We start from the raw sequence: 709,307 nt of genomic DNA on the forward strand, positions 1-709,307 counted from the left end.
CTCACCATCGTTGCGCGCTTCTCCGGCTCGAGGTTCCGCCCGGCAGAGAGCAACGCGGTCAGCGTCTCGCGAACCTGCGCCGAGGACTGCTGCCCGTCCACCGTCCGCAGGTGACCGCGCTCGGCGAAATGCTCCCGTACGGGTGCGCTCACCTCGCGATACTCCGCCAAGCGTTGTTCGAATCTCCTCGTGTCGTCATCGCCCCGCCGCCCTGCGGGCCCGCCACAGTCCAGGCACGCTCCGGTCACTGCCAGGTCCAGCGGCAGGCCACAGGCCAGGCAGAGCCGGCGGACGGCAACGCGTGCCCGCGCCACGGAGTCCGGCACCTCGATGAAGACGAAGGCCGCCATCCGCGCACCCGCACTCTGGACCGCCTGGGCGAAATCATGGCACTGCGCGAGATCCCGCGGATATCCCTCGACTGCCACCGCGAGGACGCTGGACGGAACGCGCTGCAGGAAATGGACGAACTCCCGGAGCACGAGCTCGTTGGACAGCAGTTCCTGCTTCAGTAACGTGTCCCGCAACTCGAGGCCCAGTGGGTCACCAATCGAACTCAGATAGAGCCCGTAGTCGCGTACCCCGAACCTGGCCAGCCAGGGATGCTGCTGGTCCAGGGACAACAGAGCTGTCGTCTTGCCCGCGCCTGGCGGGCCAGTCACCGGGGTGATCAGCAGCTGGCGTGGTTCCGCCACCTCAGGACCGCCCCGAGAGATCGACGCCCTGCTGGGCAAGCATGGCCCAGCCACGTTCCATCAGGTCCTGCTCCACAGAGATACGCCCCTCCGCGGCATGCGTCTCCAGCACCCTCAAGGTCGCGTAGAGGCGACGATCCGGCTTGGCCAGCAGCAACTCGGTGAGGTGATAGAGCTGATTGGTGTCCGCAGCAAGGCGTGCTGACTCCGGGAAAGCCTCTGCCAGCAGGCTCGCCAGCTCCTGCGGCCCGTTGTCGACCAGGTAGACGGTGAGCGGGTCGGCGTAGAGGAACTGGATGGCCTCCTGCCAGTCGTCCGTCTTGCGCACGTCCGCGCAGCGGTTGGGATCGTTGCCCTCCAGGATCCGCACCTTGCCGTCGTCATCGATCAGACAGGCCAGGCCGTCCAGGTGTTTGACCTGGGGTCCGTTGTACGTCCGGGCGGGCACCTGCTTGCCGACCTCGTTCACGAACCGCTTACCGAAGACGTCTGCCCTGGACTGGGTAGGCAGGCTGATCGGCAGGCGGGACAGCTTCCGCTGGTTCATCCGGCCGTCGACGATCAGGTTCTTGAAGTACACAAGGATCGTGCGGCCGTCGGGCAGGAGGATCTCCTGCTGGTAGTCACTCATCTCGGAAAGCGTCGCGCCGAGGGACTCCGCGAGCTTCACGATCGTGAGGTCGTCCTCCAGCAGTACCGACCGGATGTAGCAGCCGACGTCCCGCAGGTCGTCCTCGCCCAGCATCCGGATCACTCTGGCCGCCGGCTCCACCCCGATCCGCTGGGCGTGGAACCAGTCCAGGCTGATCCGGATGGTGAAGTTCGCCTGGGCCAGGCCGGCTGCGCGGGTCCGCCACGCGGTGACCAGTGCGCGTACCCGACGGCGCATCTCTTTCTCGTCCTCTGCGAAGTGCGCAGCGGTGATGAGCTCGATCTCCTCCAGGTTCGGGGAGTCGATCTCGTTGACGAACTGCTCGCAGAACTCCGGCTCGACCATCGGCTCGCCCCCGCCGGACAGCACGGCCTTCCACAGTCCCATGCCGTTCATCAGCCGCATGACCGGGGCGGGATCCCGGGCCACGCTGTACCGGGTTAGCCGGGTCAGCGACATCGGCGAGGCGTAGTTGCAGTGCCCGCAGCCGACCGGGCACTCAGAGGAGGGCCACACGTAACAGGTCGACGCGAAGGTCGGGCCATGCTCGGTGTAGCGCGGGAGAGCATCGATGATCTCTCCGCGAAATTCGTCGAGCGGTTGCAGGTCATCAGGCGTGCCTGAGTCTGACCCCTGCCTGAACAATGAAACTGGCATGAAACCGCACCTCGCCCCGTACGAATAGGTTTTCTCGATGCCAACAAGAATGGAATGAAGCCACACCAAATAGCGCCGTGACCAAAAGTCAAAACGGCGTGAGAGTGAGGCGAAAGAAAGCAGGAACCGAGCCTTGCCTGACCCGGATCAGGGTGCGATCAGGTGACCCTCGGCAGGCTGCGGAGATCCCGCAGGGCTCCAGCACCGGAACTGTCTACACTCGCTGATGATCTTCACAGTATCCCCGTTTCACAGTGGTTTGCCGAGGTCAAAGCCTCGGACGAGAGGGCCTCGCCCGCCAGCGGCAGGGTCCAGAGCCCGACATCACACACCATGTGCGCCCCGATGGTATGCACACCGATCCCTGAACGACAACCCGCTTCGTCCAAGATGGATCCGCCCCCCGGCTCCCCATAGGACCATCACCTCCATCGTCGTCTGCCATAACAGGAAGTTGGCACTCGTCGGGATTCAGGCATTGACAGCCATCCGGTCGTGCCGTTAGATGGACGATCTATGCGGGGCAAGCATTCTGATGCCCTTGCACTGACGCATCCAACGGGGAGAGACAATGCTGCGTCACAATTTCTGTCGCGCCATGCCCAGATCCAGCCAGGTCAGTTTCGCGACCCAATCAAGGCCCGACGTTCGCCGCTGAGACGCCGAGGACTATCGCTGCCCCCAGGGCGCGCCGCCAGTGCGGCCACCCTGCTCACAGCCATCCCCGAGCGCACCTGACGACCGAACGGAGCGGCACCATGCCCGGACTGCAATCCACGACATTGACCTCCACCTATGCGCATGTGCAGGCGCTCCTGCCTTCGATCGCGGAGAGGGCTGCGAAGACAGACCAGCTGGCCAGCTTTCCGGTAGCAACGCTCCAGGAGTTCAGGGCCAGTGGCCTCATGGGCCTCCTCGTCCCGCCTGAGTACGGCGGTCCGGGCGGCGACCTCGGCGATATGATCGCCATCGCTGGCATGCTCGCCGCGAACTGCGCGTCAACGGCGATGATCTGGGCCATGCACATCCAGCAGGTGGATTGCATCGTACGTTTCGGTTCGGCCAAGCTACGCGAGGAGCTGCTACCCCGCATCGCGGCGGGCGACGTCTACCTGGCGTCTGTCACGACCGAGCCTGGCAAGTCGGCTCATCTGCTCAGCGCCCAGGCTGCCATCACTGCGAACACCGGCGACCTGCGTGTAGAGCGCGAGACCCCGATCCTGACCGGGGGCATGCATGCCGACGGGTTTCTGATCACTATGCGCGAATCACTAGACGCCGCCGATCATCGCGTCACACTCTGCTACGCCGACCGTGAGCAGCTGAGCCTGGAGCCTTTTGGCACATGGGACACCCTCGGCATGCGCGGCACGGACAGCGGTGGCATGAGGCTGTCTGGATCCGTTGCGCCCCACCAGGTGATCGGCGCGCCCGGCGAGTTCAAGACGATCGCGGTGGAATCCATGATCCCGGCCGGGCATCTCGCTTGGGCCGCAGTATGGCTCGGTTCGGCGCGCAGCGCGCTCTCCGGTGTCTTGACCATGCTGCGGGCCCGGGGGGCGGACCGCCCTTCGGACTTGGCGGCCGAGCGGATAGCGCGCGCCAGGATCGACATCGAGCTCGTCGCCTCATACCTGGGGTCGGTCAGGGACGAGGTGCTCGCCCACCGCCGGGCAGGCACGTCACTGGCCGGCACAGCTACTCAGATCCACCTCAACAACCTCAAGGTCATCGCGTCCGAGCTGACGTTCAGCGCGGCCGACAAGCTGGTCCAGATCGCGGGGCTGTTCGGAGGGTACAAGCGGAACTCCGGGCTTCCCCTGGAGAGGGTGTTCCGGGATCTGCGCTCCGCGAGCCTGAACTTCAGCAACGACCGCCTCCTGACGATGAACGGGACCCTGACACTGCTCGACCGGGATGTGACGCTCACGCCGGTCGACCTCATGTGATTCCCCAGCACCGTCAGTCAGCCATCACCGTACGACACGCCGGCCTGCCCGGTGGGATGAGAGGGAACCGGTGCCCGCACTGCAATCGTCGGCCGAATTCAACGAGATCCTCGAGCGCAATCTCCCGCTCAGCGAGGGCCCGATCGAGTCCACCGCGTCCCTCGTGGACCTGGGCCTCGACTCCCTCGGCACGGTAAGCCTGGTGATGGAGCTGGAGGAAGGACTGGGGATCGCGTTCCCCGACCAGCTACTCACCGCGGAAACCTTCGCCTCCGCTGAGGCTCTGTGGACGGTTGTCGAGAAGCTCGTGGCGGAGTGCTCCGGATGACCGGGTCCTGGGTACCGATGACCTATGGCCAGCTCTCCCTCCTGCGATCCGAGCAGACCCTCCGCCCAGAGGCACGAGGGATGGTGCAGATACTCCACCTCTGGCAGTTACCGAGCACGACGATCGATCATGTCAACCTGGCCCTGACCACTCTCGCCCGGCGCCACGAGGCTCTGCGCACCATCTTTGACCTGGACAACGCCCTTCCGCAGCAGCTCGTGAGGGAATCGGAACCCGTGCGAGCAGGGATCATCGAAACGAATGCGCGCTCGTGGCCAGAAGCCACTGAAGCCGCCCGCCACCTTGCGGCCGAGCCTTTCGATCTCCAGTCTCACCCAGGCTGGTCATGTGCTGTGCTGCGAGACCAGTCCGGCAGCCTCAACTACCTGGCGGTCGCCCTGCATCACATGGTGGCCGATCAGTGGTCCCAGGAGTTACTCAAGGAACAGTTCCTCGAGCTGCTGACTTCAGGACCGCCCGAGGCAGCCCCTGACACACTCCAGCCCCGGGAACTCGCACTCCTCCAGCGTTCCAGCGCCTGGCACGGGCGCCGGTCCGGTGCTGTCACCTACTGGGAACAGGTGATGGACACCTTGCCGCCCCCAGAAGGTCCTACGCGGCCAGCCCTCGGTGTGGTCGCGGATCGCATTTCGGCCACCCTGAGCTATCCGGAGCTGAGGGCGAACATCAACGAAGTCGCACGGCTGACCGCTAGCAGCCCGCAGAGTGTCGTCGTTGCGCTCCTCCTGGTTGTCATGAGCCGCGTCCCCATCCCGCAGTCCGAGCCGCTGATGCTGATGACAGCCAATCGCTTCGACAAACGCTGGCGCGGGATCGTCACGACGATGAACCAGGTCGTCCCGATGCCGAGGTTCGACCATCCGGCGGATGAGACCTTCTCCGGATATGTCCAGCGTGTTCACTGGGCTGGGCAAAGAGCACTACGACACGGCAGCTACGACGTGGACGCCATCGCGGATCTGACCCGAAAGCGCCGGGGGCACGAATTCGCGTCCAGCAACATCATCAACTACGTCGCTCCCGATGCGGATACCGAGTTCCGCCCAGGAGCCACGTCGCCCATCGTGCCAGAGGACGTCGGGGTCCAGCCTGCCGCCTGGCAGGTAGGGCTCACGATGGACGTCCGGGTACACGGTCGCAACCAGCTGGCGATCGACTTCCGGGTGATGACCGACCACATTGGCCCCGCATCGCTGCGAGCGATCGTGGCCTGGCTCGATCGGCAACTGCACACCCTCGCGGACAGCGGTGCCGAACGCCCCATGAGCAGCCTCCTTGAGGAGGCGAACTGGTAGGCCAGCGGCGAGGCGCACCATTCTGCCGCCGTCCTGCCCCGTAGCAGCACTCAGAGCCGAGTGCCTGGCGACACGACGAAAGGAGGTGACCACCATGTCGGTTTGCCCGCGTAAGAGCGTCTGCCCGCGTAAGAGCGTCTGCCCGTAGTTCCACCGGCAGGCATGACGTGTGACGCGGGGGCTTGCCCCCGCGTCACACCCCAGGATCCTCAGCTGCGACAAGGTGATCGATATGGACCTCATCGAAACGGCCAGTTCAGAGGTGTTCCTGTCCTCGATCTGCTACCAGCTAGGACACAAGACGGCGATTGCCGATGCCGGCGACGCGTCCGTCCAGGAGCAGCGGGAGGTACTGGTCGCCCAGGGCTTGGCGTACTGCCGGGTGACCCGCTCGTCCGCGATTGAACTGGGCGCGGCCAGCGCACGCAAGACCATGTCCGGACTCGGGGACAAAACTGTCGACGCTGTTGTGTACTGCACCGACACCGCCCCCGACAAATCCGTGACAGCGGACGCCTGGGATCTGCTGCTGGCGCTGGACCTGCCCACCACTCCGGTGACGGTCGTAGGAGGTTCGGGCTGCGGCAACCTAGGGCCAGGACTTCGCCTGGCACGTTCGCTGCTGTCGGAAGGCGAGGCGGAGACGGTTCTGCTGGTCACCGCGGACAGGGTCAAGGCGGGAACACGTTACCTCGGCAACGGCCAGACCGTGCTGAGCGATGGAGCCGCGAGCTGCCTGGTCAGCTCCTGGAAGCCTGCGTCCGGCTTCCATCTCCTGGGGCTGGCGTCGAGCTCCAGGCTGGACATCGGCACAGCGAAGTTGCGGCCGATACTCGTGGCGAAGTCGACTGCGGAGGCGGTCAGAAGTGCCATCGAGCGATCGATCCGGCCGATGTCGCTGTCGCGCGACGATTTCCAGCACCTGCTTCCCGGCTACTACGGCCGCTCGCCTCAAGCATTTCTCGCGATGTCCGCCGGGTTCCCCCTCGACAAGATCTACTGCCCGATGCTGCCTGACGTGGGCCACTGCTTCTCCGCCGACGTACTGCTCAGCCTGGCATCGCTGACCGAAGCCGGTGGTCTCAGGAGCGGCGACCTCCTGATGCTGCTCGCCATAAGCCCGCGGTCGTGGTCCGTCGCCCCGGTCAGTTACGTGAAGCTCGAGGAAGAACCGCGATGAAAGCAGAACGAGTCAGCCGGATAGCGACAACGGAGTTCGTCACCCGGTACCTAGAGGCCGGCCGTCCAGTCATTGTCACCGACGCGATGGAAGACTGGCCGGCGTTCGGCCAATGGACCCCGGACTATTTCGCGCGGGAGTACGGAGACTGGAAGGTGCCTGTGTACGGGCATTACTTCGACCTCCTCAAGCTCATGAAGCTGGGCGACTACATCCGCACCTATATGGGCTCCGAACCACCGCCGGACATTCGCTACGTGCGCTGGTTCACCCTGCACCAACCGGTCCCGAACGCGGAGAGGTTCCCGTGGGCGGACGAGGTGTTCAAGCTGCTGCAACCCCAGTGGAGTCATCCGTACTTCCTGCCAACGGATTCCTACCTCTTCCCCTTCTGCCCACCGGGCAGGACGCTCGACGTTCCGAGCGAGACCACAGTGCCGTCCAAGGCACTCTATCTGTCATGCAAGGGCGCAACGACCAACCTGCACCTCGACTACTGGGGGGCGGACGCTGTCCTCTGCCAGCTGCACGGCCAGAAGCAACTCGTCCTCTACTCGCCGGACCAGACGCCGCTGCTGATGGATCCTGCCACCGACGCCGTGCGAGGAGCGAGCGGCGGCCGCCGCGTCGTGGACATCAGGAATCCCGATCGAGCCGCGTTCCCTGACTTCGACAAGGCTCAGCCTACGGTGCTGGACGTCCTGAATCCCGGAGAGATCGCATACATTCCCGCCGGCTGGCTGCACCACGTGGACACCCTCTCCGACAGCATCACCCTGACATGGAACTTCGTCCATCTGGCCAGCTGGAGGAACTGGTTCAGGTTCCTGACGAACGAGCCGCCAGCCAGCGAGCTGGCCGACATCGGCCATATCCTCCTGGACGATCCCAGGCGGCTCCACTGACATGGCAGGCGCACATGACGCTGACCAGGTAACGCTCAGCTCCTTCACCGAGGCGATGAGCCGATTCGTCACTGGGCTGGCAGTCGTGACCGCACGGCAGCCCAGCGGGCAGCCGTGCGGACTGCTCGTCTCATCGCTCAGTTCCTACAGCGTGAGTCCGCCATCGGTCCTGTTCTCGATTGGCGACCAGCGCGCCTCCTACGACACATTCGTGCAGTGCACGAGGTTTGCGGTACACCTTCTCGGCGCCGAACACGAGGCGATCGCCCGCACGTTCGCGGATCCACACACTGACCGGTTCACCGATCTGGCCTGGCGCTGGGAAGGCGGCTTGCCCCGGCTAGCCGCTCCGCCGGTGTTTTTCGCCTGCGCCAGGGCGGGTACTTTTCCGCACGGTGACCATGCCGTGGTCATCGGAGAGATCCTCCGGATGAGTGCTCACGCAGGCGATCCCCTGGTCTACTACCGGCGCCAGTTCGACTGGCGGCTCGCCCGGGCCCACGTGCAGATCTGAGCATGCCCCTGGGCAGTTACCCGGTGCCCTCAGGCGGTCAGCAGGCCGATGCCGAGGGCCAGTACTCCGGCTGCCAGGCTCAGTGCGCCCAGCCAGACCAGGATGATGAGCTTGCCAGCCGTGGTGACTTCCCTGCCCATCGAGGAGGCGAAGAACCCGGCCGGCATCAGGATCGCCGCTACCGGCACGCCGAGCCTCGCGATCCATTCCACCGCGCCGGACAGGCCCGCCTGGTCGGCGTAGAGCTGGCAGATCAGGCCGAGGGAGACGAGCACTCCGGCGTGGGCGTGCCCGGCCCTGGCGAAGTTCTTCTGGAACTCGGTCATCCGTTCCAGGCCCCGGGCGACCCTGGTCAGGTAGAAGCCGCCGAACTCGATGGTGACGATGGAGATGAGCATGATCCCGGCGAGGATCCGGGTAGCGTCGGTCATTTCATGATCATAAGCAGGGAACACCAGCTCACGGTCCACATTGGCCGATCTGTGTTCGCTGGTCTCTGCCGGGGCCGGGACCGCCCCGGCAGAGACCGCGCTGTCACACCGCCAGGCGGTACACGCTGCCGAACGTGGTGCCGGCGAACAGCCAGGAGTTGTCGGCCGAGACGACGAGCGAGTTCACCGAGGGTTCCGGCAGGTTGCCGGTGATCGAGCCCCACGTCCGGCCGCCGTCGGTGCTGCGGAGGACGCCGGAGGCCGCCGTGTGGTAGTAGTGCGAGCCCGCGTAGATGGTCTTGCCGTCGGGGCTGAACGCGATGCTGCTCAGGTAGCCGCTGAGATCCCCGGCGACCTTCGTGATGTGCTTGCCGTCGTCCCAGGTGACGTAGAGGGCGTCGATGCCGGCGATGACCGCGTGACCCGGGGTGCGCGGGTCGACGGCGATCGCGCTGACCCAGCCGTCGAGGACCTTCTGGAGGGTCACGCCGCCGTCGGTGGAACGGAACAGGCCGTCGGGGCCGCCCAGCCACGCGCTGTCCCGGTTGCCGGGGGTGAGGGCGACGCTGGTGAAGCCTTCGAGGTGGTCCTGCCCGTTCTGCTGGAGCGTGACACCGCCGTCGTCACTCGTGTAGACGGCCGAGGGCGCGTGCGTGGCGACGTACAGCCGCTGGGGATCGGCGGGGCTGACGGCGATGCCGAGGGCCTTGCCCGGCACTGCCCGCTGCATGATCGTCCACTTCACGCCGGCGTCCGCAGACTTCTCCAGGTAGAAGCAGGGCTGTTCGAAGGTGCAGGTGTTGCGGACGCGGTAGACCGTTGCGGGATTGCGCGGGTCGGTGGCCAAGCTGTCGATCCGGTTACCGATGGTGTGGGGCGCCGTGCCGCTGAAACCCCATTCCTGGTACCCGCGGGGCAGCCGCTCCTTCATCGGCGCCGTCGACTGGAACGAGCCGGTCCACGTGCCCGCGACCAGGGCCGGGCCGGACTTGCCCCGGGTGACGGCGAGGGAGAACACGTCGGAGCCGGGTACGCCGATCCGCTCGAACTTCTGGTGGTCGGAGGTGGTGTAGATCCCGGCGGCCGCCGAGATGACGTCCGTGCCGGGCCGGCCGGGGAACGTGCCGGTGGCCTCGTACAGGTCGACCCGGTCGAGACCGGCCTCGGCCTTCCACGTCCGGCCACCGTCCCGGCTGCCCCACTGCTGCATCTCGCCGGTCTCCTGGTTGACCTGGATGTGCAGCCGGCCAGATCCGTCCACGATGGACGAAAGGATGACGACGTTCTTACCCCACGGGCCGGTCATGGCCCGCCAGTGCCTGCCCCGGTCGGTGGAGACGTGCGCGACCTGGAGCTCCGAGCGGGCGACGAAAGTGTCGCCGCTGATGGTGAGCTGCCCGATCGCGTCGCCGGACAGGCTCGGCTGGGCGAGCCTGGCCAGCGGGCGCGGCGTGCCGGCCCCCGCCTGCCGGATCACCCACAGTTCGGGCCCGGCGGCGAAGAAGAGGTCCGCGCCCTCGAACTTCGGGTACCTGGCGCTCGCAGGCGAGCCGGGCAGCAGGTTCCACCGGCCGCCGAGGTCGGTGCTCACGTACACGCCCTGCTCGGTGGTGGCGTAGACGCGGCTGCCGGACGGGTCGACGACCACGCCCGTGACGGCGGCCGGCAGGTCCAGTACCGGCGTGAAGTTCTTGCCCGCGTCGGTGCTGCGCAGGACGAATCCGTGGAACTCGTTGCGCTCCTGGCCGCCGGCGAAGACGACGTCGGGCCGGGAGGGGTGGGCCGAGATGCCGCCGGAGTTCATCGCCTCGACCGGGAACTGGTTGCTCTGCGTCCACGTCGTGCCCCGGTCGTCGGAGCGGAACACCACGTTGCCGATCTGGGTCGCCACGTAGATCCGGTCGGGCCGGGCCTTGGTGAAGGCGAGCTCGCCGCCGGTACCGTTCGGGCCGACCAGCCGCCAGCGGTGCTTCTGGGTGGCGAGCGTGCCGGGCGCGCCGGCCTCGGGCTCAGCTGCCTGGGCCGGGCTGACAGTGAACAGTGTCAGTGTCATGGTGACGGCTGCGGCCGCAGCCAGGGCCCGGCGTGGCCGGAGGGTTCGTGTCATGGACGGGGTCCTTCCGTCGGGAGGTTCCGCACAGGGTCACAGAGCGTGGTGGACGGCGGCTGGACGCGGACTGGACGGCGGCTGGACACCGGCTAGGCTCGGTCGGGTGTCGACGGCCGAGCAGCAGGTTGCGGGGATGATCCGGTACTCCGTGCTCGGCAGGCTGCGCGCGGAGCTCGACGGGCGGGAGCTGACGCTCGGTACGCCACAGCAGCGCGCAGTACTGGCCCTGCTCGTGCTGCGCCGTGGCCACCTGGTCACGCCGGAGGACGTGGTGGCCGCCGTGTGGGGCGAGGCGGCACCGGCCAGCGCGGACAATCTCGTCCAGACGTACGTGGCCCGGTTACGCCGGCTGCTGGAACCGGGCCGGCCCCGGCGAGCCCCGGCGCGGGTACTCGTGTCGGCGGGCCGGGGTTACGTGCTCACCGTCGCGCCCGGCTGCTGTGACCTCGACGTGTTCGAGGACAGGCTGCGGCAGGCCGGGGCCGCGCGGGCGGCCGGTGACCCGGAGGGCGCGGCCGGGCACCTGCGGGCAGCCATTGGCGTGAGCGCGCAGGGGCAGTTCGACCTCGGCGGCTGGGACGCGCTGGCCGACGTGCCGGGGCCGTACGCCGCCGCGCAGCGCGCCCGCCTCACCGAGCAGTACCTGGTGGCCGCCGAGGACCTGTGCTCGGCCGAGCTGGAGCTGGGCCGGGCCGCTGCTCTCGTGCCTGCGCTGTCCGGCCTCGTCGCGGCTCACCCGCTCCGCGAACGGCCGCGTGCCCTGCTCATGCAGGCGCTGTACCGGTCGGGCAGGCAGGCGGAAGCCCTCGCCGCGTACTCCGACGCCCGAGCCCACCTGTCCCGCGAGCTCGGCCTCGAACCCGGCCCGGAGCTGCGGGACGTCCAGCGGCAGATCCTCGCCGGCCAGCCCCTCCGGGCCGAACCGCCCGCCCCCGCACCAGCCCGGGTGCCGGTGCCCGCCCAGCTCCCGTACGGCGGCGGGGACCTCGTCGGACGATCGTCCGAAGTGGAGCATCTGGACCGGCTGCTCGGCGACTCCGGGCTGATCGTGACGATCACGGGGCCGGCCGGCGTCGGGAAGACCGCGCTGGCCGTGCAGTGGGCGCACCGGCACGCCGCGCGGTACCCGGACGGGCAGCTCCACCTCGACCTGCGCGCCTTCACGCCCGGTGCCGAGCCCCTGTCCACGGAGGACGCCCTCGCTCACCTGCTGCGCGGGCTGGGCGTGGCCGCCGCCGACATACCGGCCGGGCTCGACGACCGGGCCGCCCTGTACCGGACGCTGGCAGCCGGGCGGCGGCTGGTGCTCGTGCTGGACAACGCTCCGGACGCGCGGGTGGTGCGGCCGCTGCTTCCGGGTACACGATCAGCTCTGGTGGTCATCACGAGCCGCAACCGCCTCGACGGCCTGGTGGCACGGGAGGGCGCGCGGCCTGTGCTCCTGGACGTGCTCACTCCGGAAGCGGCGGTCGACGTGCTGCGATCCGTCGCCGGCGACCAGCGGATCGACGCGGAGCCGGACGCTGCGGCACGCCTCGCCGACCTGGCCGGGCGGCTGCCACTGGCCCTGCGGATCGCCGGGGCACGCCTCGCCGCCCACCCCGGCCGGCCCGTCGCCGAACTCGCGGCGGAGCTGGACGACGAGCACCGCCGCCTCGCCGCGCTGGCCACCGAGGACGGTGACCTGACCGTCAGGGCCGCCCTCGACGTGTCACGCAGCCATCTCGACGCCGCCGCCCGGGACCTGCTGGCGCTGCTGGGGCTGGTACCGGGGCCGGCGTTCTCCGGGCATCTCGCGGCGGCCCTGGCCGGCCGCACCCTCGCGGAGATCCGGCCCGCGCTCGGCGCGCTCGTCACAGCGCACCTGGTCATCGAGGCCGGCCCTGGCCGCTACGGACTGCACGATCTCGTCCGCCTCTACGCCCGCGCCCTCCCCGTACCCGGCCGGGAAGCCACCGCGCACCGGATGCTCGACTTCTACGTCGACCAGGCGGTGCGGGGCTGCGCGCTGCTGAGCCCGGCCACGAGCTTCCACCCGCTGACCCTGACGTACCCGCCGGCCGACCCGGTGCCGCTGGACAGCTACGACGACGCGATCGCGTGCCTCGACGCCGAGCGGGAGAACATGCTCGCCGCGATGCGCTGGGCCGCCGGTCACGGCTGGGACCAGCACACCTGGCAGCTGCCGTACGCGTCGTTCTCGTACTTCAAGTTCCGCGACTTCGAGGGCGAGTCCGTCGCCACCCACGAGCGCGCGCTCGACGCGGCCCGGCGGCTCGCCGACCGGGAGGCCGAGCGGCGTACCCTCGGCAACCTCAGCCTCACCCTCACCCTGCGCGGCGAGCACGCCCAGGCAGCCGCGCTGGCGGGCGAGCTGCTGGACATCGCGCGCGCCGACGGCGACCGCGACCTGGAGTACCGGACCCGCTGCAACCTCGGGTACATGCTCCGGCACGTCGGCAGGCTCGGCGAGGCCGTCGAGCACCTGAACGCGGCGCTGGACATGTCCGATGTGGACAATCCCGCCGGGCAGGCCCACGTCCTGGCGAACCTCGGCGACTGCCACCAGGCCCTCGGTGCCCCGGAGACCGCGCTGGCCCTGATGGCGCGGGCGCTCCGGCTCAACGAGACGATCGGCGAGCACCGTGAACAGGCAGCGGTCCTCAACAGCATCGCCGGGTTGCACGCAGGCCTCGGCCAGCTCCCCGAAGCCCTCGCGGCCTACGAGGACGCCGCCCGGGTCAGCGCGGAGCTGATCACGACCGGTCAGCACGTCGACGCGCTGACCGGCATCGGCGACACCCTCGCCAGCCTCGGCGACCCGGAAGGCGCCCGGTCACACTGGCGACGGGCACTGAGCGTGCTGGGCGACACGAACCGGGCACCGGCGGAAGCGCTGCGCGCGCGGCTCGCGTGACTCCGCCGGGCGGCGGCACCGGGTTCAGTCCTCGCCGAGCAGGCCGGCGCCGAGCGGGGTCAGGGCGTGCAGGACCGCCCCGCCCAGCCGGGTCGTGCTGATCAGGCCGGCGTCGCGGAGCACGGTGGTGTGCTGGCTGACCGAGGCCAGCGACGTGCCGACCCGCTGCGCGACCTGCGTCGTCGAACCGGCCGTGCGCAGCGCCGACAGGACCGTGGCGCGGGTCCGGCCGAGCAGCGACACCAGGCGGCCGTCCGGCGCGATCGAGACCGGGCCGTGCGGGATCGGGTAGCCGAGGATGGCCGGGCCGGCCGGTGGTTCGAGGTAGGTGGAGACGCCGCCGAAGTACAGCGGGACCAGGAGCAGGCCGCGTCCGCCGAGGTGGAAGTCCCACGGCTGCTGCGTACCCTGCGGGCAGCGGATGCTCAGCATCGGTGAGTCCCAGGTGATGTCGGGGTGCAGCGTCCCCAGCAGCCGGTCCAGGCCGCCGTCGAGCAGGAGCTGCCCGCGCACTGCCCGGTCAGCGGTCACACCGGCCGTCACGGTGTCCCACTCGGGAGCAAGACCGATTTCGTAGTACCGGGTGAGCGCGGCCCTCAGCTTCCGCCGTGCCCCCGCGTCCCCGGCGGCGAGATCCAGCGCCCACGAGCTGAGCGGCCGGCGGGTGCTCGCCGCGAACTCCCCCAGCTCGGCCCGGACCTGCTCGCCCGGAGCCGACACGATCTCGTCGACAGCGGCGTGCACGTCCCTGGCGCCCGGCGCGCAGAGGAAGTCCGGGGTGTAGCCGATCACCGGCATGAGGTCGAGGACGGGCCGGAAGTCCGGCGACAGCCTCGGCAGCACCGAGCGCCGCCACCGCCCGGCCCAGCCGCCGCCCCACGCCGGGTCGAGCATCAGCACGCTGTGCTGCACCTCCTGCATCACGTCCGGGCCGGTCGCGAGGGTGACTCTGCCCAGGTCCGCAGGGGTGAGGTGAATCCGCAGCACCCGTCGAGCATGCCCGCCGGAGGTCACCGTCATGCCCGTCGCAGATCACTGTTCCGTCACGGCCTTCAGGCACCGCTGAAAGGCCTCGCGGGCCCGCCGGCCCGGCCGGAATCCTCGGGGCATGGACAGAAGAACACTGCTCAAGACCAGTGCAGCCGCGATCGCCGCCGGGGCCGGGGCCGTGGCGCTCGGTTCACGGGCCAGCGCCGCCGGGACCTCCGGCTGGGGCTCTCCTGCCGAGTACGTCGTCCACCGCGAGGCCGGTGCGGCGATCGAGGGCATCGAGGTCACCTGCCACGGCGAGATCTACGTGACCAGCGTGGCGACCGGTGCCGTGTACCGTGGCCGCACCACCGACCGCGAGCTGCGGCCCTTCCTGCCTGCCGGGTCGGACGGCCGGACGGCTGCCACCGGGATCCACTTCGACCAGTACGGCCGGCTGTTCGTGGCCGGGGCCGGCACGAACGCGCTCTACGTCTACGACCGGGCGGGCCGGCTGCTGGCCCGCCGCACGGCCGACGCCGAGAAGACGTTCCTCAACGACTTCTCCTTCACCCGCGACGCCGTCTACGTCACCGACTCGGCGAACCAGACGATCTGGCGAGCCCCGATCACCTCCGAGCGCGTCGGGCAGCTCGTGCCGTGGCTGACGATCGACGCCTTCACGCCCGTCCCGCAGTTCCTGAACGGGATCGTCACGACGCCCGACGGCCGGTACCTGCTGGTCGGCGAGCAGGGTGCCGACGTCACGTACCGGATCGACCTGCGCACCAAGGCCGTCAGCGTCGTGCGGATCGCCGACGGCCAGGTGTTCTCCGGCGACGGTTTCCTCCTGGAGGGCCGCCGCCTGTACGGGGTGTGGAATCGGCTCAGCACCACCGGCGAGTGGGAGTTCCTGACCAGGCTGGTCGAGTTGAGCCCCGACTACGCGACCGCCCGCGTGGTGGCCGACTCCCGCCCGGTCAGCACGGCGGTCTCCCCGACCACGATCGCCCGCTCGGGACGGCGGCTGCTCTGGGTGAACAGCCAGCTCAGCTCCCCGGCCGCGACCCCGCCGTACCTGGTGACCGAGGTACCGGGCCTGCGCTGACCAGCACACCCGCACCGACCCGGGCGAGCCTCCCGCCGGCCGCCCGGGTCTCCCGGATCCGCACGGGACAGCGCGGAACCCCGGCTGGGCCTACCGTTGGTATCCATGATCCCTGGCGAGGCAGCAAGTCCCGCACTGAGCCGGGTTCGTCCTGCCGACCTGGCGTTCCTGATCCTGCCGGCCGCGGTCACCGTGGCGATCCGCGCCGCCGAACCACCACCCGGGCAACAGTCCGAGCGGGAGTTCTGGGTGTTCTCCGCGCTCGGACTGGTGCTGATGGCCATACCGTGGGGGCTGCTCTACTTCCACGCCGTCCGGCACAAGGGAAAGCCCAGGCCGGCGGCCTTCACGGTGCGCGGCGGGACGTTCACCGCCCCGTACCAGCTCAGCAACCACCTGGGGATAGTCGGCGCGATGCTCGCGCTGATCGCCGCCACGTTCCGCTGGGACTCTCCCAGTATCAGCATCGGGGTCCTGCCCTTCGTGGGCTTAGTCCTCGCCGTGCGGTTCGCGCTCGCGGCTGCCGGGCCCGCCGTCGTCCTGCGGCCGGACCACATCGAGTTCCGGGCGTTCCTCCGGCACCGGGTCGCCTGGGACGACATCGCGGGCGTGTTCGTGCACGAGTCGGTCCGGATCCGCACAGTCACGGGCAAGACCCGTCGCACTTTGCAGCATCTCGCGATCGTCCCCGAGTTCCTCGCTGACGCGATCGGCTACTACGCCGCCCACGCCGAGCACCGCCCCGAGATCGGCACCGAGGCCGGACACCAGCGCCTCCGCTGGTACCTGACGACATACCGGGCCACGCTGGCCGGCCATCAGGGCCCAGGCTGGCCCGGCCCCGGAGCCACCGGACCGGCAGGCGATGGCGGCGGGGGCATGGAGCTGGGCGGCGGGGGCATCGGGCGGGGCGGGCCGGGTGGCGGCGGGTAGCGGTAGCCGGGTGGCGGGACGGGCGGCCGGGCCGGGGGCGGCGGGTACATCGGCCGGGTCATCGGCGGAGGCATCATCCGGGGCGGTGGCGGGAGGCGTCGCATGCTCGCGGCACGGAACGCGCGGAGGGCGCGGACCGCCCGGTAGTAGCCGTGTGAGGCCGGCAGCGCGAACAGGACGACAGCGATCCCGGTCAGCAGCAGCGTGCCGCCGGCCAGGCCCTTGACCGTGTTCGCGTACCACGGCACCGGGTCGTACACCCCTGCGATCAGCAGCACCACGTTCACGGCGGCGATCAGTCCGCTGAGGACCCAGATGAGTACCCGGGCGGCCTGCGCGCCCCGGCCGCCGAGGATCGCGAGCAGCAGGCAGACGGCTCCGAAGACGATGGCGAGGAAGCCGAACACCAGGAGCCCGAAGGAGGTGGCCGTCCCGGCTGCCCCGTCGCCGGCCCGCTCGCTGTAGTGGTGGCTCAGCTCGGGTACCGCGAAAAACGAGGCAACGGCCGTGACCAGCGCGAAAGCGGCGACCCCCGCGAAGAGATAGCTGGCCGCGAACACACTCCCTGGCTGGCGCACCACCTGCACAGGCCCCGGCGCTGTCATGGGCTCACCGTCCTCATACGACGGCGGAGCAGGTACCCGCCGGCGGCCAGCCACGTGATCAGCGGCAGGGCCACGAGAGCGTAGAACCACGGGCTGGACGTGGCCGGTGAGGGCCGGGCGAAGGCTTCGCGCAGCGGTTTCGCCGTGGTCTGCCCGCCCATCCACACCGTTTTGCCCTGCGCCGTCCTGCCGAGCATCGCGCCCGTCGCGGCGTTCGCCATGCCCGGATGGTCGCGGGCGAAGGCCTGGGCTCCGACCCCGGTCCGGTCGATGCGGGAGAAGTCGACGCCGCCGTAGACGAACGTCCGGGTGTAGATGTAGTCGCCCTCGGTGCTCTGCCGGGTGATGTTGAACTCGCCCTTCGTGTACGACTCGACGTACCGGTCGAACACCTGGCGGGGTGTCCACTGCTCGCGGGAGGCCCACCGGCTGATGTCGCCCTTGTCGATCAGGCCGGTGAAGGCGGTCGGCTTGGTCCGGCTGCGCTGCCGGAACCACTCGGCCGCGACGCGGCTGGCGTATACGCGGCGCAGGTCGGCGTACTCGGGTGCCTTGTTGACGGCCTCCTGGACCTTGGGGAGGATCCGGGTCCGGTACACCTCCTCGTTGTGCTTGGTGACCGACGCGTCCTGCTTGCCGTCACAGCCGTTCGCCGCGCCGGAAGCCTTGAAGTACGTGCTCTCCATCTTCACTTCGAGCGGCGCGTCGAGGATGTAGAGCTCGTCGTCGTTGTCGTGCACGGTCGCCGTGGCCGGCACGATCCACTGCCGCATCGACAGGCACTTCGACTCGCCTTGGAGCGCCGACCAGTACCCGTCGGCACCTGGCGCGTCCGGGTGGATGAACTTCGCGACCGACTTCTTCATCGTCAGGTCGGCTTCGAGCAGGACACGGCCGGCGTCGGTCCTGCCGAACTTGTCGTCGATGATGCGGTTCGGCTCGTCCGGGTTGAGGTTGACGGTGAACGAGTACGGCGGCAGGGCCAGCCACACGAAGAACGAGTCCGAGGCGAGCTGCGCGGCCCGGCGCCCGCCGAAGGATCGCTGGTCGGCTGGCATGCCATCCGCCCGGAAGGCGTACTGCACACCGGAGCCGTTGTGGTAGGTGTCGGACACGTACCGCAGCTCCAGAGTGGAGAAGTCGACGCCGCCGAGGTCGGGCAGCGTGGCGACGGACACGTCACCGCCGGCCGAGGCGATCTGCGCGCCGATCCGCTGCCGGGCCAGGCCCTGCGTGATGGCCTCGCCGGCCGAGCCGGGCGCGTTGGCAGCGGCGTCGAGCACCGGGCTGTCGGCGGCGTGCTGGCCAGGCGCGGTGAGCGGGGTCGCCGCCCCGCCGGCCGGCCCGCCCTTCGGTCCTGACGGGCCGGGCGAGGTGACCGTGCCGCCAGACGTGCCCTGGGTCGGTGGCGGGGTACCTCCCCAGCTGTCCGGCATGACGGGGGAGCCCATCGCCGGCCAGTACACGATGTCGATGGCGATGCCGTGCTCGATCGACATCCTGCGGATCAGCGCGATCGACGCGGCGTCCGGCATCTCCGCGAAGACGTAGTAGAGCCGGCAGCCGGTCTCCTTCGCGATGGTGATCAGGTCTTCGAGCTGCTTGCGCCCGTCTGTCGAGTTGATCGAGTTACCGGACTTCAGCTCCAGGATCATCTTCAGCTTCGTGAGATCGACAGCGTCGAGCGGCCGGTCGACGATGTGGAGCTTGGAGCCGAGCTTCGCCTTGAGGTGCTTCGGCATGTGCTTGCCGTACTTCCAGTCTCCCTTGGACAGCACCGGGTCCTTCTCGATCGCCTCGGCCCGGTACAGCGGCTCGAAGCCGTACTTCCTGTTGCTGCCGCCGCCCTTGCTGTTGCTGTTCCGCAGCGTCACGTACTGCCGCCGCCACACCTCGTAGTCGGCCGCAGGCATGGCCTCAACGGCCGCCTGGTACTCCTTCCACCGGGCGAGCATGAAGAACGTCGACCCGTACTGGTACTGCTCCGACGGCTTGACCTCGGCCATCAGGGCCGCGGACGGCTGCGGCACGTTGCCGAGCTTGGCCGGGTCGTCGTGCACGACCCTCCCGTACATCGCCCGCCACTCCTCCCATCCGGGAGGGGCGGCGATGTACTCCTTCCACGCGGCGTACATGTGCTGCCACGTGCCGCTCTCGTAGTCCTTTGACGTGCCGATCTTCGCGAGGTCGGCGGCGGAGGGCTGGGGCATGCCGAGCAGCGCGTCGTGCGACTCGTACTCGTAGATGCCCTGGAGCCCGATCTTGTGCTCACCACCGGAGCCGACGACGGCTCCGGGCGGGACGCGTGGCGGGGCCGCCGCCACCGGGGCCGGGGCGAACAGGCCAGCGAGGACAAGGGCGATGATCACCGCGAGCGCGTGTATCTGGCGCCGGTGGCTCAGCCGGAGAGAAAACACTCTGCCATTTTCAGGACATGCCGGCAATGGGGTCAAGTGTCCGATCAGGACAACCTTGTCACACCAGCCACGCGGCGAGGAGGTGGCCCAGATGGTGCGGGTCCGCCAGGTCCAGCATCCGGGCCAGGTTCAGGAGCGGCGTGTACGAGGCGGAGGTGTCCTCCCGCTCCACCCAGCAGTGGCCACGGAACGGGCTGTGCCCGTCGCGCTCCCCCGCCGTGTACCGCCACCGGGCCACGGGAGCAGCGGTACGCCGGAGCACCTCGCCCCAGTACCAGGCGGCGCACTCCGCGAACTCCGCCCGCCCGGGCGCCAGCAGGTCAGCGCCGCTGGCCGCGTTCGTGAAGACCGACGCGGCGAGCGGGCCGGTGGACGCGGCCGAGAAGTCCCACTCGGCGCCCGCCCCGTACCGTGCGGCCCAGCCGGGGAAGGCACGCTCCTGGGTGGACAGCCACGAGGCCAGGTACGGCGAGTCGGGCGCTGCCGGGATCGCCGCCTGCCCGCCCGGGTCGGTCACGGCCCGCTGCCACTCGTCGAGCCGGCGCACCGCTTCGTCCCGATCAGCGCTCATCCGCCCACCCTAGACCCCGGCCGGCAGTCCTACTGCTCGCCGGGAGGCCGGCTTCGTTCGGCATGCCGCTCGTACCGGCCGCGTGCCATGCCGTGGGCGGTGGCCAGGAGTGCCGCGACCGTGTCCGAGGTGGCCGGGCCGGGGTTGGCCACGGCGAGCCAGCCCATGCTGCCGTACACGGGATGGGCCATGACCACGTCGTCGCCCGTGATGGCCGGCCCGGCGGGGTCCTTCGGATCGTGGCCGGTCTGCCTGCGGAACTCGGTGGCGCCGGCCGCGACGTTGATCCGGAACGCACCTGGCCGGCCCAGGCGTGACGTGTCGTCGCCCGGGTAGTCCTTGGTCACGATGGTCGCGAAGGGCTGGGCTTTGGGAATGACCCCGTCGGGCGCGTAGTAGAAGAACACGTCGCCCCAGGCCAGCTCCGGCGTACCGTCGCCCGGCCCGGGCCGCTGGACGAGCACGCCGCCCATAGCCTCGGTGAGCCTGATGATGTCTTCGATCAGCATGAGTTCCAGCCTGGCATTAAAGTGCTGGTGGAGACTTGGCTTATGGGAAGCCGCCAGCACGCGCTCCGGACGGCTGACGTGGCCCGCGAGTCGGGCTACTCGGTGCAGCAGATCCGGAACCTCGAACACGACGGGGTCCTCCCGCCCGTGCCGCGTACGGCTTCCGGGTACCGCACCTACACGCAGGTTCACGTTGTCGCCGCGCTCGCCTACCGTTCCTTCGCGGCCGCGACCGGCCCTGTCGAGGCGAGGCGCCTGATGATCGCCGCTCACCACGATCCCGATGGGGAACTGCTCGCCCTGCTGGACGCCGCGCACGCCCGCCTCCACGCCGAACGGGAGGGGTTACGGCTCGCACAGCAGGCCGCTGCGGCGATCTCCGGGGAACCAGTGGACGACGCCCAGCCCCGCGACTCCATGACCATCTCCGAGCTGGCCGCAGCACTGGACCTCCGGCCTTCCACGCTCCGCTTCTGGGAGGACGAGGGTCTCCTGGCACCAGGCCGCGCTCCCGGTACTCCCGGCAGGCAGCCCCGGTCCTACTCCCCCGCCGACGTGCGCGACGCCCGGATCGTGCAGCAGCTGCGCCAGGCCGGGTACCGCATCCCGCAGCTGAGGGCTGTGATGCCCCGGCTCATCGAGGCTGGCGGCCGGGAGGAGGTCGCCGGGGCGCTCGCGGCCCGCCAGGCGAGCCTCAGCCTCCGGTCGCGCCAGCTCGTCACCGGTGCGGCCGTGCTGGAGTCCCTGCTCTCCGGTACCGCAGAAAAATCAGGCGCGGCTGGCGGCCTGGACGGATAACATCCCCGGCGACCACTGGCAGGCCCTGCCCGGACAAGGAGAGTGACATGCGCCGCAGCTTCAGCGTCACCAGCGGAAAGGGCCGAAACATCACACCAGTGGGGACCAGTGCGCACGCTGAACATCGGAATTCTCGCCCATGTCGACGCAGGTAAGACCAGCCTGACCGAGCGGCTGCTCTTCGAGACCGGCGTCATCCGCCGGATCGGCAGCGTCGACTCCGGCAGCACCCAGACCGACACGCTCGACCTCGAACGCCGCCGCGGCATCACCATCCAGGCGGCCGTGGTGTCCTTCATGGTCGGTGACGTGCGGGTCAACCTGATCGACACACCCGGGCATCCGGACTTCATCGCGGAGGTGGAGCGGGCGCTGGCCGTCCTCGACGGGGTCGTGCTCGTCGTGTCCGCCGTGGAGGGTGTGCAGCCACAGACCCGGGTCCTGATGCGGACCCTGGCCAGGCTCGGGCTGCCCGTCATCCTCTTCGCCAACAAGATCGACCGGATGGGGGCCCGGTACGAGAGCCTGCTCGCCGACATCCGGCACCGGCTCACGCCAGCCGTCCTCCCGCTGAGCACCGTCGCTGCTATCGGCACCAGGGAGGCCGTCACCGCGCCGTGTGAGCCGGACGCCGCGATGCTCGCCGAGCACAGCGACGAGCTGCTCGCGGCCTATGTGGACGATGCGGTGCCTGCGGACCTCGTCCGGCGTGAGCTGGCCCGCCAGACCGCCAGTGCCATCGTGTACCCGGTGTTCTTCGGCTCGGCCATCACCGGCGAGGGCGTGCCGGAGCTCCTCGCCGGAGTGCGGGAACTGCTGCCGTCCGCCGGGCCCGGGCCAGACGGGGAACTCCGCGCGACCGTGTTCAAGATCGAACGTGGCCGGGCCGGGGAGAAGATCGCGTACGTCCGCGTGTTCTCCGGCGAGCTGTCCGCCCGCCGGGGCCTGCCCTGGCGCCGGCCGGGGACGGCGATCCGTGGCGAGGTCCGGCCCACGGCTGTCCGGATCTTCGACGGCGGGTCCTCCACTGTGGATGGCGTGGCTGGTGCTGGCTCGATCGCACGCGTGCACGGGCTGCGCGAGCTGCGGATCGGCGACCAGCTCGGCGTGCCTTCGGATACGCGGACGGGCTTGTTCGCCCCGCCCTCGCTGGAGACGGCAGTCCGCTCCGACCGGCCGGTCGAGCTCTACGCGGCGTTGCGGCGCCTCGCGGAGTCCGACCCGCTGATCAGCATCCGGGCCGAGGACGGGGCGGAGCTGACGATCCGGCTGTACGGCGAGGTGCAGAAGGAGGTCATCGCGTCGAGACTGGCCGAGGAGCACGGGCTGGCCGTCGAGTTCGCGGAGACGCGGCCGATCTGCGTGGAGCGGCCGGTCGGCACGGGCTCCTTCACGGAGATGATCAGCGGGCGGCCGGACGGGTTCCTCGCGACGGTCGGGCTGCGGGTGGAGCCGGGGCCCGGGTACCGGTACGGGCTGGCCGTCGAGGCCGGTTCGCTGCTGCCGCCGTTCCACCACGCGCTGGAGGAGGCGATCCCGGCGGCGCTCCGGCAGGGGCTCCACGGCTGGCAGGTCATCGGCTGCCACGTCACCCTGACCCACAGCGGGTACTGGGCCCCGGTCAGCTCCGCAGCCGACTTCCGCAGGTGCGCCCCGCTCGTCGTGCTGCACGCGCTGCGCGAGGCGGGGACCGAGGTGCTGGAGCCGGTACACCGCTTCGAACTCGAAGTTCCGGCGGACCGGATCAGTGTGGCGCTGTCGCGGCTCGCCGACGCGCATGCCGAGCTGTCGTCGTCGGTGGTGCGGGGCGAGACGGCTGTGCTGGGCGGGACGATCGCGGCCGGCCGGGTACACGGCTTCGAGCAGCAGCTCCCGGGCCTCACCCAGGGCGACTACGCCTTCTGGACGGAGTTCGGCGGCTACCGGCCCGTGCACGGCGAGCCGCCGCGCCGGGCGAGGACGGATCTCAACCCGCTGCACCGGGAGGAATACGTGGCCCGGCTGGCGGGCCGGATGTAAAAACAACCGGACACAGCAGAAGCCCGGCTCTTCGCACGGTGTGCTCTAAGTCGGGCTTCGTCTATAGCCTAACACGGCTTCAACTTTCCGTCAATACTCGGCTACTTACAGTGGGTCAGCCGGACATCAGGGCGGAATCAGCGCACACTGCCATGCTGGTACCAGAAAGAAAACAGCACGGCAGCCAGGAGAGGTCCCCGTAGTGGCCGATCGGGATCCGGGATCCGTCCCGGAGGGGTCGCAAGACCTCCGCAGGTTCGAATCCTGCCCTCTCCGCTCAGGGCGCGCCCGGCACGGTCTCAAGACCGTGCCGGGCCGTTGTATGTCGCTGGGCCGCTACTTCGCAGCTCCGGGGGTCGCCTGGCCGGCTGGTTCCGCAGCCAGGGTCTTCGACTTGCTCCGGATGCCGATGATGATCGCGACCAGCGCGATGACCGCGAACAGCGCGGCCAGCCGGAAGGACGAGGAGATGCTGTGCGCGAGGACCTCGCTCGCGTACTGCGGCGGCAGCTGCTGGGTCTGCTGGAACGCCGCAGCCTGCTCCGGCGTGGCGGTGGCGAGGAACTTGGCGGCCTGTTCCTGCCCCTCATTCCGGCTGGCCGTGCCGAACACGGTCACCAGGACGGCGAGGCCGAGGGAACCGCCGACCATCTGGGTCGCGTTGAGCAGACCGGAAGCCGCACCCGAGTCCCGGTTCTCCACGCCGGACAGTGCCACGATCGTCACGGGGACGAAGATGAGGCCCATGCCGAGCCCGAAGAGCGTCATCGGCACCATCAGGCCGGTCACGTACGAGCTGTCCGCCTTGATCTGAGTGAGGAGAACCAGGCCGCCGGCCGCGAGTACCCCGCCGATGATCATGAGCAGTTTCGGGCCGGTTCTCGGGATCATCCGGGAGGCGATCTGCGCGGTGATGCCGATCGCGAACGGTACCGGCAGGAAGGCGAAACCGGCCTCCAGCGGCGAGTAGCCGAGCACGTTCTGCACGAACAGCGTGAGGAAGAAGAACATGCCGAACATGGCGGCTGCGAACAGGAGCATCACCACGTACGAGCTGGATCTGTCGCGGTTGGCGAACATCCGCAGCGGGGTGATCGGCTGCTGGCTGCGGCGCTCGATCAGCACGAACGCAGCCAGCAGCACGACCGCGGCCGCGAAGGACGCCAGGGTGAGCTGGTCACCCCAGCCCTCGTCTGCCGCCCTGATGAACCCGTAGACCAGTGCCACCATGCCCGCCGTCGAGGTCAGCGCGCCCGCCAGGTCGAACCTGCCGGGGTGCGGCTCGGACTCGCGCAGGTAGCGCGGGGTGGCGAGGACCAGGAGGATGCCGATCGGCACGTTGACGAACAGCGTCCACCGCCAGGAAAGCCAGGAGGTGAGCATGCCGCCGGCCAGCAGGCCGATCGCAGCACCCGCACCGGAAGCCGCCGCGAACACGCCGAACGCCCGGTTCCGCTCCTCGCCTTCCTTGAAGTTGGTGGTGATGAGGGACAGCGCGGTCGGTGAGGCGATCGCCCCGCCGACGCCCTGGAGCGCGCGGGCGGCCAGCAGCCAGCCCGCGGACTGGGCCAGGCCGCCGAGCAGCGAGGCCAGGGCGAAGATGACGATGCCGGCGATGAAGACCTTGCGCCGCCCGAGGATGTCGCCGGCCCTGCCGCCGAGCAGCAGCAAGCCACCGAAGGTGATCGTGTACGCGTTCAGCACCCAGGACAGGCCGGTCGGGGTGAAGTCCAGGGCTCGCTGGATCTGCGGCAGCGCGACGTTCACGATCGTCGCGTCGAGCACGATCATGAGCTGCGCCGAGGTGATCACGGTGAGGGCGAGGGCTGGATGCCTGCCGGGCTGCGCGCCGGAACGGGTGTGCACGGGCTGAACAGACTGGCCCGACGGATCGGCCATCAGCCTGCCTCCTGACCAGGAAGCGACATATGCCGCTCATGACAAATATCGCCCCCAGTCTAGGCCTGCCCACCCCAGCAGCCCGCACCTTTGCACTTCTCTGACACGAGGAAATACGCGACTGCCCAGCACTCTCGGAATTCGCCCGCGAGACGAACAGCACCCGGCGATCCCGCCAACGGCAGTTCACATTTTGCGGCCCGCGATATTGCGATCGGATCACTGAGGCTTCCTCAGCGATTGACCATTCTGGACATTCGATTCGGCGTGACCTTGCGTTTCAGCTCACGGCCGCACGTTTTTCTTTCCGGTACCGCATGGAAGCGGTGAGAGCTATCACATTCCCGGTACCGGGAAAGCATGCCTACGCTCGCCGGGACCAGGCCGTCCGTCCACTATGGATTATTGAATTCGGCGGCTGGTTCCTTGCACTTTTCTCGGGGAGCGAAGAATGAGCGAAGACACCGCCGCCGGTACCAGCCGGCGGACCATATTGCAGGCCGGCCTGCTGGCCACCACCGGGCTCGCCGTCGCGGCGGCCGGGGCGTACCAGGTGTTCACGGGCGAGGACAAGGCCGAGGCCGCCGTACCGGCACCGGGCACCTTCGACGAGACGTACCGGGGCCGGCGCATCACCGGCCAGCAGGCCCCCGCCGTGCACAGCCTGAGCGGCGGCCACCACGGGTACGGCCCCGTCATCCATATCGACGGCCACGAGCTGCACGTGATGGCCAACGGCGACGGCACCTTCACCACTTCCGTCAACCACTACGAGTCGTTCCGCACCCCGCGCGAGGCGGCCCGCCGCGCCGTGGACACCCTCGGCGACCTCAGCCCGCAGCAGATCGGAAACTGACATGGGCGTGCGGAAGAACCAGCGGAACCTGACCGCGACCGAGCGAGCCGCATTCGTCGCGGCACTCATCGAACTCAAGCGGCGCGGCACCTACGACAATTTCGTCCGGCAGCACATCGACCGGGCCAACGGCGACAGTGACAACGGCGTCCGGATCGGGCACCGGTCGCCGTCGTTCCTGCCGTGGCACCGGCAGTACCTTCTCGAGTTCGAGAGGGCGCTTCAGGCCATCAACCCGGCCGTCAACCTGCCCTACTGGGACTGGACGACGGACGGCGCGAGTTCGACGATGTGGAACACCGACTTTCTCGGCCCGAACGGCGTCGCGGCCCAGAACTACCGGGTGACGTCCGGCCCGTTCGCGGAGGCGGGTGGCAACTGGCCGCTGACCGTCCGCAGCGACACCGCCACGTACCTGCGGCGCAACTTCACCGGCACTACCGGGGTCACGACGCTGCCCACCGCCGGAGATGTGTCCACTGTGCTCGCCCAGGGTACCTACGACGTGTCGCCGTGGAACAGCACGTCGGCCAGCGGGTTCCGCAACTACCTCGAAGGGTTCCGCGGGCCGAACGTGCACAACCGGGTCCACAACTGGGTCAGCGGCACGATGGCGGGCTTCGGCTCGCCGAACGACCCCGTGTTCTGGCTGCACCACTGCCACGTGGACAAGCTGTGGTCGGACTGGCAGCGGCGGTACCCGGCTGCGACTTACCTGCCCTCGGCCGGCACGGCCAACGTCGTGGACATCGACGAGGCCATGCAGCCGTGGGGCGGTACGGTCACGCCGCGCAGCATGCTGAACCACACGGCCTGGTACACGTACGCGTAGCGGGGAGCGGCGGGGCGTCACACGCCCAGGTGCGCCCCGCCGTTCACGTGGATCACCTGGCCGGTGACGTGCCCGGCCTCCGGGGACGCGAGGAAGCACACGGCCGCGGCGATGTCAGCTGGACGGCCGGCCCGGCCGGTACGGGTCTGGCCGATCATGGTCCGCTCACGCTCGGACGTGAGGTGGCCCTGGAAGAACTCGGTGTCGAGGGTCAGGCCGGGCGCGACGACGTTGGTGGTGATGCCCCGGGGGCCGAGCTCGGCGGACAGGCTCGCGTTCCAGGCCTCGACGGCGGCCTTGGCCGCGCCGTACGAGCCTGCGCCACGGCGGGCCGCGATCGAGCCGATCGTGACGACCCGGGCGTCCGGGGCAAGGCGGGGCTCGACCGCCGCCGTCGTGAGGACGGCTGACAGCAAGTTGGTGTCCAGGTTGGACCGCCAGGCGTCGGCGAGCGCCGTGAGGTCGTCCGGCTCGGCGTCGGGCGCGGTGAAGTCGGTATTGGCACCGGCATTGTTGACCAGGACGTCCACTGTGGCTGGCAGGCTGGGCAGCGCCGCGGTGATCGAGGCGGGGTCGGCTGCGTCGAAGGCGACCGGTACCGCGCCGAGTTCCTTGGCCGCCAGGGCCAGGGTGTCCGGGTTCCGGCCAGTGATGGTGACCTGGTGACCTGAGGCGACCAGGGCTGCGGCGATCGCGTACCCGATCCCCCGGCTGCCGCCCGTGACGAGAGCCTGGCGGGGTGAGGCTGCGGGTGTGTTCATGACAGAACTCCTTTAGGTCTAAACTAAGAAACGTGACCGACGATAGCACCACGCCACCGCCCGACGGGGTCGACCGGATCCAGCAGGCCTGGCAGCGCGAGCGGCCCGGTACACCAGCCGGATCGATCGGGGTGATCACCCGGATCTGGCGGATCGGCAAGCTGCTGTCGGACGAGCGCCGCCGCACCCTGCACCGGCTCGGCATCGACGCGGCGACCCTCGACCTGCTCAGTACCCTGCGCCGGGCCGGTGAGCCCTACCGGCTCACGCCCGGCGAGCTGGCCAGGCTGACCCTGGTGAGCGCTGGCGCGATCTCCCAGCGCGTGGCCCGCGCCGAGGCCGCCGGGCTGGTGAGCAGAGTGAGAGGCGACGGGGACGGCCGCTCGGTCGGCGTCGGGCTGACCCCGGCGGGCCACGCGCTGGTCGAGCGGGCTGTAGACGACCTCCTCCGGTACGAGGAAAGCTTGTTGTCTTCCCTGGACACTGACCAGCGTGAGCAGCTCACGGCGCTGCTGAGGCCCCTGCTGGCCGATCTTTCCGAGCGGGCCGGCGCCACAGACCGGCCCTGAGCACTGTGGACGGTCAGTCGCCGCGCAGCGCACGGACCCGCAGCGCCACCCGCTGGAACCCGCCGCTGCGGCGGACGAAGTCGATGTAGCTGCCAGCCTCGCTGGAGAGGCTGGCCCGCGTGGGACAGAGGAAGGAGAACAGCCAGACGTGGGCGGAGGCCTCGTCTTCGGTGAGGGTCGCCCACTCGGCGCTGGCGGCAGCCAGCTCGTTGAGGCAGTACGCGATGGCGAGATGCTCGCTGCCAGCCCACTCCCCCGCGATCCACTGGCGGAAGTTCACGCCGGCGTCTTCCGCGTCGCCTCTGGTCGCCTTGCCCTGGAGAATCCGGTTCACAAGAATCGCCTGCGGTTCACGTCGAGGCACCATCCTTGCATGATTCCGGTCAATACCGCCCAAGGCAACCCGTGCCGGGTGGCGAACTGCCCGCCTCACGTGATCTGATAAGCGACATGATGATCTTGGGAGACCTGGTCCGCCGCTGGCAGGAAGGCTGGGGCGTCGCCCGCGACCTGCCAGCCGGAGTACACGGCCCGGACAGCGTTTCCGTGCGCTGTGACCAGAACGGGCGGGTCGTGGAGGTGTTCAGCACCCGGGCCGACGAGGACCCGGAATCAGTACCGCGGCTGGCAGCCCAGGTCCTCTCGGCCACAGAGGTCACCTGGCTCACCGTCACCACCAACGAACCCGCCAGGGCCGCCGCTGCCATCGAGGCCAGCGGCCTGGAAATCTTCGACCGTCCAGAGTGGCTGATGGGCATCGACCTCGCCGCGCACCCCGCACCGGAACTGGCCGCCGGCTACAAGGCGGAGACCGAGGTCAACGGCGGCGTCGCCACCGTCCGGATCGTCGACTCCGCCACCGGCGAACTGGCCGCGAGCGGCAACATCGGTGTCAACGGCACCGACGCCATCGCCGACAAGATCGCAACGGAACCGGCCCACCGCCGGCGCGGCCTCGGCAGCGTCGTGATGAGCGAACTGGCCATCGCCGCCCGCGAACTCGGCGCCACCACCGGCCTGCTCATCGCGAGCGCCGACGGCCAGCGCCTCTACACAACCCTGGGCTGGACCAAGCACGCGGACGTCCTCATCTCCGGCGTACCAGCTACGGCCTCCTCCTGAACCAAGGAGTCCTAACTAGACGACACCAGTGCGTCGTGGCCGGTGTGCGGGCCACTGGCCTGTCCCCACAACCATCCCGTCCGGCTCGTGCGCAGCCGGCTTGACGAGCATGGTGCGCTTGCCATCGGCGACCTGGTCACCGCCGAGCACAAAAGCCGGGTCTGGGTCGGTGGTCTGCTCACCCGGTGCAGGTTCCGGATATACACGAGCATGTGTTGAAGATCTTGAGCAGTACATGAGCAGTCGACGGGGCAGGATGATCAGCGCGGGGCGCCCGGCTCGCCCTGACCAGAGGCCACCCCGCCAGCCCACCTCGCGGATCCTGAACACCAGCCCCACGTTGGTGGTCCGGGGCAGGCTGGATCGGGCCGATGGTGCGGTCAGCCTGGTCGCCGAGGTCATCTGTCCGTTGCGGGTACCGTTCTCGTCGAAGTCCCGCGATTTCCGGTAGGCATGGTCAGCCGGTCATCGAACTTGCAGGACCTCAGCTAAAGGTGGTACGTCATCAATGGGAGCGTCCGGCCGGGGATCGACTCCGAGGGCACTTCGCCGGCACGGCGGGCACCCATCCGCAGGTAGAAGCCCACCGCGCCAGGGTCGGCGACCAGTTCCAGGGTGCCGAACCCGGCCGCCCGGGCCTCGGCGAGTGCGTGCCGCCAGAGCGCGCCGCCCACCCCGGAACCAATGTGTTCTGGGTCGACGAACAGCATGCCGATCTCGCCGAGCGGCGGCTCGCCGAGCACGGAGACCAGACCGGCGGGCCGGCCGTCGATCTCGGCCACTGCGGTCCGCTCAGCGGCCAGCCGCCCGGGGTCTAGCGTCAGCTCGGCGCGGCAGGCTGCAAGGAACTCCGCGTCGTAGCCCCAGTAGGCCTTGGAGCGCAACGCGAGGTCGCTGAGCACCGCGGCCTCCTCCGGGCGGGCAGGTCGGATGATCATGCCTTGAAGATAGCGCGCCTACCGGAATCTCCGGCCGCTCGGCCAGGCCCGACTGCCAGAGCTTGCCCATCGCGTGCACGAACCTCCCGGCGGCCACTTGTTCGAGGAACTCCCGTTGAGCCGGCGGCGGGATCCGTGGCCAGAGCTCGATCGCGGTGCACCGCGGACACGGCCTCGACCGGAGCTCGGGCAGCAGCTGGCTCGACTGACCGCAGCCCGGACAAGTGTGAGGGACGAGATCGGCCGGCATCAGAGCATTCTAGAACCCGCCGTCACCGACCTGCCGCCATATCAGTGCCCAGCTACCAGCGGCACCGGCTAACTCACGCACGCTCAACAACGCTCCCAGCGCAGGGCAAGTGCTCACACAAGCCGGCGGCCTACACCCGGCTTCCACCTCACAGCAAGAAAACCATCCTCCGGCAAGCTTCAGGTGAGCTGCCACGGCGACCTCGGGCCGGAGGACTCCCGCGTTGGGGTCGTGGACCGCAAGAAGGTCCTTGCCAGGCGTCAGCGTCGGGAACCGGCGGTTCGTCTCCGCCACTTCAAGAATTTGATGCTCCAGCCCCCATTCCTCGGCAGAACGCACGCTGCCGAGGAATGTGCCGCTCTGGGATGTGCCCAATGTCAGGCCACCATTAATGGTGAGGAGCTCCACGCCGGCTTTGCGTTCGGCCTGCCGCCAAAGTTCGTAGGAACGTTGAAGCAGGGGAATGTACGCGACATCAAATGATCTCAGGAACCGTCCTAAATGTGCCGGAATCGGCAAAGTCGGCGCGGAGATCCAGGACCAGCGACACCCTGGTCAGAGCTATTTCCCGGTCAGACCCGATCGCGATCGCGATCGTGACCGGCCGTCGTGCAACCAACTGCGGCAGCTCACGCCGGGTGCCACAGGGCAACTCCACCCAGTACTCGCAGGCATTGCCTCAAGCCGCCAGAGTGGGAGTTCTTGCGGACGGGCTCGCCCCGCGGCAAAGGCTGGCCGCGTGATCCGCCGCTCTGGCGGGCTCATCATCCTCGTCGACGGGTACGCCAACGGCTAGCTGGTCGAGGGCAGCGGTGACGCGGTCGTCATAGTCGGCACTCGCCCGCCTCATACGGTTTTTGGGGCAGGCGCTCAGGCGGGCCGCCAGGTCACGTCGCCTCTGACACCCGCCTCAGCCAGTGTCCTCAGTGGCCAGACGCCGCACCACCACGCCGAGTACCGCTGCCACGGGCACGAGCCCGAACCGGCGCGAGTCGAGGCTGTGCGGATTGTCGCCCAGGACGGCCAGGTACCCCTCCGGTACCACGGGGACCCGCACCGCCCCCGCCATCTCCGGCGGCACCCGGTCTCCGGAGACGGCGGCGGCCCGCTTGACGAGCCAGGGCGGGTCGCTGGGCCGGGACGGACCCGGCGGGGCGAAGACCAGTGCCGTCCCCCGGCGCACGGTCCGGGTGCGGCGGACGAGGAGCCGGTCCCCGTCGTGGAAGGCCGGCGTCATGCTCGCCCCGGAGACCGTGATCACGCGGTACCGCAGCCGGGCGGCCACCACGCCAGCCCCGGCGAGGACGAGGAGCGCCGCGAGCCAGGTCACGTCGCCTCCGCGTAACCCGCGGCCTGGAGGGCGAAGAGCTCGGCGTACCTGCCGCCCGCGTCGACGAGTTCGGTGTGGGTGCCCTCTTCCAGGACCTGGCCGCCTTCCAGGACGACGATGCGGTCGGCGTCGCGCAGGGTGCTCAGCCGGTGCGAGACGAGCAGGCTGGTACGGCCGGACCGGTGCCCGCGGAGGATCTCGTGGATCTGGTGTTCGCTGACCGCGTCGAGCCCGGAGTTCGGCTCGTCGAGGATCAGCAGGTCGGCGTCGTCGCGCATCAGGGAGCGGGCGAGCGCGATCCGCTGCCGCTGGCCACCGGACAGCGCCACGCCCCGGCCGTCGCCCGTCTCGCCGAAGAAGATCCGGCTGAGCAGGGTCCGGTACCCGTGCCGCAGCCCGGCGATGACCGCCGAGGCTCCGGCGAGGCCCGCCGCGTGTTCGATCGCACGCTGGTCGTCGAGCCGGGCCACGTCACCGACGCCGATGTTCTCCGCGACGGTGAGGTCGTAGGCCATGAAGTCCTGGAACGTCGCCCCGATCCGGCGCCGGAGGCCGTCGATCGCGTACTCCCGGATGTCCACGCCGTCCCACCGGATCTCACCACGCTCGGGGTCGTACAGCCGGCACAGCAGGCTGATCAGGGTGCTCTTGCCCGCGCCGTTGACCCCGGCCAGCCCGAGGGCCTGGCCGGCGGTGATCGTCAGGTTCAGGCCGCGCAGCACCCAGGGCCCGCTGGGGTCGTAGCGGAACCACACGTCACGGAACTCCACACCCCGCACCAGCGGCCCGGGAGTCCCCTGGCCGTCGGCAAGGTCCGCGGGTGCGTCCACGACGTCCACATAGTGCCGGAACAGCCGCACCGCCTGGGCGGCTTCGGTCAGCTGCGAACCAACCCCATGGATCGCCGCCTGCAATCCCGCCACGGCGCTCAGGAAGAGCACCACGTCCCCGGCAGTCAGCTCGCCGCGCGCCGCGCGCACGACCACGACCGCTGACCCGCCAGCGAGGGTGACAGCGCCCAGCAACGCCAGCCCACCCTGGGTGAGAGCCATTTTCCGTTGTACCCGCAGGTCAGCGCCACTGACCTCCAGCGCGGCCCTGGTCATCCGGGCATGGAACAGCTCACCGAGCCCGTACAGCCGGTGCTCGGCCGCCCCGGACAGCTCGGTCTGCAGCCCCTGGTACATGAACCGGGAGCGCCGCGCGGTCATCGTCTCCTCCGCCGTGCGGGCGAACTGCCGGGCCAGGCCCAGCTGGGCGAGCAGCTGCGGGACGGCGGCCAGCGCGAGCAGAACGGCCATCGGCGGCCACACCGCCAGCACCAGGACCAGGAAACCCGCGGAGCCCAGCACAGCCTTGATCGCGGTGAGCAGGAAGGACACACACGCGCCGGGTGCGTGCTGCGCGGTCTGCTCGGCGAGGCGGAACCGGTCCTGGAACGCCGGGTCCTCCAGCGCCCGCAGGCCACGCAGCCTGCTCGCCGCCCGGTACAGCCGGTCCTCGACGTGCAGGCCGACCCTGGTCCGCAGCCAGACGGCCAGATAGCTGGTCAGGTGCCCCGAGCCGGCCGCGGCACCGCCGAGCAGCGCGGCTCCCACGGCCAGCCAGGCGAGGCCGGCGGCATCGCGGCCCGGCACGGTCAGGCCGTCGACCAGCAGCTTGCCCGCCCAGGCGGCCAGCACCGGCACTCCGCTGCCCGCTGCGCCCACCGCCAGGACAGCCACCCCGCGCATCCCGGCCGCCGCCCAGCCGGTGAGCAGGGCTGAGCGCACCGCGCGCCCGCTCACACTCCGGCCCCGGCCAGCGCGCCGTTGCCCGCTTCCGTGATCACCCCGTCGACCACCCGCACGGTGGTCGGGAACAGCGTCACCCCGAAGGCCCGGCCGACGGGCCCGTCCATCGGCGTGACGGCGGTACGGGCGAAGGCCGGTGCCTTGGCCAGCACTTCCCCGGTTCCCTGCTCGCCTGGTTCTCCCATCACGAACACGTAGGTCGGCTCGGTCCCGGGCAGCGTGGCCAGTGTTGTCGTGCACGGCTTGCAGCCCGGCAGCGCGAACACGATCGTGGCTGCCCCGGAGTGCAGATCACGGTCTGTGAGAGTCGTGCCGTCGGTCATGGCGACGGTGAAGGAAGGTACCGTGCCGCCGGCCGCCGGGCCTGATGCGGCGGGCGTGGCGGCTGTGTCACGCAGGCGGCGGATCACCGCGAAGGTCAGCGCCAGGTTGAGCGCCACCGTCGCGGACAGGACCACGATCGCGGCCCACAGCAGAGATTGCATCATCGTCCCTTTCGGAAGGTCTCGGGAAGGTGGCGCCACCCCGTTCGGCGGCGCCACCCGGCTGCGGTTCCTAGCAGGGAGCCCCGTCGGCTGTGCAGTAGCCGCCGCAGTTCTGGTACGCCTTGCGGCACACCCAGTAGCCAACCTTGATGGGGTAGCAGTAGCAGCCGCAGTAGTCCCCGTGGGACGGAACGCAGGCACCGGCGGTGCTGCTGGGCAGCAGGCGGCCCAGCAGGCGGTCGCCCAGCCTCGTCATCAACCTGGTCATGACACTCCTCTCCCGACTGTCGGACCTGGACACCCAGATCCGGCCCGGCCCACCACGAAACGGTGTGCCCAGGCGGCCACGAGATTGACGTGTGCCGCTATCACCGCGCTGTCATGACGACGTCCAGCAGGCCCGCCAGCCTGGGACCACAGTTCACGCAGGACGGAGGGCAGCTGTGGCACAGGCCCTTTGAACAGCACAAATTCCAGGACACCGATCGGGCGTACCCTGTGATCTGGAAGATCCTGGCGTGACATCGGAGCAGACATGGACATCGGCCTCCTCGGCCCGCTGGACGTCCGCCACGGCGACCGCAGCATCCCGGTCACCTCGGCCAAGCAGCGCACCGTGCTCGCCGTCCTCGCGCTGCGGGTCAACGAGGTGGTCAGCGCCGAGCAGCTGATCGACCTGGTCTGGGACGGCCAGCCGCCTGCCACCGCGCGGTCCGTTCTCCAGGCGCTCGTCATGCGGCTGCGCCGGCTGCTCGGCCCCGGTGTCGTGGTCACCCGCGCACCCGGATACCTGCTGGCCGTGCCGCCGGAGTCCGTCGACGTGCACCGGCTCCACGCGCTGCGGACCGCTGCCGACCGGGCGGCCGCGATCGGCGACGCCGGGCAGGAGGCCGAGTTCCTGCGGCAGCTGACGGCCCTGCGGCGCGGCCAGACGTTCGCGGACATCGCCTCGGAGACCCTGCACCGGGAGCACGCGCAGGTCCTCGACGAGCAGCTCACCGAAGCGACCGAGCGCCGGCTGGCCGCGGAGCTGGCACTGAGCCGGCATCATCTCGTCCTCGACGACCTGCGCGCGTTCGTGCTCGCGCACCCCGTGCGCGAACACAGCAGGGCCCTGCTGGTCACCGCGCTGCACCGGGCCGGGCGGCGCGCCGAGGCACTCACCGCCTACGAGGACGCCCGGCGGACCCTGGCAGCCGAACTGGGCGTCGCGCCCGGCCCGGAACTGCGCCGCGCCCACGCCGCAGCCCTCGGCGAACCCGACGCTGCGCCACCCCCGGCCACCCACCCGCCGGCCCAGCTCCCAGCCGACATCGGCGACTTCACCGGACGGGCCGACGTGATCGAGCAGCTGACCGTCCAGTTCACGGCGGCCGGCGCCGCACCGTGCGTGGCGGTGCTGTCGGGCATGGGCGGGATCGGCAAGACCACATTGGCGGTACACGCTGCCCACCGGCTGCGGGCCCGGTATCCCGACGGCCAGTTGTACGCGGCCCTCACCGAGCCCGGAGGCCGCCCTGTGCCGCCGGTGGACGTCCTCGGCCGGTTCCTGCGGGACCTGGGCGCGCCGGAACGTCACCTGCCGGCCGGGCTGGACGCGCGTGCCGCCCGCTATCGCAGCCTGCTCGCCGACCGGCGGGTACTCATCGTGCTCGACGACGCGGCCGACGCCGCCCAGGTCCGCCCGCTGCTGCCAGGTACCGCAACGGGCGCGGTGCTGGTCACCAGCCGCAACCGGCTGTCCGGCCTGGCCGGAAGCACGCTGATCGAGCTGGGCGTGTTCGGTGAGGCCGAAGCCCGGGCGCTGTTCGCCACGGTCTCCGGGTCCGGCCAGGCCCACCTCGACCCGGTGGCCACGGCGGAGATCCTCGCCGTCTGCGCCGGGCTGCCGCTGGCCGTGCGGATCGCCGCCGCCCGCCTGGCGGCCCGCCCGGGCTGGAGCCCGCGCACCCTCGCCGACCGGCTCGCCGAAGCCCGGGGGCTTCTCGACCAGCTGTCAGCCGGCGACCTCGCCGTACGGGCCAGCTTCGAGGTCAGCCACCGGGCGCTCGCCGCCGGCAGCCAGCTGGAACGCGAGGCGGCCCGCGCGTTCGGGTACCTCGGCTGGTGGCAGGGCCCCGGCCTGTCCCTGGGCGCTGCGGCGGCGCTGCTGGGGCTGGCCGGGCCCGATGCCGAGGACAGGCTGGAGACCCTGGTGGACGCACACCTCGTCCAGTCAGCCGAGCCCGGCCGGTACACCCTGCACGACCTCCTCCGGGTGTACGCCGCCGAGCGGGCCGGCGACGCCAGCAGCGAACGGTCCCCGGCGCTGGCCCGGCTGGCCTCGTACTACCTCACGGCAGCGCGGGACGCCGTACGCGACGCCAGCCTTGAGCCCGGCCCGGCGCACGGCCACGCCCCCGCCACGGCGGCGAAAGCCATTGCCTGGCTCGACGCGGAGCGAGCCAACCTGATCACCGCCGCAGCCCTGCAACACCAGCTCTCCCCCGTGCTGGCCAGCTACCTGATCACCCATTCCCACTACGCCGACGCGGTCCGGCTGCACACCCTCGCGGTGGCAGCCACCGCGGACGACCCGGCCGGGCACGCCCGCGCGCTGCACGACCTCGGGCACGCCCAGCTCCAGCTCGGCGAGTACGACACCGCGCTGGAAAACCTGAGCCGGGCCGCCGCCGGCCACGCACGCCTCGGCGACAACGCCCGGGAGGCCCTGGCCCTGGAAGTGATCGGCGAGCTCCACGGGCAACGCGGCGAACTCGGCGAGGCCCTGACGCAGCTGCTACGCGCCGTGGAGCTGCGCCGTGACGGAGGCGACCTGTACCGCCAGGCCGGTGGCCTGGTCAACCTCGGCACCGCACACGGCAGGCTCGGCGACCTCGACCGGGCCATCGCCGCCTGGCGTGAGGCCCTGGTCCTCGCCCGGCAGAGCGGCAACCGGCACGCCGAAGGCGGATCACTCGCCGGGCTCGGCATCATCTACGAGCGAAGCGGCCAGTTCGACCTGGCTCTGGAACACCTCCACCAGGCCCGGGACCTGCAACGGTTCCTCCGAGCCCGGCACGACGAGGGCAGAACCCTCAACAACCTGGGCGTCGTGTACGGCAGACTCGGCCGCTATGCCGAGGCCAGAAGCCACTTCCACCAGGCCCGGCAGCTGCACGCCGAGATCAGCCACCGGGCCTCCGAAGGCCAGTCGCTCAGCGGGCTGGGCACCGTCTGCGAACGGCTCGGCGACTACGAGGAGGCCATCGCCCACCACGAGGCGGCCCTCGCCATCGGCCAGCGGATCGGCGAACGTAACCTCCAGGCCCAGTCACTCAACGGCCTCGGCTGCGTCCACCACCGCCGGGGCGAGCAGGAGTCCGCGCTCGCCCGGCACACCGCAGCCCTGGAGATCGCTCAGGCGACCGGCAGCCTCTACCAGCAGGCCCAGGCCCACGAGGGCATCGGGCACGCCCAGCACGCCCTCGGCCAGACAGCGCTCGCCCGGCCGCACTGGGAACGGGCGCTACGGACCTACACCGGTATGGGCGCCGTCGAGGCAGAGGAGCTACAGGCCCGGCTGACCACCATGGAGCCTGGACACTCGGCATAGCGCCAGGGTTCGGGTTGTCGTAGCTGGATTTCCTACCGCCTCCTGGCTGGACTTCCTCGTAGGGCTCTACCAGGGTCCCCGGCGGCTGCTGCGCGGCCGGTGGTCGTCGCGCACTGCCGGTAGGCTTGCCGCCCATGACTGTCATGGAGGGGCCGCCCGTCGCCGGGGACGAGACCGCGACCCTGCTGGGTGCCCTGGAGCGCCAGCGCGCGATCTTCGTGTGGAAGTGCGGCGGCCTGACCAGCGACGGGCTGCGGGCCAGGGTCGGCAGCTCCGCAGTCACGCTCGGCGGCCTTCTCAAGCACATGGCATACGTCGAGAACGACTACTTCGCTGTACACCTGCACGGCCTCGAACTCGGACCGCCGTGGGACGCCGTCGACTGGAACGCGGACCGGGATTGGGACTGGCATTCCGCAGCTGCTGATACCCCCGGGCAGCTCTACGGGCTCTGGCGCGACACCGTCGCCCGCTCCCAGCTTCTCGTAGCCGACGCGCTTGCCGAAGGCGGCCTGGACCAGCTCGCCCGCCGGACCTGGTCCAACGGCCAGGCACCCAGCCTGCGGCGCATACTGGTCGATCTGATCGAAGAGTACGCGCGCCACAACGGCCACGCCGATCTCATCCGGGAGTCCGTCGATGGACTTGTCGGAGTGATCCGCCGAACCCCCGAGTGAACGCAAAGGGCGTCCTGCCGTAACCGGCCATCGTCAACGGCGCGGCGGCCGGGACCGCGAGAGCTGCGCCATGTAGTGAGCGGTCATCCCCAGCATCACGACCACGGCGAGGACCAGAAGGAGCGGAACGATCGCCACGGGACCGGACAGCGGATCCGGGACGACTGCCAGCCAGAAGGCCAGGGTGCCAGCCCAGACCCCCGCGACAATGCCGCAGAACCACGCATTGGCGCGCAGCCGGGCCGGTTTCACACTCATGCGTTTTCCTTCCTACCGGGCACCAGGCTAGCGAGCTGGGTCAACCTCGTGACTCTGCCTTGTGGACTCAGCGGTGTTCGGATTCGTTCGGGGGCGCCACACGTGCGGGGCTGGCGGCCGAGGCTATAGACATCGACCTTCATCTAAGGAGTGGTTTCTTATGATCCGTCTGTCTCGTACCCTGGGCGCGACCGGGCTGGCCTTCGCCGCCCTGGCCGGAGCACTGGCCGCCTCGGCCCCGGCACAGGCTGCCGGGCCGCTGGTCGTGGACGTCTTCTGCGAGTCGATCGGCAACTACCAGGTCGCGTGTGAGGCCACGATCACCGGCGGCGTGGGGCCCAACACCATCAAGTGGTACCACCGGGGTGTCTACTACTCGGCTTACGACAACCGCACCATCGTCGTCTTCGGTTGCGTCAAGGGCGCTCCGATCTCCGGTTCCAAGGCTGTCGTGACCGACTCCGCCGGAGCCACCGCCGAGGACGCCGGTGCGGGCCTCTGCCGGGCCGAGGCACCCTGATCGCGTAGCCGTGAGGGGCCCACCGGAAACCCGGGGCCCCTCACCTCACACCTTCTTCAGTTTGTACGCGCCCCGGTTTCAGACGCCCAGCCGTGCTGCCCGCAACGCCGCGACCTCGGCCTCGGGCCCGTCCAGTTCCACCCTGGCCACCGCCTGCCGCCCGAAGCAGAACAGGGCCAGTTCGCCCGGCGCCCCAGTGACCGTTACCACCGGCTCGCCGAACGAGCGCGCCCCGAACCCCGGGGCCACCAGCCGCGCCGGGTGCCCCCGAAGCAGCAGCCGGGACGCCGCCAGCCGTTTCCACAGCACGGCCTCCATCCCGGCGGGCAGCTCACGCGGCTCAGACGGGACAGCCCGGCGGACATCCTCGTGGTGCACGAAGTACTCCACCAGGTTGAGCAGCTCGTCCAGCGGCCCCAGCCACCACGGCCGCCGGGCGAACCGGTCGACGAGTGCCAGAAAATCAGAGGTCTCGCACAGCCTGCCGTGTACCCGGCCGGCGTAGGGGGCGAACCGGGGAATGAGGATCCCAGGCCACGTGTCTGGCCGCCGCTCCCGCATAACCAGGTGAACGGCCAGCCCCATCGTCCGCCACCCTCCGCACAAGGTCGGCTGGTCCGGGCCTGCCGCACGCAGCAGGTCCGCCAGCGCAAGGCGCTCGGTCAATGCGTAGGAGGTCATGCACGCATTGTAAGAAAGGTGATCTAGTTCGCCTGGTTCCGAGAACGTGACGTGAGTCAGGCAGCGGGATTGCAGTGAGAATGCAGCGCGAGCTTCTAGCCTCGCCGCGCTGGTCACGTTCCGTGTCCGGCATCCCTCGTGATGCCTGGAGGCGTCCTTCATGCCCTTCGCACAACCCCATCGCCCGCCACCGCCTGGTGGCAGGAGGTGGTTCAGAGGACTCACGTTCGTGCTGGGGGCCGCGCTCGCCGCGTCGCTGCTCAGCCAGCCGCCGGCCCTGGCGGCTCCGTTCACGGGCGGTGAGGTCCAGAAAGAGAAGCCGGTACCGGGCCACAAGGTCAAGCCCGGCCAGCCACCCAAGCCCGTCACCGGTACCCAGTTCCAGGCCGCCGCCCCAGTATGGCCAGCCGCCGGGACCGCCGAGCTCGACCTGGCGGCCGGGGAGCGGACCGCCGGAGCGATGTCCGGGGCGAAGCGCGCCGGTACGTCGCCGCTGTGGGTGCGGCCCGCCAGCGGCCACGCCCCGGCCGCGATGCGTGTCCACACCTACGACCGGGCTGCCAGTGCCAAGGCGGGCTCGGACGGCGTGGTGTTCCGTGTCTCCAAGGCCTCAGCGGTGGCCGGTGTGGCCCCGGGTGGCTCCTCGGGGGCGCAGGTCGCGCTGTCGGTTGACTACTCGGCTTTCCAGTGGGCCTACGGCGCGGACTGGTCGCGCCGGCTCCGGCTCACCGAGCTGCCCGAGTGCGCTCTGACCACGCCGTCCCTGCCCGAGTGCCAGGGCCGGCCGGTCGAGACCGCGCGTAATCAGACGGCCGCGAAGCAGGTCAGCGCGATCGTTCCGCTGAGTCAGGACGGGGGCGGAACGGTCTACTCGCTGTCGAGTGGCCCATCGGGCGATTCGGGTAGCTACGCGGCCACGTCGCTGTCGTCGTCTGGTACCTGGGAAGCCGGCAGCAACTCCGGTGACTTCTCGTGGAGTTACCCGATGCGCAGCCCGCCAGGGCTCGGCGGGCCGCAGCCGTCCGTAGCCCTGTCGTACAGTTCGTCCAGTGTGGACGGCCGGATGGCAGCCTCCAACAACCAGCCGAGCTGGGCCGGCGAGGGCTGGGACCTGGGCTCGGGGTTCATCGAGCGCCAGTACCGGCCCTGCTCGGAGGACATGACCGGCGGGAACAACGCCACGAAGACCGGTGACCTGTGCTGGGCGACGGACAACGCGACCATGTCGCTGGCCGGGCACGCGGGCGAGCTGCTCGTGGACGGTTCCGGTATCTGGCACCTGCGGTCGGACGACGGTACGCGGGTCAAGCGCGAGTACAACGCCTCCAACGGCGCGCGCAACGGCGAGCACTGGGTGGTGACCACCCCGGACGGCACGCAGTACTTCTTCGGTAACTCCTCGGGCGGCACCCTGACCGTCCCGGTGGCCGGTAACCACAACGGGGAGCCGTGCAAGGCCTCGGCGTTCGCGGACTCGTTCTGCACGCAGGCGTGGCGCTGGTATCTGGAGAAGGTCGTCGACACCCGCGGTAACTCCATGACGTACACGTACGCCAAGGAGACCAACAAGTACGCGAAGAACCTGAAGTCCACCGACCCGGTGGGCTACGACCGGGCCGCGTACCTGAAGCAGATCGACTACGGCACCCGCACCGACCGCACGGAAACCGCCCCGATGCAGGTGGTGTTCGAGGTGGCCGACCGCTGCAAGCCGGGTACCAACTGCGCGGTCCACGACGCCAACAGCTGGCCGGACACGCCATGGGACTCAGAGTGCACCGGCACCACCTGTATGACGGCCTCGCCGACCTTCTGGACCACGAAGCGGCTGGCCTCGGTCACCACCAAGGCCGGCGGCCGTCCCGTCGAGTCGTGGACGCTCACACACGGCTTCCCGAGCACCGGTGACACCACCCGGGCCGGCCTGTGGCTGGAGATGATCTCCCACAAGGGCCTGGCCGGCACCGAGACCCCGATGCCCGACGTCACCTTCGCCGGCGAGCAGCTCGCGAACCGGGTGGACAGCACGACCGACGGCTACGCCGCGATGAACTGGTGGCGGGTCACCCTCATCAACACCGACACCGGCTCGCGGATCGGGATCAAGTACAAGGACAAGGACTGCGTCGCCGGCTCACGGATGCCGGACAGGAACAATCTTCAGAACAACAAGCTGCGCTGTTACCCGGTGAGGTGGACTCCGGAGGGCAAGGCCCCGATCGTCGACTTCTTCCACAAGTACGTGGTCGACAACATCACCGAGAGCGACCTGACCGGCTCCGGGGCACCCCGGAAAATCACGCAGTACCAGTACACGGGCGACCCGGCCTGGAAGTACACCGACGACGACGGCCTCGTGGCGCCCGAGAACAAGACCTGGTCCGTGTGGCGCGGCTACGGCGGGGTCATCGAGACCAAGGGCGACCCGGGCGAGCAGACCATCGCCGAGAACCGGTACTACCGCGGCATGGGCGGCACGCTGCCCGCGGCCGGCAAGGCACCGGCCATCACCGACGAGGACGCGTTCGCCGGAGCGGTACGTGAGAAAATCACCTACAACGGTCCTGGACAGGAAGTCTCTGCCGAGTCGTTCGCGATGTGGCAGTCGAAGGAGTCCGCGACCAGGACCATCAACAGCACCACGGTGTACTCCCGCTACACCGGTGTGTCCGGCACGTACACCCGGACCGCGCTGGACGGCGGACGCCAGCCACGCACCACCACAGAGACCACCAAGTTCGACGAGTTCGGCGCACCCACCACAGTGGACGACGCCGGCGACGACGCGGTGACCGGCGACGAAAGTTGCCAGCTCATCGACTACAACCGCAACACGGGCGCCGCCTGGCTGCTCACCACGACCAAGCGGGTCCGTGCCTTCGCGGCCAATTGCGCCAGGGCCGGCAACGGCATGGGCCTCACGGACGCCGAAGTGATCAGCGACGACCGTACCTACTACGACAACCAGGGCCTCGACACCGCGCCGGCCAAGGGCCAGGCGACCAAGGGCGAGTCCCTCAGGGCCTACAACGGCGGCAACGTCACCTACCTGAGCACCACCAGCAAGTACGACAGTTACGGCCGGGTGGTCGAATCCACCGACGCCCGGGGCAACCTCACGACATCGGCCTACACCCCGGCGGCGGGCGGCCCGGTCACCGCGATCGAGACGACCAGCCCGCTGGGCTGGAAGAGCCGCAAGACGCTGGAACCGGCCTGGGGCGTGACCCTGACCGAGACCGACCAGAACCAGAAGAAGACGGAGTACGCCTTCGACGGGCTCGGCCGGGTCACCAGCATCTGGAAGCCGGGCCGCGACCGCGCGGCCCACCCGTCGGCCCCGAGCCTCAGCTACTCGTACCTCATCCGCAATTCCGGCCCGAACGTCGTCACCGGCCGGGTACTCAACGCGGCCGGCGGGTACATCGTCAGCCACAAGCTCTTCGACGGGCTGCTCCGCGAACGGCAGAACCAGAGCCCGGACAAGGCGGGCAGCGGCAAAGCCATCGTGGTCGACACCCGCTACGACACCGCTGGCCGGGCGAAGAAGGTCACCGACCCGTACACGTCGGAGTCGACGCCCGGAACCGACTACATCGCGTCGCAGAAGGTGATCCCGGTACTGACCGTGTCGGAATACGACGGCGCGGCCCGCGTCACCGCCTCGGTCACCATGGTCGGCACGCCGGCCGGTGGCAGCGACGGTGGCTCGGAGAAGTGGCGGACGAGCACGTACTACGCGGGCGACCGGATCGACTCCACCCCGCCAGCCGGCGACACGGTGACCTCGAAGGTGCTTGACGCTCAGGGCCGCACCGCCGAACTCCGGCAGTACCACGCGGGAGCGGCAGCGGGCTCGCAGAGCTACGACGTGACCAGGTACCAGTACACCCGCAAGGGCCAGCTGGAGAAGGTCACCGACCCGGGCGGCAGCTCGTGGACCTTCGGCTACGACCTGCTGGGCAACACCATCTCGACGACCGATCCTGACAAGGGGCCGGCGAGCTCGACGTACAACGAGTTCGGCGACGAGCTGACCAGCACTGACGCCCGGAACCTGACCCTGGCGCACACCTACGACACGATCGGCCGGAAGAAGACCCTGCGGGACGGCTCGCAGACCGGTGCGATCCGCGCCGAGTGGACCTACGACACCCTGGCGCTCGGCCAGCTCACCAAGTCCACCCGGTACGCCGGGGCGGTCACCTACACCCAGGAGGCCACCGGATTCACCGACTACTACGCGCCCACTGGGACGAAGCACACGGTGTCCGGGTCGCCTGCCGCAGGCGTCTACCAGTACGACTACAGCTACAACGTCGACGGTTCACGGCTGACGACGCGGCTGCCCGCGCTGGGCAGCCTGAAGAAGGAACTGCTCACCTACGGGTACGACGCCTTCGGCCAGCCGACGACGGTCAAGTCGACGCTCGGCCTGAGCACCACGAACACTGACCTGGTGACCGGCACCGAGTACACCTCGTTCGGGGAACTCGGCAAGTACCAGCTCAAGAACAACAACGGCCCCAGTGCGTCGGTGACCCGCACGTACGAGAGCGACACCCGCAGGCTGTCCCAGATCTGGACTGCCACGGCAACCGGCACCACCGCCGACGTCCGCTACTCGTGGGACCCGGCGGGCAACCTGGTCAAGCAGGCCGACGTGGCGGCCGGGGACACCCAGTGTTTCAAGACCGACCACCTGCGCCGGATGACCGAGGCGTGGACCCCGGGCAACGGGGACTGTGCCGCCAGCCCGGCGGTCGCGAACCTCGGCGGCCCGGCCAAGTACTGGCACTCCTACGGCTTCAACAAGGTCGGAGACCGCACCTCGCTGGTGGAGCACGGCACGCCGAACGGCGACCGGACCACCACCTACGAGCTGTACCCGGGCAAGCACGGCGTCAAGAGCACCACGACGACCGACAGCACCGGCTCCAAGGTCTCCAACTGGACCTACGACGAGACGGGCAACACCCGCACCCGGCCGCAGGGTAGCGCCACCCAGACGCTGACCTGGGATCCGGAAGGGCACCTGGCCAGCAACGACAGCACTTCCTACGTGTACGACCCCACGGGCGCCCGGATTCTGCGGACCGATCCGCTGGGTACGACGCTGTACCTGCCGAATCAGGAACTGCGCTACACGAACTCGACTGGCGTGATCAGCGGGACGCGGTACTACTCCCACGCCGGGATTCAGATCGCGACCCGGGCTGGCAGTACCCTGACCTGGCTGTCCGGTGACCGCCACGGCACGGCCCAGATCACGATCGACGCCGTCACCCAGGCGGTGTCGACCCGGCGGGAGACGCCGTTCGGCGGGATCCGTGCCACGACGGGTACCTGGCCGTCCAGTATGGACAAGGGATTCGTCGGTGGCACCAACGACAACACGGGGCTGACCCATCTCGGTGCCCGCGAGTACGACCCGGCGCTCGGCCGGTTCATCTCGGTCGACCCGGAGTTCGAGTCGAAGGACCCGCAGCAGCTCAACCCTTACACCTACAGCAACAACAACCCGGTCACGCTCTCGGACCCGTCCGGCACCAAGTGGAGCTGGGGCAAGGCTCTGAAGATCGCCGCCGTAGTCGTCGCCGTGGTGGCCGTGGTGGCTGTTATCGCCGCAGCCCCGGTAGCCGCTCCTCTGATCTACGCAGGCCTCAATGCCGGAGCCGGCGCACTGATGACGGGCAGCACTCTGGGCATGGCTGCCGCGACAGCTGGCGTGGCGGTGGCAGGTGAGGCCGCGGTGGCAGGCGCGGTCGCTATTGGATCGGGAGTCGTCGCCAGCAGTCTCTACGTCGGCGGCAAGATTGCCAGCACCGTCGCGCAGAGCGACGGCCCGCTCGATCCCGACGGGATGCCAGCCTCCCCGCGCAGGTCGCCCGGAAACAGCGCGAAGGCGGCCTCGCCCGCGGCCAAGCCAGCGGACCGGGTCCCAGAAGGCTTTGGGCCCGCCCCTGCTGGTCCGCTGAACTCCTGGCGGGGCCCCCAGTGGAAGGGTCGCCCCGACGGGCAGACGGTACTCAGCGGGCACGGCAGCTGGGAGGTGACTGACGGCTGGACCCGGGTCCCGGAGGGCACCACAGTGCATTTCTACTCGTATCACGGCTGGACGATCCTCGATGAGGTCGGCGGGATGATCGAGCGGGGTGTGCCGATGAAGCCTCTGCAGACGTACAAGGGCGGGGACATGATCCCCAACTACGTGCTGCACCCGCCGTTCGACCCATCGCTGAACATCAGGGGCAACCCCTACGTTCCGCGTCAATCCACAAAGCTGAAAGAGATCCTCAAGCCCGGCATGGGCGACGTCCACTGGGCGGCCTGCGCGGGCAGTGGCCCTGCGATGCTGCCGCCGGCCGCACCCGGCTGGAATCGCGGTAACTCCCGGAACATGCGAGATGACTGACCCCATCTCTTGACAATCCAGGCGGGGTGCGCCGTCAACAGCGCCGGCGCACCCCCATTTCCCTCATCACAACCCCGGAAGAAGAACAATGTTCAAACCCCTGCTCCGGCATGGGGCGGTACTCGCCGTGCTCGCTGGCGGGCTCAGCCCGCTCGCGCTGGCACCAGGTGCCGCCCATGCCGCCCCGCCGTCCTGCCCGGACGGCCAGCCCGACAACAAGTCAGCCGCCGCCAAGGCCGCCGAGTGTGGTGGCCGGGTGGAGATCCTGCCGCTGCGTACCGAGAACAGCCAGACCTTCGCCAAGCCCGGTGGCGGCTTCGCCACCGAGGAGTACCTGGAGCCGCGCTGGTCGCGTAAGCCGGACGGCTCCTGGGCTCCGATCGACACCACGCTGACCGCGTCGGCTGCCGGTGTCGTGCCGAAGGCCAGCGCGCTGCCCGTCGTCTTCTCACCCGGTGGTACCGGCCCGCTGGCCGTGCTGCGCAACGGCGACAAGGAGATCTCGGTGTCCTGGCCGGGCGGGGCGCTGCCGAAACCTGCGCTCGCCGGTGACAGCGCCACGTACCCGGAGGTACTGCCGGGCGTCGACCTGAAGGTGACCGCCAGCGCCCGGGGCTTCTCCGAGGTACTGGTCGTCAGGACCCGGGAAGCGGCCAAGCACCCGGCGCTGGCCGAGGTGAAGTTCGGCCTCTCTGCCAAGGGCGTGTCCACAGTGGCGGAAGCCGGTGGGCTGGTCGCCAGGGACGACGCGGGCAGGACCGTGTTCACTTCACCGGCCCCGGAAATGTGGGACTCCGCCGACCGGCGGGCCGTGACTCCGAGGGCCAAGGGCCTGTCTGCGGGTGCCCCGGCCGACACCGCCAGCGAGCCGAAGAAGGCCGTCATGCCGGTGAAGGCCGGCGGTGGCGTGCTCTCGGTGACGCCGGACAAGAAGATGGTCGACGCCCCGGACACCGTCTACCCGATCTACATCGACCCGTCGTGGTCCGGCGGGCTGCGGAACAACAACTGGCGCGTCGTGGCCAGCAAGGTACCCGCCTCCGACTCGTTCACCCTGCTCCAACCCGAGAAGGGCAACGCCGGAGCCGGGCGGGTCTGTGACGACTACAGCGGCGGAACCTGCTACAGCACGCAGTACAAGGTCCGGACGCTGTTCCAGCTTGACACGAGCGGGGCGCGCGGGCACAAGGTCACCAAGGGCACGTTCTCGATCACGCAGAAGCACGCGTGGACATGCAACCCGGCCAGCGGATCCGCCCTGTGGCTGACCAGGAACAACCAGAACACCGAGAACTTCAGCGGCACGTCGTGGAACGTCACCGAGAACGGCGGCCAGTTCGAGTGGCGCGACCGGCGGTACGAGAAGGACAACTACCGCTGCCAGGGCGACACGCGGATCGAGTTCGACGTGACCGCGTGGGTCAACCCCAACGACTGGTACATGGGCCTGGCCTTCCGGGCCGACGACGAGGGCACGGTCAACCAGTGGAAGCGTTACGACGCCGGGACTGCCGCGCTCTCTGTGGAGTACAACGACCCGCCGACCGCGCCGGACTGGCTCCAGGCTGACGGCCGCAACTGCGGTGACGACAACAACCGGCCGATCCTCACCACGGCCACGCCAACCCTGTCCGGCCGCGTCTGGGGGCCTGACTACGACAAGCAGACCCTGTGGCTCGCCGCGGTCAAGAGGAACAACGGGTACTGGGACGAGAACCAGGTCACTGCCGGATCCCAGGCGAACGTGGACTGGGGCACACGCGGCTCGTGGCAGATCCCGTGGGACCGGCGGCTCGCCGACGGCGGGGTCTACGCCCTGCGCGCCCAGGCCAACGACCCGGGCGGTGTCGGCCCGGTGACGGCCACCGGCCCGTGCCAGTTCGAGATCGACCTGACCAAGCCGGCCGCCCCGACGGTGGTCTCACCGGAGTACCCGGCGAGCTGCGCGATGACCGCGTGCGGCGGGATCGGCGTGTCCGGCAGGTTCACCTTCGACAGCGACAGCGACGTGACGAAATTCGTCTGGGGCTTCACCGACCCGCCCAGCAAAGAGGTCGCCGCCGCGCGTAAGGGCGACGCGGTGACGGTGTCGTGGACCCCGCAGGACGGGGCGAACAATCTCCAGCAGACCCTGTACGTCCAGGCCGTCGACCACGCTGGCTGGGTCAGCGAGACGAAGAAGTACCAGTTCCTCGTGCGTGAGTCCGCCCCGCCGGTCGTGCACTGGAAGCTGAACGAGACCGAGGGCACGACCCTGGCCAACTCGCAGGCCGGCAGCAGCCTCGCCGCGACCCTGAAAGGCGGCCTGCTCGGCCAGCCCAGCCGGGTGGTCGGCGCGGAGGAGAACACCGTTCTCGTGCTGAACGGCACCGACGCGCAGCACGCCACCGCTCAGCCCATTGTGGACACGCGGAACAGCTTCTCTGTCGCGGCGTGGGTCCGGGCTGACGAGACCGGCACCTTCCGGACCTTCGTCTCGCAGTGCGGCACGGAACACTGCGCCTACTACCTCCAGTACAACCACCTTCAGGATCGCTGGGTGTTCATCCTGCCCAGCGAGGACAAGGCAAGCCCCTCCGCGTACTACTACGCGAAGTCGGCTCTCGCGCCGAAGCCCGGTGTGTGGACGCACCTGGCTGGTGTGTACGACGCGGGTGCCGGGCAGGTCCGGCTGTACGTGAACGGCCAGCTCGAAGGCCAGGAGGCGGCCGGAGCGACGTGGAACGCCACCGGGCAGACCTTCCTGGGCCAGGCCAAGGGCACCAACTTCGCCAAGGGCGCGCTCAGCGACGTCCAGATCTGGGACCGGGCCATCACGGCCCGCGAGGCGGGCGAGGCCGCCACGGCGTCACGGGCTGGCCTGTGGCACCTCGACGAGACAATCCAGGGCCGCGACGACAGCGTCTTCGATCGCGAGCTGTCCCTCACGGCGACCGGCGGTGCCTCGTTCCGCGACGGCAGCCTGCACGTGACCGGCACCGGGTACGCCACCACGGCACGCGACGGCCAGGAACGCCCGGTTCTGAACACCGACCAGTCCTACACGCTCTCGGCTCGGGTCCGGCTCACCCACCCGAGCCTGCCGCACTGGAACCTGACCGTCCTCGGCCAGGACGGTGCCCAGATCAGCCCGTTCTATCTCGGGTACCTCGGCTACGGGACGACTGAGCCGCGCTGGTCGCTCGCCTGCACCGCCGAGGACAGGACGGGTGCGGCCTTCAAGCGGGTCAACAGCCTCGCGAAGCTGACCACTGCCGACCTGAACAAGTGGGTGCACCTGGTAGGGGTGTACGACGCGACGGCCGGGCAGATCCGGCTGTACGTCGACGACGTGCTCCAGGGTTCGGCCGACTGCAAGGGCTGGAACGCGGCCGGTTCGTTCACCGTCGGCCGGGCCAAGTACGACGCGAAGCCGGCGGACTTCTGGGTCGGTGACATCGACGAGGTGCACGCCTACCAGGGCGTCGTTCCCTCGGCGCAGATCGTCGGCATCGAAGGCCCGCGTACCGGCCCGATCCGCTGGGCTGGCGGCCCGCAGTGCGTCGCGCTGCCCGCCGGGTCGCTCACCGACCCCCGGGGCGTCTTCCTGTGGGACTGCCTCGACCCGGCCACGCACGACGAGCAGCGCTGGACGTACGACGCCGCGGACCGCTCCCTGCGCAGCAAGAACCACTGCGCGACGGTCGACGGCAAGGCGATCCGGATGGCCGTCTGCGACAAGCAGCCCGGTCAGCTGTGGGCGTACGACCCTGCCACGCAGGCGTTCAGCACGGCCGGCGGATGCCTGGACGTGCCGAACGGCGTGTACGACAGGCAGCTCGGGCTCCAGCTCTGGCCGTGCAACGGCAGCCAGGCCCAGAAGTTCCGCCTGAGCTGAGCCTGGCTGAGTGACCCTGCGCGGGGGTGGGAACGGGAGACCGTAACCCGCCCCCGCACAGGGCTTTTCCATCATCCAGTTGGCCGGCTGGGTAGCATGCGCCACACTGCCACCTATGATTGCTCGATGTCGCTCGCAGTGCGCTGGACCCGGCTGCTGATGGTGGTATCGGCCGCCAGCTTCACAGGCGCGGCCTACGCGATCCGCGCCACGATGGACGGGCCCATCGGACAGTACTCAGGCGCTGCCTTGTCCGCGGCCATCGTCTACACGATAGTGATCTTCATACGGCCACAGATCTCCCCGCTGCCCGCAGCCAGCGCCGCGATCGCCTACTGCTGGTTCATCGAGTTCGCACAGCTCACCCCGATACCCGCAGCACTCTCCCAGCGCAACTGGCTCGCACGCCAGCTGCTAGGCGCCCAGTTCGACCTCATAGATGTTGCCTGGTACCCCATCGGCGTCATCCCATTGGCCGCCGCGCACTGGTTCCTCCGTGCCCGCACACGTTCCCAAACAGACCCGGCACCCAGCTGAGTCTCCCGAACTAGAGGCGCATGGTTCTGTCCTTAAAGGTCCCAACTCTGCGGCACGGGAAAACACCCCGGCTCGGTGCGCTAGGCGGACACCCTCACAGATGACCTGGCGGCACCTCACCGCGCCGTTGTGCGTCGTCCGGCAGCGGCATCCACTGGCAGGGCCAGGAGTACTGGAGGCTGGAGAACGATCAGCAGCCGGTCTGGTCCTGCTCATTCAGGCTAGGCCCGCCGGTAGGGTGCCGTGAGCGTGTATCACTCCAGGGCCACGCCGTCCGGGATCTGCCGCTCGGTTACCAGCTCCGCAGGCAGACCATCGCAGCCGCCACGGCAGCGCCTGCGTACCGGCGCTTGATCCACTGCCCGTCGGCGTCCTGGAAACCACGACGGCCCCGTGCTCGCCCGCTGCGTGCCGACCTCCCAGTTCCCAAAACTGTGCTGACCTGCACAAGCACACCACAGGCTGAGCGCCGTGGTGTCTCGTGTGCTTGCTCTCAGCCCGATTGCGGCACACTCAGGTTCTTGCGGTCACCGCACAAGCCGGAGGACAGTGCAATGCATGACTTTGCAGCGCATAGCCCGCGATGTTGACGCAATCCTCGACCGGGAACGCGAACCACAGCCGGAATCCGGCAAGAGCGAGCCGCTGCTGACCGCCCTGGCCGCCGCGCACGCCCGCCGCGAGCTCGCCGACGCGCAGATGCGCGAACTGCTCGCCTACGCCCGGCACTTCGCCGCGCCCCACCCCTACACCCTGTCGGAACTGGCCGAGGTGTGCGGCATGTCCGTGTCCGGAGTACGCAGCGCCTTCGACGCCGACGACATCGCCGCCGTCGCTTCCGCCACCGGCCTGAATCCCGTGAGCACCGAGAGGATCCAGCCGTGACCACTCTCGCGCCGACCGTCACCGCCACCACCATCGGCCCCGACGCCCACGTCTGGGTCACGGGCCACATCGACCTCGCCGTCCACGACACCCTCTACCGCGTCATCCACCAGACCCTCGAGCCAGGCGTCAAAACCGTCACCGTCGACCTCACCAGCTGCCAGATGCTCGACTCCGGCGGCATCGGCGTCCTCATCGCCGCACGCAACACCGCCTTCGAACGCCGCACCATCCTCACCGTCACCGGCGCCTCCGGCATCGTCGCCCGCGTCCTCCAGAACACCGGCGTATGGACCATCCTCACTGGGCTCCCCGAACCCGATACCACCACCTGAACCACACCACGTTGGCTGAGCCCGGCACGCCCATCACCGCCGACGGCCCTCGCGCAGTCTTCCCGGTCGCCGGTCCATCTCACAGGCGGCAGTCACCTACCGCCCCGGACGTACCGCTAGCCGTGGCCGACCATGAGGCCCATACTCACGCCTCGCAGGCAGGGCACGCAGAAGCAACGAACTCGTCTTCGCCCGCGAAGGTTGACGCGGCTGGCTGCTCGGACCTGGCGCACGTCGAGATGCAGGCCGGCCATGGGTTCCGCTGATCATCCCGCCAACCTTCGGCAGGTCACAATTCCTGGCCAACGCACTGATCCGGAGCATGCGGAGCTCGGCGGCCGAGCGGCCGCAGGACGTGAAGCGGCTGTACCTCGTGGACTACTCCTGGCCGCCGGGGGACTACATGGTCCGCCACATGCTACTGAACACCTGTTCGTCTGCAGCTGGCTGGAAAATTGAAGCCGTCGTGGTGAATCCGGACGGCAAGGTCGCCGAAAGGGCTGGCCGGTTACGCAGGTAGCCCCACTGCGAGGTGATCCCTGGGCCGGGCTGTCGTCGGGGATCTGGAGTACCCGGACAGTTCCGTCAGCGCAATCCCCTGGTGGCGCTGACAGCGTCCAGCCGGGGCGAGGCGTCGCTTACCAGAATCACCGGCTGGGCGTTTCCATCGATCAGCCTCGAATCCTTGCCTCCGCTCGACCCGAGGCACAGGTAACCTTAGGGGCCATATCGGACCCGCGTGGGGATGATCCTTGACAAGCCGCATTCCGGCCGGATGACCGGCTCGGCCAGGTAGATCAGTAAGCGACCCGGCAGATCAACCAGCGCGCGCAGACGTGAGAGACCTCCGGTCGAGGGCCCGCCAGGCCAGCTCTTCGAGCGCGGCCGGCGCAGCCAGCCCGGCACCGGCACTGGCAGGCACTGCGAAATGGAGGTTCAGTGAGCGGAGAGGGTCCTTGGAGCAAGGCGGGCGTGATCGCGACCATTGTGAGGTGTCGATACCATCTTCACCGGATGGCGCTCAGCCCCGCGTGACGCCGTCGCCAGCAGAGCCAGACCCCGATTCCTACAGCTCCGGCAAGGTGTCACTGAGCGCGGGCATTGGCATCACTCTGAACATCGAGTCCCAGCGTTCCTGGTTCACGACCGGCGTGGAGTCGCTCTCGGAGATCCTCGTCACGAGGAACGGAGTGTCCGGCGGCAACGGCAGCGTCATCGCGCTCGTCGCCCCAGAGGAGACACCGAACTACAAGACCTGCCGGAACAAGACCACCTACGTCGGCGTCCCTCTCACCTGGGATCAGAAGTCATCCGGGATGACAGTGTGCGTGAGGACCTCAAAGAATCGCGTAGGGGTCGCGACCATCATCGTGACGCGGGACCGTGACGGGGAGATGGACCGTTTCGAGGTGGCTGGAACCCTATGGAAGCCGACCGCGTGACCTTGCCGAGGAATGCGGCCGAGCAGTGCACAGGACACTAGCCCTGGTGAAACAACGACGAGAATCCAGCGCCGGCGTCACGACTACCGTCATGGGCGCCACGGCAGGATGCACCTTTCACCGTGGTCGCAGCAGACGCGGCGTTCCTGCTCACGAGCGGGCACGCCCAGGAATCAATGGGTAGCAGACTCGCCCGCCAGGGAAGCGTCCCAAGCCGGCTGGCCGGTTAGTCAGCGGTCCGCGTCGCAGTGTTTGAACATCCGGTCTATCGCGTCTTTCGTCTTGGGGTCGTCCTTCGCCGCGACGCCGGCGATCGAGTCCTTGGCAGCCTGCTTGCACTTGCGCAGTTCTTCCAGTTCGGTCGCCTGGGCCTGCTTGTCCTTCTCCAGCTGGGTTACTTTGCCCTTCTGTTCCTCAAGGGACTTGCTGGTGTCGGACAGGCTCTTCTCCTTGGCCGCCACCTGGGCGCGGGTCTTCTCGTGGGCTGAGCGTTCGGACAGGAACAGTGGCACGAAGATCAGGGCCAGGACGAGGAACACGGCCGCCGCGATCGCGAAGCCCATCCCACCGCGCCTGCGCTGGGACTGCTGCGGCACGGCCTGCTGTGGCATGGTCGCCCAGTACTGCGGCTCCTGCTGCCAGCTGGGTTCCGGCTGCTGGTCTCCCGGGTAGTAGCTGCTCATCTGGTACCCCGATCCGGCCACGAGGACTGGCGCATAGATGGAGGAAAATTTACCGTACGCGGCAAGCCCGCTACAACTCCACTGTGGAGGGCCGGGCGTCGCGGAGCTGGGGCCGGCGGGCCAGGACTCCGAGGGCGACACCGAGCGCGCCGAGCAGTACGGCGAGGGCCTGGTCGCTGCGCAGTACCACGTGGAGCCCCTGGTCGAGCGGCGGCAGCGTACCAGCGGTCACGACCAGCAGCAGCCCCGTGAGCAGGCACGCGAAGCCGGCGTACCCGAGCACCCCGGCCCTCGGCCTCGGCAGCCGCACCTCCCGCTGCTCCGCCCAGCGGAAGGCCCACACGAAGATCGCGAGCACGAGCCCGAGCCCGGCCAGCCACAGCGGGCGGGTGAGCCACCAGCCGGCCGTCCCCGGTTCCGGCAGGCGCGCGCCGAAGCCGAGCAGGAGTACCCCGAAGACCAGGAACGCCGCTGTGAGGTGCCAGAGGTACACGGTCATGCTGTGCCGTTGCAGCCACGCGACCGGGCGCTCCGGCAGCCGGCTCAGCACGGGCCTGAGCAGGAGCGCGATGGCGATCTGGTAGGTGGTCAGCGCGACGAGGCACACCGTCGGCGGGTTCATGTTGGACATCGCGTCGCCCGGCATGCCGATCATGCTCGCGGGATACGGGCCGGCCACGACGAGTACCGCGAGCGCGGTCACGCCTCCGGCCGCGATCAGCGCGAGGCGGCGGGCCGGCCAGCGGGCGAACGTGCCGTCGGCGTAGAAGTACCCGAGCTGGTGCGGGATCAGCCAGACGAACAGCGCGTTGAGGTACCCGAGTTCGGTGATGCCAGTACTGAAACGGGCGATGTCGACCACGATCGCCCCGGCGGCGAGCAGGGCAGGAACCCGCCACCGGTACCTGTCGTGCAGGCGGCCGAGAACCGGGGCGCAGGCGAGGACCAGCAGGTACACGGCCACGAACCAGAGCAGCTGCGGTGCCGTGCCAGCGGCGCGCCGGACAGCTTGCCACGGCACCCCGGCCGCGACCAGCAGCGGGCCGGCCACAGCCCACGCGACGAGGAAGACTCCGACCGGCCACAGCAGCCGCGACAGGCGGCGGCGCAGGAACGACCAGCCGTCGGTGGCGCGGCGGAGGGACCCGTACGTCGCGCAGCCGGCCGCGAAGAACATCAGCGGCATGATCTGCACGACCCATGTGATGAGCCAGCCGCCGTCGAAGGTGAGGGCGTTGCCGACACCGAGCCGGTTCCCGTCCCAGGTCACGACCGGCATGAGCCAGTGCAGGAGCACCACGGCGACGGTGCCGATGGCCCGCGTCGCGTCGACGAACCGGTCCCTTGAGGTAGCTGTGCCCATGCGTCTGAGACTTCCGGACCGGGCCGCCGGTCTCGATCCCGCAGCCACGACTGTTCGCGGTACCGCTAGCGGTACCACCAGCCTCCGGGCAGCCCGACCGGCGCGCGGTGAAGATCACTGTCTGACGGGTACCGCGCGGCCTATGGTCTGATCATGACAGTTCGGCAGATGCGCCTGGTAGTGACCGCAGAGGACTACGAGCAGGCGCTGCACTTTTACCGTGACGTGCTGGGCCTCGCGGAGGAGGAGGCCTACTCCTCCGCCGACGGCCGGGTGACCATCCTGGACGCCGGCCGGGCCACCCTGGAGATCACCGACCCGAAGCACGCCGTCTACATCGACCGGGTGGAGGTCGGCCAGCGGGTCGCCGGGCACATCCGGGTCGCGTTCGAGGTCGACGACTCGGCGGCCAGCACCGTCCGGCTCGCCGAGGCCGGCGCGACCGTGATCGCCGAACCCGTCCAGACCCCGTGGAACTCGCTGAACTCCCGGCTGGAGGGCCCGGCGGGCCTCCAGCTCACCCTGTTCACCGAACTCGGCGAACCCAGCCCCGACCTGTCCTGACGGCAGGCGGCGCACACCGGCGCGGAGTGAACATCGCGGTCCTCGAGTTCCTCCGCGCCGGGGAGGGTACCTGGGCGGTACGGATCAGATGACGCTCATGGCCAGGCCCAGCAGGGCGAGCGCCTCGACCATCGTGAAGCCCATGAACAGGAACATCTTGGTGTTCTTGGCCGACTCGGGCTGCCGGGCGGTCGACTGGATGTAGGCGGAGAAGATCATGCCGAGGCCGATGCCGGGACCGATGGCGGCCAGGCCGTACCCGACCGGGCCGAGGTCGATCGCGGAGCTGGCGGCGCTGGCGAGAAGGTTGATGGTCATGGCAGGTTCCTCCTGTTCGTCATGTACGGCGAGTGAGGGATCCCGCGCAGAGTGTGGCATCGATCAGTCCGCAAAGGACAGTGGTTTTCCCGGCTGGCGGGCACTGGCCATAATCCGATCATGTCCCGGTTCAGCACACAGTTCGAGCAGCTGGCAGTCCGCCACGTCGCCTACGCCGCCCACCAGTCCCTCGCCTTCGACGCCGAGATCGGGCACGGGGCCTGGCGGCACAGCTTCGAGGACCGGACCTTCACCATCGGCGAGCGCACCCTCCCGATGATGCCGATCGGCACGACCCTGCCCGAGCACGGAGTCCTGGCCTGGTGCTGGGCGGACAGCTCACTGGAACCGTGGCCGTGGACGAAGGAGGCCTCCTGGCGGCTGCGCCTGTACGGGATCGACCACGACATCCCCGAGTTCGCCACCAGCGGCGTGCGGCTCGGCGACTGGGACGACCTGAACGACGCGGCCACCCGCCTCCTGGTCGTCGCACTCGGCGTACTCGGCGCCCGGGGCAGCTACGGCTTCAAGATGCGGCACGGCGGCGGCTTCTTCGTGCTCACCGACGACCCCGCGCTGCCCGCACCCCAGGAACCGGCCCCGGAACTCGCCCAGCAGGTCCTCAGCCTCGCAGCCGCTTACTTCCCCGACCTCGACCAGATGGAGATCGCCGCACACTACGCCGAGGCGCTCGGCGGCCGCTGGACCCAGATCCCCGGCGGGCTCAGCATCAGGTTCGCCACGGGCGGGATGTCCCTGCACTACGCCAGCAACCGCCTCCAGTGGATCGGCCCGAGCATGGCCTGACGCTCCTAGATGACGCCGAGCCTGGTGAGATGCCGCGCGAAGCCGTCGTCGTCGACGCTGGCCGTGACAGCGGTGGCCGCCGCGAGCAGCTCCGGATGCGCGTTGCCGACCGCGACCGCCTGGCCACCCAGCCGGAACAGCGGCACGTCATTGGGCATGTCACCGAAAGCGATGGTGCTGGCGGGTTCGATGCCAAGCAGGCCGAGGGCTCGGCTGGCACCAGTGAACTTGTCGGTGCGCGGCGGGGCGATGTCCACGATGCGCGGGTTGGCGTAGCTGAGGGTCGCGTGCTCGGCGGTGACGCCTGCCGACACCAGCAACCCGGCCACGTCCTGGGCGTGGCGGCCGGGGTCGCAGACCGCCAGCGCACACGCGGGGCGTTCAGCGATCTCGGCGGCGGGCACCACCTCGTACGGGCCGTTGGGCGCCTTGCCCCGCGCCGCGACATAGCCGCCGGTGAGCGCCCAGCTGCGGCCGTCGTAGCCGCTCGCGCCCGCCTCCGGCAGGTGTTCACGCACCAGGCCGATGATGGTCCTGACCGCCGCGCCCGCCAGGTTGTCCTGCCACAGCACTTCGCCGGTACCGGGAGACCAGCCCATCGCGCCCGTGCAGCACACCGCCAGCGTCAGGTGCGGCTGGAGCTGGCCGAGGGCGCGCACGCCTGCCGGGGTGCGGGCCGTCACCGCGACCAGCGGGACTCCGCGCTCCCGGAGCTCAGCGGCAGCGGCCAGGGTCGCGGGGCTGACCGACCCGTCCCGCCGGACGATCGTGCCGTCGAGGTCGGTGACGACAGCCTGCGGTACCGAGGGGCGTTCCATGCCGGAATCCTGACAGAGGACAAGCGGTTCGCGCCTGCCAGTACACAGTGATCTGTCAGACCGAAACGGCCTCGGACTCCACGACGTGCTGAATCAGGGCGATCAGCACTTCCTTGCTGGACTCCTTCCGGCGCGCGTCGCAGAGCATCACCGGCACGCTCGCGTCGATGTCGAGGGCCGCGCGCACCTCGTCGGGATCGTGGCGGGCGGCGCCGTCGAAACAGTTCACCGCGACGATGAACGGGGTGTTGCGGCGCTCGAAGTAGTCGATCGACGGGAAGCAGTCCGGCAGGCGGCGGGTGTCGGCCAGCACGACGGCGCCGATCGCGCCGAGCGCCAGCTCGTCCCACACGAACCAGAACCGGTCCTGGCCGGGGGTGCCGAACAGGTACAGCACCAGCTCGGAGTTGATCGTGATCCGGCCGAAGTCCATCGCGACCGTGGTCGTCGACTTGCGCTCCACACCGGACAGGTCGTCGATCCCCGTGCTCTCCTCGGTGATCGTCTCCTCCGTGCGCAGCGGCCGGATCTCGCTGACCGCGCCGACCAGCGTCGTCTTGCCTGCGCCGAACCCGCCGGCCACCAGGATCTTGACCGCTGTGGGCAGCGGGCCCTGCCCCGCCTCAGAGTGCCCGGAGACCATCGATCACCGCCAGGAGTACACGCTTGCTGGGCTGTTCCATCGCGGGCTGCGGGGCCCGGGTGAGTACCAGGCCGGAGGTCTGAAGATCGCCCAGCAGCACCCGGACGATGCCCACCGGCAGGTCCAGGTGCGCCGAGATCTCCGCGACCGACAGCGGCCTGCGGCACAGGTCGAGGATCGCGACGTGCTCCGGTTCGAGCCCGGCCCCTGCCCCGGCCTCGGACGCCGAGCCAGTGGCCATCACGATCGCGATCAGGTCGAAGTCACCGCCGACCGGGCGGGTCCGGCCACGGGTCATCGCGTACGGCCGGACGACAGGGCCTGCCTCCTCGTCCAGCCACTCGGTCATCGGGCCGCCTCGGAGGGCACCGGCGTGCGGGAGGTCGTGGCCAGGTACTGGCCGACCCGGGCCACCAGCATGGCCATCTCGTAGGCGATGAGGCCGATGTCCGCGTCCTCGGTACCGAGCACGGCCAGGCACGCGCCGTGGCCGGCGGCGGTGACGAAGAGGAACGCCGAGTCCATCTCGATGATGGTCTGCCGGACCGACCCGCCGCCGAAGTGCCGGCCGGCTCCCCTGGCCAGGCTCTGGAACCCGGCCGCCACCGCCGACAGGTGGTCGGCGTCCTCGCGTTCCAGGCCGCTGGACGCGGCGATCAGCAGGCCGTCGGCGGACAGCACGACAGCCTGCCTGGCGTGCGCGACCCGGTCAACGAGATCGTCGAGCAGCCAGGTGAGGTCGCGGACCGCACTGGTCTTCTGTGGTGCCATGAGCTGTCTCCCTATGCCTGCTGAGGCTCGTCGGAGCCCGCAGCGGCCGCCTGGTCTGCCGATGTCTCCCCAGCCGCCGAGTCGGCGGCCTCCGCGTCCCTGCGGCCCTTGCGGGTGGCTCGCTGGTACGAGCCGATCATGGCGCGGATGTCTTCTGGCCTGCGGGTGCTCGGCTCTGGTACCGGGCCGGGCTCGGAGGCCTGCTGGTCCCGCAGGGGCGCGGCCAGGCTGGCCTGGCGTACCCGGCGCGGGAGGCCGGAAGGTGTGAGTGCCACGTCAGCCCCCTCTGCTGGACCGGACGGCCGCTCGGGTGCGGCCGTGGTCGCTGTGGCGGTACTCGTCGCGGTCAGCGCGTGCCGGGCCGCCACGGGCTCCGGCACCTGGGGTACCGGGATCGCCTGCAGCGGCACGGCCTGCACGGGAGCCTCGGCACGCGGCCGGGGCAGGGTGTCCATCGTGCGCAGTGCCGCGCGCCCGGGACGGGGTACCTTCTCCTCGGCCGGCGGGGCCTGCTCGGGTGCCGGGGCGCCGGTGAGGTTGTCGACGACCAGCGCGCCGGGGATGAGCACGATGGCCGTCGTGCCCCCGTACGGCGAGTCGCGGAGCTGCACCTGGATGTCGTGGCGGGTGGCCAGGCGGCCGACCACGTACAGGCCGAGGTGCGCGCTGCCGGTGAGCTTGAACTCCGGCGGGTTCTTCAGCCGCTCGTTGGCCGCGGCCAGGTCCTCGGGCTTCATGCCGAGGCCACGGTCCTCGACCTCGACGACGAAGCCGTTGGCGACGCGCTGGCCGGTGATGTGCACTGCGGTGTCCGGCGGCGAGTATGCCGTCGCGTTCTCGATCAGCTCGGCGAGCAGGTGGATGACGTCACCCACGGCCCGCCCGGCCAGAGCGGCGTTGCCCGCCGGCATGACGCGGACCCGTTCGTAGTCCTCGACCTCGCCCAGCGCGCCACGGATGACGTCGACGAGCGGGATCGGGTTGCGCCAGCCACGGCCTGCCGTCGCTCCGGAGAGGACGATCAGGTTCTCGGCGTTACGGCGCATGCGGGTGGCGAGGTGGTCGACGCGGAAGAGGTCGGCCAGTTCCTCCGGGTTGTTGTTCTCGCGGCGCTCCATGACGTCGAGCAGCCGGAGCTGGCGGTGCACGAGCGCCTGCGTGCGGCGGGCGAGGCTGAGGAACACGTCGCGGACGCCCTGGCGGAGCTGGGCCTGCTCGACGGCGGTCTCGATCGCGGTCTGCTGCACGGCGTTGAACGCCCGGCCGAGCTGGCCGATCTCGTCGTCGGAGCCGATGGGCAGCGGCGGGGCCTCCCTGCCGACGTCCACCTCCTCGCCGCGCCGGAGCCGCTCGACCACGCCGGGCAGCCGGGTGGTCGCCAGCTCCCACGCCGCCTCGCGCAGCCGCTGGAGCTGGGCGGCGAGGGTACGGGCGGTGGTCACGGAGATGACGATGGACGCGATGACGGCGATCAGGCCGAGACCACCGGCCAGTGCCAGCCGGATGAGCACGCCGATCGCGGCGGGCTTGGCGTCCTCGACGAGGCTGTCGGCTGTGGCCAGCTCGAAGCCGCGCAGGTCGGTGAAGGCCTGCTCGGTGGCTGCCTTCCACGCGGCGGCGTCGACGGCCGGGGTCGCGCCGACCTTGGCCCGCTCGACGATCCGGTCCTCCATCGCGCGCAGCCCGGCCATCACCTGGCCGTTGATCAGCTGGTCGTAGCGGGCACGCGACTCGGCCGGCAGCTCGGCCGCAGCCTCGGCGTACAGGAACCGCTGCGTGCCGACCAGGACGACGAACTGCTCCGGCTCGCCGGAAGCGAACTTCTGGCTGGCTGCCGCGCCGGCCAGGAGTGCGTCCTCCTGCGCGTACACCTCACGGGCGCGGGACAGCGCGATCAGTGTCCGGGACTGCTTGGCGATGTCCTCGTCGTCCAGAGTGGACAGTGAGCCGTAGATGCGGAACGCCGAGGCGATCACGTCCGTGTAGGACGCGGCGGCCCTGGTCCGGTCGGTCGTGCCGGCGTCGACGGTCTGCCGGGTGCCGGCCAGGCCGTCGAGGCGCTTGACGGTCTCGTCGATCCGGGCGGCCAGGGCTTCGGAGGCGTCGCTCTGGACGGCGTCGCCCTTGGCCTGCCGGACGAACGTGGCCCGGGCCTCGTCGGTCTTCGCGCGCTGGGTGGCCAGCGCCGACCGCTGGTCGGACGTGCCGCCGCCGAGGGCCACAAGGGACAGCCGGCGCTCCTGCTGGAGCGCGGCGACCAGGTTCTCGGCTGGCTTGCCAAGGTTGTCAGCGAGGGCGCTGACCGTCAGCAGGTTGAGGCCTTCCCGGAGGGTCACGGTGGCCGCGAAGGCCCACAGCGCGAACAGGGAGAGCAGCAAGGCGACGACCTTGGTCCGCACACGGGTGCTGCGGAACTTCATCACACCGTCCAGGAGATAGTTCGCATTCAGGGATAAGCCGCGATATTCCTATCCGCCGCCTGGACATTAGCAGCGGGACAAGTGGACGGCCAAATGGGAGTGCCAATTCACAATCAGCCATGCAGCCAGGTTTGGGAAGCGATTCAGACAGCTTTCTTAAACCTCCAGCTAGGACGGTAAGCCCAGAAGTCCGATGCCGAGTCAAGGGCGCGAGCCTGAGGGATGCGTCACTGCACTGGGGCGATCAACTTGGGTACAAGTTTGGCCGGGTGGAGCGACTACTCTGTCCATAGGCGACGGTGACTGCTGGTGACCGTGACCGGAGAGGCGGGCATCATGGACGATGCGTCGACGCTGTTAGCCCAGGTCGCGGCGGGTCCCGGCCCGGTATCCCCCGCCGTCTACGACACCGCGAGGCTCGCTTCCCTCGTACCCGGGCTGCCCGGCCACGAACGCCGGATCAGCTACCTGATGCGGAGCCAGTCCGCCGACGGGAGCTGGGGTGAGGCCGACGGGTACGCCGTGGTGCCGACACTCAGCGCGACCGAGGCACTGCTCGCGCGGCTCAGGTCCGGCGAGGACCGGGTGGCCGGCGCCGCCGCGGCAGGGGTGCGCTGGCTGGCGGCCCGGCCGGCCGGCGCACCGGTACCGGACACCATCGCCGTGGAGCTGATTGTCCCGGCGCTCGTGCGCGACATCAACGACCATCTGGCGGCGCTGCCGGCCTACGAGGGCACCCGGGTGGGGCTGCCGCGCGGGTTCGACGGGGCGGCGCTGGAGGTGCTCCGGCAGCCCGGCCGTTCCCTGCCCTCGAAGTTGTGGGCATCTCTGGAGATCCTCGGCCCGGCGGCCCGGCGCGCGCACGGGATCACGCCTGCCGACGGCGCGGTGGCTGGTTCCCCAGCCGCGACGGCGGCATGGCTGGGCGACGAGGCTTCGGCTGAGGAACCCGCCGCCCAGTACCTGCTCCGCATCCAGGACTCCGACGGCGCGGTACCAGGCGTCACCCCGATCACCTTCTTCGAACGGGCCTGGGTGCTCGCGAGCCTCGCCGGGCAGGCGACCGCCCCGTCGGCCATCCTGGACAGCCTGGAACGCGCACTCGGCGAGCACGGCGCCCCCGCCGCACCCGGCATCCCGCCGGACGCCGACGACACCGCAGCCGTCCTCCACGCGCTCGCGCTGCACGGCAGGCCACGCAGCCCCGGCTGCCTCCTGTCCTACCAGGCCGATAGCTACTTCAAGTGCTTCCCCGGCGAGCGCAACCCGTCGATCAGCACCAACGCACACGTCCTGGAGGCGCTCGGCGGGCACCCCGGATTCACCTCCGAGGCGGCGATGGTCGCGCGGTGGCTGCTCGGCCAGCAGGACGCCGACGGGAGCTGGCTCGACAAGTGGCACGCCTCGCCGTACTACGCGACAGCGTGCTGCGTCCTGGCCCTCGCGGCCCGGGGTGGCCCGGCTGCCCGCCCGGCACTGAAGTCCGCAGCAGCCTGGGTACTGGCGACGCAGCGGCGCGACGGCTCGTGGGGCCGGTGGCGCGGGACGATCGAGGAGACCGCCTACGCCGTGCAGGTGCTCCGGACGGCCGGCGGTCAGCACAGTGCGGAAGCCGTTGCCCGGGGCCAGGAGTACCTGCGCGAACACGACGATCCGGCGAAGTACCCCCCGCTGTGGCACGCCAAGGACCTGTACGCGCCAGTGACCGTGATCCGGGCCGCCCGGCTGGCGGCGCTCGCATGACCACAGCTGTACCGCTCCTCCCCGCGATGCCCCAGCTGTGGAGCGACCCGGCGGCCGGGCTGGCCCGGCTGGGCAGGCAGGCTGGCCCCGTGGTCGCCAGGCTCGGGCCACGGCTCGCGAAGACCTTCCTGGTGACCGATCCGGACCACGTCCAGTACGTGCTGCGCGGCAACCCCGGCAACTACGCCAGGGAAGGCCTGATGTGGGACCAGCTCCAGCGGCTGGAGGGCAACGGGCTGGCCGGCGAGGGGCCGGAGTGGGACCGCAGCCGGCGGCTCGTGCAGAAGATGTTCACCGGCCCGTACCTCGGGTCGGTGATGGGCCTGCTGACCGACGCGATCGGGCAGGCCGTCGACGAGCTGCCCGATGACCGGGAGGTGGACCTGACCGAGGCCATGACCCGGATCATCCACCGTGCGCTGCTGGTCGCGTTCTTCGGCAACCGGATCACGCTCCCCGAGGCCGAGCAGCTCGGCCGGTCGATCTCCGGCGCGTTGTCGGCGCTCGGGTCGCGGCTGGTGCTGTCGTTCATGCCGCAGTGGTTCCCGCTGCCGGGCGACCTCCAGTTCCGCGCGGCGCTGCGCACGATCGACGCGATCATCTACCCGCTGGTCGAGGCCGCCCGCCGGGAGCCGGGCGACGACTTCGTGTCACGGCTGTGCCGGGCTCGCGACGAGTACGGCGGCGGGCTCACCGACCAGCAGATCCGCGACGACGTCGTGTCGATGTTCGTGGCGGGCAGCGAGACGATCGGGCACACGCTGTCCTGGTTCTGGATCCTGCTCGACCATCATCCGGCCGTCGCCGAGCGGGTGGCCGCCGAGGCGATCACGGCGGCAGACCCGCGCTCCATGCAGTACACCTGGATGGTCCTGCAGGAAACGCTGAGGATCTATCCCGGGAGCTGGATGATCCCCCGCAAGGCGCGGGAGGCCGACACCATCGCGGGAGTGGCCATCCCCGCCGGGGCCAACATCGTGCTCACGCCCTTCCTCACGCACCGGTTACCGCACCTGTGGCCAGACCCGGAGGTCTTCGACCCGGAGCGCTTCGCGCCGGACAAGCAGCGCCACCAGTTCGCCTGGTACCCCTTCGGCGAAGGCGTCCACAAGTGCCTCGGGCAGCGGCTGTCCATCATGGAGGCCCAGATGGTGGTGAGCGCGATGCTCCGCCGCTTCCGGGTGTCGGTACCGGGATCCGAGTCGATCCGGGCCGACCGGGCGCTGTCGCTGCGGCCCAAGGGTTTCGTGCCGCTCGTGCTGGAACGGCGGGCCTGAATCACTTCGGGAACCTGTGTGGCGTCAGATGCGGCCGGTCTCGTGGGCCCACATGGCGACCTCGACGCGGTTCCGGGCGCCGAGCTTCCGCATGAGGCTGGCGAGGTGCGCTTTGACGGTGCTCTGGGTGATGTAGAGCTCCCTGGCGATCTCGTTGTTGGTGCGGCCCTGGGCCACCGGCACGAGGACTTCCTCCTCACGGGCGGTGAGCGGTTCTATCGGCTGCTTCGGCCGTGAGGTCTGCTCGCTGGCGAACGCTGCGAGCAGCCGGACAGTCACGCTGGGCGCGATCAGCGCGTTCCCGTCGGCGGCGGCGTGGATGGCCTGCGTCAGCAGGGCAGGCCCGGCGTCCTTGAGCAGGAACCCGCGGGCGCCGGCCTTGAGCGCCCCGTGGACATTCTCGTCGAGGTCGAAGGTCGTGATGACCACGATCGGCAACGGGTTGGCGACGTCGGGGCCCGCCAGGCGCCGGGTGGCTTCGATGCCGTCCATCAGCGGCATCCGGATGTCGAACAGGCCGACGTCGGGGCGCAGCTCGAGCGCCAGGCGGACCGCCTCGCGCCCGTCGGCGGCCGCGCCGACCACCTCGATGCCGGGCTGGGCGTCGAGCAGCATCGTCAGCCCGCTGCGCACGATGGGCTGGTCGTCGGCGATGAGGACCCTGATGCTCATCGCGGCGTCCCCGTCCGGGGCAGGACCGCCTCCACCCGCCAGCCCCGCTCGGCGGCGGGGCCAGCGTGGAAGGTACCGCCGAGCAGTGAGGCGCGTTCCCGCATGCCCACCAGGCCGTAGCCCGCTGGGGCGGCGCGGCCGCCAGCGAAGGAGCCGTCGTCGTCGATGGTCAGCCGTATCTGGTCCGCGTCACCTGTGACGGCGACGGTGACCTGGGTCGCGTGGCGGGCGTGCCGCCGGGCGTTGGTGATCGACTCCTGGGCCAGGCGGTAGATCGCGGCCCCGACCGCCGGGCTGAGGTCGTCGAAATCGCCGGCCAGCGTCACCTCGACGCAGGGAAGCGCCCGGCCGTCGGTGGCGAGCTGCCCGACCTCGGCCACGCCGGGCTGGGGCGCGAACCCGGTGTCCTGTGTGCGGAGCACGCCCACGATGGCGCGCAGCTCGGTGAGGGTTCGGGTCGCGGCGTCCTCGATGACGGCCAGGGCCTCGGCGGCACGCTCGGGGTGGGAGGCCACGATGGCACGTCCCGCCTGGGCCTGGATGGCGATGCCCGAGACGTGGTGGGCCACGGTGTCGTGGAGCTCGCGAGCGAGCAGTTCGCGTTCGCGGGCCTTGGCCTGGTCGATGTCGCGGACGCGGATCTTCGCGCGATAGCGGATCGCGGCACCGAGCGCGCCGGCGAACAGGAAGAACGCGTATCCAGCGACCGCCTCCGCCGGGGTGACATCGTCGGCGCCGCGGGTGGTCATGATGGCCAGCCAGAGCAGGATGACGCCGAGGCCGCATGCGGCTTCGCGGCCGGAACCCCACCGGAACAGGGCGTAGGCCAGGATCAGCACCGCGAGGGTGCTGTTCACCATGGCGCCCTGCGAACCGGTGAGAATTCTGACGAACTCGACGATCGTCAGCGTGCCGCAGGAGATCACAACCGCGGCGAGCGGGTGCGTGCGCCGCCACAGCAGGGGTCCGAGGAACGCGAGCACCGCGAGCAGCTGCAGCGGGCCTGGCGCCAGGTCCTGGCGGAACACCGCTTCCACCGCCGACCAGCAGATCAGTACCGCGACCAGGGCCCAGTCCCGCGGCCCCAGGTCCGGGGCGTTCGCGGGCCGAGGTTCGGCCCACAGCGAGCGGAGTGCGTTGGTGGCCATCCGATCAGCCTAGGCGGCCCGCGTGCCCGGCGTGTCCGCCAAAAGTACAAGAGCCCGGGTGTGCCAGCGAACAGGCCGGATCAGGCTCCGGGGCTAATGTGCGCGCCGCCGCCATCCGTGAAGGTAAAAGCACCCCCCTGATCGAGCCAAGGAGCATTGTGATGAGAACACCTCAGTCCCAGGGCACGCTGGAAGAACTGCGCCTGCCCGTGCAGGTCAAGCTCGCGGCGGCATGGACCAGCTTCATGTTCCTCTACATCTACGTCGACTACTTCGCCCTGTACAAGCCCGGCTTCCTCGACAAACTGCTGGACGGCGTCGTCCACAAGTTCACCATCGGCCCGGCCTTTGTCGGTATCGGGCTCACGCTCGTCTCGATCCCGGCCCTCATGGTCCTGCTCTCCGCGACACTGCCCGCCCGGGTCAACCGCATCGTCAACCTCGTCGTCGCCACGCTCTACATCCCCGTCTCGGTGTTCAACGCGGCGTCGGAGACGTGGACCTACGCCTACTTCTACGCCCTCTCCATCGGTCTCGAGGTGCTGATCCTGGCCTTCGTCCTGCGCTCGGCCTGGACCTGGCCACGCCGCACGCCGCAGCAGGCGTAACTGCCCGCGCGGCGCGTCCGGCGGCCAGTTTCACCGATAGGTCCGATGATCCGGTGTTTTGCCGGGGCGGACAGGACCGGGTGGCTGCTCCTAGGCTCACCCGATGACCGATTCCGTCGCGGAGCGCTACATCCGGCTTGGGCTCCGGCTCGACAGGTACGTGCCGGGGACCATCGACTCCTACACCGGGCCGCAGGAGTTCGCGGCGGAAGTCGAAGCCACGGAGCTGCCATCCGCCCGGGAACTCGCCGACGAGGCGGACGCGCTGCTCGCCGAGCTGCCGGACGGGTGGCTGCGCGACCAGGTGGCTGGCCTGCGTACCAGCGCGGGTGTGGCGGCGGGCGAGTCCCTCTCCTACGCCGAGGAGGTCGAGGGGTACTACGAGGTCCGTCCTGCCTGGACAGACGAGTCGGTCTTCGCGGAGGCACACGAACTCCTGGACTCCCTGCTGCCGGGGACCGGCACGCTCCCGGAGCGTCAGGCACGGGCCCGCGAGTCGCAGCTCGTACCGCAGGACAAGGTCGAGGGCATCGTGGCCGCCGTGATCACCGAGGCTCGCCGGTGGGCAGGGGAACTGATCGAGCTGCCGGAGGACGAGGGCGTCGACCTGGAGTTCGTGCGCGACGAGCCGTGGAACGGGTACAACACCTATCTCGGTGGCCTGCGCGGGAAGGTCGAGATCAATACCGGGGTGCCGATGACGGCGTATCACCTGCTGCACCTGGTGCTGCACGAGACGTACCCCGGTCACCAGGCCGAGTTCGCCTGCAAGGAGGTCGCCCTGGTGCGCGGCCGGGGCCTGCTGGAGGAGACGATCGCGCTGGCGCAGGCCCCCCGGTCGCTGGTGTCGGAGGGCATCGGGGAGATCGCTCCCGAGATGCTGCTCCACGGCGAGGCCGGTGCGGCGCTGGCCGGCATCGTCACCAGCGCGGGTGTCCCGTTCGATCTCGGCTGGTCGCTCGCGGGGACCGACGCCTCCGACGCGCTCGGCTGGGTGAGCGTCAACGCCGCCCTGATGCTGCACGAGCGGGACGCCAGCGAGGCCGAGGTCGCCGCCTACCTCCAGCGCTGGGGGATGGCGACCCCCGAGTCCGCCGCGCGGGCGATCCGCTTCATGACCGATCCGGAATCCCGGACCTACGGCTTCAACTATCCGATGGGCAAGCGGCTCTGCCGCGCGTACGTCAGGAGCGTCCCCGGCGGGTTCCGGCGGCTGCTGACCGAGCAGATCCGGGTGCGTGACCTGCTCGCCGCCAGCTAAGGAGCCGTCTTGAGGCCGCGCACGATCGCGGCCAGCCCGTATTCGAACCTTTCCTCGTACCCGGTGAAGAGCAGCCCCCCAGCCGCCCGGGCCAGCGGCAGCGCGTCCTCGTCGAGCCGCTGGTTGCGGACCTGCGGGTCGTAGCGCTCGTCGCCCGCCGTCGCCTGCTCCTCGATGACGAAGCCGATGACGTAGCTGTACACGGCCATCGGCCCCCAGACCGCGTCGCGCAGCGGGGCCCCAGCCTCGGTCAGGGCTCGCAGCACGCCTTCCATCGAGGCGTAGAGCGTGTCGTCGTTGAGGTGCGTGCCGCTGAACATGCGCGCGCCGTCGCGGTACCGCAGCAGCATGCGCCGCAGTCCCCTGCCGTACGTCGCGAGCCAGCCGGGCCAGGTCACCGGGCCGGTGGGCGCGAGCTCGGCGACGGCGTCGGCCAGCACAGTGGTGGCCATCTCGTCGAGCAGTGCCTGCTTGCTGGCGAAGTGCCAGTACAGGGCCGGGGCCTTGACGTCGAGCTCGGTGGCGATCCGGCGCAGGGTGAGGCCGTCGAGGCCGGTCTCGTCGAGCAGCTTGAGTGCCGTGCGTACCACGGTGGGGCGATCCATAACCACGGTGACAGCTTAGTTGACAGCTTAACGGCGTTCAGTTCATCCTTAACAGCGTTAGATTCTAATGGCGTTAAGGAGCTGCCCCGTGTCCGTTGTGATCGCTGGTGCCGGGCCGACCGGCCTCACTCTCGCCATCGACCTCGCCCGCCGGGACGTGCCCGTCCGCGTGGTCGAGAAGCAGAGTTCGTACTTTCCCGGCTCGCGGGGCAAGGGCATCCAGCCCCGGACCCTGGAGGTCTTCGAGGACCTGGGAGTCGTCGACGCCATCCTGGCGGCCAGCGGGCCGTACCCGAGGATGCGGGCCTACTCCGGGGCCACGCTGCTGCGCGAGTGGGACCAGTTCGAGCGGTACGAGACGACGCCGGCCGTGCCCTACGCGAACATCCGCATGATCCCGCAGGCCCGGACCGAGAGCATCCTCCGCGACCGGCTGGCCAGCTACGGGGTCCGCGTCGAACTGGGCACCGAGCTGACCGGATTCAGCCAGGACGCGGCCGGGGTCACGGTCACGCTGACCACGCCGTCCGGAGTGGAGGAGACCCGGGCCGCGTACCTGGTGGGCGCCGACGGCGGCAGGTCCTTCGTCCGCAAGACGCTCGGGATCGCCTTCGACGGGTACACCAAGGACGACGAGCTGATGCTGGCCGGCGACGTGACCGTGCCGGGGATCGACCACGAGTTCTGGCACGTGTGGCCGCAGGCCGAGGGCGGGACGGTGCTGTTGTGCCCGATGCCGGGGACGGAATCGTTCCAGTTCATCGCGATGAACCCGGAGCCGGGCGCGACCGTCGCAGGTGTACTGACCAGCCGGCTCGGGCTGACCGCCGGGAATGTCACGTGGGAGTCGGTGCACCGGACGAATGTGCGGCTGGCGGCCAGGTACCAGGAAGGAAGGGTTCTCCTGGCAGGCGACGCCGCGCATGTGCACCCGCCGGCCGGAGGGCAGGGTCTGAACACTGGCGTGCAGGACGCCTACAACCTGGGCTGGAAGCTCGCGGCCGTGCTCGGCGGCGCGGACCCGGCGCTGCTGGAGACCTACGAGGCGGAACGCCGGCCGATCGCCGAAGGCGTCCTCGGCCTGTCGGAGCGGCTGCGCGGCGACGCGGAAGCCAGGCGTGACTCCGAGACGCACCAGCTGCACCTCGGCTACCGTGGCGGCCCGCTGGCCCCGCCGGGCACCGGGCCGCTCCAGCCCGGCGACCGGGCTCCGGACGCTCCGGTCGGCGGCGGGCGGCTGTTCGAGCTGTTCCGGGGGCCGCGCTGGACACTGCTGGCCTTCGGCGACGCGCCGCTCGCCGACCTCGGGCCCGCCGTGCGGACGTTCGCCGTGGACGACGTGGACGGGCACGCCCGCGAGGCCTACGGCCTGACGGGCAGCTGCCTGGTGCTGGTCAGGCCGGACGGCCACGTCGGACTGATCACTGCGGACATCGACCCGGCAGAGAAGTACCTCGCGGGCCTGTCCCTGTGAACGGCTGCGGGGCCCGGCTCACCAGCCCGGCCCCGCCCACTTCTCCAGGTGTTAGAGCAGCTCGTTCACCCGGGCGAAGAGCCGCTCGGCGCGGGTGAGCGTGACACCGTCCACCGCGTTCGGCATGGCTGCGGCGTCACGGAGCAACAGCGCCGCGCACGGGTACGGGTTGAACTCCAGCCCCAGCTCACGGAAGTGGACCCGCAGCCGCTCGACGATCCGCGGGTCGGTACTCGTCAGCTCGTCAGCGCGGATGGGCGCCGCGAGCTGCTCCGAGTACGCGTGGTTGACCAGCGCGAGGTAGAACTCCGTCTCGTACAGGTCCTCAAGGTCGGCAGCCGTGCCCCCGGTGAACTCCCCGATCTCCACCAGCCCCCGCGTACCCGGGTGGGCGGCGCCGTCGGTCAGCATCACGGCCGACGACGGCCCGTTGAGGGCGGTGATGACAGCGAGGTTCACCGCACCGCCGACCGGGGCGGGCGACCAGCGGGAGTCCAGGCCGGACCGGCCGCGCGCCTCCAGCAGCCCGGACAGCACGTCGAGGTGTATGAGGTCGCTGGGCCGGTTGACGAGCAGCGTCCGCTCCCCCACCAGCAGGGACTTGCTCAGCTCGGCGGCCAGCGCGGTGACCAGCGGGGCGGTCGTGTCGGCGTCGGCGGTCGTGAAGTCCGCGCCGACGGTCGTGCCGTTCTTGTCGTGGTCGGTGACGGTACGGATCTCCGACAGGCTGCCCGGGGAGATCATGAACGGCGAGTGCGTCGTGAAGATGACCTGGTGGCGGGGCGCGAGCCGCTCGGTGATCAGGCGGAGCAGGTCCTGCTGGGCGCGGCCGTGCAGGTACAGGCCCGGCTCGTCGAGCAGGAGGACGAGGTCCTGTTCCTGCCGCTCCAGCTCGGTCACGTGCGCGAGGAACGAGAAGAACCACACGAACCCGCGCGAGCGCTCGTCGAAGGGCACGGACGCGCGGTGCCTGCGGTCACGCAGCCGGATCTGGAGGACCGGGCCGTCGTCGCCTGCCAGCATCGCGAGCGTGACGTCGAGCTGGGTGTTCTGCGACCAGTACGACAGGACCTCGTCGGAGAGCGCGTTGGCCGCGTCCTCCAGCTCGCGGATCAGCTGCTCCTGCTGGTTGACCTCCAGCAGTTCCTCCGGGCGGACCCCGGCGAGGGTGAGCAGGCTCAGCAGCGACTGCTCGCCACGGCTCAGCTCCCCGCTGTCGCGGCCGTCGATCAGGCGGTGGACGCTGACCTGGCCGGGCATGGTGTCGCACTCGGCGAAGTACGCGAACTTCGGCAGCCGGGGGCGGATGTGCTCCTCGATGATCCGCAGGTCGAGCCTGCGGTCCGGCCAGTCCTCGATCAGGGCAGCCAGCTTCATGGCCGAGCCGGGCATCTCCTCGAGTGCGGACAGTGCCGAGTACAGCTCCTCGACCGTGACGGCCGAGGCCACCTCCGGGCCGCAGGGCTCGTCCAGCGTGGAGCGGAGGTGGTTGACGGCAGCGGCCTCGTCCAGCCACAGCTCGAAGGACCGTGACGGCGTCCGGTAACCGCTCGTGACGTGGAACTCCACCTCAGCCAGCGTCCCCGGCCCGAGCTCGTCCTCGATCCCCCGGATCTCCTGCGGGCCGAGGCGCAGCGTCAGCCGGGTCACCGGGATCCGCTCCCCGGCCGGATACGCCCGGCGCTGGCGGGCCAGCGGCGTCGGGAAGTCCACGATCTCGTCGAGCCCCGGCCCGGCCTGCACCGGGTTGCTCTTGTGCAGGGCCTGGAGGATCGCGGTCTTGCCGCTCTCGTTCTTACCGACCAGCCGGGTGATCCCGGGCTCGATCGCGAACTCAGCGGAATCCATAGCGGAGCGATAGTTGGTCACACGGGCACCGGTCAGCAGCACTGATTTCCCCCTTTTACAACCAGAACCACTATTTTGTACTCCAGCGGAGAGTTAACCGGCTGCCCCGCCCCTCCGCGCCGGCGTGTTGCCGCCCGGATCCGACCGGGAACCGTCGTGGCGGCCACCGGCACCCTTCATGATCATGGGCACCTGCCCACGCCGCACCGGCCTCAGCCCGCCGGTGCACGTCGGCGCGCATGTGCTGGCGGACGGTGACGAAGACGCGTCCTTCGAGATCCGGGCCCTGATCGGAATGATCAGGAAGAGGCCGCCCCGGCCAGCGGGGGCCAGTGCCGGTCCACCGCGTCGCCGACGCCATGGATGTCAGGACCACTAGCGCCCGGCGATACAGATCAGGACCGCAGGCTCTGGGCGATCTCCCAGATGTTGCCGTCAGGGTCGGCGAAAGCAGCTGTCCGCACACCCCACGGCCGGTCGACGGGGCCGTTGAGGAGGGTGACGCCGCGCTCGGCGAGCAGCGCGCACGCCGCGCCGGCGTCATCCACCCACACCGTGTACTGACAACGCGGCCCGCCACCGGCCGCGCCCACCGCCACCGGGGCGACCAGCTCGCCGGCCGCCGTCGACACGAGCAGGTTGACGATCGTGTTGTCGAACGTGAAGGCGGCCGACTCGCCGTCCTCATGGATGACCGGGGCACCGAACACCACGCGATAGAACTCCTTCGCGCGCCCCAGATCCTCGACGAACAGGGTGATGGCCCCGACGGACGCGAGCGACAGGCTCATGTGGACACTCCTCACAACGTGCTACGACGTCTTCCGGGGCTGATGACATCACACGGGTACGACAGTTCCCGCCCGGTCCGCGGCATCTCCTATGCTGACCAGCATGAGTGAAGATCGACTCCGGTACAGGGTGCTGACAGGGCCCGACGACGCGGCCTTCTGCGAGCGGGTCTCCGCGGCGCTGGCTGACGGGTACGAGCTGCACGGTTCGCCAGCGCTCACCTTCGACGGCTCACGGGTGATCGTCGCCCAGGCGATCGTGCTGCCGCCGGATACGGCGAAGCGGGCCTGACAGCGCCCGGTGATCCTGCCGGCCAGCTTCACCTACGGCAGCTATCCGGCCTTCTGGCGGCGGCCGGAGATTTCCTCGACCCGCGTACCTGGCAGGCCTCGTCAGCGCCGGCCCGGATCAGCCCGGCGGGCTGACCGGAGGCCCGCGCGAGGCGGCCGGGCCCGGCTGACGCTGACCGGTTCACCGGCGCGGGGCCAGGTCTCCGTGGCCGCCCGCTCCCAGGCAGTTTCGGCCGAGCCCGAATGTGGTCGACTCGGCGCCCCGTTTGGCCGATGGTTCTGTCGGCGTGTGACCTCAATGGACGCACGCTGCCAGAACGAACGCAAACGGGAGCGTGCATGTCCAGATCGGACAGCAAGATCATACGGCGCGGGCCGGGGAAGCTGGCTCTGACCGGCTTCCTCGCCGTAGCCACGGCAGCGACAGTCGTGTCGTGCCCGGCGGTGAGCCTGGCGGCTGACGGCCGGCCGGCAGAGGCGGCGACCTTCGCCCAGGCCAGTGCCGCCGCCCGGCAGGGCCGCAAGCCGGTCGAGGTACTGGAGGCCAGGACGGAGACCGCGCAGGTCTTCGCCGCGCCGGACGGAAGTTTCACCTACACCGAGCACATGGTCCCCCAGCGCGCCCGCCGCGCGAACGGTACCTGGGCAGACATCGACACCAAGCTCCGCAGGAACCCCAACGGGACGGTCTCGCCGGGTGCGACCACCATGGACGTCGCGTTCTCCGGCGGCGGCGACAAGACGCCCATGGCCACGATGAACCGCAACGGTAAGGCGATGAAGCTGTGGTGGCCAGGCAGCCTCCCGGCTCCGGTCCTCAAGGACAACGTCGCCACCTACCCCGAGGTACTCGCCGGGGTGGACCTCCAGATCACCGCGAACGCCGACTCGTTCGTGCACGTGATCGTGGTGAAGAACTCTGCCGCCGCCGCGAACCCGGCGCTGGCCAGCCTGCGGTTGCGTACCGGCCTGGAGGGCGTGAGCATCCGGCACGGCGACGGTGACCGGCTGGAGGCCGTGGACAGCGGCGGTGAGCCCGTCTTCCGTGGCGCCTCCGCCGTGATGTGGGACTCCAGTGGCAAGCCGGGCGACGGGCGTGTCGAGCCCCGGCAGGCGAAAGTCGGCGTGCAGGTGGCCGCCGACGCGCTGACGCTGGTACCTGACGCGGCGATGCTGCGGGATCCCAACGCGGTCTTCCCGCTGCACATCGACCCCGTCTGGCAGGAGGCCACGGGTACCCGCAGCCACCACACGGTGCTGCGCAAGAGCTTCCCCGACCAGAAGAACTACGACAAAACCTCGGGGCTGGGCAGCAACGACGACACGAAGGGTGTGCTGCGCGCCGGGTACAACTTCGACTCCAGCGGCACCTACACCGACCGCTCGCTGTTCCAGATGAACATCGGCGCGGTGAAGTACGCGCGCATCAACAGCGCGAAGTTCCGGCTGACCCATTCGTGGTCGGGCGCCGGCTGTGGCAGCAACGGGCAGAAGCTGTGGACGAACCTCCACTCCGTCCAGCCCTTCGACGCCAACACGTCCTGGAACACCGCATGGAACAAGGGCGGCACCGGCTGGGGCGCGATCCTGGCCCAGAGCGACGCGGTACGCCGCTACGGCGACACCTGCGGATACGGCACAGTGGAGTTCAACGTCACCGCGAAGACGGCCGAGCGCGCCGCCGCCGGTGACGCGAACCTGTGGCTGGGCCTGAAGTCGGCGAGCGAGTCCGACACCCGGTACTGGCGGCGATACCGCCCCGACGCGGTGATCCAGATCCAGTACAACAACGCCCCGAACGCCCCGGTACCTCCTGCCGCGAGCGCCACGGACGGCAAGCCGTGCGTGACGGGCGACGCCCGGCCCTGGGTGACCGTGGACAACCCGGCTCTGGCGGTCTCGCACTCCGACCCGAACTCCGCGCAGGCCACTCTCACCACCGACTTCTACTGGTGGGAGAGCACGGGCAGCCGGAGCGAGACGAACAAGGTCTCCAAGACCTGGGCCAGGGGCACCTCAGAGTCCCAGGCGATTCCCGCAGGCCGCCTCGCCGACGGCAAGACGTACTTCTGGCAGGCTCGGACCTACGACGGCATCGACTACGGGCAGTTCTCCGCCGTATGCGAGTTCAGCGTCGACCTGACGAAGCCGGACACCCCGGCCACGCCGCAGGCTGCGAAGTACAACGGCAGCACGCCGACCGGCGGGCCGGGCATCCCCGACACGTTCACGCTGCTCCCGCCGGCGGCCAAGCCCGCAGAGGTGGTCGGCTACGCCTACTCCTTCGACCCGGGTGCCACGGCGGCGTCGGCGATCCAGGTGAACACGGTCGACGCCCAGTACCGGGCTGTCCTCATCATCGCCCCGCCGGACCACGGCTCGCAGACCCTGCGGGTCTGGGCGAAGGACCGGGCCGGCCGGACCTCGGCGGCGCCGGCGACGTTCACCTTCCTCGTCTCCCCCGGTGGCCTCGCGGCCAGCTGGGCCTTCGAGGGCACCGCGCCCGGCACGGACACCGCGGCCAAGGACCCGGCGAGCGGTAACCCGCTGAACCTGAACCCGATCCAGGTCAGCGGCGTGACCATGACCGACGGCCGTTCGCACACCACGGCCGCGCCGAACAAGGCGCTGCCGCTCAGCGGCTCGTACGCCGCCGAGGCCACCGGCCCGCTCAAGGTCAAGTCCGGTGGCGTCCAGACCTCGATCTCCACAGCGAACAGCTTCACGGTCGCCGCGTGGGTCAAGCTCAGCTCGGCCGGCAGCACGCCACAGGCCGCCCTCGCGCTCAACGGCACCAACACGGCCGGCGTGATGCTCGGCTACGCGGGTACCGGCCAGAAGTGGGTCTTCCAGATGGCAGACACCGACACCGCGGCACCTGCGGCGAGCGCGCTGCACGCCGCGACCTCGGACGCCGTGGCCGTCGCAGGCCGCTGGACGCACCTCGCGGGCACCTACGACCCCGTGACCAAACGCCTGACGCTGTATGTCAACGGCATCGCCCAGGCCACCACCTCCGTGCTCACCACCGGCTTCAACGCCACGGGGAAGGTCTCGGCCGGCGCGCAGCTCTGGGACGGCGCGACCTACCGCAGGCACCTGACCGGCGCGGTCGACGGCGTCCAGGTCTACAACACGCGGCTCGACGCGGCGAAGATCCAGCTGCTCGCCCGGCCGGTTGCCCCGACGGTCACGGTGCTCACCGCCGCGCCGTACACGCCGGGTCAGGCCGTGCAGGTGAAGCTCGACGCGAACGGCGACCCGAACGTGACGGCGTTCGCCTACAGCGCCGGGTCGGCGATCCTGGACAAGGCCGCCAGCCCGGTGAACGCCACGGCAACGGTGACCATCACGCCGCAAGCCCCTGGCCTGCTGAACATCTTCGGCATCAGCAAGACGGGCACTGTGGACAGTGAGGTGGCGAGCACCACGATCACAGTGGGCTCCAAGCCCTCGCTGCAGGGCCGCGTGATCGGAACATCCGGTACCGGTATCGGCCAGGCCACCGTCTCCCTCGAACCGGGCGGTCACCAGGCCACCTCCGACGCCAGCGGCTTCTTCAGCTTCACCGGCCTGTCGACCGGCGGCTACGTGCTGTCGGCGACCGCAGGGAGCGTGTGCGGGCTGAGCGGCTCGACCGAACTCCAGATCACCCGCGACCTCGTCCACAACCTCGAACTACAGCCGACGGTCACGGACTCCTTCGGTTACGCCTGCTCGGCGGTCGCCGGCTCCACGTACGTCACCGCCGACAACCAGATCACCCTCAGCGGCGACAACGCCGTCGCCCGGATCGACCTGCCCTTCACCGTCCAGTACTACGGCGAGGCGGTCAGCGCGCTGTGGGCAGACACCAACGGCGTGGCCTACACCCGTGACCCGGGTACGTCCTCCGCGCAGCCGGTGGCGATCCCTGGCCGGAGCGCCCCGAACGGGCTGATCGCGCCGTACTGGGCCGACCTGGTCCTCAACCCCGAATACGCCGGGGTGTTCACCAAGACCGTCGGCTCGGCTCCGAACCGGCAGTTCGTGGTCGAGTGGCGGTACGCCGCGCTGGCCAGCTCGCCGGAGAACTGGTTCGGCTTCGAGGCGATCGTCGGCGAGAACGGCGACATCACCTTCCGGTACAACGACGTCGACACCGAAGCCGAGACCGGCGGGTCCGCTGTGGTGGGCATCGAGAACCGGTACGGCTCGACCGGCATCGGTTACTCGGCCTTCACCCCGGTGATCAACCCGGCGACCGCCGTCACGTTCACGTACCCGGAGGTACCGGACCAGCCGGCCACGTACAGCATCTCGGGTACCGTCACCGCCGCGGGTATCACCGCCGTGGGGGCAACCGTCACGCTCGACCCGCTGGGCCTGTCCGCCGTGACCGACGCGCAGGGCAAGTACCGGTTCGACGGGCTGCCCGCCGGGGACTACCACGTGATCGGCCAGCTCTGCCGGTCCTCGCAGGCCGCCGACATCACCCTGGCAGCCGACACCGTGCAGAACTTCGCCCTCACCCAGGCGGCCGACTCGTTCGGCTACACGTGCACGATCGAGCAGGCGGCGTTCGTGCCCGCCGACCAGACCGTGCTCGGCCTGAGTGGTGACGACGTCAGCACCCAGGTGCAGCTGCCGTTCCCGTTCCCGTTCTACGGGCAGAACGTCACCTCGGCGTCGGTCGCCACCAACGGGTACCTGACCCTCCTGCCCTGGGACACCGACTACGGCAACAACGAGTCCGGGCCGATCCCGTCAACGGAGGGCCCGGAGGCGCTGATCGCGCCGTTCTGGGACGACCTGGTGGTCGACGCGCAGGCCAGTGTCCGGACCACGGTGACCGGCACGGCACCGGACCGGCAGTTCGTGATCGAGTGGCGCAACGTCACGCACTTCAACGACAACACCGTCCGGCTGTCCTTCGAGGTGGTGCTCGGCGAGAACGGCTCCATCATGTTCAGCTACGACGGCATCGACCCGGCTGGCCCGGACAAGGAACGCGGCGCCTCGGCGACCGTGGGCCTGGAGAACTTCGCCGGCAACTCCGGCCGGGTGGTCTCCTTCGGCGAACCGGTACTGGTGACCGGCGAGTCGGTGAAGTTCAGCTACCCCAGCACCGTCGCGCAGGCCAACGCCTCGATCAGCGGCACGGCCACCGTCGGCGGCTCGGTGCCGGCACCGGGAATCCTGGTCAAGCTCGGCCCGGAGGTGCGGTTCGCCCTCACTGACGCGCAGGGCAACTACTCCTTCACCGGCCTCTACCCGGGCGGCTACACAGTCACAGCGCACTACTGCGGCCAGGCCGGCACGGCGAACGTCACGGCTGCGGCGGGCACGATCGCTCCGGCGATCAGCGTGCCGGCGGTGTCCGGTGCCTACGGCTGCTCAGAGTCGGTGCAGTCGTTCGTCACCGGTGACACCGTGCTCGACCTGACCGGCGACGACGCGATCAAGGAAATCACGACGCCGTTCCCGATCACGCTGTACGGGCAGCAGACCAGCACCCTCCACGTCAGCACCAACGGCGTGATCTCCACGATCGCCGGCAGCCAGCTGAACATCCAGCAGACCCATCAGCTGCCCGGCGACGTCGCGCCGAACGGCCTCATCGCGCCGTTCTGGGAGGACCTGGTCATCGACGAGCAGTCCCAGGTCCTGACGAAGACGACCGGCAGCGGGCCCAACCGGCAGTTCGTCGTCGAGTGGCGCGACGCCGAGTTCTTCGGCATTGAGGACCGGATCAGTTTCTCCGTGGTCTTCTCCGAGAACGGCCAGATCACCTTCCACTACGAGGGTCAGGCCTCCACCCGGGAACGCGGCGCCAACGCCACCGTGGGCCTGGAGAACTCCACCGGCACCGCCGGATTCACGTTCAGCCACAAGCAGCCCATCCTCACCAGCGGCCGGGCCATCGTGCTCACGCCGCAGGCATGACGGGAGCCAGACACACCATGAGACAGCGAAAAACAGCCCGCATAGCGGTGCTGGCAATGGTCCCAGTGCTGGGCCTGGGCATCTTCCAGGCCCCAGCACTGGCAGCGAAGGACAAACCCTTCCGTCCCGGCCAGCCAGCCAAGGTCCCGGCCGTCAAAACCCGTGATCTCGTACCAGGAAAGAGCGAGCTCCCCGGCCAGGCCGCCCGGCTCGAAGCCGAGAAGCGCCGCCCGGCCGCCCCGGTCTGGCCCGCGGCGACCACCACGGAGGTCGACCTCGCCACCCCGCAGGCCGCCGGAGCCGCAGCGGCACCCCGGGCACAGGCACCCGGCACCCCGGTGTCGATCGGTACCCGGGGCAGCGCCGGCAAGATGAAGGTCACCGTCTTCGGCCGCGACACCGCCAAGGCGTCCGGCGTGGACGGTGTCCTGGCCCGGGTCGACCGCGCCGACGGCAAGCGCGGCCCGGCCGCGGCGGAGGTGACGGTCGACTACTCGGCCTTCGCCTCCGCGTACGGCGCGGACTGGTCCTCCCGGCTGCGCCTGGTCACCCTGCCCGAGTGCGCGCTGACCACCCCGTCGGCGGCCGGCTGCTCCAGCACGCCGCTGACGTCGAAGAACAACGCCTCGGCGCGCTCGGTCACGGCGACGGTCCCGGCGGGCTCCCTCGTCGCCACCGAGGCCGCACCGGCCGGTGGCAGCGGCGACTACACCGCGACGAAGCTCCAGGCCTCGTCGACCTGGTCGGCAGGCGGGAACGCCGGCGGCTTCTCCTGGTCGTACCCGATGCGCGTTCCGCCAGCCACCGGCGGCCCCGCCCCGAACCTGTCGCTGAGCTACTCCTCCCAGTCGGTCGACGGCCAGACGGCGGCGGAGAACAACCAGCCAGGCTGGGCGGGCACCGGTTTCGAGTTCGCGCCGGGCGGCTACATCGAGCGCAGGTACAAGACCTGCCTCGACGACATGTCCGGCGGGAACAACAGCGAGAAGACGTCTGACTTCTGCTGGGCGACCGACAACGCCACGTTGTCCCTGGACGGGCACTCGGGCGAGCTGATCTACAACGCCACCGACGGGTTCTGGCACCTGCGCAACGACGACGGTTCCCGTGTCGAGCGCCGGACCGGTGCGTCCAACGGCGACAACGACGGCGAGTGGTGGGTGGTGACCACCACGAACGGCACGCAGTACTGGTTCGGCCGGAACCGGCTGCCCGGCTGGGCTTCCGGCAACGCCGAGACCAAGTCGGCGTTCACGGAACCCGTGTTCGGCAACCACAGCGGCGAGCCCTGCAAGGCCGCCACGTTCGCGGCCTCGGCGTGCGACCAGGCGTGGCGGTGGAACCTCGACTACGTGATCGACGTGCACGGCAACACCATGTCGTTCTGGTATGAGAAGGCGACGAACAAGTACGCCAAGAACATGAAGAACGACAGCCCCGTCCCGTACGTACGGGATGGCTGGCTGACCCGGATCGACTACGGCACCCGGTCCAGCAAGGACCTGATCGCCGACCCGTCGCAGGCGACCGCCGTCGACTCCGTGCTGTCCACGCCGGCTCCGATGAGCGTGGACTTCACAGTGGACGACCGCTGCCTGAGCGGCTGCGGCACCCACGACGCCGCCCACTGGACCGACACGCCTTGGGACCAGGAGTGCCTCGGTTCGACGTGCGACGACGTGTCGCCGACGTTCTGGACCACGAAGCGGCTGAAGCAGGTCACGACGAAGGTCAGGGACGGCAGTGGGTACCGGCCGGTCGAGACCTGGACCCTCACGCACACCTACCCCGACCCGGGTGACACCACGCGGGCCCCGTTGTGGCTGGCGAAACTCTCGCACGCTGGCGGGACCACGACCGTCCCCGACATCGAGTTCGGCTGGGTGCAGAAGGCCAACCGGGTCGACGCGGTGGCAGTGGACGGCCTGGCCCCGATGAACTGGTTCCGGCTGAACGAGATCAAGTCGGAGACGGGCTCCGTCACCACAGTCACGTACTCCGCCGAGGACTGCGTCAAGGGCTCGAAGATGCCGAGCACCAGTGCCCTGCACCTCAACAAGTACCGGTGCTACCCGGTGCGGTGGATGCCGGAGGGCGCGCCGGAGGCAAAGCTGGAGTTCTTCCACAAGTACGTCGTCACCGAGGTCCGGGAGAAGGACAACACCGGCGGCACCGCGCCGTTCGGCAGCCCGACTGTGCTGACCACGTACGCCTACCCGGCCGACGAGGGCGCCTGGCACTACACCGACGAGGATGGCCTGACGAAGGACGAGAACAAGACCTGGTCGGTCTGGCGCGGCTACGGCCAGGTGACCACGAGCAAGGGCGACGTCTCCGCTGGTGACCAGCCGACCAGGACGGTCACCACCTACTTCCGGGGAATGCACGGCGACAAGCTGCCCTCGGGAACCCGTAGCGTCACGATGCCTGCGGTCGACATGAACGGCAACCAGAACACCGCCGACGCTGGCATCGACGCCGAAGCTGTCACCGACGAGAACGACTTCGCCGGTACCACCCGCTCCACTACCGTCTACAACGGGCAGACGGGAGCGGAGATCTCCAGCAACGTCACCAAGCCCTGGCGGTCCGGCGCGGCAACGGCTTCGCGTGCTCTCAATGGCGTGACGGTCGAAGCGCGCCGGACGGGGACGGAGCACACGCACGCCCGGGTCGCTCTCGACCACGCCCCGTGGTGGCGGACGACCTCGACGCACACCGCCTTCGATGCGCAGGGCATGCCGGAGCGGGCCGACGACTTCGGCGACGACGCGACCCCTGCCGATGACCAGTGCACGGTCACGACCTATCTCCGCAACACCTCCGGGTGGGTGATGACCACGGCCAAGGAGGTCACCAAGTACGCACTGAAGTGCACCTCTGCGACCACGCCGGCCACACTCACCGAGGACGACGTCCTTTCCAACGTGCGGACCTCGTTCGACAGCAAGCCCTACGGGGCCATGCCCTCGAAGGGCCTGCCGACCCAGATGGCCACGGCCACGGCCTGGACGGCTGGTAACCCGACGGACCAGGCGGTCGTGAAAACCAAATACGACAGCCATGGCCGGGTGGTCGAGACCACCGACGCCCTCAACCGCACGACGAAGACGGCGTTCACGCCGGCCACCGGAGGCCCGGTCACGCAGAACGTGGTCACCAAGCCGGCCCCGGCCAGCTTCACCACCACCACGGTGCAGGACCCAGCGTTCGGCAATCCGGTCACCATTACTGACACCAACGGCAAGAGAGTCGAGCTCCAGCACGACGGGCTCGGCAGGCTCACCGGCGTCTGGCTGCCTGGCAGGATCAAGGGCACCGACACGGCGAACCAGACCTACACCTACCTGGTCCGGCAGGACGGGCCTGTCGTGGTCACCACCGCCCAGCTCAACGCCGCTGGTGGCTACAACACCAGTTACGCGCTTATGGACGGCCTGCTCCGCGGCCGCCAGACCCAGAAGTCCTCACCCTCGGGCGGCCGGGTCGTCACCGACACCTTCTACGACAGCGCTGGCCGCGAGAAGCTGGTCTACGGCTCCTACCACGACAGCCGTGGCGGGCCGGGCACCACACTCGTGACCCCAGCCGACCGGCACGACGTTCCTGACCAGAGCTTCACGCTCTACGACGGCGCCGGCCGGGTGAACGCTGTGGTGTTCGACCCGTACAACAATGGCGAGCGGTGGCGCACCAGCACCGTGACCTGGGGTGACCGTGCCGACGTGACACCGCCGGCCGGTGGGGTCCGCGCCTCGAAGTTCACCGATGCCCGGGGCAACACGACGGCGATCCGCCAGTACGGAGAGCCCGACGCGGCCAGCCAGGTCACGACGAGCTACACGTTCAACCGCAAGAACCAGCTCCAGCGGATCACGGACAACGCCGGAAACCACTGGGACTACACCTACTACCTGTCGGGCCTGGTCAGGACGACCCAGGACCCTGACTCGGGCACGACGACACTGAATTACGACAAAGCCGGCCAGATCGTCAGCGCTACCGATGCCCGCAACATCACGCTGGTCACGCAGTACGACGAGCTGGGCCGCAAGCTCGCCCAGTACAAGGGGGACGTGGCTCCGGCGAACCTCCAGGCGAGCTGGGCCTATGACACCGCGGTCTTCGACGGCACATCGACGCCGGCCAAGGGCTACCTGGCTTCGTCGACCCGGTGGCTGAACAACGGCACGGAACCCTACAAGAGTTCCGTGCTTGGTTACACAGCGAACTACCTGCCGACCGGGGCGACAGTCAGCATCCCCGGCGGAGAGACCGGCCTGGATGGCACCTACACCTCCCAGACCACGTACAAGCCGGACGGCAGCCCGTACCGGGCGAGCTTCCCTGGTGCCGGCGACCTGGCCGGGGAAACCACGACCGTGCTGTACGACCCTGTCCTGGGCCTGCCGTACGGCCTGGACTCCGTCCTCGGCACCACACAGTCGAGCCTGGTGGAGAACACCAGCTACGACGCCGTGGGCGAGGTCAGCCAATTCACCCTCTACACCGGCCGGTACTCGCAGACCGGTTCCCGGGCGTGGATCACCCTCAACCGTGACGTCGTCACGGGACGCACGATAGGCATCAGGACGAGCCGCGAGGCAGCGGCCCCGAACGTGGTGTCCGACGTGAGTTACGCCTACGACAACGCCGGAAACATCACCCGGGCCGGTGACCAGGCGTCCGGAGACACGCAGTGCTTCCGGTACGACGCCCTGCGCAGGCTGCGCGAGGCGTGGACCCCGTCGGGCGGCGTCTGCGGGCAGCCGTCGGTGACGCTCGGCGGCCCGGCCCCCTACCGGACCAGCTGGGAGGTCGACAGCGCCGGAAACCGCACCCAGCAGACCGAGCATCCGATCACCACGGGTGGAACGGCCAGGACGATCGGGTACACCTACCCGGCGGCCGGCTCACCCCGGGCACACGGCGTGACCGGCACGACCGGCGGCCTGGTGAGCACCTACCGGTACGACGAGGCGGGCAACGTGCTGTGCAGGCCACTGGCCCCGCAGAACACGTGTCCCGCCTCAGGTCCGGCGACCGGCAGCCAGACGTTCACCTGGGACGCGTCGGGCCGGGCGGAAACGAGCACTGACGCCACCGGCACGTCGAGCTACGTGCACGACGCCGACGGCAACCGGCTGATCCGGCGCGACCCGGCGGGCAAGACGCTCTACCTGCCCAGCCAGGAGATCCGGTACACCACCGCTACCGGTGCGAAGACCACCACCCGGTACTTCGGCCTGGCTGGCCGCCAGCTCGCCAGCCGCAACGGCGCGGGTCTCACCTGGTTGACAAGCGATCACCAGGGCACAGCCGGCGTGGCGCTGAACGCGGCCAGCCAGTCCGCCGCGATCCGCAGGCAGACCCCGTTCGGCGCCACGCGCGGCGGGATAGCTGGCTGGGCCAACACGCAGGGATTCGTCGGTGGCACGAACGACGCCAACGGCCTGGTGCACCTGGGCGCACGGGAGTACGACCCGGCCACGGGCAAGTTTCTTAGCGTCGACCCGATGATCAGCAAGGACGATCCACAGTCGCTGACCGGCTACGGCTACGCCAACCACAACCCGGTCACGACGTCCGACCCGGCCGGCACCTGCGTGCTGATCGACGAGACGAACTGCGCGCCCGGCACCCAGGGCAAGTGGACACCGCCACCGGCGCCCGACCCGAAGAACCCGCCGCCGAGGAGGAAGTGCGACGCGGCGTGCAAAGCGGAGAACCAGCGGCTCATCGCGTTGTTCGAAGCGCAGCGGCGGGCCTACATGGACGGCCAGAAGTGCGTGAACGAAGGCCGCGACCTGTGCTGGATGTCCGCAGAGCCTGAGTGGCGGGTCGTCAGCCAGTCGACCTACCGCGGCATCCCGGACAAGTCTCTGCGAATCGGCGAGCCGGGCTTCAACTTCGAGGACCCGTCCGGCCAGAACAGGTACTTCGAGGCCGCCAAGACGGTGACCAAGGGCACAGCGCTGGAGTTCAGCTGGGGTGAGGGTTTCTCCACCACCGACTCAGCCTCTATCGGCGCGGAACTCGGCATCGGCGGGACCTACACCGCGGAAGAAACGACGGAGACGAACAAGAGCAGAGCGGAGAGCCATTCCCGCGAGGAGAGCACATCCAGCAACGTCGGCGCGACCAACATCCCCTACAACCATGCGGCATACGGCTACCCCGTCTACAACGAGGTGGATTTCGTCGCGATGATCTACATCGGGAACAAGCACATCGGCACGGTGTATGGCACAGCCAGATACCGGGTCGGCCAGGGCATCAACGTCGTTCCGGCGAACGAGGTGCCTGACACCGACATCACTGCGGACGGCTACATAGGTCTCAAGTAGTAACAATGCAGGCTGGCCTGGGATCACCGCACTCCGGTGTCCCAGGCCAGCCCCATCTACAGCACTGCAGGCTCAGCGGGCCGGCTGGTACCGGATCTCATGACCGGCCGCTTCCGGAGCTGCGAACCGGAGCAGCGACGCGCCCTCCGTCTCTACCTCGTCGCGTTCCCTGCCGGTCAGCTTGCGGAGGGGTTCAATGCCGAGGGTCGCCGAGCCCCTGCGGCCCTTCTCACGGCGTACCGTCCACAGTGCTGCGACAGACCCGTCGACCAGGATCGTTCCCGGTTCGATGTTGGTCTTCATGAGCTCATCGCGGCGGGCCGCGTACTCCGGGGACACCACGCGGCTGCGGTCGTGGTGGGACCGCAGGACGTTGTCGAAGTCGTACAGGTAGCGGACCGGGGCCGGCGTGTCCGGGGCGGGCCGGGGCGCGTCCAGCAGGTCGTAGTAGCCGCCGCCGAGATCGGCCAGCCTCATCCCGGCCACGACCTCGGCCAGTTTCGTCAGGCCGGACCAGACCTGCATGTCGCGGACGGTGGCGGGGCCGAACGCCGCCAGGTACCGGATGATCAGCTTTTCCATCGATGGCAGGGTCGTGACCGGCTCGCCGAGCCAGGCCTCCACTGTGGTGTGTCTCGCCAGGCCGGAAGCGCCCCACACACCCCGGGGCGGGGTCTGGACCAGGGCCAGCCCGGCCCGCGCGAGCTGGGCGAGCGCCGCGGGGTCACGCCCCGGCCACTGTTCGGCGAGGCGCCGCCCGGCTTCGGCGAAGGTCAGAGGTTCCGTGTCGAAGATCGTGCGGGCGGAGGCGACCACGGCCGCCTCGTCCAGCCCGGCCCATTCCTTGCCGAACGCCCCGCGCGTGCTGCGGTCGATCACCGGCTGGACCAGTGGCCGCCAGTCCAGCGCGTCCTGGGCGGTGACGAGGTGGATGGTGCTGCGCATCAGCGCGATCCGCACGACTTCCCTGCCGGTGAGCAGCCCGGAGACCTCGCGCGGGTCGAAGTCTGCCAGCCGCGACCACAGCCCGGTGTACCAGGTGTGCGGTGTCTGCGCCTGCAACCCCGCCAGCCGGCCGACCGCGTCGAGCGGGCTCACCCCGGCGCGTTCGAGGAGGAGCTGCCGGGCCAGCGTGGCCCGGTTCAGCGCACGCTGGCCCGGGGCGCTCACGCTCGTTCCAGGATCACGACCGGGATCGGCCGGCCGGCGACAGCCTGGTACCGGTCGTAGGTCGGGAAGATCTTCGTCATGATCGGCCACAGCTCCTGCTTGGCGGCCTCGCTCGCCGTGCTGGCCACCGCCGTGAACTTCTCCGGCCCGACCTGGAGGTGTACCTCGGGCTGCTCGGTCAGGTTGTGGTACCAGCCGGGGTGCTTCGGGTCTCCCCCGTTGGAGGCGACGATCAGGTACCGCCCCTGGTGCTCCCCGTAGATCAGCGGTGTCCGGCGGAGTTTCCCGCTCCGGCGGCCCCTGGTGGTGAGGAGCAGGGTGGGCATCCCCTGGTACAGGTGCCCGTCGGCCCCGTCGCTGTCGACGTACCGCTGGATGTGCCTGGCGATCCAGCCTTCGGTGTTGTCCACCACGTCTTCCGTCATGCACGTCACGATACCGACCGGGTGGCGGGGATTGCGGCAGCAAAGTTTAGGGTAGCCTAAGCAACATGAGCGACGGCAAGAAGAAGGTAACCGTGCACCGCGCCACTGTGCTGCACACCGAGCGGCTTACCCCGCACATGATCCGGGTGACGCTCGGCGGGGGTACGCTCGGCGACTTCTCGGCCGGCGAGTACACCGACCACTACGTCAAGCTGGTCTTCCCGCTGCCCGGCGTGGACTATCCGCAGCCGTTCGACATCGCGGAGGTCCGCGCGACGATGGGCCGGGAGCTCTGGCCCCGGATCCGGACCTACACCGTGCGGTCCTGGGACCAGGTCACCCGCGAGCTCGTGATCGACTTCGTGCACCACGGCGACGAGGGCATCGCCGGCCCGTGGGCCGCTGCCGCCCGGCCCGGCGACGAGCTGATGTTCATGGGCCCCGGCGGCGGCTACGCCCCGAGCCCGGACGCCGCATGGCACCTGCTCGCCGGCGACGAGAGCGCGCTCCCGGCGATCGGCGCCGCACTGGAGGGCATGCCCGCAGGGGCACGCGCCCTGGTCTTCGCCGAGGTGGCCGGCCCGGAGGACGAGCAGAAGCTACTGTCCGGCGGCGGGATCGAGATCTTCTGGCTGCACCGTGGCGAGCGCCCGATCGGTGAGGCGCTGCTGGAGGCGGTCCGCGCGCTCGACTTCCCCGAGGGCCAGGTGCAGGCGTTCGTGCACGGCGAGGCCAACTTCGTCCGGGACCTGCGCCGCTTCCTGCGCTTCGACAAGGGCGTCGACCGGGCGAACCTGTCGATCTCCGGTTACTGGCGGCGCGGGGCCGACGAGGACGCCTGGCAGGCCACGAAGCAGGACTACAACCGCGACCCCGACGAGGCCGCCAAGCAGGCTGCCTGACCACCGCTCCGCCGTCACGGGCACCGGACATCCCCGGTGCCCGCGCCCGCGTCGCCACCCGGTCACCGTGCCCGCGGCACCGCGCGCAGCCCGGAGTGCATGTGACTGGCCGGACCACCGTCCGGCATGACGAAAGTGGCCGTGGAGTACTTGCCGTCCACCGCCTCAGCCTGGACAAACGTGTTACCCGCCAGGTGGACGTACCGGGCTGACGTCCCGGTCATGCCGAACGCCTGGGCCGTCTCGCCCGGCACGGTCGTGACCAGCAGCCCGCCACCCTCCGGGGTGACGTGGTGCGTGACCAGCGTGTCGACATACTCGCCCGCGTACGGCTCGGGGCTCACCGGCCGCGGATCGGCGGGCGGGGCCACCCCTGCGGGTATCTCGATGCCGGTGAGCTCGCTGATCAGCGGGAGCAGCAGCCCGTCGAACACCCGGAACGCGTTGCCGCCGTTGACCACGGCCGCGATGGCGAACCCGGCCTCCGGGACGACCCGGAAGAACGCCGTCTGCCCTGGCGTGTTGCCGTCGTGCCCGGCTGCCATCGTCCCGCCCCAGTCGAACAGCATCCAGCCGAGCCCCCAGTGCTGGACTCCGCGGCCTGCCACGCCCGGTACCGGCACCTGCCGCTCCCAGCCGCGCCCGGCCGCCGCCGGGGACAGGATTCCGGGCCGGCCGCCCTCCAGGAACAGCCGGGCGAACTCCAGCAGCACGCGGGGCGTGGTGCACAGCGAGGACCCGGCGGGCGCGAGGGAGCGCGGCAGCTGCCAGACCGGCGTCACTTCCTGGCCGCCCTCCCTGATGAGGTGGCCCGCTGCCGTCCGGCGCAGGATGGCCTCCTCCGCGAACAGCGCCACCGGCCCGAGTCCCAGCGGCTCGATCAGGTGTTTCCGGAGGGCCGCTTCCCACGGCATGCCCCGCAGTGTCGCGATCAGGTGGCCCAGGACGACGTATCCGGAGTTGCAGTAGGAGAACAGCTCGCCGCGTCCGGCGATCGAGGTGGCGCCGGCGAGTGCCGCCACCAGGCGCCCGACTGCGTCGTCGCCCCGCCCGAGGTCGTCGAACACGTCTCCGGCGAAGCCGGTCGTGTGCCGCAGCAGGTCACGCGGGGTGAGCGCCGCGGCGGCGTCCTCGTCGGCCAGCCGGAGGTCAGGGAGGTAGGCCCGGACCGGGGTGTCGAGGTCCAGCAGCCCCTCGTCCACGAGCTGGTGGGCCAGGGTGGCTGTCCACAGCTTGGTGACCGAGCCGATCTGGAACAGGCTGTCCGTGGTCACCGCGAGACCGGTGTCCCGGTTCAGCACGCCGGCCGCGGCCTCCGTGATCTCACCGCCGGCCAGGTAGGCGATCGCCGCTCCGGGAATGTCGCCGTCCCGGACCGCGTCGGCGATCCGTGCCTCCAGGTCACTCATGGCGCCCCTCCCTCAGCGCTCGCGCGCCTCCGGAGGATCCTTTCAGGACATGGGTGCGGGCGTCTGCCCCGGTGACACCCTTCTTTTCCTGGTACTGGCCTGCGCCAGCACCAGCACGAACCCCGCCAGCAGGTACCCGGCGAGCACGTCCGACAGCCAGTGCACGCCCAGGTAGAGGCGGGAGAAGCCGATCAGCCCGGCGAGTGCGGCGGCGCCCAGCCAGATCGGCAGGCGCCTGGCCGGCCAGCGGCGTACGGCGAGCCAGGCGATGAGCCCGTAGACGACAGCAGCCTGCGTGGCGTGCCCGGACGGGAAGGCGTACCCGACGGCTGTCGTCAGCGCGTCGGCCACGTCTGGCCGTGGCCGGGCGAGCAGCGCTTTGAGGATCTGCACCACGAGCGCCGTACCGCCGGCCACCGCACCGAGCACGACGGCGTCCCGCCAGCGCCCGGCCCGGGCCGCCCGGGGTCCGAGCCACGCGGCGCAGCCCAGGAGCAGCGGAAACGCGACCCAGCCGCTGCCGAGTACGGTGACGGCCTGCATCGCGGCGGTCAGCCAGTCCGACCGGTTGCCGGCCAGCCAGGACGACACCCGGGCGTCCCACGTGGCGGTACCGGGCAGGAGCAGGGCCGTGGCCAGGGTCAGCATGATCCGCGTCATCGCCTAACAGGCTAGCCCCGGCAGCACCCTAACGGGACAGAAGGTACGGACTCCGGCCCTATTCGACCGCCAGGCGCGGGTACACCGGGCGGAGCGGCGGGAGGGTGCCGCCGGCCGGGGTGCACTGGTGGCTGATCTTCGCCGCGAGGTCCGGCACGAAGGGTTCGAGTTCGCGGCCGAGGACGCGGCAGGTGGCCAGCAGCCGGCCCAGGATTCCGGCCGCGCCGGTGTCCCCGTCGCGCAGCAGCTCCCACGGCCGGGTCTGCTCCAGGTACCGGTTGGCCTCTTCCACGATCGTCCACACCCCGGCCGCCGCGCGGCGGAAGTCGAACCCGGCCAGCGCGCTGTCCACTGCCGACGGCACGCCGGCGCACACGGGCAGCGGCTCGCCGCCGGGCACGGCTCCGCCCAGCTTCCCGAGGAGCGTCACGACCCGGCTGACCAGGTTGCCCGCGCCGCCTGCCAGGTCCTCGTTCGCCCTCGCGACCAGCCGTTCGACGGTGAAGTCGGCGTCGCCGGTTTGTGGTACCTCGCGCAGCAGCCACCAGCGGAGCGCGTCGGTGCCGTACCGGGCGGCCAGGTCAGCCGGTTCGGCCCCGTTCCCCGCCGACTTACTGATCTTGCGGCCGTCCACCGTGAGGTAGTCGTGGACCAGGATCTCGGTCGGCAGCGGGAGCCCGGCCGACAGGAGGAGCGCTGGCCAGTACACGGCGTGGAAGCGGAGGACGCCCTTGCCGGCCAGGTGGACCCGGCGCCCGTCACCGCTGCCCCACCACTTCTCGTAGGCCGCGCCCCCGGTGCCGTAGCCCAGGCTGGTCACGTAGTTGCCGAGGGCGTCCCACCAGACGTAGACGACCTGACCCGGGTCGCCGGGTACCTCGATGCCCCAGCCCCGCGCGCGTTCCCGCGACCGGGAGATCGAGAAGTCACGCAACCCGCCGTCGATCAGCGCGAGTACCTCGTTGCGCCTGGCGGGCGGCTCGATCACCAGCCTGCCGGAAGTGATCGCCTCCCGCAGCGGCTCCGCGTACCGGGAGAGGCGGAAGAACCAGTTCTCCTCGGCGACCCGCTGCGGCGGGGCCTCGTGGTCGGGGCAGGTGGTGGTGTCGGTCAGGTAGTGCTCGCAGCCGACGCAGTACAGGCCCTCGTAGGTCGACCGGTAGATGTCAGCGGCGCAGTCCCGCCACAGCCGCTCGACACCGGCCCGGTGGCGCGGGTCGGTGCTGGTCCGGATGAAGTCGTCGAACGTCAGGCTCAGCGGCTCCCGCAGCGCCTCGAACGCCGCGGCGTTGCGGTCCACGAACTCCTGCACCGGCAGGCCGGCCGCCTCGGCGGCCAGCAGGTTCTTCAGGGAGTTGTCGTCGGTACCGGTCAGCAGCCGCACCTCGCGGCCTCTGCGGCGATGGTGCCTGGCCAGTACGTCGGCCTGGACGGCCTCCAGCGCGAAGCCGACGTGCGGGGCGGCGTTGACGTACGGGAGGGTTGTGGTCAGGAAGATCGTGCCGGTCATCGGAACCTCCGGGAGAAGACGCCCAGGGCTCCGGATCGAGGCCCTGGATACAGGGCCTCGCACGCGCACGCGTCAGCAGCAGCCCCAGCGGGGCATCATCACTGCGCAGGCGGTACGGAACATGCCGCGACAGTAACACACGGCCCCTGAACATCCCCAGATCCAGAAATTCCGGAAACGATGGCTAACAGCCGCATTGAATACGTATTCAGGAATGACTGCTCGTGCACCCATCAGAGCAGCATTTTCTGCCCGGCCAACGTTTGACCTGGTCACCCGGTGCTGGTCATGATGCGCCGATGAAGGCTCGACGGTTACCGGCAGTGCTCGCCCTCACAATCGGCCTGGCCGCCACCACGGCCGGCGCGTCCGCCTGCTCGTCCGGTGGCGACGCCGGCTCGACGGACTTCGCCGGCGAGATCGTGATCGGCGCGAACCTGGAGCTGTCGGGCCCGGCGGCCGGGCTCGCGGTCAACCACTCCAACGCGTTGAAGATCGCCGCGGAGCAGGCCAACGAGAACGGGATCGTGGTCGCCGGCAAGCTGTACAAGATCAAGCTGGTCATGAAGGACAACGGTGGCGACCCGGCGAAGGCCGCCGCCCTGGCCAGGGAACTGGCCGCGGAGAACGCGGCCGGCATGATCGGCGCGAGCACCACGCCCGTGTCGATGGGCCTGCTGGGCCCCGCGGAGGAACTGGGCCTGCCCACGGTGACCCTCGCGGCCAGCGACGCCCTGGTCAAGCCGGTCGAGCAGCGCAAGCACTTCTTCAAGGTCTCGCCGAACGGCTCGGACATCGCGCTGTCGATCGCCGACCGGGCGCAGCGGATGGGCGGGAAGAAGATCGGCATCCTCGCGACGAAGGGCGCGTACGGCGACCTGATCCTCCAGTTCATGAAGCCGGCGATCGAGGCGAAGGCCGGCGACGGGCTCGAGGTCGTCCAGGTGGAGCGGCTCGCGGAGGACGGCTCGGACGCGCAGGCCAGGGTGCAGGCGCTCCTGGCTGCCAAGCCCGACACGATCGTCCTCGGCGCGCTGATGCCCGCCATCGGGCACGCGGTTGGCGTGATCGCCGCGTCCGGCTACCAGGGCAAGGTCTTCCTCGACCCGTCCGCTGGCGCCGACCAGCTGCTCGCCGGGTCCGTGCGGCAGGCAGCCGAGGGGATGTACATGGTGCACCCGTCGGTGCTCGACTCGAACACTCTGGTGAACACGCCGTCGCGGCTGGCTCAGGAGGCCTTCCGCAAGCGGTACGTGCTGGAGCACAACACTTTCTCCGGCCTGGCCCCGAGCGCCTACGACGCCTTCCAGCTCATCGTGAACGCCGTCGTGAAGGCCGGCAAGACGAGCAGGCCAGCCGTCCGTGACGCCCTCGAAACGTCCACACACGACGGTATCGCCGGCAACTACGCCTTCACGCCCGCCTACCACGGCGGTATGCAGGCCGACAGCCTCTCGCTGTTCGCCGTCCGCAATGGCGGGTGGTCCCTGGCGACCTGACCGCGCCCGTCGGTACTGTGTGCCGGGTGTGCGGACGGTTCGTGAACAGCAAGGCTCCCGAGGAACTGGCCGAGATCTTCGCCGCCGAGCGGCTGGTGCTCGCCACCCGGCTCGGCCCCGACTACAACATCGCGCCCACCAAGCAGGTGTACGCCGTCCTCGAACGGCCGGGTGACCCCGCCGAGCGGCAGCTCCGCGTCCTCAACTGGGGCCTGGTCCCGTCCTGGGCGAAGGACGTGTCCAACGCGGCGAAGCTGACCAACGCCCGGATCGAGACGGCGGCGGAGAAGCCGTCCTTCTCCCGGGCCTTCGCCGCGCGCCGGGCCATCGTCCCCGCCGACGGGTACTTCGAGTGGCGCAGGCAGGACGGCGGCGTCAAGCAGCCGTACTACCTGCACCGGCCGGACGACCAGCCCCTCGCTCTCGCCGCGCTGTACGAGCTGTGGCGCAACCCGGCCCACGAGAACGGCCACCCGCAGGCCTGGTGGTGGAGCGCGACGATCCTGACCACCGAGTCGACCGGCGCGCTCCGCGACATCCACGACCGCACGCCGATGCTCGTCCGCCCGGACGCCTGGGACGCGTGGCTGTCCCCGGGCCAGGAGAAGCCGGCCGGCGCCCTGCGCGAAATGCTGATCCCGTCGACGGAGGAGCTTGTCGCCCGCCCCGTCTCGACGGCCGTCAACAGCGTCCGCAACAACGGCCCGCACCTCCTGGAACCGATGGTCGAGGCCGCTCCGCCGCTGTTCTAGGACCAGCCCCACCCTCGGCATCGCATCCAGGCCGGCCCGTTCACGACGATCCAGTCCAGGCCGTTCACGACGATCCAGTCCGGGCCGTTCACCACGATGCTGTCCGTGTCGTTCACGACGATCCGGTCCCCGTGCCCGTTCACCACGGACCGGTCCGTGCCGGTTCACCGGGAGGCGCGGACGTCCTCCACTGCCTCGCGGACGTCGGGATGCGCGTCTGTGGCGAGACCGTCCAGCAGTTCACCGACCCCGGGTGTCGACCACCGGGCGACCGCCCACACCAGATCGGCCCGCACGCCGGGGTCCGGGTGGCAGGCGAGGCTGGCCAGCTCCGCGAGCGGACCCCGCCTGCGCATTCCGAACCAGTGCAGCGCCTCCCTCAACGCGGCCGGTTCACCCGGATCGCCGGCGGCAGCGATCCTGGCGAGGAGAGTCCGGGCGGGCGGTGGCGGGCCATCCAGCGCGTGCGGATGCCGCTCCCGCAGGCGGCGTGAGCCGTACTCTCCCCGCACCCGGCAGCCGGTGCACGTACAGGGCCGGGTGCCGTGCGCGCCTGGCCAGTACCGCCAGCCGGCCACCTGTGGCACGGGGCGGATCCGGTGGATCTCGCCTGGCCGGATCGCCCGGGGTACGAAGACCTCCCAGCCGCGCGGGTCGCCCAGTGCGCGGACGCGCCGTACGGCCTCGGCTGCCGTGATGGTGGCCTGGGCCTGCCGGGCACGGTCGGCGTACCTCCCGGCGAGCACGGGCTGGTCGTCGCCGAGTCGCATGTGGACGGCCACGAACCCTCCCCTGCTGCCGAAGCGGGCCAGTTCACGCAGCCATTGGTGGGTGAGCGTGTACGAGGGCAGCACCGGGAAGCAGTACACCCCGCGCTCGCCGGCCTGGCCGTGGCCGGCGGCACGGATCCCGGATCGCCGGATGCGCGGCGCGTTGGCCGCCGAAGTCAGGTGCACGAACATCGCCACACCCGGATCGTAGCCACGGCCGGGTCACGCCAGGCGCCTCTCCCGTGGCCGGCCTCACCTGCACGCGACAGGCGAGGCCGGGGTGTGGCTGGCCTAGAAGTGCTCCACCAGCCACGGGGTTCGCTGCGGGAGCAGTGCGCGCAGTGCGGCTGCCGCTGACGGGCTCATCGCCTCGGCGTAACCCTTGAGCGGGAGTTCCGCCGGGTCCTGCGAGCCGTAGACGAGGGCTGAGACGCCGTGGCAGGTGAGGACGGCTTCGGGTTGCCCGGCTGCCTTCTCGACGGCGAGGCGGCCGTTGTCCGCTGACAGCCGCCAGGTACCGCCGACCAGGTCGTCACCGGTCACCTCCACCGTGACCGCCCCTGCGCCGGCCTCGATGCCGGTCAGGCCGGTCATGTTCAGTACCCGGGCCATCGGCGCGAACACGTCGGTCACAGTGGACTTCGCGGCCGTGGTGACCACGAGGTCGGTGAGCCACAGCTCCGGCCGGTCGGCGGGTGCGACCTCGACGTGGATCTCCTGGACCTGGTCGGCGTGCCGGGCGAGGTACGCGAGCAGCAGCGCCCGGGCCTGCGGATCGCGGTAGACCAGCGGCCCGCCGCGCAGCTCGCCGTGGTACCCGCTGATCGTGTACAGCAGCGCGCCCACCACCTCGCCACCGGCCCGCGCCAGCGCCACCCACGAGCCGCTGTGGTCGCGCGTGTGCCCGGCGCTGACCGGCCGACGCATCGCGTGCCCATGTGTGGCCTGCTGCCGCCCGGCGTGGAACGCCCGGTACTCCTCGAAAGCCTCGGCGATCGGGTGCCACGTCACCTCGCCGCCGAGGTCGGCCTTCAGCAGCGGGGCCAGTGATCGCGGGTCGATCGTGGCGGTAGCGTGGACGGGCAGGCTCGCGTACCCGAAGCGCTCGTAGAAGGACGCGCGGAACGGATACAGCGCGCTCACCGGGAATTCAGCGGCGGAGGCCTCGTGCAGCCCGTTGACGAGGGCGCGGACACGGCCGCCGTACCGGGCGTCCGGGGCCGAGGCGACGCCCGCGATCCCGGCCAGCGGCAGGACGGCATCGCGCACGTTCTGCGTCATGGGGATGCGGGTCGCGCAGGCCAGCGCCCGGTCACCGTCGAAGGCGCCGAGGGTCAGGTTCTCTGCGGAGTACTGCGGCAGGAACTCCGGTGCTGGCGAGTCGGCTCCCCAGAAGGCGTACTTCTGGATCGGGAACGACAGCGTGGCCCGCTCGTCAGCGGTGATCTCTCGGATCGTCATTGCTTGAGCTTCGCCGAAGCCATCGCCAGCACGCCAGCGACATTGAGCGTGTGCACCTGCCCGGCGAAGACCTCGGCCATCAGGTCGCCCAGCGGATGGAGTTCCACTGTGGTCTCCTCCAGGTCACCCGAGTCGGGCTGGGTGACCTGGCGGGCGTTACGGGCCAGGTAGATGTGCGCCTGGCCCAGGCCGCGCACCGCGCCGACGGTGAAGCTGCCGATCGGCTCCCAGCCGTCGGCCTCGTAGCCGGTCTCCTCCAGCAGTTCGCGCTGGATGCCGGCCAGCGGGTCCTCGCCGTCCTCCAGCATCCCGCCGGGCAGCGAGTAGGTGACGCAGCGCGGGCCGTGCCGGTATCCGCGCAGGATCACGACCCGCTCGTCGGGGGTGAGGGCGACGACGGTCGTCCACGACGGGGCTTCCGCCGTCAGGTAACCCTCGATCACCCGGCCGTCGGGCAGCCGGACGTCCTCGGCGTACACCTTCAGCCAGTGCTTGTAGGCGAACAGCTCGCGCTTGCTGATGACTTCCCAGTTCATCCGCCGATCTTCACACGGATGGCCGGCTCACATGTGCAGGCCCGGCGGGAGGCTGCCGGGGTCGGCGGCGGGCCAGGACACCGGGGCACCGAGTTTCGCCAGCTCGGTGACCTGCATCCGGAACCACGGGGAGGCGTCCGCGCCGGTCGAGGCGTAGTCGAGGCAGCGGCTCCACGTCCACCACGCCGTACCGTCCACTTCGGACGGGTCGGGGGCCAGCTCGCCGGTGATCCGGCCGCGCAGCACCGGGCACAGCTCGTTCTCGACGGTGCCGTCCGCCGCGACGGCGCGGTAGCGGAACTGCGGGAGGACCAGGGTCAGGCTGGTCAGCTCGGCACCGAGTTCCTGCCGGACGCGCCGGGCGACGGCCGCCGCCAGGCCCTCGCCGGGACCAGGGTGCCCGCAGCAGCTGTTGGTCCACACGGCCGGGAACGTCCGCTTGGACGGGGCACGCCTGGTGATCAGGACCTGGCCGGCCTCGTCCACCAGGTAACAGGAGAAGGCCAGGTGCAGCGGGGTGCTGCCATGGTGGGCGGTCAGTTTGTCCTCGGTGCCGATGGCGTGGCCGGTCTCGTCGACCAGCACGACCTGTTCGCCGCTCACTGTGCCTCCCTGGGGGTGAAAAACACATATAGTGTACGGATGACCACACCTCGCCGGCCAATCCGGCTGCTCGTGTTCGGGGCCGCCCTGCGTACGGGCTCACTCAACGCGCGGCTGGCCGGGCTGGCGGCCGACGCGATCCACGCCGAGGGAGCCGAGGCCGACCTCGCGCACATCCGCGACTTCGAGGTCCCGCTGTACGACGGCGACACGGAGAAGGCCCACGGCGTACCGGCCGGAGCGCTGGCCTTCCGCGACCGGCTGCTGACCGCCAACGGGTTCGTCATCTCCTCGCCGGAGTACAACGCGGCGATGCCCGGCGTGCTGAAGAACCTGATCGACTGGGTGTCCCGGCTCAAGCCGCAGCCCTTCGCCAAGGTACCGGCGCTGCTGATGTCAGCGTCACCGTCGATGGTCGGCGGCAACCGCGGGCTGTGGTCGCTGCGGGTACCGCTGGAGCACCTGGGTGCCCGGGTGTATCCGGAGATGTTCAGCCTCGCGCAGGCGCACCACGCGTTCACTGAGGACGGTGGCTTCGCTGAGGAGGAGCTGGGCCGCAGGTTCTCGGACACGATCGCAGGGTTCCTCGACCTGGTCGAGGCCGAGGTGCACTACCCGTGCGCCAAGCACGCCTGGGTCGAGTTCCTGGGCGAGCACGTGGACCCGGCCATCGACCGGGTCCAGGCGAGCTAGCTGATTCAGGGGGCCTGGAAACCGGCCCCGGTCAGCGCAGCCATGCCCTTGTCCGAGCGGACGTGGGCGAGGAAGGCCTCGGCACCCTTCTTGTTCGGGGCCTTCTTCAGCACCACGACCAGGTACTCGCTGACCGCGCTCGCCGACTCGGGGAACTCGATGGCCTGCACCTCGGCCGAGGCGGCTTTCGCGTCGGTCCGGTACACGAGAGCCGCGTCGGCCTCGTCCAGTTTGACCTTAGTCAGGGCCGCCTTCACGTCCTGTTCGAGCGTCGCGGGCGCGACCTTGACCTTCGCCCCGTCGAGCGCCTTCTTCGCGGCGGCCCCGCACGGCACCTGCTCCGCGCACAGCGCGATCTTCAGGCCCGGCCTGGCCAGGTCCGCGAGGCTCGTGATGCCCTTCGGGTTGCCCTTGCGGACGGCGATGACCAGCTGGTTCTTCGCGAACGTGACCGGTGTGTCCTCGGCGTTGCCGGTGTCGGTGACCGTCTTCATGTTCGCGGGGGCCGCCGAGGCGAACAGGTCGGCGGGCGCGCCCTGGTTGATCTGGGTGGCCAGGGCCGAGCTGCCGGCGAAGTTGAAGGTGACTTTCGTGCCGGGGTTCGCCGCCTCGAAGTCCTTGCCGATCTTCGTGAAGGACTCGGTGAGCGAGGCGGCCGCGAACACTGTCACCGCGCCCTCCTCTTTGCCGCTACCGCACGCGGAGCCAGACAGCAGCACCAGGCCTGCCAGTGCCGCCGAGACGAGCCGGCCGAGCTTCACGTACATCAGTCCTTCCTCGGTCTTTCCACCACGACGGCCGTCGACTTGATGACGGCCTCGGCCACGGAACCGACCGACAGGCCCATCTCGTCCACGGCTTCCCTGCTCATCAGCGAGACGATCCGGTACGGCCCGGCCTGGATGTCGACCTGGGCCATCACCGTGTCGAGCACGATCGCGGTGACGATGCCCCTGATCCGGTTACGCGCGGAGGACACCCGCCCGTGCTCCCCTGGCTCGCTGGCCAGGGAGGTGGCGAAGGCCGCCAGGTCCGGCCCGGCGATGGCCCGGTGCCCGTGCTCGTCACGGGTCGCGGCCAGCCGCCCCGCGTCGATCCACCGGCGGACGGTGTCCGCGTGCACGCCAAGCAGCTCCGCTGCCTCACCGATCCTGAACGCCGTCACGCAAGGCAGCCTAGCCTTTCGCTGATACGAACTGAAACCCCTCTGAGCCATCGCATCTACAGGACTTCTCTGCTCACATCCCTCGTACTTTCCGATACGCCACCGACCTGTTATTGCCTGTCCCACCAGGACAGCCGTGGGCTACGTTGCCGGAATGGATTACCAGGACCTGCCGCTGGCCGAGTTCGCGTTCCCCGGCCCGATCCGTGACCAGCTGACCGCCGCGATCCTCTCCGGAGCCAAGACGTCCACGAGCGGGCTCCTCGCCGAGTACGAGAAGGACGGCGAGCCGCTGCCCGAGCCGGGCCAGCGGTCGGCGGTGGCCGACTCCGGCGGCAACCGGATCGCGGTCATCGAGGTCACCGAGGTGCGCGTGATCCGGGTCGGCGACTGCGACCTCCAGCACGCGCTCGACGAGGGCGAGGGCTTCGAGACCGTGGCGGACTGGCGGCGGGTACACGAGAAGTTCTGGCACAGCCAGGAGATGCGCGACTACCTGGAGGACCCGGGCTTCACGATCGGCGACGACACGATGATGGTCGCCGAACGCTTCAAGCTCGTCACGATTCTCTAGTGGATCGCCGGGCTCCGGCCAGGTGGTGAGCTTCGCCCGGTGGCCTGATGGGGTAACGTCCGGCGGATGAGTGAACTGGATCTTGCGACGGTGGCGGCGGCCAACGATGCCTGGGTGTGGGCTCCGGACGACGCCGAGGTGGTGGAGACCGCCGAGTACCGGCTGGTCCGCCTTCCCGAACGGTTCCCTGACCCGTTGCAGGTGCAGTGGGTGCGGTCCGCACGGCCCGCCGGGGACGTGCTGGAGGAGATCGTCACGCGGGCCGCCGGGTTCGGGCTGCCGGGGGCGTTCTTCTACGCGAAGCTCAGCGCGCCCAGCGGGTTCGACGAAGCGCTGCTGGCGCGCGGTGCCGAGCTGGCCGACACGTGTGACGTGCTCGCGATGGCGTTGCCTGCCGCCGTGCAGGCTGCCGGCGTTCCCGGCCTTGAAGTCCGGTGGCGGACCACGCCAGAGGTCGCTCGCGACGCCAACACGGTGGGTACGGCGACCTTCGGCGGGAACAGGGCCTCCGACGAGGAGGTCGCCCGGCAGGCGGAGGCCGACCGCGAGTCCTTCGCTTCCGGAGCCGGAGGGGCTGTCGTCGCCTACGTCGGCGGCGAACCGGCCGGCGTCGGGGGCCTCACGGTGGTCGATGGCGTGGCGCGAGTCTGGGGTGGCGGCGTGCTGGAGGCGTACCGCGGCCAGGGCGTCTACCGCGCTATGGTCGCCGCCCGCCTGGCCTACGCTGCCGAGCACGGTGCGACGATGGCGCTCACCCAGGGCCGGGTCACGACGAGTTCGCCGATCCTGCAGCGCCTCGGGTTCACGTCGTTCGGCCAGGAGCGCTGCTACCGGCTTCCGCTGAGCTGATCTGAGCGCGGCGGCTGCGGCGGCAGTAGCTGACCGTCACTGCCGCCAGCAGCGGGGCCCAGCCGATCAGCGGCAGGTAGAGGAACCCGACGGCCACGTGGCCGGCCGGCGTCATGTCCGGGTGCGGGATGGCCCACCAGAACACGAACGGGGTCCACAGTGCGGCGAGGATGACCACTCCGGTCCAGGCCGCGCTGGCCACCAGCTTCGGGTTGAGCCGCCTCCCGCCGATCCACGGCATCCACTGTGGAGCGATCTGCCCCCATCGCGACACGAGCCCGAGGGTCAGCAGCGCCGCGCCTTCCTGCGCCACCGTCAGCGTGACCATGTAGATGGGGCCGGTCAGGCCCGGCCCTACGAGGTTCTCCAGTCCCTCCGGCGTGTGCCCGAGGGGGAATCCGCACACCAGGCCCAGCCGCCACAGGCACGAGGGCAGCGCCAGCAGCGAGACGGCGTGTGCTGCCACTCGCGCCCACCGGGGCGCACATTCTTCCTTTGTACCTGCGGCGGAGCCCACGATCATCGTCATGCCCACGATCATCGCGGCGGCACCAGCACTCCCGCCTCCCAGCAGCGAGCGACCCGGCTCCCTCCTCCGGGTGATCGCGTTACCCGCCCGCGCCCTCGTTCCGCAGCTGTTCGAGGCGGGCCAGGGCTTCGCTGACCGGGGGAAGTTCGCTGATCTCCCGCTGGACGCGCCGGGCCGCCTGCCGGTAGGCGGGATCGGCGAGGACCGTGGCTGCCGCTTCCCGGATCGTGCCCGGTGTCGCGGTCATCGGGTCGAGGACCAGGCTCACGCTGAGGGCGGCGCACCGCTCGGCGTTGTGGGGCTGGTCGGCTCCCATCGGCAGCAGCACGGACGGGAGGCCGCAGGCGAGCGTTCCGGCCAGGCTTCCCGAGCCGGCGTGCGTGACGGTGAGGTCGGTGTGCGGGAGTACCTCGTCCTGCGGGATGAACTGCTCGATCCGGATGTGCGCGGGCTGCGGGCCGAACGCGAGCGGGTCGAGGTGCTTGCCCACGGTCATGACCACGTCGACCGGAAGGTCACGCAGCCCGGCGAGGATCCGCGAGTGGAGTTCCGGGTTGGTGTAGACGGTGCCGAGCGTGGCGTACACGGCTGGCCGTTCGCGGGCCGTCGCCGCACGGGTGACGTCGTGAGGCCGGTACGAGAAGGCTGTGGGCGGCAGCGGGTGGGCCGGGCTGCGGAAGTTCGTCGGGAATGGCGACAGGACCAGGCCCCGGTCGAGCATGCCGAGTTCCGGGTCGGGCGGCAGGCCGTGGCTGGCGCGCAGGTCGTTCAGCGGCTCGGCGACGAGTTCCTTGCGGAGGAACGTCCCTGCGGCCAGGACGAGCACCGTCGCACACGGGATGCCGAGCAGCTCTGCCACCACGGCCGTGCCGAAGTCGACCTCGTCGCGGACGAGCATGTCGGGCTGCCAGGCGGCGATGATGTCCGGGAGCACGCGCGCGTGCCTGCGGGCTCCCGTACCGGCGAAGCCCTCCCGGAGCTGCCGGTCCTCCCCCGCCGGGTCGGCCGGTTCGAGGGCTGGCGGAGGCTCGCTGGCCGGGCGCGGGCGCGGTTCACTCGTGGCGAACGCGGTGAACCCGGCGGCCTCGATGACCGGTACGAGGTTGCCGCTACCCGCCACCGCGACAGCGTGCCCGGCCGCCTGGGCCGCGCGGGCCACAGGTACCAGAGGCTGGAAGTGGCCACTGCCACCGATGAAAGTGAAGAGGATCCGCACCGGCGGAACAGTACCCGGAGCCGGCCGGTCAGGGGTTGGTCGACAGGAACACGAAGGCTCCGAACAGGACCAGGTGCACCATGCCCTGGAGCCGGGTCGCGCGGCCCGGTACGACGGTGAGGACGCTGAGCACGACGGTCAGCGACAGCAGGACGGTCTGCGTCGCGCCGAGGCCGAGGAGCAGCGGCCCGTCCAGCCAGATCATCGCGAGGGCGATCGCAGGGATGGTCAGGCCGATGCTGGCCATCGCCGAGCCGAGCGCCAGGTTGAGGCTGATCTGGAGCCGGTCGCGCCGCGCGGCCCGCAACGCGGCGAGCGTCTCCGGCGCGAGGACCAGCAGGGCGATGACCACGCCGACGAACGACAGCGGGAACCCGGCAGCCCGCACCCCCGACTCGATGGCCGGCGACTCCACTTTGGCCAGCCCGACCACCGCGACGAGCGCCGCGAGCAGCAGGCCGAGGCTGAGCAGCGCGGCGCGGCGGGTGGGCGGGTCGGCGTGGTCGCGGCCGTCGTCGGGTTCGCCGTCGGCGGTGACGGGGAGGAAGAAGTCGCGGTGCCGGACGGTCTGCGCTGTCACGAAACTCGCGTACAGCACGAGGGACGCGGCTGCGGCGAAAGCGAGCTGGCCGGGCGAGAACATCGGGCCTGGCGTGGTCGTGGTGAAGGTGGGCAGTACGAGGCTCAGGCCGGCCAGTGCCGTGACGGTCGCCAGGGCCGCCCCGCTGCCCTCGGCGTTGAACCGCGTCTCGCCGTACCGGAGCGAGCCGGTCAGCACGGCCAGGCCCACGATGCCGTTGAGCGTGATCATGACGGCGGCGAAGACGGTGTCCCTGGCCAGCGAGTCCGCGCCCTCGCCGCCCGCCACCATCAGCGTGATGATCAGGGCCACCTCGATCACGGTCACGGCGATGGCCAGCACGAGCGAGCCGAAGGGTTCGCCGACCCGGTGAGCGACCACCTCGGCGTGGTGCACGGCGGCGAGCACGGTGCCGATGAGCGTCAGGGCGACGATCGTGACGAGTACCGGCCCGGGGTCGCGCCCCCAGCTCAGCGCGAGCACCGCCAGGCCGAGGGGCGGCAGGGCCACCGCGCCGAGATCGAGTACCCGCTGGGAAGTCGCCATACGTAGGGTCTACCGCCCCGGCGTTCCCCTCGCGTCCACAATCGCCAGAATCGTCCAGTTGCTACTGCTCGCAGCCCCCGGCTGGGAACCCTTCGACGAGCCGGGCCAGCAGGTCGACGAGCTGCTCCCGCTCCCTGGCGTCGAAAGGGGCCATGAGCCGGTCCTGGAGCGCGGTGACCAGCGTGTCCAGCTCCGTGAGCCTGCCGCGCCCGGGTTCGGTGATCGTGATGACGTTGCGGCGGCGGTCGGCCGGGTCCGGGGCACGCAGGACGTAGCCGCCGGCTTCGAGTTCGTTGAGGACGGCGACGAGGTCGCTGCGCCAGATGCCGGTCCGGCGGCTCAGGCCGGCCTGGCTGGCAGGCCCGTCGTCGCCGAGCGAGGCAAGAACCGTGTAGTGCCACCGGTGAGCCTTGGCCCCGGCCAGCCCGGCGGTGATCAGCCGGTCGGCCTGGGCGGCGGCCAGGCCGAGAAGACGGCTCGGTACGCGGCGGATCCGCTCGGGGGGATCGGTCGCCGGGGGCATCGGGTCGGAGGCCGTGGTCATGACGCCGATCATAGCCTCTTGCGTTAGTCCGACTAACGATCTAGCTTTGTTCATGCGACGAACGTTTACGTGACTAACGAAAGAGGCTCCCATGCCCGTCATCGACGTGCTCGGCTCGACCATCCACTACATCGACGTACCGGGCAGCGACCCCGCCGCACCGCCCGTGGTCTTCCTCCACGGCAACCCCTCGTCCTCGCACACCTGGCGGAACGTGCTCCCGGCCGTGACCGGCGGCGCCCGGCTGCTCGCGCCGGACCTGATCGGCATGGGCGGCTCCGGCAAGCCGGAGATCGAGTACTCCTTCGCCGACCACGCGGCATACCTCGACGCCTGGTTCGACGCGCTCGGGCTGACCGAGGTGGTCCTGGTCGGCCACGACTGGGGCGGTGCGCTCGCCTTCGACTTCGCCGCCCGGCACCCCGGCCGGGTGAAGGGCATCGCGTTCTTCGAGGCCGTCCTGCGGTCCACGCTGCTGTCGGAACTCGCCGAGGGCCCCCGCGCCCGCACGGAACTGCTCCGGTCGGAGAAGGGCGCGGAACTGGCACTCGGCTCGAACTTCCTGATCGAGACCGCGTACACGAAGGGCGTCCTGAACGCGCTGGACCCGGAGACGCTGGCTCCGTACCTGGCCCCGTACGCGACCCCCGAGAGCCGCCGCCCGCTGCTGCGCTGGGCCCGTTCCATCCCGGTCGACGGCGACCCGGCCGACGTGCAGGAGCGGCTGACCGCGTTCCAGAAGTGGGCGGCGGGCAGCCCGGAGGTACCGAAGCTGCTGCTGACCTTCGACGGCTCCCCGATCCTCATGATCACGGAACAGGCTGCCGCCTGGTGCGCGGAGAACCTGGCCGGCCTGGAGACCGAGTACGCCGGGCGGGCCTCACACCACGCCACCGAGGACCAGCCGGCGGCGATCGGCGCGGCGATCAGCCGGTGGCTCGACCGGACCGGCCTACTGAACTGACCGGCGCCGGCTGGCGGCCGTCGTCGCGATCGCACCGGCCGCGATCCCTACGGACAGCCACGCGAACCAGTCCCCCAGCCTCGTGTGCACCGTGGCGCCCGGTGCGGCCGGCATCGGGGCGACCACGGTGGCCATGCCGGGCCGGTTCGTGTCTGTGCGCGTCTCGCCGAGTACCTGACCCCAGCCGTCAGCGATCATGAGACTCCCGCTCCGGCCGGCCCACAGCACGCCGAGCCCGTTCTCCACACCCCGCAGCAGGCCCGTGCGGGAGTGCTGCCAGCCGTTGGCTGTCTCGTCGGCAGCCGGTACGGCGAGGATGCTGGACCCGGCCGCCGCGTACGAGCGGGCCGGATCGGCGAAGTTGAGGTCCATGCAGATCGCGATGCCGGTCCGGCTGCCGGGGATCGTGACGCGCCCGGTACCGAGGATGTCCGCCCCGAGGTCGTGCTGCTTGGTGTAGGTGAGCGGGGCCGTACCGCCGGCGGGTACGACGATGGCGACGTTGGCCTTGCCCTGGTCGCTTCGCAGGACGGCCCCGGCCACGATGTCGAGGCCGCGTTCCCTGGCGAGGCGGGCCAGCGGGCCGGTGAGCTGGGCCGCGTTCGCCGGTGTGATCCCGAAGTCGGCTTCGGCCAGGACGGCGAGCCGGACACTACCCGGCAGCGCGCCGATCGCGTCCACATAGGACTGGAGGAGCGCCTGGCCGTCGGCGCTCGTGATGTCGGCCGCCCAGCGGCCCTTGTTGGGCGCGATCAGCGCGACGTGCCGGTCAGCCGGGGACTGCCCGGCACCGGCGAGCCGCACAGCCCCGGCAGCCAGGGCGACGGTCACCACCACGGCACCGATCACGCCGGCCCGCAGCCGGGCCACCCGCGTGACCCCGGGCGCGAGGAGCGCTGCGATCACGGCAGGTACCAGGAAGACCAGGAACTCCACACCCCACATCCCGGCGTACGCGGCAGGCTGCAACACGAGCGCCCAGTCCCCGAAACTGTTCGCCGGGGTACCCACCACGCCGGCCGGGCTGGCCAGGGAGACGCCGTAGAGTGCCGCCGTCCACGCGGCCGGGGCAGCGATGGCCGCCACGACCGCCCGGCCGCTCCGGACCAGCGAGCCGAACAACAGCGCGACCAGAGCGAGCACCGTACCGTTGGCGGCGCTGATCCCGAGTGCCATCGGCAGTGGCACGTCGACCGAGTCCATGGCGTGCGCCCAGTTGTTGGCCGCCCCGAAGAACCCGCCCAGGAACGCGGCGATGCCCGTCCACAGTGCACTCGTGCGCGAAGCCAGGAACAGCAGCGGCAGCGGGGCGAGCAGGACCAGCGGCGGAACGGGGCTGAAACCGGTTCCGAAGAAGAACAGCAGTGCCGAAGCTGTGGCCGCGATGGCGGTGTTACGCGCCGAGCCCATGGATGATCCTCTCGATCGTCCGGGCGCACAGCGCGCGGAACTCAGCTTCCGGCAGGCCGATCCGGCCCCCGAGGTACTGCTGGACGAGGCCCTGCACCGACGTGGTCAGCGCGAGCGTGACCTCCAGCGGATCGTCCTCGCGCAGCGAGCCTTCGCGCATGCCGGCCTCGACCAGCTCCAGCGCGACGGTGAACGTCGGCGACGAGCCGTCCCGGAAGCCATCGGGAAACCGCCGGGCGCCGGGCCGCTGGTCGGTCAGCAGGAAGGTGTAGAGGTGGGGCGCGCCGAGCGCGAAGTCCAGGAACCTCTCCAGCAGGTCGCCGATCTTCGCCCGCGCGTCACTGCCGGACACCACGCCAAAACCTGCCAGCTCGGCGAAGGCCCGGCCGGCGACGGCGCGCAGCAGCGCGTCCCTGTTCGGGAAGTGGGTGTAGATGGCCATCGGTGTGATCCCGGCGGCCTGCGCGACGCGGCGCATCGATACCGCCGCAGCCCCTTCGGCCAGCAGCAGCTCGCGCGCCGCGGCCGCGATCCGCTCCGCAGTGTCCCCAGTAGACATAATCTACAGCGTATAGAGCCGTACGTCGATCTGTCGACTGTGGAAGCCGCGCCAGGGCAGAGTCACCGGCCGTGGCCAGGGAGTACGACACCATCGAGACCCGCGAGGCACTGGCACGCTTCCCGCACTGGGCACCCGGCGTGTGCGGCCCACGGGACCCGGCTGCCTGACCCCGCTACTTCTCCTCACGACGCAGAACTCGTTGCCTTCGACATCCGTCATCACGGTGAGGTCGTCCCGCTCGGCCTGGATCTTCGCGCCCAGGGCGCACAGCCGCCGGATCTCCGCGGCTGGGCCGGCGGCTGTCAGGTCGAGGTGCACGCGGTTCTTCACGACCTTCGATTCTGGTACCAGCTGGAAGAAGAAGCGCGGGCCGCTGCCGGAGGAGGGCTCGACGAGGACGGTCGGGTCGTCCTCGGGGTCGTTGACGCCGTTGGCGCGGAGCCGGGCGAGTTCCTCCTCGTCGTACGGGGCGACCTGGTACCCGTCGAGCGCGGCGGCCCAGAAGCGGGCCACTGCCGCAGGGTGGTGACAGTCGAACACGATGTCCTTGAGGTGAGCCATGCACGTCATCATGGCCCGGGCCTCACCGGTACGCGCGTCAGTTTCCGAGGGCGTAGACCGTCCAGCGGCCGGTGTGGCCGGCCCGGATCTCGTACGTGACGCCGGGCCGCAGGACCAGGTGGCCGTGCGGGGACAGCGGGAGGGCCTGGGCTGTGGTGACGGCCTTGCTCAGCCGGTACACCTGACCGGGGTTGAACCACTCCGCGCCGGTGACGGACCAGTCGGTGCCGTCGTGGCAGAGACGGTAGGTCTCGCCCTCGGTCATCCAGTAGACGAAGGAACCGCCACCGTCGAGCCGCAGGCAGCTCACCCGGTGCCTGCCTCCAGCGCTCAGGGTGGCGAGCGTACCGGCAGCGGTGGCGGTGAGTAGGTCAGTGGGCATCGGGGGGCCTCCGGCTCACATGTAATGACAAGGTTAGGGTGCCAGATCGGCCGGTGTTTGGGCTATCTCAGCCAGGTATAACGTTGATCTTATGGAGCTGGATCTACGGCATCTGCGGGTGCTGTGCCAGATCGCCGAGTCGGGCAGCGTGTCCAGGGCAGCAGTGGTCCTGGGCGTCTCCCAGCCCGCCCTGACCGCGCAGCTCGGCCGGATCGAGACCACGCTCGGCGGCAGGCTGTTCGAGCGCGGCCCGCAGGGCGCGGAACCGACCTCCCTCGGCCAGTTCGTGCTGAAACGGGCACGCGGCATCCTGTCGGAGATGAACGAGCTGGTAGCGGGCGGCGGCCTCAGCAGAGGTGCCGTCGAGCTGCGGCTCGGCGCGCTGCGCAGCAGCTTCAACGGCGCGCTCCTGACCAGGCTCCAGCAGCGGCTACCGGGACGCGAGGTGACCACGAGGGTCGACTCCTCCGGCATCGTCGTCGCCCAGCTGCTCGCGAGCGGGCTCGCCGACGTCGTGGTGATCGGCGCGCACAAGGGCTGCCTGCCGCCGCTCCCGCCCGGCGCGATGGAACGGATCGTCATCGACCCCGAGCCGCTGTACGTCGCACTCGCCGCGGACCACCGGCTGGCCTGCCTCGACACCGTCGACCTCGCCGACCTCGCCCGGGACTGGTGGCTCGGCCCGCCCGGCGCCGACGACGGCTCGCTGGCGATGTTCCGTGAGGCGTGCGAGGCCGCCGGGTTCTCGCCACGGCTGCGGTTCACGAACCTGGAGGCCATCGACGCCGAGCAGTTCGTCGCGACGGGGCAGGGTGCCATGATCTGCGCTCCGACGTACCCGGGCCAGCGTGACGTCGTCGTCCGCCCCCTCGCCGGGCAGCCACTGGCCGGGCACAGGCTGATCCGCTGGCGGCCGGAACTCGTCAGCGACGCCGAGATCGACCTCGTGCACCAGGCGACCCTCGACGCGTACCAGGAGGCGCTGACGCGGGCCACCGGGACGCTGCCGTGGTGGGACCGGCACCCCGAGGCGCATCCGGTACTCCTGCCGCTGCCACAGTAGTGGCTATGCACCGGACACTCGCCGTGCCGGACGGCTACCAGTTCTCCGCCACCGTCGGCCAGCTCCCGATGGGCGGGCACGACCCGTGCGCGCGGTTCGCCGAGGGCGCGTTCTGGCTGGCTGCCCGGACTCCGGACGGCCCGGGAAGCGTGTCGCTGCGGCAGGCGGGCCTGTCGATCGAGGTGGAAGCGTACGGCGCCGGGGCTTCCTGGCTGCTGGACCGGGCCGGCCAGCTCGCCGGGCTGAGCGACGACCTGGGTGACTTCGCCGAACTGGCCCAGGCCCACCCGCTGGTCGCCGAACTGGCCCGCCTGCACCGGGGGCACCGGCTCCCCGCCACGGGACAGGTGTTCCCGCGTGTCCTGCGGGCGGTGTTCGAGCAGAAGGTGACCGGGAAGGAGGCCTACCACGCGTACTCGGGGACGGTCCGGAAGTTCAGCGAGCGGGCTCCGGGGCCCCACGAGGCGCTCTGGCTGCCACCAGACCCGGCCGTCATCGCCGCCGCGCCGTACTGGGAGTTCCACCCGCTCGGCGTCGAGCAGCGCCGCGCGGACACTCTGCGCCGGGCAGCAGCCGAAGCCAGCCGCCTCGAACGGTGCTCCGACACGGCCACGGCCACGAAACGCCTGCTCAGCATTGCCGGCATCGGCCCGTGGACGGCAGCGGAGGTCGTACGGGCCTCCTACGGCGACGCGGACGCCGTGAGTGTCGGCGACTACCACCTGCCGAACACGGTGGCGTGGGCGCTGGCCGGCGAGGCACGCGCCGACGACCGGCGGATGCTGGAACTGCTGGCACCGTTCGCCGGGCACCGGGCACGGGTGTGCGCGCTGCTCGGCCTGGCTGGGATCGGCGCGCCCCGGCGGGGGCCGCGGATGCCGCTGCGGTCGTTCGCCAGGTACTGAGTAATCGCGAGTCACGGGAAACTGTCAGGGGGTGCTGGAAGGATGGCGCCGTGGCAGCAGTACTAGAGCATTTCGGGCAGGCGACGCGGGAGTGGTTCACCGGGGCCTTCGCGGCACCCACCTCGGCGCAGACCGGGGCGTGGACGGCGGTGACCGCCGGGCGTAACGCGCTGGTGGTCGCGCCGACCGGTTCCGGGAAGACGCTGGCTGCCTTCCTGTGGGCGCTCGACCGGCTGGCCGTCGAAGGCCCGCCGGAGGACAAGCTGCACCGCTGCCGGGTGCTGTATGTCAGCCCGCTCAAGGCGCTCGCTGTCGACGTCGAGCGCAACCTGCGTACCCCGCTGGCCGGCATCCGGCAGGCCGCCGCCCGGCTCGGCCAGGAGCCGCCGGACATCACGGTCGGCATGCGGACCGGCGACACCCCGGCGAGCGAGCGGCGCGAGTTCGCCCGCACCCCGCCCGACATCCTGATCACGACTCCCGAGTCGCTGTTCCTGCTGCTCACCTCGGCGGCACGCGAGTCGCTGCGCGGGGTCCGCACGGTCATCATCGACGAGGTGCACGCCGTCGCAGCCACCAAGCGGGGCGCGCACCTGGCCCTGTCGCTGGAGCGGCTGGACGCGCTGCTGCCCGCCCCCGCCCAGCGGATCGGCCTGTCGGCCACGGTGCGGCCGGTGACGGAGGTGGCCAGGTTCCTCGGCGGGGAGCGGCCGGCGGAGGTCGTGCAGCCGAAGACCGACAAGACGATCGAGATCACCGTCGAGGTGCCGGTCGAGGACATGACCGCGCTGGACGAGTCCGAGGACCAGGGTTCGCGGCGGCCGTCGATCTGGCCGGCCGTCGAGGAGCGGGTCTACGACCTGATCCGGCAGCACCGGTCGACGATCGTCTTCACGAACTCGCGGCGGGCCGCCGAGCGGTTCTGCGCCCGGCTGAACGAGATCGCCACCGAGTCCAGTGTGGACAATCTGACCGGGCGATCGCCTGCCGAGGTGATGGCGCAGGCCGGCACGGCGGCCGGGGCCGAGACCGTCATCGCCCGCGCCCACCACGGCAGCGTGTCCCGTGAGGAGCGCCTGCACATCGAGGAACAGCTCAAGTCGGGCGAGCTGCCAGCCGTGGTCGCCACCTCCAGCCTGGAGCTGGGCATCGACATGGGTGCCGTCGAGCTGGTCGTGCAGGTCGAGGCCCCGCCGAGCGTCGCGGCCGGGCTCCAGCGGATCGGCCGGGCCGGCCACCAGGTCGGCGCGATCTCCCGGGGCGTCGTGTTCCCCAAGCACCGGGGCGACCTGCTGTCGTGCGCGGTGGTGGCCGAGCGGATGACGGCTGGGGCGATCGAGGAGATCCGGTACCCAAGGAACTCCCTCGATGTCCTCGCCCAGCAGATCGTCGCGATGACCGCGATGGAGCCGTGGCGGGTGGACGAGCTGTCGGCGCTGGTCCACCGGGCCGCGCCGTTCGCCGAGCTGCCGGCTTCGGCGCTGGAGGCCACTCTGGACATGCTCTCCGGGCGGTATCCGTCGACGGCCTTCGCCGAGCTGCGGCCCCGGCTGGTCTGGGACCGCGACGCCGGTACGGTCACCGGCCGGCCGGGTGTGCAGCGGCTCGCGGTGACGAGCGGCGGCACGATTCCCGACCGTGGCCTGTTCGGTGTGTTCCTCGCGGGAGCAGAGAAGCCGGTCCGCGTTGGGGAGCTCGACGAGGAGATGGTGTACGAGTCGCGGGTCGGCGACATCTTCCTGCTCGGCTCGTCGTCCTGGCGGATCGAGGACATCACCCCCGACCGGGTGCTCGTCTCCCCCGCGCCGGGCGCCGCGGCCCGGATGCCGTTCTGGAAGGGCGACGCGCTGGGCCGGCCGGTGGAGCTGGGCCGGGCGATCGGCGCGCGGCTGCGTACGCTGGCCCGGCAGAAGGAGCCTGCCGCCACGGCCGCGCTGCTCGCCGGGGGGCTCGACGACTGGGCGGCCGGCAATCTCCTGGCGTACCTGCGGGAGCAGAAGGACGCGACCCGGGTGCTGCCCGACGACAAGACAGTCGTGGTGGAGCGGTTCCGCGACGAGCTGGGCGACTGGCGGCTGGCCGTCCACTGTGTACTCGGCGCGCGGGTCAACGGGCCGTGGGCGCTGGCGGTGGGGCGGAGGCTGGCCGAGCGGTACGGGGTCGACGCTCAGGTGCTGCCGTCCGACGACGGGATCGTGGTGCGGCTGCCCGACGTGACGGGTGAGCCACCGGGTGCGGAGCTGGTGGTGTTCGACCCCGAGGAGATCGGGCAGCTCGTCGAGGAGTCGGTTGGCACGTCGGCGCTGTTCGCGGCCCGGTTCCGGGAGTGCGCGGCGCGGGCACTGCTGCTGCCCCGGCGGGATCCGCGCCGGCGGCAGCCGTTGTGGCAGCAGCGGCAGCGCGCGGCCCAGCTGCTCGACGTGGCCAAGGACTTCCCCGACTTCCCGATCACGCTGGAGGCCGCCCGCGAATGCCTGCAGGACGTGTTCGACCTGCCGGGCCTGACCGGGGTCATGCGCGAGCTGGCCAGCGGGGGCATCCGGCTGGCTGAGGTGGAGACGCCGAAGCCCTCGCCCTTCGCCCGCTCTCTGCTGTTCGGGTATGTCGGGGCGTTCCTGTACGAGGGCGACGCGCCGCTGGCCGAGCGCCGGGCTGCCGCGTTGTCGCTGGACTCCGGCCTGCTCGGTGAGCTGCTCGGCCGGGTGGACCTGCGGGAGCTGCTCGACCCCGACGTGGTGGCCGAGACCGTGCGGCAGGTGGGCTGGCTGACCGAGGGCCGCCAGGCTGCCGGGCCGGAGGATGTCGCGGAGATCCTCCGGGTGCTCGGTGACCTGTCGGAGGCCGAGCTGGTGCTGCGCGGCGCGGAGCTGGGCTGGCTGGAGGACCTGGCCCAGGCCCGGCGCGCCATCCGGGTCCGGATCGCGAGCGAGGACCGCTGGCTGGCCGCCGAGGACGCGGCCCGGGTGCGCGACGCGCTCGGGGTCGCGCTGCCGGTGGGCCTGCCCCAGGCGTATCTGGAGCCGGTGGCCGATCCGCTGGGTGACCTGCTGAGCCGCTATGCCCGGACACACGGGCCGTTCACGAGCGCGGAGTGCGCCGACCGGTTCGGGCTCGGCGTGTCGATCGCAGACCACGAGCTGCGCAGGCTGGCGGCGGCCGGGCGGGTGCTGCGCGGCGAGTTCAGCCCGGCGGGTACCGGTCCCGAGTGGTGCGATCCGGGGGTGCTGCGGCTGCTGCGCCGCCGTTCGCTGGCCGCCCTCCGCAAGGAGATCGAGCCGGTCCCGCCCCGGACGCTGGGGGTCTTCCTGCCGCACTGGCAGCAGGTTCACACTCCCGGCCGGGGGCTCGACGCGGTCGCGGCCGCCATCGAGCAGCTTCAGGGTGCTGCCGTCCCGGCGTCAGCGCTCGAATCTCTCGTACTGCCGGGGAGAGTCGCCGACTACTCCCCCGCGTACCTGGACGAGCTGTGCGCGAGCGGTGAGGTGGTCTGGGCCGGGACGAGGTCGATCCCGGGCAGCGACGGCTGGGTGATGCTCGCGTACGCCGACCAGGCCCCCCTCCTGCTCCCGCCGCCCGACGAGGCCCTGACCATGATCCCGGAGCACGAGGCGGTCCTCGCGGCCCTCGACGGCGGCCGGGCGCTGTTCTTCCGGCAGCTGTCCGACGAGGTCGGCGCCGGAGACGACCAGGAGCTCGCCGGCACCATCTGGGATCTCGTGTGGGCCGGCTGGCTCACGAATGACACGCTGGGCGCGCTGCGGGTGGTGCTCGGCGGTGCCGGTACGCACCGGGGCAGGCCGGCGGCCCCACGAGCCAGGTTCCGCAGGCCGGGGCGGCCCGTGATGCCCAGCCGGTCGGGTCCGCCCACTGTGGCCGGGCGCTGGTCACGGCTCCCCGAGCGGGACACCGACCCGACCCGGCGGGCCGCAGCGCAGGCCGACGTCCTGCTGGAGCGGCACGGGGTGCTGACCAGGGGCGCGGTCATGGCCGAGGGCACGGCCGGCGGCTTCGCCGGGGTGTATCCGGTGCTGGCCGCGCTGGAGGAGCGCGGGGCGGCCCGGCGCGGGTACTTCGTGGAGGGCCTGGGCGCGGCGCAGTTCGCGGTGCCGGGCGCTGTCGACCGGCTCCGTGCGCTGACGGACGACAAGCCGGGCGCTCTCGTACTGGCGGCGACCGACCCCGCCAGCCCGTACGGCGGCGCGCTGCCCTGGCCCAGCCCGGCCGAGGGCGAGCACCGTCCGGGCCGCAAGGCCGGTGCCCTGGTCGTCCTGGTCAACGGCGACCTCGCACTGTACGTCGAGCGCGGCGGCCGCACGCTGCTGTCGTTCACCCACGAGGAGCCCGCGCTGGCCAAGGCCGCCGCGGCACTCGCCGGAGCTGTGAAGTCCGGCGCGCTCGGCGCCCTGTCGGTGGAGCGGGCCGACGGGCAGGAGGTCCAGGCCTCGCCGCTGGGCGACGCGCTGGCTGCGGCTGGCTTCCGGGTCACGCCGCGCGGCATGCGGCTGCGGAGCTAGGTGGAGCCGTGCCCGAGGGTGACAGTGTCCTGCGGACGGCCCGGCGGCTCGGCGAGCTGCTGACCGGGCAGGCGCTGACCAGCTCGGACTTCCGGGTACCCCAGCTGGCCACAGCGGACCTCTCCGGCTGGGTCGTGCGGGAGTCCGCAGCGCGCGGGAAGCATCTGCTGCTGCGGTTCGACCGCGAGTACACCCTGCACTCGCACCTGCGGATGGACGGCTCGTGGCGGGCGTACCGGGCCGGCGAGCGCTGGACGGGCGGGCCCGGCCACCTGATCCGGGTGGTGCTGGGGGTGGCCGGGTGGGCGATCGTCGGGTACCACCTGCATGAGCTGGCCATCGTGCCCACCGCACGGGAGAACGACCTCGTGGGGCACCTCGGCCCCGACCTCCTCGGCTCGGACTGGGACGCGAGTGAGGCAGCCCGCCGGATCGCGGCGCGCCCGGAGGTGCCGATCGGCGAAGCCCTCATGGACCAGCGCAACCTGGCCGGGATCGGCAACATCTTCAAGGCCGAGACGTTGTTCCGGGCCAGGGTCTCGCCCTACGCCCCGGCGGGTACGGTGCCGGACCTGGCCGGCCTCGTGACGATCGCGCAGGAGCTGCTGAGCGGTTCGCGGCAGCCGCTCGTCTACGGCAAGCGGATCTGCCCGCGCTGCCGGGGCCTGATCAGCAGGGACACGCTCGCCGGCCGGGTCACCTACTGGTGCCCGTCCTGCCAGCGGTCGTGAGCCGGATCGGATCGTATCCGTCAGATCTTGGACATTACAAAGCCCGATCCGGCCATTGTGGATCGAAGGCGCGTCACGTTGGTAGATCTCCATCATGAGTACCTTCGAGGGCCTTTCCGTGGCCGCCGCCTTCTCCGCGATCGTCGTCAACGCCGTCGTCGCCGGGGCGTTCCTCTGGTTGTTCCGCAAGCTGGGCCATCAGGTACGGGAGTCGGTGCGGGCCGGGCGGGCCGGCCACGACCGGCAGCGCCTGCAGGCGACGATCGAGTTCTACGCCTCCACCCTGTCGATCCGCGCGCAGCTGCGGGCCGTGCTGCCCGGCGGGCGGGACGCGGAGGCGGCGGCGCTCCTGGTGAAGGAGGAGGGCGACGCGGAACTGACCCGGCTGGTCTCGGAGTACCTCGGGCAGGTCGAGCTGCTGGCGGCCGGCGTCCGCACGGACGTGTTCGACCTGACGCTGATCGAGCGCGCGGCCGGCACCCGGCTGCGGTCCATCGCCGACGGTTACCGGCCGTGGATCGAGCACTGCCGGGAGCAGTCGGAGAACCCCCGGCTGTACGAGGAGCTGCTGTGGCTGGCCGGCGAGCTGGAACGGCGGCGGGCCGGCCGGATCGCCCAGTCCCGGCTGAGCCTCACCACCGCGTAAAGCCGGGGATCGCGGGAGGCGGATGGCCTGTGCGAGAGTCTCCGGATGAAGATCCGGGGGAAGCGGCGGGCAAAGTGGCTGATCGCGGGCGTTACGGTGCTCGTGCTTCTCGGCGTGGCCGCGACGGTCGCGCTGTGGCCGATCTCCGATCCCGCGACGCCGGCCGCGGGCAAGGTCGTGGAGCTGGCCGAGCGGGAGCTGGCCAACACGGACCGCGATCACGAGGTCGACGGCTGCAACTACTACTCGGGCCAGGCGCGCGGCGGGGCGGCCGGCTGCCCGGCCGGCTGGAACCGAGGCCCGTGGTGCGCCGAGTTCGCGAGGTACCTGTGGACGAACGCTGGGGTGCCGGGCGCGAAGGGGATCGACGCGTGGGCCCGGTCCGGCCGGCAGTACGGGGAGAAGCACGGGACGTGGCACCCGGCTGACTCCGGCTACACGCCGAGGCCGGGCGACCTGGTGGTCTACCGGGACGGCGCCTTCGAGGTACCCGATGGGAACTCCGACCACATCGGTGTGGTGACCGCCGTGCACCTCGGCTGGTTCAGCACGATCGAGGGCAACACGACGGGTGCGGTCACCGCGCGCCGGCACGTGCCCCGGTCCTGGGACACGATCGAGGGTTTCGCCTCGCCGGCAGCGGCCTGACGAACCAGCAGCCAGCTGGCAAAACCGCGTCATGCCTTACCGCCCCCTATGTCCCATTAAGGACAGGTCAGTTCCATTTTGGGGGATGGCATGAAGCAGACAGCTGCGGACACCGGCCAGGGCGTGCTGCTCGCGGAGGTGGTGCGCTCGGGGTTCGTGGAGGGACGGCACTACGGGGCTCTGGTCATCGTGGACCCGGGCGGTGAGGTGGCCGCGGCCTACGGCGACGCGCGGCAGCCGGTACTGCCCCGGTCCTGCGCCAAACTCGCCCAGGCCACGGCGGTCGCCGAGGCGGGCATCGAGCTGCCGGGCCACCTCACGGCGCTGACCGCCGCCTCGCACTCGGCGGAGGGCTTCCACCTGGCTGGCGTGCGGGAGATCCTGGCCTCCGCGAACCTGCGGGCCGACGCGCTGCGCACACCAGCCGCTCTGCCCAGGGGCAGGGAGGCCGAGCACGTCGCGGCCGGAGTCCGGCCGGCCCCCATCCTGATGAACTGCTCGGGCAAGCACGCGGCGATGCTCGCAGCCTGCTGCCGCAACGGCTGGCCCATCGGCTCGTACCTCGAACCGGACCACCCCATCCAGGCACTCATCCGCGACACCCTGACTGAGGGGGCGGGTGAGGACGTGGCGTGGACGGCGACCGACGGGTGCGGCGCCCCGGTACACGCGATCAGCCTCCTCGGCCTCGCCCGGCTGTACCGCAGCGCCGTCCTCGCCTCCCCCGGCACGCCCGCGCGCCGGGTCGCCGACGCGATGCGCGCGCACCCGGAGTACGTGGCCGGGCCGTCCAGGCTCGACACCCTGCTGATGCGCGCGGTACCGGGGCTGCTCACCAAGGCCGGTGCCGAAGGGGTGCAGGCCGGGGCGCTGCCGGGCGGCTGGGCCTACGCGTTCAAGGTCAGCGACGGGTCCCGCCGGGCGGTGCCCCCGGTCTGTGCCGCGCTGCTGGGCATGCTCGGCGCGGCCGGTACCGGGGAGCTGTGCCGGGTCGAGGTGCTCGGCGGCGGCCGGGCAGTAGGTACCGTCCGGGCCGCGGCCTGGCTGGCCGGCACGGCCCCGCTCGTGACCGCCTGAGACGCGGCAGGGAGGGCACACCTCGTGCCCTCCCGAAGAGCTTCCCTAGGTCAGGGCCAGGCCGGCGCCGAGGCCTGCCGGCAGGGAGAAGAGCAGGGGCAGCGGCTCGAACCACACCGCGCCCGTCTCCCGCCGCTCGCCGAAACCGCCCAGGAACGGCCACGCCCACCGGTCGGGATGGCCGAAGGGCAACGTCACGCTGACCTGGTAGAAGAAGTCGGTTCTGGCCAGGCCGGTCATCGGGTCGGTGCCGTCGTGCGCCTCGGCCGGCTCGCCCTCGCCAGCCCGGCACTCCCCGCCGAGGAGCAGCCGCTCGGCGATCGACACCGCCTGGCGCCGGTCCGCCTCCGGGTCGGCCACGAAGCTGGCGTCCTCGTGGGTCTGCCAGGCCGGCACCTTGGCCTCGTTCGCCGGCCCGCCGCCGCGCCGGCACAGCAGGAGCACGTCCGTGCCCTCGGCCTGGATGTAGACGACGCGCCGTACCATCAGCTGCTCTGCCATGACCGCCCCCGCTCGCCGCAGCTCCGCATCCATCATCGCGCCGGAACGGCGTGCGCGTCGGCCGTTAGCCGGAACTGGCGTACCGCCAGGCGGAACGCCCCGCAGGCCTAGCGGCGGGCCGGCCAGCGCGGCAGCTGACACAGATCAGGTCACGATCATGGCAAGCCAGGTCAGGTTCTCCCACAGCCAGGACACTATGGATGCCTGCTGGCCGGCCTGGCCGGCGGCGTCGGCAATCGCACACTTCGTCATGCAATGGGGTTCCACTATGGACTCCTTCACCCGAAGTTCGGCTGACAGGGGCCAGTCAATCCCGGAAACCGTGCAGTTCCTGTCCAGTTGAACAATCAGCTCACGGGGCAGTGCTGGCAGGCGGCACGCCCTAAGCTGTGCAGCCGTGTCGCACTCCGTGAACGAGCCAACCCTCTGGGTCCCGGGCAGGGAACTCCCGTCCGGGGCCGTGCACGGCAAGGAGAGCCTCGGCAGGTACCTGGCGAGGCTCCGCGAGCTGGCCGGCCAGCCGACCTGGGACGCGATGGCCCGCGCGGCGTTCCCCCAGGCGAAGGTCCCCGGCCGCCGGCCACGCGGCGTGAACTCGATCCGCAACTGGTGCGCCGGCCGTCACGCCCCCGCCGATCCGGATGCCCTCGCCCGCCTGGTCAGGTACCTGGCGAAGCGTGCGGGGCTCGCTGATCCGCAGGCGCTGGCCGCCCAGTTCCGCCAGGCTCTCGCCGCCCTCGACCGGACACCGCCGGCCCAGCCGCAGCTCACGCCGATCCGGCTCGGGACCCGGCTGCCGGGGCTGACCGGCCGGGAGGACCTGATCGGGCAGATCGCGCACCGGCTGGCCGCCGCACCGCTCGCCCCGGCGATCGTGGCGCTGACCGGGATCGCCGGGGTCGGCAAGACCAGCGCCGCCGTGGAGTACGCCCACCGGTACCGGCACGGCTACCAGCTCGTCTGGCAGATCCCGGCCGACGGGCCAGGCGCGCTGTGGTCCGGTTTCGCGCAGCTCGCCAACATCCTCGGCGTGCGGGACCGGGCCGGGCGGGACAGCACCGATCCGGTACTCCAGGTGCACACGGCACTGGCCACCCGCCCGGGCCGGTGGCTGGTCATCATCGACGGCGTACCGGAGGCCGCCGCGATCCGGCACGTCATCCCGCCGGTCGGCGACGGTCACGTCATCGTCACCAGCCAGCATCCACTGTGGCCGGACGAGCAGGCGCTGCCGGTACCGGTGCTCGACGCGGCGACGGCCGCCCGGTACCTGACGGCTGCCACCAAGGACCCCGACGCCGGGGCGGCCCGGGCGCTGGCCGAGGAGCTGGGCGGGCTGCCGCTGGCCCTGGAGCAGGCCGCGGCGTACATCAGGGCCGCCGGGGAGTCGATCGGCGGGTACCTGGCCCTCTTTCGCGACCAGGACGCCCGGGCAGCGCTGCTCGCCGAGTCAGGGGGAACCGCGTACGGGAAAGGGGTCGCGGCCGTCTGGCTCGTAGCGTTCGAGCACCTCGCCCGGCACGAGCCCTCGGCTGTCACGCTGCTGCGGCTGCTGTCGTGCTACGCGCCGGACGCCATCCCGTACCGCGACCTGCTCGCCGAGCCCGCCGGCCCCGGGGCCCAGAGCCGGGCGCTGGCCGGGAACCCGTTCGAGCTGAACAACGCGATCATCGCCCTGCGCAGGTACTCGCTGCTCCAGCAGCCGGCCGACGGGCTGACCTCCGTCCACCGGCTCGTCCAGGCCGTGACGCTCGGCCAGCTGACCGACGGCGAGCGTGCACAGTGGAAGGCCGAGGCCGCCGAGCTGATGGAACGCCGGAACGCCGCCTGTGTGTCCGTGATCTGAGTTACCAGTACGCAGTTCCACGGTTACGCTGAGCGCATGGGCGGCTCCGTGAGCAAGGTCCGGATGTTCTGGTTCGCCGTGGCGGCCCTGGTGCTGAGTACCACGGTGACGTTCCTGGTGGACGTGCTCAAGCAGTACAAGGTGCCCCCGGCCGTCACAGTCGGTGTCACGCTGCTCGGCGGGCTCGGCGCCATCGCGCTCGACCTGCTCAAGTCGCCGGGCGAGCGGCCGCGTGCGGTCGGCCGAGCGCCGGTGCCGGTGCCCGGCGTCCCGCCCGCGCCTCCCCCGCACCGGCCTGGCCGTTTGCGGGGGCTGGGCTGGGCGCTGGTGGTGCTGCTGGTGCTCGCGGCTACCGGGTACGCTGCTGTCCTCGGTGTCCAGTGGGCTGCCGGATGGCTCACGGGGAACGAGAAGATCCGCGCCGAGCGGCTCGTGGCGACGGCGGCCGGCACGGCGGGGCCCTTGCGGGTCGAGGTCACCGGGGTCGGCGTGACCAGGCACTACACGAAGATCAGGGTCCGCGCCGTCAACACCGGTGACGTACCGGTGACGATCCACCTGTTCGGAGGCTGCCAGTTCGTGCTGGCCGGCGGGAGCACGCTCAAGCCCGCCTCCATGCCCGCCGCAGGCGACCTGGAGATCAACGTGCCAGCTGGATCGATCCCCGTCACCGCGACGATCACGCTGTCCGGGAACCCGCCACCGGAGGCGACCACGGCCACGCTCAGCCTGACCGGGCTGTTCGCCCCCACGGTGGGGATGCCGCAGGCCCTGCAGGTCAAGGGCGTGCGGCTCAGAGCTGAGTGATGCCCTAGTAGGGCCGGGTGAACTCGACCGGCTGGTTCTGTACCTCGCCGAAGAAGGAGTCGCCGGCGCTGTTGGTGATGCTGGCCGTGACGTTGCCGGCGCCTGGCACGGTCCAGTTGACGCCGGGTGCGGCGGTCTTGACGGCGACGTTGAACGTCCGCCCGACCCCGTCGCACGGCATCGTGTTGCTCTCGTAGCGCGTACCGAAGGTCATCGTCTGGCCGGTGCCCCCGTGGAGCGCGATGTAGTTGATCACCCCGGTACCACCGCCGTAACAGGCGGCGTTGATCCGCACCATTGCGGTGGCGGGAGCCGACGGGTTCACCTGGACGAAGCTGTTCACATTGAACCAGGGATCCTTGGCGGCGGCGAAAGCCGGAGACGCGACGAGCGGTGTAGCGGCGACAGCGAGGACAGCGGTACCCAGCAGCGCGACAGCGGCGTTCCGAGACGTGCGAGACATGATTCTTCCCCTCGACCGGCGGGCGATCTGACCCGGCAAACGCTACGTCGCCACAGGTCAGAGGGGGTCTACCCCCGGATGGAACCTGCCATACACCCCTGGTTGGAGACGAGCCTGGCGCAGTGGAGCTGCCGCACGCCCCGGGAGTCCGGGGCATGCGGCAGCGAGCTGTCAGTAGATGCTGGCCCGTGCGGGTTTGCGCGGTTTCGGCTTGGTTCCCTTCGGTTTCCGGGCAGGCTTGCCCTTCGTGACCTTGTTGATGACCTTCTCGCATCTGGAGCAGGCCGCGCGATGGGTCTTGTGCTTGGCCGGATTGTTGCTTCCGTTGGTGGTCCTGAATTTGCCGCCGGGTTTCAGTGCCGCTTTGCCTTCCGCTCTGACGGCCTTGTTCAGCGCCTGCATCTCCGCGCATCCGCCCTTGTGCTGACAGGCTTTCAGGATCTGCTTCACCGAGCGGGGTGCCACCAGGCCTTCGCCGTTCCTTCCGAAGTACCGATTGCCCGACGGGGAGGTGTACTCAGAGATGACCTTGACACCCAGGCCCTTCTTGACGACGGCATCGGCGTGGTCATCGAAACTCTCACTCGCCGACCGTTCCTTCTTCGCGGCCTTCTTCGCCTTGCGCAGGCCACCGCCGCAGTTGTGGACGACGACGTCCTGTCCATCGGCCATGACCACATAGGTGGGCACGACATCGACGGTGAGGTTGTGGACGGTCTGTCCCGGCACCTCGCCCAGGTACGTGACACGGGCGACCGTCCGGCTGCTGCCGTCCGGCGCCAGCAGCTGGTCACCTTCGCGGAGTGCGGACGCGTCCACCCAGCCCCTGCCGTTGACCCAGAACGGGTGCCCTGCCGTGGCGGTGATCCCCTCGGCGTCGTCCTGGTCGAGGTCGACGCGGACGAGCTCCTTGACGCCCTGCCCGGTGATCACGTCGAGGACAGGCTGGCCGCTGACCGCGCCGTCCAGCGGGTTCACCGTCAGGACCTCGTCACCGGCCTGGATCTCACCGATGGGCTGGTAGGTGCCGTCTGCCATGCGGACCGGGGTGGCGGGCGTGAACGAGTTGGAGATCGGGCAGCTGCCGCCCTTGCTCGTGCCGCCCTTCCCCGCGCCCTTGGCGCCCTTCGACGCTCCGGTGGTCGCCGACGCGGCCTTCTTGCCGCTGGTGGCCGCCTTGCCGCCGGCGGTCAGGCCCTTGGCGCCCTTCACGCCCTTGGCCAGCGCCATAGCGCCCTTGGCGAGAAGCTTTCCGCCTGGTACCAGGTTCGCGGCCGCGCCCAGGGCCATCTCGGCGGCCTTGCCCTTGTTGCCGAGGGCCAGGTGGGCGCCTGCCGAGGCCAGGCCGGCCGCGGTGCCGATCGGGCCCGGCACGTAGGACAGGACCTCGCCGACCTTGGCGACCGTCTTCAGGAAGGACTTCCAGAACAGGCCGTCGGGGTCGCTGTAGGTGAGCGGGTTGTTGTTGCTGTAGAGGTACCCGTGGAGCTGCTGCGGGTCCTCCTCGTCGATGATCGGGTCGACGGAGATGAAGCGTCCCGTCGCCGGGTCGTACTCGCGGGCCCCGAGGTGCGTGAGCCCCGTGTCCTTGTCGATCGTGCCGCCGACGAAGCCCTTCTGGCCGGGCCAGTTCAGCGCTGGCGAACCGCGTTCGTCGCCGTACGGGAGGTGACGGCGGTGGGTGACCTGGGTCAGGTCGGCCGCGTTGACACTGGTCTCCCCGGTCTCGTGATGGTCACTCACGAGCCAGTTGAGGGTCGCCGGCCCGGTGCGGACGGCCACCACGTCGTCGTTGTGCTCGTAGTACCGGGTTCCCGTGACCAGCCCCGTGGTGTCGAGGTGTACTTCGGTGTTACCCAGGTACAGCGTGGTGCCGGTGGAGTCGCGGCGGATGAGGCGATCGCCCTCCGCGTCGTACACGAAGGAAGTGGTCTTGCCACCCTCCACTATGGATGCGACGGACCCTTCCGAGTCCCAGGTGATCTGCTGGTTCCTGCCGTTGACGTTCCGGCTGGTCGTGTTGCCGTCGGTGTCGTAGCCGAAGGTGTCGGTGCGCGTGCCGGCCGGTCCGCTCGTGGTGACGGAGCTGAGCGCGTGCGGCTGAGGGCCGCCCTGTGCCGGTGACGTGTACGCACGGGTGGTGTCGCCGGCCGCCGCGTGCTGCGTCTCGGTGACCCGGTTGCCGGTCTTGTCGAAGGTGTACGAGTGCCAGTACGGCGCCGGGCCGCCCAGGTTGATCAGGGCCGGGGCCGCGGCACAGTCGTCCGTCGCCGTCCACGCCTCGGTCAGCCGCCGGAGGTAGTCGGTCTTGAAGCACTGGTTGTCGGCTGCCTGGTCCTTGCCTGTCGAACGGAGCTTCGTGAGGTTGCCGGCCGGGTCGTAGGTGTACTCGCGCTGCACGATCGGCGTGGTCAGGCTGCTCAGCGCGGCGAGCCCGGCCTTCACCAGCCGCCGCGTGCCCGGCTCGTAGTCGAACTTCTGCCGGACCTGCTTCGCGCCGACGCCCAGCACGTACGAGTCGGTCTCGCCGAACTTGGTGTATGTCGTCTGCGCGACGTACTGGGTGAGGTTGCTGTTGAGCCCGTTCGCGCGGCCCTCCGTGTCGTACGTCGCGTTGAGCGTCTCGGCGGGCAGCGAGTTGCCGATCTTCGGCAGCGTCACGCTGGAGATCTGCCCGACCGCGTTGTAGCGCAGCGTCGAGTCGTACGTCTGGGCCGCCAGCGCACCTTCCGATGCCGGCAGCGTGAACTTCGTGCCGGTCGGCCGGTCCTGGTCGTCGTAGCCGGTGACCTCCTCCTTGTAGGCGTTGCCGCCCACGTAACGGATGGAGGCGCTGGGCTGCCCCTTGAGGATGGAGTCGTACGTCCACTCCGTCAGCCTGGTGCCGCCATCGTGGATCGCCGTCTTCCGCCCGAGCGGGTCGTAGCCGTAGGTGAGGCTCCGGCCGCGCGAGTCGGTGGCCGAGACGAGCTGGCCGGTGTCGTCGTACCCGGCGTAGCTCGTCCCCTTGTCCGGGTCGTCCATCCGGATCTGGCGCCCGCGCAGGTCGTAGTGGAACCGCCACACGTTCCCGGCCGGGTCGGTGACGGCCGACTGCTGCCCGGCCTTGGTGTAGGTGTAGCGGGTCACGTCGTAGCCGGAGCCGTTGTGCTGCCGGAGTTCTGTGGTCTGCCCGTCAGCGTCGAAGATCCGCGTCGCGGGGATGCCCCCGGCCGGCGGGGTCTCCGTGACCCGGTCACCGCCGTACACAGTGGACGTACGCCACTTCTCCGTACCGGTCGTGTACAGGATCTCGGCTGTCTCCCGGCCGGCCCCGTCGTACTCGTACACGGTCTGCGCCGGTACCTGCGCGTCGTCGACCTGGAGCAGGTCAGTGCCGGGCGCCGAGGTGTTGAAGTGCGGCGCGTTGGCCCGGCTGACCCGGCCGTGCGAGTCGTACCGGGTGTCGGTCAGCACGCGGCCGCCGCCGGGCGCTGGTTCCTGCATCTGGCGCTGGCGAAGCTCGCCGTCGAAGTAGGAGTACGTCTTCGAGTAGGTGCCGTTGGCCAGGAGCCGGTGGCTGACCACCGCCGGGGGCGCGTCGGCCTGGATGAGGTACTCGAACTTCACGTTCGGCCCGAGCGTCCGGGCCCGGCCCGGCTGCCACACGCCGGTCAGGCGGCCGAACGGGTCGTAGGACTGCTCGGTCGTGCGGCCGTTCTCGTCGGTCAGTCTCACCGGCTCGCCGATCACCGGGTCGTACTCGGTGGTCTCGACGTGGCCGAGCGGGTTGGTCACCGAGACCGCCGTCAGCGGGCCACCGAGGGCCGGCGTGAAGGCCGTGCTGTCCGTCTGGCCCAGCGCGTCGGTCGTGCTGGTCTCGCGGCCGTGCTGGTCGTAGGTGCTGGTCTCGACGGTCGTGTAGACCGGGGCGCCGTTCGCCCAGCCCGAGACCTCTTCGCTACGGGTCACATCACCGCGTACCGGTGCGGCGTCCAGTGTGGACGCTCCGTCGTAGTAGGTGCGGACGTCGGAGATGATGTCGGCCGGGTACGAGGCCGGGGTGCCCCGCGCCACGCCCACGGTCGTCGTCCGGTACTCGGTGTCGAGAATCCAGTCGGCGTAGTTCCGGGTGTAGAAGATCTCGGTGAACCTGTCGTCGTCCGCAGTCGCCAGGTCGCCGAGGTCGTTGGTCCAGATGTGCTGGCCGTAGTTGTCGTAGCCGTGCTCGGACTCGGTCACCCGGAAACCGCCGCCGGCCAGCGCCGTCCGGGTCCGGGTCTTCTTCACGTCGGTGAGGTACGCCTCCAGCGCGCCACCGGCCCGGTTACGTGTCGCGGTCGGGCCGACCCAGGACGGCTCGTGCAGCTCGGCGCTGAGGAGCGGGCCATCGGTCCCGTCGTACACCAGCGTCTCGCGGGCGAAACCGCGCAGCACCGGCCGGTCGAGCGTCCGGCCGCCCTCGGAGTCGGTGACCTCGACAGCCGGCCGGCTCCCGTCAGACCGCACGTCCCCGGTCATGCCCCGGAGGAACAGGTGGTCGGTGCGGGTCTGCTTGCCCTTCGCCGGGTCGCCCGTCCGGACGGTCACCTTCTGGAAGCCGCGCCACTGCCCCCAGCTCTTGTACCGCTCGGGCGTCAGCTCGGCGTCGTCGTGGTGCCAGGCCCCGCCGAGCGCCGGGTAGTCGTAGAAGGTGTACTGCGTGTCGTTGCCGCCGACCCGGTCGATCTCCTGCACCTGCGTGACGACCTGCTTGTGGAACCAGCCCAGTTTCGGCTCGCTCTGCAACGGCGGGGTCCAGAAGACCGGGAAGCACCGGCGGGCGTTGTCGCCGGCCAGCTGGAGGTTCGCGCTGGCGCACTCGGTCGGCGAGTACGTGACGTCGATCCGGCCGCCGGTCTCGCTGTCGATCCGGCTGAGCCGCCACTTCTGCATGACCGGCTCGCCGTCCTCGACGCCGTCGACGCGGTTGTGCAGCCGGACGCCGTCGAGAGTCACCGCGGGCATCGCCGCCGAACCCCGGGCGAGCCCGGTGTGGACGATCTGCTTGAGCCACAACGAGGAGCTGGTGCCGTCGGTGACCTCGGGGAAGGTGTGGCTGAGAGTCCAGGAGTCCACATCGGAGTACCCGGAGCCCTCGCGCACCTGCGCCGTGACCTTCGCCAGCCGCTTCGTCCCCCAGAAGCTCGGCGAGGACAGCGCGCACGAACCAGCGTCGCAGCTCTGGTCGAACGGGGTGTCCGGCCAGTCAGCGGGCTGCGTGCGCACGCAGGATGAGCCGGGCAGGCAGCGGTCAGCCGCGTCGAAGCGCACGCGGGCGTTCGGCAGCGCGCTGTGGACCGTGTCGGCGCGCTGGCCGTAGTCGATGCGCTTGAGGTACCCGGCGCGGACGTACGGGGTGACGGTGCCGGTCGTGCCACGCGCGTAGTGGTTGGTCTCGGTGTCGTACCAGTACGTGAACACGTCGCCGTGGCGGTCCACGACGTAGTCGAGGCTCCAGCGGTACGCCTGCTGGCACCAGCTCTGCGCCCGGCACGGCTCGCCCGGCTGGTTGCCGTACACCGGGACTGTCCAGGTGGACCTGGTCTCCTCGCCGCCGGGCTGCCAGCCGGGCAGCCGGTTGCGGCCGAAGAAGTACTGCGTGCCGTCGGCGGAGGTCAGGCGCCAGTACTCGCCCTTGTCCCCCGCGTCGCCGTCGTCGCCGTTGTCGGCGCCGGTCAGCAGCTCGACGCGCCAGCCGTCGTCCTCCTCGGCGCGCCACGTACCCGACTGGTCGTCGCGGACCAGCTCGCCGCCGACGCCGGGCAGCACGACGTGCGCGTTCCACGTCGCCCAGCACTGGTCGCCGGTCCGCACCGTGATGTCGCTGCCGGCCATGTCCTCCGCGCAGCCGGTGTACGACCGCTCGATGTAACCGGGCTGGAAGTCGAAGCCCTCACCGGCCCACGACGGCTGGTTGTTCGTGGACGCGACCCGGCCGTCGACCCCGCCGGAGTTGTAGCCCAGGGCGATCTCCGGCTCGCCGCCGGGCATGGCAGGCAGGTCCATCGGGTACGTCCAGCCGAAGTCGCCGGACTGGAGGCCGACCGACCAGGTCGCCGACGGGCTCAGCGACGTGGGCTTGAAGCTGCCGGTGCTGCCGGACGGGCCGGCGGTGACCGCGTACAGGGTGCTCGACCGGCGGGGTGCTCCGGCTGTCACCTCGGCGCGGACCTTGCCGGCCTTCGGGTCGTTGCTGCCGGGCAGCGGCCTGCCGGGGGCGCATCCGGCCGGGCGGGGCCTAGCCAGGGCGCATTCCGGTACCTCGACGACAGCAAGGCGGTTGCCGAAGTCGCCGCCGTACGCGTGCCGGAAGCGCGAGTAGTCGAACTCCACGGTGGCCGGTGCCGCCGCGAGCGCTCCGTCGGTGCGCTGCACGCGGAAGAGCACCCCGGCGATCCCGGCCTGGGCCGAGGACTGCTGGTCGAGGACGGTGACGCGGGCTTTCCCGGTACCAGATGAAGAGACCTTGACGGGCAGGTCGCCGGCGGCGGCAGGTGCCAGGCCCGCGCCGAGACTGACCTCGGCGCTGCCGGCCTTCGGCCAGGTGACGGCCGGTGCTGCCCTGACGGCGGCCTCGGCCGTGACGTCCTTTCCTCGCGGGACCACCGGCTGCTTGCGGCCGGAGATGGACTTCTCGGCGGGTGCGCCTGGTGCCGCGTATGCCTTCTCGGGCTCGGGCAGGGGCATGACGACGCCGAGCGACACGGCCATCATGGCCGCGAAAGCGCCGGCCAGCCAGGGTCGGCGCCGGCTGGTGGTTCTGACGCGATGGTCACGCCAGCTCATGGGCTGTTCCTCCTCAGTGGATGGTGGATTACTGCTGGGCGGGTCAGCCCGCGTCATAGGTGATGACGAGGGCTGCGGCTGGCCCGCCCTGGGCCGTGTCCGGGTGGAAGGTGCGCGACCAGTCGGAGCCGGTCTCCTCGGCCGCGCGGAGCATGACGCCGTGGTTGGCCGTCCCCGCGGACCAGGCGCGGGTCATCGTCGTCACGTCCCAGGTCCACTGGGCGTTCTCCTGGCAGGCCGAGGGGTCGCGGGAGACCCGCTCGCCGCTGGTCGTCGCGCCGGGCTGGACGCCCCAGTAGACCTGCCGCTGGTCCCACTCGCCGGTGATCCGCTGCGCGATGATCCCCTGGCTGGCCTGGCAGCCGTGCACGCCGCTGCGCGAGGTCAGCCTCAGGCTCGCGCTGACGATCGGCCGGCCGGCCGCCGCGCCCAGCTCGAACTTCATGAGGGTCCGGTACGGCTTGCCGTAGACGTACGCGACCATCGCCGTGTCGCTGCCGAGGTAGCTGCCGTACACGATGGTGCGCAGGCCCGACACCGGGACCGTGATGGTCTTCGGGTTCTTCGGCGCGCCGGACGGCGGCGCTGGCGGGGCGGCCTCAACCGCGAAGACCTGTTCCATCGCGCCGGGCGTGCACTCGTCATGGGTGACCTGGTTGCCGTACGGGTACGTCCGGCCGCTGCCTGCGGCCGTCAGGCAGCCGTAGGTGTGCACCGGGCGGATGCGGAACCCTCTCGCCGGGGCGCTCACCGGTTCGAACAGGAACATCTGGTGGTCGCCGGGCGTGCAGTAGCGGGTGTTCTCGACCCGGGCACCCGGCTCCTCCGACGCCCCGGCGACACCCATGCAGCCCTTCCCCTGCGCAGGATGCTCGGCCCTGATGACGTACGCCCCGCTGTGGAAGACCTTCTCCAGGCTCAGCTTCGGGTAGGCACCGTCGCACAGCCCCGGATAGATCGTCCCGCTGTACTGGTCGGACGGGTTCTCCGTCAGGCACTCGCCGGTGAGCAGGTTGCGGATGCGGACCGGCTCAGCAGCCGAGGGCGCCTCCGGAGGGTCCGGCCCCTTGTCCACCTCGATGCCGAACACCTGGCCCCTGGCCGCAGGGTCGCATGCCTGCTGCGTGAGCTGCGTCCACTCCGCCGTCGCGTTGCCCGCGAAGCCGAGACACAGTCCACTGTGCTCAGCCCGGATCCTGAACCCGCGCAGCGGGCTCGTCACCGCCTCCAGAGTCATCCTGTTCCCGGTGCTCTCCCCGCAGAAGCTGTCCTCCACGGGCGCTCCGGCCGACGCCGAGCCACCCTGCACCCCCAGGCAGCCGGGCCCGTGGACGGGATGCATCGGCTTGAACTGGTAGACCTTCGGGAAGTCCTGGACCAGGTCCAGGTCGTACACGGGCATGGCTCCGGTGCACGAGGCCTGATAGACCAGGCCGTCATCGACCCCAGGCCTCTCCGCCAGGCACAGGCCGGTGTGGGCAGCGGTGATCTTGCTCCGGCCGGTACCGGGCAGCGGCAGCGGAGCGCCCTCCGGATCCGTCACTGTGGTCGAGGACGGCCTGAAGATGAACGTGCCGGCCCCGGAGCAGTAGCCGAGCACTATGTGCGAGCCCAGCTCGGGGCCAGCGCCGACGGTCAGGCACCACGAGCCGCTGGCCTGCCGGATCTGGAACGCCTGCGTGCCACCCGTCATCGGGATCAGCCGGACGGCGTGCGGCGCGGAATCGCGGGAACAGGTCTCCTCCCGTACCGTCTCGCCGAGCGTGGTGCTGGCGACCGCCAGGCAGGACACGTCCAGCTTGCCGGGCCGGGTGACCAGGATCCGGTACGAGCTGCCGCCGGGCAGCTGGTCGAGCGCGAACTGGGCGTCGAGGTCACTGCACAGCGAGGTCGACGGCACGATCCCCTTGCCGGCCGGGCCGTCGATGTCCATGCAGTAGCCGGACTGGGCCGACACGAACCGGTACGGGCCGGGAGCCGGCCGCTCCGGCAGGCCGGTCAGGTTCCGGATGTCCGTCGCGGTGGCCGGGCGGCCGAGGACCTTCACCGTGTCGATGGCACCAGCGAAGAACTGCGCCGCCCGTCCGTCGACAACGGACCGGCCGACCTGGAACGCTCCCAGTACCGGCTGGGTCACCTCGTGGCTGGCCTGCCCGGCGAGTGACCCGTTCACGTACAGCCGGGCCTGCTTGGCCACGTGGTCGTACACGCCGATGACGTGGGCCCACTTGCCGGTCTCTGCCACCTCCCTGGACACCGCGACCGCGTACACGGTGCCGTCCGCGTCCTTGCTGGTGACGCGGAACCGCCACCGCTGAGCCGTGCCGTCGTACTCCAGCACGAAGCCGCTGTTGCGCTTGCCGTCCTGGCTGAGGACCGTCCGGAGCCCGCTCGTCCCCGGGTTCACCCTCACCCACGCGGCGGCCGTGAAGCCCTGCGGGACGGCCGCGACCGGGCCGGCCGTGTAGGCGTGCCCGTCCTGGCCGTTGAAGACCAGCCCGCTGCCGCCCGGCTCGTACTCGACACCGCCGGCGAACGCCATGCTGTGCCCGTTACCGGTGCCGTCCTGGGAGGCCTGCGAACCGTTGCCGGGGCTGGTCTTCGGGCACGGCGCGAGCGAGTCGCCCGGGCAACCGCCCGGCCGGACACCCGTGAACTCCCAGCTCCCCTCTGGCCCGAGCAGCGCGCCGGTCTGCTTCTGCCAGTCCCAGATCTCGGCGGCCGGCACGACCCGGTCAGTGGCGAGCACGTCGTCGATCGCGCCCGGCCAGAAGTCCACGATCCAGCCGTTGTTCTTGCCCCGGCCGAGCTGGAAGGCCCCGGTGGCCGTGCCGGTGGTCCGGCCGGGGGCCGCAGCGGCGAGCTTGCCGTTGACGTAGAGCCGGGCCTCGCCCTGCTCGTGGTCGTACACGCCGGTCAGGAGGGTCCACAGGCCCGGCTGGGCAGCGTGCCAGGCGGCCGGCGTCACCGTGGCCGCGCTTCCGGCCCCGGACGTCTCGAACATCCAGCTGCGTGTCTGGCTGGAGTAGCCGAGCGAGAAACCCGAGTGGGTGGCACCATCCTGGCTGAGTGCCTTGGCCGTGCCGGTCGTCTTGTCCAGCCGGACCCGGGCCGAGACCGTGAAGCTCCTGCTGGTGTCGAGCACGGACCCGGTCGTGGCCGCGAAGCCCTTGTCAGTGCCGTCGAACAGCAGAGCCTTGCCGCGTCCGGGTGGGCCGTCCGTGCGGGACACCCCGGCCCGGGTGGTGATGGTGTGCTCGTGACCGGTGCCGTCCGCCGCCGGGCCAGCGTCCTCGTCGAGATTCCACTGGCCGCCGGACGTGAAGGCCAGGCTGCCGAGGGTCTCCTTGATGACGCCGCCGATCTCGCGTTCCGGTACGGGCCGGGAGAAGACCCGCACGTCGTCGAGCAGGCCGAGCCACCGGGTCGGCTGGTAGCCGTAGTAGTTGCGGTAGCCGAAGGCGAAGGGCCCGTCCGCGTACCAGCGCGCCGTGTGCTGGGCCGTGCCCGCGAGCTTGCCGTTCACGTAGAGCCGCATCTGGCTGGTCTCCGCGTCGAAGACGCCGGCCAGGTGGGTCCACACTCCCTTGGCCACGGCAGTGTTCGGGCTGATGATCGTGTCGGACGCCGCGTTGTCCTCGTCGCTCTGCCGCATCTGGAAGGACCAGCCACGCGGGTACGAGCTGTACTGGAGCTCGAAGCCCAGATGCTTCTGCCCGCCCTGGCTGACCGCCGTCCGCCACTCGGAGTCGTCGTCGAGCCGGACCCACGCCATCACCGTGAAGCTCTCGTCGGAGCGGGTGGCCGGTGCCTCCGTCCGGGCACCGCCGGGCGTGCCGTCGAAGCGGACGGACGTGCTGGGCCGGCCCTCCGCCTCCCAGGCCGTCCCCGCGTACAGGGTCGCCGGGTTCTGGTAGGTGGCGTCCATGAGCCACTCGCCGTAGCCCTCGTCCAGCTGCCAGTGGGCCCTGAGGGTGCTGGGGTCGGGCGGGAGCGGCGTGAACTCGTAGATGCGCAGCGGACCACGGTTGCCGGCCCGGTCGACCGCCCGGACGTTGAGTGCCTGCGTCGCGCTCGCGTCCGGCGTGATCTCGGCCGTCGCCGTGCCGGTGGGCCCGGCAGGCACGAGGATCGACGGGTCACTGTTCAGGCCGTAGACGTACCCGGCGACACCTGCCTCGCCGCTGGAGAACGTGAACTGGCCCGGCTGGTACGGCGCGCCGCCCGTCTCGCCTTCGGGATACTCGGCCGAGGCGATGCTGGGCACGAGCAGGGGAGCCTTGGTGTCCACTGTGGCCGGACACCACTCGGACCACGCGCCCGGGTCGATGCCGTCGTCGCCACGGACCCGCCACTGGTACGCGCCGTCGGGCAGCGCCGGGCCGGTCCAGCGGAACGTGCTCCCGCCGGACATGGGGACCGTCCGGCCCTCGCTGACCCTGGTACCAGCACCGGCCGTCCACCACTCGAAGACAGCGCTGACCTGTCCCAGGTCGTCGTCCTGCTGGTCGTCGATCGTGGCGCGGAGCTCTGGCGCGGCCAGCCCGCCGTGCTCGCCGCACGCCTTCGATCCGGTACTCAGCCCGGCCGGCGCACCCGGCGGCACGTTGTACTTCACGTCGAGCGTCACGACGTTGTCGAACTCCATCGCGCCCGCGTTGTACCGGTCGGTCTCCGGGGTACGCAGCGACAGGGTGAGGTCCGGGTTCTTGCCGGCAGCGTTGGTGGCCACGACGCCCGTGATGTCGAACTCGACGTTGCCCCGCTGGCAGGCGGTACTCCAGCCGAGCGCGAGGTCCCTGCCCGTGACCCGGTTGCCGTCGATGCCCTTGTTCGCCCAGGTCGTCGCCGCGTCGAACCGGGGCACGTGCCACACCTCGACCGGCCGCTGGACGCAGCTCACCGACCACTGGGCTCCCGCGCGCAGCTCGGCCTTCATGATCCGGGCGCCGGCCAGGGCTGTCGTGTTCAGCTCGAAGCTCGACCGGTAGTACTTCGGCGCGTTGATGCCGTCGCTGGCCGCCCCGACCTTCGCCAGCCAGCTCGTGTCCCAGCGGGGCGTGCCGGGGTCCTGCTCGGACAGGAGGGTCCAGTGGTTCAGGTGGGTTCCGGGGGCGTAGGCGAGTCCGATGTGGAGCGGGAAGGTGCCGGTGAGCCCGGCCGGGCTGAGCGTGATCGAGCCCGGCTCGTACGCGGCCTTCAGGTCGGAGACGTGGTCGCCGGGCTTCGGGGAGGCGATGCGGTCGGCTGGGCCGGCCGCGGAGTCCCACACCCAGGCGCGTGGCGCCGGCTCACGGGTACCGGTGACGCCGAATCTGAGGTCTGGCAGGGCTTTCAGGGCCTCGGGAGTCTTCACGGTCAGCACGGTGCTGACGTCGGAACGGGTCGCGCGCAGGGTGAGGTCGACACCGGCCCGGACCTCCGGGTACGTGGCCCGGTCGCCGTCCAGGACCGGGGCCGGGAGCGTCCCTGGCCAGGTCACCGCGAGGTCACCGGCCGGGGTGCGCAAGCGGGTCAGCGGGCCGGTGCCGCCAGGCGACAGCACCACCTCACCCGCCGCGACGGGGCTGATCCCCTCGCCCGTCCGCCGGAGGGTGGTGTCGATCGGCACCCAGCGGCCGTCGCGCCGGACGAAGGCCGGTCCGCTGGAGATCTGGGCGTTGAGCCTGCCGCCGGGCTCGGCCAGGTACCGGGTGGTCGCCGTGCCCCACGACGGGATCTCGGCGGGCCTGCCCGTGCGGCGCGCCTCGGCGAAGGCCGCGGCGACCTCGGAGGACGGCCCGGCGGGCCGGGTGACGGAGGGAAGGGCCGGCCCGGTCAGCAGGCCAGCGCTGAGCAGGGTGACGAGGGCAGCGGGCAGCCAGCGTGGTCTCACGGGTGCTCCAGGTGAGTGGCGAGGGGAGGTGGCTGGCCCGGGTCACGGGTCCCGGGCCAGCCGGTCAGTGCAGGGCTCTAGCAGCAGATCGGGATGTCCTGCGTGCCGAGCCGGGTACCGGGGAGGACAGCTTCCTTACCCGGGTTCGCGGCGGTGGCGGGCCGGTCGGGCACCGGCACCGGCACCGGGAAGGGCTGCGTGATCGGCCCTGGTACCGGCGGCCGTTCCGGCGTCGGCGGTACCGGCAGGCACTGGGACCAGCCACCGCACGGCTTCGGCGGCTTGGGGGCCGGGGCCGGGGGCGCCGGTTCCGGCTCGGGTTCCGGTGCCTGCGACGGGAAGTACAGGCTGCCGTCGCTGCCGTCGTCGACGTCGTACGCGATGGAGTAGTTGACGTAGTCACCGTCGATGACCATGCCGCCGTCCCCGCCGCCGCCCGACTTGCCCAGGGCCTTGTTCGTGACGTGGTCGCGGTATTCCATCAGGCTGAGAACCGCATCCGTGCTGATCTTCAGCGGCTTGCCCGGCTTGTGGTTCTTCAGCGCCTTGGACATCTCCTTGAACGCTTTCTGGACGTCCTTCGGCAGCTTCTTGATGTCGACGATCTTCACGGTCTTCGGTTTCGGCTTCGGCGAGCCGGACGAGGACTTCTTCCCGCTGGCGGAGGACGAGGCGGGCTTCACCTTCTTCTTCGCCTTGAGGCCGTCCGGGTCGGAGTAGCTGAACGGGTTGTTGTTGGCGTAGGAGTACCCGTTCACCTGCTGCGGATCCTCGTGGTCGATCACCGGGTCGGCCGAGGCGAACCGGCCGGTGACCGGGTCGTACTCGCGGGCTCCGATGTGGACGAGCCCGGTGCCGTCGGTGATCCCGCCGACGAAGCCCCGCTCCCCCGGCCAGGCCGGCGGAGTCGCGTCGCGGCTCTCACCGAACGGCAGGCTGAACCGCCGGGTCACCGCCAGCGTCACCGAGTCCAGCCCGGCGCTCGCCGTGCCGTGGTGGTCGGCGACGAGCCAGGTCAGCTTGCCTGCCGTCCGGACAGCGACGGTGCGGTCGAGGTGCGTGTAGTAGCGGGTGCCGGTGACCCCGGTGCCGCCGGGCGACAGTTTCAGCTCGGTGTCGCCCAGGTACAACGTGGTACCTGTGGCGTCCTTGCGGAGCAGCCGGTTGCCATCGGCGTCGTAGATGGCGGAGCTGGAGGCTCCACTCTGGACCAGGTTCGCGAGCCGGCCCTCCGCGTCCCACGTGAGCTGCTGCGTGACGCCGCCGCTGACCCGTTCCGTCTGGTTGCCGGAGGCGTCGTGGGTGAAGCTAGAACCGCCAGAGACGGTGCGGAGCGTGTGCCCGCCCGCGTAGCCGTAGGTCCGGGTGGTGTCCCCGGCCGAAGCGTGCCGCACCTCCGACGTCCGGTTGCCCGCCACGTCGTAGGTGTAGCTGTGCCAGTAGGGAGCCGGACCGCCGAGTCCGGTCGTGGCCGGGGTCTTCGCGCAGTCGCCGTCGCCCGGGGTCCACGCCTCGGTCATGCGGCGCAGGTAGTCGGTCTTCGCGCACTGCGTGTCGCCGGCCGTCACGTCGGCGGCCTTCGTGATGTTGCCGGCCGCGTCGTAGGTGTAGTTCACATCGGACACCGCCGTCGGGGCGGTGGTCCGGGTGACCTGCGTCCTGTTCACCCTGCCGGTGGCGGGGTCAGTGGTGAAGGTGCGGGTCACGGCCTTCGCCGCCGGTCCCGACACGTGCCTGTAGAGGTCGCCAGTGTTCGTGTAGGTGGCAGAGCCGTACAGCGTCAGCGTGCTGCCGAGCGTCGTCGGCAGGCCCAGCGGGCTGTACGCGTGTACCTGGGTCTCCTGCGGCAGCCCGCCAGCGGCCGGCGGCGTGGTGTTCACCGGCTGCCCGGCCAGGTTGTAGCTGACCTTCGTCTCGTACCGCCCGGCGAGCAGCCCCTCCACGCCCGGCACGACAACGGCCTGCCCGGTCGCCCGGCCGCCCGCGTCGTACCCGAGCACCTCGGTCCGGTACTCCGCCGTCCCCTGGTAGCGCGTCGAGGACCACGGCAGCCCCTTGCCGCCCGGCCCGTCGAAGGCCCAGCCCGCCAGGAGCGTGGTGCCCTCGGAGAGCGAGGTCTTGCGGCCGAGGACGTCGTAGCCGTAGGTCAGGGTGCGGCCCCGGGCGTCGGTACGGGTGAGCCGGTGCCCGGCCGCGTCGTACGTCGCGGTGCTGACCCCCTGGTCGGGGTCCTCGGAACGAACCAGGTTCCCCTCGATGTCGTACTCGTACCGCCACGTGTTCCCGGCCTGGTCGACCACAGTGGACAGTTCACCGTCCCGGGTGTACGTGTACTTCGTCGCGTCGAAGGACCCGGCCGGTGCCCCGCCGTGGTACTGGCGCAGCTCGGTCAGCCGGCCCCGCGCGTCCGTGACGCGCGTGGTGGCCGTGCCGCCCTGCGGTGGCGTGCCGTGTACCCGGTCGCCGCCGTAGCCGGTCGTCGTCCGCCACTTCTCGGCACCCGAGGCCAGCTGGATCTCGGCGGTCTTCCGCCCGGCCCCGTCGTACTCGGTGACCGTCTGGCCTGGGAGTTCGTTGTCGGGCGTGTCCAGCAGGACCTTCGCCACGGCACCAGTGTTGTGGTACGGCTGGCTGGTCTTCCACGACCGGCCGAAGGTGTCGTACAGCGTCGTGGTCACGATGCGCCCGCCGGCCGGTGAGGGCTGCTGGATCTGGCGCGACCGGAGGAAGCTGTCGAACAGCTCGACGCTCGTCGCGTACGAGCCGGTGGCCTGCAACGCCTTCGTCGTCACCGACGGGGCACCGCTGACCGGCAGGTCGTACTCGAACTGGGCGCTCGCCGAGTCGGTGCGCGCCCGCCCGGGCAGCCACACCGCCGTCCGCCGTCCGAGCCCGTCGTACACGGTCTGCGTCTGGCGGCCGTTGGCGTCGGTCTCCACCGCCGGCAGGCCACGGTACTTGTCGAACATGGTGGTCGCGGCGTGCCCGAGCGGGTTCGTCGTCACGGCCTGGGCGACGGGGCCGCCGATGGCCGGGGTGTAGGCGATGGTCGTCTTGTTGTTCAGCGCGTCGTACTGCTCGATCGCCCGGCCGTGGGCGTCGTGCACGGCCGCTGACGACTGCCGGTACCCGGCTGCCGACAGCACCTCGGTCCTCGTCACGTTCCCCTTGACCGGCGCGGCACCGTAGGCCTGGCCGTCGTAGGAGTACCGCTGGCCGGACAGGGTCTCGCCGGTTGTGCCGCAGGCCGCGCCGACGGTCTCGGTCCGCGCCGGGCGGTTGACGATCCACTGTGCCTGGTTCCCGGCGTACGTGGTGGTCGTGCACAGGTCGTCGGCCGTGGTGGCCAGGTCGCCGAGGTCGCTGGTCTCCGTGTGCCGGCCGAGGCCGTCGAAGGTGCGCTTCTCCTCGGTCACCCGGTTGGGCGCTCCGGCGATGGCCGTGTGGGTCTGCGTGCGGCGGACCTCGGCACGGTACGCGTTGAGCGCGCCACCCGGCCGGTCACGTGTCGCGGTCGGCCCGACCTGGAGCGGCCAGGACACGGTCGCGGACACCAGCGGGCCGCCGTCACCGTTGTAGGTCGCGACCTCGCGGGCGATGCCGCGCAGGCCGGCCTCGTCGGGCAGTGGCGTCGTGTCCAGCACGCCGCTGACCTGCGCCGGGCGGGCGGAGCCGTCGGCGAGCCGGTCGCCCTTCATGCCCCGGTAGAGGCTGTGGACGGTGAGGGTACGGGGGCCTGCCGGGTTACCGGTACGGACCTCCACCCGGCCGTAGCCACGGAACTGGCCCCAGGACTTGTGGTCGGCCGTGGTCAGCTCCGACTCGTCGTAGCGCCAGCCGGCCCCGCCGAGGTAGGCGTAGTCGGTGTGCTGCACGGGGCTGCCACCGAACCGGTCGGTCTCGACGACCCTGGTGACCCGGTACTTGTTGAACCAGTCGCGCAGCGGCTCGCCCAGGCCCGGGTCCCACATCGCCGGGTAGCAGGTGAGGGTGTTCTGGTCGGGGGCTGGCAGGCTGCCCGGCGCGCAGCCGGGAATGCCGTAGGTGACGTCGATCTGCCCGCCGGTCTCGGTGTTGATCTGGCGGACGCGGAACTTCTGGAGCTCGGCCAGCCCGGAACCCTGCGGGTCGACCCGGTTGGCCAGGCCCACGGCGTCGAAGGTCACCCGGGGCAGGGTCACGGCCGGGCCGGGGTGGCCCGTGCGGGTGATCGCGTTCAGCCACAGGCTCGGGGCCGTGCCGTCGGACGGGGCCGGGAAGAGGTGCTCGAAGGTCCACGAGTCCACATCGGAATACCCGGAGCCCTCGCGCACCTGCGTGGTGATCTTCGCGAGCCGCTGGGCGGTCCAGAACGTCGGGCTGTACACGCCACACGAGCCGGAGTCGCAGTGCTGGTCGAGCGGGGTGTCCGGCCAGTCCTGCGGCTGGCTCCGCACGCACGGCGAGCCCGGGACACACCGGTCGGCCGGGGTGAAGACGACCTGGGCAGGCGGCGGGGCGTAGGCGGCACCGTCACGCAGTCCGTACTCGATCCGCGCGAGCTGCCCGCCCCGGACGTAGGGGGTCGCGGCGCTGGCGTCACCGTTGCGGCCGTAGTGGTTGAGTTCCTGGCCGTAGTAGTAGGCCATCGCGTTGCCGTTGGGGTCGACGACGTAGTCCAGGTTGAACCGGTAACCCTGCCGGCACCAGGCGTCGCCGTGAGCGATCTGGTAGCAGGGCTCGCCGGCCTGGTTGCCGTAGACGGGCACAGTCCAGGCCGACTTGGTCTCGGCGCTGCCCGCCGTCCAGCCCGGGAGCCGGTTGAGACCCAGGAAATACTGTGTACCGTCCGGCGCGGTGAACTTCCAGTGCTCGCCCTTGTCGCCAGGCTCGCCGTCGTCACCGTTGACGGCCCCGGTCAGCCGGTCGACCCGCCAGCCGGCGTCCTGGGCGACCCGCCACGTGCCGGTGGTGTCGTCACGGACCAGCTCGCCGGACAGGCCCGGCAGGCTGACGTGTGCGCTCGCCGAGCCCCAGCACAGATCGCCGGAACCGGGAGTGCCGTCCTTGCCGCACGGCACGAACTGCCGCTCGACGAAACCGGGCTCGAAGGTGAAGCCCTCACCGAGCCAGCCGGGCTGGTTGTTCGTCGACGCCGTCCGGCCGTCCACTGTGCCCGAGGAGTAGTCGAGTTCGAGGTCGGGCGACAGGCCGGGAGCCGGGGGCACGCTGATCGGGTACTGCCACGAGAAGTCGCCGGACTGCACGCCGACCGACCAGGTGGCCGAGGGCGCGAGTTTCGTCGGGCGCAGGCTGCCCGCGCTGCCGCTGGCCTGGGCCGTGACGGCGTACACCTGGCCGGCCCCGTCGGCGCTGAGGTCGGCGGTGAGGCGATGCCGCAAGCTGTCGTTCCGGGTCGCGATCGGCGTACCGGCGCGGCACTTGGCGGCCTCCGGTGTGGTGAGCGCGCAGCCCGGCAGCTTCACCAGGGCGAGCCGGGAACCGTAGTCGGCGCCGTACGCGGTACGGAAGCCCGAGTAGTCGAACTCGGTGCTGACCGGGCCGGCAGCCGCCTGGCCGTCGGCACGGCGGAGGGTGAACAGCAGGCCTGGGACGCCGGCCTTGACCGCTGCGGAACGGCCGAGCAGCTCGGCGCGGACCTTCGCGGGGTCCGGCCCGGCGGCCGGGGACTGCCCGATCCAGAGGGGAAGGTTGCCGGCCCTGGCACGCGGGGCGGCCGCCGAGGCGCTGAGCCCGGCACCGGGTGAGGGAAGGGTGAGGTCTGCCGTACCCGGCTCGGGCCAGGTGGCCTGCGCGGGCTTGACGGCGCGGGCCGCCACGCCGGAGGGCTGGGCGGCCAGCGCGGGTACCGCTGTACCCCGGACACTGCGTTCACCGGGGTCGGCGGCGGCCGGCGGGGCGAGGACGGGCACGCTCATGGCCGGCACGAGCACCGCCGCCATCGTCCCCCTCGCCAGCCAGCGCCGCCTGCGGCCTGGTTGCGGGTTCATCGTTGTTCTGCTCCCAGATGCACAGGGCCGGGCAGGAGCTCCGGCCGTCCGTACACTGTGGATCTCAGATCTTGTAAGAACCTTGCACGGCGGCGACCCTGGTGCTCACAGGGGCTGCTGGCTGGGGAAACGCGGCACCGGGCCGCGGAGAGGCAAGCGCCCGCCGCCCCTAGGGACCGTGGGCGGCGGGCCGGGTGACCCTATCCCAAACCGCGGCGGCGTGCAGCCCCACTGTGGAGGGTCGGCCCGGCGTGTGACCCGGCACACGGGACAAGATCACAAAGTGGGGGGAGCCGCCCGGGATTCCGGCCGCCGGGGGCGGTCCGGTAGAGTTGCCGGTTCGCGTGCAACAAAAAAGAACGGCGCAAAGGCCGTTCGTAGAGGGAACGATACCGGACGGGGAGCTCGCTTGTCAAGTAACGCCGGCGACATGCGCCAGGAGCAGGACTACCTCACCATGCTGTACGCCCGCCTGGACGAACTGCGCCGCCAGGCCGGGGAGCGGCTGGCCGTGGTACTCGACGCCCCGGCCGGTGGCACCCTCCAGAACCGCTCGGAGCGCGACTCGGCCAGCACCATGTACACCGACCGGGTCGCGGAGTTCGGCGCGCTGGAGCACGGCCTGTGCTTCGGCCGCCTCGACCTCGACTCCGGCCAGAGGACCTACATCGGCCGGGTCGGCCTGTACGCGGCCGGCGACGGCCACGAGCAGCTCCTGATGGACTGGCGAGCCCCGGCCGCCCGCTCGTTCTACCTGGCGACGGCCGCCGACCCGCTGGGCGTGCGCCGGCGGCGGCACATCCGGACCCGGCAGCGCGAGGTGATCGGCCTCGACGACGAGGTACTGGACCTGGAAGCGGCGCGCGGCGGGGACACGGGCGGCATCACGGGCGAGGCGGCACTGCTCGCGGCGCTGGACGCCCGGCGTACCGGGACGATGCGCGACATCGTGGAGACCATCCAGGCCGAGCAGGACGAGATCATCCGCTCCGGGCTGGGCGGCGTGATGGTCGTGCAGGGCGGCCCGGGTACCGGCAAGACGGCCGTGGCGCTGCACCGTGCCGCGTACCTGCTCTACACGCACCGCGAGCAGCTGTCCCGGCACGGCGTGCTGATCGTGGGGCCGAACCCGACGTTCCTGCACTACATCTCGCAGGTACTCCCGACGCTGGCCGAGACCGGCGTGCTGCTGCGGACCCCTGGCGACCTGTTTCCCGGCGTGTCGGCCTCGGGTGCGGAGTCTCCGGCCACGGCCGAGCTGAAGGGCCGGGCGGTGATGGCCGAGGTGATCGCCGCAGCCATCGCCGACCGGGAGGAAGTACCACACGAGCCGGTGGAGCTGCGTTACGACCGCGAGCCGCTGTGGCTGGAACCATCGGCCGTCGAAGAGGCCCGTGACCTGGCCCGCGGCTCGGGCAAGCTGCACAACCTGGCCCGCGAGATCTTCGCCGGCGCGATCCTCGGCCACCTGGCGCACGTGGCGGCCGAGCGGATCGGCGCGGACCCGCTGGGCGGCGACAACCTGCTGACCGCCGACGACATCGCCGAGATCACCTCGGAACTCGCCGCCGACGCGGAAGTGGAGGCTGCCCTCGACTGGCTGTGGCCGGACCTGACCCCGGAGCGGCTGCTGGCGGACCTGTTCACCGACGAGTACCGGATCGAGGCCGCGACGCCCGGCTTCACGCCAGCCGAGCGGGCGCTGCTGTCCCGTAAGGACGGCGAGGCGTGGACGGTCGCGGACGTGGCGCTGCTGGACGAGGCCGCCGAGCAGCTCGGTTCCGAGGAGCCGGAGCCGGAGCGCCCGCAGCTCGCCTACGACCAGGAGTACGCGGAGGGCGTGATCGACATCGCGCTCGGCTCGCAGTCCTTCGAGTTCGAGGACCAGGAGCTGGAGTTCCTGCTCGTCACCGACGTCATCGACGCCGGGCGGCTCGCGGAGCGGCAGGAGGACACCGAGCGGCTGACCGCGGCCGAGCGCGCGGCCGCCGACCGGACGTGGGCCTTCGGCCACATCATCGTCGACGAGGCACAGGAGCTGTCGCCGATGATGTGGCGGCTGCTGATGCGCCGTTCGCCCAACAAGTCCATGACCCTGGCAGGGGACGTGGCGCAGACCGGTGACCTGGCCGGCGCCTCGTCCTGGCAGGACGCGCTCGGCCCGTTCATCGAGGACCGGTGGCGGCTGTCCGAGCTGACCGTCAGCTACCGCACCCCGGCCGAGATCATGCGGCTCGCCGACGCCGTCCTCAAACGGATCGACCCGGGCATGAGCGCTCCGGAGCCGGTACGCAGCACGGGAATCGAGCCGTGGACCGCCGCTGTGGAGCCGGCTGACCTCGCCGCCGTGGTGGCGGAACGGGCGGCGGCGGAGGCCGGGGAGGGCCTGGTCGGGGTGCTGTGCCCGGAAAGCCTGGTCGGCACGCTGCGCGCGGCCGTCGCCGAGCCCGCGATGGTGCTCAGCGTCCGGGACGCCAAGGGCCTGGAGTTCGACTCGGTGCTGCTCGCCGACCCGGCCGGCATCATCGCCGAGTCGCCCCGTGGCTACAACGACCTGTACGTGGCGCTGACCCGCTCGACGCGCCGCCTCGGCATCGTCCACCCTGGACCACTACCGGAGGTACTGGCCGCGTAGCTCACGTCATGACGGGGTGCCAGGGTCAGGACTTGCCCTGGTACCCCCGGACGAAACTGACCAGCAGGATCACTGCCATCGCGGCCACGATGACCCCGCCCGCGACCGGCCGCAGTCCCGCGTCCATCCACCCGAACTTCGGAATCAGCAGCAGGAGCACCAGAAACGCGAAACCGAAGCCCATCAGGCCGCGATACGAACGGGCCTTACGCGGCGCCACCTCATCCATGATCAGCATGGTATCCGCCGGGCAGCCCGTCGTGCTCACCCCCGTCACTAGTCTCCGGTCTCGCCGTGCGGGGCTGTCACCTTCTTCGACTGGGGTGAGCCCCGCTGGCGGAGGTAGACGCTGGCCACGACCAGCACGCCGACAGCGAGGAACTCGCTCTGCCAGTTCTGCATGGACTGGAACCAGAACTCCGGCCCGGCCAGGAAGCCCAGCACTGTCACGGGCGGCTGGCCGAGCAGGGCCTGTTCCTCGTTGTACTCGGCTGTCCCGCCGACCAGGTGCAGGACGAAGGAGATGGCGAACAGGCCGAGCAGGCACAGTGCGAGGCTGTGCTCGTAGAGCGTGCGCCACCAGCCGCCCCGCCGGACCGGCCACGGCGATTCCGGCCGGACCTCGCCCTCGTCGCGCACGCCGGGTGGCTTGGACTCCGCCGAGCCACGCTGGACGAGGTAGGCGGTCAGGAGCACGTACGAGCCCATCTGGAGGAACTCGGACTCCCAGTTCTCGAAGGTCGCCTCGGTGAACCCTCCGCTGGTGAGATATCCGGCCAGCGAGCGTGGCTCCTGCCCGTGCGCCAGCAGTTCGGCGTTTCCCGCCCGCCATCCCGTCAGAGCCTGGAGCACCAGGAACACCGCGAACGCCCCGAACATCACGAGCGAGAGGGCGTTGCGGCGGAGAAACCTGCCCATGACCTGCGAATACCCAGCTGGGCTCTCCGCGAAGCGTACAAAAATCGCTCGTCCCGCCACCGGGGAACCGGCGGCGGGACGAGCGGAGTCTGGCGTTCAGACCGGGCTACTCAGGCTTGACGGCGTCCTTCACCTTCTCGACGGCCTCACCAGCGTGGCCCTTGGCCTTCTGAGCCATGCCCTTGGCCTGCAGGCTGCGGTTGTCGGTCGCTTCGCCGATCTTTTCCTTCGCCGCGCCGGCCAGCTTGTCCTTGGCATTGCGGATCTTGTCCTCGGCACCCATGATGCCAACCCCCTCGCGATCGTTGTCCTGCTCCCGGTTTACCCGGTACGCGGAATGGTCAAACGGCGTGCGCGCCTCAGGACTTCGCCGACTGGAGGGCGAGCGGGTCCGACGGCGCCTTCGGCTTGGCCGCGGTCATCTCCTCGCCGAGCTCGACGAGCCGGTTGCGGCCGAGGGCCTTGCGGACCTTCGGGAACCACTCCTTCTCCTCCTCCTCGACGTGGTGCCGGACGTTCTCGATCAGCACCGTCGTCTTGGCGTCGAAGGTCTCGTCGCTGGGGTCGAGGTTGCGCACCTCCGACAGCAGCCAGGCCACGACGTGGTGTTCCTCGACGGACTCCAGCACGTGCTCCTCGGTCTCTGGGACCTGTTCGCGCGCCGCCGGGTAGAAGATGGTCTCCTCGATGTACGCGTGGGTCACCAGCTCGGTGCAGATGGAGTCGACCAGCTTCTTCTTCGCCGCGGGTGTCGCGGTGTCCTTGGTCTTCTCGAACTCCTTGAACAGCCGCTCGACCAGCTTGTGGTCGTCCTTGAGCAGCACGATCCCGTCCATGTCGTTCCTCCTGGCGTATCGCTGAATGTGCGCATGGCGGCCGGTTCTGTCCCATTCGGGAGTACCCGCAGGCCAGGAAGCCAAAACCTTCCCCGGTACTGTTTGACCGGGATGCCAGGAGGGTAGGCATATGCCGGGAGAGCCGTCAGGATGGCGCGGCGTAGTGCCGCACCGGGACGGCCTCACACGGGGGACCAGAACAAAGGAGAACCGTGATGGCACGCCAGACGGATCCGCAGCGCGACCAGCCCGGCCAGCAGCCGGCCCAGCCCGGCCGCCAGGAGGACCCGGCCCGCCGGGAAGACCCGATGCAGCAGCCCGGCCGTAAGGAATCCGGCCAGCCGTCGAAGCAGGAACCCGGCAAGTCCGGCAAGCCCGGCGCGACCGGCCACGACAAGATGTGATCGTCAGCAGACCTCAGGAACACGCAGGGCCGCCGCCTACCAGCGGCGGCCCTGGCATTGCCAGAGGGCGGAGACCGCTCAGATGGCGGAGATCGTGAGTGTCACGGTCATGAAGGTGCTGGGGATGTTCGTACTGCCAGCGATGCACTTCTGGATCTCGCCCGCTGGCATGGTGTGCCGCTCGTAGACCGTGCTGCCGGCGAAGGTACCGCTGGCCACGTAGCCGTAGTGCTGGACGGTCAGGACGCCGCCGGAGATGGACGCTGTCCGGGTGACCTGCACGCTGCTCGTACCCGCGTACATCCAGTCGATGTCGTAGGCGAGCGATTCGGTGCTGAGCAGGGCCGGGCACGAGTACTGCCGGTCGCGCGTGTGGACCGCGATACCCGAGCGGGCGCCCGGGTCGGAGGATGAGCAGCCCCGGTACATCGTCCGGTACGTGATGCCGGTCTGCTGCGAGGCCGCCGTGAGGCTCGGCGAGTAGCTGATCGTGTTGCCACTGCTGGTACCGCCGCAGGTGACCTCGTTCGTCGCGGCGTGGGCTGGCGTGGCGGTCAGGACGGCGGCGCCGAGCAGTGCCAGGCCGGCCAGCGTGCGCAGTCGGGTCATCAGGTACTCCCATCGTCTGGGGTCTGTGGAGTGCCGACGATAGGGATACGGGGAGATCAATGGAAGCCGTCCACAGTGGACGGCGGTGGTGTGGTTCAGGCCTGGTCGCGGGGCGGCAGCGCCGGCTGGGCCAGCCGCGGCCGGTCGGCGGGGTTGGGTGTGTGGGGCGGCGTGGTGGCGAGCAGGCCCAGTGCCAGCTCGACGGCCCGGTCGAGCTGCGTGTCGATGCCGCTGGCGTAGTCCTGCGGGGTGATGTCGACATCGACGTCCGGGTCCGTGCCATAGTTCTCCACCCGCCAGCCGACGTCGTCGAAGGCGAAGGAGAACTCCGGCTGCGTGGTGATCGTGCCGTCCGCCAGCTCGTGCGAGGGCGCGATGCCGATCACGCCGCCCCAGGTCCGTTTCCCGACCAGCGGGCCGAGCCTGTACGCCTTGAAGGCGTGGCTGAAGATGTCGCCGTCCGAGCCGGCGTGCTCGTTCGTGATCGCGACCATCGGGCCACGGGGTGACTCGGGCGGGTAGGGCTCCGGAGCGCCCCAGCGCGGGAAGTCGTAGCCGATCCGCCGCCGGGTCAGCTTCTCGGCCAGCAGCGCCGACACGTGCCCGCCGCCGTTGAACCGCACGTCGACGACCAGCCCCTCCCGGTCGTACTCCGCGAGGAAACCCCGGTGGAACTCCGCGTACCCGGCCGGCCCCATGTCGGGGATGTGCAGGTACCCGAGCCGCCCGCCCGAGCGCTCGTGCACGAGGGCCCGGTTGGCCTCCACCCAGTCGCGGTACCGGACCGGCTGCTCGTCGCTGAGCACCCGGACGGTGACCTCGCGCGGCTCCCCGCCCGAGCGGATCGTCAGCTGGACCTCGCCGTCGGCGTGGTTGACCAGCAGCTCGGCCGGGGTCACCGTCCCGCCGGCCGGCTGGCCGTTCACCGCGAGCAGCGTGTCGCCCTCCGCGATGCCGAGGCCCGGTTCGAGGAGCGGGGAGGTGGCCTGCGGATCGCCGGGGTCGCCGGCCAGGATCCGGCCGAACACGTACTCGCCGTCGCGCTCGGCCCAGTCGGCACCCAGGAAGCCCTGCGTGTAGTGGGGGCGGTAGCGGTACTCGCCGCCCAGCTCGTACGCGTGGGACGTGCCCAGCTCGCCCTGCATCTCCCACAGCAGGTCCGACAGCTCCGACCGGGTGGTGACCCGCTCCACCAGCGGCTGGTACCTGTCGTAGATGCCCGGCCAGTCGATGCCGGCCATGTCCTCGGCCCAGAAGTGCTCGCGCTGCAGCCGCCACGCCTCCCGGAACATCTGGCACCACTCGGCTCCCGGGCGGACGGAGACCTTCACCCGGTCGAGGTCGATCCACCCGCCCTCCCGGTCGGCGGTCTGCGCGTCGGGTGCCTTCTCCCCCGCCTTCACGACGCGGAGGCGGCTGCCCGACCGGTACACGAGAGCCTTGGCGTCCGGGGCCATCCGCAGCTCGCTCACGTCGGCCGTGACCTGCTCGACCTTGCCGGTGTCGAGGTCGTAGTACTCCAGGAGCCCGTCAGGCGGCTGGTACCGGCGCCGCAGCGCGCCCCGCACCGGGAACGACAGCGCCAGCACCTTGCCCCGCACCGCCCAGATCCCGGTGTACCGGGCGGCAGGGAACGGCAGGCACACGAGCCGGTCGGCGAGCCCGTCGACGTCGATCTCCACCGGATCGTCCACTGTGTCCTCGTCCGGTTGCGCGCCCAGCGGCCGGGGCCGGGACGCCAGCGGAGAGGGCACATCCGCGCGCAGCGGGACGGCGTAGACCTTGCCGGCCTGCGGGAAGCTCAGGTCGAACTGGAGCTTGTCGTAGACGGGGTCGAAGTCGCGTTCCCCGGCGAAGTACAGGTATCTGCCCGCCGGGTCGAAGGCTGGGGCGAAGTCGCGCAGCACCGGCCGGGTCACGTCGGTGGCCTCACCGGTCTCCGCGCGGTACAGCCTGATCAGCGCGCCCTGCCGGGTGTGCGGGAACGTGCAGGCCAGCCATGTCCCGCACCTCGACCAGGCGAGGTCACGGATCCGGCCGTAGCGGCTGTGCCCGATCCGGCGCGGCTTCCCGGCATCGGGAGCGGTGTCCGCGAGCCACAGTTCGTTGCGGTGGTTGGTGACGGCGAGCGTCGTGCCCTGCGGCGCGGGCGACAGCTCGATGATGCGGCCGAGGTGACCGGCCAGCTCCCGGATCTCGCCCTCGCCCGTCGTGTCGACGACGACCAGCCGCTCGTGTTCCCCGGTGTCGCTGGCAGCACCGGCCAGGTAACGGTTGCCGGGCAGCCAGGTCATCATCCTGTACCGGACGCCGTCCGGCTCGCCGTGCTGCCGGACCGGCCCTTCCCACGCGCCGAACGAGTAGGCCTTGCCCCGCGTGGTGATCACCAGCTGGGAGCCGTCCGCGTCGAGCCGCGCGCTGTGCAGGTGACTCGCCGCGTCGCTGAACCGGCGGGCCCGCTGCGCACGCGAGCTGCCCGTGACGACGTCCAGCCGCCGCGCGGGCTCGCCTGGTTCCAGGAGATAGAGGTCGGCGCCGCAGTGGTACACGAGCCGCTGCCCGTCGCCGTCGAGGTTGCGGGCGTAGAAGTCCTCGTGGTCGGTGTGCCGGCGCAGGCCGCCGCCGTCGGGCAGGCACGAGTACACGTTGCCGACGCCCTGGTGGTCGGACAGGAAGTAGATCCGGTCCCCGATCCAGCACGGGCCGGCCAGGTTGCCGGCGATCTGCACCAGCCTGCGGAACTGTCCCCCGCCGTCCGGGTCGATCCACAGGTCACCGACCGTCCCGCCCCGGTACCGCTTCCACCGGGCCGGGTCAGCCGTGTTGCGGCCGAGGACGACGGCTCCGCCGGGGCCGTAGGCGATGGTGCTGGCCAGCCCGTGCGGCAGGAGCGCTGGCAGGCCGCCGCCGGCCGGCACGCCGAACAGCCGCTGCCTGCGGTGCGGGTGCCCGGCCGTGGAGCTGTAGACGATCCGGCCGTCGGGCATCCAGCCGTTCACGGCGCAGCGCGCGCCCTGGAAGGTCAGGCGGCGGGCCTCACCGCCAGCGGCCGGCATCACGTACACCTCGGCCGGGCCCTCGTCGCTGCCGGTGAACGCGATCAGCGAGCCGTCGGCGGACAACCGGGGATAGTTCGCTTCCGAGACGCCGACGGTGAGCCGCCACGCCCGGCCGCCGTCCGCCGGGACCGTCCACAGGTCGTCCTCACACGCGAACACGACGGTGTCCCCGTGCACGGTCGGAAAACGGAAGTACCCCGCCATACCTTGAATCTAGTGATGCCTCACGACGCCGTCCGGCATTCGGGCGAGCTCGCGCGCGGCTCAGGCTTCCGTGGCTTCTGGATCCTGGCTGTCCGGCTGGCCGGGAGAAGGGTCGCCGGCTGTCCTGCGATCGGCGCCCTGCCGGTGGGCGTACCCGGCAGAGCTGTCACCGTGCGGAGCCCCTGAGCCGGGCTGGTCCTGCACGATCCGCTCGGCGCGCTGCTCCTGGTGGTCCCGGCCGCGCTCGTCGCCGGTCGTGTGCTTCACGCCATCGCCTCCTCGGCCAGCTTCGTGACGTCACCGGCCCGTACGGCCCCCTCGCCCGTACGGCCCGGCCAGCCCTCAGCGGGCACGTGAGTGCCGTACCCACCAGCCGGGTCGTGTCAAACCTCTGGCTGGCCGGCCGTGCGGGCTACGCGGCGGTCGTGGCCTCGGCCGGCTCGGGGAGGGTGGCGCGGCGGATGGGCGACAGGGCGGCCACGATGGCGGCGAGTACGACACCGGCGATGCCGGCCCAGAGGGCCGGGCGGTACCCGAGCCGCTCGGCGAGCAGCCCGCCGATCGGCGCCCCGATCGTGATCATGCCCCAGTTGAGGGACCGGATCGTGGCGTTCACCCGGCCCTGGAGGTGGTCGGGGGTGATGGCCTGCCGCCAGCCCATCTCCACCGGGCCGGACGCGCCCAGGAAGAACCACACCAGGAACTGGCCGGCCCCGGCCACGACCCAGCCGGCCGTACCGGCGACGGCGAACGGGATGACGACCCAGGAGCAGGCCTCACCCACGCGCTGCAGGACCATCGCGCGGCCCGCGCCCAGCCGGGTGACCCGGGCGGAGACCGCGTTGCCGGCCACGGCACCCACACCGCCGAGCGCGAGGACGAGGCCGAGCCCCAGCGCCGCCGCGTCCTCGGACATGCCCGGGTTGAGGCCGCGCATCACGAACAGCGTGAACACGGTGCTCGTCACGCTCACGAAGAGGAAACGCGCGTGCAGGGTCAGCGCGACGGGTGCGAGCAGCGGGTGGCGGTACACAAAGGACAGTCCCTGGGCCAGTTCGGCCCGCAGGTTGCGGTTCTCCCGCCGCGGGGCAGGCTCCTCGGCCTTGACGGTCATCAGCAGCAGGGCCGCGCCGAGGTAGCTGACCGCGTCGGCCAGGATCGCGAAGGGCGCGCCGATCGCCGCCACGAGCGAGCCGCCGAGGAACGGGCCGGTCGTCTGGGCGAGCGACCCGCTGAGCTGGAGCCGGGCGTTGGCCGGGGTGAGCTGGGCAGCCGGGACGAGGCGCGGCAGGAATGCCTGGTGCGCGGCGTCGTTGAGCAGCGCGGCCATCCCGATCACCACGATGAACCCCATCAGCACGTACATGTTCAGCAGCCCGGCGAGCGCGAGGCCTGCCACCGCGCCCCACAGGACGAAAGAGGCGAGGTTGCTGCCGATCAGGATGGGCCGCCGGCGGTAGCGGTCGGCGAACACACCGGCCAGCAGCCCGAACAGCAGGTACGGCACCCAGCGGGCCCCGTTGAGCAGCCCGGCCTGCGCGTCGGTCGCGTGCAGGGTCAGGATCGCCAGCGACGGCAGCGCGACCGTCGTGATGTACGAGCCGAACATGGAGATCGTCTCGGCGGTCCAGAACCGGGCATAACCGGAGTTGGCGAAGAGGGGTGCCATGCCCGGCAGGCTACGTCATGATCCTTCCCGCCGCTGGACAGCCTCCCGCATCGCGGTCAGGAACCGGGCGGCCGTGTCCAGCTCCGCCGGGGAGAAACCGGCCATCGCCCCGGTCAGGCTGCCGATCAGCGGGCCGAAGAACGACCAGCCCAGCTCGACGGCCGCCGGCTCGACGCCGAGCAGGACCCGGCGCCGGTCAGCGGGGTCGCGCTCGCGGCGGATGTGGCCGAGCCTCTCCAGGCGGTCGGCGAGGGCCGTCACCGACGCCGAGTTGAGGCCGAGCTGCTCGCCCAGCCAGCCGGGCGTGGCGGTGATCCCGGCCCGGTCGGCGTCGAGCAGGCAGATCAGCGCCCGGACGTCGGTGGCGTGCAGGCCGTTGGCTGCGGCGAACTCCGCGGCGCGCTGGGTCAGCTCGACGGACACGCCACGGAGCAGGTGGACGAGGCGCATCCCGGCCGGGTCTTGGTTCTCCACGGGCCCTCCTGGTTATTATCTCGATTGTCGAGATACTTTATCATCGAGACAAGCGCCCATCCATCCGCGTACCCCTGCGAGGTCCGGCCATGACGACGACCGCTTTCACGACCGCCTACGACGCCGTGCTCCGCCAGTGGCCGGCCGCACCGGAGGAGCTGGACGTGCCCACCCGGTACGGGAGCACCCGCGTGCTCGCCACCGGCCCGGCCGGCGGGCCGCCCGTGGTGCTGCTGCACGGCGGGGGCTCGACAGCCACCGTCTGGTACTCCACAGTGGCCAGCCTCGGCGGCTGCCGGGTGTACGCGCCCGACATCATCGGCTCGGGCCGCAGCACACTGTCCGGCCAGCCGCTCAGGACCCGGGCAGACCTGATGGCCTGGCTGGACGAGCTGCTCGACGCGCTCGGCGTGCCGGCGGCCGGCCTGGCCGGGCACTCGTACGGCGGGTGGGTCGCCCTCAGCTACGCGCAGCACGCCCCGGCCAGGGTCAGCCGCCTCGCCCTGATCGACCCGAGCACGTGCTTCACCGGCTTCCGGCCCGGGTACCTGCTGCACGCCCTGCCGATGATGCTCCGGCCGTCCCCGGAACGCGTGCGCGGTTTCCTGACGTGGGAGACGGGCGGGCGGGAGCTGGGGGCGGCGTGGGCCGAGGTGTACGCGCTCGGCCACCAGGTACCGGATCAGAAGATCGTGATGCCCAAGCAGCCGAAGCCGGCGGATCTGGCGGCTGTGACCATGCCCGTGCTGATCTTCCTGGCCGGGCAGACCCGCTCGCACGACATCACCAAGCTCGCGGCGGCAGCACGCCGGGCCCTCCCCCAGGCCAGCATCGAGACCCTGCCGGACGCAACCCACCACACGCTCCCGCAGGACGGGCCAGCCGGGTTCCATGCGGCTCTCGGCTCGTTCCTCTGCGGGCCGCCCGCCTGAGAGCATGCGGTAAACAACTTTCTCCGGCGCCGGCCCGGATGGCACCCTCACCCGATGACGGACTTCCGCACCAAGCCGACCCTGACCGGCGACCGGGTCATCCTCCGCCCGGTCACGGCCGCCGACGCGCCAGCGCTCGTCGAGATGCTGAACGACAAGGAAGGCGCCCGGCTCACCGCCAGCCGGATCACCGACTCCAGCCTGGAACTCGCTGAGAAGTGGTACGGCTCCCGGGCCGGAACCGCCGACCGGCTCGACCTGGCCATCGTGGAGGCCGCTACCGGCGCCTTCGTGGGTGAGGTGGTGCTCAACGAGTACTCACCGGAGAACAACTCGGTCAGCTTCCGGATCGGCATGCTGCCAGCTGGCCAGAACCGGGGCCTGGGCACCGAGGCCACCCGGCTGATCGTCGGCTACGCCTTCGAGGTACTCGGCCTGCACCGCGTCTCCCTCGGGGTGTACTCGTTCAACCCCCGCGCCCAGCGGGCCTACGAGAAGGCCGGCTTCGTCCGCGAGGGCGTGCTGCGTGACGCGCTGTGCTGGGAGGGCGAGTACGCCGACGAGATCGTGATGGCGATCCTCGCCACGGACTGGCACGCGGCCGCCTCCCCGGCCTGACCCCGCCCGGTCAGGTGCCGGCGGCGACCTCCAGCACGAAGCGCCGGACCTCGTCGAGTACGAGATCCGGCGCGTCGGCGAACAGGTCGTGCGCGGCGCCGGGGATGGTGACCAGCCGTCCGGTACCGGCTGGGCACGCGCTGGCGGTCGCCGCGGCGAGTTCCGGGGTGAGCAGCGGGTCGAGAGCCCCGGTGACGACCAGGGCCGGGCAGGCGACCGTACCCAGGTCGGGCGTGAGGTCGAGTTCCTGGAACTTCGGGGTGAAGTGCTCGTTGACCGCCGGGTTGTAGCTCTGGGCGGCCCGGACAGCGGCAAGAGCCGCGCTGGGCGCACGCCGCGCCATCAACGGCAGGCAGTGCTCGCGTACAGCGGCAGCCGACTCCGCATCGGGCTGGCTGTGGTCACGAAGCCAGGCTTCACGGGCAGCGGGGCCGGCCAGGCTGCCCATCCGGGCGGCTACCTGCTCCACTGTGGGCAGCCGGGCCGTCATCGCGGCGACGATCAGGCCCGCCGGCTGACCGGGGTGGCGGGCAGCGTGCCGGATGGCCACCCAGCCGCCGAACGACACGCCCAGCACGACCGGCCGGCGCAGCCCCAGGTCGTCGATGACGGCGGCGAGGTCGTCGGCCCAGTCGTCGAGATTCCACCGGTCCGGTGTGCTCAGGTCGCTGGCACCGTGGCCGCGCTGGTCGGGCACCACGACATCCGCGGCATCCGCCAGCGGGGCCAGTGTCAGGCGCAGGCCGGAGCCGTCGATGCCCGGGCCACCGTGCAGGGCGACCAGGGCCGGCCCGGGCGTTCGATGACGGCCACGGCTCACCGTGACATGGAGGCTCGCGCCATCCACGACTACCCGGCGGACTTCCACAGTGGAATCGGCTGCTGCCATCCGGCCATCATGCCTGAGGTACGCGGCTCGCCGTCAGGACGCCTCGGCGACCATCGCGGCGAGGCGGTCCAGGCCTTCCGTGACCGTCTCGTGAGAAGGGCCGTAGGAGAAGCGCATCCACTGCCCATACCACCTGGGGCCCTGGCGGCGGCGTCCCGGGTCGATGTCGAACAGTTCGCCGGGGACCGTGATGACCTTGTGCTGGAGGGCGGCCCGGAAGAACCCTTCGCCGGTGTCGAGCGGGGCCGGCAGGTCGGCCAGGCTGCCCCAGACGTAGAAGGTGCCCTGGGGTTCGGTGTCGATCCGGACGCCCATCCGGCGGAGGGCACTGATCGTCAGGTCGCGCTTGCGGGCGAACTCCGCCCGGGTGGCGGCGGTCTCCTGGTCGGCGTAGCCGGGTTCGAGTGCGCGGAGCGCCGCCCGCTGGGCGAGCAGCGACGGCCCGCCGTCGAGGAAGGCCCCGACCCGGTCGAGGGTCGCGATGGCAACGGCTGGGCCGAGGACCCAGGCGACGCGCCAGCCCGGGTACCGGAAGTTCTTGGTGAGGCCGTCGAAGATCAGGACCTGGTCGGCGTTGACGTCCGTCACGTGCTGGGCGGCGCTGACCGGGCCGGACAGCGGCGGGTAGACGAAGTGGCTGTAGAACTCGTCGAGGAGGAGCGCGCAGCCGGCCTCGCGGGCGCGGGCGACCAGCTCGGCCATCGCCGGTCCGGTCAGGACGGCACCGGTCGGGTTCTGCGGGTTCGACATCAGCAGGGCACCGAGGCCGGCGTCGGTCATCACGCGGCCCAGCTCGGCCGGGTCTGGCCGGAATCCGTCCTTGGGGTTGGTGCGGATCGGGATCGGGGTGACCCGGCTGAGCTGCCCGCCGAAGAGGTCCTCGTAGGCGGAGTAGTCGGGCAGCAGGTACCCGGTGTTGATGGTGCCGAGCGCGGCGAAAACCCTGCTCAGCGCGAGCCGGCCGCCCTGCACGATGGCGACGTTCTCGGCCTGGTACGGCGTGCCGTACAGCCGCCGGTAGTGGGCTGCGACGGCTTCGCGCAGCTCGGGCGTGCCGCTCATCGGCCCGTAGGCGTGGTCGGCGGCTTCCAGGCTGACGGCGGAGATCCGCTCGGGGCTGCCGGGCAGCGCGCCGCTCTCCGGCTGCCCGTTGCCCAGGTTGATCCACGAGGGATCGCCGGGTCCGAACCCGAGCTTCTTCGCCTCGGCCAGCACGAGGGCCAGGCCCATGAACGGAACCTCACGCAGATAGTCAGCAGCCACGAACTCATGGTGACGGGTGCCGCCGGAAGCCGGAAGGGCACCCTCCCTTGCCTATCTCAAAGTTCTGATTATCGTTCGGGGCATGCTTGATACCCGCCAGCTCGCCATGTTCGCCACGGTCGTGCGGGCCGGGTCGTTCTCGGCGGCAGCCCGTGAGCTGCATCTCAGCCAGCCGGCGATCAGCCAGCAGATGCGGGCGCTCGAACGCAGCATCGGCGGGCCGCTGTTCCTCCGGGCCGGGCGCGGGCTCAAGCTCACCGAGGCCGGCCGGATCCTGGCCGAGCGCGGCATGGCGATCCTCGACGAGCTGGCCCAGACCCGCCAGCGCGTCCAAGCCGTCGCCGCTCTCGACTTCAGCACGGTGCGGGTCTGCGCGTTCCCCAGCGCCAATGCCTCTCTCGTACCGGCGGCCGCAGCGGCCCTGGCCGCCAGGCGGCCCCGGATCCGCCTCGAACTCATCGAGATGGAGCCGCCGGACTCCTTCGACGTCCTCCGCCGGGCCGACTGTGACCTCGCGATCGGGTTCACGTACGACGGGGAGGCCGAGGACGCATCGATCGGCGACATGCTCCGCGTGCACCTGCTCGACGAACCGCTCGCGCTGCTCCTGCCCGCCACGCACGCGCTGGCCGGCCGCGGGTCCGTCCGCCTCGCCGAGCTGGCAGCCGAGCGCTGGATCACCGGCTGCCCGAAGTGCAGCGTCACCGTCGTCCACGCCTGTACCGAGGCCGGATTCACCCCCGACATCGCCTGCGCGACGGACGACAACATGGCGATCCAGAGCCTGGTCGCCGCAGGGCTGGGCGTGGCGCTGGTCCCCCGGCTGGCCTTCTCGTTCCTGCTGCACCCGGCGGTCGTGTCCGTGTCCGTCGACTCGGCCCCGCAGCGGCACGTGGCCCTGTTCACCTGGCCGGACATGATCCGGGTCCCGGCGATCCGGGCCACGATCGACGCCCTGGTCAGCGCGGCCAAGCAGGCGTGACCACCGGCCTCACGTACCGAGCAGGTCCCACTTGTTGCCCGCGATGTCCCTGAAGACCACGACGCGGCCGTAGGGCTCGCTGCGCGGCTCCCCCAGGAACTCCACCCCGGCCTCGGTCATCCGGCTGTAGTGCGCGTCGAAGTCGTCGACCCGGAGGAAGAACCCGACCCGGCCGCCGTGCTGGTCACCGACGGCTGCGGCCTGTCGCTCACCGTCGGCCTGGGCGAGCAGGATGCCGGTCTCGGCACCGGGCGGGCGGACGACGACCCAGCGCTTCGGCCTGCCGCCTTCGGTGGTCGTCGACGGGGAGTCCTCGGCAAGCTCGAACCCGAGCGTCCCGACGAAGAACTCGATCGCCGGGTCGTACTCCGCTACCAGGAGGCTGATCAGCTGCATGTGCATGATGCGCAGCCTAAACGGCACGGCCCTCTATGCTGCACGGGTGATCGATCCCGAGGTCGCCCGGCTCGCCGCCGAACTGGATCTGTCCCCGCTGCCCGTCGAGGGCGGCCTGTACCGCCGCACCTGGGCCGGCCCGCCCGGCGAGGACGGCCGCCCGGCCGGGTCAGCGATCCTGCTGCTGCTCGCGGCCGGCGACTTCTCCGCGCTGCACCGGCTGCCCATCGACGAGGTGTGGCACTTCTATCGTGGCGACCCGGTACAGCTGCTCCTGCTCGGGCCGGACGGCGGCCGCGTCGTCGTCCTCGGCGGGCGGACAGTGCAGGTGGTCGTGCCTGCCGGTACGTGGATGGGCGCGCGGGTGACGCCGGGCAGCCGGTGGGCGCTGTGCGGGACGACGATGGCACCCGGTTTCGTACCCGCGGACTTCGAGGGCGGCAGCCGGGAACTGCTGACGGCCGCCTACCCGGATCACGCCGAGCTGATCCGGGCGCTCACCCGGCCCGGTACACCGCATGACATGCCCGCTGATGTGAGCTGAGGCTGCCTCAGCCGGTACACCCGGAAAGGGCGCTGCCGACAGCGGCGCGGGACGTGATGCTCAGCTTCGCGAAGACCCGGGTCAGGTGGGTTTCGACGGTCTTCGGGCTGAGGAACAGCGCCTCGGCGATCGCCCGGTTGCTGTGCCCTGCGGCGACGAGCTCAGCGATGCGCTGCTCGCGTTCCGACAGTGCCGTGGTGCTCCGGCGGCCCCTGGGACCGGTCCGCCGTTGTTCCTGCCGGATCGACCGCAGCAGTGCCGTCGGGCCGGAGGGTGCGGCGAGGGCGCTGGCGGAGGCCAGTGCGGTGAGCGCCGCCTCGTGGCGGCCGAGCGCGGTGAGGACCCGGGCGGCTTCGAGCTGGGCCCGGGCGGCGAAGTGGGCCATCCCGGCCGTGGTGAAGCTGGCCGCTGCTTCCTCCAGAGTGGACAGTGCTTCGGCGTGCTCGCCGGCCACCTGGTGGACCCGGCCCTGGCTGAGCAGCGCGAACCCCTGCTGCCCTGGCAGGCCGATGGCCGCTGCCCGCTTGGCGGCGTGCTCGGCGAAGTATGTGGCCTCGGCTGGGCGGCCCAGGGCCAGGGAGGCCTCGACGGCGATCCACAACCAGGCCGGGCCCGCTCCACCGGGCAGGCCGGCCAGGTCCGGGCCGCCGGCGTCGACGAGCATGGCCAGGCCGGTCGCGGGTTCGCCGGCGAAGACGCGGGCGGAGGCGGCGACCCCACGGGCGAGCCGGTCGACGCTGCGGCCGCCGGAGGTGAGCGCCTCGATCCGCGCGGCCAGGTCCCGGAGCGGGGCCGGCTCGCCCCGGGCGAAGGCCACCTCGCACAGCACGACGAGCGCGTGCAGCCGCAGTTCGTCGCTGTCGAGAAGTTCTGCCAGCTCGGCGGCGTCGTCAGCGTGCGCGCCGGCCTCACCGAGCTGGCCGCGCCAGTACGAGACGCTGGCCTGGAAGGTCAGCAGGTCGGCCAGGTAGTGGATCTGGCCGCTGGACCTGGACAGCCGCAGCCCCCGGCCGAGGTGCCGCTGGGCGTCGTGCGGTCGTTCGAGGACCTGCTCGGCCCACGCCAGCCAGACCAGGCCCTCCAGCCGGTCGCTGACCTGCTGGTCGGTGAGCTGGTCGAGAGCTGCTGCGGCCCGGTCCAGGACGGCGCGCGCGGTGGGCAGGTCGCCAGCGTACGAGGCTCCGATCACCATGAGCGCGTCGGTGGCCAGGCCGAGCGCGACGTCACCCGTGGACTGGGCGGTCGCGCGGACCAGGCCCGACCAGTGGTACACGCCGGGGATGTCGGCCAGCTGGAAGCAGCACCGGGCGAGTTCCAGCCACAGCCCGGCCGGGCTCGGGCCGGCCTCGGCATCGTGGCGCTGGGCTTCGGCGGCGAGGACGGCGTGGGCCGCTTCGTGCCGGCCGAGGAGGCGCTGGACGAGCGAGTACAGCGTCGCGGCTTCGAGCCGCACGGCACCGGGGACGTCGCCGCCGCCGAGCAGGCGGAGGACGAGGTCGTGTGCCTGGTGGAGCTGGCCGCTGAAAGCCAGGGCCCGGGCGCGGAGAAGGATCAGGCGGGCAGCGGACGGGTCACCGGCGGGGAGCAGGCCGAGGGCGGCGTCCAGCCAGTGTGCAGCCGTGGCCGGAACAGTGTCCATAATGGCCAGTGCGGCCTGGAGCAGCACGTCCGCCGCTCCGGTATCGCCGGGCACGGCGGAACGGGTCACGTGCGGCGCACGCAACGCGGCCGGTGCGCCCTGCTCGGCGAGAAGGCGGGCCAGTGCGGCGTGCTGCTCCATAGTGGACGTGGCGGGGGCGGTGTCGTAGATGACCTGGCGGACGAGCGGATGGCGGAACACGAGGGCCGGGCCCTCGGTGCGGAGCAGGTCGGCGTCGAGGAGTTCCTGGAGGGCGGAGGCCGCTCCGGCAGCTGGGAGCCCGGTCAGCGTGGTCAGCAGTGCCGGGCGGATCTGGTCACCGATCACGGCCGCGCACCGGGCCATGCCGAGGGCCTGCGGCGACAGCAGCTGAGCTTCGGCCAGCAGCGCGCCACGTACGGCGGCCGGCATGTCACCGGCACCCGGCGCCGGTTCGTACCGCGCCATCGCCGCCAGGGTCGTCAGGTAGAACGGGTTGCCGCCGCTGGCTTCGTACAGGGCGTCGCGGCGGAGGCGGGTCAGCTGGCCGGGGACCAGCGCTCCGGCCTCCAACGGTGAGAGCGGGGCGAGTTCGATGTGCTCGGTACCCAGGTCCGTGGTCACGCGGGCCAGCGCGGCGAGGAGCCGGGCCGGGGCCTGCCGGGGCCGGTACGCGAGTGCGATCAGCAGCGGTGCCGGGAGCGGATGGCTCAGCAGGTACGCGACCAGCTCGACGGTGCCCTCGTCCGCCCAGTGCACGTCGTCGAGCACCAGCACCGCCCCGCCGGCCGGGGTCACCTCGGCCAGCAGCCCCCGCACGGCCCGGTAGATCCGGTACCGGTCGAGCGCCCCGACTCCGGCCGGCGCTGCGGCCAGCCCGGGGAAGACGCCAGCCAGCAGTCCGGCGGTCGCCTCGCCGAAGCGCCCCGCGCAGGCTTCGGCCAGGTCACCGAGCGCCATCACGACCGGGCCGAACGCCAGGTCACGGCCGAGTTCCGATGCGCGTCCGCTGAGGACGGTGACGCCAGCGGCTGCGGCCTCGGCGCGGAGCACGCCCAGCAGCCGGGTCTTGCCGATCCCCGGGTCGCCGGTGACGGTGACCAGCCCGGGCTGGCCCGTCGCGAGGCGGGCGATCGCGGCCCGGAGCGCGGTGGTCTCGCGTTCCCTCCCAGCTAGCTGAGCTGGCTCACGCATGGGTACCTCCGGGCCGGCGCTGGCTGTGGACGCACCAAAGTAGCGGGGTTTCCCTGATGTTGGGACACCGGGGTCGCGGGGCATTCTCACCTCTTCTGCTTGACGACACGTCCTGAGGAGAACCTGTGCGAAGACGTCTGATTCTGGCTGCCGCCGCCCTGCTGGCCGCCCCGCTGGCCGCGCTGCCGGGCGGGCCGGCCCAGGCACTGGAGTTCCGGAGCGGGATGCACACCGGAGCGCCGTTCTCGGTGGTGATGTGCAAGGCCGCCGACAGCCCGCGCTACGAGCCGCGCAGCCAGGCCGCGATGGCGGACATGCTGATCAACCGGGGTACCAGCGGAGTGGCCGACTACCTCTACGACCAGTCCGGTGGCAGGCTCGACATCTCGGCGAGTTCCGGCTCCGCGGTGCGGGGCTGGTTCCAGTCCACGAAGACGAAGGCCCAGCTGGCGGCGATCCCCGACCGGTGGCAGAAGATCATGCACTGCATGGAGACCGCCAGGCTCGGCGGATACGCCATTCCCGGGCACCACAAGGTCGTCGCGGTGTACAACGTGGACGTCGGCGACGTGGGCTGGCACAACGGCGTGCTGATGGGCCCGGGGTACTACAACCAGGCCTTCGCCGCGCACGAGATGCTGCACTCGCTCGGGCTCGACCACGCGTGGTCGAACGACACGAGTGTCCGGGTGGCCGACTGGGCCGGCTGGGGCGAGTACGACAACGCGTGGGACCCGATGGGCGACAACAAGTACGGCCGCCGGGACGTGCGCTGGCTGCCGGCTCCGGTCGGCATGAGCGCCTTCCACCGCGACAAGCTCGGCTGGCTGCCCCGTCACCGGGTGCACACCTTCGGCGCGAACGGCCCGGCCTCCGGCACCGTCACGCTCAGCCGCCTCGGCGACCCCAACCAGTGGGGCACGAACCCGGTCATGGTCAGGGTGCCGATCAGCGCCGCCGACCCCGGGCACTACTACACGATCGAGTACCGGAAGAAGACCGGCTGGGATCAGGGCATCCCCGCCGACCAGGTGCTGATCCACGAGATCAAGGGCACTTCGCCGTACCTGCTGAAATGGATCGGCGTGCCCGGCAAGCCGCCGGTCAACGAGGTGAACAACGCGCAGGTCAGGATCCGGGTGCTCGGCACGTCCGGTGACACGGCCTCGGTGTCCATCACGACCACCTCGGCGGCCGTGAGCGTCTCCGGGCCGAACGGCTGCCAGGCCGGATACGTGTGGCGTGAGGCCGACTCGTACGACTACGTCTGCGTCACGTGGGCCACCCGCGACCAGACCGCGGCCGACAACCGGGCGGCTCCCAGCCGGCACGTGCCGGGCTCGGCGTGGTGTGAGCCCGGCTATGTGTGGCGTGAGGCCTTCGCCGGCGACAACGTCTGCGTCGCGCCTGCCGTCCGCAGCCAGGCATGGGACGACAACCTGCGCCGCGCCGAGCGTGTCGCGTGAGACCCCGCATGTTCAGACGCTTGCTCACAGCGGCCGTGGTGGTCCTGGCAGTCTTTTCCGGTACCCCCGCCGGGGCCGTTCCGTTCCAGACCGCGTCCTTCATGGACCAGCCCTTCTCCGTGGCCCTGTGCAAGGCATCCGACGACGCGTCCGAGCCACGGGCGAAGGAGTACCTGTCGGCGCTGCTGGGGAACAGCGGCTACGGCCTCGGCGAGTACCTCGGGACGATGTCCGGCGGGGCGTACGGCTACGGGGCCGCTTCGGTCCTGGGCGGCTGGTACACGGTGCCCATGACCCGGGCGGAGATCACGGCGCTGCCCACCCGTACCGCGAAAATCAATGCCTGCCGGGACGCGGCGGAGGCCGCGGGCTTCTACCGGACCGGTGCCCATCACGTGATGTCGGTCTACAACGTCGAGGTCGGCGACTACGGCACCGACAACGACCCCTACCTGCGCGGTGTGCTGGTCACCCCCAGCGTCCTGAACCTGGGATTCCTCGCCAGGGAATCGCTGAGGGCCCTGGGCCTCGACAGCGCGTGGTCCAACCACTCGACCTGGTGGAACAACTGGGGCGAGGGCGACAACCCCTGGGACACCCTGGGCACCAGCCCTTACCTGGTGGGCGGCCACTACCTCAGCCCGGCACCGGCGGGGCTGAACGCCTTCCACCGCGACAAGTTCGGCTGGATCGCGCGTGACCGGATCCTCAGCTTCGGCGCGGGCGGCCCGGCGACGGGCACCGTGACGCTCAGCTGGCTGGGCAGCCCCGCAGGCAACCCGCCCGTCCTGGTCCGCGTCCCGATCAGCGCCTCGGACCCGGCACACTACTACACAGTGGAATTCCGGAGCAAAGCACGGAACTACTACGACTCGGGTATCCCGAACGACGTCGTGCTCATCCACGAGATCCAGAACAACACGTCCACGCTCATCCGGCAGAACGGTGTTTCGGGACGCCCGCCGGCCACCCTGGTCGACAACACGTACGTCCGGATCAACGTGGACGGGATCGACGGGCCGTCGGCGAGGGTGTCCATCACGACGAAGTCCCAGGCCGTGACGCTGTACGGGCCGAACACCTGCAAGAGTGGTTACGTGTGGCGCGAGGCCAGCCTCACCGACTACGTGTGCGTCACACCCGGCCGCCGCGCCGAGGTCAGCCAGCAGAACGCGACAGCGGCCAGCCGCTGGCTCCCCGGCAGCAGGTACTGCACCGAGGGCTACTTCTGGCGCGAGGCCTACTACGGCGACGTGGTCTGCGTACCCCGCACGTCGGTCAGCCAGGTCTACGGCGAGAACCTGTTCCGAGCGAACAAGGTCGAACAGAGCTAACCCCCAGCCCGCTGGCCACACCGCTTCCCCGGGCGTGGCCAGCGGGGCAAGCCTCGCCACCTTACGTAGTCATCTCAGCAGCCTCTATTCCCGCTCTGGCTAGCGCCTGACTCGCGGAGATGATCTGGGCCTTTCCGATGAACCGGCCCAGTACGAGCAGACCTGCGTTGTGCGCCTCTTCGCCGGCGTGACTGGCCACCGCGTCGCTGACAACCCACGGCGTGAGGTCGGCCTCGAACGCGTCCACGGCTGTCTTCAGCACACAGCTCTCCGTCGCTATGCCGCAGACGAAAACCTGGTTCCAGCCGTGCGCCGCGAACAGTGCCCGTCCTTCCGGGGTAAAGGTGCTGTAGATCGGCTTGTCCAGCACAGCCACTGCTTTCGCAACGTACTGGGCCAGACCATCCACGATGTCGGTCTCTGGCGGGTGCTGGAGCCTCGTCCAGCCGATGATCCGTTCGAAAGGGCTGCCGGGATGGTTGAGATACCGGGTGAAGACCACGTCACCCCCGCCGTCGAGCCACGCTCCGGCAAGCGCAGCCACCCGTGGAACCACATGGTGGGACTGGGTTCGCACGAAGCCGTTTTGCATGTCGACAACAACGAGGACTGATCGTTGCTCGGCTGGCTGAGCCATCAGGCACCCACATCGCGAAGAGTCGTTATTGCGTGGTCAAGACACCCTGGAAGATCGCTGGTCGTCACGATCGCGTTCCTCATGAGCCTGTGCTGGCCGCTTTCCTGGGGCCTGGGGTTCGTCAGGCGTGACCGTACGCCACGCAGGAAACGCCAGCCGTATGCTCCCGGGACCGCTGGGTCATCGCCAGCCTCGGCCTGCTGATTGATGTGCCGGCAATATGCCCAGACAGCTTGGACGGCCAGTTCGCAGGTGACCAGGTCCTGCTCCAGCAGCGCCCGCTGGCCGGCATGTGGCTGGTAGACGACGCCTGACCACGAGGCGTACGCGGATGAGACGCCCGCGACGCCGAACGGTGTCACGTCAGCGGGCGAGTACCCCGCGGCCAGCAACCTGCGCTCAACCAGCTCAGCGTGCGCAACGGCATCGTCTGTTGCTGCGCCCTCCCTGCCGAGAAGAACCTTGGGTGTGCACAGGATCCGCATCGAGTCCTCAGCCGACTCCGCGGGCCAGCCGGGCTGCACAACCCAGAAGGCTCCCAGGACGTAGGCAGCGGTGACGTCCTGCGTGCGCAGCCGCATTCGCAGATCGCCAGCCGCCCAGGCGAGGTCGGAGCGATAGGAGGCCCTCCGCCAGATCGCGAGTGCCGCCAGGTTCGGGGCTGACCGGCTTTCCACCAGGTGGTACATGACAACGCCGAAGGGCCAGGCATAGAGCCGGCACGGCCCTTCCGGGTGGTCCGCCAAGGCCGACTTGCAGTCCAGCCACTGATGTGGCGCGGCTTCACATTCGTGCCGTGCTTCCAGCGCTGCTACAGCTTCGGGGCCGACGAAGGCCGGGATGAACTTGTGGCTGCGAACGACGAGGTTGCCGTCAGCCGGTGGCTCGCTCCCGAGAACTCCGAAAAGGACATGCTCGGTCGTCTCGTAGGCCATGCAGTACAGCTCGCGATAGATCGGGTCCGCCACAGCAGCGCGGCCGGTCTCGTGACGATAGAGCGCCTTCTCGATGGCTTCCAGGGTGGGCATACCGCGCAGGCCCCGCGCTACCCCCAGCCGGCGCAGTTCACGGGCGGCCTGCCTTCTTGAGGTCCAGCCCTTTCGATGGCGATGGCTCACGAGAACGAGGTTGGGCTGAAACTGCTCTCGGGCTCTTTCGGACACTATCCGTGTCCCTTCGTGTCCATACCTGTCATCTATCACAAACCGGCCCAGCAGGCGAGGCTCGGACGTGGGCGTCCCGTTCATCGCCAGCCCCGGTTTCCGGTACCTGCGGCCGTGGGGTGTTCAGGTTCCTTGGGCGGGGCGCCTCGCTGCTGGACGGAAGGGGTGTGCGGTGCGGAGGGTGTGCGGGATGTGCGCGGCCGGGTTCCTGACGTACACGTCGGCGGAGGCTGCGGTGGCCGTGGTTCCGGGGCTGGGCCGGCGGTCGGGGTGGGTGGCGGAGGGTTGCGGGGTGCATCCGGGGCTGGTTCATGTACGGCGGCGGGTGCGGAGCCGGCGCGGCGGGTGGTGGCCTGGGTGGTGAGGGGCTGGGCGTGGGGTTGCGCGGCAGATGACGCATTGATGGGTGTCGGTGCGTGCAAGAGTCGGGGCATGGGCATGGATGGCGGGGGCCTGGCGGGATTCACTCAGGCGGGACGGCGGGCGCCCGAGCTGGGCGAGCATCCACTTCTTTCACTATTTGCGAAGCGCGCACCGCGGAGTGACGCCTAGCCGATGACACGTATAGACCCTCGCCAATACCGTTGTGTCAGGCAAGGGGAACGGCCTGTGACGGGAGGAGGGGCGATCTCGTGTCCTCGGCTCACAAGACCCGCAGCCCGCTCGGTGCCGTGCTCGCCGGGGCGGCTGGTGTCGTGCTGCTGGGTGTGTCGTACACGGCGGTGGCCGACGCTCCCGGCTGGCCGGCCGCGGACGCCGTCCTGCCGGTGGCGTACCGGGTGCTGGCCGGCGTGTCCGCGCTCTGTGCCGTGTGGATGTCCGGCAGCTGGCTGCGGTGGCGGTACACGCCGGTCGGGAAGCTGGCGCGGTTGCGGGCGCAGGCGGCCCGCAACGGCGGGTTCGCGACGCGGCTGCAGGTGTACCGGCACGCCGGCTGGTGGTGGATCCACCGGCACAAGGCCCGGGCGCTGCGGCCGTCGTTCGGGTTCTGGCGGCGGTGGACGGCTCCGATGCGGGAGTACGCCGTCCGGCTGGTGAAGGCCGGCTGGCTGCTGTCGGTGTACGCGAGCCTGGAACAGGTCACCATCCGGATCTCGCCGCCACGGGGCGGGAAGACGGGCGAGCTGTGCTGTCACGTCGTGGACGCGCCTGGCGCTGTGGTCGTGACGAGTACCAAGGTGGACGTGGTCGTGAAGACCATCGACTCGCGGCGGCTGGCCGGCCCCGTCGCCATCTTCAATCCGGAGGGCATGGGCGGCAGCCGGTACACGGGAACGTTCTGCTGGAATCCCCTGACCGGGTGTGACGATCCCATGATCGCGCACCGCAGGGCCGTGTCCATGATGGGCGGGGCGCCAGCGAGCGAGAGCATCGGTGAGACCGGGTTCTGGACGTCGCAGGGTGTGCGGGCGCTGAGCCAGTTCCTGCACGCCGCCGCGCTCGACCACCGCTCGATGCTGGACGTGCTGGCCTGGGTGTCCGATCCCGCGCGGCACGTGGAGACCGTGCGCGGGCTCCTGGCCCGGTCGCGGGGCGGTGAGGCGTGGATGCACGACTTCGGGCACTTCGCGGAGCGGACGAGCGGCCGGACCCAGTCGTCGATCACGACCACGGTGATGCCAGCGCTGGAATGGCTCAAGGATCCGGCGCTCCAGGCGGTCGTGCTGCCCTCACCCGGCGGCGACTTCAACGTCGAGGCCTTTCTCGAACTACGCGGAACCTTGTACCTGCTCAGCGACGGCGACGGCGTCTCGGTCGCCCCGCTGTTCGCCGCGCTCGTCGACTTCCTCTGGTACGAGGCGAAGAAGATCGCCTCGCGGACCGGCGAGGAGGGCCGGCTCGATCCGCCCTGCACCTTCGTGCTGGACGAGTGCGCGAACATCTGCCCGGTACCGCTCCAGCGGTGGACCTCCGACGGCGGCGGGCGCGGCATGCCGCTGCACCTGGCGTTCCAGTCGCGCTCGCAGCTGTACGTGAAGTGGGGTCAGGACGGCGGCCGGACGATCTGGGGCAACGCCGGAGCCGTCCTGATCTACGGCAACATCCTCGACGAGAACGACCTCGAAGCCTTCTCCCGGCTGTGCGGGGAGCGCGACGAGCCCGTCGAGTCCACTTCGGATGACGGGCGGGTCACGACGAGCGTGCGGTCCGTGCGCATCATGCCGCCCGAGGACATCCGGCTGTTACCCGAGTTCTCGGCGCTGGTGCTCCGGGGCAGTCTTCCGGCGGTTGTCGGGCAGGTGCCGATGATCTGGGGCCGGAAGGACGCCCGCCGGGACCGGAAACGCGCGGAACTCGCCGCCCGGCGCGCCCAGGCAGCCGCAGCTCCCCGGGAACGCTCGATCTCCCGGCGGATCGGCTCGGACGCGGCATGAGCGAGCACAGCGCCGGGTACGCGCAGCACCGTACCGAGGCCGAGCGGCTCACGGAGGCCGAACGGCAGCTCGGGATGCTCTCCAGCACTGTCGCCGAGATGGTCGCCCTGATGACGGGGCCGGCCTCCGCTCCCCCGGTGTCCTGGTTCGACGCCACCCCCGAGGAGGCGGGCCGGATGCTGGCGGGGCTGGCCGGGTGGGGCGCGCGGGTGCTCGGACGGTACTGCACGCTGCCGCCCTGCTGGTACCGGCATCCGGACACAGTGGAGGAACTGCTCGCGCTGCACGCGGCGTGGCGGGCGGCGTACCGGAACCCTTCGGCCCGGCCCGGCGCCGGTGCCGAGTGGCACGACCGGCTCGACCGGGTACTGGGGCGGCTGCTCGGGGCCGAGTCGCGGCTACGGCGGTGCCTCCAGCAGGGCGAGCACCGGCCTCGGCCGGTCTCCGTCGCGCCGCCCGGGGCGGACACGATCGCCGGGTACGCCCGGCTGTGGTCCGAGCAGCGCGACGTGCTCGACGCGGCCGAGCAGTCAGCCCCGCCAGCCCCGCAGACGACGCCACAGCCGCCAGATCCGGGCGGGCGATCGCCGTGGATGTCCGACGCGCAATACCACCAGCGGTAGTGATTCCGATGGGATTCCCGGGCGCGGCGGCCGCGTCTTCCCAGCTCAGGGGCCTTCTGTCTCGGTCCGTCCACATGGCCCGCCCGCGATGGCACAACTTTTTGCGGGTTCGGCCGGAGGTTTTCGCGCATCGTCTGGCGCGGCGGGAGCCCCGGCTGCCAGCGCCGGCGTCCGGCGTCCAGCTCTGGCGATCAGTTCATGCTTTTGCCGATAATTGTCTGATTTAGATAGTTTGGAGGCGGTACCGATGACGGAACGCACAGGGGACCCCGGCGCCCAGCCGCGGCGGCCGATCGTCGTCCCGGCGGCAGGTGACAGCCCGGCGATGCTGGACCTGGCCAGGTATCAGGCGCTGGCGGTGCTCGCCGAGGAGCAGTTCGGCCAGTTCACCGCGTCGCAGGCGGAGGGCGCCGGTGCCGGGGCAGCCGACATCGAGGCGCTGCTGGACGCCCAGCTCGCGGAACGGGTGATCGGCTTCGCCGAGGTGTACCGGATCCGGGCCGGCGCCCGGCACCAGCATCCCTGGCTGCTCGCCGCCTGGCTCAGCCTCGACCCGGCCCGGCCGCTCCGGGACCGGAGCCTGCCCGGCGGGGTGGCCTGCCGCGCCTCGGCCGCCGAGCTCTACCAGGACGGTGGCCGGGGCGTGCGCGCCGAGTTCATCGTGCCGGGCGGGCTGAGCCACCCGGTACAGGATGTGGTGATCTACGACGAGCCGATCGGCCGGGACGACTGGACCCGGATCGAGGGCCTGCCGGTGACGGGGATCGGCCGGACGCTGTGCGACGAGGCGATCGGCTGGGATCCCGGCAACGTGGAGAGCCTCGCCCTGTCGATGATCCGCCGGACGAGCCGCGACCGGGTGCTGCGCGATCTCCACCGGTACCTCAGCGGGCTCCCCGAGCCGACGCGCTGGCAGCAGAAGCTGCCGGCGTTCGTGGCCGGCCTGGCCGAGTGAGCCGGGACCAGGCCAGTGTCCGGCCCCAGCACACCCCTCGGTGAGGCGATCCGCCAGGAATCCCGCACCGTTCACGAACTCACGGAGAAGATCTGGTCGCTCGACCTCCCGGCGGCGTACGGGGAGTTCAGGTTCCTCGACCACCTCGTCCAGACCGACCTCGCGATGCGGGTGGAGTCCCTCCTGGACTGCCCGTGGCTGCACCGGGGTTCCTTCGTCCTGCCGTGCAGGGCCGGCCCGGAACACCCGGGCGGGGTGATCCCCATCGACACCAGGAAGGTCGACGCGCGGTACGTGCTGGCCCGCAAGGCGCAGGACGTCGACATGGTCGCCACCGATCTGCCCGGGAACCGGGACGACCACCTCGACACCCTGATGGACGTGGCACACCGGCTCGACGGCGCGCCCGGGCTGGCCGGCCTCGTCCAGCTGGAACTCGACGGGAAGGTCCAGCGGCTCGAACGGGATCGGCGGGTCAGCGCCGGCTACCGGATGGTCCCGGTCCAGCGGGGCGCGGCCTCGGTGCCCGACACGCGGGTCCTGCGGTCCCGGCGGGTACGGCTCGACCTGGGCGCACCCGAGGTGCTCACCCTGCGCGGGGAGCCCGATCGCGCGTACCGGCCTCCGGTGCCGGCCGGCCTGCTCGGGGTCGACTGCGAGTACCTGCCGATGATGACGCCGCTCGCGGATCAGTACGCCGAGAAGCTGGCGCTGTGCGCGAGCGCCGGACAGCACAGGTTCAAGGATCCGTTCGATCTCTACTACCTGGGATCGTTCTGCACGTGGCAGGCGCGGGACTTCCATCGCGCGCTGGAGCACTGCCCGAACATCGCCAAGCTCGGCCTCGGCGGTCCACTCCGGACGTTCAGCCCGCACGGCGGAACGGAGTACTGGCTGGAGGGCTGGGCGGAGCTGATCGGCAAGACCCGGGCCGAGCAGCCGGAACTGAACGCCTATCCCGGTTTCCCTGCCGTCGAGCGGGCCATCGCCGGGGACGTGCAGGAGATCCGGGAAGCTGGCGGCGGAGCCGTCGCCCCGCGCGGGTGGTACCGGACCGACCGTGACCTGAGTTCGGCGGCGCACCGGCTCCGCCTCGCCCGGGAGGAAGGGCTCACGCTGCCCGAGCCTTTCCAGCCCGGCCAGGAGCGTGGCCTGCGGCGGGAGGGGCGAGAGGAAAGGGATCGGGGATGGTAGGAGGGCCGGCGCCTGGTTGTGTGCCCGCTGACACAGACCCAGCTGGTACCCGGGGGCGGAGCCGCAGCTCAGGCCGCGAACTCCCCGCCGGGCCGGCGGCCGGCCTACGGTGGTGTCCCGCCGAGCAGCAGCACCGAGCGGAGGTGTCCTGGATGGACGATCGTGTTCCTGCCCCCGCCGGGGGCACGCCGTGACCGCCATGCCGCCCGAGATGGAGAGCATGGCCGGTGCCGGGCTGCCGAGCCCGGCCGCCGGGGCGCACTGGCTGCCCGGGTCCCTGATGGCGCTGCTCGGGCCCGCCGGGGAGCAGGTGCTACGGCGGGCCGGGCAGGTCCGGCCGGTCATCGCCGGTGAGGTCATCGGATGGGAGGGCGAGGGGCTGGTCGCCGATCAGGTGGCCGTGCTGCTCGACGGGTACGCACGGGTGGTCGCGGGCAACTGCACGGTGCTCGACGTGCACGGCCCGGGCGACATGATCGGCCACCACAGTGCGCTCGGCGTGCCGCCCGCCCGGCCGGTGCGGGCTGTGGCGCTGGAGGCGAGCAGCGTGCTGTACGTCGCCGGCCGGGACCTGCGCGAGCTGATCGCGGCCAGCGCGGCCCTCGCCTCCGCCCTGCTGAAAGCCACCGTCCGGCACACGCAGCGCGTCGGGGCCAGGCAGGAGGGGTACGGGCAGGCCCGGGTGCTGGGCGCGCTGGCCGGGCTCGCGGAACGCTCGGCGGCCACCCAGCCGCCGGACGGCATCCCGATCGCGCTGACGCAGAGCGAGCTGGGCAGCCTGACCGGGGTGTCGCGGGAGAGCGTGTCGCGGGCGTTCAGGAAGCTCCGGCAGCAGCACATCATCGCGACGTACCGCAACGTGATCCGCGTGCTCGACCTGCCGGCCCTGCTGGACGAGGCCGCCAGCTCCTCGGCGGAGGTCAGCCCGCAGCTGAGCCCGGCGGAACTGGCCGCATGGCGCAGCCGCACGCTCGGGCCGGAGCATCCGGACACCCTGGAGGCCCGTTTCGCGCTCTCCAAGGACGGGGAGTCGGCGGATCCGCGCGGGGCCGCCGCTGAGTTCCGTGATCTGGTGCGGGCGCGCGTGCGGGTACTCGGCGCGCGGCATCCGGACACGCTTGCGACCCGGGCGGCGCTGGGGCTGAGCCTGGGGGCCGCCGGGTACCCGGCGGAGGCAGCCGAGGTACTCACCGCCCTGGCAGCCGATCGCTCCAGGCTGAACGGGCCGGAGGACCCGGCGACACTGTCCACTATGGAGGGCATGGCGTACTGGACCGGTCACGCCGGCGACCCGCGCGCTGCCCGCGAGCTGTGCGCGCAGCTCGCCGAGACCCGGGCCAAGACAGCCGGCCCCGAGGACCCGAAGACCCTGGCGGCCCGGGACAGCCACGCCTACTGGACGGGCCAGGCCGGCGACCCGGACGGCGCGGTGTCGGCGTACGCGCTGGTGACCGCCGACCACGTCCGGCACCTCGGCTCCGAGCACGTGCAGACGCTGCACTGCCTGTCGCGTCAGGCGTACTGGCTCGGCGAGGCCGGCGACCCGGCGTCGGCGCGCGACCAGTTCCTCGCGGTGGCCCGCATCCGGCAGCGGGTACTCGGCCCCGACCATGCGAACACGCTCCAGTCCTGGGGCAGCTACGCGTGCCGGCTGGCCGAGACGGGCGGGATCTGGGAGGCCGTGGCCGAGTACGAGCGGATCCTCGCGGCGAAGATCCGGACGATCGGGCCGGCCCATCCGTCCACTCTGGCCACTCGCGGGGACCTGGCGCTGTGGCACGGCCGGTCCGGGAAACACGAGCGGGCGATCACCCTGCTCGGCGAGCTGGTCACCGACCGGACCCGCGTCCTCGGGCCCGGGCACCCGCGCACGCTGCACTCCCGGGCGTCCCGCGCGCACTGGCTGGCTGCGGCCGGGCGCGGCTGGGCGGCGATCACCGAGTACGAGGACGTCCACAACGACTACCGGGACCTGCACGGATTCCGCTTCCCCGGCACGATCGCCGTCCGGGCAGCCCTCGCCAGGCTTCGCGCGGAACTCGCTGGGTGAGGGCCACAGCCTTGTCTGGGCTGCTGGCATGGCCGCCGCTGACCTTCGACTTCATCGGCCAGTTCCTCGGCAGGGTGCTGTGGCTCGGGCCGGTCCCCACCGCCGAACTGCTCGGCCACCACGCCGCCGTGCACGACCGGCTCACCGCCGCCGGCATCACTACTTCGGAGATGTACTGGCCCGGCCGGTGGGTGCCGCACTGCACGCTCTCGATGCGCGTACCGAACGCGAAGCTCCCCGACGCGCTGCACCTCTGCCTCGACGTGCTGCCGATTCAGGCGACCCTCACGGGGGCTGCCGTCGCCGACCACGCGCGCGGCCTCTACACGCCGCTGGCGTGAGGAGCTAGCTCTGCACGTACGACGAGACCTGCGCCCCGGGGTGCTCGTGACCGTCGGCGTACCCCTGCGCCTCGTCCCGGTTCTGGCACGCCGGGCTGTACCAGATGCCGACGGCGTCCACCCCGGGCATGCCGATGTCGTGGGCCCAGTCGGCGCACACCGCGAAGAACAGCTCGGTCGCGGCCGGTTCGGGTGTCTCCCTGCGCTGCGGTGCCCGGCCCTCACCGCCCGGGCGTACCCAGATCCGGGCGTCGCCGGGGTCGCCGATGTGGAAATCCCACTCATGGTCGCGGTTCTGGCTGACGTAGCCGATCCTCATGGTGCCGTAGTAGATCGTCGCTGTGGTGTGGCCGTGGAGAAGGTTCCCGCCGGGGCCGAGGATGCTCGCGGGGATGTCGGTGACGTGCAGCCCCACGTCCTCAAGCGCCTTGATGACCGGATGATCTCCGAACCGGTGATGTGCCATCTCGTCAGTATGGCGGCATCATCCCGGCCGGAGGGCATTGGCGCTGATTGGTCATGAATCAGGGGCCCTAGCTGCCCTGGTACAGGCAGAACGGATGGCCGGCCGGGTCGAGCAGGACCCGGACGTCGTCCTGCGGCTGGAAACCGGCGAGCTCGGCACCGAGTTCGAGCGCGTGATCGACCGCTGCCGTCAGGTCCGAGACCTCGAAGTCGAGGTGCAGCATCATCTGCTGCTGGCCGGGGCTGTTCGGCCAGGCGGGGCGGACGTAGTCCTGGGCGAACTGCGTCGCCAGGTACGCCACGCCGCTGGCCGGCCCGAGCGTGCAGTGGTTCTCGGACTCCTTGCTGATCTCCCAGCCGAGCAGCGCCGAGTAGAAGCGGGCGAGGGCCGGGGCGTCCGGCGCATCCAGGACGACGCCCCACCAGTCGGCCCTGGACCAGCGGTCGACACCGTCAGCACCGGCTCCGTGCTCGTTACGACCACGCATCAGGGCAGCATGCCACAAGCTCGGGCGGTCGGCGGGTACCGTGTCCAAATGGGAGTTTTGGAGGGTAAGTCCTGTGTGGTGACCGGGGCGGCGAGTGGCATCGGCCGGGCCACCGCGCTGCGTTTCCTGGCCGAGGGCGCGCACGTGGTCGCCACCGACATCGACCCGGCCGGGCTGGCCACACTCGACGGGGTCACGGCTGTCGTGGGCGACGTGTCGGACCCCGAGGACGCACAGCGCATGATCAAGGCGGCGGTACGGGGCCACGGGCGCATCGACGTGCTGGTCGCCAACGCCGGCGTCATCCCGCTGCTCGACGTCACCGAGGCCACCGCTGAGGACTTCGATCACGTGATGGCGATCGATGGGCGCGGCATGTTCCTGACCTGCAAGTACGCGATCGAGGAGATGCTGGCGACCGGCGGCGGGTCCATCGTGTGCACGTCGTCGATCTCCGGCGAGGCCGGCCAGAAACGGCAGGCCGTCTACGGGCCGGCCAAGTTCGTCGCCTCCGGGCTGGCCAAGCACCTGGCCGTGGAGTGGGCCGCGCACGGCATCCGCGTCAACGCCGTCGCACCCGGCACCATCACGACCGAGCGCGTCACGCGGCTCCGCGACGAGCCGGGCGGCCCCGAGTACCTGGCCGCGATCGAACAGCGGCACCCGATGGGACGGCCCGGCAGGCCGGACGAGGTCGCCGCCGCTATCACGTTCCTGGCCTCCGAAGAGGCCTCGTTCATCACCGGCGTCGTGCTGCCGGTGGACGGCGGCTACCTCGCCCAGTAACCGGGTTACCGGGCGAGGCAGCCGTACGTCATGGTCAGCCTGGGCATCCTCCGGTGATGGAGATCAGGCAGCGGAGCGTGCTGCGGAAGGAACTCTTGAAGCTCGGAGTGGGTGCGGGCACGAGGCTGCTCGCCAGCAGCACCGGGCCGGTACCCCAGTGGTCCTGGGCGTTCTGCATCTCGCCGCCGATGAGGGTGGTGGCGGCAGTTCCCCAGGCCGGATCACCGGCCAGTCCCTCGGCGTAGCCACTGAAGCCTTCCGCGAAGGGAGACTTGGTTGACCAGCCAGCCTTGGCTCTGGCACCACCAGCCATGAACTTGGCGATCTTGAATCCGCCCCAGGCAAACATCGCGTCCCTGGCCAGCAGGCCGAGGTCGACGTCGCCGGTCTCCAGCACCTGCACCACAGTGCCGAACGCCATCGTGCTCGCCGTCCAGATCAGGCAGCCGATCGGCGAGGTGACCAGGCACGCCACGGCGCCCAGTGTGGACACGAGCGCCGATATGCCCCCTGAGACGTTCTCCCCGGCCCAGTTGTACACGTTTTCGGCGACCTCACAGCCCCAGCTCTCGCAGCCGAAGGACTTGTCCTCCCACTTGGGTTTCGGCTCCCCGCCCGGGGGCGGGCCCATCGTCGGGACCTTGTCCACGACCCTGGCGTAGGCGAACCAGTACTCCTTGCGGACCTCGCCCCGCCCGTTGCGGAGCACGTACTCGTAGAAGACGAGCTGCACGTAGTACTCGTTGATCCGCACCGTCCTCGTGACCGTGTTCATCGAGACCGGGTAGAAGACGTCCTGAGGAAGCCAGGCCCCGATGCACCCGTTGTTCACGCCCTTGATGGGGGTGCAGCCCTTGCTGGACGACGCGGCGCTTTCCTTCTGCGTGAACATGCCGGTCGGGTCGCTGAACGTGGCCGGGTTGGCGTCGGCGTACGTGTAGCCGTTCACCTGTTGCGGGTCCGCGTGGTTGGTGACGGGGTCGCGGGAGATGAACCGGCCGAGTGACGGGTCGTACGACCGCGCTCCGATGTGGACGAAGCCGGTCGGGTCGTCGACTCCTCCGACGAAGCCCTTCTGGCCGGCGTTCCACGCCACTGCCGCACCGCGCGGGTTGCCGTACGGGTCCTGGCGCCGCGTCGTCACGGACATCGTGCCCGCCGTGATCGTCCACTGCCCCGTGCCGTGGTGGTCCCCCGCTAGCCAGATCAGGCCCTCCGCGGACGACCTGACCGCGATCGCCTCGCCGAGGTGGCTGTACGAGCGCACTGCGGTGACCGCGCCGGTCGACGCCGTGTACGTGATCTCGGACTGTGCCGCGAACACCGTCGCGTCGCCGTTGGCGTCGATGCGGGCCACCCGGTTCCCGTCGGCGTTGTAGACCATCCTGGTCGACCTGCCGTCGGGGCGGGTCACCGTCGCGAGCTTGCCGAGCGCGTCCCAGGTGAGCTTGCCGGTCTGCCCGGCGACCGTGCGTTCCGTCAGGTTCCCTGCGATGTGCTTGTACTGGTTCGCCGCGCCGTCCACCGTCACCGACGACAGCAGGTGCCCGGTGCCGGAGTAGGCGTAGGTGTGTGTCCGAGCCGTCCCGCCCGGCGAGCGCTTGGTTTCCGAGGTGCGGTTGCCGAGCACGTCGTGGGTGTACGTGGACCAGTACGGTGCCGGTCCGCCCACGAGGTCCGTGGCTGGCTGGGCCGCGCAGTCCCCGGTACCCGGCTGGGTCCACGCCTCGTTCAGCCGGCGGAGCCCGTCGTAGCGCAGGCACTGGCGTTCGCCGGCCCCGGGTGAGCCGTTGCCGCCGTCCCCGATCGACGTCACGTTCCCGGCGTCGTCGTAGGTGTAGGACAGGTCGGCGATGCGGCCGGTGGCCGTGGACAGCAGGGCTGTGGCGCGGCGGCGGGTACCGTCCTCGTAGGTGAGGGTCTGGTACACCATCCCGCCGCCGGTGCCGCCGAGCGCGCGCTGGGCGAGCTCGCCGTGCGTGGTGAAGCTGGCCGAGTCGACGTAGACCTGCTGTGCTCCCGTGTTCTTGTCGGTGCCGACCATCCTGACCGGCTGGCCGACGCTGTTGTAGCCGTAGGCGATGCCCTCGGGGGCCAGGCCGCCGTAGCCGAGCGTGCCGGTCTGCGTGACCTGCCCGTTCGCCGCGTACACGCTCGTGGACAGGTAGCTGCCCGCGAGCTTTTCGAGGCCTGGGACGGCCGCGATGTCGGTGTAGTGCTGGGTGGGCCGGCCGGCGGCGTCGTACTTGGCGATCCGCTCGGTCACCGCGAGCTGACCGTCCACATAGGAGCTGGACTTGGCCGGCATGCCGAGGCCGCCGGCAACGGTGTCGTACTCGTACTTCGCCAGCGGCGTTCCCGTCTCCGGCGCGCCCTCCCAGCGGGAAGCCACCCGGCCGAGTACGTCGTGGACGACGGAGATCCGGCGGCCACGGCTGTCCGTGGAGGCCGTCCGCTGCCGTGCCGCGTCGTACTCCGCCGTGGACGTCCCCGTGTCCGGGTCGCTGATCCGGATCTGGTTGCCCCGCAGGTCGTACTCGTACTCCCACCGGTTGCCCGCCGGGTCGGTCACGGCCGCGATCTCACCGCGCGGCGTGTAGGCGTACCGGGTGGCGGTGAACGCCGAGCCCTGGTACTGCCGTCGTTCGATCTCCTTCCCTCGCGCGCTGGTCAGCACGGCGGTCGGGACAGCACCCAGCGGCGGCGTCGTCAGGGTCATGAGCCCGTCGGGTGAGCCGCCGTACGCGTAGGTCGTGCCCCAGCGGTGGACGTTCTTCGACCAGAAGGCCTCCGATGTGGTCCGGCCGAGCCCGTCGTAGGACACGATCGTCCGCGAGTGGTCGGCGCCGGGCGTGACCCGGACGAAGGTCCCGCTGGGCCGCGAGCCGTCGTCGAAGTTCGGCCCGGAGGTGTAGGCGACCTGGCCACGGTGGTCGTAGCCGATCTCGGTGACCAGCCGGCCGCCGATCGGCGTGTCCGCCTGGCTCTGGATCTTCCGGAGCCGCGAGTCGTAGAGCGTGACGCTCGTGGCGTAACCACCAGCCGGCGTGAGCTTCTGGGTGGTCACGGCCGTGGGAGCGGTGCTCGACGTCTGGTAGCCGAATTTCTGGAGGGCCGGCGCACCGGCCACTTTGGACTGCCCGGGTCCCCACTCCGCCGTGAGACGCCCCAGGGCGTCGTAGGTCAGGTCGGCCCGCCGCCCGTTCTGGTCGACGGTGCTGGTGGGCAGGCCCCAGCCTGGTTCGATGGCGGTGGTGCTGGTGTGGCCGAGCTTGTTGGTCACCACCGTCTTCGTCACGGGCCCGGCGCCGGCCGGGGTGTAGCCGGTGGTGATCTCGCCGTTCGCCCCGTCCTTGATCCAGAGTGGGCGGCCGAGCGGGTCGTAGCCGGTCTTCTTCTCGGTCACCATGACCGGACCGCCGTTCCACGACCCGGCCGTGTCGACCTGGGTCGGCAGGCCACGGTTACCGGCCTGGCCAGGCACCTGGAGGCCGTCGTAGTAGATCCGGACGTCGCCGACCAGGTCACGGGGCCGCTGCGGCGTGACGTCGCACGCCACAGACACCGTCTCGGTCCTGGCCACCGGGGCCACGATCCAGGCGATGATGTTGTGCGCGTACTCCGTGCGCGTGCACTGGTCGTCCGCCGGGTCGGCCACGTCGCCGAGGTCGCTCACCATGACCTCGCGGGCCTGGTTGTCGTACGTGGTCAGTGCGCGCGTGCGCTGCCAGGCCGTCGCGGTGAGCCTGCGGCGGGTGGTCAGCTCGGACACGCCACTCTGCCAGGCTTCGAGCTTCCCGCCGTCGTGGTCGCGCTCGGCGGTGCGGCGGGTCCAGTAGTGCTGGACGCTCGCGGAGTCGACCGTCTCGCCGTTCGCGCTGTCGAGCTGCGCGGTCTCCAGTACCTTGCCCGCGAGGGCACGGTGGTCGGCTGCGGTGCGGCCTTCGGAGTCGGTGACTGCGACGGAACGCTTGGCGCCGCCGGGCAGCCGCTCGCCGTCGAGGCCACGGTAGTACCGGATGCGCGTGGTCAGCGGCTGGCCCTGTGCCGGATCACCGACCTGTGTGGTGACCTGGCTGTAGCCGCGCCACTGGGAGTACGTCCGGTGCTTCTTCACGGTGTACTCGCCGTCGTCCCAGCCCCACAGTGCCGTGGTGCCGCCGCCCGCCGTCGAGTACGTGTACCGGGTCGTCGTGGCGGCCGTGGCCGCGGTGGTGTCCTGCTCCACGACGGACGTGACGACGTAGTTGTGGAACCAGTCCTTCTTGGCTTCCCAGTACTCCTCCGGCGTCCACCACACCGGATAGCAGCGCCGGGTGTTGATGGTCTCGCTGGACGGCAGGTTACCGGCCGCGCAGTCGGGTGCGGAGTAGGAGACGGCCGTGACCCCGCCCGTCTCCGACGTGATCGCGGTGATCCGCCAGCGCCACACGGCCGGGATGCCGGTGCCGGTCTCCACCCGGTTCGGCATCGCCTGACCGGCGAACACGGTCGGCGGCAGGGCGATGTTCCCGTCGAGGAGCCCGGTGTGCTGGATGGACTTCAGCCACAGGACGGCCTGCGAGTCGTCGCCGTAGTTCTTGAACTCGTGGGTCAGCGTCCACGAGTCCACGTCCCGGAAGCCGGTACCGCTGGCCACCTTCGTGGTGACCTTCGCGAGCCGCTTGGTGGAGAAGAACGCCGGCGAGGTCTGGTCGCTGCACGGCGCTTGCCTGCACTCCAGGTCCCAGGGCGTGTCCGGCCAGTTCGCCGTCCTGGGCGCTGATGCGGTACCGCAGTCCGACAGGCACCGGTCGGCGGCGGTGAACTCCACCCGCCCGGTCGGTGTCACCGTGGCGTCGCCGGACCGCAGCCCGTAGTCGATCCGCGTGAGCCAGCCGCCGCGCTCGTAGGAGACCCGCTTGTCAGGGTCGCCGCCTGCTCCATAGTGGCCGGTCTCTGTGGCGTACGTGAAGGTCATCTGGTTGCCGTGCACGTCGGCGACCTTCTCGACCAGCCAGCGGTACGCCTGCGTGCACCGCGAGTCGCGGAACGCTGTGGCGTGGCAGGGCTCGCCGCTGTTGTTGCCGAAGACCGGCACGGTCCAGCGGGACTCGGCGGTGGCGCCGAACGTGTACTGCGTACCGTCCGTCGTCGTGATCATCCACCGCTCGCTCGTCGCCGCCGACACGCTGGCCGGGGAACCGAGCAGCCGCACGCGCCAGCTGGCGTCCTGCGCTGTGCGCCACTCCCCGGTCGTGTCGTCGCGGACGAGGTTGGTGTTGGTGCCGTTCAGCGACATCGTGATCGAGGGCGAGGCGCCGTCCCAGCACCGGTCGCCGGTCTTCACGGCGTTGTTGCCGCCGTCCTGGTCCTCGGCGCACGCCGCGTACCGGCGCTCGATGTAACCAGGTTCGTACGACCAGCCGTCGCCGATCATGGATGCCTGGTTGTTGCTGCCCGAGGTGCGGCCGTCGTGGGACTGGGAGGAGTAGGCGAAGGACAGCGCGGGTGCCGGGCCGGCTGCCGGGGGTGTCCGCAGCCCGTAGGAGTAGCCGAAGTTGCCAGCGTTGTTGCCTGCCGACCAGGCTCCGGCCGGGGCGAGGCTCGTGGCCTTGTAGTCGCCGGCACCCGAGGACGATCCGGCACTCAGCGCGTAGAGCCCGGAGGCCGCGACGGTCGCGGAGACCTTACGCGAGCCGGAGTCGTTGCGGTGCGGCACGGGCGTCCGGGTCCGGCACACGGCCGGCGACGCGCAGTCCGACAGCGCGGCCAGCTGGAGCCGGGAGGCCCAGCCGCCTCCGTACGACTGGGCGAACGCGCCGTAGTCGACCGTGAGGCCGACGTCACCGCCGCCTTCGAGCCGCACCAGGACACCGTCGTACCCGGCCGCCCGCGAGGCCTGCTGGTCGAGGACCTCGACCGTCACCTCGCGGGGCGTACCCGAGGCTTTCAGGCTCACGGGCAGCCCGCCCGCCCGGGTCTCCGTGGTCCCGGGTGTGAGCCGGACCTTGCCTGCGGCTGGCCACTGCGCGGGGCCGGAGCGCCAGCCCCGGCCGTCGTCACCGTGCCCGGCGAGCAGCGTGGCCGTACCAGGTGGTTTCACCGCGTGGACGTCGACGGGTGCGCCGAGACTGACGCCTGGCGCGCCGGGCGTGCGGGGCAGGATCACGCCGGAGGTCAGGAGGGTACCGGAGGCGGCGAGGACCGCCACGGCCGTCGTCCATCTGGTGAGGTTCCTGGCTCGCGGCCGGTTGAGGAGTGGAGTCATGCTGATTCCAGACTGCCGATGGGACAGGGAACTATCGATGACGGCCGACCGGCGCCCCCGTGACGCCGGCCGGCCGTGTCGTGGGCCGGGCTCTAGCAGCTGGTCGAGCCGCCGCAGGCGAGCCGGGCGATGCGCCGGTCGTCGAGGACTCCCGAGTAGGCGCGGACCTCGTCGACCGCGCCGACCAGCAGGCCGGACGGGCCGGGGGCCGCGCCGACCAGCACCGAGCCGTCCGCGTGCCAGGGCGTGGCCGGCGACGGCGCGGTGCCCTGGAGGGTGCCGTTGACGTAGAGGCGCAGTTCGTGCCGTGCGGGGTCGTGCACGGCGGTCAGCTGGTACCAGGCCCCGGCTTCGGGTGCCCAGGTGGACGTGACGCCGGTCCAGGCCGGGGCCGTGGTGCCGTCCGAGGCCATCGCGAACTCCCACCGGGACAGGCCGGAGCGGTACCGCAGGGTGAAGGACGGCCCGTTCGCCGCCGCCTGGGACAGCACCGTCCGGTCAGCCGTCAGGTCGGACAGCTTCACCCAGGCCGCCACGGTGAACGCCTTGTCGGTGCGGACAGCCGACCGGGCCGACGTCGCGTACCCGCCGCCGCCGAGCGCGAGCCCGTACGCGAGGCCCGGCAGCTCGTCGTGGTCGTCGACCCAGTCGTGCGTGCCGTGGAACGTGAGGTCGTTGCCGCCGACCGCCTCGGTCCCGGTCGTGTTCAGCGACCAGAAGGCCGCCGGGGCTGCAGCGATCGCGCCGGCCTGCTCCGGCGTCACAGCGCCGTCGAAGACCCGCACGTCGTGCACGGCACCCGTGAACGGGCTCGCCGTACCCCGGCAGCCGATCACGAGCGGGTTCACGGCCTGCCAGTGCGTGGCGGGGACGGCAGCGGTGCCCTGGAGGACGCCGTCGGCGTACAGGCTCAGGGTTCCGGCCAGGAGGTCCTGGACGGCTGTCAGGTGCTGCCAGGTACCTGCCGGGACAGTGGACGCTGTCGTGGCGACGGACTCCGCCGACGTGGCGTTGTCGGCGGCGTGGAGACCGAAGGCCCACTTGTTCGCGCTGGTCCGCCGCAGGTCGAAGGCCGCCCGCGCGCCGCCGGACTGGGACAGCACCGTCATCGTCGCCGTACCGGGATCACCCGCCGGAACCTTCACCCACGCCGAGACGGTGAACGATCGCGCCGTGTCGGCCGCAGGCCGGGCTGCCGTCACGCAGGTACCACCGTCGAATTGCAGCGCTGACCCGGCAGTGCCGAAAGTGTCGGCAACCCACACCGGGGACGCAGGCGTCGTGGCGGGGTTGGTGCCTGCGGTGTCCTCGCCGGAGCCGGCCAGCGGCCACCACCCGGTCTCGGCGGGCAGCCGCGTCCGGAACGGGAAGTCCGACCGCGCCGACTCGTTGCCCGCCGCGTCGCCAGCCCAGATCTGGAGCACGTGGTCGGTGCTGGTGGCCGGTGGTGTGATCACGAGAGTCGCCGTGCCGTTCGCCGCCGTGATCGTCGCGGGCGTTCCGCCGTTGAGGGCGTAGCGGAACAGTGTCGTGTCCGAGGCACCGGTCAGCGTGAAGCTCACCGCCTGGCCGAGCACGGGATCCGTGGTGAGCAGCGCGGCACCCGGCGTCGAGGGTGCATGGGTGTCGACCTGGAAGTAGCAGCGGGCGGCGAAGGCGCTCGACGTGCGCTCGTCCTGGGTCTTGGCCCGCCACGAGTACGAGCCGGTGGCCGGGATCGAGCCCGGCGGCGCTGTCGTGGTGATCGGCTTACCGGAAGCACCGGGCACCGCCCACTCCCTCAGGACGGTGCTGTCCGCGCCGAGGATCTGGAACACCGTGCTGACTGTCCCGCCGTCACTGTCCTGAGGGGACGCTGTGAACGACGGGGCGACCGTGGTCAGCCACGGCCCCGGTGCGGTCGTCGTGCAGGCCACGCCGTTGGTGGCCAGGCCGGTCGGCGGCTTGGGCAGCGTGTTGAAGACGATCTCCAGCGTCGCCGTCGAGGAGTCGTACCGCCGCCACTCGGCCAGCGCCGGGGACGGCGACTCGTTGACAGCCTTCATGCCGATCGTCATCGAGGCCCACTTGCCGTCCTTCGCGGTCTTGGCCATGTCGGTCACCGGGAACTCGACGTACCCGGGGCCGCCGCAGCTCGCGCCGTTGTCAGCGTTCTGGGTGGAGTTCGCCCACTGGTCACGCCAGGTCGGCTGGCTGTTCCACGAGTTCGACGACGTGATGATGTTGGTGTGCCACACCCGGGCCTTGCCGGCGCTGCACGAGGCCGCGTGCCGTTGCAGGATCTTGAACTTGGCCGACACGACCTCCCGGGCGTCGTTACGCGTGACGTCCTCGGTGTTCATCCGGAAGAACGACCGGATCCTGTACGGGCTCGTCGTGCAGTTCAGCCCCGACCAGCCGTCGCAGGTCTGCCCCGCGCCAGCGTCCCCGTACGTCGAGCCGTTGCCGAGGGCCGGGGAGCCGCCCTTCCACGCGATCTGGGTCGGGTACTTCGACCAGACGCTCCCCCACTCCCCCGACCGCTTCCCGCCCGTCCACACGGGATCGATCACCACGGGGTAGCTGGTCGCGGGTCCGGTGAGCAGAGCCGGGTCGGGTACGAGAGTGATCGCGCCGGCGCTGGTCTCGACGCCGACGCCGCTCGTCCGCGCTGTCACCGGCTCGGCCACGTCGGCGAAGGCCGCAGCCTGACGCCGGGACGCCTGGCTCGCCCGGGGGCTGTCCCACATCACGGGCGGCAGGGACGTGGCGATCTCCTCGCCGGAGGCGTCGACGACGCGCATCGCCCCGTCGTCACCGGCCAGCACCGACAGCCCGTCGCCCCGGACACCGAGCCGGATCCTGGCGAGCCTCGGATCGGCGGCGGCGCGGGCCGAGCGGACCACGACATCGTGCCGGTACCCCTCGGGAAGCGCCCGGACCACCAGGTCGACCTCGGGCAGGACGTCTCGGTAGGTGGCGGTCTCGCCGGACAGTACCGGCTCGGGAAGCCTGCCGGGCCAGGTCAGCCCGAAGCTGCGGCCGGACATCGTGACGGCGGCGAACGGCGCGTCACCTCCCGGCGACACGGCGACCGGCACGACCGTGTTCACCGGGCCGATCGAGCCGTCGGCCCGGCGGACCAGCGTCGTGTCGACCGGAGCCCATGCGCCGGAGGCTGTCCGGGCCCGGTAGGGACTCACGCCGGAACGGAACACCATCTCACCTGCCGGGGTGGCGAAAACCCCGCCCTTGTCGGTGGCCGCCGAGGCGACCTCGACCTCTCGCTTGCACCGCGTGGCCAGCGCGAGCGCCTCCGGCTCACTGGTTGCCATCGTGGCCATCGTGGCCGGTCCGCAGCCCGTGCTCGCGGCCTCCTCGGCCGAAGCGGCGGCGGGCACAGCGGCCACAGCCAGTGGCGGCAGCGCCAGGGCGAGAAGAAGAGCCAGTCGCGGGCGCGCCGCTAGAAGTGTCACAGTGGAGCCTCCTTGAATCGTGCGAGCCGTCGGGCGACCGTAGAAGCCGCGTGCACTCATCTCGCACCCATTCCGCATCCACTGCCGCTGACCAGGCATAATTCCGGGCCATGATGGACAAGCCCCAGGGCATCAGCGACTCCGACGTCCGCCAGGCACTCACCGCTGGATGGGGCATCACCAACCCATCGATGGTGTACCTGCCGGTGGGCGCCGGCGGCTATCACTGGTCAGCGACGGGCGACGACGGCCGCGCATGGTTCGTCACCGTCAGCGACCTGAGCCGCAGCAGCCTCGGGCAGCTCCGGGCGGCGTTCGGCACGGCACACGCGCTGCGCCACGACGCGGGCCTCGGGTTCGTGGTCGCACCCGTGCTGGCCGCCGACGGCACGACAGCCGTACCGCTGGGCGATCGCTACGCGCTCTCGGTGTTCCCGCTGGTGCCCGGTACCGCCGGGCGATTCGGCCGTCACGCGCCGGCCGACCGTGAGCCGGTGCTGCGCCTCCTAGCCGAGTTGCACGAAGCCACGCCGCACGCCCCGGCCGGCGTACCCCGGGCCGACCTGGTTCTTCCCGGCCGGGCCGGCCTCGAAGACGCCCTGGCCTCGGCAGGCACCCCGTGGACCGGCGGCGTGTACTCCGAGGACGCGCGGGCACTGCTCGCCGGGTCGGCGGAGAAGGTCCGGGACTGGCTCGGGACCTTTGACCGGCTCGTGGCGGAGGTCAGGGCCGGGTCGGCCGGCTGGGTCGTCACGCACGGCGAACCGCACCCGGGCAACCTGATCCGGGGCACGGACGGCTTCCACCTCATCGACTGGGACACGGTCCAGCTCGCCCCGCGCGAACGTGACCTGTGGATGGTCGACGGCGACCACGCCGCGTACACCGCGATCACCGGCCACGAGCCCGGCCCGTCAGCCCTCGCCCTCTACCGCCAGTGGTGGGACCTCGCCGACATCGCCATCTACGCCACCGAGCTGCGCGCCCCGCACACGGACACCGAGGACACCAGGGCAACCCTGACATACCTGACCCGGTACCTCAGCTAGCCCAGCCTCGGGCGGCTTCCTCCAGCTTCCGCCAGTGGGACTCGCGGGCGGCGGCTTCGATCGGCTTCTCGTACTCGGCCGTCGTCCCCGTCCGCCCGTCGAGCTGCTCGCGCAGGATGTCGGCGTGCCCCGCGTGCCGGGTCGTGTCGCCGAGGCTGTGGACCAGGATGGTGAAGAGCTGGACCTCTGGCCGGGGCCACCACGGCACATGCCCTGGGGCGTCGGCGGGCAGCCCGGTGATCGTCGCGTCCGCGTGCTCACAGACCAGCCGGTGCAGCTCCAGGATGTCCGCACGGGACTCGTCCTCGGCCGCCCAGTGCTCGCCCTCCCAGGCGCCCGGCGCGTCCCACCGGGGAACCGGCCCGCCGAAAGGCCGCCCGAAGACCTCACCGAAGTACCGCGCGTCCGAATACGCCCGGTGCTTGACCAGCCCGAGCAGATTCGTGCCGGTGGCCGTCAGCGGCCGGCGGATGTCGTACTCCGGCAGCCCGTCGAGCTTCCACACCAGCACCGCGCGCACCTTGCGCAGTTCGCGGTGCAGGTACTCCTTGGCTGGGTCGTCGATCATGCGGCGTAGTCTGCCGCGGCGCCGCGCTGGCCGCCGTCCCCCGGACTCCTACGCCGACACCGCCTCCAGCAGGCTCATGCCGGTGGTGGGCAGCGGCACGACCCGGGCCAGCCGCAGGTCAGCGGCCGCGAGCAGGGCCTCGAACTCCGGCAGTGTCCGCTCCCGCCCGCCGGTCGTCACGAGCATCATGTACACGTCGAACAGCGCGGCGACCCGGTTGTGCTCGGCGTCGGCCTCCGGCAGGTCGAGGACGTGCTCGACGACCAGCAGCCGCCCGCCCGGCCGCATCGCCGCGCGGCAGGACCGGAGGATCGCCAGCGCGTCGTGCTCGTCCCAGTCGTGCAGGACGTAGCGCAGCAGGTGCAGATCGCCCTCGGGTACGGAGACGAAGAAGTCGCCGCCGATCGTCGCGCAGCGCTCGCCCAGCCCGGCGAGCCGGTCGGCGGCTTCGAGAGTGACCTCCGGCAGGTCGTACAGGATGCCGCTCAGCCCGGTCCGGGCGGTGAGGAACGCTTCGAGCAGGCTCCCGTGGCCGCCACCGACGTCCACGATGGTCTGTCCGGGCTCGGTCTCGACCACGTCGAGCAGGTCTGCGGCGGCCAGGGCGATGCCGGAACTCTGGGAGGCGTGCAGGGCCCCGGCCGCCTCGGAGTTCTTGGCGAGATAGTCGAACAGCGGCAGGCCGTGCAGCTCGTCGAACGCGGCCCTGCCGTGCCGGACGGTGCTCGTGAGCGCGTTGAAGGAGTCACCGAACTCGGCACCGAGGATCATCGCGGTCGGCCGGGCCGAGCCGGGTGCGTCCTCCGCGAGCGCGGCACCGAGCGCGGTCCGCCCGTAGCCTTCCGGGCACCGGCTGAACAGCCCGTACTGCTCGAGGAGCCGGAGCACGCGGCCGAGCGGCTCCGGGGCCGCGCCGCAGCGCCTGGCCAGTTCCCCGACGCTGAGCGGCCCGCCGGCGAGCAGCTCCGGCAGCCGCAGTTCAGCCGCTGTGCACACGGCGCGGGAGACGAGGTGTCCATAGAGGAGCCGGCGCAGGGCGACAGCATGGCCAAGTTGCTCATTCATCCGGATTCTCGCATCCTCCATTGACCCCATCCGATCACGCGACTACCTTGCCACATCGACACGTATCCGCGTCGCGGCGGATTCCACTGTGGAGAAAAGGAACCCCGTCGTGCACAACGAAACCCCGCTGACCTCTGACGACCTCACCCTGCTGCTGTTCGGTGCCGCCGCCTTCCAGCAGCTGCGGGCCGGGTGCGAGCTCGGTCTCTTCGACCTGCTGCACGCCGAGCCCGGCCTGACCGCCGACGCGATCGGGCACCGGCTCGGGCTGGCCGAGCGGGCGTGCGACACGCTGCTGCTCGGTACGACGAGCCTGCGGCTGACCACTGTGGACGGCGGAGGGTACCGCAACGCCGGTGTCCTGGAAGACCTGTTCGCGGCCGGGGACTGGGAGCGCTTCGGTCACGTGGTCGGCTTCGAGCAGTACGTCGTCTACGCCGGCCAGGCCGACTACACCGAGTCCCTGCGCGCGAACACGAACGTGGGCCTGCGCCGAGTACCGGGGCAGGGCGAAGGGCTCTACCGGCGGCTCGCCGAGGACCCGTTCCTGAGCGGGGTGTTCTACCGGTACATGCGCTCGTGGTCGGAGCTGGCGAACCGTTCGCTGGTCGAGCGGGTGGACTTCAGCGGCGTCCGCCGGGTACTCGACGTCGGCGGCGGCGACGCGGTCAACGCGCTCGCGCTCGTCGAGGCGTACCCGCATCTGGAAGTGACCGTCCTGGACCTGCCGGAGAACCTGGACGTGCCGCGCAGGCAGATCGCCGAGGCCGGCCTCACCGGGAAGGTCCACGTCCACGCCGCCGACATGCACACAGATCCCTTCCCCGGCGGGCACGACCTGGTGCTGTTCAGCCACCAGCTGGTCATCTGGACGCCGGAGGAGAACGTCGCGCTGCTGCGCAAGGCCCACGCCGCGCTCCCGCCGGCCGGCCAGGTGGTCATCTTCAGCTCCATGTCGGCCGACGACGGTACCGGGCCGGTGATGGCCGCGCTCGACAGCGTCTACTTCGCGGCGATCCCGGCGGAGGGCGGCATGATCTACCCCTCGGGCCGGTACCTGGGCTGGGCGAAGGAAGCCGGCTTCGACCAGGCCGAGTTCATCGACTGCTCCGCGTGGACCCCGCACGGCATCGTGACGGCGACCCGCGCCTGAGCTGCCGCCAGCTGCTGGCCGCCCGTGGAGACGGGCGTCACAGCAGGGGCATGTCACGGGCTGGCGGGGCTGTCTCGTCTCGGGTGTGTAGCCAACACCGCAACGGGACGGAGCACATCATGGAAGCCCGGCTCAACCTCTTCGCCAGCCCGGCCACCGGCAAGGTCTTCAAGCACCTCCTGGCTGCGGGCAAGGCCCTCACGGACTCGGGCCTGCCACTCGCCACCCAGGAACTCGTGAAGATCCGCGCCAGCCAGATCAACGGCTGCGCCGTCTGCCTCGACATGCATTCCAAGGAGGCGGCTGCGGCCGGTGAGACCGCGCTGCGGCTGAACCTGGTCGCGGCGTGGCGGGAGGCCACGGTCTTCACCGACGCCGAGCGCGCGGCCCTTGAGCTGACCGAACAGGGTACCCGCGTCGCCGACGGCGCCGGCGGGGTCTCCGGCGAGGTCTGGGCGAACGCGGCGAAGCACTACGAGGATGACCAGCTCACTGCGCTGGTCATCCTGATCTCACTCATGAACGCCGTCAACCGGCTGAACATCATCACCCAGCAGCCAGCCGGCGGCTACGAGGTCGGCATGCTCCACTGAGCCGCCAGTACTGGTGGCCCGTTCAGCGGGCCACCAGCGCCCAGGCCAAGGCGGGCAGCATGGTCAGCGGGGCGCCCAGCCTGACGAGCTGCCACAGCCACACCCGGCTGGGACGGGCCTTCGTCACGCCCGTGTGCGCGATCAGCCAGACAAGCAGGGTCAGGAACGCGCCCCAGCCGCCACGGACCGTGCCACTGCGGAACGCGCCGCCGCCGGGGATGCTGGCCAGCAGGTCAGCCATCCAGGGCTCGTGCGTGCCGCCCCGGTGGCGGATGTCCATGAACATCAGGGCGAACAGGCACGCCACCACCGCCGGGGCCGCGAACCACCAGGGGCGCAGGGTCGCGGCCGTCGCCAGGACCAGCGCCGTGGCCCACACCGCCCAGCCGGCGACGGCCATCGCCAGCGGTCGGCCGCTGGCCAGTTCACTGGCCTGACGGGCGTACCAGGGCACCAGCACCTCCCTGGCCTCGAAGAAGGCGGCGCAGAGTACGAGCAGCAGCACCCCGCCGCCACAGCACGCGGCCAGCATGACCGAGCCGGCGGCCCACCCCTTCGGACTACTCACGCTCCCAGTACCTCACGGCCGAGCCCGCCGTGGGAGGCTGCCGTCCCGGGAGGAGTGGTCCGTCACCGGCGGCCGGGTGCTGGTCGCGGCCATGGGGCAGCGGGGCGGGGCGGCGAACCGGATCCGGCGTGAGCTGCGGGGCGTGGAGAGGAGTCCATCGTGAAGCTCCGGGCGGCACTGGGAAATCTAGAGCGTGCCTGACGGCATCCGTCAGGCACGCCGCTGGTCACACCACTAGTACTGGACGGCGATGGTGCGGGCCTGGCCGTCGATCCGGACCAGCCCGCCGAACGGGATGATCACCTGAGGGTCGGTGTGCCCGAGGTCCAGGTCGAAGACGATCGTCGCGTCCGGGTTGTACGCCGCCATCGCCTCCAGGACCGCGCCGCGCTGCTCGGCGGCGAAGCTCTCCCGCTCGGCGAGGGTCGTCTGGTTCCGGATGTGCCAGGCCTTCGGGCGGCCCATCAGGAGCGCGGAGAACCGGCCGAGCAGGCCGCGCTCCCCGAGGTTACGGAGCGTGCGGAACACCTCGCCGGCGCCCGGCATCTCCTCACTGGTCTCCAGGAACAGGACGTGCCCGTCCACGTCGCCCGGCGCGGGCATCGCCACGTCCGCCATCGCCAGCCAGGCGACGATCTCCAGGCAGCCGCCCCACGCCGGGGCCTCGATCACCCGGTCCGCCGGCTGGTGCCAGCTCCAGCCCGCCGAGGGGCGCGCAACCGGTTCGGTACCAAGGGCTGCGACGTCAGCCCAGCTCCCCGGCTGGTCGGAGAACGCGGCGGGCTCGGGCAGCTCGTACCAGCCCGGCTCGAACAGCGCCGCGCGCAGCGAGGCCATGCTGACCGGGTGCGTCGCCCCGCCCCGGCCCAGGTGCACCATGATCGAGCCACCGTGGAACCCGACGACGCCGGCCTGCCACAGGAACGCGAGCAGGTTCGTGTTGTCGGAGTACCCGAAGAAGGGTTTCGGATTCGCGCGCAGCAGGCCGGCGTCGAGGTGCTTGAGGACGGTGATCTGGTCGTCGCCGCCGATCACCGACAGGATCGCCGTGATCTCCGGGTCGGCGAACGCGGCGTGCAGGTCCCGCGCCCGGTCGGCGGGTGAGGCGTGCGGATCCCGCGTCGTCGGGTACTCCACCGGCACCAGCCCCAGCTCGTCCCGCAGCCGGGCGATACCCAGCTCGTGGACGTGCGGGAAGGTGTGCGGCAGCCGGCCGGTCGATGGCGACACGATCGCCACCCGGTCGCCGGGCTTCGGCTTGGGCGGGTAGACGCGCGCGCTGGGCGATTCGGTAACCATGCCCGCACACAGTAGTGACCGCCTCCGGCATCCAGGCGAGCGCCGTAGCCGGGCTTTATACCTGGTCACGCCGTCGGATAGACGACAATCGACGGCCAGCTATGGCGTGGTTACCCTGGGGCTCGGGGGAGCCGGGTTGCGGGGGTTGCCACAGAGGAGAACCGTTGATTCGCACCGTGCTCGGACATGAACAGACGCTCTGGCGCGGCGCTCTCGGTACTGTGGTCGGCGGCGAGGAGGACCTGGTGGTCGTCGCCGAGGCCGGCCTGACCGACGAGGTCCTGGCGGTGGCTCTCGCCCAGCGGCCCGGTGTGGTGGTGCTCGATGTCGCGCTGCCGGGCTCTGTCGACGTCGACGGCCTGTGCGAGACGCTGTGCGTGGCGCTGCCCGAGTCCGGGATCCTCGTCCTGGTGGACCGGCGGACCGGCCCGGGTGTCGCCGGCAACCTGACGCGGATGGCCCCGCGGGTGGGCCTGCTGGCCACGGACGCCTCGCCCCGGCAGCTCGTGGACAGCATCCGGGAACTCGCGGCCGGCCGGCCGGTACTCGACATCGAGTTCGCGGTGGCCGCGCTGTCGGCGGACAGCAATCCCCTCACCGACCGTGAGCGCCAGGTACTCCGTAAGGCGATCGACGGGTCACCGGCGCGGGAGATCGCGGCCGAGTTGTTCCTCAGCACCGGTACGGTCCGCAACTACCTGTCCAGCGCCGTGGCGAAGATCGGCGGGCGCAACCGGATCGAGGCTATCCGGATCGCTCAGGACGCCGGCTGGGTCTGATCGGCGCCCGCGTGCCAGTGGCCGAGGAGTTCGCGGTACAGGGGCGAGGTGGCCACGAGCGTGTCGTGTGTGCCTGCCACGGCCGTCGAGCCGTCGAGGACGAGCACTCTGCGGGCTCGCAGTGCCGAGCTCATCCGGTGCGCGATCACGACGAGGGTCCCGCCCCGGGCCGCGAAGGCCGCCTCGGCGTGCCGTTCGGCTACGGGGTCGAGGTGGCAGGTGGCTTCGTCGAGGACGACGAGGGGCGCGCCGGCGAGGTAGGCGCGGGTGAGGGCGAGCAGCTGGCGTTCTCCCGCTGACAGCTCCGCCGGGGTGACGTGCCCGGTGAGGCCGCCGAGGCGGGCCACGAGGTCTGCGGCTCCGACGGCGCGCGCCGCGGTCAGGAGTTCGGCGTCGATCGCGTCCGGGCGCAGGTAACAGAGATTTGCTCTGACGGTGTCGCTGAAGACGTACGCCTCCTGGGGGATCAGCACGCGCATGCCTGCTGGCAGGCGGGTTACCGTGCCGTGTTGTGGCTCCAGCATGCCGCAGAGCAGACCGGCCAGTGTGGACTTCCCGGCTCCGCTGGCGCCCACCACCGCCAGGTACTCACCTTCGGGCAGGTCGAGGGTGAGGTCGCGGAGGACAGGCTCGGAGTGCGGGCCGTAGCGGAACGTGAGACCTCGAAGCGATACGGCGTAGCCATCACTCTCAGGCGTGCTGCGTGGTGGCGTGGGTGCGGCGGCTGAGGTGTCGAGGATCCGCGCCAGGGTGACGACGAAGCGCAGGCCACCGCCGCCGAGGCCGTGCACGAGCGCGCCGAGGGCGGGCTGGAGTCCAGTGAGGACATACGTGAGCCCGCCGAGGATCGCACCCGTCGTGAGGCCCTGACCGGCCAGCCACGGACCGCCGAGCAGCAGGGCGAGCAGCGGACCCCAGCCGCCCACGGCGAAGCAGAGCGTGCGGAGCGCGGCCACCTTCGCCAGCGCCCGTTCGGCGGCTGCCTGCCGGGCGATCGGCCCGGCGGTGAGCGCGCGGGCGTGGTCCTGGCCGCCGCAGCCGGCGATGTCGCGGGCACCGGCGATGACGCGGCCCGCCACGACAGAGAGCCGCTCATCGGATTCCACATAGGCCCGCTGCCGGGCGGCAGCCAGGTTCAGCGTCACCGCGAACAGGCCCAGGCCGAGCAGGAACGGCGGAACGACCAGCAGCAGGATGCCAGGGGCGAGGGACGCGAGTCCGGCCAGCGCTCCGAGTACGGTGACCACGAAGCCACGGAGCACGACGATGATCCCCGCGTAGGTGTCCCGGACGATCTCGACCTGGTGCGTGAGCCTGGCTACCGCGCCGTCCTCCGGGTGCCCTGCCGATCCTCGTCGTAGTGCTCCGCCGACGACGTGCCGGACGAGCTGGTCGCGGAAGGGCTCGACGAGTTCGCCGAGGCGCCGGTACACCTGGCGGGCGCCGAGCGCGCCGATCCCGCAGGCCGCCAGCAGCGCACCGAGCCAGGCGAGCCCGGTCAGCGGTTCGCCTGCGAGGAAGCCGTCGTCGACGGCGCGGGCGATCGCCAGCCCCGAGAGGGCGGCAGGCAGTGCCTCCGGGATCGACCAGCCCAGGAACGCCGCGGCCGGGCGGCGGCGTAGTGACCGGGCGGCGCAGGCCAGTTCGCGTCTCATCCGTACACCGCGCGGTACTCGGGATCTGCCCACAGCACCACGTGCGGGCCGGCTTTCCTGACGCGGCCGCCGTCCAGCCAGACGACCAGGTCGGCGCGGGCGGCTGTCGAGACCCGGTGCGTGACGATGAGCCTGGTCCGGTGGCCGTGGTCCTCGGTGAGGGTGCGGCTGATGCGCATCTCGGTCACGGTGTCCAGGCTGGACGTCGCGTCGTCGAGGACGAGGAGCCGGTCGGCGTGCCAGGCCCGGGCCAGGCCGAGCCGCTGCGCCTCACCGCCGGACATGGGCGCGTCCGCGAGCGCCGTGCCGTAGCCCTCCGGGAGCCGCGTGATGAAGTCGTGCGCACGGGTGGCTTCCGCTGCGGCGCGGAACGACGGGCGGCCCATGCCGATCGCGTCCGCGATGGTGTCCCCGACGAGCACCGGGCGTTCGAAGGCGCAGCCGATCCGTGACCGCAGCTCGGCCCGGCTCAGTTCGGCAAGCGGCACGCCGTCCAGCAGGATCTCGCCGGAGTGGGGGTCGCGCAGCCGCGCGGCGAGTGCCGCCAGGGCCGATTTCCCGGCGCCGGATCTGCCGACGACGGCCACGGCCAGGCCGCCGGGCAGTTCCAGGTCGATGCGCAGTCCCGGCACGCTCACCCCACGGAAAACCAATCTTCCTGTACCCGCTGGCAGCACCCGGTCCCCGTACCGGACGGGCGGGAGGGCTGTGATCTCACCGGCCCTGGCCGCGCCGGCCCTGGCCCTGGCGAACGCGCCGAGCAGCCCCGTGAGCCCGCCCAGCCCGGCACCCTGGGCCGCGTACTGGCCGGCCGCGAAGAGTTCCCCTGGCGTGATCCGGCCGTCCACCAGGGACAGTCCGCCGGTCGCGAGGACGGCGACGAGGACGAGCGGGCCGGCGATGGTGCCCTGCGCTCCGGTACGGGCCAGGACGCGCCACACTCGGGTGCCGTGCTCGTGCAGCTCGGGCAGTGGCCGCAGGATCCGCCGTTCTTCCAGCTCGGCGGTACCGGAGGCGGCGATCGTGCGGATGCCGGCCAGCGCCTCGGCGAGCCGTCCGGCGATGTGGCCCTGCACCGTCAGGTACCGGCTGGCCGCTTCCGCTGTCCGCTGGCTGAACGTCCGCAGCACGAGTGCCACCAGGCCCAGCCCGGCGAGGAACGCGACGGCCAGCCACGGATCGAGGACAGCGAGCAGGCCCAGGCTGCCGACCGGCGGCAGGACGGCCGCGCCCAGCACCATCAGGCTAGGCCCGGCCTGCGCGGCGGTGGCCGCGTTGCCCGACACCCGCGTGACCAGGTCCCCGGCCGCGAACGCCCGGCAGCGTTCCGGTTCGACGTCGAGCAGGTGCGACAGGAGCCGGCCCCGCAGCCAGGCGGTCGTGCTCGCGACACAGGCGGTGGAGGAGTACGTACCGGCGAGGTCGCAGGCGACGCTGACGGCGACGAGCGCGGCTGCCCAGGCCAGCCAGACCCGGGTACCGGTGCCGCTGGCCATGGCGTCGACGGCCCGGCCGAGCACGGCGGGCAACGCCAGGCCCGCCGCCGACCCGCCCAGCGAGGTGAGGGCGATCAGGGGCAGCCAGCCGCCGCCGCGACGCGCGATCTCGCCGATGCCGGTCACATAGACTCCTCTGTTACGGCAGCGGCCCCGGACGAGCGTGAATCGTCCGGGGCCGCTGTCAGCACACCGCAGGTACTAGTGGCAGATCAGCACGCTGAGGCCGCTGGAGCCACCGCACAGGGTGACGCTCAGGTTGCTCGGGCAGCTGTGGCCGCTGGTGCTGCTGCCGCCACCGCGGGTCTGCGGCGGGGTCTGCATGCCCTGCAGGTCAAGAAGTGCCATCTCGTACTCCCTAGTTGTGTGGTGAGCCCGCACCGGACGGCGCGGGAGCCTGTGGGGCCGGTACCGGCCCGAGGAACGGAGCCGCCACCGGCTCGTCGTGCAGTACCGTGCCCAGCGCGAGCAGCACGCCAGCCGTACCGGTGGCCAGATCCATCGACAACCGCAGCAGCCCGGTACCGGGGAAGGCCATGCCCCCGCCGTAGGGCAGCGCGTGCCAGGCCAGCCCGCGTACCTGCCGCCGGACGAGCGGGTCGGCGAGCCGGTCGCCCGGCCGCGCCGCGAGGTAGTGCAGGACGCCGGCCCGGCCGGAGAACAGCCCCGGCAGGATGTACATCGGCGAGCTGGCCGCCAGCTCGATACCCCGGCTGGCCTCCGCGAACTGCTCGTCGGGCCGGCGCGCCAGGTACTCGCCGAGCACCAAGCCGATCCCGATGCTGCCGACGTCGAGGTACGGCATGGTCCGCCAGCCCTCGTCGACCTCCAGCACGCCGTTGTCCCGCACGCGGCACCGGCGCAGGTCAGCCCGGAGCGCCACGGCGGCCTGGTCGAGGTACCCGGAGTCGCCCGTGTCGTCGTAAGTGCGCAGGAGCAGCAGTGCCCGGCCGGCGCCACCGCGCATCAGCCCGGCGTACGGCTCCCGGCCGCCGCTCGTCGTGCCGCCCGTGTCGCGGTCGTTGTGCGCGGCGACCAGCTCGGCCGCACGGTGCGCGGCAGCCCGTAGCCTGGGGTCGCCGGTCTGGCCAGCCAGGTACAGCAGGTTCAGGCCCGCGCCGGCCAGGCCACCGGACAGGTCGGGGCCGAGCGCCTCCCAGTTCTCGCGGAGGAACACGTCGACGGCGTCGAGGGCCTCCTGCCGGTACCCGAGCTCGCAGAGCGTGAACGCCGCGCCGTGCAGGCCGTCGTACAGGCCTAGGCGGGTGCCGGCGCGCGGGTTCGCGACCCGTTTCAGCAGCCATTCCTCGAACTGCGGGTACCGGCCGGCCCCGGTGGCCGCCAGCGCGTACAGGACACCGGACGCGCCGTGCGCCAGGCCCAGCCCGCCGACCTCGAACTGCTCCGGGTCGCCGGGGAACAGCCGGTCGTCACGGCCGGGCGTGGCACTGGCGACGATCGCGCGGGCCAGGTCGTCACGGAGCTGCGGCCAGCCCGCCGGGTCCGGTTCGATGCGCGGACTCGGGCCGGCCGTGACCTCCGGCGGGGCGATCAGGTCGACGGCAGGAGTGAGGAAGGCAGCAGGTACAGGAAAATGCTCTTGAATGATCTCGGCGTAGTGCCGGGCCTTGAGCCGGTGCAGCCACAGCAGGTTGGTCATCGGCAGGAACAACGCCAGGCGCAGGCAGGCGAGAGAATACAGGTCCACATCGAAGCCGGTCATGGCGCGCGGAGCCGAGAAGCCCTGGTTGCCGAGGCCCGCCCGCTTGGCCTCCTCGACCGGCGAGGCGACCTCGAAATCCAGCAGAGTCACCCCGCCGTCGTCGCCGACCATGACGTTGAACAGGTGCAGGTCGCCATAGACCACGCCGCGCTCGTGCACGGCGGCGATCACGCTGGCCACCTGACGGTGGATGTCCATCGCCCAGGTGGTGTAGGCGTCGAAATCGTCCGGGCCTGCCAGCGGATCGGCCAGCGGATAGCGGCTGACGAGCGCCGCGCTGAGCACCTGCCCGCCCACGTGGTCCATCACCAGGAAACAGTGCTCGCCGACGGTCAGGAGGTCATGAGCGCGCGGAATGCCGGGAATGCCCTCCAGCCGGCGCAGCATCGCGAACTCGGCCTCCACCCGCCGCACCGCGTCCTGTCCCCACGCGTCCAGCCCGGCGTGCGGCCGGCCCTCCTTGAGGACCACCCGCTCCCCCGTCCTGGTGTCCTCGCCGGTGTAGATCCCGCCGCCGTTGGAGAAATGCAGAACACCATCGATCGTGTACGGCAGATCGGCGACTGTCACCGCCGCGCGGGCAGCCAGGTGCGGGGCGAGAAACTCGGGCAGTGTCACCCACGGCGGCGTCTGGAACACCGGGTCACGCCGATCGGGCACGAGATTGCCGTCGGGATCAGCGATCGCGCCGACGACCTCGCCGGTAGCTTCGTCCACAGTGTACCGATTGACGAAGGCCCCGTAGCGCACGTGCAACGGCCCGCTCCCCCACCGCAGATCCGTGAGGATGTACGGGTTGGGCACGCCATCGAGAATCCTGCCAAGCTCGGTCAGGATCGTCTCGCACCCGGCGTCATCGGCCGGGTAGATGGTGACGAGTTTCCCGCTGAACCCGCGCGGCGCGTACTTCGACAGCCGGGCCGTCAGCGCGCCCGCCGACCGCAGGAACTTGAAGCCGATCCCGCGCGGCACGCAGTAGTCCCACACCGCGTCGAGTACCTGATCGGCGCTGCCCAGCGCGGCCGAGGCGTGGATCTTCCAGCCCTGCTCCGGCAGCCGCCGGCCCCGCTGGGGGCGGAACACCAGCCAGTCGTCCTGCTCGTGCCGGTACCAGCCGTCCGGCAGCGCGCGATCGGCGACGGGGAACGAGGATCCGGCAGTGGCCTCCGAGTGCATGGCGTCGTAGAACGACGGATCCGCCATGCTGAATGCCTCATACCGGTCGTCCATGCCCAGCCCTCGTTTCCCGCCGACACTGCTGCCGCAATCCACTATCCGGGTACGGCTGGAGGGGAGATAGTGCGTGACGTCATGCTTCGGCCGTGAAGTCCTCATTGGATTTTCATGGGCTTTTCATGGCCGGAAAGAGGTTTGGCGCAGGTGGCCGGCTGGGTAGAAACCGCCGCCTTCGGACCCCACTCCCTTACTTCACCGACCCCAGCTCCCGCAAGAACCGTCCGGGTGATGTGACGCCCATTACCTACTCGCTAGTATCGTCAAGATTATCTATCTAAACACGACAGCTAGGGGCAGTAGTGGGAAAGAGCAGCAAAGTCGTCATCCCGCTCGCGGCACTGGGCGCGCTGCTGGTGGCCTCGGCGGCCGTCCTGAACTGGGTGGTGGTGCCCGGAAGCAAGCAGCTGCCCGAGGACACCAACACGACCCGGCAGTTCAGCGGCACCGCCAAGTACCTGCTGAATCCTCAGGCTGTGGCGGCCGGCGACCTCGCCAACGCGCTGCTGAGCAACGTGCCGGTCACCGCTGAGCGTACGGTCAAGGTGCAGGCCACCGACGGCGACGCCGCGAAGGTCTCCGACCTGCGGAGCCTGAAGGGCCCCACCGGCCAGGAACTCGGCAAGAGCGACACCACCTACGCTGTCGACCGCAAGACCCTGGAGAAGGCCGGCAAGAAGCCCGCCGGCTGGACGGTCACCGACCACCAGGGCCTCACCGTCAGCTGGTCGATCGGCGCGGAGAAGAAGGAATACACCGCCTGGCTGAACGAGACCAAGACGACCACCGCGGTGAAGTTCGTCCGCGAGGAGACCAAGGGCGGCGTCTCGTCCTACGTCTACGAGGCCACCTCCGCTGCGGCCCCGATCAAGGACGAGCAGGTGCTCGCGGCCCTGCCCAAGGCCCTGCCGGCCAAGGCGCTGGCCGCGCTGGCCCCGAAGCTGCCCATCCCGGACTCCGCGAAGGGACAGCTCAGCCAGGCGCTCCCGGCCCTCGGTGACCCGGTGCCGCTCAGCTACACCTACGAGGTCAAGTCGTCCTACTGGGTCGAGCCCGCCACCGGGCTGGTCGTCGACACCGAGCGGACCGAGATCCGCAAGGTGGTCATCGGCGGCTCGCTCGCCGTGCCGATCTACGAGGTGAGCACCAAGTTCACCGACGCGAGCGTCACCGCCGCAGCCAAGGACGCCACGGACAAGCGCGACAGCCTCAACACCTACGGCAAGACCCTGCCGCTGGGCCTGCTGGTCGCCGGGCTGGTCGCACTCGCCGCCGCGGCTGCCGCCGGCATCATGGGACGCCGTCGCACGGAGTAACAACAGCAGATTGCCTTGGTATCCGGTGCCGCCGGGCCAGATCGTGGGAGGCGAACAGGCCGAGGGAACGGGAGCCCGGACATGGACACCACCGCCACACTGGACGACGAACTCAGTAAGAGGCTGCTACACGAACGGATCATCGTGCTCGGATCCGATGTCGAGGACCCGGTCGCCAACCGGATCTGCGCACAGCTCCTGGCACTGTCCGCGGAGGACCCGCGCCGCGACGTCGCGCTGTTCCTCAACTCGCGAGGCGGATCGGTACTCGCGGGGCTGGCGATCTACGACATGATGCAGCTCATCCCCAACGACGTGACCACCGTGGCGATGGGACTGGCCGGGAGCATGGCGCAGTTCCTGCTGTGCGCGGGGACGCCGGGCAAGCGGTACGCCCTGCCCAACGCGCAGATCCTCATGCACCAGGGATCCGCAGGCCTGGGCGGTACCGCCGCCGACGTGGAGATCTACGCCAGCCAGCTGGAGCGGATCAGCACCGTGATGAGCACGCTGACCGCCGGGCACACCGGGCAGCCGGTCGCGACGATCAAGCAGGACGGGCTGCGGGACCGCTGGTTCAACGCCCAGGAGGCGCTCGAATACGGGATGGTCGACCACCTCGTCGAGAGCATCGACGACATCCGCCCCGGCACGGTCAAGCACCGGATGGGGGTGTAGGGCGTCATGGGCCAGTACACCATTCCCACCGTCGTCGAGCGGACCTCGCGCGGCGAGCGCGCCTACGACATCTACTCGCGGCTGCTGTCGGAACGGATCATCTTCCTCGGCACGGAGATCACCGACGACGTCGCCAACGTGATCATCGCGCAACTGCTGCACCTGCAGTCCGAGAGCGCCGACCTGGAGATCGCGTTCTACATCAACTCGCGGGGCGGCTCCTACAGCGCGCTGACCGCGATCTACGACGCCATGCAGTACGTCCGGCCGGACGTCGCCACGTTGTGCGTCGGTCAGGCGTCCTCGGCTGCGGCCGTGCTGCTGGCTGCGGGCACACCCGGCAAGCGTGCGGTACTCAGGCACGCCAAGGTGGTGCTGCACCAGCCGTCCACCGAGGAGGGTTCCTTCGACGTCGCCCAGGGAACGCTGCCGGACCTGGCGATCCGGGCACAGGAGGTGTCCCGGGTGCGGGCCGAGATGGACGACATCCTCAGCCGGCACACGGGCCACCCGGTGCAGAAGATCCACCACGACATCGACCGGCACAAGACGTTCAGCGCCGCGGAAGCCGTCGAGTACGGCCTGGCCGATGCCGTCATCACCTCGGTGAAGGCAGTACCGGGAGGCTAGGCGGCCAGGGCGTAGGCGTCGCCGGGGCGGGGGGCCGGCGGCGCCGCCGTCTCGAAGCGCCCCGAGGTCAGCCGGCGCACCGGAGCAGCCGTGACCACACTGTTCGCCGCCGAGAGCTGGAAGGCGACGGCGACGAGCAGGTCCGGCAGCTCGACGCCGAGCGCCGCGCACAGGGCAGCGAGGACCTCTGACGAGACCTCCTTCAAACCGCGCTCCACCTCGGACAGGTACGGCATGGAGACCCGCGCCTGCCGCGCGACCTCGGCCAGGGTGCGGCCCTGTTCGAGCCGGGTGCGCCGCAGCTCGTCGCCCAGCGCCGAGCGCAGCAGCACACGGCGCGGTGTGACCTGAGGACGAGCACGCTCCGCCGGATTCAGCATGAGACCTTTATACCGACGAGGCCAGGCCCAGACAGCCGACTTCGCTACGGGCAGACAAGGGCGCTGTCCAGGGGCTGGAGCGCTCCATGTAAGAAAATCGCAAATCGCTTCCGGTGTACCCGATACTCACTTGCCCGGTTCGTCCGGCCAGGCCGGGATGGGAACCCCTCGTAACGGCGCACGGAACCCGGAAACGGCGGATCACTGGCGGCCTGCGGCACGGGATGAAACAGCCACCTGCTGGGTATGCCACTGGTGAGGCCAGCCAGGTCCCGCGTTCCTCCAGTCACGGAGTGCGCGCCATGTTGGGTCACGAGGATCAGCGGCGGCTCGACGCGATCGAACGCCAGCTCGAAGACGACGATCCCGCCTTCGCAGCCCGGATGCGCCGCAGGCGCCGGCGGGTTTCACCATCCCTGGTCGCCGTGTGCCTGCTGTTGTGGATGGCGACGCCGTCGCTGGGACTGGCCTTCGGCTGGCAGGCGGCACTGGGATCCGGGGCGCTCCTGTGCGTGCTGTTCGCCGTCACGATGCGGACCTTCCGGCACCGGCCCGGCCGGCCGCCGAGCGGAGCCTGAGGGACCTCGGCGCTGGCAGCCAGCCTCCATAGTGGACCCATCGGCGGTGAGTGCCTGGGGACTCAGACTCAGCCTGGCCGGCGCGCCCGTCAGGGGCGCACCGGCCAGGTTCAGTTGTGCTGCATGGTGCGTTTTCCGTGGTGCGTCTTCCGTGGTGTTCAGCCGGTGGCCAGCAGCGCCTCCAGGGCTTCGGCCGTGGCCGGGTAGCGGCTGGCCAGCTCAGCGCCGCCGGAGCCAGTGCCGGAGCCCGGCTCCGCCCAGCCACCCTCGCAGCCGAGCAGGGCCGCAAGCGCGTCGCAGGTGTCTGGATGGGCAGCCAGAAGCGCGAGCCCGTTCGGGGTACCCGGGCGGGCGACCGGGAACGCCACCGGCTGTTCCGGTGCGCGCCACGGCGGGGTCCACGTGTCGAGCGCGCCGAGCCTGCCGGGGAAGACCCGGCCAGCCTCGCGGATCAGCAGCGGGGCGAACTCCGAGCCGCTCGACCGGAGCGTGCTGATCAGCGTGGGCAGCCACGGGAGCAGGACGGGGTCCGGCAGCCGGGCGAAGGCGTTGGACACCGCCTCCACCACGAAGTCCGTCAGCCCCGGGACCGGCTCCAGTGCCTGCACGAACCCGCTCAGGTACTTCGGGTACGCCGGGAGCACCAGCGGGTTGCCGAGCAGCTCGTCGCACCTGGCGCGCAGCTCGGCCCGGGTGATCGTGCCGAGCTGCACCTGTGCCGCCCACAACAGGGCCACCCTGGCTGGTTCCTCCGGGTGTGACTGGGCGACGGCCAGCTCGAGCTGGGTCCGGTCGCAGCCCAGTGACAGGGCCAGGCTCTCCATGCTGAACAGGAAGCCGAGCATGGCCGCCACCTGCCGCACGGTCGCGTCCTCGTTCGTGAACGCGGTCGGCAGCAGGGTGCAGTAGTGCGCGTACCCGGCCTTGACGAACGACTCGATCCACGCGGGCAGCACGGGCTCGGCTGTCCGGTAGTACCCGAGCAGGCGGCGGATGCGGCGGAGCACCTCTGGTGCCCCGTCCACACTCCGCTCGGCAGCCAGCACCTCGAGCGCCCTGGTACCCAGCTCGTCGGCGAGGCGGCGGCTGCGCAGGTACAACGTGGCGTCCTCGACGGCCTGGAGGACGGTGGCCGTGTCGGCGTCCGGCTTGTACGCCGTCCGCCGCAGCCGCTGTTCGAGGACCTGCTCGATGCTGACGCCCTCGTAGCCCAGCTCGATGAGTGCGCGCTGGTGGGTGCCGAGTGCCAGGTCCCACGACTCCTGGATCGGGCGTTCGCCGAGCGAGCGCTCCCCCATGATCGGGCGGGCGGCGCCGGCCGGCATCAGGTACCGCAGCATCCACAGCACGTCCGAGCAGCGTTCCAGCTCGGGCTGGGACGCGATGTCGAGCAGTGCCCGCCGTACCCCGCGCTGGTCCAGCTTGAGGCCGAGCGGGGCGAGCCGGTCGTGGACGTCGCGGGCCAGTGGCGGCAGGGCGTCGTAGCCGACCTGGCCGATCCGGTCCCCGCCCATCATGATCTCGACGAGGCGGCGCACGTCCCGGCGGCCCGGCACCGACTCCTTCTCGATGCAGGTGACGGCGGCGTCGGCGAAGTCGTACGGCGTGGGCCGCGCCCGGTCCCGCATGCCCGCGAGCAGGATCGACGTCTCGAACACCGCGATCGCGTCCGCCGTCGACGCCAGGTACCCGTTGCGCCGGGCAGCCCGCACGATCTCCACCGACCAGCCCAGCAGCTCCGCCTCGTCCAGCCCGTCGATGACCGGCGGCCGTTGCAGGAACCCGGACAGCTGGTCGCCGGCCGGCGCGTCCGGCGTGGCCGCCGGAACAGCACGGGCAGCCGCCTTCTTTGCCGGTTTCTTCTTCGCCCCGGACTGTCCAGTGAGGACGAAGGGCTGCACCCCGGTGCGGCTGAGGTTCTTCGCCCATGTGGTGGCGGCGATCGACACGGAGCCGGCCGCCAGCCCGAACTGCGCCTCGATCGACGCGTGACTGGACGGGATCAGCCCGTACTGCCACTCCGTCGCCGTCCGCTGGCTGATCTCGAACGTGCCGCTGCCCGCGACCCCGAACTCCTCGACCCGGCTGGAGGCGTGGAACGCGCCGCACACGTACAGGCATTCGGCCGGGTCAGCCCCGGTCGCGGCCAGGTGCTCGCGCATCCGCGTCCACATGTAACGCTCGCGGTCCTCGTCGACGGTCACCCGGCGGGCGTCGCCGGGGGCCAGCCGCCGGAACAGGCTGCCGATCAGCAGCATGACCTGCCGGTACGTGTCGTGGTCCGCGTCGCCGAGCGGCAGCTCCACATACTGGTGCCACCACTCCGACCAGTGCCGCACCCGGCCGTGCCGGAGCAGGTGCTCCTCCAGCTCGGCGAACCGGGGCCGCAGGTCACCGATCTCCACGCCGACCGCATCGCCGTGCAGGGCAGCCTCCTCCTCGGCCGCCGGGGCGTCCGGGTCGGCGGGCGGCGGCTCGGAGCGCGGCTCCCACTGGTACACGTGGTCGGAGGACCGGTCGACGAGCACCAGCTCGACACCGGGCGTGTCGAGCGCGTACGCGATGGCCTGGTACTCGGCCGAGGCCTCCGTGATCGGTGCGACGACCGACAGCGGGGACCACTCGGCGGGGAAACCGTCCACTTCGGTCGCGAAGGACTGCACGGCCACCGGCAGGCGGCAGTTGCGCAGCTCCGGCAGCAGCGGGGCCAGATCCTCGCACAGCTCCAGATACACGACCTTCGGCTGCTTCTCGCGGAGGCGGCGGGCCATCGCGATCGCCGAGGCCGGCGAGTGGTGGCAGACCGGGAAGATCTCCAGCGGCTCGCGGACGGCGCGGTCGACGTCGTCCACGATGCCGAGCAGGATGTCCTCAAGGGCGTCAGCGCCGCCGGCGAAGGCTGCGGCCGCCTCGCTCAGCTGGCCGCGCAGCGCGCCGAACGCGCCGCCGTTCACGTCGGGAGCCGCGCTCACGAGAGGGTCGCAATCGCGTCGCGGCCACCCTCCAGGAACTCCGGCCAGGCACCGCCCTCGTCCTTGCTGCGCGGCTCGACGACGCCGTGCAGGTACTTGTTGAGGATCGCCAGGTCCTCCGGGGCGCGCCGGGCCAGCGAGCCGACCAGGGAGGAGGCGAGCGTGCCGGCGTTCAGTGCGCGCTCACCGAAGAAGTTGCTGTGCAGGATCGCGTCCTCCAGGACACCGATCTGCTCCGCTGTGGACAGCGCCGACTCCAGCTTCTCGTCGTCGCTGCCGGCCGCGGCAGCGGAGGCTCGCAGGTCGGCGAAGCTCTGGAGCAGCACGTCGAGCAGGGTCGGCGGCACGTCCAGCTCGATCTGGTGGCGGCGCAGCAGTTCTTCTGTGCGGAAGCGGACGATCTCCGCCTCGCTCTTCTTGTTCGTCACGACCGGGATGCGCACGAAGTTGAACCGGCGCTTGAGGGCCGAAGAAAGGTCGTTGACGCCCCGGTCCCGGCTGTTGGCGGTCGCGATGATCGAGAAACCGGGCTTGGCGAAGACGATGTTGTCGCTCTCCAGCTCCGGCACGGAGATGTACTTCTCCGACAGGATCGAGATCAGCGCGTCCTGCACGTCGCTGGTCGACCGGGTCAGCTCCTCGAACCGGCCGATCGCGCCGCCCTCCATCGCCGTCATGATCGGCGACGGGATCATCGACTCGCGGGACTGGCCCTTGGCGATGACCATCGACACGTTCCACGAGTACTTGATGTGGTCCTCGGTGGTGCCGGCCGTGCCCTGCACCACGAGCGTCGAGTTGCGGCTGATCGCCGCGGCCAGCAGCTCGGCCAGCCAGCTCTTCCCCGTACCGGGGTCGCCGATCAGCAGCAGGCCCCGGTCGGAGGCCAGCGTGACGATCGACCGCTCGACGAAACTGCGGTCACCGAACCACTTCTGCGAGATCTCCCGGTCGAGGCCGTCGGCCCGCTCGGAACCGAGGACGAACAGCCGGACCATCTTCGGCGACAGCCGCCACGAGAACGGCTTCGGCCCGTCGTCGACGGACTCCAGCCAGTCGAGCTCCTCTGCGTACTTGAGCTCGGCGGGGGCGCGCAACAGGTCGGACATAGCAGTGCCCTTCTAGGCAGGAAGAGGAAAAGAGAGAAGTCAGATGGTGAGGAACGACTTGAGCTCGTGCACGAGCTTGCGGATGTGGCCGGAGAGCACCGGCGTGCCCATGTCCTTGAACCGCTCGCGGAACCACGGATTCACGCTGCCCCGCCCGGAACTGGTCACCGAGCCGACCGGGATGAACTTCGCGCCGGAGCGGTGCACGGCCGTCATGCTGGCGAACAGCTCCTCGCCCCGCCACTCGTAGAAGTCGGAGATCCAGACCACGACGGTGTTACGCGGCTCGGCGATCTTCGGCTGGGCCAGGGCCATCGCGACCCGCCCGTCCGTGCCGCCGCCCAGATTCGTGCGCAGCAGCGTCTCGAACGGGTCACTGACCCACGGCGTGAGGTCGACGGCCTGCGTGTCGTACGCGACGAGGTGGACGTCCACCTTGGGCAGCCCGGCGAAGATCGAAGCGAGGATCGTGCAGTTGACCATCGAGTCCACCATCGAGCCCGACTGGTCGACCACGACGATCAGCCGCGAGGGCGTCGTCTTGCGGGCGGTCTGCCGGTAGAAGAGCCGGTCGACGTACAGGCGCTCGTCCTCCGGGCTCCAGTTCGTCAGGTTCTTCCAGATCGTGCGCTCAAGGTCGAGGTTGCGGAACACGCGCTTCGGCGGGACCGACCGGTCGATCACCCCGGCCGAGGCCTTCTCCACCTGCGTGCGCAGCACCTCGGCGATCTCGTCCACGAACCGGCGGATCAGTGACTTCGCGTTGGCCAGCGCCACACCCGACAGGTTGTTCTTGTCCCGCAGGAGCTGCTCGATCAGCGACATGCTGGGCGTGAGCCGCGCCGCGAGCGCCGGGTCGGCGAGGACCTCCCGCAGCCGCATCCGCTTGACCAGGTCGGCCTCGATCGCACCCAGCTCCGGGCCGATCTCCGGGATCAGGCGGCCGAGATCCGGGGTCCGGCCGGAGCCGCCCGTCCCGGACGGGCTCGCCCCCTGGCCACCTGGACGGGAACCTCCGCCGCCACGCAGCCCGCCGGGCGGGCAGCCGAACGCCCGCTCCAGCCAGCCGGCGTCGGCCTGCCACTGGGCGAGCTGCCCGGCCGACACGTTGCCGGAGCCGGTGCAGAACACGTTCAGCAGGAGCTTGGACACCAGCGCCGCGCGGCGGACCTCGGCGGCACGGTCCCGCTCCCCGCCAGCATCCCCGTCTGCGCTGGCGCCGGAGTCCTCCGGGACCATCAGGCCCTCGAACTCCGCGGCCAGCTCCGGATTGCGCTGGACGATGGCGTCCACTGAGGACTGAGGATCGAGCAAGGCTGGCGGCAGGCCGATGTCCTCGACGATCGCCAGGCTGCCCGACTCCAGCGCCGCCTGCTCCTCGGTGTCGAAGAGCCGGGCGACGAGCCGCCAGTAGAGCACCTGACGGCGGTTCTCGTCGGGGTCGGGAAGGGTGTCGGTGATCGGCTCCGTCATTTCCGCAGCAGCCTTCCGGCACGCTCGCGGAGCACCGCGACAGCCTCGGTGGCGGCCTTCTCCGCCTTGACGCCCTGCTTGTCGGCCGTGCCACCGGCCCAGGCGCCCGCGTGGATCGCGGTGACCTTCTTCTTCACCATCGTCTCCACCGCCAGCGGCTGCACCGTGAACTCGCCGTCGTCCCACCGCACGAGCCCGATGCAGGCACTCGACGCGGCGACGGCCTCGGGAGTCAGCGGCCCGGCCTCCGGGACACGGCTGGTGTCGACCCGTATCGGGAACCCGGCGATGGTGAACGTGAGGGCTTCGCCCGTGCTGATCGTGTACCCCTCCAGGAACACCGGCTCGGCGATCCGCACCGGATGCCGGTCGAGCGGGGCGGTGGCGGCGGCCGACGCGACAGGCAGCGCCACGCGGGCGGTCGCGAACGGCTCGGCCGGCTCACCCAGCCGGGCATGCCCGTCGTTCCAGACCAGGTCGCCCTCGGCCGTGATCGGCATGCCGGTCAGCTCCATCGCCCGGCCCTCGCTCACGGCACCCAGCAGCGACAGGTGCGGGCGGAGCAGCTGCCACACCCCGGCTCCGACCACAGTGTCCGGCTTCGGCACAGCGGCACCGGCCCGGACGAGACGCGCGCCGCTGCCGTCAGCGGGCTCGAACACCGCGTGCACCTGGGCGTGGACGGCGGTCGCATGCTCGTTCAGCTCGACGCCGAGCGGCAGCAGCCGGCCCGTCGCCGTGCCGGATGCGGGAAACCCAGCGGCACCCGGCTGGGTCAGCAGCATCGCCCGCGACCACAGATCCGCCCAGCGGCGCAGCGGAATCCGCTCCAGCGCCGCACCCGGGCAGGACGCGCCCAGCTCTGCCGCGAACCCGTCCAGCAGCACCGCCAGCCGCCGCAGCCCCAGATCCGGCAGCATCGCCGAGACGACCTGGGCCGCACCGGACACGAGATCGTGATCGATGCCCTGCCAGCCGGCCCGCGCCAGGTCCGACAGCCAGGCCCTGGCGGCGGCGAGCAGGTTGGCCGCGTGCGGCTCGGCGGGAGCCAGTACGGGAGCGTCAGCCCGGACCCGGCCGGTCGCCTCGTCGAGACGAACCGTCAGAGCATCGTGGACGGAGCCGAGCAGCGCGATCCGCGCCGCGGCCAGAGCGAGGAAATGCTCCTCGCCAGCAGCTCCGGCAGCGGACTTGGCTGCGGCCTCAGCGACCCTGGCGGCCAGCGGGGACCCGGCGACCGCATCGGCGAGCGCACTGAGGCCCGCTACGTGAGCGGCCTGCGGCCGGAGCAGGCCACCGGCCAGCACCCCGTCGAACGCGGCGACGGCGGCCAGTGCCTCATCCAGCCCGTCAACCGGGTCAGCGAGCAGATCGGCGCGCATCAGGCCACCGCCCTGACCGGCGGGAACCACTGCATCTCCGGCAGCGGAGCCGTACCAGCCGACAGCTCCAGATAGGCCAGATGCCGGAGGAACCTGCTGAACACCGAGGCGGCGGCTGCCCGGTCGGACGCGGGCGTGCGGACCTTGTACAGCTCCTGCATGACGCTGCTCCCGCTGGGCACCTCCAGCCGCAGGTAACGCGCGACACGCTCCTGCCCATACTGGAGGACGGCCTCCTGGATCATGCCGGAGATGTGCTTGCAGTGCCCGCCACCGCCACACGGCCGGTTGTTGTTGGTGCTGCACGAGACCGCGAAGCTTCCCGCCGCGACCGAGGACACGTACACCCTGGCGATGTCCGAACCGCTGGACACCACGCCCTGCACGCGCCCGTCGGCCAGCTCCACGAACGGGACCTTGGCGAGCTTGCGCGGCCGGGCAGGCTCCAGCACCCGCGCCGCACTTGTTGTCTCCCACGCCGGCAACGCACACACTCCTAGCGCACAAAGGGGTCACCTGCACCGACTGGCGAGGTGTGCATGAACTTACCGGCACCCCCCGACAAAACTGGAAACCCCTAGATCCGCTTGGCCTCGATACGCGTACCCAGCTGCGAGAACACCAGTTCCGTCGCCTGCCCGGCATCGTCCACAGTGAACTCGACCTCTGCGCCGACCAGGTCCGAGACCGCCCGGGTGTAGCTGCGCGGGGTGAGCGGCAGCCGGGCGTGGCCGGGTACTTCGAGCCACCAGTTCCAGCCGAGGACCCCGATGGTGAAGACCCGCCCGCCGGCGTCGGAGTACCGGCCCTCGTAGCGGGCGGCCAGCTCGTCCAGCGTCCGGGGCTCCGGCGGGCCGGCGGCGGGACTGGGCGCTGGCGCCGGTTCCGGTTCGGCCGGGTCCGCCCAGCCGCCGAGCACCTGGAGTCCACGCAGGACAGGGTCGATGACGGACCGGCCCTCGCTGCTGGCCGTCATCACGGCAACGGCCCGGCCGCCGGCCAGCGGTGCCGCGACCTTGCACGTGTACCCCTCGTTCGATCCGGCGTGGCTGAACCGCGCGCCGTCCCCCTCCCCGCGCAGCGCCCACCCGAGCCCTGACCCCGGCAGCCGCTCGGACAGCATCTCGGCAGCCAGATCCGCCGGCAGCAGCCCGCCAGCCGTACCAGCGACGGAAGCCTGGACAGCGACCGCGAACCGTACGAGGTCGACCGGAGTGCACCACAGGCCAGCAGCGGCCCGCTCCGGGTAGACATGCCAGCCGCCAGGCACGGGACGGCCCATCGACCGGGCGGGCGCGGCCTGGCCAGGCTCCGGCTGCCCGTACTGGGCCGTGGTCATCCCGGCAGGCCCCAGCACCAGCTCGGCGGCCAGCTCCGGCAGCTCGGCCCCGGTCACGTCCCGCAGCAGCAGCTCAAGGAGGGTGTATCCCCCGCCGGAGTAGGAGTAGGCCAGGCCAGGGATTCCGCGCAGCCTCACGGCTGGCGTGTTCGCGGGCGGCGTGCCGTCGAGGATCTCCACGAGCGAAGGAAGCGCTTGCCCCGCCGGGTAACCAGGAAATCCTGGGGTGGTCAGCGCAGCCCCGTGGCAGAGGATGTCGCGGACGGTGACCACGGCCGGCCGGCCATCCGGCATCGGCAGCTGCCAGGACGTGAGCAGCGTGTTGACGTCGGCTTCGATGTCGAGGTCGCCACGCGCGGCGAGCGCGAGCGCGGTGACAGCGGCGACCGGTTTGCTGATCGAGGCGGCCTGGAACAGCGTCCCGGGCTCGCAACCCCAGGTCAGCGCATGGATCTGCCCGTCGTGCACCACCGCGGCCGATCCTGCGGGCACCTCGGGATGCGCGTGCTCCGCGATCAGCTCTCCGAGTTGTTCGTCCACTGAGGAGGTTCCGGGAGGAGTCATGGCGCGATCCTTCCCGCCGGCTGGGTGCCCCGCCACCCCACTTCGCACCGTGTACCGGCCAGCAGGCTCCCCCTGACCTCGGCGTGCACGGTCTCCGTCCGGTACCAGCTGATATTGAGCTGTGACCTGGAGCCGCACGGCGTGGTGGGCGTCGCAGCGCCTTGAGCATCCTAGGCGGCTGGGCAGAAGCCGGCTGGCGGTCCCGATCATGGTCCGTTACCCTGCAACGGCCATTGAGCTGGGCAAACAGATCGCACTAAAGGGGCAGCGGGGCGTGAACGGGGACACGATCGAGGGCATCAGCGCACCACCACGCCGCACGAGGCGCTGGCTCGTCCCGGCGATCGGAGTCGGAGCCGCGCTCGTCCTGACCGCAGGCATGGTGACCTGGCTGACCCTCAGCGACAGCAAAGGCCGGGAGCCCGCAAAAACTGCCAAGGTCAGCAAGCAGGTCAGCACACCGCTGCCAGCCGGCACGGCGCAGCGCGGGACTGGCTCGCGCCTGATCGCTGGCGACAGCACGCACCTCTATTCCCCGGGTGCGACGTGCAAGCCCGAAGGCCCGCAGGACACGTGCGAGATCACCCTCGGCGTGAGTTCGGACCAGGGCGCGACCTGGACCTGGTTCCCGATCCCCGGCACCTACTCCGGCGGCCCCAAGGACTTCGTGCCCGACAGCACCCACCTGACCATCACCGCGCGAGGTACGCGTGTGGCCATGGCCTACTCCGGCCTTGGCAAGTCGTGGGCGACCGACGACGCAGGCCGGACCTGGACCATCAGGGAGACCGCGCCCGAGCAGTTCCCGGCCGTGGCGAGGATTCCGGACGGGGCCACGCTGGAGCACGCCGGCGGGATCGTGCTCAGCGTCGACGGCCAGCTGTCCAAGCTGCAGAATCCGCCACCGCAGGTCACCGGGACGTCGGACGGGATCTTCAGCCGGTCCGCTGACGGCACCTTCTGGTACGGCGGCAGCTACGACAACGGTGCCGTGGCCCTCTACACCCGCGACCAGGGCCGCAGCTGGCAGTACCTGACGGGGCCGGACGGCGCCCGGAAGCCGCAGATCAGCGTCCGGGACGGCAGGCACATCTACGTCAGCGCGTTCAAGGACCGCCGGGTCTGGCGCACGGCTGACGACGGCAAGACGTGGCAGGAACTGGCCCTCCCACCAGGGAAGGACTGGATCTCGCCGCTGGCCACCGCGGACGGCGGGCTCGCCGTCATCACGACCTCCGGCGAGGCTCTGACCGTCACCAAGGACGGCACGGCTCTCACCACCGCGGCCTCCGGCCTGCCGGTGAACTTCGCCAGGGCCTGGGGAGACGAACCGATGAGCGGGGCCGGCAAGACAGGGGCCCGCTACAGGTCCGCCGATGGAGTGCAATGGACACCGTTCACTGGATAAGTGCCTGAGCTGGGGATATAAGCACCGCTTATCACCCTGAAGGCAAGCTGTGTCTACTGCTGGTGACGGTGTGGTTCCAGGCTGGGATCATGACGATCGACAGCCTCGCTCCCCCGCTCCGGGCCGCGCAGCGGCTCGTACCCGGCCTCGCCGTGGCCGCCTGCGGAGTCGCGCTCGCTGTCGTCGTCAGTTCGTTCGTGCCCGCGATCGGCACGCTGACCGGCGCCGTGCTCCTCGGTGCCATCGCCGCCAACGCCGGGCTGATCCGGCCGAGTCACGCCGAGGGGCTGCGCGTGGCGGGCCGGCGGCTGCTGCGGATCGGCGTCGCCCTGCTCGGGCTCAAACTCGCCGCCGGTGAGGTACTGGCGCTCGGGCCAGCCGTCCTCGGGCTGATCGTCGTCATCGTCGCCGTCACGTTCCTCGGCACGCGGTGGCTCGGCAAGGTGCTCGGCGTCGGCGAGGGCATGACTCTGCTGATCGCCGCCGGCTTCTCGATCTGCGGGGCCTCGGCGCTCGTCGCGATGAACGGGGTCCGAGAGCAGTCCGAGGAGGACGTCGCCAAGGGGCTCGGCCTGGTGACGCTGTGCGGGACGGTGCTGATGCTCGCGTTGCCGGCGCTCTTCCCCTACTCGGGGCTGAGCACCGCCGGATACGGGATCTGGGCCGGCGGGAGCGTGCACGAGGTCGCCCAGGTCGTCGCGGCCGCCGCGCCCGTGAGCGGGGCGATGGCCATCGCGGTCGCGGTGAAGCTCAGCCGGGTCGTGCTGCTCGCCCCGCTGCTGGCGCTGGTCAGCATGGCCGAGCGCCGGAAGGCCACCGTGGCCGGCGGGACCAAGCCGCCGGTCGTGCCGCTGTTCGTGGCCGGGTTCCTGGCTTTCGCCGCTGTCCGGAGTACCGGCGTGCTGCCGCGCGGGGTGCTCGACGGGGCGCTGTTCGTCGACGGGCTGCTGCTCGCGGCCGCCATGTTCGCTCTCGGTACCGCGGTGCGGTTCCGCGCCCTGCTGCGCTCCGGGCTGCCGGTCGCCGTGCTCGGGCTGCTGTCCACCCTGCTCATCGCCGGCCTGGCGTACGCCGGGGCCAGCCTGCTGACCTGAGAAGAGAAGGGAGCCGTGTCATGCTCACCCAGCTCATCACCCCCCGGGCGACCCAGCTGATCACGGAGGTCCGCGCCGCGCTGTCCGGTACCCGGCATCCCGGCCCGGCCGTCGCGCGGGCGCTCGCCGGGCACCTCTGGCACGACGACCTGCTGACGGCGGAGCAGTGCGAGCCGGCCGAGGCCGGGTACCGCCAGCACGTCGTGCACGTCGAGCCAAACGGCACGTTCTCGATCGTCGCGGTGGTGTGGCTGCCGGGGCAGCGGACCCCGGTACACGATCATGTGTCGTGGTGTGTCGTGGGAACCTATCGCGGCGTGGAGGAGGAGACCACGTACCACGTGGAGGAGGGTTTCCTCGTGCCGACGGCCGTGACCGTCGCACCGCGCGGGACCACGACCTTCCTCAGCCCGCCCGGCGACATCCACGCCGTGCGGAACCCGCTCGAGGAGCTGGCCATCTCCGTGCACATCTACGGCGCCGACATCGGCGCGCTCGGCAGCAGCATCCGCCGCCTCTACGACCACCTGCCGATCGCCACGCCATAAATGGGTACGCGAAAGGCCGGGCCACGCGCCGGTGGTTATTGCCGGCGCGTGACTCCGGTTCGTCGATTAATACGATCGACTAACGTCTTGCGAATACGGCGTTACGAGCGGGATTACTTTAGAAACCGGGGCCGTAAGCCGGCGCGACGGCCACGATCGCCGAAGTCGGGTTGATCGATGTGCGGTAGGTGCCGTCGACCGTGAAACCCCAGTTCGGGGTGGCCGGGGCGTAGCGCAGGGTCACGGAGACCGTGCGGCCGTAGGAGACGGTCTCGGAGACGTCGACCAGGTTGCCGGTCTTCGACGCGTCCCAGGCCCGGACGTTCACGGTGAGGCCGTGGTGCGCGTTCCGGCAGGTCACGGTGCCGACGTAGGCGACGTACTCCGGGTTGATGCCACCGTTGGTGGGTGTGAAGGACGAGACGCACTCCGGGGTGGCGGCCTGGGCCGCGCCACCCGTGAAGGCGGACAGGCCGGTGGCGGCGGCGAGAACGGCCACGGCGGAAACACGCTTGATGCTCAGCAAGAGATACTCCTGGAAAGATTTCGGGAATGAGCGCACGACATGGCGACAGCGACCCAGCCAGACTGGCGGGCAGCGGGCCATCAGCGGCGCGGTTCGAAGCCTAAAGCAATCCTTAAGAGACTGTCCACTCAGGACCTCTGCCGCCGATGTGCAATACGCCATAGCTAAACTCGCCTAATTGTTTACCCGCTTGTTTACTCAACAATTCAACGAGCCAGGCGGCGGAAGAGTGTCCGCTACGAGGGTTTGGTCCAGTGATGTGCGGACATGACCCGGGGCGCGGCGGCCACACGTGACAGTCGCCGCATTGACCTGCGCCCGCTAGGCCGGACCTGGGCTGGCCAGTAGATTCCTCATGTCCGATCGGGGGGCGGGACACGTCGCAGGAAGGAAGCCGCAGTGCTCATCGCGGTACTCGGGCCGGTGCGCGCCGGGCAGCCCGGCACGTCTCTGGCGCTCGGCCCGGCGATGCAGCGCACAGTGCTCGCACAGCTCGCCCTGGAACCCGGCCAGCCCATCCCGCCGTCCCGGCTCATCGAGGGGCTGTGGGACACCGAGCCGCCGCCCCGCGCCCCGCAGATCCTCCAGTCCTACGTGTCGCGGCTCCGGACCGTGCTCCGGCCGGCCGGAGCAGGGATCGGCTTTCACGATGCCGGTTACGTCCTGGATGTCCCGGCCGAGCAGGTGGACGTGTGCCTGTTCCGCGCGGCTGTGGCCCGCGGGCTGGCTGGCGATGATCCGGCCCCGTTCCGGGAGGGGCTGGCGCTGTGGCGCGGCGAGCCGCTGGCCGGCGTCAAGCCTTCGCCGCTGATCGAGCGGATCCAGGCTGGGCTGGCCGCCGAACGGCTCGCGGCCCTTGAGGAATGCCTCGAACGGGAGCTCGCCGCTGGCCGCCACCGCGAGGTGCTGCCGGAACTGACGGCGCTGTGCGCTGACCACCCCTGGCGCGAACGTTTCCTCGCCCAGCTCATGCTCGCCCTCTACCGGTCCGGGCGGATGGCCGAGGCCCTGCAGCGGTACGAGGACGCCCGCAGGCAGCTGGCTGGCGAGCTCGGCGTCGACCCGGCGCGCTCGCTGGCGGACCTGCACACCGCGATCCTGCGCGGTGACCCGGCGCTTGACCTCCCGGTGAGCGCCCCGGTACCAGCCCCGGCCGTTCAGGTTCAGGGGCCGAGGTTGCTGCCGTTCGCGGTACCGGACTTCACGGGGCGGGCGGCCGAGATCCGGCAGCTGCTCGGGCTGGCGGGCGGAACGGCTACGGCCGTGGTCATCTCCGCGATCGACGGCATGGCTGGGGCTGGCAAGACGGCCACCGCGCTGCACGTCGCGCACGAGCTGTCGGCGCAGTTCCCGGACGGCCAGTACTTCGTCGACCTGCACGGCTTCACCCCGGGGCGGGCCCAGCTGGACCCGGGCGCAGCGCTCGGCACGCTGCTGCGCGCCGCCGGGCTGCCGGCCGAGCGCATCCCGTTCGACACCGACGAGCGCTCGGGGCTGTGGCGGGACACGATCGCGGGGCGCCGTGCCGTGATCGTGCTGGACAACGCGGCGAGCGCGCAGCAGGTGCGGCCGCTGCTGCCCGGTACACCTGGGGCTCTGGTCCTGATCACGAGCAGGCGCCGGCTGCCCACTGTGGACGGTGCGGCGCATCTGACCTTGGGGGTCCTGCCGCCGGGCGACGCGTACGACCTGTTCGTGAAGGCGGCCGGGCCGCATGTGCTGAGCGAGCCGGACGCGGTGGCCGAGGTGGTCAGGCTGTGCGGATACCTGCCGCTGGCGATCCGGATCGCGGCCGCGCTGGCCGGTGACGGGCGGGGATCTGTGGCCCGCCTCGCCCGGCAGCTCGGCGCCGAGCGGAAGCGCCTGCGGGTGCTGTCGCTCGACGACCGCGATGTCAGCGCGGCCTTCGCCCTCAGCCTCGCCCAGCTGCCGCCGGGGCATGGCCGGATGTTCCGCCTGCTCGGCCAGCATCCGGGTACGGACTTCGAGACCACGTCGGCCGCCGCGCTGGCCGGCGTCGACCAGGACGAGGCTGAGACGCTGCTGGAGGGCCTCACCGCCGCCCACCTGCTCCAGCGCGCCAGGCTGGGCCGTTACACCTTCCACGACCTGCTGCGTGAGTACGCCCGCACGACGCTCGCCGCCGGGGAACCCGAGCCGGAGCGCGCGGCAGCCCTCACCCGGCTCCTCGATCACTATCGGGACACCGCCGCTGCCGCTATCGGCCTGGTCGTCCCGGGTGGCCCCGGGCCAGCCACGGCTGACGGACCGGCGGGCTTCGCTGATGCTGAGGAGGCCGGGGACTGGCTCAGCGCCGAGCTCGCCAGCCTCGTCGCCGCAGGCAGCCACGCCGCCCGCAACGGCTGGCCAGCCCACGCGATCCGCCTCGCCACCACGCTGCGCCAGTACCTCGACCGGCACGGTCATCACGCCGAGGCCGCCCTCCTGCACGGCGAGGCGCTGCACGCCGCGCGCGTCGCCGGCGACCAGGCCGGCGAGGCTCTCGCGCTGGTCGAACTCGGCTGGGCCGTCTACCGGCAGGGCCAGTACGAGCAGGCAGCCGGGTACTACCGCCAGGCCATCGGCCAGTTCGAAGTGCTCGGCGACGGCCCGGGACAGGCCAGGGCGCATGGCGGCCTCGGCAACGTCTTCCGCCGTCAGCGCGACAACGCCGCAGCCCTCGAACACCACGAGCATGCCCTGAAGCTGGCGCGCGCGGCTGGCTACCATCCCGGCGAGGCCGCCAGCCTCGGCAGCCTCGCCGTCATCCACACCGAACAGCGCGACTTCGCCCTGGCCGTGGACTACACCGAGCAGGCCCTGGCCCTGTTCCGGGTCATGGGTAACCGGCACAGCGAGATGGCCGCGCTCCAGAACCTCGGACTGGCTCACTGCAAATGGGGCAACACCCACCAGGCCATCGAGTACCACAACCAGGCCCTCAGCCTCAGCCGTGAACTCGGCAACCGCCGCGGCGAGGCCGACGCGCTCGTCGGCCTCGGCGAGGTCGCGACCAGCACGGGCGACCACGCGGCGGCCCGTGCCGCCTACGCCGGGGGCCTCGCGATCGCCGAGGAGGCCGGCTACCGGCCCGAGCAGGCGCTCGCGCACGAGCACCTCGCGCAGACCAGCGCCAGCCTGGGCGACCACGACGGGGCCCGTCACCACGCCCACCTCGCCCTCGGCCTCTACACCAGTCTCGGCCTGCCGCAACCCGCCGCCGGCATGCAGCGGCTCCTGAGCGAGCTCAGCCCGGGCAGGCCCTAGGGGCCCAGGCAACCGGTTAGCTGGTTAGCCAGCTCGGGTGGCGACGAGGTGGAGCAGGGCTGCGACGTGCCGGTACGGATCAGTGCGGCCGGCGCGTTCCTCACAGTCCACAATGGCCTCCAGCGTCGCCTGGTCCGGGAGCGGCGCGTCGTTTCCGGCGGCGTCGGTGAAGACCCGCACGCCGTACCACTGCGCCAGTGACAGCTGCCTGCGGGCCAGCTCCGCCGTCAGGCCGGCCAGCCGGTCGGCGCCGGCGTCGACGCCGATCCGGTTCCGGTACGTGACGCCGTCGAACGCCTCGCGGGCAGCACCCCAGTCGCCGAGCAGGCCGGGCCGCATCGCCAGGGCGTCACCGTTGCGGACGAGCAGCGACACGATCCCGGCCGGGGCCACGACCCGCGCGAGGGTATCGAGCAGCCGGCCGGGGTCCGGGAGGTACATCAGGACGCCGTGACACAGCACCACGTCGAAGCTCCCCGGCCCGGACAGCTCGGCGGCTGCTTCCGCCTCGCCCCGTATCAGCCGTACCCGCCCGGCGACCTCCTGCGGCTCCCGTTCCACTGCGGCTCTGAAGTCACCGAGCAGCTGGGCCGAGGTGTCCAGGCCGGTGACGAGATGCCCGCGGCGGGCCAGCGCGAGAGCCTGCGTACCCTGCCCGCACCCGGCGTCCAGAACCCGTCGCGGCGGGAGGTCCGGTACGTGGAAAGCGACCTGACGCGCCACGACCTCCTGCCTCACCACCTGCCGCAGGGTCCCGAGACGCGCCCGCCACCGCTCCTCGCCGCCCGCGAATCCGGCTGTCATCTGCTTGACTCCGGCCTGCGCCAGGGCAGGAACGCGGCGCTGGCGGCACACAGCACCCCGGCGGCCACCAGTGAACCCCGGACGGTCAGCGCGGTGGCGAGCAGCCCGCCGGCCGTGATGAACAGCGGCTGGACGAGCCTGGCCGTGACAGACCACGACGCGCTGACCCGGGCCACGAGATGGTCCGGCGTGAGGCTCATCCGCCGGGCGGAGAACACGGGGTTGAAGATGCCCGCCGTCATCAGCAGGCAGAACTGGGCACCGGAGATCACCGCCACGCCCGTCCAGCCGCTTCCGGCGAACGGCAGGACCAGCAGCCAGGGCGTCCGGGCCAGCCCGGAGACCAGCAGGGCGTTGCGGTCACCGAGCCGGGCGGTGACCTTCGGGGAGAGCCAGGCGCCGATGAGGCCGCCCAGACCCGCCACACCCAGAGCTATCCCGTACTGCAACGCTGACGCACCGGACTGACCCAGCAGGAGGATCGCGATCAGCGGCATGCTCCACGTGATGGCACCGCCGAACACCATCGCGTTCACGTACAGCGCACGCAGCGCGGGCTCCCGCAGCAGCAGCTCCCATCCGGCGAACAGCTCACGCCACGACCAGCGGGCCTCTCGTGACGTGCCGGATGGCGGCGGCACGGGCCGGACACCGCGCAGGATGAGTGCCGAGACGAGATAACTGACGGCATCGGCGATCAGGGTGGCCGCTGTGCCGAGCACGCCGACGAGCGCGCCACCAGCAGGCGGGCCGAGCGTCTGCGTGGTCCACATGACCGTGTCGGTCCTGGAGGTGGCCAGGGTACGCGACGCGGGTTCGACGGTCTGCTTCACGAAGGCGAAAGCCGCGGAGCTGGCCGCGATGGCGCACGTGGTCTGCACGACCGCCACCAGGCACAGGTGAAGAAACGTCAGTACCCCGAAGGCCGCGGCCAGCGGAATACTGGCGACGACGGCGAACTGCACGAGGTCGGTACGGATCAGCACACTGCGCTTGTCAGCCCGGTCGATGTACACGCCCAGCGGAAGCGCGAGGATCGCCGCCGTGACCGATCCGACGGCGGCCAGCAACGACACCTGCAGCACACTCGCGTCCAGCGCGAAGATCGCGATCATGGGCAGCACGCCAGCGGCGAGCGCCGAGCCCGCCGTGCTCACCGCGTAGGCCTGCCAGTACCGCTGGAAGTCCCGGCCGAGTCCTGTCCGCTCGGAGTGGACGACGGCGGTGGGCGTGTTCGTCACGAATTCGGCCTGCGCTTCCTACCCGGCGGCAACGGAAGCCACCATGCTTGCCGAACGCAGCTACCCGCGCAAGAAGGCCAGCTCAGGACTCGCTGTCGCCCATGGGTACCGGCTCGGGGTAGTTGCGGGCACAGTCGACCACGACGTGCAGGTCGTCAACCGGGGCAAGGCCTTTCGACGGTCCGTCCACTGGCGCCATACCCCAGAACCGCATCGCTCCAGGGTCGCCCTCCGGCCCGTGCCACACTCCGCGAACCGTCCGGCCGGGAACGTCGCCATAGCCGTCGAGGAAGACGGTGAACCAGCCGCCGTCCCTGGCGTGGGTCAGCCGTTCCCGCCATCCGATCTCCGCGAGCACGGCTCGCATCTCGGCAAAGCTCGCCGGAAGTGCTGCCGGATCGACCTCTCGTGCCGTCATGCCAACCCCCGGGCTCGTCTGTCAGCTGCCTGACAGTAGCGCCTGGAACGCAGCCGGACGGCCTCATCGGGAAACTCGGCACCAACGATCTGACCAGCGCAAACACCGCAGGCCGGCCGCCTGTCGGCCGCAGATCGAAGCGGGTCGTGTTGCGGGTTCCCGCTCGCCGGCCGAGGATTCCGGGGTGGATCAGCAACAGCCGGCAGCCGCCGCTCTCGTCCCTTCCCCGGTCGCGTCCCTCGTCGCCTCGATCGTGCCCTCGGACGGCACCGAAGCAGCCCACCGCCGGCAGGCCCTGGAGTGGATCGCCTCGGGCGCGGAACTGTACCGGACGGCGAAACCAGCGACCCCGCCCATCCACCTGGTCTCCTACTTCCAGGTCATCGATCCGGCGACCGGCCTCATGCTGCTCGGTGAACACCGCAGCGCGGGCCTCCTGCTGCCCAACGGCGGACACGTCGAACCCGGCGAGACCCCCTGGGAAACAGTGACCCGCGAATGCCACGAAGAACTCCGCACGTCCGCCGTGCCCTCCGCAGAGCACGGCACAGCGCCCGTATTCGTCTCGGTCACCGCGACCCGGGGCATCGGCACGCACACGGACGTGTCGCTGTGGCACATCGTCCACGCCAGCCGCGCCGCCGTCACGTACTACGACCCTGACGAGTTCACCGCCATGCGATGGCTGTCCCCCGGCCAGATCCTGGATACGCCGATCACGCGTCTCGACCCCTGCATGCACCGCTTCGTCCGCAAGATGACAGGCACGAACACGCGCTAGGTCCACTTAGAGGTCCTAACTCAATGACTGGCGGCGCTCTGGCGGCCCCAGAAGACGACCGGACTGCGCAGATCTCAGAGCCGGATACAACACCGGTATCCGGCTCTGAGATCTGCTTGCCGCTCGCCTCCTGGAACTCGCCATAGCACCACCGCCATTGAGTTAGGACCTCTTACTTCTTGGCGGCGGCTTTCATCTCTTTCTTGAACGCCCGCACCTTGGCCAGGCTGGCGGCGTCGACGATGTCGGCGACCGAACGGCTCGACCCGTCCTCGCCGTAGGCTCCGGCGGCCTCCCGCCAGCCGCGCGGGCGCACCGAGAACTGCTTGCCGAGCAGCGCCACGAAGATCTGTGCCTTCTGCTTACCGAAGCCTGGCAGCGCTTCCACACGCTTGAGGAGGTCCTTGGCGTCCGCCGCCTCGGTCCACACCCGGGCGGCGTCTCCGTCGTAGTCGTCAACGATCGCCCGCGCCAGCTTCTGCGTGCGCTCGGCCATCGAACCCGGGAACCGGTGGATCGCTGGTACGGCCGAGAACAGCGCTGCGAACGCCTCCGGATCATGCTCGGCGACCGCAGCCGCGTCGAGCCGCTCGACTCCGAGCCGCTCCGCCAGGACGTGCGGCCCCTTGAACGCCTTCTCCAGAGGGATCTGCTGATCGAGGAGCATGCCTGTCAGCAGAGCCAGGGCGTCTCGGTCCAAGAGTTCGTCCGCTGCTTCGTCCTGAGCCAGCCACAGTCTCGCCACCTGCTCAGCATGCCACGTGGCCGGGGGCCTCTTGGCCGGTACGAGCCAGTTCGACTGGCTGTTTGAACAACAGCGTGAAGTACTCCGTCACGACCGTCGCATCCGCGATCGAGGCCAGCCCCCACTCCGCGAGATGCGGCTCATAGGCCGCTTGATGCACTCGCCGCCAATGGTCCAGCGACAGGTCTCCTTCGCCTTCGGCCAGGGCGACTTCCGGCGGTACGTCATAGAACTTGTGTACCGCTGTCTTCTCGGTCCTCAGGAGGCATCCCGGCTCGCCTTGGCTGTTCAGCAGAATCCAGAAGTTCCCGGCCTGTGGCAACGGGTCACCTGCGGCGTCGAAGTCTTCCTTGATGCTGCTGCCTGCGGTCTTCCGGCCTGTCAGGTACAGGTCGAGCAGCTCGTCAGCCGACTCCCGCGAGCCAGCGAAGGATGCTTCAACGACAGGGTCGGCCGGCTGGCTTTCCGGCGGGAGAGTCTCCAGGTAGGCCTGCCAGAATGACAGCTGGGCCTCGTTCAGACGATTCACCGGTACCTCCAATCCCGCGTGAGCTTAGAGCTCTCACGGGCGGAGCAGGGTGTGGGGTGGTTCGGTGATGAGGTAGAAGTGGTCGCCGGGGACGGTGAGCTCGGTGAAGGTTCCGGCTGTCAGTGTGCGCCACGGGCGCAGGTCGGCCTCCTTGTCAGCGTCGCCGACGATGGTCGTGATCGGGCATCGCAGCACCGGTTCTGGTGCGGCGGTGTAGGCGCGGAGCATGCGGCAGTCACTGTGGACGTACGGCAGGACCAGTTGCAGGAAGAACGGGTCGGAGGCCAGGCCGGGTTCCGTGCCGCCGAGCCGGATCAGCGCGGCGGCCGCAGCCTCGGAGTCCGCTTCCACGTACTCGCCCAGGTCGGGTGGCGGGCCGGGGCAGTCGCGGCTGCCGGAGGCGTACAGGTGGGCCGCGCCGGAGCCGCCGGCTTCCAGTGACCGGGCTGTCTCCAGCGCGACCAGGGCGCCCATGCTGTGCCCGAACAGCACCAGCGGGCAGTCGCGGGGCAGGGTATGCAGCGCTTCGGCGATCTGCGTGGCGAGCCATCTCAGGTCGGCGGGCAGTGGTTCGGCGATCCGCTCGGCGCGGCCCGGGTACCGCACGGCCCGGACGTCGGCCTCCGGCATCAGGCTGGCCCAGTCCTGGAAGAACGAGGCTGAGCCGCCGGCGTGCGGGAAGCAGATCAGCCGGTGACGTGGCCGTGCCGGTGGGGTACCGAATGCCCGGAGCCACACGTCGGCCGTCATGCCGGGTTCCCCTGGTCGCTCTGGCCTGCCCGGGCCCTGCGGGCGGCGATCCGGCGGTTGCGGCGGCTCAGGTCGGACTCCTGGGTAACGTCGCTGAGCATCGCCGCCTGCGCCGCGACCGTGGTGTGCTGGAAGAGCGCGACGACCGGCGGCCGGATGCCGGTGTGCTTCTCCAGCGCGTCCTGGAGCTGGAACATGGTGAGCGAGTGTCCACCGAGGTCGAAGAAGTTGACCTCGGCCGGGATGTCGGTCGTCTTGAGTACTTCCGCCCAGGCGGCGGTGACCTTGGCGGTCAGGTCCGTGCCGGTGACCTGCCCGGCAGCAGGCTCCCCCGCTGGCGTTTCCGCGAGTGCCGCGAGCTGGAGCCGGTCGGCCTTGCCGTTGGTGGTGAGCGGGAAAGCGCCGAGGATCCGCACCTGACGGGGTACCGAGACCTCCGGCAGCATCCGGGCAGCCGCGTCCCGGACGTCGGCGGCCGTCAGCTCCGGCCTGCCGACGACGAACGCGGTGAGCTGGGTCAGGCCGGGGTTGGCCAGGACCACCGCGTCCTCGACCCCGGGCACTGTGCGCAGTGCCGCCTCGACGGCGCCCAGCTCGATCCGGTGCCCCCGGATCTTCACCTGCTGGTCGCGGCGGCCGAGGAACTCCAGGGTGCCCTCGGGGGTGCAGCGCACCAGGTCGCCGCTGCGGTACATCCGGTGTGCCGGTCCGGGGGCGAAAGGATCGGAGAGGAACGCTCGGCTGGTGGCCTCTGGGTCCCCGGCGTACCCGCAGGACACCCCGGCCCCGCCGATGAACAGCTCTCCGGCCGTCCCGCGCGGTACCGGCTGGAGGTCCTCGCCAAGTACATACAGGTTCACGCCGGGCACCGGCGCGCCGACGGTGACCGGGGCCGCGTGCTCGAACCGCTGGTAGCTGGCCCAGACGGTCGCCTCGGTCGGCCCGTACTCGTTGACCAGGACGGTACCGGGCCGCAGCGCGAAGTGCCGGTCGGCCAGGGCCTGCGGCAACGGTTCTCCGGCGACGATCACGGTGTCCAGCGAGCCGAGTACTCCGAGGCCGGCGCGCTCGGCCGCGTCCAGCAGGACACTGTAGAGCGAGGGGATGCACAGCAGCCGGGTCACCTGCTGGGCGGCGATGAGATCCGCGAGCCGGGCCGGGTCACGTACCTCGTCCGCGCTGGCCACGACCAGCCGCCCGCCGGTCGTGAGCGTGCCCCACAGGCCTGCGACGGAGGAGTCGAAGGCCAGCGGCGAGACGAGCAGGAAGACGGCCTGTCCCGGGTACACGAGCTGGCGGGCCTGGGTGGAGGCGGTGAGCTGCCCGTGCCCGACCAGGACAGCCTTCGGCTCTCCGGTGCTGCCGGAGGTGTGGATGAGGTACGCGGCGTCCGACGGGCTCACTTGCACGCTACTGGTGGGCCGGCCAGGGAACGGATCCTCGGCGCGCAGCACGGGCACGCTGAGGCCGGCGGGGGCCTCGGCGGGCCCGGCGGTCAGTACCGCGCTCAGCCCCGCGCCGCCGAGCAGCCGGGCGATCCGCTCGGCGGGCTGGGCCGGGTCCACAGGTACGTAGGCCGCGCCGGCCTGGAGGACGCCGAGCACCGCCGGGACCATGCCGGCACATGGCCCCGCCAGCACGCCGACCCGGCTGCCCGGGCCCGCTCCGGCAGCGGCGAGCCGGGCAGCGATCCGGCTGGCCTGGTCGTGCAGCCCGGCGTAGGTGACGCCGGTCCCGTCAGCGTGCAGGGCGATCTGGTCCGGTGCCGCCTGGGCGATAGCTGCCACCTGCTCGTGCACCGGCCGCTGGCCGGTACTGGGCAACGGCTGGCCGAACAGGAGCGTGCCCGTCGTGTCCGTGATCTCCGGCGGCATGCGTCGACTCCGTAAAAAATTGATGTTCTTCAACGTCCACAGAGGACACTAGCTCGCGGATGATCGACCGGCAACCAGACCGGCGACGATCTCCGCCTGGCCGCCGAGGGTCCGCGCGACGAGCATGTCCCGGATCGGCACCATGACCCCGAGCCGCTGGTGCAGCCTGCGGGCCAGCCTGGTGACCAGCAGCGAGTCGCCGCCCAGCTCGAAGAAGTCCGAGTGGGGACCGAGGCTGGTGTGGCCGAGCAGTTCCGCCCAGGCCTCGGCGAGCAGCCCGTCCACGTCGGCCACGCCTCCGGCCTCCGGTTCGGCGGCCGGCTCGGCGGACAACACAGCGGCAGGCAGGGCGGTTTCGGGGGCGATGAACTCCTGGCGGGTGAAGGAGTAACCCGGCAGGTGGATCCGCCGGCCAGCCGGGCACAGGGCGAGCGGGCTGACCGGCTGGCCGAATGTCCACAGTGTCCCCAGCGCGGAGAGGAGTTCACTGTCCCGGTCGGCTGCGCGGCCCGGTGACAGCGGTACCGCGTGCATTCCCGCCTGTTCCGCGAGAGCCGACAGCACGGTGCCCGGGCCCACCTCCACGGCCAGCGCCGCGGGATAGAGCCTGGCGAGGGCCGCGACGGCCGGCCCGAATCTGACCGCGCTCCGGGCCTGCCCGGCGAACATCTCGGCCGGAATCTGCGTACCGGCCGTGATCACCTCCCCGGTGAGGTTGGCGGCCAGCGGCACGGCAGCCGGGTACAGGGTGAGGCCGGCCAGTGCGGCGCGGATCGGGCCGAGGGCCGGTTCGATCAGCTGGGTGTGGAAGGCGTGGCTGGTGCGGAGCCTGCGGGCGGGTACCTTGCCGTCCAGCCACCGGGCGAAGGCTTCCACGTCCCTGGTCCGGCCCGCCAGCACGCACGCGGCGGGGCCGTTGATGGCGGCGAGTTCCAGCGCGTGGCTGGACTCGGTCACGAGCCCGGTAGCTGTGGCCTCGTCGCAGGCCAGCGCCAGCATCGCACCGGGCTGGCAGGCCTGCATCGCCGCGCCACGGGCCACGACCAGCTGGATGGCCTCGTCCGGGTCGAGGATGCCCGCCACGCAGGCGGCGGTGATCTCGCCGAGGCTGTGCCCGGCCACCGCCACGGGTTCCAGGCCCAGCTCGGCGAGCGCCATCGCCGCCGAGTAGCCCAGGGTGAACAGGGCAGGCTGGGTCAGCGCCGTCGCGTCGAGGCTCGCGGCCGGGAAGGTCTCGTCCAGCAGCGCGGCACGCAGCTCTGCGGCGAGGGCCGGCGGCACGGCGGACAGGCAGTCCTCCACGGCCTCCGCGAATCCCGGCAGCCGGAGGAAGGGCAGGCCCATCCCTGGGAACTGCGTGCCCTGCCCTGGAAACAGGAACACGGCAGGCGCCGGGCCTGCGGCTGCCTGGCTCCCGGTGACCGGGCCGGCCAGCAGGAGCCGTGCGGCCTCACTGGTGTTCCGGGCGGCGACGGCCAGGCGTTCGGGAAGCGCCGCACGGCCAGCCGCCAGGGTGTGTGCCACGTCGGCGAGGCCCGCCGGGCTGTCCTCCAGATGCCGTGCGAGCCCTTCAGCGGTTCGCGACAGAGCGCCTGGATCTGCGGCGGACACGACGATGAGATGGCTGCCGCCGGCAGATTCATCCGGTTCCGCTGATTCACTGTGTACCGGGGCAGGCGGCTGCTCGATGATCACATGCGCGTTCGTGCCGCCGATACCGAAGGCGCTCACGCCAGCCCGCCTCGGTTCGGGGCCTGTCCAGGTACTGAGGGCAGCCGGGATCCTGAGCGGGGAGTCCTTGTCCAGCAGCGGATTCGGCGCGGTGAACCCGGCGACGGGCGGGATGACGCCCTCGCGTACCACGAGCAGCGCCTTGATCAGCGCGGCGAGCCCGGCGGCGGCGTCGAGGTGGCCCATGTTCGCCTTGAGCGCGCCGATCGGGATCTGCCCGGTGGCCGCTCCCCCGGCCCGGAGCGCCGCCGTGGCCGCCTGCCACTCGATCGGGTCGCCGATCCGGGTGCCGGTGCCGTGCGTTTCGAGGTACCCGACCGAGCCGGCTTCGGCCCGTGCGGCCCGCAGCGCCGACCGGATCACCGCTTCCTGGCCGGCCAGGGAAGGCGCGTGGTACCCGGCTTTCGCGGTGCCATCGTTGTTGATCGCCGTGCCGAGGATGACGCCGTACGGCTGGAATCCCGCCTCCAGCGCGCTGTCCAGCGGCCGCAGCACCACGGCGGCGGCCCCCGAACCGGCGATGATGCCGTCGGCCAGCGCGTCGAACGGCCGGCAGCTGCCGGAGGCGGAGAAGATGCCACCGGGTGACGGCAGGTGCCCGGTCTGCGGGAAGCGGTGCCCGGCGGCCACGACGATGGCCTGCTCACAGTCTCCGGCTCGCAGCGACTGGATGGCGAGGTGTACGGCGACCAGCGAGGACGAGCACGCGGTCTGTACCGCCATCGCCGGACCGGTCAGGCCGAGTTTGTACGCGATCCGGCTGGCGATGAAGTCCGGCTCGTTGCCGTGCAGCGCGGCCAGCAGCACGTCCGGGTCGAGGTCACCGCCGGTCACCATCCGGCGCAGGTACCCGCTGCTGGTGGCGGACGCGAACACCGCCGTGACCCGGTCCTCGCCGAGCGGGCTGATCCCGGCGTCCTCCAGCGCTGCCCAGGCGGTCTCCAGCATCAGCCGGTGCTGGGGGTCCATGATGGCCGCCTCGCGGGGGCTGACCCGGAACAGCGTGCTGTCGAAACACTCCGCGCCGTCGAGGTGCCCGCGCACCGGCACGTACGCGGGGTCCCCGGCCAGCCCGGCGGGGACGGCGGCAGCGGCGAGTTCCTGGTCCGAGTACCGTCTGGTCAGGACCTTCCCGGATCTCAGCGCGGCCCACCAGTCGGCGATCCCGGCCGTACCGGGGAATCTGCCCGCCACTCCGAGCACGGCGATCGGGGGCAGCTGCTCGTCAGCCATTCTCATCCTTCGATAGGTCCGGCAGATCAACATCGATGATCATAGGTTGCCTTCTACAGGCGAATGTGTCAGCCTCCCAGAGGTCAACATCGACGGGGGTGAGATCGTTATGACGGGAACCGCTGTGCTGCCCCGCGGGGAGGGGCTGCACGAGACCATGTCCCGGCTGGCACGCCAGCATCCGGAGGCCATCGTCCTGGCGGCCGGTGACCGCAGGGTCAGCTACGCGGAACTCGACCGGCTCTCCGACGGCTGGGCCGCGCTGCTCGCCTCGGCGGGCGCGGGCCGGGGCGATCTGGTGCCGATCCTCCTCCCTCGTGGCGTCGACCTGGTCGTCGCCCTGCTCGCGGTACTCAAGGCCGGCGGCGCCTACGCGCTGCTCGACCCCGCCTGGCCGCCCACCCGGATCAGCGGCGTGACCAGCCAGCTCGGCGCGCCACTCATGATCGCGCCTGCCGGCACGACGGGCGTTGACCTCCCGGTCTGGTCGCCGCCGGCCGGGCCGGTCGAGGTGCCCGATGACTTCGAGGCCGCCTCCGTGACCGGCGACGACCCCTGCTGCGTGTTCTTCACGTCCGGCACCACCGGGCAGCCCAAGGGCGCGCTGATCCCGCACCGCGCACCGGCCCGGATGTACCGGCCCGGTACCTTCGCCGAGTTCGGGCCGGGCAACGTGATGGCCCTCTACTCGGCGGTCCCCTGGGACGGTTTCTCCTTCGAGCTGTGGTCGGCGCTGCTCACCGGCGGGACAGCGGTGCTGCTGGACGAGCCGTACCTGTCGCCGGACGCGCTGCGGGCCTGCACCGCGCGGCAGGGCGTGACGATGGCCTGGCTGACCAGCAGCCTGTTCAACCTCGTCGTCGAGGAGGACATCGGGGCGTTCACAGGGCTGCGGCAGGTGATGACGGGCGGCGAACGAGTCTCGCCCGGGCACATGGAGCGGTTCCTCCAGGCTCACCCGGGCATCGCGCTGATCAACGGGTACGGGCCGGTGGAGAACACCATGCTCACCACCGCGCACCGGGTCACCCCCGCTGACACCGGGCGCCCCGGTGGCATCCCAATCGGGCGGCTGATCCCCGGTACGCGGGTGTACATCCTGGACGGTGACCAGGAGTGCTCCGCCGGGGAGACGGGCGAGATCTGCGTGGCCGGGGAGGGCCTGGCGCTCGGGTACGTGGGCGATCCGGAGCTGACCGCACGGAAGTTCCCGGTCGTGGAGCTGGGCGGCGAACCTGTCAGGGTGTACCGGACCGGCGACCTGGGTACCTGGGCCGCCGACGGCCTGCTGGAGTTCTGCGGCCGCGCGGACCGGCAGCTCAAGCTGCGCGGGCACCGGATCGAACCAGCCGAGGTGGAGCGCCAGATCGAGCAGCTCGAACCGCGGGTGAAATCCTGCCGGGTGATCGCGCGCCGGGACGCGGCCGGCGTACCCGAGGCGCTGCTCGCGTTCTGCGTACCCGCTTCGGAGGGCGACGAGCTGGCGGATGTCCTGCCCGCGCTGGCCTCGGCCCTGGTCCCCTATCACCGTCCGGCCGCCCTGGTCGGCGTGCCGGCTTTCCCGCTCACCGCGTACGGCAAGCTCGACGAGAGGGCGCTGCTGGCCAGCGTGGACCGCCCGCCGGTGGCAGCGGATGTGGAGCTGCCGGCCGACAGTACGGCCCGCGCTGTGGCTGAGGTGTTCGGTGACGTACTCGGGCTGCCCGGCGTGCCACTCGACGCCACCTTCACCGAGCTTGGTGGCACGTCGCTGGGCGCGGCCCGGGTCTGCGCCCGGCTGGCCGACCGGCTCGGCAGACCGGTACCGCTGTCGCGGATGTACCAGCACTCCACGGTCGACGCTCTGAGCGGCTGGCTGCGTGCCACAGCGGGTACCGAGGCGGAAGCCCGGGCCGCCGCCGGGGCGGACGGGACAGCGCTCACCCCGATGCAGCTGGTGTACCTGACCAGGAGCCTCACGGACCCGAAGGACCTGACCAGCCACTGCTTCATGTGCTGGGAGGTCGAGGGCGAGCTGGACACCGTGGCACTGGAGTCCGCCGTCGCCTGGGTCCATCACCGGCAGGAGGCACTACGGGCCGCCTACGTCAGCGATCCGCGCCCGGCTGCGCTCCCGTCCGGCCTGGGGCCGCCGCCGCTGGAACACCTCCCGGGCGAGGAGTCCGTGCGGGCCGCAGCCGGCGCGCTGCTGGCCGAGCTGGCCGACCCGCTCGACCTGGCCGGCGGGGAGGTCTGGCGGGTGGCGCTGGCAGCCGTCGAGGGTACCCAGGTGTCGGTGCTGGGGATCGTGGTCCACCACATCGCGTTCGACGGCTGGTCAGGGCATGTGCTCGCCGAGGAACTGTCAGCCGGTTACCGGGCTGCCGTACGGGGAGAGCCCGGTACTACCCGGCTACCGGCCTCGCTGGCCGAGGTAGCCGCCGATCGTGCCGCGTACCTCGCGCACAGCGACCCTGCCGTCCAGCACGAGGCAGTGCGCGCCCGGCTCCGGGACGTGCCTGTGCTCCGATGGCCACAAGGGACGGTCGCGCCCGGGGCCCCAGTACACCTTGAACATGTTCTTGGTCCTGAAGTTCTGTCCGCAGTGGATGATCGCGCGGCGCGAGCTGGCGTGACCCGGTTCACGGTGCTGTTGTCGGCGTGGGCAGCGAGCCTGTGCGAGGTCACCGGGAACGCCGAGATCTCCGCAGGGATCCCGGTGTCGCAGCGGGCCAGCTCACGTCTCGAAGAGGTGGTCGGCTGCCACATCACGATGGTGTGCGCGCGGCTCACCGGCGCGTCGATCGCGGAGACCAGCCGGGCCGCAGAGGAAGCCTTCGCCGCTCAGGACGTGCCGTTCAGCACGGTCCTGGACCTGCTGGACCTGCCGCGCACCGGCAGGCCCCCGCTGTTCCAGACCCTCTTCGCGCTACAGGACACGCCGCAGCCCCGGCTCGTGCTCGACGGGGCACGCAGCACGTTGCTCCGCCAGCCCTATCCGGACCTGCCGCTGGAACTGCACACGGAACTCTGGCCGGAACCCGACGGCACCACACAGGTCATGATCGCCTATCGCCCCGGCGTGGTACCCGAGGCAGTCGCCAGGGCCTTCGCCTCCAGCTACCTGAAACGGCTGACCGGAATGGTGGCCCAGTGAACCCCGAACTGCTCCTCGACACCAGCCTGCACGCCGACGGTGACCCGCACGCGCTGTGGCAATGGATGCGATCCCACGCACCGCTGCATCACCACCCGCCCGGCGAGTATCCTCCACTGTGGTCGGTGACGAGGTACGAGGACTGCCGGTCCGTCCTCCAGGACGCCGAGCACTTCACGAACTTCTACGGCGTGCTGATCCGGCAGGCTGGCCACGGCGACGATCCTGGGGGCGGGCTCACGCTCGCCGCCACCGACCCGCCTCTGCACCGGGAACTCCGGTCACAGATCGCGGACCGGTTCACGTTGCGGTGCGCGCGCGACCAGGAAGAAGCCATGCGCACGGCCACCAGGGCACTGCTGGACGAGGCCGTCGAGCGGGGCACGTGCGACTTCGTGCACGACATCGCCGCGCCACTGTCGACGGCGATCATCTGCCGGCTGATGGGCGTGCCGGCGTCCGACCTCCCGATGGTGCAGGACTGGACCAGGGAGGCCTTCGAGACCGGCAAGCCGCTCACCGCGCACGGCTCCCTGATGCGGTACTTCATCGGCCTGATGGAGGACCGGATGGACAACCCGGCCGCCGACCTCGTCAGCGACCTCGCGTACGGCACGCTCGGCGGCGAGCTGCTGTCGGAGAAGGCCATCCTGATCAACTGCGAGAACCTGATGGGCGCCACAGAGAACGCCGGGCTCGCGATGGCCAGCGGCATGCTCGCCTTCCTCCAGCACCCCGGGGAATGGCGGCGGCTGCGCGAGGACCGGGAGCTGATGCCGGGAGCCATCGAGGAGATCCTGCGGTACACGTCCAGCGGCACGCACATCCTGCGCACGGTCGCCCAGCCGACGATTCTGCGCGGCCAGGCGCTGGAGCCCGGTGAGCGCGTCGTGCTGTGGCTGCCGTCGGCCAACCGCGACGAGGAGGTCTTCGCCGAGCCCGGCCGGTTCGACATCGGCCGGCGCCCGAACCGGCACCTGGCACTCGGCGCCGGCGAGCACGTCTGCGTGGGCGCGACGATGGCCAGGGTGCAGGCCCGGATCCTGCTGACCGAACTGCTCGACCAGCGCATCGGGGTCGAGCTCGCCGGGCCACCCGGACGGCTGCGTTCCCTCGCGGTCAGCGGCCTGGCCCACCTGCCGGTGCGGATGTCACGCACGCCCGGACCATGACAGCCGTCCAGCAGCGTCCAGGCCGGACCAGAACCACGGCCATGCTGGTCCTGGCAGTCGTGCTGATCGCCTTCAACCTGCGCGCGGCGATCAGCAGTGCCTCGGTCCTGCTGGAATCACTCCAGGAAAACCTCGGATTCGGTACCACAGCCGCAGCGCTCCTCCCCACCCTCCCCCCGCTGACCTTCGCGGCTGCCGGTGCGGCCAGCGCGGCCCTGGCCCGCAGGACGGGAGCGGAGCGCGCGGTCACCACGGCCCTGGTACTGCTGGCCGCCGGGCTGGCGGTGCGGGCGGTACCGGCCACCTGGGCGCTGCTGGCCGGAACACTGCTCAGCTCCGCCGGGCTGGCCGTGTGCAACGTGCTGCTCCCGGCCGTGGTGCGCAGCAGGTTCCCTGACCGGATCGCTGTGATGACCGGCGTGTACACCACGGTCATGTCGGTCGGCGCCGCGCTGGCCGCCGCCGCAGCCATTCCGATGGCGGCCTCGCTCGGCAGCCCCTCGCTGGGCCTCGCGTTCTGGACGGTGCCGGTGGTGGTGACCGTGGCCGTGTGGTTGCTGCGTGGTACAGCGCTGCCCGAGCCAGCCGGGGAACAGGGCGGGGCTTACTCGCTCCGAGCCGCCGCCCGGTCCAGCCTCGGCAGGCTGATCACCGCGATGTTCGCCCTGCAAGCCCTGCACAGTTACGTGGTGAGCGGCTGGCTGCCGTCCATTCTCACCAGCCAGGGAGTGAGCGAGCGGCACGCCGGTACCGTACTGGGCGTCCTGGTCCTGGCCGGCATCCCCGCTACGTTCGGGCTGATGGCGCTGACCCGTGGGGCCACCCGGCTGCGGGGCGGGTTCGTGGTGGCGGGTACGAGCCTGGCAGCCGGGTACACAGGGCTGCTCGTGGCACCCGGATTCCTCCCGGAGCTGTGGGCCGTGCTGCTGGGGCTCGGGCTGAGCGGCTTCCCCCTGGTACTGGCCGTGATCAGCGCCAGCGGCCGCAGCCCGGCGGAGACCACGGCGCTGTCGGCCTTCGCCCAGAGCGCCGGCTACCTGATCGCCTCGGCCGGCCCGTTCACGATCGGCATGCTTCACGGCTTCCTGGGGAGCTGGCAGGTACCGCTGCTGCTCCTGGCCACGCTCACCGTGGCGCAGATCGCGTGCGGCTGGCGGCTCGCCCGGCACTGACCACCAGGGAAAACCTTCTTGTAACGCCCAGCGGTTTGTCCTGCCAGCGCATGCCAACAGCACCGGCCCGGCACAACGGCTCGCCGGCGCCGACCGGCGCTTCGTGCGGGTGTGACAGCCCGCAGCCGGTGTCTCCGTGTTGATCAGTTGTTGATCACCCGCTGTCAGCCTCTGCCCCGACGAAACACTTCCTGAGGGGTACACAAGGCATGTCTGATCCACGATTCGCCGAGCTGCGCGGCAGATTCCGGCGATTCACCTTCCCGATGACCGTGCTGTTCCTGGCCTGGTTCGCGGCGTACGTGCTGCTGTCGGCCTACGCGCGCGACTTCATGGCCGTGCGGGTCTTCGGGCACATCAACGTCGCGCTGCTGCTCGGGCTCGGGCAGTTCGCGTCGACGTTCCTGATCGCCGGGCTCTACGCCCGGTTCGCCCGCCGCAGCCTCGACCCGCTGGCCGCCGAGCTGCGCGGGGAGGGTTCCCGGTGACGATCGCGCTGTTCCTTCTCTTCGTGGCCGGCACGCTCGGCATCACCATCTGGGCCAGCCGTTCCAACCGGACGGCTGCGGACTTCTACACGGGCGGCCGCGCGTTCTCCCCGGTGCAGAACGGGCTCGCGATCGGCGGGGACTACATGTCCGCCGCGTCGTTCCTGGGCATCGCTGGCATCATCGCGTTCACCGGATACGACGGGTTCCTGTACTCCATCGGGTTCCTGGTCGCCTGGCTGGTGGCCCTGCTGCTGGTGGCCGAGCCGCTGCGGAACTCCGGCCGGTTCACGATGGGTGACGTGCTCGCGGCCCGGATGCGGCAGCGGCCGGTCCGCACGGCGGCCGGCGTCTCCACGATCGTCGTCTCGATCTTCTACCTGGTCGCGCAGATGGTCGGCGCGGCCTCGGTGGTCTCGCTGCTGCTCGGCGTCACCGGGGACGCGGCCAAGATCTGGGTCATCGCCGGCGTGGGCCTTCTGATGATCTTCTACGTCACGGTCGGCGGCATGAAGGGCACCACCTGGGTCCAGATCGTCAAGGCCTGCCTGCTGATGGGTGGCGCGGCCCTGATGACGGTACTGGTGCTCGCGAAGTTCGACTTCAACCTGTCGGACCTGCTGGGCGCGGCCGCGGCGAAGTCGGGGAAGGGCGAGGCGTTCCTCCAGCCCGGGCTCAAGTACGGCGCCACCGACGCGTGGAGCAAGCTCGACCTGATCAGCCTCGGTTTCGCGCTCGTGCTCGGTACCGCAGGCCTGCCGCACATCCTCGTCCGGTTCTACACCGTCCCGACCGCCCGGGCCGCCCGCCGTTCCGTCGTCTGGGCGATCGGGCTGATCGGCGCGTTCTACCTGATGACCCTGGTACTCGGCTTCGGGGCCGCAGCGCTGGTCGGCGGGGCCGCGATCAAGAAGGCCGATCCGAGCGGCAACACGGCGGCGACCCGGCTGGCCGAGGTACTCGGCGGCGGAGCCGGCACCACGGGCGGCTCGATCATGCTGGCGTTCATCGCGGCCGTCGCGTTCGCCACGATCCTCGCCGTCGTCGCCGGGCTGACCCTGGCCAGCTCGTCGTCCTTCGCGCACGACCTGTACGCCAACGTGTTCCGGCGCGGCGGAGCGCCGGCCAGGGACGCGGCGCAGAAGGAAGCCGACGACAAGGGCGAGGTGAAGGTCGCCCGGCTGTCCGCCGTCGTGATCGGCGCGGTCTCGATCGTGCTGTCGATCTTCGCCCGGGACCTGAACGTCGCCTTCCTGGTCGCGCTGGCCTTCGCGATCGCCGCGTCCGCGAACCTGCCAGCGATCGGCTTCTCGCTGTTCTGGCGGAAGTTCAACACCCGGGGCGCGACGACTGGCATCTACGCCGGCCTGGTCGCCGCCATCGGCGTCGTCGCCCTGTCCCCCATCTGCTGGGGCGGCGCGTCGAGCACCAAGCCGGCCGTGAAGCTCACCGCCACCCAGGCCGCCGAGTGCGGAGTACCGGCGAACTCCGCGAAGGTCGGCAACCCCACAGCCCTGTTCAGCTGCACGGCCGTCGCGCCGATCCCCCTGGACAACCCGGGCCTGGTATCCATCCCGGTCGGCTTCCTGGCTGCGGCCGCTGGCACGCTGCTCACCCGGCGACGGTCCGACGAGGACACGTACGATGCTTTCGAGGTGCGGTCGCTCGTCGGCAGCGACGCCAGGTAACGCGGACAGTACGGTGCCCGGGGGCGGGTCCTCGGGCACCGTGGGGCTGGCGCGGCGTGGTTACAGTGTGGTCCGCGAACACAGTGGACGGTCACCCTGGGAGGACATGTGGATCACGCCTCGATCGCTGCCGCTGCGGTCAGCTCCATGACCAGCAGCCTGCACACGGCGAACGCGGCCGGGGATCCGCTCTATGGCCTGGTCGCCAGCCGGTTGCGTGAAGCCGGGCCGGATGCCCTGGCGGCGCTGGAGGACAGCCCGTCCGACCCGGGCAGCCAGGAACAGGCCGCTACGGTGCTGGCTGCCGTGCTGGACGGTGACCCGGACTTCGCCGCCACACTCAGGGGCCTGCTGGCTGCGGCTTCCGTTCCCATTCCGAGCACGGCATCCGCTGCTCCGGAGGTGGAGGAGGCGCCGCCGCTGTGGCCGGCGCCGCCCGCACCAGTGGCCGAGCCGGCTCCTGAGCCGCCGCTGGTGCCAGCCCCGGCGGTCGAGGCCACACCGCCACCGCCGGCCTTCACCGGTGCCCAGCCCGTGCTGGATGGCCCTGTCCCGCAGGTGGCTCACGCGCCGCAGCCGGGCAGGTTCCAGAGGTTCTATGCGAGCGTGGGTGCCGGCGGCCTGGCCGCGATCCTCGCCGGATCGGTCTTCTACCTGCTCGTGGGAGCCGGTGCCGGGCTGCTCCTCGCCGGGTCCGGCTCTCCGTCCGACGTGGCCGAGGACTTCATGGCAGCGGCGGTGGACGGTGACTTCGACGAGGTCCTCAGCCTGTCCTGCGCCAGTGACACCGACACGGAGAAGGAACGGGAGCAGCTCCGCAGCAGTGTGGATGCCGGCTTCGTCGCCGCCAGCATCCGCTGGGATCTGATGGACCGGAGCAAGAACCCCGAAGAGGACTACCCGCGCGTGCGCGCCGAGTTGAAGAAACTCACGTTCACCGCCGTCCGGGCCTCCGAGCACGGCGACTTCGCCACGGTGTGGCTGAAGGTCGAACATCCCTCCCCGAAGTTCACGGCCACGGAGATCACCGTCCCGGCGGTACGTGAGGACGGAGACTGGAAGGTCTGCTACCGGCTGAAGCGCTGAACCGATGACGGGCGCCGGCGGCGGTGCTCAGGTATCGTTGCCGAAGATCCGCAACCAGGCCCGTACCGGGCCCGGCGCAAGATCTCCGTTTCTACACTGGAGGTTCGCGCTGTGGGTTCGCTGTACCTGATCACTGCCGTGCACGCCCGCAAGGACGCCGGCAACAGTCCCACCGGCCTGGTCGGCAGGAGTCTCGCCCGCCAGCTGCTCGGCGCGGGTGCCCGGGTGCGGGTGCTCGCGGAGCCCGGGCAGGCCGCTGGGTGGCCGCACGGGGCCGAGGTGGTGGAAGGTTCCGTCACCCGGCCGCACGGACAGCCCCGGATCTTCGACGGCGCCGAAGGGGTCTTCCTCGCCGGCGCCGTACCTGGCACGGTCGCTGACGCGCTCGGCATGGCCAGGGGCGCCGGCGTGGAACGGGTCGTGGTGCTGTCCTCGCACGGCCCGGAGTACGAGGAGAACTTCCCGCCGGAGACCTGGTTCTGGCTGGCCATCGAGCGGGCAGCCGAGCACTGCGGCCTGGCCTGGGCACACATCCGCCCCTCGGCCGTGATGGGCGCGGTGGCCGAGGGCACGTACCCGGCCACCGGCTCGGACTGGCCGGAGACGATCAGGTCCGAGCTGGCCGTCCGGGAGGCGTTCCTGGAGCACGGGCACTATCCGTTCATCCACGAGGACGACCTCGCCGCCGTCGCGGCGGCCGCGCTCCGTACCGGACGCTACGACGGCACGGTCCTGGAGGCTGTCGGGCTGCCGATCAGTACTCGTTCCCGGGTGGAAGCCATCGCGCGCGCCCTCGGAACGGAGATCGCGGCCACCGAGGTCGACCCCGGCGAGAGCCGTACGACGTGGCGGGCGCTCGGCTGGCCGGACAGCGGGATCGACGTGACCCTGTACGCCCTGGAGGAGTACGGCTCGCGCCTCGCGGAACTCACCGAGTGGACGCTCAGCCAGCGGCCAAGCGTGCAGGACATCATCGGCAGGCCACTCCGGAGCTTCCCGGAGTGGGCAGCCGAGAACGCGGAACTGTTCCGCCCGTAGCGAGCACGCCTCGTGCTCCGCCCGCCGAGGCAGGTGCCGGCTCAGGCTGCCACGGCGGGCGGGCCGGCCTGCTACTTCCCCGGGACCGGTTTGCCGAACATGGTGCACGCGACGGCGGTCTTCAGCGCCTCGTCGGCGCGCAGCAGCTCCGGAGCCGCCTCGAATTCCAGCAGGAAGAGCGCAGGCACGAGTACCGAAGCTGTCCGCTCGCCGGTGCTGTCGGTGATCGTGAGGCTGGAGTACCCGGTGATGCCCCCGGAGTGGGCCCACACCCGCCCGCACGGCACGTCTCCCGTTTCGATGCCCAGCCCGTAGCCGGGGCCGTTCACCGGGTTCGCCGGGTCCATCGGCACCGTGCGGCGGAACTCCGCGAGCTGAGCCGGCGGCAGGAGCTGGCCGGACATCAGCGCACTGTGGAACCGTGCCCAGTCGCGGGCGGTGGACACCACGGCCCCGGCGGCCCCGCCCCAGCCCGGATCGTGGCCGGACACGTCGGCGTGCCCGGCGCGGCGCGGGCCTGCCACGTCCCGGAACTCCTCGGGCACGCCGGGCGGCATGTGCCCGGGATCGGGTTCGTAGCCGGTGGCGTGACGGCCCTGCCAGGTGCCGTCCACCGCGAAGTACGTGTGCCGCAGCCCCAGCGGCCGGGCGATGCGGTCACGGATCAGGCCGGCCAGGCTCTCACCGGTCACCTTCTCCAGAACTGCCCCCACCGCCGCGTAGTTGGTGTTGCTGTACGACCACCTGGTACCCGGCGGGAAAAGCGGTTCCCGTGCCGCTCCCACAGCGAGCAGGTCCAGTGACGTCCACCGCCGGGTCTCCTTGCCGAGGATCGACGGCACCAGGGCTGGGTCCTCCGTGTAGTCCGCGAGCCCGCTGGTGTGGTTGAGGAGCATCCGCAGCGTGATCGCACCGCCGCCGGGTACCTTGCCGGGCAGCCATGTGTCCGCTGGATCGTCCAGCCCGAGCCTGCCCTCGGCGGCCAGCAGGAGTACCACCGCCGCCATCATCGTCTTGGTGTTGGAACCCATCCGGAACTCGTCCCCCGGGTCGAGCCGCTGGTCGTGCCGGGCCCAGCCCGCCTGGGCCGTGAACTCGACCGGCCGGCCCCGGCCGTCGTCGACCCGGACGATCACGCCGGGGGCGCCGGCGGCCACGAGGTCCTGTGCGAGCGCGAGCAGCCGGGCGCGGGCGGCAGGTGGTGTGAGGCCGGTCGAAGCGGGATCTGCCGATGCCGGTACGGCCACGGCGGACGTGGCCAGCCCGAGGGCGACGCCGCAGGCCGTCACCTTCAACCGGCGCGACCAAAAATACGAACGCGGAGACAAGAGTCAGTCCTTAGCTCAGGCTACGGGAACGGGCTCAAGTCTTTCCCTGGCAACGTTTTCCCGCGTCCGACCCAGGCCGCATCCTCCTCCCGGGAGCCGTACGACCGGGGAAGGACTCCCCGCCACAGGACATCCCTCCTGAGTGGAGTGTTTTATCTTGTGGCCATGAGATGGAAACCTTTCGCTCTGGCGACGGCCGTGTGTGCCGTCCTCGCAACCGGCGCCGCTCCAGCGACAGCGGCCACCCTGCCGACCCTGCCCAACCCGAGTTCACACGGCATCACGTACCTGGGTATGTCCGCTGTGGACCCCGCTGCCGAAGTCATCGACGTCCGGATGCGCACCCAGGCGGTCTACCGGACCGGCGGGACCCCTGAGATCAAAGTACGGATCCTCCTGCCGACCGGCTACAACCCGGCGGCCGCCACTCCCTACGAGGTGCTGTTCCTCCTGCACGGAGGCAGCGGGAAGTGGGACGACTGGGGTAACAACGGCGTGAAGGACCTGGTCCGCAACTCGCCGTTCAAGGGCATCGTCGTGATGCCCGAGGGTGGCAGCACCGGCTACTACACCAACTGGGCCGGGCAGGCCGACGGCGGCTACCGTCCCGACTGGGAGACGTTCCACATCGGGCAGCTGCTGCCGTGGGTCGACGCGAACTTCCGCACCTCGGGCACGCGCTCCGGGCGGTACCTTGCCGGGTTGTCGATGGGTGGCTTCGGGGCGCTGAAGTACGGCGCGCAGCACCACACCAAGTTCGCCGGGGTGGCCAGCTTCTCCGGCGGTACGAACATGCGGCCGGTCGAGGTGCAGGACACCATCAGCTCACACATGTGGATGTCGGGTGCCGCGATCCGGACGGTCAACTTCCTCGACGGCGGTACCCGGGTCAACCTCTACGAGAACGGCCTGCTCGTCCTCGACCAGGCCCGCCAGCGCAAGTACCGGATCGAGACGCTGTTCGGCCCCGAGTCCAACTGGCCGAACGTGAACCCGTGGGACATGTCGGCGAACTTCGGAACCTACGAGGGGAAGTTCGCGCTGTACAGCGGCGGCGCCGACGGTAACGGAGAGAAGGACATCTACAAGTCCAACCTGGACCTGCGCACCAAGCTCGGTAACATCCCGCATCGCTGGTGCGCTGGCAACGGCGACCACAGCTGGCCCTACTGGCAGCGGGACCTCACCGACTTCCTGCACTACCTCAACAACACGCCCATCGCCTGCCACTACACGGCCGGAGGCTGAGCGCTCCCCGGCAGGTCCACGGTGATGTCCAGGCCGCCGCCAGGGCGGGGGGTGACAGAGACCCCGCCCTGGTGGGCCTGTGCCACGGCGCGCACGATCGTCAGGCCCAGGCCCAATCCGCCGGTACGCAGCCGGTGACCCGCGCCGCGCACGAACGGCTCCAGCAGGGCCTCCGCCTCGGCTGGCCCGAGATCCCTGCCGGTGTTGGAGACGCGCAGCACAGCCCGGCCCGACGCCGTGTCCGTGGACACGGTGAGCTGGCCGCCCGGCCGGTTGTGCCGGACCGCGTTGTCGACCAGGTTGCCGGTCATCCGTTCCAGCAGGACCGGCTCGCCGCTCACCGGCGCCGGCCTCAGGTCGCAGTGCACGGTCAGGTCCCGGATGGCGGCGGCGTCGATCGCACCGGCCACGACGACGGCCAGGTCCACCTGTTCCCGGGTACCGAGTCCGGCCTGGCTGCGGGCCAGCGACAGCATCCCGTCGAGGATGCGCTGGAGGTGCTCGACGGCACCGCGCACGTCACCGGCCATCGTGAGCAGTTCGGCGCGGCTGGGCTCGCCGTCGAGGGTCACGTCGATCGCGGTACGGACAGTGGTCAGCGGAGTTCGCAGCTCGTGGGCGGCGTTGGCGGTGAACAGCCGCTGACTGTCCACACCGCGCTGTACACGGTCGAGCATCTCGTTGACCGTGCCGGCCAGCGCGGACAGCTCGTCGGCTGGCGTGGTGACCGGAACCCGTTCGGTGAGGTTCTCCGCCGACAGCCGCCGGGCCGTGGCCGAGATCGCGCGGATCGGCCGCAGCAGCCGCCCAGCGACCCGCCAGGCGATGACGGCGGCCAGTACCGTCACCACGACCAGTGCCACCCCCGCCTGGGTGAGCAGCGCCGACAGCGTGTCCGACGCCATCCGGTCGGCGAGTTCGCGCAGCGCGGCTTCCGACGGAGCGCCCGGTGGCGGCTCGCTGGTGTCCAGATGCGTGAAGACCGTGCGCTGCTTCAGGTTCCGGCGCATCAGCAGGTACGTCAGCGCGGTGAGCCCGGTGCCCGAGGCCAGCACCAAGCCGGTCAGCAGCAGGGTGATCCTGGCCCGGGCGGTCAGCCGCACGCCGCGATCCGGTAGCCGGCACCGGTGACAGTCTCGATCGGCTGCGGGTCGCCGAGCTTGCGGCGCAGCGTGCCGACGGTGATCCGCACCGCGTTGGTGAACGGGTCGGCGTGCTCGTCCCACACCTTGTCCAGCAGGGTCTCGGCGCTCACGACGTCGCCGCCGGCGGACAGCAGCTGTTCCAGTACGCCGAACTCCTTGGGAGTCAGGTGCAGCAGCAGCCCGTTACGTTCGACGGTGCGCCGGGCCGGTACCAGGGTCACGCCGGCCGCGCGCAGTACCGGCGGGCGGGCCGGGGCGTTCCGGCGGTGCAGCGCGTGTACCCGGGCGAGAAGCTCGGAGAACGCGAACGGCTTGCCCAGGTAGTCGTCGGCCCCGAGCGTCAGGCCGCCGACCCGGTCCTCGATGGTGTCCGACGCGGTCAGCATCAGTACCCGTGACGTGCCGTGCGCGGCGAGTTCGCGGCAGACCGCGTCGCCGTGCACGACCGGCAGGTCCCGGTCCAGCACCACCACGTCGTACGGCGTGACAGCGCACTTGTCCAGCGCGGTCCGGCCGTCCAGGGCGACGTCCACCGCGAACCCGTGCTTGCGCAGCCCGGCCGCGATGTACCCAGCGAGTGGTTGTTCGTCTTCGACCAGGAGCACGCGCATCCCCGCAGTATCGCAACGCCGGCCTATGGAACACGTATGGGCTGGCGATCGGCCGCCGATCGGCCCCGCGGCGTAGATCTATCCACTCAGGACACGGAGACGGAGAGGATCTCGGCGATGAGGCTTGCGAGAACAGCAGGGGCGGCCGGCTTGGCGTGCGCGGTGCTGGCGATGGGTATCCCTGCGCCCGCGATGGCCGCCGACCGGGTGACGCTGGGTGATGTCCAGCGGGCGATAGCGAACCTGGCGAAGATCGAGGGCGTGGTCGGGGCCATCGGGGAGGTGTACGTCGACGGCAAGCGGGCGGGCCACGGCTCGGCGGGGTCACGGCTGCTCGGCGGGCAGGGCGGGCGTATCCCGTCAGGCTCCCGGTACCGGATCGCGTCGCAGACCAAGATCATGGAGGCCACGGTCATCCTCCAGCTGGTCAGCGAGGGCAGGCTCGGGCTCGACGACCGGCTCAGCGACCTCCTGCCAGAAGTGGCCAAGCACGACTGGGTGGACCGATCATCGGAGATCACCGTGCGGATGCTGCTCCGGCACAGCTCGGGCATCCCGCAGTACACCGACAGCGGGCTGTTCGACACGTTCGACTTCACCACGTCCTACGCGCCGGTCGACCTGGTGAAAGCCTCCCGGACCGTGCCCCGCGAGGGCGAACCGGGCCAGGGGTACCGCTACTCCACCACCAACTACGTGCTGCTCGGCATGATCATCGAACGGGTGACCGGCAACGACCGGGCCGAGGAGTTCGAGCGGCGGATCTTCGCCCCGCTCGGCATGGACCGCAGCTACCTGGTCACCAGGGTCTCCGACCTCATCAGGGGCCCGCACGGTCACGGCTACTTCCCCGACCCGGCCAGCGGGGGCCGGCCCCGCGACGTCGACCGGCTCAACGGCACCGTCAGCACCGAGGCGGCCATCTCCACCGCGCGCGACGTCAGCGCGTTCTTCCGGGCGTTCACCCAGGGCAAGCTGCTCTCGCCGGAACTCCAGCGGCAGGTACCGAAGCCGTTCCCGACCCTGTGCGGCGGGACGGTGGCCGGCGTCGGCGGCAGCGCGCCCGGGATCAACTCCGTCACCTTCACCTCTGCCGACGGCCGGGTCCAGTTCGCGGTGGCCACCACCCTGAGCATCGACAACATGCAGACCAGGCCGCTGTCCGAGGCCACGGAGAAAGCCGCCGAGTCCGTGCTCTGCCCAGGAAAGAGCAAGTAACAGGGTGTACTGGCGAGTCCCTGATGGACAGCCGGGACTCGCCAGTGCCGCCCCGCTATCCGACGGACAGGAACGTCACCGCGTCCTCGTTCCCGTACGTGATGACGCCCAGCCACCGCTTGCTGGTGTCGAGCCCGGTCCAGCTGGCCGTGAGGGTGACCGGTACTCCGCTGGTCACCGGCACGCCCGAGGTGACGGACGCGTTCGGCAGGTCATCGGGGCCGACCACGAAGTTCGCCAGGTTGTACGCTGCCGGGCCGCCGGGCGTGACGAACCCGTTGACGTACACGTCGTACGTGCCCTCCGCCGGGTCGAGCAGGCTCACCTGCTCGTCGGCCGCGCCCGAGGCGGACTCGCTGACCAGCTCGCCGTTGAGGTACACGTACAGGTCGAGGTCGGCGGTCGCGCTGGTGGCGTCGAGGGAGAAGCGCACAGCCCTCGCGCCGGCGGGCACGACGACCTGGTGGCGCTTCGTGTCAGCGTCCACGACCGGGTTGCCCGGGTCGAACGGGCCAGCGGTGACGCTGCCTGGCACCGGCGTCGCGCCGGTCAGCCCCTGCAGCGTTGTGCTCAGCGTGCCGGTGAAGCCCGGCGTGACCTGGAAGTCCCTGGAGCCGCTGGCGCTCGCCGCCGCGTGGACCTCGGCCGGGGCTGCGACCGCGACCGGCTGCAACGCGATCGGGCTGCGGACGGTGTGCGTCCCGTCCGTCCACGTGAGGGAGCCGGTGGACCAGGTGCCCAACGGGGCGTCTGTCCGCGTGAACATCACCGTGAACTCCTGCTCGGCCCCCGGCGCGAGCGTGAACTGGGACGGCGTGACGGTGATGTCGAAACCAGGAATGGAGGTCGAGGCCGTGTACGTCGCCGGCGCCGGGCCGACGTTCTTCACGCGCCGGGTCACGCTCTCCACGCCCGCCAGCTTGCCGATCGCGATCGACGCCTGGTTCAGGTTGGACGCGGTGATCGGCGGCAGGGTGTTGTACGGCGGGCTGAACGTGGCACCGAGCCCGACCAGGTAACCGCGGTACTCGCTGGCGGTCGCCGGGTACACGAGGCCGGGGTCGGCCGCGCTGTTCGGGACGACGAACCCGGCGCCCTGCGCGAACGGGTCGCTCGCGCTCGACACGGTGTCCCGCGCGCTCGTCATCATCGCCGACTTGATCTCCGACGGCAGCCAGCCGGGGTGCCGGGCCTTCAGCAGCGCGCCGATGCCCGCGATGTGCGGGGACGACATCGACGTACCCGACATGAAGTCCCAGCCGCGACTGTGGTTGGACGGCGGGGCGACCGCGGCCACGACGTCGACGCCGGGTGCCGCGATGTCGGGCTTGAGGATGTCGCCGCCGGTCGTGGTCGACGGGCCGCGAGAGGAGAACGCCGCGATCTCGGGTACCTGGGGCGCGGCTGCGAGCTCTGCCGGGGTCAGCGGCACGAGCTTCGCGGTCGCGCTCGCGCCGGCGGTGGTGGCGTAGTCGAGGATCGGCTGCCGGGCGTTGTGGCTGACGTGCACCGAGGGGATCGGGTGGTAGTCGCCGTTGAGCGAGTTCTCCGAGGTGTTCGTCAGGATCATGCCGACGCCGCCGGCCCGCCTGACCTCGAAGCTCTTGGCGATCCGGTCGACCGCGCCCCGGTCACACTGGACGATCTTCCCTGCCGTCTTGGCCGGGTCGAGCGAGTCGGGGAAGCACAGCGCGGCGTTGGTGTTGGCCACGTCGGGAAGCTTCACGCTCAGCGACGTGACGAGCGAGGTCGCGGTGGGCAACGGCGGAGTCGTCGAGACGCCGACGTACCGTGTCCCGTTGCCCAGTTCGACAGCCTGGAACGACCGGCGGAACGTGGCGGCGGCCACTGTGGTCACCCACGGCGCCGGATGGTCGAGCGTACTGCCCCCCGGACCGCTGTTGCCGGCCGAGTTCGCGACGTAGACGTTCGCGTTCGACGCGGCGCGGAACGCCTGGGCGACGGGGTCGAACACGTCCGACTCGGAGCCGCCGCCGATCGAGTAGTTGATCACGTCGACGCCGTCGAGCACCGCGTCGTTGACGGCCGCGACGCTGTCGGAGTTGAAGCAGCCGGGATCGACGCCCGGCTTGCCTTCCCAGCAGACCTTGTACGCCGCCACCTTCGCGCCCGGGGCCATGCCGGAGGCGGTACCGATAAGGGTGCCGTCGATGGTCGCGCTCGTGCCGTGGTTCCCGGCGGCCGTGGACGCGGTGTGCGAGCCGTGGCCGGAGCCGTCCCGGGCGGACAGGTAGTCGGCGTTCGCGACGTTGCGGCGGCCGAAGCCCTGGAGGTAGTACCGGGCACCGATCAGCTTGTCGTTGCACGTCCTGGCCGGGAACTGCTCGCCAGCCACGCAGGCGCCGTGCCAGCCCGCCGGTACGGAAATGCCGGTACCCCCGGCGAACGCCGTGCTCTCCGGCCAGATGCCACTGTCGATGACACCGACGACGACTCCGGCGCCCGCGCCGGCCGCCCCGCCGAGCTGCGACCAGATGCCACCGGCCTCGCCCAGCCCGAGGAACGCGGGCGAGAGGGTCGTCTCCGGCTTGACGAGCCGGTCTGCGGACAGGCGCACGCCGGGCTGCTGGGCGACGGCGCGGGCCTGCTTGCGGGTCAGGTACGCGACGACACTGTTGTTCGTGATCGTGAAGTCGTAGAGCTTCTCCGCGCCCACGCCGGACAACAGCGCGTCGTGCTTGCCGGTGAGGTGCTGCCGCCAGCGCTCTGGACCGCCTGGGAGTCAGGATCGATCTTCTTACCTGGCTGCGGCCGGGTCGCCGCGAACCCCTGCGCGTACCCGTCGTAGCTCGCGACCGGCTCGTCGGCGAAGCTGATGATGTACCTGCCGTCCCCGAGCTTGGCCGCCTCGGCCGGATCGGCGCTCGCCGCGCCACCCGCCGCGACCAGGCCAGCCCCCAGCAGCGCGATCACGGCGGCGGCGGACAACGCGCGCCCGCCGGGGAGATGTTTGCTTGCCGGCATCCTCAGCCCTCGCAATCTCGCATGTGTGCCCGAAGTAGCCGGACATGACAGCCCATGCGCATTATGCACACCCTGCCGGGAACTTTGTCCCAGAACGCGGGGCTTGGCCAGGCCGGTGCCGGACATGACGGCCGCTCACCGTCCACACAGGACCATGGGTCGCTGGCTGGCCGGCGGAGACGCCGCAGTACGCCGGTGTCATTCACACGCAGATGACCAGAGTGTGAACATCCCGGTCCGCCGTTTCCAGACATTGTCTGGTTCTCCCCTGCCTTCGGATCGATCGCCGGCCCTACGCTGCCGCGACCAGGAACCGCCCGGACCCGCCGTGAGGCACCGTCCCGGCCGGCCACCTGCACCCCTCGAACCGAAGGAACCGCGACATGGGAAGAAGACCACGCAGCCGGCGTCTGCTCGCGATCGGCGCGAGTTCGATCGCCCTGGCGGCTGCCCTCGCCAGCGCGGCGACAGCACCAGCCACCGCAGCCCCGCCCACCGCGTCGATCGAGATCGCGACCGACACGGACGGCGACTCGCTGCCGGACGCCTGGGAGACCAGCGGATACGACGCCAACGGTGACGGCGTTATCGACGTCGACCTGCCCGGCATGGGGGCGAGCCCCACCAAGAAGGACATCTTCGTCGAGATGGACTACATGAGCGGGCGCCTCGCGTCCGCCACGGCGCTCGACCGGATCGTGGCGGTGTTCGCCGCGGCCCCGGTCAGCAACCCGGACGGCACGACGGGCATCAGGCTGCACCTCGACGCGGGCTCGGCGCGCGGCGCCACGTACAACCTGGGTGGGGGCAACGAGGTCCCCTACGACAGCAACCTGCAGCCCGCCGAGTCGCAGACCCTCAGCATCAAGTCCGCCCACTTCGACGCCGACCGCGCGGCGGTCTTCTACTACATGCTGTGGGCCGACGACTACGACGGCAGTTGCAGCAGCGGCAACGCCTTCGCGATCCCGAACGACACGTTCATCGTGACGATGGGCCCGCGGTGCGACTGGACCGTCACGGAGGACATGAACGTCGGCACGTTCATCCACGAACTCGGGCACAACCTCGGGCTGCGGCACGGCGGTGTGGACCACACCAACTACAAGCCCAACTACCTCAGCGTCATGAACTACTTCTTCCAGTTCAACGGTGTACCCAAGGCGGCAGGCGGCGCGTACTTCGGCTACTCGGACTTCGCCCCGCCGGCCCTGAACGAGGGCAGCCTGCGCGAGGGACTCGGCCTCAACAGTACCGAGGCCGCCGCGTGGAAGACCAAGTGGAAGTGCCCGAACGGCACGACCCGCACGACCACCGGAACCGCGAACGGCGCCATCGACTGGAACTGCGACGGCGACACGACCGACACCGCGCGGACCGACGTCAACGACGACAACCGGATCAGGACCCTGACGGCGCAGGACAACTGGGCGTCGATCGTGTTCGGCGGCGGAAGTGTCGGCGGAGGCGGAGCGTCCAAGGGCGTGCGGACCGACGAGGGCCTGAGCGAGATGACCAAGCAGGACTGGCTGAACGCACACCGTCACGGGCACTAGTCCCTGACCCTTCGGAAAGCCTGCCGCGGTTGCCTCATGGGCGGCCGCGGCAGGCTCGTGCGCTGGTCACGTGGTTGACCGGGGCTCATCCGGGGCCTAGGGTCTCGATACCGGTTGCTCTGGTCTGGTTCCTGGGCACCGGCGGCGCCGCGGGGGGCGAGTTCATCATCGTGCCCCAAGGAGACCGATGGCCTACCTGCTGGAAGCACTCGGCATCAGCGCCGTCGAGGACGCCGTCTACCGCGAACTGCTGCGGCAACGGCAGGCCAACGCCGCCACCCTCGCCACGGCACTGTCACTGCCGGCCGAGGACATGGCGGCGGCACTCGAAGCCCTGCTCGAGTACGGGCTCGCCAAGCGCGCGGCGTACGGCTGCCCTGACTACGCACCCGTCGACCCGGATCTCGCCGTCAACCAGCTCATCCAGCAACGCCGCCGCGAGCTGCACGACCTCCAGCTCAAACTCGACGACCTCACCGCGGACCTCCGGCGCGCCGAGCCGCCCGGCGCCGGGAGCCCCGTCGAGGTCCTGCGCGGCCCGGACGCGATCTCCCGGACCCTCACCCTGCTGCCCAGCATCGCCCGGCACGAGATCCTCATGATCGACTCTGCGCCGTACCTGGGGCTCCGCCCGCTCCCCAACGACCCCGAGCTGAAGGCACTCCAGCGCGGGGTCGCTGTCCGGTGCGTCTACCACCCGTCGGCTATCGCGGAGCACGACGCGCGCGAGTTCATGCAGGAGTGCACCAGCGCCGGCGAGCAGGCACGCCTCCATCCCCACGCCGGCCCGAAGATGACGATCGCCGACCGGGAACTCGCGATCGTGCTCGCCTCCTCGGTGAATCCCGACCCGGAGGTACGGCTGCTGGTCCGGCCTTCTCCCCTGCTCGACGCGCTGGTCAGCACGTTCGAGAGCCTCTGGGAACGCTCAGCGCCGATCGAGTCGCCCGGCCAGATCGCCGACCTGCCCGAACGCGACCGGCAACTGCTGTCCATGCTGGCCGCCGGCATGAAGGACCGGACCATCGCCCGCACCCTCGGCGTCACCGAGCGCACCGTCGGCCGCCGCGTCACGGAACTCATGCAGCGACTCGACGCCGGGACACGGTTCCGGGCCGGAGTACGAGCGGTCCAGCAGGGCTGGATCCCCGCCGAGTGAGCTGACCGTCACTGCTGCCCCAGCCGCAGGTTTGGCCCCGCGGGGTGTGGGTAGGGCCGTAGATGACGTTCGCACCCCTGACCAGCCATGCCCGCCGCGCCTTCCGGAACCTGTGGCGGCCTCTCGCACTCGTCTCGGCAGCACTCGCTGTCGCCGTGCTCGTGCCGGCCTGGGGCGACAGCCGGTCCGGCCGGATCGCCGACAAGCTCCTGGCCGTCGGCGGAGCCCTCGTGTTCCTGATGACGGCCATGACCGCGACCTTCGCGATCGCCAGCCGGGTCCGCAGGCTGGCCGAGGTCGCCCTGGGTGGCGCGCACGCCGGCGTACTGCGCCTGATCGTCGTCCTCACCGGCGGCCTGGTCACGCTGCTGACCACCCTCGGCCTGCTGTCCGTACCCATCGGGCAGCTCCTCCTCGGCGGCGCCCTCACCGGGGTCATCGTCGGCATCGCCGGCCAGCAGACCCTGGCGAACCTGTTCGCCGGCATCGTGCTGCTCGTCGCGCGCCCCTTCCGCGTCGGCCAGGTGGTACGCCTGTCCTCGGGTGCCCTGGGTGGCGACTTCGACGGCACAGTCACCGAGATCGGCCTCGCGTACGTCCGCCTCGAAGCCGAGCAGGGCACACTCGCCGTCCCCAACAGCCAGGTACTCAACGCCGTCGTCAGCCCGCAACCCGGGCCCAGCACCGCGCCCGGAGGAGCACTGTGGAGCCGGATCCGGCACTACCGCAGGAGCCCTCCACCAGCCGGCACGAGCCGCTAGGTCCACGTGCCGACCTGAGCCGCAGCGGTAGACATCGATAGCAAACCTTACTAACAATTACCCTCATGCAGAACCCTCCATCCCCCGTCCACCCCGAGGACACGCCATGAGGCTCGCAGTGAGACCACCACGGTGGGCTGTCGCGCTCTTCGCCAGCCTCGCGATGACCCTGCTGACCGCCGTCGTCACCGCCCCCACCGGACAAGCCGGGGTACCGGCGGGCATCGCCGTGCCGTGTACCGCACCGCCCTGGGCAGAAGGCGTGCCATACACCGCCGGATCCAAGGTCACGTACCAGAAGCGGCTGTACGAGGCCCGGGTCGCGCACACCCCGCCACCCGGCGCCGGATGGAACCCGGTCGCCGCCGCGTCACTGTGGAAGGACCTGGGAGCGTGTGACGGCACGAGCAGCCCGTCACCCTCACCCTCCCAGTCGCAGTCGCCGTCCCCGTCGCCGAGCCCGTCCCCCTCGCAGTCACCATCCCCGTCCCCGTCCCCCACGGTCAGCCCGACCAGCTCGCCCGGTACTGACGTGTGCCCGGTGAAGCCCAGGCCTGCCGGGAAGGTGCTCCAGGGGTACTGGGAGAACTGGGACGGCGCGTCCAACGGCGTGCACCCGCCGTTCGGCTGGACACCGATCACGGATCCGCGGATCAGGCAGCACGGGTACAACGTCATCAACATGGCGTTCCCCGTGATCCGTTCCGACGGCACCGTCCTGTGGGAGGACGGCATGGACGCGACAGTGAAGGTCGCGACACCGGCCGAGATGTGCCAGGCGAAAGCCGCCGGGCTCACCATCCTCATGTCGATCGGCGGGGCCACGGCCGGCATCGATCTCAGCTCCAGCACGGTCGCTGACCGGTTCGTCGCCACGGTGGTGCCGATTCTCAAGCGGTACAACTTCGACGGGATCGACATCGACATCGAGACCGGCCTCACCGGCAGCGGCAACATCAGCAGCCTGTCGCCCTCCCAGGCCAACCTGATCAGGATCATCGACGGGGTGCTCGCCCAGATGCCGTCCAGTTTCGGCCTGACGATGGCTCCAGAGACGGCGTACGTGACCGGTGGCAGCGTCACCTACGGCTCGATCTGGGGCTCGTATCTGCCGATCATCAAGAAGTACGCCGACAACGGGCGGCTGTGGTGGCTGAACATGCAGTACTACAACGGCAGCATGTACGGCTGCGCCGGCGACTCCTACCAGGCCGGGACGGTGCAGGGCTTCACCAGGCAGACCGACTGCCTCAACCAGGGGCTCGTGATCCAGGGCGTCACGATCAAGGTGCCCTACGACAAGCAGGTTCCGGGGCTGCCCGCTCAGCCCGGGGCCGGCGGCGGCCACATGTCCACATCGCTCGTGTCGCAGGCGTGGAACACCTACAGCGGCGGGCTCAAGGGCCTGATGACCTGGTCGCTCAACTGGGACGGTTCCAAGAGCTGGTCCTTCGGCGACAACGTGAAGGCGCTCCAGGGCCGGTAGTCGTGGCGGGTACCCGCAGCCTCCCAGCGGGTACCCGCCACCTGGTTCGTGCCGGAGCAGGTCAGTGGTGCTAGGTTCCGGGATGAGCGGTACGAACGGGGTGACCGGCGGAGCGGAATGAGCGGCATGAGCGGCGCGAACAGCCTGAGCGACAACAGCGAGAACCCCAGGAATGGCAGCCCGTCCAGCGCCCTCTGCCCGTGCGGGCTCGGGGAGGCGTACGAGAACTGCTGCGGCCGGTTCCACACCGGACAGGCAGCGCCGACCGCCGAACTGCTCATGCGATCCCGGTACAGTGCCTTCGCCGTGCGGGACGAGGCTTACCTGCTGCGGTCGTGGCACTCGAGCACGCGGCCACGGCGCGTCGAGTTCGATCCGGGTACCGAGTGGATCCGGCTCATCGTCCTCGGCACCACGGGCGGAGCGCTGTTCGACGCTGAGGGCACCGTGGAGTTCCAGGCGCGGTACGTCGAGGACGGTCAGCGCAGCGTGCTCCGCGAGAACAGCCAGTTCGTGCGCGAGAACGGCCAGTGGGTGTACCTGGGCCCGGTCACGCGGGGAGCACCGGCAGCCTGATCCCGTGCTCGGCTTCCCAGTCCGCGAACGGTCCCGGCCGCGCACTCAGGCCAGCGAAGAGTTCCTCGGCCGTCCTCTCGCTCACCCCGTCACCACCGCCGGCGGGCTCGCCGGCTTCGGCACCCAGCGACGCCTCCACCAGGGTGTGACCGGCTCGGAGGGCTTCGGTCAGCACGCGTTCCCCGGACAGGACGAAGAAGTGGGGGCGGGCGTAGCCGAGGAGCAGCGGCCCTTCCCGCGGCGTTCCCGCCCCGCCGGGGAAGATCCGCGCCGGGTCGATGAACAGCGCCGTCCTGGACCCGCCGCCAGGGTACTGTTCCGCGATCCGGTTCACGATCTCCTCCGGCCGGGCCCGGGTACTGTCGCACACCAGGTCGTAGTTGCGCAGCCGGGTCTTGTCGGCTCCGTACCGGCTGAGGAACCGGAACCGCTCGCTCTCGCTCCGGCTGGCCAGCCGCTCGGCGGCCGAGCGGTAACTCTCCACAGTGTCCGCTGGCCGGCCGAGCACGCGGACGGCCGCCACGCCCGGCTCGGTGATCAGGTGCACTTTCAGCGCGTCCTTGAAGAAGAACCAGGCGAGCCGGCTGTCGACGATCAGATCCTCGTCCGAGGCGGCCAGGTCACTCTGGAGCTGGTCCACATAGGAGTCGACCTTGTCGTCGAGCTCCGCGTGGAGATTGAGCTGGAGGGCGGTCATGCCGCGTTCCTCAGCCATCTGCCGGTAGAGGTCGCCGACGCTGACCCGGCGGAGGCCGAGGCGCTCACCGAGGCGCACCGACACGGTGCTCTTGCCACTGCCCAGGTCACCATTGATCACTACAGATCGATGCCGGGTGTCACCGCTCCGGCCGGAGATCGCCATGACCCAGCCTAACCGGGGCCCTGGCCGCCCGCCGTCGGTTCAGCGTCGCCTGTCACTGGCCGAAAGGGTGAAAAGGATGAACCGGCCGGAGGCCCAAACCGGATCGCGGGACGAAATCGCGTTGCCCGCCCGTTCCGGCCCGCCGTAGCGTGTGCCGGGAACCAGCCAGCCCCGCACGCCAGGCACCGGCGAAGGAGGAGACATGCGAGCGCACGCCATCACGATGCCCGTCACGCACACGATGCCCGCGCCGGGCATGCCCTGCCGCGAAGCCGGGCCGGGCCCGGACCGCCAGCGCTGACTCGCTGACTGAGCGGCCACCGCCTCCCCGGTACCGGATAGGGCGGTTCTTCTGTGTTTCGTTCGTGATCTTTGCGCTGGGTGCGCACGCCCCGCCCGTGACGCCTGGGGACATCGGCGGGGGTTCGCTACCGTGCGCGCCCCGGCGGCCGGCCGGCCCAGCCTGCTGGCCGGCCGCCCCTCTCGCACTCCAGCGGGAGCATCAGCCGCCCGGATCGTCACCGGGGCCTGCGACCATCCTGTTACTTCTGCCGGGCGCGGTGGCGGCCCTTGTCCCGGTGGGAGAGCTGCAGCGTGAAGGAGAACCGGCTGCCGCCGCCCTCGTTCTCCGCCGCCATGATCATGCCGCCGTGCCGCTGGACGATCCGGCGGCAGATCGCCAGCCCCAGGCCCGTGCCGCCGTACGGCCCCTCGGTGTGCGCCCGGTGGAACTCGTCGAAGATGGCCTCGTACTGCCCGTCCGGGATGCCCAGCCCCCGGTCGGCCACCTCGATCCATGTCCAGCCGGGCCGGTCCGGGCGGACCGTCAGCGTCACGTGGGCCGCCTCGCCGGGGGCGGTGTACTTGACGGCGTTGCCGAGCAGGTTTCCCAGGAGCTGGCGCAGCATGCCGAAGTCGCCACGGACGACCGGCAGCTCGCCGATGTGGATCTCCGGCTCTGGCTGCCCGGGCGCCACGCTCACCCCGCCGGCCACCTCGGCCGCCAGCGCGCGCAGGTCCACGTTCGTGATGTTGAGGGCTGCGTCCTGTGTGGTCACGTACTCGAAGAGGTCGTGGATCAGGCGGGTCATCCGCTGCGCCCCGGCCGTGATGTTCGTCAGCGGCTCGCGCAGGGCCTGGGGGTCGGTGATCCCGGCGTCGACGGTCTCCGAGAGCAGCTCTGCGTACCCGGCGACGACGGTGAGCGGGGTGCGGATCTCGTGTGCCACGAGCCCGGCGAACGCCGTCAGGTCGGCCTCCTGGGCCTTCTGCGCCGTCACGTCACGGAACACCGCCACCGCGCCCGGCTGCTCGGCTTCGGAGCCGAGTGGCCGGCCGCTGACCGAGATGCGCACGCCGTTGGGCTGGCCGGCGTTGCGAATCAGCATCTCCACGCCGTCCGTCGGCTCGCCTTCCAGCGCGCGGATCAGCGGCTGCTTCTCCACCGGGAACGGTGCGCTGCCGTCCGGCAGGTAGATGCCGTAGTGGGCCTGCCAGGCGTCGGGCCGGTTGACGTTGAGGTCCACGCCGAGGATGCGCTTGGCCGCCGGGTTGTGCAGGATGTACTCCCCGTTGGCATCGACCACGGCCACCCCGTCGCTGATGCTGTTGAGCACCGCCTCGGTCAGGGTCGCCTGGCTGCGTGCCTCCGCTTCGGCCTCGCGGAGCTGGCCGGTGGCCTGCTCGACCCGGTGCTGGGCGCGGGAGCGGCCGGTCGCCAGGACGTACACGAGGCCGGCCAGCAGGAGGCTCGCGATCGTCCCGCCGCCGGCCACCGTGGCGGGCAGCGCGCTGGTCGCACCGGGGATCTCGCTGCTGGGGGCGCTGACCTCCAGCCCCCACGTGTTCTGGGCGACGGAGAACTCGACGTGCCGGTGCATGTCGCGCTCGCCGGGGACGAGGGCCGCCAGGCCCGCCACGCTGACCGGTTTGCCGGCCGCGTCGTGGTCGTGGAGCATCACGTCGACCGACAGGTTCTCGGAGACGCGCTTGATCGTGCTGCCGACGAAGTCCTTGCCGCGCAGGCCCATCAGCACCCAGCCGCGGAAGTCGCCGGCCGAGCCGAACACCGGTGCCGTGATGATGAAGGACAGCTGCCGCTGGCCCTCGGGGAGGTTGCGGTCGCGGAGCAGCAGGTACGTGTTGGAGATCGCCACCGCCTTCGAGTCCCGGGCCCGGGTGAAGGCCTGCAGTGGTTCCGCGAGCTGGCTGACGTCGGTGCCGACGACGGCTGGCGGGCCACCGTCGAGCGGCTCGGAGTAGATCGTGAAGATGTGGTCCTCGCCGGTACCGACCGGCTTCAGTTCCAGGGTGGGCGCGCCGCGCGTGCGCCACAGCTCCTGTACCTGCGGGATCTGGCCTGTCGTGGCCGGCACCGCGAGGGCCAGTGAGGTGGCCCCGGAGATCCGCATGGTCCGCAGCGGCCCGGTGAGCTGGGCGAACTTGGCGGCGTCCAGCGTCTCGACCGCGCCCGCCCCGGCGGCGACCGTCTGGAGTGTGTCGACGTACCGGCGGGTCTCGGTCGTGACGGCCTCGGTGACCAGCTCCGCGCGCCGGGTCATCTGGCTGTCGGCCGCCTGCCGCTGGTCGGAGTCGAGCACGGCGGCCACCCCGAGCGCTCCGGCCGATCCGATCAGCGCGACAAGGGCGCTCATCACCAGCGCCGACCGGATGTACCTCGCTGGCCGCAACCCTGCCTCCTCGTCACACAGCACTCTCGCGGCAGTACTATATGCGGCTTTCTATCGCATTCCACTCTTCCGGGCGAGTGCCACTGCCTCCAGGACAGAATGGCAGCCCAGTTTGGACAGTATGTTCTGGGTGTGGGTACGAGCCGTGTTCGAACTGATGTGCAGCCGGGCCGCGATCTCCGCCCGGCCCAGCCCGTCCACCATGCACTGGAGGACCTCGCGCTCGCGCACGGTCAGCACGGCGAGCGGGTCGCCGTCCGGGCCCTGCCTGCCGGTCAGCCGGTCCAGCACGTCCGCGAGCAGCCGGGGCGGGACGGACGCCTCGCCGCGCGCCACGCTGCGGATCGCCTCGACCAGCTCTGCCGCGTGCGCTGACTTGGGCAGCCAGCCGTCGGCCCCGGCCCGGAAGGCCGCGACGGTCAGCGCCGGGTCCTCGGCGGCGGTGAGCATGATGACCTTGGTCCGGGGGTACCGGGCGCGGATGGTGGCGAGCAGGCCCAGGCCGTTGCGCTCGCTGTGCTCACCAGAGGCCGTGTAGGACTCGCCGAGGTACAGGTCGAGCAGGACGACGTCGGGGTCGCCCAGGCTGATCTCGGCCAGCGCCCTGCCACTGCCGGACGCTACCGGCAGGACCTCGATGTCCGGCTCGATGGCCAGCCGGGCCGCGAGTGCCTCCGCGAACACGGGGTGGTCATCGACGAGCAGGACGCGCATGCTGCCCACGCCCTCCAGTATTCGTGTTGCCGGCCGCCGATGCCGCAGGTACTCCTGGTTCAGCGAATGGCTCGGCGAACAGGAGCCTGCCTTCCGCCGCGGCGGGTCCCGACACCCGCCATCCCCCGCGTGACAGCGCCACGCCCGACTGGGCCCGCCGCCGCCACCACGCGCTGACCTGTGCGGGCGTGGCCCACCACGCCTCGGTGTCTCCGGCGGCGGAGTCGAGCAGCTGGCGGTAGCCGCCGGCCACGCGCGGGTCGCCAGCGTAGTCCGGGTGGGTCAGGACGAGCATCATGCCGCCGCGTTTGCGGATCTCCGTCGCCTTGGTCAGCCACACCTGCGCGTCGCTGTGCCCGAGGATCGTGAAGAGGGTGTGGTCCTGCGGCTGCGTGATCGGCAGCTCGACCATCGTCCCGTTGAAGAAGGGCAGGTAGCTGCACGTGCCGCCCGGCGTCGGCTCGTAGGGGGCCGTGTCGTGGTACGACATGTCGTGCTCGAAGCCGAGCATCGGCATCCACGACCAGTTCCGCTGGGTGGCCGGCGCCCGGAATCCGGTCGCCTTCCACCGCTGGGCGTAGGCGCGCATGGCGGGCAGCCGCTTCCTGAGCTGCCGCAGCGACCCGAGGTCACGGCCGTCGTGCCTCAGGCCGTGCACGCCGATCTCGCAGCCTTCCGCCCTGAGCCGATCGAGAAGATCATTTTCCACTGTGTACCGGAGCGGCACGAAGTTCCAGCCCGAAGGCCGCCCCGCCGCCCGTTCCGGCGCGCGCAGCAGTTCGATGTCGCGGCACCCTCCGGCGGTCTCGACGTCGTGGGTGAGGACGATCGCCCAGGAGTACCCGGCCGGCCAGGGCGCGAGCCACGGCACGGGCCGCCCGGCGAAGTCGGCGACGAGCCGGAAGAGCCAGTCGTAGAAGTCGTGCAGCGCGGTCTCCACCGGCCACGCCGGGAACTCGGGCCGCTGCTGGAACCGCGCGAACATCCGGCGCGCCGCGATCTGCGCCGCTCTCGGCAGCAGCGGGCGGATTCCGTAGTACCCGCGTACCAGGGCCGGCCGCAGCGCCCGCCGCAGCGCCGGCTGCCCGATCCCTTTGTAGCCCTCGCTCCAGTACTGGTGCATCACCTCAGCCGGGTCGAACGGCAGGAACACGTTCCCCGCGCCGTCCCGCCACACGGCAGCCACCTCCCGGCCGCCGGCGCCGGTGACCAGCTCGGCCTTCCGCCAGCCGCCCTCACCCCAGCCTGCCAGGAACCTGCGGGCCACCCGGTCGCCCGTCACGTGCCCGAAGACCGGGAAACGTTCCATCGCGTACCGGCCGGGTAACGCCTCCCGCACCGCCGGCCCGCGTACCGGGTCCACGACCGGCCACACCAGACTCGGCCCGCCCTGGTCCCCCGCCAGCCACAGCCGCCCGAACGCCGACCCCGGGCGGGCGGAGGTGAGCCGGTAGGGCACCCGGAAGTAGTCGAAGAACCCGAACGAATGGCTGCTGGCGAACATCTCGGCGCCCCTCACAGTCCACGCTTGACGGCCAGGTACGGCAGGAGTGCGATCTCGTAGAGCGCGGGCAGCGGGTCGGCCCACGCGAACACGGCCTCGGTGTCGATCGTCCGGAGCGTCGCCAGGTACGAGCGGGTACGCAGCCGGCCGGCCTTCCAGTCGGCTGCGGCGTTCGGCAGGTCGGTCACGAGCCGGGCCCAGCGCACGCCGGCCCTGGCCCGCACGGGGCGGACCGGCAGGCCGATCTGGTCCCGGTACACGAGCCAGGGGAAGTCGGCGCCCGCCGCGCGGCCCAGCGTGTGGTAACCCCAGGTCCGTGCGTTCACGTCGAGCAGTTTGAACTCGCCGTCCCGCGGATCGAGCTTGTACTCCAGTTCGACGAGGCCGTAGTAGCCCATGGCCCGCAGGAAGGTCACCGACGGCTCCTCCAGCAGCGCCGGGTCCACGCTCTCCACGAACGTGCTGGCCCGGCCGAAGTCCGAGGGATGCTGGCGCAGCCGCCTCGCCGCCATGCTCGCGACCGGCTCACCGTCCCTGAAGAACGCGCAGTAGGCGTACTGCTGCTCTCCCCCGCCCGGGATCATCTCCTGCACGATCACCTCGCCCGGGGCGATGGCCGCGGCCTTCCGGTAGATCTCCCGCAGTTCTTCCGGGCCCTCAGCGCGCCAGGCCTTCACGCCGGTCTCGTAGAAGAAGTGCTCCTTGATCGCAGGCTTGACCGCATACGGGCCAGCCGAACCGTCCACGTGCGACAGTGCGGCCTCGTCCTCCGGGTACCACGACTGCGGGATCGGGATGCCGAGCTTGGCGGCCAGCCGGTACGTCTCGCGCTTGTCCCACGCGATCCGCACGCTGTCCCAGTCCGGTGCCGGGATCCGGAAGTGCCCGCCGAGCTCCGCGCGGTTACGGGCCAGCGCGGCCACGATCTCCTCACGGGTCGGGTAGAGCACCCAGCCGCGCAGCCCGTACCGCGCCCTCAGCCCGGCCAGCGCCGCCAGCACGCCCCGGTCGTCGCGCAGGCTCGGCACCCGCACGGCGTGCCGGGCGTAGCGGGAGGCCACCGAGATCGAGTGCTCGTCGTCGGCCACGATCACCGGCACGCCGTGCCGGCCGAGGCTGCGCACGATCCCCAGCCCCTGGTAGTCGCCGCCGAGCACGACAGCACCCACGGTCCCCGCCGTCACCTCCGCCTCCCCGTGACGGCGGCCGTCAGGGCGTGGCTGGCGTACCAGGTACCGGAGACGAAGCGGTTGATCGGCCCGTAGCTCCACGCGGCCGGCGCGCCGAGGAAGTGCAGGCCCGGCACCGAGGACTCCATGCCGGCCCGCAGGACCGGGTAGCCGCGTTCCTGCCGGATCCCGCCCAGCAGCTCCTCGGACAGGAACGTGTACCTGGCGAGGTCCACCTGGTACCCGGTCCCGTAGATCACGTGGTCCACCACGCGCGTCGTGCCGTCGTCCAGCTCGATGATCACTCGGTCCCCGGCCGGCACCGCCCCGCGCAGCCGTCGCCCGAGCCGGATCGGCACACCCTCCAGCCGGCTTCGCAGCCACAGGGCGCCGGCTGGCCGGATCGCCCGGTACGCCAGCTTGTCCTGGAGGTCCCTCGGCAGTCTCCGGAACAGCCACGGCGCCGACACGACGCGCGACAGTCCCATCGGCCCGACATCGGTCGGCGCGTACACCAGCGGCGAGAGCCGGCCAAGCTTCTTCTGGTACCGGCCGCCGTGCAGCCAGTTGATGTGATCGGCGCGCACCAGTACCTCCGGGCTGGCCCCGCCCTCCTTGAGCAGCGCGGCCGCCTCCAGCGCGCTCTGCCCGCCGCCGATCACGAGCACGTCCTGCCCGGCGAACTTGCCGAGGTCCTGGTGCTCGCCGCTGTGCGAGGCGCACCAGGCCGGCAGGGTGGCCGGGAGGTCAGGACGACGGGCGAACGGGCCGATGCCGGCCGCCACCACCACACGGCGCGCGGTGACCCGCTCGCCGTCGTCCACGGTGACCCTGAACCCGTCCTCCGACCGGGCGACCCGCACCACGGGCCTGCGGTCGACGTCGGGGGCCACCTGCTCCGCGATCCAGTCGCCGTAGTCGATGAAGTCCTCCAGCGGCACCGGGCGGGTCACCCGGCGGCCGGTGGCTGTCACGTACGAGTCGAGCGACAGCGGCCCGTCGTGCTCCACGATGGACGTCGCCGTCCAGTTCGACCGGAGCAGCATTCCCTTCGGCATGCCGCGCCACATGGACATCGGCTCCCCGAACACGCGGACGTCGGCCCCGGCCCGCCGTAACTGTGCTGTCGCGGCCAGCCCGTACGGGCCGGCTCCCAGCACCACCACATCCGTCATGACAGCCTCCCTGGGCCTATGGTGTGCGGCCTGTGGGACTGAGGGCACTGAACACCCTCAGGTAGGCCTCCGCCTGGTGTTCCCAGGCCAGACGAGTCTCGATCCGCTGCCGCCCGATCCGGCCCATCCGCTCCAGGCGCTCCGGGTCGGAGAGCAGCTCGTCGACCAGCCGCGCCAGGCCTGCCACGTCACCGGGGGCCGCGTAGGCGGCGGAGTTCGCGGCGACCGCCCGAGTCTCGCGCAGGTCGAAGGCGGCGAACGGCAGGCCGAACGCCATGAACTCCAGCCCCTTCACCGGAGAGACGATGTCGTCGAGGTTGGGCTCGATGCCCAGGTCAGCCGTTGCCACGTAGTCGAAGGCCTCGTCCTGGCTGAGCCAGCCGGGGAAGGTCACCCACCCGGTGATCCCGAGGCTCGCCGCGAGTTTCTCGGTCTCCTCGCGGGCGTCGCCGTCCCCGACGAAGGCGAACTGGCAGTCGGTACGGCCGAGCACGGTCACCAGGTGGTGCACCACGCGCATCGCGAGCCCGAGCTGGTCCTGCGGGCCCATCATGCCGACCCAGCAGCACAGGTGTGCCCGGCCCTGGCGCAGCGCCGGTACCGGTGGCCGCATCCGCATGTCCGTGAGCGCCGGCCCGTTGCCGATGACGGTGATCGTGCCGGGGCGCAGGTTCCCGGTCGCCGCCGCGTACTCCTTCGCCATCTCGTTGACGGTGAGCACGTGGTCGGCGGCCCGGTAGCTGGACCTTTCGAGCCACAGCAGCAGCCGGTGCACCCCGCCGCGGTGGCCGTACCGGCGCTCGTACAGGAGCGGCGACTGGTCGCGCTGGTCGAGGATCAGCGGCACACCGAGCATGCGCAGCGGCGCGCCGATCGTGAAGTAGATGTCGGGGGTGCTGGCGATCTGGAGCACGTCGAACCGGTCGGTCAGGTACAGCCGCCCGGCGCGCCACGCGGCCATCAGCCACGAGTACCCGTACTCCACCGCGTATCCCAGCGCTCCGCCCCGGCTGCCGACCTGCGGGTACTCCAGCAGCCGCACGCCTGGCACCAGGCCGGCGTTGCCAGGGTCGCGCGGGCAGATGACCGTGACCCGGTACCCGGCGGCGAGCAGTGCCCGGGCCTGCCTGCGCAGGCGGGTGTCCCTGCTGAGCGGAACGCTCTCCACCATCATCAGCACGTGCGGGGCGGCCATGTCAGTGCGCCCTGATCGTGACGCCGTCGATCACGGTGACCGGGGGCATCTCGTCGGCGGGTGCCTTCCAGAACGACTCGCTGATCCACGGCAGCCTGCGGTGCCAGCCACCAGCGTCCAGCACGCACCCGGTCACCGGAGCCGCCTCGTCCAGCCGGGCGACGGCCTGCGTCACGTCGCCCCGGCGTGACCGGCGTTCCTCCCCCAGGAACAGCACCAGGTCGGCATGCGAGGCGAGCACCTCGGCATACGCGCCGTCCAGTATGGATGGTCCGGCGATGACCACGTACGGGGCCTCGTGCCGCAGCATGGCCAGCAGCCGGCCGAGTTCCGGGTCGTTGACGGTGCGGAAGTCGTCGGGCGCGCCCGGCGGGATCGCCCGCAGGCCGAGCACCCGGGTCGCCGTGACGGTCTCCGCCAGCCCGGCCCGCCCGGCCAGCACGTCGGTCAGCCCGGCGGCCTCGCTTACCGCGCCCAGGCCAGCGTCGAGGGGCTGCGCAGGGTCCGCGCCGACCAGCAGCACCTGGTGCCCGCTGTGGGCGATGGCAGCCGCGAGGTTCGCCGCGAGCACGTTGCGGTGTTCCCTGCCCGCGCTGGTCACCAGGATCATCCGGGCCGCGCCGTTCCCCAGGTTGCCGAACCGGAGTTCCAGGTCGCCGGTCCTGCCGCGCGCCGCCGGGGTGGCCGGCCAGTAGTCCTGGTTCTCCGCGACCCGTAACAGCCGGGCCAGCAGGTCGTGGTACGCGCGCTCCGGCGGCGACCCGGGGCTGTGCACGACCGGCACGTGCCCGGCGACGGCCGGCTGCCGGTACCGGAAGGGAGGGATCACGCCGAGCAGCGGCGCACCGGTCAGCTCGGCGAGCTGCCGCGGGCTGCGTACCCGGTCGTCGAGGCGGCGGCGGGCCAGCGCCGTCACGGCACCGATCCCGACTCCCACCACGAGCGCGGCTGACAGGTCGACCGCGTGGTTCGGGCTGACCGGAGTCTGCGGCAGCGGGGCCTGCGTGATCACCTCGGCGGCGGACGTCGCCGTCGCGCCGGCCTGGGCCTGCTTCTGTCCATTGCGGACGGCCACGTACGCGGTCGCGACGGCCTGCGCCCTGCGCTGCGCGTCGCCGGGGTCCTCGCGGGTGGCCGCGATCCGCAGGACGGTCGTGTCGACCGGTACGGTCACGGACAGCCCGCCGCCCATGTCCTCCGGCGTGACGCCGAGCCGGCTGGCCGCCTGGGTCAGCACGGCCTGCGAGGTGGCGATGGTGCGCTCGGTACCCATGTCCGGCGCCAGGTTCGGCGAGGCCGAGATCGTGACGAGGACGTCGGCTGCCGAGCGGTAGAGCGGAGTCCGGCTCCACGAGTACGCAGCCGCGCCGATCAGCACGGCCGCTGTGATCAGGCCGATCCAGCCCGCGCTCGCGAGCAGCCGCCGGGCGGAGCCGGAGTTCACATGCGCTGCCTGTGCCATCTCAGGCACCCCCTCGTGCGGTGGTGGTGGTGTGGCCGGTCCGGGCGAACCCCAGGCCGGCGAGGGCGAGCATGCCGAAGAACGCGTCGGCTGAGCCCCGGTACGTGAGGTGCGGGTCGAAGGCCATCAGCACCGTCAGGGACAGCATCGCGGCGAACACGGCCGTGGCCGCGGCCCCGCGCGGGCCTGCGAGGGTGGCGCGGGCACTCCGCCAGGCCGCGCCGAACACGGCTGCGGAGAAGTACAGGAAGGCGGCCAGCAGCGGGATCCCGCCGCCCCACAGGAGCCAGGTGTGCCCGCTCTCGATCCACGCGTAGCCGGTGATCTCGCCCCGCACCGGCACCCGGGCGCTGGGCCGGACGCCGAGCACGAAGTTCCAGTTCGAGAACAGCTCCGGCCAGAAGTGGGTCCGCAGGTTGTTCAGGCGGCCGACCCAGCTCTCCGGGATGCCCGACGCCGACTGGAACCCGCTCAGCCTGCGCTCGATCACCGGGCGGAGCAGCGGGTACGCGGCCAGGCCTCCCAGCACCGCCGCGCCGATCAGCTTCGGCCGGGAGGTGACGACGGCCAGTCCCGCGATGCCGATCAGCAGGCCGAGGGTGCTGGAGAACTCGCCGGACGACGCGGCTCCGACCGCGAAGAGCAGCCCGAGGGCGGCCAGGATCATCCGGTACCGGCCGTCACCGGCCCGCACCAGCAGGCCCCACGCCACGCCGAGGTTCAGCACCATGAGGTCGGCGACCGCTCCGGGCAGGCCGAGCGTGGAGGCGCCCTGGCCGGTCCGGTGCTGCGCGGCCTCACTGTTGCCCAGCGCGAGACTGATCCGGTCCATTTTCTCCGGTACCCCGAAGAGGCCGACAGCCTGCGGGATGGCGATCAGGGCGACCAGCGCCGCCGTGCCCATCGACACCCACAGCGCCCGGCGGACCTGCTCGCCCGTCTTCACGGCCACGCGGACGATCACGTAGAGCCCGAGGAACTTCCACAGCACCAGCGCGTGCAGCACGTCGTCGGTGTCGATCGGCCTGCTCTGGACGGCCATCCAGGTCAGCGGGAGCACCGAGCTGGCGATCGCCATGAGCACGACGCCCAGCTCCACTCTGGACAGACGCGGCCAGCGCAGCGTGCCGTCCCACCGGAGGAACCCCCTGGCCGCGAGCGTCGCGCCCGCGAGCAGCAGGATCGCCTCGCTCGGCCGGAGGACCGGGATGATCGCGTCGCGCTCGATCCCGCCCAGGATCGGTGTCAGCCCGATCAGGCCGTACGCCGCGACGGCTGGCCGGACCCAGATCACAGCCGCGCACAGCCCCGCGACGCACGCTCCCAGTAGCAGGAGAGGCTGCCAGGCGACCAGCACGCCGAGCAGCACGGCACCGGGCACGCCTGCCACGGTGAGCAGCCGGCGCGCGGGATACGGCCGGTACCTGAGGTACTCGACGGTGCTCACGACCGCCCCCGCAGGCTCTTGAACCCGCCGGCCACCAGCGCCAGCTCGGGGGCGCGCAGCAGTACCTGCACGGCCAGGAACAGCCCGGCCGCGACACACACGGCGGCCAGGAGCCCGGCTCCGGTACCGAGCGGCGCGCCGACCAGGTCCGGCACCGTCACCGACGTCAGCCAGGCCGGCCCGGCCAGCACCACGGCACCGGCCGCGGTCCGCCCGGCCGAGGTCAGCAGCTTGCGGCGGGCGGGCGCGCGGTCACGCCAGATCCGGGTACTGAGGACGATCGCGGCGGCCACCGCCCCGGCCGAGTACGCGAGGCCGAGGATCGCCAGCACGGCCGTCCCCTCGGCCGGCAGCGCCAGGCTCGCGACCGTCAGGCACGTACCGGCCCCGACGACCGTCGACCACAGCGGCGACCGGGTGTCCTCCCGCGCGTAGCTCGCGTACGTGCTGATCGAGAAGATGGTCTCCCCGATGACAGCCGCAGCGAGACCGGCCAGCGCGGCGGCGATCAGCGCCGTGCCGCCCGGCCCCATCCGGCCTGCCGAGACGAGCCCGGCGAGCGGGCCGGCCATGACGAAGTAGATGACAGCGACGGGGACCGTCACGAACAGTCCGAGGCTGAGCCCACCCGCGAGGGTGCCGGCGAACCCGGCTCGGTCGCCGTCCCGGTGCATCCGGGCCAGCCGGGGTAGCGCCGCGAGCGCGAACGGTACCGCGCCGAGCGCGTTGATGACGTAGCAGAAGCTCAGCGCGAGCTGGAACGCCACGACCCCGCCCGGCACCCGGTTCGCGATGGCGAGCAGCACCACGAGCTGCCCGGCGGCCAGCGCGGCCTGGATCACGGACGGCACGGCCCGGCGGATCAGCGTCCTGGCTTCCGGGTCACGCCAGCCGGCCCTGGGGACGAGCGTCACACCGGCCCGCCGGGCACCGGCCCACTGCACGGCCGCGTGGAGGACGACGGCCAGCGTGGTACCGATGCCCAGCGGGACTATCCGGCTGGGGTCTCCGATCGCCAGGAGCACGGCGATGATGCCCAGGTTCTCGATGGCCGGAGCCCCGGCCGCGAGCGCGAACCGGCGGTGGGCGTTCATCACCGCCACGGACGTGGCGACGACGGCGTAGCAGAACAGCTGCGGGACGAACAGCGCCAGCAGCACCCGGGCCTGGCCCTGCTGCCCAGCGCCCAGCGCCAGCGGCCCGGCGAGGACGGTGACCGGGACGAGCACGGCCAGGCCCAGCCAGGCGACGCCGAGGAAGCCGCCAGCGAGCCGAACGGATCCGGCCCGGTCTCCGAGGTCGATGGACTTCACCAGGGCCGGGACGAGCAGCGAGGAGAACAGCGCCCCGCCGAGCAGCCCGTAGAACACGAGGTTCGGCAGGGAGTTCGTGAACTGGTACGTGTTGCCGAAGAAGGTCGGGCCGAGGACCGCGCCGATCACCGCGAACCGGAGCACGCCGGTCGCCCGGCTGAGCGCGGTCCAGCCCGCGACGGCGATCGAGTCGCCCGTCACCGCGGCTGCGGTGTCGGCCCGGCTGCTCATCGCGGTGCCGGTCGCCGGGTTCGCGGCGCAGACGGGCACCGGGACGGCCGCACGCAGCCACTGGCGCCCCGCCGCAGGTACAAGATGATGGGTTTCACTGCGCACCCACCCGCAGGATCACGACCCGGACGGTCCTGGCCAGGATCAGCAGGTCGAGGGCGAAGCTGCGGCGGTCGACGTATTCGAGGTCGAGGTCGAGGCGCTCGGTCAGCGTCTTCTGGTTGCGCCCGCTGACCTGCCACAGCCCCGTGATGCCCGGCAGGACGGCGAGCCGGCGGCGGTAGGCACCCGGCATCATGTCCAGTTCCCAGTCGAGCATCGGGCGCGGGCCGATCAGCGACATCTGTCCTCTGAGGACGTTGAACAGCTGCGGCAGTTCGTCGATGCTGGAGGCCCGCAGCCACCGGCCGGCGGCCGTGACCCTCGGGTCACGCAGGACCGGCGGCTTGTCCTGCTGGAGTTCCTGGGCGACGAAGTCACGGAGGATCTTGTCGTCGCAGCCGGCGGTCATCGTCCGGAACTTGTACATCTCGAAGGGCCTGCCGCCCAGGCCCAGCCGGTACTGCCGGAAGACAGCCGCACCCGGCGAGGTCCCCCGGACGACCAGCCACGCCGCCAGCAGCACCGGCGACAGCACGACCACGAGCAGCGCCGCGAACGTCAGGTCGAAGGCCCGCTTGCCCACCGCTCCCGGCCGCACGTCCATCCACCCCGGGGCGGCGTGCCGCCCGACGTGGTTACCGGGGATGCGGTAGGTGGTCATGACCGGACCACACCGTTGAGTAACCGGTAGCGGCTGGCGGACTCGGGTTCCGGCGCGACGCGGTGCTCGATCGCGGTCAGCCCGGCGACCTCGCCGTGCACGACGGCCGGGTTGCCGTAGGCGACCATCCCGGCGGCGATGTTGCGGGACACGACAGAGCCGGCCCCGATCAGGGCGCCTGCCCCGATCCGCACGTACGGCAGGATCGTCACGTTGACGCCGATCTGGGCGCCGGGGCCGATCGCCGGACCCGCCATCAGCTCGGCGGAGGACGGCTGACCGGGATAGAGATCGTTCGCGAGGGTCACGCCCGGCGCGAGGAAGGCGTCCTCCCCGATCTCCGTGTACTGGGCGATGTAGCAGTTCGCGTGGATCTTCACCCGCGCGCCGATCCGGCAGCCGTAGTCGACCACGGTGCCGGTCCACACCGACACGTCGTCGCCGAGCACGCAGTCCTCCCGGATCACCACGTGGTGCCCGGTCTCCAGGCCCGCTCCGATCCGCGTGCCCAGGTAGAGGACGGTGCCGCTGCGCAGCCGGGCACCCGGCCCGAGCGACAGCCCGCGCGACTCGCCCCTGGCCGGCGCGTAGCCCAGGATGACCCCGGGGTCGGCGTGGAGCCCGGTACCGATCTGGATCTCAGTCATGGGACTCGTCCCCTTCCGCGCCCAGTACCTCGCGCAGCTGCTTGCAGACCCGCGCCACCGTGTCGGCGGCCAGGTGCGGGAACATCGGCAGCGACAGGACCTCGCGGGCGGCGTGCTCCGCGACGGGCAGCGGGCCGGTGGCGTACCGCTGGAATGGTTCCTGGAGGTGGCACGGCACCGGGTAGTGGACGCCGGTCTGCACGCCGGCCTCGGCCAGTTTCCGCTGCACCCGGTCGCGGTGCGGCACCCGCACGACCGCCAGGTGGTACGCGCCGGCGCCGCCAGCCGTCTCCTCGACCATCCGGACGGGCGTGTACTCGAAGGCGTCCCGGTACCAGCCGGCGATCTCCCGCCGTGAGGCAGCCCAGGCGTCGAGCAGCGGCAGTTTCGCGCTCAGCACCTCGGCCTGGATGGCGTCGAGCCGGCTGTTCATGCCGAGCAGCCCGTGCACGTAGTGCGAGCCGGCCACCCGGCCGTGCTCACGGAGCGAGCGGATCCGCGCGGCCAGCTCCGGATCGGAGGTCACCACGGCACCCGCGTCGCCGAAGGCACCGAGGTTCTTGCCCGGGTAGAAGCTGAAGCAGCCGGCCTGCCCGATCGACCCGGCCCGCGCGCCGTGCCAGGACGCGCCGTGCGCCTGGGCCGCGTCCTCGATGACGGCCAGCCCGTGGTCGTGCGCGACGCGGCTCAGCGCGGTCATGTCTGGCATCTGCCCGTAGAGGTGGACCACGATCACGGCCTGCGTCCGCGGCGTGATCGCCGCGCGCAGCGTCTCCGGCGTGAGCAGCAGCGTCTTCGGGCTCACGTCCGCGAAGCGCGGGGTCGCGCCGGCCAGGACGACAGCCTCGGCCGTCGCGATGAACGTGCTCGCCGGGACGACCACCTCAGCCCCGCGCCCGATCCCCAGCCCGATGAGCGTGAGCAGCAGCGCGTCCGTCCCGTTGCCGACGCCCACGGCCTCGGTCGTGCCGCAGTAGGACGCCCAGGCCTGCTCGAAGTGCTCGACGGACGGGCCGCCCACGAACTGGCCGCTCTCCAGCAGCCGGTCCCAGCCGTAGCGGACCGCTGGGCGGACCTCGGCCGTCATCGGATACAGATCCAGGAACGGCACCAGCTCGGACATGACGCTCACCTCTCACGCCTTCGTGAGTTCCCCTGCGACTTCCTCGATGAGGACCGGGCGGCCCACCCGGAGCGAGGCCTGCGCCGCCGCCAGCACCTCGACGACGGCCAGGCCGGACTTCCCGTTGGTCAGGGGCGTCGCCCCGGTACGGACGCACTCGGCGAAGTGCTGGTCCTGCACCATCAGCGGCTCGTCGGGGGCGACGAAGGGCGCGACGATGTCGCCGTAGCGGTACGACATCGGCGGCTGGGTCAGGCTCGCGGCCTCGACCGGCACCGAGATGCCCTTGTCGAGCACCCGGATCCGTTCCTCGGCGATGTCGTCGTAGATCGCCATCTTCTTGCTGCCCACCGCGATCACCCGGCGGACCTTCGACGGGTCCAGCCAGCTCACGTGGATGTTGGCCGACAGGGTCTCGTCGGCGTAGAACAGCCGCAGGTACGCCACGTCCTCGAACGCGGGGTGCGCGTGGTGCGAGGCCCAGGCCTGCACGGCCAGCGGGTGCTCGCCGAGCACGTAGTTGATGATCGACACGTCGTGCGGGGCGAGGTCGAAGATGACGTTGACGTCGCGCTGGTAGAGGCCGAGGTTGAGCCGGGCGCTGTCCAGGTAGTACAGCTGGCCCAGCTCGCGGCTGCGGACCAGGTCACGCAGTTTCCACACCGCCGGGTTGTACTCGAAGGTGTGCCCGGCCATCAGGATCACGCCAGCGGCCTTCGAAGCCTCGATCAGGCGGTGCGCGCCGGAAACCGTTGTGGCGAGCGGCTTCTCGACCAGGACGTTCTTGCCGGCGTCGATCGCCTGGAGGGCGATGTCCACATGGGACGTCGGCGGGGTCGCGATGACCAGGCCGTCCACATGGGGCAGTGCCTCGGCGACGGACGGGAAGCACAGGTCGGCCGGGTAGCTGCGGGCGAGGGCACGCAGCCGGTCACCCATCTCGTCGATCATGACGACGGAGTCCACCGACGGCACCGAGTGCAGTACGCGGACGTGCTTGGAACCCCAGTAGCCGCAGCCCACCACGCCGATCCGGGTACCAGGTTCGTTGTTCATGGCCAGGCTCCTCGCTGTGGTTTACCTGTGCCAACGTAGGCCCGGCCTCCTACGCCGGGCCTCCCCCAGCTGACGTAGGGGCCGTGCTCAGATCTGGGGAGGGGCGGCTGCGCCGAATGCGAAGATTACGGAGCAGGTTCGAAGTGAGCCAGTGTTCACGCAGTGCCGGCGCCTTCTCCTGGCCCCGGCGTTACGGTCGGCAGGTGAGCACCCCTGTCCAGGTCCCCAGCCGGGCCGCAGAACACGAGCCGAGCCGGCCGCATCCGGCCCCGGCGGCCGCCAGGCAGCGGGAGCTCGAGCACGACATCCGGCACGAGCTGGCGACGATCGTCCTGCTCGCCAGCCTGCTCGCCGACTCCGGCGACATCGGCCCGGCCAGCCGCAGCCGGATCAGGCAGCTGCACAGCGAGACGGTGTGGCTGGACGAGCTGGTCACCGCGTACCAGCGGGAGTTCGTCCAGCAGGCGGACAAGGGGGCCGTGGCCCCGATCCGGGTGGACCTGACGGCCGCCGAGGCGATCACCGCCGTGCGGATGACGAACCGGGCCACCTTCCACTTCGAGGCCGAGGAGGCCTGGGCGTCAGCCAACCAGCTCCGGCTGTGGCGGGCGCTGCGCAACGTGATGGACAACGCCGCGCACGCCGCTGGCCCCTCCGGGACCGTCCGGGTGCGGGTCAGCGTGGAGGACGGCTGGACGGTGACCCAGGTCGACGACGACGGGCCCGGCTTCAGCCTCGACGCGGCGGGCAAGGCGACACTCGGCCTGCGGATCGTCCGCGCCTTCGCCGCGGAGGCAGGCGGCTGCCTGGAGACCGGCCCGAGCCGGCGCCTCGGCGGCGGCTGCGCCCGCATCCTGCTGCCGAGTTCCGGCCTGCGTCTTTCCAGGGGATGACCAGCATGACCGCTCCAGCCGTCCTGATCTGTGACGACCACGCCCTGTTCGCCGAGTCGCTGGCGCTCGTGCTGGCCGGCGCGGGTTACGAGATCACCGCCGTCACCCACAGCCCCGACGAGGCACTGGCCGTGCTGGCGTCCACCACAGTGGACATCTGCGTCTTCGACGTCGGTTTCGGCACCACCAGCGTCGTGGGCCGGCTCCGCGACCTGCGTGCCGCGGCAGGACAAGCTCATCTCGTACTCCTGTCCGGCAACCTCGACGAGGCGACCATCCGGGCGGGCCTGGCTGCCGGCGTGCGGGGCTTCGCCTGCAAGAACGGGCACATCGCCGAGATCACGGGAGCACTGGGCCGGGTGGCCGGCGGCGAGCTCGTCACCGGTACCGCCGTGGCGCCGGCCCGCGTCGCCACACCTGTCGCGCTCACCCCGAGGGAGCGCGAGGTCCTCGGGTACCTGGCCCAGGCGGAGGACACCAAGGCGCTGGCTCGGATGCTCGGAGTCGGCTGGGCCACGGCGCGCAGCCACGTCCGCAGCGTGCTGACTAAGCTCGGCGCGCACACCCGGCTCGAAGCCGTCACCGTCGCCGTCCGGTCGGGCCTGATCGACCCGGACATCGGCGAGTACCGGCCGGCCCGGGCCACCGCCCGCGAGCGGACGCACGTCTGAGACGTGCTGCTGACCGGCTGCCAGGGGGTGGGACAGCCGGTCAGCAGCCACCTTCCGCCACTGCGACACGCCGGGCATACGCGAACGATCCGGGGCACAGCCGGCCAGACTGGGCAGAGTGAGCACCGAGCGCCGGGAAACGTGGTCATGGACCTGGCGGATCGCGCTGAGCGCGCTCGTCGCCACCGCGATCCTGGTGATGACCGAGGTGGACTCGCTGCTCAGCTCGCTGGAAGCCGCCAGTTCACGGAGTTACGGCTTCGCCCAGCTCACCGGCCCCGCGAAGGACTCGGCCCCGGTGGCCTCGGCGCTGGAACACTGGGCCCGCACGGCCGGGGACACGCACCCGTTCCGCTGGATCATGTGGCACGCGATGGCCGACATGGTGTTCGCCGCCGGGTACGCCCTCGCGCTCGCCTGGGCGCTGCGCCGGCTCGGCGTTGGCATCCGGATGCGCTGGCTGTGGCTGGGCATCGTGGCCCCCGACGTGCTGGAGAACGTGCTCACCTTCCTCGTCGCCGCCCAGTCCGACGGCGCGCCGAGGCCGTACGAGGTGCCGGGCCTGGCCCGGGTCCTGTTCGCCGTCAGCGATCTCAAGTGGGCCGTCGTGGCGGCGGCGGCCGGCGTGATCGCCTGGCGCTGGCTCGCCAGGACCCTGCACTCCGTCCAGGAGACGATGTCGGACGTGGCCCGGGGCGGGGACCTGCCGCAGCCGTGGGTGGCGTGGACGTTCCGGGTACAGGCCGGGGTGCTGGCCCTGCTGGCCTTCGCCATCGCCGTGCCGGGCCGCGACCGGCTCGGCGCCCTCCAGCAGCTCCCCGACGTGCTCCGCTCGTACGCCGACAAGGACGTGGACTGGCGCTGGTTCGCCCTGTCCGGCCTGGCGCTGGCCGCGCTGGCCGCCGTCGTGTTCGTCACCGCGCACTGGCTGCCCTTCGGCCCGGTGGACTCGGGCAGGCCGGGCTCCGGGCGGCTCTACACGGCCTGCGCTGTGCTCGGCGGGCTGGCCCTGGTCGTAGCCCTGCTGGAACTCACCGCCCCTGGCCTGCTGCGCGACGCCAGGCTGGTCAGCGCCGGCGAGTGGGTTTCCGGGCTCGACCTCGCGGCGCCGGTGCTCGTGATCGCCGCGTTGTTCCTGGGCACGTGGTTCGTGCACTGGCGTTTCGCCCGCGACGCCCCGCCTGCCCGCCGGCCACAGTGGACGAACCAGCATGCCCGGTTCGTGTACCTGCTCACGGCTGCCGTCCTCATCTCGGGCGGGCTGGGCCTGGTGCGGGCCTTCGCTGGTCCGGTACTGCTCGAACCGAAGCTCCGCCCGATCGTCTTCTTCGTGATGGGTGTAGCGGCGGCCACTCTCGGCGGCGCGTTCGTCTTCGCGGTTCTCGCGTGGGTCTTCCGGTGCCGGAAGGTCCACGTGCCGGCCTGGCTGACCGTGCTCACCGCCGTTCTCACGCTGGCTCTCGCTGTGGTGATGATGGTGGCGCCGGATCGGGCGGCCCCGCCGTTCGGTACCAACGGCGTGCTGGCCCTCGCGCTCGCGGTCGGCTGCGTGGCGGCGGGCGGGCTGGTCGCGGCGAGCCAGCGCTCGGCTGCGTTCATCGCGCCCCGGGGCAACGGCCGGGCTCTCCCGGCCCTGGTCCTGACGCTCGCGCTCCTGGTCGGAGCGGGCATGGCCGACCCGGCCGGCACGTACCACGATGGCCGCGTCCTCGGCGCGGACGGGAACGGCTCCGGTACCGGCCTCACCGAGTCCGTGTCCGACGCCTTCACTCGCTGGCAGCAGGCGGCCAAGGGCTGCACGCCCGAAGCCACCACGGGACACCCTGTCCAGCCGATGCTGTTCGTGGCGGCGGCCGGCGGCGGCATCCGGGCGGCGTACTGGACCGAGAAGGCCCTCGCAGCCCTCACCGACGCCGATCCGGCCACCCGGGACTGCCGCCGGAAGTCCGTCTTCGTGGTCAGTTCCGTGTCGGGCGCGAGCCTGGGTGCGGCGGCCTGGGGCATGGGGCCGTCGGACGAGCCACGGACCACCGCACTGTCCAGTCAGGACGGCCTGTCGGTGATCGGGGCGACGTGGCTGTTCAGGGATCTGCCGCGCGCGGGTACCGGATTGAATGTCCAGGCATCGGACCGGGCAGCGCTGATGGAACGGACCTGGGAACGCACCACCGGCGGCCTGGACGCCAGCTACTTCCGCACCGGCCCGGACTGGCAGCCGGCCCTGGTCTTCAACGCGACCGACATGCTGACCGGCTGCCGGGTGGTCATCTCCCGGCTGCGCGCCGGGCAGCCTGGTCACCGCCTCCCGCCCTACCACTGTGAGGATCCGGGCGTCACCGGCTCCGACATCCCCGGCAGCTACTACGCCGCAGACTTCCTGAACCCGGGCAGCTGCGCCCGGTCCGGAGACCTGCGCAGGAGCACCGCCGCGCTGCTGTCGGCCCGGTTCCCCTACGTCACCCCGACCGGCCTGCTGTACCACTGCCGCGGCAACGGGACCACGACACCCCGGCGGGTCCAGCTCGGCGACGGCGGCTACCTCGAGAACACCGGCATGCTCACGGCCCTCGATCTGTGGCGGACGATCGAGCCTCAGGTCGCGGCGGCCAACCGTGAGGCGATGACGCGGCCGGGCGCGCCGCTCATCGCCCCGGTCTTCGCCGAGATCGGCAACGGATACCGCTCGGTCGCCGACTCGGCGGAGCCCGGCCGGAAGCGTGAACTGGCCGCCCCGCTGTCCGGGCTGGTCATCCCCAAGTCCGGGCTGTCCGGGCCGCGCCTGGAGGCCGAGGCGCGGGCCACGTTCTTCGCCGACATCCCCGGTACGCCGGTCCAGGTGCCCGGCCCGATGGCCCGGCGGCACCTGACGCTCGCTCCGGGCAGCAGGCCGGAGGTGAGCGCGCCGCTCGGCTGGGCGCTGTCGGAGCTGTCCCGGGCCAGCCTCGACGGCCAGATCAGCCGCCTGACGGCGGTCGGCGACGCGCGGGACCTCCTCGACGGCAGGCTCAGCATCACCGCCTGACCCGCACAGAACCTTCACGCCGCGCGACTACCGTCTCCAGGCATGCCCGCCCGACTCGTGACGCAGCTCGCCGCCTTCGCCTGGCACGAGGCGGCCAGCTGCCTGTTCGCGGCTGGCATCTTCGCCTGCCTCGGCCTGTCGAAGCTGGTCACCACGCCGCTGCCCCGCTACGACCTGATGCTGCTGTGCTGCCTGCTGTTCACCGCCGTGCTGTGGGCGAGCGGCATGGAGAGCACCCGCGAAGTACTGATCATCGGTACCTTCCACCTGGCGGGCCTCGCCCTGGAGCTGTACAAGGTCCGCGCGGGCTCGTGGTCGTACCCCGAGCCCGCCTACACGAAGATCGCGGGCGTCCCGCTCTACGGCGGCTTCATGTACGCGGCGGTCGGCAGCTACATCGTGCACGCCTGGCGGCGCTTCGACCTCCGGCTGCACGGCCACCGCCAGGCACCGCTGGCCGTGCTGTCCATCGCGATCTACGCCAACTTCTACACCCACCACTTCGTACCCGACGCGCGCTGGGTGCTGGCCGTCCTCGTCGTGTGGGTGTGCCGCCGGTCCTGGGTGACGTTCCGGGTCCGCGACGCCCGGTACCGCATGCCGCTGGCCGTGTCGTTCGTCCTGATCGGGTTCTTCCTGTGGCTCGCGGAGAACATCGCCACCTACCTGGGCGCGTGGCGGTACCCGTACCAGGAAGGCGGCTGGGAGCCGGTGCACGTGGCCAAGCTCGGCGCCTGGTCGCTGCTCGTCACGCTCAGCTTCAGCCTGGTCGCGATGCTGCGCGCTACACCCGGCAGAGGATCTCGCCGTGCGGGATCAGGAACCAGCCGTCAGGGCTCGCCGCCCAGCGCTGCCAGCCTTCCGAGATCCGTTCCAGGTCCGAGCGGCTGGCGTGCCCGGCGCTGACGGCCTGCTCGGCGAGCCGGGAGTTCAGGATGCGGTCGGCCCACATGCCACCCCACCAGGCCCGGTCGGCAGGGCTGGCGTAACACCAGACGGAGGCCGTGGCGCGGACGCCGGTCAGCCCGGCGGCGTTCGCCCAGGCCAGCAGCCGCCGGCCGGCGTCGGGCTCGTGGCCGTTGCCCCGGGCGACCGTGCGGTACAGGGCCAGCCACTCGTCCAGCTCGGGCAGCAGCGGGTACCAGGTCATGCCGGCGTAGTCCGCGTCACGGGCCGCGACGACCCCGCCCGGCGCGCACACCCGGCGCATCTCGGCCAGCGCGCCGGCCGGGTCGGGCAGGTGCTGGAGGACCTGGTGGGCGTGCACCACGTCGAAGGCCCCGTCCTCGTACTCCAGCGCGTGCACGTCCCCCGTGGTGAACGTGGCGTCCGGCAGCGCTGCTGCCGCCTCGGCCAGTACCTCGGGGGCGGCGTCGAGCCCGGTCACGTGGCCGGGTGCGACGAGGCGGGCCAGGTCGGCGGTGATGGTGCCGGGGCCGCAGCCGACGTCGAGGAGCCGCTGGCCGGGGCGCAGCTCCGGCAGCAGGTACGCAGCGGAGTTCTCAGCGGTCCGCCAGCGGTGCGAGCGCAGCACTGTCTCGTGATGCCCGTGGGTGTACATGACGGCCACCCTAACCTTCCTCCCATACTTCGGGAGTCATTTCCTACAATGTGGATTCTCTGATCAGGCGGTGTCCGTCGCGCCCAGGCGTGCGGCCAGCTCGGCGAGTTCGACGCGGTTGCTCGTGCCTGTCTTGGCGATGAGCTGCCCGACGTGTTTCTCCACTGTGCGCGGTGACAGGTGCAGCCGGGCCGCGATCTCCTTGTTGCTCAGCCGCTGGCCCAGCAGGGCCCACGTCTCGGCCTCCCGGCCGGTGAGCTGGTATGCGGCCAGCCCGCCGGGCACGGCCGCAGGTCCCGGCCGGCGTTGCCGCGCGGGCTGCCCCGCGAGCCGGAGGATGCGCCGGCAGGCCCCGGCGACCGGCTGGATTCCGGCCTGGTGGAAGTAGTCCTCGGCCTGCCGCAGCCACGCCACCGGCTCACCCCAGCCACGGGCCAGTGCCTCCTCCGACACCAGGCGCAGCCCCAGATGCCGCGCCATCGGGAACGGCTCCGCGGCTTCCAGCGCCTCCTCGGCGGACAACGCGGCCTGCCGTGACTGCCCCGCCCGCCCGGCCAGCACGGCATCGGCCAGCAGCACGAACTGCCGGTTCCAGCGCAGGCCGGACTGCGGCCCGCGTTCCTGTGCCGGCGCTGTGCGGTGCAGCGCCGACAGCAGGATGTGCGGACCCTGCCCGCCGGTCAGGGGAAAGACGGTCGGGTGATCCGCTTCGGCCGCCATCCCGGCGGCGAGATCCCGGACCGCACGCGGCTGGTCCTCCTCCAGCAGCGCGCAGAACACCAGGGCCATGCTGGCGATCTTCGGCAGGTGCTGGCTCGTCTCCCCGCCCCGGGCGCGGAACTCGGCGAGCGCCTGGTTCATCTCGCGCCGCCGGCCACGGTGCGCCGCCTGGATCGCGATGTTCAGCACGGCATAGTGCACGAGGTCGTGCAGGTTGAGCTTGCCGGCTTCGGCCGCGACCCTGGTGCAGGTCTCCACCACCATCTCGTACCCGCCACGCAGCGCGCCCTGGAACGCGAGGCTGGCCTCGGCCTGGTACCCGGCCGTCACCGCCCCGATCCGCAGCGCCTCGTCCCTGGCCTGCCGGAGCCGGAGCAGCCCGCCGTCACGGACCGCGTCGTCGTTGCCGAGCCGGACCAGGGCGTGGAGCTGCCAGATCGGCAGGTCGTGCCGCTGGGCGATGACGAGCGAACGTTCCAGGCACGCGGTGGCCTCGCCGAGGTCCCGCTGCCGGACCAGCGCGCCGAGCAGCTGCCACGCCTGGCAGGCCAGGGCCGGCGCGCCCGCTGGTTCCGCCACCTCCGCCGCGCTCCTGGCCAGCCTTTCGGCTCCGGCGAGCCGGCCGGCGCCCGGGGCGAAGATGGCCAGGTACGCCTCCGCCACGTCGACGAGCGCCCGGTCTTCGGCGGCTGGGACCGGCCCCAGCAGGTCGCGCGCCGTGGCCACCTGGGCGAGGCCCTCGGCTGTCCGGCCAGCGAGCATCGCCGCCCAGGCCAGCCTGCCGTGAATCCTGGCGAGCCTGCGCCGGTCCAGCCGGCCACTGCGGCCGAGCGCGCCGGTGAAGTCGAGGGCCTCGTCGATCTCCCCGGCCTCGGTCAGCGCGGACACCAGCGACTCCGTCGCTTCGGCCTGCTCAGCGCTGCCGTCGGGCAGCAGGGCGCACGCCTCGGTGAACAGCCGCTTCGCCGATCCGGCGGCACCCTGGTCCAGGGCGCGCTGACCGGACCGCGCGTACAGCTCACCGGCCGCCGCGCGATCTCCGGCCCGTACGTGCAGCGCGGCCGCGAGCTGGCACCAGTCGCCGGGCAGGCCGGGGTAGGCCGCGACGACGGCTTCCGCCGCGCGGGCCGCCAGCTCGGCCTGACCGGCCGCATCGGTCAGGGCCATGACAGCCTCGCGGGTCAGCGCGTGCTGGAAGCGGTACCAGCCGGGACGCGTGTCCGGGCACACCAGCGCGGCGGCCGGCCCCGTGAGGAACACAGCGTCCTGCCCCGTCGTGGCCCGTACCAGGGTCAGCGGGAAAGTCACGCCCAGCACCGCGGCCAGCGTCAGCCCCTCGCGCCCGGCCGGGTCAGCGGTACCGAGCACGTGGCCCGCTGTCCGGGCCAGCGACGAGGGCACAGGGCTGGGCTGCGGCCCCGCGAGGTACCAGGTTCCGCCGCGTTCCCGCAGCTGCCCCTCGCGACGCAGGCCCGACACCAGCTCGATCGCGAACAGCGGATTGCCCTCGCTGCCCGCGTGCACGTACCCGGTCACGTCCTCCCCGGCCGGCCCGCCGAGCGCCGTGGCGGCGAGCAGGCCGACAGCCTCGCGGCTGAGCCGGGTCAGCGGCAGGACGGTACCGGGAGCACGGCGCTCCACCGCGACAGCCAGCTCCCTCGCCGGGCCGGGCTCGTCACGGGCCAGAGCGAGCAGCAGGGCCGGCGTACCCCGGAGATTGGCCGCAAGGTACTCCGCCACCGCCAGCGACTCGTGGTCGGAATCCTGGAGATCATCGAGGATGAGCAGGAACCCGGCTGTCTTCCCGGCCAGCCCGAGCAGCCGGAGCACGCCCTCGGCGATCACCACCGGCGTCACGGGCACGCCCGGCCCGGTCATGCCGAGCCCGGGTGCCAGCTGGCCGAGAACGGGGGCGTAGCCACCCAGCCCCGCCAGGTCCAGGCCGGGGTGTGCCCGCAGCGTCGCCTGCACGACCTCCACGAAGGGCCGGTAGGGCACCATCGGCCCGATGCTGCTGCCCTGCCCCTGGGCGACTGTGAGCCCGATCGAAGCGGCATGGCCGGCTGCCACGGCCGCGAGGCTGCTCTTGCCGATCCCGGCCTCGCCAGTGAGAAAGAGGCAACCGCCATCGCCGGCTCTGGTCTCGGCCAGGCGCTGGGTGAGCAGCCCGGTCTCGGTGTGCCTGCCGTGGAGGACGAGTGATCGGGCCATGACCCGACGCTAACCCGGCCACTGTCGAGATAGGAAGGACACCTGGCCAGGGTGGACAGTACCCAGATTCCGGCCGGCTCCCCGCGCCCTCCCCTCGCCCGGGCCATGCTCCCGAGCCATCACCCCTGCTCAGAACGGCCGGCGGAGCCCCGAAGAACAGGCGTAGTGATTGCCACTGTGCGCCCGGGCCGGGCTGGGGATGCTGACCGGGCAGGGCTGCCCCGGCGGCCCAGCTCCCCCTTCAGAACAGCAACAGCAGGAGGCACCCGTGCACCAGGGCACCACGCGGCGTTCTACGACCGCCCGGATTCTCGCAGTACTGACCACGCTTCTGGCGGTCTTCGGCAGCGTCGCGCTGACGGCGGCCCCGGCCCAGGCCGCGGTCCCCGGGAGCCTCGGCTGCAAGATCAGCCCGGCTGTCAGCACGAGCTACTCCAGCAACTGCCGGACCTTCAAGGTGGCGGCGCAGTACAGCGTCCAGTTCCGGGTGGCTGGCGCGCCGGCCGGCACCACGTACCAGTGGTTCCTGAGCGGCCCGTACACCGGCCCGGTCTACGGCTGCACGAGCACCACCTACTACTGCAACGTCTCCGCCAACGCGATGGGCGGCGACCAGACCATCACCGCGACCGTGGTCCTGGCCTACGGCGGGGAGCTGACGCAGCTCACCTCGTCCGCCTGGATCCCGGCCGTGTGCGGCGGCCAGCTCTGTTAGTCCTCCGCGGCGCGAACCGGGGCGGTCATACGTGGCCGCCCCGGTTCGCCGTGCGCGGGTAACCGGCGCGCGGCAGGACTTGCCCGGGGTCCGTACACTGCATCCGCCTGAGTCAGTGAATGGATGGGAGGCCCGTCTCGTGGGCATGCCAGACCCGGGTATGGCGACCGAGGACTTCGACCGGTTCATCAGCCAGATGACGGAGCGGACGGCCGGCCTGGAACGGGCCATCGCCGGAGCGCAGTCAGAGGAGTACGAGCTGAGCCACGCCGACGGCGAGATCACGATCACCGCCGACGGCCGGCCACGGCTCGTCTCGGTGTACGTGAGCGCGCGGGCCCTGCGGGCCAGTGCCGGCGAGCTGGAAGCGACGCTGGTGGAAGCCGTCAACAACGCGCTGCGCAACGCACAGGAGCGGTCGGCGGAGCGGCTGCTGGCCGCGCTCGACCCGGGGGCGCGGGACGCGGTCGAGCAGGCCAGGGCCGAGGCTGACCGGGCCGGGTCCCCCGCTGCCCGCCCTGACGAGTGGAGGTGACGGGGCGATGACCTCGCCGAGAGACGACCGCGGGATGCGGCAGCTGGAGGACATGCTCGCGTCGTTCCCCGAGCGGGTGGCCGAGCTGACCGAGCGGGTGCGGGAGCTGACCGAGGCCGAGGCCACCGGTACGTCCCGGGAGGGCACGGTGACTGTCACCGTGACGGGCGCAGGCCTGGTGACCGGGATCCGGGTCGGCACGACGGCGCTCCGCGAGCTGGACAACTACACGCTCGGCGAGCACATCACCGAGGCGGTGAACGCGGCTCTCGACGAGGCGGACCAGCTGCGCAGCGGGCTGTCCGGGCCGGACGGCGGCGGAGCCGGGCTCGCGTCGGCGATGGCCGAGGCCGAGGAGATGTTCGACTACCGGATGAACGGGCTCATCGCCCAGATGGACGACGTGCTCCGGGCACTGGAGGACTGAACACCCGGAACAGCTGCAAGATCTTGGTGTGGGGCAGGCCGCCGGGGCATGGGCACCGGCGGCCTGTGCTGCACCTGCCCGGGTCTACTCCGCGACGGAGGCGTCCTGTGCCCGGTCGATGTTGTCCTTGATGTCCTTCCCGTCGCCGCCGGCGTTGATCGCCGAGCCACCCAGGCCTGGAATGTTGACGTTGCCGCCCGTGACGCCCCGGATGCCCTGGGCCGCGACGTAGTGCGCCCCGGCGTTGATGCCGGTGAAGGCGAGGCCCTGGACGCTGGTGAAGCCCTTCAGGCTGCGCAGCGCGGCCAGGATCTCCTTGACCACCTTCAGCACCTCGGCGACGGTCTTCAGGATCTTGGCGATCTTCTCGAAGACCTGCGCGAGCTTCAGCAGGATCTGGGAGAACTTCTGCACGACCCGGCTGACCTGGGCCAGGGCCCGCAGGCCGCTGGCGATCCACGAGGCGACGCCGGCCACGAGGCTGGTGCCGAAGGAGATCACCGACAGCGCGAGGGCGATCGCGGCCTCGGCCAGCAGCCAGGTCAGCAGCATCATGATGATGTCGATGATCAGGTTCGCGGCCTCGACGCAGGCCTCGGCGAGCGCGTCGAGCACCTCCTTGGTCTTGCCGGTGGCCTCGGCGAGCTTGGCCAGCCTGCTCTCGACGTCGGTCATCCTGGTCGTGAAGGCGGTGTAGCTCTCGCCGTCCCAGGCGCCGGCGAGCTTGGCCCGGTCGGTGTTCTGCTGGGTGGCGAGCTTGTTGACCTGCTCGGCGATCGCCGTGTACTTGCCGGCCACCTTCATGATCTCGTCCGGGTCACCCGCCACCCACTGCAGGCCCTCGGTGAGCTTGTCGAAGATCGGGCGCAGCGGCTGCTGGAGGAAGCCGGGGAACGTGTCGAACCACTCCTGGAGCCGGTTCTTGTGGTCGTTCTTGTCCGCGCTCACTGACCCATCCCCTTGATCTTCGTGTTGCCCATCGCGTCTTCCATCGCCTGGAGGTCGGTCTTCATCGCGGCGTCGCCGGCCTCGTGGTTGGCGACGACGGCGCGGACGCCGTTGGCGATGCCGGTCATCACGGTGGCGGCCGACTCGATGCCGTCCAGGCAGACCTTCACGTGATCGTTGTAGATCGAGTACAGGTGGTGGGAGAAGAACGGGATCCGGCCGAAGGCGTCCTCCGGCAGCTGGGTCTCCTTCATCTTCGTCGCCTGCGTGTTGAAGTCCTTCTGCCTCTGGTCGGAGGACTTCGCGAAGGTCTCCATCTTGTCCGGATCAATGTGCAGGTTCACTCTGCTTGCCTTTCCGGTGGGGGTCTCCGGTGCGATGGGGAGGTTGTCTCCGTTTACCGGCCCGCGAGCGCGGCGGCCAGCGCCTCTGCCCGGCTGGTGGTGAACATCGCCGTGTTGACGGCGATCCGTGAGAAGTCGATGAACTCGATCAGCACCCGGCCCCGCTGGAGGAACGTCCCTTCCCTCGCGGCCCGGGCCACGGCGGCCCTCGGCAGGGCGAGGACCAGGCTGAACTGGTTGCCGCTGTCCTGGTGCAGGATGAGCAGCCGGTGGGTGGTGACCAGGTAGTACTGCGACTGGCCGGGTTTGCCCAGCTCCGCGAAGGACGCGGCGATCGAGCCGACATGCCCGGAGATCGCCACGCCGCCGATCTCGCCGGGCGGGCCGGCGCTGAGCGAGTCCAGCCAGGCCAGGGGCTTGAGCGCCGGGGTGATGATCCTGTCGAGAGCCGACTGCTCCGGCGGGCGGCCGGCCAGCAGCCGCTCGTACTCGCGCCGGACCGGCCCGGGCATCCTGTCCAGGAGGGCCTGGATCTGCTCCGGGGTGCGCTCGACCCTGTTCTCGCCGTACGCGAGCAGGAACGAGCCCATCGCCCTCGGCTGCTCGCCGGCGGGCAGCAGCGCGCGGACGGCGTCTGAGTAGATCCGCAGATAGTCGAGCATCGGCACCGATCCTTCCCGGTCGGGCCTGATGCTATAAAACGGCCGCTACCCCTGCTCGTCCTCCACGCCAGCGATGGCTGCCGGGCCGATCGGCACGTGGGTCAGTGCCCGGCCGCATGCCGCCCTGATCGCGGCTGCCACGGCGGCCGTCGAGGACACCGTGGGCGGCTCGCCGACGCCGCGCAGGCCGTACGGGGAATCCGGGTCGCCGAGTTCGAGAATGTCGGTGCGGATGACCGGCGCGTCGGCGATGGTCGGGATCAAGTAGTCGGTGAACGACGGGTTCTGGATCCGGCCGCCGGAGATCCGCATCTCCTCCATGACGGCGAGCCCGACGCCCTGCATGACGCCGCCGTGGATCTGGCCCTCGACGGCCTGCGGGTTGATGGCCCGGCCGACGTCCTGGGCTGTGGCGATCTCGGCGACGTGCACGATGCCCAGCTCGGTGTCGACGTCGACGGTGGCCCGGTGCGCGGCGAAAGCGTACTGGACGTGCGCGTCACCCTGCCCGGTCTCCGGATCGAGGGGGCTCGTCGGCCGGTGCCGCCACTGCACCGTCTCGTCGGCCGGCTCGCTGAGCGGCTCGGCCCAGCCCTCGGCCTCCCGCCGCCGGAGCGTGTCGCGGATCGCCAGGCAGGCCGCCCGGACCGCCCCGCCCGTCATGTACGTCTGCCGTGAAGCCGAGGACGATCCGGCGCTGCCGACGCCGGTGTCTGCCGGGGCGAGGACGACGCGCTCGATGCCGAGTTCGGTGCGGACGATCTGGGACTCCACTGTGACCAGTCCCTGCCCGACTTCGGCGGCAGCCGTGTACACCGTCGCCACCGGCTCCCCGCCGACCAGTTCGAGCCGGACGCGGGCCGTCGCGTAGTCGTCGAAGCCCTCCGAGAACCCGACGTTCTTGATCCCGATCGCGTACCCGACGCCCCGCCGCACCCCTTCGCCGTGCGTCGTGTTCCCGCTCCCGCCGGGCAGCGCGGACGGGGCCGGGGCGGCCGGCATGTCCCGTACCCGGCGGAGCAGTTCGGCGACCGGTGCCTGCCCCGTGACCACCTGCCCGGTCGGCATCACGGAACCCGTCGACATGGCGTTGCGGACGCGCAGCTCCACCGGGTCCATGTCCAGCGCGGCGGCGAGCTTGTCCATCTGCGACTCGTACGCGAAGCACGCCTGCACCGCGCCGAAGCCGCGCATCGCCCCGCACGGCGGGTTGTTGGTGTAGACGGCCCGGGCGTCCATCGCCACGTTCGGCACGTCGTAGGGGCCGAAGCCGAGCGTGGCGGCGTTCCCGCAGACGGCCGACGAGGTGGAGGCGTACGCCCCGCCGTCGAGGACGATCCCGGCCCGGACGAAGACCAGGCGGCCGTCGCGCGCCGCGCCGTGCGTGTAGCGGAGGCGGGCGGGGTGGCGGTGGACGTGGCCGTGGAAGGACTCCTCGCGGGAGTACACCATCTTGATGGGTTTCCCCGTGCGCAGGGCCAGCATGCAGGCGTGGATCTGCATCGACACGTCCTCCCTGGCCCCGAAGGCCCCGCCGACGCCGGACAGGATCAGGCGCACCTTCTCCGGTGGCATGCCGAGCGCTGCCGCGACCTGCCGCTGGTCGGCGTGCAGCCACTGCGTCGCGATGAACAGGTCGACACCGCCGTCCTCGGCAGGAACGGCCAGCCCCGACTCGGGCCCGAGGAATGCCTGGTCCTGCATGCCGACCGTGTACTCACCGGACACGACCACCTCGGCCACCGCGTCCGGATCACCCCGCCGGATCCGCACGTGCCGCACCAGGTTCCCGCCCGGATGTACCAGGTCAGACCCGTCACGCAGCGCGTCCTCCGGGTCGGTCACCGGCTCCTGTTCCTCGTAGGCGACCACGATCGCGGCGAGCGCCCGGCGTGCCGTCTCCGGGTGGCCGGCGGCCACGATCGCGACCGGCTCGCCCTGGTAGCGCACCTGGTCCACGGCCAGCACCGGCTGGTCGGCGTGTTCGAGCCCGTACTGGTTCTCCCCCGGCACGTCCTCATGGGTCAGCACCGCGAACACGCCGGGCAGGGCCAGCGCAGGGCCGATGTCGAGGCCCCGGATCAGGGCTCGCGGGTACGGGCTGCGGAGCGTCGCGCCCCAGAGCATGTCGTCGGCCCACAGGTCCGAGGCGAAGGCGAACTCCCCGGACACCTTGAGCACACCGTCCGGCCGGGTCGCACTGTCCCCGACCCGTCCGCTCACGATGGTAGTGGTCATGACTCCGCCGCCATCCGCACCGCTTCCATGATCTTCTGGTATCCCGTGCACCGGCACAGGTTCCCCGCCAGGGCCTCCCGGATCTGCTCGTCGTCAGGTTCCGGTATCCGCCGGAGCAGGTCGTCGACGGCCACGATCAGCCCCGGTGTGCAGAATCCGCACTGCACAGCCCCGGCGGCCAGGAAAGCCCGCCCGGCCCGCCCGTCGCCAAGGCCCTCGATCGTCACCACGTCCCGGCCCTCGGCCTGCCCGGCCGGCACGAGGCAGGAGCACACGGGCCTGCCGTCGAGGTACACCGTGCACGATCCGCATTCGCCCTGCTCGCAGGCGTTCTTGGAGCCGGGGAGGCCGAGGCGCTCGCGCAGCACGTAGAGCAGGCTCTCGCCGGGCCACACGTCGTCGGCTTCGGCGACACGGCCGTTGACTTCCAAACGGACCCGCATGGTCACCGCCGTCCTTCCCAGGCCCAGCGCAGGGCACGTGCGCCGAGGACGGCCAGGGCGTGCCGCCGGTACGCGGCCGAGCCCCGCACGTCGTCGATCGGGTCGGACGCGGCGGCCACCAGTTCCCCGAACCGCCGCGCCGTCGCGTCGGCCAGCACCCCGCCGTCCCACGGCAGCGCCTCCGCCGCGAACCGTTCAGCCTCCACGGCCCGCCTCGGAGTCGGTGCGGCCGAGCCGATCCCGGTGCCCACGGTCCGGCTCTCCTCATCGAGCGCGACAGCGAGCGAGCAGACGGCAATCACCATCGAGTTACGCGTGCCCACCTTCGCGAACTGCTGCGGTCCCTTCGCCGGCTCCACGAGAAACGCCGCGATCAGTTCGCCAGCCTCCATGACTGTCCTCTTCGGACCGAGGAAGAACTGGTCAACAGGAACGACCCGGGTCCCGCGTGCCGAGGCCAGTTCCACGCTCGCCCCGGTCGCGAGCAGCGGCGGATGCGCGTCCCCGGCCGGGGACCCGGTCGCGAGATTGCCGCCGACAGTGCCCCGGTTGCGGATCTGCGGCGAGCCGACGGTCCGCGAGGCCATCGCCAGCCCGGGCAGGAGGTCACCCAGGCCACTGATGATCTGCTCGTACGTGACTCCTGCGCCGATCCGCAGCACCGGCCCGTCGGCCGCCCAGCCGGCCAGTTCCGGGACGCGGGTCAGGTCGAGCAGGGCCGGCGGGCGCTTCCGGGCGAAGTTCAGGTCGACCATCACATCGGTGCCGCCGGCGACCGGGAGGGCATCGGGATGGGCCGCCAGCGCCGCCAGCGCGTCCTCCCACGTCAAGGGCCTGAAGAACTCCACGGCTCCCCCTAGGCTTCCAGGCTCCCACCCCGCTGCCGCCCGGGCCCGGATATCAGCCAACAGGCCCTCACCCCAAACACCCCTTTCCCGTACCCGGAGGCGATTACGCTCCGTTTCGTGAGCCCAGGTCGCGTCGCCGGCCTGCTCCTGGCCGCCGGAGGTGGCAGCAGGTACGGCGGCCCGAAGGCCCTGATCGTGCTCGGCGGGCAGCTGCTCGCCGACCGGGGCGTCACCGTGCTCCGCGAGGGCGGCTGCGTACCCGTCGCCGTCGTCCTCGGCGCCGGGGCTCCGGGCGTCATCCGCCAGGCCGAGTCCCTGACCAGCACTCTCATCGTCATGAACCCGGACTGGCGTACCGGGATCGGCTCCTCCCTGCGCGCGGGCCTCACCGCCCTGGCCGCCACCGAGGCGGCCGCCGTGGCTGTCGTGCTCGCCGACATGCCCTGGGTGACTCCGGCAGCGGTATGCAGGGTGATCGGCGGGGCGGATGCCGCGTCCCTGGCCGCCGCCACGTACGACGGCCAGCGCGACCATCCCGTCCTGCTCGGCCGGGACCACTGGCCGGGCGTCGCGGCCCTCGCGCTGGGCGACACCGGAGCCCGCCCGTACCTGGAAGCCCACGCTGACCAGGTCCGTCTCGTCCCGTGCGAGGACATCGCGAGCCCCCGGGACCTCGACACTCCCGCACAGGACTGAAGTTGCGTACCGCGAAATTATTCGTGCCACGCAATTTTTGGGTGTACGGTCGCGGCATGGCAACCGACGAGCCCGCGAGGCCCACCGGCCTGCGGGAGAGCAAGAAGGCCGCCACGCGGCGGGCGATCATCGCCGCGGCGCTCCGGCTGGCCAAGGAGCACGGCCTGGGGAACGTCCGGGTCGAGGCGATCGCCGCGGCGGCTGGCGTGTCGCCGCGGACGTACAACAACTACTTCTCCAGCCGCGAGGAAGCGATCTGTGCCCTCAGCATCGAGCGCGCCGTGCAGCTGGGCGCCCGGCTCACCGCCCGGCCGCCCGGGGAGCCCCTGGCCCTGGCGATCCGCCGGGCGATGACCGGGCTGTACGCCGGCAACGAGCCCGACCGGGAGGTGATCCTCCTGATCATGAGCACGCCGGCCCTCGCCCGCGAGTTCATGAAGGCGAGCGCGGCCGGGGAGCAGCACTTCGCCGACGCGGTCGCCGACCGGATCGGCGCGCAGCGCGGGCGGCTCGACGTCGCGGTGCTGGCCGCCGCCGTTTACGCGGCGAGCCGGGTCGCCACCCAGCACTGGCTCGGCCCCGGCCGGGCGGGCCCGTTCGTCGACAGCCTCGACGCGGCGCTGTCTCCGCTGACCCCGGTGGCCGAAGCCCTCGAAGCGGCCGGCCCCGGCGAACCCCTCTCGCTGGCCGAGCTGGCCCCGGCGATCGACCCAAGGGAGCACCGGTGCTGATCACACTCCTCCGGGAGCACGCAGGCCCGTACCGCCGGCAGCTCACGCTGGTGGTGCTGTTCCAGTTCGTCCAGACCCTGGCGAGCCTGTACCTGCCGACGCTCAACGCCGACATCATCGACAACGGCGTGGTCAAGGGCGACATCGGCTACATCGTGCGGACCGGCGGCGTGATGCTCGCGATCAGCGTCGCCCAGATCCTGTGCACCGCCGGGGCCGTCTACTTCGGAGCGTGGACGGCCATGGCCATCGGCCGCGACATCCGGGCAGCCGTCTTCGGCCGGGTGCAGTCGTTCTCGGCGCGGGAGGTCGGCCAGTTCGGCACCCCGTCCCTGATCACGCGGACCACCAACGATGTCCAGCAGGTGCAGATGCTGGCGCTGATGACGTTCACGATGATGGTTTCCGCGCCCATCATGGGCGTCGGCGGTGTCGTCATGGCACTCAACCAGGACGTGCCGCTGTCCGGGGTCCTGCTGCTGATGGTGCCGGTGCTGGGCGTGGCCCTCGCACTGATCATCCGGAAGATGCGCCCGCAGTTCCGCCTGATGCAGGACCGGATCGACGACATCAACCGGGTACTGCGCGAGCAGATCACCGGCATCCGCGTGATCCGCGCCTTCGTCCGCGACACCCGGGAACGCGAGCGTTTCACCGCCTCCAACACCGGCCTGTTCGACGTGTCGCTCGGCGTCGGCCGGCTGATGGCGTACATGTTCCCGGCCGTGATGCTGATCGGCAACGTCACCAGCGTCGCGGTGCTCTGGTACGGCGGCCACCGGATCGACGTGGGAGACATGCAGGTCGGGGCGCTGACGGCGTTCCTGTCGTACCTGATGCAGATCCTGATGTCGGTCATGATGGCGACCTTCATGTTCATGATGGTGCCCAGGGCCGAGGTGTCGGCGGAACGGATCCGCGAGGTGCTCGACACCGCCTCCAGCGTGGTACCCCCGGCCGAGCCGGTCACCGAGACCGTCCTCAAGGGACACCTCGAACTGCGCGACGTCGAGTTCAGGTACCCGGGCGCGGAGGAACCGGTGATCAGCGGCATCGACCTGCTCGCACGGCCGGGTCAGGTCACAGCCGTCATCGGCAGCACGGGCGCGGGCAAGACCACACTCCTCAATCTCGTACCCCGCCTCATGGACGTCACCGCCGGCGAGGTCCTGGTCGGCGGCGTCGACGTCCGCAGCCTCGACCCGGCCCTCCTGTCGCGCACGGTCGGCTTCGTCCCGCAGAAGCCGTACCTGTTCTCCGGCACCGTCGCCTCGAACCTCCGCTACGGCCGCCCCGACGCCACCGACGAGGAACTGTGGCGGGCGCTGGAGATCGCGCAGGCGAAGTCCTTCGTGGCGGACATGCCGGACGGGCTCGGCGCGCCGATCGCCCAGGGCGGTACCGACGTGTCCGGCGGCCAGCGGCAACGGCTCGCGATCGCGCGGGCCCTGGTCGCCCGGCCCGAGATCTACCTCTTCGACGACTCGTTCTCCGCGCTCGACTACGCCACCGACGCCGCGCTCCGTGCGGCCCTCGCCTCCGAGACCGCGGACGCGACGGTCGTGATCGTCGCCCAGCGGGTGGCCACGATCCGCACCGCCGACCGGATCATCGTGCTCGACGAGGGCCGGGTGGCGGGCTCCGGTACCCACAGTGAACTGATGGCCAGCAACGACACCTACCGGGAGATCGTCCTCTCCCAGCTCACCGAGGCGGAGGCGGCATGACCAGCCTGAAGGGGGAACGCGACACCCCGAGACGGGAGCAGCGCCCGGCGGGCGGCCCGATGATGGGGCGCGGACCGGCGGCGTTCATGGCCGGGCCGTCCACGGAGAAGTCGCTGGACTTCAAGGGTTCCAGCAAGCGGCTGCTCCGGATGCTCAGGCCACGCCGGCTGCTGGTCAGCATGATCCTGTTGTTCGGGACGGTCAGCGTGGCGCTGGCCGTGGCCGGGCCGAAGATCCTCGGGCGGGGCACCGACCTCGTCTTCACCGGGGTGGTCAGCGCTGGCCTGCCGGCCGGCGAGTCCAAGGCCGGCGCGATCGCCCGGCTCCGGGCCGAGGGCAACAACACGCTCGCCGACATGCTCGGCGCGATGGACATCGTGCCCGGCCAGGGCATCGACTTCACGAGGGTCGGCCAGGTACTCCTGCTCGCCCTGGCCCTGTACGCGGCCTCGGCGTGCTTCGCGCTGTTCCAGGGCCGGATCACCACCTCGGTGGTCCAGCGGACCATCTTCGACCTGCGGCAGGAGGTCGAGGCCAAGTTCGCCCGGCTGCCGCTGAGCTACTTCGACCGGCAGCCCCGGGGTGAGGTGCTCAGCCGGGTCACCAACGACATCGACAACCTGGCCCAGTCGCTCCAGCAGACCCTCAGCCAGATCGTCACCTCGCTGCTGACAGTGATCGGCGTGCTGGCCATGATGGTCTGGATCTCGCCGCTGCTCGCGGTGATCGCACTCGTCACCATCCCGGTGTCCATTGTGGTCACAGCGCGGATCGGCAAGAAGGCCCAGCCGCAGTTCATCCAGCAGTGGGCGGCGACCGGCAGGCTCAACGGGCACATCGAGGAGATGTACACCGGGCACTCGCTGGTGAAGGTGTTCGGGCGGCAGAAGGAGTCAGCGGAGACGTTCGGCGAGCACAACCAGGCGCTGTACACGTCGAGCTTCCGGGCCCAGTTCATCTCCGGGCTGATCCAGCCGGCCATGATGTTCATCGGCAACCTCAACTACGTGCTGGTCGCCGTCGTCGGTGGCCTGCGGGTCGCCTCCGGAACGATGTCGCTGGGCGACGTCCAGGCCTTCATCCAGTACTCCCGGCAGTTCTCCCAGCCGCTCATGCAGGTGGCGAGCATGGCGAACCTGCTCCAGTCGGGGGTCGCCTCAGCCGAGCGGGTGTTCGCGCTGCTCGACGCGGAGGAGCAGAAACCAGACCCGGAAAACCCCGAGGTTGTACGGGAGGCCAGAGGCCGGGTCGCCTTCGAGCACGTGTCCTTCCGGTACACGGAGGACCGGCCGCTGATCGAGGACCTGTCGCTGGAGGTCGAGCCCGGCCAGACGGTGGCGATCGTCGGGCCGACCGGGGCCGGCAAGACGACCCTGGTCAACCTGCTGATGCGGTTCTACGAGCTCGACGGCGGGCGGATCACGCTCGACGGCGTCGACATCGCGCGGATGACCCGTGAGGACCTGCGCGCCAAGACCGGCATGGTGCTCCAGGACGCCTGGCTGTTCGGCGGGACGATCGCCGACAACATCGCCTACGGCGCGCCGGGCCCGGTCACCAGCGAGCAGATCCACGAGGCGGCACGGGCCACGCATGTCGACCGGTTCGCCCGGACCCTGCCCGACGGCTACGACACCGTGCTCGACGAGGACGGCGCCGGGGTCAGCACGGGCGAGAAGCAGCTGGTCACGATCGCGCGGGCGTTCCTGGCCGAGCCGGCCATCCTGATCCTGGACGAGGCGACCAGCTCGGTCGACACCCGCACGGAGGTCCTCATCCAGCGGGCCATGAACGAGCTCCGCAAGGGCCGGACCAGCTTCGTCATCGCCCACCGGCTGTCCACGATCCGCGACGCCGACCTGATCCTCGTCATGGAGCACGGCTCGATCGTCGAGCAGGGCACGCACGAGGCGCTGCTCGCCGCTGGTGGCGCGTACGCCCGGCTGTACGCCGCCCAGTTCGCCGAGGCTGTGGCCGAAGTGGAGTGACCGGGACCGCGCGTCCACGTACCGATAAAGGGCTTTTGTCTTATATGGGCTAATATCCGATGGCTCTTGTCGGACACCGCCGCGTCGCGCGGCACATCGGGGGTTGGGTCATGAACGAGAACTGGCACCGTGCGCAAGCCCGGTTCCGGATGATGGACGTCAACGGGAACGGTCACCTGGACCGCCGGGACTTCGAACTCCTGGCGCTCCAGGTGATCGAGGCCCTGGGCGAGCCGGCCCAGTCGGTGAAGTCGGCGGCCCTGATCGCCGGCTACCGCGACTACTGGCACACCGTGATCGCCCCGATGGACTCCGACGGGGACGGCCAGGTGTCGGCCGAGGAGTACGCCCAGGGTGCCGTGAGCGTCGCGGCACTGCCCGGCGGCCGCCCGCAGTACGCGGCCCCGATCGCGGCCCTCGCCGACCGGGACGGCGACGGCATGATCGAGCTGGACGACTTCGTGGCCTGCATGACGGCGGTCGGCTTCTCGCCCGGCTACAGCGGCACCCTCTACGCCGAGCTGGCCGACCCCACCGGGGGCCGGCTGGCCACGGGAGCCTGGGTGGCGGAGATCAGCCGGTACTACACGGCCGACGCGATCCGCACCTCAGACGACCTGCTCGCCGGGGAGTACGCGGGCGCCGGGCGGGGCGTCACGCGGCCCGGTGCTCGCGCGGGCTCACTCCACGGTTCCGCTTGAAGGCCGTGCTGAGCGCGAACCCGCTGCCGTAACCCACCTTCCTCGCCACCGTCCCGAGCGTGCTCCCGGGCTCGCGCAGCAGGTCGGCCGCCAGCGCGAGCCGCCAGCCGGTCAGGAACGCGATCGGCGGCTCCCCCACCAGCTCCGCGAACCGCCGCGCGAGCAGCGCCCTGGACACCCCGAGCCTGGCCGCCAGCCCCGCGACCGTCCACGCGTGGGCCGGGTCGTTCTGGAGCAGGCGCAGCGCCCGGCCGACGAGCGGGTCGGACTGCGCCCGGTACCACGCCGGAGCCCCAGCGTCCTGCCGGGTGAACCACGCCCGCAGCGCCGTGATCAGCAGCAGGTCCAGCAGCCGGTCGAGCAGGACGGCCTGCGCGGGGGAATCCTTCGCCACCTCGGCCCTCAGCAGCGGGAGGACGGTCTCGCTCTCCCAGTCGGCCTCGCGGAGCACGAGCAGCCCCGGCAGCGAGTTCAGCAGCGGCTGGCTCAGCTCGCCCGGGGTCTGGTACGTCCCCGTCAGCATCACCGTTTCGCCGTCGGAGTCGTTGCCCCAGGTCCGGACGCCCAGCCCCATCGTCTCGGCGACCGACTCACCGTCCACTGAGGTGCACTGCTGGTCCGGCCGGATCACGACCTCGGCAGGCCGCCCCGGCACGTCGGCCAGGTGGTACGGCTCGGGCCCGCGCACGATCGCCACGTCGCCCGGCCCGAGCAGCACGGGCTCGCCCCCGGCCGGCGTGATCCAGGCCGAGCCGCGTACCAGGGCGATCAGCGTCAGGGGCGCCTCGTCCTCGACGCGCAGCGACCAGGGCGGGCTGAGGATGGCGCGCAGCACGAAGGCACCACGGGCCCGGGGTCCACTGAGGAGGTCTGCGATCGGATCCATCCGGCAACAGTAGTCCGCTGTAGACGATCGAACACGTTTTCGCGCTTCTGAACTATGGATGCTCTCGCCATGATCACGTGTACTAGATGCATGACAACGAACGCGAACACCGCGAACACCGCAAACCTCATCCTCGTCACGGGCGCCACCGGCAAGACCGGCCGCCGCGTACTCGACCGGCTCACCGAGCGCGGCGTGGCCGTCCGGGCCGGTTCCCGCACCGCCAGCCCGGCCTTCGACTGGGCCGACCGGGGCACGTGGGCCGCGGCGCTCGACGGAGTGACAGCCGCGTACGTCTCCTACTTCCCCGACCTCGCCGTCCCGGGCGCCGACCAGGACATCGCCGCCTTCACCACACTGGCGGCCGAGAAGGGCGTCAAGCGGCTGGTCCTGCTGTCCGGCCGTGGCGAGCACGAGGCCGAGGCCTGCGAGAAGCTCGTCCAGGAAAGCGGTCTGGAGTGGACGGTCGTGCGGGCCTCGTGGTTCAACCAGAACTTCAGCGAGAGCTTCCTCCTCGAAGCCGTCCAGTCCGGCGAGATGGCCCTGCCGGTCGGAGCCGTCACCGAGCCCTTCGCCGACGTCGACGACATCGCCGACGTGGCGGTGGCCGCGCTGACCGAGGACCGGCACAACGGCGAGGTGTACGAGGTCACCGGCCCGCGCCTCCTCTCCTTCGCCCAGATCGCGCACGAGCTGACCCAGGCGACCGGCCGCACCGTCACGTACATCCCGGTCACCATCGAGGACTATGTCGCCGTGCTCAAGCAGGCCGAGGTGCCAGCGGACTTCATCGGCCTGTTCGAGTACCTGTTCACCCAGGTCCTCGACGGCCGCAACTCCTCGCTGACCGACGGCGTCCAGCGCGCCCTCGGCCGCGAGCCCCGCGACTTCACCGACTACGCGAAGGCAACCGCCGCAACCGGCATCTGGGGCTGACGTCACGATCGTGGGACCCCTCATGTCGCTATAGCGACATGAGGGGTCCCACACCCAGAACTCACCACCCTGAGGGCAACTGTTCTAGAACTGTTGTGGCATGATGGTCGGCATGACGGAGCTTTCCCTCAGCACTCCCCCGGCGGTGCCCGTGCGGGCCCCCGCCGGCCGGGAGGGTGCGCTGAGCAGTGCGATGGCCGCGCCGGACGCCCGGGGCCGGTTCGGCGAGCACGGCGGGCGGTATGTGCCAGAGTCCCTGATCCCGGCCTGCCAGGAGGTCGAGGCGGCGTTCCGGGCGGCGTGGGCCGATCCAGAGTTCCGCCGCGATCTCGACCGGCTGCTGGCCGTGCACGCCGGGCGGCCGACTCCGGTCACGCCGGCCTGGCGGCTGTCGGCGGAGCTGGGCGTGACCCTCCTGCTCAAGCGGGAGGACCTCGCCCACACCGGTTCACACAAGATCAATAACGTGCTGGGGCAGGCGCTGCTCGCGCACCGGATGGGCAAGACCCGGCTGATCGCCGAGACCGGGGCCGGCCAGCACGGCGTGGCCACCGCGACGGCCGCCGCACTGCTCGGCCTGCGGGCCACGGTGTTCATGGGCAGCCGGGACATCGAGCGCCAGGCGCTGAACGTGTTCCGGATGAAGATGCTGGGTGCCGAGGTCGTCCCGGTCGACTCGGGCAGCCGCACGCTGAAGGACGCCTGCACCGAGGCCCTGCGGCACTGGGTCGGCACGGTTTCCGACTCGTACTACTGCGTGGGTTCCGTGATGGGCCCGCACCCCTATCCGTGGATGGTCCGCGAGTTCCAGCGCGTGATCGGTGACGAGGCGCGGGCCCAGGTCGCGGCGGAGCTGACCACCGGCACCCCGGAGTACGTCGTCGCCTGCATCGGCGGCGGCTCGAACGCGGCCGGCACCTTCGCAGGCTTCGTGGACACACCGGCCAAGCTGATCGGCGTGGAGGCCGAGGGTGGGGCGGCTATCACGTCCGGGCTGCCCGGCGTGCTCCACGGCTTCCGGTCCTACGTCCTCCAGGACGCCGACGGCCAGATCGGCGAGGCGCACTCGATCGCCGCAGGGCTCGACTACCCGGGCATCGGGCCGGAGCACGCTCACCTGCACGACCTCCGCCGCGCCACGTACGTCACCGTCAACGACGAGGAGGTCGTGGCGGCGGTGCACCGGCTGGCCAGGACCGAGGGCATCTTCGCGGCGCTGGAGTCCTCGCACGCCCTCGCGTGGATCATCCGCGCCGCCGGTACCGGTGAGCTGCCGCCCGGCGCGACCGTCCTGATGACCCTGTCCGGCCGTGGCGACAAGGACATCTCAGCCCTGATGGAGATCCTGTGACCACTGTGGACACTCTGACGACGCCCGGCAGGCTGGAGACGGCGCTCCGCACGGCGGGCCGGAAGCTGCTCGTCCCGTACGTGACGGGCGGCCTCACGGACAACTGGACCGACTTCATCGCGGCGTACGAGCAGGCCGGTGCCGACGCGGTCGAGATCGGCCTCCCGTTCTCCGACCCGATGATCGACGGCAGCGTCATCCAGCAGGCCTCGGACGTGGCGCTGGCCCGGGGTACCACCGTCGCGAGCATCCTCGCCGACGTGGCGAAGCTCCGGCCCGGCATCCCGCTGGTCGCGATGACCTACTACAACCTCGTCCAGCGCCGGGGTCTCGCAGTGTTCTGCGCGGCCCTCGCCGAGGCGGGGATCAGCGGCCTCATCGTGCCGGACGCGCCACTGGAAGAGGCCGGCGATCTGGCGGCGGCGGCCGGCCAGCATGGCGTCGAGCTCGTCCGGCTGGCCGCGCCGTCCACTCCCCCGGCCCGCCTCACCGAGATCGCGGAGCGCAGCCGTGGCTTCATCTACGCGATCAGCCTGATGGGCACGACCGGCGTGCGCGCGGAGCTGGCGGCCACCGCCGGTCAGCTCGCCGCCGACCTCAAGGCCCGCACGGACATGCCGGTGATCCTCGGGCTCGGCATCTCCACGCCGGAGCACGCCGCCGAGGCCAGCCGGTACGCCGACGGGGTGGTCATCGCCTCCCGCATCATGCGCGAGGTCCTCGACGGCGCCACGCCCGCAGAGGTCGGCGCCTGGCTGGCCACCGTCCGCACAGCACTGGACGCATAAGAGAGGGCGGAGGGCCCCCTGGGAACTGGGGGCCCTCCGCCTGATCAGTACTGTCCCACCTGACCCGTCAGGCGCTGGCGTAGCACCGCCGGAGCCACCTGCTGCGGTCCGGGTCCGCCGGCGTGAACGCCGTGCGGCGGTGCAGGCTCCGGTAGTTGTCGAACACGAGCACCTGCCCCGGATCCAGCACTGGCTGCCACATCTGGGCAGCACCCAGCGCCTCACGCCAGTTGTCCAGCGCGGCCACCGCTTCTGGCGTCACCCCTCTGGTCGTACCGAGGTCGAAGCGCACCCAGTACCCCGGGTTCCGCCGCTCCAGCACCGGCACGCCCGACAGCACCAGCGGCTTGGACGGATCCGTCGACGCCGGAGCGCCCACCTCGAAGATGGGCTGGGTCAGCAGCTCCAGATCGGCCTCGCTGAGCGCGTCCAGCGCGTCCTCGACGGCCATCAGCTCGGTCGCGACCTGCTCCTCGTTGCGCACGGCGTAGAACGTCAGGTACCTCGGCACGCTGACCCGCGGGTCACGCCCCGGCTCACCGAACCGCAGGTGCGGGTTGTCGGTGTGCCAGAAGAACTCGGTGTCAGCGCCCCACGAGCTCGTCGTACCGGCGGCCGCCGGGTTCGGCGCGACGTTACGCATGAGCAGGCCGTCGTTCTCGTACTCCACCGCGTACGGCATGAGGCCCAGCAGGTGCAGCACGCCGAGGTGCACCGCGTTGACCAGCGCCAGCCCCGGCTCGTCGGCGAACCCGTCGACCGGGGTCGCCGGGAACTCCTGCTGCGGCAGGTTGTCGATCAGGAGCGCGTGGTGACCGGTGTGCGGGAACACCGACAGGGCGCCGAGCAGCTCGCCCGGCAGGTGCTGGCGGAGCGCGTGCGCGCCGATCCCGGCCAGGATCGCGGTGTTGGCGTCCGGGTCGAGGTGCGCGTCGTTGATCCGGTCCGCGATGGACTTCTCCAGGACGTCACGCACCCCGTCCTCGATCCGGTAGCCGATCAGGCTCAGTTTCCGCATGTGTATTCCACTCCCCGAAAATTCCCCGAAGTTCCCCGAAATTTCCCCCGTGCGGGCGTATCGCCCGCTAGAACACGTCGTTGGCGGATGGCCCGCTAGAACACGTACTTGAACAGCAGCGAGCCGAAGAGGATCACCAGCGAGCCGACCAGGGCTCCCCTGACGACCTTCGCCCCGCCGCGCAGGGCGACCTTGCTGCCGACGTAGTTGCCGGCGATGTTCGCCAGCAGCATCGGGATGCCGACCAGGTACAGGATGTTGCCTGTCCAGACGAAGGCGATCAGCGCGCCGACGTTGGAAGCCAGGTTGAACACCTTGGACGTCGCGGACGCCTCGACCAGGCCGAGCCGCAGGAGCAGGTGGAAGCCGAGGACCAGCATGCTGCCCGTACCCGGCCCGAAGAACCCGTCGTAGAAGCCGATCACGAAACACAGGGCCGGCGCGCCGAACAGGATCTTCTTGCTCTTCAGGTCGATCTGGTCCGAGTCGCGCTTCTGCTTCTTCGGCAGCAGCGTGACGGCCAGCCCCAGCGGTACCAGGAAAGTAATGATCTTTCCGATGGTGTTGGTGTCGAACAGCAGGATGACCTGGGCCCCGATGAAGGCGCCCACGACGGCGAAGACGACGCCCACGCCCACGAGCGACCAGACGACCCGCTTGTCCTTGGCGAAGTTGTACAGCGCGGCGAGCGTGCCGACCGTGCTGACGTACTTCTCGGTACCCAGCGCGAGCTGCGGCGAGTAGCCGGCGAACAGCAGGGCCGGCACGAGGATCAGTGCCCCGCCGCCGGCGATGCTGTCGATAAATCCAGCGATAAATCCGGCTAGCGTGAGCAGCGAGATTTCCAGTAGTTCCACGGTGATGTCCCCGTTCGCGGTGTCAGGAGCGGAACAGCTGACCGCGGTGCACCTTGTGCTGCGCGGCCTGGGCGAGCGGGCGGACGACGAGCTGGTCGATGTTCACGTGCTGCGGCAGCGACACTGCGAGCGCGACGCACTCGGCGACGTCCTCGGCGGTCAGCGGCCGGTCCACTCCGGAGTAGACGGCGGCGGCCCGGTCTGCGTCACCGTGGAAGCGGTTCAGCGCGAACTCCTCCGTGTGCACCATGCCCGGAGCGATCTCGATGACCCGGACGGGCTCGCCGCACAGCTCCAGCCGCAGGGTCTCGGTCAGCGCGCGCTCGGCGTGCTTCGCCGCGCTGTACCCGCCGCCGCCCTCGTAGTTCACGAAGGCCGCCGTCGAGGTGATGTTGACGATCGTGCCGCCGTCACCGGCACGCAGGAGCGGGAGGACCGCCTGGGTGACGCGGAGCGTGCCGAGCACGTTCACCTGGAACATGTGCTCCCACTCCGCCGGGTCGGCGTGGGCGGTCTGCTCGGCGCCGAGCGCGCCGCCGGCGTTGTTGACGAGCAGGTCACAGCTGGTGAGAGCCGCGGCCAGCTCGCTGACCGACGCCGGGTCGGTCACGTCGAGCCGGATCGCCCGGGCGCCGGTCTCGCCGGCCAGCGCGGCCAGCCGGTCGGTGCGCCGGGCCGCGACGACGACCTCGAAGCCGTCCTTGGCGAGCCGGCGCGCGGTCGCCGCCCCGATCCCGCTGCTCGCCCCAGTCACGAGGGCCTTGCGTGCCACCTGGGAAACTCCATTCTGGACGAGGGGTGCTAGCGTTCTAGAACTGTAGGGGCACGGTCCAACGTGGACAAGAAGAGGTACTTAGAGATACGTCACAGGGCCTGCGCCCGTGGCCCCAATTTGGGAGTTTGAGAGCCGGGCCCGCCGGGTACGCAACGGGCGGGTGCGTTGTGCCCAGCCCCAGCTCAGGGCCGGGTTCGCGGGCACAGCGCCCCCCGCATCACCACCGGGAGCACCCGGCGGGGGCGTATAGGAGGTGTATAGATGTCCGACCCACACACCCCAGGCACACCGCACGGGATGGACCAGGCGGACGTGGAGGGCCGTAGCGTTCTCGGCCAGCACGTCCGGCACACCCTGCTGCCAGCCGACGCGCTGACGATCAGGGCGGCTGCGGCAGAGGCCGGGGCACCGGAGGAACTCCAGGCCGAGCTGGCCCGGCTGCCAGACGACGGCACCTACGAGACCATCAGCGACATCTGGGCGGCCCTCGGCCACGGCGTCGAGGACGGCACCGACCGCTGAGCCCGCACGGAGGGGAGCGACGGCATGCCCCAGGAAGCGTGGAGCAAGAAACGGGAGCGCCAGTACGGCCACATCAAGAAGGGCCTGCTGGAGCGCGGCGAGACCGAGGACGTGGCCAAGGAGATCGCGGCCAGGACGGTCAACAAGGAGCGCGCCAGGGCCGGAGAGGCCGAGGAGGCCAGCGACCTGTCGCTCACGGACATCTCGTCCGGGCGGCGCGGCGGCCTGCGCTCGCACAAGGGGCCGGGCGGGCGGACCCGCGACCAGCTCTACCAGGAGGCGAAGGAGAAGAACATCAGGGGCCGCTCGAAGATGAACAAGGCCCAGCTCGAAAAGGCAGTGGGGCGCTAGGCTCCCACTGCCCCTCTCAGGTTGCCGCTACTCGATGACGAACAGCAGGTCACCCTCCTGCACCACGTCACCCATGGACTTGACGTCGCTCTCGTCACCGCCCTTGACGGCGACCTTCACGACCGTGCCCTCGTCCTCGGACACGACCGGGATCTCCATCTTCATGGACTCAAGGATCGCCAGCGTGTCGCCCTCCTCGACCACGTCGCCCTCCTTGACGAGGACCCGCCACACATTGGCGACCATCTCGGCCCGGACTTCAGCCATTCTCCTGAACCTCCACGTGGTGCGACGCAGGCGTACGGTGAATCACCGCATCGCACCGGATCATACCGGCGCGCCCCGGCGGGGCAGGCCTGCCGCACGACCACCGATGCCCGCCCCGCTCCAGAATGGCGTGTTATCGCAGCTCTGCACCCCTGCGCCCCAGAAACTACCAACCGGTAACCCCGGCCGGCGGCTCCGAAACCGCTCGCCGCCCACCGGTCCTGCGGGCCATCATCAGCCGATGAACACCATCTCGTACCCGCAAGCCGCGGCCCGCCGTTCCCTGCACGCCCTCGCGCTCGGTGACGCCTTCGGGGAGACCTGGTTCCGCCGGCCGAAGGACGTGGACGGACGACACCGCGATGGCCATCGTCCTGGTGCGCCATCTCGAGCTGCACGGGCGGGTCGAGCCCGGCGAGCTGGCCCTCGCCTTCGGGTACGCGTTCGTGGCCGATCCGGGGCGGCGCTACGGCCCTTCGATGCGCCGGGTTCTGAGGGCGATCGCCGAGGGCGCTTCGTGGGCCGAGGTGACGGCCGGGCAGTTCGGCGGGCAGGGCTCGTGGGGCAACGGTGCCGCGATGCGGGTCGCCCCGCTCGGCGCCTGGTTCGCCGGTGACCTGGAGCTGGCCGCCGAGCAGGCGGCGGCTCAGGCTGTCGTCACGCACGCGCACCCGGAGGCTGCGGCGGGGGCCGTCGCGGTCGCCGTTGCCGCTGCGCTCTGTGCTTCCGAGGCTGACCCGGCGGAGCTGCTCTCGGCCGTCGCCGAGTACACGCCGGACAGTGAGGTCCGGTCGCGTATCCGGCAGGCGGCCAAGCTCGGGGTCCACGCCGACCCCCGGCAGGCCGCCGCCATGCTCGGCAGCGGCAGGCAGCTGTCCGCACCCGACACCGTGCCCTTCGCGCTCTGGTCGGCGGCCCGGAGCCCGGGTGACCTGACCGAGGCGCTGTGGGGCACGGCGCTCGGTGGCGGAGACGTCGACACCACCTGTGCGATCACAGGTGGTGTCGTGGGTGCCCGGCCCGGGCTGCCCGAGCCTCCGGCCGCGTGGCTGGCGGCCTGCGAGCCGGTGGCCTGACCTACGGACGCAGGATGACCTTGCCGGTCGTGGTGCGGGATTCGAGGTCGGCGTGGGCGGTGGCGGCCTCGGCGAGCGGGTACGCCTGCCCGATGTGCGGGACGAGCTCACCGGCGGCGGCCAGCTTGAGAACGTCCTCGCCGAGGACCTTGAGGCCGCCGGGGCGGGACAGTGCCCGGAGGCCGAGGGCGGCCGTGGCACTGATGCCGAGCCGGTACAGGTCGTCGGTGGTGACGCTCAGCGGCTCGCCGGAGGACCAGCCGAAGACGACGAGCCGGCCGCGCGGGGCCAGCAGGTTCATGGCGGACGTGCCTGCTGCCCCGCCGACGCCGTCGAGCACGACAGTGACCTTGCCGGCCGTCTCCTCCCAGCCGGGCACGGTGTAGTCGATGGCCTGGTCGGCGCCGAGCGCTGTGACCTGGCCGAGCTTCGCCGTGCTGGCCAGGCCGATCACTGTCGCGCCCGCCTGCTTGGCCGCCCGGACGAGCAGGCTGCCGATCCCGCCGGCCGCAGCCGTGACCAGCACGGTGTCGGCTGCGGTGATCTCGGCGGCTTCGAGGATGCCGAGGGCCGTGCTGCCGGTACCGATCACGGCCACGGCGGTGTCGAAGTCCAGCTCGTCCGGGATGACGTGCAGGGCGCCGGCGTCGGCGACGGCCAGCTCGGCGTACCCGCCGTTGGCGTTGCCCAGGCGGGTCACGACGCGCTTCCCGAGCCAGGAGGCGTCAGTGCCGGTACCGACGGCGTCGACGGTGCCCGCGACCTCGCGGCCGAGGACAGCCGGCAGCTCGGGCAGCACGAACGGGCCGCCAGCCTCGCCGGATCGCAGGGTGGCGTCGACCAGGTGGACTCCGGCCGCCGCGACGGCGATGCGGACCTGGCCCTCCCCCGGTACAGGATCAGGGGTCTGCTCGTAGCGGAGCTGCGTGGCCGGGCCGAAAGCGTGCAGAACTGCGGCGTGCATGGTGTCCTCCTCGTTGGGTGCGGAGTCCACGGTGCACAGTGAACCTAACTTGAAGTCAAGCCTCGTCGTCCGGCAGGACCTGGCGCTGCACGGGATGCTCGACAAGCGCGAGGATCCGGCTGGCCATGAACCGCGCTGTCCGCACCGTCGTCCCGCCACGGGTGATCTCGGAGACCTCGACGATCCCCCGCCCCACGGTGACCTCCACGCGCCGCCCGGCCCGGGTCGCAGCGACCTCGTAGCTCAGCGGCATGCCACCACCATCGACGACTATCTCTACCCGGTCGCCCTTCATACTTCTCAGTATGTCGCTGATCGACCCTGGTACGTACACCTCCGGCGTCCCCTATCCGGAACTCGACCGGCAGCGCGAGGCCGCCGCCGTGAGCTGGATGGCGGAGGAGGGTGGGCCGGGATTCTGGGCGGTGTGGCGGCACGCCGAGGTGAAGGCGGTGCTGCGCGATCCCGCGACGTTCAGCTCGGCGCTGGGCGCGACGCAGATCCGTGACCCGGCGACGCCGGCCGACCTGGCGTACGTCCGCCGCATGATGCTCAACATGGACCCGCCGGAGCACAGCCGGCTGCGGGGCCTGCTGACCAGGTCGTTCACGCCGCGAGCCGTGACGGCTCTGCGCGGGCGGATCGACGCGGACGCCGCGGCCATCGCGGAGAGCGTGCGGCCGGGCGAGGTCACCGACTTCGTGGCGCTGACGGCCGACCTGCCGCTGCTGACCCTCGCGGGCGTCCTGGGTGTACCGGACAGCGACCGCCGCCTGCTCTACGACTGGGCCAACCGGGTCATCGGCTTCCAGGATCCCGACTACGCGGCCAGCGACACGGTGACCGGGCTGCCAGGCCTGTCCCCGATGGCCGTCGCGGCGCTCAGGCTCCGGCCCTCGCCGGGGCCGGACGGCCGGATGCCCGATCCGCGTACCCGCTCAGGCATCCCGGATCTCTACGCCTACGCCCACGCCCTCGCTGAGCACAAGCGGCGCGAGCCGGGTACCGATGTGATGTCGGTGCTCCTCGCGCAGACCGGCCCCGAGGGCAGCGTGACGACGGAGGAGTTCGAGAACCTGTTCTGGCTGTTCGCGGTCGCGGGCAACGAGACTGTCCGCAATGGGCTGCCGGGCGGGATGACGGCACTGCTCGCCGACCCCGCGCTCTGGTACCGGCTGCGCACCGGCCGCGCGCTGCTGCCGGCCGCCGTGGACGAGATGCTGCGGTGGTGGTGTCCCGTGATGCACTTCCGCCGGACGGCCGCCCGCGACACGGTACTGGGCGGGGTGCCGATCAACGCCGGAGACAAGGTCGTGGTGTGGTTCTCCGCCGCGAACCGCGATCCGCGCGTGTTCGCCGAGCCGCACGAGTTCACTGTGGACAGAGGTGCGAGCGATCATCTGGCTTTCGGGCACGGGCCGCACTTCTGCCTCGGTGCCGCGCTGGCCAGGTATCAGATGACGGCGATGTTCGCCGCGCTGCTGGACCGGTTCGCCACGGTGGAGGGCGCTGGCGAACCGGTCCGGCTCCGTTCCAACTTCCAGAACGGGCTCAAGAGACTGCCCGTCGTGTTCACGTGAGAAGCCCGCGCAGGCCACGCGACGGGTGCCGCAGCTTGGACAGGCCCTTGGCCTCGATCTGCCGGATGCGCTCCCGGCTGAGCCCGAAGACCCTGCCGATCTGGTCCAGCGTCATCGGCTCCTCGCCGCCGAGGCCGTAGCGCATGGCGATGACCTCCGCCTCGCGTTCGGCGAGGTCACCGAGGACGGCGCGCACGCCCTCCCGCATCGCCTCGGCCGCCGCCTGCTCCGCAGGGCCGGGGCTGAACTTGTCCTCGATCAGCTGGCCCAGCTCGCCACCGCCGTCCTCGTTGATCGGCGTGTGCAGTGAGACGGGCTCGGTGTCGTAGCCGAGCAGGTCGCCGACCTTCGCCGGGTCGACGCCCGCCGCCTCGGCGATCTCCTCGGTGGACGGCAGCCTGCCGAGGTCACGGGTCAGCTCGCGCCGCGCCCTGGTCACCTTGGCGATCTGCTCGGCGACGTGGGACGGCACGCGGATCGTCCGCGACTTGTCCTGGATCGCCCGGCTGATCGACTGCTTGATCCACCACGTGGCGTAGGTGGAGAACTTGAACCCGAGCTTGTGGTCGAACTTCTCGACCGTGCGGATCAGGCCCAGGTTTCCCTCCTGGATCAGGTCGAGAAAGGGCAGACCCCTTCCGACGTACCGCTTCGCGATGTGCACGACCAGCCGCAGGTTCGCTTCGAGCATCCGCTGGCGCGCCCTGCGACCGGCAGCGGCGGCCCGGCGGAGATCCTGGCCGGACTCCCCGGCCGCCATCCGCTCGTCGGCGGCGAGCCCGGCCTCGATCTGCTCGGCCAGCCACACCTCCTGCTCCGCGGTGAGCAGCGGGACCTTGCTGATCTGGCGCAGGTAGTCCTGGACCGGGTCGCTGGCGGTGATGGTGGCCGTGGCGGTGGCTGACATACGCGGCTCCAGGGTGTCGGCTTTCGAAGCTGGCTGGCGATAGGTAGTCAAGCTGTGCTCTTTCGTCGGTATTCCCGGCTGGCCCAGCGGCCAAACTTAGGTTCGACATAAAGTTAGCCGCACCTCCGGCGTGTGTCAACACTAATTTTTGACTCGACCTAAAATTTTCGGCAGACTGGTCGCATGACACGGCAGAGCACCCCACCTGAGCTGGGCCTGCGCGCCCAGAAGAAGGCCGAGACCCGGCAGGCGATCTCGGACGCGGCCACCACCCTCTTCCTCGAACGCGGCTTCGAGCAGACGACCATCGCCGACATCGCCGCCGCCGCGCGGGTCGCCAAGATGACCGTCACGAACTACTTCCCCAGGAAGGAGGACATGGCCCTCGACCGGCACGAGGAGTTCGCGGCGAGCCTCGCGGCGACCGTCGCCGGGCGGCGGCCGGGGCAGTCGGCACTGGACGCGCTGCGTGAGTCGTTCCTGGCGGACCTGCGGGAGTGCAATCCGGTCACCGGGTTCTCCGGACCGGCCTTCGCGCGCATGATCGCCGACAGCCCGACCCTGTCCGCCCGGCTGCGCGACCTGCACGACCTGCGGGAGGAGGCGCTGGCCGGGCAGCTGGCCGCCGATACCGGGACGCCGGGGATGGACATGGGGCCCCGGTCGGTGGCTGCGCTGCTGGGGGCTGCGCACCGGGTACTCTTCGGCGAGATCCAGCGCCGGACCCTGGCCGGTGAGTCCAACGAGGACATCGCCGCCGCCGTGCTGGGTGACGCCGAGCGGGCGTTCGCGCTGCTCGGGCCCTCGCTCGGGGACTACGCCGTCCGGGCCTGAGATAGTGGACCGCATGCGCGACTACGAGATCCGGCCCGCCCGGCCGGACGACGCCGGGGCGATCACTCACGTGCAGCGGACGACCTGGGAGGCGACCTACACCGCGTGGATACCGGACGTGGTCGCGGCGTTCGACCCGGACGTCACCAGCGCGAACTGGGCCACGACGATCAGCGATCCGGCGGAGCTCGTCGCCGTCGCCACGCGGGGCGGCACCGTGATCGGGTACGCGTGGAGCACGCCAGCCGGTGCGGGTGCGGAACTAGCCGCGCTGTACGTCCTGCCCGAGGAACAGGGCGGTGGTGCCGGGCGGCTCCTGGTCGCCGACGCTCTCGCGTGGGCGCGTGCTGCCGGTGCCGGTCGGTGCGAGGTGTGGGCGCTGTCGGCCTACGCTCCGGCGCTCGCCTTCTACGAGCGGCAGGGCTTCGCCCGCGACCTGGACACGCCAGCACGGCTGTGGCGGGGGCTGCCGGAGCACCGGTACGTCATCGGGGTCTAGATCGCGGTCCGCCGCGCGGCCTGGGGCGGACCAGCACCCGGAGTACCAGGAAGAAGCCCAGTGCCACGATCGCGGCGATGAGGATCAGCAGCCCCCGCTGCCACCAGCTCAGGCCCTGGGCGACGGCACTGGCCACGCTGCCGCCGAGCAGGGCGATCAGCGCCGTGAACAGGCCGAGGATCTCCACGACCCGGAACAGGCCGTCGGCCGCCGTGCGGCGCACCTCCTCGATCTGCTGGGCCATCAGCGCTTCCAGCTGGGCTGTCGCCTGCCGGAGCTGGGCCTGCGCCGCCTCGGTCGCCGCCGCCGACTGCCGGGCGATGGCCTGCTCGGCGAGGATCAGGTCCCGTTCCTGGATGATGCGGATCCGGTCACGGACCTGGAGCGGGGAGATGCGCTGGAGGCATTCGTCCACTGTGCGCAGCGCTTCCTCGTGCCGGCCCAGCTTGCGGAGTGCGTACGCCCGGCGGTAGAGCGGGTCGGGGCTCGCGGAGTCGCGCAGCGCCGGGCGGTCGAGCAGCTTGAGCATCAGCTCGCCCTGGCCAGGGATCGAACGGGACAACCGCAGGCCCTCGACCAGGCTGAGGTGGACCCGGTAGTCCTCGCCGCCGTCGGCGAGCAGCGCGTCCATCTCGGGCAGCGCCTCGGGGCGGCCCTGCACGAGCAGCGCGAAGACGTGGTAGGCGCGGGAGTACGGGTCGAGGTCCGCGAGCGGCGTGCCCAGGTCGGCGAGGCACTGGGCCATGTTCTCCCACTGGTACGCGAGACGCAGCGCGACCAGGTGGAGGTGGAGGAGCGCCCGGCCCGCCGTCGTGGTGGGATCGGCCTCGCGGATCATCGCCGTGGTGACCGGGTCCGGCCGGTCGAGCAGGTAGGCCTGGAAGCCGGTGTCCGCGCACAGGTTCGCCGACTCCTGCCAGGTGGCCTCGCCCTTGATCAGCCAGGTGACGACGCGGTCGGGCCAGCCGTCGTCCTGGGCCGCGATGGCCGCGGCGGCGTCGTGGCAGGCCAGCCGCCAGTACGTGTCCCGGGCCTTGCTGCCGGGCTGGAGCACCCGGATCTTCCGGAGGACCTGCTCGCGGGCGCCGGGCTGCCGGAGCAGGTCCTCGGCTGCGGCACGGCGGTGGTCCTCGTCAGCCAGCAGGTACGCTTCCAGCTCCGCCCACATGATTGAAGGTTAGCGATCCCCCGTACTGTCCACAAAGGTCACAGCGTGGGCCTCGGTGACGTCGGGCGTCTCAGCCTTGGCCGCGAGCCTGTCGATCACAGCCTGCGGTACCGGATGGGGGCGGGCGGCGTTGCGCGCGGCCACGACCTGCGGCGGAGCCTCGACGGCGACCAGCTCGACCCGGCCGCCGTACGCCGCGACCAGCCCGATGCACTGGTCGCGGAGCTGGCGGGTGACGTTGGTGGCGTTCCAGACGAAGGAACGCTTCGCGCGCAGGTGCTCACGGGCCGCCTGCTGGGCCGCGGCGACGACCGGCCCCTGGTCCCCGCCCGGCTTGACCCTGAGCTGCGCGCGGAAGGCGTCGAGGCTCACGACCGGCAGGCCGTCGCGGTGCTTCGCGATCCAGGTGTCCTTGCCCGAGCCGGGCAGCCCCGACATCACCGTCACCGTGAACGCCGTGTCGTCGTACGCCGCGTACTCGGGATCGCGGCCGGGCGTCCTGAAGTACTGGAAGCGGGCGTGGTCGGAGGCGAACCGGCGCGGGACGTCCAGGCAGGACCGCTCGGCGCAGTACTGCTGGAAGAGGTCGATGTTCGACAGCACGTCGTCGAGGTCCGCGCAGATCCGGCCGAGGATGTCGGCCCTGGCGAGCAGCACGAGATCGTCGTTGCGGGCCAGGAGGCTGACCCGGAACGCGATCGGGTCGAGATCCGGGCGCTCCAGGGCCCAGAACGGGACCTGGTGATGGCGGACCAGGGCAGCCACGTGCTCCCGCCAGGGCCGGGGCACGCCCAGCTCCCAGAGGATGCGGCGGGTCAGCAGCTCACCGCGCCGCGAGTGGCCGTGCGCGGTGACCCGGCCATCGGCGTCGATCGCGGTGCAGTCGGGCTTGGCCACGTCGTGGAAGAGGACGGTGGCGAAGAGCCGGGTGCGCTCCTCGGCCGGGCGGGCCCGCCACTCGGGCAGCGCGGCCAGAGCCTCGCAGGCCATCCGGGTGTGGATGGCGACGTCGCCCTCCGCGTGGTGCACCGGGTCCTGGATCACGCCGGAGAGGCGGCGGATCCAGGAGAAGGCCTCCTCGATCTCGTTCCACGGGACCGTCCAGTACGGCGCGGCCGGGCAGAACCGGTCAAACAGCTCCATACAACACCTCCGGGTCAGCCAGGCCATTGGGCAGGATCGGCCGGTCGTGCCAGTGGCTGCCCGAGTCGAGGACGGCGGTCAGGAAGGTCGCGCGGACCCACTTGTACCGGCCGGCCGTCCGCCCGTCCTCCTCGACCTTGAGGTACAGGCCCTCCATGTCGTCGTCGCTGTCGGTCTCGGCCGCCACCCGGGCCGGGTCGAGGCCGTTCGCCACGGCTGCCGCGGCGAGGCTGTCCCGCCAGGCGGGAGTACGGCAGATGGACGGGCCAACGAGCGAGGTCAGCTCCTTCAGCGTGTCCGGGCGGCCCTCCCACAGGACGGGAACCGAGCACACCGGGGCACCGTCCAGCAGCGCGCGCCGGGCGGCCGTCGACAGGAACACGTCCTCGTGCCGGTCATAGACGTCGAACTCGCAGAAGTAGTGCGGGAGCGCGTCGTAGTAGACGGTGTGCTTGGCGTACATCCACTCGCCGTACATGACGTAGCGGTCGGCCAGCCTCGGCCACAGCTCGTGCCGGACGGTCGCCGCCCAGGCCTTCAGCGGGCCGAACTGGCGCTCGCGCGGGCCACCGGTCAGGTAGTGGCCCCGGCTCTGGATCAGCAGCCCGCCGTCCGCGCCGAAGCTGATCGCCGCGTTGGCGCCGTCCAGCTTCTCCTCCGCGACGACGTACCGGCCCCGGATCGCGGCGAACGGCTCGGCGGCGAGATCCTCGTCACCGGGCTGGAGGCGGGAGCCCTGGAGGTGCGGCGTGCGCGGGTACTTACGGAGCATGGGGTTAAGTTCTAGGCCATCCGTACCGGGCGGGCTACCGGATTAGGCCGGTCCGGGGTGCCCGAATGTGCTTCGGTTCGGTCCGGTTGGCGGTAGATGTTCGCCGGGGGCGTGGGTAGCCTCGGGCAGATGCAGGCCCACCCTTCCCACCCCGCCCCCGATACCTCCGCGACCGCCGCCGAGCTGCTCGGCGGCCTGTGGCGGGATCTCGGCGAGCAGGCGAGCACCGCCGCCGGGGTCATCCCGGGCGTCGGCGCCGCGGTCGACCAGCACGCCGCAGCGATCCGTGACGCGCTCAGCGCCGGTGCCGGCGTGATCGGCCCGGTCGCCCTGGCCAGCTACGCGAGCGGGCTCCGTGAGGTGGCCACCGAGCAGGGCTGGGAACTGCCGGCCGCCGTGACCTGGCCGGAGGCCGGCTGGCAGGAGATCCGCCTGGCGGCGGTGTGCCTGCTGGCCCGCCAGCTCGGCCACGTCTGAGCCGCCCGGGACCACCGTCACGGCTTGAGGGTGCGCAGGTCCAGCATGTGCCAGACGATCGCCTCGCCGTCGCCGGTCGACCACATCAGCCAGTCGTCCCGGACGCCGTAGGCGCCAGCCGCCGCGTCGATCCGCACGACCCGCCGGCCAGGGATGTCGTACACGAAAAGTGGCCTGGCCTGGCCCATCACCGTGGAGTGCGCCCCGCCGGCGAAGACCTCGACGTTACTCACCGCGCCGATCGGCTGGGCGCCTGTCCGTGAACGCTGGTCCCCGAACCTGCGCATGTCACTGCCGTCGGCACGGCGCAGTTCGAGGATTCCGTCGTCGCTCGACCGGCACCACTGGGGTCCGCAGTTCAGCCGCCGGCCCTTCACACCGGGTACGCGGAGCACGGCCTTGGTCTCGCCGTTGAGCAGTTCGACGGGTGACCCGGTCGAGCTGACCACCGGGGCCAGCCACGGCCACGCCGCCACGGTGTAGCGGCCCATGACCCGGGTCGTGGTCACAGTGCCGCCGGTGACCGGGATCGAGCGCAGCTCAGTGTCGCCGCCGCGTACCTCCGCGGCCCAGTGGGCGAAGCCGCCAGCGATCTGGAGGTCCAGCGTCCCGACGCGGCCGATCGCTACGCCGGTGTCGCTGGTGAGTACCCGCGCCGGGCCGGCCGCGACATCGGCGGTCCACAGTGTCTGCTGCTGGGTGCCGCCGGGGCCCGCGACGCTGACGAACCAGAAGATCTGCCCGCCAGCCGCCGTGTAGCCGCCGAGCGAGTGGGAGTTGCCGTTGAGGTCCGGCATGAGTTCCCGGGTCCCGGACGGCGTGCGCAGAGCGAACGTCTTCCCGTTGAGCATCCCGGCCACCGTGCCCGGCTCCAGGACCAGCAGCGGGATGAAGGTACTGCCGTCGGCCTGGCTGCTCGGCATGCTGCTCACCTGCGCCGCTGGCCACGCCGTCGCCAGATCGGCCGGTGGTCCCGTGACGGTCATCGCCTCGGCGGGGCCCGCCGGGGCTGGAGCTGGCGCTGGCAGCACGAACAGCACACCGACGGCAGCCAGGGCCGCACCGGTCACAGCGCGAAGTCGGAGGTCCATCAGGATTCGTAAGCCTTCTTCGGGGCCGCGATGGGCGTCACGGCCGTCGCGGCGATGTAGGGCACCTTCTCCGTGCTGACCTCGTCCACGTCGGTGCGCTCGTCGTACTGGCCGACCACCTCGATCCAGCTGTTCGGGACCATCCGGTCGGGCAGCGAGCCGGTGAGCCGTACCTTCACCGGCCGCGCGTCGGCCGCGCAGCAGTTGATCCGGAGCCGGGCCAGGTACGCCTCGCCGCCCGGGCCGGTGATGACGAAGCCGGAGAGCCGCACCGTCCGGCCGGTCAGGGTCCGGCCCTGGTCGAAGATCGCGCGGCTCGCGTAGTCCACAACGGACAGCCGGACCGGGTCGCCCGCGGGCAGTGGAGCGAACTCGTTGCCGGCCGGCGCGGTACCCAGGGCCGAACCGCTGCGGCTCACCGAGAAGCTGCCCAGCGCTGGCGGGGCCAGGAGCAGCATGGCGAGCATCGGTACCATCAGCAGCCACGCGGCGTCGAACCTGCCGCCGTGGTCGTGCTCAGCCTCCGGGTTCTTCCGGAACAGCCCGGCCACCCCAACCAGCGCGACGACGGCCATCGCGCCGCCCGCGACGTAGAGCAGCGGCCACATGCCTTCCTTGACGTAGCGCACATAGGTACCGCTGATGGTGGTCTTCAGGATCGCGCCGCCCACCAGCAGCAGGATCACCGACCGGGTCGCCTGTCTCACCACAGCAACGCTCCTGTCCCTACCGCCACCAGCACCGCGACCACGAGGGTGGCCGGGGCGAACCGGAGCGCGAAGCCCCGGCCGAACGCGCCCACCTGCATCGCGAACAACTTCAGGTCGACCATCGGCCCGACCACGAGGAACACCAGCCGCGACGTGAGCGAGAACTGGGTCAGCGACGCGGCGACGAACGCGTCAGCCTCCGAGCAGATCGACAGCACCACGGCCAGAGCAGCAAGAGCCAGCACAGACAGCACCGGGTTACCGGAGACGGCGCGCAGCCACTCGGCCGGGACCGTCACGTTCAGCGTGGCCGCGGCGAACGCGCCGATCGCGAGGTACCCACCGGCCTGCGTCATGTCGTGCCGGGCCGCGGCGGCGAAGGCCAGCCACTTGTTCTGCCCGGCGTGGTCGTGGTGCCGTGGCTGGCGCAGCCAGTCCGACCGGCCCAGCCGCACCCACAGCCAGCCCATGATGACGGCGACCAGCAGGCTGGCGCCGAAGCGCGCGGCGACCATCGACGGCTGGTTCGGGAAGGCCACGTAGGTCGACACCATCACGACCGGGTTGATCGCGGGCGCTGACAGCAGGAACGCGAGCGCCGCGCCCGGCGTGACCCCCCGGCGGACCAGCGCGCCGGCCACCGGTACCGACGCGCACTCGCAGCCGGGCAGGATGCCGCCGGCGAGCCCTGCTGCCGGTACGGCCAGCGCCGGGTGCTTCGGCAGCGCCCTGGAGAAGAAGGCCGGCGGGACGAACACGGCGATCGCCGCCGACAGCAGCGTACCGAGCGCCACGAACGGCATCGCCTGGATGACGATCGAGATGAACACCGTGGTCCAGCTCTGGAGCAGCGGCGTGCTCATCGCGTCCGACAGCAGCCCCCGGCCGAGCATCGCGAGCACGAGGAGGGCGAGGAGCACCTCCACCGAGCGCACTGTCCGGCGTCTCGGTGGCGTGGGCTGACTCTGGGCCGGTCGCCGGGTGGTCTGGGTTTGCACGTGCAGAAGGTACCGGCTGGGTTTCAGGAACTGAAGGGGTGAAAACCCTATAACGGACTCGTTATCTCGCCCAAGTGTGACCGAACCAGGACAAGATCATCAACCACTGTGGTCTGTGGCCCAGGTCATGGGGAACCTTCTGGCGTGCGGCCCCCTCCTGGGGTGGTGAAGGGCTAACGCCACTCTCGGGAGGGAACATGGACAGAATCCGGTTGGGCACTGCGGCCGGCGGGGTGCTCGCCGTTGACGCGGTGCTGCATCTGGTCTGGGCGACCGGGATCACCTGGCCAGCCAGTGACACGCGTGCGTTGTCGCACGCGCTGCTCGGCACGTCTGGTGCGCCGTTCACACCACGCGTCCTGCTGACGCTCGCCGCGATTCTCCTCACCGGGGCGGCGTGCGTGGTTGCCGCTTCGCGGGACAGGGGCGGCCTGATCGCCCGGCTGGGCGCGCTCGCCGTCGCCTGTGGCCTGCTGACCAGAGGACTGATCGGCGCCGGGTGGGCCGCAGGGCTGGGTTTCGGTCCCGGCAGTGCCTTCTACTGGCTCAACCTTTTCGTGTACGTGCCGCTGTGCCTCGCGGCCGGGATCGCCACTCTGCTGGTGACGAGGATGCCGCGCTGGCTGGCGGCGTTCCCGGCCGTCCTGGTGGTGGCCCTGCTCTGGGGCGCGTATGGCTGGAGTCCCGCCGAGCAGCGCGACCACCGGCCGCCGGCCGACGGGCAGTTCGCGGAGACGGCGCTGGCCCGGTTCCACTACGTGCGGGCGGGCAGCGGGACGCCGGTCGTGCTGCTCTCACCGGGAGCCGCCTCGACCTTCGCCTGGCGGCCACAGCTCGACGCGCTGCGCGCACGGCACACGGTGTACATAGTGGACCTTCCTGGGCAGGGCTTCACCGAGCTGCGCGCCAGGGACTTCACGTGGGACCTGGACGGGATGACCCGGGCAGTGGGGGCGTTCCTCGACGCGATGGGCATCGAGAAGGCCGCGCTCGGCGGCAACTCGTGGAGCGGAGGCTGGGCGCTCGCCTACGCCCAGCGGTACCCGGCGCGGGTCACAGCCCTCGCCCTGCTCGCACCGTCCGGGCTGGACGAGAAGGATCCGCCGGCCTGGGAGCTGATGAAGTACCCGATCGCCGGCGAGCTGATGGCCAGCGCCGGCGCGGCCAGCCGGTCGAGCACGGCCTCGGCGGTCCGGGGGCTGTTCGGGCATCCCGAGCTGGTGACGGAGGCGATGGTGGACGAGATGTGGGCCCCCGGCACGTTCACGGCGAACCGCAAGTCCGCCTACCTGCTCGAACGGGGGCTGGACTGGCGGGAGACCCAGGCCGCGCTGGGCAGGACGAGCACCCCGGCGCTGATCCTGTGGGGCTCCGGGGACACCGTGCTGCCGGTCTGGCAGGCCGCCAGGTACCGGGAGCTGATGCCCTCGGCCACAGTGACCGTTCTCGACGGCTGCGGGCACGCGCTGACCCTCGACTGTGCACAGCCGGTGGCCAGCCTGATGGCAGACTTCCTCCATGCTCACTGAGCGAGGGCCCGCGCTCGTCCGGGCCGCCCAGCACGGCGACACCCTCGCCATGCACGACCTCCTCGACGAGCTCACGCCGTACGTGGCCCGGATCTGCGCCGGCATCGCCCTGCACGAGGCCGCCGACGCGACGCAGGAGACCCTGATCGCGGTGTTCCGCACCCTGCGGAAGCTCCGCGACCCGGAAGCACTGCGCGGCTGGGTCCGGATCATCGCGGTCCGGGAGGCCGTCCGGGTCGCCAAGCGCACCGGCGGCCCGGGCGGAACGGTCGACCCCGAGCTGGCTCCGGCACGCGGCGAGCCGGAGCTGGCGGCGGACGTGCGGGCCGTGCTCTCCGGCCTCAGCCCGGAACACCGCGCGATCCTCACCCTCCGCGACCTGGAGGGCATGGACGAGCGGGCGACGGCCGAGCTGCTCGCCGTGTCCACCGGCACCGTCAAGTCGCGCCTGCACCGGGCGCGGGCCAGTTTCCGGAAGGCATGGACATCATGAACATCGATGACAGGGACAATGCCGGCCGGCGCACAACCGGCGGCGGAGACGTGGACGGCGTGGGCTCGGACGGCATGGAGGCGGGAGCCACGGGCATGGGTGGCAGGGAAGCTGGCGGCACTGGCGCAGGTCGTACGGACGCAAACGCGGAGCCCGGGGTGGACGCCTACGCCTACGACATGGCTGGCGTCATCGACCCGGTGGCCCGGCTGCGCGTCCTGGCCGCCGGGATTCCCGGTGCCCGGGTGCTGGAGCACCGGATCGAGGTGTCGTTCCCGCAGGTGTGGCGGGTGATGTCCGATCTGGAGGGCGACTTCGGGCGGTTCCAGCCGGACATGACCGGCGTGACGGTCCTCGGGCGGGACGGCGACCGGGTGACGGCGCTGGCGCGCAGCCGGTGGGGGTTCCGGGCGCGGCTGGAGGGCGTGGTCCGGCCGGGCTGGTGCTGGTTGCAGAGCCGGTTCCTGATCATCGGGATGGCCGCGGTGCCGGCGGGCGACGGCGCGACCCGGGTGGCGCTGACCGGCGGGGTCCGGGTGCCGGGGCGGGCGATGATCGTGCCGGTGGGAGCGCGGCGGGAGCTGCGGAGGGCGCTGACCAAGCTGGATCAGCTGGTGTGAGGTGCGGCGGCCCGCTCCACCCGGATGCCGTAGGCGGCGACGGCGACCACGCAGACGGAGATGACACCCTCGGCCCACAGGAAGGCGGTGTAGTCGAGGATCGAGCCGATCGGCGGTGAGCCGGGGGCGGCGTTCCGGAAGCCGACCAGGGCGAACAGGGTCGCCGCCATCCAGCCCAGCGCCGGCCAGACCAGGCCGCGCTTCTGGTCGACGATCACCCAGCTCGCGCCGAGGACAGCCAGGCTCGTCGCCCACATCGCCGCCATCATGAACCACGCGAAGATCAGTGTGGAACGTGACCGGCTGAACCGGATCTCCAGCGTCGCCGAGCTGTCCTCGTTCCCCCGGCGCTCGATCCTCGGCGTGAAGAACGGGTCGACGTCGGTGAGTTCCATGGACACCGGCACCTGCCGGCCCCCAGCCTCCGCCCAGAATCCGATCAGTGTCCTGTACCGGTCGAAGGGATAGTCCGAGATCCCGCCGGTGCTCTCCAGCCCGACCTTGATGTCCTGTATGGACACCCGATCCCCGGCCGGCAGCTTGATCTGGCCCTGGGCCAGCGAGGAGGTCTCCACGACGATGTCCGAGGACGAGATCAGCTCGTTGCCGTTCTCGCGGAGGTTGCCGAGCGGCAGGACCAGCACCCGCAGGTGCAGCTCACGGGCCGCCGGGTTGACCTGCTGCACGCTCGCCTCGATGTGGACGCCGTCGGTGATCCGGCCGGTGCCCGCGAAGTGGGTCTGCTGACGGGTGTCGCGCTCGGCGGAGTACAGGAGGAGACCGAGCAGCGCCACCAGGACGCACGCGGCGGCCACGGCCACGTGCCGGACAGCCCTCCCCCGCGGTTTCCTCCCTGCCACGGGAACCATCTTCGCAGCTCAGGAGCAGGAAGGCGGCGATTGCCACGCTTCGCGCCCACACCACGTCACAGGATGCCGGGCTGGACCGGCCCAGCCAGCTCCCCGCAGGCCGGGCCGGGACGTTGGCTAGGATCGGCCACCGTGGACACTGCTGCGCCTGACCTGGCTGGCCTGAAGGCTGCCGTCGCCGAGTTCGCCGCGTACTCGCGGCCCGACCAGACCTGGGCCACGCTGCTCGCCGCGACCGCGCCGTCGATCGACCCCGGCCAGGCCGGGCACCGGACGGCGCTGCACGCCTGGCTCAACGCCTGGGGCTGCCGGATCAGGTACCCGCGCGAGGGCGAGCCGGACGTGTTCAGTGACGGCCTGGCCGCGTGGTGGGATGACTGGTCGGGCCGGCTGCCGTCCCCCGAGCTGGCCCTGGCTGACCTCGACGACGCCGCGATCAGCGGGATCGGCGAGTGTTTCGCCGCGCTGAGCGCGATGCCGGCCGCCCTCGCGAAACGTCCGCGCCCGCTCGGCCCGACGGCCGCCGCGAAGCTGTTCTTCGCGCTGCGCCCGCTGGCCGTCATGCCGTGGGACGAGGCGATCGCGCTGCGGCTGCACGGCGCGCGCGACGGGGCGGCGTTCGCCGCGCACCAGGCTCTCGGCCGTGACTGGGCGCAGAAGGTCGCCGCCGAGGCCCAGGTGAGCACCGCCGGGCTGCCGGAGCTTCTCGGCCGCCCCGAGCGCCCGCTGACGAAGATCCTCGATGACTACTGCTACCTCGTCTTCACCCGGGACGCGGCCGGCCAAGAAGTGAGTCAGGATCTCTGACAGCTGATCACGAGCGCGCTCTCGACGTCACACTCCACGCTCGCGGTGTCGTTGCCCGGTTCCGGGTCGGCCGGGCTGCTCGCGGCTCGGGCCGCCGTCACCGTCACCGGTAGCCCGACCGTCGCGAGGCCGTAGGTCACCACGATCTGCCTGCGATGAGACTGCCCTTCGCCAAGAGCCGGCACCGGGCAGGCAACGGCATTCAAGCCCGGCATGTCCGCACAGGAAGGTGCCGAGATCTGCGCGCTGACCGGCACGTGCAGGGTCACCGTCCCGCTCGCCACTCCCGCTGGCCCGTGGTTCACCACCTCGATGGTGTACCGCACGGCGGGGTTCAGCAGCTCGGCCTCAGCGCTCAGCCCCACCCCCAGGTCGGCCTCCTCCGGCGGGGCCGAGGCGAGCGTCCACGTCTCCCCCGCCGCGAACACCGGGTACCCGGTCAGGAACCGGCCGCACGGCGCCGTCCCGCCAGCCGCGCACACGGGCGTCGGCACGTACCGGCTTCCGGCGCCGGTACCGTCGCCGAGCTGGCCGGTGTGGTTCGACCCCCACGCGTGGAGTACGCCGCCGGACAGGGCGAGGCTGTGCCCGCCGTTGCTGTCGATCTTCGTCGCGTGCAGGTACGTGGCGCACGGCGCCGTCGCCCCGGCCGCGCACACCCGCCCGGGGAAGGCCAGCTCATGCGTGTCGCCGTACCCGAGCTGGCCGACGGCGTTGTTGCCCCAGCTGTGCACGACGCCGCCCGCGATGGCCAGGACGTGGGTACCGCTGGACGACACCGCTGTCACGTCGGACAGGAACCGCGTGCACGGTGAGGCCGAGTCCGGGGCGCAGACCCTGACCGGGGTCAGGGCGGTCGGCAGGTGCATGTTGCCGAGCTGGCCGAGCGTGTTGCTGCCCCACGCGAGCAGTTCCCTGCCGCTCGTGATCGCGTAGCTGTTGTTGACACCGCCCGCCGACACAGCAGTGATGCCGCTGAGGAACGACGTGCAGGGCGCCGCCGTACCAGGCGCGCACACCTTGACCGGGGTCGCCCTGGGCGTTTCCGTGCCGTCTCCCAGCTGCCCGTAGCCGTTGTTGCCCCAGGCGTAGACCACGCCACCGGCCACTGCCAGCATGTGCTGGCGATCTGTGTCCACTGTGGCCACTCCGGCTAGGAACGTCGTGCACGGCACGGCAGCACCGGCCGCGCAGACCCTGCCCGGCAGCGCCCGCATGGTGTTCGTGCCGTCCCCGAGCTGACCAGCCCCGTTGTCACCCCACGTCACCACCGACCCGTCCGCCAGCACGGCCGCGCTTTCCGCCGCTCCTGCCGACACGGCCCGCACTCCGCTGAGGAAGGATGTGCAGGGCACGACGGCCCCGGCCGCGCAGACCCGCACCGGAGTGCGCCGGTCCACCGTCGTACCGTCGCCGAGCTGCCCCCGGTCGTTGCGGCCCCACGCGAGGACTGTCCCGTCCGGCATCAGCGCGAGGCTGTGGGCCGCTCCGCCCGACAGGGCCGTAGCCGCGCCGAGCCCGGCCGGGCATCCGGAGGCGGCGCACACCGCGCCTGGCACGTCCCGGCCGGCCGTCCCGCCGTCGCCCAAGGTCCCGTGGATATTGCTTCCCCAGCTCAACGTGCTCCCGGCCTCGGCCCCAGCCCCGGCCGGAGCCACTCCCGGCACAGCGGTGACCACCACGCACACTGCAGCGACGAAGAATCTGCGGATCATGAGCAACATGGCGAAATCGTACAAATTCCATCTTGTACTGACCCCGCGACACTGCGCTAGAGTGACGGTATGTTCGTGTCGCAGTGGTGGTGGCCCGCCGGGTAGGCGGTCCCCCTGTGACGTGATTCCTCGTCCGTCCGGCCGCCTCAGGTGAGGCGGCCGTCGCGCGTTCAGCGGGACGGGGACACGGGCCTCACCAGGCAACTGAGTTCCTGGAGTAGCCGATGACCAGCCCACGTATCCTGACCGCCATCCTGTCCGGCCAGTCCCTGACCTTCGAGCAGGCGGCCGAGGCGATGGACGAGATCTGCCGTGGCGACACGGGTCCAGCGGCCCTGGCCGCGTTCCTCACCGCGCTGCGAGCCAAGGGCGTCACGGCCGCCGAGCTGGGCGGCTTCGCCCAGGCCATCGCCGCGCACGCGATCCCCGTGGACGTACCCGGCCCGATCGTCGACCTGGCCGGCACCGGCGGCGACACGGCCAGGACCGTCAACATCTCCACGATGGCGGCCATCGTGGTGGCCGGAGCCGGGGCGCGGGTCGTCAAGCACGGCAGCCGGGCCGCTTCGGCGGCGGCCGGGAGCGCCGACGTGCTCGAAGCGCTCGGCGGGCGCCTCGACCTGAGCCCGGAACAGGTCGCGGTGGTGGCTCAGGAAGCCGGGCTCACGTTCTGTTTCGCCGCCCGGTTCCATCCGGCGATGCGGCACGCGGCACCCGTGAGGCGGGAGCTCGGGATCCCGACCGTGTTCAACCTGCTCGGCCCGCTGTCCAATCCGGCGCGCCCCGGCTATCAGGCCCTCGGCACGTCGGACCTCGCGATGGCTCCCGTGCTCGCCGCGACCCTGGCGGCCCGGGGCACCTCGGCACTGGTCGTGCGCGGCGACGACGGGCTCGACGAGCTGACCGTCACCACCACGTCACGAGTCTGGGAGGTACGGGACGGGCTGGTCACCGAGCACCGGCTCGACCCCGGCGACCTCGGCATCGCCCGGTGCGCGCCGTCGGCGTTGCGGGGCGGGGATGCCGCCTTCAACGCTGACGTCGCGCGGCGGGTGCTCGGGGGCGAGGCTGGCCCGGTACGAGATGCGGTTGTCCTGAACGCGGCAGCGGCACTCGCCGCACTGGACAGCGGTGCCGGCCCGCTGATCGGCCGGCTGCGGTCAGCGGCGGACCGGTGCGCGCAGGCCATCGACTCGGGCGCGGCCCAGGCGGCACTGGACCGGTGGGTGAAGGTCAGCGCGGCGCAGTAGCTCGGGCGGGGCCGGGGCTAGAGACCGCCTGGGCCGCCGCCGTTCAGGTTGGAGGCGTTGTACGCCGAGGCCTGCTCGAAGGCAGCACCGGCCTCGCTGGCCCCGGCCGGCACGACCGGCTGGCCGGCCTGGCGGAAGTCCTCGTACATCGGGGCCGGCCGGTTCCGCTCGCGGTAGAACAGCCAGGTGAGCGGGACACCGAAGAGCAGGACAGCGGCGATAGCCCAGGCGGAGAGTGCCCCCATGACGACCCTTCCCGAACGCTGCAGATCGAAACCTCGTGGCCCACTTTTGTAGCACCTGGCGACGCGGAAATCTGCCCCGTCAGGTCACAGGCTGGCCACCGCCCGGGCAGCACGAAGCCCCGGTGACCTCGCGGGTCACCGGGGCTGATGCGTGTGCCGCCAGCGGCTAGCGGGCCATCGGCGGCGTCTCGTGCCGGACGGTCGCGGCGGCCTCGGCGGCAGCGGTGGCGTCGCGGCGGCCGGCCTGGTGGGCCTGCAGCTGCTCGCTCATCATCTGCGACTCCGTCTCGGCGCGGCCCAGCCACCGCTCCCAGCGGCCCTGCATCGGGCGGATCATGCCGCCGCCCATGCCGACCACCAGGATGCCGCCGACCGTGGCGAGCACGGCGATCAGGACCGGGGTGGTGACCGTGGTGGCGATGCCGACCTGGTTCAGGGCGGCGATCACGCCGACGGCGAGGATGAAGACGCTGGCCAGGTTGCCCAGCAGCTTGCCGTAGGACATGCCGGACAGCGCGTTCGTCACCATGTCCTTGACGGCGGAGGCGATGGCTGCGGCGACCACGACGATCACGATGGCCACGGCGGCACGCGGCAGCCAGGCGACGATCCCCTCGATCAGGCCGGACACCGGGTTCGGGCCCCAGACGCCGAAGGCGAGCTGGAGGGTGAACAGCAGCACGGCGTAGTAGACCAGCATGGACAGCATGTCGGACGCGGTGTACTTGCTGCGTGACAGCGCCTGGCGGAGCGCGCCGCGCTCGGCCACCCGGTCGAAGCCGACCCGCTGGAGCAGCTTGCTCACCACGTTGCGCAGCACCCGGGCCACGATCCAGCCGATCAGCAGGATCACCAGGAATCCTACGAGCTTCGGCACGAACAGCAGCACCGATCGCCACATGTCCGTCAACGCGGCATTGATATCCATCACGCCTCCTCATGGGCGGGGTTATCTGCTCGATACCCGGCCATGCTGCATGTCATCCTTTTGCTTTCGGCCCCATTAGACCACCTATGTGGCTTTTTCAAGGCGAGTTGGGAAACGTGTTGGTGTTTTTTGGCGGTACCAGCGGCGCGGCCGGCCCGGCATACGCGCTCAGGGCGGCCCGGTCCCTGAGCCCGAGCTTGCGGATCAGGCTGGCGACGTGCTTCTCCACCGTCCGGGAGGAAATGAACAGCCGCCGGCCGATCTCCGGGTTGGACAGCCGTTCGGCCGCCAGGGCGAGCACCTCCGCCTCGCGTACCGAGACTCCGCGTTCGCGCAGCCCCGCCGGTATGTGCTCCCAGCCGCGCCGGTACTGCGGGACGGCCGTCCCCGCCCGGCGGAGTCCGGTGCGGCAGGCACCCGCCACGGTGGCCAGGCCGGCGCCCCGGAAGTACGCCTCAGCCTGGCGGAGCCAGGAGACCGGGTCGCCCCAGCCGTCCGCTGTGGCCGGACCGGCAGCCAGCCTCAGCACCAGGTGGCGGGCGACCGGAAAGGCGGCTCCGGCCGCCGTCGCCTCCGCGAACGCGTCCGAGGCCGCCACGATCTCGCCGTCGCGGCCGAGCAGCACAGCGCGGGCCGCCGAACGGAACTGCCGGTTCCACGCCAGCTCGCTCTGCGGGTGCACTGCCACCTCCTCGTACCCGGGCCAGCCTTCCTCCTCGTCGAGCACGGCGAGCAGCAGCCGCAGCCCGTACCGGCCGGACAGGCTGTGCGGGCTGTGCCCGGCCGACTCGGCGGCCCAGCTGCGATCCAGCTCCGCCCGCGCCCGGGGCCGGTCCTCCTCCAGCAGCGCGCAGAAGGCCCGGCCGAGCCCCCAGCCGATCGGCTGCAGGTGGGTGCCGGCCCCGCCCAGCTCCGTCAGGTGCTCACAGTGCCGGTCGAGTTCCCGGCGCTGGCCGCGCTGGCCCGCCGCGATCAGCCGGGCGAGGACCAGGTACCTGTGCAGGTGCGCGCTGCCGATCCGGCCGGAGAGCTCGGCGCACGGCCCGGCCAGCCGGTCGGCCTCGGCGTAGTCGGCACGCAGTACGGCGGCCATGACCCGGAGGCTGTCCGTCGCGCACAGCAGCGGCAGTGCCCCGAGCCGGCTGGCTTCCGTACTCGCCGCCGCCAGGCCCCCGGCGCTCCCGTCGCGGAGGAAGTCGTTGACGCCCAGGTAGCAGAGGGCGTCCGCCCGCCACAGCGGAAGGTCGTGGCTGGTGGCGATGCCGAGCAGCTGGCGGAAGGCCCGGTCGGAGCTGTCCAGCCCGGTCCTGCGGCCCAGCATGCCGAGCACGGCGAGAGCCTGGCAGGCCGTCTCCGGCTCCGGGGCAGCGGTCAGCGCCCGTTGTGCGAGTGCTCCGGCCGAGGCGGCTTCCTGGCCGGGAAGGTCCTGCCGGAGCAGCGCTTCCGCCGCGTCGAGAAGAGCAGCGTTCTCCGTGCCGTCGCCGGGCAGCGCCCGGGCCGCCGCGATGTGCACGAGCCCGTCACGCCACCGCCCCGACGCGGCAGCGGCCTCGGCCAGCCGGGCGAAGAGCCCAGCCGCCGTACCCGGCGGGCAGTCCCGGGCGGCCTCGGCGACCGCCGGAGCCAGGACCAGGGCGCGACCGGGCTGACCGGCGTCGATGAGAGCGCGCAGCAGCGGTACGAGAATCGCGCTGTTCTTCCCCAGCAGCTCCATCGCCTGTTCGAGATACGAGACGGCGGAGGCGGGCGCGCCCTTGGCCAGCGCTCGGGTACCGGCCTCGGCGAAGAGCCGTCCGGCCGCCGGGCGGTCCCCGGCCGTGAGGTGCAGGCCCGCCACCCGGTAGCACCAGCTGTCCGGGAGTCCAGGGTGGACGGACAGGATCTCGGCGGCGGCGCGGGCAGCGAGCACTGATCGTTCGTGCGGGAGCATCGGGGCCAGGAGCGCCTCGGCCGCGAGGGCGTGCCGGAAGCGGAACCAGCCCGGGCCTTCGTCGCCGGGCAGCAGCAGCCGGGTCTCCAGCGCCTCGCCGAGCAGCGCGTTCACCCGGTCGCCGCCGAGCCCCGCGACCGCGCCGGCCAGCCAGGCCGGGAATGACGATCCGCAGGTCGCCCCGGCCCGCAGCAGGCTCAGGCCGTCCTGCTCGCTGCCGTCCGCAGCTCCGAGGCCGAGCTGTGCCGCGCGTTCCCGCATGCTCCGGGCCAGACTGACTGTCGGCGCGGCCGGCAGCTCCCCGCCGGCGGCGGCCCAGCCGCCGGGCACCGGGCTGAGATGACCGGAGCTGACCAGGCCGGCGAGCAGTTCCTCCACGACGAACGGGACGCCGCCACTCGACCGGGTCAGCAGCGCGGCCAGGGCTTCCGGCAGCAGGTGCGGCCCGGTGCCCAGGCAGCCGGCCGCCAGCTCCATGACGGACTCGTCCGGCAGCGGCTCCAGCTCGATCAGCTCGGCGGAACGCCTGCCGCTGGCCGACAGCGCCAGCCCGGCTCCGGGAGACCGGCCGGGCCGGACCGTGCCGAGCAGCCACACCGGTCCGGTGATCGCGTCCGTGACGTAGTCGAGCACCGCCAGGGTCTCCCGGTCGGCCTCGTGCAGGTCCTCGGCGATCAGGAGGCAGCCGGCCGGTACGGCGGCGGCCAGCAGGCGCAGCATCGACTCCCCCATCACCAACGGGGAACCCGGCCGTTCCACGGGCACCGCAGTGCTCCACTGTGGTACGAGGCGGCCGAGAACAGGCAGGTACGGCGCGAGGGCCGGATCGGTCACCGGCCCGCTGACCCGGAGCAGCCCGAGCAGCATCTCGACCACCGGCCGCCACGGCTCGCCCTGCACGGCGCGGCCCCGCAGCACGGTCAGCCCGGCCTGGGTGGCGAGCGCCCCGGCCTCCGCCGCGAGGCGGGACTTGCCGATGCCGGCCTCCCCCAGGAGGTACGCGGCGCGGGGCCCCTCCGCCGGGCCGGGCAGGCCGAGCCACCTGGTGAGCCGGGCCAGTTCCGCCGCCCGGCCGGTCAGCCCGGCCTGTCCCAGGCCCATCAGCGAGCTGGCCCGTCCTCGCCCAGCCCCGCCATGAGTGTCGTACAGCCGTAGGTGGGGTTGGTGCTGGTGTGCGGCCCGGCGATGCTCAGCTCGGCCAGGCTGATCTCCCCGGCCGGGTGCCAGCCGGTCCGCAGCTCGGGGTCCTTCCACCCGCGCAGCAGTTCCTCAGTGGTCATGGTTTCCCGCCTTCCGTACTCACCCAGGGGTACCCGGGAGTCCACCCGAGCCAGCCCAGAGTGCTGCGTGCCGGGCTCACGCACATGGGGATCAGGCCCCCAGTATTTTCGGGTCGCCGGTCATGTCAGCCGATATCCGTCTGCTGTGGACGGTTGCCTGCTCCGGGGCCTGACGCTCCCCCACAGCCGCTTCCTGCGCCCCCCATTCCGGCCCGGAACCGTTGTCCCGTCCCAGGACGGGCGCTTGACTGCTGCCACCCGGAAGAACGTTCAGTGAGAAGGAGAAGGACCATGAGGAAACCACTTGCCGTCCTGGCGGCCACAGCGGCCATCGGAGCCGCGATGCTGGCTCCGGCTGCCCCCGCCGCGGCCGGCACCGGCGCGTGTGGCGGCACAGTTCACTACATGATCGGCAAGGGCGCGAACTTCGTCTGGGCCGACGCCTACGTCATGTGTGACGGCGAGGTCGAACGGCCGGCGAAGAACTACCTCTACCGCAGGAACGCCAACGGGACGCTGACCCAGGTCGCCACCGGTACGGGTGCGATCTACCACTACTGCACCACGTACGCGGTCAACACGTACGCGGTCCCCGACGGCCAGGAGCTCACGACGTGGTGCGGCTGATGGCGAGCACGAAGAGGTACCTCGCCCTGGCAGCCGCCGCCGGCGCGACCAGTGCCGCGCTGCTGGCCCCGGCGGCTCCGGCGGCTGCGGCCCCGAGCTGCTTCAGCTACTACGAGCTGACCAGCAGCACGGAAGCCGTTGACGCCGAGGGCTGGGCCGTCTGCTACGACGGCACCGAGAAGCCGATCACAGTGAACCTGTTCCGCAGGTCCCCGTCCGGTGTCTGGCAGCAGATCGCCACCGGCTACGGGTACGCGCGGCACGCGTGTGAGGGCACAGCCCTGACCTCGTACCGCGTGGGTCTGAAGACGATCCAGGCCAACTGCGGCTGAGAAGTGCGGGCCGCCCGGAGAGGGGACCGGGCGGCCCGTCCTCAGCGGACGATCCGGGCGACCTTCCGGCCAGCCTTCACGTACAGGCCCTCGGGATCGCCGGCGACCTCGGCCAGCGTCCGGTACACCGCTTCCTCCGGCAGGATCTCGCTCTCCTGCCCAGCCGCCGTCTCGCGGACCAGCCGGAGCCCGTTGCCCTTCGCGGTACGCCGGAGTGCGTTCATGCTCTCCGCGAAGCCCAGGTCCCGGGTGAGCAGCGTGCCGAGTGTCTCGGTACCGCTGGCCGCCAGGCTGAGTTCCGGCAGGTTGCGCGTGCCGGCGAACGAGCGCCGCGAGAACCGCGCGCCGAACTCCGCCCGGGCTGCGGCCGCCGCTTCGAGGCCGTGCAGCGCGGCGACGATGTCCCCGGCCAGCAGGCGCTTGACGGCCATCGGGTGCTGGCCTCCGAGCGCGGCGATCTCCGGGTCCGTCCACTCGGTCAGCGAGCGCAGGTACGGCACGGTCAGCCGGTCGGGGATGGACATGATCCCGCCGTACACGTCGTCCGGGCTGGCCGTGAGCGCGAGGTAGTTGCCCTTGCTCTTGCTCATCTTCGCCCCGGTGCCGTCGGTGCCCTCGATCAGCGGGGTCGTGACCACCAGCTCCGGTACCTGGCCGGACACCTCCATGACCTTGCGGCACATCTGGAGGTTGAGGAGCTGGTCGACGCCGCCGAGCTCGATGTCGGCGGTGATGGCGACGGAGTCGAGGGCCATGACGATCGAGTACAGGAACTCGGCCGTCGACAGGCCGGTGCCGGCCGCGAGCCGGTTGCGGAAGTCGTCGCGTTGCAGGGACATCGACACCGGTACCCGGGCTGCGATCTCCAGCAGCCGGGGCAGCGTGATCTCCCCGAGCCACGAGCCGTTGAACCGCAGCTCGGCCCGCCCGACGTCGATGAACGGGCTGACCTGCCGCTGGTACGTGCTCAGGTTCGCTGCGATCTCCGCGTCCGTGAGCGGCGGGCGGTCGCCGGCCTGCCCGGACGGATCGCCGATCTTCGCGGTGACGTCACCGATGATGAAGACGACCCGGTGCCCCATCCGCTGGAACCGGCTGGCCAGCACGATCGGCACCGCGTGCCCGAGATGGACGTCCGGTGAGGTCGGATCGATGCCGTACTTGACGACCAGCGGGCGGCCCCCGGCGATCAGCGCCGTCAGCGCCTCCTCGCCCGGGATCAGGTTCAGCGCGCGGCTGGTGATCAGCTCCGCCTGCCCTGCGGGGCCGAGCCCCGACAGGTCCATCGAGCGCCGCGCATATGTCTCGGCGAGGAGGTCCGCGACCAGGCCGTCATAGGAAAGATCGGCCCGATCGAGCGTGCCAGCCACCCGGATCACCGACTCTCGCATGCCGTTCATCTCCTGGTCACAACCTTTCTTCGCGTACCTGACGTGGCCAGTCACGTTAGCCCCCGGCCCACGGCACGGCACCGCGTTTTCCCCCGGCTATCCCAGGCCGTGGTCGCGGGCGTAGATCGCGGCCTGCGTCCGGTCGCGCACGCCGAGCCGGGCGATGATCCGCGACACGTGGTTCTTCACGGTCCCCTCGCTGACGTACAGGGCAGCGGCGATCTCCCGGTTGCTGGCCCCGGCGGCGAGCTGCCGGAGCACGTCCAGCTCCCGCCCGGTCAGGTCAGGTACCGGGCCGGTGGCCGCCGCCGGGCCCAGCCGGCCCAGTGCCTCGGCCAGGCGGGCCGTCGCGGCGGGGCCGAACGAGCCGGTGCCGGCGTGGGCGAGCCGGACGGCGCGGGCCAGCTCGGCGGCAGGCAGGTCCTTCAGCAGGTACCCGGCTGCCCCGGTCCGCACGGCGTGCACCACGTGCTCCTCGTCGTCGAAGGTGGACAGCATCAGCACCTGGCAGCCGGGCACCCTGGCCCGGAGCTGGGCCGTGGCCGACACCCCGTCGAGTACCGGCATCCGCACGTCCATCAGCACCACGTCTGGCCGGAGTTCGAGTGCGCGCTCGACGGCTTCCTGACCGTCGGCGGCCAGCCCGGCCACGACGACGCCGTCTTCCAGGCCGAGTAGCGCGGCCAGCGATTCGCGGATGAGCCGCTGATCGTCGGCGATGAGTACCCTGACCGGCTCGGTCACGCCCCACCGCCAGCCGGGATCGTCACCGCGAGCTGTGAGCCGGTGATCCGCAGTTCCCCGCCGGCCAGCGCGACGCGCTCCCGGATGCCGCGCAGCCCGCCGCCTTCCGGGCCGCCGATCCCTGGGCCGTCGTCGGTGACGGTCAGCTCGGCGGCGCGGCCGGCGAACGACACCTCAACGTCCACTGTGGTGGCTCCGGCGTGCCGGCGGGCGTTGGTGACGCCTTCCTGCGCGATCCGGTACACGGTGAGCAACGTGGCCGGATCCCAGCCGCCGTGGTCACCCGAGATGACGCAGCGGACAGCGGGCGGCCCCGGGAGCGCTTCCAGCCCGCGCAGCGCTGACGGCAGTTCGATGCCCTCCCGCAACGCCGTCAGCGAGTGCCGGACGTCCGCGAGCGCTTCCCGCGCCGAGTGTCTCGCGTCGGCCAGCGCCCGGCGGCTCACCTCCGGATCACGCTCGCTGAACGCGACGGCCTGGTCGAGCAGCAGCGTCACGGTCGTCAGGTGCTGCCCGAGATCGTCGTGGATCTCCCGGGACAGCCGGTTGCGCTCGGCCTGCGCTGACAGCTCCCCGATCCGCGCCGCGTACCTGGCCAGCCGCTCGCGGGCCGCCCGCTCGGCAGCCGCCGACTCGGCGAGCGCCATGACCAGCGCGAGCCCGAGCCCCAGCATGACGAGATCGGCCATGCCGTCCCGGCTCCCGTACCGCGCGGCTGCGGCCAGCCCCAGGCAGCCCGCAGCGAGCCCCGCACCGGCCCACCGCCCGAAGGCCAGGTACCCGGCGAACGGCACGAGCGCGAACAGCACCTCCGACAGCCCCGACCCGTCACCGGCCACCACGGCACCGGTCAGGATCACGCGGGCCACGAGCAGGCCGGCCGCGCGCCACGTACGCGGCTCGGCTGGCAGCAGTTCGAGCCCGGCCAGGGCCGCCAGCGCGGCGCCGAACAGCACGGGTGAACGCGGGCCGGCGTCACCGGCCGGCAGGAGACCGGCGAGCAGCACCGCACCGTACACAAGGAAAAGCGCCCATCGCGGGAACATGATCCGCAGGTTATCCGCAGAGCTGGACCACGTCGACATGCCGGAAGTCATGTGCCGTCCGGCGGTGAAGTCTCGCCTTTGTGCACTTCAGCAGGCCGGCGGGCTTTCCTAGGTTTCCGGCATGGATTTTCTTCTTCGTTTCGGCAGGGTCAGCGGCATCGCGGCCGGAGCACTGATCGCCGTGCCCGGCACCATCGAGGCCTTCACCGGCGAAACCACCCTGACCAGCGTGCTCATCGCCGTCTCGCCCACCTTCGCTTTCCCGCTTCTCACCGCGCTGTACCTCACCCAGCGTCACCGCGCCGGGAAACTCGGCCCCGCCGGATACGCGGCGAACGTGATCGGCCTCGGCTTGTTCGGCGGGGCGGCTTTCGCGCTCAATCTCGTGGTGTTCTTCACCGGCGGCACGCCGCCGACGCAGACCCGGATCGCATTGCTGTGCTCGGTCGCCGTCTTCTGCGCCGGGGTGCTGTTGTTCGGCGCCAGTCTCGTGAAAGCGCGCGTTCTCCCGCTCGTGCCGTCCATCGCTTATGGACCAGCGTTTTTCGCGCTCGCTTTCGCCTCCCGGCTGCCCGACTCCCCGCTGACGAGCGGGCTGCACCTGCTGGCCGGCGGCGCGGTGTGCTGGCTGGCCGTCGCGCTGGGCAACCGGGCCGGATCGGCCGCTCCCGCGAGCTGACCCCGGCTGATATCCCCTGCGGCAGGGCGATCCGTGTCATCATCGACGATCCGCCATCCACGATGATCCACACTGGAGGGACGATGCCGAGGCTCAACCACCCCGACACCCTGCTGTCCGAGATCCGCGATCTCCGCCGGCGGCTCCAGCTGCTGGAAGCCGGCCGGCCGCCCCGCCAGAGCATGGTGGCTCCCACATCCCCGGCATCGTCGTTCCTCCCGGTCAGGCCGGAGGACTGGCCCGGTACCGGCTCCGGTTACTGGGAGGCGCTGCTGTCCGCGGAGTTCCCCGCCGCAACGGCCATCGAGGTGACGGTCGCCCCCGGCCCGGGAACAGAGGGCGAGGCTCGCGTGCTCCTCGACGGCACCGTGACCGGCGCCCCGGTACCCGCCGGGAAGCATCGCTTGCTGCTCCCGGCGGGCGGCCGGGTCACTGTGGAGGCCCGCCGGATCCGGGGCGAGGGCCTGGTCCGGGTCATGGCGGCCCGGGAGGATTGAGCACCGGCTCCCGCTGGGTAACCCCTCAGGGAGACCTGCGGAGGTGTGTCATGAGAAGCAGCGCACGGGCACTCGGGCACGCGATCCACCCGATGCTGATCGTCTTCCCGCTGGGCCTGCTCAGCACTGCGGTGGTTTTCGACATCCTGCACCTGTTCACCAACCGTGCCGGGTTCCAGGTCGCCGCGGCGTACATGATCGGTGCCGGGGTGCTCGGCGGGCTGGTGGCCGGGGTCTTCGGTTTCGCTGACTGGCTGGGCATCCCGCCGGGTACCCGGGCCAGGCGTGTAGGTGCTGTGCACGGTCTGGGCAACGTGGTCGTGCTGGTGCTGTTCGCCGTGAGCTGGCTGCTCCGCGCGGACTCCGCCGACTGGGCGGCGACCGGCGTCGCCCTGGGGCTGAGCTTCGCCGGGGCCGTCCTGTCCGTGCTCACGGGCTGGCTCGGCGGCGAGCTGGTCCAGCGCCACGGCGTCAGCGTCGACGACGACGCCAGCCTGGACGCCACCAGCACCCTGGCGTCCCGCCCGGGTGGCGGACGGCCCCGGCAGGTCTGAGCGATCAGGGCAGCTCGCCGCCGGTGTTCCGGATCATCTGCCGGAGGACCTTCAGCGCGGTCACGTAGTCCGCGTCGTCGATGCCGTCGTGGATACGCCCCCGGATCTCCGGGGTGTGCCGCTTGAGGCTGAGCCGGGCAGCCTCGCCGGCCTCGGTGATCCACAGCCGCCCGTCAGCGTCGCGGGTCACCCAGCCGCGTTCGAGCAGGGTCACGGACTCGGCGTCCAGGTCGTCCTCCGCCCGGAGGTAGGTGCGCATCGCCTGGCGGAGTTCCGGGATGGTCATGCCGTGGCCGTCGGCGGAGATGTCGTGCGGCGACAGGTTCCTGAGGATCCAGAATCCCGGCTGGGTGAAGCCGAGTTCCGCCTGGCGGGCGCGGGTGAAGCCGATGAGCGCCTCGTAGGCCAGGCCGGTCCAGTAGGCGGCGGGCTGTGCGGCGAGCTCTGCGTCGGAGATGCGTTCGGTGGTCATGGCTCTTCCGTCCCTTCCGGACAATGATCAAGCTCCGCCCACGGTAGAACCTCAACCGCACTTCAGATCAAGAACGATCTTGTACCGGCTGCGCACGGGATCCGGGCTCACCAGCGGCAGCCCAGCCGCCGCAGATCCCGCCGGACCTGTTCGATGTCCCGGAAGAGAACCGTCCTCATCCCGAGCCGCGCGGCTGGCACAAGCGCCGGCTCCTTGTCGTCCACGAACAGGACCTCCCTGGCATCGGCCCGCGCCGTCGCGAGCAGCAGCTCGTAGATCCCAGGGTCGGGCTTGCGGATGCCTGCCTCGTGCGAGAACACGCCGCCCTTGAACAGGTGCAGGAACGGACTGCGGCGTTCGACCGCCTCGATCCGTTCCGCGACGTTGTCGGAGAGGTAGTACACGTCATAGTGCGGCGCGAGGTCACGGATCAGATCGCGGGTTCCCTCGTTGACCCGGTACCCGTCGAACCATCTCGCTTCGAGGTCGTCAGCGGGCACTGGCAGCCCGAGCCCCCGCCGGAATCCGGCCCAGAACTCGTCACGGGTCAGCTTGCCCTCCCGGTACGCGCTGCCCAGAGCACCGTTGAGCAGCTCCATCGCATGCGCCCGGTCCGTGCCGAACGTCTCGCACAGGTAGTCGGCGAATTCCGTGGTGCCGTCGCTGAACAGGACGCCACCCAGATCGAACGCCAGCACAGTGACCACCGCGCGATCCTAGAGCCAGCCGCGTTCCTCGGCGATCCGGGCCGCCTCGGGTGACGTGCGGGCGCCGGTCTTGCCGATCGCCGAGGACAGGTGATTGCGGACAGTCCCCTCCGACAGGTGTACCTGCCTGGCCACGTCAGCGACCGTCCCGCCCGGAGCCGCAGCGATCAGCACCTCGCGCTCGCGGGGCGTCAGCGGGCTCGGGCCGGTGGCCAGCGACTCGGCGGCCAGGGCCGGATCGACGACGCGGAGTCCGGCGTGGACCCGGCGGACGGCGTCGGCGAGCTGCTCCGGCGGCGAGTCCTTCACCACGAACCCGGCAGCGCCGGCCGCCATCGCCCTGGTCAGGTACCCGGGCCGGCCGAACGTCGTGCAGATGACGATCCGGACGGCCGGCATGGCCCGGTGCAGGGCGGCCGCAGCCGTCAGCCCGTCCATCACCGGCATCTGCACGTCGAGCAGCGCCACGTCCGGCTGGTGTTCCCTGGCCGCGGCCAGTACCTCGTCACCGGAGCCGACCTGGGCCACGACCTCGATGTCCGGTTCGAGGCCGAGCATCGTGGCCAGCGCGCCCCGGACGAGAGCCTGGTCGTCGGCGAGGAGTACCCGGATCATGTGTCAGTCTCCGTTCACTGTGGCTTGCCCGCGCAGCCGGTACCCGCCGCCGGGCATCGCCCCGGCCTCCAGGGCCGCACCGGCCTGGGCGAGGCGCTCGCGGAGCCCGGTGAGCCCGTTGCCCGGCAGGCCTGGCGAGCCGGGCGGCGCTGCGCCGTTGTCGGTGATCTCCAGCCAGTCCGCGCCCAGCCGGATCTGGCAGCGGCTCGCGCCCGAGTGGCGCAGGACGTTGGTCACGCCCTCTCGTACCAGGTAAGCGAATGGCTCGTGAAGTTCCTCGCGGACGTCGTCGACCGCGTGCGGCAGGTCAGCGAGGATCTGCCCGGCTGCCAGAGCTGCCCGTGCTCCGGCGATCTCGGCGGCGAGCGACGCGCGGCGGTAGCCCGACACCGTGGCGCGGACCTCGGTGAGCGCGAGCCGGGAGAGCCGTTCGAGGTCGGAGATCTCGCCGATCGCCTGGTCGACGGCCGCGCTACCGGCCTGACCGCTCGTCTCCAGGAGCCGGCGGGCCAGGCCTGCCTTCACAGTGATCGTGGTGAGGCTGTGGCCGAGCACGTCGTGCAGGTCGCGGGCGACCCGTTCGCGCTCCGTGACGACGGCGAGATTGGCCAGTTCGTGACGGGTGCGGACGAGCTCACGGCCGTTGCGGAGCAGCATGCCCATCATGCCGGTGGTCGCGGCGATCGCCAGCAGCGCCAGCCACGAGCCGAAATGCGACCTGGTCTCGCCCCAGACCAGCACGACCAGCAGCAGCGTGCCGAGCAGCCCGCCGTTGAACAGCAGCATCAACCGCGTCGGCAGGGTCAGCGCCGCGACCGCGACGACGTAGATGTAGAGGGTCAGGCCGCCGAGCCCCTCGGTGGCGACCAGCACCGACGCGAGCACGGTCAGCCAGGCCAGCGCGGCGAGCCTGTACCTGAGCGGCGAGTGCCACACGCCGACCGACAGCACGACATAACTGACCGCGTAGACGAGCAGGCCGGCGATGGACAGCACCTTCAGCCAGGCCGGCAGGTCACGCCTGGTGACCTCCAGCGCGTCCGGTACCAGGAACAACGCGAAGAAGATCGCCACGACGACGCCCCAGCGGCGGGAACCGAGCATGACCCGCGGCTCCTGCTCGGCGGCGTCGGCGGCCACCACCGGCGAGACATGACGATCTTGGGAACCCATGACTGCCGAGCATAGAGGTCCTAACTCGATGGCGGTGGTGCTGGCGGCACCAGTCATCGAGTTAGGACCTCTTGGCCCCGGCCAGGTGGCCGGGGCTCCCGCCTGGTTTCCTCGTCACACCCTGACCGCGTCCGTCACGTACCGCCGGGCGGCCAGCAGGCCGGTGAGCAGCGCGTACCCGCCCAGTACCGCGAGGGCCACGCCCAGGGTCGCCTTCGGGGCGAAGGCGGAGCGGCCGACCTCCTGGAGCCAGTACGTCGGCGTGACCTTCATGATGTTCCGCATCCACTCCGGAGCCACCGCCGCCGGGATCCACATCCCGCCCAGCAGGCCCAGCGCCATCATCGAACCGCTGATGATCGGCTGGAGGCTGTCGGGGGAGGCGAACATCCCGATCATGATGCCGAGCACCGCGAACGGGGTTACGGCCAGCCACAGCCCGCCCGTCGCGGTCAGCCACTGCCCGGCGTCCAGCTCGACGCCCCGGATGACGCCGAGGATCGACACGATGACGATGCACGGCAGGGCCATCAGCATCGCCAGGGCACCCTTGGCCAGCATGTACCCGATCCCGGACAGCGGAGTCAGCCGCAGCTGCCGCTGCCAGCCGATCCCGCGCTCGAAGGCGATCTGCGCGCCGGTCGACATCGCCGCGCCCATCGCGCCGTACCCGGCCATGCTCACCATCAGCGAGGCGGTGACCGGCGTGCCGTCCGGGTACGCCGCGCCCTTGCCGGCCCACAGCCCGCAGTAGATCAGGAAGAGGACGGCTGGCATCACGATCGTGAAGACGCTGAACCGGATGTTGCGCAGCGTGATCCGGGCTTCCAGCAGCAGGTAACGGATGTTCACAGGTTCTCCTCCGAAGTGAGCGCCAGGAACGCGTCTTCCAGGTTCACGGCGGCGATCTCGATGTCGTGGGCTGCGGGGAAGGCCGCGAGCAGCGCGCGCAGGGTCCGGTCGGAGTCGGCGCAGCTCAGCACCGCCCGCCCGTCCCGCAGTTCCAGGCCGGTCACCGAGGGCAGCCCGGCGAGCTGATCGGCCGAGGCCCCGGGTACCACAGCGCGCAGCGTGCGCCCGGACACCGCGGACCGGACCTGCGCGACGGTGCCGTCAGCGATCACCCGGCCCGCCCGGAGCATGACGACCCGGTCAGCGAACTCCTCGGCCTCCGCGAGGTAGTGCGTCGCGAACAGCACCGTCCGGCCCCGCGACGTGTACTCCCGCATCGACTGCCAGAACTGCCGCCGGATCTCGACGTCCATCGCGACGGTCGGCTCGTCGAGGACGAGGAAGTCCGGCTCGGACACCAGCGCGATCGCGAACCGCACCCGCTGCTTCTGCCCGCCCGACAGCTTGCCGCACTTCTGCCCGGCGATGCCGTCGATCCCGGCCTGCCGCATCGTCTCGGCCGCCCGCTCGGGCCTGCCGTGCAGTGCGGCGACGATGGCCAGTGTCTCGCCGACCGTCACGTCGGCCCGCAGGTTGTCCTTCTGGAGCATGGCCCCGACCGACCCGCTGAGGACGGCCTCCCGGGGCGCCTTCCCGAAGATGGCGACCTCACCGGAGTCCGGCCGGCTCAGGCCCAGCATGATGTCCACAGTGGTGGACTTCCCGGCCCCGTTCGGGCCGAGCAGCGCGACCACCTCGCCGGGCGCGATCGTGAGGTCGACGCCGTCCACGGCGCGAATTTCGCCGTAGCGCTTGTGCAGCCCGCTCAGGCTCAGCGCGGCCCCGGCCACGGCCTGCGCTGCGATCGTCTTCGTCATGCCCAGAACTCTGCCGGTCAGCCACCCCGGCCACCCGGGCCAGCCGTCACGACCTCACCATGACAGTTGTCATGCCCAAGCATGTTCAGGCCCGGACGACCTCCCGCAGCCGGGTACTGAAGTCCTGGGTGGACTGCTCCCCCGGGTACCTGGCGTGGAGAACGGACTCCAGCTCGCTCGCGACCATCACCAGGCTCGGCAGCGATCGGCGTTCACCCTCCAGCGCGGCCACCCCGTGGTGTACCGCGCGTTCCAGGTCCCCGGCCCGCGCGGCCACCACGCCGAGCGTGAGCCGGGCCTCGGCGGCCCGCATCGGCGATCGTTCGACGCCGCCCGGCCCGGCCGACGTGCGCAGCACCTCGGTGGCATGCCGGGACGCCCGGGTGTCGTCACCGGCCAGCCGGTAGGCATCCATCGCGTAGAAGTCCCACTTGCCCGGGTCGACGTGGAAGTGATGTTCGGGGCGGGCCGGTGGAGGCAGCGCGCCCAGCCGTTGCGCGCCTTCCTCCAGCGTGGACCGGACGGCCGTGGTATCCCCCATCCTGGCCAGGGCCTTGGCCCGTTGCGCGAGGAGCTGCACGGCGACCGAGCTGTTCAGCCCCGCGAGGACCCCAGCCTCGGCTTCGGCCAGCACATCGGCGTACCGGCCCTGCGTCAGCGCGAACCAGGCTCCCATCTCGTGCGCCCACGCCAGCAGCTCGCCGTTACCCGACTCGTGCGCGAGCTGCCGGGCCGCCGTGCGGGTCGCCTCGGCCGCCACCCGCAGCCCCAGGTCGTACTCAAGGCAGCTCGCCAGCAGCGCGAGCTGGCCAGCATGGGTGAGCAGGACCTGACGCTGGCGCAGGCCGAGCGGACGGCGCAGCGCTTCCGCCAGGCGACCCAGCCACCGGTGTGCCTCCCGCCGCAGCTCGGCGGCTTCCGCATGCGGATACTCGCAGCACAGTTCGAAGACGGCTGTCTCCACCTGTTCCAGGGTCCGGACGGAGATCTCTGACGCGTGTACCTGCTCGATCAGGTCCGCTGTCTGCCACGGCCGCGCCTCGCGGGCAGCAGCTGTGTCCAGGTGCATCGCGGCGATGATCTCCCCGTCGGCGCCGAGTGCCGCGTCGCACGCCCGTGCCACAGCCTCAGTGGGCACCTTCCGGCCGTTGATCACCTTCGACAGATAGCCCTTGTCGAACCGGGCGAGCCCGGCCAGCCGGTTCTGTGAAACACCGCGCTCCAGCATGATCCGCCGGACCGTCTCACCGAACGAGGACACCGCCCACCGTCCCCACCGTTGCCCGTCGCAGGGGGCAACACAGGCAACCTGACGAATGTCCACTGTACTCCGGCAGGCTCACTGTCAGTGCTTTTGCCCTACACGGCAGAGAGGGACATCCGATGCTCAGCGCTGAGACCCAGGCATCCTGGGAGAGCTTCATCCGCGCCACGCTGACCGCGCAGGACGTACTGGTTCTGCATCACAGGATCCCCGGGCGTCGCGGCTGGTGCTTCGGCTGCCTGGAATGGGGCCGTCAGACCCCGTGGCCGTGCAAGTCAAGGCTCCTCGCGGCCAGGACCAGGGCGCAGGAGTACGCCGCAGCAGGGGATCTCGCCGCACGCAACAGGCTGCTCGCCGAACTAGGCGGCGACTGACCGGGCCTGGCTCTCCAGGGTGGACAGGAGGGTGCGGGCTCGTCCGCGGCCGGGGAGCCAGCCGATGGCGTCGCAGATCGCCAGGCCCTCGCGGGCTGTGGCCAGGGCCTGGCGGTGGCGGCCTCGCCTGCTCAGCGCCTCACTCATCGTGATCAGGCACTCGGCCTCGCCTTCGCGGTCGCCGAACTCGCGGTGCACCGGCAGGCTTCTCTCCACGGCGGACAGTGCAGCCGTCACGTCGCCGTCCGCGAGGTGCACGATGGCCGAGTTGCTGAGCGAGACCGCAGAGCCGAGCCGGTGGCCGGCCAGGTCGTTGTGCTCGATCGAGCGGAGGTAGCAGCCGAAGGCCTCGCGCACGCGGCCCTGCTTGCGGTACGACTCGCCGAGGTTGCACCACGCGATGCCCTGCCCGCGATGGTCGCCGAGCGCCGCGTACACCGCGATGGCCTCCCGTACCCCGGCCTCGGCCTCCTCGTGGCGGCCGAGCAGGTCGTGGATGAGGGCGAGGTTGGCGCAGGTCCGGGCGAGCTGGGCCCGGTCGCCGACCTCGCGCCAGATCGCCGCTGCCCGCTCCAGGTACCTGGCGGCTTCGGCGTTGCGGCTCAGCGACCAGTACCCGCCGGCCAGCGAGCCGAGCACCGCTGCCTCCCCGCGCCGGGAGCCGAGCTGGCGGGCCGTCACCAGGCCGACGTCGCCGGCTGCCAGCAGGTCGTTCAGGTACCGCCGGTAGTGGAGCGCCCACATCAGCTCCTCGACGAACATGGGCAGTTCCGGCCCCGGGCTCACGGCGGAGGCGTGCAGGAGGGCGAGCAGGTTCGTGCGCTCCTGGTCGAGCCAGGCGAGCGCGGCCGGTGGCCCGGCGAAGGCCACGCCTGACGGCAGTTCCCGCTGGGCGTCCCGGGGCCTGGGCGGCGAGAGGACCAGCCGCGCCGCGCTGAGCGCCGACGTGTACCAGCCCAGCAGCCGCGCCCGCACCTGCTCCGGCCGCCCCGGCGGCTCGTGCAGCCCGGCCAGCTCCCGCGCGTAGAGCCGGAGCAGGTCGTGCGCCCGGTACCGGCCGCGCGGGCAGTCAGCCAGCTGCGCGTCGGCCAGCTCGCTGAGCAGCCCCGTGGCCGTCACGTCGTCCGTACCGAGCAGCGCCCCGGCAGCCCCGGCCGGCAGGTCAGGCCCCGGCACGAGCCCCAGCACCCGGAACGCCTCAGCCGCCCGGCCGCTGAGCTGGGCGTACCCGACCTCGAAGCTGCACCGGACCTCCAGGTCACCGGCCCGCAGCTCGTCCAGCCGGTGCCGCTCGTCGGCCAGCAGGCCCGCCAGCCCGGCCACCGGCCAGTACGGGCGGGCGGCCAGCCGCGCACCCGCGATCCGCAGCGCCAGCGGCAGCCCGCCGCAGGCCTCGATGACCTCGGCGGCCGGCACCTGTTCCGCCGCGAGCCGGGCCTCGCCGGCCAGCCTGGCCAGCAGCTTCCACGCCTGCCTGCTGTCCAGCACGCCGAGGCGCAGGTGCCGCGCATCGTCCAGAGTGGACACCCGTCCCCGGCTGGTGACCAGTACGCCACAGCCGGGCTCGGCGGGCAGGATGTGCCGGATCTGCGCGGGGCTGGCCACGTCGTCGAGGACCATCAGGAGCCGGCGTCCGGCCACCCGGCTTCGGAACTGCGCTCCGGCCTCCTCAGGGTCACCCGGCACCTCGCTCGGGTGCACGCCCAGGGCCCGCAGCGCCTGCCCGGCCACCTCGCCGCTGGCCATCGGGGTCAGGCCGGGCATCGCGCCGCGCAGCCGGAGGAAGATCTGCCCGTCCGGGTACCGCCCGGCCAGCCGGTGGGCAGCCCGCACAGCCAGCGCCGACTTTCCCACTCCGGCAGGCCCGTCCAGTACGGCGATCGGCACGGCGCCCCGGTACTCGGCGAAGTGCGTCAGCAACTCGGCAAGCTCGACGTCCCGGCCGGTGAAGGTGGCCGGATCCAGCGGGAGCTGCCGGGGCACGTGCACGAGCCTGCCCGCCTCGGCCGCCGCTCCCCCGTCCAGCTCCGGCGCTCCGGCGAGGATGCGCTGGTGGAGGTCTGTCAGGCTCGCGCCGGGCTCGATGCCCAGCTCGGTCACCAGAAGGTCGCGGATCTTCCGGTAGGCGGCGAGGGCTTCTGCCCGCCTGCCCGACCGGTGCAGCGCCAGCATCAGCGCCGACCACAGCCGCTCGCGGAGCGGGTGAGCCTCGGCGACAGCGCCCAGCTCTGCGGACAGCCGGCGGTGCTCGCCCAGCTCCAGCTCGGCCTCCGCCAGGTCTTCCATCGCGCCCAGCCGGAGCTCCTCCAACCGGCGCGTCTCGTGCTCCACACAGGGCACGTCGCCGATCCCCGCGAACGGCGTCCCCCGCCACAACGCCAGCGCCTCGCGCAGATGCCCGGCAGCAACTCCCGCATCCTCAGCGTGCTTGGCCCGCTGGAGCAACAACTCAAAGGCGGCCGCATCGGAGTCCAGCCCGGACAGTTCGTACCCGGCGGGCCTGGTCACCAGCGTGTGATCAGCGCCGACCTTCCGGAGCAGCCCCCGCAACCGGGAAGCCCTGACCTGCACGGCGTTCGCAGGCTGGGCCGGCTGCCGCCCCGGCCACAGCGCCTCGGCCAGATGACTCGCCGGCACGGGCCGTCCACTGTGCGCGAACAGCTCGGCCAGCAGCACCCTGTCCTTGTCGGAGCTCGGCTCCAACGCGACATCTTCAGTACTGAGAGTGACGGGACCCAGGACCAATAGCCGCATCATGCCCCCTCACCGCCGGCGGAACGTCAACGGTCAACCTACAACGCGACCCAGACATTCCCGCCCCGCCAGTACACCCAGAGGCTCTTAGCTTTTGACTTTCAGCCCTTGATCTTGATCTAACGCGAAGTGGCCCGGTGAGAGCGAATCTGGCAAGCGTCGCGGCTTCCCTCGTACCGGTGTTGTACGCGGGAAGCCGCGACGCGCAGTCCAGATTCGCTCTCACCGGGTCCAAACGGTCTAGAAGACGCGGCCGTAGGAGGTGGCGAACTGGCAGGCGTTGCCCACCTCACCCTGGTACGCGATCCGGCCAACGCCGGCGTAGGTGCCCACCACGGCGACCTTCACCGGCTCGTAGACCATCGGGCACATGGTGCCCGGGTTGTCGTTGATCAGCTTGAGCTGCTCCCAGTCGCCGTTCACCGAGAGCAGGTCGTGACAGGCGCCCTGCGGGTCGGCGTGGGTGCCGCCGCTCGGCGAGCAGGTCAGCGTGGTCTCGGTGGCGGTCTCGCCCTCACCGACGATGAGGACCAGGTCGTAGAGCGGGGCGGGCTTGGCCGCGCTGGCGGTGGCCGGGACAGCGACGGCACCGGCGAACGCGGCCAGGGTGGCGGCAGCAAGGCCGAGCTTCATGGACAGCTTTGCCATTCTCGTTCTCCTCTGTTGTGCGGACGGGCGGGTTTCGCGCGCCCACTGTGGAATACGCTGCCGCGCGGCCCTCAGTTACGCATTCTGACCGAAAGTATGAGGTGCCGCTGCGTATCTCGCTACTATTAACTGTCCTACATAGACAGTCGCCATGACGTTACTCGCCTGCGAATGCGGAGCATGGTCCGGCGTACGCCGTGGTGGCTCAGCCCGGCCAGGTGCGCGGCGTCGGCTGGCGTGCAGCCGCGCGCCGCGAGGTGCACCAGGGTCCGCTCGGCTGGCGGGAGCTGGCCGAGCCGGCCGACCAGCCAGGCGGCCTCCCCGGCCTCACATACCCGTTCGGCTGGGTCGGCGCTGGTCAGCGGCTGGAGTACGGGATGGCTGGCGGCCCGGGCCGCCACGGCGCGGCGGCGCGCCCTGTCGATGCTGAGCCGCCGGATCACCGCGTGCAGGAAGGGTCTCAGCCGGTGCAGGTCGATCCGTTCGTACTCGGCGGCGCGGATCAGCGCGTCGTGCACGACGTCCTCGGCGTCGGACGGCGCGACATACCGGCGGGCCACTCCGACGAGTGGGTCACGGAGGACGGCGCATTGACGCCAGAATTCGCGCCGCTGGCTTTGACGGTGATTCTGCTGGTGGCTATTCGGCATGGACTATGCGTACCGAAACCATAGCGTGACTGTCCTGTGTGGATAGTCACTGTAACGGCGATTCTCCCGCTCACTCGTTCACCGGTGAGCGAATGCCTTCTGAACGCTCAGGAAACGCCGCGCGGACGGAACTGGACGCTGACCCGCGGCCCGCACGGCCGGGCGGTCTTCGGGATGGCGTGCTCCCACGTCCGCTGGCAGGAGCCGCCCATGACGACCAGGTCGCCGGGGCCGGAGGGGAAGCGGATGGCCTGGCCGCCGCCAGTAGGCCGGAGCACGAGCGGCCGGACGTCGCCGAAGGAGACGATCGCGACCATCGTGTCCTGGGTGGAGCCCCGGCCGTGCCGGTCGCCGTGCCAGGCGACGCTGTCCCGGCCGTCCCGGTACAGGCAGAGGCCGGCGGTGAGGAAGGGCTCGCCCAGCTCCTCGGCGTAGAACGCGGACAGCTCCTCACGGGCGGCGGTGAGGATCGGGTGCGGGAGGCCGGCTCCTGCGCCATACCACCGCAGGAGGCGCGGCACGTCGACCTCGCTGTCATACATCTTCCGGCGCTCGGCGCGCCAGCCGATGTCACCCAGCAGCACCTCCAGGACCTCGCCGGAGCCACGCACCCAGCCGGGCAGCACGTCCACCCACGCGCCGCCGGCCAGCTCGTGCCGGACCCGGCCGGCCAGCGGCCCGAGAGCCGGGCCCGGCTCGGCCAGATCCAGGAGGGAAGGCTGGTAGGCGTAGCTGCTCACCCGGCCAGCCTACCGTACACATGTTCGATCGATGGCTAGAACAGCAGCGCGTAGTTCGGGTTGGTCACCCCCGGGCAGTTCGCCTGGAGCACCGGCGAGCCATTGGGCCCGGACTGCGCGTTCATGCACCGGCCGGTGGAGACGTTGCGGATCGAGAAGTGGTTGCCGGAGCCCGAGAGGTACCAGAGCTGGGCACTGCCAGCGCCGCACGCGACCTGGACGATCGGCGAGCCGAGCGCCCCGCCCTGCGCGGCCAGGCAGAGGCCACTGCCGGTGTTCCTGACGGTGTACTTGCCGGAGCTGACCAGCAGCACGTCCCAGAGCTGGTAGTTGGCGTCAGCGCAGGGCGTGACCTTCACCGGCTGGCTGCCGGGCACGGCGTCCTGCACGGCGACACAGTGCCCGCTGAGCAGGCTCTCGATCCAGACGTACGACCAGACGGGCGCGGCCTGGGCCGCCGGGGCTGCGAGGAACGGAGCCAAGGAGAACGCCGCGAGGGCGGCGAGGAAGAAGCGTCTCATGGCCGATATCTACCACACTCGATGTGCCGGCGTATCGAGCAACTTCTGCCGGACAGCCAGGGGCGCGGCTGAGTACACAATGGACTGCCGTGCCAGCCCGGCCAGCTCGGCGTCCGACAGGCCCAGGTGACTGCGGGCGATCTCGTACTGCCCCGCGAGGCCCACCCCGAACAGCAGCGGGTCGTCGGAGCCGAGCGCGACCGGTACGCCGGCGGCCATCAGCTCGCGGAGCCGGATGGCGGCCAGGCCGGGGACGACGCCGAGCGGCGGGTACGAGGAAGGGCACAGCTCGACCGCCACCGACCGGTCGCCGAGCAGCTGGAGCGTTTCCGGGCTGCCCGCGGCCGTGACCGCGTGGCCGACCCGGTGCGCGCCCAGCAGCTCGACGCAGTCGCGGACGTGGGACGCGGGCTCGTAGAAGCCGGCGTGCGGGACGATCCGCAGGCCGGCCTCGGCGGCGATCCGGCAGGCCCTGGCGAAGTCCGCCGGCCGGCCGAGCCGCTCGTCGTTGGAGAGCCCGAAGCCGACGACACCCGCCGCCGACCCGGCCAGTCGCGCCAGCCTCTCGGCGTGGTCAGCGCCGGAGGCCCAGCTCGCGGCCACGATCACGCCGACGGGGATCGGAGCTTCGGCCGCCCCGGCGAGCACGGCGTCCAGCACGGCTTCGAGGGAGCCGAGGCGGGGCGCGCAGGAGGTCGGGTCGACCTGGATCTCCAGCCAGCCCGCGCCGTCGGCAGCGTCGTCCTCAGCGGCCTCGCGCACCACGCGGGCGATGTCCTCCGCTGTCCGCAGCACGGCCCGCGCCGCGTCGTACCGGCCCTGGAAGTCAGCCCACGTGTGCCCGGCCCCGGCCAGTGGCGGCGGCACCGGCACGCCGTACCGGGCGGCCAGCTCCGCGAGCGTCGGCGGCCGCATCGAGCCGGTCAGGTGGAGGTGCAGGTGCGCCTTGGGCAAAGTACGCAGATCCAGCATGGACACACGATAACGCCCCTCGGCCGGCCGCCGGGGCCGGCTTGATTTGTTAGGGTAGCCTTGCTTTACTTCTGGGGCGGCGAACCGGCCGCGCCCGAGTACCGATGCACGGCTGCGATTAGCGATGCAATGCGCGCCTGACCACGGAAAAAGCCCGGGCCCCGGGCCCTGCCGCTCGCGGCCGGAGACCTGTAACCTCCCCGGGGGCCGGTCTCCCGGCCCGCCAATCCGCCCGACCAATGGAGTTCGCGCATGCCCTCCCCCAGTGCCCGCCGGTACCTGATGTGCCGCCCCACGCACTTCGACGTCGTGTACTCGATCAACCCCTGGATGGACCCCTGGGCCGACCCGGACAAGCCGGTCGACACGGCGCTCGCCGTCGCGCAGTGGGAACAGCTCAAGGAGACGTACCTGGGCCTCGGGCACACCGTCGAGCTGGTCGAGCCCGTCGAGGGCCTGCCGGACATGGTCTTCGCGGCCAACGGCGGGACGGTGATCGACGGCAGGGCGATCGTCGCGAAGTTCCGCAACACCGAGCGGACCGGCGAGGAGCCGGCCTACCGGGCCTGGCTCGCCGGGGCAGGCTTCGAGGTGCGCGACGCCGAGTACGTCAACGAGGGCGAGGGAGACTACCTGCTCGCCGGGCGCTGGCTGCTGGCTGGCACCGGCTTCCGTACCGACATCCGCTCGCACGCCGAGACGCAGGAGGTCTTCGGCCGGCCGGTGGTCAGCCTGACCCTGGTCGACCCGCGCTGGTACCACCTCGACACCGCCCTCACCGTCCTCGACGGAGAGACGATCGCCTACTACCCGGCTGCCTTCTCCGCCGGGAGCCAGGCCGTGCTGCGGCGCCTGTTCCCCGACGCGATCATCGCGACCGACCACGACGCGCAGGTGTTCGGGCTGAACGCGGCCTCCGACGGGTACAACGTGATCCTGCCGGAGGCGGCCACCGACTTCGCGGCAGCGCTGCGGGCCCGGGGCTTCAACCCGATCGGCCTGGACCTGACCGAGTTGCTGAAGGCCGGTGGCAGCGTGAAGTGCTGCACCCTCGAGCTGCGGGGCTGACGAGACCCGCCGAACCGCGCGGCACACGGCCGTCCAGGCGTGTGACGGCCGTGTGCTGCGCCACATCGCCCAGTCCCAAATGTTCGTTTAGGCCTGATCCACGGCGCTGGTGGCCTTCCGGGCCCCGGCGCTGTCCGCATTGGGCAGTTGTGTGAGGGGCGCGCGGAGAGTAGCTTTCCCCGGCGCGGGCGGCTGCTGGCCGCCCGGCTCAGGGCAGCGCACACGCGGGGTAGGGACACACTGATGGGGAAGAGCTCCGGCTCGGCGGTTCCGGCATACGTCGACACACCGGCGGCGAGCGCCCTGCCAGCCGGGCGGCTCGCACAGTGGCTGCTCCAGCACCGGGTGCAGCCGGCCGGCCCCGAGGCCGGCGAGGACCACGCCAAGCCCCAGGCCTGGTGGAAGGTCATGTGCCTGACCGGTGTCGACTACTTCTCCACTCTGTCGTACCTCCCGGCCATCGCCGCGCTGGCCGCCGGGGCGCTGTCCCCGCTCGCCACGCTGCTGATCGTCGCGCTGACCCTGCTGGGCATGCTGCCGATGTACCGGCGGGTCGCGAAGGAGTCCCCCCACGGCCAGGGTTCCGTGGCGATGCTGGAGCACCTGCTGCCGTTCTGGCGGGGCAAGCTCTTCGTCCTCGCGCTGCTCGGCTTCGTCGCGACCTCGTGGATCGTGACCATCACCCTGTCGGCGGCCGACGCCTCCGTCCACATGGCCGAGAACCCGAACCTGCCCGGCTTCCTGCACGGTCACCAGCTGGCGATCACGATCGTCCTGCTCCTGATCCTCGGCGGCGTGTTCCTGCTCGGCTTCTCCGAGGCCGTCGGCGTGGCCATCCCGCTCGTCGGCGTGTTCCTCGCGCTCAACGCCGTGATCGTGGTGGCCGGCGTGGTCGAGGTGATCAACCGGCCGGAGGCCCTGTCGGCGTGGACCAAGGCGCTGACCTCGGGCCGCGACGGCATCGGCGACGTGGCCGGGCCGGCGATCCTGGCCTTCCCGATGCTCGTACTCGGGCTGTCGGGCTTCGAGACCGGCGTGAGCATGATGCCGCTGGTCAAGGCTTCCGGGAAGAGCCCGGCGCGGCGGCTCGGCTCCCGGATCCGCAACACCAGGAAGCTGCTGACCACCGCGGCACTGATCATGTCCGTGTACCTGGTCGCGACCAGCTTCGTCACCACCGTCCTGATCCCGGAGGACAAGTTCCAGCCGGGCGGGAAGGCCAACGGGCGGGCGCTGGCGTACCTGGCGCACGAGTACCTGGGCGAGGCATTCGGGACCGTCTACGACATCTCCAGCGTCCTGATCCTCTGGTTCGCCGGGGCCTCGGCGATGGCGGGCCTGATCAACATCGTGCCCAGGTACCTGCCCTCGTACGGCATGGCCCCGGAGTGGACCCGCGCCGTCCGCCCGACCGTGATCGTCTACACCGTGATCAGCGTGGTCATCACGATCGCTTTCAACGCCGACGTGAACGCCCAGGCCGGCGCGTACGCCACGGGCATCCTGGCCATGATGGTCTCCGGCGCGGCGGCCGTGCTGATCTCAGCCCTCCGCCGCAAGCAGCGGCTCGCGACGGCCGGTTTCGCCGTGCTGACCGCCGTCCTGCTGTACGCGCTCGTCGAGAACATCATCAAGAAGCCGGACGGCATCGCGATCTCGGCGCTGTTCATCGCGGGCATCGTCGTGGTGTCGCTGATCTCGCGCGTGTCGCGGACCACGGAGCTGCGCGCGGAGCGGATCGAGTTCGACAACACCGCCCGGAAGTTCGTCGCGGACTCGATCGCCCACGACGGAGCGCTGACGATCATCGCGAACCGGCGGCAGGACGGAGACGCCGAGGAGTACCAGGACAAGGAAGCCACCCAGCGGGGCATGAACCCGGTACCGGGCAAGGCCGACGTCCTGTTCCTGGAGATCGACGTCGTGGACCCCTCGGCGTTCAGCGGCGTGCTCAAGGTACGCGGCGTCCACGTCGCCGGGCACCGGATCCTGCGGGCCGGCAGCCCGGCGGCCCCGAACGCGATCGCCGCGATCCTGCTCGGGCTGCGCGACGCCACCGGGGTCAAGCCGCACGCCCACTTCGAGTGGTCGGAGGGGAGCCCGATCGGGCACCTCATGCGGTACCTGCTGCTCGGCCGGGGTGACACGCCGCCCGTCGTGCGGGAGATCATCCGTAAGGCAGAGCCGGACCCGGCCCGGCGGCCCGGTATCCACGTCGGCGGCTAGGGCTCGCGTCACAAACCGGAATCAGTGCCGGTCCCGGCTGGTTGGCCACACGTGGACAGCCAGCTGTGAGGAGTACGTGATGAAGGTCGAGATCTGGGCCGACGTGATCTGCCCGTGGTGCGGGCTCGGCGCGAGCCGGCTGCGTGAGGCGCTCGGCCGCTTCCCGCACCGCGACCAGGTGGAGGTCGTGCACCGGTCGTTCCAGCTCGACCCGTCGGCACCGGCCGGGCGCACCAGGCCGGTCCGCGAGATGCTGAACGCCAAGGGCATGCCCGACCGCCAGATCGACCAGGTCACCGCGCACATCGAGGCGATGGCCGACGCCGAGGGACTCCAGCCGTACCACGTGCTCGACAACATCGTCGGCAACACCTCACTGGCCCACGAGCTGATGGCCTACGCCAGCGAGCAGGGCATGCACGAGCGCGCCTGGCAGGGCATGTTCGAGGCCTACTTCGGCCAGGCCCGGCCCGTCTTCGACCTGGAGCCGCTGGTCGCGCTGGGCGTGGAGTGGGGGCTGGACGAGGCCGGGGTGCGCGAGGCGCTGACCTCCCGCCGGTACGCGGCCCAGGTCGAGGCGGACTCCCGCGAGGCGCATGAGCTCGGCGCGACCGGCGTCCCGTTCGTCGTGATCGACCGGCGGCTCGGCATCGCCGGGGCGCAGCCGGTCGAGACCATCCTGGCAGCACTCGTTCAGGCGTGGGAGCAGTCCCGCCCCGCGCTCATCACGGTCAGCGGCGAGCCGGACGGGGTGTGCGCGCCGGGCGGCGCCTGCTGACCCTGGTCACACAGGTCCCATCCCGCTGTCCTGTCACTCCAGTCCCCTACCGGCCGGTTTCGCACGCAGGGCGGCCGGCCGGGGCCTACATTCAACCCATGCCCCCGGTGGCGAGCGCCAGATTCCTTGTCACCGGAGGGCAATACGCTGTTTCGGCAGCCTGAGCAGGGCATTGCCGTGTTTTCGGCTGGCTGGGCCCGGCATCGCGCTGTTTCCGCATGGCCGATCGGCTGGCTCGCGGGTCAGCCGGCGGAATGGCCGTTCGGCGTGCAGCCCGGCGCTTTTCGGTTGCAGATAGCGGACCGACCCTGCCCGACCGGGTCATACTCATTGCGAAAGGCAAGCAAGGGTCTGGTGCGAGTCCACTGTGGTGGCTACGTTTCCCGGCTATGCCAATCAAGAAGATCGTTGTGCTCGGGGCGGCCACCGCCCTGGTCATGGCGGGGGCCGGTCCCGCACTGGCTGCACCACACAGGACGTACGAGTTCGAAGCGCACCCGACGGGCGTCGATGTCCGGCTGCGCAGCGTCTCGGCCGTCAACCACCACATCGCCTGGGCTTCCGGGATGCAGGGCACCGTCCTGCGTACCGTGGACAACGGGCACACGTGGCGCAATGTCAGCCCGCCGGGGGCCGAGGGCCTCCAGTTCCGCGACATCGAGGCGTTCGACGCGAAGTCGGCCGTCGTGATGTCGATCGGCGGGCAGGGTGACGGCGGCGGCCGGATCTACCGGACGGACGACGCCGGTGCCACGTGGACGGAGACGTTCCGCAGCGCCGACGCCCGCGAGTACTACAACTGCTTCGCCTTCAGCGACCGGTGGAACGGCGTCGGCATGTCCGACCCGGTCGACGGCCGGTTCCGGATCATCACCACCACCGACGGCGGACGGAGCTGGCAGATCGCCAACCCGGCCGGCATGCCCGAGGCGATGTTCCAGGAGTCGGGCCTGGCCGCCAGTGGCGGCTGCGTCACGGCCCTGAACGGCGAGTACTGGTTCGGCACGGCCGGCGCGGACAAGGCCAGGGTGTACCACTCCACCGACCACGGTCGCACGTGGACGGTGGCGGACACCCCGGTCCGCAGCTCGGTCACGGCCGGGCTGTCGGCGGTGGCGTTCCGGGCTGGCGGCGAGGGCATCGCGATCGGCGGCGACTTCCGTACCCTCGACAAGCCGGGCGAGCTGCTCGGCCTGTCGGCGGACGGCGGGGCGACGTGGGCTCCGGAACACGCCAGCGCGCCGGCCTCGTTCCGGTCGAGCGTCGCCTGGATCCAGGCCTACGGCCGCACGGCTGTGGCGGTGGGCCCGCTGGGCGCCGACGTCACCACCGACGGCGGGGCGACGTGGCGGCAGATCAGCACCGAGGGCTTCGACGCGGTGTCCTGCGCCGGCGGGCAGCAATGCTGGGTCGCCGGTACCGGTGGCCGGGTCGCCCGGCTGATCATCCGGCACTAGCCGCTCACATCGCACGACCGAGGGCGTGGCTCGTCATGGACGGGCCACGCCCTCGCTTTGCGTGGTACGCGAAAAATGCCCGAGGTGATCGGCGGGATCCGTGGGGCAGATCACAGCGAGAGCTGAGCAACCGGCCGGAGTCCGCTCTGAGCTGCGGTGACACGGGTGTGAACACGGAGAGAGAGTGCATAACAACTCTCCGCCCAATGACTACTCACAGTGATGAGTTGTGCGTGATTCCGGGCTGGCCGCTGGCCTGCGGATATCGGTACGGTTCGCAGTCTTACCCCTCGCTAGCTGCACTCATCCCCAGGAAAACACGAAAAAGGAACTGCGATGCGCCCCTCCTTACGCATCGGCGCCCGCCTCGTGCTGGGACTGACAGTGATGGCTCTCGCGGCCGTCACCGCCGGTCCGGCCGTGGCCGCCGCCGCCCCCGCCGACTGCACCCCCGACCGGCTGCTGGTCAACCCGTGCCGCCCCTGGCTGGGCGCGCGGGCCACCGGCTACCCGGACGTGGCGGGCAACGAGCGAGCCCAGATCGAGTACCACGAGCAGCGGATCGGCCGGAAGATCGACCTGCCGCACACCTACTCCCCCGGCGGCAGCCTGCCGCTGACCGACGCGAACGTGCGCTACCTCGCCCAGCGGCCGGACACGTACCTGTTCCAGAACTGGAAGGCCGCCGACAGGTGGCGCGACGCCGGCGGCGGGAACGCGACGGTCAACGCCCGGATCGACCAGGCGGCCGAGAACATCAAGAAGCTCGGTACCAAGAAGATCTTCCTCACGCTGCACCACGAGCCGGAGAACGACGTCACGTACCAGGCCGGGTGCAAGACGAAGGCCGGGGCGAGCGGCGGGACGCCAGCGGAGTACCGGCAGATGTGGGCCAACGTCCGCAAGCGGTTCGACGCCAAGGGTGTGTCCAATGTGGTCTGGGTCATGGACTACATGAACTACCCCACCTGGGACTGCCTGGTGCCGCACCTCTACCCGGGCGACCAGTACGTCGACTGGATCATGTTCAACGCGTACGGCGCGAGCTGGAACCCGAGCTTCGAGGCCAACGTGGACAGGTTCCAGAAGATCCTGGAGAAGCACACGACGCCGGCCCGCAAGCTCACCTCGAAGCCGTGGGGCATCGTCGAGTGGGGCATCACGCACTCCACCGCCGCCGAGGCGCGCTCGTACTACCAGCAGGCGTACACGGCGATGGAGAACAACCGGTTCCCGAAGCTCAAGGCCTACATGATCTTCGACTCGCCCGGCTTCGAGCCCTTCCCCGGCCTGCGGATCCGCTACACGGACTCCGGCCAGGCCGACCTGCGCGAGCAGGACCTCTACAAGCGGTTCGCCAGCCATCCCCGGTTGCAGTAGCCGCTTCACGCGCGGAGGGCCGGACGATGGGAACCGTCCGGCCCTCTCCCGTCAGGGCGTCAGGCCACCCAGTAGGCCGTTGACCTGATCGCCTTGCGGTCGACATGGAACTGCTCACGCAGCAGCCTGGCCACCGCCCGGGTGGTGCGCATGTCGCAGGCCACCCAGGCGTAGTACCCCGTGGCGTCGAAAGCCGACTGGGCGAGCTGGCTGACGAGCGCGCGGCCGGCGTCCTCCCGCCGGATCCAGGTCACCTCGGTACCGGGCGTCGCGTGCACAGGTAGCCGCGGGTCGGTGTCGTGCTGCCATTCCAGCCACACCCTCGCCGGGACGTCACCGATCGCCGCCAGCAGGCTGTTGACCGCCGGCAGGGACGCGGTGTCCCCGACGATCAGGTATCCGGCCGGCGCCGGGTCGGGCACCGCGAACTTCGAGCCCATCACCGTCGCCGTGATGGTGTCGCCGGGCTGGGCTGCGCGTGCCCAGTTCGCTGCAGCCCCGTCGTGCATGGCGAACTCCAGGTCGAAGGTTCCGGCTTCCGGGTCGGGTGCGACCACGGTGTAGGCCCGCTGGTGCATCCGCTTCCCGTTGAAGAACCACAGCCTGATCCACATCGTCGGGTGCTGGCCGTGCTCGGCGAGCAGCGGCCAGCCCCGCATCCGCAGCCGCAGGTAGTGCGGGTTCACCTCGGTGCGGGCCGTGACGGTGAGCTGGTAGTCCGGCGCGCCCATGATCCGCAGTACGGTGCCGTCCCAGCCCCGGGACTCCCTGCCCATCTCAGGCCGGGTGGACCGGGTGGCTGGTGAGGTAGCCGCCCATCCGGGTGAAGTACTCGCTGGCGGCCAGTTCCCGGCCGGCGGACGTGCGGACCCGGCGGATCAGCAGGGCGTGGTTACGGCCCCGGCGGGCGCCGGCTCCGGCAACGATGGCCACCCCGTCGCCCTCGCGGTAGAAGATCCGCCCGGGCGTGCCGCCGTACCGCTCGGCCGACACGGCAGCTGCGAGGATCTCCAGCCGCTCGGAGCCGTGGTAGCAGAACGCCTGCGGGTACGGCTCGGACTGGGCGCGGACCAGCCGTTCCAGCTCCTCGGCCTGCCAGGTCCAGTCGATCCGGATGTCCTCTTCGGAGCGCTTGTGGAAGAAGCTGGCCTGGCTGCGGTCCTGCGGGGTCAGCTCGGCCTTGCCGGCCTCGATCAGGTCGAGGCCCTCCACTGTGATCGGGCCGAACAGTGCCAGGGTCTTGTGGAAGAGGTCCGTGGTGGTGTCGGTGTCCTCCACCGTGACCCGGTGCTGGAGCACGATCGGGCCGGCGTCGAGGGTGTCGTCCATCATGTGCGCGGTCACCCCCACCTCCTTCTCGCCGTTGATCAAAGCCCAGAGCAGCGGCGCGAACCCGGCGTACGCGGGCAGCAGCGAGTCGTGGACGTTCAGCGTGCCCTTGCGGGGGGCGTTGAACACTCGCGGCGGAATCCAGGTTCGCCAGTTCGTCGCGACGATCACGTCGGCGTCCGCTGCCGTGAGCGCCTCGTACAGCTCCTCGTCGTCCGGCCGGTTGCGCAGCAGCACCGGGACGCCGTGCTCCCTCGCCAGTTCCTCGACGGAGTCGCTCCAGATCCGCTCGTAGGCACCCTTGCCCGGAGGGTGGGTCACGACCAGCACGACCTCGTGACTGGAGTCCAGTAAGGACTTCAACGTGCGGTGTCCCCACGTCTGGTACCCAAAGAAGACAACCCGCATGTGTTTCCTCCCGTTGCCCTCAGCCTGGCGGTCGCCAGCACTCTAGGGCAAAGAGTAAGGCAAGGCTAGCCTAAATAAATCACCCGGGCAGGCCTTGAGCGGGCTGTTCAACTTAGGTTAGGTTAACCAAAATAACGGGCTGGTTGCGATATCTCACGAGGAGAATTCTCATGCTTGCACCCCGCGCAGGGTTCGCGGCCACGCAGTCACACCGGGGTGAGATGATGTTCGATCTGGTCGGTGCTGGTTTCGGACCGTCCAATCTGGCACTGGCCGTCGCCCTGACGGAGCACAACGCCCACGCCGAGCCGGATGAGACGGTCATTGGCCACTTCCTCGAGCGCCAGGCGCAGTTCGGCTGGCATCGGGGGATGCTGATCGACGACGCCACGATGCAGGTCTCTTTCCTCAAGGACCTGGTCACGCTGCGAAACCCGTCCAGTGAGTTCAGCTTCCTCTGCTACCTCCAGAGCAAGGGCCGCCTGGTCGACTTCATCAACCACAAGAGCCTCTTCCCGTTACGCGTCGAGTTCCACGACTACTTCGCCTGGGCCGCCGAGCAGGTCTCCGCCCAGGTCAGCTACGGCACCGACGTGACCTGCGTCCGCCCGGTCCGCTCGGCCGGCGGCCGGATCACCGCCCTCGACGTCCACGCCAGCGACGCGGCCGGGGAGCGCGTTCTGCGTACCCGCAACGTCGTGCTGGGTACCGGCCTGCGGGCCCGGCTGCCCGAGGGTGTCACCGAGGGTGAGCGGATCTGGCACACCAGTTCCCTGCTGCACCGGGTACGGGCGCTGGGCGAGGGTGCGCAGCCCCAGCGGTTCGTGGTCGTGGGCGCCGGGCAGAGCGCCGCCGAGTCGGCCGCCTACCTGCACCGGACCTTCCCGCAGGCCGAGGTGCACGCGGTCTTCTCCCGGTACGGGTACAGCCCGGCCGACGACAGCGCCTTCGCGAACCGGATCTTCGACCCGGCGGCCGTCGACGACTTCTACGCCGCTCCCGAGCAGGTCAAGCGCAAGCTGATGGACTACCACGGCAGCACCAACTACTCCGTCGTGGACCTCGACCTGATCGACGACCTCTACCACCGCGAGTACCAGGAGAAGGTCCTCGGGCACCGCAGGCTGTTCCTGAACAACGCCTCCCGGCTGGTCGCCGCCGAGCCCTTCGCCGACCGGGCCGGCGTGGTCATCGAGTCGCTGATCACCGGCGACCGCACGGCCCTCGACGCCGATGTCGTCGTGTACGCCACCGGCTACCACGAGGCCGACGGGCTCGCGCTGCTCGGGGACCTGGCCGGGCTGTGCCTGCGCGACGAGCAGGGCCGGCCGCAGGTGGACCGGGACTACCGGGTCCGCACCACCCCCGAGCTGGAGTGCGGCATCTACCTCCAGGGCGGCACCGAGCACAGCCACGGCATCACCTCCTCCCTGCTGTCGGCCACCGCCGTGCGGGTCGGCGAGATGCTCGACTCCATCCGCGCCCGCCGCGAGGCCGGAACGGAGGCCGGGGCCGCGCACGCCGGGCTGGCCGTGCCGACCGCCGTCGGTTCCTGAGAATCCCCTGACCACCCGGCTGGCTGACCCCGGCCGGGCCGCTGGCGCGTACCTCGCGCCCGCTGTCACGCAGCCCGGTCCCGGGCACATGTGAAAGGAAAGAACCCACGATGTCTCACCCCTCCCGCCCCGCCGCTCCCGGGCTCGCCCGGCGGCTGGCAGGCGTCCTCGCGGCGCTGGGCCTGGCCGCCACCGTGGCCGCCTGCGGCGGCGACGCCAAGTCCCCGGCCGATGGCTCGCCCTCGCCGGCGGGTGCTGGCTCGTTCCCGGTGACCGTGGACCACAAGTACGGCTCGACCACCGTCAAGGCCGAGCCGAAGAAGGTCGTCACCCTCGGCCTGTCCGACCAGGACGCCGTGCTGGCCCTCGGGGTCAGGCCGGTCGGCTCTGTGGACTGGTTCAAGGAGAAGCCCTACGGCAAGTGGCCGTGGACCAAGGCGCTCTGGGGCTCCAGCCTGCCGCAGGTCGTCGGCGAGCGCGACGACTACACCACCGAGAAGATCGCCGCCCTCAAGCCCGACCTGATCATCGCGCAGTACTCGGGCATGAAGAAGGAGCAGTACGAGACCCTCTCGAAGATCGCTCCCGTGGTGGCCCAGCCCAAGGGCCACGAGGACTACCTGGCCCCGTGGCCGGTGATGACCGAGCAGACCGGCAAGGCGCTCGGCAGGCAGGCCAAGGCCACCGAGCTGGTCGCCGGCATCAAGGCCAAGTTCGAGGCCGTCCGCAAGAAGCACCCGGAGTGGGCGAACCTGACCATCGCCGTGGCCGACAGCTTCGAGCCGGGCAAGTTCTCGGCGTTCACGAAGGACGACCCGAAGGCGGCCTTCTTCGCGGACCTGGGCTTCAGGCTCTCCCCGAACATCGACAAGCTCGCGCAGCCGGGCTGGAACGTCGCCGAGTTCTCCGCAGAGAAGGTGGACCTGCTCGACGTGGACCGCCTGGTCTGGGTGACCTCCGGCAAGGAGCACGACGACCGGATCAAGGCCGAGCCGCTGTACCAGAAGCTCAAGGTCGTCCAGGGCAAGAAGGACATCTTCGTCCCCTACCAGGACCCCGACGTCGGCGCGGCCTTCTCCTTCAACACCGTCCTGTCCATCCCGTACGCCATCGAGCAGATGGAACCGCTGCTCGCCGGCATCAAGTAACTCGCGACCACAGGAAGGGCAGAGGAAGTCATGTCGGCAACGCAGACGGGCGGCTCCAGCGGCGGGTCCGCGCTCACCAGCGCACAGGCTGGTATCTGGCGGGCTCAGCAGATCGAGCCGGACAACCCCGTCTACAACATCGCATGGTTCCTCGCCCTCCGTGGCGACGCCGACCTCAGCCGCCTGGCCGCAGCGGTGCGCCAGACGGCTGAGGAGGCGGCCTGCCTGCACGTCCGGTACGTGACGGGCGGTGACGGCGAGCCTGCCGAGGTCCCCGCGCGGACGCCGGTCGTCGTGTCCGAAGTGGACTTCCGGCCCGAGGCCGACCCGCGCGCGGTGGCCGGGGCGTGGATGGACGCCGACCGGGCCCGTCCTGCCGACCTGGCCGCCGGGCCGCTTTTCCGGTACGCGCTGCTCCGGGTCGCCGACGACGAGGTGTGGTGGTACCAGCGGTACCACCACCTCGTGATGGACGGTTTCGGCGTCATGCTGGTCACCCAGCGCGCCGCCCAGCTCTACAGCGGTACCGGCGACCCGGCCCCGGACTGGGACCCCGCCGTCCTGCGCGCGGCCGACAGCGCGAACCTGGCCTCCCCGGCCTGGGCTGCCGCCCGGGAGCACTGGCTGGCCCGGATGGCCGACCGGCCGGAGCCCGCACGGCTCGTACCGCGCGGCCAGGGCCAGGTCACCCGGCTGGTGGAGCGGACGATCCGGCTCACGAGCGAGCAGGTGGCCACGCTCCGCACCAGCGCGACGGACCACGGCGTGCGGCCGTCCCGGGTACTGATCGCCGCCCTCGCCGCGTACCTGCACCGGGCCACGGGTGCCCGCGACGTGACCCTCGCCCTGCCCGTCACCGGGCGCGTCACCCCGGCGGCCCGCGCCGTACCGGGCATGGTGTCCAACGTGCTGCCGCTGCGGCTGGCAGCCGGTCCGCGCAGCACTGGGGCCGGGCTGATCGCCGAGGCGACGGGGGCGGTCACCAGTACGCTGAAGAACTCTGGTTTCCGGGGTGAGGACCTCGCTCGCGAGCTGGGCTGCGTCGACGGCCTGGCCGAGCTGACCGGGCCGACCCTGAACATCCTCCCGGCCAATCCGGCGGTCTTCGCCGGGCTGGACGGTTCCTTCCAGGCCCTGTGGCTGGGCCCGGCCAGTGACCTGTCCGTCAACATCGCCGAGGGCCCCGGCCCTGGCGACGTGACCATCAACCTCACCGCCGACGCCGAGGTCTGCGACCAGGCTGCGCTCGCCGCCCACGAGGAGCGTTTCCTCGCGGTGCTGGACGCGCTCACCGCAGCGCCGGACGCGCCGATCGGCTCGATCGACCTGGTCACCCCGGCCGAGCGGGAACGCCTGCTCACGACGCTGGGCACCTCGCCGTTCCCCGCCGAGGACGTGACCTGGCCCGCCGCCTTCGAGCGCCAGGTCCAGCTGAACCCGGGCAGGGTCGCGCTGGTCTGCGAGGACGTCGAGCTGACCTACGCCGGGCTGGACGAGGCCGCCGGCCGGCTGGCCCGCCTGCTGGCCGGCCGTGGCGTGGGCGCCGAGGACGTGGTGGCTGTCGCGCTGCCCCGCTCCGCCGACCTCGTCGTCGCGCTGCTCGCCGTGATGAAGGCCGGTGCCGCGTACCTGCCGATCGACTCCGACCATCCCGCCGACCGGATCGCCTACATGCTCGGCGACGCGGGCGCGCGCGTCGTCATCACCACGGCGGAACTCGCCGGGGACCTGCCCGAGACGGGCTCACGGATCCTGCTGGGCGACCCGGCCGTGGACGCGGAACTGTCCGCTGTGGACGCTCCGGTGTCAGGTACGCCGATCGCGCTGAACCAGGCCGCGTACGTCATCTACACCTCCGGGTCCACCGGGCAGCCCAAGGGCGTGATCGTCAGCCACGACGGCATCGGCAGCCTGGTCGCCACGGCCACCGAGCGGATCGGGATCACCCCGGACTCGCGGGTCGCGCAGTTCGCCTCGGCCGGCTTCGACGTGACCGTGTGGGACCTGGTGATGTCGCTGTGCGTCGGCGGTACCGCCATCGTGGTGCCCGCGCACCGCCGGGTCGCGGGCGAGGAGCTGACCAGCTACATCGCCCAGCACCGGGCCACGCACATGATCCTGCCGCCGTCGCTGGTCGCCGCGCTGCCTTCCGGCTGCGAGCTGCCGGAGGGCGCTGTCCTGATCGTCGGTACCGAGGCCGTGCCGGCCGAGCTGGTCAGCCGCTGGTCCGGCCGGCTGCGCGTGGTGGCCGCCTACGGCCTGACCGAGGCGACCGTCAACTCCACGCTGTGGCCGGCCGAGCCCGGCTGGCAGGGCGCGATCCCGATCGGCCGGCCCGACCCGAACACCGCCTGCTACGTCCTGGACACCGCGCTGCGCCCCGTGCCCTCCGGTACCGAGGGCGAGCTGTACGTGTCCGGCCGTGGCCTGGCCCGCGGCTACCTGGGCAAGGCCGGGCTGACCGCCGAGCGGTTCATCGCCGACCCGTACGGCGAGCCCGGCACGGTCATGTACCGCACCGGCGACCGGGTCCGCTGGATCGAGCCCGCTGACGGCCTGCCGTTCCTGGAGTTCCTCGGCCGTGCGGACAGCCAGATCAAGATCCGGGGGTACCGGATCGAGCCCGGCGAGGTCGAGAGCACCCTGATGGGCTGTCCGGCCGTCGCCCAGGCCGCCGTGCGGGTCCGTACCGACCACCGGGGCGTGAAGCGGCTCGTCGCGTACCTGACCGGCGACGGCGGGCCGGTCGACGTGGCAGCCGTGAAGGAGCAGGCCGCCGCCGCGCTCCCCGGCTACATGGTCCCCTCGGCCGTGGTGGTCATGGAAGGCCCGCTGCCGCTGACCCCGAACGGCAAGCTCGACGCCAGGGCGCTGCCCGAGCCGAACTGGCTGGAGACCTCCGGGCAGGACGAGCCGCGTACCCCGGCGGAGCAGGCCCTCGCCGCGCTGTTCGCCGAGGTACTGGGGCTGCCCAGCGTCGGAGCGCACGACAGCTTCTTCGAGCTGGGCGGCGACAGCATCGTCGCCATCAGCCTGGTGAACCGGGCCCGCGCCGCCGGCCTGGCCATCACGCCCCGCGAAGTGTTCCGCCTTCGCACCGTGGCAGCGCTCGCCGCCGCCGCTGGTGAGGTACGGGCGGTCCGCGTACCCGACGAGGGCACCGGCACCATCGCGGCCACACCGATCATCAGCAGGCTCGCCGCGCAGTGCGGCGGGGACGTGCCGATCGGCGGCTTCTACCAGTCCGCCACGCTCGTCACGCCGTCCGGCCTGGACCGTGCGGGGCTGAACACGCTGGTGCAGGCCCTCGTCGACCGGCACGACATGCTGCGCGCGTCGCTGCGCCGTGGTCCCGAGTGGACGCTGGACGTACCTCCAGCCGGTGGTGTCGTCGCGGCTGACCTGATCGAGGAAACCTCCGACCTCGACGCCGGCCGGCTGGCCGGGCTGCTCGACCCGGAGAACGGCGTCATGCTGCGCGCGGCGTGGAACGGTTCCGCGCTGCTGCTCGTGATCCATCACCTTGTGGTCGACGGCGTGTCCTGGCGCATCCTGAGCGACGACCTGGCTACTGGCTGGTCCCAGCTCCGTTCCGGCGAGCCGGTGGTACTGCCACCGGTATCCTCGTCCTTCCGCCGGTGGTCCCAGCAGCTCGCCGAGGTGCGGCCAGAGCAGGAAACGGCCGCCTGGCAGGCGATTCTCGGCAGCCCTTCGCAGCCGGTGGCCAGCAGGCCACTGGACGCCAGCGACACCGCTTCGACCAGCCGGTCGCTGACCGTGTACCTGCCTGCCGCGCACACCGCGCCGCTGCTCGGCCAGGTGCCGGCCGCCTACCACGGCACGGTCAACGATGTGCTGCTCACCGGCCTGGCACTCGCCTTCGAGCAGTGGCGGCCCGGTGCTGGGCTGCTGGTCGACCTCGAAAGCCACGGGCGTGACGAGGAACTGATCGGCGACACCGACCTGAGCCGCACGGTGGGCTGGTTCACCAGCATGTACCCGGTCGCGATCGGCCCGGTCTCCACTTCGGACCTCGACTCCGCCGTCAAGCAGGTCAAGGAACAGCTGCGGGCGTGCCCGGGCAGCGGGATCGGCTACGGGCTGCTGCGCTACGGCACGGCGGCGCTTGCTGGCACCAGTACACCTGAAGTGCTTTTCAACTACCTGGGCCGATTCACTGGCGGCACCGGAGACTGGTCTGCGGACCCGGCCGCCGGGCCGCTCGGCTACGGCCGCGACCCGGGCATGCCGCTCAGTCACGCGCTGGAGATCAACGCGATCGTGCACGAGGAGGCCGGCGGGCCCCGGCTCGCGGTGGAGTTCTCCTGGCCCGCCGGAGTGACGTCCGATGTGGACACTCTGGCCGGCCTGTTCGTCGGCGCGCTGAGCGCCCTGGCGACTGGCGCGGGCGGCGGGCACACGCCCTCGGACTTCCCGCTGGTCCAGCTCAGCCAGGCCGAGACCGACGAGCTGACCGCGAGCGGCCCGGCGGCACTCCTGCCGCTTACCGAACTCCAGAAGGGCCTGTACTTCCACGCCTTCGCCGACGAGCAGTCCCCCGACGCCTACGTCGTGCAGCAGATCATCGAACTGCGCGGGCCGGTGGACTCCGCCGCGCTGCGCGAGGCCGTGCAGGCCATCACCCGCCGCCACGAGGCGCTGCGGGCCAGCTTCCGCCAGCTCAGTCCCGGCCGCCTCGTGCAGGTGATCGCGGCATCGGTCACCGTGCCGTGGCGCGAGAGCGCCGAGCCGGTCGCCGTGGTGGCCGAGCGCGAGCGGGCCACCCGGTTCGACCTGGCCGGCGCCCCGCTGATCCGGGCGGCCCTGGTCCGGGGCGAGGACACCTGCCACCTCGTGCTGACCCTGCACCACATCATCGCCGACGGCTGGTCGGTACCGGTGATGCTGACCGACCTGCTCGCCAGCTACGGCACTCCGGCGGCCCTGCCCGCCGCGACGCCGTACGGCGACTACTTCGGCTGGCTGGCCGGGCGTGACCACGCCGCCGCGAAGGAAGCCTGGGCGCAGGCGCTCGACGGGGTCACCGAGCCGACGCTGCTGCTCGGGCCGGCCGGCTCTGGCGTGCAGCTGGCCACCGAGGCTGTCCACACTGGACTCTCTCCTGAGGCGACAGCGGCACTGGCCGCCCGAGCACGGGAACGCGGCCTGACCCTGGGCGCGGTACTGAACACCGCGTGGGGCGTGCTGCTGAGCCGCCTCACCGGCAGCGACGACGTGGTGTTCGGTACCACCGTGTCGGGACGCGGGGCCGACCTGCCCGGCCTGGACTCGATGGTGGGCCTGTTCATCAACTCGCTGCCGGTACGGGTGCGGGTCCGGCCTGGTCAGACGCTGGCCGGGATCTGCGAGGAAGTACAGGCCTCCCAGGCTGTGCTGCTGGACCACCAGCACGTCGGGCTGGGCGAGCTCCAGCGGCTGACCGGCGCCGGTGAGCTGTTCGACACGCTGCTGGTGATGGAGAACTATCCCGTACCGGAGGCGCTGCGCGACCCGTCCGGCACGGTGGAGATCGCGGACATCGAGTTCGTGGAGACCGGGCACTACCCGCTCGCCGTCGTCGCGCTGCCCGGGGACAGCCTCCGGCTGGAGGTCCGCTACGACCCCACCCGGGTCACCACGAGCCTTGCCACGCGGATCAGCGAGTGGCTGCCCCAGCTCCTGGCGCGCTTCACCGCCGAGCCCGAGGAACTGGCAGGTCGGCTGGACCTGGTCACCCCGGAACAGGCCGATGCCGCAGCGGCCGGGCTGATCGGCGCGGACGCCACAACGCCGGATCTGACCATCCCCCAGGCGGTCGCCGCCCAAGCGGCGCTCACGCCCCAGGCTGTGGCGATCGTGGACGGCGCGGAGCAGCTCAGCTATGCCGAGCTCAGCCGGCAGGCCGACCGGATCGCGGCGTACCTGGTGGCTCAGGGAGCCGGCCCCGAGGATGTCGTGGCTGTGGCGATCCCCAGGTCGGCGCGGCTGATCGCCGGGCTGCTCGGCGTGCTGGGCTCGGGTGCGGCGTACCTGCCGGTCGACCCGGAGTACCCGGCCGAGCGGATCAGTTACATGCTGGCCGACTCGGGTGCCCGGTTCCTGCTGACTACTGAGGGCAACAGGCTGCCGGTCGCGGGTGACTGCGCTGTTGTCGCGTTCGAGGAGGCTGTCTCCTCGCAGTGCGGCGGGCGTTCACTGCCGAGCCCGGTGGCCGGCAGTCTCGCGTACCTGATGTACACCTCCGGATCGACGGGCCGGCCGAAGGGCGTGCTGGTCACGCACAGTGCCCTGATCGGGCAGCTGGCCTGGGTCGCTGACCGGTTCGGCTTCGGGCCGGGCGAGCGGGTGCTGCACCAGTACTCGGCGAGCTTCGACCCGGCAGCCCAGGAGATCTTCGCCCCGCTGATCAGCGGCGGGACGGTCGTGGTGGCCAGGCCGGGCGGGCAGGCCGATCCGGCGTACCTCGCCGCGCTCATCGAGCGGGAACAGGTCACCACCATCGACCTGGTGCCCTCCCTGTACCGGGCGCTGCTCGACGAGGCCAACACCGGCGGGGACGCGTGGTGGCTGAGCCTGCGCCGGGCGTTCAGCGGCGGCGAGGCGCTGACCGCCCAGATCGCTGACCGGTGGCTGGCGAAGACCGGCGTGCCGCTGTTCAACGTGTACGGCCCGACCGAGGCCACCATCCAGGTCACGTCCTGGCAGGCGCAGGCCGGTACGGGCGGCACGGTGCCGATCGGCCGGGCGGTGGACGGTACCCGGCTCTACGTGCTCGACTCCGGCCTGCGGCCCGTGCCAGCCGGGGTGCCCGGTGAGCTGTATGTCGCGGGCGGGCAGCTGGCGCGCGGGTACCACGGCCGGGCCGGCGCGACAGCCGAGCGGTTCACGGCCGACCCGTTCGGTGCGCCCGGCGAGCGGATGTACCGCACGGGTGACCTGGTCAGCCACACCGCCGACGGGGTGCTGACCTACCTGGGCCGCACCGACCACCAGGCCAAGGTCCGGGGCAACCGGATCGAGCTGGGCGAGATCGAGGCGGTACTCGGCGCGGAGCCGGGCGTCGCCGAGGTCGTGGTCGCCGTGGTGGCGGGGCAGCTCGCCGCTTACGTGGTACCGCTGAATGGTGTTGTTCTGGAAAGCGGTGAGCTGCGAGCCGCCGCCACGCGGAAGCTTCCCGCCGCCGTGGTCCCGCAGTACTTCGTCGTGCTGGAGGCCCTGCCGCTGAACCCGGCAGGCAAGCTCGACCGCGCGGCCCTGCCGGTCCCCGAGCGGACGTCCGGCGCGGGCCGGGCGGCCAGCGGCGCGGACGAGGAAACCCTGTGCGCGATCTTCGCCGAGGTACTCGGCGTGGAAGCCGGCCCGGAGGAGGACTTCTTCGTCCTGGGCGGCGACAGCATCCTGTCCATCGCGGTGTCCAGCCGGGCACGCAAAGCCGGGCTGGCGCTCAGCCCGCGAGACGTGTTCGTGCACCGGACCCCGGCGGCGCTGGCCCTCGCGGCCGGCGAGGGGCCTGCCGCCACCGGGCACGTGGCCGCCGAGGCGTTCACGCTCACCGAGGCGGAGACCGCCCAGGTCGAGCGGGCCGCCGGGCAGCCCGTCGACCAGATCTGGCCGCTGTCCCCGCTCCAGGAAGGCCTGTACTTCCACGCCAGCTACGACAGCGGCGACCTGGACGTCTACACAGCACAGTCCACTTTCGACTTCGACCACCGGCTGGACCTGGACCGGCTGGCCCTGGCCAGCGCGAGCCTGCTGGAGCGCAATCCGAGCCTGCGGGCCGGTTTCACCAGCGAGGGTGCCGGGCAGCCGGTGCAGTTCGTCTGCCGCGCCCCGAGGATGCCGATCGAGGAACTGGACCTGACCGGGGTGGACGCCGCCAGGCAGGAGACCCAGCTGGCGGCCTTCCTCGCCGCCGACCGGACCCGGCGGTTCGACCTGGCCGCGCCGCCGCTGTGCCGCCTCACGGTGGTGCGCCTCGGCGACGGGCACGACCGGCTCGTGGTGAGCAGCCACCTGATCGCCTGGGACGGCTGGTCGGCCTGGCTGTTCCTGGAGCAGCTGTTCGAGCTGTACGCGCGCTCCGGCGACGCCACCGGCCTGGACCAGCCGGGCAGCTACGGCGACTACCTCGCCTGGCTCGGCAGGCAGGACCGGCAGGCGGCACTGGACGCCTGGCGTACCGCCCTGAGCGGACTCGCCGAGCCTTCGCTGGTGGCCGGCCCCGCGCGTGGCGGCCAGGGTGCCGTGCCGGTCAACATCGGCGTGGAACTCCCGCTGCGCCTCAGCGACCGGCTGCGTGAGCTGGTACGCCGGCAGGGGCTCACCCTCAACCCGCTGCTGAACGCCGCGTGGGCGATGGTGCTGTCCACCCTGCTGGGCCGCGAGGACGTGGTCTTCGGCTCGGCGGTGGCCGGGCGGCCGGAGGAGGTCGCCGACGTGGAGTCCACGATCGGCATGTTCCTCAACACCGTGCCGACGCGGGTGGCGCTGCGCGCGGCGGAGAGCGTGGCAACGCTGGCTCGCCGGCTCCAGGACGAGCGCACGGCTCTGATGGCGCACGAGTACCTGGGCCTGGCTGACGTGCAGTCGCAGACCTCGCACCGGACGCTGTTCGACACGCTGTTCGTGCTCCGGCCGGGCGGCGGCGAGGACCGGATGACCGCGATGTGCGAGCAGCACGGCATCACCGCTGTCACCAACATCGACTCCACGCACTACCCGCTCACCATGATCGTGACGCCGCAGTCCGAGCTGGCCGTCACCCTGTCCTACCGGGCCGACCTGATCGGCGCGGAGCAGGCCGAGGTGATCCTGCGCCGGTACACGACGCTGCTGGAGCGGCTGGCCGGCCACTGGGACGCCCCGGCGGGCAGTGTGGACCTGCTGCTGGACGAGGAGCGGGCGGCGCTGGGCGCTGGCTGGGACTCCGGCGCGCATCCGGTACCGGACGTGACCGTCGCGGAGATGCTCACCGAGCAGGCCGCGCGCACGCCGGAGGACGTGGCGCTGGTCTTCGGTGAGCGGCGGCTCAGCTACGCCGAGCTGGACTCGGAGATCAGCCGCCTGGCACGGTTCCTGCTGGCCCGGGGTGCCGGGCCGGAGGGGGTCGTCGCGCTGGCTCTGCCTCGCTCGGTGGAGATGGTCGTGGCCCTGTTCGCCGTGCTCCGGACCGGCGCGGCGTACCTCCCGCTGGACCTCGACCACCCGGCCGACCGGCTGCGCGACATGATCGCCGACACCGGGCCGCTGTGCGTGCTCTCGGCGGGCGGCGTCCGGCTGACCCCGGACGCGATCTGCCTGGACGCGCCGGAGGTACTGGCCGAGCTGGCCGCGCTGCCAGCTACCCGGGTCGAGGCCGGAGAGCTGCGTGGCTTCGCGCCGGGCACGCCGGAGCGGCTGGAGCACCCGGCGTACGTCATCTACACCTCGGGCTCCACCGGGCGGCCCAAGGGCGTGGTGACCCCGTACCGGGGCCTGACGAACATGCAGCTCAACCACCAGGTGAACATCTTCGCGCCCGCGATCGGGTCGGCGGGCGGGCGGCGGCTAAGAATCGCGCACACGGTCTCCTTCGCCTTCGACATGTCCTGGGAGGAGCTGCTGTGGCTCGTCGAGGGCCACGAGGTGCACGTCTGTGACGAGCAGCTGCGGCGGGACGCTGAGGCTCTGGTTGCCTACTGCGACACGCACCTGATCGACGTCGTGAACGTGACGCCGACGTACGCGCAGCTCCTGATCGAGGAGGGCCTGCTGGCCGGGCACGTCCCGCCGCTGGTACTCCTCGGCGGCGAGGCCGTGCCGGACACAGTGTGGAATCCGTTGCGGGACACCGAGGGCACGTACGGCTACAACCTGTACGGGCCGACCGAGTACACGATCAACACGCTCGGTGCGTCCACGATGGACAGTGCCACGCCGACCGTGGGACGCCCGATCTGGAACACCCGCGCCTACGTGCTGGACGCCACGCTGCGCCCGGTGCCGCCGGGCTGCCCGGGTGAGCTGTACGTCGCGGGCATCGGCCTGGCACGTGGCTACCACGACCGGGCGGGGCTGACGGCTGAGCGCTTCGTGGCCGACCCGTTCGGCAAGCCGGGCGACCGCATGTACCGCACGGGTGACCTCGTGGTGCAGCGGGCACAGACCGGGATCATCGACTTCCTGGGCCGGACCGACGACCAGGTGAAGATCCGCGGGTACCGGGTGGAGCTAGGAGAGATCGCCTCGGCGATCAGCGAGCACCCCGGCGTGACCCACGCGGCCGTGATCGCGACGGGCACGGGCGGGAACAGGAGGCTCGCCGCCTACGTGGTGTGCGCCGAGGGTGTGCTGGCCGAGTTGCGGGACTTCCTCAAGGTCACGCTGCCCGGGTACATGGTTCCCTCGGTCTTCATGCCCGTGGACACCCTGCCGCTGACCGTCAACGGCAAGCTGGACGTGGCGGCCCTGCCCGCGCCGGAGCAGTCCGGCCCGGCCACCCGCCGTGCGCCGGAGACCGAGGCCGAGGCGGCGCTGTGCGCGCTGTTCGACCAGGCGCTGGGCCTGGCGGAGGGTACGGCCGGTGCCGACGGCAACTTCTTCGACCTGGGCGGGCACTCGCTGCTGGCCACCCGGCTGATCAGCCGGATCAGGGCGGAACTCGGCGTGGAGCTGTCCATCCGGGACCTGTTCGAGGCGCCGACCCCGGCCGGGCTGGCCGCGCGGGCCGGACAGTCCAGCGGGCCGGTGCGGCCGGTACTGGCCGCCTGGGAGCGCCCGGAGCGGATCCCGTTGTCGCACGCGCAGCAGCGGCTGTGGGTGATCCAGAACATGGAGCACACGTCGGCGGCGTACAACTTCCCGCTGGTGATGCGGCTGGACGGTGACGTGGACGCATCGGCGCTCGGGCTGGCGCTGGCCGACGTGGCCGGGCGGCACGAGGCACTGCGGACTCTGTTCACTGTGGACGGTGGCGAGCCGGCCCAGCGCGTTGTGCCGGTGGCTGAGCTGCCGGAGCTGCTCGAAGTCAGGGACGACGAGCCGGGGCTGGTCGAGGCGCTGATCGCCCGGCCGTTCGACCTGCTCACGGAGCTGCCGTTGCGGGCGACGCTGGTGCGTTCCGGCGGCGCGTACATCCTGGTTCTGCTTCTGCACCACATCACGACGGACGAGTGGTCGGACCGGCCGTTCCTGCGGGATCTGGCGGAGGCCTGCGAGGCCCGGCTGGCCGGTGTGGCCCCAGCGTGGAAGCCGCTGCCGGTGCAGTACGCCGACTACACCCTCTGGCAGCGGGAACTGCTCGGTGACCCGGCTGACCGCAGCAGCGTCGCGGCGCAGCAGCTGGCGTTCTGGGAGCAGACTCTCGCAGGCGCTCCGGAGGAAGTCACTCTTCCCTCGGACTGGCCGCGCCCGGCCCGGCCGGCCTTCACCGGGGCCGACATCGGCACCCGGGTCAGCCCGGAGACGCACGCCGCGCTGCGGAACCTGAGCCAGGCGACGGGCGCGAGCATGTTCATGCTCGTCCACGCGGCCGTCGCGGCCCTGCTGCACCGGATGGGCGCGGGCACGGACATCCCGATCGGCGCGCCGATCGCCGGCCGTACGGATGCCGCGCTCGACGACCTGGTGGGCTTCTTCGTCAACACGCTCGTGCTGCGCACGGATGTGTCCGGCGACCCGACGTTCACCGAGCTGGCCGGACGGGTCCGCGCTGCCGGGCTCGCGGCGTTCTCCAACGCCGAGGTTCCGTTCGAGGCGGTCGTGGAGCGGCTGAACCCGGCGCGCTCGCTGGCCCGCAACCCGCTGTTCCAGGTGATGACCGGGTACCACAACCGGGTCGAGGAGTCGCTGGCGCTGGGCGGGGTCCCGGCGGAGTTCCTGCCCTACGAGAGCGGCACGGCGAAGTTCGACCTGGTGTTCCGGTTCACCGAGGGCCCCGAGGGGCTGGACCTGCACCTGAGCTACGCCACCGAGCTGTTCGAGGCCGGCACCGCCGAGCAGATCAGCCGCCGCCTGATGACGCTGATGGACGCGGTGGCCGCGCGGCCGGACCAGCCGGTCAGCAGCGTGGACGTGTGCACCGTGGACGAGTTCGGCCTGGTGACGGAGGGCTTCAACCACGGTCCCCGTGCCGTGGACGAGGCCACGTTCACCGAGCTGTTCGCGGCTCGCCTGGCGGAGCGGCCCGAGGCTGTCGCCGTCGTGGACCACGGCCGCGAGCACACCTACGCGGAACTGGAGGCCCGGTCGAACCGGATCGCCCGCCTGCTCGCCCAGCGGGGCGTGACGGCCGGGTCGGTGGCCGGCGTGGCGGTACCGAGGTCGTTCGACATGGTGGCCGCGATCCTGGCCAGCCTGAAGCTCGGCGCGGCTTTCCTCCCGCTGGACCTCGCGCACCCGGCCGACCGGCTGGCGTACATGATCAGTGACGCGGCTGCCGCTGTGGTGGTGGCGACCGGGGCCGTCGCGGAGAAGGTCCCGGACGCGGCCCCGCTGGTGCTGCTCGACGAGGCGGCCGACCTGCTGTCCACTCTGGACGATGGCACCCTGGGCACCGGACCTGCTGGCCTGGACCAGCCCGCCTACGTCATCTACACCTCCGGCTCCACAGGCAGGCCGAAGGGCGTGGTCGTGCCGCACGAGGGCATCTCCAGCCTGGTGGCCACGGCCGTGGACCGGATGGGCCTGCACCGCGACGCACGGGTGCTCCAGTTCGCCTCGATCGGCTTCGACGTGGTGGTCTTCGAGCTGTGCATGGCCCTGTGCCACGGCGGCAGCCTCGTGCTGGTCACCGACGAGGCCAGGGTGGCCGGTCCCCAGCTGACCGATTTCCTGGAGGCGCACCAGATCAGCCACATGATCCTGCCGCCGTCGCTGGTCGCGGCGCTGCCGGAGGAGTGCGAGCTGCCTGCCGGGTCGACGATCCTGGTCGGTACCGAGACCGTGCCGCCGGAGCTGTTCCGCCGGCACGGGGCCCGGGTGAACCTGATCGCGGCGTACGGCCTGACCGAGGCCACGGTCAACTCGACACTGTGGCACGCCGAACCGGGCTGGCGGGGTGCCGTGCCGATCGGCAAGCCGGACCCGAACACCCGGTGCTACGTGCTGGACGAGTACCTGCGTCCCGTACCGCCCGGCGTGGTCGGCGAGCTGTACGTCTCCGGCCGTGGCCTGGCCCTGGGGTACCTGGGCCGGACCGGCCTGACCTCGGAGCGGTTCATCGCCGACCCGTTCGGCCACGACGGCGCGCGCATGTACCGCACGGGTGACCGGGCTCGCTGGCGCCGGGACGGCAACCTGGACTTCTTCGGCCGGGTGGACAACCAGGTCAAGATCCGGGGCTTCCGGATCGAGCTCGGCGAGATCGAGGCCGCGCTGACCAGCCATCCCGCTGTCAGCCAGGCAGCGGTGATCGCCGAGACGAGCGCCGGAGTGACGAGGCTGGCCGGGTACGTGGTCGTCCCGTCAGGCACGGGCCTGACGGAGGTGCGCGACCATGTGGCGGCGCAGGTGCCGGAGTACATGGTGCCCGCGCTGCTCGTCCCGCTGGACGGCCCGCTGCCGCTCACCCCGAACGGCAAGCTGGACCGCCGGGCACTGCCCGCGCCGGACTGGTCGGCGATGACTGGCGACGCCACGCCGCGCACCACTGCCGAGCGGGTGCTGGCCGAGCTGTTCGCGGACATCCTCGGCCTGCCCGAGGTCGGCATCCACGACAACTTCTTCCTGCTCGGCGGGCACTCCATGTCCGCGATGCTCCTGACGGGCCGCCTGCGCTCCCAGCTGGGCGTGCAGCTGGCGATCCGGGACGTGTTCGACGCCCCGACGGTCGCGGGCCTGGCCACGCGGCTGGGCGGCACTGTCCTGGACCGCCCGGCCCTGACCGCCGCCGGCCGGTTCGCTGTGGCGCTCGCGCCGGTCCAGCGCGACCGGTGGTCGTCGTATCAGGACCGTCCCGGCTTCGACCACGCCCTGGTGCTGCGGTCGGAAGGCGGGCTCAGGGAAGGGGTGCTGACCCGGGCGCTGGCCGACGTCGTGGCGCGCCACGAGCCGCTGCGCACAGCGTTCACGGACTCGTCGAGGGCTCTGGTCACCGGCCCTGTGCTGGAGACCGAGCAGTGCGAAAACCTTGAAGAGCGTTTGACTGTACTGGCGGCAGAGTCCCCCGCCCTGGCAACCGAGGCACCACTGCGCGTCACGCTCCTGTCGGACGGTACCGGCACGCAAGCCCTCCTGCTCCGCATGCACTACCTGGCCGTGGACGAGTGGTCAGTCGTCCCGCTGCTGCGGGAACTGTCCGAGGCATACGCGCTCCGGGCCACGGGCGACGCTCCAGAGTGGACACCGCTGCCGGTGACGTACTCCGACTACACCCGCTGGGCCTGGGACGTACTGGGCGACCCGATGAACCCGGGCAGCGAGTACAGCCGGCAGCTCGGCCACTGGCAGAAGGCACTCGCCGGCATGCCGCGTGCCGTCACGCTTCCCGGCTCGGGAGAGCCCGGCAAGAGCGGGGCGTACGAGGGCTTCGTGCTCAGCCCCGCACTGCACGAGGCGATCACCGAGCTGGCCAGCCGCACCGGCACGAGCATGTACATGGTGCTGCACGCCGCGTTCAGCGTGCTCCTGCACCAGCACGGAGCCGGGGAGGACCTGCCGGTCGGCACGCTCGTGGCCGGGCGGAACGACGACCGGCTGGCCGGCCTGATCGGCGGCTTCGCCAACACCCTCGTCCTGCGGACCCGCCTCGACGGCGACCCGGCCTTCGAGGACCTGCTGGCCAGGGTCCGCGAGGTCACGCTGGGCGCGCTGGACGCCCAGGAACTCCCGTACGGGGACGTGGCTGCGGCCACCGGGCTGCCGGAGAGCGGGCCGCAGCTCATGGTCGTGCACCACGAGCAGCCGGAGATCTCCACGCTGGAGGGCGGGCTCGGGACGCTCGGCTCGGTACCCACCGGGGCCGTGCACGCCGACCTGGCACTCAGCTTCTACCAGCCGCGCGGTACCGGCCCGGTGGAGTGCTACCTCGGCTACGCCACAGGCCTGCTCGGCCCGGCAGCCGCCAGGAACCTGGCGGACAGCCTCCACCAGCTCATCGAGCGCGCGGTTTCCGCGCCAGCTCAGGCCATCAGCAAGCTCACCAACGAGGAGAAGGAATCCGCATGAGCACCAACCCGTTCGACGACGCCGAAGGCCAGTTCCTCGTCCTGGTGAACGACGAGGGCCAGCACTCGCTGTGGCCGGTCTTCGCCGCGGTGCCCGGTGGCTGGGCCCAGGTGTCCGGGCCGGACAGCAAGGAGGCCTGCGTGGCCTACGTCGAGGCGAACTGGACCGACCTGCGCCCGCGCAGCCTGGCCGAGGCCATGAACTGACCTGAGGCAGGCAGACGCGACAGCCCCGGCGGGGTCTCCCGCTGGGGCTGGCTTCTCAGGCGTCCTCGTGGTCGAGCAGGGCGCGCACCCGGCCGGCGAGTTCTATCGACGCCTCGATCTCCACCTTCCGGATCGACACGCTCTCCACGTTGAACCCGAACGGCATCCCCAGGCGCCGGCAGAACGCGCTCAGCTCCCCAGCCGCCGTGACGCAGTAGTCGTAGGACTCGGCGAGCGGATCAGGCGCGTGCCGGAGCGCGTTCTTCAGCCAGCTCGGAATCCTGACTCCGAGCCACTCCAGAAACGCCAGCGTCTTCAGCGACCCGCAGACCGACAGGGTGAACAGGATCGGACGCGGCGCCACCCCGCGCTCCAGGCAGGCGTAGTAATAGTCCGAGACCAGGCTCTTCGTCGCGTCGACGTCGTAGATCACCTGCGAGATGAAGAAGGCGCACCCCTGCGCCTGCTTGCCCGCGATGCGCAGATGCTCGTCCCCGCCGCGCACGTGCCGCTCGGTGATCGCCACTCCGCCGAGAAGCAGGTCCGGCCGGATCTCCTGCCGCAGCTCCTGAGCGCGCCGGAGGCCCGTGTGCACCGTCTTCTGGCTCGAAGACGCGCCCACGAAGACACTCAGAACCCGTTCCGTGTCCGCGCCTCGCAGCCAGGACCGCAGGTCGCCCTCGGGATACTTGCTCACGCACCGGTAGACCACGACCGGCCCGTCCCAGCCGGTCAGGTACTCGGAGTGGAACACTGCCGGGTCCAGGGTCGGCAGATAGGGAAACGGTCTCTCGTCAGGGTTGCGGTCCTGCTCGTCGTCGATGTCGTAGAGCACCAGTCCATCGACGTGGAGCGGAGCCAGCCGGGCGATCGTCCTGGCTGCGATCTCCCTGACCTCGTCCGGCGAGGCGCTCCGGCGCGGCGGCGTGATGCCGAACAACAGGACACGGCTGTCCGCGCCGGTCAGCTGAGCCGCCAGCGGCAGCCGCCCGGCCGTGGCGCCGGCCGCAGGCGAAGTCCTGCCCTCCTCCAGCATGAGGCGACTATAGCGAAGGGGTCGTCGCGTCAGCCGCGCTGGCGGGACCAGGTCTCCCACAGCCTGGCGTACCGGCCACCGGAGGCCACCAGGTCCTCGTGCCGGCCTTCCTCCGCGATCCGGCCGGCTTCGAGCAGCACCACGCGGTCGGCGGTCGCGGCCTGGCTGAGCCGGTGGGCGACGACCAGCGCCGTGCGGCCACGGAGCGCCTCGGCGGCGGCCTGTTCGAGTTCGCGTGCCCCGGCGCTGCCGGCGTCGGCCGTGGCCTCGTCCAGGATCACGACCGGCGGGTCGGCCAGGATCAGCCGGGCCAGCGCGACCTGCTGTGACTGCGCGGCGGTCAGCCGGTGCCCGCCGTCGCCCACCACGGTGTCCAGTCCGTCGGGCAGGGCTCGGGCCCACGCGCCCGCGCCGGCCCGGTCGAGCGCCGCGGTGAGGTCCTCGGCGGTAGCGTCCGGCCGGGCCAGGCGAAGGTCCTCGTGCAGGGGGCCAGCGAAGACGTGCACCTCCTGGCTGATCAGGACCACGTGCCGGCGGAGCGTGGACGCGTCCATAGTGGACACGTCTGTGCCGCCGAGTTCGACCAGGCCCGAGGCCGGGGGGTGCACTCCGCAGATCAGCGCGGCCAGTGTGGTCTTGCCCGCCCCGCTGGTGCCGACCAGTGCCACCCGCTCGCCGGGCTCGATGCGCAGGCTCACGTCGTGCAGTACGGTGTGGCCCTCGCGGTAGCCGAAGCTCACGCCCTTGACCGTGACGGCGGCGTCCGCTGGCTCGCTGGTACTGGCGGCCTGCTGTTCCTCGGCGAGGACGGCGATGCCCGCCAGCCGGCGCAGGGCAGCGCGGGCCACCTGGACGAAGTCGGCGAGGCCCAGTGCCGCGTTCACCGGGTTGAACAGGTTGTGCAGGTACAGCGCGGCTGCGGTGGCTGTGCCTGCGGTGGCGGAGTTGCTGGGAATGAGCAGGCAGGCCAAGGCCAGCACGCCGCTCAGCGCGACGAACTCCGCGATGTTGAGCCGGTTGAAGAACCTGCTCAGCAGGCCGATGCCGCGCAGCGCCACCGTCGTGGCCTCCGCCGAGCGGTTCCGGACCAGGTCGAGGTGGCCGGCTTCGAGGCTGAACGAGCGCACGGTGGGCGCGCCGGCGTAGGTGTCGAGGAGCTGCTGCTGCTGGGCACCGGTGGCGATCCGGCCCTCGGCGTAGACCGGCCCGGCCGTCCGGGTGTACCACCGGACGGTGTGGAACTGGATCGGCGTGGCCAGCAGCGCCGCGAGCAGGAACCGCCAGTCCAGTACTGCCAGGGCGACCAGGGTCAGCACGATGGTGAGGGCGGAGCGGATCAGGGTCGGCAGCGCGTACCGGATCGCGTCGGCGACGGCTGACACGTCCCGGGACGCGCGGGCCGTGAGGTCGCCGGCGCCAGCCGCCTCGATCCGGGCCAGCGGCAGGCCCAGCGCCCGGCGGAGGAACAGCTCACGCAGCCCGGCCAGCGCGTACTCGCCCAGCCGGGCCACCATCGCCGTGCCGGCCGCCGTACCGGCACCGTGCGCCACGGCCACGACGGCCAGCAGCAGGGCCGGACCGGCGAAGGCGCTCGCCGGGTCCGTGGCGGTCCGCCCGCCGATCACGCGGTCGACGATCTCACCGAGCACGGGGGCGGCGAGCAGCCCGGCCCCGGTACCGGCCAGCAGGACGACGCCCGTGGCGACGGCGTACCAGCGGTGCGGGCGCAGCAGCCGCCGGGCCAGCGACCAGGTCTGCGCGTCGGTGGCGACGGGAAGGAGCTGTCTGGTGGCCATGTGTGTCCTCGGTGGGGGTACGGCTACGCGAGCACGGCGGCACGGTAGCCGTCGTCGGCGCCCAGCAGGTGTTCGTGGCTGCCGAGGCCCGCGACCTGGCCGTCGCGTAGGTACACGACCTGGGCGGCGGTCTCTAGCAGGGCCGGGCTGGTGGTGACCAGGACAGTGGCCCGGCCGGCGCGCGCGGCTGGCAGTGCGGAGGCGATCGCCGCCTCGGTCAGCGAGTCGACGGCGGTGACCGGCTCGTGCAGGACGAGTACGGGTGCCTCGGTCGCCAGTGCCCTGGCGAGCGCGATCCGCTGCCGCTGCCCGCCGGACAGCGACATCCCGCGTTCGGTGATCTCGGTGTCGAAGCCCTCCGGCAGGGCCGCCGCGACGCTGTCCGCCTGGGCCGCGCTGATCGCGGTGCGCACGGCGTCCTCACTGGCCGCCGCAGCGCGGATGTTGCTGGCGATCGTGCCGGTGAACAGGTCGGCCTCGTGAGCGCTGACCCGGACGTGTACCCGGACGGCTCCGGGGTCCAGTGTGGCCAGGCTCGTCCCGCCGAGGGTGATCGTGCCGCCGTCCGGTACGGCCTCGCTGGCCAGGCAGTCCAGCAGGGCCGAGGCGTCGGCCGGGTCGGGGGCGACGATCGCTGTGATCTGCCCGGCCGGGACGGTGAGGCTGACCCCGCGCAGGGTGCCGTGCTCGACGCCGGTCAGGACGAGGTGCCCTGTCCCGGGGCCAGCGGCTGCGGGTGTGGCCACCTCGTCGCTGGTACCAGAAGAAAAGACAACGGCCTGGACGCGGGCGGCGGACGCCCGGGCGGCAGCGACCTGGCCCCCGGCCCAGGCCAGTGAGGACAGCGGCCAGACGAGGAACTGGGCCAGGCCGACGGCCGCGACGAGGTCACCGATGCTGATCTGGCCGGTGGCCGCGAGCCGCCCGCCCACCACGGCGATCACCGCGAGCAGCAGGCCGGTGGCGGTGAGCATCGCGCCCTCCAGCCAGGCCTGGGCACGGGCCGCGCGGACAGCGGCGTCCCGCGAGGCCCGGCTGGTGTCCGCGAACCGCTCGGCGGCGTGCTCCTCGGCGCCGATGCCCTTGAGCACCCGCACCCCGGTGATCAGGTCCACCGCGACGCCTGAGGCCCTGGCAGCCTGTTCCTGCTGGTGGTGACTGCGGCGCTCCAGTGGCTTGCCCAGCAGGTGCACCAGGCCGAGCAGCACCGGGGTCGCGACCAGGATGACCACTCCGAGCAGGACGGAGATCCGCAGCAGGGCCACCGCGCCGGCCGCCAGTGCGACGAGCGACGAGAACGCACGCGGGATCACGATGTTGAGGTCGGCGGCGCGCTGGGTGTCGTCGGCCGCGACACTGACCAGTTCACCGGTCCGCCGGGCCGGGGAGCCGTACCGGCCGAGGACCCGCCGGGTCATCCGCAGCCGCAGGTCGTGCGCGGCGAGGAACGCGGCCTTCTCACTGGACTGGAGCCCGAAACGGAAGCTCAGCGACAGGACGAGGAACACCACGGCCAGCAGCGCAAGGCCCTGGGCCAGCCCGGTGAGAGCCGGGCCGCGCACCGCCCGGTCGATCGTCCATCCGATCAGGACCGGGACCGCCGCCTCGCCGGCCTGGTGCGCCGCCGCCAGGACCGCGCCAGCGATCACCCTGCGCCGCTGGCCGCCGAAGACCTCGGCGAGAACACCCTGTGCCACCGGCACATGCACCTCCGGTAGTCGGCGGCTGGCCGGACGGCCGCTAGCCAGGAAAGCTAGGCAAGGCTATCCTAATTCGCGCACCCGGGGGAAGGCCGAGCCTCGCGTCAGCGGCAACGAGGAGGTACGTGTGGGCAGGACTCCCTGGTCCCGGGCCGGCGGGCTCGCGGTGATCGCCGTGGCGCTGCTGGTGGTCTGCGTGCTGAGCGTCTGGCTCGGCGCCCGCCAGATCAGCCCCCTCGAAACCCTCCAGGCCCTCTGGCAGCCGGACGGCTCGATCGAGGCCACCGTCATCAGGCAGTACCGCGTACCGCGCACCCTCGTCGGCCTGCTGGCCGGCACCGGGCTCGGCATGGCCGGCGTGCTGATGCAGTCCCTGACCCGCAACCCGCTCGCCGATCCCGGCCTGCTCGGCGTGACCCTGGGCGCCTCGGCGGCCGTCGTCGCGGCGATCGCCTTCGCCGGGGTGGCCGCGCTCAGCGGATACGTGTGGTTCGCCCTGGCCGGGGCCGCCGGGGCCGCCAGCCTGACGTACCTGCTCGGCCGGGGCGGGCGCGGTGCCGTGGCCTCCGACCGGATCGTGCTGGCCGGAGCGGCGATCAGCGCCATGCTGGCCGCCTTCGTCTCAGCGGTGCTGCTCCAGCGCACCGATGCCTTCCAGACCTTCCGGTACTGGGACGTCGGCTCGATCGCCGGCCGCGACATGACGATCGTCCAGCAGGTCGCCCCGTTCATCGGCGCCGGCGTGCTGATCGCGCTGCTCGTCGCCCGGCCGCTGAACGTGCTGGCCCTCGGCGACGAGACCGGCAGGGCCCTCGGCGCGGCCCCCGGCCGTACCCGGCTCTGGGCCGCCGTGGCGATCACCCTGCTGTGCGGGGCCGCGACGGCCGCGGCTGGCCCGATCGGGTTCGTCGGCCTGATCATCGCCCACGTCACCCGGCTGCTGGCGGGGCCCGACCTGCGCTGGGCGCTGCCGTACGCCGCGCTGCTCGCCCCGGTGCTGCTCCTGGGCTCCGATGTGGCCGGCCGTCTGGTTGCCGCGCCGTCCGAGCTGGCGGTGGGCCTGGTCACCGCGCTGGCCGGGGCCCCGGTCTTCATCGCGCTCTGCCGCCGCCGCAGGCTCGCGCTGTGACCGCCGTCCTCACCAAGCGCCGCAACGCGAACCGGCGTGCGGTCACCGGCTGGCCGGTACGGCTGGGCCCGGTGGCACTGCTGCTGAAGCCACGCACTGTGCTGGCCGGGTTCGTCCTGCTGGCCGGGATCGCGGCGGTCACCGTCACGGCCCTCGGAACGGGCGAAGTGGACCTCACACTCGACGAGATCGTCGCCGTGCTCACCGGCGACGGCGAGCCGGGCCCGCAGTTCATCATCGAGACCCTGCGCCTGCCGAGAGCACTCACCGCCCTCACCGTCGGGGCCGCCCTCGGCGCCAGCGGTGCCCTGCTCCAGGGCATGGCCCGCAACCCGCTGGTCAGCCCGGACATCATCGGCTTCACCAGCGGCTCGGCCACCGGGGCCATCGTGTCCTTCATCCTCGGCGCGGACAGCCTCATGCAGGTCGGAGCCGGGGCGCTGGCCGGCGGGACGGCCGCCTCGCTGCTCGTGTACCTGCTCGCCTACCGGCGCGGCGGCACCGGCCCCCGCCTGGTCCTGGTCGGCGTCGGCGCCACGGCCGCGCTGACAGCGTTCAACTCGTACCTGATCAGCAAGGCCCCCATCCACGACGCGATGGCCGCGCAGTCGTGGCTGGTCGGCGGGCTGAACAACCGGGGCTGGGACCACGTGACCGTGATGGCGGCCGCCCTGGCTGTGCTGATGCCGCTCGTCGCGGTGGCCGCCTTCCGGCTGCGAGCCCTGGAACTCGGCGACACCACCGCCCAGGTCCTCGGGGCACGGGCCGAAGCCAGCCGCCTGCTGCTGCTCTGCACGTCGGTGGGCCTGGCGGCGATGGCCACCGCGATCGCCGGCCCGGTCGCCTTCGTCGCCTTCGCCGCCCCGCACCTGACCCGGCCCCTGACCGGCGGCAGGCCGGGGCCGTTCGCCGCCGCGGGGATGGGCGCGCTGCTGCTGGCCGGCTGCGACGTCGCCACCCAGCGGCTGTTCAGCCCCGTGCCGCTCCCCGTGGGCATCCTCACCGCCGGACTCGGCGGCTGTTACCTCGCCTGGATGCTCGCCACCAGCCGCCGGAGCCACCGATGACCACGATGGAGGAGAAGCCGGTGCAGACAGCCAGCCGCCTGCGGGCCGAATCCGTGACGCTCGGCTACCCGGGGAACATCGTCGCGCGCTCCCTCACGGTGTCCCTCCCGGACGACGCCTTCACCGCGATCGTCGGCCCGAACGCCTGCGGCAAGTCCACACTGCTCAAGGCGCTGGCCCGGGTGACGGGCACACAGCAGGGCAGCGTGTACCTGGACGGCCGGGCGATCAGCTCGTACGGCGCGAAGGAGGTCGCCCGGCGGCTGGGTCTGCTGGCACAGAGCGCGACGGCACCGGAAGGCATCACTGTCGGCGACCTGGTCGCCCGGGGCCGGTACCCGCACCAGACCATGCTGCGCCAGTGGTCGGACGCCGACGAGCGGGCCGTGAACGCCGCGCTGGCCCAGACCGGCGTCACCGACCTGGCTGCCCGGTTCGTCGACGAGCTGTCCGGCGGGCAGCGCCAGCGGGTCTGGCTGGCCATGGCCCTCGCCCAGGAGACCTCGATCCTGCTGCTGGACGAGCCGACGACGTTCCTCGACCTGGGCCACCAGTACGAGATCCTCGACCTGTGCGCCCGGCTGCACGCCGGCGGGCGGACCATCGCTGCCGTCCTGCACGACCTCAACCAGGCCGCCCGGTACGCCACGCACGTGATCGCGCTGGCTGCGGACGGGACGATCGCCGCCGAGGGACCGCCGGAGGAGGTCATCACGGCCGAACTGGTCGACGGGCTGTTCGGGCTGCCGTGCCGGATCATCCCGGACCCGGAGACCGGCACGCCGATGGTCGTGCCACGCAGCCGGAACACTGTGCCAGCGGCGCACTACAGCTAGAGGATCCGGCTCGGTCGTCACGTGACTCCGCTCACGGCAGGCCCATCGGTAACCTGCCGGGATGCGTATCGAGCCGTACGAGGCTGGCCAGCACGAGCCCGCCGTCGCCGCTATCCTCGCCGAGCTGGGCTGGGAGCCGCGTTTCGTCGACGGCCAGCTCGGCGCCGTCGCCCGGCTGGCGGCCAGCGAGGACGGCCGGGTACTCGTCGCCAGCACCGAAGCCGGCCCCGTCGGATACGTGTCGGCTGTCCTCGCCCGGTGGAACATGTTCGGCCAGATCCACGGCCTCGCTGTGCACCCGGCAGCCCGCCGCCAGGGCATCGCCGACGCGCTCGTCGGGGCGGTCGGTACCTGGCTGCGTGAGGCCGGAGCCCGCGCGGTCCAGGTGGACACCCCGGTCGACAACGACGGCGGGCGGCGGTTCTACGAGGCGGCGGGCTTCACCGCCGACTACGTGATGACCCGTTACTACGCCGACGATCTGGACGGCGTGACCTACGTCCGGTTCCTCTGACCGATCAGCTCGCGGGCCCTGGCGACCAGCGCGCTGTTGTCGTCGGCGTAGAACCGCAGCTCGGTGATGACGGCCGGCCCCTTCGGGAGCCGCACTTCGACGGGCTCGCGCAGGGTGACGTCCACATTGGTCTGGCTGGAGATCACGAGATCGAGGCGTTCGCCGTCGAGCTGGACGCTGCGGCTCTTCTCGACCGAGCGCATCCGCGTCCCGATCTTCTCCACCGCCGTCCACGGGATCGTGATGTCCACCGACCCGCCGTACCGCAGCCGCATGCCCTCGCCGTCCACGATGTGCGGATGCGTCTTCAGGCTGGCGAGCAGCCCGATCATCCAGGTCAGGCCGTAGACCCCGATGATCAGCATGGCGACCCGGACTCCCTGCCAGGGCAGCAGCAGGTGTACGGCGGGGATCTCGGCGGCGCTGACACCGATGAAGGCCCACATGATCGGGGTGAGGGCCGTGGCGTAGCTGAACGGCTCGCCGCCGTGTTCCGTCCCGTACGGGCGGCGGACGATCCACCACCGGTACAGGCTGCGCCACATCAGGAGCTCGAACCGGATCGCCCTGCGCGCCAGCCTCATGATCATCGGGACCTCGCCTCCTCTGTCTTGCCCGCCGCGCCGGCCTCCGCCAGCCGCTCCATGACGTGGTCGAGCCCGGCGGCGAAGGCCTCGTACACCGGGCGCGGCATGCCTGCGAACAGGAACTCCGCCAGCTGCGCGTGGCCGCTGACCATCGACTCCGCCATCGCGGAACCCTTGGCGGTGAAGGTGACCAGGGTCGCGCGCCGGTCGCCGGGGTGCGGCTCCCTCGTGACGAACCCGGTCTGCGCCAGCCCGTCGACCAGGCCGGTGATCGTGCGGGCGCTGACGTTCATCGCGTCGGCCAGCACCCGCTGCGTCACCGGGCCACGCGCCGCCAGCTCCCAGAGCAGGTGAGCCCGCGACACGGTCAGCCCGTCGCGGGCCAGCGCGCCGCTCATGTCCTCGCCGAGCGCCCAGACCAGCTCCAGCAGCTGGCTGAGCGTGCCCGTCCTCTCCCGCACCGACTTCCCCCGCCCTCAAGATAGTGAGCCTCACTCACTATGAGGATACCTCACCATCGTGCCATCACCCTTCGCGGATATTGATCCCGGTCTGGGCGGGGCGATAGATTCCCCTCACTTTTTAGTTAGTAAGGTTTTCTATTAGTGAGTGAGGGGTCCCATGTACCTGCGCCTCCGCCTTCTGGCGGCCATCGGCGCTGCGGTGACGGCAGCGGGCATCGCCCTGGCCGTCTCCAGCCCCGCCAGCGCCGCCAACCTGGTCAGCAATCCCGGCTTCGAGACCGGCACCCTCTCCGGCTGGTCGTGCAGCAACGGCTCTGTCGTGTCCAGTCCCGTGCACGGCGGCTCGAAGGCCCTGGCCGGTGCCGTGTCCGGCTCGGACATCGCCAAGTGCACGCAGACCGTCGCCGTGCAGCCCAGCACCGCCTACAGCCTCTCGGCGTGGGTCAAGGGCTCCTATGTGTACCTGGGGGTGACCGGCGGCGCGTCAACGTGGACCCCGTCGGCCGCTAACTACGCCAAGCTGAGCCTGTCGTTCACGACCACGGCCGGCCAGACCAGCGTCCAGATCTACCTGCACGGCTGGTACGCGCAGGGCACCTACAACGCCGACGACGTGAGCCTCGACGGCCCCGGTACCCCGCCCACGACCCAGCCGCCCACAACGCAGCCCCCGACGACGGTCCCCCCGACCACCACCCCGCCGACCACCACTCCCCCGACGACGCAGCCGCCCGGTACCTTCAGGCAGGCCGCCCCGTACCTCTACTTCGGCTGGGGTGACCCGCCCTCGCCGGCGACCATCATGAACGCGACCGGCGTCAAGTGGTTCACGATGGCCTTCATCCTCTCCACCGGAGGGTGTAACCCTGGCTGGGACGGGCAGCGCCCGCTGCTCGGCGGCGTCGACCAGACCCGGATCAACGAGATCCGCGCGGCCGGGGGCGACATCGTGCCGTCCTTCGGCGGGTGGAGCGGCAACAAGCTCGGCCCGAACTGCTCGAGCCCGCAGGCGCTGGCAGCCGCGTACCAGCAGGTGATCGACGCCTACAAGCTCAAGGCGATCGACATCGACATCGAGAACACCGACGAGTTCGAGAACTACACCGTGCAGGACCGGATCCTCGGCGCCCTGAAGATCGTGAAGCAGAACAATCCCGGCATCAAGACGATCGTCACCTTCGGCACCGCGACCTCCGGCCCGACCTCGCACGGCGTCCGGCTGATCAACCAGGCCGCCGCGCTCCAGGCCAACATCGACGTGTTCACGATCATGCCGTTCGACTTCGGTTCCTCGAACATCCAGGCCGACACGATCAACGCGGCCGAGGCCCTGAAGAACCGGCTGAAGACGGCATTCGGCTGGAGCGACGCCGTGGCGTACTCCCGGATCGGCATCTCCGGCATGAACGGCCTCAGCGACCAGCAGGAGATGACCAGCATCGCGGCCTGGACGGCCATCAGGGACTGGGGCAACTCCAAGCACATCGCCCGGCTGGCCTTCTGGTCCGTGAACCGCGACCGGCCCTGCCCTGGCGGCGGAGTCCAGGAGAACTGCTCCGGCATCGCCCAGGACCCGTGGCAGTTCACCCGGATCACCGCCGGCTTCACCGGGTAACCGGCACCGGGCCTGAGGAGTGGTAAGGCAGTGGTAAGCCAGGCGGTGGAAGCTCTCCGCACGAGATGCTGTCCACATGGGAGGTAATCGATGAAACGCCTGGGACACCTGGCCACTGTGATCGCCCTGACGGCAGGTGGCGTGGTCGCCGCCGCGGCCCCGGCGGAGGCGGCCTACTACGGCTGTTTCGACGAGCGCGTCTTGACCAGCTACTACAAGGTCACCTGCGATCTGTCCTGGCCGACCTCGATCCAGGCCCGCGTCTACTGCTCGCACGTCGTCACCGGGGCGACGACGATGAGCTCCGGGCCAGAGGTCGGACCAGGCTGGGGTCAGCGAAAGTACTACACCGCGTACGCGTACTGCCCGTCCGGCTACGAGGCCGACTACGGCGGCTGGACCGTCTACTGACAACAAGCCCGGGATGTCCCGCACAGCAGGACATCCCGGGCCCGTCCTGCGGCATCCGTCAGTCGATCACGCCGCACTTGATCTGGGTGACGCTGGTGTACCGGCTGGTCGTGCCGAAGTCGGCCCGGCTCCGGTCACAGAAAATGGTGTAGCCGCCGACGATCTGCGTGCGCGCGGAGTCGGCGTAGTAGTAGAGGTTGTACTGGTAACCATTCAGGTGAACGGGCAGCGCGGCAGCCGGAGCGGCGGTCGCCACGAGCAGGCCGGCGGCCACGGCCACCGCGAGCAGGCCACGTCGGATCATGCGAGTCTCCCTTGTAGACTGAACGAAGGTTCAGCGTTCCAAAGAACAGCGATCCAAGTCAATGCCACAGCGGGGCAGTCCCAGGCCGGCCCGGCCGGGCTGTCCGTAGGGCTGCCGCAGCCAGGCCGTTCCGGGGGATGCTGGCGCGACAGGGTGCCTCTTATGCTCCGGTGACGCCCTGCCGCAGCCCGCGCGGGGACTTTCCGCTGGACAGGGCCATGACCGACCACCTTGACGACGACGATCCCCGTTCCAGGCTGTCCCGCTGGGAGAGCCGGACCGGCTGGCCAGCCACCGCGCTCGCCGTGGTCTTCCTGGCCGCGTACGCGACGCCGATCCTGTGGCCGGGCCTGCCGGATGGGTGGCACCGGGCCTGCGACGGCGCCGACCTCGCGATCTGGGCACTGCTGGGCGCCGACTACCTGATCCGGCTGGGCCTGGCACGGCAGCGGCTGCGCTTCGTGCGCCGGCACCTGCTGGACCTGCTCGTCCTCGTACTGCCCGCGCTGCGCTCGCTGCGGATCCTGCGGCTGCTGATGGTGGTCAGCCTGGCGCACCGGCGGGTACAGGCTGTCACGCGGCTCCGGATGGGCGTGTACGCCGGGGCCGCGACCGGGCTGCTCGTGGTCGTGGCGAGCCTGGCGACCCTGGACGCGGAACGGGCGAACCCGGACGCGAACATCACCACGTTCGGTGACGCGCTGTGGTGGTCGTTCACGACGATCACCACTGTCGGCTACGGCGACCAGTACCCGACGACGGGGCAGGGCCGGTTCGCCGCGGTGATGCTGATTTTCTGCGGGATCTCCCTGCTGGGCTTCATCACCGCGTCGCTGGCCTCGTGGTTCGTCCAGCGGTTCAGTTCCGCGGAGCACGCGGCGGAGGAGACGCGCGGTGACCTCGCCGAGCTGCTGGCCGAGGTACGCCAGCTGCGCGCCGAGGTCACCGCGCTCCGCAGTGCGGCGGAACCTAGAAATTGATCATGTGACCCGCGAGGCCGTGGATGGCCTCCTTGACCGCCTCGCCCAGGGTCGGGTGGGCGTGCACGTTGCGGGCGATCTCGGTGACCGTGAGGTCCCACTGCTGGGCCAGGGTCAGCTCGGGCAGCAGCTCCGTCACGTCCGGGCCGATCAGGTGCGCGCCGAGCAGCTCGCCGTACTTCGCGTCCGCGATGATCTTCACGAAGCCGGTCGGGTCGCCGATACCGTGCGCCTTGCCGTTGGCCATGAACGGGAACTTGGCGACCTTGACGTCGAAGCCCTTCTCCCGTGCCTGCGCCTCGGTCCAGCCGAAGCTGGCGATCTGCGGCTGGCAGTAGGTGGCGCGCGGGATCATCACGTAGTCGAGTTCCATCGTCTCGTGATCACCGATGGTCTCGGCCGCGATGACGCCCATCGACTCGGCGGCGTGGGCCAGCATCAGCTTGGCCGTCACGTCACCGATCGCGAAGATGTGCGGGACGCTGGTCCGGCAGCGGCCGTCGATGTCGATCGCGCCGCGCTCGGTCAGCCGCACGCCCGTGTTCTCCAGGCCGTAGCCGGTGACCTGCGGGGCGAAGCCGATCGCCTGGAGCACCTTGCCGGCCTCCAGGACCTGCTGGGCCCCGTCCTTGGTGACCGTGACCCGCACGCCGGAACCGGTGTCCTCGATGGAGTCCACCCGGGTCGAGGTCATGATGGTGATGCCGAGCTTGCGGTACCGGCGGGCCAGCTCGGCCGAGACCTCCGCGTCCTCCAGCGGCACGACCCGGTCGAGGAACTCGACGATGGTCACGTTCACGCCGTAGCTGTTGAGCACGTACGCGAACTCGACGCCGATCGCGCCGGCCCCGGCGATGATGATGCTCTCGGGCAGCTTGTCCTCGAGGATCTGCTCCTCGTACGTGACGACCCGCTCGCTGAGCGACGTGCCCGGGATGAGCCGGGTGCTCGCACCGGTGGCAATGATGCAGTTCCTGAACCGGACGGTCTCGTCACCGACCTGGATCGTGTTGGCGTCGAGGAACGTGCCCCGGCCCATGAACTGCTTGATGCCGTTCTTCTTCATCAGGAAGTGGACGCCCTTGACCCGGCCGTCGGCGACCTGCCGGCTGCGCAGGAACGCCGCGCCGTAGTCGACGGTCAGCGTGCCGTCGATCTGGATCCCGTAGTTCTTGGCCTCGTGGTTCAGCAGGTGCGCCAGTTCGGCGTTGCGCAGCAGCGCCTTCGACGGGATGCAGCCGACGTTCAGGCAGACACCGCCCCAGTACTTCTCCTCGACGATCGCCGTGCGCAGGCCGAGCTGCGCGGCACGGATCGCCGCGACATACCCGCCAGGGCCGGCCCCCAGGACCACGACATCAAATTCTTCGCTCACGGGCACCGATCGTAGCCCGATGCCTCAGACCGGCAGGCCGGTATGCTCCTTCAGCCGCTTCATGGTGATCTGGGAATTGATCTTCGTGACGCCCGGCAGCGAGGTCAGCCGCTCGATGCACAGGCTCTCGTACGCCCCGATGTCGGCCACGACCACCCGCAGCAGGTAGTCCGGCACGCCGAACAGGCGGTGCGCCTCGACGACGTCCGGGATCTCCTCCAGCGCCGCCTCGAACGACGTGATCGTGTCGCGGTCCTTCGACTGGAGCTCGATCGTCGCCCAGACCTCGAAGGAGCGCCCGACGGCCGCCGGGGACACCACAGCCCGGTACCCGGTGATGATCCCGGACTCCTCCATGATCCGGACCCGGCGCAGGCACGGTGAGGCGCTCAGGCCGACCCGCTGGGCCAGCTCGGCGTTGGTGAGCCGGCCATTGGCCTGGAGCGCTCGCAAGATTCTGCGGTCGATGTTGTCCATGACGCTATTTTGTACCAAGACCGGGGCCGAACCTTCGCGAGAACGATCACACCTTGCGCGGGATTGCCGGTAGCCTGTCCGTGGCCCTGGGGTTCGTGGAGCGCACCCCGGGGCCAAGCACGGCACAGAGTGACCCACTCGACTCCGGGCCCCGGCCTGCCGGTTGCCACAAGCACCCCAGGCCGCGCCCCGTCCGGTATGTGAGACGCCGGCGTGTGAGACGCTGAGCCAGGCCGCGAGCCTGCGGCGCGAGAGAGTGGGGTTCACTGTGGAAGCTCAGGTGCTGGACGACGTCGCCCGGCGGGTGCTGTGGCTGGCCGTGCGGATGGTCGACGCGGCCAACCGGGAGCGCGAGACCGGCGACGGCGTGAAGGTCGGCGGCCACCAGGCCTCCTCGGCCTCCCTGACGAGCGTGATGACCGCGCTCTACTTCCACCACCTCACCGCCGCCGACAAGGTCAGCGTGAAGCCGCACGCCTCGCCGGTCTTCCACGCCATCCAGTACCTGCTGGGCAACCTCGACCGGTCGTACCTGACGACGCTCCGCCAGCGCGGCGGCCTCCAGTCGTACCCGTCGCGGACCAAGGACCCCGACGAGGTCGACTTCTCCACCGGCTCGGTCGGCCTCGGCGCCGCCGCCCCGCTGTTCGCCGCCGTCACCCGCCGGTACGTCGACGCGCACTTCGGTGAGCGGCCCGGTTCCCGGTTCGTCGCGCTGATCGGCGACGCGGAACTGGACGAGGGCAACATCTGGGAAGCCATCGTCGACCCGGCCACCACGGGGCTCGGCAATGTCATGTGGGTCGTCGACTTCAACCGGCAGTCCCTCGACCGGGTCGTCCCCGGTATCCAGATCGACAAGTGGCGCGGCCAGTTCGAGGCGGCCGGCTGGCACGTCGCCGAGGTCAAGTACGGGCGGAAGCTCCAGGCCGCCTTCGCGCAGCCCGGCGGCGAGGTGCTGCGGACGTGGCTGGACGCCATGCCCAACGAGCAGTACCAGTCGCTGTTCGCGCTGGCCGGTGACGAGCTGCGCGAGCGGTTCCTGGACGGCGCCCCGGCCGGGGTCGCGGAGTTCATCGCGGGCGTCGAAGACCTCTACGGCCTGGTCACCGACCTCGGCGGCCACGACATCGCCTCACTGGTCGACGCCTTCGAGGCCGCCGACGCGGAGAAGGACCGGCCGAGCGTCGTCTTCGCGTACACGGTGAAGGGCTGGGGTCTGCCCCTGGCTGGCAACCCGCGCAACCATTCCGGCCTGCTGACCGGCGACCAGATCACCGCGCTGCGGGGCGAGCTGGGTCTTGGCGAGCACGACGAGTGGGACCGGTTCGACCCGGCCAGCGCCGCCGGCATCCTGTGCAACACCCGGCGTGAGGTCCTGGCCAGGGCCCCGCGCGAGGCCAGGCTGACCGGCGTGACCGTGCCGGCCTCGACCGGCCTGCGCTCGGCGAAGCCGATGTCCACCCAGGAGGGCTTCGGCCGCATCCTGGTCGACCTGTCGCGGGACCCGGCCGTCGCGCCGTACCTGGTCACCACCGCCCCGGACGTCGCGACCTCCACCAACCTGGCCGGCTTCATCAACCGGACCGGCGTGTTCTCTCCGGAGCAGCGCCGCGCCTGGTCGGCCGACCCGCTCGTGAAGTGGGCGGAGGGCCCGACCGGCCAGCACATCGAGCTGGGCATCTCCGAGATGAACCTGTTCCTGCTGCTCGGCCAGCTCGGCCTGTCGTGGGACCTGTCCGGCCAGCCGCTGCTGCCGGTCGGCACGGTCTACGACCCGTTCGTGTGCCGTGGCCTGGACGCCTTCATCTACTCGGTGTACTCCGGCTCGCGTTTCGTCATCGCCGGCACCCCGTCCGGCGTGACCCTGGCCCCCGAGGGCGGCGCGCACCAGTCGACGATCACCCCGTCGATCGGCCTCGAACTGCCGAACACGACGCTCATCGAGCCCGCGTACGCCGGGGCGCTCGACTGGCTGCTGTGCGACTCGTTCGCGAAGATCGCGGCGGCTGAGGACGGGGCGTACTACTTCCGGCTCAGTACCCGGCCGATCGACCAGGCCCCGTTCGCCGCGGCGAAGGAACGGGCCGGCGAGGCCGTGCTGCGGCGGCAGGTACTGGCCGGGGCGTACCAGCTGTGGTCGGCCGACGTGGCTGGCCCCGCCGTGTACCTGGCCGCGTCCGGCGCGGTCCTCCCCGAGACCCTCGCCGCCGCGCGGGAACTCGCCGAGGAAGGCATCCAGGCGCACGTCGTCGACGTGACCTCACTCGACCGGCTCTACTCCGCGTGGCAGCGGACCCTGCGGCAGGGCGTGCGGACGGCGACGACGCCCTCGGTACCAGGAGCGCTCCGGGCCGCCTTCCCGGTCAAGGCACCGATCGTCACCGTCCACGATGGAGCCTCGCACGCGATGGCCTGGCTGGGCTCCGCGCTCGGCGTGCCGTGCGTACCGCTCGGCGTCGACGTGTTCGGCCAGTCCGGCAACGTCCAGGACCTGTACGAACTGCACGACCTGATGCCCGGCTCGATCGTCAACGCAGCCCTGGCAGCGTTGTCGCTGTAAGCCAGGCCGCCTCGCGGGCCTGGCGCGCTCGACGATGCCGGGCCGGAGCGCTTCGGGGAGGCGCGGCCCGGCGGAAGCTGGCATGCTCTGCCCGTGGCCGAATCCACCCCTTATGACGAGGCGCGCAGCCGCTACTCACGGCAGGCGCTGGCCCGGCTGGTGCTGTCCGACCGGGCCGCAGGCCTGTCCGAGACCGCTGGCAGCCTGGCGGTGACCAGGTACGACGAGTTCTGCGGGCCCGGCGGGCGGGTGAGCGAGGCGGAGGTCCTGCTCCGGATCGCTGAGCGGCTTCTGGTGGTCACCGTCATCTATGAGCGCGAACGCGGTACGTCCTGGTCGGACATCGCCGGGCACCTGGGCCTGACGGCCGACGCCGCCGAGCAGCGCTACTCCCCCGAGGTGGACCGCTGGCACGCGGCCTTCGACACGCCGTACCGGCTCGACGAGACCGGGCGCAAGCGTGTCCCGCAGTTGCCCAACGCCGCCTACGACCCGGAACGGGCCTGCCGGCAGCTCGACCTCTGGGCGAACGTCAAGCTGAGCTTCGAGGACAAGAACGCGGTGAGCGCCGGGCTGGACGGGCCAGCCGACGCCTGCCGGCCCGAGTTCAGCGGCCGGATCTGGCGGCGCCATCTCGAAGCCTTCTTCAACGCGCTCTTCGAGTATGTCCACGCGGCCCCGGACCTGCCGGCCGTGGAGCGCGGCCTCGCAACGACCGACGAGGACGAGCCTGACAGCTGGTACACCTGCACCCTGGCCGGCGTGGCCGAGACGCTTGAGGTCCAGCTGGCGAACGCGGCCGGCGGCCAGGCCGTGTACGTCGTGGTCACCGGTGCCGAATCAGCCGTGTTGCGCCTGCGGATCGACACTTTGCTGACCGCGTTCGCACATCGGCTGTAGCTGCTCCGTTCTGGACGCCCGGCCAGTTCCCGATCCCGAGGCGAGGCCACTGTGGCTGGTCCTGCCGCTGCTACGGTGGCACCCGGCCGGGACACAGGGGGAGAGACATGGACGTACTCCGTGAGCAGGAGGCGACGCAGCGGGCAGCGGACGCCGTCGTGGCTGATCTGGGGCTAGCGGAACTGCTGCGCGCGGCCGGGGACCCGGTGCGCGTCGGCAGTTCAGCGCTGGGACTGATGGTGGCCAGGGACATCGACATCACCGTGGTCTGCCCCCGGCTGGACGAAGGCGTGGCCAGGACCGTCGTGAATATCGGCGCGGACCTCGGCCTGCACCCGCGCGTACGGGAGGTCCGCTTCCGCGACGACACCGGAGTGTGGAACACCGACCCGGACTACCCCGACGGCCTGTATCTCGGCCCGGCGTACCGCGCTCCTGGCGGCGCGGACTGGACACTCGACATCTGGTTCGTCGACGAGCCGCACCGCCAGCCAGACCTGCGGCACGTCCGCGACCTGCCACCCCGGCTCACCGACGAGACCAGGCGCGCGATCCTGGAGATCAAGCGCGCATGGCCGGGCATGAGTTCCGATGTCTACCTTGCGGTCCTGGACGACGGCGTACGCACAGCCGGACAATTCGAAGCCTGGCGCCGAACCCGGTAGAGCGCGCTTGACCAAGCCCAGTCATGCCGTCCAGGGGTATGGGCCCCGCGATCCGTGCGGCATCACGCGGTCCATATCCGGCCACAGTGGCCAGACGGGCCTGGCCCTAGCCCCGGCGATCAGCTCACCCTCCCCCGCGCCTTCAGGTGCACAGTAGGCATCAGTGGTGCCGGCAGGGCCGGGCCGTTGTAGCCCTTCACCTCGCCGAAGCGTTCGTCTCCCGACATCCAGCCGTCCCGGGCCTCGACGATCTCCTCGTGTGACCGGGCGACGAAGTTCCACCACATGACCAGTGGTTCGTCGAAGGGCTCCCCGCCGACCAGGAACAGCCGGGTGTCTTCGGCTGCCACGACGTCCAGTGTGGAGCGGCCGTCGCCGAGGTACAGGAGCGGGCCGGCTTCGACGCGCTCGCCGGCGACCCCGGCGGCACCGGACAGGGCCACGACCGCGTACTCCCACCCGGGGTCGAGGGGAAGACTGGCCCGGCTTCCGGCCGGGGCCACGATCTCCACGCCGGCCAGCGGGCTGAACGTCCGGGCCGGGGACGTGACGCCCGCGAACGTGCCCATGACGACGGTGGCCTCGACGTCGCCCTCCCGGTACACGGGAAGTTCTGGGTGGTGGTCGAAGCTGGGCTCGGTTTCGCGCGCCGAGTCCGGGAGCGCGACCCAGAGCTGGATGCCGTGCATGAGCGGCGGGTGGGCGGCCGGGGACTCCTCCGAGTGCGAGATGCCGCGCCCGGCCGTCATCAGGTTCAGCTGCCCGGGCTGGATGTACTGAAGGCTGCCCAAGCTGTCGCGGTGCAGCACCTCGCCGGCCGCCAGCCAGGTCACGGTCTGGAGGCCGGTGTGCGGGTGCGGGCCGACCTGCATGCCCGGCCGGTTCTCGACGTCGTCCGGGCCGAAGGTGTCCATGAAGCACCATGCGCCGACCATCCGGCGCCCCCGCTGGGGCAGCAGCCGCCGCACCATCGTGTACCGGCCGAGCGCGACCTCGTGACCTGCGAGTATCTGGGTTTCCACGCCCCAACACTACTCAGCGCAGGTAACCCAGCATCTCCTTGATCTGCGCGGAGCGCGACGTGTCGATCCGCCGGGCCAGCTCCCTCGTCTGGGTGTTCGCCCCGCCGGAGGTCTCCATCCGCGCGAGCTGCACGGCGTCGTCCTGGTGGGCGATGAGCATGTTCAGCAGCCGCCGTTCGAACTCGCCCTCTGGGGCCTTCCGCAGGATCTCGATCTCCTCGGCGCTCGTCCCGGGCATCCCGCCGTGCGCGGCGTGTGAGCCCGGGTCCGCCGTCGGCGGCTGGCCCCAGATCCGCAGCCAGCCGGCCATCGTGCCCGCCTCGGCGTCCTGGGTGCTCTCGATCGCCGCCGCCAGCACCCGGACGTCGCTGCGGACAGTGCGTTCCTTCGCGAGCCTGGCGATCTCGATGCCCTGCTTGTGGTGCGGGACCATCATTTGCAGGAACATCACGTCGGTACCGTTGAAGCCCGAGTTCGCCGGGAACGTGGCCGGCCCGTGCTGGGCGTGCACCGGAGACCCCGCCACGGGCGGCGGGCTGCCCGCCGGGGTGGAACAGGCCCCGGCGAACAGCACGCTCACCACCGCGAGGAGTACCCGCCGCATCGCTACACGCGCAGCCACAGCGCCGGGACGTTCGGCGGCTCCCAGCCCGGGTACGCCGTGTGCGCCTGCCGGCACTCGTAGATCAGCCCGTTGTAGGTGACCCGGTCGCCGGTCTTGTACGCCTTGCCCGCCTGCCACGTGCCCGAAGGCGACGCGGTGGGGCTGTTCGTCGGCCGGACGGTCGGGGACGGGCTCGGGCTGGCCGTCGGGCTCGGCGACGCGGTCGGACTCGGTGAGGCGGTCGGCGTCGGCGTCGGGTTCGAGCCGCCGAAGTCCACATCGGAGCAGGTGTAGAACGCTTCCTCGCTGTACTGCACGCGCTGCCAGATCGAGTAGATGAGGTGGCGGCCGCTCCGGGGCGGGATGGTCAGCGTCCAGCTCGTGAACTGCGTCGGGTTCACGTTGGTGAACTTCTGGATGAGCACGAGGTCCGACCAGCGCAGCGGCATGGTCGGGTTCCAGCCCTCGCGGGTGATGTAGTACTCGAAGTTGCTGCCGGAGTGCGGGGCGGTCGCGTGGTAGGTGACCGTCAGCGGGCCGGAGCTGATCTGCTTGGCCGGCCAGTCGGCGCGGGCCAGGTCAAGGCCCCGGTACTTCTCCCGGCCGGCGCTGCACAGCTTGCCGTCCGGGATGATCTCGCGGTGCCTGCCGCCGGCGTCGAGCAGCGAGACCTCGTTCCAGTCGTAGAAGGCCTGGGTACCGCCGGCGGCGACAGCTGCCTTGCACGCCGCAGACTTGGGCACCTCCGGGTCTTCCTTCATACAGACGTAGACCCGGCTGGGCGGGTCCGACAGTGTGCCGTGGGCGCTCGCGGGACTCGAGCCCGCCTGCACCAGGAGCGGGGCTGCGATGGCGACGGCGGCCGCCAGCACCCATCTGGTTCTGCGTTGCACGGTGGCCTCCTGCACGAGGACATCTAAGTAGCCGGGAAACGGTAAGGAACTTTAACCGTAAAGACTCTTAAACATCCAGGGCGCTGGATGAGAGTGGCACGATGCCGCCCTGAACAGGGAAAATCCACTATGGATCGATGTGCGGCATACTCGACGCGGCCAGGTTCGGCGCCGGGGCGTCACGGCTCCCAGCCGGCCCCGTAATCCCAGCGCGTCGCGATCCATCCGCAGCCACCCTCCGACACGCACATCACGCGAGGCATGTCCATTTCGCCAAATAACTGCACATTCGACGGTTTTGATCTATGCTGTCCCTTCTAGGCTTGACTGGTCGATCTCAGGAGAAGGGGCCGGGTGTACTTATGACTGCCGTCCGCGAAGACAGTGACCTGCTGGGACAGGAATGGTTGTTTGCGAAGGAGTGGGGGATCGGAGCCAAACCTGAAGCCGGAGACTTTGGCGCGTACGCGAAGGCGATGATGATTTGCGCGAAGGGCGACGGAGTACTTGCGCGGGAGGAGCGCGACTACGTCCGGGGGAACTGTGCCGCTTTTGGCGGTTCACCGGAGCTGGTCGCGGAGCTTGCCACGTATACGGCAGACGATGACGTGGTTGAGACAATCGCGCAGGCACGGATCGCCGACGCATCTCGTGCGGCCGTAGTTCTTGACGCGTTTCGTACCTGCGACGCCGACGGGGATATCGCACCTGGCGAGGTTTCGGCGATTCGGAAGATGGCTAACAGGCTCGGGGTGGACAACGTGGACGACATCCACCAGTACTTCCTGGAGGAGAAGGCACTCCGGGCGGCCCGAATCCGCCTGGTCTACCCCGATGGCCCGCCAGCTTAGCAAGCCTTGTGCAGGAGTTCGGGTTGTGGGAATGGGAATGGGATTGCAAGAGAAATACAAGACTGGCCAGCGCCTCGTCGAGCTGCATGCCCGGGCGGTGGCCGCTCCCGCCGAGTTCGACCTAATGCATCTGAGCTGGGATCTGCTGCCTGGAGTATTCTCTCCATCACATACCGCTTCCACGGCGTTGTTTGGCGAATGGCTCCCGTATCCGCTTGCCGGCCACTTCCTGGAGGTCGGCAGCGGTGCCGGGGTAATTTCAGTGAACGCAGCCTTGCGCGGATGCGCGCAGGTAACCGCAGTGGATGTTTCTGAGGTCGCAGTCCGCAATACGCGCATGAACGCCGCTCGCCACGGCGTCACCAAGCGGGTTCGCACGCTTAAGAGCGACCTCTTCGACGCTCTCGAACCCGACGTGCGGTTCGACGCGATCTTCTGGAACTCCAGTGTCATCGAGCCTCCGGCCGGGTTTGTATACAGTAACGAACTTGAACGGGCAATCTTCGACAGCGGATACCGTGCCCACGAGCGCTTCCTGCTCGACGGGCCTGAACGCCTGGCCAGAGGAGGCAGGCTGTACCTCGGTTTCAACAGCCTGGGGAACTTTGCGGCCCTCCAGGAAATTTCCGACCGGGCCGGGCTGAAGATGGATCTGGTTGCTCATGCGACGCGCACATCCGGAAGTTACGAAGTTGAATTTCAGCTTCTAGCGCTGACTAGAGTCTCATGAGTTCCGGAACGGCATCCCCTCTCGGGGCTGGAGAGTCATGTGCGGAATAGCGGGATGGGTCTCCTTCAACCGGGATCTGACAGCCGAGCTGGGCACGCTTGAGGCGATGACTGCCACCATGGCGCTACGCGGACCCGACGCTAGCGGCCTCCTTGTGGAACGCCACGCGGCGCTCGGCCACCGCCGGCTCGCTGTGATCGACATCGCGGGCGGAACACAGCCTATGACAGTAGAGGAGAACGGCCGGCTGCTGTCCGCGCTGACATTCAGCGGGGAGATCTACAACTTCCGCGCGTTGAAGACCGAACTGGAAGGTCACGGGCATCGATTTCGAACTCGAAGCGATACGGAGGTGGTGCTGCGCGCCTATCTGCAGTGGGGACAGGACGTTGCGGCCCACCTCGACGGAATGTTCGCGTTCGCCATCTGGGATGCCAGGACGGAAGAGCTCTTCCTGATACGGGACAGAATGGGTGTCAAACCACTCTTCTATTCCCGGACGGGCGACGGCGTGATATTCGGCTCCGAGCCCAAAGCCCTGTTCGCTCACCCTGCGGTACGGCCGATCGTCGACATGGACGGCCTGCGAGAAATGCTAGCGCATGCCAAGACGCCCGGACTCACCGTCTATCGAGACGTTGCGGAAGTGGAGCCTGGTCACGTCGTGCGCGTGGACACCAATGGCCTCACGATTCGGCGATACTGGGCACTGGAAGCGCGTGAGCACGACGACGATCTCCCCACCACCATCGCAACTGTACGGTCGCTACTAGAGGACATCATCCGCAAATATCTCGTTTCTGACGTGCCGCTGTGTGCGCTTCTGTCGGGCGGGCTCGACTCCAGCGTTCTCGTCGCACTGGCCGCCGAGGCGGAACGCTCGGCGGGGCGCAAGCCGCCACGGACGTTCTCGGTGGACTTCGCGGGGCAAGCCTTCAGGACCGAAACACTGCGGGCGACTCCGGATCGCCCGTACGCGATGCTCATGGCCCAGCATGCCGGAGCTAAGCACCGCATCGTCGAGCTCGACAGCACTTCGCTCCTGGACCAGGAGGTCACGCGCGCCGTGCTCGCGGCGAGAGACCTACCCGTCGGCTTCGGCAACATGGACACGTCACTGCTGTTGCTCTTCCGCGCGGTTCGGGAGCACGCCACAGTCGCCTTGTCCGGCGAGGCAGCCGACGAGCTGTTCGGCGGGTACCGCTGGTTCCACGATCCGGTGGCCACAGCGAGCGGCACGTTCCCCTGGGTCAGCTCCATGTCCGCCATCGCAGGCGCCGGCTCGATACCGCTGGAAGGCCTGCTCAGCCGAGAACTGCGGGAAGGACTGGACCTGCCCGGCTACCGAGCTGAGCGATACGCGCAAGCACTGGCGGAGGTCCCCCACGGGGAACGGACTCCAGACCCCGTCGAGCGGCGGATGCGCGAGATCTGCTATCTCAACCTGACGCGCTTCCAGCGAATCCTGCTCGATCGCAAGGACCGCATCAGCATGGCTGCCGCACTCGAGGTCCGGGTGCCGTTCTGCGATCACCATCTGGTCCAGTACGTCTTCAACACACCCTGGGCGATGAAGTCCTTCGACGGGCGAGAGAAGAGCCTGCTACGCGCGGCCACTCAGCACCTTCTCCCCAGCGAGGTGGCCGAACGGGTCAAAGCGCCCTATCCCCGCACCCAGGACCCTGGCTACGCCCGAGCCCTGCAAACTGGGCTCAGCTCTCTCGCCGCCGACATCCACGCCCCCGCGCGGGACTACCTGGACACGGCCGCCGTTGCGCAGGCCCTCGCCCCGGACGCGGATCCAGAGGCTGCCAGTACGGCGACCGAGATCGCTCTGGATCTCGACACCTGGCTGCGGGACTACTCGATCGACCTACGACTATGACGTCTGCCCAATGCGACCCGCCAGCCGCCGTCGACCAGCTCCTGCCGGTCCCAGCACAGCCGAACAGGAACAACCCGGCCGCGCGAGCGTACGCCTCGGTGGCTGGCTCTGCCCGGTCCCGCCCCGAGCCTCAGCTCCCGAAGATGCCGGCTGGCGACCGGCACCGGCAGGTGCGACGTCAGGGGGAAAGTGTCGGGGTGGGCCTGGGTACGCGCCGGCCGCTCGGCGGGTACCCGGGCCCACCACCCATCCCCTCGCCTGCTCATCGCGGCGGAACGGCAAACTGTTTCACGTTGCACGGGTAATTTTTCGGCCACTGCCCCGGCCACACCCACGGCTCGTGTTCAGGAGGGGCGGAGTCTGGGGGCTGTGTGGAAGAGGAACGATCCCCCCATCCTCCCCACAGCTCCCGTCACCCGCAGGACGCGCCGCGAGGCGGTCAGGACCAGGGGCCCCGGCCGAGGCGGCGAGCCGGTGCCGGGCCTGGCGCTGCCTTCGCCCGGCGGGCGCGCTGGCGGTGCCGGTCGGCATCGGCCCAGGCGCGCTCGATGGTGGAGAGCAGGGCCTGGGTGGCCGGGTGCTCCTCCACGAACAGCTCGTCTTCCTCCATGCGGCAAACGTTACAGCCGCCCTGTGACATTTCTGCCCGAGTTAAGGCTGGGTAAAGGTAACTGAGACGGGGTGGTGACTGTCCATGATGGGAGGCTTAGGCGGCCTGTGCGGAGCGGCGCTCCCGCTTGACCTGGTACAACGCCTGGTCGGCTGTTTCGAGGGCCAGGGCCAGATCGCCATCGAATGTCGACCATCCGATACTCACAGCTACCGGCGTACCGGGCACGAGGGCCTGCCAGTCCTCCGCGGCCACCGCTGCCTGGATGCGCCGCCCGACGTCGTGCGCCTCGGACAGCCCGGTCTCCGGGAGGATCACGACGAACTCGTCCCCGCCGTGCCGGGCGAGCAGGTCACCGGGCCGGATGGCGCGGGCGAAGATCCCCGCGATCCGCTGGAGCACGAGGTCACCCGACGAGTGGCCGTGCGTGTCGTTGACCGCCTTGAACCCGTCGAGGTCCAGCACCCCGAAGGCCCCCCGCCGGACCCGGGCGGCGAAGGCCGCGATCCGCCGCCGGTTCGGCAGGCCGGTCAGCGGGTCCGTCGAGGCCTGCCCGGCGTACTGCGCCGCGACCCTCCGCAGCTTGTCCTGGTCGAGCCGGGCGCTGATGCTGTCGGTGAACAGCTCCCTGAGCTGGGCGTCCTCTGCGCTGACGATCCGGATCGCCGTCCGCTCCGCCACCAGGGCTCCGGCGTGGTCGCCGAGCTGGCCGAGGGCGAGCGAGCGCAGCCGGAGGGGTTCGGCCGGGCCGAGCAGGTGTGAGGCCTCGCCGCCCCCGTCGAGCAGGCGCAGCGCTTCGGCCGGGCGGCCGGACGACAGCGCCAGGCACGCCTCGCCGAGGACCACGAGGTTCTCGACGGTCGGGTCGACGGGTTCGGTGACCGGGGTGACGGGTTCGCCGTGCTGGCCGAGGGCCGCGAGCCGGGCCGCGGCGTAGTACAGGAAGACCCGGTCGACGACGACCATGCTGGGGCCGATCCGGCGGCCGGCCGCGATGACGGTACGCAGGTCGCGGATGCATCCGGGGGTGTCGCCGCGCTGGTCGAGGTTCACCGCTGCCCTGACCGGCGTCTCGGTGCAGGTGGCCAGGTACGGCGGGAGGCCGGCCGCCGCGGCGATCCGGCTCATCTGGCGCATCGCGTCGATGGCTTTCGGATGGAAGCCCATCACCGAGTACCCGACGGACAGGTCGTGCCAGGTGTCGGCGGCCGCGAGGCTGACCTCGGTCATCCGGCTGAGGGTCCGCTCACCGTGCACGAAGTGCTGCATCGCGGTACCGAGTGAGCCCTGCTCCCAGGCCACGTGCCCGGCGAGGACGTGGAACTCGCCGACCAGCCGCGGGTCCGGCACCCGGCGGATGACGGTGTACGCCCGGTCGAGCAGCGGCCGCAGCCGTGAGCGGTCACCGATGTTGATCACGGCGGCGAGCTGCACCAGCAGCGCCTGGGCCGTCCGGCGCGCGCTGCTGGACTCCGCGATGATCCGCTCGGCGGCGGTGATCGCCTCGGCCGAGCGGCTGGCTGCGGTGAGCTCACGGAGGGTTTCCCACTCCGCGCTGACCGGGTCGGCAGCTACCATCTCCCCCACTCTATGCGGACGCTACGTAGTCCCCTTGCAACTGTAGGTGAACTCCCCGGTAGCTGCCTGCGCGTCGGGGCCGGTGACCTTGAGCGTGGCGGTGGCCTTGTAGCTGCCCTGCCCGCTGAACTTCCAGTGCAGGTGCACGTCCACCGACTTCTGGCCGTCGGCGACCCGCTGCCGCAGCTCCTCGGTCTCCTTGCCGTCACTGCGCAGCCAGCGGTACGTGATGGTGCCCGGCCGGCCGTTGGTCGTGATCGTCCCGACAACGTCCACTGTGATCTCACACGCCTCACCCGGCGGGGTGGCCGGAGCGACCCGCGCGCCCGACACGTGCAGGGGGTGCGAGTTGAACCAGAGGAAGTACGCGACGACGCCGCCGATCAGCGCGCCGGTGATCGCCCCGCTGATGATCTTGCCGAGACGGCGTTTCTTCTTCGGCGGCTGGGGCGGGCCGCCCTTCCACGCCTGCTCGACGGCCGCCGGTACGCCGGTGCCGAAGCGCAGCCGCACGTCGTCGCCCGTACCGCCCGCCGCAGTGTTCATGGCACCCGGCCGGGTCTGCTCCCCCTGGGACGAGCCCAGCTGGGCCGTCGGCTCGTACCCGCCGAGGAGCACAGTGGACTCCGCCACCTTCGGCTGCTGCTGAGGAACAGGCTGAGGCACAACCGGCTGGACCACGGGAACAACAGGCTGTGCCGGTACCTGCGGCGGCAGGGCCACGGTCGCCGTCCCCGCCAGGGCGTCGAGCGCTGCCGCCAGCCCGGAGACCTTGGCGATCGTGGCGGCCCTGGTCAGGCCGGGGTCGCCCCAGCGCTCGGCCAGCACGAGCAGCAGCGCCGCCCAGGCCCGGACGTCGGACTCGACGTCACCGGAGGCCAGGCCGACCTCGATCAGCGCGGCGGCCCCGCTGCCGGTCAGCACGATGTTGTGCGGGCCGAAGTCGCCGTGCACCAGCCCGCCGGTGTGCAGGCCGTGCAGCGTCTGCCCCGTCCACAGCGCGACGGCGATGGCGTCGTCACCGTCGCGGTTCGGCTTGGAGAGCAGCTCGGCGACCGTGGGACTCGCGGGTTCGCTGGTGATCAGCCAGACCCGGCCGCCCTCGGTCACCAGGTCGGCGACGGGCAGGACACCGGTCACCGCCAGGCCACGGACCGCGACGACCTGCGCCACGACGCGGTCGAGGGCCGCGCCCCGGGACAGCGCGGGGTCCAGCAGCAGTGCGCCGCGCAGGCCGGCCGGGCCGCGCGCCACCCACCAGGTACCGAACCGGCTCTTGCGGCCGACTCCGGTCAGCTGCAGTCCGGAGACCACTGTCGGTTCGTTGTTCACCGGGTCACTCCTGCCAGTCCTCGGCTCAGTTTCCGACGCCGCCAGCCCAGCCGTAGCCAGACCGGGAACAGGGCGACCATGATGACACAGAACACGAGCGGAGGCGTCATCGCGGCGGTCAGGAGTGCGGTGGCCAGGGCGAGCAGGGCATACAGTGCCAGGCCGATCCTGGGTGCCCGCCGCTGGCGGAGGTCCGACCACAGCCCGCCCTCCCGGCGGAAGAGGTAGCCGAAGGACTCCTCACGGAGGGCCGGCCTGCGCACCAGGTCGGACAGGGCCTGGTAGCCGTCCGTGGGTAACAGCGGGTTCAGGTTGTACACAGTGCTCAGATACAGCATCACCGCAAGCTGGAAGCTGGCAGCCGATCCGGCGGCGGCCCCGATCGACGCGAGGCCGGCCAGCGCGGCGGTCGTGAGCGGCCCGGCCAGGGTCACGGCCATCCTGGCCCGGCGCGAGGCCAGCCACATGTCGCTGGTGTCCACAAAGGCGAACGGCAGGCCGAGGATCAGCGCGACCCCGGCTCTGTTCACCCTCCGGCCATATGACTTCACGGTGAGTGCGTGCGCGGCCTCGTGCAGGAGGGTGGCGAGCAGGTAGCCGGCTCCGGCCGCCACGATCCCCAGCGGCCCGCCGAAGTCGAGCAGCCGGTGCTGCCCCGTGGCGGCCCACAGCGCGAGGAGGCCGGCCACGATCAGACCCCACAAACCCCCTTTCCCGGTACCAGTGAAGAAAACCCACCCGAATGACCGGTATGCCCTGCCCAGCAGCCCGTCGAGCCCGCCGATCGACCACTCCACGTGGTACCAGCGCCTGGCTGGCCGCGCCTGCGTCCCGTGCAGCAGCCCCTCGTCGGCGAACACGCGCAGCGCCCGCTCGATCTTCGCGAGGGCCAGCTCCCCGTACTCGTCGGCGTACTCGACGACCAGGTCCAGCACGCTCCGCCGCCCGTCGAGCAGCCGCCACACGTAGAGATCCCGCTCGTCCAGCTCGATGTACCGGCCGGTGCTCGTGTTCCGCAGGACGTAGCTCCCGTCGGGGAGCTGCTTGACGGCGACCGCGCCGTGCCGCTGTGGCCGTCCACCGTGGACGATCGTGTCCTCCGACCCGTCCCACAGGTGGGTCCGGTCGGCCCTCGGCTGCTCGAAGACCACCGGCACGTCCCCGAACAGCAGCTCCATCCCGTCGGCGAGCCGGCAGCTCGACGAGCGGAGCGCCCGGGCCCCGGCCCGCGTCCCGTTGAAGGACCCGAGATCCTCGACGACGTACCCGGCGGCGGTCCGCTCGATCCGGGCATGGCTGCGCGACACACTCGGGTGGTCGATCACCACGTCGTTGCCCGGCCCGCGCCCGACGGTCGTGACGTGCTCGCTCAGGGCGTGCTCGGCCCCGCCGTCCACGGTGAGCCGTGGCGGCCCGGAGGCGTCGGCCGGTACGCCGGGCCGGAGGATCCCGCAGTGCAGGCAGTAGGGGAAGTCCCGCCTCACGTGCACCCGGCAGGCATGGCAGAGCATGGCCGGAGCCTAGATCGACATGCGCTGGCGCGGGCGTCGGGTTCCTGACAGTAACGAGCTGTACCGGTGCGGTGCGGCTGGTGAATGGGACCCCTCATGTCGCTATAGCGACATGAGGGGTCCCATGATCATGGTTTCAGGCGATGTCCTCGGTGACGATCCGGGCGAGGTTGCGCTCGGCGAGGGCGGTGATCGTGACGAACGGGTTCACGCCGACCGAGCCGGGCAGCAGCGCGCCGTCGGTCACGTACAGCCGGTCGTAGCCCTTGACCCGGCCGTAGCCGTCGGTGGCCCGGCCGAGGACGGCGCCGCCGAGCGGGTGGTAGCAGAAGTCGTCGGCGAAGGTACGGGTGTCGCCGAACAGGTCGGAACGGTAGACGGTGACGTTGACCCGGTTCATGTGGTCGAAGAGGTCCTTGGCCGCAGCCACGGACGGCTGGTTCTGGGCCCGGGTCCAGGTGAGGCCCAGCTTGCCGGTGGTGCTGTCGTAGTAGAGCGTGCCGCGTTCGGGGTTCTTGGTGATGGCCAGGTACAGGCTGATCCAGGTTTCCATGCCGGCGGGCATCGGCGCGATCTCGGCGAACACCGGCCGCGTGGGGTGGTTCCAGTCGTTGATGCCGAGGGTCGGGATGGTGGACTGCTTGATGCCGGTCGGGTCCCAGATGTGGTTGGCGCGGGCCAGCATCACGTTGCCGTTGTGGCCCCAGCCCCGGCCCAGCTCGCCGCCGAGCCGCGGGAGGTCGCCGGTGTCGCGGGCCTTGAGCAGCAGCTCGGTGGAGCCGAGGCTGCCGGCGCCGAGGAAGAGGTAGCGGCAGCTGATCTCGGAGGTGCTGACCGTCGCGCCTTCGGGGGTGCTCACCGTGAGAGTCAGCGTGTACGTGCCGTCGGCCTGCTGCCGGATCCGGGTCACCCGGCTCATCGTCTGGATGGTGACCTTGCCGGTACCGAGGGCCGCGGCGAGGTACGTCTTGTCGAGGCTGAGCTTGCCGTGGTTGTTGCCGTAGATGACCTCGCCGTTCAGCGCCGACCGTGGCACCTCGCCGCGTTCCTCGCGCTCCATGTAGGAGAAGTCGTAGACGTTGGGCACGAAGGCCGTCTGGAACCCTGCCCGGTGGGCGTGCGCGCGTGCGACCCTGGCGAACTGGTAGTACGGGCTCGACTCGAAGTAGCCGGGCCGGATCGTGTTCACGCCGAGCATCTGGTTGGCGAGCGGGAAGTACCGGCCGTACATCTCGGCGGAGTCCACGCCCGGCAGGATCTCCTCGAAGTACCCGCGCGGCGGCGTCACGGCCATGCCGCCGTTGACGAGCGAGCCGCCACCGACACCACGTCCGACGTAGACACCCATGTCGGCGAACTGCACCCGGTCGAGCACCCCGGCGTACGGCGTGATGTTCTTGTTGATCACGTCGAGCCAGAGGAACGAGCCGAGCGGGGCCTCCGTGCGGTCCCTGAACCACATCGAGCGGTGGTCGGGCTTCGTGACCTGCGTGAACACCTTGCCGTCGAGGCCGGGCCGGTCCCACAGCTGGCCCATCTCCAGCATCAGGGTCGCCACGCCGGCCTCACCGAGCCGGAGGGCGGACACGGCGGCGCCGTAGCCGGTACCGATGACGATCGCGGGCACGAAGTCCGCACCCGCCGCGGCTGCCGCACGGCGGGACGTGCTGATGACGGGCAGGCCCGCCGCCGCTGCCGTGGTGAGGGCCGCGAGGCCGAGAATGCGACGGCGGGACATCAACGTGTAAGACATTTCACGTACGGTGCCAGTCAATGATCCACTATGGATGAACGGCTGGCCGAAATGCGTGCTACGTCACTGTGAACGTCCGGGATGTTCCGGTCAGCGGGCTCACCTTGCCCGCCCACCCGCTCTTCCAGTCACCGTGGTGCACGATCCGGTACGTGCCAGCCGGCGTACCGGCCGGGATGCTCCACTCCACCGTCGCCGTCGAGTAGGCGATGCCGGAGTGCGCCCACCGGTACACGGTCGACCAGTCCTTGTCGCCGGCGACCCGGGTCCACGTTCCGCCGGTCAGCCGCTGGACCTCCAGGAACGTGCCGCCCCGGCGCAGGTTGTTCTTCGGGTGCCCGGTCCAGAAGACGGCCCTGGCTGTCTGCCCTGCCGCGTACTGCGCCCGCGGCTGCGTCTCCACGTCCCCGAACCACCTGCCGAGCGGCACGTCGTCGAACACGACACCCGTCTGGAAGCTCAGCTGGTTGTTCCGCAGGTCGCGCGGCGCCGGCCCGGCCGGTACCGCCTGGCCGGCGCGCATCGCCGAGCCGAGCCGGGCGAACTCCTGCTGGTACGCCGGCAGCGTCCACTTGCTGAACAGCGTCGACGCGCCCTCGTACTGCTGCGCCTCGTACTCCTCCGGCGTCGCCAGGTACTGCGAGTACGCGTTGGCGAAGCCCGCGATGATGACGTTGCCGGCCGGCACCCCGAGGCTGGCGGCGATGGTCCGGCGCAGCCGGTACCCGGACACGATCGTCACCTCGGCCGGCACCCCGGCGATGTAGAGGTCACCGATCCAGAGCAGCTGCAATGGGAGCACCTCCGGCGTCCACGGCACCGGCTGCATCAGCCCGACCGGCACGGCCACGGGCTTCGGGGCCTGGCAGGCGGCGAGCGAGCCGGGTACGGGGAGGCCGAGGCCGCCGAGGGCGTCGACGAACGGGTTGCGCACGCCTTCGGGGAGGAGCGGGATGCCCGGTCCGTCCTCGGTACTGCCCGCGAGCATGCTCACGCCGATCGCGGCCGGGCAGGTGGTGTGCGGCTGGCCGTCGCCCGTGTACGCGGGGCTGACCGTCACGGCGGACATGTCGGCGAACGTGTGCCGGTAGCCGACGCCGCCGGTCAGGGTGGACGTCGATCCACTGTGGATGTTCACGGCCGCTTCGGCCTGGCGCTGGCCGATGATCCGGGTGTTCTCGACCGGGTTCTCGGTCGGGCCGGAGCCGGGGCGCAGGTTCAGGTTCGGGGAGATGTCGGCGGAGCTGGCCTGCATGAAGGCCGCGACGAAGCCCGGTGCGGGAGCGGAGTGCTCCCACAGGTACGCCGCATAGCCCTTGTTGTCCCCGCTGATCAGGCGGTTGCCGTTGGTCAGCGACGTGCCGTGCGTGCCGAACCAGCTCATCGCGCCGAAGGTGGCGGCGTTGAACCCGTACGAGGAAAGGTTGTACGCGGCATAGTGCGAGTAGCCAGCCGGGCCGGCATGCGTGTGCGTGGAACTCAGCAGCACGTTCTGCTCGGTGCAGAGCGTGCCGTAACGCGCACGCAGCCGAGTGGCTCTGGTCAGGCCAGGTGACGAGCCGCGACGTCGTCCTGTGTGGACGATGGCGTGATGCCCGGTTTGACCTGACGCTCTAAGCTTCAGGTTCATCGAACTTGGTGAACCGGGCTGTGGGGAGGTCAGGGTGAAGCCGCTGGCGGATGGCGACCCGCGCGAGACCGGCCCCTACCGGCTCCTCGCCGAGCTGGGCCGGGGCGGCATGGGCCGGGTGCTGCTCGGCCACGGTCCCGACGGCCGGCTGGTCGCGGTGAAGCTGATCCGGCCGCAGTACGCGGAGGACGCCGAGTTCCTGGCCCGGTTCCGGAACGAGGTCGCCGCGTCCCGCCGGGTGTCCGGGGCCTACACGGCGGCGGTGATCGACGCGGACACCAGCGGCGAGGCACCCTGGCTGGCTTCGGTATTTGTTCCGGGCCCGTCGCTGCTGGAGGCCGTCCGCGATGGCGGGGTGCTCCCCGTACCGGCGGTGCTGCGGCTGGCGGCCGGCCTCGCCACGGCGCTCAGCGAGATCCATCGTTCTGGCATCGTCCACCGCGACGTGAAACCGTCCAATGTGCTGCTCTCCCCGGACGGGCCGCGCCTGATCGACTTCGGCATCGCCCGCGCGCTGGACGCCGAGGGCGGCTCGGAGCTGACGCACACGGGGTGGCTGATCGGCGCGCCCGGCTTCATGTCCCCGGAGCAGGCGAGCAGCGGAAAGATCACACCGGCCAGCGACGTCTTCTCGCTGGGCGTGGTGCTGGTCATGGCGTGTACCGGCCGGAGCCCGTTCGCGGGAGCCGGCACGCCGCAGACGCTGTACAACGTGGTGCACGCCGAGCCGGACCTGTCCGGGGTCCCGGCCGGGCTGCTGCCGATCATCCGGCCCTGCCTGGCGAAGGATCCGGCGAAGCGGCCCAGCCTGCACCTGCTGCTCGCGCGGATCGGCCCGCTGCCCGTCACGACGCGGCTGTGGCCGGGCCCGGTCATACAGATGACTGCCGACCAGGATGCCGAGCTGGTCCGGCTGCTCAACCCGGACGGCGACCACACCACGATCATCGACCGGGGCCCGACCCTGCGGATCCGGCCGGCCGGGACGAAGAAGGAACGCACCCCGTTCCCGCCGTCCTCCCCGCCTGCCGATCCACCCCGAGCGCACGAGCCGCCTCGTTCCGCCGAGGCTCCGTTTGTTCCGGGTCCGCCGGCGGCCCCGCCCCCGCGTCCGGCCAAGTCCAGGTCCGGGGGCCTTGCCGCCGCCGTCATTCTCGTTCTCGTCCTGGTGGCCGGCGGGGGTGTGCCTGCCGTGGCCGGGCTGCTCGGCAAGGTCTGGGACCAGATCACAGCGGAACCGACCCCGGCACCGGAGCCGCGTGAGACGAAGCAATCGCCGCGTGTCACTACTGTCCCCCGCGCCCCGGAGGTCAAGTCCACGCCGCGCAGGGAGGAACCAACGCCGGCTCCGACGCCGGCCCGTACGACGACCACGAAGCCCTACGACGGGGCGTACACGGCGGCTGCCGGGGACTGTTTCGAGGACAAGTACTCCACTGGGGACACGTCGGAGCTGCACCGCGGCACGTGCACGCCCGGCAGCTTCAAGGTGCTCAAGCGGGTCGACGGGAGTTCCGACGCCTCGGGGCAGTGCAGGAACGTCACGGGCACGAACTGGCGGCTGGGCTGGGAGGCGAGCGGTTCACGGCAGGCGATGGTGCTGTGCCTCCAGTACCTGTACCGGGACAACCTCTTCAACGCGCAGGCCGGGCACTGCGCAATGGGCAACGCCGACGGGTCGAGCTGGCGGATCGTCCAGTGTGCCGACCACACGTTCCAGGTACTCCAGTTGATCCAGGGCACGAGCGACTCGAATCGCTGCCAGGAGGACGTGCGGGTCCGGTACCGGCTGGCGCACACCGAGGCCCGGCCGGACCTGTCTGTCGTGGTGTGCATGACGTACCGGTACGGCGACGACGCCGCCTACGGCCGGCCGCGCAACTGCATGCTCCGGGTGGGATCCGGGGACGCCATGCGGCTGACGTTCGCGGACTGCTCGCGGGCGAACGTGTACGTTTCCGGCTACAACGCGGGGGCGTACCAGCAGGGGTTCTGCGGTAACGACGGCTATCGCGGCTACAACACGACCGGCCAGTGGGCGCGGTACCTGAACTTCATCACCTGTTTCCGCGCTACTCAGAACTGACCGGCGTCCAGCGCAGGGTCATGTCCGGCAGGTTCTCCATGTTGCGGTCGCCGTCGCTGGTGTCGAGAACGGTGAAACCGTGGCGCTCGTAGAACGCGCGGGCGCCGGTGTTCTGCTGGAAGACGTGCAGGGACACCCCAGCCGGGCTGTGCCGCCTGACCTCGTCGAGGAGTAGCGTGCCGATGCCCTGCCGGCGGACGCCGGGGCGCAGGTAGAGGTGTTCCAGCATGTCGCCGTCAAGGGCGGCGTAGCCGGTGATCTCGCCGTCACGTACCGCGACCCAGGTACGGCACTGACCGAGCAGGACGTCCACGACCCATCGGGTCACCTGCTCGTGGTTGCGCTTCTGCGGTGGCAGGTACGGCATGGTCGCCGACCGGGAGGCCATGTGGATGCTGGCGATCACGCCCGCGTCCTGCTCCGCCGCCAGCCGGACCTGAGTTTTGCCCTCGTCGCTCACATCAGCGAAACTACAAGATCATCAGAGAACCCGCTCGCTGCGACCTGGGTCACACTGCGTCACGTTCTCCGGGGCTGTCTCGTCCTGTCGCCGACAGGCAACCAGCCTGCCCTGCACGCCACCCGAGGAGTACCCATGTTCGCCGCCTATCTCACGGTCACCATTCTCACCGCGTTCATGGCCGCCAGCGCCGCCGTCACGTACTTCATCCGGCACCCGTACCCGACCGCGCAGATGGACATGAAGCGGCTGCCGCACTCGTGGATGCCGATGCTGGGGACGTTCCTCGCCGCGGGCTCGGCTGGCCTGGTGACCGGCATCTGGGTACCCCTGATCGGCATCCTCGCCGCCGCGGGCCTGGTGCTGTACTTCATCCTCGCGCTCGCCGCCCACCTGCGCGTCGGCTCCCGCAACCTCGTCGGGTGGGCGGCGTTCACGAGCTTCTCCATCGCTTCGCTGGTGCTGGGCCTGCTCAGGTAAGGGACTGGGTGATCCGCTGGACCGCGCCGTCAGCGGTGACCTCGGCCAGCGCTCCGTTGACCAGCGCGAGGTGCGGGGCGATGTGCCCGCAGTCGACGTCCATGACGACCGGGACGCCCAGGTCACCGAGGGCGCTGCGGACCGCGTCGTCCTGGGTGAAGGCTCCGGTACCGGGGGCACGGGTCCGGCCGGTCAGGATTGCGTTCGCGTGGTCGAACCAGCCGGCCAGGCGCATGCTCCACAGCAGGCGGGCGATGTCACCGGCCTCGCTCCCGCCGACCTCCACGTAGACGATCAGGCCCTCGGGGGCGTGCTTCTCCGCGAAACCGCGGACGTCCCCGTACGGCGTGCCGGCCAGCGGGCCCGCCGTCTCGACGCAGCCGCCGATCAGCCGGCCGGCCGCGCGGACCGGGCCTGCTGCCGGGTCGAGGAGCCGCCAGCCGCCGGGTTCGGTGAGGGTCCATTCGGTGAAGTCCGGCTTCGCCGTCCAGTCGTCGAACCCTGCCGACTTGGTGGCGGCCGCAGCGCCCTGCTCGAACCGCGCGCCGGCCGGACTGGACGCCACGTCGAGCCAGGGCAGGAGCGGCTCGGGTACGCGATAAGGGGTGTCCATCAGGTTCTGGCCGTGCAGCGTCGCGATGCCAGTCAGAGTGGTGAGCGCCAGCAGCACGGTCGACATGTCGGAGAAGCCGACGAGCCACGTCGGATCGGCGTCGGCGATCGCGCCGAAGTCCAGGTGCGGCATCAGGTCGATGGCGAGGTCGCCGCCCCACGGCGGGACGACGGCCTTGATGGCCGGGTCGGTGAGCATGGCGGTCAGCTCGGCGGCGCGGGCGGCCGGCGGGGCGCTGACCAGGCCGGTGCCGTCCATGCACTCGCCGACCACCACGTCGTAGCCCTTGGCCCGGAGGAACTCCACGCAGAACTCCAGCCGGGCCTGGTGCCGGGGGCCGATCCCTGCGGACGGGGACGTGACCCCGATCCGGTCGCCGGGCTGGAGCGGGGCTGGGTAACGGATAGACATGCTCAAGATCCTCCCACGGCGGCCCGGACCGCACGGACCGGTTTCGTCAGGCCGGGGCCAGCTCGGCGCGCTGGTCGTAGTCCGCTCGGGCCGCCGCGATCTCGTCCTGGTGTGTCTCCGTCCACATGACCAGGGACTGGATGGTCGCGTGCAGCGTCTCGCCGAGCGGGGTGAGCGCGTAGTCCACCCGGGGCGGGACGACCGGGTGGACCGTCCGGCTGATCAGGCCGTCGCGTTCGAGCTGGCGGAGGGTGACGGTGAGCATCCGCTGGCTGATCCCGTCGATCTCCCGCTTCAGCTCGGTGAAGCGCAGGCCGCGCCGGTCGAGCAGCGCGATCACCAGGAGCGACCACTTGTCGGCCACCCGGTCCAGGATCTGGCGGACCTCGCAGCCCTCCCTGCCGTCCCACTGCCGGGCCGAATAGTCCTCGGTTCCCCCGCAGTAACCGAGTGCGGTCAAAGTGCCTTCTTCCATAGCTCCCGATCGTGACGCACGATCGAGGTGGTTACAAGAGGGAACCGACCCTCCATCCGGTAACCGCCTCCACGCCAGGGCAGGGGTGCGCCGCGCCGTGCCCTCTTCCTGGGTCCATAAAGGAGCTTCGATGTCAGTGTCATCGGCAACGTCACACCCCGCACAGCCCTCCCGCAGCCCGGACAGGATGAGCCCCCGGGCATGGGCCGTGCTCCTGGTGCTGTGCGGCGCCATCTTCCTCGAGGGCATCGACGTCGCGATGTTCAACGTCGCCCTGCCTGCCATCCGCGCCGACCTCGGCCTGCCCGCCAGCTCGCTCCAGTGGGTGATCAGCGCGTACGTGCTGGGCTACGGCGGATTCATGCTGATCGGCGGCCGGGCGGCCGACCTGCTCGGCCGGCGGCGGATGTTCCTGTTCTGGCTGGCGGTGTTCCTGCTGTTCTCCGGGCTGGGCGGATTCGCGACGGAGAGCTGGATGCTGATCGCCGTCCGGTTCGTGACCGGCGTGGCCTCGGCCTTCATGGCCCCGGCCGGGCTGTCCATCATCACCACGTCCATCCCGGAGGGCGCACAGCGCAACCGGGCGCTGCTGATCTACTCCGGCACCGCGGCCGGCGGCTTCTCTCTCGGCCTCGTGATCGGCGGGCTGCTCACCGGTTTCGGCTGGCGCTGGGTGTTCTTCGCTCCCGTTGTGCTCGCCGCCGTCCTGCTGGCCGCCGCACTCATCATCCTTCCCCGTACGCCGTCACCCGCCGCCACGGAGGGCGCGGGTGGCCGGAGGCTCGACCTGCCGGGCGCGCTGGCCATCACAGCCGCGCTCGTGCTCCTGGTCACGGCGATCGAGCGGGCGAGCCATGTCCATCCGGTGTGGACGGTCGCGACGCTGACCGCAGCCGGGGTGGCCTTCGCGTTGTTCGCCGTGATCGAGCGGCGCTCGGCCGCCCCGCTGGTCCGGTTCGGCGTGTTCCGGAACGCGGCGCTGGTCCGGGCCAACGCGACCGGCCTGCTGTTCATCGCCGGGTTCGCGGCCTTCCAGTACGTCGTGGTGCTCTACCTGCAGGACCTGCGGGGCTGGAGCCCGCTCAGCACGAGCCTGGCGCTGCTGGTGATCGGCATCGACGCGGTACTCGCGCCGACGCTGACGCCCCGGCTGGTCGAACGGTTCGGCACGTGGCGGGTGATCACCGGCGGGCTGGTGCTGGCCGCGATCGGCTACGCGACCTTCGCCCCGCTCGGCCCCGACTGGACCTACGCTGCCATGTTCCCGGCGATGCTGCTGCTCGGGCTGGCCTTCGCCCTGGTGTACGGGCCGCTGACCATCGCGGGCACCGACGGCGTGGCCGAGGCCGAGCACGGGCTGGCCGGCGGGCTGCTCTACACGTCGCTCCAGTTCGGCACGGCGCTGGGCATGTCGGCGGCCACGGCCGTGATGGTCGCGGCCACGGACGACGGGGCGGCCGGGCTGCTGTCCGGGTACCGGGCGGCGCTGCTCGTGCCGCTGGTGGCTGCCGTGATCGCGGTGGTGGTGGCGGGGTCGGGGCTGCGCGCCCGGCGGTCGAGCACCAGCGCGGAGCCGGTGTCCGAGATGGTGGCCGGCTGATGGCGGAGAAGGTGGAGAGGTTCGCGGACATCGAGGCGGAGTTCGCCCGGTACGTGACCGACATCAAGTACGCGACCATGACCACAGTGGACAAGCTCGGCAGGCCGAGGTCCCGGGTGCTCTTCCCGATCTGGGAACTCACCGGCGGCAAGCCGGTCGGCTGGCTCGCGAGCTACCGGACGAAGGTCAAGGCAGCGCACCTGGCGGGCAACCCGCACACCACGTACTCGTACTGGAGCCCCCGCCAGAACGCCGTCCACGTCGACAGCCGTTCCGCCTGGGAGGACGATCCGGCCGTCAAGGCCCGGGTGTGGGAGCTGTACCGGGCCGGGAGCCCGGCCGGGCTCGGCTACGACCCCGCGCGGTACTGGGAGAGCCCGGCGGATCCCGGGTTCCACGTGATCCGGATCGAGCCGTGGCGGGTGCAGGTCGTCAGGGGTACCGATCTGCGGAGCCTGATCTGGCAGCCCTGACGGCAGTGAGGCTGGAGCGGCCCGGGCCGAGGTCCCCGGGCCGCTCCGTCACGCCGTCACACCAGCGCCTGGCTGATCCGCTGCTCGGCGCCGTCCACGACGACCTCGGCCAGAGCACCGTTGACGAGGGACAGGTGCGGGGCGATGTGCCCGCAGTCGACGTCCATGACGACCGGGACGCCCAGGTCACCGAACGCGCTGCGGACCGCGTCGTCCTGCGTGAAGGCTCCGGTCGCCTTGCCGCTGGTCCTGGCGAACAGGATCGCACTGGCGTGCTCGAACCAGCCTGCCAGCCGCATCGCCCACAGTGACCTGGCGGTGTCGCTGGCCTCGTTCCCGCAGACCTCAACGTAGACGATCAGGCCCTCGGGTGCGTGCTTCTCCGCGAAGCCCCTGACGTCGCCGTACGGCGTACCGGCCAGCCAGCCGACCGTCTCGACGCAGCCGCCGATCAGCCGCCCGGACGCCCGCACCGGCCCGGCGCCCGGGTCGAGCAGCCGCCACCCGCCGGGCCGGTCGAACGTCCACTCCGTCAGGTCCGGGTGATCGGTGAAGTTGTCGAAGCCCGGCTTCCTGGTCGCGACGGCCGCGCTCTGCTCGATCCGGCCGCCAGCCGGTGCCGAAGCCACGTCCAGCCACGGCCTGGTCTCCTCCGGCCTGCGGAACGGCGTGTCCATCAGGTTCTGCCCGTGCAGGGTGGCGATCCCGGTCATGGTGGTGATCGGCAGGAGCACGGTCGACATGTCGGAGAAGCCGACGAGCCAGGTCGGATCGGCTGCCGCGATCGCGTCGAAGTCCAGGTACGGCATCAGGTCGGTGGAGATCTCCCCGCCCCACGGCGGGACGACGGCCCGGATCGACGGGTCGGTGAGCATCGCGGTCAGCTCGGCTGCGCGCTCACGCGGCGGGGCGCTGACGATGCCGCTGCCGTCCATGCACTCGCCGGCCACCACCTCGAAACCCTTACCCCGCAGGTACTCCAGGCAGAACTCGAGCCGGGGCCGGTGATGGGCAGGCACCCCGCTCGACGGGGAGGTGACGCCGATCCGGTCACCGGGCTGGAGCGGGGCGGGGTAACGGATTGTCATGGCCGGGATCCTGCCACGGTCCGCCCCGCCCCGCCGACCCGTTTCCGGCTAGCCCGCCCAGGCCACCGCCTCGCACCAGAACCGGGCCACGAACGCTCCCGGGTCCTCCGCCCAGCCTCGCAACGCCGCCAGCCCGCTCAGCGCCACGACTTCGCGCGGTCAGCCCTGGGCCGGCGCTGGCTGCCGGGCCGGGCTGCCCGTTCGCCGCCGCCTGGCCGGCTCGCGGCGGATCAGCCACTCCGCGACAGCCAGGTTGATCGTCCAGCCCGCGCCCATGAACAGCGCTCGGGCGGTCACGCCGTGCTGGCCGGTGAGGAGCGGGCCGGCCCCTGCGGTGATGACCTGGGTCCCCGCGCCGATCCCGATCGCGTACGCCCGCGTCATCCACGCCCGGTGCGTGCCGTAGTCCTTCCGCAGCACGGCTGCGAGCCCGAGGACCAGCGAGGCGAGCATGCCCGTGCCGAACACGAGCCGGAGCAGGTAGAGCAGGGTCCCGTCCGACGGCGGCCACGGGTAGAACAGGGTCATCCACAGCCCGCTACCGGCCACGGTCAGTCCACAAGGGAGCAGCAGCCGGCCGGCTCGCCGGTGCCAGGACCGCCGCCGGAGGGCCGGGACGAACTGGAGCGCGCCGAACAGTGCGTAGGCGGTCGCGCCGACGATGTGCAGCAGGACCGGTACCGGGGCGGCCACGAACCGGGCGTTGGCTTCGGTCACCTCCGGCCCCGAGGCCAGCTCGGCGACGCGCACGCCGCCGGCCAGTGCCGGTACGAGACCGAGCAGGATCAGCCCGGCCGGCGCGGCCCAGGCCCGGAGGGTGGTGGTGCGGCTGTTCACGATCGGGTCCCCTCTGTGGTGGCAGGGTTCGATCGTGGCGGCCGGGGCCGGTCCGGATCATCGGCATTCAGGCTCCGGCCGGACCAGTCCCCGGTACGGCTCCCCGGTCGTACTTCCGGCCGGTCTGGTGGGCCCACATCGCGATCTCGACCCGGTTGCGCGCGCCGAGTTTCGTCATGAGGCTCGCGACGTGGGTCTTCACGGTGCTCAGGGTGATGTACAGCTCGGTGGCGATCTCGCTGTTGGTCCGCCCGCCGGCGACGGCGGCCAGCACCTGCTCCTCCCGGCCGGTCAGCGGGTCGATCGGCTGGGCCGGCGCATCACGCGGCCCGGACTCGGCGAAGGCCTTGAGCAGCCGGCCGGTGACGTGTGGCGAGATGAGCGCGTCGCCTTCCGCCGCGGCGTGGACGGCCTGGGCGAGCATCGCGGCACCGGCGTCCTTGAGCAGGAAGCCCTTCGCCCCGGCCCGCAGCGCCGCGTACACGTACTCGTCGAGGTCGAAGGTCGTGATGACGACGACGGCCATCGGTGCGGCGACGTCGGGACCGGCCAGGGCACGCGTCGCGGCGATCCCGTCCATGCCGGGCATGCGGATGTCGAAGAGGCACACGTCCGGGCGGAGCCGCCGGGCGAGTTCCACGGCGGACAGCCCGTCCCCGGCCTCCCCCACGACCTCGATCCCGGGCTGGGCATCGAGGATCATCACCAGCCCGGTCCGGGTGATCTCCTGGTCGTCTGCGACGATGACCCGGATCGTCATGCCAGCACCCCGTTCCTCGACGGCGCATGGGGAATCTTGGGCAGCACGGCGCTGACCAGCCAGCCACCTGCCGGTGCCGGGCCGGCCTCGCAGGTGCCGCCCAGCAGCTCGGCTCGTTCGATCATGCCGGTCAGGCCGAAGCCCCGCACGCCGCCAGCGCTCCCCGTTCCGTCGTCGGACACGCTCAGCCGGACGTCACGGTCACCGGCCTCGACCAGGATGCTGACCCGGGTGGCGTGCCGGGCGTGCCGCCGGGCGTTGGTGACCGACTCCTGCGCGAGCCTGTAGAGGGCGGAGCCGACGGCTGGGGCGAGGTCGTCGAGCCTGCCTGCCAGCCGCACGCCGACCGGCGGTCCGGGCTGGTCAGCGAGCAGGGCGATGTCGGCGACACCCGGGACGGGGGCCAGCTCGGCTGGTTCGTCCCGGCGGAGCACGCCGACCATCGCCCGCATCTCGGCCAGCGCCCGCGCGGCCTCGGTCTCGATCAGCCGCAGCGCCTCGGCTGGCGCTTCCGGCCGGGCGGGCGCGACGGCCAGCCCGGCCTGCGCCCGGATCGCGATCGCCGAGAAGTGATGGGCGACCGTGTCGTGCAGATCCCGGGCCAGGCTCTCCCGCTCCAGGAGTTTCGCCCGCTCCAGCTCTCTCGCCCGCACTTTTTCCCGGTACCTGACGGCAGCGCCCAGGCCGGCGGCGGCACCCAGCACGCCCAGCGAGCCGGCCGCCCCGGCGATGTCCGTCCTGGACAGTGCCAGGGAGCCGAGCACGTGAGCCGCCAGCACCCCGAACCCGGCCACCGCCTCCCGCCCCGAACCCCAGCGGAACAGGGCATAGGGGAAGAGGACGAAGTACACCGTGGCGTACATGTCCGGCTGGCCGGGCGCGGCGAACAAGGCGACGGCACCGGAGCCCAGGTACGTGACGGCGGTCGTCAGCAGCGGATACGCCCGCCGCCACAGCAACGCCGGCGCGAGCCCCACGGCCACGGCCAGCGGCCAGCCCGGCTCGGCCAGCCCCGGCCGGTACCGGGCTTCGAGCGGGGCGAGCAGCCAGACGGCGGCCAGCAGCGCCCAGTCGCGCCAGGTACGGCGGGGCGGGTCGGCGGGCCGGGGCTCGGCCCAGACCGAACGCAGGAGAGCGGGCACCGCCCGATGGTACGAGGGCTGGCCCGGCGGCGTATCCGCCCAAAGTACGAGGCGAGCAGGCGGTGTCAGCGGCCGGAGCTGACCAGCGGCACCCGGCCGAGGAAGGCGACCAGCCGGTCGGCAGGCCCCGCCGCCGGCGGCACGAGTACCGGCGGGGCGAACTGGCCGGGCCGCTCGGCGGCCGTCACGAACAGCGCGGACAGTTCGAGCAGCTCGTCGGCGAGCAGAGCCGGGATCGGGTGGTCCGCTGCCCCGCACGCCTGCGCGATGTCCCAGCCGTGTACCGCGAGTTCCAGCGCGCCGGTCGCCGCGACCAGGGTGGCGGTGACCGGCCGGCCACCGGCCACGTATACGAGGTCCGCGCTGCCGGGTGCCTGCACCCAGGCGCCGAGCAGGCTGGTCGCCTGGGTGCGGACCAGCTGGGTGATGGTGGCCGGCGGCTCGTGCCGGGTACGAGAGGAAAAAGACCTGTCGCCGATCGCCTCCTGCAACGTCAGCAGCGAGTCGCTGACGTGCACCAGCAGCGCGCACAGATCCCAGCGCCCGCAGGGCGTGGGCCTGGACATGTCGTCCGGGCCGATCCGGTGCAGGCTGCCGAGCAGGTACGTGATCGCCCGCTCCAGCAGTGACACTCCCCCGGTCAGCGCGGCGTCGGGCTCGGTGCTGGTCATTTTCCCTCTCTCCCCAGTGGATTCCGGCTAGAGGACAGCCGGAAGGCCGAAGGTCTCGAACAGCTTCGGCTCGAAGAACGCAGCGACGTGCGAGACGCTGCCGTCGGTGATGGTGAGCACCTGAATGTGGAACGGCCTGTGCACGCCGTCCTCACCGAGCATGTACAGGCCGAAGGCCGGCTGCCCGTTCGCCTCGGTCGCGACCAGGCGCATGTCGCCGGGCCCGCGCGCCGGGCACTGGTTGTCGATGAGGTAGCTGATGTCGGCCGGACCCTGGTACCAGCCGGTGAACGGCGGCATCTCCCACACGGCGTCCGCGGTGAACATGCTGGCGATCGCCGCGATGTCCTTCTTCTCGAACGCCTCGACGTAGCGTTCCAGCAGCTCCCGGTTGTGCGTGTTGTCGGGCTCGGCGATCTCCTCCTCCGACACCGAGACGCTGCCGAGCTGGGCCCGCGCCCGCTGGAGGCTGCTGTTCACCGCCGCGGTACTGATCCCGAGCAGCTCACCGACCTCAGCGGCCTTCCACTGGAGCACCTCACGGAGCAGCAGCACCGCGCGCTGCTGCGGCGGCAGGTGCTGGAGAGCCGCGATCAGCGCGAGCCGGATGCTGGTGCGCGAGGACACCACGGCGGCCGGGTCGGCGTGGTCGTTACCGGACACCATCGCGTCGGGGATCGGCTCCAGCCACGGCACCTCGCCGCCCTGCACCAGGTCGTCGGCCGGGTTGGAGCTCGGCGCGCCCAGGCCGGTCGGCAGCGGGCGGCGGGTCCGGGTCTCCAGGGCCGTGAGGCAGGTCCGGGTGGCGATCCGGTGCAGCCAGGTCCGCAGGGACGAGTTGCCCTCGAACTTGTGGTACGCCCGCCACGCCCGCAGATACGTCTCCTGGACCAGGTCCTCGGCGTCGTGGACGGAGCCGACCATGCGGTAGCAGTGCGCGAGCAGCTCCCGCCGGAACGGGTCGGCCTGCCGGAGGAAGTCCTCGTCGTTGGCGGGGGTTTCAGCCATGACCTCGGCCCTTCGTGTCTCTCGTTCCCCGTCCGGACGGGGAAGCTCTCCCAGGGGTAGACCGGCGGCGCGCGGGGAACTCATCGCCGCCAGCAGAGAAATTTTCGCACCCGTCCGGCGGCACGTGTCCCACGCCACTGTGGATATACCCCCCAGGGGTATGTTACGTTCGGCTCGCAGATACCCCCAGGGGGTACCACCCCCGGCTGGAGAGGACACCGTCATGCGTACTGGAAACCGGCGCTGGCAGGCACTGGGCCTGATCGCGGCAGCCCAGTTCATGGTCATCATGGACACGTCGATCATCGGGGTGGCGCTGCCACGGATCCAGGAGGACGTGGGCTTCACACCGCACAACCTGTCCTGGGTGTTCAACGCGTACGTCGTCGCGTTCGGCGGGCTCCTGCTGCTCGGCGGCCGGCTGTCCGACCTGTTCGGAGCGCGGCGGCTGTTCACGGCAGGCTGGGCGATCCTGCTCGCGGGGTCGGCGGTGGCCGGGGCAGCCGGTTCGGTACCGGCCGAGCTGACCGGGCGGGCCGTCCAGGGCCTGGGCGCTGCACTGATCGCACCAGCGGCCCTGACACTCCTGATGACACTCTTCGGGAGTACGCCACGTGACCTGACCAAGGCCCTCGCGGTCTACGGCGCGGCGGCACCGGCAGGCGGCACGGTCGGCGTCTTCCTCGGCGGCGTCATCACGGAGTACCTGACCTGGGAGTGGGTCTTCTACATCAACATCCCGGTCGCGGCGGCCGCCGTCGCACTGACCCCGGTACTGATGCCCGCCGGTGCGCGCAGCCGGGGCGGGGTCGACCTGATCGGCGCGGCCACGGTCACCGCTGGGCTGGCGGCTCTGGTGTACGGGATCGTGGCGGCTCCCGAGCGCGGCTGGACCGACGCGGGCACGATCGGCGCGCTGACGGCCGCGGTACTGCTGCTCGGCGGGTTCGTCGTGATCCAGGCCTGGCGCCGCAACCCCCTGATGCGCCTCGGTATCTGGCGCAGCCCCGGACTGGCGGCGGCCAACCTCGCCCAGGCTCTGCTCGGCGCGGCGTGGATCCCGATGTGGTTCTTCCTGAACCTGTACCTCCAGCAGGTCCTCGGCTACTCGGCCTTCCCCAGCGGCGCGGCCCTGCTGCCGATGACGGCACTCATCATGATCGGCATGATCGTCCTCGCCCCGCGTGGCATCGCGCGCTTCGGCACGAAGACGCTGACCGTCGCCGGGATGGCCGTCCTCGCGGCGGGCATGGGCTGGCTGGCGTTCGTACCGGCCTCCGGCTCCTTCTGGATCGACGTGCTGCCGCCCTCGCTGCTGGCCGCGCTGGGCATGTCGCTGGCGTTCATACCCTCCCTGGGTACCGCGCTGTCGGCGGCCCGCCCTGAGGAGGGTGGCCTGGCGGCCGGCATCGTCAACACGAGCTACCAGGTCGGCTCGGCCCTCGGGCTGGCAGGCATGACGGCGGTGGCCGCCGCGTACGGCGCCACACAGCTCGGGGACAAGGTGGCGCTGACCGGCGGGTACTCGGCGGCCTTCACCGGAGCCGCGCTCATCGCCCTGGCCGGCGCGGCCCTCGCAGCCATCACCCTGCCCCGCCCGGCGAGCCCGGCACCGGCCGAGTCCACGGTGGAGGTCCCAGCGGGCTAGCCATCACACGACTTCGGCGGGCAGATCCCTGAGGATCTGCCCGCCGTCTCGTTTGCCGTCAGCCGTTACAGGCGGCTTCGAGGGTGGCGACGTCGAGTTTCCGCATCGGGTACACAGCCCGGGTCGTGCGGGTGACGGCAGCTCTGTCCGATGTGGAGATGATGGCCGGGCCGCCGTTCTCCTCTAGTGCTGGTGCTTCTTCAGGTACATGGCGCGGTCGGCGGCCTCGATGCCGGTCGTGATCTCGCGGGCGTCCAGCGGGGACCAGCCGATGCTCACTGTCACTTTCGCCTCCGGCGCGATGGCGGCCCAGTCCTCGCCCTCGATCCCGGCGCCGATCCGCTCGCCGATCTCGCTGGCCTGGGACGGGGAGGCTCCGGGCAGGACGAGGACGAACTCGTCGCCGCCGTACCGGGCCACGAAGTCCCCGCGCCGCACCGCGCTCGCCATGATCGCCGCGACCCGTTCCAGTACCAGGTCACCGACGGCGTGCCCGTGCGTGTCGTTGATCGCCTTGAAGCCGTCGAGGTCGCACATCGCGAGCATGGCCTGCGCGCCGTGCAGGGCGAGGTCGGCGAGGTACCGGTGCAGGTAGCGGCGGTTGGGCAGCCCGGTCAGCGGATCCGTGCGGGCGTCGCCGGCGTACCTGGCGGCGGCGTGCCGCAGGTGCTCGTGGTCGATCCGGGCTGACACGCCCTCGACGTACAGGCTGGCGTAGCTGCTCAGGTGCTCGCAGACCCGGCGGTGCATGGCCTGCTGGGCTTCCATCGCGGCTGGCAGGTCGCGCCGGGCGAGGTGCGCGAGCACCCGGAGCCTGGCCGGCTCGGCCGCGCCGAAGGTGAGGTCGGCGACCCGGATCGTGTCGAGCATGGCCAGGGCCTCGTCCCCGTCGCCGGCCGCGAGGGCGTCGCACACGCCGGCCATCGCCACGATGTCGCGTTCCTCTGGCCCGTCGCCGAGCCCGGTCTCGTAGCCGGCGATGTCCAGTGTGGACCTCTCTCCGCCCATCGCGGCGAGCCGCTTGACGGCATAGGCGACGTACGCCCAGTCCAGGGCCGGGAACACGGGAATCCCGCGCGCCCGCCGCGTTGACGCCGCCGCGATGATCTCGGTGAGGGTCCGCCTGCACCCGGCCGGGTCGCCCCGGTGGTCGCGGGCGAGGGCGTACCGGACGGGGACCTCCGGGGCGACGATGTCGTAGTGGTTCCCGGCGAGCAGCTCGCCGCGCTGGACCTGGTCGAGTGCCGCGAGGGCCGGCTCGTGCAGGCCGAGGTACGAGAAGGTCAGGCCGATGTCGTGCCAGCCGACGAGTACCCCGATCGCGCTGATGTCGGCTTCGCTGAACGTGCGGCGGGCGTGGATGAGGTGCCGGACGGCCAGGTCGACGGCGCCGCGCTGCTGGGCGATCCAGGCAGCGAGGACGTGGAGCTCGCCGGCCAGTGCCGGGTCCCAGTGGGCGTCGACGGCCGTGAAGGCCCGGCTGAGGATGCGGACGCAGTCGTCGAGCCTGCGGGTGTTGGCCGCCGCGATCGCCTGGTACGTCATGGCCTGGAGGGCGGCGTGCGGGTCTTTCGACTCCTCCGCGATCCGTTCCGCCTCGGCGTAGGCCCGGTCGTAGCTGCCGCCGACCACCAGGGCCTGGAGGTAGCGGTACACGGCGGCCCGATCGTGCGGGCTCGGAGGCGCCTCGGACATCGTTTCCGATGTTATCCCTGTTCAGCATGCTTGTACGCCCAACCGTACGGCTGCGAGTCAGTGTCCGGTCAGCGGGTATGAGGCAGAGTCGACACCGTCCAAGAGCCTTCGGGGGTGACATGTTCGGCCCGACCCTGCACGAGACCCTGGACCACGCCGCGGCCAAGAGCCCGTCAGCGGCAGCGGTGTTCCCGACGGCCTCGGCCGCCGACACCCTGCCAGAGCTGGCAGCGGCCTCGGTCCGGATGGCCACAGCCCTGCTCGCCGCCGGGGTGGCTCCTGGCGACAGGGCCGGCATCCTCTGCCCGAACGAACCGGCCTTCCTGCGGGCCGTGTTCGCGCTGAGCCGGATCGGGGCCGCCGCCTGCCCGCTGCCACTCCCCGTCGCACTGCGCGACCTGGAGCTGTACGTGGCCAGGCTGGCCCGCGTGATCGAGGTGGCTGGCATCCGGCACGTCGTGGTCACAGACGGCTTCACCGACCTCATCGACGCGCTCGGCGAGCTGCTGCCCGGCGTGACGCTGCTGCGGGCCGGCCAGCTCGACGGCCCGGAGGACCGGCGCAAGCTCCCGATCGTCGACCCGTCATCGATCGCCGTCGTCCAGTTCACGTCCGGCAGCACCGCCAGCCCCAAGGGTGTGCTGCTGAGCCAGGACAACGTGCTCGGCGGGCTCGACGCCATCGCGTCCGGCGTCGACATGGGCCGGCCCGGCGACGCCGGGGCCGTGTGGCTGCCGCTCTACCACGACATGGGCCTGTTCGGCTCGCTCAGCGCGCTGCTCAGCGGCCTGCCGATGTACATATGGTCGCCGGTCTCGTTCGTCAAGAACCCGCAGAACTGGCTGCGTGAGCTGATGGCGACCGGGCACGACATGATCTGCCCGCTGCCCAACTTCGGCTACGACTACCTGCTCCAGGCCTTCGCCAAGTCCACATTGGACGGGCTCGACATGAGCCGCTGGCGCGTCGCCTTCAACGGCTCCGAGGCCATCGACAGCGCGTCGGTCGGTGCCTTCTGCGACCGTTTCGCGCCTGCGGGCTTCCGGGCCTCCTCGATGTTTCCGGTGTACGGGCTGGCGGAGGCCACCCTCGCCGCCACGTTCCCCCCGCTGGGCCGGGAGCCGTCCTTCGACTGGGTGGACGCGGCGCGGCTGGCGACGGACGGGGTGGCCGAGCCCGCCGCCGGTACGCGGGCTCGGGCGATCGCGAACGTCGGGCCGCCCGTGAAGGGACTCGAACTGCGGATCGACGGGACCACTGCGGACGGTGTCGTCGGCGAGGTACAGCTGCGCGGGCGGCCGGTGACCCAGGGGTATCTGGCGGCCGAGCAGCCGTTCACCGCCGACGGCTGGCTGCGGACGGGCGATCTCGGGTACACGAGAAATGGTGACCTGCATGTCACCGGCCGCATCAAGGAAATGATCATCGTGCGGGGGGAGAACTTCTACCCCGAGGACGTCGAGGGCGCGGTGCGCGACCTGCCCGGCATCCACAAGCGCCGGGTGGTGGCCCTCGCCGACGGGGAGACGATGGTGCTCGCCGCCGAGACCAGGCTGAGCGGGCCGGACCGGGTGAGGCTGCACACCGAGATCACCGAGCTGGCCGGCCGGGTGCTCGGGCTGGCGGGCTCCGGCAGCCTGGCCGTGCACCTGCTGCCGCCCCGGTCCATCGAGCGCACCACGAGCGGGAAGCTGCAACGCCTCGCCATGCTGCAAAAGATCAACTCAGGGAGCGATCGTGCGACTGCACAGTCTTGACATCTTCAAGCAGTACGAGAAGCACCAGTGGCAGCTCCGGGACCTCGACTTCACCGCGATCCGGCACGACCTGATCAAGCCGGAGTACATCACCCTGGTGCGCAGCGCCGTGATCGGTGAGTCCAATGTGGTCGCCGCGACGCACGGCCTGCTGAACGAGTTCATGGAGGGTGAGTACGACGTGCCCACCTTCGCGATCATCTGGGGCTGGCAGGAGGTGCAGCACCACTTCGCTTTCAAGAGCTGGCTGCACGCCGTCGACCCGGACTTCGACGTGGACGAGAAGGTCATCCGGGCGATGCGCGAGCCGTACCCGGACGGCTCGACGCGTGCGGCGACCCTCGCCACGAACGTCGCCTCCGAGCTCATGGTGAACCGGGTCTACCGCGGCATCTCCCGCTGGGTCGAGGAACCGGTGCTCAAGGACATCTTCCTGCGGGCCAGCCGCGACGAGTCCGGCCACGCCCGCGAGTTCCTGTACTTCCTCCGCAAGCGCCTGGAGACCCACCCCGAGGAGATGGCCTCGGTACTGGAGACGCTCTACGTCTACGTCTCCCCCGGCGACATCCAGCACCCGGTGAGCGTCTTCAAGAGCGGGCTCGACGCCCTCTCCGACTCCGAGACCATCGACACCGGCTTCGACATGTTCATGGCCCAGGTGGCAGGCGACGGCGAGATCAAGGAGATCCACAACAACATCCGCCGGGTGTTCAGCGAGGTCACCGGCTTCGACCTGTCGACGAACGCGAAGATCCGGCGGGCGCTCGCCGAGTGCACGGGATGACGGCCGTAGAGACGCCCTGGGCCGCGTCCCTCAGCGACTACCGCTGCTTCGGGTGCAGCCCGCACAACCCGCACGGCCTCCAGCTCGTCTTCCACGAGGCCGGCGACGCGCTGGAGTGCACGTTCCAGCTGGGGCGGACCTTCGAGTCGTACCCGGGCATGGTGCACGGCGGCGTCATCGGCACCATCTGCGACGAGGTGATGGGCAACCTCATCGTGCTGCGCGAGGGCCGCTCGGCGTTCACGGTCGGCATCCGCCTGCGGTACCTGGCCCCGCTGTCGGTCGGCGAGGAGTACCGGTGCGTGGCCCGGGTCCGCCCCGCCGGGCAGCTGTACCAGGGCTCGGCCGAGGTCCTTGACCGGGACGGCACCCTGCTCGTCACCGCGACCGGCACCTTCCAGCCCGTCGACATGGACCGGGCCCGCGAGCACATGCACCTGACTGACACCGAGACCGAGCAGCTGTCGATGCGAATGGAGCGCCCATGACCACCCTGGAGACCCTCACCGAGATCACCGCCGAGGCGTTCGGCGTACCCGCCGCCGAGCTGAGCCCCGACCGCGACCTGCGCGGGATCGACGGCGTGGACTCGGTCAAGGTGCTGCGCGCGATCGCCAGGATCGAACAGCGCTACGACGTGGAGCTGGAGGACTCCGACGTGTTCGCGGTGAAGACCCTCGGCGACCTGGTGACCCTGATCGAGAAGGCCCAGTGATGCGGACGGCCGACACCAGCCAGCACTACGAGCTGGACCCGGAGGTCTTCGGGCTGTTCCTCGACCCGATGCGCAAGTACTCCTGCGGGATCTACGAGTCGCCGTCGGACACCCTTGCCGAGGCCCAGGTCCGCAAGCTGCACTTCGTGGCTGGCCGGCTCGGGCTGCGCGGCGGGGAACGGCTGCTGGACATCGGCTGCGGCTGGGGTTCGCTGCCGTTGTTCATGGCGCAGGAGTACAAGTGCGAGGTCACGGGGCTGAGCCCGGCCGGCCGGCAGCACGCCTACATCCGGGGCCTGGCCGCCGAGCGCGGGCTGAGCAGCAGGGTGAACATCCGCTCCGGGTACTTCGAGACGGCGGAGTTCGGCGTCGAGCGCTACGACGGCATCACCATGCTCGGCTCGATCGTGCACATGCCCGACCTGGCCGGCGTGTACAGCAAGGCCCGGTCGCTTCTCCGCAAGGGCGGCATGCTGTACGTGTCGGAGAGCTGTTTCCGCAACGCCGGCATGCACGCGCGCTTCGACGCGGAGGGTGGCACGCGGTTCGTCCGGGAGAGCATCTACGGCTCCGGCGAGATGCGCCCGCTGTCCGACCTGGTCCGCGCGGCCGAGGACGCCGGGCTGTCCGTGGTGGCCGTCGACGACCTGACCGACAACTACCGGCGGACCATCGCCGACTGGATGACCAACGCGAAGGCCCGCGCCGACGAGCTCAACGCGCACCAGCCGGGCCTCGCGGAGAACATGATCCGCTACTTCGAGATCTGCAACGCCGCCTGGGGCTACACGACCAAGCACTATGCCCTGACGTGCAGCCGGTCGCGATAGGGACATGCTCTGTCACGTGTGGTGGGCCAGGCCTGGCCTGGTCCACCTCGGCCTGCTCAGCCGGGCCGAGCGCAGCAGGCTCCCCGGGCACCACAACCCCGCGCAGTACGTGATGGGTGTGGCACTCCTCCGGCTCCTGGCCGGCGCACTGCTGGACGTGCCGCCGGCCGGGGTCCGGATCGAACGGTCCTGCCCGGACTGCGACCGGCCGCACGGCAAGCCGGTGATCCCCGGCGGGCCGCACGTCTCCGTGTCGCACGCCGGCGAGTGGGTGGTCGCGGTCGCCGCGCCGGCCCCGGTCGGCGTCGATGTCGAGGTGACGGCCGATGACGGCTGGTCACCGGGCATGGACCGGCACGTCTTCTCCCCTGACGAGCAGGGTTCCCCGTCGGCACACCGTTTCTTCCGGTACTGGACCCGCAAGGAGGCCGTGATCAAAGCGACCGGCCGGCCCGTCCCGATGACCACGCTGAGCCTGTCCGGGCTGGACGGCTGGGTGGTGGCCGACCTGCTGGCGGAGGCCGGGTACGCGGCGGCCGTGGCTGTGCGCACTCCAGAGTCTGTCCAATTTGCGGTTTCCCAAGTGGCCTGACCGCAGACCTGCATAAAGTCCCCTTACATACCGAAAGGGGGCGCTCTATGCGCAGAGCCAGAAGCCTGCTGCTCGTCGCGGCCACAGTGCTGACGACGGGTGCGTTCGCCACAGTGGCCGCCGGGAACCCGGCAGCAGCGGGACCATCCGGGCCCGGTACCGGCGCCGAGGCCGGCCAGGACTCCCTCACCGACCTCAAGCTGCTGGCCAAGGCCCGCGGCTGGACACTGCAACAGGCCAGGGAACACCGCGAGCTCTCCGACAGGTTCGGGGAGCTCCAGGCCCGCGTCGCCACCGACCGCCCGGCCCTCTACGCCGGCGCCCGGCTCGCAGGCACCCCGGACGGCGCCCCGTCGCTGTTCGTCAAGGGCAAGGCCGACGAGCACATCCGCAGCCTGATCGGCACGGCAGGCTTCCCGGTCGAGCTGGCCGAGGACCGGCCCTACTCCTGGCTGGAACTCGAGGACCGCTCGATCAAGCTCAACGAGCACCTGATCACGCTGGGCTACTCCGACATCGTGACCGCCGTCGACGAGACGACCTCCACAGTGGAGGCTGTCGTGACCCGCAAGCCGGGCGCGCCGTCGAAGGCAGAGGACGTCGGGCCGCAGCTGCCGGCCGCGCTCCAGAACGGCGTGCGGATCACGCTCACCGACACCGACGTGGCGGCCGACGAGTCGGCGTTCGGCGGCATGTGGGTTCGCAAGGACGGCGCCAACAACTGCACGAGCGGCTGGTCGGTGCGCCGGATCAGCGACGGCCTCACGGGCGTGACGACGGCCGGGCACTGCGACGGCATCGACGAGATCGTGCACCCGGGCGTCGGCACGCACCCGCTCTACCACCGGGCCGAGCACCGTGGCCAGTACGGTGACGTCGAGTGGAAGACCTCCCCGGCAGCGGAGCCGGACGACTTCTACGCCACGGCCTCCGAGGTACGCGACGTGGCGGCATTGGAGGCCCGGGCGAACATCACGGTCGGCGAGGCGGTCTGCGTGTACGGCCGCTCGTCCAACTCCCGCGACTGCAGCCACACCGTGATGCGCACGTCGATCTCGTGCACCAACAACGGCGTGTTCAACAACCGGCTGGTCGCGATGAACGCCAAGCGGACCACCATCGGCGGCGACTCCGGCGGCGGCTGGTCGTTCAACAACACCGCGTACGGCTCCCACAAGGGCGGCTGCACAGTGGACGGCGCGACCCGCAACGTGTTCAGCGTCGCCGACCTGTACGACGAGGCGCTGGGCGTCCGCGTCCGCACGTCGTAGGCCCCAGGCGGGTACGAGTGCTGGCCAGGGTCTGGGCGGGTTCCCATGCCGTCCAGGCCCCGGCCGGCGAGCTCTGTTCTATTGCACACCATTTCCGACGAAAACATGGGATACCGCCGAAATCCACTGGCACGAGCCCGGAACGCTCCCTAAGCTCGCCCCTTGGCTCCGCGAGGAGCGAGGAAAAGGGGAGGATCCATGACACCGCTGAGCACCACCGCCATCACGAAGTCCTTTGTGAACTGCTCCCAGGGCGAGGCCAAGTCCATCGCGCAGCCGCCGGGGCTGCTCGAACAGGACTGGGACGCGCTCGACTATCTCGGCTGGTTCGATCCGAAGGCGCCCGGCCGGGCCGTGATCGTCGCCGAGCACGACGGCAGGCTCACCGGGATCGTGCTGCGGCCGGCCAGTTCCGAGGGTGCACGGCGCGGCATGGCACTGTGCAACCTGTGCCAGCAGGGCCGGGAGTCCGACGAGGTGCTGCTGTTCACCGCGCGGAAAGCCGGCAAGTCCGGGCGGCAGTTCGGCAACAGCGTCGGCACGTACATCTGCACGGCCTTCGCCTGCTCCGCGCTGGCCACCGATCGCGAAGGCCTCCGGCACCGGCTGGGCGTCTTCCTCAACCACGTGCTCGAACGCGACGCCGTCGGCAGCTGAGCGTCCGGGTTCGTTCGGGATCGCGGGGGATCCTGGCTGGGCGCCGCAGACTCGGTACCGGGTAAAGGTGTTCAGGAAAGGAAACTCGCGATGACGAAGCTCGCCTGGCTCGCGGCGGTCGCCGCCCTGGCCGGACTCACAGCACTCGGCGGCGGAGCCGCCTCGTCCGTCCACGCCAGCAGTGAGATCTACATGGATGTTCCCGCCGTCGTCGCCCCCTGACGGCGCGCGGATCCCCGCCCCGGCACTCACGCCGGGGCGGGGATCCGCGTGTTCAGCGCCTGGCGGCCTTGGGAGCCTTGCCGGACGCCACCATCTCCTTGAAGCCCGTGCCGGCCTTGAACGCCGGCACGTTGGTCGCCTTGACCTTGATGGACGCCCCCGTCTGCGGGTTGCGGCCGTTGCGCGCGGCCCGGCGGCGCTTCTCGAACGAGCCGAAGCCGGGCAGCGTGACCTTCTCGCCCTTGGCGACCTGGGAGGTGATCTCAGCGAGCACCGCGTCGAGCGCGGATGCCGCCGCGGTCTTGCCCCCGAGCTTGGGGGCCATTGCGGCGACCAGTTCGCTTTTGTTCACTGTGCCTCCATGTGCCATCCGAAAATACCGGTGATATCGGTGATACCCGACTGGGGTCATCGTGCATCGGATGGCCGGCTCCGGGGGCAGTTTTCCCGCAAAATCCGGTTCCGGCAGGTGGCACTTCTACTTGCTGGTCGAGGCGCGGAACTCGTTGGCCATCCGCTCCAGCACCCAGCCCTGCTCGACCGGCGAGGTCATCCTCAGGGTCACCTGCCGGTCGAGCGGCCCGCCCGGCCGGCTCCGCAGGTACCGGATGACGAGCATCTGCTGCTGCTTCCCGGCCGGGCCCGCCGCCTCCCGGTTGCGGGTGAAGTAGGTGGTCTCGTCCGCCCGGTACAGCGGCAGGCCCCACCCGTGCTCCCTGGCCCGCAGTTCCTTCTGCCGGGTGTCGGAGCAGCCGTTGTCGCAGGTCCGGACGATGATCTCGCCGCCGGACTCCGTACCGGGCGGCGGGCTCGTCGCTGACTTGTCCGCACAGTGGACGGTCAGGGGCCCGCCGTCCTTCGCCTCCTGCTTGACGCACACCCAGCCAGCCGGCATCCGGAACTCGAAGCCAAGGTCGGCCTGCGTGCCGGACTGCACGGTCTTGTCTCCGGCCTGGAACGTCGACCAGGCCGACGGCCACGTCCCCTGCTGGGCCGGCTCCTTGGCCGGCAGGACACCGGGTGCCGCGTCCGGCTCACCCGGCGGGGCCTGCGGGTTGCCGCTGCGCTGCCCGCCCGGGTCCTTGCCCCCGGCACTGCTCAGCCCGCTGAACGCGAGGTAGCCGCCGCCCACCCCGAGGACCAGCACGAGCACGACGACCCCCAGCCCGGTGAGCACCCGCCGCGACCTGCTCGGGGGCTGCGGGCCGCCGTAGTAGGCCCTCGGGTACCCGGTGACGGGCGTCCCGGACACCGGGGGCGAGCTCAGCGGAGGCTCGTACGCCGGATAGGCCTGCGGCTGGATCACCGGCAGCTGGCCCGAGCCGTACGGCGCGTTCATGGCGGCGAAGAGCTGCCGGGCCGGGTCGTCGTTCTCGCCGTAGAAGGCCACCCACGGCCGGTGCGCGGTGTTCTCCGAGGCGGCGATCACGCCCTGGCTGGCGAGCGCCTGGTTGACGAACACCATCGCGTAGAGGAACGCCGACCTGCGGGCCTCGTCGTGCTGGGCCTGGCTGGCGAGGACCACGACCACCATCGGCTGCCCGTTGTCGTCCTGGGCCAGCCAGGACTCGGCGATCCGCGCATCACTGAGCAGGTGCAGCAGGGTGTACGGGCCAACTCTCGCCATGTCACCTCACCCGGGAAGAGAAATCGACAACTTTCATGGTATCGAGCATCGCGGCGGCAAAGCACTCCCGCCGCACCGGGTGATCATGGCACGATCCGGATGTGCCTGCCCTGACCCCTCCGTCCATGATGGTGCACGCCTCGTTCGTCGCCGCCATCCCCGCCTGCCACGCCGAGGGCCGGTGGCTCGACCGCGACCCGGCCGTCCTCAGTGCACCGGCAGCGTTCGCCGCGTTCGTCGGCGGCCTGCTGGCCCGGGCCGACCCGGCCACGCCACGCGCTCACGACGAAGTTCCGAGCTCCGTGTACTGGTGGACCGAGGGCACCGAGTTCCTGGGCCGCATCACGATCCGCCACGCCCTCAACGACCGGCTGCGCGAGGCCGGCGGGCACATCGGCTACGAGGTCGCTCCGGCGCACCGGAGGCAGGGGCACGCGCTGGCGATGCTGGGGGCCGCTTTGCCCGTCGCGTACGGGTTGGGCCTGGAACGGGTACTGCTCACCTGCGAAGCCGGCAATGTCGGGTCCCGGCGGGTGATCGAGGCACACGGCGGTCGGCTTCACGACAGCTCGGCCGGCAAACTCCGGTACTGGCTGGTGACCGGTCCTTGCGAGGACGCGTCATAGTTGACGCATGGGCTTGTTCAAAATGATCAAACGCGAGATCAAATACAAGATCATGCGGAAGATTTTCGGCCGCCGTCACCACGGCGGTCACTACGGTCACGGCTACCCGCCCCCGCCGCACCACTACGGGCACGGGTACCGGCACGGCCGTGGCCACGGGTACCGGCACGGCGGCCACCACGGCTACGGCTACCGGCACTAGAGCAGCGCAGCACGGTGGCCCGGGCGCACCACGCGCCCGGGCCACCGTGTCATGAGCCGGATCAGCTGATGATCTCGCAGTACGAGGTCTGCACCAGGCCAGAGGTGTAGATGGCCTTGCCGTTGTGGATGATCCGGAACTGCATCAGCCGGCTCTCCTGCTTCGTCGCCGCGAAGGCGGCCGGCCCCGCGTACATCGTCTGGCCGCTGTAGGAGCCCGAGGTCGCCCCGATCTCCACCAGGTCGCTCGACGAGGTGCCGGTGAGGATCTGGTACTTCAGGCTGAAAGCCCCGGCGTTGCTCGCCTGGACGTAGCCGGACGGCCGGGCCTCCACGTAGTTGCCCCGGCACCCCCACGCGACCCCGAACTTGTACGGGCTCACGGCCGGCGGCGGCAGGGGCGTGGGGCTGGCCGGCGGCGGAGTCGTACCGGGCGGCGGCGTCACCGGCCCAGGCCCCTGCGTGATCACCGGACCGGGCCCCGGGTCGGGCAGCGGTGGCTGTCCCGGCCCGGGAGGCGTGACCCGCACGGTCGGCGCGGCCGTCGCGGCGGGCGTCTCCGAGGGGTTCGGCGTGGGGCTGGGCGTCGGGGACGGCTCGGCCGAGTTCGGCACGGGCGGCTTCGGGTCCGGGGTCAGCACCGTCTCGTTGGTCGAGGTCAGGCCGGGCAGCTTGATGCTCTCGTTACTGGTCAGCGCGAAGCCGGCCACGCCGGTCGTGACCACGATGAGCAGCACGACCGCGCCGATGCCCAGCCAGGCGTTGCGGCTGGGACCGAGGATGGTCTTGGCGACCGCGCTGCCGTCCCCGGTCGGCTGGGCGAAGGGGAACAGCAGGGCGAGCAGTGCCGCGCGCTTGGCCAGTTCCTCACGGCCCCGGCGTTCCCAGCCCGGGCCGTACACGGCGGCGGCCTGTTCCAGCTCGTCGAGGAACGTTGTGGCGTTGGACGGCCGCTGGTTGGGGTCCTTGGCCAGGCCGCGCCGGATCAGGGCACGGATCGGCTCCGGGGCCGCGTCGACCGGGATCGGGGCCTGCTCGTGCGCGGCCTGCATGTCCTGCATCGTGTCGGCCCGGAAGGGCTTGTGGCCGGTCACGCACTCGAAGAACGTCGCGGTCGCCGCGTAGATGTCGGTCTGCGGGTTTGCCGGGCGGCCGTGCCACTGCTCAGGCGCCATGTAGGACGGCGTACCTGCGGGCATGCCGGGGCTGCCGACCCGCGCGGAGATGCCGAAGTCGGCGAGCTTGCTCGCGCCCGTCGCGTCGATGAGCACGTTCTCCGGCTTGTAGTCGCGGTGCACGACACTGCACGCGTGGGCGGCGGCCAGCCCGAGCAGCGATCCCTTGAGGACGTACAGCGCGGCCTCTGGCGTGGTCGGGCCGTGCTCGCGGAGGAGCGCGCGGAGGGCGATGCCGTCGACGAGTTCCATGACGATCGCGGCTCCGGCGCCGGTCTCCAGGTACTCGTAGAGCCGGACGACGTTCGGGGCGTCGAGGTCGGCGAGCAGCCTGGCCTCCGAGCGGAAGCCCGCCAGGAACTCCGGCTGCGCGCACAGCTCCGCCGACAGGTACTTGATGGCGACCTGGACACCGGTGGTCTCGTGCTGGGCGAGCACCACGTGCCCGGCGCCGCCCCGGCCGAGTTCGCGTATCTCCCGGTATCCGGGCACAGTCCAGGACTCAGTCTTCACGTCTTGCTCCGTTGACGAGGGGTTGTCGCGGGGGTCTTACCTGGGATCAGCGGCCCGTCCACCGGGGGTCCGGGGGCTGGGCAGCAGGCTCGCGGCAGCCGCGCCGATCACCGCCCCCGCGGTCACTCCCGCGACACCGTACAGCACGGCGGTGCTCTCGGCCTCATCCACGGGCGTGGATTCGGTGGCTGGCACGGGGCCGGGCACGAGGTCCGGGACGGGCGCGATGCCGGGCTCCGGCGGCGGCACGGGACCAGGCGTCCACGTATCGGCGCGAATGTCCATTGTGGCGGGCTCGGGCTGGACTGGTACCCCGGCGAGGGGATTGTCCCCGCCCCAGAACACGGCGCCGAGCGCGCCGCCGCCCAGGCCGCTCTTGGACAGCCGGGCGCCGAGCGCGGTCGGGCCGGTGCCGGGCCGGGCCTCGGTGAGCCGGCGGAACTTCTCGGTCTCCTCCGGGGTGAGCCGGTAGATCCGGGCCACCTCGTCCGGGTTGGTCCGGGCGTGCACCGCGAACTCGTCGTCGATCGCCATCCGCGAGATCAGGTCCCGGTAGAGCGACATGCCAGTCCTCCATCTGTGTCTATGCTGAGCGAGCCTAGAGAAGCGGGGGCGCTCCGGCATCCGGCCGGGTACGGATTTCGGTTTCTCAGCGGCTGGGGAGGGCGGCTTCGTGGAGTTCGCCGGGCGGGAACGGGAGCTGGCCGTCCTGGGCCGGCTCGCCAGCGCCACTCTGGACGGACATTTCCGGCTTGGCATGGTCGGTGGCCCGGCTGGGTGCGGCAAGTCCCGGCTGATCGGCGAGTTCGCCGCGACCGCCACCGGGTTCCGGATCGCGCGCGGGGTGTGCGCGTCCGGCGCGCCGCCGTTGTGGCCACTGCGCGGAATCCTGTCCGGCCTGGGCAGGCCGGTCCCGGTCACAGAAGACCCTTTCCTGTACTCCGCCCAGCTGCGCGCCCTCACCGTGCCAGCCCTGGCCGTGCTGGAGGACGCGCACCTGGCCGACCCGGGCACCGTCTCCGTCCTCCGCCTGCTGGCCGGGCTGGCCGACCTCCCGCTGCTCGTCCTCGCCGCGCACCGGGACGAGCCGCTGCCGGTGACGGGGCCGGGCGTCGTGACGGTACAACTCGGGGGTCTGGACGCGCAGGCAGCTGGTCAGTACGTCAGGGGCATGCTGGACCACGCACCCCCAGCGACGGTCCTCGCCGAACTCCACCGCCGCACCGAAGGCAATCCCCGGCTGCTGGCGGAGGTCGTGCCGCAGCTCGACCGGGACGGCGCGCTGCACGGCGGCACCGGGAGGCTGCCGATCCGCTGGCCTGCGGCGTTCCGTGAGCCCGCGCAGCTGGCCATCGCCCGTGTCCTGCCAGCTCATCACGCTGTGCTCGCCGCGGCGGCCGTGATCGGCCGCGAGTTCGACCTGTCCATCCTGGAGCGGGTGGCCGGCGACGCCCTGCCCGCGCTGGACGCTGGCGTCGAGGCCGGGCTGCTGCGCCAGCTCCCCCGCGAGGTGTACGCGTTCCGGCAGGCGGTGATCCGCGAGGTCCTCTACGACACCCTGCCGGCCGGGCGGCGGGCCACACTGCACGAGGCTGTCGCCGACGCGCTGACCGAGCTGAGCGGCGACACCGGCGACCGGGCACCGACCCTCGCGGAGCTGGCGCACCACCTGGTAGCGGCGGCGGTCCCCGGCGGCGCGCAGCGGCTCGATCGCGCCATTTCCTCCGCTGTACTGGCGGGCCAGGCCACACAGGGAGCCGAGGCCGTGGCCCAGTTCGGTGAGGCCGTCCGGCTGGCCGTCCGGGCGGGCTGGGCACGCGGCCAGCTCGCCAGGCTGATGCTCGCCCTCGGCCGCGCCCAGTACTCGGCGGCCGAACCGTGCCGCGAGACCCTCGACGCGGCGGCCCGCCACGCCCGGCACGCTGGCGACCACGACCTCCTGGGCCTGATCGCGCTCAGCCACGGGCCACGGGCCTCGCACGGCGACACCGCCCCGCCCCGCGACGAGGCCCTGGTCGCCCTGCTCCGCGAGGTACCGGGACCGGCGGCGCAGGCCCGCCTGGCGATCGAGCTGGGCGAGGAACCACCGGCCGGCCTCACCGGCTGCGAGGGGCTGCTCGCCCGGCACGCCGCCGACGCCCGCCTGGCGTACGCGGTCTCGGCCCTGCACCAGGCGGCCGGCCCGCTCCAGGAGTGCCGGGCCCGGCTCGCCCTCGCGACGAGCCAGTTCGGGCTGGGCGCCGTCCAGCCAGCCATCCGGGAACTGGCCACAGTGGCCGGGCTGCCGCTGACCGACCCGGCCGGGCGCTGGTGGGCCGCGCAGGCTCGCGCGCACCACGCGCTGCTCACCGGCGCCCCGGAGACCGGTGACCTGATCGAGGCCGCGTTCGACCTCGGTACCCGGGTCAGCGGGCCAGCCGCCGAACTGGGCCGGATCGTCCAGCTCGCGGCCCTGCACATCGCGAACGGGACGCTCGCCGAGCTGCCGTCCGTCCTCAGGGTGCCGTCGCCGCAGCCGCCATGGTTCACGGCGCTGTCAGCGCTGATCGCCGCGCGGCGCGGGGAGCACGCGCTGGCCTCGGCGCTGGTGGAGTCCACTCTGGAGGATCACTCGGGCAGCCTGTGGACGGCGGTGCTGCTCCTCGAAGCCGCCGCGCTGACCGGCCACGAGCCGGCGGTGGCCCGCCTTTCCGCCGCGCTCGCCGGGCACGCCCACCGGTGGGTGGTGATCGGGCCAGCAGTGAGCAGTGCCGGGCCCGTCGCCGGGTACCTGGCCCGCTGCGCGCCCCGCCCGGACCCCGGCTGGCCCGCGCTGGCGGCGAGCATGACCGCCGGTACGCCGTGGGCCCCGCGCCAGGCACCCATCGCCGGCCTGACCCGGCGGGAGCGCGAGGTACTGGCCCTAGCCGTCGCCGGCGACTCGGCCCGCGACATCGCGGCCAGGCTCTTCATCGGCGAGCGGACCGTCGAGACCCACCTGGCGAACATCTACCGCAAGGCCGGCGTCCGGTCCCGGGTCGAACTGCTCGCCCTGTACGTGACCGCGCCCGGAGCCTGACCGGCGGGAGCGTGGCGGGCGCCACTCCCGGGAAGGCCAGACCGCCGTGATCATGTTGAGGATGGCGTGAACGCGGTGAGCGAAGTACGCGAAGTGGCTGTGGTCGTGATCGGCGCTGGGCAGGCCGGGCTGTCTGCCGCCTACCACCTCAAGCGGATGGGCGTCGACCTCGTGGTCCTCGACGCCAACGACCGGGCCGGCGGGGCCTGGCAGCACCGGTGGGACACGCTCACCATGCACGACGTGCACGGCATCTCCACCCTGCCCGGCATGCCGGTACCCGAGGCGCGGGACACCGACCGGGCCAACGACCTCATCCCCCGCTACTTCGCCAGCTACGAGGCCCAGTTCGGCCTGCCGATCCTCCGCCCCGTGCACGTGACCTCGGTCCGCGAGCACGGCGACGGGCGGCTCGCGGTCGAGTCCGACGCCGGCACGTTCGCAGCCCGGGCCATCGTCAACGCGACCGGGACGTGGAACCGCCCGTTCATCCCGTCCTACCCGGGCGCGGAGACGTTCCGGGGCCGCCAGATCCACACCGCCGGGTACCACGGGCCGGCCGAGTTCGCCGGGCAGCACGTGATCGTGGTCGGCGGCGGGCACTCGGCCGTCCAGCTCCTCGCCGAGCTCTCCGACGTCGCCTCGACGACGTGGGTGACGCGCCGCCCGCCGCTGTGGCGGGACCCGGACAGCAAGTTCGGCCCCGAGCAGGGCCGGGCCGCCGTCGCGATGGTCGCCGAGCGGGTCAAGGCCGGCCTGCCGCCGCAGAGCGTGGTCAGCGTGACCGGCCTGCACCTCCGCGAGCAGGAGCGGGCCGCAGCCGCGCGAGGCGTGTACGAGCGGCTGCCGATGTTCACCGAGATCACGCCGGAGGGCGTGCGCTGGGCTGACGGGAGCACTTCCCGGGCTGACGCGATCCTGTGGGCGACAGGGTTCCGGCCGGATGTCGCGCACCTCGCACCGCTTCACCTGCGGGAACACTCGGGCGGGATCGCGCTGGACGGTACCCGCGCCCTCCGCGACCCGCGCGTGCACCTGGTGGGCTACGGGCCGTCGGCGAGCACGATCGGCGGGAACCGGGCCGGGTACGCCGCGGCACGCGAGCTGCGCGCCTACCTCCAGCCCGTGACCGCGTAGCCGGTCGCCAGTCCGCCGGTTGTCAGTCCGCCGCGAAGGCCCCGGCCAGCCCGCTGCTGGCCAGGGACTCGGCGGCCACCGGTTGCAGGCCTGCCAGCTGGAGCCGCCTCCCGCCGCGCCGCGTCACGTGCGCGAGGTGAGCCAGCATGGCCCACCCGCTGACGGAGACGCGCCGGACACAACCGAGGTCGATCACCCACTGCCTGCCGGGATCGGCCAGCAGGTGCGGCTCGACCGCGTCGAGCACGGCCACCAGCGAGCTGTCGTCCAGGTCGCACCGCACGGTCACCCGGCGCAGCTCGCCGTCCCTGGCGATCTGCACGTCGTGGGGTGCCGCGGTCATGGCCATCAGGCGGCCCCGGGCACAGGGCTGCCGCCTCGCGCCGGTCGTTTCCGGTTGTCACTGATGGTCGCCACCTTGGTCCATCGTGACTCACCAGCAGTCTGTTACCTGCGCCAAACACCGTTCGCACGTTGCCCGTACCGCGCAGGTCCAGAACGGCTCTACGCCTGTGCCCACATGGTCTGGAATGTGGTCAGTTCCTCGACCAGGTCCTGGACGTCCTGGAGCCGGGGGGCCGAGATGAACGGAACGTGCAGGTTCGGCTCGCCGTCCGGCCGGTAGAGCGTGGCCCTGGCGTCCGCGCCACGGAAGCCGTCCGCCTCGCCGCGCCCGATCCGCTCGGTCAGCTCCGTGATCACCTTGCCGAGCTGCGCCGGGGTATCCGAGGTGATATCCGATATGTCGAGGGTGTCGTCCACCTGGCCGGACCATGTCACGACCACGTCGACGCCCTGCAGCCCCTTGAAGTCCTCGTCCCGCACGTGCGCCAGATCTTTGCTGGACATCCCTTACCTCCGCCTCGGTCACCTTCTCCAGTGTGGGCGTGTACCCCAGCCGGCGGGCGGCGAATCACGCAATCACGGTGGAGACGGCAGCGCGCGGGAAGCTAGCCGAGCCGGTCGCGCAGCCAGGCCGACGTCCGGCCCCTGCGGTCGGAGTCGCACAGATGCGGGCAGGTCATGCAGTACCCGGACTTGGCGGGTGTCTGGTACGCCAGGCAGCACACCGCGCGCTGCTTCCACACCGCCTCCGGCAGCGGGATCAGCGTGAGCTTGTGGCGGAGCCGGTCGGGGGCCGCGGCGAGCAGGCGGGTGGCGTGCTCGGAGGCGTCCCGGCTGCCGAGGGCCAGGTGGCTGTAGAAGAGGGCGCCGATCAGCCGGTCCGCTGCGTCGGTCCACAGTGCCCGGCGGCCCCGGCGCTGGAGCGGGCCGATCCCGTCGACGAGCGGGGCGACCAGTTCGGCGTAGTGCGCGGCGAGAGCGGCTTCCGGGTCGGCGGTCTCCAGTACCCGGATGCCGTGAGCCGCGACGCCGAGTGCCTCGGGGCCGTCGGGACCCATGCGGACGGCGAGCGCGCCGGGCTCGAAATCCAGGACGCCGTGGCCGAGGCAGAGGGCTCCGGTCAGGGCGAAGGCCAGCATGGAGGCGACCCGGCCGGCGGCGAGCCCCAGGGCGGCGCTGCGCTCGACAGGGGTCTCCGCACCGGTGTGCGCCTCGGCCTGAGCCGCGAGCAGGCGAAGTCCGGCCGGGGAGGTCAGGCCGGAGAAGGAGTACCAGCCGGGGCCTGTGGGGGTCTGTGAGGCCACCTCGACCTCATAAGAAGAGGTCAGAGCCATCGCCGCACGCAGGATGGCCGGTGTGGACAGTCGAGTCCGCACCACTGTGTCATTCATCGCTCACCCCCCGGCTTGCCCCGTAGCGGAGGCAAGGATAACCTAACCGCCGCAGATAAGGGAAGCCTTACCAAAGTTTCTTTGAGGAGACCTGTACATGCGGCTGTACCTGACTGCCGTCAACCCCACCGACTCCGTCCTCGACGGGTTCCTGCCCGCCGCCGCCAGCCTCGGGCTGCCGGTGACCGTGCTGACCGACCAGCCGGAGAACTGGCCAGCCGTACGGGCCGAGGTCGCCGGCTGCGACGTCCGCGACCTCCGGGCCGTGATCGAGGCCGTGTCCGGCGGCGAGCGCCCGGCCGGGCTGCTGTCCAACAGCGACCACCTCCAGACCGTCACCGCCCAGGCAGCCTCGTACCTGGACCTGCCGGGCAAGGACTGGCGGGCGACGATGCGGTGCAAGGACAAGAACCTGACCCGCCGCACGCTGGCCGATGCCGGGCTCGACAAGGTCGCGGCCGTCGCGCTGGGGCCGTCCGGCGATCCGGGGCTGGCCGGCACCGTGCCGTTCCCCGCGGTGGTCAAGCCCCGTGAGGGCGTGGCCAGCGAGGACGCCTACCTGGTGGCCGACGCCGCCGAGCTGGCGGCCCGGGTGGCAGAGATCCGGCTGCGCAGGCCGGGCGCGACGCTGGTGGTCGAGGAGTTCCTGGCCGGGGAGCTGCGGACGTTCGACACGCTCGGCGACGGCCGGAGCCTGGCCGTGACCGGTGGCTGGCACACGAGCCTCAGCGCTCCGCCGACCTTCGTGGAGACCGCTCTCGACTGGGCTCCCGATCTGCCGGCCGGGGTGGTGGCGGATCTGCGGGCGCAGCTCGGGGCACTGGGTGCCGGGTTCGGGGCGTGCCACACCGAGTTCGTGGTCAGTGACGGCCGGGCGCGGCTGATCGAGGTGAACTACCGGCTGATCGGCGACCGGATGGACCTGATCCTGGCCGAGCTGCTGGGCGTGCCGCTGTTCGAGTACGTGATCCGGCTGCACATGGGCGAACCGCTGGCCGCGATGCCGCTGCCCGACCCGGCGGCGGTCAGTCGTCACGCGCGGGTGGAGTACGTGTGCGCGGAGCGGGCAGGGACGTTGCGCTCCGCTCCGGGTGCTGTCGACGCGGGCGGCGTGAGCTGTCGTCCATTGAGGACGGTAGGCACGACGGCCGAGCTCACTGGCACGAACCGGGACTATCTCGCGGTGCTGCACGCGATCGGTGACAGCCGGGCGGCTGCCGAGGCCGCGCTGGGCGCGTTCCGTTCGGCGAACTCGTGGGAGATCGTGTGAGTGCCGTCGTGTTCCAGCGGGTACTCGATGCCCTGCTGCGTGAGGATCACCTGGGCCTGTGGAGCAACGGGCACGCCGAGGACGGCTGGTGGGTCACGAAGGTACCGGGCGGGGCGCTGCGGATTCCGGTCCGGCCCGACGGGTACCAGCACGCCGTGCGGACCGCAGAAGCCCGCGTCGAGGCTGACGGCCGGGTCGTCGACGAGCTGGCCGGGCTGCTGGATGTGCTCGCGCCGCAGGACGACCCGGAGGCCGAGGCCGGCTGGGCGGTCTTCCGCGCGGAGGTCGGCGCCGAGGTACTGGCGCGGCGGCTGGCCGACGAGGCACGACCGCGCGTACTCGCGGTGAAGAAGCAGAAGGGCATGGCCGGTGCGGTCGCGGACGAGGCGATCGCCGCGCACGACGACCACCCTGTCCATCCGGCGAGCCGGGCCAAGCACGGGCTGACCGAGGCCGAGCTGCTGGCATACGCACCCGAGCACGCGCCGGTCTTCGCGGTGCAGTGGCTGCGGTCGGCGGATCTCCAGGTGACCGGTGAGCTGCCCGGATGGTGGCCGGCGCCCGACATGCTGCCGGCTCATCCGCTCACGGCCGCCCGCCTCGGGCTGCCCACTGTGGACGGACCCGGGATCCTGGTACACCCGACGCTGTCGATGCGGACGGTGGCGCTGGCCTCCGACCCGTACACCCATGTGAAGCTGCCCTTGGCGACGGCGACCCTCGGGGCGCGCAACAAGCGCACCATCGCGCCCGGCACCCTCGTCGACGGGGCCGTGATGCAGAACCTGCTGGAGAAGCTGGCCGCCGCCGAGCCGGCCTTCGCCGGGCGGATCCTGCACGCCGACGAGACCACCTGGGGACACGCTGGCGACGACACGCACGCCTTCCTGATCCGGCGCTACCCGCGCGAGCTGGAGGGCTCGGTCGTCGTGCCGGCCGCGGGCCTGGGACTGCTCGCCGACCGGCTCGGCGACCCGCGCGCCGTCATGGAGTCCTACCTGGACCTGCTGATCGACTGGCATGTCCATCTGTGGCTGCGGCACGGGATCGCGCTGGAGGCCCACCAGCAGAACATCCATCTCGTACTGGACCCGGATGGCGGCCTGCGCCTGCTCTACAAGGACAACGACGGCGCGCGGTTCGACGCCCGGCACGCGCTGGCCGTGGACGACGCGCGGATGGCCGTCGCCGACGAGGGCGAGCTGGCCGACGTGTTCACCACGATCACGCTGCACCTGGCCGCCGCAGGCCCGCTGCTGTCGCTGGCCGGGCACGGGCACGACGTGCCGTCGCCCGGCGAGGCGCTGGCGGGCCGCATCCGGGCAGCCAGCGACCGGTGGGGCGGCAGTGAGCTGCTGTCCACCCGGGTTCTGGAAGCGGAGACGCTGCCCGTCAAGGCGATGCTCACGGCCGGCACGCTGCTGCCGAAGCAGCGGATCGGCTGCACGGACATCAACAAGTACTACCTGCGCACCGGCCCCAACTACCTGCGAGCAGCCCAGTGACCGTCGTACTGCCCGCGCCGGTCGAGCTGCGCCGCCGGCACGTGGCCGCCGCCGTTGCCTGCCACTTCACGGCCGCCTTCGCCGCGCTCGGCCTCCCGCCGTACCTGCCGAGGCTCCTCGCCGAGCTCGGCGACCCCCAGGCGCGCTGGGCCGGCGTGTTGTACATCGTGCCCACGGCCGCCACGGCGCTGTCGGCTCCGCTGTGGGGGCGGCTGGCCGACCGGTACGGCCGGAAGAAGCTCCTGATCCGGGCACAGCTCGGCCTCGCGGTGGCCTTCCTGCTGGCCTCGCAGGTCAACAGCACCGGATCGCTCGCCCTCGTCCTGGCGCTTCAGGGGCTGCTGGGCGGGACGTTCGCCGCGACCGGCGCGTACCTCGCGGCCGGGCTCGACGGGCCACGGCTCGCGAAAGCGCTGACCGCGGCCCAGGCATCGGCACGGGCGGCACTGGTCGTCGCCCCGGCCGCCGCTGGCCTGCTCGCCGCACAGCTCGACGTCCGCGACATGTACGCACTCGCGGCGGCCGGCCCGCTGATCGCCGCCGCGCTGACCCTGACACTGCCGGAGCCAGGGGCGATCAAGCGCCCGAAGGACGAGGACTGCTCCACTTCGGACAGTGGTGAACCGGCACCGAGCATGCGGTTCCTGTGCGGGGCCGAAGCTGTGTTCGTGCTGTCGACGGTCGTCACGTTCCCCTACCTGCTGCCCGTCGTCGCCGAGGCATGGCCCACCGCCAGCCCTGCCGTGGCTGGCATGCTGTTCGCCCTCCCCCACGTCGTGTACCTGGTGTCGGCGTCGGCCGTGCTGCGGATCGTCAAGCCGCGCCCCGGCCTGGCCGCCGGCTTCGCGCTGATCGCCGCCGGCGGGCTCGCCCATCCGCTTGCCGTGAGCTGGTCGAGCCCGCCGATCCTGATCGGTGGCCGGCTGCTGCTCGGTGCCGGCCTCACCCTCGGTCTCGTCGCGCTGGCGGCACTCACCGCCCGCGCCGCTCGCGGTGCCGAGCCGGGCAAGCTCTTCGGCACCGTCGAGGCCTGGTCGAAGGGTGGCGCCGTGGCGGCGGGCCTGATCGCCTCCGCGCTGTCCGCTCTGTCCGGCCCAGCGGCCCCGACGCTGTTCGGCGCTGTCCTCGCCCTGTCCGTTGTGCCATTCGTCATCAGGAGCAACCGGTGACCCCCACGCTCGCCCAGTCCGAGCTTCCCCTGTCCGAGGCCGACATCGCGGCCACCCACACCCTGCTCGGCTGCGTGGTCCGGGAGGTGGCCGCGCCGGAGAACCAGACGGCGCTCGACGACCGGTACGGGCTCGTCCGGCTGCCCCGCACCGGCGTGCTGCTGCGGTGCGAGGTCGCCCGCGTGTCGGAGGTCGGCGCGCACCGCTACGCCGGCCCCGTGCAGCGCGCGGACGGCGGGGACTGGGTCGCGGTGGGCGCCGTCGAGCTGGCCTCGCTCGTCGCCGAGGAGCTGACGCTGCGGACCGGCACGCCGAACGAGGAGTTCGCGGCGCAGGTCGGGGCGAGCCGGGACGCGCTCGACCGGGTACTGGCCACGCGGCCGGCCGCCGACCCGCACGCGACCGGCGACGCCGCGACCGACGCCTACGTGGACTCCGAGCAGTCGCTCGTCCGTGGCCACCCGCGTCACCCGGCGCCGAAGTGGCGGACCGGCGACGCCTCGGCCTGGGACGCCTACGCGCCCGAGCTGCGGACGTCGCTGCGCGCGCGGTGGATCGGCGTACCGCGGAGCCTGCTCGCCGAGGACGGCCCCTTCGAGGAGCTGATCACCCGGCTCGATCCGCCGGCCGCGCCGGCCGGGTACGCCGCGATCCCCGTGCACCCGTGGCAGTTCGAGCTGCACGAGCCGCTCCACCCGCAGCTCGTCGACCTCGGCACCGGTGGCGTGCCACTGCGCCCGACCGCGAGTGTGCGTACCCTCTACGCGCCGGACGCCGACCTGTTCGTGAAGACGAGCCTGCACGTGCGGATCACGAACTGCCTGCGCAAGAACGCCCGGTACGAGCTGACCGGCGCGGTGGACCTGACCCGGCTGCTGACCGCGCTGCCGCTGGAGCCGGGCGCGGTGCTGCTGGCCGAGCCCGCGTACCGGACCGTCGACCTGCCGGGGCTGGACGAGGTGTACGGCGTCATCCTGCGCGAGGGCCTGCGGTCACACGTCCGTCCACAGGAGACGGCCGTACTGTCCGGCGCGCTGGCCGCCGAGCCGTTGCACCTGGATGACCCGGTGGGCTGGTGGCACCAGTACACGAATCTGCTTGTGCCTGCCGTGCTGCGGCTGTGGGCCGACCACGGCGTCGTCCACGAGGCGCACCTCCAGAACGTGGTCGTGGTCCTCGGGCCGGACCGCGAGCCGGTCAGGATGCTGCTGCGTGACCTCGAAGGCGTCAAGCTCGACACCTCCCGCCGCGCCGACTGGCTGGCTGACCTGCCGCACTCGGTCGGCTACAGCCCGGAGCAGGCCTTCGACCGCGTCGCCTACTGCCTCTTCGTCAACCACCTGGCCGAGCTGGCCGGCGCCATCTCCGACGCGCACGAGGGCGTCGAGCCCAAGCTGTGGGCGACGCTGCGCGACGTCGTGGCCGAGACCTCCGCGCGGCTCGGCGACCCGCCCCAGCTGCGCGCCCTGCTCGCCGGGGTCCCGCTGCCGGCGAAGGGCAACCTGCTCGTGCGGTGGCAGCGTGACGCCGACCGGCTCGCCGGCTACGTGCCGTTCCCCAACCCGTTCGGAGAAGCGCTGTGACGACACAGAAACCCACTTATGTGTACGACCTGGCGGCGCTCGCCCGGCACGCGGCCGCGATCCGCGCCGCCCTGCCCGAGCGGGCCGAGCTGCTGTACGCGATGAAGGCCAACCCGGAGCCCGACCTGCTGCGCACCCTGGAGCCGCACGTCACCGGCTTCGAGGCGGCGAGTGGTGGCGAACTCCGGCACCTGGCTGCCGCCGGCCTCCCCGTGGCCGCGTTCGGCGGGCCGGGCAAGACCGACGCCGAGCTGACCGCCGGGCTGGACGCGGAGGTCGGCCGCTTCCACGTGGAGTCCCCGTACGAACTGCGCCGCCTGTCGGCGCTCGCGTCGGAACAGGGTAAGACCGCCGACGTGCTGCTGCGGGTCAACCTGCCCGCCGAGGTGTCCGGCGCCGCGCTGGTGATGGGCGGCGCGCCGACCCCGTTCGGCATGGACCCGGCAGAGGCGGTCGCCTGCGCTCAGCTCGGCCTGCCCGGCATCCGGATCCGGGGCGTCCACGCGCACCTGGCCAGCGGGCTGCACGCCGACGCGGCAGCGGGCCTGGCGCGCCGGATCGCGGAATGGGCGGTGTCCACACTGGACGCGACTGAGGTCAACGTCGGCGGCGGCATGGCCGTGGACTACGCCAAGCCGGGCGAGCTGTTCGACTGGGCCGGGTACGGCGCGGCGCTCGGCGAGCTGCTGGACGAGCACCCGGGCCTGCGGCTGCGCATCGAACCGGGGCGGGCGGTGACGGCCTACTGCGGCTGGTACGTCACCCAGGTACTCGACGTGAAGCAGGCGGCGGGCGAATGGTTCGCCGTGCTGGCTGGCGGGACGCACCACCTGCGTACCCCGGCCGCCAAGTCCCATTCGCAGCCCTTCGCGGTCCTGCCGCGCGACACGTGGACGTGGCCCTTCGACCGGCCGGCCACCGAGTCCGGCCCGCTGACCCTGGTCGGCCAGCTGTGCACCCCGAAGGACGTCCTGGCCCGCGCCGAGACCGGCGGCCCGATCGCGGCCGGCGACCTGGTGGCCTTCGCGATGGCCGGCGCCTACGCCTGGAACATCAGCCACCGCGACTTCCTGATGCACGAGCCCCCGGCCGTCCTCACCGGATCGGTGACGGACCTGTACGGCGAGCCGGCCTGGGAGGCGTGAGCCTGTGACGGGATGTGCCCCCTCGGGTGCACACGTGTGATCATGGCAACTATCGTGTCGGCATGCCGGTCGAGTTGATCTCTCGGTTCCCCGTCGCCGACCGGGAACTCAGTGCGCTGCACGCGCGGGCCTTCGGTGGCGCCATCCAGCTGGCCCCGTGGGCACAGCGCCTGGAGAAGCACGCTCTGACCTGGGTGGGAGCCTTCGACGACGGGCTCATCGTCGGCTTCGTCCAGGTGTGCTGGGACGGTGGCGCGCACGCCTTCCTGCTGGACACCGCCGTCGACCCCGCCTGGCAGCACCGCGGCCTTGGCCAGCAGCTCGTCGAGGCCGCGGCCGCCGACGCCCGGCAGGCCGGGTGCCAGTGGCTGCACGTCGACTTCGAACCGCACCTCGAAGAGTTCTATCTGGACAAGTGCGGGTTCCGGCCGACGCGGGCGGGGCTGCTGCCGCTCAGCTGACCGCGCCCGGCCAGGTACCGGCTGAGCTGGGACGCGGCGTCGAGCATGGCCACACCCCGCACGGTGAGCCGCTGCTGCCAGCCGTCGAGGGCGCGGGCGAGCGGCTCCGTGCCGCCCGCCGTCCGGACCTGCTGGACCACTTCCGCGATGTGGCCGAGCGGGTACCCGCCGCGCCGCAGCAGGTGCGACAGCTCGGCGTCGCGCGTGTCGCCCGCGCGGAACACCCGGTAGCCCGTGGCGGGATCCCGGCCGGGGGCGAGGATTCCGGCGCTCTCCCACTTCCGCAGGGTGGCCGGGGTGACCCGGAGCCGCCGGGCCAGCTCACCGATCGTCAGCACACCGCTGTCCGGTACTGACTGCGCGGGCAGGTCCGCGATCGCGTCCCGTACGGCGCCCAGCGTGTCCCGGTCACGCGCCAGCTGCCCATGACTCCGGTCGATGGCGACCAGGGCGTCGTCCAGGGCACCTTCGTGCACCGCGATCATGATCTGGCCGGCTGCCGGATACCCGTGCGCGGCGACGAGGGCGAGGTAGGCGCGCAGCGCGGCAGCATGCACCTCCGTGTAGACCCGGTACCCGCTGGCCGTGCGCTCGGCGGGCGGGATGAACCCGTCATGCTCGTAGTTACGGACCGCCTGCGTCGACAGCCCGTGCTCGCGCGCAAGATCGGCTGGTCGCATGGTTGGAGACTTTACCTGGCTAGTCCAGGCAGGATGCGTCGAAAGTCTCAACCGAAGTTTCAATGGTACGTTTGAGACACATGAGCCAGGACATCCGGAATCTCGTACCCGATTCATGCACCCTTCTCGGCCTCGGTGAGCCGACACATCAGGAGCCGGCGTTCGGTGCGGTCCGCAACGAACTCTTCGCCCAGCTGGCCGACCTCGGCTTCCGGTCGATCGCGCTGGAGAGCGACCGCGTGGCCGCCTTCGCCGTCAACGACTACGTACTCCACGGCGCCGGCACTCTCGACGCCGTGATGCGCGAGGGCTTCTCGCACGACTTCGGCGCGCTGGAGGCCAACCGGCGGCTGGTCGCGTGGATGCGCGAGTACAACGAGGACCGGCCGGAGGCGGACCGCCTGACCTTTCACGGTTTCGACCTGCCGACCGAGAACACGATGGCACCGAGCCCGCGAAGCTACCTCGAGTACGCCCGCGACTACCTCCGCCTCGACACCCTCGACATCGCCGGCGTCGCCGGAGACGACCATCGCTGGAGCCGGGACGAGGCGATCCTCGACCACACCCGGTCCCCCGGTACCACCCCCGAGGCAGCGCGCCTCCACTCGATCGCCGAGGACCTGCTCACGAAGCTGCACGCCCGCGCACCAGAGCTGATCGCGCACACCTCGCTCGCCGCCTGGTCCCGCGCCAAGACTCACCTCGACACCGCCCTCGGGCTGCTCCACTACCACTGGCAGGCCGCGCAGCCCCTCGCGCAGAGTGACCGGATCGCGTTGCTGCTGACCACACGGGACACCTTGATGGCCCGCAACGTCCTCGACATCCGCACGGCCGAGGCCAGGCGCGGCCCGACCATGCTCTTCGCCCACAACCTCCACCTGCAACGCGACGCGAGCGCCTGGGGCTCGGGCGACCTGAGCGCCCGGTGGTCCGGCGCCGGCGCCATCCTCGACGCTTTCCAGACCGAGAGCTACTTCTTCGTCGCGAGCAGCCTCGGCCGCAGCACGACACTCAATCTCGGCGAACCCGCCCCGGACACCTACGAGGCCCGCCTCCAGGCCCGCGTCACCGGCTGGGGCCTGATCCCGGCCACCGAACTCCGCCCGGCCCGCACCCGCACGGACACCATCCCGCAGCAGGGCTACTTCCCGCTGAACGAGGCCACAGTGGACGGAGCAGACCTGATCCTGCACTGGACCGGAGCCTGAACGGGTCGGCATGAACAGCGCTTGCCGCCTTGTCTTGTCAGGGCTACCCTGACAGATGTCAGGACAGCCCTGACAGATTCTGGGTCGAGGAGCCTCCGATGCCCGCTGCCACTCCCTTGGACCTGCGCTGTTCGTTCTGCGGTAAGACCGAGCCGGAAACCGCCAAGCTGATCGCCGGACCCGGCGTCTACATCTGCGACGAGTGCGTCGACCTGTGTGTCCGGATCATCAACGACCGGCCTCTCCCGGCCTTCCCCCCGCTCGACGGGAAGTCCGACGAGGAGCTGCTCGCCGACATGGTCCGGCTCGACGCCTCCCGGGGCCAGGTCGACGAGGCCGTCCACGACCGCGTCCAGCGGCTCAGGAAGCGTGGCGTGACGTGGGCGCGGATCGGGGAGGCCCTCGGAGTCAGCCGGCAATCAGCCTGGGGACGTTTCTCCGGCGAGGAGTAGCCAGGCGGCCTGCGCCACCGGCCACGGCGGGAGCGCCTAGGCGCTCCCGCCGTCGTCATCAGTGGCTGCCCAGCGCCGCAGCGCGTCCCGGAGCCAGACCGGAGCTGCGTCCAGGGGCGGCTGGGGTACCGTGCGGGTCTGCTCCTCGGCCCGGTGCAGCTGATCTGCCAGCCGTGGCACATCCCAGGCCGCCCGGTCGGCATCGGTGGTGGCGGGCTCGACGTCCCACAGCCGCCAGCGGGTGCCGTCGGGCACGAACTGGGTGCCGAACCTCTGCGGCCTGCCCTGCATCATGAGCCACCGGTCCAGCGCTGCCGCCGCCAGCCATCTGGCCGGCCGGTGTCCCAGATTCACGGCCTGCTGTGCGAGCTGGTGGGCTTGGCCGATGTCGTCGAGGCCCTCGCCGTGCTGGAAGATCAGCGCCGCGTGGTAGTAGTCAGCTGGCGCGGACACCTCGCCTGCGGCGAGAAGTTCCGTCACCCGCAGCCGGCGCCCGGCATCCCTGGCACGGAGCGCCTCGTACTCCGGGCTGCCGGCCAGCGGATGGTTCTCCCGGTCGTCCTGATCCGCCCGGAACAGCCGCTCCAGTTCGCTGTTGATAAGCCACCTCCGCGCCGGTCCTGCCGTCAGCCCGCCTGTCAGGAAGCGATCGCCGCGATAGCGGCGTACGGCCGGTGCGTACCGTCGCTGGGCCGCAGCATGCGCTCGACTTCCGTGAACCCGGCCTGCGCCAGCCGCTCGGAGAACGCACCGACGGGCCAGCGATAGGCGGTCGTGACCTTGTGGTCGAAGGCCGCGACCTCTTCACCCTCGAAGAAGCCGAACACCAGCATGGCATCCGGGGCGGCTACGCGCCGGAACTCGGCGAGCACGCCGCCGAGTTCGCCCGGGGGGAGATGGATCAGCGAGAACCAGGCCAGGATGCCGGCGATGGACTGGTCGGCGGCGGCGAGGCTGTCGATCGACCCCAGCTGGTACGTACCGTCCGGGTGGGCCGCCCGCGCATGGGCGATGAACTCTGGGACCATGTCGATTCCCGTTGCGTCCGCGCCCAGCGAGCGCAGGTAGCCGGTGATGTGACCAGGCCCGCAGCCCAGGTCGAGTACCGGGCCAGGCAGGCCAGACAGGTGCCGGCCGATGAAGGCCAGATCGTCGGCGTGTACCTGTTCTCTCGTACCGAACAGCCCGATGTAGAGCTCCGCTACGGACGCATATGCCTGCCGGACGTGCTCCGTGTTCACCGCGCGACTATATGGGCCCCCGGAACGGGGCTGTTATGGGGACCACCGGTACACGATGGTCAGAAGCCGCCCTTGACCTCTGCGGTCAGCAGGATCTTCTCGTCGGCGAGGCGGATGCCGATGCTGCCGATGATCCCGCCGGGAATGCCGAAGGCCGCGGTCATGAGGAGGGCGCGGATCACGATGGCTTCGGCGGCGCCGGTGCCCGAGGAGGTGTCGGTCATCAGCTCGTACATGCCCCGGGTGGCCGCCTGGATGGCGAAGCCGGCGAGGACGTAGCCGACAACGATCAGCAGCCTGCCGAACCGGTCACGTGAGCCCCGCCTGCGAGCACCCCGCCACACGTACCTGCCGAGGGTGAAGACGATCGCGCCCCACGCGAACATCGCGAAGGAACCGGTGAAGAGAGCCGGGCCGTCGCCGTCGAGCGGCCCGCCCGGGTCGGTGAAGGCCCGGTAGAACCCGAGCCCCGCCAGAGCCATGACGGCGAGCCCGGCGAGGATGCCCAGGAGGCCGAGCAGCCAGAAGACCGGGTTCGGCTGGGGCCGGACCGGGTGGGTCATGCCTTCAGTGTCCTCGGCGCTGTCCGCGCTGGCTGTCGGCCATTAGACTCACGGCTCTCTATCTCGACGCCGATGTCAGCCGCAGCCGGAGGTCTGGTATGGATCCGCTCCTTGAACCGGTCGGGCTGGGCGAGGTGGAGAGCGCCGTCTATCTGCGGCTGATCGCGCATCCCCGGCAGACACAGGCCGAGCTGTCGTCGGCGCTGGGCAAGTCGCCGACCCGGGTCCGGGGCGCGCTGGTACTGCTGACCGAGGCCGGGCTGGTGAGCAAGCTGCCGACGAGCCCGGCGCGGTACGTGCCGGCCCCGCCGGAGATCGGCATCGACGCCCTCGTGCTCCGCCGCCAGGAACGGCTGGAGGGGCTGCGGGGCCAGGCCCGGGACCTGGCCCGGCAGATGGCCGACACGCCGCACGGCAGGCCCGGCGACCTGATCGAGGTCATCGAGGGCGACGCGCCGATCATGCACCACCTGGTGAGCATGCAGCTGGGCGCGCAGCGGGAGGTGGACATCGTGGACTGCCCGCCGTACCTGTTCGGCCAGTCCAGCGACAACGACGAGGAACGGCAGGCTCTGCGGCGCGGCGTCCGGTACCGGGCGATCTACCACGCTCCCGTGCTGGACCAGCCCGGCAAGCTGGCCAACGTGCTCGACTTCATCGGGCTGGGCGAGCAGGCCAGGGTCCTGCCGGACATCCACCTCAAAATGATCATTGTGGACCGCCAGCTGGCCATGATCCCGCTCCGGCTGGCCGAGGCCGAGACGGGTGTACGGATCCTCGTCCGGCAGTCTCCGCTGCTCGACGCGCTGGTGACCTGCTTCGGCCTCCTGTGGGAGGAGGCCGTGCCGCTCGGCAGCCTGCCAGGGCCGGGCGGACCGGGCGACCGGGACCGCGAGCTGCTGGCGATGCTGGCGGCCGGGCTGAAGGACCGGGCGATCAGCCGGGCACTGGGCGTCACCGAACGGACTGTGACCCGCCGCGTGACACAGCTGATGGCGCACCTCGGCGCCCGTACCCGCTTCCAGGCGGCACTCCAGGCCGCGCGGCGCGGCTGGCTCTGAGCTGACTGACGTCCCCAATGGACATCACAGAAAGTGACTGATCACAGTGGCAGTGCGGAGAGATTGGTGACGGAAAGTTTTGATTGCGCCGGGCGCGGAGGTCTCCGTAGGGTCATCGACTGCTGAGTATGTCGAGATCTGGGGAGGGTCTTGGTGCTTGCGCGCCGTGGCTTTGCCGTGCCCATTTTCGTTGCGGCTGTTGCCTTTTCACTGTTACCGGGTGTGCCTGCCCTGGCTGAGCCAGGGCTTGACGCGCCATCTCTGAACGAGAAGACCGTGCCGGTGTCGCCGGTCGCGCCGAAGACGCTGCCCGCGCCGCCGATGCCCGCCTGGCAGGCTCCGGCGGAGTCGTGGCCTGTGCCGGGTGCGTACGACGCGACCGTGCCGGAGCTGTCTCCTGACACGCAGGCCGGGCAGATGTCCGCGCCAGCCGGCGAGGGAGGCACGTCCGACAGTGTGTGGTCGAGGGCTGGTACCTCGGCGTTTTCCGTTCGTGCGAATGCCACCACGTCCACGCTCGCTGCCCGCGAGCCTCGCACGGCGAAGGAGGCCGCTGCCGGGCCGCCGGCTGCGGTGAAGGTCATCGTCGCCGACCGTACGGTGGCGAAGAAGGCCGGTATCCCCGGTGTCCTGTTCACCGTGAAACGCTCCGACGGCATCACCACACCCGGACGTGTCGGTGTGGGCCTGGACTACGCGGGTTTCGCGCAGGCGCTGGGCTCGGACTACGCTTCCCGGCTGCGTCTGGTCGCCCTTCCCGGGTGCGCGCTGACCACACCGGAACTCCCGCAGTGCCAGACACAGACCCCGCTGCCGGACACGGCGAACACGTGGGCCGCCAAGCGTGTCTCTGGCACGGTGACCGCCTACGCCGATCAGGGCTTCTCGTCGTTCGCCGAAACCCCATCAGGTGCGTACGCGGCGACCACCGGGCCGGGATCGTTCGCGTCCACGCCGCTGTCGATGGCGGGTTCGTGGTCTGCGGGCAGTCAGTCCGGGGACTTCTCCTACTCGGTGCCGATGGGTGTGCCGAAGTCGGCGGCTGGCCTCGACCCGAAGATCGCCCTGACTTACTCGTCGCAGTCGACGGACTCCCGCACCCTCGCGACCCAGGGCCAGACAAGCTGGGCTGGTGAGGGCTGGGACCTGACGATGGGGTTCATCGAACGGCAGTTCACCTCGTGTACTGGCATGCCGAACCCGGGTGACCTGTGCTACGCCTCCGACCACGTCACGATGAATCTCGGCGGTAAGTCCACCCAGCTGATCGTCGACAACAACACCGGGCAGTTCAAGCCCGTGAACGACGACGGGTCGAAAGTCGAGCGCCTCAACGGTGCCGCCAACAGCGAAGGCGGTAACGGCGAGCATTGGAAGATCACCACGGTCGACGGTACGCAGTACTGGTTCGGGCTTGGTGGCCGGTGGGGTGTGGACAACGGTGATGTCACCAAGTCGGCGTGGATGACGCCGGTGTGGGCCACGCAGTCGCATCACCGCTGCTACAACGCGAACTACGCCGATTCCCATTGCCGGCGGGCGTGGCGGTGGAACCTGGACTACGTCTTGGACGCCAAGGGCAACTCGATGACGTTGTTCTACGAGCGTGAGCAGAACTGGTACGGCGCCTACAACAACACCATCCCCTACCTCGTCGACCGTGGCGGTTACCTGTCGCGGATCGAGTACGGCACCCGTCAGGGCGCTGAGGGTGGCGGCGCGCCGTACCGGGTGCTGTTCGCCCCGGCCGAGCGGTGTTTCGTAACGGTGTGCAGCGGTAACAGCGCAGGCTGGCCCGACACCCCCTGGGACTTGTTCTGCTACTCGACGGGCTGCCCGAACAACCAGTCCCCCACGTTCTGGACCTCGGTGCGGCTCGCGTCGGTGACGACCCAGTACTGGGTTCCGCCCAAGGACGCCATCCCGGGCTTCTACCAGCAGGCCGACCAATGGCGGCTCAAGCACTGGTTCCCCGACCCCGGTGACAACACGGCACCGTCCCTGTGGCTGGGATCGATCGAGCACACCGGCGGCTACTCCGGTAACAGCCTCGACTCACCAGTCCTGTACTTCGACGGGCAGGCGAAGCCGAACCGGGTGGACTACAACACGGCTGAGGCTGTGCCGCCGATGAACAAGTACCGCCTGTTCCGCATCACCCCGTCCACCGGGTCGCAGACGATCGTCACCTACGACGCCAACGACACTTCCGGCGTGGGCTGCTCGGCCACGCTCATCCCGCAGTCGGCTGTGGCCAATGACCGCCGGTGCTTCCCGCAGTACTTCACCCTCGATCCGAAGAACACGACGAACGGCAGCGGGTGGGGCTGGTTCCACAAGTACGTCGTGGCCACCGTGAAGGAAGTCGACGTCACTGGCGGCGGCCCGGATGAGTGGTGGACGTACAACTACAGCAACGAAGGCTCCTCTACGACGGCGCTGTGGCGGCACGACGAGAGCCACACGCAGCTCGACTACAACAAGCGGTCGTGGAACAAGTGGCAGGGCTACACGACCGTCCACACCTGGCACGGCAGCGGCAGTTCCGTCGAGTACTCCACCAAACGGTACTTCCGTGGCATGCACGGAGACCGGACCAACAGCAGCGGCGGCACCCGCACCGTCACCCTGACCGACAGCTGGGGCAATGTCCTCGAAGACTCCGAATGGCTCGCAGGCGTCGTCCGTGAGGAATACACCTACGACAACTCCGGCCCGACACCCCAGGCACGCCAGCACATCGTGCACAAGACGTATGCGATGAACACGTCCTGGCAGCCCTCCTGGGGCGGCTACTCCGGACACCAGGTCCGCGAGAAAGAAACCATCACCGCCACCCACATCGCCGCAGAGAACCGCTGGCGGCAGACCACAACCGGGTACGACTACGACTCCTACGGCCTGGTCACGGCAACGAGGGACCTCGGTGACACCGGCACCACCGCTGACGACACCTGCACCACCACCGAATACGCCCGTGACACCACCCGGCACCTGATCGACTACATATCGCAGACACTCACCACCAACTGCGCGCCGAACCCGGCCGATGCCGACTACTTCGGCGGCACCCAGCTGAAGTACGACGGCAGCAACTTCGTCGGCGCAGCCCCGGTGAAGGGCCTGGTCACGCAGACCAACTCCCTGCACCGCCCGGGGAGCACCAAGGAGTGGTGGCAGATGGCCACCGCGACGTTCGACGCCTACGGCCGGCCCAAGACCACAACGGACGCACTCAACCGCACCACGACCACCACCTACGGACCGCAGGACGGCTGGCCTACCACCAAGGTCACCATGAAGAACCCGGCCGGCCACGAGGCGACAACCACCCTCGACCCAGCCACCGGGAATCCGCTGACCGTCACCGACCCCAACGGCAAGGTCACCACCACCCTGTACGACCCGCTCGGCAGGCTGACCAAGGCATGGACAGCCAACCGGCCGGATACAGCAATACCGGATGTCGCCTACACGTACCACCTGCCGTCCTGCGGCTTCAGCAACGGCAACTACACCTGTGACTCCACGTCGTGGGTCAAGACATCCAAGCTCGGTCCGAACGGCAACACGATCGACTCCTACGCCATCCTCGACGGCAGGCTACGGGCACGGCAGACACAGTCGATCACTCAGGACGGCAAGACCTCCATCACCGACCAGGCCTACGACGCGGCCGGGCGGGTCTGGCTGACCAACGCCTACAAGGCTGACAAGGTCCCGTCCGGGACGCTGTACGGCACGGCGGATGTGAACGTGCCAGAGCAGCATGTCATCGCGTTCGACTCGATGAGCCGCCCCGTGTCGGACACCCTGCGCAGTAAGGGCGTCCAGATTTCCCAGACGGTGACGACCCACGACGGCGACCGCGTCACCGTCACCCCGCCCTCCGGCGGGACAGCCACCACCACCATCAGCGACGCCCGGGGCCGGATGACGACCCTGCGCCAGTACCTCGGCTCACAGCCCTCCGGCACCTACCAGGACTCGACTTTCACCTACGACCGGCTCGGCCGGCAGACGTCCATCAAGGACAGCGAGGGCAACACCTGGACCACCGGCTACGACATGCTGGGCCGGGCCGTCACCAAGACCGACCCTGACACCGGTACGTCGGCGACGGCGTATGACACGGCCGGGCAGGTCGTCTCCACGATCGACGCGCGCGGCGTGAAACTCGCGTACAACTACGACGTCCTCGGACGCAAGACGGCTGTGCACAAGGACAGCCTCGCCGGTACCAAGCTCGCGTCGTGGACGTATGACACTCTCGCCAAGGGTCAGCTCACGTCGTCGGCGAGACACGAGGGCCCGGACGCCTGGGTCAACGCCGTCACCGCCTTCGATGACAGTTACCGGCCGCTGGGCACGTCGGTCACGGTACCGGCGTCGCAGGGCACCCTGGCTGGTACCTACACGGTCAGCAGCACTTACAAAGCTGATGGCTCACCGGCTACCACGATCCTGCCGGCTGCGGGCGGCCTGCCAGCGGAGACTCTCACCTACGGTTACGCCGCGGCTGGGCACGCCCTGACCATGACGGGCCTGGACGCGTACCTGTCGGATACGCAGTACTTCCATGACGGCGGGATCTACCAGCGCACGCTCGGGACCGGCTCGAAGCGGGTCAAGCTCACGGGTGAGCGTGACGAGGCCACGAAGCGGCTGAGCCGGTCGATTCTGTCGATCGAGCAGCCTGCCGGTGGCTTCGCGGAGGAGTACAACGAGAAGTACACCTACGACCTTGGCGGCAATGTCACCGGCATCGCCGAGACGAAGAACTCCACGCCGGTCGGGGCGCAGTGCTTCCAGTACGACGGCCTGCGCCGTATGACCGAAGCCTGGACCACCGCAGCAACGGCATGCCAGTCCGCGCCCTCGCAGGGCATCGTCGGCGGGGTCGAGCCTTACTGGACGTCCTACACGTTCGACAAGGCGGGCGGACGCAAGACTGAAACCAAGCACAGCAGCGGCGGCGACACCGTCCGCACCTACACCACCCCGGCAGCACTGACGGCGAAGCCGCACTCACTGACGAAGGTCGACACCAAGATCGGCGCAGGCGCGGCCTCAGTCACCGACCAGTTCACCTACGACGCCGCAGGCAACACCAAGACCCACAACGACAAGACGTTCACCTGGAACGACCTCGGCAAGGTCGCATCCATCAGCACCGGAACCTCATCGTCCTCGTTCGTCTACGACGCCGAGGGCAACCGGATCATGCGCGCTGACTCCACTGGCCGCACGCTGTACCTCGGCGGCCTGGAACTGCACGCCGACTCCCTGACCACCAGCGCCACAGCCACCCGTACCTACAGCTCCGGGGGCACGATCGCAGTCCGTACCACCACGGGCGGGCTGACATGGATGGCATCCGACCACCACGGCACCGGGCAAGCCGCTATCAATCCCGTAAGCATGGGTGTCACGCGTAAGCGCACCGACCCCTACGGCGCGGTCCGCGGCACTACTCCGGTGTGGCCGACCCAGCGCGGCTTCGTGGACGGAGTCAACGACCCCGACACCGGATACGTCCACATCGGAGCACGCCAGTACAGCCCCGCCATGGGCAGGTTCATGTCCGTCGACCCCGTGTTCGACGGGGCCGACCCGCAGTCCTGGCACGGCTACGCCTACGCCAACAACGCCCCCGTAACCTCCAGCGACCCCAGCGGCCTGGTCCGAAACAGGGACTCCGACGGCGGCGGATCCTCCAGCTCCTACACCGAACTCAACAGCAAGCCCGACCCGTCATACACACCCCCGCCGCCCACCCCACCCAAGAAGAAGAGCAACAACTACTTCAAGGGGCTGCTCACTGGCGGAAAGAACTTCGTCAAGAAGTCCGTGGAGGGCGTCAAGGGCGTGGGCAAGGAGATCGGTAGCCGGTACTCCGAAGCCTGGGCCATCACCAGCGGCGTCGCCACCGGGGACATGTCCTGGGGCGACGCATGGGACCGGGGCACCAGCCTCCTGGGCAAGGTCGTCTCGACGCCCTACGTAATGGCTTACGGCATGGCCGAAGGGGTGCTCGGCAACTTCCTCGACGGCGTCGAAGCAGTCAGGACCGGCGACTGGGAACGCCTCGGCGAGGTCAGCGGCGAAAACACGCTCGACATCGCAGGCATGGCCACCGGCCCGAAGATCCCTGGCAAGCTCGGCAAGTTGTTCGGGAAATCCGGATGCAAGCACAGCTTCGACCCAGCTACCCCTGTATTGCTAGCCACAGGCGAGAGCAAGCCGATTGCCGAAATCAAGATCGGCGACCAGGTCGTCGCAACTAACCCCGAGACAGGCGAAAGTGCGGCCGAGCCAGTTACCGCACTGCACGTCAACGACGATATCCAGCTCGTCGACCTCACTGTCACCATTGCATCAACCGGTAATGACGTCACAATCCAAACAACCTGGAACCATCCCTTTTGGAACAGTACCACCGGAAAATGGACCGACGCGAACGCTCTTCGACTTGGCGACGTTCTCCATTCCGCAACCGGGGACATTGTCACCGTCAGGACCAGCTACAGCTACATCAGCGCGAAATCCATGCATGATCTCACGGTTGGCACGACGCATACTTACCACATACAGGCGGGCAGCGCGCCAGTCCTGGTGCACAACTGCGGCCCAGAGGAATCAGTAGTCAAGCTACCTGAGACCATTGCCCCGAAGCCGCTTAAAGCAGGCCAGCACGATAATGCCTGGAATGAATTTCTCGGCCCGGGTGAATGGACGAACAAGCATCCCCGGACTGGCGAGATTGATCCGAATCGACTGGTGTCGGCTGACGGCCGCCGCAGTATTCGTGTAGGGCCACACGAAATGGGCAGCAAGCCGACGAAATTCCATTACCACGAAGAGTCATGGGACTGGCATTCGCCATCCAATACATGGTATTACTCGAACAGGCTTGTCCGAGTCCCGATGAAATAGGGGAAGGTAGTGGTGGAAGTTCTCATTGAAGCCGTACTCGAGCAACACGACCGAGTGGCCTTCCAGTGTGCCTACGGCTCCGCTTGGGCTCACTGGAGGGGAGAGTCGACCCCTGAGGTCGGAATTCGGGAAGTGGAGCTGGAGTTTCCCAGCGGCGTACTGCGATGGACTGAATCTGCCGGCCCGGAGGTCTCTCGAACGAAAATCCGTCAGGAAGGCGAACTTCTGGTTCTTGCTGGACTAGTGGAGCGGATTGCGGACGATGGCGTCATAGATTTTCGCTTCGGCCCGGACATCATACTCCTGGATTCGGTACCCCAAGCCGAAAATTTGTCGGCGGGAATGAGCGTCGAATTCTGGTTCGACGAACTGGAGTTGTACCCATATGTAATTTGACGATTGTGCGCAGATTCTTGCTTGGTGCCGCGTTGAGGCTGCTTGCCACAACACGGCACCAAGCCAGCGTCGCATAAGTCACCCCGTCCTCTTCGCTTCAATCAGCTACGCCAGCGAGCAAAGGGACTCTCACCTATGCAAGCGACCACTGAAACTACGGCCGTTAATGCAGGTTCGGGTTGCCACCCAACGGGCGATGGCCGAAGCATCACTCCAGAACACCCGGCTGGGTTGGCCCTGAGCTAGGTCCGCTGGGTGTCCTTTCTCCGACAATGTCGGAAGGCGGTCGTCGTGAACGTGGGGCACATTCGCGTGGAACAGGGCGATACTGCCTGTGGGTCCGAGACCCGGGCCCGCCGAACCGGAGGACGCGATGCACCCCCTCAAGCTCGCTCCCGACGACGACCCTGCCACCACCACCCTCACACCTGATCTGCGGCAGGTACTCCGCAATGGACCGTTCCCGGCCGCCCTGCACCTGGCGATCGAGGCCAGCGGGCTGAGCCTGGAGGCGTTGCAGCACGCGTTGTTCGCCCGGGGTATCCCCGTCAGTCTCAGTACGCTCAGCTACTGGCGGCGGGGCCGGAGCCGTCCCGAGCGGGCCGCGTCGCTGCGTGCGGTCGTGGTCATGGAGGAGGTGCTCGGCCTGCCCGCTGGTTCGCTGGCGGCGCTGTTAGGGCCGCGCCGGCCGCGGGGGCGGTGGCTGGAGCATGTGCCGGGTACGGCCCCGCTGGCCAGGCTCTGGGAGCATCCGGAGACGCTGGCGAGGATGTACGGCGACTTCACCTCCACCCCCGCCGACCAGCTCACCCGGCTGACCGTCACCGACGACTACCACATCGGCCCGGACGGCCGGGCGACGCGGCTCGTCAGCCGGCAGGTGATCCGCGCGGAGGCCGACCGGGTCGCCCGGTGCCTGATCACGCTGTGGGTGGAGGACCGCACCGGGCTGGGGCCGGTGCTGACCGGTACCCGGTTCTGCCGGGCTGGCCGGGTCCGCGACGAGCCGGGTACGGGCTTCACGGTGGCCGAGCTCGTCCTCGACCGGGTGCTGGGCAGGGGCGAGCTGGCCGTGGTGGAGTACGAGCTGACCATGCCGCGTCAGGGTGAGCTGTCCGACGACTACAGCCGGAGGTTCGCGCGGCCGGCCCAGCAGTACGCGCTGTCCGTCGTCTTCGATCCGGCCGCCGTGCCGGTGCGGTGTCACGGCTATCAGCGTTCGGTACCGGGCGGGCCGGATCGCTGGGCGGCCGAGGTGTGGCCGGGTTCGTCGCACACCGCGCAGTTCGTCGCGCACGACGTGCCGCCGGGGCTGGCCGGCCTGCGCTGGGAGTACGACTAACCGCTCTTGACCTTTGTTCTTGATCTAACGCGAGGTGGCCCGCTGAGGGCGGATCTGGCAAGCGTCGCGGACTTCCTCGCACGGGTGTTGTACGTGGAAGCCCGCGACGCGCAGTCCAGATTCGTTCTCAGCGGGTCGGCACCACCCCAAAGGTCCAGGTGTCTAGGTATCCGGTGTCGTACGAGTACACGTCCTGCACGCGTAGTTTCCACGTGCCGTTGGCCGTCTCCGATGACAGGTTCACGGTGTAGGTCGTGTCCACGTTGACTGTGCCGTCACCGGGTGACGCAGTCTTCAGTGGATACACGGTCCCGTCCGGGGCGAGCAGGTCGATGACCAGGTCGCCGCGCCACGTGTGCCGGATATGGACTTCCACTTTGGACGTCGCCGAAGCGGAGCCCGCGCAGCCGGACACCGTGACCTCGCTCGTGACCGCCGCGCCCTTGTCCGGCAGCGGCACGTCGGTGGCGTTGCTGACGGACGGGCAGGCCGGCTGCGGGGTCTGGCCGGCCTCCTGGATCGCCCAGTCGCCCATCGGGCCGGGGAGCTTGCCGAAGCCGGAGTACGAGTTGCAGCCGGTGCGCACGAACGACGCCACGCCCACGACCACGCCGTTCACCAGGAGCCCGCCGCCGCTGTCGCCCTGGCAGATCCCGTCGTGCCCGTCGGAGTAGCCCGTGCACAGGTGGTACCGCTCGTCGAAGGACGGCAGGAAGGACTTGCATCCCGCGCTGGCCACCACGGGCAGGTCGACCTGCTTGAGGATGCTGCTGGTGTTCTCGTCGAGCGCGATGCGGCCGTATCCGGCGAAGTGCGTGCTCGTGCCGACGGGAATGAGCCCGGTGTCGTTCGAGCCCGCGATCCTCGGATACTTGTAGCCCGCTGGCACCGGGATGTCCCGGTCGACCGTCACCACAGCCACGTCCCAGCCGGTCGTGAAGTCGCTGTAGTTCGGGTGCTTCTTGTAGGTCACGACCTCCGCCCACGTGCCGGCGCTCGGGTCGGAGAAGTTGTCCAGGCCGTACAGGAACCGCTTCTTCCCCTGCGCGTCAGCGCAGTGCGCCGCGATCAGGATCTTGCGGGGCGCGACCACTGATCCGGTACACGATGCGCCCTGGGGTCGTGAGCCACCCTCGCGCGTGCCGAGGATGACATAGGGGTGAGCAGCGACGGTCGCGTTCTGGCCGCCGATGATCTGGTGCGTGCTGGGGACATTCTGGGACTCCGGCGTGACGGCCTGTCCTCCCGCGCCCGCCGCAGCTGCCTCACCAGGCAGGATGGCGGCGAGCAGCACCACTGTCCACAGTGCTTTCTTCATGGTGTACCTCCGAGGGGTGAGGCGCGGTCAGGACAGGGTCACGTCGTCCACCGCGACCGAGGAGGAGCCGCCCGCAGTGGTGTGCCGGATGGTGAGCGTGTAGCTCTGCCCGGCCGTGACGCCGGCCTGCGCCGGGAACCACAGCGTGCCGTTGAAGCAGAACTGGTTCGCCAGGGTCTGCTTGAAGCCCGTGGCGGTGTTGACCAGCTCGATCGTCGACGGGTCGTTGAAGGTGGTGCAGCCGGACTGCCGGAAGTGCAGGTTCAGCACCGACTTGCCAGCGCCGGCCGTGAAGGTCTGGCTGATCGAGCTGGTGCCAGGGCCGCCGCCCACCTTGCCCGCGTAGCTGCCCGTGCGGCCGGGCGTCGTCACGCCAGCGGTGCCCGACGCCGTCCAGCCCGTGAGGCTGCCTGACTCGAAGCCGCCGTTGACGATGCCGCCCGACGGCGGGTCGGGCCGGGTGACCGTGAGGGTGAAGGTGGTGCTGTGCGTGGCGGAAGGCGCGGTACCCGTGATGCTGATCTGGTACGTGCCTGCCGCGGCCGACGCGGTCGTCGTGATGGTCAGGATCGCCGAGTCGCCGGCCGTCACCGAGGTCGGGTCGAGTGTCGCGGTGACGCCGGCCGGTACGTTGCTGGCCGCCAGGCTGATCGTCTCGGCCGGGCCGGTCACGACGGCCGTGGACAGGCTGGCCGTGGTGCTCTGCCCAGCCTGGATGGCCGCGCTCGACGGGGACAGCGAGAGCGAGAAGTCGCTGGTACCGCTGGGATCCTTCACGACCAGGCTCACCGTCGCGTCATGGGTGGCCGACGTGGCGGTGCCGGTCACCTTGATGGGGTAGGTACCGGGCTGGGCGCTCGAACTCGCCGACAGGTTCAGCTTCGCGCCCTCACCGGCCGTCACCGAGGACGGGACGAACGCCGCTGTCACGCCGGCCGGTACGCCACTCGCGGACAGGTTCACGGTTTCGGCTGTCCCGCTCACCACGGTCGTCGACACGGCAACCGAGACCGCGCCGCCCTTCTCGACCGTCGTGGTGCTCGGGTCTACCCCGATCGAGAAGTCGTTCGTCCCGCTCGGGTCGCGGACGACCAGGCTCAGCGTCGCGTCGTGCGTCGCGGAGGCCGTGGTGCCGGTGACCTTCACCGGGTACGTGCCAGGAGCCGTGCTCGACGCCGCAGCGATCGACAGCTTCGCCTGGCCACCGGCCGTGACCGACGAGGGCTGGAACGTCGCTGTGGCACCGGCGGGCAGCCCGGAGGCCGTCAGGTTCACGGTTTCCGCCGTGCCACTGACCACGGTCGTGGACACGCTCGCCGAGATCGACCCTCCACGGTCGACCGTCACCGAGGACGGGCTCACGCCGATCGAGAAGTCGCTGCCCTGCGGCGGGCCACCCTCGTTGCGGCTGTAGAGCAGCTTGTTCGGCGAACCCGTGCCGATGTTGCCCTGGAGCACGTTCGGCGTGGCCCCGTTGACGATGAAGTCGTGCACCTGGGCCGGTGTCGCGTTCGCGTTGTTCTGGAGGTACAGCGCGACAGCCCCGGCGACGTGCGGGGAGGCCATCGACGTGCCGGTCATGTTCGAGTAGGCGCTGTTGCTGCTGTGGTACGCGGAATAGATGTTCTCCCCCGGCGCCCACAGGTCGAGGCAGCGGCCGTGGTTGGACGTGCCGCTCTTGTAGTCGGTCTTGTTCGAGTTGCCGACGTTGATGATCGGCGCGTAGACGCCACCGGGGCCGAAGGTGCAGCCGTCGCTGCCGTTGTTCCCGGAAGCCGCGACCATCGGGATACCGGCGTCGTTGACGGCCTTCAGCGCGGCGTCACCGATGTGCGCGTCGTCGAAACCCCAGCTCATGTTGACGACGGCGGGCTTGACCGCGTTGCGGGCGATCCAGTTGAGCGCGTCGACGCCTGCCGAGTCGGGGCCGGTGTTGCCGCAGTTCAGCCCGAGCATGCGGACCGACACCAGCTTGACCTTCTTCGCCACGCCGACCGTCTTGCCGCCGATCGTGCCCGACACGTGCGTGCCGTGCCCGAAGCAGTCCTCGCCTTCCCGCCCGTCGTTGATGAAGTCCGCGCCGAGCGTCGCCCTGCCCTCGAACTGCTCGTGCCCGTACTTGATGCCCGAGTCCGTCACGTACACCGTCACGTTGCTCGCCGTGCCGGAGTAGGTGTACAAGCTGTCGAGCGGCAGGTTCTTCTGGTCGACGCGGTCGAGGCCGTAGCTCGGCGGGTTCGGCTGCTCGTCGGTAGCGCGCGCTGTGCCGGACTGCCGGACCTCCCGGACCGCCGGGTCGGCGGCCAGCCGCCGGGCACCACGCTCGCTGAGCCCGGTGACGGAGAAGCCGTGCACCGCCGTCTCCCAGACCGAGCGGAGCTGCCCGCCGTACTTGCTGGCCAGCCCGGCCGACGTCTTGCCGATCGCCTCGGCCGTGAGCGTGTGCGAGCCCTCGCGGAAGAAGACGACGTAGTGACCGGGGATCGGTTCCCTCGCGACGCTGATCACGGGGCCTTCGGGCTGTGCCCAGGCCGGGCCGGGGATCGCGGCGGCCAGGCCTGCCGATGCCGCGACCGTGAGGCCGAGCACCGCCGTGCGGATACCCAGCCCGAATATGGATCGTGCCACGTGCCCTCCAAAGCCGTTCGTTGTGCCTGATGGACGGGCACAAGGTAGGCGGAACCGGCAGAGGGCAGGAAGGCTCCTTCTAGGAAGGTAACAGCCTCACTGTGGCAATTCTGTTTATTGGGTGTACTCGCGGCAGGACTCGGCTGTGCTCTGTGGATCCCCGGCAGACGGCGGCGTGATCGTCTCGGCGGGTAGCCGCCGTCTCGCCGGGGCAGTCGTCAGTGTGCGCCTGCCGGACCGGTCAGCGCGACCGGCGACCGGCCAGTACCTTCTCCGTTTCGGCTGCCAGTTCCCTCAGGTACTCCGCCGCGTGCCCCGGCCGGGACAGCGCGGCCGCCTGGCCGGCCCACAGGTTCACGTGGCCCGGCTGGTTACGGGCGCCGGCGGCCTGGCGGATCGGGAGCATGAGGTTGTTCTGCACCGGATAGGCCGGCACGTCGTCCTCGTGCGCGGCCATGTCCCGGATGAAGTCGTTGACGATGCCCCGGGCCAGCCGGCCGGAGAACAGTCTTGTCAGTACGGTCACGCGGGCATCGGCCGAGTGCAGCGCCGCCCGGTGCACGTCGCTGGCGTTGGACTCGGCAGTCGCGAGGAAGCCGGTACCGACCTGGACGGCGTCGGCCCCGAGCGTCAGCGCCGCCGCGACTCCCCTGCCGTCCGCGATGCCCCCGGCCGCGATGACCGGGATGCCCACGGCGTCGGCGACCTGCGGGACGAGCGAGAAGGTCCCGACCAGCGACTCGCGTACCGGCCGGAGGAAGGAGCCCCGGTGCCCGCCGGCGTCACTGCCCGACGCGACCACGGCGTCCATCCCGGCCGCCTCGATCGCCAGAGCTTCGTCCACAGTGGTCGCCGTACCGATGGTGACGATGCCCCTGCGCCGCGCCTCGGCCAGGATCCCCGGAGCGGGGATGCCCATCACGAAACTCATCGCGGGCGGCCCGGCGGCGAGCAGGGCCTCGGCCTGGTCGGCGTAGGCCGGGCTGGCTGGCGGCGCTTCCGGTGCTGGTACGCCGAGCTTGTCGTAGTGCGGGCGCAGCCGGTCGATGTCGGCCTGCGTCCAGTGCGCGTCCCGCTCGGACGGCTGCGGGACCCAGAGGTTCACCGCGAACGGGCCGTCCGTCTGCGCGCGCAGCTCCGCGACCAGTGTGGTGAGGCCGTCCGGGGTGAGGATGTGCCCGCCGTACGAGCCGAGCCCGCCAGCGTTCGCGACCTCTGCGGCCAGGGCGACGGAGGAGTACCCGCCGCCGAAAGGGCCCTGCACGATCGGGTACCGGACCCCGAGCAGGTCCCCGAGCCGTCCCGGCTCCAGCGTGGTCATGCCGCGGCCACCAGGGCGAGACGGCTGGCCAGCTCGGCCACCCGGCGGCCCAGGTGCTCGGCCGTGCGCAGGTCGGCGTCCGGGGGCGTCGTGTCCGGGCCCGCGTCCGAAGAGGACTGGGCCATCGCCCCGAGGAACCCGCCGAGCCGGTTCAGGTCCTCGACACTGCCGTCGGTGGTGAACACCCAGCCGGGCGGCAGGCCGAGGTTGACCCAGTTCATGCCGTGCTGGGCGGCGAGCACGGCCATCGAGGTCAGCGCGTGCAGCTTGTCGCCGCTGGCGCTGGCCGAGTTGGTGAAGCCGGCCGCCAGCTTGTCCTTCCAGCCCTGCTCGGCCCACACCTTCGAGCTGGCCTCCGCGAACGCCTGGAACTTCGCCGACGGGCTGCCCATGTACGTGGGCGAGCCGAAGATGATCGCCTCGGCCCCGGCCAGGGTCTCCCACAGCTCCCCGGACAGCTCGGCGACGTCGAGCAGGGCTGCCGAGGCCCCTGGTACCGAGCCGACCCCGGCGGCGACAGCCGCAGCCTGGCGGGCGGTGTGCCCGTATCCACTGTGGTACGCGATAGCGACAGTGATCGTCATGAGTGTTCTCTCCTCGCGGAAGACATGGTGACAGCCTGCCCGGTGCGGCCGGGTGCTGTCCTGTGCCGAACACTAGACGACCGGTCAACTATCGTGCAAGACGACCGGTCAACTATCGAGCCCTGGATGCCCTATACTCGCTGGCATGGGACGCCCGAGCACCGCACGCGACCGCCTGCTGGAGGCGGCCTGTGACCTGATGGGCAGCCGTGGCTACGGCAGCATCGGCGTCGCCGAGATCTGCGCGACCGCCGACGTGCGCAAGGGCAGCTTCTACCACTTCTTCGAGTCGAAACAGGCGCTCGTGCTGGCCGCGATCGACGCGCACTGGGCCGCGCAGCGGCCCGGCTGGGTCACGACCCTCGCCAGCCCCGGCGGCCCGGCCAGCCTGGAGAAACTCCTCGCCGACCAGGTCGCGTACCAGCGCTACACGCTCGCGGCCACCGGTTCGATCCGTGGCTGCCTGCTGGCCAACCTCGCACTCGAGCTCAGCTCGGCCGACGAGGTGATCAAGGCCCGCCTGGCCGCGATCTTCGACGAGCAGATCAGCCTGGTCGCCGCGGAACTCGGCGGCGACAAGCCCCTCGCCCGCGCCGTCCTCGCCCAGCTCGAAGGGATGGTCCTCTTCGCGCGGCTCGCCAACAGCGTCAGCCCGCTCGACGACCTCTGGCCCCAGACCCAGCGCCTCCTCGGCCCAGCCCGGGCATCCTGAGACCGGGGCCGGCGATTCAAGCCAGGTGGGTCAGGTCGTTGTACGAGCCCATCGTCCAGTAGCCGCCCCCGGCGTCCCACCGCCACTCGGTCACCGACGTGAAGCCCGGGTCGAGCCGCGCGCCCGTACCGGGCCTGGGCACCCCGAACAGCCTCATGAACGCCCAGACGACATACCCCGCGTGCGTCACGGCCACCACCGTCTTGCCCGGATAGCGCCGCGCCAGTCCGCTCAGGCTCGCGTCCACCCGCGCGGTGAACTCCTGCCAGGTCTCGCCGCCGGGCGACAGCGGGCGGGCGGGCTCGGCGAGGGGATCGAACGTCCCGTACCGCGCGGCGAACTCGCCGGTTGTGAGCCCGTCACCCTCCCCGATGTGGATCTCGCACAGGTCACAGTCCTCTCCGGCGACGGCGACCTCACCGAAGGCGGGCAGCAGGATCTCCGCCGTCTCGCGCGCACGGGCGACAGTGCTCCACAGCACCACATCCGCCCGTGTACCCAGGGCGGCCAGCCGGTCCCGTAAGGCTGCGGCTTGTTCCCGGCCCGCGCTGGTCAGCCCTGGGCAGCTGTCGCGCCCGGAGACGAGCCCCAGCCGGTGGTGCCCGGACTCGCCATGCCTTACCAGCAGCAGACGCACAAGACTCCCCGATCGATCGCGTCCGGCACTCCTCTCCCGGAACTGCCGGGCACACCCTATCGGGGACAGCCCGCGACCTCCGTCCACTGTGCCGCACGCCGGGCGGGGCAGCGAGACTCATCGACATCCGACTATGCTTCGCGGGTGGCCTGGCGTCAGTATTTCCTTCTCCCGCTCCTGATCGGCTTCGCGGTGCTGCACGCCGTGGACGTGGCGATCATCGTCGCTGTCGAGCTGCCGGAGGCCGCGCGGTTCACCGAGCTGGCCGAGATCGACACCTCCTGGGGGTACGTGACGGCGAATGCCTGGGCCGGGCTGGTGTTCTCCGCCGGGCTCGGGCTCGGGGCCGCGTGGCTCGCCGTCCTGGCGTTCCGGGGCCGGGCGGCCACGGGGGTGGCGGCGCTGGCCGGCGTCACGGTACTGATGGTGATGCTGTGCGCGCTGCCGTGGCGGCTGGCCCCAGTGGACTCCGAGATGGGAGTCACCGCCGTCGCGCCGCTGGCCGTCGTGCTCGCCGATCCGGGTGACGACTCGTGCTGCCCGGCGGAGAACTTCCCCGGCTGGTACACGCGGTGGGTGCAGGTGTTCTGGGTCGCGCAGTGCGTGGCGTGCCTGCTGGCCGTGGCACTGGGGCTGGGGCGGCAGGGTTCCGGCGCGGTGACCCGGGCCTGAGAGGTCAGGCCTGCCGGGACGTGATGTCATACCGGGGCGCTACATTCCCGGGACATCGTGAGCTGGGAGAGGTGTGGCATGGGGACCTGGGATATCGGCCCGTTCGACAACGACAGTGCTGCGGACTGGTGCGGCAACCTGCACGACGCCGGCCCCGCCGAACGCGCCGGCCTCATCCGCCAGGCTCTGCGCGAGGCTGCCGAGGAGACCGGGTTCCTGGATTCCCGCGAGGGTGGGCGCGCCATCGCCGCCGCTGCCATCATCGTCTCGCAGCTGCCCGGCGGTGTGCCGCTGACGTCGTCGTACGCTCCTGACTTCCTGATCGGCGGCGGCCGGGTGGAAGTACCCGCGGATCTGCCCGCGCTGGCGGTGCGCGCACTGGACCGGGTCCTGGCCGCGAACTCCGAATGGTACGAGCTGTGGGAGGAGAGCAACGACCCTGACGCCGCCTTCGCTGTGGTCCGCGATCTGCGCGCCGAGCTGCACGGGGCCACTGCCGGCGCGGGCGAGCCGGTCGTTCCGCAGGCGGAATAGCCGGAGCGTGCCCGGCCCGGAGGCGGCGGGCCGGGGAGCGAGCAGGCTAGCCTCGCAGCATGGATGCCCTGGAACTCAGACGTGCCGCGGCGGCCGGCGACCCCGACGCGATGCTCGCGCTCGCCGACCTGATCGGCGAGGAGGATCCGGACGATCCGCAGGCACGTGACTGGTACGAGCGCGCCGCCACCTCCGGCCGCCCCGAGGCCATGTACGCCTTCGGCGTCGTGCTCCGCTGCGACGGCGAAGAGGAGGCGGCCGAGTCGTGGCTCCGCCGGGCCGCCGCGACCGGGCACACCGGCGCGATGGTCGAGATCGGGCACATCTTCGACCATCTCGACGAGCCGGACCAGGCGATGGAGTGGTACCAGCGCGCTGCGGACGCGGGCGACGCCGACGGGGCAGCCAACCTGACGGCTCTCACCGCACTCCGGAAGCCATCGTCCTAGGTGGACGACGCGTTGGCTGTGGCCGCCACCGACCTCAGTCAGCCGGTCCAGAACGAGGCTGGGAGTTCCTGAATGGCGTCGGCCCCAGCTTTCCTCAGGCTGCTTTTCTGCTCGGGCAGATGGTGGCCTGGATGTGCGCGGCGAGCAGGCGGTGCCTGACCTTCCCCGTGGGGCTGTACGGGATGGTGTCGACAGTCGCGACGTGCACGGACAGGTCCGGCACACGCTGGGAGCACAGCCACCACACGCGGGCGTCGTCGCGCCTCCCCCACTGTCCGCTGGGGACGATGGCGACGCCGTAGCTGGTGCCGGACAGGCGGACCACGGCGGCGTTGCGGACCCCGGGCAGGTCGAGCAGGTCGGATTCGAGGCCGAAGCTCGCGACGCCCTCCCGGCCGGTCAGCGTCAGGGAGCCGTCGGGGGCGAGCCAGCCGGTGTCGGCGGTCACCAGGTAACGCTTGCGCTCGTGCTCGACGAAGCCGGCCTCCTCGTGCGGGTATCCGGTCATGAGCTGGTATCCGCCGAGCGCCACGCGGCCGGTGGTCCCGGCGGGCAGCAGTTCCCCGTCCGGGCCGAGGATCAGGACCCGGCTGCCGGGCAGCGGCCTGCCGGTGGCCAGCGGGTCACGTTCCAGGTCCTGCGGGGTGGCGAGCAGGTTCAGGCCGGTTTCCGTCGTGCCGTAGTACAGGTGCAGGACCGGGCCGAGCCGCTCGGCGGCCTGGCTGACCAGCCTGCGGCTCAGGTGCCTGCCGCCGGTCACCGCGAACCTGAGGTCCAGGTCTCTTCCCGTGTACCGGATGACCTCGCCCAGCACCGGCGGCACCATCAGCGTCGTCGTCACCCGCTCGGCGGCGAGCAGCCGGGCCAGCTCCGTCGGGTCGCCGGGCGGGCCGAGCACCACCGTGCCGCCGAGGGTCAGGTGCAGGCGGCCCCAGCCGGGCGCGGAGGCGTGGTACAGCGGGACGGTCAGCAGGTGCGTGTCGTCCGCCGTGAAGCCGAATCTCGTGACCAGGTCGGCGAAGCGGCGGGCCTCGAAGGGTACCGTCCGCATCACCAGCTTGGGCTGGCCGCTCGTGCCGGACGTGAAGCAGTAGGCCCGGTACGGCTGGAGTTCGCGGCCGGCCGGCTCGCGGGCTGGCTCGCCGAGGATCGCTGCCCGGCCTGTCCAGCCGGCCTGGGTGAGCTGGTGCTGGTGTTCCGGGGTCGTGAAGACCACGTCCGGGTCGAGCTGGCGGAGCGCGGCCGCCAGCCCGCCCGGGGACAGCGTGTAGTCGAGCCCGGTGAGCGGCACGCCGGCCGTGGCGCACGCCGCCATCGTCTCGACGAGCCGCCAGCAGTTCGGGGCGAGGAAGGCCGCGCGCTGCCGGGCGGGCAGCGACCTGGCCAGCCTGTCCACATCGGACGCCAGCCGCGCCCACGTGATCCGGGTGTTCCCGTCGACCAGCGCGGTCCGGTCCGGAGCCGCGACGGCATGCCTCCGGATGACATCAAGCGCGATCATGACTGTCTCCTCTGGTGAGTCCGGGTGCGAGTCCGATGAGTTTGGGTGCCCGGGGCTGGCGCCGGCCGTGGCCAGGGAGGACGAAGAGCTCGCAGCCGCTGGTGCGCAGGGCTGCGAGCACAGCCGGGTCCAGGTCCTCGCCGGGCAGGACGGCCGGGATGCCTGGCGGGTAGGGGATGACGAAGCTGCCCGGCTCCGGTACCGGGCGCGGCAGTGCGAGTGCCCTGAGCGCCGCGAGCAGCCGGGCCGCCATGACCTCGTCCACGCCGATGTGGAAGGAGAAGAGGACAGCGGTACCGATGTGCCGGGCTGCGTACACGTCGTGCTCCTCGAACAGCAGCCTGCGGAACTCCTCCCCCGGCATGCCCGCGTCCACGAGCACCTTGGCCGGGTCGTGCCGGGCGTACGGGGCCGGGGAGGCTCCGGTGCCGGGCAGCCGGTACACGGCGAGGCTCGGATCGGTACTGATCGCCTCCCGGAAGGCCGCAGCCAGCCGGATCGACCGGGCGACGAGCCCGGCCCCGTCCCGCTGGGCGTGGGCCCGGGCCAGGTCGAGGCTCGCCAGGATCGGGAAGCTCGGCGACGTGGTGTGCAGGCGGAACAGCTCGGCCCGTGCTCGGGAGAGGGTCTCCGGGGCGGCGGCGAAGTGCAGGTACGAGCCCTGCCGGAGCGCCGACATCGACTTGTGCGCGGAGTGCGTGACCGCGACGGTGAGGCCCCGATGGTCGCGTGCCCCGCGCAGCGCGGTCATGGCGGCCAGCTCCGGATGGAAGGCGTTGATCGCGCCCCACGCCTCGTCCACGATCACGCGGGCCGACGGGTTGGTCGCGGCCAGCTCACGGAGCAGGGCTGGCAGGTCGTAGAGCACGCCGTCGTACGAGGCCGCCGAGAGGACCACAGCCGGGTACGGCTCGGCCCGCGCCATGTCCAGCAGCGCTGCCAGGTCGGCCAGCACGGCCGGGCAGCCGCAGCCGCAGGGCCTGACCGGCGCGTAGTCCACCGTGGCCCCGGCGGCGTCGAGTGCGAAGTGGATGGACTGGTGGCAGGTGCGGTCGGCCAGTACCCGGCTGCCCGGCTCCACCAGCGTCCGGACCGCGACCGCGTTGCTCACGCACGACCCGGCCGACACGAACAGCGTCGCGTCGGCGCCGAACGCCTCGGCGGCCAGCCGCTGCGCCGCCCGGAGCGGGCCACGCGGGGCGAACAGCGAGTCGAGGACCGGGGCCGAGTAGGACACGTCGGCGGCGAGATGCGCGCCGTACAGCTCCTCGAACCGGCCGCGCAGCGCCGACCCGTGCACCGAACGGCCGCCGGAGAGCGGCAGTGCGTGGAAGGAGGCCACGTCGCGGCGGCCCAGGGCGCACAACGCGTCGGCGAGCGGGGTCGGATGGTTCGCGTGCATCTGCCGCCTCCTGGGTTCGCTGGGCACCCTTGATGCTTCGCCAGAACCGCCGGCGGATCGTCCAGCCTGGAGCGGAACTTCGCCCTCCACCCGCTCCCGCACCGGCCCGGCCCGGGTCCACCCGCAGGGGGAGGCCGGAGTTCAGCCCGGAAAGGGACGCGCCCGGGGGTGATTTGATGCTGAAATGTGGATGTATGCCACTTTGAACGGGAGCAAAGTGATGTCAAACGTGAAAACCATCGTCTTTGTACACCGGTACCTGGACGGCACCGGAGCCACGGCGGGAAACGAGCAGGTCACGGGGCTGCTCGTCGACCCGGCGCTGGTGATGGTGCCGTCCCCGCCGAGCTGGCTGTCCGGCGGCGCCCGGCTCGTGGCGGCGATCTCGGCCACGGGAGCCGGCGACGGCGCCGAGGCCGGCCAGGGGCTGCCGCCGCCGGAGGTCATCGCCGGGCGGCAGCTCTACCTGCTCGGGCTGGGCAAGGAACCAGCCGTCGGATACCTGCGGCTGGCCAGGCCCGCCAGCCACGCCCCGATCGAGGCCGGCCCGGACACGACTGCCCGGCTCGACGAGGCGTTCGGACCAGCGGAAGGCGACTACTGGGAGGCCATGCGGCTGGCAGGCCTCGTCTCCGGCGGCGAGCGGGAACTGGCGGCCGGAGAGCTGGCCCCGCACGGGCTGGCTGGCCTGCTCTCCGCAGCCGGTGACGTCGAGCCTGTCCGGGCCACGGAGACCATAGTGGACTCGCTCGCCGACCTGCTGACGCGGGACTGCTGCAAGCCTGTCTTCCCGCGTACCTGCTGCGAGAACTGCTTCGCGGGCTGGTAGGAGATGGGTACCCGGCTGCGGCGCGTCACCGGCGATCTCCTGCTGGCGGCAGCCGCCTGCGTGCTCGACCTGCTGATGTTCTCCTACCTCGGCGGGAAGACGCAGGCGCTGCCGACCTGGATGGTGGCCGGCTACGCCGCGGCCGGGTACGCCGCGCTGCTCTGGCGGCGCCAGGCTCCCGTGGTCGTCTTCGGGATCATGTGGGCACACAGCCTGGTCGCGGCCCTGACCCCGCCGCTGCGGTACTTCCCGACGGTCGGGGTCCTGGTCGCGCTGTTCACCCTGGCGCTCCACCGGGGGCGCAACGCTGGGCGCGCGGCGCTGGCCGGGTACGCAATCTTGATGGTTTTCAATGTCATGGAACTGGTGACGCTCGTCGACGAGGACAAACTCCGGATCGGGATCGGGCAGACGGCAGTGCTGGCCACCTACGGGCTCGCCGCGTGGGCTGGCGGGCGGCTGGTCGCGATCACCCGCTCCCTGGCCGCTGCCGAGGCACGGGAGGCGGTCAGCGCCGAGCGGCTGCGCATCGCCCGCGAGCTGCACGACATCGTCGCCCACTCCGTCACCGTGATGATCCTGCAGGCCGCAGGCGCGCAGCGCATGCTGACCACGGACCCGCCGCGCGCCAGCCGGGCGATGTCGGAGATCGAGACCATCGGCAAGCAGGCGATGGACGAGCTGCGCCGCCTGCTCAAGCTGCTCCGCGACGATGACGACGGCCGGTGCCCGACCGGCCCGCAGCCCGGCCTGGCCGAGGTGCCCCGGCTGCTCAGCGGCATCCGGGGAGCCGGCATCACTGTCCGGTTCGAACAGGACGGCGTGGCCGGGCAGCTCGACCCGGGCGCTGACCTCGCCGCCTACCGGATCATCCAGGAGGCGCTGACCAACGTGACCAAGCACGCGCAGCGCGGCGCCAGCGCCACGGTCCGGCTGGCCTGGTCCAGCGAGGAACTCACCATTCAGGTCGTGAACGGACCCGGCCACAGCCCCCAGTCAGCGCAGCTCAGCGCCCTGTCGGCCGGCTACGGCCTCTACGGCCTGCGCGAGCGCGCCGCGCTGACCGGCGGGCTGTTCACCGCGCGGCCCACCCCGGACGGCGGCTTCGCGGTGATCGCCACGCTCCCGGTGAACAGTCCCCCGCAGACCGAACCTGATCTGCCCGAAGCCGAACGGGAGGCGTCATGACGATCCGGATGCTGCTCGCCGACGACCAGCCACTGGTCCGTACCGGCGTCGCGATGCTGCTCGACGCCGAGCCCGACATCGAGATCCTCGGCGAGGCCGACGACGGGCAGGCCGCCGTCGACGCGGCCCGCGACCTCCAGCCCGACGTGGTGCTGATGGACGTCCGGATGCCGGTGATGGACGGCGTGGAGGCCACCCGGCTGATCACCGCCGACGGGTTCGGCGGCCCGGAGGAGCACACGATCAAGGTCCTGGTCCTGACCACGTACCACGTGGACGACGCCGTACTCGCCGCACTGCGCGCCGGGGCCTCCGGTTTCGTGCTCAAGGACGCGGCACCGACCGAACTCGTCGCGGCCGTCCGGGCCGTGGCGGCCGGTGAGGCGTGGCTCGACCCGGCTGTGGCGAAGGGGCTGCTGACCGAGTTCGCCGCCCGGCCGTCGAGCCACGTACCGGCACCCGCCGAACTGGCACAGCTCACCGGGCGCGAACGTCAGGTACTGGCGCTGGTCGCGCACGGGCTGTCCAACACGGAGATCGCCGACCATCTCGTCCTCGGCGAGGCGACCGTCAAGACGCACTTCGGCCGGGTACTCATGAAACTCGGCCTCCGCGACCGCCCCCAGGCGATCGTCGCCGCCTACCGCGTCGGCCTCGTCACGCCGCAGGACCGCCCGTAACTCGCCCGGTACTGTGGGCGGCTGCCTCACCCAAGGAGCCGCCGCCGTGCACTCGCTCGCCACGCCACCGCTGTTCGCCGCGCTCCGCGCCTCCCGCCGGGTACTCATCGCCGGAGCGGGCGGCGGTTTCGACGTGTACGCCGGGCTGCCGCTGGCGATCGCGCTGCTGGACGCCGGCGTCGAGGTCCACCTCGCCAACCTGTCCTTCACCCAGCTCGAGCTGCTGGACATGAGCGCATGGCTGGCTCCGAACGTCGCCACGGTCACGCCAGCGACACCGGGTCCCAGCGACTACTTCCCGGAGCGGACCCTCGCGACCTGGCTGGCGTCGGAGGGCCTGCCGTCGACTGTGTACGCCTTCAGCGGCTGTGGCGTGGCGCCGCTCCGGCAGGCGTACCAGGACCTGTCCGAGCACCTGGGCATCGACGCTGTCGTGCTGGTCGACGGCGGCACGGACATCCTGATGCGCGGCGACGAGACCGGTCTCGGCACGCCGGAGGAGGACATGGCCAGCCTCGCCGCCGTGGCCGGCCTGAGCCTGCCGGTCAAGCTCGTCACCTGCCTCGGGTTCGGCGTCGACGCCTATCACGGCGTCAACCACACGCAGGTACTGGAGAACATCGCGGCGCTCGACCGGTCCGGCGCGTACCTCGGCGCGCTGTCCATTCCCTCCCGGAGCCGCGAGGCCCAGCTCTACCGGGCGGCTGTCGCCCATGGCCAGGCGGCCACGCCCATGCGGCCCAGCATCGTGCAGAGCCAGATCGCGGCGGCCAGCCTCGGCGAGTCCGGGGACGTCCACGCCACCCGCCGGACCGCTGGCAGCACGCTGTTCGTGAACCCGCTCATGGCCGTGTACTTCACCTTCGACCTCGACGGCCTGGCCGCCTCCTCGCTGTACCTCGGCAGGCTGGAGGACACGGCCGGCCTGCGCCAGATCAGCCTCCGGATCGAGAAGTACCGCGAGACCGTCACACCCCGGATCCCGCGAGCCTTCCCCCACTGACCCGCGCCCCCGCCCGGCACAATGGCCCGATGGTCGCTCGCGGGGTGGTGGAGCCGGCGTGGTTCGCGCCGGGCTGGTACGACGATGTCTGCCTCGTCCTCGACGAGGTCCTGGCCAGCCGGGGCCTGAGGCGGGCCGGGCCGGTGTCGCGCGTGAAGTACTGGAGCATGTCCACAGTGGTCCGTGTGCCCACCAGCGGCCCGGACGTGTACCTGAAAGCCGTGCTGCCGGGCCTCGCCCGCGAGCCGCACGTCATCGGATACCTGTCCCGGCGCTGGCCGGCCTCGGTGCCGGAGATCCTGGCCGCCGGTGACGGCTGGTGGCTGATGGCCGACTTCGGCGGGACGAGCGCCCTCGCCCTGCCGGAGGACGACCGGCTCGGAGCCCTCGCGGCCCTGGTGGAGATGCAGCGGGCCCTCGCCGGCGACACAAGAGGGCTGGAGGCCGCCGGATGCCCGGTACTCGGAGCCCGGGAGCTGGAGAAGCAGATCCCCCTGCTGCTGGCCCGTGATGACCTGTGGGCGGCCGACCCGGTTCCCGGACAGTGGTCCCGGCCTCTCGGCCCCGGCGGATACGCCCAGCTCCGCGCCCTGGAACCCTACCTGCTGGACTGCTGCGAGTACCTGGAGTCCGGGCCGCTGCCCGCCACGCTGAGCCACGGCGACTTCCACCCGGGCAACGCCGTCAGGAGAGCTGACGGGTTCCTGATCCACGACTGGAGTTTCGCTGCCGTCAGCCACCCGCTGCTGGACCTGGCAGCCTTCCTGCACGACGCGGGTGAGCCTGCCGCCGCCAGGTACCTGGCCCACACCCTGGACGCCTGGTGCGACTACGCGCCCCGGCCCGGCATCGAACGCTGCTGGTCGGCGGCCAAGCCGCTCGGAGCCGTGGCGGAGATCCTGAAGTTCGCCGCGCTCGCGGACGCGGCCGGGCCCAGGCACGAGGCGAGCTGGCTGCCGATGGTCCACGGCTGGGCGCGCCGGCTCCTGCGGGCCGGGGAGTACACGGGCTGGCCGGTCTGAGGGTCTGTTCTCGTTCCGCGAAAACCCCGCGCCTTGACCTTGTCACCGTGACAAGGTCTGTAATCGGGGTGGAGGTGCAGCACATGACGCACGAAGACAGGCACGAGACAGGCACGGGTACGAACACGGGCGCGGGTTCGCGGCTGAGGGCCGCGCTGGAGGCTCCGGCTTCCTCGGTGCGGCTGCGGGCGGCGCTGGCCGCCGGGACGGTGCCCGACCCGGGGAACATCGGGCTGCTGGTCGAACGGTGCGGGGTCGAGCCGGACTTCTTCGTGCGCGACATGCTGACGTGGGCGCTCACCCGGCACGACCCCTCGTCCACAGTCGACATGCTCCTGGCCGAGCTGAGGTCCGGGAACCCGCAGGCCCGGAGTCAGTCCCTGCACACCCTGTCCAAGATCGGCGGCCCGCGCGTCTGGCCGGCGATCACGCGGGACCTCCTGCGGGACGCTGACGACGAGGTCGCGCGCACCGCGTGGCGGACGGCGGCGGGGCTCGTACCGGAAGGGCAGGTCCCCGGCCTGGCAGCGGAGCTGTCGAGTCAGTTCAACCGGGGTGACCGGGACGTGCAGAACAGCCTCAGCCGCGCCTTCGTGACCCTCGGCTCCCCGGCGATGCCCGTCGTCGAGCAGGCGAAGTCGGCCAGCGACCCGGGCGTACGCGCGCATGCCCTCGCCACCGAGCGGATCATGCTCGACCCGGAAGTGGGCTTCGACGCCGCGATCGCTGAGGCTCAGCGGGTCGTCGCGCTGCGCGGCGCGCCGCTGGCGGGCGGATGAACGAGGACACGGGTTGAACGAGGACACGGGTGAACGAGGATGCTGATCGGTGAGGTCGCCGAGCAGTCCGGGATCAGTGCCCGGATGCTGCGGCACTACGACCGGATCGGCCTGGTGTCGCCGACCGGGCGCACGCACGGCGGGTACCGGCAGTACTCGGAGGACGACGTCCGCCGGCTCTTCCACGTGGAGGGGCTCCGCTCGCTCGGCCTGAGCCTGCAGGAGATCGCGGGCGTGCTCGGTGACCTCTCGTTCAGCCCCGCGTCGATGGTCGAGCAGCTCCTCGCCCGCACGCGCGAGCGCCTCGCCCGTGAGGAGGAGCTGCTCCACCGGCTCGGGCTCGTGCAGGCCAGCGACCCGGGCGCGTGGTCGGAGGTGCTGCGCACGATCGGGCTGATGCGCGGGCTGGAGGCGTACAGCCCCTCGGCGCGCCAGCGTGCCGCGCTGTCGCTCGACCAGGAAGCCGACCGGGCCACAGCCCTGCTCGCGGAGGCGGTCCTGAGCGAGGCCGATCCGCACGTCGCCGGCGCGCTGCACTGGGCTCTGGCCCGCGCGGGCGAAGGCGCGATCCCGATGCTGGCCGAGGCCCTGGACTCGCCGGACACCGGGCGGCGGCACCGTGCCCTGGCCGCGCTGGCGAAGATCGGTTCACCGGCCGCCCGCGCGGTACTCGCCGAAGCCTTCCGGCACGACGATCCGCTGGTGAGCGCACGCGGCGCACTCGCACGCGGGCAGCGTGGTGACGCGGACGCCATCCCCGCACTCGTCGCCCTGGTCGTCAGCGGGCGCGACGATGTCGAGGCCGCCGACGTACTCGCAGCTCTCGCCGCCCAGCCCGGCCGTGCGGGGGAAGTCGCCAGCGCCATCGCCGCCGGGCTCACGGGAGCCGCCGAACCGGCCCGCCGCCGGCTCACCGCTGCCCTGGCGGACATCCCCGGCCCGCTCGCCCAGGCCACGCTCACGGCTCTGCTCGACGATCCCGGCAAGGGGGTCGCGGTCACTGCGGCCTTCGTGCTCCGCGAACGCTCACGCGAGGCCTGAACCGCTTCAGGCCGGGCCGGCGGCTGCGATGACCCTGGCCAGGCGGCCGGCCCGCAACTGGCTACCGGTGAGTTCGCGGATGCGGAGCGCCTCGCGTGCGGCGTCCCGCGCGGAGGCCGGCTCGCCGCTGGCCAGGTACAGGCAGGTCAGGAGTTCCCAGGATTCGCCCTGGATGTCCTGGAAGCCAGCACCCTGCGCGATTCTCAGCGCCGCCTCGGCACTCGCCCGGCCGGCGTCCATATCGGACTGTGCTAATTGCACAGCTGCCAGTTCGTTCAGGGCTGACGCTGTCTCGTCGAGGCTGCCGGCGGCCGTGGCCTGCCGGATCGCCTGGTCGAGATGGTCGGCGGCCTCACTCAGCCGTCCGAGGTCGTGGAGGATCCGGCCGGCGTTGTAGAGGCAGGCGGCTTCGGTGCGCGGGTCCCCGAGTGCCCGGGCCGCGCGGACCGCCTGCTGGATCCTGTCTGCGGCCGCTGCCAGGCTCCCCGCGTTCCGGTCGATTTCCGCGAGGCCGAGGGTGGCCGCGATCAGGGCTGTCTGGTCGCCACCGCGCCCGGCGAGGGCCAGCCCAGCCTCGAAATGGGCCCGGGCCGTTTCTGCCTCACCCAGGGCGTGGCAGGCAAAACCCAGGAGGTACCTGCCAGCTGCCGTCCCCTCCGGGTTGCCCAGCTCCCGCTGGACGCTCAGGGCGTCCTCGTAGTACGCCCGCGCGGCGCGGAAGTCGCCGAGCAGGTTGGCGACACTGCCGAGGTTGGACAGCTTGATGGCGGCGTTGGCCCGCGCCCCGGTCAGCTCGTCGTACCCGAGCGAGCGGGTGAAGTGCCGCCGGGCCAGTTCGAGCTGGCCGGAGTGCATGTGCAGGACGCCGAGGTTGCCCGTGATCGTGGCCAGCCCCGGGAGCCACCCGGCACGCTCCGCCGCGACGGAAGCCTCGCCGTACCCGGCCGCCGCCAGCTCCGTGTCGCCCGCGCACCGGCGCAGGTCAGCCAGGCTGAGCAGGCCGGCGGCCAGCGCCAGCGGATCGGCGGAGCGCCCGGCTCTGAGCACGGCAGCCGTCGCTGTGGCCTCCCAGTCCGCGAGGTGACGGCGCAACGTGAAGTAGCCGCGCATCCCGTCGGCGATCAGCACGCACAGATCTTCGTGTGCCGGGGTCTCCGTCGTGGTCACGGCCGCCACCAGGTTCTCCCGCTCGGTGTCCAGCCAGGCGATCGCGTCTTCCTGGCTGCCGAAGGCGAGCGGCTCGGCCTGGGCCGGCAGGCGGGCACTGCGCGGGTACAGCAGGCGCGCCGCACCCTCCACACCCGCCGCGTACCAGCTCAGCAGCCGGCCGAGCGCGCCTGCCGTCTCGTCTTCGCCGGCCGCCAGGCTCGCCGCGTAGGCGCGGAGCAGGTCATGGCACCTGTACCGCCCCGGTACCGGTTCTTCCAGCAGGTGGGCGTCACGCAGCTCGGCGAGCGCGCTGGCGGCGACGTCCTCCGGTGCCGCCATGAGCTGCCCGGCGGCCCTGGCGCACACGCTGGGGCCCGGTACCGCGCCGAAGAGCGTGAACAGCCGCCGGGCTGTCGGGCGCAGCCGGGCCAGCGAGAGGTCGAACGCCGCCTTGACCCCCGCGTCATCGCCCGGGATGGCCAGCTCGCCGATCCGGTCGCCGCGCAGCCGCCGGACGTAGCCTGCCAGGCTCATGCCCGGCTCGTCGGCCAGGTTCGCGGCGGCGATCCGCAGTGCCAGCGGCAGGAACCCGCAGGCCTGGGCCAGTTCCACGGCCGCACCGGGCTCGGCGAGCACCCGGCCGGAGCCGAGGAGCCGCCGCAGCAGCACGATCGCCTCGTCCGGCGGGAGCGAGCCGAGCACCAGGCGGCTGGCACCGTTCATCGCGACCAGGCCCGGCAGGCTGTGCCGGCTGGTGATCAGGGTCAGCGAACGGCCGTCTCCGGGCAGGAGGTGGCGTACCTGCTGGGCGCTGGCCGCATTGTCCAGCACGACGAGCACGGCCCGGTCCGCCAGCAGGCTCCGGTACGCCGCGCCCGCCTCGTCCACACCGGACGGTATCCGCTCGGCTGGCATGCCGAGCGCGCGGAGAAACCGGCCCAGGACCTCCGCCGGGGAGGCCGGCAGCCCTTCGGCATGCCCGCGCAGGTCCGCGTACAGCTGGCCGTCGGGGAAGCGCCCGGCGTTGTCGTATGCCCAGCGCAGGGCCAGCGCGGTCTTCCCGGTACCGGCCGCGCCGCCGACGGCTGTGATCACGATGGAGCCGTGGGCGGGCTCGGCCCCGCTGGTCCGGGCGAGCATCCGGTCCAGCCCGGCCAGCTCGGCCGACCGGCCGGTGAAGTGCCGGTCGGCGGCCGGGAGCTGGCGCGGCATCTCACCCCGTACGCCGGCTCTCGCAGTCCCTTCGACGGCGGGGCCGAGCTGCTGGCAGAACACCGCCCGTTCGTCGGCCGAGGCGCCGAGCGCGTCGCACAGCGCCCGGAGTGAGGACTGGCGCGGCTTCCCCCGGCCGGCCTCCAGGTTGCGGATCGTGCGCACCGAGACCCCGGACCGCTCGGCCAGTTCCTCCTGCGTGAGCACGGCACGGGTACGCATCGTGAGCAGCACGGCAGCCCAGTCCCCAGAGGTCACCCGTTTTCCTCCCCCGACAGCCCGGGGCCGATGCGACCCCGGTGCAGCATCCGACCGTAGGCGATGACCGGCCCGGCCATGCGTGATCTTTGCCGTCCTGTAATCACTCCGTCATATCGGACCGCGCCAGCCCTGCTGCCCCCAGTTGCCGGTCTGTTGCCGGTCGGCTGCCTGTTCTCGCAGGTCAGGCCGGGTCAGGCTGAACGCGGCTCACAAGTGGACCATGCACTCAGGAGGTACGAACACCATGAAGGTGCGCTGGAAGGTAGCCGCCGCGGCGGCAGCGATGATCTCACCACTGGCCGCCGCCACCCCGGCCCAGGCCGGCAGCGGATTCTGGTACCAGTCGGTGCCCAGCGGGCTGTGCCTCACCGCCCAGGAGTGGAACATGGGCCAGGTCAGCATCCAGGGGTGCGATGACCGGCCTGGCCAGAACTGGGCACACGAACGGGTGTACACCAGCAGCGGCGTCGAGTATGTGCGGTTCCGCTCACAGAACGGGTACTGCATCACCGAGGACGTCACTGACGGAGCAAGCGTGTACATGATCGACTGCAACGCCACCCACAACACCTCGGCCCGCTGGTGGCGAGTCGTGGAGAACGGGGGCCGCTACTCCTTCATCGGCCTCAACTCCGGAAACCGTTGCCTGAACGCCAACGGTGAGTCATGGGGCGCCCCGGTCGTCGCGGCGGCGCCGTGCGCACCGGGCGACGGCAGCATCAGCCCCTGGGACACCTGGTACTAGGAACAGGCGAGCGGGCATCACCTCAACATGATGGATATCTGAGATGGGTCCTGACTGTTCATTGACGTTCATAGTGAGTCCACCTGGGAAACCCCTCACCCGGAGGAAACGCTATGAGAGTCAAGCTTGCCCTCGTGGCCGGCGCGGTCCTCGCGCTGGCCGCCACCGTGTTACCCGGCACGGGTAACACGGCAGACCGCAGTACCCGGACCGAGCTGATGGAGGTGTTCAGCCCGGACGGGTCGATCACCCGCACCAAGGTGAAGCTGCCGAAGGTGGAGGCGGCAGCCGAGCCGCAGGCCCTGGCGGCGGCGGAGGTCGTGCCGATCGAGGTCAACGGGCCGAGTTCGAGCCGCTTCGACCTCGTGTTCGTCGGCGACGGGTACACCAGCTCGCAGATGGCCCTGTACAACTCGCACGTGAAGAGCAAGTGGGCGGAGATCGCTGCGTTCGAGCCGTTCAAGAGCCACCGGACCCAGTTCAACGTGTGGCAGGTCAACGTGATCTCCCAGCAGTCCGGTGTGGACAACGACCCGACCAACGGGATCCGGAAGAACACCGCGCTCGACATGGGATTCTGGTGCGGCGGCACGGAGCGGCTGCTGTGCGTGAACCAGACCAAGGCCAAGCAGTACGCGGCTGCCGTCGCCGACGTCGACCAGGTGCTCGCGCTCGGCAACAGCACGAAGTACGGCGGCGCGGGCGGCGGGGTCGCCACGGCTTCCGGCGGCAACGCGCAGTCGGGGCAGGTCGCGATCCACGAGCTGGGTCACTCGATGGGCGGGCTGGCTGACGAGTACACGTACGGCAGCGGCGACTGCTACCCCTACGGCGAGCCGTCCGAGTCCAACGTCTCCAAGCTCACGGCAGCGCAGATGCAGTCACAGCAGCGCAAGTGGTACCGGTGGATCGGCCAGGTCTCGCCGGACGGCGGCACGGTCGGCGCCTACGTCGGCGGCCGCTACTACACCCGGTGCATCAACCGCCCGACGGACAACTCGATGATGCGCTCGCTCGGCAGGCAGTTCAACCTGCCCGGCCGGGAGGCGATGGTCGCGTCGTTCTACCGGGAGAGCGGCGTGATCGAAGGGTTCTCCTCCGACAGTTCCAACCTCTGGGTGAAGCCGGTCGACGGCGGTTCCGTGGAGTGGAGGGTCGACGGCGCTCCGCTGGCCGGCAACGGCCTCGCGCCAGCGGCCCTGCCGTCCGGCACGCACACGGTGACGGCGACGGTCACGGTCCACACGGACTGGGTCCGCGACCCCGAGCTGCTCAAGCACCTCACCCAGACCGTGTCATGGACCGTGACGAGATGAGCGTGACGGGATGAGACTCGTGCTCGTGGCGGCGATGGCTGGCTCCGTGCTGGCCGTCGCCGCCCCGGCGCATGCCGCGCCGGGACTCCTCGTGGAGGAAAGGGTCTACGTCGAGTCGGCAGTGGACAGTGACCGGGACGGCCGGCTCGACCGGATCGCGCTCGACATCTCACGGCCGTCCGGCACGGCGAAGGTGCCGGTCATCTTCGAGCACAGCCCGTACCGGTCGGGCGGCAACAACGTGCCGAACTACGGGGTCAACGTCTCCCAGCTGCCGCAGGAGGCGCTGTTCGGCCTGCCGGGCGGCCCTGCTGACGGGCCGGCGCTGGTCAAGCCGGACCTGCCCGGCTGGCTCGACGACTACTTCGTGCCGCGCGGGTACGCCGTCGTGCTCGGCCACAGCCTCGGTACCGGCCCGTCGGACGGCTGCCCGACGAGTGGCGACCAGCAGGAGACGCTGGCGACGAAGGCCGTGATCGACTGGCTGAACGGCAGGGCCAGGGGCTTCAACTCCTCCGGCGGGCTGGTCACGGCGTCGTGGAGCACCGGAGCTGTCGGGATGACGGGCGTGTCCTACAACGGGACACTGCCGAACATGGTCGCCACGACGGGCGTGCCGGGGCTCAAGACGATCGTCCCGGTGGCCGCGATCTCCAGCTGGTACGACTACTACCGGGCCAACGGGCTGGTCGTCGCGCCCGGCGGGTACCAGGGCGAGGACGCCGACGTGCTGGCCAAGTACGTCGACACCGGGCCACGGAACTGCTCGGCGCAGGTCGCGGAGATCACGGCGGCGCAGGGCCGGTCGACCGGTGACTTCACGCAGTTCTGGCGGGACCGGGACTACGTACCCCTCGCCTCGCAGGTCAAGGCGAGCGTGTTCGTCGTGCACGGGCTCAACGACTGGAACGTGAAGACCGGCCAGTTCGCCCAGTGGTGGGACGCGCTCGGCAGCGCCGGGGTACCCCGGAAGCTGTGGCTGCACCAGGGCGGGCACGGGAACCCGAGCCGGAGCACCTACCAGTCGACGCTGGCCCGCTGGTTCGAGTACTGGCTGAAAGGCGTCGACAACGGCATCATGCGCGAGCCGATCGCCGACGTGCAGCGGGAAAGCGGCTCGTGGGCGACCTACTCGTCCTGGCCGCAGGGCACCCCGGTGACCTACTACCCGTCGTCCACCGGCGCGCTGAACCGGACACCGGGAACGTCGTCCGTGCAGAGCTTCACCGACCAGGGCCGGACGATCAGGGCAGGCACCCTGGCCGCCAGCCCGGCGGCGTCCAACCCGAACCGGCTGGCCTACCTCACACCGGCCCTGTCCACCCCGGCCAGGCTGTCCGGCACGGCGACGGCCGAGCTGCGGATCGCGCTGCCGTCCCGCAAGGCCGCGAACATCACGGCCCTGCTGGTCGACTACAGCAGCTCGGGATCGCCGGCCATCGTGACGCGAGGCTGGATCGATCCGCAGAACCGCACGTCGGCGTCCACTTCGGAGGCTGTCGTGCCCGGCACGTACTACACGGTCCGGTTCAACCTCCAGGCCAAGGACTACGTCTTCGCGGCCGGGCGGCAGATCGGGCTCGTCGTCATCTCGACCGACTACGACTACACGCTCCGCCCGAACGGCGGGACGGTCGTCAACGTCGACCCCGGCGCGAGCAGGCTCACCCTGCCGCTCGTGTAGGCCGGATCTTGCTCTCCGCCCAGCGTTTCCGCTGGGCGGAGAGCAGTTCCGGTGCCCAGCGCTCGATGTATGTGCCATCAGGGTCGAAGCGGCTGGCCTGACGGTCCGGGTTGAAGCGCCGATAGGGCTTGCTGTCATTCCCGGTACCCGCGACCCACTGCCAGTTTCCGTAGTTGTTCGCCACGTCGGCGTCGAGCAGCCACCGGTCGAACCAGGCAGCTCCGGCCCGCCAGTCGAGCCCGAGCTGCTTGGTCAGGTAGGAGGCCGTGATCATGCGGGCCCGGTTGTGCATGAAGCCTTCCGCCTGGAGCTGCCGCATGCCGGCGTCGACGACGGGTACCCCGGTCCGGCCCTCCTGCCAGGCGGCGAGCGCGACCGGATCGTCGGCCCAGTCGTCGGCGGCCCCCGGCCGGTATGCCTTGTCCGGCAGGCCGGGGAAACCGGCGAGTACCTGCTGGTAGAAGTCGCGCCAGCAGAGCTGCCGGACGTAGGGCTCGGCGTGCGCGGTGGCGTTCGCCAGTACCAGCGGGGAGAGGCACCCGAGGTGCAGGTAGGCGCTGAGCCGGGACGTGCCGCCGGCGTTGGCCAGCTCGTCGTGCGTGTCGCCGTATCCGTCCACTCTGGACAGCCAGCACTCCAGGGCGTCGAGCGCGGCGGGCTCGCCGTCGCCCGGCCGCGCCTCCAGTTCGCCGGGTTCGATGCCGGGCGGGAGTGTCACGCGATCGGGCGGGGGTAGTTCGGCACGGCGTGGGTACTCCTGCCAGGTCCGCCAGTACGGCGTGAAGACCTTGTAGTGGCTGCCGCCGCCCGACGGCCGGAGCGCGCCGGGCGGTACGACCGTGACTCCGTCGAACAGCCGGACAGCCAGCCGGTGCCGCTCACCCTCCGCGAGCAGCCGGGCCTGCCGCCGGGCCGCGTACCTGCTCACGTCCGCCGCCAGCCCGATGCCCTCCGCGTGGTGCTCGGCCGCCAGCCTGAGCGCCTCGGCCACCGGGTCCCCGTACCGGATGATCAGGTCTCCGCCGAGGGCCCGCAGCGAACCACGCAGCCCGGCCAGGCACCTGGTCAGGAAGTCCCGCCTGATCGGTGAGACACGGATCTCACCGTCGTGGACGAACAGCGGGATGACCTGGTCAGCGACCCGGCAGGCGGCGTGCAGCGCCGGATTGTCGTGCACCCGCAGGTCCCTGGTGAACAGCACCACAATGGTACGCATCCGGACATTGTGCCCTGGCCCGCATGGTTACTCGGTGGTAACTTGGCGGGTATGCGCGCTGCCACTCTCCGCCGGGGCATGAACCTCTGGCCACCGTTCCTGTTCGCCGGGATCAGGGTGCTCAAGCTCTCCGGCGACTTCCGGCACGCCGAGGTCCGGCTCCGCCAGCACAAGTGGAACGTCAACTATGTGACCTGTCGCTAGAAGCTAGATCCGTTGGTACCCTAGCGATTGGGAGGCGGATCATGGCGAATCCTAGCAGGCGAATTTGGAAATCAATTGAAGAATTCCTAGCCGCTGGCGAATCCGTAGCAGCTCTTACCTATGAGCGCGCGAGCGCCGACCGATTCCGCCGAAGCAAGCGTGTTGGTAAGAGCGTGAAGGATCAGCACCGAGAAAACCTAGCGGTGATTGCTCGGCGCGGCTGGACACATCTCGACTCATTCCGCGATAACGACTTGTCCGCATCCCGCTATGCAACAAAAGGCCGGCCGGGTTTTGAATTGCTCATGGAGGCCATCGCTTCCGGTCGCGGAGATGTGCTCGTGGTTTGGGAGTTGGCTCGGACCCAGCGCGACCTAGCCGTGTATGTGGAACTTAGGGATCTCTGTTTAGAAAACGGCTTGCGCTTTTGGATGGTTGGCGATCGACTTTACGACTTGGCGAACAAGGATGACAAACTCTCCCTTGGGAACGCCGCAATTCAAGGCGAATACAATGCCGACAATATCAGTGCTGGGGTGCAACGTGGACTTGAAGGAACCGCCATTGCTGGTATGCCACATGGCCGAGCCCCGTACGGATATCGTCGCGTCTATGATCCGGAAACAAAAGAGTTTGTCCGGCAGGAACCTGACGACACCGAACATGTCAGTCCGGCTGGCATCAAGTACACGCCAGCTAAAGTCGTCCGGGAGATTTTTGGAGAGCTTGAGGCCGGGCGATCGATAACCCGAGTAACGCAGTCGCTCAACGATCGCAAGATACCCTCGCCGGGCGGTAAGACTTGGGCTCGATCGGCGGTGCGCCTAATTGGCCTGACTCCTACTTATGCCGGGCTTCGCGCGCATTATCAGAACATCTATAAGGCAGTGTGGGAGGGGATTGTCACGCCTGAGACCTACTGGGCTGTTAAGCGACTGCTTAGCGATCCATCGCGAGTCCACACCCGCCCCTCGCGGGCTCAGTACCTACTTTCCTACATCGCTCGTTGCGAGGTTTGCAAGGGGCCGCTTGCTCGTGTGCACATCCCCTACAAGGGCGGCTTTGATAGCTACCGCTGTCTTGACCGGGGCTGTGGTGAAGTCCGCAGGGAAGAAATGGATGACTTCGCCAACAAGACCATGATTAAATGGCTTTCCGATCCGGAAATCCACGCCAAGCTCATTGAAGCGGCCGGCACCTCAGACGAAGAAACACAGAAAGCCACTATCGAAAAGACGCGGCTTGAGCTTGATTTGGAAAACTGGGAGCGGCAAGCAATAGCCGGCAGCGTGACTCCGGAGTTCTTCGGCAAGATTCAAGTTGACCGGATCGCCAAGATTAAGGAGCAGGAAGAGATTATCGAGTCAGCGAAAATTCCCTCCATCCTCCGTGGTCTAATAGGGCCTGATGCTGAGCGCCGTTGGGGCAAAGCTCCGCTTGAAGTGAAGCGGGAAGCACTTCGGCTAACCTCACGGATCGAGGTAGCGCCAACGGGAGACCCGAAGGATCGCTACCTTGGGAACTTGGGGAAACGGGTTGACTGGGATTGGATCTACGGCAAAAAGACAAAGAACTGAGGGCACGTGAAGAGGGCGGAATGACAGTTGTCATTCCGCCCTCTTCACGTGCCCTCAGTCACTAGGCCTCACGTCATATCGCAGCATCTTTGCAAGGCGCACGGCTAGTTCCATTGTTAGCGGCGGAGCCCTTTTCACGATTCGCTCAATCGCTTCATCAATATCTTTATCTCGTTCTGAGTTCTGTTCCTCCTTTGAGTTCGGGTCAGGAACCGCACCATTCAAGCTCTATATCACCTCCCCTCCCACAGGATGTGACGCTGTGTGATCGTCCGGGGTTCGTCCGTCCGTCCGCGCGTGGCTCCTACGCGCGCAGGCGTGCGCGGACGGGCGGACGCGGACGATCACACAGTGCCGGCGCTACCTGGTAGCGTCCTTGGCTTTCCAGTAGCCGCGTGCTGTCCGCTCGGCGCGGCCGGCTTGGGCGTGTTCCTGTAGCCGGTCATAGACCCACGTGCGGCCTTTCCGGGTGATGTCCATGAGGTCGCCTACGGAGATGCCGATCGGTGGCGCGGCCTGTAGAGCGGCCCAAAGTGTTTCTTCGGGTGTCCGGTTTCCGGCCGGCTTGCGCTGTCCGGGGATAGCCGGCCTGGTTTCCTTCCTCCTTTCCTCGGTGCCGGAGACTGTGATGGCCGGCCGGTGGTTTTCGTTGGCGGCAACAACTCGTTTCACATCGTCGTCTGTGGTGAGGGTTGCGCGTGCCCTTTTCGGGTGCCGGTGTTCCGGGCTGGAAAGCAGGAACTTCCCGGCGGCGTCGAGGGTGTGAAGGTGCCAGCCGTTTTTGACCATCCCCTGAGACAGGATCAGATCCCCGTCACCTTTTTCGACTACTCGCAGCCCTAGGCGGATATCCATCTGAGAGCGGATAGCGGAGCGGCCCATAGCCTTTTGCGTCGGCCGCTGAGTCGCAATCAGGAAATTGACGGCGACCGCCCGGCCGAGCCTTGCGATAGAGTCCGCGATCGGCATTGCTTCCTCTGGCAATTCCGCGAACTCGTCAATGACGATGACCAGTGCGGGGTTTTCCGGAGTGGGGTTCCACACCCGTTCGCCTCGCTCAGCCAGCGTCCGCGCCCGGTCGTGCAGGACCGAGAATGCGTCCTGTAGCAGCGGCAGGACTTGCTGCGGGTTGGTCGCCAGCCGGTCAAGGCACGGAAGCCAGGGGCCTAGCTCCATTCCTCCTTTCAGGTCGATACCCCAGACAGCGCAATCGGGTGAGCTGACGAGGTGGGCAAGAATGGTGTTCAGGACACCCGACTTGCCCGACCCGATGACGCCACCGACTAGCGCGTTACGGCGGAGCATGGAAACGCTCACCGCGTCCCCGTCCTCATACACGCCCAGCGGAACGGGTTTCGTGATGGACGCTGAGCCTGCCGGAATCGGGGTGTAGGTGATCGGCTCTGCGTGCGGATCGGTTTCGATCACGCGCACGGTGACTTTATCGGCGCGTTCAGGGTCGATCTCGACTCGGATGGCTCCGGGCCGGGTTGCTAGTTCCGACTCGATAGACGGGATAGCCGCGATGACATTCTGTGCCGTCTGCCCGCGCTTGAGACCAAGACGGAATGTGTAACCCCAACGTCCGACAATCGCGGATTGAATGTAGGAGCCGGAAAGTCCCACGGCGTCGGCGACGTGGGGCCATGCGGCCAGCGACCTTTCCACCCTCACCTTGGCGCGCCGCCGGTGGTGTGCCCACCAGGGCGCGCCGAGCACCACCAGGCCCACGAGCCAGAGCAGCGGGAGGGGCGGGGCCATTGACCCCATACCCGCTGCGGCGGCTAGCCAGCCCGCGGTGGCCCCGGCGGCGCCGGTCGCATAGGCCCGTTCGGCTGGGCGGTCCAGAGCGGCCCACCGTCGCATGTGGCCTACCCACCGAGGGAGTACCCCCAGAACGGCCGTCAGAGTGACGCTGAGGGCCGTTAGCCACGGCCACCAAGCCTGGTGTGCGGCGTGCAGCCACACACCCGTCAGGAAGACCACGATGGCGGCCCAGATCGGGGCCAGCTCCGAGCGGTAGCGGTACATGGCGCGGAATACCGCGCCGATCAACGCGAATACTGTGCCGCCCTCATGGGTGATCAGGTAGAGCGGCTGCGGATCGTGCCGCCCGAAACGGCGGCCCCGGTTGCGCCGCCGCATCATGAGCGGCCCCGGCGATGGGCATTCAGGGGGTGTCCCGGCGGCAGTGCCGGGAGTTCATCCAAGAGATACGACCAAGGGTCGTCTTCGCCTTCCGCGTCCGCCATCAGGGCGGCCCGTGCGGCAGCGATCAGGTTAGCGTGACGCAATTGCCAGTCACGCAGGTCATCCTCTAGCAGGGACAGCGCGCGGTATACCTCGCTGAGTTCGGTGGTCCGTGCGTCGATGATGTCCGTCAGTTCATCGACCTTGTTGCGCAACTCCTGTTCTGCCCGGTACTGCCTGCTGCTGTTCGTCAGAGCGCATCACCTCCAAAAGTTAGACAGTCCTCCGCATCGATTCGATGGCAGTCATTGGCGTTTCCTTCCCACCCGGCAGTCCGGGCGCATGGAACGGGATTGCGGTTACGAGATGGACCCTGCGACCGTGTCGACCAAGTCCACAATGGCCGTCCCGATCGGGGTTCCAGCCAGAGACAGGCCGAAGATGGTTGCAACGGTGGCGTGCCAGACCTTGTGGCCGTCCTTAGCGACGGTGAGCCACATCAAGAGCCCGAACACGAGCGTCACGGAGATTGCTACCTCAGTCTTCATGCATGCACCTTCCTTTCTGGTGTCGATAGATTTGCCTTTCTCGAATTTGGTTGTTTGTCAGGTCCGGCTTGGCCGGTGTTCTACATCAGGTCCGAGCGGTCTCCGGCCGGCCGGCACGACTTACGCCGCATCCACCGCGACCGGGCCGAGCACTTCACGCACCGGACGCGGCCGGTCTCCGCCGTCGCCCCGCACTCGCAACCCCTAACGGACTCGTGCATCTTGTGAGTTTCCATCGTGAATCACCCTCCCCAAATCGTTGACTTGTTCCCTGAACCTGGTACCTCCCGGCACGCCACGTGTACTCACAATTACCGACTTGCACAGCGCGTAGCCCCCGGTACCATCGGTACCGAGGGTTCGCGCCCTCAGGCCACCCCGCCCTAAATCTTGTTCAGGGACAGGGGCGGGGTGGCCCCTCAGTCTGCTAAGCCAAATGGCTTCCTTCCGCACATCGGAAAACGTCTCTGTGTTCGGGGAACCCCGCCCTTCTGACCTGACAGGGTTCCCCTTCCGTGCCCCGGGCCGGTCAAGGCCGGGACACCCCGCGCGCCGTCTGCACGTGCAGCTAGCCGGCGCTTACTGCCCGGCTAGCCGCGTCACGAGAATGGGCGGTAGCCGTCTTGCTTGCCTTGCTGCACACAAGGCCCTATCAGCGGCGGGTGTTTTGCTGGCACCACCCGACAACCAACCCGCCGCCATCCATCTCCCGCCGCACATGCCGGGAGACATCTTGGGCGGGGTACCCCCTTTCGGTGGTTGCGCCCGTGAGCGGGGGTACCCCCGTGCGGCCCTTGCCCACCGCACGCTTCCGGCCCCTTGGTTGGGTGTGGGCCGGGAATGCACTAGCCGGAGCGGGAAACAGCGGAGTCTGTGAGTTCCGTTTCCCGCCGCACAGCTAGTGCGCTCCGGGAATGCCGCCGTCAGCTGACAGCCCCAGCGGCATTCCCGGAAACCTAGATTTCGAGCGTCCGCGTCGCGCTACACGCTTTATCGGCCTGCTGTCGCGCCGCACACGGCCATACCACCGAATGCCCGTTCTCTAAGCACCCGAAGCACAAACCCTTCTTGCCCGGGAGCCTTCTGTGGAGACTGCTCATGCTCTGGGGCGAGAGAGTCGCCTTGACGAACGACTCCCAGTCCGCCACGTCCTTAGCTGAACGCTCCGGGAAGCTAGACATTGCCCCACCACACGCGGCAATAGCCCCGCTTGACGTCGTCGCGGCCAAGCCACTCAGCGAACTTCGTTTCGGCCGTTTTCCTGTCGGCGTACACGATCTCGGCAAGCGGCCGGCCCATCGTCCCGAACTTCCCGGGTTCGATGGCGGCCAAGACGACCCGCCACTGAGGCATCATGACAGCCCCCTTTCCGTAAGCCACTCCACCGCCTTGTTGTAGGAGGGGCACGGCCACGGGCGCTCGCCGTTCTTCCAGCAGTCGTAACAGCCGACGCAGTTCCCGGTCATCTCGCCCCAGCCCTCGGGGAACTTTTTGAGGTGCAGGTCGCGGATAGCCCGTGCGATGTGCTCCGAATCGATCTGGTTGCGGGAGATGCAATTCAGGAACTCGTTCGCTTCCTGAAAGCGCAGGCACGGCCAGACAATCTCCCCGCCGTGCTCTTTCCTGCAACCGCCGCACAACTCGCCCTCACCCTTGCGAGGCTGCTTGTGCTTCGAGGCTTGGTCATGCGCTTCGTCCACGGTCTGGACCACCGCTAACCACCTCCCTCCCACAACCCGTGTTCCACAAGGAACTGACGTGCTTCCGAATACCGGTCGCACGGCCAGCGGCACAGCGAGCGATCCAAGTCCCAGCAACCCATGCAGCAACCGCGCCGGCTTTCAGCGCCGTCCGTGATCTGGGTGTGAGACTCAATCACCGTCCGGGCCGAATCCGCCGAACCGATCTTGTACACCGCGACCACCTCCCTCCTGAGTCGGCGAGCCTCCCCGCTAGGGGTGGAACCTGACCGTCCAAGTTGACCGGTGTGGCCTTCCTGATCAGCAGAGCCGCTAGCGGGAAGCGCTCTGGGTCAAGACTGCGGGGTACGCTGGACCCTCGGTAGGTTGCGCAAGTTGCCGGATGTTTTGGCAACCCCGCAACCCCCTGCCGAACAGCCAGAAGCGTGGCAGCGTACGGGTGGTGATGACCTTGGGAGCCTTTGACGAGCTACTGCGGAGCCTGCTCCGCGACCGTGGCTGGTCTCAGAACCGCCTTGCGGCGGTAGTCGTGATCGACAAAGGGGCTGTCTCTAGGTACGTCCGTGGGGTGCGCGCACCGAGCGAAGATTTTGCGGTCCGATGTGATCAAGCCCTGTCTGCTCACGGCGAACTCCTTGCTGCCCTGCATGCCGATCGCGCTCGCTCGCGAGGGTTAAGCAATTCCGATAGCCCAACCCAGATTCCCATCTGGGCCAACGGTCGATTTGCATATGTAGACATTGTGCCACCTAGTGAGTCAGTGAATGACTTGGTGGACGGGCGGCGGGTGGCAATCCTTAACCCCATCGAGCACTTCAGCAGAAGTCGCAAGTTGTTAGCGGAGTCGGACAACATGTTTGGTCCGAGGCGGCTAGTGCCTATTGCGCTGGATCAAGTCAATCTCATACAGGCTACTCGTCGCGAGTTTCGCAATGGCCAGCCGGAGTCCTGGTTCAGGATGCAGGCTGAATTTGCGGATTTGCTCGGCTGGTTCCATCAGGACATGGACGATGTCGTAAGCGCTGAATTCTGGCTGGGTAAGGCGCTCCAGTGGGCGAATATCTCAGGCGATACTGACTCGATTGCGTTCATTCTCGCTCGCATGAGTCAGCTAGCTGGAGATATGAAAGACGGCGAAGCGGCGGTAGGGTTTGCTAAGTCTGCACTTAAGGTTGCAAAGCATAACCCTCGACTCTCGGCTATCGCCGCAACCTATGGTGCATACGGGTATGCGCTGGATGGCGACTCGCACTCGTCGGAGAGAGCGTATGATGCTGCACAGAATTTCCTTGCCGTGGCATCGGCGGATGATGAGTGTCCGTGGGGCGAGTTTTTCGATGACGCCTATATCAGGGTTCACCGCGCGCAAAGTCGGCTGTTGATTGGTCAGCATAAGCAGGCGGTTGACGATTACGGCACCGTACTGGGAGTTCTGGCGAGTGACTATCGTCGTGATCAAGGTGTCTACCTTGCACGCGGCGCATTGGCCTATGCGGCAAGTAGGGAACTCGAAAAAGCTGCAACCTTTGGCCTGCAAGCATTATCGATTGGGGCAGACACGGGATCGCGGCGTACGCTTGGGCAGCTTGTTGAACTGTATCAATTGCTCAAACCTATAGAAGGAAATCCACAAGTCCAGCAGTTTTTTGAAGCTATGGCTTCGGTTCTGAAGACACGGGAGACACGGTGAGCACGGACGTAACCAGGGATGACAACTACTGGATGAGCATCGCCATCGAGGAAGCGGCACTCTGCCCGCCGGATGAGAAGGCGTACTCTGTCGGGGCCGTGATCGTGGGTGCCGACGGCAAAGAGATTTCGCGTGGTCATTCGCGCGAGTGGGGTCGCATGCATGCGGAAGAGGCGGCCCTAGCGAAGCTCGATCCGGAGATGCATTTCGAGAGTCCCGATATTGCTGAATCGCTGAAGACGGCAACTATCTATTCGACTCTGGAGCCCTGCACAGAGCGAGCGTCCGGCCGTGCCGGTAGCTGCACGCACCTTATTCTGACTGCGGGAATCCCTCGCGTTGTAATCGCGTGGACTGAGCCTGACCTTTTCGTCGCGAACTGCGTCGGTGTTGAAACGCTCCGCGCCGGCGGGGTGGAAGTCATCGAACTGCCCGAGTTCGAGGAGAAGGCTAGGGCAGCTAACGCCCACCTGAACGTGTAATTCGGCATTCACGAAGATCCCCGTTAGGCAGCTAACGGGGATCTTCAGTCGTCAGTGTTCTTTGTGTTTGGTGTGACGTTTTCTACACACCAGTCGCCATCATGGCTTTCGGTGGCAACGTCGGCCCAGCGAATTCCCTTGGTCATCACGCCATCAATTGACGCTGAGATGGTCACCATCATTGGGACGATGGCCGAGTCAGCGTCGATTTTCTTGGTAGCGTCGAACAGGGTCGAATAGCTGAATCTCGGATCTTCGCCCACCCTGGTTAGGCTTTTCAGGGCCGCAAGGCTTCGTGTTTGCGCAGCATCTGAGCAGGCGTAGAGCCTAGCGCCATCTGGATCTCGCTTGGCCATCATTCCGTATCCGATCACCCTATCCGCATACTTGGACGCAGCCTCAAAGGGCGTCGCACAGCACGACGGCGGTACGGCTGCTCGAAAAGCCAATGTGGCCGGGAAAAGACATACCAAGCCAGCGAAACCTAGCGCGGCAATTATCAACGCCCATTTTGGCGGCCGACGCTTCCTTTTCTGGCTTAGGTGCGGCAGGTTTGGAACGGCTTGTGACGCGGCTAGGGCGGGTACATCCGGCGACTCGACACGTTTGGGCAGGTCAGGCGCGGTTTCTGCGCCCGCCATAGGCCACAGTGGCCTGGTGTCCTCCTGATCCTCCATCGTTCGCCCCCCCGGTCGTTGGTGGACGTTCGACGATACCCGCGAATGTGGATCAAGGCTAGGACCTGCGGAAACGTGCTCTGCTTCTAGCGACAGTTGACATACGTCGGCACGCACTTCGGCGGCAACCTGTTCTCCATGACCGACCCGTTCTGGATGATCATGGTGCTGCGCAGCATCGGCCCCGGCTACATGGTCTGGGACCGGGCCGGCGAGATCGAGTTCGTCTCGCCGGGCCGCGGCGACGTCTTCGCCCGCTTCCACCTCACCGACGAGGTCCTCGACGAGCTCCGGGCCGCAACGGCCGACGGGGACAAGGCACTGCGCTGGTTCGAGACCGACATCGTGACCGCTGACGGCACCGTCGTGGCCAAGGTCCGCAAACAGGTGTACGTCCGCCGCAAGCTCGCCAAGGTACCGGCGGCCTAAGCCCTAAGCCCACAGGGTGATGCGGTGGTCCTCGTCGGTGACGTAGACGGGGCGGCCGGAGAGTTCCGCGACGCCCTCGACATTGCGGAAGGGCAGGTCAGCCACCGTCTCGATGGCGATCGGCCCGCTGTCGACGGACAGGTAGAAGCGGATGTGGCGGCAGTGCACGCCGCCGCCGTGCGGGTGCTGCTCCAGGAGCACGGAATCCTTGCCTGTCGCGTCGATCGAACCCACGATCGCGTCGAACCCGCCGTCCGGCCGGGCCGACAGCGCGCGGAACCCGAGCAGCTCCGTACCGCCGGTGCCGATCGTCCACACCCGGCCGATCCGGGGCTCCTCGTCCTCCGTGAACAGGCAGTCCGGGTTGAGCAACTCCACGAGGACCGGGCGGCCCTGGCTCGTCACCGGGAACCGCAGCCCGAGCAGCAGCGCGCCTGACGCGGAGAAGGCCGCGCCCTCGATGTTCAGCGGCAGGTCGCCGTGCTGGACCCGGTGCACCCATTTCTTGCCTCGCTCCGTACCCCGCTCCCGTGTGCTCGCGATGAAGGCGTGGTGGATCAGGTGCCCGCCCAGCGCCTCGATCCCGGCCGCGGCCAGGGCGTCGTTGACGGCGCGGTGCAGGCGGAACTTGTTCCGGGCGACCTCCAGCTTCACCCGGCCGTCCGCTGCCGAGGCCTCCGGGAACCGAGCGGCGAACGCCCGCCGGGCCCGTAGCGGCCCCTTCTTGCTCCCGAAGTGCGAGCCGAGCACGTAGACGTACCCGTCGCGCCAGGCCAGGGCCTCGGCGTCCTCGGTACGGCCCGTTTCGGTACCGGCCTCAGCCGGCACGTGCAGAGCCTCCCAGCCGCCGGCCCCGTGCCCGATGAGGACGACGCACTCCTCGACCGGCCCCTCGTCGAGCACCGTCCACACCGCTTCCGACCAGCCGTGCGCGGCGAGTACCGCCGGATCGCGGACGGCGAGGAGGTCGGAGGCCTCGTTGACTCCGGCGGACAACTCGGCGACAGGCAACAGCATGCCCAGCAGACTAGCCCGTGATCATGAACCCCACGTCAGGCACGCGACGCGTCGACGGCGGCGGCACCTACCGCCGGCGGCTGCGGTCCCTGGCCGCGTCAATGATCTCCGCGATCAGATCCTCGGGAAGATCGGGCGGCAGGCCATCATCACCACAGCACGAAGGCTTGGTTCTCCTCGCGCCCGGCACCCCGGTCCCCAGCAGCTCGTACATGACCGTGTACACATCGGACCCTGGGTCGGAGTTGTCGTGGCGGGCGATCAGCACGACCCATGCCGTGTCGCCTTCGAACATGACCACCACGCGCATGTTGTCGCGCAGGTGACGAACACACAGCCGGCTGACCGGAAGGTCCCCCGCCATCCGGTACTCCATCGCGCCGCAGCCCCGGCGCTCAAGGTCGTCGAGGAACTGGTCATACGCCTTTCGATGCAGGCTCCGCAGCCCGTCAGCTTGCTTCCCGGCCAGGATGGTCTCCGCTACACGCGGCATCAGCCGGCCTCGCCCGGCGGCCCCAGCCGGACCACGCGGCCCTGACCGCGAAGCGCTTGCCCGACGGACTCGTGCAGGTCCTCACGGTCGAGCAGAGCCTGGTCCTGCAACCGATACCAGACAGCGTCGAGCAGCCCCCGCCTCGTGCCGGCTTCCCGCAGGCGCCCGACGAGGTCGGCGACCTTGAGCACTGGTGCGGCTTCGAGCTTCACCGGCCCGCGGCCGCCAACCTTGATCAGCACGCCCTCACTGACCCACTTGCGGATGGTCGGCTCGGACAGTCCCAGCACCTTGGCCGCCACAGACACCGGCACGGGCTCGATGGTGCCCAGCCAGTGGTTCAGAATCTCGGCGGCCTTCCGCCGGGTGCCGGAACCTTCAGGCAGCGAGTCGGCGAGGTCCCGGAGCTGGCGGACATGATGGAGGTCGGCACGGAGCCGATCGATCTGCCCAGGCAGAGCGCTCGTCCGCGGCTGGCCACCCGCAGCGGCAAGGGCGGCACGAACCTTCCGCAGAGCGGCGGACGGCTCACCTCGCTGAGCCGCCTTCCTCAATGCCTTCTGCCCAGCGGTCGTCGCCGGTTGAGTCTTCGGCATCGCCGACTCCTAGTTTCGAGTTAAGGCTCTAAATCGAAACTATACGCCTCGGCGGCGCCTCCAGGCCAGGGCCGCTCAGGCGTTTGCCGCGTCGACGGCGGCGCGGACGAACTCGCGGACGCGTTCCGTCGTGTTCGTCTCCAGCCAGATCGGGCCGCGCAGGATCGGCGGGGCGTCGTGGATCGGGACGTAGGCGATGTCGGGGCGCGGGTAGTACTGGCGGGAGTGTTCGCCGACCGGCAGCACGCCCTTGCCCATCGCCACGAGGGACAGCATCTCGGAGAAGCTCTTGCCGGACGGGCCGGCCGGGATGGGCCTGCCGCCCGGGGTCGCGGCCGGGGTCCGGTCGGCCTTGAAGGCCGCCGAGGTGATCCCGGGGTACTGGATCATCGGATAGTCCGCGCAGACCTCGAAGGACACCGACTCCTCGGCCGCGAGCGGGTGCCCGGCTGCGACGGCCAGTACCCGCGCCTCGCGGAGCAGGGCCGGGCCGCAGGCCATGCCGTCGAAGGGGTACGAGGCGATCAGCACGTCGACCTCGCCGTTGACCAGGCTGGACCGGGTGTTGGCGAGCTGGGCCTCGCTGATCTCGACGGCGCAGTCGGGGTGGCGGGAGCTGAACAGGTTCACGGCCTTGAGCAGGGCCGGGGCGGTCCACTCCCCCAGGAACGCCACGCGGAGCTGCCCCGTCACGCCCCTGCCAGCCTCGACGGCCCGGTTGACGGCGGCTTCCATCTCCGCGACGAGCGGGGCCAGGTCCTCGGCGAGGCGGCGGCCGATCGGGGTCAGCGTGACGACCCGGCTGGTCCGCTCGAACAGCGGCGCGCCGACCCGCCGTTCCAGCTTCTTGATGACGTGGCTGATCCGGCCGGTGGTGACCAGCAGCTTCTCGGCTGTCCGGCCGAAGTGCAGTTCCCCGGCGAGGGTCAGGAAGGTCTCCACCTCGTGGCGTTCCAGCATGGTCGCACCCCGCTCACTGTTGAATCCGGTTCAACGATGGTAGACCTGATCGATCTTGGCTGGCCCGCCGGTTCCCGGCATCGTGAAGGCATGACCACACTGACTGTCACCGCCTTCGACCACCTCGTCCTCAACGTCAGCGACACCGAGCGCGCCCTCGGCTTCTACTGCGGCCTGCTGGGCCTCGCCCCGGTCCGCGTCGAGGAGTGGCGGGCGGGCCAGGTGCCCTTCCCGTCCGTCCGGGTCAGCCCGGAAACCATCATCGACCTCGTGCACCGCGACCGTGGCGAGGCCAACGTCGACCACCTCTGCCTCGTCGTCGAACCCCTCGACTGGCAGCAGGTCATCGACTCCGGCGTGTTCACCGTGCTCGAAGGGCCGGTCGGCCGGTACGGGGCCCGGGGCAGCGCCACCTCGATCTACGTGCTCGACCCGGACGGCAACAGCGTGGAACTGCGCTGGTACCCGGCCGGCGAGTAGCACCGTGGCGCTCCACAGTGGCGTGCCCGCCGGCCACTATGGTGGCACCGTGGACGACGAGTACGCCGACGAGGACGACACCGCATACGTCAAGGTCCGGCCCCGGATCTACGACGGGGCGCAGAGCTGTGGCGACGAGCGGTGCGGCCTGCTGACCGGCCGGGCCATCCTGACCGAGGAGGTGGCCCGGGTGTTCGCGCCGCGCGGGATGGTGCCGTTCGCCTGCCATGCCGGGTACGGCTGGCACATGCGCGGCCCGCGCGGCTGATCCGCCGGGCCACCGGCTACCGCACCCAGATCGTCGACTCCAGGTCGTAGCCGACGGGGCGCTTGTCGGCCTTGCGGGTGATGTGCAGGTACCCGAGGTCCTTCTCGGCCGTCAGCACGCACATCACCATGACGTCGTCGTCCAGATCGGACTTCGACAGCTTCGTCTTCCAGTCCTTGGCCGGGGTCTTCTCGCAGTCCTCCTCGGTCGGCATCGGGTCGGAGGCGAAGGTGCCGTACTTCTTGATCTGCGAGACCCTGGCGTTCTCGTGCAGCACGAGGTCCCCGGTGACGTGGTCGTAGTACATGTCGGCGGAGAAGCCGCCCCGGCTCCGTTCGAAGTCCAGCCCGTTGTCCTGGCTCTGCGCGTGCAGGTCCCAGCGCTCGTAGTCGATCCGGGCGGCGACCCTGACCCGGTTGGTGCTCGGGCCGCCGTCGTCCCGTACGTCGATAGTGGACCCGGGGCTGGCGTCGATCACGACGCGGCCGCGTTCGACGGTCTGCTCGAAGGTACCGCTCATCTTGAGTTTCACCTTGCGGCCGGAGCCGATCCGGATCGCCTCGCAGGTCCTGGGCCTGGACGTGTCGGAGTTCTTCTTGCAGACCAGCAGCTCCGTCACGTCCGGCGTCTGCGGCGGCACGGCCCTGCCTGCCGAGTCCTTGATGTCGCCGCTGATCCCGACGCTGAAGATCCCGATCGGCGTGGCGACGGACGCGTTGGCGGAGATGCTCACCTTGCCGTTCGAGTCGATCGTGAGGCTGAACGGCGTGAACGGCACCTGCCACGAGAGGTGGCCCATCGGCCGCACCCCTCCGGAACCCTTGGCCTGGTCATCCGGCATCCCCTCCGGCGTGTACCGGGTGGAGCAGGCGATGGCCACCAGTGCGGTGAGCACGAGAGCGATGACACGGCTACGGCGCATGCCGACACGATATTTCGACGTTCGTCAGTGCGGACCGTCGTTTGGGGCAGACCTGCTGTCGGCTCCACGCCAGACTTACACAGGCCTGACCCCGCAGGCGTACACCACGGGCGGGCAGCGGGGCGCGCCGGACCCACCGGGNCCGGNGCGCCGTCCTCTCAGTCTTCGATGGCCTGGTAGACGGTGGTCCAGAAGTCGTGGATCAGCTGGGCCGGAGCAGGGATCGACAGCCCGACCTGGGTGAGGAGGACACCGCTGAGCTGGTTGCCGCGGTCGGCGTATGCGGAGGTGCCGGTCCCGCCGTCCCAGCCGAACTGGCCGATGGGCGCGTAGTCGCCGCGGTAGGTACGGACAGCCATGCCGAAGCCCCAGCCGCCCTGCTGACCCTGGCCGAAGGAGACCTGAACGCTGTTGCGGGCCAGCGCGCTACGAGCCGCTTCCTGCTCGGGCGTGAGGCAGTTGGTGGTCATCAGCTCGACGGCCGCCCGGGACAGGATGCGCTCGCCGTTGTGCATGCCGTAGTTGAGGAGCATCCGGAAGTAGGCGTTGTAGTCGTCGACCGTAGACACCAGGCCACCGCCGCCGCCCTGGAACGCCGGCGGCTGGCTGAAGCGCCCGCCCTCCGCCGGGTCCCACACGTGGAACTCGCCGGTCTGCGGGTCTGGCACGTAGCTGGGCGGCAGCCGGTCGATCTTCTCCTCCGGCACGTGGAAGCCGGTGTCGTCCATCCCCAGCGGAGCTAGGACCCGCTCGCGCAGGAACTCCTCGTACGACTGGCCCGTGACCCTGGAGACGAGCACACCGACGACGTCGTGGCTGATCTGGTACTGCCAGTGCTCGCCTGGCTGGTGCATCAGCGGGAGCGTACCCAGGCGGCGCATCCACTCGTCCTGCTCGGGCTGCGGTTCGGCGTGGCCGATGAGGTTCAGCTCGAACACCTTGCCCATGATCGGGGTGCCCATCGAGGTCAGGTCCATGCCGAGGCCGAAGGTGGAGGTCACCAGGTCCCGCACGGTGATCGGACGCCGGGCCGGCACCGTCTCGTCCAGCGGGCCGCCGACGCTCTTGAGGACCTGCCGGCCGGCCAGTTCGGGCAGCCACGGGTCCACGAGGTCGTCCAGCCGCAGCCGGCACTCGTCGAGCAGGACCATCGCCGCCGCCATCGCGAGCGGCTTGGAGGTCGACGCCATCCGGAAGATCGTGTCCCGGCTCATCGGTGCGCCGCCGTCGTGCCGCATCGTGCCGATCGCCTCGACGTGTGTCTCGCCGCCCCGGCTGACCAGCGCGACGAGACCCGGGATCTTGCCGGACTCGACGTGCCGCTCAAGCACGGCGCGGATCTTGCGCAGTCCTGCTGCAGAGAAGCCGTTCTTACCTTCGCTCATTCCAGGTCCCCTTTGGATACTTGCTGCCGTGTTGCTCGCTGCTGTCATGTGCCGACGATCGCTGGCCGGCCTGTCACAGGGCTGACCCCGTGCTGTCACCGCCCCTGACACGGCTGTCGCGGTCAGGCTGTGGTGGAGTTCCAGAGGTCGAGGGCCAGGTAGGCGGGCCGCCACTGCCGCGTGTACGTGCAGCGGGCCGGTCCGGGGAACGCGGCCAGTACGGTGCTGGCGGTCTGCTCACCCGCGCCGTCCAGGAGCCAGGGCAGGAGCCGTGACGCGTCACGGCTGATCCGCTGGATGTGCACCTGGCCGAAGTACACCCATTGCTCCTGGGTGATAACGGCCCGGATCAGCGGCAGCGCCTGCCTCTCCTCATGCCCGAGGTGCCCGAGGAGGCCGGTGACCAGGGAATCGGCAAGGTCTCCGAGCCGGTCCAGCCCGATCCCGGGGTCCGCCAGGGCCGCGTCGACCGCCTGGACGACCTGGTCGATGGCGCCGTGCTCGGCCTCCATCGCCTCCAGCAGCGTCAGATCCGAGGGCCGGCCAGCCAGGTTGCGGCGCAGCACCGGCCACAGTGCGTCGTCCTCGGCGGAGTGGTGAACCCGCAGGCCAGCTTTGAACAGTTCCCAGCCTGGTGCCGTACGCAGGGCGGCCCGGAGATCGACGTCGGCCCGGGCTGTCAACCTGGACAGGCGCGAAGCCTCCCGCCGCAACGCGTCGTGCATCGCACCCATGAGCGTCACGTCGAGCATGCCGTGCACCGTTTCCTGCCTCCCGGTGGCTCACGGAATCTGCCGCCGGTCACCGGGCAACGCGACATCACACTCACGGTCACTCTCCTGTGTGGCTGGGCGCCTCCAACTCTGCGGTGACGGGCGATCGGCATCAACGCCAAGATCCGTATGATGCGTTAACCCCTAAGTGATCATGCGGATCGGAACGACGTGGAAATCCGGGATATTGAGATCTTCCTGACCCTGGCCGAGGAGTTGCACTTCGGACGGACCGCTGCCCGGCTGCACATCTCCACCGCGAGGGTCAGCCAGGCGATCAGCCAGCAGGAACGACGCCTCGGCAGCCTCCTGTTCGACCGCTCCAACCGCCGCCAGGTCTGCCTGACCCCGGTCGGCCAGCGGCTGCGCGACGACCTGCGGCTGGTGTACGCGGGCCTGCGCGACAGCCTCGACCGGGCCCGGATGGCCTCCCGCGGCATCACCGCCCGGCTGCGGGTCGGCCTGATGCCCTTCAACGTCGCCGACCTGCAGCACTACTGGCAGGCGTTCCGCACCCGGCACCCGCACTGGGAACTCCAGATCCGCCAGGCCCCCTACGTCGGCCAGTTCGACCGGCTCCGCGCCGGAGACTTCGACGTCCTGGTCGTCTGGCTGCCCGTCGAGGAGCCCGACCTGACCGTCGGCCCAGTCCTGTTCACCGACCCACGGGTACTCGCCGTCGCGGCCGGCCACGAGCTGGCGGGCCGCGACGCGGTCTCCGTCGAAGCGCTCGCCGACTTCGCCAACGCTATGGCACCCGACTTCCCCGACTACTGGGAGGACAGTTATCTGCCGTTCCACACCCCGGGCGGGGCCGGTATCGAGCGCCCGGAACTCGTCACGAACGCGGAAGAACTGATCAACCTGGTCATCACGGGGGAGATCGTGCACCCGTTCCCCTCACACGTCACGCGGCACTGGTCCATGCCACACGTGCACTTCTCGCGTATCCCTGACATGGGCAGGCTCTCCTTCGCCCTCGTCTGGCGGACCGAGGCCGAGAACGACATCATCCGGGCACTCGCCCACGTCGTCCGCGAACTCGGCTCCTTCACCTTCCGCTGACCGCCGGCACCAGCCTGGCCAGGGTCAGCCGAGCAGGATCACGGTACCGATCGCGATGAACACGCACGGGACGAGCCAGTGACCCCAGCGCTCGACGAGGGCGACGACGCGGCGGTGTGAGCCGAGCCAGGAGCCAGCCAGGCACCAGGCCGCGACGAGCAGGGCGAAGACGGCCACGGTCACCAGGCTCGCCGCCAGGCCGATGGTGCGGAACAGCGGCAGATAGACGGAGATGTTGTCGGCGCCGTTGACGATGGTGACGCCCGCGACGGAGATCGGCCCGGCCGCCACCACCGGGCCGTCCTCACCGGACCTGCGGCTGACGAGCGCCTTGACGCCGAGGGCGATCGGGATCAGGCCGAGGAACCTGACCAGCCCGCCGGGCACGAGCGCCAGCCCGAGAGCTCCGGCCGCCGCGATGGCGACCAGGATGCCGATGCCCAGGTACTGACCGGCCCAGATCTGCCAGGGCCGGGGCTTGCCGGTCGCGCGGGCGGAGAGGAAGAGGACCGTGAGGACCAGGAGATCGTCCACATTGGTACCGGCGAAGACCCCGATCGCCGTGAGGACCGTGTTCACAGCGCGCGGCTGAACACGGCGCGGTCGCGGCCGGGCCCGCCGTAGTCCGGCACGATGTCGACGGTGAAGCCGACGCGCTGGTGGAAGTCGATCGAGGCCGTGTTGTCGGTACCCGTGATGGCCTTGAGGCGTCGCGCACCCTGCGCCCGGGCCGCCGAGGCGAAGACCTCGTGGAGTGCCCGGCCCACACCCCGGCCCCTCGCGTCGTCACGGGTGGCGATGATGTGGACGTAGCCGACCCCGGCCGGGGTCACGAAGCCGATCAGGTAGCCGAGGATGCCCTCGTCCGCTGTGCGGTACGCGAGGCAGGTCTCCGGGAACTCCTGCACTATGGCGGTCACGTGGAGGGAGCGGCGGTCCCGGTCGCCCCAGTACCGCTGGTAGTCCGCGACGACCCAGTGGACGTCCTCCGTGGTCAGACGGTCGATCACGCTGGTACCCCCATGAGCCGCGTGCCGTTGTCCCACAGCACCGCGCGCAGCCAGTCGTCGCCGAAGCCCAGCCGGACCAGGGCTTCGAGCTGGTGCTCGTAGCGGTACGGGATGGACGGGAAGTCGGAGCCGAGCACGATCCGGTCACCCAGGTCCGCGAGCCTCGGGAGGACGTCCGCGGGGATGGGTGCCAGCCGGTTCGTGAAGTCCGTGCCGGCCATCGTCGTGTCGAGGTGCACGCCGGAGTACCGGACGGCGAGGTCGAGATGCTCGTGGTACTCGGGCAGGCCGAGGTGCGCGATGACCAGCCTCAGGCCCGGGTGCCGGGCGAGGACGGCACCGACCGGCCCGGGGCCCGTGTGGGTGCCGGGCAGCGGCCCCGATCCACAGTGGATCACGGTCGGCACACCCGCCTCGGCCAGCAGCCCCCAGACCGGGTCGAGGAGCGGGTCGAGCGGGTCGTAGCCGCCGACCTGGACGTGGGCCTTGAAGATCCGCGCGCCGCGCTCCAGCGCCCGGGTCACGTACCCGAGAGCGGACGGCTCCGGGTAGAAGGTCGCGGACGGCACGCAGCCGGGAGCCGTGGCGGCGAAGTCCAGCGCCCAGTCCGTGAGCCACCCGGCCATGCCGGGCTTGTGCGGGTAGACGAGGCTGGTGAAGTGCCGGACGCCGAGGCCGGCCAGGATCTCCAGGCGCTCGGCGGCGGGCAGGCGGTACTCGATCGGCCAGATGCCCGTGCCGTCGAAGTACCGCCAGACCTTCTCCTGCATGCCGGGCGGGAGGAAGTGCACGTGCACGTCGGCCAGCCCGGGAATCCCGAGCTGGCCGATCAGGTCAGCACTGTTCAGCGTCAGCGCCAGCCGGCCAGCGCCAGGTAGCGGAAGCCCGCCCGGGTCAGGCGGGACTCGTCGAGCACGTGCCGTCCGTCGAGGACGATCGGCTTGCGCATGACGACGGCGAGCTTGGCCCACTCCATCTCGAGGTACTGCGGCCACTCGGTGACCAGGACCAGCGCGTCGGAGGACTCGGCGACGGCCTCGGCCGTGTCGCACAGGTACGGCGCGAGATCCGGCTGCTCCTCGCGGAACCGGGCCATCGCCACCGGGTCGTGCAGGCGGACCTTCGCGCCGCGCTCGATCAGCCGGCGGGCGATGTCGAGGGCCGGCGCGTCGCGCAGGTCGTCGGTGTTGGGCTTGAAGGCCAGGCCGAGCAGGCCGATCGTGCGGCCCTTGAGGATGCGCAGCTCGTCGAGGAGCTTGTCGACCACCAGCTCGCGCTGCCGCCGGTTGGTGTCCCGGCTGGCCTGCACGATCGGCATGTCCAGGTTGTACTCCCTGGCCGTCGTGATCAGCGCGGCGGTGTCCTTGCCGAAGCAGGAGCCGCCCCAGCCGACGCCCGGCTGGAGGAAGCGGGAGCCGATCCGGCTGTCGAGCCCGGTGCCCTTGGCGACCTGGATGATGTCCGCGCCGACCTTGCCGGCCACCTGGCCGATCTCGTTGATGAAGCTGATCTTCAGGGCGAGGAAGGCGTTGGCCGCGTACTTGATCAGCTCGGCGGAGGCCAGGTCCGTCGCGACCAGCGGCACCGCGCCCATGCCCTCCGGCCGGGGCAGGAACGGCGGGGCGGTGAAGGACTGGTCGAGGACCGGCCGGTACAGGGTGTAGAGGACTTCCAGGCTGCGGGCGTCGTCGGAGCCGACCACGACCCGGTCGGTGTAGAGCGAGTCGGAGATCGCGGCGCCCTCACGGAGGAACTCCGGGTTGGAGGCGACGGAGAACTCGCCCTCGCCGGTGTGCGCCTCGCGGAGGATCGCGTCGACCCAGTTGCCGGAGCCGATCGGCACTGTCGACTTGTTGACCACGACGGTGAAGCCGGGGCCGAGGTTGCGGCCGATGTCCTCTGCTGCCGAGGACAGGTACTTCAGGTCGGGGCTGCCGTCCGGGAGGGACGGGGTGTTGACGGCGATGAAGACCACGTCGGCGCCGGGTACGGCTTCCGCGTAGGAGGTGGTGTATGTCAGGTTGTGCCCGGCCTCGGCGAGCAGGTCCTCCAGGTACGGCTCGTGGATCGGGCTGCGCCCGGCACGCAGCATCCCGACCTTGGCCTCGTTGTTGTCGACGCAGGTGACCTCGTGCCCGAGGAAGGCGAGGCAGGCGCCGGTGGTCAGACCGACATACCCCGTACCGACGATGCAGACCTTCATCCTCACTCCTCTCTCCACACCAGCCGCCGACCTTACCGGGTGAAGCTGGCCTTTGTCCCTGGTCTGGCCTGGGCGCAGGCTGCCAGGAAGGTGGCGCCGACCACGCCGACCACCGGATATCCGCCGGTCACCGGGTGGTCGGCCAGGAAGATGACCGGCTGGCCGTCCGGGGGAATCTGCACTGCTCCTGGCACCAATCCCTCACTGGGCAGCTCACCGGGGACGAGCCTGGCCACGGGCGGCCCGTCCAGTCTCAGCGCGATCCGGTTACTGGCCGCCGAGACTGTATAAAACCCGACTGGTGTCGCGCACCAGTCAGTTCGCGGGCCCGGTTCGAGGGGCAGGACGAGATCGCCGTACTCCTGCGGGATCGCCGCCGCCCAGGCTGGCGGCCCGGCGGGCTCACCGGCCGGCAGCACGTCTCCGGCGCGCAGCGGCTGCGGGCCGAGCCCGGACAGCACGTCGTAGGAGCGGCTGCCGAGGGTGGGTGGCACGGCGATGCCGCCGGCCACGGCCAGATAGCTCCGCACACCCCTTTTCGCTGTACCGATGGTGAGCGTCGCCCCGGCTCCCAGCCCGATCGGCTCACCCCACGGCGCGGGCACACCGTCGACCGTGATCTGTGCATATGCCCCGGTTACCGCGACGACCACGTCAGCCAGCGCCCTGACGCGTACCCCGGTGAGCGTGGTCTCCAGGGTGGCGGCGTCCGGCGGGTTGCCGGCGAGCCGGTTGGCGAGGGTGTGCGCTGGGCGGTCCGCGGCCCCGGAGCGGGGTACGCCGAGGTGGGCCAGGCCCGGCCGGCCGAGATCCTGCACGGTGGTCAGCGCGCCGGGCCGGAGCACTTCGAGCGCTTCGATCATGCGGGCACGAACCTGACCCTCGTACCGGGCACGAGCAGCGCCGGCGGCTCCCGCCCGGCATCCCACAACTGCACGCTCGTATGGCCGAGGAGCCGCCAGCCGCCGGGCGAGGACCTCGGATAGATCCCGGTGTACTCCCCGGCCACGGCCACCGACCCGGCCGGGACACCCGGCCGGGGGCTGCTCAGCCTCGGCACGTGGTACTGGGCCGGCAGCCCGGTCAGGTACCCGAAGCCGGGCGCGAAACCGCAGAACGCGACCCGGTACTCGAAGCTGGCGTGGATCCCGTCCGCCGGGCCGCCCCAGCGCTCCGACACCTCGGCCAGGTCCTCGCCGTCGTAGACGACCGGGATCTCGATCAGCTGCCCGTCGCGCTCCGGTACCGGCGGGATCATCCAGTGTGGAATCTCGGCGGCCCAGCGGGCCGGGTCGGCGAGGCCGTCGATGAGGACGGTGCGGGCGGCGGGCACCAGATCCGTGCACGGCACCCGGCGGCGCAGCAGCTCGGCGTAGAGGGCCTGCGCCTCCGCCGTGCCGGGCACCTCGACCAGCAGGGCGCGCCGGCCCACCGGGTGCACGATCACGCGAAGGGCTCCACAGGTACCAGATGAGAGGTGAGCAGCTCACGCACCTGCCGCGCGTGGCCCACCGCGCCGGGAGTGTCGCCGTGCAGGCACAGTGAGCGGGCAACCACCGGGACGGTCTCCCCTGTCACGGCCGTGACGCGGCCTTCGCTGGCGATGCTGAGCGCCTGGGCCGCGATGGCCTGCGGATCGGTCAGCACCGCGCCGGGCTGGCCACGCGGGACGAGGTGACCCTGCGCGGTGTAGGTCCGGTCGGCGAAGGCTTCCGGGACGCCGTGGCCGCCGGCCAGGCTGAGCAGCGCCGACTCGGGCAGGCACAGCACCGGATAGTCCCCGGCCCGGCGGATGCCGTCCAGCACGGCGGCGGCCTGGACCTGGTCCGTCACGACCCGGTTGTAGAGGGCGCCGTGCGGCTTCACGTAGGACACCCTGCCGCCGGCCGCGCGGGCGAAAACCTCCAGGGCGCCGATCTGGTACGTGATCTCGTCGGCCAGCTCGCCCGGCGGCACGTCCATCGCACGGCGGCCGAAGCCGGCCAGGTCGCGGTAGGACACCTGGGCACCGATCCGCACCCCGCGCGCCACGGCCAGCTCGCACACCCTCCGCATGATCGACGGATCGCCGGCGTGGAACCCGCAGGCCACGTTCGCGCTGGTCACGATGCCGAGCAGGGCTTCGTCGGCCGTCAGCTCCCAGCGGCCGAAGCCCTCACCCAGGTCGGCGTTGAGGTCCACGCGGCCCATTCTGCCGGATCGTTGCCATCCGATTTAATATGATTTGCCCATGACGGGGGAAAGATCTGGTGAACGCGTCGCGCTCCGCTTCGCGATGCTCGACCGGGGCAGCAAGGGCTATCTGGACGGTACGGACTTCGAGGCCCTCGGCCAGCGGATCTCCGAGGCGTTCGGCATCGAGCCCGACTCGCCCAAGGGCAAGGCGATGGCCCACGGCGGCGCGATGTACTGGGGCGGGCTGGCGGAACACGGGCTGGTCACGCGGGAGGTGTACGTGACCTGTGTGCACAGCCCCGAGTGGTACGAGGAGCACATGCTGCCCTCGGCGGAAGCGGTCGGGGCTGCCGCCGATCCGGACGACGACGGGTACATCGAGCGGGCCGACTTCGCGAAGCTCCTCGGCGCGATCGGCTTCGCCGACACCCCGTCCCTCGAACTCTTCGACCGCCTGGACACCGCCGGGGCCGGGCGGATCACCGTCGGCGACTGGGTGACCGTCAACCGCGCCTTCTACACCGGCACCGCGGACCCGTTCATCGGCAACGTCCTGCTCTGAGCGTGTGACGGCGCGAGAACGCCGGGGCCCGATGCTGCTACCAGGAAGGGATCCGATAGCGGCACCGGGCCACAGTCGCGACCGGGGCCGCATCAGGCGGGGCTGCTCAGCCCGGGCAACGCCCGCCCAGCCCGGTCCCTCCCAGGATCACAGCGCACGGCCGGCCCGTCAGGTATCCCGAACAACTCCGAACGCGGCGAGCCCCGGCACCGGGAACCGGTACCGGGGCTCGCTGGTTCGCCACTCCTAAGCCGCAGCCACGCCGATCAGGCTTGAAAGGGCTTCGCAGAGTTTCCCGGCCTCGTCGTTCCACACGTCGAAGGCCACGTCCCGGCCGTCCACCGTGATGGTCACGGTGGCGAGCAGGCCGCCTTCCATCCTCGTCGCGCCGGTCATGCTCGCGACCTCGAAAGTCTCGCTACCCAGCACCAGCCGGTCGGCGTGCAGGGCGGCGTCGGCGAACTCGCCGTCCCGGTACGCCCGGCAGGTCAAGAAGGCAGCAGTCATCAGCTCATCCATTGGTGTGTTGATCCCTCCCCCACGTTCTGGCGTGGATCGTGCCACACAACGTCCACTACGTACAGTGAACTAATTGACAGTCGGCGCCGGCGCGTCCCGCCGGGCGGGAGGACCTCGTATCGGCAGGTGGGGTCGCGAAGTCCGGGGACTGTGGACGGAGGGCCGCCCCGATGCCGGATCGTTACCGAGAGTCCATCCACCTCCGCCCGGTACCGGCAGGGTTTGTTCCTGTGACGGCCGGCACGGCCGTCGGCCCCGTTCCACTACGAGGGCGGGCAGGACATCACTGTGGATCTACCTGTGCGGGCCGCCGCCGATGACGCGCGCCTTGCTGACCGAACTGGCCGCCCGGGGCGTCCCATCCAGCCGGATCCACCACGACCCTGAGTAGCTGGGGTGCCCGGGCGCCGTTACCCGTGCGGTGGGTGCCGGCGCTTCACGGTCAGACCGGCCGGCTCTTTGGCCGTGCGGGCGATAGGGTGGCCGGCATGACGGATGGGCTGCTGGCGCAGTGGCGGGAGACGGTGGTCCGGTGCGGGGCCGACGACCCGGGTTCGGCGGCTGGGGCGGAGTTGCTGGCCCGATGGGGTGAGCCACACCGGAAATACCACACGGTCGAGCATCTGCGCGCCGTTCTGTCGCATGTGGACACTCTGGCGGCGCACGCGCAGAACGCCGACGCCGTACGGCTCGGGGCCTGGTTCCACGATGCCGTGTACGTGCCGGGCCAGCCCGGCAACGAGGAGGACAGCGCACGCCTGGCCGAGACGGTGCTCCCCCGGCTCGGGGCCGGCATCCGGCTCACGGACGAGGTCGCCCGGCTGGTCCGGCTGACCGCCGCGCATGATCCCGCGCCCGGCGACGCGAACGGCGGGGTGCTGTGCGATGCCGACCTCGCGGTGCTCGGTGGCGGCCCGGGCGCGTACCTGGCTTATGTGGCTGCGGTCCGGGAGGAGTACGCCTTCGTGCCGGACGAGCTGTTCCGGCCGGGCCGCGCGGCGATCCTCCAGCAGCTCCTCGGCCTGCCGGCCCTGTTCCACACGCCGCTCGGCCGGGAACGCTGGGCAGAGGCCGCCCGCCGCAACATCGAGGCCGAACTGGCCAGTTACGCGAGCTAGCCGTCAGGGAGTTCTTTCATGCGCGGAACCCGGATCCTCGCCGTCACCATCGGCGCCTGCACGCTGCTCGCGCTCGCCGGCTGTGCCACGGAGAAGCCAGCTGCGCAGGGCACACCGAGCGGTTCGGCGGCCTCTGAGGACCCTCAGCCCGTCGCGGTCCTCCCCCAGACGAAGGCCTGGAGCCCGTCACCGGTGAACGCCTGCCCGGTGACCAAGGAGACGCTGCTGGCCGCGGCGAAGGGTCACCCGGTCGCCGCAGAGATGCACCAGCCGATCGAGCTGATGGAGCCGCAGTGCGTCGAGCGGTTCGCGATGGTGTGGACGTCCTCGTACGGCGGCACGCTCCAGCCGAACGGGCTCCTGTTCGTCTACACCCAGGGGGCGTGGCGGTTGCAGGGTGCCGGTTCGGAACTGGAGTGCACCGCGAAGTACAACGTGCCCGCCGAGGTCGCGAGCCAGCTCCAGGGGTGCGCGGCGGAGTGAGCCTTCCGGTGGAGTGCCACTTCGCTATCTCTTAAGAACATTCACAGTTACGGTGAGGGGCACCCCCTGACGAAGGAGTGCCCGCAATGGCCCGCAAACCCCTCATCGCTCTCCTTGCCGGGCTGGCCACGGCCCTGCTGTTCGCCATAGCGCCCAGCCTCTCGACCGCATCGGCGAGCACAGCCGCTCCGGCCTGCGTCACGGCGTGGAGCTCGGCTTCCGTGTACGTCGGCGGATCGACGGCCTCGTACAACAGCCGGAACTGGAAGGCGAAGTGGTGGACGCAGGGCGAGCGGCCCGGTACCGCCGACGTGTGGGCCGACCAGGGCGCGTGCGGCGGAGGCGGGACGCCCACCCCGGCCAGTAGTTGCAACCATCCGAACTGGGTGCAGGGCCACGCCTACGTGACCGGGGACATCGTCCGGTACACCGACGGGAAGTTCTACATCGCCGAGCACGACAACCCGGGCTACGACCCGACGGTCAGCACGTGGTTCTGGGATCCGTACACGTGCACGGGGACGGGCACGCCGACCGCGACCGCGACACCGGGCTCCTTCGTCGTGACCGAGGCCCAGTTCAACCAGATGTTCCCGAACCGGAACAGCTTCTACACCTACGACGGGCTCGTCGCCGCCCTGTCCGCGTACCCGGCCTTCGCCGGGACCGGCTCCGACACGATCCGCAAGCAGGAGGCCGCCGCCTTCCTCGCGAACGTGTCCCACGAGACCGGCGGCCTGTACCACATCGTCGAGCAGAACACGTCCAACTACCCGCACTACTGCGACGCCAGCCAGCCCTACGGCTGCCCCGCAGGCCAGGCCGCGTACTACGGCCGTGGCCCGATCCAGCTGAGCTGGAACTTCAACTACAAGGCCGCCGGGGACGCGCTGGGCATCGACCTGCTGCGTGATCCGTACAAAGTGGAGCGTGATCCGGCCGTCGCCTGGAAGACCGGCATCTGGTACTGGATGACCCAGAACGGCCCCGGCACCATGACCCCGCACAACGCGATGGTGAACAGCCGGGGCTTCGGCGAGACGATCCGCAGCATCAACGGCTCGATCGAGTGCAACGGCGGCAACCCGGGCCAGGTACAGAGCCGGATCAACAACTACACCCGGTTCACCCAGCTCCTCGGCGTACCCACCGGGAGCAACCTGAGCTGCTGACAGCGTTACGCCGGCTGGGCGGCGACGTGTTCGAGGAAACGGCGGCGGCGGCGTACCCAGCGGATCAGCAGGACCACGCCGGCGACGGCGGCCAGGGCCCCGAGGACCAGCCACGGCGGGGCCCAGGCCGAGCCGGAGCGCGAAGCCCCCGGCAGCTGGCCCTCCAGACTGTGCGGGTTGAACGTGACGAGCGCGTCGACCCAGCCGGCCGCGAACACCCCGGTGACCTTCCTGGTCATCGTCAGCTCGGCGCCTGGCAGCAGCTCGGGCACCGTGATGTCCTCCGAGCCGCCCAGGCCGACGCCCAGCGGGCCGCGAACCCGGATCTTCGCTGTGCCCGCGACGCGGACGTTGCCGGTGTTGCGGACCAGGTACGTGACGGTCAGGTCTCCGCTGGCGAACCCGCCACCGGCGAAGCCGGCCTGCACGGAGGTGATGGTGGCCGCCGGGCGTACCGGGCCGTCGACGCGGAGGTAGACGCGGGCGGCCACGCGCTTGTCGACGTTGACCTGCTTGCCGTCGGGTGCGGTCTGCACGCCGGCGACGGAGGCGATGATGCCGGCCGCGTGGTCGCCGGGTGTCGCGTTGGCCGGCACGGTGAGCCGGAAGGGCACGTCGATCCGCTTGCCTGCCGGGATCACGTACTGCCGGGGCTGGAGGTCGACCCAGGACCCGAGGTCCCTGGGCCGCTCGGCCGCCGTGAGCAGCGCGAAGGCACCATCGGCCGCGGTGAACGCGTCCGTGGCGTACAAGGTGACAGTGATGTCCTTGTCGTCCAGGTTGGAGACGCCAACGTAGTCGGCGAACTGCTGGCCCGGCGCGCCTTTCAGGTCGAACGCCGCGCGGCCGTCGGGGCCTTTCGCCGAGGACGGCTGGACGGCCCAGCGCAGCTCGTCACCCGGTGCCGCGCTCGCGGGTACACCGGAAAGCATGAGCGCGGCGAGGGCACCCGCCGCGAGCAGTCGCAGAACCTTCATCTCACACGCACCTTGGAAGAGTCGCCGGAGGCGGGGGAACCCGGATGGGCTCCCCCGCCAGTGGTTTCACGCCGAACCGGTCCGGTTAGGACAGGGTCAGGGTGAGGGTCGCGCTGTAGCTGCCCGGAGCGGTGGTGTCCGGGATGTTCAGGCTCAGGCCGGCGTCGCACGTGAAGGTGCCGGCGCTGGCCGGGGCCACTGCCTTGCAGAGGGTCTTGGCGGAACCGAGGCCACTCGCGGCGGCGTCGCCGGCGACGACGGCACCGGAACCGCTGACCTTGCTGGCGGCCGGGGTCCAGCCGAGGTTGCTGGCGCCGATGGTGCCGCCGCCAGCGTTGGTGAAGTCGCCGACCTGGCCGACCAGGTTCCAGCCCGAGTTGGTGCCGCGCAGGTCGACGACCTTGGCGGACTGGAGAGCACCGGTCGCGGTGCCGCCCACGACGCCACCGTTGAGGGTGACGGCGTTGCCGGCCAGCTCGAGCGAGAACGCGCCCGGGATGACGTCGGCGGTGATGACCTGCTCCTTGACGATCGAGCCGGCCTTCTGCTTCACCTCGAAGGACTGCGCGGCCGAGGCGGACGGCTTGAAGCCGGCGCTGCCCAGGAACGCCGCGGTCAGCGAGTGCGTGCCGACCTGGAGGTCCGAGGTGGTGAAGGTAGCGGTGCCACCGGCGACCGGGGCGGTGCCCAGCACGGTGGAACCACGGCGGAACTCGACGTTGCCCGCGGCGTCGGACGGGGTGACCGTGGCGGTGAACGTCACGGCCGTGCCCTGCTCCACCGGGCCGGCCGGGGCGAGGCCCAGCACGGAGGTGGTGTCCTTCGGCTGCGGGGCCTGCTTGACCGCCCAGTTCGCGCCGGACACCGTGATGTCCAGGACGAACAGGTCAGGGTGGTCGCCCTGGGTCTCGCTGGTGCACAGGACCACGACCTGGTAGTCACCGGCGGCCGGGGCGGCACCGCCGTTGGCCGTGGTGAAGGAGCGGTTCGCCGCGAGGGTGAACGGCGCCGTGTCGTAGCCGCCGGCGGAGCCGACCTTGTTCAGGTTGTTGTACGTGCCCGCGCGCCCCACCTTGATCGAGGCGTTGGTGCCGAAGCCGGCCGGGCAGGCGGCCGACGTGGTAGCCCCCGCGAACATGGGGTTGTCGGACACGGTGCCGCTGGTCTGGGACAGCGTCAGCGTGCCGAGCGGAGCCGCGTGCGCCGGAGCGGCGGCCAGCAGCGAGACGCCACCGGCGACCACGGCGACGGACAGCAGCGCCGCCCCACGGCCGATCAGGGACTTGAGACCCTTCATCAATCATCTCCTCCGTACGACCGGGCCGGACGGGCCCGTGTCTGGCAGTCACATTTCCGAGCCGTGGTGGCTGAGCGTGCAGGCCAACCTCTACGCCGGACAGCGGCGGGGGAAACTCCGCGTGAAGCGGCTAGCCAAACCGGCCGTTGACGTAGGCTTCCGTGCGCTGATCACGCGGAGTGGTGAAAATCGTCGATGTCGGGCCGTGCTCGACGATCACGCCCGGCTGGCCCTGCTCGGCGAGGAAGAACGCGCACTGGTCGGAGACCCGGTTGGCCTGCTGCATGTTGTGCGTGACGATGACGATGGTCACCTCGGCGGCCAGTTCCGCGATGGTCTCCTCGATCCTCCGGGTGGATGTCGGGTCCAGCGCAGAGCAGGGCTCGTCCATCAGCAGTACCCGGGGGCGCACGGCCAGGGAACGCGCGATGCACAGCCGCTGCTGCTGCCCGCCGGACAGCGCGCCGCCCGGCTGGCGGAGCCGGTTGTGCACCTCCTTCCACAGGCCGGCCTTGGTGAGGCACTCCTCGACGAGTACGTCCTTCTCGGAGCGGGAGGCGCGCCGGCCGATCAGCTTGAGGCCGGCCACGACGTTGTCGTAGATGGACATCGCCGGGAACGGGTTCGGCTTCTGGAACACCATGCCGATCTCGCGGCGGGCGTCGGTGATCCGCTTGGCCGGCGCGTAGATGTCCTCGGCTCCGAGCAGTACCTCACCGGCCAGGGCCGCCTCCGGGATCAGCTCGTGCATCCGGTTGAGGATGCGCAGGAAGGTGGACTTGCCGCAGCCCGAGGGGCCGATCAGTGCGGTGACCTGCCCCGCTGGCATGGTCAGGGAAACGTCGTCGAGGACCTGGTGGGCGCCGAACCAGGCGGAGATCCCGCGCGCGTCGAGCGTGGCGAGACCGGCGGGCGCCTCGTACTGCATGGTGGTGGTCATTGATCTGTCCCTTGTAGACGCTGCTAGAGCAGGTTCGGCAGGAGGCGGGCGACCTGGTCGGCGATGGTCAGGCCGAGCGCGGTGAGTACCGGCACGCCGACCACCCACGCCTGGAGACGGCCCCAGCGCAGCCTCGCCCAGGCCAGGCCGAACGCCGCACCGGTGAAGGCCTGCCCCCACAGCAGCAGCGGCATCCAGGCACTCTGGTCGGTCCCCAGCGGTTCCTCGCCGGCGGGGAGCACCTTGAGCGGGCGCGCGGCGGCCCCGGCCGGCTGGGAGGTCAGATCCGCGTCGACCTGGATGAGCTGGTTGGGAAAGAACGGCTGCCCGTCCGCGGTGACCAGGATCAGCCGGCCGGCCCCGGCCGCCAGGGCCGGCGGTTCGAGGTCCCCGGTGCGGCGGACGCCGAGCACGCGGTAGGTGTGCTCGCCCTGGCCGGTGATCACAGTGATCTCGTCGCCGCTGTTCAGCAGGTCGAGGTCGCGGAAGGGCGCGCCGTAACTGATGCGCCTGCCCAGGATGACGCTGGTTCCGCTCTGTCCAGGCAGGACGGTGTCCCTGCGATGACCAGGGCCTTTTTCCAGCACCCCGGACAGGGTGCCCTCGAACACCACGTCCCGCACCTTCAGCGCCGGGATCTTCAGGATCGCCACCGGCGTGCCCGGCTCGTGCAGCCTGCCGTCCGCCCCGGTCTGGCCGGTCGGGGCGGTGGCGTTGGCGAGTTCCTTGCGGAAGTCGGCGTAGGCGGCCTGCTGGGCCTGTTCCTGCTTGGCCTGGGAGAGGAGCGCGATGTGCCCGGCGAAGCCGAGGCTGAGGACGCCGAGCAGGCTGAGCGCCCCGCCTGCCACCCGGATCGCCGGCCGGGCGCTCATCAGGCTGCCCTCCGGCGGCGTACGGCCCACCGCGCGGCGGCGCCAGCCCCGGCCAGGATCAGGCCGGCCGCGATCAGCCACGTGAGGCTCCTGCCGGTCGTCGGCATGGTGCCGCTCTTCGGCGGGGTGGTGGTGGCGGGGGCCGGCGTCCTGGTACCTGGCGCGACGTCAGCGCGTAACGTCTGCTGGTTGCTCGGCCCGCCGGGGCTCGCGCTCGGGGTCGGCTGCGGGCCGCCCTGGCGGACCTGCCAGCTGGTACCGGTGACCGCGATGTCCACTGTGAACCATCCCGGATAGTCACCGGCCGTCTCGCTCACGCAGCCGATCACGATCTGGTAGTCGCCGCCGGCCGGTGGTGTCCCGCCGTTGGCCGTGGTGAAGGACCGGTTGGCGGTGAGCGTGAAGGGCGCCAGGTCGTAGCCGCCGGCCGAGCCCACCTTGTTCAGGTTGCTGTACGGGCCACCCGGCCTGCCCACCTTGATCGAGGCGTTGGTGCCGTACCCGGCCGGGCAGGCAGCCGTCGTCGTGGCCGAGGCGAGCATCGGGTTGTCCGTCACGGAGCCGCCGGCCGCCGACAGCGTGATGCCGCCCAGCGGCGGGGCGGCGTGCGCCGGTGCCGGGGCGGCGAGGATGAGCAGTACTGCTGTGGCTGGAGCGATCCGGGCGCGCAACGAAGATCCTTTCAGTGGGTGGTTCCCCCGCAGCGACGGGTCGCGGCGGGGGAACCGGCAGGGCTGGCTAGCTGTTGGCCTTGAGCCGCGTGTCACCGCAGCCCTGGTGCAGCAGGTCGGCGAAGTTCTGCCGGAAGCCGAAGCCGAACAGCTCGATGGCCGGCCTGGCCTGGCAGACCTTCGAGTTCGGGCCGACGAAGGTCTCCGCGATCGCCGGGTCGGTGATCTTCGAGGTCGGGATGACGTTGTAGACGTCACGGACCAGCTCCGGGCGGAAGCTGATGTTCAGCACGCCGCCCACGACCGGGCTGATGCCGTTGACCTTGCCCAGCACGGCCTCGCCCCGCCGGTTCGGCACGACGACACCCGTCTGGGACTGGATGGCGGCCGTGTTGCCCTGAGCGACGTACTGGCCGACCGAGAACGGCAGCAGGTAGTCGTTGTGGCCGTTGAGCACCGTGCCGTCGTGCTCCTGCACGGTGTTGCCCAGGCTCTGGAGGCACGGGTAGTCACCGGCGGCGATGTCGGCCTCGGTCACGCCCATCTTCTGGAGCCAGAACTGCCGGGTACCCGAGCCGGACTGGATCAGCAGCGGCGTCACCGGGGTACCGCCCACGTTCGTGGTCAGGCAGCGGTAGATCCGCTGGAGCTGCACGTAGGTGAGGCTGTCCGGCAGGTCGCTGCCGGCGTTGATCGCGTAGGTGACCGCGTCGACGCCGAAGGTGACGTAGCTGTAGTTGCCGGTCTCCGAAGGCGTCGAGCCGCCGTAGCTCGACGAGCGGGCGAAGTCGACGCAGCCCGCCACGTTGACGCCCTGGTAGACGCCGCCGGCCTCGCCGTTGGACGCGCGCAGCGCGGTGCGGCCGGCCCCCGAGCCGTTCGGCCGGGGGAAGTCGCAGCCGGTGGCCCGGGTCTTGATGCTGCCGCCGCCGGTCGCGTTGTAGGACGCGATCCGCTTGCTGCCGTCGCCGTTGGTGATGACCGAGCCCAGGCCGTTCAGGACGTCCTGGGTGGTGTCCGAGCCAACGCCTGCCAGCGTGCGGTACTCGCCGGCCGGCGGGTCGGCCGCCGCCGGGGTGCCCAGCGCCGCGAGCGCCAGGACGGCCGCGCCGAAGGAAACCCCCAGCGTCCTGCGGAAGTTCTTCACGGGTGACTCCTCTGTCTGCGGGGTAGAACCGGGCTCATCGTTTCGGCGGCTCATGGTCTGGCCGCTTCGCCAACATGTAGGCCGGATGAATTCGCCGGCCCTCCGTTCACCGGGCCGGGGCCCGCCTGGTGAGCCGGAGCAGCGCCGGGCCGAGGGAGGCCGACAGCAGGCCGGCCAGGACGGTCACCGCCCAGACCCAGCGCAGGAATCCCAGGTGGGAGCCTGGCGTGGCCCTGGCTACCGGCACGGGACCGCCCGATGTGGACGGTGCGGCGCTCGGGCCGGATGGTGCTGGCTTCGCGGTCGGTACCGGGACGCCACGGTCGGGCGGGCCGGCCACAGCTCCCCCGCCGCCGGTAACGGGTACCGGGCCGGCTGCCGGTGGGTCCGGCTCGGCAGGCTCGACGGGGTCGACCCACTTCTCCAGCTTCTCGGCCGTCGCCACGGCCGCGGCCCGGGCGTCGGCGCGCAGCGGTACGAACCCGGCAGGCAGCTCGCCGCGCTTCTTGCCGGTGATCTGCCCGGGGCCGGCGGCGTAGCGCAGCAGGCGGGCGTAGTCCTGGCGGGCGGCGGCTGGCTCGCTGGTGTCGATCGCGGCGTAGGTGACCATCGTCAGCGGGTACGCGCCCGGTGCGGCCTTCTGCGGGTCGGGCACGAGCACGCCCGGCACGGAGGAGTTCACCATCGCGGCGTAGCCGAGGTCCATCGCCTGCGGGGTCGGGGCGACGAACTCGCCGGCCCGGTTGCGGAGGCTGGCCGGGTACAAACCGTAGCGGGCTGCCGAGGCGGTGTCCGTGATGGTCATCGTGAACCGCTGCCCGGCAGGCTGCGGCGGGTCACCCACGTAGGCAGGCGGCGTCTTGCTGGGATCCCACACGCTCTTGGACCTGGCGTCGCCGCGCAGGGTCTGGAGCGCGCCTTCCCGCATGGTGTTGACGTACGGCCGGTAGTCCTGCATGCAGTAGGGCGGCGGGTCGGCCGGGTCGGGGACGGGCTTGGGCTTCGGGTAGCAGGAGGGGTCGGCCTTCGGGTAGCTGGACGGCGGGCCCTCGGCCGTCAGTCCACTGTAGAATGAGTTGACGACCATCGTGCCGTCCGCAGAGCCCTTGAGCCAGTCGACCGCGTCCTTGTCGGCCAGGATCCACCGCCACACCTCGCGCGCCGCCGCGCTGTTGCCGATCGAGACGATCAGCCCGTCGGGCGCGTGGTTGGGGTAGAAGCCCTGCACGATCCGGTTGAGGTCGGAGAACTCCTTGTCGTGCCGGATACTGCGGAAGTTGTTCTTCACGTGCTCCTGCTCGCCCTGCAACCCGCCGGGCACGTCCCGCTTGTAGGAGTGGGTGAGCATCTTCGCCACCAGCCGGGGCGTGAGCTTGAGTTCCCGCACGGCGGTGCCCTGTTCCGGGCCTGGCGAGGTGAGCCGGGCGTCCACGTTGAACGCGATCACGACCCCCGACACCGCGACCGGCGCGTGCAGGACCGGGGCCTGGTCCTCGGCCGGCACGGCGGGCTCGGCGGTGAAGGCCAGGCCGGGCGCGGTGCTGGCGTGGCTGCGCAGCTGCCGCAGGGCCTCGAAGTCACCGGCCTGCGAGTAGCCGAACACCGGCCCGTTGTTCATGCACAGCGAGGGCTGCCACGAGGTGATGGCGTCGGCGATCATCTCCGTGCCGACCAGCCGCCGCTCGGCCCTGCCCAGCGGGCAGAACACGCCGACCGGGTCGAACTCCAGCTTGACCGCGATCCGCGCCTTCCAGAACGTCTCCGACAGCGGCGAGCCGTCGACCTGCCCGTTGGAGCCGTCCTGCGCCGTGCCGTCGGCGTCGTGCTCACCGCGTGGCACGATCACGAGCCAGCAGTGCCGTGGCGTGCCGTCGGTGCGTACCTTGCCGCAGCCGAGGTGCGGGGCCTGCACGGCCGTCTGCACCTCGAAGATCGCCCGGCCGGTCCTCGCGCCGGTGGTCAGGGCGTAGGAGATCTCGTTGGTCTTGTGCTTGTCGAAGTAGGGCGCGAGCACGTCCACCGAGTCGATCTGCCCGCCGCCACCCGGGCGTTCCGGCAGCGGGTCTCCGGGGCGGCCGTCGGGGGTGCGCTGGCCGAGCACGGACTTGAAAGCCACGATCTTGCGGCCGGTGGTCTCCAGCGGATCGGGGTAGATGTCGCGGTGGGCCGTGTAGGCACCGGGCTTGTAGCCGGCGGCCTCCAGCCCCGAGCCGAACTGGCAGGTCTCCCGGAAGTCCGCTGCCGCAGGGTCCTCACCCCAGCACTGCATGATCTGGACGAAGTTGGTTCCGAAGCCGTCCTCCGGGGTCGGCCTGCCGCCGGTCCAGGTGATCGCGATGCTCTGGTTGGTCAGGCCCTTGGTCTGGGAGACCGTGAACTCCATCCCCGAGTAGTCGTCCAGTGTGGTCTTCGGGCCCTTGGTGATCACGGCGGAGTCGGTGAGCTTGTCGATCTCCCACACGTGCGGGGTCTCCGCCGCCGCCGGCGGCGGGCCGTTGAACAGCAGACCCAGGGTCAGCACCGCGACCAGCGCACGCCGTCTGCCCCTCATCCGGCTTCACCCCCGCCGCGCCCGAGCCGCTTGGAGATCAGCGGCGGGCCGACGACGACCATGACCAGCAGCAGGCCGAGCAACACCATCAGCGTGTGCCGCAGCCGCCATCCGGTGTCGGCGGCGAGAGCCACCGGGATCGCGCCCGCATCACCGCCGCTGCCGTCACCAGATCCGCCAGCCACTGCGCCGTCACCGCCGGCTCCCGTGCCGCCGGGTCCTGCCGTGCCCGTCGCCTGAGGGTTTGTACCTGCGCCGGAGCCCCCCGTCCCCCCGGTGGTGCCCGTTCCCCCTGCCCGTCCGCCCACGGTCCCCTGCGGCTTGGTCAGCACCGTCTTCGTCTTCTTGAGCCCGCCGGTACCGGTCTCGCACTGCGTCTTGCCGAAAGCGTCACAGGGCGGCGGCTTCGGAGCGGTCGCCACGAGCGTGTTGACGCCCTCCTTGGAGAACGTCGGGTTGTTGCACTTGGAGATGTCGGTGACCTTGTTCTGCTCGGCTCCCGGCACCCGGGCGACCTGCGTGAGGCCCGCGCGGACCAGGTTGATCGGCAGCGGGGAGTAGCCGAGCTCGCCGACCTGGCGCTGGCCCTCGCAGAGGAAGTAGTAGCTGAACTCCGAGAGCGTGTAGCCCTTGTCCTCGGTGAGCCCGCCCTGCCCGGTCCTCAGTGGAAGGATCATGTAGGAGTAGGACGACAGCGGGTACGCGCGCTCGTCCGGGCTGTTGTACACGTTGTCGAGCTTCTGGGTGAGATCCGTGTTGATCTCGGCGTTGGTCAGCGCGACGGCCACGGCGTCGGCGGTCGGCTCGACGTAGTACCTGCTCTTGTTCAGCACCTTGGCGACCGGGAAGTTCTGGTTGATCGCGTAGGAGTACTCCACGTAGGTGATCGCGCCCTCGGCGTGGTTCTGCGAGACGTAGCCGGCCACGCCGAGCGAGCCGCCCTGCCCGACGGCCTTGCCGTACTTCGGGTACTGCGAGGTCATGCCGCAGGTCGCCGGGCGGCCCACCTTCGTGCAGAAGCTCGACCACAGCTGGGGGTGCTGCTTGCTCATCCACAGCGTGAACTGGGCCGACGTGCCCGAGCCGTCGGAGCGGAACACCGGGATGATGTCCCGCTTGGGCAGGGCCAGCTGGGGGTTGTCCTCCTTGATCGCCGGGTCGTCCCAGGAGGTGATCACCCCGGTGAAGATCTTCGTGACGTTCTCGCCGGACAGCCGCAGGTTCGTCACCCGCTGCCCGCCGATCTTCAGGTTGTACATGAACGCGGTGCCACCGGCCACGATCGGCATGTAGGCCAGCTCACGGTTCGGCGGCGGCGGGTCACCGCCGGCCCCGGGATCCGTCATGCCGTAGGGGATCTCCGAGACCGCGAAGTCCACCTTGCCCTCACGGAACTGGTTACGGCCGTCGGTGGAACCACTGGCCGCGAAGTTCACCGTGATGCCGAACTGGGCGACGTTGCGCCGCCAGTCGTCGAGCGCGTTGAAACTCCAGGTCGACCCGGCACCGCTGATCGGCACGAAGCCCTTCGCGTGCGCCGGCGACGGCGCTGCCACCAGCACCGCCGCCAGCACGAGCAGGCTTGCCAGGAAACGCTTCATCTCCGCCTTCCTTGGAACCGCAGGACATCCCGGGCCGAGGCCCGCATCCGCCGGCGCTGCTGGCGGGCGGTCAGCCGGCCGGGAGCCCGCCCGCCGGCCAGCCGCGCCAGCACGAACAGCACGACGACGAGCACCATGAGCACCGCCGCGGTACCGAAACCACGGGCGATCATGTCCGGCATCGGTGACTTGACGGCCTCGAAGGTCTGCAACGGCAGCGAGACCTGCGGGCCGCTGAACGGATTCGCGTTGGTGACGGCGGTGAAGCCGGCCGTGAGCAGCACCGGAGAGGTCTCGCCGACCCCGCGCGCGGTACCCAGGATCACCGCCGTCGTCAGGCCGGAGCGGGCGGTGGGCAGCACGACGTGCCACGCGGTACGCCAGCGCGAGGCCCCGAGCGCCAGCGAAGCCTCCTTGAGCGTCCCCGGTACCAGCCGGAGCACCACGTCCGCCGCCCGGATGATGATCGGCAGCATCATGACGCCGAGCGCGACCGAGGCCGCGAAGCCGGACTTCCCGAAGCCGAGGCCCATGATGAGCATCGCGTACACGAAGAGACCGGCCACAATGGACGGCAGCGCCGTCATCGCCTCCGCGATCGTCCGCACGAACCGGCTGAACCGGCCCCGGATCTCGTTGAGGAACACCGCGCAGCCCAGGCCGAGCGGCACCGTGACGACCAGGGCCAGGCCGATCTGCTCCAGGGTGCCGATGATCGCGTGCCGGATGCCGCCGACCGTCAGCGGGTCACGCGGCCCGGCGAGCTTCATGTCCTCGAAGAGGAAGTTCTTGTGCCCCAAGGCTTTCCAGCCCCTGGCGACGGTGTAGACGACGATGACCGCGAGTACCCCGATCAGCAGCAGGCCCATGCTGCGCACGACGGCGGCTGCCACCCGGTCACGGACCGCCGGGCCGTCCTCGTCGAAGGACACCAGCAGCGCGTAGAAGCCGAGGAACGACAGCCACGCGATCACCACGAAGCCGAACACCCCGTTGAACGGCGTGAGCTGGGTGTAGAGCAGCGCGGTGAAGGACAGCGCGGCGGCCGCGGCCCCGAGGGTGGCCAGCTTGTCGCTCAGCCGGCTCTCCCCCAGCACCCGCCGCCCGGCTGGTGTACGGCGTTCAGGCGTCACTGGCTGCTCCCGACCGGCTCCGGGCGATGAAGGACGAGGCGACGAAGTTGACGATCAGGGTGAGGACGAACAGCGACAGCCCGGCCGCCATCAGCGCGGAGGTCGCGAAGGGCGTCGACTCGCCGTACCGCAGCGCGATCAGCGCCGACACCGAGTTCGCCCCGTTCTGGAGGATCAGGGGCTGGATCTCGACCGCCGGGGAGATGATCAGGTACACGGCGATCGTCTCGCCGAGCGCGCGGCCCAGGCCGAGCATCGTGCCGCCGATCATGCCGCCCCGGCCGTAGGGCAGGACGACGGCGCGGATCATGCCCCAGCGGGTGGCGCCGAGCGCGTAGGCCCCCTCCCGTTCGCCGGCCGGGGCCTGCGCGAACACCTCGCGCATCACCGAGCAGATCACCGGCGTGATCATCATGGCGACGACGAGGCCGGCGATGAAGGTCGAGGAGGTGTACACCGTCTCGCTGGCCAGCGGGTCCGAGGGGTCCACGCCCTCGACGGCCAGGAACGGTATCCAGCCGAAGTAGTCCGAGATCCAGCGCGACAGGCCGATCACGTGCCCCTGGAGCAGGAAGAAGCCCCACAGCCCGTACACGACACTCGGCACGGCGGCCATCAGGTCGACCAGCGTGATCAGGAGCTTCTTCCACCAGCCGCTGGTGTACTCCGAGATGTACAGCGCCGTGCCGGTCGCCATCGGCACGGCGATCAGGATCGCGACCGCGGCGATCAGCAACGTACCGGTCAGCACCGTCGCGATCCCGAACACCTTCGCGTCGGGCTCCCACGCCTCGGTGGTGAGGAACCCCCACCCGGCCACCCGCAGCGCCTGGGCCGCCCGGAAACCGAGGAACAGCCCGACCAGGCCCATGACGACCAGCACCGTCAGCCCGGTGGCACGCAGCACCCCCCGGTACGCGCGGTCGGCGGGCCCGATGTTCTCGGTCACCGCAGCGCCTTCGCCGCGTCGCCGCCCCGCCACCGGCCACCCCGGACGGCACGGGCACCGGCCACGACCCTGGCCACCGGCACCGCGGTCAGGAAGCACTCCAGGTTGTAGGCGCACTCCCTGATCCGCAGGTAGGAGCGGGTCGCCCCGGCCACCGGCTCGCCGCGCAGGTCGATCCGCCAGTTCCACTGGCCCTGGTCGTTCGCCAGCGACGGCGACACCTTGATCTCGCCGAATCCCGTGCGCAGCGCCCCGACGGCCTCAGTCGCGGCGGTGTAACCGGGATACAGCGCCCAGCTCCGGCCCAGTGGCCGGTTGTTCGGCGAGATCAGCATCCACGCCACTCCCTCTGCCAGCGTCTCGTCAGGGCGTTCGACAGACACAGCGAGGAAAACGAAGCGCGCAAGGCTCACCCTGACCCCCCTGAAGTCATCTGGCCCTGAGGTTCGCGACAGGGGGTGACCGGAGCCAGCGGTTTCAGGCACACGCCGGACATGCAGCCGGTAAACAGGATCTCGCATTCGCTTGAAGCCGCCGTAGTGTCGTTCATTGCACCTGTAGAAGGCGAATCCGCCTCATGCGCACCCGGTGGCGTTTGGCCGCCGCTGTGCCCGGGTATCCGGAGAGGACGAAAGGGGGTTGGTCATGGGCATTGGTGCCAGCTTGTTCCTGATCGCGATCGGGGCGATTCTCACGTTCGGCGTGAACGCCGACGACGCTGGCTGGTTGAGCATCGATACGATCGGCGTCATCCTGATGCTGGTCGGCGGTGCGGGCCTGCTGCTCACCTTCTACTTCTGGCGGTCACGCCGGCGTGTGGTGGTCACGGGCAGCACGACGGGCAGCGCGCCGCCGCCACCACCCAGCGGGCAGCAGACGGCCCGGACGACGATCGAGGACGGAACCTGATCCATGTACGACACCGGGACGCAGGCCGGCGCCCACAGCGACGGCCTGCGCTTCGCAGTGACCGACCACGGGGGCTGCCGGGTGCTCGCCCTGGCCGGGGAGCTGGACCTCGCGGTACGCGGGGCGCAGGAAGGCGAGTTCATCGCGCTGGTGGCCAGCGCGCCCGGCGGGCTGGCGGTGATCGACCTGGCCGGGGTGTCCTTCTGTGACTCGACCGGTGTGGGCGTGCTGGTCGCGGCGGCCCGCAGGCTGTGGGCGTCCGGTGGCGCCGTCCGGCTGGCCCGGCCGCAGCCGTGGGTCGCCAGGGTGCTGGAGGCCTCCGGAGTGACCGGCGCGATGCCGGTCTACGCCACTGTCGAGGAAGCCTCAGCCGCCTAGATCAGCCGCCCAGCGCTGTGATCGTCTCGCGGAGCCAGCGCAGCTCGGTGCGCGAGGTGGCCGTGGCGATGGTGAACAGTCCCTGGCGGAAGGGGTCGTCGAAGTCGGCCGCGCGCAGTGGCCGGTCGCCGTCGTAGAAGAAGCTGGCCGGCTGGGTGAGGAAGTCCAGCCGGCGGCGCAGTACCGCCACCTGCGCCTCCGGGTCGCCGTCGAGGTACCGCAGGAAGGCCAGCACGCAGAACCACCGGTTCTCGTCGGTGACGAACAGCTCGTCCGGCTCGCGGAGCCTGGCGAGGAGATCCGCGCGCCCCGACTCGGTCAGGCTGAGCATCTGCCGGGGCGCCGCGACCTGGCCGGGCTGGAGTTCCCGGCTGAGCAGCCCGGCGTCGGCCAGCTTCCGGATCGCCGGGTAGAGCGTGCCGTCGGCGATCGGCCGGATGTGCCCGGTCAGGGCAGCGATCCGTTTACGCAGGTCATAGCCGTGCAGTGCCTCGTCGTAGAGAAATCCGAGGATCGCGAACTGGAGCATGCCCTCAGCATAGTGATACCTTCAACCCGAGATACCTAGACTTCGAGGTATCACGAGACGGAGGTATAGCGATGCGCAGCGCACAGGTCAGGCCGGACGGCTCCCGGATCAGGTGGGCGGAGCTGCACGAGGGCGCGCCGGGGCCGGCCAGGGTCTACCTGCACGGGCTGGGCGCCAGCTCGGCCCCGTACTACGCCGGCGTCCTCACCCATCCGGCCCTCGCCGGGCGGCGGAGCCTGCTGATGGACCTGCTCGGCTTCGGGATCAGTGACCGGCCGGCCGATGCCGGGTACACGATGGAGGACCACGCCGGCTGGGTGGCCAGCGCGATCCGGGCGGCGGGCGCGGGCCCCGCCGAGATCGTCGCGCACAGCATGGGCGGCACGATGGCCGTCGTGCTCGCCGACCGGCACCCGGACGTCGTGGCGGGCCTCGTCGTCGTCGACTCCAGCCTCGACCCGATCACGCCGGTGCTCGTCCCGGGCTCCTCCGGCATCGCCACGTACACCGAGGCGGACTTCCTCGCCCACGGCATCGGCGAGACCCTCGCCCGGGTCGGCGAGCACTGGGCCTCGACCATGCGGCTGGCAGCCCCCGTGGCCCTGTACCGCAGCGCGGTCAGCCTGACGAAAACCGGAGTCCGCGACCGGCTGCGCAACCTGACCATTCCCCGCGCGTTTGTCTACCCGGCGGAGGACGGCGCACTGCCCGGTGAGGCGGAACTCGTCGCGTCCGGAGTACGCGTGCGGGCTGTCGCCGACAGCGGGCACAACATTATGCTGGATAATCCGGAAGCATTTGCGAATGCCGTCTCCGCCACGTTTATCGCCTGATGATAAACGCAATTCCTATACATGGATTGCACGTCGATTTACCGACAATGGAATGTCCAATATGGGCGCGGTACAAGCTGTAAGTTTCCTGGGGTGCACCACATCGACGACCTGCTCACCCAGGTCATGGCGGTCCCGGGTGCCCGGGGAGTGAGCCTGGTCGACTACCTGGCCGGCCAGCCGGTCGTGGCGATCGGCTCCACCCCGGGCACCAGCCAGGCCAGCACGGCGGCCGGAGTCTCCGGTCTGGTCGGCCAGCCGGGCCAGCGCGGCGGGACCTTCGAGGAGATCGTGGTCACCTGCCGGGAGGGTTACCACCTGTTCCACTGTGTACCCAGCCAGCACGCGCACTACGCGCTCTACGTCTGGCTCGACCGCCGGACCAGCAACCTGGCGCTGTGCAGCCGGCAGGTCCGCGGCCTGGTCCGCAGCCTCCCCCCGGCACCCGGCGGTACCGGCCGCGGGCGGCACCGGCGGGAGCCCGGCCGCAACCTGCCGAGGGAGTTCCTGCCGCCGGCCCCGCCCGGCCCGCCGGAGGAGCCCAGCGTCGACGTGCTGCTGCGCATCCGGCAGGCACTGATCCGGTTATGAGGCCAGCGGGCGCGACGCAGGAGACGGGCCGGGGAGCCGGATGAAGTTCCGCTGGTGGGCACGACCCAGGAGGAAACTGCCGATGGACGTTCAGAACGAGGCGCACAAGGAACTGCGGCTGCTCCGCGAGAGGTTCCGCGACGCGGTGGGCAGCTCCGTGGCCAGCGTCGACGGGCTGCTCATCGCGCACGACGCCCGGGGCGTGGAGCCCGACCTGCTCGCCGCGCTGTCCGCCGCGTACCTGGCGCTCGGCCAGCAGCTCGCGGCGGCGCTCAGCGGCGGGGAGTTCGTCGAGACCGTGACCAGGGCCGCCAACGGATACGTGGGCGTGTACGCGGCAGGGCAGGGCGCGCTGCTGACCGTCCTCACCGGGCCACAGGCCAACATCGGCCTGCTGCACCTGGAGGCGCGGGCGACGGCGGCCCGGATCGGGGCGCTCGTCGACCGGGCACACGCCGACCGGGCACTCGGCCGGATCGCCGCCGGGAAATAGTACACAAAGGATGGAGCGAGGCAGATGCAAGCGAAGAAGAACCTTGGTGCGGACATGGACAGCGCGCTGAAGGAGGCGATGGCCATCGAGGGCGCGATCGGCGTGGCCATCGCCGACTACACGAGCGGGATGGCACTCGGCGTGCTCGGCGGCGGCAAGGATCTCGACCTGTCGGTCGCCGCCGCCGGCAACACCGACGTGGTGCGGGCCAAGATGCGCGCGATGGAGATGCTGAACCTGTCGGACGCCATCGAGGACATCCTGATCACGCTGGGCAGCCAGTACCACCTGATCCGGCCGGTCACGACCCGCACCGGCGGCGGGCTGTTCCTCTACCTCGCCCTCCAGAAGAACCGGGCCAACCTCGCGATGGCCCGCCACCAGCTCCGCCGGATCGAGGAAGAGCTGGATCTCTAGAGGCCCTGCTCCGGGAACTCATCCCGGAGCAGCGACCAGACCTGCACGTCGTGGCGTGTGCCCCGGTACGGGAAGGCCGAGCGGAGCGTGCCGTCGAGGGTCATGCCGAGCCGCTTGGCCACGGCCTGGCTGGCCACGTTGCCCGGCACGGTCTGCCACTCCACTCTGGACAGTCCACGGACCCGCAGCGCCCAGTCGATCAGTACCCGGGCGGCCTTCGTGACCAGGCCACGGCCGCCGGCCTCCGGCTCCAGCCACACACCGATCTCGCAGACGCCCGCCGCGACCTCGAACCGGCGGAACAGCAGGCCACCGGCCAGCCGCCCGCCGAGCCAGATCCCGTAGATCCGGCGGATGTCCTCGGCCTGCCCCGTCGCGTACTTCCGCAGGAACGCCTCGGCCTCCGCCAGGTCGGCGGCCACCGGGGCGGCCCAGGGCAGCCAGGGCTCGAAGTGCCCGACCGCGCGCCGCACGTGCTCCTGGAACTCGGCCGCCTGCCATGGCTCCAGCGGGCGCAGCTCTGCGGCCTCCGGACCGGTGGTCTCTTCGGTGATGGGGTGAGCGAACATGGCAGCCACTGTAGGCACGGCCATGCCCGGAACAGGCGCCTGGCGGCTTCGAGTGCCGATATCGGGCAGTCATTGGGCCCATGGAGCGGGCCGGGTCACCCGGGGTGCGCATGACGGCCTGGATTCTTATCGAACTGGTGTACGATCCGGTCGATAAGATCAACTGGCCGGCTGGAGGGTGCCATGCGCAACGCCGCCCTCCAGGAGCTGACCAGGATGGGGCTGGTCCGCACCGCGACGAGCCCCGAGGCGCCCGGCCAGCTGCTTCCCGTACCGGAGGGGCTGAGCGGCCTGCTTCCCGGCGGCGGGCTGCGCCGGGGCTCGACCGTGGCGGTCAGCGGCTCGGGCATGCTGCTCTTCGCCCTGGTCGGGGCGGCGTCGGCCGCCGGGTCCTGGTGCGCTGTCGTCGGCATGCCGGCCCTGGGGGCGCTGTCAGCGGCGGAGTCGGGGGTCGCGCTCGACCGGCTGCGTGCCGGAGCCCGGTACCCGCTGGGCGGAAACCGTCGCGGCCCTCCTCGACGGCTTCGACATCGTGATCACGGCGACCGGCGCGCAGGTACCGGCGGGGCTGGCCGGGAAGCTGGCCGCCCGGGCCCGCCAGCGCGGGAGCGTGCTCGTCCCGTACGGCAGGTGGCCGGGCGCCGACCTGACCCTTGAGGCCGGCGAGGTGCGCTGGGCGTGCCCGTCCGGTACCCGGCTGACCGGCGCGGAGGCCGAGGTGGTGGCCCGTGGCCGTGGCCCGGCCAGCCGCCCGGTCCGCGACCGGGTGACCCTGCCGGGCGGCGAGCCGCTGACCTCCGGGCTGCAACAGCGGCCCGGGCTGCGGCTGGTCGGAGTGATCTGAACCGCGGGTGCGGCTGGGCCTGCCGGGCACAGCCGCACCCGCAGGTTCAGCAGCCGGCCGCCGGTTCCTTCCTGGTCACCAGGTCGGTGCGGCCGGCCGAACCGTCGTACCAGAGCACCTGGCGACCCTCACCGGGGGTGAAGCCGGCCTGTTCGCCCTGGCCGCAGGACACCAGCACGGGGGTACCGCCCGTGATGCCGACCTGCCGGAGCTTCCAGATCCCCGCCTTGGCCCGCTCGAAGGACTGGAAGGTGATCCAGCCGTCCGTGGCCGCGACGTGCAGGATCCTCGGCGCCTCGGGGCTCTCGGGCAGGATGTCGGTCACCGGGCCGCCGTTCACCGGGGCCCTGCTGAGCGCGTACCGGCTGTCACGGTTGGTGTCACGGCCGAACACGACGTACCCCTCTGTGATCGCCACATCGGTCACCCGGGCGCCGGGGCCCGGATCGATGTAGACCTTCTTGCCGGTGCGCATGTTGTAGACCACCGGGCGGGCCGAGTCGCCGGAGAACTCGACGTATCCGAGGTAGTTCCCGCACAGTGTGATGCCTGAGGCTTCCACGTCCGGTTCCGGCGTGAGGTTGACGGCCTGGCTGTCGCCGGTCTTCACCCACGCGTCGTAGCCGCTCACGCCGGGGATGGCCTCGAACGCCAGCCAGGCGTAGTGCTCGCCGTTGACCGCTGTATGAGCGATCAGGTGGTCAGGCCGGGACCAGACCTCGCGGACCGGGCCGCCGCCGAGGTCACGGCTGCGCAGCAGGCTGCCCTCCTGGCCGGAGACCGTCCACACCGCCGTCTTGCCGTCGGTGGCCGGGTCGTTCGCGTACTCCCCTTCCGGGGTGATCCGGACAGCCTCACCCTTGCCGCTGGTCCGCCCGGTGTAGACCCCCGGCGTGTACGGGTCGGCGAAGGTGGCCTTGGCGACCACGAAGTGGCCCTGAGCTGCGCTGGGGTGCAGGCTGTAGATGTTGGGGAAGTCCTTGAGCACCGGGGTGCCGTCCCCGCCGAGCTGCTTCTCCCAACCCGCCTGGATGCCGTGCGCGTCGAAGGCCGCGTGCACCGGGGCCAGCGGCGCGCCGAGTGCCGCGGCGGCGGAGAGCACGGCCTGGCGGCCGTCGACGAAGGTGGCGAGGGGTGTCAGGTACTCGGTGAGTGCCTTGTAGACGATCCGGTCGGCGAGAGCCGGGTCGATGCTCTCCCGCAGGTCCCACAGCGCGCCGCCGAAGATCGTGGAGTTGAGGTGCACGCCGCCGTTGTCCGCCCAGACGAGCACGCCGATGTAGTCGCGGGTGGTACGCCCGTCGTTGAGGTCACGGATGGCGCATTCACGGGGCGCGCCGGCCCGGCAGGTCCGCTCGCCGAGCAGTCCGGCGTCGGGGTGGTTCATCGGCGTCCCCGAGACGGTCACGTCGATGGCGTTGCCGAAGTAGTCGGCGATCGCCTCGTTCATCGCCCCGGACTGGTTGGTGTACACCAGGTTCGCGGTCCGCTCGATCACGCCGTGGGTCATCTCGTGGCCCACCACGTCCAGGCCTGCCGCCAGCGAGTAGTACTCGTCGGACAGCCCGCCGTAGACCATGTAGCGGCCGTTCCAGAAGGCGTTGACGAAGGGTTCGCCGCCGGGTGCGCTCACGGCCACGACGGAGTCCATCGGGCCGCCCTGGCCGTCGATGCCGTCCCGGCCGAGCCGGTCGGCGTAGAAGGAGTAGACCTGGGCCGCGCCGTAGTGGGCGTCCACGGCACCCGACTCCGTGGCCCGGCCCTTGACCTCCGGGGTGTCCGAGACGGCCACCCCGGTGCCGGCCGGCAGCTCGTCGAGGAACTCGAAGAACCACCGGCCTTCGGCGTCGTAGGTGCTGACCTTGCCCTTGCGGGTGGTGTCGCGCAGCTGGTACTGGCCAGCCTCCTGGGTCAGGCCCAGCGGGACGACCGCCCCGTGCTGCGTGACGCCGGTACCCGCCGCCGGGGTGCCCGTGACGCTCAGCGCCGCGCCCGGGCGGCCCGTCCGGGAGGTGCCGGTACGCCCGGCCTGCTGGGCGACGACGACTCCCCGGTGGGCGTCCACGTGCACGGTGGAACGGACGGGGCCGGCGTCCCAGGACACGACCTCGACCTGCCAGGCCAGCACGCCCTTCCCTCCGGGCAGGACGACGAGCTTCGCCGGGGCGGTACGCGCCGAGCGGCGGGCCTCGGGGGAGGTCACGGTACCCATCGCCACCCGGGCGGCCTGATCAGCGCCGATCGAGGGCTGGGTACTGACGGCCAGGCCGGTGACCGTGCGGTCGGTGACCTTCCCGCCGCCGTGCACCAGGCGTTGCGCGCCGAGGACGGGTACACCCCGATATGTCTGTCCATAGCGGACGGTCTGGCCGGTCTTCCCGAGCTGGACCAGCTCTGGACCAGCGGGCGGCGCGGCTGCCGCCGTGGCCGGGGAAAGGACACTGGCCGCCAGGACGGCGGCCAGCGCTGCGGGCAGTCTTCTCACATGTCCTCCAGGTGATTGACGATCATCCATGATGGACCGCCAGGCACCCGGATAGGCCCCATCGATACTTAACAGTGCTCGAATAGTGATGTCAGGAGGCTGCTGCGGCGAGGATGGTGGCGAGTTCGGCCGGGCGGGTGATCATCGGCCAGTGGCCGGAGTCGATGTCGGCGTACTCCACCTGCTGGGCCCGCGCGAGTTCGGGGATGTCGCCGGCCGTGACCCACTCGCGGGCCTCGGCCGGGCTGTACTCGGGGCAGACCATCAGCACCGGCACGCCGAACCGGCCCTCGTCCGACAGCCGGACGACACCCTTGGCCACCTTCTCCGGTACGGGGATCGCCGCGGCGGCGAGAGCCTGCTTCGCCTCCTCGTCGAGGTCGGCGGAGTCCGGCCCCTCGAACGGTCCCCAGCCCGGGAACGGCATCACGCCGTCGTGCACCTCGAAGAAGCTGGCGTACTCCGCGCCGTCCGACGAGGGGAACCCTCCAATGAGGACGACCTTGGCGACCCGCTCGGGGCGGGCGTCGGCGGCCAGCCAGGCCAGGGTGCTCGCCGCGGAGTGCCCCACGACCATCGGCCTGCCCTCGGCGGCGTCGACGGCGGCGAGCACGGCGGCGACCTGGTCGTCCAGGGTGGCCGAGGCGGAGCCGGAGCCCTGGCCGGGGAGGGTGACCGGCACCGGCCGGTGGCCGAGCTGGCGGAGCCCGGCGGCGACGCCGTCCCACACGGTCCCGTTCAGCCACAGGCCGCCGATGAGCACGATATCCATGAAACATTCCTTTTCTACTGGTTCACCAGGCCGACGCTCCTCACCCTAGGACCAGTTCCGGACGATCGGCTTCCGGTTCTTGAGTACGTTGGTGAACGTGAACAGCCGAGCCAGCACCGCCGGTGCACCCAGCCCCACCGCGCGCGCCCTGCGCACCCTGGAGATCCTCCAGGCCCGGCCGGGTGGCGTGACGGCCGGCGAACTCGGCGAGCGGCTGGGGGTCACCGAGCGGGCCGCGCGGCGGTACGTCGAGATCCTGCGGGAGGCCGGCCTGCCGGTCGAGTCGAGCCGGGGCCCCTACGGCGGGTACCGGATCCGGCGCGGCGCCCGGCTGCCACCCGTCGTGTTCACCGAGGCCGAGGCGCTCGGCCTGGTCATGGCGGTACTCGACGGGCAGCCGGCCGCGATCGACCCCGCCGACCTGGTCGGGCTCGCGCTGACCAAGGTCATCCAGGCGCTCCCGGAGAGTGTCGGCCGTCAGGCTGCCGCACTGCGCAGGCACGCCTCGGCCGCACCCGACCGGCAGCCGGCCCGGCCCGACCCGGCGACGGCAAGCGCCCTGGTCGCGGCGGCCGCGGACGGGCTGAGAGTGCGCATCACGTACCGGAGCCGGCCCGGAAGCGCGGAGTGGCAGGCCGAGGTCGACCCGTGGGCTGTGGTGGTCCGGCACGGGCGCTGGTACCTGCTGTGCCACTCCCACCGGGCCGGGGCGCTCCGCACCTACCGGATCGACCGGGTACTCGCGGCGGAGCGGACCGGCCACTCCTTCGACCCGCCGGCCGAGCTCGACGCCGTCGCGGTACTGGAAGAGAATCTGGGCACAGGCTGGGAGTTCGGCACGCGAGTCGTGTTCGATGCCCCGCTGGACGAGGTGGCGCCCTGGATCCGGCCGCCGATGGGCAAACTGGAACCGTCCACTCAGGACGGTGGCGGCTGCGTCCTCACCGGCAGCACGGGAAATCCGGACATGTATGCCCAGGAGTGGCTGGCGGCCATCCCGCTGCCGTTCCGGGTCGAGGGCGGCCCCGAACTCCGCAAAGCCGTCAGAACGCTCGCCGGGCGGCTTACCGCCGCAGTGACCGGGGAGCCGACCGGCGGAAATCCGGAGTCATGATTCACTGACCATCGAACACATGTACTATCTGCGCCGTGAGCAGTGCTGATCAGCCCCGGGTGATGGTGTTGTGGTGCCCGGACTGGCCGGTGACCGCGTCTGGCGCCGACCCGCACACCCCCGTGGCCGTGCTGGCCGGCAACCAGGTGCTCGCCTGCTCGGAGAGCGCCAGGGCGCAGGGCGTGCGGCGCGGGCTGCGCCGCAGGGAGGCACAGGGCCGGTGCCCGGAGCTGACCGTGGTGGAGCACGACCCGGCCCGTGACGCCCGGGCCTTCGAGCCGATCGTGGCTGCGGTGGAGGCGATGGCTCCCGGGGTGGAGGTGCTCCGGCCGGGTGTCTGCGCCTGGCAGGCGCGCGGCCCGGCCAGCTTCCACGGGAGCGAGGCCGCCGCCGCCGAGGCCATCATCGAGCAGGTGGCCGCCGGTACGGGAGCCGAGGCGCTGGTCGGGATCGCTGACGGGGTGTTCGCGGCCCAGCTCGCCGCGCGCTCCGGGCGGATCATCCCGCCCGGGCGCAGCGCGGAGTTCCTGGAGCCGGCCGATGTGGGGCTGATCGACCGGCCGGTGCTGGTGGACCTGCTGCGGCGGCTGGGTTTGCGGACGCTGGGCGCCTTCGCGCGGCTGCCTGCCGGTGACGTGCTGACCCGGTTCGGCACGGACGCCGCCCTGGCGCATGCCCAGGCGGGCGGGCAGGACGAGCGGCGGCTGGCCATCCGGGTGCCGCCGGAGGACCTGACGGTCAGCGAGACCTTCGACGAGCCGCTGGCCAGGGTCGACATCGCGGCATTCGCCGCGAAGGCCCTCGCCGCGCGGCTGCACGAGACCCTGTCGGCGCGCGGGCTCGCCGCGACCCGGCTGGGCGTGGCGGCCAGGATGTCGGGCGGCGAGGAGCTGTACCGGGTGTGGCGGCACGACGGCCTGCTGACCGCCGACGCGATCGCCGACCGGGCCCGCTGGCAGCTCGACGGCTGGCTGTCCCGCCGGGGACCGTCCACTCAGGAGGATGAGACCGGCGGGGTCACCCACCTTTCCCTCGTACCCGACGGGCTGCTCGCCCAGGCCGCCCTCCAGCCCGGCCTGTGGGGTGAGGCCGGCGAGGGGCGGGACCGGGCGCATCGCGCGGCCAGCCGGGTACAGGGCCTGCTCGGCCCGGAGGCCGTGCTGACCCCGGTGCCGGGCGGCGGGCGTGATCTGGCCGAGCGCGTGCGCTGGGTGCCGTGGGGCGACGAGCGGGTGCCACTGGCCTCGGCGGACCAGCCGTGGCCGGGCGCGATCCCCGGGCCGTACCCGGCTGCCGTCCTCCCCGAGCCCGTGCCGGCCCAGGTCCTCGACGCGGCGGGCCGGCCCGTCACGGTCTCCGGCAGGCACGAGCTGAGCGCCCCGCCAGCCCGGGTCGCCGGCGTACCGGTCGCCGCCTGGGCCGGCCCGTGGCCGGTCGACGCCCGGTGGTGGACGGTCACCGAGGCGAGCCGGCGGGTCAGGTTCCAGGTGGTACTGGCCGACGGGCGCGCACTGCTGCTGGTGCTGTCGGGCGGGGGCTGGCGGGTGGAGGCCCGGTATGAATAGGAGCCCCCGGCGATGACCGGCTGGGACAGCGGGCACCGGAAGTCGTGGCCCGAGCTGCGTAAGGAGATGGTCGGGCAGGCCAGCAGCCCACCGCGTCAGCCACCGGTGACCGATGTGCTGGCCGACTGCGGAGACCGCGACGGGTATCCGGATCCGCGCTGCGCCGCCCCGCACCCGGCTCCGGTGGCGCTACCCCACTATGCCGAGCTGCACGCGCACACCAACTTCAGCTTCCTCGACGGGGCCAGCGAGCCGGAGGAACTGGTGGCCGAGGCGCGCCGCCTCCGTCTCGCCGGGCTCGCGATCACCGACCACAATGGACTGTACGGGGTGGCCCGGTTCGCAGCAGCAGCGCGTGCTGCCGGGCTGGCCACCGTCTTCGGGTCGGAGCTGAGCCTGACGCCCCCGGCCGGGCCGGGCGAGGCAGACCCGGGAGCCGATCACCTGCTGGTGCTGGCGCGCCATCCCGCCGGGTACCGGGAAATGTCCGCTGTGATCGGGCGCGGGCAGCTCGCCGGCGGCGAGAAAGGCAAGCCGGCCTTTGATCTGGAGGAGATCTCGGCGGCGCTGAAAGACCAGGTGCTGGTGCTGACCGGCTGCCGGAAGGGTGCCGTGCGGTCGGCGCTGGAGCGTGACGGCCGGCAGGCCGCCCGGGACGAGCTGCGGAGGCTGGTCCGGCTGTTCGGCGCGGACAGCGTCGCGGTCGAGCTGATCGACCACGGCCAGCCGCTCGACCGGGAACGCAACGACGCCCTCGCCGAGCTGGCCGCCGAGCTGGTCCTGCCGGTGGTCGCGACGAACAACGTCCACTATGCCCGGCCGGGGCAGCACCGGCTGGCCGGGGTGCTGGCCGCCGTGCGGGCACGCCGTTCGCTGGACGAGATGGACGGCTGGCTGCCGGCCGCCGGAGGCGCGCACCTGCGGTCGGGCAAGGAGATGGCGGCCCGGTTCGCGCGGTATCCGGACGCGATCCGGCGCAGCGTCACATTCATGTCAGAGCTGTGGTTCGACCTGAAGCTCATCGCCCCGGAACTGCCGTGCATCACCGCTGGCGGGCGGGAGAACGAGAGCGCGGTCCTCCGGGAGCTGGCCCTGGAGGGCGCGCGCCGCAGGTACCCGCCGGGCGGGCTCGCGGCGGGCCTGGCCCAGGTGGAGCGGGAGCTGGCGGTGATCGAGAAGCTCCAGTACCCCGGGTACTTCCTGATCGTGCACGACATCGTGCGGGAGTGCGAGCGGCGGGACATCTACTGCCAGGGCAGGGGTTCGGCGGCCAACTCCGTGGTCTGCTACGCGCTGGGCATCACGAACGTCGATCCCATCGCCCGCCAGCTGCTGTTCGAGCGTTTCCTGTCCGCCGACCGGGACGGGCCGCCCGACATCGACGTCGACATCGAGTCAGACCGCCGCGAGGAGATCATCCAGTACGTCTACGGCAGGTACGGCCGGGAGCACGCCGCCCAGGTCGCCAACGTGATCTCCTACCGGCCCAAGTCGGCGGTCCGCGACGTGGCCAGGGCCTTCGGCTACTCCCCCGGCCAGCAGGACGCGTGGAGCAAGCAGCTCAGCCACTGGGGCGAGGCCGGCGAGGCCGACGGCCTGCCCGAGCAGGTGGTCACGTACGCGAACAAGCTGCTGCGCTACCCCCGCCACCTCGGCATCCACAGTGGAGGGATGGTGATCTGCGACCGTCCGGTGATCGAGGTCGTACCGGTGGAGTGGGCCCGGATGGAGGGCCGGACGGTCATCCAGTGGGACAAGGACGACTGCGCGGAGGCGGGGCTGGTCAAGTTCGACCTGCTCGGGCTGGGCATGCTCTCTGCGGTGCACTACGCGGTCGACCTGGTCAGCGAGCACCACGGTGTGACGATCGACCGGGCCACGCTGCCGGAGGACGATCCCGAGGTGTACGACATGCTCTGCCGGGCTGACGCCGTCGGGGTGTTCCAGGTGGAGAGCCGGGCCCAGCTGGCCACGCTCCCCCGGCTGCGGCCCCGGACGTTCTACGACCTCGTCGTCGAGATCGCGCTGATCCGGCCGGGCCCGATCCAGGGCGGCTCCGTGCACCCGTACATCCGCCGCCGCAACGACGAGGAACCGGTCGAGTACCCGCATCCGTCCGTCAGGGAGGTACTGAAGCGGACCTACGGCGTGCCGCTGTTCCAGGAGCAGCTGATGCAGATGGCCATCGCGCTGGCTGGCTTCACGCCCGACCTGGCCGACCAGCTGCGGCGGGCGATGGGCTCCAAGCGGTCGCTGGAACGGATGGAACGCCTCCGGGAACGGTTCTTCGCCGGCATGGCTGGCAACGGGATCGTGGGCGAGGAAGCCGGGAAGATCTACGGCCAGCTCGCCGCGTTCGCCAACTACGGCTTCCCGGAGAGCCACGCCATCAGCTTCGCGCACCTGACCTATGTCAGCTCGTACCTCAAGCGGTACTACCCGGCAGCGTTCCTCGCCGCGCTGCTGCGCGCCCAGCCGATGGGCTTCTACTCGGTGCAGAGCCTGACGGAGGACGCGCGCAGGCACGGGGTGCGGGTCGGGCGGCCGGACATCAACAGGAGCGGGGTGCACGCCACCCTGGAAGGTCGCGGGTTCCCGCCGGCCGCGAAGGGCGCGCCGCCGGAGAAGTGGGGCAGGGGCGGGCCTGCCGTCCGGCTCGGGCTGGCCGCCGTGCGGGGCATCGGCGAGGAACTCGCGGGGCGGATCGTGGCCGGGCAGCCGTACCAGGACATGGCCGACGTGTCCCGCAGGTGCGAACTGACCACGGCACAGCTCGAATCACTGTCCACCGCGGACGCTTTCGGATGCTTCGGCCTGAGCCGCCGGGAGGCGTTGTGGGCCGCGGGGGCTGCCGCGCAGGAGCGCGCGGATCGGCTGCCAGGAACCATTTCCGGTACCCGGGCCCCGATGCTCCCCGGCATGGCGGACGTCGAGCTGGCCGGGGCGGACATCTGGGCGACCGGACTGTCCCCGGACAGCCACCCGGTGCAGTTCGCCCGGGCCGGGCTGACCCGGCTGGGCGCGGCACCGATCGCCGCGCTCGCCGGGATGCCGGACAAGGCGCACGGGGTACTCGTCGGCGGGATCGTCACCCACCGGCAGCGCCCGCAGACCGCCGGCGGGGTCACCTTCCTGAACCTGGAAGACGAGACCGGCATGCTGAACGTGGTGTGCACACAGGGCCTCTGGTCCCGGTACCGGGTGATCGCCCGGTCGAGCGCCGCCCTGCTGGTCCGCGGCCGGCTCACCAACGCGAACGGGGTGGTCAGCCTGCACGCCGACAAGCTGTCCCCGCTGCCGGTACCGATCCGCACGGGCAGCCGCGACTTCCGCTGATTACTGTGGCTGACATGTGGGGCATCGAGGAACTGGACCTGGCGGAGTACCTGAACAGGGTCGGCGTGGACGCGTCCCAGGCGAGCCTGCACCGGCTGCACCGGGCGCACACCGGCGCGATCCCCTTCGAGAACATCGACGTGTACCTGGGCAAGGGCGCGCCACTCGACCTGCCGTCGATCCAGGCCAAGCTCACCGGCCGTCAGCGCGGCGGGTACTGCTACGAGCACGCGCTGCTCTTCGCCGCGGCCCTGGAACGCCTCGGCTTCAGCGTGACCCGTCAGCTCGCCAGGATCCGGATGGGGTCGGAGCAGGTCAGGGCTCGCACGCACGGCATGCTGCTCGTCGAGTCGGAAGGCAGCCGGTGGCTGGCCGACGTCGGCTTCGGCGGCGAGGGGCTGCTGGAGCCGATCCGGTTCGCGGACGGTGCGACGGTGACGGTAGGCGCGTGGACGTGGCGCCTCGTCGTCCAGAGTGGACGCACCTGGGTACTCCAGTCCCTGCACGCCGACGGCTGGTTCGACCTGTACTCCTTCCAGGAGGAGGACACCTACCCGGCCGACTACACCGCCGCCAACCACGTCACGTCGACGCTGCCCACCTCGCCCTTCGTCACCCAGGCCATCGCACAGCGGACCGCCCCGGACATCCGGCACACCCTCCGCAACGGCGAGCTGACCGTCAGCACCGCCACTGGCGTGGAGTCCCGGGTGGCGACCCCCGCCGAGGTACCGGCGATCCTGGCGGACGTCTTCGGCATCCACCTCACGGAAACCGAGGCCAAGGAGGTCGCGGCGCTAGCCGGATGATTCCCGGAGCCGCATGCGGTACGCCCGGTTCTTGCTGCGGGCGCCGCACAGCCGCATCGTGCACCACCGGCTCGACCCGTTGCGGGACTGGTCGTAGAACACCCACCGGCAGCTGTGGGCCTCGCATGCCTTGAGCCGCGCGGCGGTACCGTCCGCGTGGCCGGCCGCCAGCGCGCCGAGCATCGCGGCGAGCGCGCCGGGCAGGCCGTCAGCCACCGGTTCCAGTGCTGCGCCCTCCTCGGACAGGTTCACGTGGAGGGGCAGGTCGCGGCTGGCTTCGTTCAGGTACGCGCGGCCGCGGGCCCGGGTCTCCCCCGCGTCTTCTGCTCCGACCGCGCACGCGTCGCGGAGCGCCTCACGGAAGGTGATCGCACGCTCCACATCGGACTGCCCGAGCGGGGCGGCGGCGGGGTGGCCATGGTCGGCGAGCCAGCCAGCCAGGCCTTCGGGCGTGTCGAGCACGTCCCAGCCGCCCTCGAAATCAGTGCTGTTGCAGAAGTCCTGCACCAGGCGCAGGCCTCCCGGGGCCGGGCGGCGGGCTTCGGGTTCGGCTTCGGCGGGGGTCTCGGTCACGGATACCACTATAAGCAGTTGACTGGCATCGCAAGTTGATGTTGAATCTCCTCCGATGCCAGTGAACACGTTACGGAGGTCTCGCGCTGAAGCCGAGGCCGCCCGCCTTCCCGCCGGGTTCGGGCTGCTCTGGTCCGGCCAGGCAGCCAGCGAGCTGGGCACGGCCGTCAGCGGCCTCGCCCTCCCGCTCGTCGCGGCCGTCCTGCTGGGCGGCAGCCCCGTGCAGGTCGGCTGGCTGACCGCAGCCGCGGTCCTGCCCTGGCTGGTCTCCCTGCCCGTCGGGGTGTGGGTCGACCGGCTGCCCGTCAAGCCGATCCTGATCGGCGCCGAGCTGCTCCGCGCCGCCGCGACCTGCGCGATCCCCCTCGCCTGGGCGCTGGACGCCCTGAGCTTCCCCCTGCTGTACACGGTCGCGGCCGTCCTCGGCGCCGGCCAGGTCCTCTTCGACACCGCCTGGGGCAGTGCCCTGCCGCGCATGGTCGGCCGGGCCGCCCTCGTCACCGCGCACAGCCGCCTGGAGACCACCCGCTCGGCCACCTCGATCGGCGGGCCCGGCCTGGCCGGCGTGCTGGTCCGCTTCGCGGGTGCCGCCCCGGCACTGCTGTTCGACGCGGCGACCTTCCTGGTCAGCGCGTTCACGGTGGCCAGGGGGCTGCCTTCGCTGCCGGCTGATCCCGGTACACGGAAAGAACCGGTCGGCGCGGCGATCAGAGCCGGGATCCGGATGGTCTTCCGGCAGCCTGCCCTGCGTGCCCTGGCCATGCAGGCCGCGACGTGGAACATGGTGTCCGGCGCGTCGCAGACGCTGTTCGTCCTGTACGCCCTGCGGGTCCTCGGGCTCGACGCCGGGCAGATCGGGCTGCTGTTCATGGTCGGCGGCGCGGGTGCCGTGCTCGGCGGGCTGGCCACTCCGGCCCTGCTGCGCCGGTTCGCCTTCGGCCGGATCTACATCCTCATGGTGCTGGCCGCCTGCGCCGGGATGCTGCTCTACGCCGGCTCGATCCCGGCCGTGGCGGCGGGCCAGTTCCTGGTCGGGATCGGCATCGCCGTCACCAGGGTGCAGGCTGTCGCGCTGCGGCAGAGCCTGACCCCGGCCGGGCTGCTGGCCAGGACCCTCGTCACGTACCGGCTGATCTCGCTCGGCACGATCCCGCTCGGCGGCGTGCTGGGCGGGCTGGCCGGTGAGGCCATCGGCCTGCGCGAGGCGGTACTCGGCTGCGGCCTGCTCGCCTGCCTCGCCGTGCTCCCCCTCGTGTTCTCCCCCATCCGTGGTATGCGTACCCTGCCAGCCACCTCCGAAGAAGGAAACTGATCTTGACTGTTGTGATCCGCCCCGCCCAGCCGTCCGAACTGCCCGCCCTCACCACCTACCCCGGTGACGACGAGCGCAACGCCTCCACCGCCGCGTACCTGGAGCAGCTCTTCACCACCGGCTGCAGCCGCCCCGAGTGGTGCCTGGTCGCGGAACGTGACGGCACCCTGATCGGCAACATCGTGCTGTGGGCTGTGCCCGGCCGCGACGTGCCCTCCGACTTCGTCCTCTTCGAACCGTCCGACGCCGGGACCGGGGCCGCGCTGCTGGCCGAGGCCGGCCGGTTCGCCGCCGGGCTCGGGGCCGGCCGCCAGGCCCACGTGCTGGACATCCCGGCGGGCGCGCCGCAGTACCAGCGCGATCCGCAGCTGCGGCAGAGCCTGCTGGCCGAGGCCGGGTTCACGATGGACCGCGACGGCCGCCGGTTCGTCTGGGAGGCCGGCCGGGACGCGATGCCGGCCCAGGACGACCGGCTGACCTGGCGCTCGCTGGCCGAGCTGGGGCCGGAGCCGTTCGTCGACCTGCTGGCGGAGCTGCTCTCCGACACCAAGGACTCGATCATGGGTGCCGAGGTCGCCGAGCTCGGGATCCGCGGGGCCGCCGAGCTGAACTTCCGTGAGATGACCGAGATGGAGCACGAGCCGCACTGGTTCGAGATCGGCTACGAGGCCGATGGCACGCCGGTCGCGCTGAGCCTGCCGGCCCGTAACCCGGGTTCGGCCGTCATCGGCCTGGTCGGCGTCGCCCCCGCCGGGCGCGGCAAGGGCTACTCGACCTCGATCGTCGCCCGGGGCACGAAGATCCTCACCGAGGCTGGCGCGACGGAGATCCGCGGCGACTGCGACGACGCGAACATCGGCATGTTCAAGGGCTTCCTCAAGGCCAGCTACCGCAACTACACCGACCGCAAGATGTTCAGCCGCGCACTGGGCCAGGAAGTCACCTAGAGAGCCTCTGACTGAGGGGAACGTTTCGCCTAGCTCTGGCCGGTGCGGCAGGGCAGGCCCTGGTCGTATCTGCTGTTCGGCGCCACCGGCATCCCGGTCACCGGCGGCACGCTCCTGGCCCTGGCGGTGCTGCTGCTCGCCGGGGCCGGGGCGGTGCTGGCCGCCTCGCGGGGCGCTGGCGGGGCCCCGGCCCGGCTGGGTGCACTGGTGTTCGCGCTCGGGATGCTCGCCAGGGCACTGACCGGCATCGGCTGGGCTGCCGGTCTGGGATTCACTCCTGGCGCGCCGTGCTCCTGGCTCAACCTGCTGGTGTACCTGCCGGTCTGCCTGGCGACCGGGGCTGCCGCGCTGGCCGTGTCGCGTTGTCCGCGCTGGCTGGCGGTCACGGCAGCCCTCCCGGCCGGGGTGCTGCTGTGGGCCTCGGCATGACCGGCGGCGCGAATAAACCCGGAGTGGCCGGTGTTGGCCCCAGGTGTGAACGAGATACCCCTTTCTGTCCTGGATCTCGCCCCCGTCGAGGCCGGTACCACGGCTGGCGACGCCCTGCGGAACACGACCGAGCTCGCCCGGAGAACCGAAGCGCTCGGCTACCACCGGTTCTGGGTGGCCGAGCACCACAACATGCCAGCGATCGCCAGCTCCTCTCCGGCGGTGCTGCTCGCCCACCTCGGCAGCGCCACCAGCCAGATCCGGCTCGGCTCCGGCGGGGTGATGCTGCCCAACCACGCGCCGCTGGTCGTCGCCGAGCAGTTCGGCACCCTCGAAGCCCTGCACCCCGGCCGGATCGACCTGGGTATCGGCCGGGCACCTGGCACCGACCAGCTCACGGCCTTCGCCCTGCGCCGGACGATGGCCGGCCTGTCCGCCGAGGCCTTTCCCGAGGAGCTGGCCGACCTGATCAGCTACTTCACCGGCGAGGACCCGGCGCAGCGGACGACGGCCACGCCCGGCCGTGGCGACCTGCCAGCCGTCTGGCTGCTCGGGTCGAGTGGATTCAGCGCGCAGCTCGCCGGGACGCTGGGCCTGCCGTTCTCCTTCGCCCACCACTTCAGCGCGCACAACACCGAGCCGGCCCTGGAGCTGTACCGGGCTCATTTCCGCCCCTCGCGCTGGCTGTCCGAGCCCTACGCGATGGTCGCGGTCAACGCGATCTGCGCCGAGACCGACGAGCGGGCCGAGTGGCTGGCCGGCCCGAGCGGGCTGGGCTTCCTGAACCTGCGGTCCGGGCGGCTGGAGCCACTGTCCACTCCGGAGGACGCCGCCGCGTATCCGTACAGCGACGCCGAGCGCGAGTTCGTCGCCGCCCGCAGGGAGGGCCAGGCGATCGGCTCGCCGGAGACCGTCCTGCGGCAGCTCGGCGACCTGCGCGACCGGACGGCCGCCGACGAGCTGATGCTGACCACCCTGGTCTACGACCTGGAGGACCGGGCCCGGTCCTTCGAGCTGATCGCCGAGGTGACCGGGCTCAAACCACATTAGGCCTGGTCAGGGGCCTGGAGCCGGGTGTGCGACCATGCCGGGACATGCACGAGGGTCACGGGGGATCGGATGCGTCAGTCGAACAGGCTGGGAGTTGTGGCGGGGGCCGCCGCCCTGATCACGGTCGCGGGAGCGATCGGATGGGGAGTGTGGTCCTCGCGCCAGCCCGGGGAGGTCGCAGGCCCCTCCGGGAGCGGCCGGGCCGTCTCCGGGAACCAGTCGCCCGCCACCACGCCCCGTGCGTCCGATCCACCCCATATATCCGGTAGCGCTGGGGCGTCTCGCCAGTTGTGTGACCCGATCGACACGGGCATCACCACTGACAAGGGCAGGCTGATGGTGTGGATGGGCCGGACTGCGAAGGGTGAGCTGACCCTGTTCGAGGGCGAGCAGAACCAGGTCACTGCGGACATCAGTGTGGCGTCCACGGCAACCTGGACAGGTGAGTTCTTACCCGGGGACGCTTCGCTGAGCAGCAGCGGGCATCGCGGGGTGACCGTGGGCATAGCGGTCGCTGATGTCGGCCGGGCGACGGTGGAGGCAGCCGGGCGTACCTGGGACATGACCATCGGCCACTGCTCGGGGGTGCCGGGCGTGGCGTTGCTGTGGGTCAAGGTGGACCTGCCCGACCGCGCCCCCAACACGATCGGCGAACACACCTTGTACGACCGCTCCGGCAACGTGATCAAGAAGAACGGCTAGGCGCGGCGGATCTTGTCGGCGGCACGGGGGCCGTGGGATTCGAGAGCGACGGGTGCGCCGAGCAGCCCGGAGATCGCGGCTGCGAAGTCACCGGCGTGCCCGGGGCGTTCGAGGGTACCGGGGCTGGCCGCCGCCAGCCGGGTGGCGAGTTCTTCCTGGTAGGCCAGGTCGCCCCGGGTACCGGGGATGATCCTGTCCCAGCCGTCCGCGTAGGACGTGCAGATCGCCAGCGACGGCCCCCCGGCACGGGAGGCGAGGCGGGCCGGGATGTCGAGGTGGGTGATCGCGAGGCCGTCGACGCCCCCGGCGACCTCCACGGCGTACCGGTGCGCGACCGCGTCGAAGTGTCCCGCCCGGAAGGCGCCCTGCCACAGCCCGGTGCCGTTGTGCGGGTCGGGGAGCGCGGCCGTGAGCGCGGCGTCCTCGGTGACGAGCGGGCCAGCCCCGTGCCGGGTGGTGTAGGTGCGGACGACGCCCAGCCGGCAGGCCTCGTGGCCGGCCTCGGCCAGCAGCTCCTCCGCGTTCGCGAAGGTGGTCGTCGACCAGGTCGTGTAGGGGTGCCAGCCGTACCACTCGTCGAGCAGGACGCCCTGTGCGCCTTCGAAGACACACGGGCCGGAGCCGAGCAGCCGCCGGACGGCCGACTGTCCGTCCACAATCGACACCGTGTCGGCGAAGGCCGTCAGAACGTCCACGACGTCGTCGAGCGGCGGCGTGCCCAGCTCCCCCAGCTCGTCGGCGAACCGGTCGCGGACGGCGGTGAGCTTCCGGCGGAGTACCGCTGGGGACAGGGTGTCGGCGACGCGGGGCGCGTCGGGGTTGGCCAGCGCGTACGCCATCGTCTCCCCGATGCCCATCCCGCAGGAGCCGTGGCGGCCCGCCCCGCGCCGGCGTTCCCTTTCCTGGTTGGCCGCCCGGTGCCACACGGTCGCGAGCAGCGCCTCACCGTCCACTGTGATCAGGCGGAACGGATCTGGAACACCGGCCGAGGCCAGGTGCTCCGCCTCGGCGGCCAGGGCCAGCGGGTCTGCCACGACGTGCCGGGACAGGTGTGTGGGTACACCGTGGAAGCTTCCCGACCCGAACTGGGAGAAGGTGTGGTGCCGTCCGTCGCCGGTGACCACGTTGTGCGCTGCCTGCGCACCCCCGTTGAACCGGATGACAGCGCTCAGCCCCCCGTCAGCACTGAGCGCGTCCACCACGGTCCCCTTCCCCGCGTCGCCGTAGCCGAGGTCGGCGACGACGGTGTGCCGGGCTCCGCGCCCTCCCGTGCGTGCTGCCCGGCGCACCGCCGCCGCCCCGGTCACAGCCGGACCGTGCCGTCGTCCGGGCCGTCGAGGTCCGCGGGCCGCAGCCCGCCGTGGACCACGGTGCCCCGGGAGGACCCGATGGTGGCCAGCGCCCTGCCCACCACCTCACCAGCCGAGGAACCGGCCTCGGCCAGGTCGTCCAGTCCGGCCGCGAGGTCGATGGCCTCCTCGGCCAGGCCGATGGTCAGCGCGATCGTCTCGCAGGCCGCGTCCAGGTCGTCGAGCTGGATCACGTTCTGGCCGAGCAGGCCGCGCCAGTGGTCCAGGATCTCGCTGTCTCCGGCGTAGGCGCTGCCGGTGGGGAGGATGTAGTAGACCTCGTACTGGCGCTTGAGTTCCGCGACGATCGCCGCGACCGGGATCGGCTCGTCGAGCTTGTCGCCGATCACCTTCTTCACCTCCTTCGGCTTGACCGCCGCGTACGGCAGCTCGTCGCCGATCAGGAAGAGGTAGCCGCGCCTGCCGCGCTTGGTGTAGGAGTCGAGGCTGGTGTGGCGGGCCATGAAGTACATCGCGAGCTCGTAGGACTCGGTGCGCTGGCCGCCGCCACCGCCCTCCAGCACGATGCTGGCCAGGTCCTCGTCCATCCGGTTGTCCGACTCGAACTGGCCGGCCTGGAGCGGGACGGCGTCACAGGTCGCGTCGCCCACCGCGCCGAACATGATCTGCGGGTCGGTGCAGTACCCCTTGCGGAGCAGCAGGCCGAAGAGTTCCGGCAGCTTGGCCTGGAGGACGCGCGGCACGTGACCCATCGAGCCGGTCACGTCGAAGAGGACGGCGATCGGGGTGGAACGCGGGTGCTCGTCGCTGTCCCGGCTCTCCCTGGCCGCCACGCCGTGCGGGTCGAGGCGCGGGTGCACGGTGCGCGCCCCGCTGTCGCTGTAGTCGAATGCGCTCTTGCCGGTGGCCTTGCGGTAGCTCTTGGCTGCCGCGTACACATCGGTGGACCAGCGTCCGCTACCCATGATGGTGCCTCCTTCGGGGGTTGGCCCCGCTCACCGCGGCACGGTGAACGGGCGGAAGGTACGGGGTCCGTACAGGTTTTCGAGGAGTTCGTCGAACTCGGTGAGCAGCCGCCACGCGTCCTGCGGGCGGCGGCGCGGCTGCGGCAGCGTGCAGCCGTCAGCGAACCTGGCAAGCCGCGGATGCGCCCGGGAGCCCATCAGCGCACGCATGCAGGCTGTCGCCAGGTAGATGTCGGTGGCCGGGGTGGCTGGCTGCCTGGCCGGCACCTCGGGCGGGTACATGTCGCGGTGCCGGGCGACCATCGCGGGGACGGGACTGTCCTGTGTGGTCACCGAGTAGCACCAGTCGACCAGCATCAGGCCGTGCTCCGCTGGGTGGATGAGGATGTGCTCTGGCAGGACGGCCCCGTGCACGACCCCGGCCCGGTGGGCGTACCCGAGCGCGACCAGCACCCGCCGCCACATCCACGCCACGTCACGCGGGTCCACCCCGTCCGGGTAGGCCTCGGCGACCCGGGCGAGCGTGACCATCCCCGGGTACTCCGACAGGACGTTGGCCGCCCGCCGCGCCCCGGTCGCGGGATCCTCCTGCTCGAACGTCTCGACCAGGCGCGGGATGTAGGCACGGTACTCCGGGTCGCCGTCCCTGGCGAGCTGTGCCAGGGCCGTGGCCTCCCTGGCCATCAGGTCGTTGTCGGCCGGGCGGCGGGGCAGCTTGAGGATCGCCCGGGTGCCCGCGTACGTGACGCTGAACAGGTTGGCGATGTCGCCGGTCGCGATCTGGCCGTTGAGCCGGTACGTGTGCCGGCTGGTAGTGATCGTCTGACCGGACACCGGCCTGCCCTGGTACTCGGCCCACAGCGCGGCCAGCCGGGCGAACGCGTCGGCCGCGACGACCGCCCGCGCTGGCGGGGCCGCGTCGGGGTGCAGGAGCCTGGCGAGCCGGTGGTAGTCCCTGGGACCCGCGAACAGGTCCGCTGGGGACTTCGCGGCGTACAGCTCGGCGAGCGCGCCGGCGAACGTGGTCACCGGACACCGTCCTCTCTGGCCGGTCGCAGGAGAGCCGGGTGCAGGAGGCGGGCGTCGCCTGCCCGGTACAGCCTGGCGCGTGGCCCGCCCCGCTCCCCGCCCCGGCTGGCCGTCTCGCCGGTGCTCTCCACGAAGCCGGGCACCGACAGGACCTTGCGGTGGAAGTTGCCGGGATGCAGGTCCTCGCCCCACACGGCCGCGTACACCGCGCGCAGCTCACTGATCGTGAACTCCGCCGGGACGAAGGCCGTGGCCAGCGGGGTGTACTCCAGCTTGGCCCTGGCCCGGTCGAGCCCGGCCGCGAGGATCGCGTCGTGGTCGAAGGCCAGGCCTGCCGCCTCGCTCACCGGCACCCAGGCAGCGCCCGCCGCGTCGCCGCCCGCTCGCGGGTCGGGCAGGCTGGGCGCGAAGGCCAGGTACGCCACCGAGATCACCCGCATCCTGGGGTCGCGGCCGGGGTCGCCGTAACTGGCGAGCTGTTCGAGGTGGACGGCGCCGAGCTGGCCCTCTCCGGGCCGCAGGCCGGTCTCCTCCGCCAGCTCGCGCATGGCGGCCTCCGCCAGGGTCTCTGACTCCCTGACGAATCCGCCGGGCAGCGCCCGCCGCCCGGCGAACGGGTGCTGTGCCCGGTCGACGAGCAGGACGTGCAGGACTCCATCCCGGACGGTCAGGGTCACCACGTCGACGGTGACCGCGACCGGCGGGAACTCCCGCGGGTCGTAGCCGTCCAGGAACTCCCGTTCCGTGGTCATCCCTGCCTCCGCCCATGTTGTTCTCAGGTTGAGTATTACTCGAACTGAGAACAACCTACCACCCACCCGGCCCGCCGGCAAGAAGTTCGCGGGACGTGCAACAGTCCAGGGCGCTCGCGCGTACTTGGTAGCCGGAGGTGAGCAGACAGATGAACCAGAAGGCATCCGATGGATTCGAGGAGTTCTTCCGCGAGCGTTCGGCAGCCCTGCTGCGCTACGCGTACGTGCTGACCGGCAACGCGCACGACGCGGCCGACCTGACCCAGGAGGCACTGGCCCGGCTGCGGGGGGCCTGGCACCGGGTGCGCAGGGACACCAGCCCCGAGGGGTACGTGCGGACGACGATGGTCCGGCTGCACGTCTCGTGGTGGCGGCGCAAGCGCAGGGAGTGGCTGGCGGCGTCGGTACCGGAGCGGCCGGTCGTGGCCCATCCGGCCCAGGCCGGCGGTGACCTGTGGCGGGCGATGGAAACGCTGCCGGCCCGGCAGCGCGTGATTCTCGTGCTCCGGTACTACGAGGACCGTCCCGATCAGGAGATCGCGGAAGCACTGGGCATCTCGGCGGTCACCGTCCGCAGCCAGGCGTCTCGCGCGCTGGCCAAGTTACGTGTCGATCCGCGGCTGGCGGCCGCGTCACTGGAGGGGACGGCATGACCATGAGCACGGAGAAGGAGATCAGGGCCGCTTTCGGCTCTGCGGAGGAGCTGGCTCCCAAGCCGGAACCCGGCCTGCGGGCAGCGGTGGAGCAGCGGTACCGCCGGCGCCGGGCGGCCGGAAGGACGGCCACGGGGAGCCTGGCGGCGCTGGTTGCAGCGGGTGTGGTCATCGCGTCCACTATGGTCAGTAGCGACGGTGATCGCTCCCCGAGTGCGGGGCCCTCCGCAGGGCCGTCGGCGGCCGCCAGCCCGGCGAAGGCTGTCACGGTCACGACGCCGATGCCGTGGGAGCAGGTCTGGCCGGGTTCGCTCAAGCAGCTGCCTGCCACACTCCCGGACGGCGGCAAGTACTACCCCAAGGCCGCCATCGACGCCACCAAGTGGGTCGTCATCCGGGTCGGCGGGACTCCCACCATCCCGGGCAGCAGCGGCGAGCTGCTCGTCTTCGACACGGCTGCAGGTACGACCCGGCGGGTGGTGGACGCGAAGGTGCAGGGAGATGACCTCTCCGGCATATCGCGTGTCACGGCAGGCGACGGTTATCTCGCCTACGCGACAACCACCAGCATGCACACCGCAGTCTGGGTGGTGCCTGCGGCTGGCGGTACGCCGCGCAAGGTGACCGAGTACGCGACAGGCTCCGCGGAGCCCAGCAGATCACTCAATGTGGATGGCCTGGTCGTCGCCGGTGGCCGGGTCGCGTGGGCCGTGCGGGTGACCGCCGGACCAGACGGTGAGGACGGGGTGTGGACGGCACCACTGACCGGTGGCTCTCCCGCCCTCGTACCGGACTCGAAGGGCTGGGAGCTGACGAACTGGCCGTGGATCACGAAGGAGATGGACCGCGACAACCCCGGCCCGGCTTTTCTCCGCAATCTCGAGACCGGCGCGCACAAGGCTGTTCAGCCACCCCCCGGGGCGAGGATGGCGGAGATGCACTGCTCGCCGGGCTGGTGCTCGGGGTGGCGTGAGGACAAGAGCACCTTCATCATGCGCTCGGACGGCTCCGGCCTCCAGGAGGGCATGAGCATCCCTGGCGGGAGGCAGATCGTGGCCGACCGGTACCTGTTCGGTTCTGTCCTGCGCGGCACCCAGCCGCGCGACAGCGATCTTGTGGTGTGGGACCTCCAGACCGGCAAGGTCGGCCTGGCAGGCTCGCCGGACCCGAAGCAGTCGGGGGACTTCACCTGGAACCCCGGTGACAACGCGACGGTGCCGCTCCTCTGCTGGCGGACGCCGGACTGGTCGGAAACCAGCCCCTACGCGATGGTCGACTTCGGGCGGCTGAAGTAGTGCGCCTGCCCTGATCGGGGGCGGGTGAGCTGGCCGATGGTTCCTCCCATGTGCCCGGCCAGCTCACCCGGGTCTTCTCAGATCAGCCACGGGTCCGGCTCGCCCTTCGGCAGCGGGGTACCCGGCGGGAGCAGCGGCCCCGGATCGACCGGCCACGGCGTGGTCGGCGGGGCGCCGTCCGGAGCCCGGGAGCTGGGCGGGATGTGCACGTTGACCGGCCTGCCGTCGGGGCCGTACTCGACGGTCGCGCCCGGGTGGGCTTCGAGCCCGGTCATCTCCTTGTTCGGCTTGTAGACGGTGGGCGTGTCCCAGACCCGGCCGTCGGGGCCGACCGCGCCGGGCGGGTAGTACCGCCAGGCTTCCTGTGCCCGGTCGATGCCGTGGATCTCGCCGTCGCCGTAGACGCGGATTATCTTGCTGTCGCCGATGTCGTACTCGTCCAGCGACTTCGTCGGCGGGAGCGGGTCGCCGCCCGGGGTGTGCCGGGCTGGCAGGCCGGGGAAGTGCCGGTGTGTGCCGTCGGGGCTGGACCAGCCGCCTTCCGGCATCGGCAGCCGGTCGAACTTCGGCGGGCTGGCCGCGACCTCGTCGGCGTACGGGACCTCCGGGCCGGCCCCGGCGTTCATCCAGCCGCCGGCTGTGGCGAGGGCCGCGGCTCCACCGGCCGCTGTTCCGTAGACGACGGGTACGGCTGTCCCGTCCTGGACGCAGCTCGCGCACCACAGCAGCAGGTCGGTGATCACGGCGTCCGTCCTTTCTGGAGGGTCGCGAGGCTGGCGGAACGTCGGGCCAGCTCGGCCGGTTCTGAGAAGAACCAGCCACGTGCGGACCTGTTCACCCGCAACCACTCGTACGCGACGAGGGCGAGCGTCCCGCCGACGAGCACGATCGAGGCCAGCCAGCCGCCAAGGAACGGCAGCCGGGCGGCCCGCATGACGGCCGGGTCCAGGACGTAGAGCCCGTTCACGGCGGCGTGCTCTCCGGCCGCGATCGCGAGCGCGACCGGGAGGGCCAGCCAGGCCAGCCGGTGCCGGCGCCGGTAGAGGACGCCGACGGCGATACCGAGGCCGGCCAGTCCGGTGTAGACGAGGTGACCGGCGGCCATCATGCTCACGCCCCAGACGTGGTGGACGCCGGCGCCCGGTACGAGCAGGGACAGCGGGAAGCCGTCCGCCGGGTCGAGCGCGCCCCGGCCGAACAGCGCGTCCTCGTACAGGGCGAAGCCGGCGCCGGTCCAGGCCGCGAGAAGCACGAGGTCTGCGGCTGACGGGCGGTGGTCGCGGCGGCGGGCGGCCAGGAGCGCCAGTACCAGTACCGGAAGGGCTTTGATGATCTCCTCGGTGAGTGGCACCCAGACGGCGATCGCCAGCGGGTTGTCCCGCCCGAGCAGCGCGATCACCGGCTCGCCTGCCAGCCGCGACAGGGCGGTCAGGCCGAGGAACCCGGTCAGCCCGGCCCCGGCGAAGGTCCGCCACGGCAACGTCCGCACTCCCCCGGTGACCAGGGTCAGCACCCCGATCGGCCACGCGTGCCCGAGCAGGTCGGCCAGGAACGTGCCGAACCCGGCCGCCTGCGTGATCGACGGCAGCATCGCCAGCGCCGCGACCGCAGAGACGGCCAGCCCGGCCCAGGTGACGACGCCGAGGACCTTCGCACGCCTGGCCGGTGAGGACTGGCGGGCCGCCCAGGTCAGCAGGACGCGGAAGCCGATCCCCACCGGTACGAGAAGAAAAAGCGCGGCAGCACCCGGAGCGATGCCAGCGGCCGGCAAGGCCAGACCAGCGGCTGCCAGCAGCACGCAGGCCGCGGCAGCGAGGATCAGCCACCGGTCACGGCGCGCGCTCTGGCCATAGTCGGCGCTCATTTGCAGTTCTGCCTTGTCCACGTCTCGATGTGGCTGATCGCCGAGTGGACCTCCTTGGAGTCGGCGCGGGCAGCCGCACCTGACTTCCCGTCGATCAGGTCGATGTCGAGGGTCACGACGACCGTCACGTCGTTGCGGATCTCGGCCGGCGAGACGGCCTGGAAGGCACGCAGCTTCTCCTTCGCGTCCTCCTTGTCCACCCCGGCGCCGAGCCCGTCCGCCTTCTTCGCGATCTTCATCAGCAGGTCCTCCTCGTTCGCGTAGAGCGCGCAGAAGTCCTGGCCGGCCGCGCGGCTGTGCGTGCCGGTCGGTGCGGGACGGGCCGGGGCCGGGGTGTCGGCTGTCGTCGCGGGGGTCGCGGCGGCAGGCGGGGACTTCCTGGCCAGCGCGCCGCATGCGGTCGTGCCGGTCAGCGCGAGCAGCGCGGCGGCACCCAGGACGAGCTTCGTGGTGGCGGCAGGCATGACAACCCCTCAACATGTCGGGTCTAGACTTTCCGGGCGTACTTCCCGGTTCGCTCCCCCAGCGTCGCCGGGCACGCTAAAGACCGGCTAAAGGTGGTTGGCGGGATGCTGCTGTTCGGGGTGCTCGGGCCGCTGACGGTCACCCGGGGCGGTGAACCGGTGCGGATCGGCGGGCCACGGCCTCGCGCGCTGCTGGCCACCCTCCTGGCCCACGCCGGGCGGCCGGTCACCGCCGGGCACCTGATCGGCGAGATCTGGGGTTCCGAGCCGCCCGCCACGGCCAGCACAGCACTCCAGGTGCACGTTTCCGCCTTGCGGAAGGTGCTGGGTGACTGCCTGAAAACCACCATTTCCGGGTACCAGCTGGAGGTCGCGCCCACCTCGGTCGACGCGGCCAGCTTCGCGGCGCAGGTCGCGGCGGCCCGGCAGGACGTGGCCACCCGCCCGGCCAGTGCCGCCACGGCCCTCGCCGCGGCCCTGGCACTGTGGCGCGGCGAGCCGTACTCCGAGGTGGACGGCGGGCCGGACGTCGAAGCCGAGCGGATCCGGCTGGCCGGGCTGCGGCTCAGCGCGACCGAGGACTGGGCAGAGGCCGAGCTGGCCCTCGGGCGGCACGCGGCTGTGGCCGCCGAGCTGCCAGGCCTGGCCGGCCAGTACCCGGAACGCGAGCGCCTCACCCGCCTCGTCATGCTCGCGCTGCACCGCTCCGGCCGGCCGGCCGAGGCACTGGCGTTGGCTGGCGGCGATCACCGCCCCGGCATCGCCGAGCTCGCGGCGGCCATCGAGCGGCGCGATCCCACCCTCGACCCGCCCGCAGCCGTGCCCGCCCCGGCGAGCCGGTTCGTCGGGCGGCGCGCCGAGCTGGAGGCGATGGCCGGGCGGCTCGGCGTGGCCAGGCTGCTCACGGTCACCGGGCCGGGCGGGGTCGGCAAGACCCGGCTCGCTCTCGAACTCGCCCGGGACACCGCGACCAGCCACCCGGACGGCGTGACGGTGGCCGAGCTGGCCAGTACCCGGCCGGGTGAGGTCGCCAGCCGGGTCGCCTCCGCCCTCGCGGCGCGCCCCCGGCCGGGGCAGTCCGTGCTGGACTGTGTCGCAGCCGAGCTGTACGCGGCCCGGGCGCTGCTGATCCTCGACAACTGCGAGCACGTGATCGGCGAGGCAGCGGGACTGGCCGCCTGGCTGCTGGCGCGCTGCACGGGGCTCCGCGTCCTCGCCACCAGCCGCGAACCGCTCGGCGTGGACGGCGAGGTGGTGTGGCCGCTGGCCGGCCTCGCCGTACCGGGGCCTGGCGACCCGGCGGGGCTCGCGATCACCAGCGAGGCCGTGCGGCTGCTGGCGGACCGGGGCGCTGCGGCCCGGCGAGGGTTCACTGTGGACGGCGGGAACCTGCCGGCTGCGGTACACCTGTGCCAGCGCCTCGACGGGTTGCCGCTCGCGATCGAGCTGGCCGCCGCGCAGCTGCGGACCCGTTCCCTCACCCAGATCGCCACCGGCCTCGACGAGCGGCTCGACATGAGTGACGTGCGGTCGCGGACCACGCCCGGCAGGCACCGGACGATGCGGGCAGCGATCGGCTGGAGCTTCGGGCTGCTCACCCCGCAGGAGCGGACGGCGATGGCCAGGCTGGCCGTGTTCGCCGGTGGGTTCACGGCCGAGGCGGCCAGGGAGGTGGCCGGCCTGGAGCACCCCGTACTCGAACGCCTCACCGACCAGTCGATGCTCACCGTGAGCTTCCTGGCGGACGGCCCGAGGTTCGGGATGCTGGAACTGATCCGGGAGTACGCAGCCGAGCCGGCCGGGGCCGCGCATCAGGATGGGCGCCGGGAGCGGCATGCCCGGTGGTGTGCCGAGCTGGCCGAGGAGGCGGCGCGGTCCAGTTCGGACGGTGCCCGGCTCCGGCAGCTGCGGGCCGAGCTGCCGAACCTGCGGGCGGCGATGGCCTGGGCGCTCGGCCCGGGCGGCGATCTCGCTGTCGCGCTGCGGATCTCCGCCTCGCTGTGGTGGTTCTGGGGCGACCACGGGCTGGGCACGGAAGCGCTCGGCTGGCTCCAGCAGGCCACGGCGAGCCACGCGGCCGTGCCGGCTGAGCTGCGCGCCCGTGCCCTGCGGGCCGCCGCGAGCCTGAGCCGCCCGGCCGGTGACCTCGGCCGGTCCCGGGAGCTGGGTGAGAGATCCGCCGCCGCGTACCGCGACCTCGGCGAACCTCTCGCGCTGGCCGGGGCGCTCAACGGGGTCGCGTGGACGGCACTGGCGCAGCGGGACTATCCGGCGGCTCTCGCGTACGCGGAGGAGTGCCGGCAGATCACGGAAGCCGCCGGTGACGAGTTCCGCAGCGCCGCGACCCTGAACCCGCTGGGCCTCGCGCTGATCGGGCTGGGCCGCCCCGCCGAGGCCGCCACCCAGCTCGCCGGCGCGCGCCGCCGGCTCGCCGCCATCGCTGAACCAGGCGCGGAAGCCGCAGCGGCCAGCAACCTGGCGATGGTGACCCGGATCCTCGGCGACCGGCCCGCCGCCCGCGCCCTCTACCGCGAGAGCCTGAAACTCTTCACGGAACTGGGTCTCGTACCCGGCCAGCTCGAAGTCCTCGAAGGACTCGCCGGCCTCGAAGCAGAGGACGGCGAGCCCGCCACGGCCCTGCGCGTCCTCGAAGTCACCAGCCGCGCATGGCTCCGGCACGACCTGACCGCCGTCAGCCCGGTACGCCAGGACGACCGGGCCGCGACGCGGGCGGCGGCGCTGGCGGCCCTCGGCAGCCGTTCCGCTCAGGTGGTCGCGGAGGCCCGGCAGCTCGATCTGTCCACTGTGGTCACCGGCTACTTGCCGTGATCCAGTCCTGACTGTCCGAACTGTACTGACGCTGTACCGCCCCCTGCGAAGCTTCCGCCGTACCCGCTGAACAACAGAAGGGCACGGCATGAAGCTCAAGAAGATCCTGGCCGCCTCGGCGGCACTGGGCGCGCTGAGCGTGGCCAGCCTGGCCTCCCCCGCGCACGCCGCCCCGCCCCCGTCACACAACGGGACCCTGGCCGCGGCCGGGTGCTACTACTTCTCGATCGCGGACGTCGGCGTGACCGTGAAGGGCTACAAGTGCAAGGACTCCAGCAACACTGTGACCCAGGTCTGGGGCGAGGTCCAGGACACCAAGGCCGACAACAAGTGCGCGTACTTCCAGGTCGGCTGGTACAACCTCGACTGGGACCTGTACTACTACGACACCACCCCCCGCGCGTGCCCGAGTGGAACGAAGAAGACCTTCGACTGGACCAACAGGTGGGGCGCCGAGAACTACGGCGAGCGGGCGTACGTGATCTGACCCGCGAGGAACACCCAGAGCAGTCGTGGCCCGGCTACCTCACCCGCCGTGCCGGGCCACGGCGTTCCCCCAGCAGCCGTTCGAGCCCGTCGAGGATCAGGTCGAGCCCGAACGTGAAGTCCGGCGCGCCGTCGTACGAGCCGGACATGACCGCCCCGGCCATCTCCCCCAGGTGCGGGTACTCCCCGGCCTCCAGCAGCGGCAGGTGGGTCTCCGCCACCCCCGCGTACTCCTGCGGCTCGAACGGGAACGTAAGCCGTTGCAGGGTGAAGCCGTAGATGTGGCTGTCCATCGCGTTCCACGCCCGGTCGGCCAGCTCGACGCCGAAGCCGGCCTCGCGGAGCGTGCCGATCGTGGAGTCCACATAGCGCAGCATCGCCGGGCCCACGTTGACCCGCGACATCAGCAGCCTGGCCGCCCACGGGTGGCGCATCAGGACCTCGTGGGCCGAGACGGCCCGGTGCCGCATGGCGGCCTTCCACTCCTCGCCGGGCGACGGCAGGGCGATCTCCCCGACCACCAGGTCCGCGATGCCGGCGAGCACCGCGTCCTTGCCCGCCACGTGCTTGTACAGCGACATCGCCTCGACGCCCAGCTCCTGGCCGAGCCGCCGCATGGTCAGCGCCTCGGTACCGGAGGCGTCGGCGATCGCCAGGGCCGCGCCGAGCACCCGGGCGGCGCTCAGCGGCTGCCGCTGCTCGTTTCGTGCCATCGCTCCCAGTCCCCCTCACCGTGCGAGCCCTGACCGTACCCGAGACGCCGGGCGGTGACCTTGACAGATCGAACGCGAGGCGTAGGCTTACATCGTAAGCCAGCTTACTAAGTAAGCCAGGAGTTCCGAGCCTTGCGCCCCACGCTGGAGTGAGCAATGAACAGCACGAGAGCCATCCTCTCCACCCTCTGGATATTCGCTTCCCTCAATTACCTGTACTGCGATGTCGTCACACTGATGGACTCGCGGATGCTCGGCCAGTTCCTCACCGGGCACGTCGGGGGCATGGACATCTCGGCCGGGTTCCTGCTCGCCGCCTCGGCGCTGGTGGAGATCCCGATCGCGATGGCCGTGGCCGCCCGGCTGGTCACCCGGCACGGGCTCAACCGGTGGGCCAACGTCACGGCTGCGGCCGTCATGACGATCGTCCAGTCCCTCACGCTGTTCACCGGCACCCCCACCGGGTACTACGTGTTCTTCAGCGTCATCGAGATCTCCTGCACCCTCGTGATCGGCTGGCTCGCGCTGCGCTGGCGGGCGGACGACGCGGCTCCCCGGACCCCGGCAGCCACTGTGGCCCTGGCCAGCTGACCGCGCCGGGCGTCGTCCGATTCGGACGATGCCCGGCCACGACACCCCTACACACAGTGTCTTTGCGTCCGACCACCCCCACATGTAGTGTTGCCGCGTTGCTGGTGCACGAGAGTGCGGCAAGAGGGAACCCCGGTGTGACTCCGGGACTGCCCCGCAGCGGTGAACGGGAACGACAGCCGTCAACAAGCACTGGGTGAACAGCCTGGGAAGCGACGGCCAGTAGGAGTGCGCCAGGCGCCCGTGAGTCCGAAGACCTGCCAGCGATAGCGCGCGCCGCCGGTGCGCGCTGGTCGGCGGGCCTCGCGGGTGGGCCTCGGCTGAGACGGGCGCGCAGCCTGCCCTTGCGCGCGTGCCCGCCGATGCCTCCTGCCCAGGACACAGCCCGCACGAGACCGTGTGGATCCGGGTGGGGAGAGCGATGAGCGTAGTACTGGACGACGAGCTGGAGGACCAGCTCAGGCAGGCCGCGGCCGAGCTGGCCGCCGAAGGGCTCACCAGCGTGGACCCGGCGCGGGTCCTGCCCAGCACCTGGCCCGGCGCGACCCCGGCCGAGCTGCGGCTGCGGGCGATCGAGACGGCTGCCGCACTGGTCGCCGAGGAGCCCGCGTACTCGAAGCTGGCCGCCCGCCTGCTCGCCGCGCACATCGCGGAGGAGGCCGGCTTCGCCACGTTCACCGAGTCGGTGGAGGCCGCGTACTCGGCCGGGCTGCTGTCCGGTGAGCTGGCCAGGTTCGCCAAGGACCACGGCGACGAGCTGAACGCCATCGTGGACGGCGCGGCCGACAACCGGTTCGAGTACTTCGGGCTGCGGACCGTCTACGACCGCTACCTCCTCCGGCATCCCGAGACCCGCAAGGTGCTGGAGACTCCCCAGTTCTTCCTGCTCAGGGTCGCCGCCGGCCTGTCGCAGACCCCGGCTGAGGCCGGCGAGCTGTACGGGCTGATGAGCCGCCTGGCCTACCTGCCGAGCTCGCCGACCCTGTTCAACTCCGGTACCCGCCGCCCCCAGCTGTCCAGCTGCTTCCTGCTGGACTCGCCGCGCGACGAGCTGGAGTCGATCTACGACCGGTACAGCCAGGTGGCCCGGCTGTCGAAGTACGCGGGCGGGATCGGCATCTCGTGGTCGCGGGTCCGGTCGCGCGGTTCGCTGATCCGGGGCACCAACGGGCACTCCAACGGCATCGTGCCGTGGCTGCGCACGTTCGACGCGAGCGTGGCCGCCGTCAACCAGGGCGGTCGGCGCAAGGGCGCGGCCTGCGTGTACCTGGAGACGTGGCACGCGGACATCGAGGAGTTCCTGGAGCTGCGCGACTCGACCGGCGACGAGAACCGGCGGACCCACAACCTGCACCTGGCCAACTGGGTACCGGACGAGTTCATGCGCCGGGTCGAGGCGGACGGGGGCTGGTCGCTGTTCGACCCGAAGGCCGTCCCGCAGCTGACCGACCTGTGGGGCGAGGCCTTCGACGCGGCGTACCTGGCCGCAGAGGCCGCCGGGCTCGCGGAGAAGCAGGTACCGGCGCGCGATCTCTACGGCCGGATGATGCGCACGCTGGCGCAGACCGGTAACGGCTGGATGACCTTCAAGGACCAGGCCAACCGGACCTGCAACCAGACCGCCCGGCCCGAGAACGTCGTACACCTGTCGAATCTCTGCACCGAGATCCTGGAGGTGACCAGCGACGGCGAGACGGCGGTCTGCAATCTCGGCTCGATCAATCTGGCCCAGCACTGCACCGCCGACGGCGTCGACTGGGACGCGCTGCGCGCCACGACCCGCACAGCTGTCCGCTTCCTCGACCGGACGATCGACCTGACCTACTACCCGACCGCCGAGGCCGCCGCGACGAACCAGCGGTGGCGGCCGATCGGGCTGGGCATGATGGGCCTGGCCGACGTGTTCTTCACGCTCCGCCTGCCCTTCGACTCGCCAGAGGCCCTGGCACTGTCGACCCGGATCTCCGAGGAGATCTCGCTGGCGGCGTACGAGACCTCGGCGGCCCTGGCCGCCCAGCACGGCCCGCATCCGGCCTATCAGGACACGCGTGCCGCCGCCGGCATGCTGCACCCGGACCACTTCCCCGCCGTCACCCTCGGCGAGCGCTGGGCAGCTGTCCGGGAGCAGGTCGCCCGGCACGGCCTGCGCAACTCGCTCATGGTCGCCATCGCGCCGACCGCGACGATCGCGTCCATCGCCGGCTGCGGCGAGTGCATCGAGCCGCAGGTGTCCAACGTGTTCAAGCGCGAGACGCTGTCCGGAGAGTTCCTCCAGGTCAACCGCTATCTGGTCCGGGACCTGGCCAAGCTCGGCCTGTGGACGCCAGCGATCAGGGACGCGATCCTCCGGGCCGAGGGCTCCGTCCAGGACCTCGACATCCCCGAACCCATCAAGATTTTGTACCGCACGGCGTGGGAGCTCCCCCAGAAGGCCCTGATCGACCTCGCGGCCGCCCGCACCCCGTTCATCGACCAGAGCCAGTCGCTCAACCTGTTCATGGCGACCCCGACGATCGGCAAGCTCTCCTCGATGTACGCCTACGCGTGGCGCTCGGGCCTGAAGACCACCTACTACCTGCGCTCCCGCCCGGCCACCCGGATCGCCCAGACCACCGTGTCCTCCGCCCCGGTCGCAGACGCCGAAGTCATCGCCTGCTCCCTGGAAAACCCCGAGATCTGCGAGGCGTGCCAGTGAGCGAGCCTCGCGAGCGAACTAAGGAACACAGCATGCTGCTGAACCCTGGTCTTGACCTGACCCTGCGCCCGATGCGCTACCCCGACTTCTACGAGCGTTACCGGGGCGGCATCCGCAACACGTGGACGGTCGAGGAGGTCGACCTCGCCTCCGACCTGCCCGACCTCGCCACGCTCAGCCCCGGCGAGCGGCACCTGGTCAACCGGCTCGTCGCCTTCTTCGCGACCGGCGACACGATCGTGGCCAACAACCTGGTGCTCAACCTCTACAAGCACATCAACGCGCCCGAGGCCCGGCTGTACCTGTCCCGCCAGCTCTTCGAGGAGGCGGTGCACGTCCAGTTCTACCTGACGCTGCTGGACACGTACCTGCCCGACGACGCCGACCGGGCCGAGGCCTTCGCCGCCGTCGAGCACATCCCGTCGATCCGGGCCAAGGCACAGTTCTGCTTCCGCTGGATCGACTCACTGTCCAAGGTGGACGAGCTGCGGACCAAGGACGAGCGGCGCGCCTTCCTGCTCAACCTGATCTGCTTCGCGGCGTGCATCGAGGGGCTGTTCTTCTACGGAGCCTTCGCGTACGTGTACTGGCTGCGGTCGCGCGGCCTGCTCGACGGGCTGGCCACCGGCACCAACTGGGTGTTCCGCGACGAGTCGATGCACATGGACTTCGCGTTCGCCGTGGTGGACGTCGTGCGCGCCGAGGAGCCGGACCTCTTCGACGACGAGCTCGGCAAGCAGGTCGTACTGATGCTGGAGGAGGCCGTCGAGGCCGAGATGCAGTTCGCGCACGACCTGTGCGGGGAGGGCCTGGCAGGCATGACGGCCACCGACATGCGCTCATACCTCGAGTACGTCGCCGACCAGCGGCTCGCCCGCCTCGGCCTGCCCGCCCGCTACGGCTCGGCGAACCCGTTCCCGTTCATGGCCCTCCAGGACGTTCAGGAACTCGCCAACTTCTTCGAGCGCCGGGTCACCGCGTACCAGACAGCCGTCGCGGGCACCGTCTCGCTGGACGAGGACTTCTAACGCTCAAGGGCGTGTCCTGCGGGCGAGGTGGGCGGTGATGTCGGCGAAGATCTCCACGGTCGCCGGCAACGCCCGCAGGATCTGGGTGTACACCTGTTCCCGGTCGGCGGGCGCCAGCTCCAGGTACGCCGAGACCGTGGAGAGCATGCCCACGTAGCCGGCGGCGCTCATCGTCCAGCGCCGCCCGGCCACGACCTGCCGCACGTCGGTGAACAACTCGGACCGCTCAAGCTCCGTACCTGGCCACTGCATCTCCTGCTCCGGCGGCGTGCCGTCCGGCGAGGGGATCTCGTCCGTGTCCAGGTACGGCGCACGGGCAGCCTGGACAGCCCGCTCGACGGCCGGATCAGCCAGCCGGATCGGCCCGCCGAACGAAGCCACCACGCCACCGGGCTCCAGCAGGGCCGCCATCCGCGTCCAGCGGCCTTCCGGGCGGGTCCAGTGCAGCGCGGCGGCCGCGTAGACGAGTCCATATCGCTCAGTCAGCGGCAGGTCCTCGAACGTGGCGCGCAGGGTCCTGACACCTGCCGGTACGTGCTTGCGCAGCTCGGCGAGCATGGCCTCGTCGGGCTCGGTCGCGGTGACCTCGACTCCCCGGCCACTGAACAACCGGGTCGCCTTCCCGGTCCCGGCCCCGATCTCAAGCGCTGTACGGATCGGGCGCCCCGCGTAGGCCGCCACCAGGTCGAAGATCTCCTCCGGATACCCGGGCCGGAACCGCTCGTAGGCTTCCGCCACTGCCCCGAAACTCAGCGCACGCACAGACATGACCAGCATCCTGCCCGAGCACGACCAGCGACGAAAGGAAGTTTGCCTGCCGCCAGGTACAAAGTGGAAAGGGGTCTTTCGAAAGGAGTCTTTCGACTGTAGGGTGCTGGCATGACCTCAGTGCCGCACCGGCAGGTGTCCGATCCCGGGGAGCTGCGTGCCCTCGCCCATCCACTTCGGATCCGGTTGATGGAGGAGCTGGTCGCGCATGGTGCGCAGACCGCTTCGCAGCTCGCGGAGCTGGTCGGCGAGAGCCCGGCGAACTGCTCGTGGCACCTCCGGCTGCTCCAGCGTTACGGCTTCATCGAGGAGGCTCCGGGTGGCACCGGCCGCCAGCGGCCCTGGCAGATGGTGCTCGCCTCACGGAGCTGGGGCACCGGCAGCCCGGAGGAGAGCCCCGAGCTGGCGCTGGCCGGTGACGAGGCGACACGCGTCCTCTATCGCCGGGAGCTCGACGCCTTCAGCAACTGGCTGTCCGCCCGGCGGGCTGAGGCCGCCGGATGGCGGGAATCCGGATTCAGCAACTCCAGCCTCGCGTGGCTGACCGCAGCCGAGCTGGAGGAGATTGGCAAGAGAATCAGCGAAGTGCTCGCCCCGCAGGCCGAGCGGTTCCTCGACCCGGCGGCCCGCCCCGAGGGCGCGCGGCTCGTCCGGCTGATCGCGTGGGGCGTCCCCAGCACCAGTACCCCTCATGAGGAGAAGTGATGCGCGCGGTCTTCCGTCATCGTGAGTTCCGGCTGCTGTTCGCCGGGCAGTCCGCGAGCATGATCGGCGACATGCTGCTGATGCTGGTGTTCGGCATCTGGGTCAAGGAGCTCACCGGCTCCAACGGGGCGGCTGGCGCCACGATCCTGTGCATGGTCCTGCCGGGGCTGTTCTCTCCCCTGCTCGGTTTCGTCGTGGACCGCTTTCCCCGCAAGGGTTTCCTGATCGTCGCCAACCTGCTCTCCGCTGCCGCGCTGCTTCCGCTCCTGGCCGTCGCCAGCAAGGAGCAGGTCTGGATCGTGTACCTGGTGGCAGCCTGCTTCGGCCTGTCAGCCAACCTCCTGGGCGGCGCGCTGTCCGCACTGATCAAGGACATGCTCCCCGAGGAACTGCTCGCCGAGGCCAACGGCGCACTCCGCACGGTCGGCGAGGGCCTGCGCCTAGCCGCGCCGATCGCCGGAGCCGGGCTGTACGTCACGGTCGGCGGCGCGGTGGTCGGCCTGCTCGACGCCGCCAGTTTCGTGATCGCGGCTGGCGTGATCGCGGCGCTGAAGGTACGCGGCACGAAGCCGGAGCGGATCGCGGCGAACCTCTGGGCCGAGATAACGGCCGGGGCCCGGCACCTGTTCACCGAGGCGGCGCTGCGCCGGACCGTGACCGGCCTGGCCGTGGCGACGGGGGCGTTCGGCCTGTTCGACTCGATGCTTTTCGCCCTGGTGGAGCATGGGCTGCACCGGTCCGCGCCGTTCATCAGCGTCATGGTCACGGTGCAGGGTGTCGGCGCGCTGGCCGGCGGGCTCAGCTCCGCCCGGGTGATCGCCAGGCTGGGCGAGGTGGGCACCCTCGCGCTCGGCCTCGGCCTGCTGGGCCTGTCCCTCGGCTCGGTGGCCGCGCCGGTCTCCCCCGCCGTCCTGCTGCCGATCGCCCTCGCCTGCTGCGTCGTGGCCGGGGTGGGCATCCCGCTGGCCTTCGTCGCGGTGAGCACCCTGATCCAGAAGCGCACCCCCGGCGAGCTGATGGGCCGGGTCAACACGGCCAGCAGCGCGCTGACCAGTACCCCGCAGATCCTCGCTCTCGGGCTCGGCTCGGTTCTCGCGTCCTTTGTGGACTACCGGCTCGCCNCCNCGACGGCTGGGGCACTGCTGCTCGGCACCACCTGGTACCTGTGGCGGGCCCGCGCCCTGACCACCCCGGTTCCCGCCCTCGCGGCGGTCAGCGTTCCGGGGCAGCGGGAGGCATCTTCGAGCGAGACGGGGTCGCGCGTGTAGCCCGGCAGCCCTCTGACCTGCGGATTCCCGGAAACGTTGACATTATGCAGGTGTTTACCTGCATAATGGGTCCGTGAACAGCGAGGCGACCTCGATCGACCAGGTATTCAAGGCGCTGGCCGACCCCACCCGGCGGCTGCTGCTCGACCGGCTGCGCGAGCAGAACGGGCAGACGCTCGGCGAGCTGTGCGAGCGGCTGGGCATGGCCAGGCAGTCGGCGACCCAGCACCTCGACCTCCTCGTCCGGGCCAGCCTCGTGACCGTCGTCCGCCGCGGGCGGGAACGGCTGCACTACCTCAACCCCGCCCCGATCCACGAGATCGAGGAGCGGTGGATCTCTGAGTTCGACCGGCCACGGCTACAGGCGCTGAGCGCCATCAAGAACAAGGCAGAGGAGTACGCAGTGAGGACCGATACTCTGACCGTCCCGTCCTATGTCTACGTCACGTACATCCGGGCGAGCGCCGAGCAGGTCTGGCAGGCGCTGACGGATGCCGACCTGACCGCCCGGTACTGGGGGCACGCCAACGTCTCCGACTGGCAGAAGGGCTCGGCCTGGGAGCACGTGCGCACCGACGGGTCTGGTGCCGTCGACGTCGTCGGCAGGGTCCTGGAAGCGCAACCCCCGGCCCGCCTGGTCATCACGTTCGAGGACAGCCCGGATGTCCAGCCGCCGCGTGAGCCGTCCGTCGTGACGTTCCTCGTCGAGCAGCACCAGGACATCGTCCGGCTGACCGTCACCCACGAGAACCTGCCTAACCACGAGATGCTCGGCGGGATCTCGCGCGGCTGGCCCGCCGTCCTGGCGAACCTCAAGTCACTGCTCGAAACCGGCGAGGTGCTTCCTCAGGCGCCGTGGGAGATGGACGGCAAAGCCTGAGCACCCGCCGGGCTCACTCCTCGATCGCGCCGCCGGTCCGGCGGAGGTGCTGGCGGAAGGTGTAGCCGGGGTCGGCCTCCCGGAGCTTGAGGTACTCGGCGAAGCCGGTCTGCTCCCGCAGAGTACGGCCCGCGCGGATCTGGGCGGCCTGGTCCCGCTCGGTCAGCCAGATCGCGCGGGCCACCGCCAGCACCTCCCCCGCGCCGGCGGCCGGGACGAAGAGCACGCCGTCGGCGTCGGCGAACACGACATCGGCATCGCTGACCAGATGCTCGCCGACCCGGGCGGTCACCAGCGCCTCCGGCTCGCGGTCGCCGACCCGGAGCGGCCCGGGCGGGAAGCTGCCCATGCTGAACACCGGCAGCCCGATCTCGGCGAGTTCCGGGGTGTCCCGGTGCAGGCCCCAGACCACGATCCCCGCCAGGCCTGCCGCCTGGGCCTCCAGGACGGCGAGGTCGCCTATGCACGCCTCGTCCGTACGCCCGCCGTTGTCGATCACGAGCACGTCGCCCGGCTCGGCCAGCCCGAACGCCTCCAGGAACACGTCGACGCTGCCGTAGTGCCGCACGGGCCGCGCCCTGCCAGCCACCCGGCTCCCCGCGACGACAGCCCCGAGACCCGGGGGCGCCGCGCGCAGCGGCACTCCACTCCGGACACACGCGTCCGCGACCAGCGGGGTCGACAACTCACCGAAACCACTCAGCATGCCCACCACCCTATGCCCGCGCGGCCCCCGTCTGGCTAGCCTCTTCTCATGATCATTGCTGTGCCGGACGGCGAGTTCGCCGCCTACCTGTTCGACTGCGACGGCACGATCGCCGACTCGATGCCCCTGCACTACCAGGCCTGGCAGGGCGTGCTCGGCGCGTGGGGCTGCGAGTTCAGCGAGGAGACCTTCTACGCCTGGGGCGGCGTGCCCGTCGCCGACATCATCCGCAGGCTGAACAGCGAGCAGAGCCTCGCGATGCCGGTGGCGGAGGTCGTCGCCCACCAGGAGGCGCTGTACCGGGAGATGCTGCCCAGCCTCACCACAGTGCCGGGCGTACGCGAGCACATCGAGGCCGCCCACGGGAAGCTGCCGCTGGCCGTCGTGTCCGGAAGCACCCGTGAGTCGGTGACAGCCTCACTGGACGTGCTGGGCGTACTCGACCGGTTCGACGTGCTGGTGTGTGCCGGGGACTACGAGCGGGCCAAGCCAGCACCGGATGCCTTCCTGCTCGCGGCGCGGCTGCTCGGGGTGACGGCCGGGTCGTGCCTGGTCTTCGAGGACACCAGCTTCGGCGTCGCGGCCGCGACGGCTGCCGGGATGGCCTCGGTCCGGGTACCGGCGCCGTGGGAGCGGTAGCGGTTTCCCAGGCACGTTGGCCTAGGCGTTGAGCAGCCTCCAGTTGCCCTCGGAGACGACTTCGATCTTCCCGCCGGTCACCTTGATGGCCGTCTCGCAGTCGATCGCGTACGCCTGGTGTGGAATCGTGGTGGCCCACTGCTCGGCGTGCGCCATGGTGTTCTCCGCCATGCCCGGGTAGTCCACGTGCGGGAAGATCGAGAAGCCGACCATGCCGAGCGTGGTGTCGCCGCCCCCTGGCGGGCTCCAGCGGACGAAGTCCTTCCCGATCCTCGGGGTCATCACCATGCTCCCGGCACTCAGGCCGACGTAGACGGTGTCGTTTAGCTCCGGCAGGAGGCTGGCCAGGCCAGACTCGCGCATCCAGTGACACAGGTACATGGGGTCGCCGCCCTCGACCAGCAGCGCGTCGGCCTCCCGGACCAGGGGCACCCACAGGTCCTCTCCGGCGCTGGGCAGGGCCGTCAGCTCCAGCACGCCGAGGGACTTCCAGCCCAGCTGGGCCATCGGCGCCCGATCCTCCAGCCCGCTGATCGCCCGGTGGGCCCGGACAGCTCCGCCCCGCTGGGCGTGCATCGCCGTCGGGACGATCAGGGCGCCGCACTCGGCGACCGGCTTGCCCAGCAGCTCGACCAGCGCGCCGTGGATGCTCGGGTTCCTGACGCCGGAGTCTGTGAGAAGAAGCTTCATCGCCCGAGATTAAGAGGTCCTAACTCAATGACTGGCGGCGCTCTGGCGGCTCCAGAAGACGACCGGACTGCGCAGAATTCGAGGGCGGATACAACACCGGTATCCGCCCTCGAATTCTGCTTGCCGCTCGCCTCCTGGACCTCGCCACAGCACCACCGCCATTAAGTTAGGACCTCTAAACCGGGCGTCTGACAATCCGGGCCGGAACTACTCGGCGTAGTCGCCGTTCAGGCCGGCGGCGTAGTCGCAGAGCGCGGCCCTGTCGGTCAGGTCCAGTTTGGACAGCAGGCTCGCGACGTGCTTCTCCGCTGTCCGCGCCGAGATGTAGAGCCGCTGCCCGATCTCCTGGTTGCCGAGCCGCCCGCCCAGCAGCACCAGCACCTCGTACTCGCGCACCGTCACCCCCACCTCCCGCAGTGCTGGCGGCACGGCCTCCCAGCCCCGGCGCTGCTGGAACACCGAGGCGCCGGCCCGGCGAAGGGTGGCGTGGCAGGCCTGCGCGATGGCAGGCAGGCCGGAACGGTGGAAGTACTCGGCGGCGCCGCGCGCCCAGTGCACCGGCGAACCCCAGCCATCGTCGAGAGCCGGGTCGGCGATCAGCCGGAGGATCAGGTGCCGGGCCAGCGGGTACACGGCGGCGGCCTCCTGGGCCTGTGCCGCCGCCACGCCGGAGGAGGTCGGGTCGCCGTCGCGGCCGTGGAGGACGGCCTTGGCCGCGAGCACGAACTGCTTGTTCCACCTCAGCTTGGCCTGTGGCGTACCGGCGACGGCCTCGTAGTCCGCCCAGCCGCCGTCCCCCGAGGCGACCCGCAGCAGCAGGCCCAGCCCGTACGTGCCGGCCAGGCTGTACGGGGTCGGCATCCGCCGGTCGCGTTCCCTGACGCGCTCCAGCTCGGCCCGCGCCCGGGCCCGGTCCTCCTCCAGCAGCGAGCACACGGCCTCGGCCAGCCCCCACGCGACGGACAGGTAGTGGCTGTCCTCGCCGCCGGCCTCCAGCAGTTCCCCGATGCTGGCCTCCATCTCCTGGCGCCGGCCCCGGTGCGCGGCCGAGACCGCCGAGGCCAGGGACAGGTACCGGCTGACCTGACGCCGCTTCAGCCGCTCCGACAGCTCCCCGCACGGCTTCGCGAGCGCTTCGGCCTCCTCGTACTCCGCGTGCAGCACCGCGAGCATCGCCAGCAGGCTGTCGATGTCACACAGGGCCGGCAGCGCCCCGAGCCGCAGCGCCTCCTCCTTGGCCTGCCGGAGCCGGCCGGCCACGCCGTCGTTCAGCCAGTCGTTGGCGCCGAGGTAGTTGAATGCCGTGATCCGCCAGGCCGGCAGCCGGTGCTCCTCCGCGATGGCGAGCATCCGCTGGAAGTCCGCCTCGGACTCCGCGAGGCTGCGCGTCCGGGCGGCGATGCCGAGGACTTCGAGGGCCTGGCAGGCCACATCGGGCAGCGGCAGCCGTTCCGCGCCGGACAGCGCCCGCCTGGCCAGCGTCTCAGCCTGCCCCGAACGTGGGTCACCCGGCAGTTCCTGAAGAAGCCGGGCCTCGACGACATCGATCGGCGCGCCGCGTACCGGGTCGGCGTGCGCGCCGAGCGCCGCGCGGGCGGTGCCGACCTGGACCAGGCCGTCACGCCACCGGCCGCCAGCCACGGCGGCTTCCGCGAGCCGCGTGTGCAGGGCCGCGAGGCGCGCGCCGTCCAGCGTGCCCGCCAGCCCTTCCAGCTCCTTGCCGAGGTCGAGGGCCCGGTCGGTCTGGCCGGCCTCGGTGAGGGCTGACAGCAGTGGTTCGAGCAGCTCGGCGCGCAGGGTCGGGCTGACCCACGAACCGTACAGGCCGCGCGCCTTCTCCAGCAGTGCCGCGGCCGAGGCCGCCGCGCCCGCCGACAGCGCACGGCGGCCGGCCTCGGCGAACAGGGCGGCCGCGGCCGGCTCGTCCCCGGTGAGCAGGCGGAGCTGGGCGAGCTGCTGGCACCAGTCGCCGGGCAGGTCGGGGTGGATGGCCTCCACGGCGACGGCCAGCCGGGCCGCCAGGCTGGCGCGTTCGGTGGGCAGGAGCGGCGACAGCAGCGCGTCAGCTGTCAGGGCGTGCCGGAACGCGTACCAGCCGCCACTGCCCGGCTCCGCCGCGATGAGCTGGGCGCTGACCGCCGCGCTGAGCAGCTGGCGGAGCAGCTCGTCGTCGGCGCCGATCGCGTGCTGGACGACGCGCAGGGAGAACCGCCGGCCCAGCGTCGCGGCCGTGCAGAGCATGCTGTGGCCCTGCTTGCCGAGCCGCTGGGCCCGCTCGGTGACACTGAGCACCACAGTGGACGGTAAGCCGGCGGCTGCGCTCCGGTCGAGCGTCCAGCCGGTCGCCCGGCGGACCAGATGACCACCCTCCACCATGCCGGACAGCAGCTCCTCGACGACGAACGGGTTACCGTCGCCGTGCTTGGCCAGCCGCTCGGTGACGGCCGCCGGCACGGTGCTCTCCGGTGCCGCCAGGCAGTGCGCGACCATCGACGCCGTCTCGGCCTGGCTGAGCGGCTTGAGGTCCACGACCTGGGCCGCGCGCCGCCGGGCAGCCGACGCCGCGAGGCTGTCCATCGCCTCCGTGCCCGGCCTGCTGGTGGCCAGGAGAAGGATGCGGTGCCGGTCGAGGTTGTCGATCAGGTACTCGACGACGGCCAGGGTCTCCGGATCGGCGTCGTGCAGGTCCTCCAGGATCAGCACGCAGCCGGTGGCCCGGCTGACCACGGCCAGCAGGCGCAGGATCGACTCGGCCAGCACCAGCACGGAGTCGGCACCCGGCCCGCCGGGCTGCTCGCTCCACTCGGGAATGAGCCGGCCGAGCGCCGGGCGGTAGGGCAGGAGCTCGGCGCCGGGCACCATTCCGGTGATCCGGACGACGGACAGCATCGCCTCCGCCAGCGGCCGGAACGGCACCGGCGGGGCCGTCGTGCTGGTCCGGCCGGTGAACACCGGCATGCCGGCCTCGGCGGCGGTGGCGCGCAGCTCGGCGGCGAGCCGTGACTTGCCGATCCCGGCGTCGCCGAGCAGCAGGGTCGCCTGGCCCTCGCCGTCGCCGGCCGCCCGGAGTGCCGTGGCCAGCACGCGCAGCGGGAGGTCCCGCCCGACCAGGACCGGCGAAGTCAGCCTCATGCCACCCGTCTCCCGCTCCTGCCGCCGGCGGTCATGCCACCAGGTCGGCCTCGAACTCGCCGAGGGCCACCGTGGTCTTCGACGTCGTGGTGATGTAGATGTCGGTCGCGCTCAGCTCGTCCAGCACGATCTCCCCCGCCGGGTGGTCAGCGGCACGGTACTCGGGGCTCTTCCATTCCCGTACCAGGTCATCGACGCTCATCATATCCTCCTTGGGTGAGTGAACTGGTGATCAGATTCTCCTGAACCCGCCGGTCTCCGGGATGACAGGCAGCAACTTTCTGGCGTACCCGGTCCAAAGAGGACACAGGGTAGACCGCCGGCAGTGCGCACCCGGCTGCCGTCAGGTCACGGCTGCCGGGCCTCGTCGTGAACATCGGGACGTCGCCGGCCCACAGCTCGGCCAGCTCGTACGGCACCATCGGATCCCGGAAGCCGTCCGGGGCGGCGCGCAGGTGCGCGAGGACGCCGTCGCGGTCGAGCGCGTCGCGCAGCACGTCCGGGTGGGTGGACTCGTCGAGCAGCTCGGTGTAGACCCGGGTCGGCCGGAGCACCACCCTGGTCTCCGCCTCGGCGAAGGCTTCCAGCAGGCCGGCGAAGTGCGCGCGCTCCGCGCTGATCAGGTCGTACCCGGCCCGGAAGCCTTCCACCACCGCACCGGCGTGCGCACGCGGATCGGCCGCCCGGCCCCGTACGACCGGCTGGTTCTGGGCTCCGGCCGCGGTGAGGTGGGCGCGGACGATCCGCATCTCGTCCGTACCGGCACCGGCCACCACCGCCGACTTCACCGGGAGCCGTCCCCCGCCGGAGCCGCCGAGCCCGCTGATGTCGAGCGCCCCGCCGTCGCCGCGCAGGTACTCGGGCAGCAGGCCGGTGCGGCGGACCGTCCCCAGCGGATCGCCGGGGTGGTGGGGCGGATGGAAGAGGCCTTCGAGGTCGACCAGCACGGGCTGGTCCGCGCAGGCGATCACGTTCTCCAGGTGGAAGTCCACGCCTTCGAGCAGGTGCACGAGCGCCAGCAGCACTCCGACCCGATGGTAGTACCGCGCGGCGCCGCTCCGGCACGGCCGGTGCCGCACATACCCGGCCCAGCCGTACCCTTCGCGGGCCAGCACGCCCGGCCTGAGCAGGTCCAGGCCGGGCAGGCGCTCGCTGAGCCAGCCGAGGAGCGTCCCGAAGTGGTACTGGACGTCAAGCGGCCGGGGCTTGTAGACGACGCGCTCGCCGGAGGCGAAGGTCAGCACGGCGACCGTCCGGCCGCCCCGGTGCGGGTCACCGTGCGCGGCGACGGCCGTCAGGGGGCCTGGATCGCGCCCGCCGAGCAGAGTGTCCACAATGGCCGGACGATCAGCGGCAAGCCGGGCCATCAGCTCGTTCTGCGCGGCGGCCGAACGGGCGGCGGCCTGGGTGAGCAGCCTGCCCAGTACCGGATACTCGCCCAGCAGCGCCGCCAGCGCGCCCGGCTGGCTCAGGTACCGGATGAAACTCGCGAAGCGATCCGCGGAGCTGGCACCGGACAGCTGGCCGGTGACCCGCAGGACCTGGAGCTCCAGCACCAGCGTGCGGGCGGCGATCCGGGTGAGCTGGCCGGACAGCGCGCGGGTGAAGCCCGGCAGCAGGCCGGGCGGCGTGCCGGGCGTGACCTGGGTGGCAGCGTCAGCGACGAAGGGCCACAGGACGGCCTGGAAGCCGGCCCGCCAGCCGGACCCGGCAGGTGGCGGGGCTGGGTCGCTCGACAGGATCCTGGTCAGGTCCGCCGCCCACCGAGGCTGCGGCGCCCTGGCCGCCAGCGCGCCGGCCGGCTCGGCGAACAGCGCGAGGACCTCGGCCTCCGGGCCCTGCCCGGCGCCGGCGATCCGCGCCCAGCGGTTGAGGCGGAGCCTGGACCTGGTCTCCTCGGCGGGATCCGGCAGCACCGGGCCCGGCAGTGCCCGCCGCTCGGCCAGGCTCAGCCCCCGCGCCCACGCCGCCCATGCCACCGCCCCCCGTTGCGCAGAGTGAGCATCGTGCGCCCTGTGCGTCACGCCCGCCACAACCCCTCCGCTCAGACCAGCAGAGCCGTCCGGGCCGCACCCGTGTGCGCCCATCGAACGCCCCAGTGTGTCCATTCTGTCCGCGAAGCCCGCCGTGGTCTATATCCGGTGCACAAAGGAGGGAAAACCAATTTTCTCGTACTGGGGTGACGGGCACCCCGCCCCCAGATTCCCGCCGCCGCCCCCCATATTCCCCCGCATGCGTTGCAACGCCCTGACCAGTGAGATTCACTCATCTCAGCCGCTGGTTCGCCGGTGGCTGAGAGGACGGATCCGCCCCAACACGGTGCCGTCCTTGCGCCCCCAGCGGGGGTGTGGCCACTTGGGACCGGGCCACACCCCCGCTTAGCGCGTCCAGGGGTCTTGGCATGTCCAGGGGTCCGGGCGGGGGTCGCGGCCGGGCCCGGGCGGCTCAGCGCTTCCGCCGCGGGCGGCGCACCGGCACCGGGGCCAGCGGCGCGGTCGTCTTGCCGGCCAGGGTCACCGTCACAGTGTGATGCCGATGGGGTGTGCTCTTCGGAGTCCGTGCCGCAGCACTCCTGCCGGGACAGTGCATCCGTCACCACCACCAACGAGGCCGGCCAGCAGGGAATGAACAGGACAGTTGGTGCACTGTCCTCGACTCCCGAGCATAGGGGTACGTCGCGGGCCGGGACAATATCCAGTCACGTTCACCGATAGGCTGCCCGGCATGGAGCTGCACACCCCGCGCCTGCTGCTGCGCCGGCTCACCCCAGCGGACATCCCGGACGTCGCGCGGGCGGGGGCCGACCCCGGCATCCGGCGGTACCTGGGCATTCACCTCGGATCGGGTGCCGAGGCCGCCGAGTCCTTCGTGACAGTCGCGCCGGAGGAGAAGTTCGCGATCTGCGACGCGGGTACCGGGGAGTTCCTCGGCTCCGCCGGGCTGATCAAGCACGAGCCGGCCTGGCGGCGGGCCGAGATCGCGTACTGGCTGGCGCCGGCCGCCCGGGGCCGTGGCGTGGCCGCCGAGGCCGTCACGGCCGTGCTGCGCTGGGGCTTCGAGGACCTGCGGCTGATCAGGATCGGCTGGCGGGCCGAGATCGGCAACCACGCCTCGCGGCGGGTGGCCGAGGCGGCTGGCTTCCGGTACGAGGGGCGGGCCCGGCAGGCCGTGCTCAGCCAGGACGGCGAGCTGGCCGACGCGTGGATCGCGGCCATCACGGCCAGGGACTGGACGGCGTACCAGCACGGCTTCCCGATGCCAGAGCCTCAGGGAAGCCGGGTGTTCGAGGGCGGGCAGCCGGTGCTCACGAGCGGCAAGGTGACCCTGCGGCCCATGCGGCCCTCGGACGCGCCCGGGCTCGCAGCCACGGCGGCCGACCCGCTGACCCAGGAGTTCACCGGCATGCGGGACATGAGCCTCGAGAACGCCGAGCGCTACATCGCCGGCAAGGGCCCGACGCTGTGGCGGCTGGGCGACGGCGCGGTGTTCGCCTTCTGCGGGCCGGACGGCGAGTTCGCCGGGGAGATCGGCATCGAGGTGGACAAGGCCGACCGGACCAGCGCCGAGGTGTCCTATGTGGCCAGTCCGGCCGCGCGCGGCAAGGGCTACACCACCGACGCCGTACGGGCCGTGACGGAGTGGGGCTTCTCCGGCCCGCGCTACGGCCGGATCTACCTGCGGGCCGAGCCCGGCAACATCGGCTCGATCCGGGTGGCCGAGAAGGCCGGGTACACAGTGGAGGGCACGGCACGCGGCGGCCTGTACCACGGCGGGGTCCGCCGGGACGTCATCGTCGCCGCCCGGCTGGCCACAGACCCTGATTGAGGGTTGAACCTCACGCCACGTGAGGTCCTACAGTCATGCCCATGCCGAGGTCTGGGGAACTGTGGAGTGTCGGCGCGCTGGCCCGGATCGCCGGGCTGACCGTGCGGGCACTGCACCACTACGACGAGACGGGCCTGCTGCGCCCGGGTGAGCGGACGGCGGCCGGGCACCGCCGGTACTCCGAGGCTGACCTGCAACGGCTGTACCGGATCCGCCTGCTCCGCCGGCTGGGCCTGCCGCTGGAGGACATCCAGCGGGTACTCGACGAGCCCGAGGCCCTCCGTGACGTGCTGGACCGGCGCGCGGCGGAACTGGACGACGAGATCTGGCGGCTGGGCGTCCTGCGGAAACAGGCCGGGGACCTCGCCGCCCGGCTGGGCAGCCCGCAACGGATGGACCTGGTCACCCTGGCCGGCTCCACGGGTATCTTCACCGAGCGGCTGACCCGGGAGCAGAAGGACGAGCTCGACGAGCGGTACGCGGCCCTCAGCGCCACGGCCCGCGACAGCCTGGAAGCGGAGTGGCCCGAGGTGCTCAGCCGCCTCGCCGGGCACTTCCGGGCCCAGGACCCGGCCACCGACCCCGAGGTCCAGGAGTCGGTACGCCGCCTGCGCGCTCTCGCGGAGACGTATGCCGGCGGGGACCGGGCCGTGATGGCCGAAGCGGCCCGCTTCATCGAGGTGAACGGCCACGGCCTGCTCGGCGAGGTACTGGGCGAGCAGGCGCACGGCCTCGAAGGGCTGTGGGAGTACGTCACGCGGATGTGCCTGGCACAGCCTGGCTGACCCGTACCAGTTTCCAGTTTCCCGGGCAGGACCGGCGATGACGACTGCCCTTTTCCAGGAGGAAATACCTTGATAAATACGATCCTGGCGGTGTCTGTTGCCGCTGCCAGCCTGGTCATTCCGCAGCTGGCGGCCCCGGATGGCCGGCTGCCGGTCGGCACCGAGGTGCTGCACCTGGTCGACGAGCAGCGCACCGATCCCTGGCCGGACGCCGCAGGGCAGCCACGGGAACTGATGGTCACGGTGCACTACCCGGCCCGCACGGTCCGGGGATATCCGCTCGCCCGGCAGATGAGCCCGCTGGCCGCCCGGCACTTCGGGGCTTTCGACGCCCGGTACATCCACCCCGAGCTGCCCGATTCCGGAGTGGACTGGCAGGGGGCCACGGGAAGGGCGCACACCGGGGCGCCCGCCAGGTCCGGCAGGTACCCCGTGCTGCTGTACAGCCCGGCGGCCGGCGATCCCCGGACCCTGAACACCGCCCTCGCCGAGGACCTGGCCAGCCGGGGCAACATCGTGGTCAGCATGGACCATCCGGGTGAGACGTCCGAGGTGGAGTTCCCCGGTGGCAGGCTGCGGGGTATCGCCCTGCCCGGCCCGCCGGGCCAGCCCGACGTGTTCAGCACGATCCTCCAGACCCGCCTGGCCGACACCCGGTTCGTCCTCGGCGAACTCACGGGCCTGGCCTCGGGCACGAACCCCGACGCGGAAGGCAGGCGGCTGCCCGAGAGGCTGGGCAGGGCGCTCGATCTCGGGCGGGCCGGCATGTACGGCCACTCGATCGGCGGCACCACCGCAGCCCAGGCGCTGTACGAGGACCCGAGGATCGACGTCGCCGTGAACCTGGAGGGATACCTTGACCATCCGGGCGGCGAACTGCTGCCCGTGGCCAGGTACGGCACGTCGCGGCCACTGCTGCTGTACGGAACGGACGGCTTCCGCGACGAGCGGTTCGCACGGGGCTGGGCGGCCATGCGGGCCAGCGGGACGTGCGTACGGCAGGAAACCGTCGCCAGCGCCACGCACTGGGTGTTCAGCGACTTCGCCACCATCGCCCCGCAGCTTCAGGCAGCCGGGCTCATGACAGCAGAGCAGCGGAAGTCCCTGATCGGCGCGGTGGAACCGCCGGTCTCCGTACCTGCCATCCGTGACACCGTGGCCGGCTTCTTCAGCGGGCGGCTGCGCTGAGTTCTCCCCGTCACCTGACCGTCTCGCGCCGTACCCAGCCGGCCAGCACGAGCATGATGGCGCCCGCCAGTACAGCCATGCCGCCCGCGGTGAGCAGGAGGAGCGGGCGGCTGCCGGTGACGGGGATCGGGCCGGGTACCGGGGCCGGCCCCGGGGGCACCGGACGCGGGGCCGGCGGCGGGGGCATCGCGCAGGCCTCCGAGTGGAGCGGGATGCCGTTCAGGGCGGCGGTTGCCCGGTTGCGCAGCCCGGTACCGGATTCGCCGTCGTCCAGGGTGCAGTCGGCGGCCCTGGGGTCGATAGCGGCCGGGGTCTTGATCCGTACCGAGACCGTCCACACGTGCCGGGCTGCCGGGCTGATGGCGACCCTCTTGGCGATGGTGAGCACTGTCCGGCCGTCCCATGCCGGGTCGGGCGACGCCGGACCGTCCACTGTGGCCGACACGATCTGCACGCCCGTGCCGTAGGTCAGCTCGTCGGCTACCAGGTAGTTCCCGGGCCCGGCACCCCGGTTGGCCACCTCGATCTCGTACGTCACGTCGTGGGTGTCCGCGACGCCCGGCACGGGCCGGGTTCCGGTGTGGCGCTTGGTCACGGCGATGCTGGGCAGCGGGGCGCACGCCTCGCTGACCTGCTGGAGGTCGCCGGTCAGCGCGGCCCGGTTGAGGAGGCCGGTACCCCGCTCGCCCGGGTCGAGCGTGCAGTCGGTGACCTTGGGCGGGAGGCCAGCCGGGAGGCTGGCCCGCACGGTCACCTGGTAGACGTGGGTGGTCCGGCCGGGGATCGCCTGGCCGGTCGCGATCTGGGACTGGGTCACGCCGTTCCAGTCCGGGCGCGTGGTGACGCCGTCTGGCTTGCCGGTGACGGCGGCAGACTGGATCGTGACTCCCGCGCCGTAGGCCAGGGTGTCGTCAACGCCGTAGGCTCCGGCGGCGGTGCCGAGATTGATGACGGCGATCTCGTAGACGATCTCGTGCAGGCCGGGGCTGGCGGCCAGTGGCGTGACCGAGACCGGCTTCTTGGCGATCGTGATGAACGGGTACGGGGCGCAGGCGTCCTGCCGGTCCGTGCGCCCGTTGACGGTCAGCGTGGCGATGTTCAGGGTTCCGGTGCCGGTCTCGCCCGGGTCGAGGGTGCAGTCAGTGGTGCTCGCCTGCACCGTTCCGCTTCCCTGCCGGAGGGTGACGGTGATGGCCCACAGGTGGACGGTCCCGGCTGCGAGGACCTGGTTGTTCGCCAGGATCGGCTGTCCCTGGCCGTTCCAGCCGCCGGGGCTGGGCGTGACGCCGGCGGGCGGGGTCGCGGTCGCTGCCGTGATCGCCGCACCGGGGCCGAAGGCGAGCTTGTCCGCGAGGGCGTAAATGCCGGCTCCGGCTCCGGTGTTGGAGACAGTGATCTCGTACCGCACCTCGTAGTTCCCGCCGCCGACCGAGGCCGGCTCGCTGGTGACCCGCTTGGCGAAGGCGAAGCTGGGCGTCGGCGCGCAGGCCGAGGTGGTGGTGGTCCGGCCGTCACGGGTGACGCTGGCCTCGTTGAGCAGCCCGGTACCGGGCTCGCCGGCCGCGAGAGTGCAGTCGGTGGCAGCGGTGTCCGGCGCTGTGGTGGGGATGGTGGCGACGACGGTCATCCGGTACGTGTGGGTCGTGCCGGCCGGAAGCGGCAGGGCGGTGCCGATCGTGGTGTCGGTGGTGCCGTTCCAGCGTCGGTTCCAGGCGACTCCGCCGGGGCCGGTGGTGATGGCGGCGGAGTTGACAGTGATGCCTGCGCCGAAGCGGAGCCGGTCGGAGGCGTCGTACGGGACCGGCCCGCCGCCGGGGTTGCTGACGGCCAGCTCGTACACGATCTCGTAAGTGCCGTCGCCCTTCGGCGAGCTGGACACGATCCGCTTCGGGTCGACAACAATCGTGCCAACCGGCCGGCAGGCTGAGGCGTCCACAGTGGAACCATTGACGGTCAGCGTCGCGTCGTTGCGCGTTCCGGTGCCGGTTTCGCCGGTTGCGAGCGTGCAGTCACCTGAGGTCGCGGTGATGGTAGCCGGGTCGGCCTTGTAGCGGACGGTCACTCGCCACACATGGCTGGTACCGGCCGCGATGGGCTGGGCCGTGGTGACGGCTGGCTGGGCGTTGCCGTCCCAGCCGGGCGTGACAGCCAGGCCGCCCGGGGTCACGTTCGCGATGGCCGGGGCGGGCTGGATCTGGACGCCGGCGCCGAACCGCAGCCGGTCGGCCAGGTCGTAGCTGCCGTCTCCGGCCCCGCTGTTGCTGATGGCCAGGTCGTAGGTCAGGTCGAACGTGTCGTCCTGGCCCGCCACTGGCACCGGAGTCCCGGCAGTCTTGGTGAACGCGAGGCTCGGCGTCGGCCGGCACACCGACCTGGTGTCCGTGCGGGTGGCAGAGGTGAGGGTCGCGGAGTTGAGGAGGCCCGTGCCGGTCTCACTGCCGGTCAGCTCACAGTCCGTCGAGCCTGCGGCTGCTGAGATGGGGATGTTCGCGGTGACCGTGACCCGGTAGACGTGTGTCGTGCTGGCAGCGATGGCCTGATCGGTGACGATGCGCGGCTGTGTGGTGCCGTCGAAGTCCGGTGCTGTCGTCACGCCCGCCGGGGTGGTGGTCACGGCGACGGCGCTGATCGTGATGCCCTGGCCGTAGCGGAGCTGGTCAGTGAGGGTGTACGTGCCTGCGGCGCCCACGTTGCGGACGGTCAGCTCGTAGACGAGCTCGACGTTCCCGTTGCCGCGCGGGGTCATCGATACCAGGGTCTTCGGGTCCTGGACGATGATGCCGATCGGTTCACACGCCTGCTGGGTGAGGGTTGCGCCGCTGGTGGTCAGTGCCGCCTCGTTGCGGGTACCGGTGCCGGGCTCGCCGGCGTCCAGCGCGCAGTCGAGTGCCGGGCCGGTGACGGTGGCCGGGTCGGCCTTGAGGCGGACGGTGACGGTCCAGCGGTGCGTGGCGCCGGCCGCGATCGGCCTGGCGGTCGCGAGGGCTGGCTGGCTCGTGCCGTTCCAGCCGGGCTCGGAGCCGGGTGCCTGGGCGGACAAGATCGTCAGGCCGGTACCGAAACGCGGCCGGTCGGCCAGGTCGTACGCGCCGGCTCCGGCTCCGCCATTGACGACGGCGACGGTGTACGTGACGTCGTACGTGTCATCGGCTCCCGCGACCCGGACGATGCCCTCGGAGGTCTTCGACAGGCTCAGGCTCGGGGTCGGCGCGCACGCCTCGCTGCCGAGCGTCCGGCCGTCGGTGGTGAGCGTCGCCTGGTTGAGCAGCCCCGTACCGGTTTCGCCGGCGCTGAGGGCGCAGTCGGTGGAGGTCGGGTCGGGCACCGAGGCCGGGACTCGTGCGGTGACCGTGATCCGGTACGTGTGCTGGGTGCCGCCGGGCAGGGACTGGCCGGTGACGAGGTTCCCGGTACCGGACCAGGCCGGGTTCACCGTCACGCCTGCCGGGGACGCGGACACGGCTGCCGACTCGACGGTGATGCCCTGGCCGAAGCGGAGACTGTCGTCCAGTGTGTACAGAGCTGCGGCCGAGCCCCGGTTGGCGGCCACGAGGTCGTACACGAGCACACGGCGGCCGTCCGTACCGGGCGTGTCGGAGGCGATCGTCTTCGACAGGGTGACTGCGGCTACCGGCGCGCAGGCCGACTGGTCGAGAGGCAGGCCGTTGATGGTCAGCCGGGCATCGTTGCGGGTACCGGTGCCGGATTCGCCGGCGTCGAGCGCGCAGTCCGTGGCGGTGACAGTCGCCGTGGAGTCCACTGTGTACCACACGGTGATCGTCCAGGTGTGCCTCGTACCGGCCTCGATGAGCTGGCCGGCGACGATGCCCGGCACGGCGCGGCCGTTCCAGGCGGGGTTGACGGTCAGGCTGCCCGGAGTGGTGTTGGCGGCTGTCGCGGACGTGATCGTCACGCCCGTGCCGAAGCGGAGGGTGTCGGTCAGGTCGTACGTGCCCTCGCCCGCGCCGTCGTTCGCCACGCGCAGCTCGTAGGTGACCTGGTAGCCGCCGGCCACGGGTGCCGGTGGCTCCGTGATCACCTTGCCGAACGTAACGCTGGGCGTTTCCCGGCACGCGCGGTGGATCTCGGTACCGCCGGCGGTCGTGGTCGTGGCTTCGTTCATGAGACCGGTGCCGGTCTCGCCGGCGTCGAGGGTGCAGTCGGTCGCGGTGCGGGCCGGGCTGCTGGCCGGGACGGCGGCGATGATCGTGACCCGGTACGTGTGCGTGGTGCTGGCCGGAATCTCCTGGCCGGTGACGAGGGTGGCCTGGTCGCGGCCGTTCCAGGCCGGTGAGGCCGTCACGCCGGCCGGGGCGGTCACCGTGGCGGAGACGATCGTGATGGCCGGGTCGTAGCGGAGCCGGTCATCGAGGCTGTACGTGGTCGCCGCCCCGCCGTTGGTGACGGTGACGTCGTAGACAACCGTCCACTGCCCGTTACCGGAGGGAGCCGCCGAGACGGTGGTCTTCGTGGTGCCGACGGCCGTCACTGGTACGCAGGCGTCCTTCGTGAACTGGGTGCCGTTGATGGTCAGGGTCATCACGTTCCGGGTACCGGTCCCGGATTCGCCAGCCGCGAGAGCGCAGTCGGCCGAAGCGGCAGTGATCGTGGCCTTGTCGACGGTGTAGCGGACGGTCACCGTCCACACGTGCAGTGCCCCGGCCGCGAGCGGCTGCCCGGTCACCACCTGCTGCTGCCCTGTGCCGTTCCAGCCTGCGACCGGCGTCAGCCCGCCCGGCGTGGTGTTGACGACCGCCGGAGCAGGCTGCACCGCGACCCCTGTGCCGTAGGTGAGCCGGTCGGCCAGGTCGTACGTGCCCCCAGCAGCGCCGTTGTTCTGCACCCGGAGTTCGTAGGTCAGGTTGAACGTGTCCGGCGAGCCCGCGACCGGGGTCGGCCCGGCCGAGACGAGCTTCGCGTACTCGAAGCTCGGCGTCTGCTCGCACGCGGTCGCCGTGGCTGTGCCAGCGTCTGTGGCCAGCGTGGCCGAGTTCAGCAGGCCGGTACCCGTCTCGCCGGGCTCCAGCGTGCAGTTCGTGCTCTGCGACGTGGGAGCTGTCAGCGGGACGAGCACGGTCGCGGTGATCTGGTACCGGTGCTCAGCCCCGCCAGCCAGCGCCTGATCAGTGACGATCCGCGTGTCGCCGGCTCCGTTCCAGCTGACCGAAGGCGCGACACCGCCGGTGAGGGCCGGGTTCCCCCGCACCGTGATGCCCGCGCCGAACTGGAACGTGTCGTCGAGGGTGTAGTCACCTGCCCCTGCGCCACGGTTGGTGACGACGACCTCGTAGCTGACTGCCCACGTGCCGTTCCCGGCCGGGGCCGCCGACACGAGGCGCTTGGTGTGGCTGATCGCGGCGACCGGCGCGCAGGCAGCCGCGCTGGCGGTCTGACCATTGCTGACCAGAACCGCCTCGTTGCGCGTTCCGGTACCGGTCTCTCCGCTGTCGACAGTGCAGTCCGTGGAGGCGGGGGTGGCTGTGGCCTGGTCGACGCCGAACCGGACCGTCACGGTCCAGGTGTGCCCGGTGCCCGGCGCGAGGGCCTGGCCCGTGGCGATGACCGGCTGCGCGCCGCCGTTCCAGCCAGCCGCCGGAGTGAGGCTCCCGGGGACCGTGTTGGCGACAGCGGCGGACAGGACTGCGAGCCCCGTCCCGTAGCGCAGGGTGTCGCTCAGGTCGTAGGTACCGGCCCCGGCCCCGGAGTTGGTGACCCGCAGCTCGTAGGTGAGTTCGCGGACGCCTGGCTGGCCGGGTACGACGGCAGGCTGCTTGGTGATCGTCTTCGTCAGCGCGATGCTCGGTGCCGGTGCGCACGCCGAGCCGTTGGTGACCTGCCCTGCGACGGTGAGGGCCGAGGCGTTGAGGAAGCCGGTACCGGACTCGCCGGCCGCCAGTGTGCAGTCGGTGCTCGCGGCGGTCATCGACTGGGGCACGGCGACGGTGGCAGTGATCTGGTACGTGTGCGTGGTCGCCCCGGCGATCGGCTGATCGGTGACGATGCGCTGGTCGGTAGCACCGTTCCAGGCCGGGCTGGGCGTGACGCCTGCGGTGCCCGCCGACACCGAACGGCTCTGGACAGTGATGCCCGTGCCGAAACGGAGCTGGTCATCGAGGGTGTAGCTGCCGGACCCCGCGCCCGCGTTCGTGACTGTCAGCTCGTAGGCCAGCGCGTACGTGCCATTACCGGCCGGTGTGGCCGACACGAGCCGCTTGGTGTGGCTGATCGCGGGCGTCGCGGCACAGGCGTTCGCGTCGGTGGTGAGGCCGTTGCTGATCAGCGTCGCCTCGTTGAGCGTCCCGGTACCGGACTCGCCGCTGGAGAGGGTGCAGTCCGTGGAGGTCTGCGTCGCGGTGGAGGTGTCCACCCGGTACTGAACGGTCACCGTCCACACGTGAGCCGTGGCCGCGCCGAGGGCGGTCCCCGTGCTGACGGCGGTCTGTGTCGTGCCGTTCCAGCCGGGTACCGGAGGCAGCGTGCCTGGTGCTGTGTTCGTCACCAGCGCGGACAGCACCGTGACGCCGGTACCGAACTTGAGCGTGTCGACCAGGTCGTAGGTCCCGGCGCCGGCACCGGCGTTGGCGACCCGGAGCGCGTAGGTCATCTGGTACACACCGGGCTGCCCGGCGACGGGTGCCGGCTGGGCGGAGATCGACTTCGTGAACGCGATGCTCGGCGTCGGAGCGCACGCCGTCCGGGTCTGCGCCGGCCCCACTGCCGTCATGGTGGACTGGTTGAGCAGCCCGGTACCGTTCTCCCCGCTGTCGAGCACGCAGTCGGCGAGGGCACCCGTGGTGGCCAGCGGCACGGCTGCGGTCGCGGTGACCTGGTACGTGTGCGAGGCCCCAGCCGCGATCGGCTGGTTCGTGACGACCCGGATGTCCGAGCCGCCGTTCCACGTCCCGCTGGGCGTGACACCCGCCGCGCTGGTCGTCACCTGCGCGCCGGACACCGCGATGCCGGCGCCGAAACGAAGCTGATCGTCCAGTGTGTACAGACCGGCGGCACCGGTGTTCGTCACCACGATCTGGTACACCACGGTCTGCCTGCCTCCGCCGGCCGGAGTCACCGACACCACTCGTTTCGTGTGGGAGACGGCGGGCAGCGCGACCGGTGCGCAGTCGTTCGCAGTGAGCGTGTGGCCGTTGGTGGTGAGGGTGGCCTCGTTGCGCGTGCCGGTACCGGTCTCGCCAGCGTCCAGGGTGCAGTTGGCGGCGGTCGTGGTGATGACGGACTGGTCGATGCGATACCGGACGGACACCGTCCACACCTGGCTCGTGCGGCCGGGAATGGCGTGGCCGGACGCGACGACCGGCTGGGCCTGGCCGTTCCAGGTGCCGGAACCGGGCGGCAGCGGGGTCGTCGCCGGCGCGCTCACCGAGGCCGAGACGACGCTGACGCCGGTGCCGTACCTGAGCACGTCCGCCAGGTCGTAGCCACCGGCCCCGTAGCCGGAGTTGACGACGCGGACCTCGTACTGGATGTCGTAGACCCCCGGCTGGCCAGCGACCGGCACGGGCTGGGCGCTGACGGCCTTCGTGAGCGCGATGCTCGGCACCGTCGCGCAGTCCGTCTGCGCTGACGGGCGGCCCGCGACCGTGAGTGTCGCGACGTTGAGGAACCCTGTCCCCGCCTGGCCCGGGGACAGCGTGCAGTTCGTGTCCCCGCTCGCCATCGCCGGCGGCACGTCGGCCGTCACGGTGATCTGGTACGTGTGCGTCACGCCTCCGTCGATCGCCTGGCCGGTGACGATCCGCTGGCTGGCAGCACCGTTCCAGTCCGGGCTGGGCGTGACACCTGGCGCGCTGGTCGCCACGGACCGGCTCCGGACGGTGATGCCCTGGCCGAAGCGGAGCTGGTCGTCCAGGGAGTACTCGCCTTCGGCCGAGCCGGCGTTCCTGACTGCCACCTCGTAGGTCACGGTGTAGGTGCCGTTGCCCGCCGGTGTCACCGAGGTCAGCCGCTTGACGTGGACGATCGAGGCGGTCTCGGCACAGGCGTTCGCGTCTTCCGTCAGGCCGTTGCTGATCACCGTGGCCTCGTTGCGCGTACCTGTACCGGTCTCCCCTGCCGCCAGCGTGCAGTCCGTGGACGCGTCCGTCGCGACCGACGTGTCCACGCTGTACCTGACCAGCACGGACCACGTATGGACGTCCTCGGCGTCGATCGCGGCACCCGTGGCGACTGTCGTCTGCGTCCGGCCGTTCCAGCCAGGGGTAGCGGTCAGCGTTCCGGGCGTGGTGTTCTCGGCGCGCGTCTCGACCACGGTGAGCCCCGCACCGAGCCTCAGCGTGTCGGTCAGGTCGTAGGTGGTGGCTCCCGCGCCCGTGTTGGCGACCTCGATGGTGTAGCCGATCACGTAGACCCCGGGCTGGTCTGGCACCGCGACGGGAGCGGAGGTGACACGTTTCGTGATCGTCAGGCTGGACACGGGCGCGCAGGCCGTCCGGGTCTGGGCCGGCCCGACGGCGGTCATGGTGGACTGGTTCAGGAGGCCCGTGCCCGCTTCACCGATGTCGAGTGTGCAGTCGGTGGCCCTGTCCGGTACGCCGGACAGCGGGACCGACGCGGTCGCGGTGATCGTGAACGTGTGCGTCGCTCCGGCATCGATCGGCTGGCTGGTCACGATCCGGGTGCCGGTGCTGCCGTTCCACGACGCGGAAGGTGTGACGCCTGCTGCGGTTGTCGTCGCCGACTGGCTGACGACGGTGATGCCCTGGCCGAACCGCAGCTGGTCGTCGAGGGTGTACGTGCCGGCGGCCCCGCCGTTCGTGACCGTGACCTCGTAGACCACGGTCTGCTGGCCGGCCCCCGCCGGCGTCGCCGAGACCAGGCGCTTCGTGTGCGAGATGGCTGGCAGGGCGACGGGCGCGCAGGCGTCGTCCGGGGCGGTGAGGCCGTTTGCCGTCAGGGCCGTCTCGTTGCGGGTACCGGTACCGGACTCGCTGTCGTCGAGCGTGCAGTCGGCAGAGGCGGCGGTGATGATGGACTGGTCGATCCGGTACCGGGCGGTGACCGTCCAGACGTGGCTCTCCCCGGCGGCGATGGCGCCACCGGACACGATGGTCGCCTGCGACTGGCCGTTCCAGCCGGCCGCCGGGGTCAGCGTGCCAGGCGTCGTGTTGGCCACCGAGGCGGACTGCACGGCGATGCCCGTGCCGTAGCGCAGCACGTCAGCCAGGTCGTACGTGCCAGAACCCGCGCCGGAGTTGACGACCCTCAGCTGGTACTGGATATCGAAGACTCCAGGCTGGCCAGCGACCGGCGCTGGCTGGGCAGCGACGGTCTTGGTGATCTCGATGCTCGGGACCGGGCCGCAGGCGGACTGGGTGACCTGCTGCCCAGCCGTGCTCAGCGTCGACGTGTTGCGGAATCCGGTGCCGGACTCGCCACTGTCCACAGTGCAGTTGGTCGCGGCGGCAGCCAGCGAGAGCGGAACCTGTGCGGTGACGGTGACCCGGAAGGTGTGCGTCGCACCGCCGGTGATGAGCTTGCCGGCGATGACCCGCTGATCGCCTGTGCCGTTCCACGCCGGGCTCGGGCTGACGCCGGACGTGGAGCTGGAGACGGCAGCCGACGAAACCGTGATGCCCGCGCCGAAGGCGAGCTGGTCGTCAAGGGTGTAGGTCCCCGCAGCCGTGCCGGAGTTGGTGACGTCGATGTCGTAGAGCACCGTGTAGGTGCCGTTGCCAGCTGGCGTGGCCGAGACCAGCCGCTTCGTGTGCGAGATCGATGGGACCTCGGCACAGGCGTCTGCGCTGGCTGTCAGGCCGTTGCTGATGATGGTGGTCTCGTTCCGTGTACCCGTGCCCTGCTCCCCCGCCGCGACCGAGCAGTCGGTGGAGGCGGCCGTCGCCTGTGCCGGATCGACCCGGAACTGCACCGTCACCGTCCACACGTGACTGGTACCGGCCGCGAGAGCCTGACCCGTCGCGACAGTGGTCTGGGTCCGGCCATTCCAGCCTGCGGTACCGGTCAGGGTGCCGGGAGTGGTGTTCGCCGCCGACGCGGACACGACGCTGACGCCCGTCCCGTACCTGAGCACGTCGACCAGGTCGTACGTGCCAGCGCCCGCGCCGGAGTTGGTGGCGGAGAGCTGGTAGCTCACCTGGTACACGCCGGGCTGCCCGGCGACCGGGACCGGCTCGGCCGACACCCGCTTGGTGATCGCGATGCTCGGCGTCGGGGCGCACGCGGTCCGCGTCTCAGCCGGGCCGAAGGCGGTCAGCGTGGACTGGTTGAGGAGGCCGGTACCGCTCTCTCCACTGTCGACAGTGCAGTCGGTGGCCGTTGACGTGGCCGACAGCGGCACGGCTGCGGTCACCGTGATCTGGTACGTGTGCGTGGCACCGGCTGCGAGAGCCTGATCGGTGACGATGCGGGGATCGGTGCCGCCGTCCCATGCAGGGCTGGGCGTGACACCTGCGGGACTAGTGGTCACCCGGGCTGCGGCGACGGAGATCCCGTCCCCGAAGCGCAACCGGTCGTCCAGCGTGTACCGGCCGTCGGCCCCGGTGTTCGTCACGACCAGCTCGTAGACGGCCGTCTGGTTGCCGCCCCCGGCCGGAGTCACCGACACGAGCCGCTTGGTGTGGGAGATGGCTGGCAGGGTGACCGGGGCGCACGCGCTGGCCGAGGCCTGCTGGCCGTTGACGGTCAGGGTGGTCTCGTTCCGGGTACCGGTGCCCGTCTCGCTGGCGTCCAGCGTGCAGTTGGCCGACGCGGCGGTGACCGTGGCCTGGTCGAGCCGGTACCGGACGGTGACCGTCCACGCCTGGCTCGAACCGCCGGTCAGCGAGGCCGCCGTGGCCACGGCCTGCTGAGCCTGGCCGTTCCAGGCAGCCGATCCCGGGGCCGTGACGGCGGCCGACACGACAGTGATGCCCGTGCCGAATTTGAGCGCGTCGGTCAGGTTGTAGGTGACGGTACCGGTACCGGAGTTGACGACCTTCACCTCGTACTTCAGCTCGAACGTGCCCGGCTGGCCCGCGACCGGAGCCGGCTGCGCCGAGACCGTTTTCGTGATCGCCACGCTGGGTGTCGTGGTGCACGCGTCGCGGACGGTGGACTGGCCTGCGGTGGCGAGCGTGGCCTCGTTCAGGAAACCGGTACCCGTCTCGCCCGGGTCGAGATGGCAGTTCGTGGCGTTCGCGTTCGGGGCGGTCAGCGGGACGGCGGCCGTGACGGTGACCTGGTACGTGTGGCTGGCGCCGGCCGCGAGAGCCTGGTCGGTGACGATCCGGGTCGTCCCGGCACCGTTCCACGACGCGCTCGGCGTCACCCCGGCGGCGGTCGTGATGACCGACCGGGCCGAAATCGTGATGCCAGCGCCGAACCTGAACTGGTCGTCGAGGGTGTACGTCCCGGAAGCCCCGCCACTGTTGGTGACCACGACGTTGTACGTGAGCGTGTACGTGCCGTCGCCGTTCGGGTTGGACGTGACGAGATACTTCGAGTGCGTGATCGCGGGCAGCGCGGCGCAGGCGTTCGCGGTCGCGGACTGGCCGTTGCTGGTGACGGTGCCTTCGTTGCGGGTGCCGGTACCAGTCTCGCCCGGCGCCAGGGTGCAGTCAGCGGAGGCGGCTGTGGTGGTGGCAACGTCCATGCGGTACCGGACGGTCAGCGTCCACACGTGCGTGACCGGGCCTGCGGCGATGGCGATCCCCGAGGCGACCGATGGCTGGGCCTGGCCGTTCCAGTTCGCCGTGCCGGTCAGCGTGCCGGGTGCCGTGTTCGCGGCGGAGGCCGACACGACGCTGATCCCGGTACCCGGCTTGAGCACGTCCGTGAGGTTGTACGTGCCAGCCGCCGCGCCGGAGTTGGTGACGCTCAGCTCGTACTTCATGTCGTACACACCGGGCTGGCCCGCGACCGGAACCGGCTGCCCGGTAACGGCCTTCGCGATGGTGATGCTCGTGGACGGCGCGCAGGCGGAAGCCGGGAACGCCTGCCCGGCGACGGTCAGCGTGGACTGGTTGAGGAAGCCGGTACCGGTCTCGCCGCTGTCGAGCGCGCAGTCCGTCGAGGCGGCACTCGGTGCACTCAGCGGCGCTGTGGCCCGGGCCGTGACCCGGAACGTGTGCGTCGAACCAGCGGCGAGCAGCTGACTGGTGACGACGTTGACGTTGGCCGCGCCATTCCACGTCGCGCTCGGGGTCACTCCGGCGGCGGTCGTGGTCACCGACTGGGACTTGACGGTGATGCCCTGGCCGAACGTGAACCGGTCGTCCAGTGTGTAGGTGCCGGAGGCTGATCCGCCGTTGCTGACCACGACGTCGTAGGCCAGGTCCCAGTCGCCGTTGCCGGCCGGGTTCGCGGACACGAGCCTCTTGACCTGTGTCACTGCGGGGAACGGCGCGCACGCGGAGCTGCTGGTGGACTGGGCTCCGGCGACGAGCGTCGAGTTGTTCCAGGCTCCCGTGCCGGTCTCGCCGGCCGCCATGGTGCAGTCGCTGGAGGCCGCCGTCACCTGGCTCAGGTTGAGAGTGGCGCGGACGGTCACGGTCCACACGTGTGCCGTGTTACCGCCCGCGATGGACTGGGTACCGGTCGCGGCCGTCTGGTCCGCGCCATTCCACCCAGTACCGCCGGTCAGGGTGCCCGGCGTCGTGTTGACGGACGATGTGGAGACGATCGTGGTGCCCGCGCCGTACGCCAGCTGGTCGGTGATGGCGTAGGACACGGCCGTCGGGTTGGGGTTGACGACCCTCAGCTCGTACCTGGTCTCGTACACGCCGGGACTGCCAGCGACCGGCGTGGGCGCCTGCGCCAGCGTCTTCGCGTACGTGAGCGGGCCCCGGACGACGATCGGCCAGTCCTCGACCTCGCCGCTGTCGAGCGGCCCGTTCGGGTTGAGGGTGGCCGAGGCGCCGTAGTCGGCGCGGACCCGGAGGAACGTACTGCCGAGCGTCGCCGTCGAGGGGATGGCAGTGGCCGGCCAGGCGAGCCGGACGGAGGTGGCGTCGGCCGCGAACGTTCCGCAGGCCCGTTCGGCCGTGTCGAAGGTGCCGTTGCGCCCCACGTCGATCCAGCCGCAGACGATGCCGCTTCTGGACACTCCGGACAGCGGCACGTCCAGGGTGTACGCCTGCCCGGCGAAGGCGTCCGCCGGAGGCGGCATGTCGTCGGCGTCCCTGGACGCGTCAGCGCTCGCGTTCGGGCTCACCGCGCCGCTGCCGGTGTTCTGGACGTTCGCGTTGTCGACGGTGACCCCGGACCCGATCGTCAGGTCGCCGGCGACGTGGGTGGCGGCGTTGCCCTGCTCGTACGTCGCCGGGGCGTCACCGTAGTCCTCGTCGACGCTGACCCCGAACATGTAGTCGTCGTTCTGGATCGCCGTGGCGGGATTGTTCGGTCCCTGGACACTCGGCAGGCTCATGGTGAAGGTCAGCGAGGTGACCGTGCCGACGACCGGCACGCTGCCGCAGCCGGCCAGGTACAGAGCCGCGTTCTGCAGCGAATTGCAGTACGTGGAGGCCGAACGCTGGATCACGTCGATCTGGTTACCGTTGTTCACCACCAGGTTCGTCGAACCGGAGCTGGCGGCACCCAGGGTCGCGCCGGCCGGGACGGAACTGGTCAGGTTGTGCTGGGCCTGGCTGTAGTTCGGGGCGAACGCCGCGCCGATACCGGCCACGTGGATGACAGGGTTGCGTACCGGCTGGCTGAAGGTGACGGTGACGGTGCCCCGGTTGTCGCAGGCCTTCCCGGCGGCGCAGCCCGTCCCGTCGGTGGCGAAGGCGATGAACTGCGTGGACGTCGGTACTGGCGGCTGGAACATGGCCGAGGTGGCGCCCCGGTTGCTCGGCGGCCAGCTCGAGCTGGTGATCCGCTGGTAGGGCCCCGCGACAGCGAGAGTGATAGTCAGGCCAGAGGCCAGTGTGTTCGTACCCGTGGTGTTCACGCCGGTCGACGGAACGGTCCAGCCCGAGGTGTGCGTCTGGTATGCCTCGGCCCGGGTGGGCGGCAGGGCGATGGCAGCGAGCGACACCGACGCGAGCAGCGCCGTCGCCAGGGCGGCCGGTACCGCACGGCGCACGCCGGAGTGACGTGAGAGAACGTCACGTACGAAGCCGATCAAGCCATTTGCCATACAACGCATAGTAATGTCGGGAATTATATTGTTTGCTGGGTTTTACGCGAGTCGCACGACACTTGGCCCCGGAACAGCCGCACACCGTTCATCAGGAACTCTTAAGCCAGAAGTCCACAGTCGACTCATCCGTTTGGCCTGCCTGGCAGGTACAGTGCCCAAGGCTACTGATCGACACTTGTGTACCCCTCAGCACATGGAGTCTTGATGAACAAACGGATAGCTACTGTCCTCGGCGCTGTCCTGCTCGGAGCTGGCATGGCCGGCGGCACGATCGCCCCAGCGGCCGCCGCCGGACCGGCCACCGCACCCGCACCTGCCCGTGCCGGCGTGCTCGCGAGTGGCCTCAACGCCACCATCGCGCTGAACAACTGCTCGGCGTCGCTCGTCCGCTGGCCGTCCTCGGTGGACACCGACCGGGCGCTGATGCTGACCAACGGCCACTGCTACGAGGGCGGCATGCCCGGCGCTGGCCAGGTCCTGGTCAACAAGTCCAGCACCCGCTCCGGCAGCCTGCTCAACGACGCGGGCACCGCGCTGGGCACCCTGCGCGCCGACAAGCTGATCTACGCGACGATGACCGACACGGACGTCGCGCTGTACCAGCTCACCGTCACCTTCGCCTCGATCAAGACCAGCTACGGCGTGACGGCGATGACGGTCTCCGACACCCACCCTGCCACCGGGGTCGCCATGACCATCCCGTCGAGCTACTGGAAGCAGACCTGGTCCTGCTCGGTCAACGGCTTCGTGCCCACCCTGCGCGAGAGCGAGTGGACCTGGCACGACTCGATCCGGTACAGCATGCCGTGCGACACCAAGCCCGGCACGTCCGGCTCGCCGATCGTCGAGACCTCGACCGGCAAGGTCATCGGCGTCAACAACACGGGCAACGAGAGCGGCCAGATGTGCACGCTCAACAACCCGTGCGAGGTGGACGCCAACGGCAACACCACGGCCAAGATGGGCCAGAGCTACGGCCAGCAGACCTACTGGTTCACCACCTGCCTGACCAGCAACGCGCTTGACCTGAACAAGGCCGGCTGCCTGCTGCCGAAGCCGGCTGGCAGCACCACCGTCACCGTGACGAACCCGGGTAACCAGAGCGCGACCGTCGGCACGCCGGCCAGCCTCCAGGTCCAGGCCTCGTCCTCCGGCGGCGGCGCGCTCACCTACTCGGCGACCGGCCTGCCCTCGGGCCTGAGCATCAACACGTCGACCGGCCTCATCTCCGGTACGCCGACCTCGGCGCAGACCACCAGCACCACGGTCACCGCGCGGGACAGCTCCGGCGCGACCGGCTCGGCCACCTTCTCGTGGACGGTGTCCGGCACCGGCGGCAACTGCTCCGGCCAGAAGCTCCTCAACCCGGGCTTCGAGTCCGGCGCGGTGAACTGGACCGGCACCTCGGGCGTCGTCACCAGCAGCGCCTCGCAGCCCGCGAAGACCGGCACCTGGAAGGCGTGGCTGAGCGGCAACGGCCGGACCAGCACCGAGACGCTGTCCCAGTCGGTGACCATCCCGGCCGGGTGCCGCGCGACCCTGTCGTTCTGGCTGCACATCGACACGAACGAGTCGGGCTCCACCGTGTACGACCGGCTCACCGTGCAGGCCGGGTCGACCACGCTGGCCACCTACACCAACGTGAACGCGGCCTCCGGCTACACCCTGCGGACCTTCGACGTGTCGAGCCTCGCCGGGCAGACCGTGACTATCAAGTTCACCGGTACCGAGGACTACTCGCTGCAGACCTCGTTCGTCGTGGACGACACGGCGCTGACCCTGAGCTGACCGCTAGCTGAGGAAGGGGCGGGCCGTCGCTGGCCCGCCCCTTTTGCTGTTCTTGGAAGCTCAGAGCGGCCAGCCGAAGCAGCGTGAGGTCGACACCTCGCCCCGCGCCTCGTAGAACTTGTGCGCCCGGAGGCGGGCGTCGCCGCTCTCCAGCTTGATGTGCTCGGCACCGCGTTCCCGCGCCCACGCGTCTGCGGCATCCATGAGCGCCGTACCCGTGCCCTTCGACCGGGCTCCCGGGTCGACGGCGAGGTCCTCGATCCAGCTCCGCTGGCCAAAGCGGACGGACACGATGTCCAGATACACCGTGCAGAACCCGATGACCCGGCCCTCGTCCTCCGCGACGAACACCGTGCTGCGGCCCTCGCCGGCCATCACCGCCCGGAGCCTGGCCGCCGCCTCCGTCTCGTCCCAGGAGTCCGGTTTGGAGCCGGGCGGGGCGAACAGCCAGTCGTAGGCACCGACGACTGCGGGAACATCGGCCTCACCGGCCAGCCTGACGATCATGCGGCCGAGCATAGCCAGCACCGCCCCGGCCGGCTGCTGCCCGGTCGGCGGCGCAGGCCGCGCAGCTGGTCAGTGCCAGGCTGTTCAGTGACCCGGCTGTTTAGTACCCCGCTGGGCGGACCAGGCCCTGTTCGTAGGCGAAGACCGCGGCCTGGGTCCGGTCGCGTAGCCCGAGTTTCACCAGGATCCGGCTCACGTGGGTCTTCACGGTCTGCTCGGCGAGGACCAGCAGCCCGGCGATCTCCGCGTTGGACATGCCCTGGGCGATCAGGGTGAGCACCTCGGTCTCGCGCTCGGTCAGGTCACCCAGCCGCTCCATCAGCGGCGGGCGCGGCTGGCCGCCGAGCCGGGTGAACTCCGTGATCAGCCGCTTGGTGACCCCCGGGGCGAGCAGCGCCTCCCCGGCGGCGACGACCCGGACGGCGTGGGCCAGCTCTGCGGCCGAGGCGTCCTTGAGCAGGAAGCCCGAAGCCCCGGCCCGCAGCGCCTCGTACACGTACTCGTCGAGGTCGAAGGTCGTCAGCACGAGAACCTTCGGCGGGCTACCCGGCTGGCCCATGATCTGCCGGGTCGCCTCGATGCCGCCGACCCCGGGCATCCGGATGTCCATCAGCACCACGTCCGGCTCGAGCCGCGCGGCCTGCACCACCGCGTCGGCACCGTCGACGGCCTGGCCTGCCACCTCGATCCCCGGCTCGGCGTTCAGGAGCACGGTGAAGCCCTGCCGGACCATGACCTGGTCGTCAGCGATGAGTACCCGGATGGGCGCCGTCACGAACCAACCCCCGTGGAGTGGACATCCTGTGCGGAACGAGTGTGCACCACATCGGCTTCCTGGTCCCCGGCACGGGAGTGGCTGGGCAGCACTGCCGTCACCTCGTACCCGCCGCCGGGTACCGGGCCGGCCGCCAGCTCCCCGCCGAGCATGGCCGCCCGTTCCCGCATGCCCAGCAGGCCGTGCCCGGCGCCGGAGTTACCGCCGGGAGGCTGCTGGGCCGGGGCCGGTGGCCGGGTGTTGGTGACGCGGAGGGTGATGCCGCCGGCCTGGTACGTGACGAGGATGGTGATCTGTGAACCCGGTGCGTGCCGCATCGCGTTACTCAGGGCCTCCTGGACGATCCGGTACGCGGAGAGCTCCGCACCTGGCCCGAGCGGGCGCTGCTCGCCGGCGATCGTGATCGTGACGGCCAGGCCGGCCTGCCGGACATTCGCGACCAGGTCGCCGAGCTGGGCGAGCGAGGGCTGCGGGGTGTGCCGGTCGATGTCCGGGAACTCCGAGCGCAGCACCCCGAGGATCCGGCGGAGCTCGGTCAGCGCCTCGACCGCGTTCTGCCGGATGCCCGCGGCGTTGTCGAGCAGCTCCTGCGGCGGGTCGGGGACGAGGTGCGGGGCGACCTGGGCCTGGATCGAGATGACGGACATGTGGTGCGCGACGACGTCGTGGAGCTCGCGGGCGATCCGGTGCCTTTCCTCGAGGACGGTGCGCTGGGCGCGCTCGATCTCGGTGAGGACCTCCTGCGCCACGAGCTGGTCGCGGGCGAGGCGGCGGCTCCGGAACGCCGAGCCGATGATCACGGCGACCAGCAGGGCCGGGATGGAGGCGGTCACGTCCTCGCGTGACCCGACTCCGGTGGTACCGGCGACCGCCAGCCCGCTCGCGATGGTGACCATGATTGCTGTGGTCAGCACCGCCCGCCGCACCCGCAGCGCCAGCAGGAACAGCACCATGCACTGCAGCACGATCCCCGGGTGCGTCCACGGGAACGGCGTGGTGCTCTGCAACGTGGGCAGCAGCATGTGAGCGACCTGCGTCGCGGTACCGGGATAGTCGGACGAGAGCCCGGGACGCTGTCCGGCCTGGAGCGCTGCGACCGTCATGACCGCCGTGGACAGCCACCAGCCCTGCACCGGGCGGCGCAGGGCCAGCAGCACCGAGGCACACTGGACAGCGGCGAGGAGGGCGGCGAGCGCGCCCAGCTGGAAGTCCTGCTCCAGCGCGCTCTCGTGGAAGAACCACAGCACCGCCAGCGCCAGCACCAGCAGCACCCGGAGCGTCCTGGCCAGGAAGACCGGCCAGCCGGGCGTCACCACGAGGTCAGGCTCGGCGGGCCACAGGTCGCGGAACAGCGCGGCCAGGCGGCCAGGCCGTTTCGCGTTCACGTGGCTCTCGCCGGTCGGTTTCACAAGATCACCTTATGCCTCAGCGGGAATCGGGCAGGGTTCCGGTGCCGGGCCGTCACCCGCTGCCGCCCGGCGTGCTCGCGACCGCCGCCCGGCCGGCCTCTCATAGCCCCGGAACAGTACCCAGCAGCCGGCCAGCGCCACCACGAACACCGGCAGCCAGGCCAGCCTGGCCGCGATCCACTCCGAACCGTCCGGGACGGTGTGCAGCCCGGGCAGCGGCCGGCCGGCGAGCATGCCGAGCGCGGTCACACCGATCATCGCGGTCTGGTGCCAGAGGAAGATCGTCATCGCCGACAGGTTGGCCAGGGCGACCGCAGCCCACGCCGCCGGCCTGCGCAGCACCCGGGTGAGCGGGCCGTGCAGCAACAGCGCCAGCCCGCACTGAGCCAGGCCGAACACGGCCGCGGCGAGGGTCGGCGGATGCAGGTTGGAGATCTTCGCCCCGGTCACGCCCACCATCGACGCGGGATAGCCGGCCCAGATCACCAGCGCTGCCGTTGCCGCGGCACCGCCGGCCAGCAGTCCCCAGCGGACTGCCACCGAGGGCAGGCCACGCCGTGCCCACCAGGCTCCCAAGGTGTACGGAACGAGCCACGCCGCAGCCAGGTTGACCCAGCCCAGCCAGGCCGGCCCGTCCAGGGCGAACCGCCCGAGATCGACGGCGGCGACCACAGCGACCGGCCACAGTGGATGGACGTGCCTGACCAGCGGCGTCAGCGCGGTCAGGCCGGCGAACACCAGCAGGAACCACAGCGGTGAGACAACGAGTTTGGCGAGGGCCCGCACGGTCTCCGGCTCGACGCCGGAGCCGAGCATCAGGACGATGGCCACCGCCCAGACCGCCAGGACGATGCCGACCGGCCGGGCCAGGCGGCCGAGCCTGCCGCCCAGCCACTGCCAGTAGGAGTGGCCCCTGACGCGGGCCGCCAGGTATCCCTGGGTGCCGACCCTGCCGCCGACCAGGAAGAAGACCGCAAGGGTCTGGAACAACCACGAGACCGGGGCCAGCAGGGGCATGTGCCGCAGCGGGCTCGTGGTGTAGATCGAGCCGCTGTCGGAGACCAGGGCGGTGACCAGCCAGTGGCCGAGGACGACACCGAGGATCGCGAGAGCCCGGAGCGCGTCGACCGCACGGTCCCGGCTCGGCGGAGTCGAGTCCTCGATCCGCCCAGTCAGGGTTCGCATCGCGGTCACGGCTCGCATCGCGGTGCTGGATCTACTCATTGCCGTCACCGTCCGCTGTCACGATCCGGGCGATGCTGCTGAGGGCGGCCGACCCCGGCTTGAGGTAGTCGTTGTGGCCGCCGTTTCCGGCAGCGAAGATCCGCGCGCCGAAGCCTGGCGAGACCGGGTCCGCGCCGAAGCCGGCCGGGCCGATCTGGATGTGCGGGACGCCGCTGATCCAGTCGTCCGCGCCCCGGCCGGCCCAGATCGTGGCGGAGCTGCGGAGCGCCTGTGCGTTGGCGAATCCGACGCCAGGGCTGCCATAGAGGACGATCGCGTCGACGTCGAGGCCTGCTGCGGCGTGCGCGCAGACGACGGAACCGTAGGAGTGGCAGAGCAGCGAGATCCTGGTGTCCGGGCCGGTGTCAGCCCGGAGCCCGGCCGCGAACCTGCTGAGCTCCGGTGCCGCTTCGGCGGCGACCGCGCTCGTGAGGATGCTGGGAGAGACCGCGGCCGGCGGCTCGTACCCGAGCCAGGCCACCACCGCTCCCCCGTCACCGAGTTCGTGCTGGAGGGCTTGCGCCCCGGCGCGGAACCGCCGGTACTTGTCGATGCTGATCCCGGAGCCGGGCACCAGGATGGCGATCTCCCGCGCCAGGGCGAGGTCGCCGAACACCTCCGCCGAGCGGCCACCCGCACGCCCGTCGAAGAACAGGAACTGGCGGCCGGGATCGGCCATCCCGTCGAGCACCCCGGCCCGGCTCCGGGCCCCGTACGCACGCGCGGATCGCGCCGCGGCCTCGATGTCGGCCCGGCTCGCCGCGTAGCGCTCGGCGGGCGAGCCGGTGAGGCCAGCCGAGGAGGGCACCGGGGCCGGCACCGCCGACGGGCTGGCCGCGCCACAGATCGGCAGGGCGACGACGGCTGCGACCAGGAGTGCGCGGAGGGAGCGGAGCATCATGAAGGGCGGATCCTTTGCGTACCGGTGGCCTGCTTTCCGGTACGAGGCTATGAATCAACCCTGGTAGCGGGCGTCCCGCTGGAGAGGGGTCTTACGCCGTAGCTCTCAAGTACTACTACGCGCCCCAAGTACTACAACGCCCGGAGCGGGAACCCTCCACTGTGCACGGTCACAGCTCGGTGAGGAACGCCAGCTCCGGCCGGGTCTTCGTCGGCAGGAACTCCACGACCTCGTACTCGGCCACGCCCGCCACCGCAAACGGGTCGGCCGCCAGCGCCGCCCGCACGCGCGGCTCGTCCCCGGCGGCGAGGATCACGCCACCCGTGCGGGGTACGCGGCGGCCGGAGGCCAGGAAGAGACCCGAGGCGTACTGCCCTTCCAGCCAGGCCACGTGCTCCGCGAGCAGCTCGTCAACCCGGTCCAGCGGCGCGACGTACGTCAGTGTGATCACGAACATGGCGCCACTCTACTGAGGACGAGCAGGCAACTCGTGATCGTGGGACCCCTCAGGCCGGTATCACGACTTGAGGGGTCCCACGATCACGTCGAGCCGGTCGCACAACCGCCGGGGTCACAGGTCCCTGAACGTCTCGATCTGCGCGCCGAGCTGGTTGAGCCGCTGGGCGAGCTGCTCGTAGCCACGGTCGATGACGTAGATGTTCCGCAGGACGGAGGTACCCTTCGCCGCCAGCATCGCCAGCAGGATCACCACGGCCGGGCGCAGGGCCGGCGGGCAGATCACCTCGGCACCCGACCAGTGCGTGGGCCCCTCCACGTACACGCGGTGCGGGTCGAGCAGCTTGACGCGGGCGCCGAGCTTGGTCAGCTCGGTGAGGTAGATGGCCCGGTTCTCGTACACCCAGTCGTGTACCAGCGTCGAGCCGTTGGCCACGGCGGCGATCGCGGCGAAGAACGGCAGGTTGTCGATGTTCAGCCCCGGGAACGGCATCGGGTGGATCTTGTCGATCGGGGCGTGCAGCACGGACGGCCGGACGGTGATGTCGACCAGCCTGGTCCTGCCGTTGGCCGCCGCGTACTCCTCGCCACGGTCGTAGTCGAGCCCCATCTCCTCCAGCAGGGCCAGCTCGATCTCGAGGAACTCGATCGGCGCGCGGCGGACGGTGATCTCCGAGGAGGTGACGATCGCGGCGGCCAGCAGGCTCATCGCCTCGATCGGGTCCTCCGACGGGGCGTAGTCGACGTTCCGGTCCAGCACGGAGGAGCCCTGGACGGTCAGCGTGGTCGTGCCGACGCCCTCGATCCGCACGCCCAGCTCGCCCAGGTAGAAGCAGAGGTCCTGGACCATGTAGTTCGGGCTGGCGTTGCGGATCACGGTGACGCCGGGGTGCCGGGCCGCCGCCATCAGCACGTTCTCGGTGACGGTGTCGCCGCGCTCGGTCAGGACGATGGCCCGGGCCGGGACGGCCTCGGTGTCCACCTCAGCGTGGTAGATACCGTCCGTCGCCTTGACCTCCAGGCCGAAGGGGCGCAGTGCCGCCAGGTGCGGCTCGACGGTGCGGGTGCCGAGGTCGCAGCCTCCGGCGTACGGCAGCTCGAAGCGCTCCTCCTCGTGCAGGAGCGGGCCGAGGAACATGATGATGCTGCGGGTCCGGCGGGCGGCGGCGACGTCCATCCCGGCCAGGTTGAGCTTCGCCGGCGGGATGATCTCGAGGTCGTTGTCCTCGTTCAGCCAGCGGGTCCTGACGCCGATGCTGTGCAGCACCTCCAGGATCCGGTTGACCTCCTCGATCCTGGCGACCCTGCGCAGGGTGGTCTTGCCCTTGTTCAGCAGCGAGGCGCACAGCAGCGCCACCCCGGCGTTCTTGCTGGAGCGGACGTCGATGCTGCCCGACAGCTGGTGCCCGCCGACGATCCGCAGGTGCATCGGGCCGGTGTGCCCGATGGAGACGATCTCGCTGTCGAGCGCGTCGCCGATCCTGGTCAGCATGTCCAGGCTGAGGTTCTGCTGGCCCTGCTCTATCCGGTTGACGGCACTCTGGCTGGTGCCGAGGGCCTCTGCGAGCTGCGACTGGGTCCAGCCCCGGTGCTTGCGGGACGCCCGGATCAGGCCACCGATCCGGCGGAGGTAGTCATGGCTGTCAGACATGATCGCGACCCTATCTCACAAATGAGATGTAGATCAGGTACGACAGGCCAGTCGTGGCACGAGTCCGGGAGACGTACCCAACTCATGATGTCGCGCGGAGGCGGGGCGTGGCTGGCCCGTCACGCTGAGCCCCCGGCGGAAGCCCATAGAACTGGAGGATCCGGGCTTTTGCCGCAGCGAGCGGATATGTGTCGGGATACACAGCAAGTTTGTACACGACACCCTCCAGCACACTCCGGAGCATGATCTCCTCCAGCGCCGGGTCGGCGGCACCCCGCTCGGCGAACAGCGCCCGCACCCGGTCCTCCATGCCGGTGACCGCCGTCAGGTGCCGCGCCTCCACCTCGGCGAACACCTCCCGCGTACCCGGCTGGAGCATCAGGGTCAGCATGAGCCGCTGCACCGGCACCGTCGTACCGGCGGCGTCGAGCACCCCCACGATCAGCCCGCTCAGGCGCTCGTCGGCCGTCCCGCCCTCCATCGCGGCCGTGAACAGGTGGAACAGGCCGGTCAGCCAGCGGGTCAGCAGCTCCTCCAGCACGGACTTCTTGCTGGCGAAGTAGTACGACAGCAGGCCGCGGGCGACGCCGGCCCGGCCGGTGATCTCGGCGACGGTGGCCTGCTGGTACCCGCGCTCGGCGAAGACCTCCAGCGCCGCGCCGAGCAGCCGCTCGCGGGACTGTTCGCGTAAACGCTGGTTGACGGCCTCAGAACGCGGTGCCACTCGGCCACATTAGTCCCACGCCGCAAAAGTCGTACCACCAGTGTGGACGGACGAACTGGTGACGCGGTGCCGCCGCTCGGCCCGTCCCATGCGGCAGGGATCGGGCCGGGCGCAGCAGGTACAAAGGAAAAAGGGGTCAGACCTGGACCGGCAGGCGCAGGAAGCTGGGGATCAGCAGTGAGTCGTTGATCTCCGGCTGGCCGAGCTTGATGTGCGGGAAGCGCTGGAGCACCTTCGGCAGGGCGAGGACGCCCTCCCTGCGGGCCAGAGCCGCGCCGAGGCAGAAGTGCGGGCCAATGCCGAAGCTCAGCGGGTGCACGTCCGTCCGCGACGGGTCGAACGTGTCGGGGTCGGGATAGCGCGCGGGGTCACGGTTGGCCGCGCCCAGCATGACCAGGACCGACTTGCCCGCCGGGATCTCCACCCCGCCGAACTCCAGGTCCTCGGCGGCGATCCGCATCAGGAACTGGACCGAGGGGATGAACCGCAGGATCTCCTCCACATAGCCCGGTGCGAGCTCCGGGTGCTCGACCAGCCGCGCGGCCAGCTCCGGCCGGGACAGGATCTCGAACAGCCCGTTGGCGAGCATGGGCGTCGTGGTGGCGAAGGCCGCGTTGTAGGTGACGACGAGGTTGCGGGCGATCTCCACGTCGGTCATGTGGTGCTCGCGCTCGCCGGCGTCCATCTCGCGGACCATCGCGCTGACGATGTCGTCGCCCGGCTCGGCCCGGAGCCTGGCGATCAGGGCCAGGTAGTACTCCATCAGCTCCGCAGCGGCCTGGTCAGCTGCCTTGAGCACCTCGGGGTCGCCGTTGCGCATGTTCAGCGCGTCGTTGATCCGGTCGGTGCGGGGCGGGACCCACGCCCAGTCCTGCTCCGGGATACCCAGCAGCTCACCGACCACACCGGACGGCACCGGATACGCGAAGTCGGTCATGAAGTCGCAGCTGCCGCCAGCCTCGGCCATCCGGTCGAGGTTACGGTCGATCAGGCGGTTGATGGCCGGCTCAAGGTCCGTGACCCGGCGCGCGGTGAACACCTTGCTGAACAGCCTGCGGAACTTGGTGTGGTCCGGCGGGTTGCTGAACATCATGGTGCCCATGAGCGTGGTGTAGAAGGCGTGCTCCTCCCAGTCGGGACGGGAACCGGAGATCACCACCCGGTCCATGCTGAGGAATCGCGGGTCCTTCAGCACCTCCTCCGTCGCCGCGTACCCGTTCACGATCGCCCGGACGGTGGTGTTCGGGCTGGGCGTGATGGCGCACACCGGCCCTATCTCGTGCAGTGCCGCATATAGTGGCCAGGGGTTTTCCCGCCCAGCCGTGGTGAAAAGATTCTGAAGAATGTTGTCTGCATCCATAGCGGACTCCGTTAACCGAACTCGGTCGTAACGCGCCCCAGCCTATATCGACGAACCTCCACAGTGGATAGCCTGTTTACGCAACTCTGACCGATCCCGCAGCACACACGGCGGAAGGCCCGGACTCCTTCGGCGGAGTCCGGGCCTTCGTGGGGGTGTCGCTGGGTGAAACCAGGTGTTACCGGGGTGGTGCTCGCCTAGCGGAGCAGGTTCAGGTTGACGGCGTCAGCCATCGCCTGGTAGCCGGCGTCGTTCGGGTGGATGTGGTCACCGCTGTCGAACGCGGGGTTCAGCTTCTCCGGGTCTGCCGGGTCACGCATGACCTTGTCGAAGTCGACGAGGCCGTCGAAGTCCTGGCTGGTCCGGATGAACTCGTTGACCGCCTGGCGGGTGGCCTCACGCTCGGTGCTCCAGCCGCCGCCCTTGTGCTCCTTGTACGGCATCAGGGTGCCGATGACGACCTGGATGTTGTGCTGGCGCAGCTGCACGCCGATCTGCTTGAGGCCGTCGATGATGACCTCGGCGGACTCGCCACTCATCCAGATGTCGTTGATACCCAGGTGCAGCACGACCTTGCAGACGCCCGTCTGGCTGAGGACGTCGTAGCGGAGCCGGGCCAGCGCGCTGTTGCCGATCTCGGCGAAGCCCGCGGGGCTGCCGTTGATCGGGTCCGTGCCGTCGTGGGTCACCCGGTTGCCGGAGATACCCACGTTCAGCACGCCGGGGATCCGGCCGTTGCGCGGGGTCTCGTGCATCCGGACGGCCAGCCGGTCGGGCCAGCGCAGCGCGGCACCCATCGTGGAGTTGACACCATTGGCGATGGAGTCACCGAAGATCACGACGGAGCCACCGGCCTTGGAACGCAGCACGTCCACGCCGGAGATGTGGTAGAAGTTCTCCCGCGGGGTGCTGTCGGCACCGGTGCCCTCACCCACGGTGCCCGACACGTCAGACGTGCGGTCACCGAAGCCCGCCCCGTTGCGCCCGTAGACGAACGTGAGCTGGCGCGAGGTGAAGTGGAAGGTCGTCGCGCCGGTGGCTACCGGGTAGAAGACCGTGATCACCAGATCCTGCCCAGCGGCGACCGGCATGGTGACCGGGTCGCTGAACAGCTCGGCACCCTTGTACACGGTGGCCGAGGTCTTGCCGCCGAACGTCAGCTCCCGGATGGATCCCGGGATGATGTCGTCGGGCTTCGGGGTGGAGGTGTCGGGCAGCGCGACGGTCGCGTGCCCGATGGAGAGGTGCTTGGTGCCGTAGGAGTTCGAGAACCGGAACCGGGCAGCCTCACCGCCCACCGTGGTGTGAATGATCGAACGGACACTCTGGTTGGTGAACCCGAGCTGGCTCGAGCCAGCCGTGCTCGCCGGAGTGTTACCGGTCGTCCAGGTACCAGCCCACTCCTGGTGCTTCTCGATCCCGTTGCTGGCGGACCCACTGCTCGCGGAGAGCACTGTGGACGCCGCAACGGCCAGAGCCGCGGCTGAAACAATTATCCGCAACTTGCGAGGGGTATTCATCGGGGAGCGAACCTCCATACAGGTGAGCCGGCCAAGAGTGGCCGGCCCCGGTCAATGACCGGACGGTACGGACGACAAGTTAATGCCCGTGGTGTGCACCGTCAATCGGTCGTGAGAATGTATTGCTCTCTTTCAAAATCGGGAGAGAATCGTTGCCACTCCGCAGGATCGTCGCGGGATCATCGGCGGAACGGCTTGGGAAACGGCGCAGAAATCAGGCATCACGGCCGTTCCGTGGACTCTTGCCACTGTGGACCGACGGCGGGGCTCAGGGGTATGGTCGGCGTCGCGAGACTTCGACCCAAGCGAAATCTCCCCGCGGATTTTTAGGAACCGACATGCCAAACTACGTGCACCGCGCTCTGGACATTTTCGCCGGATACGGCGACGCGGACGCAATTTCGGCCGGTGATGGCACACTGCTGTCCTACGCCGGCCTGCGCTCACACATCCTCCAGCTGGCCGGCACGCTGCGCGAGCACGGCGTGCGGCCCGGATCCTCTGTGGCCGTGGTCGTGATGAACCCGCCGGAGGCCATGCCCCTCCAGCTGGCCCTGCACCTGCTGGGCTGCCGGACGGTGTGGATCGCGCTGATCACCCCGCGTCGCGAGCTGGGCGAGTACCTGGCCGTGACCCATGTGGACACCCTGATCTACGACCCGCGCTCGCAGCAGGAGGCGGGCATGGAGGTCGCGTCCAAGCTGGACGTCCCGGTGCTGTGCATCGGCCCTGGCGGCGCTGGCCCCGACATCACGGTGCCCGCGGGTGAGCCGCTGGCCGCCGATTTCGAGGCGCCCTCCGAGCCCGAGTCGATCTTCCAGACCTCCGGTACGACGGGCTCGCCGAAACTGGTGCACCACAGGCAGGGCTTCTTCGAGCAGGTGATCCGGCTGGCCGGCGAGTACCGCGCGTCGGGCCTGCCATTGCTCCGGCACTTGTCGATCACTCCGCCCTGGCATGTCAGCGGGCCGATGACCGGTTTCTTCAACCTGTTCCACGGTGGCGTGCTGTTCATCGAGGAAGCGTTCGAAGCCGGGCAGTTCATCCGGACGCTCGACGCCCAGCGGATCAATTCGACTTTCGTGTCCCCGCCGCTGTTCTACGAGATGCTGGACAACCCGGCACTGGCCGAAGCGGACCTGAGCAACCTGTTCATGTTCAACGTCGGCAGCGCCCCGACGGCACCGGCCCGGCTGCGGCAGGCCTACGACCTGCTGGGCCCGGCGGTCCGGATCGTGTACGGGCTCAGCGAGTCCACCCTGATCAGCGCCATGCCCGCCGTCACCCCCGACCCCGAGCACCCGGAGCGGCTCAGCTCGACCGGCACCGTGTACGGCGACGTGTCGATCGAGATCCGCGAGGAGGACGGCCGGACGCTCGTCGCACCGGGCGAGCTGGGCGAGATCTGGGTGTCGAGCGCGCTGAACATGACCGGCTACTGGGGCGACCCCGAGGCGACCGCCGAGACCCTGGTCGACGGCTGGATCCGGACGGGTGACATCGGCCGCCTCGACGAGCACGGGTACCTGTACCTGGTCGATCGGGCCAAGGACATGATCGTCACGGGCCGTGGCTCGCGGAACGTCTTCTCCCGCCCGATCGAGGACCTGCTCGCCGCGCACCCGAAGGTCCGGGCCGCCGCGGTGATCGGCGTGCCGCACGAGGCGCTGGGCGAGGTCGTCCACGCGTACGTGGTGCCGGCGGAGAAGCTGTCGGAGGCGGAGAAGGACGCGCTGGCTGAGGAGCTGAGCGCGCAGGTGCTGGCGGAGTTCACGCCGATCTGGGTGCCGAGCGGGTACGACTTCGCCGATGCGCTGCCGCTCGGCAAGACCGGCAAGGTGGACAAGAAGGCGCTCCGGGCGCAGTACGCGGCCTCGCATCCGTGACCACTGTGGACAAGTCGGCCGGCCCTGGTGGCGTAACCGTGCGCCGCCGGGCCGGCCTGTACGCACTCCTGGCCGCCGACACCGTCTCCGCGCTCGGTGTGCGCATGTCGGTGGTGGCCATCCCGTGGCTGGTGCTGGTCGCCACGAAGAGTCCCGCGAAGATGGGTATGGCGGCCGGCGCGGAGATGGCGCTGTATGTCCTGTCCGGAGTGTTCGCGACGCCGCTCGCTGACCGGTTCGGCCTGCGCCGGGTCTCCGTGCTGACGGATGTCGTCAGCGCCGCCGCCATCGCCGTGATCGCGCTCGTGCCGGACATCAGCTTCGGCCTGCTGCTCGTGCTGGTCTCGGTGGCCGGCGCGCTGCGCGGTACTGGTGACCGGGTCAAGCATGTCCTGCTCAAGCCGATGGCCGAGCGGGCTGACGTGCCGATGATCAGGGTCACCGCGGTCTACGAGAGCCTGACCAGGGGCGCCATGCTGGTCGGTGCGCCGCTCGGCGGCCTGCTGATCTACTGGTTCGACGCGGAGCTGGCCATCGGCGTCACGGCTGTGACGTTCGGGCTGTGTGGCCTGCTGGTCGCGGTGTTCGTCGCCGCCGAGCACACGCCAGCACCGAAGAAGGTCTCCGGCGAGCCGTACGCTGTCGCGTTCAAGGCTGGCGTGCGGTGCCTGCTCAGCCATCGTGTCCTGGCCGGCATGACCCTGATCATGTTCTTCAGCAACCTGTTCACCCAGGCGGCGACGGCGGTGTTCGTGCCGGTGTGGGTGGAGCAGACCAAGCTGTCCGAGGCCACGCTCGGCCTGGTCGGCGGCGTGTACGCGGGCGGAGTGATGCTCGGCAGCATCGTCATGACCGTCCTGGCGACGAAGGTGCCCCGCTATCTGGCCTTCACGCTGGGTGCCATGCTCGGCGGAGCGCCCCGCCTCCTGGCTCTCGGGCTGACAGACAACCTCTATCTGGTACTGGCGGTCACGGCGCTCTCCGGCCTCGCGATCTCCCCGGTGAACCCGATCTTCGGCGCGATGCTCTACGAGCGCATCCCCGCCGACCTCCAGACCCGCGTGTTCGGCCTCGTGGCCGGGGTGTGCTTCTCCGGCATCCCCATCGGCAGCGTCGTGGCCGGCTGGGCAGTGCCGGCCGCTGGCCTGGCCACGTCCGTGATCGCCTTCGCGGTGCTGTGCCTCGCGATCTGCTCGCTGCCGCTGTTCAAGCCGGCCGCCTGGCGGGCGATGGACGACAAGGTACCCGCGGACACCTAACTGGTGTGGGCTGCGAGGAAGACGCGGGCCATCGCCTCGGCCAGGTCACCGGGATCGGCTGAGGGGATGGCCTGGCCGCCGGTCCGGTGCGCGGTCTCGGTCAGCACCGTCATGTCCGCGCCGGCCCCGTAGCCGATGCTGAACACGGGGACCGGGCGGCGCGGGTCGGCGAGCGCGGCCAGCTTCGTCAGGTACTGCTGCTGGCTCATCGCGTACGGCGAGTCCTCGTCGCGCCCGTCGGTCAGCACGACGACCAGCGTCATGGTGCCCTGCGCGACCTTCGGCTGCATGTGGGCGACCCCGCGCAGCACGGTCTCGTAGAGCGGCGTGCCGGCGTTCGGGATCGGCTGGTACCTGGCTGCCGCGTTCCCCAGCAGCTCGCGGCGGGTACTGATCGGCCCGAACGGCACCACCTCAGCGTAGGGCTGTCTCGCGCTGGGCGGGCTGGCGAAGGTCCACATGCCCAGGCTCGTCTCCTCGCCGAACAGCTTCGTGGCCTGCGCCCCGGCCATCCGCAGCAGCCCGGCCTTCGTGTTCGCGCTGCCGCCCCGGTCGACGATCCGGTCGTTCATCGACCACGAGGCGTCGACCAGGAGCAGCACCTGGAACTTGAGCGGCTTGTACCTCGTCCACTGTGCGACGAGCGCCGCCGTCCGCTGTTCCGGCGGCAGGAGCCCGGCCGAGGCCGGGTACTCGGGGAACATGCCCGGTTCGCTGACCGACCGCAGTCCCCGGTCGGCGAGCGGCCGGGCGGCCTTCGGCGCGCGGAACGCCTCCAGCAGGGCCCGGGCCTTCGCAGCCCTGGCCGGGTCGGTCCCGGCGCGCCTGGAGACGAGCAGCGGGTAGTCGGCCTCTATCGGGCCGTCCGGCGGGTACACGGCTGCGAGCTGCGTGCCCGGGTTCGCCGCGCGGTGGGTCCAGTACTGCTGCTCGGTGGCTGGGAAGACCGCGACTCCCGCCGTGAACATCGTGTGCGTCTCGGCGGTGGCCGAGGCGAGCTTGCTGCGCACGGTGAGGGCCGCGAGCTGGGCGATTCCGGGGTCGCGCTGGGTCCGGTCCATCGCGGACTGCACGGCGAGGACGGACAGCAGCCCCTCGGTCGTGCCCGCCGGGTCGGCCATGCTCAGCCGGTGCGCCCCGGACAGCTCACGCCAGCCGGGCTGCACCGCCGGCCAGCCGAGCTGCACGGCTGCGGCTCTCGGCATCACGACCACGAGCGGCGACAGCGCGGTCGAACCCTCCACTGTGTACGCATTGTCGGTACCGAGCAGCGCCAGCCAGGCTCCGCTCGCCGGGATCCACAGGTCGGCGGCTGGCCGGACTCCGGGGGCGACCGGCTCGGCGCGCAGGCAGGGCACGCCGAGGTTCGCGATGACCGGGGCGATCTCGGGGGCCGCGGCCACGGTGGTACGCCCGCCGGGGCACTCGCCCCCGAGCTGCCGGACGCGCCAGCCCGCAGCGGCGAGGGTCAGCCCGAGCAGGACCACCGCCCCGGCGGCCAGCAGCCGCAGCCGGGGCCGGATCCGGCGATGTCGGCCGTCAGACATAGCACACGCACCGGTACCGCACAGCGATCCGCATCACAAATCTCCAGTGAAGAAGATGAATGAATGCGGCTCACGTTAGCACCGGAGCGTCACGAGGGGCTGCCCGTGCGCGTTCCTGCCGCAGGTACCGCCTCGTGAACGATCCTTGTCGATCTCTGTCCATCCTGGTCAGTGGCGGTGAGTACCGTACGTCAGGTTTTGGTGAATCTTCGCAGGACGCCGGCGCGCGGGCACGGGATGCCCGGCTGCCCGCTTTCACGTTGTGCGAGCGAACTTATAGACGAGGCCTGGCATTTGCGTTTCCGAATCGTTACCAGGGAATGCCAGGTCAAGGGTTGATGACTCTGGCGCCGGGCCCTCGGCGCTCCTATGTTGTGGCGAGCAACATATCCCCCCGCCGCGCCGGGCGACCGGTGCGAACCCCTGAAGGGACGACCTGCATGCGCAAGGGACTCCTCGCCCTCACCACCGCAGGACTGGTGCTCGGGCTCGGCCTGACCGGCTGCTCCGGCTCGGACTCCGGCTCGGAGAAGAAGCCGAAGATCGGCGTGATCCTCCCCGACAGCAAAACCTCGGCCCGGTGGGAGACCGCCGACCGCAAGTTCCTGACCGAGGCGTTCAAGGCCGCCGGGGTCGCCTACGACATCCAGAACGCCCAGGGCGACAAGAACGCCTTCCAGACCATCGCCGACCAGATGATCACCAACGGGGCCACCGTCCTCATGATCGTCAACCTGGACAGTGGTACCGGGAAGGCCGTGCTGGACAAGGCCCGCGCCCAGGGTGTGGCCACCATCGACTACGACCGGCTCACGCTCGGCGGCGGCGCGCAGTACCACGTCAGCTTCGACAACGTGAAGGTCGGGCAGCTCCAGGGCGAGGGCCTGGGCAAGTGCCTGACGGCGGCCGGCGCGGCCAAGCCGATCGTCGCCGAGCTGAACGGCGCGCCGACCGACAACAACGCGACGCTGTTCAAGAACGGCTACGACGGGGTACTCGGGCCGAAGTACACCTCCGGCGAGTACGTGAAGGGGCCGGACCAGAGCGTGCCGGACTGGGACAACACCCAGGCCGGGACCATCTTCGAGCAGATGCTCACCAGCCAGCCAAAGATCGCCGGGGTGCTCGCGGCCAACGACGGGCTGGGCAACGCCGCCATCTCGGTACTGAAGAAGCAGAAGCTGAACGGCAGGGTCCCCGTGACCGGGCAGGACGCCACGGTGCAGGGTCTCCAGAACATCCTGGCCGGCGACCAGTGCATGACGGTCTACAAGGCGGTGAAGAAGGAAGCCGACGCGGCCGCCGAGCTGGCGATCAAGCTGTCCAAGGGCGAGAAGCCGACGGCTCCGGCCACCATCAAGGACCCGCAGAGCGGCAAGGAGGTCCCGGCAGTGCTGCTCACCCCGGTCGCGATCTTCAAGGAGAACGTCAGGGACGTGGTGGCCGACGGGTACGTGACGAAGGCCGAGCTGTGCACGGCTGACTTCGCCGCGGCCTGCACCGCGGCCGGGATCAGCTAGTCAGTGGAGTCGCCGGTCCCGGGCGCCCCGGGACCGGCCTTCGACAGAAGGCGAGACGAGATGCAGCCCGTCGTGGAACTCCGCGGCATCAACAAGAGCTTCGGGCCGGTGCACGTCCTGCGGGACGTGAACTTCTCGGCGTATCCCGGCGAGGTCACCGCCCTCGTCGGCGACAACGGAGCAGGCAAGTCCACGCTGGTGAAGTGCATCGGCGGCATCCACCCGGCCGACTCGGGCGAGTACCTGTTCGAGGGCCGCCCGGTGCAGGTGCACAGCCCGCGTGACGCCGCGGCGCTCGGCGTCGAGATCGTGTACCAGGACCTCGCGCTCTGCGACAACCTCGACATCGTCGAGAACATGTTCCTCGGCCGGGAGCATACCCGTGGCCTGGTACTCGACGAGGCGAGCATGGAGCAGCTGGCCGCCGACACCCTCGCGAGCCTGTCCGTCCGCACTGTCCGGTCGATCCGGCAGAAGGTGTCCAGCCTGTCCGGCGGGCAGCGGCAGACGGTCGCGATCGCCAAGGCCGTGCTGTGGAACAGCAAGGTGGTCGTGCTCGACGAGCCGACGGCGGCGCTCGGTGTCGCCCAGACGGCGCAGGTGCTCGAACTCGTCCGGCGGCTGGCCGACAGCGGGCTCGCCGTCGTGCTGATCTCACACAACATGAACGACGTGTTCGCGGTCGCCGACCGGATCGCGGCACTCTACCTCGGCCGGATGGCCGCGCAGGTCCCCGCGGCAGCGGTCACCCACTCGCAGGTCGTCGAGCTGATCACCTCCGGAGCGTCCTCATGAGCCACGTCCGCGACTACCTGGAACGGCTGCGGGGCGGCGACACGGGCGCGCTGCCCGCCGTGGCCGGCCTCCTGGTGCTGTGCACGGCGTTCGCGATCCTCCGCCCGGTGTTCCTCACACCCGGCAACCTGGCGAACCTGTTCACCCAGGGTGCCGCCGTCGCGATCATCGCGATGGGGCTGGTGTTCGTCCTGCTGCTGGGCGAGATCGACCTGTCGGCCGGGTTCACCAGTGGCGTGTGCGCTGCGGTGCTGGCCGTGCTGCTGGCGAACCACGGCGCGCCCTGGTACGTGGCGGTGCTGGCGGCGATCGGCACGGGCATCGTGATCGGGCTGGTGCTCGGGTTCCTGGTCGCGCGGATCGGGATACCGTCCTTTGTGGTCACCCTGGCGGCGTTCCTGGCGTTCCAGGGCGTGGTGCTGCTGCTGATCAAGGGCGGGGCCAACATCTCGGTACGGGAGCCGGTGATCCTCGCGCTGGCCAACCGGAACCTGAGCCCGGCGCTGGGCTGGGTGCTGGCGGCGGTCGCGGCCGGCGGGTACGCGGTCGCGCTGTGGCTGCGCAGCCGGTCGCGGGTCCAGCGCGGGCTGCCGGCGCTGCCCGTGGAGCTGATGGCCGCCCGGGCCGGCGGGCTGGCGCTGCTGCTGGGCGCGGCCGTGTACGTGCTCAACCTCGAACGCAGCCGGAACGTGCTGGTGGTGTCGCTGAAGGGGGTGCCCATCGTGGTACCCGTCATCGCGGCACTGCTCGTCCTCGGCACGTTCGTCCTGGCCCGCACCCCCTACGGCCGTCACCTGTACGCGGTCGGCGGCAACGCCGAGGCTGCCCGCCGGGCCGGGATCAGCGTGGACCGGATCAAGATCTCGGCGTTCGCGGTCTGCTCGGCGCTCGCCGCCGTCGGCGGGATCGTGGCCGCGTCCCGGGCGAACTCCGTGGACGCGAACACCGGCGGCAGCAACGTGCTGCTGTACGCGGTCGGCGCGGCCGTCATCGGCGGCACGAGCCTGTTCGGCGGCAAGGGCCGGATCCTCGACGCCGTCCTCGGCGGGGCCGTCGTGGCGGTGATCGACAACGGGATGGGGCTGCTCGGGTACAGCGCCGGGGTGAAGTACGTGGTCACCGGGGTCGTGCTGCTGCTCGCCGCCGGGGTGGACGCGCTGAGCCGCCGCCGCGCGGCCGGCGCCGGATTGCGCTGAGCGGCGCGCGGAACGGAGAATCGCCCAGATGCGCGCCGGCCCCAGCCAGGACGAGATCCGCAGGTACAACCTCGGAGCTCTGCTCAGGCATGTCCACATCCTCGGGCCGACCTCCCGGGCGCAGCTGACCACCCTCATGGGCCTGAACCGGTCGACCATCGGCGCGCTGACCGCCGACCTGGCCGCCGCGGGGCTGATCCGGGAGGAGCAGCCCCGCAGCCACCGGGGAGCCGGGCGTCCGTCCCTTGTGGTCAGCCCGGCCTCCGACCTCGTGTACGTGCTGGCGTTCAGCGTGCGCGTCGACCGGGTGGTCGCGGCCAGGGTCGGCCTGGGTGGCGTCGTCCTCGACCGCCGGGAGCTGATCCACCCCCGTGGCGCCCTCGCGGCGGCCGAGGTACTGGAGACGCTGGGTGGCTTCGCCACCGAGATGCGCAGGACGCTGCCGGGCACCGCGATCTGCGCCGGAGCTGGCGCGGCGGTCTCCGGCCTGGTCAGAGCCGACGACGGCCTGGTCAGCCTCGGCCCGAACCTCGGCTGGCACGACGAGCCCTTCGGCGAGCGCCTCACCGGGCTGCTCGGCGAGCCGGTCGCCGTCGGCAACGACGCGGACCTCTCGGCCCTCGCCGAGCACACCCGTGGCGTGGCCTCGGCCTGCTCCGACGTCCTCTACCTGCACGGCGACGTCGGTATCGGCTGCGGCATCATCTCCGGCGGCCGGCTGCTGCGCGGGCACGAGGGATTCGCGGGCGAGGCCGGCCACATGGTCGTGAACCCGGCGGGCAAGCCCTGCTCGTGCGGCTCGGCCGGCTGCTGGGAGACCGAGATCGGCGAGCAGGCCCTGCTCGCGGCCGCCGGCCGGCCTCCCGACGCCGGCCGGGCCGGGATCTCCGCGCTGATCGACGCGGCGAGCCGGGGCGACACCGAGGCGCAGGGCTCGCTGCGGGCGGCAGGCGACTGGCTCGGCTTCGGCGTCGCCAACCTGGTGAACCTGCTCAACCCGCAGATGGTCGTCTTCGGCGGCACGCTCCGCGACGTGTACCTGGCCTCGGCGGCCCAGGTCCGTGGCCGGCTGAACAGGATGAGCCTGCGCGCCTCCCGCGACCCGCTCAAGCTCCGCACCCCGGCACTGGGCGAGGACCTGCCGCTGCTGGGGGCGGCGGAGCTGGCCTTCACGAGACTGCTCGCGGATCCGCTGGCCTCAGGTGTCTAGATCCGGTGGGAGCGTGCGGGCCTGAACTCCCCCGTTGGGTTCAGGCCCGCACCAGTCTCAGGCCGCTCGCGGAATCGCCTGCTCGGTGGCCGAGCGGAGCGCTGACAGGTCGGCTCCCGAGCTGGTGAGGATCCGGGCGCCGAGGCCTTCGCCCTCGCGGATCAGGCCGAGCAGGATGTGCTCGGTACCGATGTAGTTGTGCTTGAGCCGGATCGCCTCGCGCAGCGACAGCTCCAGGACCTTCTTGGCTCGCGCGGTGAACCGGCCCCCGGAGCCCTTACGGCCGAAGAGGCCACGGCGCGGGGCCTGGGGCGGCGGGGCGAGCGCCTCCGGCCCGAAGTTCTGCTCGATGCTGGCCAGGACGGCGTCCAGGTCGATGCCGACGGAGCGCAGCGCGGCCGCGTCCTCGGGACCGAGGGGCGCGGAGGCCAGCGCCTCGGCCAGCGCGGTGCGGGCGGTCTCGTGTGTCAGGCCGGCGTCGCGGAGAACCCGGCTGGCGATGCCGTCGCCGGCCAGGAGGGCGAGGAGGAGGTGCTCGGTGCCGACGTAGGAGTGGCCGAGCTGGGTGGCTTCGGCCTGTGCCTGCTTGACGGCGGTACGGGCGCGGTCAGTGAATCGCTCGAACATCTCAGGACCTTTCGCGGCCGGAGTGCTTCTTGTGGACTGCCTGCTTGCTGACTTCCAGGGCCTCGGCGATGTCCTGCCAGGACCAGCCGAGCCGCCGCGCGTTGGCGACCTGCACGCCTTCGAGGGTCTCGGCCAGGCGGCGCAGGGCGAGGACCGCGCGCAGGCCTGCTTTCGGGTCGGGACTGCCGGCCGCTGTGGCCAGCTCGGTCACTGTTGCCATGTCGTCAACTTTAGTTGACGAAGGGACCGGGCGTCAACCTTAGTTGACGATCGGCCCTTGGTGCAAAATACTCAAATGCTGACCAAGGTGTTCGTCGCGACCGTCCTCGCGCTCGGCCAGGCCACGCCTTCCCCCAGCCAGCTGCCGTCACCGGGAGCCACACCCTCACCACGCGCCAACCCCAGCCCCGGGCCGTCGCAGCGGCCGAAAAGCCCGGGCAGGACACCGGCACCAGCGGCCAGCCCGAGCCTGAACCTGGTCCCGAGCACGGGCCCCAGCCTCGCCCCGCCGGCACCTCCCCCGCCGGCCCGGGTGCCGGAGGTGCTGCGGCCGTCGCCGTCGCTCTCGCCTTCGCCCTCCCCCAGCCCGTCCTACAGCGAGCCGCCCGCCGATCCGGCGATGGCCAGCAGGGGCACGGGAGTGGTCAGGGCCGCAGAGGCCTTCCGGCACGCAGCCACGCTCGACACGAGACTGGCCAGCGCCGAGCAGCAGCTCCAGCGCCTGCGTTCCGCACAGGACAGACCCATCATCCTGTACCAGCAGGCAGCCGCCATCCCCGCCGATCTCCGCGACACGTGGTGGCAGGCCCGCCAGCTCACCGGCCGGGGCGGCAGCGACCTGACCCCGATCGACGAGAGCACCGTGGCGGCCCTGCGGGGTTCGGTACTCGCCGCGCACGACACGGCAACGCGGCTCGCGGCCCCGTTCGGCGACGTGACGGCCGCGCGGCTGGCGGAGGCGGCCCAGCGCCGGGACGGGAAGCTGCGGCTGCCGGTACCCGGCGGGGTGACGAGCGGTTTCGGCCCCCGGATCAACCCGCTGCACCACGGGGCGGAGGAGCACAGCGGCTGGGACCTGGCGGCGGAGCCGGGTACGCCGGTGCTCGCCGCCGCCGCCGGGCGGGTCAGCCGCGCGGGGTGGAACGGCAGCTACGGGTACTACGTGTGCGTCGACCATCCCGGCGTGCAGTCCTGCTACGCGCACCAGGCCGTGCTGCTCGTCCGGGCCGGGCAGGACGTGCTGAGCGGGCAGCCGGTCGGGCTGAGCGGGTCGACGGGCGCGTCGACGGGCCCGCACGTCCACTTCGAGGTACGGACCCCGCGCGGCCAGGCACTCGACCCTCTGCTGTGGATGTGAGCGGCCTAGATGGACTTCGCCCTCTGCCGGGCGTAGTAGGCGCGGGCACGGTTACGGTCGCCACAGTCCTTCGTGTCGCACCAGCGCCGGTTCCGCCGGGGTGACGTGTCGAGATACACCCAGCCGCACTTGGCGTCCTCGCACTGGTGGAGACGGTCAAGGTCGCCGCGCTGGGTGAGGGCCACGAGCCCGCGGACGATCCGATGGCGGGGCGAGCGGAGATCAGTCTCCCGGTCCCGCCACTGCCAGCCCTCGCCCGACCGGACCAGGTCGGCCGCTGCGATCGCCGTACGGAACATGCCAGCGAGGTGCGCGGCGGCTTCGGGGGCGTCCTCGAAGAGAAGCGCGTAGACCCGCTCGCGCGCCTCGATGACCTGCCGCCGTTCCCGCTCGGCCCCGGCTTCGTCCCGCTCGCAGAGGTCACGCAGGACGGCAGCCTCGTCTCCGCCGATCAGGCTGGACTCGGCGCACCAGTCGACGACGTCGGAGAAGGTGTTCAGGCTCTCCGTGCGCTCGCTGCCGCCGAGGCGCCACCCGACGGTGTTCACCAGGTCGAGCATGGGGTCGCCCGCGATGTGGCGGAACTTCATTCCCGGCTCCTCTCATGGGTAAAAGCATTCTTGCATGTGAGATAGCCAGTGTGCCATGCTCACGCCTCATCGGCCTATCACCCATGAGAATTCACCAGGAGGCTGCTCATGCCTGCCGCTTCGCCCCGCAGGTCGTTCACTGCCCTGCAGGCGTCCCAAGCGTCCTCGAACCTCGCCGACGGGCTGCTCCAGGCCGCGGTGCCACTGCTCGTCGCCGCCCTGACCCGCGACCCGCTCGTGGTGGCCGGCGTGACAGTGGCGCAGTTCCTCCCCTGGCTGGTCGCGACCCTCCCGGCCGGCGCACTGGCCGACCGGATGGACAGACGCCGGATACTCACCATGGGCAACTGGCTGCGCGCGGCCGGATTCGCGCTACTCGCCACGGCCCTGGCGGGCGGGTGGCATCACGTCACGCTGCTCTACGCGGCGGTGTTCCTCGCGGGTTGCGCCGAGACGCTGGTCGACAACGCCGCCCTGACCATCCCGCCCCGGTTGCTGCCGCGCGAGCGGCTTGAACGCGCCAACGGGCGGTTGTTCGCCACCCAGTCCGTCATCAACACCTTCGCCGGCCCGCCAGCCGGGGCGGCGCTGTTCGCGCTGGCGGCCTCAGCGGCCTTCTACACCGGCGCCGCCGCTTTCGCCCTCGCCGGACTGGCGGCCCTGCTGCTGCCCGCACTGCGCCCCACCAGCGAGGAACAGCAGCGCCGCCGGTCCACTCCGACGAGCACCGCCCAGGACATCCGCTCCGGGTGGGCACACTTCTGGCACCACGAGCTGCTGCGCCGGGTCGCGTTCATCTCTGCGGCCATCAACTTCTTCGGTGCGGCCACCGGCGGGCTGCTCGTCCTGCTGATCACCGGCCCGTACCAGGTGACCCTGTCGCGCTACGGCCTGTTCATCGCCGTTCCCGCCGCCGGAGCCATCGCGGGCTCGCTGCTCGCCGCGCACGTCGTACCCCGGATCGGCGGCGGGCCAGCCACCTGGCTCGCAGCCCTCGCTCCGGCCGCCAGCTACGCGGTCCTCGGCCTGGGCCACAGCACGGCTCTCGCCCTGGCCAGCATGTTCGTAGCCGCCATCGCGACTTCGCTGAACCAGATCGTCGTCAGCACCCTGCGACAGGCAGCGGTACCCGACGAACTCCTCGGCCGGGTCACCGCCGCGTACCGCCTGATCGTCCTGGGCGTAGTTCCGCTCGGAGCCCTGGCCGGAGGTTTGCTCGGACGCGGCCTGGGCATACGCGCCACCTTCCTCGCCGCTGCCGCCGGACTGGCACTCGCCGCCGTCCCGCTCGCCTCCCGGGTCACCACCCAGGCCCTCCGCGACGCCGAGACGAGACATCCACAGCGTGACGCCGCACGAGGTCCGGCCGAAGCTGTATCGGCGACGTGACGTCCCAGCATTCCCGGCTGGTTCTCCGCCGGACCGGGGCCGGGGTCACGAGTCAGGAACGGGTAACCCCCGTGGCATGGGCCCGTTCCAGCAGTTCCACAGTGGAGCCCGGGGACCGGCTGGGAGGCGCCGGTCCCCGGGCTCACGGAGGGGTGGGTGGAGAGGCTAGAAGGTCAGGTTCCAGGCGTCGATGTAGCCGGTGTCGGCGCTGTACACGTCCTGGACCTTGAGCTTCCACGTGCCGTTCGCGACCTCGGAGGAGGCGTTCACGGTGTACGTGGTGATCACGTTGGCCGCCGAGTCGTTGCTGCTGCTCTTCAGCCGGTAGGTGCTGCCGTCCGGCGCGACCAGGTCGATGACCAGGTCACCACGGTAGCTGTGCTTGATGTCCACGCCGACCTTGAGCGCCGACGAGGCGTTGCCCGTGCGGCCGGTGACCGGGATCGAGGAGGTGATCGCCGCACCAGCGTCGGGGATGCTGACGTCGGCGGTGTTCTCGAAGTACCCGCCCGGGGTCGTCGTGGTGACGGCCGTCAGGGTCGCGGCGGCGTCGGCCAGGCCGGCTCCGCAGCCGCCGGTGCAGGTACCGGCGAGCGGGCGGGCGTTGTCCTTGATGGCCTGCTCGATCTGCGCCGGGGTCAGCGTCGTCTTGGAGGCGATCAGCGCGGCCAGGCCGGAGATGTGCGGGGCGGCCATGCTGGTGCCCTGGTACGGCTCGTAGTTCTCCGCACCCGGGGTCGTGGCGCCGGTGTTCAGCGTGGAGTAGATGGCGTTCTCCGGCGTGGTCACCGTGCCGGGCGTGTCCGTCGCGCGCCGGGTCTCGCCACCCGGTGCCGCGATGTCGATCTTCGCGCCGTAGTTGGAGTAGTAGGCCCGGTTGCCCTCGCGGCTGCTCGCCGCCACGTTGATCACGTTGCTGCAGCTGGCCGGGTTGTAGTTCGCCGTGTCGTCGTTGGAGTTGCCGGCGGAGACCACGACGGTGGTGCCCCGGCCGACCGCGCCGTTGATCGCGTTCTGGTACGTGGCCGAGCAGGCGCTCTTGCCGCCCAGGCTCATGTTGATGACCTTGGCCGGGGTCGGGTTGGCCGGGACGCCGGTCACGGTGCCGCCCGAGGCCCAGGTGATCGCGTCGGCGATGTCCGAGGTGGCGCCGCCGCACTTGCCGAGCACCCGCACCGGCTGGATCTTCGCGGCGTACGCGACGCCGGCGATGCCCTTGCTGTTGTCCGTCACGGCCCCGATGGTGCCGGCCACGTGCGTGCCGTGCCAGGAGGAGTCGGTCGGCTTGGCCGGTACCGGGTTGCCGTTGGCGTCGGTGCCGCACTCGCCGGCCGTGGCCACCCAGTCGCCCTGGTCGGCAGGGTTGTTGTCCCGGCCGTTGCCGTCGCGGGCGGCGGAGGAGGAAGAGATGAAGTCGTACCCGGCGACGATGTTGGCCGCCAGGTCGGAGTGCGCGACGTAGCCGGTGTCGAGGACCGCGACGGTGACCCCGCTGCCGGTGGACTTCGCCCAGGCGCCGGGCACGTTCATGCCGGCCGTCGCCTCGAAGAGGTCCCACTGCCTGGAGTAGTCGGTGTCGGTCGGGTCGGCCAGCGGCTGCATGATCAGGTCGGGCTCTGCGTAGGCCACGGCCGGGTCGTTCCGGTACGCGTCGAGGGTCTTCGCCAGGTCACCACCCTGGAGGTCGACGACGACGGCGCCGGTCGACAGCCGCCGGTTCACCTTGAGCTTGCGGCCCTTGCTGGCCGAGTCCTCGCTGGCGGCGGAGTCCGAGGTCGCCCCGGCCGCCCCGCTCTTGTACCCGACGATCACGGCCAGTGCCTGCTGCCCGGGCGACACGGCCGGGACTGAGGGGGTGGCTGGGGCCGCGACAACCGGGAGTGCTGCGGTCAGCGCGGTACCGGCCACGATGGCGGCACCCGCGAAAACCGCGGTGAGGGGTCTGCGCATTGCGTGTTTCCTTCCAAGCCTCCGGTGGAAGTGCAAGTGCGCAGACAGTCGCAGACACCGGCTCAAGTGCTCCTGTGCGAAGACTTAAAAATTGGTGAATAACGTTGTTGATAGATGCATTTTGCAATCAAGATCGCTCGCGTACTGTGAGCGGATGCCGGCCACCCTCACCAGCAGGTCCGACGTGTCGCTGTCCGCCGTGACCGCCGGGGCGGTCGCCGTGCTCATCGGCTGCTCAGGACCCCTGGTCATCGTGATCACCGCCGCGACGAACGCCGGGCTCAGCCCGGCCCAGACGACGTCCTGGGTGTGGGCGATGCTGATCGGCTGCGGGTTCAGCTCCGTCATTCTCAGCATCTGGACCCGCACTCCGGTGATTACCGCGTGGTCGACCCCGGGTGCCGCACTATTGGTGACTTCGTTACTGGCTTTCCGTTACTCCGACGCGATCGGCGCTTTTCTCCTCGCCGGAATCGCCGCGACACTGATCGGCGTCACGGGACTGTTCGGCAAGATCATGGCGCGGGTACCCCGGGGCGTGACGGCCGCGATGCTGGCCGGCATCCTGCTGCCCTTCGTGCTCGCCACGTTCACCGCGATCCCGAAGTCCCCTGTGGTCGTGCTCGCCGTGATCGCCGCGTACCTGCTGGGCCGGCGCTTCCTCGCCCGGTACGCGATCCTGCTCGCGCTCGGGGCCGGCGTCGCGGCGGCCGGGGCCCTCGGGCAGTTCCGGCCGGCCGGGATCAGGCTGGACCTCGCCGTCCCGGTGTGGACGACGCCGACGTTCGGCTGGCCAGCCCTGGTCAGCATCGGCATCCCGTTGCTGCTCGTGACGATGGCCAGCCAGAACGCGCCGGGGCTCGCGGTCCTCCGCGCGTCGGGGTACGAGCCGAGGGACCGGCTGCTGCTCACCGGTACCGGGATCGCGTCCGTGCTCTTCGCGCCGTTCGGCAGCCACGCGATCAACCTGGCCGCGATCACGGCGGCCATCTGCACGGGCGAGGACGCCCACCCGAACCCGGCCAAGCGGTACGTCGCCGGGATCGCCAGCGGGATCACCAACCTGCTCTTCGGGCTGTTCGGCACGGCACTGGTACAGGTGTTCGCCGCGCTCCCCCGGCCACTGGTCGCCGCCGTCACGGGCGTCGCGCTGCTGGGCGCCGTCCTCACTGGACTCGCCGGAGCCCTCGAAGACGTACCGGCCCGCGAGCCAGCCCTGATCACCCTCGCCGTGACGGCCTCCGGCGTGACGATGCTGGGTGTCGGCTCGGCGTTCTGGGGACTGGTAGCCGGGATGGGTACCTATCTCGTTCTCAGGCGTAAGACTGGCTGAGCAGTTCTGTGGCGAGTGGTGTGCGCTGGTAGAGGACGGTCCGGCCTGCCCGGCGTGAGGTCACCAGCCCGCACCTGCGCAGCACGGACAGGTGCTGGCTGACGGCGGCCGGCGTGACACCGATGTCCATCGCGAGCTGCGTCGTCGACAGCGGCAGGTCGAGGTGGGCCAGCAGTGTCGCGCGGCTGCGGCCCAGCAGCTCGCCGAACGGAGCGACGGCCGGGGTGCTCGCGCCAGACCACAGCTCGGCGATGCCGCGCGGCGGGTAGCCGAGGACCGGCTGGTATGGCGGGCTGGCGATCAGGTTCAGGCCGGGCCAGGCGAACACGCACGGGACGAGGAGCAGGCCGAGGCCGCGGAGCTCGTGCTCGCAGTCGCTCCATTGCCTGATGTGGAGGGTGCCCTCCTGGTGCTGGTACTCGACGCCCGGGTGCAGGGTCGCGAAGACCTCCGCCACGCCGCCCCGGGTGAGGGCCGCGGCCCGGTACGCGAGGTCGGCGTCGGTGAGCGCGCGGATGCGGGGCCAGTAGGGCTCCAGTGCCACGTCCCAGTACGCGGCGAGCTGCCCGGCGATCCGGTCGAGCCCTGGCTCCGGGTCGTCGCGGAGGGCGTGGAGTTCCGGGGCGAGGGGGCGGCCGTTGCGGAGTTCTTCCAGTGCGGCGTGCACCCGCTCTGGCGGTGTGGCCCGGAGCTGGTCCAGCTGCTCGGCGATCGTGGCCTCGGCGCGATCCGGCGGGCGGACCAGGAAGTCCGGCAGCCGGAGCCGGTCGCCGATCAGCGGGAGCACCGCGCTCAGGTCGAGGCCCGCGACCCGGCCGGGCACAGTGGACAGCCAGGGCCGGAACATGCCGGGCCCCCGGGCGGGGTGCCCCGGCCCGGGCTCCAGCAGCAACCGCAGGCTGTTGATCACTTCCATCATGGGGGAACGGGCGAAGCGCACCCGGATCAGGTCGTCCGGCCCGAACCGCATCGACACCATGCGCCGACGATAGCCCGGCCCGGGGTCCGGTCCGCAAGCACTCCGGCACGCGCCGCCGCCCGGACCCGCCGGTCGCCGAGCGCCGGCCATCGTGGATGATATGAGAGTTATGTCCATATAAGGCGGGAGAGTGCAGTGCAGCGGTGGTGTGCCCGGGTCGTCGAGGAACGCTGGTTCCACACCACGACGGCCGCAGTGATCGTCGCCAACGCGGTGCTCCTTGGCCTCGGCACGTACCCGAGCCTGGTCACCCAGCACGGCGGACTGCTCAACGCGCTCGACACCGCCTGCCTGGCGTACTTCATCGGCGAGCTGGCCATCCGGCTCGGCGCGTACGGCAAGCGCCCGCTGGCCTTCTTCCGCGACCCGTGGAACGTCTTCGACTTCGCGGTCGTGGCCCTGGCCCTGACGCCGGGCATCCGGGAGAACGCCACGCTGCTCCGGCTCGCCAGGCTGGCCCGGGTGCTCCGCGTGGTGCGGATCTTCCCCACCATGCGGATCATCGTGCTCGCGGTGTGGCGGAGCCTGCCCGGCACGGCGAGCCTGGCCGTCGTCGGCGTCATCCTGCTCTACCTGTACGGCATGCTCGGCTGGACGCTGTTCGCGGAGAAGATGCCCGAGCAGTACGGCTCGATCGGCCGCGCGACCCTCACCCTGTTCTGCCTGATGCTCTTCGACGGGCTCAGCGACTCGCTCAAGGCCGGCCTGGAGATCTCCCCCTGGACCCTGCTGTATTTCGTGTCCTTTGTGGTCTTCGCCGGCTTCCTGCTGGTCAACATCCTGCTCGGCGTCGTGCTGAACTCGATGGAGGAGGCCCGGGCGCTGGAGTCGGAGGAGAGGGCCGAGCGCGAGCCCGGCGGCGGCGACCCGGCGGGCTCCCCCGCTCCGGCCACCCCGCCGAACCCGATGCCGATCGACCGGATCGCCGCGCTGCGCGAGGCCGTCGACGAGCTGGAGGCCGAGCTGCGCCGCGATCCGGTGCTGTCCGGGTCGTCCGGCAAGGGGCACGGCGAATGAGCCGGCCGCCAATAATTCCATAGTTAGTCGGTAGGAATAGTTGCCTTTACCGGCTCGCGTGGCCTAGCCTTCAGGCAGACAGGTTCCAGGCCCGGCTGTGCCACTCCTCGGAGCCGCTGTCAGGGGAGGGGACGCCCCTGCGGCACCACCTCTCGAGTCCTCGGTACCGGTGTGGCGGACTGCCCTGCCGCGACCGGTGCCACTGAGCGGCCCGGCCTTCCCTGGGCGGGCGCCCGGCCTCACTCCACCGGGCGCCCGCCTCAACCTGCACCCCCAGCAAAGGCCGGTTCTGGGTAAGCTGCCGTGATGTTCCCGTCACGGCGTGTCGCCTTGCTGCTGGCCCTGGCGCTGGCGAGCGGGCTGGGGCAGGCGGGCTGCACCTCGGAGCCCGAGAAACAGCCGGTCCCGGCGGCCGGTACGTCGCCCGGTGCCCGGCGGTTCTCGGTGCCTGTGCTGCCGAGTTCGGAATCAGAGCAGAACCGGCTGGCCCGGGTGCTGCGGCTGGCCGACCAGCAGCCGACCGGCTGGTACGCGCCGGCGGGCACGGCGGTCACCATCGAGGCCAGCCTGGCCGAGGGGCTGCCGGAGCCGGAGATCACGATCGGGACGCCCGGCCCGTCCGCCCCGCGCAGGTACCCGGTGAAGGCATCGAAGATCACGGTCACCGATCCCGCAGGCGGGCCGATCCACGTCAGGTACCTGACGGGCACGGTCACCGCCACCGCCCCGCCGGTCACGATCACGATCGGGCACGGCGCGGTACCGATGCCGCTGGCCGTGCTCGGTGCGACCACGCCGCAGCAGTGGAAGGACCTCGTGGCGCGCACGGAGGCGCCCGTCGCCCAGCTGCGCAGCAGGTACGTCGTGCTGACCGTGCCGGTCGCCACCGCGAGGGACCACGCTGGCGAGGACGTCACGGCGCTGCTCACCGCGTACGACGAGCTGGTCACGGCCCAGGACGCCCTCGGAGGGCAGGCCGGGGACAGCCTCCGCGACCGGGTCAGCCCGCTGCTGACCTACGTCGTGGAGGGTCAGGCGGCTGCCGCCGCCGACGAGTACGTGACGTGGCCAGCCAGCCGGATGAGTGAGGTGCTGACTGTCGCTGGGGTGCGCCGGTCGTGGGCGTTGTGGAGCGAGTTCGGCCACCTCCGCGAGCAGCAGGCCTGGGAGTGGAAAGCAGCCAGCGAGCCGATGGCCGGGCTCTACGCGCTGGCCGTCGAGCGGGCGTGGAAGGCACCGCCCCGGCTGACGGCCGAGGGCTCGTTCGCGAAGGCCGAGGCGTACCTGAGGAAGCCGGCCGCCGAGCGTGACTACAACGCGCTGGCCGCGAGTGATCCCGGCACGGCGCTGGTGATGTTCGAGCAGCTCCGGCTCGGGTACGGCGACAAGCTCTTCCACCGGTTGCACCAGGGGATCCGGCAGCGTCTTCCCGACCCGCAGGACGAGCGGACCCGGATGGCCTTCTTCCAGATCAGCGCCTCGACAGCCGCCGGGGCCGACCTGTCGGGCTTCTTCACGGCCTGGGGGCTGCCCTCCGACGACCGCGTCGCGGCCCGCATCGCGGGGAGCAGGCTGACCGTGCCGGTGAAGGACCTGACCACCCTCCGCTACTGATCTTCGATACTGGGTGCATGACCAGCTTCAGCTCTTATGACGGCACCCAGCTCTGGTACGAGGTGACCGGGGACGGGCCGCCGCTCGTGTGCCTGCCGGGCGGGCCCGGTGCCGACGCCCGCAGCCTGGGAACGCTGGGCGGGCTCGATGCCCGGTACACACTGGTCACGCTGGACGGCCGGGCAGGCGGCAGGTCCCAGATCCCCGCCGACCGGGCGAGCTGCTCGTTCGCCGGGCAGGCCCGGGATGTCGAGGCGCTGCGCGTGCACCTGGGGCTCAGCGAGCCCGACCTGCTCGCGCATTCGGCGGGGACCCTGACCGCCCAGGAGTACGCCGTCCGGTACGGAGTCCGGCGGCTGGTCCTGGTCACGCCGGCCGGGCGCGCCGCCCGCGAGCCCGACCCTGCCGAGGGGGCGGCGATCCGCGCCCAGGGCTGGTCGAACGCCGAACCGGAGGACGACTACCCGGCACCGCCGGAGTGGCTGCGCGCCGCGTTCTATGGGACTGCGGAGTCGTCCAGCCCGCGACAGCTGGAGCGGCTGCGGACCATGCGCGCGCCCGTGCTGGCGGTGTGCGGGGCACGGGACGGGATCGCCGGCACGCACACCTCGAAGCTGATCGGTGAGCTGTATGAGAACTGCGCTGTGGAGATCCTGCCGGCGGGCGGGCACTGGCCGTGGCTGGACGACCCGGAGGGGTTCCGGGAGCGGGTGAGCAGGTTCCTCTCAGAGTGAGGTCTCCCTGCGGCTGAGCCAGTGGTCGAGGTGGAGCAGGACGGTCAGGGCGACGGCCGCGCCGAGGGCCAGGCCTGCCCCGATCAGGTTGTTGGGCAGGCTGCCGAAGTCGAGGGCGAAGAAGTCCCTGGTCCAGGGGATGAGCGCGACCAGGACAAAGGCGAGGCCCATCGCGGCGACCAGCCCGGCCCGCCAGAACGTGTAGGGCCGGGCCACGAGGGCGAGTGCCCACAGCGCGACCAGGAACAGCGTCATGGCCGCCGTCGTCCGGTCCTCGGCGAGGATCGAGTTGGCGTTCGCTCTGGCCAGCCAGTACGCGAGGAACGTGGCCACAGCGCAGATCAGCCCGGCCGGGATGGCGAAGCGCAGGACACGGGGTACGAAACCTGGGCGGGCGCGTTCGGCGTTCGGGGCGAGGGCGAGGAAGAAGCCGGGGATGCCGATGGTGAGCGCTCCGACCAGCGTGACGTGGCGGGGCAGGAACGGGAACGGGATGTGCATGACGCCGACGAGCACGGCGAGCACGACGGAGTACATCGTCTTGACCAGGAACAGGTTGGCGACCCGTTCGATGTTGCCGAGCACGCGGCGGCCCTCGGCCAGTACCCGGGGCATCGACGAGAACTTGTCGTCCAGCAGCACGACCTTCGCGACGGCCCGGGTGGCCGCCGAGCCGGAACCCATCGCGACGCCCAGGTCGGCGTCCTTCAGCGCGAGGGCGTCGTTCACCCCGTCGCCGGTCATCGCGACCGTGTGGCCACGTGACTGGAGCGCGTGGACGAAGGACCGCTTCTGCTGCGGGGTGACCCGGCCGAAGACGGAGTGCGTGGCGAGGGCGTCGGCGAGTTCCTGGCCCTCGGGCGGCAGCTCGCGGGCGTCCACTGGGGACAGTGCTCCCGGGATGCCGAGCGAGGCCGCCACGGCCCCGACGGAGACCGCGTTGTCGCCCGAGATGACCTTGACCGCGACTTCCTGCTGCTCGAAGTACCGGAGCGTTTCGGCGGCGTCGGGCCGGACGCGCTGCTGGAGGAGGATCAGCGCCTCGGCCCGGACGCCGGTGAGAGTCTCGGAGATCGCCGGTACCTGAGCCAGGGCCAGCACACGCAGCCCCGTCGAGCCCAGCTCCTCCGCCTGGGAGCGGGACGGGTCACCGGGCGGGAGGACGACGTCGGGCGCGCCGAGGACCCACGAGCCCTCCGCCCCGAAGCTCGCGGCGCTCCACTTGCGGGCCGAGGAGAACGGGATCTTGCCGTCGACCGTCCACTGTGGCGGCTGGGTCGTACCGGCCGCAGCGGTCAGGGTCGGGTTGGGCCGGTCCTCTGCGGCTGCCATCGCGGCGAGTACCTGCTGGAGGCGGCCGGGCGGCTGGCCGTTCAGCGACCGTACCTCCCGCAGGTCCATGCCGGGCTCGGTGAGCGTTCCGGTCTTGTCCAGGCACAGCACGTCCACCCTGGCCAGCCCCTCGACGGCCGGCAGCTCCTGCACGAGGCAGTTGCGGCGGCCCAGCCGGACGACGCCGACGGCGAAGGCGATGCTGGTCATCAGGACCAGCCCCTCGGGGATCATCGGCACGATGCCCGCCACGCTGCCGACGACGGCGTCGGCGAAGCTCTCGCCACGGCTGCTGAGCTGGCTGATGACCAGCAGCACCCCGACCGGGACGATCAGCCAGGTCACGAACGTGAGAATCCTGTTGATCCCGCTCATCAGCTCGGAGTGGACCAGGCTGAACCTGCTGGCCTCCGCGACGAGCTTGTTCGCGTACGAGTCGGGGCCGACCTTCGTCGCGGTGAACGAGCCGTCCCCCGCCACCACGAAACTGCCGGACATGACCGGGTCGCCGGCCGCCTTGTGCACGGGGTCTGACTCGCCGGTCAGCAGCGACTCGTCGACCTCCAGGCCGCCGGAAGCGGTGACGGTGCCGTCGACCGGGATCTTCTCGCCCGTGCTGAGCAGGATCAGCTCGCCGAGGACGATCCGGTCCGGCGGCATGCTCTGTTCGGCACCGTCCCGGCGGGCCCTGACCGGCGCCACGCCGAGCACGGCCAGCCGGTCGAGGGTCTGCTTGGCGCGCAGCTCCTGGATCACGCCGATCGCGCTGTTGAACACGATGACCAGGCCGAACAGCGCGTCCCGGGGATCGCCGAAGACCAGCACCAGGACGAGCAGCACCCCGATGATCGCGTTGAACCTGGTGAACAGGTTCGCCCGGATGATCTCCGCGAGCGAGCGGCTGGAGTCGCGCCGGGCGACGTTGACCTGCCCGGCCGCGATCCGCGCCGCGACCTCCTGACCGGACAACCCGGCCTGCGCCGCCGGCCAGCCCCCGGCCTGTACGCCCTCCACTCGCCGGCCGCCTGTAGCCCGCTCAGGCTGTGCCTGCCCGGATCCCGCCTGCCCGGCCCCTGGCTGCTCAGCCGCGGTGTGCTCAGCCCTGGTCTGCTCGCCCTCGCCGGCCCGTCCGTCCATGCGGATAGTTTTGTACCTTTTGCCGGCGAGGGCGGGCAGTTTCCCGATGCCGGGTCGTTTCCCCGGCCCCGGTACGACCGCTACGGCCGGAAGATGTGCCCCGGCGGCAGGTAGGCGCGGCGGCCGGGCTGCCCGATCTGGTACCCGGTCAGGCCGGTGGCCTCCGCCGCCGAGATCTCGGCCGCGTCCTCGCCCTGGAAGAACGCCCGGCACTGCCCGGCAGCCGTCAGAGCCCGCTCGAACAGGGCGGGGGCCGGCTTGTACTCGGCGGTGCTCCGCGGCGTGAGGACGGGAGCCTCGAAGTAGTGCCACGGGAACGGCTCGGGCTCGGCCCAGCTCGCCGCGATGAACTCGCGCACCCGGGCGGCCCGCTGGGCGTCGTCGGCACCCCAGCTCGGCGGGACGTTGGTGATCACGCCCATCGGCACGCCGAGGACGCGCAGGAGGCGCAGGTGCTCACGGGCGCCGGGCATGTACCGGTACGCCGTGCGGTCGGAGGTGTCGACCAGGGTGCCGCCGAGGTCGAAGTAGACGACCGAGCAGCGCACGCGCTCCGGGCTCGCGGCCGCAGGGCTCGCGGCGGGGACGAACAGGGCGGCGGCGACCGCTGCGGCGGCGGCGAGGCGGGTCAGTGTCCGCAATGGGTACTCCTTCGCTGGTACTCCCTTATGGATTTCAGATCGATGATCTTCTCATCCGGAGGCTCTCCCGCGCTGTCCCGGGGGTGAGGGGTCGGCGCGGCGGGTTGGTGCGCCAGCCGCCCGGCCAGCGCGGGAGAGATCCCCGGGGCCGGCCACCGGGGGGAACCGGGAGCCGGCCAGCCGCGTGCGAACGTATCGAGAGCCGCCACGGTCCGTCGAGGACATTCGGCCGCAGCCGAAACAGCATGCCGGAAAGCCTTCCCGGAGGCACGGAACCGGAGGCACGGATCCGGAGGTACGGAATTCCGGCACCGCCCCGCACCCCGGCGAAATAGGCTGGCTGCCATGCGGGGAATATCACTATTTGTGGCGGTAGCCGCCCTGGCGGCCGGAACCATGACCGGCTGTTCCTCTGACGAGCTCAACTCCGGCCTGGTCAAGGTCGAGGAGGCGACGCTGCGCGTCCTGACCACCCGGGCGGCCACCGAGGAGCTGAAGAAGGCCGGGGTCCGGCTGGACGGCAAGCTCAGCTGCACCGTCACCCAGGCGCCCGACGACCGGAAGCTGTTCAACCTGAGCTGCGACGGCACCACGTCCGAGGGCTCGAAGGCCGTCGTGTTCGGCCAGCTCAACACCGAGCAGAGCCGCGACGCCGACGGCCCGGCCCGCGGGCTGAACTTCGTCGGCGTGGTCGGCGACCGGGTGGTCTTCCAGAAGCAGAACTGCATGGGCGGATGCTGACCACCGGCTTCCCGCCCGCGGGCTGCTAGTTTTGCCGCATGTCTGTCTTTGATGTGGAGATCGCCACCCTCGATGGCCAGCCGGGGGCGCTCAGCGCGCACCGGGGCAAGGCCGTGCTGATCGTCAACGTCGCCTCGCAGTGCGGCCTGACCCCGCAGTACACCGGGCTCCAGGCGCTCGCCGAGCAGTACGCGGGGCAGGGCCTGGTCGTGCTCGGCGTGCCGTGCAACCAGTTCGGGGCGCAGGAGCCGGGTTCGCCGGCGGAGATCGCCGAGTTCTGTGACGTGAACTACGGGGTCACCTTCCCGCTGACCGAGAAGGTCGAGGTCAACGGTGACAGCCGTCACCCGCTCTACGAGCGCCTCGCCCCGGTCGCCGACGGCGAGGGCCACACCGGCGACATCCGGTGGAACTTCGAGAAGTTCCTGATCGGCAAGGACGGCTCGGTCGCCGCCCGCTTCTCGCCGCGCGTCGAGCCCGCCGACCTGGGCACCGAGATCGAGAAGGTTCTCTAGCACGTACGCGGAAGGAGGGCTCCCCGCAGCTGCGGGGAGCCCTCCTTCTTCGTGCGCTCAGTAGGACTTCTTCGCCCCGGTAGTGCTCGCCTTGGAGCCGTCAGGGGAGATCGCGAACCACACGCCGCCCTTGCCGTGCCCGGCGGTCTGGCCGAGAGCCTTGTCGTCCTTGTAGTAGTAGAGCGGCCAGCCCTTGAGGGTGAGCTGCTTGCCCTCCGGCCGGTCGATCGCCGACACCAGGGTCTTGTCCACCCCGTCCAGCTCGAACGCGCCGCCCGGCCCGGCCAGCACCGGCTGCCACGTCTCCGCGCAGGCGTCGAAGCACGTGGTCTTCGCCGGGTTGTTCGTGTCCTTGTCGAAGCGGTAGATGGTCCGGCCCTTCGCGTTGGTCACGAAGCTGCTGAACCCGTCAACCGTGGCCACCTTCAGCGTCTGCGGCGACCCGGCAGCCGGACTGGAGGCAGCACCCGGGCTGGAGCTCTGCGCGGCCGGCTGCTCCGCCGCGGGCTTCTTGTCCGCCGCCGTGCCGCAGGCCGTCATGCCGAACAGGCCGACGAGGGTCAGGGTGCCGAGGGCGATACCGAACTTCTTCATCAGATCCTCCACTGTGGTCTGTCGCTGCGTTCTCGTTCGTGGTCTCTGCCCATCACTACGGATCCGCCCCCTGACTGGTTCACCTCAATTCCAGAAATTTCATTTTTTCTTGTACCTGCTGCGCGCAGCCGGACACGGCCGCGGCGGTAAGTCCCCGCTCGCGGCCGCACCCCTTCGAACGACTAGAACCGCACGGACGCCAGCACGGTCCCCTGGGTGTTGACCACCTTCACAGCGGTCACGTCCTCCGGAGCCACGGACGCCGAACCGTCCAGGTTGGACCCCTCGGCTGCCCCCCTGGCTGACACCACCCAGCCGCCAGCCGTCTCTTCCTTGCCGCCCTTGCCGACCACGACGATCCGGCAGTCCTCCCCTTGCGCGATGCCGGCCGTGGAGACGTTGACGCGTACCCAGCCCGGAGCGGGAGTCAGCGCCACAGTCAGCCGGACTCCCGTCGCATTGTCCACTGTGGTGCCGAGTATCCGGTTCGGGGGCGGGGTCAGGGCGGGGGTGACCGTGGCGGGCGGCTGGGCCTTCGGGCCGGTCCCGGGTTCCGGAGCTGTCAGCCGGCCGGCCAGTACTCCCCCAGCCGCGACCCCGGCGAGCACGACGACGGCGGCGGCGAGCGCGAACATCCGGCGGCGGGTACCGTGCGCGCGGACCTGGCGGGAGGCGCGTTCCAGTACGTGGTCTGCGCCGGGCGGGCCGTGCAGCAGCGCTTCCGGCGGCAGGTCCCCCAGCACGTCGCGCACCTCCTCCAGTTCCCTGAGCTCGCTGCGGCAGCCGGCGCACCCGGCCAGGTGCTCTTCGACCTCGCGGCGTTCGGCGTCGGCGAGCCCGCCCAGCACGTACGCACCCAGCAGCGGCGTCATCCCGTCACCCCTTTCAGCGAGACCCTGTTCCCGCCCAGCCAGTCCCGCAACGTTCTCAGCGCGTAGTGCGAACGGGACTTGACCGTCCCGGACGGTATGCCCAGCGCCTCGGCAGCCTCGGTGACCGTCCGGCCCCGGAAGTACAGCTCGACCAGCACGTCCCGGTGCTCGGGCGGCAGGGTCTCCAGCGCCTCGATCGCGACCATCGAGTCCACGACCCGCTGGGCGTGGTCCCGCTCGACCGGCACCGTACCCGCCGACTCCGCCACCTCCGCCGGACGGGCCGCAGCGGCCCGGTGCCGGTCGGTGACCACGTTCCGGGCCACGGTGAACATCCAGGCCCGCACGGAGCCCTCGGTGTCCGAGAGCGAGCGGGCGTGCTTCCAAGCCCGGATCAGCGTCTCCTGGAGGACGTCCTCTGCCGCCGCGCGGTCCCCGCCGAGCAGGCGGGTGGCGTACGCGAGAATCGCCAGGCCGTGTTCCTCGTACAGTGCCCGGATCAGTGCCTCATCCCGTTTGCGGGGCCACATCCGCCAGTCCTCTCGACGCGCTCACCCAGCACTACGGACCGGAAGGCGAAACGGTTCACCGCCGGCGGGACTCAGCACGCGCGGCCGGAGTTGATGCAGGCCACGGCCTGGGCCATGAGCTCGTCGGGCATCACGTTGACATGGTCACCGTGGTCGGTGCGGGCCTTGCCGCGCTGCTCGGGGAACGTGTCGATCGAGAACGGCTCCCCGCCGGGCAGCTCGTACGCGACGGCGAGCCGGAGCCGGGCCACCGGGAACATCCCCGCCGGGCAGGCACCGTCCGGAGCCGGGAACGCGAGGTGGGAGCGGTGATCCGCGCTGTCGGTACGGCGGCCGTCCCAGCAGCTCGGGAAGTCGAAGACCCGGACGATCCGGCCGGACGCGCACGCCGGGTACTCCGTGGTCCGCCGGTCGGTCAGCCCAGCGCAGGTCCACGTGGGACGGACGTGCGCCCCGCCGCGCGCGTCGCCGGTACTGGCCCGGAGGAAGCGGGGCAGCGGGAGTACCTTGCCCGCCGGGCTGCCGTGCAGGCTCAGCTCGACCGACACCGGCTGCTGGATCGGGCCTGCGTGCGGCTCACCGATCCGGAGCACCGGCCAGTAGTACGTGGACAGGTCGCCGTTCTTGCAGGTCGTGGGGGCCGAGGCGAGCGTGTCGTTGGTGGAGTACGCATCGGTCGTGAGGTTGCCGACGTAGTCGTGCACGTGGTGGGCAGCCCCGCGCTGGCCGGGCGAGGCGATCACGTTGTCCGAGTTGCGGTGGCGTTCGAGATTGCGGCCGCAGTCCCAGCGGAACGATCCGGTCGAGGCTCCCGGCTGGGCCACGGGCACCGGCTGCGGCGGCAGCACCGACACGTCGGCCAGGCCTGGCTCTGGTGCCAAGCAGCCGCCTGGCATAAGGAGAGCCACGAAGAACCAGGTCCGGCGCATGCGCTGAGACTACCGGCAGGCGTGCACCGTCCGGATAGGTCAGAGCCCGGCGATCAGCTCCGGCAGCTTCCGCATGTCGTCGAAGAGCACCGTTCCCGGGCCGGCCAGCCACTCGCCCGGCGTCACCCCTCCGGTGTACCCGAAGGACCGCATCCCGGCCGCACGGGCCGCCTGCACCCCGTACTGGCTGTCCTCGACCACGACGCACCGGGCCGGGTCGGCGCCGAGCTGGCTGGCCGCGTACAGGAAGAGGTCCGGGGCCGGCTTGCCGTGCTCGACGTCGGCGGCGCTGTAGATCCGGCCGTCGAAGCGGGACAGCAGGCCGGTCCGGGTGAGGTTGGTCCGGATCTTGTTGTGGCTGCCGCTGGACGCGACGCACGTCGGCAGCGTGATCCGCGCCAGGGCCTCGGTGATCCCCTCGACCGGCTCGACGGCGGCCAGCCCGCCTTCGTGCAGCTCACGGAACCGGGCCGCCCACGCTGCCCCGCGCTCGGGCCCGAGCTGCTCGTAGACCTGCGCGTCGATGGCCTCGTGCGAACGGCCGACGAACCGCTCCACGATCTCGGTGTCCGTCAGCGGCCAGCCGTACTCGGCCAGGCTCACCGCGTTGGCCCGCAGCGCGATCGGCTCGCTGTCGACCAGGATGCCGTCACAGTCGAAAATCACAAGATCCACAGGGCAACGGTAACCGAGCCCCTTCCCGTGACCTGTTACCGGTACCCGTTGCGGGTGTATGCCAGCCCGAACGTCCCCTCCCCGTTGAAGTAGGCCGTGACCAGCTTCGCCGGGTCGGTCGCGAGCAGCCCGCGCTGGAGGTCGCTGCCGTCGTTGCCGTCGTCCCAGCCCCACGGCGCGTTCGCGGCGTTGTCGGAGCCGTTGTCCCCACGGAACGTGCCCCAGGACGCGAAGGTCTGCGCGTCGTAGCGCCGCGCCCACAGGCCGCCAGCGTCGAACACGCCCACCAGCCGGTACCCGACGGAGCGGTCGTTGCCTCCGGACGGGATCTCCGCCGTGCCGCTCGGGTAGTAGACGACGCCGTCGCCGCCCGGGAACTCCTTGCCGTCCCAGGCCTTCACGCCGTGGCCCTTGGCCTCCTGCCGCGTCGTCGGGCGCGCGTACCCGTTCGCGGTCTGCATGATCACGGATCCGTCGACGCTTTCCCGGCCGCTCACGAACGCGCTGCCTGGCGGTACGAAGGAATAGAAGTCGCTGTGCGCGACGGTGACCATAGCCTCGAACCTGCCGTACGTGCTGCCGTCCCGGCGGATCGTCAGGAGCACGCCCTCCATGTCGTTCTCGTGCTCGCCGCAGAAGATGCTGTCGCACCAGTCGCGCGGGTGATAGAACCCGTACACGATGAACCAGTGGGTGCTGGTCTCGACCACCGAATAGCTCACCGTGCCGAGCAGCGGGTAGCTCGGCTCGTGCTCCCAGTTGTTCAGGGTGTCCCACTCGCCGTCGTAGTCCACGGCGGACAGGTAGTCGGCGTCGTAGTCGGTCGAGTCGGTGTCCTGGTAGTGCACCGGCGCCCAGCGCTGGGCCAGGGCAAGGTCACTGACCTGCGCCCGAGCGGGGGCGGGTGCGGCCAGCGTGACGAGGGAGATGGTGAGGGCCGCCGCGGCCAGGGTGGCGGCGAGTAACCGTCGCATGTGGAGCCTCCGGGGGTGAGGGTGTCAGCACCCTATCGATCCCCGCCGACATTTCCGCGAACTCCACATGACACGCCGATGGCCCGGAGATCATCCGGGCCATCGGCGTCGGTTCACCTCAGTAGGGCTGGCCGCAGACCCGCCACGTCCCGTCCTCGTCCACCAGCCGGAAGAAGTGCTCGCCGCTGGCCCCGCCCGCGTAGTCGAGCCGGGCACGCACGGTCGCGGACTTGTCGCCGTTGTAGTTCGACACGCTCACGTTGCGGATGTCGTGGCCGGTCACCTTGCCCCGGGCCTTCGCGATCGAGCTGACCTGCTCCACCGTGTACCGGGTCCGGGCGCTGGAGCACAGCTGCCCGTGCGCCTCCTCGTACTTCTCGCCCTCCAGCGCGACGATGAACTTCTCGGCCGCGTCGCTCGCCGGCTGCGTGGCGCCCTTGATGGTCCGGTAGAACAGGAACCCGCCTCCGACCCCGCCGAGGCAGCACACCGCCAGGACGACGCCGACGACGATCAGCACGATCTTCGTCGTGTTCCGCTTCGGCTTCGCCTCCCCGGGCGGCACCCACCCCGGCCCCGGCACGCCGTCCATCTTCGCCATGAACGGACTGTAACCTCGGACCATGATCGATGGGGGCGAGATCGACGCAGCCGAGCGGCGGATCAGCGGGCGGATCCGGCGCACGCCGGTCGCCGAGGCTGGCGCTGACCGGTGGTTCAAGCTGGAGTACCTCCAGCACACGGGCTCGTTCAAGGCGCGGGGCATGTTCAACCGGATCCTGGCCGCCGCCGAGCGGGGCGAGCTGACGGCCGAGGGCGTGATCGCCGCTTCGGGCGGCAACGCGGGCCTCGCCGTCGCGTACGCTGCCCGGGAGCTGGGCGTACCAGCCACCGTCTACGTCCCGCGCACCGCGCCGGAGGTCAAGGTCGCGAAGCTGCGGGCGCTCGGCGCGACGGTCGTCCAGGAAGGCTCGGAGTACGCCGAGGCGTACGACGCGGCCATCAAGCAGGCCGCCGACGGGAGCCGCCTGTTCTGCCACGCCTACGACCAGCCCGACCTCGTCGCCGGGCACGCCACCCTCGGGCTGGAGCTGCTCGAACAGATCCCTGGCGGCTTCGACACCGTACTGGTCGCGGTCGGCGGCGGCGGGCTGATGGCCGGGGTCGCCTCGGCCCTGTACGGCCACGCCCAGGTCATCGCCGTCGAACCGGTCACGATCCCCACCCTCCACTCGGCACTGAGTGCCGGGCGGCCGGTCGACATCGAGGTGTCCGGGATCGCCGCCGACTCGCTCGGCGCCCGCCGCGTGGGTGACATCGCCTTCGAGACGGCCCGGGCGGCCAGCGTCGGCAGCGTGCTCGTCAGCGACGACGACATCATCGCCGCCCGCCGCGAACTGTGGGAGGACTGGCGGGTACTCGTCGAGCACGGCACCGCAGCCGCCCACGCCGCGCTGATCTCCGGCGCCTACCGCCCGGCCGATGGCGAGCGCGTCGTGACTCTCCTGTGCGGAGCGAACACGAACCCGGCCAGCCTCTAGCCCTTCGCCCCCGGCCGGGTCTGCCTCGGCCCGGTGACCGCGATCGCCTCGCCCCGGACCAGCCAGCGGAACATCGTCCCGTTGCGCCGGAGCCGTTCCATCGCGCCCCGGAAGAGCTGGCTGTAGGTCATCGGCCGGGGAGCCTCCGGGTCCCGGAGCGCCGCCATCATGGCCTCGGTGGCCGGGAAGCCTCCCGTACCAGTGCCCGGCCCGCCGGCCAGGCCGAGGAACATGCCGAACGACTCGCCGCCGAAGTCGCTGGCCAAACCGTCCCAGCCCAGGAACGCGTCGTCGGGCTCGCGTCCCTGCCACTTCGCGCCGAAACAGTGGTCGACGACCAGGTACACGCGCCGCGCCTTGCCGCGCCGGACGATCTGCCGGAGCCAGTGGTAGTTCAGCCCGCCCCGGCCCGAACGGACGAGCACCCTCCTGCTGTCGAAGAACACCTCCCCCACGTACCAGACGAGCAGCGTGTCCGTCGTTCCGGCCACCAGCCTGGCCAGCCTGGTCTCCAGATCACGGGCCGTGTCGGACAGCCGGTGCACCCGGCCGGCGCCGAACACGCCTTCTGGCTCCGTGAGCAGCGTTTCCAGCTCGTCGAGCGCCCCGGTGGCCGTCGTGGCGGCCCGCAACGACCCCGCGAACTCGGGCCCGATGATGACCACAGTGGACTGGGCGGCCGCAGGAACGAGGATCGAGTGGCCCGTCGGCGAGCGGTCCGGCCTCAGCAGGGAACGAGCCTTGTCCAGGTTCACCGCGAAACGCTCGGCCACGTGGCCATACTCGCCCCGGGCCAGTAGCGTGACAGCATCGATCGCCTTGCTGGCCGCCGCTTCCTGCCCGGTACGGGCCAGCAGCAGGGCGATGACGCTGTGCAGGTGCGCCAGAGTCTCGTCGTCCCGTGGCTGGGCCTGCCGGAGCAGCGCCTGGGCTGCGTTCAGAGCCGGTTCGAGCGACTGGCCCGGCGCAGCCAGCGCCTCGAACATCTCCAGCAGCTCGCACGCCAGCGGGATGTTCACCTGCCGGATCGGCGTCGTGGAGATCAGGAGGTCGAGGCCCTGCTGCACGGCCTCACGAGCCCGCCTCCCCTCACCACTCGCGTGGAGGAGGGCGGCGTACTGCACCTGAATGTCGAGCCTGACCTGCGTGCTGCCGGACGAGGTCAAGCTCGCGGAGACCGCGAACTCCTCCACTGTGGCCAGCGCGTCCCCGACCCGGCCCAGCTTGCGGCACAGGTCCGTGTACGCGCGCAGGTACCGGCCCAGTGGCTCCGCCTGCTGCTGGGCAACGAGGTCGATGGCTTTGCCGAAGGCTTCCCGGGCGGACACCCACTCTGCGGTACTTCCCGAGACGTCCGCCATTTCGGCGAGGATGGTCCCGAGGCTCGCCCACGCCTCGTCGCTGTCCGGGAACAGCTCCGTCGTCGCGGCCGCGTACTGTCTGGCCGCCGCGAGATCATCCAGATCGCCGGAGGCCTGGTACATCACGTAGGACAGGCGGGCCAGGCCGGTCACGCCGTCCGGAGCGCTGTCCAGGGCCGCCAGCGCCTGTGACGGGTCGGGGAGCTGGCTGGTGAGTTCCCAGCTCCGCTCGATCGCCTCGGCCAGAAGGCGGCCGATCGCTGTCCGGCCCTCGGGCGTGATGTCCGCTCTCCGTAGCCCCCGGTGCAGGACGTCGAGGGCGTCCGCGAGGCTCGGGCCGTCACCGATCTGGACCAGCGCCGCGCCGAGCAGCAGGACCGTCCTCAGTGTCCAGTGGGAACGCCGTACCTCCGACAGGAGAGTGATCCCGGTTTCCCGGTCCGCAGGATCTTCCGACAACGCGTGCCGCTGGAGGTACAGCTCGCCGCGCCGGACCAGGAGGGGCGTACCCGGGGTTCCGCCCCGCACCTGCTCGATCGCATGGATCGCCAGGTCGATCGTTCCGAGAGTGGAATCGTCCGTGGCCATCTCGGACAGGATCGTCGCGTAGGTGCGGAGCAGGTTCTGGTGCTCGGGCTGGCCCTCGGCGGAATGGTCCAGGGCGTTCTTGGCGTTCGCCAGGGCGAAGGACAGCGAGTCCCGCTGGCCGAAGTCGGTGGCGAGCCTCAGGTCCAGCTCGGCCCGCCAGCGCAGGATCGACTGGTACGGCGGGGAGTGCTGCGGGAAGCGGTCCAGTGCCCGGCCCAGCCGCGAGCCGGCCAGGTGCAGGGTCTCCGGCTTCCCGGCGGCCATCGCCTCCTCGTGGAGCTGGGAGTAGTACGCCAGCTGGTCGAGGTGGTCGGGCTGGTCGCCGGGGTGCGGCTGGCGGCCCATGCGTTCCAGCAGTTCGGCGCGGATCGTCGCGAAGCCGCCCTCGCCGTCGTCCCCCGGTACGGTGAACTCCCCTTCTGGGGACGGGAACAGGGCCGTGAAGCCCCGGCCAGCCCGATGGAACTCGCGCTCCACGTACTCGGAGACCTGGCGCTCGACCTGGCGCGCCTCGCGCTGGGTGAGCGTGCCGAGCAGCAGGCTCGCGACGCCGGGCGGGAAGTCGTAGGAATCGCCGGCTCCGGACGCCCGGCGGACCAGCAGCCCGCCGAACAGGATCTCCGCGAGGACGGACGGCCCCGTACCCGGCAGCATCGCCTTCTGGATCAGCCGGATCACCGCGAGATTCAGCGCCCTCGGCACAGCCAGGTACCCGGCGAGCGCGTAGGCCTCCTGGCTCGCCGCCGCCCGGAATCTCGCCAGCAGGTCGCGTGCGCTCAGCCCGGCAGGCAGGGCGCCGGCGAGCTGTGGCCGGGCAGCCCCGGCGATGGCCACTGTCGCGTCGGCGGCCTGGCCGGTGACGAGCCGCGCCCAGGGTGCCAGCCACGCCGGGCCGAGGCCGAGCACCGGGATCGCGACGGCGCCGGGCGGGAGGGTGCGCCACCTCCGCTGGTACCCGGTGAAAAGCAGGCGGGCGGTGGCACTGCCCGGGGACGGGGCAGTCAGGCGGCCACGCACGGGCGGCGCCGATGTCCTGGCCCACAGCCTTTCCGGGAGGGGCTGGAGGATCGCCAGCGGGCCGGCGCCTGCCCAGCGTGCGAGCAGCCGTCCCGCCGATCCGTCCTGCCAGGACCGGCCGACGCAGTCGGACAGGACGAGGATGAGGCGCTGGCCTGCCGGGTCGAACAGTGTCGCCGGGCCGTGCAGCCTGGCCGTCGAGGGGTCGGCGTCCGCAGACAGGCCGAGCGGCCCGCCACCTGTCCCGTGCAGGTATCTCAGCCGGACGTCCCGGAACGCGCCGAGCTGCTGGCACAACGTCCGCAGCTCGGCCGCGAGGTCCAGCCAGAGCTGTTCGGCAGAGCCGGAATCGGCCACGATCACGAGGTCGAGCCAGCGGCCCGGGGCTGGCCTGAGCACGGGCAGCCGCACGCCGTGTTCTGCGATCCGCCGCGCCGTCGCCTCCTCGTCCAGAATGGACGCCCGCCTGGACGGGACCCTGCGCTTGAGCGGGCGCAGTGCCCGCAGCAGCGCCAGCGGATCGGGCAGCACGGCGGCCGACGGCACGCGGATCGGGCGGGCGGGTGTCCCCGGCCCGGTCACCTCACCCTGCGGATACACCGGCTCCGAGGCGGGCCGCGTGTTCCCGCTGGCGTTCGACGTGTTCGCAGGCTCGGGTGACACGCCCTGGTCGACGGGCGGCTCCAGCACGGCGAGCCGGTCGCCGGCTCCGGGTGCTCGCGGCGGCGGGGTCACCCGGCTGGCGAGCCACAGCACCTCGGCCAGCTCCAGGGCGCTCAGGTCGTGACCGGCCTCGGCGAGCACCGTGTGGAGCTCCCGGACGAGACGCTGGGACCAGGCACGAGCCATCGACCCCGAGCCCCGGATCGCCCCGCCAGAGGGGTACTCAGGCGGGCCCATGAACGGCTTCGCTGGTTCGCCAAGGGGCTCGGACGACCCGGGAGCCGGCCTGCTGGGCAGCCGCCCGCTGTCCTCCGGGGGCTCCCGATCGGGGCTGTCGCTCACCGGCCGGCCCCGGTCAGCCGGACGTGTTGAGGTGGCGGAGGACCAGCTCGGCGAGGTGCTCGCGGTCGCCGCCGGAGTGCCGGGCCAGATACACGGCGTTGAGCAGCTGGTCAGTGGCCAGCTCGCCCAGCTCCCGGCGCTGGAGGAACCGCGCGATCAGGTCACGGGCCGCGCCGGCCTCGCTCTCGCCGAGGTGCGCGCTGACGATCGCCGCCAGGCGCTCCGGGCCGGGCTGCGGCAGGTCGAGCCGCACACAGCGCCGGAGGAAGGCCGGCGGGAACTCCCGCTCGCCGTTGCTGGTCAGGAGCACGATCGGGAACGCTCCACACCGGACGTGCCCGCGCCCGACCACGATGTCCGGCCCGTTGTCTGCCGGGCGGACGGGGACGTCCGGGACGCTGGACGCGATCCGGGACAGCTCCGGGATCTCGTACTCACCCTCCTCGAACACGTCGAGCAGGTCGTTCGGCAGGTCGATGTCACTCTTGTCGATCTCGTCGATCAGCAGGACCCTGGGCAGCCGGAACGGTGCGAGCGCCGTGCCGAGCGGGCCGAGCCGCAGGTACCTGCCGATGTCCTCACCCGCGTCGCCGACCCGGCCGATCGCGTCGTACCGGTACAGTCCGTCGGCGAGCGTCGAGCGGCTGGTGATCGGCCAGCGCAGCACCCGGCCGAGGCCCAGCTCGTGCGCGACGGCGTAGGCCAGCGTGGACTTGCCGGTGCCGGGGTGCCCGGTGATCAGGAGCGGCCTGCGCAGGTAGAGGGCGGTGTTGACCAGCTCGACCGTCCGCTCGTCAGCCTGGTAGGTGATGGCGCGGGCCAGGCGGTGCGCCGCCGTGTCGGCCGCGCCCGGCTCGGCGTAGGCTCCCGGCTCGCCGAAGGTCCGCCAGGGTGGCGGGGCCGGCAGCTCGCGGATGCCGTCGTGCTGCTCACCGGTACCACGGAAGATCATCCAATCCGTCACGCGAGCAACCTCCTTTCCTTCCTCACGCGCTGGTCATCAGGTGCAGGTGCGGGCGGCGACCTGGATCGTCCCACAGCAGTACGACATCCTGTCCACAGTGGTGCCTGCGGCTGCGCAGGTCGCGGATGCCCTCGGGGAGCTGGGCCGCGCGCAGGCCCTGGAGGCCCTCACGCAGGCCGGGGTAGAAGTCGGCGGCGACGCAGGACGCCGGAGCGCACGCCGCCCGCCGCCAGATCATCACCGGGACGCCGGCGAACAGGCCGGTCTCCAGCGCGATCCTGGCCGGGCCCTCGTCGTGGGGGCCGTGCAGGACGAGCGCGGCCCGGCCGGTTCCTTCCTCCAGCCAGGACTCCATCTGCTCGTGGTCGCGCGCGTCCGCGCAGTCGATCAGGTCGAGCACGGTGGCGAGGTCGGCTTCGGCGAGGCGGCGCCAGCGGATCTCCCAGCCAGCCGTCACCGGCTCCTCGAAGCGGTCGAGGTCCCTGACCACCACCGGATGCTTGACGCCAAGCCGCGACCAGGGCTTCTTCCAGATCGCCCACTGCTCAGCGCCGACGCCCATCAGCTCCAGCGGCAGGATCAGCTCGACCATCACCCGGGACCGGCCGTCCTCCAGCAGGCTGATCTGCCCCGGGAGCACGCCGCGCAGCCATTCCCACGCGTCGTCGCGGCCCAGCGGCTCGTGGGGCAGCTCGGCTTCGGTCACGTCGTGCTCGTGCACGAAACGCCAGATCCTCATCGTGTACCGGCTGGCATCGTGCCCCGCCGGCCGCACGCACACCAGCACCGACCGGACACCCTTCCCCGGGCTCGCCAGCCGCTCCTCGATCGCCTCCAGTACCCCGAGGCGGCCGGCCACCGCGAACACCCAGTCGCGCAGCTCCCCGCCCCCGCCGCACAGGTCGGCGGCGTAGGTGAGGACGGCAGGCGCGGTACCGGCGGGCGGCGGGCACAGCTCCCCCAGGTCGGTGATCACGTCTCCGCTGGTCAGGAGGGGATGCCGGGGCGGCCGGCTCAGTTCACCCGCTGCCCGCCGGTACCCAGCCTCGTGGTCGCTGTGGCCACGCCGCCTCGCGAGCAGGGCCCGGAGCTTGATCTCCTCGCCCCGGCGGAGCCCGCTGATCAGGATGGGGCCCGGGTCGGCTGCCGCCGCCGCGTGGTGCCGGTCGTGCTCGCGCCACAGTCGCGTGTAGACGGCCGGGTCGAGGGTACGCAGCCAGCGGACCGGCGCGGCGAGCCCGCCCATGTCGCCGTCCGGCATCCTCGTCGCCTTGACGACCGCGCAGACTCCGCCGGTCGCCTTGTTCAGCACCGGGCCGCCCGACATGCCGGGGACGATGTCGCCAGGGATGCGCAGCATCGGCACGCCGGCCAGCTCGTGCTCGCCCTGGGCCGTGCCGGTGGCGATCACCTTGTCGAGCTCGTCGGTGTACGCGGGGTTGTGACCGGCGATCTCCAGCTTGGCGTCCGGCTCGGGGAACCGCGCGTCGAGCCAGGCCGCCGGGTGACGGGCCGGCGGCTGGAGCAGCTCGACGATGGCCAGGTCGGGCGGCTGCCAGACCTGGCCTACGTAGACCTTCGGGGTGGCCGCGCGGATCACCGCCTCGTACGCCTGGCCCTCCCACCGGACGGTCACCGGCTCACCCGGCTCGTCGCCCGCGACGTGTGCGCAGGTCAGGACCAGGCCGGGCGCGACGAAGCAGCCGCTGCCGTTGCTGACCCCGTTGACGATGACGAGGCAGTCTCTCAGCGCTGTCACCGGCCCAGGTACCTCCACTCCGGACTGTCCCCGCTACACCGTAATGGGTACATGCCACTCCGTAGTGCCGCCTACCTGACTCTTCGCCGCTCGCCCGGCCGGCAGTCCACGGCTTCCGTCCCGCCCCGGCCTGCCGTGATCGTGAAGGTCCGGTCGCCGCAGGTCAGCGTCCACGGTTCGGTGAGCAGGCCCGCGCTGTCCGGCCTGATCGCCGGGTTGATGTCCCACTCGAAGGTGCCGCTGGCCGGGACCGTCAGCTCGGAGCTCAGGGCGGCCAGCGGATTCGTTCTCGTCAGCGTGAGTACCTGGCCCGGCTCGCCGGTGCCGGTCACGACCGCGTGCAGTGCACGGTCTGCGGCCATCTGAGCCGCCGCGCCGTACAGTTTCCGCAGCCCCGCGTACTGCCGCACCACCGTCCCGAACACCGGATGGAACTCCTGGCCGATCTCCGGCATGAAGCCGAACCCGGCCGTCGCGTAGTACGACCAGTGCTCGGCCAGCCCGCCCGGCACCATCGTCCGCGTCCCGTACCCGGCCTCGGCGGCCAGCTCATCGGACAGTCTCTTGTAGATGGTGTCCTCTTCCGGGCCGCCGGGGTGACCGAGCCAGTCGCCGTACGTGTGGTTCGTGATCAGGACTGTCACCTGGCGCGTGCTCACGAGCGCCCGGATGTTCCGCGTCTCCGGTTCGCTGAAGGGTTCGGGGCCGGGGTAGGTTTCCGCGCTGGGGTTGGGGGCTGCCGCCCAGCCGTGGGCGTAGTTGCGGTTCAGGTCGACGCCGAGGGTGAGGTTCTCGATCCGGCCACAGTCGCCGGTCACGGGCAGCGTTCCGGCGGCGATCCGGCAGTTCTTCCGCTTCATCTCGTGGCCGAGGCTGCGGGACAGCTCGAACCCGTCCGGGTTGACCACCGGCACCGCCACCACGACCAGCCGGTCGAGGATCGGGTCGCCTGTGGCCAGCAGATCCGTCGCGTACTCGATCACCGCCTCGCCCGAGGGCCACTCGCGGCCGTGGTGCAGGCCGAGCAGCAGCATGACCGGCTTGTGCGCGGAGTTCGCCACGTCCCGTGAGATCTCGATGCCCCGCACCGGCCGCCCTTCGAGGCTCGGCTCGGGCAGCGTGAACGTCCGGGCGTCGCCGGGATGCGCGGCTGCCAGCTCGTCCAGCCCCGCCCCGTGGTCGGCCAGGGTCCGGTAGGCCGTCCGGCCGCTCGGCAGGGTGGCCTCCTGCCCGGGCGTCGCAGCCGTGGCCACCGCTCCGAGGGACAGCGCGACGATCACCGAGTACCGAAAAAGCATAAAATCCATTTTGTACTAGAAAGTGAGGGTGACCGAAAATCCCGCGCCCGGCGTGGCACCCGCATCTAGAGTCCTGCCCGTGACGACACCTGCCCCCGCCCTCACCCATGCCGCGCACGGCCGCGACGACGCAGCCCCCGCACTGGCCCTCCTGTGCGACTGGACCCCGTCCGGCCGCCCGGTCAACCCGCTCCAGCCCGGCGACCTGGGCTGGCACCTGCGCTTCGACGCCGAGGAGGTGGCTGGCAGCATCCACGTCTGGTCAGCCTCCGACGGCCCGGTCGCCGTCGGCCTGCTCGACGGCCCCGTGCTCCGCCTGGCGCTGAACCCGGCCCCCGGCTGGGACATCGAGGCGCTCGCCGACGCGATCTGCGCGCTCACGGACGGCACCGAGGCCTGGTGCGACGCGCCGAGCGACGCGCTCAAGGCCGCGCTGCTGAGCCGGGGCTGGAACGACGACACGGGCGAGCCGTGGCCGATCTTCTTCCTCGGTACCGCTCCCGCCTTCCCCGCCTCCGCCGCGATCGTGACCGAGGCCGGCGCCGCCGACCGGGTCGCCGTGCAGCGGGCGGCCTTCGAGGGCTCGACCTTCACCGCCGAACGCTGGCAGGCGATGAAGGACTCACTGGCCGGGCACCTCGCCGTCGAGGTCATCGTCCGCACCCCCGGCGGCGAACCAGCCGCGGCAGCCACCGGCTGGCTCGCTGGCCCCGGCAAGTGCGCCGTCCTCGAACCCGTCGGCGCGCACCCTGACCACCGGGGCCACCGCCACGCCAGGGCAGCCGTCCACGCGGCCTGCGCAGCGCTCTTCGACCGGGGCGCCTCAGGCGTGTCGGTCCTCACACCCGGCGACAACACCGCCGCCGTCGCCCTGTACACCTCGGCGGGTTTCCGCCGCGAAGGCCAGATCGGCAGCCTCCACCGCCCGGCGCGGGCCTGACGCGTCGGGCACCATAGCCAGGTGATCATCGACGGCGTCTCCATCCCCGACTTCCCCCACGCGGAGCCACCGCTCCGCCGGGGACGGTGGCCGATGACCGTGCCGGCCGTTGGCCAGATCTTCGCCGAGGGCCTGAAGTTCCGTACCCCGGTGACGTTCCTGGTCGGCGAGAACGGCTCCGGCAAGTCCACGGTGCTCGAAGCGATCGCCGAGGCCTACGGGCTCGAACCGCACGGCGGCCACCGCGGCATGTACGCGACCGACCAGCAGCGCTCCGACCTCGGCCGCAGGATGAAGCTGAGCCGGACGAAGACCGGCAGCCGCATGCTCGGCGCGCGGACCCGCGGGTTCTTCCTCCGCGCCGAGACGGCCTACGAGGTGTTCACGGAGAACTTCGGCAAGGCCGGGTACGGCGACCGGCACCCCGACCAGGTCAGCCACGGCGAGAGCGTGCTCCAGGTGCTCGACGGCCGGTTCACCGACGTCGGCCTGTACCTGCTCGACGAGCCGGAGGACGGCCTGTCCTTCACGTCGTGCCTGCGGCTCCTCGCCCAGTTCGAGCTGCTGGTCCAGCGCGACGCCCAGATCATCTGCGCGACGCACTCCCCGGTCCTGTCGGCGTACCCGGGCGCGACGGTCCTGGAGGTCGGCAGGCACGGCGTCCGCGAGGTGGCGTGGCGGGAGCTGGAGGTGGTCGACCACTGGGCGCGGTTCCTGGCCAGGCCCGAGGCGTACCTTTCCGGCCTGCTCGACTGAGATCTGTGAATATAGGACCCGGGACCGCCCGGCCGGGGCGATCATGACGCTATGCGTGAACTTCTGGCCCGGAACTGGGGATGGATCGTCCTCCGAGGCGTGATGGCCGTCCTGTTCGGCCTCATCGCGATCATCTGGCCGGACATCACCGTCCTGGCCCTCGTCTTCCTGTGGGGCGCGTACGCGATCGTCGACGGGATCACCGCCGGCTGGGTCGGCTTCCAGAGCGGCACGAGCAACCGCTGGCTGTGGATCCTGACCGGCATCTCCGGCGTGCTGGCCGGCGTCATCAGCTTCGCCTGGCCCGGCGTGACGGCGATGGTGCTGCTGATCTTCATCGCGGTCTGGTCGATCATGGTCGGCGTCTTCCAGATCGTCTCCGCGTGGCAGCTGCGCAAGGAGGTCGAGGGCGAATGGCTGCTGGCGCTGTCCGGCGCACTGTTCGTCCTGCTCGGCGCCTTCCTGCTGATCCGGCCGGGACAGGGCATCGCCGCGCTGACGATCGCACTGGGCATCTGGGCCCTGATCTGGGGCGTCACCCTGGTAGCCCTGGGCCTCAAAGCCCGTCAGCTTGTGCCGACCCGGTGAGCGGAAATCTGAGCTGCGCAGAACAAAAGCCCGTGTACAACCAGTACACGGGCTTTCGTTCTGCTTGTCAGATTTCCGCTCACCGGGCCACCTCGCGTTGGATCAAAACCACATTTAACGGGTGCTCCAGGAGGCGGCTCATCGCAGGGTCCAGGCCCGGCGGAACCCGCTCGGCACCCAGCGCCCGCAGGAACCCAACCAGCGCGGCGCTGGCCGGGACTGGGGCGCTCGGGTCGTAGCCGCGCAGGTTCACGAACAGCCCGTCCCCTGGGGAGCACGCGGAGTGTCCACTCTGGACCTCCCCGTTGCCCGCGAGTCTCTCATCGGGATCGATGGCGGGTGTCCGGGGATGTCCGGACGTGTCCAGGATCGGCGAGCTGGGCGGTCGCATCGGGCACAGTGACGTCCAGCGAGACGCGGTCCCGTTGCGCGTCACCACCTCGGAAGGAAACAACGATCATGACTAAACTCCGCCGGAGCCTCGCCGTCACCGCAGCCGGGCTCCTGGGTGCCGGCGCCCTGCTCTCCCTTGCCAGCCCGGCGTCCGCGAGCGGCACCTACGTGCCGGGGTGCATCGACCGCAACGTGCAGTCGAGCTGGGTCACGCTGAAGAACAACTGCGGCTACGACATGCGCATGCAGGTCCACATCGGCGCCTACCCCGACACGAGTTGCTTCACGGTCAAGGCCGGCAAGTCGGAGACCGTCTTCTGGGGCGGGGCCGGCTACTACCAGCACACGGTGAAGTGCTGACCTTCGCCTGAACGCCCGCCGGTGGAGCACCTCCACCGGCGGGCGTTCCGTCGTTCCCTAGTGGACGTTCCAGGCCGTGATGACCGGCTGGCCGCCCTCGGTGGCGAGGTAGCCGAGCGTGCCTGGGTGCGGGTGGCCGAGAATCCAGGCCATCGACGGGCCGAGGCCGAGCCAGCGCATGGCGAGAATCCGGGACAGGTGCCCGTGTGCGACCACCGCGACGTCCCCGCCTTCCAGCAGTGGCCGGATCCGGTCCAGCACGCCGTCGACCCGGGCGGCCACCTGCGCGAGGTCCTCGCCGGGGTGCTCGGCGCCGCCGGGGACCACCCCGTCGCGCCAGAGATCCCAGCCCGGCCGGGCGGCCTGGATCTGTTCGGCGGTCAGGCCTTCGTAGCCGCCGTAGTCCCATTCGAGCAGACCCGGGTCGGGCTGGACATCCGTCAGGCCCGCCAGTTCCGCTGTCCGCATCGCCCGGCTCAGCGGGCTGCTGAACACCGCTGCCAGGGTCCGCCCGGCCAGCTTCGGCGCGAGGGCCCTGGCTGAGGCTTCGCCTGCTTCGGTCAATGGCACATCGGTCCGGCCCGCGTGCTGGCCCGACAGGCTCCACGCGGTCTGGCCGTGCCGGATCACGATCAGTTCACCCATGATCAAGAACGATAGCCGCAGCGGGACGGTCCACTATGGTCCGGGATGCGCGACGCCGTCCCCGCGGATGTGCTCGAAGATCAGGCTGGTCTCGGCGTGGGCGACCTCCGGCCTGGTCAGCAGGTGGTCGAGCACGAAGTCGCGCAGGCTCTCCGCGCCGGGCACGGCGACGTGCAGGAGGTAGTCCGTCTGCCCGGTCACGTGGTAGACGGCGAGGACGCCGGGCAGCCGGGCGGCTGTGCCCCGGAAGCTGTCGACCTGCGCGCGGCCGTGCGCGGCGAGCCGGACGGACACCATCGCCTGGAGCGCGAACCCGAGCGCCGCCAGGTCGACGTCGGCGTGGAAGCCCCGGATGACCCCCTGGTCGCGGAGCGCGCGCAGCCGGGTCAGGCAGGTGGAGGCGGCGATACCGCAGGCCTCGGCCAGCGCGGCGTTCGACATCCGGCCGTCCCTGGCCAGCAGGGCCAGCAGCTTGCGGTCGGTGGAATCGAGGCGAAGATCCTTCGGCACGAAGCCAGTATGGATCATGGACCCAGAATTTTGCGAGCACAGATCAAGATCATTCAGAATTTCCTGCAGTACTGTTGCCGAACTCGCTCGGATTCTTCATGATCCGAGGCATGACCAGCCGCATGACCAGCATCGACACGCTCGCCGTCCACGCCGGCCGCGAGGACCTGGCGGGCCTCGGCGCGCACGTGCCGCCGATCGACCTGTCCAGCACGTACCCGCTGCCCGACGTCACCGTCGGCGGCGACTCGTACGAGGCCCTGGCGACCGGCGGGCGCCCGATCGACGGCGGCAGCCTGGTCTACCAGCGCCTGTGGAACCCGACCGTCGCACGGTTCGAGGACGCGCTGGCCCGGATGGAGGGCACGGCAGAGGCGGTCGCGTTCGGCTCGGGTATGGCGGCGCTGACCGCGATCCTGCTGGCCAGCCCGAAGAAGCACGTCGTGGCGGTCCGCCCGCTGTACGGCGGCTCCGACCACCTCCTGGCCACGGGCATGCTCGGCACCGAGGTGACCTGGGCTTCGGCCGACGGCGTGGCTGCGGCCATCCGGCCGGACACCGGCCTGGTGATCCTGGAGACCCCGGCCAACCCGACGCTCGACCTGGTCGACATCTCCGCCGTGGCCGCGGCGGCCGGCGACGTGCCGGTGCTGGTCGACAACACGTTCGCCACGCCGGTACTCCAGCGGCCGGCCGAGCACGGGGCGACCCTGGTGCTGCACTCGGCGACGAAGTACCTCGGCGGGCACGGCGACGTGCTCGGCGGCGTCGTGGCCTGCCCGCCGGAGTGGGCGGCGCGGCTGCGGTCGACGCGGGCGATCACGGGCGGGCTGCTGCACCCGCTGGCCGGGTACATGCTGCACCGCGGGCTCCAGACGCTCCCGGTGCGGATCCGGGCCCAGCAGGACGCGGCCATCAAGCTCGCCGACGCCCTGATCCCGCTGACCGAGCGCGTGTACTACCCGGGAGCCGACCCGCTGGTCGGCAGGCAGATGTCCGGCCCGGGCGCGATCCTGGCCTTCGCGGTGCGCGGCGGGTACGAGGCGGCCTCCCGGGTCGCGAGCGCCTGCCAGCTCGCCACGCACGCCGTGTCGCTCGGCGGGGTCGACACGCTGATCCAGCACCCGGCAGCCCTCACGCACCGGCCGGTCGCCGCCGAGGCCAAGCCGCACGGGAACGTGCTGCGGGTGTCCGTGGGCCTCGAGGACCCGGCCGACATCATCGCCGACCTGACGCAGGCACTGTCCGCGTAGCTCAGCACTTCCCCAGCCACGCTGGCCGCCCGTACCTGATCCGGGTGGCCAGCGTTCGTTCTCAGCCCCGTGGCGCGTACATGATCACGGCCACGCCGAGCAGGCACAGCGCCGCGCCGATCACGTCGTACCGATCCGGCCTGAACCGGTCGGCGACCATGCCCCACGCGAGCGAACCGGCGACGAACACGCCGCCGTACGCCGCCAGGATCCGGCCGAAGTGCGCCTCCGGCTGGAACGTCGCGACGAACCCGTAGGCACCTAGCGCGAGGACACCAGCGGCGATCCACAGCACGCCCCGGTGCTCCCGCCAGCCCTGCCACACCAGCCAGGCCCCGCCGATCTCGGCCAGCGCGGCCAGCACGAACAACACGACGGACCGCAGGACGCTCACGAGCCAGACCCTACGCGAGGATCTCCCCCAGGACGCGCCGCGCCTCGGCGACTTCGGCCTGCGATTCGGCGTCGTCGTACCGGAGCTCGCGGGCATAGGTGGTCAGCGTCTTCCACAGCGCCCAGCCCCGGCCGCGCGCCCACGTACCGTCGTCGGCGCCGATCCCGGAACGGAAGGCCTCACGGGCAGCTCCGGACAGGACGGTCCAGGCGATGGCCAGGTCGCAGGACGGGTCACCCACTCCGCAGGTACCGAAGTCGATGACGGCGGCCAGCGCGCCGTCCCGGACGAGCAGGTTCCCGAGGGCCACGTCGCCGTGGAACCACACCGGCTGCCCGTCCCAGTCCGAGCGGAGCGCCGACTCCCAGATCTCCGTCACGGCGTCCCGGGGCACGTGCCCGCCGAGCGCCTCGATCGCCTCCCTGGCCTGCCTGTCCCACACGCGCAGCGAGCCGCCCCGGTACCAGCTGTGCAGGCCAGGCTCCGGCCCGCCTACCGGATCGGCCGCCCGGAGCGCGGCCAGGAACCCGGCAAGGCGCTCCGCGAAGGCGCTCGGGTCACCGATCCCGGCCGTGCTCGCGGGCTCGGCGTCGATCCACTCGTAGACCGACCAGGGGAAGGCGAAGCCCTCACCGGGTACACCTTTCGCTATTGGCACCGGAATCCGCAGCGGCACCTGCGTGGCGAGCACTGGCAGCCACTGGTGTTCCTTGGTGACCGCCAGCGCGTACTCCCTGGCCGTCGGCAGCCGGATCGACATGTGGTCGCCGAGGTGGAACGTCTGGTTGTCCCAGCCGCTGCTGGCCACCGGCCGCACGGGCAGGTCCGTCCACTGGGGAAACTGGCTGGCGATCAACCGCTGGACGACCTCCAGGTCCACGAGGCGGCGGTCGGGCATCGGCACGTCGTCCGGGTCTGCGATCACGCCAGCCATGCCAGCACGCACGCACACCACCCGCAACGCATTATGCGAAGGAGCCTGACGGACGCGGGGCTCGCTCCGCGTCTTCGCCTGCCTGAGCTGCCCCGGCACACCAGTGGTCCTCAACCCGCAGTAGCTAGGACAGCACCAGAGCCGGATGGCCCTTCAGGTAACCGGTGAGGTCGTCGCTGGCCACGGCCCGGAACAGCTCGACGGCCTCCGGGTTGAGGGCCTCGCCGAGGTAACCACTCTGGTCCCGGACGGAGTGGCCCGGTGTCCGGATCAGCGTGATGCGGTCGGGTGATATGCCCCGGAGCGCGAACAGCAGCTCCGCCGGGCTGGTCCGGCCGGTCGTGACGGTCAGGGACTCACCGGCAGCGCGGAGCATCAGGTCCAGCCGCGCCGGATCCGTGCCGGACCCGGTCACCGCAGCCTTGATGAACTGCTGCTGGTGCCGCTGCCTGGCGTAGTCGCCGTGCGCGATGGTCTTGCGCTGGCGCAGGTAGTCCAGCGCCGACGGGCCGTCCATCTTCCGGCAGCCCTTCTTGTACACGACTCCGCTGTGGATGGACTTCGTGTCCTCGTCCACGCACAGCTGGACGCCGTCGACAGCCTTCACGACCTCCATGAACCCGTAGAAGTCGATCAGGGCCGCCGCGTGGAAGCCGGGCAGGCCGGTCGCCCTGCGGGTCACGTCGGCCAGCAGCCGGCTGCCGCGAGCCCGGTCCTGCTCACCGCCGGCCCCGTAGGCGAAGGAGGCGTTGATCCGGTCGCGGCCGTGGCCGGGGATGTCGACGAGCAGGTCACGGGGCAGGGAGAACAGGTACGCCCGGTCACGGCTCGCCGGGACGTGCACGATCATGATGGTGTCCGCCCGGATCAGCCCGGCGGCGCCCTTACGCCAGTCCACCCCGACGAGCAGCATGTTCAGCGGGCCGCTGTTGTCGTCCAGCAGCGCCGGGCCGAGCAGGTCCGCCTGCTGCACGCGGGCGGCGTACCGGTCGGTGACGACCTTGCCTGCCACCAGAGCGCCGCCGCTGGCCAGCATCAGCAGCACACCAGCCCACACCGTCAGTCGTGCCCACAGCGGATCTCGGTATTTGCGCCGGATCTGCTGGTCGAGCATCTGGCGGCGCATCGCGACCGGCCGCTCGCCGTCCGGGGTGACAGCAGCCGACGTCAGCGCGGCGGCCTCGCCCGTCCTTGCTGGCTGGTGCCAGCCGACCCGCGCGCCGACCAGCGCGGTGACCAGGGACTGGATGACGACCAGGTAGATGAGCTGACGGTAGACGACCTGCTGGAGCAGCAGCGACCACAGTGGACCGGCGCGCTCGCGGTCCAGCCGGAAGGCGTACGCCGCCACGCCGAGCTGGCACGCGTGCAGCCCCAGCCACAGAGCCGCCACCCAGGTGACCGGCTGGAACAGCAGCGCGTACACCATGTACACGTCGACGAGCGGGGCGAGCATCGGCTGGAGGATCTGGAAGAGCATCAGGTACCCGAGGCCGCGCCGGCCCAGCTTGCCGCCCGCGCCCAGCTCCCTCACCGCCGAGCGGTGCTTCCACATCGCCTGCATGGTGCCGAAGCACCACCGGTACCGCTGGCGCCACAGCCCGCCCCACGTGCTCGGGGCCTCGGTCCAGGCGCAGGCCCGGTCGGCGTAGACGATCTTCCATCCGGCCCGGCACACCGCCATCGTCAGGTCGGTGTCCTCGGCGAGGGTGGCGGTGCTGACCCCGCCGGCCCCGGCCAGCGCCGCCCGGCGGAAGGCACCCAGCGCGCCCGGCACGGTCGGCATGCACTCGGCGACCTCGAAGACCCGCCGGTCGAGGTTGAAGGCGATCACGTACTCCAGGTGCTGCCAGCGGCCGAGCAGCCCGGAACGGTTGGCCACCTTCGCGTTGCCGGCCACCGCGCCGACCTTCGGGTCACGGAACGGCTGGACGAGCAGCGCCAGGGTGTCCTGCTCGATGATCGTGTCGCCGTCGATCAGCACGATCAGGTCGTTGCTGGCGTGGGCGATGCCGGTGCTCAGGGCCGCGGCCTTGCCGGCGTTGTCCTGCCTGACCACGACCACCTGCGGCAGTGCCAGGCCGGCCACGATCTTCCCCGTACCGTCCACCGAGCCGTCGTCCACGACCACGATCTCCAGGCCCGGGTACTCCGTGGCGGTCAGCGACTCCACAGTGGCCGCGATGTTGGCCGCCTCGTTGTGGGCCGGGACGATCACGGTCACCGGCGGCCGGTACCCCTCGTCGGGGTCCGAGCGCCGTCCCCGCCGCGCGTGCCGCCAGGCCGCACCGCCCTGGATCAGCATCCTGACGCCGGCCAGCACGGTGGCGAGCACCAGCAGTACGAACAGGATGTCGGCGACCGCTCCGGCGATGGACCGCACCACCCCGAAGGACGCGCCCCGCGCCCGCGCCTCCCACCCGGCGGCGGCGGGCTCGGGCAGGCTCAGCGCCTCCGAGACAGTCACCAGCCGGCGGCCCCGGCCGCTCAGCGCGGGGACCAGCGTCCGCAGCGCCGTCACGGTCTGCGCTCGGTCGCCACCGCCGGCGTGCATCAGGATGATCGCCCCGGCGTCACCGGGCTGGGCTGCGGCCGTGACGATCGCGTCCGGCCCGGGCAGCGACCAGTCCCGGGTGTCCAGGTCGGCCAGCACCGTCCGGTACCCGGCCCGCCCGGCCGTGCCGATCAGCCTGGCGTCGGCACCGGCCGGCGTCGAGGAGTATGGCGGGCGGAAGAGGGTGACGTCCCGGCCGGTCGCGCTGGCCACCGCGTCACGGGTCAGCTCCAGCTCGGCCCTGGCCCGCCAGGCCGGTACCGCGCCCAGGTCGGCGTGGGTGTAGGAGTGCAGGCCGAGCTCGTGGCCCTCGTCCACGATCCGGCGGGCCAGCTCGGGGTGCTCGGCCACCCGCGCGCCGACCACGAAGAACGTGGCCTTCACGTTGAGCTTCCTGAGCTGGTCCAGGATCCTCGGCGTCCAGACCGGGTCCGGCCCGTCGTCGAAGGTGAGCGCCGAGACCTGGTCCGGCAGCCGCCGCGCGGTACCGTCCGGCTCGATCACCGGCCCGGTGAACGCCCGGGTCCGGTTACCGGCCGTCACCTGGCCCGGGCGGACCGTGCCGCCGGAGCCAGCGGCCGTGAACCCGTCGACGGCCAGTGCGGCCAGCACACCGGTCAGGCCGAGCAGGAACAGGAGCCAGTGGGTACGGGAAAGGCTTCGATGCTTGACGATCACCGGGCGGCGGCCAGCGCGGACGCCACATTCACCGCGACGAGCCCCAGCCAGGCGAGCAGGGCCAGGGCGAGCCCCGTCCCGGCCCGGGCAGCGAGCCTGCGCCGCCGTCCGGAGTGGTCAGCGAAAACCTGCCTTGTCATCCGTGAACGCCCCCGTGTCCCGCGCCGTCATCCCCGCTTGCAGGAGCAGCAGCGTAACTGGGCGGAAGTGGCCCTCACCAGGGGGTTTGATGAGAGGAAACCCACTGCAACATTTGGCGCGGCTGCCTGACCAGCGGTCCGGGGTGGACAGTCAGGAAGCCGTCACGGACAGTCATGTACTCGTCAGCCACACAGCCCCCGCCACAGCCCCGCCGAGCAGGGTGCCCGCCACGACCTGCGCCACGGTGTGGTCCTTGAGCCTGACGCGCGACCAGCCGACCAGGGCGACCATCGGGAGAGAGACCAGCAGGACCGGCCCGAACAGCGCTACGGCCACTGCCGCCGAGCCGGCAGCCACCGAGGCGTGCCCGGACAGCTTCCACCGCAGTAGGGCGTTGACCGCGCCGGCGGAGGCCAGCACGGCCAGCATCACGTACGCCATCGCCAGGGTCTGCCGGGGCGCCCCGAGCCAGATCAGCACCCCGACCCCGGCCACGACCGAGAGCACGCCCCACACCAGCGGACCCCGGCGCTCCTCCACGGCCCCCATGTGGTGCCCGGAGGTGATCCGGCCGGTCGCCATGAACAACCGGATCACGCCGTACGGGACCACGCACGAGAAGAGCAGCGTCAGCAACCCCCAGCCGAGGCCCGCCAGGAGGGTCGGGCCTGCGTGCAGCCCCACGGCCAGCGGCATCACGGCGGCCAGCACGGCCGGGGCCAGGATCTCGGTGACGAGACGGGCGGCGCGCTCACTGGTCACGGTACTGGGGCTCCTCACGGCAGGCGAACCCGCGGAACGCTACCGGGCGGAGGTCACCGCCGCGCCCCCAGGTACCGCAGCGGCCCCGGGCGCCCGCCGGGCGGCGACCAGCAGCGCGGCGGGGATGAGCCCGAGCGGGAACCCGGACGGCACCAGGACGACCGCGCCGAGCGTGACCCAGGCCCCGAGGACCCAGCCCGTGTACCCGGGCATGGCCACCCCGGCCTTCGCCAGCCGGGCGATCAGCAGGCCGAGGACGAGGAGCGGGACGCCGAAGCTGCCGAGGAATCCCCAGAAGTTCAGCAGTGTCTCCTGGTTGGCCACGTCCTCCACGTTGGAGACTCCGCGCAGGTCACCGCCGAGCCAGTTGTCCCAGAAGGCCGTGGTGCGGATACCGAAGACGAGCATGTGGACGGCGGAGATCACGACGAGCAGCCGGCCGGCCCACAGCGAGAGGCGCTGGGCGGCGGGGGTGGCGAATCCGGGCATGACTGTCCTCCGGGAGTTCGGATGGTTCGTGATTACGAGACGTTGAGTTCCGGAACTTATGGTTCCGTATACTGCTCCCATGGGCAGCGGAAAGCAACCTCCAGGGCGGCCGAGGGACAGTCGGGTGGATCACACCATCGCGGCGGCGGTCCGCGAGCTGATCGTCGAGACCGGCTACTCAGGACTGACGATGGACGCCGTCGCGGCCAGGGCCGGCGTCGGCAAGGCCGCGATCTACCGCAGGCACAGCTCGAAGGCCTCGCTGGTCTTCGCGAGCCTCCTCCACGGCGCGACCCCCCAGCCACTCCCCCGGACGGGCACGCTGCGCGGCGACCTCACCGCGCTGGCGGAGACGATCGTGGGCGACATCGCCAATCCCCTGGCCATGGCCGCCGCACCCGGCCTGATGGCAGATCTGGCCGAGCAGCCCGAGGTGGCCGAGCTGTTCCGGCAGACGTTCTTCGCCGGCGAGCAGGCCGAGATCGAGGGCATCCTGAGCCGCCACGGCGTCACGGCCGACGCCGAGCTGCTGCACGCGCAGATGCTCGGCACGGCCTTCGCCTGGCTGTACCTGCTCCGCAAGCCCCTCACCCCGGGCCTGCCCGGCCACATCGTCGCCAGCGCCCTGGCGAGCCTCGGCCAGCCGGAAAACTAGGGACCCGACCGGCGGGCCATGTCCTATGGTGGCCCGATGTCAAAGATCATCAAATTCCAGGTCACCTTCGACTGCGCGAGCCCCGTCCGCGTCGGGCTCTTCTGGTGCGAGGTGCTGGGGTACGTGCCGGTGAAGGCCCCCGAGGGCTTCGCCACCTGGGAGGACTTCGATCGCTCGCTGCCAGGGGACAAGCAGGGTTCGTGGTTCGCGTGTGTCGACCCGACGGGCGTCGGCTCGCGGCTGTACTTCCAGCGCGTACCCGAGGGCAAGGTCGTCAAGAACCGGGTGCACCTCGACGTCCGGACCGGCGCCGGCCTCGTCGGCCAGGAACGCCTCGACGTTCTCGAAGCCGAGTGCGCCCGGCTCGAAGCGCTCGGCGCTGTACGCGGCCAGCTCCTGCTCGCCGACGAGGTGAACGAGTCCTGCCAGCTCATGCAGGACGTCGAGGGCAACGAGTTCTGCCTCGACTAGGAACCCTCACAGGCACCCAGCCACGCGTCGTTCAGCTCGGTGACGCTGGCGTACCGCCCGGCCGGGTCGGCAGCCGTCGCCCTGGCCACCACGTCGAGCTGCGCCTGCGTGCCGCGCCAGGCCAGCTCGTCGTCCCCGGCGTCGAGCAGCAGCCTGATCGTCCGCCCGAGGTTGTACACGGTGGTCCGGATGTCGATCACCGACCCCGGGCGGAACGGGTACTCCTCCGGCGACATGTACCGCACCGAGCCCGGCAGCTGCCCGGCCGGCTCGAACGGGCCCGGCCGGTACTCGTCGAGGTCGCACAGCGCCATCGCCCCGGTACCGAAGTCGTAGAGCATGCAGCCGTCGTAGAGGTCCACGGCGACCAGCCCGGCCCGCTCGACGGCCAGGTGCGCGCCGAGAATCGCGGCGAGCGCCCGCTCGACGTCCGGTACCGGGCGCTGGCGGAAGCGGGCCATCGCGCTGGCCGGGTCGCGGCGGTCCACTGTGCGCGGCACGGTGGAGTGGTAGAGCACCTCGCCCGCCCGCCACGGGTACACCAGGGCCAGCGACCCCGCCACGCTGATCGCGTGCCGGATCGGGATGATCGCCGGGTGCTGGACCATCGCGTGGAAGGCGACGGCCCGGCGCAGTGAGTCCTCGGCGCGCGCCTCACGGGCGGTCTTCACGAACCAGCGTTCCGTGCCGATTTCCACGCCGTACGCGACGCACCCCGAGTCCTGCTGGTCGAACACGCGGAACACTTCCCCCACCCTGCTCAGATACGCGGCGAGATCGTCAAGTGCGGCGATATCAAGCAGCGGGTGCGACATATCCAGCATCCTGCCAGGTTCACTGTCCGTGAGCATATGGGGCCACTGAGAGACCACTGTGGAATCCCTAGTAGAGGGTCGACCGGCGGGAATGTCGTACCCATTGGCTAGCATCGGCCTCATGATCGCAGCTGTCAGTCACGGTCCGGCCCTGCCCGCCGACTCCGGCCTGCCCAGCACGCTGCCCGAGGCGCTGGCCACGGCCGCGGCACAGCACCCGGCACACGGCGTGCTCTGCGCGGGCCAGGCCCGCGATCTCCTCACCTACCCAGAGCTGCTGAGCAGGGCGGCCGAGGTGGCTGGCGGGCTGCGCGCGATGGGCGTCGCACCCGGCGATCCGGTCCTGGTCGAGGCCGCGGCGACCCGCGACTTCCTCACGGCTTTCTGGGGCTGCGTCCTGGCCGGCGCACTGCCAGCGCCGGTCACCGGCCAGATCCAGCAGGCTGCGGCTTCCGCTCTCGGCAACCCCCTCTTCCTCGGCACCGGCGGGGTGGACGTCGCCCGGCTGACCGGCCCGGCCCTCGCGCCCCACCGGCCGCAGCCCGGCGACGTGGCGCTGCTCCAGCTCAGCTCCGGCAGCACCTCCGGCACCCCGAAGATCATCCCGATCACCCACCGGGGCCTGCACGAGCTGGCGATCGGCGCGCGGGCCGGCCTGGGCATCTCGGCGGCCAGCCTCCTGCACAACTGGCTCCCGCTCGACCACTCCGGCGGTTTCCTGCTGTACCACGTGACCCCCGTCTGGCTGGGCGCATCCAACATCCACACCCCGACAGCGTGGATCCTGGAGGAGCCGGGCCGGTGGCCTGGCCTGCTCGCCCAGGAGGGGGTGACGCACAGCTGGGCACCCAACTTCGGGTACCAGCTCACGGCGCAGGCCATCGGCGGCCGCCGGTGGGATCTGTCCAGGGTGGAGTCGCTGGCTTCCGGCGGCGAGCAGATCACGCTCCGCGCCGTGGAGGACTTCCTGGCGGCGACCGCACCGTCCGGCCTGGATCCCCGGGTCCTGATCTCCGCATGGGGCATGGCGGAGACCGCGACCGGCATCTGCTTCGCCCGCCTGTCCGACCCAGGCGTCCTGCACCGCGTGCGCGGCGAGAGCCTCGCCGGCGAGCTGGAGCCGGCCGCCGAGGACGACCCTGACCAGCGCGTCTTCTTCAGCGTCGGGCGCCCTTCTCCCGGCGCGTCGTTCCGGATCACGGGGGATGAGGGCGGGGTGCTACCCGAGCTGCACATCGGCCACCTCCAGGTCCGCTCGGCGCGGATCACCTCCGGCTACTGGGGCGATCCGGTGTCGACGGCGGCGGTGTTCACGGCCGACGGCTGGTTCGACACGGGCGACCTTGCCTTCATGTCCGGCGGCCAGATCACGATCACCGGCCGGAGCAAGGACGTCATCATCCTCAACGGCGGCAACCACTACTGCCACGAGATCGAGGCCGCGGCCGGCGGCGGGCTGGTCGCGGCTGTCGGGGTCCCCGACCAGGCAACCGGCACGGAGGAGCTGGTCATCTGCCACGTCCCCCGGGCTGGCGAGACGGCTGAGGCCGCCGGGCAGCGGATCCGCGCGCAGGTGCACGACCGGCTCCAGCTCACCGTCGCCCGGGTCGTCGCGATGACCGAGGCTGAGTTCCCCCGGACCAGCAGCGGCAAGATCCAGCGCGGGAAGCTCCGCGACTGGCTTCTTTCAGAGTCCACATTGGATTCCGTACCGGGAGGCGCGACCACCCAGTTGCCGGCCGTCGCCGTGGAGGCGGCGCCAGCCCCGCCGGCGGGTACCACGCGCCTGTCGGCCAGCGCGGCCCGGAGCCTGATCCTCGCCGCTCTCGGCCGGCCGGCCGATCCGGACACGCCGTTCCACGAGCTGGGGCTGGGCTCGATCCAGCTCATCCAGCTCCGCGCCGAGCTGAGCGCCCGGCTGGGCTGGGAGGTGCCGCAGACGGCCTTCTTCGCGTACCCGACCGTCAGCGCGCTCGCCGCCCACCTCAGTTCCGGCCAGCCGGAGGGGGTGGCTGCGTCCGGTGCGGGCGGGGAGGCCGAGCCCGCCGACCGGCGGGTCGCGATCATCGGGATGGCCGCCCGGTTCCCCGGCGCGGAGGATCCTGAGGAGTTCTGGGCAGCGCTGCTGGCCGGGAAGGACAGCGTCCAGCGCTTCGCCGGCCTGCCAGAGCACCTGGTCCCGGTCACGGGGGCGCTCGCAGACATCGAGGGCTTCGACGCCGGCCTGTTCGGGATCGGCGAGCGCGAGGCCGAGCTGCTCGACCCGCAGCACCGCCTGTTCCTTGAGGTGTGCCACGGCGCGCTGGAGAACGGCGGGTACGGCGTTCAGCCGCCCGGCGCCCGCATCGGCCTGTACGCGGGCAGCGGCATGAACCTCTACACCGGACAGACCCACTCCCGGCGGCTCGGCGAGCCCGGCGACCCGGTGACCGCGATCCAGGCGGCGATCGGCAGCCAGCCGGACTTCCTCCCGTCCCGCGTCGCGTACCGGCTCGGGCTGACCGGCCCGGCCGTCGCCGTGCAGACCGCGTGCTCGACCTCGCTCGTCGCGGTGCACCTCGCCGTGCAGGCCCTGCTGTCCGGTGACGCCGACCTGGCGCTGGCCGGGGCCGCCGCGGTGCACGTTCCGCAGGTCACCGGGTACGAATGGGCGGAGGGCTCGATGCTGTCCCCGACCGGGGAGATCCGGCCCTTCGACGCGGCGGCTGACGGGGTCGTCGGCGGTAACGGGGTCGCCGCTGTCCTGCTCAAGCCGTACGCGAGAGCCCTGGCGGACGGCGACACCATTCACGGCGTGATCCTCGGTTCGGCGATCAACAACGACGGGGCCGCGAAGGCCGGGTTCACCGCGCCGAGCGTCGGCGGCCAGGCCGACGTGATCCGCCGGGCGCTGCGCACGGCCGGGGTGTCGCCCGGCACCATCGGGTACGTCGAGGCGCACGGCACCGGTACGGCGCTCGGCGACCCGATCGAGTTCGCCGCGCTCACCGAGGTCTACGAGCGTCCGCCGGGCGGCCGGATCGTGCTGGGCTCGGTGAAGGCCAACATCGGGCACCTGGACAGCTGCGCCGGGATGGCCGGGCTGATCAGGGCCGTGCTGAGCCTGCGCGAGGCGGCATTCGCGCCGCAGATCAAGTTCGCCAGCCCGAATCCGCAGCTCGACCTGGCCGGAAGTCCCTTCAGGATCGTCACGGCCGCAGAGCCCTGGCCGGCAGGCCCCGGCCCGCGCCGGGCGGCGGTGAGCGCGCTCGGCGTCGGCGGTACGAACGCGCACGTGATCCTGGAGGAGCCGCCGGCCGTGCCAGCGCGGCCTGAGCCGCTGCCACTCGGGATCTATCCGGTGTCCGCGATGACGGCCGAGGGGCTGGCTGAAGTGGCCCGCCGTCACGCCGAGTACCTGCGCGCCAACCCCGGCCTGCCGGCTGCGGACCTGGCCGTGACCGCCGGAGCTGGCCGCCGCCACCTGCCGCACCGGTTCGTCGCGCTCGGGACCAGTCCGGCCGAGCTGGCTACGGCCCTCGAAGCCGGTCCGTCCGCTCCGGACATTCCACGCGGCCCGGTCGCCTTCACGTACTCCGGCCAGGGCCTCACCCCGACGGACACCGCCGGCCTCAGCCGGTTCCCGGTCTGGCGCGCCACGTACGAGCGGTGCCTCGCGGCGGCTGGCGGGTCGCTCGGCGTCCAGGGCGGCCTCGTCGCCCAGCAGATCCAGCTCACGGAGCTGTGGCGGTCGTGGGGTGTGGAGCCGGAACTGGCGGCCGGGCACAGCCTCGGTGAGTACGCCGCGCTGTACGCGGCCGGCGTGCTGTCCCTTGAGGACACCATGCGCCTGGTGTCGGTCCGCGATCAGCTCTTCGGGGAGGCGATGGCCCCCGGTGCCATGCTGATCGTCTTCGCCGGACCGGCCGATACGGCCGATGTCGTCGCCGAGCTGGGCGGGGCCGGCCTGGAGCTGGCTGTCGTCAACACCACGGCACAGCACGTCCTCGCCGGGCCGGCCGAGGCGGTCGGCCGGGCCGAGGCCGTCCTGGCCGGGCGCGGCGTGGCCACGCGCAGGCTCGCCGCCGAGCGCGCCTTCCACACGGCGATGGTCGAGCCCGCGCTGCCCGGGCTGCTCGCCGCAGCGGCCGGCGTGCGGTTCAGCCCGGCGCGCATCCCCGTGGTCGGCAGTTCCGACGGCGTGGTGCATCCGGCGGGATGGGTGCCGGCGGGCGATCACCTGGCCCGGCACGCCCGGCAGGCGACTCGCTACGACCTGACCCTGGACGCGCTGGCCGCCTCCGGGTGCCGGATGTTCCTGGAGATCGGCCCGGCGGCCGTGCTGACGGCGGTGGGGCTGGAGCACAGCCCGGACGGCCGGTTGTGGGTGCCGTCGCTGCGGCCCGGCACTCCGGCTCTCGACACTCTCCTGGGCTCCGTCGCCAGCCTGCACACCGCAGGTGTAGCCCTCGACTGGCATGCCCTGACCAGCCACAGTGGAGGCCGCCGCGTGCCGCTGGCCGCTTATCCGTATGCCCGTGACACCCAGCCGGAGGCGGCTCCGGCCGTGCTGGCCGGGCTGCTCGACGGCGCGCTCTCCCGGGTACTCGGCGGGCCGGTCACCGATCCGGACGCGAGCCTGCTGAGCCTGGGGGCCGACTCGCTCATGCTCGTCAACCTGGCTCAGGAGATCGAACGCGACTACGGCGTGAAGGTCAGCCTGAGGGAGCTGTTCGGCGACCTGGGTACTCCGGCACGGCTGGCGGCGGCCGTCCAGGACCGCGGCACGCCGAGACCGGCGATTCCCGGGCAGCGGACTGCTCCCGTCGTTGAACGCCTTGTACCCAGCGCGGACGTCCAGCCAGTGCCCAAGGAGGATGTCCAGCGCGCGGCGCCGCCTGTGCCGGTCGCAGCGGATACCTCTGCGATCGAGCGGATCATCCAGGAGCAGCTGCGGGTGATGAGCCAGCAGCTCGACGTCCTCCGGGGCACCAGCGAGCCCGCCACAGTGTCCTTGCCAGTACCCGCGCCGGTGCCGGTGCCGGTGCGCGAGCCGGTCCAGGGTGGGCTCGATTTCAGCCTCTACTTCTTCGGCGACTACCCGGCCGGGGACACCACCGACGCGTACCAGGCTGTGCTGTCGGCGGCCGAGTACGCCGACGTGAACGGGCTGCACGGTGTGTGGCTGCCCGAGCGCCACTTCCACTCCTTCGGCGGCATCTTCCCGAATCCGTCGGTGCTCGCCTCGGCCGTCGCCGCCCGGACCAGCCGGATCAGGATCAACGCCGGCTCGGTCGTCCTCCCGCTGCACCATCCGATCCGGGTCGCCGAGGAATGGTCCGTGGTGGACAACCTGTCCGGCGGGCGGGTCGGGCTGGGCTGCGCGCCAGGCTGGCACGCCAACGACTTCGTGTTCTTCCCGGAGAACTACGGCCAGCACAAAGACGTCATGTACGACAACCTCGGCACCGTCCTCCGGCTGTGGCGGGGCGAGCCGGTCGCGGCCAGGTCCGGCGACGGCCGCGAGATCGAGGTCTCGCTGTACCCGCGCCCCGTGCAGGCGGTGCCGCCCGTGTTCACCGCGATCGTCGGCAACCCGGACAGCTACCGGCAGGCGGCGGCCGAGCGCGTCGGCGTCGTCACCAACCTGATGACCCAGGGCATCGCCGACCTGGCGCGCAACATCGCGCTGTACCGCTCGGAGTACCCGGGGGGCCGGGTCGTCGTCCTGGTCCACACGTATCTCGGGCCGGACGCCGAGCGGGCCAGGGCCGAGGCTTTCGAGCCGTTCTGCTCGTACCTGCGTTCCTCGCTGTCCCTGCTCGGCCAGGTCGCCAACAGCCTCGGCATGAAGATCGGGGCGGAGACGGCTGAGGACGACATCCAGTTCATGCTGGAGCGGGCCTACGAGCGGTACTGTGCCGAGCGCGCCCTGATCGGCAGCCCGGAGAGCGTCGCGCCGGTCCTCGCGGAGCTGACCGCCGCCGGTGCCGACGAGATCGCGTGTTTCGTGGACTTCGGGCTGCCCGCCGCCGCGGTACGGGCTGGCCTGCCGTACATCGTGCAGCTCCAGGACCTCGTGCCAGCTCAGGCCGCCCGGCACCGCCAGGAGACCGTGCAGCCCGTGCAGCCCGGGAACAACACCGAACCCGCTTCAGTCATCGAGGCTCCGATCGCGCCGGGGCAGCGGCGGCTGTGGCTGTCGGAGCAGCTCGATCCCGGGCAGCCCTCGTACAACGAGGCGGTGGCCATCCAGCTCGACGGCCCGCTGGACGTGGCGGCGCTCCGGGCGGGGCTCAAGGCGCTCACGGTCAGGCACCACCCACTCCGGACCGGGTTCCGGGACGGCAAGCAGCTCATCTACCCGGCCTGGCCCGGCGACCTGACGGTCGAGGATCAGGACGGGGAAGCGGAGGCGGCCGTCCGGGCCGCGATGGCCGAGGAGAGCCAGCGGGCCTTCGGGCTCGGGGCCGGGGAGGTCTTCGCCGCCCGGCTGCTGCGCTTCTCCCCCGCCCAGCACGTCCTCGTCCTGTCGTTCCACCATCTCGCGAGCGACGGCTGGTCGTACAAGGTGCTCACCCGCGACCTGTCCGCGCTGTACGCGGCGGCGGTGACCGGCGAGCCTGCGAGCCTGCCCGAGCTGCCGGTCACGTATGCGGAGCTGGCCGCCAGGCAGGCCGATCCGAGCCCGGCGAGCCTCGCCTACTGGCGGGGGCAGCTCTCCCCCGAACCGCCCCGGCTGCGGCTGCCCGCTGACGGCGCGGGGCCGGGTGAGCGCCCGGGCCGGAGCCTGTTCGCCGACTTCCCGGCCGAGCTGGCCGAGCAGGCGAAGGAATTCAGCCGGGCCGAGGGTGTGACGCTGTTCGCGACGCTGCTGGCCGCGTTCGCCGCGAGCGTGTGCCGGTTCAGCGGGCAGGACGAGTTCGTGCTCGGTACCGGGGCGGCGAGCCGGCCGGCGGAGGCTGCCGACCTGGTCGGTTTCTTCACCGCCACGCTGCCGATCCGGGCCGATCTGACCGGCGATCCGTCGCTGCGCACGCTCGCCCGGCAGCTGCACAACACGTTCGCCGAGGCCTTCGACTACGCGGTGCCGTTCGACGAGCTGGTCCGGGCTGTGGGGCCCGACCGGCTGCCGGGGCGCAACCCGTTCTTCGACGTGGCGATCGAGTTCGAGGGCGATGGCGCGTTCGAGCTGGAGCTGCCCGGTGTCACGGCCACGCTGCTGCGTGCCGGGCTGGACAAGGCTCCGCTCGACCTCATGGTCTACCTGTCGCACGGGGCTGGCGGGATGCGCGCGCACGTCGAGTACACAGTGGATGTTCTGTCGGAGGAGACCGTGCGGGGCATCCTCGGCGTCTTCCGGCAGGTGCTCGGCCGGGCAGTGCGGCATCCGGACGCGAGTCTCGGCCAGCTGCTGGCAGAGGAGGGCGCCGATCCGCTGGCCGGGCCGGTGTCACAGGCTCCCGAGGTCACGCTGGGTGCCCTGTGTGAGCGGTGGGCGGCGGATCCCGGGCCGGCGATCCAGCACGGGAGCCAGGTGTGGACGCATCGTGAGCTGCACGGCCGGGCCACAGCGCTCGCCTCGCTCGTCCACGCGCAGGGCATCGCGCCGGGTGATCTCGTCGCGGTCTGCCTGCCGCGCGGCCCGGAGCTGGCCGCCGCGTGCCTGGCGGTGCTGCGAGCCGGCGGGGCTTTCCTGCCGCTCGATCCGGCGCTGCCCGAGGCCAGGCTGCGCCTGATGATGGCCGACAGCGGCGCGCGCCTGCTGCTCACCCATCGTGGTGGCCTCGAAACCAAGACCCCCATCGTGTACGTGGAGGACGAGGCCCCCGAGGGCTACCAGCTTCCGCCAGTGCCCGCCGATCCGGAGGCACTCGCCTACTGCGTCTACACCTCCGGGTCCTCCGGCACGCCCAAGGGTGTGCTGGTCCCGCACCGGGCCGTGGTCAACACCGTCCACTGGCACCTCGGCGCACTGCTGGACGGCCGGCCGAGGGTGAGCCAGCTGCTCAGCCCGGGGTTCGACGCGGGGATCTGTGAGCTGTTCACGACCCTGGCCTCGGGCGGGACGCTGGTCATCTCGCCGGAGGAGGTGCGCGCCGATCCGGCTGCCCTCGCCGCCTGGCTGACGGCGGAGGCGATCGAGGTCGCGTTCGTGCCTGCCGTGCTCGCCGAGCCGCTGTTCGCCGAGCCGGTCACGCTGCGGGTGCTGATCACCGGGGGCAGCGCGCTGACCGCCCGGCCTCCGGCTGGTTTCCCCGCTGTCGTCGTCAACGAGTACGGGCCGACGGAGAACGGGATCGTCACGACGGCCGGGGTGGTCGCGCCCGAGCCCGCCGCCGGGCTGCCGCACATCGGGCAGCCGATCCCCGGCGTGCGGCTGGCGATCCTCGATCCCGATGGCCGGGCCGTGCCGCCCGGGCTGCCGGGTGAGCTGTGGGCTGCCGGGCGGGGCCTGGCCCTCGGGTACCTGGGCCGTCCGGAGGAGACGGCCGCAGCGTTCGGCACCCTCGACGGCGAGCCCGCGTACCGGACGGGCGACCGGGTGCGGCTGCGGCCGGACGGCAGCCTCGACTTCCTCGGGCGGCTGGACGAGCAGGTGCAGGTCCGGGGGTACCGGGTCGAGCCGGCCGAGGTCACCGCGACCCTGCGGGCCACGCCCGGCGTGCAGGACGCGGTGGTGGTGCCGCGCGGCGACCGGCTCGTCGCTTACGTCGTGTCCACCCGCTCGACGGCCGAGCTGCGCGACCATCTGGCGGGCCTGCTCCCCGAGCCGATGATCCCGTCCAGCTGGATCGGCATGCCGGCCCTGCCGCTCACCCCGAACGGCAAGGCCGACCTGGCGGCGCTGCCCGTCCGGGCGATGCTCGACGAGCCAGCCGCCGAGCCGGCCACGCCAGCCGAGCGCCGGGTGCACGCCGCCTTCACCGCAGAGCTCGGCACGGCCGACGTACCGGCCGACCGGTCCTTCTTCGAACTCGGCGGCCACTCGCTCTCCGCCGTCCGGGTGGCCAACGCGCTCGGGATCAGCCCGGCCGCGCTGTTCCAGGCCCCGACGGTCCGGCGGCTCGCAGCAGTGCTCGACCCGGTCGAGGACAGCGCCCCGGCGACTCCGCAGCAGGCCCAGATGTACCACCGGGCCCGGCGCGCCCCGGCCTCCGCAGCCAGCCACATCGGCCTGCGGATCAACCTGACCGCGCAGGACGGTGAGCTCGACGAGACGGCACTGCGGTCGGCGCTCGACGCCCTGGTCGGCAGGCATCCGGCGCTGCGGACCAGGTTCATCGAGCGTGACGGCCAGCTCCGGCAGGAGGTCGGCGCGCCGCATCCGGTGGGGCTGTCCGTTGTGGACGATCCGGCGGATGTGGACGGCTGGGCGCTGGGCTTCGGCCGGGAGCCGTTCGCGCTCGACGAGCCGTATCCGTTCCGCGCGGGCCTGGCCCGGCTCACGGGCGCGGACAGGCGGCGGAGCTGGGTGCTCGTGCTGGTGATCCATCACCTGGTCGCGGACGGCTGGTCCATGCTGAACCTGGTCTCCGAGTTCCGTGAGCTGTACTCGGCGGCGCTCGGCGGCCGGGTTCCGGCGCTGGTGCCGCTGCCCGCCACGTACCTGGACTACGCACGGCGCGAGCTGCCGGACCAGTCCGCGTACTGGCGCTCCACACTGGACGGCCTGCCGCCGCACGAGCCGGTGCAGACCTCCGGTGACGGCGCGGAGTACGCGTTCTCCGTCCCCGCCGACCTGACACGCCGGCTGGAGAAGATCGCCGCCGCGCAGGGGACGACGCTGTTCCCGGTGCTCGTCGCCGCGTACGCAGAGCTGATCTGCCAGCTCACCGGCGCTGACGACGTGCTCGTGGCCGCGCCGTACGCCTTCAGGGACACGACGGGTGACGAGCCGGTCGTCGGCCTGTACTCGAGCATCCTGCCGATCCGGGTCCGGCTCGCCGGGGTGCAGACGCCCGGCGAGCTGATCGCCCAGGTCCGCGACACGTTCCACGACGCGGTCGGCCATGCCGTCCCGATCGGGCAGGTGTGGTCGGCGGTGCGGCCCGGCTGGGACCCGCGTACCGACCCGCCGCCGCTGGCCTCGGCCCTGATCGCCGTCAACCCGGGCCTGCCTGCCCTCGACCTGCCCGGCCTGCGCGCCGAACTGGTGGACATGGCGCTCGGCTCTGCCCGGCGGGACTGGTCGATGATGCTCGTGCCGGAGGGCGAGGGGCTGGCCGGGGTGGCCGAGTACGCCACGGATGTGGCCGGCCTGACCGCGATCGAGGAGCGCTGTGCGGCGTTCGTGGCGATTCTGGAGGGGTATAGTCGCTGGTAGCCGGGCGGTTTCGTGCCCGGCTCCGGACGAGATGTGCGCCGTACCCGGTCCGCCAAGACGACGCTCACCAAGGAGTGAGTGTCGTGGTGTCACAGCTGGTGCAGATCCTCGGTTCCCTGCTGGTGCTCGCCGGGTTCGCCCTGGCCCAGTACGGCGTGCTGTCGCCCCGGTCGCGGACCTATCTCGTGCTCAACCTCGCCGGGTCGGCCGTGCTCGCCGTGCTGGCCCTTCTCGACCGGCAGTGGGGATTCCTGCTGCTCGAAGGGGTCTGGGCGATCGTCTCGGCCGCCGGCCTGCTCAAGGCCCTGCGCGGCGGCGGCCAGGACACACCGGCCGGCGGGACTGCTCACTAGCCCGCGGGCTGGTCGGCACCGCCCCGGCCGGTGAGGCCATGGCCAGCAGGCCAGCCGCACACGCGAAGGCCAGCCACGCGCGGCACCGCCGCAGGTGTGCCCAGGCCGCCCTGTCAGTCGTAGTGGCGGAACCGGGGCCACGGCTGGCTCGGCTCCCGGCAGACCCGGATCACCACGCACTGTTCCTCGCTGTCGACGCCCAGGCCATTCGGAGCGTGCCCGCGTCGGCACGGTACTCGAAGAACTGGACCGCGATGACGGCGTTCGCGAACTCAGGCCGCCTGCTCAGCAGTTACAGCTCGTTCTGGCCACTGTAGACGGCCGGCAGGTCGCGGCCGTACCGGCCGATCACGCCGGCCTCGCCGGCCCGCCAGCCACAGCCGCCCCGAGCCTCCGCAGAGGATCCGGATGACGAACGGCGGCTGATCGGCGCACCCCACTGTGGATGCTGCCGGGCATCCGGAGCTACAGCCGGGGAAAGCCCGGAGCCCGAGGGGCTTTTCGCCATGGATGCCGGATTTTGGCCCGCGATCACCGCCGGTCCCCTCCCTGCGGACCTGGGCGCGCCCCGCCGGTTCGGTACTGGCGGAGGACCCACCACCGGTCCCAGGTTTAGCCATTTTCCCCGATGACGGTAGTTCGCCTGGCTAGCTAGCATTTCTCACGTTTTACCGAACGCTGATGCACTGAACACCGTTAGGAAACCCCTCTCTCATGAACCCCTCCTTACGCCGTGCTGTCTCCGGCCTGGCCCTGTCCGGCGTGCTCGCCACAGGTGCCATCAGCCTCTCCCAGACCGCGTACGCGGCTCCTGGCCCCGGCTGCGGGCCCGTGACCACCAGCGACGAGGAGACGGCGCGCCGGGTCACGGGTGACCTCACCGGCAAGCTCGCCGGGAAGGTGACCGGATCGCAGGTGTCGTGCGCGCGGGCCATCACCGCCGCCGTCCTCGACCGGGGGCTGACCCAGGACGCCGCAGTGATCGCCGTCACGGCCGCGATCACGGAATCCCAGCTGCGGAACATCCCCGGTGACAACGATCACGATGCCGCCGGCCTGTTCCAGCAGGGTGAGAGCTGGGGTCCGCTCGACCGCCGGCTGGACCCGGCGCAGTCGGCCGGCGCTTTCCTGGACGCGATGGAAAAGGCGTACCCGGGCGGTTCCTGGGGCGGTGTCCCGGCTGGCGAGGTGTCCCAGCGGGTCCAGGCCGCAGACGTGCCGCGAGGCTACGAGGCCGAGGCGGGCGACGCGCGCCGGATCATCGCCGCGCTGACGGCCACAGCCGCACCAGTACCCACGGCCGCACCGTCCACACCGGCCACGTCCGTGCCTGTGCCGACGGCTCCGGCGGCTCCCGCACTGGCGGCTCCCGCATCGTCCGGTTCAGCGCAGGGTGCTTCGGCGGACGGCTGGGGGATCGCCCGGTCCACGGTGATCAGCCGGGCGCAGTACTGGTTCGCCAACCGGGGCCGGATCTACTACAACCAGGGCGGGCGCTACCCGGATCCGCAGGGGAACACCTACCGGACCGACTGCTCCGGGTACGTGTCGATGGCGCTGGGGCTGCCGCGCAGCTACGGTACGGACGACTTCGCGGGCAGCGGCTCGTTCTTCCCGATCAGCCGGTCGTCACTCGCGCCGGGCGACATCCTGAACAACACCTCGGGCCCGTACTCCAGCCACCACGTCATCCTGTTCGACAGGTGGGAGGCTGACGGGGTCCACTTCTCCTACTACAGCTTCGGGTCGACGCCCGTCACCTACGTCCGGCACGCGTCCTTCTCCGGGACGCTCGACAGCCACCCGGCGGGCAACTACCGGGCCTTCCGGTACGCCGGCATCGCCGAGGACGCCGTCGCCGCACCTCCCGCCCCCAAGCCGCTCATGACGGGTGTCGGTGACATCTTCGGCGACGGCCGGCAGAGCTTCGTCTCCATCAGCGGCGGCACGGGGACCCTGTACTACGGCAACGGCTACGGCAGCTTCGCCAGCAGCATCTCGCTGGGCGGCGGCTGGACCGGCACCCAGCAGATCGCCGGGGTCGGCGCGTTCGACGGCCAGCCCGGCCACCACGGCATGCTCGCCCTGCGCACCGACGGTTCCATCTGGCTGTACAACATCATCAACAACGGCGGCAGCGCCACCTTCGCTGGCCCGCCGGCCCTCGTCGACCGGGGCTTCAACGGCACAGTGGCCCTCGCTGGCGTCGGCGACGTCTTCGGTAACGGCCGGCAGAGTTTCGCCGTGGTGCTCTCCAACGGCTGGGCGAAGCTGTTCTACGGCAACGGTTCCGGCAGCTGGGCGACCAGCATCTCCCTGGGCGGCGGCTGGAACGGCACCAGCGCGATCTCCGGTGTCGGCGACTTCGCCGGCCGCGGCGGGCGGGGCCTGCTCGCCCAGCGCACCGACGGGTCGACCTGGCTGTACAACGTGATCAACTCGTCCGGGTACGCCACGCTGGCCGGTCCGGCTTCCCTGGTCGACCGCGGGTTCAAGGGCGCTGGCGCGATCGCCGGCGTGGGCAACTTCGACGGCGGCCACGGCACGGACTTCCTGTACAGCCACGACGGCGAGCAGTCGCTGTACCTGGTGAGCGGCAACGCCACCGGCTCGTGGCGCTACGTGTACCGGATCACCGGCGGCTGGCGCTGATCCTGGGCGGTCCAGCACCGCACAGCCCGGCCCGGCACCGTCAGGTTGCCGCGCCGGGTCCCAGGCTCGCCGCGACCTCGGCAGGATCGGCAGGACACGCCCTCAGCCCCGGTGAGGAACACGGGGGCAGGAGTGCACCGGTTCGCCAGCTCAGGTGCCCGGGACGGCGGGTAGCGTGTGGACATGTCTACCAGAAGCCTCACCCTTGACGAAGCGCTCCAGTCCTATGTGGTGGCCCGTATCCCGTCCCAGGATCAGATCGTCACCGACCTGATCGCCGAGACCCAGGCGAACCTGGGCGGGGCGGCCGGCATGCAGATCGCCGCGGAGCAGAGCGCGTTCATGACCCTGCTGACGAAGATCACCGGCGTGCGGTTCGCCGTGGAGGTGGGCACCTTCACCGGCCTGTCCTCCCTGTCGATCGCCCGGGGCCTCGAGCCGGGCGGCAAGCTGCTGTGCTGCGACATCAGCGAGGACTGGACCGGCGTCGCCCGCCGGTACTGGAACCGGGCGGGTGTCAGTGACTCGATCGAGCTGAAGATCGCCCCGGCCGCCGAGACTCTGGCCGCCCTGCCCGCAGAGCAGAGCATCGACCTCGCGTTCATCGACGCCGACAAGACCGGCTACCCGGTGTACTGGGAGGAGATCGTCTCCCGCCTGCGGCCCGGTGGCGTCGTGCTGGTCGACAACACGCTGTGGAGCGGCCGGGTCGTCGACCCGGAGGCGACCGACGCCGACAGCGTGGCGATCCGCGCGTTCAACGACATGGTGGCCGCCGACAAGCGTGTCGAGTCGGTCATCCTGCCGATCGGCGACGGCCTGACCCTGGCCCGGAAGGTCTGACTCTCACCCTGAATGCCTGACGACGGGGTGGGCGTGAGCCCACCCCGGTTTGTCGCGGCCTCGGACGTTAGCCGGCAAGCTCAAGCAGCCGGCACATGTCGTGGAAGCCTTCCACACAGGCGTCGGTAACCGTGCGGTGGCCGCTTGTGGTCTCGGCGTACAGCAGAAGAAAGTACGGGTCGATGGTGTCCGGGGAGTAGATGCTGGCCTCGACAACCTCGCCGTCCGGGCCCTCGAACCGGCAGTGTTCGCCGTGCGGCTCCAGGTCCCAGGTCCCGCCCCGGAACTGGACAGTTTCGGGGTACTCCCCGTCGGGGTCTCCCTGGGGCGACGTCCCGGCCAGCATGAGGGCCACCAGCGCTCCAGCCACCTGCCGGAACTCGGCGACGAGATGATCCAGGGCCGGGCGCACGGCGGCGGCTTCGGCGTCCGTGAGGAGCTGGAGCACCGTGAGACCCCGCCCTCCTCGGCTCGTCCCCGGCACGGCGAAGACCGTCACGTGAGGCGGGAGCGCGGCTCGCAGAGTTCGCGCGATGGCCGTAGCTGACGGCATGTCGGCGTCGAGGGGGATGAACAGCTTCTGACCCCGGGCGACCCGCTGGGCGATGTCGGCCGGGTCCGGCATTCCCGGCGGGGCCGGCCCGGCCTCTGGCTCCATGCCGCCAGGCTAGCCGGGGTGTACAACCGGCCGGACAGACCCCTAGTCGCCGGGTGTGCGGAGTTTCCGCCAGGCGCAGAGGGCCGCGCTGCGCTGGGCGTCGGCCTGGTAGGCGGCGAGGGCCCAGGCGACCAGGTCGGCGGAGCGGGCAGCCAGCGTGCTGCCGGTCTGCCAGGCGAGCAGGTGCCGCATCCACAGCGGATCTCCGGCGAGGGGCCGGACGACGATGCCGGCCGAGGGTTCGAAGGTCGCCTGGCACGGGGAGACGGCCTTGCCGGTGGCGATCAGCTCGTGGGTGGGGCGGAGTTCCGCGATGCGGTGCCCGACCCGGGGCTCGAAACCGGCGCGCTGGCAGGCAGCTTCGAAGCTCTCTGGCCAGCCGGCTCCGTCGGGCGGGGTCAGTACCCAGGTGTCGGCGGCCAGGCTGCCGAGGTTGATCTCCGGCTGCCCTGCCTGGGGGTGGCTGACGGGGAGTGCGACGAAGACGGGTTCGCTGACGAGTTCGCAGAGCTGGACGCCGGGTGGCGGGCAGGTCTCCCAGGACGGGTAGTCCACGACGACGGCCAGGTCGAGCTGCCCGGACGCGACCAGGTCCACGAGCAGGCGCGGGGCCGGCTCTGTGCGGACCTGGACCTCGGTGGCGTGGAGTTCCCTGGTGAGCTTGCCTGCCAGCCCGATCACCACGGGGCCCGCGATGCCGCCGAGGCGCAGGGGTGGCCTGGCGGCCTCGGCGTGCCAGCTCAGCGCCCCGCGCCGCAGGTCGTCGGCTGCGGAGAGGACGATGCGCGCCCGGTACAGGAAGAACTGCCCGAAGGGCGTGGGCCGCACACCGTAGGCCTGGCGCTGGAAGAGCTGGCCGCCGAGACCGCGCTCGATCCGCTGGAGCTGCGCGGTCAGGGCAGGCTGGGTGGTGCCGAGCGTGACGGCCGCCTTGGTGATGCTGCCGGCGTCGGCCACGGCGCACACCGCGCGCAGGTGACGCAGTTCTAGCTCCACTCGGGGCAGAGTATCGACACTTATGCCTGTTGTCAGCCCACGGCAGGCACCCGGTCCAGGTCGATGCCGAATTCTTCCCGCAGTGTGGACAGGAACAGCGTGTCGTCGTCCACTACGGACTCGGTCTTGCCAGCCGGGCCGGTGCGGATCAGCCGCCGGTCACTGAACGTCACGCGGCCGTCGTGGGTCAGCCGGGTGACGGTCAGCCGCCGGGTGAAATCCGAATCCGCCGACGTCTGCTGCCACCAGCAGGTCGGGGCGAAATCAGCGAGTGCGCGGGCACGCAGTTCCAGTTTGTACTGGCGTCCGCCGTCCCGCGTCACATCCACGTCCCCCTGGCTGGCCGGCTCGACGGCGAACACGCCGCCCGGATCGTCCTGCGGGCCCGTGGCATCGAGGCGGAGCGGGTGGACGCTGTGCTTGCCGAAGCCCACGTCGGCGAGCCACGTCCGGTCGACGCGGAGGGCGAGGTGGTCGAAGGGCGGGCCCAGCTTCTCGCTGTCGTACACGGCGGCCGCGAGGTACTCCACTGTGTGCCCCAGGGCAGTCAGCAGCTGGGCGAACAACCCGTTGAGCTCGTAGCAGAAGCCACCGCGCCGCCGGTTGACTATCTTGTCGAAGAGCAGGTCCGGGTCGAGGACGATCGGCTCGCCGAGGTGGATGCTCAGGTTCTCGAACGGTACGGCGAGCAGGTGCTTGCGGTGCAGCTCCGGCAGCGAGTCCTCGCGGCTGGCACCGATCCGCTTCAGGTAGGCGTCGACGTCGATCACAGGAACACTCCCTGGTTTCCGGCCAGCGGGGCGGCCAGCGGCAGCGGCTCGAACCAGCAGGCGAACTCCATCCCGCCGTCCTCCCCGTCCCCGGTGACCCGGTGCGTCCACTCGCTGGGCGCGCCGGCCGGTGCCGTGGCTGTGAAGTACGTGGTCCGGCGGGCCTCGCCGGTCTCCGGGTGCGGACTGTCCTCTGTGCCCGCTTCGCCGGTGAGCGTGATGCCGAGCAGGCCGGTCTCCTCGGCCACCTCCCGCAGGGCCGCCTCGGCCAGGCTCTCCCCGGGGTCAACACCGCCGGCCGGGATCTGCGTACCGGCCTCCGGCAGGCCGACGTGGTCGAAGACGAGTAGTTCGTTGCCGTTACGGATGACGTAGACCGCGACTCTGATCCTCACGAGTGATCATTCTGCCCGAGCCCGGGCGGCAGCCATCGACCCGTGTACCCATTGCCCAGATTATCGCGATTGCTATGGATGGTGGGAAAATGGGCGGGACATGAGGAGGTGGGCCATGAGCACAGCACGTGAGGTCATGGACCGGCTGACCGAGCTCCTGACCACGAGCGGCGACATGGAAGCCCTGGGAGAGTGCTTCGCTGAGGACGCGGTCGCCCTCACGCCCGAGGGCGAGTGGCGCGGCCGGGAGGCGATTCTCGGCTACTGGCGCACGATGCTGGACGCGATACCGGAGAGTGCCTACACGCCCGAGCACAAGTACGACGTCGGCGACACCGCGATCGACGAGGGCTACTGGGGCGGCGTGAACTCCGGCCCGATCGCCATGCCCGACGGCAGCACGATCCCCGGCACGGGCAAGACCGTCAAGATCCGGGGTACCGACCTGGCGACCGTCAACAGCGACGGCAAGATCACCGAGTACCGCCTCTACTACGACCAGCTGGCCTTCATGGAACAGGTCGGCCTGTCGTCCGCGCCGTAGTGCACAGGCACTCGTTCAACCCGGTTGCGGCCCGCCCGTCACCGGCAGCCCCGCCGCCGCCCACGCCTGGAACCCGCCGTCGAGGTCGGTGGCGTCCACCCCGAGCTGCCGGAGACTGGCCGCCGCCAGGGAGGACGCGTACCCCTCGGAGCAGAACACGATGACGGCGCGGTCGTAGCTGGCGACCGGCAGCCGGGCCTCGCTGGCCGGGTCGAGCCGCCACTCCAGCACGTTGCGCTCGACGATCAGGGCACCCGGGATCTCACCCTCTGCCGCGCGCTGGGCGGCGGGCCGGGTGTCCACGAGCAGCGCCCCGCCGGCGTACGCGGCGGCGGCCTCCCGCGGACCGGGCCGCTTCAGTTCCGCCCTGGTCCGTTCCAGCAGTTCGTCGATGTTCACCAGTTCTCACCTTCCCGCTCGACGGCCAGCACGCGGAGGCTGCCGTCAGCCGTGTACTCGTATCGGGTCATCGTGGTCAGCCGGGGCGCGTAGACGTGCAGGGACAGCACGGGCTCGTGGCCGGCGTTGACGAGCCGGTGGACGTGCCCGGTACCGAACTCGGCGGTCTGCCCCGCCGTCCACTGCCCGCCCTCCCCGAGGTGGACGTCCTCGCTGAGCGTGCCCGCCAGTACCGTGAACGCCCCTGCCGCCCCGCCGTGGTCGTGCAGGCTCGTCTCCTGACCGGGCAGGAACGTCAGCAGCCAGGCCTCGTGGTCACCGTCCGCGCCGATCCGCGCGTACCACCGCCGGACCGGGTCGAACCGGGGCACGGCAGGCCAGGCGCTCGGCCGGTCCGCGTACCAGCGGGCCAGGTCAGACAGGTTCACGATCACGTTCGGTGCCATCACCGCACAATAGCCCACTATTCCTAGTGGCCTAGTAGGTTATTGCCTCGTGTCACAGAAATCCGCCGGCCGTCCCAGCCAGGACAGCGCGCCCGGCGACTCCTACCGGATCACGTGGCCGGATGCTCAGCCTGGACGCGGCGCTTCACCCGGTACATCTCCCCGTCGGCGAGGTCGAACGCTGGAGCCAGCCCGGCGACGGGGTCCATCGGGGCCCAGCCCACGCTGATCGACACCGGCGTACCGGGCAGCAGCGCGTCCCAGTCCTCCCCCGCCACCGCCGCCGTGATCCTGGCACCGATCTGCGCGGCCTCCGAGGACGTCGTCGCGGGCAGCACGATGATGAACTCGTCGCCGCCGCACCGCGCGAGCAGGTCGCCCCGGCGCAGGCAGCGGGCCAGGATGCCGGCCACCCGCTGGAGCACGAGGTCGCCGGCCAGGTGCCCGTGCGTGTCGTTGACGGCCTTGAAGGCGTCGAGGTCGAGTACGCCGACCATCGCCAGGCACCGGCGCGCGGCGAGGTCCGCCACGAACTCGTCGACCCGCCGCCGGTTCGGCAGGCCGGTCAGCGGGTCGGTGAACGCGGCGTCGGCGTACCACGCGATGCTCCGCCGCAGGTGATCCTGGTCGATCAGCGCACCCAGGCTGTCCAGGAACAACGGGGCGAGCTGGCTGGCCCGGCGCAGCACGGCCCTGGTCGCCGTACGCTCAGCCTCCAGCGCGCCAGCGTGGTCCCCGGCCGCCATCAGCGCCAGCGCCTTGAGCCGCCCCGCCTCTGCTGGGCCGGCGGTCTGCTCGCCGATCTCGGTCCTGGCGAGCAGGGCCGCCGCCTCGGCCGGCCTGCCCGTGGTGATCAGGTCGCAGACCTCGGCGAGGACGAGGAGATCGGACAGCTCGCGGCTGTCGGAGTCGGGGTGCACGGGCACCGCCACCCGCACCCCGGACGGGGAGCCGAGCACGTCGAGCCGGCGGGCGGCGTACTCGAACCACGACTGGTCGATCACTGCCACCCCGGACAGATCCCCGGGGAGCATGCCCAGCACGTCCCGGAGGATCTTGGTACAGCTGGCGGAGTCCCCGCCGTGGTCGAGCCACAGCGCGTGCCGGACGGCCACCTCCATCCCGCCGCACGCCCACATGTCCAGCCCGCTGGCCTCCGCGGCGGCGCGGCCCCGGTCCAGCGCGGAGTGTGCCTGGTCGTGGAAGCCGACGACGGAGTACGTGACGGCGAGGTCGTGCCAGGCGTCGACGGCGGCCTGCCCGGTCTCCGTCATCCGGCTCAGCTCGCGCTCGCTGGAGACGAGGTGCATGCCGCAGCGCTCGATCGAGCCGAGTTCGTAGGCGTACCAGGCCGCGAGGGCATGGAACTCGCCGTGCAGCCGGGGCTCCGGGCACTGGGCGAGCGCGTCGTGCGCCGCGGCCTGGGCGGCCAGCACCCCCGGCCCGTCCCGCCGGTTGATCTTGCCGCCGAACTCGAACAGCCACGCCTGGGCCTGCCGGAACGGGTCGCCGGCGGTGGCGATGATCCGCCGGGCCAGCCGGGTGGCGTCACTCGGACGGCCCTGTGTCATCAGGTCACGCAGCCGCGCGTAGTCCGCCCGCCACTGCTCCTCGTCACCCGCCGGTCGCATGCGGACAGAGGATAGTAGGAAAGTTGTACTTATGGCTGAGCCTGGGCCGGAAACCCGCTACCGGAAGACGACCGTCCGGCCGGCGTTGAGCAGGATCCGGTGCTCCGAGTGCCACCGGACGGCCCTGGCCAGGGTCAGCCGCTCCAGGTCGCGGCCGATCGCCACCAGCTCGTCCGGGTGGTGGCTGTGGTCGACCCGCGCGACCTCCTGCTCGATGATCGGGCCCTCGTCGAGGTCCGCCGTCACGTAGTGCGCGGTGGCCCCGACCAGCTTCACGCCCCGGTCGTACGCCTGGTGGTAGGGCTTGCCGCCCTTGAAGCTGGGCAGGAAAGAGTGGTGGATGTTGATGGCTCGCCCGTCGAGCTTCGCGCACAGGCCGTCGCTCAGGATCTGCATGTACCTGGCGAGCACCACCAGATCCACCCGCAGCTCGTCCACCAGGGCCAGCAGCCGGGCCTCGGCCTCGGGCTTGGTGGCCGCGGTGACGGGCACGTGGTGGAAGTGCACGCCGTGGAAGGCCGCCAGCCCGGCCAGGTCCGGGTGGTTGCTGACCACGCCGGCGATCTCGGCCGGCAGGTCGCCGGACTGCACCCGGTAGAGCAGGTCGGCGAGGCAGTGCTGGTACTTCGACACCATGATCAGGATGCGGGGCTTCACGGCGAGGTCGTCGAACCGCCACGTCATCGCGTACTGCTCGGCGAGCGGCCCGAAGCCGTCCCGCAGCCCCTCCAGCGTGACCCCCGGCGCGTCGGCCTGCACGCGCATCAGGAACCGCCCCGTACCCGGCTCGGCGAACTGCCTGCTGTCCACGATGTTGCCGCCGGCCTGGTGCAGGTACGCGGAGACCGCGTGCACGATGCCAGGCTGGTCGGGACAGTCGAGCCGGAGGACGAAGCTACTCATCGGCCGATCTTACCCGCCCCAGTTTTGCCCGCTTTCACACCACATGCCCGTCCCTCGCCCTGGCTGGGACAAGGGTCAGCGCAGGACCCAGACCGGCCCGTCCGCCGTGTCCGTGACCTGCACACCCAGCTCGTCCAGCTCGGCGCGGATCCGGTCGGCCCGAGGCCAGTCCCGCGCGGCCCTGGCCTCGGAGCGCTCGGCCACCAGCCGCTCGATCACCGCGCGCTCCTCCGCACCGGCCTCCCGGCGGAGTTCGAGATCGGCGGGTGCCAGGGTGCCGAGGCTCAGCCCGAGCAGCGACTCGCAGGCGGCGAGCACCGCGATGCGACCCGGGCCCTCGTACCTGACGGCCTCCTGGAGCACCGCGAGCAGCTGCGGCGTACCCAGGTCCAGGCTGATCGCCGCGTCCACCTCGGACAGCAGCCGCAGTGCGCCCTCGTCGCCCCCGGCCAGCGCCACGGCCTCGGCGTACGTCTCCACGGCCGGTAAGGAGGGCACCTTCGCGACGAGCCGGCGCAGCGACGCACTCGCCGCCTCCACCGCCTCGGACGCGAAGCTGACCTGGGCCCTGTAGTGCCCGCCGAGCAGGAACATCCGGTACGCCAGCGGGTGCAGGCCAGCGGCGGCCAGATCAGCGAGCCGGGGCGCGCCGCCGGCCGACTTGGCCATCTTCGCCCCGCCGAGCTGGACGAACTCGTTGTGCATCCAGTACCGCACCCACGGCTGACCATCTGACAGGTACGCCTCTGACTGGGCGATCTCGTTCACGTGGTGGATCTCGCGGTGGTCGACGCCGCCGGTGTGGATGTCGAAGTGCCTGCCGAGCAGTTCCATCGACATCACGGAGCATTCGAGGTGCCAGCCGGGCGCTCCCCAGCCCCACGGCGAGTCCCAGCGCATCGCCCGAATCTGGCCCTCGGCTTCCGTGCGCCACAGCGCGAAGTCCGACTTGCGCCTGCGGCCGGCCAGCGGCTCGACCCGGGCCCCCTCCTGCTGGCCGTCCACGTCGAGCAGCGCGAGGGCGCCGTAGCCGGGTGAGGTGGCGGTGTCGAAGTAGAGGCCGGAGGGCAGCCGGTAGGCGTGGCCCTTGGCCTCCAGCTCCGCCGCGAACTCGATCATCTGGCTGACGTAGGCGGTCGCCCTCGGGTACTCGTGGGCCGGCAGGATGTTCAGCGCGCGCACGTCGGCGAAGAACACGTCCGTGTAGTACGCGGCGATCTCCTCGACCGTCCGGCGTTCCCTGGCCGCGGCGACTTCCAGCTTGTCCTCACCGATCTCCGCGTCGGCCACGGCGTGCCCGACGTCGGTGATGTTGGTGATGTGCCGGACCGGGTACCCCTTCCAGCGCAGCGCGCGCCGGAGGGTGTCAGCGAAGACGTACGCCCGCATGTTGCCCAGGTGCGGATAGCTGTAGACCGTCACGCCACAGGTGTAGAGGCCCACCTCAGCGCTCGCCGGTACGAACTTCTCGAGCACGCGGCCCAAGGAGTTGAACAACATCAGCGGCTGGCCGGAGGTCACGGCGGGCTCCATTCGGGATTCGCAAGGGGTACGGGAAAGAGTGCGGCGAGGCGGAACGACGCCGTAGGCAGCGGGGGTGACCCGGGAGTAACCTGGCTCACACCTTCGAGACGGGAGCTGCCATGCACAGCACCATGCAGGACGTCCCACTGAGCGTCCGCCGCCTGCTGGAACACGGATCCACCGTGCACTCGGGCAGCCGTGTCCTCACCGCCATGCCGGAAGGCTACACCGAGGCGAGCTTCGCCGAGGTCGCGGCGAACGCCGCCAGGCTCGCCGGGGCGCTGCGCGGGCTGGGCGTCGGCGAGGGTGACCGCGTGGCCACGTTCATGTGGAACAACCAGCAGCATCTCGAGGCGTACTACGCGGTGCCGTGCATGGGTGCCGTCATCCACCCGCTCAACATCCGGCTGCCCGGAGAGCAGATCGCCTACACGGCCAACCACGCCGGCGACCAGGTGATCATTGTGGACGGTTCGCTGCTCGCCCCGTTCACCGGGCTGATCCCGCATCTTCCCCAGGTCCGGCACCTGATCGTCAACGGGCCGGCCGACCCGGCGGTGGTCGCTGGCATCACCGGCCCCGAGGTCCACGACTACGCGGCCCTGATCGCCGGCCAGCCGGACTCCTACGACTGGCCCGATGTGGACGAACGCCAGGCCGCCGCGATGTGCTACACCTCCGGCACCACCGGCCATCCGAAGGGCGTCGTCTACAGCCACCGGTCGATCTACCTGCACTCGCTGGCCATCGCGCTGCCCGACGTGTTCGACCTGTCGGCCGCCGACTGCGTGCTGGCCGTCGTGCCGCAGTTCCACGTGCTGGCGTGGGGGCTGCCGTACACGGCTTTCGTGACCGGGTGCTGGCTGGCGATGCCGGACAGGTTCCTGGCGCCGGAGCCGCTGGCCGGGTTCGTCGCGGCCGCCCGGCCGAACAAGGCCGCCGGCGTGCCGACGGTGTGGCAGGGGCTCATCCGGTACGCGGACGCGACCGGCGCCGACCTGTCCTCGCTCACCGAGGCCGTGGTCGGCGGCTCGGCCTGCCCGCCGAGCCTGATGGCCGACTACGACCGGCACGGCATCACGCTCGTCCACGCGTGGGGCATGACGGAGATGTCGCCGCTCGGCACGCTGTCGCGCCCGCCGGCCGGCGCCAGGGACCGGGAGGCCTACCGGCTGACCCAGGGCCGGTTCCCCGCCTCGGTCGAGCCCCGGCTGATCGGGCCGGACGGCAGCGTGCTCCCGCACGACGGCCACAGCGTCGGCGAGCTGCTGGTCCGCGGGCCGTGGATCACCGCTGGCTACTACCAGGAGGAACCGTTCGCCGACGGCTGGCTGCGCACCGGCGACGTCGGCCTGATCAGCCCGGACGGGTACCTCACCCTGACCGACCGCGCCAAGGACGTGATCAAGTCGGGCGGCGAATGGATCTCGTCCGTCGAGCTGGAGAACCTGCTGATGGGCCACCCCGCCGTCCTGGAGGCCGCCGTCGTCGGCGTACCGGACGAGCGGTGGGGCGAGCGTCCGCTCGCGACGGTCGTGCTCAAGGAGAAGGGCAGCGTTGCCTTCGCCGAGCTCCAGGACTACCTGGCCGCCAGGCTGCCCAAGTGGCAGGTGCCGGAGCGCTGGGCTTTCGTCGACGAGGTACCGAAGACCTCCGTGGGCAAGATAGACAAGAAGGTACTCCGGGCCCGGCACGCCGCCGGCGAACTCGACGTGACCACAGTGGGCTGACGGAAGCGGGGCCGGGTGATCCCGGCCCCGCTTTCGTTCACGCCTCAGCCCGCCGGGGCGAACGCCTTCGCTTTCGCGGCCCGCTTCCGGAAGAACCGCACGATGTAGAAGATCCAGCCGGCGGCCGCGAGCAGGCCGACGAGCACGATCCCGGTGTGCACCAGGTACTTGGAGCCGCCATCCTTCGCGAAGACGCCGTCCTCCGCACCGGTGTCGAGGGCCGCGACCTTGCCGTCGGCCGGGATCGTGTCCGGCTCGTCGTAGAGGACGACCTTCGCCCGGGTCGCGCTGCCGTCGTCGGCCTTCCACGTGCCGTGCAGGGTGCAGGACGTGCCGCCACGGCGGCGCTTCTTGCACTCCTCGTACGTGGCGGAGAAGATTCCGGCCTTGCCGTCGCCGTTGTGGGCCTTCCAGGACGGGATCAGGTCCTGGGAACCGAAGAAGAGGGCCAGCCCTGCGATGAGGGGGAGGCCGGCCCACATGAAGATGGCGGTACGCCAGTCGGTCTTTGACTCACTCATGGCGGCGGAGCCTAATCAATGAGCGCCAGTCTGTCAGACCCGGTTCTCCGCCCCCGGCGAATGTGTCCAAACCGGTCGGCCCTTGCGCGCCGGGCCGCGCCCGGCGAGAATCCCCCGGTCAGTCCACGGGGCAGGGAGCCAGCGATGTTCGAGCAGCGGGGCAAGCAGGACCGCAGCGCGCGGACCAGCGGTTAGGCCGTGCTGCCACCGATGACAGCACCCGTGGGAGAAATCCGGGGGCATCGCCCCTATCACGCCCGTTCGGGCCGATGGCAGGATCTTCGAGCATGACGGATGTCTGGTGGGCTCGGGGCCTCACGCTGGCAGAACGGATCGGCGGCCGCCCCTCTCCGGCCGGGGTGCCCGGGGAGCGGCCGAAGGCCAGGCTGGCGAGGTGGCTGGAGGGCTACCCCAGCGAGGAGCTGCTGGCCACCCGGCTCGGCGAGCTGGGCGTCGACCTGCCGGGCATGCTCGCGCTGCTCGCCGAGGACGCGGAAGACCTCGGCTCCCGGTCCGCGGTGCCCGGCTGGGCGCGGGCCGTCGACCACGTGCTCGCCAGCACCCCGGCCGAGCTGCCGGCGGAGGGCGAGCTGACCTGGGCCGACGGTTTCAAGGCCATCTTCGCCCCGTTCGCACGGCAGGCGGCCGGCCTGCTGCCGCAGCTCCCCGATGTGGACAATGCCGCCATCCGTGCGGCTTTCACCGAGCGGCTGTCCCGCGAGCTGGTCCGGCTCGGAGCCCGATGCCTGGTGCTGGAGGTCAACGTCGCGCGGGTCTCCGGCCGGCTGACCGGCGAGACCCCGGGGCAGCGCTTCACCGATTTCGTCCGGCAGACTGCCGCGCGTGACGGCCTGCGGGCCTTCCTGATGGAATATGTCGTACTGGCGAGGCTGCTCGCCCAGGCCTGCGGGCACGCCGCAGAGGCCATGACCGAGCTGCTCGCCAGGTTCGCCGCCGACCGGGCCCTCCTGGTGCGTACCCTGCTGGGCGGCACCGATCCCGGCGAGCTGACCACTGTGGAGGCCGGCGCGGGTGACGGGCACCGGCGCGGCCGGTCCGTCGCGGTGCTGACCTTCGCCGACGGCCGCAAGGTGGTGTACAAGCCGCGTCCCCAGGCCGTGCACGCCCACTTCAACGAGGTGCTGCGCTGGTTCAACAGCCGGATCGACGGGCTGAGCCTGCGAGCGGTGGACGTGGTGGAGCGGCACGGGTACGGCTGGGTGAGCTTCGCCGAGGCCAAGCCGTGCGGCAGCGAGGACGAGGTCCGCGAGTTCTACCGCCGCCAGGGCCTCCTGCTCTCGCTGCTCTACGCGCTCGACTGCACCGACATCCACTACGAGAACCTGATCGCCGCAGGCCCCGACCCGGTGCTGATCGACGTGGAGACCCTGTTCCACCCGGCGCTCCCCCAGCCGTCGGAGACCGGCCCCGACCCGGCGGCGCAGGCGCTCCAGTCCTCCGTGTACCAGGTGTCGCTGCTCCCCCGGATGTTCGTCAGCTCCTCCGGCTCGCTCGACGTGTCGGGCCTGGGCGGCGACGCGGGGGCGCAGTCGCCGTTCGAGTCGGTGGACTGGGACGCGCCCGGTACCGACGAGATGCGGCTGACCCGCCGGTCGCGGACCTTCCCCGGCTCGGCCAACCGGCCGGTGCTGGGCGGGGAGGCAGCCGTGCCGGAGCGCTACGCCGCCGAGATCCTCGACGGTTTCCGCCTCGGCTACGACACCATCTCGGTCTACCGGGAGGACCTGGCCAGCAAGCACGGGCTGCTCCGCAGGTTCGCGGGTACTGAGGTGCGGGTCGTGCCCCGGGCCACCCGCTGGTACGCCCGGCTGCTCGACGAGTCCACCCACCCGGACGTGATGCGCGACGCGCTCGACCGGGACCGGATCCTCGACATGCTCTGGCCCAGTTCCGCCGACGACCAGGTCCGCCGGGCGCTGGTCAGCCACGAGCTGCGCGAGATGTGGGCCGGCGACATCCCGTTCTTCACGAGCCGCCCCGCGGCCACCGAGCTGTGGGACTCGGCTGACCGGCAGGTGGCCGCGCTGCCGGAGACCGGGCTCGACCGGGTGCTGCGGAAGCTGCGCGGCATGGACCGGGTCGACCGGTACGACCAGGAATGGATCATCAAGGCGGCGCTGGTCACCCGGGGCCGCTCGCCGGAGCACTGCGTCGCTGGCCCGCGCCCGGCCGGGCAGGGTGCCGGGCTGCCGCCGGTCGCCGCGGACTCCGACCGGCTGCTGGCCGCCGCGCGGAGCATCGCCGACCAGCTGGTCGCCACGGCGTACCAGGGCGACGGCCGGGTCAACTGGCTCGGGCTCGAACCGCTCAGCGAGCAGCACTGGAACATCATGCCGCTGGGTGCGAGCCTCGGCAGCGGGTACTGCGGGCCGGCCCTCTACCTGGCCCAGCTCGCCGCGCTGACCGGCACCGAGCGCTACGCCGCCCTGGCCCGCCGGGCGATCGGCCCGCTGCCCAGGCTGCTCGACAGCCTCTCCAGGTACCCGGAGCAGATCGCCGTGGTCGGGCCGGGCGGCTTCGCCGGGTTCGGCGGGATCGCCTACACGCTGGCCCAGCTGTCCGGTCTGCTCGGCGACCCGGAGCTGCCGGCGGCCACCGAGCAGGCCGCCGCGCTCACGTCAGCCGCCGCCGAGTCCTGTACGGACACCGGCGTGCTCGCCGGGCTGGCCGGCGGGCTGGCGGCGATGCTCGGGGTGCACGAGGCCGGCCAGGACGCGCCGTGGCGCGCGGCCGCGTGGAAGGCCGCGGAGGTGTGCGCCGCCCGGCTCGCCGGCCTGCCACCGGCGGAGGCCACCGGTTTCGCCGACGGCCGCGCCGGTACCGGCTGGGCCCTGGTGCGCTTCGCCGAGGCCGGCGGCGGCGACCGGTACCGGAGAATGGGTCTTGATCTGCTGGGCAGCCTCCCGGAGGTCACGGCAGCGCCGGAGCGGGCCGACCTGACCTGGTGTCAGGGATTGACGGGCGTCGGCCTCGCTGTGGCCGGGGTGCCGGAGCTGGCCGACGTGTCCGATCGGGCAGTATCAGCGATCACCAACGCCGACCCGCTGCCGAGCCACTGCCTGTGCCACGGCGAGCTCGGCGCGCTCGAACTCCTCAAAGTCCGAGGTCAGCGCCTGGGTTCCGCACTGGCCACAGTGGAGCGCAACGGCCCGGCCTGTGGCACACCGGGCGGGGTGGCCAGCCCAGGGCTGCTGGCAGGTCTCGCGGGAATTGGGCACGGGGTACTACGCATGGGGTTCGCCGACCGGGTACCTTCAGCACTGCTGCTGCACTCCCTCCAGCAGTGACCCTGGGGAAGGGACGGTCCCGTGCCTACTAACGACCTGATCCGACTGTGGAAGGACCCCGACAGCGCCGAGCGCCCAGGCCACCCGGCCGGGGCGATCGTGCTGCTCGACGTGCCCAGCCCGGCCCGCCGCACGCAGGCGCTGAGCGGCAAGCCGTTCACGTCGCACTGGAGCGACGGCGAGGGCACGTCCTGCGGCCTGATGACCTGCCGGCTCGAAGCCGACACCACCGACGAGGAACTGTGGCCCTGGTAGCCCAGCGGCATGCATCTCTCCTCGCCAGTCCTGATCGGCCGGGCGGCTGAGCTGAGCCTGCTGGGTGACCGGCTGGCAGCCACCGCCCGGCCATCGGCGTCCCCTGTGGACGACCTGGGCCTGGGGCGCGCGGTGTTCCTGTGCGGCGAGGCGGGGATCGGCAAGACCCGGCTCGCCGCCGAGTGCTCGACCCTGGCGTACACCGCCGGCCAGCCCGTGCTGCGCGGCAGGTGCGGTGCCACCGCGATGACCATGCCGTTCCGGCCGCTGGTCGAGGCGATGGCCTCACTTTTCCGGGCCTCCGGGCCGCCCGCCGACCCCGCGCTGCTGCCCTACCGCCCGGCGCTGTCCCGCCTGATCCCGGAGTGGCGGGCCGGGCAGCCGAACAGCACGCTCACCGAGCTGGCCGAGGCCCTGCTGCGCCTGCTGACCGTGATCGGCGGCGAGAACGGCTGCCTGCTGGTCCTGGAGGACCTGCACGACGCCGACGCCGAGAGCCTCGCCGTCCTCGACTATCTGATCAGCAACCTTTCCGGTGTACCGGTGCTGCTGGTCGGCACCCTCCGCCCGCACCCGAGCCCCGCGCTGGAGCTGGCCAGGGCCGCAGAGCGCGGCCGGACGGCCGAGGTGCTGACCCCGCGCCAGCTCAGCGCCGCCGAGATCGGGGAGCTGGCGGCTGCCTGCCTCGGTACCAGCCCGGCCGGCGTGCCAGCACCCGTGCTGCGCAGCCTGGTCCGGGACTGCGACGGCAACCCGTTCGTCGTGGAGGAACTGCTCAGCGGCATGGCTGGCTCCGGCGTACTGCACCGGGAGGGCCAGGGCTGGCGGCTGGCCGGGCCGCTCGGCTCGAAGGTGCCGACCACCGTGGTCCGCAGCATCGGCGACCGGGTCGGCAGGCTCGGCCCGCAGGTACAGGACATGCTCCGGACGGCGGCGGTGCTCGGGCACCAGTTCACCGTGCCGGCCCTCGGGCTCGCTTCCGGGCTGGACGAGCGGACGCTCCTGAGCCAGCTGCGCGAGGCCGCCCAGGCTCAGATCATCGTCCCGGACAGTACCGGCACCGACGGCTACTCCTTCCGCCACGCCCTGACCAGCGACGCCCTCCTCGCCGAGCTGATGCCGGCCGAGCGCGCCGTGATCGCCCGCCGGGCGGCCGACGCCCTCGAAGCCGCCGAGCCCGTCCTCTCCGACGAGTGGTGCCAGCTCGCCGCCGGGCTGCGGATCGTCGCCGGCCAGCCGGAATCCGCCGCTGTGCTGCTCAGCGAGGCCGGTCGCCGGGTGCTCGCGTCCGGGTCGAGCGTGTCGGCCCTGACCCTCCTGGAACGCGCCTTCGACCTGCACCCCTCCCCCGGCCTCACCGAGACCCTCGTGCAGGCCTTGGCCGAGGGCGGGCAGCTCGACCGGGCGCTGGACCTGGTCCGCGAGCTGGGCCCGCCGTCCGATGTGGCCGGTCGCGCCGAGCTGCACACCTCGCTGGCCTGGGCGGCCGGCTCCGCTGGCCGGCCGGAGGACGCGGCGGCGCAGGTCGCGCTGGCTCGCGGCCTCCTCGGCCCCGACGCTGGCCCCGGTGAGACGGCAGCGCTCGACGTGGTCGAGGCCCGGCTGGTGTGGGACGGCCCCGGCGACCGCGCCGAGCGCATCGCGAACACCGAACGCCTGGCCCGCCGCGCCGTGGCCCTCGCGGAGCAGGCCGGCCTGCCCGAGGTGGCCTGCCGGGCGCTGAACCTGCTGTCCGGCCTGAGCCGCCTCTACTCCTACGACGAGGCCGGCCGCCACCTGGAGCACATGCTCGCCATCGCGGAGGAGGCCGGCCTGGCCGCGTGGCGGGTCGACGCGCTGCTGCGGCTGGGCGTGAACGCCGCCATCCGTACCGGGGACCTCACGCGGCTCCGCCAGGCCCAGCAGGCGGCCGACGAGCTGGGCTCGATCGTGTTCGGCATGTCCACGGAGGCCAACATCGGCTGGCAGCTCATCCTCCGTGGCGAGCACGCGGCCGCTGCCGAGATCTTCGACCGGTGCGAGAGCGCCGTGCTGCGCATGCAGAACACCACCGAGTACCTGATCATCTTCCGGTTCAAGGCCACGCTCGCCGCGCACCAGGGCAACCGGGTCGCGATGGAGCGGGAGCTGGCCCGCTACGCCAGGCACGGCGGTACGTCCTCGCAGCAGCAGGGCATGGTGATCGGCCTGTGCCACGCGGTCTGCGCCCTGCTGGAGGAGGACCGGCCCCGCGCCACCGCCGACCTCGACGCCCTGCTGGCCTGGGAGCTGGCCAACCCGACGGTGTTCGACGTGGCCGGCCGGTGGGGCCTGCGGGTCCTGACCGAAGCGCTGGCCGGCCGGGCGACGTGGGCCGGCCACGCCGAGGCGGCCTCGGCTCCGGCCTCTGCCGTCCGGTGGAACCAGCAGTTCCTCCACGCGGCGGAGGCTGTCCTGCATGGATCGTCCGATCCGGACAGTGCGGCCGAGGCGATGGGCCGCGCACTGCACGCGGCCGAGCCCTTCCCGATGGCGGCGCACCTGATCCGGCGGCTCGTCGCCGAGCACGGCATCGCCTCCGGCTGGGGCGATCCGGTGACCTGGCTGCGCGCCGCCGAGGAGTACTTCCACACCGCAGGCGTGTCGCCGGTGGCCAACGCGTGCCGCTCGCTGCTGCGGCAGGCCGGTGCGAGCACGACCCAGCGCCGTGAGGGCCGGTCCGACATTCCCCGGGCGTTGCGGGACCTGGGCGTGACCGTCCGCGAGTACGAGGTCTTCCAGCTGCTCGGTGAGCACCCCGGCAACCAGGGCATCGCCCGGCAGCTGTTCATCTCGCCGCGCACCGTCGAGAAGCACGTCGCGAGTCTGCTGGTGAAGACGGGCCACACCGACAGGGCGGCCCTCACGGCCTACGCACGGGCCCTGGACGCCTAGTACCGCATGTAGTGCGAGGTTCTGGCCTGGGCTCGGCTGCGGCCCCTCGCGCAGGCGAACGCCCGCAGCCGCGATGCAGTGATAACCGTCGATCAATGCGGGCGGCGCGATCCAGGCTGCCAGCACTAGGCTGACCATGCGGGAAGGAGGCCGGATGAACCGCGACATCCGCGATATCGAGGACGTGCTGAAACTGCTGGACGGGCTGCTCGCGCCCGGTGCCGACCGGTGGACGCCCGGCGGCGGCACCGACTGGTGGGACGGCTTCTACGCAGACCGGGACCGGCCCGTGCCGTTCTTCGCGGACAAGCCCGACGAGAACCTGGTGTCCTACCTTGACCAAGGGCTGGTCACCCCTGGCCGGGCCCTGGACCTCGGCTGCGGCCCCGGCCGCAACGCGCTGTACCTGGCCGCCGCGGGCTTCCAGGTCGACGCCGTCGACCTGTCCCCCGCCGCGATCTCCTGGGCCCGCGACCGGGCCGCCACGGCGGGACTCGACATCGCGTTCCACTGCGGCGACGCGTTCGCCGAGACTGCCCCGTCCGGGCCGTACGACCTGATCTACGACTCGGGCTGCTTCCACCACCTGCCGCCGCACCGTCGCGTCAGCTATCGCGCACTGCTCGCCAGGGCACTGGCCCCCGGCGGCTATTTCGGGCTCACCTGCTTCGCCGCCGGGGCGATGGGCTCCGAACTGCCCGACGCAGAGTTCTACCAGCACGGCGGGCTGCAGGGCGGCGTCGCGTACACCCCGGAGGCACTGCGCTGGATCTTCGCCGACATGACCGAGGTCGAACTGCGCCGCATGCGTGACGAGCCCACTGACTCGCCCCGATACGGCGAGCCGTTCCTGTGGACCGCACTGTTCCGCCACGACGCCTGACCCGAAACGGCCGGCGGCCCCTCGAATCGAAGCGCCGTCGCTTGCGCGCCCGCCTACGGCACAAAGCAGGTCCCGCGCTAGCCGGCTGACGTTAGCCAGGACCTCGCGCCGCTCCGTCGAAGCGATCCAGGTTCGCGGTACTAGGAGGTCCTGGGTACCCGGTGCCCCGTCGTGCCGTCGAGCTGCTCGCGGAGGATGTCGGCGTGCCCCGCGTGCCGGGCGGTCTCCTGGATCATGTGCGCGATGATCCACTGGAGGCTCTGCTCCCGGTCACCGGTGCCCCGGGCGAGCGGGTCACCGGCCCCGGCGATGATCTCGTTGCTCCGCCGGATCGCCGCCCGGTACCCGGCGAGCAGGCTGGCCTCCGTCGCACCCTCGGGCACGAGGCTGGCGCTGAAGTCGACCGGCTCGTCCAGGCCGAGGAAAGCCACCTCGAACCAGTACTTCTCGGCGTCGGCGAGGTGGCGGAGCAGCCCGTGCGGGCTCGTTCCCGAGGGGACGCCGGAGGTGCGGCCCTGCTCGGCGGTGAGTCCCGTTACCTTCGCGATCACCGCCGCGCGCGCTCCATTGAGGATGGAGGTCAGCACCGGCAGAACCTCGGGTACGAGCTGCGTCTCCCAGGCCCTTAATTCATCGTCGATCATGGTGTGCACGCTAGCAATTCCCGCCCTGCCGGGTTGCCCCGCGTGCGCGAAACCACGAGGAAAACAGGCACTCCGCCGGAGGATTCGCGGCGGAGTGTCCAAGATCGACTAGATTATGAAGGGAGCGTCACGCCCACTGGGTACTCAGGTATTCATCGCGAATGTTGAATACTTTGCGTTCCGCCAGTGAATTGATGATGATCGCACTGCGGATCGGCAGGATACTCACATTCGAATCGACGAGCCCGTGGCTGAAACGGCCACGGTTCAGCACGAAAATCTTATTACGGTCGGAATACTTCCACCGCAGCGAGTAATCGGCTTCGATGATGACGTCGCCATTGTCGTCGCGGTCGATCAGCTCGTCCATCTCCTCGTCGAACGGCATCGGGGCGTTGCGCCGCCCGGCGGCCACGACGACGTACGCGGCCCGCAGCCGCTCCTCGCCGCCGGAGGTCTGGCAGACCAGCTCGATCTCGTCCCCGGCCATCGTCGCGCCGGTCACCTCGCGGCCCGGCATGATCGTCATCGGGAACCTGCCCTCGCGCAGCCGGCCCTCGTAGTTCACCTGGTACAGGTCGCGCAGGGTGCCCGGGGTGATGCCGTCGCTGGTCAGCAGCTGGTCGGCGACGAGCCGCTTGCGGTCCTCCGCCGGGAGCTGGACGAAGTACTCCTGGTAGGACGGCCGGTACAGGTCGTTGGCCGCCGGGGAGTCCTCCAGCGGGGCGAACCACGAGCGGCGGCCGATCCAGCGGATGTTGCGGTATCCACGGCCCAGCAGCGCGCCGGCGCATTCCGCGCTGGTCTGCCCGCCGCCGATCACGACGATGGGGGCGTCGAGGTCGGCCGGCAGCTCGCCGATCCGGTCGGCCAGCACGTCGGCCACGATCACCCGGTCGCTCGCCGCGAGGTCGCCGAAGAACTCCGGCAGGTGCGCGACGGTGCCCTGGCCGAGGACCAGGTGCTCGGAGCGGGCGATCGGCCTGCCCTCCGCGTACGTGACGATGGCGTCGTCCACGGAGATCTTGTCGATCCGGGTGCTGTAGGTCAGCCTCGGGATCTGCGCCGCGGCCCAGGCCAGGTACTGGGTGTACTCCAGCCGGGGGATCGAGTCGAAGTTGGCGCCGACCAGCGCGTACACCTTGCCGGTGGTGACCAGGTAGTTCAGCAGGGACAGCGGGTGGGTCGGGTCCAGCAGCGAGACCAGGTCCTTGACCCAGCCGGTCTGCATGCGCACGCCGGGGTGCAGCATGCCGCTGTGCCAGCCGGGGCCGGCCTGGGCGTCGAACAGTGCGATCTCCCGGGGCGCGAGCACCCCGAACAACGCGGCGAGACTCAGGCCAGCCGGGCCGGCACCGATCCCCACCGTGTCGTAGAACGGGATCGGAGCGGAGTCGGGCGGGCGGTTTTCCGGCATTGCTCTTCTCCTCAGTTAGTGCCTCGGCTCAGCCTTGCGGACAGTGCACCCCGTGATTGCGCTCGTGAGTGGAGAGTGTCGCGAGCCGTACATAGCGTGATGCTTCTCCCCCGTTGCCGACTACGCCGGACCTGTGTCCTTAGTACTCAGTCCTCAAGGGACGCTGCGATCGAACTTTAACGTAACTCGGCATGTCAAGTGGAGTCACAGAGTCCAGACATGACGAAAGACACTTGGGCATTGAATGCCCGGAACTGCAACGTTGTCCGTGGTTTCTGGGAAAGCAGATCCATTTCGCGCCCAGAAAGCCGGCTTGAGGGGTAAGCAGAGAATTGACGGCCCCTTTCCTACGCCGTGCCGGCAATCTCGTCACGCTCCGCCTGCCGCACCGGGCCCGCGAGGACCGCTTGGTCCACTTCGGCGCGTTTCCTGCCCCCGGGACTTGCCCCGGCCATGTTCACACCCTGGGGCAAGTCCCGGTATCACTCAGCGAGATAACCGCCACTGTCGGAAACCGAACTCACCCGGACCGAAATGTGGCCCTTCCGGGAGGCAAGCCCGATCACGAACCAATCGCCCGCCCGGCCTCAGTCACAACGGCTGTCATACCCGCCGTACCTGGGCATACCCAGGCCCATCGCCGGAGGGGTCCTGGCAGCACCACGCGGACCGGGGCGAGCGGCGCCGGGCGGGCCCACCCGAAGGGCGGGAAGTCATCCTCCAGCCTGGCCGGATTCGTGGCCGCCTGGTTCATTCCGCGCATCGTCCGGCCCTTTCCTGATGGCCGTTCATCCGATCAGGACGGTCCAGTCAGGACATAGGTCACCTTTTCGGTACACCCGGCTCAGCACACCGGGCCGGTCGAGGCCGCCGTGGCGGCGAGCAGCGCGCGGATGAGGCCGAGGTCGATGGCCTCCGGCCTGCGGTACCGGATGCAGCCCTTGCCGACGTCCAGCCCGGTCAGGTTGTGCGCGTCGAGCACGTCCCGCCGGAGGAAGTACAGGCTGATGTACTGGCGCTGGCTCGCGAACGCCACCTCGGCCACGCCCTCGCGGAGGTAGGACGGCATCCGGTACGCGATCACCTCGGTGAAGCCGGTCAGCTCGCGCTGGCACAGGGTGCGCACCTCCTCCAGCACCGCGCGGCGCTCGGCGGGCACCCCGGCCATGTACTCGTCAACGTCCATGTCACTCATCTTGCAGCCTCGGCCGGCCGACCGTGACAATCATTCATCTTTCTCGATAGAGTCCCGGGCAGGAGGTGCACGATGACCCAGGATTCCCCGATCTCGTTCCCGTTGCCCGATCCGCCCACCCTGTACCATCCGGCGCCGCTGCTGTCCGAGCTGCGCGAGCACCGGCCGGTCGCCCAGGTCGCCTTCCCGGACGGCAAGCTCGCGTGGCTGGTCACCCGGCACGCCGACGTGCGCACCGTCCTGATCGACTCCCGGTTCAGCCGGGCGCTGGCCACCGGCGAGGACATGCCGCAGATGGGGCTGGGCTCCCTGGCGAACGAGTCGCTGATCGCCAAGGACCCGCCGGAGCACACCCGGCTGCGCCGGCTCGTCGCCCGCGCCTTCACGGCCCGCCGGGTCGAGGAGCTGCGGCCCCGGGTGGCCACTGTGGTCAGTGACCTCATCGCGGGCCTGCGCAAACAGCCCCAGCCGGCCAACCTCGTCGAGCACTTCTCGCTCCCGCTGCCCGTCCAGGTGATCTGCGACCTGCTCGGCGTGCCAGCCACCGACCGCGACCGGTTCCATGGCTGGTCCGACGCCGCGATGGGCAACTGGGAACGCGACCAGGACGTGATGGCCGGAGCGTTCATCAGCCTCGGCGGGTACTTCATGGAGCTCATCGAGGCCAAGCGGGCCGCACCGGCCGACGACCTGATGTCCGCGCTGATCGCCGCCCGTGACGATGACGACCGGCTCAGCGAGGAAGAGCTGATCACGATGGGCATCGGGCTGCTGATCGGCGGGCACGAGACCACGGCCAACCAGATCAACATGTTCCTGCTGACCCTGCTGGAGCACCCGGAGCAGCTGGAGTGGCTCAAGGCCAACCCCGGCCGGCTCGACGTCGCCGTCGAGGAGCTGATGCGCTTCACGCAGCTCGGTTCCAGCACGGCGAGCCTGATCCGGGTCACCACCGAGCCGGTCGAGCTGAGCGGAGTGACCATCCCGGCCGGGCAGGCCGTCATGCCGGCCATCGGCGCGGCCAACCGCGACCCCGGGGTCTTCACCGACCCCGACCGGCTCGACCTCGGCCGGGCCGAGAACCCGCACATCGGCTTCGGCGCCGGCGTGCACCACTGCCTCGGCGCGCAGCTCGCCAGGATGGAACTCCAGGAGGCGCTGCGGGGGCTGCTCACGGAGCTGCCGGACTTGCGTGTGGCCGTGCCGGACAGCGAGCTGCGTTTCAAGCCCACGATGATCGTCCGCAGCGTGGAGGAGCTGCCGGTGGTGTGGTCATGACCTGGCGGCTGCGGGTCGACCGGGAGGCCTGCATCGGCTCCGGCATGTGCGCCGGCGCGGTCCCCGAGGCCTTCGACCTCGACGCCGATGGCAAGTCCCGGCCGGTGCGGGAAGAGATCAACCCCGATCAGGATGTACTCGACGCCGCAGTGTCCTGCCCTGTCGAGGCCATCGCGGTGCTCGGCAGGGACGGCGAGGAGATCCCCTGGGACTAGATGTCCCGTCCGGAGTGGACGGGGGCGGCGGAGTGACCGCCGTCCCCGCTACGGCATCGTGACGACGACCTTGCCCGTGGTGTGCTCCCGGGCGAAGGCCACCAGTGCTCTGACCCCGTCGTCCAGCGAGAACCGTTTTCCGATCACCGCCGGAAGCAGCCCAGCCTCGGCCGCCTCCGCCACCTCGCGCATGCCGCCGGCCACGCCAGCCATGTCCAGCACCAGCTGGAGGCTGACATCGTCCCGCCCGAGTTCCCCGCCGACCGGAGCCGGGAACGTGATCGTGAACATCCGGCCACCCGGCCGGGCCGCGCGACCTGCCCCTGCGAGATCGTCCCCCGGCAGGACCAGGTTGAACACGACGTCGACACCGTCAGGCCGTCGCTTCAGGACCTCCTCAGCCGGGTCAGCCGTGCGGTAATCGACTGTCTCCGCCGCTCCGAGCCCGGCGAGCAGCTTCTCGTCCTCCCCGGTCGCCGTGGCGATCACGTGCGCGCCAGCCTGGGCGAGCAGCGGTACGACGGCCGTGCCGACCCCGCCGGTCGCACCGATCACGAGCACGGTCTCCCCCGGCTTGATCTCGGCGTAGTGCATCAGCGCCCTGGCTGTCAGGCCCACCGTCGGCAGCGCGGCCGCCTGCTCGGCCGTCAGCCCGGCTGGCCGGTGCGTGACGAACGGGGTGTCCGCTTCGAACACCGCGTACTCGGCGAGCGCGCCAGTACCCAGTGACGGCGAGCCGGGCCCGGCCATGCCGCGCAGTACGCGGGGAAGGGCGAAGCCGAACACCTCGTCGCCCGGCTGGTAGCTGGTGACGCCCTCCCCCGTCCTGGTCACGGTGCCGGCGAAGTCGTTGCCGGGTACGTGCGGGAACTGGACTTCCACAACGTCGCGGAAGTCTCCGCTCGGCAGCCGGATGTCGCCGGGGTTGACGGACGCGGCGGCGATCCGGACCTGGATCTGCCCGGGGCCGGGCTCCGGTACCGGCAGGTCGGCGAGGACGAACTCTTCTGGGGTGCCGTAGTGCGTGGCCTGCACTGCTTTCACGCGACGCTCCTGGGGAGGGGAAATAACCGGACCGCCCGGTCATGTTAGCGACCCTAAAGCTAACCGGACCCGGCGGTCAACTTATTCAGTGCGGCGCCTGAGGTGCCAGTAGGCTGTGGCGGTGCACCCGACGAACCGGCTAGAGACAGCCCCACCGGCACGTCCGCTGCGCGCCGACGCGGCCAGGAACCGGGAGGCGCTGCTGGCCGCGGCCTCGGCGGAGTTCGCCGCGCACGGTGCCGACGCGTCGGTCGCCGACATCGCCCGGCGGGCCGGGATCGGCAAGGGCACGGTGTTCCGGCACTTCCCCACCAAGGAGCACCTGCTCGGCGCGATCGTGCTCGACCGGCTGGTCACGATCAGCGAACTGGGTGAAGACCTGCTCGGGGCAGGCGACGCGGGGCGGGCGCTGCTGGAGTTCCTGACGGCGGCCTGCGAGCGCGTGCAGCAGCTCGACCTGTCGTTCCTCCTGGCCGCCAGCCCGGCCGTCCTGGCCGAGCCGGCCGTCAGCGCCGCGCAGGAGCGCATGTTCGGCGTGGTCGGCGCACTCGTCGCCAGGGCCCAGGAGCAGGGGGCCGTCCGGGCGGACGTCACCGGCCCGGACGTCATCCTGCTGATGTGCGCGCCGAGCCATGCCGCCAGCCCGCTCCAGGACTCCGATCCCGGGCTGTGGCGGCGGTATCTGGGGGTGCTGTTCGACGGGCTCCGGCCGGAGGGCGCGCATCCGCTGCCCCACCCGCCACCGGCCGCGCCAGTACCGTGACCACTGGCCGGCCGGAGGTCCGCCGGGCCCGGGTCAGCCCTGCTGGTTGATGTTGACCATCCAGATGATGCCGAACTGGTCGGTGCACATGCCGAACACGTCGCCCCACATCTGCTTCTCCAGCGGCACGGCCACCTGCCCGGCCGAGGAGAGCTTCTCCCAGTACCCGCGCAGCTCGGCGTCGTCCTCGCCGCTCAGGCTGATCGAGACGTTGGTACCGGGGTTGTACGGCATGTTCGGCGGGGTGTCGGCGGCCATGATGGTGATCCCGCCCGGGGTCTCCAGCATGCCGTGCATGAGCTTGTCCTCGTCGGGCGTCCCCTTCATCCCGTATTCGCCGAAGGTGTTGGTCCGCAGCTCGCCGCCGAGAACGCTCTGGTAGAACTCGAGCGCCTGCCGGGCGTCGCCGTTGAAGCTGATGTACGGGTTGAGCTTGGTGGCCATCGGAGTCTCCTCGGTCGCGGCCTGCCTTGTGGCGTCTGCCACACACAACCCTTGCAGACTAGCCGCGACCTGTGACAAAACCGGCCTACTTCTCCAGGTACCCCTTGAGCGCCGCGAGCCCGCCCCGCCAGCCCTCGGCGTTCTGCCGGACGTGCTGGGCCTGCTTCTCCGGCCCGCCGCCGAGGCTCGCGAAGCCCGTCTCGTTCACGGTGACCCGGGTGCCGTCCCCTTCGGGAGTGAGTGTGAAGACGGCGAGCGTTGAGTTGCCCGCGTCCGGCACGACGTCGGGGTGCAGCGCCCACCGCCACGCGAACTGCACCGGCGGCTCGATCCGCTCGATCCTCGCGTAGAAGCTGCCGTGCTGCACCCAGCGGAGCACGAGTTCCCCGCCGGGACGCGGATCGAGATCCGCGGAGTCGGCGAACCACGTGCCGAGCTGGGCTGCCTCGGTCAGCGCGGCCCAGACACGCTCGGCCGGGGCCGCGACCACCACGCCATGCTCGATACGATCCGGCACCATTTCCGGCATACGTCCAGTCTAGTGCCGACCCGCTGAGAGTGAATCTGGACTGCGCGTCGCGGGCTTCCACGTACAACGCCGGTACGAGGAAGCCCGCGACGCTTGCCAGATTCACTCTCAGCGGGCCACCTCGCGTTAGATCAAGGGCAAGATCGAGAACAGTGGTTACGTGAAGCATCTTCACATTGATGGGCGCCTCCGCCTACCCTGGCGGGCATGAAGCGTCTCATCCGGACAGTCCTCGCCGTGGTGCTCGCGGTCGTCATGCTTCCCGGTACGGCGGTGGCTGGAGGGGGTGACGTGGTTGTCCGGGCGGGTGACCGGTTCCTGATCGCCGACCGGATGGGGCGGGCGATGAACCTGCGGGGGTTCAACGTCGGCGACAAGTACGAGTGGGACACGCTCGGGGCAGCTGACTTCCGGGCGATGCGCGCGCAGGGGTTCACGTTCGCCCGGCTGCTGATCCGGTGGGACGCGATCGAGCCGGCGCGCGGGACGTACGACCGGGCGTACCTGGCGCGGATCAGCCGGGTGCTCGACGCGGCGCACCAGGGCGGCGTGCTCGTCATGCTCGACATGCACCAGGACATCTTCGGGCCGTACTTCAACGGTCACCGCGGCATCCCGGCCTGGGCGACCCGGACCGACGGGCTGCCGTACGAGCCGCAGCCCAACTGGTTCGACGAGTACTTCCAGCCGGGCGTCATGCGCGCCTTCGAGCACCTCTACACCGACCCGGATCTCCAGGAGGCGCAGGTCGCGGCGTGGCTCCAGGTGGTCAGGCGGGTACACGGGCATCCGGCTGTCCTCGGCTACGACCTGCTCAACGAACCGTTCGGCGAGATCGCGCCCGGCGAGGACCTGGTCACGGCCTCCGCGCGGATCGAGCAGACCCGCCTGACGCCCATGTACCGGCGCCTGACGGCCGCCATCCGCACCGTCGACCGCCACAACTGGGTGTTCGTGGAGCCGACTGTGCTCGTCGGGCTGGGCGTGCCGACCCGGCTCGGGGCGATCGGTGACACGAGGGTCGGGTACGCGCCGCACTTCTACGACACCGGCATGGAGGACGGGCGCGACTACGACCCGGATGGTGGCTTCGTCCCGGCGTACGAGCAGGCGATCACGGCCTACCCCCTGGCGAACCGGATGCCTCTCCTGGTCGGCGAGTGGGGCATGCCGAATCCCGCACTACCCAACGCGGGCCGGTTCGTCGAGGACGCTACCTCGGCCATGAGCCGGTTCTCGGGCGGCTGGTCCATGTACTACTGGTGCAAGGGCGGCGGCTACTGCGTGCGGGACGGCTCGGGCGGCCTCCGGCCGGTGATCAGCAAGATCCGTCAGCCGTACGCGCAGCGGATCGCGGGCACTCCCGAGCAGGAGACGTTCGACTACCGCTCGGAAACGTACACCCTTGTGGTCAAAGCGCGTCCCGGCAGTCACGGGCCGACCGAGCTTTTCGTGCCACGCGGCTGGCGGGTCTTCCACAACGGACGGCCTGCCGGGACGATGGTGTGGGGATCGGGCACCATCACCGTCCGGCGGGCGTGAAGGATCGAAGATGCTGAGACTGCTGCGCTTCCTCGCACTGCTCGTGCCTGGCGTCGTTCTGGCGCTCATGGCTGGCGGGCACTCGCTCTTCTTCCTGCTGGCAGTCCTGGCAGCCACGGGTGTGAGCATGTGGCTCGACGGCACCAGGCCGTCGTTCCGCTGGGCGCAGCTGGGCATCGGATTCGGCGCGGGCGCGCTGCTCTTCTCGCTGATCGCCGTGGTCCAGGCCTGGGCGGTCGGCGCGGCGTTCCAGTTCCGGCTCATTCCCGCAGCCCTGGCCGGCGGCCTGGTCATGATGCTGCTGTCGGTCCTGTTCGAAGAGCTTCTTTTTCGCGGGTACCTCTTCGACAGGCTCCACACCCTCGGCGGCGCGCCGCTGGCACTCGGCGTGACGAGCCTGCTGTTCGGCGCGTACCACCTCATCGGCCGTCCGTACTGGGCGATGGGCGCGGTGTTCGTCTTCGTGCTGCCGGCGCTCGGCGGCCTGTTGTTCGGGTACGCGCGGCTGAGCAGCGGGAGCCTCGCCCTGCCGATCGGCCTGCACTGGGGCGGCAACTGGGCGACGGCCAGCCTGTTCGGCTGGGGTACCGGCGGCTCAGCACTGTGGACGGCCGAGATCACCCCGGCCCAGGCCCACGCGCTGACAGCCCCCGACCTGCTGCCCCACCTGCCGTACCTGACCGCGCTGGCCGTCATGGCCGTGCTGGTCAGGTTCCGGTTCTCCGCTCAGCGGTACGCCTGGGAGAAGTCGTAGTAGAAGATCCCGAGCGCTGCCAGCACCCCGATCGCGGCGACGATCCAGAACCTGACCACGATGTTGACCTCGCTCCAGCCCTTCTTCTCGAAGTGGTGGTGCAGCGGGGAGATCAGGAAGATCCGCCGGCCGAAGCCACGGAGCGAGATGATCTGGAGGACGACGGACATCATGATGATGACGAACAGCGCTCCCAGGATCGGGGTCAGCAGCACCGTCTTCGTCGCGATGGCCATCCCGCCGAGCAGGCCGCCGAGGCCGAGTGCCCCGGTGTCGCCCATGATGATCCGGCCCGGTGACGTGTTCCACCACAGGAATCCGAGCAGCGCCCCGGCGGCGGCCGCAGCGATCAGCGCGATCTCCAGCGGGTCGCGGGTCGTGTAGCAGTAGTCCCCTGCCCGGCTCGCCGGGTACTCCGGGCACCAGTGCCGGTACTGCCAGAAGCCGATCAGGCTGTACGCGAGGAGCACCAGCGCCGTGGCGCCCGTGGCCAGGCCGTCGAGCCCGTCGGCGAGGTTCACCGCGTTGCTCATCGACATGATGACGAACACGAAGACGGCGATCGAGAGCGCCGTGCCGATCTTCAGCCAGCCGATGTCGCGGACCAGGGACAGGTACTCGCTGCCGACGGTCAGCGCGTGCCCGTTGATGGTGCGCGGGAAGCCGAGCGCGACCCAGCCGAGCACGACGCCGGCGCTGATCTGCCCGATCAGCTTGCCCCGCTTGCTCAGGCCGCGCGGGTCGCGCTTGCGTACCTTGATCCAGTCGTCGAGGAACCCGACGGCCCCGCACCAGACCAGCAGGCCCAGCAGGACGACGCCGGTGACGGTGATCCCGGCCGGGCGGGCAGCGCGGTCCGGCATGCCGGCCAGGACGAGGTGACCGGCCGCGTAGGCGATCAGCGTCGCCGCGATGAAGATCAGGCCGCCCATCGTGGGCATGCCCCGCTTCTCGGTGTGGGTGACCGTGCCCAGGTCCCGGATCGGCTGGCCGGCCTTGAGCGCCCGTAAGGCGCGGGCTGCGACCGGTGTGACCAGCAACGACAGGACAAAGGCCACAAAGGCGGCGGCGACGACAGCCCGCACAGGCGGAACTCCTATTCAGCAGAGGTACCCCGGCACCCCCGTAGTGCCGGGGTACGACCACCTCCCAGCCAACCGGGATTCCGGCCGGAGCCGGCATTGTTTTAGGCTCACGCGAATCCTGGCTACGGAGGTGAGATGGCACAGGTACGGTTCGAGATCGGCGACCTCGCCGAGATCCGGTTCTGCGTGTCCCCCGTCCGGGAGACCGTGACGAGCCTGTGGGCGCTGGCCGATCCGGCCCGGCACGCCTGCCACCTGCCGTGGGTGAGGTCCGCCCGTACCCTGGCGGGCCTCGGCGCGCACCGCGAGCTGCTGGAGGCCTTCGCCCGTCCCCGCGCCCACCTGCCGGCCTTCCTGACCCCGGCGCCCGGCGACCCGCTCGTGGAGATCGGCGAGGAACTGGCCGCGATCCGCGCCACCCCGCCGGAGATCGTGGCACTCGACATCCTCGCCACCGACCGGCCAGCGGTGCCGTCGCACCCGCTCGCCCGTACCGTGGCCGCCGACCCCGTCACCTGGCTGCCCCGGATCGCCGACGCCGTCGCCGCCTGGTGGGACGCCGCGATCCTGCCGTACTGGCCCCGGATGCGCGCCCTGCTCGAAGCCGACATCGCCTACCGGTCCCGCCAGTTCGCCGAGGGCGGGCCCCGGCTGCTGTTCGACTCCCTGCACCCCAGCACGACCTGGGCCGGGGACCGGCTGCTGATCGCCGACGCGTCCGATGTGGACATCGCCGTCGCCGGGGCTGGCCTCACCCTGCTGCCGAGCCTGTTCCTCGACCACCGGGTACTCCTGACCGAGTCGGAATGGCACTCGCCGTCCGCGATCTACCCGGCCAGGGCCGTCGGCACCCTCTGGGAGGCAGCTCCCGCCCACGCCCACGGCTCGCCTCGGGCGCTCGCCCGGCTCCTCGGCGCGAACCGGGCCCGGCTGCTCGGCCTCACCGCCACCCCGGCCACCACGACCGCGCTCGCCGCCCGGACCGGCCTGACCCCGGGCAGCGTGTCCCAGCACCTCGCCGTGCTGCACGGGGCGGGGCTGGTGACCAGGTCCCGGCACGGCCGGGAGGTGCACTACACCCGGTCACGGCTGGGCGAGGAGGTCACCCGGGAGTGCGCGGGCTGACCGCTTCACCACGAGCAGGGACGTGGCCCGGGAGCCCCTGTGGCGTGCTCGCCACCCCTTCGGCTCCCGGGCCACGCCCGGCTTCGTGTGTTACCCGGCCCGGTTCGCCAGCCCCCGATCAACTGCTGGCGAACCCTGGCCCTGTCCTGGTAGTGGTAGCCGAGGGTCTCGCCGAACACGTCGCCGACGCTGCGCTGCGCCGTCGCCGTCTCGGCCGCCGCCCAGGATGGAGAGGACGATAGGTGGCCGGTCCCGGCCCGGCGGCGCTCCCGGACAGGCCCGGACACCCCCGGACAGCCGGAGTGGGAACTGCCGGAAGCTAGCCGCGCTGTTCCGGGCCGGCCACGACGAGCCGGGCTGTCCTGACCTGCTCGACGACATCAGCCAGCGCGTCGTCGGGATCGTCCACTTCGGGCAGTGGCAGGTTCGCTGGCCGGTGGTGGAGCACGACGGAGGCCGCCAGGTCGTTGAGCACGGCGGACAACTGGGCAACCTCGGTCTCCCCGGCCCCGCCGTGCACGGCGCTCGCTGTGATCGCGTCGGTCACGTTCTCCAGCGCGACGACAGCCGGCCACCACGCCGAGGCCCGGGTACTGGCCGGCGGCGGCTCGGCGAGCGCCTGCTCCACGGCGGCCCTGGCGTCGGCGAGGCCCCGGTACGCCTGGCGGCGCAGCCGGACCCGCTCGGCCTGGTCGCCGTCGCGGAGTGCCCCGTCGAGGTACGCGGCCACGCCACGCACGGCGGCGGCGAAGCGCGGGCCGACCCGGGCGTTCCACGTCTCCGGCCACAGCAGGTACCCGGCGACCAGGACGATCAGGCACCCGGCCAGCGTGTCGGCGATCCGGGTACCGAGCAGCCCCGCGCCCTGGTCTGTGCTCAGGTCGATCAGGAACAGGAAGCAGGGCGTGGCGGCGACGGTCGCCATCCCGTAGCCGCGGACCCGGCTGACCGGTACCAGGATCATCGACCCGATCACCACCGGCACCATCGGCCAGCCGGAGGGCGCGGCGGCGAGGATGAGGCCGGCGATGGCCACGCCGATCAGGGTGCCAGCGCTGCGCTGGATGGCCCGGGCGAACACCGAGCCCAGGTCCGGCTTGAGGACGAACGCGACGGTGGTCGGCAGCCAGTACGACCGTTCCTCGTGCATCATGCCCGCGACCACGAGCGCGATGCCCATGCACAGCGCGAGCCGCGTGCCGAACAGCAGCGCCGGCGGCTGCACCATCCGGCGCAGCGTGGCCGCCACCCGGCCGGGCCGGGCCGCGCCGGGCGTGCCGTGCCGGGTCAGGTGCGCCGGGCCGGGATCGGCGACCTCGGCCAGCGCGGCGCGCAGCGATCGCAGCCCGGGTGTGTCGCCGGGCAGCTTCGGCGGGATGACCGGCTGGCGGCCTTCCCGGATCGCGTCGGACACCTCGAAGACGGCGACGACCACCCGGTCGGGTACCGGCTTGCCCTCCCACAGCAGCGCCTGCGCCGACTCGCCGAGCAGCGTGCCGGCGTTGAGGAGTTCGAGCAGGTGGCGTTCCTCGTCGGACCGCGCTCCGGTACGCAGCCGGTAGCCGAGGAGGCTGTCGTAGGCGTTGTTGAACGCGGCCGTGGTGGTCCGGCGCGCCTCGATCGCCGAGTCCGTGCCGATCACGGCGAGCTGGTGCACGAGCGCCTCGAAGGCTCCGGCGACCGCTGCCCGTTCCGCCGACTGGCCGCTGAACGGCCACACCACGAGCGTGAGGAGCAGGAGCAGGGCTGCGCCTGCCAGGTACGTGATGGCCCAGTGCGGGCCGGCCAGCGGCATCGCGTACCCGAGCACCGACGTGACCGTGAACTGGAGACCGGCCGAGGACGTGACCGGACCGGCCACACTGGTCACTCCGCTGACGAAGATCAGCGCGACGAGGACGCCGAGCGCGTACCGTTCGCCGCGCAGCTCGTAACCGATCATCATCCCGGCGGCGCCCGCCAGGGCTGGGATGCCGATGCGCAGGAGCCTGGCCCGGTACACCTCCGATCTGTCGTTGGCCGAGGCGAGCAGCACCGCGAGAGCGGCAGGCATGACCTCGGCCAGATGGCCTGCCAGCAGCCCGGCGGTGAGCAGGATCGTGGCAGCGAGGCCGATCCGGATCGCCGGGCCCCACGGGATCGGGGCGGTGGAGGGCTGGAGGGCCAGCACGAGCCAGTCAGGGGCATACCTGTCCGGCCGCCACCACTGCCGCCCAGAAGCCATCCTCGGATTATCGCCAGCTGACGCGGGACGGGTCCGGTGATCCGCATGACATGCCCCGGTCACCGCAATGTGAAAGGATCACACCACCGTCACGGGGAGTCAGGTTCTGCTGGAAGGAGCAGTGTGGATCACGCGCGCCTCTACCTTCCACTGCTCATCGGCGGGCTGGCCATCGTGGCCAGTGTGGGAGCCGCCCGGCTGGCCAGCAGGGCGGGCCTTCCCGTCCTGCTCGCCTATCTGGGCGTGGGGCTGATCCTCGGCGAGGACGTCCTCGGCGTCGACTTCGGCGACGAGCGCCTGGCCCACGACCTCGGCAACGCCGCGCTGGCGATCATCCTGGTCGAGGGTGGCCTGGCGACGCGCTGGCGATCACTACGGCCCGTGATCGCTCCCGCGATGCTGCTGGCCACGATCGGCGTGGTGGTCAGCGTGGGCGTGACGGCCGCCGGCGCTGTCCTCCTCATCGGTACCGACTGGCGCCTCGCGCTCCTGCTCGGCGCGATCGTGGCGTCGACGGACGCCGCAGCTGTCTTCTCCGTACTGCGCAGCCTGCCGCTCCCCGGCCGGCTGGCCGGCCTGCTGGAAGCCGAGTCCGGGTTCAACGACGCGCCGACCGTGATCCTGGTGTCGGTGCTCAGCATCGGCACCCTGCACTGGACCACCCCGCTGGAGGTCATCTACCAGCTCGCCATCGGCGCGGCGATCGGCCTGTTCACGGGCGGGGCCGGGGCCTGGGTGCTCCGCCGCATCTCGCTCCCGTCCTCCGGCCTGTACCCGATCGCCGCCTTCGGGGCCGGCATCGTCGCGTTCGGGGCCGCCGGGTTCGCGCACGGCAGCGGCTTCCTCGCCGCGTACCTGGCCGGCATCCTCCTCGGCAACTCCAGCCTGCCGCACCGCCGCGCCGTGCAGTCCTTCGCCGAAGGGCTGGGCTGGGTCGCGCAGATCGGGCTGTTCGTCATGCTCGGCCTGCTCGTGACCCCGCACGAGCTGCCGGCCGTGATCCTCCCGGCGCTGCTGGTCGGCGGGGTGCTGCTGCTCGCCGCCCGGCCGCTGTCCATCGCGGTCTCCCTGCTGCCCTGGCGGCTGCCGTGGCGGGAGCAGATCTTCCTGTCCTGGGCAGGCCTGCGCGGGGCGGTGCCGATCGTGCTGGCCACGATCCCGGTCGTCAACGGCGTACCGGGCAGCGAGCGCCTGTTCAACATCGTGTTCGTGCTGGTCGTGGCGTTCACCCTGATCCAGGGCCCGACGCTGCCCTGGCTGGCCCGCAGGCTCGGGCTGTCCTCACCGGACCCGATCCAGGACATGCAGGTCGAGTCGGCCCCGCTCGACGCGCTCGCCGCCGATCTGCTGTACCTGTCCGTCACGCCCGGCTCCCGGCTGCACGGCTGCGAGGTGTACGAGCTGCGCCTGCCGGCACCGGCGGCCGTCACCCTCGTCGTCCGCGACGGCGACGCCTTCGTCCCGTCCCGCGACACCCGGCTCAGGCTCGGCGACGAGCTGCTCGTGGTGACCGGCGCGGCGAACCGCGAGGAGGTCGAGGCGCGGATCAGGTCCGTCGCGGAGTCGGGGGCGCTGGCCCGCTGGTACGCCCGCAGACGCAAGTCCTGAACTCCTGTCTCGCGATTGACTTGCAGTGGCCGTCCCGTCATCATCTCCCGATGACGATCATGGATATAGATCTTCCTCTCGGCCGGCCGGGCCGCCTGCACCTGCCCGGCGACCGGCCGCCGCACACCGGGATCGTCGCGCTGCACCCCGCGTACCTCGGCGACCGCGAGCAGCCCATCTTCGAGCACCTCGCCGGAACGCTCGCCCCGCTGGGGTATGCGGTGCTGACCTACGACCGGCGGGCCGGTGAGGGCATGGACGACGTGCCGTTTCCCGACCAGGCCGCCGACGCGCTGGTGGCGCTGGAGTGGCTGGCCGCCGAGTACCAGATCGGGGTGGGGCTCTTCGGCTTCAGCCAGGGCACCTGGGCAGCGGCGATCGCGGCCGGGGACAACGACCAGGTCGCCTTCCTCGGCCTGCTGGGCAACCCGGGCGTGAGCCCCGCCCGGCAGATGCGCTACTTCACCGACGAGTCACTGCGCCGGGGCGGCTACTCCGAGGCGGACCGGGCTGAGCTGGCCACACTCCGCGCCACAGTGGAGGAACTGCTGCGCGGGGCGGGCGACCGGGACGAGGCGGCGAAGCTGCTGGCCGAGGCGGCCACCAAGCCGTGGTTCGCGCTGGCGTACCTGCCGCCGGAGTTGCCGGAGGAACTGCCCGCCTGGGCGGAAATGGACTACGACCCGGCGCCGGGCTATGCCCGGATCAGCTGCCCTGTGACACTGTTCTACGGGGCTGACGAGGAGAACGTGCCGGTCGGGCCGAGCGTGGCGGCGTGGCGGTCCGCCGGGCACCCGGACCTGACCGTGGTCGAGCTGCCCGGGCTCGGGCACTGGCCGGGCGACTTCGAGGCGAAGACGCTGAGCCCGCTCTACACCCAGGCGCTCATGGACTGGGCCGCCGGGCGCGAGTAGGGCCCGGCTGCGGGGCGACCACCACGGTCACCCCGCGCACCAGGGTCCTCAGGCCTCGGGGAGGACCTGGATCGTCTCGGTTTCCTCGCGGAGGGCCGTGCCGACCGTGCAGTGCCGGTCGTGGACCCGGTGGGCGACGCTCCGGAAGACCTCACCGTCGTCACCCTCGGGGAGGACCACGTCGTAGGTGGCGGTGATCGGGCCGAGCTTGTTGGGCCGGATCTTCTCCGCCGACACGGTCACCGCCAGCTTGACCAGCCGGTGGCCGCGCTGGGCTGTCAGCGGCTCCACGGTGACGATCTCGCAGCCGCCCAGCGCGGCGAGCAGCAGCTCGACCGGCGTGAAGTCGGACTCGGGGCCGCCGATCGAGATCTGGCCGCCCCGGCCGTTGGTGGCGACGAAACCGTCCTCGGTGCGTTCAATGTTCACAATGGCCATGATCACGAGGGTAGCGGGCTCGGGGAGGCTCCGGGCTGTTGTCTCGTTCCGGCTACGGCCCGCCGCCTGGGTTCGGCCAGGCCGAACACGAGCCCGGCTCCGACAAGTACCGTTCCGGCGATGGCGACTGGTGACGGCACGGCCCCGTCGAGTACCGCAGCTCCGGCCAGCGCTGCCACCGGGAACAGCCCGGCGAACATGCCGGCCTTCGCGACGCCGAGCCGCTTCAGCCCGGCGTACCAGATGACAAAGGCCCCTGCGGTGAGCACGACCGCGAGATAGAGCAGCACGCCGGCCTCGGCAGGTACCGGCATCCGCCACTGCTCCCCGGCGGCGAGAGAAGCGGCGGCGAGCAGCGGTACCGCGAAGACGCAGGCGTAGGCGGAGACGGCGATCGGCCCGAGCCTCGGCACGAGCGGGGCCGCCACCAGGGAGAACGCGACCTCACCGCCGAGCGCGCCGACCGACCACAGCAGACCGGCGAGTGAGGCGTGGCCGACGCCCTGCACGAGGGCCGCCCCGATCACCATCACGACCGCGCCGAGAACCAGCCGGGTGGACCGGCGGCCGGCCAGCGCCAGCACGACCGGCGTCGCGCCGATCACCGTCCCGACCGTGGCCGGGTCGGCCTCGCGCAGCGCGGCCAGCAGGCAGATGTTGAACCCGGCCAGGCCGGTCGCCGCCAGCGCCACCAGCCGCACCGCGTCCCGTGTCGTCAGCCTCGGGAAGCCGCGGGCGAGGACGAGCAGCACGGCGGCGGCCAGCGCGTAGCGGGCGGCCTGCCCGGCGAGGGTGGGGTAGTCCAGGAGTTCCCGGCTCAACGGGACGGAACTGCCCACCAGGAACATGGCAGTCGTGCACATCAGGGCACCGCGGAGGTTCATACCGGTTACGCTAGGCAATACTTGGACCGGCTAAGAGGTCCAATCCGCGAGTAAAAAAGAGGACCACATGCTCGGCTTCGCGCTCCACGGGCCCCGGCGCGGCGACCAGCTCCTGCGCGAGCTGCGGGCAGCGATCGGCGACGGCAGGCTCGCGCCCGGCACCCGGCTGCCGTCCAGCCGCGAGCTCGCAGCGGACCTCAACGTCTCACGCGGGCTGGTGGTCGCCGCATACGAGCAGCTCACGGCCGAGGGCTGGCTGACAACGCGGCGCGGGGCCGGCACAGTCGTCGCCCTCGCCGCCCTGCCCCACCCAACCCATCACCGGGTACCCGGCGGGGCGCCCCACCCCCTCCCGCTCCGCCCCGGCGTGCCGGACCTGGCGCTGTTCCCCCGGGCGGCCTGGCGCCGGGCGTACCATCACGCTCTGTCCACAGTGCCCGACGCCGACCTCGACTATCCCGGCCCGCTCGGCGCGCCCCGGCTGCGGCAGGTCCTCGCCGCGCACCTCGGCCGGGTCCGCTCCGCCCGCGCCGACCCGGCGAACCTGTTCGTCACGACCGCCACCGCCCAGGCCCTGACCCTCCTCGCCCGGGTACTCCCCGGCCGGCTCGTCGGCGTCGAGGACCCGGGCAGCGCCGGGCTCGCCGAGCACCTGGTGAGCAACGGGCTGACCCCCGTGCCGGTACCGGTCGACTGCGACGGCATCACCGTGCCACCGCCCGGGCTGGCCGCCGTGCTGGTCACCCCGGCGCACCAGTACCCGGAGGGCGTCGTCCTCTCCCCCGCCCGCCGGGCGGCCCTCGCGGCCTGGGCGAGGGCGGAGGGCGCACTGATCATCGAGGACGACTACGACGCCGAGTTCCGCTACGACCGCGACCCGATCGGCTGCGTGCAGGGCGTGGCCCCGGACGTGACAGCGCTGGTCGGCTCGGTGAGCAAGGCCCTGGCCCCCGCCGTGCGGATCGGCTGGCTGCTCGCCCCGCCGTACCTCGCCGACAATCTCGTCGCCGCCCGGCTGGCCGCCGACCGGGGCGGCCCGGCCCTCGAACAGCTCGCCTTCGCCGCCCTCCTCGAATCCGGAGGCTACGACCGGCACCTCCGCCGGGCCGCCCGCTCCTACCGCACCCGCCGCGACGCCCTCGTGGCCGCCGTCGGCGAGCACCTCCCCGGCGCCCGGGTCGGCGGCGTCGCGGCCGGGCTGCACGCCGTCATCACCCTGCCGTCCGAGGTGGACGACGTGGCCCTGTGCGCCAGGGCTCTCGCGCTCGGCCTCGGCTCCGTCCCGCTCAGTACCCTCCGGCACGCGCCCGGCCCGCCCGGCCTCGTCATCGGCTTCGCCGCCACCAGCCCCGGCGAGCTCACCGCGGCTATCCGTACCCTCGCGTCCCTCGTTAAATGAGGAGCACGGTGGCGCCCGCCCTGGTTATCGTGCCCGCCATGACTCTTCGCCTGTACCGTGGCCCGGCAGACCTGCCCGGCATCGAGGCCGTCCGCACCGCCTGCCAGGAAGCCGAGGGCGACCTGTGGCTACCCGGCCCGTCAGCCGAACCCGACCCGGACGGCGACCCCTACTGCCTGATCGCCGAGCACGAGGGCGAGATCGTCGGCTACACGTGGATGCCGCACTGGACAGAGGTCGACGGTACCCGTCTCTACCTGCTGCTCGGCTGGGTCAAGCCCGCCCACCGCGGCCGTGGCCTCGGACGGCGGATGCTCGCCTGGCAGGAGGAACGCGCCGCCGAGCTGGTCGCCAGGGAGCAGCCGGCGAAGCCGATGCTGGGCGGGAACGCCGACGACACACAGGAGTCGAACAGGGAGCTGCTGCTCGCCGCCGGGTACAAGATCGCTTTTACGGTCGTGCATCTGGAATGCGCACCCACCCGGCAGCCGGCCGCCATTCCGGACGGTTTCGAGATCCGGCCCATGCGCGAAATTGATCATCCGGCGGTGCACCGCCTGATCGAGGATTGCTTCTCCCGCAACGGCCTCGGATACATCGCCCGCGACTATCAGAAGTACCTGGCTGATTTCGCCGACGAACTCACCGACCGCGACCTGTGGCACCTGGCCTGGGCCGGCGACGAACTCGCCGGGCTCGCGATCAGCGGCATCGAGGAAGACGGCACCGCCGACACCCCGTGGGTGGCCGTCAGCGCCGCTCACCGGCGCCGTGGCCTGGCCCAGGCCCTGTGCCGGCTGACGCTCGACACCCTCGCGGCCCGGGGTGTGGAAAAGGCCATCATCACCACATTGCAGGAAAACCCCAACGACACGGTGACTCTCTACGAAAGCGTAGGCTACCGGGTCTTCCGCCAGCAGCCGCGTTACCGAAAAAGTCTGTCATGACACCACAGTGGACACCTCTGCTACTCTCACGGTCCTAGGTCCATATTCGGACCCTATTTCGCTCATTCTCTTCACTCGCTGAGCGCAAGGAGAGCCGTGAAGATCGAGATGTACTCCGATGTGGCGAGCCCGTTCTGCTATCTCGCCCATCGGCGGCTCGGGCAGGCCCTGGCGATCCTCGGCGACCCGGCGGACATCGAGATCGTGCACCGGCCGTACCAGCTCGAGCCCAACCAGCCGGACGGTCCGGTGCCCCTGCGCGAGTCGATGGCCGTGCGCTACGGCTGCGACCAGTACGAGGAGCTGACCTTCTCCCTGCTCTCGGTCGGCCGGGACGACGGCATCGACTTCCGGCTCGACCGCGCGCAGGCCGTCAACACCCTCCAGGCTCACCGGCTGCTCGCCTTCACCGGCGACAAGTACGGCCACCAGACCCAGGTCGAGCTGAAAACCCACCTGTTCGCCGCGTACTTCACGGACGGCGCGGACCTCTCCGACCACGGCCAGCTCGCCGAGCTGGCCGGCCGGGCTGGCGTCGACCCGGCCGACGCCAGCCACTACCTCACCTCCGACCACGGCGTCGAGCAGATCCGGGGCGAGATCGTCCTGGCCAGGACAATGGTCAGCGCCGTGCCAACCGTCGTGGCCGGCCCAGTCCGCCTCTCCGGCGCCCAGCCCGTGTCGTGTTATCTCGACCTGCTGCGCAATCGCCCCTGACGCTGCCGCACATCCCGTCCAGGTACGCCCTCGTCGTCGGCTCCACTGTGGCTGCTGGAGCTTGAGGGGCTCACAGTTCTTGATCAAGGGCTGCGGGCTCCGGCTCCGGAACCAGAGCGCGTGATCGGGGTAGGCGAACCATCCAGGAAGAAAACAACGTTTTCGTGATCTTGGATTGATTGGGTGTCCTGAGCCGCCCGCTGGTTCGCCTCAGTGGTCGGTGGGAAGCCGGTCGACGGCAGCGGCGAGGTCAAACGTTCGTGAGATCTGAAGTGATTCCGAGGGGATCGGAACCCTACCGCAGGCCTGACCGGCGGGGACTCGCCGCCTGACCCGGAGACCGGAGGCGGCACCCGGCTCATCGAGCGGCCCACCAGGAATCCGTCCTGCGCGACGCCAGCCCAGGTCAGGGCGGCGGCCCGGTGGCCAAGGAACCCGAGGTAATCGGCAAGGCAACCGCGCCCCGGTCGACGTCGCCGTGGCCGCGCAGGTCGGCGTGGCCGGCCCGTCGGGCGTGAAGGCGTATCTGGAACGGGAGAAGACCCGCAGTTCGAGCAGCAGCGGGAGATCTGAGGTTTCGATCATCATCGAATAGATGGCTGCCCTCGGCTGCTGCCGCGCAGACTGTGCGCGGCCTGCGGGCCACAATCCTCCACCCTTACGACGGGAGTCTCATGTCACGCATCAAGGCAGCCCTGGCGACCCTTGCGGTCACGGCGACCGGCCTGGCGGGCGCGCTGGCGGTGCAGAGCCCAGCCGCCGCTACCTACGACCAGTGCCCGGACCGTAACTTCTGCATCTTCTACAACGCCGACTCGTCCGGCTACCAGGGGTGGTTCACCGAAGGCACCGACGACCTGGGCGTCGCGCTGGGCGGCAAGCTCCAGGACCAGACCAGCGCGGTGTGGAACCGCTCGACCAAGCCGTGGTGCCTGTACGAGCACGCCAAGCAGAACGGCACTGGCGTGCCCGGCCACGCGCTCATGGTCTGGCCTGGCTGGAAGGGTTCCATCGCGGGCGTCCGCGCCTCCGACGGGTTCGCATGGAACGACCAGGTCAGCTCCCTGCGCCCGGCCATTTCCGGGTTCGGCTGGTACTGCCTGACCACGTGGGACAACCTGCGCTAGATCCGCAGTGCCCCTCCCCGGCCCGGGGAGGGGCACCCCGAATACCTGAGCAAGACCACCGACCTGCGCACCTTCACCCAAACCGGCCTCGACGCCATCGCTGAACAGCTCAATGGAAGGCCTGCGCTAGGCGGCCCGGTGGTTCATCGCTGCGCGCTGAGCGCTCCAGCCGATCGCCACATAGGAGCGCTGCTGAACGCTGAGCCAGCCGGGGAGTCCGCCGAGCGTTGCCGCGAGGTCATCGATCGCCGCCTCAAGCGCGGCGGCGTCTGGCGGAGCGTTGAACGATGAGTAGCAGGCGAGATCGGCTCTCAGGGCGGCTAGGAGCGACCTGTGAGCTGACGGCGCGCCCGGGCGGTGGCGGCGTTCGTCGCCGCGATGAGCGTTCGGGACTCGTGCGGCTGAACTGTCAGACCCCTCGGGCAGGATCGGCGGCATGACCTTCCAGATCACCATCGACTGCGCCGAGCCCGACCTGCTGGTCCCGTTCTGGGCGGCAGCCCTGGGCTACCGCGCGGCGGATCCGCCCACCGGACACGCCACCTGGCGCGATTTCTACCTGAGCGTGGGCGTGCCGGCTGCGGAGCTCGGCGACAGCGACTGCGTCGACCGGCTCGTCGACCCCACCGGCGCCGGTCCGGCCATCTGGTTCCAGATCGTCCCGGAGCGCAAGACCCTGAAGAACCGGCTGCACTTCGACGTACTGGTCGGCGGCGGCCGGTCCGTCCCGGTGGCGGTGCGCCGACAGCGGGTCGACGCCGAGGTGGCGCGCCTGACCCAGCTCGGCGCGACCGTCCTGAGCAGGTCCGACGACGAGCCGAATGGCCAGTACGGGGTGACGATGGCCGACCCGGAACGCAACGAGTTCTGCGTCTCCTAATCGCCTCAGTTTCCCCCACCGGTGACGCGGCTGCCGCCCCGCACGAAGTCCACGGGATCATCGACGTCGGCAATCAGGACGGGTTTCGGGCCAGTCGACCCAACACCACCAAGATCCTTCTCAGCGATAACCACTGTTCCTGGAATCCCCCCAGCCGCTCAGCCAGCCGGGCCACCGCCGCCGGCGGCGCGGCCGACACATCATCCGGCACGAACCCCAGCCAAGGCAGGCTACAAAGCTGGACCGCCACACCCAGGATCGAAGGACCGTAGAACTTCCCCAAGAACGCCTCATCCGCCGGCGTCAGGGTGAAGAACTTGTACAACTCCTCCTTGTTGATCTCCGGGAACCGGCGCAACCGCTCCAGATCTTCTTCAGAGAACGCCTCGAACGTCACGCCCGCCCACCCATCGACCAACCACCCAGCCCCACACCACGACCGTCACATTAGGACGGACAGCCGTTAGCACCAAAAGGCCACGTCAACAGGCAACTCAATCCAAGATCACGAAAACGTTGTTTTCTTCCTGGATGGTTCGCCTACCCCTGATCGACGGGTACAAAATCTGAACCTGGCTCTTGGCTCTTGGCTCTTGATCTAACGCGAGGTGGCCTGCTGAGAGTGAGGATGCGAAGGCGCCCAGGTTCCGCCATACCGGTGTTGTATGGCGGGTTCTGGGCAACGCGCGCATCGTCGCTCTCAGCGGGCCGGCACTACCCAAAGGGCGCCACGGCGAGGGCTCTCGGGTCGAGCTCGGCCGTCTGGGACCTGACAGCGGCGTCGAGTCCGGCATGGATGCAGGCACGTTCGCCGTGGCGCACGGCTATCTTGTCAGGATATTTCGCTGTCTGGAAGACTCCCGGCCCGCCCAGGTTTACGTGTCCCTGATCGCTCCCTGATGGACAGCGCGGGATGGGCCGGCCCGGGCCGCCTGCCGGTCCAGTGCCCACCCTGGACCCTCGTCAGTGGCGGCGGCCCGGCCCGGACGTCTCAGCGGCGGGCGGTTTCCCGCCGGGCGCGTACGGCCCTGGCGAGCACGTCCAGCTGGTCCGTGGTGTGTTCCCAGCTGAGGCAGGCGTCCGTGATGCTCCTGCCGTACTCCAGGCGGCCTGGCCGGATCGGCTGCGCGCCCTCGGCGAGGAACGATTCGATCATGATGCCGGCCAGGCCGTGCTGCCCGGCGGCGAGCTGGCCGGCCAGGTTATCGATCACGACCGGCTGGCGGCGGTGGTCCTTGCCGCTGTTGCCGTGTGAGGCGTCGACGACCACCGTCTCGCGCAGGCCCGCGCCCCTCAGCAGCTTGAGTGCGGCACCGACGGACGTGGCTTCGTAGTTGGGGCCGGTGCGCTCGCCGCCGCGCAGGACGACATGCCCGTGCGTGTTGCCGTGGCTGCGGATCACGGCAGGCTCGCCCTCGTCGCCCAGCCCGGCGAAGACATGCCCGGCCGATGCTGCTTGCACGGCGTGGACAGCGGGGCCCACGTCGCCCGACGTCGCGTTCTTGAACCCGACCGGCATCGGCAGCCACGATCCGAGCTGCCGGTGCGGCTGGCTCTCCACGGTGCGGGCGCCGATGCAGCCCCAGGAGACCAGGTCCGCCAGGTACCCGGCGAGCATCGGGTCGACGAACTCGCAGGCCAGCGGCAGCCCGGCGCCGTGCGCGGCGAGCAGGAACTTGCGGGAGATCCGCAGCCCGGTGTCGAGGTCGCTGCCGCCGTCGAGCCCCGGGTCGGTGAGCATGCCCTTCCAGCCGACGATCGTGCGGGGCTTCTCCAGGTACGCGCGCATCACGATCAGCAGGTCGGCCCGATGCGCGGCGGCGGCGGAGGCGAGCCTGCGGGCGTAGTCGAGCCCGGCGATCGGGTCGTGAATGGAGCAGGGACCGGCGAGGACAAGGAGCCGGTCGTCCTCGCCGTCGAGGATGGCCCGGATCTCGGCCCGCTGCCGGAGGATCCGGTCCGGCGCGTCCAGCGGCAGGCCAGAGCGCAGCTCAGTGGCCGTGACCAGCCTGCGGTCCGCCTCCAGAGTGATCATGTCAGCGGCCCGGCCAGGCCCGTGCGTACCTGCAACTCGGTCACCTTCTCCTGCTCCCGTGGTGCGGTCTCGGCGCTGTACTCCCCGGAGCGGATCCACCCTGACTGCCGACCGGAGCTGGCGGCGCTGCCGGCCCCAGCGTACCCGCCGGAACGCGGCGCACCGGTTCCCGTGTCGGATGCACAACCCTGCACACACGGATCAGCCGAGCAGCCTCGCCTCGCCGCGTACCCGCAGCGCGACCCGCTCCCCCGGTACGCGGCGGGGCATGCCGCCCAGCACCCGGGCTGACAGGGCCGTGCCGTCGTCGAGCCGGAGCAGGAGCAGCGCGTCGTGTCCGAAGAAGTCCTCGCGCTCCACAGTGGCCGCGACACCCTCGCCGGCCAGTTCGACCTGTTCGGGGCGGATCAGCACGGTCGCGGCGGCGGTGTCGGGGGCCGGGCACGGTACCTTGCCGAGCGCGGTGAGGGCCTGCCCGGCACGTACCTCGGCCGGCAGCAGCACCGCCTCGCCCACGAAACCCGCCACCCAGGCGTCGGCCGGGGTGCCGTACACGTCGGCAGGCGGGCCGCTCTGGACGATCCGCCCGCCACGCATCACGGCGATCCGGTCGGCCATCGACATCGCTTCGCCCTGGTCGTGGGTGACCAGCACGGCCGTCGCCCCGTCCGCGCGCAGGGCCGCCCGGATGTCGCGGCGCAGCTCGGCGCGCAGCCCGGCGTCGAGGGCACTGAACGGCTCGTCGAGCAGGACCAGCGGCGGCCGGGGTGCCAGCGCCCTGGCGACGGCGACCCGCTGCTGCTGCCCGCCGGACAGTTCGTGGGGCATCCGCCTGCCGTATCCGGCGAGGCCGACGAGTTCGAGGACCTCCGCCGCCCGGCCGCCGCGCCGGTCAGCCCTGGGCAGGCCGTAGGCGACGTTCGCCGCGACGTCCAGGTGCGGGAAGAGCGCGCCTTCCTGCGGCACGACAGCGATCCGGCGCTTCTCCGGCGGCAGGGCCGTCACGTCCCGCCCGCCGACCAGGATCCGCCCGCTGTCCACCGTCGTGAATCCGGCGAGGCAGCGCAGCAGGGTGGTCTTCCCGCAGCCCGACGGCCCGAGGACCGCGGCCAGTTCGCCTTCCGGCACGCCGAGGGTCACCGTGTCGAGCGCGGTCACCTGGCCGAAAGCCTTGCGCAGCTCACGCACCTCAAGAGAGCTCACGGTAGTTTCCCCTCACGAGCAGCCAGGTTGGGATCGCCGACAGGGCCACCAGGAGCGCGGCATAGGGTGCGGCTCCCGCGTATGCGCCGGCCGAGGTCTGCGTCCACAGCTCGGTGGCCAGGGTGTCCATGCCGGTCGGCCGCAGCATCAGCGTCGCCGCCAGCTCCTTCATGCAGGTCAGCATGACCAGCGCCGCTCCGGTGGCGATGCCCGGCGCGGTCAGCGGGATGGTCACCGTCCGGAAGACAGACCAGGGTGTACGCCCCAGCGAACGCGCCACCTCCTCCAGCCCCGGCGGCGCCTGCGCGGCTGCGGCGTGCACCGAGCCCACGGCCAGCGGCAGGAACAGCACAGCGTACGCGAGGGCCAGCATCGTCGTGGTCTGGTACAGCGGATAGACCACGTGCACGCCGAAGGCGACCAGCGACAGGCCGATGACCAGGCCCGGCAGGCCGTGACCGGCATAGCTGACCCGTTCGAGCAGGCCGGGCAGCCAGCCGGAGCCGCGGACGGCGTAGAGGCCGACCGGGAGTGCCAGCAGGACGCTCAGCGCCGCGCCGAGGGCCGACACGCGCAGCGAGTTGCCGGCGGCCACGGCGACCTCGCCCAGCGGGTCGGCGCGGGACACGCCCTCGATCATGCGCTGGGCGAGGCTGAGGGCCGGTACGCCCAGGGAAAGGAACGCCACACCGGACAGCGCGCCCGCCAGCGGCCAGCGCCACGCACCCAGTTTTCGCTGCGGCGCCTGGTGCCGGGCACCGGAACCGACCCGGGCGTAGCGCGCGCCCCTGCGGCGGGTGGCCATCTCGCCGGCCAGCAGGGCGACGGTGAGCACCACGAGCACCGTGGACAGCACCAGCGCTCCGGTCTTGTCGAAGCCGAGGTCGACGGCGGTGAAGATCGCGACGGTGAAGGTGTGGAACCGGGTCAGGGACACCGCACCGAAGTCACTGAGGACGTACAGCGCGACGAGCAGCCCGCCGGCGGCGACCGCCGGCCGGATCTGCCGCAGCGTCACGCCGGTCAGTGTCCGCCACGGGCCGTGCCCGAGCGAGCGCGCGACCTCCTCCTGCGCCGGGTCGGCTCCGGCGAGCGCGGCGGCCACAGGCAGGTACACATACGGGTAGGAACAGAGCGTGAGCAGCAGAGCCGCGGCCCAGAACCCCTCGAAGGCGTCGACGGCCGCGATCCAGCAGAACCCGGCCACATAGGTCGGCACAGCCAGCGGCAGTGCGGCGAGCACGCCGAAGAACCGCCGGCCGGGCAGGTCGGTCCGCACCACCAGGTACGCGGTGCCGGCCCCGAGCACGAGGCACGCCGTGGTCACCACGGCGGCCAGCAGCAGGCTCCGGCTCGCCAGCAGCGCCACCCGTGTGGTCAGCAGCTCCTCGGCGACCCGCTCCCAGCCGGCCTCCGCGGTACGGATCAGCAGGTAGACCAGGGGCGTCACGGCCACGGCACCGGCGAGCAGCGCGCCGGCCGCCATCACCGGCCTGCGCGCCGCCCCGGTCCACGAGCGGTGACTGGTCAGGGTACGAGCCCCGAACCCTTGATGATCGCGATCGTCTGCTGGAGGGAGTCGAGATCGTTCAGGTCGACCTTCGGCGGGTTCAGATCCTTCAGGGACGGCAGGCCCGGCGCGGTGGCCACCCCGGCGACCAGCGGGTACTCGTAGGTCTGCTCGGCGAAGTACTTCTGGCCGTCGGCCGACAGCAGGTAGTCGACGAACTTGCGCACGTCGGGATCCTTCGCAGCCTGCTTGAGCACGCCCACGCCGGCCACGTTCACGAGCGCCCCGGGGTCACCGCCACGGAAGAAGTGCAGCTTGGCCTTCAGCCCGTCGGGCGTCGTGCCCTTCTCCTTGGCCTTCTCGTACACGTAGTAGTGGTTGACCAGGCCCGCGGCGAGCTTGCCCGAGTTCACGTCCTCCACGATCAGCGCGTTGCCGGAACGGCTCTGCACGTCGTTGTCCTTCAGGTTCTTCAGGAACGCCTTCGCGGCGTCGTCGCCCTGCGAGACCCTGATCGCGGTGACGAAGGACTGGAACGAACCGTTCGTCGGCGCGATCCCGATCTTGCCCTTCCACCTCGGGTCCTTCAGGTCGAACACCGTCTTCGGCAGGTCGGCGGCCTGCACCAGGTCGGAGTTGTACACCAGGACCCGCGACCGGCCGGTCACGCCGACCCACTGGTCGTTCGCCGCCCGGTACTCGGCCGGAACCTTGCTGGTCACGTCCTTGGGCAGCGCGGCGAACAGGCCTGCCTTGGCGACCGCGCCGAGCCCGCCGGCGTCCTGGGCGAAGTACAGGTCGGCCTTGGTCTTGCCGCCCTCCTCCAGCAGCTGGGCTGCGAGCTTGGCCGTGTCGTCGTACCTGACCTCGACCTTCACCCCGCTGGCCTTCTCGAAGTTCTCGATCAGTGGCTTGATCAGCTTCTCGGTCCGGCCACTGTAGATCGTGATCTTCCCGTCACCGGCCGGCGACGGCTCGGCGGTGGCTTCCTTACCGGAACCGGATCCGCAGGCGGCGAGGGCGAGCGCCGTGACGGCTGTGACGGCTGCGGCGAGCACGCGGGGTGTACGCATCAACGATCCTCCATGGTAGTGGCAGATTAGGCACCCCCGAGTGCCAACTTAGGGGAGGCTAACCATAACAACCCGGAGGGCGCAAGCCACTGGCCGCAATACGCCGTTCACCAGCTCACATCACGAAAGGTATTCGCATCACTACTCAAAACCTTGTTCAGGGTAACGGCCGGCACTCATCCATATTGGACAATGAACCACGAGAAGCCGGCGGCCCGGCACACCGGAAGAAACAGAAAGCCCGCCACCCTGCGAACTTGAGTTCTAGTGGTCGTCGCAACACCCCAGTTCAGGGGATGCGATGGATTTCGAGGTTCGTGAGGGTCGGGTGCCTCAGGGACGCAAGAAGCTGGTCGCGGAGCGGGAGGAATACTTCCGGCTCATGCAGCAGGGCTTCAGCGTTCGAGAGGCGTGCCGGATCGTCGGCGTCAACAGGCGGACCGGGCAGGAGTGGAGCAACGGGCGCCCGGAAGGACGGAAGAAGCCGTTTCGGCCGCCCGCGCATACCGCGCGGGCGGCCGCGCGTTTGCCGTCTCGGTCCGACCGGTAT

Annotated in this window: 604 protein-coding genes, 1 tRNA gene, 8 pseudogenes and 2 riboswitches (1 of these 615 cut by a window edge); of the genes and pseudogenes, 282 read left to right on the top strand and 331 right to left on the bottom strand. The window is 71.0% G+C overall.

The window, feature by feature from the left end:
• Together A3G1_RS0105100 and A3G1_RS0105105 are read right to left on the bottom strand one after the other, a co-directional pair.
• Nucleotides 1–695: the 5' portion of a nucleoside monophosphate kinase gene (locus A3G1_RS0105100; protein WP_157640920.1), read on the bottom strand. 19 nt of this gene lie to the left of the window's left edge; only the first 695 of its 714 coding nucleotides appear in the window; it begins with the start codon at nt 693–695; its stop codon lies off the left edge, out of view.
• 1 nt (nt 696) lies between these two features.
• On the bottom strand, nt 697–1,806 hold the full coding sequence (locus A3G1_RS0105105; RefSeq protein WP_040477660.1) for a hypothetical protein: 1,110 nt from the start codon (nt 1,804–1,806) through the stop codon (nt 697–699).
• A gap of 956 nt (nt 1,807–2,762) precedes the next feature.
• Between A3G1_RS0105105 and A3G1_RS0105110 the strand changes: the two genes are divergently transcribed.
• From A3G1_RS0105110 to A3G1_RS33235, 6 genes are all read left to right on the top strand, one after another.
• Entirely contained in the window at nt 2,763–3,953 is a 1,191-nt protein-coding gene (locus A3G1_RS0105110) for an acyl-CoA dehydrogenase family protein (RefSeq protein ID WP_018348393.1), read from the top strand.
• 70 nt (nt 3,954–4,023) lie between these two features.
• Nucleotides 4,024–4,281 (top strand): phosphopantetheine-binding protein, encoded by a 258-nt coding sequence (locus tag A3G1_RS0105115; protein ID WP_018348394.1) that lies wholly within the window; start codon nt 4,024–4,026, stop codon nt 4,279–4,281.
• A gap of 80 nt (nt 4,282–4,361) precedes the next feature.
• Complete coding sequence (locus A3G1_RS0105120; RefSeq protein WP_157640921.1) at nt 4,362–5,597, top strand: condensation domain-containing protein; 1,236 nt, start codon at nt 4,362–4,364, stop codon at nt 5,595–5,597.
• Nucleotides 5,598–5,829: 232 nt separating this feature from the next.
• Nucleotides 5,830–6,777 (top strand): beta-ketoacyl-[acyl-carrier-protein] synthase family protein, encoded by a 948-nt coding sequence (locus tag A3G1_RS0105125; RefSeq protein WP_018348396.1) that lies wholly within the window; start codon nt 5,830–5,832, stop codon nt 6,775–6,777.
• Nucleotides 6,774–7,682, top strand: a complete 909-nt coding sequence (locus A3G1_RS0105130; RefSeq protein WP_083936755.1) for a cupin-like domain-containing protein — start codon at nt 6,774–6,776, stop codon at nt 7,680–7,682. The genes A3G1_RS0105125 and A3G1_RS0105130 overlap by 4 nt, the downstream gene beginning before the upstream one ends.
• Before the next feature lie 55 nt (nt 7,683–7,737).
• Nucleotides 7,738–8,196: a flavin reductase family protein gene (locus A3G1_RS33235; protein ID WP_281167826.1), complete on the top strand. Its 459-nt coding sequence runs from the start codon at nt 7,738–7,740 to the stop codon at nt 8,194–8,196.
• A 29-nt stretch (nt 8,197–8,225) separates the two neighbouring features.
• Here A3G1_RS33235 and A3G1_RS0105140 read toward each other — a convergent pair whose 3' ends face one another.
• Nucleotides 8,226–8,627 carry a hypothetical protein gene (locus A3G1_RS0105140; RefSeq protein WP_018348399.1) on the bottom strand — a complete coding sequence of 134 codons (402 nt, stop codon included), beginning with the start codon at nt 8,625–8,627 and terminating at the stop codon, nt 8,226–8,228.
• A 103-nt stretch (nt 8,628–8,730) separates the two neighbouring features.
• Nucleotides 8,731–10,734, bottom strand: a complete 2,004-nt coding sequence (locus tag A3G1_RS0105145) for a WD40/YVTN/BNR-like repeat-containing protein (protein WP_018348400.1) — start codon at nt 10,732–10,734, stop codon at nt 8,731–8,733.
• A 106-nt stretch (nt 10,735–10,840) separates the two neighbouring features.
• On the opposite strand from A3G1_RS0105145, the gene A3G1_RS33240 reads away from it, so the two are divergent.
• On the top strand, nt 10,841–13,654 hold the full coding sequence (locus A3G1_RS33240; protein WP_040477661.1) for an AfsR/SARP family transcriptional regulator: 2,814 nt from the start codon (nt 10,841–10,843) through the stop codon (nt 13,652–13,654).
• Nucleotides 13,655–13,678: 24 nt separating this feature from the next.
• On the opposite strand, the gene A3G1_RS40050 is transcribed toward A3G1_RS33240, so the two are convergent.
• Nucleotides 13,679–14,641 carry an ArsR/SmtB family transcription factor gene (locus A3G1_RS40050; protein WP_018348402.1) on the bottom strand — a complete coding sequence of 321 codons (963 nt, stop codon included), beginning with the start codon at nt 14,639–14,641 and terminating at the stop codon, nt 13,679–13,681.
• A gap of 121 nt (nt 14,642–14,762) precedes the next feature.
• On the opposite strand from A3G1_RS40050, the gene A3G1_RS0105160 reads away from it, so the two are divergent.
• Both A3G1_RS0105160 and A3G1_RS33245 read left to right on the top strand, forming a co-directional pair.
• Nucleotides 14,763–15,731 carry an NHL repeat-containing protein gene (locus A3G1_RS0105160; protein ID WP_018348403.1) on the top strand — a complete coding sequence of 323 codons (969 nt, stop codon included), beginning with the start codon at nt 14,763–14,765 and terminating at the stop codon, nt 15,729–15,731.
• A 105-nt stretch (nt 15,732–15,836) separates the two neighbouring features.
• Nucleotides 15,837–16,664 carry a hypothetical protein gene (locus tag A3G1_RS33245; protein ID WP_018348404.1) on the top strand — a complete coding sequence of 276 codons (828 nt, stop codon included), beginning with the start codon at nt 15,837–15,839 and terminating at the stop codon, nt 16,662–16,664.
• Here the strand turns inward: A3G1_RS33245 and A3G1_RS40335 are convergent.
• The 4 genes from A3G1_RS40335 to A3G1_RS0105185 form a co-directional block, all read right to left on the bottom strand.
• Nucleotides 16,550–17,269 (bottom strand): hypothetical protein, encoded by a 720-nt coding sequence (locus tag A3G1_RS40335; protein WP_157640924.1) that lies wholly within the window; start codon nt 17,267–17,269, stop codon nt 16,550–16,552. The genes A3G1_RS33245 and A3G1_RS40335 overlap by 115 nt on opposite strands.
• Nucleotides 17,266–19,638 (bottom strand): hypothetical protein, encoded by a 2,373-nt coding sequence (locus tag A3G1_RS38165; RefSeq protein ID WP_157640925.1) that lies wholly within the window; start codon nt 19,636–19,638, stop codon nt 17,266–17,268. The genes A3G1_RS40335 and A3G1_RS38165 overlap by 4 nt, the downstream gene beginning before the upstream one ends.
• A 106-nt stretch (nt 19,639–19,744) precedes the next feature.
• On the bottom strand, nt 19,745–20,257 hold the full coding sequence (locus tag A3G1_RS0105180; protein ID WP_018348407.1) for a hypothetical protein: 513 nt from the start codon (nt 20,255–20,257) through the stop codon (nt 19,745–19,747).
• A gap of 29 nt (nt 20,258–20,286) precedes the next feature.
• Complete coding sequence (locus A3G1_RS0105185) at nt 20,287–20,766, bottom strand: DUF6194 family protein (RefSeq protein ID WP_018348408.1); 480 nt, start codon at nt 20,764–20,766, stop codon at nt 20,287–20,289.
• Between the two features lie 42 nt (nt 20,767–20,808).
• Here A3G1_RS0105185 and A3G1_RS0105190 point away from each other — a divergent pair, with 42 nt between their 5' ends.
• The 3 genes from A3G1_RS0105190 to A3G1_RS40340 all read left to right on the top strand — a co-directional run bounded on the left by A3G1_RS0105190 (nt 20,809) and on the right by A3G1_RS40340 (nt 23,859).
• Nucleotides 20,809–21,564, top strand: coding sequence for a MerR family transcriptional regulator (locus tag A3G1_RS0105190; protein WP_018348409.1), 756 nt, complete (start codon nt 20,809–20,811; stop codon nt 21,562–21,564).
• A 108-nt stretch (nt 21,565–21,672) separates the two neighbouring features.
• Complete coding sequence (locus A3G1_RS0105195) at nt 21,673–23,583, top strand: elongation factor G (protein WP_018348410.1); 1,911 nt, start codon at nt 21,673–21,675, stop codon at nt 23,581–23,583.
• Nucleotides 23,584–23,770: 187 nt separating this feature from the next.
• Nucleotides 23,771–23,859 (top strand) — tRNA-Arg (locus tag A3G1_RS40340).
• Between the two features lie 60 nt (nt 23,860–23,919).
• On the opposite strand, the gene A3G1_RS0105200 is transcribed toward A3G1_RS40340, so the two are convergent.
• Nucleotides 23,920–25,449 carry an MFS transporter gene (locus A3G1_RS0105200; protein WP_211216224.1) on the bottom strand — a complete coding sequence of 510 codons (1,530 nt, stop codon included), beginning with the start codon at nt 25,447–25,449 and terminating at the stop codon, nt 23,920–23,922.
• A gap of 484 nt (nt 25,450–25,933) precedes the next feature.
• Here A3G1_RS0105200 and A3G1_RS0105205 point away from each other — a divergent pair, with 484 nt between their 5' ends.
• Together A3G1_RS0105205 and A3G1_RS0105210 are read left to right on the top strand one after the other, a co-directional pair.
• Nucleotides 25,934–26,338 carry a tyrosinase family oxidase copper chaperone gene (locus tag A3G1_RS0105205; protein WP_018348412.1) on the top strand — a complete coding sequence of 135 codons (405 nt, stop codon included), beginning with the start codon at nt 25,934–25,936 and terminating at the stop codon, nt 26,336–26,338.
• A 1-nt stretch (nt 26,339) separates the two neighbouring features.
• Nucleotides 26,340–27,170: a tyrosinase family protein gene (locus tag A3G1_RS0105210; protein ID WP_018348413.1), complete on the top strand. Its 831-nt coding sequence runs from the start codon at nt 26,340–26,342 to the stop codon at nt 27,168–27,170.
• Nucleotides 27,171–27,187: 17 nt separating this feature from the next.
• Here A3G1_RS0105210 and A3G1_RS0105215 read toward each other — a convergent pair whose 3' ends face one another.
• The gene (locus A3G1_RS0105215) at nt 27,188–27,931 is read right to left on the bottom strand and encodes an SDR family NAD(P)-dependent oxidoreductase (protein WP_018348414.1); all 744 of its coding nucleotides are present in this window, start codon (nt 27,929–27,931) and stop codon (nt 27,188–27,190) included.
• 32 nt (nt 27,932–27,963) lie between these two features.
• On the opposite strand from A3G1_RS0105215, the gene A3G1_RS0105220 reads away from it, so the two are divergent.
• The gene (locus A3G1_RS0105220) at nt 27,964–28,500 is read left to right on the top strand and encodes a MarR family winged helix-turn-helix transcriptional regulator (RefSeq protein ID WP_018348415.1); all 537 of its coding nucleotides are present in this window, start codon (nt 27,964–27,966) and stop codon (nt 28,498–28,500) included.
• Between the two features lie 13 nt (nt 28,501–28,513).
• On the opposite strand, the gene A3G1_RS0105225 is transcribed toward A3G1_RS0105220, so the two are convergent.
• Nucleotides 28,514–28,867, bottom strand: coding sequence for a hypothetical protein (locus A3G1_RS0105225; protein WP_157640926.1), 354 nt, complete (start codon nt 28,865–28,867; stop codon nt 28,514–28,516).
• Between the two features lie 83 nt (nt 28,868–28,950).
• Here A3G1_RS0105225 and A3G1_RS0105230 point away from each other — a divergent pair, with 83 nt between their 5' ends.
• Nucleotides 28,951–29,622 (top strand): GNAT family N-acetyltransferase, encoded by a 672-nt coding sequence (locus A3G1_RS0105230; protein WP_018348417.1) that lies wholly within the window; start codon nt 28,951–28,953, stop codon nt 29,620–29,622.
• A 488-nt stretch (nt 29,623–30,110) separates the two neighbouring features.
• On the opposite strand, the gene A3G1_RS0105240 is transcribed toward A3G1_RS0105230, so the two are convergent.
• The 6 genes from A3G1_RS0105240 to A3G1_RS0105265 all read right to left on the bottom strand — a co-directional run bounded on the left by A3G1_RS0105240 (nt 30,111) and on the right by A3G1_RS0105265 (nt 34,686).
• Nucleotides 30,111–30,560, bottom strand: a complete 450-nt coding sequence (locus A3G1_RS0105240) for a GNAT family N-acetyltransferase (RefSeq protein WP_018348419.1) — start codon at nt 30,558–30,560, stop codon at nt 30,111–30,113.
• 259 nt (nt 30,561–30,819) lie between these two features.
• The gene (locus tag A3G1_RS42275) at nt 30,820–31,329 is read right to left on the bottom strand and encodes an FAD-dependent oxidoreductase (protein WP_157640927.1); all 510 of its coding nucleotides are present in this window, start codon (nt 31,327–31,329) and stop codon (nt 30,820–30,822) included.
• A 391-nt stretch (nt 31,330–31,720) separates the two neighbouring features.
• Nucleotides 31,721–32,140, bottom strand: coding sequence for a S26 family signal peptidase (locus A3G1_RS0105250; RefSeq protein WP_018348420.1), 420 nt, complete (start codon nt 32,138–32,140; stop codon nt 31,721–31,723).
• The gene (locus A3G1_RS0105255) at nt 32,137–33,912 is read right to left on the bottom strand and encodes an ABC transporter ATP-binding protein (RefSeq protein WP_245563448.1); all 1,776 of its coding nucleotides are present in this window, start codon (nt 33,910–33,912) and stop codon (nt 32,137–32,139) included. The genes A3G1_RS0105250 and A3G1_RS0105255 overlap by 4 nt, the downstream gene beginning before the upstream one ends.
• Nucleotides 33,913–33,923: 11 nt before the next feature.
• The gene (locus A3G1_RS0105260) at nt 33,924–34,421 is read right to left on the bottom strand and encodes a hypothetical protein (protein WP_018348422.1); all 498 of its coding nucleotides are present in this window, start codon (nt 34,419–34,421) and stop codon (nt 33,924–33,926) included.
• Between the two features lie 67 nt (nt 34,422–34,488).
• Nucleotides 34,489–34,686 (bottom strand): hypothetical protein, encoded by a 198-nt coding sequence (locus A3G1_RS0105265; RefSeq protein ID WP_157640928.1) that lies wholly within the window; start codon nt 34,684–34,686, stop codon nt 34,489–34,491.
• Nucleotides 34,687–34,953: 267 nt separating this feature from the next.
• On the opposite strand from A3G1_RS0105265, the gene A3G1_RS33255 reads away from it, so the two are divergent.
• Nucleotides 34,954–38,013, top strand: a complete 3,060-nt coding sequence (locus tag A3G1_RS33255; protein WP_018348425.1) for an AfsR/SARP family transcriptional regulator — start codon at nt 34,954–34,956, stop codon at nt 38,011–38,013.
• A 134-nt stretch (nt 38,014–38,147) separates the two neighbouring features.
• The gene (locus A3G1_RS0105280) at nt 38,148–38,690 is read left to right on the top strand and encodes a DinB family protein (protein ID WP_026211832.1); all 543 of its coding nucleotides are present in this window, start codon (nt 38,148–38,150) and stop codon (nt 38,688–38,690) included.
• Between the two features lie 33 nt (nt 38,691–38,723).
• On the opposite strand, the gene A3G1_RS0105285 is transcribed toward A3G1_RS0105280, so the two are convergent.
• The gene (locus A3G1_RS0105285; protein WP_018348427.1) at nt 38,724–38,948 is read right to left on the bottom strand and encodes a hypothetical protein; all 225 of its coding nucleotides are present in this window, start codon (nt 38,946–38,948) and stop codon (nt 38,724–38,726) included.
• A 160-nt stretch (nt 38,949–39,108) separates the two neighbouring features.
• On the opposite strand from A3G1_RS0105285, the gene A3G1_RS0105290 reads away from it, so the two are divergent.
• On the top strand, nt 39,109–39,468 hold the full coding sequence (locus A3G1_RS0105290) for a hypothetical protein (protein WP_018348428.1): 360 nt from the start codon (nt 39,109–39,111) through the stop codon (nt 39,466–39,468).
• 78 nt (nt 39,469–39,546) lie between these two features.
• On the opposite strand, the gene A3G1_RS0105295 is transcribed toward A3G1_RS0105290, so the two are convergent.
• Nucleotides 39,547–40,149, bottom strand: a complete 603-nt coding sequence (locus A3G1_RS0105295; RefSeq protein WP_026211833.1) for a TIGR03085 family metal-binding protein — start codon at nt 40,147–40,149, stop codon at nt 39,547–39,549.
• Between the two features lie 229 nt (nt 40,150–40,378).
• Between A3G1_RS0105295 and A3G1_RS33260 the strand changes: the two genes are divergently transcribed.
• From A3G1_RS33260 to A3G1_RS0105330, 7 genes are all read left to right on the top strand, one after another.
• Nucleotides 40,379–46,564, top strand: a complete 6,186-nt coding sequence (locus tag A3G1_RS33260) for a putative adhesin (RefSeq protein ID WP_051110431.1) — start codon at nt 40,379–40,381, stop codon at nt 46,562–46,564.
• Nucleotides 46,565–46,652: 88 nt separating this feature from the next.
• Nucleotides 46,653–50,441 carry a LamG-like jellyroll fold domain-containing protein gene (locus A3G1_RS0105305; protein WP_018348430.1) on the top strand — a complete coding sequence of 1,263 codons (3,789 nt, stop codon included), beginning with the start codon at nt 46,653–46,655 and terminating at the stop codon, nt 50,439–50,441.
• A 126-nt stretch (nt 50,442–50,567) separates the two neighbouring features.
• On the top strand, nt 50,568–50,978 hold the full coding sequence (locus A3G1_RS0105310; RefSeq protein ID WP_018348431.1) for a ribosomal maturation YjgA family protein: 411 nt from the start codon (nt 50,568–50,570) through the stop codon (nt 50,976–50,978).
• 558 nt (nt 50,979–51,536) lie between these two features.
• Nucleotides 51,537–51,863: a hypothetical protein gene (locus A3G1_RS33265; RefSeq protein ID WP_018348432.1), complete on the top strand. Its 327-nt coding sequence runs from the start codon at nt 51,537–51,539 to the stop codon at nt 51,861–51,863.
• On the top strand, nt 51,860–52,198 hold the full coding sequence (locus A3G1_RS33270; protein ID WP_018348433.1) for an STAS domain-containing protein: 339 nt from the start codon (nt 51,860–51,862) through the stop codon (nt 52,196–52,198). The genes A3G1_RS33265 and A3G1_RS33270 overlap by 4 nt, the downstream gene beginning before the upstream one ends.
• A gap of 322 nt (nt 52,199–52,520) precedes the next feature.
• Entirely contained in the window at nt 52,521–52,718 is a 198-nt protein-coding gene (locus A3G1_RS0105325; protein WP_018348434.1) for a hypothetical protein, read from the top strand.
• A 511-nt stretch (nt 52,719–53,229) separates the two neighbouring features.
• Nucleotides 53,230–53,640, top strand: a complete 411-nt coding sequence (locus A3G1_RS0105330) for a hypothetical protein (protein WP_018348435.1) — start codon at nt 53,230–53,232, stop codon at nt 53,638–53,640.
• 230 nt (nt 53,641–53,870) lie between these two features.
• Here A3G1_RS0105330 and A3G1_RS0105335 read toward each other — a convergent pair whose 3' ends face one another.
• Nucleotides 53,871–54,323, bottom strand: coding sequence for a FecR family protein (locus A3G1_RS0105335; protein WP_018348436.1), 453 nt, complete (start codon nt 54,321–54,323; stop codon nt 53,871–53,873).
• A 70-nt stretch (nt 54,324–54,393) separates the two neighbouring features.
• Nucleotides 54,394–55,686, bottom strand: coding sequence for an acyltransferase family protein (locus A3G1_RS33275; RefSeq protein ID WP_018348437.1), 1,293 nt, complete (start codon nt 55,684–55,686; stop codon nt 54,394–54,396).
• 153 nt (nt 55,687–55,839) lie between these two features.
• Here A3G1_RS33275 and A3G1_RS0105345 point away from each other — a divergent pair, with 153 nt between their 5' ends.
• Nucleotides 55,840–56,250 (top strand): VOC family protein, encoded by a 411-nt coding sequence (locus A3G1_RS0105345; protein ID WP_026211834.1) that lies wholly within the window; start codon nt 55,840–55,842, stop codon nt 56,248–56,250.
• An 84-nt stretch (nt 56,251–56,334) separates the two neighbouring features.
• Here A3G1_RS0105345 and A3G1_RS0105350 read toward each other — a convergent pair whose 3' ends face one another.
• Nucleotides 56,335–56,568, bottom strand: coding sequence for an ATP synthase subunit c family protein (locus A3G1_RS0105350; protein WP_018348439.1), 234 nt, complete (start codon nt 56,566–56,568; stop codon nt 56,335–56,337).
• Nucleotides 56,569–56,688: 120 nt separating this feature from the next.
• On the opposite strand from A3G1_RS0105350, the gene A3G1_RS0105355 reads away from it, so the two are divergent.
• Complete coding sequence (locus A3G1_RS0105355) at nt 56,689–57,375, top strand: DUF6882 domain-containing protein (RefSeq protein WP_018348440.1); 687 nt, start codon at nt 56,689–56,691, stop codon at nt 57,373–57,375.
• Between the two features lie 5 nt (nt 57,376–57,380).
• Here A3G1_RS0105355 and A3G1_RS38170 read toward each other — a convergent pair whose 3' ends face one another.
• From A3G1_RS38170 to A3G1_RS33285, 5 genes are read right to left on the bottom strand one after another with little or no spacing between them, the layout of a single operon-like run.
• Complete coding sequence (locus tag A3G1_RS38170; RefSeq protein ID WP_018348441.1) at nt 57,381–58,193, bottom strand: HAD family hydrolase; 813 nt, start codon at nt 58,191–58,193, stop codon at nt 57,381–57,383.
• 55 nt (nt 58,194–58,248) lie between these two features.
• Complete coding sequence (locus A3G1_RS0105365) at nt 58,249–58,836, bottom strand: GTP-binding protein (protein ID WP_018348442.1); 588 nt, start codon at nt 58,834–58,836, stop codon at nt 58,249–58,251.
• A complete protein-coding gene (locus A3G1_RS0105370) occupies nt 58,817–59,185 on the bottom strand; it encodes a DUF742 domain-containing protein (protein WP_018348443.1) in 369 nt (122 codons plus the stop codon). The genes A3G1_RS0105365 and A3G1_RS0105370 overlap by 20 nt, the downstream gene beginning before the upstream one ends.
• Nucleotides 59,182–59,607, bottom strand: a complete 426-nt coding sequence (locus A3G1_RS0105375) for a roadblock/LC7 domain-containing protein (RefSeq protein WP_018348444.1) — start codon at nt 59,605–59,607, stop codon at nt 59,182–59,184. Before A3G1_RS0105375 ends, A3G1_RS0105370 begins: the two co-directional genes overlap by 4 nt.
• An 11-nt stretch (nt 59,608–59,618) precedes the next feature.
• A complete protein-coding gene (locus A3G1_RS33285) occupies nt 59,619–62,027 on the bottom strand; it encodes a sensor histidine kinase (protein WP_018348445.1) in 2,409 nt (802 codons plus the stop codon).
• A gap of 309 nt (nt 62,028–62,336) precedes the next feature.
• Between A3G1_RS33285 and A3G1_RS0105385 the strand changes: the two genes are divergently transcribed.
• Complete coding sequence (locus tag A3G1_RS0105385) at nt 62,337–63,770, top strand: prenyltransferase/squalene oxidase repeat-containing protein (RefSeq protein WP_018348446.1); 1,434 nt, start codon at nt 62,337–62,339, stop codon at nt 63,768–63,770.
• Nucleotides 63,767–65,047: a cytochrome P450 gene (locus A3G1_RS0105390; protein ID WP_018348447.1), complete on the top strand. Its 1,281-nt coding sequence runs from the start codon at nt 63,767–63,769 to the stop codon at nt 65,045–65,047. Before A3G1_RS0105385 ends, A3G1_RS0105390 begins: the two co-directional genes overlap by 4 nt.
• A 24-nt stretch (nt 65,048–65,071) precedes the next feature.
• Here A3G1_RS0105390 and A3G1_RS0105395 read toward each other — a convergent pair whose 3' ends face one another.
• Together A3G1_RS0105395 and A3G1_RS0105400 are read right to left on the bottom strand one after the other, a co-directional pair.
• Nucleotides 65,072–65,719, bottom strand: coding sequence for a response regulator (locus A3G1_RS0105395; protein ID WP_018348448.1), 648 nt, complete (start codon nt 65,717–65,719; stop codon nt 65,072–65,074).
• Nucleotides 65,716–66,867, bottom strand: a complete 1,152-nt coding sequence (locus A3G1_RS0105400; RefSeq protein ID WP_018348449.1) for a sensor histidine kinase — start codon at nt 66,865–66,867, stop codon at nt 65,716–65,718. The genes A3G1_RS0105395 and A3G1_RS0105400 overlap by 4 nt, the downstream gene beginning before the upstream one ends.
• A 161-nt stretch (nt 66,868–67,028) precedes the next feature.
• Here A3G1_RS0105400 and A3G1_RS0105405 point away from each other — a divergent pair, with 161 nt between their 5' ends.
• Both A3G1_RS0105405 and A3G1_RS0105410 read left to right on the top strand, forming a co-directional pair.
• The gene (locus A3G1_RS0105405; protein ID WP_018348450.1) at nt 67,029–67,475 is read left to right on the top strand and encodes a DUF6326 family protein; all 447 of its coding nucleotides are present in this window, start codon (nt 67,029–67,031) and stop codon (nt 67,473–67,475) included.
• Nucleotides 67,476–67,578: 103 nt separating this feature from the next.
• Nucleotides 67,579–68,736, top strand: coding sequence for a hypothetical protein (locus A3G1_RS0105410; protein WP_018348451.1), 1,158 nt, complete (start codon nt 67,579–67,581; stop codon nt 68,734–68,736).
• Here the strand turns inward: A3G1_RS0105410 and A3G1_RS0105415 are convergent.
• A complete protein-coding gene (locus A3G1_RS0105415; RefSeq protein WP_040477663.1) occupies nt 68,733–69,341 on the bottom strand; it encodes a TetR/AcrR family transcriptional regulator C-terminal domain-containing protein in 609 nt (202 codons plus the stop codon). The genes A3G1_RS0105410 and A3G1_RS0105415 overlap by 4 nt on opposite strands.
• A gap of 88 nt (nt 69,342–69,429) precedes the next feature.
• On the opposite strand from A3G1_RS0105415, the gene A3G1_RS33290 reads away from it, so the two are divergent.
• Nucleotides 69,430–70,815 (top strand): FAD-dependent monooxygenase, encoded by a 1,386-nt coding sequence (locus tag A3G1_RS33290; protein ID WP_018348453.1) that lies wholly within the window; start codon nt 69,430–69,432, stop codon nt 70,813–70,815.
• A 51-nt stretch (nt 70,816–70,866) separates the two neighbouring features.
• Here A3G1_RS33290 and A3G1_RS0105425 read toward each other — a convergent pair whose 3' ends face one another.
• Together A3G1_RS0105425 and A3G1_RS0105430 are read right to left on the bottom strand one after the other, a co-directional pair.
• Nucleotides 70,867–72,663 carry an AAA family ATPase gene (locus A3G1_RS0105425; RefSeq protein WP_051110433.1) on the bottom strand — a complete coding sequence of 599 codons (1,797 nt, stop codon included), beginning with the start codon at nt 72,661–72,663 and terminating at the stop codon, nt 70,867–70,869.
• A gap of 395 nt (nt 72,664–73,058) precedes the next feature.
• Nucleotides 73,059–73,454 carry a VOC family protein gene (locus A3G1_RS0105430; RefSeq protein WP_018348455.1) on the bottom strand — a complete coding sequence of 132 codons (396 nt, stop codon included), beginning with the start codon at nt 73,452–73,454 and terminating at the stop codon, nt 73,059–73,061.
• Nucleotides 73,455–73,557: 103 nt separating this feature from the next.
• On the opposite strand from A3G1_RS0105430, the gene A3G1_RS0105435 reads away from it, so the two are divergent.
• The 3 genes from A3G1_RS0105435 to A3G1_RS33295 all read left to right on the top strand — a co-directional run bounded on the left by A3G1_RS0105435 (nt 73,558) and on the right by A3G1_RS33295 (nt 86,017).
• Nucleotides 73,558–73,746, top strand: a complete 189-nt coding sequence (locus A3G1_RS0105435) for a DUF1737 domain-containing protein (RefSeq protein ID WP_026211837.1) — start codon at nt 73,558–73,560, stop codon at nt 73,744–73,746.
• 338 nt (nt 73,747–74,084) lie between these two features.
• Entirely contained in the window at nt 74,085–79,670 is a 5,586-nt protein-coding gene (locus tag A3G1_RS0105440; RefSeq protein WP_018348457.1) for a carboxypeptidase regulatory-like domain-containing protein, read from the top strand.
• Between the two features lie 56 nt (nt 79,671–79,726).
• A complete protein-coding gene (locus A3G1_RS33295) occupies nt 79,727–86,017 on the top strand; it encodes an RHS repeat domain-containing protein (RefSeq protein WP_051110435.1) in 6,291 nt (2,096 codons plus the stop codon).
• Nucleotides 86,018–86,089: 72 nt separating this feature from the next.
• On the opposite strand, the gene A3G1_RS0105450 is transcribed toward A3G1_RS33295, so the two are convergent.
• Together A3G1_RS0105450 and A3G1_RS0105455 are read right to left on the bottom strand one after the other, a co-directional pair.
• A complete protein-coding gene (locus tag A3G1_RS0105450) occupies nt 86,090–87,187 on the bottom strand; it encodes a winged helix DNA-binding domain-containing protein (RefSeq protein ID WP_018348458.1) in 1,098 nt (365 codons plus the stop codon).
• Nucleotides 87,184–87,612 (bottom strand): nitroreductase family deazaflavin-dependent oxidoreductase, encoded by a 429-nt coding sequence (locus A3G1_RS0105455; protein WP_018348459.1) that lies wholly within the window; start codon nt 87,610–87,612, stop codon nt 87,184–87,186. Before A3G1_RS0105455 ends, A3G1_RS0105450 begins: the two co-directional genes overlap by 4 nt.
• 65 nt (nt 87,613–87,677) lie before the next feature.
• On the opposite strand from A3G1_RS0105455, the gene A3G1_RS0105460 reads away from it, so the two are divergent.
• Complete coding sequence (locus tag A3G1_RS0105460) at nt 87,678–88,514, top strand: siderophore-interacting protein (protein WP_018348460.1); 837 nt, start codon at nt 87,678–87,680, stop codon at nt 88,512–88,514.
• 62 nt (nt 88,515–88,576) lie between these two features.
• On the opposite strand, the gene A3G1_RS0105465 is transcribed toward A3G1_RS0105460, so the two are convergent.
• From A3G1_RS0105465 to metG, 3 genes are read right to left on the bottom strand one after another with little or no spacing between them, the layout of a single operon-like run.
• Nucleotides 88,577–89,923, bottom strand: a complete 1,347-nt coding sequence (locus A3G1_RS0105465; RefSeq protein ID WP_018348461.1) for a serine hydrolase domain-containing protein — start codon at nt 89,921–89,923, stop codon at nt 88,577–88,579.
• A gap of 42 nt (nt 89,924–89,965) precedes the next feature.
• Nucleotides 89,966–90,583 carry a phosphatase PAP2 family protein gene (locus tag A3G1_RS33300; RefSeq protein ID WP_018348462.1) on the bottom strand — a complete coding sequence of 206 codons (618 nt, stop codon included), beginning with the start codon at nt 90,581–90,583 and terminating at the stop codon, nt 89,966–89,968.
• A gap of 58 nt (nt 90,584–90,641) precedes the next feature.
• The gene (gene metG / locus A3G1_RS0105475; protein WP_018348463.1) at nt 90,642–92,093 is read right to left on the bottom strand and encodes a methionine--tRNA ligase; all 1,452 of its coding nucleotides are present in this window, start codon (nt 92,091–92,093) and stop codon (nt 90,642–90,644) included.
• A 323-nt stretch (nt 92,094–92,416) separates the two neighbouring features.
• Between metG and A3G1_RS0105480 the strand changes: the two genes are divergently transcribed.
• Both A3G1_RS0105480 and A3G1_RS0105485 read left to right on the top strand, forming a co-directional pair.
• Nucleotides 92,417–93,592, top strand: a complete 1,176-nt coding sequence (locus tag A3G1_RS0105480; protein ID WP_018348464.1) for an ABC transporter substrate-binding protein — start codon at nt 92,417–92,419, stop codon at nt 93,590–93,592.
• Between the two features lie 26 nt (nt 93,593–93,618).
• Nucleotides 93,619–94,344 (top strand): SOS response-associated peptidase, encoded by a 726-nt coding sequence (locus tag A3G1_RS0105485; protein WP_026211839.1) that lies wholly within the window; start codon nt 93,619–93,621, stop codon nt 94,342–94,344.
• Here the strand turns inward: A3G1_RS0105485 and A3G1_RS40350 are convergent.
• The 5 genes from A3G1_RS40350 to idi form a co-directional block, all read right to left on the bottom strand.
• Nucleotides 94,341–94,490, bottom strand: coding sequence for a hypothetical protein (locus A3G1_RS40350; RefSeq protein ID WP_018348466.1), 150 nt, complete (start codon nt 94,488–94,490; stop codon nt 94,341–94,343). The genes A3G1_RS0105485 and A3G1_RS40350 overlap by 4 nt on opposite strands.
• Before the next feature lie 18 nt (nt 94,491–94,508).
• Nucleotides 94,509–95,306: a hypothetical protein gene (locus A3G1_RS0105495; RefSeq protein ID WP_040477665.1), complete on the bottom strand. Its 798-nt coding sequence runs from the start codon at nt 95,304–95,306 to the stop codon at nt 94,509–94,511.
• A gap of 99 nt (nt 95,307–95,405) precedes the next feature.
• Nucleotides 95,406–96,575: a GNAT family N-acetyltransferase gene (locus tag A3G1_RS0105500; protein WP_018348468.1), complete on the bottom strand. Its 1,170-nt coding sequence runs from the start codon at nt 96,573–96,575 to the stop codon at nt 95,406–95,408.
• Nucleotides 96,572–97,111, bottom strand: a complete 540-nt coding sequence (locus tag A3G1_RS0105505; RefSeq protein ID WP_018348469.1) for an NUDIX hydrolase — start codon at nt 97,109–97,111, stop codon at nt 96,572–96,574. The genes A3G1_RS0105500 and A3G1_RS0105505 overlap by 4 nt, the downstream gene beginning before the upstream one ends.
• A 27-nt stretch (nt 97,112–97,138) precedes the next feature.
• Nucleotides 97,139–97,714, bottom strand: a complete 576-nt coding sequence (gene idi / locus A3G1_RS0105510) for an isopentenyl-diphosphate Delta-isomerase (RefSeq protein WP_018348470.1) — start codon at nt 97,712–97,714, stop codon at nt 97,139–97,141.
• Nucleotides 97,715–97,753: 39 nt separating this feature from the next.
• Between idi and A3G1_RS0105515 the strand changes: the two genes are divergently transcribed.
• Nucleotides 97,754–98,407, top strand: coding sequence for an NADPH-dependent FMN reductase (locus A3G1_RS0105515; protein WP_040477667.1), 654 nt, complete (start codon nt 97,754–97,756; stop codon nt 98,405–98,407).
• Between the two features lie 5 nt (nt 98,408–98,412).
• Here A3G1_RS0105515 and modA read toward each other — a convergent pair whose 3' ends face one another.
• Both modA and A3G1_RS0105525 read right to left on the bottom strand, forming a co-directional pair.
• Nucleotides 98,413–99,174 carry a molybdate ABC transporter substrate-binding protein gene (gene modA / locus A3G1_RS0105520; protein ID WP_018348472.1) on the bottom strand — a complete coding sequence of 254 codons (762 nt, stop codon included), beginning with the start codon at nt 99,172–99,174 and terminating at the stop codon, nt 98,413–98,415.
• Nucleotides 99,174–99,572: a TOBE domain-containing protein gene (locus A3G1_RS0105525; protein WP_018348473.1), complete on the bottom strand. Its 399-nt coding sequence runs from the start codon at nt 99,570–99,572 to the stop codon at nt 99,174–99,176. Before A3G1_RS0105525 ends, modA begins: the two co-directional genes overlap by 1 nt.
• A 154-nt stretch (nt 99,573–99,726) precedes the next feature.
• On the opposite strand from A3G1_RS0105525, the gene A3G1_RS0105530 reads away from it, so the two are divergent.
• Nucleotides 99,727–100,146: an ASCH domain-containing protein gene (locus tag A3G1_RS0105530; protein ID WP_018348474.1), complete on the top strand. Its 420-nt coding sequence runs from the start codon at nt 99,727–99,729 to the stop codon at nt 100,144–100,146.
• Nucleotides 100,147–100,212: 66 nt separating this feature from the next.
• The gene (locus tag A3G1_RS41635; protein WP_018348475.1) at nt 100,213–100,995 is read left to right on the top strand and encodes a GNAT family N-acetyltransferase; all 783 of its coding nucleotides are present in this window, start codon (nt 100,213–100,215) and stop codon (nt 100,993–100,995) included.
• Here A3G1_RS41635 and A3G1_RS0105540 read toward each other — a convergent pair.
• The 4 genes from A3G1_RS0105540 to A3G1_RS0105555 form a co-directional block, all read right to left on the bottom strand.
• Nucleotides 100,949–101,524 carry a hypothetical protein gene (locus A3G1_RS0105540; protein WP_211216226.1) on the bottom strand — a complete coding sequence of 192 codons (576 nt, stop codon included), beginning with the start codon at nt 101,522–101,524 and terminating at the stop codon, nt 100,949–100,951. The two genes, A3G1_RS41635 and A3G1_RS0105540, sit on opposite strands and share 47 nt — an antisense overlap.
• 79 nt (nt 101,525–101,603) lie before the next feature.
• Nucleotides 101,604–102,740 (bottom strand): glycosyltransferase, encoded by a 1,137-nt coding sequence (locus A3G1_RS0105545; RefSeq protein WP_018348477.1) that lies wholly within the window; start codon nt 102,738–102,740, stop codon nt 101,604–101,606.
• 28 nt (nt 102,741–102,768) lie between these two features.
• Nucleotides 102,769–103,866 (bottom strand): calcium:cation antiporter, encoded by a 1,098-nt coding sequence (locus tag A3G1_RS0105550; RefSeq protein WP_018348478.1) that lies wholly within the window; start codon nt 103,864–103,866, stop codon nt 102,769–102,771.
• A gap of 61 nt (nt 103,867–103,927) precedes the next feature.
• Entirely contained in the window at nt 103,928–104,410 is a 483-nt protein-coding gene (locus A3G1_RS0105555) for a MarR family winged helix-turn-helix transcriptional regulator (protein WP_157640929.1), read from the bottom strand.
• A 91-nt stretch (nt 104,411–104,501) separates the two neighbouring features.
• Between A3G1_RS0105555 and A3G1_RS0105560 the strand changes: the two genes are divergently transcribed.
• On the top strand, nt 104,502–105,374 hold the full coding sequence (locus tag A3G1_RS0105560) for a haloalkane dehalogenase (protein WP_018348480.1): 873 nt from the start codon (nt 104,502–104,504) through the stop codon (nt 105,372–105,374).
• Here the strand turns inward: A3G1_RS0105560 and A3G1_RS0105565 are convergent.
• Genes A3G1_RS0105565 through A3G1_RS0105580 form a run of 4 tightly spaced genes read right to left on the bottom strand, consistent with a single transcriptional unit; the run spans nt 105,363 to nt 108,289 of the window.
• Nucleotides 105,363–106,784 carry a carbon-nitrogen hydrolase family protein gene (locus tag A3G1_RS0105565; protein ID WP_018348481.1) on the bottom strand — a complete coding sequence of 474 codons (1,422 nt, stop codon included), beginning with the start codon at nt 106,782–106,784 and terminating at the stop codon, nt 105,363–105,365. The genes A3G1_RS0105560 and A3G1_RS0105565 overlap by 12 nt on opposite strands.
• Nucleotides 106,768–107,343 carry a TetR/AcrR family transcriptional regulator gene (locus A3G1_RS0105570; RefSeq protein WP_018348482.1) on the bottom strand — a complete coding sequence of 192 codons (576 nt, stop codon included), beginning with the start codon at nt 107,341–107,343 and terminating at the stop codon, nt 106,768–106,770. The genes A3G1_RS0105565 and A3G1_RS0105570 overlap by 17 nt, the downstream gene beginning before the upstream one ends.
• 3 nt (nt 107,344–107,346) lie before the next feature.
• Nucleotides 107,347–107,907: a VOC family protein gene (locus A3G1_RS33305; protein WP_018348483.1), complete on the bottom strand. Its 561-nt coding sequence runs from the start codon at nt 107,905–107,907 to the stop codon at nt 107,347–107,349.
• Nucleotides 107,908–107,944: 37 nt separating this feature from the next.
• Nucleotides 107,945–108,289: a hypothetical protein gene (locus A3G1_RS0105580; protein ID WP_018348484.1), complete on the bottom strand. Its 345-nt coding sequence runs from the start codon at nt 108,287–108,289 to the stop codon at nt 107,945–107,947.
• 91 nt (nt 108,290–108,380) lie between these two features.
• On the opposite strand from A3G1_RS0105580, the gene A3G1_RS0105585 reads away from it, so the two are divergent.
• The 7 genes from A3G1_RS0105585 to A3G1_RS0105615 all read left to right on the top strand — a co-directional run bounded on the left by A3G1_RS0105585 (nt 108,381) and on the right by A3G1_RS0105615 (nt 117,873).
• On the top strand, nt 108,381–109,352 hold the full coding sequence (locus A3G1_RS0105585) for a LysR family transcriptional regulator (protein WP_018348485.1): 972 nt from the start codon (nt 108,381–108,383) through the stop codon (nt 109,350–109,352).
• A gap of 5 nt (nt 109,353–109,357) precedes the next feature.
• A complete protein-coding gene (locus A3G1_RS0105590; RefSeq protein ID WP_018348486.1) occupies nt 109,358–110,257 on the top strand; it encodes a DNA-3-methyladenine glycosylase family protein in 900 nt (299 codons plus the stop codon).
• Nucleotides 110,254–114,771 (top strand): ATP-dependent helicase, encoded by a 4,518-nt coding sequence (locus tag A3G1_RS0105595; protein WP_051110458.1) that lies wholly within the window; start codon nt 110,254–110,256, stop codon nt 114,769–114,771. Before A3G1_RS0105590 ends, A3G1_RS0105595 begins: the two co-directional genes overlap by 4 nt.
• Before the next feature lie 8 nt (nt 114,772–114,779).
• Nucleotides 114,780–115,502, top strand: coding sequence for a DNA-formamidopyrimidine glycosylase family protein (locus A3G1_RS0105600; protein ID WP_018348488.1), 723 nt, complete (start codon nt 114,780–114,782; stop codon nt 115,500–115,502).
• Nucleotides 115,503–115,596: 94 nt separating this feature from the next.
• Nucleotides 115,597–116,148: a DUF4760 domain-containing protein gene (locus tag A3G1_RS33310; RefSeq protein WP_018348489.1), complete on the top strand. Its 552-nt coding sequence runs from the start codon at nt 115,597–115,599 to the stop codon at nt 116,146–116,148.
• 45 nt (nt 116,149–116,193) lie between these two features.
• Nucleotides 116,194–116,796, top strand: a complete 603-nt coding sequence (locus tag A3G1_RS0105610) for a CHAP domain-containing protein (protein WP_018348490.1) — start codon at nt 116,194–116,196, stop codon at nt 116,794–116,796.
• 90 nt (nt 116,797–116,886) lie between these two features.
• Entirely contained in the window at nt 116,887–117,873 is a 987-nt protein-coding gene (locus A3G1_RS0105615) for an asparaginase (RefSeq protein WP_018348491.1), read from the top strand.
• 45 nt (nt 117,874–117,918) lie between these two features.
• On the opposite strand, the gene A3G1_RS0105620 is transcribed toward A3G1_RS0105615, so the two are convergent.
• Nucleotides 117,919–118,374: a hypothetical protein gene (locus A3G1_RS0105620; RefSeq protein ID WP_018348492.1), complete on the bottom strand. Its 456-nt coding sequence runs from the start codon at nt 118,372–118,374 to the stop codon at nt 117,919–117,921.
• Between the two features lie 397 nt (nt 118,375–118,771).
• Between A3G1_RS0105620 and A3G1_RS0105630 the strand changes: the two genes are divergently transcribed.
• Both A3G1_RS0105630 and A3G1_RS0105635 read left to right on the top strand, forming a co-directional pair.
• A complete protein-coding gene (locus tag A3G1_RS0105630) occupies nt 118,772–120,220 on the top strand; it encodes a DUF7779 domain-containing protein (protein ID WP_018348494.1) in 1,449 nt (482 codons plus the stop codon).
• A 36-nt stretch (nt 120,221–120,256) separates the two neighbouring features.
• Complete coding sequence (locus tag A3G1_RS0105635; RefSeq protein WP_018348495.1) at nt 120,257–121,027, top strand: hypothetical protein; 771 nt, start codon at nt 120,257–120,259, stop codon at nt 121,025–121,027.
• 4 nt (nt 121,028–121,031) lie between these two features.
• On the opposite strand, the gene A3G1_RS0105640 is transcribed toward A3G1_RS0105635, so the two are convergent.
• The 4 genes from A3G1_RS0105640 to A3G1_RS33320 form a co-directional block, all read right to left on the bottom strand.
• The gene (locus A3G1_RS0105640) at nt 121,032–121,490 is read right to left on the bottom strand and encodes a hypothetical protein (protein ID WP_018348496.1); all 459 of its coding nucleotides are present in this window, start codon (nt 121,488–121,490) and stop codon (nt 121,032–121,034) included.
• A gap of 171 nt (nt 121,491–121,661) precedes the next feature.
• On the bottom strand, nt 121,662–128,297 hold the full coding sequence (locus A3G1_RS33315; RefSeq protein WP_018348497.1) for an RHS repeat-associated core domain-containing protein: 6,636 nt from the start codon (nt 128,295–128,297) through the stop codon (nt 121,662–121,664).
• 43 nt (nt 128,298–128,340) lie between these two features.
• Entirely contained in the window at nt 128,341–134,172 is a 5,832-nt protein-coding gene (locus A3G1_RS0105650) for a LamG-like jellyroll fold domain-containing protein (protein ID WP_018348498.1), read from the bottom strand.
• Between the two features lie 77 nt (nt 134,173–134,249).
• Nucleotides 134,250–140,162, bottom strand: a complete 5,913-nt coding sequence (locus tag A3G1_RS33320; RefSeq protein ID WP_085985671.1) for an RHS repeat domain-containing protein — start codon at nt 140,160–140,162, stop codon at nt 134,250–134,252.
• Nucleotides 140,163–140,592: 430 nt separating this feature from the next.
• On the opposite strand from A3G1_RS33320, the gene A3G1_RS0105660 reads away from it, so the two are divergent.
• Nucleotides 140,593–142,797, top strand: coding sequence for a HelD family protein (locus A3G1_RS0105660; RefSeq protein ID WP_018348499.1), 2,205 nt, complete (start codon nt 140,593–140,595; stop codon nt 142,795–142,797).
• Nucleotides 142,798–142,822: 25 nt separating this feature from the next.
• Here A3G1_RS0105660 and A3G1_RS0105665 read toward each other — a convergent pair whose 3' ends face one another.
• From A3G1_RS0105665 to A3G1_RS0105680, 4 genes are all read right to left on the bottom strand, one after another.
• Complete coding sequence (locus tag A3G1_RS0105665; protein ID WP_157640930.1) at nt 142,823–143,026, bottom strand: hypothetical protein; 204 nt, start codon at nt 143,024–143,026, stop codon at nt 142,823–142,825.
• Between the two features lie 47 nt (nt 143,027–143,073).
• Nucleotides 143,074–143,715, bottom strand: a complete 642-nt coding sequence (locus tag A3G1_RS0105670; protein ID WP_018348501.1) for a DUF6766 family protein — start codon at nt 143,713–143,715, stop codon at nt 143,074–143,076.
• A gap of 106 nt (nt 143,716–143,821) precedes the next feature.
• Nucleotides 143,822–143,998: a CsbD family protein gene (locus A3G1_RS39445; RefSeq protein ID WP_018348502.1), complete on the bottom strand. Its 177-nt coding sequence runs from the start codon at nt 143,996–143,998 to the stop codon at nt 143,822–143,824.
• A gap of 76 nt (nt 143,999–144,074) precedes the next feature.
• Nucleotides 144,075–144,551 (bottom strand): hemerythrin domain-containing protein, encoded by a 477-nt coding sequence (locus A3G1_RS0105680; protein ID WP_018348503.1) that lies wholly within the window; start codon nt 144,549–144,551, stop codon nt 144,075–144,077.
• Between the two features lie 215 nt (nt 144,552–144,766).
• Here A3G1_RS0105680 and A3G1_RS0105685 point away from each other — a divergent pair, with 215 nt between their 5' ends.
• A complete protein-coding gene (locus tag A3G1_RS0105685; protein WP_018348504.1) occupies nt 144,767–144,955 on the top strand; it encodes a hypothetical protein in 189 nt (62 codons plus the stop codon).
• A gap of 78 nt (nt 144,956–145,033) precedes the next feature.
• On the opposite strand, the gene A3G1_RS0105690 is transcribed toward A3G1_RS0105685, so the two are convergent.
• The 5 genes from A3G1_RS0105690 to A3G1_RS0105715 form a co-directional block, all read right to left on the bottom strand.
• The gene (locus A3G1_RS0105690) at nt 145,034–145,564 is read right to left on the bottom strand and encodes a hypothetical protein (protein WP_018348505.1); all 531 of its coding nucleotides are present in this window, start codon (nt 145,562–145,564) and stop codon (nt 145,034–145,036) included.
• A gap of 95 nt (nt 145,565–145,659) precedes the next feature.
• A complete protein-coding gene (locus tag A3G1_RS0105695; protein WP_018348506.1) occupies nt 145,660–148,827 on the bottom strand; it encodes a S41 family peptidase in 3,168 nt (1,055 codons plus the stop codon).
• Nucleotides 148,828–148,887: 60 nt separating this feature from the next.
• Nucleotides 148,888–149,094: a hypothetical protein gene (locus tag A3G1_RS0105700; RefSeq protein ID WP_018348507.1), complete on the bottom strand. Its 207-nt coding sequence runs from the start codon at nt 149,092–149,094 to the stop codon at nt 148,888–148,890.
• Nucleotides 149,095–149,239: 145 nt separating this feature from the next.
• Nucleotides 149,240–150,496, bottom strand: coding sequence for an MFS transporter (locus A3G1_RS0105710; RefSeq protein WP_018348509.1), 1,257 nt, complete (start codon nt 150,494–150,496; stop codon nt 149,240–149,242).
• 15 nt (nt 150,497–150,511) lie between these two features.
• Nucleotides 150,512–150,970 (bottom strand): MarR family winged helix-turn-helix transcriptional regulator, encoded by a 459-nt coding sequence (locus A3G1_RS0105715; protein WP_018348510.1) that lies wholly within the window; start codon nt 150,968–150,970, stop codon nt 150,512–150,514.
• Nucleotides 150,971–151,059: 89 nt separating this feature from the next.
• Between A3G1_RS0105715 and A3G1_RS0105720 the strand changes: the two genes are divergently transcribed.
• Nucleotides 151,060–151,902 (top strand): alpha/beta fold hydrolase, encoded by an 843-nt coding sequence (locus A3G1_RS0105720; protein WP_018348511.1) that lies wholly within the window; start codon nt 151,060–151,062, stop codon nt 151,900–151,902.
• A 54-nt stretch (nt 151,903–151,956) separates the two neighbouring features.
• Nucleotides 151,957–152,520 (top strand): GNAT family N-acetyltransferase, encoded by a 564-nt coding sequence (locus tag A3G1_RS0105725; protein WP_018348512.1) that lies wholly within the window; start codon nt 151,957–151,959, stop codon nt 152,518–152,520.
• A gap of 10 nt (nt 152,521–152,530) precedes the next feature.
• On the opposite strand, the gene A3G1_RS38175 is transcribed toward A3G1_RS0105725, so the two are convergent.
• Together A3G1_RS38175 and A3G1_RS0105735 are read right to left on the bottom strand one after the other, a co-directional pair.
• On the bottom strand, nt 152,531–153,409 hold the full coding sequence (locus A3G1_RS38175) for an alpha/beta fold hydrolase (RefSeq protein ID WP_018348513.1): 879 nt from the start codon (nt 153,407–153,409) through the stop codon (nt 152,531–152,533).
• A 33-nt stretch (nt 153,410–153,442) separates the two neighbouring features.
• Entirely contained in the window at nt 153,443–154,672 is a 1,230-nt protein-coding gene (locus A3G1_RS0105735) for a pyridoxal phosphate-dependent aminotransferase (protein WP_018348514.1), read from the bottom strand.
• A gap of 82 nt (nt 154,673–154,754) precedes the next feature.
• Here A3G1_RS0105735 and A3G1_RS0105740 point away from each other — a divergent pair, with 82 nt between their 5' ends.
• Entirely contained in the window at nt 154,755–155,654 is a 900-nt protein-coding gene (locus tag A3G1_RS0105740; protein WP_026211843.1) for a LysR family transcriptional regulator, read from the top strand.
• Nucleotides 155,655–155,663: 9 nt separating this feature from the next.
• Here A3G1_RS0105740 and A3G1_RS0105745 read toward each other — a convergent pair whose 3' ends face one another.
• The gene (locus A3G1_RS0105745) at nt 155,664–156,056 is read right to left on the bottom strand and encodes a VOC family protein (protein WP_018348516.1); all 393 of its coding nucleotides are present in this window, start codon (nt 156,054–156,056) and stop codon (nt 155,664–155,666) included.
• Between the two features lie 40 nt (nt 156,057–156,096).
• Here A3G1_RS0105745 and A3G1_RS0105750 point away from each other — a divergent pair, with 40 nt between their 5' ends.
• Nucleotides 156,097–156,594, top strand: a complete 498-nt coding sequence (locus A3G1_RS0105750; protein WP_018348517.1) for a cupin domain-containing protein — start codon at nt 156,097–156,099, stop codon at nt 156,592–156,594.
• 7 nt (nt 156,595–156,601) lie between these two features.
• Here the strand turns inward: A3G1_RS0105750 and A3G1_RS0105755 are convergent, their stop codons facing one another.
• Nucleotides 156,602–159,406 carry a LuxR family transcriptional regulator gene (locus A3G1_RS0105755; protein WP_018348518.1) on the bottom strand — a complete coding sequence of 935 codons (2,805 nt, stop codon included), beginning with the start codon at nt 159,404–159,406 and terminating at the stop codon, nt 156,602–156,604.
• A 125-nt stretch (nt 159,407–159,531) separates the two neighbouring features.
• Between A3G1_RS0105755 and A3G1_RS38180 the strand changes: the two genes are divergently transcribed.
• Together A3G1_RS38180 and A3G1_RS38185 are read left to right on the top strand one after the other, a co-directional pair.
• A complete protein-coding gene (locus A3G1_RS38180) occupies nt 159,532–160,872 on the top strand; it encodes a hypothetical protein (RefSeq protein WP_018348519.1) in 1,341 nt (446 codons plus the stop codon).
• An 8-nt stretch (nt 160,873–160,880) separates the two neighbouring features.
• Nucleotides 160,881–162,206, top strand: a complete 1,326-nt coding sequence (locus A3G1_RS38185) for a hypothetical protein (RefSeq protein WP_157640932.1) — start codon at nt 160,881–160,883, stop codon at nt 162,204–162,206.
• Between the two features lie 61 nt (nt 162,207–162,267).
• On the opposite strand, the gene A3G1_RS33340 is transcribed toward A3G1_RS38185, so the two are convergent.
• Nucleotides 162,268–162,843 carry a cysteine hydrolase family protein gene (locus A3G1_RS33340; RefSeq protein ID WP_051110437.1) on the bottom strand — a complete coding sequence of 192 codons (576 nt, stop codon included), beginning with the start codon at nt 162,841–162,843 and terminating at the stop codon, nt 162,268–162,270.
• Entirely contained in the window at nt 162,843–163,961 is a 1,119-nt protein-coding gene (locus A3G1_RS0105775) for a hypothetical protein (protein ID WP_245563449.1), read from the bottom strand. The genes A3G1_RS33340 and A3G1_RS0105775 overlap by 1 nt, the downstream gene beginning before the upstream one ends.
• A gap of 677 nt (nt 163,962–164,638) precedes the next feature.
• Here A3G1_RS0105775 and A3G1_RS0105780 point away from each other — a divergent pair.
• From A3G1_RS0105780 to A3G1_RS33355, 6 genes are all read left to right on the top strand, one after another.
• A complete protein-coding gene (locus A3G1_RS0105780) occupies nt 164,639–166,381 on the top strand; it encodes a type IV secretory system conjugative DNA transfer family protein (RefSeq protein WP_018348523.1) in 1,743 nt (580 codons plus the stop codon).
• Entirely contained in the window at nt 166,378–167,004 is a 627-nt protein-coding gene (locus A3G1_RS38190; protein ID WP_018348524.1) for a DUF4913 domain-containing protein, read from the top strand. The genes A3G1_RS0105780 and A3G1_RS38190 overlap by 4 nt, the downstream gene beginning before the upstream one ends.
• Nucleotides 167,005–167,251: 247 nt before the next feature.
• Nucleotides 167,252–167,959, top strand: coding sequence for a hypothetical protein (locus A3G1_RS0105790; RefSeq protein WP_018348525.1), 708 nt, complete (start codon nt 167,252–167,254; stop codon nt 167,957–167,959).
• 15 nt (nt 167,960–167,974) lie between these two features.
• On the top strand, nt 167,975–169,153 hold the full coding sequence (locus tag A3G1_RS0105795; RefSeq protein WP_018348526.1) for a hypothetical protein: 1,179 nt from the start codon (nt 167,975–167,977) through the stop codon (nt 169,151–169,153).
• A gap of 199 nt (nt 169,154–169,352) precedes the next feature.
• Nucleotides 169,353–171,203, top strand: coding sequence for a tetratricopeptide repeat protein (locus A3G1_RS38195; protein WP_245563455.1), 1,851 nt, complete (start codon nt 169,353–169,355; stop codon nt 171,201–171,203).
• An 11-nt stretch (nt 171,204–171,214) separates the two neighbouring features.
• The gene (locus A3G1_RS33355) at nt 171,215–171,544 is read left to right on the top strand and encodes a 2'-5' RNA ligase family protein (RefSeq protein ID WP_157640933.1); all 330 of its coding nucleotides are present in this window, start codon (nt 171,215–171,217) and stop codon (nt 171,542–171,544) included.
• A 4-nt stretch (nt 171,545–171,548) separates the two neighbouring features.
• Here A3G1_RS33355 and A3G1_RS0105810 read toward each other — a convergent pair whose 3' ends face one another.
• Both A3G1_RS0105810 and A3G1_RS0105815 read right to left on the bottom strand, forming a co-directional pair.
• A complete protein-coding gene (locus A3G1_RS0105810) occupies nt 171,549–172,010 on the bottom strand; it encodes a hypothetical protein (RefSeq protein WP_018348528.1) in 462 nt (153 codons plus the stop codon).
• Between the two features lie 67 nt (nt 172,011–172,077).
• Nucleotides 172,078–172,497, bottom strand: coding sequence for a VOC family protein (locus A3G1_RS0105815; RefSeq protein ID WP_018348529.1), 420 nt, complete (start codon nt 172,495–172,497; stop codon nt 172,078–172,080).
• 48 nt (nt 172,498–172,545) lie between these two features.
• Here A3G1_RS0105815 and A3G1_RS0105820 point away from each other — a divergent pair, with 48 nt between their 5' ends.
• Entirely contained in the window at nt 172,546–173,283 is a 738-nt protein-coding gene (locus A3G1_RS0105820; protein WP_026211846.1) for an SDR family NAD(P)-dependent oxidoreductase, read from the top strand.
• A 34-nt stretch (nt 173,284–173,317) separates the two neighbouring features.
• On the opposite strand, the gene A3G1_RS33360 is transcribed toward A3G1_RS0105820, so the two are convergent.
• Both A3G1_RS33360 and A3G1_RS0105830 read right to left on the bottom strand, forming a co-directional pair.
• Nucleotides 173,318–179,533 carry an RHS repeat-associated core domain-containing protein gene (locus A3G1_RS33360; protein ID WP_083936764.1) on the bottom strand — a complete coding sequence of 2,072 codons (6,216 nt, stop codon included), beginning with the start codon at nt 179,531–179,533 and terminating at the stop codon, nt 173,318–173,320.
• Between the two features lie 92 nt (nt 179,534–179,625).
• A complete protein-coding gene (locus A3G1_RS0105830) occupies nt 179,626–182,988 on the bottom strand; it encodes a LamG-like jellyroll fold domain-containing protein (protein ID WP_169437541.1) in 3,363 nt (1,120 codons plus the stop codon).
• Between the two features lie 110 nt (nt 182,989–183,098).
• Between A3G1_RS0105830 and A3G1_RS0105835 the strand changes: the two genes are divergently transcribed.
• Nucleotides 183,099–184,037 (top strand): phosphotransferase enzyme family protein, encoded by a 939-nt coding sequence (locus A3G1_RS0105835; RefSeq protein WP_018348532.1) that lies wholly within the window; start codon nt 183,099–183,101, stop codon nt 184,035–184,037.
• On the opposite strand, the gene A3G1_RS0105840 is transcribed toward A3G1_RS0105835, so the two are convergent.
• Nucleotides 184,030–184,605, bottom strand: coding sequence for a DinB family protein (locus A3G1_RS0105840; protein ID WP_018348533.1), 576 nt, complete (start codon nt 184,603–184,605; stop codon nt 184,030–184,032). The two genes, A3G1_RS0105835 and A3G1_RS0105840, sit on opposite strands and share 8 nt — an antisense overlap.
• Before the next feature lie 48 nt (nt 184,606–184,653).
• A complete protein-coding gene (locus A3G1_RS0105845) occupies nt 184,654–185,670 on the bottom strand; it encodes a methyltransferase (protein WP_157640935.1) in 1,017 nt (338 codons plus the stop codon).
• A gap of 109 nt (nt 185,671–185,779) precedes the next feature.
• Here A3G1_RS0105845 and A3G1_RS0105850 point away from each other — a divergent pair, with 109 nt between their 5' ends.
• Nucleotides 185,780–186,823, top strand: coding sequence for a methyltransferase (locus A3G1_RS0105850; RefSeq protein WP_018348535.1), 1,044 nt, complete (start codon nt 185,780–185,782; stop codon nt 186,821–186,823).
• A gap of 119 nt (nt 186,824–186,942) precedes the next feature.
• On the top strand, nt 186,943–187,416 hold the full coding sequence (locus A3G1_RS0105855) for a carboxymuconolactone decarboxylase family protein (RefSeq protein WP_018348536.1): 474 nt from the start codon (nt 186,943–186,945) through the stop codon (nt 187,414–187,416).
• A gap of 22 nt (nt 187,417–187,438) precedes the next feature.
• Here the strand turns inward: A3G1_RS0105855 and A3G1_RS0105860 are convergent, their stop codons facing one another.
• Complete coding sequence (locus tag A3G1_RS0105860; protein ID WP_157640936.1) at nt 187,439–187,984, bottom strand: hypothetical protein; 546 nt, start codon at nt 187,982–187,984, stop codon at nt 187,439–187,441.
• 234 nt (nt 187,985–188,218) lie between these two features.
• The gene (locus A3G1_RS0105865) at nt 188,219–189,283 is read right to left on the bottom strand and encodes a S66 family peptidase (protein ID WP_018348538.1); all 1,065 of its coding nucleotides are present in this window, start codon (nt 189,281–189,283) and stop codon (nt 188,219–188,221) included.
• 176 nt (nt 189,284–189,459) lie between these two features.
• Between A3G1_RS0105865 and A3G1_RS0105870 the strand changes: the two genes are divergently transcribed.
• On the top strand, nt 189,460–190,062 hold the full coding sequence (locus tag A3G1_RS0105870; RefSeq protein WP_211216227.1) for a response regulator transcription factor: 603 nt from the start codon (nt 189,460–189,462) through the stop codon (nt 190,060–190,062).
• Here the strand turns inward: A3G1_RS0105870 and A3G1_RS0105875 are convergent.
• The 4 genes from A3G1_RS0105875 to lanKC form a co-directional block, all read right to left on the bottom strand.
• The gene (locus A3G1_RS0105875) at nt 190,041–191,717 is read right to left on the bottom strand and encodes an ATP-binding cassette domain-containing protein (RefSeq protein WP_018348540.1); all 1,677 of its coding nucleotides are present in this window, start codon (nt 191,715–191,717) and stop codon (nt 190,041–190,043) included. The genes A3G1_RS0105870 and A3G1_RS0105875 overlap by 22 nt on opposite strands.
• Entirely contained in the window at nt 191,714–193,339 is a 1,626-nt protein-coding gene (locus A3G1_RS0105880; protein WP_018348541.1) for an ABC transporter ATP-binding protein, read from the bottom strand. Before A3G1_RS0105880 ends, A3G1_RS0105875 begins: the two co-directional genes overlap by 4 nt.
• 75 nt (nt 193,340–193,414) lie before the next feature.
• On the bottom strand, nt 193,415–193,561 hold the full coding sequence (locus A3G1_RS40055; RefSeq protein ID WP_018348542.1) for a SapB/AmfS family lanthipeptide: 147 nt from the start codon (nt 193,559–193,561) through the stop codon (nt 193,415–193,417).
• 10 nt (nt 193,562–193,571) lie between these two features.
• On the bottom strand, nt 193,572–196,166 hold the full coding sequence (gene lanKC / locus A3G1_RS0105890) for a class III lanthionine synthetase LanKC (RefSeq protein WP_018348543.1): 2,595 nt from the start codon (nt 196,164–196,166) through the stop codon (nt 193,572–193,574).
• 305 nt (nt 196,167–196,471) lie between these two features.
• Here lanKC and A3G1_RS0105895 point away from each other — a divergent pair, with 305 nt between their 5' ends.
• The 3 genes from A3G1_RS0105895 (at nt 196,472) to A3G1_RS0105905 (ending at nt 198,793) form a co-directional block, all read left to right on the top strand.
• A complete protein-coding gene (locus A3G1_RS0105895; protein ID WP_018348544.1) occupies nt 196,472–197,485 on the top strand; it encodes a porin PorA family protein in 1,014 nt (337 codons plus the stop codon).
• Nucleotides 197,486–197,566: 81 nt separating this feature from the next.
• The gene (locus A3G1_RS0105900; RefSeq protein ID WP_018348545.1) at nt 197,567–198,163 is read left to right on the top strand and encodes a ClpP family protease; all 597 of its coding nucleotides are present in this window, start codon (nt 197,567–197,569) and stop codon (nt 198,161–198,163) included.
• Between the two features lie 6 nt (nt 198,164–198,169).
• Complete coding sequence (locus tag A3G1_RS0105905) at nt 198,170–198,793, top strand: ATP-dependent Clp protease proteolytic subunit (protein WP_018348546.1); 624 nt, start codon at nt 198,170–198,172, stop codon at nt 198,791–198,793.
• Here the strand turns inward: A3G1_RS0105905 and A3G1_RS42280 are convergent.
• The gene (locus A3G1_RS42280) at nt 198,790–199,173 is read right to left on the bottom strand and encodes a helix-turn-helix domain-containing protein (protein ID WP_051110442.1); all 384 of its coding nucleotides are present in this window, start codon (nt 199,171–199,173) and stop codon (nt 198,790–198,792) included. The genes A3G1_RS0105905 and A3G1_RS42280 overlap by 4 nt on opposite strands.
• Before the next feature lie 302 nt (nt 199,174–199,475).
• Between A3G1_RS42280 and A3G1_RS33365 the strand changes: the two genes are divergently transcribed.
• Nucleotides 199,476–199,751 carry a DUF3040 domain-containing protein gene (locus A3G1_RS33365; RefSeq protein WP_018348548.1) on the top strand — a complete coding sequence of 92 codons (276 nt, stop codon included), beginning with the start codon at nt 199,476–199,478 and terminating at the stop codon, nt 199,749–199,751.
• A gap of 158 nt (nt 199,752–199,909) precedes the next feature.
• Here A3G1_RS33365 and A3G1_RS0105920 read toward each other — a convergent pair whose 3' ends face one another.
• The 6 genes from A3G1_RS0105920 to A3G1_RS38200 all read right to left on the bottom strand — a co-directional run bounded on the left by A3G1_RS0105920 (nt 199,910) and on the right by A3G1_RS38200 (nt 208,590).
• Complete coding sequence (locus A3G1_RS0105920) at nt 199,910–202,723, bottom strand: DUF5682 family protein (protein WP_018348549.1); 2,814 nt, start codon at nt 202,721–202,723, stop codon at nt 199,910–199,912.
• Nucleotides 202,720–203,832, bottom strand: coding sequence for an ATP-binding protein (locus A3G1_RS0105925; protein ID WP_018348550.1), 1,113 nt, complete (start codon nt 203,830–203,832; stop codon nt 202,720–202,722). Before A3G1_RS0105925 ends, A3G1_RS0105920 begins: the two co-directional genes overlap by 4 nt.
• 39 nt (nt 203,833–203,871) lie before the next feature.
• Complete coding sequence (locus A3G1_RS0105930; RefSeq protein WP_018348551.1) at nt 203,872–205,305, bottom strand: vWA domain-containing protein; 1,434 nt, start codon at nt 205,303–205,305, stop codon at nt 203,872–203,874.
• Nucleotides 205,302–206,687 (bottom strand): hypothetical protein, encoded by a 1,386-nt coding sequence (locus A3G1_RS0105935; protein WP_211216228.1) that lies wholly within the window; start codon nt 206,685–206,687, stop codon nt 205,302–205,304. The genes A3G1_RS0105930 and A3G1_RS0105935 overlap by 4 nt, the downstream gene beginning before the upstream one ends.
• On the bottom strand, nt 206,687–207,139 hold the full coding sequence (locus tag A3G1_RS0105940) for a hypothetical protein (RefSeq protein ID WP_018348553.1): 453 nt from the start codon (nt 207,137–207,139) through the stop codon (nt 206,687–206,689). The genes A3G1_RS0105935 and A3G1_RS0105940 overlap by 1 nt, the downstream gene beginning before the upstream one ends.
• Nucleotides 207,140–207,264: 125 nt before the next feature.
• Entirely contained in the window at nt 207,265–208,590 is a 1,326-nt protein-coding gene (locus A3G1_RS38200; RefSeq protein WP_169437543.1) for a serine hydrolase domain-containing protein, read from the bottom strand.
• A 274-nt stretch (nt 208,591–208,864) separates the two neighbouring features.
• On the opposite strand from A3G1_RS38200, the gene A3G1_RS0105950 reads away from it, so the two are divergent.
• The 3 genes from A3G1_RS0105950 to A3G1_RS0105960 all read left to right on the top strand — a co-directional run bounded on the left by A3G1_RS0105950 (nt 208,865) and on the right by A3G1_RS0105960 (nt 211,640).
• Nucleotides 208,865–209,998: a WD40/YVTN/BNR-like repeat-containing protein gene (locus A3G1_RS0105950; protein ID WP_026211850.1), complete on the top strand. Its 1,134-nt coding sequence runs from the start codon at nt 208,865–208,867 to the stop codon at nt 209,996–209,998.
• An 89-nt stretch (nt 209,999–210,087) separates the two neighbouring features.
• Complete coding sequence (locus A3G1_RS0105955; RefSeq protein WP_051110461.1) at nt 210,088–211,092, top strand: YeiH family protein; 1,005 nt, start codon at nt 210,088–210,090, stop codon at nt 211,090–211,092.
• 20 nt (nt 211,093–211,112) lie between these two features.
• Nucleotides 211,113–211,640, top strand: a complete 528-nt coding sequence (locus tag A3G1_RS0105960; RefSeq protein ID WP_018348556.1) for a cysteine dioxygenase family protein — start codon at nt 211,113–211,115, stop codon at nt 211,638–211,640.
• Nucleotides 211,641–211,758: 118 nt separating this feature from the next.
• Here A3G1_RS0105960 and A3G1_RS0105965 read toward each other — a convergent pair whose 3' ends face one another.
• Nucleotides 211,759–212,166: a hypothetical protein gene (locus tag A3G1_RS0105965; protein WP_018348557.1), complete on the bottom strand. Its 408-nt coding sequence runs from the start codon at nt 212,164–212,166 to the stop codon at nt 211,759–211,761.
• A 399-nt stretch (nt 212,167–212,565) separates the two neighbouring features.
• Here A3G1_RS0105965 and A3G1_RS33375 point away from each other — a divergent pair, with 399 nt between their 5' ends.
• Complete coding sequence (locus A3G1_RS33375; RefSeq protein ID WP_018348558.1) at nt 212,566–215,433, top strand: AfsR/SARP family transcriptional regulator; 2,868 nt, start codon at nt 212,566–212,568, stop codon at nt 215,431–215,433.
• Between the two features lie 24 nt (nt 215,434–215,457).
• Here the strand turns inward: A3G1_RS33375 and A3G1_RS0105975 are convergent, their stop codons facing one another.
• The 3 genes from A3G1_RS0105975 to A3G1_RS0105985 form a co-directional block, all read right to left on the bottom strand.
• Nucleotides 215,458–216,237: a methyltransferase domain-containing protein gene (locus tag A3G1_RS0105975; RefSeq protein ID WP_018348559.1), complete on the bottom strand. Its 780-nt coding sequence runs from the start codon at nt 216,235–216,237 to the stop codon at nt 215,458–215,460.
• On the bottom strand, nt 216,234–217,478 hold the full coding sequence (locus A3G1_RS33380; RefSeq protein ID WP_018348560.1) for an MFS transporter: 1,245 nt from the start codon (nt 217,476–217,478) through the stop codon (nt 216,234–216,236). Before A3G1_RS33380 ends, A3G1_RS0105975 begins: the two co-directional genes overlap by 4 nt.
• Before the next feature lie 82 nt (nt 217,479–217,560).
• Nucleotides 217,561–217,896: a hypothetical protein gene (locus A3G1_RS0105985; protein ID WP_157640938.1), complete on the bottom strand. Its 336-nt coding sequence runs from the start codon at nt 217,894–217,896 to the stop codon at nt 217,561–217,563.
• 184 nt (nt 217,897–218,080) lie between these two features.
• On the opposite strand from A3G1_RS0105985, the gene A3G1_RS0105990 reads away from it, so the two are divergent.
• Nucleotides 218,081–218,677: an NUDIX domain-containing protein gene (locus A3G1_RS0105990; protein ID WP_018348562.1), complete on the top strand. Its 597-nt coding sequence runs from the start codon at nt 218,081–218,083 to the stop codon at nt 218,675–218,677.
• 172 nt (nt 218,678–218,849) lie between these two features.
• Here A3G1_RS0105990 and A3G1_RS0105995 read toward each other — a convergent pair whose 3' ends face one another.
• Genes A3G1_RS0105995 through A3G1_RS0106015 form a run of 5 tightly spaced genes read right to left on the bottom strand, consistent with a single transcriptional unit; the run spans nt 218,850 to nt 225,539 of the window.
• Nucleotides 218,850–219,422: an HhH-GPD-type base excision DNA repair protein gene (locus tag A3G1_RS0105995; protein WP_018348563.1), complete on the bottom strand. Its 573-nt coding sequence runs from the start codon at nt 219,420–219,422 to the stop codon at nt 218,850–218,852.
• Between the two features lie 4 nt (nt 219,423–219,426).
• Nucleotides 219,427–219,951, bottom strand: coding sequence for an ASCH domain-containing protein (locus A3G1_RS38205; RefSeq protein WP_018348564.1), 525 nt, complete (start codon nt 219,949–219,951; stop codon nt 219,427–219,429).
• Between the two features lie 33 nt (nt 219,952–219,984).
• Complete coding sequence (locus A3G1_RS0106005; protein ID WP_018348565.1) at nt 219,985–220,701, bottom strand: thioesterase II family protein; 717 nt, start codon at nt 220,699–220,701, stop codon at nt 219,985–219,987.
• A complete protein-coding gene (locus A3G1_RS0106010) occupies nt 220,698–222,575 on the bottom strand; it encodes a non-ribosomal peptide synthetase (protein WP_018348566.1) in 1,878 nt (625 codons plus the stop codon). Before A3G1_RS0106010 ends, A3G1_RS0106005 begins: the two co-directional genes overlap by 4 nt.
• A 48-nt stretch (nt 222,576–222,623) precedes the next feature.
• Nucleotides 222,624–225,539 (bottom strand): type I polyketide synthase, encoded by a 2,916-nt coding sequence (locus tag A3G1_RS0106015; protein ID WP_018348567.1) that lies wholly within the window; start codon nt 225,537–225,539, stop codon nt 222,624–222,626.
• 109 nt (nt 225,540–225,648) lie between these two features.
• Here A3G1_RS0106015 and A3G1_RS0106020 point away from each other — a divergent pair, with 109 nt between their 5' ends.
• From A3G1_RS0106020 to A3G1_RS0106050, 7 genes are all read left to right on the top strand, one after another.
• Nucleotides 225,649–228,675 carry a non-ribosomal peptide synthetase gene (locus A3G1_RS0106020; RefSeq protein WP_018348568.1) on the top strand — a complete coding sequence of 1,009 codons (3,027 nt, stop codon included), beginning with the start codon at nt 225,649–225,651 and terminating at the stop codon, nt 228,673–228,675.
• Nucleotides 228,672–229,847, top strand: coding sequence for a cytochrome P450 (locus A3G1_RS0106025; RefSeq protein WP_018348569.1), 1,176 nt, complete (start codon nt 228,672–228,674; stop codon nt 229,845–229,847). The genes A3G1_RS0106020 and A3G1_RS0106025 overlap by 4 nt, the downstream gene beginning before the upstream one ends.
• 41 nt (nt 229,848–229,888) lie before the next feature.
• Nucleotides 229,889–231,019, top strand: coding sequence for an MFS transporter (locus tag A3G1_RS33390; protein WP_018348570.1), 1,131 nt, complete (start codon nt 229,889–229,891; stop codon nt 231,017–231,019).
• 209 nt (nt 231,020–231,228) lie between these two features.
• The gene (locus tag A3G1_RS41125; protein ID WP_018348571.1) at nt 231,229–231,507 is read left to right on the top strand and encodes a DUF485 domain-containing protein; all 279 of its coding nucleotides are present in this window, start codon (nt 231,229–231,231) and stop codon (nt 231,505–231,507) included.
• On the top strand, nt 231,504–233,195 hold the full coding sequence (locus A3G1_RS33395) for a solute symporter family protein (protein WP_018348572.1): 1,692 nt from the start codon (nt 231,504–231,506) through the stop codon (nt 233,193–233,195). Before A3G1_RS41125 ends, A3G1_RS33395 begins: the two co-directional genes overlap by 4 nt.
• 147 nt (nt 233,196–233,342) lie before the next feature.
• Complete coding sequence (locus tag A3G1_RS0106045; protein ID WP_157640940.1) at nt 233,343–234,281, top strand: nuclear transport factor 2 family protein; 939 nt, start codon at nt 233,343–233,345, stop codon at nt 234,279–234,281.
• Between the two features lie 111 nt (nt 234,282–234,392).
• Nucleotides 234,393–235,319 carry an SDR family oxidoreductase gene (locus A3G1_RS0106050; protein WP_018348573.1) on the top strand — a complete coding sequence of 309 codons (927 nt, stop codon included), beginning with the start codon at nt 234,393–234,395 and terminating at the stop codon, nt 235,317–235,319.
• Nucleotides 235,320–235,390: 71 nt separating this feature from the next.
• Here A3G1_RS0106050 and A3G1_RS0106055 read toward each other — a convergent pair whose 3' ends face one another.
• Entirely contained in the window at nt 235,391–236,647 is a 1,257-nt protein-coding gene (locus A3G1_RS0106055) for a serine hydrolase domain-containing protein (protein ID WP_157640941.1), read from the bottom strand.
• 165 nt (nt 236,648–236,812) lie between these two features.
• Between A3G1_RS0106055 and A3G1_RS38210 the strand changes: the two genes are divergently transcribed.
• Nucleotides 236,813–237,895, top strand: coding sequence for an alpha/beta hydrolase (locus A3G1_RS38210; RefSeq protein WP_083936771.1), 1,083 nt, complete (start codon nt 236,813–236,815; stop codon nt 237,893–237,895).
• Here the strand turns inward: A3G1_RS38210 and A3G1_RS0106065 are convergent.
• Together A3G1_RS0106065 and A3G1_RS0106070 are read right to left on the bottom strand one after the other, a co-directional pair.
• Nucleotides 237,877–238,998 carry a sensor histidine kinase gene (locus A3G1_RS0106065; RefSeq protein ID WP_018348576.1) on the bottom strand — a complete coding sequence of 374 codons (1,122 nt, stop codon included), beginning with the start codon at nt 238,996–238,998 and terminating at the stop codon, nt 237,877–237,879. The genes A3G1_RS38210 and A3G1_RS0106065 overlap by 19 nt on opposite strands.
• Nucleotides 238,989–239,651, bottom strand: a complete 663-nt coding sequence (locus A3G1_RS0106070) for a response regulator transcription factor (RefSeq protein ID WP_026211853.1) — start codon at nt 239,649–239,651, stop codon at nt 238,989–238,991. Before A3G1_RS0106070 ends, A3G1_RS0106065 begins: the two co-directional genes overlap by 10 nt.
• A 171-nt stretch (nt 239,652–239,822) precedes the next feature.
• Between A3G1_RS0106070 and A3G1_RS33405 the strand changes: the two genes are divergently transcribed.
• Nucleotides 239,823–240,869, top strand: a complete 1,047-nt coding sequence (locus tag A3G1_RS33405; protein WP_157640942.1) for a serine hydrolase domain-containing protein — start codon at nt 239,823–239,825, stop codon at nt 240,867–240,869.
• Between the two features lie 55 nt (nt 240,870–240,924).
• Here A3G1_RS33405 and A3G1_RS33410 read toward each other — a convergent pair whose 3' ends face one another.
• Together A3G1_RS33410 and A3G1_RS40355 are read right to left on the bottom strand one after the other, a co-directional pair.
• Nucleotides 240,925–243,546 carry a S8 family serine peptidase gene (locus tag A3G1_RS33410; protein WP_018348579.1) on the bottom strand — a complete coding sequence of 874 codons (2,622 nt, stop codon included), beginning with the start codon at nt 243,544–243,546 and terminating at the stop codon, nt 240,925–240,927.
• On the bottom strand, nt 243,486–243,854 hold the full coding sequence (locus A3G1_RS40355) for a hypothetical protein (protein ID WP_157640943.1): 369 nt from the start codon (nt 243,852–243,854) through the stop codon (nt 243,486–243,488). Before A3G1_RS40355 ends, A3G1_RS33410 begins: the two co-directional genes overlap by 61 nt.
• A gap of 383 nt (nt 243,855–244,237) precedes the next feature.
• Here A3G1_RS40355 and A3G1_RS0106085 point away from each other — a divergent pair, with 383 nt between their 5' ends.
• The 5 genes from A3G1_RS0106085 (at nt 244,238) to A3G1_RS0106110 (ending at nt 249,392) form a co-directional block, all read left to right on the top strand.
• Nucleotides 244,238–245,410, top strand: a complete 1,173-nt coding sequence (locus tag A3G1_RS0106085) for a zinc metalloprotease (RefSeq protein WP_018348580.1) — start codon at nt 244,238–244,240, stop codon at nt 245,408–245,410.
• A 187-nt stretch (nt 245,411–245,597) separates the two neighbouring features.
• Complete coding sequence (locus A3G1_RS0106090) at nt 245,598–246,569, top strand: helix-turn-helix domain-containing protein (RefSeq protein ID WP_018348581.1); 972 nt, start codon at nt 245,598–245,600, stop codon at nt 246,567–246,569.
• A gap of 62 nt (nt 246,570–246,631) precedes the next feature.
• Nucleotides 246,632–247,330 carry a mechanosensitive ion channel domain-containing protein gene (locus tag A3G1_RS33415; RefSeq protein WP_018348582.1) on the top strand — a complete coding sequence of 233 codons (699 nt, stop codon included), beginning with the start codon at nt 246,632–246,634 and terminating at the stop codon, nt 247,328–247,330.
• A 118-nt stretch (nt 247,331–247,448) separates the two neighbouring features.
• A complete protein-coding gene (locus A3G1_RS0106105) occupies nt 247,449–248,816 on the top strand; it encodes a glycosyl hydrolase family 18 protein (protein WP_425411375.1) in 1,368 nt (455 codons plus the stop codon).
• A gap of 117 nt (nt 248,817–248,933) precedes the next feature.
• The gene (locus tag A3G1_RS0106110; RefSeq protein WP_018348585.1) at nt 248,934–249,392 is read left to right on the top strand and encodes a YchJ family protein; all 459 of its coding nucleotides are present in this window, start codon (nt 248,934–248,936) and stop codon (nt 249,390–249,392) included.
• Here A3G1_RS0106110 and A3G1_RS0106115 read toward each other — a convergent pair.
• The 14 genes from A3G1_RS0106115 to A3G1_RS0106190 form a co-directional block, all read right to left on the bottom strand.
• Entirely contained in the window at nt 249,367–250,254 is an 888-nt protein-coding gene (locus tag A3G1_RS0106115) for an AAA family ATPase (RefSeq protein WP_083936774.1), read from the bottom strand. The two genes, A3G1_RS0106110 and A3G1_RS0106115, sit on opposite strands and share 26 nt — an antisense overlap.
• A 542-nt stretch (nt 250,255–250,796) precedes the next feature.
• On the bottom strand, nt 250,797–252,944 hold the full coding sequence (locus tag A3G1_RS33420; RefSeq protein WP_051110445.1) for an ATP-binding protein: 2,148 nt from the start codon (nt 252,942–252,944) through the stop codon (nt 250,797–250,799).
• Between the two features lie 51 nt (nt 252,945–252,995).
• Nucleotides 252,996–253,658: a response regulator gene (locus tag A3G1_RS33425; protein ID WP_083936809.1), complete on the bottom strand. Its 663-nt coding sequence runs from the start codon at nt 253,656–253,658 to the stop codon at nt 252,996–252,998.
• Nucleotides 253,636–255,162: a polysaccharide deacetylase family protein gene (locus A3G1_RS0106135; RefSeq protein ID WP_018348589.1), complete on the bottom strand. Its 1,527-nt coding sequence runs from the start codon at nt 255,160–255,162 to the stop codon at nt 253,636–253,638. The genes A3G1_RS33425 and A3G1_RS0106135 overlap by 23 nt, the downstream gene beginning before the upstream one ends.
• Nucleotides 255,163–255,173: 11 nt before the next feature.
• Nucleotides 255,174–256,346, bottom strand: coding sequence for a carboxylate--amine ligase (locus A3G1_RS0106140; protein ID WP_018348590.1), 1,173 nt, complete (start codon nt 256,344–256,346; stop codon nt 255,174–255,176).
• Complete coding sequence (locus A3G1_RS33430) at nt 256,343–257,506, bottom strand: FAD-dependent oxidoreductase (RefSeq protein ID WP_018348591.1); 1,164 nt, start codon at nt 257,504–257,506, stop codon at nt 256,343–256,345. The genes A3G1_RS0106140 and A3G1_RS33430 overlap by 4 nt, the downstream gene beginning before the upstream one ends.
• Nucleotides 257,507–257,522: 16 nt before the next feature.
• Nucleotides 257,523–258,701, bottom strand: coding sequence for a glycosyltransferase family 4 protein (locus tag A3G1_RS0106155; RefSeq protein ID WP_018348592.1), 1,179 nt, complete (start codon nt 258,699–258,701; stop codon nt 257,523–257,525).
• Between the two features lies 1 nt (nt 258,702).
• Complete coding sequence (locus tag A3G1_RS0106160) at nt 258,703–260,163, bottom strand: hypothetical protein (RefSeq protein ID WP_040477668.1); 1,461 nt, start codon at nt 260,161–260,163, stop codon at nt 258,703–258,705.
• 1 nt (nt 260,164) lies between these two features.
• On the bottom strand, nt 260,165–261,610 hold the full coding sequence (locus A3G1_RS0106165) for a hypothetical protein (RefSeq protein WP_018348594.1): 1,446 nt from the start codon (nt 261,608–261,610) through the stop codon (nt 260,165–260,167).
• Entirely contained in the window at nt 261,607–263,259 is a 1,653-nt protein-coding gene (gene murJ, locus A3G1_RS0106170; protein ID WP_157640945.1) for a murein biosynthesis integral membrane protein MurJ, read from the bottom strand. Before murJ ends, A3G1_RS0106165 begins: the two co-directional genes overlap by 4 nt.
• On the bottom strand, nt 263,249–263,917 hold the full coding sequence (locus A3G1_RS0106175) for a sugar transferase (protein WP_018348596.1): 669 nt from the start codon (nt 263,915–263,917) through the stop codon (nt 263,249–263,251). The genes murJ and A3G1_RS0106175 overlap by 11 nt, the downstream gene beginning before the upstream one ends.
• On the bottom strand, nt 263,914–264,564 hold the full coding sequence (locus A3G1_RS42080) for an acyltransferase (RefSeq protein ID WP_018348597.1): 651 nt from the start codon (nt 264,562–264,564) through the stop codon (nt 263,914–263,916). The genes A3G1_RS0106175 and A3G1_RS42080 overlap by 4 nt, the downstream gene beginning before the upstream one ends.
• Nucleotides 264,557–265,687 carry a DegT/DnrJ/EryC1/StrS family aminotransferase gene (locus A3G1_RS0106185; protein WP_040477744.1) on the bottom strand — a complete coding sequence of 377 codons (1,131 nt, stop codon included), beginning with the start codon at nt 265,685–265,687 and terminating at the stop codon, nt 264,557–264,559. Before A3G1_RS0106185 ends, A3G1_RS42080 begins: the two co-directional genes overlap by 8 nt.
• A gap of 12 nt (nt 265,688–265,699) precedes the next feature.
• Nucleotides 265,700–266,743, bottom strand: coding sequence for a Gfo/Idh/MocA family protein (locus A3G1_RS0106190; RefSeq protein WP_018348599.1), 1,044 nt, complete (start codon nt 266,741–266,743; stop codon nt 265,700–265,702).
• Nucleotides 266,744–266,946: 203 nt separating this feature from the next.
• Here A3G1_RS0106190 and A3G1_RS40060 point away from each other — a divergent pair, with 203 nt between their 5' ends.
• The 4 genes and pseudogenes from A3G1_RS40060 to A3G1_RS41655 all read left to right on the top strand — a co-directional run.
• Nucleotides 266,947–267,636, top strand: a complete 690-nt coding sequence (locus A3G1_RS40060) for a sensor histidine kinase (protein ID WP_018348600.1) — start codon at nt 266,947–266,949, stop codon at nt 267,634–267,636.
• Between the two features lie 5 nt (nt 267,637–267,641).
• Nucleotides 267,642–268,307: a response regulator transcription factor gene (locus A3G1_RS40065; RefSeq protein ID WP_018348601.1), complete on the top strand. Its 666-nt coding sequence runs from the start codon at nt 267,642–267,644 to the stop codon at nt 268,305–268,307.
• A gap of 118 nt (nt 268,308–268,425) precedes the next feature.
• Nucleotides 268,426–271,329: a hypothetical protein gene (locus A3G1_RS0106205; protein WP_018348602.1), complete on the top strand. Its 2,904-nt coding sequence runs from the start codon at nt 268,426–268,428 to the stop codon at nt 271,327–271,329.
• A 42-nt stretch (nt 271,330–271,371) separates the two neighbouring features.
• A pseudogene (locus A3G1_RS41655) lies at nt 271,372–272,079 on the top strand (DUF817 domain-containing protein); the annotation flags it as partial.
• Nucleotides 272,080–272,113: 34 nt separating this feature from the next.
• On the opposite strand, the gene A3G1_RS41330 reads toward A3G1_RS41655, so the two are convergent.
• Nucleotides 272,114–272,890, bottom strand: coding sequence for a methyltransferase domain-containing protein (locus tag A3G1_RS41330; RefSeq protein WP_040477747.1), 777 nt, complete (start codon nt 272,888–272,890; stop codon nt 272,114–272,116).
• A gap of 63 nt (nt 272,891–272,953) precedes the next feature.
• Nucleotides 272,954–275,821: a helix-turn-helix transcriptional regulator gene (locus tag A3G1_RS0106220; RefSeq protein ID WP_018348605.1), complete on the bottom strand. Its 2,868-nt coding sequence runs from the start codon at nt 275,819–275,821 to the stop codon at nt 272,954–272,956.
• Nucleotides 275,822–276,089: 268 nt separating this feature from the next.
• On the opposite strand from A3G1_RS0106220, the gene A3G1_RS0106225 reads away from it, so the two are divergent.
• The 3 genes from A3G1_RS0106225 (at nt 276,090) to A3G1_RS33455 (ending at nt 277,498) form a co-directional block, all read left to right on the top strand.
• On the top strand, nt 276,090–276,536 hold the full coding sequence (locus A3G1_RS0106225) for a hypothetical protein (RefSeq protein WP_018348606.1): 447 nt from the start codon (nt 276,090–276,092) through the stop codon (nt 276,534–276,536).
• A gap of 145 nt (nt 276,537–276,681) precedes the next feature.
• Nucleotides 276,682–277,071, top strand: a complete 390-nt coding sequence (locus A3G1_RS33450; protein ID WP_083936776.1) for a YbaB/EbfC family nucleoid-associated protein — start codon at nt 276,682–276,684, stop codon at nt 277,069–277,071.
• Nucleotides 277,072–277,078: 7 nt separating this feature from the next.
• Entirely contained in the window at nt 277,079–277,498 is a 420-nt protein-coding gene (locus tag A3G1_RS33455) for a YbaB/EbfC family nucleoid-associated protein (RefSeq protein WP_083936777.1), read from the top strand.
• Nucleotides 277,499–277,582: 84 nt separating this feature from the next.
• Here the strand turns inward: A3G1_RS33455 and A3G1_RS0106240 are convergent, their stop codons facing one another.
• From A3G1_RS0106240 to A3G1_RS0106265, 6 genes are read right to left on the bottom strand one after another with little or no spacing between them, the layout of a single operon-like run.
• Nucleotides 277,583–278,446, bottom strand: a complete 864-nt coding sequence (locus A3G1_RS0106240) for a WXG100 family type VII secretion target (protein ID WP_018348609.1) — start codon at nt 278,444–278,446, stop codon at nt 277,583–277,585.
• Entirely contained in the window at nt 278,443–278,790 is a 348-nt protein-coding gene (locus tag A3G1_RS38220) for a hypothetical protein (protein WP_018348610.1), read from the bottom strand. Before A3G1_RS38220 ends, A3G1_RS0106240 begins: the two co-directional genes overlap by 4 nt.
• Nucleotides 278,791–278,843: 53 nt before the next feature.
• Nucleotides 278,844–279,452, bottom strand: coding sequence for a hypothetical protein (locus A3G1_RS0106250; RefSeq protein WP_018348611.1), 609 nt, complete (start codon nt 279,450–279,452; stop codon nt 278,844–278,846).
• Between the two features lie 45 nt (nt 279,453–279,497).
• On the bottom strand, nt 279,498–281,690 hold the full coding sequence (locus A3G1_RS0106255) for a xanthine dehydrogenase family protein molybdopterin-binding subunit (protein ID WP_018348612.1): 2,193 nt from the start codon (nt 281,688–281,690) through the stop codon (nt 279,498–279,500).
• Nucleotides 281,687–282,133, bottom strand: a complete 447-nt coding sequence (locus A3G1_RS0106260; RefSeq protein WP_026211856.1) for a (2Fe-2S)-binding protein — start codon at nt 282,131–282,133, stop codon at nt 281,687–281,689. The genes A3G1_RS0106255 and A3G1_RS0106260 overlap by 4 nt, the downstream gene beginning before the upstream one ends.
• Nucleotides 282,134–282,135: 2 nt before the next feature.
• Nucleotides 282,136–282,981 carry an FAD binding domain-containing protein gene (locus A3G1_RS0106265; RefSeq protein WP_018348614.1) on the bottom strand — a complete coding sequence of 282 codons (846 nt, stop codon included), beginning with the start codon at nt 282,979–282,981 and terminating at the stop codon, nt 282,136–282,138.
• 117 nt (nt 282,982–283,098) lie between these two features.
• Between A3G1_RS0106265 and A3G1_RS0106270 the strand changes: the two genes are divergently transcribed.
• From A3G1_RS0106270 to A3G1_RS33470, 5 genes are all read left to right on the top strand, one after another.
• The gene (locus tag A3G1_RS0106270; RefSeq protein ID WP_018348615.1) at nt 283,099–283,677 is read left to right on the top strand and encodes a nucleotidyltransferase family protein; all 579 of its coding nucleotides are present in this window, start codon (nt 283,099–283,101) and stop codon (nt 283,675–283,677) included.
• 56 nt (nt 283,678–283,733) lie between these two features.
• Nucleotides 283,734–284,408, top strand: coding sequence for a TetR/AcrR family transcriptional regulator (locus tag A3G1_RS33465; RefSeq protein ID WP_018348616.1), 675 nt, complete (start codon nt 283,734–283,736; stop codon nt 284,406–284,408).
• Nucleotides 284,402–286,135 (top strand): ABC transporter ATP-binding protein, encoded by a 1,734-nt coding sequence (locus A3G1_RS0106280; RefSeq protein ID WP_018348617.1) that lies wholly within the window; start codon nt 284,402–284,404, stop codon nt 286,133–286,135. The genes A3G1_RS33465 and A3G1_RS0106280 overlap by 7 nt, the downstream gene beginning before the upstream one ends.
• Entirely contained in the window at nt 286,132–288,123 is a 1,992-nt protein-coding gene (locus A3G1_RS0106285) for an ABC transporter ATP-binding protein (protein ID WP_018348618.1), read from the top strand. The genes A3G1_RS0106280 and A3G1_RS0106285 overlap by 4 nt, the downstream gene beginning before the upstream one ends.
• A 110-nt stretch (nt 288,124–288,233) precedes the next feature.
• Nucleotides 288,234–288,824 (top strand): EF-hand domain-containing protein, encoded by a 591-nt coding sequence (locus tag A3G1_RS33470; RefSeq protein ID WP_018348619.1) that lies wholly within the window; start codon nt 288,234–288,236, stop codon nt 288,822–288,824.
• On the opposite strand, the gene A3G1_RS0106295 is transcribed toward A3G1_RS33470, so the two are convergent.
• Nucleotides 288,778–289,710, bottom strand: a complete 933-nt coding sequence (locus A3G1_RS0106295) for an AraC family transcriptional regulator (RefSeq protein ID WP_018348620.1) — start codon at nt 289,708–289,710, stop codon at nt 288,778–288,780. The genes A3G1_RS33470 and A3G1_RS0106295 overlap by 47 nt on opposite strands.
• 90 nt (nt 289,711–289,800) lie before the next feature.
• Here A3G1_RS0106295 and A3G1_RS0106300 point away from each other — a divergent pair, with 90 nt between their 5' ends.
• The 3 genes from A3G1_RS0106300 (at nt 289,801) to trpA (ending at nt 292,785) form a co-directional block, all read left to right on the top strand.
• Nucleotides 289,801–290,646 carry an NAD(P)H-binding protein gene (locus tag A3G1_RS0106300; protein WP_018348621.1) on the top strand — a complete coding sequence of 282 codons (846 nt, stop codon included), beginning with the start codon at nt 289,801–289,803 and terminating at the stop codon, nt 290,644–290,646.
• 193 nt (nt 290,647–290,839) lie between these two features.
• The gene (gene trpB, locus A3G1_RS0106305) at nt 290,840–291,997 is read left to right on the top strand and encodes a tryptophan synthase subunit beta (protein ID WP_040477752.1); all 1,158 of its coding nucleotides are present in this window, start codon (nt 290,840–290,842) and stop codon (nt 291,995–291,997) included.
• A complete protein-coding gene (trpA, locus tag A3G1_RS0106310; RefSeq protein WP_018348623.1) occupies nt 291,994–292,785 on the top strand; it encodes a tryptophan synthase subunit alpha in 792 nt (263 codons plus the stop codon). Before trpB ends, trpA begins: the two co-directional genes overlap by 4 nt.
• A gap of 67 nt (nt 292,786–292,852) precedes the next feature.
• On the opposite strand, the gene A3G1_RS0106315 is transcribed toward trpA, so the two are convergent.
• From A3G1_RS0106315 to A3G1_RS0106325, 3 genes are all read right to left on the bottom strand, one after another.
• Nucleotides 292,853–293,803: a TauD/TfdA family dioxygenase gene (locus A3G1_RS0106315; RefSeq protein ID WP_018348624.1), complete on the bottom strand. Its 951-nt coding sequence runs from the start codon at nt 293,801–293,803 to the stop codon at nt 292,853–292,855.
• Nucleotides 293,804–293,898: 95 nt separating this feature from the next.
• On the bottom strand, nt 293,899–294,660 hold the full coding sequence (locus tag A3G1_RS0106320) for a sulfite exporter TauE/SafE family protein (RefSeq protein ID WP_018348625.1): 762 nt from the start codon (nt 294,658–294,660) through the stop codon (nt 293,899–293,901).
• 22 nt (nt 294,661–294,682) lie between these two features.
• Nucleotides 294,683–295,432: an SDR family oxidoreductase gene (locus A3G1_RS0106325; protein ID WP_018348626.1), complete on the bottom strand. Its 750-nt coding sequence runs from the start codon at nt 295,430–295,432 to the stop codon at nt 294,683–294,685.
• A 264-nt stretch (nt 295,433–295,696) separates the two neighbouring features.
• On the opposite strand from A3G1_RS0106325, the gene A3G1_RS33475 reads away from it, so the two are divergent.
• On the top strand, nt 295,697–295,957 hold the full coding sequence (locus A3G1_RS33475; RefSeq protein ID WP_083936778.1) for a DUF2795 domain-containing protein: 261 nt from the start codon (nt 295,697–295,699) through the stop codon (nt 295,955–295,957).
• Between the two features lie 24 nt (nt 295,958–295,981).
• Nucleotides 295,982–296,308 carry a hypothetical protein gene (locus A3G1_RS0106335; RefSeq protein WP_018348628.1) on the top strand — a complete coding sequence of 109 codons (327 nt, stop codon included), beginning with the start codon at nt 295,982–295,984 and terminating at the stop codon, nt 296,306–296,308.
• Between the two features lie 27 nt (nt 296,309–296,335).
• Here the strand turns inward: A3G1_RS0106335 and A3G1_RS0106340 are convergent, their stop codons facing one another.
• Complete coding sequence (locus A3G1_RS0106340; RefSeq protein ID WP_018348629.1) at nt 296,336–296,575, bottom strand: biotin/lipoyl-binding carrier protein; 240 nt, start codon at nt 296,573–296,575, stop codon at nt 296,336–296,338.
• Nucleotides 296,576–296,816: 241 nt separating this feature from the next.
• Between A3G1_RS0106340 and A3G1_RS33480 the strand changes: the two are divergent.
• A pseudogene (locus tag A3G1_RS33480) lies at nt 296,817–297,651 on the top strand (ADP-ribosylglycohydrolase family protein).
• 1 nt (nt 297,652) lies between these two features.
• On the opposite strand, the gene A3G1_RS0106350 reads toward A3G1_RS33480, so the two are convergent.
• Together A3G1_RS0106350 and A3G1_RS0106355 are read right to left on the bottom strand one after the other, a co-directional pair.
• Nucleotides 297,653–298,645 carry a zinc-binding dehydrogenase gene (locus tag A3G1_RS0106350; protein ID WP_018348631.1) on the bottom strand — a complete coding sequence of 331 codons (993 nt, stop codon included), beginning with the start codon at nt 298,643–298,645 and terminating at the stop codon, nt 297,653–297,655.
• Nucleotides 298,646–298,670: 25 nt separating this feature from the next.
• Nucleotides 298,671–298,910, bottom strand: a complete 240-nt coding sequence (locus A3G1_RS0106355) for a hypothetical protein (protein WP_018348632.1) — start codon at nt 298,908–298,910, stop codon at nt 298,671–298,673.
• A 10-nt stretch (nt 298,911–298,920) separates the two neighbouring features.
• Here A3G1_RS0106355 and A3G1_RS0106360 point away from each other — a divergent pair, with 10 nt between their 5' ends.
• Entirely contained in the window at nt 298,921–300,195 is a 1,275-nt protein-coding gene (locus A3G1_RS0106360; RefSeq protein WP_018348633.1) for a cytochrome P450, read from the top strand.
• Here the strand turns inward: A3G1_RS0106360 and A3G1_RS0106365 are convergent.
• Nucleotides 300,188–301,102, bottom strand: a complete 915-nt coding sequence (locus A3G1_RS0106365; RefSeq protein ID WP_018348634.1) for a sigma-70 family RNA polymerase sigma factor — start codon at nt 301,100–301,102, stop codon at nt 300,188–300,190. The two genes, A3G1_RS0106360 and A3G1_RS0106365, sit on opposite strands and share 8 nt — an antisense overlap.
• Before the next feature lie 183 nt (nt 301,103–301,285).
• Between A3G1_RS0106365 and A3G1_RS0106370 the strand changes: the two genes are divergently transcribed.
• Together A3G1_RS0106370 and A3G1_RS33485 are read left to right on the top strand one after the other, a co-directional pair.
• A complete protein-coding gene (locus tag A3G1_RS0106370) occupies nt 301,286–301,936 on the top strand; it encodes a TetR/AcrR family transcriptional regulator (RefSeq protein ID WP_018348635.1) in 651 nt (216 codons plus the stop codon).
• 13 nt (nt 301,937–301,949) lie between these two features.
• Nucleotides 301,950–302,435 (top strand): GNAT family N-acetyltransferase, encoded by a 486-nt coding sequence (locus A3G1_RS33485; RefSeq protein WP_018348636.1) that lies wholly within the window; start codon nt 301,950–301,952, stop codon nt 302,433–302,435.
• On the opposite strand, the gene A3G1_RS0106380 is transcribed toward A3G1_RS33485, so the two are convergent.
• Genes A3G1_RS0106380 through A3G1_RS0106390 form a run of 3 tightly spaced genes read right to left on the bottom strand, consistent with a single transcriptional unit; the run spans nt 302,422 to nt 305,518 of the window.
• Entirely contained in the window at nt 302,422–303,603 is a 1,182-nt protein-coding gene (locus A3G1_RS0106380; RefSeq protein ID WP_018348637.1) for a hypothetical protein, read from the bottom strand. The genes A3G1_RS33485 and A3G1_RS0106380 overlap by 14 nt on opposite strands.
• 9 nt (nt 303,604–303,612) lie before the next feature.
• Complete coding sequence (locus A3G1_RS0106385) at nt 303,613–304,746, bottom strand: AAA family ATPase (RefSeq protein WP_018348638.1); 1,134 nt, start codon at nt 304,744–304,746, stop codon at nt 303,613–303,615.
• Complete coding sequence (locus A3G1_RS0106390; RefSeq protein ID WP_018348639.1) at nt 304,733–305,518, bottom strand: RNA ligase family protein; 786 nt, start codon at nt 305,516–305,518, stop codon at nt 304,733–304,735. Before A3G1_RS0106390 ends, A3G1_RS0106385 begins: the two co-directional genes overlap by 14 nt.
• 129 nt (nt 305,519–305,647) lie before the next feature.
• On the opposite strand from A3G1_RS0106390, the gene A3G1_RS33490 reads away from it, so the two are divergent.
• Nucleotides 305,648–305,995 (top strand): DUF6401 family natural product biosynthesis protein, encoded by a 348-nt coding sequence (locus A3G1_RS33490; protein ID WP_157640949.1) that lies wholly within the window; start codon nt 305,648–305,650, stop codon nt 305,993–305,995.
• Nucleotides 305,996–306,012: 17 nt separating this feature from the next.
• Here the strand turns inward: A3G1_RS33490 and A3G1_RS0106400 are convergent, their stop codons facing one another.
• From A3G1_RS0106400 to A3G1_RS0106410, 3 genes are read right to left on the bottom strand one after another with little or no spacing between them, the layout of a single operon-like run.
• Nucleotides 306,013–307,086: a hypothetical protein gene (locus A3G1_RS0106400; RefSeq protein ID WP_157640950.1), complete on the bottom strand. Its 1,074-nt coding sequence runs from the start codon at nt 307,084–307,086 to the stop codon at nt 306,013–306,015.
• On the bottom strand, nt 307,086–307,793 hold the full coding sequence (locus A3G1_RS0106405; protein WP_026211859.1) for a TIGR03943 family putative permease subunit: 708 nt from the start codon (nt 307,791–307,793) through the stop codon (nt 307,086–307,088). Before A3G1_RS0106405 ends, A3G1_RS0106400 begins: the two co-directional genes overlap by 1 nt.
• A complete protein-coding gene (locus A3G1_RS0106410; RefSeq protein WP_018348643.1) occupies nt 307,790–308,722 on the bottom strand; it encodes a permease in 933 nt (310 codons plus the stop codon). The genes A3G1_RS0106405 and A3G1_RS0106410 overlap by 4 nt, the downstream gene beginning before the upstream one ends.
• Before the next feature lie 269 nt (nt 308,723–308,991).
• Here A3G1_RS0106410 and A3G1_RS40070 point away from each other — a divergent pair, with 269 nt between their 5' ends.
• From A3G1_RS40070 to A3G1_RS33500, 3 genes are read left to right on the top strand one after another with little or no spacing between them, the layout of a single operon-like run.
• A complete protein-coding gene (locus A3G1_RS40070) occupies nt 308,992–310,323 on the top strand; it encodes an alpha/beta fold hydrolase (RefSeq protein ID WP_085985673.1) in 1,332 nt (443 codons plus the stop codon).
• Nucleotides 310,313–310,816 carry an RNA polymerase sigma factor gene (locus A3G1_RS0106420; protein ID WP_018348645.1) on the top strand — a complete coding sequence of 168 codons (504 nt, stop codon included), beginning with the start codon at nt 310,313–310,315 and terminating at the stop codon, nt 310,814–310,816. The genes A3G1_RS40070 and A3G1_RS0106420 overlap by 11 nt, the downstream gene beginning before the upstream one ends.
• Nucleotides 310,813–311,436 (top strand): hypothetical protein, encoded by a 624-nt coding sequence (locus tag A3G1_RS33500; RefSeq protein WP_211216229.1) that lies wholly within the window; start codon nt 310,813–310,815, stop codon nt 311,434–311,436. The genes A3G1_RS0106420 and A3G1_RS33500 overlap by 4 nt, the downstream gene beginning before the upstream one ends.
• Here A3G1_RS33500 and A3G1_RS33505 read toward each other — a convergent pair.
• Nucleotides 311,424–312,296, bottom strand: a complete 873-nt coding sequence (locus tag A3G1_RS33505) for a DUF4436 family protein (RefSeq protein ID WP_211216230.1) — start codon at nt 312,294–312,296, stop codon at nt 311,424–311,426. The two genes, A3G1_RS33500 and A3G1_RS33505, sit on opposite strands and share 13 nt — an antisense overlap.
• Nucleotides 312,297–312,437: 141 nt before the next feature.
• Between A3G1_RS33505 and A3G1_RS0106435 the strand changes: the two genes are divergently transcribed.
• Nucleotides 312,438–313,112, top strand: a complete 675-nt coding sequence (locus A3G1_RS0106435; RefSeq protein ID WP_018348648.1) for a hypothetical protein — start codon at nt 312,438–312,440, stop codon at nt 313,110–313,112.
• Here the strand turns inward: A3G1_RS0106435 and A3G1_RS33510 are convergent.
• On the bottom strand, nt 313,100–314,836 hold the full coding sequence (locus tag A3G1_RS33510) for a DUF11 domain-containing protein (protein ID WP_083936779.1): 1,737 nt from the start codon (nt 314,834–314,836) through the stop codon (nt 313,100–313,102). The genes A3G1_RS0106435 and A3G1_RS33510 overlap by 13 nt on opposite strands.
• Nucleotides 314,837–315,051: 215 nt before the next feature.
• On the opposite strand from A3G1_RS33510, the gene trpD reads away from it, so the two are divergent.
• Nucleotides 315,052–316,077 (top strand): anthranilate phosphoribosyltransferase, encoded by a 1,026-nt coding sequence (trpD, locus tag A3G1_RS0106445; RefSeq protein ID WP_018348650.1) that lies wholly within the window; start codon nt 315,052–315,054, stop codon nt 316,075–316,077.
• A gap of 17 nt (nt 316,078–316,094) precedes the next feature.
• Here the strand turns inward: trpD and A3G1_RS0106450 are convergent, their stop codons facing one another.
• The 4 genes from A3G1_RS0106450 to A3G1_RS33525 all read right to left on the bottom strand — a co-directional run bounded on the left by A3G1_RS0106450 (nt 316,095) and on the right by A3G1_RS33525 (nt 320,460).
• Nucleotides 316,095–316,322, bottom strand: a complete 228-nt coding sequence (locus A3G1_RS0106450; RefSeq protein ID WP_018348651.1) for a hypothetical protein — start codon at nt 316,320–316,322, stop codon at nt 316,095–316,097.
• 166 nt (nt 316,323–316,488) lie between these two features.
• Nucleotides 316,489–317,250, bottom strand: a complete 762-nt coding sequence (locus tag A3G1_RS33515) for a mechanosensitive ion channel family protein (protein WP_157640951.1) — start codon at nt 317,248–317,250, stop codon at nt 316,489–316,491.
• Between the two features lie 97 nt (nt 317,251–317,347).
• Complete coding sequence (locus A3G1_RS33520) at nt 317,348–320,281, bottom strand: helix-turn-helix transcriptional regulator (protein WP_018348653.1); 2,934 nt, start codon at nt 320,279–320,281, stop codon at nt 317,348–317,350.
• Entirely contained in the window at nt 320,281–320,460 is a 180-nt protein-coding gene (locus tag A3G1_RS33525) for a hypothetical protein (RefSeq protein ID WP_018348654.1), read from the bottom strand. The genes A3G1_RS33520 and A3G1_RS33525 overlap by 1 nt, the downstream gene beginning before the upstream one ends.
• Before the next feature lie 291 nt (nt 320,461–320,751).
• On the opposite strand from A3G1_RS33525, the gene A3G1_RS0106465 reads away from it, so the two are divergent.
• Together A3G1_RS0106465 and A3G1_RS0106470 are read left to right on the top strand one after the other, a co-directional pair.
• Nucleotides 320,752–321,087, top strand: a complete 336-nt coding sequence (locus tag A3G1_RS0106465; RefSeq protein ID WP_018348655.1) for a hypothetical protein — start codon at nt 320,752–320,754, stop codon at nt 321,085–321,087.
• The gene (locus A3G1_RS0106470; RefSeq protein WP_157640952.1) at nt 321,087–321,419 is read left to right on the top strand and encodes a hypothetical protein; all 333 of its coding nucleotides are present in this window, start codon (nt 321,087–321,089) and stop codon (nt 321,417–321,419) included. Before A3G1_RS0106465 ends, A3G1_RS0106470 begins: the two co-directional genes overlap by 1 nt.
• 41 nt (nt 321,420–321,460) lie before the next feature.
• Here the strand turns inward: A3G1_RS0106470 and tyrS are convergent, their stop codons facing one another.
• From tyrS to A3G1_RS0106485, 3 genes are all read right to left on the bottom strand, one after another.
• The gene (tyrS, locus tag A3G1_RS0106475) at nt 321,461–322,810 is read right to left on the bottom strand and encodes a tyrosine--tRNA ligase (RefSeq protein ID WP_211216231.1); all 1,350 of its coding nucleotides are present in this window, start codon (nt 322,808–322,810) and stop codon (nt 321,461–321,463) included.
• A gap of 96 nt (nt 322,811–322,906) precedes the next feature.
• Nucleotides 322,907–323,554 (bottom strand): response regulator, encoded by a 648-nt coding sequence (locus A3G1_RS0106480; protein ID WP_018348658.1) that lies wholly within the window; start codon nt 323,552–323,554, stop codon nt 322,907–322,909.
• Entirely contained in the window at nt 323,551–324,600 is a 1,050-nt protein-coding gene (locus tag A3G1_RS0106485; protein WP_026211860.1) for a sensor histidine kinase, read from the bottom strand. The genes A3G1_RS0106480 and A3G1_RS0106485 overlap by 4 nt, the downstream gene beginning before the upstream one ends.
• Nucleotides 324,601–324,721: 121 nt before the next feature.
• On the opposite strand from A3G1_RS0106485, the gene A3G1_RS0106490 reads away from it, so the two are divergent.
• The 3 genes from A3G1_RS0106490 (at nt 324,722) to A3G1_RS0106500 (ending at nt 326,330) form a co-directional block, all read left to right on the top strand.
• Complete coding sequence (locus A3G1_RS0106490; protein ID WP_018348660.1) at nt 324,722–325,279, top strand: hypothetical protein; 558 nt, start codon at nt 324,722–324,724, stop codon at nt 325,277–325,279.
• An 83-nt stretch (nt 325,280–325,362) separates the two neighbouring features.
• Nucleotides 325,363–325,776: a hypothetical protein gene (locus A3G1_RS0106495; RefSeq protein WP_018348661.1), complete on the top strand. Its 414-nt coding sequence runs from the start codon at nt 325,363–325,365 to the stop codon at nt 325,774–325,776.
• A 50-nt stretch (nt 325,777–325,826) separates the two neighbouring features.
• Nucleotides 325,827–326,330 carry a DUF2231 domain-containing protein gene (locus A3G1_RS0106500; protein ID WP_018348662.1) on the top strand — a complete coding sequence of 168 codons (504 nt, stop codon included), beginning with the start codon at nt 325,827–325,829 and terminating at the stop codon, nt 326,328–326,330.
• Between the two features lie 4 nt (nt 326,331–326,334).
• Here A3G1_RS0106500 and A3G1_RS0106505 read toward each other — a convergent pair whose 3' ends face one another.
• The 7 genes from A3G1_RS0106505 to A3G1_RS0106535 form a co-directional block, all read right to left on the bottom strand.
• Nucleotides 326,335–326,802: a hypothetical protein gene (locus A3G1_RS0106505; RefSeq protein WP_018348663.1), complete on the bottom strand. Its 468-nt coding sequence runs from the start codon at nt 326,800–326,802 to the stop codon at nt 326,335–326,337.
• Between the two features lie 107 nt (nt 326,803–326,909).
• Entirely contained in the window at nt 326,910–327,509 is a 600-nt protein-coding gene (locus A3G1_RS38230) for an HAD family hydrolase (RefSeq protein WP_018348664.1), read from the bottom strand.
• A gap of 9 nt (nt 327,510–327,518) precedes the next feature.
• Nucleotides 327,519–328,124: a response regulator transcription factor gene (locus tag A3G1_RS0106515; protein ID WP_018348665.1), complete on the bottom strand. Its 606-nt coding sequence runs from the start codon at nt 328,122–328,124 to the stop codon at nt 327,519–327,521.
• A 3-nt stretch (nt 328,125–328,127) separates the two neighbouring features.
• On the bottom strand, nt 328,128–329,297 hold the full coding sequence (locus A3G1_RS33535) for a sensor histidine kinase (protein ID WP_085985675.1): 1,170 nt from the start codon (nt 329,295–329,297) through the stop codon (nt 328,128–328,130).
• A gap of 114 nt (nt 329,298–329,411) precedes the next feature.
• Complete coding sequence (locus tag A3G1_RS0106525; RefSeq protein WP_018348667.1) at nt 329,412–330,149, bottom strand: ABC transporter permease; 738 nt, start codon at nt 330,147–330,149, stop codon at nt 329,412–329,414.
• A complete protein-coding gene (locus A3G1_RS0106530) occupies nt 330,146–331,066 on the bottom strand; it encodes an ABC transporter ATP-binding protein (RefSeq protein ID WP_018348668.1) in 921 nt (306 codons plus the stop codon). Before A3G1_RS0106530 ends, A3G1_RS0106525 begins: the two co-directional genes overlap by 4 nt.
• An 85-nt stretch (nt 331,067–331,151) precedes the next feature.
• Nucleotides 331,152–332,327 carry a helix-turn-helix domain-containing protein gene (locus A3G1_RS0106535; RefSeq protein WP_018348669.1) on the bottom strand — a complete coding sequence of 392 codons (1,176 nt, stop codon included), beginning with the start codon at nt 332,325–332,327 and terminating at the stop codon, nt 331,152–331,154.
• 122 nt (nt 332,328–332,449) lie between these two features.
• Between A3G1_RS0106535 and A3G1_RS0106540 the strand changes: the two genes are divergently transcribed.
• On the top strand, nt 332,450–332,704 hold the full coding sequence (locus A3G1_RS0106540) for a hypothetical protein (protein ID WP_018348670.1): 255 nt from the start codon (nt 332,450–332,452) through the stop codon (nt 332,702–332,704).
• Here the strand turns inward: A3G1_RS0106540 and A3G1_RS33540 are convergent.
• The 6 genes from A3G1_RS33540 to add all read right to left on the bottom strand — a co-directional run bounded on the left by A3G1_RS33540 (nt 332,690) and on the right by add (nt 338,989).
• Complete coding sequence (locus tag A3G1_RS33540) at nt 332,690–335,407, bottom strand: AfsR/SARP family transcriptional regulator (protein ID WP_018348671.1); 2,718 nt, start codon at nt 335,405–335,407, stop codon at nt 332,690–332,692. The genes A3G1_RS0106540 and A3G1_RS33540 overlap by 15 nt on opposite strands.
• A 291-nt stretch (nt 335,408–335,698) precedes the next feature.
• A complete protein-coding gene (locus A3G1_RS38235; RefSeq protein WP_018348672.1) occupies nt 335,699–336,106 on the bottom strand; it encodes an SSI family serine proteinase inhibitor in 408 nt (135 codons plus the stop codon).
• Between the two features lie 134 nt (nt 336,107–336,240).
• Nucleotides 336,241–336,756: an RNA polymerase sigma factor gene (locus A3G1_RS33555; RefSeq protein ID WP_083936782.1), complete on the bottom strand. Its 516-nt coding sequence runs from the start codon at nt 336,754–336,756 to the stop codon at nt 336,241–336,243.
• A gap of 107 nt (nt 336,757–336,863) precedes the next feature.
• The gene (locus A3G1_RS0106565; protein ID WP_018348674.1) at nt 336,864–337,496 is read right to left on the bottom strand and encodes an alpha-ketoglutarate-dependent dioxygenase AlkB; all 633 of its coding nucleotides are present in this window, start codon (nt 337,494–337,496) and stop codon (nt 336,864–336,866) included.
• A gap of 35 nt (nt 337,497–337,531) precedes the next feature.
• Nucleotides 337,532–338,017 (bottom strand): RICIN domain-containing protein, encoded by a 486-nt coding sequence (locus A3G1_RS0106570; RefSeq protein WP_018348675.1) that lies wholly within the window; start codon nt 338,015–338,017, stop codon nt 337,532–337,534.
• Between the two features lie 9 nt (nt 338,018–338,026).
• On the bottom strand, nt 338,027–338,989 hold the full coding sequence (add, locus tag A3G1_RS0106575) for an adenosine deaminase (RefSeq protein ID WP_157640953.1): 963 nt from the start codon (nt 338,987–338,989) through the stop codon (nt 338,027–338,029).
• Between the two features lie 252 nt (nt 338,990–339,241).
• Between add and ddaH the strand changes: the two genes are divergently transcribed.
• The 5 genes from ddaH (at nt 339,242) to A3G1_RS0106600 (ending at nt 345,898) form a co-directional block, all read left to right on the top strand.
• Complete coding sequence (gene ddaH, locus A3G1_RS0106580) at nt 339,242–340,057, top strand: dimethylargininase (RefSeq protein ID WP_018348677.1); 816 nt, start codon at nt 339,242–339,244, stop codon at nt 340,055–340,057.
• Nucleotides 340,058–340,300: 243 nt separating this feature from the next.
• Nucleotides 340,301–342,283, top strand: a complete 1,983-nt coding sequence (locus tag A3G1_RS0106585) for an APC family permease (RefSeq protein WP_018348678.1) — start codon at nt 340,301–340,303, stop codon at nt 342,281–342,283.
• Nucleotides 342,284–342,362: 79 nt separating this feature from the next.
• On the top strand, nt 342,363–343,061 hold the full coding sequence (locus A3G1_RS0106590) for a DsbA family oxidoreductase (protein WP_018348679.1): 699 nt from the start codon (nt 342,363–342,365) through the stop codon (nt 343,059–343,061).
• A 389-nt stretch (nt 343,062–343,450) separates the two neighbouring features.
• A complete protein-coding gene (locus A3G1_RS0106595) occupies nt 343,451–344,518 on the top strand; it encodes a WD40/YVTN/BNR-like repeat-containing protein (protein WP_018348680.1) in 1,068 nt (355 codons plus the stop codon).
• 336 nt (nt 344,519–344,854) lie between these two features.
• On the top strand, nt 344,855–345,898 hold the full coding sequence (locus tag A3G1_RS0106600) for a glycosyl hydrolase (RefSeq protein WP_018348681.1): 1,044 nt from the start codon (nt 344,855–344,857) through the stop codon (nt 345,896–345,898).
• Nucleotides 345,899–345,957: 59 nt separating this feature from the next.
• Here A3G1_RS0106600 and A3G1_RS0106605 read toward each other — a convergent pair whose 3' ends face one another.
• Together A3G1_RS0106605 and A3G1_RS0106610 are read right to left on the bottom strand one after the other, a co-directional pair.
• Entirely contained in the window at nt 345,958–346,674 is a 717-nt protein-coding gene (locus A3G1_RS0106605; protein WP_018348682.1) for a siderophore-interacting protein, read from the bottom strand.
• 1 nt (nt 346,675) lies between these two features.
• The gene (locus tag A3G1_RS0106610) at nt 346,676–347,635 is read right to left on the bottom strand and encodes a methionyl-tRNA formyltransferase (protein WP_026211861.1); all 960 of its coding nucleotides are present in this window, start codon (nt 347,633–347,635) and stop codon (nt 346,676–346,678) included.
• 170 nt (nt 347,636–347,805) lie between these two features.
• On the opposite strand from A3G1_RS0106610, the gene A3G1_RS0106615 reads away from it, so the two are divergent.
• From A3G1_RS0106615 to A3G1_RS0106630, 4 genes are all read left to right on the top strand, one after another.
• Complete coding sequence (locus A3G1_RS0106615; RefSeq protein ID WP_018348684.1) at nt 347,806–349,191, top strand: lysine N(6)-hydroxylase/L-ornithine N(5)-oxygenase family protein; 1,386 nt, start codon at nt 347,806–347,808, stop codon at nt 349,189–349,191.
• A 110-nt stretch (nt 349,192–349,301) separates the two neighbouring features.
• Nucleotides 349,302–350,339 (top strand): iron-siderophore ABC transporter substrate-binding protein, encoded by a 1,038-nt coding sequence (locus tag A3G1_RS0106620; RefSeq protein ID WP_018348685.1) that lies wholly within the window; start codon nt 349,302–349,304, stop codon nt 350,337–350,339.
• Nucleotides 350,340–350,369: 30 nt separating this feature from the next.
• Complete coding sequence (locus tag A3G1_RS33560; RefSeq protein ID WP_018348686.1) at nt 350,370–365,483, top strand: non-ribosomal peptide synthetase; 15,114 nt, start codon at nt 350,370–350,372, stop codon at nt 365,481–365,483.
• Nucleotides 365,480–365,689 (top strand): MbtH family protein, encoded by a 210-nt coding sequence (locus A3G1_RS0106630; protein WP_018348687.1) that lies wholly within the window; start codon nt 365,480–365,482, stop codon nt 365,687–365,689. Before A3G1_RS33560 ends, A3G1_RS0106630 begins: the two co-directional genes overlap by 4 nt.
• A gap of 55 nt (nt 365,690–365,744) precedes the next feature.
• On the opposite strand, the gene A3G1_RS0106635 is transcribed toward A3G1_RS0106630, so the two are convergent.
• From A3G1_RS0106635 to A3G1_RS0106645, 3 genes are read right to left on the bottom strand one after another with little or no spacing between them, the layout of a single operon-like run.
• Nucleotides 365,745–366,725 carry a methylenetetrahydrofolate reductase gene (locus tag A3G1_RS0106635; RefSeq protein WP_018348688.1) on the bottom strand — a complete coding sequence of 327 codons (981 nt, stop codon included), beginning with the start codon at nt 366,723–366,725 and terminating at the stop codon, nt 365,745–365,747.
• A gap of 29 nt (nt 366,726–366,754) precedes the next feature.
• Nucleotides 366,755–368,521 (bottom strand): ABC transporter ATP-binding protein, encoded by a 1,767-nt coding sequence (locus tag A3G1_RS0106640; protein ID WP_018348689.1) that lies wholly within the window; start codon nt 368,519–368,521, stop codon nt 366,755–366,757.
• A gap of 23 nt (nt 368,522–368,544) precedes the next feature.
• Entirely contained in the window at nt 368,545–370,218 is a 1,674-nt protein-coding gene (locus tag A3G1_RS0106645; protein WP_026211862.1) for an ABC transporter ATP-binding protein, read from the bottom strand.
• A 130-nt stretch (nt 370,219–370,348) separates the two neighbouring features.
• Between A3G1_RS0106645 and A3G1_RS0106650 the strand changes: the two genes are divergently transcribed.
• The 4 genes from A3G1_RS0106650 (at nt 370,349) to A3G1_RS38240 (ending at nt 373,767) form a co-directional block, all read left to right on the top strand.
• Nucleotides 370,349–371,350 carry a FecCD family ABC transporter permease gene (locus tag A3G1_RS0106650; protein WP_018348691.1) on the top strand — a complete coding sequence of 334 codons (1,002 nt, stop codon included), beginning with the start codon at nt 370,349–370,351 and terminating at the stop codon, nt 371,348–371,350.
• Nucleotides 371,347–372,417, top strand: coding sequence for a FecCD family ABC transporter permease (locus A3G1_RS0106655; RefSeq protein WP_018348692.1), 1,071 nt, complete (start codon nt 371,347–371,349; stop codon nt 372,415–372,417). Before A3G1_RS0106650 ends, A3G1_RS0106655 begins: the two co-directional genes overlap by 4 nt.
• Entirely contained in the window at nt 372,414–373,253 is an 840-nt protein-coding gene (locus A3G1_RS0106660; RefSeq protein ID WP_018348693.1) for an ABC transporter ATP-binding protein, read from the top strand. Before A3G1_RS0106655 ends, A3G1_RS0106660 begins: the two co-directional genes overlap by 4 nt.
• 61 nt (nt 373,254–373,314) lie before the next feature.
• Entirely contained in the window at nt 373,315–373,767 is a 453-nt protein-coding gene (locus A3G1_RS38240; protein WP_018348694.1) for a GNAT family N-acetyltransferase, read from the top strand.
• Here the strand turns inward: A3G1_RS38240 and A3G1_RS0106670 are convergent.
• Together A3G1_RS0106670 and A3G1_RS0106675 are read right to left on the bottom strand one after the other, a co-directional pair.
• On the bottom strand, nt 373,749–374,357 hold the full coding sequence (locus tag A3G1_RS0106670; RefSeq protein WP_018348695.1) for a hypothetical protein: 609 nt from the start codon (nt 374,355–374,357) through the stop codon (nt 373,749–373,751). The genes A3G1_RS38240 and A3G1_RS0106670 overlap by 19 nt on opposite strands.
• Complete coding sequence (locus tag A3G1_RS0106675) at nt 374,354–374,815, bottom strand: MarR family winged helix-turn-helix transcriptional regulator (protein ID WP_018348696.1); 462 nt, start codon at nt 374,813–374,815, stop codon at nt 374,354–374,356. Before A3G1_RS0106675 ends, A3G1_RS0106670 begins: the two co-directional genes overlap by 4 nt.
• A gap of 148 nt (nt 374,816–374,963) precedes the next feature.
• On the opposite strand from A3G1_RS0106675, the gene A3G1_RS0106680 reads away from it, so the two are divergent.
• Complete coding sequence (locus tag A3G1_RS0106680; protein WP_026211863.1) at nt 374,964–376,433, top strand: carbohydrate binding domain-containing protein; 1,470 nt, start codon at nt 374,964–374,966, stop codon at nt 376,431–376,433.
• Nucleotides 376,434–376,523: 90 nt separating this feature from the next.
• Nucleotides 376,524–376,844, top strand: a complete 321-nt coding sequence (locus tag A3G1_RS0106685) for a hypothetical protein (protein ID WP_018348698.1) — start codon at nt 376,524–376,526, stop codon at nt 376,842–376,844.
• A 58-nt stretch (nt 376,845–376,902) separates the two neighbouring features.
• Here A3G1_RS0106685 and A3G1_RS0106690 read toward each other — a convergent pair whose 3' ends face one another.
• Nucleotides 376,903–377,148 (bottom strand): DUF6289 family protein, encoded by a 246-nt coding sequence (locus tag A3G1_RS0106690; RefSeq protein ID WP_018348699.1) that lies wholly within the window; start codon nt 377,146–377,148, stop codon nt 376,903–376,905.
• 218 nt (nt 377,149–377,366) lie between these two features.
• Between A3G1_RS0106690 and A3G1_RS0106695 the strand changes: the two genes are divergently transcribed.
• Nucleotides 377,367–378,128 (top strand): potassium channel family protein, encoded by a 762-nt coding sequence (locus tag A3G1_RS0106695; RefSeq protein ID WP_018348700.1) that lies wholly within the window; start codon nt 377,367–377,369, stop codon nt 378,126–378,128.
• On the opposite strand, the gene lpdA is transcribed toward A3G1_RS0106695, so the two are convergent.
• A complete protein-coding gene (gene lpdA, locus A3G1_RS0106700) occupies nt 378,118–379,503 on the bottom strand; it encodes a dihydrolipoyl dehydrogenase (RefSeq protein WP_026211864.1) in 1,386 nt (461 codons plus the stop codon). The two genes, A3G1_RS0106695 and lpdA, sit on opposite strands and share 11 nt — an antisense overlap.
• 24 nt (nt 379,504–379,527) lie before the next feature.
• Nucleotides 379,528–379,980: an Lrp/AsnC family transcriptional regulator gene (locus A3G1_RS0106705; RefSeq protein WP_018348702.1), complete on the bottom strand. Its 453-nt coding sequence runs from the start codon at nt 379,978–379,980 to the stop codon at nt 379,528–379,530.
• 325 nt (nt 379,981–380,305) lie between these two features.
• Here A3G1_RS0106705 and A3G1_RS0106710 point away from each other — a divergent pair, with 325 nt between their 5' ends.
• The 3 genes from A3G1_RS0106710 (at nt 380,306) to A3G1_RS0106720 (ending at nt 384,108) form a co-directional block, all read left to right on the top strand.
• Nucleotides 380,306–382,543, top strand: a complete 2,238-nt coding sequence (locus tag A3G1_RS0106710; RefSeq protein WP_083936811.1) for a transketolase-like TK C-terminal-containing protein — start codon at nt 380,306–380,308, stop codon at nt 382,541–382,543.
• 93 nt (nt 382,544–382,636) lie between these two features.
• The gene (locus A3G1_RS0106715; RefSeq protein ID WP_018348704.1) at nt 382,637–383,443 is read left to right on the top strand and encodes a hypothetical protein; all 807 of its coding nucleotides are present in this window, start codon (nt 382,637–382,639) and stop codon (nt 383,441–383,443) included.
• Between the two features lie 107 nt (nt 383,444–383,550).
• Nucleotides 383,551–384,108 carry a hypothetical protein gene (locus A3G1_RS0106720; RefSeq protein WP_018348705.1) on the top strand — a complete coding sequence of 186 codons (558 nt, stop codon included), beginning with the start codon at nt 383,551–383,553 and terminating at the stop codon, nt 384,106–384,108.
• A gap of 119 nt (nt 384,109–384,227) precedes the next feature.
• Here A3G1_RS0106720 and A3G1_RS0106725 read toward each other — a convergent pair whose 3' ends face one another.
• The 3 genes from A3G1_RS0106725 to A3G1_RS0106735 are packed head-to-tail and all read right to left on the bottom strand — an operon-like array spanning nt 384,228 to nt 386,627.
• Nucleotides 384,228–385,130: a pirin family protein gene (locus A3G1_RS0106725; protein WP_018348706.1), complete on the bottom strand. Its 903-nt coding sequence runs from the start codon at nt 385,128–385,130 to the stop codon at nt 384,228–384,230.
• A 13-nt stretch (nt 385,131–385,143) separates the two neighbouring features.
• Entirely contained in the window at nt 385,144–385,734 is a 591-nt protein-coding gene (locus A3G1_RS0106730; protein ID WP_018348707.1) for a DUF305 domain-containing protein, read from the bottom strand.
• Nucleotides 385,735–385,736: 2 nt separating this feature from the next.
• Nucleotides 385,737–386,627 carry a lytic polysaccharide monooxygenase auxiliary activity family 9 protein gene (locus A3G1_RS0106735; RefSeq protein WP_026211866.1) on the bottom strand — a complete coding sequence of 297 codons (891 nt, stop codon included), beginning with the start codon at nt 386,625–386,627 and terminating at the stop codon, nt 385,737–385,739.
• Nucleotides 386,628–386,989: 362 nt separating this feature from the next.
• Here A3G1_RS0106735 and A3G1_RS0106740 point away from each other — a divergent pair, with 362 nt between their 5' ends.
• The 3 genes from A3G1_RS0106740 to asnB are packed head-to-tail and all read left to right on the top strand — an operon-like array spanning nt 386,990 to nt 390,093.
• Entirely contained in the window at nt 386,990–387,478 is a 489-nt protein-coding gene (locus tag A3G1_RS0106740) for a TerB family tellurite resistance protein (RefSeq protein ID WP_018348708.1), read from the top strand.
• Between the two features lie 37 nt (nt 387,479–387,515).
• Nucleotides 387,516–388,208, top strand: coding sequence for a methyltransferase (locus A3G1_RS0106745; protein ID WP_026211867.1), 693 nt, complete (start codon nt 387,516–387,518; stop codon nt 388,206–388,208).
• A gap of 37 nt (nt 388,209–388,245) precedes the next feature.
• Entirely contained in the window at nt 388,246–390,093 is a 1,848-nt protein-coding gene (gene asnB, locus A3G1_RS0106750) for an asparagine synthase (glutamine-hydrolyzing) (protein ID WP_018348710.1), read from the top strand.
• A 439-nt stretch (nt 390,094–390,532) separates the two neighbouring features.
• Here the strand turns inward: asnB and A3G1_RS40360 are convergent, their stop codons facing one another.
• From A3G1_RS40360 to A3G1_RS33585, 6 genes are all read right to left on the bottom strand, one after another.
• Nucleotides 390,533–390,703: a hypothetical protein gene (locus tag A3G1_RS40360; RefSeq protein WP_018348711.1), complete on the bottom strand. Its 171-nt coding sequence runs from the start codon at nt 390,701–390,703 to the stop codon at nt 390,533–390,535.
• Nucleotides 390,704–390,799: 96 nt separating this feature from the next.
• Complete coding sequence (locus A3G1_RS0106760) at nt 390,800–392,281, bottom strand: GGDEF domain-containing protein (protein WP_018348712.1); 1,482 nt, start codon at nt 392,279–392,281, stop codon at nt 390,800–390,802.
• 21 nt (nt 392,282–392,302) lie between these two features.
• Nucleotides 392,303–393,613, bottom strand: coding sequence for a flagellar basal body-associated FliL family protein (locus tag A3G1_RS38245; RefSeq protein ID WP_051110448.1), 1,311 nt, complete (start codon nt 393,611–393,613; stop codon nt 392,303–392,305).
• Nucleotides 393,610–395,124, bottom strand: coding sequence for a PqqD family peptide modification chaperone (locus A3G1_RS38250; protein ID WP_018348713.1), 1,515 nt, complete (start codon nt 395,122–395,124; stop codon nt 393,610–393,612). The genes A3G1_RS38245 and A3G1_RS38250 overlap by 4 nt, the downstream gene beginning before the upstream one ends.
• Nucleotides 395,125–395,260: 136 nt before the next feature.
• A complete protein-coding gene (locus tag A3G1_RS38255) occupies nt 395,261–396,877 on the bottom strand; it encodes a GMC oxidoreductase (RefSeq protein WP_026211868.1) in 1,617 nt (538 codons plus the stop codon).
• Between the two features lie 58 nt (nt 396,878–396,935).
• On the bottom strand, nt 396,936–398,507 hold the full coding sequence (locus A3G1_RS33585; RefSeq protein WP_083936784.1) for a neutral/alkaline non-lysosomal ceramidase N-terminal domain-containing protein: 1,572 nt from the start codon (nt 398,505–398,507) through the stop codon (nt 396,936–396,938).
• 34 nt (nt 398,508–398,541) lie between these two features.
• On the opposite strand from A3G1_RS33585, the gene A3G1_RS41335 reads away from it, so the two are divergent.
• Entirely contained in the window at nt 398,542–400,593 is a 2,052-nt protein-coding gene (locus A3G1_RS41335; protein WP_051110450.1) for a serine/threonine-protein kinase, read from the top strand.
• Here A3G1_RS41335 and A3G1_RS0106790 read toward each other — a convergent pair.
• Nucleotides 400,580–401,053 carry a GNAT family N-acetyltransferase gene (locus A3G1_RS0106790; RefSeq protein ID WP_018348716.1) on the bottom strand — a complete coding sequence of 158 codons (474 nt, stop codon included), beginning with the start codon at nt 401,051–401,053 and terminating at the stop codon, nt 400,580–400,582. The genes A3G1_RS41335 and A3G1_RS0106790 overlap by 14 nt on opposite strands.
• Before the next feature lie 135 nt (nt 401,054–401,188).
• Here A3G1_RS0106790 and A3G1_RS0106795 point away from each other — a divergent pair, with 135 nt between their 5' ends.
• The gene (locus A3G1_RS0106795; protein ID WP_018348717.1) at nt 401,189–401,533 is read left to right on the top strand and encodes a DoxX family protein; all 345 of its coding nucleotides are present in this window, start codon (nt 401,189–401,191) and stop codon (nt 401,531–401,533) included.
• On the opposite strand, the gene A3G1_RS0106800 is transcribed toward A3G1_RS0106795, so the two are convergent.
• Together A3G1_RS0106800 and A3G1_RS0106805 are read right to left on the bottom strand one after the other, a co-directional pair.
• Nucleotides 401,526–402,557: a S66 family peptidase gene (locus A3G1_RS0106800; RefSeq protein ID WP_018348718.1), complete on the bottom strand. Its 1,032-nt coding sequence runs from the start codon at nt 402,555–402,557 to the stop codon at nt 401,526–401,528. The two genes, A3G1_RS0106795 and A3G1_RS0106800, sit on opposite strands and share 8 nt — an antisense overlap.
• Nucleotides 402,558–402,603: 46 nt before the next feature.
• Nucleotides 402,604–403,017: a winged helix-turn-helix transcriptional regulator gene (locus tag A3G1_RS0106805; RefSeq protein ID WP_018348719.1), complete on the bottom strand. Its 414-nt coding sequence runs from the start codon at nt 403,015–403,017 to the stop codon at nt 402,604–402,606.
• 202 nt (nt 403,018–403,219) lie between these two features.
• On the opposite strand from A3G1_RS0106805, the gene A3G1_RS33595 reads away from it, so the two are divergent.
• Both A3G1_RS33595 and A3G1_RS0106815 read left to right on the top strand, forming a co-directional pair.
• Nucleotides 403,220–404,632, top strand: a complete 1,413-nt coding sequence (locus A3G1_RS33595; protein WP_040477673.1) for an MFS transporter — start codon at nt 403,220–403,222, stop codon at nt 404,630–404,632.
• A complete protein-coding gene (locus tag A3G1_RS0106815) occupies nt 404,632–405,105 on the top strand; it encodes a pyridoxamine 5'-phosphate oxidase family protein (protein ID WP_018348721.1) in 474 nt (157 codons plus the stop codon). The genes A3G1_RS33595 and A3G1_RS0106815 overlap by 1 nt, the downstream gene beginning before the upstream one ends.
• 56 nt (nt 405,106–405,161) lie before the next feature.
• Here the strand turns inward: A3G1_RS0106815 and A3G1_RS0106820 are convergent, their stop codons facing one another.
• The 6 genes from A3G1_RS0106820 to A3G1_RS0106845 form a co-directional block, all read right to left on the bottom strand.
• Nucleotides 405,162–406,193, bottom strand: a complete 1,032-nt coding sequence (locus A3G1_RS0106820) for a S66 family peptidase (protein WP_018348722.1) — start codon at nt 406,191–406,193, stop codon at nt 405,162–405,164.
• A gap of 159 nt (nt 406,194–406,352) precedes the next feature.
• A complete protein-coding gene (locus tag A3G1_RS0106825; RefSeq protein WP_018348723.1) occupies nt 406,353–407,030 on the bottom strand; it encodes a DUF2306 domain-containing protein in 678 nt (225 codons plus the stop codon).
• Nucleotides 407,031–407,097: 67 nt separating this feature from the next.
• The gene (locus A3G1_RS0106830) at nt 407,098–407,790 is read right to left on the bottom strand and encodes a response regulator (protein WP_018348724.1); all 693 of its coding nucleotides are present in this window, start codon (nt 407,788–407,790) and stop codon (nt 407,098–407,100) included.
• Entirely contained in the window at nt 407,787–408,932 is a 1,146-nt protein-coding gene (locus A3G1_RS0106835; RefSeq protein WP_018348725.1) for a sensor histidine kinase, read from the bottom strand. Before A3G1_RS0106835 ends, A3G1_RS0106830 begins: the two co-directional genes overlap by 4 nt.
• 65 nt (nt 408,933–408,997) lie before the next feature.
• Complete coding sequence (locus A3G1_RS0106840; RefSeq protein WP_018348726.1) at nt 408,998–409,603, bottom strand: TIGR03086 family metal-binding protein; 606 nt, start codon at nt 409,601–409,603, stop codon at nt 408,998–409,000.
• 27 nt (nt 409,604–409,630) lie between these two features.
• A complete protein-coding gene (locus A3G1_RS0106845) occupies nt 409,631–410,917 on the bottom strand; it encodes a sigma-70 family RNA polymerase sigma factor (RefSeq protein ID WP_342664489.1) in 1,287 nt (428 codons plus the stop codon).
• Here A3G1_RS0106845 and A3G1_RS0106850 point away from each other — a divergent pair.
• Nucleotides 410,835–412,259 (top strand): MFS transporter, encoded by a 1,425-nt coding sequence (locus tag A3G1_RS0106850; protein WP_018348728.1) that lies wholly within the window; start codon nt 410,835–410,837, stop codon nt 412,257–412,259. The genes A3G1_RS0106845 and A3G1_RS0106850 overlap by 83 nt on opposite strands.
• 183 nt (nt 412,260–412,442) lie before the next feature.
• Here the strand turns inward: A3G1_RS0106850 and A3G1_RS33600 are convergent, their stop codons facing one another.
• Nucleotides 412,443–413,954, bottom strand: coding sequence for a GGDEF domain-containing protein (locus A3G1_RS33600; RefSeq protein WP_018348729.1), 1,512 nt, complete (start codon nt 413,952–413,954; stop codon nt 412,443–412,445).
• A gap of 119 nt (nt 413,955–414,073) precedes the next feature.
• Here A3G1_RS33600 and A3G1_RS33605 point away from each other — a divergent pair, with 119 nt between their 5' ends.
• From A3G1_RS33605 to A3G1_RS42085, 9 genes are all read left to right on the top strand, one after another.
• Nucleotides 414,074–415,711: an AMP-binding protein gene (locus A3G1_RS33605; RefSeq protein ID WP_018348730.1), complete on the top strand. Its 1,638-nt coding sequence runs from the start codon at nt 414,074–414,076 to the stop codon at nt 415,709–415,711.
• Nucleotides 415,692–416,495, top strand: coding sequence for a ferritin family protein (locus A3G1_RS0106865; RefSeq protein ID WP_018348731.1), 804 nt, complete (start codon nt 415,692–415,694; stop codon nt 416,493–416,495). Before A3G1_RS33605 ends, A3G1_RS0106865 begins: the two co-directional genes overlap by 20 nt.
• The gene (locus A3G1_RS0106870; RefSeq protein WP_040477674.1) at nt 416,492–416,983 is read left to right on the top strand and encodes a PaaI family thioesterase; all 492 of its coding nucleotides are present in this window, start codon (nt 416,492–416,494) and stop codon (nt 416,981–416,983) included. The genes A3G1_RS0106865 and A3G1_RS0106870 overlap by 4 nt, the downstream gene beginning before the upstream one ends.
• Nucleotides 416,980–417,210, top strand: a complete 231-nt coding sequence (locus A3G1_RS0106875; RefSeq protein WP_018348733.1) for an acyl carrier protein — start codon at nt 416,980–416,982, stop codon at nt 417,208–417,210. The genes A3G1_RS0106870 and A3G1_RS0106875 overlap by 4 nt, the downstream gene beginning before the upstream one ends.
• On the top strand, nt 417,210–418,040 hold the full coding sequence (locus A3G1_RS0106880) for an SAM-dependent methyltransferase (RefSeq protein ID WP_018348734.1): 831 nt from the start codon (nt 417,210–417,212) through the stop codon (nt 418,038–418,040). Before A3G1_RS0106875 ends, A3G1_RS0106880 begins: the two co-directional genes overlap by 1 nt.
• Before the next feature lie 4 nt (nt 418,041–418,044).
• Nucleotides 418,045–418,632 (top strand): 4'-phosphopantetheinyl transferase family protein, encoded by a 588-nt coding sequence (locus tag A3G1_RS33610; RefSeq protein WP_085985676.1) that lies wholly within the window; start codon nt 418,045–418,047, stop codon nt 418,630–418,632.
• A 47-nt stretch (nt 418,633–418,679) separates the two neighbouring features.
• Nucleotides 418,680–419,903: a chymotrypsin family serine protease gene (locus A3G1_RS0106890; protein WP_018348736.1), complete on the top strand. Its 1,224-nt coding sequence runs from the start codon at nt 418,680–418,682 to the stop codon at nt 419,901–419,903.
• Between the two features lie 198 nt (nt 419,904–420,101).
• The gene (locus tag A3G1_RS33615) at nt 420,102–420,560 is read left to right on the top strand and encodes an FBP domain-containing protein (protein WP_018348737.1); all 459 of its coding nucleotides are present in this window, start codon (nt 420,102–420,104) and stop codon (nt 420,558–420,560) included.
• A 90-nt stretch (nt 420,561–420,650) separates the two neighbouring features.
• Entirely contained in the window at nt 420,651–420,782 is a 132-nt protein-coding gene (locus A3G1_RS42085; protein WP_018348738.1) for a hypothetical protein, read from the top strand.
• Nucleotides 420,783–420,846: 64 nt separating this feature from the next.
• On the opposite strand, the pseudogene A3G1_RS33620 reads toward A3G1_RS42085, so the two are convergent.
• Nucleotides 420,847–421,134, bottom strand: a pseudogene (locus A3G1_RS33620) (HU family DNA-binding protein); the annotation flags it as partial.
• Between the two features lie 126 nt (nt 421,135–421,260).
• Complete coding sequence (locus A3G1_RS0106905; RefSeq protein WP_026211871.1) at nt 421,261–422,409, bottom strand: hypothetical protein; 1,149 nt, start codon at nt 422,407–422,409, stop codon at nt 421,261–421,263.
• 101 nt (nt 422,410–422,510) lie between these two features.
• Between A3G1_RS0106905 and A3G1_RS0106910 the strand changes: the two genes are divergently transcribed.
• Both A3G1_RS0106910 and A3G1_RS41340 read left to right on the top strand, forming a co-directional pair.
• A complete protein-coding gene (locus tag A3G1_RS0106910) occupies nt 422,511–423,035 on the top strand; it encodes a GNAT family N-acetyltransferase (protein ID WP_026211872.1) in 525 nt (174 codons plus the stop codon).
• A 7-nt stretch (nt 423,036–423,042) separates the two neighbouring features.
• Complete coding sequence (locus tag A3G1_RS41340) at nt 423,043–423,237, top strand: hypothetical protein (protein ID WP_018348741.1); 195 nt, start codon at nt 423,043–423,045, stop codon at nt 423,235–423,237.
• A 61-nt stretch (nt 423,238–423,298) separates the two neighbouring features.
• On the opposite strand, the gene A3G1_RS42090 is transcribed toward A3G1_RS41340, so the two are convergent.
• Together A3G1_RS42090 and A3G1_RS0106925 are read right to left on the bottom strand one after the other, a co-directional pair.
• Entirely contained in the window at nt 423,299–424,924 is a 1,626-nt protein-coding gene (locus A3G1_RS42090; RefSeq protein ID WP_018348742.1) for a serine/threonine-protein kinase, read from the bottom strand.
• A 36-nt stretch (nt 424,925–424,960) separates the two neighbouring features.
• A complete protein-coding gene (locus A3G1_RS0106925) occupies nt 424,961–425,488 on the bottom strand; it encodes a hypothetical protein (RefSeq protein ID WP_026211873.1) in 528 nt (175 codons plus the stop codon).
• A gap of 109 nt (nt 425,489–425,597) precedes the next feature.
• On the opposite strand from A3G1_RS0106925, the gene A3G1_RS0106930 reads away from it, so the two are divergent.
• Together A3G1_RS0106930 and A3G1_RS0106935 are read left to right on the top strand one after the other, a co-directional pair.
• Nucleotides 425,598–427,982 carry a LuxR C-terminal-related transcriptional regulator gene (locus A3G1_RS0106930; RefSeq protein WP_018348743.1) on the top strand — a complete coding sequence of 795 codons (2,385 nt, stop codon included), beginning with the start codon at nt 425,598–425,600 and terminating at the stop codon, nt 427,980–427,982.
• Between the two features lie 75 nt (nt 427,983–428,057).
• Nucleotides 428,058–429,119 (top strand): FAD-dependent oxidoreductase, encoded by a 1,062-nt coding sequence (locus A3G1_RS0106935; RefSeq protein ID WP_211216233.1) that lies wholly within the window; start codon nt 428,058–428,060, stop codon nt 429,117–429,119.
• Nucleotides 429,120–429,141: 22 nt separating this feature from the next.
• Here A3G1_RS0106935 and A3G1_RS0106940 read toward each other — a convergent pair whose 3' ends face one another.
• The 3 genes from A3G1_RS0106940 to A3G1_RS0106950 form a co-directional block, all read right to left on the bottom strand.
• The gene (locus A3G1_RS0106940; RefSeq protein ID WP_018348745.1) at nt 429,142–429,462 is read right to left on the bottom strand and encodes an STAS domain-containing protein; all 321 of its coding nucleotides are present in this window, start codon (nt 429,460–429,462) and stop codon (nt 429,142–429,144) included.
• Nucleotides 429,463–429,623: 161 nt separating this feature from the next.
• Entirely contained in the window at nt 429,624–429,968 is a 345-nt protein-coding gene (locus tag A3G1_RS0106945) for a hypothetical protein (RefSeq protein ID WP_018348746.1), read from the bottom strand.
• 101 nt (nt 429,969–430,069) lie between these two features.
• Nucleotides 430,070–430,855 carry a (2Fe-2S)-binding protein gene (locus A3G1_RS0106950; protein WP_157640955.1) on the bottom strand — a complete coding sequence of 262 codons (786 nt, stop codon included), beginning with the start codon at nt 430,853–430,855 and terminating at the stop codon, nt 430,070–430,072.
• A gap of 97 nt (nt 430,856–430,952) precedes the next feature.
• Here A3G1_RS0106950 and A3G1_RS0106955 point away from each other — a divergent pair, with 97 nt between their 5' ends.
• From A3G1_RS0106955 to A3G1_RS0106980, 6 genes are all read left to right on the top strand, one after another.
• Entirely contained in the window at nt 430,953–432,125 is a 1,173-nt protein-coding gene (locus A3G1_RS0106955; protein WP_018348748.1) for an ATP-grasp domain-containing protein, read from the top strand.
• Nucleotides 432,122–433,630: an IucA/IucC family protein gene (locus A3G1_RS0106960; protein WP_018348749.1), complete on the top strand. Its 1,509-nt coding sequence runs from the start codon at nt 432,122–432,124 to the stop codon at nt 433,628–433,630. Before A3G1_RS0106955 ends, A3G1_RS0106960 begins: the two co-directional genes overlap by 4 nt.
• Nucleotides 433,627–434,799 carry an MFS transporter gene (locus A3G1_RS41665; protein ID WP_018348750.1) on the top strand — a complete coding sequence of 391 codons (1,173 nt, stop codon included), beginning with the start codon at nt 433,627–433,629 and terminating at the stop codon, nt 434,797–434,799. The genes A3G1_RS0106960 and A3G1_RS41665 overlap by 4 nt, the downstream gene beginning before the upstream one ends.
• Nucleotides 434,796–436,382, top strand: coding sequence for an IucA/IucC family protein (locus A3G1_RS0106970; RefSeq protein ID WP_018348751.1), 1,587 nt, complete (start codon nt 434,796–434,798; stop codon nt 436,380–436,382). The genes A3G1_RS41665 and A3G1_RS0106970 overlap by 4 nt, the downstream gene beginning before the upstream one ends.
• Entirely contained in the window at nt 436,379–437,527 is a 1,149-nt protein-coding gene (locus A3G1_RS33630; protein WP_051110452.1) for an alanine racemase, read from the top strand. The genes A3G1_RS0106970 and A3G1_RS33630 overlap by 4 nt, the downstream gene beginning before the upstream one ends.
• Nucleotides 437,528–437,589: 62 nt before the next feature.
• The gene (locus A3G1_RS0106980) at nt 437,590–437,988 is read left to right on the top strand and encodes a GNAT family N-acetyltransferase (RefSeq protein WP_018348753.1); all 399 of its coding nucleotides are present in this window, start codon (nt 437,590–437,592) and stop codon (nt 437,986–437,988) included.
• On the opposite strand, the gene A3G1_RS0106985 is transcribed toward A3G1_RS0106980, so the two are convergent.
• Nucleotides 437,931–438,668, bottom strand: a complete 738-nt coding sequence (locus tag A3G1_RS0106985) for a TioE family transcriptional regulator (protein ID WP_018348754.1) — start codon at nt 438,666–438,668, stop codon at nt 437,931–437,933. The genes A3G1_RS0106980 and A3G1_RS0106985 overlap by 58 nt on opposite strands.
• An 80-nt stretch (nt 438,669–438,748) precedes the next feature.
• Here A3G1_RS0106985 and A3G1_RS0106990 point away from each other — a divergent pair, with 80 nt between their 5' ends.
• Nucleotides 438,749–439,882, top strand: a complete 1,134-nt coding sequence (locus A3G1_RS0106990) for an erythromycin esterase family protein (protein WP_018348755.1) — start codon at nt 438,749–438,751, stop codon at nt 439,880–439,882.
• A gap of 98 nt (nt 439,883–439,980) precedes the next feature.
• Nucleotides 439,981–440,118: pseudogene (locus A3G1_RS41670) on the top strand (ClpX C4-type zinc finger protein); the annotation flags it as partial.
• A 252-nt stretch (nt 440,119–440,370) separates the two neighbouring features.
• Here A3G1_RS41670 and A3G1_RS33635 read toward each other — a convergent pair.
• The 3 genes from A3G1_RS33635 to A3G1_RS0107010 all read right to left on the bottom strand — a co-directional run bounded on the left by A3G1_RS33635 (nt 440,371) and on the right by A3G1_RS0107010 (nt 442,138).
• Nucleotides 440,371–440,814, bottom strand: coding sequence for a hypothetical protein (locus tag A3G1_RS33635; RefSeq protein ID WP_018348757.1), 444 nt, complete (start codon nt 440,812–440,814; stop codon nt 440,371–440,373).
• Nucleotides 440,815–440,972: 158 nt separating this feature from the next.
• Nucleotides 440,973–441,575 carry a class I SAM-dependent methyltransferase gene (locus tag A3G1_RS0107005; protein WP_018348758.1) on the bottom strand — a complete coding sequence of 201 codons (603 nt, stop codon included), beginning with the start codon at nt 441,573–441,575 and terminating at the stop codon, nt 440,973–440,975.
• Between the two features lie 59 nt (nt 441,576–441,634).
• The gene (locus A3G1_RS0107010) at nt 441,635–442,138 is read right to left on the bottom strand and encodes a hypothetical protein (protein WP_018348759.1); all 504 of its coding nucleotides are present in this window, start codon (nt 442,136–442,138) and stop codon (nt 441,635–441,637) included.
• A 98-nt stretch (nt 442,139–442,236) separates the two neighbouring features.
• Here A3G1_RS0107010 and A3G1_RS0107015 point away from each other — a divergent pair, with 98 nt between their 5' ends.
• From A3G1_RS0107015 to A3G1_RS0107030, 4 genes are all read left to right on the top strand, one after another.
• Nucleotides 442,237–443,199, top strand: a complete 963-nt coding sequence (locus A3G1_RS0107015) for a helix-turn-helix domain-containing protein (protein WP_018348760.1) — start codon at nt 442,237–442,239, stop codon at nt 443,197–443,199.
• 222 nt (nt 443,200–443,421) lie between these two features.
• Nucleotides 443,422–450,135, top strand: coding sequence for a polymorphic toxin-type HINT domain-containing protein (locus A3G1_RS33640; RefSeq protein ID WP_157640956.1), 6,714 nt, complete (start codon nt 443,422–443,424; stop codon nt 450,133–450,135).
• Between the two features lie 12 nt (nt 450,136–450,147).
• The gene (locus A3G1_RS40370; protein ID WP_157640957.1) at nt 450,148–450,531 is read left to right on the top strand and encodes a hypothetical protein; all 384 of its coding nucleotides are present in this window, start codon (nt 450,148–450,150) and stop codon (nt 450,529–450,531) included.
• Between the two features lie 373 nt (nt 450,532–450,904).
• Nucleotides 450,905–451,873 carry a transcriptional regulator gene (locus tag A3G1_RS0107030; protein WP_018348763.1) on the top strand — a complete coding sequence of 323 codons (969 nt, stop codon included), beginning with the start codon at nt 450,905–450,907 and terminating at the stop codon, nt 451,871–451,873.
• 127 nt (nt 451,874–452,000) lie between these two features.
• Here A3G1_RS0107030 and A3G1_RS41675 read toward each other — a convergent pair.
• From A3G1_RS41675 to A3G1_RS0107050, 5 genes and pseudogenes are all read right to left on the bottom strand, one after another.
• A pseudogene (locus A3G1_RS41675) lies at nt 452,001–452,372 on the bottom strand (proprotein convertase P-domain-containing protein); the annotation flags it as partial.
• Between the two features lie 75 nt (nt 452,373–452,447).
• Nucleotides 452,448–453,191, bottom strand: a pseudogene (locus A3G1_RS41680) (S1 family peptidase); the annotation flags it as partial.
• Between the two features lie 27 nt (nt 453,192–453,218).
• On the bottom strand, nt 453,219–455,819 hold the full coding sequence (locus A3G1_RS38270; protein ID WP_083936787.1) for a S8 family serine peptidase: 2,601 nt from the start codon (nt 455,817–455,819) through the stop codon (nt 453,219–453,221).
• Between the two features lie 241 nt (nt 455,820–456,060).
• Complete coding sequence (locus A3G1_RS0107045; RefSeq protein WP_018348766.1) at nt 456,061–457,140, bottom strand: NAD(P)H-dependent flavin oxidoreductase; 1,080 nt, start codon at nt 457,138–457,140, stop codon at nt 456,061–456,063.
• The gene (locus tag A3G1_RS0107050) at nt 457,137–457,724 is read right to left on the bottom strand and encodes a flavodoxin family protein (protein WP_018348767.1); all 588 of its coding nucleotides are present in this window, start codon (nt 457,722–457,724) and stop codon (nt 457,137–457,139) included. The genes A3G1_RS0107045 and A3G1_RS0107050 overlap by 4 nt, the downstream gene beginning before the upstream one ends.
• A gap of 145 nt (nt 457,725–457,869) precedes the next feature.
• Here A3G1_RS0107050 and A3G1_RS0107055 point away from each other — a divergent pair, with 145 nt between their 5' ends.
• On the top strand, nt 457,870–458,436 hold the full coding sequence (locus A3G1_RS0107055) for a TetR/AcrR family transcriptional regulator (protein WP_018348768.1): 567 nt from the start codon (nt 457,870–457,872) through the stop codon (nt 458,434–458,436).
• 16 nt (nt 458,437–458,452) lie between these two features.
• On the opposite strand, the gene A3G1_RS33655 is transcribed toward A3G1_RS0107055, so the two are convergent.
• Nucleotides 458,453–459,073 (bottom strand): histidine phosphatase family protein, encoded by a 621-nt coding sequence (locus A3G1_RS33655; RefSeq protein WP_018348769.1) that lies wholly within the window; start codon nt 459,071–459,073, stop codon nt 458,453–458,455.
• Nucleotides 459,074–459,217: 144 nt separating this feature from the next.
• Here A3G1_RS33655 and A3G1_RS33660 point away from each other — a divergent pair, with 144 nt between their 5' ends.
• From A3G1_RS33660 to A3G1_RS0107075, 3 genes are all read left to right on the top strand, one after another.
• On the top strand, nt 459,218–459,745 hold the full coding sequence (locus A3G1_RS33660; protein ID WP_018348770.1) for a hypothetical protein: 528 nt from the start codon (nt 459,218–459,220) through the stop codon (nt 459,743–459,745).
• Nucleotides 459,746–459,823: 78 nt separating this feature from the next.
• Complete coding sequence (locus tag A3G1_RS33665; protein WP_018348771.1) at nt 459,824–460,279, top strand: DUF4259 domain-containing protein; 456 nt, start codon at nt 459,824–459,826, stop codon at nt 460,277–460,279.
• Nucleotides 460,280–460,338: 59 nt separating this feature from the next.
• The gene (locus A3G1_RS0107075; RefSeq protein ID WP_018348772.1) at nt 460,339–460,728 is read left to right on the top strand and encodes a tetratricopeptide repeat protein; all 390 of its coding nucleotides are present in this window, start codon (nt 460,339–460,341) and stop codon (nt 460,726–460,728) included.
• A gap of 94 nt (nt 460,729–460,822) precedes the next feature.
• Here A3G1_RS0107075 and A3G1_RS33670 read toward each other — a convergent pair whose 3' ends face one another.
• Nucleotides 460,823–462,229: a class I adenylate-forming enzyme family protein gene (locus tag A3G1_RS33670; RefSeq protein WP_018348773.1), complete on the bottom strand. Its 1,407-nt coding sequence runs from the start codon at nt 462,227–462,229 to the stop codon at nt 460,823–460,825.
• On the bottom strand, nt 462,216–463,631 hold the full coding sequence (locus A3G1_RS0107085) for an aminotransferase class I/II-fold pyridoxal phosphate-dependent enzyme (protein ID WP_018348774.1): 1,416 nt from the start codon (nt 463,629–463,631) through the stop codon (nt 462,216–462,218). The genes A3G1_RS33670 and A3G1_RS0107085 overlap by 14 nt, the downstream gene beginning before the upstream one ends.
• A gap of 220 nt (nt 463,632–463,851) precedes the next feature.
• Between A3G1_RS0107085 and A3G1_RS0107090 the strand changes: the two genes are divergently transcribed.
• The 7 genes from A3G1_RS0107090 to A3G1_RS0107120 all read left to right on the top strand — a co-directional run bounded on the left by A3G1_RS0107090 (nt 463,852) and on the right by A3G1_RS0107120 (nt 470,173).
• The gene (locus A3G1_RS0107090) at nt 463,852–464,460 is read left to right on the top strand and encodes a hypothetical protein (RefSeq protein WP_018348775.1); all 609 of its coding nucleotides are present in this window, start codon (nt 463,852–463,854) and stop codon (nt 464,458–464,460) included.
• A 3-nt stretch (nt 464,461–464,463) separates the two neighbouring features.
• Nucleotides 464,464–465,648, top strand: a complete 1,185-nt coding sequence (locus tag A3G1_RS33675; protein WP_018348776.1) for a sensor histidine kinase — start codon at nt 464,464–464,466, stop codon at nt 465,646–465,648.
• Entirely contained in the window at nt 465,645–466,328 is a 684-nt protein-coding gene (locus tag A3G1_RS0107100) for a response regulator (protein WP_018348777.1), read from the top strand. Before A3G1_RS33675 ends, A3G1_RS0107100 begins: the two co-directional genes overlap by 4 nt.
• A gap of 46 nt (nt 466,329–466,374) precedes the next feature.
• Nucleotides 466,375–467,331 carry a DUF1152 domain-containing protein gene (locus A3G1_RS0107105; RefSeq protein ID WP_018348778.1) on the top strand — a complete coding sequence of 319 codons (957 nt, stop codon included), beginning with the start codon at nt 466,375–466,377 and terminating at the stop codon, nt 467,329–467,331.
• A 29-nt stretch (nt 467,332–467,360) separates the two neighbouring features.
• Entirely contained in the window at nt 467,361–468,353 is a 993-nt protein-coding gene (locus A3G1_RS0107110; protein WP_018348779.1) for a phosphotransferase, read from the top strand.
• Nucleotides 468,354–468,436: 83 nt separating this feature from the next.
• Nucleotides 468,437–469,132: a HEAT repeat domain-containing protein gene (locus tag A3G1_RS0107115; protein WP_051110468.1), complete on the top strand. Its 696-nt coding sequence runs from the start codon at nt 468,437–468,439 to the stop codon at nt 469,130–469,132.
• A 39-nt stretch (nt 469,133–469,171) separates the two neighbouring features.
• Nucleotides 469,172–470,173, top strand: a complete 1,002-nt coding sequence (locus tag A3G1_RS0107120; protein ID WP_018348781.1) for a MerR family transcriptional regulator — start codon at nt 469,172–469,174, stop codon at nt 470,171–470,173.
• A gap of 6 nt (nt 470,174–470,179) precedes the next feature.
• Here the strand turns inward: A3G1_RS0107120 and A3G1_RS33680 are convergent, their stop codons facing one another.
• Nucleotides 470,180–472,792, bottom strand: coding sequence for an ATP-binding protein (locus tag A3G1_RS33680; RefSeq protein ID WP_018348782.1), 2,613 nt, complete (start codon nt 472,790–472,792; stop codon nt 470,180–470,182).
• A 247-nt stretch (nt 472,793–473,039) separates the two neighbouring features.
• Here A3G1_RS33680 and A3G1_RS0107130 point away from each other — a divergent pair, with 247 nt between their 5' ends.
• The 3 genes from A3G1_RS0107130 (at nt 473,040) to A3G1_RS0107140 (ending at nt 476,540) form a co-directional block, all read left to right on the top strand.
• Nucleotides 473,040–473,540, top strand: coding sequence for an RICIN domain-containing protein (locus tag A3G1_RS0107130; protein WP_018348783.1), 501 nt, complete (start codon nt 473,040–473,042; stop codon nt 473,538–473,540).
• A gap of 113 nt (nt 473,541–473,653) precedes the next feature.
• On the top strand, nt 473,654–474,856 hold the full coding sequence (locus A3G1_RS0107135; protein WP_018348784.1) for a M64 family metallopeptidase: 1,203 nt from the start codon (nt 473,654–473,656) through the stop codon (nt 474,854–474,856).
• A 10-nt stretch (nt 474,857–474,866) separates the two neighbouring features.
• Nucleotides 474,867–476,540, top strand: a complete 1,674-nt coding sequence (locus A3G1_RS0107140; protein ID WP_018348785.1) for a Xaa-Pro dipeptidyl-peptidase — start codon at nt 474,867–474,869, stop codon at nt 476,538–476,540.
• Here A3G1_RS0107140 and A3G1_RS0107145 read toward each other — a convergent pair.
• Entirely contained in the window at nt 476,521–477,756 is a 1,236-nt protein-coding gene (locus A3G1_RS0107145) for a cryptochrome/photolyase family protein (protein ID WP_040477675.1), read from the bottom strand. The two genes, A3G1_RS0107140 and A3G1_RS0107145, sit on opposite strands and share 20 nt — an antisense overlap.
• Nucleotides 477,757–477,807: 51 nt before the next feature.
• Between A3G1_RS0107145 and A3G1_RS40375 the strand changes: the two genes are divergently transcribed.
• Together A3G1_RS40375 and A3G1_RS39475 are read left to right on the top strand one after the other, a co-directional pair.
• A complete protein-coding gene (locus A3G1_RS40375) occupies nt 477,808–477,960 on the top strand; it encodes a hypothetical protein (protein ID WP_157640958.1) in 153 nt (50 codons plus the stop codon).
• 41 nt (nt 477,961–478,001) lie between these two features.
• Nucleotides 478,002–479,537: a recombinase family protein gene (locus A3G1_RS39475; RefSeq protein WP_083936790.1), complete on the top strand. Its 1,536-nt coding sequence runs from the start codon at nt 478,002–478,004 to the stop codon at nt 479,535–479,537.
• Nucleotides 479,538–479,897: 360 nt separating this feature from the next.
• Here A3G1_RS39475 and A3G1_RS0107155 read toward each other — a convergent pair whose 3' ends face one another.
• The 5 genes from A3G1_RS0107155 to A3G1_RS0107180 form a co-directional block, all read right to left on the bottom strand.
• Nucleotides 479,898–481,685 (bottom strand): FtsK/SpoIIIE domain-containing protein, encoded by a 1,788-nt coding sequence (locus tag A3G1_RS0107155; RefSeq protein ID WP_018348788.1) that lies wholly within the window; start codon nt 481,683–481,685, stop codon nt 479,898–479,900.
• The gene (locus tag A3G1_RS40380; RefSeq protein ID WP_157640959.1) at nt 481,682–481,942 is read right to left on the bottom strand and encodes a hypothetical protein; all 261 of its coding nucleotides are present in this window, start codon (nt 481,940–481,942) and stop codon (nt 481,682–481,684) included. The genes A3G1_RS0107155 and A3G1_RS40380 overlap by 4 nt, the downstream gene beginning before the upstream one ends.
• Nucleotides 481,943–482,086: 144 nt before the next feature.
• Nucleotides 482,087–482,275 carry a hypothetical protein gene (locus A3G1_RS0107165; protein ID WP_018348790.1) on the bottom strand — a complete coding sequence of 63 codons (189 nt, stop codon included), beginning with the start codon at nt 482,273–482,275 and terminating at the stop codon, nt 482,087–482,089.
• A gap of 1,173 nt (nt 482,276–483,448) precedes the next feature.
• Nucleotides 483,449–483,631, bottom strand: coding sequence for a hypothetical protein (locus A3G1_RS0107175; protein ID WP_018348792.1), 183 nt, complete (start codon nt 483,629–483,631; stop codon nt 483,449–483,451).
• Nucleotides 483,628–483,987: a hypothetical protein gene (locus A3G1_RS0107180; protein WP_018348793.1), complete on the bottom strand. Its 360-nt coding sequence runs from the start codon at nt 483,985–483,987 to the stop codon at nt 483,628–483,630. Before A3G1_RS0107180 ends, A3G1_RS0107175 begins: the two co-directional genes overlap by 4 nt.
• 433 nt (nt 483,988–484,420) lie before the next feature.
• Between A3G1_RS0107180 and A3G1_RS39485 the strand changes: the two genes are divergently transcribed.
• Together A3G1_RS39485 and A3G1_RS0107185 are read left to right on the top strand one after the other, a co-directional pair.
• The gene (locus tag A3G1_RS39485; protein WP_483804076.1) at nt 484,421–485,665 is read left to right on the top strand and encodes a helix-turn-helix domain-containing protein; all 1,245 of its coding nucleotides are present in this window, start codon (nt 484,421–484,423) and stop codon (nt 485,663–485,665) included.
• Nucleotides 485,662–486,147: a hypothetical protein gene (locus tag A3G1_RS0107185; RefSeq protein WP_018348795.1), complete on the top strand. Its 486-nt coding sequence runs from the start codon at nt 485,662–485,664 to the stop codon at nt 486,145–486,147. The genes A3G1_RS39485 and A3G1_RS0107185 overlap by 4 nt, the downstream gene beginning before the upstream one ends.
• 44 nt (nt 486,148–486,191) lie before the next feature.
• Here the strand turns inward: A3G1_RS0107185 and A3G1_RS40385 are convergent, their stop codons facing one another.
• A complete protein-coding gene (locus tag A3G1_RS40385) occupies nt 486,192–486,824 on the bottom strand; it encodes a hypothetical protein (RefSeq protein ID WP_157640961.1) in 633 nt (210 codons plus the stop codon).
• A gap of 96 nt (nt 486,825–486,920) precedes the next feature.
• Here A3G1_RS40385 and A3G1_RS33685 point away from each other — a divergent pair, with 96 nt between their 5' ends.
• Nucleotides 486,921–487,253, top strand: a complete 333-nt coding sequence (locus A3G1_RS33685; protein ID WP_018348796.1) for a DUF4442 domain-containing protein — start codon at nt 486,921–486,923, stop codon at nt 487,251–487,253.
• A gap of 3 nt (nt 487,254–487,256) precedes the next feature.
• Here the strand turns inward: A3G1_RS33685 and A3G1_RS0107195 are convergent, their stop codons facing one another.
• From A3G1_RS0107195 to A3G1_RS0107210, 4 genes are all read right to left on the bottom strand, one after another.
• Entirely contained in the window at nt 487,257–488,270 is a 1,014-nt protein-coding gene (locus A3G1_RS0107195; protein WP_018348797.1) for a hypothetical protein, read from the bottom strand.
• A gap of 67 nt (nt 488,271–488,337) precedes the next feature.
• Nucleotides 488,338–488,763, bottom strand: coding sequence for a hypothetical protein (locus A3G1_RS0107200; protein WP_018348798.1), 426 nt, complete (start codon nt 488,761–488,763; stop codon nt 488,338–488,340).
• The gene (locus A3G1_RS0107205) at nt 488,763–489,359 is read right to left on the bottom strand and encodes a hypothetical protein (protein WP_018348799.1); all 597 of its coding nucleotides are present in this window, start codon (nt 489,357–489,359) and stop codon (nt 488,763–488,765) included. The genes A3G1_RS0107200 and A3G1_RS0107205 overlap by 1 nt, the downstream gene beginning before the upstream one ends.
• Nucleotides 489,360–489,434: 75 nt before the next feature.
• A complete protein-coding gene (locus A3G1_RS0107210; protein WP_018348800.1) occupies nt 489,435–490,319 on the bottom strand; it encodes a LysR family transcriptional regulator in 885 nt (294 codons plus the stop codon).
• Between the two features lie 90 nt (nt 490,320–490,409).
• On the opposite strand from A3G1_RS0107210, the gene A3G1_RS0107215 reads away from it, so the two are divergent.
• Together A3G1_RS0107215 and A3G1_RS0107220 are read left to right on the top strand one after the other, a co-directional pair.
• Nucleotides 490,410–490,799: a VOC family protein gene (locus A3G1_RS0107215; RefSeq protein WP_018348801.1), complete on the top strand. Its 390-nt coding sequence runs from the start codon at nt 490,410–490,412 to the stop codon at nt 490,797–490,799.
• Nucleotides 490,800–490,848: 49 nt separating this feature from the next.
• The gene (locus A3G1_RS0107220; protein WP_157640963.1) at nt 490,849–491,067 is read left to right on the top strand and encodes a hypothetical protein; all 219 of its coding nucleotides are present in this window, start codon (nt 490,849–490,851) and stop codon (nt 491,065–491,067) included.
• 16 nt (nt 491,068–491,083) lie between these two features.
• On the opposite strand, the gene A3G1_RS0107225 is transcribed toward A3G1_RS0107220, so the two are convergent.
• The 3 genes from A3G1_RS0107225 to A3G1_RS0107235 form a co-directional block, all read right to left on the bottom strand.
• Nucleotides 491,084–491,989: a hypothetical protein gene (locus A3G1_RS0107225; protein ID WP_018348803.1), complete on the bottom strand. Its 906-nt coding sequence runs from the start codon at nt 491,987–491,989 to the stop codon at nt 491,084–491,086.
• A 158-nt stretch (nt 491,990–492,147) separates the two neighbouring features.
• Entirely contained in the window at nt 492,148–493,374 is a 1,227-nt protein-coding gene (locus tag A3G1_RS0107230) for a serine hydrolase domain-containing protein (RefSeq protein WP_018348804.1), read from the bottom strand.
• A 122-nt stretch (nt 493,375–493,496) separates the two neighbouring features.
• A complete protein-coding gene (locus A3G1_RS0107235; RefSeq protein ID WP_026211880.1) occupies nt 493,497–494,126 on the bottom strand; it encodes a hemerythrin domain-containing protein in 630 nt (209 codons plus the stop codon).
• Nucleotides 494,127–494,318: 192 nt separating this feature from the next.
• Between A3G1_RS0107235 and A3G1_RS0107240 the strand changes: the two genes are divergently transcribed.
• Nucleotides 494,319–495,212, top strand: a complete 894-nt coding sequence (locus A3G1_RS0107240) for a LysR family transcriptional regulator (RefSeq protein ID WP_018348806.1) — start codon at nt 494,319–494,321, stop codon at nt 495,210–495,212.
• Nucleotides 495,213–495,236: 24 nt separating this feature from the next.
• Here A3G1_RS0107240 and A3G1_RS0107245 read toward each other — a convergent pair whose 3' ends face one another.
• Genes A3G1_RS0107245 through A3G1_RS0107275 form a run of 7 tightly spaced genes read right to left on the bottom strand, consistent with a single transcriptional unit; the run spans nt 495,237 to nt 500,606 of the window.
• The gene (locus A3G1_RS0107245) at nt 495,237–495,791 is read right to left on the bottom strand and encodes a cadmium resistance transporter (RefSeq protein ID WP_018348807.1); all 555 of its coding nucleotides are present in this window, start codon (nt 495,789–495,791) and stop codon (nt 495,237–495,239) included.
• A complete protein-coding gene (locus A3G1_RS0107250; protein ID WP_018348808.1) occupies nt 495,788–496,222 on the bottom strand; it encodes a GNAT family N-acetyltransferase in 435 nt (144 codons plus the stop codon). The genes A3G1_RS0107245 and A3G1_RS0107250 overlap by 4 nt, the downstream gene beginning before the upstream one ends.
• Entirely contained in the window at nt 496,219–497,019 is an 801-nt protein-coding gene (locus A3G1_RS0107255; RefSeq protein WP_018348809.1) for an amidohydrolase family protein, read from the bottom strand. The genes A3G1_RS0107250 and A3G1_RS0107255 overlap by 4 nt, the downstream gene beginning before the upstream one ends.
• A 53-nt stretch (nt 497,020–497,072) precedes the next feature.
• Nucleotides 497,073–498,425 (bottom strand): UDP-glucose dehydrogenase family protein, encoded by a 1,353-nt coding sequence (locus A3G1_RS0107260; RefSeq protein ID WP_018348810.1) that lies wholly within the window; start codon nt 498,423–498,425, stop codon nt 497,073–497,075.
• 32 nt (nt 498,426–498,457) lie between these two features.
• Nucleotides 498,458–499,288: a 5-oxoprolinase subunit C family protein gene (locus A3G1_RS0107265; protein WP_018348811.1), complete on the bottom strand. Its 831-nt coding sequence runs from the start codon at nt 499,286–499,288 to the stop codon at nt 498,458–498,460.
• Complete coding sequence (locus tag A3G1_RS0107270; protein ID WP_018348812.1) at nt 499,285–499,872, bottom strand: 5-oxoprolinase subunit B family protein; 588 nt, start codon at nt 499,870–499,872, stop codon at nt 499,285–499,287. Before A3G1_RS0107270 ends, A3G1_RS0107265 begins: the two co-directional genes overlap by 4 nt.
• Entirely contained in the window at nt 499,869–500,606 is a 738-nt protein-coding gene (locus tag A3G1_RS0107275) for a LamB/YcsF family protein (protein WP_211216235.1), read from the bottom strand. The genes A3G1_RS0107270 and A3G1_RS0107275 overlap by 4 nt, the downstream gene beginning before the upstream one ends.
• 49 nt (nt 500,607–500,655) lie before the next feature.
• Here A3G1_RS0107275 and A3G1_RS0107280 point away from each other — a divergent pair, with 49 nt between their 5' ends.
• A complete protein-coding gene (locus A3G1_RS0107280; protein WP_026211882.1) occupies nt 500,656–501,162 on the top strand; it encodes an EF-hand domain-containing protein in 507 nt (168 codons plus the stop codon).
• A gap of 246 nt (nt 501,163–501,408) precedes the next feature.
• On the opposite strand, the gene A3G1_RS0107285 is transcribed toward A3G1_RS0107280, so the two are convergent.
• Nucleotides 501,409–501,669 carry a hypothetical protein gene (locus tag A3G1_RS0107285; protein ID WP_157640964.1) on the bottom strand — a complete coding sequence of 87 codons (261 nt, stop codon included), beginning with the start codon at nt 501,667–501,669 and terminating at the stop codon, nt 501,409–501,411.
• Between the two features lie 500 nt (nt 501,670–502,169).
• Here A3G1_RS0107285 and A3G1_RS0107290 point away from each other — a divergent pair, with 500 nt between their 5' ends.
• The 3 genes from A3G1_RS0107290 (at nt 502,170) to A3G1_RS0107300 (ending at nt 504,454) form a co-directional block, all read left to right on the top strand.
• Complete coding sequence (locus tag A3G1_RS0107290) at nt 502,170–502,799, top strand: HD domain-containing protein (RefSeq protein ID WP_018348816.1); 630 nt, start codon at nt 502,170–502,172, stop codon at nt 502,797–502,799.
• Between the two features lie 18 nt (nt 502,800–502,817).
• Entirely contained in the window at nt 502,818–503,282 is a 465-nt protein-coding gene (locus tag A3G1_RS0107295) for a hypothetical protein (RefSeq protein WP_018348817.1), read from the top strand.
• A gap of 86 nt (nt 503,283–503,368) precedes the next feature.
• Entirely contained in the window at nt 503,369–504,454 is a 1,086-nt protein-coding gene (locus A3G1_RS0107300) for a glycoside hydrolase family 19 protein (RefSeq protein WP_018348818.1), read from the top strand.
• A gap of 5 nt (nt 504,455–504,459) precedes the next feature.
• Here A3G1_RS0107300 and A3G1_RS33690 read toward each other — a convergent pair whose 3' ends face one another.
• From A3G1_RS33690 to A3G1_RS0107355, 11 genes are all read right to left on the bottom strand, one after another.
• Nucleotides 504,460–505,431, bottom strand: coding sequence for a WxL protein peptidoglycan domain-containing protein (locus A3G1_RS33690; RefSeq protein WP_018348819.1), 972 nt, complete (start codon nt 505,429–505,431; stop codon nt 504,460–504,462).
• A gap of 85 nt (nt 505,432–505,516) precedes the next feature.
• Nucleotides 505,517–506,728: an Ig-like domain repeat protein gene (locus A3G1_RS38275; protein WP_018348820.1), complete on the bottom strand. Its 1,212-nt coding sequence runs from the start codon at nt 506,726–506,728 to the stop codon at nt 505,517–505,519.
• A gap of 130 nt (nt 506,729–506,858) precedes the next feature.
• Complete coding sequence (locus tag A3G1_RS0107315) at nt 506,859–507,668, bottom strand: phosphate ABC transporter ATP-binding protein (RefSeq protein WP_018348821.1); 810 nt, start codon at nt 507,666–507,668, stop codon at nt 506,859–506,861.
• 23 nt (nt 507,669–507,691) lie between these two features.
• A complete protein-coding gene (locus A3G1_RS0107320) occupies nt 507,692–508,540 on the bottom strand; it encodes a sortase (protein WP_083936814.1) in 849 nt (282 codons plus the stop codon).
• Nucleotides 508,540–509,211 (bottom strand): LPXTG cell wall anchor domain-containing protein, encoded by a 672-nt coding sequence (locus tag A3G1_RS0107325; protein WP_018348823.1) that lies wholly within the window; start codon nt 509,209–509,211, stop codon nt 508,540–508,542. The genes A3G1_RS0107320 and A3G1_RS0107325 overlap by 1 nt, the downstream gene beginning before the upstream one ends.
• A gap of 67 nt (nt 509,212–509,278) precedes the next feature.
• A complete protein-coding gene (locus A3G1_RS33700) occupies nt 509,279–510,358 on the bottom strand; it encodes a type 2 periplasmic-binding domain-containing protein (RefSeq protein WP_018348824.1) in 1,080 nt (359 codons plus the stop codon).
• Nucleotides 510,359–510,464: 106 nt separating this feature from the next.
• Entirely contained in the window at nt 510,465–512,909 is a 2,445-nt protein-coding gene (locus A3G1_RS0107335; protein WP_157640965.1) for a hypothetical protein, read from the bottom strand.
• Complete coding sequence (locus A3G1_RS0107340) at nt 512,906–514,510, bottom strand: phosphate ABC transporter substrate-binding protein PstS (RefSeq protein WP_018348825.1); 1,605 nt, start codon at nt 514,508–514,510, stop codon at nt 512,906–512,908. The genes A3G1_RS0107335 and A3G1_RS0107340 overlap by 4 nt, the downstream gene beginning before the upstream one ends.
• Nucleotides 514,507–515,643 carry a phosphate ABC transporter permease PstA gene (pstA, locus tag A3G1_RS0107345; RefSeq protein WP_040477676.1) on the bottom strand — a complete coding sequence of 379 codons (1,137 nt, stop codon included), beginning with the start codon at nt 515,641–515,643 and terminating at the stop codon, nt 514,507–514,509. Before pstA ends, A3G1_RS0107340 begins: the two co-directional genes overlap by 4 nt.
• Nucleotides 515,633–516,592 (bottom strand): phosphate ABC transporter permease subunit PstC, encoded by a 960-nt coding sequence (gene pstC, locus A3G1_RS0107350; RefSeq protein WP_018348827.1) that lies wholly within the window; start codon nt 516,590–516,592, stop codon nt 515,633–515,635. Before pstC ends, pstA begins: the two co-directional genes overlap by 11 nt.
• Nucleotides 516,589–517,005 carry a hypothetical protein gene (locus A3G1_RS0107355; protein ID WP_157640967.1) on the bottom strand — a complete coding sequence of 139 codons (417 nt, stop codon included), beginning with the start codon at nt 517,003–517,005 and terminating at the stop codon, nt 516,589–516,591. The genes pstC and A3G1_RS0107355 overlap by 4 nt, the downstream gene beginning before the upstream one ends.
• A 232-nt stretch (nt 517,006–517,237) precedes the next feature.
• Here A3G1_RS0107355 and A3G1_RS33705 point away from each other — a divergent pair, with 232 nt between their 5' ends.
• Both A3G1_RS33705 and A3G1_RS0107365 read left to right on the top strand, forming a co-directional pair.
• Complete coding sequence (locus tag A3G1_RS33705) at nt 517,238–517,501, top strand: hypothetical protein (RefSeq protein WP_018348829.1); 264 nt, start codon at nt 517,238–517,240, stop codon at nt 517,499–517,501.
• Nucleotides 517,502–517,504: 3 nt separating this feature from the next.
• On the top strand, nt 517,505–517,879 hold the full coding sequence (locus A3G1_RS0107365; RefSeq protein ID WP_018348830.1) for an STAS domain-containing protein: 375 nt from the start codon (nt 517,505–517,507) through the stop codon (nt 517,877–517,879).
• Nucleotide 517,880: 1 nt separating this feature from the next.
• Here the strand turns inward: A3G1_RS0107365 and A3G1_RS0107370 are convergent, their stop codons facing one another.
• Entirely contained in the window at nt 517,881–518,408 is a 528-nt protein-coding gene (locus tag A3G1_RS0107370; protein ID WP_018348831.1) for a PadR family transcriptional regulator, read from the bottom strand.
• A 71-nt stretch (nt 518,409–518,479) separates the two neighbouring features.
• Between A3G1_RS0107370 and A3G1_RS0107380 the strand changes: the two genes are divergently transcribed.
• From A3G1_RS0107380 to A3G1_RS0107395, 4 genes are all read left to right on the top strand, one after another.
• Complete coding sequence (locus A3G1_RS0107380; RefSeq protein WP_018348832.1) at nt 518,480–519,241, top strand: alpha/beta fold hydrolase; 762 nt, start codon at nt 518,480–518,482, stop codon at nt 519,239–519,241.
• Nucleotides 519,242–519,334: 93 nt separating this feature from the next.
• On the top strand, nt 519,335–519,832 hold the full coding sequence (locus A3G1_RS0107385) for a roadblock/LC7 domain-containing protein (RefSeq protein WP_018348833.1): 498 nt from the start codon (nt 519,335–519,337) through the stop codon (nt 519,830–519,832).
• Between the two features lie 82 nt (nt 519,833–519,914).
• Entirely contained in the window at nt 519,915–520,325 is a 411-nt protein-coding gene (locus tag A3G1_RS33710; RefSeq protein WP_018348834.1) for a roadblock/LC7 domain-containing protein, read from the top strand.
• Nucleotides 520,326–520,349: 24 nt separating this feature from the next.
• The gene (locus tag A3G1_RS0107395; RefSeq protein WP_018348835.1) at nt 520,350–520,742 is read left to right on the top strand and encodes a hypothetical protein; all 393 of its coding nucleotides are present in this window, start codon (nt 520,350–520,352) and stop codon (nt 520,740–520,742) included.
• Here A3G1_RS0107395 and A3G1_RS0107400 read toward each other — a convergent pair.
• Together A3G1_RS0107400 and A3G1_RS42290 are read right to left on the bottom strand one after the other, a co-directional pair.
• Nucleotides 520,739–521,311 (bottom strand): GNAT family N-acetyltransferase, encoded by a 573-nt coding sequence (locus tag A3G1_RS0107400; protein WP_018348836.1) that lies wholly within the window; start codon nt 521,309–521,311, stop codon nt 520,739–520,741. The genes A3G1_RS0107395 and A3G1_RS0107400 overlap by 4 nt on opposite strands.
• A 95-nt stretch (nt 521,312–521,406) precedes the next feature.
• Complete coding sequence (locus A3G1_RS42290; protein WP_169437546.1) at nt 521,407–521,724, bottom strand: hypothetical protein; 318 nt, start codon at nt 521,722–521,724, stop codon at nt 521,407–521,409.
• Nucleotides 521,725–521,780: 56 nt separating this feature from the next.
• Between A3G1_RS42290 and A3G1_RS42295 the strand changes: the two genes are divergently transcribed.
• Nucleotides 521,781–522,155: a hypothetical protein gene (locus A3G1_RS42295; RefSeq protein WP_018348837.1), complete on the top strand. Its 375-nt coding sequence runs from the start codon at nt 521,781–521,783 to the stop codon at nt 522,153–522,155.
• Between the two features lie 46 nt (nt 522,156–522,201).
• Here the strand turns inward: A3G1_RS42295 and A3G1_RS0107410 are convergent, their stop codons facing one another.
• Together A3G1_RS0107410 and A3G1_RS0107415 are read right to left on the bottom strand one after the other, a co-directional pair.
• Nucleotides 522,202–524,640 (bottom strand): M4 family metallopeptidase, encoded by a 2,439-nt coding sequence (locus A3G1_RS0107410; protein WP_018348838.1) that lies wholly within the window; start codon nt 524,638–524,640, stop codon nt 522,202–522,204.
• A 91-nt stretch (nt 524,641–524,731) separates the two neighbouring features.
• Nucleotides 524,732–525,412 carry an alpha/beta fold hydrolase gene (locus A3G1_RS0107415; protein WP_018348839.1) on the bottom strand — a complete coding sequence of 227 codons (681 nt, stop codon included), beginning with the start codon at nt 525,410–525,412 and terminating at the stop codon, nt 524,732–524,734.
• Nucleotides 525,413–525,509: 97 nt separating this feature from the next.
• On the opposite strand from A3G1_RS0107415, the gene A3G1_RS0107420 reads away from it, so the two are divergent.
• The 4 genes from A3G1_RS0107420 to A3G1_RS0107435 all read left to right on the top strand — a co-directional run bounded on the left by A3G1_RS0107420 (nt 525,510) and on the right by A3G1_RS0107435 (nt 532,236).
• Complete coding sequence (locus A3G1_RS0107420; RefSeq protein WP_026211886.1) at nt 525,510–526,526, top strand: helix-turn-helix transcriptional regulator; 1,017 nt, start codon at nt 525,510–525,512, stop codon at nt 526,524–526,526.
• 62 nt (nt 526,527–526,588) lie between these two features.
• Entirely contained in the window at nt 526,589–528,091 is a 1,503-nt protein-coding gene (locus tag A3G1_RS0107425) for a DNA polymerase Y family protein (protein WP_018348842.1), read from the top strand.
• Between the two features lie 12 nt (nt 528,092–528,103).
• On the top strand, nt 528,104–531,427 hold the full coding sequence (locus tag A3G1_RS0107430; RefSeq protein WP_018348843.1) for an error-prone DNA polymerase: 3,324 nt from the start codon (nt 528,104–528,106) through the stop codon (nt 531,425–531,427).
• A gap of 14 nt (nt 531,428–531,441) precedes the next feature.
• The gene (locus A3G1_RS0107435; protein WP_018348844.1) at nt 531,442–532,236 is read left to right on the top strand and encodes an arylamine N-acetyltransferase family protein; all 795 of its coding nucleotides are present in this window, start codon (nt 531,442–531,444) and stop codon (nt 532,234–532,236) included.
• Here the strand turns inward: A3G1_RS0107435 and A3G1_RS0107440 are convergent.
• Complete coding sequence (locus A3G1_RS0107440; RefSeq protein WP_018348845.1) at nt 532,225–532,809, bottom strand: CGNR zinc finger domain-containing protein; 585 nt, start codon at nt 532,807–532,809, stop codon at nt 532,225–532,227. The genes A3G1_RS0107435 and A3G1_RS0107440 overlap by 12 nt on opposite strands.
• A gap of 55 nt (nt 532,810–532,864) precedes the next feature.
• Between A3G1_RS0107440 and A3G1_RS33720 the strand changes: the two genes are divergently transcribed.
• The 5 genes from A3G1_RS33720 (at nt 532,865) to A3G1_RS0107470 (ending at nt 537,249) form a co-directional block, all read left to right on the top strand.
• Nucleotides 532,865–534,121: an MFS transporter gene (locus A3G1_RS33720; RefSeq protein WP_018348846.1), complete on the top strand. Its 1,257-nt coding sequence runs from the start codon at nt 532,865–532,867 to the stop codon at nt 534,119–534,121.
• Nucleotides 534,122–534,132: 11 nt separating this feature from the next.
• The gene (locus A3G1_RS0107450) at nt 534,133–535,068 is read left to right on the top strand and encodes a hypothetical protein (protein ID WP_018348847.1); all 936 of its coding nucleotides are present in this window, start codon (nt 534,133–534,135) and stop codon (nt 535,066–535,068) included.
• Between the two features lie 42 nt (nt 535,069–535,110).
• Nucleotides 535,111–535,497 (top strand): hypothetical protein, encoded by a 387-nt coding sequence (locus tag A3G1_RS33725; RefSeq protein WP_018348848.1) that lies wholly within the window; start codon nt 535,111–535,113, stop codon nt 535,495–535,497.
• A 45-nt stretch (nt 535,498–535,542) separates the two neighbouring features.
• On the top strand, nt 535,543–536,547 hold the full coding sequence (locus A3G1_RS0107460) for an LLM class flavin-dependent oxidoreductase (protein WP_018348849.1): 1,005 nt from the start codon (nt 535,543–535,545) through the stop codon (nt 536,545–536,547).
• Between the two features lie 288 nt (nt 536,548–536,835).
• Nucleotides 536,836–537,249, top strand: a complete 414-nt coding sequence (locus A3G1_RS0107470) for a hypothetical protein (RefSeq protein ID WP_018348851.1) — start codon at nt 536,836–536,838, stop codon at nt 537,247–537,249.
• On the opposite strand, the gene A3G1_RS0107475 is transcribed toward A3G1_RS0107470, so the two are convergent.
• Genes A3G1_RS0107475 through A3G1_RS0107490 form a run of 4 tightly spaced genes read right to left on the bottom strand, consistent with a single transcriptional unit; the run spans nt 537,246 to nt 541,305 of the window.
• Nucleotides 537,246–538,556 (bottom strand): adenylosuccinate synthetase, encoded by a 1,311-nt coding sequence (locus A3G1_RS0107475; protein WP_018348852.1) that lies wholly within the window; start codon nt 538,554–538,556, stop codon nt 537,246–537,248. The two genes, A3G1_RS0107470 and A3G1_RS0107475, sit on opposite strands and share 4 nt — an antisense overlap.
• Nucleotides 538,553–539,524 carry a hypothetical protein gene (locus A3G1_RS0107480; RefSeq protein ID WP_026211890.1) on the bottom strand — a complete coding sequence of 324 codons (972 nt, stop codon included), beginning with the start codon at nt 539,522–539,524 and terminating at the stop codon, nt 538,553–538,555. The genes A3G1_RS0107475 and A3G1_RS0107480 overlap by 4 nt, the downstream gene beginning before the upstream one ends.
• Nucleotides 539,525–539,554: 30 nt before the next feature.
• A complete protein-coding gene (locus tag A3G1_RS0107485; protein ID WP_018348854.1) occupies nt 539,555–540,553 on the bottom strand; it encodes a protein kinase domain-containing protein in 999 nt (332 codons plus the stop codon).
• A complete protein-coding gene (locus A3G1_RS0107490; RefSeq protein ID WP_018348855.1) occupies nt 540,550–541,305 on the bottom strand; it encodes an NUDIX hydrolase in 756 nt (251 codons plus the stop codon). The genes A3G1_RS0107485 and A3G1_RS0107490 overlap by 4 nt, the downstream gene beginning before the upstream one ends.
• 149 nt (nt 541,306–541,454) lie before the next feature.
• On the opposite strand from A3G1_RS0107490, the gene A3G1_RS0107495 reads away from it, so the two are divergent.
• Both A3G1_RS0107495 and A3G1_RS0107500 read left to right on the top strand, forming a co-directional pair.
• A complete protein-coding gene (locus A3G1_RS0107495; protein ID WP_018348856.1) occupies nt 541,455–541,958 on the top strand; it encodes a SigE family RNA polymerase sigma factor in 504 nt (167 codons plus the stop codon).
• Nucleotides 541,955–543,253 carry a TolB-like translocation protein gene (locus A3G1_RS0107500; RefSeq protein WP_018348857.1) on the top strand — a complete coding sequence of 433 codons (1,299 nt, stop codon included), beginning with the start codon at nt 541,955–541,957 and terminating at the stop codon, nt 543,251–543,253. Before A3G1_RS0107495 ends, A3G1_RS0107500 begins: the two co-directional genes overlap by 4 nt.
• 77 nt (nt 543,254–543,330) lie before the next feature.
• On the opposite strand, the gene A3G1_RS0107505 is transcribed toward A3G1_RS0107500, so the two are convergent.
• Genes A3G1_RS0107505 through A3G1_RS40390 form a run of 3 tightly spaced genes read right to left on the bottom strand, consistent with a single transcriptional unit; the run spans nt 543,331 to nt 545,581 of the window.
• Nucleotides 543,331–543,996 carry a hypothetical protein gene (locus tag A3G1_RS0107505; protein ID WP_018348858.1) on the bottom strand — a complete coding sequence of 222 codons (666 nt, stop codon included), beginning with the start codon at nt 543,994–543,996 and terminating at the stop codon, nt 543,331–543,333.
• Nucleotides 543,993–545,117, bottom strand: a complete 1,125-nt coding sequence (locus A3G1_RS0107510; protein WP_018348859.1) for a PrsW family glutamic-type intramembrane protease — start codon at nt 545,115–545,117, stop codon at nt 543,993–543,995. The genes A3G1_RS0107505 and A3G1_RS0107510 overlap by 4 nt, the downstream gene beginning before the upstream one ends.
• Nucleotides 545,114–545,581, bottom strand: a complete 468-nt coding sequence (locus A3G1_RS40390) for a hypothetical protein (RefSeq protein ID WP_018348860.1) — start codon at nt 545,579–545,581, stop codon at nt 545,114–545,116. Before A3G1_RS40390 ends, A3G1_RS0107510 begins: the two co-directional genes overlap by 4 nt.
• Before the next feature lie 105 nt (nt 545,582–545,686).
• On the opposite strand from A3G1_RS40390, the gene A3G1_RS33730 reads away from it, so the two are divergent.
• Both A3G1_RS33730 and A3G1_RS0107525 read left to right on the top strand, forming a co-directional pair.
• Nucleotides 545,687–548,410, top strand: a complete 2,724-nt coding sequence (locus tag A3G1_RS33730) for an AfsR/SARP family transcriptional regulator (RefSeq protein ID WP_018348861.1) — start codon at nt 545,687–545,689, stop codon at nt 548,408–548,410.
• Nucleotides 548,411–548,498: 88 nt separating this feature from the next.
• Nucleotides 548,499–548,897, top strand: a complete 399-nt coding sequence (locus A3G1_RS0107525; RefSeq protein WP_018348862.1) for a hypothetical protein — start codon at nt 548,499–548,501, stop codon at nt 548,895–548,897.
• Between the two features lie 34 nt (nt 548,898–548,931).
• Here the strand turns inward: A3G1_RS0107525 and A3G1_RS33735 are convergent, their stop codons facing one another.
• Nucleotides 548,932–549,609: a TetR/AcrR family transcriptional regulator gene (locus A3G1_RS33735; protein ID WP_018348863.1), complete on the bottom strand. Its 678-nt coding sequence runs from the start codon at nt 549,607–549,609 to the stop codon at nt 548,932–548,934.
• A 156-nt stretch (nt 549,610–549,765) separates the two neighbouring features.
• Here A3G1_RS33735 and A3G1_RS0107535 point away from each other — a divergent pair, with 156 nt between their 5' ends.
• The 3 genes from A3G1_RS0107535 to A3G1_RS0107545 all read left to right on the top strand — a co-directional run bounded on the left by A3G1_RS0107535 (nt 549,766) and on the right by A3G1_RS0107545 (nt 553,923).
• The gene (locus tag A3G1_RS0107535; RefSeq protein WP_018348864.1) at nt 549,766–550,200 is read left to right on the top strand and encodes a DUF6326 family protein; all 435 of its coding nucleotides are present in this window, start codon (nt 549,766–549,768) and stop codon (nt 550,198–550,200) included.
• 85 nt (nt 550,201–550,285) lie between these two features.
• A riboswitch (cobalamin riboswitch) is annotated at nt 550,286–550,479 on the top strand.
• Between the two features lie 142 nt (nt 550,480–550,621).
• Nucleotides 550,622–552,895, top strand: a complete 2,274-nt coding sequence (locus tag A3G1_RS0107540; protein WP_018348865.1) for a ribonucleoside-diphosphate reductase subunit alpha — start codon at nt 550,622–550,624, stop codon at nt 552,893–552,895.
• 32 nt (nt 552,896–552,927) lie between these two features.
• Nucleotides 552,928–553,923 carry a ribonucleotide-diphosphate reductase subunit beta gene (locus A3G1_RS0107545; RefSeq protein ID WP_018348866.1) on the top strand — a complete coding sequence of 332 codons (996 nt, stop codon included), beginning with the start codon at nt 552,928–552,930 and terminating at the stop codon, nt 553,921–553,923.
• A gap of 3 nt (nt 553,924–553,926) precedes the next feature.
• Here the strand turns inward: A3G1_RS0107545 and A3G1_RS0107550 are convergent, their stop codons facing one another.
• Nucleotides 553,927–554,691, bottom strand: a complete 765-nt coding sequence (locus tag A3G1_RS0107550) for a class I SAM-dependent methyltransferase (RefSeq protein WP_026211892.1) — start codon at nt 554,689–554,691, stop codon at nt 553,927–553,929.
• A 111-nt stretch (nt 554,692–554,802) separates the two neighbouring features.
• Here A3G1_RS0107550 and A3G1_RS0107555 point away from each other — a divergent pair, with 111 nt between their 5' ends.
• From A3G1_RS0107555 to A3G1_RS0107565, 3 genes are all read left to right on the top strand, one after another.
• The gene (locus A3G1_RS0107555) at nt 554,803–555,396 is read left to right on the top strand and encodes a winged helix-turn-helix domain-containing protein (protein ID WP_018348868.1); all 594 of its coding nucleotides are present in this window, start codon (nt 554,803–554,805) and stop codon (nt 555,394–555,396) included.
• Nucleotides 555,396–556,664, top strand: a complete 1,269-nt coding sequence (locus A3G1_RS0107560) for an MFS transporter (protein WP_018348869.1) — start codon at nt 555,396–555,398, stop codon at nt 556,662–556,664. The genes A3G1_RS0107555 and A3G1_RS0107560 overlap by 1 nt, the downstream gene beginning before the upstream one ends.
• A 73-nt stretch (nt 556,665–556,737) precedes the next feature.
• Nucleotides 556,738–557,544, top strand: a complete 807-nt coding sequence (locus A3G1_RS0107565; RefSeq protein WP_018348870.1) for an ArsR/SmtB family transcription factor — start codon at nt 556,738–556,740, stop codon at nt 557,542–557,544.
• 13 nt (nt 557,545–557,557) lie between these two features.
• On the opposite strand, the gene A3G1_RS0107570 is transcribed toward A3G1_RS0107565, so the two are convergent.
• On the bottom strand, nt 557,558–558,250 hold the full coding sequence (locus A3G1_RS0107570) for an RraA family protein (protein WP_026211894.1): 693 nt from the start codon (nt 558,248–558,250) through the stop codon (nt 557,558–557,560).
• A gap of 48 nt (nt 558,251–558,298) precedes the next feature.
• On the opposite strand from A3G1_RS0107570, the gene A3G1_RS0107575 reads away from it, so the two are divergent.
• The gene (locus A3G1_RS0107575) at nt 558,299–558,889 is read left to right on the top strand and encodes an HAD family hydrolase (RefSeq protein WP_026211895.1); all 591 of its coding nucleotides are present in this window, start codon (nt 558,299–558,301) and stop codon (nt 558,887–558,889) included.
• 21 nt (nt 558,890–558,910) lie between these two features.
• On the opposite strand, the gene A3G1_RS0107580 is transcribed toward A3G1_RS0107575, so the two are convergent.
• From A3G1_RS0107580 to A3G1_RS33740, 4 genes are all read right to left on the bottom strand, one after another.
• Complete coding sequence (locus A3G1_RS0107580) at nt 558,911–559,579, bottom strand: Type 1 glutamine amidotransferase-like domain-containing protein (protein WP_018348873.1); 669 nt, start codon at nt 559,577–559,579, stop codon at nt 558,911–558,913.
• Between the two features lie 207 nt (nt 559,580–559,786).
• The gene (locus A3G1_RS0107585; protein ID WP_018348874.1) at nt 559,787–562,711 is read right to left on the bottom strand and encodes a helix-turn-helix transcriptional regulator; all 2,925 of its coding nucleotides are present in this window, start codon (nt 562,709–562,711) and stop codon (nt 559,787–559,789) included.
• 31 nt (nt 562,712–562,742) lie between these two features.
• The gene (locus A3G1_RS40395; protein ID WP_018348875.1) at nt 562,743–562,913 is read right to left on the bottom strand and encodes a hypothetical protein; all 171 of its coding nucleotides are present in this window, start codon (nt 562,911–562,913) and stop codon (nt 562,743–562,745) included.
• The gene (locus tag A3G1_RS33740; RefSeq protein WP_018348876.1) at nt 562,900–564,690 is read right to left on the bottom strand and encodes a type 2 lanthipeptide synthetase LanM family protein; all 1,791 of its coding nucleotides are present in this window, start codon (nt 564,688–564,690) and stop codon (nt 562,900–562,902) included. Before A3G1_RS33740 ends, A3G1_RS40395 begins: the two co-directional genes overlap by 14 nt.
• A gap of 745 nt (nt 564,691–565,435) precedes the next feature.
• Here A3G1_RS33740 and A3G1_RS33745 point away from each other — a divergent pair.
• The 3 genes from A3G1_RS33745 (at nt 565,436) to A3G1_RS0107610 (ending at nt 568,509) form a co-directional block, all read left to right on the top strand.
• The gene (locus tag A3G1_RS33745) at nt 565,436–566,536 is read left to right on the top strand and encodes a GNAT family N-acetyltransferase (protein WP_018348877.1); all 1,101 of its coding nucleotides are present in this window, start codon (nt 565,436–565,438) and stop codon (nt 566,534–566,536) included.
• 41 nt (nt 566,537–566,577) lie between these two features.
• Entirely contained in the window at nt 566,578–567,321 is a 744-nt protein-coding gene (locus A3G1_RS38285) for a MerR family transcriptional regulator (protein ID WP_018348878.1), read from the top strand.
• A gap of 90 nt (nt 567,322–567,411) precedes the next feature.
• Nucleotides 567,412–568,509, top strand: a complete 1,098-nt coding sequence (locus A3G1_RS0107610; protein WP_018348879.1) for an alpha/beta hydrolase — start codon at nt 567,412–567,414, stop codon at nt 568,507–568,509.
• Between the two features lie 10 nt (nt 568,510–568,519).
• Here the strand turns inward: A3G1_RS0107610 and A3G1_RS0107615 are convergent, their stop codons facing one another.
• Nucleotides 568,520–582,601 (bottom strand): beta strand repeat-containing protein, encoded by a 14,082-nt coding sequence (locus tag A3G1_RS0107615; protein WP_157640968.1) that lies wholly within the window; start codon nt 582,599–582,601, stop codon nt 568,520–568,522.
• 207 nt (nt 582,602–582,808) lie between these two features.
• On the opposite strand from A3G1_RS0107615, the gene A3G1_RS0107620 reads away from it, so the two are divergent.
• Nucleotides 582,809–584,392, top strand: a complete 1,584-nt coding sequence (locus A3G1_RS0107620; RefSeq protein ID WP_026211898.1) for a putative Ig domain-containing protein — start codon at nt 582,809–582,811, stop codon at nt 584,390–584,392.
• 60 nt (nt 584,393–584,452) lie between these two features.
• Here A3G1_RS0107620 and A3G1_RS0107625 read toward each other — a convergent pair whose 3' ends face one another.
• The 10 genes from A3G1_RS0107625 to A3G1_RS0107670 all read right to left on the bottom strand — a co-directional run bounded on the left by A3G1_RS0107625 (nt 584,453) and on the right by A3G1_RS0107670 (nt 594,919).
• Nucleotides 584,453–584,899: a GNAT family N-acetyltransferase gene (locus A3G1_RS0107625; protein WP_157640969.1), complete on the bottom strand. Its 447-nt coding sequence runs from the start codon at nt 584,897–584,899 to the stop codon at nt 584,453–584,455.
• Between the two features lie 100 nt (nt 584,900–584,999).
• Nucleotides 585,000–585,674 (bottom strand): response regulator, encoded by a 675-nt coding sequence (locus A3G1_RS0107630; RefSeq protein WP_018348882.1) that lies wholly within the window; start codon nt 585,672–585,674, stop codon nt 585,000–585,002.
• Complete coding sequence (locus tag A3G1_RS33755; protein WP_018348883.1) at nt 585,671–587,083, bottom strand: sensor histidine kinase; 1,413 nt, start codon at nt 587,081–587,083, stop codon at nt 585,671–585,673. The genes A3G1_RS0107630 and A3G1_RS33755 overlap by 4 nt, the downstream gene beginning before the upstream one ends.
• Nucleotides 587,084–587,092: 9 nt before the next feature.
• Entirely contained in the window at nt 587,093–588,307 is a 1,215-nt protein-coding gene (locus A3G1_RS0107640; protein WP_157640970.1) for an acyltransferase family protein, read from the bottom strand.
• A complete protein-coding gene (locus A3G1_RS0107645) occupies nt 588,300–589,208 on the bottom strand; it encodes an alpha/beta hydrolase (protein ID WP_018348885.1) in 909 nt (302 codons plus the stop codon). The genes A3G1_RS0107640 and A3G1_RS0107645 overlap by 8 nt, the downstream gene beginning before the upstream one ends.
• Nucleotides 589,209–589,377: 169 nt before the next feature.
• Entirely contained in the window at nt 589,378–589,665 is a 288-nt protein-coding gene (locus A3G1_RS0107650) for a YciI family protein (protein ID WP_018348886.1), read from the bottom strand.
• 114 nt (nt 589,666–589,779) lie between these two features.
• A complete protein-coding gene (locus A3G1_RS0107655; RefSeq protein ID WP_018348887.1) occupies nt 589,780–591,315 on the bottom strand; it encodes a helix-turn-helix domain-containing protein in 1,536 nt (511 codons plus the stop codon).
• Nucleotides 591,316–591,397: 82 nt separating this feature from the next.
• Nucleotides 591,398–592,039: a TetR/AcrR family transcriptional regulator gene (locus A3G1_RS0107660; protein WP_018348888.1), complete on the bottom strand. Its 642-nt coding sequence runs from the start codon at nt 592,037–592,039 to the stop codon at nt 591,398–591,400.
• 136 nt (nt 592,040–592,175) lie between these two features.
• Nucleotides 592,176–593,306 carry a cytochrome P450 gene (locus A3G1_RS0107665; RefSeq protein ID WP_018348889.1) on the bottom strand — a complete coding sequence of 377 codons (1,131 nt, stop codon included), beginning with the start codon at nt 593,304–593,306 and terminating at the stop codon, nt 592,176–592,178.
• A 290-nt stretch (nt 593,307–593,596) separates the two neighbouring features.
• A complete protein-coding gene (locus tag A3G1_RS0107670) occupies nt 593,597–594,919 on the bottom strand; it encodes an SGNH/GDSL hydrolase family protein (protein WP_026211900.1) in 1,323 nt (440 codons plus the stop codon).
• Nucleotides 594,920–595,257: 338 nt separating this feature from the next.
• Here A3G1_RS0107670 and A3G1_RS0107675 point away from each other — a divergent pair, with 338 nt between their 5' ends.
• A complete protein-coding gene (locus tag A3G1_RS0107675; protein ID WP_018348891.1) occupies nt 595,258–596,805 on the top strand; it encodes an AMP-binding protein in 1,548 nt (515 codons plus the stop codon).
• Nucleotides 596,802–598,064 carry an MFS transporter gene (locus A3G1_RS0107680; protein WP_018348892.1) on the top strand — a complete coding sequence of 421 codons (1,263 nt, stop codon included), beginning with the start codon at nt 596,802–596,804 and terminating at the stop codon, nt 598,062–598,064. The genes A3G1_RS0107675 and A3G1_RS0107680 overlap by 4 nt, the downstream gene beginning before the upstream one ends.
• Here A3G1_RS0107680 and A3G1_RS33760 read toward each other — a convergent pair.
• On the bottom strand, nt 598,061–599,611 hold the full coding sequence (locus tag A3G1_RS33760) for a vWA domain-containing protein (RefSeq protein WP_018348893.1): 1,551 nt from the start codon (nt 599,609–599,611) through the stop codon (nt 598,061–598,063). The two genes, A3G1_RS0107680 and A3G1_RS33760, sit on opposite strands and share 4 nt — an antisense overlap.
• 440 nt (nt 599,612–600,051) lie before the next feature.
• Between A3G1_RS33760 and A3G1_RS0107690 the strand changes: the two genes are divergently transcribed.
• Genes A3G1_RS0107690 through A3G1_RS0107705 form a run of 4 tightly spaced genes read left to right on the top strand, consistent with a single transcriptional unit; the run spans nt 600,052 to nt 604,332 of the window.
• Complete coding sequence (locus tag A3G1_RS0107690) at nt 600,052–601,131, top strand: sugar ABC transporter substrate-binding protein (protein WP_018348894.1); 1,080 nt, start codon at nt 600,052–600,054, stop codon at nt 601,129–601,131.
• 60 nt (nt 601,132–601,191) lie between these two features.
• Nucleotides 601,192–601,926 carry an ATP-binding cassette domain-containing protein gene (locus A3G1_RS0107695; RefSeq protein WP_018348895.1) on the top strand — a complete coding sequence of 245 codons (735 nt, stop codon included), beginning with the start codon at nt 601,192–601,194 and terminating at the stop codon, nt 601,924–601,926.
• Complete coding sequence (locus A3G1_RS0107700) at nt 601,923–603,122, top strand: sugar ABC transporter permease (protein WP_018348896.1); 1,200 nt, start codon at nt 601,923–601,925, stop codon at nt 603,120–603,122. The genes A3G1_RS0107695 and A3G1_RS0107700 overlap by 4 nt, the downstream gene beginning before the upstream one ends.
• 28 nt (nt 603,123–603,150) lie before the next feature.
• Nucleotides 603,151–604,332, top strand: a complete 1,182-nt coding sequence (locus tag A3G1_RS0107705) for an ROK family protein (protein WP_018348897.1) — start codon at nt 603,151–603,153, stop codon at nt 604,330–604,332.
• A 57-nt stretch (nt 604,333–604,389) separates the two neighbouring features.
• On the opposite strand, the gene A3G1_RS0107710 is transcribed toward A3G1_RS0107705, so the two are convergent.
• Together A3G1_RS0107710 and A3G1_RS0107715 are read right to left on the bottom strand one after the other, a co-directional pair.
• Nucleotides 604,390–604,959: a Clp protease N-terminal domain-containing protein gene (locus A3G1_RS0107710; protein ID WP_018348898.1), complete on the bottom strand. Its 570-nt coding sequence runs from the start codon at nt 604,957–604,959 to the stop codon at nt 604,390–604,392.
• A 1-nt stretch (nt 604,960) separates the two neighbouring features.
• Nucleotides 604,961–605,179 (bottom strand): hypothetical protein, encoded by a 219-nt coding sequence (locus tag A3G1_RS0107715; protein WP_026211902.1) that lies wholly within the window; start codon nt 605,177–605,179, stop codon nt 604,961–604,963.
• 75 nt (nt 605,180–605,254) lie between these two features.
• On the opposite strand from A3G1_RS0107715, the gene A3G1_RS38290 reads away from it, so the two are divergent.
• The gene (locus A3G1_RS38290; RefSeq protein ID WP_018348900.1) at nt 605,255–606,316 is read left to right on the top strand and encodes a M23 family metallopeptidase; all 1,062 of its coding nucleotides are present in this window, start codon (nt 605,255–605,257) and stop codon (nt 606,314–606,316) included.
• Nucleotides 606,317–606,321: 5 nt separating this feature from the next.
• On the opposite strand, the gene A3G1_RS0107725 is transcribed toward A3G1_RS38290, so the two are convergent.
• Nucleotides 606,322–606,906: a CGNR zinc finger domain-containing protein gene (locus tag A3G1_RS0107725; protein WP_018348901.1), complete on the bottom strand. Its 585-nt coding sequence runs from the start codon at nt 606,904–606,906 to the stop codon at nt 606,322–606,324.
• Nucleotides 606,907–607,014: 108 nt separating this feature from the next.
• Between A3G1_RS0107725 and A3G1_RS0107730 the strand changes: the two genes are divergently transcribed.
• Nucleotides 607,015–608,295 carry an MFS transporter gene (locus A3G1_RS0107730; RefSeq protein ID WP_018348902.1) on the top strand — a complete coding sequence of 427 codons (1,281 nt, stop codon included), beginning with the start codon at nt 607,015–607,017 and terminating at the stop codon, nt 608,293–608,295.
• 165 nt (nt 608,296–608,460) lie between these two features.
• On the opposite strand, the gene A3G1_RS0107735 is transcribed toward A3G1_RS0107730, so the two are convergent.
• The gene (locus tag A3G1_RS0107735; protein WP_018348903.1) at nt 608,461–610,245 is read right to left on the bottom strand and encodes a S8 family peptidase; all 1,785 of its coding nucleotides are present in this window, start codon (nt 610,243–610,245) and stop codon (nt 608,461–608,463) included.
• A 154-nt stretch (nt 610,246–610,399) separates the two neighbouring features.
• Between A3G1_RS0107735 and A3G1_RS0107740 the strand changes: the two genes are divergently transcribed.
• On the top strand, nt 610,400–611,578 hold the full coding sequence (locus A3G1_RS0107740) for a benzoate/H(+) symporter BenE family transporter (protein ID WP_018348904.1): 1,179 nt from the start codon (nt 610,400–610,402) through the stop codon (nt 611,576–611,578).
• On the opposite strand, the gene A3G1_RS0107745 is transcribed toward A3G1_RS0107740, so the two are convergent.
• The gene (locus A3G1_RS0107745) at nt 611,559–612,557 is read right to left on the bottom strand and encodes a DUF5937 family protein (RefSeq protein WP_018348905.1); all 999 of its coding nucleotides are present in this window, start codon (nt 612,555–612,557) and stop codon (nt 611,559–611,561) included. The genes A3G1_RS0107740 and A3G1_RS0107745 overlap by 20 nt on opposite strands.
• Nucleotides 612,558–612,692: 135 nt before the next feature.
• Between A3G1_RS0107745 and A3G1_RS33770 the strand changes: the two genes are divergently transcribed.
• The 3 genes from A3G1_RS33770 to A3G1_RS0107760 all read left to right on the top strand — a co-directional run bounded on the left by A3G1_RS33770 (nt 612,693) and on the right by A3G1_RS0107760 (nt 615,922).
• Nucleotides 612,693–613,574 carry an ion transporter gene (locus tag A3G1_RS33770; protein ID WP_018348906.1) on the top strand — a complete coding sequence of 294 codons (882 nt, stop codon included), beginning with the start codon at nt 612,693–612,695 and terminating at the stop codon, nt 613,572–613,574.
• Between the two features lie 306 nt (nt 613,575–613,880).
• Nucleotides 613,881–615,188, top strand: a complete 1,308-nt coding sequence (locus A3G1_RS0107755; RefSeq protein ID WP_040477678.1) for a M60 family metallopeptidase — start codon at nt 613,881–613,883, stop codon at nt 615,186–615,188.
• A gap of 17 nt (nt 615,189–615,205) precedes the next feature.
• Nucleotides 615,206–615,922 (top strand): alpha/beta fold hydrolase, encoded by a 717-nt coding sequence (locus tag A3G1_RS0107760; RefSeq protein ID WP_018348908.1) that lies wholly within the window; start codon nt 615,206–615,208, stop codon nt 615,920–615,922.
• Here the strand turns inward: A3G1_RS0107760 and A3G1_RS0107765 are convergent.
• Together A3G1_RS0107765 and A3G1_RS0107770 are read right to left on the bottom strand one after the other, a co-directional pair.
• Nucleotides 615,914–618,391, bottom strand: coding sequence for an HAD-IC family P-type ATPase (locus tag A3G1_RS0107765; protein ID WP_085985678.1), 2,478 nt, complete (start codon nt 618,389–618,391; stop codon nt 615,914–615,916). The genes A3G1_RS0107760 and A3G1_RS0107765 overlap by 9 nt on opposite strands.
• Before the next feature lie 80 nt (nt 618,392–618,471).
• Nucleotides 618,472–619,032 (bottom strand): HAD family hydrolase, encoded by a 561-nt coding sequence (locus tag A3G1_RS0107770; RefSeq protein WP_018348910.1) that lies wholly within the window; start codon nt 619,030–619,032, stop codon nt 618,472–618,474.
• A 366-nt stretch (nt 619,033–619,398) separates the two neighbouring features.
• Here A3G1_RS0107770 and A3G1_RS0107775 point away from each other — a divergent pair, with 366 nt between their 5' ends.
• Together A3G1_RS0107775 and A3G1_RS0107780 are read left to right on the top strand one after the other, a co-directional pair.
• Entirely contained in the window at nt 619,399–619,773 is a 375-nt protein-coding gene (locus A3G1_RS0107775; RefSeq protein ID WP_018348911.1) for a hypothetical protein, read from the top strand.
• 38 nt (nt 619,774–619,811) lie between these two features.
• Entirely contained in the window at nt 619,812–620,288 is a 477-nt protein-coding gene (locus A3G1_RS0107780) for a glutathione peroxidase (RefSeq protein WP_026211905.1), read from the top strand.
• A 57-nt stretch (nt 620,289–620,345) separates the two neighbouring features.
• On the opposite strand, the gene A3G1_RS33775 is transcribed toward A3G1_RS0107780, so the two are convergent.
• The 7 genes from A3G1_RS33775 to A3G1_RS0107815 all read right to left on the bottom strand — a co-directional run bounded on the left by A3G1_RS33775 (nt 620,346) and on the right by A3G1_RS0107815 (nt 625,463).
• Nucleotides 620,346–620,882, bottom strand: coding sequence for a COG4315 family predicted lipoprotein (locus A3G1_RS33775; protein ID WP_018348913.1), 537 nt, complete (start codon nt 620,880–620,882; stop codon nt 620,346–620,348).
• 182 nt (nt 620,883–621,064) lie between these two features.
• On the bottom strand, nt 621,065–621,754 hold the full coding sequence (locus A3G1_RS0107790) for an anti-sigma factor family protein (RefSeq protein WP_018348914.1): 690 nt from the start codon (nt 621,752–621,754) through the stop codon (nt 621,065–621,067).
• Complete coding sequence (locus A3G1_RS0107795; RefSeq protein ID WP_018348915.1) at nt 621,751–622,284, bottom strand: sigma-70 family RNA polymerase sigma factor; 534 nt, start codon at nt 622,282–622,284, stop codon at nt 621,751–621,753. The genes A3G1_RS0107790 and A3G1_RS0107795 overlap by 4 nt, the downstream gene beginning before the upstream one ends.
• Nucleotides 622,285–622,355: 71 nt before the next feature.
• A complete protein-coding gene (locus A3G1_RS0107800; protein ID WP_157640972.1) occupies nt 622,356–623,213 on the bottom strand; it encodes a DUF1996 domain-containing protein in 858 nt (285 codons plus the stop codon).
• 39 nt (nt 623,214–623,252) lie between these two features.
• Entirely contained in the window at nt 623,253–623,879 is a 627-nt protein-coding gene (locus A3G1_RS0107805) for an HAD family hydrolase (RefSeq protein WP_018348917.1), read from the bottom strand.
• A gap of 44 nt (nt 623,880–623,923) precedes the next feature.
• Entirely contained in the window at nt 623,924–624,862 is a 939-nt protein-coding gene (locus A3G1_RS0107810; RefSeq protein ID WP_018348918.1) for a hypothetical protein, read from the bottom strand.
• A gap of 118 nt (nt 624,863–624,980) precedes the next feature.
• Nucleotides 624,981–625,463 carry an Rv0361 family membrane protein gene (locus tag A3G1_RS0107815; protein ID WP_018348919.1) on the bottom strand — a complete coding sequence of 161 codons (483 nt, stop codon included), beginning with the start codon at nt 625,461–625,463 and terminating at the stop codon, nt 624,981–624,983.
• A gap of 22 nt (nt 625,464–625,485) precedes the next feature.
• Here A3G1_RS0107815 and A3G1_RS0107820 point away from each other — a divergent pair, with 22 nt between their 5' ends.
• Nucleotides 625,486–626,403: a threonine/serine dehydratase gene (locus A3G1_RS0107820; protein WP_018348920.1), complete on the top strand. Its 918-nt coding sequence runs from the start codon at nt 625,486–625,488 to the stop codon at nt 626,401–626,403.
• On the opposite strand, the gene A3G1_RS38295 is transcribed toward A3G1_RS0107820, so the two are convergent.
• The 4 genes from A3G1_RS38295 to A3G1_RS33785 all read right to left on the bottom strand — a co-directional run bounded on the left by A3G1_RS38295 (nt 626,400) and on the right by A3G1_RS33785 (nt 634,395).
• Nucleotides 626,400–630,269 (bottom strand): SAV_2336 N-terminal domain-related protein, encoded by a 3,870-nt coding sequence (locus tag A3G1_RS38295; RefSeq protein ID WP_157640973.1) that lies wholly within the window; start codon nt 630,267–630,269, stop codon nt 626,400–626,402. The genes A3G1_RS0107820 and A3G1_RS38295 overlap by 4 nt on opposite strands.
• A gap of 118 nt (nt 630,270–630,387) precedes the next feature.
• A complete protein-coding gene (locus tag A3G1_RS0107830) occupies nt 630,388–631,338 on the bottom strand; it encodes an AAA family ATPase (protein WP_026211907.1) in 951 nt (316 codons plus the stop codon).
• A gap of 22 nt (nt 631,339–631,360) precedes the next feature.
• Nucleotides 631,361–633,097: a VMAP-C domain-containing protein gene (locus A3G1_RS0107835; protein ID WP_018348922.1), complete on the bottom strand. Its 1,737-nt coding sequence runs from the start codon at nt 633,095–633,097 to the stop codon at nt 631,361–631,363.
• A gap of 71 nt (nt 633,098–633,168) precedes the next feature.
• Complete coding sequence (locus tag A3G1_RS33785) at nt 633,169–634,395, bottom strand: M14 family zinc carboxypeptidase (RefSeq protein ID WP_157640974.1); 1,227 nt, start codon at nt 634,393–634,395, stop codon at nt 633,169–633,171.
• 79 nt (nt 634,396–634,474) lie between these two features.
• Here A3G1_RS33785 and A3G1_RS33790 point away from each other — a divergent pair, with 79 nt between their 5' ends.
• The 3 genes from A3G1_RS33790 to A3G1_RS0107855 are packed head-to-tail and all read left to right on the top strand — an operon-like array spanning nt 634,475 to nt 636,679.
• Nucleotides 634,475–635,335: a GNAT family N-acetyltransferase gene (locus tag A3G1_RS33790; RefSeq protein ID WP_018348924.1), complete on the top strand. Its 861-nt coding sequence runs from the start codon at nt 634,475–634,477 to the stop codon at nt 635,333–635,335.
• 21 nt (nt 635,336–635,356) lie between these two features.
• On the top strand, nt 635,357–636,091 hold the full coding sequence (locus A3G1_RS0107850) for an AAA family ATPase (protein ID WP_018348925.1): 735 nt from the start codon (nt 635,357–635,359) through the stop codon (nt 636,089–636,091).
• Between the two features lie 51 nt (nt 636,092–636,142).
• Nucleotides 636,143–636,679, top strand: a complete 537-nt coding sequence (locus A3G1_RS0107855) for an HdeD family acid-resistance protein (RefSeq protein ID WP_018348926.1) — start codon at nt 636,143–636,145, stop codon at nt 636,677–636,679.
• 79 nt (nt 636,680–636,758) lie between these two features.
• On the opposite strand, the gene A3G1_RS0107860 is transcribed toward A3G1_RS0107855, so the two are convergent.
• Nucleotides 636,759–637,070 carry a hypothetical protein gene (locus tag A3G1_RS0107860; protein WP_026211909.1) on the bottom strand — a complete coding sequence of 104 codons (312 nt, stop codon included), beginning with the start codon at nt 637,068–637,070 and terminating at the stop codon, nt 636,759–636,761.
• A gap of 68 nt (nt 637,071–637,138) precedes the next feature.
• Between A3G1_RS0107860 and A3G1_RS0107865 the strand changes: the two genes are divergently transcribed.
• A complete protein-coding gene (locus A3G1_RS0107865) occupies nt 637,139–637,432 on the top strand; it encodes a hypothetical protein (protein WP_018348928.1) in 294 nt (97 codons plus the stop codon).
• A gap of 57 nt (nt 637,433–637,489) precedes the next feature.
• On the opposite strand, the gene A3G1_RS0107870 is transcribed toward A3G1_RS0107865, so the two are convergent.
• Both A3G1_RS0107870 and A3G1_RS0107875 read right to left on the bottom strand, forming a co-directional pair.
• Nucleotides 637,490–638,077 carry a histidine phosphatase family protein gene (locus A3G1_RS0107870; protein ID WP_018348929.1) on the bottom strand — a complete coding sequence of 196 codons (588 nt, stop codon included), beginning with the start codon at nt 638,075–638,077 and terminating at the stop codon, nt 637,490–637,492.
• A 33-nt stretch (nt 638,078–638,110) separates the two neighbouring features.
• Entirely contained in the window at nt 638,111–638,605 is a 495-nt protein-coding gene (locus A3G1_RS0107875) for an Lrp/AsnC family transcriptional regulator (protein WP_018348930.1), read from the bottom strand.
• Between the two features lie 92 nt (nt 638,606–638,697).
• On the opposite strand from A3G1_RS0107875, the gene A3G1_RS0107880 reads away from it, so the two are divergent.
• Complete coding sequence (locus A3G1_RS0107880) at nt 638,698–639,840, top strand: trans-sulfuration enzyme family protein (RefSeq protein WP_018348931.1); 1,143 nt, start codon at nt 638,698–638,700, stop codon at nt 639,838–639,840.
• Between the two features lie 61 nt (nt 639,841–639,901).
• Here A3G1_RS0107880 and A3G1_RS0107885 read toward each other — a convergent pair whose 3' ends face one another.
• From A3G1_RS0107885 to A3G1_RS33800, 6 genes are all read right to left on the bottom strand, one after another.
• Nucleotides 639,902–640,234, bottom strand: coding sequence for a YnfA family protein (locus A3G1_RS0107885; protein WP_018348932.1), 333 nt, complete (start codon nt 640,232–640,234; stop codon nt 639,902–639,904).
• 10 nt (nt 640,235–640,244) lie between these two features.
• Nucleotides 640,245–641,180: an aminoglycoside phosphotransferase family protein gene (locus A3G1_RS0107890; RefSeq protein ID WP_342664490.1), complete on the bottom strand. Its 936-nt coding sequence runs from the start codon at nt 641,178–641,180 to the stop codon at nt 640,245–640,247.
• A 112-nt stretch (nt 641,181–641,292) separates the two neighbouring features.
• On the bottom strand, nt 641,293–644,400 hold the full coding sequence (locus A3G1_RS33795) for a glycosyltransferase (RefSeq protein ID WP_018348934.1): 3,108 nt from the start codon (nt 644,398–644,400) through the stop codon (nt 641,293–641,295).
• Nucleotides 644,397–644,540 (bottom strand): hypothetical protein, encoded by a 144-nt coding sequence (locus A3G1_RS40400; RefSeq protein ID WP_018348935.1) that lies wholly within the window; start codon nt 644,538–644,540, stop codon nt 644,397–644,399. Before A3G1_RS40400 ends, A3G1_RS33795 begins: the two co-directional genes overlap by 4 nt.
• Before the next feature lie 172 nt (nt 644,541–644,712).
• On the bottom strand, nt 644,713–645,303 hold the full coding sequence (locus A3G1_RS0107905; protein ID WP_018348936.1) for a phosphatase PAP2 family protein: 591 nt from the start codon (nt 645,301–645,303) through the stop codon (nt 644,713–644,715).
• 39 nt (nt 645,304–645,342) lie between these two features.
• Nucleotides 645,343–645,792 (bottom strand): DUF6463 family protein, encoded by a 450-nt coding sequence (locus tag A3G1_RS33800; protein ID WP_018348937.1) that lies wholly within the window; start codon nt 645,790–645,792, stop codon nt 645,343–645,345.
• Between the two features lie 124 nt (nt 645,793–645,916).
• On the opposite strand from A3G1_RS33800, the gene A3G1_RS0107915 reads away from it, so the two are divergent.
• Together A3G1_RS0107915 and A3G1_RS0107920 are read left to right on the top strand one after the other, a co-directional pair.
• Complete coding sequence (locus tag A3G1_RS0107915; protein ID WP_018348938.1) at nt 645,917–646,447, top strand: TetR/AcrR family transcriptional regulator; 531 nt, start codon at nt 645,917–645,919, stop codon at nt 646,445–646,447.
• A 36-nt stretch (nt 646,448–646,483) separates the two neighbouring features.
• The gene (locus A3G1_RS0107920; RefSeq protein WP_026211913.1) at nt 646,484–646,918 is read left to right on the top strand and encodes a VOC family protein; all 435 of its coding nucleotides are present in this window, start codon (nt 646,484–646,486) and stop codon (nt 646,916–646,918) included.
• Here A3G1_RS0107920 and A3G1_RS0107925 read toward each other — a convergent pair.
• Nucleotides 646,915–647,733 carry a protein kinase family protein gene (locus A3G1_RS0107925; protein WP_018348940.1) on the bottom strand — a complete coding sequence of 273 codons (819 nt, stop codon included), beginning with the start codon at nt 647,731–647,733 and terminating at the stop codon, nt 646,915–646,917. The genes A3G1_RS0107920 and A3G1_RS0107925 overlap by 4 nt on opposite strands.
• 121 nt (nt 647,734–647,854) lie before the next feature.
• Here A3G1_RS0107925 and A3G1_RS33805 point away from each other — a divergent pair, with 121 nt between their 5' ends.
• The 4 genes from A3G1_RS33805 to A3G1_RS0107950 all read left to right on the top strand — a co-directional run bounded on the left by A3G1_RS33805 (nt 647,855) and on the right by A3G1_RS0107950 (nt 661,887).
• A complete protein-coding gene (locus A3G1_RS33805; RefSeq protein WP_018348941.1) occupies nt 647,855–658,039 on the top strand; it encodes a hybrid non-ribosomal peptide synthetase/type I polyketide synthase in 10,185 nt (3,394 codons plus the stop codon).
• Nucleotides 658,038–658,106, top strand: a riboswitch (guanidine-III (ykkC-III) riboswitch). Its footprint overlaps the gene before it by 2 nt.
• A gap of 16 nt (nt 658,107–658,122) precedes the next feature.
• Nucleotides 658,123–658,392: a CBU_0592 family membrane protein gene (locus A3G1_RS0107935; RefSeq protein ID WP_018348942.1), complete on the top strand. Its 270-nt coding sequence runs from the start codon at nt 658,123–658,125 to the stop codon at nt 658,390–658,392.
• Nucleotides 658,393–659,106: 714 nt separating this feature from the next.
• Entirely contained in the window at nt 659,107–661,044 is a 1,938-nt protein-coding gene (locus A3G1_RS38300; protein WP_018348944.1) for a hypothetical protein, read from the top strand.
• A gap of 183 nt (nt 661,045–661,227) precedes the next feature.
• A complete protein-coding gene (locus A3G1_RS0107950) occupies nt 661,228–661,887 on the top strand; it encodes an O-methyltransferase (RefSeq protein WP_026211915.1) in 660 nt (219 codons plus the stop codon).
• A gap of 67 nt (nt 661,888–661,954) precedes the next feature.
• Here the strand turns inward: A3G1_RS0107950 and A3G1_RS0107955 are convergent, their stop codons facing one another.
• Genes A3G1_RS0107955 through A3G1_RS0107970 form a run of 4 tightly spaced genes read right to left on the bottom strand, consistent with a single transcriptional unit; the run spans nt 661,955 to nt 664,706 of the window.
• Nucleotides 661,955–662,545 carry a hypothetical protein gene (locus tag A3G1_RS0107955; protein WP_157640975.1) on the bottom strand — a complete coding sequence of 197 codons (591 nt, stop codon included), beginning with the start codon at nt 662,543–662,545 and terminating at the stop codon, nt 661,955–661,957.
• A 42-nt stretch (nt 662,546–662,587) separates the two neighbouring features.
• Nucleotides 662,588–663,541 (bottom strand): LysR family transcriptional regulator, encoded by a 954-nt coding sequence (locus A3G1_RS0107960; RefSeq protein WP_040477680.1) that lies wholly within the window; start codon nt 663,539–663,541, stop codon nt 662,588–662,590.
• Nucleotides 663,542–663,573: 32 nt separating this feature from the next.
• Complete coding sequence (locus A3G1_RS0107965; protein WP_018348948.1) at nt 663,574–664,311, bottom strand: arylamine N-acetyltransferase family protein; 738 nt, start codon at nt 664,309–664,311, stop codon at nt 663,574–663,576.
• On the bottom strand, nt 664,308–664,706 hold the full coding sequence (locus A3G1_RS0107970; RefSeq protein WP_018348949.1) for an NUDIX hydrolase: 399 nt from the start codon (nt 664,704–664,706) through the stop codon (nt 664,308–664,310). Before A3G1_RS0107970 ends, A3G1_RS0107965 begins: the two co-directional genes overlap by 4 nt.
• A gap of 115 nt (nt 664,707–664,821) precedes the next feature.
• Between A3G1_RS0107970 and A3G1_RS0107975 the strand changes: the two genes are divergently transcribed.
• Nucleotides 664,822–665,250: a nuclear transport factor 2 family protein gene (locus A3G1_RS0107975; RefSeq protein ID WP_018348950.1), complete on the top strand. Its 429-nt coding sequence runs from the start codon at nt 664,822–664,824 to the stop codon at nt 665,248–665,250.
• Between the two features lie 15 nt (nt 665,251–665,265).
• Here A3G1_RS0107975 and A3G1_RS0107980 read toward each other — a convergent pair whose 3' ends face one another.
• The 5 genes from A3G1_RS0107980 to cysS all read right to left on the bottom strand — a co-directional run bounded on the left by A3G1_RS0107980 (nt 665,266) and on the right by cysS (nt 670,150).
• Nucleotides 665,266–665,649: a rhodanese-like domain-containing protein gene (locus tag A3G1_RS0107980; protein WP_018348951.1), complete on the bottom strand. Its 384-nt coding sequence runs from the start codon at nt 665,647–665,649 to the stop codon at nt 665,266–665,268.
• On the bottom strand, nt 665,646–666,095 hold the full coding sequence (locus A3G1_RS33815; RefSeq protein WP_018348952.1) for a cysteine dioxygenase: 450 nt from the start codon (nt 666,093–666,095) through the stop codon (nt 665,646–665,648). The genes A3G1_RS0107980 and A3G1_RS33815 overlap by 4 nt, the downstream gene beginning before the upstream one ends.
• Nucleotides 666,096–666,205: 110 nt before the next feature.
• A complete protein-coding gene (locus tag A3G1_RS33820; RefSeq protein ID WP_018348953.1) occupies nt 666,206–667,726 on the bottom strand; it encodes a GGDEF domain-containing protein in 1,521 nt (506 codons plus the stop codon).
• 57 nt (nt 667,727–667,783) lie between these two features.
• On the bottom strand, nt 667,784–668,629 hold the full coding sequence (gene purU, locus A3G1_RS0107995; RefSeq protein WP_018348954.1) for a formyltetrahydrofolate deformylase: 846 nt from the start codon (nt 668,627–668,629) through the stop codon (nt 667,784–667,786).
• A gap of 75 nt (nt 668,630–668,704) precedes the next feature.
• Nucleotides 668,705–670,150 (bottom strand): cysteine--tRNA ligase, encoded by a 1,446-nt coding sequence (cysS, locus tag A3G1_RS0108000; RefSeq protein ID WP_051110475.1) that lies wholly within the window; start codon nt 670,148–670,150, stop codon nt 668,705–668,707.
• 122 nt (nt 670,151–670,272) lie between these two features.
• Between cysS and A3G1_RS0108005 the strand changes: the two genes are divergently transcribed.
• Nucleotides 670,273–671,883, top strand: coding sequence for a long-chain fatty acid--CoA ligase (locus A3G1_RS0108005; RefSeq protein WP_018348956.1), 1,611 nt, complete (start codon nt 670,273–670,275; stop codon nt 671,881–671,883).
• Between the two features lie 44 nt (nt 671,884–671,927).
• Here the strand turns inward: A3G1_RS0108005 and A3G1_RS0108010 are convergent, their stop codons facing one another.
• Nucleotides 671,928–672,404 (bottom strand): hypothetical protein, encoded by a 477-nt coding sequence (locus tag A3G1_RS0108010; RefSeq protein ID WP_018348957.1) that lies wholly within the window; start codon nt 672,402–672,404, stop codon nt 671,928–671,930.
• 287 nt (nt 672,405–672,691) lie between these two features.
• Between A3G1_RS0108010 and A3G1_RS33825 the strand changes: the two genes are divergently transcribed.
• From A3G1_RS33825 to A3G1_RS0108030, 4 genes are all read left to right on the top strand, one after another.
• Nucleotides 672,692–675,712: a type 2 lanthipeptide synthetase LanM family protein gene (locus A3G1_RS33825; protein ID WP_018348958.1), complete on the top strand. Its 3,021-nt coding sequence runs from the start codon at nt 672,692–672,694 to the stop codon at nt 675,710–675,712.
• Between the two features lie 21 nt (nt 675,713–675,733).
• On the top strand, nt 675,734–675,967 hold the full coding sequence (locus A3G1_RS0108020) for a hypothetical protein (RefSeq protein ID WP_018348959.1): 234 nt from the start codon (nt 675,734–675,736) through the stop codon (nt 675,965–675,967).
• A 9-nt stretch (nt 675,968–675,976) separates the two neighbouring features.
• Entirely contained in the window at nt 675,977–678,880 is a 2,904-nt protein-coding gene (locus A3G1_RS0108025; RefSeq protein ID WP_018348960.1) for an ATP-binding protein, read from the top strand.
• 154 nt (nt 678,881–679,034) lie between these two features.
• Nucleotides 679,035–679,763: a class I SAM-dependent methyltransferase gene (locus tag A3G1_RS0108030; RefSeq protein WP_018348961.1), complete on the top strand. Its 729-nt coding sequence runs from the start codon at nt 679,035–679,037 to the stop codon at nt 679,761–679,763.
• A 140-nt stretch (nt 679,764–679,903) separates the two neighbouring features.
• Here the strand turns inward: A3G1_RS0108030 and A3G1_RS0108035 are convergent, their stop codons facing one another.
• The 3 genes from A3G1_RS0108035 to A3G1_RS0108045 form a co-directional block, all read right to left on the bottom strand.
• Nucleotides 679,904–680,407, bottom strand: a complete 504-nt coding sequence (locus tag A3G1_RS0108035; RefSeq protein WP_026211916.1) for a DinB family protein — start codon at nt 680,405–680,407, stop codon at nt 679,904–679,906.
• Between the two features lie 127 nt (nt 680,408–680,534).
• On the bottom strand, nt 680,535–681,824 hold the full coding sequence (locus A3G1_RS0108040; RefSeq protein WP_018348963.1) for a SidA/IucD/PvdA family monooxygenase: 1,290 nt from the start codon (nt 681,822–681,824) through the stop codon (nt 680,535–680,537).
• Nucleotides 681,825–682,668: 844 nt separating this feature from the next.
• Entirely contained in the window at nt 682,669–683,010 is a 342-nt protein-coding gene (locus A3G1_RS0108045; RefSeq protein ID WP_211216238.1) for an iron chaperone, read from the bottom strand.
• A gap of 81 nt (nt 683,011–683,091) precedes the next feature.
• Between A3G1_RS0108045 and A3G1_RS0108050 the strand changes: the two genes are divergently transcribed.
• Together A3G1_RS0108050 and A3G1_RS0108055 are read left to right on the top strand one after the other, a co-directional pair.
• Complete coding sequence (locus tag A3G1_RS0108050; protein ID WP_018348965.1) at nt 683,092–684,297, top strand: cytochrome P450; 1,206 nt, start codon at nt 683,092–683,094, stop codon at nt 684,295–684,297.
• Nucleotides 684,294–684,512, top strand: coding sequence for a ferredoxin (locus A3G1_RS0108055; RefSeq protein ID WP_026211918.1), 219 nt, complete (start codon nt 684,294–684,296; stop codon nt 684,510–684,512). Before A3G1_RS0108050 ends, A3G1_RS0108055 begins: the two co-directional genes overlap by 4 nt.
• A 48-nt stretch (nt 684,513–684,560) precedes the next feature.
• On the opposite strand, the gene A3G1_RS0108060 is transcribed toward A3G1_RS0108055, so the two are convergent.
• Nucleotides 684,561–685,556, bottom strand: coding sequence for an NADP-dependent oxidoreductase (locus A3G1_RS0108060; protein WP_018348967.1), 996 nt, complete (start codon nt 685,554–685,556; stop codon nt 684,561–684,563).
• Nucleotides 685,557–685,677: 121 nt separating this feature from the next.
• On the opposite strand from A3G1_RS0108060, the gene A3G1_RS0108065 reads away from it, so the two are divergent.
• Nucleotides 685,678–686,319, top strand: a complete 642-nt coding sequence (locus A3G1_RS0108065) for a TetR/AcrR family transcriptional regulator (protein ID WP_051110476.1) — start codon at nt 685,678–685,680, stop codon at nt 686,317–686,319.
• Nucleotides 686,320–686,352: 33 nt separating this feature from the next.
• Here A3G1_RS0108065 and A3G1_RS0108070 read toward each other — a convergent pair whose 3' ends face one another.
• Both A3G1_RS0108070 and A3G1_RS0108075 read right to left on the bottom strand, forming a co-directional pair.
• Entirely contained in the window at nt 686,353–686,805 is a 453-nt protein-coding gene (locus A3G1_RS0108070) for a VOC family protein (RefSeq protein WP_245563454.1), read from the bottom strand.
• A gap of 43 nt (nt 686,806–686,848) precedes the next feature.
• Nucleotides 686,849–687,292 (bottom strand): SRPBCC domain-containing protein, encoded by a 444-nt coding sequence (locus tag A3G1_RS0108075; RefSeq protein WP_085985679.1) that lies wholly within the window; start codon nt 687,290–687,292, stop codon nt 686,849–686,851.
• A gap of 207 nt (nt 687,293–687,499) precedes the next feature.
• On the opposite strand from A3G1_RS0108075, the gene A3G1_RS33830 reads away from it, so the two are divergent.
• The gene (locus A3G1_RS33830) at nt 687,500–688,834 is read left to right on the top strand and encodes a cellulase family glycosylhydrolase (RefSeq protein WP_018348971.1); all 1,335 of its coding nucleotides are present in this window, start codon (nt 687,500–687,502) and stop codon (nt 688,832–688,834) included.
• Nucleotides 688,835–688,844: 10 nt separating this feature from the next.
• Nucleotides 688,845–689,588, top strand: coding sequence for a CPBP family intramembrane glutamic endopeptidase (locus tag A3G1_RS0108085; protein ID WP_018348972.1), 744 nt, complete (start codon nt 688,845–688,847; stop codon nt 689,586–689,588).
• Here A3G1_RS0108085 and mraY read toward each other — a convergent pair.
• On the bottom strand, nt 689,561–690,673 hold the full coding sequence (gene mraY, locus A3G1_RS0108090; RefSeq protein ID WP_018348973.1) for a phospho-N-acetylmuramoyl-pentapeptide-transferase: 1,113 nt from the start codon (nt 690,671–690,673) through the stop codon (nt 689,561–689,563). The genes A3G1_RS0108085 and mraY overlap by 28 nt on opposite strands.
• Nucleotides 690,674–690,808: 135 nt before the next feature.
• On the opposite strand from mraY, the gene A3G1_RS0108095 reads away from it, so the two are divergent.
• Nucleotides 690,809–691,798: an ArsR/SmtB family transcription factor gene (locus A3G1_RS0108095; protein WP_018348974.1), complete on the top strand. Its 990-nt coding sequence runs from the start codon at nt 690,809–690,811 to the stop codon at nt 691,796–691,798.
• A gap of 319 nt (nt 691,799–692,117) precedes the next feature.
• On the opposite strand, the gene A3G1_RS33835 is transcribed toward A3G1_RS0108095, so the two are convergent.
• Nucleotides 692,118–694,022 (bottom strand): FUSC family protein, encoded by a 1,905-nt coding sequence (locus tag A3G1_RS33835; protein ID WP_083936801.1) that lies wholly within the window; start codon nt 694,020–694,022, stop codon nt 692,118–692,120.
• Between the two features lie 123 nt (nt 694,023–694,145).
• Between A3G1_RS33835 and A3G1_RS0108105 the strand changes: the two genes are divergently transcribed.
• Both A3G1_RS0108105 and A3G1_RS0108110 read left to right on the top strand, forming a co-directional pair.
• The gene (locus A3G1_RS0108105) at nt 694,146–695,630 is read left to right on the top strand and encodes a potassium/proton antiporter (RefSeq protein WP_018348976.1); all 1,485 of its coding nucleotides are present in this window, start codon (nt 694,146–694,148) and stop codon (nt 695,628–695,630) included.
• 50 nt (nt 695,631–695,680) lie between these two features.
• Nucleotides 695,681–696,544, top strand: a complete 864-nt coding sequence (locus A3G1_RS0108110; RefSeq protein ID WP_018348977.1) for an alpha/beta hydrolase family protein — start codon at nt 695,681–695,683, stop codon at nt 696,542–696,544.
• A gap of 48 nt (nt 696,545–696,592) precedes the next feature.
• Here the strand turns inward: A3G1_RS0108110 and A3G1_RS0108115 are convergent, their stop codons facing one another.
• On the bottom strand, nt 696,593–696,982 hold the full coding sequence (locus A3G1_RS0108115) for an OsmC family protein (RefSeq protein WP_040477857.1): 390 nt from the start codon (nt 696,980–696,982) through the stop codon (nt 696,593–696,595).
• A 2-nt stretch (nt 696,983–696,984) separates the two neighbouring features.
• Nucleotides 696,985–697,866: a DMT family transporter gene (locus A3G1_RS0108120; RefSeq protein ID WP_026211922.1), complete on the bottom strand. Its 882-nt coding sequence runs from the start codon at nt 697,864–697,866 to the stop codon at nt 696,985–696,987.
• Between the two features lie 67 nt (nt 697,867–697,933).
• Between A3G1_RS0108120 and pdxR the strand changes: the two genes are divergently transcribed.
• The 5 genes from pdxR to A3G1_RS0108150 all read left to right on the top strand — a co-directional run bounded on the left by pdxR (nt 697,934) and on the right by A3G1_RS0108150 (nt 702,936).
• Nucleotides 697,934–699,265, top strand: coding sequence for a MocR-like pyridoxine biosynthesis transcription factor PdxR (gene pdxR / locus A3G1_RS0108125; RefSeq protein WP_018348980.1), 1,332 nt, complete (start codon nt 697,934–697,936; stop codon nt 699,263–699,265).
• Between the two features lie 38 nt (nt 699,266–699,303).
• On the top strand, nt 699,304–700,212 hold the full coding sequence (locus A3G1_RS0108130; RefSeq protein ID WP_018348981.1) for a GNAT family N-acetyltransferase: 909 nt from the start codon (nt 699,304–699,306) through the stop codon (nt 700,210–700,212).
• A 96-nt stretch (nt 700,213–700,308) separates the two neighbouring features.
• Nucleotides 700,309–700,929 carry a DsbA family oxidoreductase gene (locus A3G1_RS33840; protein ID WP_018348982.1) on the top strand — a complete coding sequence of 207 codons (621 nt, stop codon included), beginning with the start codon at nt 700,309–700,311 and terminating at the stop codon, nt 700,927–700,929.
• Nucleotides 700,930–701,603: 674 nt separating this feature from the next.
• Entirely contained in the window at nt 701,604–702,056 is a 453-nt protein-coding gene (locus A3G1_RS0108145; RefSeq protein ID WP_018348984.1) for a peptidase inhibitor family I36 protein, read from the top strand.
• 436 nt (nt 702,057–702,492) lie between these two features.
• Nucleotides 702,493–702,936, top strand: coding sequence for a VOC family protein (locus A3G1_RS0108150; RefSeq protein ID WP_018348985.1), 444 nt, complete (start codon nt 702,493–702,495; stop codon nt 702,934–702,936).
• A 148-nt stretch (nt 702,937–703,084) separates the two neighbouring features.
• Here the strand turns inward: A3G1_RS0108150 and A3G1_RS0108155 are convergent.
• From A3G1_RS0108155 to A3G1_RS0108175, 5 genes and pseudogenes are all read right to left on the bottom strand, one after another.
• A pseudogene (locus A3G1_RS0108155) lies at nt 703,085–703,333 on the bottom strand (DUF4158 domain-containing protein); the annotation flags it as partial.
• Between the two features lie 594 nt (nt 703,334–703,927).
• Nucleotides 703,928–704,971, bottom strand: a complete 1,044-nt coding sequence (locus A3G1_RS0108160; RefSeq protein WP_018348987.1) for a 3-deoxy-7-phosphoheptulonate synthase — start codon at nt 704,969–704,971, stop codon at nt 703,928–703,930.
• 201 nt (nt 704,972–705,172) lie between these two features.
• Complete coding sequence (locus tag A3G1_RS0108165) at nt 705,173–706,174, bottom strand: ATP-binding cassette domain-containing protein (RefSeq protein WP_026211923.1); 1,002 nt, start codon at nt 706,172–706,174, stop codon at nt 705,173–705,175.
• Complete coding sequence (locus A3G1_RS0108170; protein ID WP_018348989.1) at nt 706,161–707,660, bottom strand: ABC transporter permease; 1,500 nt, start codon at nt 707,658–707,660, stop codon at nt 706,161–706,163. Before A3G1_RS0108170 ends, A3G1_RS0108165 begins: the two co-directional genes overlap by 14 nt.
• 41 nt (nt 707,661–707,701) lie before the next feature.
• The gene (locus A3G1_RS0108175) at nt 707,702–708,757 is read right to left on the bottom strand and encodes an iron ABC transporter substrate-binding protein (protein WP_018348990.1); all 1,056 of its coding nucleotides are present in this window, start codon (nt 708,755–708,757) and stop codon (nt 707,702–707,704) included.
• Between the two features lie 301 nt (nt 708,758–709,058).
• On the opposite strand from A3G1_RS0108175, the pseudogene A3G1_RS41345 reads away from it, so the two are divergent.
• Nucleotides 709,059–709,307: pseudogene (locus A3G1_RS41345) on the top strand (IS30 family transposase); the annotation flags it as partial.

The organism is Longispora albida DSM 44784 (assembly GCF_000379825.1).
In the GTDB taxonomy this organism is placed as follows: domain Bacteria; phylum Actinomycetota; class Actinomycetes; order Mycobacteriales; family Micromonosporaceae; genus Longispora; species Longispora albida.

Excerpts from the sequence above, each read along its gene's own strand:
- A3G1_RS0105105 (WP_040477660.1), bottom strand. The coding sequence starts at position 1,806 with ATGTCGCTGACCCGGCTAACCCGGTACAGCGTGGCCCGGGATCCCGCC.
- A3G1_RS0105110 (WP_018348393.1), top strand. The coding sequence starts at position 2,763 with ATGCCCGGACTGCAATCCACGACATTGACCTCCACCTATGCGCATGTG.
- A3G1_RS0105120 (WP_157640921.1), top strand. The coding sequence starts at position 4,362 with ATGGTGCAGATACTCCACCTCTGGCAGTTACCGAGCACGACGATCGAT.
- A3G1_RS0105125 (WP_018348396.1), top strand. The coding sequence starts at position 5,830 with ATGGACCTCATCGAAACGGCCAGTTCAGAGGTGTTCCTGTCCTCGATC.
- A3G1_RS0105130 (WP_083936755.1), top strand. The coding sequence starts at position 6,774 with ATGAAAGCAGAACGAGTCAGCCGGATAGCGACAACGGAGTTCGTCACC.
- A3G1_RS33235 (WP_281167826.1), top strand. The coding sequence starts at position 7,738 with ATGAGCCGATTCGTCACTGGGCTGGCAGTCGTGACCGCACGGCAGCCC.
- A3G1_RS0105140 (WP_018348399.1), bottom strand. The coding sequence starts at position 8,627 with ATGACCGACGCTACCCGGATCCTCGCCGGGATCATGCTCATCTCCATC.
- A3G1_RS0105145 (WP_018348400.1), bottom strand. The coding sequence starts at position 10,734 with ATGACACGAACCCTCCGGCCACGCCGGGCCCTGGCTGCGGCCGCAGCC.
- A3G1_RS0105160 (WP_018348403.1), top strand. The coding sequence starts at position 14,763 with ATGGACAGAAGAACACTGCTCAAGACCAGTGCAGCCGCGATCGCCGCC.
- A3G1_RS33245 (WP_018348404.1), top strand. The coding sequence starts at position 15,837 with ATGATCCCTGGCGAGGCAGCAAGTCCCGCACTGAGCCGGGTTCGTCCT.
- A3G1_RS40335 (WP_157640924.1), bottom strand. The coding sequence starts at position 17,269 with ATGACAGCGCCGGGGCCTGTGCAGGTGGTGCGCCAGCCAGGGAGTGTG.
- A3G1_RS0105180 (WP_018348407.1), bottom strand. The coding sequence starts at position 20,257 with ATGAGCGCTGATCGGGACGAAGCGGTGCGCCGGCTCGACGAGTGGCAG.
- A3G1_RS0105185 (WP_018348408.1), bottom strand. The coding sequence starts at position 20,766 with ATGCTGATCGAAGACATCATCAGGCTCACCGAGGCTATGGGCGGCGTG.
- A3G1_RS0105190 (WP_018348409.1), top strand. The coding sequence starts at position 20,809 with ATGGGAAGCCGCCAGCACGCGCTCCGGACGGCTGACGTGGCCCGCGAG.
- A3G1_RS0105205 (WP_018348412.1), top strand. The coding sequence starts at position 25,934 with ATGAGCGAAGACACCGCCGCCGGTACCAGCCGGCGGACCATATTGCAG.
- A3G1_RS0105210 (WP_018348413.1), top strand. The coding sequence starts at position 26,340 with ATGGGCGTGCGGAAGAACCAGCGGAACCTGACCGCGACCGAGCGAGCC.
- A3G1_RS0105215 (WP_018348414.1), bottom strand. The coding sequence starts at position 27,931 with ATGAACACACCCGCAGCCTCACCCCGCCAGGCTCTCGTCACGGGCGGC.
- A3G1_RS0105225 (WP_157640926.1), bottom strand. The coding sequence starts at position 28,867 with ATGGTGCCTCGACGTGAACCGCAGGCGATTCTTGTGAACCGGATTCTC.
- A3G1_RS0105230 (WP_018348417.1), top strand. The coding sequence starts at position 28,951 with ATGATGATCTTGGGAGACCTGGTCCGCCGCTGGCAGGAAGGCTGGGGC.
- A3G1_RS0105240 (WP_018348419.1), bottom strand. The coding sequence starts at position 30,560 with ATGATCATCCGACCTGCCCGCCCGGAGGAGGCCGCGGTGCTCAGCGAC.
- A3G1_RS0105260 (WP_018348422.1), bottom strand. The coding sequence starts at position 34,421 with ATGATGCAATCTCTGCTGTGGGCCGCGATCGTGGTCCTGTCCGCGACG.
- A3G1_RS0105265 (WP_157640928.1), bottom strand. The coding sequence starts at position 34,686 with ATGACCAGGTTGATGACGAGGCTGGGCGACCGCCTGCTGGGCCGCCTG.
- A3G1_RS33255 (WP_018348425.1), top strand. The coding sequence starts at position 34,954 with ATGGACATCGGCCTCCTCGGCCCGCTGGACGTCCGCCACGGCGACCGC.
- A3G1_RS0105280 (WP_026211832.1), top strand. The coding sequence starts at position 38,148 with ATGACTGTCATGGAGGGGCCGCCCGTCGCCGGGGACGAGACCGCGACC.
- A3G1_RS0105285 (WP_018348427.1), bottom strand. The coding sequence starts at position 38,948 with ATGAGTGTGAAACCGGCCCGGCTGCGCGCCAATGCGTGGTTCTGCGGC.
- A3G1_RS0105290 (WP_018348428.1), top strand. The coding sequence starts at position 39,109 with ATGATCCGTCTGTCTCGTACCCTGGGCGCGACCGGGCTGGCCTTCGCC.
- A3G1_RS0105295 (WP_026211833.1), bottom strand. The coding sequence starts at position 40,149 with ATGACCTCCTACGCATTGACCGAGCGCCTTGCGCTGGCGGACCTGCTG.
- A3G1_RS0105305 (WP_018348430.1), top strand. The coding sequence starts at position 46,653 with ATGTTCAAACCCCTGCTCCGGCATGGGGCGGTACTCGCCGTGCTCGCT.
- A3G1_RS0105310 (WP_018348431.1), top strand. The coding sequence starts at position 50,568 with ATGTCGCTCGCAGTGCGCTGGACCCGGCTGCTGATGGTGGTATCGGCC.
- A3G1_RS33265 (WP_018348432.1), top strand. The coding sequence starts at position 51,537 with ATGACTTTGCAGCGCATAGCCCGCGATGTTGACGCAATCCTCGACCGG.
- A3G1_RS0105325 (WP_018348434.1), top strand. The coding sequence starts at position 52,521 with ATGCGGAGCTCGGCGGCCGAGCGGCCGCAGGACGTGAAGCGGCTGTAC.
- A3G1_RS0105335 (WP_018348436.1), bottom strand. The coding sequence starts at position 54,323 with ATGAGCAGCTACTACCCGGGAGACCAGCAGCCGGAACCCAGCTGGCAG.
- A3G1_RS33275 (WP_018348437.1), bottom strand. The coding sequence starts at position 55,686 with ATGGGCACAGCTACCTCAAGGGACCGGTTCGTCGACGCGACGCGGGCC.
- A3G1_RS0105345 (WP_026211834.1), top strand. The coding sequence starts at position 55,840 with ATGACAGTTCGGCAGATGCGCCTGGTAGTGACCGCAGAGGACTACGAG.
- A3G1_RS0105350 (WP_018348439.1), bottom strand. The coding sequence starts at position 56,568 with ATGACCATCAACCTTCTCGCCAGCGCCGCCAGCTCCGCGATCGACCTC.
- A3G1_RS0105355 (WP_018348440.1), top strand. The coding sequence starts at position 56,689 with ATGTCCCGGTTCAGCACACAGTTCGAGCAGCTGGCAGTCCGCCACGTC.
- A3G1_RS38170 (WP_018348441.1), bottom strand. The coding sequence starts at position 58,193 with ATGGAACGCCCCTCGGTACCGCAGGCTGTCGTCACCGACCTCGACGGC.
- A3G1_RS0105365 (WP_018348442.1), bottom strand. The coding sequence starts at position 58,836 with ATGGTCTCCGGGCACTCTGAGGCGGGGCAGGGCCCGCTGCCCACAGCG.
- A3G1_RS0105370 (WP_018348443.1), bottom strand. The coding sequence starts at position 59,185 with ATGACCGAGTGGCTGGACGAGGAGGCAGGCCCTGTCGTCCGGCCGTAC.
- A3G1_RS0105375 (WP_018348444.1), bottom strand. The coding sequence starts at position 59,607 with ATGGCACCACAGAAGACCAGTGCGGTCCGCGACCTCACCTGGCTGCTC.
- A3G1_RS33285 (WP_018348445.1), bottom strand. The coding sequence starts at position 62,027 with ATGAAGTTCCGCAGCACCCGTGTGCGGACCAAGGTCGTCGCCTTGCTG.
- A3G1_RS0105390 (WP_018348447.1), top strand. The coding sequence starts at position 63,767 with ATGACCACAGCTGTACCGCTCCTCCCCGCGATGCCCCAGCTGTGGAGC.
- A3G1_RS0105395 (WP_018348448.1), bottom strand. The coding sequence starts at position 65,719 with ATGAGCATCAGGGTCCTCATCGCCGACGACCAGCCCATCGTGCGCAGC.
- A3G1_RS0105400 (WP_018348449.1), bottom strand. The coding sequence starts at position 66,867 with ATGGCCACCAACGCACTCCGCTCGCTGTGGGCCGAACCTCGGCCCGCG.
- A3G1_RS0105405 (WP_018348450.1), top strand. The coding sequence starts at position 67,029 with ATGAGAACACCTCAGTCCCAGGGCACGCTGGAAGAACTGCGCCTGCCC.
- A3G1_RS0105410 (WP_018348451.1), top strand. The coding sequence starts at position 67,579 with ATGACCGATTCCGTCGCGGAGCGCTACATCCGGCTTGGGCTCCGGCTC.
- A3G1_RS0105415 (WP_040477663.1), bottom strand. The coding sequence starts at position 69,341 with ATGGATCGCCCCACCGTGGTACGCACGGCACTCAAGCTGCTCGACGAG.
- A3G1_RS0105425 (WP_051110433.1), bottom strand. The coding sequence starts at position 72,663 with ATGGATTCCGCTGAGTTCGCGATCGAGCCCGGGATCACCCGGCTGGTC.
- A3G1_RS0105430 (WP_018348455.1), bottom strand. The coding sequence starts at position 73,454 with ATGAGCCTGTCGCTCGCGTCCGTCGGGGCCATCACCCTGTTCGTCGAG.
- A3G1_RS0105435 (WP_026211837.1), top strand. The coding sequence starts at position 73,558 with ATGAGTGAAGATCGACTCCGGTACAGGGTGCTGACAGGGCCCGACGAC.
- A3G1_RS0105440 (WP_018348457.1), top strand. The coding sequence starts at position 74,085 with ATGTCCAGATCGGACAGCAAGATCATACGGCGCGGGCCGGGGAAGCTG.
- A3G1_RS33295 (WP_051110435.1), top strand. The coding sequence starts at position 79,727 with ATGGTCCCAGTGCTGGGCCTGGGCATCTTCCAGGCCCCAGCACTGGCA.
- A3G1_RS0105455 (WP_018348459.1), bottom strand. The coding sequence starts at position 87,612 with ATGACGGAAGACGTGGTGGACAACACCGAAGGCTGGATCGCCAGGCAC.
- A3G1_RS0105460 (WP_018348460.1), top strand. The coding sequence starts at position 87,678 with ATGAGCGACGGCAAGAAGAAGGTAACCGTGCACCGCGCCACTGTGCTG.
- A3G1_RS0105465 (WP_018348461.1), bottom strand. The coding sequence starts at position 89,923 with ATGAGTGACCTGGAGGCACGGATCGCCGACGCGGTCCGGGACGGCGAC.
- A3G1_RS33300 (WP_018348462.1), bottom strand. The coding sequence starts at position 90,583 with ATGACGCGGATCATGCTGACCCTGGCCACGGCCCTGCTCCTGCCCGGT.
- metG (WP_018348463.1), bottom strand. The coding sequence starts at position 92,093 with ATGACCGGCACGATCTTCCTGACCACAACCCTCCCGTACGTCAACGCC.
- A3G1_RS0105495 (WP_040477665.1), bottom strand. The coding sequence starts at position 95,306 with ATGTTCGTGCACCTGACTTCGGCGGCCAACGCGCCGCGCATCCGGCGA.
- A3G1_RS0105500 (WP_018348468.1), bottom strand. The coding sequence starts at position 96,575 with ATGACGATCCGAGAGATCACCGCTGACGAGCGGGCCACGCTGTCGTTC.
- A3G1_RS0105505 (WP_018348469.1), bottom strand. The coding sequence starts at position 97,111 with ATGAACTGGGAAGTCATCAGCAAGCGCGAGCTGTTCGCCTACAAGCAC.
- A3G1_RS0105515 (WP_040477667.1), top strand. The coding sequence starts at position 97,754 with ATGACCACACCTCGCCGGCCAATCCGGCTGCTCGTGTTCGGGGCCGCC.
- modA (WP_018348472.1), bottom strand. The coding sequence starts at position 99,174 with ATGTACGTGAAGCTCGGCCGGCTCGTCTCGGCGGCACTGGCAGGCCTG.
- A3G1_RS0105530 (WP_018348474.1), top strand. The coding sequence starts at position 99,727 with ATGGATTACCAGGACCTGCCGCTGGCCGAGTTCGCGTTCCCCGGCCCG.
- A3G1_RS41635 (WP_018348475.1), top strand. The coding sequence starts at position 100,213 with ATGAGTGAACTGGATCTTGCGACGGTGGCGGCGGCCAACGATGCCTGG.
- A3G1_RS0105540 (WP_211216226.1), bottom strand. The coding sequence starts at position 101,524 with ATGACGATGATCGTGGGCTCCGCCGCAGGTACAAAGGAAGAATGTGCG.
- A3G1_RS0105550 (WP_018348478.1), bottom strand. The coding sequence starts at position 103,866 with ATGGCGACTTCCCAGCGGGTACTCGATCTCGGCGCGGTGGCCCTGCCG.
- A3G1_RS0105555 (WP_157640929.1), bottom strand. The coding sequence starts at position 104,410 with ATGACCACGGCCTCCGACCCGATGCCCCCGGCGACCGATCCCCCCGAG.
- A3G1_RS0105560 (WP_018348480.1), top strand. The coding sequence starts at position 104,502 with ATGCCCGTCATCGACGTGCTCGGCTCGACCATCCACTACATCGACGTA.
- A3G1_RS0105565 (WP_018348481.1), bottom strand. The coding sequence starts at position 106,784 with ATGGGCTCGGCGCGTAACACCGCCATCGCGGCCACAGCTTCGGCACTG.
- A3G1_RS0105570 (WP_018348482.1), bottom strand. The coding sequence starts at position 107,343 with ATGTCTACTGGGGACACTGCGGAGCGGATCGCGGCCGCGGCGCGCGAG.
- A3G1_RS33305 (WP_018348483.1), bottom strand. The coding sequence starts at position 107,907 with ATGGCTCACCTCAAGGACATCGTGTTCGACTGTCACCACCCTGCGGCA.
- A3G1_RS0105580 (WP_018348484.1), bottom strand. The coding sequence starts at position 108,289 with ATGCCCACTGACCTACTCACCGCCACCGCTGCCGGTACGCTCGCCACC.
- A3G1_RS0105585 (WP_018348485.1), top strand. The coding sequence starts at position 108,381 with ATGGAGCTGGATCTACGGCATCTGCGGGTGCTGTGCCAGATCGCCGAG.
- A3G1_RS0105590 (WP_018348486.1), top strand. The coding sequence starts at position 109,358 with ATGCACCGGACACTCGCCGTGCCGGACGGCTACCAGTTCTCCGCCACC.
- A3G1_RS33310 (WP_018348489.1), top strand. The coding sequence starts at position 115,597 with ATGAGTACCTTCGAGGGCCTTTCCGTGGCCGCCGCCTTCTCCGCGATC.
- A3G1_RS0105610 (WP_018348490.1), top strand. The coding sequence starts at position 116,194 with ATGAAGATCCGGGGGAAGCGGCGGGCAAAGTGGCTGATCGCGGGCGTT.
- A3G1_RS0105615 (WP_018348491.1), top strand. The coding sequence starts at position 116,887 with ATGAAGCAGACAGCTGCGGACACCGGCCAGGGCGTGCTGCTCGCGGAG.
- A3G1_RS0105620 (WP_018348492.1), bottom strand. The coding sequence starts at position 118,374 with ATGGCAGAGCAGCTGATGGTACGGCGCGTCGTCTACATCCAGGCCGAG.
- A3G1_RS0105635 (WP_018348495.1), top strand. The coding sequence starts at position 120,257 with ATGGGCGGCTCCGTGAGCAAGGTCCGGATGTTCTGGTTCGCCGTGGCG.
- A3G1_RS0105640 (WP_018348496.1), bottom strand. The coding sequence starts at position 121,490 with ATGTCTCGCACGTCTCGGAACGCCGCTGTCGCGCTGCTGGGTACCGCT.
- A3G1_RS33315 (WP_018348497.1), bottom strand. The coding sequence starts at position 128,297 with ATGAGCTGGCGTGACCATCGCGTCAGAACCACCAGCCGGCGCCGACCC.
- A3G1_RS33320 (WP_085985671.1), bottom strand. The coding sequence starts at position 140,162 with ATGAACCCGCAACCAGGCCGCAGGCGGCGCTGGCTGGCGAGGGGGACG.
- A3G1_RS0105660 (WP_018348499.1), top strand. The coding sequence starts at position 140,593 with ATGCGCCAGGAGCAGGACTACCTCACCATGCTGTACGCCCGCCTGGAC.
- A3G1_RS0105665 (WP_157640930.1), bottom strand. The coding sequence starts at position 143,026 with ATGGATGAGGTGGCGCCGCGTAAGGCCCGTTCGTATCGCGGCCTGATG.
- A3G1_RS0105670 (WP_018348501.1), bottom strand. The coding sequence starts at position 143,715 with ATGGGCAGGTTTCTCCGCCGCAACGCCCTCTCGCTCGTGATGTTCGGG.
- A3G1_RS39445 (WP_018348502.1), bottom strand. The coding sequence starts at position 143,998 with ATGGGTGCCGAGGACAAGATCCGCAATGCCAAGGACAAGCTGGCCGGC.
- A3G1_RS0105680 (WP_018348503.1), bottom strand. The coding sequence starts at position 144,551 with ATGGACGGGATCGTGCTGCTCAAGGACGACCACAAGCTGGTCGAGCGG.
- A3G1_RS0105685 (WP_018348504.1), top strand. The coding sequence starts at position 144,767 with ATGGCACGCCAGACGGATCCGCAGCGCGACCAGCCCGGCCAGCAGCCG.
- A3G1_RS0105690 (WP_018348505.1), bottom strand. The coding sequence starts at position 145,564 with ATGACCCGACTGCGCACGCTGGCCGGCCTGGCACTGCTCGGCGCCGCC.
- A3G1_RS0105695 (WP_018348506.1), bottom strand. The coding sequence starts at position 148,827 with ATGGCGGGGTACTTCCGTTTTCCGACCGTGCACGGGGACACCGTCGTG.
- A3G1_RS0105710 (WP_018348509.1), bottom strand. The coding sequence starts at position 150,496 with ATGGCACCCCTCTTCGCCAACTCCGGTTATGCCCGGTTCTGGACCGCC.
- A3G1_RS0105720 (WP_018348511.1), top strand. The coding sequence starts at position 151,060 with ATGACGACGACCGCTTTCACGACCGCCTACGACGCCGTGCTCCGCCAG.
- A3G1_RS0105725 (WP_018348512.1), top strand. The coding sequence starts at position 151,957 with ATGACGGACTTCCGCACCAAGCCGACCCTGACCGGCGACCGGGTCATC.
- A3G1_RS38175 (WP_018348513.1), bottom strand. The coding sequence starts at position 153,409 with ATGGCAGCAGCCGATTCCACTGTGGAAGTCCGCCGGGTAGTCGTGGAT.
- A3G1_RS0105740 (WP_026211843.1), top strand. The coding sequence starts at position 154,755 with ATGCTTGATACCCGCCAGCTCGCCATGTTCGCCACGGTCGTGCGGGCC.
- A3G1_RS0105745 (WP_018348516.1), bottom strand. The coding sequence starts at position 156,056 with ATGCACATGCAGCTGATCAGCCTCCTGGTAGCGGAGTACGACCCGGCG.
- A3G1_RS0105755 (WP_018348518.1), bottom strand. The coding sequence starts at position 159,406 with ATGCGTGAGCCAGCTCAGCTAGCTGGGAGGGAACGCGAGACCACCGCG.
- A3G1_RS38185 (WP_157640932.1), top strand. The coding sequence starts at position 160,881 with ATGTTCAGACGCTTGCTCACAGCGGCCGTGGTGGTCCTGGCAGTCTTT.
- A3G1_RS33340 (WP_051110437.1), bottom strand. The coding sequence starts at position 162,843 with ATGGCTCAGCCAGCCGAGCAACGATCAGTCCTCGTTGTTGTCGACATG.
- A3G1_RS38190 (WP_018348524.1), top strand. The coding sequence starts at position 166,378 with ATGAGCGAGCACAGCGCCGGGTACGCGCAGCACCGTACCGAGGCCGAG.
- A3G1_RS0105790 (WP_018348525.1), top strand. The coding sequence starts at position 167,252 with ATGACGGAACGCACAGGGGACCCCGGCGCCCAGCCGCGGCGGCCGATC.
- A3G1_RS38195 (WP_245563455.1), top strand. The coding sequence starts at position 169,353 with ATGCCGCCCGAGATGGAGAGCATGGCCGGTGCCGGGCTGCCGAGCCCG.
- A3G1_RS0105810 (WP_018348528.1), bottom strand. The coding sequence starts at position 172,010 with ATGGCACATCACCGGTTCGGAGATCATCCGGTCATCAAGGCGCTTGAG.
- A3G1_RS0105815 (WP_018348529.1), bottom strand. The coding sequence starts at position 172,497 with ATGCGTGGTCGTAACGAGCACGGAGCCGGTGCTGACGGTGTCGACCGC.
- A3G1_RS0105820 (WP_026211846.1), top strand. The coding sequence starts at position 172,546 with ATGGGAGTTTTGGAGGGTAAGTCCTGTGTGGTGACCGGGGCGGCGAGT.
- A3G1_RS33360 (WP_083936764.1), bottom strand. The coding sequence starts at position 179,533 with ATGACTCCACTCCTCAACCGGCCGCGAGCCAGGAACCTCACCAGATGG.
- A3G1_RS0105835 (WP_018348532.1), top strand. The coding sequence starts at position 183,099 with ATGATGGACAAGCCCCAGGGCATCAGCGACTCCGACGTCCGCCAGGCA.
- A3G1_RS0105840 (WP_018348533.1), bottom strand. The coding sequence starts at position 184,605 with ATGATCGACGACCCAGCCAAGGAGTACCTGCACCGCGAACTGCGCAAG.
- A3G1_RS0105845 (WP_157640935.1), bottom strand. The coding sequence starts at position 185,670 with ATGAATGAGCAACTTGGCCATGCTGTCGCCCTGCGCCGGCTCCTCTAT.
- A3G1_RS0105855 (WP_018348536.1), top strand. The coding sequence starts at position 186,943 with ATGGAAGCCCGGCTCAACCTCTTCGCCAGCCCGGCCACCGGCAAGGTC.
- A3G1_RS0105865 (WP_018348538.1), bottom strand. The coding sequence starts at position 189,283 with ATGGTTACCGAATCGCCCAGCGCGCGCGTCTACCCGCCCAAGCCGAAG.
- A3G1_RS0105875 (WP_018348540.1), bottom strand. The coding sequence starts at position 191,717 with ATGAGACGCGAACTGGCCTGCGCCGCCCGGTCACTACGCCGCCGCCCG.
- A3G1_RS40055 (WP_018348542.1), bottom strand. The coding sequence starts at position 193,561 with ATGGCACTTCTTGACCTGCAGGGCATGCAGACCCCGCCGCAGACCCGC.
- lanKC (WP_018348543.1), bottom strand. The coding sequence starts at position 196,166 with ATGGACGACCGGTATGAGGCATTCAGCATGGCGGATCCGTCGTTCTAC.
- A3G1_RS0105900 (WP_018348545.1), top strand. The coding sequence starts at position 197,567 with ATGGACACCACCGCCACACTGGACGACGAACTCAGTAAGAGGCTGCTA.
- A3G1_RS0105905 (WP_018348546.1), top strand. The coding sequence starts at position 198,170 with ATGGGCCAGTACACCATTCCCACCGTCGTCGAGCGGACCTCGCGCGGC.
- A3G1_RS42280 (WP_051110442.1), bottom strand. The coding sequence starts at position 199,173 with ATGCTGAATCCGGCGGAGCGTGCTCGTCCTCAGGTCACACCGCGCCGT.
- A3G1_RS33365 (WP_018348548.1), top strand. The coding sequence starts at position 199,476 with ATGTTGGGTCACGAGGATCAGCGGCGGCTCGACGCGATCGAACGCCAG.
- A3G1_RS0105925 (WP_018348550.1), bottom strand. The coding sequence starts at position 203,832 with ATGTCCGACCTGTTGCGCGCCCCCGCCGAGCTCAAGTACGCAGAGGAG.
- A3G1_RS0105930 (WP_018348551.1), bottom strand. The coding sequence starts at position 205,305 with ATGACGGAGCCGATCACCGACACCCTTCCCGACCCCGACGAGAACCGC.
- A3G1_RS0105935 (WP_211216228.1), bottom strand. The coding sequence starts at position 206,687 with ATGCGCGCCGATCTGCTCGCTGACCCGGTTGACGGGCTGGATGAGGCA.
- A3G1_RS38200 (WP_169437543.1), bottom strand. The coding sequence starts at position 208,590 with ATGACTCCTCCCGGAACCTCCTCAGTGGACGAACAACTCGGAGAGCTG.
- A3G1_RS0105955 (WP_051110461.1), top strand. The coding sequence starts at position 210,088 with ATGACGATCGACAGCCTCGCTCCCCCGCTCCGGGCCGCGCAGCGGCTC.
- A3G1_RS0105960 (WP_018348556.1), top strand. The coding sequence starts at position 211,113 with ATGCTCACCCAGCTCATCACCCCCCGGGCGACCCAGCTGATCACGGAG.
- A3G1_RS0105975 (WP_018348559.1), bottom strand. The coding sequence starts at position 216,237 with ATGACAGCCGGATTCGCGGGCGGCGAGGAGCGGTGGCGGGCGCGTCTC.
- A3G1_RS0105985 (WP_157640938.1), bottom strand. The coding sequence starts at position 217,896 with ATGACGGCACGAGAGGTCGATCCGGCAGCACTTCCGGCGAGCTTTGCC.
- A3G1_RS0106005 (WP_018348565.1), bottom strand. The coding sequence starts at position 220,701 with ATGACGGCCGACGTGTGGCTCCGGGCATTCGGTACCCCACCGGCACGG.
- A3G1_RS0106010 (WP_018348566.1), bottom strand. The coding sequence starts at position 222,575 with ATGCCGCCGGAGATCACGGACACGACGGGCACGCTCCTGTTCGGCCAG.
- A3G1_RS0106015 (WP_018348567.1), bottom strand. The coding sequence starts at position 225,539 with ATGGCTGACGAGCAGCTGCCCCCGATCGCCGTGCTCGGAGTGGCGGGC.
- A3G1_RS0106020 (WP_018348568.1), top strand. The coding sequence starts at position 225,649 with ATGACGGGAACCGCTGTGCTGCCCCGCGGGGAGGGGCTGCACGAGACC.
- A3G1_RS33390 (WP_018348570.1), top strand. The coding sequence starts at position 229,889 with ATGCTGGTCCTGGCAGTCGTGCTGATCGCCTTCAACCTGCGCGCGGCG.
- A3G1_RS41125 (WP_018348571.1), top strand. The coding sequence starts at position 231,229 with ATGTCTGATCCACGATTCGCCGAGCTGCGCGGCAGATTCCGGCGATTC.
- A3G1_RS0106045 (WP_157640940.1), top strand. The coding sequence starts at position 233,343 with ATGACCAGCAGCCTGCACACGGCGAACGCGGCCGGGGATCCGCTCTAT.
- A3G1_RS38210 (WP_083936771.1), top strand. The coding sequence starts at position 236,813 with ATGAGATGGAAACCTTTCGCTCTGGCGACGGCCGTGTGTGCCGTCCTC.
- A3G1_RS0106070 (WP_026211853.1), bottom strand. The coding sequence starts at position 239,651 with ATGCGCGTGCTCCTGGTCGAAGACGAACAACCACTCGCTGGGTACATC.
- A3G1_RS33405 (WP_157640942.1), top strand. The coding sequence starts at position 239,823 with ATGGGTATCCCTGCGCCCGCGATGGCCGCCGACCGGGTGACGCTGGGT.
- A3G1_RS40355 (WP_157640943.1), bottom strand. The coding sequence starts at position 243,854 with ATGCCGGCAAGCAAACATCTCCCCGGCGGGCGCGCGTTGTCCGCCGCC.
- A3G1_RS0106085 (WP_018348580.1), top strand. The coding sequence starts at position 244,238 with ATGGGAAGAAGACCACGCAGCCGGCGTCTGCTCGCGATCGGCGCGAGT.
- A3G1_RS0106090 (WP_018348581.1), top strand. The coding sequence starts at position 245,598 with ATGGCCTACCTGCTGGAAGCACTCGGCATCAGCGCCGTCGAGGACGCC.
- A3G1_RS33415 (WP_018348582.1), top strand. The coding sequence starts at position 246,632 with ATGACGTTCGCACCCCTGACCAGCCATGCCCGCCGCGCCTTCCGGAAC.
- A3G1_RS0106110 (WP_018348585.1), top strand. The coding sequence starts at position 248,934 with ATGAGCGGCATGAGCGGCGCGAACAGCCTGAGCGACAACAGCGAGAAC.
- A3G1_RS0106115 (WP_083936774.1), bottom strand. The coding sequence starts at position 250,254 with ATGGCGATCTCCGGCCGGAGCGGTGACACCCGGCATCGATCTGTAGTG.
- A3G1_RS33425 (WP_083936809.1), bottom strand. The coding sequence starts at position 253,658 with ATGCGCGTCCTGCTCGTCGATGACCACCCCGTGTTCGCGGAGGCACTC.
- A3G1_RS0106135 (WP_018348589.1), bottom strand. The coding sequence starts at position 255,162 with ATGTTCGCCAGCAGCCATTCGTTCGGGTTCTTCGACTACTTCCGGGTG.
- A3G1_RS33430 (WP_018348591.1), bottom strand. The coding sequence starts at position 257,506 with ATGACGGATGTGGTGGTGCTGGGAGCCGGCCCGTACGGGCTGGCCGCG.
- A3G1_RS0106155 (WP_018348592.1), bottom strand. The coding sequence starts at position 258,701 with ATGGCCGCCCCGCACGTGCTGATGATGGTGGAGAGCGTTCCGCTCAGC.
- A3G1_RS0106160 (WP_040477668.1), bottom strand. The coding sequence starts at position 260,163 with ATGGCACAGGCAGCGCATGTGAACTCCGGCTCCGCCCGGCGGCTGCTC.
- A3G1_RS0106175 (WP_018348596.1), bottom strand. The coding sequence starts at position 263,917 with ATGACCACCTACCGCATCCCCGGTAACCACGTCGGGCGGCACGCCGCC.
- A3G1_RS42080 (WP_018348597.1), bottom strand. The coding sequence starts at position 264,564 with ATGACTGAGATCCAGATCGGTACCGGGCTCCACGCCGACCCCGGGGTC.
- A3G1_RS0106185 (WP_040477744.1), bottom strand. The coding sequence starts at position 265,687 with ATGTCCGAGCTGGTGCCGTTCCTGGATCTGTATCCGATGACGGCCGAG.
- A3G1_RS0106190 (WP_018348599.1), bottom strand. The coding sequence starts at position 266,743 with ATGAACAACGAACCTGGTACCCGGATCGGCGTGGTGGGCTGCGGCTAC.
- A3G1_RS40065 (WP_018348601.1), top strand. The coding sequence starts at position 267,642 with ATGACCGCTCCAGCCGTCCTGATCTGTGACGACCACGCCCTGTTCGCC.
- A3G1_RS41330 (WP_040477747.1), bottom strand. The coding sequence starts at position 272,890 with ATGTACACCCACGGGCATCACGAGACAGTGCTGCGCTCGCACCGCTGG.
- A3G1_RS0106220 (WP_018348605.1), bottom strand. The coding sequence starts at position 275,821 with ATGGCCCGATCACTCGTCCTCCACGGCAGGCACACCGAGACCGGGCTG.
- A3G1_RS33450 (WP_083936776.1), top strand. The coding sequence starts at position 276,682 with ATGCCAGACCCGGGTATGGCGACCGAGGACTTCGACCGGTTCATCAGC.
- A3G1_RS33455 (WP_083936777.1), top strand. The coding sequence starts at position 277,079 with ATGACCTCGCCGAGAGACGACCGCGGGATGCGGCAGCTGGAGGACATG.
- A3G1_RS0106250 (WP_018348611.1), bottom strand. The coding sequence starts at position 279,452 with ATGCTCGACTATCTGCGGATCTACTCAGACGCCGTCCGCGCGCTGCTG.
- A3G1_RS0106255 (WP_018348612.1), bottom strand. The coding sequence starts at position 281,690 with ATGACCACTACCATCGTGAGCGGACGGGTCGGGGACAGTGCGACCCGG.
- A3G1_RS0106260 (WP_026211856.1), bottom strand. The coding sequence starts at position 282,133 with ATGCGGGTCCGTTTGGAAGTCAACGGCCGTGTCGCCGAAGCCGACGAC.
- A3G1_RS33465 (WP_018348616.1), top strand. The coding sequence starts at position 283,734 with ATGGCAACCGACGAGCCCGCGAGGCCCACCGGCCTGCGGGAGAGCAAG.
- A3G1_RS0106285 (WP_018348618.1), top strand. The coding sequence starts at position 286,132 with ATGACCAGCCTGAAGGGGGAACGCGACACCCCGAGACGGGAGCAGCGC.
- A3G1_RS33470 (WP_018348619.1), top strand. The coding sequence starts at position 288,234 with ATGAACGAGAACTGGCACCGTGCGCAAGCCCGGTTCCGGATGATGGAC.
- A3G1_RS0106295 (WP_018348620.1), bottom strand. The coding sequence starts at position 289,710 with ATGGATCCGATCGCAGACCTCCTCAGTGGACCCCGGGCCCGTGGTGCC.
- A3G1_RS0106300 (WP_018348621.1), top strand. The coding sequence starts at position 289,801 with ATGACAACGAACGCGAACACCGCGAACACCGCAAACCTCATCCTCGTC.
- trpB (WP_040477752.1), top strand. The coding sequence starts at position 290,840 with ATGGCCGCGCCGGACGCCCGGGGCCGGTTCGGCGAGCACGGCGGGCGG.
- A3G1_RS0106315 (WP_018348624.1), bottom strand. The coding sequence starts at position 293,803 with ATGCGGAAACTGAGCCTGATCGGCTACCGGATCGAGGACGGGGTGCGT.
- A3G1_RS33475 (WP_083936778.1), top strand. The coding sequence starts at position 295,697 with ATGTCCGACCCACACACCCCAGGCACACCGCACGGGATGGACCAGGCG.
- A3G1_RS0106335 (WP_018348628.1), top strand. The coding sequence starts at position 295,982 with ATGCCCCAGGAAGCGTGGAGCAAGAAACGGGAGCGCCAGTACGGCCAC.
- A3G1_RS0106340 (WP_018348629.1), bottom strand. The coding sequence starts at position 296,575 with ATGGCTGAAGTCCGGGCCGAGATGGTCGCCAATGTGTGGCGGGTCCTC.
- A3G1_RS0106355 (WP_018348632.1), bottom strand. The coding sequence starts at position 298,910 with ATGAAGGGCGACCGGGTAGAGATAGTCGTCGATGGTGGTGGCATGCCG.
- A3G1_RS0106360 (WP_018348633.1), top strand. The coding sequence starts at position 298,921 with ATGTCGCTGATCGACCCTGGTACGTACACCTCCGGCGTCCCCTATCCG.
- A3G1_RS0106365 (WP_018348634.1), bottom strand. The coding sequence starts at position 301,102 with ATGTCAGCCACCGCCACGGCCACCATCACCGCCAGCGACCCGGTCCAG.
- A3G1_RS0106370 (WP_018348635.1), top strand. The coding sequence starts at position 301,286 with ATGACACGGCAGAGCACCCCACCTGAGCTGGGCCTGCGCGCCCAGAAG.
- A3G1_RS33485 (WP_018348636.1), top strand. The coding sequence starts at position 301,950 with ATGCGCGACTACGAGATCCGGCCCGCCCGGCCGGACGACGCCGGGGCG.
- A3G1_RS0106380 (WP_018348637.1), bottom strand. The coding sequence starts at position 303,603 with ATGTGGGCGGAGCTGGAAGCGTACCTGCTGGCTGACGAGGACCACCGC.
- A3G1_RS0106385 (WP_018348638.1), bottom strand. The coding sequence starts at position 304,746 with ATGGAGCTGTTTGACCGGTTCTGCCCGGCCGCGCCGTACTGGACGGTC.
- A3G1_RS0106390 (WP_018348639.1), bottom strand. The coding sequence starts at position 305,518 with ATGCTCCGTAAGTACCCGCGCACGCCGCACCTCCAGGGCTCCCGCCTC.
- A3G1_RS33490 (WP_157640949.1), top strand. The coding sequence starts at position 305,648 with ATGCAGGCCCACCCTTCCCACCCCGCCCCCGATACCTCCGCGACCGCC.
- A3G1_RS0106400 (WP_157640950.1), bottom strand. The coding sequence starts at position 307,086 with ATGGACCTCCGACTTCGCGCTGTGACCGGTGCGGCCCTGGCTGCCGTC.
- A3G1_RS40070 (WP_085985673.1), top strand. The coding sequence starts at position 308,992 with ATGGACAGAATCCGGTTGGGCACTGCGGCCGGCGGGGTGCTCGCCGTT.
- A3G1_RS0106420 (WP_018348645.1), top strand. The coding sequence starts at position 310,313 with ATGCTCACTGAGCGAGGGCCCGCGCTCGTCCGGGCCGCCCAGCACGGC.
- A3G1_RS33500 (WP_211216229.1), top strand. The coding sequence starts at position 310,813 with ATGAACATCGATGACAGGGACAATGCCGGCCGGCGCACAACCGGCGGC.
- A3G1_RS33510 (WP_083936779.1), bottom strand. The coding sequence starts at position 314,836 with ATGTTGCTCATGATCCGCAGATTCTTCGTCGCTGCAGTGTGCGTGGTG.
- trpD (WP_018348650.1), top strand. The coding sequence starts at position 315,052 with ATGACCAGCCCACGTATCCTGACCGCCATCCTGTCCGGCCAGTCCCTG.
- A3G1_RS0106450 (WP_018348651.1), bottom strand. The coding sequence starts at position 316,322 with ATGGGGGCACTCTCCGCCTGGGCTATCGCCGCTGTCCTGCTCTTCGGT.
- A3G1_RS33515 (WP_157640951.1), bottom strand. The coding sequence starts at position 317,250 with ATGGATATCAATGCCGCGTTGACGGACATGTGGCGATCGGTGCTGCTG.
- A3G1_RS33520 (WP_018348653.1), bottom strand. The coding sequence starts at position 320,281 with ATGGGCCTGGGACAGGCCGGGCTGACCGGCCGGGCGGCGGAACTGGCC.
- A3G1_RS33525 (WP_018348654.1), bottom strand. The coding sequence starts at position 320,460 with ATGACCACTGAGGAACTGCTGCGCGGGTGGAAGGACCCCGAGCTGCGG.
- A3G1_RS0106465 (WP_018348655.1), top strand. The coding sequence starts at position 320,752 with ATGAGGAAACCACTTGCCGTCCTGGCGGCCACAGCGGCCATCGGAGCC.
- A3G1_RS0106470 (WP_157640952.1), top strand. The coding sequence starts at position 321,087 with ATGGCGAGCACGAAGAGGTACCTCGCCCTGGCAGCCGCCGCCGGCGCG.
- tyrS (WP_211216231.1), bottom strand. The coding sequence starts at position 322,810 with ATGCGAGAGTCGGTGATCCGGGTGGCTGGCACGCTCGATCGGGCCGAT.
- A3G1_RS0106485 (WP_026211860.1), bottom strand. The coding sequence starts at position 324,600 with ATGTTCCCGCGATGGGCGCTTTTCCTTGTGTACGGTGCGGTGCTGCTC.
- A3G1_RS0106490 (WP_018348660.1), top strand. The coding sequence starts at position 324,722 with ATGGATTTTCTTCTTCGTTTCGGCAGGGTCAGCGGCATCGCGGCCGGA.
- A3G1_RS0106495 (WP_018348661.1), top strand. The coding sequence starts at position 325,363 with ATGCCGAGGCTCAACCACCCCGACACCCTGCTGTCCGAGATCCGCGAT.
- A3G1_RS0106500 (WP_018348662.1), top strand. The coding sequence starts at position 325,827 with ATGAGAAGCAGCGCACGGGCACTCGGGCACGCGATCCACCCGATGCTG.
- A3G1_RS0106505 (WP_018348663.1), bottom strand. The coding sequence starts at position 326,802 with ATGACCACCGAACGCATCTCCGACGCAGAGCTCGCCGCACAGCCCGCC.
- A3G1_RS0106515 (WP_018348665.1), bottom strand. The coding sequence starts at position 328,124 with ATGATCCGGGTACTCCTCGCCGACGACCAGGCTCTCGTCCGGGGCGCG.
- A3G1_RS33535 (WP_085985675.1), bottom strand. The coding sequence starts at position 329,297 with ATGGGTTCCCAAGATCGTCATGTCTCGCCGGTGGTGGCCGCCGACGCC.
- A3G1_RS0106530 (WP_018348668.1), bottom strand. The coding sequence starts at position 331,066 with ATGACGAAGACGATCGCAGCGCAGGCCGTGGCCGGGGCCGCGCTGAGC.
- A3G1_RS0106540 (WP_018348670.1), top strand. The coding sequence starts at position 332,450 with ATGCTCAGCGCTGAGACCCAGGCATCCTGGGAGAGCTTCATCCGCGCC.
- A3G1_RS38235 (WP_018348672.1), bottom strand. The coding sequence starts at position 336,106 with ATGGCAAAGCTGTCCATGAAGCTCGGCCTTGCTGCCGCCACCCTGGCC.
- A3G1_RS33555 (WP_083936782.1), bottom strand. The coding sequence starts at position 336,756 with ATGCCGAATAGCCACCAGCAGAATCACCGTCAAAGCCAGCGGCGCGAA.
- A3G1_RS0106570 (WP_018348675.1), bottom strand. The coding sequence starts at position 338,017 with ATGAGACGCTTCTTCCTCGCCGCCCTCGCGGCGTTCTCCTTGGCTCCG.
- add (WP_157640953.1), bottom strand. The coding sequence starts at position 338,989 with ATGCTGGATCTGCGTACTTTGCCCAAGGCGCACCTGCACCTCCACCTG.
- ddaH (WP_018348677.1), top strand. The coding sequence starts at position 339,242 with ATGCCCTCCCCCAGTGCCCGCCGGTACCTGATGTGCCGCCCCACGCAC.
- A3G1_RS0106585 (WP_018348678.1), top strand. The coding sequence starts at position 340,301 with ATGGGGAAGAGCTCCGGCTCGGCGGTTCCGGCATACGTCGACACACCG.
- A3G1_RS0106590 (WP_018348679.1), top strand. The coding sequence starts at position 342,363 with ATGAAGGTCGAGATCTGGGCCGACGTGATCTGCCCGTGGTGCGGGCTC.
- A3G1_RS0106595 (WP_018348680.1), top strand. The coding sequence starts at position 343,451 with ATGCCAATCAAGAAGATCGTTGTGCTCGGGGCGGCCACCGCCCTGGTC.
- A3G1_RS0106600 (WP_018348681.1), top strand. The coding sequence starts at position 344,855 with ATGCGCCCCTCCTTACGCATCGGCGCCCGCCTCGTGCTGGGACTGACA.
- A3G1_RS0106605 (WP_018348682.1), bottom strand. The coding sequence starts at position 346,674 with ATGGGCAGGGAGTCCCGGGGCTGGGACGGCACCGTACTGCGGATCATG.
- A3G1_RS0106610 (WP_026211861.1), bottom strand. The coding sequence starts at position 347,635 with ATGCGGGTTGTCTTCTTTGGGTACCAGACGTGGGGACACCGCACGTTG.
- A3G1_RS0106615 (WP_018348684.1), top strand. The coding sequence starts at position 347,806 with ATGCTTGCACCCCGCGCAGGGTTCGCGGCCACGCAGTCACACCGGGGT.
- A3G1_RS0106620 (WP_018348685.1), top strand. The coding sequence starts at position 349,302 with ATGTCTCACCCCTCCCGCCCCGCCGCTCCCGGGCTCGCCCGGCGGCTG.
- A3G1_RS33560 (WP_018348686.1), top strand. The coding sequence starts at position 350,370 with ATGTCGGCAACGCAGACGGGCGGCTCCAGCGGCGGGTCCGCGCTCACC.
- A3G1_RS0106630 (WP_018348687.1), top strand. The coding sequence starts at position 365,480 with ATGAGCACCAACCCGTTCGACGACGCCGAAGGCCAGTTCCTCGTCCTG.
- A3G1_RS0106635 (WP_018348688.1), bottom strand. The coding sequence starts at position 366,725 with ATGCTGGAGGAGGGCAGGACTTCGCCTGCGGCCGGCGCCACGGCCGGG.
- A3G1_RS0106640 (WP_018348689.1), bottom strand. The coding sequence starts at position 368,521 with ATGGCCACCAGACAGCTCCTTCCCGTCGCCACCGACGCGCAGACCTGG.
- A3G1_RS0106660 (WP_018348693.1), top strand. The coding sequence starts at position 372,414 with ATGACCACGATGGAGGAGAAGCCGGTGCAGACAGCCAGCCGCCTGCGG.
- A3G1_RS38240 (WP_018348694.1), top strand. The coding sequence starts at position 373,315 with ATGCGTATCGAGCCGTACGAGGCTGGCCAGCACGAGCCCGCCGTCGCC.
- A3G1_RS0106670 (WP_018348695.1), bottom strand. The coding sequence starts at position 374,357 with ATGATCATGAGGCTGGCGCGCAGGGCGATCCGGTTCGAGCTCCTGATG.
- A3G1_RS0106685 (WP_018348698.1), top strand. The coding sequence starts at position 376,524 with ATGAAACGCCTGGGACACCTGGCCACTGTGATCGCCCTGACGGCAGGT.
- A3G1_RS0106690 (WP_018348699.1), bottom strand. The coding sequence starts at position 377,148 with ATGATCCGACGTGGCCTGCTCGCGGTGGCCGTGGCCGCCGGCCTGCTC.
- A3G1_RS0106695 (WP_018348700.1), top strand. The coding sequence starts at position 377,367 with ATGACCGACCACCTTGACGACGACGATCCCCGTTCCAGGCTGTCCCGC.
- A3G1_RS0106705 (WP_018348702.1), bottom strand. The coding sequence starts at position 379,980 with ATGGACAACATCGACCGCAGAATCTTGCGAGCGCTCCAGGCCAATGGC.
- A3G1_RS0106710 (WP_083936811.1), top strand. The coding sequence starts at position 380,306 with ATGGTCGACGCGGCCAACCGGGAGCGCGAGACCGGCGACGGCGTGAAG.
- A3G1_RS0106720 (WP_018348705.1), top strand. The coding sequence starts at position 383,551 with ATGGACGTACTCCGTGAGCAGGAGGCGACGCAGCGGGCAGCGGACGCC.
- A3G1_RS0106730 (WP_018348707.1), bottom strand. The coding sequence starts at position 385,734 with ATGCGGCGGGTACTCCTCGCGGTGGTGAGCGTGCTGTTCGCCGGGGCC.
- A3G1_RS0106740 (WP_018348708.1), top strand. The coding sequence starts at position 386,990 with ATGACTGCCGTCCGCGAAGACAGTGACCTGCTGGGACAGGAATGGTTG.
- A3G1_RS0106745 (WP_026211867.1), top strand. The coding sequence starts at position 387,516 with ATGGGATTGCAAGAGAAATACAAGACTGGCCAGCGCCTCGTCGAGCTG.
- asnB (WP_018348710.1), top strand. The coding sequence starts at position 388,246 with ATGTGCGGAATAGCGGGATGGGTCTCCTTCAACCGGGATCTGACAGCC.
- A3G1_RS40360 (WP_018348711.1), bottom strand. The coding sequence starts at position 390,703 with ATGGAGGAAGACGAGCTGTTCGTGGAGGAGCACCCGGCCACCCAGGCC.
- A3G1_RS0106760 (WP_018348712.1), bottom strand. The coding sequence starts at position 392,281 with ATGGTAGCTGCCGACCCGGTCAGCGCGGAGTGGGAAACCCTCCGTGAG.
- A3G1_RS38250 (WP_018348713.1), bottom strand. The coding sequence starts at position 395,124 with ATGCTCTGCCATGCCTGCCGGGTGCACGTGAGGCGGGACTTCCCCTAC.
- A3G1_RS38255 (WP_026211868.1), bottom strand. The coding sequence starts at position 396,877 with ATGTCTTACACGTTGATGTCCCGCCGTCGCATTCTCGGCCTCGCGGCC.
- A3G1_RS33585 (WP_083936784.1), bottom strand. The coding sequence starts at position 398,507 with ATGAACCTGAAGCTTAGAGCGTCAGGTCAAACCGGGCATCACGCCATC.
- A3G1_RS0106795 (WP_018348717.1), top strand. The coding sequence starts at position 401,189 with ATGTTCGCCGCCTATCTCACGGTCACCATTCTCACCGCGTTCATGGCC.
- A3G1_RS0106800 (WP_018348718.1), bottom strand. The coding sequence starts at position 402,557 with ATGTCTATCCGTTACCCAGCCCCGCTCCAGCCCGGCGACCGGATCGGG.
- A3G1_RS33595 (WP_040477673.1), top strand. The coding sequence starts at position 403,220 with ATGAGCCCCCGGGCATGGGCCGTGCTCCTGGTGCTGTGCGGCGCCATC.
- A3G1_RS0106815 (WP_018348721.1), top strand. The coding sequence starts at position 404,632 with ATGGCGGAGAAGGTGGAGAGGTTCGCGGACATCGAGGCGGAGTTCGCC.
- A3G1_RS0106820 (WP_018348722.1), bottom strand. The coding sequence starts at position 406,193 with ATGACAATCCGTTACCCCGCCCCGCTCCAGCCCGGTGACCGGATCGGC.
- A3G1_RS0106830 (WP_018348724.1), bottom strand. The coding sequence starts at position 407,790 with ATGACGATCCGGGTCATCGTCGCAGACGACCAGGAGATCACCCGGACC.
- A3G1_RS0106840 (WP_018348726.1), bottom strand. The coding sequence starts at position 409,603 with ATGACCAGCACCGAGCCCGACGCCGCGCTGACCGGGGGAGTGTCACTG.
- A3G1_RS0106850 (WP_018348728.1), top strand. The coding sequence starts at position 410,835 with ATGCGTACTGGAAACCGGCGCTGGCAGGCACTGGGCCTGATCGCGGCA.
- A3G1_RS0106845 (WP_342664489.1), bottom strand. The coding sequence starts at position 410,917 with ATGATCGACGTGTCCATGATGACCATGAACTGGGCTGCCGCGATCAGG.
- A3G1_RS33600 (WP_018348729.1), bottom strand. The coding sequence starts at position 413,954 with ATGTCCGAGGCGCCTCCGAGCCCGCACGATCGGGCCGCCGTGTACCGC.
- A3G1_RS33605 (WP_018348730.1), top strand. The coding sequence starts at position 414,074 with ATGTTCGGCCCGACCCTGCACGAGACCCTGGACCACGCCGCGGCCAAG.
- A3G1_RS0106870 (WP_040477674.1), top strand. The coding sequence starts at position 416,492 with ATGACGGCCGTAGAGACGCCCTGGGCCGCGTCCCTCAGCGACTACCGC.
- A3G1_RS0106875 (WP_018348733.1), top strand. The coding sequence starts at position 416,980 with ATGACCACCCTGGAGACCCTCACCGAGATCACCGCCGAGGCGTTCGGC.
- A3G1_RS0106880 (WP_018348734.1), top strand. The coding sequence starts at position 417,210 with ATGCGGACGGCCGACACCAGCCAGCACTACGAGCTGGACCCGGAGGTC.
- A3G1_RS33610 (WP_085985676.1), top strand. The coding sequence starts at position 418,045 with ATGCTCTGTCACGTGTGGTGGGCCAGGCCTGGCCTGGTCCACCTCGGC.
- A3G1_RS0106890 (WP_018348736.1), top strand. The coding sequence starts at position 418,680 with ATGCGCAGAGCCAGAAGCCTGCTGCTCGTCGCGGCCACAGTGCTGACG.
- A3G1_RS33615 (WP_018348737.1), top strand. The coding sequence starts at position 420,102 with ATGACACCGCTGAGCACCACCGCCATCACGAAGTCCTTTGTGAACTGC.
- A3G1_RS42085 (WP_018348738.1), top strand. The coding sequence starts at position 420,651 with ATGACGAAGCTCGCCTGGCTCGCGGCGGTCGCCGCCCTGGCCGGACTC.
- A3G1_RS0106905 (WP_026211871.1), bottom strand. The coding sequence starts at position 422,409 with ATGGCGAGAGTTGGCCCGTACACCCTGCTGCACCTGCTCAGTGATGCG.
- A3G1_RS41340 (WP_018348741.1), top strand. The coding sequence starts at position 423,043 with ATGGGCTTGTTCAAAATGATCAAACGCGAGATCAAATACAAGATCATG.
- A3G1_RS0106925 (WP_026211873.1), bottom strand. The coding sequence starts at position 425,488 with ATGTCGCTCTACCGGGACCTGATCTCGCGGATGGCGATCGACGACGAG.
- A3G1_RS0106940 (WP_018348745.1), bottom strand. The coding sequence starts at position 429,462 with ATGACCGCGGCACCCCACGACGTGCAGATCGCCAGGGACGGCGAGCTG.
- A3G1_RS0106945 (WP_018348746.1), bottom strand. The coding sequence starts at position 429,968 with ATGTCCAGCAAAGATCTGGCGCACGTGCGGGACGAGGACTTCAAGGGG.
- A3G1_RS0106950 (WP_157640955.1), bottom strand. The coding sequence starts at position 430,855 with ATGAATGACACAGTGGTGCGGACTCGACTGTCCACACCGGCCATCCTG.
- A3G1_RS0106955 (WP_018348748.1), top strand. The coding sequence starts at position 430,953 with ATGCGGCTGTACCTGACTGCCGTCAACCCCACCGACTCCGTCCTCGAC.
- A3G1_RS0106980 (WP_018348753.1), top strand. The coding sequence starts at position 437,590 with ATGCCGGTCGAGTTGATCTCTCGGTTCCCCGTCGCCGACCGGGAACTC.
- A3G1_RS0106985 (WP_018348754.1), bottom strand. The coding sequence starts at position 438,668 with ATGCGACCAGCCGATCTTGCGCGCGAGCACGGGCTGTCGACGCAGGCG.
- A3G1_RS0106990 (WP_018348755.1), top strand. The coding sequence starts at position 438,749 with ATGAGCCAGGACATCCGGAATCTCGTACCCGATTCATGCACCCTTCTC.
- A3G1_RS0107010 (WP_018348759.1), bottom strand. The coding sequence starts at position 442,138 with ATGACCCACCCGGTCCGGCCCCAGCCGAACCCGGTCTTCTGGCTGCTC.
- A3G1_RS0107015 (WP_018348760.1), top strand. The coding sequence starts at position 442,237 with ATGGATCCGCTCCTTGAACCGGTCGGGCTGGGCGAGGTGGAGAGCGCC.
- A3G1_RS0107030 (WP_018348763.1), top strand. The coding sequence starts at position 450,905 with ATGCACCCCCTCAAGCTCGCTCCCGACGACGACCCTGCCACCACCACC.
- A3G1_RS0107045 (WP_018348766.1), bottom strand. The coding sequence starts at position 457,140 with ATGACCACGCTGGAGCCGGGACGGCTCGGGGACCTGCTCGGGGTCCGG.
- A3G1_RS0107050 (WP_018348767.1), bottom strand. The coding sequence starts at position 457,724 with ATGACGATCACTGTCGCTATCGCGTACCACAGTGGATACGGGCACACC.
- A3G1_RS0107055 (WP_018348768.1), top strand. The coding sequence starts at position 457,870 with ATGGGACGCCCGAGCACCGCACGCGACCGCCTGCTGGAGGCGGCCTGT.
- A3G1_RS33665 (WP_018348771.1), top strand. The coding sequence starts at position 459,824 with ATGGGGACCTGGGATATCGGCCCGTTCGACAACGACAGTGCTGCGGAC.
- A3G1_RS0107075 (WP_018348772.1), top strand. The coding sequence starts at position 460,339 with ATGGATGCCCTGGAACTCAGACGTGCCGCGGCGGCCGGCGACCCCGAC.
- A3G1_RS33670 (WP_018348773.1), bottom strand. The coding sequence starts at position 462,229 with ATGATCGCGCTTGATGTCATCCGGAGGCATGCCGTCGCGGCTCCGGAC.
- A3G1_RS0107085 (WP_018348774.1), bottom strand. The coding sequence starts at position 463,631 with ATGCACGCGAACCATCCGACCCCGCTCGCCGACGCGTTGTGCGCCCTG.
- A3G1_RS0107090 (WP_018348775.1), top strand. The coding sequence starts at position 463,852 with ATGTCAAACGTGAAAACCATCGTCTTTGTACACCGGTACCTGGACGGC.
- A3G1_RS33675 (WP_018348776.1), top strand. The coding sequence starts at position 464,464 with ATGGGTACCCGGCTGCGGCGCGTCACCGGCGATCTCCTGCTGGCGGCA.
- A3G1_RS0107100 (WP_018348777.1), top strand. The coding sequence starts at position 465,645 with ATGACGATCCGGATGCTGCTCGCCGACGACCAGCCACTGGTCCGTACC.
- A3G1_RS0107110 (WP_018348779.1), top strand. The coding sequence starts at position 467,361 with ATGGTCGCTCGCGGGGTGGTGGAGCCGGCGTGGTTCGCGCCGGGCTGG.
- A3G1_RS0107115 (WP_051110468.1), top strand. The coding sequence starts at position 468,437 with ATGACGCACGAAGACAGGCACGAGACAGGCACGGGTACGAACACGGGC.
- A3G1_RS0107120 (WP_018348781.1), top strand. The coding sequence starts at position 469,172 with ATGCTGATCGGTGAGGTCGCCGAGCAGTCCGGGATCAGTGCCCGGATG.
- A3G1_RS0107130 (WP_018348783.1), top strand. The coding sequence starts at position 473,040 with ATGAAGGTGCGCTGGAAGGTAGCCGCCGCGGCGGCAGCGATGATCTCA.
- A3G1_RS0107135 (WP_018348784.1), top strand. The coding sequence starts at position 473,654 with ATGAGAGTCAAGCTTGCCCTCGTGGCCGGCGCGGTCCTCGCGCTGGCC.
- A3G1_RS0107140 (WP_018348785.1), top strand. The coding sequence starts at position 474,867 with ATGAGACTCGTGCTCGTGGCGGCGATGGCTGGCTCCGTGCTGGCCGTC.
- A3G1_RS0107145 (WP_040477675.1), bottom strand. The coding sequence starts at position 477,756 with ATGCGTACCATTGTGGTGCTGTTCACCAGGGACCTGCGGGTGCACGAC.
- A3G1_RS40375 (WP_157640958.1), top strand. The coding sequence starts at position 477,808 with ATGCGCGCTGCCACTCTCCGCCGGGGCATGAACCTCTGGCCACCGTTC.
- A3G1_RS39475 (WP_083936790.1), top strand. The coding sequence starts at position 478,002 with ATGGCGAATCCTAGCAGGCGAATTTGGAAATCAATTGAAGAATTCCTA.
- A3G1_RS0107155 (WP_018348788.1), bottom strand. The coding sequence starts at position 481,685 with ATGATGCGGCGGCGCAACCGGGGCCGCCGTTTCGGGCGGCACGATCCG.
- A3G1_RS0107165 (WP_018348790.1), bottom strand. The coding sequence starts at position 482,275 with ATGAAGACTGAGGTAGCAATCTCCGTGACGCTCGTGTTCGGGCTCTTG.
- A3G1_RS0107175 (WP_018348792.1), bottom strand. The coding sequence starts at position 483,631 with ATGATGCCTCAGTGGCGGGTCGTCTTGGCCGCCATCGAACCCGGGAAG.
- A3G1_RS39485 (WP_483804076.1), top strand. The coding sequence starts at position 484,421 with ATGACCTTGGGAGCCTTTGACGAGCTACTGCGGAGCCTGCTCCGCGAC.
- A3G1_RS40385 (WP_157640961.1), bottom strand. The coding sequence starts at position 486,824 with ATGGAGGATCAGGAGGACACCAGGCCACTGTGGCCTATGGCGGGCGCA.
- A3G1_RS0107195 (WP_018348797.1), bottom strand. The coding sequence starts at position 488,270 with ATGCTGTTGCCTGTCGCCGAGTTGTCCGCCGGAGTCAACGAGGCCTCC.
- A3G1_RS0107200 (WP_018348798.1), bottom strand. The coding sequence starts at position 488,763 with ATGCCGCGTGTAGCGGAGACCATCCTGGCCGGGAAGCAAGCTGACGGG.
- A3G1_RS0107205 (WP_018348799.1), bottom strand. The coding sequence starts at position 489,359 with ATGCCGAAGACTCAACCGGCGACGACCGCTGGGCAGAAGGCATTGAGG.
- A3G1_RS0107210 (WP_018348800.1), bottom strand. The coding sequence starts at position 490,319 with ATGCTGGAACGCCACGAGGTGGAGACCTTCCTGACCCTCGCCGGGGAA.
- A3G1_RS0107215 (WP_018348801.1), top strand. The coding sequence starts at position 490,410 with ATGACCACACTGACTGTCACCGCCTTCGACCACCTCGTCCTCAACGTC.
- A3G1_RS0107225 (WP_018348803.1), bottom strand. The coding sequence starts at position 491,989 with ATGCGCCGTAGCCGTGTCATCGCTCTCGTGCTCACCGCACTGGTGGCC.
- A3G1_RS0107230 (WP_018348804.1), bottom strand. The coding sequence starts at position 493,374 with ATGAGCGAAGGTAAGAACGGCTTCTCTGCAGCAGGACTGCGCAAGATC.
- A3G1_RS0107235 (WP_026211880.1), bottom strand. The coding sequence starts at position 494,126 with ATGCTCGACGTGACGCTCATGGGTGCGATGCACGACGCGTTGCGGCGG.
- A3G1_RS0107260 (WP_018348810.1), bottom strand. The coding sequence starts at position 498,425 with ATGAAGGTCTGCATCGTCGGTACGGGGTATGTCGGTCTGACCACCGGC.
- A3G1_RS0107265 (WP_018348811.1), bottom strand. The coding sequence starts at position 499,288 with ATGATCGAAGCGCTCGAAGTGCTCCGGCCCGGCGCGCTGACCACCGTG.
- A3G1_RS0107280 (WP_026211882.1), top strand. The coding sequence starts at position 500,656 with ATGACGGGGGAAAGATCTGGTGAACGCGTCGCGCTCCGCTTCGCGATG.
- A3G1_RS0107285 (WP_157640964.1), bottom strand. The coding sequence starts at position 501,669 with ATGACTGCTGCCTTCTTGACCTGCCGGGCGTACCGGGACGGCGAGTTC.
- A3G1_RS0107290 (WP_018348816.1), top strand. The coding sequence starts at position 502,170 with ATGACGGATGGGCTGCTGGCGCAGTGGCGGGAGACGGTGGTCCGGTGC.
- A3G1_RS0107295 (WP_018348817.1), top strand. The coding sequence starts at position 502,818 with ATGCGCGGAACCCGGATCCTCGCCGTCACCATCGGCGCCTGCACGCTG.
- A3G1_RS0107300 (WP_018348818.1), top strand. The coding sequence starts at position 503,369 with ATGGCCCGCAAACCCCTCATCGCTCTCCTTGCCGGGCTGGCCACGGCC.
- A3G1_RS33690 (WP_018348819.1), bottom strand. The coding sequence starts at position 505,431 with ATGAAGGTTCTGCGACTGCTCGCGGCGGGTGCCCTCGCCGCGCTCATG.
- A3G1_RS38275 (WP_018348820.1), bottom strand. The coding sequence starts at position 506,728 with ATGAAGGGTCTCAAGTCCCTGATCGGCCGTGGGGCGGCGCTGCTGTCC.
- A3G1_RS0107315 (WP_018348821.1), bottom strand. The coding sequence starts at position 507,668 with ATGACCACCACCATGCAGTACGAGGCGCCCGCCGGTCTCGCCACGCTC.
- A3G1_RS0107320 (WP_083936814.1), bottom strand. The coding sequence starts at position 508,540 with ATGAGCGCCCGGCCGGCGATCCGGGTGGCAGGCGGGGCGCTCAGCCTG.
- A3G1_RS0107335 (WP_157640965.1), bottom strand. The coding sequence starts at position 512,909 with ATGAGGGGCAGACGGCGTGCGCTGGTCGCGGTGCTGACCCTGGGTCTG.
- A3G1_RS0107340 (WP_018348825.1), bottom strand. The coding sequence starts at position 514,510 with ATGAAGCGTTTCCTGGCAAGCCTGCTCGTGCTGGCGGCGGTGCTGGTG.
- A3G1_RS33705 (WP_018348829.1), top strand. The coding sequence starts at position 517,238 with ATGGGCATTGGTGCCAGCTTGTTCCTGATCGCGATCGGGGCGATTCTC.
- A3G1_RS0107365 (WP_018348830.1), top strand. The coding sequence starts at position 517,505 with ATGTACGACACCGGGACGCAGGCCGGCGCCCACAGCGACGGCCTGCGC.
- A3G1_RS0107370 (WP_018348831.1), bottom strand. The coding sequence starts at position 518,408 with ATGCTCCAGTTCGCGATCCTCGGATTTCTCTACGACGAGGCACTGCAC.
- A3G1_RS0107380 (WP_018348832.1), top strand. The coding sequence starts at position 518,480 with ATGCGCAGCGCACAGGTCAGGCCGGACGGCTCCCGGATCAGGTGGGCG.
- A3G1_RS33710 (WP_018348834.1), top strand. The coding sequence starts at position 519,915 with ATGGACGTTCAGAACGAGGCGCACAAGGAACTGCGGCTGCTCCGCGAG.
- A3G1_RS0107395 (WP_018348835.1), top strand. The coding sequence starts at position 520,350 with ATGCAAGCGAAGAAGAACCTTGGTGCGGACATGGACAGCGCGCTGAAG.
- A3G1_RS0107400 (WP_018348836.1), bottom strand. The coding sequence starts at position 521,311 with ATGTTCGCTCACCCCATCACCGAAGAGACCACCGGTCCGGAGGCCGCA.
- A3G1_RS42290 (WP_169437546.1), bottom strand. The coding sequence starts at position 521,724 with ATGCCGACGACAGCGCACCAGGACCCGGCGGCCGACGCCGCCCCGACC.
- A3G1_RS0107415 (WP_018348839.1), bottom strand. The coding sequence starts at position 525,412 with ATGGATATCGTGCTCATCGGCGGCCTGTGGCTGAACGGGACCGTGTGG.
- A3G1_RS0107425 (WP_018348842.1), top strand. The coding sequence starts at position 526,589 with ATGGTGTTGTGGTGCCCGGACTGGCCGGTGACCGCGTCTGGCGCCGAC.
- A3G1_RS0107430 (WP_018348843.1), top strand. The coding sequence starts at position 528,104 with ATGACCGGCTGGGACAGCGGGCACCGGAAGTCGTGGCCCGAGCTGCGT.
- A3G1_RS0107435 (WP_018348844.1), top strand. The coding sequence starts at position 531,442 with ATGTGGGGCATCGAGGAACTGGACCTGGCGGAGTACCTGAACAGGGTC.
- A3G1_RS33720 (WP_018348846.1), top strand. The coding sequence starts at position 532,865 with ATGCCAGTGAACACGTTACGGAGGTCTCGCGCTGAAGCCGAGGCCGCC.
- A3G1_RS0107480 (WP_026211890.1), bottom strand. The coding sequence starts at position 539,524 with ATGGGTAGCGGACGCTGGTCCACCGATGTGTACGCGGCAGCCAAGAGC.
- A3G1_RS0107490 (WP_018348855.1), bottom strand. The coding sequence starts at position 541,305 with ATGACCACGGAACGGGAGTTCCTGGACGGCTACGACCCGCGGGAGTTC.
- A3G1_RS0107495 (WP_018348856.1), top strand. The coding sequence starts at position 541,455 with ATGAACCAGAAGGCATCCGATGGATTCGAGGAGTTCTTCCGCGAGCGT.
- A3G1_RS0107500 (WP_018348857.1), top strand. The coding sequence starts at position 541,955 with ATGACCATGAGCACGGAGAAGGAGATCAGGGCCGCTTTCGGCTCTGCG.
- A3G1_RS0107510 (WP_018348859.1), bottom strand. The coding sequence starts at position 545,117 with ATGAGCGCCGACTATGGCCAGAGCGCGCGCCGTGACCGGTGGCTGATC.
- A3G1_RS40390 (WP_018348860.1), bottom strand. The coding sequence starts at position 545,581 with ATGCCTGCCGCCACCACGAAGCTCGTCCTGGGTGCCGCCGCGCTGCTC.
- A3G1_RS33730 (WP_018348861.1), top strand. The coding sequence starts at position 545,687 with ATGCTGCTGTTCGGGGTGCTCGGGCCGCTGACGGTCACCCGGGGCGGT.
- A3G1_RS0107525 (WP_018348862.1), top strand. The coding sequence starts at position 548,499 with ATGAAGCTCAAGAAGATCCTGGCCGCCTCGGCGGCACTGGGCGCGCTG.
- A3G1_RS33735 (WP_018348863.1), bottom strand. The coding sequence starts at position 549,609 with ATGGCACGAAACGAGCAGCGGCAGCCGCTGAGCGCCGCCCGGGTGCTC.
- A3G1_RS0107535 (WP_018348864.1), top strand. The coding sequence starts at position 549,766 with ATGAACAGCACGAGAGCCATCCTCTCCACCCTCTGGATATTCGCTTCC.
- A3G1_RS0107540 (WP_018348865.1), top strand. The coding sequence starts at position 550,622 with ATGAGCGTAGTACTGGACGACGAGCTGGAGGACCAGCTCAGGCAGGCC.
- A3G1_RS0107545 (WP_018348866.1), top strand. The coding sequence starts at position 552,928 with ATGCTGCTGAACCCTGGTCTTGACCTGACCCTGCGCCCGATGCGCTAC.
- A3G1_RS0107550 (WP_026211892.1), bottom strand. The coding sequence starts at position 554,691 with ATGTCTGTGCGTGCGCTGAGTTTCGGGGCAGTGGCGGAAGCCTACGAG.
- A3G1_RS0107555 (WP_018348868.1), top strand. The coding sequence starts at position 554,803 with ATGACCTCAGTGCCGCACCGGCAGGTGTCCGATCCCGGGGAGCTGCGT.
- A3G1_RS0107570 (WP_026211894.1), bottom strand. The coding sequence starts at position 558,250 with ATGCTGAGTGGTTTCGGTGAGTTGTCGACCCCGCTGGTCGCGGACGCG.
- A3G1_RS0107575 (WP_026211895.1), top strand. The coding sequence starts at position 558,299 with ATGATCATTGCTGTGCCGGACGGCGAGTTCGCCGCCTACCTGTTCGAC.
- A3G1_RS0107580 (WP_018348873.1), bottom strand. The coding sequence starts at position 559,579 with ATGAAGCTTCTTCTCACAGACTCCGGCGTCAGGAACCCGAGCATCCAC.
- A3G1_RS0107585 (WP_018348874.1), bottom strand. The coding sequence starts at position 562,711 with ATGAGGCTGACTTCGCCGGTCCTGGTCGGGCGGGACCTCCCGCTGCGC.
- A3G1_RS40395 (WP_018348875.1), bottom strand. The coding sequence starts at position 562,913 with ATGAGCGTCGATGACCTGGTACGGGAATGGAAGAGCCCCGAGTACCGT.
- A3G1_RS33745 (WP_018348877.1), top strand. The coding sequence starts at position 565,436 with ATGGAGCTGCACACCCCGCGCCTGCTGCTGCGCCGGCTCACCCCAGCG.
- A3G1_RS38285 (WP_018348878.1), top strand. The coding sequence starts at position 566,578 with ATGCCGAGGTCTGGGGAACTGTGGAGTGTCGGCGCGCTGGCCCGGATC.
- A3G1_RS0107615 (WP_157640968.1), bottom strand. The coding sequence starts at position 582,601 with ATGGCAAATGGCTTGATCGGCTTCGTACGTGACGTTCTCTCACGTCAC.
- A3G1_RS0107620 (WP_026211898.1), top strand. The coding sequence starts at position 582,809 with ATGAACAAACGGATAGCTACTGTCCTCGGCGCTGTCCTGCTCGGAGCT.
- A3G1_RS0107625 (WP_157640969.1), bottom strand. The coding sequence starts at position 584,899 with ATGATCGTCAGGCTGGCCGGTGAGGCCGATGTTCCCGCAGTCGTCGGT.
- A3G1_RS0107640 (WP_157640970.1), bottom strand. The coding sequence starts at position 588,307 with ATGAGTAGATCCAGCACCGCGATGCGAGCCGTGACCGCGATGCGAACC.
- A3G1_RS0107645 (WP_018348885.1), bottom strand. The coding sequence starts at position 589,208 with ATGATGCTCCGCTCCCTCCGCGCACTCCTGGTCGCAGCCGTCGTCGCC.
- A3G1_RS0107650 (WP_018348886.1), bottom strand. The coding sequence starts at position 589,665 with ATGTTCGTGATCACACTGACGTACGTCGCGCCGCTGGACCGGGTTGAC.
- A3G1_RS0107655 (WP_018348887.1), bottom strand. The coding sequence starts at position 591,315 with ATGTCTGACAGCCATGACTACCTCCGCCGGATCGGTGGCCTGATCCGG.
- A3G1_RS0107670 (WP_026211900.1), bottom strand. The coding sequence starts at position 594,919 with ATGAATACCCCTCGCAAGTTGCGGATAATTGTTTCAGCCGCGGCTCTG.
- A3G1_RS0107675 (WP_018348891.1), top strand. The coding sequence starts at position 595,258 with ATGCCAAACTACGTGCACCGCGCTCTGGACATTTTCGCCGGATACGGC.
- A3G1_RS33760 (WP_018348893.1), bottom strand. The coding sequence starts at position 599,611 with ATGTCTGACGGCCGACATCGCCGGATCCGGCCCCGGCTGCGGCTGCTG.
- A3G1_RS0107690 (WP_018348894.1), top strand. The coding sequence starts at position 600,052 with ATGCGCAAGGGACTCCTCGCCCTCACCACCGCAGGACTGGTGCTCGGG.
- A3G1_RS0107695 (WP_018348895.1), top strand. The coding sequence starts at position 601,192 with ATGCAGCCCGTCGTGGAACTCCGCGGCATCAACAAGAGCTTCGGGCCG.
- A3G1_RS0107700 (WP_018348896.1), top strand. The coding sequence starts at position 601,923 with ATGAGCCACGTCCGCGACTACCTGGAACGGCTGCGGGGCGGCGACACG.
- A3G1_RS0107705 (WP_018348897.1), top strand. The coding sequence starts at position 603,151 with ATGCGCGCCGGCCCCAGCCAGGACGAGATCCGCAGGTACAACCTCGGA.
- A3G1_RS0107710 (WP_018348898.1), bottom strand. The coding sequence starts at position 604,959 with ATGTTCGAGCGATTCACTGACCGCGCCCGTACCGCCGTCAAGCAGGCA.
- A3G1_RS0107715 (WP_026211902.1), bottom strand. The coding sequence starts at position 605,179 with ATGGCAACAGTGACCGAGCTGGCCACAGCGGCCGGCAGTCCCGACCCG.
- A3G1_RS38290 (WP_018348900.1), top strand. The coding sequence starts at position 605,255 with ATGCTGACCAAGGTGTTCGTCGCGACCGTCCTCGCGCTCGGCCAGGCC.
- A3G1_RS0107725 (WP_018348901.1), bottom strand. The coding sequence starts at position 606,906 with ATGAAGTTCCGCCACATCGCGGGCGACCCCATGCTCGACCTGGTGAAC.
- A3G1_RS0107730 (WP_018348902.1), top strand. The coding sequence starts at position 607,015 with ATGCCTGCCGCTTCGCCCCGCAGGTCGTTCACTGCCCTGCAGGCGTCC.
- A3G1_RS0107735 (WP_018348903.1), bottom strand. The coding sequence starts at position 610,245 with ATGCGCAGACCCCTCACCGCGGTTTTCGCGGGTGCCGCCATCGTGGCC.
- A3G1_RS0107740 (WP_018348904.1), top strand. The coding sequence starts at position 610,400 with ATGCCGGCCACCCTCACCAGCAGGTCCGACGTGTCGCTGTCCGCCGTG.
- A3G1_RS0107745 (WP_018348905.1), bottom strand. The coding sequence starts at position 612,557 with ATGGTGTCGATGCGGTTCGGGCCGGACGACCTGATCCGGGTGCGCTTC.
- A3G1_RS0107755 (WP_040477678.1), top strand. The coding sequence starts at position 613,881 with ATGTTCCCGTCACGGCGTGTCGCCTTGCTGCTGGCCCTGGCGCTGGCG.
- A3G1_RS0107760 (WP_018348908.1), top strand. The coding sequence starts at position 615,206 with ATGACCAGCTTCAGCTCTTATGACGGCACCCAGCTCTGGTACGAGGTG.
- A3G1_RS0107765 (WP_085985678.1), bottom strand. The coding sequence starts at position 618,391 with ATGGACGGACGGGCCGGCGAGGGCGAGCAGACCAGGGCTGAGCACACC.
- A3G1_RS0107780 (WP_026211905.1), top strand. The coding sequence starts at position 619,812 with ATGTCTGTCTTTGATGTGGAGATCGCCACCCTCGATGGCCAGCCGGGG.
- A3G1_RS33775 (WP_018348913.1), bottom strand. The coding sequence starts at position 620,882 with ATGAAGAAGTTCGGTATCGCCCTCGGCACCCTGACCCTCGTCGGCCTG.
- A3G1_RS0107790 (WP_018348914.1), bottom strand. The coding sequence starts at position 621,754 with ATGACGCCGCTGCTGGGTGCGTACGTGCTGGGCGGGCTCGCCGACGCC.
- A3G1_RS0107795 (WP_018348915.1), bottom strand. The coding sequence starts at position 622,284 with ATGTGGCCCCGCAAACGGGATGAGGCACTGATCCGGGCACTGTACGAG.
- A3G1_RS0107800 (WP_157640972.1), bottom strand. The coding sequence starts at position 623,213 with ATGCGCCGGACCTGGTTCTTCGTGGCTCTCCTTATGCCAGGCGGCTGC.
- A3G1_RS0107810 (WP_018348918.1), bottom strand. The coding sequence starts at position 624,862 with ATGCGACGGTTACTCGCCGCCACCCTGGCCGCGGCGGCCCTCACCATC.
- A3G1_RS0107815 (WP_018348919.1), bottom strand. The coding sequence starts at position 625,463 with ATGGCGAAGATGGACGGCGTGCCGGGGCCGGGGTGGGTGCCGCCCGGG.
- A3G1_RS0107820 (WP_018348920.1), top strand. The coding sequence starts at position 625,486 with ATGATCGATGGGGGCGAGATCGACGCAGCCGAGCGGCGGATCAGCGGG.
- A3G1_RS38295 (WP_157640973.1), bottom strand. The coding sequence starts at position 630,269 with ATGGGCCCGCCTGAGTACCCCTCTGGCGGGGCGATCCGGGGCTCGGGG.
- A3G1_RS33785 (WP_157640974.1), bottom strand. The coding sequence starts at position 634,395 with ATGCTTTTTCGGTACTCGGTGATCGTCGCGCTGTCCCTCGGAGCGGTG.
- A3G1_RS0107855 (WP_018348926.1), top strand. The coding sequence starts at position 636,143 with ATGCGTGAACTTCTGGCCCGGAACTGGGGATGGATCGTCCTCCGAGGC.
- A3G1_RS0107860 (WP_026211909.1), bottom strand. The coding sequence starts at position 637,070 with ATGCGACCGCCCAGCTCGCCGATCCTGGACACGTCCGGACATCCCCGG.
- A3G1_RS0107865 (WP_018348928.1), top strand. The coding sequence starts at position 637,139 with ATGACTAAACTCCGCCGGAGCCTCGCCGTCACCGCAGCCGGGCTCCTG.
- A3G1_RS0107870 (WP_018348929.1), bottom strand. The coding sequence starts at position 638,077 with ATGGGTGAACTGATCGTGATCCGGCACGGCCAGACCGCGTGGAGCCTG.
- A3G1_RS0107875 (WP_018348930.1), bottom strand. The coding sequence starts at position 638,605 with ATGATCCATACTGGCTTCGTGCCGAAGGATCTTCGCCTCGATTCCACC.
- A3G1_RS0107880 (WP_018348931.1), top strand. The coding sequence starts at position 638,698 with ATGACCAGCCGCATGACCAGCATCGACACGCTCGCCGTCCACGCCGGC.
- A3G1_RS40400 (WP_018348935.1), bottom strand. The coding sequence starts at position 644,540 with ATGACAAGGCAGGTTTTCGCTGACCACTCCGGACGGCGGCGCAGGCTC.
- A3G1_RS33800 (WP_018348937.1), bottom strand. The coding sequence starts at position 645,792 with ATGCCCGGATTCGCCACCCCCGCCGCCCAGCGCCTCTCGCTGTGGGCC.
- A3G1_RS0107920 (WP_026211913.1), top strand. The coding sequence starts at position 646,484 with ATGTCAAAGATCATCAAATTCCAGGTCACCTTCGACTGCGCGAGCCCC.
- A3G1_RS0107925 (WP_018348940.1), bottom strand. The coding sequence starts at position 647,733 with ATGTCGCACCCGCTGCTTGATATCGCCGCACTTGACGATCTCGCCGCG.
- A3G1_RS33805 (WP_018348941.1), top strand. The coding sequence starts at position 647,855 with ATGATCGCAGCTGTCAGTCACGGTCCGGCCCTGCCCGCCGACTCCGGC.
- A3G1_RS38300 (WP_018348944.1), top strand. The coding sequence starts at position 659,107 with ATGAACCCCTCCTTACGCCGTGCTGTCTCCGGCCTGGCCCTGTCCGGC.
- A3G1_RS0107950 (WP_026211915.1), top strand. The coding sequence starts at position 661,228 with ATGTCTACCAGAAGCCTCACCCTTGACGAAGCGCTCCAGTCCTATGTG.
- A3G1_RS0107955 (WP_157640975.1), bottom strand. The coding sequence starts at position 662,545 with ATGGAGCCAGAGGCCGGGCCGGCCCCGCCGGGAATGCCGGACCCGGCC.
- A3G1_RS0107975 (WP_018348950.1), top strand. The coding sequence starts at position 664,822 with ATGAGCACAGCACGTGAGGTCATGGACCGGCTGACCGAGCTCCTGACC.
- A3G1_RS33815 (WP_018348952.1), bottom strand. The coding sequence starts at position 666,095 with ATGGCACCGAACGTGATCGTGAACCTGTCTGACCTGGCCCGCTGGTAC.
- A3G1_RS33820 (WP_018348953.1), bottom strand. The coding sequence starts at position 667,726 with ATGCGACCGGCGGGTGACGAGGAGCAGTGGCGGGCGGACTACGCGCGG.
- purU (WP_018348954.1), bottom strand. The coding sequence starts at position 668,629 with ATGAGTAGCTTCGTCCTCCGGCTCGACTGTCCCGACCAGCCTGGCATC.
- A3G1_RS0108005 (WP_018348956.1), top strand. The coding sequence starts at position 670,273 with ATGCACAGCACCATGCAGGACGTCCCACTGAGCGTCCGCCGCCTGCTG.
- A3G1_RS0108010 (WP_018348957.1), bottom strand. The coding sequence starts at position 672,404 with ATGAGTGAGTCAAAGACCGACTGGCGTACCGCCATCTTCATGTGGGCC.
- A3G1_RS33825 (WP_018348958.1), top strand. The coding sequence starts at position 672,692 with ATGACGGATGTCTGGTGGGCTCGGGGCCTCACGCTGGCAGAACGGATC.
- A3G1_RS0108025 (WP_018348960.1), top strand. The coding sequence starts at position 675,977 with ATGCATCTCTCCTCGCCAGTCCTGATCGGCCGGGCGGCTGAGCTGAGC.
- A3G1_RS0108030 (WP_018348961.1), top strand. The coding sequence starts at position 679,035 with ATGAACCGCGACATCCGCGATATCGAGGACGTGCTGAAACTGCTGGAC.
- A3G1_RS0108035 (WP_026211916.1), bottom strand. The coding sequence starts at position 680,407 with ATGATCGACGATGAATTAAGGGCCTGGGAGACGCAGCTCGTACCCGAG.
- A3G1_RS0108040 (WP_018348963.1), bottom strand. The coding sequence starts at position 681,824 with ATGCCGGAAAACCGCCCGCCCGACTCCGCTCCGATCCCGTTCTACGAC.
- A3G1_RS0108045 (WP_211216238.1), bottom strand. The coding sequence starts at position 683,010 with ATGGACGTTGACGAGTACATGGCCGGGGTGCCCGCCGAGCGCCGCGCG.
- A3G1_RS0108050 (WP_018348965.1), top strand. The coding sequence starts at position 683,092 with ATGACCCAGGATTCCCCGATCTCGTTCCCGTTGCCCGATCCGCCCACC.
- A3G1_RS0108055 (WP_026211918.1), top strand. The coding sequence starts at position 684,294 with ATGACCTGGCGGCTGCGGGTCGACCGGGAGGCCTGCATCGGCTCCGGC.
- A3G1_RS0108075 (WP_085985679.1), bottom strand. The coding sequence starts at position 687,292 with ATGCCGGAAATGGTGCCGGATCGTATCGAGCATGGCGTGGTGGTCGCG.
- A3G1_RS33830 (WP_018348971.1), top strand. The coding sequence starts at position 687,500 with ATGAAGCGTCTCATCCGGACAGTCCTCGCCGTGGTGCTCGCGGTCGTC.
- A3G1_RS0108085 (WP_018348972.1), top strand. The coding sequence starts at position 688,845 with ATGCTGAGACTGCTGCGCTTCCTCGCACTGCTCGTGCCTGGCGTCGTT.
- A3G1_RS0108095 (WP_018348974.1), top strand. The coding sequence starts at position 690,809 with ATGGCACAGGTACGGTTCGAGATCGGCGACCTCGCCGAGATCCGGTTC.
- A3G1_RS33835 (WP_083936801.1), bottom strand. The coding sequence starts at position 694,022 with ATGGCTTCTGGGCGGCAGTGGTGGCGGCCGGACAGGTATGCCCCTGAC.
- A3G1_RS0108110 (WP_018348977.1), top strand. The coding sequence starts at position 695,681 with ATGACGATCATGGATATAGATCTTCCTCTCGGCCGGCCGGGCCGCCTG.
- A3G1_RS0108115 (WP_040477857.1), bottom strand. The coding sequence starts at position 696,982 with ATGGCCATTGTGAACATTGAACGCACCGAGGACGGTTTCGTCGCCACC.
- A3G1_RS0108120 (WP_026211922.1), bottom strand. The coding sequence starts at position 697,866 with ATGAACCTCCGCGGTGCCCTGATGTGCACGACTGCCATGTTCCTGGTG.
- pdxR (WP_018348980.1), top strand. The coding sequence starts at position 697,934 with ATGCTCGGCTTCGCGCTCCACGGGCCCCGGCGCGGCGACCAGCTCCTG.
- A3G1_RS0108130 (WP_018348981.1), top strand. The coding sequence starts at position 699,304 with ATGACTCTTCGCCTGTACCGTGGCCCGGCAGACCTGCCCGGCATCGAG.
- A3G1_RS0108145 (WP_018348984.1), top strand. The coding sequence starts at position 701,604 with ATGTCACGCATCAAGGCAGCCCTGGCGACCCTTGCGGTCACGGCGACC.
- A3G1_RS0108150 (WP_018348985.1), top strand. The coding sequence starts at position 702,493 with ATGACCTTCCAGATCACCATCGACTGCGCCGAGCCCGACCTGCTGGTC.
- A3G1_RS0108160 (WP_018348987.1), bottom strand. The coding sequence starts at position 704,971 with ATGATCACTCTGGAGGCGGACCGCAGGCTGGTCACGGCCACTGAGCTG.
- A3G1_RS0108170 (WP_018348989.1), bottom strand. The coding sequence starts at position 707,660 with ATGGCGGCCGGCGCGCTGCTCGCCGGTGCCGTGGCCGTGACGCCCCTG.
- A3G1_RS0108175 (WP_018348990.1), bottom strand. The coding sequence starts at position 708,757 with ATGCGTACACCCCGCGTGCTCGCCGCAGCCGTCACAGCCGTCACGGCG.